We start from the raw sequence: 922,746 nt of genomic DNA, 5'->3' as shown, positions 1-922,746 counted from the left end.
CCGATCACCTGCACTCGACTGTGGCGGTGGCGCTGATGGTCGTCGCGTCGGTGATCACCGTGCTCGACAACGGCTTGGCGTTCACCGCGATCCCCGAAGTGGCCGGGCGCTTCTGGAGCGGGCGCGCGATGGGCGCGCAGAACACCACCCAGCGGCTCACCGCGGCAGTTGGGCCGCCGGTATTCGGCCAGGTGATCGAGGCGTCGGGTTATCCCCTGGCCTTCGCGGTGTGCGGATTGTTTCCGCTGCTGGCGTGGCCGATAGTGCCGCAGCACACTCGCGCGCGGGTCCGGACCTGTTAGAGCGCAGCAACAATCCGGTCGCCGATGACGGTGGTGGTCAGCCGTTGGTTGCCCCGAGTCGCCAGGAACTTCTCGACCGCCCGGTCCACTCGGCCGGCGGCGTCGTCCTCGCCGACGTGGGCAAGCAGCAGCGCCACCGACATGATCGCCGCGGTCGGATCGGCGATGCCCTGACCGGCGATATCGGGCGCGCTGCCATGCACCGGCTCGAACATCGACGGGTTGGTCCGGGTCGCGTCGATATTTCCACTGGCCGCCAAGCCGATTCCGCCGCACACCGCCGCTGCCAGGTCGGTGATGATGTCGCCGAACAGGTTGTCGGTGACGATGACGTCGAAGCGGCCGGGGTCGGTGATCATGTGGATGGTGGCGGCGTCGACGTGCTGATACGCCACCTCGACGTCGGGATACTTCTTGGCGATCTCCTGCACTGTCCGCCACCACAGGCTTCCGGCGAATGTCAGGACGTTGGTCTTGTGCACCAGGGTCAGGTGCTTACGACGCCGCCGTGCCCGCTCGAACGCGTCGGCGACCACTCGTCGCGCGCCGAACGCGGTGTTCACGCTGACCTCGGTGGCCACCTCGTTGGGCGTGCCGACCCGAATCGCGCCGCCGTTACCGGTGTAGGGCCCCTCGGTTCCCTCGCGCACCACCAGGAAGTCGATGTCGGGATTTCCCGCCAGGGGGCTGTTCACTCCGGGGTAGAGCCGGGCCGGCCGCAGGTTTATGTGGTGGTCCAGCTCGAAACGCAGTCGCAGCAACAAGCCGCGCTCCAGGACACCGCTGGGCACCGACGGGTCGCCGATCGCCCCGAGCAGGATGGCGTCATGCTCGCGCAGTTCGGCGAGCACCGTGTCCGGCAATAGCTCGCCGGTGGCGTGGAACCGACTGGCGCCGAGGTCGTAGCCGGTCTTCTGCACGCCCGGCAGCACCGCGTCGAGGACTTTGACGGCTTCGGCCACCACCTCGGGACCGATACCGTCGCCTGCGATGATCGCGAGCTTCATCGGCGCCGCTCTCCCCCGCCGGCGGGTAGGGGTACCTCCCCCTTGTGGGGGCGCGTCCCCGCCTCATCGCTTCGTCGCCCGCAAGCGGGTGGGGGTACCTCCCACTTGTGGGGGCGTCCCCCCACTGCATCGTCGCCGGCGCGCTTCACGACAGGTCGACCACTTCGATTTTGTTGGCGCCGACTGCCGCCACCATCGCCGACCGGACATCGTCGGGCACAGCCTGATCCAGCCGCAGCAGGATCGTCGCGCGCGGGCCCTCGACGTCCTCGGACAATTGAGCGGCATGGATGTTCACCCCGGCCGCGCCCAGCAAGGTGCCGATCTTGCCCAGGGCTCCCGGCTGGTCGACGTAGTGGACGATCAAGTTGATCCCCTCGGCACGCATGTCGAAGTGGCGACCGTTGATCTGCACGACCTTCTGGGTCAGTTGCGGGCCATACAGCGTGCCTGAGACGTTCACGGCGGAGCCGTCCGCGCCGACTGCGCGAACGTCGACGACGCTGCGGTGGTTGGGGCTTTCGGAGGCCTTGGTGATCTCGGCGGATACCCCGCGCTCGGCGGCCAGCGCCGGGGCGTTGACAAAGGTCACCGGCTCGTCGATCACCGCCGAGAACAGCCCGCGCAGCGCCGAAAGCCGCAGCACCTCAACCTCTTCGGAGGCAAGCTCACCGCGAACCTGTACCGACAACGACACCGGCGCGCCGTCGGACAGCGCGGCGGCCAGCACTCCGAGCTTGCGCACCAGGTCCAGCCAGGGCGCCACCTCTTCGCTGACCACTCCGGCGCCGACGTTGACCGCGTCGGGAACGAACTCCCCCGCCAGCGCCAGTCGAACGCTCTCGGCGACGTCGGTCCCGGCCCGGTCCTGGGCCTCCACGGTGGACGCACCCAGGTGCGGTGTGACGACCACCTGCGGCAGGTCGAACAACGGGCTGTCGGTGCACGGTTCGCTGGCGAACACGTCAAGACCGGCAGCGCGCACGTGGCCCCCGCCGATAGCGTCGGCCAGCGCCGCCTCGTCCACCAGGCCGCCGCGGGCGGCGTTGACGATGATGACGCCGGGCTTGGTCTTGGCCAGTGCTTCTTTGTCGATCAGACCTGCGGTCTCGGGCGTCTTGGGCAGGTGCACCGAGATGAAGTCGGCGCGGGCCAGCAGGTCGTCCAAGGGCAGCAATTCGATGCCGAGCTGCGCAGCGCGGGCGGGTGAGACGTACGGGTCGTAGGCGACGACGTGGGCGTCGAACGCGGCGACCCGCTGCGCGACCAACTGCCCGATGCGGCCCAAACCGACGACGCCGACGGTCTTTCCGAAGATCTCGGTGCCGGAGAACGAGGACCGCTTCCAGGTGCGCACGCGCAGCGTGGCATCGGCGGCCGGGATCTGCCGGGCCGCGGCCAGCAGCAGCGCAATGGCATGCTCGGCGGCGCTGTGGATGTTCGACGTCGGGGCGTTGACCACCAGTACGCCGCGCGCGGTGGCGGCGTCTACGTCGACGTTGTCCAGCCCGACGCCGGCACGTGCCACGATTTTCAGCTTGGGAGCCGCGGCCAGCACTTCGGCGTCCACGGTGGTGGCCGACCGTACCAGCAGCGCGTCGGCCTCGGGCACTGCGGCCAGCAGCTTCGCGCGGTCCGGACCGTCTACCCAGCGCACCTCCACCTGGTCTCCCAGGGCAGCGACCGTCGATTGGGCAAGTTTGTCGGCGATTAATACAACAGGCAAGTTCACCCGGACAGCGTAGCGGCGATCGCGATCGCCAGCGCGGCGGAGCCGGGCGCAGCGGGGCCGAGCCGGGCGCCGCGGGTCGCAGCCATTGGCCCATCCGCTGTAATCAAGGGGTGGATGTGACCGTCGTCGGCAGCGGGCCCAACGGGTTGGCTGCAGCCGTCATCTGCGCCCGGGCCGGGCTGAAAGTAAACGTCATCGAGGCACAACCGACCTTTGGCGGCGGCGCGCGCAGCGCGGCCGACGTCGAATTTCCCGGCGTCTTACACGACGTGTGTTCAGCGGTGCATCCGCTGGCGCTGGCGTCGCCGTTTTTCGCCGAGTTCAACCTCCCGGCGCGCGGTGTGACACTGGCCGTACCGGAGATCGCGTATGCCAACCCGCTGCCGGGGCGGCCAGCGGCCATCGCCTACCATGACCTGGCCCGCACCAGCACCGAATTGGATGACGGTGCGTCCTGGCGACGGCTGCTCGGCCCGCTGGTGACGAATTTTGCTGCTGTCGTGGACTTTATGCTTGGCGACAAACGTTCGGTGCCCGCCGCGTTGCTGCCGGCCATGCATCTCGGGTTGCGAATGCTGGCCCAGGGTACGCCCGCGTGGCGATCGCTGGCGGGCGAAGATTCCCGGGCGCTGTTCACCGGCGTTGCGGCCCATGCCATTTCACGGTTGCCGTCACTGGTGTCGGCGGGTGCCGGGCTCATGCTGGCTACCCTCGCCCATTCGGTCGGCTGGCCCATCCCGGTGGGCGGCAGCCAGGTGATCGCCGACGCGTTGATCGACGATCTGCGGGCACACGGCGGTGAGCTGACGGCGGGCGTCGAGGTTACATCTCCGCCCGGCGGTGTCGTGGTGTTCGATACGGCGCCCACGACGCTGCTGCACGTCTACCGCGACGCCCTTCCAGATCGGTACGCTAAGGCATTGCGGCGCTATCGATTCGGTTCCGGCGCTGCCAAAGTCGACTTCGTGCTCAGCGACGAGATCCCGTGGCCGGATTCGCGGCTCAGCCAGGCCCCGACGCTTCACCTCGGCGGCACCCGCGAGCAGATGGCGCGCGCCGAGGCAGAGGTCGCGGCCGGGCGCCACGCCGACTGGCCGATGGTGCTGGCCGCAAGCCCGCACCTGGCCGATCCCGGCCGAGTGGATGGCGCCGGCCGGCGTCCCTTCTGGACGTACGCCCACGTCCCTTCGGGCTCGACGGTCGATGCGACCGAGACGGTGACCCGGGTCGTCGAGCGGCTGGCACCCGGCTTCCGCGACGTCGTCGTCGCAGCACGTTCCGTGCCCGCCGCACGAATGGTCGAGCACAACGCTAACTATGTCGGTGGCGATATCTCCGTGGGTGCCAACTCCGTGTGGCGTGCGATCGCCGGACCCACGCCACGCCTTAACCCTTGGCGCACACCGGTTCCCGGGGTGTACCTGTGTTCGGCGGCCACTCCACCCGGCCCCGGGGTGCACGGCATGTCCGGTTATTACGCCGCACGCACCCTGCTGCGGCACGAATTCGGCATCACCGACATGCCTAAGCTGAGTCCATGACGAAACTTGCGGTCATCTACTACTCAGCTACCGGCCATGGAACGACGATGGCGCAGCGCATCGCCGCGGCGGCCGAGGCCGCCGGCGCCGAAGTCCGGGTCCGGCCCGTCGCCGAGACCCGCGACCCCGCATCGTTTGCCCACAATCCCGCGTGGACGGCGAATTACGAAGCGACCAAGGACCTTCCAGCGGCCACCGGTGAGGACATCGTCTGGGCCGACGCGGTGATTTTCGGTTCACCCACCCGTTTCGGCTGCGTCGCAGCGCAATTGCGAAATTTCCTCGACTCGTTGGGCGGACTGTGGGCCGAGGGCAAACTCGCAGACAAATTGTATGCGGCGTTCACGTCGAGCAACACCCTGCACGGCGGTCAGGAGACCACCCTGCTCACCCTGTACGTCACGCTGATGCATTTCGGTGGCATCATCGTGCCGCCGGGATACACCGACCCGCTGAAATTCGTGGACGGCAACCCCTACGGCGCAAGCCTGGTATCCACTCACGACAACATCCACGAGTTCGACGAGCCCACGGTCAACGCCTTAGACCACCTGGCGCGCAGGGTGGTTGAGGTGGCGGGGCGCCTCACCTCTTAGCGCCAGCAGACGCAAAATCCCCCACTACTACGCCGACAAATTGGGGGCTTTTGCGTCTGCTCGGCGAAACAGCGACTACGCGGTTTCGGTGATGGGCCGGTCCACCCAGCTCATCAGGTCGCGCAGCTTCTTGCCGGTGACCTCGATGGGATGCTCGGCATTCTCCTTGCGCAGCTGCTCGAGTTCCTTGTTGCCGCCCTCAACGTTGGCGACCAGCTTCTTGACGAACGTGCCGTCCTGGATCTCGCGCAGGATCTCGCGCATCCGGTCCTTGGTGCTGGCGTCGATGACGCGCGGGCCCGACAGGTAGCCGCCGAATTCCGCGGTGTCGGACACCGAGTAGTTCATCCGCGCGATCCCGCCTTCATACATCAGGTCGACGATCAGCTTCAGTTCGTGCAGCACCTCGAAGTACGCCATTTCCGGCGGGTAGCCCGCCTCGACCATCACGTCGAACCCGGCCTTCACCAATTCCTCAGTGCCGCCGCACAATACGGCCTGTTCACCGAACAGGTCGGTCTCGGTCTCGTCTTTGAACGTCGTCTTGATGACGCCGGCACGGGTGCCGCCGATGGCCTTGGCGTAGGACAGCGCCAGCGCCTCACCGTTTCCGGTCGGGTCCTGGTCGACCGCGATCAGGCAGGGCACACCCTTGCCGTCCACGAATTGGCGGCGCACCAGATGGCCGGGTCCCTTCGGCGCGACCATCGCGACCGTAACGTCGGCGGGCGGCTTGATCAGGTTGAAGTGAATGTTGAGGCCGTGACCGAAGAACAACGCGTCGCCGGGCTTCAAGTTGGGCTCGATGTCGTTGGAGAAGATCTCCGCCTGGGCGGTGTCGGGAGCCAACAACATGATCACATCGGCCCACTTGGCAACCTCGGCCGGCGTGTCGACCTCCAGACCCTGCTCTTCGACCTTGGCCCGCGACTTGGAGCCCTCCTTCAGCCCGACGCGCACCTGCACGCCGGAGTCGCGCAGGCTCAGCGAGTGCGCATGGCCTTGGCTGCCGTAGCCGATGACGCCGACCTTGCGGCCCTGAATGATCGACAGGTCTGCGTCGTCGTCGTAGAACATCTCTAATGCCACTGTTGAGTCACTCCTTGTTAGTTATTTGACAGTGCCGATACACCGCGGGCCGCGGGACAACGACACCATTCCGGATTGGGCGATTTCGCGGATACCGAAGGGCTCCAATACTCGCAGCAACGCCTCGAGCTTGCCGCGGTTACCGGTGGCCTCTACGGTCAAGGATTCCGGAGATACGTCAATCACGTTGGCGCGGAAGAGGTTTACCGCTTCGATCACCTGACTGCGGGTACCGGCGTCGGCGCGGACCTTGATCAGCGCCAATTCCCGGGATACCGACTGCTCCTCGTCCTGTTCGATGATCTTGATGACGTTGATCAGCTTGTTCAGCTGCTTGGTGACCTGCTCGAGCGGGGTCTCCTCGCAGGCGACCACGATGGTCATCCGCGACATGTCCTTCTGCTCGGTTGCGCCCACCGCCAACGACTCGATGTTGAAGCCGCGCCGGGAGAACAGCGCCGCGACGCGCGCCAGCACGCCGGGCTTGTCTTCCACCAGCACCGAGAGCGTGTGTGTCTTGGGCGACGAACTGCTGCTCATCAGGCGTGCCCTTCACTTTCGTCGTCGAACAGGGGACGGATGCCGCGGGCGGCCTGGATCTCGTCGTTGCTGGTGCCGGCGGCCACCATCGGCCACACCTGTGCGTCGGCGCCGACGATGAAGTCGATCACCACCGGGCAGTCGTTGATCGCCCGGGCCTGGTTGATCACGTCGACGACGTCTTCGGCACGCTCGCAACGCAATCCGACACAGCCCAACGCCTCGGCCAGCTTGACGAAGTCGGGGATTCGGTGCGAGTGGGTGGCCAGGTCGGTCTGGGAGTAGCGCTCCTCGTAGAACAGGCTCTGCCACTGCCGCACCATGCCCAGATTCCCGTTGTTGATCAACGCCACCTTGATCGGTATGCCCTCGATGGCACAGGTGGCCAGCTCCTGGTTGGTCATCTGGAAACAGCCGTCACCGTCGATGGCCCATACCTCGGTGTCCGGCAACGCGATCTTGGCGCCCATGGCCGCCGGGATGGCGAACCCCATGGTGCCCAGCCCGCCGGAATTGAGCCAGGTGCGGGGCTTTTCGTACTTGATGAACTGCGCCGCCCACATTTGATGCTGGCCGACGCCGGCGACATACACGGCGTCCGGGCCGGCGATTTCGCCCAGCTTCTCGATCACGTATTCAGGACTGAGGCTGCCGTCGCTCTGCGGCCCGTAGCTCAGCGGATAGGTCTTTCGAACGCCTTCGAGATACGCCCACCACTCGCTGAGCTCGAGGGTGCCGGGAATGTCGTAGTGGCGCAGCATCGCAATGAGTTCGGCGATGACGGCCTTGACGTCGGCCACGATCGGGACATCGGCGTGCCGGTTCTTGCCGATCTCGGCCGGATCGATGTCGGCGTGAATGACCTTGGCTTCCGGAGCGAAGGAGTCGAGCTTTCCGGTGACCCGGTCGTCGAAACGGGTGCCCAGCGCGATCAGCAGGTCACTACGCTGCAGTGCCGCCACGGCAGCCACCGTGCCGTGCATGCCGGGCATGCCAAGGTTCTGCCCGTGGCTGTCGGGGAACGCCCCGCGAGCCATCAGCGTCGTGACCACCGGAATGCCCGTCAGTTCGGCCAGTTCCCGCAGCTGCTGCGTCGCCTCGCCCCGGATGACGCCGCCGCCGACGTACAGCACCGGCTTGCGCGCGGCGGCGATCAGCTTGGCGGCAGCACGGATCTGGCGGTTGTGCGGTTTGGTGTTGGGCTTGTAGCCGGGCAGATCCATCCGCGGCGGCCAGCTGAAGGTGCACTGGCCCTGCAGCACGTCCTTGGGGATATCGACGAGCACGGCTCCGGGACGACCAGATGCCGCGATGTGGAATGCCTCGGCGATCACCCGGGGAATTTCGTCGCCGCTGCGGACCAGGAAGTTGTGCTTGGTGATCGGCATCGTGATACCGGAGATGTCGGCCTCCTGGAAGGCGTCGGTGCCGATCAGCCCGCGGCCGACCTGACCGGTGATGGCGACCACCGGTATCGAGTCCATCTGCGCGTCCGCCAGCGGCGTCACCAGGTTGGTCGCACCCGGCCCCGACGTCGCCATGCACACCCCCACCCGGCCGGTGGCGTGCGCGTAGCCGCTGGCGGCGTGGCCGGCGCCCTGCTCGTGGCGGACCAGCACGTGGCGCAGCTTCTGGGAGTCGAACAGCGGGTCATATACCGGCAACACAGCGCCGCCCGGAATTCCGAAGATGACGTCGACGTCGAGCTCTTCCAGGGACCGGATGACCGCCTGCGCCCCGGTAAGTTGCTGCGGCGCAACATGTCTGGGTTGGGGCAGCGACGGTTTGGCGCCGTTTTCCCCGCCTTGCGATGTCGGTGAGTGTGGCTTCGTTGGTGCGCTCACTGTCCTGTTAATCCTTTATTGCGGTGGCGGTCTCGTTGGTGGGCAAGAAAAAACCCCCGCCAGCTCAGCTGCTGCACGAGGGTTGCGCGTTGGTGCTCGATCGACCTAGTCAGGCACCAACGCGCCGACCAAGTACTACAAGCATTGTGGGGAGCATTCCGGGCTCTCCGGCGGTATCCATAGCGTCTGACGGTAGCCTTCGTACAGCTCAGCCGTCAAATCCGGTGCCGTCACACCGCCGCGCGTGTGGGTGGGACCGCGCGGCCGCGGTATGGCGTGCGAACGATGGAATGATACGAGGGTGGTTACTGGCTCACCGGTGGTGATCAGGGTGTCACCGATCGCACACCTGGCCGTGGGATTTGCGACCCTGGGACTGCTCATACCCGTGCTGGCGTGGCCGCCGAGTGCGCCGCTGCTACTTATCCCAGTGCTTTTGTCGGCATTGATCGTCAGGCTGCGTACCGTCGCCGACGACGACGGGGTGACGGTGCGGACGCTGCTGGGTAGCAGGACGGTGCGCTGGGACGACATCGACGGCCTGCGGTTCCACCGGGGTTCGTGGGCGCGGGCCCGACTCAAGGACGGTACCGAGCTGCGATTGCCCGCGGTCACGTTCTCGACCCTGCCGCAATTGACCGAGGCCAGCTCGGGGCGGATTCCCAATCCCTACCGGTAAGGGCGTTCAGGCCAGCGGGTTGACGCCGTTGAGGAAAACCCACACGGCGATCCCGGCGGCGATGCCGGCCAGCAACGCCACAAATGACCCGATAAAGGGGCGTTGTGCCCAGCCGCGGCCCGCGTCGAGGCCGTAGCGGCCGGGGCCGCTCAAGATGACGGCAACAGCCATCACCACCAGGGAGATCTGGTATTCGTTCCCGTCCGGCAGGAAGTAGGTGAAGTGCGAATGCGGCCGGGCCGAGACCATTGCGAGCAAACCATTGATCAGGAAGGCCAGTGCTCCCGCCGCCGCCAGCGGGGTGAACAGGCCCAGTACCAACAGCACTCCGGCGACGATCTCGCCGCCGGCACCCACATAGGCGAGGATGTCGGCGTGCTGGTAGCCGACGTCGGACAGTGAGTTCTTGAATCCGGTGACCCCGGAGCCACCCCACCAGCCGAACAGCTTCTGCAATCCGTGGGCTATCAGGACCGCGCCCAGCCCGACGCGCAACACCAGCAGACCCAGATGCTGCGTGCCGCGCCGGCCCGCGGCGCGTACTCGCTCGTCGTCGGCGTCGATATCGATCGCGGGCGCTGACGGCACCGGCCGCCCGGCGGGCTGCGGCTGGGCGTACGGTAGCGGCTCCTGCGCGTCAAGCAGGTGATATCCCGAGCTGACCGCACCGGAATTGGCGGGGTCATAGGGCGGGATGACGGTGGTGGTGCCGGTATTTCCAAAGTCGCCGGAGTAGCCGCCGGGGCTCAGATCATCTTCGGGGTCGACCAGGCTTGCCGAGACGGGGCGTCCCGCGGTTGGCCCGGGGGAACCGTCCGGCCGCTGCCAATGTGAGTCATTCGAACTGGTCACTCGTGTCAGGGTAAGGGCATTTGGCCCTGAATTGGGGATTTGAGCGGCGCTTTCGCCGGTTAAGTCCGCACTTCGTGCGGTCAACGGTTCCGGCGGTGGCCCAAAACGGGCTCCGGCCCACCGACCATGACTTGATTGCGGCTGCCACGCCGCGGTCGGTAGGTGGCGGTGGCGCAGACAAAGTCCGTAGCCTGTCGGTCATGCGGATACGGCGGTCGGTTCGGCGCGCACTCACTGTGTTGTGCGCGGCGGCGCTGGTGTCGAGCGGTTGCGCACGGTTCAACGATGCCCAGTCGCAGCCTTTCACCACCAACCCGGAACTTCGGCCCCAGCCCAGCTCGACCCCGCCACCGCCGCCGCCGCTGCCGCCCACACCATTTCCCAAGGCCTGCCCGGCGCCGGGCGTCATGCAGGGCTGTCTGGAGAGCACCAGCGGCCTGATCATGGGCATCGACAGCAAGACCGCGCTGGTCGCCGAGCGCATCACCGGCGCCGTCAAGGAAATCTCGATCAGTGCCGAGCCCAAGGTGAAGATGGTCATCCCGGTCGACCCGGCGGGCGACGGCGGCTTGATGGATATCGTGTTGTCGCCCACGTATTCGCAGGACCGGCTGATGTATGCCTACATCAGCACGCCCACCGACAACCGGGTCATAAGGATCGCCGACGGTGACGTCCCGAAGGACATCCTGACCGGCATCCCCAAAGGTCCTGCCGGTAACACCGGTGCGCTGATCTTCACCAGCCCCACCACGCTGGTGGTCATGACCGGCGACGCCGGCAACCCGGCGATGGCCGCCGATCCCAATTCGTTGGCCGGCAAGGTACTGCGCATCGAGCAGCCCACGACCATCGGACAGGCGCCGCCGACGACGGCACTGACCGGGATCGGCTCGGGCGGCGGCATGTGCATCGACCCCGTCGACGGCTCGCTCTATGTCGCCGACCGCACCCCGGGCGCCGACCGGTTGCAGCGCATCACCAAGAAGTCGGAGGTCTCGACGGTATGGACGTGGCCGGACAAGCCCGGCGTGGCCGGGTGTGCGGCCATGGACGGCACCGTGCTGGTCAACCTGATCAATACCAAGCTCACGGTTGCGGTTCGGCTCGCACCGTCGACCGGCGCAGTGACCGGCGAACCCGACGTCGTACGCAAGGACACCCACGCACATGCCTGGGCCCTGCGGATGTCGCCCGACGGCAACGTCTGGGGTGCGACGGTCAACAAGACCGCAGGTGATGCCGAGAAGCTCGACGATGTGGTGTTCCCGTTGTTCCCGCAGGGCGGCGGGTTCCCGCGCAACAACGACGACAAGACCTAACCGTTGGGCGACGATGCGGCCCGCAACGTCCGTCATACCAACCACAGAAGCCTCAGCACGGCGCCCGTACTGCTCGTGCAACCTGTGAGCGACAAACTATGCAGCGGCTACCCGTCCGAGGTAGCGGCACAATCGGCTGGCACTCAGGGCACGTCGAGGGTGAACCTGACGCCGTATCGCCGGGTCACCTCGGTGGGTTCGTAGAACCGCCGCGTCGGTTCCTCGTGGCCGGGGTCGAGGTCGTCGATGTCGGAGAGGTAAAGCAGTTCCTCGGAGCATTCGGGAGCCCAGACGCTCACGGGCTCCAACAGGTAGCACACGTGGTCTCCGACATCGCTGCGACTCACTGTCCTGCCGACGAACCACGCCACCGCGTCGTCGAGAATCGGCATCCCAAACGGGCCGGCGCGCCATGGGCAGCGAGCGAATTTGTCGGTGTCGTCCGCCGTGTGGCCGGCGAACAGTTCGGCCAGGGCTCGATGGTGCTGCGCCAACAAATGCACCGCCACATGGTCAGATCGGCCGGCCACCTCGGCGGTGCGGTTACTCCTGGGCATGCCGATCATGAAACTCGGGGGCTGCACACTCGTTTGAGTGGCGAAGCCGACCAGACAACCCGAAGGGTGACCATCGGCCTGGGTTGTCACCACGAATGCCGGGGAATCCAGCATCGTCATCAGGTCATCGAACGATTCATCGATCACCTCAACATCATGAATCGCGACGACCGCTTTCGACACGTTTCGTAGCGAACTCGTAGAGACCAGTCGGCGAACCGGCAGCCTGGCTAACCCTGACCGCAGGCCGCCAACACCAACTCGCGCACCCGGGCCGCGTCGGCCTGCCCGCGGGTGGCCTTCATCACCGCGCCGACGATCGCACCCGCCGCAGCCACCTTGCCGCCCCGAATCTTCTCGGCCACATCGGGATTGGCGGCCAGTGCCTCGTCGACCGCGGCCTGGGTCAGCGAGTCGTCGCGGACCAGCTCCAAGCCGCGGGCGGTCATCACCTGCTCGGGTTCGCCTTCTCCGGCCAGCACACCTGCCACGACCTCGCGGGCGAGCTTGTTGGACAGCTTGCCGCCCTCGACCAACCGCACGACGGCCGCGACCTGGGCAGGCGTGATGGCCAGCTCGTCCAGCCCGATACCGGCCTCGTTGGCCTTCTGCACCAGGAAGTTCCCCCACCACGAGCGCGCCTCCTTGCTGGAGGCTCCGTGCTTGACCGTCTCGGCGACCAGTTCGACCGCGCCGGCGTTCACCAGGTCGCGCATCACCTCGTCGGAAACCCCCCATTCTTGCTGAATCCGCTTGCGGGTCAACCACGGTAACTCGGGAATGGTTTGGCGCAGTTCTTCGACCAGTTCCCGGCTGGGCGCGACGGGCTCCAGATCGGGCTCGGGGAAATACCGATAGTCCTGTGCGGTCTCCTTGGTGCGGCCCGGGCTGGTGTAGCCGGCCTCGTGGAAGTGCCTGGTTTCCTGGATGATCTGACCGCCGCCCACCAAGATGGCGGCCTGACGCTGCATCTCGTAGCGCACCGCGACCTCGACGCTTTTGAGCGAGTTGACGTTCTTTGTTTCGGTTCGGGTACCGAATTCGGTTGTACCCCTGGGCTTTAGCGACACATTGGCGTCGCAGCGCATCGACCCCTGGTCCATTCGCACGTCGGATACGTCCAACGCCCGCAACAGGTCTCGCAAAGCGGTCACATAGGCGCGGGCGACCTGCGGCGCACGTTCTCCGGCTCCCTCAATGGGTTTGGTCACGATCTCGATCAGCGGCACGCCGGCACGGTTGTAGTCGATGAGCGACGTCGTCGCTCCGTGGATGCGGCCCGTCTCGCTGCCGATGTGGGTCAGCTTGCCGGTGTCTTCCTCCATGTGAGCACGTTCGATCTCGACTCGCCAGGTGGTGCCGTCTTCCAGCGGCGCTTCGAGGTAGCCGTTGACGGCGATCGGCTCGTCATACTGCGAAATCTGGTAATTCTTCGGCATGTCCGGGTAGAAGTAGTTTTTCCGGGCGAAGCGGCACCAGGGAACGATCTCGCAGTTCAGCGCCAAGCCGATGCGGATCGCCGACTCGACCGCGGCCCGGTTGAGCACGGGCAGCGAACCGGGCAGCCCCAGACACACCGGGCATACCTGGGTATTCGGCTCGGCACCGAACGCCGTGGCGCAGCCGCAGAACATCTTGGTCGCGGTGGACAACTCGACGTGAACCTCCAGTCCGAGAACCGGATCGAAGCGGGCGACGACGTCGTCGAAGTCCAGCAGGTCAGCCCCTGAAGCCCGGGCGGCAGCAGTCATGGGCTCGATCCTAGTGCCGACCGGGAGACCCCCGGAGCCGGACATCTGCCACTACACCCGCTTTGGGAACATGTCCGCCAACGTGGCCGCCAGCTCCAGGTACGCGCGCCGGCTTTCCTTGCCCAACCGGTCCAGACCTATTTCTTTGCCCGCATGGATGTGCCGATCGAACGGCAGGACCACCGTGGCGGCCACGCCGGCCGACAACGGCTCGAGTTCCTTACCGGCCAAGATGCTCGGCCTGCCCGGTTCGGTGTGGTTGAGTGCTAACACCGCCGTCGCGAGCAGCTTGTGATACCCGTTGTTACGCAACCATTCCAGCGTGATCCTGGTTTTTCGTATCGCGTCGATCGAGGTGCTGGTAACGACCACCAGGGCCCGCGATTCCGGCAACACCGCTTCCATCGCGCTCGACTCGAGCGCCTTGACGCAGTCCACCAGTACCACCGAGTAATGCTTGCGCAGAATGGAAAACACTTTGACGACGTCGCTGCGCTCCACTCGCCAATTGCTCTTTGCATATTCGGGCAGGCCGAGCACTTCCAGCCCGCAGCTGTTCATATAGGTATGGGCCCGCACGTCCGGGTATCTTGTGACCGAATCGTCCATGAGCAGGTCCACCATATTCAGCCGGCTGCGGCGGCCATGCCGATCGGACAAATCGCCGCCGTCGATGTCGACGGCGACCACCCGGTCGTTGCGCACCTGCGCAAAAGTCGAGCCGAGCGCCTCGACCACCGCGGTCTTGCCGACCCCGCCTTTGAGGTTGAGCACGGCGATGGGAAACGCGCTGCCGAGCGGTGCGCGGACGCGCTCACGCAGCGCACGTTCGTAAGCCGGGCCTTTGCCGGGGCCGAAGTCTCTGCGGCTGATGCGCCAGATCAGATCTCGCCAGCTGAAACGGCCGGTATCGTCGGCGTGCTGCTGGTCAAGAACGTCAAGCGCCATCCCGCCGGGGCTCCGTTCACGAGGCGGAACAGGCGTCGCCGCGGGGGTCCGGGCGGTCGACCACGGCGCAGCGGGAGACGGGGGGTAGGCAGGGGCATTACGGCGGTAGACCCGCGGCACCGTGGTGGACGTCCACTCGACCGGCGGACGGTGACAGGGCGGGGAGGTGTGTCGCTCCTGCGCTGCCCGTGGAGCGGCCTGCGGCAGGTCTCCGCGACCAGGATCGCGGTTGCTCATACCCCACGGTATAGCCGGGCTGATTTGCCCGAAAACCGCAAATAGGACCGATTCCGAAGATGCAAGCAGCAGTCAAGCAAGAATTAGCCCGGCGTTCAGCCCGCGCTACCGGATGTTCGACGAATTTCGAGCGATCGGTGCGAAACGCCGACGTCAGCCGAAGAAAGCCGCGGCGTCGTCGTAGCGGCTTTGTGGTACCAACTTGAGCTGGCGAACGGCGTCAGCCAGGGCGACACGGCCGATGTCCTGCCCGCGCAGGGATACCATCTGGCCGTATTCGCCCGCGTGTGCGGCGTCGGCGGCGTTGACACCGAAGCGGGTGGCCAATACCCGGTCGTAGGCCGTCGGTGTCCCACCCCTCTGGACATGGCCGAGCACGGTCACCCGGACATCCTTGTTGATCCGCTTCTCCACCTCGGCGCCCAGCTGCGCGGCCACCCCGGTGAAACGCTCATGGCCGAACTCGTCAATCCCGCCTTCGCGTAACTGAATGGAGCCGGCGACGGGTTTGGCGCCCTCGGCGACCACACAGATGAAGTGCGAGTCGCCGCGCTGGAAGCGCTGTTTGACCAGCCGGCACACCTCCTCGACGTCGAAGGGCTGTTCGGGGATCAGCGTCATGTGAGCGCCGGAGGCCAGACCGGAGTTCAGCGCGATCCAGCCGGCATGACGGCCCATCACCTCCACCAGCATCACCCGCTGATGGGATTCGGCGGTGCTGTGCAGGCGGTCGATCGCCTCAGTCGCCACCGTCAACGCCGTGTCGTGCCCGAAAGTCACGTCGGTGCAGTCGATGTCGTTGTCGATGGTCTTCGGCACACCGACGACCGGAACGTTCTCCTCCGACAGCCAGTGCGCCGCGGTCAATGTGCCTTCCCCACCGATCGGGATCAGCACGTCGATACCGTTGTCGTCCAGGGTCTGCATGATCTGGTTCAGGCCGGCGCGCAGTTTGTCCGGGTGCACGCGCGCGGTGCCCAGCATCGTTCCGCCCTTGGCCAGCAGCCGGTCGTTCCGGTCGTCGTTGCGCAGCTGCATGCGCCGGTTTTCCAGCAGCCCGCGCCACCCGTCCTGGAATCCGACCACCGACGAGCCGTACCGGGCATCGCAGGTGCGCACCACGGCCCGGATGACGGCGTTGAGGCCGGGGCAGTCGCCGCCTCCGGTGAGAAGTCCAATCCGCATGCCATCATCTTGCACCGCAGCTGGCTCGGGCCGCGAGCAGACGCGGAATCGCACGCGCGGGGTCCGCGCAGTGCGATTCCGCGTCTGCTCGCGCAAGCGAGAGGTGCCCCAGGTCGCGCCTAGATGGCTCCTAAATCGGCGAGGGCAGCGGGCCGCGGGCTGCCTCGTAGGCGGCTCCTACCCGGTAAAGCCGGTCGTCGGCCAAGGCGGGCGCCATGATCTGCAGCCCGACCGGCAGCCCGTCGTCGGGGGACAGCCCCGAGGGCACCGACATGCCGCAGTGGCCCGCCAAATTCAGCGGCAATGTGCACAGGTCGAACAGGTACATCGCCAGCGGGTCGTCGACCTTCTCCCCCAGCGGGAACGCGGTGGTGGGAGTCGCAGGCGAGACCAGCACGTCGACCGATCGATAGGCCTCGTCGAGATCGCGGGCGATCAGCGTGCGCACCTTCTGGGCCTGGTTGTAGTAGGCGTCGTAGTAGCCCGCCGACAGGGCGTAGGTGCCAATCATGATGCGGCGCTTGACCTCCGGGCCGAACCCGGCCGCGCGGGTCATGGCCATCACCTCTTCGGCGCTGTGGCTGCCGTCGTCGCCGACCCGCAGCCCGTAGCGCATCGCGTCGAAGCGGGCCAGGTTGCTCGACACCTCCGACGGCAGGATGAGGTAGTAGGCGGCCAGCGCGTGGTCGAAGTGCGGGCAGTCGACCTCGCTGACCTCGGCGCCCAGCGCGGTCAACTGCTCGACCGCCGCCTGAAACGACGCCAGCACACCAGGCTGATAGCCCTCACCGCGTAACTGCTTGACCACCCCGATGCGCACCCCGCGCAGGTCACCGGACGCGCCGGCCCTGGCGGCGGCCACGACGTCGGGTACCTCGGCGTCGACGGAGGTGGAGTCGCGGGGGTCGTGCCCGGCGATCACCTGGTGCAGCAGCGCGGTATCCAGCACCGTGCGCGCACAGGGGCCGCCCTGATCCAGCGACGACGCGCAGGCCACCAGCCCGTAGCGCGACACCGTCCCGTAGGTCGGTTTGACGCCGACGGTCGCCGTGAGCGCGGCCGGCTGCCGGATCGAACCCCCGGTGTCGGACCCGATGGCCAGCGGCGCCTGGAATGCGGCCAGCGCCGCCGCGCTGCCCCCGCCGGAGCCCCCGGGTACCCGGTCGACGTTCCACGGGTTGCGGGTCGGGCCGTAGGCGGAGTTCTCGGTCGAGGAGCCCATCGCGAACTCGTCCATGTTGGTCTTGCCGAGGATCGGGATGCCGGCCGCACGCAACCGCGCGGTCACCGTGGCGTCGTAGGGGGATCGCCAGTCCTGCAGAATCTTCGAGCCGCAGGTGGTGGGCATGTCAATCGTGGTGAAGACGTCCTTGAGCGCCAGCGGCACGCCGGCCAACGGCGACGGCAACGTCTCGCCGGCGGCCAACGCCTGGTCAACGGCGCCCGCGGCGCTCAAAGCCTGGTCGGCGCCGACATGCAGGAAGGCGTGGTAGCGGTCGTCGGTTGCTGCGATCTGGTCCAGGCAGGCCTGGGTGAGCTCGGTGGACGACAGCTCCTTGGCGGCGACTCGGGCGGCCAGCGTGGCGGCGTCGGAGCGGATGAGTTCGCTCACTCGGCGTCCCCCAGGATCTGCGGGACGGCGAAGCGGCCGTCGACGGCCTCCGGCGCCGCGGCCAGCGCCTGCTCCTGGGTCAGGCACGGCGCGATCTCGTCGGGGCGCGTGACGTTGACGTCCTTGAGCGGGTTGTCGGTGGCTTGCACGCCGGTGACGTCGACCGCCTGGATCTGGCTGACGTGCGCCAAGATGGCGTCGAGTTGACCGGCGAAGTGGTCGAGTTCCGACTCGGTCAGCGCCAGACGGGCCAGCCGGGCCAGATGGGCCACCTCGTCGCGGGAGATCTGAGACACGAGCGAAAAGCCTAACGGGGAGCGTGCGGCTGGTTCACCGGAGTCGCTCTGCTCTTGCCGAAATGCCACGGATACATCCTTGTGTAACAGTGTTGGCCGTGCCGTCGTATCTGTTGCGCATCGAGCTGGAGGACCGTCCGGGCAGCCTGGGGTCGCTGGCTGTTGCGCTCGGGTCGGTGGGCGCCGACATCCTGTCGCTGGACGTCGTCGAGCGCAGCGCCGGGTACGCGATCGACGACCTGGTGGTCGAGATGCCGCCGGGCGCGATGCCGGATCGGCTGATAACCGCCGCCGAGTCGTTGAACGGCGTCCGGGTGGACAGCCTGCGCCCCCACACCGGGTTGCTGGAAGCGCACCGCGAGCTGGAGCTTCTCGACCACGTCGCCGCGGCCCGCGACAATTCGTCCAGACTGCAGGTGCTCGTCAACGAGGCGCCCAGGGTGCTGCGAGTGAGCTGGTGCACCGTGTTGCACAGCTCGGAGGGCGCCTTACACCGGCTCGCGGGCAGCCCGGGCGCCCCGGAAACCCGCGCCGATTCGGCCCCCTGGCTGCCGATCGAACGCGCCGCGCCGCTCGACGGCGGCGCCGACTGGGTGCCCCGGGCCTGGCGTGACATGGACACCACGATGGTGGCGGCACCATTGGGCGATCCGCATATGGCGGTGGTGCTGGGGCGGCCCGGCCCGGAATTCCGGCCCTCTGAGGTGGCCCGCCTGGGCTATCTCGCCGGAATCGTGGCCACCATGCTGCGCTGACCACGCCGCTGTCGACGCGAGCACCAACCAGGCGGCGCGAGGTTGCTTCCCCGTCGACAGCTGGTCACCGGGGAGGCTCCGGGCGGCCTCGCCGACCGTTAAGCAGCCGGGCGATCCGCAGGGTGGCCCACAACCCGTAGCGGGCCGCACGCTGGGACACCAGACCGGACACGGGTGCGAGGACCACGTGGCGCATCCCCGCGTCGCCGAAGGCCCGCAGCTTGGCCGCCACCTGCCGCGGAGATCCCCACAGCAATGGCCCCTCGGTCATCACGGCATCCGGCACGGCGGCAATGGCGGCCTCGATCGCCCGGCGATTGTGGCGGTCGGGCACGAAGTTGACGAACGCGTCGAAGTGCGCCCCGAGAGGGTGCACGGCACCGGCTTGCCGCCACACTTCGGCGGGCGCAACGAGCCCAAGCAACCGGATGGCTTTGGTGTCGAGCATGGCCCGCGCCTCCCGCTCGGTCGCGCCGATCACCGCGAAGCGATGCAGCGCCGGGGTGATCGAGCCGGCGTCTCGCCCGGCCTCGGCGGCCGCCGCCTGCACCACCGCCAGCTTGGCCGCATACTCCTGCGGCGAGACCACCGTGACGGGATACCACCCGTCGCCGTAGCGTCCCGTGAGCCGCAGCATCCGCGGACCGTGCCCGCCGACCCAGATCTGCGGTACCCGGCCGCGCGGGGCATCGAGGTCCATTGTCGCCCGGTCAAGCTGAAAATGCTTGCCGGAGAACGTGATTGGCCCCCGCGTCGATAGGCACAGGCGGATCACCTGCAGCGCCTCCTCCAGCCGGGTGACCGGCTCGGAGAAGTCGAGTCCGTACGGGTCGATATTCATGCGCTCGCCCGCGCCGATGCCCAGGATGGGCGCGCGCCGGGTGAGATGAGACAGCGTCAGCATGGCCTGGGCGATGAGGACGGGGTGACGCCGAATCGCCTCGGTCACGCCGACGCCCAAGCGCAGTCGCCCGGCCCGCGACGCGAGATAGCCCAGCAGAACCTGGTAGTCGAAAAACTCGTGTGGGCTTTGATCTTGCGCCGCAAGCCAGCTGAGGTCTTTGTTCCAGATGGCGCGCGGCACAGCGCTCTGGAAGTGGTCGATGAGCATCACCGACTCCAGCCGCGCCGCCCGGGCCGCAAGTAACAACGCCCGAGCGCTGCTCAACGGCGGCTGCGTCCCGATCTGCAGGCCTACCGAGATCGCCGAGCTGTTCATGAGTGTTCTCGCCGCGGTGATCCCGGGGCGCTGGTCAGGGGACAACGGCGCGCCCCGGTAGAAACGCTTGCGACGATGACCGCCGGCACGGCGTGTCACTCCCGTACAGCTTCGGGGTCGGCGGGGCCCTGCGCTAACAGTTCGCGAAAGCCGTCCTCGTCGAGGATCGGCACCCCGAGCTCCACCGCCTTGTCGTATTTCGATCCGGGGGAATCTCCGGCGACGACATACGACGTTTTTTTCGACACCGAGCCGGCGGCCTTGCCGCCGCGGGCAACGATCGCCTCCTTGGCCTCGTCCCGGGAAAAGCCGGCCAGCGAACCGGTGACCACGACTGTCAAGCCGGCCAGCGTGCGCGGCACGCTTTCGTCGCGTTCGTCGGCCATCCGCACCCCGGCAGCCCGCCACTTGTCGACGATCTCGCGATGCCAGTCGACGGTGAACCATTCCGAAACCGCGGCGGCGATGGTCGGGCCGACCCCCTCGACGGCGGCCAGCTGCTCGGTGGACGCGTTGGCGATGGCTTCCAGAGTGCCGAATTCGGTGGCCAGCGCACGGGCAGCCGTCGGCCCGACATGGCGGATGGACAGCGCCACCAGCACCCGCCACAGCGGTGCCGCCTTGGCCTTGTCGAGATTGGCCAGTAGCCGTTTGCCGTTGGCCGAGAGCCCACCGGCCTTGGTGCGGAACAGCTCGGTGCGCAGCAGGTCGTCTTCGGTGAGGGCGAACAGGTCGCCCTCGCTGGCAATCACTCCGGCTTGCAACAGCGCCACGGCCGCCTCGTAGCCCAGCACCTCGATATCCAGGGCACTGCGGCTGGCTACATGGAACACCCGCTCCCGCAGTTGCGCAGGGCAGCGCTGGGAGTTGGGGCAGCGGATGTCGGCGTCGCCTTCCTTCTCCGGCGCCAGCACGGTACCGCACTCGGGACATGTTGTGGGCATGACGAATTCGCGTTCGGACCCGTCGCGCAGGTCGACCACGGGTCCCAGCACCTCGGGGATCACGTCGCCGGCTTTGCGGATCACCACCGTGTCGCCGATGAGCACACCTTTGCGTTTGACCTCCGAGGCGTTGTGCAACGTGGCCTGCGCGACCGTCGACCCGGCGACCTTCACCGGCGTCATGAACGCGAACGGCGTGACCCGCCCGGTGCGCCCGACGTTGACCCGGATGTCGAGCAGCTTGGTCTGCGCCTCCTCCGGCGGATACTTGTAGGCGATCGCCCAGCGCGGCGCCCGCGACGTGGAGCCCAGCCTGCGCTGCAGTGCCACCTCGTCGACTTTGATTACCACGCCGTCGATTTCGTGGTCCACCTCGTGGCGATGCTCGCCCCAGTAGTCGATGCGCTCCTGCACGCCGGCCATGTCGTTGACCAGGGTGGTGTGCTCGGAGACCGGCAACCCCCAGGCGCGCAGCGCCAGGTATGCCTGGTGCAGGCTGGCCGGGCGAAAACCCTGGGTATGGCCCAGCCCATGACAGATCATCCGCAGCCGCCGCCGCGCCGTGACCGCCGGGTCCTTCTGGCGCAGCGAACCCGCCGCACTGTTGCGGGGATTGGCGAACGGCGCTTTGCCCTCCTCGACGAGGCTGGCGTTGAGCGCCTGGAAATCAGCGACCCGGAAGAACACCTCGCCGCGGACTTCGAGCACCTCGGGGACCGGGTAGTCGTCGCTGGGGCTGAGCCGTTCGGGGACGTCGTCGATGGTGCGGGCGTTGAGCGTGACGTCCTCTCCGGTGCGCCCGTCACCTCGAGTGGACGCACGGGTCAACCGGCCCTGCTGGTAGACCAGCGACAGTGCCACGCCGTCGATCTTGAGCTCGGTGAGGTAGCTGGCAGCATCGCCGACCTCGGCATGAACCCGCGCTGCCCACGCGGCGAGTTCCGCTGCGCTGAAGGCATTGTCGAGGCTGAGCATCCGCTCCAGGTGCTCGACCGGCTCGAACTCCGTGGCAAAACCCGCACCCCCGACCAGCTGAGTGGGCGAATCGGGCGTACGCAGCTCGGGATACTGTTCCTCGAGCACTTCCAGCCGGCGCAGCAGCTCGTCGAATTCGGCGTCGGTGATGATCGGCGCGTCGCGCACGTAGTAGCGGAACTGGTGTTCGCGCACCTGCTCCGCCAGGTCCTGCCACTGATGCAACACTGGGGGCGGTGTGGTGTCGGCTTCGGGCGAACTCACCCTGGCAGGCTAACTGAGGCGGCTGACACGAGAAGGGTGCGCATTGTCGCAGCACGCAGCGAAAGAGAGTGTGTCGATGCAAGGCGATTGGCGCCGACTGGCGTGGGCATCCCCGCCGCCCTCGGTCAAATCGCTCTCCGTACGGCGGCAGTCGCTGACGGCCTGGACGCTGCCGGCAAACGCCTGGATTGACGCGTGAAGACCAATCCTCTGTACGGCCCAGCGTTCTACCTAGTGATGTCGGCGCTGTCCTAGCACAGTCCGAGCCCTGTTCGTACTGAATGTGTGCACCCACGGCACGACGCTGGGCCTCATCAGTACCGGAGGCCTTGCCGTATTGATGGGCTACACCGCCTACCGAGTCCGGTCGGGCAAGCGGCGATGAGCCGGCAATAGCGATGGCCGGCGGGTTCGCAGTGTTCGTCGGCAAGAAGGCCCCAGACTCCCACGGCTGACCACAGCGATGGTGGATTGCGGTCTTGGAACGGCAGTCTTCGTTTCCAAGGAAGCGATAGCCATCAGTGCCGACATACCAGATTTTGTCAACGAGACCTCCGGTTCTGGTCCAGTACAGGACGCGTACGCCCGCTGCGCCGCGGCATTGTGTCCATCCACAAAACCAACAAACCGCTAGCTGGTCAGCAACCGCGGCAGGTGCGGGTCCACACAATCCGCTAGATCAGCTCGTCGCGGCCAGCGCCCCGTTCAAATGGCGTCCGGGTCCTCAGCGAACGCCTCGGCGGCCTTACGGGCCAGCCCGATGGCGGTGCGAGCCCATTGCGGCGTCGCCCCCGCCAGACCGCATGCCGGAGAAACCCCGACGCGATCCCGCAGCGCCGAGCGAGAAAAGCCGAGCCGATCGGTCACCGCGACCACCTGCCCCGCCACCTCCTCGGCAGCCGGCCGCCTCAAGGGCGCGACGGCGGGGACCACGCCCAGCACCACGGTGCGCCCCGTCTCGACGAAGGCCGCGACACCGTCCAGGTCCGCCGCGCACAAGGTGCCCGCATCCACCGACACCGCACCAATAGCGCTGCGCCGCAACAGTTCCCACGGTAGCTCCGGCGCGCAGCTGTGCACCATGACGTCCGCGCCGGCCGCCTCGGCGCAGGTGTCCAGCAGTGCGCCGGCCACCGCCTCGTCCAGCGGGGCCACCGGGGTCAGCGCGGTCACACCGGTCAGCCGTCCGCCCAGGGCCGCCGGCAACGACGGCTCGTCGAACTGAACCACCACCGGCGTGTCCAGCCGGCGGGCCAGCGTCGCCCGGTGCGCGGCGACGCCCTCGGCCAGCGAGGCCGCCAGGTCACGCACCGCGCCCGGGTCGGTGATCGCCCGGTGGCCGTTGGCCAGCTCCAGTCCCGCGCTCAGCGTGATCGGTCCCGGGGCCTGAACCTTGACCACCTGCCCGCTCCCCCGCAACCCGGCGGTCTCCCACGCTTCTTCCAGGGCGTCCATGTCCTCGTTGAGCAGGCTGACGGCGCGGCGGGTCACCGTGCCGGGCCGGGCGACAATGCGGTAGCCGCGCGGCACGGTGTCGACGGCCAGATCGAGCAGCAGGGCGCCGGCCCGGCCGAGCATGTCGGCGCCCACTCCCCGGGCGGGCAACTCGACGAGATGCGCCAACGCATCGGCCAGCTCACCGACGACCACCTCGGCGGCGGGCCGCGCCGCGGTGCCGGGCCAGGATCCGATGCCGGTGGCCCGTGCGAACGGCGGCGCGAAATCACTCACTTGTCAACCGTATTCGAGGGCTGTTTAACGGCGGGGCGCGCGGGTAGGTTGCAACCACAGAAGGGTGGCTGATGGTGGGATCAATCCGGCTGCTGCTGTGGTGCTGTGCGGTGGCGCTGACGGTGGCGTGCACACGCGTGGTCGACGGTGAAGCACTGCCGCCCTTCGGTCTCTACCCGCTCGATGTGCTCAACGTCGACACCCTGATGCTGGACCAAGCACGGATGCGCGCGATCACCGGCGCCGGTGACGACCTGACGATCGTGCCGTCGATGGACGGCAAGCATCCGGTCGACATCGACGCCCTCGCAGAGGCCCTGCCCCGGGAATGCCGGTTCATCTATGCCGAAACGGCGACCTTCGGGCCCGACATCGCAGGGTTTCACAAGATCACCTTCCAGGACCCGCCCGAAGGCGCCCTGATCTCCGAGGGCGCCGCGGTGTATCGGGATCCCGGCATCGCCCGGCATGCCTTCGAGTCGCTGGTGGGCGCGGTGAGCAACTGCGCAACCAGTTCCAGTGGCCCCCTGCTGGTCAGTGTGTGGCATGTCGACGGTGACTCGCTGCACATCCGGCCCGGCGACTGCGGCCGCGACTACCGAGTCCTATCGGTGGCCCTGCTGGAAGTCACCTTCTGCGGGTTTCCGGAATCGGTGCCCGGCATCGTCATGACGAACATGGCCGCCAACGTGCCGGGTTAGACACCCGTGGTCTTGGTCTGTACGACGCGGGCGTCGGTGGATCGCCCCGGCCGCGTCCTCGAAACCTGCGAACCCCCAAGAGCCCGAACAGGTTACGACTGGGACGCACCAAGCTCGACTGGCCCAGGCGAGCCGTCGGCACGGCCGGCACGCCGCCAAGCCGACCCGAGTCGACCGAGACGCCCGCAGGCAGCGCACGGAGTCCGCCGCAACCCGCGACGCTCACAATGGACGAAATCCAGGTAGCCGATGACTCTTTCGGGGTGCGGCTTCGGAGCGATAGGCTCGTCGGCACAGCGCCAGATTGGAGGGTTGCACATCGGTCACAGCCGCTGATCGCGCGTCATGGGAAACGGGTCGGGTCCTTGTCAGCAGCATGCGCGCCTTCGCTGACCACCGTGACTGAGCGATACGTGGTCACCTGGGGTGACCGGCGGGCCGAGGATTTTCTGCTCTGATTCGGTAAGGGGCGGGCAACGATGGTGACGGTCGGGCACGACTTTTCCAACACCGACTTGGTGGATGAAGTGGCGGATGCGGGGTCGACGCAACGGGCGCAAGCAGTTTCGGTTCGGGCGGTGGTGAAGTGACATTGGCTGCCTACGACCCGGCGGGCGACGTGCCTGGTGCCGCATCGGAAGCACCGTGGCCCAGCCACTGACCGAGCAGAGCAATGCCGCGGCGGCGCCACTGGCGCTGCCCAAGGGGGGCGGGGCGATCCGCGGCATCGGTGAGAAGTTCGGGGCCAATCCCGTCACCGGAACCGGCAGCCTGTCCATTCCGATTCCGGCCAGCCCCGGACGCGACGGCTTCGGCCCCAGCCTGACCCTGACCTACGACAGCGGTTCGGGCAACGGACCGTTCGGCTTCGGCTGGACGCTGCGCCTCGCGTCGATCACCCGGCGCACCGATCGCGGGCTGCCGCGATACCGGGACGCCGCGGAGTCCGACGTGTTCATCCTGGCCGACACCGAAGACCTGGTTCCGGTGCTCACCGACGCCGGTACGCGTTTCGAGGACCGGGCCAGCGCCCCCGGCTACGTCATCCATCGTTACCGGCCCCGGCTGGAGGGCCTGTTCGCGCGGATCGAACGGTGGACTCGGCGCAGCGACGGCGATGTGCATTGGCGCTCGTTTTCCCGAGACAACGTGCTGACGATCTACGGCCGCGACGACCGCTCACGCATCCGCGACCCGGCCGACAGGCGCCGCATCTTCTCCTGGTTGGTGAGCGAGACCCGCGACGACAGGGGCAACGGAATCCTGTTCGACTACGTCGCCGAGAACGGCGCCGGGGTCCCGCTCGAACAGGTGCACGAACGCAACCGCGGCGACCGCGATGACGCGGCACGCAGCGCCAACCGCTACCTCAAGCGGGTACGGTACGCCAACCGCACGACGCTGCTCGACGAAAACGGCGACCGCCCAACCGATCTCACCCAGGCGAACATCGACTCGACGGTGTGGATGATGGAGGTGGTCTTCGACTACGACGAGGGCCACTTCGAAACGCTGCCGCCCGCCCCCGGCGTGCCGGCACGCGAGCAGCACACCCTGGTTCGCGCCAGCCCGCAGCCGGCTCACGCGTGGGCGCCGCGGCCGGACCCGTTCTCGACGTTTCGGCCCGGATTCGAAGTCCGCACCGTCCGGCGCTGCCGGCGGGCACTGGTGTTCCACCACATTCCCGACGTGGCCGGCATGGCCGAACCCGTGCGGCCCGGTTACGACGGCCTCGTCGCCGCCACCCACTTCGACTACAACGACCTGGACCTGCCCGCCTCCGTCGCCGTGGAACACGCACACGACGGAAGCACCCGGTACGGCTCCTTCCTGTGCGCGGTCACCCAGTCGGGATATCGCCACGCCGACGCGCCCGGCACCGAACTCGAGCAGTCGCTGCCACCGGTGGAGCTGCGCTACAGCCGTCCGGCGATCCAGGAGGCCGTCCGCCAGCTCGACGCCGAGGACATCGCCGACCTCCCCGCCGGCCTGGACGCGCGGCGCCGACTCGTCGATCTCGACGGGGAAGGACTGCCCGGCATCCTCGCCGACGAGGCAGGCTGGTGGTACTACAAAGCCAACCTCGGCGAAGGCCAATTTGGTTCCGCCGCAGTGGTTTCCAGCCAGCCGCGGTCGGGGCGCGACCGGTTGATCGACCTCGACGGGGACGGGCGCCCCGCCCTGGTCTGCCTCGACGGCCCGGTGCCCGGCTACTACGAACGGGCACCGGGCGCCGGCTGGGAAAACCTGCGTGCCTTCGAGCGGCTTCCCGCGCTGGTGTGGGACGACCCGGCGCTGCGCTTCGTCGACGTCGACGGCGACGGCCGACCCGACGTCCTGGTCACCGAAGACGAAGCGCTGGCCTGGTATCCGTTCCTGGGCGACGAAGGATTCGGCGACCGGGCGCGGGTGCCCGCAGCGCTAAACGAGGAGCTGGGCCCACGCGTCGTCCTCGCCGATGCGCTGGAATCCATCCAGCTGGCCGACATGAGCGGCGACGGGCTGGCCGACATCGTCCGGATCCGCAACGGCGACGTCTGCTACTGGCCGAACCTGGGTTACGGCCAATTCGGCGCCAAGATCACCCTCGACGACGTCGCCCCCTTCGACGACGCCGAGGCGTTCGATCAGCGTCGTATCCGGCTGGCCGACATCGACGGATCCGGCACCACCGACCTCATCTACCTCGCCGACGACGGTATTCGCCTGTACTTCAACCGGTCCGGCAACAGCCTCAGCGAAGCGCGCCCGCTCCCCCCGCTGCCGCACCTCGACGACGTGGTCAACGTCATGGCCGCCGACCTGCTCGGCAACGGAACCGCCTGCCTGGTGTGGTCGTCGTCGCTGCCCGGCGACGCGGGCGCACCGATTCGCTACCTCGACCTGATGGGGGGCGCCAAACCGCATCTACTGGTCGCAACGACCAACAACATGGGCGCCGAAACCCGCGTCGAATACGCGCCGTCGACCCGGTTCTACCTCGCCGACAAGCGGGCCGGCGCCCCGTGGCCGCTCCCGCTGCCGTTTCCGGTGCACGTCGTGGAGCGAATCGTCGTCGTCGACCACATCAGCGGCAACCGATACGGCACCCGATTCGCCTACCACTACGGGTATTTCGACGTCGTCGAGCGCGAATTTCGCGGCTTCGCCAAGGTCGACCAATGGGACAGCGAGGCATTCGCCGCGCTCGATCCCGCCGGCGCGGCCCCGGTCGCCGCCAACCTAGAGGCGTCCGCGCAGGTGCCGCCGGCACACACCGTGACCTGGTTTCACACCGGCCAGTGGGAGCGCCGCGCGGAGTTCGACGCCGCACTCGCCCGCGACTACTACGGGCAACCGCAGTTGGGTGAGCCGGTAGTGCCGGCCGGGCTCACCGTCGACGAGGAGCGCGAGGCCCGCCGCGCGCTCAAGGGCTCGCTGCTGCGCCGCGAGGTCTACGGACTGGACGGCACCCGCCGCCAGCCGCACCCCTACTCGGTGACCGAAAGCGTCAGCACCGTGCGCTGCCTGCAACGCCGGGCCGGCAACCGGCGCGCCGTCTTCCACACCGCGCCTCGGGAGACGATCACGCTGCACTACGAACGCGAGCCGGACGACCCTCGGGTCCAACACGACCTGACCCTCGAGGTCGACGACCACGGCAATGTCGTGCGTGCGGCGCAGGTGGTGTACGCGCGGGCCACGCCGGACGCAGAGTTGCCGCCCGAGGAGCGGGCCGCGCAGGCCGCCGTGCGTGTGCTGCTCGCCGAGAACCGGATGACCGAACCTCTCAGTGAGCCGGGCACGTATCGCGAGCCGGTGCCCTGCGAGCAACGCCGATACGAGCTGACCGGGATCCCGCCCCCGGCCCCCGCGACCCGATACGGGTTCGACGACCTTGCCCGCCGGACCGTGCAGGCCACCGAAATCCCTTTCGAGGCAACGCCAACCGGAGCCACACCGCAGAAGCGGCTGGTCGACCACCGCCGCGCCTATTTCCGCCGCGACGACCTCAGCGGCCCCGCGCCGTTGGGCAGCACCGGGCGCCGCGCGCTGCTGCACCAGCGCTACGCCCTCGCCTTGACGCCCGGTCTGGTCGACCAGGTGTACGGGACCAAGGTGAGCGCCGCGCTGCTCGACGGCCCCGGCGGCTATGCGCACCCCGACGGCCATCCAGGCTATTGGACCTCGTCGACCCGTGAGCTGCTGTCACCCGGCGCAACCGACAACCCGGCCCAGGAATTCGCTTACGCCCGTGCACATTTCTTCCGCCCGCTGCGCCTTCGGGACCCGTTTCACACCGCCGCCACCAGCACCGAGTCGTTCACCGTGCTCGACGCGCACGACCTGCTGGTCGCCGAGACCCGCGACGCGCTGGGCAACACCACCCGCGCTGTCGGTCTGGACTACCGGGTGCTCCGCCCGTCGCGCCTGGCCGACCCGAACGGCAACATCAGTGCCGTGGCCTACGACCCGTTCGGCGTGGTCGCCGGCAGCGCCGTCATGGGCAAACCCGCGCCCGCCCCCGTCGAGGGTGACACGCTGGACGGCTTCGTCGCCGACCCGACACCGGCGCAGCTGCAGGACTTGCTGGCCGACCCGCGCGGGCCGCTGGCGGCCACCCTGCTGGCGGGCGCGACGACACGAACAATCGTGGACCGCAACGCCTTTCGCCGGACGCCGGCGGGTCCGCCGGTGACCGTGACCATCGTCAGGGAAATCCACGTGTCCGATCTGCCCGCCGGGGCGGCCAGTCCGCTGCAGGTCCGCCTGGCCTACTCCGACGGCCTGGGCCGGCAGGTGCAAACCAAGGTGCAGGCACGCGCCGGGCCGGTTGCGCAGCGTGACGCCGCGGGCGCGGTGATCGTCGGCGCCGACGGGCAGCCGGTGCTCACCGCGACCGACGCGGACCCGAGGTGGATCGCCAGCGGCTGGACGGTGTACAACAACAAGGGTTTTGCCGTCCGCCAGTACCAACCCTTCTACACCGACCGCCATCAGTTCGAATTCGATGTCCGGGTGGGGGTCAGCCCCATCACGTTCTACGACCCGCTGGGCCGCACGGTCGGGGTGCTGCATCCCGACCACACCTGGCAGAAGACCGTCGTCGGCGCGTGGCGCTCGGAATCCTGGGACGCCAACGACACGGTGGCGCTGGTGGGCGCCGCCGACGACGACGTCGGTGGTTTCTTCGAACGCCTGCCCGCGGCGGCGCACGTCCCGACCTGGGCCGCGCTGCGCACCGATCCCGCGTTGGCGGCCGGGCGCTGGCCGGACGCCGACGAACGGGCTGCGCAGCGTCGCGCCGCCGAGCAGGCGATGGTGCACGCTGCGACACCGACGGTGGCGCATAGTGATTCGCTCGGGCGCGCGGTCCTGACGGTGGTGACCAACCGCTACAAATACTCCGACGCCGCACCGGCCGACCCGCCGACCGAACGCAGCTACCGCAACCGGGACGTGCTCGACGTCCTCGGCCGGCGCCGCGCGGTGATCGACGCACGCGGGCGGACCGTGCTGCGCGCCGCATTCGACCTGCAGGGCAACCGGATCCACGAAGCCAGCATGGAGGCCGGGGCCCGCTGGAGCCTGACCGACGCCATCGGCGGCGCGCTGGTCTCCTGGGACGACAAGGGCCGGCGGTTCACCACACGCTACGACGTGCTGCGCCGGCCCACCGGCACCGTGCTGAACGACGGCGGCGCCGACGTTCTGGTCGCCGACACCGTCTACGGCGAATCGCGGCCCGACCCGCAGGCGGCCAACCTGCGTGGGCGTGCCGTCGAACTGCGGGACCAGTCCGGGTCGGTGACCACCGACCGCTTCGACTTCGCCGGCAATCCGCTGCGGGTGGAACGGGCATTGGTGACGGACTACCGCAGCGTCATCGACTGGTCCGGGGCGGTCGGCCTGGAAAACGAGCGCTACCTCAGCGCCACCCGGTTCGACGCGCTGAACCGGCCGATTCAGGTCATCGCGCCGCACAGCAACCAGCCCGGCGCGGCGGTCAAAGTGTTGCAGCAGCAGTACGACCAGGGCTCGCTGCTGCGCCGTCTCGACGTGTGGATCGACGAATCCGATGATCCCCCAGCACTTCTCGACCCGGCCAGCGCCGACGTATCCGCACTGGCCGACGTGCGCTACGACGCGCAAGGGCGCCGCATCCAGGTCGACCGCGGCAACGGTGTGCGCACCACCGCCCGCTACGACCCGCTGACCCAGCGGCTCGCCGAGCTCCAGAGCCGCCGTAACCCAGCAGCTTTCGCCGACTGCCCGGACCCGCCGCCGGCGGGATGGCCCGGATGCCAGCTGCAGAATCAGCGGTTCGTGCATGATCCGAGCGGCAACGTCGCCGCGGTGCGCGACCTCGCCCAGCAGGCCATCTTCTTCCGCAACAGGCGCGTCACCGCCGACAGCGACTACACCTACGACGCCTTTTACCGGCTGATCGAGGCCACCGGCCGCGAACACATCGGTCAGGCGGCACCATCCCCGACCACGTACAACGACGTTGCGCGCCTTCGTATCCCGCACCCGGCCGACGGCAACGCGATGGCACGCTACCTCGAGCGCTACACCTACGACGACGTCGGCAACCTGCAAGCGGTAGCACACGTCGGCACCGATCCCGCCAATCCGGGATGGACCCGAACCTATGCCTACGCCGAGACCAGCCTGCTGGAGCCGGCACAGCACAACAACCGGCTCACCAGCACGACGGTGGACGGCGTGACCGACGTCTACGAGTACGACGAGCACGGCGACACGCTGAAAATGCCGCAGCTGCAAGCGATGCAGTGGGACTTTGGCGACCGGCTGCGGATGACGCGGCGACAGGCGGTGAACGCCGGCGACGCCGACGGCACCGCCCACGCCGGCGAGCGGACCTACTACGTCTACGGCGCCGGCGGCGAACGTCTACGCAAAATCACCGAAACCGCCGCGGGTGCCGTCGTCCAGGACCGCATCCAGCTGGGCGGCGTGGAGATCCTGCGCCGCGCCGGCCCGTCACCGCTGACCCAGGAGATCCTGCACATCCCCGATGGTTCGGCCACCCTGGCCATCGTGGAGACGACGCTGTCCGGCGGGCCGCCGGGGGCGCCGAAACACCTTGTGCGACATCAGGTCCGCGATCAACTCGGTTCAGCGGCCGTCGAGCTCGACGACCAGGCGCGGATCATCAGCTTCGAGGAATACACCCCCTACGGCGCCACCACCTACCAGGCGGTACGCAGGCAGACCGAGACGCCCAAGCGATTCCGCTTCCTGGGCGCCGAGCGCGACGAGGAGTCGGGACTGCAACACCTGGGCGCCCGCTACTACGCGCCCTGGCTGGGCCGGTTCGTCTCCTGCGATCCGATGGGCATCGAGGGCGGCACCTGCCTGTACGCATACAGCCGCGGCAACCCGGTCAGCCGCAAAGACCCGGGCGGCATGGGCGACGAGCCGACGGCCGCCGGCGGCATCACGATCACCAGCGGCGGCGGCGTCAGCGCGGGACCCTTTGTGGTCAACCGGGATCCGTCGAAATACGTCGTCGCATTCGGACCGGGAATGGGCTACATGGACCGCGCCGAGCACAACACCGGGCTCATCCCGCTCAACATTCAGGACAAGTACAACTGGGGACGGCCCGGCACGGGACCGCCGGCGTTCTTCCCGTCCGGCCCGGAGCTGGAAAAGCAATTCCAGATACCCAATTCCGAGGGCCAGCGGCGCGACCTCTACCCCATGTTCTCGGCGCTGATGACCGAGGAGGCGCTCGAAGGCAAGGTCGCCAGCACGGTCCACTTCGACATGCGCAAGGTCAACCCGACACCCAAGATGCCGCCGCTGGTGCCCGGTGACCCGGAGGCCGCCACGCCCGGATACTCGTGGGCCGACTTCCACTCCTCCGCCGAAGCGCGCCGGGTGCTGGCGCACCTGGCCGACACCGCCCCCGGCGACCGCAAGGTCGACATCTTCATCGAACACGAAGACGGAATCTCGATCATTCGCAAGGGCTCCGGCGCCGTCGAAGGCGCGCCGCTGCCGCAGCGGCTGGCCAAATTCGTGCCCAACCTCAACAACAGCGGCACCCGCGGCAGCGGCGGCGGAACGGGGACCGCCCCCACCGGCGGCGGTGCGCCGGGCGGGGGCTCCAAGGGCGGCGGTTCGCGCGGCGGACCCAGCCTCGGCCAGCGAGTCGGCGGCGCGGTCGCCGGCGCCGCCCGGGTCGCGATCCCCGGCGTCGTCGAAACCGAAGCCGTCGTGGGTAGCAGCGCCCTGCTCGCCTACGGCCTCGGCTACCACACCGCAGCCGCGACACTGCTGACCGTGGCCGAGGCGGTTCCCGTCGTGGCGGCCGCCGGCGCGGGCGGCGCACTCGCCGGACTGGCGGCCCGCAACGCCGCCAAGGAATACCTGGGCGCCACCCAACAAGAGGCAGACACCATCGGCCTGCTGGCCGCCGTCGGGGTCGGCGCCGCCATCGGATCCGTCATTCCCGGCGTCGGCACCGCCGTCGGCGCCGCAATCGGGGCCGCGGTGGCCGGCATCGCCTACCTGTTCAGCATCTGGTGACCGAAGGGACCCGGACATGCCGCTCGACAGCAAACTCAAGCTCGACGACATCGCGCGCCTGCAGAGCCCGGGCGCCACGCCGACCAAGCACCGCGTCGAACTGTTGCACCAGGCGCTCGGCACGCTGGGCCTGCCAGTCGACGCCGGCGAGGTGGACGAGGCCAAGCTGGGTAAGACCACCTCCGCCGCGGTCAAAGTGCTGCAGGAGCGGGCGGGACTGGACCAGACCGGCAAGTTCAACAAATCCACCGTCGACGCGCTCAAGGTCCACGTCGAAGACCAGCTGCTGACCGCAAGCAGCTACCGCGCCGGCCGCATCCAGCAGCTACTGACCGACGCCGGGGTGGCCGTCGACCCGGGCGAGCGCAAGACGCGTACCTTCGGCCCCTCGACCCGCGACCAGCTGAAGGAGTTCGCCGCCCAGGCGGGGCTGCGCGATGACGGCCTGGTGACCCAGGACGTCATCACCGCGCTGCGCGCGCACGCGTTGACCCGCAAACTGGGCACCAAGACGCAAACCAGCAAGCTGCAGAAGACGATGCTGCGCGCCGCGCGCGCCCGCAACATCGACCTGCACATCGACGGCACCGAGATGCGAACCAAGGAACTGGGGCCGTCGACACAGGCCGCCATCCGCACCCTGCAAGCGCGCTTCGGCCTACCGGCGACCGGCACCATGGATCCGGAAACCTTCGACCGGGTGCACGCCGCCGCCGCCAGCAAACCGCGCAAGCCGGTGCTGGTGTCCGCGCCGGATCCGACGGCACTGAAGCCGATCCCGCGGGCACTGCGCCTCAACGCAACCAACAAGGACGTGCCGGTCCTGCAGCGTACGCTGGCGTTCCTCGGCCACGCGGTCAACGAGACGGAGTTCAAAGACACCCGGTTCGGGGCGTCCACCCGCGCCGCGGTGCTCGCCTTCCAGAAGTCGGCGGGGCTGCCGGAGACCGGTCACGTCGACAGGGGCACGCTCGCCGCGCTCAACCAGGCCGTCATCCGCGCCAATCCCGCCGCCGCAGCCACCACGGCCCGCATCCGCGGAACCGTCCGCGACACCGCGTGGGCCGGCATCAAAGGCGCGAGCGTCGAGCTGCGCACCCGCGCCATCGGTGGCGCCGGCGTCGTGCTGGGGCAGCGCGCCACCCTGGCCAACGGTTTCTTCGATCTGCCGTACACCGCGCCCGTCGACGCCGCCACCGGCAAGCCGGTATCCCCGCTGCTGCTGACGGTCACCTATCGCGACCCCGCCGGCGCCGAGATCGGGCGCAAGAACCTGACGAACCCGCCGCCCATGGCGTGGGCCAACTTCACTCAGGGCGACCGGCCGTACGCCGGGCCGTCCGATTACGAGGTGCGGCTCGCGGCCATCAGCGCCGCCGCCAAGGGCGCCCCGCTGATCCTGCTCACCGAAACCGCCGAACGTCCCGATATCAGCCACGTCGCGCTGGCGTGCGGCCTGGCACAGGACGACGTGATGCGCATGGTGCTGGCGGCCCGGGTGTCGTCCAAGCTCGCCGGCGGCGCACTGGACATCGCGGTGGTGTACGCCTTTCTCCAGCAGAGCCTGCCGCCGACCCTGCCCGACGAGCTGCTGGCCAGCACCCACGAATGGGAGCTCATCGACCAACTCGTGGAGAACACCGCCAACGGCATCGCGTTCATGGAGAGCCCGCTGCAGGAGGCGGCACTGGATAGCGCGCTGGCCGAAAACCTGATTCCCGTCACCGTCGGCGCCCGCCGCGCCGACATCACCGCGGCGCTGGCCGCCAACCGCACCGCCTTCGCACTGCACAAGCCGTTGCTCGTGGGCAACGGCAGCCTGGCGTCGGTGCTGGGCACCAGCACCATCCCGGCCGGCGAATTCGACAGGGTCGCCGAGGTTTTCGTGAGCACACGCGGTTTCGGCAACGAGTTCTGGACCGGCGTGAACGCCGCCTTGCCGGGCCTGGAAACCCAGGTCCAGGACTTCAAGCAGTCCGTGGAAGTCGGGCTCGTCGTCAAGAACCATCTGCCGACGATGACCTTCATGAAAGACAAGATCGCCGATCCGGCCGACGGGCGGGTCAGCTCGGCACGTGACCTGGCCAAGCTCACCCCTCAGGAATGGAGCGACTACATCTCGGCCAACGGGAACGCGATCCCGGACGGGACCGACGGTGCCACGCTGCCGGCGCGGCGCGAGACGTTCGCCCGCACGCTGGCCGCCCAGAGCGAGCGCATCTTCCCCACGGTCGCTTTCGTCGCCGAGGTCGGCCGCAGCACTCAGACCGCGCTGACCAAGGTCGACGAGGTCGCGGCATTGGTGGACGCCCACGAGGACCTGGACCTGCGGACCGCCAACGTGGACGGGTTCGTGGCCAGCAACGCCATCGCGGTCGACGACGACGTACGCGCCGATCTGCGCGTCCTGCAGCGCGCCCACCGGCTGGCCCCCACCGCATCGACCGGCCGGGCGCTGCTGGACAACCACCTGCACAGCTCGATGCAGATCCTGTCGATGGGCAAAGCCGAACTGGTGCAGAAGCTCGGCGCCAGCGGCGTCGACCAGCCGACGGCCCTGTCGATCCACGGCTACGCCCTGTTCCAGTACGCCAACGTCTTGGCGCGCCTGGGCGACTTCCGCGCCGAGATCCACCAAAGCGATCCGGCCGCCGTGGTCCCGCAAGGAGTCAGCGTCGCCGAGCGTGCCGATCTGCTTGGCCAGATCCCGGACCTTGAGCTGCTTTTCGGCCCGCTCGACGTGTGCGATTGTGCGCACTGCGCCTCGGTGTACGGCCCGGCCGCCTACCTCGCCGACCTGTTGCGCTTCCTCGACGCGCATCCCTCGCAGGTCGCGGGGCGCACCGTGCGCGAAATCCTCACCGATCGCCGTCCGGACCTGGTGACGACAAAGCTCAACTGCCCCAACACCGAGACCGCGGTGCCCTACATCGACCTGGTCTGCGAAATCCTGGAAGCCGCCGTGACCGGAGCGGACCCGGACGGCCAGACCACCCGCCCGGCCGAGGAGCTGCGCGCGGTCCCCGAGCATCAACGTGACGGCGCCTACGACACGCTGCGCAGCGCCGACTTCCCGATGACGGGTGTGTTCGACCTGTGGCAAGAAGACGCCCGCGTGCTGCTCGAGCACCTGGGTGTCCCGCGCTGGCGGTTGATGGGGGTGTTCGGCGACCCCGACGCCGACGCCGTGTCGATCGCGGCCGAGCAGCTCGGCATCTCCTCCCACGAGACGTCGATCATCACCACCGCCGCGGCCACTCCGGCCGCCCAGCAGAAGTTCTGGGGCCTGGACCCCGACCAGGCCGAGATCCCGGTGCTGGACGTGATGGGCCACGCCCACCTGACCTACGAGCAGATCCTGGAATTGCGGACGCTGACCTGGATCAACCCGCCGGGGGCGCCGGCGCCCGTGCAACTGGCGCGGCCGGTCAGCAGCGCGTCGCTCGGCGACCAGCGGATGACCGGGATCACCGTCGACGTGCTGGACCGCATCCACCGGCTGCTGCGGCTGTCGCGTCACGTGCCGTGGGATCTGTGGGAGCTGGACCTGCTGGTGCGGACCACCCACCTCGGCGGCGGCGCCGTCAACGGACCGGCACTGGTCGCCCTGCGCGACGCCGCCCAACTGCAGGGCCGCCTCAACGTGCCCGCCGAGACGCTGGCCACCTGGTTCGGTGATCTGCCCCGGCAGGGCCGTCCCGACCCCGCCGACCCCGCCCGGGCGGCGATGTCGGCCTACGCCGCGCTGTTCGCCAACCCCGCCGTGCTCAACCCGCCCGACCCCGCCTTCGCGACGCCGGGCGGCGGCGCCATCACCGCCGATCACCACCCGGCCCTGTTGGCGGCGCTGTCGGTGACCGAAAGCGAGCTCACCGCACTGCTCGCCAAGGTGGGCGCGACCTTCGACATCGCGCACCTGAGCGGCCTGGTGCGCTGGGCTACGCTGGCCCGCGGCCTGGGCATGCGTGCCGGCGAGCTGCTGGCGCTGGCCACGCTCGTCGAGTCCGTGGTCGAGGACCCGTTCGCTTCCCCCGCGGCGCTGCTGGAATTCCTCGACGTCCGCGACGTCGTCCACACCGCCGGAGTCGCGCCCGCCGAACTCGACGCGCTGCTGCACGCCCGGCCGGACTCGCCGTATCTGCCCGGCGACGACGCCACCACCGACGCCGCGCGCACCCTGCGGGAAAGCCTGCGCACCGCCACCGCGGATACCCGCGCCGGGGCGGCCATCAGCCACGTCGCCACCACCTTCGGGGTGCCAGCCGAGCACGCCGCGCTGCTGTTGGCCCGAATTGCGGTGAACGGCCAGCCGCTGGCCACCCGGTTCACCGATGCGGCGATCGACGCGAACGACGCTGCCGGAAACTACGTCACCGAGCTGAGCGCCGCGGCACAGCCCAGCCTCTACGCCTCATATGCGTTGCTGCACAAGGTCGTTCGTCTGATGCGTGTGCACGGCGTCACCGCACTCGACGACCTGCGATGGCTGCTCGACAACGCCGCCGACGTGGGTGTGCTGGCATTCGGCGATCTGCCGGTGTCCGCCGAGCCGCCGACCGATCTCTTCGGCGACTGGCTTGCCCTGGCCCGGCTGCGGCTGCTGCGCGCGACGGTGCCGTCGGCGCCCGAGCTGCTGCGCCTGGGCAGCAAGCCCGCGTCGACGCTGGCGCAGTTGCGCACGGCCGCCGCCGACTTCGGCCTCAGCGCCGACGACCTCGCCAAGCTCGATGCCGGCCGGCGAGCGCCCTACCGCGACCTGCGCTTCCTGGCCCGGCTGTGCGCGGCCGCCGCCCAGATCAAACGCCTCGGTGTTTCTGCCGCAACATGTTTCGCCTGGGCGGACCGCGACACCGACGCCGCCCAGGCCGACATCGCCCGCCAGATACGACAGACGGCGAAGTCGAAATACGAAGCTGCCGCGTGGCTTTCGACCGTGACGCCGATGCAGGACAATATGCGCGAGCACAAACGCGACGGTCTGCTCGCCCATCTGATCGAGAAGTCGCTGCGCATTGAATCCCCGTCGGTCACCGTCGACGGCACGGTGTACGCCAACCGCAAGTACTGGCGCAACTCCGAGGATGTCTTCAACTACTTCCTGATCGACGTCGACATGTCGGCCTGCCAGCTGACGTCACGCATCCAGGAGGCCATCAGCGCGGTGCAGACCTTCGTGCAGCGCTGCTTCCTCAACGTGGAAAAGCCCGAGGTGCTGATTTCCGGCGCCGAGCGGGCCGATCAGGTCTCGCTGGACGCCTGGAGCCAGTGGAAGTGGATGAAGAACTATCGGATCTGGGAAGCCAACCGCAAGATCTTTTTGTATCCGGAGAACTGGATCGAACCCGCCCTGCGCGACGACAAGTCGCCATTCTTCGTCGAGCTGGAAAACGAACTGCTGCAAGGGGAAATTACCGACGCGCGGGCCGAGACCGCGCTGCGCCACTACCTGGAGAAGGTGCACGAGGTGCACGACCTCGAGGTGGTCGGGATGTATCACGACGTCGACGACGACTCGCCCTTCGACAACCTGCCGCCGTCGATCAACCGGGTGCATGTCATCGGGCGCACCAAGACCGATACCCCGTCCTACTTCTACCGCGGCTTCGACCTCAACACCGGGGTGTGGTCGGCCTGGGAGCGTATCGACCTCGATATCACCGGTGAGCACGTCGTGCCGGTGGTGTATAACCGTGCGCTGCACCTGTTTTGGCTGGTAATCACCGACAAGCCGCAGAAGGTGCGGCGCCAGCCCGCGGCTCAGCAGACCGCATCCACCAGCGATGCCCCCGAGCCGCCCAAGCAGCTCGAGATCAAACTCGCCTGGGCGGTGCGCCGCGAGGACGGGTGGAGCCCGCGCCGGGTCACGCCGAACCCGCTCGTGCATCCATGGCAGCGGCCCGCCGGCAGCTACACGCTCAAACCGCGCTACAAGACCCGGGAAAACCAGCTGTGGCTGGACCTCTACGTGTCCACCAGCCTGGAATTCAACAACACCAAGTTCTACGACCCCTACACCGGTCAGTTCGCCTACCTGACCGGAACACGTTTCGACGAGACCGCGCGCCCGTGGCACTCGTCGTCATTCGTGTTCGACGGCAACGTGATTGCGACCAAGCTGAAACCGCTGCGCGGCCAATACCACGTGCTCGACGCCGCCGGGCTGGCCTCCCCGGCCCTCACCCAGACGACGTCGTATCAGTACGTCCACGACGCCGCCGACGATCGCGGCCGCATGGTGCTGCCGCTCACCGGCGGTTATGAGATCGCGCCGCGAATGGCCCTGCCCGAGGGCATGCATTTCCAGACCAACCGCCTGGTCAACAACACCTACAAGATGAACAGCGGCCGGCTGTCGGTGCTCGAGTCCGGAGCTTCGGTCGCGCTGCTCAACGCGGCACGGGCTCCGTTCTCGCTGTCGTTCTCGACGCATCACGTGCAGCTGGACACCGCCGCCTACGAACGCAGCCCGTTCTTCTACTCCGACACCGGCCGAACATATTTCGTGGAGTCTGAGTGGGTGACCATCCAGCACGGGTCCAGCCAGACGCTGCAGCTGCGGTACCGGTTCGCGCCGTTCTCGCACCAGTACACCGCGCTGTTTCTGCGTGAGTTGAACCGCGGCGGCATCCCCGGTCTGCTGAGGCGCGCCATCCAGCGCTTCCCGCAGACGTTCTACCCGACCAATTCCTTCAACTTCGCGAGCTATCAGCCCACCGGCGTGGCCATCGCCGAACCGACCGCCCAGACCGACGTCGTGGACTTCAGCCCGCGCGGGGCGACGTCAATCTACAACTGGGAGTTGTTCTTTCACGCACCATTCCTGATCGCCTGCAAGCTCACGGCCAACCAGCGCTTCGACGAGGCCATGAAGTGGTTCCACTACATCTTCGACCCGACCGACACCGAGCAGCTGGCCGCGCCGCAGCGTTTCTGGGTGACCAAACCGTTCTTCGACATGGGCGACGTCGAGATACGCAAGCAACGCATCCAAAGCATCTTGGACAACGTCGAAAGCCATGCACCGGAGGTCCGGGCCTGGAAGAACGACCCGTTCAAGCCGTTCCTGGTGGCGCGGACCCGGCCCGTGGCCTTCCAGAAGGCGGTTGTCATGAAGTACATCGACAACCTGATCGCCTGGGGTGACCAGCTCTACCGGATGGACACGCTGGAGTCTATCAACGAGGCACGGATGCTCTACGTGCTGGCCCACGAGCTGCTCGGCCGCCGCCCCGAGCACGTCCCGGCGGCGCCGCGCGCCGACCAGTCCTATGCCGAGCTGACGGCGGCCTCCCCGTTGGATCCGTTCGGCAACAAGCGGGTTGACGTGCTGCTTGAGAACTTCGTGGCCCGCCCGGCCACCGTGGTCGATGCCCCGCCCGGAACACCGCCGCTCCCCGAGCTGCCGTTGCTGTATTTCGGCATCCCGGCCAACGATCAGCTCGAGCAGTACTGGACGACGGTCGAGGGCCGGCTGTTCCAGATCCGCCATTGCATGAATCTGGCCGGCCAGGTGCGTCAGCTGCCACCGTTTGCCCCACCGATCGACCCGGCGGTACTGGTGCGCGCGATCGCGGCCGGCGTCGACCTGGACAGCGTCCTGGCCCCCTCCGCGGCCGCCGCCAGCCCGTACCGCTTCCGCACGCTGGTGGGTAAGGCGCTCGAAGTGTGCGCCGAGGTGCGGTCGCTGGGCCAGCAGATGATCGGCGCGCTGGAGAAACGCGACGCCGAAGCGCTGGCGTTGCTGACCGCCGGAAACGACGTTGCCTTGCAGGACGCGATCACCCTGATCCGCAAACAGCAGATCACCGAGGCCAACCTGGCGGCCGCCGCGATGGAGAAGGGTTTTGACGCGATCGACGAACGCATCGCCTACTTCGGCGGCATTCCGCGGATGAACGACTGGGAGACGGCCGGCGTGGTCGTGCACGGCCTGGGCCTCATCTCGGAGATCCTGGCCACCGTGCTCAGCGCGGTCGCCGGGCCGTCCCACCTGATTCCGCAGATCGAAGCCGGCGCAGCGGGTTTCGGCGGCTCCCCCACGCTGACGGTGAAGTTCGGCGGCACCAACGTCGGCAGCGCGGCCGGCAGCTTCGCCGCATTGTTCAACGGTCTGGCCGGCATCCTGCACCAAGGCGGCCACATGCTGGAAACGCAAGGCATGTACACCCGTCAATACGACCGCAACCAGCACGAGTTCACCGTCGCGCAGAAGGATCGGGCGCATCTGAGCGCGCAGCTGGAGGCGTCGAAGGTGCGCATCACCATCGCCGAGAAGGAGCTGGAAGCTCACGAGCTGCACATCGACCATGTCGGGGCCACCGCCGAATACCTCAAGTCGAAATACACCAATCAGCAGCTCTACGACTGGATGGTCGGGCAACTGGCCACCGTCTACTTCCGCGCCTACCAACTCGCCTATGACATGGGCAAGCAGGCCGAGCGGGCCTTTGAGTACGAGTTGGGCGCCGACTCGTCCCGTCCCACATTCGTCCAGTTCGGGTACTGGGACAGCCTCAAGAAAGGTCTGCTGGCCGGTGAGCGCCTGACCGCCGACCTGCGCCGCATGGAGGCCGCCTACTTGGACACCAACCGGCGCCGGTTGGAGCTGACCCGGTCCTTCTCCCTGGCGGCGATCAACCCGATGGCCCTGGTTCAGCTGCGCACCACCGGCAGCTGCGACCTGACCCTCGACGAGTGGCTTTACGACCTCGACCATCCGGGCCACTATCAGCGCCGGCTGCGCTCGGTCGCGATGTCGGTGCCGTGTGTGACCGGTCCGTACACCAATGTCAACGCGACGCTGACGCTGACCGGCAACGGTGTGCGGCTGATCGATGATCCCGGCGGCGACTACGGCGATCCGTTGGTGACCGACGACGCCCGCCGGTTCGCCGCGGAGAACGTACCGGTGACGATGATCGCCACCAGCCATGGGCGCGCCGACAGCGGCGTGTTCGACAGCCGCGGCGACGACGACCGCTACCTGCCCTTCGAGGGCGCCGGCGCGGTGAGCAAATGGACCATCGCGTTGAAGAAGGCACACAACCACTTCGACCTCGCGACGGTCACCGACGTCATCGTGCATGTCGAGTACACGGCGCTGCCCGGCAGCCCCGCGCTGGCGACCGCGGCCACCACCGCGTTGAATACCAAATTGCCCAAGAATGGCGCCCGCCTACTTGCGCTCGACGCTGAATTCGCCGGCGAGTGGTACCGATTCGAACGCCCCGACGCCGATGCGGAGCAAATCTTCGCCATTGACGTCGGCATGCAGCAGGTTCCATTTGCCATTCGGCGCGCGGCGGGATCAACCGGCCTGGTCGTCACGCGGGCCGACCTGGTGGTGGAAAGCGCTGCAACCCAGCCGTTCGACGTCCGCGCCGCGGGGCCGGGACACAACCTTGGCGCCAGCGTGCCGCTGACCGTCGACGGCACCTTCGGTGACCTGTTCCATGCTGTCATCACGCCCGGCCCCGGCACCCCGCTGCTGGGCAGCTGGCAACTGTCGATCAAGCGCCAGGCGGACAATAACTTCAAGACGCTTCCCGCCGGCCTGATCAGTCACGCCTACCTCGTGCTGCAGTTCGGCACGCCATGATCCGCGCGGCGGCTGCGATGGCCGAACTTGTTGTCCGAGCGTGTGATCCGGAGGAAGTCCTGCTCTTCGGATCGTTCGCGAAAGGCCGGCAGCGCGAGCACAGCGACGTCGATCTGCTCGTCATCACCGGCAAGCGCGCCTCCGATGCGCTGCGCCACGAATTGCGGGACCTCCTGTTGCGATTCCCGGTGTCTGTGGACGTGCACCTGCTGACGCCTGACGAGGCCCGGGCCGCGTGGGCCGATCCCGGTTGCTTTGCCCAATCGATCCTGTCCACCGCGGTGCCGCTGTATGTGCGCGGTGACCGTTCGATTGTTCGCGAATTAGCCGGGAATCCTTGACCGGATGACTTTCCGCGTTGTATTTTGAAGGTCCGGAGGAACTTAAAGTCATTGTATTGGGGTGTTGAATTAGTCGCAGGACGAATTGCACTGTCATAAAAAGCCTTCGTTACTAGATTGAGACCTCGCTCGCCGGGGCTCTTTCGCTTTTTAGGGCTCGTTTTTTGGGAGCGAATCGAATGCTTTCCGCCGGCTCCTTCGACATCCGAAACGACGCTCGGTGCCTCGTTCAGCTTGCGGTTTGCCGCCGGTGGCTGCCGGCTATGGTGGCGCTGCCGAGCACCTCGTCACCGCCGGGATCCGGCCGGTAGAGCACCGCCGTCTGGCCGCGCGCCACGCCGCGCAGCGGTGCGTGCAATCGCACCAGCAGTTCGTCACCCACCAATTCGGCTGTGGCGGCGACTGTTTCACCGTGGGCACGCACCTGCACCGCGCAGTCGACCGGACCCGACGGTGCGGCGCCGGCGGTGAAGACCGGCGCTCGTCCGGTCAGCGCGTGCACGTCGAGATCGGACACGTCACCCACGCGAACGGTCGCGGTTTCGGCGTCGATGGCGGTGACGTAGCGCGGGCGGCCATCGGGGCCCGGGCCGGGAATGCCGAGGCCCTTGCGCTGGCCGATGGTGAACTCGTGCACGCCGTCATGGGTGGCCAGCACGGCGCCGTCGGCATCGACGACGAGGCCGCGGCGAACACCGATGCGCGCACCGAGAAACGCCCGGGTGTCGCCGGACGGAATGAAGCAGATGTCGTGGCTGTCGGGCTTGTCGGCAACCGCCAGGCCGCGGCGGGCCGCCTCGGCCCGTATCTGCGGCTTGGGCGTGTCCCCGATCGGGAACAGCGCGTGGCGCAGCTGCCGGGCGGTCAGCACGGCCAGCACATAGGACTGGTCCTTGTCGCGGTCGACGGCGCGGCGCAGCCGCCCATCCGACAGCCGGGCATAGTGCCCGGTGGCCACCGCGTCGAAGCCCAGCGCCAGCGCCCGTGCGGACAGCGCCGAGAACTTGATCCGCTGATTGCACCGGACGCACGGGTTGGGTGTTTCGCCGCGAGCGTAGGACGAGACGAAGTCGTCGATCACGTCTTCGTTGAACTTCTCGGCGAAATCCCAGACATAGAACGGGATTCCGAGTACATCGGCGACCCGTCGGGCATCGGAGGCGTCCTCTTTGGAGCAACAACCCCGCGATCCGGTGCGCAGTGTCGAGGGCGCCGTCGACAGTGCCAGGTGCACGCCGACCACCTCGTGGCCGGCGTCGACCATGCGGGCGGCAGCGACCGAAGAGTCGACCCCGCCGCTCATCGCGGCAAGGACCTTCACCGGGAGGCTCCCGCGGCGGCCAGGGCGGCTCCGCGGGCGCGGGCCACCGCTGCGGGCAGCACCCGCAATGCCGCATCGACATCCGCATCAACACTGGTGTGCCCCAAGGAAAGCCGCAGCGATCCGCGGGCGCTGGCAGGGTCGGCGCCCATCGCGATCAGCACGTGCGACGGCTGGGCAACACCGGCGGTGCAGGCCGACCCGGTCGAGCACTCGATCCCGTTGGCGTCCAACAACATCAGCAGCGCATCGCCCTCACAGCCGCCAAAGGTGAAGTGCGCGTTGCCCGGAAGGCGCAACGGGTCACGAGCACCGTTGAGACGCACACCGTCGATTTCGGCGAGCACACCTTCGACCAGGCGGTTGCGCAGCAACCGCAGCCGCGCGCTGTTGGCTTCCAATCCGTCCACGGCGATCCGCGCCGCGGCTGCCATGCCTACCGCCCCGGCGACGTCGGGAGTGCCCGAACGGACATCGCGCTCCTGGCCACCGCCGTGCAGCAACGGCACACAGGCGACGTCGCGGCGCAGCAGCAACGCGCCAATGCCCGGCGGACCGCCGAACTTGTGCGCTGTCACACTCATCGCCGACAACCTGCTCGCGCCGAAGTCGACCGGCAACTGCCCCACCGCCTGGATGGCGTCGCTGTGCATGGGCACGCCGAACTCGGCAGCGACGGCGGCCAGTTCGGCGGTCGGCATGATGGTGCCGACCTCGTTGTTGGCCCACATCACCGACACCAGCGCGACGTCGTCATGGCTGTGCAGCACCTCACGCAGCGCGGCGGGCGACACCGAGCCGTCGGCGGCAGTGGGCAGCCAGCTCACCTGCGCGCCCTCGTGCTCGACCAGCCAGTCCACCGCGTCGAGCACCGCGTGATGCTCCACCCGCGAGGTCACGATGCGCCGACGGCCGGGCTGCGCGTCACGGCGCGCCCAGTAGATGCCCTTGACGGCCAGGTTGTCGCTCTCGGTACCGCCCGCGGTGAAGATCACCTCCGACGGGCGCGCGCCGAGCCTGCCGGCGATCAGCTCCCGGGATTCCTCGATTCGGCGGCGCGCCGCACGCCCCGTGGTGTGCAGCGAGGATGCGTTGCCGGCGGAGCCGAGCGCGGCCGTCATCGCCTCGATGGCGGCGGGGTGCATCGGGGTGGTCGCGGCGTGATCCAGGTAGACCATGACTCGCCCCACGATACCGGCCGGGTCCGGAGACCCAGAATCTTCCGGCGGTCGACAATGCAGGCCGCAATGCAGGCGGGCCGACGAGACGAGCCGCGCGGCGACCGGGGGCGCAGCCCACCCTCAGTCGGCGCCGGATAATCCGAGTAACCGGGCGGCGTTGCGCCAGAGCCACTGTTCGAGGGTGGTCGGGTCCACGGGAAGTGCCCGCATTTCATCGCAGAGTAGCTGGTAAGGACGGTTGATCAGGAATGCGCCGGAGCCGTAAACAACTTTGTCGCGAATCGTGCTCTGGCCGAATCGCATGAGAGCATCCCACCCGGCTCCGGGGGCCGCGAAGTACCTGGGGCGGTGCGCGCCGAGTTCGAGATAGACGTTGGGGTGTTTCCAGGCGATCAGGCAGGCGTCGAGCACCCACGGGTAGCCGGCGTGGCTCATCAGGATGGTCAGCTCCGGGAAGCGGCACGCGACGTCGTCGATGTGACGGGGATGGCCGAGTTCGCTGGGCCGGGTTCGGGTCCAGTTGGCCGACGTGTGGATACTCAGCGGAATTCCGAGTTCGACGCACTTGGCGTAGTACGGGAAGTATGCGGGGTCAGACGCCGGACGGCCGATCATGAAGGGTCGCAGGCTGAGTCCGCGGAACCCGCGATCGGTGATCCAATGCTCGAGTTGGTCGAGGCCCGAAGTGCCGCTCATGACGTCGGCCCCGGCGAATGGGATGAACCGATCCGGATGCCGGGCGGCGAGCGCGGCCACCGATTCGTTGTGCACGAACGTCACGCCGCAGGTGGAGTGCTCGTCGAAGCCGGTGATGAGACTCAGGCGGATACCGGCGGCGTCGAGTTCGGCGAGGATGGCATCGTCGCTTCGGCGCAGCGATTCGGCGTAGGCCGCGAATTGCTCGGTGGTCAGCCGCGTCTTGGTGAACACTTCGAGATATCGAAGCTGTTCGGCAGGAAATCCGGCCCGCAGGTCGTCGACGATCTCGGTAGCCGGCACGATCGGCGCCCACATGTCGATGACCGGCGTCGGGGTACTGTCCTCAGGTGCGCCAGCAGCGTCATCCGGCAACGTCTTCACCTTGAACAGACTATTGCGCGACATGTCCGGTGTAGTGGTTGCCCTGCCGGACAACGTGATTCCTGGTTTGGGACAACTATTTCGCTGGTCCGACACGGGAGACAAAACGGCGTGCCGTCAAGCCGCCAGCGCCTGCCGAGGAGCCGGGTGCTGCGACCGCTGCGACCGCTGGTGTACCGCGAGCTGGCACCGTCTGGCCAATGCCCGGCGATCGGTGCCCGGCAACTGCAGGGAACCGACATGCACCCGGGTGACCGTGCGGCGCACGGCGAGCACCCGGCACACCGACCGTGCCAACGTGTCCTGGCCGACGTAGGCCGGCGTGGTCGATACCGTGCCGTCGACGTGGTGATAGGTCAGCCGCAGTGGTTGTACCGGGCGGCCGGCGTCGATGGCGGCCTGAAACATCGCCGGGTAGAAGCTGCCGGAGGCGAGCCCACACCAGGTGGTGCCCTCCGGGAAGGCCACCACGGTCTGGCCGGCACGCAGCCGGCCGCCGACGGTGCCCACCACTGCCGGCAGCCGGCGCAGGCTGGCCCGCTCGATCGGGATGATCTTCAGCAGGCGGGCCACCATGGCGATCGCGCGGCCGCTGAACATGTCGGCACGGGCGACGAACGATCCGGGCAGCACCGCGCCGATGGCGAAGACGTCCAGCCAAGACATGTGGTTGCTGACCACCAGAACGCCGGATAGGTTTCGAATCGGGTTGCCCGACACCATGATTCGGACGCCAAAACAGCGCAGCACCGCCCGGCAGTAGGCACGTTGCAGGCGGGGGCGACCAAGGACGAACAGCAGCGGCACCCCGGGTGCCAGCAGCAGCGCCAGGCCAAGGCGTACCGCCACCCGCAGCGCCAGCAGCACGGGCGGCGAATCGGCCGGGTGGCCCACACAGCTGACATCGCATGACGCGCGTGGCAGCCACGCATGCCCTCCCGAAGGGCTCATCAGGCCACCCCGCCCACCAATGCCGAGGCCGCCGACACCGACCGCAGTCGACTCAGGTAGCGGGCATCGGCCTGACGCTTGCTCAGCAGCACGCAGAAATCACCGACACCGAAGGCGGGGTCGTGGGCGGGTTCGCCGCAGACCTGTGCACCCAGCCGTAGGTAACCACGCATCAGCGGCGGGAGCGTCGCACGCCGCGGCGGCGCAATGTCATCGAGGGCCTTACCGCCGATGCGGACCGCCCGGTAGGGGTGCACCCGGTACGGCGCAGCGTGACGCGCCAACACGAAGTCACGCACGCCGCGCAGCTGGCATCCTGGGACGTCGTCGCCTGAATCGACCGGGACCGACACACAGCCGGTCACATAGTCGTAGTCACATCGGTCCAGGTAGGCGAGAATGCCCGCCCACATCAGCAGGACCACCGCGCCGTTGCGATGACCGTCGCGCACCGCCGCGCGGCCCATCTCGACCAACGACGGCCGCAGCGGGTCGAACGCGCGGACGTCGAATTCGGTGGCGGTATACAGACCTCCCGCGGCGATGGCACCCGCCGGCGGCAGCATCCGGTAGCACCCCACCAGCTCAGCGGTGTCGTCGTCGCGGACCAGCAGGTGGTCGCAGTACTCGTCGAATCGGTCGACATCGCGACCATCACTGGCCGCGGGCAACGTGAAGCCGGGCGTACGGCTGAAGACGTCGTAGCGGAGTCGCTGCGCGGCCTCGATCAAAGCGTCGTCGGTGGTCAGCAACAGGGAATAGCGTGGTCCCGAGGATGATCCGGCCGCCGGATCGTTCGACTTGTCGCTGGGTATGAGGACAGAAGCGATGCTCATGCCACCAACGTGGCGCAGCCGGTCAGCTAATCGGCATCGGCGCTGTGACGGGCTGGTGCACGTCAGGTGACAACATGTCGCAGCACCGGGTCCTTGCCGAATTTTGAAAATTGATCCAGTATTTTGTGCCATGGCACACGTCCCGGGATACGCGAAGCGCCACCGGACGCGTGCGGTGATTCTGGATGCCGCACTGGCCGAGGCCAGCGAGCGCGGACTGCATCGGGCATCGGTGACCGGGATCGCCGCACGAGCCAACACCGCAGTGGGAAACCTCCACTATCACTTCGGCTCTCGCGCGGAATTGTTACGCGCGACCATGCGCAAGCTGATGATGGATTTCTTTGCGCGGCTGGCTGCCTCCGAAGAGCAACGCGCGCCGCACAGCGGCGATTTCTTCGAGCGTCACCGCGCCGGGTTGCTGGCCTATGTCGAGTACGTGCGCAGCAACCCCGGCCACATCCGGTTGGTCGACGAGATCAGATTTCTCGAGCCCGAGCTGTATCGCCAGGGCATCAATGCCTGGGTGGACCTGGTTTCGGCGCGGTTGCGCGACGGCATCGCGGCCGGCTCGGTACGGGCGATGACCGACGTCGAGATCGCCGCGCAAGCACACTTCCTGGTCGGCGCCCATCGGTTCCTCGAGGACCTCGTCGGCGACCCGGCTCACGAGGAAGAAATCGTCGACGCCTACCTGCGATTGGTACGGCGCGGGCTGGCAGCAGAACCGGAAGGCGGTCATGACTGAATTCACTGGGCTCACTGGATCACCATTCGATCCGGACGCGCTGCGTGCCAAGTATCAACAGGAACGCGACAAGCGCCTGCGCCCGGACGGCATCCGTCAATATGTGCAAATCGCAGGCGCATTCGCCCGCTTCGGGGACGACCCGTGGGCTGATCCCGACTTCTCCCGCGATCCGGTCACCGAAACAACCGACGTGGCGATCATCGGTGCGGGTTTCGGCGGACTGCTCATCGGTGCGCGGTGCCGGCAACTCGGCGTGGACGACATCCGGCTCATCGACAAGGCGGCCGATGTCGGCGGCACCTGGTATTGGAATCGCTACCCCGGCATCGCCTGTGACGTCGAGTCCTACATCTACCTGCCCCTGCTCGAAGAGCTCGGCTACGTCCCGACCGAGAAGTACGCCAAGGGGGCCGAAATCTTCGCCCACTGCCGGCGCATCGCCGAGCACTACGACCTGTACCGCAACGCGCGGCTGAACACCGAGGTCACCGAGATCCGTTGGGACCCAAGCGACTCCCGTTGGGTAATCGCCACCAACCGCAACGACACGATCCGCGCCCGCTTCGTCGCGATGGCCAATGGTTATCTGCAGAAACCGAAGCTACCGGGCATCGACGGGATAACCTCGTTCGGCGGACACGCTTTTCATACCAGCCGCTGGGATTACGGCTACACCGGCAAGAACCTCGAGCGGCTGTCCGACAAGCGGATAGGCATCATCGGCACCGGCGCGACGGCGATCCAGTGCGTGCCCCGCCTGGCGGAGGCGGTGCGGCAGCTGTTCGTCTTCCAGCGCACCCCGTCAACGGTGGATGTGCGGGCCAATAGGCCAACCGATCCGGACTGGGCGGCGTCGCTACAGCCGGGCTGGCAGCGACGGCGTATCGAGAACTTCCAGATCCTCACCGCGGGAGGCGAATCCGACGAGGATTTGGTTGACGACGCGTGGACCAGCCTAACCAAGAACCTGCCCATCGTGCGGCACAACGCCAACGCGGTACCCGGGCAGGCGTCCCCGTTGGAGCTGGCGGACTTCGCGAAAATGGAAGAGATCCGGGCACGTATCGACTCGATCGTCACCGATCCCGCCACCGCCGAGGCGCTCAAACCGTGGTACGGCTACTTCTGCAAACGGCCTTGCTTCCACGACGAATACCTGCAAGCCTTCAACCGCGACAATGTCACCCTCGTCGACACCCACGGGCATGGCGTCGAGCAGATCACCGAAAAGGGTGTCGTTGTCGACGGCGTCGAATACCCGCTTGACTGTTTGATTTTCGCAACCGGGTTCGAGGTCGGCACCGACTATTCCCAGCGGACCGGCTTCGAGATAATCGGCCGCGACGGCCTGACGCTCACCGACAAGTGGTCCAGCGGCATCCGCACCTTCCATGGCCTGCACGTGCACGGCTTTCCGAACTGCTTCATCGAAAGCATCGCCCAGTCGGGCTTCACCGTGAACTTCCCGTACTTGATCGACACCCAATCCCGGCACGTGGCCTGGGTGATCGCCTGGGCGCTGCGGCACGGTGTCACCGAGGTGGAGGCCACTGCCGAGGCCGAAGCGGCCTGGGTCGACACCGTCGTGCAGCGCTCGGCCGTGATAGCCGGACGGCGTGAGGCGTGCACTCCCGGCTACTACAACCGCGAGGGCCAGGTGAGCGCCCGGCTGCAGCAGGACAGCTTTTTCTTCGGCAACCCAACCGAATACGCCGACATCCTGACGGCGTGGCGGGAGGCAGGCGAGGTCGCCGGCCTGGCCGTGCGGACTTCGGCACCCGCCGATCAGGAGGTCGCGTCTTGATCGACGGCACCTTCGACGCCTCGCGGTACCGGTGGAAGGAGGTGACCGGACGCCCGGGGTCGAAATACAAAATCCAGCACGACTACACCATCCTGGGCTACGACCGTGACGTGGCCACCCTCGACATGGTGGTGCGCTGGCAAGGTGACGGCGGGCACTGCCCGATCCACCGCCACGCGGCCACCACCAGCATCATCGTGCTGGCCGGCGAGCAGCATCTGTGGGACGTCGAATCAGACGGTGCGATCGGCAATCATCGTTGCCGGCGTGCGGGTGACTATGCGCTGACCGGCAACGACAAAAAGCCGCATCTGGAGCGCGGCGGCGACGACGGCGGTCTGGTCTACTTCGGGGCTCGCCCCAACTCTCCCGACGCGCTGCTCTACGAGATCTACGATGCCGACATGAACGTCGTCGCCCGGATCACCATCGACTCCCTGGTCGCCGATTTCAACGCCGACCCGGTTACGGCCTGACCGCCGTGGGCCTGCAGATCGACCAGGAGGTGGTCGCCGAGCTGGCGTTGCTGAGTACCGGCGGGACCGCTTCCGAGCCGCCCCCGGTGGGCGATGTGGCGACCCGGCGGGTCAACAGCAAACGCACCGTCGACCAGCTGATGGCTGCCCGCCCTCCGATAGCCGGCGTGCAGGTGCAGCACCACGCGGTAGCCACCGACGACGGTGCGACGCTGACGTTGGCCTGGTACCACGCGACGACGGAGCAGCCACCCGGTAGCGCGGTGCTCTATTTGCACGGCGGCGGAATGATTTTCGGCATGCGCGAACTTGGCGGCCTCTACGACTGGCTCGCACGACGCTACGTCGCCGACTCCGGTGTGCCCATGTTGCTCGTCGACTATCGCACCGCACCGGAGGCTGCGCACCCGGTCCCGCTGCACGACTGTTTTGCCGCCCTGGAATGGCTGCACGGCCACGCCGGCGAACTGGGCGTCGATCCGGCCCGGGTGGCCGTGATGGGCGACAGCGCCGGCGGCGCCCTTGCCGCCGCGGTGTGCCTGATGGCCCGCGATCGCGGTGGCCCCGCGATCGCCCAGCAACTGTTGGTCTATCCGATGCTCGACGATCGGACCTGCCTGCCCGACCCGGAACTGGTGCCATTCGTGACCTGGACCTACGACGACAACACGACCGGCTGGCAGGCCCTGCTGGGTGAGAGCGCCGGCACCGACGGCGTCAGTTCTTATGCCGCTCCGGCGCGGGTGAGCGATGTGAGGAAGCTGCCGCCCACCTACATCGACGTGGGTGACCTCGACATCTTCCGCGACGAGGACATCGTCTATGCGCGCCGCCTGGCGGTGGCCGGCGTACCAACCGAATTGCATGTGCATCCGGGTTGTCCGCACGCATTCGAAAGCATGGCGCCCAATGCCGCCGTTTCCCGCCGAGCGATCGCCGACCGCGTGCGGCGGCTGCGGACCATCTGAGAGGCTCTGATCCGGATTCCCGAAACCCGTTGAACGGCCCGGCAATTGGGAGCGGGGCGGTGACCACTGACGAGCGGTTGACGTCAGCACAGGGCGGGCTCCGTGACCCTCAGTGACCGATCGGGCAACCGGGCGCGCCGCCGTAGTCGACCTGCCAGTGCTTGATGCCGTTCAGCCATCCGGATCGCAGTCGCTCCGGCGGCGAAATCGGCTTCAGGTCAGGCATATGGTCGGCGATCGCGTTGAAGATCAAGCTGATTGTCATCCGGGCCAGGTTGGCTCCGATGCAATAATGTGCGCCGGTGCCACCGAATCCGACGTGCGGGTTGGGATCACGCAAGATGTCGAAGGTGTAAGGGTCGTCGAAGACTTCCTCGTCGAAGTTGGCCGACCGGTAGAACATCACCACCCGTTGGCCCTTGCGGATCGGCACACCGGAAACTTCGGTGTCTGTTAGTGCCGTTCGCTGAAACGCCGTCACCGGGGTGGCCCAACGCACGATCTCGTCGGCCGTGCTGTGCGGACGCTCACGCCGGAAAAGCTCCCACTGGTCCGGGTATTCGGTAAACGCCATCATGCCCTGGGTGATGGAGTTGCGGGTGGTCTCGTTGCCCGCCACCGCCAGCATGAGGACGAAGAACCCAAACTCGTCGTCGGACAGTTTCTCGCCGTCGATGTCGGCCCGGATCAGCGTGGTGACAATGTCGTCACCGGGGTTCCTCGACTTCACGTCGGCCATCTGCATCGCATAGGCGAGCACCTGCATCGACGACGCCTCGGCGTCGATGTCTGCGTATTCGGGGTCCTCGCTGCCCGTCATTTCGTTGGACCAGCGAAACAATTTGGCTCGATCTTCTTGCGCCACCCCCAGCAGGCCGGCGATGGCCTGCAGCGGCAACTCGCAGGACACCTGTTCGACGAAGTCACCGGACCCTTGTGCGGCAGCATTTTTGACGATGTTGTGTGCACGCTGGTCGAGTTCGCTGCGCAGCCGCCCGACGGCCCGCGGGGTGAATCCCCGCGAGATGATCTTGCGCAGCCGGGTGTGGTGCGGGGCATCGATGTTGAGCAGCACCGAGCGCTGCATGTCGATGTTCTCCCGCTTCATGTCGTCGGGGAACCTTGGGATCGCGGTGTTGACGTAGGTGGAGAAGACGTCGCTTCTCAGCGAAATGTCTTTGACGTCTTTGTGTTTGGTGACGACCCAGAAGCCGCCGTCATTGAAGCCGCCCTTGCCAATCGGTTGGTCGTTCCACCAGATCGGGGCGACTCGGCGCAGCTCGGCAAGCTCGTCGACGGGCAACCGCCGGGCGTAGATGTCGGGGTCGGTGAAATCGAAGCCGGCAGGAAGGCTCGGGCAAGTCATCGGCCGGACTCCGGCGGCCGGTGCGCGCGCCCGCATGAGGGCCCGCTGGCCGCCCGATCGTCATGACCACTACTCCAAGCGGTATCCCACCACCGGGCAAGCCCCGCCGAGCCGCACATTCGGTTCCTCCCCAATTCAGCCGGCTACAACACGTCCGGCCTCATCAACTAATCGATCAGTTGATTGAATCCACTATGGGGACCGCGGGCCGCCACAGTCAAGAGCTGGGGCCCCGCGCAGGAGATTGCGCTACCGGACACACGCCGTGCGCGCCGATCCCGCCGCCGGGGAGCAGCGGGATCGGCACGACGCGAAACCCATTGGCAGCAAAGCGATCCCGCCGGGATCGCGACGACCCGGCGGGCGGCTAGCCCTTACGGGCCTTGATCGCCTCGGTCAGCTGCGGAGCAACCTTGAACAAGTCGCCCACCACGCCGTAGTCGGCGATCTCGAAGATCGGCGCCTCCTCGTCCTTGTTGACCGCGACGATGGTCTTGGACGTCTGCATGCCGGCACGGTGCTGGATGGCGCCGGAGATGCCCAGCGCGATGTAGAGCTGCGGCGACACCGTCTTGCCGGTTTGACCGACCTGGAACTGGCCCGGGTAGTAACCGGAGTCCACGGCGGCACGGGATGCGCCGACGGCACCACCCAGCGAGTCGGCCAGCGCCTCGACGACGCTGAAGTTCTCCGCACTGCCGACACCGCGGCCACCCGAGACCACGACGGTGGCCTCGGTCAGCTCCGGCCGGTCCCCGGCCACCGCAGGCTGGCGGGAAGTGATCTTGGTGGCGTTCTCGGCCGGAGCCGGCACTTCCACGCTGACCTGCTCACCGGCGCCCTCGGTGGGCTCCGCCTCGATGGCCCCGGCGCGCACCGAGATCACCGGGGTGTCGCCGGTGGCCTGGGCCTCGACGGTGAACGCGCCACCGAAGATGCTATGGACGCCCACCGCACCCTCTCGGACCTCCACCACGTCGACCAGCAGCCCCGATCCGATCCGCGCGGCGAGCCGGCCGGCGATCTCCTTGCCGTCGGCGGTGGCGGCCACCAGCACGGCGGCCGGGGCCGAGGACTCGGCCAGCGCCGCCAGCACGTCGACATACGGGGTGATCAGGTACTGGTCAACGACATCCGACTCGGCGACGTAGATCTTGGCGGCACCGGCCGCCTTCAGACCGTCGACCAGCGGCGCGGCGGTGCCCGGAGCACCGACCACGACGGCCGCCGGCTCGCCCAGCGCCCGGGCGGCGGTGATCAATTCGGAGGTGACTTTCTTCAGCGCACCTTCAGCGTGCTCAACGAGCACCAGTACTTCAGCCATGGGTTATATCGCTCTCGTCTCGGAATAGCGCTGATTCAGATGATTTTCTGGCCGACCAGGTACTGCAGGATCTGGTTGCCGCCCTCGCCCTCGTCGGCGACCTTCTCACCGGCCGTTTTCGGCGGCTTGGGTGTCGAGGACAACACCGCGGTCCCCGCATTGGCCAACCCCACCTCGTCGGCCTCGACGCCGATCTCGGCCAGGGTCAGCACGGTGACCTCTTTCTTCTTGGCGGCCATGATGCCTTTGAAGGACGGGAAGCGGGGCTCGTTGATCTTCTCGTTGACGCTGACCACCGCGGGCAGGGAGGCCTCGAGGGTGAACACACCGTCGTCGGTTTCGCGCTCACCGGTGACTTTGCCGCCCTCGACCGATAGTTTGCGCAGGTGGGTGAGCTGCGGTAGGCCCAGATACTCGGCGATGATGGCCGGCACCGCGCCGCCCACGCCGTCGGTGGACTCGTTACCGGCAATCACCAGCTCGGTGCCTTCGATGGTGCCCAGGGCTCGCGCCAGCGCCCATCCGGTCTGGATGACATCGGAGCCGTGCATGCCGTCGTCCTTGAGGTGGACGGCCTTGTCGGCGCCCATGGACAACGCCTTGCGAATCGCCTCGGTGGCACGCTCGGGGCCCGCGGTCAGCACGGTCACCGACCCTTCCCCGCCTTCTCGCTCCCGGATCTGCAGCGCTTCTTCCACAGCGCGCTCGTTGATCTCGTCCAGGACCGCGTCGGCGGCCTCCCGGTCGAGCGTCCAGTCACCCTCGGTCAGCTTGCGCTCCGACCAGGTATCCGGGACCTGCTTGATCAGGACCACGATGTTTGTCATGAGTGTGGCTCGTCCTCCTCGAAGGCGTCCGGCAGCGCTCGTCAGCCGGACTCGGTCACGCGGTTCGCAACCGCACAGGCATGTTACTAGGCGGTAACTTTTTGCGGTCTGCCCTCACACCATAGCGGGTCGTACTTGCCGGATTGCCCGGTCACCCCGGCAAACGGGGGGCCCTCGGCTCGCTGGTCGGCACCTGCCGCATCCTTGCCGGGCCGCCGGTAGCCGGTGCGCGGTTCGCGAATCGGGCGCTACGGGTTAGCCTGCCTTAACAATGAGCGCATTCGTCCCCGGCCATCCCCGAAACACCCCGACCGGCCCGCCGCCGGCGGTGCTGACCCTCACGGGTGAACGCACCATCCCCGACCTGGACGTCGAGAATTACTGGTTCCGCCGCCACGAGGTCGTCTATCAGCGGCTGGCGCCGCGCTGCGCGGGCCGTGACGTGCTGGAAGCCGGATGCGGCGAGGGCTACGGCGCCGACCTGATCGCCGAGGTGGCCCGCCGGGTGGTCGCAATCGATTACGACGAGGCCGCCGTGGCACACGTCCGCAGCCGTTACCCCCGGGTCGACGTGATGCAAGCGAACCTGGCCGCGCTGCCGCTGCCCGACGCCTCGGTGGACGTTGTGGTCAACTTCCAGGTCATCGAGCACCTCTGGGACCAGGGGCAGTTCGTTCGCGAATGCGCCCGGGTGCTGCGGCCGTCGGGCCTGCTGCTGGTGTCCACCCCGAACCGGATCACCTTCTCCCCCGGCCGCGACACCCCGATCAACCCCTTCCACACCCGCGAGCTCAACGCCGACGAACTCACCGAGCTGCTGGTCGACGCTGGCTTCGCCGAGGTCGTCATGTACGGGCTGTTTCACGGGCCGCGGTTGCGCGAGATGGACGCCCGCCACGGCGGCTCGATCATCGACGCCCAGATCGCGCGGGCGGTTGCCGACGCGCCGTGGCCCGCCGAGCTGGCCGCCGATGTCGCCGCGGTCACCACGGCCGACTTCGATGTGGTGAGCCGCGACGAGCGCGACATCAACCACGACATTCAAGACAGCCTGGATCTGATCGCGATCGCGGTGCGGCCGTGAACGCAACCGTAAGCCGGGTGCCCGGAATGTTCACCCTGGTCTTGCACACCCACCTGCCCTGGCTGGCCCATCACGGCCGCTGGCCGGTCGGCGAGGAGTGGCTGTACCAGTCTTGGTCGGCTGCCTACCTGCCGCTGTTTCGGGTGCTGCGCGCACTGGCCGGCGAAGACCGCCGCGGGTTGGTCACGCTGGGCATGACGCCGGTGGTCAACGCCCAGCTGGACGACCCGTATTGCCTCGACGGCATGCACCACTGGCTGGCCAACTGGCGACTGCGCGCCACCGAAGCCGCCAGCGTGCGGTGCCTGCCACGCTCGAAATCGGCGAGCTACCAGTCGTGCACGCCGGAAGCGTTGCGGGCGTTCGGGACTCGTGAGTGCGTTGAGGCCGACCAAGCGCTGCAGGACTTCGCGACACTGTGGCGTCACGGCGGCAGCCCGCTGCTGCGCGGCTTGATCGACGCCGGCGCGGTGGAGCTGCTCGGCGGCCCGTTGGCGCACCCTTTCCAGCCGTTGCTCAATCCCCGGCTGCGTGAGTTCGCGCTGCGCGAAGGCCTGGCCGACGCGTGGTTGCGGATGGCGGCCCGCCCGACCGGCATCTGGGCGCCCGAATGCGCCTACGCCCCCGGCCTCGAGCACGACTATGCCGCCGCGGGAGTCAGCCACTTCATGGTGGACGGCCCGTCACTGCACGGTGACACGGCGCTGGGCCGGCCGGTCGGCGACACCGACGTGGTCGCGTTCGGGCGTGACCTGCAGGTCAGCTATCGGGTGTGGTCGCCGAAATCCGGCTATCCCGGACATGCCGCCTACCGCGACTTCCACACCTACGACCATCTGACCGGTCTCAAGCCGGCCCGGGTCACCGGCCGCAATGTGTCCTCGGAGGCCAAGGCGCCCTACGACCCCGAACGGGCCGACCGCGCGGTGGACATCCACGTCGCCGACTTCGTCGACCTGGTGCGCGGCCGGCTGATCGCCGAGTCGGAGCGCATCGGGCGCCCCGCCCACGTGGTCGCCGCCTTCGACACCGAGTTGTTCGGTCACTGGTGGTATGAGGGGCCGACCTGGCTGGCGCGGGTGCTGCGGGCATTGCCGGCCGCCGGGGTGCGAGTCGGCACCCTGCGGGACGCACTGACCGACGGGTTCGTCGGCGAGGCCGTCGAATTGCCGCCCAGCTCTTGGGGTTCCGGCAAGGACTGGCAGGTGTGGAACGGCGAGAAGGTGGCCGACCTGGTCCAGCTCAACTCCGAAGTCGTCGACACCGCGTTGACCACCGTCGACAAGGCTCTGGCGCAGACGGCGTCGCTGGATGGGCCGATCCCCCGCGATCACGTCGCCGACCAGATCCTGCGCGAAACGCTGCTGACCGTCTCCAGCGACTGGCCCTTCATGGTGAGCAAGGACTCGGCCGCCGACTATGCCCGCTATCGGGCGCATCTGCACGCCCATGCGACCCGCGAGATCGCCGGGGCGCTGGCGTCGGGCCGGCGTGACAACGCGCAGCGGCTGGCCGATGGATGGAACCGCGCCGACGGTCTCTTCGGCGCTCTGGATGCCCGAAGGCTGCCCCGATGACCGCCTCGCCGGGGCCGCCGGGCCGCCGAGACTGCGCTGGCCGCATCCATCCTGCGCTCAGCGTCTATTCGGCGGTCGAATCCGCACTGTGGTTGCAGTTTCGGCGACGGAACGGGGGGCCGCTTCGGTGAAAATCCTGATGGTGTCGTGGGAGTACCCGCCGGTGGTGATCGGCGGGCTCGGCCGCCACGTGCACCACCTGTCGACCGCATTGGCGGCGGCCGGTCACGACGTCGTCGTGCTGTCGCGGCGGCCCGCCGGCACCGATCCCAGCACCCACCCGTCGTCCGACGTGGTCAGCGAAGGGGTGCGGGTGATCGCGGCCGCACAGGATCCGCACGAATTCAGCTTCGGCACCGACATGATGGCCTGGACCCTGGCGATGGGTCATGCGATGATCCGGGCCGGCCTGTCGCTCAAGAGGCACGGCACCGACCGGCCGTGGCGTCCCGACGTCGTGCACGCCCACGACTGGCTGGTGGCGCATCCGGCCATCGCGCTCGCCCAGTTCTACGATGTGCCAATGGTTTCCACGATTCACGCGACCGAAGCCGGACGGCATTCCGGCTGGGTCGCCGGAACAATCAGTCGTCAGGTACACGCGGTCGAGTCGTGGCTGGTCCGCGAATCCGATTCGCTCATCACGTGTTCCGCGTCGATGAGCGACGAGATCACCGAGCTGTTCGGTCCGGGCCTGGCCGAAACCACGGTGATCCGCAACGGTATTGACGCGGCGCGCTGGCCATTTGCGGCGCGGCGCGAGCACACCGGACCACCCGAGCTGCTGTATGTCGGCCGGCTGGAATATGAGAAGGGCGTGCACGACGCCATCGCCGCACTGCCGCGGATCAGGCGCGCCCACCCGGGTACCACACTGACCATCGCCGGCGAAGGCACCCAACGGGATTGGCTGGTCGAGCAAGCCCGTAAACACCGGGTACTCAAGGCAACCAAGTTCGTGGGGCACCTCGGCCACACCGAACTACTGGCGGTGCTACATCGAGCCGACGCGGCGGTATTCCCCAGTCACTACGAGCCGTTCGGGCTGGTCGCGCTGGAGGCCGCCGCCGCCGGCACCCCGCTGGTGACGTCGAACATCGGCGGCCTGGGCGAAGCGGTGATCAACGGCGTGACCGGCATATCGTGCCCGCCCCGTGATGTGACCGCGCTCGCCGCCGCGGTGTGCGCGGTGCTCGCCGACCCGGCCGCCGCGCAGCACCGGGCCCGCGCCGCCCGTGACCGGCTGACGTCCGACTTCGATTGGCGGACAGTCGCCGACGAGACCGCTCAGGTGTATCTGGCGGCCAAACGCCGCGAACGGCAGCCACTGCCCCGGCTGCCCATCGTCGAGCACGCCCTGCCAGACCGCTAAGAGGCCGCCAAGCCGATCGCGGTGGCGCAATACCGCCACAGCAAGTCGCGATCGTGGTCATTGGACCGGGTCCACGGCAGGTAGTGCTCTGGTCGGGGTCGACGATCGTGCCAAAAGGTGCCGGTCGGTGGTGCGGGACTGGTCGCGGCGAGCCATACGGCGGTGTCGGCGCCCTCTTGCAGGGTGCGCAGCAGCGGCCCGGTGACGGCGCGAAAACCCGGAAGTGACGCCGCTACGCCGGGGGTATCGGCCCAACCCGGATGCATGGAATACACGCGGATGCGGCGGTCGGCCCAGCGGCGGGCCAGGATCGGGGTGAATGCCACCTGCATCCGTTTGGTGCGGGCATACGCCACGGCACCGCGGTAGCGACCGGTGCGGTATTCGGGGTCCTCGACGGGCAGCGACTGAGTGTACATACCGCCGGAGGACATCAGGATCACCCGCGGGTCGTCGGATTCGGCCAGTATCGGAGTCAGTAGCTCGGTCAGCAGAATCGGCCCCAAAACATGTGTGGCCAGGGTGATTTCGTGACCATCGTCGGTCTCGTCACGGGTGGCGGGCAGCAATCCGGCATTGTGGATCAGCACGTCCAGCCGCGGCACCCGGGTGCGCAGGTCGGCGGCGAAGGTGCGAACGGCGCCCAGGCTGGACACATCGCACACCTCCACCCGCACGTCGGCGCCCGATTCGGCGACGATCTCGTCACGAGCTTGTTCGCCACTGTTGCGGTCGCGAACGGTCAGCAGGACGGTCGCGCCCAGCCCGGCCAGCCCCGCGGCGATGGCCTTGCCCAGGCCCCGGTTGGCGCCGGTGACCAGCGCCGTGCGGCCCCGCAAGGCGCCCGGCGGCGGGTCGCCTGCCCAGCTCGATCGGCGAAGCTGATAACCGATGCGGGTGTAACCGGGCACGACCGCCCGGTCGAGGGCCGTGTCGAGCAGCGGGCGCAGCCGGCCGAAAACGCTCATACCGCCCCATACTTCCCTATCCGGGGGCGCCAGCGGCACCCCCGCCGGCGGCTCAGCCGGCATCTCGGCCGCCACGGCTGCGCGCGTAGGCACGACCCCGCAGATCCGCCAGCCATCCCGGAAAAGCCGCAACCCGCGCGCGGTGTTGGTCACCGGATCGAACGACACGTCGTTACCCGTCCCCGGACTGACGACGCGGGTCAGCCTCAGGTGAGCCACCTTTCTCGAAATTTGCTCTGCCGCAAAACCTGGTCGAGGGCCACTTCGACGCCACCGTCGTTGACTCGTTCCCGAAGCTTGCCGAGAGACAGGCCGAATCCACCAGCACTTTGCCCGGTAGCGCAACGGCCTGGGGTGGTCATGGGTTGGCCCGTCCACGATGTGACCGGCCGGCCGCAGCGCCAGCGCCAGCGTCCGGCTCAGGACACCAGATCCCGCGGTGACCAACAGGATGCCCCACGGCGTCGCATCCACCTGCGGGGGCGCGACCCGCGGGTTCCCCTTCTCGGCAGCGCGACCAGCATCGGGTAGCACCGGTTATCGACGCTGCCGCGCAGCTGCTTTCGGGTCTGTCCCCGTTCGAATTCCGTCGTTCACCGGCCGATCGTGTGTCCCAAGGGCGGCTGTATTGGGCCAGCCGACCGTGCGTCGATGTAGAGCTGCCGCATGACCGCCTGCCACGACTGGGCCCATAGCGTTGAGCCGCGCGCCTCGTCGAGCAGTCCGACGATGACGGCGCGGTTGTCGTCGGTCAGCGTATATACCGGCCCGCCCAGGTCGCGTTGGTCTGCAGTCATGCCGGCAATGGCAAACCCGTCGTTGTCGACCGAGCTGACCCGGCCGCAGACTTGCCCGGAGGATATTCCGGCATGGCACACCGGCAGCGCCGGTTGCACGCCGAATCCCGGGATGGACTGCAATTGACGCCCGCTGGGCAATAGCTCGATGGCGATCACCTCGGGGGCCAGTGTGATGACTTCGTATTCGACGCCCGCTGCGGAGTCGGCTGCCGCGGGTTCGTTGGCGGTGCCGCGCCGGGCGAGCATCACGGTACCGACCACGTTCTCCTTGCTGTCGGTCACGGTGGACCCCTCGTCACAGCGGCCGGCGCTCACCGCGATCCGCAGCCGCGTTTCGACGAACCCCACGGTGCACACCATGGCGCCCTGATGAATTTCCATGCCCGGAAATACCGTGACACCGGGTTTGGCCGCAGCCGGCGCCGGTGCAGTGAGCACCACCAACGCGATCGCTATAGCTACCGCGGAATGGCGAAATCCGTACAACACGGTTTCCATTCAGCCGCTACCATTCCTCGCCTCCAAAGGGCAACTTCCACAGCCGTCAATTACCACGCTGTACAAGCCGCCCAGCGGGCTCAGATTACCCCTTTTCCGGCGCGGTGAAACCCAAATTGCGCAGAAGCACGCAGGCAGTGCTGAGCACATTTTCGGCGGCGATCTGGTCGCAGAGCGGTCGGCCACGGGCCTGCGATCGAAGGTCGGCAAGCGAAGTGGGATTGGGTGCGTGGTAGCCGAAAAGCGAAGACTCGCCGTCGTTCCCCCGCATCGGTTGCCGGGCCGAAATCTGTTGTGCCGCTGGCATTAAGTGCCGCTCCGGGCTCCGCGGCGGGGCCACGTGCGGCCACCGCCCCGCGGCTGCCGGCGTTAGGCTCTTCGACGAGGTTGAGTTCACAGCTGACCACCGCGGGGGCGGTGTCCCAAAGGCTGTAGCTCCCGCGCCCACCACCACACTCGATGGGCTCCAAGAATATGACTGCTTTAGGGGCTATCAGCCCACCAGAACAACCCCGCTGCCGCTATGTGGTCGACTGCGCCGGGGCCCGACTGTGCGTTTACGCGCGCAGCCTGGCCACCATTGTGCGTATCGACGGAGAGATCGACGCTTCGAACGCCGAGCGCATTGCCCACGAAATTCGGCGCTTCGCGCGGGTGAAGGCGCCGTTGATACTCGACTTGAGCCATCTCGATTTCCTCAGCGTTGACGGTTTTCGGGCTCTTCTGGTGCTCAACCACGAACACCACAAAGCCGGCCTGCACTGCAGCGTGATCGCGGGTCCTGCGATTCGACCGCTATTGCGCATTGTCATCAATCACGGTCTGCCTGTCGCCGATTCGATTGCCGAGGCTCTGCAGTTGGTCGAGGACGTCATCAGCTCGCGCCGTCAGTTCCTTGCCGGACTGGTCAAACAACGCGAACCGCAGCGCCGGACCCCACTCGCGCAAGTTTCCGGAGATCGTCGCTAAGCCCGTAGCGGGTCACCGCCTCGTCACCGGAACGGCAACTTCGTTGCGGCGCAAGCATGGCACAGTCCATGGTGGGTCATAAAACCACGCCACCGGAGCACCGGCCGGCGCGTACTCGGTGCCGTCGAGCAGCCGGAGCAATTCGTCGGTGTGTGAAGCGACGGCGCCGGGTCCGCGGTCACCGCTGAAACGCAGCACGGCGTACTCCTGCGCCGGTAGCGAGACGAGTTCGACGGATTCGTCGTCTGGCGTGGGTAGGGTATCCAGCGTCCACTTGGCCGGCATGAAAAACCGGATCACCCAGGTGCCGTCGCCGCCCGCTTGCTGTGCTACCGGGGCCGTCATGGCGATGCGCTTTCCTGCGCCGGCTGCTCCGAGGGCCCGTTGCTGACTGACCGGAGCCGTCATCGCGATTTTCGAATTCGCGTGATTCGCACCAAAAATGTAGCCCGCCAGTGCACGGAATCCGCGATTGCGGGCGCCTTCCTCGGTATCGCCTACGACGACTTCGGCCGCGATTCGGGAGCCGTAACGGCGGATCTGTAGTCCGCCGTGGAGCTGCTCTACGGTATGGGGCGGTTTCTCGGTCCCCGCCCGTACCCCGACGACCGAGCCGGCCGCCTCGACGAGCTGGGTCAGCAGTGGCGCGACACATCCCAGCATCTGCGGACCTACCTTTCGTGTGCTTCGTGGCCTGCGGCGCGGACCAGCCCGACGTGTCGGCTCTGAAAATATCGAATAGCCGTCTCTTTTTGCAGCAATCTCATTTTCCGGCGAAAACGCCGCGCACCGCGCCGTACCACGCTGCAGCCGGTGCCGACCGCGATCCCACGGCCAGTAGCCTCGATACGAACAGCTGTGGCGCGAAGGCGCAAGACGGGAGAACGTGCAATGAAACCGCAGAACCGGGGTCGGCACTTTCCCTATCGCTACGATCCTCGACTGGCTGCGATGTGGCTACCGTTTCGGTGGCCGGGAGGCCAGGGCGTGACGCTGACGGACGACGGCCGGTTTGTGGCTCGCTACGGGCCGTTTCGTGTCGAAGCGCCGTTGTCGAGCGTCCGCGACGCGCATGTCACCGGCCCGTATCGATGGTGGACCGCGGTCGGCCCCCGACTGTCGATGGTCGATGACGGACTCACCTTCGGCACGAACGCGCACGCCGGGGTGTGCGTCCACTTCGAACCGCCTGTTCACCGGGTGCTGGGACTCCGGGACCACTCGGCCTTGACGGTGACCGTCGCAGACCCTGAAGCGCTGGTGGCCGCGCTCAAGGGCGTTCAGTAGCCGCAGCGGCGACCGGGGCGGGCCGGACCGCGGCGGAAGGGCTTTCAGACCGACGCTGACGAGACGCCCGTTGCCACATCGTCCATGCCGCAACGGATACCACGATTGCCGTCGTGATCGCAGCCGCCGGCAGAACCAGCTGCGCCAACCACAGTCGCCGTTGCGCCCGCAGCACCATACGCTCTGCGCGCCGGGCTGGTCCTCTCGCGTTCACCCCACCCACATACCCGATGGCAGGTCCGCGAAACTCCGGCCGGAGCACCGCGTTCACCGGCGGGCGGCCAGTCGCGGTCTTTCAGGTCGCGCCGGAGACGACGGTCACTCTGCCGTACCCGGCTGCGGAGCTCAGCCGGCATTTCGATGGCCTCGGCGCGCGGCCTTGGGATCTGCGGAGGTTTCCTTTCGAGGCTTAACGGGAAATTCAGGTCGAGGGCGGGGTAATGCCGCCGAATCGAGAAATCAGCGGGAGGCAGATATGGCAAGCAGAAGTGGACCCCTGGAAGCCGTCAGCGGCATAGTGGAGGGCTTCAAGGGCGCGATCAAGCAAGTCATCGGTTTGGTGACCGGCAATGATCGGCTCGCGCAGGAAGCAAAGGCCCAGCAGGACAAGGCCGACGCCCAACGCCAGGCCGCCAAAAAAGAGGCCGCCGCCGAATCGGCCCGTGCCGGCGCGAAAGCCGCAAGAGAACGTCAGCAGGCCAACCAATAGTTCGTCGACGCGGTGGGCCTGGCCGGAATTCCGGCCGGGCCCACCGTCGGTTATCACCTACTCGTATTGGCGTACAAGGTATTCGAACGTCATTCTGCGGTCGCCGCCGCGCGGCCGGACGCAGACCGCCCCGGTGGTTGGGTTTGCTTAATACTTAAATAACTGAAATGCTTGCGGCGTGGTGTGGGACGGGCTCGCGGCTGCGGTGACCGGCAGGCGGTCGTGGCTGATCACGTTGGGCGTTGTCCTGTTCGGCGTCGGCTTCATGGTGTTGATCGGCCCCAATGCCGCGGCGGGTCAGGCACCGCAATCGGTGCCGAGCAACTCCGCGTCGGCCGAAGTCGAGGCGTTGTCGGCACAGTTCCCCGGCGGCGAACGCGCTCCGTTGCTGGTGGTCCTCACCCGCGCCGACGGCGCCGTCCTGGACGGAGCCGATCTCAAAGCCGCCGAACAAGTTCGAGATCGGATGGCGGCGGCTGCCCAGCCGGGCGCGCCGCCGGCACCGCTACCCGTGCAGGTGTCGGACGACGGCAAAGCGGCCATCGGGGTGGTGCCGATCAGCACCGGTCTTTCCGGGTTGGAACTCACCGACGCGGTCACGTCGCTGCGTGCCGCCGCGCACCGCGGGCTGCCGGCGGATCTGGATGCCCACGTCACCGGAGGCCCGGCGTTCGGCGCCGACATCGCCAACGCGTTCTCCGGCGCCAACGTCACCCTGCTGGCTGTCACGGGAACCGTGGTCGCGCTGCTGTTGATCGCGACCTACCGATCACCGGTGTTGTGGCTGCTGCCGCTGCTGGTGATCGGGTTCGCCGACCGACTTGCCGCGGCGGCCGGAACCGCGGTCGCCTCGGTGACCGGCCTCAGCTTCGACGGGGCTACCTCGGGGATCACCAGCGTGCTGGTCTTCGGCGCCGGCACCAACTATGCGCTGTTGTTGATTTCGCGTTACCGCCAGGAACTTCGGCGACACGCGGAACACCGCGGCGCCCTGCGCCGCGCGGTGCGAATGGCCGCGCCGGCGATCGTCGCCAGCAACGCCACCGTGGTGCTGGCGCTGCTCACGCTACTTTTTGCCGCTACTCCCAGCACCCGCAGCCTGGGTGCGCTGGCGGCATGCGGACTGCTCGTCGCGGCGGTGTCGGTGCTGGTGGTGCTGCCGCCGCTGCTGGCGTTGAGCGGCCGGCGACTGTTTTGGCCCTTCATCCCGGAGCCGGATGCCGGCGCGACCCTCGAATCGGGACTGTGGCACAGCGTCGCCGAACGGGTTGCCCGCCGTCCCGCCCTGGTCGCCGCGGCCACGATCGCAATACTGGCCCTGCTGGCCACCGGGTTACTCGGCACCCGCACCGGTTTGTCGCAGACCGAGCAGTTCCGGGTCAAGGCCGATTCGGTGACCGGGTTCGACATCGTGGACCGGCATTTTCCGGCCGGACTGGCCAGCCCGACGATCGTCGTGGCCCCTGCCGCACGGGTGCGGCAGGTGCAGCAGGCGATCAGCGCTACACCCGGAGTGGTATCGGCGACCGAGTCGGGTAGGTCGACGACCGGTCTGGCGAAATGGTCGGTGGTGATCGATGCGCCGCCGGCATCCAAGAAGGCGTTCGGTATCGTTGCAGCACTGCGCAATTCGACCGTTGCAGCATCCCCCGGCGCGTTGGTGGGCGGCGCCGATGCCCAAGCCCTCGACGTCGGCAACGCGGCGGCACACGACCGGAGGGTGCTGATTCCGGCGATCCTCATGGTCATCCTGCTCGTTCTGTACGCGCTCCTGCGAGCCGCGTTGGCGCCGCCTACCTTGCTGGCCGCGACCATTCTCGGCGCGCTGGCAGCACTGGGACTGGGTGGCTGGGCCAGCATCCACGTCTTCGGATTCCCGGCGCTGGACAACAGCACGCCGTTGTTCGCTTTCCTGTTCCTGGCCGCGCTCGGGGTCGACTACACCATCTTCTTGGTCGCCCGCGCCCGAGAGGAAGCCGCACACCACGGCGCCCGCAACGGCATGATCCGCGCGGTGTCGGCCACCGGCGGCGTCATCACCAGCGCGGGAATCGTTTTGGCCGCTGTTTTCTGTGTCTTGGGCGTGCTGCCGCTGATTGCGCTGACCCAGATAGGGATCATCGTGGGCCTGGGGATTCTGTTGGACACCTTTGTCGTGCGCACGCTGGTGATCCCGGCTTTGTTCACCCTGATCGGTGACCGTATCTGGTGGCCCACTTTCCCGAATATCGCTAGATATCAACCTGATCCGGCCTATGCACCGGCGAACGGAGGATTGGATGAATAAGTCGACACTGGCCGCTACCGGGCTGGCCGTCACTGTGGCGGCGGGTGCCGGAAGCATCGCCAGCCCGGGATCCACCGCCGGGTGGTACGCGCGGCTTCGCAAGCCCGCGTACCAGCCGCCAAGCATCGCCTTCCCGATGGTCTGGACCACCCTCTATGGCGACATCGCCACCAGCTCCGCGGTGGCGCTCGACCGGTTGCGCGCAGCCGGACACCACGACAAGGCACGCCGCTACGCGGCCGCGCTGGGCGTCAACCTGGTGCTCAACGGCGCATGGAGTTGGCTGTTCTTCCGGTTCCACAAACTCGGCGCGTCCGCGCTGGGCGCCGCGGTCTTGGCAACCAGCAGCGCCGACCTGGTGCGCCGGACCGCCCAAGCCGATCGGCGCGCCGGACTGGCGATGCTTCCCTACGCGGTGTGGACCGCGTTCGCCACCGCACTGGCCACCCACATCTGGCGGCTCAACCGCTGACCGCCCGATGGCGCGGGCGCTCTTGTGGTTTCGTCGCGACCTGCGGTTGCGCGACCATCCGGCGCTGGCCGCTGCCGCCGCCGACGATGAGGTGCTCGCCTGCTTTGTTCTCGATCCGCGGCTGGAGGCTTCGTCCGGCCGGCGCCGCCTCCAGTATTTGGGCGATTCGCTGCGGCAACTGCGCTCCGATCTGGGCGGCCGGCTGCTGGTGACCCGCGGGCGGCCCGAAGAACGAATTGCCAGAATTGCCAAGGAAATCGAGGCCTCGACGGTACATATCTCCGAGGATTTCGCACCATTCGGCCGGCGCCGCGACGAGCGGGTCCGCGCGGCGCTGGGCTCGGTTCCGTTGGTGGCGACCGGATCGTCGTATCTGCTGTCACCCGGACGCGTCGCCAAAGACGACGGGACCCCATATCGGGTATTCACCCCGTTCTTCCGCCGGTGGAGCGAGCTGGGTTGGCCGTCGCCGGCGCGTACCGGCCGCGACTGCGCGCGCTGGCTGGATCCGGCCCAGGTGCCCGTCGAACACTGCGAAATCCCCGACCCCGGTGTGCCGCTTGATTTGGCTGCGGGCGAGGCCGCGGCTCTTCGGGAATGGGGAGCCTTCGTCGACGACGGACTGGAACGCTACGCCCAGGATCGCGACCGGCCTGACCTCGACGGCACCAGCCGGATGTCGGCGCACCTGAGGTTCGGCACCATTCACCCCCGGACCATGGTCGCCGCCCTGGACTTCAGCGGTGCCGGTGCCCGGAGTTACCTGCGCGAGCTGGCTTTTCGCGACTTTTATGCCGCGGTTCTGTACGACCACCCGGCCAGCGCCTGGCGCAACTGGAACAGCGACTACGACCGCATCCGGACCGATACGGGAAGCCGGGCGGAACACCTCTTCGAGGCCTGGAAGGCCGGCGAAACCGGGTTTCCACTGATCGACGCGGGGATGCGCCAACTTCGCCAGACCGGGTTCATGCACAACCGGGTTCGGATGATAGCGGCATCGTTCTTGGTCAAGGACCTGCATCTGCCCTGGCAGTGGGGGGCGGCCTGGTTCCTGGATCAGCTCACCGACGGCGACGTGGCCAGCAACCAGCACGGGTGGCAGTGGTGCGCGGGATGCGGAACTGACGCCGCGCCGTATTTCCGGGTGTTCAACCCGACCACGCAGGGCCAGAAGTTCGATCCCTCAGGCGATTACATTCGCCGCTGGGTGCCTGAGCTGAGCGCCGCCACCGACGCCCACCTCCGGACAGGCAAACGCCCGTCCGGGTATCCGCCGCCGATCGTGGACCACGGCACCGAGCGCGCCGAGGCGCTGCGCCGCTACCGTGGCATGCGCTGACCGGCGCGCGGTAATTCCCGGATTCACTTTCGGAGAAGCTGTTTGGCATGTAATCATCAGCCGATTCACAGTTGTCCCAGTGTTCCCAAGCAGGGAGGCGATATGGCTTACTCGATCGTTCGCGCGTTGCTGATCTCAGGCGCTGCCTTGGGGCTGATGGCCAGCGCCGGAGCCTGCTCATGTTCGATCGGATCGTCGTCGCATTCGGTGAGCAAGAGCGAGGTCGCCAACCAGATCAGAGCCAAGATGACCGACGCCGCCGGCAACAAGCCCGAATCCGTGACCTGCCCGGCCGACCTGCCGGCAAAGGTAGGCGCGCAGCTCAACTGCGAGATGAAAGTCAAAGACTCGACCTACAACGTCAACGTCACCGTGACCAGTGTCGAAGGCAAGGACGTCAAGTTCGACATGGTGGAGACAGTCGACAAGAACCAGGTCGCCTCCATCATCAGCAACAAGCTGACCCAGCAGGTGGGCCGACGGCCTGATTCGGTGACCTGCCCCGACAACCTGAAGGGGGTAGAGGGCGCCACACTTCGTTGCCAACTCACCGACGGCAGCGACAAGTACGGCGTCAACGTGACCGTCACCAGCGTCGACGCCGGCGATGTCAACTTCGACTTCAAGGTCGACGACCACCCCGAATAGGTCGGCTTGGTCACGGCACAGTCAGGGTTTCCGGAGCGCTGAATCACCCGGGCTCCGCGACCCGCGACCACCCGCCGGCGGAAGCTAATCACACTGCCAGCAGACCTAGGAGTATCGATGGGTGGTTCCACATGGCGCACCACAGCACCTTGAGGTCTGAACATCTCCGGGGGCGGCGGGTGCTGGGGATCTTCACTCGCCCCGATGACGAAACACTGTGTGCCGGAGGGACCCTCGCCAAGTACGCGAGCGCTGGTGCCGATGTCAGGGTGGTCTCGATGACCAGGGGTGGCGCGGGCCAGATCAGGGATGCGAGCGTCGCGACGAGGACAAACCTCATGGCCGTTCGGAAGAGCGAATTGCGAGCCGCCGGCCAGGAGTTGGGGCTGCACGAGACAAGGTGCTTCGACTACCCCGATGGCGGGCTCCACGCACTCGACGCCGACGTCCTTGCGGGGCTCGCTATCGACCTGATCAACGAGATCGAGCCCGACGTCGTCGTGACCTTTGGTCCCGACGGCTTCAGCGGCCATCCCGACCACATCGCCGTGGGAGCCGTCGTCACCAGGGCCTGCCATGCGCGGCGATCCGATGCATCGATTCGTCTGTTTCACTGTCACATGCCCCAGAACCGGATGCTGTTGCGCGACCGTCTCGCTGCGTGGGTGGTCGAACTGAATTCCCGCTTCAAGGGGACCGCCGAATTCGTCAGGGCGCTTTCGGTGTTCTCCCGTGGCCCACGTCGTCGCCCTCGACGACGTCACGTGCCTGTCGTTCTCCGCAGCCGAGCCGACTGGCTTCGAGGGCCGCGGCGAGCAGACGCAACCCCTCCGGACACGGTCGCTGTCCTCGGGCGATCAGATCGACCCCAGAGTCACCACCTGTATCGACATCAGCGACTTCGTTGGCCACAAGATAAGGGCGACGGCCGCGCACCGCTCGCAATACCCGATCGACCCGACGATGTTCCCCGACCGCATCCTGCGAGAGATGTTCGGCGTCGAATACTTCATCCAGGTCCTGCCCGAGCCAGAACTCGCGACGTCGCTATTCGACGTGTAACGCGGGCGAGACTTGGCACACGTCGCATCCGACGATCATGTCGACCGAAGCCACCAGCCGAGCATGACCACCAGGTACTTACCGCACGGCAGGCGCCCATCGGACGGCTCGGCGGGGTCCAGCAGCCTCGGGCCGGTCAGCGTCCGACGCGCCGTCAAGCGGCTCACCCGGTGGTGGCCCCGACCCGATCCGGGATCGTGCTCTTGTCCGCCTGAGATGCTCTGCGGTAGGGGCCCGCCGCTGGTTGGCTAGCCTTGCGGACGGGTTCTCAGCGGGCCGCCTTCTTCCGCTCGATGTCGGCCAGGGCAGCGGCCAGTTCTGCCCGCTGAGCGGCCGACGCATCCCAGGCCACCTGCCGATTCTTGACCACCTTGGCCGGAGCGCCGACGGCGATCGAATAGTCGGGGACGACGCCGCGAACCACGGCGTGCGATCCCAGCACACAGCCGCGCCCGATCGAAGTGCCCCGCAACACCGTCACCTTCACACCGACCCAGGTGTCGGGCCCGATGCGGACCGGCGACTTCACGATGCCCTGGTCCTTGATCGGGACCGTGATGTCGTCCATGCGGTGGTCGAAATCACAGATGTAGCACCAGTCCGCCATCAGCACCGACGCCCCGATCTCGATGTCGAGATAGCAGTTGATGACGTTGTCCCGGCCGAGAACCACCTTGTCGCCGAAACGCAGGGAGCCCTCGTGGGCGCGGATGGTGTTCTTGTCCCCGATGTGCACCCAGCGGCCGATCTCCAGTTGGGCCAGCTCCGGCGTCGCATGAATCTCCACACCCTTACCGAGGAACACCATGCCCCGGGTGATGATGTGCGGGTTGGCCAGCTTGAACTTCAGCAGCCGCCAGTAGCGCACCAGGTACCACGGGGTATAGGCACGGTTGGCTATTACCCATTTCAGCGATGCCAGCGTGAGGAACCTGGCCTGGCGCGGGTCTCGCAGTTGCGCACCACGCCAGCGGCGATGCAGCGGCGCACCCCACATGGTCGTCATGGCGGGAAGCCTAGCCTGATTCCTTCTCGGGACGCACAGCGTCCCGTGGGGGTCAGGCACCCGCGTGCCGCCACGCGTTACCCTCACCTGTACCCGATGGCTGCTGTGCCGAAGGGCCCGACTCGCTTGCCGGCGACCGACGTTGCGGAAGGATTGGGGAACCCTGCGAAAGGACTGCGAAAGGTCGAGGTGCTTGCGCGACGTCTGCTGACCGCCATGTGCGCTGCCGTACTCACGATCACACTCGACGGTTGCGGCAACACGGATTCCTGGGTCGACGCCGCGCCGGCACTGGGCTGGCCCGCGCAATACGGCGATGCCGCCAACAGCAGCTACACCGCCACGAGCGGCGCCAGCCAGCTCAAGCTGGCGTGGACGCGTTCGGTCAAGGGCAGCCTGGCGGCCGGGCCGGCGCTGAGTGCCCGCGGCTACCTGGCGATCAACGCGCAGACCCCGGCCGGTTGTTCGCTGATGGAGTGGGAGAACAACAACAACGGCCGCCAGCGCTGGTGTGTCCGGCTGGTGCAGGGTGGCGGCTTCGCCGGCCCCTTACTGGACGGCTTCGACAACCTCTACGTCGGACAGCCCGGAGCGATGGTGGCCTTTCCCGTCACCCAGTGGACACGCTGGCGCCAACCCGTGATCGGGATGCCGACCACTCCGCGATTCGTCGGGCACGGCCACCTGCTCGTCGCAACCCACCTCGGGCAGGTGTTGGTTTTCGATACGCACCGCGGCAGGGTGGTCGGCAGCCCGGTGGATCTGGTCGACGGCGTCGATCCGGCCGATCCGATGCGCGGATTGGCCGACTGCGCGCCGGCACGGATGGGTTGTCCGGTGGCAGACGCCCCGGCTTTCTCAGCGGTCAACGGGACGGTAGTGCTTGGTGTCTGGCAGCCGGGGGCGCCGGGGGCGGGGCTGGTGGGCCTGAAATTGCGAGACCAACAGTTGGTCCGTGAATGGGCCAGTGACGCCGTCAAAGACGGGGTGCTCGCCAGTCCGGTGCTGTCCGCCGACGGAACGACGGTCTACGTCAACGGCCGCGACCAACAACTGTGGGCCCTGCACGCCGCCGATGGCAAGGTCAAATGGTCGGTGCCGCTGGGATTTCTGGCGCAAACTCCGCCCACGGTCACCCCGGATGGCCTGATCGTGTCCGGCGGTGGTCCCGACGCCCAGCTGGTGGCCTTCCACGACGCCGGCGACCATGCCGACCAGGCCTGGCGACGCGACGACGTCATGCCGTTGTCGACGTCCAGCCTGGGCGGGGGCGAGGTCGGCTACACGGTGGTTGCGGGTCCGCCGCACGACGGCGGGCCGGGTTTGTCGTTGCTGGTTTTCAATCCGGCCAACGGTCATACGATCAACAGCTATCCACTGCCGGCGGCCACCGGATATCCGGTCGGGGTGTCGATCGGGTATGACCGCCGGGTGGTAACCGCCACCAGCGACGGCCAGGTCTACAGCTTCGCGCCGGCTTAGCGGCCATACTTAGTCGATGTCTACCGATGATGCGGCCACGGCGACCGCGGCTGTGTCCAGCCGCCGCAGCCCCGCCCACCGAGCGCTGGATGTCACCGTCGCGATCCTGCTGCTGGGGGTGCACGCGCTGCTGTTCGTGGCGACGATGCTGGTGCTGGGCATACTCGTGATGGGCACCGACCCGTGCGGTGGGCAGCCGTGTGGTGATCCGGCCTGGGTCGACCGCGCCATCAGGTTGGGCTTGTGGGCCGGCATCGCGATCTTCGTCGCCGACCTCGTGGTCACCGTGTCACGTCTCGCGCGGCGCACAGTGGCCTTCTTCGTACCGATCATCGGGTGCGTGGCGCAGCTGGCGTTAGGCGGTGCCGCGGCAGCCATGGAATCGCTGGCCGGCCCGGTGTAAGGCTTAGATGGCCAACGGCGGGATAGCGTTGCGCGGCACCTGGACTTGAGTTGCTCCGGCATACGACGGCAGCAGCTCGCCCTGGGCGAAGTAGAAAATCAAGTCGTCGTCGGTGATGGCGAAGTTCTGGTAGTGGCTCGGATCGAGCCCGTTGGAGGGCAGTATCACCACTCCGAGGCCGGTCTGGTGTTCCAGGTCTCGTTGCACGATCGGAAAGATCGCGTCCAGCGGCGTGGTGCCGGGCGCAAACAGCGCGTCGAAGGTGATGGGTTGTTTGGTCCCGAGGTTGTAGTTGAAGGCCTTGTACCAGGTGAACGGATGTGCGCCACCGAGATCCTGGAAGAACTTGAGCACTACGCTGCGGGTGTTGTGTGGTGGCTGGCCGGCGCTGTGTTGTTCGGCGGTGGCGTCCATCTGGTACGGCCGGTCGCGTCGTGGCGACCCTTGCGCCACGTTGACGAATCCGTCGCGGTTCTGCGTGATGTAGTCGGTCAGTGCCTGCTGGTCGGGGTAGTCGACGGGGTAGGTCATGTCCAGTGTGTAGCTGGAGCCGGTCGCATGGATGTGGCACATCTGCGCTGCCTCGACCGAACCGCCGAGGCTGGCACAGGACGGCGGCGCGGCGCCCGCCGGGCAAGCCAACAGGACCGCAGCAGCCAGCACTGCGGCCGCTATCAGATGACGCATTGTCGAATATTCCTCGCAGACCTTCGGGCAGTGGCGCCGCCAAGGGTGATCGCCGCCAGCGTACCCGGCCACTACCGGGACGGGCAGCATACGAAGGCGGTCCCGCGGCCGGCAGCCGCCGAACCGATCCGGGCGATGACCACCGACAGTGGTCGGCTGCCACGCAACCGCAGCCGTCGCCGCAGCGCGTCGGGATCCACCTGCACGCCGCGGACCAGGATCTCCAGCGCCCCGCAATCCAGCGCAGTCAGTGCCTGGCGCAACCGGCGCTCGTCGAACGCCAGCTGCTCAAGCACCTCGAAACCGCGCACCCCCGCGGGCAGCCGGTCACCGGACAGGTAGGCAATTTCGGGATCGAGCTGCCACAGCCCGTGCCGGGCGCCGTAGTGGCGGACCAGGCCGGCCCGGACGACGGCCCCGTCGGGATCGATGATCCACCGCCCGGCGCGCCGCACCCCGCAGTCGTCGGGCCCGGTATCGGTGATCTGTTCGCCGCTGTCGAGGATGCTGGCCCGCCGGCGCACCCCCGGTTCGGCCAATCCGGCCGACCACAGGCACGCCTCCCGAACCGAGCCACGGTATGCCGTCACTTCGACTTCGCCCTCGAAGCCGAGCCGGCTTACCTGCTCGAAATCGATTCCGGGAGCGCACTTTACGACGAGCTCACGGCCACGGTAGGTCGTCAGCAACGGGCCCAGCGGCGGTTGATAGTCGGCTGGGCGCAGGCGCCGCCGCCCACCCCGGCGACGCGCCGGGTCGACGACGACGACGGCATCCCGGGTCACGGGGTGCAGGGCGTCGGCGCGACACAGGTCGGCATCGGGTCCCAGGTTGTGGCGCGCCATCGCCAACCGGACGGAGTCGATGTCGCTGCCCACCGCCCGTGCCGACGTTCGGCGCAGCGCGGCCAGCTCGGTGCCGACGGAACACGTCGCGTCGTGCACCACCCGACCGGCCAGCCGCCGGGCTCGATGCAGCGCCACCGCCGCGACCGTGGCCTGCTGCAGCGCCTCATCCGTGAACAGCCAATTCGAGACGTCGCCCAGATCGGCCAGTTTGTCCGTAGCGCGCCGCCGTAACAGCGTGGTCTCGACCAGGATGGGCGCCTGGCTGCCGAACCGCGCGCGCACCGCGGCAATGTCGGCGACCCGCGTCGCGTCGCTCAACTCGAAGTCGGTGACCGCGGCCAACGCAGCAGCACCCGCGTCCGAGCGGAGGTATTCGACGTCGTCCGCGCTGAACGCGAGGCCGCTCAGGACGGCTTGACCCCGGTGACCATCACGTTGTAGAACCAGCCCTTCGGCGCCAGGTGCCGCCACACGTTGGCGTCCACCCAGCTCAGCGTCTTCCAACCGGTGAATGCGAACTTCGCCCAGCCCCAGCCCAGTCGGCCGGGCGGCAGCGAGGCCTCGAACGTCCGGACCGGCCAGCCGAACATGGCGGCGGTGAACTCCTCGCTAACGGTCTGGACCTCTACCGCGCCGGCGCCGCTGGCCATCCGCTCGAGGTCGGCCGGGGTGAACGTGTGCAGGTCGACGATGGCCTCCAGCGCCGCGGCGCGTGAGGATTCGTCGAGCTCGGCCTGTGGACGTCGCCAGCTGCCCAGCCCGGGCAACCTGGTGACGTTGGTCGCGACGCGCCAGGTCAGAGTGGACAGGGCACGGGCGTATCCGTTGCCGACGGTGGTCGGCTCGCCCGCGAACACGAAGCGGCCGCCCGGCTTCAATACTCGGATCACTTCGCGCAGCGACAGCTCCACATCGGGGATGTGGTGCAGCACGGCATGCCCGACCACCAGGTCGAAGGTGTTGTCGTCGTACGGGATGCCCTCGGCGTCTGCCACCCGGCCGTCGATCTCCAGCCCCAGGGACTGCCCGTTACGGACGGCGACCTTGACCATGCCCGGTGAGAGGTCGGTGACCGACCCGCGCCGGGCGACCCCCGCCTGGATCAGGTTGAGCAGAAAGAACCCGGTGCCGCAGCCCAGTTCCAGCGCTCGGTCGTACGGCAGCTCGCTCAGGACCTCGTCGGGCACGATGGCGTCGAACCGTCCCCGGGCGTACTCGACGCAGCGCTGGTCGTAGGAAATCGACCATTTCTCGTCGTAGTTCTCGGCTTCCCAGTCGTGGTAGAGGACCTGGGCGAGCTTGCTGTCATGCCGGGCGGCTTCCACCTGTTCGGCGGTGGCGTGCGGGTTGGGCACGACGTCGGTCGAACTGCTCGTCATACCGGGAAGCCTAACGGCCGGCGTCGTCGCCCTTGCCGCCGCCGCCTTGACATTCGGCGAACACCTCGACGTAACGACGCCGTTCTGCGGCGGGTCGCAGCGCCGGTTCCAGTTCGAGGACGTCGTTGATGACGGCCTTGGCGGCGGCGAGCGCGCGGGGCGGGCCGTCGACGAAGCGGCGCGCCCACCCGACCGCGGAGTCGTAGACGTCGTCGGGCGCCACCATGTCGTCGATCAGCCCGAGCTCCAACGCCTCCTCGGCGTCGAAGAAGCGCCCGCTGAACACCAGCTCCTTGGCCCTGCTGGGACCGGTGACCTGGGTCAGGCGCGCCATGCCACCTCCGCCGGGTATCAGCCCGGCCAAGATCTCCGTCGCGCCGAACTTCACGTTGTCGCCGCTGACCCGCCAGTCGGCGGCCAGCGCCAGGGTGAAGCCGGCGCCCAACGCGTATCCGGTGATCGCGGCCACGGTCGGCTTGGGGATCGCCGCCACGGCGTCGATGGCATCGCGCCGCACCCGTGCGGCGGTATCGGCCTCGGTCGCGGTCAGCGTGCGCAACTCGGGCATATCGTCGCCGGCGGAAAAGATCTCGTGGCCGCCGAACAGGATGACCGCTGCGACGTCCTCGCGGCGGCCCAAATCGTCTGCCGCGGAAACGATTTCCCGGTAGACCTGGCGAGTCATCGCGTTGGTCGGCGGTCGCGACACCACCAGCGTGGCCAGGCCCTCGTTGGCGACGACGCCGACGAACTCCCTCATAGCGGCCACGCGGTGAATCCGCCGGAGCGGCGCGCCTGGTTGTAGCGGTCGGAGTCGAAGAATTCGATCTCCCAGTTGTCCCCCTGCAGCGCGAGGTTGGGTTGCACCGGCACAATCGTGCGCTCCACGGCCAGCACGTCGGCCACCGTCCGGCCCGCCAGCGCATCGAGTTGGGTCCAGGTGGGCGGCAGCAAGATGTTTCGCCCGGCAGCGAAGTCGTCGATGGCGTCCTGGGGCAGCGTCCAGTCGGCCCGGTCGGACTCGGTGTTCTCACCGTCGGCACGCTGACCTTCCGGCAGGGCTCCGACGAAGAAATAGGTGTCGTAACGACGGGTGAGCTCAGCCTCCGGGGTGACCCAATTGGCCCAGGGGCGCAGCAGGTCGGAGCGCAGCACCAGATCTTCGCGGCCCAGGAAGTCCGCGAAGGACAGCGTGCGGTCGGCCAGGGCCGCGCGGTACTCGCGGTACACGGAGGCGTCACGCACGATGCTGTTCGGGTCGTGCGCCGGTCCGGCGAACAGCACCCCCGATTCCTCGAACGTCTCGCGAGCAGCGGCGCACACCAACGCCTCGGCGAGGTCGGGTTCGGTGCCGAAGCGCTGTGCCCACCACAGCGGCGGCGGGCCCGCCCACGCGATATCGGCATTGCGGTCCCGGTCGTCGACGCCGCCGCCGGGAAACACCATCACCCCGGCTGCGAAATCCATGGCGGAGTGGCGCCGCATCAGGAAAACGGACAAGCCGGCCCCGGAATCGGGCTCCGCGTCCCGGACCAGCATCACGGTCGCTGCGGGCCGTGGCACCAGGGGCACCTGCTCCGGCGGTGAGTTCATGGCTGCCTCCGATGAGCTGCGCGGGTGCGGACCCGCCTGGCGAAGTATCGCCCGTCGACGACGTCCACGGCGATCTGCTGGCCGAACGCGGTGGACAGGTTTTCCGCGGTCAGCACGTCTGGCAGCAGGCCGGCCGCGACGACCTGGCCTTCGGCCAGCAGCAGGCAGTGGCTGAACCCGGGCGGCACTTCCTCCACATGGTGGGTGACCAGCACCAGCGCGGGCGCATCCGGGTCGGCGGCGAGGTCGGCCAGCCGCGCCACCAGCTCCTCGCGGCCGCCGAGGTCCAGGCCCGCGGCGGGTTCGTCGAGCAGCAGCAGTTCCGGGTCTGTCATCAGGGCCCGGGCGATCAGCACCCGCTTGCGCTCGCCTTCGGACAGCGTTCCGTAGGTGCGGTCGGCCAGGTGTTCGGCCCCCAGGCTTTCGAGCATGTCGACGGCACGCCGGTAGTCGACGTCGTCATACTGCTCCCGCCACCGGCCGAACACGGCATATCCGGCTGAGACGACAAGGTCGCGCACCACTTCGTCGATGGGCACCCGCTGCGCCAGGGCCGACGAGCTCAGTCCGATCCGGGCACGCAACTCCGACACATCGACTCGGCCGAGCCGTTCACCGAGCACGAATGCGACTCCGGTCGACGGGTGCTCGGCTGCCGCGGCGATGCGCAGCAGCGACGTCTTGCCGGCCCCGTTGGGACCGATGATCACCCAGCGTTCGTCGAGTTCGACAGCCCAATCCAGCGGCCCCACCAAGCTGCGCCCGTTGCGGCGCAGCGAGACATTCCTGAAGTCGATCAGCAGGTCTGGATCGGCTGTCTCCTGGTCAGCTGGTGAGCCGGATTCGGGCACCCGCCAATCGTGCCGCACCGCCCTCGTGCGGTAGCTGTCGGGTCGACCCCGTCCGCTCAGCAGACGCGGAATCGCATCGAAATCGCTGATTTCGTGCGATTCTGCGTCTGCTCGGCCAGTCTGCTCGGCAGCTAGAGGTCATTGCCCGCATAGGACAGGTTGAAGCTCTTGTTGGCAAGCGGAAAGTCCGGGACGATCGTGTCGGCCATGGCGACCGGCAACGCGGGCCAGTTGAACCAGGAAGGGTCGACGATCTTGCATCGGGTGATGCGCCCCGACTCGTCGACTTCCACCCGGTGTACGACCGTGCCGCGCCAGCCTTCGACGATGCCCACCCCGGAGTTGCCGGGTGTCGCCGTCAGTGACGCGTTGGATCGCAACGAGCCGCGGTGATCCTCGATCAGGGTGCACGCCAGCGCGACCGATGCGGCGAATTCGTCACGCCGAATTGTGTAGCGGGCCAGTACGTCACCGCCGCTGCCGGGTACCGCGGTGACCGGCAGTGTGGTGGTCGGGTGATCGAGGCGCGAATCGGTGGCGATGCCGCTGGCCCGAGCGACATACCCGAGACAACCGACGGTATGCGCGTCGTCACGCGTCAGCACAGCGGTATCGGCAAACCGGTCATAGACCACCGTGTTGCGCAGTGTCAGGTCGCTGATTTCGGCGACCTCGTGTGCCAGCGCACGCAATTCGTCAGGTTCGGGAAGCTCTTGCAGCACCACGCCGCCGGGGCGGATCGCGCCACGCAGCAGGCGATGTCCGGTCACCCGCCGGTTGATCCGCAGCAGCCGTTCGCGAACGCGCTGGGCATGGGCGTTGGCCAGCGCAAAGCCGACGTCGTTGGCCAGCGCACCCAGATCGGTGGCGTGGTTGTAGAGCCGTTCCAGTTCAACAAGCAGGGCCCGCAGCCGGTGCACATGTTCGGGCGCGGTCAATCCCAAGGCCTCCTCGACGGCCAGGCTGTACGCCAGGGAATGGGCAGCCGCGCTGTCACCGCTGATCCGCTCGGCAAGTTCGACCGACCCCATGGCGCCGAGCGCGTTTCGTCCCTCGAAGAGTTTCTCGATACCGCGGTGGACGAACCACAATCGAGCCTTGAGCCGCAACACCGATTCGCCGATGACGGAGAACCGGAAATGCCCGGGCTCGATCAGGCCGGCGTGCACCGGCCCGACCGGTATTTCGTAAACGCCCGGCCCGTCGACGGTCAGGAACGGGAACCGGCCGGCATTCGGAAACGGTGGCGGCTGACCGGCGTTACGGCGCATCGGATACCACTCCTGGGGCCAATGCCCATGCCGCACCAGCCGCCGCGGTTGCGGATGCCCTTGTGGCACAACCCCGTACAAGTCCATCATCTCCCGCTCGAAACGACCCGCGGGAATCGACAGATGCCCCAGGGACGGAACCGACGGAGTCGCCGCGTCGGTGGTCAAGGTTAGCTCCACGCGGCGGTCCGGCTGTCCCGCCAGCAGCAGGTAGACGATCCTCAGGGTCTCGCCGTCGTCATGCGCGGCAACCAGGGCCAGACGATAGCCGGCCGCCAGCAACTCGCTCACCGACCTGGCGAGTTCATCACCGGATACCTTTCGCCGCACCATGTTTCGCTCCATCAACCCGCCCCGAACTGGCCGGCGGCCGCATTGAACAACCCGGCGAGCGGGCCCGCCGTAGCACCCAGCGCGACCGACGCGATGACGCCGGTCGTCACTGCGGCCGCCACCGTGGCGGGCACGGCGATCCGCGGAGCTCCGGCGCTCGGCACCCCGAGCAGGATCCGCTGCGCGTTGCCCGCCACAGCGGCGAAAGCCACCACCATCAACACCAGCGCGACGCCGAGTACCCAGGAAAGCCCGGCACTGGCGAGCGATCGAGCGATCGCCACCTCGCTGGCGAACATGGCGAAAGGCGGCAACCCGAGCAAGGCAATGACGCCGACGGCGAACGACCACCCGACCAACCGGGACCGCGACAGCACCGCGGTGATCTCGCCGATCGCCGTAGAGTCGTGCGCGGCCTGCAACTGTCCCCCGGCCAGGAACAGCACCGTCTTGCCGATGCCGTGCGCAAGCACATGCAGCAGCAAAGCCGCGATCGCCAGCTTGGTGCCCGCGGCCGCCGCGATCGCGATCAACCCCATGTTCTCCATCGACGAGTATGCCAGCATACGCTTGAGATCCGTTGTGACAGTGAGCAATAACGCTGCGATAAGGACCGTCGCGAGGCCGGCCGTCAGGAGTCCGGAGCGCAGGAAGCCCGGCCCCACCGCCGCGTCGATGATCGGCCGCAGCCGGATCAGCACCGAAAAAGCCACCGAGAGCAACACCCCACTCATCAGCGCCGACACCGGTGCCGGCGCCTGGCTGTGCGCGTCGGCCAGCCATCCGTGAAACGGAACCAGCCCGACTTTGGCGCCATATCCGATCAGCAGCAGCCCGCCGGCCAGCCGGGTAACGGCCGGGTCGAGGTGGGCGGCGTGCGCAGTCAAGACATCGAGATCCAGCGCCGTCGCGCCGACGGCGCCGGCGTGCCGGGCCGCGAAATACAACATGGCGGTACCGAGAAACGCCACGGCGATACCGACCGAGCAGATCACCACGTACTTCCAGGTGGCCTCCAAGGCGGTGCGGGTACGACGGTGTCCGACCAGAAAGGCCGTGATCACGGTGGTGGCTTCCACCGCGACCCAGATCACGCCAATATTGTTGGCGCACACGGCGACCGCCATCGCCGACAGGAACGCCGGCGTCAGCGCACCGTACCGCCGCGCGTCACGGAGGTCGGTGTGATCGTCCTCGAGTTCTGAGTCGAGGTATCCGATGCTTGCCCAGGTGGCCAAGCTGCCGACCACGCCGATGACGATGAGCATGGTCACCGACAGCGCATCGACGCGCAGCATCCCCGCCAGCAGGACACGCGGTCGGGCTGCGGTCTGGACACCAAGCGCCACGCCCGAGGCGAGCACGGCCACCGCGGACAACACGGTCAGTGTCGCCGTCCACCGGCGCCAGCCGCCGGCCATCGCGACGACGGCCGCGATCAGCGGCGCGAGTATCGGCACCAGCATCAGAACGGTCATCAGTCTCGCAATCTCTGCAGCCGGTCCAGATCGGTGCCGCCGAACATCCGGCGCAGTCGTCCGGTCAACACGCCGAGCACGATCAACGCGAACAGCACATCCAGTGAGGCGCCCAATTCGACGATCAGCGGCACCCCGGCGGTCAGCAAAAATGTGGTAGCCGCAATCCCGTTGTCCAGCATGAGAAATCCGGCGGCCTGCGAGATGGCGTGCCGTCGGGTCACCATCACGAACAAGGCGATCAACACCACCGCCAGGCCTGCCGGGGCGGCGCTGACCGCCGCATCGGGGTCCAGTGCCACCAACGGTCGAGTGACTGCCAGCGCGACCACCGTCAGGCCCGCCGCAATCAGTAGCGACGCAGTGGTGTTGATCAGCGGAGTCGCCTCGCGCGGCGCATCTTCGGCGCCCAGCGCGTGGGCAAGTAGCGCCGGCAGCACCGCCCCGCGCAGCACGAGCAGCGCGACCCCGACCCCGACCGGCTCCCAGTCATGGGAGTGGCCGCCGACGATGATCGGAATCGCTGCCAGTGCGACGCCCTGGGCCGCCAGCAGCCGCACGATGGAGCGCAGGTCACGCCGCCATACGAGCAGCACCGCGGTCAGTATCAGCCCACCCGGCGCGAGTTCCAGCACGCCCGCATAGTTGAGCTCCGTCATGCCGTCACGCCTGGGCCGTAAAGAAGTTGGCCGATGTCACGGCCAACAGGGCCAACAGGAACGAGCCGGCGAGCAGCTCGGGCACCCGGAATAGTCGTAGCTTGGCGATGAAGACCTCCGCGCCGGCCAGGACGACCGCGGCCACGGCGACCTTGATGGCGACCGCCGCGACGCCTATCCCCACACCGACCAAGCTCGGCCTGTCACCCGCGATTCCCCACGGGAAAAAAAGGTTGGCCAGCAGGGCCAGCAGCACGGTGAGGCGCATGCCGCTGGCCCACTCGACCAGCGCAAGCTTGGGTCCCGCGTATTCGAGCACCATCGCCTCGTGCACCATGGTCAGTTCCAGGTGGGTGGCGGGATTGTCCACCGGGAGGCGTCCGGTTTCGGCGATGACGACGATCACCAGGGCCACGAACGCCAGAATTCCGGCCAGCGACACCATTTCCGCGGGATTCTCGAGGCTGAACGCGACGACCGCGCCGAGGTTGGCCGACCCGGCGGGGATGGACAGCGCGAAGACGGCAAGCAGAATGGTCGGTTCCACCAGGGCCGCGATCGTGATCTCCCGGCTGGCGCCCATACCGCCGAACGAGGTACCGGTGTCGATTCCCGCCAACGTCAATGCGACGGTGCCGAGGAACAACAGGCCCACGACCACGAACAGATCAGCGACCGAGTCCAGCGGTGAACCGGTCGCGGCCAGCGGCGCAATCGCAGCTATCAGCAATGTGGTGGCCGCGACCACCACCGGTGCCGCCGCGAACACCAGTGTGGTGCCGTCCGGGGTGACCTGCTGCTTGCGCAACTGCTTACGCAGATCCCGCCAGGGCTGCAAAACACCTGCACCGCAACGCCCCTCGGATCGGGCCCGGACTTGCCGCATCAATCCCACGACCAGTGGTGCGCCGGTCATGACCGCACCGATCTGCGCTGCGCCGGCAACCGCGGAAAGAACATTCATCGCGCAACCACCAAGATGATCAGGACTCCCAGCGCTCCGTAGCCGAGGTAGAGGTGCACGCTTCCGTTGTGCGCGCACCGAATGGCTTGTGCGCTCCAGGCGACGGCCCGCAGGACCGGCATGTAGACGTGATCCTCGATGGCGTCGGCCAACTCGGCACGGTAGGCGATCTTTTCCACGTGATAGCGGGTGTGCTCCAGATGAGTCACCTCGATGCCGGTGTCGGGCCGCAACACGTCGTCGAAGACCCGCTGCAGTGGCTGGGCGAACGACGTCGCCGTGTATTCCATGCGGGAACTGAGTTCGTCGGCGCCGCAGGCCCACAACGGCGACCTCACGGAGTCCGGGCGGTGACGCGACCCCCAGCGGGCCAGGGCCAGCACAACCAAGACGGCGAGGACCAGGGCCACGGCCAGCGGGCCGGGCGCGATCGAGGCGTCAATACCCGGCAGCCGCAGCATCGGACCCAGGCCGGTGAGATCGGCGTGCCGGGATGAAGGCAGGGTGTCGAGCACCGACTGCAGGGTCTCGGCGATGATGAACGGCAGCACCCCAACCACCACACAGCCGACCGCGGCGACTGCCATGCCGGCGAGCATGCTGGCCGGCGCCTCGCGCGCGTGAGCCGCGGCCTCCGAACGCGGTCGCGCCAAAAATCCGGTGCCGAACGCCTTCACCATCGCGGCCACACCCAAACCGGTGGTCAGGGCCACCGCGCCGACGCCCAGCGGAGTCACCAGCCCCACGACGGTGTTGTGCTCGGGACGTGCGTGGATCAACGACTGCACCAGCAGCCATTCACTGACGAACCCGGCGCCCAACGGCAGCCCCGAGGCACCCAATGCGGCGATGCCGAAAAATACTGCGGTGTAAGGCATTTTCCGGGCCAGACCGCCCAGCTTGTCGAGGTCACGCAGTCCTGTTGTCAGCAGCACCGACCCGGCCGCCAAGAACCCGAGACTTTTGAATGCGGCGTGGGCGACCAGGTGCAACAGCGCCGCTGTCATCGCGATCATGGCCGCCGCAGCGGCCCCGGCCGCCGACAGCAGCATGGCCGCCCCGAGCGCAAGGGTGACCAGTCCCATGTTTTCGATCGTCGAAAACCCAAGCAGGCGTTTGAGATCTGCGGCTACCGAGGCCTGCAGCACCCCGTACAACGCGGTGACAGCGCCGACCGCCAGCAGGGCCACGCCCCACCACCTGGGGCCGGGCCCCAACACCTGCACATCGACGCGGATCAGACCGTAGATGCCGAGGTTGACCATGGCGGCGCTCATCAATGCCGATGCGGGGCTGGGCGCTTCCGGGTGCGCTCTCGGCAGCCAGGCATGCAGCGGCAGCAGGCCGGCTTTGGAACCGAAGCCCACCAGCGTCAGCAAGAATACGGTAGTGCGTACTCCGTCCGGGATCTCGGCCATGTCGGCGAACCGATCCGTTCCGGCCGCCGCCGTCAGCACCATCAAAGCCAGCAGGATCGCGGCGAAGCCCAACTGGGTCATCACCGCGTAGTACATTGCGGCGCAGCGAACTTCGCTACGGCGATGATTCGTAAGCAGCAGGACGAGCGAACTGAGCGCCATCAATTCCCACGCCAGGAGGAAGGTGGTCACCGAGCCGGCGGCCGGAACGAGCAGCATCGCACCGACGAAAACGGGAAGCGTCGTGAGCGCGACGGCGCCGGCCCGTTCCAGGCGTGCGTATCCGATGCTGTAAACGCCGACGACGACGGCTACCGCACCGGTCAGCGCCATAAAGAACGCGCCCAACCGGCTCAGATCCAGGTCGACGCCGATCATCGGCACCAGCCACTCGACCCGCGCTCGTGGCAGCGCACCGAACACGCCGTTGAGCCCCAACGCAATTCCCAATATACCGAGACCCGTCGTTACGGCGCCCGCGGCTAAGGCACCTATTGTGTTGCGGCGCAACGTAACCGAGTGTTCGGGCGGCGCGTCCGCGAAAGTCGCGGTCACCTGCGCGTCACCGACCGCAGGGCCATGACCACCTGGTCGGGCGAGGGTGGACATCCCGGGATCTCGACGTCGACCGGGATGACCTCACCGACGGAACCGACCACGCCGTACGCGTCGCCGAACACACCGCGGTTGAGTGCGCAGTCACCGCAGGCGATGACCAGGCGCGGCGCGGGCGTCGCCGCGAGGGTGTTCCGCAGCGGCTGGGCCATATTCCGCGTCACCACCCCGGTGACGAGCAGCGCATCGGCATGCCGCGGCGAAGCCACCAACCGGGCGCCGAACCGCTCGGCGTCATAGACCGGTCCGAATGCCCCCGAGATTTCCACCTCGCAGCCGTTGCACGAGCCCGCGTCGACATGGCGCACCTGAAGGGAGCCGCGCACCCCGGCTGGCGGGCCGACGGTCGGCTCAGGCGCCGGTCCCGTGTTTTCGGCCACGCGGCCGAGTCGCATGATTCTGCCGATCCAACCCATGCCCGGACCTACTTCCGGTCCGCCGCCGGGCCGCCCGCTCGCAGGTCTTCGAGCATTGCCACTTGGCCGCTGAGCATCCCGGTCAACACCCGGCGGGCCACGGCCATCAGTTCAGCGATCAGCGGTGAGGTGATCGAGTAGATGACCGTGTTGCCGTCCTTGCGTGCCGTCACCACCCCCGTCCGGCGCAGCACGCCCAGCTGCTGAGAAAGGTTGGACGACTCCAGACCCACTTCGAGCAACAGCTCCGCCACGGTGTGGTCTCGTTCGGAAAGCAGTTCCAAAATCCTGACCCGAGCCGGATGTCCCAGCGTCTTGAAGAACTCGGCTTTCAACTTGTAGAGCGGCTCCGACACCTGACCTCACATCGATAGTTCTGCAATTCATATATGCGTCAATTTAACAATTGAAAACTTTATCAACTATTGGGCAGCACCGCAGTGTTGCCTCGGCCTCGCCCGCCGAGCAGACGCAGAATCGCATCGAAATCACTGATTTCGTGCGATTCCGCGTCTGCTCGCCAGCACCTAGTCCGGCGGAATCTCGACGCGGCGCAGCACGCCGTCGAGCGCGTCGGCGGCTTCGATCTCACCGCGGGTCACACCCAGCAGAAACAGCACCGTGTCCAGGTAGGGGTGGCTCAACGAGGCGTCGGCCACCTCCCGCAGCGCCGGCTTGGCGTTGAACGCAATGCCCAGCCCGGCGGCGGCCAGCATGTCGATGTCGTTGGCGCCGTCGCCGACGGCGACGGTCTGCTCCATCGGCACCCCAAACTGCTCGGCGAAGTCGCGAAGTGCCGTGGCCTTGCCCGGACGATCGACGATGGGGCCGACCACCCGCCCGGTGAGTATCCCGTCGACGATCTCCAGCTCGTTGGCCGCCATGAAGTCCAGGTTCAGCTCCCTGGCCAGTGGCTCGATGATCCGCCGGAAACCGCCGGAGACCACGCCACAGCGAAAACCCAACCGCTGCAACGTGCGCAACGTGGTCCGCGCACCGGGCATCAGCTGCAGCTGCGCGCCGACGTCGTCGATCACCGACGCCGGCAATCCTGCCAACGTGGCCACCCGCTGGTGCAGCGACTGTGCGAAATCCAACTCGCCGCGCATGGCGGCCTCGGTGATAGCCGCCACCGCTCCCTCGGCACCGGCGCGGGCCGCCAGCATCTCGATGACCTCGCCTTGGACCAGCGTGGAATCGACGTCGAAAACGATGAGCCGCTTGGTGCGCCAGGCCAGCCCGTAGTCCTCGACCGCCACGTCGACGCCCTCTTCGGCGGCCACCCTCGTCAGGGCACTCTGCAGCGGACCATAGGCTCCGGGCGGCACCGAGACCCGCAACTCCAGCCCGGTGACCGGATAGTCGGAGATGCCGCGGATGAAGTCGATGTTGACGCCCAGTGCGGCCACTTCCCGGGCCACCGCGCCGAACGCCCCGGCGGTAACCGGGCGGCCCAGCACGAAGATCACGTGGGTTGACGGTTCCCGGATGATCGGCACGTCATCGCTGCGCTCGACCGTCACGTCCAGGCCTACCCGGTGAATGGCGGCTTCGACGTCACCGCGCAACGCCGCATTGTCGGCGACTTCCGGTGCGCAGGAAACCAGGACGCCCAGGGTGAGCCGGCCGCGGATCACCACCTGTTCGACGTTGAGCAGCTCAACACCGTGCTTGGCCAACACCTCGAAGAGCGCAGATGTCACACCGGGCTGATCGTGGCCGGTGACCGTGATCAGCACCGACACTTTGGGCGACGTGATCACCCGTCGCGGCCGCCGGTGCCGCGCATCAGGACCGGACGCTGACGTCGTCTGTTCTGGTGACGTCGCCGTCCGCCGGGCCGTGGGCGCGTCCGACATGCGCTTCGGCCCGAAGCCGTTCCACCATGTGCGGGTAGTGCAACTCGAACGCCGGACGCTCGGAGCGGATACGGGGCAGTTCGGTGAAGTTGTGCCGCGGTGGCGGGCAGCTGGTCGCCCACTCCAACGAGTTGCCGTATCCCCATGGGTCGTCGACGGTGACTACCTCGCCGTATCGCCAGCTCCTGAAGACGTTCCAGACGAACGGGAACATCGACGCGCCCAGGATGAAAGCCCCGATCGTCGAAACGATGTTCAGGCTGGTAAACCCGTCGGTGGACAGGTAGTCGGCGTAACGGCGGGGCATGCCCATGTCACCGAGCCAGTGCTGCACCAGAAATGTGGTGTGGAACCCGATGAACGTCAACCAGAAGTGCAACTTGCCCAGCCGCTCGTCGAGTAGCCGGCCCGTCATCTTCGGGAACCAGAAGTAGATACCGGCGAAGGTGGAGAACACGATGGTGCCGAACAGCACGTAGTGGAAGTGCGCGACTACAAAATAGGTGTCGCTGACGTGGAAGTCCAGCGGCGGGCTGGCCAGCAGCACTCCCGTCAGACCGCCGGCCAGGAAGGTGACCGCGAAGCCCACGGAGAACAGCATCGGCGTCTCGAAGGTCAGCTGCCCCTTCCACATGGTGCCGATCCAGTTGAAGAACTTGATCCCGGTCGGCACCGCGATCAGGTACGTCATGAAGGAGAAGAACGGCAGCAGCACGGCCCCGGTGACGAACATGTGATGCGCCCACACGGCCACCGACAATCCCGCGATCGACAGCGTCGCGTAGATCAGCGTGGTGTAGCCGAAGATCGGTTTGCGGGAAAACACCGGGAAGATTTCGCTCACGATCCCGAAGAACGGCAGCGCGATGATGTACACCTCGGGGTGGCCGAAGAACCAGAACAGATGCTGCCACAACATGACTCCGCCGTTAGCCGCGTCGTAGACATGCGCCCCCAGGTGACGGTCGGCGGCCAGCCCGAACAGCGCCGCGGTGAGCAGCGGGAACACGATCAGCACCAAGATGGACGTCACCAGGATGTTCCAGGTGAAGATCGGCATCCGGAACATCGTCATCCCCGGTGCACGCATGCAGACCACCGTGGTGATCATGTTGACCGCACCCAGGATGGTGCCCAGACCGGCTACCCCCAAGCCCAGGATCCACAGGTCGCCGCCGGCGCCGGGTGAGTGGACGGCGTCACTCAACGGGGTGTAGGCGGTCCAGCCGAAGTCGGCCGCCCCGCCGGGTGTGATGAATCCGGCCATCGCGATCGTGGCGCCGAACACGAACAACCAGAACGAAAGGGCGTTCAGCCGCGGGAATGCCACGTCGGGCGCGCCGATCTGCAGCGGCAGCACCAGGTTGGCGAAGCCGAACACGATCGGCGTGGCATAGAACAGCAACATGATCGTGCCGTGCATGGTGAACAGCTGGTTGAATTGCTCGTTGGACAGGAACTGCAGACCGGGCACCGCCAACTCGGTACGCATCAGCAGCGCCAGCAGACCGCCGATGAAGAAGAAGACGAAGCACGCGACGCAGTACATGATGCCGATCAACTTATGATCGGTGGTGGTTACCAGCTTGTAGACCAGGTTCCCTTTGGGGCCGGTCCGAGCCGGATATGGACGGATGGCCTCGAGTTGTCCCAAGGGCGGCGCTTCGGCAGTCAACTGCTCCTCCAAGAATCCCGGCGCGGATAGGGTCTCAATACCTCACTTTGACAGGAATCTTAGCCCGCCACCGCGCCGTCGGCAGGCCTGGTCCTACAAACTGTCGTAATCGGTGTCCGGGTGCATCGGAGGCGCTTGGACAGACCCCTCCCGACTGGCCGGGTGTTAACGTCGGACGCGTGCAATTCGGCGGGGTGCGAGGGGGTCTGGCCGCTGCATCATTGGCGGCGCTGGTTGCGACGTGCACCGGTTGCGGCGCCGATCAGGCCCCCACCGCAGCGTCGCGATCGATGGTCACACCCACGACCCAGATCGCGGGCGCCGGGGTGCTGGGAAACGCTCGAAAACCCGACGAATCGTGTGCACGGGAAGCGGCCGCAACCGATCCCGGGCCGCCGACCCGGCAGGCCCACAACGCTGCCGGCGTGAACCCGGACGTGGCCCAGGTTCCCGCCGAGCCGCAGCGCATCGTGGTGCTCTCCGGCGACCAGCTCGACGCGCTGTGTGCGCTGGGACTGCAATCCCGGGTGGTGGGTGCCGCGTTGCCGGACGGCTCCTCGAGCCAGCCGTCCTATTTGGGCAAGACGGTGCACGACCTGCCCGGCGTGGGCACCCGCAATTCCCCGGATCTGCGAGCTGTCGCCGCGGCCCGGCCGGACCTGATTTTGGGCTCGGTGGCGGTGACGCCGAACTTGTACCCGCAGCTGGCAGCCATCGCCCCGACCGTGTTCACGGCAGCGCCGGGCGCCGCCTGGGAGGACAACCTGCGCGGCGTCGGGGCTGCCACGGCCCGCAGCGCGGCGGTGGAGGCGCTGCTCAGTGCATTCACCCAGCGGGCCCGGGAGGTCGGGGCCAAGCATGATGCGACTCACTTCCAGGCGTCGATTGTCCAGCTAACCGCCAGCACGATGCGGGTATACGGCGCCCGCAACTTTCCGGCCAGCGTGCTGAGCGCGGTCGGCGTGGACCGGCCGGCGGCGCAACGGTTCACCGACAAGGCTTACCTCGAGATCGGCACCACCGATGCCGACCTGGCCAGGGGGACGGACTTCTCCGCTGCCGACGCCGACATCGTCTACGTCTCGTGTGCGTCGCCGAAGGCCACCGAACGCGCGTGGACCATCCTCGACAGTGACTCCTGGCGCAAGCTGTCCGCCAATCGCGACAACCGGGTCTTCGTCGTCGACGACGAGATATGGCAGACGGGCGAGGGCCTGGTGGCAGCCCGTGGCATCGTCGACGACCTGCGCTGGATCAACGCCCCGATCAACTGAAGCTTCTCACCCGCTGGACGTGATCGCCGTCACCTGGCCCGAAAACCTTAACTTAGCTAAGCTTTTTACGGCCCCAGCTAGACCCTTAAAGGATGTCGTATGAGCACTGTCTCCGCATATGCCGCCTTCTCGGCGACCGAACCGCTGACCAAGACCACGATCGACCGTCGGAAGCCAGGCCCGCACGACGTGGTGATCGACATCAAGTTCGCCGGTATCTGCCACTCCGACATCCACACCGTCAAGGCCGAGTGGGGCCAGCCGAATTACCCGGTGGTTCCCGGGCATGAGATCGCCGGCGTGGTGACCGAGGTGGGGTCCGAGGTGTCCAAATACCAGGTGGGCGACCGCGTCGGCGTCGGCTGCATGGTCGACTCCTGCGGCCAGTGCAGCAGCTGCCTGGCCGGCCTCGAGCAGTACTGCAAACCCGGAGCGACCTTCACCTACAACTCGATCGGCAAAGACGGCCAGTCCACACAGGGCGGCTACAGCGAGGCGATCGTCGTCGACGAAAACTTCGTGGTCCGCATCCCTGATGCGCTGCCGCTGGACGCAGCGGCGCCGCTGCTGTGCGCGGGTATCACGCTGTATTCGCCGCTACGGCACTGGAACGCGGGGCGCAACACCCGGCTGGCCATTATCGGATTGGGCGGACTCGGCCATATGGGCGTCAAGCTGGGCGCGGCCATGGGCGCCGAGGTGACGGTGCTGTCGCAATCCCTGAAGAAGATGGAAGACGGGTTGCGGCTGGGCGCGGGACACTACTACGCCACTTCCGACCCCGACACCTTCCGCGGGTTGCGCGGCAGCTTCGATCTGATCCTGAACACCGTCTCGGCGAACCTGAACCTCGGCGACTACCTGAACCTCCTCGACGTCGACGGAACCATGGTCGAGCTGGGCATCCCCGAACACCCCATGCCGGTGCCGGCATTTGCGCTGGCGCTGATGCGGCGCAGCCTGTCCGGGTCGAACATCGGCGGGATCGCCGAGACCCAGGAGATGCTGAATTTCTGCGCCGAACACGGCGTCACGCCCGAGATCGAACTCATCGAGCCCAGTTACGTCAACGAAGCCTACGGGCGCGTGCTGGCCAGCGACGTCCGCTACCGCTTCGTCATCGACATCTCACGCCTGTGACGCAACCTCTTCGGCCGCGCGAGCATCCTCATCCTCCGGAATAACCTGGCTTACCTCGATGCCGGCCAGCGGCCAGCCCGCAGCGGCGAGCCGTCCGGCGACCCGTTGAATGTTCTCCGGCCCCGCGTCATGGTGCGTCACGCCGGAGATGAATTCGGCGATCTCGTCGCGGTTGATCACGCCGTCGGCGGTGGCCGGTGATCCCTCGGCGGTGATGTCGCGCACCACTTCCTTGACCTGCTCCTCGGTTAGCGGCGTACCGCGCAGCAGCGCCAGCAGCGCCACCCGATCAGGCCCAGGTACACCATTGGGGTAACCGACCTGCAGCCACCGAATGACCGACCGGAGGAAATGGGGATGGGCACGCGAGGTTTTCGTCACCCAAACAGTGTCACGGCAGGTGCATCACCGCGCCACCGTCAGGTGGTGCCGTGCCGACAATTCATCCGCCGTTCACGGCCGGCACATGTGCGGCTAGAAGTTCCAGTCCTCGTCCTCGGTGACGACGGCCTTGCCGATGACGTAGCTGGAACCCGAGCCGGAGAAGAAGTCGTGGTTCTCGTCGGCGTTGGGTGACAGCGCCGACAGGATCGCCGGATTCACGTCGGTCTCGTCACGCGGGAACAACGCCTCGTAACCCAGATTCATCAGCGCCTTATTGGCGTTGTAGCGCAAGAACTTCTTGACGTCTTCGGTCAGCCCGACCTCGTCGTAGAGATCCTGGGTGTATTCGACCTCGTTGTCGTAGAGCTCAAACAGCAGCTCATAGGTGTAGTCCTTGAGCTCTGCGCGCTTGACCTCGTCGACCAACGCCAGACCGCGCTGGAACTTATAGCCGATGTAGTAGCCGTGGACCGCCTCGTCGCGGATGATCAGCCGGATCATGTCGGCGGTGTTGGTCAGCTTGGCCCGGCTCGACCAGTACATCGGCAAGTAGAAGCCCGAGTAGAACAGGAAGCTCTCCAACAGGGTGGAGGCCACCTTGCGCTTGAGCGGTTCGTCCCCGCGGTAGTACTGCAGCACGATCTCCGCTTTGCGCTGCAGGTTGGGGTTTTCCTCCGACCAGCGGAAGGCGTCGTCGATCTCTGCCGTCGAGCACAAGGTGGAGAAGATCTGGCTGTAGCTCTTGGCGTGCACCGATTCCATGAACGCGATGTTGGTAAGCACCGCCTCCTCGTGGGGGGTCAGCGCGTCCGGGATCAGGCTGACCGCACCCACGGTGCCCTGGATGGTGTCCAGCATGGTCAGACCGGTAAAGACCCGCATGGTGAGCTGCTTCTCATTGGCGGTCAGCGTGCCCCAAGAAGGGATGTCATTGGACACCGGCACCTTCTCGGGCAACCAGAAGTTTCCGGTCAGCCGGTCCCAGACCTCGGCGTCCTTTTCGTCTTGCAGCCGGTTCCAGTTGATCGCTGAGACCCGGTCGATAACCTTCATTTTCGCCTCCCAGAACGGCTGCCGGCCTTAGGCCTCAAACACTACCCCTGGGGTCCGACAAGCCGGCGCAACACAAGAGGTTGTGTTTGCGTGTCGCACGGCGTGCCGGCGCGATGGCCAGGCCGCGCCCATCCGAGTAGCTATTTCGCCGGCGCCGCGACAGTCTGCCGGTTCTCCGACGATCCGTTACCGACCCCCAAAAATTGGTATTCGTCGGTCTTGACCGAGCGGGTGGCCCGCCAATACTGCCAGGTGTAGCCACCCCAGAGCACGGTGTTCTTGCCATGCTCGTCGAGATACCAGCTGCTGCAGCCGCCGCTGTTCCACACCGAGCTGGCCAACTTGCGTTGCAACTCGTCGTTGAAACGGTCCTGGGCGGCGCGGGTGGGCGCCAGCGCCTGCGCGCCCCGTTTGTCACACTTGGCGATCGCGTCGGCCACGTAGTGGATCTGGGACTCGATCATGAATACCACCGAGTTGTGCCCCAGCCCCGTATTCGGGCCCAGCAGGAAAAACAGATTGGGCATCTCAGCCACGGTGATGCCGCGGTGGGCCGCGATCCCCTCACGGTTCCACCGATCGACCAGATCCTCACCGTGCCGCCCTTTGATCTGCACGTAGGTGTAGGAGTCGGTCACGTGGAAGCCGGTGGCGTACACGATCACGTCGACGGGGCGCTCAGTGCCGTCGGCGGTGACGATCCCGTTTCGCGTGATCCGGGTGATGCCGTCGGTGATCAGATTCGTCTTCGGGTTCGCGACAGCGCGGTAATAGGTGGTGGAGTTCAGAATCCGCTTGCACCCGATGCGATAGTGCGGGGTCAGCTTGCGGCGTAGCTCGCGGTCTTTCACCGAGCGGCGAATGTTGTATTTGGCGTAGGCCTCGATGAACCTCAGCGCGTTCGGCCGCTTAGTCATGCCGAAGGCCAGCGCCTCCTGCGCCCAGTACAAACCCAGGCGTGCCAGCGCACGCAGCCCGGGAATGTTCTCCATAGCCTGGCGTAGCGCCGGCGGGATCTCCGGGTTGGAACGCGGCACCACCCACGGCGGAGTGCGTTGGTAGAGCTGAAGCTCGGCGACCTGGTCGACGATCTCCGGCACGATCTGGATCGCGCTGGCGCCGGTCCCGATGATGGCCACCCGCTTGCCGGTGAGGTCGACGCTGTGGTCCCACTCCGCGGAATGGAAAGCGGGGCCGGTGAATTCATGACGCCCGTCGATGTCGGGGAAGGACGGGATGTGCAGCGCTCCGGCTCCCGAGATCAAGAACTGGGCAACATACTCGCGGCCGTCGGTGGTGAAGACGTGCCAGCGGTATTCCTCGTCGTCCCAGTAACCGCGGTCGACCAGAGAATTGAACTGGATGTAGCGGCGCAGCCCGTACTTCTCGGTGACGCCCTTGAGGTAGTCCCAGATCTCGGGCTGATAGGAGAACGGGTTCCTCCAGTCTGGCTTGGGCTCGAACGAAAACGAGTACAGGTGTGACGGGATGTCGCAGGCGCAGCCGGGATAGCTGTTGTCGCGCCAGGTGCCCCCGACGTCGTCGGCCTTCTCCAAGATGATGAAGTCCTGTGGGGAGAAGCCCTGCTTCTGCAGCGCGATGGCCATGCCCAGACCGGAGAATCCGGTCCCGATGATGACCGCGCGGGTGTGCACCGGCGGCTGGTCGGACTGCGGCGCCGGGCCGGCTTCTGTGACGGCATTGGTCATGGTGGATCGGTCTTTCCTAGTGAGGCGAGCTTTGGGCCGCGCGGCCCAAATACCCAGTACCCAGGGTATCGGTTAGAACGAGTGTTGACGATCCTCGCGGCGATGTCAACGCGGCCGGCACTCAGCTGACAGCGCGATTGCTGGGTACCGCGTCGTGGATCGGCTTGTCGGGGTCCATGGTGATACCCAGCGCCTCGGCGGTGCCGACGATGACGCCCATCATGATCGTGGTCAGATGCGCGACGAACTGCTCGCGTGGCATCCGTCGCGGGCTGTCGGGCTCGGGACCCAGCCACCATTCGGTGGCCGAGGCGGCTGCTCCGAACGCGCTGTGCGCGGCAAGTTCGAGCGCCGCACGATTCAGATCTATCTCACGCAGTTCGTTGTTGAACAGCTCGGCGAAGGTCAAAGTGATCTCCCGGCCTTCATTGAGCGTGCGCACCGTCGCCTCGGACTGCTTTGCAGAACGGCCCTGAATGAAGACCCGCAGCACGTTGGGGTGCTTGTCGACGAGGATGACGTACTCCTCGACACTGCGCCGGATGACCTCGCGGGCCGAGTCGGTGGCGAGGTTGATCGACGGGAAGATCGCCGCCCACAACATGTCGCGCAGCCGCTCCCCGATCGCGACGAACAGGTCGGACTTATCGGCGAAATGCCGGTAAATCTTGGGTTTGGCGGTGCCGGCTTCCTCGGCGATTTCCCGCACACTCAGCTCGGGCCCCAAGCGGTCGATCGCACGGAATGCCGCTTCGACGATTTCGCTGCGCACCTTCTTGCGGTGTTCGCGCCAACGTTCACTGCGCGCGTCGACTTTGACCCCGGGCTTCACGCTGGAGTGGGGCCGGCTGATTCTCACCACGTCAAGCACCTTACCCCGTTGCGGCCGCTGACCTGGGCAGACTCCTCGCCGAGTGGGAATCTGGCGACGCTCTTACTACGCTGCGAAGCCGTCGCCAAGATACACACTCGGCTTGCGCGCCTACAGCATGCAGGACACGCAACCCTCCACTTCGGTTCCTTCCAGGGCCATCTGCCGCAGCCGGATGTAGTAGAGCGTCTTGATCCCCTTGCGCCAGGCGTAGATCTGCGCCTTGTTCACCTCACGGGTGGTGGCGGTGTCCATGAAGAACAACGTCAGCGAAAGCCCTTGATCCACATGCTGAGTGGCCGCGGCATAGGTGTCGATGATCTTCTCGTAGCCGATCTCGTAGGCGTCCTGGTAATACTCCAGGTTGTCATTGGTCATATACGGCGCCGGGTAGTAAACCCGGCCGATCTTGCCTTCCTTGCGGATCTCGACCTTGGACACAATCGGGTGGATCGACGACGTCGAGTGGTTGATGTAGGAAATCGACCCGGTGGGTGGCACTGCCTGCAGGTTCTGGTTGTAGATGCCGTGCGCCTGCACCGATTCCTTGAGCCGCCGCCAATCGTCCTGAGTCGGGATGTGAATGTCGGCGGCGGCGAACAGCCGGCGAACCTTCTCGGTTTTCGGCTCCCAAATCTGTTCGGTGTACTTGTCGAAGAACTCCCCCGACGCGTACTTGGACCGCTCGAAACCCTTGAAGTGCGTACCTCTTTCTATCGAGATCCGATTCGACGCGCGCAGCGCGTGGTAGAGCACCGTGTAGAAGTAGATATTGGTGAAGTCGATGCCCTCCTCGGACCCGTAGAAGATGCGCTCACGCGCCAGGTAGCCGTGCAGGTTCATCTGACCCAACCCGATTGCGTGGGATTCGTTGTTGCCCTGCTCAATTGAGGGAACCGACGTGATGTGTGTCTGGTCGCTCACCGCGGTCAGCGCGCGGATGGCCACCTCGATCGTCTGGGCGAAGTTCGGCGAATCCATCGTCTTGGCGATGTTCAGCGACCCCAGGTTGCACGAAATGTCTTTGCCCACTTTGGCATACGACAAGTCTTCGTTGAAGTATGACGGCGTGGACACCTGCAGGATCTCCGAGCACAGGTTCGAGTGGGTGATCTTGCCGTCAATAGGATTAGCGCGATTGACGGTGTCCTCGAACATGATGTAGGGGTAGCCGGACTCGAACTGCAGCTCGGCCAGCGTCTGGAAGAACTCCCGGGCCTTGATCTTGGTCTTGCGGATCCGCGGGTTGTCAACCATCTCGTAGTACTTCTCGGTGACCGAGATGTCGGCGAACGGCACCCCGTAGACCCGCTCGACGTCGTAGGGCGAGAACAGGTACATGTCGTCGTTGCGCTTGGCCAACTCGAAGGTGATGTCGGGGATCACCACGCCCAGGCTCAGCGTCTTGATGCGGATCTTCTCGTCGGCGTTTTCCCGTTTGGTGTCCAGGAATCGGTAGATATCGGGGTGATGCGCATGCAGGTACACCGCGCCGGCGCCCTGCCGAGCGCCCAGCTGGTTGGCATAAGAGAACGAATCCTCGAGTAGCTTCATGATCGGGATGACGCCCGAGCTTTGGTTCTCGATGTTCTTGATCGGCGCGCCGTGCTCGCGAATGTTGGTCAGCAGCAACGCAACTCCGCCGCCACGCTTGGACAGCTGCAGTGCGGAGTTGATCGATCGCCCGATCGACTCCATGTTGTCCTCAATGCGCAACAGAAAGCAACTCACCGGCTCACCGCGCTGTTTCTTGCCTGAGTTCAAAAACGTCGGGGTGGCCGGCTGGAAGCGGCCTTCGATGATCTCGTCGACCAGCTGCTCGGCCAGCGTGGTGTCGCCGCCCGCCAACGTGAGCGAAACCATGACCACCCGGTCCTCGAAGCGCTCCAGATACCGCTTCCCGTCGAAAGTCTTCAGAGTGTAGGACGTGTAGTACTTGAAGGCGCCCAAAAACGTCGGGAACCGGAACTTTTTGGCGTAGGCACGGTCCAGCAGCGACTTGACGAAGTTACGCGAGTACTGGTCGAGAACCTCACGCTCGTAATAGTTCTCGCGGATCAGGTAATCGAGCTTCTCATCCTGGTTGTGGAAGAAGACGGTGTTCTGGTTGACGTGCTGCAGGAAGTACTGGCGCGCCGCGAGTACGTCCTTGTCGAACTGGATCTTGCCGTCAGCGTCGTACAGGTTCAGCATCGCGTTCAGCGCGTGATAATCCAGCTCCGCCTGGCCCCCCGAAAGGTGCGAGTGCGCACCGGAGGTTACAGGCTCTGCAGTGACGGTTGGTGACACGTCTGCTCCTTCCAAAATTCAGCCAGGCCCGCACGGACGGCGGCCACGTCGTCCTCGGTGCCCATCAATTCGAAGCGGTAAAGGTAGGGAACGTCGCATTTGCGCGCGACGACGTCACCGGCGTAACCGAACTCCGGACCAAAGTTGGTGTTGCCGGCCGCAATGACCCCGCGCAGCAGCGCTCGATTGCGCTCGTTGTTCAAAAAGGCGATGACCTGTTTGGGGACATAGCCGCCGGCATTCAGTTTGGGTGTGACCCGGCCGCCGCCGTAGGTGGGCAGTATCAATACGTAGGGCTCGTCGACCTCGATGCTGCCGTGCAAGGGTATCCGCGTGGCGGGCAAACCCAGCTTCTGCACGAAGCGGTGGGTGTTCTCCGACACGCTGGAGAAATAGACCAGGTTGCACGGCCTGATGTCCATGGCACCGCTGCCTCCTTACCTACCGCCTGCCCGTGCTATGCGCTCAGCGCAGCCAGGGCGAGCGCCTTGATGCGGTCGGGCCGGAAGCCGGACCAGTGGTCGTCCCCGGCCACCACGACCGGTGCCTGCAGATAGCCCAACGCCATCACGTAGTCCCGCGCCTCGGAATCCAGACTGATGTCGACCTTCTCGTAGGCGATGCCGTTCTTGTCCAGCGCCTTGTAGGTGGCGCTGCACTGCACACATGCGGGCTTGGTGTAGACGGTGATGGTCATGGGCGTACCGCTCCTTTGCGGGAATCGGGGAACAGGAACTGGCAACGACTCAGGTGGTGCATCTTCGCTATGTTCAGCGGCCCGGCACGCTCTCAGATTCCCGTCGTGGGCCACCATGCTGATCGGACATGGCGATGCCGATTCCGGGAAGTTCAGCGGGCCCCGTGAACCTGGTGGGACCCGGTGAACCTGGGATCTGCCGGTGCCCGAAACACTACACCTAGGGGGTCGGGACGAGAAGAGATACAAGATGTTCTGAATGACATTCTTGAAATTCGCAGGTCGTGGGCGTGCGTCCGAGCCGGCGTCGGCGTGTCGCAGATCACACAACCCGGCCGTGGTATCCATGTCGCCCGGTATATCAGCGACCACCGACATCGCCCGCGTTGGATCTTGCCGGGCAGGCTGATAGCAAAGCCTCCAACAAGCAGCTCGGCCGGTTCGCCCACTGTCGAGGAGCCGTGAGCCAAGAGCGACGGCAGGGCTATGCCGCTATGCCACGTCACCACGTGTCATAGAAAAGAGCGCCTACCCACCACCCCGACGCGACTCCGGTCGGCCCTATATCGAGTACTGCCGGAGTGTCGGCGTCAACCGCAAAACGATGAGCCGTGTCGGGGACCGCGCCGAAGCCGGCTTTTCCCAGCAGCGTGTGCGTTTGCCTCCATGTCAGGCCGCCAAAGCACCGACGCACCGTGAGAGCGCCGCGCAAACCCAACTGATACTTCCGTCGGCCGCCACGACGTGATCAGTTATGGCCTGGTCCCCGTGAAGAACAAACCCGAAAGTTTGCCACCGACGTTTGCGACGCCGGAGATGAAGGCCGGCGTCACCACACCCGTGTTACCCGAGCCCGAGATCGTGCTGCCCAAGTTCCGGATCCCGGACTGCAGTGCGCCGAAGTTCAGCAGGCCAGAGTTGCCGGAGATCGCAGAAGAGTAGTTCAGGAGGCCCGAGTTGCCGGTACCGCGGTTTCCGACTCCGGAATCACTGCCACTACCAGCGTTGAGAAGGCCTGAAGATGGATTTGTGGTGGAGTTGAACAAGCCTGGGGACCCATCGATCAGGCCTTGGTAGTCGTCCTGCCAGAAGAGACCATTGCTGTAGCTGCCGGAGATGAACGCACCCGTGTCGACGTCGCCGGTGTTTGCGGCGCCGGTGTTGTAGTTGCCCGGGTTGAGGTAGCCGGTGTTGTGGCTGCCCGCATTGAAACCGCCGGTGTTGGTGCTGCCCGCATTGAAGCTGCCCGAGTTGTAATTGCCCGTATTGCCGATGCCGGTGTTGACGATGCCGGCGTTGAACCAGCCGGTGTTGGTGCCGCCGGCGTTCGCGATACCGGTGTTGTAATTGCCCGAGTTCCCGATACCGAAGTTGCCAGTGCCTGAGTTGAAGAACCCGATATTGCCCGTACCCGAGTTGAACAACCCGATATTGCCGCTGCCCGAGTTCAGCGCCCCGAACCCGACCTGGCCGTCGCCCGTTAGCCCGATCCCGATATTGTTGCTACCGGTATTGGCAAACCCGAAGTTGTTACTGCCGGTATTGGCAAAACCGACGTTGTGACTGCCCGCGTTCCCGAAGCCCACGCTGTCGTGACCCAGGTTACCGAAGCCCAGGTTGTAGTCGCCCAGGTTCCCGAGCCCGATGTTGTAGTTGCCCAAGTTCCCGAAACCAAAGTTGAAGCTGCCGGAATTGCCGCTGCCGAAGTTTCCGAACCCGATATTTCCGCTGCCAACGTTTCCGCTACCGATGTTTCCACTGCCCACGTTTTGGTCACCGATGTTTGCGTTACCCACATCTGATACGCCAACGTTCGCGAAACCCAGGTTGACCATGCCGCCCCCGTGGAAAAAGCCCGAGAGATCGACGCCCTCATTTCCGATTCCCGAGAGATTGGCTGCCACCATCTGGTCGAGCGTGCTGGTGTTGAACAATCCCGAGATGGTGTTACCCACATTCACTACGCCCGACTGCAGCGCGCCGTCGTTGAGGAAGCCCGAGCTCCCAAGGTTCTCAATGCCGGTGTTAAAGAAGCCAGAATTGTTGGCGCCGACGTTGATAATGCCCGATAGGCTGCCGGCACCGGAGTTGAAGAAGCCCGATGTGCTGCCTTCGCCGGAGTTGAAGAAGCCAGACGAGGGGCTGGTGGTCGAGTTTCCGAAGCCCGTGCCCGAGAAATTGACGATTGGGATTTCGTAAGGGCCGAAAATCCGAGGCCCGATATCGTAATGATAAGTGTTCTCCCACAAGAAGTCCAAAATAATCGGGTCATAAGTGGTCGCGTCAACCGTGACGGGGCCGAAATCATAAAGGATATAGAAAGGCGCAAACGGGAGGAATACCTCCAATGGGAGGCTGTCAATAGTGAATTCATTGAGGGTAATCGGGCCGATCTCCCCGGTGAACGGTATGTGTACAGGAATGTCGACCACGGCATGTGCAGGGAAAGGGGACACTTTGATCGAGTAGGACAAGTTGGTCACACCCTGATGCTCGCCTCTGGCGAACAATCCGTTGCTGTAGTTGCCGGAGATGAATGCGCCGGTGTTGACGTTGCCGGTATTTGCCACGCCGGTGTTGTAGTTGCCCGGGTTGAGGTAGCCGGTGTTGTAGTTGCCCAGGTTCAAGCCGCCAGTGTTGTAGTCGCCCGGGTTGAAGCTGCCCGTGTTGGTGCTGCCTGCGTTGAATCCGCCCGAGTTGTAGTTGCCGGTGTTGCCGATACCGGTATTGACCAGTCCGGCGTTGAACAACCCGGTATTGGTCCCACCAGCGTTACCGATGCCGGTGTTGTAGCTGCCCGCATTCCCGATACCAAAGTTTGCGGTGCCGGAGTTGAACAACCCGATGTTGCCGCTGCCCGAGTTGAACAACCCGATATTGCCGCTACCCGAGTTCAGTCCGCCGAACCCGACCTGACCATCACCGGTCAACCCGATACCGAAATTATTGCTGCCGGTATTGGCCAACCCGAAGTTATTATTTCCGGCGTTGGCAAACCCAACATTGAAATCGCCGGCATTCCCGAAGCCGATGCTGTAGTGGCCCAGGTTCGCCAGACCGATGTTGTAGTTACCTAAGTTCCCGGGCCCGACGTTGTAGTTACCGATATTCCCCGAGCCGACATTGAAATTGCCGACGTTGCCGCTGCCGATGTTACCCAAGCCGACATTGCCAAAGCCGACATTGCCGAAGCCATCGTTGGCCAAGCCCACGTTGAAGCTAACCGGACCTGTGGCGCCGCGGAACAGACCCGCAAGATCGCTGCCTACGTTCCCGATTCCCGAGACATGAGCCGGTATCGCCAGGCCGGTGTTATACACACCCGACAGGCTGTTGCCCAGGTTCAGCAGACCCGATTGCAGCGCACCGACATTCTGCACACCCGAGCTACCCGAAGCGAGATTTAACCAGCCCGAATTGTTGGTACCAACATTTCCAAAACCCGAAACACTACCCGAACCGGAGTTGAAGAAACCCGAAGACGGGCTGGTGGTCGAATTCCCGAAACCCGGAGCCGCCGGGAAATCGATAAAAGTGAATGTGACCGGGCCCGCGGTGCCCGCGGCTTTAATGCCCACCACAGTCCCGGGCCCACCCATCAGCAACGTCATCGTTGGAACGGTAAGCGTGATATCCGGGATAACGACAGGCCCAAAGCCACCATTTGCCGGCGGTGCGATAGTAAAGAAACCGAATGCAGGAAAAGTCGTCTGATGGATGACTACTTCGCCGAAGGTCGCGGTAAATGGTATGTCGACGGGTATGGTCGCCTCGAGGTGGGCAGGGACTTCGGGGATGGTGATCCCGTAGGAGAAACCGGCCAGGCCTTGGTGGTCGCCGCGCCAGAACAGGCCGTTGCTGTAGCTGCCGGAAATGAACGCTCCGGTGTTGACATCGCCGCTGTTTGCCACACCGGTGTTGTAGTCGCCAGCGTTGACATAACCGGTGTTGTAGTCACCCGTGTTAAAGCCGCCGGTGTTGGTGCTGCCGGCATTGAATCCGCCCGAGCTGTAGCTGCCGGTGTTGCCGATACCCGTATTGATCAACCCGGCGTTGAACAACCCCGTATTGGTCCCACCAGCGTTACCGATGCCGGTGTTGTAACTGCCCGAATTCCCGACACCGAAGTTGCCGGTACCGGAGTTGAACAACCCGATATTGCCGCTACCCGAGTTGAACAACCCGATATTGCCGCTACCCGAATTCAGTCCGCCGAACCCGACCTGACCATCACCGGTCAACCCGATACCGAAATTATTGCTGCCGGTATTGGCCAACCCGAAGTTGTTACTGCCGGTGTTGGCAAACCCAACATTGAAATCGCCGGCATTCCCGAAGCCCACGCTATAGTGGCCCAGGTTCGCCAGACCGATGTTGTAGTTACCTAAATTCCCGGGCCCGACGTTGTAGTTACCGATATTCCCCGAGCCGACATTGAAGCTACCAACATTGCCGCTACCCACATTTCCGCCACCGACGTTGCCCAGACCGATATTGAACCTCAGGGCGCCCGTGTCGTCCCGGAACAACCCCGCCAGATCACTGCCCACGTTGCCGATACCGGAGACATGAGCCGGGACGGTCAGACCCGTGTTGAACGCACCCGAGACGGTGTCGCCGAGGTTCGCCAGGCCCGACTGCAGCGCACCGACATTCTGCACACCCGAACTTCCGGAGCCGAAATTCACCCAACCCGAACTGTTAACGCCAAAGTTTCCGAACCCCGAAACACTACCTGTACCGGAATTGAAAAAACCCGACGACGGACTCGAAGTCGAATTACCAAAACCCGGAGCCGCCGGAATATCGATCAGCGAAAAATAAACGGGGCCAACGCCGGCATCGATATTGATGTCTATCGAGGTCATCGGACCACCGAGGACGCCCGCGACCTCAGGACCGGAAATCCTGACAGGGGGGGTCGTTATCGGCCCGACGCCGCCGAACAGTATGTCGAGAAAGTATGTCCTCAACTGAATTTGGGGGATGGTAACACTTGGTATATTAATATCGCCGACGTCACCGCCGAACGGTATGTTTACTGGGATACTTATTCCGGCGTGAATTGGGATTTCGGGGACTACGAGCGCGTACGAGATGCCGATCAGGCCTTGGTGGTCGCCGCGCCAGAACAGGCCGTTGCTGTAGCTGCCGGAAATGAACGCTCCGGTGTTGACATCGCCGCTGTTTGCCACACCGGTGTTGTAGTCGCCAGCGTTGACATAACCGGTGTTGTAGTCACCCGTGTTAAAGCCGCCGGTGTTGGTGCTGCCGGCATTGAATCCGCCCGAGCTGTAGCTGCCGGTGTTGCCGATACCCGTATTGATCAACCCGGCGTTGAACAACCCCGTATTGGACCCGCCAGCGTTACCGATGCCGGTGTTGTAACTGCCCGAATTCCCGACACCGAAGTTGCCGGTACCGGAGTTGAACAACCCGATATTGCCGCTACCCGAGTTGAACAACCCGATATTGCCGCTACCCGAATTCAGTCCGCCGAACCCGACCTGACCATCACCGGTCAACCCGATACCGAAATTATTGCTGCCGGTATTGGCCAACCCGAAGTTGTTACTGCCGGTGTTGGCAAACCCAACATTGAAATCGCCGGCATTCCCGAAGCCCACGCTATAGTGGCCCAGGTTCGCCAGACCGATGTTGTAGTTACCTAAATTCCCGGGCCCGACGTTGTAGTTACCGATATTCCCCGAGCCGACATTGAAGCTACCAACATTGCCGCTACCCACATTTCCGCCACCGACGTTGCCCAGACCGACATTGAACCTCAGGGCGCCCGTGTCGTCCCGGAACAACCCCGCCAGATCACTGCCCACGTTGCCGATACCGGAGACATGAGCCGGGACGGTCAGACCCGTGTTGAACGCACCCGAGACGGTGTCGCCGAGGTTCGCCAGGCCCGACTGCAGCGCACCGACATTCTGCACACCCGAACTTCCGGAGCCGAAATTCACCCAACCCGAACTGTTAACGCCAAAGTTTCCGAACCCCGAAACACTACCCATACCGGAATTGAAAAAACCCGACGACGGACTCGAAGTCGAATTACCAAAACCCGGAGCCGCCGGAATATCGATAAACGATAACCTCGCGGGACCGATCCCACCGGCAGTATGGATCACCAATGCGTCGATTGGCCCGCCCAGAATGGCCGTCGCCGCAGGTCCAGTGATCGTGAAAGCCGGGATTGTGACTGGCTGCGAATGGAGGGCGACTCCGAGGAAGCTTGCGGGGAATTGGGGAATAGTTACAGCGTGAAAGATTGTGTCGCTGGAACTCATGGTCATTGGTATTGCTACGGGTATGCGACCGTCGATATGCGCTGGGACTGCGGGGATGGTGATGCCGTACGAGATGCCGATCAGGCCTTGGTGGTCGCCGCGCCAGAACAGGCCGTTGCTGTAGCTGCCGGAAATGAACGCTCCGGTGTTGACATCGCCGCTGTTTGCCACACCGGTGTTGTAGTCGCCAGCGTTGGCATAACCGGTGTTGTAGTCACCCGTGTTAAAGCCGCCGGTGTTGGTGCTGCCGGCGTTGAATCCGCCCGAGCTGTAGCTGCCGGTGTTGCCGATACCCGTATTGATCAACCCGGCGTTGAACAACCCCGTATTGGTCCCACCAGCGTTACCGATGCCGGTGTTGTAACTGCCCGAATTCCCGACACCGAAGTTGCCGGTACCGGAGTTGAACAACCCGATATTGCCGCTACCCGAGTTGAACAACCCGATATTGCCGCTACCCGAATTCAGTCCGCCGAACCCGACCTGACCATCACCGGTCAACCCGATACCGAAATTATTGCTGCCGGTATTGGCCAACCCAAAGTTGTTACTGCCGGCATTAGCAATACCAACGTTATAATCACCGGCGTTGCCGATGCCGACGCTGGAATTACCGAGGTTCCCCAGACCCACGTTGTAGTTGCCCAGGTTGCCGGGGCCGATATTGTAGTCGCCAATGTTCCCAGAGCCCGCATTGAAGCTCCCGACATTGCCGCTGCCGATATTCGCGTAACCGAGGTTTCCGAAACCTAGGTTGAAGCTGGCCGCACTCCCGAAGCCACGCAACAGGCCGGCTAGATCACTACCCACATTTCCGATACCCGAGACCCGAGCCGGTATCGCCAGGCCGGTGTTGAACGCACCCGAGACGGTGTCGCCGAGGTTCGCCAGGCCCGACTGCAGCGCACCGACATTCTGCACACCCGAACTTCCGGAGCCGAGATTCACCCAGCCCGAACTGTTAACGCCAAAGTTTCCGAACCCCGAAACACTACCTGTACCGGAATTGAAGAAGCCCGACGACGGACTCGAGGTAGAATTACCAAAACCCGGAGTCGCGGGGATATCGATGATCGGGATTTTAATGGGACCGATTGCGCCGGTCGCATTGAGGCGTAGCGTGGTCGGGCCAATTTCGAAAGAGAGAACAGGGCCGGTGATGTGGATGTCCGGGAAAGTGATCGGGCCCACCGACAATAGGTTAAGCCCCAGCACCGTAACGGCTTGCTCAGGAATAACAAAACTCGGGATGGTCTGCGGACCAATGTCGACTTCAAATGGAACGTCTAGGGTGTAACTTTCTTGAATGTTGACGGGTATTGCCGGAATAGTGATGGAGTAAGACAGGCCCGTGCCCTGATAATCACCGCGCCAGAACAGGCCGTTGCTGTAGTTACCGGAGATGAATGCACCGGTGTTGACGTCGCCGGTGTTTCCCGCACCGGTGTTGTAGTCGCCAACGTTGACATAACCGGTGTTGTAGTCGCCGGTGTTAAAACCGCCGGTGTTGGTGCTGCCTGCATTGAATCCGCCCGAGTTGTAGTTTCCTGCGTTGCCGAAACCGGTATTGACCAGGCCGGTGTTGAATAAGCCGGTGTTGGTGCCGCCCGCGTTACCGATGCCGGTGCTGTAGCTGCCCGAATTCCCGACGCCAAAGTTGCCGGTACCGGAGTTGAAGAACCCAATATTTCCGGTGCCGGAGTTGAACAGGCCGATATTGTCGCTACCCGAATTCAGTCCGCCGAAACCGACCCGGCCGTCACCCGTCAACCCGATCCCAATATTGTTGTTGCCGGTATTAGCAAAGCCGATGTTGTTACTGCCGGCATTGGCAAAACCGACATTGAAGCTGCCCGCGTTGCCCACCCCTAGGCTGGAATTACCGAGGTTTCCCAGGCCTACGTTGTAGTTGCCCAGGTTGCCGGGCCCGATATTGTAACTGCCGACGTTCCCCGAGCCCGCATTGAAGCTCCCAATATTGCCGCTACCCACATTGCCGCTACCAATATTCCCGAAGCCTAAGTTGAAATTGCCCTCATTTGCAGCCCCGACATTTCCGCGGCCAATATTTGCAAAGCCCAGGTTGAAGTTAATCGTGCTGTTGGCGGAACCTATGACCGCGGCTGTAGCGGCGTTTACGTTGGCCGCGTCGAGACCGGCCAACCGGCCAGACAAGCCTGCCAGGTCAGGGATGTGCCGGCTGAACGGCGTCAGCGCGGAGGCAACCGCCGACGCCCCGGCATGGTAATCCAACATCGCAGCCACATCCCGAGCCCACATCTGCTCGTACTCAGCTTCAGCAGCCGCGACGGCCGGCGTGTTCTGCCCGAACAGGTTCGACCTCACTAGCGACACCAGGCGGTCGCGATTGGCAGCGACCAGCCCTGGATGTACCGTCACCGACCGCGCCACCTCGAACGCCTGCGCGGCTGCTTCACCCAGCTCAGCCGCCTGCTCGGCATGCACCCCTGCCGCACTCAACCAACCGACATAGGATGCGGCCGCGGCCGTCATCGCCGTCGCCGCCGGTCCCTGCCAGAACTTGCCCGCCAGTCCGGAAGTCGCCGATAAGAATGCGGCCGCCGCCGAGCGCAACTCGGCGGCCAATCCTGCCCAGGCGGTGGACGCGGCCAGTGCCGGTGCGGAGCCCGCACCAGTGAACAATCTCGCCGAGTTGATCTCCGGCGGTAGCACTGCAAAATTCATTGACCACCCGGACTATGGCCGACCGACACCGTCCTACTAGCCAGACTAGTGAGGCGGTACCTTCTTGTGGCGCGATTACGGTTGACAAGACAGGCCAGCGCAGCCACCAGACGATAACGCGGCAAGATCCGCGAACCTTCGCGCTCGGCTCTGCTGGCCGCACACGTCAAGGCCACGTCTCCTAACCACTCCTATCCACCGCGTCCCCTACAACTCGGCGATTACCGAGCCGCGGTTTGTGTGCACAAGACCCTACGACAGGCCTTTGTGCAGATGGTGAGATTCCGCGACACGGCGGTCACCCAAGACCCCACAGTAGCAAACTGCGAGCAAGATCAACACGCCCGACGCTTGTGGTCTTGCACAGCCGACGGTATGCGAAGCTGCAGTCAAAAAACCTGGTACAAACTAGTATTCGATTTCAGAACCAGACCCGAGCCACGGGTCTCACGCCGTTGTCTCGCGTGACCAGCTAAGGTCGACGCTAGCAGGTCAGGGCACTTCGGCGGCCAGCTTTCCGACGATGTCGCGCAGATTCGCCGATATCGCGGAACTGTCCGCGGGCGCGTTGCCATCCAGAGATCGGAACGGCACCGACAGTTTGATCGTGTCGATCACGCGCGTACCGGCGATTGCGAACGACTTGCGGGTCTCGTCGTGGGCCCACACCCCACCGTATCGGCCCATCGACCCGCCGATGACCGCCAGGGGCTTGCCTTTCAATGCGCCGTTGCCGAACGGGCGAGATAGCCAGTCAATCGCGTTCTTGATGACAGCAGGCATGCTGCCGTTGTATTCGGGCGTGACCACCAGCGCCGCATCCGCGTCAGCCGCGGCCTCCCGCAACGCGACCACGGGTCCGGGAAGGTCGCCGGGCGTATCAAGGTCCTCGTTGTAGAACGGCAACTCCCCCAGCCCTTCGAACACGGTGACGTTGACGCCGCCGGGTGCAACGACAACCGCAAGTTCGGCGATCTGGCGATTGATGGACGCCGCCCGCAGGCTTCCCACCAACGCCAGGACCTTGACGTCGGACTTGATCTCTGGCACTGCCCGTTCCTTTCGTTGGGACGATTTTCGTTGCACGGCAGAACCGGACTATGGTCCGATTTATTTCCGTCCGCGTTACTGTGCAGGAATGAGCGATGTCGAGCGGCCCGGTGACCTACGTGCGCCGCCTCGGCAAGAGCCGCCAAACGAACGAGGTGACGCGGCGCGCAATCGCGCGCTGCTGCTGGACGCGGCGCGCCGACTGGTCGCCCAGCGCGGCGCCGACGCGATCACGATGGACGACGTTGCCGCCGCGGCCGGCGTCGGTAAGGGCACGCTATTCCGCCGGTTCGGCAGTCGCGCCGGCCTGATGATGGTGCTACTCGATGAAGACGAGCGAACCAGCCAGCAGGCATTTCTGTTCGGCCCGCCGCCGCTGGGCCCCGACGCCCCGCCTTTGGATCGCCTGATCGCGTTCGGCCGGGAGCGAATCTGCTTCGTCCATGCCCACCGTGAGCTGCTGTCGGAGGCTGGTCGAACTCGCCACACCCGCTACGGCGCCGCGGCGTTGGTACACCGCACACATGTGCGGGTGCTCTTGCAGTCGGCCCACACTACCGGCGATCTGGATGTCCAGGCCGATGCCCTGCTGGCCCTGCTCGACGTCGACTATGTCGAGCACGGCCTCAACGATGGCGGTCACACCCTGCAGACGTTGGGCGATGCGTGGGAAAGCCTGGCCCGCAAGCTCTGCGGGCGATAACGCCGATGACGCCAAGGACGCCTGCAGGGCTGACGCAGGCGTGCTCGACGGCTAGGGTTCGGCAGCCAGCACTTCCGCGTTGAGTGACGGTCTTTGCGGCCCCGCGGGTCACTCACCGGCCGGCAATACCGCAACACGGCTGCTCCGATCTGCGAATTTCATGATCGGTGAAGCCTTACCGAAGCGTCACCCAGCACAGTGAACGCGTCAACAACTTTCTCGCCGGCACAGCCCCGGTGGTCATCAGGGAGCGGGGCGTGCCGTGCCGACTGACAGCAGAACCAAGGCACCACTGCCCGTCTGGCACGGCCCGCGTCCCCGCTGCGCGCGCGCAGCACGCGTCTGGGCTGCGGACGGGATTGGCGCGGCGGTGCAATGCCGAGTTTGTGAGTGGTCGGCAGGTGCCTTTCGCCGTGGCCTAAGTGCCGCCCGCACCAAGGCGGCCACGGAGGCCCAACCCAGACAAACGGGCAGGCGCAGCGGCTGAGAAAGCGCCGCCAGAGGAAAGGACGAGAGCGATGGACTTTTCGGTGTCGCCACCGGAGATCAATTCCGCTCGCATGTTCGCTGGAGCCGGTTCGGGCCCCATGCTTCAGGCGGCGACGGCCTGGGACGCACTGGCCAACGAGCTACGCACGGCGGCCGCCTCAGTCGGGTCCGTGACGACCGGGATAGCGCTCGGATCGTGGCAGGGGCCGGCGGCAGCGGCCATGGCTGCGGCGGCGGCGCCCTACCTGGGGTGGTTACAGACCGCTGCTGCGCAAGCCGAGCAGGCCGCCGCCCAGGCCAGCACGGCAGTCTCCGCCTTCGAGGCGGCGCTGGCCGCGATAGTGCATCCCGGTTGTATCGCAGCCAACCGCTCCCGGCTGCTGTCGCTGGTCGTGTCGAACCTCTTGGGTCAAAACGCCCCGGCGATCGCCTCCGCCGAAGCCAACTACGAGCAGATGTGGGCGCAGGACGTGGCGGCGATGTTCGGTTACCATTCCGGGGCTTCTGGCGTTGCCGCGGCGCTCACCCCCTTTACGCGTCCGTTGCAGAGTCTGGCAGGCCAGGTGAGCCGGCTAGGTGGTGCCGTGGCCGGCGTTGCCAGTCCCGCTAGCGCCGGCGTCGCGGCCGCCGCAGCTACCGAGCCCTCCGGACTTCTTCCATCTGGCGTGTCGAGCATCTTCAATATCGGCTTCGCCAACCTTGGCGGCCTGAGTTTCGGCAACGCCAACCTCGGTGATCTCAACCAGGGCAACGGCAACGTCGGCAACCTCAACTTCGGCTCGGGCAACCTGGGCAGCTTCAACCTGGGCTCGGGCAATCTCGGCAGCTTCAACGTCGGCCTCGGCAATCTCGGCAGCAACAATTTCGGCTTCGGCAACACCGGCAGCTTCAACATCGGCTTCGGCAACACCGGCAGCGGCAACATCGGAATCGGCAACACCGGCAACGGGAACGTCGGCTTCGGAAACGGCGGCCTCGGGGGGGACAACAACATCGGGATCGGGCTGGGCGGCAGCAACCAGCTGGGCTTTGGCGGGCTCAACTCCGGCACCGGGAACACCGGGCTGTTCAACTCGGGTAGCGACAACACCGGTTTCGGAAACTCCGGGACCGGAAACTTCGGCCTGGGTAATTCGGGTTCGTTCAATACGGGCTTCGGTAATTCCGGTAGGGCTAACACTGGTTTCTACAATGCCGGCATCGTCAACACCGGCATCGGCAACGTCGGTAACTACAACACCGGGAACTACAACGTGGGAAATTTCAACACGGGCGACTTCAACCCGGGCGACACCAACACGGGGTCCTACAACACCGGCAACATCAACACCGGCTGGGCCAACACCGGCGATCTCAACACCGGCGCCTTCAACATCGGCGACATGAACAACGGCTTTTTCGGCCGGGGCGACGGCGCAGGGAATGCCGGGTTCTCCTACACCATGACGATTCCAGAAATTCCGATAAATCTACCGTTGAGTGTTCCACTGCATATTCCTGTCGAGGGTCGCACCACCGAAATCGTGCTGGCACCGTTCAAGATTCCCGCAATCCCGTTAGACTTCCCCGCTCTGAGCGGCACTGTCGGGCCAATACAAATGCCGCCCATCAGAGTAACGGGTCCGTTCATCTCGATTACTGTAGGAAGCCCGGAAACGAGGCTAGGCGTTTCTGTTGCCGGGGGTGTCGGCCCCATCAACATACCGATCATCAATATTCCGGCGACGCCGGGTTTCGGAAACTCGACCGACGCTCCCTCGTCAGGCTTTTTCAATAGTGGCCGAGGGGGCACTTCGGGCTTCGGCAACTTCGGACCCGACACCTCGGGCTTCTTCAACTTCACCCGCAACCTAGGCAGTTCAGGCCTGCTGAACGCCGGCCTGCTGCAATCCGGTATCCACAACTTCGGCAACTCCATCTCGGGTTTCGAGAACACCAGCAATCTCGACCTCGAATTCCGGGCGTTGAATTCGGGATTGGGCAATGTCGGCAGCCGCCTTTCGGGCATTTTCCACAACAGCAGTGGCGCATCGACGTTCAACTTGGGCTCCGCCAACGGAGGAGGCCTTAACTTCGGCAGCGCGAACCTTGGTAGCTTCAACCTGGGCAACGGAAACATCGGTGGCTTCAACATCGGCGATGCAAATCATGGCAGCGCAAACTTTGGTTTCGCCAACTTCGGAGACAACAACTTTGGTTTCGGCAACCTGGGCGATTTCAATCTGGGTTTCGGCAATACCGGCGTCGGTAACATCGGCTTCGGCAACACCGGGGACTACAATATCGGCTTTGGCAACACCGGCAGCGGAAACATCGGCTTGGCCAATACCGGAAACGGAAACTCGGGTGTCGGGTTCACCGGCAGCAACCTGTTCGGCTTTGGTGGACTGAATTCGGGGACAAACAATACCGGGCTGTTCAACTCCGGCGACGGCAACACCGGCTTCTTCAACTCCGGCGAGGGCAACTTCGGCATCGGCAACACGGGCAGCTACAACACCGGCATCGGTAATACCAGCACCGCCAACACCGGCATCGGCAACACCGGCTCGTTCAACACCGGCCTGTTCAACTCCGGCAGTTTGAACACCGGCCTGTCCAACGCGGGCAGCACCAATACGGGTAATCTCAACACCGGCGGGCTTAACACTGGTGATTTCAACACCGGAAGTGGCAATACTGGCTACTACAATAATGGCAATCTGAACACCGGCGCGTTCAACTCTGGAAACCGCAACAACGGCTATTTCTGGCGCGCCGACGACCGGGGACAATTCGGCTTCGACTTTGGCATCACCATGCCTGGAATCCCGTTGAACATAGGCGTTAATGTCGATCTGGCAATACCCGTCACCGGCTTTATAGACGGCATCGCAGTCCAGCCGTTCAGCATGGATGTCCCGATCGACCTCAATCTATTCATCGATTTACCGAGCCCTATTCCGAATGTGACCATTCCGCTGGGCGACGGCGAGTCAATCACCGTCGAAATACCCAAAATTGTTATTAACCGTTTCGACTTGACGGGGTTCAACGTAGGAAACGTAGGCGGCATACCATTCAGCAGGATGCACATTGAAATCATCAACAACGTGGGCCCCATCTCAGTCCCCATCCTCCACATTCCCGCAGCGCCAGGCGTCGGCAACTCCACCATTAATCCAACGTCGGGCTTCTTCAACAGCGGCCCGGGCGCCGGTTCGGGATTCTTCAACGCGGGTCAATTCATTTCCGGGTTCTCCAACGAGGGCGGGCGCTTCCTCTCCGGATTCGAAAACATCGGCCAACTAACGTCGGGCATGGGCAACATCGGCAATATCGTCACCGGCTGGTACAACACCAGTACCGCAGGATTGACCGGCGCGCTGCTCTCCGGCATCGGAAACGTCGGCAGCAGACTCGCCGGCTTCTTGCTCAGCGGCACCGGCCAGTAACCAGGTCAGCGCTGCGATGGACCGGGCCGCATCGCGCGGGTAAAGATGGCGTTGACCTGGCGCATCGCCACGCTGTAGGGCCACCACGCCAGCCGCTTGAATGCGTACAGCGCGCGGATGTCCGGCGACGTGTAGATCAGGTACCGGTTCTTCGCCACCCCGGCCAGGATCTTTTCGGCAGCCCTTTCGGGCGAGATGGCGTGGCCGGTGAAGCGGTCGACCCAACGCTTGACCTGTGGATCGTCGCGATCGACGCCGACGATCTCGACCGTGTTGACCAGCGGTGTCCGCACCGCGCCCGGCACCACGACCGACACCCCGATGCGATGCCGTGCGAGATCGAAGCGCAGCACCTCCGAAAGCCCGCGTAGGCCGTACTTGCTCGCGCTGTAAGCCGCATGCCAGGGCAGCGCGACCAGCCCGGCGGCCGAGGACACGTTGACCAGATGTCCGCCCCGGCCGGCTGCGACCATCGCCGGAACGAATGTCTCGATCACGTGGATGGGACCCATCAGGTTTATCGCGACCATCCTGCTCCACTGGTCGTGGGTCAGCCGGTCGACAGTCCCCCACGCGGAGACGCCGGCGATGTTGAGCACGACGTCCATACTGCGGTGGCTGGCATGGACGTCCGCCGCGAACGCGGCCACCTGGGCATAGTCGGAGATGTCGAGCACCCGATGCTCGGGCACTTGCGCGCCGAGCGCACACGCATCGGACACGGTCCGCCCCAAGCCGTCCGCGTCGCGGTCGGTCAGATAGAGTTCGGCACCCTGCGCCGCGAGCCGCAATGCGGTTGCACGGCCGATGCCGCTAGCCGCACCGGTGACCAGGCACCGTTTCCCTGCGTAATACCGCGGTTGCGCCATGGCGGTGACGATACCGGCGGCTCAGGCCTCGGGGGCACCGCCCCAAAGCGCGTTGAGCCACATCTGTTCGAGCACCCGCACCCGGCGGTCGGGGTCGCTGTCGCGGCCGACCAGCAGCGGGTCGCCGGTCAGCACGAGCGCGGTGGTGCCCGCCAGGGTACGAATCAATGTCGGCAGGTCGTCGCTGATCGGGTTGGCGGTGCCGGCTCTCATTTCAGCCTCGACGACGCCGACGATCTCGCGCAGCACCACGTCGAACTGTTGCTCGAGGATCTCGCGGATCTCAATGTCGGTGTGGCGCGCCGCATTACAGGCCACGATCACCGGATCGTTGTGCGCGTAGACAACGGCGGCGCTGCCGACCATCCGCTTGGCGAACTGCTGCGGCGACTCACCCGGCTGGCGTGGGGCGAAGTAATGGGTGAGTTCTTCGAGTTCCTCGGCTGCCTCCGCCAATATCTGGGCCAGCACGGCGTACTTGGAGTCGAAGTAGAAGTAGAACCCGGAGCGCGCTACCCCGGCCCGGTTGCTGATGGTGCTCACCGAAAGCTCCGCGAACGGCCGCTCCTGCAGCAGTTCCCGCACCGCCTGCAGGATTGCCTGCCGATGCTTGTCGCCACGGCGCCGCAATGCCGGGACAGCCTGCTGGTCGGGGGCGTGCTCACTCACATGCTGACCATGCACCAAGCCGCGCGAAAAGAAAACTTGACAGCCGTCAAGTTCGTTCCAAGGATGGATCTAGGTAGTGATGGCCGCCACAACCGGTAAGGAGCGTCATGGCCACGAGCAGGGCGACGATCAGCACCCCGGCATATCTCCTTGACCAAGCCCAGCGCCGGCTGACCCCGTCGTTCAACAACTTTCCCGGCATGGGCCTGGTGGAGCGTTGGCTGCTGAACACGCAATTTCCGGAGAAGAGGCTGGCCGACCCGCCGCCGGGCAGCGGGCTCAAGCCGGTCGTGGGTGACGCGGGGCTGCCGATCATCGGGCACATGATCGAAATGCTGCGCGGCGGACCCGACTATCTGATGTTCCTGTACAACACCAAGGGGCCCGTCATCTACGGGGACTCACCGGTCTTGCCGTTCGTCGCGGCGCTGGGCCCGGACGCCGCTCAAGTCATCTATTCCAACCGCAACAAAGACTACTCGCAGCAGGGCTGGGTCCCGGTGATCGGCCCGTTCTTCCGGCGCGGGCTGATGCTGCTCGATTTCGAGGAGCACATGTTTCACCGGCGGATCATGCAGGAGGCGTTCGTCCGGTCCCGGCTGGTCGGTTACGTCGAGCACATGGACCACGTGGTGTCGAAGGTGATCGCTGAGGATTGGGTGATCAACGATGCGCGCTTCCTTCTCTATCCGGCGATGAAGGAACTCACCCTCAACATCGCCTCGATGGTGTTCATGGGCCACGAGCCGGGCACCGACCGGGAACTGGTGACCCAGGTGAACAAGGCGTTCACCACCACCACCCGCGCCGGCAACGCCATCATCCGCACCAGCGTGCCACCATTTACCTGGTGGCGGGGGCTCAAGGCTCGCCAACTGCTCGAGCACTATTTCGCGGAGCGGGTCCAGGAACGCCGTGGCAAAGAAGGCAACGACCTGTTGACGGTGTTGTGCCAGACCGAGGACGAGGACGGCAACCGGTTCTCCGACCAGGACATCGTCAACCACATGATCTTCTTGATGATGGCCGCCCACGACACGTCGACGTCGACGGCCACGACGATGGCCTATCACCTGGCCGCCCACCCGGAGTGGCAGCAGCGCTGCCGCGACGAATCCGACCGTCTCGGCGACGGGCCGCTGGACATCGAATCGCTGGAGAAGTTGGAATCGCTCGACCTGGTGATGAACGAGTCGATCCGGTTGGTGACGCCGGTCCAGTGGGCGATGCGGCAGACCGTTCGCGATGCCGAATTGCTGGGCTACTACCTGCCCAAGGGCACCAACGTCATCGCGTTTCCCGGCTTGAATCACCGCTTGCCTGAATTCTGGACCGAGCCAATGACATTCGACCCGGAGCGATTCACCGAGCCACGCAACGAGCACAAACGACACCGCTACGCGTTCACACCCTTCGGCGGCGGCGCACACAAGTGTCTTGGGATGGTGTTCGGCCAATTGGAGATCAAGACGATCCTGCACCGGTTGCTGCGCCGCTACCGGCTGGAACTGCCGCGGCCGGATTACCACGCGAGCTGGGACTACGGCGGTATGCCGGTCCCCAAGGACGGCATGCCCATAGTCCTGCGCCCGCTGTGATCGCCTGAGGCTGGCGAGCAGACACACAATCGCACGCAGCGAGCCGGCGGTGTGCGATTGTGTGTCTGCTCGCGGTCATGGGGTGAGCAGCCGGTTGGCGCACGTGATCAGCGCACGCAGCGCGGATTGAGTCGGATCGCGCGACCAGCCCATTGCCCACTCGCTGGCGATCCCATCGCTGCCGCAGACGAAGGTGGCGGTGCCTCCATCGGAGTGCATCTGGTGGAACTTCAATGTCTCCACGGTGATCCCGCGGTCGTGCAACATCGCTGTGAGAGCCGCGATCGGGCCGCCGGCGGCCGCGGTCGACGTGCTGATACGACCCGCGACCGCGATCATGGCCCGGAAATTCCGGGCCTGCGGGCCGAGTCGCCCGGCAGGCCGATCCGGATCCGTACACTCCCAGTGCCCCAACCGAACTGGGCCGGCGGTATGACCGTAGGTCGCGACGAAGCGTTGCCAAGACATGACTGCGGCCTGTTCCCGCAGACCTCGCGGCACGTCCGCGCCGAAGCGCTCGGCAAACCAGGCGCCGGCGGTCGGCTGCGCCGGACCACTGGCCGGGTCGCCGTCGAGGGCTGGGAAAGTCATGGTGCCGGTCTTCTCCGATCAGTAGGAGCGACCGACGGTAGTAGCTTGCGACCCACAGCGGGGGGTCGGTCCGGATCAGACCCCGCTGCGGGTGCTGGCTACTACGGCACGCTCGAGAAGACGCACGAAGGGTGACACTAGACGTCCTGCGGCGACGCGCGCAAGGGGATTCTCAGCGTCGACGCGGCCACGGCGACCTGCGCCCGGCCTCGGTCACTCCGCCGTGTCAACCGTTGGCCGCGTCGCGGCCTTGCCGGCGCTCTGCACGCCAGGGCGCACCCGTCGGGTTCCGCTACGGCCAAGTTGGTCGACCGCGTAGCGGCGTGGCCAGGGGCGCACCTCCGCGACCGGATTCCACTGCTCAACGTCCCAAAACACCACGCCGTCCAGTGCTTTGGCGATAGTATCTGACGCGGCGGAATCGCCAACTACGGGTGCGGCCCAGCAAACGAAAGGCACGGTCGATGAGCGCAAAAGAGACCAGCAGGACGGTGCAGGCGGTCAAGACGGTGGTCGTAGTACTGGCCGCGGCATTCGCGGTGCTAGCGGCCGGGTGCGCCGCTGAACACGAGCCTGCCACCCCAATTACGAGCGTGGTGCCAGAGTAGGGGTTGGCCCGCGCCGGGGTTTCGATCACGCCGTCACGTGCACCGGCAATTACAGATTTTCGACCAGCCGGGAATGAGGACCTGGGCGACAGATTGCGACATACGCCCGTAGGGCACTTCACGTTCGATAACTGGCGAGCGGCTATCGCGCGGCGAAAATGCGCCCGGACCAGCCACGTCCTCGGCTCGGCGCGGGTGGTCGCAGGTAAGTTGGGCGGACGTTTTTCCCGGCCCATATCCCGCAGGATCGCTCCGGACGAGTTTGATATTGCGCAGGCCAGAACCATTAAAAACGGCCCGCCGCGGGAAGCGACGGCATAACATCTGCAGACAGTCATCGTCGGAATCCGCATATCTGCACAGCAGCAATTGAAAGGCATGGCCGATGAATGCAATAAGCAAACGGTCCCGGGCGGTTCGGATAGTCGTCGCGGCGCTGATCGCCACGTTCGCGGCCATCGCGGCGGTGAGCTGCGACAGCACCGACAGCTGCAAGACCACCACATGTACGATTCCGGCGGTGCCGGCACCGAGCGGGTCGCTGGGATAGGTTCGACGCCCGTCCGCTGTGGACCTACCCCCGCGGCCGGATTCGATTCGCTAGCCCAGGGAAGCCGCCGACGGCTTGAGCCGAAGGTATGCCTGAATGGTGGTGCCGTTTACCGTGGTATGGGTACGCACCAAATCCGCCATGGCGTTGACCAAAAACAGCCCGCGGCTTGCGGTTGCGCCGGCGCCCGGGAGCTGACGTCCGACGAGGGGCCGATCGAACCGTCCGCTGTCGCGCGCCTCGCAGACCAGATGCTCATCATGACGCCAGAAGGCAAGCTGGCATGCTCCGTCGGCGTATTGCAGGCTGTTGGTGGCCAACTCGGTGGTGATCAATCGCAAATCCTCCAGGCCGTCTTGCGACAGTCCGACCCATCCGGCGTAGTCCACGGCAAACGAACGCGCACGCCGCAGGTCTGTGCTTTCGCGCACCAGATAGGTCACGGCGCCCGGGTTACGCGGTAACGGCTGATTGCAGCGCGCCAACGTCTCGTCCGGGGCGTAATCGGCGCTGTGATAAGCCGATCCGCATTTCCACAACAACGGATGGGTGGCACGGGCATCCGCCAGCAATTCGTCGTCGAGCCGCTCGGCGTCGAAGAGGCACAGCGCCATCACGCTGCGATGTGCCAATGCCCGGTTGACCAACGCCTCATGCTGCACGCAGGCCAGACACTCGTCCGCGCTGCGGCCGGGCCAGACGAGTTGACTGACGATCCGGACCCGCCGATCGGGGTATTTCGCCGCGAAGGAACTCGCCGTGGCCAGGAATCGGCTCGGATTGCGTGCGGCACGCGAGATGTCGATCATGCGCAGCTCCGTCGTAGCTCGACCGCAAGCACCCAGTTCGCTGCGCAGTAATGCCAGCCGGTCCGCTGGTAACGCGACCAGAACCGGCTCCCCCAGCGCCATCCCGTCGGCCACGAAGCGCCCGACGAAATCCAGATACTCCCGCTGGGAGTGGTATAGCAGCGCGGAATGGACGAAGCCTCGTCGCTCGGTTTCCGTGCCAGTCGTCATGTCAGCGCTCCCGCCCCTGCGCCGGCACCCGTGCTGGACCGGCTTTTCGTTTCAGGTAAGTCAGGTACCCGCCAGGGGCGTTGATTATGCGCGAATTCGGCTCGACCGAGTTCTAGAGCCACCACGTCGTCGCCGCGTCCAGATGGCGACGGATGCGGTAGCGGGCCAGGCTGTCGTCGCCGGCGCGGATTGCCTGCAGAATCCGCAGGTGTGCATGTTCGACGGCGACAACGTCGGCTGCGGCCGGTGGCTGCCCTCCGGTGCTGGACCAGTGCCGGCGAACGAGTTCGCCGATTATCCGCAGAAACAGGTCCAGCAGCGCGTTGCCGGCCAGCTGAGCCAGGCCGATATGGAACCGGAATTCCTCGGCCGCGGCCTTACGCATTTCACCTGCTGCCTCACCGGCGGCGAAATCCATGGACGGGTTCAGCGTGTCGAGCATGGCCGCCACCTCGGGCTCGTTACGAAGCTGCACGACTTTCGCCACGTTGGCGATCTCGATCGCATCCCCCACGCGGCCTAGGTCTTCGCGGCTCGGCTTGCGGTACTGCAGGTACAGCGCGATGGTGTCGATGCTGGCCTGCGCCTGGGGCCGGGTGACGACCAGCCCGCCGCCGGGCCCCCGGCGCATGTGGGCGATCGTGTGGTATTCCAGCAGCCGTACCGCTTCCCGCAGCACCGCACGGCTCACGCGATAACGTTCCAGCAGCGCAGCCTCGGTTCCGAAAACCGCGTCGACCTGCCAACCGCTGGCGGCGATATCGTCGGCGATCGCGGCGGCCAGCACTTCGGCCAGCTTGCCGCGGGGCGCCTCGGGGTCCAGCCGCCGTACCTGTCGGGGCCTTGCCCGCCCGGACCGATCGCCGCGCCGATGCTGCTGCAGCCAGGCGGTCACCGCTTGCACGTGCCGCTCACTGAGCGCTTTGGCGCGCGCGGAATCACCGGCGGTGACGGCCGCGGCGATACCCGAATGGTCGTCGTGCAGCCGGTCCAGCGCCTCCAGCGCCTCGGTCGCCGAGTCCGTCCGCGAGGACAGCGCGAAGCGCCTAGTCAGTCGCATCGAGACTTCGATAAACAGCTGTAGCACAGGGTTTTTCGATTGCTGTGCGAGCGCCACATGGAACTCGTCGCGCGCGGCGGGCAACCCCGGCCGCTGCTGCTCCGCACTCAACACCGCCCGCAGCCGCTCGATTCCGGCTTCGTCGATCTGTTCGGCGGCGAGAGCGGCGGCCAGCGGCTCGAGCACCAGACGTGCGTCGAGCAGGTCGTCCAGGGTGGTGCCCCGGTATTCGAGATAGATGACGACGGCGCGGGTCGCCGGTCCGGCATCGGGTGCGCAGACGATCAGGCCGCCGTTGGGTCCGCGACGCATCCGGGCCACCTGATGGTGCTCGACGAGCCGGACGGCTTCGCGCAGCACCGACCGGCTGGCCCCGTATCGCTGTTGCAGAGCCGCTTCCGAACCCAGCGACGCCCCGATGGGCCAGCCGCGGCGCACGATCTCGGCCTCGATGCAGCGGGCGATCTGCGCCGCTCGCTTGCCGGTGCGCGCCGCCTCTGGATCTACACTCAATGCAGTTGCTCCGCAACCAGATTCAGCATGTCAGCAGCATGCATCCCGCCACCGGCCCCCCGCCCACGGACACCACGCCGACCTCCGGGCGCTGGGCCACCTGACGCTCCCCCGCCTCGCCGCGCAGCTGCAAACACCCCTCGTGCAACGCCCAGTAGCCGTGCATGCGCCCGGCCGAAAGTTGGCCTCCGTAGGTGTTCAACGGCAGCTCCCCGTCACGGGCGATCCGCGCCCCGCCCTCGACGAACGGGCCGGCGCCGCCATCGGCGCAGATACCCAACGCCTCCAGCCAGGCGATGGTCAGGAACGTAAAGCCGTCGTACAGCTGGGCGACCTCCAGGTCGGCCGGTGTCAGTTCGGTCCGCGACCACATCTGCGCCGCCGCGTCCGACATCGCCATCTTGGGATAGTCGTCGCGATGAAACCATCCGCCGGCGCCGTCGGATCCACCGATCGCCTCGACCGCCACGGCCCGGTGCGGGCAATCGCGGGCATACCCGGCGCTCGAGACCACCACGGCGATGGAACCGTCAATGGGCACATCGCAATCCAGCAGGCCGAATGGCGTCGACACCGGCCGCGCACCCAGATAGTCGGCCATCGTCATCGGTTCGCGGTAGACCGCCAGCGGATTCGACGCCGCGTTGCGCCGGCCGTTGAGGGCGATCCAGCCCAGCTGCTCCTTGGTGGTTCCGTAGAGCTCCATGTGCCGGCGGCAATTCAGCGCCAGCCAGTTTGCCGCCGAATAGGCATGTGCGGCAATGAGATCGGTGATGTCGTCCATCGGCCCGACGACGGGGCGCGGGGCGCCTTCGGGGACGTCCAGCATCCGCGCCAGCGGCGGGGCCGGCGCATCGTCCTGCGGCTTCACCGGGACCGTACCGCCCAGCATCTGGATGGTCCGATAGACCACCACGTGGCGGGCGCGCCGCTCGGCCACCGCCCGGCACGCCGACATCACCGGACTCAGCAGCCCGCCCGTGCCGAAACCGGATCCGCAATCCCCGGCATCGATCCGCAACTCGGCGTTGACGTCGGCAGCAGGAGTGTCGCCCAGGGTCGCGATTCCGTCGATGTCGGCCGTGACCAGGCCGGCGTCGTTGATGGCGGCCCGCACCGCTTCCATGGTCAACTCGAGCCCCGGAATGCCGGTGCGCCGGCCGATGCGCGAGATGCCCAGGCCGGACAGGATCGCGTTCTTCTCGAAATAGTTCACGTGCACCGTCCGCAAGGCCATCCGTCCACGAATCAATAGAGTGTACTGTATTGAGCGTGTCCGCCCAGGCTCTGCGCATCGAGCATTGTGACAGTTGTGGACGCTGGGTGCATCCGGCGACCGGTGAATGCCGCGGCTGCGGAGGGCCGCTGGTGGCACGGCCGGTGTCCGGGCGCGGCACCGTGTTCACCTACACGGTCAACTACCACCCGTACAACCCGGACATCCCGACCCCCTATGTGATTGCCCTGGTGGAACTCAGCGAACAGAGCGGGCTACGCGTTGCCGCCAATATCGTTGGGTGTGAACCGGATTCGGTGACATGCGGAATGCCCGTCGAACTCCGGCCGGAGCAGGGTTCCGGCGGGGCCCCGCAGTTCGCGCCCCGCACCTAGGGCACCGGGAGCCCCGCGAGCCCCGCGAGCCCCGCGAGCAGACGCAAAATCGCCCAAAATCCGCGATTTTGGGACGATTTTGCGTCTGCTCGCGATCGCAGGCCCAGCCCCGCCGAACCCTAGTTGATCAACGGGTCGCGCGGCATGCCGAGAATCCGCTCGGCGATCTGATTGCGGGTCACCTCGGAGGTGCCCCCCGCGATCGCCATGCCGCGCGCGCCCATGACCATCCGGCCGACCACCGAACCGGGACCGTCGAGCAGCGCAATCTCGGGCCCCAGCAATGCCGCCGAGAGGGCCGCGCCTTCGATCATGTGCTCTGCCAGCTTCAGTTTGGTGACATTGCCCTCCGGTCCCGGGCCCGCACCTTCGACGCTGCGCGCCGCGCGACGCAGATTCAGCAGCCGTAGCGCGTGATCTTCGGCCAGGAAGTATCCGACCCGAACCTCGGCTCCCGCCAACCGATCTGCTCTCCGTTGGGCCAGCTGCACCAGTTTGGCTGCCAGCCCTTCGTAGAACGACCCACTGCCGCCGATACTGACTCGCTCGTTGCCCAGGGTCGCCCGCGCGACCGTCCACCCGGAGTTGGGCGCTCCGACGACGTCCTCGTCGGGGACGAACACGTCGTTGAAGAACACCTCGTTGAATTCCGAGCCGCCGGTGATCTGTCGCAGCGGGCGCACCTCGACGCCGGGCGATTTCATGTCGATGATCACCGTGGTGATGCCGGCGTGCTTGGGGACGTCCGGGTCGGTGCGCACGGTGGCCAGGCCGCGGGCGCAATACTGTGCCCCGCTGGTCCACACCTTCTGCCCGTTGATCTTCCAGCCGCCGTCCACCCGGATGGCGCGGGTCTTGACCGATGCCGCGTCCGAGCCGGCGTCGGGCTCGGAGAACAACTGGCACCAGATTTCTTCCTGGCGCAGCGCCTTCTCCACGAATCTTTCGATTTGCCAAGCTGTTCCATGCTGTATCAGGGTCAGGATCACCCAGCCGGTGATCGAGTAGTCCGGGCGTTTGATGCCGGCCTTGGCGAACTCCTCCTCGATTACCAACTGCTCTACCGCATCCGCAGCGCGGCCCCACGGTTTGGGCCAGTGCGGCATCACGTACCCGGTCTCGATCAGCTTGTCCAGTTGCGCCTTTTTGTCCAGTGCCGCGATCTCGGCGGCGTCGGCGCGGATCCGGGTGCGCAACTCTTCGGCCTCGGGCGGCAGGTCCAGGCTGTTGGCTCGGGTGGCCCCGGCCGCGGTGCGATCGAAAACATTGCGGGCCGGCGCGTCTCCGCCCAGAACTCCAGCGGTCACCAGCGCCCGGCGCAGGTGCAGATGGGCATCGTGCTCCCAGGTGAAGCCGATGCCGCCGTGCACCTGGATGTTGAGCTCGGCGTTGCGCGCATAGGCCGGAAACGCCAGCGCCGCGGCCACCGCCGCGATCAGACGGAACTGTTCTTCATCTTCGGATGCCGCTCGGGCGGCATCCCACACCGCGGCAATGCCGGACTCCACCGCCACCAGCATGTTGGCGCAATGATGTTTGACCGCTTGGAAAGTCGCGATGGTGCGGCCGAATTGCTGCCGCACCTTGGCGTAGGCGACGGCGGCGTCGACGCAGTCGGCCGCGCCGCCGACCGCCTCGGCGGCAAGCAGCGTCCGTGCCCGCGCCAGCGCCGATTCGCGTGCCCCCGCCAGGATGTCGTCGGCGCTGACGCTCACCTTGGTCAGGCGAACGCGCCCGGAACGCCGGGTGGGATCGAGGTTTTCCGGCACGTCTATCGACACACCCTCCCGGCCGCGGTCGAGCACCAGCACGTCGTCCCCGGCCGCGACCAGCAGCAGATCGGCCAGCCCGGCGCCCAGGACCACCCCGGCCTCGCCGTCGGCGACGCCGTCGGTGACCTGTACCCGGCCGTCGAGACCCACGCCCGCGGTGACGCTTCCGTCGATCAGGCCCGGCAGCAGCCGGGCCTTCTGCTCGGCGGAGCCCTCGTTGGCGAGCACTGCCGAAGCGATGACGGTGGGCACGAACGGTCCCGGCGCCACCGCGCGGCCGAGTTCTTCGATCACCACCACGAGTTCGGGCAGCCCGTAGCCGGAACCGCCATGCTCTTCGCCGATGTGCAGGCCGAGCCAGCCGAGTTCGACCAGCTGCTGCCAGAACGGCGGTCGCTGTTCCTCGGCCGCATCGAGCAGTGACCGTCCCGCCCAACGCGCCTTCTGGGCCGTCAGAAACCCGCGCGCTACCTCGGCGAGTTCACGATGGTCGTCGGTGAGTGCGATACCCATCAGGGTCCTCCTCGCGCGCTGCGCAGCCCGCGCCCTCGCGGGACCTGCTGAATTTCTAAAGAGTGTACTCAATGCCCGCCGAGGACCCGGCCCGGTGGCTTACTTGGGCGCGAACCGCTGGCCGGCGTCCAGGCGGATGCACTGGCCGTTGAGCATCGGGTTGTCCACGATGGCCGCCGCCAGCTTTGCGTACTCGATGGGCCGGCCCATCCGCTTCGGGAAGGCCGCGTCCTTGGTCAGCTGGGCCGCCATCTCGTCGGGAACCATGGCGGTCAGACCGGTCAGGAACAGGCTCGGCGCGATGGCCAGCACCCGGATTCCCATCGAACCCAGATCACGGGCCATGGTCAGGCACATGCCGGCGATCGCGGCCTTGGCGGCGGTGTAGGCGACCTGCCCGATCTGGCCCTCGAACGCCGCGATGGATGCGGTGTTGATGATGACGCCGCGCTCACCCGTTTCGGGATCTTCCGGCTCGTTCTTGGCCATGTGCGCGGCGGCCAAGCGGCTGATGTTGAAGGTGGCGATGAGGTTGAGATCGATGACCGACTGGAAGGATTCGAGGTCGTGGGGGCCGGATTTGGTCAGGGTCCGCTTGGCGATGCCGCCGCCCGCCGTCGTCACCGCGACATGCAGGCCGCCGAGGTTGTCGACCGCCGTTTGCAGGGTCTCCTCAGTTCCGGTGAAATCGGTGACGTCGACCGGGTAGAACCCGCCGCCGAGCCCTTCGGCAACGGCCTTGCCGTCGGAGTTCTCGCGGTCGAGCACCGCGACGTGCGCGCCACGTTCGGCCAGCAACTCGGCGGTGGCACGACCCATCCCCGACGCACCGCCGATGACCACGACCTTCTTGCCGCTGATCTCCATCCGGACCTCCCTGTATTGGCTTGTCAGAATTCTGGCAATCTGTAACGTTATCTAGGCACGCTAGCGTGTCGGGCCGCAACGGTTGTCGGCGTGTCATGCCAAGCTGAAACGTGCTCCTTCTCGACGTGGCCACTACCTCACTTGACGTGGGCGCCACCTCGTCGCGGCTGAGCAAGGTCGAACGCATCGCCGACCTGCTTCGCCGCGCCGCACCCGACCCCGAGCTGGTGGCGATCCTCGTGGCGTGGCTTTCCGGGGAACTGCCACAGCGACACATCGGCGTCGGCTGGGCGTCGTTGCGGTCGCTACCGCCGCCAGCGGGGCATGCGACGCTGACCGTCACGGGTGTCGACGCCGCTTTCTCCGAGATCGGCGCCACCTCGGGCAGCGGCTCGCAGGCACGCCGCGCACAGCTGGTCTCCGAGTTGTTCTCGGCGGCAACCGAATCCGAGCAGACCTTCCTTTTCAGGCTGCTCAGCGGTGAGCTGCGCCAGGGTGCGCTGACCGGGATCATGACCGACGCCGTCGCCAAAGCGGCCGCAATCCGCGCCAGCGCAGTGCAGCGCGCCGCCATGCTGGGCGGTGATCTGCCGGCGGTCGCCGCAGCGGGCCTGACCGGCGGGGCGGCGGCGCTGGACGCCTTCACGCTACGGGTGGGCCGGCCGGTGGGCCCGATGCTGGCGCAGACCGCGACCGGTGTGACCGACGCACTCGAACGTCACTACGGCACAACGATATTCGAGGCAAAGCTGGACGGCGCCCGAGTACAGATTCACCGTGCCGGCGACCACGTCACCGTCTACACCCGAAGCCTCGACGACGTCACCGCCCGGCTGCCGGAGGTCGTGGAGGCAACCCTCGCGCTGCCGGTGCACGAGCTGATCGCCGACGGTGAGGCGATCGCGTGGCGACCCGACCACCGTCCGCATCGCTTCCAGGTCACCGCGTCCCGGTTCGGCCGGTCGGTCGATGTAGCGGCCGCCCGTGCAACGCAGCCGCTTTCGGTATTTTTCTTCGACATCTTGCATCGTGACGGCGACGACCTGCTCGACGCGCCGACCACCGAGCGGCTGGCCGTCCTGGACGCCGTCGTACCCGTCAGACACCGGGTGGACCGGCTGATCACGTCCGACGCGGCGGCCGCGGCTGCCTTTCTGGACGCGACATTGGCAGCCGGTCATGAAGGCGTGATGGCCAAGGCGCCAGGAGCGCCGTACCAGGCCGGGCGTCGCGGCGCGGGATGGCTCAAGGTCAAGCCGGTGCACACGCTGGATCTGGTGGTGCTCGGCGTGGAGTGGGGTTCGGGCCGCCGTCGCGGGAAGCTGTCCAACATTCACCTGGGCGCTCGGGACCCGGCCAGCGGTAAGTACGTCATGGTGGGCAAGACCTTCAAGGGGATGACCGACGCCATGCTGGACTGGCAGACCGCCCGGTTCACCGGGCTAGCCATCGGAGGCACGGACGGATATGTCGTCCAGCTGCGCCCCGAGCAAGTGGTCGAGGTGGCGGTGGACGGGGTGCAGGGGTCGTCGCGTTATCCAGGCGGAGTCGCGTTGCGGTTTGCCCGCGTGCTGCGTTATCGAGACGACAAGAGCCCGGACGAAGCCGACACCATCGACACCGTGCGCGCACTGTATTGAGCTAGCCGCGATTGTGAATCATGCGACGAGACACGCCCGCAATGCCCAGAATGGTCGTTGGTCAGATTCACACTCGGCGGCATGCGGCGCCAACAGCCGCCTGATGTTAGGTCCACGAGTCGGTGCCCACCGCTGACGAAGCAGTACCAGTCATCCACTGCCGGGGATAACGGTTAGCAACGAGATCCGCTTCGGCCGCGGCGGCCTCTTCCGGCGTCGGCAGATTCAGGGACGTCTTCAATCTGTGCAGCATGTCGTCATAGTCCTTGTCCCCGCGGCCCATTTCGCCCACGCTGTGGAGTATGCGTAGGTATAGGGCGGAGCGGGCTTTTTGCATGGCCACCTGAGCTAAGGTCATAATCTCGTCGCTCAGTCCTGACTCGGTCATCCGTGCCGCTCGTCGGGACACCGTAACCCGATCGATTCTGCCGTCCAAGAGCGCCGACACCGACACGGACTTGTCAGGATTGGTAACCGTAAACCGTTGGAGCTCGACTCCTTCCGTCGGAGATGATGCGGTGTTGCGGTTGAGGATACCGGCATTCGGCGCTACCGGCACATTTCCACCAGTGCCGAGAGGCCCTGTGCGCCTGGGCCGTCCGAACAGATCCAGCGTGGATGATTCGTCATCGAAGTCGTTCCCGGGCTGGTTGACCATAGTGTTCCTTTCCGCACGTAGGTAGGTAAACAAGCCACGTTCAGCTGCCGGGACGCCCCCGTTCCAACCTCAGGCAATTAAGCTGCGAGCGCGCCGGAAGAACCAATATTCGCGAAATTGGTTGAACGGTCATGGGTCTTCGAGTTTCTGTCCTTCGCATGTTGGTCAGGAACGAAACCTGAACTTCTCGATAAGATCCGCCCAATCGCTGTCAGTGTCACGGTAAGCGTGGGCGGCAATCCGCAAGTTCGTCGCCACGTCCGTGGTGAGTTTCTCCAGGCCCATGCCCGTAAAGCTGCGGATCGTCACAAGCTTTGCCAACGTGATGTTGAACGTGGAGGTAAGCGAGCCATGGGTAGTGGAGACAGCTTCGCTGATCCCATCGACCGATTGGGTCGCGGCCTTGATATCTATCGCCAGATTGTCTTGACTGCCCGCTAGCAGCTGCAAATAGTCTGGACTGACGCCAAGGGAGTGCAACATCGCCGGCTAACCCTCCACGTTGAACATCGCCGCGGCGACTAGTTCTGTCTCACTACGCATTTCGCCATCGTCAACCAGCAGCCCGGGCCGATTCTGCTCATCGTCGCCACCCTCATTGACGGGTGCCCGCCCGACAGCGCCGGTGCCGCCGGCCGCGCCCTTGTCGCTGCCGGCGTTCTTGGCGGATTGGCCCAGCGGACCAGCGGGCATGTCGCCTTGGCGCGCCGCCGAGCTTTCCTCGGCACTGAATTGTTCCCGCGGTGCCTCGTTGCCGGACCGGCCGAGATCGTTGGCGGGGCTCGCGGCGTCCAATCGCGACATTTTGCCAATGCTCGAAGCCATCGGCGTCATTGTGGGAGAGCCAGCCGCGCCGACGGAATGCGTTACATCGGATACGGCTGTCGAGCCGATCCCGGTGACCGAATTGGATAAACTGGCCCCGTCCGATATGGGTGCCGTGCCTGCGATATGCGCGATTCTGGCAAGGCTGCCCAAACCCGATATTCCGGTCATGGTCGCCATTTCTGTCAAGCTGGGCAGGACAGGAATACGAGACAATTCGTCCGCCAACACATCGACAACACATTTCAGGCCATGTATCGCATCGGCGATCGCGTGCTTTAACTCGTCTACCACAGCCAAGGTAACGCGCTGCAAAACTTGCTCGACAGCGAAGATGATGCGATTCAACTCCGACAAGATCGCGGCCACCAAGTACTCCAGGTCGGCCAGCCAGTCCTTCACTATGTCGATGGGCAACTCCGACAACAACACGGCGATCTTCGCAAGCTCATCTACCAGCGCAATCGTATTTTCCATCGTGGTAAGTGTTAATTGGGCGAGTGCGGTCTCAACACTCGTCATCGCACTGTCGCAAACCGAAATTTGGAAAGTTCTCGAGATGATGGGGCCGATAAGAGGTATATCCCAAAGGTCCCTGGCAGTAGGTTTTTGCTTGTCGAGGTGATGTATCTGGTGCTCCAGTGAATCACGCGCCTTGATGACTGCCTGGGCCTCATCGGTAATGAGGGTTCCAGTGATATAGTCCACGTCCGCCATGATTTGTTCGCACGCTTGCAGGAACAGGTTTTTCTGGATGTATTTATCAGCAGCGGTGCCGGTCCAATTATCGCCGGGCTCGGAGTTCGATTGCTGATGCGCAATGCTGCGAAATCGAGACGAACTACTGTCAAATATCGCGCCAGATATTGGAATGCCCTCCCCTAAGAGGAGATCCATTGCCTCGATGACGTCTATGGTGTTATCGATAATTGCGGTTTTCGACATTCTTACCCTCTCAACAGTGCTGCATCATTACGATGCAAATGCCCTCTTCCTCGGAAAACCGCCGGACGGCGACGTCCGGCGCCGATTCAATTTCACGCCTGCATGACTTCGAGGTGGCATACGAGTGAATTTCTGATTCGCCGCTGCGGGCGCGGCGGTACCGGCGCAGCACCCTCCAGTCGGGACATGTCCGTTCTGAAGATGCGTCCGCGCCGCTGCAGGCACCGACAGCTGCCAAGCAATTTCGGCAGGTCATCGCTACAACACCCAGTGGCGTCGGGTCTGCCGCCACGCGATTGCATAAAGTCAATCCTAGTTGACAATATGGCGGTCCGCGAGTTGTGTGTAGCGGCGAAAGTCCAGTTTTCCCTATCTGCCCTATGCGCTTTGAACAAAAGCGAGCGCACAGGTTAACGGAAAGCGTGCGGATGGGTCTTGGTCGTGGCGCTACTTGCTGAGTTTCTCAAGGCCTGGCTGCCGGCCAGCGGAGCGGCCATACAGCTGACCGCTCGACTTGTGGCCGAGCATGCGGAGGCTGCGCCGCTCATTAGCCTAGAGCGGTGGCCGCCCGGGCGGCTGACCCGGTGTCAGTGGTGACCGCGGCCGGGTTCCGCGTTCAGCGACCGATTCGGCAGGCGCCCAATCTATTTCGTCGGCGCCGCGACGCCCAGCACCGGGTTGTCCAACGAAATCTCGTCAACCCCACGAACATCGTGAGGGAGCTGCGCCCGTCGCCTTCGTCGCCGACACCGAATGACGCTCAGATAGCGCACCTCCGTATTCTTCCGGGATGGATCTCGGCCAAACGGGGTTCAGCGAGCACCCGACGAAGTACCGTCACCCACCGGTCTGGTAGTCGCCCATGCGGGCAGCAGCGCGCTGCCGATGCCTCGCTGCCACCAGCGTGACGCCAGCGCGATCAGCAGAATCCAGGCCCGCTCACCGTCGGTCCGGGCGACGGCCGTACCGACCACCTCGTCACCAACCTCGGCGACGACCGCGGGCTGGCCCGCCCGAGCGGCCGCCATCACCTCGGCGACAGTGAAAACCGGTTCCGGCGATCCCGGAGTGCGACTTTGGTCCCACACCTGGATTGCCTGGTCCAGGTCGTCGTCGTCATAGTCACGCAATCGCCATAACGGCATCACCCACCGGTATGCCTATTGCCGGGCTGCGCACAGCACCGTGGTAATGCAAGGATCACCGGGAACACCCGAGCATGCACCATTGAGGGAGGGCCGGTGGCCGGCGACGTCAGCTACATCCACACCGACGCCGACCTGCCGCCCGTCGCCGTCGTCGACCGCTCCCCGATCACCCTGAAGCACAAGGTCTTCCTCGCCGTCGTCGCCGTGATCGGTGCGGTCGCCTGGGCGATCCTCGCGTTGGTCCGCGGTGAAACGGTCAACGCCGTATGGCTGGTGGTTGCCGCGGGCTGCACCTACGTCATCGCGTTCCGGTTCTATGCCCGGTTGATCGAGGCCAGGATCGTCGCGCCGCGAGATGATCACGCCACCCCCGCCGAGCTCCTGCACGACGGTATGGATTACGTGCCGACCGATCGGCGGGTACTGTTCGGCCACCATTTCGCCGCCATCGCCGGGGCCGGGCCGCTGGTCGGTCCCGTGCTGGCCGCCCAGATGGGCTATCTGCCCGGCACGCTGTGGATTGTGCTGGGCGCGGTGTTCGGCGGCTGCGTGCACGACTATCTGGTGTTGTGGATCTCCACTCGGCGCCGAGGCCGTTCCCTCGGGCAGATGGTTCGCGACGAGCTCGGCCCTACCGCCGGTGCAGCCGCCCTGATCGGGGTTCCGGCCATCATCGTCATGGTCATCGCGGTGCTGGCGCTGGTGGTGGTGCGTGCTCTCGCGCAAAGCCCGTGGGGGGTGTTCTCGATTGCCATGACCATCCCCATCGCCCTGTTCATGGGCTGCTACCTACGGTTCCTGCGGCCGGGGCGGGTGATGGAAGTGTCGGTGATCGGGGTGGTGTTATTGCTGCTCGCCGTGGTCTGCGGCAATTGGGTAGCCGAAACATCCTGGGGTGCAAAGTGGTTCAGCCTATCGCCGGTCACGCTGTCGTGGCTGCTGATCGGCTACGGCTTCGCGGCGTCGGTGTTGCCGGTGTGGTTGCTGCTCGCGCCGCGCGATTACCTGTCGACGTTCATGAAGGTGGGCACCATCGCACTGCTCGCCATCGGGGTGTTGGTGGTGCGGCCGGTCATGATGGCTCCGGCCGTGTCGCGGTTCGCCGGCGCCGGCGACGGGCCGGTGTTCGCGGGTTCGGTGTTCCCCTTCTTGTTCGTCACCATCGCTTGCGGCGCACTGTCCGGATTCCACGCGCTGATCTCGTCGGGAACGACGCCGAAAATGCTGGAGAAGGAAGGTCAGATGCGACTGATCGGCTACGGCGGCATGATCACCGAGTCGTTCGTGGCGGTCATCGCGCTGCTGACGGCGTCGATCCTGGACCAGCATCTGTACTTCGCGCTCAACGCCCCGGCGGCGCAAACCGGCGGCACCGCGGCTAGCGCCGCCCAGTACGTCAACGGGCTCGGCTTGCGCGGGAACCCGGCTACCGCGGAACAGATCAGTCAGGCCGCCGCCAGCGTGGGCGAGCGCTCGATCGTCTCACGCACCGGCGGGGCGCCGACGCTGGCCTTCGGCATGTCCGAGATGTTGCACCGGGTGTTCGGCGGCATGGACCTCAAGGCCTTCTGGTACCACTTCGCGATCATGTTCGAGGCGCTGTTCATCCTGACCACCCTCGATGCCGGCACCCGCGCCGCGCGTTTCCTGGTCTCCGACGCGCTGAGCAACCTCGGCGGGCCGCTGCGCAAACTGCAGAATCCCGGCTGGCGCCCGGGCGTCTGGGCGTGCAGCCTGGCAATGGTCGCCGCCTGGGGCAGCATCCTGCTGCTCGGCGTCACCGATCCGCTCGGTGGCATCAACACACTGTTCCCGCTCTACGGCATCGCCAACCAGCTGCTGGCGGCGATCTCGCTGACCGTGATCACGGTCGTGGTCATCAAGAAGGGCCACCTGAAGTGGGCCTGGATACCCGGGGTGCCGTTGCTGTGGGATCTGGCCGTCACGCTGACGGCGTCGTGGCAGAAGGTGTTTTCCGCCGACCCGGCGGTCGGCTACTGGACTCAGCACTACCAGTATCTGGCGGCCCGAAACGCCGGCAAGACGGCGTTCGGTTCGGCGGCCAATGCCGACCAGCTCGACGACGTGATCAGAAACACCTTCATCCAAGGCACCCTGTCGATCGTCTTCGCGACGGTCGTCATGGTGGTGTTTGTCACCGGGGTTGTCGTGGCGTTCAAGACAATTCGTGGATCTGGCCGGCCGTTGGCCGAAGATGAGCCGGTGCCCTCGAAGCTGTTCGCGCCCGCCGGCCTCATTCCGACGGCCGCGGAACGCGAGCTACAACGAAGATGGAACGAGCTGCCCGGGTCTGCCACGAAACCCCTTGGCGCTCGGAAGCATTGACCTCAGACCGGATCGAACCCGGAGATCAGCCAGCGTCCGTCGACCTTGTCCAACGTCACCCGGACGCTGGATGCGGTGTAGGTGGGCGCTTCGGTGCCCACAATCGTCGTCTGGTTGACGAACAGCAGCACCACCCCGTGGTTCGGCTGGGCCGACACCGCCGCCGCGGCCGGTACGGTGGCAACCGCCGAAATCTGTTTCCGCTTGGCGCCGGGGATGACCACGTCGCGGGTCAGCGACGTGTATTCGTCTTTGAAGCGGCCGGTCAGCCGGTCACGTGCGGCACCGAGGTCGCGCTCGGCCGTGTCGGGCCGGTAGGACAGCAACTCGACCGTCGCTGCCCGCGCCGCCTGGATCACCTCGATGCGGCCGGTGCTGTCCGGCGCGGACGAGCATTGCCACTTCAGGAAACCGGCCAGCAGCGCGAGCGCCAACGCCAGGCCCGGCAGCACACCGTAGGCCAGCAGCCGCGGCCACCCCATTCGGCGGTGCGCATCGGCGGCGTCGGTGGTGGTCGCGGTGCCGGATTCGGCGGTTGCCGGCGGTGGCGTACTCACGGCACGAATTCCACGTTGGAGACCTTGGCCTGCGCGCCCACCCGCCGCACCCACAGCCGCATCCGCCATGCTCGCGATTCCTCTTGGGCCGCATAGATGTTCGACGTTTTCACGGTCACGGCAACCAGCACCTGCGCCTGGTCGCCGGACTGCGATTCCAGCGCCGCTTCCGTCACCGTGCCGACCGATTTCGACTGGGTCCGCACCACGACGTCGATGTACGGCTGCGATCGCTTGGCGAAGTTGTCGTAGAGCTGGCCCATTGCCCCATCCAGGATGCGTTGCACGTCGGCGTTGGCCTGGCGGAAGTCAATGGTGGTGAGGTTCAGCGCCCCCTGGCGACCGGCCTGCAGAAAGAGCCTGCTCTGCTGCTCGGTCTGCTGCTCGGTCTGCTGCGACTGATGGACGCGGTATCCCAGGAAGGCGACCAGCCCGGCCAACCCAAGCACCACCACCAGCATGGCCAGCACCGCCGGCCGAGCGGTGCCCAGACCGCTGGGCGGCGCCTCGGCCGACTCGCTCAATTCGGGGGCAGCAACATCGACTGCCATGTGCGCTCCTTCCCGCCGGCCGCAGCCAGATCGGATCGGGTGTAGACCTGCCCGTCCGGGCCGACGTAGGTACCGGTAGCCGGGTCGTATTCTGCGGCAGCTATCGGAAACGGTGGTGGGGCCGGTGCCGGGGCGCTCGGCGCGGGCGGTGCGCCGGGTGGTGGGGCCGGTGCCGGGGCGCCCGGCGCGGGCGGTGCGGCGGGGGGCAGTTGCGGAACGGGCTGGCCCGACAGTGTGGCGTTCGGGTCGCCCTTCCAGTTGTAGCCGTCGTTGAGCGGAACATAGCTCTCATCGCTCTCACACATCGCGACCGTCGGGGCGCGTTTGCCGGGGTGGCCGACGCACGGCGTATTGCGAACGCCGCGGACGTTGTTCGGCGAGTCCTGCGGCACCCGGCAGTACAGGTCGCCGGCGGGGCGGTCGGGGTAGTCCTCCCAAGACGGCACTCGGCGCTGCTGGGCCGGCAGGTAGCCGGTGGTGCACGGCGGCGGCAGGTTGAGTCGCATGTTGAAGCTGAGGAAGACGCCCTTGTAGCCCTGCTTGGTGTTGCGGTTGGGCACGCCGATCGCCTGAATGGTGGCCACCGCCTGGGGCAGCAGCACCAGCAACTGCTCGATGGCGGGGTGATAGCTGACCGCAACCTGACCGACGCCGATCAGATTGGACAGCAGCACCGGCAGTGTCGGATTGACCCGGTCGAACAATTGCCGGACTTCCGCGGCGGCCGGGCCCGCTTGTTGCAGCACGGTCCGGACGGCGGTGTCGTTGCGCTGCAGCCCCCGGCTGAGGTCGGCCAGACGCGCGGCCCACTGTTGTACCGCATCCGGCGAGTCGGCCTGCGCATCCAGCACCGGCTTGGACTGGTCGATCAGGGTGAGTAACGGACCCAGGTTCCTACGCGCTTCGATGGACAGCGAACCGGCTCCGGTGACCAGCCGGGCAATATCCGGCCCGAGGCCCCCCACCGCGGTATAGGCCTCGTCGACCGTCGTCTTCAGGCTGTCGCGCGGGATCGACTCCATGCCCCGGTTCACCGTATCCAGCAACGTGTCCAGATCCGGCGGCACCGAAACGCGTTCGGCCGGAATGACATCCCCGTCCTTGAGCGGTGGGGACTCCCGGCGCGGCAGCAACGTGACATACTGCTCACCCACCGCCGACTGGCTGTGCACCTGGGCGTCGACATCGGAGGGGATGTCGACACCCGAGTTGAGCGAGAGCACCGCCGCGACGCCGGTATCGGTGAGCCGCACGCTTTCGACCCTGCCGACTTCGGTTCCGCGGTAGGTGACGTTGCCGCTGGGGTACAGGCCGGCCGCTTGCGGCAACTGCACGGTGACCCGGTAGCGCCCGATACCGAACATCGCCGGCAGCTGGATGTAGTTGAAGATCATCACCGCTCCACCGACTAGCGCGACAATCACGAAGATAGCCAGTTGGACCAGGATTCGTCTCGACAACGGCGGCATGTCAACGCCCCTGATCCCAATGGTACGGAGCGACAAGCGGATTGCCGGCGGTGTAGGGACTCGGCATCTGGCCGATGGTGCGGCCCCACTGCAGCTCCAGCTCGGTCAGGTTGCCCTCCCACCGGGTGCCGGTGAGGAACGAGGCGTCGAGCCGGCTCAGCGTCAAGTCGATGATGGCCGTCAGGTTGGCGTAGTCCCCGCGGGCCCAGTTGCTGATGGTGTCCTTGGGAAACGGGTAGGTGGTGAGCAAGCTCAGCGAACGGGTCAGGGCCGGACCCGCATTGGCCAGCGATTCCACCACCGGCCCAAGGTCTTTCAGCTGCCTGACCAAGGCGTCCTTGGTCTGGTTGGCGGAGTCGGCGGCCAGCGCACTGAACTTGGCGAATTGATCGAGCGCATCAACCAGCTGCTGCCGTTCGTCCGCGAGCGTCCGAAGCGCGTCCGGGATGGTCCGCAGCGCGCGGTCCACCACCGGCTTCTCGTTCGCCAACTGTCCGACCACGTTGTTCAGGCTTTCGGCCGCGGCGATGATGTCGCCGGTCTGGTCACCGACGAGGCCGACATACCGGTCCACCTGTTCGATCAGGCTGCGCAGGTCGGCGGCCCGTCCGGCGAGCGCGACGCTCAATGCTTCGGTGATGTCCTGAATCTGGCCGATACCACCACCATTGAGCAGCAGCGAGACTGCGGCCAGGGTCTGCTCGGTCGAAGGGTAGCTGCCGGCCGACGACAGCGGGATCAGTGATCCCTGCGTCAACTTGCCCCGCGGCGCGACGTCGGTGGGCGGGGCCAGTTCGATGTGCAGCGAACCGAGCAGGCTGGTTTGGCCGAGGGTGGCGGTCGCGTTGGCCGGCAGCTCGACGTCGCCGTCGAGCCGGATGGTCAGCAGCGCATGCCAGCCCTGTCGCTCGATCTTGGTGACGTTGCCCACCGTGACGTCGCCGACCTGTACGCGGGAGTTCTGCTCTAGGGTGCCCACGTCCGGCAATTGCGCCTGAATGGTGAACGCGCCCGGGCCGCGGCCCGCTGTCCCCGGCAACGGGATCGAGTTGAGGCCTCGCCAACCGCAGCCGGCCAGGCCGATCACCGCCAGCACCGTCAGCAGCCACACCCTGCTGTGACGCCACACCGCACCCATCAGGAGCCTCCTTCGAAGGGCAGCAACAAGCCGCGCAGCCCGGCGGCGGGATCGGCCGGATGCACCTCGGCCGGCAACGATGGAATATCGACGGCCGCAGTGGAATTGGAAGGCGGGGGAACGTAGTCCGGCCGCATCCAGTCCTCGCTGTAGGTGACCTCGTTGGGCCGCGCCACCGCACCGACGATCAAGTTCTCCCCCAACGGAGGGAAGTTGTATTGCCGATTCTTGATGATCGGCGCCAGATATTGGACGCACAGCTTCGCCGACTGTTCGTAACCCAGCCGCGACGCCGCTTGGATCGCCCCGCACAAGAAGGCAATCGGGTTCGCGAAGTTGTTGAGCGCCGGCGCTCCGCTGAGCGTGCCCTGCGCCGGCTGGTAGATGTTCATGAAGTTCTGCAACTCGGTCGGGGCGATGTGCAGTGCCTGCTTGATGTCGTCGAGGCTGTCGTTCAGCGCCGTGGACACCGACGCCAGCTTGTCCGACGTTTCGCCCAGCGTCTCCCGGTTTTCGGCCACGAAGCCGCGGACGTCGCCGACGATGTCGGCCAGCCCCGCGACCGCGCTGGCAACCTCATCGGGGTCGTTGGTCAGCAGCCCGGTCACTGTGGCCAGATTCTGGTTCAGCTGACGCATCAGGTCGGTGCTGCTTTGCAGCGCCGACACGAGAATCGACAGGTTCTTCACGGTGCTGAAGATATCGTTGCTGTGGTCGCCGAGCGCCGAAACCGCCTGGGACAGTTTGACGATCGTGTCCCTGATGGTCGGTCCCTGGCCCCGCAGGTTGTCGGCGGCGGTGTTCAGCAACGCTCCCATCGCGCTCACCCCGCCGGGCTGGCTCGGTTGCAGCATCTGGGTGAGCTTTGCCAGGTCCTGACGGAGGTCGTCCCACTCCACCGGGACGGCGGTGCGCTCCGGCGGGATCACCGCGTGGTCGGGCAGTTGCGGCCCGCCGGTGTAGGCCGGTGTCAGCTGAATAACGCGCGCCGTGACCAGCGATGGGGACAGGATCACCGCCTTGGCATCGGCGGGCACTTGGTATTTGGCGTCGTAGGAGAAAGTGATCTTGACCCGCTCGGGTTGCGGCTCGATCTTGTCGATCTTGCCGACAGGCACCCCGAGGATGCGCACTTCGTCGCCGACGAAAATGCCGTTGCTGTTCTTGAAGTAGGCGACCACCGTTGTTTTGCGGGTCGCGGCGGCGCCCTGCCATACCACCACCACCCCGGCGATGAAGGTGAGCACAAGCATGGCGGCCACACCGATGCGGGCATTGCGGCGGTTCACAGCGCGGTTCATCATTGGCCCGCTTGCTGACCGGGTTTCGCCGGCCGGGACGGTTCGCCGGGCGCGGGAACGTACACCGGCGGCCGTGTCGGCGGCGGCGGCGGGGTCGTCTCTCCGGGGCCAGCGCCGGCGGTCCCGGCGGCGGCCCGCCCGGCGGCGGCCCCGGCGGCGGCTCGCGGTACGGATAGCGGGGATCGCCGGGATTGCCGGTGATCGCGTCCGGAAGGTTCAGCCGCGGCTCGCCGCCCTGACCGGTGCGCGGGAACGGCACCGGCAGCGCGGGTGTGCCCGGCTGACCGAGCTGCGGATCGCTGAGCTGCGACGGCAGCAGCACATTGGGATCCAGACCGAGATCGGAGAAAGCGGCGTCGACGAACGGCTGGATGAACTGACCGGGAATCAGGTTGGTGATGTAGAAGTTGAACCACGGGCCGGTGGACATCGACTCACCCAGTGACAGCGCGTAGTCGTTGAACTTCTTGATTGCCAGCTGGATTCGTTGTTTGCGGTTGTCGACGATCGTCAGGACCCGGTCGAGCTTGTCCAGGATCGGGTTGAGGGTCTGCCGGTGATCGGCGATAAAGCCCTTGATTTGCCGGCTTATCGCCGAGATGTTGCCGGAGATCGCATCCAGCGCGCGGCTTTGGCTTTCCAGCTGCGCAAGCAGGGCGTTGCTGTCAGCGACCAGCCGGGCGATCTGCTCGCTGCGCTCCGACAACACGGTCGTGGCTTTGTTGGCGTTGGACAACAGATTTCGTAGTTGAGCGTCACGCTCGTTGAGCGTCTGGGAGAACCGCGCCACACCGGCCAGCGCGATTCTCAGATCGGGCGCGGTACCGGAGAAGGTGTCCGCCAGCACGGCCAATGATTCCGACAGCTTGTCGGTGTCCAGCCCGCTGATGGTGGCGCCGAGATCGCCGAGCGCGTCGGGCAGCTGGTAAGGCGACGTCGTGCGTTCGAGGGGAATCGGCCCGGTCAGCCTGCCCTCGCCGCGGGGTGTGATTTCCAGGATCCTGGCGCCCAGCACGCTTTTCGTCTTGATTGCGGCCTCGGTGCGGTCGCCGAGCCGGATATGTTTGTCGACCTCGAAGCGGACCAGCACTTTAGGTCCGTCCAGCGCGATGCTGTTGACCTTGCCCGCCTTGAGGCCCGAAACCTGCACCGTGGTGCCGGTCTGCAGGCCGCCCGCCTCGGCGAAGTAGGCCGAATAGTCCCTGCCGGCCTTGACGAACGGCAGCCTGCTGTAGGTCAGTGCGGCCAGCACCGCCGCAGCCACCACCACCAGGCCGACCACGCCGACGACGAGGGGATTGCGTTCCGAGAACGATTTCATCGCGGCGTGCACCTTCCCGAGGGCTGGCCGATCATCTTGACGTAAATCGGTTGGCCGCCTTTGCCGTTCAGCTTCAAGAGCAGGTCGCACATGTAGAAGCTGAAGAAGTCGCCGTAGAGGCCTTGCCGATTCAGCATCTGGTAGGCGTCCGGCAGCGTGTTGAGCAGATCGTCGAAATAGTCGCGGTCGGCAAGTATGACGTCCGCTATCCGCTCCGACTGGTGGATGATGTCGGCCAGCGGCGCGCGGCCCTGCGCGAGCAGGTCGGCGATCGATCCGGCGGCCGCGTTGGCGTAGGCGATGCCGGTGCTGATCTCCTGCTTGTTGTCGGCCAGGGTGGACAGCAATTGGGACATTGAATCGACCGCCTTGGCGAATTGCGAACTTTGGTCACCCAGTGAGCCCAGCACGGTGTTCAGGTTGACGATGACCTGCCCGATCAGCTGACCGCGGTCCGCCAGCGTGTTGGTCAGCGCCGCCGTTCGCGCCAGGAACGAACTGATCGTCGCGCCCTCACCCTGGAATGCCTTGATCAGTTCGGTCGACAAGGCGTTGATCTGATCGGGATCCAGCGCGTGGAACAACGGCCGGAAGCCGCCGATCAGCGCGTCCAAGTCCAGCGCCGGCGATGTCTGCGCCAGCGGAATCGTGTCACCGGGCCGCAGTTGTCTGCTGCCGCCGCTCCCTTCCTCGAGCGCCAGATAGCGGCCGCCGATCAGGTTCTGGTAGCGGATGACCGCTTTGGTGCCCTCGGTCAGGACCACGGAGTTGTCTGTGCCGAACTCGACCATCGCGGTTCCGTCGTCCCGGATCGAGATGCGTTTGACCTGGCCGACTTCCACGCCGGCGATGCGGACGAAGTTGCCGCTCTCCAGTCCCGACACGTTGCTGAAGTGTGCCCGGTACGGCTTTTCGTCCCCGAAGCGCAGGTCGGCGAAGATCGCCAACATCGCGATCAGCCCCAGCGTGCACACGACCATGAAGATCGCCAGCCGCCAGATGGCACCGCCCAGGTTGTCTCTCATCGCGTTGGCTTCTCCTTCGGCGTCACGGCGACGGTGTCGCTTCTCGAGGGAGCGGCGGGGCCGGTGTCGGCTGCAGCTGTGCCGGCGCCGGGACGACGAACGGCTCGGATCCCGGTGGCGGGGGCCCTGGTTCGCGTGGGGCGCCGGGCGGCGGCGCCGGCGGCAGGCCCGGGTACAGCGGGGCGCCGTCCGGTGCGTACTGCGGAGCGCCGTAGGGCGGCGCACCCGGGTACGGGATGGGGCCGGGGGCCGGCCCGCCCGGATAGCGGACGCTGGGCGGTTCGGGCTGTCCCCGGGTGACCGGGAGGTAGTCGGCGTATCCCGGGAAAGCGATTCCGGGGTTGGGCCGGATATCGAGCCCCGTTCCCCAGCCGGTGTTGGTAATCAGTTGGCGCAGCGGCCAGTTGGCGGCGACGTCGGGTAGCGATCCGCAGCCCGGCTTACCGCCCGGCCCGCCTTTGGCGCCGACGATCGGAAGGTTCTGCGGAAAGCGGTATTGGTCGGCGCCGAACAACGGAGTGCTGTCGATGATCAGTGAATAGCCATTGGCGCCGCCGGTGGCATCCAGATAGCCGGTGTCGAGGGCGATCTTGGCGCCGACCAACATGCACGTCAGTGCCCCGTGGTATTTCGTCAGCAGGCTGGTGGTCGGGTCGAGCAGGTTCACGGCGGTGACCAGTCTGTCCTTGTTCGCGCCCAGCAGCGCAATACCGCTGCGCGACAGGCCGATCATCTCCGCGAGCAGCGCGTCCAGCGCCGGTGCTTCGCCGGCAATGGTGGCGCTGGTGACGCTGGCCGCGTCGAGTACCTTCAGGATGTCTTGCGCCGCAGCACCATAGGTGTCGCTGAGACGCGTGACCGCCTGCATGTCCGTCCGGACCGTTTCGGCGCGCGGATTGATCGCGAGCAGCACCTGGTTGGCGTCGGTGATGCTCTGGCCGACCGTCGCACCGTGCCCGCGCAGACCTTCGGCCAGCGCGGACAGCACCCCCTGCAGCTTCGCCGGGTCGATCTGGTTGAGCACCTTGACCAGGTTGGCGAACATCGTGTTGACCTCGGTGCCTACATTCTCGGCCCGAAGCACCGTCCCGGCGGCCAGACGCTGCGGGCTGGGATGGCGCGGGTAAACCAGGTCGACGTATTTCGCGCTGAACAAGGTGGTGGCCCGGATCCGGGCCCCCACGTTGGCCGGGATGTATCTGATCTGCTCCGGCTGGATGGCCAACTTCAAGGTCACGTGGTCCTTCCCGGCGGTGATCTCGCTGACCCGGCCCACCTGCACTCCGCGCAGCTTGACCTTGCCGCCGCGATCCATCACCAAGCCGGCCCGGTCGGACAGCACCGTTACCGCGATCGATGACTTGAACGACCCGGAGAACAGCGTTGCGGTCAGCACGATGGTGCCGATGACGGCGATCACCAGCACGAACGTCCACCGCCCGGGATGCGTTCGCTGCGAACGTGATTCCGACATGGTCGCGGCTCCTCTGGCTAACCGGCTAGCCCGACAGGTTGAAATGGCCGGACTGGCCGTGCACGGATAGCGAGATCGCCAGCACGATCAGCGTCAACACGATGAGCGAGGTGCGCACCGAGTGGCCGACCGCCGCGCCCACTCCGGCGGGCCCGCCCTTGGCGGTGTACCCGTAATGGGTGTGCACCAGCATGATGGCGATGGCCGCGGCGATCACCGTGAGGAACGACCAGAGCAGGTCCGTCGAATTGAGAAAGGTACGGAAGTAATGGTCGTAGACGCCGGTGGACTGACCGTAGACCCCGGTCGTGCCGAACCGGGCGGCCTGGAAAGCGCATACCACCGCTATGCAGTACAGCGGGATGACCACGACGACACCGGCCACCACCCTGGTGGAGACCAGGTAGGCCACCGACCGGACGGCCATCACCTCGAGCGCGTCGATCTCTTCGGCGATGCGCATTGCGCCCAGCTGCGCGGTGGCACCGGCGCCGATGGTGGCCGCTAAACCGACACCGGCGACCGCCGGTGAGATGATGCGCACGTTGACATAGGCGGAGATAAAGCCGGTCATGGCCTCCACTCCGATGCCGGACAGCTGGTTGTAGCCCTGCACGGCGATGACGGCGCCGGTGGACAAGGTCAGGAAGCCGACGATCACCACCGTGCCGCCGATCACCGCCAGCGCGCCGGTGCCCAGGCTCATCTGGGCGATCAGTCGCAGGATTTCCTTGCCGTAACGACCGAACGCCGTTCGCATTTCGGCGATCGTCCTGGCGTAGAAAGCCACCTGGATGCCGACGCGATTCCAGCCGGCCACCAAGCCGCTCGCCCGGCCGCCGATCCAGGCGAGCCGCTCGGCCGGCGGGTTGGCGCTCATTGCGGGCCTACGTAGAAGACGGCCGTCGCGACGATGTTGATCACGAACAACGCGATGAAGGAGTAGACCACCGTCTCGTTGACGGCATTGCCGACACCCTGCGGGCCGCCGCCCACGGAAATGCCTTTGTAGCAGGCGATCAGGGCGGCGGCCATGCCGAACAGCGCGCCCTTGACCAGACCCAGGATCAGCTCGGGAAGGTGGGTGATCAGGGTCAGACCCGCCGCGAAAGCACCCGGTGTGACGTGCTGGACGAACACCGAGAACGCGAACGAGCCGGCGAGGCCGACCAGGGTCACCAGCGACACCAACGACACCGCGACGACGGTGGCGGCCAGCACGCGGGGCGCCGCCAGCCGGCGAATCGGGTCGACGCCCATCACCCGCAATGCGTCCAGTTCGTCGTGAATGGTCCGGGCGCCCAAGTCGGCGCACATCGCGGTGGCTCCGGTGCCGGCGACGACGAGCACCGTCACGATCGGCCCGATCTGGGTGACCGAGGCGGTGGCTGCGCCGGTGCCGGAGAAGTCGGCGGCGCCGAACTCCACCAACAGGATGTTGAGGGTGAACACCACCAGCACGGTGAACGGAATTGCCAGCAACAGCGTCGGAATGATGGAAACCCGTGCCACGAACCAGCTTTGCAGCAGAAACTCCCGCCACGGGAAAGGCCATTTGAACATCGCCACCAAGGTGTCCAGCGACATGGCGAAGAATTCCCCGACGGAACGCAGCGGCTTGATGACGGTGTCGGATGAAACCATCAGCGCGGCTTCCCTTTCCTGTTGCACGCTAGTGCGCTCGAGTGTGTTGCCGAGTTCTTGCAGGGACTATTGTCGCAACCTCGTACTTCGAGGAAGAGCCGTTTGTCAGAAGTGTCTAGACGAAGGTCCTCTGCAGCTTGAGTACCGGACATCCTCACGAACCTGCCGGTGGAACGTATCCGCCGGCCGATTGCCGCAATTGCCAGATCTGGGCCGGGCACAGTTCGCCGACCGCCTGGCTGATCAGATAGGACGCCTGGTACTCGTCGGAGGTGTCGAAGTCGCTTTTGACCTCGGTGATGATCTGTGGGTAGCGCTCGCCGGCCCGCACCTTCTCACAGATGCCATTCCCATATGCGAGCGCGGTCGCGGCGTCGGGAAAGTTGTAGCCCGGCCGCACCGTCACATTGACCAGGTAGGCCACCGCGTCGGCGTGTGCAGCGGGTGCGCCGGTGCACATCACCCCGGACAGTGTCAGGCTGAGCCCCGTGGCGAGGAATGCTCGGCCGGCGCGCCGTATACGGCGACCACCACGCTGCGGTCCAGGCTGTTCTCCGACCACACGCCCATCTGCGTATAGGCGCAGTTCTGCATGATCGCCAGGTAGGCGGGGTTGTAATACCACTGGTTGATCACCTCGATGCCGCTGATCGCCAGGGCCGGGTTGATAGCCACCGTCTCGGCGACGCTGCCGCGATAGCCCGCGGCGATCGCGCGGTCCTGCACGGTCGAGCCGTCGGAGCCGAGGTCACCGTCGAGGGCGCGGTTGTTGAGCACGTCGACGGTGTGCCATTGCGCCGCGAGTTGCAGCTGCAGGTTGATCCGCACATCGTTGGTGCAGCCGGCGTTGTGCTGCACGGTGTAGACATTCGCGACGACACCGTCGTTGAGCCGCTTGTTGTCCGCGTTCGCGGGCGGCGTTGCGGCAAGCACTGCGGCCGCGGGCAGAGCCGCCAGGACGCAAGCCCGCGACCGGATGCGTTGTCGGCCGCGCGCACTATCGCAGTCACTCGTGCGGTTCGGCGATCCACTTGCGCGCTTCGTCGACACCGGCGTTCGAGAATGCGCGGTACTCGCCGGGCCACAGAAAGCCGAAGAACTGGCTGAATTTCGCCACATGCGCCATCCATTCCACGTCGGTGACCAAGGCGGCGCGTTCCCAGTCGAAGAAGTGGCCGAAACCGAACTTCGAATCCTCCCAGACCGCACCGGGATCGAATTTCTGGAAATCAGGCGGTATTTCACAATAGATCCGCACCTTCTTGTGGCGGGCGAGTCTGTCTTCGAAATCGGGTATGAGTATGGCGTCGTAATCGGACTTCGTAACGTGCCCGTGGAACGCGAACGCGGCAACGTTGTCGGGGAAGCCCTCCAGGCGCTCGATCACCATGCCTCCTCGCGTTTGTCCACCCGATGCAATTGCGCTGCGGCCATCGTCTCCTCGCCGGGCGCGCTTGGCGTAGAGGCCAAAGTCACCGAATCACCCGACCCGACGGCACGCCGGACAACGCGGGTAGTGCCGGACTGCCTGGTATCAGGCCTAAAATTGGGTGCGATGAGAGTCGGTATCGACTTCGGCACCACCCACACCGTCGCCGCGGTCGTCGACAGAGGCAACTATCCCGTCGTTTCGTTCGACGGGGTAGAGGCTTGGCCATCACTCATCGCGGCGAACGCGGCCGGAGAGATCCGGTTCGGGCTGGACGCCGCCGCCGTGCGCCGCGAGCCGGGATGGTCGGTACTGCGCTCGTTCAAACGTCTGCTCAACGACGCCGGACCGCACACCGAGGTGAACCTGGCCGGCCGCGATTACCCGCTGGCCGAGTTGCTCACCGGCTATCTGGCGCGGTTCAAAGACGATCTTCGGCATCGCTCCAATGCCGGCCTCGGGCCGGGCGAGCCGATTGAGGCCGCGATCAGTGTGCCGGCCAATGCGTCCAGCGCCCAACGCTTTATGACGCTGGACGCCTTTCTCGCGGCGGGCTTTCACGTCGTCGCAATGCTGAACGAACCGTCTGCGGCCAGTCTCGAGTATGCCCACCGGTACCGCTCCACCATCACCGCCAAACGCGAATACGTCCTGATCTACGACCTCGGCGGCGGCACCTTCGACGCCTCGCTGCTGAAAATGACGGGCCAGGTCAACGAGGTCGTCGTCAGCGAGGGCATCCAGCGTCTGGGTGGCGACGATTTCGACGAGGCGATAGTGAAGCTCGTCGTGTCCGGGGCCAAGCTGCCGCCGGTCGCCGCGGCATCCGACCCGCTGCGGGAGGAATGCGCCGCCCGCAAGGAGGCCATCGGGGCGCAGACCCGCCGCTTCCTGGTGGACCTGACGGTGGTCGACGGGACCGACCGGCCACCGTTCGCTTGCGGCATCGACGATGTGTACTCGGCCTGCGCGCCGCTCGTGGACAAGACCATCGACGTGCTCTCGCGGGTGCTGCGCGACCCGGCGGCAGCCGGAAGCGGCGTCGCCTGGTCCGAGGTAGCAGGCATCTACCTGGTGGGCGGGGCCGGCGGCTTTCCGCTCATCGTGCGGATGCTGCGCACCGCCTTCGGGGAGAAACGCGTCAAACGCTCGCCGCACCCGTTTGCCGCAACCGCTATCGGGCTGGCGGTATTTCTCGACACGAAAGCGAATTTCCAGTTGTCCGAACACTTTTCGCGGCATTTCGGAGTTTTCCGCGAGGCGCAGGCCGGCGCCGGCGTGGTATTCGACCCGATCGTGCTCAAGGACGCCGCGCTTCCCGCCGACGGGCATTCGCCGCTGATCATCAGGCGAACCTATCGGGCGGCCCACAACATCGGACATTTCCGGTTCGTGGAGTGCAGCCGCCTGGTCGACGGCCGTCCCGACGGGGACGTGACCCCCTACGATCCCGTCTACTTCCCCTTCGACCCTGCCCTGCATGACCGCCACGACCTTGGGCGGCAGCCCGTCGGCCGGTGCAACGACGGTCCCGATGTCGAGGAGCGCTACGTCGTCGCCCCCGGCGGCGCGGTGGAAGTGACCCTGACGACGCAGCCCACCGGCTTCAAGCGCACCTTCCGGCTGGAACGACGCGCACCCGCTGCGAGCTGAGCACGGCCATGGAGCTGTACGACGTCATGCGCACGACGTTCGCGGCGCGCCAGTTCACCGACGACCCGCTGCCCGACGAGGTGTTGTCGCGCATCTTCGACAACGCCCGGTTCGCCCCCAGCGGCGGCAACCGGCAAGGCGCCCACATCACCGTGGTGCGCGACGCCGACGTCCGTCGTCGCCTGGCCGAGCTGGGCATCCCGGCCGCCCGCCGCTACCTCGCGCAGTTGACGGCCGGTGAAAATCCTTGGAATTCAATTCATCCCAGCAGTGTGCCGCAGGAGGTTGTCGACAGCACCGAAGTTCCGGACGCATTCGTTGCTTCGGTTACGAAAGCGCCTGTGGTACTGGTGGTTTCCGTTGACCTGGAGGTGGTCGCGGCGCTGGATCGGGACCTGGACCGGGTCGGCATCGCCGCCGGCGCGTCGGTGTATCCGTTGGTGTGGAACATCCTGCTGGCCGCTCGAAACGAGGGCTACGGCGGCACCATCACCACCATGGCGATCGCCGGGGAGGAGCAGGTTCGTGCATTGCTGGACATTCCGGGCAATCACGCGGTCGCCGCGATCGTGCCGCTCGGCAGGCCCACCCGCCAGCTGACGAAGCTGCGCCGCCGGCCGGTTGCGGAGTTCGTCACCCGGGAGCGCTTCGGCGGCCCGGCATTCCACGGCTAAGCCGCGACTTGGTGAGGGCGTCGCGCTGACCGCGACACTGCGGACACGTTCACGACTCGCCGAGCGCGGTCGCGGTGGCTGCAGTCTCGATGAACCACTGTGGTCCCAGCGCTGAGCTGTGCGGATGCCAAGCTCCGCTGCGAGTTCTGGCGAGCCTTCGGCGTCGTCGCAATGGCCTCATTCGATGGCGTCGCGATAGATGTCCAAGAGCCGGAACCTGGTCGCGTCGAGATACTGTCCGAGCACGGCAATGACACGCTTTTGCAGCTCGTACCCGAGTTCGTGATCCTCTTCGCATTTCTGGCGCAGGCACTTGCCGTCGAAACCGATCGCCCGCGTCATTTCGGCCGCGCGCGCATCGAAGCGCCAGTGGTAGGGCGGCACCAACCACGACCATCCGAGGATGTCGCCGTCGCCGAGCGTCTGCACGACCAGGCTGCCGTGGCCGGGAGAAGAGGTTTCGAGCGCGATCTTTCCGGCCCGAATGAGATAGAACTGATCAGCCTGCTCACCTTCACGGCAGATCAACTCGCCGGCATTGAAGCGCACATTCGCCGCGCACCCGACAGCCAACTGCAGGTGGCGAGGATCCATCCCGCTGAAGAACCGGTGCCCGGCCAGCACGCGTTCGAGCGTCTGCACTGTAAATTCCTTTCGTAGTTGCCGATTCAGGCCACGAGGCCGGCGGCTTCCTCCAGTTGCGTCAGCGCGGGCTCGATGGCGTCGGCGAGTTCGTCGATATCGTCGGCGACCTCCGGGGTGGTGACGAAACCGAAATCGATGGACCCGCGGTAGCTGAAGCAGGTGACGTTCAGGCCCACCTCCATGGTCAGGGGGCCGATCGGTATCAGGCTTTCCACCACCGCACCGGCCAGGTAGATCGGGAAGTCGGGCCCGGGGACGTTGGAGACGACGAGGTTTATCGGGGCGACGCGGCCGCCGAGATGGCTGGCGGTGTAGGCCCGGACGGCCAGGGCCAGCAGGCCCGGCGGCGTCGTATCGGTCAGGCCCATGATCTGGTGGGCCGTAAGCGCCTTAGCCATCTCCTTGGCGCCCCGGGAATTTCGGTAGATGGTGTTCAGCCGCTCCGCGACATCGGCGACGTTGGTGGCCAGACTCATCGTCATCGACGCGATCTGGTTGGCGGACTGCGAGTCATCGCGGTGGGTCGAGACCGGGATCTGGGCGATCAACGGCCGCTCCGGCAGCTCCCCACGATCCTCGAGATAGCCGCGCAGGGCACCCGAAACCATCGCCATCACAACATCGTTCAGCTTCACACCGCAGGCCTGCTTGACGGCCCTGACCCGCTGCAGCGGCACCCGGGTGAATGCGACCCGCCGCTCGGGCGTGAGGTCGGCGTTGAACCGGGTGGTCGGCGCCTGGAAGAAATGCGGCGGCTTGTTGGCCAGTCGCCGCACGGCCAGTTGCTGAACCAGCGTCTGCTGCAGGATCCGCGCCAACCGGTAGGGGGTCGCGACGGTGACGTTGAACATGGCGCCCAGTGCGCGCCGCTCGAAACGCGGCATGCCGGCCGCCGGCGACTCCTGGACCCCGACGGCCGGTGGCCGCGGTTCCGGCGTGACGTCCAGCATGATCTCACTCAGGCCGGCGCCCGACACCCCGTCGATGAGGGCGTGATGGATTTTGGTAAGGGTCGCGGCACGACCGCCCTCGAGACCCTCGATGAACCACATTTCCCACAGGGGTCTGCTGCGCTCCAGCGGATAGGACATCAGGCGGCCGACAAGCTCCTCCAGCTCGCGGCGTCCGCCCGGCGAGGGCACCGCAACGCGCCGGATGTGGTAGTCGATGTCGAGCTTGGTGTCCTCGACCCACCATGGACGGTCCAAGCCAAGGGGCGCGCCGGCGACCCGGCACCGCAGCAACGGCAGCTCCGGAAGACGGGCAGCCATGAGGTCTTTGACCACATCGAAACTGAAGCTGGGCGCCTCGGCGGGATCACAGATCGCCAGACCGCCGATGTGCATTGGGCAGGTATGGGTCTCGGCGAACCAGAACGCCGCGTCCAGAGCGGACAACCGCCTCACGACGACAGCGTAGAGCGTCGCGGGCCAGGCAACCTCGAAAACACCCCTATCCGCCGAGATTGGTCCGACCGCGGTCGGGCTCGGGTTTCTCGCGGCCCAAGAGTTCGAGCGCCAGCGACTTCAGCGCGCGGTAGTCAACCTTGCCGAGCACGGTGCGCGGCACCTGGTCGACCATGAGCAGCACCTTGGGCGCCTTGAACCCGGCGATGAGCTTGCGGCTGTGGTCTTGCAGCTGCTCCAGGCTCAATGTCGCACCGGCGCGCAACTGCACCAGCGCGGTGACCTGTTCGCCCCACCGTTCGTGCGGGGTGCCGACCACACCGGCGTCGAACACGTCGGGGTGTTGCAGCAGCACGCCCTCGACCTCCTCGGGGTGGATCTTCTCGCCGCCGGAGTTGATGGTGACCGCGCCGCGGCCCAGCAGCGAGATGGTGCCGTCCGGCTCGCGGCGGGCGAGATCGCCGGGCAGGACCCAGCGTTTGCCGTCTATGTGTTTGAAGGCGGCCGCCGTCTTGTCCGGGTCGTTGAAGTAGCCCAGCGGAATGGCGCCGCCGCGCGCCAGCATGCCGACCTGGCCGACCGGGCAGGGCCGCAGCTGCTCGTCGACCACCATGACGTCGGCGTCCGCGTCGAATATCGGCGTGGTCCTGGGCTTTCCGTCGTCGAAGCGGTTCAGCGTGACGCCGGACTCCGAAGCGCCCAGGGTATCCCTGATGATGCGGTTGGGCAGCGCCTCGCGCAGCTGCGCGCGCACGCCCGCCGACAACGGCGCCGCCCCGTTGGCCACCGCCAGCACGCTGCCCAGATCCCACCGGTCCGGTTCGGCCAGCAGCGCTTCGGCAAGCGGGCGGGCGGTGGCGTCCCCGAGGACGGCGATCGCGGTGACCTTGGCCCTGGATGCCAGGTCGAGCGTCTTGGCCGGGTCGAAGCTGCGCTGGGTGGTCACGACGAAAGTGCCGCCGGCGACGTGGCAGTTGCCCAGGATCCACTGGGTGCCGCCATGCATCAGGGGTCCGACGGTGAGCACCCGCACCGGGAACTCGTTGGCTGCCGCCTCCGCGCCGAGCTGCTCGACGCTGTCCAGCGGGGCATTCCAGCGCTGGGCGTTCAGCGCGCCGCGGATCAGGTCTTCCTGGCGCCACACCACGCCCTTGGGCAGACCGGTGGTGCCGCCGGTGTACAGGATGTAGAGGTCGTCGCCGCCGCGGCCGGTGATGCGGCGCTGCGGTGACGCGCTGTCCAACGCCGCGTCGTAGTCCTCGCCCAGCACCAGCAACTGGCCCATGTGCGGCAGTGCGGGCCGGATCTCGTTGACCAGATCGACGTAGTCGGGCGCGACGATCGCCAGCACGGATCCGGAGTTTCCGTAGATGTGCATCAGCTCGTTCTGCCGGTAGCGGTAATTGACGTTGATCGGGACCGCGCGCGCCTTGAACGCCCCGTAGAACGCGTCCACCCACTCGATGCAGTTCATCGCGTGCACCGCGACACGGTCACCGGGTCGGATGCCCACGGACACCAGGTGGTTGGCCAACCGCGTTGCGCGCTCGTCGATTTCGCCGTAGGAGTACTCGCGGTCCTCGGTGACGACGGCGGGCCGGTCGGCGACCGAGTCGGCCATCTGCTCGATGATGTCGGCCAGGTTCCAGGGCCGTGAACTCATGGCACCAAGCTAACGCCGGGCCGGGCGCGACCGGGCCGGATTTCCCTGGAAAGCTCGGTATGCATGCCGCGCTCCGTGGTGCCAACGGGACTCGAAGGAGAAGACATGCCCACCAACAGGATTGTCGTGATCGGGGCCGGCTGTGCCGGTCTTTCCGCCACGTACACGCTGCGTAAACACGGTGTCGAGGTCATCACCTTCGAGGCGAGCGATGTGGTGGGCGGGCGTTGCCGGACCGTCGCCGAAGACGGGTACGAATTTGTGGCCGGCGCGGGCAGCACCGAACCGCAATGGGCCACCACTTTCGAATACCTGGCGGAACTCGGTCTGTTGGACCGGATATATTCCATCCAAAAGCAGCGTTACGGGTTTGTCCGTAATGGCAAAGTGCGCACGTTGTTCGTCGGAGGCAATTTCCGGGAAACCATCAAGACGCTGCCCGAGAACGTGAAATTTTTCTTTACCGGGATTCCCTGGAAAACGTATCCCCAGACCCTGAAGGCGTTCGTCGCGCTGCGCCGGTACATGAACTTGGTGGACACCGAGAATCAAGAGTTCGGCGCCTTGGCCGAGATCTCCAATACCAGCGCCGAAGATTTCGTGCTGGCACACGGCGGGCGAGAGGCCCTGGAATGGGTGTTTCACCCGTTCTTGTCGACCATGATCCTGGCGCGCCCGAAGGATATTTCGGTCGTCCATCCGATTCTGCTCTTCTCCTTGATGAAGGGGATGCGATCGATGGAGGGCGGCCTGGGAAGCATCACCGCCGGGTTGTACGAGCGGGTGCGCGATTGCGTCCGTCTCAATACCCCGGTGACCAAGGTGGTCATCGAGGACAGCAGGGTGCTGGGCGTGGAAACGCAGGACGGCTTTGTCGAGTCGCAGCGGGTGGTCTGCGCCGTCGACGCCGTGGTCGCACGGCAGTTGATCCCCGATCTTCCCGAGGCGATGCACAACGCCCTTGCCACGTGCAAATACAGCTCCACCTACTACTATCAGTTCGGTCTGGACAAACCGCTCGTCGAGCAGCAAGACACGCCTTTCTACGTCGTCATGATCCCTGCCGGCGAGCAGACGGTCCTCGATTTTGCCTCTCTGGGCAGCAACTCGAGGGATAAGCCGGTGGTCATTGTCCCCACTCGTGGCTGGGAGGATGAAAAGCTCGCCGAATTGAGCGAGGAGGAACGCCGCCGGCTGGTGATCTCCGAGGTGCAGAAGATATGCCCCGCCTTCCCCGACGAGCCGAAAATCACCAAGGTTTTCCGCTGGGATCGCGCCATCAACCTGCAATCCCCCGGGCAGTTCGTGGCAATTCAGGACCTGCTCGACAATCACCTGCACGATGTCAGCGGTTTGTACCTGGCGGGCGAGTACCTGTTTCCGATCGCGTGCACCGAGGGCGCGCTGGCAACCGGTAAGAAGGCGGCCGAGACGGTCATTGACGATCTTGCGGGAGCCCGCTAGCGCAGGCTGCGCCGGCGGCGCAGCGTCGAACGTGTAACCGCTGCGAGATTTCGCACGAAAATTCGCAACAGCCTCACGCTCGGCGGAATACCTGCCGAGGCCGCCGACGGCCTGCCGCGTTGTGCCAAGGTTGTCTCGACCGAAAGGAGACATTCTCCATGTCCACATGGCTCATCACCGGCTGCTCGAGCGGGCTCGGGCGTGCGCTCGCCGAAGCCGCTATCGACACCGGCCACAACGTCGTCGTCACCGCACGTGACGTCACCACGGTCGCCGAGCTGGCCGACGCAACGCCCGACCGCGTGCTGGCCGCGGACCTCGACGTCACCAAACCCGACCAGGTCACCTCCGCGGTGCGCGTGGCCGAAAAGCGGTTCGGCGGTGTCGACGTGCTGGTCAACAACGCCGGCTACGGATACCGCTCCGCGGTCGAAGAGGGCGACGACGCCGACATCCGCGCCCTGTTCGAGACGCATTTCTTCGGCAGTGTCGCGATGATCAAGGCCGTACTACCTGGCATGCGGGCTCGCCGCTCCGGCTCGATCGTGAACATCTCCTCGATCACCGTTCAGCTGACCCCGGTGGCCTCCGGCTACTACTCCGCGGCGAAGGCCGCCCTCGAGGGCATGAGTGGGGCGCTGCGCGGTGAGGTTGCGCCCCTTGGTATTTCGGTCATCGTCGTCGAACCCGGGGCATTTCGCACCGACTTCGCCGGCCGATCGCTGACCCAGTCGACCACAGTTATCGACGACTACGCCGCCACCGCCGGGCAGCGCCGCATCGAAAACGACACCATGCACGGCAACCAACAGGGCGACCCCGCCAAGGCCGCGGCGGCAATCATCACGGCCGTCGAATCACCGGAACCGCCGGGGTTTTTGCTTTTGGGACCCGACGCCTTGGCCCTGTACCGCTACATCGCCGAGCAGCGGGCCAACGAGATCGCCACCTGGGAACAGCTCAGCGCCGGAACCGATCTCGACTCCTGACACCGGTGGTGAAAGCGGATCACCCCGTCGCGGCCCGCCGGACGGCGTACAGCCGAACCTCGCCGTGAATCCCGCGGAGATGGCGTGCGCCGACGAACGACCACTCGAGGCCCGGCGCGTCGCCGATCGCCTCGCGTGCGGCCTCGGTCAGCCACACCGCGCCCGAAGGCGCCGCGTGGGTGATCCGGCTGGCCATGTTGACCGGGCTGCCGTACCAGTCTCCGGAACGGCTGATGGCGCGTCCGAACGCGAATCCCACCCGCAGCCGCAGGATTTTCTCGGCGGCCGCCGCCTCGACCAGGTCCAGGACCGTGGTCAGCAGTTGCGGCGGTTCGGCGCAGACCAGCATCACCGCGTCGCCGATCGTCTTGACGAACTGCACCGGACTCGTCGTGACATCGTGAGCCAGATCGCTGAGCCGAAAGGCGATCAGTCCCAGGTCGTCCGGCGGCAGCTGCTCCCCCAGCCGCGTGAACCCGACGAGATCGGCGAAGGCAACGGCCACGTCCCGCGCACCCGGCAAGGTGCCGGCGGCGCGCTCGGCCACGTTGATCGCCTCGGTCTCGAACGAATGTCGAAGCACCAGCCGCAACAAGTCGTCGACCATCGGGCCAAGCAGCGGCTCGGCCTGTCGCGCCAGGTGTTCGAAGGCCTTCGCCAGCTCGAGTTCGGTGGCGCCCGGGCTCAGCGATGCCTGCAGGGCCGCGCGGCGCAGCGCCACCGCCGGGCCGGTGAGGCCCTCGACCAGAAGTCGCACGACCAATCCGACCCGTGCCGGATCCAAGCCCAGGTCGACCAGCCGCGCGGCATTGAGCACCGCCTCAGCGTCGGCGCGGGACCGCAGCGGTGAATCGGGGTCGTAGACCCGAACCAGCCCGGCCGCGCGGTGCAGGCGTTGCAGCAGCTCGAGGCTGACGCCACTGGACTCCGAAATCTCGCGGGCCGACACCGTGGTTCCGTCGTCGCCGATCGCGCGATTGGCGGGCAATAGCATCGGAATGAACGCGTCGCGGATCTGGTCGACGTCGAACCCACGATCCAACAGCCAGTTAATGAGCTCGGCACGCTCCTGACGCGCCCGGCCGTCGAGGTGATCGAGCAACCCCAACGACTCGACGTCGTTGTTGTCCGGCTCTACTGACACCGCGTCAACGTACAACAACCTGGGGCCTTCCGACCCTCGTTGCGCCCCACCGCAGACCCCTAGCATCGGGTCATTGGGGAGACCCGCGGTCCCCTTCACCGAATCAAGGATCCGACCATGACCACTACGCACACCGAAAAAGCCGCCCCCGTTGACGCACCCGCGGTCGACGAGCACCGCAGACGCGAGGTCGACGCCATCGTCGCCACGGCAGCGCAGGCGGCCCGAGCATTCCGCACGCTCGACCAGCAGCAGGTCGATGCGATCGTCGAGGCGATGGTGCGCGCCGGAGTTCGGGCGGCGGGGGAACTGGCCGGCGTGGCGATCGAGGAGACCGGGTTCGGCGTCTTCGAGGACAAGGTGGTCAAGAACTACGTGGCGACCGAGTTCCTGCACGACTACCTGCGTGACAAGAAATCGGTGGGGGTCATCGACGAGGACGTCGAGCACAACATCGCCTACGTGGCCGAGCCCATCGGGGTGGTGCTGGCCATCACGCCGGTGACCAACCCGACCTCGACGGTGCTGTTCAAGGCGATCGTGGCCGCCAAAACCCGCAACGCCATCCTGTTCCGGCCGTCGCCGTATGCGGTGCGTTCGTGTGAACGCAGCCTGGCAGTCCTTCGCACGGCGGCCGAGGCGGCGGGGATGCCGCCGGGGGCGCTGCAGGTCATTCCCGACGCCGCCCACGAAGTGACGCACTACCTGTTCAAACACCCGCAGGTCGATTTCATCTGGGTGACCGGTGGCCCGAAGATCGTCGCTCTGGCGAATGCGGCCGGAAAGCCGGGCCTGTCGGTCGGGCCCGGCAACGCGCCCATCTACATCCACAAGACGGCGGACCTCAAGGGCGCCGTCGTCGACATCCTGATCTCGAAAACCTTTGACTCCTCGGTCATCTGCCCGGCCGAGCAGACCTGCGTCATCGACGACGAGATCTACGACGAGGTGATCGCCGAGTTCGAGCGGATGGGCGCCCAGCTGCTCACCCCCGAGCAGGCCAAGGCGGTGGCCGAGTTCGCGTTCGGCTGCGGCGACAAGATCTCGCTGGCGGCGGTCGGACAGAAGGCGTCGGAATTGGCCGCACGGGCCGGGTTCAGCGTGTCACCGACGGTGAAGGTGCTGCTGGCGGCGCTGCCGGCCGATCTCGACGAACTCGCCGGGCATCCGTTGGTGCAGGAAAAGCTGATGCCCGTGCTCGGAGTGGTGCGCGCGCGCAGCGTGCAGCACGCCATCGACATCGCCGTCCTGGTCACCGAGCACGGCGGTCTGGGCCACACGTCGGCGGTTTACGCCAATGACGAAAAGGTGATCCAGGCATACGGTTTGGCGGTTCGCACCGGCCGCATCCTGGTCAACGCACCCACCTCGGTCGGGGCGCTCGGCGGCGTCTACAACAACCTGACGCCCACGTTCTCGTTGGGATGCGGTACCTGGGGCGGGTCGAGCACCACCGAGAACGTCAACTACCGACAACTGCTCAACATCAAGACCGTCTCGCGCCGCCGCACCCCGCCGCAGTGGTTCCGCGTCCCGTCCAACACCTACTTCAACGAAGGCGCGTTGGACAATCTGCGCGAGCTGGACAGCGAAACCGTCGTCTTGGTGACCGATGCCCTGACCGAGGAGCGCGGCGTGATCGACACGCTGCGCTCCAAGTTGCGCACCAACCACGTGCAGGTGTTCGCCGAGGTCACCCCGGAGCCCGACGAGTCGACCATCCGCCGCGGTGTCGCGCTGCTGCAGCGGGTGCAACCTGATCTTTTAATCGCCGTCGGCGGCGGCTCGGTGCTCGACGCCGGCAAGGCGATCCGGCTGTTCTACGAACACCCGGAGAAGAGCCTCGACGAGCTGACGATGCCGTTCCTCGACCCCCGCAAGCGGGTAGCCGACTACCCGGTCGACCGTCATCGCATCCAATTGGTCGCTGTCCCAACGACATCGGGCACCGGTTCGGAAGTGTCGCCGGCGGCAGTGTTGACGGTGCGCGGCAAGAAGGAAACGCTGGTCGACTACAGCCTGGTGCCCGATCTGGCGATCGTCGACCCGGTTTTGACCTCGTCGATGCCGCAGCAACTGACCGCCGACACCGGCATCGACGCGCTGACCCACGCGCTGGAGGCGGGTGTTTCGATTTTCGCCTCGCCTTATACCGATGCGTTGTGCGCCCAGGCGGCGCGGCTGATCTTCGACGCGTTGCCGCGAGCCTATGAGCATCCCGACGACCTGTCCGCGCGCACCGCCATGTCCAATGCGGCAACCCTTGCCGGACTTGCGTTTTCGAACGCATTCGTCGGCACGAACCACGCGCTCGCCCATGCCGTCGGCGCGAAATTCGGGATCTCGCACGGCCGCGCGAACGGAATTTTCCTGCCCCATGTGTTGCGCTACAACGCAAGTCTGCCGACCAAATTCATGCCGGCACCCGGATATTCGGCCTATATCGCCCCGGACAAGTACGCGCAGCTGGGCCAGCTGATCTTCGGCGGCCACGAGCCCGACGAGTGCCGCCGCCGGTTGTTCCAAGGGGTCGACGACCTGCTGGACCGGCTGAAGATGCCGCGGTCGCTGCGGGAGTTCGGCGTCGACGAAGAGGCGTTTCTCGCGGCGCTGCCGGCGTTGGCGATGACGGCCTTCGAGGATCTGAGCAACCGCACCAACCCGCGGATGCCATTGGTCAGCGAGATCACCGCATTGCTTCGGCTGGGCTACTACGGTGCCGGCGGCCTGGGGCAGTCACCCGGAAACTAACCGAATGCCGCGATTCCCCGGACGTCTCGACCGGCGTCGAGCATGATGATGCTGGCCAGCAGTCCTTTCCCGCGGGAGGAGCACCATGAACGCCGCGGCGTTGGCGGGGACAATCGTCGGTTCGCTCTTGTTGCCGGTCACGGGCCTGATCCTGCTGATCGTCGGAATACGGAAGCGTTCGGCGGCACGTAAACAAGCGTCGATCGGGTACTCACCGGGCTACCCGCCGCCGCCGGGCTATCTGCCGGGATATCCGGCAGCCGGTCAGCCGGGCTACGGCGGATACCCACCCGGTTATCCGATGCCGCCGCGGCCGACACCGCCGAAGTCGGCCGGCACCGGCTTCGTCGTCGCCGGCATGGTGCTGCTTGTCGTGGGCGCGCTGGCACTGGTCGGGACCCTCGCCCATGCCGTACGACACTCCAGCCGCCTGGCGATCGGCGACTGCCTGACCAACGCGATCCTGACCGACAAACCCGATTGGCGCCCGAGCAGTTGCTCGAATCCGGACGCGGTGCTCCAATACGCCGCCAACACCGACTCGAAAGGAGATTGTCCCGACGGCAAGCGGAACGACAGCAGCTACCTGTCGGCGGAGCACAACGGCGTACGGATGTGCTTTGCAGCCAACCTACTTCAGGGCCAGTGCTACGCCTCCGAGCACGACGACAAGACGGTCCGCCAAACAAGCTGCACCAGCGGCACCGTCAGGGTCGTCAAACGAATCGACGGCAGCACGGACGCGTCCGCTTGTCCCAAACGCACACGCGCCCTGACGTATACACAACCGAAAAGGACCTACTGCACCGAACGCATCGGCAGCGTTTGAATTCCCGCGCTTCGCGATCGGTTTCGGTCGCAAACGGCCATCGACGGCGGCGTTAGCCCGACGCCACTGTCTCGGTGCTGCCGGCCACAATATCGTGTTCCGCAATTCGCTTGAGTAGACGCACTTTACGGCGCGTGACCACGATACCGACGATGCCCAGCGCCCAGACGGGATATTGCACCGTCCAGGCCAGCCGGAACCAGTCGAATGAGTAGTCGTCGGTGATCTCGAGGATCATTCCCATCGCCTGCATGACCAGCAGGGCAGCAAAGAATCCGGCCATGTTGACGATGCCCTTTGCGGTGCCCAGCGTCGCACTGGTGTTGAACGTCCGCGCGAAGTCCAGTCCGATCATCGATGCCGGTCCTCCGACGGAGACGACGACGATCAACGTGACCAGCAACCACAGCGGAGTGCGCCCCGGCAACGCCAGCACGACGGTCCAGGCCACGACGTTGGCGACAATGATGCTCAGCGCCATGGTGGACCGCCGGTGCGGGTGGCGACCGGTCAGGATGCCCAGGACAAGCCCTGAGGTGATCGCCGCGACCACCGATACGGTCAGCAACGCACCCGCGAGGTGAGGCGAAAGCCCCTGGGCCTTGGTCAGATACGGCACACCCCACATCAACGTGAACACCGTGAGCGGGAACTGGGTGGTCATGTGGGTGAAAAAACCCAGCCGGGTGCCCGGGCGCGACCATACCGTCTTGATGCCGGCCACCGTGTCGCGCAGTGTAGCGCTTTGGGACGCCACCGGATGGCCCTTCGGGGCGTTGCGCACCAGCGCCAGGCTAAGTGCTGCCGACATCACGCCCAGCGCGGCAGCCGACGTGTATGCGGTGGCCCAGCCGTCGCCGAGCAGTATCGCCAAGAACGGCACGGCCGACAGCACCTGCCCGAGCTGACCGCAGATGTAGGTCAGCTGGGTGACGAGCGGGACACGCCTGGGCTCGAACCAGTATGAGACCAGGCGCAGCACGGAGATGAAGATCACCGCGTCGCCCAGGCCGACAACCGCACGCGCGGCGATGGCCGTCGGCAACGACCCCGTGAACGCCAGAACGAACTGGCCGGCGGCCATCAGGGTGGCGCCGCTGACGATCAGCGCCCGTGAGCCGAAGCGGTCGAGCAGTACTCCGGCGGGAATCTGGGTGCCCGAATAGACGACGACCTGCAGCACGACGAAGGTCGACAGCACCCCGGGACTGGCGGAAAAGCGCTGTGCCGCTTCCATACCGGAGACGCCCAGCGTGGTGCGGTCCAAGACGGCGACAATGTATGCCACCAGCCCGACACCCCAGACGATCCAGGAACGCATCGCCCCAGTGTCGCGCATTCGGAGCGATACACCAAAATCGGAACTGTAATGTACATTTGTACATGTACGTTCGTACACGAGGAGGGGCCTTGGCTTATCTGTTTCTGTTCTGCGCGATCTTCGCCGAGGTGGTGGCGACCAGTCTGCTCAAGAGCACCGAAGGGTTCACCCGGCTGTGGCCGACCGTGGTCTGCCTGACCGGTTACGCCGTCGCGTTCGCTCTGCTGGCGTTGTCGATCGCGCGCGGCATGCAGACCGACGTCGCCTATGCGTTGTGGTCGGCGATCGGCACGGCCGCAATCGTGCTGATCGCCGTGCTGTTCCTCGGCTCGCCGGTGTCGCTGGCAAAGGTTCTGGGCGTCGGGCTGATCATCGGCGGGGTGCTCACGTTGAACCTTGCCGGTGCGCATTGACCGCGGAACCGCACCGCCGCCCCCGCGACCCGGTCGGGCGCCGGCAGGCGATCATCGAGGCGGCGGGGCGGGTGATCGCCCGCCACGGCCTCGGGGAACTGACGCACCGCCGGGTCGCCGCGGAGGCCGATGTTCCGGTCGGGTCGACGACCTACTACTTCAGCGACCTCGGGACCCTGCGCGAAGCCGCACTCGCCCACGCCGCGACGAGCGCCGCCGATTGGCTGGAGCAGTGGCGGCGAGATCTCGACCGGGCCGCCGATCTTCCCGTCACCCTGGCGCGGCTCACGGCCGAATACCTGACCGACCCGGACCGGCACCGCACGCTGAGCGAGTTGTACGTCGCGGCAAGTCACCGGCCGGAGTTACAGTCCCTGGCCCGGCTGTGGCCGGAGGGTCTGGTCGCGCTGCTCGAACCGCGCATCGGCCGACGGGCCGCCGAAGCAGTCACGGTGTTTCTCGACGGCGCCACCGTGCATTCGCTGATCACCGGCACGCCGCTCAGCGTCGAGGCCCTCACGGATGCGGTCGCCAGGCTGGCTGCCGACCCGTGAGCGCGATGCGTCGTCGAACGTGACGCCACAGTCACCCTCGGGGCCGAGCGTGACACTGGCGTCACGTAGAGCGCTGCCCGAACTCCGCCGTTGAGATCATGCGCCACAGCCCAACGTTACGGGTGAGCGGTCCGGCGACGCGCGCGAGCGCATCGAACCGTAGAAGTTCAGCGTCGCAGTTTTTCGCTCATGCCTAATTGGGAACTCACCATCCATGAGCACCCCACCGGAAGTAAGGAGACTCATCGACGCACTCGCCGAGGATGTCTACGACGCCTATTACGGCATCGAATATTCCGGACCTCAGTACAGCAGGGGGCAGGGAATGCAGGCCGCACGGTATCTGGCGAGAAAGCTGATTCGCCAGGGCTGGCGAAAAACCGCTGACCACAGCCTCCCCTATTGCCCGCATGGGACGCCGACGTGTTACGACCCTGCGCCGCACGAGCGCTGCGAGCTGTAATCGACAACTGACCCTCGCCGGTCGCACGTGCCCCGGCATCGCGGTCACCTGGACCCGTTGCGACCATTGGGTACAAAGAGTCGGGCGGTTGCTCGCCGCTGGCCGGCGCTGCGCCGCCACTTCAACGGTAATGGGACAGGGCATGAACACTGACAAGATCGGCGACGGGAATATCGGCGCGGCGACCACGCAGCCGGCGTCCTACGCGATTCCCGCCGACATCGAACAGCGTCCCGTTCTGGTCCTCGGGGCGGGTACGCTCGGCGCTCGTATCGCGCTGATGTTCGCCCTCGGGGGCAGCCGGGTACGCATCTACAACCGCACCCCGGATCGTGCCGAATCAGCCAAGCGCTTCGTGGCCGACCAACTACCGCACGTTCGTGACATGCTCGCTGTTTCCGACCCACCGCCGGGAACCGTCGAGGTCGTCACACCGCTCGAGGATGCCGTTCGCGGAGCCTGGCTCATCATCGAGTCGGTGGCAGAAGATCTCGCGATCAAGCGGCCGCTGCTGGCCGCCGTCGACGACCTCGCCGACCAGGACGCGATCGTGGCGACCAACTCGTCGTCGTATCCGAGCAGCCAGATGGCCGGCGCCGTCAAGCACCCCGAGCGGCTGTTGAACATGCATTTCCTGATGCCCCCGCTGGCCAACAGTGTCGAATTGATGTCCTGCGGCACGACCGACAGCGCCGTCATCGATGCGCTGAAAAAACTTCTGCCCCGCTACCGGCTCGTGCCGTTCGAGGTTCGGCGGGAAAGCGTCGGCTTCATCTTCAACCGCATCTGGGCCGCCATCAAACGCGAGGCGCTGATGGTCGTACAGGAGGGCGTGGCGACGCCCGAGGATGTCGACCGCATCTTTCAGGACGTCTTCCGCTCACCCGCCGGGCCGTTCCGCATGATGGATCAGGTCGGTCTCGACGTGGTGCTCGACGTCGAGGAGCACTACGCGCAAGTCCGCGACGGCATACCCGAAGGCCCGCGCATGCTGCTGCGCGAATATCTCGCTCGCGGGGACTTCGGAGTCAAAAGTGGCCGCGGGTTCTACGCCGACTATGATGGCGTGCCGTAATCTGCTGTGCCCAAACGGCTTTCACACTACTCTGGTGCGCGGCGCCGCGATCTCGAACATCGGCATCGAGTGCGGATGCGCCTGCACCCGGTTCTGTCGACGCCGGGGATCGCGCGCCTGGCGACGCACCTGAAACGTACCGCGCCGCTCATCGGGATGTCGAAAACCACTGTCCGCCAACCTCACCAGCCCGAAGCCTTCGACGATGGCAGCGCATAACCATCGAATGGGGTTGCCGCACGGCGGGATACACCGACGAAGTGCTCGCCCGGCCCGATGAGGTCTGACGGCCCCAGAGGCATTGGCGCCTACGGGATATCGGCGCGGCCGCGGCGCGGTTTCGGCCTGACGGAGCACGAGGCGTGCGGTTAGGATTTCGCGGCCCAGCCGGCGGCCAGGGTGGCGACGAGCTTGCCGAACGGTTCGATGTCGCGGCGGGTGAATCGGGTCGTGGGACCGCACAACACCAACGCCCCCACCGGCTTGCCCTCCGCACCCAGCAGCGCCGCACCGACAGCGCGGGTGTCGTCGCTGAGCTCGGCGTCGTTGACCGCCCACCCCCGCTCGCGAGCGGCCCCGAGTGCGTTCTCCGTCAGCTCCGGATCGACCTGCCTGTACACCGCCAAATCCGCCGGTGAAGCATGAGCCGCCAGGATCCGCAGCGCCGAACTGCTGCGGGCCGGCATTTCTACTCCCGCTCGGACGGACACCCGGAGCGTGTGGTGGCTCTCCGCGATCGCCGCGATGAGCAGGCGCTCCCCGTCGGGGATGACGAGCATCGCCGTCTCTCCGGTCTGGTCGCGCGCATGTTCCAGCAACGGCCGCGCGGCTTCGGTCAGCGAGTGTGTCGCCGACTTCGAAAACGTGCCGGACAGCATCGGCGAGATGGTCCAGCGAGCCTCGGCGGTGCGGTCCAGCCAGCCGGCCCCGTTCAGGGTGACCGCGAGGCGATGCACCGCGCTCTTGTCGATGCCGGTCGCGCGAGCGATGTCGCTGACGCCGACGGGCTGCCGGCTCGCAATGAATTCCAGAACCCGGCACGCATTGCGTACCGATTGGATTTCCTTGACCGAAGACGCCATGCTCCGTAGTGTAAAGAGAAACATCTGTGTTGCCTAGTAACACGGAGGGACGGATGGGAACGGACCGGACCGGCACCGGGCTGCCGTGGGTCGACGCAATCGCGGACTCGTTTGCTCCCTACTCGTTCACCGACTTCCACCTCACGAAGCTGCCCACTCTCAACGGCCGGCATGGGTTCATGGTGGTCGACGACCTCGTGGGCGCACCTCCCCTGGCCTTCCGCATTCCCGACGGCACCACCTTCACCTGGCGAGCAACATCGCAGGGAATCGAAGCCGTCGCCGGTGACGCCGAGGCCGCGACTCTGGTCCAGTTGGACGAGGCGACCTTCTCCGAGTTCCTACATGCCCTGCTGACCGCCAGCGGATCGGTGCGCACCGACCGGGCGCGGGTCATCCGCGGCTCGGTGGACGGCTGGCGGCGCTGGGAGCCGGCCGTCCGAACGCTGTTGAGCGCCATGCCGATCTACAGCGATGCGGTGTGGGACTCTCTCGTCGACGCCGACGGCCGACCGCTGGACCTGCACCGGTCGTTCGCCCCCGACGACGACCAGGACGAGATGCGCCACTTCTTTGAGGTTGCCGGTTACCTGCATATTCGCGGCGTCTACCCGGCCTCCGAAGCCGAAACTCTGGGTGTGGAAGTGGAGAAGGCGCGGGCCCGCGCCGAACCCGGCGATCCTTTCTCGTGGTGGTCGGTCAACGCCGACGGAGAGGAGGTGGTGACCCGGATCAACTACCTCGGCCGGTATTCGGATGCGCTGCAGCAACTCTGCTTCGACGAGCGCCTGACCCACTTCGCCCGCTTGGCCAACCCGAACCTGAGAGTGTGCGACGACCGCCTCGACGGCCCGATGGTCTTCATCAAGAATTCCAACGTGGTCCAGGGCGACGGTGATCTCGGCTGGCACGTCGACGACGGCATCGGCGGCCACCCGGTGATGTGCCCCCTGGTTCAGGCCGGCATACAACTCGACGTCGCCGACGCCGTCAACGGTCAACTCATGGTGCTGGCCGGCTCACATCGCTACACCAAACACTGGATGCAGTGGGGCCAGGAGGGCACACTTCCCGTGGTCCGGCTGGAGACGCAGCCGGGCGACCTGACATTGCACTACGGCGACACCATGCACAGCACACCGCCGCCCACCGGCGCCAACGCCGGCCGGCGGGTGCTGTATTACAAGTTCGCCGAGGAGAAGACTTTTCACTTCGTGCCGTCGGGATGCCATTACAACGACGCCCTCTTCCGGACGGACTCCAGTGGCAAGGTGCCCACCCGTGCCGCCACCTACTGAGATGCAGGACGTCCTCAGACGGGAAGTCCGCAACGGCGTGGCACTGCTTACCCTGAACCGACCCGACGCGCTCAACGCTTACACCCCTGAGATCGGCCGCCGGCTCGGCGAAGCCTACCGCCGCTGCGACAGCGACGACTCCGTGCGCGTCATCGTGGTGACCGGATCGGGATCGGCGTTCTGCGCAGGTGCCGACATGAGCGACGCCGATCCGTTCGACTCACCCACGCACAGCGACTTCTCCGCATCCCCGGTCCAGCCGGCGGCGTTCGAGCTTCGCAAGCCCGTGATCGCGGCCATGAACGGCCATGCCATCGGTATCGGGTTCACCCTCGCGCTTCAGGCCGACATCCGTGTCGCCGCCGAGGAAGCCAAGTACGGAGTCGTCCAATCGCGGCGTGGCGTGATCGGTGACTGCATGTCGCATTGGACGCTGCTGCGTCTCGTCGGGCTGGCCACCGCGGCCGACCTGTTGCTGACCGGCCGCACAGTCCGTGGTACCGAAGTCGCCAGAATGGGCATCGCCAATGCCGCCGTGCCGGGTACCGAAGTCCTGAAGCATGCCATGACGATCGCAACGGACATCGTCGAGAACGTGGCGCCAATGTCCGCCGCGCTGTCCAAGCGGCTGCTGTGGGACACCGCGATCAATGGCTATGCACCACAGCAGGTGGGCGAGTTGGAGATCCAACTTCATCGACGACTGATGGGACGTGATGACAGCAGAGAGGCGGTTGCGGCCTACCGGGCAAAGCGCGCACCGATGTGGACGGCGTCGGTTCCGGCTGACTGGCAGGATCTTCCCGACCGGAGGGTTGACGCGGCGATGAAGCACCACTTCGCCGAACTCCTCGGCTTCCGGTATGGGCGATCCGACCAGCAGCAGGCCGTCGTGGAGGCCATGCCGACGGCAGAACACTGCAATGAACGCGGAACGGTCCATGGCGGATTCCTCGCGGCCCTCCTGGACGCCGCCACCGGACTGGCGGTCCATTCCGCACTCGACGAGCAGCTGACGGCTCCGCATTTCGACTTGACGATTCAGTACCTGCGGCCCGCGGTTCCCGGGACACTACTGACCTGCGTTGCGCGCACCACGAAGGCCGGTCGCCGCGTCGTCGCTTCGGAGGCGGAGGTTTTCCAGGACGGCAAAATGGTCGCCCGAGCGATCGGCAGTCACGCCGTCGTGTAGCGGGCGGCACGCGAATAGCTCAGTCCGCTTGGTAGCTGCAGGTTCGTCACAACCCGACGGCTTGCTCCAGGTCTTTGAGTGACGTCTCCAGATGGGCCAGCATCCGCTGCAGATGCGGCATGGCACTGCGGCATCCCACCAGTCCGAAGTCTAGGCTGTCGCCGCTGCTGACCAGTGTGATGTTGAGCGCTTGTCCGTTGGCCGCGATCGACATCGGATAGTTGCCCTGCAGCCGAGCGCCATTTGCATACAGCGGGTTTCGGGAACCCGGCACGTTCGAGATGCACACGTTGAATGGCGGTCGCGTCGCCGACATTCCCGTCACTCCGCCAAACACCACCGGCGAGAGCAACATCATTCCCAACGCCATCGCCTGCGGCCTGGGCATCTCGGCGAGGACCGCCTTGTTCTGCTGCATGGACGAGTTGATCGCGGCCAGACGCTGAGCGGGGTCATCGACGTGCGTGGCCAGATTGGCCAGCACCGCCCCGACCGCGTTGCCGCCTGCAGCATCGTCGGCAGTGCGCAGACTGACTGGAACCATTGCCACCAAAGGCTTTTCGGGCAACGCGTGCTGATCGGTCAGGTATGCGCGCAGAGCGCCGGCACACATCGCAAGCACGACGTCGTTGACGGACACACCGGCGGCGTTCTTGACGTCTTTGATGCGCTGCAGCGACCACGACTGGGCAGCGCAGCGTCGGGCACCGCCGATCGGGACGTTGAGCATGGTTCGCGGCGCCTGGAACGGCAAGGTCATCTGCTGTTCGAGCAGGGCGGAACGCGCCAAACGGAGGGTCGAGGAGCCAAGGCGCGGGACCGATTTGATTGTGCTGGCCAGGGTTTGCAGCCTCGACGAGGCTCCAGTGTGCTCGTCGGTTCGAATGGGCGACGCCCACGGCGCACGGATCTCCCGGTCGAGTGGATCCGCACTGAGCGAATTCTGCAGAAAGTTGATGGTCGATATCCCATCGACGAGGCCGTGATGGATCTTGGTGTACACGGCGAAGCGTCCGTCGGCGAGCCCCTCGATGACATGGGTTTCCCACAACGGACGGTGCCGGTCGAGCATGCCGGACTGCAGACGCGATACCAGTTCGAGCAGTTCCCTCACCCGCCCGGGCCCGGGCAGTGCCGAGTGCCGCACGTGGTAGTCGAGGTCGATGTCGGTCGCCGAGGACCATGCGGCACTCAGCCCTCCTGGCAGGGTCGCTGGACGCTTGCGAAAAAGCGGCTGCACATCGTCACATGCCCGCAGCCCTTCGTAGTACTCGCGGACGAATTCCCGCCCGCTGTCCTGCGGTGGATCGAACAGCTGCAACCCGGCGACGTGCATAGGGTGACCGGGTGACTCGGCGAGAAACATCATCGACTCGACCGGTGACATCAGGTTCATGGCTTGTCCTTGTGTGGGTAGTTGTCCGAAGGCCTAGACCGCCGACGCGGCGGCGTCACGCTTGATCATGCTGAAAAAGTTAGCCGCGCAACGGCTATGGAAGCTCGTGCCAGCGCGCCAACAGCGATCCCGGAGATTGTGAGCGGATAACAAACGCGGGCCGCGCGGTCCCGCTTTTACCCCCGGACACCGAGGATGTCGCGAAACAGCCCCTGGCGCGGGACAGGTTCCCCCGGATCACTCCAGCTGTGCAGACCCAACCTGTGCATCGCATCCGCGTAGCCGGTCCCAATGTCACGACTAGCTGTCCTCAATCGCGTCGCCCGGGCTTGACCACGGGGTCTACCCGGCCGAACCGGGCGATGGTGGCGCCGGCGAACCGTGCCATCGCCTCGGCGTCGGATACATCGACACGCCACTGCGGGCGCCGGCTCGTTTTCTCGCACCAACATTGCCGATGTCCGTTGTGACGAAGTCACATCGGAGTATGTTAAGCCGCCATGGAACCGGCGTGGGAACCATTGCGTGAGCCAGACGCCGAGCAGGTCTGGAATGAGCTGCTGCGCCCGATAGCCGCCGAACTGCGTTCTGCCGCAGCGGAACTGGCGCAGCGGTGCGTTACCCAGATGCAGACAGAGATGCCAGTCCTATTTCCCGACCCGCAGTCGGTCAGGGAGAACCTGGTCAGCACCGAGGCGGGCATCCGACAACTGGCCGACATCATCGACGTGGCCGGTGACCCTCGCGACGTCGAATTGCCCGCACCGACCCTGGCCATTGCCCGAGCGGGCGTGGTGCGACAGATTCCGCTGGCCAATTTGATGCGGTTTTACCGGCTGGCCCAAACGTTGCTGTGGCAGTGGATGTGGGACCGGATCACTGCGGCCGCCACTGACCGGGCGCAGCAGGCATTGGCGTTTCGGCTCGCCACCAGCTGGATGTTCGGCTACGTGGACGCGGCGTTGAACCGCGCGGAGCAGGCCTATGAGGCCGAACGTGAGATCTGGCTGCGGAACACCGCCGCCGCCCGCACGGACGCGATCGACGACATCTTGACCCAACGCGAGCGTGACCCGCAGCGGGCGTCCAAGCGGTTGCGCTACGACGTCAATCGCCACCACGTCGGGGTGATCGCCTGGGTAGATTCGGCGCCGGAACACCGCGACGCTCAGTCATCGCTGAACGAGGCGCTCACCACGCTTGCGCGCGAGATGCGCGCCGACACAACCCTCATCCACCCGGGCGGCTCTCTCGTGGCGTTCGGCTGGTTTAGCTGGCGAAGCGCTATTGGCACAGCCGGTTTCGACACCACAGGCGTTTCGACGCGTCGGCCGACACTTCCGGATGGCGTTCGGGTCGGTATCGGCGAGCCCGGGCACGGACTGAAAGGCTTCCGCTGCAGTCATATCGAAGCATCCAATGCCCGTCGGGTCGCGTCGCTGGCCGGCGCCCGCGCCGGCACGCTGACGCATTACCGGGATGTTGCGGTCGCCGCGCTGGCCAGTTGCGACGCCGAACACGCGGCGTCGTTCGTCCATCGGGTGCTTGGTCCGCTGGCCGCTGACGACGAGGCGACCTACCGGGTGGCCACGACGTTGTCGGTATACCTGCAGGAGAACCGCAGTCGCCTCCGAACTGCGCAGCGACTCACCGTGCATCCCAACACGGTCAGCTACCGCGTTGACCAAGCCGAGAAGATCCTCGGTCGCAGCATCGACACCGACAGCCTCGACCTCGCGGTGGCCCTGGTGTTACTGCCCACGCTGCCGGGGCTCATCCGCGAGCGCCGCGCCGCCGAACCGTGACCTGGCTCCGAACCGCTCATCACGCCAATTATCCTCGGGTGTAACAGCTTCCACGACATGCGGAGCCTCCCATGCCGCTCGGACATCGGTTGACCAGCCGCTCGGGCAAGGGCCCTGAGTCTCGGCAACGGGTGAGCAGACCCGCGACACTCCGTCCCCTCGCACTGTGACGTGAACACAAGCGGGCGCACCAACCTTGGCGTCGCGCGCCAAGGAATTCGCTGCAGCCGCCCTTACCGTTTCAGTCAGTTGGCCGACCGGCCACCAACGATCAAGAAGCAAGGAGCACCCCGATGCAAACGCTGCAAGAGCTCGACGTCAACTACATGAGCGGCGCCGACAATCCCTGGATCCCCTTCACCCCGCTCACCGACAAGGTGTTCCTGAAGTACTGGAAGGTCGACCCGGTCCGCGGCGAGATCATCGTCTCGATGAAGTTTCCCGGCGGGCTCGAGCTGCCCCCGCACTACCACACCGGCATCGTGATCGGGCACACCGTATCCGGGGCGTGGCGCTACCAGGAAAACAACTGGGTCTCCCGCGCCGGCGACACCGTCTACGAGGTGGCCGGCTCCAGGCACACCCCGGAGAGCGTGGAGGACACCGAGGTGTTCTTCGTCATCGTCGGCGAGCTGCTGTTCATCGACGAGAACAACACCATCCTGTGGCAGGAGAACCACAAGACCTCCATCGAGCGCTACACCACCTACTGCGCCGACCACGGCATCCCAGCCCGCGACCTGACGAGCTGGGACGCGTAATACACCGTTTGCGGGTCGGCCGAGCCCTGCTGCAACACCGCCAGTAGGCGGCGCAGGGCGGCCGGCCGCATCCGTGCTGCCGAGGTCAGGCCGCCGCGAAGGTAGCAAAGTCGTCAAACCGCTCAAACTAGCCCGCTGATCCGCGTTTTCCCTGGTGCAGCTAAGGGGACTCCGCTGACCACGAACTGAGCGTCGGTGCTAGCCATCCTGCCTACCAAGCCGACCTCGTCGGCGGCGGAACTTTCCGCCCAAAACTGAGATAATCGCCTCGTGCCCACCGAGCCCCCCAGCCCACGACCGACCGCGCCGAAACCGCGGCAGCACGTCACGGCCGAGGATCTGGAGAGGTTCGGCGACGAGGAGCAGGTGCGCTCGGCGTGGGACGAGACCCGGCTCCGCGACGAGCAACCGCCGCATCACCGCTAGCGTGCCGCGCTTACCCCACCCCAACCGCCGGGGCTGCGCGTACGCGGCCGTGCGCGGCGTTCGATTCGGCCACTATCCCGCGTTCTAGACGGTTGAGACCTTAAGTGAAGCCGCCATATTCGATGCCGCCGTACTTGACACGAAATCCTGGACGCATTTTGCCGTCGGGTCGGATGAACTGAATTCCTCTGTTGCCGCGGTGTCCTGCGCGAGGTGGAGCAGCTGCGGTCCCTCGTCGATGAGCAATCGGCTAAATCCAAGCGCGGCACAGGTTCTCAGCGCTGGCGCTAGGACACGCTGCGCCTCGTCGGTCTCGCCAGCTATCGAGAGGCAGAGCGCCAATTGGAGCGTGGCGCCAAGGTGTGCACGCGGGCGCTTGCCCTGGTCGACATGACCAAGTTGGGCACGGGCCCGCTCGCAAGCTGCACTGAGCGCTGAGTGGCTGCCGTCGCGCAGGAGCAGTCGGATTTGTGAGTCTTCCCTGAGTTCGGCTGTTTCGCAGCCGATTCCGTCGAGTGCTTGTGCACTTTGACCCATGACTCGCGCAGCGAGCCCCTCGTCGATCTCTTCGGTCGACATCGCGGCTAATCGGACCCGTTCATAAATGAGGCGAGCTTCGAGTCGTGGTAGTCGCGCTGCTGTCGCGATTTCCAGGCCTTCGGCAATACGGCGGTCTGCGGCGGTCTTGTCGCCGCGCGCCATTTTCCGCCGTGCCCCCGTCCCGAATGTCGCGAACATGATGTCGACGATTCCGCCCTCGGCGCCGAGTTCGTAGGCGTCGTCGAGCAATGCCTCGGCTTCGTCGAGTTGACCGCGTTCGTAGAGAAGCTGCCCCAGCAGCGAGCCAGCGAGCTTGGCGATATAGGTGGGGCGACCGGACGGCAGCAGCGCGATTCGGATGCCTTGTCGCAGGTGCGCTTCGGCGCCGGCGACGTCGAGCTGCTCGTTCGCGGCGATCGCGGCAAGACAGTGTCCGTAGGTAACGCTGAGTGCCCCGGAGGTCTTCTGATGGAATGGTCCTGCCCACTTCTGCCAGCGAAGCGCGTCATCGAAGTCCCATACCCGAAGCGCACAAAATGAGGCGAGATCGGCTGCACGGCAAAGAATCCAGGGGCGAAGCGTATCGGCCCGGTCCTACGCCGGACCGCCTTAATCAGGTGGGTGAGAAACCAGACCGCGTTGTTGTCGTCGCTATTAATAGCTAACCATGCGGTCTTCACTTTCTGCTTGGTGAGTTTTGACCCACTGCTTGGCGACGGTGCTCTTGCCGTAACCGCGGGGCGCGTGGATCAGGACCAGCTTTGGTCTTGGCCCCGAGCCGAGCCGGTCCAGGATTCCTTGCCTCGGCAGGTCTGCGCGTCTCCAGTCGGGGTAAGCGTGGAACCCGCTGATGAGTGCCGCGATGAGCACCGGACTCAGAATCGCCATGCAAAACCCGATGATGGTGAGGTAGGAGCCGATAACCGCGGCCGTGGTTGGAATCTCTTTCTCCGCACGGCGGATCGGGTGAGCCTTGTGTCTGCTAGGAAGTCGTCGACTAGCTCGTCGCAAAAGGCGGCATGGCCGAAAGATATCGCGGTCATCACTTCGATCGCTGCTCCCCGAAGGGGGTGCTTTTGTCTCCTTTACGGATCATTGCCCGGACCGACACAGCGGGACGCAAGCTTGTTTCCGGCAGGTGAGTTACCCGAACCCTCCGTTCGGGCGATGGTGCTTCGCGGTGCCGCCCCTGTTGACTTGATCCCGACTTGAAATCGGAGGCGTCAACGTGGCAACGGACATCAAGCACTATCAAATGTTCATCAACGGAAAGCATGTCGACTCGGACGAGATGGACCAGATCCGCGACCCGGCGACCGAGGAAGTGTATGCCACGATAGCCCGGGGCACGGCCGCGCACGCCGACGCCGCCGTGGCTGCGGCGCGCGCGGCATTCGAGTCAGGCTCATGGTCGCGATTGGCTCCAGCCGAGCGATCGCGGGTGCTGACCCAGATCGCCGAGCGCCTAGGCAGTGAGATCGAGGACCTCGTCGAGCTGGAGATCCACGCCAACGGCGCCACGGTGCGGCAGGCGATGGGTTTCCATGTCGGCTACGCGCCGCCGCACTTCTCGTACTTCGCCGAGCTTGCTGCCTCTTACCAGTGGGAGCGGCAGGTATCGACGCCCGCCTTTCCGACGCTGTCGACGAACGTGATCCGCCATGAGCCGCTCGGCGTGTGCGTCGCGATCGTGCCCTGGAATTTCCCTCTGTTGCTCGGCATTTGGAAGATCGGCCCAGCGCTAGCGGCCGGCAACTCGGTGGTCATCAAACCCGATGAAAAGACTCCGTTGACTCTGCTGCGTCTGTGCGAGATCGCCCACGAATGCGGGGTGCCCGACGGTGTCATCAATCTTGTCACCGGTCCCGGCGCAGAAGTTGGGGCCAGGTTGGCCGAACATCCTGATGTCGACAAGGTGGCGTTCACCGGGTCGACCGCAGTCGGCCGCGAGATCATGCGCCTGGCGTCGGGAACCGTGAAAAAGGTCTCCCTCGAGCTTGGCGGCAAGGGCGCGCAGCTGCTCGACGACGCCGACCTCGACGTCGCCATCGACGGGGCATTGTTCGGCTGCATGCTGTACTCCGGCCAGATCTGCGAATCGGGCACCCGCTTGCTGGTGTCCGACACAATGTATGACCTCGTCGTGGACCGCCTCGTCGACCGCGCATCGGCGCTCAAACTCGGGGACACGACCGACTTCAATACCGATGTAGGACCAGTCATTTCGGCCAGACAGCGAGACCGGGTGCTGGCATTCCTGGACAGCGCAAGGCAAAGCGGCGCCAAGGTCGTCCTCGGTGGTGGCGCGCCGCTGGGAGAGCGGGTCACGAAGGGCTACTGGATCGAGCCGACAATCGTCGCCGAAGTCAGCAATGACATGGAGGTCGCGCGGGAGGAGATCTTCGGGCCGGTCCTGTGCGTCCTGCGCTACACCGATGACGCCGACGCGATCCGGCAGGCCAACGATTCTCAGTACGGCTTGAGCGCCGGGGTGTGGAGTACCGACCATGAACGAGCGCTCGAAGTCGCATCGCAGCTACGCGCCGGCACAGTGTGGATCAACAACTGGCACCAGATCGATCCCGCGCTGCCGTTTGGCGGTTATAAGCAAAGCGGTTTGGGCCGCGAACTCGGGCCGCACGCGCTCGACGACTACACCGAGACCAAGCATGTGCACATCGATCTCACGCAGAAAGTCGAGCGCCACATCTTCGGCGCACTGCTGTCAGAATCACCCGCATAGCGGACGCTGCCGGTTCTCGTCGTAATTCGGCGCGGCAGGCTTAGTTGTCGCGCAACCATTTCGTGGTTGGGCTGGCATGTTTAGAGGCATGTCGCGGTTGCAGGTGTTGTCTGATGAGATGTGGTCCCAGATCGAGCCTTCGATGCCGGTGGCTTCGGCCAAGGGCGGCAGGCCGTTTCGTGATCATCGCACGGTAGTCGAAGCGATCATCTGGCGTTATCGCACGGGTTGTCCGTGGCGGGATTTGCCGGCCGAGTTCGGGGCGTGGAAGACCGCGTGGCGCCGTCATGACCAATACGGCAAGGACGGTACCTGGGATGCGATCTTGGCGGTGGTGCTCACCGCGGCCGCCGATGCCGATCGCATCGATTGGGCGGTCAGTGTCGATTCGACGGTCAACCGGGCGCATCAGCACGCCACGAACCTCCCGCGCCACACAGGGGGCACCCTCGAATTACAAGAATTGGGCTGCCGAGCCCGCTGACCACGGCATTGGCCGCTCACGCGGCGGACTCAGCACGAAGATCCACCACCTTGTCGACGGAGCCGGAATGCCGCTGGTGGTGCTGAGCGCACCGGGTCAGGCTGGTGATGCACCCATGTTCCCGATCCTGATGGGCCATCCAAAGGTCAACACCAGCGGTCCGGGACGCCCCCGTACGCGCCCGACCAAGGTTCGCGGCGACAAGGCGTATTCGTCGCGGGCCATCCGCGCACTGCTGCGCAGCAGGGGCGTCACCGCGGCGATCCCCCAGCCTGACGATCAGATCGCTCACCGTCGGCGCCGCGGCAGCGCAGGAGGCCGACCGCCGGCGTTCGACGCTCATGATTACAAGGGCCGCAACGTCGTTGAGCGCAGCTTCCAACGAACCAAACAATGGCGAGGCATCGCCACCCGCTACGACAAACACAACCTGAACTACCGAGGCGGCGCAGTCCTCAACGCCATCGTGCTCTGGCTCAAACGGTTATGGGACACGCCTTAGTTGTCGCGCCCGTATGTTCGTCGCGGCTGGCGTGCCAGCTTATCGCTGGCGTGGCTGAGCCCCGTCCAACGCTTACTCATGGCGGTCTTTGGGCCGCGGACTATACGGTCAGTGCGTTGGCCACGCTGGTGCGTTATCGCCGCCGATATCAACAGATTTGGGCCTCCGCGCCGATCAGAACGTGTCGGTGCCCCTCCGTAGAATTCGGGGTATGTCAGCGAGCACGCGTGAGGAGATCGTGGCGGTCCTCGACGCGTCTGACGACGCCCAGGACCAGTTGTGCGAGTTGACGTTTGATGCGCTGACGACCCCGGAGCTGCTGCGGGTGGTGGAGCGCCTGGAACGCCGGGAACGCCGCTCCCGATCAGTGCGTCACGCGCTGATCAACCAACTGCGCGCCCAGGCCAGCGAGGACGACCTTGGCGGCAAACTCCCCGCGGCGTTGGCCGAGCGGCTGCGCATCACCAAAACCGAAGCCCACCGCTGGATCGCCGAGGCCGAGGACCTCGGAGACCGCCGCGCGCTAACCGGGGAACCACTGCCGCCCAAGCTCACCGCGACCGCCGCCGCCCAACGCGACGGCCTGATCGGCGACGCGCACATCCGGGTGATCCGTGACTTTGTTGCCCATCTGCCCGCCGCGGTGGACCCCGGCACCCGCGTGGCCGCCGAGAAAGATCTGGCCGGCAAAGCCGGCGACTTCCGCCCCGACCAGGTGGCCAAGTACGCCCATGAGTTGATGGCGTTGCTGCACCCCGATGGCGACTACTCCGATGAGGAATGCGCCCGCAAACGCGGCCTCATCCTCGGTCGACAGGAATACGACGGTATGTCGCGCCTCAGCGGCCTGATCACCCCCGAACTGCGGGCGTTGATCGAAGCGGCCTGGGCCAAACTCGCCGCCCCCGGGGCATGCCATCCCGACGACGACAACCCAGTCTTGGAGCCCGATCCCGAGCGCCGCGATACCCGCAGCCAATGCCAACGCCAGCATGACGCGCTGGTCGCCGGCCTCCGCGCGCTGTTGGCCTCCGGGGACCTGGGCAGCCACAACGGGCTGCCGGTGTCCATCGTGGTCACCACCACGCTGAAGGATCTGGAAGCCGCCGCCGGGCGGGCCCGCACCGGCGGGGGCACCCGAGTACCCATGTCGCAGCTGATCCGCTGGGCCGCCACGTCGCATCACTATCTCGCGGTGTTCGACCAGGCCAAGCCCTTGGCGCTGTTTCACACCAAACGGTTCGCCTCGCTGGCGCAGCGACTGATGTTGCTGGCTAAGAACGGTGGCTGCACGAAGCCGGGTTGCGACGCCCCGGCCTATCACAGCCAGGCGCATCACGTTTCGGGCTGGAGGAACACCCACTGCACCGACATCCACGATCTGACCCTGGCCTGCGGCGTCGATAACCGTCTCGCCGAAGAAGGCTGGACGACCCGCAAGAACGCAAAAGGCGACACCGAATGGATCCCGCCGGCCCACCTCGATCACGGCCAACCGCGGGTCAACACCTTTCATCATCCCGAGAAACTCTTCGCACCCGACGACGACGAACCCGATTGACGGGGTCGGACAGCCTTCGGGCACCTCCCGCGGCGAATCCGCCCGCGCGCACACCAACTTCGAGCCAACCCGGCGGGCATTGGTGCGATCCCCGCACGCGTCCACCCCATGCTCTGCTCGACCGGCGGTAGCGCGCCGTACTCGTCGGGATCAGCCTGACCCCCGACGAACTTACGGGCGCGACCACTTAACGACGCGCGACGGCAAGCCATCAGCGGCGTGGGTCGTGCGCAATCACGTTGCGCCGCATGGCTTTCCGATCAAGTCTTGTCGGAGCCCTTGGCGGCCGCCCGCTCGCGCTCGGATCGTACCGGCTGCCGACCGGGTAGCTGCCCGTCGGACAGCAGTTTGCGCAGCTCCTTCTTGTCGAACTTGCCGACGCTGGTTTTGGGAACCTCGACGATATAGGCGTATTCGTCGGGGAGCTGCCACTTGGCGAACTGAGCCTTGAGGTGTTCGTTGAGCGCTTCAGGCGTTGCCCGTTCGGCTACTCGTTGTGTTCGAGCCCGCTCGACCGGCAGCGATGGAAGGTGGGCGTCCTGCTCGATCCGAACGGCCGCGGCGGATCCAAGCACGTTCATCACGAACTGCACAAGGGCGCCAGGATCCAAGTCCGCGGTCCCCGCAACCATTTCCCTTTCCAGAGGGCGAATCGATACCAGTTCATCGCCGGAGGCACCGGCATCACACCGATGCTGCCGATGATCGAGGCGGCTGAAGCGGACGGCGCCGACTGGCACCTGATGTATGGCGGGCGACAGCGATCATCGATGGCCTTCGTGGACGAACTCTCGAAATACGGTGAGCGGGTGACGATCTGGCCCCTGAACGAGCAGGGTATGCCCGACCTTGCCAGCGTCCTCGGCAGCCCGCGTGACGACACCCTGGTGTACTGCTGCGGGCCCGAAGGCTTGCTCAGCGCCGTCGAACAGTTCTGCCAGTCCTGGCCGAAAGACGCGCTGCACATCGAACGATTCGCGGCCAAGCCAGATGCGCACACGCCGTCCGAAGCAGCCCTCGACAACTTCCAGGTCCTATGCCAGCGCTCCGGCATCACCATCGACGTCGGGCCAGGCGAATCAATCCTCGAGTCGATCAAGGCGAAGGGGGTCAGCATGCTGGCGTCGTGTATGGAAGGCATCTGCGGTACGTGCGAGGTGGCGGTGCTGGAAGGCAGCCCCGATCACCGCGATTCGGTGCTCGACGATGACGATCTTGATGCCCTTGGAGTAGGTGCGGGTGTCCAGCTGGGCGTTCACGGTCAACCCGGACCGGATAGTGGTCACCGCAATGGTGTTGACGATGACCTCGTGGCTTTGAAGCGGCCGCCCACGCCGGTTCATCGAGATGTGCGAGAACAGCCGATGCTCGATCTTGTTCCAGTTTGAGGCTCCGGGCGGCAGGTGGCAGGTCATCAGCTGGGGCCTCGGCGACTCCCGGGCACCGATGTGTCCGCGAGGCACGGCCATGCCGACAGTGATGCATCATGATGCGATTGCCGCTATTATCGGATTCGTGCGGACAACAGTGGTGATTGACAGCGATGTCGCCGGCGAGATCGAGCGCCTTCGCCGCGAGGGGATGGGCCTGAGCGAGGCCCTGAATCTGCTGGCGCGCAGAGGGATGACCCGGGGGGCCCCACCCAAGTCGGTTGTGTACAAGCATCGGACCTCGCGTATCGGCCTGAAAGTAGACGTCACGAACGTCGCCGACGTGCTCGATCTGCTCGACGATGATCGTTGACGCGAATTTGCTGCTGTATGCCGTCGACGAGAGCAGCGCCCATAACGTCGCCGCCGCGTCCTGGCTAGAAGAAGTGCTTGCCGGCGATAGCCGAGTCGGCTTGCCCTGGCAGACAATCGGTGCGTTCTTGCGAATCGCTACCCATCCAAGAGTCGCTGAGAATCCGTTGTCCGGCCCCGCCGCTTGGAGATACGTAGCGGAGTGGCTCGCCGTCCCAGTGGTGTGGATCCCACCCGCGACCGAGACCACAGCGCGGGTCTACGCGAGACTGTCCGAACAAGTCGAGATCACGGGTAATCTCGTGCCAGATGCCCAACTAGCCGCGCTCGCGGTCGAACACGGGGTCGAATTAGCTTCTGCCGACACAGATTTCATGCGGTTTCCCGGACTTCGCTGGATGAACCCGCTGAGTGCATAGCTGCCCGCCAGATAAGCGGGTTTGCGCGTCGATGGTCGCGGTCGGGTCCTCGCCGTGTTCTGGCACCGGCCCGCCCAGCGCCTCGCGCACGTCGGCCGCGTCAACCCGGGCGCTCACCGGCCGCCCGTCGAGGGTTTCGAGGAATGCTTTTGCGTGCTGCGCGGCGGCGTCCAGGGCGGCAGTGCGATTGGGCATGGACTGCAACACTAGCTACTTCGACCTGAAAGGCCCGAAGCTGGGCTGAGTGATCGAATCCGAGACCTCCCGACACAGCGACTCATAACCCAGCCGGTAGCGAAACTTCAAGAACATCAACCGCAGGTAGATCTCCATCGGCGTGGACGGCCGCCCTATCCGTGGATCGAAGAACGCCACGAACGGCGCGAAAAACGCCGGATCGTCCAACAGCGCATCCACCCGAGCCAGCTCTCGGGCAGCCGCTGCAACTCTTCAGGCAGGATCGACTCCCACAACGAGCATGATCGCCTACAGTACGAAACACGATGGCCTCAATCCCTTCCGCAACAAGGACATTGAGGCCACCTTCCCAGCTAAACCCAATCCGCCCCGGATCAACGCGCCGACTTTTCAGGTCAAAGTAGCTCGCGCTAGCGGACCTCGATGATGGCGTTCGACAACACCGGCGTGCCGCGGTCCTTGCAGAGCGCTTCGACGAACACCGCCTCGGGCTCCTGCCACATCCGGACGGTGATCGTTTCGCCGGGGAATACCACTCCGGCGAATCGGGCGGTAGCGTCCGACACGGCCGACATCTCCGTCTAGTGCCGAGTCGACCACCGCCTTCAAGACCATCCCGTAGCTGCACAGGCCGTGCAGGATGGGCTGATCGAAACCGCCTTTGCGGGCAAACTCGGGGTCGGCATGGATCGGGTTCATGTCACCGGAGAGGCGATACAGCAGCGCCTGTTGGGGCAGGGTGCGGCAGTCGATCTCCAAGTCCGGCTGCCGTGCCGGTGGAGCCGGAAGCGGTGATGCGGAACGGGCGCCGTCGCCGTCGCCGTCGCAGTCGCCGAACCCGCCCTCGCCTCGAATGAACGCGCTGAACTGGTTGACCACCAGAGGCAGGTCGCTGCGGGCGTCGCGGGTGACCGTCTCGAGCACCACCAGCGCCGCCTTGCCCTTGTCCACGATGTTGCGGATCCTTGCCGACGTTCCAACGACGCCGTTGACGGGCAGAGGTCCGTACAGTTCCATCTCCTGCTCGCCGTGCAGGAGCTTGCTCAGGTCGACGTCCATGCCAGGCAGCTTCAGCATGTCGAACAACATCGGGGAGGCCGGAATCACCCCGAATGACGGCAGAACTTTGAGTTGGCCTTCAAATGTATAGGCAAGCTCCGCCGGATCGGTGTGCGGAACGCCGGCGCCCAGGCCCAGGTGGTAGAGGATGACATCGGTCGCGCTCCACGAGCCCTGCCGCTCCGCGAGTTCTGCGCCGAGGACCGAATCGACATCGATAGGCATGGCATCAACCGCGGGATTGCTTGAAGACGAACGTGCCGGGGGCAGGGTCAAGCGGCGTGTACCGACTGTTGCCGAGTCGGACTGGCGCTTTTGCCTTCTCCCCAGCCCGCTCAGCGAGCCACGGCGCCCAGTCCTGCCACCAGGTGCCCTTGTGTCGCTGCGCGGACCGCAGCCATTCCTCCGGTGTCGGGCACGACTCGTCGCCGATGCGGTAAGTCGATTTCGGGTTCCCCGGAGGGTGGATGACGGCCGCGATGTGGCCACTCGTCGACAGAACGAAACGTGTTTTGCCAGACAACATTTCGACGCTGCGGTAGCAACTCGGCCAAGGCGTGAGGTGATCGGTTTCACCCGCGGCGATATAGGCGTCGCAGGCGATGCGGGGCTGCCCTACTACCTGGCGAGCATGGCCATCCGCGTTGTCACCATTGCACCCGGCCTGTTCAAGACGCCCATGCTGGCGTCGTTGCCCGAACAGGCGCAACAGTCGCTGGGCGCTGCAGTGCCGCATCCGAGCCGACTTGGCAACCCCGGCGAGTACGCCGCACTGGCCGTCCACATCGTCGAGAACCCCATGCTCAACGGCGAAGTCATTCGCCTCGACGGCGCGATCCGGATGGCGCCGCGATGAACGTCGCCGAGAAGAGCCAAGGAGAACCGATGACTGCGCCCGCCATCGCCCAATGGCTCGAGTTCATGGAGCACGGAAAGATGGACGTCCTCGACAATTTGCTCGCCGCAGATGCTGTCTTCTACTCCCCAGCTGTATTCGCCCCGCAAGAGGGTCGGGCGAAGGTAGCCGGGTACTTGCGCGCCGCAGAACTCATGTTCTGCGACGCCGACTTCCGCTATGTCGCACAGCGGTTCGACGATCGCTGCGCAGTTCTGGAATTCACCGCGAATCTCGAAGGCGTGCATATCGAAGGCGTCGACATCATCCACTGGAACGACGAGGACAAGATCACCTCTTTCAAGGTGCTGGTGCGCCCGCTAAAGGCGATCCAAGTTGTCGTCCCCAAGATGGGCGAGCTGTTAGCGCGGGACGAACGGCAATGAAGGTCGTTTCGCTGCTCGACAGGCCATCCGGGACAGCTAGTCCAACTGTGGAGCATCGAACGCCGCAGATTAGTAAGGAGGCAACGAATGCAAATCTCAGCCGCGGTGGTGCCAGAAGTGGGCGCGCCGTTCACTCTCACCGAGGTCGAACTTCAAGACCCAGCGCCTGATGAGGTGCTAATCGAGATCGCCGGAGCCGGCATCTGTCACACCGACATCGCTGTGCAGCACGGGCAATTGCCGTTCCCGCTGCCCGGCATCCTGGGCCATGAGGGCAGTGGAACCGTGGTGCAGGTCGGCGCCGACGTGAAGTCGCTCGCCGTCGGTGATCAGGTCGCAGTCAGCTTTAACAGCTGCGGCGCATGCCCCACTTGCGCGACAGGTGAACCCGCCTATTGTCACGACTTTCTCGCATACAACTTCGGCGGAGTGCGCCCCGACGGATCCTCAGGGTTAGCCTCTGCCGGAACAACATTGGGGGCCAACTTCTTCGGCCAGTCATCGTTGGCGACGCACGCGCTGGCTCACGAACGAAACGTGGTGAAGCTACCATCGGGTACCCCGGTCGAACTCGTGGGACCGCTCGGATGCGGCATCCAGACCGGGGCCGGCGCAGTGATGAATTCGCTTGACGTCCAACCCGGATCGACGGTGGTAGTGGCCGGCGCGGGGGCGGTCGGCCTGTCCGCGGTGCTGGCGGCCGTGGTGCGCGAGGCCACGTCCATCATCGCAATCGATCTGCACGAGAGCAGGCGGAAGCTGGCCATCGATCTCGGCGCCACCCATGCTATCGACCCGAACGCTGGCCCTCTGGCCGACCAGATTAGAGAGATCTCACCGGCGGGCGCCGGTTACGCGATTGACACTACGGCGGTGCCGCCCGTCACCGAGCAGCTGCTTGCCTGCCTTGGCGTGCGGGGCAAGCTGGGGTTGCTGGGCGTGCCCGCCAGTCCGGAGGCCGTCTTTTCGGTTGGGCTATTTGAGCCACCCCTGCTCGGCCTCACTATCCGAGGCATCATCGAAGGCGACGCCGACCCGCAGACATTCATCCCCTACCTGCTCGATCTGCATCGTCAGGGCAAGTTCCCGTTCGACAAGCTGATCACCACGATGCCGCTGGCCCAGATCAACGAGGCGGTGCAGGCACAGCACCGCGGCGAGATCCTCAAAGCCGTGCTGACTCCGTGATTAGAGTTGCGCAATGACCGAATACGAGGCCATCGTCCTTGAGTCATCCGGGCCGATTGCCCGCATCACCTTGAATCGCCCCGATGCCGCCAACGCGATGAATGACACACTGCTCCGCGAGCTTGCTGATGCGGCCAAGCGCTGCGATCGCGGTGCCACCAGGGTTGTCGTCCTCACCGGTGCTGGACGATTCTTCAGCGCCGGCGGAGACCTCAGGGCGATGGCATCGTCATCGAGCACGCCCGGCGACTACGTCAAGGCGATCGCCGACGATCTGCACCGCGCCATCTCCACGTTCGCCCGGATGGACGCGGTACTGATCACCGCCGTCAACGGGGTTGCGGCTGGAGCCGGTTTCAGTCTGGCGGTGACGGGCGACCTGGTGCTTGCGGCAGAGTCGGCGTCGTTCACGATGGCTTACACCACAGCCGGTTTGAGCCCCGACGGCAGCTCGTCGTTCTATCTGCCCCGGCTCATCGGCGTCCGCAGGACGCAGGAGCTGATGTTGACCAATCGAGCACTGTCCGCCACTGAGGCGTTGGCTTGGGGCTTGGTGACAGAAGTCGCCGAGAGTACGGAGCTGGCTGCCCGCACGGATGCGCTCGCGGAGAAGGTCGCCTCTGGCGCGAGGCAATCCGCGTCAGCGGTGAAGAAGCTGGTGTTGACGTCGTTCAAAACCGGCCTCGAGGAACAGATGGAGTTGGAGGGTCGACTCATCGCCGAATGCGCCGATTCCCCCGACGGAAACGAGGGCATCAACGCGTTTCTCGAAAAGCGCCGACCGCAGTTCGCGCACTAAGCGCAGAGCGACTGGACCAAATCTCCACGCAAGGAAACCGGCTGCAGCTGCTGTCGAGTCGGGACCGAAGATCTGGCCAACACAGCGGCACCGACTGGTTCAGCGCTACTCCGACGCCGGCGCCGCCGAACTGCTCGTGCCCACCGTGCCCGCGTTCGCCGCGTCAAAGACCGCGACACGGGCGGACCGGCTCGCACCACGCGACCTCTGGGATCCCTGAACAGCACCGACGTGTGGGCGCTGCCGTCTTTGCGGCTGCGCACTCGAAGCGTCGCCATGCAGGCAAAATACGTCTGATGTTGACCGCAATTGACGGGAAAATCGCCAAAACGCCGTGACCTGCGGTTTCTCTGTGGAGCTAAGGGGACTCGAACCCCTGACCCCCACACTGCCAGTGTGGTGCGCTACCAGCTGCGCCATAGCCCCGAGATGTCGTGCCCATCGAAGCTACACCACCGCCGGGAACCGTTCAAAGTCCCAGGCCACGACACCTACCCGATGACCTGATTGACGACCTCCCGCGCGGTCTTCTGCACCTCGGCCAGATGCTCGGGTCCGCGGAAGGACTCCGCGTAGATCTTGTAGACGTCTTCGGTGCCGGACGGCCGGGCGGCAAACCATGCGTTGGCCGTCGTCACCTTGAGTCCACCCAGCGGCGCACCGTTGCCCGGGGCGTCAGTCAGCTTGGCGGTGATCGGCTCGCCCGCCAACTCGGTGGCGCTCACCTGGTCGGCCGACAACTTGGCCAGGCGCGCTTTCTGCTCCCGATCGGCGGGCGCGTCGACCCGCGCGTACGTCGGCGCACCGTATTCGGCAGCCAGCGCCTGGTACCGCTGCGACGGCGTGGCACCGGTGACGGCCAGGATCTCGGCGGCCAGCAAAGCCATGATGATGCCGTCCTTGTCGGTGGTCCACACCGAGCCGTCGCGGCGCAGAAACGACGCCCCCGCGGATTCCTCGCCACCGAACCCGATGGTGCCGTTGATCAGGCCGTCGACGAACCACTTGAACCCGACCGGCACCTCGACGAGCCGACGGCCCAGCCCGGCGACCACCCGGTCGATGATCGACGAGCTGACCGCCGTCTTGCCGACGGCGATGCCCGCCGGCCAGGACGGCCGGTGGGTGTAGAGGTACTCGATCGCCACGGCCAGGAAGTGGTTGGGATTGAGCAGGCCCTCGTCGGGGGTGACGATGCCGTGCCGGTCGGCGTCGGCGTCGTTGCCGGTAGCGATCTGGTAGCGGTCCGGGGTGCCGATCATCGTTGCGATGAGCCCAGCCATCGCATCCGGTGAGCTGCAGTCCATCCGGATCTTGCCGTCGTGGTCGAGCGTCATGAACCGCCAGGTCGCATCGACCAGCGGATTGACCACGGTCAGCTCCAGCCGGTGGCGCTCGGCGATCTCGGCCCAATAATCCACACTGGCCCCACCCAGCGGGTCGGCGCCGATCCGGACTCCGGCCTCGCGGATCGCGGCGATATCGACCACGTTGGGCAGATCGTCCACATAGGCGCCCAGATAGTCGTGGCGCTGGGCTGCGCGCAGCGCCCGCGCGAACGGCACCCGCTGCACCGCGGAGCCGCCGTCACGCAGAATCTCGTTGGCGCGCTTGGCTATTGCGTTGGTGACTGCGGTGTCGGCCGGGCCGCCGTGGGGCGGGTTGTACTTGAAGCCGCCATCGGGCGGCGGGTTGTGCGACGGTGTCACGACAATGCCGTCAGCCAGTGCCTCGGTGCGGCCCCGGTTGTAGGTCACGATCGCATGGCTGATCGCCGGCGTCGGCGTGTAGCGGTCGCGGCTGTCGACGACGGCCACAACGTCATTGCCGGCCAGCACTTCCAGCGCCGACACCCAGGCCGGCTCCGAAAGTCCATGGGTGTCGCGGCCGATGAACAACGGTCCGGTGGTGCCCTGCTGCGCGCGGTATTCCACGATGGCCTGGCTGATCGCCAGAATGTGGTTCTGGTTGAAGGCACCGTCCAGCGCCGAGCCGCGGTGCCCGGAGGTGCCGAAGACCACCTGCTGCGCGACGTCGTCGGGATCGGGTTCGAGTGTGTAATACGCCGTCACCAGGTGCGGCAGATCGACGAGGTCTTCAGGCTGGGCCGGCTGTCCGGCTCGCGGGTGGGCCACCATGGCACCAATTCTGCCCATAGCGCCATTGCTCGCGGACCGCCAGGCTTTACGCTGCGAAGCGCACCATCGGCACACCGGAAGGACTCGACCAGTGGCACGCCACGACTACCGGGAGTTGGCCGCGATCTTCGCCGGCGGAGCGCTGGGCGCGCTGGCCCGTGCGGCACTGGCCACCCTCGCGGTCCCGGACCCGGCCCGGTGGCCATGGCCGACGTTTACCGTCAACATCGTCGGCGCTTTCCTGGTGGGCTACTTCACCACCCGGCTGCTGGAACGGCTGCCGTTGTCCAGCTACCGGCGTCCGCTACTGGGCACCGGTTTGTGCGGTGGCCTGACCACGTTCTCGACGATGCAGGTCGAGACGGTCAGGATGCTCGAACACGGCCATTGGGTCCTGGCCGTCGCCTACACCGTCGTCAGCATCGTGCTCGGATTGCTGGCGGTCCAGCTGGCCACGGTCGTGGTGCGCCGGGTGCGGGTGCGCGGATGATCTCGGTCGCCGTCTGGCTTGGCGTGATGGTCATCGGGGGCATCGGGTCGGTATCGCGTTTCCTGGTGGACCGTGCCGTCGCCCGCCGGACGGCGCGGGCATTTCCCTACGGCACGCTGGTGGTGAACATCAGCGGTGCCGCGTTGCTGGGGTTCCTCGGCGGCCTGACGTTACCCAAAGATGTTGCGCTGCTGGCTGGCACGGCGTTCGTCGGCGCGTACACCACCTTCTCCACCTGGATGCTGGAAACCCAGCGGCTCAGTGAGGACCGCCAGCTGCGGGTGGCATTGGCCAATATCGCCGTCAGCGTCATACTCGGCTTGGCGGCGGCGCTGCTGGGCCAATGGATTGCGGAGCAGATATGAGCGAACAAAGCCTGAAGTTGACCGCTTACTTCGGCGAGCGGCAACGCGCGGTCGGCACCAAGCGGTTTCTGGCCGACGCGATGCTGGATCTGTTCGGCGAGCACGGCGTCGCAACGAGCGTGATGATGCGCGGTACCACGGGCTTTGGACCCAAGCACGAGCTGCGCTGCGACCGAACGCTGAGCCTGTCCGAGGATCCTCCGGTCACCATTGTCGCCGTCGACGTCGCGTCGAAGATCCGGGGTCTGGTCGACCATGTGACAGCGATAACCGACCGCGGCTTGGTGACGCTGGAACGCGCCCGGCTGGTCACCCGGCACAGCGGCGCCGACGCGCTGGGCGAGCTGGAAAACCACAACGGCGATGCCGCCAAGCTCACCGTCTACGTCGGCCGTCAGGTGCGGGTCGACGGAACCGCTGCCGGCTATGCCGTTTGCGAACTGCTGTATCGGCACGGATTCGCCGGAGCCACAGTGCTTCTCGGTGTCGACGGCACGGCATACGGCGAACGTTTCCGGGCGCGCTTCTTCGGCCGCAACGTCAATGTTCCATTGATGATCATTGCCATCGGTTCGGTTCCGCAGGTGTCGGCCGCCGCTGTCGACCTCGCCGGCCTCGTGCCCAACCCGCTGCTGACCATCGAACGGGTGAGGCTGTGCAAACGCGACGGCGAGCTGTTGGGCCGCCCACAACAGCTGCCGCCGACCGATGACCAGGGACGCAACCTGTGGCAGAAGCTGATGGTGCACACCGCCGAGGCGACCCACCATGAGGGCCTGCCGATCCACCGCGCGCTGGTTTACCGATTGATGCAGTCGCAGACGGCGCGGGGCGCGACTGCCCTGCGTGGTGTCTGGGGTTTCCACGGCGACCATAAACCGCACGGGGACAAGCTTTTCCAGCTCGCTCGGAAGGTGCCGGTGACCACCATCATCGTCGATACGCCGGAGGCTATCGCGCGCAGCTTCGATATCGTGGACGAGCTGACTGCCCGCCACGGGCTGGTCACCAGCGAGATGGTCCCGGCGGCGGTGTCCTTGACGGGGTCTTCGGGACCGCCGGGATCGCCCCGAGCGGCCGAAACGCCGCTGGCGCAGTACAACTACTGACCGTCGACCGTCACTGCTTTCGAAGGGCCGGCACGTCGTCAAGGGTCCGCGGCAGCACGTAGAGCGCTACCCGCCGATTTGCCAGTTCGTGTTCGCCGAGGAAGACGCAACCGCCGTTCTGACAGAAATGGCGTATCCCTTTGCTTCGATAGTCCGGGTCGAAAATTATTCGGCGACATTGTGGTTCGGCATTGAGCACGCTGGCCACGAAGTGCGGAAGCAGGAGCTGGGCGACGCCCAGGGTGATGATATTCGGATCTGCGGTGGCGGCGTGGATCCCCAGATCGTAGGGATCGGCCTCGTACAGAGTCGAGATCAAATCTTTTGCAGCCCAGTACAATTCAAGGTAGCCGTGATATTGGCCGTCCAGGCTACCGACGAACGGCCGCGAGTAGTTGCCGTCGAGCTGTGCCCGCAGATACCGCTGCCATCGCGACGCCGGCCACACGCGTTCCCACGCTCTGGCCAAGTGCGGCCTGCTCATCCACTCGGCGATCATCTCCGCATCGGTATCCGGATCCGCCAGCCGGAACGCGTACGGCGAGGGCACCGCCGGCGTGGGCGGCGGCGGGACGTTACGGACCTCGTCGGTGAGATCGGTCAGTTGGCGCGGGAAAAGCGCGTCGGCTTCGCTCATGTCAACCCGGAAGCCTACCTACTGCGCCGGTTGCGGACAGCCATTTGTCGGCCAGCGCCGAAACCCAGCCCGCTACCGCGCCGGCAGCCGCCGGCGGCGCCTGGACCAGCACCAGCTCATCGACGCCCAGTTCGGCCAGGGCCTCGACGTCGCCGACCCGGGGGTTGCGCAGAGCCACGGCCAGTGACAGCTCGCCACGGTCGCGACCCGACTCGGCGCACAGCTGCTCGAGCGTGACAACCCGTTCGCGCACCGCGTCAATACCATCAAGGTTGAACCCGTACCAGCCGTCGGCCCAGGCCGCGACCCGCCGCATCGCGGCGTCGCTGTTGCCCCCGACCACGATCGGGATGCGGCGATCACGGACCGGCTTGGGATTGACCCGGACGCGGTCGAATGTGACGAAGTCTCCGCTGAACGACGCCACATCGTCGCGCCACAACGTGCGCATCGCGGCGACGTATTCGGCGGTGCGCGCCGCGCGACGCTCGAAGGGCACTCCGAGCGCTTCGAACTCCTCCCTGAACCATCCGACGCCGACGCCGAGTACCAGTCGTCCGCCGCTCAGCCGATCCAGGCTCGCCGCCTGCTTGGCCACCACCACCGGATTGTGCTCGGGCAGCAGCAACACCCCGGTAGCGACCGCTATCCGCGACGAGGCGGCGGCGGCGAACGCAAGCGCGATCATCGGGTCCAGCCAATCCGCCTGGGCCGGAACCGCAATGACGCCGTCGTCGGAATAGGGATACCGGGACGCGGGCCGGTCCACCATCACGACATGTTCGCCGGCCCACAGGGTGGCGAAACCGGCGTTGTCCGCCGCGGATGCGACGGCGTCAATCACCGTCCGGTCGGCGCCGGAACCGATCCCCAACGCGTGCAATCCCAGCCGCATCCGACGATCGTCTCATGCCGGTCAGCCACTCTTGAGCAGCTTCGCCAGGACCGCCGCATGACTGCCGTCGATTTCGCGCGTGGCGGTGACCAGGGTGATGGGCCCACTCGCGGCGAGCTTCCGCAGTTCGGCCAGTGCTGGGCTGCCGGACAGTTCCGCTTCGTAGCGCGCCTCGAATTCGTCGAACCGCTCCCGCCGGTGGTGGTACCACTCACGCAGTTCCTTCGACGGGGCGACATCCTTGCGCCAGATACCCACTCGCGGATCGTCTTTGCGGATTCCCCGCGGCCAGATGCCGTCGACCAGGATGCGTTGGCCGTCGTCGGGACCGGGCTCCTCATAGATCCGCGTCACTCGAATCCGGCGCTTGGTGACCATGGCGTCAGTGATACAGCAGATTGGTGTGCTGGCTGCAGTAGCTGTTGACGGCAGCGAGCACGGTCGACCTCGCCTCCTGCTGAGTGAAGTTGCCAGGACCGCCGACGAGTCTGTTGACCGTCGCCTGGTACGTCTGCGGGTTGGGGCTCTGGTCGAGCATCGCGCAGGTGGTGTGGGCCTCGGCGATCATCGTCTGCGGCGAGACCCGGCCCTGGTAGTTCACTCCGTTCTCCGAAAGCAACTTCGTGTAATAGGAATCCTCGGTACTGAGCGGATCGGCTTGGGCCACCGGGAAGGCCACCGGGAAGGCCACCGGCAAGGTCACCGGACAGGTCAGAGCCAGGCCCACCAACGGTACCGCAAACGTTTGTGCAGGCCTCATGATCAGCCTCCCGATGAGTGTCATCAGCACCGATGTCAGCAGGACCAACGCTACGCCGGAACTTCACAGTCATGACGGCCGCACGTCGACGTCGATCATCTCCGGCCGAACGTCATCTGCAGTCGGTCGGGGAGCCCTGTTATGATCGAACGTATGTTCGATTCGATGATCGACCCCAGCGCCGACCAAGCGACCTTGATCGAGCGCATCGCCGAGCTGGAGAGGGTCAAATCGGCGGCTGCAGCGGGCCAGGCCCGAGCGGCGGCCGCCCTGGACAGGGCACGCCGGGCCGCCGAAGCTGCCGCCGGCATGCCCGCCGAGCGGCGCGGACGTGGCGTGGCCAACGAGGTCGCGCTGGCGCGACGAGACTCACCGGCCCGCGGCGCCCGGCATCTCGACTTTGCGAAGGCTCTGGTGGACGAGATGCCGCACACTCTCGCCGCGCTGGAGCGCGGGGCCCTGTCGGAATGGCGGGCCACCCTGATCGTGCGGGAGAGCGCCTGTCTGGACGTGGCAGATCGGCGCACGCTGGACGCCGAGTTGTGTGGTGACCCGGCGAACCTCGATGGGCTGGGCGATGCGCGGGTGGCCGCGGCCGCCAAGGCGATCGCCTGCCGGCTGGACCCGCATGCCGTCGCCGACCGGGCGGCCACGGCCGCCGAGGAACGCAGGGTCACCATCCGACCCGCACCCGACACCATGTCGTATGTGACCGCGCTGCTCCCGGTAGCCCAGGGCGTGTCGGTGTATGCGGCGCTGTGCCGTGAAGCTGACGCGTGCCGCGACGGGCGCCCACGCGGACAGGTCATGGCAGACACCCTGGTAGAGCGGGTCACCGGCCGGGCCGCGACGGTTCCGGCGCCGATCGCGGTCAACCTGGTCCTGTCCGACGAGACGCTGCTCGGCGCTGACAGCGCCCCGGCGGATGTCTGCGGCTATGGCCCCATCCCCGCGGCTGTGGCCCGCGCGATGGTCGCGGACACCGTCGCTGATCCACGCTCGAGGGCAACGCTGCGCAGGCTCTACGCCCATCCGCGGAGCGGAGCGCTGGTCGCTATGGAGTCACGTTCGCGGCTGTTTCCTCGCGGGCTGGCCGCCTTCATCGAGTTGCGGGATCAGCGGTGCCGAACGCCCTACTGCGACGCGCCGATCCGACACCGCGACCATGCCCGGCCGTGGGCCGAAGGCGGTGCGACCACCGCGAATAACGGGCTCGGCTCCTGCGAGCGCTGCAACTACGCCAAGCAAGCCCCTGGCTGGCAGGTGACAACGAACGACGAAAACCACACGCACACAGCGGAATTCACCACCCCAACGGGTAAGCGATACCGGTCCGGGGCGCCACCGCGGATACCGCCGATCACGGTCAGCGACGTCGAGGTCCGCATCGGCATCGCGCTCGCTCGGCACGCCGCCTAATAGTGGCCCAATAGTGGCCTAATAGTGATAGGTGTCCGTCGGGGCGGGCATGTGAACCCGTTCGTCCTCGAACTCCGAGACCTCGATGCCGTAGGCGCGGGCCAGGTCGAGGATCTTGGTGGCCCGAGCAATGCGCGGCAGATCGGAGCCGTTGCGGATCTCTCCGCCGTCGCGCTGAAACTCGGCGAAAAATTCTTTGGCCCAGCCGATTTCGTCTTGCGACGGGGACAATCCCTCGTTCACCACGGCGCATTGTTCGGGCGACAGGCAGATCTTGCCGGTCATGCCGAATTCGACGGAGACGGCCGTGGCCTCGATGAGCTTGAGCGGGTTGGTGCCGATGGTCGGCCCGTCGATGGCACTGGGCAGGTTGGCGGCCTTGGCGGCGATGGTGAACCGTGATCGGGCGTAGGCCAGAGTGGTCGGATCTTCGCCGAAACCGGTGTCGCGGCGGAAATCGCCGATGCCGAAGGCCAGCCGGAAGGTGCCTTTTGCCGAGGCGATCTCGGTGATGCGCTCCAGGCCGCGGGCCGTTTCGACCAGCGCCACGATCGGCACGTTCGGCAGTCGCAGCGTGGTCTCGGTGACATGGTCCACCGATTCCACCATCGCCAGCATCACGCCGCCGATCGACGTGCCGGCCAGCGCGGCTATGTCGTCCGCCCACCACGGGGTGCCGAAGCCGTTGATACGAACCCAGTCGCCGTTTCCGGCGCCCAGCCAGCGCACCACGTTGTCGCGGGCGGTCGGCTTGTCTTTGGGCGCCACGGCATCCTCGATGTCGAGGACGACGATGTCGGCGCGAGAATGCGCCGCGGACTGGAATCGCTCGCCGTGCGCGCCGTTGACCAACAGCCAGCTTCGGGCGAGAACGGGATCGATGCGTGAACCGATGTCATCGGGATCCGTAGCGGCGCCGTCGACCTGGTCGTACATTGCGTGTTCAGTGGTCATCATCATTTCCGTGGGTGTAGCGCGGTTACCTAAACCTCCCTAAACCGTAGCCTCATCGCGAACCGCGACGTTCGTGGCCCGCGGTCAGCCGGAACAGGGCGCGGTCCAGGGTCGGCAAGATCTCGGTGATGGCGATTTCGCCGGCCGTGAATCGCGCCACCAGGCCGTAGGCCAGGTTGGACACGATCGGGGGCAGATCTGCGACGAGGTCGGGGTCGGCCTCGTCGAGCACGGCCATCGCGGCGGGCACAACGGCGTCGAGACCCCGGCTCACCAGTCGCTGACCACCGGGGGCGGACCGCGCACGGTAATAGGCCCGCAGCATGTCCGGGTGACGCTCCCAGGGTTCGAAAATCGTCCGGAACACGCGCATCAGTCCGTCGTAGATGGATTCGTCCGGGCCGGGTTGCTGCGTGGCCAGACCGGCGTAGCGGTTCTCGTCCATCCAGCGCTCGAGCGCCGCCAGGATCAGCGCGTCTCGGGTTGGATAACGCTTGTAGATGGTGGCCAGTGAGGTCCGCGCGCGCCGGGCCACCTCCCGCAGCTGGACGGCGTCGTAGCCACCGGTCTCCAGGATGTCGACGACCACTTCCAGGATGGGATCGAGGCTGCGGTCGTGCGGGCGCTCCGGGTCGCCGGTCACCACCACCACCCTTGCCCTCGCTCGGTAACATCGTTACCGTACCGGGTGTAACAACGTTACTCAACGAGGAGGCACGATGGCCGGCCGAGTCGACGACAAGGTCGCGTTTGTCACCGGCGCGGCCCGCGGCCAGGGCCGCAGTCACGCCGTGCGACTCGCGCAGGAAGGCGCCGACATCATCGCGGTCGACATCTGCCAACCGATCGAGAACTCGGCGGCACCACCTGCGACACCCGAAGACCTCGCGGAGACGGCCGACCTCGTCAAGGCCCAGGACCGGCGGATCGTCACCGCCGAAGTCGACGTCCGCGATTACGACTCGCTCAAGGCCGCCGTCGACGGCGGGGTCGAGCAACTCGGCCGGCTGGACATCGTCGTCGCCAACGCCGGCATCGGCACCGTGGGCGTCCGGCTGGACCGCATGGACGAAGGCCTGTGGCAGCAAATGATCGACGTCAACCTCAGCGGCGTCTGGAAGTCGGTGAAAGCCGCGGTGCCCCATCTTGATTCGGGCGCATCAATTGTCTTGACCAGCTCGGTCGCCGGACTCAAGGCATATCCACACACCGGGCACTACGTCGCGGCCAAACACGGGGTCGTCGGGCTGATGCGGTCCTTCGCTGTCGAGCTGGGTCCGCGAAACATCCGCGTCAACTCGGTACACCCGACACACGTGAACACGCCATTGTTGATCAACGACAACACTTTTCGCCTGTTCCGGCCCGACTTGGAAAATCCGGGCCTCGACGACTTTGCCCCGATCTGCCGGACCTTCCACATCCTGCCAATCCCCTGGGTCACCGCCGCGGACATCACCAACGCGGTCCTGTTCCTGGCGTCTGCCGAATCGCGCTACATCACCGGCGTCGCGCTGCCCGTCGACGCGGGCAGCTGCCTGAAGTAGGACCAGCACATGAAAACCGGGCTCTACTACGACCCTTACGACGTCAACATCGCCGCCGACCCCTACCCCACCTACGCCCGCCTGCGCGACGAGGCGCCGATCTATTACAACGAGCGCTACAACTTCTGGGCGCTGTCACGCCACGCCGACGTCGAGAAGGCGCTGTCGGATTGGGAGACGTTCTCCAACAGCCGAAGCGACATTCTCGAACTGATCCAGTCCAAGTTCGACATGCCTCCCGGCGTGATGATGTTCCAGGACCCGCCCGCACACACGAGGCTGCGCGGCGTCATGTCGCGGGTCTTCACCCCGCGCCGGATGGCCGAACTCGAAGACCAGATCCGGGCCTACTGCGTGCGTTGCCTGGATCCGCTGGTCGGCTCGGACGGCTTTGACATCATCGCCAACCTCGCGTCGATGATGCCGATGCGCGTCATCGGCATGCTGCTGGGCATCCCCGAAGGCGACCAGATCAGTGTCCGGGACGCCAACGACGCCAACCTGCGCACCAAACCCGGTACGCCGATGAAGGTGGCCGATCCGGACGCGATCGCCGACGGCCGCATCTACGCCGACTACGTCGACTGGCGCGCCAAGAACCCCTCCGACGACCTGATGACCGCGCTGCTCAACGTCGAGTTCGAAGACGAAAACGGCGTCACCAGAAAGCTCACCCGCAACGAGGTGCTGCATTACACCCAGGTCGTCGCCGGCGCCGGCAACGAAACCACCGGACGACTGATCGGCTGGCTGGCCAAGGTGCTCGCCGAGCATCCCAACCAACGCCGCGAAGTCGCGCAGGACCGTTCGCTGTTGACCCGCACGGTCGACGAGACGTTGCGCTACGAGCCGACCGGACCCCATGTCGCGCGCTATACCCTTCGCGAGTTCGAGTGCTACGACACCACGGTGCCCGCCCACAGCGCTGTCCTGCTGCTCTTCGGCGCCGCCAACCGAGACCCGTTGCGCTACCGGGATCCCGACACGTTCGACATCCACCGCGACAACATCTCCCACCTCACGTTCGGCAAAGGCGTGCACTACTGCCTCGGCGCGAACCTGGCACGGCTGGAAGGCAGGGTCGCCCTCGACGAATTGCTCAACCGGTGGCCCGAATGGGACGTCGACTACGACAGCCTCAAGCTCGCGCCGACCTCCACCGTTCGCGGCTGGGAGCGGCTGCGCATCCTGCTACCCTGAGCCCGCGCGAACCGGGTCTGCGTCAACCGCATGAAACCCCGGCCCGCGATGGTGTTGGATGGCGGAGTGGCAGGCATCAGTCGCAGCCGGACCATAACGGCCGAGCGCAGGCGATTTGGGACATCCTGGCCGACTTCGGCGCCCTGAGTTCGTGGGCCGGCGGGGTCGACCATTCGTGTGTGTTGAACCACGGCCCGGGCGGCGGACCGGTGGGTACCACCCGCCGGGTGCAGGTGGGCAGCAACGCGCTGGTGGAACGCATCACCGAGTTCGAGCCACCCACCAGGCTGACCTACGACATCGAGGGCCTGCCGCCGCGGTTACGCAAGGTCGCCAACTGCTGGACGCTGCGGCCCAGCGGCCCGGCGGGCGCCGCCACAGTGGTGAGCCTGACCAGCACGGTCGAGGTCGGCGACGGCAAGCCGGCGCGGATGGCGGAGTGGGTCGCGCTCCGCGTCCTGGCCAAGCAGTCCGAGGCGATGCTGGCCGGGCTGGCACACCGATTGGAGAATATGCATGGCTGATCGCCCCGACATCGTCATCGTGATGACCGACGAGGAGCGCGCGGTTCCGCCCTACGAGTCGGCCGACATCCTGGCCTGGCGACAGCGCACCCTGACCGGGCGCCGGTGGTTCGACGAGCACGGGGTGAATTTCACCCGGCACTACACCGGCTCGCTGGCCTGCGTGCCCAGCCGCCCCACGATATTCACCGGTCACTACCCCGACCTGCACGGGGTCACCCAGACCGACGGCATCGGCAAACGATTCGACGACTCGCGGCTGCGCTGGCTGCGCGCCGGCGAGGTGCCGACCCTGGGCAACTGGTTCCGCGCGGCCGGCTATGACACCCACTACGACGGCAAGTGGCACATCTCGCACGCCGACCTGCACGACCCCGAGACCGGCGGATCGCTGGCCACCAACGACGACGACGGCGTCGTCGACCCGGCCGCGGTGCAGCGCTACCTCGACGCCGACCCGCTGGGTCCCTACGGTTTCTCCGGTTGGGTAGGTCCCGAACCGCACGGGGCCGCCATGTCCGACTGCGGCCTGCGCCGCGATCCGCTGATCGCCGATCGGGTGGTCGCCTGGCTCAACGACCGCTACGCACGGCGACGCGCCGGTGACGCCGCGGCGCTGCGCCCGTTCCTGCTGGTGGCCAGCTTCGTCAACCCGCACGACATCGTGCTGTTCCCGGCGTGGGTGCGACGCAATCCGCTCAAGCCGTCCCTGCTGGACCCGCCGCCGGTGCACCCCGCGCCCACCGCCGACGAAGATCTGCAGGCAAAACCGGCTGCCCAGATCGCGTTTCGGGAGGCCTACTACTCCGGCTACGGTCCGGCACGGGTGGTCAAACGCAACTATGGACGCAACGCGCAGCGCTACCGCGACCTCTACTACCGCCTGCACGCCGAGGTCGACGGACCGATCGACCGGGTGCGCCGAGCGGTCACCGAGGGCGGCTCGGACAATGCAGTTCTGGTGCGCACCGCCGATCACGGCGACCTGCTGGGAGCTCACGGCGGCCTGCACCAGAAGTGGTTCAACCTCTACGACGAGGCCACCCGGGTGCCGTTCGTCATCGCCCGCATCGGCGCCGACGCGACCACGGCGCGCACCGTTTCGGCGCCGACATCGCACGTCGACCTGGTGCCAACGCTGCTCGGCGCGGCGGGGGTCGACGCCGACGTCGCGGCCGCACAACTCGCCGAGTCGTTCACCGAAGTGCACCCCCTTCCCGGCCGCAACCTGATGCCGGTGGTCGACGGCGGACCCGCCGATCGGTCCCGGGCTGTGTACGTGATGACGCGTGACAACGTGCTCGAAGGCGACACCGGCGCGTCGGCGTTTGCCCGGCAGCTGGGCCGAACCGTGAATCCGCCCGCGCCGCTGCGGATCAAGGTGCCCGCGCACGTGGCCTCCAACTTCGAGGGGCTCGTCGTACGCGTCGACGACTCCGACGCCGTCGGCGGCGCCGGGCACCTGTGGAAGCTGGTACGCACCTTCGACGACCCGGCCACCTGGACCGAACCGGGCGTGCGTCACCTGGCCGGCAACGGCATCGGCGGCGAGGCGTACCGCACCGATCCCGTCGACGACCAGTGGGAGCTCTACGACCTGACCACCGACCCCATCGAGGCAGACAACCGATGGACTGACCCCGCCCTACACGAGCTGCGCCAACATCTGCGGATGCAGCTCAAGCAGCAACGGGCGGTGTCGGTGCCGGAGCGCAATCAGCCGTGGCCGTATGCCAAGCGTCAGCCCCCGGCCGACCCGTCCGGCGGCGTGCTGCGTAGAGCGCTCGGGCGATTCAGGTAGCCCCCGCGGTGAGATTGCCGTGATGGCCGTGGTCAGGCCGTCGACCACAGCCAGAGCGGCAACCTCGGCGGACGTCGACGCGCTTATGGCTCCCCGAGCAGGGCTCGGGCCATCTCGATCGGCTCGATCTCCAGACCGGCGAGATCGGCGTTGAAATCGGGTCCCAACAAGTCACCGCCCTCATGCATGCCCCTCAACGGTCCGTCGATGAACTCGTCGAGGGTCAACGAAGCCGGTTCCATACCCGCCCACTCCCCCGTTGCGTGCCGGCGCGCATAGGCCGGTGTGGAGTAGACCAGATGTACGCAGACCGGCTCGTCGTCTTCGGTCACGTAGTCATTCGAGTGCACCCACGCTCCCCGCAGATCGGGGCCGAGCAGCACCCAGATTTCTCGGGTCGCGCGCACCCGGTCGATGAAGCGCTGATAGTTGGCCCGAAGGTCGGCCGTCAGGTGGAGAGCCACGCCCGACTCTAACCGCCGCACCACGATCGCGCCGGTTTCCGCCAACCTGTTACGAACAGCCGCACGTCGATATGGTTTTGCTATGCAGACGCTGCTATTCACTTTCGGGCTGGTGCTGTTCTTGATTGGTCTGCTCACCGGATTCGCCGGGCCGGCGCTGACGAATCCCCGGATGGCGCTGTCCAGCCATCTCGAAGGCGTCCTCAACGGCATGTTCCTGGTGCTGGTCGGCCTGCTGTGGCCGCACCTCAACCTGCCCCACGCATGGCAGGTCGTCACGGTCGTGCTTCTCGTCTACGCCGGCTACGCGAACTGGTTGGCGACGCTGCTGGCGGCCGCATGGGGGGCGGGCCGCAAACTGGCACCGATCGCGGCGGGCACCCACCAGGCCTCGGCGGCAAAGGAGGGCGTCGTCACCTTCCTGTTCTTGTCGCTGGCGGTGGCCATCGTGGCCGGCGTCGTCATCATCATCGTCGGGCTCTGACAGCGGTCTGCACCGCCGATCACGCCAGCTGCCCGAGTTCACTCGCGAGCTTGTCCAGGTATCGAAGCGTCTGGTCGTACGGCTCGGTGGGCAGGTCCAGCAAGACGCGCTCGACCCCCAGCGGCCGATATCCTTCGAGATCCGTTGCCGTCGCGTCGCCCCAGTGACAGACGGTAACCGGTACGTCGCTGCCGGCCGCGGCGCGCAGTCGCTCCAGCGGACGGGACAGTTGCTCCGGTGACGGGCTGATCGCGATCCAGCCGGCGTTCAGGTCGGCGATGCGGGTGAAATTCGCCGGCCCACCGCCGATATAGAGCGGCGGGTAGGGCTTCGTCACCGGCTTCGGCCAGCAGTAGATCGGATCGAAATCGACGTATTTCCCGTGGAATTCGGCTTTCTCCTGGGTCCAGATCTCGATCATCGCGCGCAGCCGCTCGTCGGTCACGCGTCCGCGAACCGCGGGATCGACACGGTGGTTGGCCACTTCTTCGCGCAGCCAACCCACGCCGACGCCGAATCGAAACCGCCCCTGCGACAGCATGTCCAGCGAGGCAACCTCTTTGGCCGTCAGAATCGGATCGCGCTCCGGGACCAACGCGATGCCGGTACCCAAAACCAGCGTCTCGGTGCTAACCGCCGCCGCCGTCAACGCCACGAACGGATCCAATGTCCGGTAGTACTTGTGCGGAATGGGCCCACCGGCCGGGTAGGGGCTGCGCGTGTCGACCGGGATATGGGTGTGTTCGGCGAGAAACAGCGACTCGAATCCGCGCTGTTCCAGGGCCGCACCCAGCTGTGCCGGGCCGATGCCCTCGTCGGTGACAAACGTCAACACACCGAACCGCATGGTTGCTCCTATCGTCATGTGCGCGATGACCGTCGGCCGGTGGGCGAAGCGATGCGGCTGACGCCGCGCCGGATCCACGGCGCCCGCCTGGCAACTACCGCCAGGAGTTGCCGGGTGCCCGGTGCACCATGGAAGTCGACATACCGCGTATCCGGCACCGGCTGAGCGTAGTACCGATGTCCGGGCACGACCAGCGACGGCCTCGCACGCCGCTCCTGCGGGCGGTCGGCGCAGATGAGGTACTTACCTACCCCACTGCGCTGGGCAACCGGTTGGCGACCGGTTTCGGTGTCGACGTCACCTTGTTCGCTTTGCGAATTCCCTTGTCCATCAGCGCTTCGGGGGCGAACTTGCGCAGCAGCGACAGTCCGCGCGCCAGGGCGCCGGCCGGATAGCGCACTTTCGGCCTTCGGCTGGTCGCCGCCTTGAGGACGGCCCGAGCCACCACCGCGGGATCATCCCCGTGGTGCACTCCCTCGGTGATGACGAGTCGGGCGTTCTCGCGAGCGGTCACGTAACTGTCGATCAGTGAATCGGCATCGACGGCATTGGCGCCGAACGAGGTCTTGGTGAAACCGGGTTCGACGACTGACACCCGCACGCCGAATTCCCGGGTTTCATGGTCCAGAGACCCCGAGTACCCCTCGACGGCATGCTTCGAAGCCGAATAGAGCGCGGCGTAGGGCGCGGGCAGTAAACCCAACACCGAGCCGATGTTGATGATGCGTCCGCCGCCCTGCGCGCGCAGATGCGGCAGCACCTCACGAGTCAGCCGCACCAGGCCGAAGAAGTTGGTGTCGAAGAGCTGCTGCGCCTGGGCGACCGAGCTCTCCTCCGCGGCGCCGATGATCCCTACGCCGGCATTGTTGACCAGGATGTCGATGCGACCGGCCCGCCGGATGACCGAGGCGACGGCCGTGCTGACCGACGTGGCGTCGGTGACATCCAACTGCACCAATTCCACCCCGGGTATCGGTTGCGTTCTACTCGGGTTGCGACTGGTGCCGAAGACCTCAAAACCCTTCGCCGCGAAAGCGTTCGCCACGGCGAGGCCGATTCCCGAGGAAACGCCGGTAACCAATACCACTGGCGATCGTCCGTTCATCTCCACTCCTAGTAAACCGACTGGTGTACTTTTGCATGCGCAACGCTACGCCGCTTGATGCGAGTTGTAAACCGTTCGGTATACTTACGCTTATGGCTAAGCAACAGGCGGCGCGCAGGGGCGGCCGTGGCGCACGTCAGCGCATCCTGGACGCGGCTGCCGAGTTGTTCTACCGGGAGGGCATCAACGCCACCGGCGTCGAACGACTGGCTACCGAATCGTCGGTGTCCAAACGGACTCTGTACCAACACTTTCCAAGCAAGACAGCGGTAGTCGAAGAGTACCTGCGCAGCATTGGCGACGTTGCCGCCAATCCGCTGCACGTCAGCGGCGAAGCCGCAGAGCAGACGCCGCGAAGCCGACTACTGGCGTTGTTCAAGAGTCCTCGCCCCGGGACAGCACCGCTGCGGGGCTGTCCTTTTCACAATGCCGCCGTAGAGGCGGCGGGAGCGATGCCAGGAGTTCAGACAATAGTCCGGGCAACCAAGCAGAAGTTCATCGATGGGCTCATCGAGCTGGCCCGGGCGGCGGGCGCCAGCAACCCGCGCTCACTGGGCAATCAACTCGCCGTTCTCTACGAAGGTGCGGCCGCGCTGGCTACCTCGCTCAACGATGCATCGACGTGGGCGCAGGCCCGTGCGGCAGCCGAGACGCTGATCGACCAAGCGCTCGCCTCATGACCCGCGGGCCGAAGCCACAGCTCCGTAGTCTGGTCAGGTGAGCGTTGCACCGGATAGGACAGTCGCGCTGCAGGACCGCTTCTTTCGCGCGTTGCCGGAGATGGCGGTCCGCTGGCAAGCCGATACGCCGCCGGACGCGCGGCTGCTGGTGCTCAACGAGCCGCTGAGCACGCAGCTTGACCTCGACGCGACCTGGCTGCGCAGCCCCGACGGGGTGCGGTTTCTGGTCGGCACCCTGCTGCCCGACGGCGCCGCGCCGGTAGCCCAGGCCTACGCCGGTCATCAGTTCGGCGGCTACGTCCCGCGGTTGGGCGACGGGCGGGCGCTGTTGCTGGGCGAGCTCAGCAGCGCCGACGGTCGTCTTCGCGACATCCACCTGAAGGGCTCCGGGCCCACGCCGTTCGCACGCGGCGGCGACGGCTGGGCGGTCGTGGGCCCGATGCTGCGCGAATACGTCGTCAGCGAGTCGATGCACGCCCTGAGTATCCCGACGACGCGCTCCCTGGCCGTCGTGGGTACCGGTCGCCCGGTGCAGCGCGAGACCCTGCTACCCGGTGCCCTGCTGGTACGTGTCGCAAGCAGCCACCTGCGCGTCGGCAGCTTCCAGTACGCGGCATTCACCGGCGACCTCGGCCTACTACGGCGGCTGGCCGACCACGCGATCGTGCGCCATCACCCCGGCGCCGCCGACGCCGAGCATCCCTATCTGGCGCTGTTCGAAGCGGTGGTCGCCGCGCAGGCGTCGCTGATTGCACATTGGATGCTCGTCGGCTTCGTCCACGGGGTGATGAACACCGACAACATGACCATCTCCGGCGAGACCATCGACTACGGGCCGTGCGCGTTCATGGAGGCCTACGACCCCGAGACGGTGTTCAGCTCGATCGACCACTGGGGCCGCTACGCCTACGGCAACCAGCCGGTGGTCGCGGGCTGGAACCTCGCCCGCTTCGCCGAGGCGCTGCTTCCGCTGCTCGCCGACGACACCCAGGAGGCCATCGCGCGCGCCGAGCAGGCCTTCGGGGTGTTCCGCGCCCGTTACGACGGCGTGTGGTCGTCGGGCATGCGCGCCAAGCTGGGTTTGCGCACACCCACCACGCTGGTCGACGAGTTACTGCCGATGCTGCAGGAAAGCCGCGTCGACTACACGTCGTTCTTCCGCCACCTCGCCAAGGCGGCCCGCGGCGACGCCGAACCCGCGCGCGAACGGTTCGTCGACGGTGCCAGGTTCGATGGCTGGCTGTCGCGGTGGCAGGCCCTGGGACCGGACGCCGAGCTGATGGACCGGGTCAATCCGGTCTACATCCCCCGCAATCACCTGGTCGAGGAGGCGCTGACGGCGGCCACGGAGGGAGATCTCGGTCCCGTCGAACGGCTCCTCGACGCCGTCACCCACCCCTATGCCGAACGGCCGGGCCTGGAGCGCTACGCCAGTCCCGCGCCCGGGGATTTCGGCGCCTACCGCACCTTCTGCGGCACCTGAGCCCGCGCCATCGCTACCCTGCTGAACACACCACCAGCAGAAGGAGCTAAGGGATGACGTGGCAGATCGTGCTGTTCACCATGGGTTTGATCGTGGCCGGAGTCGCGGCATTGCTGTGGGTGTTCGCCGGCGCTGACAAAGCCCGCGCCCGCGCCAAGTCGGTGACCATCGGCGCCCTGGCAGCGTCGGTGCTGTTCTTCCTGTTGGGCTGCTTCACCATCGTCGGGACCCGCCAAATCGCCATCGTCACCGCCTTCGGGCGCCCCAACGGCGTCAGCCTCAACAACGGCTTCCACGGCAAGTGGCCGTGGCAGATGACCCACCAGATGGACGGTGCGGTGCAGATCGACAAATACGTCAAGGAGGGCAACAACGATCAGCGGATCATGGTGCGCCTGGGCAACCAATCCACTGCCCTGGCCGACGTCAGCATCCGCTGGCAGCTCAAGCAGCCCGCCGCCCCCGAACTGTTCCAGCAGTACAAGACCTTCGACAACGTGCGCGTCAACCTGATCGAGCGGAATCTGTCGGTGGCGCTCAACGAGGTGTTCGCCGCGTTCAACCCGCTGGACCCGCAGAACCTCGACGTCTCCCCGCTGCCGAAGCTCGCCAAGCGCGCCGCCGACATCATGCGCCAGGATGTCAGTGGCCAGGTCGACATTTTCGACGTCAACGTGCCCACCATCCAGTACGACCAGGGCACCGAGGACAAGATCAACCAGCTCAACCAGCAACGCGCCCAGACCTCGATCGCGGTGGAGGCGCAACGGACCGCCGAAGCCCAGGCCAAGGCCAACGAGATCCTGTCCCGCTCGATCAGCAACGACCCGAATGTCGTGGTGCAGAACTGCATTACCGCCGCCATCAACAAGGGAATCAGCCCGCTGGGTTGCTGGCCGGGCAGCTCGGCCCTGCCCACGGTTTCCGTGCCCGGACACTAGCCGACAAGATTGGTGCTCATGGAGATTCCGTTCGCCGACGCCGTGCGCGGCCGCTTCGGCCGCCGCGACGCCGAGTTCGACTTCATCGAGGAGTTCGAGCACGAGGCCTTCGACGGTGAGGTGGCCGAGGCGGCAGCCGACACCGTCGACCTGCCCTCGGCCGAGCCGGCCCTGCTGCTGCAGAAGATGGAGAACCGGCTGATCCGCCAGCACCTCGCCAACCCCGACGTGCTGAGCGACGAAGAACTGCGCAAGTTGCGCTACCTCCTCAATTTCGCCAGGCTCGCCGACTTCGAGCCGGGCGCGGCCGGCCCGGGCGGCAGCCGCGGCCGCGGCGACGTGTCGGTCGGCGCCGAAATCGCACCGTGGCGCTCCAGGGTCACCGACGCGCTGTACGGACCGCTGCGCGAAGAGGCCGATCCGGTCACTGCCCTGAAGGCGGCGCGCGATGCGCTACAGAGTCTGGCCCCCGACCAGGACGACCAGCGGCGAGTGCTGATCGAACGCCACGGCAACGACTTCTCGGCCGCAGAGCTGGATTCCGAGGTCGGCTACAAGAAGCTCGTCACGATCCTCGGCGGCGGCGGCGGGGCGGGCTTCGTCTATATCGGAGGCCTGCAGCGGCTCCTGGAGGCCGGCCAACTGCCCGACTACATGATCGGCTCGTCGTTCGGCTCGATCATCGGCAGCCTCGTGGCCCGGGCCCTACCGGTGCCCATCGAGGAGTACATGGAATGGGCCAAGACGGTGTCCTACCGGGCCATCCTCGGACCAGAGCGGCTGCGCCGCCGTCACGGCCTGGCCGGCGTCTTCGCGCTGCGCTTCGACCAGTTCGCGCTGGCCCTGCTCAGCCGGGCAGACGGCGTGCGAATGCGCATGTCGGACTTGGCCATTCCGTTCGACATCGTGGTCGCGGGGGTGCGCCGGCAGCCCTATGCGGCGCTGCCGTCAAGGTTTCGCCGTCCGGAACTGGCGGCGCTGCAGTTGCGGTCGTTGCCGTTTCGCCCGATCGGCATCGGACCACTTGTCGCGGCCCGCATGTGGCAGGTGTCGGCCTTCATCGACTTGCGGGTGGTCAAGCCCATCGTGATCAGCGGCGACGACCCGGACCGTGACTTCGACGTCGTCGACGCCGCATCGTTCTCGTCGGCCATCCCCGGTGTGCTGCACCACGAAACGCGCGACCATCGCATGGTCGGCATCCTCGACGAGCTGTGCGCCGAGAAGGACATCGCGGCGATCGTCGACGGCGGCGCGGCCAGCAACGTGCCCGTGGAGCTGGCCTGGAAGCGGGTGCGCGACGGCAAGCTCGGCACCCGCAACGCGTGCTATCTGGCCTTCGATTGCTTTCATCCGCAATGGGATTCGCGGCACATGTGGCTGGCCCCGATCACCCAGGCCGTCCAGTTGCAGATGGTGCGCAATCTGCCGTATGTCGATCACCTGGTCAAATTCCAGCCGACGCTGTCACCGATCAACCTGGCGCCCTCTGTCGCCGCCATCGACCGCGCCTGCGAGTGGGGACGCGACAGCGTCGAGCAGGCCATCCCGGTGACCACCGCGCTGTTACAGCCGACGTGGTGGGAAGGCGACGGCCCGCCGGTCGCCGAGCCTGCGGCGCGCGCGAAGTCGGTGGCGTCGTCGATGAGCTCGGTGCTGGCCGCGATTCAGTTGCCGACCGGACGCTGGGCACGGTGGCGAAACCGCCACCTGACGTAAGGCAACCGTGAATCGCCCGGGTGGCTACCATGGCCCTCATGCCCGAGCCGGTCCCGGCTTCCGAGGAAACCGCCGCACTCGGCGGCGAGACTGCCGCCCTGCCGGATTCGGCACCCACCAACGCAGTCCACACGGCATGGTCGCACAGCGACCAACCCGACCAACCCGACGAATCCGACCAACCCGACGCTAGCCAGGACGTCCGCGACGACGACAGGACTTCCGCAATCGAAGCGGCCGTCCAGACCTGGGGCACCACCTGGGGCCGCGCCGCGGCGCTGCTACTGCTCGGTATCGGCATCGCGGTGCTCATCGTGGTCGGCGGTTGGGCGCTGACCACGGAGAAGTCCCCCCGCCAGGGTGCGCAGCCACCCGCGGCTCCGCCGGCGACGACGGCCGCCCCCACGGCGACCACCGCGCCGGCTCCCACGACCATCGCCTCGACCCCGGAGCAGGACAGCGGATACATTCAGTCACTCAACGACCGCGGCATCACCTTCGCCAATCCCGACGCCGCCGTCTACAACGGCAAGTTGGTCTGCCTGAACTTTCGCCGGGGCATGACGGTGGACCAGATAGTCGCGGCATTTCGGGCCAGCAATCCGGCGCTGAGCAGCAACGCCGAGGATTACGTGGCGATCTCGATGCGCACCTATTGTCCGTAACGTTTCCCGGAACGACTCTCGTCGGGGTGTTCGCGGACCGCGCGATGGGTACCTACGCATCTATGACGGATCCGAGTAGCCGGAATTCCCGCCAACTCACCAACCTCAGCGGCCGGCTTACCCGGCGCCGACACAAACTCGCTCCGGACCCCGGCATTCGGCGCGCCATCCTGGTCGCCGCCTCGATGTCGGTGCGCGAACACGGGGTGCGAGGGCTCAACGTCGCCACCGTCTTGGACCGGGCGCAGCTGAGCACCCGCGCCTTCTACCGGCATTTCGAATCGAAAGACCAACTGGTTGCGGCGGTTTTCCTCGAAGTGGCGCGTGTTGAAGCAACGCGGCTGCGAACCCATATGGCCAAGGCCGCCAACCCGGTCGAGGCGGTGGCCGCCTGGATCGACGCCCGACTCGACCTGGCCTTCGACGAGAACGTGAAGGCCGACCTGCGCCACCTGTCGGTGGAGGCCCAATCACACATGCTCAACACCCCCGAGCTCGTTGCGCCGGCCTACGTCGAGACTCTCAAGCCGCTGATCGAACAGCTTCATCTGGGCCTGCAGCAGAACCTGTTTCACGACATCCATCCGGTGGACGAGGCGCAATCCATCCAGGGCGTGGTCTGGGCCAGCACCGAACAGCAGTGGGCATCGGGCAATTGTGAGCGCGACGGCGTTCGGGAACGCACCGTCCGGTTCTGTCTGCGCGGGTTGGGCGTGGCGTCGAACACCATCGCCGAAGTGGCAGGCACCGGCTGCTAAGCCGCCTGCTAAGAAAGTGCAATGGACCTCGGCTTCACCGGATCGAAGGCTGTCGTCACCGGGGGCAGCAAGGGTATGGGGCTGGCCATCGCGGAAACCCTTGCCGCCGAAGGAGCCAGTGTGGCCGTCATGGCCAGGGGCCGGGCGGCGCTCGACGCGGCCGTCGACAGGCTCCGCACGGCCGGCGCCCCGGATGCCGTCGGGATCAGTGCGGACATGGCCGACGCCACCGCCATCACCGATGCCTTCGCCGAAGTCTCCGAGCGCTGGGGACAGCTGAATTGCTTGGTCCACACGATCGGACCGGGCGCCGGGTATTTCGAAGAGCTGGACGATGCGGCCTGGGATGCCGCGTTCACGCTGGGCACCATGTCGGGTGTCCGTTCGATTCGCGCGGCCTTGCCCTTGCTGCGGGCTGCGGACTGGGCTCGCGTCGTCACGCTGTCCGCGCACTCTATTCAGCGCCAAAGTCCGCGCCTGGTCGCCTACACCGCATCGAAGGCGGCGCTGTCCAGTGTCACCAAGAACTTGTCGAAAAGCCTTGCCAAGGACGGCATTCTGGTCAACTGCGTGTGCCCGGGGACCATCGTCACGGCCAGCTTCACCGAACAGCTCAACGATGTCCTGGCCGCCGACGGCCTGGATGCCACCGATCCGCACGACGTTATGACCTGGATCGACAAGCATTTTCACCACCCATGCGATCTGGGCCGCGCCGGTCTTCCCGAGGAGGTCGCCTCGATCACCGCTTACCTGGTGTCGCGGCGCAACGGCTATGTCACCGGCGCAACGGTGAACGTCGACGGCGGTTCGGACTTCATCTAACCGGCGGCACGACCGTCCCGCCGAAACGGCAGCACATGCACCAATGGCACGACCATGGCTCCGACGGCCAATCCGATGACTGCCGACGCCCCCGTGTCGACCAGCCAGGCCAGCACCGCGCCCGCGGATCCCGTAGCGTGGCGCACCTGCTCCTCGACGTGGTGAATCAATGCGTACGGCAGGTGCCAGCCGACGCGGTCGCTGCCGACCAACAGGATGTGACCGCCCACCCACAGCATGGCCACCGTCCCGACCGTCGCGAGCGCTGAGAGCAGTCTCGGCATCGCGGCGACCAGGCCCCGGCCGACCTGCCGGCCCAACCGGGATCCGGTTTCGGCGAGCCGCAGGCCCACGTCGTCCATCTTGACGATGGCGCCGACGGCCCCATACACCACTGCGGTGATGATCAGGGCAACAACGACGAGGATGACGAGCCGCGGCAAGAACCTCTGGCTGGCCACCTCGTTGAGGGCGATCACCATGATCTCGGCCGACAGGATCAGGTCGGTCCGGACTGCGCCGCTCACCACCTCCTGCTCGCTGGCCGCGCCGGCCTCGGAATCATGACCGCGGATGCTGCCCCAGGCTTTTTCGGCACCCTCATAGCAGAGGTAGGTGGCGCCCAGCATCAGGATCGGGGTCAGCAGCCATGGAACGAACTGACTCAGCAGCATCGCGGCCGGCAGGATGATCAGCAGCTTGTTGCGCAGCGATCCGATCGCAATGCGCTTGATGATCGGCAGTTCGCGCTCGGCGGCGATCCCGTGCACGTATTGCGGGGTGACCGCGGTGTCGTCGACGACCACCCCGGCGGCCTTGACGCTTGCGTGGCCGGCGGCGCTGCCGATGTCGTCGACCGAGGCCGCGGCCAGCCGCGCCAGGGCCGCGACGTCGTCCAGGAGGCCGAACAGCCCCGCGCTCATCGGGTCTCCCCCATGGCGATCGAGGTTACCGTTTGCCGTTGCACTTGACCGTCGGCTAAGCCGGCTAAGCCCGCGAAGCCGGCGCCGTTCGCCACGATCGCCTCGGCGCCGCGGTCTGCGCACGTTCGAGTGATTGCGCTGCCGCCGAGGTGAGCCACCATCAGTTCGGTCGTCTCGGGCATGCCTGAGACTTCGCCCGAAGTCGCAGCGGCTAAACCCGCGCTTACTGCCAACATGCGCGACTTCGGCCCCGCGCGGGCACCACATCGGTCCGCGATGCCGTCGCCGAACCACGAAACCAGCCCATGGCCGTCGACGCCCCTGCGAGCGTCAAGGCGACCTCCGCAGCGGGTCTAACGATGGGGGCCGACACTCAGCAGGGACGCCGACCGCCCGATCCGGGGATCGGGCTACTCGGCAGGACTGTCGACCAGGGGCACGATCTCCCGGACAGTGCGCAGCGTCATCCGGCCACCGGGGTCTTCGGCTGTCGAGGGCACGACGGCGACGCAGTCGGCACCGGCGTCGTGATAGGCCCGCAGCCGAGCTGCGACCTCGTCGGCACCGCCCAGCGCACCCACCTGATCGAGCAGTTCGACGGGGACGGCCGCCGCCAGTTCGCGTCGGGTTGCGCCGGTGCGCGCGCTGCGGACGAGGTCGCCGAAGCCCAGCGCGGCGAACATTTCGCCGTAGCCGGGCGGCGCGAGATACACGGCCAGCTGAGCCGCCACCTGCGCGTGCGCGGCAGCACCCGGGTTGACCGCGACCGGCACCCAGGCCGTCAGGCGCGGCGCGGGACGGCGGACCGCGGCGGCTTCTGTGTCGAGGACCTCCCGAACCTGCGCGACGCGCGCCGGCGACGCGAGGTTGAGCACCACTTCGTCGGCGTGCCGGGCCGCCAGCCGGATCATGCCGGGACCGAACGCCCCCAACGCAATTCGGGTATCGGGCGGTGCGTCGCGGAGCCGGAAACCGTGGCTGCTGACGTGCCGGCCGGCGTAGTCGACGCGCTCGCCGGCCAATATCGGCCGCAGGCATTCGATGGTTTCGCGCATGACCGGCACATGGTGTGCCCACTGGCGGTTGTGCCAGCCACTCACGATCGCCGGACTGGACGCCCCCAGGGCAAGGTCGACCCGATTGCCGGTGAGGGCGGCAACCGAGGCGACGCCCAGCGCCAGTGTCACCGGGCCGCGGACACCGACGGCCAGCGGGCCGATTTTCAGGGTCAGGTGGGGCGCCCGCATTCCGACCGCGGTGGCCAGCGCGAACGCGTCATAGGTGGCCATCTCGCCGATCCAGAGGCCGTCGAAGCCCGCGTCGGAGGCCGCCAGCGCGACTTCGATTGCTTCGTGGTCGGGCCGGTCCAGCCAAAACGGCAGGACGACCTCGACGTCGATGCCGCTCACAGCATCGACACGTCGGCGGGCTGGTCGAGCAGCAGCCGGCCGGGCAGCTCGCGGGAGGCCTCGTTGACCTGGAAGTGGGCGGTGGCGGTGAAGGCGTCCCGGAACCGGCGCTGCAGTGGTGAACTGTCGTAGATGGCGGTTCCGCCCGCCAGGTCGTACATGGTGCGCACCACGTCGGCCGAGGTCCGCGCCGCATGCGTGGCCGCCAGCCGCAGCCGGTTGCGCAACGCCACCGGCACCGGCTCGGTGTCGTGGCTGGCCTGCCAGGCCGCGTCGATTGCCTGGTAATACAGCGCGCGAGCGGCTCCCAGCGCCGCTTCGGCGGTCGCCACCGCCGCCTGGGTCGACGGGCGCTCGGCCAGGGTGCGCGCGGAGCCCAGCCCCTTTTTTCCACCGGCCAGTTCGACCAGGTCGTCGATCGCGGCCCGGGCATTGCCCAGCGCGGCGGCGCCGATCGACAACGCGAAGAAGCCGAACACCGGAAAGCGATACAGCGGCCGGTCGAGGACGGGCCCGTCGAACACCGAGAGCACCCGGTCGGCGGGCACGAAAACGTCGTCGGCGACGCTGTCGTGGCTGCCCGTGCCCCGCAGGCCCAGGGTGTGCCAGGTGTCGAGGACCTTCAGGTCCGCTTTGGGCAACGCGACGACGGAGGGCACCCGCTGATCGTCGATGAAGCAACCGGCGAACATCATGTCCGCGTGGCTGATCCCGCTGCAGAACGGCCAGCGCCCGGACACCACGACGCCGCCGTCAACGGAGCGCGCCGTGCCCCGCGGGGCCCATACCCCGGCCGCGACACCGTGCCCGTTTCGCGGCCCGCCGCCGAACATCTCCTCGCGGCTGGACGCCGGCAGGTAGGCGACCAGCAGTGCGCTGGTGATAGCGATCGACACGCACCATCCCGCGGAGGCGTCACCGCGCGCGATCGCTTCGGCGCACCGCAGCGCCACTCCCGGTGCCAACTCCAACGCGTCGACCTCGCGGGGCATAGTGGCGCGCAGCAGGCCGGCCCCATTCAGGCTGGCCACGAGTTCGTCGGGAAGTCGGCGATCGTGGTCGATCTGCCCGGAAAGTTCGCGAGCCGAGAGTGCGATCTTCTCGGCAAGGTTCTCGATCTCGGCGTCGCGGTGATTCATCGACGGCTCCTGGTGACGGTGACGGCGGCGGTTCAATCAACTTACTCCTGTCGGTTCAGTAATTGAACCGGTAAAGTCATTGAACTATGCACCCCGCCGAGTTGTCCCATCGCTTCGACGGCGAGTCGGTCGGACGGGCCCTCGAGTTGGTCGGTGAGCGCTGGACGCTGCTCATCCTGCGTGAGGCGTTCTTCGGGGTGCAGCGCTTCGGCCAGCTCGCCCGCAACCTCAACATCCCGCGCCCCACCCTGTCGTCGCGGCTGCGGATGCTCGTCGACGTCGGCCTTCTCGACCGCGTCCCCTACTCCCGCGATCCCGAACGGCACGAGTACCGGCTCACCGAGGCCGGCCGCGAGCTCTTCGCAGCGATCGTCGTGCTCATGCGGTGGGGCGACGAGCATTTGCCCCACCCTGACGGCCCGCCGATCATGCTGCGACACCACACCTGCGGCGAATTGGTCGACCCCCGCCTGGTCTGCATGCACTGCGGTGAAGAGATCACCGCACGCAACGTGACCCCCGAGGCCGGCCCGGGATTTCGCGACAGGCTGTCGGCATCGCGGTAAGCGCCGCCGCACAACGCAAGTAACGATTCCCAACCTCAAACGTTTCGAATCGATAAGCAACTCCAAACACGTTGCTGACCAACGCCATACGGATCAACTGGCGAAATTATGGTTTTTCCGTGGACCGTCGGACCGCGCTGAAGCTACCGCTGCTGCTGGCAGCGGGCACGGCGGTGGCCACAGCCGGGCGCGCCGGTGCCGAACCGGGCCGGTGGCCGGCCGAGCGTGCCAACAGCTGGTATCAAGCGCAGGGCTGGCTCGTCGGCGCCAACTACATCACGTCCAACGCCGTCAACCAGCTGGAGATGTTCCAGCCGGGCACCTATGACTCACGGCGCATCGACGGCGAGCTCGCCGCGGCGCGGTCACTCGGGTTCAACACGATGCGGGTCTTTCTCCACGACCAACTGTGGGCCCAGGACCGCCAAGGCTTCCAAGGGCGTCTCGCGCAGTTCGTCGCGATCGCCGCGCGTCACGGCATCAAGCCGCTTTTCGTATTGTTCGACTCGTGCTGGGACCCGTTCCCCAGGCCGGGCCGTCAGCGCCCGCCGAGGCCCGGGGTGCACAACTCCGGGTGGGTGCAAAGCCCGGGTGCCGAACACCTCGGTGATCGCCGCTACGTCAGCGTGCTTCACGACTATGTCACCGGAGTCGTGGGCCAGTTCCGCAGTGACGACCGGGTTTTGGGTTGGGACCTGTGGAACGAACCCGACAATCCCGCACGCGTGTATCGCAAGGTGGAGCGCAGTGACAAACTGGCGCTGGTCGCCGACTTGCTGCCCCAGGTGTTCCGGTGGGCGCGGGCAGTCGATCCTGCTCAGCCGTTGACCAGTGGGGTCTGGCAAGGAAACTGGGCTGACCCCGGACAACGCAGCACGATCAGCGGCATCCAACTGGACAACTCGGACGTGATCACCTTCCACAGCTATGCCGCGCCGGCCGACTTCGAAGCCCGGATCGCCGAACTTTCGCCACTGGGGCGCCCGGTCGTCTGCACCGAATACCTGGCCCGCACCCGGGGCAGCACGGTCGAGGGAATTCTGCCAATTGCCAAGCGGCACAACGTTGGAGCGTTCAACTGGGGTATGGTCGCCGGAAAGACCCAGACGTACCTGCCGTGGGACTCGTGGGATCACCCGTACCGTACGCCACCGAAGGTGTGGTTCAGCGACCTGCTGCGGCCGAACGGGCGGGCCTATCAGGACGGCGAACTCCAAACGATTCGCAAGCTGACCGGCGTCCAGCAGGAATAACGCTGGGCGACATCGCTGCAGGGGTGAGAAAGCAAATTGTTCCGCGACGCGCCTCCGACCGCTATGATTCCGGTGAGTCGCGCACAACCACGAGGTGGTGGACATGTTTCGGGAACTCGCCGTAGGCGCAATAGGAATGGGTGTTCTCGGAGCGGGGCTGCTGGTCGCTCCGCCGGTGCAGGCCGACGACCCCCCGTACCACATCCTCAGCGCCCAGGATCTGTGCAACCTCGTCTACCCGAGCTCGGAGGCGATGCCGGACCCGTCCAAAGAGCCGCCGGCCGTTGGACTTATCTGCGTCCGGCAGGGCGGGGTGCTGCTCCGGTTGGCCCGGGATCAGCCGGCCATCTTCTCCAATACCTTCACTCTCGAGCCGGGCAAAGCTCCTGAGCTGCCGAAAGGTTCGGTGCGTGTCAATCCCAAGGATCCGCTCAGCGACTGGATCATTCCGGATTGCTACATCCCCGATCGCATCGACTGCAACCCCAACGCGCCCGGCCACCGCTGACCCGCTTCGCATTGATCAGGGCTTGGCCCCAACGGTCTTGACCGGCAGTCGCGCCCAGCCCCGCACACTGGACGTCCGTGCCCTGCTGGCGTTGTCGTAGTCGACCTCCCAGTCGGTCCATCGCTTGAGGACCTCTTCGAATGCGACCCGCGCCTCCAGGCGCGCCAGCGCCGAGCCGAGGCAGAAATGCAGTCCCAGCCCGAAGCTCAAATGGCCACCTTTGCGGTGGATGTCGTAGCGATCCGGCTCGCTGAATCTCGTCTCGTCCCGATTCGCCGAACCATTGAGCAGCAGCATGTAGGAGCCCTCGGTCACGGTGTGCCCGTACAGCTCGACGTTGCGAGCGACGTAGCGCGCCTGCACCGGCGACGGCGGCTCGTAGCGCAGGGTCTCCTCGACCGCTGAGGCGATCAGGTGCGGATCCGCGACGAGCTGTCGTCGTCGGCCGGGGTGCTCGCCGAGCAGTTGGCCCATGAAACCGATCAGCGGCGCGGTGGTTTCGTTGCCGGCACCCGCGATCATCGCGGTGTAGGCCAAAACTTCGTTGCGTTCGAGGCGCCGCCGGGATCCGTCTGGTTCGTCGACTTCCGCGTTGAGCAGATCTGTCATCAGATCGTCGGAGGGATGCGTCGCCCGCCACTCGATGTACTCGGCGAACATCGCCATCGAATCCTCGAAGATCGTCGGGCTGATCCCCTCTCGTCGCGGTCCGACCGCGAGGTTCTTGTCGTTGCGGTCACGGATCAGCTGTCGCGCCTCCTCGGGGATGCCCAGCAGATAGCCGATGGTGCGCATCGGCTTGATCGCCCCCAGATCGGCGACGAAGTCGAACCCGTCCGAATCGCGAAGCGGATCCAATGCGCGACAACAGAATTCACGCACCAGTCCGTCGACGGCCAGCATCCGCCGGAGGGTGAAAACCCGCGACAACAAGCGCCGGTGCAGATCGTGCAGCGGCGGATCCTCGAACAGCGGGATTCCCGGCGGAACTTCGATGGCGCTGAACAAGATGTCGGCCGTGGTGCCCCGTCCCGACCGATACGTCTGCCAATCATGCAGTGCGGCTGCCACGTCGTCGTGCCGACTCAACGCATAGAAGTTGTACTTGTCGTTGAAATACAGTGGGGCTTAGGCCGCCTAGGCCCGCATCCGTTTCCACACCGGATACGGATCGTCGTCGATGTCGAAGTCGAACGGATCGTAGTAAAGTTCCGCAGTCGGTTGGGTGGCCACTCATCCGCCCTGCCGGGGTTGGTTCGATACGCCGGGGAATAGCTGCTCCGTCGGCCCAGCGGTCACCCACCCGCCCAGCTTGGTGACGAGGTGGGGCGCAAAGACCGCCCCGTAGAGCAGGTTTCCGATGACGACGACGGCGACGACGGACAGCACTGCCGACTGCAGCCGGCTCGTCGACCGCTTGTCGGCCCACAACTCGATGACGTTTCGTCCCTGGGAATCCGTGCGGCCCAGCAGGTAGGTGAAGACCATCATCTGCACGCCCAATGCCAGGGAGTCGTAGACCGGGTACTGATGCTTGGTGCCCTCGAAGATTGCCAGGCCGGGGATCACGTAGCCGTAATGGAAGACGCCGAGCCGGGCTCCGACGAACGCGTTGAAGACGAAGGCCCAGCAGAAGCCGACGACGAGCCCGACAATCAGCAGCGTGATCGGCCTCTTATTCCCGGCGAGCCAGCCGAACCGCGCGCTCAACCGTCGCCCGAGCGTCGCGCCGATCACGGCGGGCAGCACGAAGTAGCCGATATAGCCGACCGGCACCGACGAGGGCAGCCCACCCCACGTCATGTTCAGCGGCCACCACGACGGCGCCCTTGGTAGGGCGGGCGGGAACTGTGCGTACATCGCCCAGTCGTAGGGCGCCTCGATCCACGAAAACGAGATCGCCGAGATGCACAGCAGGAGCAATGGGTGCAGGCGACGGCGGCGAACGCTCAGATACCCACCCGTCGCGGTGAACACGATGCCGCTACCCCAGCCGAAGATGACGGCCGCTGTCAGCAACGGCGTCAACTGGGTACTCATCGTGAGCGCCCGTCACGCGGGCCACGACGCGCTTCCGGGTCGAAGTGGATGACCAGACCGAAGATCACGGCGATCAGCCCGAACAGGGTTCCGAGCATGATGACCGCGCCCACGACACGCCCTTCCGGCAGGCCTACCCAGCTTTAGGATAGTGGATACTATTCTAGTCGGAGGTCAAGGCCGGCCATCGTGAAATGCCGTCAACCGCTCAGCTCGGTTCCGGAGTGCCCAGGAGCAAAGACCGTGTCCCAGCGACTTTCGCCCAGAAAGGGGCCGGCGGCCCAAGCAGCGGTCCAGCCATTCCGCCGGCCTCGCGGTGAGCCGCGCAGGCTCCTGCTCGATGCCGCGCGCGAGCTGTTCGCCCGCCAGGACTACCGCAGCACCACGACACGTGAAATCGCACAGGCGGCCGGAGTGAGCGAATACCTGCTTTTTCGTCACTTCGGCTCGAAGGCCGGGCTGTTCCGGGAAGCGCTGGTCCTTCCTTTCACCAGTTTCGTCGACGAGTTCAGCCGGACCTGGCAGTCGGTCGTCCCGGAGGAGACCGACGAAGAGGAATTGGCCCGCCATTTCGTCGAGCAGCTCTACGACGTGCTCGTGGACCATCGGGGTCTGCTGCTGACGCTCGCGGCGTCGGAGGCTTTCGGCGAGGAGGAAACCGAGGACACCGGCATCGCCGACATGCGGCGGGCTATTGCGGTGCTCGGTCAGATCAGCGCCGAGGGCATGCGCTTGCGCGGCATCCGGTCGAGTCAGCCGGACCTGCCGGCACACTCGACGGTGGCGATGATCGTCGGCATGGTCGCACTACGGTCGACCTTCTTCGGGTCCGTGCCGCCCCCGCGGGAGGCGATCGTCGACGAACTCGTCCAGGCGATTCTGCACGGCTTCCTGCATCGTCGAGACTGAGCACCAACCGTGCCCGGCCCGGCCCGGGCCGTCGCAGCCCCGCGGGTCAAGCGCGGCCCGGGATGACCATGCCGTGGCCGGATTGGCCGGTGGTTGAGGTCTGATAAGTACTCGTCTGCGATCTCGCGGATCGGGTGCCGGCTCACAGAAAAATTAGGCGGCGTCCCGTGTTCGCGCCTCCACGTCCTTGATCCCCTGGCGTAGGTGCTCAGCCAGATACCACTCTGCGCCGCTGCGGGAATCGTGTAACGCCTTCTCGATTGCGCGCTTGGCATGCTCAAGATGCTCGCGGCGGTCGTCCCCAGCGGTGACGATTGCATCGAGAACCGCAACGACGGCCTCATGAACAGCGCCGGCGAAGCCGGTGAGACTCTTGACCGCCACCGTGGCTCCTTCCGTCAATCGTCGCGGACAACCGAAGCAGCTGACTGAGTTCCCCGCCTGAACGGTCGTAAACAACGTCACGACGCCTATCCGGCTGGCTACCCGTCGGTGGTCAGGCCGCGATACCGAGTTCCCGGTTGATCTGCGGCCAGTATTGGAAACCGTCCGGAGTAAGCAGAATCCAGTCGTGAATCTGGCCGTTGGCCAGGACGAAGCTGATCGGGGCGCCCTGAGTCGCCGCCGCCTGCTGCAGGACTAACACGTCGGCCGCCAGGATGTCCAGGTTGCCCGAGTAGACATACGTCGGCGGCAGACCGCTCAGCGAGCCGTTCAGCGGACTCACCAGCGGGTCGTTCACGTCGAGATTGCCTGCCCATACCTTGCCGATCTGCTGCGCAGGCCCGACAGGAAGCAACGGATCCTGGATCAGCGCAATATTCGGATTGGTCATTCCTACGTCTAGCCATGGCGACACCAGAACCATCGACGACGGCACGGGACCCCCGTGGTCCACCAGGTACTGGGTAGCCGCCAGGGCGAGGTTGCCGCCCGCCGAGTCGCCGATCACGCTGACGTTGGACGCCTGGTGCTGAGCGATTTGCGTGGAGATGAAACCGGCCATCGTGGGTACCACCGTGCCGGCGGTACCACCTTGCTGCAGCAACGGATAAATCGGGACTTGCACGGTGGCGCCGGTTTGCTGGGCCATCACCGAGTAATTGATCCAGTGCAAAAACGAGGGCGGGAAGATAAATGCGCCCCCATGAATGGCGACCACGTATTCGCCGGTGGGATGCGCCGGTGTGATCTGTACGACGCTCATGCCGTTGTACGTGGTGTACTGGACCGTCTGCCCCAGCAGCAAATTCAAGAACGGTGGCGGCGAGTTCCCGAGAAACCATGATAGCGGCGGGATGTCGCTGGCAAACAATGCCAGAAGCGGGCTTCCGGGCGCCGAAATCTGAGTTTCCAGGCCGGATAAATTCAGCAGGGGCTTTACCGGCCACAGCGCGGCTTCTTCGATTCTCGTCGCCAGCGATGGTGTGCCGGTGAAAGTTCCCGCCTCCGTTGCCGGGAAGGGGGGATTAGCCGGTGACCCGAAGATGCCGGTGATGACGGTGTCAGATACCCGGGTGAATGCGGCGGCCAGTGCCGTGGGGGTCTGCTGAATTTCCTGCTCTGCCAAGGCGAAACCGTTCCCGATCGCTTTGGCGAGTTCGCCCGGTAGCCCAGGCAGATTCTGCAGCGCTTGTTCCCACGGGGCCAGCAGCGCGACCGTCGCCGAGGCGCTGCTGTGATATCCGCCCATCGCGACGACGTCCTGAGCCCACATCTGCTCGTATGCAGCCTCGGCGGCCGCGATCGCCGGTGCGTTCTGGCCGAAAAGGTTGGCGACCACCAGCGACACCAGCTGGCCCCGGTTGGCAGTTATCAGTTCGGGATGCACGATGCCGGCCAGCGCGGCTTCATAGGCGATGGCCGCCGCCCTGGCTTGAGCGGCCGACTGTTCGGCTTGAGCGGCTGTCCGTCCCAGCCAGTCCACATACCGGGAGGCTGCGGTCGTCATCGATGCCGACGCCGCGCCCTGCCAGGCCTGGCCGCCCAGGTCGGAGGTGATCGAGCCAAATGCGTTCGCCGCTGAGCTCAATTCAGTGCCGATCCCATCCCAGGCCGCCGCCGCCTCGAGCATCGGCCCCGATCCCGGTCCCTCCAGCAGCAGCACCGAATTGACTTCAGGCGGCCACATCCAAAAGCTCATGACCTGTCCCCCTCTACTCCCCTCGGTTACCACGCGATCAGCCCTAATCCAGGAACGTACCTCGTCGACGTCTTAGCCGAAGAGTTTCTGTCGCAGTCGCTTTGTCAGTCCCCACATTTCGGCAAACGGCCGGGAGCGCCGCGCGCCAAAAATCGCAAGGCGTCCCGCGAGGACCCGGGGCATCGAAGAAGTTCGCGCCCCGCGACTCATTCCTGCAGGGGCGGAACCGGAATCGGCTTCGCCCCCAGGGTCAAACGGCCTTGGTGGAGCCGACGTAGGACAGCACTACGTCGGATTCATCGGTAATGCGGGTCAGGGTCGCGTACGAGCGAATGAACGACTGGCCGACGCACCCGTCGATCTTGATATGGAAGTCACTGATCATAATCCAGGGACTTGGCCCCTTGAAGTCCTTCCTGACCACCGGCACGATGACGACGAATCCCGGCTTGAGGCCCACGCTGACCACGTTGTTGTACTGCCCACTGGCCAGTGGTATGACGATCGGCGGCTGGCCGGGCCCCAGTGGCAGCTCGGCGGCGATCGAGGGAGAAATTCCGCTGCCATTTGCCATCACGTAGCCGTTGGAGGTGCTCTGGTCGATCCCGCAACCGATCTCGTAGCCGACCTCGAAGACGCCTCGAGGGGGTTCCGGCCCGGTCAGCGAAGCCCCAAATATTCCGCTGGAGAGGTATTCACGAGATGACAGCGCGGTGGTCAGCGGCGCCACTGGGACGTGTTTCTCGTCCTTGCCGCCGAGAGCCAGCACCCAGCCGTCAGGGGTGTTCACCCTTACCGGCGTGCCGGGGGGTACCGACCCATCGGACGGCGGGGCTGCACCGGGAGGAGGTTCGGCGTCGGGTTGGGCACCCGCCGAAGGCGCGGTCACTGATACGACGAGGCACAAAGCCAGAACCGCAGCACGGCGAACTACCGCGGAAATCGGCATCACAGCCGATACGCTAGGCATCGCACGGTTATTCTACGGCTTTGCTGATTGACGAAAGTCAGAGTCGTTGCGCCTTTGTAGCCGGTTTGCGATACAAACAGGACAGTCTGGAAAGACCGTTGCCGCTCAACGTTCATCGCTGAGCATGTCCGGTATTGCGTCGTCGTCGAACGCTCATTATGTGCGCTCGGCGAGTAAGCTTGACACATAGCCAGGAATTCGTGGCGGATGGCAGAAGGAGCGATCAATGCCCCTGCAAAGGTTCGCTCGCGCAGCATTGGCCATCCTTATGGCCAGCGGCGGGATAGGGCTGGCGGCCCTGGTAGGTAGCAGCGGCGTCGCTCGCGCAGACCCGGACGACGATGTGACGCCTCAGATAATCGACGATTTGTTATTCACCCCGATATTCGCGCAGGATCCGCGCCTGCTACATCCGAGCAGCACTGCACCCACACAAGACTGGGGCCGTATCGGAATGGTCTGCCAGAATCGAAATGTCAAGTGCCAGAAGAACGGCTTTTAGCCTGGATCTTTCGCGCGCCGGACGCGCCCTCCCCCGATGAGGCTGCGCTGCGTCCGTGAACCTGAACAATTTGCGGCGCCTCATTTTCCAGGCCGTGCAAGTCCACTTGGTCACCTCCGCCAGCAGACCGCCATGGCGGGGTCGGTCATCGACGGCGCGGTCGAGGCGGTCGAACTCGACCGCCTAGGCTTCGAAAATGCTTGCGGCGCTGTCGGTATGACGAAGGAGCACCCATTGCAGCAGCTGATCCGTCGACTCTGGGCCTGCCGAGATCAGAAGCACTGGTCCGAGGTGGTGCCGTGAACCGACTGCAGCGCGACGGGGTCACGCTGGCTGTCCGGGTGCACAATCCGCTCGCGCGGGGTGTGCCGGTATTGCTCACGCACGGTTTCGGCGCCACCGCGGGCATGTGGGAACCCAATGTCGACGCCTTGAGCGTCGACCGGCCGGTGATCGTCTGGGACCAGCGGGGCCACGGCAGCAGCGACGCACCCGACGACATAGATGCCTACAGCGAGCAGCTCAGCGTCGCCGACATGGCGGCCATCCTCGACGCGGCCGGGACTGATCGGGCCGTGCTCGGCGGGATGTCGTTGGGCGGCTACCTGTCCCTGGCCTTCCACCTCGTCCATCCGCAGCGGGTGGCCGCGCTGGTGCTGGTCGATACCGGGCCGGGCTACCGCAACGACGAGGCCCGAGCCAAATGGAACGCGTGGGTGGAACGACGCGCCCGGCAACTCGAGCGGGGCGGCGCGCCCGCCGACGTCTCGCCGGAACTCACGCAGGCGGTACATGAGCATCCCGAGGGGCTGCCGCGCGCCGCCCGCGGCGTCATGGCGCAAAAGGACGCCCGCGTGATCACGTCGCTCGACAGCATCACGGTGCCCACCCTGGTGATCGTCGGCGCCCAGGACACCGATTACCTGGCCGCGGCCGACTATATGGCGCGCAAGATCCCCACGGCCCGCAAAGTAGTCATCGAGAACGCGCGGCACGCGGCGAACATGGACCAGCCCGAAGCGTTCAACATCGCGGTGCGCGAATTTCTGGATCACTTGTGACAACTCCGGAGGTCACCGTCGATGCGGCGGCCACGTGGCCCGACCCTGCACCTCAACGGTGGGATTCGCTACCCGGCCGTGCCGGTTTGTAGGCTTTCGGGCATGCCGTTCGACAACGGCGAGGTATTCGCTGGCTATGTGATTCAGCGCCTCCTCGGCACCGGTGGGATGGGTGAGGTTTACCTCGCCCAGCATCCCCGTCTGCCGCGTCACGACGCGCTGAAGGTCTTGTCCTTGGCCGCCACAGCCGACCAGGAATTTCAGGCGCGATTCAAGCGCGAAGCCGAATTGGCAGCGACGCTGTGGCACCCCCACATCGTCGGCGTTCTCGATCGTGGCGAGTTCAACGGCCGGCTGTGGATCTCGATGGAGTACGTGGACGGCACCGACGCGGGCCGGTTGGTCCGGGAGCGCTACCCGCACGGCATGCCAGAGCAAGACGTCGCCGAAATCGTGACGGCGGTGGCCGATGCGCTGGACTTCGGTCATGATCGACGTCTGCTCCATCGTGACGTCAAGCCCGAGAACATCCTGGTGACCGCGCCCGATGGCCACCGGCGCAGGGTCCTGCTGACCGATTTCGGCATCGCTCGCAGAATCGACGACGTCAGCAACCTCACCGACGTCAACGTCGCCATCGGAACCATCAGTTACGTGGCCCCCGAGCAGCTGCTGGGCAAGCCACTTGACGGCCGAGCGGATCAATATGCGCTGGCCGCGACGACGTTCTACCTGTTAACCGGTGCCCCGCCTTTTCAGGACTCGAATCGCGCCGTCGTCGTCAGCAACCACCTGAATACGCCGCCACCGCGGATCTCGGAGCGCCGACCCGAGCTCGCGCACCTCGACGCCGTCCTGGCAAGGGCGCTGGCCAAAGACCCTAACCAGCGATACCCGACGTGCACCGCGTTCGCCCTGGCCCTCACGCAGCACGGTCCCCACCGCGATGCCGCCTTAGCGGCAGGCCCCGCCGAGGACCTCCGTTCGGGCGGACGTCCGGCCACGCAGCGTCTCGAGCGTCTGGTTGTTCAGGGGATTGCACGCGCCGTAGCGCAAAGCGCGGTCGGAGCCCAATCTCAGGTCGGGATCTTGTCGTTCCAAGTAGTCCCGTATGAGCCGCTCGGCAACCGGCGCGCTCCACTTCCCGTCGAGATCCAAACCGACCTCGTCGCCGGTCAGCTCGCGGACGGGGATGAGGTCGAGATCACCGGCCTGTGGGACGGCGAGACCCTCGACGCCGACAAAATCGTCAACTTGTCAGCCGGAGCTCGTCCGAAACGACCCCGGCCGGAGGCCTCCGCCACATCGCCGCGAGACAAGTCGCCGAAAGGCAGAAAACTGTGGATCGCTGCGCTCGTCGCCATCGTCGGTGTCATCGTATTGACCGCGGCGGCGGTTGTGTACTTCACGGACAGTTTCGGCACCCGGACCCGCCCCGGACCAATCGTCAAGCCGGTGAGTGCAACGGTTTTTTCACCCGACGGCGCCCCCGACAATCCGCAGCAGGCCAGCTTGGCGATCGACGGCAACCCGAACACGGCGTGGTCCACCGTTACCTATCGGGACGCGGTCCCATTCCCGAAATTCATCGAGGGAATGGGGCTGCTGCTGCACCTGGCCCAGCCGACCGCGCTGAGTGAGGTGACGATCGACGTGTCCAGCACGGGAACCCAGGTCCAGATCCGCTCGGCACCCAGCCAGTCGCCGACCAAATTGGCCGACACCACCGCGCTGACACCGAACACGCCGCTGCAACCTGGGCACAACGTTATCCCCGTGCATGACCGGGCCAAGACATCCAATGTGCTGGTGTGGATCTCCACCTTGGGCACCACCAATGGCGAGAGCCGGACGTCAATCTCCGAGATCACCCTGCGGGCGGCCGGGTAGCTTTCTCCCCCGTAAGACGTGAGCGGGTACAACTGGGGTTATGACGTACCCTCACCAGTTCGGCGTACTGCAAATCGTGCTGGCAGGCGTGGCCGTTGCCGCCGTGGTGATGTTGCTGTCGGCGGTGGTCGGGCGACGCCGGACTGTGCATTCGAGTTCGGCGGAGTCGGCGCCGCGGGGACGCCGACTGCGATTCCGGCCCGGACGAGCCGCCGGCGGCGTTGTGCTACTGGTTGTTTCGATTCTGCTGCTCTGGTTCGCCACACTGGTCCAGACGTATGTGGGTCTGACCGGCGAAATCAAAGCGGCTCACGTGGTGGCGACGCCGGTCAGCAACGAGGCGCACCGCCTCAACGTCGATCTCACGCTCTACGATGACGCCGGCAAGGCATATGCCCATCAGACTTACGAAGTCGAGGGTGACATGTGGGTGCTACAGGCCGACATTGTCGAGCTCCAGCACTGGGTGAATATCCTGGGCATGCATTCCGGTTACAAGGTGACCCGCCTGTTCGGCCAACGCCTCGACGGGGTGTCGCCGACACAGCACCAGATCATGCTCAACGGCGGTGACGGGGACTTTTTCGACGACATGCGCGGCGGCAAGTGGTGGACCAAGCCGTTCGTACGTGCCGCGTACGGCAACGCTGTCATCGCCGCGCCCGGTGCATTCGACGTCTACATCTCTCAGGACGCGATCAAAGCCCGGGCAAGCGATGGCTAGCGCACCAGCGCACCGACCGGCCGCAGCGCACAATTCGTCGCTCAATTCGTATGGGGCGAACCGTTATCGGCCTCTCCCCGCGATCGTGGCGCGTCAATACTGACGGCGGGCCGTTCAGCACCCTGCGATCAGGCCACGATACCGAGTTGCTGGTTGATCTGCGGCCAGTACAGCAACCCGCCCGGAGTCAGCAGAACCCAGTCGTGAATTCCGCCGGGTTCCAAAGCAAAGCTCATCGGGGCACCTTGGGCTAACGCTGCATGCTGCAGGACGGCCGCTTGTTGTGCAAGTGGATCCAGCGAGCCGGAGTAGACATACGTCGGCGGAAGGCCGTCAAGTGACCCGTACAGCGGGCTCACCAGATAGTTGTTCGCGGGAAGATTGCCCGCCCACGCCGCGCCGAGCCCGCCAGTCCCCACGTCCAGCCACGGAGACAGCAACACCATCGACGAAGGTACCGGTTCGGATTGGCTGACCAAGTATTGGACGGCCCCCAGTGCGAGGTTGCCGCCCGCGGAGTCGCCGACCACGCTGACATTCTGCGCTCCGTGTTGCGCGATCAGCGACGAGATGAACCCGGCCGTTTGGGGTACGACCGTGGCGGCGGTACCACCTTGCTGGAGCAACGGGTAAATCGGCACTTCGAAGGTCGCGCCGGTCTGGTAGGCCGTCACCGAGTAATTGATCCAGTGGAACAACGAGGCCGGGAGAATGTACGCGCCACCGTGCAGGGCAACCACGTATTCGCCGGTTGGGGCGGCCGGCGTGATCTGCACGACGCTCATTCCCTGATACGTGGTGTACTGCACCGTTTGCCCCAGCAGCAAATTCAACAGTGGCGGCGGGGAGTTGCCCAACACCCACGACAGCGGCGGGATGTCGCTGGCAAGCAGCATCAGGAGTGGATTACCTGGGATTGAAGTCAAAGATGCGAGCCCGGAGCTGAATCCGGCGGCGATCGTCGTGGGGATCTGCTGGATTTCCACCTGGACGCCGAGCACCGCCTGCTCAAAGGTCGCAAGGGGCGCAGCGCCGGCCGCTTCGGCGGTGGCATACGCCCCGGCAGCGCCGGCCAATGCCTGCACGAACCGCTCATGGAAGGCCGCCGCCTGTGCGCTGAGAGCTAGATAGCCCTCGCCGTGGGCGGAGAAGATGGCCGCGATCGCCTCTGACACCTCATCCTCGGCCGCGGCCACTACCGCAGTGGTGGCAGCGGCCATGCCCTGGTTTGCGGTCGCGACCAACGAACCAATCGAAGCCACGTCTGTGGCCGCGCCGGACATCAGCTCGGGAAACGCAAAAACATACGACACCGTGCCGCTCCACCCTTCGAGCAACCCGTCGAGTTGCCCAGCCGATACCGATCACCGAGTAGCCGGAGCTTATGACGAGGCCGGGTCATCACGTAGCGGTTTGCCGGAAACCGGCTTCCCGGTGACGTCACCTAAGGAAGAGCCCGGAGGGGCGGGATGTCTGGTAGCGATGGCCAGGCTGTTCGCTTCAGGCGGTCACTGCTCACATAAGGAAGAACCTCCGGAGCGGTGGGATGTCTGGTAGCGATGGCCAGGCTGTTTGCTCGTCATCCGGCGGGCACTGCAGCGGCTCGAACGGGAAGTGTGGATCAAGCAGGCTCGCACCGACGCCGAACGGCTTCGAGACGAGGACGTCTCCACCGAACCGGACGCGTGGTGATTCGGGGAGCGATCTACCGGGTCGACTTCGGTCATGCGAAGCGAGGCCACGAGCAACGCGGGCGGCGCTACGCCGTGGTCATCAGTCCCGGCTCGATGCCGTGGAGTGTCATAACTGCGGTACCGACGTCGACAAAGGCCCAACCTGCGGTCTTCCGCCCAGAGCTGGAAATCATGGGAACAAAGACACGGTTCCTGGTCGACCAGATCCGGACGATCAACATCGTCTCTGTGCATGGTCTACGTGCTCGGCGATCCGGTCGACTATCTGGACCGTGACGAAATAGCCGACGAAATGGCCGAGTGGAACACGCCGTGGCGCGATACCTCGGTCTGTGATGGCTGTCTCTGTGATGGCTGTAGCCCGCAAATGGGCCGCCGACCCGGCCCATCAAGTGGTGGAGCTGCCGGGAATCGAACCCGGGTCCTACGGCATTCCCTCAAGGCTTCTCCGTGCGCAGTTCGCTATGCCTCTGCTCGGATCTCCTGGTCACGCGAACTAGCCAGGATGACGATCCCAGTCGCTGTTGGTGTCCCGACGAGTCCCGCGACCGAACTCATCGGTTGATCCCTCTAGCTGATGCCAGAGTCCGGGTCGAGGGCGGTCCCGGTCTGACAGACTAGCCGTCGCTTAGGCAGCGAGAGCGTAGTCGCGCTGATGTGAATCGGCGCTTATTTGGTTGCAACGACGCTTACGGTGGTCTCTTGCCTGCACCGGCACGCTTCCCTTGATTCGATGCGCGAAGTCGAAACCGTTCAGCCCCATGTCTTCGAGCACCCTTGCCGGCTTTCGGCAAGACAATCAATGGTACGCGTCTACCAACAACCGGCAACGGAATTATCTTCCCGATCAGATCACGAAGTTCAGACGCTTCACGATCTGCCCGGCGAGATCCTCGTCGCCGCCGAGTTCCACGTCCTGGCTCCGGGCCGGGCTCATCGGGCGACCGCCGGCGAGCCTGGTGAACTGCAACCCGTCCATGCGGATCGTCGCGGTCGGTTCCTGCCCGCCGAAGTCGTCGACGACCTGCGCCCGGCCGTCGACGCTGACGCGCATGGTGCGGGCCAGCGGGCCGGTCAGCTCGAACAGCACCCGGGAGCCGTCGGGCGCTTTGGCCAGCTTGCCCACGACGAAACCCATGCTGGACGACATTTCGTCGAGGGACAGCTCGCCAGCCCGACCGCCCAACTCGTCGTCGGACGACGGCCGCTGTACCGCCTGACGGATGTCCTGCTCATGCATCCAGCAGTCGAAGGTGCGGATCCGCATGAACCGTCCGTAGGTGTCGGGGCCCGCCGGCGTCGTGGTCGCGGCGTTCCAGTCGTCGTCGGACATGCTCTCCAGAGCCTTGCGGCGTTTGTTGGTCACCTCGCGGAACCGCTTCAGCAGGCTGGCGCCCGATTCTGCGCTGAGATGAATTACCCAGCTCTCGTTCATCACTCCGATGGGATTGCGCACATGCTCCAGGGTGGACAGGTCGACGTCGGCTTCCGGTGCGCCGATGCCGAGCAGGAAGGATTCGGTGCCGATGATGTGCGACACCACCGCCTTGACATTCCAGCCGGGCAGTGGACTCGCCGACTGCCAATCCGCCTCGGGCAGTCCGTCCAACAGCGCATCGAGGGAGTCCCACACGGCGAACAGTCCCGCCAGGACGTCGGACTTGTCGAGTTGGGTGAGCGGACGATCGGCCATGGACGGATCGTAGGCCGGTCAGCTGTACAAGCGGAGGCCGGCCCGGAACAAGATGAGACCGCTTAACACCAGCAAGCCGCAAACCGGGATGATCCCCACGGGCGCCGTCAGCCCATGCCCTTGGCGCGGCGACCCAGCTCCCGGATGACCTCACGTTGGGCATCGCGGCGAGCCAGGTCCTGGCGTTTGTCGTGGGCATGCTTACCGCGGGCCAGCGCGATCTCGACCTTGACCTTGCCCTCGGTGAAATACAGCGACAACGGCACCAGTGCGAAGTTGCCTTCGCGGAGCTTCCCGATCAGAGTGTCGATCTGACGCCGGTGCAACAGCAACTTGCGGTTGCGTCGCGGTTCGTGGTTGGTCCAGCTGCCGTGCTGGTACTCCGGAATGTGCAAGTTGCGCAGCCATATTTCGCCGTCGTCGATGGTGGCGAACGCGTCGACCAACGACGCGTGCCCCTCGCGCAGGCTCTTCACCTCGGTCCCCTGCAGTGCCATGCCGGCCTCAAAGACCTCGATGATCGAATAGTTGTGCCGGGCTTTGCGATTGGTGGCAATGATCTTTCGGCCGATCTTCTTGCCTGCCGCCTTGGCCTGCTTGGACTGCCCCGCCATCGCTATCGCCGCACGTAGATTCGCAACGTCGCGTAAGCCGTCAGCCCGGCCATCGCCACACCCAACAGCAGCAGCCACGGCGCGATGTAGAGGATGTCGGCGTAGTCGACGCGGGCGATCAAATTGGCTTGGTAGAACTGGTTCAGCGCATTCTCCAAAAACATCGCCCGCACCACGATCAGGCCGCCGATCGCGATGAGGACACCGACGGTCGCCGCCAACATCGCCTCCACCAGGAACGGCAGCTGGGTGTACCAGCGGCTGGCCCCGACCAATCGCATGATGCCGATCTCGGTGCGCCGCGTATAGGCGGCGACTTGGACCATGTTGGCGATCAACAAGACCGCGCCGATGGCCTGGACAAGTGCGACCGCAAAAGCGGCATTGCTCAGCCCGTCGAGCACGGCGAACAGCCGGTCGATCAGATCCTTCTGGTTGAGTACCGACAGCACCCCGGGTTGGCCCTGCATCGCGGTGTCGAAGTCCTTGTGCTGCTCGGGATTTTCCAGTTTGACGATGAATGACGCTGGGAAGGAATCTTTTCCGGCCACGTCCTTGTACTGCGGAAATTTCCGGATGGCGTCGTCATAGGCCTGCTGACGGTTGAGGAAGCGTACCGCTTTGACGTCGGATCGCTTTTCGATCTTCTCGCGCAGCGCTTTACACGGGTCGCTGTCGCAGGCGGGATCGTTGGCGGAGACGTCGTCGGTCAGGAAGACCTGGGTTTCGACCCGGTCGAGGTAGATTGCTCGGGAGTTGTCGGCCAGCCGGACCACCAGCAGTCCGCCGCCGAACAGACCGATCGAGATCGCGGTCGTCAGGATCATCGCGATCGTCATCGTGACATTGCGACGAAGGCCGGTCAGAACCTCGTTGAGCAGGAAGCCGAAGCGCACTTAGCGATCCATCCCATAGACGCCGCGCTGTTCGTCACGAACCAGCCGGCCCAGCGACAACTCGACGACCCGCTGCCGCATCGAGTCGACGATGTGGTGGTCGTGGGTGGCCATCACCACCGTCGTCCCGGTTCGGTTGATCCGCTCCAACAAATCCATGATGTCCTTACTGGTGTCTGGGTCGAGGTTGCCGGTGGGCTCGTCGGCCAGCAGTACCAGCGGCCGGTTCACAAAGGCGCGGGCGATCGCGACCCGCTGTTGTTCGCCGCCCGACAACTCGTCCGGCAGCCGGTTGGCTTTGCCCGACAACCCCACCGTCTCGAGCACCTCGGGCACCACCCGGTTGATCGCGTCGGTGCGTTTGCCGATCACCTCCAGCGCAAAGGCGACGTTTTCGTACACGGTCTTTTGCTGCAACAGCCGAAAATCCTGGAAGACACAGCCGATCACCTGACGCAGCTTCGGGACGTTTCGACCCCGCAGCTTGTTGACATGAAACTTCGACACCCGCACATCGCCGGATGTCGGCGTCTCGGCCGCCAGCAACAACCGCATGAAGGTCGACTTGCCCGAACCCGACGGGCCGATCAGGAAGACGAACTCACCCTTGTCGATCTTGACGTTGACGTCGTCCAGCGCCGGACGCGCCGACGATTTGTACTGCTTGGTGACATGGTCCAGGGTGATCATCACGGCACGCCAGTGTAGCGGTGAGTTTCGCTGGGAAGCGAAATTCAACTGGCCGGGGGCGTCGAACTGGGCGACGGGCCGGGCCCGGGTTGGGGTGACGGCTCCGGTGTGCTCGGAGTCGTGCTCGCGGGGCAGAAGGGCGGCGGCAGCAGGCAGGGGGGCGACCCGGGCGGCGGTGTCGGGGTCGTTGTGGTCGTCGTCGGTTCGGTCGTCGGGACCGTGGTGGGTGTCGGGCGCAGCGAGGTCGTGCCAGGTGGTTGGACTCTTTCGCGCGGCACCCAGGTGTAGTCGGGATCGGGCACGAAGCCCGGCGGCACGACCTGCGCAGGCCTTGCAGGGGCAGGTTCCGGACGGTAGGTGTCATAGGTCCACCACACGGCCAGGAACACGACGATCAACACCACCGTCGACGTCCGCACCCGGCCGCCGAACAGGTGGCTCGGGGTGCGCCGTGCGCCATTCCCGTCGCGCTTACCCAGCACGTTGGGCCAGAAGTTCATCACTACCGCACCGCACCCTTGACTTCACTGGGCTCGGCGGCTTCAGCGGCTTCGGCGGCAGGAACCGCCGGGTCTTCGACCAGGCCGACCGTCGCGTCGGCGGCGGTCACGATGCCGGCGCGAGCAAGGGCCCGGATGACCAGCACCCGCAATTGCCGACCGGCCTCGAACTGCTTTCCGGGCAGCGTGCGGGCCACCAGGCGCAGCGTGACCGTATCCAGCTCGATGCTTTCCACCCCCATCACGGTGGGTGAATCCAGCAGCAACTCCCCCAGCACCGCGTCGTCGCGTGCGTGCTCACATTCCTGGTGCAAGACCTCGTTGACCCGGTTCAGGTCGGCGTTGGTCGAGACCGGGATATCCACCACCGCGCGGGCCCAGTCCTTGGAGAGGTTGACCGATTTGACGATCTGACCATTGGGGACGGTGAACACTTCGCCGTCCGCGGAGCGCAGCCTGGTCACCCGCAACGTCACGTTCTCGACGGTGCCGGTCGCATCGGTCGCCGACCCCATGATGGTGAGCTTGACCAGGTCTCCGAAGCCGTATTGCCTCTCGACAATGATGAAGAAACCGGCGAGCAGGTCCCTGACCAGCTGCTGGGCGCCGAAGCCCAGCGCCGCCCCCACCACCGTTGCCGGCGCAACCAAGCCGCCCACCGAAAACTGCAGAACGTCGGCGATCTGCATGACCACGACGATGCCGATGAGCACGATCGAGACCCACGAGATCACCGACGCGACGGCCTGACGGTGCTTGGTGGCCTCGGAGCGCACCAACGCGTCGCTTTCGGCGAAGCCGAGGTCGAGCCGCCGGGTCACCCGTTGGGCCACCCAGCTGACGAACCGGGCCGCCAGCACCGCCGCGATCAGCAGCATGACGACGCGCAGGCCCCGGGTAATGATCCATTCGCCGATGTGACCGCGCCAAAAGTCGTGCCAGCGCTGCGCCACCGAGAGCGCACGAATTGTGGTGTTAGTTGCTGTCATCTTTTCGGTTACGCCACCGGATTCCTGCTTCCAGGAACCCGTCGATGTCTCCGTCCAGGACGGCCGCCGGATTGCCTACCTCGTATTCGGTCCGTAGATCCTTGACCATCTGGTAGGGATGCAGGACATAGGACCGCATCTGGTTACCCCAGGAACTGCCGCCCTCACCCTTCAACGCATCCAGCTCAGCGCGCTCTTCTAAACGCTTGCGCTCCAACAACTTTGCTTGAAGAACTCGCATCGCCGCCACTTTGTTCTGCAGTTGCGACTTCTCGTTCTGACAAGTCACCACAATACCCGTCGGGATGTGGGTTAAACGCACGGCGGAGTCTGTGGTGTTCACCGACTGGCCGCCGGGGCCGCTGGACCGGTAGACGTCGACCCGTACATCGCCCTCCGGGATGTCGATGTGGTCGGTGGTCTCTACCACCGGTAATACCTCGACTTCGGCGAACGACGTCTGGCGCCGGCTCTGGTTGTCGAATGGGCTGATCCGCACCAGCCGATGGGTGCCCTGTTCGACCGACAAGGTGCCATAGGCGAACGGCGCATGCACGGCGAAGGTGGCGCTTTTGATGCCGGCTTCTTCGGCGTAGGAGGTGTCGAAGACCTCGACCGGATATTTGTGCTGCTCGGCCCAGCGGATGTACATCCGCATCAGCATTTCGGCCCAGTCGGCCGCGTCCACTCCCCCGGCACCCGATCGGATTGTGACCAGCGCCTCACGCTCGTCGTACTCGCCCGACAGCAGGGTGCGCACCTCGGTGGCCTCGATCTCGGCGTGCAGCGCCTTGAGCTCGGCGTCGGCCTCGGCCAAGGCTTCGGCGGCGGCTTCCCCCTCTTCCTCGGCTGCGAGCTCGTAGAGCACCGGCAGGTCGTCAAGGCGGCTACGCAGCTGCTCGACCCGGCGCAGTTCCCCCTGGGCGTGCGACAACTCGCTGGTCACGCGCTGCGCGCGAGCCTGGTCGTCCCACAACTTGGGGTCGGACGCCTCGTGCTCGAGCTTGTCGATCTTGGCCCGCAAAGCGTCGACGTCGAGCACCCGCTCCACCGTGGTCAGGGTGGAGTCAAGGGCGGCTATCTCAGCTCGTCGGTCGGCTTGACGGTCGGGTTCCACAGCCGACCACGTTACCGGGAGTTACCGTGGTCAGCGTCTAGCATCATGGGACCAGTGCATCGCGCGACTGCGGCACATCCGTTTCCGGGCCATTCCGGGCACGAACAGAAAGCTCGAGCATGCGGCCACACCACCGTCCCTACCACGTCGCCATCGTCGGCTCCGGGCCGTCGGGGTTCTTCGCCGCGGCATCGCTGCTGAAAGCCGCCGACGGCTCCGACCACATCGATGTGGCCGTCGACATGCTGGAGATGTTGCCGACGCCCTGGGGACTTGTTCGCTCCGGCGTCGCCCCTGACCACCCGAAGATCAAGTCGATCAGCAAAACCTTCGAGAAGACGGCCGAAGATCCCCGCTTCCGCTTCTTCGGCAACATACTGGTGGGCGAACACGTCTCCCCCGTCGAACTCGCCGAGCGCTACGACGCGGTGGTCTATGCCGTCGGGGCGCAGTCCGACAAGCCGCTGAACATTCCCGGGGAGGATTTGCCGGGCAGCATCGCCGCCGTCGATTTCGTGGGCTGGTACAACGCACATCCCAACTTCGAACATGCCGCACCGGATCTGTCGGGTGCCCGGGCTGTGGTGGTCGGCAACGGCAACGTCGCGATCGATGTCGCGCGCATCCTGGTCACCGACCCCGAGGTGCTGGCGTGCACCGATATCGCCGATCACGCGCTGGAGTCGCTGCGCCCCTGCGGCGTCCGGGAAGTGGTGCTGGTCGGTCGGCGCGGTCCGCTGCAGGCGGCGTTCACCACGCTGGAATTGCGGGAACTGGGTGAGCTGGAGGGGGTCGACGTGGTGGTCGACCCGGCCCAGCTGGCGGGCATCAGCGACGAGGACGCGGCGGCGGCCGGCAAGACCGCCAAGCAGAACATCAAGGTGCTGCGCGATTATGCCCAGCGCGCGCCCCGCGAAGGCCACCGTCGGATTGTGTTCCGGTTCATGACTTCCCCGATCGAGATCAGAGGCGACGGCAGGGTGGAGCAGATCGTGCTCGGACGCAACGAACTGGTCGCCGACGAGAGCGGGTGGGTTTCGGCCAGGGACACCGGCGAGCGCGAGGAGTTGCCGGCGCAGTTGGTGGTGCGTTCCGTCGGCTACCGCGGGGTGCCGACGCCCGGATTGCCGTTCGACGAGAAACGCGGGACCATTCCCAACACCGCGGGCCGGGTGGAAGGCAGCCGCAACGAATATGTGGTGGGGTGGATCAAACGCGGGCCGACCGGCGTGATCGGCACCAACAAGAAGGACTCCCAGGACACCGTCGACACCTTGATCGCCGACTTGGCGGCTACCGAAGCGCTCACGGAATTCCCACCCGACCATGGCGAGCAGCTGGCCGCCTGGCTGGCATCCCGACAACCTCAGCTGGTCACGACGGCGCAGTGGAAAATCATCGACCGCTTCGAACGGGCGGCGGGTGAGCCGCACGGGCGTCCCCGCGTCAAGCTGCCGAACCTGGCCGAGTTGCTGCGGGTGGGGCACGGCTGATCAGAAGTCGACAAGCACGCCTGGGTTGAGGATGCCGGCCGGGTCGAGCGCGGACTTCGCCGCGCGCAGGGCTGCCGCGAACGGGTCGGGGCGCTGCCGGTCGTACCAGGGGCGGTGGTCGCGGCCCACGGCGTGGTGATGGGTGATGGTGCCGCCGGCTGTGCTGATCGCCTCGGACACGGCGGCTTTGATGTCGTCCCACTGGGCGTCGAGCGAGCCCCAGCGTCCGGCCGCGTAGATGCCGTAGTACGGGGCCGGGCCGTCGGGATAGACGTGGGTGAAGCGGCAGGTCACCAGGCCGGCGCCGCAGACGCTTTCGATCGCGCTCCGGGCCGCGTCGGTCACCGCGGCGTGCAGCGTGTCGAATCCGGCCCAGGTGCACGCGGTTTCGAATGTTTCGGCGATGACGCCGCGGCGGGCCAGGGCGTCTCGCTGGTAGGGCATCCGCAGGAACGCCGAGCGCCAGTTCGTCGAGGCATCGTTTTGCGTTGGGTCACTGATGTTTTCGCGGCCTCGCCGGGCGGTGACGGTACCGCCGTGGTCAGCGGCGATATCGAGGGCCCGTTGCAGCCACGCGTCGACGGGGTGGTCTGCCGATTCGAAAGCCAGCACCAGCAGCCCGCCGCCGACCGTGGTACCGGCGTTCAGGAACGCCTCGGCGGGATCCAGTAGCCGGCAGTTCGCCGGGTAGAGGCCGGCCTGGGCGATCGTCCGGGTTGCCGTCACCGCGGCGGCCCACTCGTCGAAAGCGACCGAGGCGGTGAGCTGCCAGCGCGGCCGGTCCTGCAACCGCATCCACGCCTCGGTGATGATGCCGAGCGTGCCCTCCGAACCGAGGAACAGCCGGTCCGGGGACGGCCCGGCGCCCGATCCCGGCAGCCGCCGCGATTCGCTGATGCCGGCGGCGGTGACGACGCGCATCGACGCGGTCAAGTCGTCGATGTGGGTGTACAGCGTGGCGAAGTGTCCACCGGAGCGGGTGGCCAGCCAGCCGCCGAGGGTCGAGTAGCCGAAGGACTGCGGGAAATGGCGCAGCGTCAGATCGTATGGGCGCAGCTGGTTTTCGATCGACGGCCCCAGCGCACCGGCCTGGATGCGCGCGGCGCGGCTGACCCGATCGATGTCGAGCACGGCGTCGAGCGCGCCGAGATCCAGCGTGACCGCCGGCTCGTCGAAACGCGGCTCCACTCCCCCGACCACCGAACTGCCGCCGCCGTACGGGATGACGGAGATGCGCTCACGCGTACACCAATCCAGCACATCGACCACGTCCCGCTCGGTGCGCGGCCGCACGATCAGATCGGGGACATGGTCGAGGCGGCCCTGCAGGTTGCGTGCGACGTCGCGAAATGCCTTGCCGCGCGCATGCCCGGCGCGATCGAGGAAGTCGGCCGAGCACAGCCCGGCCAACGACGTCGGCGCGGTGATCCGCGGGGGCGCCAACCCGAGCGCGCCCGGGTCGGGTGGTTGGTGGTCGGTCAGGTCATGGCCGGGCAGCAGCGTGGCGACGCGTGCCGCCAGTGCCTGCGTTTCGCCGTCTGACAGCGCCTCCTCGACGTCACCCCAGCCCCACCAGGAACGCATGCGGGGTGGTCAGCGTTTGACGACGACGAGAGCTCCGCCGACGACCAGCAACACCAGCGCCGTCACGATCGCCCAGCCGGTGCCCGCCAGCCACCAGATGACGGCCAGCAATGCCAGCACCGGTGACAACGCGAACAGCACCATCCCGGGGTGCTGTTTGATCACGGCGAGCGCGCTTGTCGCCCGGACCCGATCGATTTCCTTGCCTGCCATGCGTTCAGCATGCCATGACACCGGCCCGGTCAACCCCCTTCTTCGCCTTTCCCGTCTGCCTCGCGTAGGAGTTTTTCCGCGTGGTGGAACGTGTGGGTGGGGGGGTTGGCCCGTTGGTCCAGACGAGTCTAGGTGCGGTCGGGTGGCCCTGAGGGATCCAATCGGTGTCTCCCCTGGCGTTTTTGCGGGTGGTCCAGCCGGTATCGCCACAGCCGGACGGAGGAATTGGAAACACGAAACGCTTGGCAGTTCCGTCATCTGCGTCTGGTCTGCGCGTCCTACCGGCTGTCACCGCTCCGCGCGCATCGCCGTCACGGCGTGAGCAAAACCTTTACCTGCTCACCGGACCGGACCCCGGCAATCGCGTAGCCCGTGACCGCTTCGGCCAACGGCATTCTGGTGGTGAAGATGCCGTCGACGTCGAGCCGACCGGATGCCAGCAACGGAATCAATTCCGGCCAGGTGCGCTGCACCGGAGCGGTGGTCATCCGCAGGGTGATGCTGCGTAACAGGCAAGGCAGGGCGGGCAGCGGAAACGGCTGCAGATCATGTAATCCAACTACGGAAACAGTACCGGCGGGCCGCACCGCGTTGATCGCGTCGGTCAGCGATGCGTCCGTGCCGACGGCGTCGATCACCGAATCCGCGCCGCGACCGCCCGTCGCGGCGATGATGGCCTCGGCCGCCGGCGCCATGATCGGCGTCGCACCCCACGCGGCAGCACGCTCCAACCGCCCCCTCACCCGGTCGACAGCGAAAACCGTTGCCGCACCTTGGGCCAACGCGCTGCGCAGCGCGCACAGTCCGACGGCTCCCAGGCCTATCACCACGACCGTGCCGCCGAATGGAATGTCGGCTCGCCGAGCCGCAGCCCACCCCGTAGCGAGGTTGTCGGTGAGGAGCAGGGCCTGCTCGGTGGATATTTCGTCGGGAATCTTGAGCATTTGGAAGTCGGCGGCGGGCACGGCGAGCAGATCGGCTTGCGCGCCGCCGAGCACGCCGGAGCCGAAGATCTGCAGTCCGGCCGAGCAGGTGACCGGGTCACGGGTGGCACAGCCCGGGCAGGCACCGCAGCCGGCCACCGAAGACACCATGACCCGGTCGCCAACCTGGACGGTGCGTACCTGCGGTCCGGCGTCGACGACGGTGCCGACCGCTTCATGGCCGAGGGCCACCGACCCGGGTATCGGGATTTCGCCTTCGTAGAAGTGCAGATCGGATCCGCAGATACCCGCAGCGGTCACCGCGACGATCGCTCCGTCGGGTCCGGGCAGGGCCGGATCGGGACGGGCCTCGAGCCGAATGCTGCGTGGCCCGTCGATGACTACCGTACGCACACTCGTGTGCTCACTTTCCTTGTCCCATAACGCATTAATTGAGCGGGGCGTCGCTATCGCGGTTCAGACCGGGATGGTGGGGTCGAGCTTGCTGGCGATCTCGACCACCTCGGCCACCAGCTCGGCTGCGGCTGTCAACTGGTCTTCGGTGTGTTCGCTGGTGACGAAGAACCGCAGTCGTTCCTGCCCCGGCGCAACCGCCGGAGCGGTCACCGGTCCGACGTAGACGCCGCGCTGCAGAAGCAGCGAAGAGGCGAATACGACTCTGGCCACACTGGGAATCAACACCGGGCAGATCGGCGTGTTCTGGGACATTCCGAGGTCAAGATCGCGGTCCCGCAGTGCCGAGGTGAACAGCTCGGTGTTATGCCACAGCCGCCGAACCCGCTCGGGCTCGCTCTCCAGCACTTCCAGAGCGGTCAGCGCAGCGGCTGCGGCGGTCGGTGGAAACCCGACGGTGAGAAGCATTGCGGGAGCGGTGTTGAGTGCTTCGATCAAATTCGCGTTACCCGCTATGAACCCGCCGCAGCTGCCGAGCGCCTTCGACAGGCTGCCCATCCAGATATCCACGGCATCGCCCGGCAACCCGAAGTGCTCGCGCACGCCGTGCCCGCTTGCGCCGAGCACACCGATCGAGTGCGCCTCGTCGACCATCACACCGCAGTCGAATTCCCGGGCCACTGCGGCTATTTCGGGCAGCAGGCCGATGTCTCCGTCCATGCTGTAGAGGCCTTCGATGACAACGAGTACCCGGTTGAAGCGGTCCCGGGATGCCCGCAGGATGCCGCGTAGGGACTCCGGGTCGTTGTGGCGAAAGGTCATGACACGCGCGCCGGCCCAGCGGGCACCGGCAACGACGCTGGCATGAATAAGCGAGTCGCAGATGGCTGCATCACCCTCACCCAACAGGTATCCGAGAACTCCGGCATTGGTGAGGAATCCGCTGGTTGCGATGATGGCCGCCTCGACGTCATAGATTTGGGCCAGCCGCTGTTCGAGGCGCGGATACAGCTCGATCTCGCCTGAGGTGATGCGGCTGTTCGACGCCGAGGCACCGAATTGGGCCACCGCATCCTGAACGGCGCGAACCACTTTCGGGTGATGCGCCAGGCCAAGATAGTTGTAGCCGGCGAAGTTGGTCAGCTCCTGGTCCTGCACTTGCAGGACGGCGCTGTTATAGCCCTTGCGCTCGAGAAACAGCGGACTCGGCATTCCGGTCAGCTCCCAGATTGCGCGCCTGCGCGCGTTCAGTTCGCAGGCCGCGGCCACCAGGGGGTGGTCGGCGAACTTTTGGCGTTGACCCCGCTGCGGGAGGGGCGGTGCAACCGCCCTTCCCACGGCCGGCCGCACGTCACCGGAATCGCGCTGGGCGAGCAAGCGGCTGGCCATGTCGCGTATCGCGGCTTCGTCATGCTTGGCTTCAATCATTTCGTGGCTCCTGCGACGATCGTCTCGGCGAGCGCGGCGCCGGCCTTCCGCAGGTTGTAGCTGGGTCCCAGCATCAGCGTGTTCAGCGACACGCCGATCGCCTCGCCGGTGCGGGCGCTGAATTCGACAGCCATCAGGGAGTTCAGCCCGAGTTCCATGACGGGTACGTCGATGTCGATGGACTCGGTCGACACACCCATGACGGTGGCGAGTTGCTCTGCGAGCATGTACCCGACCACCGCGCCGCGCTCGGCTTCGTCGAGGGCAACCAGGTTGGCGCGCAACCGGTCTTGGGCGGAATTCGACTCGGCGGCCGTGGAGATCACCGCCGCGGTGCGCAGCAGATGACGGAAGTGGCCGAAAACCGTGTCCAGCTGAGCCCAATTGATGGAGATGATCGACGCCTGCCGGACACCCAACCGGAGCGCTTCTTCCAGATATAGTGGGCCGTCGTCCATTTCGATGGGGTCCACGCCGCAGGCAATCATGTGCCGGGCCAGGATTTCGTCGGTGGCCATGCCGCCACCCGTTCCGGACATGTGGCCCCAGCCGATGCAGATTGCCGGCTGGCCCTGGTGCGCAATCGAATCGGTGAGAGCCTGTACGGCGAAGTTGGCTGCGGCGTAACTGTATTGCCCAAGCAAACCTAGCATCGTGCCGGCTGACGAATAGAACACGAACTGGTCGAGGCTGATTCCCGCGGAGCTGACAGCCGAGCACAGCGCGCGCCCGCCGTGGACCTTGACTTCATATACCCGCTTGAGGTCGGTGAGGTCCATGTCGGCGATGCGTTGATCGGCGATGGCTCCGGCGGCATGGAAGATTCCGCGCAGCGGGCGGTCGCCGCCATTGCAGCGACTGACCAGGGCCGTCACCGCGGCGGCGTCCGTCATGTCGACCGACTCCTCGGTCACTTCGACTCCGGCGGTGCGCCACTGCGCAATCTGCTTTCGAGCCAATTCCGTTGTCGCACCGCTCCTGCTGGCCAGCACCAGATGCCGGGCGCCGCGTCTGACCAGCCACCGTCCGGTCGCCAGGCCGAAGCCTCCGTGGCCGCCGGTGATCAGATAGGTGGCTTCGGGATCGGTGATGACGTCGTGCCAACCGGGCTTCACCGGTGGCGTGTGGTCGACGAAACGAAGCGCGATGCGACTGGTCCGGCTGGAGCGGAACACTTCTTCGAGGGCCCGGCCGATGTCGGCTGCATCGAAAACCTCGACGGGCAACGGCTGGTAGATGCCGCTGGCGAATTTGTGGTAGATCTCGGCTTCCAACTTCAGGCAGGCGTCCGGGTCCCAGGCCATGAATCGATCCATGTCGATCTGGAAGTAGCTGAGGTTCTTGTCCAGCACCGCCATATCCAGGCTGCTATTTCCGTAGATGTCGGCTTTGCCGACTTCGACAATGCGGCCGAACTCGACAACGGCCTCGAAGTTGTGCCGCAAGATCTCCCCCGGCGCGCTGCTGATGATCACGTCGACACCACGGCCGTGGGTCAGTTCCCGAACGTCGTCGACGAAGTTCAGGGAGCGTGAGTCGATCATGTAGTCAGCGCCGGAGGCCAGCGCGAACGAACGCCGCTCGTTCGTGCTGGCCGTGCCGATCACCTCTGCCCCGCACAGCTTTGCGATCTGGATGGCAGCCTGGCCGACACCGCCGGCCGCGCCGTGAATCAGCACTGTCTCACCCGGCTTCACCCGGGCCAACTCCAGCAGGGCGTATTCGGCAGTGATGAAAGCGGTCATGCTGGTACAGAATTCGGGGCGGAAGCGGCTGTCAGAGGACGAAGGCACTTTGATGCACAACGCCGCATCGGCGATCTGGTAGCGGACGAGCATGCCCTGGGCCGCGGTGGTGACCACGTCGCCGATGTGGAAACCGTCCACCCCCGGGCCGATGCGGGTAACTATTCCGACGCCCTCCATACCCAGCTCGGTGCCGAAATGGGTTCCTTCGAGCTCCTTTTTGCCGAGCAGCCCGACTACCTTGATGGCGTCCTTGTAGTTCAGGCCGACGACCTGCATGCGCAGCTCGACTTCGCCGGCTCCCGGCTTCCTCCGGGGGCAACGGCGCCAGCCAAGATCCGACAGGATTCGCGACTTGGGAATATCGATGGTGAAGTTGGCTTCCGGGTCGGTGAGCTGGTGTGCCTGGGCCATCGTTTCCAGCCGCTGCGGCAGCGTCCTCCCGACGACAAGGGCCCACCGGGAACCGTTGCGCAGGATGACTTCGTCGGTGTGGTCCGGGGAGAAGGCACCTGGAACCGCCAGCTCCGAGATGAGCTGGGAGAGTTCGGTATCGGGCCCCACGTCGATCAACCGCCACCGCAACCGCGGCTGCTCGGCGACCAGGGAACGCCGGGCCCCGGCCAGCCCGGCGTGGCTCACGTCGGGCGCGCCAACGTCGCTGGGGTGGGCAAAGGCCTGTTCGGTAATGATGCTGGCGCAAAACGAATCATCGCCGAGCGCCTCGAGTTCTTCGGGCTGGTCGCCCCTCGTCTCCCGGACGAACCGTTCGATGGTGACAGCGATCTGCTTCAACAGCCACAGTGCAGCGATGTCGTCGGCGCAACGTCCGGCAACGGTACAGACATGCAGCCGCGGGAACTTCTCCGACGCCTCCCGAAGCATGCGCGTGAGCTCGGCGTCGAGCTCGGCCGCATCGCTGCAGTGGTACAGGGTGGCGTGTGGCAGAGCGTCGGAAAGTTGTTGGGCGCGTGGCTCGAGACGGTCACCCAACGCCAACACCAAGGTCGCCGTCTGCTCGGCCGATGGCAGCGCCGTGACGTCCAGATCGTCGCACAGCTCCCATACCTCTTCATAGAACAGCGGATCGAGACGGTCGATCGGCTCCTGCCCGGGCGTGATGGAACCGAATCGCACGCCCGAAAGCTGCACGCAGGCCAGGTGTCGCGGGTCGAGTATCACGATGTCGGCGCGCAGCGGATCCGTGGGGTGCACGGTGGTGAGCACCTCGACCCGTTCGGGCAGGGGTGTGAACACGCGCACCGCGTCGACCCCGATGGGGACGATAGTTCCCAGCGCGCGGCCAACGGACTGTTCGATCAGCGGCGAGATCGTATGCAGCGCGGCGTCGATGACGCCGGGATGCACGAAATGCCTTGTGTCATCGAGTGATCGTGCGTCCACGGTGGCCACTGCCTGCTTGGCGTTCGCCCGCAGCGATGTGACCCGCCGGAAGCCGGGACCGTAGGTCATGCCGTTGCTGGCCAGGGCTGCATACAAGTCGGCGGGGTCTATCTCGGCCATGTCGCTGGCGTCGGGGACGTGATGTTTGGTGGGTAGACACTTTGCGTCAACCAGCCGGCCGGTGGCGTGGGTTGTCCATGTCCTGCCGGTGGCACTGCGCGATCGGATGGTGAAGCGGCGACTTGCCGCATCGAGCTCGGTGCGCACTATGGCGCCGTCGGCGGGATTGAAAAACAGCGGCGCGGCAAAGCGGATGTCTTCGGCTATGGCCGAAGTGAGCCCGCTGCGTTCGGCTGCCACGCTCAACGCGGCATCCACGTACGCCATACCAGGGAGCAGACACGCGTCGTCGACCACATGATCGGCGAGCCAAGGGAGCGCCTGCCCACTGACGTGGAGTTCCCACGCGGACGGGTGGTCAAGGTCGGGGTCACCCAGCATCGAGTAGCTGTCGTGGGTCCCGTACTTCATCTGCACGAATTCGGGTAGTTCGTCGCGCAGCCGCTGGCGCTGCCAGGGATACCGGGGAAGCTCGAAATACGGAGTGACCCTGGTGCACAGATCGCTGGCGTCAAGCGCACCGGCGGTGTACAACTCGGCGATCGTCTTGCGGACACTCTCGGCATCGGGTTGGCTGCGGTGCAGGGTGGGAATTGCCGCTCCCGGTTCATGGCTTTTCAGCAACAGCTCGCGGATGTTGGCCGAGAGTGCCGGGTGCGGGCCTATTTCCAAGAAGGCGCGGTGACCCGCGCTCAGGAGCGTCTTGATGGCGTCGGCGAACCGCACCGGCTGCCGCACGTTGGCGCACCAGTAGTCGGCGTCCAGGGCACCCGTCACCGCGTCGGCGGTAACCGTGGAATAGAGCGGGACCTTAGGCTGTTGAGGCGCGAGAACGGCTAGCTCGGAGCGCAATTCGCCGAGTATCGGATCCATCCGGTGACTGTGGTAGGGCACTTCCACGCGCAGCAGGCGATTGAAAACGCCTCGGTCGGTGAGGGTTTGAGCCAAAGCTTCCAATTCGCTCACGACGCCGGCTACCGTCACCGCCGACGGACCGTTGATGGCCGCGACATCGATGCGCGTGTCGTCGCCGAGCAGCGGTTCCAGCTCGCTGAAGGGCAACCCGACGGCGAGCATGCCGCCGGTTCCGGCCGTAGTCGCCTGCAGTCGCGCCCGATGGTAGGTGACCAGCAGCGCGTCGTGCAGTGACAGCGCCCCTGCCAGGTAGGCGGCCGGCACTTCGCCCATGCTATGCCCGACCAGGGCACTGGGTGCGATTCCGAACTGGGCCAGTTCGCGGGTAAGTGCCACTTGCAGAAGGAAAGTGGCCGGCTGCGCGACAGCCGTCGACGTAACTCGGGAATCCTCCTCCGGGCGCAACAGCTCGGCCACGATGGACCAGTCGGCAATTTCCTGGAAGGCGGCGTCGATCCGAGCGGCTTCGGCGGCGAATATGCCTCCGGCATTGAGCAGGTCGCGGCCCATCGCCCACCATTGCGTGCCCATCCCGGAGAACACGAAGACCAAGCCCGCGGAATTGTCCACCACCGAACCGACCGGGGCGGCGCCAGATGAGATCTGCCGCAGGCGCTCGGTGAGCTCTGTCGAATCAGTAAACGCCACCCCGGCTCGATGGCGGTGGTGCGCACGGCGGCTCCAGGCCGCCTCGATCAGCTCGCCGGGGTCGGTACCGGCTTCCACCAGATCGGCGTATGTGCCCGCCAGTTTCCGCGTCGCGGCCTCGCTGCGGGCCGACAGCGGGAATACCCCGGCATCGCGGCGAGTCGAGGGCACAGCGGGCGTGTTCGGCGCCACGGGTGCGTCCAGTTCGGCGAGGATCGCGTGCGCGTTGGTGCCGCCGTAACCGAAACCGTTGATGGCCACGGACATCCGATCGACGGCGGCATCGACCGCCTCCGGTTCCACCTGGACCGACAACCGCAACTCGTCGAACGCAATGTCGGGATTGGGATCGTCAAACCAGCCTTGCGGCGGCAGGATCCGGTGGTAGATCGCCAAAGCTCCCTTGATCACGCTCGCGATGCCCGAAGCCGCTTCGGTGTGTCCCAGCGTCGCTTTCAATGAGCCAACCGAAAGCGGCTTGGTGCGGCCCTCAACACATCCATACACGCGACCGAGCGCACCCAGCTCGATCGGATCACCGACCGGCGTTCCGGTGCCGTGCGCCTCGACATAGGTCACCTGGTGCGCGGCGATGCCGGAACGTGCGCACACCGAACGCGCCAGCGCCTCCTGCGCCTTGCCATTTGGGACGGTGATGGCGCTGGTGCGGCCATCCTGGTTGGTCCCGGTTGCCTCCACGACCGCGTAGATGCGATCTCCGTCGCGCAGGGCGTCCTCGAGCCTGCGCAGCACCACCATCCCGGCCCCCTCCCCGCGGCCATAGCCGTCGGCGCGGGCGGAAAACGGCTTGCTGCGCCCGTCTACCGCCAGGAAGCCGCCCTTGCACATCGACACGAATGTCTCCGGCTGCAACATGAGGTTGACACCGCCCGCCAGAGCCATATCGCAGTCACCGTTGGCAATACCTTGGCAGGCCAGATGGAAGGCGACCAGCGACGAAGAACATGCCGTATCGACAGTCAGGGCGGGCCCCATCAGGTTCAGCGCATAGGCCAGCCGGTTGGACAGCATCGTGAACGAGGCCGCCGTCGACGTGTTCATGTCGATGTGGGCCACCGCCGATGCAGCCATGGTGGTGACCGAGAAGTCGACATTGAAGGCGCCGACATAGACGCCTACCCCGCTGCCCGAGAGCCGACCGGCCACACCGGCATCGTCGGCCGCCTCCCAGGCGACCTCCATGATCAGGCGCTGCTGGGGATCCATGCTCGTGGCCTCGCGCGGCGATATACCGAAAAACTCCGGGTCGAACTGCCACGGATCGCAGTCCAGAAAAGCACCCCGCTTGGTATACATCTTTCCGGCAGCGCCCTTGTCCGAGTCGTAGAAGCGCCGGTAGTCCCAGCGATCGGCCGGTATATCACCAATGGCGCCGTCGTTCTTGTTGACCACAAAGTCCCAGAAAGACTGCGGAGAGTCGATACCACCGGCATACCGGCATCCGATTCCGACGATCGCAATTCGGCTCACTGCGTAACTCCTATGCTGAAGAAGGCGACGAAATTCCGACAAAGCGATACGTCTTCGCCAGGTAGCGCATCGCCGGTAAAAATGGTTCCGTAAACCGTCTGGTTACCCCATTACGGCATGGGACAATAACGGCTCGCTTACGCCATATATGGCGGTCCAGCAATCAGCGCGAACCGATCTGGGCAACCTGAGGATGCAACCGGGAATCCCGGAGAGGGATTACCCGATAGGGAGGCTGGGCGCGGCCGCAGGGCTATGATGGTGCGTCTCCTCCTCCATACGGATCTTCCTTTGCAGATATGTCATAAACATGGGAATAACGAGCTGTGCGTACCGCAGCACCCCATACCGGCGCGCCCGGGCCACCGGCGCCGATCTCAGCTAGTGATGAGCCTCGCGCACGTGTCGTGACCAGGACCAAGCCTTGCCATTTGCAACTGTCCTCGATGTCAAGTTAGCTCAGCGTCGGCTCGCTGTCAACCCTGATTGACAGTATCGAGTTGAACGGGTCCGCGGCAGCGTGCCGGCCGGCTCGTCCATGCCGACGAGCGCGCGGCCACGATCGGTCGCGCTGCTGGGGATCTGCCGCAACTGCCGGCAGCCGGCCGTGGCGCCAACGAAAGCCGTTGTCGCCAAATCCCCTTGACTCAGATCCCAAGGTTGGACGCGCCGGTACCGAAAGAACGAGTTAGTTCGTCGCGAACCGTAGACCCTCGTCGGTGATCTTGCGATGCCGGATCAGCCAGAGGTCGTTCAGGTAGTTGTGGTTGACCCGCCACGGATTACGCGAACCTTGCCTGGGCATCCACTCCAGCACGCGCAGCACATAGCCTGGCGTGAAGTCCTCGACGAACGGTCGCTCCTCGACCCCTGAGCCCGGGCGCTCGGCCACCACCATTCCAAAGCCGTTGGCGTCCATGTATTTCAGTAGTCGGCAGGCGAACTCCGAAACCAGGTCGGCCTTCAGTGTCCACGATGCGTTGGTGTAGCCGAACGTGAAGGCCATATTGGGCACACCGGAGAGCATCATCCCCTTGTAGGTCATGGTTCGGGCGAGGTCCACGGGTCGGCCGTCGATGCTCACCGTAGCACCGCCGAAGAGCTGCAGGTTCAATCCCGTTGCGGTCACAATGATGTCTGCGGGCAGCTCACGACCCGAGTCGAGCAAGACGCCGGTTGCGGTCAACCGTTTGATGGTGTCGGTGACCACCTCGGTCCGCCCCTGACGGATGGTGCGGAACAGATCGCCGTTCGGTGCTATGCACAACCGCTGGTCCCATGGATTGTATTGCGGACCAAAGTGTTTGTTCACGTCGTAACCCTCGGGAAGCTGGCGCCGGGCCAGCTCGATCAGCCGGGCTCGCATGCGCTGCGGCCACCTCCGGCAAGCCCAGTAGAAGGCCGCCTTCTGCAGGATGTTCTTCCAGCGCACCGCGGCATAGGCCCTATCTTCGGGCAGCCAGCGATTCAGCCTGTCGGCCACGGCGTCGCGGTCCGGTTCGGCCATGACGTAGGTCGGTGAGCGTTGCAGCATGGTGACGTGCTTTGCGCCCGAATCAGCCAGGGCCGGAACCAATGTGACAGCGGTGGAGCCACTGCCGATCACGACCACCTGCTTGCCGGAGTAGTCGAGTTCCTCGGGCCAGTACTGCGGGTGGATGATCGGCCCGGCAAAGGTCTCCGAGCCCGCGAAGTACGGCGAGTAGCCCTGCTCATAGTAGTAATAGCCGCTGCATAGCAGCAGGAACGAGCAGGAGATCGTGACCGAGGACGCGATGCGGCTGCCCGCGTTGACCTGCTCGACGCGCACGATCCAGCGGTTCTCCGCACTTTTCCAGTCCGCCTTGATGACCTTGTGGTTGTAGCGGATGTGCTCGTCGATGCCGCACATCGCCGCCGTGCTCTCGAGATAGTCGAGGATGGGCTTGCCGTTGGCAATGGCCTGTCCGGTCCATGGCCGGAAGCGAAAGCCCAGCGTGTACATATCGGTGTCGGCGCGAATGCCCGGATATCGAAAAAGATCCCAGGTGCCGCCCATCCGGTCGCGCTTTTCCAGGATGGCGTAGCTCTTGCCGGGACAACTGTTTTGTAAGTGCCACGCCGCGCTGACACCCGAAATGCCGGCACCCACCACTATTACGTCGAGGTGCTCCGTCATGGCCGCATGCTATCAATCATGACAGTCACTGACAGCTTCCAAAGAGCTGAATAATTCCTGTGCAAATCCCCAGACCGGGGGCAACGTTTGTGGTGTGGCGTAATTTGGTGTCAAACTGACCGGCAAAATCCTTAAATCCTCTATGTTCACCATTGACCGTCGCAATTGCCCGGCGAAGCATTTGTGGCGTAGTTCGTCCGCCGAACCTGACGGGAAGACCTTTGATGCTGCACCGACTCGCGATGCTGGCCACCGCCGCGCCGCGGCGCATTCTCGCGGCCGTCACCCTGGTGATGATCGGCGCGGCCGTGTTCGGCCTCCCGGTTATCGACCATTTGTCCGCCGGCGGATTCGAAGACCCGAATTCGGAGTCGGCGCGAGCCAGTGAACTGCTTGCCGACACATTCCACCAAAGCGACCAGCAGCTGGTAATCACGGTGACGACGCCGCAGGGGGCCACCAGCTCTTCGGCCCGCGCGGCAGCATTGGGCATCGTCGAAAAGCTGCGCGCGTCACCGCATGTCCTCAGCGTCACCTCGCTGTGGACCGAGCCGGCAACCGCCTCATCGGGACTGCTGAGCAAGGACGGCAAGACCGGTCTGATCGTCGCCAACCTCGCGGGCGGGGAGGACACCGCCCAGAAATATGCCCAGAAATATGCCGATGAACTGGCAGATGAGGTGGCCGTCGGCCACAGCGGGGTGGTGGTTCGCGCCGGCGGTGGGGCCATGATTTACGCACAAGTCAACGACCAGACGGTACGTGATCTGTTGCGGATGGAGCTGATCGCGATACCGCTCAGCTTTGTCGTACTGGTCTGGGCCTTCGGCGGGTTGCTGGCGGCGCTGCTTCCGGTCACCGTCGGTGTGCTGGCGATCCTGGGCTCACTTTCGGTGCTGCGGTTGATCACCTACGCCGCCGACGTGTCCATCTACGCGCTCAACCTCACCATGGCCATGGGCTTGGCGTTGGCCATCGACTACACGCTGCTGATCATCAGCCGCTACCGCGAGGAAGTCGCCGCTGGCACCACCAGGGACGAGGCGATTGTGCGCACCGTCTCGACAGCGGGCCGCACGGTGCTGTACTCGTCGATGACGGTTGCCCTGTCGATGGCGGCGCTGGCGCTTTTTCCCATGTACTACCTGAGGTCGTTTGCCTACGCCGGGATCGCCACGGTGGCGTTCGCGGCGGCAAGCGCGATCATCGTTGCACCGGCGGCGATTGCCCTGCTCGGCGACCGCTTGGATGCTCTGGATTTTCGCCGCTTCCTGCGCCGAGTGTTGCGGCGGCCCAAGCCCGGACAGCGTCCGCTCGAGCAGTTCTTCTGGTACCGGTCGAGCAAGATCGTCTTGCGTTACCGCATACCCATCGGACTGGCCGCCGTGGCGCTGCTGCTACTCCTCGGCGCGCCCTTCCTGCACGCCCGCTGGGGTTACCCGGACGACCGCGTGCTACCGGCGTCGGCGTCCTCGCGCCAGGTCGGCGACATGTTGCGCAGCGACTTCACCGACGACAACGCGAAATCCATTCAGGTCGTCATCCCCGAGGCCGCCGGCCTGACGCCCGACCAACTCGGCCAATACGCCGCCGCGCTGTCGAAAGTCGATGGTGTCCTGGACGTCTCGGCGCCGCAGGGCACCTATACCGACGGCAGAGCCGTCGGGCCCCCTGACGCGCCCACGGGCGTTGCCGGTGGCAGCGCCTTTCTCACCGTGAACAGTAAGGCTCCCTTGTACTCTCACATTTCAGATGCCCAGCTCGACGCGTTGCACGCGGTCCCGCCACCCGAGGCGCGCGCGGTCGAATTCGGCGGTTTGGCCCAGACCAACCGCGACAGTGTGGATGCCATCCGGGCCCGAATACCGTGGGTGCTGGGTTTCATCGCCGCGGTGACGTTCACCCTGTTGTTCTTGCTGACCGGCAGCGTCGTGTTACCGGTCAAGGCGGTGATTCTCAACTTCATGTCGCTGACGGCCGTTTTCGGCGCGCTGGTCTGGGTCTTCCAGGACGGACACCTCGCTGGCCTGGGTACCACCTCCACCGGAACCTTGGTCGCCAACCTGGCCGTGTTGCTGTTCTGCATCGCGTTCGGTTTGTCGATGGACTACGAGGTCTTCCTGATCGCCAGAATCCGCGAGTATTGGAGCCAGCTGATGCGGGATGCGTCCGCCATGACCCCGGCCGCACGGCGGGCCGCCAATGACGACAGTGTCACCCGCGGCCTGGCCCACACCGGCCGGGTGATCACCGCCGCGGCGTTGATCATGGCGATCAGCTTCGCAGCGCTGACTTCTGCCGACGTCTCGTTCATGCGGATGTTCGGTCTGGGGCTCACGATAGCGGTGCTGGTCGACGCGACCGTGGTGCGGATGATCCTGGTTCCGGCGTTCATGTACCTCATGGGCCAGTGGAATTGGTGGGCGCCGGCGCCGTTGGCGCGCCTGCACCAGCGCGTCGGCATCGACGAATCCGCAAGCCTGCCTTGATCTTCGGTCGGTGACGGAACTTGCGCGCCCTCGAGCCACCAATCTCGCGGACACCCGCGAAGCGCCCGATACCAGCGTCAGCAAACTGCCCACCAACTACCGTGAAACCACGATGACACTCGGCATTTGCCGAAATGACGAATGACCCTAGCAAGCCACAGCCAATGGCCCGTAGCGTCGACGTCGTGGACATCGAGGTGCTCGCGAACGCAGTCCTGCTGGCCTGCCGAGCACCGTCGGTGCACAACAGTCAACCGTGGCGGTGGGTCGTAGAGCGCAATGCCAACGTCTACGCCGTCCACCTGTTCGTCGATCGCCACCGAATCGTACGGGCCACAGACCATTCCGGCCGTGAAGCACTCATCAGCTGCGGCGCGGCACTCGATCACCTGCGCGTCGCGATGGCGGCCGCGCAGTGGCAGCCGAGCATCAGTCGCTTCCCCACCCCGAGTCACCCCGACCACCTGGCCACAATCGAATTTCGCCCCACCGATCACGTCACCGCGGCCCAGCAACAGCGGGCCGAGGCGATCCTGCAGCGCCGAACCGATCGGCTTCCATTCGACCGCCCCAGTTACTGGGACCTTTTCGAGCCAGCTCTGCGCGCCGCCGTCGACGACGACGACGCGACCCTGGATGTCCTCGCCGACGAGCAACGACCACTACTGGTGCAGGCGTCACAGTACAGTGAAGCCCTGCGTCGTGACGATCCGTCTTATCATGCCGAACTCGACTGGTGGACTTCGCCGTTCGCATTGGCAGAGGGTGTGCCCCCGAGCGCGCTGGCATCCGACACCGAACGCCTCCGGGTCGACGTCGGCAGGGATTTCCCGGTGCGAAGCCACCACCAGCGCCGCCCGCAGATCACGGCCGACTGGTCGAAAATCCTGGTGCTGTCCACACCTGAAGACACTCGGCTGGACGTATTGCGGTGCGGCGAAGCGCTGTCGACTGTCCTACTCGAATGCACCATGGCCGGCATGGCGACCTGCACGCTGTCCCATCTCATCGAATCGAGCGAAAGCCGCGACCTCGTCCGTGGCCTGATCGGCCACCGCGGCGAGCCGCAAGTCCTGGTACGCGTGGGGATCACGCCACCAATCGACGACGCTCCCCCGCCCACGCCGCGGCGGCCGCTGAACACCGTCCTTGAAATTCGCGAAAAGCCCGAGAAAGGTTGAGCCGATGCCCGACGAGCCAGTTACCTTCCTGTCAGACGACGAGAGTTGGAAACTCCTGAGCAGCGCCGCGCTCGGCCGACTAGTGACAAGCATCGCCGGCGAGCCCGAGATCTTCCCGGTCAACTATGTCGTGCAGGATCGCACCGTGCTGTTCCGGACGGCCGAGGGCACGAAACTGTTTCTCGCCGTGACGAACAGCCCGGTCGCATTCGAGGCCGACGACCACGACGCCGCGGAAGGCTGGAGTGTGATCGTCAAAGGCCGCGCCCAGGTCCTGCGAACCGACGCAGAAGTTCAGAAGGCCGAACAGGCCGGCCTACGACCCTGGATCGCGACGTTGAAGCTGCACTACGTGCGGATCATCCCGACCGAGATCACCGGCCGCCACTTCATGTTCGGACCGGAGCCGGACCGCTCCGACACGTTCGCGTGACGGTCATTCACACGACCAGAGATAACGGCCCCTTGGTGCGGCGGGCCTTGCGCCGCTTGCTGATTGCCACCAGCCGTGCTACCGCGGCTTCGATTCCCCGCGCCAGTTGGTCGACATCGCCCACCGCGTCGTAGTCGGTGAGAATGCCGAAGCACAGGTCGTCGGCGTAGCTGAGCATCGCGACACCGGTTCGCAGGTGCATCGCCAGCGGCGGAACCGGGAATATCGCGACCACCCTTTTGCCCAAGACTTTCAGCGGGTGACGCGGCCCGGGCACATTCGTCGCCACCGTCACGATCCCACGCTGGGGCAACCGCATCAGCAGGCCGACCGCCCGGGCTGTCATCGCGAATGGAATGCGATTCGCAACCGACATGAACAGGTTTCCGGCTTGCGGCTGACCGCTGGTCTTGGCCTGGCTCAATCGTTCATGCACGCTTCGCAGCCGCTGCACCGGATCCTCTTCCTCCACGGGAAGATTCGGAAGCATCGCCGATACGCGATTGTCGATCTCGCCGAATGCGTCCGTAGAACGGACCGAAACCGGTACCAAGGTGCGCAACGAACCCGGCCGGGGCCGCTGCCCACGCGCCACCAGGATGTTGCGGTAGCTCTCGGTAATCGCCGCCAGGGCAACGTCGTTGATGGTGACACCGAACGTCTGACACACCAAATCGAGATCGGCCAGCGAGACCCGCGCCCCGCCGAACCGACGCAGGTCGCTCAGCGGCCCGTTCAGCGTCGACTCGGCGGGGGTCAACAAACCGGCGAGCAGTTCGCCGGCGCCCCGGACCACGCGGACGATGCCTGAGGTGATCGCGCCTGGCGCAGTCCACAGGCCGCTCAGCAGGCTCAGTGGATTCGAGGCGCCCAGCTCTGGTTTCAGCGCGGCGTGGGTCTGGTCCGCGAAACTGTCCCGAGCGACATGACCGCTGGGGTCGCACAATCCGGCCAGGATGTGAGAAGCCGCGATTCCGTCGGCCATGCAGTGGTGGACCTTGGTCAGCATCGCCCACCTGTCGTCGGTGAGACCTTCGATGACCCAGAGTTCCCACATGGGGCGGTCGCGGTCCAAACGCCGGGCCATCACGTCGGCGACCAGCCGGTACAGCTCGCGGTCGTCGCCCGGATGCGGCACCGCAACCCGCCGCACGTGCCGGTTGATGTCGAAGTCCGGGTCGTCCACCCATTCGGGAGCACCCAGGTCCAAAGGGTGTAGCCGCAACCGTTGCCCGAACCGCGGACAGGCGCGAATGCGCTCGGCAAACAGCGACACCAGCACATCCTGATCGGGCGCGGGGCCTTCGATGACCGCGAGGCCACCGATAGCCAGACTGACTCGCGGATCAACATCTTCGGCCTTGAGAAACCCGGCATCCAGCGTCGTCAGGTGAGTCATCATCAGCGTCTTTTCCCAGTTATCTGCAACTCTCGGTACCACTATGCCTCGCGACTCGGCATCGCGGCAGGGCCAAAGGTCCCTGCTTGCCGAGGGCTTCGTCCTCTGCCACGATCAATTGCCCCGCCCCGATCCTTGATGCATGACAGCGATGGGACGGCTGGTCTGAATCGGAAAGGCAGCCATGAATGCCCAATTCCCCGACGCGGGCGCCCTTCGAGCGGTCCTCACGCTGGCCACCCGTGCGCCTTCGGTCCACAACACCCAACCGTGGCGGTGGCGGGTGGGCGCGCCAAGCCTGGACCTGTTTTCCGAGCCCGACATGCAACTGCACAGCACCGACCCGGACGGGCGCGATCTGATCATCAGCTGCGGTGTCGCCCTGCATCACTGTGTCGTTGCGTTGGCGTCGATGGGCTGGCGCGCCAAGGTAAACCGACTGCCCGATCCGGACAACCCCCGCCACCTCGCGGCCATCGAGGTCCGGGCCCAGGATGCCGATCACGCCGACATCGCACTCGCCGCGGCCATCCCGCGCCGCCGGACCGACCGTCGGGTCTACAGCAGCTGGCCGGTGGCCGGAGGTGACGTCGCCCAGATGGCTGCGCGGGCGGCTCGCTGTGGGGTCATGCTCCGCCAGGTCGACGCGCTGGACAAGATGAGATCAATTGTGGCCCAAGCTGTGTGGCGCCATGCGGGCGACGAGGGCTACATCCGGGAGCTCACGACCTGGAGTGGCCGGTACGGCGGCGTGGCCGGGGTTCCGGCCCGGAACACTCCACCGTCGGATCGCAGCGCCCCGATCCCTGGCCGGCTATTTGCGGCCCCGGCGCTGGCCCAACCCTCCGGTGTCTCGCCCGCCGACGACGGCGGCGTCATCCTGGCACTGGGCACCGACCAAGACGACCGGGTGTCTCGGCTGCGGGCAGGGGAGGCAACCAGCGCCGTCCTGTTGACCGCGACCGCCATGGGATTGGCGTCCTGTCCGATCACCGAACCTTTGGAGATCCAGAGCACGCGCGACGCCGTTCGCGCGGACGTGTTCGGCGACAGCGGCTACCCGCAGATGCTGCTCCGAGTCGGTTGGGCGCCGATCAATGCCGACCCGTTACCCGCCACACCGCGGCGTAGTCTGTCGCAGGTCGTCGACGGACCCCGAGAGCTACTGGAGGAGCGGCGCTGACCAGCGCAGCAATGTGCCGCCACTGGCAGTGGCTTCGATGGCGAATTCGCCACCGGCCTCCTCAGCGCGCCGGCGCAGATTGGTCAGGCCGCTGGCGGTGAACTGGTCGGGCATTCCGCATCCGTTATCGCTCACCTCGATGCACAGGTCGTCGGCGACTTTGACCCGGACCATCAATGTCGTGGCCCGCGCGTGGCGGACGGCGTTGCTGACCGCTTCCCTGACCATCGCCTCGGCGTGATCGGCCAGCAGGTTGTCGACAACCGACAGCGGGCCGACGAATTGCACGGAGGTCCGCAATCCCGATCCGGCGAATTGGGCGACGGCGGCATCGATTCGCTGCCGGAGCCGGGTGATGCCCTGTGAGCCTCCGTGCAGGTCGAAAATCGTGGTGCGGATCTCCTGGATGACCCCCTGCAGATCGTCGATCGCTTCCGAAAGTCGTTGCTGCACTTCCGGAACCCGCGCCCGGGGGACGGCAGCCTGCAACGCCAGACCGACGGCGAAGAGGCGCTGGATCACGTGGTCGTGCAGGTCGCGTGCAATCCGGTCGCGCTCGGTCACGACGTCGAGCTCACGCATCCGGCGCTGGGAGCCGGCCAGCTGCAGCGCCAGCGCGGCCTGGTCGGAGAAGGCCGCCATCATCTCGAGTTGGTCCTCGGTGGCCGGTCCGGAACTGTCGTGACGCAACAGCACGACGACGCCGGCGCACGTATCGGTGGCCCGCAGCGGCAACAGCAGCGCCGGACCCGCGACGTCGACACCGTCCAGCTCAAACTTCTCGACCTGTTTCGGGCTGCTGTCGGCGCAGACATCCGCGAGCACAGTGTCCGTCAACGAAATGACCTGCCCCATAACGGGAGCCACGGCGCTGCCGACCGTCTCGATCACCAGCACCTCGGTCACCTCGGCGGCCGGCACGTTCTCGTCGAGCGGTATCGCCACCAAGGCCGCATCGGCGGCGGTCAGCTTCAGCGCTTCCTCGGCGACAAGCCGAAACACCGTCGCAGGCTCGGCGCCGGAGAGCAGCTCGGTCGCAATGTCGCGGGTGGCCTCTATCCACGACTGTCGCGTCGTGGCCTGCTGGTAAAGCCGGGCGTTCGCAATGGCGATGCCCGCGGCCGCGGCCAGCGCCTGGACCAGCAATTCGTCGTCGTCGCTGAACGGCTGACCGTTGGTCTTGTCGGTCAGGTACAACGTGCCCAGCGACATGTCGTGCACCCGAACCGGCACCCCGAGGAAGGTGCGCATGGGGGGATGGTTGGCTGGAAAGCCCACCGACGCCGGATGCAGTGAAAGGTCGTCCAGCCGTAGCGGTTTGGGCTCATCGATGAGGAGACCGATGATGCCGAGGCCCTGCGGCAAGTGACCGATCGCCTGGACGGTCTCTTCGTCGAAGCCCTCATAGACGAACTGCAGCACCCGCTTGTCCCGATCGTGCACCTCCAGGGCACCGTAGCGGGCATCGACGAGATTGGTCGCCGAGTGCACGATCGTGCGCAGGGTGACGTCCAAGTCCAGACCCGACGTGACGACGAGCATGGCTTCCACCAGGCCGTCGAGGCGGTCGCGGCCGTCCACGATCTGCTCGACCCGCTCCTGCACCTCCACCAGCAACTCACGCAGCCGCAGCTGAGAAAGCGTTTGGCGCAGTGGACGCAGACCGGAGTCCAGGGTTGTGCCCTTGTTGACGGGAAGTCCGTTGTCAGCCATGGGTGTGCGTCACCCGGCGCCCGGCCGCGAGCGCTGCAACTGCGTTGCGAATACCGCGGCCTGCGTCCGGCGCTCCATTCCCAGCTTGGCCAACAGCCGGGATACGTAGTTCTTCACCGTCTTTTCGGCCAAGAACATCCGGTCGGCGATCTGCTTGTTGGTAAGACCCTCGCTCAACAGTCCCAGCAACGTCCGCTCCTGGTCGGTCAGGCCGGACAACGGGTCCGGCTTCTCGACACCGCCCCGCAGTTTGGACATCAACGCGGCCGCTGCCCGATTGTCGAGCAGCGACCGTCCCGCGCCCACTTCTTTGACCGCACGGGCCAATTCCATTCCCTTGATGTCCTTGACGACATATCCACTGGCACCGGCCAGGATCGCATCCAGCATCGCCTCATCGGAGGTGTACGACGTCAGGATCAGACAGCGCAGTTCCGGCATGCGCGACAACAGATCTCGGCACAGCTCGATGCCATTGCCGTCGGGCAACCTGACGTCGAGCACCGCCACGTCGGGGTTAGCCGCCGGAATTCTGGCCATCGCTTCGCCAACCGAACCCGCCTCACCGACGACCTCGAGTTGGGGGTCCGCGTCGAGCAGGTCGATCAGACCGCGACGTACCACCTCGTGGTCGTCGACCAAGAAGACTGTTACCAAGACTTCACTCCTGAGATAGTCCCGAACATTGGTTGTTCCTACAAGTTGCCACTGCGCACGGTCAGCACCGAGCATCCTGCGCTGTAGACGTTGCACGCCTGTGCGGCATGGGAGTCGGTGACATACAGCTGGTCCGGTTTGGCGTTGGCGGCGATGTAACGGCAGGCATGTCCGCGGATGATGGTCGACTCGACCTTGACGTCGGGGTACAGCCGCGTCCACCGGGCCAGCCGGCGGCTCAGTTGCGCTTGTGCCAACCGGTTCCCGTCGCCGGTGTCGCCCGCTGTGTCGGGCATGCGTGCCGAAAGAGCCCGCAGCGCAACTCCCCTCAGCCTTGCCTCCTCGAACGCATGTCGCAGCACCGAACCATTGTTCACCTCCGCGACCACTGTGCTGACTTTCGGCACCGGCACTCCGCCGGGGGGCACCTGGATGACCGCCACAGGGCATAGCGCCGACCCGGCCAGGGTCGCCGCGACCGAGCCCTCGCCGCGGCGCGCGTGGTTGAGCCCGATGGACCCGACACAGACCATCACCGCCGACCTGGACTCCTCCATCAGCTTGGTGAGCGGCCTGCCCCGTAGGACTTCGGTTTCCACCTTGACCGGGTGCCCGGTGGCTTCCACGGCACGGCATACGTCGAACAGCGCCGCGTGCGCCATGCCTTGCCGACCATCACGACCGCCACCGCCCGACGGTTCCAGCGGATCGATGACGTACACCAGGCGCAGCGGAATGTCGCGGCTCACCGCCTCGTCGATCGCCCACAGCGCTGCCTGGGTTGCTGCCTTCGATCCGTCGATACCGACGACCACCGCCGGAGCTGACGGGTTGCTCATCGCGCTCTCCTCTGCTGAGCCGTTGGCTACTCGCACGTTATCGATGAGGCACCCGCCTTACCCAGGGGCGTTGGTCCCGATATCAGTGCCATTGGTCCCTATAGAACAGCGGCCGGTCAAACACACTATTGCCACCGCGGCGATAGACGAATTGGATGTTTACGAGCCGTCGTTGCATGTGAACAAGGAGTTGAACCCGCGGCGATACAGCCCATCATCCAGACAGGAGATCTCGGAATGGCTGATCAACAGACGTCGTCATCGCCAATTCCCAGCCGGCAATCGTCGCGCCCCCTGATCGGGAAGGGCTGGATTCAGGGTGTGGCCCTGGTGATGATCTTCGGCTTCCTGGTGATGGGAATCCTGGTCTACCGCACGTATACCGCGGCGATGCCGATGCCGGACAAGGTCGTCACCGAATCGGGCCAGGTCCTGTTCACCGGCGACGACATCACCCGCGGCCAAGAGCTCTACCAGGCGCGTGGCCTCATGCAATACGGTTCGGTGCTTGGCCACGGCGCCTATCTGGGGCCCGACTACACCGCCGACTACCTGCGCATGGCCACCGACGACGTCGCCGATCAGCTACGGGCCCAAGGTGTGGCCGACCCCCGCGATCGGGTGGTCACCGAATTCCGGACCAACCGCTACAACCCCGATACCAAGACGCTGGTGTTCACCGACCGCCAGGCCGCGGCGTTCGGGCGGATCCAAAACCACTACGCGGCCTACTTCGGGGAGAACTCGACCAAGTACGGGCTGCTGCCGCAGCTGATCACCGATAAGGCACAAATCCGGGACCTGACCGCGTTCTTCGCCTGGACGGCATGGGCGGCCGCCGCCGAGCGGCCCGGCCACAAGTACAGCTACACCAACAACTGGCCGGCCGAGCAGCGCGTCGACAACGGTCCGACCGCAGCGGTGATCCTGTGGTCGGCGCTGTCGCTGATCGCGTTGCTGGGCGGCATCGGGATCATGTTCGCTATCTACGGACGCTGGAGCCAAAAGGTCGGCTGGCACAGCGCCGAGGTGTCCAACCTCTCCTTCCGCCAACCCGGCGAGGTGAGCCTGACGCCGGCCCAGCGGGCGACCATCTGGTTCTTCGCGATCGTGTCGGTGCTCTTCCTGGCCCAAACACTGCTGGGCGCCGCCGCCGAGCACTATCGGGCCGACTTGTCGAACTTCTTCGGCCTGGACCTGGCTCGGCTGTTGCCGTACAACCTGGCCCGAACCTGGCATCTGCAGCTGGCGCTGTTCTGGACCGCGGCGGCGTTTCTGGCGGGCGGCATCTTCCTGGTGCCGTTCATCAGCCGTCGGGAGCCCAAACGCCAGGGCCTGTTGGCTTACGTATTGCTGGGCGCGGTTGCGGTCGTGGTGTTCGGCTCGCTGATCTGCGAGGCGCTCTCCATCTACGGGGTGATTCCCCAGGGCGGGCTGCTCTCCCAGCAGTGGGAGTACCTCGACCTGCCGCGGCTGTGGCAGATCCTGCTGATCGTCGGCATGTTCGTCTGGATCGCCATCATCTTCCGCGGCATGCGCGCCCGGCTCAAAGGCGAGTCGAAGATGAACATGCCGTGGTTGTTCTTCTTCTCCGGCCTGGCCATCCCCACCTTCTACGCCGTCGGGTTGTTGGCCAGCAGCGGCACCCACTACACCGTCGCCGACTTCTGGCGGTTCTGGGTGGTGCACCTGTGGGTCGAGGACTTCCTCGAACTCTTCACCACCGTGATGGTCGCCTACATGTTCGTCCTGCTGGGTGTGGTGCGTGAACGAATTGCCCTGGGTGTGATCTTCCTCGATGTCATCCTGTACTCCGCCGGCGGCGTCATCGGCACCATGCACCACCTGTACTTCTCGGGCACACCGGTCGAGCACATGGCGCTGGGCGCCTTCTTCTCGGCTGCCGAGGTCATTCCGTTGACCTTCCTGACGGTCGAGGCGTGGGCGTTCCTGCAGCTGGGTGCGCGCCAGCAGTCCGGCGACGGCAACCCGTTCCCGCATCGCTGGGCGGTCATGTTCCTGGTCGCGGTCGGGTTCTGGAACTTCGTGGGAGCAGGCATCTTCGGATTCCTGATCAACCTGCCGGTCGTGTCCTACTACGAGATCGGCACCGCGCTGACGGCAAACCACGGACACGCGGCCATGATGGGGGTATACGGCATGCTGGCGGTCGGCCTGGCGATGTTCGCCTTCCGATATGTGATCCCGGCCGACAAGTGGCCGGAGAAGCTGGCGCGAATCTCGTTCTGGGGCATGAACATCGGCCTGGCCTGGATGGTGTTCGCCACCCTGCTGCCGTTGGGCATCCTGCAGCTCTACCACTCGGTCAACGACGGCTATTTCGAGGCGCGGTCGCTGGGCTACATCACCAAGCCCGGCAACGCGGTGATCGAATGGCTGCGGATGCCCGGTGATCTGATCCTCATCGTCGGCGGCGTGCTGCCGTTCGTCTGGATCGCCTGGATCGCGTTGCGCAACTTCCGCTCCGGTTCGACGGTCGAGGAATTGCCGGAACATCCGCTGTACACCGAGGTTCGGGCGGAGCCGACATCCGGTGTTAAGTCGCCGGCGAGGGACTGAGCGGTGGCGCCGCCGGCTGCCTCGGTCTGGCTGTTCGCCGGGTACTCGCTGGCGTTGCTGGCCATCGGGTGGAGCTTCGACTCGATGGCGCGGCGGGCATCGGCGCGTGCCGCACGCTGGCGCACCGGCCAATTCACGTATCACCCCGACCACGACGCCTGGGTGTGTCCACAGGACCAATGGCTGTGGCCGAGTTCGTTTGATCCCAAGCACCGGGTCATGCGTTATCGGGCGTTGCCGGTGGTGTGCAACAGCTGTCCGGTCAAAGACAGCTGCACGACGTCGGACCACGGCCGGGAGATCAGTCGCGAGGTGGACCCGTGGCCGCACTCGGACGCCGGCCGATTCCACCGCGGGATCGCTTGCTGCGTAGCAGCCTTGGGAATCGTGCTGCCGCTGGCGACGTTGATCGCCAACCACTCGCCGGCTGAGGTGTTGGTGTTGACGGGCACCATGCTGGTCGTCGTGCTGCTGGGGCTGCCGCTCGCCCGCCACCTGTGGAACACCCCGTCCAACGCGCCCGACCATCTGCCGCATCGCACCGCGATCGAGGACCAGGTGGCTGCCGCGGTCGACCGGTATTCGACTCGCTGGGGCGGCTGGGAAGGCAAGGAGGACAAGACATCGTGACCGGTGTGGTGATCGGCTTCATCGTTGTCGGCGTGGTGGTTCTGGTAGTGCTTGCCGTGCTGTCGCCGGCCGTGCTGCGGGAGTACGAGCGCGGGGTGGTCTTCCGGATGGGGCATGTGCGCCCGCTCTACCAACCTGGACTTCGGTTTCTTATTCCGTTGGCGGACAAAATGATCCGGGTCGACCAGCGGCTGGTCACGCTGACCATCCCGCCGCAGGAGGTAATCACCCGTGACAACGTGCCGGCCCGGGTCAATGCGGTCGTCATGTTCCAGGTGACCGACCCGATGAAAGCGATTCTTGCGGTGGAGAACTACGCGGTGGCCACCTCGCAGATCGCGCAGACGACACTGCGTTCCCTGCTGGGCCGTGCGGACCTGGATACCCTGCTGGCACATCGCGAGGACCTCAACAGCGATCTACGCACCATCATCGAAAAGATGACCGAGCCGTGGGGTGTGCAGGTTCGTGTAGTGGAGATCAAGGACGTCGAAATTCCCGAGTCGATGCAACGGGCCATGGCCCGAGAAGCCGAAGCCGAGCGGGAACGCCGCGCCAAGGTCATCAATGCCCGAGGTGAGCTGCAGGCGTCAGAGGAACTGCGGGAAGCCGCCGAGACTTTGTCGAAGAGCCCCGCCTCACTGCAATTGCGCTATCTGCAAACTCTTTTGGAGCTGGGCGCCGACCAGAACTCGACGGTCGTCTTCCCACTGCCGGTCGACATCATCACCCCGTTTCTGCGGCAACCTGAACTGTTGCAGAGCGTTGTCGACAACTTCAACCACCGCGGCTAACCGGGCACCGCACCGTCTGAGGAACTCACAGGAAAGTCCCAGAGACGATTTGGCTTCGCCGTGACTTAAAGTCGCGGCTCCGGGCTGGTCTGCAAAGCTACTGCACCACAGCCCTGTTCACACCAGCTACCAGTTGCTACACACCGCGGCTCACCGCACCCGCAAGCCCGCCTGCGGGATAGTCGCCGCCCTGCGGCCACCGTCGACTGGCTATACGCTGACCGCGGCCCGCGGCCTGCCACACATGTCGTGATGCAAGTCGACGGTCTGTGCCGCCCTATTCCCGCACCCACGCCGAAGCCGAAGCCGCGCCGAAGCCGCTAAGAAGGCCACAACAGTCAAGGGGCTGTGACGCAATGGATTACGCATTCTTGCCGCCGGAGATCAACTCTGCGCGAATCTACAGCGGCCCGGGACCGGGCTCGTTACTGGCTGCTGCAAGAGGCTGGGATGCGGTAGCCACCGAATTGACGTCCGCGGCCGTGGGCTACCGCTCGGTGATCTCATCCCTGACCGCCATGTACTGGTGGGGTCCGGCGTCGGTGTCCATGCTGGCGACTGCCGGTCCTTTTGTGGAGTGGCTGGAAACCACTGCTGCGCAAGCGAAGGAGTCCGCCGATCAGAGCAGAGCGGCAGCGGCCGCGTTCGAGCAGGCCCATGCGATGACGGTTCCTCCCGCGGTGGTCGCGGCCAACCGCACCCAGCTGAAAGCGCTGATCGCATCGAACTTCTTCGGGCAGAACACTGCGGCGATCGCGGCTACCGAGGCGCAATACGCGGAAATGTGGGCCCAGGACGCCGCCGCCATGTACGGCTACGCGAGCAACTCGGCCGCCGCCACGGCGCTGACGCCGTTTTCCTCCCCTGAGCTGAGCGTGGACCCGGACGGGGTGGTCGCCCAGAGCGCCGCAGTCAGCCAAGCCGCCGGCGGCGGCTCCGCCGGAAACACCGCGACCGTGTTGTCGTGGTTGGCTTCCCTGGCGCCCGAGGCCCTGCAGGCGGTCCAGGATTGGCCGAATATTCTGCCCGACGACTTCACCATTCTTGACGCCATATTCGCGGTCTATGCAACCGTGGGCGTGTCACAGGATGTCGAGTCGTTCGCCGCCGGAATCATCGGGGCCGAGGACAACCTGGGCCTGTTCGGCACCACCGAAAATCCAGCCGAGTTGCTGCCGGCCGGCCTCTCCCCGGTCTTCTCAGCGGCCGAAAGCAGTACTGGCGCAGGGCTGTCCAGTGTGGTAACCGCGAGCATGAGCCGGGCGGGCTCGATCGGCCCGTTGTCCGTGCCAGCGTCCTGGACCGCGCCGTCGACCGGTCCCGTAACGGCGTTGTCCGGCAGCGGCTTGACCACCATCCCCGGGACCGAGGTACCCGATCACGGCCTGCCGGGGGTACCCGGCATGCCGGCCGGCACCCTGAAGCGAGCCTCGAGCGTCGTGCCCCGCTACGGGGTCCGGCTCACCGTGATGTCGCGCCCACCGGCAGCCGGCTGATCACCGGCCGCACCCTTCGTCGACTCCGGTAACGGGCCGCGGTGTCGCTACCGGCATACCTGCGCCCGACCATTCCTGCGATCGGGCAAATCGGGAACGCCGAGCAGCCCCGGCAAACTTTCGTTTCTCTCGTCCATCTGGCAAATTCACTGCGAACTCATGTAGCCGTCGCCTAACATTCACTCCAACCGGCGTACGCGGTCGGCTGTGGCTTGCCAGTTTTAGGGCATTCCGGAATCGAAGGTCACCCAACATGCCCTGTGCGAATGGCCCACCAGCGACCCAACTCCCCCGACGCCACCTGAAAAGAGCCCGAAAGGTCCTGGGCCGCAATCTCACTGACCCGGTGCGCTGTTAGTCCCGGATTCCGGACCGACGGGGACAACCTGTCTTCCACGACATTGCCAACGCGGCACCTACCGACGCCGCCACCGAACCGATCGCGGGCACTCCCCACCGTAACTACTATCTAAGGAGCTGTGACACAATGGATTTCGCCTTATTGCCGCCGGAAGTCAACTCCGGCCGGATATACACCGGTCCCGGCCCGGGCTCGCTGCTCGCGGCGGCGGGCAGCTGGGACGCGCTGGCCACCGAGCTGGATACCACCGCGCAGACCTACGAATCGGTGGTTTCGGGCCTGACCACGTTGGATTGGTATGGCCCCGCATCGGAGTCGATGGCCGCAAAGGTCGCCCCCTATGTGAGTTGGCTCTACACGACGGCGACCCAGACAAAGCAGACGGCCATGCAGGCCAGGGCCGCGGCGGCGGCCTTCGACCAAGCGTTTGCGATGACTGTGCCACCGCCGGCGATCGCGGCCAACCGCATCCAGCTGATGGCGTTGATCGCCACCAACTTCTTCGGTCAGAACACCGCAGCGATCGCGGCCACCGAGGCGCAGTACGCCGAGATGTGGGCCCAGGACGCGGCGGCGATGTACGGCTACGCCACCAGCTCGACGGCGGCGGCGCAACTGATGCCGTTCCCCTCGCCGTCGCAGACCACCGACCCGGCCGGGCTCAGCGCCCAAAGCGCCGCCGTCGCCCAAGCCAACGCCAGCGCGGCCGCCACGGACCCGATTTCGCAGCTGGTTGCCGCGGTGTCCCAATCCCTGGGGGCGCTGTCCGGACTACAAATTCCCAATTTTCTTCCTGCCGACTACGCCGTCCTCGACGGGATATTCGCCATATACGCGACGTTCAGCGCGATTGACAGCGTCGAGTCGATCGCCGACGGCATCATCGGCGACGAAGCCGCATTGGTGCCGGCGTTGACCAGCGCCACGGAGGCCATGCCCGCCGAGGCTTCGACGCTGGTGGCGGCGCAACAGCCGGTCGGTGCCGGATCGGGGCTGGGGCCCAACGCGGTGCTTGCGAGCGCCGGCCGCGCGGGTTCGATCGGGCAACTGTCCGTTCCGGCAAGCTGGGCCGCCCCGGCCACCCGGACGGTCTCGGCATTGTCGCCCGCGGGCCTGACGACGATTCCGGGCACCGAGGAGGCGGGCGCAGGTGCGCCGGGCGTCCCGGGCATGGCGGTGCCGGCGCAGTCGCGAGCCTCCGGGGTGCTGCCCCGCTACGGGGTGCGGCTCACGGTCATGGCGCACCCACCGGCGGCCGGGTGACTCGGTTAGTCGGGCGGCTCGGGTGGCGGCTCGGCCGGTGCGAAGTTCCAATTGTCCGGGTTCTTCGGCGAATACACGACTGGAAGTACCTGCCCGATGGCCGGCCACTGGCTGACTTCGACGACCATTCGCCGATACACGCTGTGCTCGTTGATGGTTGGGCCGTTGAGGACGCCGGAGATGGTGACAAACTGCTCGCCCGTCTCGTCAGGCCGGGGACTGACGCCGGTCACCAGCAGTGTGCCGCTCGCCAGGGCACCGCGCGGGCCGGGCGGAAAGAACCGCGGCGCAAGGAACACCACCAGTACCGCGACCAAAATGAGCAACACGCCCAATTCCCATCCCATGCCGCCATGGTAGGACTGCTGGCGTGAGTCAGCAGGATCTACTCCTTGCGCTAGCGCTCGCCGACCGTGCCGATGCGGTGACGCGCGCCCGGTTCGGCGCGCTCGACCTGCACGTCGACACCAAGCCCGACCTGACCCCGGTAACCGACGCCGATCGCGCGGTCGAAACCGAGATCCGGGCCGCGCTTGGCCGGGAACGTCCCGACGACAGCATCCTGGGCGAAGAATTCGGGGGAACCACCATCTTCAGCGGGCGGCAGTGGATAGTCGACCCGATTGACGGAACCAAGAACTTCGTGCGCGGGGTGCCGGTGTGGGCCAGTTTGATCGCCTTGCTCGAGGACGGCGTTCCCTCGGTGGGCGTGGTGAGCGCACCCGCGTTGCAGCGGCGGTGGTGGGCCGCACACGGCCAGGGTGCGTTTGCCTCAGTTGACGGCGCGCGGCCCCGCCGGCTGTCGGTTTCCTCAGTGGCAGAACTGGATTCGGCGAGCTTGTCGTTCTCGAGTCTGTCGGGCTGGGCACAGCTCGGCTTGCGAAACCGGTTCATCGAGCTGACCGACGCGGTGTGGCGGGCGCGCGCCTACGGGGATTTCCTGTCGTACTGTCTGGTGGCCGAGGGAGCCGTCGACATCGCCGCCGAACCGGAGGTGTCGGTGTGGGATCTGGCCGCACTGGACATCCTGGTACGCGAGGCGGGCGGGCGGCTCACCAGCTTGGACGGCGCGCCCGGGCCGCACGGCGGCAGCGCCGTGGCGACCAACGCCCTGCTGCACAACGAGGTTCTGGCCAGGCTCGGCGGGGAGTAGCCTGGCGTCCGAGAATGAGCTCTTCAGCCGACGACCCGTTCACCGTCCCGACCACACACTGGCACCGCCTCGACGACGGCCGGCTCCAGTGCGACGTCTGTCCGCGTGCCTGCAAACTCCACGAGGATCAGCGCGGGCTGTGCTTCGTTCGCGGCCGGCGCGCCGACCAGATCGTGCTGACCAGCTACGGACGCTCCAGCGGGTTCTGCGTCGACCCGATCGAGAAGAAGCCGCTCAACCATTTCTTGCCCGGGTCGGCCGTGCTGTCGTTCGGCACCGCGGGATGCAACCTGGCGTGCAAGTTCTGCCAAAACTGGGACATCTCCAAGTCGCGGGAAACCGACACCCTCGCCAGCCGCGCCGGTCCCGGCGACATCGCTCGTGCTGCCGACGAATTGGGTTGTCGCAGTGTGGCATTCACTTACAACGATCCGACGATATTCTGGGAATACGCCGCCGATGTCGCCGACGCCTGCCACCGGCGGGGCGTCAAAGCGATCGCAGTGACGGCCGGGTACATGTGCCCGGCCCCGCGCGCGGAGTTCTACCGGCATATCGACGCCGCCAACGTCGACTTGAAGGCGTTCACCGAGGACTTCTACCGCAAGGTCTGCGTCGGGCACCTGCACGACGTGCTCGACACCCTCGTGTATCTACGGCATGAGGCCAACGTCTGGCTGGAGATCACCACCCTGCTGATCCCGGGCCGCAACGACAGCGACGCAGAGCTCGCCGCCGAATGCGCATGGATCCGCGAAAACCTGGGCGTCGACGTGCCGTTGCATTTCACCGCCTTCCATCCCGACTACAAGATGACCGACACGCCGCCGACACCGCCGGCCACGCTGCGGCGGGCCCGGCGGATCGGCATCGACGAAGGCTTGCGGTTCGTCTACACCGGAAACGTCCACGACACCGAGGGCGGCACCACATGCTGCCCGGGATGCGGGACCGCGGTGGTGGTTCGCGACTGGTATGCGATGCGGCATTACGCCCTGACCGATGACGGATGCTGCCGAGGGTGCGGCTGTCAGTTGGCCGGTGTGTACGACGGCCCCGAGGGAGGTTGGGGCCGGCGCAGGCTTCCGCTGCCCGCCAGCCTGTCAACGGTGTGAATTAGCTAACGCCCCTAATTATCTTACTCGGGAGTAAGATAAGGTCATCGCACCGCCCCAACGACAGAGGCAAGCTGACATGACCAACACACTTCCCGCTGCTAAAGCTGCTTCCAGCCCGCCGGCTCAGCGCAGCCGCAACCGCCTGTCCCGACGCGGCCACCAAACCGCAATCGGGACGCAGCCGCACAAACGAAGCGGAATCGACGTCGCACTGGCCCTCCTGACACCCCTCGTCGGCCAGGAATTCCTGGACAAATACCACCTGCGCGACCCGCTGAACAGAACGTTGCGCTACGGAACCAAGACCATCTTCTCCACCTCCGGCGCCGCGACCCGGCAGTTCCGGCGGGTGCAGAGCCTCCGTGGCGGCCCGACCCGGCTCAAGGCCAGCGGCAAAGACTACTTCGACCTCACCCCCGACGACGACCAGAAGATGATCGTCGAGACCGTGGACGAATTCGCCGCAGAAATCCTGCGACCCGCCGCGCACGACGCCGACGACGCTGCGACCTACCCGCCCGACCTCATCGCCAAAGCCGCCGAGCTGGGCATCACCGCGATCAACATCCCCGAGGACTTCGACGGCATCGCCGAACACCGCTCCAGCGTGACCAACGTGCTGGTGGCCGAGGCACTGGCGTACGGCGACATGGGGCTGTCGTTGCCGATCCTGGCCCCCGGTGGAGTGGCGGCCGCGCTGACCCACTGGGGCAGCGCGGACCAGCAGGCCACCTACCTCACGGAATTCGCCGGCGAGAACGTTCCGCAGGCGTGTGTGGCCATCGCCGAACCACAGCCGCTGTTCGACCCCACCCGGCTCAAGACCACCGCCACCCGCACCCCGTCCGGGTACCGGCTCGACGGCGTCAAGTCGTTGGTCCCGGCCGCTACCGCCGCCGAACTGTTCATCGTCGGCGCCCAGTTGGGCGGCAAACCGGCCTTGTTCATCGTCGAGTCGTCGGCCAAGGGTCTGAGCGTCAAGCCGGACCCGAGTATGGGCGTCCGCGCCGCGGCCCTGGGTCAGGTCGAGCTGAGCGGAGTCACCGTCCCGCTGAGCGCGCGCCTGGGTGAGGACGAGGCGACCGACGGCGACTACTCCGAAGCGATCGCGCTGGCCCGGCTCGGCTGGGCTGCGCTGGCGGTCGGCACCTCACATGCGGTTCTCGACTACGTCGTCCCCTACGTCAAAGAACGCCAGGCCTTCGGCGAGCCGATCGCCCACCGGCAGGCCGTAGCGTTCATGTGCGCCAACATCGCCATCGAGCTGGACGGACTGCGGCTGATCACCTGGCGCGGGGCGTCGCGAGCCGAGCAGGGCCTGCCCTTCGCCCGCGAGGCCGCGCTGGCCAAGCGGCTCGGCGCCGACAAGGGGATGCAAATCGGCCTGGACGGCGTCCAGCTGTTGGGCGGCCACGGTTTCACCAAGGAGCACCCGGTCGAACGCTGGTACCGCGACCTGCGGGCCATCGGCGTCGCCGAGGGTGTCGTCATTATCTGAGTCGTTATCTGATCCGAGCCGAAAGTCTAGTGATGGCAATCAATCTGGAACTACCACGCAAACTGCAAGCCGTGATGACCATGACGCATCAGGGCGCCGCCGAAATCATGCGGCCGGTCTCGCGCAAATACGATCTGAAAGAGCACACCTACCCGGTCGAACTCGACACCATGATGAGTCTGTTCGAGGGTGTCGCGGACGCCAAATCGGTCGCCTTCGCCGGGGCCGACGCTCTCGGCGACACCGAATCCACCACCGACAACCACAACGGCGCCAACATGGCCGCGCTGCTGCAGACGCTGGAGGCCTGCTGGGGTGACGTCGCGCTGATGTTGACCGTCCCATACCAGGGGCTGGGCAACGCGGCCATCTCCGCGGTCGCCACCAACGAGCAACTCGAGCGGCTGGGCAAGGTGTGGGCGGCGATGGCCATCACCGAGCCGGGATTCGGATCGGACTCGGCAGCGGTGTCGACGACGGCCACCCTCGACGGCGACGAGTATGTGATCAACGGCGAAAAGATCTTTGTCACCGCCGGATCGCGTGCCACCCACATCGTGGTGTGGGCCACCCTGGACAAGTCCAAGGGCCGCGCGGCAATCAAGTCGTTCATCGTGCCGCGCGAGCACCCCGGTGTCACCGTCGAACGGCTCGAGCACAAGCTTGGCATCAAGGCGTCCGACACCGCCGTGATCCGCTTTGACAACGCGCGCATTCCCAAGGATAACCTGCTGGGCAACCCCGAAATCCAAGAGGGCAAAGGCTTTTCGGGGGTGATGGAGACCTTCGACAACACCCGCCCGATCGTTGCCGCCATGGCCATCGGGGTCGGCCGCGCAGCGCTGGAGGAGATCCGCAAGATCCTCACCAACGCCGGAGTCGAGATCGACTACGACCGACCCGCGTATGTGCAGAGCGCCGCCGCGGCCGAGTTCCTGCGGATGGAGGCCGAGTGGGAGGCCAGCTATCTGTTGGCGCTGCGGGCGGCCTGGCAGGCCGACAACAACATTCCCAACTCCAAAGAAGCGTCGATGAGCAAGGCCAAGGCCGGCCGGATGGCCAGCGACGTGACGCTGAAGAGTGTCGAATTAGCCGGCACCACCGGCTATTCCGAACAGACGCTGCTGGAGAAGTGGGCTCGCGACTCCAAGATCCTGGACATTTTCGAGGGCACCCAGCAGATCCAGCAGCTGGTGGTCGCCCGTCGGCTGTTGGGCCTGTCGTCGGCCGAGCTCAAGTAGGAGTGCCGAGCACCACTCACCGCACCACCCGCACACCGGTCAGGTCCAGCGCAATGTCGACCAGCATGTCCTCCTGCCCACCTACCATGCCGCGCCGCCCGGCCTCTTCGAGCAGCGTGCGGGCGTCGACGTCGTAGCGGGCGGCGGCGGCCTCGGCATGCCGCAAAAAGCTGGAGTACACCCCGGCGTAGCCGAGCGTCAGGGTTTCCCGGTCGACACGCACCGGCCGGTCCTGCAGCGGACGGACCAGGTCGTCGGCGGCATCTTCGAGCAGGTGCAGGTCACACCCGTGGTCCCAACCGAGCCGGCTGGCCGCGGCGATGAACACTTCGAGCGGGGCATTGCCTGCACCGGCACCCATACCCGCCAGTGACGCGTCGACCCGGTTGGCCCCGTGCTCCACCGCGACGATCGAATTCGCCACGCCCAGCGACAGGTTGTGGTGGGCGTGCACGCCGATTTCGGTTGTGGCATCCAACTTTTGACGTAGCGCATCGATACGATCGGCGACGTCGCGCATCAGCATCGCTCCTCCAGAATCAACGACGTAGACACAGCCGGCGCCATAGCTCTCCAGGCATGCGGCTTGCCCGGCCAGCGCGTCGGGCGTGGTCAGGTGACTCATCATCAGGAAGCCGACCGCATCCATGCCGAGTTCTCTTGCCGCAGCGAGGTGTTCGGCGGCGATGTCGGCTTCGGTGCTGTGGGTGCCCACCCGCACCACGCTCGCCCCGGCCCGGCGGGCGTCTTTGAGGTGGCGTACGGTGCCGACTCCCGGCAGCAGCAGCGTTGCGACCTTGGCGCGCTTGACGGTACCGGCGACGGCTTCGATCCATTCGAGGTCGGTGTGCGCCCCGAATCCGTAGTTGCATGTCGACCCGGCCAGCCCGTCGCCGTGGGCCACTTCGATCGAGTCCACTCCGGCCGCGTCGAGCGCGCCGGCGATGGCTATCGCCTGTTCAATGGTGTACTGGTGGCGCACGGCGTGCATCCCGTCGCGCAAGGTGACGTCGCTGATGTAGAGGTCGTGGATCATGTACGGGCTCCGGCGGTTTGGCTGGCGCGGTCGGCGATGCGTTCAGCGGTGGCCTTGGCTGCCGACGTCATGATGTCGAGGTTGCCGGCGTAGGCGGGCAGATAGTGCCCTGCACCGGCGACCTCGACCAGGACGGTGACCCGAGTGCCGGTGAATTTGCCGGTCTCCGGAATGAACAGCGGATTCGCGGCGGTGCAGGCATCGAACTGGACACGCTGCTTGAGCCGGTAGCCGGGCACATAGTTTCTGACCTGCTCGACCATCGCCTCGACCGACCGCTCGATGGCGAAGTGGTCGACCTCGCCGTCGACGAGGCAGTACACCGTGTTACGCATGACCACCGGCGGATTCGCGGGGTTGAGGACGACCAGCGCCCGGCCGCGTTGGGCTCCCCCGACGACTTCCAATGCCGCAGAGGTGGTTTCGATGAATTCGTCGATGTTTGCCCGGGCACCACGCCCGACGGATTTCGACGAGATGGACGAGACGGTCTCGGCGTAGGACACCACGCCGACCTGACCGACCGCGGCGACGATGGGGACCGTGGCTTGTCCGCCATAGGTCACCATGTTGAGGTTGCGGGCCTCGAGGTGGTCGTCGAGGTTGACCACCGGCACGCAATAAGGTCCAAGGGCCGCCGGCGTCAGGTCGATGACCCGCACGCCGGTGCCCTCGAGCTTGGCCCAGTTCGCCCGGTGCACGCCCGCCGACGTGGCGTCGAATACGACCTTGATGTCGGCGAAATTCGGCATGGCCAAGAGGCCGTCAATTCCCCCGGCGGTGCACGCGACCCCGAGCCGTTCGGCATGCGACAGCCCGTCGGACTCCGGATCGGTGCCGGCCATCGCCGCCATGGCGAGTGGACCGTCGCCGCACAGGATCTTGATCATCAGGTCGGTGCCGAAGTTGCCCGAGCCGATGATGGCCACCGGCCACTTCGCTGGTGTGGTCACGCTTTTCCTCAGGTGAAGGTCAGCGACACGGTGCCCAGACCGCCGATGGTGGCGCAGGCGTGATCGCCGGGTTGGACAGATGCCGCGGTGGTATATGACCCGGATATGACGAACTCTCCGGGCCGGATCTCGGTGCCAAAGGGGCTCAGCGCATTGGCCAGCCAGGCGACCGCCTCCGCCGGGTCGCCCATCACCGCCGAGCCGGTGCCCGTGTCGATCTCAGTTCCGTTGAGTGACAGCGACGCCTGCACGTCAGCCAAGACGGGGCCGTCGGCGAACGTCACCCAGTCACCGAGCACGACGGCCCCGGAGCTGGCGTTGTCGGCGACCGTGTCGGGCAGGGTCAGCGCCCAATTGGCGATCCGGCTGTCCACGATCTCCAGAGCGGCGGCCACCGCCTCGGTCGCGGCGCGGACGTCGGCGGCGGTAACCCCGGGTCCGCGTAACGGCTCCCGCAACAGGAAAGCGACCTCGGGTTCGACCCGCGGCGCGCAGAACCTTGCGGCCGGGACGGATGTGCCGGCCACAACCATGTCGTCGAGTAGGTAACCGAAGTCGGGCTCGTCGACGCCGAGCAGGATCTGCATCGGTTCGGACGTCAGGCCGATCTTGTGGCCAACCACCCTGCGTCCATCACGCAGCCGGCGAAATAGGTTGACCTGCTGGATGGCGTACGCCTCGACAACGCCGAGGCCGGGGTAGCGCGCGCTGAGGGGACCGATCGGTGCCCGGCCCTGCTGCGCGGCGTGCAGCAGCTCGGCGGCCTCGTCAACTTGAATCATGCTCAGTTTCATCGCTTCTTCCGTTCTTCGACGAACCGACGGGCCATGTCGTAGATCGCGCGCGCGTGCAACTCGAACAGCGCTACGAGATCGACCGCGTCGCCGCCGACCTCTTTCGCGATGAACAGTCCGTCCGCGCCGGCCATCGCGTACGTCGCCACCTGATGGGCGTGCGCGTCAGTCAACCCGGGTGTGAATTCCCGGAAGTTCTCCACCAATTGCCCGAATGCCTGGGCACGGACCTGCAGGAACATTGTGCGGGCGCGCGGTTCGGTGGGCCGGCGTTCCAGCGCGAGCATGAGACCGAGCCGAATGAAGTCCGGCGCATCCAGCAACGCCTTGGCTATCTGAGTGGCCAATCCCTGGAACCGCTCTTCCGCGGTGCCGCTCTCCGGTGCGCCCCATGCCGATTCCCAGGCGCCGAAACTGCGCTCGATGACGGCGGCAATCAGGTCGTCCTTGTCCTTGAAGTGCCAGTAGATGGAGCTGGCGGGCAGCCCGCACTTGGCGCTCACCAGCGCGATGCTGGTGCCCTCGTAGCCGCGTTCGGCCGCAATCTCGGTGGCCGCGTCAAGGATTCGTGCGCGTGATAGCTCGCCGTCGGCGCGGCCGCGGCGGGGCTTCGCGGCCTTGGGCTCCTTGCTCTTGGCCATCGAGCCTCCTTGATATCGGATCTTGACTATGTAGTGATCACTACACTACCGTAGTGATCACTACAGTACAAGCCCGGCGGCCGGGCAGGAGAGGTGAGAGCCATGATGGAGCCTTCGATCTACGACGTGGCAGTGATCGGCTACGGCCCGACCGGGGCTACCGCAGCCAACCTGCTGGGTCAGCTGGGATTGAAAGTGGTTGTTATTGAACGTGATCCGGATATCTACGGTCGGGCCCGCGCCATTTCCACCGATGAAGAGGTCATGCGGATCTGGCAGTCGGTCGGCTTGGCCGAGCGCCTGCAGCAGGACATGCTGCCGGACCGGCCGATTTCGTTTGTCGACGCCGACGGCCGGTCCTTCATCAACCTCACGATCGAGTCTCACGGCACCGGGCATCCGCCGCAGCAGTTCCTGTATCAGCCCGCGGTGGACAAGGTGCTGCGCGAAGGGGTGGACCGCTTCCCGAACGTCGAGGTGCTGCTGCAACACGAATGTCTGCGCGTGGCCCCCAAGGGCGACGCGGTCGAGCTGATGCTGGCCGACCTGCGCGCCGACACATTTAAACGTATCCAGGCGTCGTATGTCATTGCCGCCGAAGGAGGCTCGTCACCGACCCGCGGACAGCTGGGTGTCGGCTACTCGGGACGTACCTACGCCGAACGCTGGATCGTCATCGATACCAAGGTGAAACGTCAATGGAACGGCCACGACCGTCTGCGGTTCCACTGCAATCCGGCGCGTCCCACCGTCGATTGCCCGACCCCGCTTGGCCATCACCGCTGGGAGTTTCCGGCCCGTGCCGGCGAGGACGATCAGAAATTGGTTCAGCACGAAGAGATTTGGAAAGTCCTCAACGCCCAGGGCATCACCGGGGATAACGTCGAGATCCTGCGCGCCGTGGTCTACTGCCACCACGTCCGGGTCGCCGACCGCTGGCGCGTCGGGCGCGTCTTCCTGGCCGGCGATGCGGCGCATGCCATGCCGCCGTGGATCGGTCAGGGCATGTCGGCGGGTGTGCGCGACGCGGCCAACCTGTGCTGGAAGCTTGCCGCCGTCCTCCGCGGGCGGGCGCCGGACTCGCTGCTGGACTCCTACCAGGACGAACGCAAGCCGCATGTCACCGAGGTGACCCGGCGCGCGGTCTTCGTCGGCCGAATCATCACCGAACACCACAAAATCATTGCGGCGCTGCGCAATGGGGCCGGACGTGCGCTGACCCGGCTACCCGCGGTGATGACGCAACTGCAGAAATTCATGTGGGTTCCCCAAGCGCGCTACGAAGACGGCTTCTTGGCGACCGGCCATCGGGCGGCCGGCTGGCAGATCCCACAACCGTGGGTCGTCGACACCAAGGACGCCACCGTGCGTCTCGACGACGCGCTCGGTGACGGATGGGCACTGCTCTACATCGGGCATGCGCCTTCGGGTTCTCGTGCCTGGACCGAGCTCGGCGTACCGGCGATCCGGGTGATCGGTCCGCAGGATGGTGCGGACCCGGCAGCGATCCGCGACCGCGACGGCACTTTGCTGCGCTGGCTGCGACGCAAGAATGCGCCGGCGGTGGTGCTGCGCCCGGACGGATTCATCTACGCCGCAGCCCAATCCGGACAACCGCTGCCACCCCCGCCGGCCGGGTTCTCCGGCAACACCGTGACCGCGTCCAGCAAGGTCGGAGCCGGCGCATGACCGCAAGCACGCTTGCCGAGCGCACCGTCATGGTCGCGGGCAAACCAATCTCCGTCGCCGAGAAGGGCAGCGGGCCGGCCGTGTTGATGCTGCACGGCGGCGGGCCCGGCGCCGCCGGGGTATCCAATTACTCCCGGAACATCGATGCGCTCGGCCGCAATTTCCGTGTGATCGTTCCCGACATGCCCGGTTACGGCCGCTCGGCCAAGAGCGTCGACCATACCGACCCATTCGGCTACCTGGCAAACATGATTCGCGGACTCCTCGACCAACTCGGCATCGACTCCGCACACCTGGTCGGCAATTCCTATGGCGGCTCGTGCGCGTTGCGGCTTGCCCTCGACACGCCGCACCGGGTCGGCAAGCTGGTGCTGATGGGACCCGGTGGGATCGGGACCACCCGCGGTATCCCGAGCGCCGGGCTGAAGAGCCTGCTCACCTACTACACCGGCGAGGGACCTACCCGCGACAAGCTGGAGACCTTCATCCGCAACTATCTGGTCTACGACGGCGCCTCGGTCCCCGATGAGCTGATCGACCTGAGGTACGCCGCCTCCATCGACCCCGAGGTCGTGGCGAATCCGCCGCTGCGGCGCCCGTCCGGGCCGAAGGCTTTGCACACCCTGTGGCGCATGGACCTCACCCGCGACGAGCGGCTCAAACATCTGACGACCCCGACCCTGGTGCTGTGGGGCCGAGACGACAAGGTCAACCGGCCGACCGGCGGCCCAATGCTGCTGAACCTGCTGCCCAATGCGCATTTGATCATGACCCCGCGCACCGGCCACTGGATGCAGTGGGAACGCGCCGAGTTCTTCAACCACGTCGTGCGTGAATTTCTTTCGGACGGATCGGGGTACGCATCATGACCACACCACCCGTGTCGGTGTTCGGCAATGTGCATCTGGGCTACGTCGTCATCGAGACGAACAGGTTTGACGATTGGCGCCGCTTCGGACGCGACGCCATCGGCATGCATCTTGACGACGCGTTGGCCGACGTGATCCGGTTTCGCCTGGACGACAACGAATGCCGGTTCCTGCTGCAGCGCGGCCCGGCCGAAGACGTCACGGCGCTGGGATGGCAACTCGATGACCACCACACCTTCGACGAGATCGTCGGTCGAGTACGGCGACACGGTGTTCCGATCGCCGAAGGCACCGGCGAACAAGCCCTGCTGCGCGGCGTGGAAAGACTGGCGCGGTTCCCCGGGCCCAACGGGCTAGCACAGGAGATCTTCACCCGGGCGCGACGCGGCACCACGCCGCTGCGGATGGCGGTGCGCGGCGGCTTCGTCACCGGTGACGGCGGCATCGGCCATGTTGCCGTCACATCGAAGAAACCGCATCAGGTTCGCGGTTACTTCAACACCGTCTTCGATGCCCGGCTCAGCGACTACATCGACGAGACGATCAGCGGCCTGAAGTTCAAGATCCGCTTTCTGCGGGTCAACCGGCGTCACCACTCCGTGGCGATCGCCGCGACGAACCTGTTGCCGCTCAACCCGATTCGAACCCGAGTACAGCATGTCAACGTCCAGGTCGCCGAACTTGACGACATGACCGCGTCCTATCAGCGGGTCAAGGAACTCGGGTTCCACATGGCGCTGGGTGTCGGTCAGCACACCAATGACCGCGAGCTGTCCTATTACGCGATGACGCCCTCGGGTTTTGAATGGGAGCTCGGCTGGAACCCCATTGTGGTAGACGAAAACACCTGGGAGCCAACGACACATCAGGGGATCAGCATCTGGGGCCACACCCCGGAAGGCGAGCACATCATCGGCAAGCTGGCGCAGTTCAAGACCGCGGGACGGTCATTGCTGCGCCGCGAAGACACCGTGCCCGCGCTGGCCGGGGCCGGCATCCCCGACGACTACTAAGAGGCGATCACGCCGCGTGTCATAGCGGCCCCTACGGCGCCGGATCTCAGGGCGCGATTTCGCGCGGTGGGTCCACCTCGTCCTCGCAGGCGACCAAGTCCAGCTGCCACCACTGGACGTCGTGCCAGGCCCCGTGCTTCCACCCGACCCGCCGTAATCGGCCCGCCGGCTGGAACCCGAAAGCCTCGTGCAGGGCATTGCTCGCGTCGTTGGGTTGGGCAATGGCGGCGAATGCTCGCCGGAAACCACGTGCCGCGAGCCTACTGAGCAATTCGGCGTAGAGCTTTCGCCCACCCCCCGTGCGCACCCGGTCGCGCGCCATATATACGCTCGTCTCGACGGACCACCGGTAGGCGGCGCGCGGATTGAATTGCTGCGCATAGGCATAACCGGCGACGTCTCCCGCAACCTCGAGCACCAGCCATTCGTGCATTACGCGCGCGGCGACGATACGGGCGGCCATCTCCTCGACCGTCGGCACTTCCGTCTCGAAGGTAATCACGGTATCCAGCACATACGGCCGGTACACGGCGAGGCAGGCCGCAGCGTCGGCGGCGATGGCAGAACGGACATGTTCGGGCATCAGCCGACAACTTCGTTCAATTGCTCACGGGTCCCGTCGAGCTCGAGATCGACCAAGGCCACGGCGTGCGCCGGCCGCGGCCCAACTGCGCGGCGGCACATTTGGTCACTCGTGAGCCTCAACGTCGCGGTCAGAGTCTTGCGTCGACGGCGTCGGGCTGTGCCGTCAACAGCTTCGTGTCGGCCGTGACGAGCGTGAGCCGCTCCACCCTCGCCTGGGCCGCCAGGACCGCGTCGAGTGGGTCCTTGTGGGCCAGCGCGGTGAGGTCGGACGCCAGGATGTGGCGACGTGTTTCGGGCAGATCCCGCAGACCGGACCGGTCGATCGCGTCGTCCAAATCGTCCGGCAGCGCAACCTTGCCGACAGCCGCCTTGATGGCGCGTTCCCAGGTGCTCACCGCGGAGACGTAGACCGCTGCGCTTCCCGCGATCCGGTCGCCTAATCGCGGATTGTCGTCGAGCAGCCAGAGTAGGACATGGGTGTCGAGCAACAGGCCGCTCATTCGATGCCAAACAACGCATTGAGATCGCTATCGGTGTCGTCGAAGTGGTCCGCGTCGTAATGCAGCCGTCCGGCCAGGCCGCCGAAGGCGATGTCGGTGCGTGGGTGCGGGACCAGGTCGGCGACCGGCTTGCCGGCGCGGGCGATCGTGATCGTCTCCCCGTTCTCGACGCGAGCCAGCAGTTGCGGCAGATGGGTTTTCGCATCGTGGATGTTGACGGTTGACACAAGATACCAGTCCACTGGACTTAGTCTAGTTGGGCTAGCAACCGACAATCCGGGCCTCGGGCGCCTGGCGGTTGGCGGGCGAGCAACGAAGGCACGCGGCGCCGCGACTAGCGTCGAACCTCATGGACACGTTTCAAGCGCTGGTGGCACGCCAGGATGCAGACCGGATCAGCACGGCGGTGGAGACGTTGACCACGGCCGACCTACCGCCCGGTGAGGTGACCATCCGGGTGTTGTATTCGAGCGTCAACTTCAAAGATGCGCTCGCCTTGACGCCGCGCGGCGGTGTGGTGCGCACCTATCCCATCGTTCCGGGCATCGACCTGACCGGCCAGGTCGTCGACTCGCAGTCGCCCGACTTCGCCGTCGGCGACATGGTGTTGGCCCACGGCTATCAGATCGGTACCGGCCACCACGGCGGCTATGCCGAATATGCGCGGCTGCCCGCAGATCAGGTGATGGCGCTCGGCGCGCTGAGTCCGCACGACGGCGCGGCGATTGGTACCGCCGGATTCACCGCCGCGATGAGTGTGCAGGCGCTGATCGACTGGGGCATCGCACCTGAGGCCGGTGCCGTCGTCGTCACCGGCGCATCCGGTGGCGTCGGCTCGGTCAGCGTCGACCTGCTGGCGGCGGCGGGCTACCGGGTGGTGGCCTCGACCGGCAAGCCCCAGGCCGCCGAACTGCTGAAAACACTTGGTGCCATTGAGGTTATCGGCAGGCTGCCCGCCGACCCGGACGCGAAACCGCGGCCATTGGCCACCGCACGCTGGGCAGCCGCGGTGGACTGCGTGGGCGGCGCGACGCTGGCCGATGTGCTCAGCGCCGTCGACTACGGCGGGGCGGTGGCCGCCAGCGGCCTCACCGGCGGCGCGGCCCTGCACACCACGGTGATGCCGTTCATCCTGCGCGGTGTCGCGCTACTGGGCATGGAGTCGGTGCTGATGGCGATCGGTCCGCGCCGTCAGCTGTGGGCACGCCTCGGCGATTCGCTTCGGCCGCGTCACCTGGCCGACATCACCACCGAGGTCGACATCAAAGACGTGGTCGACGTGGTCGACCAGGTGCGGGCCGGCGCATTCACCGGACGGGCCGTGGTACGGGTAGCGGGCGGGTTCTAGATTGGGTCCGGGAATTGATAACGGAGGTGGTATGCGCGCAATACGGGTGACTCGGCTCGAAGGGCCGGGTGCGGTGGAAATATCAGAGATCGACGAACCCGCCGGCGAGGGTGTCGTGGTCGACGTGTACGCCGCCGGCGCAGCGTTTCCGGACGCCTTGCTCACCCGTGGCCTCTACCAGTACCGGCCAGAGCCGCCGTTTGTGCTCGGAGCCGAGATCGCCGGCGTGGTCCGCTCGGCGCCCCAGGATGCGCACGTGTGTGCCGGCGACCGGGTTGTCGGGTTGACGATGCTCACCGGCGGCATGGCCGAGGTCGCAGTGCTCTCCCCCGACCGGGTGTTCAAGCTGCCCGACAACGTGAGCTTCGAGGCGGGAGCGGGCTTGCTGTTCAACGACCTTACGGTGTACTTCGCCCTGCGTGTCCGCGGCCGGTTGCAGCGCGGCGAAACGGTACTGGTGCACGGCGCGGCGGGCGGCATCGGCACGTCGGCGCTGCGGCTGGCACCGGTACTCGGGGCGTCGCGCACCATCGCGGTGGTCAGCACCGAGGAGAAGGCCGCGATTGCGACGGCGGCGGGTGCCACCGATGTGGTGCTGGCCGAGGGATTCAAGGATGCGGTCAAGGCCCTGACCGACGGTCGCGGCGTCGACGTCGTGGTCGACCCGGTCGGTGGCGACCGGTTCACCGATTCGCTACGCTCACTTGCCCCCGCGGGACGGCTACTGGTCATCGGCTTCACCGGCGGCGAAATTCCCACGGTGAAGGTCAACCGGTTGCTACTCAACAACATTGACGTAGTCGGTGTAGGGTGGGGCGCCTGGGCCGGAAAGCATCCCGGCGCGCTGTCGGAGCAGTGGGCCGCGCTCGAGCAGCTGCTCAGCTCGGGCGAGCTGCCTCCCCCCGAGCCGGTCGTCTACCCGCTGGAGCAGGCCGCCGCCGCGGTGGCATCGCTGGAGAATCGCACCGCCAAAGGCAAAGTCGTGTTGCGTGTCCGCGATTAGCGAGCACGGTCAGATCAGCGACGCGAAATCGCCGGCAATCGATTTGGCCGCGCCATAGTAGGCGTACGCAAGGAAGAAGCTCAGGAATGTGAGCAGTCCCGTGTCGGCGGCAATCGGATAGCCGATCGCATTGATGATGCCCGCGGGATCGCCGTCGAGTGCTTGCCTGACGCCGTCGAGGAAGAGGTTGACGTCATAGGACGGCAGGGAAACGAGGATGGCGCTCAACATATCTGCGGTCGGAAGCAGGGTCGCATAAGCCGACGACGTCGCGCTGGTGACGGCGTTGGTGAGGTTGGTGTTCCCGGTCTGCAGACCCTGGATGATGCCGTCGATCGTGGTTGCCGCGACGGTGGGCGGGGTCAAGTCGCTGAGCGCGAAGGGATTTGGCGCTGGGTTTCCTGCCGGGGCATGCCATGTGCCGAGATCTGCTGCGGCAGCACCGATCCCCTGCCTCGTCCCATCGATCAAATCGGCGACGACAACCCCCGGGCTGGCGTCGGGGAACAGCCCGAACGGGGTTGGCACATTGGCCGGCCCGGTCGAATAGCCGTAGTCGGGGTTGCCGTAACCCAGGTTCACGATCACCTTCAGGTCCGGTTGAATCAGATCGGCGACCGTATTTCCCAGGGGTAGTGCACGCAACGGTTCGAGCAGCGGCAGATTCTGGGTGGGAATCATGTAGTAGGTGGTCGTGGTCGGCCCCTGCGTCGGCAGTTGCACAGCCGTAACGACCTGCGCCGGGGTCAGCACCGGATACTGCGGGTGCACATACAGTGCGCCGAGCATGGCGTTGGCGTCGGCCACCAAATTGAGCGGGTACTGCGGAAAATCGGCGAACCCGTCGTACTCGATCGTGTAGATGACCGTCGGGTAGTCATTGGCCGGTGTCGAGCCCGGGAAGGATTTGCCCATGCTCGCCAACGTCAGCCCGTCGAAGCGCGAATACAGGCCGCCGTTGGGGTTCATCGGATCACCAATCAGCGAGAAACTCACCGAACTCGTCGGTACTCCTTCGGCTTTCAGGTTCGCCATTTCCAGCGACGCAATGCCGGCGCCTTGCGAGAAGCCCTGAACGGCAACGTTGTTCCCGGTGGCCAGCTGTGCGTGTATGGCGTTGTCCAGGATGGTAAGGCCTTGAGCCCACGACGCGTCTTCGGTCAGCGTCTTCACGCCGGTGATCCAATACGACTGCGCAGGCGTGTATAAGGATTGCGCGTTAGCCGTGGTAAAACCCGGGAAGGTGGGGGTGACGTAGTCGGCAACCACGGTGTTCACATAGCTTTGCGACGGAATGGGATAGCCGCTGCCGCCGATCACCAAAGTGACACCGGTTGCCGCTGTCGATGCGCTGGGGCTGCTCGCCGAGACAGCGGCTTCGGCCGCCTTCATGCCGCCCACCGGGCTCTCCAGGGTCGATAGCAACGTCTGCCACGGTGTCAGCTGCGCGACGGCCGCCGACGCACCGGCGTAGTAGCCCGCCATCGCGCCCACATCCTGTGCCCACAACTGCTCGTAGTGGGCCTCGGTGGCCGCGATCGCCGGCGCGTTGAGCCCCAGGACATCGGCTGCGACCAGCGACACCAGGCGGGACCGGTTCTGTGCCAGCATCTCCAGCGGCACCGTGGCCGTCCGCGCCGTCTCGTAGGCGGCAGCCGCCGTTGCGGCGTGACGACCGGCCGCTGCCGCCCTCGTCGCCGCGGCCCCCAGCCAGCCCGGGTACGGGGCCACCGCCGCGGCCATCGCCGCCGCCGCCGGACCCTGCCACGCGGAGCCGCTAATCTCCGACATCACCGACGACACCGCAGTCGCGCTCGAGGCCAGATCTTCGCTCAGCGTCGCCCACGCCGTCGCCGCGGCCCGCAGCGGCGCCGGTCCGGGGCCGCGCAAAATCCGCGCGGAGTTCACCTCCGGCGGCAACGTCAAGAACTCCATCACACCCCACCTCCCCCTCAGAACGTCAACACGCGTAGACAACTGCGGGGTACCGTAACCGCTTTTGTCACCGGCCGTTGCGGTTTTAGAAAACTTTGGTTGACATTGTGCACAGTCGAAGTCGCTTCGTGTCAACCGCATTGGATACCGGAGGCCTGTGCATCACGGCGCGGTTCGGCGATTCGGCTGGTCGAGCCGATGCCGCGTGCGCCGCCGTCGCTGAGTCGCCGGCCGTGCCGGCGCCTACCGCACGGAGCGGGGCCCTTGCATCCAGCGTAAAGAAAAGTAATATCACTTTCAGTTTTGTGTCGCCGAATTCCCCCGTAGCTGCCCGACCCCCTGGAGCCACCGTATGGAATCCTTTGTCCACCTGCGTAAGGGCCGGACACCGCGGCGCCTGCATGCCGATCTCGACGGGCTCAAGGACGACGAACTGGGCCGCGGCGGATTCACCGGACGGACCGCCAACATCTACCGCCGCCACGACCCCACCGCGTATCGGGCGGTCGGCCCGCTGCGACCCCTCGACGTCCTATCCGATGACCTCAAACCCAGCGACGCCACCGATGCCAACGGCGGTCCGCTGCTGATGTTCCACAACATCGACTGCCGGATTCTGCTGAGCCGCCGCCACCAGGCCATGCCGTTCTACACCCGCCACGTCGACGGCGACTTGCTGTGCTTCGTCCACCGGGGCAGCGGCATGGCCGAAACCGAGTTCGGCCCGTTGCGTTACCGGGAGGGTGACTGGGTCTATATCCCCAAGGCCTGCACCTGGCGCCAGATACCGGACAGCGAAACGACCCTGCTGATGGTCGAGGCCGCCGACGAATTTCGGGTGCCGGCGCCGGGCGCGCTGGGCCGGCACTTCCCGTTCGACCCGTCGCAGATCACCATCCCGGAGCCGGCACCGATCGACGACGATGACCGTGACCAATACGAGGTGCGGCTGATCCACCGGCCTCTTGCCGAGGGCGTCCCGACAAGCCTTTACTACCAACACAATCCGATCGACGTCGAAGGCTGGCGCGGCGACAACTTCCCGTTCACCTTCAACATCGGCGACTACAACGTCGTCACCTCCAACAGCGTCCACCTGCCCCCGACAGTGCATCTGTTCATGCAGGCCACCGGGGTCTATGTCATGAACTTCCTGCCCAAACCCGCCGAGGGCATCCCCGGCACGGAACGCACACCCTGGTATCACCGCAACGTCGACTATGACGAGATCGCCTTCTTCCACGGCGGTTCGCTGTACGGCATTCCGATGCCGCCGGGGCTGATATCCCATGCCCCCCAAGGCGTTCACCATGGGGCACCGGAAAAGGCACGGCAACGCGCCCGTCGCAAGTTCGACGAATATTCGACCGTCGACTGGCAGGTGATCGCCATCGATACCCGCCGGCGACTCACCCCGTGCGCCGAGATGCTGGCCCACGACCTAGGGCAGCACTGACATGACGACCCGTCACGACTATCAGCGAATTCCTTACCTCGTTGCCTTCCAGAACAATTCCGGCGTCCGCGATGTCTATGGCGGGCTGGCCGAGATCACCGTGCTGGAAAGCTATCTGCTGCGGCCCTCGGATAAGCCGTCGGACACCGCACTGGTGTTCATGCACCCGATCGGCGGCGGCGCATATCTGCCGATGATCAACGCGCTCGCCCGGGCCGGCCACCACGTCATCTACTGCAACAGCCGGTTTCGCGGCACCGACTCGGGGCTGCTGATGGAGAAGGTGGTCGAGGACCTCGGCGAGTGCATCAAGGACGCGAAAGCCAGGCTGGGATACCAGAAAGTGGTGCTGGCCGGGTGGAGCGGCGGCGGTTCGCTATCGATGTTCTACCAACAACAGGCGCAGCACGCGACCGTCACCTCCAGCCCCTCCGGCGACGGTCCCGACCTGACCCGGCTCGACCTTCCCGCCGCGGACGGAATCATGTTGCTGGCCGCGCACATCAGCCGGCACGGCACGCTCACTGAATGGCTCGACGCGTCGATCCTCGACGAAACCGACCCGACCAAGCGCGATCCCGAATTGGATCTGTACCACCCGGATAATCCCAACCAGCCGCCCTACAGCCAGGAATTCCTGGCGCGGTACCGGCAGGCTCAGATCGACCGAAATCGCCGAATCACCGCCTGGGTCAAGGACAAGCTCGCCGAACTCGCCGCCCGGGGCCGCCCCGATGACGAGTTCTGCTTCGTCGTGCACGGCACCATGGCCGACCCGAGGTGGCTCGACCCGACCGTCGATCCCAACGAACGCACCCCGGGCACCTGCTATCTGGGTGATCCGCGAGTGGTGAACATGAGCCCGGTCGGGTTGGCCCGGTTCTGCTCGTTACGGAGTTGGTTGTCCCAGTGGAGTTATGACGATGCCCGCGGCGACGGCGTAGCATGTGCGCGTGATCTCGCCGTCCCGGCACTGGTGATCGGTAACCTGGCAGACGACGCCTGTACGCCCAGCCATACCCGGCGGCTCTTCGACGCGATCGGGAATTCCGACAAGGAGATGTACGAAATACCGGGCGCCACACACTATTACGCGGGGCCCAACCAGCGCGACAAGCTGGCACATGCCGTCGACGTCGTGACCGACTGGCTCATCCGACACGACTTCGCGAGCACGCGGTGACGGCGCCAACCGGACCGCTGGACGGCATCCGGGTGCTCGAACTCGGCACCTTGATCGCCGGTCCGTTCGCCGGGCGGCTGCTCGGCGACATGGGCGCCGACGTCATCAAGGTGGAGCCGCCGGGTGCCCCGGATCCGTTACGCACCTGGGGTCAAGCCGAACTCAACGGGCACCACGTGTTCTGGACCGTGCATGCCCGCAACAAGCGGGCCGTCACCCTTGACCTGCGCCGTCCGCGCGGCCGGGAGCTCTTTCTCGAACTGGTCGAGAAATCCGACATTGCCGTGGAGAACTTCCGCCCGGGCACGCTGGAAAAGTGGAACCTGGGTTACGACGTGCTCAGCGAACGCAACCCGGGCATCATTCTGGTTCGGGTGTCGGGCTACGGACAAACCGGTCCCGACGCACACAAGGCCGGATACGCCTCGGTGGCCGAGGCGGCCAGCGGACTGCGTCATCTCAACGGGTTCCCCGGCGGTCCGCCGCCGCGGCTGGCACTGTCGCTGGGTGACACCCTGGCCGGCATGTTCGGCGCCCAGGGGGCGCTGGCCGCGCTGTATCGCCGCGGCGTCACCGGCAGGGGCCAGGTGGTCGACGTCGCCCTGACCGAATCCTGTTTGGCGGTACAGGAATCCACGATTCCGGACTATGACGTCGGCGGGGTGGTACGCGGACCGTCCGGCACCCGTCTGGAAGGCATTGCGCCGTCCAACATCTACCGCAGTGCCGACGGCTCCTGGGTGGTGATCGCCGCGAATCAGGACACCGTATTCGCCCGGCTGTGCAAGGCAATGGGGCGTCCGGAACTGGTCACCGACGAGCGGTTCGCCACCCACGGGGCGCGCGGCCGCAACCAGGACGAACTCGACGCAATCATCGGCGCCTGGGCCGCGGAGCGCCGGCCCGGCGAAATCATCGAAACTCTCTCCGCCGCAGGCGTGATCGCCGGGCCGATCAATACCGTCGCGGAAGTGGTCGACGATCCACAGCTACGGGCGCGCGGCATGCTGGTCGAACATTACGATGAGAGGGTCGAACGATCCGTATTGGGTCCAGGGATCGTACCGGTACTCTCCGAATCACCGGGCAGGGTGCGCTCCGCCGGTCCCCCCCACCCTGGCCGGCATAACGACGACGTCTATATCGGGCTGCTGGGCAAAACCGTCGAGGAGCTCACCGATTTGCGCGCCGAGGGGGTGCTATGAACCAGCATGTGACCATTCGCGAGGTCTCGCTGCGCGACGGACTGCAGATCGAAAAGCCGATCCCGTTGGCGGCCAAGCTGGAGTTGCTGGCCGCGATCGCCGCCACGGGAGTGCGTGAGGTGGAAGCAACGGCGTTCGTGTCGCCGTCCAAAGTTCCGGCGATGGCCGATGCCGCCGAACTCGCGGCCGAGTTGCACCGGTATCCCGACATCGAGTTCTCCGCGCTGGTAGCCAGCCCCAACGGCGCCAAGCGGGCGATCGCGGCGGGCCTGCGCGCCATCGAATATGTGGTGGCAGCCAGCGACTCGTTCAGCGCGGCCAACGTCGGTCGCAGCAGCGCCGAGGCAACCAGTCAGATCGGCGAGATCCTCGCCATCGCCCGCGGCAGCGGGGTGATCGTCGAGGTGATCGTGGCCACCGCATGGGATTGTCCGTTCGACGGTCCCACCCCGTCGCAGCGGGTGCTCGACATCGCCGCCGTCGCCCGCGGCCTGGGCGTGGACCGGTTCTCGATCGCCGACACCATCGGCACCGCGACGCCGGGTCGAGTGAGTTCGCTGATCGCACAGCTACATCCGGTGATTGGCGACATTGCGCTGGGCGGACACTTCCACAACACCCGGGGTGCGGGCCTGGCCAGCGCCTACGCGGCGGTCTGTTCCGGTGTCACCCGGCTGGATGCCTCGGTCGGCGGCCTCGGCGGCTGCCCGTTCGCCCCCGGAGCCACCGGCAACATCGCCACCGAGGATCTGGTGTATCTGCTGGCCGACAGCGGTTTCGAGGTCCACATCGACCTGCCGGCCGCCATTGCCGCGGCCGAGGTTGCGAAATCGGTGGTCGGCCATGACTTGCCGGGTGCGTTGTTACGAGCCGGCGACCGGATCCGGAACTGATGGCCGCCGGCGTACTCACCGCCAAGGGCCGCCAGACCCGGCAGGCCATCGAACAGGCTGCGCGAAAGCTCTTTGCCGAACGCGGCTTTCACGGAACCACTCTGGCCGACATCACCTCGGCCGCCGGTAAGTCGCCCGCGGTGTTCTACCGGTACTTCTCCGACAAAGAAGACCTACTGGCCGCGCTCGCCGAATCATTTCTGCACGACGTTGTCGCTCCCTCCGGGCTGAGTGTGCATCTGCCGGATACCCCCGACGACGACACGTTCTTCACCTCGGTGGTCACCGGATACTGGAACATCTTCAAACAGAACATCGGCATCATGATCGCCGTTGCCCAACTGGCCGCCACCCAACGGCGTTTCGCGGCCGTGCAGAACGAATTCCGGCGTTTCGGAATGGACATCGTGGCCGCATCGGTCCGCCGCGCTCAGGAGCAGGGTTACGGTGCTGAGCTGCATCCGCAGCACACGGCCGCCGCGATCGCGCTGCTTTTCGAAAACTTCACCACCGTGTTCGTGGGGCGCTCGGGCCCTGAAAATTTGCGTCTGGACATCAGCGACGAGGATGCGATCAAGACGTTGTCAATGATCTGGAAGAAAACTCTGTACGGCACCTAAGGAGCTCAATCGTGGATTTCAGTCTGCCAGAACATCTTCCCGGTCTGCTTGCCGAGATGGACGAATTCATCGAGTCCGATATCAAACCGCTGGAACGCCAGCACATCCAGTATTTCGACCACCGCCGCGAGCATGCCCGCACCGACTGGGACAACGGTGGCGTCCCCCGGCGCGAGTGGGAGGACCTGCTGGCCGAGATGCGCAGGCGCGCCGACCAGGCGGGCTGGCTGCGTTACGGCCTGCCGTCGCGGTTCGGAGGCCGCGACGGAACCAACGTCGATATGGCCGTCATCCGGGAACATCTGGCGCACAAGGGGCTCGGGCTGCACAACGACTTGCAGAACGAGTCCTCCATCGTCGGCAACTTCCCCCAGGTCATCATGATGGACCGATTCGGCACCGAGGCGCAGAAGAAGGAGTGGACCGAGGCGCTCATCACCGGCGAGCGGTCTATGGCATTCGGTTTGACCGAGCCCAGTCACGGCTCGGATGCCACCTGGCTCGAGACCCGTGCCGAGCGCGACGGCAACAGCTGGGTGATCAACGGCGCCAAGCGGTTCAACACCGGCGTGCACCGCGCCACCCATGATCTGGTGTTCGCCCGAACCTCGGGCGAACCCGGTCAGGCCCGTGGCATCACCGCGTTTCTCGTCCCCACCGATACTCCCGGCTTCACCGTGCCGTACTACTGGTGGACGCTCAACATGCCGACCGACCACGGCGAGGTGGCACTTGAGGACGTCCGAGTATCCGGTGACGCCGTCCTCGGCGAGGTCGATCGTGGTCTGGAGGTGGGCCAGACTTTCTTGCACGAGAACAGGATTCGCCAGGCGGCCAGCAGCCTGGGCGCCGCCCAGTACTGCATCGACCGGGCCGTCGACTACGCCAACGAACGTAGGGTATTCGGTAAGCCATTGTCGGTGAACCAGGCTGTCCAGTGGCCGCTGGTCGAGTTGCAGACCGAGGCGCAGATGGTGCGGCTGCTGGTGTACTACGCGGCCGACCAATTGGATCGCAATCACCACATGGAAGTGTCGGACAAGGTGGCAATGGCCAATTACCGCGCCAACCGGCTGGTGTGTGAGGCCGCCGACCGGGCCATGCAAGTCTTCGGCGGAATGGGATATAGCCGTCACGAACCGTTCGAGCACATCTACCGCCATCACCGCCGCTATCGGATCACCGAGGGCGCGGAGGAGATTCAGATCCGCCGGGTTGCGCAGCGGCTGTTCAAGTTCGGCAAGAAGTGACTCTGTTGGAGGACTTGGCCGCGCTGCTGGACCCGTTGCTGGGCGCCGAGGTGGCGATCGAAAACCTGCGGGTGCTCACCGGCGGCGCCAGCAGGACCACGTGGGCGTTCGACGCCGTCGTGGGCGCCGAGCGTCGACCGCTGATTCTGCGCATCGGCCCGCCCGACGACGTGCACGCCGGTATGGAACTCGAAGCCCGCGTCCAGGCCGCCGCGGCAGCCGCGGGCGCGCCGGTGCCGCACATTCTGCTGGCCGACGATTCGCCTGCGGCACTGGGCAATCCGTTCCTGATCTGCGAAGAGGTCAAAGGCGAAACCATTGTCCGGCGCATCCAGCGGCAACTCGATGATCCCGGCCGGACACGGCTGTTGCGCCAATGCGCGCGAGCACTGGCCGCGATTCACCGCGCCGAGTGGAATGGCCTGGGCCTCGTCCGAGAGGACCCGCTCGGGCAGTGGCGTGACCGGCTCGATTCCATGGGCGACACCACCGCCACCTTCGAATGGGCCTTCCGCTGGCTTAGGGCGCGTCGACCACCGCCTTCGACAGCAGTTCTGGTGCATGGCGACTTCCGGATGGGAAATCTCATCGTCGACGGCTCCGACCTTGCGGCCGTTCTGGATTGGGAGCTGGTGCATGTCGGGGAGGCATATGAGGACCTGGCCTGGTTTTGTGTGCGGGCCTGGCGGTTCGGGGCTCCGGCGAGCCTTGGCGCCGGCGGGCTGGGCAGCATCGAGAGCCTGTTGCAGGCGTATGAGGAAGCCGGCGGGGCCACCGTCGATCGGGCGGCGTTTCGCTGGTGGTTGGTACTGGCCACCCTGCGTTGGGGTGTCATCTGTCGGTACCAGGCGGAGCGCCACTTGAGTGGTCGGACCCGATCGGTCGAGTTGGCGGCGATAGGGCGCCGGGTCTGTGAGAACGAGTGGGATCTGCTCGAGCTGCTCGAGGCGGTCGGACGATGACCGGGCTTCACGGCCGGCCCACCGCTGCCGAGCTCGTGGCCGCCGTCGCCGACTTCCTGGAAGGGGACGTGCGGGCGGCGACCAGCGGGCAGGTCAACTTCCATGCCCGCGTTGCCGCCAACGCCCTGCGCATGGTCGAGCGTGAATTGCTGAGTTCCGGTGATGCCGAAGTCCGGACCGCGCTGGCCGACCTTGGTTTCGCCGACGAGGCCGCCCTTGCCGCTGCGATCCGGGCCGGTGAACTGGACGGCCGCGACGAGGAAGTCATGGCCTGCCTGCGCGCACTGGTACGTCATCGTCTGGCGGTCGCTCATCCCGGATACGACAGCGAATAGGCGGCGTCGGCGGTGCCGATTGCGTTGTCGCCGCCCGGTGGACTGGATGACTGCCCGGGTGGGCGCTCGATGCTCACCTGCGTGCGTTTCGGCCGCTTCGCTGCACCGCCGGGGGTGCGACCGGCGTCCACCGGTCGAGATGGCTTAGGAGAATAATCCGCGCAAGGCCGCCACTAGTAATGAGAACAACGGCGGCTGGATGTCCACGATGTTGTCGCCGGGACCTGCGATCGCCGATGCGCCGTCTGCCCTGGCGATTGCGATGTCGTTGTTGCCATTGAATGCTCGAGCCTGGGCGTTGTTGGCGACGACGATCGCCAGGTCGCGATTGCCTTCGTCGCCTGTTTCACCCCCCGCGAAGGCGGTGCTGTCGTTTCCGACGACGACCGCGGCGTTGAAGTGGCCTCTTTGCGCATGGACGTCGGTGTTGTCGCCGCCGACGACCACGGCGGCGTTGGCGAAGTTGCCGCCTACGGCGTCGGCTGCGACCCCGTTGTTGCCGCGGCCCACGACGGTAGCAGCGGTGACGAAGTCGTTGTCGCCGACGGCGCTAGCAGTAACGGCACCATTGTCGGCACCCACCACCGTGGCCGCCGTCGCGATGTTGAGGCTGCCATCCGCACCGGCCGCCACCCCATTGTTGGCGTTGCCCACCACCGTGGCCGCCGTCGCAATGTTGGTGTCCCCGACAGCAGTCGACGAAATCGCCTGATTCCCATCAAAAACCGCGGTCGCCGCCGTCACCACATTGACACTGCCATCCGCATCCGCCGTAACTCCACTATTGCCATCACCGACCGCCGTGGCCGCCGTGGCCACATTGATACGACCATCCGCACTAGCCGCCACCCCACTATTGGCATCACCAACCACCGTCGCCGCCGTACCAACATTGGTCTCCCCCACCGCGATCGCACTCGCCGCATCAATCACATTGTCATTACCCACCACCGTCGCGGCCGTCGCAATATTGCGCACCCCCTGCGAACTGGCCAACACCCCAGCATTACGATCCCCCACCACCGTCGCCGCCGTCGCAATGTTCGTGTCACCGCTCGACCCCGCCACAACCCCACCATTGTCGGCACCCACCACCGTGGCCGCCGTCGCGATGTTGAGGCTGCCATCCGCACCGGCCGCCACCCCATTGTTGGCGTTGCCCACCACCGTGGCCGCCGTTGCAATGTTCGTGTCACCGACAGCAGTTGCCGAAATCGCCTGATTCCCATCAAAAACCGCGGTCGCCGCCGTCACCACATTGACACTGCCATCCGCATCCGCCGTAACTCCACTATTGCCATCACCGACCACCGTGGCCGCCGTGGCCACATTGATACGACCATCCGCACTAGCCGCCACCCCACTATTGGCATCACCAACCACCGTCGCCGCCGTGGCCACATTGATACGACCATCCGCACTAGCCGCCACCCCACTATTGGCATCACCAACCACCGTCGCCGCCGTACCAACATTGGTCTCCCCCACCGCGATCGCACTCGCCGCATCAATCACATTGTCATTACCCACCACCGTCGCCGCCGTCGCAATATTGCGCACCCCCTGCGCACTGGCCAACACCCCAGCATTACGATCCCCCACCACCGTCGCCGCCGTCGCAATGTTCGTGTCACCGCTCGACCCCGCCACAACCCCACCATTGTCGGCACCCACCACCGTGGCCGCCGTGGCCACATTGATACGACCATCCGCACTAGCCGCCACCCCACTATTGGCATCACCAACCACCGTCGCCGCCGTACCAACATTGGTCTCCCCCACCGCGATCGCACTCGCCGCATCAATCACATTGTCATTACCCACCACCGTCGCGGCCGTCGCAATATTGCGCACCCCCTGCGCACTGGCCAACACCCCAGCATTACGATCCCCCACCACCGTGGCCGCCGTCGCGATATTGGTATCACCGCTCGCCGTGGCCAGGATCGCCGCACTATTGCCATCACCCACCACCGTGGCCGCCGACGCGATGTTGAGGCTGCCATCCGCACCGGCCGCCACCCCATTGTTGGCGTTGCCCACCACCGTGGCCGCCGTCGCAATGTTCGTGTCCCCGACAGCAGTCGACGAAATCGCCTGATTCCCATCAAAAACCGCGGTCGCCGCCGTCACCACATTGACACTGCCATCCGCATCCGCCGTAACTCCACTATTGCCATCACCGACCGCCGTGGCCGCCGTGGCCACATTGATACGACCATCCGCACTAGCCGCCACCCCACTATTGGCATCACCAACCACCGTCGCCGCCGTACCAACATTGGTCTCCCCCACCGCGATCGCACTGGCCACATCAATCACATTGTCATTACCCACCACCGTCGCCGCCGTCGCAATATTGCGCACCCCCTGCGCACTGGCCAACACCCCAGCATTACGATCCCCCACCACCGTCGCCGCCGTCGCAATGTTCGTGTCACCGCTCGACCCCGCCACAACCCCACCATTGTCGGCACCCACCACCGTCGCCGCCGACGCGATGTTGAGGCTGCCATCCGCACCGGCCGCCACCCCATTGTTGGCGTTGCCCACCACCGTCGCCGCCGTCGCAATGTTCGTGTCCCCGACAGCAGTCGACGAAATCGCCTGATTCCCATCAAAAACCGCGGTCGCCGCCGTCACCACATTGACACTGCCATCCGCATCCGCCGTAACTCCACTATTGCCATCACCGACCGCCGTGGCCGCCGTGGCCACATTGATACGACCATCCGCACTAGCCGCCACCCCACTATTGGCATCACCAACCACCGTCGCCGCCGTACCAACATTGGTCTCCCCCACCGCGATCGCACTCGCCGCATCAATCACATTGTCATTACCCACCACCGTCGCGGCCGTCGCAATATTGCGCACCCCCTGCGCACTGGCCAACACCCCAGCATTACGATCCCCCACCACCGTGGCCGCCGTCGCGATATTGGTATCACCGCTCGCCGTGGCCAGGATCGCCGCACTATTGCCATCACCCACCACCGTGGCCGCCGTGGCCACATTGATACGACCATCCGCACTAGCCGCCACCCCACTATTGGCATCACCGACCACCGTCGCCGCCGTCGCGATATTGGTCTCCCCCACCGCGATAGCGCTCGCGGCATCGGTCACATTGTCATTACCCACCACCGTCGCGGCTGTCGCAATATTGCGCACCCCCTGCGCACTGGCCAACACCCCAGCATTACGATCCCCCACCACCGTGGCCGCCGTGGCGATGTTGGTGTCACCGACAGCAGTTGCCGTAATCGCCTGATTCCCATCAAAAACCGCGGTCGCCGCCGTCACCACATTGACACTGCCATCCGCATCCGCCGTAACTCCACTATTGCCATCACCGACCACCGTGGCCGCCGTGGCCACATTGATACGACCATCCGCACTAGCCGCCACCCCACTATTGGCATCACCGACCACCGTCGCCGCCGTACCAACATTGGTCTCCCCCACCGCGATCGCACTCGCCGCATCAATCACATTGTCATTACCCACCACCGTGGCCGCCGTCGCAATATTGCGCACCCCCTGCGAACTGGCCAACACCCCAGCATTACGATCCCCCACCACCGTCGCCGCCGTCGCGATATTGGTATCACCACTTGCCATGGCCCGGATCGCCGCACTATTGCCATCACCCACCACCGTGGCCGCCGTCGCGATGTTGACGCTGCCATCCGCACTAGCCGCCACCCCACTATTGCCATCACCGACCACCGTGGCCGCCGTGGCAACATTGGTGCCACCGGTGGCGGCGGCCGTAATCGCATGGTTGTCACCGAAAACGGCGGTGGCAGCGGTTGCAATATTGAGTCTGCCGTCGGAAGTCGCTGCGATTCCGTTGTTTCCGTTACCCACTGCGGTGCCCAGGGTGGCGATGTTTGTGTGGCCGGCCGCGTCCGCCGCCACCGCGTTGCTGTCGCCGACAACCGTTGCAAGGGTGGCAATATTGGTGTCGCCATTGGAGGTTGCGGCGGCGCCGGTATTGCCGTTTCCGACGACGGTGGCGAGGGTGGCGTAATTGGCAACGTCGTTGGAACTGGCCAGCACCCCGCTGTTGTGGTCACCGACCACGGTCGCAAGGGTGCCGATATTGGCGGTGCCGTTGGCCTCGGCCGTAAGCGCATTGGCATCGCCAACCGCAGTGCCGAAGGTGACGATATTGCCCGCCCCGTCAGTCGTGGCCTCGACCGCGGTGTTGGCATTGCCGACCGCGGTGGCCGCCGTGGCGTAATTGCCGGTGCCGTTAGCACTGGCCAGAACCCCGCCGTTGTGGTCGCCGACGACGGTCGCAAGAGTCGCGATGTTACCGTCGCCTACGACCTGGGCGGTGGGTGCATTGTTATCGCCGACCGCGGTGGCGAACGTGGCGATATTGCCCCGATTGGTGGCGCTGGCCAGGACGGCACCGTTGTCGTTACCCACCGCAGTAGCAAAGGTGACGATGTTGTTGTCCCCCATGGCGCTTGCGGTGACACCATTGCTGTCGCCGAAAGCACTGGCAAAGGTGGCGATGTTGCCCCCACCATTGGCACCGGCTTCGACCACGTTGCTGGCAGTGCCGAAGATGGTAGCGGCGGTGCCGACCGTCGCGATATTGCCTTGGCCGTTGGCGTTGGCCGCGACCGAATTGTCGCCCTCGCCAAAGAGAGTGAGGGAGGTGGCCATCGTAGCGATATTGGCGTTGCCGCTCGCGGTGGCTCGGACCCCATCGTTGCCGTTGCCGAAAACCCCGGCCAAAGTGGCAATGTTGTTGTTCCCGTTCGCGCTGGCTTCCACCTGCTGGTTGCCGCTGCCAACGACGCTGGCGAAGGTGGCGATGTTACCGCCTCCGGTGGCATTGGCTTTGACAGCGTCGTTCGCGTTGCCCACGAATCCGATGTTGGTGGCAAACGTGGCGATATTGCCGGTGCCGTTAGCGCTGGCTTCGATCCCGTTGTTGGCGTTGCCGATTAAACCGGCATTGGTGGCAAAAGTGGCGATATTTCCGGTGCCCGCAGCGCTGGACGCCACGCCCGTGTTGGCGTTTCCAAAGACGGTGGCAAATGTCGCGATGTTGCCCTGTCCGTCAGTGCCGGCGGTAACGCCGTCGTTCGCATTGCCGAATGCCGTTGCAAAAGTGGCGATATTGCCGGTGCCGCTGGCGCCGGCTTCGATGTTCTGGTTGCCATTGCCGATGATGTTGATGTTGTTGGCAAAGGTGGCGATGTTGAAGTCACCGTCAGCCGTGGCCTTGACGCCGTCGTTCCCGACACTTATCAGGCCGCTGCTGGTGGCGAAGGTAGCGATATTTGTGCGGCCGACGGCCGCGGCGGTGATATCACCGTTGGCGTTGCCTGCCACGGTGGCAAAGGTGGCGATATTGGTGTCACCGCTAGCGCTGGCACCGATCTCATGATTGCCGTTGAACACGGCAGTGCCGAAGGTGGCGATATTGAGATGGCCTGCGGTGGCAGCGGTTACGTCATGGTTGCCGTTGCCGACGGCGCTGGCGAAGGTAGCGATGTTGGTGTCGCCGTTGGCGCTCGCGCCGACCTCGTTCCCGCCGCCGACTGCAGTGCCGAAGGTGGCGATGTTGAGGCGGCCGACGGCATCGGCGCCAGCCCCATGGTTGCCGTTGCCGACCACGGTCGCGAAGGTGGCGATGTTGGTATCGCCATCGGTGCTGGTTGCGATGCCGCTGTTGGCGTTGCCGATTACGTTGCTGAACGTGGCGATGTTGGTGTTGCCGACGGCGTCGGCCGCGACCCCGTTGTTGTTGTTGCCGATGGCGTTGGTCATCGTGGCGATATTGAGGTTGCCATCAGCACCGGCCAACACCCCGCCGTTGTTGTCGCCGAGCACGGTAGCGACGGTGGCGATATTGGTCTGGCCGGCGACACTGGCTTGAACACCGCTGTTGTTATTTCCCAACACGGTAGCAATGGTTCCGACGTTGGCGTTCGCGACCGCACCACTTCCGTCGGCACCGGCGGTAACCATGCCGTTGTTGCTACCGAGCACAGTGGCGAAGGTGCCGATGTTGGTGTTCGCGACTGCGTCATTTCCATTGGCACCCACGGTAACTGTGCTGTTGTGGTTCCCGACGACGGTAGCAAAGTTGGCGATGTTCGTTCGGGCTACGGAGCCCGTGCCGTTCGCGCCGACTCCGACCGGGCTGTTGTAGTTGCCGAGCACTGTTGCAGCGTTGAAGTACCCGCCGCCGGCGTGGGCTGCGTTGTTGTCCCCGAAAACCCAGGCGCCGTTGCCTATACCGTCAATCGCACCGGCCTGGTTGTTGTTACCCAGAATTCCGGTGAAGTTCACAGTGCCACCGGCGCCGGTGCTATTGCCGCTACCGAGCGTAAGAGCCCTTGTGACCACGCCGACGACATCGGCTACATTGTCGTCACCGAAAACCCAAGCGCGGTTACCAAAGCCGTCAACCACACCGACCTGATTGCCATTACCGACCAGCCCGGCGAAATTCACGTAACCACCGGTGCTCACACTGTTGCCACTGCCGAAAGTCGATGCCGCAGTAAGCAAACCACCCACCTGCGCTACATTGTCGTCACCGAAAGCCCAAGCGCGGTTACCAAAGCCGTCAACCACACCGACCTGATTGCCATTACCGACCAGCCCGGCGAAGTTCACATAACCACCGGTGCTCACACTGCTGCCACTGCCGAAAGTCGATGCCGCAGTAAACAAACCACTCACCTGCGCTACATTGCCGTCACCGAAAACCCAAGCGCGGTTGCCAAAGCCGTCAACCACACCGACCTGATTGCCATTACCGACCAGCCCGGCGAAATTCACATAACCACCGGTGCTGACAGTGTTGCCGCTACCGAAGGCCGAGGCCAGGGTAAACAAGCCGCCGGCCTGTGCGGTGCTGGTGTCGCCCACGGCCAACGCCGTGTTGAGAATGCCACTACTGCTGGCGCCGGTGGCGCTGCCCAGGGCCCAGGCCCCGTCGAGCAACCCGGCAGCACTGGCAGAACTGTTCTGGCCGAGGGCCACCGCCAGCCCACCGAAAGTCGAGTTCGCCTGCGCGGTGCCCAACTGCACAAGTTGCAGCCCGCTGAACGACACACTGACATCCAAAGCATTGAGGGATTCAGCCTGGGCGGCCAGGTTGACGGCCGCAATCGAACTGCTTGCATTGCCCTGAAGCGTTTGCAGCACTCCTTGCCACGGCGCCAGCTGAGCGGCCACCGTCGAAACCCCGGCGTGGTAGCCCGACAGGGCTGCCACATCCTGGGCCCACATCTGCTCGTAGTGCGCTTCGGTGGCTGCGATCGCCGGAGCATTCAGACCGAACAAATTCGACATCGCGAGCATGACGAGCTGATTCCGATTCGTCGCCACCACCGCCGGATGCACGATCGCCGCTAGCGCGTCCTCAAACACCGTCGCCGCTGTACCGGCCTGGACGGACGCACTCTGGGCCCCGGCGGCGGCGGCGTTCAGCCAGCTCGCGTATGGAGCGGCGGCACTCGCCATCGCCGCCGCCGCCCAGCCCTGCCAGGAGTCGCCGACCAACGCCTCGGTCACCGACTCGAATGACGCTGCGGCCGAGGTTAATTCGTCGGCCAGCCGCTGCCACGACGCCGCCGCCTGCAGCATCGGGGCTGACCCGGGACCGGCATAAATCTGCGCCGAGTTGATCTCCGGGGGCAAAACCGAAAAGTTCATCGCATTCTTTCCTCTCCGAGCTGGCCCGGTCGACTTCAGAAGTTGCTACCAAAGAAGCCGGCCCAACCGGTACCGATATTGAAGCCCCCGGAGTTGCTGTTGCCGAAATTACCAATACCCGAATTGAATCCGCTGGCAACGTCGTTGATGTTTCCAAAGCCGGAATTATTGTCTCCGGTGTTGAAGAACCCGACATTATAAAAGCCCGTGTTCCCGAAGCCCGAGTCGTTGTTGGAACCCGTGTTTCCAATTCCGGAGTGCAGGGTCCCTTGATTCCCGATACCCGCATTGTTCTGGCCGGGGCCGCCAGCGACACCCGCGTTGCCGTAGCCCGAGTTGTTATCACCGAAGTTGTTGAAACCAGAGTTGCCGGTACCGGTATTGCCAAACCCCGAGTTGGCAACCGTCTGTATGATCGAACTGCCGAAACCGGTGTTCAGCGTTCCGGAGTTCAAGGCGCCGGTATTGGTATGGCCCGAATTCCACAATCCGGTATTGACGGAGCCCGCGTTGAAGCTCCCGGTATTCACGTCGCCTGCGTTGAAGCTCCCGAAGTTACCGTCGCCCGAGTTGTAGTCGCCCGTGCTGCCGGAGCCCGAGTTGAACCAGCCGGTGTTGTGGCTGCCCGCGTTGAAAGCGCCGGCATTGCCCGAGCCGGCGTTACCAAAGCCGGTGTCGTAGGACCCGGAATTCCAGAAGCCGGTGCTGGTCACGCCCGAGTTTCCGAAGCCGGTGCTGCCCATCCCGGAGTTCCAGCCACCCCAGTTGCCCACCCCCGAGTTCAACCACCCCAGGTTGTTGCTTCCAGAGTTGAAAATACCGGTGTTACCGCTACCAGAATTGAACAAGCCGACGTTTCCGGTGCCGGAGTTCAGGCCGCCGAATCCAATTTGATTGTCGCCGGTGAGGCCGATACCGATATTATTGTTTCCGGTATTCGCAAAGCCGATATTGTTGTTACCGGTGTTGGCAAAGCCGACATTGAGATTGCCACCGTTCCCGCTGCCGAGGTTGCCGCTGCCATTGTTTCCGCTGCCGAAGTTATTGCTGCCGGCGTTGCCGAAGCCAAGGTTGCCGCCGCCAATATTTCCGCTGCCGAAGTTATTGCTGCCGACGTTCCCGTGGCCGAGGTTCGCATCCCCGTTGTTACCGCTGCCCAGGTTGTTGTTGCCGGCGTTGCCGCTGCCGGCGTTGAGGCTGCCGGCATTGCCGCTGCCAAGGTTGACGTTACCGGTGTTGCCGCTGCCGAAATTGACGTTGCCGTTGTTGCCGCTACCCAGGTTGACGTTGCCGTTGTTGCCGCTGCCCAGATTCAAATCGCCGGCATTGCCGGAGCCGAAGTTTCCATTGCCGGTATTGCCGAAACCCAGGTTGGACAGCGAGATGTTGGTGCCGGCGGCCGCACTCGACCCGGCCGAGATGGCGGACGCCACCGGTCCTCTCCCGGAAGCCGGCATCTCTGACGTGCCCGACTGGCCCGATCCGGCGGAATTGCCTTGCGGCCCAGCACCCCACGGCGACAATGCGGCCGCCGCGGCAGACGTGTCAGCGTGATAACCGAGCATCGCGACCACGTCCTGCGCCCACATCTGCTCGTATTGGGCCTCGGCTGAGGCAATCGCCGGCGCGTTCAAGCCAAGCACGTTCGACGCCACCAGCTGCACGAACCGATTACGGTTGATCGCCACCATCAATGGATGCACTGTGGCCGCGCGCGCCGCGTCAAACGCTCTGGCCACCGCACGAGCCTGGGCTGCCGCCCCTGAAGCGTGGCCCGCCGCGGCACTCAACCATCGGGCGTATGGCGCCGCTGCAGCCGCCATCGCCGCTGACGCCGGCCCCCGCCACGAGCCGTCGACCAACCCCGATGCCACCGAGGAAAACGACGACGCCGCACCGGCGAGCTCGCCGGCCAGTCCGTCCCAGGCCGTAGCCGCGGCCAGCATCGGTTGCGGACCGGCGCCGGCGAAAATCCGCACCGAATTGATCTCCGGCGGCAACACCGAAAAATTCATCACCCTAGCCCTTCCGCAGCCGACCTGCCCCGACCGACGGGCCCGCGATTACGGGCCAGAGCAACCGTTACACCGGCGCGCCCAGGCTGTCAGCGGTTCGGGCGAATTGCTCTAGGGGGTCCTGGCCGCATCCCGGTTACCACTGCCACGCAGCGGGTTCCGCGGTCGCGGCAGCGCCCTCGTTGCCGACGGGTTAGCGGCGCGACTCGGCGAATCAGACGGTCCCGACGAGCCCTCCTTCAAACCGGGCCACCCACCGAGCCCGTGCGTATCGTCGAACCCGACCATGACGAACAACGGGCACGTGGCAGCCGCAGCGATGCCTGGGTCCGGGCGCGCGCACCGGCCAGCGCTGACATGCCGATCGCCGCCCGATTAACACTGGTACGACGCCGATTGGCCGACGCACACGCGGATACGACGACGAATAGGAATCATGCTCATGCCCTCTTCCACCACCGAGGCCATTGCCGAAGTGGCCGACCGGTTGTTCACGGCCATCGAAAACAGCGACCGGGCGGCGGTTGCCCGCATGTGGAGCGACGACATCGCAGTGTGGCGCGCGGGTGCCCATCGCGATGACGACAAGGCCCGCGCATTGCGGGTGATCGATTGGTTTGTCTCGGCGACCGCGGAGCGTCGCTATGAGGTTCTGGACCGCCAGATTTTCGAGGACGGGTCAGGTAGGGGCTTCGTCCAACAGCACGTGCTACATGCCGCGGGCCAGACCGGGCAGTCGATCGAGCTGCGGGTTTGCATCGTGATCAAGCTGGACACCGAAGGTTTGATAAACCGGATCGACGAGTACTTCGACCCGGCCGAGCTTGCGCCCTTGCTCGGCTGAGGCCCGTCAGTGCATCGCCGCCGGCGACAGGCTTTGCGACCGGTCCCTCCGCTTGCGGGTACACCACAAAGGATCCGACAACCACCGGGTGGGCTCCACGCCCGATAGACAGTGAGGCAGCACGATGACGACGCTCGAAACGCTACTCAGCGATCCCGATGCCGCCGGGGCATGGAATCTTGTTCCGGATCGCTCGGCGGTCACCTTCAAAGTCAAGAACATGTGGGGCCTGCTCGCGGTCAAGGGCGAATTCACCAAGTTCGTCGGCCGCGGCAACCTGACTGACCAGGGCACGGTCTCCGGCTATCTCGAGGTCGACGTCGCCTCGCTGCGCACCGGTATCCGCCTGCGCGACAAGCACTTACTCTCGGCCGACTTCTTCGAGGTCGAACGCTTCCCGGAAATCCGGGTTGTGGTGACCGCCCTGCACCCGACCAAGGGCAAACACGCCGAACTGCAGGCCAGCTTCACCATCAAAGGCATCACAGACCCGGTAACCCTGCCGGTCACGGTCACCGAGTTCAGCGACGGCTCGGTGCGCATAGCCGGCGAAACCGAGATCGACCGAGTCCAGTTCGGCCTGCGGTGGAACAAGTTCGGCATTCTGGCCGTAACAGCGACCGCATCGGGCGAGGTCTGTTTCGTGAAGGCGCCATAGCAGAACGAAGTCCGTTCAGCCACCGCGCATTTGAATTCCCGGCTCTTGCTTTGCCCGAGGTCGCAGCTTCCCCTTTTCGGCTTCCGGCCGTAGCGAAACCACCTTCTCCTCCGCTTCCGAAGCCTGGTCCTGCGTGTTGGCCGACCGGTGCGACACATCGGCGGTCCGCGACGGCCGTAGCGCCGACTCCGGAATTCCCGAACCCGTCGATTGCGTCACCCGCGCTACCGGTACCGGGGCCGCTTTCGCGGCAATCTCCGGATCCGCGTTCGGCAATACTCGCAGCTGGGGAGCCGCAGCTTCGACTTCGGCCGCCGGAGGGGCCGCTGCTTCCGGTACCCGAGTTGGTGCGGCATTTCCAGCGCTTCCCGCACCAACGCCAATGCCGGCAGACCCGGTCTGATTGCCGCCCGTGGCCGGGATCGGGATCGGAACGCCCATCATTCCGGGGGTCGCGACGCCGCCGCTTGCGCTGGTAGTGCCGCCACTCAAGAGACTCGCACTGCCGACATTGCCACTGCCTGCAGTCCCCTGACCTACGTTGCTGTACATCGGGTCGGCCTGCGCCAGCCCGGCGCTGGTGCTGCTGTTGACGACGTTGGTCGTCTCCCCACCGACCGGGCCGCCGCTCGCGCCGCCGGCGTTATCGCCGCCGGCTACGTTTGCACCCTCCCCGTTGCCGCCGACATTGGTAGTACCCGCAGCTCCACTGCCTGCGCTCGTGCCCGCGGCGCCGGCGCTGCCCATACCCGGGAGGCCCTTCAGGATGCTCTGCCACGGCACCAACTGCGAGGCGAGCGCCGCGGCACCGGAGTAGTAGCCCGACATCGCAGAAACGTCCGCAGCCCACATCTCCTCGTAAATGCTCTCCGCGAACGCTATCGCCGGCGCGTTCTGGCCGAACAAATTCGACATCACCAACTGCACGAACGCGTCGCGATTGGCAGCCACGGCCGCCGGAAGCACCGTCGCTGCCTGGGCTGCCTCGAACATGCTGACCATGGCACGGGCTTGCCCGGCGGCCCCGGCGGACTGCGCCGCGGCCGCACTCAGCCACGCCGCGTACGGAGCTGCCGCAGCCGCCATCGCCGCCGCTGCCGGACCCTGCCAAGCCTGGCCCGCCAAGCCCGAGGTCACCGAGGCAAAGGATTGGGCCGCGGCCCCCAACTCGTCGGCAAGTCCCGCCCACGCGGTCGCTGCCTGCAACATGGGCGCTGAACCCGCGCCAATGAACATTCGTAAAGAGTTGATCTCCGGCGGCAGCACCCAAAAACTCACTGCACCAGTCCTCCAGAATCGCTTGCCGGGTTCCGACCCGATCTGCACACAGCGTAACGACAAATAGCCGCCGATTCGCCGCTTAGCCCTGCATTCATCATTTTCGCTCCCGCGCCCGACTTCAAGGGCGCTCCCCCACTGCGCCAGACGCCACCCCGAACCGGGCCCTGTTGGTCTCAACCAGCGCGCACCGGGCCGACGGCCACTCGTCAGGGGCCGAGGCCGGCGAGTTCACCGCAGCGGACCGGACGGTGAATCCGCCGTCTCGCGGCGCCGTGTCAACCAGTATTGACAACTACGGTTGACAGAAGCTCTAATTTATGTGCGATACGGCATTTGTTTCCATAGACGATGGTCCGCCTGCGTCTCTTGATCACGTCCGTTAGCCGCCCGGACGGTCCGCAACCGGCCCCAGGCGAAGGTTGTCGATGCGTATAACGGAGGCAGGTTTGCGGCCATGGCCAACAATTTTGGATGCCCAATTCACGAGAGCTGGTGGGCCGCAGCCAATCGCCGAGCTAAGCGACCCGGCGCAACCGGCGGTCCGCAAGGTGCGTCGTTCGTTGGCCCGACCCGGGATTGACGTATGGAAACGTTCATCCTGTCGCACCATTCGTATTTGCTGTTGCCGCTGCTTACGGCCACCGGCATTCCCGTCCCGGAAGAAGTGGTCACCGTCGCGGCGGGCGCGTTGAGCTCACCTTCAGTCGGCCGGCTCGAACCCGGGTTGGCGATCTTGGCGTGCCTGGCCGGAGTACTGGTCGGCGATTGCGCGCTGTATTGGATCGGCAGGGGTCTCGGTCAGACACACCTGGGGCGATATCACTGGTTTGCGCGGTTGGTCGACAGCGATCGAACAGGGCACGTCGAGCGCATCCTGCAGCAACATGGCGTGAAGGTGTTCCTCCTGGTGCGTTTCCTGCTGGGGATGCGTACTCCGCTGTATCTGGCAATCGGTGCCCTAAAGATGGACTTCCGCCGGTTCCTGGTGTGCGACGTGGTATGCGCGACATTGGCCGTCGGCATTTTCTTCTTACTCAGCTATCTCGGCGCTGGATGGATCAGCGGACTGATTCACCGGTCGGAATGGGCGGCGACTGCGATCTTGCTGGTGACGGCTGTGACCGGCGGATTGTATTACGGCGTCTGGAAGCGTTGGCGCGTGCAATTGAGCGCGCACGGGCCCCGATTACAAGGAAAAGCACAATGACTCAACAGTCGCCTGACACCACCCTGTTTTTTCGCGAGTTCTGCGGGAAATTCGAGACAACCGGATCGGTGATGCCGAGCACCCGCTACCTGGCCCGGGCCATGACCCGCCACCTTCGGCGCCGTGGGCCAGCGCCTATTCGCGTTCTGGACTGCGGGCCAGGCACCGGCGCGTTCACTGACCGAATTGTCGACCACCTGCGCCCGGGTGACAGATTGGACGTGGTGGAAATCAATGATTCCTTTGTCCGCGTGTTGCAGAGACGTTTTGCCACTGAACCACGCTGGCAGGCGGCCAGCAATTTCACCAATATCCACGAGGTACCGTTCCAGTATTTCGATGCCGCGGAGCCATACGATTTCATTATTTCGAGCCTGCCGCACAGCAACTTCCCCGCGATCACGGTGGCGGAGATCCTCCACTCCTACACCCGGTTGCTCAAGCCTGGAGGGGTACTCACCTACGTCGAATACCTGTACCTCCGGCAAATCCGCAGAACCCTGTCACGCGGGACCCAGCGCGCTCGCATCCGCAGTGTCGAGCAACTCATGCTGTCGCACATGAGCGAGCACGAGGTCGCCCACGAGAATGTTCTCCGGAACGTTCCGCCCGCCCGGGTACACCATTTGATCGCGCCGGCCGACGGCACCGGGGGAAACACGGGTCGTGACTGGAACACGCTCAGTGCGTAGGACCTCGCTGTCCGAGCCCCGCCTCACCGCTAGGCACGCAGTGCGCCCATCACCGAGGAGGTCACAGCACGATAGCCTCGATGCCCGCCGTGCCAAAGAAGGCTGACGAGCACAAGTAGCATCTTCACCGTGCCCGACTCCAGCGACGCTCTGCGGATCCTCGTTTACAGCAACAATGTCCAAACCCGCCAACAGGTGATGCGTGCACTGGGCAAACGGCTGCACCCTGATCTGCCGGAATTGACCTATGTCGAAATTGCGACAGCTCCGATGGTGATACAGCGGATGGACGAAGGCGGCATCGACTTGGCCATCCTCGACGGCGAGGCGACACCAGCCGGGGGCATGGGAATCGCCAAACAGCTCAAGGACGAACTCTCGACGTGCCCACCGATTCTGGTGCTCACCGGGCGGCCGGATGACTCCTGGCTGGCCAGCTGGTCGCGGGCCGAGGCCGCGGTATCGCATCCGATCGACCCGATCGTGCTCGGCCGCACGGCGCTCGGCCTGTTGCGTGCCCCCGCGCTCTGACCGCCGCGTACCGCAACCCAATGGCCCACCGGGCTACCGGGCCAACCCCAACTCCGATCAACCCCGGGGGACCCCAACGCCTCCGCGGCCACGGATCTGCAGGTGCCCGCGAGGGTTGACCCCGGGCATGGGCCCTTGCCGTAGCGCGACTATGTTGAAGGTCACTGCGGCGGTCCACAAGCCCGGCCCGTCACAGCAGCCCGGTCACCGCCCGGCCGCCGTGTCGGCGGCCAATACGACGGATCATGGAGCGACGTGAACGTCTACATACCCATCCTGGTGCTGGCGGCGCTCGCCGCCGCCTTTGCTGTGTTCTCGGTTGTGATCGCAAGCCTGGCCGGCCCGTCGCGCTTCAACCGTTCGAAGCTCGCGGCCTACGAATGCGGGATTGAACCGACAGACAGCTCGGTGAGCAGCCCGCACGCGACGGCCGGGCAGCGGTTCCCGATCAAGTACTACCTGACAGCAATGTTGTTCATCGTCTTCGACATCGAGATCGTGTTCCTGTATCCGTGGGCGGTCAGTTTCGACGCGCTGGGCACCTTCGCGCTGGTCGAGATGCTGATATTCATGCTCACGGTGTTCGTTGCCTACGCGTACGTGTGGCGGCGCGGGGGCCTGACGTGGGATTGAGGGCTGAGATGGGTTTGAGATGGGTTTGAGATGGGATTGAGGTAGGGCGTGGGACTGGAAGAACAGCTACCCGGCGGGATCCTGCTGTCGACAGTCGAGAAGGTCGCGGGCTACGTCCGCAAGAACTCGCTGTGGCCGGCGACGTTCGGCTTGGCGTGCTGCGCGATCGAAATGATGGCAACCGCCGGACCGAGGTTCGATCTGGCCCGCTTCGGGATGGAGCGATTCTCCGCGACGCCGCGGCAAGCGGATCTGATGATAGTGGCGGGACGGGTCAGCCAGAAGATGGCGCCGGTGCTGCGCCAGATCTACGACCAGATGGCCGAACCGAAATGGGTTCTCGCCATGGGGGTCTGCGCGTCTTCCGGCGGGATGTTCAACAACTACGCGATCGTCCAGGGTGTGGACCACGTTGTTCCGGTCGACATCTACCTGCCGGGTTGTCCGCCGCGTCCGGAGATGCTCCTGCACGCAATCCTCAAGCTGCACGAGAAGATTCAGGAAATGCCGTTGGGCGTCAACCGGGAACGTGCCATCGCCGAGGCCGAGGAGGCGGCGCTGCTGGCCAGGCCCACCATCGAGATGCGCGGACTGCTGCGATGAGCTCCCCAGACCAAGACCCGCGGGAGGCGATCGCCCGCGCCGACGAAGAAGTGATCGACGTTCGCCGCGGGATGTTCGGCGTCAGCGGCACCGGTGACACGTCCGGATACGGGAGGCTGGTGCGTCAGGTCACGTTGCCGGGCAGCAGCCCTCGGCCGTATGGCGGCTATTTCGACGACATTGCCGACCGCCTGGCCGAAGCGCTGCACGGCGAGGGTGTCGAATTCGACGACGCCATAGAGAAAGTCGTGGTGTACCCGCAGGGCGAGGGGGCCGAACTGACCCTGCACGTCCGCCGCGAACGACTGCCACAAGTCGCCCAACGCCTGCGCGACGAACCGGAATTGCGGTTCGAAATGTGCCTGGGCGTCAATGGAGTGCACTATCCGCACGAGACCGGCCGGGAGCTGCACGCCGTCTACCCCCTGCAGTCGATCACCCACAACCGTCGCCTCCGGCTGGAAGTGTCTGTGCCCGACAGTGATCCGCATATCCCGTCGCTGTATTCGGTCTACCCGACCAACGACTGGCATGAGCGCGAGACATATGACTTCTTCGGGATCGTCTTCGACGGGCATCCGTCACTGACCCGCATCGAGATGCCCGACGACTGGCACGGTCATCCGCAGCGCAAAGACTACCCACTCGGTGGCATCCCAGTCGAATACAAGGGCGCGCAGATACCCCCGCCCGACGAACGTAGGGGCTACAACTGATGAGCGAAACCGACACCATCCTGGTCGCCGGCGGCCAGGACTGGGAGGACATCGTCGACGCCGCCCGCAAGGCGGACCCCGGTGAACGCATCGTGGTCAACATGGGGCCGCAGCACCCGTCCACGCACGGGGTGTTGCGGCTGATCCTGGAGATCGAAGGCGAGACGATCATCGAGGCCCGCTGCGGAATCGGCTACCTGCACACCGGAATCGAGAAGAACCTCGAATACCGGTACTGGACCCAGGGCGTCACCTTCGTGACCCGGATGGATTACCTGTCACCATTTTTCAACGAAACCGCGTACTGCCTGGGTGTGGAGAAGCTGCTCGGCATCACCGACCAGATACCGGAGCGGGTCAACGTCATCCGGGTGCTGCTGATGGAGCTCAACCGCATCTCCTCGCACCTGGTCGCGTTGGCCACCGGCGGTATGGAGCTGGGCGCGATGACGGCGATGTTCATCGGTTTCCGGGCCCGCGAAATCATCCTCAACGTATTCGAGTCGATTACCGGACTGCGGATGAACCATGCCTATATCCGGCCCGGCGGCGTGGCACAGGATTTACCGCCCAACGCGGTGACCGATATCGCCGAAGCCCTCAACCAGTTGCGGCAACCGCTGCGCGAACTCGGTGATCTGCTCAACGAAAACGCCATCTGGAAAGCCCGCACCCAGGGCATCGGCTATCTCGACCTGACCGGCTGCATGGCGCTGGGTATCACCGGCCCGATTCTGCGTTCCACCGGACTACCGCACGACCTGCGCAAGAGTGAACCCTACTGTGGTTACGAAAACTACGAATTCGACGTGATCACCGATGACGCCTGTGATGCCTACGGGCGCTACATGATTCGGGTCAAAGAGATGTGGGAGTCGGTGAAGATCGTCGAGCAGTGCCTGGACAAGCTCAAGCCGGGCCCCACCATGATCGAGGACCGCAAGATCGCCTGGCCCGCCGACCTGAAGGTGGGTCCCGATGGCATGGGCAACTCGCCAGAACACATCGCCAAGATCATGGGCAGCTCGATGGAGGCACTGATCCACCACTTCAAGTTGGTGACCGAGGGCATCCGGGTACCGCCGGGCCAGGTCTACGTGGCGGTGGAATCACCGCGCGGAGAGCTCGGCGTGCACATGGTCAGCGACGGCGGCACCCGCCCCTACCGGGTGCACTACCGGGATCCGTCGTTCACCAACCTGCAGGCGGTCGCCGCGATGTGCGAGGGCGGCATGGTCGCCGACCTGATCACCGCCGTGGCCAGCATCGACCCGGTCATGGGCGGGGTGGACCGATGACCCAATCGCCCGACCCCACCTCGGCCGCTACGCGACCACATGGTCGTCAGGCTGAGACCGGACCACAGGGACAATCGGTGTTCATCCGCCTGGGGCCGCCGCCCGAAGAACCCAACCAGTTCGTCGTCGAGGGTGCGCCTCAGACGTATCCGCCGGAGGTCCAGGCGCGCCTGGAGGTCGACGCCAAGGAGATCATCGGCCGCTACCCCGACAAGCGTTCCGCACTGCTGCCGCTGCTGCACCTGGTGCAAGGCGAAGACTCCTACCTGACGCCCGCGGGCCTGGAATTCTGCGCCACTCAGCTGGGGCTGACCGGCGCCGAGGTTTCGGCGGTCGCGAGCTTCTACACCATGTACCGGCGCGGCCCCACCGGCGATTACCTGGTCGGGGTGTGCACCAACACACTGTGCGCCATCATGGGCGGCGACGCCATCTTCGAGGAACTCAAAGAGCATCTCGGCATCGGCAACGACGAAACCACCGCCGACGGCACCGTCACCCTGCAACACATCGAATGCAACGCGGCCTGCGACTACGCGCCGGTGGTGATGGTGAACTGGGAATTCTTCGACAACCAGACGCCGGAATCGGCGTGCGAACTCGTCGACTCGCTGCGTACCGGCAACCCGAAGGAGCCCACCCGCGGGGCTCCGCTGTGCGCCTTCCGGGAGACATCCCGCATCCTGGCGGGGCTGCCGGATCAGCGGCCCGATCAGGGCCAGGGCGGGGCCGGTGCGGCCACCTTGGCCGGGCTACGGGTGGCGAAGGAAAACGGCATGCAAGCCCCAGAACCCCCGGAATCGGCACCGGAAGGCAACTCATGACGGCTTCGTCGGCAACCCCGTTGACGCCGGTGATCAGCCGGTTCTGGGACGACCCCAAGTCGTGGACCCTGGAAACCTATCGGCGTCACGACGGCTACCGGGCAATGCACAAGGCCCTGTCCATGGACCCGGACGCGGTGATCGGCACCGTCAAGGATTCGGGGCTGCGCGGGCGCGGCGGCGCGGGTTTTGCCACCGGCACCAAATGGTCATTTATCCCGCAAGGCGACAAGGGTGCCGCGGCCAAGCCGCACTACCTGGTAGTCAACGCCGACGAGTCCGAACCCGGCACCTGCAAAGACATTCCGCTGATGCTGGCGACACCGCACGTGCTCGTCGAGGGAATCATCATCGCCGCGTACGCGATCCGGGCCCACCACGCCTTCATCTACGTGCGCGGCGAGGTGCTGCCGGTACTGCGCCGGCTGCAGAACGCGGTGGCCGAGGCGTACGCCGCCGGCTACCTGGGCCGCAATATCGCCGGCTCCGGCTTCGACCTCGAGCTGGTGGTGCACGCCGGCGCGGGCGCCTACATCTGCGGCGAAGAGACCGCGCTGCTGGATTCGCTGGAAGGCCGCCGCGGCCAGCCGCGGCTGCGTCCGCCCTTCCCCGCCGTGGCCGGGCTCTACGGCTGCCCGACGGTGATCAACAACGTCGAGACCATCGCCAGCGTCCCTGCGATCATCCTGCATGGCGTCGACTGGTTCCGGTCGATGGGCACCGAGAAATCGCCTGGCTTCACGCTGTATTCGTTGTCCGGTCACGTCACCCGCCCGGGCCAGTACGAGGCCCCGCTGGGCATCACGTTGCGCGAACTGCTCGACTACGCCGGCGGAGTCCGCGCCGGACACCGGCTGAAGTTCTGGACGCCGGGCGGATCCTCCACACCATTGCTTACCGACGAACACCTCGACGTGCCATTGGATTACGAAGGCGTCGGCGCGGTGGGCTCCATGCTGGGCACCAAAGCACTGGAGATCTTCGACGAGACCACCTGCGTGGTGCGTGCGGTGCGGCGCTGGACCGAGTTCTACAAGCACGAGTCATGCGGGAAATGCACACCGTGCCGGGAGGGCACATTCTGGCTGGACAAGATCTACGAGCGGCTGGAAACCGGCCGGGGCACCCATGAGGACATCGACAAACTGCTCGACATCTCGGACTCAATTTTGGGAAAAGCGTTCTGCGCGTTGGGAGATGGCGCCGCGAGCCCGGTGATGTCGTCCATCAATTACTTCCGCGACGAATACGTCGCGCATGTCGAAGGCGGCGGATGCCCGTTCGACCCCCGGGAATCCATGCTCATGGCGAACGGAGACAAGGCGTGACCCAAACGGCCGACACCGAAAACCGGGTGGCCCAGCCGGAGATGGTGACGCTGACCATCGACGGAAACGAAATAAGCGTCCCCAAAGGCACTTTGGTGATCCGCGCGGCCGAGCTGATGGGCATCCAGATCCCGCGGTTCTGCGACCACCCGCTGCTCGACCCGGTCGGCGCGTGCCGCCAATGTCTGGTCGAGGTCGAGGGACAACGAAAACCGCTGGCCTCGTGCACCACGGTCTGCACCGACGACATGGTGGTACGCACCCAGCTCACCTCGGAAGCCGCCGACAAGGCCCAGCACGGCGTCATGGAGCTGCTGCTGATCAACCATCCGCTGGACTGCCCGATGTGCGACAAGGGCGGCGAATGCCCGCTGCAGAACCAGGCCATGTCCAACGGCCGTCCCGAATCCCGCTTCACCGACGTCAAACGCACGTTCGCCAAGCCCATCAACATCTCCGCACAGGTATTGCTGGACCGGGAACGCTGCATCTTGTGCGCGCGCTGCACCCGGTTCTCCGAACAGATCGCCGGTGATCCGTTCATCGACATGCAGGAGCGCGGCGCCCTGCAGCAGGTCGGCATCTACGCCAACGAACCGTTCGACTCCTACTTCTCGGGCAACACGGTGCAGATCTGCCCTGTCGGCGCGCTGACCGGGACCGCCTACCGATTCCGGGCGCGCCCGTTCGACTTGGTCTCCAGCCCCAGCGTCTGTGAGCACTGCGCGTCGGGCTGTGCGCAACGTACCGACCACCGCCGGGGCAAGGTGCTGCGCCGGCTGGCCGGTGACGACCCGGAAGTCAACGAGGAGTGGAACTGCGACAAGGGCCGGTGGGCCTTCAGCTACGCGACCCAGCCGGACCTGCTCACCACTCCCCTGATCCGCAACACCGAGGGTGAGCTGGTGCCCGCCTCGTGGTCACACGCCATGGTGGCCGCGGCCCAGGGACTCGAGGCGGCCCGCGGACGCACCGGCGTGCTGGTCGGTGGCCGGGCCACCTGGGAAGACGCCTATGCGTACGCCAAGTTCGCGCGAATCGTGTTGGACACCAACGATGTCGACTTCAGGGCCCGGCCGCACTCAGCCGAGGAGGCCGATTTCCTGGCGGCCCGCGTCGCGGGCCGGGCACGCACCGTCAGCTACTCCGACCTGGAATCGGCTCCCGCGGTGGTGCTGGTCGGGTTCGAGCCCGAAGACGAGTCACCAATAGTCTTCCTGCGGCTGCGCAAGGCGGCCCGCAAACACAAGGTTCCGGTGTATGCGATCGCGCCATTTGCCACCCGCGGCCTGCAGAAGATGTCCGGCACGCTGATCACCACCGTTCCCGGCGCGGAGCCCGCGGCCCTGGATGGGCTGGCCACCGGTGAAGTAGGCGATCTGCTGGCCACGCCCGGCGCAGTCATCATGGTCGGCGAACGCCTGGCCACAGTGCCCGGCGGATTGTCCGCTGCGGCGCGGCTGGCCGACTCGACGGGAGCGCAGCTGGCGTGGATCCCGCGCCGCGCCGGCGAACGCGGTGCGCTGGAGGCCGGCGCGTTGCCCGGACTGCTGCCCGGTGGCCGCCCGCTGGCCGACGAGACCGCACGATCGCAGGTCCGAGAGGCCTGGCATGTGGCCGAATTGCCCACTGCGCCAGGGCATGACGCCGACGGCATGCTGGCCGCCGCCGCCGACGGCACACTGGGCGCGCTGCTGGTGGGCGGTGTCGAGCCGGGCGACTTCGCCGATCCGGACGCGGTGCTGGCCGCCCTGGACGCCGCCGGGTTCGTGGTCAGCCTGGAACTGCGGCACAGTGCCGTCACCGAACGCGCCGACGTGGTGTTCCCGGTCGCACCGACGGCGCAGAAGGCCGGTGCCTTCGTCAACTGGGAGGGTCGCTACCGCGGGTTCAAACCCGCGCTGCACGGCACCACCGCGCAGGCCGGCCAGTCGGATCACCGCGTTCTCGACGCGTTGGCCGACGAGATGGGGGTCTACTTGGGAGTGTCGACCGTGGAGGCGGCCCGCGCCGAGCTTGCCGCACTGGGCACCTGGGACGGCAAACGCGCTGCCGGCCCGCATAATTCGGCCGCGTCGTCCGCGCCCGGGCCCGCCGAACCCGGTGCGGGTGAGGCCATCCTGACCGGTTGGCGGATGCTGCTCGACGCGGGCCGGCTACAGGACGGCGAACCGCACCTCGCCGGCACCGCGCGCCCGCCTCTGGTGCGGCTGTCGGCCGGCACCGCAGCCGAGATCGGCGCTGACGACGGCGACGAGGTCACCGTCAGCACCGCCCGCGGCTCAATCACCTTGCCGCTCAAAGTCACCGACATGCCCGATCGGGTGGTGTGGCTTCCGCTGAACTCCCCGGGCTCGGCAGTGCATCGGCAGCTGGGCGCGACTCAGGGCAGCGTCGTGCGAATTGGAGTGAGCGAATGACCCGCGCCGGCGACGACGCAGAACGAACTGATGTGGAGGAGCGGTGCCGATGACCCCGTTCGGGCACGACACGTGGTGGCTGGTAGCGGCCAAGGCGATAGCCATCTTCGCCTTCCTCATGCTGACCGTCCTGGTGGCGATCCTGGCCGAACGAAAACTCCTCGGCCGGATGCAACTACGACCCGGCCCCAACCGGGTGGGGCCGCACGGCGCGTTGCAGAGTCTCGCCGACGGAATCAAGCTGGCGCTCAAGGAAAGCATCACTCCCGGCGGCATCGACAAGTTCGTGTATTTCCTGGCGCCGATCATCTCGGTGATTCCTGCGTTCACGGCATTCGCGTTCGTTCCGTTCGGCCCCGAGGTGTCGGTGTTCGGCCACCGGACGCCGCTGCAACTGACCGATCTGCCGGTCGCGGTGCTGTTCATCCTGGCCATGTCGGCCGTCGGGGTATACGGCATCGTGCTCGGCGGTTGGGCGTCCGGCTCCACCTATCCGCTACTCGGCGGTGTGCGCTCGACCGCTCAGGTGATCTCCTACGAAGTCGCGATGGGGTTGTCGTTCGCCACCGTGTTCCTCTACGCCGGCACCATGTCGACGTCACAGATCATCGCCGCACAAGACCGGGTCTGGTACGTCTTCTTGTTGCTGCCGTCGTTCGTGATCTACCTCATCTCCATGGTGGGCGAGACCAACCGGGCGCCGTTCGACCTGCCCGAAGCAGAGGGTGAGCTGGTCGCGGGTTTCCACACGGAGTACTCGTCGCTGAAGTTCGCGATGTTCATGCTCGCCGAATACGTCAACATGACAACCGTTTCGGCGCTGGCCGCGACGATGTTCCTGGGCGGCTGGCATGCTCCCTGGCCGTTGAACATGTGGGCCGGAGCCAACACCGGCTGGTGGCCGCTGCTCTGGTTCACCGCCAAGGTGTGGGGCTTTTTGTTCATCTACTTCTGGCTGCGGGCCACATTGCCGCGGCTTCGCTACGACCAATTCATGGCGCTGGGCTGGAAATTGCTGATTCCCGTCTCACTGCTGTGGATCATGATCGCCGCCGTGATCCGCGCGCTGCGCAACCAGGGATATCAGTATTGGACGGCGACATTGGTGGTCAGCAGCCTCGTCGTGACCACGGGCCTGGTGATGTCGCTGCGGAGCCCGGGCTCCCGGGTGAAGCGCCGCCAACAGCGCGCTGAGCGCACGGCCGAGCGCGGCGCCGCCGAACCGGTATTTCCGACCCCGCCGCTGCCCATGAAGCCACTGGCCCAGCCAGTTGGTGCGAGTAAGGAGAACGCACGTGGCTAGACTCCTGGACGCCGTAGCCGGATTCGGCGTGACCCTCGGGTCGATGTTCAAGAAAACCGTCACCGAGGAGTATCCGGAAAAGCCGGGTCCGGTAGCACCGCGTTACCACGGCCGTCATCAGCTCAACCGGTACCCCGACGGTTTGGAGAAATGTATCGGTTGCGAGTTGTGCGCCTGGGCGTGCCCGGCCGACGCGATCTACGTGGAGGGCGCCGACAACACCGAAGAGGCACGGTATTCCCCCGGCGAGCGTTACGGCCGGGTGTACCAGATCAACTACCTGCGGTGCATCGGTTGCGGTCTGTGCATCGAGGCGTGCCCCACCCGGGCGCTGACGATGACCAACGACTACGAGATGGCCGACGACAACCGCGCCGACCTGATCTATGAGAAGGACCGGCTGCTGGCCCCGCTGCTGCCCGAAATGACCGCGCCCCCGCACCCCAGGGCTCCCGGCGCCACCGACAAGGACTACTACCTCGGCAACGTGACTCCGAACGGCGTGCGCGAGCCGCAGCAAGCCGGAGACTTGCGGTGACCGCACTCCTGGCTTCTGATCTGGCGTCTAATTTGGCGCAAGACACCATCGTTCGGACGTCCACCGGTGAAGCGGTGACGTTCTGGATTCTCGGGGCGCTGGCGCTGATCGGCGCGCTCGCGGTGGTGCTGGCCGTCAACGCGGTGTACTCGGCGATGTTCTTGGCGATGACGATGATCATCCTGGCGGTGTTCTACATGGTCCAGGACGCGCTGTTTCTGGGCGTCGTCCAGGTCGTGGTCTATACCGGGGCGGTGATGATGCTGTTCTTGTTCGTGCTGATGCTGATCGGCGTGGACTCCGCGGAGTCACTGAAGGAGACCTTGCGCGGCCAGCGGGTCGCCGCGGTGGGCACCGGGATCGGGTTCGGCATCCTGCTGGTCGGCGGCATCGGCAACGTGGCGACTGGCGGTTTCGCCGGGCTGACCGCGGCCAACGCCAACGGCAACGTCGAGGGCCTGGCGGCGCTGATCTTCTTTCGCTATCTGTGGGCTTTCGAGTTGACCAGCGCGCTGTTGATCACCGCGGCCATCGGGGCGATGGTGCTGGCTCACCGAGAACGCTTCGAGCGCCGCAAGACCCAGCGGGAGCTCTCCGAGGAGCGCTTCCGTCCCGGCGGGCACCCCACCCCGATGCCCAACCCGGGTGTCTACGCGCGCCGCAACGCGGTCGATGTGGCGGCGCGGCTGCCCGACGGCACGTATTCGGAGTTGTCGGTCTCGTCGATCCTGCGCAGCCGCGGCGCGGACGGCACGGCGACCGCCGACACGGTCAAAGGTGGTACGTCGTGAACCCGGCCAATTACCTCTACCTTTCGGCGCTGCTGTTCACCATCGGCGCCTCCGGCGTGCTGTTGCGACGCAACGCGATCGTCATGTTCATGTGCGTGGAGCTGATGCTCAACGCCGTCAACCTGGCTTTCGTCACGTTCGCGCGGATGCACGGCCATCTCGACGGACAGATGATTGCCTTCTTCACCATGGTGGTGGCCGCCTGCGAAGTCGTCGTCGGTCTGGCCATCATCATGACGATTTTCCGTGCCCGCAAATCGGCGTCGGTCGACGACGCGAACCTACTCAAAGGCTAAGAACGCCAAGATGACTGACTACACCTGGCTGCTGGTGGCGCTGCCGCTGGTGGGTGCCGCGATCTTGCTGTTCGGCGGCAGACGAACCGACGCGTGGGGTCATTGGCTGGGTTGCGCCGCGGCCGTCGCGGCGTTCGGCGTGGGTGCGGCGTTGCTTGCCGAGATGCTCGGCCGGGCCGAGGGTGACCGCGTCATCCGCCAGACGGTGTTCACCTGGATTCCGGTGGGCGGGCTCCAGGTCGACTTCGGACTGCAGCTCGACCAGTTGTCGATGTGCTTCGTGCTGCTGATCACCGGCGTCGGATCGCTCATCCACATCTATTCGGTCGCCTACATGAAAGATGACCCGGACCGCCGCCGGTTTTTCGGCTACCTGAACCTGTTTTTGGCCTCGATGCTGCTGCTGGTGGTTGCCGACAACTATGCGTTGCTCTATGTCGGCTGGGAAGGCGTGGGCCTGGCGTCGTACCTGCTGATCGGTTTCTGGTATCACAAGCCGTCGGCGGCCACGGCCGCCAAGAAGGCGTTCGTGATGAACCGGGTCGGCGACGCCGGTCTGGCGTTGGGCATGTTCGTCATGTTCGCCACGTTCGGGACGCTGTCCTACGCCGGAGTGTTCGCCGGTGCGCCGGCGGCCAGTCGCGGTGCGCTGACCGCGATGGGGTTGCTGCTGCTGTTGGGCGCGTGCGCCAAATCCGCCCAGGTTCCGCTGCAGGCCTGGCTGGGCGACGCGATGGAGGGCCCCACCCCGGTGTCCGCGCTGATCCACGCCGCCACCATGGTGACCGCCGGCGTGTATCTGATCGTGCGGTCCAACCCGCTGTACAACCTGTCGCCGGAGGCGCAGCTGGCCGTGGTCGTCGTCGGTGCGGTCACCTTGCTGTTCGGGGCTTTCATCGGCTGCGCCAAGGACGACATCAAACGCGCGCTGGCCGCTTCGACGATGAGCCAGATCGGCTACATGGTGTTGGCCGCCGGTCTGGGCCCGGCCGGTTATGCCTTTGCGATCATGCATCTGCTCACCCACGGTTTCTTCAAGGCCGGCCTGTTCCTCGGATCCGGCGCGGTGATCCACGCGATGGACGAAGAACAGGACATGCGCCGCTACGGCGGGTTGCGGGCCGCCCTGCCGGTCACGTTCGTCACCTTCGGGCTGGCCTATCTGGCGATCATCGGGGTGCCGCCGTTCGCGGGCTTTTTCTCCAAGGACGCGATCATCGAAGCGGCCCTGGGTGTCGGCGGAGCCCGCGGATACGTCCTGGGCGGAGCCGCGCTGCTGGGTGCCGGCGTCACCGCGTTCTACATGACGCGGGTGATGCTGATGACCTTCTTCGGCAAAAAGCGTTGGGCGCCTGGGTCGCATCCGCACGAAGCGCCGGGGCTGATGACATGGCCGATGATCCTGCTGGCCGTCGGCTCGGTGTTTTCCGGGGGCTTGTTCGCGGTCGGCGGAACGCTTCGGCACTGGCTCGAGCCCGTCGTCGGCGTACCGGAAGAAGCCACCCACGCCATCCCGGCCTGGGTCAGCACCACGGTGGCGCTCGCCGTCGTCGCCGCCGGAATCGCGGTGGCCTACCGGATGTATGCCACCGCACCGGTCCCGCGGGTGGCCCCCACCCAGGTGTCGGTGCTGACGACGGCCGCGCGCGCCGACCTCTACGGCGACGCCTTCAACGAGGAGGTGTTCATGCGTCCCAGCGCCCGGCTGACGGACACGCTGGTCGAAGTCGACAACGCGGGGGTGGACGGCTCGGTCAACGCGTTGGCCGCGCTGGTGAGCCGGACGTCGAACCGACTGCGACGCATGCAAACCGGCTTCGCCCGTAACTACGCGCTGTCGATGTTGGCCGGCGCGGTCCTGGTGGCCGCGGTGCTGTTGGCGGTGAACCTGTGGTGAGCAACTTTGCCTGGCTGAGCACGCTGTGGTTGGTGCCGCTGGCCGGTTCGGTGTTGATCATCCTGCTGCCCCCCGGACTGCGCCGACTGGCCAAGTGGACGGGGGTGATCGTCAGCGTCGCGACGCTGGCCGTCTCGGTCGTGGTCGCCACCGGGTTCAAGCCCGGTGGCGAGCCGTTCCAGTTCGTCGAAAAGCATTCCTGGATACCGGCTTTCGGTGCCGGCTATACCCTCGGGGTGGACGGCATCGCGGTGGTGCTGGTGCTGCTGACCACGGTGCTGATTCCGCTGCTGCTCGTAGCCGGCTGGAACGACGGAGATGGTGGCGACCCCCAGCGCCCGGCTTCGCCGAGCTTGCGATCGTCACGAAGTGGCGAGCGAACTCGCGGGGTGCACGCGTATGTCGCCTTGACCCTGGCCATCGAGTCGATGGTGCTGATCTCGCTTGTCGCGCTGGACGTGCTGCTGTTCTACGTGTTCTTCGAAGCCATGCTGATCCCGATGTACTTCCTCATCGGCGGCTTCGGCCAGGGTCCGGGGCGCTCGCGCGCCGCGGTGAAGTTCTTGCTGTACAACCTGTTCGGCGGGCTGATCATGCTGGCCGCGGTGATCGGGCTATACGTGGTGACCGCGCAGCATGGTCCGGGAACCTTCGACTTCCGCGAGATCGTGGCCGGTGTTGCCTCGGGCCGCTACGGCATCGACCCGGCGGTGTTCAAGGCGCTGTTCCTGGGGTTCATGTTCGCGTTCGCCGTCAAGGCGCCGCTGTGGCCCTTCCACCGCTGGCTGCCCGACGCCGCGGTCGAGTCCACACCCGCGACCGCGGTGCTGATGATGGCGGTGATGGACAAGGTCGGCACCTTCGGTATGCTGCGTTACTGCCTGCAGTTATTCCCTGACGCGTCAACGTATTTCCGTCCGCTGATCGTGACGCTGGCCATCATCGGCGTGATCTACGGTGCGGTGGTGGCCATCGGCCAGACCGACATCATGCGGCTGATCGCCTACACCTCGATCTCGCACTTCGGGTTCATCATCGCGGGCATCTTCGTGATGACCACCCAGGGCCAGAGCGGGTCGACGCTCTACATGCTCAACCACGGCCTGTCCACGGCGGCGGTGTTCCTGATCGCCGGCTTCCTGATTTCCCGCCACGGCAGCCGGTCGATCGCCGACTACGGCGGTGTGCAGAAGGTGGCGCCGATTCTGGCCGGCACGTTCCTGGTTTCGGCCATGGCAACCCTGTCGCTGCCTGGCCTGGCCCCGTTCGTCAGCGAATTCCTGGTGCTGCTGGGCACTTACAACCGCTACTGGCTGGCCGCGGCGTTCGGCGTCACCGCGCTGGTTCTGTCTGCCATCTACATGCTGTGGCTCTACCAGCGGGTGATGACCGGGCCGGTGGCCAAGGGCAACGAACGAATCGGTGATCTGGTGCCCCGCGAGATGATTGTGGTGGCACCGCTGATCGCGTTACTGCTCGTGCTGGGGGTCTACCCCAAACCGATGCTCGACCTCATCAACCCCGCGGTCGAGAACACCATGACCACCATCGGCCAGCATGATCCCGCGCCTCACGTACCCGTGAGCACCGGAGTTCCCCGGACAGCCGAAGGACCGCACCAATGACCTTGCCCAGCCCCAGCATTGAGTACTTCCTGCTCTGCCCGATGCTGATCGTCTTCGGCGTCGCTGTCGTGGGGGTGCTGGTCGAAGCGTTCCTACCTCGCCGCATGCGATACGGCGCCCAGGTGACGCTCACCGTCGGCGGATTGATCGCCGCATTCATCACGGTCATCATGGTGGCCAGGTCGGTTCCGGCGTCCGGCCGCCGCGCAGTGCTCGGGTCGGTAGCGGTGGATCGACCGGCGCTGTTCCTACAAGGCACCGTGCTGCTCGTCGCCGTGCTGGCGGTCATCTTCATCGCCGAACGCAGCGCGCACCGGGCTGCCGCACCGAACAGGGTGACGGTCGCCGCGGGCAGCGGCGGGCTGGATTCCTTTACGCCGCAGGCTTCCGCGGTGCCAGGCAGCGCGGCCGAGCACGAGGCCGAACGGGCCGGCGCCGCGCAAACCGAGATCTTCCCGCTGCTGACGCTGTCGGTCGGCGGCATGATGGTCTTCTCCGCGTCCAACGACCTACTAACGATGTTCGTGGCGCTCGAAGTCTTGTCCCTGCCGCTGTACTTGATGTGCGGGCTCGCTCGTCACCGCCGGCTACTGTCGCAGGAAGCGGCGTTGAAGTACTTTTTGCTGGGCGCCTTCTCGTCGGCGTTCTTCCTCTACGGCGTCGCATTGCTCTACGGTGCGACCGGCACGCTGACCCTGTCCGGTATCCGCGATTCGCTTACGGCACAAAGTGATACCTCAATGGCATTGGTAGGCGTCGGGCTGCTGTCGGTCGGCCTGCTGTTCAAAGTCGGCGCGGTCCCCTTCCATTCCTGGATTCCCGACGTATATCAGGGAGCGCCCACCCCGATCACGGGATTCATGGCGGCCGCCACCAAGGTCGCGGCGTTCGGCGCACTGCTACGCGTCGTCTATGTCGCGCTGCCGCCGCTCCACGACCAGTGGCGCCCGGTGCTGTGGGCAATTTCGATCCTGACCATGGCGGTGGCCACCATCACCGCGGTGAACCAGACCGACGTCAAACGGATGCTCGCCTATTCGTCGGTCGCACACGTCGGCTTCATCCTCACCGGCGTCATCGCCGACAACCAAGCCGGCCTGTCGGCAACGTTGTTCTATCTGGTCGCCTACAGCTTCTCCACGGTGGGCGCATTCGCCATCGTGGGCCTGATCCGCAACACCGAAGGCGTCGAGGACGCCAACCTGTCGCACTGGGCGGGGCTGGGTCAGCGTTCACCCATTGTGGGCGTAATGCTTTCGATGTTTCTGCTGGCGTTCGCCGGCATCCCACTGACCAGTGGCTTTATCAGCAAGTTCGCGGTGTTCAGGGCCGCGGCCCAGGGCGGCGCGGTGCCGCTGGTGATCATCGGTGTGATCGCCAGCGGGGTCGCCGCCTACTTCTACGTGCGCGTGATCGTGCTGATGTTCTTCACCGAAGGCACCCACGACACACCGCAAGTGGTGGCACCGGGCGTGCTGAGCAAGGCCGCCATCGCCATATGCGCCCTCGTCACAGTGGTTTTGGGGATCTTCCCGCAGCCGGTGCTCGATCTGGCCGAGCAAGCCGCGCAGCTGCTGCACTAGCGCCCGGACGGTGCTGTCCAGGCACCGCGCTCAGCGGTGTCCGGGACCGCCGCGACCACCCTCGTTCCGGCTGCTGCCCGATTTCCTAATTGGCACACCAGGGTCGCCGGCTGCTGATAGATTCAACGACCACATATCCACGCGGCGAAGTCGGGCTATTCGCGAGGAGCGCTTCGTGGACATGAAACCGCAGAAATGGTGTCTGGCTCCGCCGACAGATATTGAATATCGGGCGATCGCTGTTCGGCAGCAGTCGTGAAAATTGGAGTGAAATGACGGTCGCACAGGTTTCACATCAGGCGATGACACCGCGCCAGCGGATGACCGTTGTCGCGACCGGTCTCGGAATCTTCATGGTGTTTGTGGACATCAACATCGTGAACGTTGCGTTGCCCAGCATCCAAGCCGTTTACAAGACGGGTGAGCAAGGTCTTCAGTGGGCGGTCGCCGGCTACAGCCTCGGTATGGCTGCCGTGCTGATGAGTTGCGCCTTGCTGGGCGATCGGTATGGGCGCCGGCGCGGATTTTTCATCGGGCTGGGGGTATTCGCCGCCGCGTCCATGATCTGTGCCGTACCGGTGAGCCTGGGAATACTCACGGTGGCGCGAGTCGTCCAGGGCGTGGGCGCGGCCTTCATTTCGGTGCTCTCGCTTGCATTGCTGAGTCACGCTTTCCCCGATCCGGGGATGAAAGCGCGGGCCATAGCCGGCTGGATGGCCATTGGCTGCATCGGCGCGGGTTCAGCCCCGGCATTGGGCGGAATTCTGGTAGAGGAGATGGGCTGGCGTAGCGTCTTCGCGGTGAACGTGCCGCTGGGAGCGGCCGTCTGGTTGCTGACCCGTCTGAGCGTGACCGAATCCAAGGATCCCGATCCCACCCAGCTGGACTGGCCGGGACAACTGATGTTTGCTCCCGCGGTCGCCCTGCTCGCGTACGCGATCATCGAGGCGCCGAGGGCGGACCGACAGCCCGGACTAATGGTCATATTGCTGTCGGTCGCGTTCGTGCTACTGTGGTTTTTCGTCCAGCACGAGCGTCGCGCCGTGTTTCCGCTGATTGATCTTCAGTTGTTTACCCACCCGGTCTACCGGTCGGCGCTGGTGGTCTACTTCGTGGTGATGTCCTGTTATTTCGGGACGTTGATGGTTATCACCCAGCATTTCCAGAACGTGCGTGGCTTCACTCCGCTGCAGGCGGGTCTGTTGATGTTGCCGGTTCCAGTGGGATTTGGAATTGCGAGCCTACTGGCGGGGCGGGCGGTGGAAAGCTGGGGCCCCAGGCTGCCGGTGCTGATTTGTCTGGCGGCAATGATTGTCGGGCTGGCGCTCTTCGGGATCGCCATTGGTCGCGTGATGCCAGTAGTGGTTGCCGGCCTGGCGTTGTTCGGAGCGGGGGCGGGCGGGTGCGCCACCCCGCTATTGCATATCGCAATGACCGAGGTCGACGATCATCGAGCCGGTATGGCTGCCGGACTGATCAATCTGCAGCGGTCACTGGGCAGCATTTTCGGTGTCGCCTTGCTTGGTTCGATCCTCGCGGGTTGGCTGAGCGTCGCTCTGCCGGAGCGTTTGGATGACGTGATCAGTGATCCCGCTGAGCGCGCGTCGGTTCTTTCTTCGGTGGTCGACGGCGCGAATCCGCGTGCTCACGCTGCTGAAATCGGGCCCGGACACCCGACGACGTCACAGCAGGAGCAGACGATCGTGCGCGTCGCGGACAAAGAGTTCATTCGCGGCGTCCAACTCGCAGTTGCCGGCGCTGCGGTGTTGCTCTCGGCTGCGCTCGTCCTTGGTGTGCGACGCTTCCCGAGTGGCCACCGCACCGTAAAGCGCTGAAAGCCACTCTCTGCCAATACTTTTGACTGGGGCACCGATCTCCCACGCCGAACCGGCCAGCTGACATAGTCGATGTGCCGCTCCCCCATGCCCCTGGCGTCGCGTCGCAGCGGGCTTCTCAACCGGTCCGAAAGAAACGGGGCACCGAACCGGCCGAGTGCAGGACAGGCGTCGCCGCCGGCACAGACGGAAACCGGTGCAGCCGATTCGTCGGGGCTGGTGCAGGATGCCCCCTGGTTGTCAGCCCGTGATCGAAATGCGCCGCCCTGGCGTTGCCTGAGTTGCCAGCGTTGTTGGCGTACGCCGCAGCCGGTTGTCGACCTGGCTGAGCATGCCGCACAGTCGTCGCACTGAGCCAGACCGCCGGATCTCACCGTGCTTAGTGGAAGAACCCGGACTGGCTGTCCCCGGTGTTGAAGCCACCCGAGCTGAACGTGCCCGAATTCTGGACGCCCGAATTGTCGCTACCCGAGTTGCCGACGCCGGCGTTGTCACTGCCGGAGTTGGCGATGCCCGTATTGGCAATGCCGGTGTTGAAGAAGCCCGCCAGCGCGCCATTACCCGTATTTTGGACACCGGACACATAGGCGCCGCCGGTCGAGTTCTGGAAGCCAGAGGTATCGGTGCCCGAGTTGTAGAAGCCCGACATGTTGGTGCCCGTGTTGCCGAAGCCCGACACCGTACCGGGTTGGTCGATCGAGCTGCCGAAGCCCGTGTTCACGCTGCCCGCATTGAAAAGCCCGGTGTTGAGGTCTCCCGAGTTGAACCAGCCCGTGTTCTCGTTGCCCGAGTTGAACCAGCCCGTATTGACCCCGTCCCCGGCGAAGCTGTTGAAGCTGCCGGTGTTTCGCGTACCCGAGTTTCCGAAGCCCATGTTGTCAAGGCCCGAGTTGCCGGCCCCCACGTTGAAACGTCCGGCATTCCCGAATCCGAAGTTGCTGTCGCTGCCGTTTCCGAAGCCCGTGTTATGGCTGCCCGTGTTCCAGAAACCGGTGTCGACGCTGCCGGAGTTCGCGAAACCGTAGTTAGCGTTGCCCGAATTGAAGAAGCCGACGTTGTTGTCGCCGGAGTTGAAGAACCCGATGTTGTTGTTGCCCGAGTTCCCGAAGCCGATGTTGTTGGCGCCGGCGTTCAATCCGCCGATGCCGATCATGTTGTCGCCGGTGAGCCCGAAGCCGATGTTGTTGTTTCCGTGGTTGCCGAAACCGAAATTGTTGTTGCCCAGGTTGCCGAAGCCCAGGTTGTGGGAGCCGTGGTTTCCACTGCCCACGTTGGAGCTACCGAAGTTCCCCCCGCCGAAGTTGAAGCTGCCCCGGTTTGCGCTGCCCACATTTCCGGCGCCGAAATTACCGAAGCCGACGTTACCGTTGTTGAGGTTTCCGAAGCCCAGGTTGAGATCGCCGAAGTTGCCGATGCCGAAGTTGGCGGTGCCCAGGTTGCCGCTACCCAGGTTGAAGAACCCGCGGTTTCCGCTGCCCAGGTTGGCGTTGCCGAAGTTTCCGCTACCGACGTTGAAGCCACCGGTGTTTCCGCTACCGAAGTTGAAGTCACCGGTGTTTCCGCTACCGGGGTTGAAATCACCGATGTTGCCCATGCCCAAGTTCCAGCTGCCGGTGTTCCCAAAGCCGGTGTTGATCCCCGGAATGCTGATCGCCGGCACGGACAGATGGGGCAAGGCCGGAAGGGCTACCGTCGGCAAGATCGCATGTAAGAAGCCCGACTGGTTGTCACCGGTGTTGAAGAACCCCGAGCTGAACATACCCGCGTTGGCGATGCCCGAGACCAGCTCACCGGAGTGGGCCAGGCCAAAGTCGTTGGTGCCCTTGTTGAACCAGCCCGAGTTGATGGTGCCGGAGTTGAACCAGCCCGCGTCGCCGTCGCCCGAGTTGCCGATGCCCGAATTCAAGCCGAGGCCCGTGTTCGTGTTCTGGAAGCCCGAGGTGGCGGGACCGGTGTTGTTGAAGCCCGATACGTCGGTGCCGGTGTTGTTGAAGCCCGAGACCGAACCGGGTTGATCGATCGAGCTGCCGAAGCCCGTGTTCACGCTGCCGGCATTGAACAGGCCCGTGTTGGTGGCACCCGAGTTGAAGAAGCCCGTGTTGTTCGGGCTCGAGTTGAAGGAGCCGCTGTTTCCAGCCGATGTGCCGAATGTGCCGCCGCCCGAGTTGAAGTCGCCGGTGTTGAAATCGCCCGAGTTGAAGAAGCCCATGTTGTCGGACCCGCCGTTGCCGAAGCCCACGTCCTTGATGCCCCCGTTGCCGAAGCCGAAATCGAGGTTGCCCCCGTTGCCGGCGCCGGTGTTCCAATTGCCCGCGTTCCAGAAACCCGTGTTGATATTGCCGGAGTTCGCAAATCCGAAATTACCGCTGCCCGAGTTGAAGAAGCCGAAATTGTTGTCGCCCGAGTTGAACAGCCCGATGTTGTTGTTGCCCGAGTTCCCGAAGCCGATGTTGCCGATGCCCGAGTTCAGCCCGCCGATGCCGACCTGGTTGTCGCCGGTGAGCCCGAAGCCGATGTTGTTGTTGCCATGGTTCCCGAAGCCGAGGTTCTTGCTACCGAAGTTGCCGAAGCCGATGTTGTAGGAGCCGTGGTTGCCGGATCCCATGTTCATGGGTCCCCAGTTTCCGAAGCCGAAGTTGTTGCTGGAATGGTTTCCGCTGCCCAGGTTTGCGTTGCCCCAGTTTCCGAACCCGAAGTTTCTGTTGCCGTCGACGGGTCCGGTGTTGCCGCTACCGAAGTTGAGATCGCCGCGATTTCCGTTACCGAGGTTGAGGCTGCCGAAATTTCCGTTGCCCAGGTTGAAGAAGCCTCTGTTTCCGCTGCCCAGGTTTCCGTTGGCGACGTTTCCGCTGCCCAGGTTGGCGTTGCCGTAGTTTCCGCTGCCGAAGTTGAGATCGCCGTGGTTTCCGCTGCCCAGGTTGTAGTTGCCGATGTTTCCGATGCCCACATTCCAGGCGCCGGTGTTGCCGAAGCCGGTGTTGATCGCCGGCAAGATCGACGCCGCGGCAGCCGCCACCGGACTGGCCGCCACCGTCGAGCCGACCGCCGCCGCGGCGGCCCCGATCGGGCTGGCCGACACCGCGCCGCCCACTTGACCCGCCACACCTTGCAGCGCACCCCGCCACGACGCCAACTGCCCGGCGATCACCGACACCCCACTGTGGTACCCGGCCATCGTGGCCACCGCCGACGCCCACATCCCCTCATACTCGGCCTCGGCCGCCGCAATGGCCGGCGCGTTCTGCCCGAACAGATTCGACATCACCAACTGCACGAACTCATTGCGATTCGCCGCCACCACCACCGGCCGCACCATCGCCGTCCGCGCGGCATCAAACACACTGGCAACCGCGTTAGCCTGGTCAGCAGCCCCCGCAGCCCGCGCCGCAGCGACATTGAGCCAACCCGCATAGGGAGCCGCGGCCGCCGCCATCGCCTGCGCCGCCGGACCCTGCCACGCCTGACCCGCCAACCCGAACGTCACCGACGAAAACGACGACGCGGCAGACCCCAACTCCGCAGACAACCCATCCCAAGCCGTCGCGGCCTGCAACATCGGGGCCGAACCGGCACCAGAAAACATTCGCAACGAATTGATCTCCGGAGGCAAGACTGAAAAATTCATCGCGGTTATCCCTTCACAAGCCCAGCCACCATCGGCCGACCGGCGAAACCGAGCATCGCGCCGACCCATCCCGCCCAGTAGGGCCTTCAGACCCTACTGAGCGGGACGAAAGTTCAGAAATCCATGTCGGTATGGGCCGCGGGCAGGGTGCGGCGCGATGCCGCCGCCTTGGACACTGTGGCTACGGCGCGGTCGGGTCGCGGACGGTTGATCTCCAAGCGTCCCGAACGATCCAGAACAGGTGACGAAAGGCCCTTCTGGCTGAACGGGCGAACTTGGAATCGTGAGCCTATAAGTGCGTAACCGTTCCGCCGAGGACAGTGGATGAGCGTACGGACTTTTGGAGCCGACACGACCACATGGTCGCCGGAAGGGCCGTACGCAGTTGACTGGTACAACAGCAATAATTGGTCGAACGGTGTCCCAGACGCCGACAAGATTGCGATCGTCAACATTCTGGGAACTGAAGCCAAGGAAGTCACCGTCAAGGGGCTGCACGTCGGGGGTACAGGGGTAGCTTCGCTCGATGGCGTCAACGCTGAGGAGATCATTGTCGCCGACCAGGGCTGTCTGGCAACCCCTAAGCTTGCAGTCAGCGGGGAGCTCACACTAGCGGGCGGTACTTTGGCGGGAGGACTTACTGTTCCCCAGCCCACCGAATTCTGGATCCCGCCTGGAGCGACATTGCGGATCATTGGTCCGGGCGACAAAGAGGTCAATGGCCATCTCCATTTGAGCGGTATTGGGATATGGACGTCCGATGGTGGTCGTCTATTGTTGAGCGACCGTCTCGAAATCGATGGCGGCACTTTGGAAATTCGTTCCGATGCGACCATCTATCACCCGGCCACGGTGAACTTGCGGCCATCCGGGCGCATCAAGATCAGCCACGGTCGACGACTAGTGATTGATGGACCCGACTTCAAATGCGATGGACCGATCGAACTGTCTGACTCAACGCTGGATCTGCGGGACGGAACGCACGTGTTCATGCCGAGCGCCCGGGTTATCGGCAAGGGCCGCGTCCACCTCGCCTCAGGGCGATGTCATAGCGACGGATACAACACAATGGCGAACGCCAACGGAACGGGCCGATTAGCGCTTGACCCTGGTATCGCCATTGCTCTAGTGCCAGGCGATGACCCCGCAAGTGAGGCAATATTGAGGGGCCCCTTGGAAGTAACCTCTGGGTTTCTCGAGCTGTGGACCTCAAACATGTTCGGCGAGTTTGATATCGGCCCTCAAGCACACCTACTCATCACCGGACCCGATCCCAAAGAAATTAACGGGCGGATGCGACTGTCGGGCCGTGGGGTCCTGAGCTCCGCAGGCAGGCTCAATTTGGGCAACGAGGGCCTCGAAGTTGCCGGCATACTGGAGGTTCAAGAAGACGCCACCCTCTACTATCCCAGCGGCCTGCGCGTCGAAAAGCTGGGCTTTGTGAAGGTTGCCGCTGGCCGAAGCCTTGTCCTTGACGGTCCGTCGCTATCTCAGGCCGGCACCGTCGAGCTACAGAACGACTCCTGTCTGGTTCTGCGCGACGGCGAGCACGTGCTGCTGCCCAACTCCTCGATAATCGGCTGTGGCACTGTGCAACTCACTCCCGGCGATTGCCACAAGGAGGGTTATAACGTCGGTTGTCAACTCAGCGGTCCTGGGCCTGTCAGTTTGGAGCCAGGCATCTCGTTCATCATCCGACCGAGTGAACCGACCCAGGCTGTCGCCGTGTTTGGCCCCCTCACGATTGATGGCGGCCACATCGAATGGACAGGCGGAACCCTTTACAACGACATCGATCTCGGCGAATTGACCTCGTTGACAGTCTCGGGCGATACACCGCGGGAACTCAACGGATTGCTGCGCTTGCGTGGGGAAGGCCGAATCGACTGTCGCGCTCCTATAGCGATGTACAACATCGGCATCCGAACCAGCGGTCGTCTCGTGATCGCTTCTCCGGCGACCCTTTCAGGGACGTCAGCCGTGCGGAACTCGGGACACCTGCAGGTTAGGGCCGCGCTCCAGTTGGATGGTGTCGACCTCGTGAACGCAGGAACCGTCGAGATCATCGCTAACGGACTAGTTCTGACAACTGCACAGTTACTGATGGAAGAGATTGGCACCCTGTCGATTTCGATCGCCGACCAGAGCGAGGGTGCATCGCCCAAGGTGCGCTCCGAGAGCTGCGACCTTGACGGCACGCTCACACTGGAGTTGGGCTATGGCCCTCGAGAGGGTGAGTCGATACACGTGCTCGGCTACACGCGTCGGCAAGGCGAGTTCGCCGCGACACAGGGCTGCCCATGGTACTGGGACGCCGAGTACGGTGCGACTGAACTCATCGAACGGCCGGCCCGACCGCCGGTCCCATACGTGCTCGGCAATCCGTCCGCGGCCGCACGGCGTGCCTGCCAGCGCATGAACGATAGCAGCCAGGCTGAACAACTCCGGCGGATCGACACCTACGTGAAGGCGTATGGATTCGATCAATCGCCGAACTACAACCCCAAGCTTCCCTTGCGGGGTGAGGCAATTCGCGATCCCCGACTTGGCATGAACCAGGACGATCTCAATGCCGCATACCAGGCCGCGGGCGCACTCGGCATCGACGCCGCCACGTTGCTCGCCGTTTGGACCGCAGAGGGTCGGTACGACTACCGAAACCTTATGCACTGCTCCTGGATCTCATTCACCGAACAAGGTAAATTCCCGGCGCCGCTGACTACTGAGCAATGGCGCACCTACGGCCGCAGCCGTGCACTCTACGAAGCATTCGGATGCGACCTGATGATCTCCTTCACCCCTACACCGAACGGCGAGAACCAGCCCGGTGGGCCCACCGCCGACCACGAGAATCCTTTCTTGAAATGCGTTACGGACATGCGGGACGCCGGAGTGGCGCTTGCCCTTGTCTCGAATCCTCGGGGCTTAAGCCGTTACTTCCGGGACTACGCATTGCGCATGCGCGCATACCAAATCGACTCCCAGTCCTGGCAGATCGATCTCGCGCTGGCACGTTGCTCGCTCGCCTCGTGGCTCGCACTCCAAGGCGCGCTCTTCGAGCTTCAACGCCACGTCACGGAATCCCGGTTCCAGCGCCACTACGGAGTCGCAGTCGATCTACGCAGCCGACCTTGGGTGACCTACGTGGTGTGGAACGCCGGCCTCAGGGGCTTCGATAACCACCTCACCAAGGATGGCCACGGGCAGCCATATACGAATCCCGAGGCCGCCATCACGGGGCGCTTCGGATCTGCGGATCAGCCACCGGAGCACCTGAGTGCGGAGCAGCTGAACCTCTACTACCGCAAGGATGGATCGAGTGGCGCGCTAGCCAACGCCGTGGTCCTTAAGTACCTAGTCGACACCTACGGGCCTTGGTGGGAACCGTAAACAGACCCATACCAGGTCGAGCGCTGAATCGCGCTGGCCAATGTGGAGGCTCTGACCTTGGAAACACGGATGGAGTCATGCCGCAGAACCATGTACAGGCGACCCGCTTGGTGGTCCATTTGATCTGTCCCCGCCATTTCGAGCCACGATCGTCAGCAAGATCGCAGCCGCCGTCAACGCGTGTTGGGTTGCGCCACAAAAGGCTTTCATGTTTCGGTCCGTACTCGACCGATCGGCGCACGGCAGGCCGCTGACGCGGGCCGCGGCGGCGCCAGCGGGTGAACGAAAACCGGATACCGGTTCCGTTAGGGCTGACCGAGGATACCCGCCTGGTTGTCGCCCTGGTTGAACAAGCCCGCGCTGCCGTCACCGGAGTTGCCGACACCGGAGCTGCCAACGCCCGAATGGAAGAGGCCCGAGCTGAAGCCGGTCATCGCCGTGTTTCCGATGCCGTAAACGAAGCTGCCTGAGTTACCGATTCCGGTGTTGTCATTGCCCGAGTTGAACAATCCGGTCTGGCCGTCACCCATGTTCTGGAAGCCAGAGCTAAAGTCGCCGTGGTTCTGGAAGCCGGAGGTGTCGTTGCCGTTGTTGAAGAAGCCTGACACGTTGGTACCGGTGTTACCGAAGCCCGACGAGGTCGCACCCGCCGGGGTGGCCGCGCTGCCAATCGCCGTGTTGAAGTCGCCGGAGTTGAACAGGCCCGTATTGACATCACCGAAGTTGCCGAAGCCCGTGTTCGAGTCGCCCGCGTTGTAGAAGCCGGTATTCAGGTTGCCCGAACTGAATCCGCCGGCATTGTCGATGCCCGCGTTCCCCAGGCCCAGGTTGGCATCGCCCGAATTTCCGAAGCCCATGTTGGTGAAGCCTCCGTTGCCGACACCAAAGTTGACGGAGCCACCATTGCCGAAGCCGGTGTTGGTGTTGCCGGAGTTCCAGAAGCCCGAGTTGGTGTCGCCCGAGTTGGCGAAGCCGAAGTTGCCGGTCCCCGAGTTGAAGAAGCCGAAATTCCCCTCACCGGAGTTGAAGAAACCGATGTTGTTGTTGCCCGAGTTCCCGAAGCCCATGTTGTTGGTACCGGTGTTGAACGCGCCGAAGCCGACCTGGTTGTCACCAGTGAGCCCGAAACCGATGTTGTTGTTGCCGTTATTACCGAAACCGAAGTTGTTGTCGCCGATGTTCGCGAAGCCGATGTTGGAGGAGCCGATGTTGGCGCTACCTATGTTGAATGCGCCCTGGTTCGCATCCCCGAAGTTGTTGCCGCTACTGAAATCGAACGGGTTAAAGGTGTTGCCACTGCCCAGGTTTCCGCTGCTGAAGGAATTCCCGAAGCCGAAGTTCCCGTTACCGAAGAAGTTTCCGCTGCCGAAGTTGAGATTGCCCGCCCGGTTGCCCCAGCCGAAGTTGGTGTTGCCGGTGTTTCCGCTGCCGAAGTTGGCAAAACCGAAGTTGCCACTGCCCGAGTTGAGGTTGCCGATGTTTCCGCCACCCAGGTTGAGGCTGCCGAAGTTCCCGTTGCCCAGGTTGAACGAGCCCATATTGCCGCCACCGACGTTCCAGTCGCCGGTGTTGCCAAGACCCGTGTTGGACAACACAATCCCGAAAGGTGCCGCGGCCGGTGACGCGGCCGCCGCACCGACGGCCGAAGCCGCCGCCTGACCCAGGCCGGGCAACCCTGACAACGCCTGTTGCCACGACTGCAACGCCGATGCTGCCGTCGCCGCCCCACCGTGATACCCGACCATCGCGGACACATCCGCGGCCCACATCTCCTCGTAAATGCCCTCAGCGGCCGCGATCAACGGTGCATTCTGACCAAACACATTGGAAAGAACCAGCTTCACGAAGGCATTCCGGTTCGCGGCCACCTCGAGCGGATGAACCATGGCCGAGCGCGCTGCCTCGAACGCACTCGCCACCGCCTTTGCAGACGCCGACGCTCCCACCGCCCGTGCCGACGCCGCCTCCAAGAATCCCGCGTATGGTGCCGCTGCGGCGGACATGGCCGCTGCGGCGGCGCCCTGCCACGCCTGGCCGGTCAGCCCCGAGGTCACCGACGTGAACGACTGCGCCGCCGTGCCCAACTCCTCAGCCAACCCATCCCAGGCTGCCGCCGCCTGCAGCATCGGCGCCGACCCCGCACCGGTAAACATGCGCAGCGAATTGATCTCTGGGGGCAAGACAAAGAAGTTCATCAGCTAGTCCTTTCGTCCGGTCGCCACACCGCATTCCTCCCCGGGCTGCGCAACGGCACGCCCGAGCTTCGGGCGACCGTGCACAGCACTACACCGGTTATCGCAGACTTTAGGAAAATCGCCGCATGAATGTGGGAGTTCCGTCAAACTCGTTGAACATTATTGCTAACAGCAACATCGACCGGGTTCCCACTCAGCCGATGAACGGGCGGGCGGCCAGCACGTAGATCGCCACTACCGCCACCGGTGCCACCAACGGCAACCACGGCACCTGCAACGGGAATGACGTCGCGACCAATCCGGCAACGGCGAATCCCGCGGCGGAGACGATCGTCGGCAAACTTCCCGCCACGAGGCCGATGGCTGTGCCGACGGCGTGCCGGCACACCAGGTAGGCGGCTGCGCACAACCCCGACAGTGCGGCAAGCCCCTGCGACGGGTCCGACATCAGCAGCACCGACACCGACAGCAGCACAGCAATCGTTGCCGCCGGCCGAAACGCGATCCCCGCCGCCACGGCAACAGCGGCCGCAATCCCGGCGGCGACGGCCGGCCCGTGCGACCCGGCGACGGCGGAGGCCACCATCAGCAGGCCGAACAACGAGGACCCGACCCGACTGATCTGCCCGACCCGACCGGCAGAAACGCCCATGTCAGTGCCTCCCCGCCAGCTGTCCGCGCCCCCGACGACGGCGATCCGGCAAGGTGCTCATCGACTGCTCCAACGGACGATCCCCTTGCCACGACAGCACGTCGACACCGACGGTGGCCATGTCTCGATACATCGCGGAGCGCTGCAGCGCCCACAGCCGAACCACCAGCGGATCCTGCTCGCCCTCGAACGGAGACCCGTCGAGAACGTCGACGGCAACCACCACGTGGCCGCGTTTACGCAAGTCGATGAGTGCCAGCGCGAATTCGGTGTCGAGCAAGGTGGAGAACGCGATGACAATCGCCCCGGCCGGAACGGCAGCACGCGGCGCCAATGTCCCGGTAGTCCTTTCGAAGCCGTCGCCGGTGCCCAGCACGGTATCGAGCACTCGGTAGAACTGGCGCTGGCCGATGTCGGCGCCCAGCCACCGGGGGCGGTTGCCTCCCAGCGCGACGATCCCGGCGCGGTCACCGTTGCGCAGGGCGGTCTGTACCACCTGAGCAGCGCCCCGCGCGATTCGCTCGGTGGCCTCGGTCGCCGGGCCCGGCGGCTGCCGATACGTGTCGATGAGCACGACCACGTCGGCGGCGCGGTCGGTCAACCGCTGCGTCACGTGCAATCGGCCACGCCGCGCGCTTACCGCCCAATTGACGGCGCGCAGCTGGTCGCCCGGCACGTAGGGGCGAATGTCTGCGTATTCCACGCCCGGGCCGATGTGCCGGGTGAGGTGGGCACCCAGACGGTCAAGCAATTCGGTCTGCGGGATCGCCGTGGGCTGCGGCGGTGTCAGCGGAAAGACCACGACTTCGGCTGCGTCGACGGTTCCCGTCCCGGTCAGTAAACCGCCGCGCGCGACCACGTCGACCCGGGCCCGGATGGGATAGCGCCCCCATCGCGGAGCCGACGCGGCAACCGTTGTGGCTGGGCGGCAATCCGATTCGACAACATCGAGCTGCATGCCGGTAGGCGCCGAGACCGTCACCTCGATCCGCTCCGACCCGGATTGAGCGGTGGAATCCGTTGTGGCCCAAACCTTGACGTGTGCCTGCTCATTCTCGAAGCAGCGCTGCGAATCCGGCTCGCCGTGCACCTGGACCGCCGGGACCGGTCGCTGCCAGTAGATAGAGCACAGCACGCCGAGCAGCGGCGCCGCGAACGCGATCAGCTGCCAGCGACCGCCGATGACGGCAGCCGCCAGCGCCGCTGCCGCACCGGTAGCGATCGCCAGCGTCAACGGTGAGGCGCGCCAGCGCAACTCGACTTCACGCGGCTGGATCATTCGTCCCATTGGTTCGCGGAACAGGCAAGCGCCGCAACAGTTCTCCGACGACGTCGGCGCCCTGTACCTTTCGCACCCACATCTCTGGACGCAACGTGATCCGGTGCGCGATCGACGCGGTGGCCAGCGCCTTGACGTCTTCGGGGATCACATAGTCGCGGCCGAGCAGCAGGGCACGGGCACGCGCGAGCTGGACCAGGTCGAGTTCGGCTCGCGGGCTGGCGCCGACGGCGACCTGTGGATGATGCCGGGTCGCGGTGGCCAGCGACACCACGTAGTGCAGGACGTCCTCGTGGACGGTCACCTGCTCGACCGATTCCCGCATCGCCAGCAGGTCGTGCAGGTCGACGACCTGGTTCACCGTCGGTTCGGCCGACCCGCGGTCGAGACGACGGCGTAGCATCGCGGTCTCGTCCCGCTCGGAGAGGTAGCGCAGCTCCAGCCGAATCGCGAACCGATCCAGCTGTGCCTCGGGCAGCGGGTAGGTGCCCTCGTACTCGATCGGGTTGTCGGTGGCCAGCACGATGAACGGCGTAGGCAGCTTGTGTGTCTTGCCGTCGATGCTGACCTGGCCCTCGGCCATCGCCTCGAGCAACGCCGCCTGGGTTTTCGGCGGCGTGCGGTTGATCTCGTCGGCCATCAGCAGGTTGGTGAAAATCGGACCGGGGCGAAACTCGAAGCGGCCCGACTGCATGTCGTAGATCGTCGAGCCGAGCAGGTCGGCCGGCAGCAAGTCGGGCGTGAACTGCACCCGCTTGAATTCCAGCCCCAACGCGGCGGCGAAGGACCGTGCGATCAGCGTCTTGCCCAGACCGGGCAGATCCTCGATGAGCACGTGGCCGCGCGCAAGGACGGCGGTGAGGATCAGCGTGAGCGCGGCGCGTTTACCCACCACGATGCGTTCGATTTCGTCGAGCACCGCCTCGCAGCGGGCCGTCGTCGTCGCGACCGGCATATTCATGATCGGGTCATGATCGAGTCACATCCGTCCACCAGCGTCATACGAGCTCGAATTTTTCCAGTATCGCCTCGAGCGCCTCGCGACCGGGACCGGGCTGATGCGCACCGGAGCGCACGACGTTGTTGGGGTTGACCCATTCCCACAACTCGGCGCCGAACAGCATCTGGCCGGTGGCATGAAACGCGGCCGGGTCTTTGGCCAGCCGTTGACCCGTCGCGATTTCATATCGGCGCGCAAGCATCGGACGCAAGTGCCGGTCCCAGTCCGCCCGGGTGGATTCCGACCACCGGATCGTGGTCTCGGTGTTCGACAGCCAGCGGCGCAATCCGTCGCCGAGATCGTCGTGGTCCGGCTCGGCGGCCGGCGATGATCCGCGGCCGAGGACACGGCGGACATTGAGCAGCACCAGGCCCACCGCCACACCGGAAGCCGCGAGCACGAACCGGCGATCCTGCACGACCAACCCCAGCAGCTCGACTCCGACGACGAGGCAAACACCCAGGACGACAAGCTTTTTCACAAGCCAGCTCGCTGGATGCGGGGTGCCAGTTCGTCGAGCACCAGCCGAAGGACCCGGACCGCGAGTTCCCGGTGCCCCTCGTTCATCACGTGCGGACTGAACCGAGCCTCGGCGAACAGGTTGACCAGCTGTCCGGCGTTGTCAGGACGCAGGACACCGTGCGCAACGGCGCGGGCCAGCACCTCGGTGGGGGTGTCGAAGTCCTGGGGAACGGCACCGGGGACGTTGGCGAGTTCCCGCTCCATGGCCGCGTAGCAGGCGATGATCGCCTCCCGCGGCTCGCGATCGAGATCGGTCATCTCGGCCAATCCCACTTCAGCCGCCCGAGCCAGCAATTCCGCCCCCTCGGCCGGCCCCGGGAACTCGACGTCGTCGGCGGCAACGCGCGCCGGGGGTGCGGCGCGCCAACGCCGCCGAGCCATGACGGCTGCCGCCACGACGATCATGATCAACAGCGGAACCGTGTACGCGAGCAGGATCTCCAGGGTGTGTCCGGGATTGTCCGGCGGGTGCTGCCTCGGCGGCGCCGCGGGGCGGGGCGCCGGCGGTGGCGCGCTCTGATCCGCCGAGGGCAGCGAGGAAGCCACTTCCTGCGGCACGACCAGGCGAGCGAGCAGCGTCGCGACCAGCAGCCAGGCCACGATCACGCCCAGCCCGATGAGCAGCACCCGCCAACTCGGCCGTCCCTTGCCGCCGCCGAGCATCTCGGACAGGTTCCCCGCACTGGGCGCCTCCACGCGTGGATCACGCAATCGCGCGATCATCGCGAACGCCATCAGCGCGACACTCGCGCTCAGGGCGACGATCACGAACGTCAGCGCCGCCCGGCCGCTACCCGGCTCCGAGTGGGAGCCGCCGTCGGCAACCGGCAGATAGCCACGCAGGGCAGCAGCGACCAGGATCAACAGCAGGATCAGGCCGACAACGCGTCCTGTCGGCTTGTCGACACCGGGCATCTGGCACACCTGCCTGCCGCCGCTGCGGCCTGGGATTTCTTCATACTGGCACGTCAAAGACCCGTGTCGCCACAAGCGGCCGAAGTTACTGCTCCCGGCTATTCTCGCCGGATTCCCGCCGGAACGCCCGGAAGCTGCCGTCGAGAACCTCGCGGTGGCCGATCGTGCGACCGGTTACCACCGCCGCATCGACGAGTGCCAATTCCACTGCTGCCCTGGCAAATTCATCGGACGGGGCGGTGTCGGCGAATTCCCGGGCATAGTAGGCCAGCCCCGGAGTGAGGATGGGTTTCGACGGCGCCAGCGCGTTGACCGCGATGTTATGGCCGGCGAGATCGAAGGCTGCGCATTGGGTGAGATGCTCGAGCGCCGCCTTGGCTCCGCCGTATCCGGGCAGGACCCCGCCACTGCGATCCGGATAGGGCCCGTCGCCAGGTAACCGGGAGGCCACCGAGGTTATGTTGACGACCCAGCCGCGGCCCGCCGCGATCATGTCGGGACAGGCGAGTTGCATCAACTCGTAGGCAGCGAACACCGAAATCTCGAAGTGGCGGCGATAGGCCGCCAACGGGATACTGAGGAAACCGGGCCAGCCGGGTTTGCCGTCGGTCGGCCTGGGCGGCTTGGCGTGGGGCTGCGCGCCCGGTACCGGCGGGCGGCCGGGCGCGGTGAACGCCGCATTGTTGACCAGGATCGTGATCGGCCCCAACGCATCTCGCGCTTGGGTCACCAGCCGGGCGACGTCGTCGTGCTCGGTCAGGTCGGCCCGCACCGCGATCGCACGCCCGCCGGCCGCCTCGATATCGGCCACGGTTTCACCGATGGTCCCCGGCAGCCGGTCGTCCCACACCTGCTCGGTGCGCCCGGCGACGGCCACCGCCGCGCCCTCGGCCGCCAACGCCAACGCGATGGCACGGCCCAATCCGCGGCTGGCGCCGGTGACGAGCGCGCTGCGGCCGGCCAGCCGCCGCGTCACCGGGTCACCCCGTGCACCAGGATCGCGGCGGTCTGATCCACCCAGGTGTCGTCGAGCTTTTCGTCCGGGCGCAGCAGCATCCGCAGCATGGTGGCTCCCCCGATCAGTTCGATCAACCGGTCCGGGTCGACGTCGGGATGCGCCTCACCGCGATCGACAGCCTCCCGCAACCGCGCCCGCACGGCGACGAACAGGTCGGTGAAGCGTGACATCACCCGGGCGTTGAGCTCTGCATCGGCGGTCATATCGGCCACCAGGCCGGGCAACGCGGCCCGTACCACCGGGGTGGTGAACACGTCGCGGGTGGCGGCGAGCATCATCGCGACGTCGGCGGCGATATCGCCGGCCGGAGCCTCCAATGCCGTGGGGGCCGCCGGGAATGCTGCCTCGTGGACCAGTTCGGCCTTACTCGACCAGCGCCGGTACAACGCTGATTTCGTGGTCCCGGCCCGTTCGGCGACCGCAGCCAGGCTCAGGTTCGAATAGCCGATCTGCACAAGCAATTCCGCTGTCGCCGCCAAGATCGCCGAATCGATGCGCGGGTCGCGGGGCCGGCCGGCGCCCGGAGCCTTGTCAAGGGAGGACGGGTCTGCTTTCATAACGCTACCTACCGTATCGTAATTATCGCGGGAAGGAAGAGCTGTGGCCAACGAACCGGCGATCGGGGACATCGACCGCCTGCAGCGATCGAGTCGTGACGTCACCACCCTGCCGGAGGTGATGTCGCGATGGCTGGCGACCGTGTTGCCCGGTGGCGCCGCACCCGAGGTGAGCGTGGAAAGCGGCGTCGACTCCACCGGCATGTCGTCGGAAACCATCATTCTGACCGCGTGCTGGCAGCAGGACGGCCAGCCCATCGAGCAGAAACTGGTGGTCCGGGTGGCGCCCGCCGCCACCGATGTGCCGGTGTTCCCCACCTATCGACTCGACCACCAATTCGAGGTGATACGGCGAGTTGGCGAACTGACCGATGTCCCGGTGCCCAAAGTGCGCTGGATCGAGCCCACCGGGAACGTGCTCGGAACTCCGTTCTTCCTCATGGATTACGTCGACGGCGTGGTGCCGCCCGACGTGATGCCCTACACCTTCGGCAACAACTGGTTCGCCGACGCTGCGGCCGAGCGTCAGCGCGAACTACAGGACGCCACGGTGGCGGTGCTGGCCACACTGCATTCGATCCCCGACGCCGAGAACATATTCGGATTTCTGGCCAAGGAGGATTTCCCCGGTGATACCGCGCTGCGCCGGCATTTCAACTGGGTTCGCGCCTGGTACGACTTCGCGGTACCCGACATCGGCCGATCTCCGTTGCTGGAGCGGACGTTCGATTGGCTCGACGCCAACTGGCCGCACGAAGCGGCTGCGCGCCAACCGGTGCTGCTGTGGGGGGACGCCCGGGTGGGCAACGTCATGTACCGCGACTTCCGGCCGGTGGCGGTGCTGGACTGGGAAATGGTCACGCTGGGTCCTCGCGAACTCGATGTCGCGTGGATGATCTACGCGCACCTGGTCTTTCAAGAGCTGGCCGCGCTGGCGACGCTGCCGGGGCTGCCCGAAGTGATGCGCGAAGGTGACGTCCGGGCCACCTATGAGGGCCTTACCGGCGCCGAACTTGGCGACCTGCATTGGTTTTACGTGTATTCGGGTGTGATGTGGGCATGCGTGTTCCTGCGTACCGGCGCGCGCCGCATTCACTTCGGGGAGATCGACAGACCTGACAACGTCGAATCGTTGTTCTACCACGCCGTTTTGATGAGGCGCCTTATCGGAGAGGACGACTGATGATCGGGCCACTCGACGAGTTTCCGGTGCACCAACTTCCCCAGCCGATCGCCTGGCCGGGTTCCTCCGACCGCAACTTCTATGACCGGTCCTACTTCAACGCCCACGACCGCACCGGAAACATCTTTGTGATCAGCGGTATCGGCTACTACCCCAACCTGGGAGTGAAGGACGCATTCCTGCTGATCAGGCGCGGGGATACCCAGACGGCGGTACATCTTTCCGACGCTATCGACCAGAACCGGCTGCGCCAGCACGTCAACGGCTATCGCATCGAGGTCATCGAGCCGCTGCGCAAGCTGCGTCTGGTTCTCGACGAAACCGAAGGCATCGCAGCCGATCTCACCTGGGAGGGGTTGTTCGACATCGTCCGGGAACAGCCGCACATACTGCGATCCGGCAACCGGGTGACGCTGAATGCACAACGATTCGCCCAGCTGGGCAGCTGGAGCGGCCGGATGGCAATCGACGGCGAAGAGGTCGCGGTGGACCCCGCCGGCTGGATCGGCAGCCGCGACCGGTCCTGGGGCATCCGGCCGATCGGTGAGCCCGAGCCGGCCGGCCGGCCCGCCGATCCGCCGTTCGAGGGGATGTGGTGGCTATATCTGCCGATAGCGTTCGACGATTTCGCGGTCGTGCTGATCATTCAGGAGGAGCCGAACGGATTCCGCTCGCTCAACGACTGCACCCGGGTGTGGCGTGACGGCCGCGTCGAGCAGCTGGGCTGGCCGCGGGTGAAAATCCACTACCGCTCCGGCACGCGGATCCCCACCGGGGCGACCATCGACGCGACGGCACCCGACGGCACCCCGGTGCATTTCGAGGTGGAGTCCAAGCTGCCCGTGCCCATCCACGTCGGCGGCGGCTACGGCGGTGATTCCGACTGGCTGCACGGCATGTGGAAGGGCGAGAAATTCGTCGAACGGCTGACCTACGACATGACCGATCCGGCGATCATCGCGCGGTCCGGCTTCGGCGTCATCGACCACGTCGGCCGTGCGATGTGCCGTGACGGCGACGCCGAACCGGTGGAGGGCTGGGGTTTGTACGAGCACGGCGCGTTAGGACGCCACGACCCGTCGGGGTTCGCGGACTGGCTGACGGTTGCGCGCTGAGCCGCGACAACGAGACCTGAGTGGAAAGCCGTCGTCCCGCAGAAATCCGCCAAGACCCATGAGGTGATTGACGACGGGTGTGAGGTGCCCGGCCGTAGCTCACCAAAGTTCAACCCCGTTGCCGGATTCCGGCTTCGATCATCGCGGGCAGGTTGGCGATAACAATTATTCCGACGGATCCCCCGAAATGCGGTTGACTGGAGGACGTGACAAACCCACGCTGGATTGCCGACGTGGTCATAGTGGGTGCCGGCTTCGCTGGACTGGCGGCAGCCCGCGACCTGGCCGGTCAGGGTCATGACGTGCTGGTCTTCGAAGGCCGCGACCGCGTCGGCGGCCGCTCCCTCACCGGCAACGTCGCGGGATTACCGGCGGATATGGGCGGCACGTTCGTCGGACCCACTCAAAACCAGGTCCTGGCCCTGGCGGACGAGCTGCGAGTTCCGACCATCCCGACCTACCACGACGGCAGGAACGTGATCCACTGGCGGGGCGCGGTGCGCCCGTACCGCGGCACGATCCCCAGGCTTTCGCTGGCCGGACTGCTCGACATCGCGCGGTTGCGCTGGCAATTCGAGCGACTGGCCCGCGGCGTGCCGATATCCGCGCCCTGGGATGCGCCACGAGCGCACGAACTCGACGGCGTGTCACTGGGTCAGTGGTTGCGCGCGGTGCGCGCCACCGCGTCGTCACACGACCTGATGGCCATCATGGCCCGGGTGACCTGGGGTTGCGAACCCGAAGACGTGTCCATGCTGCACGCCACCCGTTATGTACGCGCGGCGGGCGGCCTGGACCGGCTCCTGGATGTCGAAAACGGCGCCCAGCAGGATCGGTTCGCGGGCGGCACGCAGCAGATCGCCGACCTGGCGGCGGCTGGGCTGGGAAACCGGGTGGTGCTGGATGCCCGGGTGCGTCGGATCGACCGCCACGGCGCGGGTGTGACCGTCACGTCGGATCAGGGACAGGCCGAAGCCGGGTTCGTCATCGTGGCGATCCCGCCCGCACACCGTGCGGCCATCGAGTTCGATCCCCCGCTGCCGCCGCAATACCTGGAACTCACCCGGCATTGGCCGCAGGGCCGGTTGAGCAAGGCCTATGCCGCGTATTCCACACCGTTCTGGCGAGCCAACGGATTCTCCGGCCAGGCCTTGTCCGACAACGGCCCGGTGTTCATCACCTTCGATGTCAGCCCACATGACGACGGGCCGGGCATCCTCATGGGTTTCGTCGATGCCCGCGCATTCGACTCCCTGCCCACCGAGCAGCGCCGCCGCGACACGCTGCGGTGTTTCGCCTCGCTGTTCGGCGACCAAGCGCTCAAGCCGCTCGACTACGCCGATTACCGTTGGGGCAGCGAGCAATTCGCGCCGGGCGGTCCCACCGCCGCGGTGCCGCCCGGTTCCTGGACCAAATACGGACGGTTGCTGCGCGAACCGGTCGGGCCGATTCACTGGGCCGGCACGGAAACCGCGGATGAATGGACCGGTTATTTGGAGGGCGCCGTCAGGTCCGGTCGGCGTGCGGCTACCGAAGTCTCCGCACTGCTATGAGCTGATCCGCCGGACAGCGGAATTCCGTGTGACCGATTCGGCCAGAGTGCGCAAATGGCGGTTCACCTCGTGATGCTGTTCCAGCATCGAGCAGTGGCCGCCCGGCAACTCGACGAGATCGAAGACATTGGGTGCGGCACTGGCGATTTTGCGGGACTGACTGATCGGCGTCAGCCGGTCGCGCTTGCTGCCGATCACCAGGGTGGGCACCGTCAAACCGTCGAGGTTGATATGTCGAGGCCCCAGTTCCTGCACCAGCATCCGCGCACAGCCGCCGCGCCCTGCCGGTGAGGTCTGCGCGAAAAGCTCATAGACCAGCCGCGCAGTGCTCGGGTGGGCATCTGCCCCGACGGCCATCAATGCAACCATGAACTGGGTCGGTATCCGGACCGCGCCAGGTATCCGAAATCCCCCGAACGCGTTGATCAAGCCGCGGCCGGCCAGCACTCGTGCCGCCGACAATTCCCGTGGCACCGACAGTAACTTCACCTTGCTGAGCAGATCGCCGGTGGTCGTGTTGATCAAGGCGACCGCGTCGGCGCGTCGGAGTACCTTGTGGCGATAGCGTTCCGACCAGGCCGAGATGGTGATCCCGCCCATCGAATGCCCGGCGATCAATGCCCGCTCGTGCGGGGCCAGCGTCGCGTCCAACACCGAATCCAGGTCGGAGGCAAGGTGTTTGAGGGTGTAGCTGCTGCGCCGCGGGATGCCGCTGCGCCCGTGTCCGCGGTGGTCGAAAGCGATCACCCGATAGTCGGTGGCCAGGTCGGCGATCTGATATGCCCACACCCGGATGGAGCAGACGAAGCCATGCGTCAAGACAATCGGGTAGCCGTCCGGCGGCCCGAACACCTGGGTGTGCAACGGAGTCCCGTCGGCCGCGCGAACGGTCAAGCTGCGACTGGGCGGCAACGCATCGGGCAACTGGTTCGGCACACTGCCGCGGGTGGACTTCATCGCCGCTCCCCCTTCGAACGCGGCTTCGTCGCCGCCCTCCGGATGGAGCCGAGTTTACCTGACGGTAATGTGGGGCCGGTCACATTTCCGCGAACACGATATGGTAACGACGCTGAACAGCCGACATTTCGGGATCGTGCGGGTGTGAGACGCTGACGTCGTGTCCCAGATGTCCCGGCGGGGGTTCTTGGCGGCAACCGCGGGTGTGACCTGCGCCGTCGGGGCTGGCGGGGTCGCCGGGTGTGCCAAAACAGCGCCTCCGGACAACAAGGCGGTCCTAGTTATCGGGGCCGGAATGGCGGGGTTGGCCGCGGCGCGCAGTCTTGCCGGCGCGGGTTGGCCGGTGCGGGTGATCGAAGCCCGCAATCGGATCGGCGGCCGGGTGAACACCACCCGCGACTGGGGTCCGCCACTGGAAATGGGCGCCTCGTGGATTCACGGCACGACGAACAACCCGCTGGTTGAGTTGGCGCGCAAAGTACAGGCGCAACTCGCACCGACCGATTACAACCAGGCGGCCGAGCTGGTGATCGATCCTCGCCTAGGGCCGGTCGAGTACCGCCAGGCAACCTGGCGGGCGCTGGTGGGGCAGGCTCGCGACGAGGTCGACGGCGGCAGTCTGGGCGCCGCCCTCAACGCTCAGGCGGAGCGCGACGAGTTGTCCGATAGCGAACGCGCCCAATTGGCCTACTACGTCAGCACCGAAATCGAAGACGAGTACGCAGCGGATGCGGACCAGCTCTCCGCCACGACGTTCGACAAAGGCACGTACACCGGCGGACCGCAGGTGGTCATCACCAGCGGATACGATGCCGTGCCACGCTCACTTGCCGACGGACTTCCCGTCATCCTCAACACTGTGGTCACAGCAGTTGTGCGACAAGGCAATTCGGTGATCGTGCGCGCCGGTGACCGGTCCTTCGAAGGACCCGCCGCGATCCTCACCGTTCCGCTCGGCGTGCTGCAAGCCGGGGCGATAACCTTCGATCCGCCGCTTCCGGACGGACACGCACACTCCTTGCGAGCGTTGGGTTTTGGCGTGCTGTCCAAGAGCTACTTCCGCTTCGCGCAACGGACCTGGGACCTGGAAAACGCGTTCTACCAATTCCTGGGCGCAGACACCGGGATGTGGGCGCAATGGTTGACGTTGCCGGCCGCCGCCGGGCCGATCGTGTTGGCGTTCAACGCAGGTCACCGCGGCCGGTACGTAGAGTCCTCGGCGCCCGGTGAGTTGATGGCCTCCGCGCTGCCCATCGCCCGGCAGTTGTTCGGCAACGACGTCGCGCTCGTCGACGTCAAATCGTCGAGCTGGACCCTCGATCCCTATGCCCTTGGCTCGTACTCGTTCCACGCGCCGGGTTCCGGTCTTGACGATCGCCGTCGGCTGCAGGAACCGATCGGTGACCGGCTTTACCTCGCCGGCGAGGCCGTCGGCGAGGACAATCCGGCCACCGTGCACGGCGCCCTGCTCAGCGGTCGACACGCTGCGGCCGAATTGATGCACCGGCTGGGCTGATGTTGTCGGTGCGGCCGATCAATAGTCTTCCAGCGCCGCCACGTTACGCCAACTCGGCCAGGTCGTCTCCCAGATTCGATGGATTCGACCGTCGCGGTACGCCGCGATGAGCACAACTTCGATGCGGGTCGGCCGCTCACCGGGGCGAGACGTGGTAATCCACAACCGTCCGGCGACCTTGTCGGCGGCCGCCACCCACGCCTGCTCGTCGTACTCGACCGCGTAGCTGATGTCGGTGGCATAGACATTGCGGTGGCTGTCGCGGAATTCGGCAAAACTCTGACTCAGCCCGTCGGAGTACATCACAAAGTCGGGGTCGTAGTAGTGCTCGAAGAGATCAGCGTCCTTGGCCACGACCACACGGTCGAACATCTCGCGAAGCAACGCCACCGACACCGGCCGATCGTAGCCGAGTTCGGAAGTGCGACGACTACCGGCCGCCCGGCTCAGGCGGGCAGCTCTTGCGCGCCGCGATCAATGTTGTGGAACTGCGCGCAGGGCTCTTTTGCCCCCAGCATGAAGGGCAACGCCTTCGCCCCGAATCCCAGCTTGGCCGAAAGCCGGCCGAAGAAGCCGCGTTCCAGCACCACGGGCCGCACCTCGGACGTGGCGAGATCGATATAGTAAGTCGCCGTTTGGCCGATGCCCTCGAAATCGTGGGTCAACGCAATCGAGAGCTTCCGCATCGACTCATCGAGGCAAGCGGCCACCACGTCGGTCATCAGCACGTACTCCGGCACCGGCACCAGGTTCTTCAGCATCCGGTGCACGAGAATGACGTCGAAGCCGGCGAGTTCGACCCGCCGCTTAACCTTCTGCTCGGCGACGTCGCCTTCGTGAGTGACGAACTTGAGCGATAGATTGCCCAGTTGCGAGCAGCTCTTGCAGTCGCAGGCAATGTCTTTCTTCAACCTTTCCCGCCGCGCCAGGAAGGCTTGTCGCATGGTCGTTATCCGCTCGCACACAACGACTTTGGGGTTGCCACCGGGAGCCCAGAAAAACGCGGCATCGCCCTCCAGCTTGGCCAGCTTGAGACCTTTGCCGGCGTCGATCACCGCTTCGAGCAACTCTGCCACCGTCTGCTGCGCGTGGACCAGGTGCATGCGGTTCCACGTCATGTAGTGCGTGTATCCGCCGATATCGGCAATAAGCAACACGGCGCGCCTAACGGCCATGAAATCAGGATTTTAGCGCTCTGACCCGGCCCAGTCGATGCAGGCCCGCGCGAAGATCGGCGTCGGCGCAATCGTTTCGGTGGCGCTCTGCTGGACCGTCGCCGCGGCCGCGGTCAGGAGGCCTTGGTGTACCTGCGGACCAATTCACCGTCGCCGAAGGTGCTCACGTAGTCCAAGCCGGCGTCGTCGCGGCCGAAAAACGTCCATTGCTTCGGGCTTCTGTTCGGCTCACTGATCAGCTTGACCTTGAAGGGAACATGGGTCGGGCGCACGGTGCCGATGACGTCACCGACCCGGATCTCCGACGGATGAATTTCCGGTGCGTCCCACCAGTTCTGTATGGCCATGTCGTACATCCTTTCTTACGAGCGTCGGCGCGACGCATCTAAAGCGCAGTCCCGCACCGAGCATGATGTGGGGCGAGGTGGTGGGTTGCTCAAGCGTCCGGGGGTCAACGAAGTCGCCGGCTGGTCACGGTCGGACCGCACGTCGAAAACTGTTGCCGCTGCGCGGCGTTGCGCGGTTGGCGAAGTACCCATCAAGCCGTCATGACTGCATATCGGCCGGGGCGGTGTGCGCGGCCGCATCGTCCCCGACAGGTCGACCGCATTGTGCGCTTTCGGCCCGAGCGGCACGCAGGATGTCGCCGCAGGTCTGGAATTCCTGGGTGTCCCGCTCCTCACCCATGGCGGGAAGCCCCGCACATCTGCGCAACACCATCTTGGCCAGAGCCGCCGACGTGCGGCACGGTATCACCAACAGATTCGCCGAGGCCAGGCTGCCGGTGATCGTCATCAGTCGCTGGCGTGCGACAACCCGGGCGCGCTCACCCCTGTCACCTACCCCGGGGCGGTTCAGCGCATCGAGATCTGGCGAACTTTCCAGCGAGGACCAGTTGACGGTGATGGCGGTGATCTTGCCCAACCGCGTGCGTAGGGCATCAACCAGCTCGGGAAGCTCGCGCGCAATCGAGGCCGTATGCGGCCACCACGCCCCGTCAAGCGGCGCACCCAGCTCCACCGCCAAGGCGACCCGCACCGGGCTGGCCAGGCGCCGCCCGCCCACTGCTCCGTTCATGGCGTTGACAGTGCCCCGACGGAAACCACCCGCGTTGTGCGGCCGTGGCCCAGCGACATCGAAACCGCCACCAGTCGACCCGCACGCAACTCGCGATGATCCATCGACGACCCCTTCACTTCGGCCTGACCCGGCACACACGTGTGGGGATCGACAAACGAAACCAGTCACAGACTCTTGGTTGCGATGCGGTGGCGAACCCCGAGATCAGAGCTGGCTACGAAAGAAAACCTCACCATGGACACTACACCCACGGCGGCGGTAACCGCACCGAGTTGAGTGATCAGGTGAGGACCCGGTCGGTGTGGCTTCCGGGCCCGCCGCATGCGCCTGCTACCCGACCGTCGTCGTGAGCGGGCGTTGCGGCGGCCCGACGTATGCGCTCAGCGGCCGGATCAACGCGTTGGAGGTGGTCTGCTCCATGACGTGGGCGGTCCATCCGGTGATCCGGCTCATCACGAAAATCGGGGTGAAGCAACCGATATCGAAGCCCATCAGGTGATATGCGGGACCGGTGGGAAAGTCCAGATTCGGCTTGATCCCAGTCGCGGCCAACATGTCCCGCTCCAGGACGTGGTAGATGTCGAGCCATCGCTGACCATCTCGGGCCGCGGCCACCCGCATCAGGGCCTGCTTCATGGCCGGCACCCGTGAGTCACCGTTCTTGTACACCCGGTGACCGAATCCCATGACCTTCTGGTTGCGGGCCAGTTTGTCGGTCAACCATCTGGATGCCCTTGTGACAGAGCCTATTTCAAGCATGTCACGCATCACCGCCTCGTTGGCGCCACCGTGCAGCGGACCCTTGAGCGCACCGGCGGCCGCCGTGACCGCACTGTAGATGTCGGAGCCAGTGGAGGTGACCACCCGCGCTGCGAAGGTGGAGGCGTTGAAGCCGTGTTCGGCGTAGAGGACCATCGACCGCTCGAAGGCGTCCACGACCACTTGCTCGGGTACGTCGCCGAAGCACATGTGCAGGAAGTTCTGCACGTAGTTCGCCTTGCTGTCCGGGGCGATGGGCGGCAAACCACGCCGGCGGCGCATGTCGGCGGCGACGATCGTGGGCAGAACCGCGAACATGCGCAGTGCCTTGGCGTAGTTCGCCCGCCCGCTGCTGTCGTCCTCCTCGATGTCGTCGGCTCCCAGGCAGCTGATCGAGGTGCGTACCACGTCCATCGGGTGGCAGGTACCGGGCAGTTTCGCCAACTGCGACAGCATGGATCGGTCGAGCCCGCGGGCAGCGCGTTCCTGTTGGGTGAATTCCGTCAGCTGCCGACCGGTGGGCAATTCACCGTGCCACAGCAGGTAAGCGACCTGCTCAAAGCTGCAGTGCGCGGCGAGGTCCTGAACCGGGTAACCGCGGTAGGTCAGCGAATTGGTCTCCGGCACCACCTCGGAGATCGACGTGGTGTCGACGACCACCCCGGCCAGACCCTTGAAGATGCGGGGCTTGTCTTCGATGGCGCTCATCGGGTGACTCCTTTCCGGTCGTCCGTTGTGGTAGTGGCGGGATGGCTGCGGCGCGAAGCACTAATGCAGGCAACGGCACTCGGCGGGCCGCGTAGCGGCCACGGACACGTTGCCCGAGCTACCGGTTGGTCAGAAAATCCCGGGCGGGATCGCCGGTGCCTGGTCCAGATTCGCTGTCGGGTTGAGCACGCCGAGACGGCCCGGCTGTAGCTCCGGTAGGCCGTGCACCGCCGACAGGAACCGCCGCTGCTCGGCGTCGTCGATCACGCCGCCGGCCAGCCCGGTGAACTTGGCCACGTACTGCGGGCGTGCAAACGGCTTGGCGCCCAACGGGTGAGCATCGGCAACGGCCAGCTCGTCGACGATCACCTCACCGCTGTTGAGGGTGACCTCCGCGCGGGCGCCGAACGCTTGGTCCGGCGGATCGGCCGCGTGGTAGCGCCGGGTCCAACCGGGGTCTTCGACCGTGCGGATCTTGTGCCAGAGCGCGACGGTGTCGGGCCGGTGCGACCGTTCTGGGGCGTAGGACCGCTCGTGATGCCAGCTGCCGTCCTGCAAGGCGACCGCGAAGACATACATTGCGGAGTGGTCCAATGTTTCGCGCGAGGCGTCCGGGTCGAACTTCTGCGGGTCGTTGGAACCGGTGCCGATCACGACGTGCGTGTGGTGACTCGTGTGCAGCACGATCGCGGCGACCTGGTCCAGATCTGCGATGCGCTGGCGCAACCGGAGGGCGAGGTCGATCAGGGCCTGGCTCTGGTATTCCGCCGAATGCTCCTTGGTGTAGCTGTCCAGGATGGCGCGCTTGGGCTCGCCGGGCTCGGGTAGCGGCACGCGATAGGTGTGTTCGGGTCCGGAAAGCAGCCGCGCGATCACCCCGTCCTCGCCTTCCCAGATCGGTGCCGGTGAGCCTTCCCCGCGCATGGCCCGGTCGACGGCCTCGATGGCGGCCTTACCGGCCCACGCCGGAGCGAACGCCTTCCAGCTCGAGATCGCGCCCTTTCGCGACTGGCGGGTGGAGGTGGTCACATGCAACGCCTGACCGATGGCGGCGTAGCTGATCTCGGTGTCGAGACGAAGCATGGTACCCAGGCCCGCGGCTACCGCGGGCCCCAGGTGCGCGACGTGGTCAATCTTGTGCTCGTGCAGGCAGATTCCGCGTACCAGATTCATCTGGATCTCGTAGCCGGTCGCGATGCCGCGGATCAGGTCCGCGCCGCCGAGGCCCAGGTGCTGTGCCACGGCGACCAACGGCGGAATGTTGTCACCGGGGTGGGAGTAGTCGGCGGCCAGAAACGTGTCGTGGAAATCCAATTCGCGCACCGCGACCCCGTTGGCCCAGGCCGCCCATTCCGGCGAATAGTCGCCCTCGACACCGAAGACCTTGCCACCTCGGGCGGAGCGCGGATGGGCGAGCGCCTGCGCGCGTGCGACGGCGACGGGACGACGAAGCACCGCGGCCGCAGCCACGGCAGCGTTGTCGATGATGCGGTTGATCACCATGGCCTCGGTTTCGGCGGGCACGGCCACCGGGTCGGCTGCAACCTCGGCGATCTTCCACGCCAGGTGTTCGGTGCGCGGAAAGTCGTCGGCGCTACGCCGGGTCCGAACATCGTGGATACGCATAAGCCGCACAGTACGCAACGATTGAAGTGGAGTAAATGCCCTGTAAGAGCGTAATTATGTATCCTCATTCATCGAATTTTGCGAACCTTGCGAAAGTCGAGGCGGGTACGATCTCACCCGTGGCGAAGACGTTCGCCGGTGCGCGGCTACGCCGGTTACGCGAGGAGCAGGGGCTGACCCAAATGGCGCTGGCGCGCGCATTGGACTTGTCGACCAGTTACGTCAACCAGCTCGAAAACGACCAGCGGCCGATCACGGTACCGGTGTTGCTCGCGCTCACCGAACGTTTCGGCTTGCCGACGCGCTATTTCGCTCCGGACACCGATGCGCGCCTGGTCTCGGACCTACGAGAGGTCCTTGCCGAGGGGCCCGCCACGGCGGCGCAAATCGAGGAGCTGGTGGCACGCATGCCGGCGGTGGGCCAGACGCTGGTCAACCTGCATCGGCGGCTCCACGACGCCACCGCCGAACTCGAAGCACTGCACAGTCGCGCCACTGCCGACGTACCGGCGGTGCCCGCCCAGCCGATGCCGTTCGAAGAGGTTCGGGATTTCTTCTACGACCGCAAGAACTACATCGGGGAACTCGACACCGCGGCCGAGGACCTGTTCACCCGCAACCGGCTGCGGATCGGCGGACTCGACGTGCAGCTGGCACAGCTGCTTACCGACAAACTCGGCGTCAGGGTCGTCATCGACGACGGCGAGGCGTTACCTCGCAACGGCAAGCGGGTGTTTCACGCCGAGTCGAAGACGTTGTACCTGGCCCGGTGGCTGCATCCAGGCCAGCGAGCTTTTCAGCTGGCTACTCAGGTCGCACTACTCACCCAGGCCGACGAGATCGCCGGCATCATCGCCGGCGACGACCAGCTCAGCGACGACGCGCGCGGGGTGGCCCGCATCGGGCTGGCCAACTACTTCGCCGGCGCATTGCTGTTGCCCTACGTACTTTTCCTGGACGCCGCCCAGAGCGTGCGCTACGACATCGACCAGCTGGCGCGGCGGTTCGAGGTGGGATTCGAAACCATCTGTCACCGGCTGTCCACCCTGCAACGCCCGGGTGTGCGCGGAATCCCGTTCATCTTCGTCCGCACCGACAGCGCAGGAAACATCTCAAAACGCCAGTCCGCCACGGCATTTCACTTCTCTCGCGTCGGCGGCAACTGCCCGCTGTGGGTGGTGCACCATGCCTTTGCCCGGCCAGGCCAGTTTCTGACCCAGGTAGCCCAGATGCCCGACCGGCGCAGCTACTTCTGGATCGCCAGGACCACGACCGCAGAGCCCAGCCGCTACCTCGGTCCGGCAAAGAGCTTCGCGATAGGGCTCGGCTGCGACGTGAGCCACGCCGAAAAGCTGGTCTACTCCGTCGGAATCGACCTCGCCGACCCGGAGGCGACCGTGCCGATCGGTGCCGGATGCAAGATCTGCGATCGACCCGCCTGCTCGCAACGGGCCTTCCCCTACCTTGGCAGACCGGTACACATCGACCCGGATTCCAGCACCGACCTGCCTTACCCGCCGGCGGCCATTCCCTGAGGTCGTGCCGGTTGGGGCGCGGATGTCCCGATGCCGTGCCAGGTGCCCGGCTGGCACCGCTGGTGTAGTCCCGTCCCGCCAGGCCAGGCTAATGCACTGTGCCGGTGGGTTTTTCGGCGCCAGGCTGGTGGCCGGCGCGCTCGCTGAGCCCGAACCGGGCATGCACGCGGGCCAACGGTTCGGGCGCCCACCAATTGAGCCGGCCGAGCACCTGCATGAATGCCGGTACCAACAGCATCCGCACCAGCGTGGCGTCGACGAGCACCGCCGCGGTCAGTCCGAACCCGAACAACCGCATGAAGGACACCTGCGCCGCCATCAATGCCGCGAAGGCGATCACCATGATCAGCGCCGCAGCCGTGATCACCCGCCCGGTGTGAGCCACGCCGAGCGCGACGCTCTCATCGTTAGCGCCGGGGCCGTGGTCCGACGCCAGCCAATACTCCCGGATCCGCGAGATCAGGAACACCTCGTAATCCATCGAAAGGCCAAAAGCGATGCAGAACAACAGCACCGGAAGCTGCACCCCGATCGTGCCGGTCGCCGTCGTACCCAGTCCGCCAAGGTGCCCCTCCTGAAACACCCACACCAGCGCCCCGAACGCCGCGGTCAACGACAGCATGTTCATCAGCACCGCCTTGACGGGCAACACCGCGCTACCGGTCAGCAGGAACACCAGTACCACGGTGATCAACACGATGAACGTGAGAACCATCGGCAGCCGGGTCGCTATGGCGTGCACGCTGTCGCGATTGCTTTGTGCCACACCGCCCAGCTGCACCAGCCTGCCCGCCGGCGTCGGAACCGCGTGCAGCCGGTCAAGCTGAACCGCCGAGGCGGCCGAGTACAGCGGCGCGGTACTGCCGACCGTCACGAAGGCACTGCGGTCCTTGATTCCGCTGGGCGCTGCGGGCGACCCGGCCAGTATGCCATGGACGAACGTGCCGCCCGGCGATGTCACCGAGGACACGTCTGGCACCCGCGACAGCGCGGCGGCGTAAGCATCCAGGTCGGCCGGACTCACACCAGTCGCCTCCGGAAGCACGACGCTGATATCGGGAATCCCGCTGCCCGCAAAGTCGTTGCGTAGCTGGTCGCCGACCTGGCGGGCCGAAGCCGAGGCGGGCAGGATCCTGTCGTCGGCAAAGCCCCACCGCGCCCGGTGAAATGGTGAGCCGAGTAGCAGCAGCAGTGCGGTGATGGCGATACCGATCGGCACCGCGTGCCGCATCACGGATTTCGTCCATCGGTACCACGACCATTGCTGAAACGATGCCGGTTGCCGCGGCACCCCCCAGAGGATCCGGCGCAGCAACGGGCGCACGTCCAACGAATCGAGGCGGCCATCCAGCAGCACGATCGCTGCCGGCGTCACGACGATCGCCGCCGCCGCCGCAAACGCGACCACGGCAACCCCCGCGTAGCCGAACGATTTCAGGAAGTACTGGGGGAACAGCACCAGGGTCGCCATCGACAGCGCGACCGTCATCGCCGAGAACACCACCGTTCGGCCCGCCGTGGTCATCGCGCGAATCAGCGCCGCGTCACGAGTCTGTCGCTCCGCCAATTCGTCCCGGAACCTGCTGAGGATCAGCAACGTGTAGTCGATGGCCAGTGCCATGCCCATCGCGACGGTCAGGTTCAGCGCGAAGATCGACACGTTGGTGAACAGCGAGATCGCGCGCAGCGACGCCAGGGAACCGAGGATCGCAAATCCGCCGACGGCCACCGGCAGCGCGGCCGCGAACACACCGCCGAACACCCAGACGAGCACCAGAAAACTCAGCGGCAGCGCCACCGACTCCATGAGCAACAGGTCGTTCTGGGTCTGGGTATTCACCTGCCAGTAGACGGTGGCTTCGCCACCGGCCCGCACCCGGACGCCGTCGCGGTCGTGCACGAGTTCTTCGGAGAGCTGCTTGGCGGTTTTCTGGGCATTGGTCTCACCACCGGAGATGGCGACGACGATCAGTCCGGTTTTGCCGTCCTTGCTGATCAGCGAGCGCGCCGCGGCGGGCGATTCGGTCCATGCCGATCGCACCCCCCGGACATCCGACGAATTCTTCAGCCGCTCAACGAGATCGGTACCGACCGCGCTGGCTTGCGGTCCTTGCGCCCCGCCGTCGGCGGTCACCGTGATCAGCATGCCCATATCGCCTTGACCGAACTTCTGCGCGAGTAGCGCGGCGACATGCGACGATTCGGCGCCCGGATCGAGTCCGCCGCCGGCCGACAGCTTCTTGATCGCCGGGACGCCGAAGATCGCGGTAGCGATCATGACCAACACCGCCACGGCAACGACCCGGCCCGGGGCGGCGATGGCAAGTCGAGCTATTCGGTGCAGCACGCTAGCGGGAGACCAGTTCGTGCTCGATGAGGTCGCGGTAAACCGGCATGCGTAACAGTTCGCTGTGGGTACCGGTGGCTTGAATCCGACCGTTCTGAAGAACCAGGATTTGGTCGGCGTTGGTGACGGTGGAGAGCCTGTGGGCAACTACGAGGACGCTGCGCTGGTCGCGCGCTCGCAGCAGGTTGGTCATGACGTCGTACTCGTTGGCGCGGTCGAGGTGGGCAGTTGGTTCGTCCATGAGGATGAGCTGTGATCGCGACAGCAATGCCCGAGCCAGAGCCAGCCGCTGGCGTTGCCCGCCGGACAGGCCGCGGCCGCGTTCGAGTACGGGAGCATCGAGTTGGCCAGGGAGACAGGAGATTTCGCCGGCAATGTTGGCTTGCTCGAGGACGCGCCACAAGTCGGCGTCACCGGCATCGGGATCGGCGATGAGCAGGTTGTCGCGGACGGTGCCGTGCAGGACTGGTGCGTCTTGTTCCAGAAGTCCGAGTCGGCTGCGAAGATCCGTGAGCGGAACGCTGCGGACGTCGTGGCCTTGCCACCGCACCGTCCCGGTGCTCGGGTCGTGGAAGCGGCACAACAGAGCCAGAATGGTCGACTTTCCGGCGCCCGACGGACCGATCAGCGCGCTGATCTGATCTCGGTCGAGTGTGAAGGAGACGTCGTCGAGCACGAGATGCGGGCCGTAGGAGAACGACACGTGATCGAATTCGACCAGCGGCGGGGCGCTCTGCGCAGTGCCGGCAACGAAGGGTGTCTCCACACGGTCCGAAACGCCGATCGGTGACGGGCCACCTTCGGGTATGTCCCGCAGGATCTCCATCAGGTGTTGATAGGCGCCTGCCGCGGTACGCAGATTAGCGAGCGCGGTAAAGCCGGCGGTGATCGGGAAAACGGCGTACATGGCGAAGGCGAACATGCTGACGAATTGGCCGACAGATAAGCCGCCGTCGGCGACACGGCGCCCGTCAATGATCATGATCGCCAGAAATGCGCCGGTGACGCCCAACCGGATAAGCAGAACGTTGATGGCGGTGGATGACGCGATGCGGACGCCAGACCCATAGGCGGCGCGTGCGCCGCCGTTGATGGAGTCGGCTTCGCGATCTTCGGCCCCGAACAGCTTTACGGTCCGCGCGGCGGTCAGGGTCCGGTCCAATCCGGCAGTGTAATCACCCAGCGCGACTTGACGATTCAATGAGGCGCGTTGGATCCGGGACAGGAAGGGGTTGCCGGCGGTGAATGCCACCGCCATCACAGCTGTCACGACACCGACGGTGACCGCATCAATGGAGAGCATGAAGATACTCGCGCCGAGCAAGGTCAGCGTCCCGAATACGATGTCGCCGATGGCTCGTGGCATGTCACGCAACAGACCCGCGTCACTTGTTCCGCGGGCCAGCAGGTCTCCGCTACGACCCCGGTCCAGTAGTCCGATGGGCAGGCGCACAACATGATTGGTGAACACGGCACGCAACCCCAACACGATCTTCTCGCCGGTCCGGTCCAGCTGAAAATGCGCCAACGCCTCGAGCAGCAGCTGTCCGGCAAGCATGATCACCAGCGCGCCGGCCAAGCCGAGGACCGGTGAGCCGGCCGCTGCGCGGTCGACGAGCCGGCCGGCCAGCAGCGGCTGCAGAAAGATGAGCGCGGTGGAGACTACCAGGACGAGCACGCTGGCCGCCATCGAAAGCCAATGGGCGCGAAGCAGGCTGAGCATACTGCGGTTGTCGGCCACGGGGCGGTTGGCTGTAGGCATCAAAGTAGTCCGAGCAGTTGCAGGTCGGTGACGTATTTGAGGATGACCGGCGCCGAGACGTGTGGGATATCGGGATTGTCTTTGTCCGGGCCGAGTTTCGCTTCCTGCACCGCTGCCCGGAATCGGGCGGTTTGCACGCTGGAGCCGCGGGTCGGTTCCAGTGGCCGTAACCGCTCGGAGTCACGCAACGGCAGCATCTGGAGCACCGAGTGCCGGCGCTGCCGATCCGGCAAGGCACGCAGGGCGGTCTCGAACCGCCGCAACCACTCCGCGAAGTCGTCGATGCGCTCGATCGGGTAACCGGCTTCAATCACCCAGTCCACATACTCATCAAGCCCGATGCCGTCGTCGTGGGAGTTCATCACGTGGTAGGTCGCAAAGCCATCGACCACCTGGGCACCCAGCGCGGTGATGGCCTCGGCGACGAATTCGACCGGCAGACCGTCGAAGTGCGCCCGTTGCCGGTTGCCCTTGGCGTCGCGCTGATAAAACGACGCGGGTGCGACGCCGGCGGCCACTACGCTTAGCACCATCCGGGTGACGGTGTCGGACATGTTGAGCTGGCCCGCGTAGCTGGTGTCGGCCAGGATCATCCCGCAGCGAAACACCGCGACCGGCAGCCCATACAGGTCGTTGGCCGCACGCAGCAACACCTCGCCGGCCCACTTGCTGTTGCCGTAACCGTTGGCCACGCTGCCGTCGAGGGTACGGGTGGGGCTGATGACCCGGATGTCGGCGTCCTCGGTGAATGCCGACGGCTGGATCTGGTCACCGACATTGGCGGTCGACACGTAGCTGTAGGGCTTGAGTCTCGTGGTGAGCGCCAACCGGATCAGCTCGACCGTGCCCACCACGTTCGGCGTGAACAGGTCGCGGTAGGGCAACACGCCATTGACCACCGCTGCGGAGTCGACGATCAGATCGACGGCCTGGGCCAGCCGCTGCCAGGTCCGGCGGTCCAGGCCCAGGTCGATTTCGCCCTTGTCGCCGGCGATGACCTGCAGATGATCAGCGGCCAGTTCCCGGTAGTGGGCCAGTAGTTTCGGGTCTCCGCCGAAGGTCTTGTCGAGACGACGCCGCGCTTCCTCGTCGGAATCGGCCCGCACCAAGCAGATCAGCGTGCCGCCGACCAGCTCCATCTGCTCCAGCCATTGCAGGGCCAGGTATCGCCCGAGGAAGCCCGTCGCTCCGGTCAACAGCACGGTGCGCACCTCGGCACTGGGGCCTGGCAGCGTCGGGGCAGCGGCCAGGGTCGCGGGCTCGATGAACTTGTCCAGCATCAGGTCACCGGCGTGCAGCTCGGTGGCGTCGCGTCCGTGCACGGACTTAAACGTCTCCGAAGTCGCGTGCCCGCCCAGGTGCCTTGCCAAGCCTCTGACCGTCGGCGCGTCAAACAATATGGGCACGGTCAGGTGCGCGTCGAGGGCGCTGTTTACAGCGGCGATCAGCCGCATCGCCGACAGCGAGTTCCCGCCCAGATCGAAGAACGACTGCTCGACTCCCACCCGCTCGAGCCCCAATACCCGGGCGTAGGTGTCGGCCAGGATTTCCTCGACCGGTGTGGCCGGGGCGAGGTCTCGGTCGGCGCTGCGGTATTCCGGCGCCGGAAGCGCGCGCGTGTCGAGTTTGCCGTTGACGGTCAGCGGCAGCGCGTCGACCACCAGTACCGCGGCCGGCACCATGTACGACGGCAGCCGCTCGGCCAGCGCGGCCCGCAGCCCTGCCGGATCTGCCGTCCCGGTGACATAACCGACCAAACACCGGTCGCCGGGCTGATCTTCGCGGGCGATCACCACGGACTGGTACACCCCGTCCAGTGCGGCCAGCGCGGCCCGGACCTCTCCCAGTTCGATGCGATACCCGCGGATCTTGACCTGCTCATCTACCCGTCCGAGGTACTCCAGTTGCCCATCAGGAAGCCACCGCACCAGATCGCCGCTGCGATACATCCGCCGTGCCGGTGCCCCCGCGCCGGCGAACGGACACGCCACAAACCGCGACGCCGTCAACCCCGACCGACGCCAATACCCAAGCCCGACACCGGCACCGGCCACATACAGCTCACCCACCACCCCCGTCGGAACCGGGCGCAACCACTTGTCGAGCACGAACAACGCAAGGTGTGCCAACGGCACTCCGATGGGACTGGCGCTGCTGTCCGCGTCGCCGCTGACGATCTCCCGGAACGACGCATGCACCGTCGTCTCGGTGGCGCCGTACATGTTGATCAGGCGTGGCAATCCCGGGTGGTTGTGCAGCCAGTCCCGAAGACGCTGCGGTTCAAGCGCTTCGCCGCCGAACACCACGGTTTGAAGCGCCAGTTGATGTCTCAGTTCGGGCTGTAGCGTGTCGGCGGTTTGCAGCGCATCGAACGCCGACGGGGTTTGACTCAACACCCCGACGTGCTCGGTCGCCAAGAGGGCATGGAGGTCGGTGGGCGAAGCGGTCAGCGCTTCGGGTACGACCACTAGCCGCCCGCCGCCCGACAACGCACCCCAGATCTCCCACACCGAGAAATCGAAGGCATAGGAATGACATTGGGTCCACACCTGCCCCGGCGGCAAGCCGGCACTCAGCGACTCCAACAGCTGGGTGACGTTGTGGTGGGTGATGGCCACCGCCTTGGGCACGCCGGTGGTGCCCGAGGTGTACGTCAGGTAAGCGATGTCGTCGCTGGCCGGTTCCGGTAAGCCGGTGCTCGGATAGCCGGCGATGCGGGGATCCTCGACCTCGATGATCGGCAATCCTCGCCCGGTGAGCCGGCCGGCCAGCCCGACGGTGGTGATCGCGGCCACCGGGGCGGCGTCGGCGAGCATGAACTCGATCCGCGCGGCCGGCAGCGCTGGGTCCACCGGCAGATAGGCCGCCCCGGTCTTCAGCACCGCGGTCATCGCCACAATCGCGGGTATACATCGCGAAAACAGCAGGGCCACACAGCTTCCCGAGACGACACCATGATCGGTCAGCACGTGCGCCAACCGGTTCGACGCCTCATCGAACTCCCGATACGTCATCGACGAGGACCCGCAGCTCACTGCCACCGCCGCCGGGGTGCGCGCGGCCTGCGCTGCCAACAACGCCGGAAGTGACCTCCGGGGCAGTGCCGGCTGAGTCAACACCGCCCGGTTGGCGCGCTCGTCCAGCTGGGCGTACTCGGCGTCATCAAGCATGTCGATCGATGACAACCGCGCCGCGGGGTCGGCGGACATGACGTTCAGCAGCTTCTGCAACCGCCGGATCAGCGTCCTGATACTGGCCGCATCGAACACGTCGGTGCGGAACTCGACCGTCCCGCCGATTCCGGCCGGCTCACCGGCATCCGAAAAACGTTCGGCCAGTGAGATTGTCAGGTCCATACGGGCGGTGTGGGCGTCGATCGGCATCGAGGTGACCCGCAGGTCGCCCAGGGCCAATCCGGTGGCTGGCTCGTTGACGTGTCCCGGGAAGTTCTGCCAGGCCGCCAAGACCTGGATCAGGGGGTGATGGGTTCGCGATCGGGTGGGGTTGAGCCGCTCGACAAGTACTTCGAAGGGCACGTCTTGGTGCTCGTAGGCGGCCAGGCTGCGCTCTCGCACCTGGGCGAGCACCTCGGCGACAGTCGGATCGCCGGCCAGTTCGACCCGCAGGACCAAGGTGTTGACGAAAAAACCCACCAACTCATCGAGCGCGGGGTCTGCGCGCCCGGCGACCGGAACCCCCACCGGCACATCGGCGCTGCCGGTGAGCTTTGACAGCAGCACCGCCAGCGCCGCCTGAACCACCATGAAGCTGGTCGCGTTGTGCTCGCGGGCCACCCTCCGAACCCGCTGCTGCAGCCGCGCCGGCCAGTCAACTGTCACGCTGGCGCCGCGGTGATCGGCCACCGGCGGATAGGGTCGATCGGTGGGCAGCTGCAAACGTTCCGGCATGCCGGCCAGGGTGTCCTCCCAGAACCGCAGCTGCTCGGCGAGCGGACTGTCACGGTCGCCGACATCACCGAGGTTGCCCCGTTGCCACAGCGTGTAATCCGCGTATTGCACGGGCAACGGCGCCCAGCCGGGGGTCTGTCCCGCACACCGGCTGGCGTAGGCCTCACCCAGATCACGCGCCAACGGGGCCACCGACCAGCCGTCGGCTGCGATGTGGTGCACGACGATCACCAGCACGTGCTCGTCTTTGGCGATCCGGAAAAGCTTTGCCCACAATGGGATTTCGGAAGCCAGGTCAAAACTGTGGCGTGCCGCATCCTCGATTGCGTAACCTAGCCGGGCATGCGGCCATCCGGTGGTGTCGATGACTTCCCAACCGAATTCGGCCCGCTCGGCCGGCAGCACCAGCTGCCGGGGTGTGCCCTGCACCGACAGAATGACGGTGCGCAGGCTTTCGTGGCGGCCCGCCACATCCGCCAAGGCCACACCCAAGGCCGCGGCGTCGACCTTGCCGCGCAGCCGTAACGCGACCGCCATGTTGTAAACCGGTGAGGGGCCGGACAGTTGGTGAAGGAACCACAGTCGGCTCTGCGCAAACGACAACGGCACCACCGCAGGCCGTTCGCCGGCCGTCAACGGTTCAAGCCGCCGCCGATCCCGGCCAATACACGATGCCAACTGTGCGGCCGTCGGCGCCTCGAAAAGGGTGCGTACCGTGAGGTTCGCGTCGAGAGCCGTGTTGATCGCGGCGATCACCCGCATCGCCGCCAACGAATCGCCGCCCAGGTCGAAGAACGACTCGTCGACCCCGACGCGTTCCAGTCCCAGGACCCGGGCGTAGCTGTCGGCCAGGATCTGCTCGACCGGGGTGCCCGGCGCGCGGTAGCGATCGGTGTCCCGGTACTCCGGTGCCGGCAGGGCGCGAATGTCGAGCTTGCCGTTGACCGTCAACGGCAGCCCCGGCAACGCCACCACCGCGGCCGGCACCAGATAAGACGGCAACCGCTCGGCCAACGCCGCCCGCGCGGTGGCGGGATCGGCGGCCCCGACGACATACCCCACCAAACGCTTATCACCCGGGCGGTCCTCACGAGCGATCACCACCGCCTGATCCACACCGGAAACGGCCGCCAAAGCCGCCCGCACCTCACCGAGCTCGATGCGATACCCGCGGATCTTGACCTGCTCATCGGCGCGCCCCAGATACTCCAGCTGCCCATCGGCACCCCAGCGCACCAGATCCCCGGTGCGATACATCCGCAAACCGGCCCGACCAAACGGGCACGCCACAAACCGCGACGCACTCAACCCGCCGCGACGCCAATACCCAACGCCGACACCGTGACCCGCCACATACAACTCCCCCACCACCCCCGGCGGCACCGCCCGCAACCAGCCGTCCAGCACGAACAACGCCGCCCCCGCCACCGGCGAACCGATCGGCGGCACCCCCGAACCCGCCTTCAACGGCGCGCTCATCGAGGCATAGATCGTGGTCTCGGTCGGACCGTAGGCGTTGATCATCACCCGCCCCCCGGCCCACCGATCCACCACCGCAGCCGGACAAGCCTCACCGGCCACCACCAATGCCGCCGACTCCAACCCACGAGGCGGCAAAACACCTACCGCTGACGGGGTCTGACTGAGAACACCGACCCGCTCGGCAACCAACAGGTCGTGAAAATCGGCCGGCGAGGCGGTCACCGACTCGGGCACCACCACCAGCCGTCCCCCGCTCAACAAGGCACCCCAGATCTCCCACACCGAGAAATCGAAGGCATACGAATGGGATTGCGACCACACCTGTCCGGGTGCCGCAGCGGTGCCCAGGGACTCCAACAGCTGGACGACGTTGTGGTGGGTGGCGGCTACGGCCTTGGGCACCCCCGTGGTGCCCGAGGTGTAGATGAGGTAGGCGATGTCATCGGCCGCGGGCGTCGGCAGGGCGGTGCGCGGGCACTCGCGGATGCGGGGGTCGTCGATATCGATGATCAGCAGGTCGCATCCGTCCAGCAGTGACCGCAGGCCCGCCGCGGTGACGACGGCGGTCGCCGCGGCATCGGCAACCATGAACGCGATCCGTGCCCTTGGCAACGCCGGGTCGATCGGCAGATAGGCCGCCCCGGTTTTCAGCACCGCGGCCATCGCCACGATCGCCGCGGCGCAGCGGGAGAACAGCAGGGCCACAACCGAACCCGGACCCGCACCATGATCAGACAGCAAGTGCGCCAACCGGTTCGACGCCTCGTCGAATTCCCGATAGGTCATCGACCGGCCCTCGAAGCTCAGCGCCACCGCGTCGGGAATGCGCGCCGCTTGGGTCGCGAAGGCCGCCGGGATGGAGCTGCCGGAGGGCGCCGGTCTGGTCAACGCCGCGCCGTTACCCCAGCTGTCCAGGCGAGCGCGCTCGGCGTCGTCCAGCACATCGATCGACGACAACCGCGCAACGGGATCGGCGGTCATCGCCGCGATCGTCTTCGCCAGCCGCTCGAGTAGCGCCTCGATACTGGCCGCATCGAACACATCGGTGCGGAATTCCACTGCGCCGCCGATCCCGGCCGGCGCACCGGCGTCGGTGAATTGTTCGGCTAACGAGAACGCCAAATCCATACGGGCGGTGTGGGTGTCGACGGGAATCGGGGTGACCTGCAGATCACCCAAGACCAAGCCGGAAGCGGGATTATCGCCTTGTCCGGCGAAGTTTTGCCAGGCCACCATCACCTGGACCAGGGGGTGATGGGTGCGCGACCGAACAGGTTTGAGCCGCTCGACGACGACTTGGAACGGCATGTCTTGGTGCTCGTAGGCGGCCAGGCTGCGCTCTCGCACCTGGGCGAGCACCTCGGCGGCGGTCGGGTCCCCGCCGAGGTCGACCCGCAGGACCAGGGTGTTGACGAAGCACCCCACCAGGTCGTTCAGCGCGGGATCGCGGCGGCCGGCGATCGGAAATCCTACCGCGACATCGGAACTCGCGCTGAGCTTGGACAGCAGCACCACCAGGGCGGCCTGGACCACCATGAAGCTGGTGACGTTGTGCTCGCGGGCCGCGGCGCGCACCCGCTGGTGCAGCTCGGCCGACCATCCCACCGTCGCCGTCGCGCCGCGGTGGTCCGCCACCGGCGGATAGGGCCGGTCGGTGGGCAGCTGCAGGCGCTCGGGCATGCCGGCCAGGGCGTCCTCCCAGAACCGCAGCTGGGCGGCGAGCGGGCTGTCGCTGTCGTCGAGGCCACCGAACTGGGCGCGCTGCCACAGCGTGTAATCGGCGTATTGCACCGGTAATTCGGTCCAGCCCGGGGCTTGGCCCGCGCACCGGCTGGCATAGGCCACGCCCAGATCACGCACCAGCGGGGTCACCGACCAGCCGTCGGCGGCGATATGGTGCACCGCGGCCACCAGCACGTGTTCGTCGTGGGTAATGCGGAAAAGCCTTGCCCGCAACGGGATATCGGCCGTCAGGTTGAACGTGCGGCGGGCTGTCTCCGCGATCGCCGCAGCCAGCCGGGCCTTCGGCCACCCGCGGGCATCCATGATCTCCCAGCCGAATTCGGCCTGCTCGGGTGGCAGCACCAGCTGCCGGGGCATCCCCTGCAGCGTCGAAATCACGGTGCGCAGGATCTCGTGCCGGCCCACCACATCGGCCAGCGCCACACCCAACGCGTCGGCTTCGAGTTCGCCGCGCAGCCGCAAGCCCACCGCCATGTTGTAAACCGGTGCGGGCCCGTGTAACTGGTCGAGGAACCACAATCGGCTCTGCGCAAACGACAACGGAACTACACTCGGACGCTCGCCGGCCACCAGCGGCTCGACGCCACCTCCCTCCGCATCGATACGGGACGCCAGTTCGGCGATCGTCGGCGCGTCGAACAACGTTCGCACCCGGAGATCGCAGTCCAGGGCCGTGTTGATCACGGCGATCACCCGCATCGCCAATATGCTGTCGCCGCCCAGGTCGAAGAACGAGTCGTCGACCCCGACGCGTTCCAGCCCGAGGACCCGGGCGTAGCTGCCCGCCAGGATCTCCTCGACCGGGCCGGTCGGGGCGCGGTAGCGGCTGCTGTCGAGGTACTCCGGTGCCGGCAGGGCGCGAATGTCGAGCTTGCCGTTGACCGTCAACGGCAGCCCCGGCAACGCCACCACCGCGGCCGGCACCAGATAAGACGGCAACCGCTCGACCAACGCCGCCCGCGCGGTGGCGGGATCGGCGGCCCCGACGACATACCCCACCAGACGCTTATCACCCGGGCGGTCCTCGCGAGCGATCACCACCGCCTGATCCACACCGGAAACGGCCGCCAAAGCCGCCCGCACCTCACCGAGCTCGATGCGATACCCGCGGATCTTGACCTGCTCATCGGCGCGCCCCAGATACTCCAGCTGCCCATCGGCACCCCAGCGCACCAGATCCCCGGTGCGATACATCCGCAAACCGGCCCGACCAAACGGGCACGCCACAAACCGCGACGCACTCAACCCGCCGCGACGCCAATACCCAACGCCGACACCGTGACCCGCCACATACAACTCCCCCACCACCCCCGGCGGCACCGCCCGCAACCAGCCGTCCAGCACGAACAACGCCGCCCCCGCCACCGGCGAACCGATCGGCGGCACCCCCGAACCCGCCTTCAACGGCGCACTTCTGACGGCATCCACCGTGGTCTCGGTCGGACCGTAGGCGTTGATCATCACCCGCCCCCCGGCCCACCGATCCACCACCGCAGCCGGACAAGCCTCGCCACCTACGACCAGCGCCATCGATTCCAGCCCATGAGGCGACAACATGCCCACCGCAGAAGGACTTTGGTCGAGCACACTGACCTGTTCGGCGACCAGCAGGTCGTGAAAGGCGGTTGGTGAGGCCGCTACCCACTCGGGCACCACCACCAGCCGGCCGCCGCGCAGCAGTGCACCCCAGATCTCCCACACCGAGACGTCGAAGGCATAGGAATGACATTGCGCCCACACCCCGCCGCCAGGCAGGGTTGCGCCCAGCGAGTCCACCATCTGCATGACGTTGTGGTGGGTGATGGCCACACCCTTGGGCACGCCGGTGGTGCCGGAGGTGTAAATGAGGTAGGCGATGCCGTCGGCGGCCGGCGCGGGCAGCGCCGTGCCCGGACACGCCTGGATCCGTGGGTCTTCGGTATCGATCACCGGCACGTCCAGCCCGGCGAGCCGATGAGCCAGCCCGGCGGTGGTGATCGCGACCACCGGCGCGGCGTCGGCGAGCATGAAACCGATCCGCGCGGTCGGCAACGCCGGGTCTATCGGCAGATAGGCCGCCCCGGTTTTGAGCACCGCCGTCATCGCCACGATCGCCTCGGCGCAGCGGGAGAACAGCAGCGCCACAACCGAACCCGGACCCGCACCATGACCAGACAGCAAGTGCGCCAACCGATTCGACGCCTCATCGAGCTCGTGATAGGTCAGGGACAGACTGCCGCAGCTCAGCGCCACCGCCCGGGGAGTACGAGCGACCTGTGCGGTGAACGCCGCCGGAATCGACATCGGCGCGGGCGCGGGCCGGGTCAACACCGCGCGGTTGCCCCACCCGTCGAGTTTGGCGTGCTCACCGGCGTCGAGCAGATCCACCGACGACAACGCCCGCCCCGGGTCGGCGGTCATCAGCGCCAACAGCGTCTGCAATCGCCCAATCAGCGCCTCGATACAAGCCGCATCGAACAGGTCGGAGCGAAAGTCGACACGAATACCCAGTTCGCTTCCCGGCGATGCTTGCACGACGAGTGGGTAGTGGGTGCATTCGCGGCTGGCGATGCCGGTGACGACGAGCTCGTCGTCGCCCAAGAGCGCGGCGATGTCGATCGGGTAGTTCTCGTACACGAAAAGGGTGTCGAACAGCCGCTCCTGACCGGTGATGCGGTGGATGTCACCCAGCGCCAGCTGCTGGTGCTCGAGCGTGTGGTTGTGGGCATGCTGCAGCCGGCCCAGCAGTTCTGCGGTGGTAGTTGCCGGCGTCATGTTCGCCCGCACCGGCACCGTGTTGATGAACAGTCCGACCATCGATTCGGACCCGGCCAGCTCGGCCGGCCGGCCCGAGACCGTGGTACCGAAGGCGACGTCGTGGTGGCCGGTCAGCCACATCAGCAGCTGCGCCCACACACCCTGCAGCACGATGTTGACGGTGGTGTGGCACAAGCGCGCCAGCTCGTTGAGAGCGCGCGTGGTGGCGACGGGAACCCGGCACGAAATCGCGCCGCGCGGGCCCAGCCCCAACCGATCCGGCGGACCGACCAGTGTCGCGGAGTCAAAGCCGGCGAATACCTCCCGCCACGCTGCCCCGGCGGCTCGGTGGCCCCGGCGGTCCCGATCGGCCAGCCAGCTGAGAAACCTGCGATATGGCGTGGCCGCGGGCAACCGCCGCCCGTGATAACCGGCGAATATTTCCCGCAGCAGGATCGGCATCGACCAGCCGTCAACCACGATGTGGTGATAGGTGAAGACCAGCCGGTGCCGGTCTGCTGCGGTGCGGATGACAGCGGCTCGAAACGGCAGCTGGTGAGCGATATCGCAGACGGCGGCGCGTTCAGCCGCGCACACCTGCCGGATCTGCTGCTCGGCGTCCAGCTCGACATACCGCCAGGGCACCGCTGGGTCCTGCGTGATGATCTGCACCGGTTGGTCGAAGCGTGTGCAGAAGCGGGCCATCAGGTTGGGATGGCGGGTGATCACTGCCTGCACCGCATCGCGCAAGCGGTGGACGTCTAGCGGACCGCTCACACTGATATCCAGTTGCACCGCATACAGATCACTCGGCCGGTGAGGATCCTGCGCGGTGCCGGCGTGGAACAGCAGTCCCTGCTGCAACGGGGTCAACGGCAGGATGTCGGCGATCCGGTACTGCTGGTGCAGCTCGTCGATCTGGCGTTGGCTGAGCCGAGCGGGTGCGATGTCAGACGGGGTCAGCCCGCCCCCGCCGTGTTCGACATGCGCGCAGATGCCGCGCAGAGCGTCGAACCATAGCCGGGCAAGCCGGGTGATGGACGGGCGATCAACGGTCGACGGTGCCCACATCCAGTCGGCATGCAGCTGCGGGCCGGCGTCGGTGTCGACGGTGGCGGAGTTGACCTCGACGGTGTGCATCAGCGGCATCGGCAATCCCGCGCTGCTGTTGCCGGTGGATCCGGGGCAGATCCGCCAGCCGTCATCAGCCTGCGCGGCAACGCCCAAGCGTCCCAGGTAGTTGAAGCCGATCGGGGGTTCCGGCTCCGGCAGCGCGACATCTGCGTTGAGGTAGCGCAGCATGCCGTAGGTCAGCCCGTCCGGCAGCGCTCGAAGCTGCTCTTTGACGTCCTTGACCACCGCGCCCAGCGCCGTGTCGCCGGCGACCACGCGTGCCCAGGCCACCTCGCCCACCGCCAGCGCTACCGGGTATTTGGCCGTGAACCACCCGACCGTGCGTGACAGGTCGACCCCGGGCGCCAGGTCCTCGTGGCGCCCGTGCCCCTCAAGGTCGATGCCGATCGGCGCGCCGCCGTTGCCCAAGAACCGCGCCCACGCCAACCCGAACGCGATCAACAGGATGTCCTGCACGCCGGCATGAAATGCCGCCGGCACTTCCGCGAGCAGCAGGCGGGTGGTCTCGACATCCAATGACACCGACAGCCGTCCCGCGGTGGCCAGCGTGTCCACCGCGGAGCGTACGGCGGGCAGCGCGGCTGGGACCGCCAGCACCTGCCGCCACGCGTCCGCCTGGTCGACCACTGCCGGGGAGCATGCGTGCTCGCTGAGCAGCGACGCCCACCGCCGAAATGACGTGCCTCCCGCCGGCAACGCCACCTGGTGCCTAATGCGACGCTGAGCCCAGGCAATATTCAAATCCCCCAGCAGAATTCGCCATGACACCCCGTCGACGGCCAGATGGTGAACGATCAGCGCCAGCCGGCCGGTGTCGACGACCCACAGCGCGCTCAGCATCACTCCGGCGGCCGGGCTCAACCGGGACCGGGCCCGTATCAGGGCCTCATCGGACCACACGTCCACCGATTGCAGGCAACTACGCGCATCCACCGCCCCGGGCTCGGGCACCGACAACGACCAACCCCCGGTGCCGTCGTCGTCGACCCGTAGCCGCAGCATGGGGTGCCGATCCAGCAAGGCCTGAAGCACCACCGCCACGTCGGTCTCGTCGACGCCCGCCGGCGCCTGCAAGACCACCGTTTGGTTGAACTGCTCAACTCCGGCACTGCTTTTCAGGCTGCGTAGCCACGACATGATCGGTGTGGGTGACACGTCGCCGACACCCTCGTCATTCAGAGCGGCCGCATCATCGGCGACACCGGCGACCCGGGCCACACCGGCAACGGTCTGCTCGATGAAGATGTCGCGCGGCCGGCAGGTTACGCCGGCGGTCCTGGCCTGCGCCACCACCTGCATCGCCAGAATGCTGTCGCCGCCCAGGTCGAAGAACGAGTCGTCGACCCCGACGCGTACCAGTCCCAGGACCCGGGCGTAGCTGTCGGCCAGGATCTGCTCGACCGGGGTGCCCGGCGCGCGGTAGCGATCGGTGTCCCGATACTCCGGTGCCGGCAGGGCGCGAATGTCGAGCTTGCCGTTGACCGTCAACGGCAGCCCCGGCAACGCCACCACCGCGGCCGGCACCAGATAAGACGGCAACCGCTCGACCAACGCCGCCCGCGCGGTGGCGGGATCGGCGGCCCCGACGACATACCCCACCAAACGCTTATCACCCGGGCGGTCCTCGCGAGCGATCACCACCGCCTGATCCACACCGGAAACGGCCGCCAAAGCCGCCCGCACCTCACCGAGCTCGATGCGATACCCGCGGATCTTGACCTGCTCATCGGCGCGCCCCAGATACTCCAGCTGCCCATCGGCACCCCAGCGCACCAGATCCCCGGTGCGATACATCCGCAAACCGGCCCGACCAAACGGGCACGCCACAAACCGCGACGCACTCAACCCGCCGCGACACCAATACCCAACGCCGACACCGTGACCCGCCACATACAACTCCCCCACCACCCCCGGCGGCACCGCCCGCAACCAGCCGTCCAGCACGAACAACGCCGCCCCCGCCACCGGCGAACCGATCGGCGGCACCCCCGAACCCGCCTTCAACGGCGCGCTCATCGAGGCATAGATCGTGGTCTCGGTCGGACCGTAGGCGTTGATCATCACCCGCCCCCCGGCCCACCGATCCACCACCGCAGCCGGACAAGCCTCACCGGCCACCACCAATGCCGCCGACTCCAACCCACGAGGCGGCAAAACACCTACCGCTGACGGGGTCTGACTGAGAACACCGACCCGCTCGGCAACCAACAGGTCGTGAAAATCGGCCGGCGAGGCCGCGACGTCTTCGGGTATGACGACCAACCGGCCGCCATCCAGCAGCGCGCCCCAGATCTCCCACACCGAGACGTCGAAAGCGTATGAATGCCACTGGGTTACCGCGAACGGCGCCGTGTTCTCGGGTTTGTCGAAAAAGTTGGCGATCCGGAAGAGTTGGGTGACGTTGTGGTGGGTGACGGCCACACCCTTGGGCACCCCCGTGGTGCCCGAGGTGTAGATGAGGTAGGCGATGTCATCGGCCGCGGGCGCCGGTAGAGCCGTGCCGGGGCAGCCGGGGATGCGAGGGTCTGCGGCATCGATGACCGCCAGGTCGCATCCGTCCAGCAGTGACCGCAGGTCCGCCGCGGTGACGACGGCGGTCGCCGCGGCATCGGCAACCATGAACGCGATCCGTGCCCTTGGCAACGCCGGGTCGATCGGCAGATAGGCCGCCCCGGTTTTCAGCACCGCGGCCATCGCCACGATCGCCGCGGCGCAGCGGGAGAACAGCAGGGCCACAACCGAACCCGGACCCACACCATGATCAGACAGCAAGTGCGCCAACCGGTTCGACGCCTCGTCGAGCTCCCGATAGCTCAGGGACTCACCACCACAGGTCAGCGCCACCGCATCGGGGCTGTGCGCGACCCGAGCGGCGAAGGCCGCCGGGATCGACACCGACGTGGGCGCGGGCCGGGTCAACACCGCGCGGTTACCCCACCGGTCAAGCCGGGCGTGCTCGGCGGCATCAAGCACGTTCACCGACGAAATCCGCTGTGTGGCATCGGCCGTCATCGCGACCAACACCCGCTCTAACCGGTCGATCAGCGCCTCGATGCTCGCCCCATCGAACACATCGGTGCGAAACTCCGCCGTCCCACAGATGCCGGCGGGCTCGCCGGTGTCGGTGAAACGTTCACCCAGGGAAAGCGTCAGATCCATGCGGGCGCTGTGCGTGTCGATCGGCATCGGGGTGGCGTGAACGTCGGCCAACGCCAGTTGGACGGGGCCGGTGTGCTGCCAGGCCAACATCACCTGGATCAGCGGGTGATGCGTCAGGGACCGGGTGGGTTTCAGCCGTTCAACAAGCACCTCAAAGGGGACATCTTGGTGTTCATAGGCGGCCAGGCTGCGCCGTCGCACCTGGACCAGCAGCTCGGCGACGGTGGGATCGCCGGTCAGGTCGACCCGCAGCACCAAGGTGTTGACGAAAAAGCCCACCAGCTCGTCGAGCGCCGGGTCGCGGCGTCCGGCGATCGGGAATCCCACCGCCACATCGGGTCCGGCGCCAAGCCGGGACAGCAGCGCCGCCAACGCCGCCTGGACCACCATGAAACCGGTCACGTTGTGTTCGCGGGCCAGATCACGTACCCGCTCCTGCAACGCCGCCGGCCATTTCACCTCTACCTTTTCGCCGCGGTAATCGGCGATCAGCGGATAGGGCCGGTCGGTGGGCAGCTGCAGGCGCTCGGGCAGCCCGGCCAGGGAATCCTCCCAGAAGCACAGCTGCGCGGCGATCGGGCTGTGGCGGTCGTCAGGGTCCCCCAACTGCTCACGCTGCCACAGCGTGTAATCGACGTACTGTAAGGGCAATTCAGCCCAGCCCGGGGCGCGGCCCGCACACCTGCCCGCATAGGCCAGCCCCAGATCACGCGCCAGCGGAGTCACCGACCAGCCGTCGGCGGCGATATGGTGCATCACGACCACCAGCACGTGCACGTCGTCGGTGACGCGGAAAAGCCTTGCCCGCAACGGGATCTCGGTTGTCAGGTCAAACGGGTGACAGGCCGTGGCGCCGATCGCCTCTTCCAGCCGGCCGGCCGGCCACCCGGCGGCATCAACGATCTGCCAGCCGAAGTCGGCTCGCTCAGGGTCCACCACCAGCTGCTGAGGCAGCCCCTCGGGTGCGACGAACAGCGTCCGCAGGCTCTCGTGGCGTGCCACCACGTCGCCCAGCGCCGCACCCAGCGCGTCGGCATCAAGCCGCCCGCGCAGCCGCAGCGCCACCGCCATGTGGTAAACCGGTGCGGGCCCGTGTAACTGGTCGAGGAACCACAGCCGGCTCTGCGCAAACGACAACGGAACGACATCGGGGCGCGCACCCGCCGCCAACGGCCCACGGCCACCGCCGTCCCCACCGACGCGGAGCGCCAGCTGCGCGATCGCCGGCGCCTCGAACAAGGAGCCCACCTTGAGACCGCTATCCAGGGTTGCGTTGACCGCCGCAACCACCCGCATCGCGGTCAGCGAATCCCCGCCCAGGTCGAAAAACGACTCGTCGACCCCGACACGCTCCCGCCCGAGCACCCGGGCGTAGATGCCCGCCAGGATCTCCTCGACCAGGGTGGCCGGCGGGCGGTAGCGGCCGCCGTCGAGGTACTCCGGTGCCGGCAGGGCGCGAATGTCGAGCTTGCCGTTGACCGTCAACGGCAAGGCATCGACGACCACCACCGCGGCCGGCACCAGATAAGACGGCAGCCGCTCGACCAACGCCGCCCGCGCGGTGGCGGGATCGGCGGCCCCGACGACATACCCCACCAAACGCTTATCACCCGGGCGGTCCTCGCGAGCGATCACCACCGCCTGATCCACACCGGAAACGGCCGCCAAAGCCGCCCGCACCTCACCGAGCTCGATGCGATACCCGCGGATCTTGACCTGCTCATCGGCGCGCCCCAGATACTCCAGCTGCCCATCGGCACCCCAGCGCACCAGATCCCCGGTGCGATACATCCGCAAACCGGCCCGACCGAACGGGCACGCCACAAACCGCGACGCGGTTAACCCGCCGCGACGCCAATACCCAACGCCGACACCGTGACCCGCCACATACAACTCCCCCACCACCCCCGGCGGCACCGCCCGCAACCAGCCGTCCAGCACGAACAACGCCGCCCCCGCCACCGGCGAACCGATCGGCGGCATCCCCGAACCCGCCTTCAACGGGGCACTCAGCGACGTGTAAATCGCGGTCTCGGTCGGACCGTAGGCGTTGATCATCACCCGCCCCCCGGCCCACCGATCCACCACCTCGGCCGGGCACGGCTCGCCGCCCATCAGCAGTGCCGTCGACTCCAACCCATGCGGAGTCAAAACTCCTATTGCCGAAGGGGTTTGGGTGAGCACGTTGACGCGCTGGGAGACCAGCAGGTCGTGAAAGTCGGTTGGTGAGGCCGCTACCCACTCGGGCACCACCACCAGCCGGCCGCCGCGCAGCAGTGCGCCCCAGATCTCCCACACCGAGAAGTCGAAGGCGTAGGAATGCCACTGCGACCACACCTGTTCCGGTGCTCCGGGCAGGCCTGGGTCGAACGACATGATCAGCTGGGTCAGGTTGTGGTGAGTGATGGCAACGCCTTTGGGCACCCCCGTGGTGCCCGAGGTGTAGATGAGGTAGGCGATGTCATCGGCGGCCGGCGTCGGCAAGGCTGTGCCCGGACAAGCCCGGACCCGGGGATCGGCGACGTCGATCACCGGCAGCCGGTTGCCGTCGAGCCGGCCACGCAGACCGGCGGTGGCGATCGCGGCCACCGGCGCGGCGTCGTCAACCATGAATTCCACCCTGGGCCCCGGCAGGGCCGGGTCCAGGGGCAGGTAGGCCGCGCCGGTCTTGAGCACAGCCAGTATCGCGACGACGGCCTGCGCCGACCGCTCCAACAGCAGGGCCACAGACGTGCCGCGGCCGACGCCGTAGCCGGATAGCAAGTGCGCCAACCGGTTCGCGGCCTCGTCGAGTTCGCGGTAGGTCCACGAGCGCTCCGCGGAACTGACCGCTACCGCATCGGGGGCGCGCGCCACTTGCGCGGCCCACGCCGCGGGAATCGACATCGCCGCCGGTGCGGGCCGGGCCAACACCGCGCGGTTACCCCATTCATCCAGCCGGGCACGCTCAACGGCGTCAAGCAGAGCTATCGATGACACCCGCCGCCCCGGTCGATCGGTGACCGCCACCAGCACCCGCTGCAGCCTCTCGACCAATGCCTCGATACTGGCCGCGTCGAACACGTCGGTGCGGAATTCCACCGTGCCGCCGATCCCGGCAGGTGCACCCGCGTCGGTGGAACGTTCGGCCAGAAAAAACGCCAGATCCATGCGGGCGGTGCGGGTCTCGATGGGTACGGGCGAGGCCTGCAAGTCACCCAAGGCCAATCCCGCGGCGGGGTCGTCGTAGTGCCAGGTGAAGTTCTGCCAGGCCAGCATCACCTGGACCAGGGGATGATGAGTCCACGACCGCGGCGGGTTGAGCCGTTCGACCAGTGCCTCGAAGGGCACGTCTTGATGCCCGTAGGCGGCCAGACAGCGCTGGCGCACCCGGTCCAGCAATTGGCTGAAGGTGGGATCCCCGGAGAGGTCGACCCGTAGCACCAGGGTGTTGACGAAGCAACCCACCAGTCCGTCCAGCGCGGGATCACCGCGACCGGCGATCGGGAATCCCACCGCCACGTCACTGCTGCCGCTCAGCCGAGACAGCAGCGCAGCAAGCGCTGCCTGGACCACCATGAAACTGGTCGCATTGTGCCGGCGGGCAACGTCTCCTACCCGCTGCTGCAGTTCCGCGGTCCAGTCCACGACGACGCTGCCGCCCCGGTGGTCGGCAACCGGCGGATACGGCCGATCGGTGGGTAGCTCAAGCCGGTGGGGCATCCCGGCCAACGCTTCTTCCCAGAACCGCAACTGGGCGGCCAGCGGACTGCCACTATCGGCCGGATCGCCGAGGTTTTCCCGCTGCCACAGCGTGTAGTCCACATACTGCACGGGCAACGGGACCCAGCTCGGAGCGCGTCCCGAACACCGGCTGACATAGGCGCCGCCCACATCGCTGGCCAACACGCTGATCGACCAGCCATCCCCGGCGATGTGGTGCAGCACGATCACCAACACGTGTTCCTGGTCATGAATGCGGAACAGTCTTGCGCGCAAAGGGATTTCGCTTGCCAGATCGAAGCCGAGGCGCGCCGTCTCTTCGATGGCCTCAATGACCCGGTCCGCCGGCCATCCGGTCGCATCGAGGACCTGCCAACCGAAATCGGCTTGCTCGGCGGAAAGCACCACCTGCTGCGGTATCCCCTCGACCGCTGAAAACACCGTGCGCAAGATTTCATGACGGCCCACCACATCGGCCAACGCCGTACGCAACGCGCGGATATCGAGCTGCCCGCTTAACCGCAACGCCACCGCCCGGTTGTAGACCGGCGATGATCCATCCAATTGGTGGATGAACCACAGCCGGCTTTGCGCAGACGACAACGGAATCACGGCGGGCCGCTCCGCAGCCACCAACCGCTTGAGCCGGCCCGAGTGCCGCCCGATGCACGATGCCAGCTGCGCAATAGTCGGCCAGTTGAACAGGGTGCCCACCTTGAGGTCGACATTCAGTTCAGTGTTGACCGCGGCGATCGCCCGCATCGCCAAGAGCGAATCCCCGCCCAGGTCGAAAAATGACTCATCGACCCCTACGTTCTCGACACCGAGCAGGCGAACATAGATGTCGCGCAGGGCCTGCTCGATCCGGGAGTCGACGCGGTGTGCCGGTGCCGGTGCCGGCAAAGAAGCAGTGTCGAGCTCACCGTCAACTGTCACCGGCATGGCCTCAAGGACCACCACCACGGCCGGCACCAGGTAGGGCGGCAGCCGCTCGGCCAATGCCGCGCGCGCGGCGGCGGGGTCGACCGCGCCGGTGACCGACTCGGTGACATAACCCACCAGCCGCTTGTCGCCGGTGCGGTCCTCGTGGGTGATCACCACCGCCTGATCGACCCCCGCCAGCCCGGCTAGCGCCGCCTGGGTCTCACCACGCTCGATGCCATACGCACGGATTTTGGCGTGCTCATCCATCCAGACGCCACCCGGACAGCTTACGAATCGGAAGCCTGCCTCTGCCGCAAACTTTCGCGAAGACTCTTCGGCCTGATATCGGTCCAGTTCTGGTCGACATAGTCCAGACATTCGGCCCGGGTGGCCTCGCCGTAAACGACCCGCCAACCGGCCGGAATATCGGCGAACACCGGCCACAGGCTGTGCTGCTCCTCGTCGTTGACCAGGACGAAGAAGCTACCGTTGTCGTCGTCGAACGGATTGACACTCACTCGTTCTCCTCACGGCCCAGTGGATACGGGTCAAAGCCAAACCAGCGCGGAACCATCCTTGTGGTGGAGCGTTATGTCCAAATCACCGATCGGCGACGTCAACTTAGCACCAATACCGTTCAATTCGGCGGTTAATTGACTGTCCCGTTACCGCCCTGCGTGGGAGTCGACGGTCGCGGGCGGGATGCCGCCGCGAGTAACACGTCAACCGGTCAAGGGTTGCCACGGTGCCGGTGGCCGGTCGGCGATCGTCACGTCGCGTCCAGCGCCGGCCGCCATGGTGGCGGCCTCACCGCGCGCCAAGGCGACCGTCGCGATGATCACCACCACCGCCGAGGCCACCAGCAACAGCCACTCCGGGCCGTCGGCCTCCAACGTTTCGCCGAGCACGGTGACCCCGAGCACCGAGGCCACCACCGGTTTGGCCACCGTCAGCGTCGGCAGTGAGGCGGTCAGGGCGCCGGCGCGAAACGCCGACTGCTGGAAGATCATCCCGCCCAGCGCGGCCAGCACCCAGCCATATAGCTCGGGTGTGCGCAACAGGTTGTCCGTACCGTGTTCGAGCACGTCAACGATGCCCTTGGTGAGCACCGCGAACAGCGCCAACGACGAACCCGACACCACCGCCAGCAGCACCGCCGCAGCGGGACGATCCGCCAGGATCCGGGCGCCCAGCACACACAATCCCAAGGCCGGGCCCAGCACCGCGGCCACCGCGATCCAGCCTTGCGGCGAGCCTCGGGAGTGGCCGGCGGTGGGATCCCCAGCCGTGATGAGTGTCGCCAACGCCGCAGCCAGCAACACCGCCGACAGCCACTCCCGCCGGGTTATCCGATGATGGGCCAACCGTGCATAGAGGGGCAGCGCGAACAGCAGCACCGTCACCTGCAGTGCCGTCACCAACATCACCGAGCCCTTGTCGAGGGCCGCGGCGAGCAGACAGTAACTGGCGATGTCGCCCAGACCGCCCAGCCACCAGCGGGTGTCGCGCAACAACATTCCGAACAGCGCCAGGTAGCCGACGGGTTGGTCGGTGATCTCCTGGGCGGACCGCTGGCGGATCACACTGCCGACCGCGGCTGCCAGCGCGGCGCACAACGCGAGAAACCCGGCGATATCGGTATTCGACATGGGGCGACCTCCTCGCCGACATCCGGCCCGCGGCCGCACGTATACCCACTATTCACGTTTCGTCTGCATCGAGTCGACCGTGCGCCGAGTTCTCAGCGGTCCCGGCGCCGAAACCGCCTCGCCGACTTAGACACTCGCGCACCGTTGCCTCAAAGGGGGAACTTGGCACCGGTCAGCTGTTCGGACAGCTCCCAGAGTGCGACGGCGGTGGCGGCGCGCCTGGCCGACCAGTTGCGCCAGGTCGGCTGGGTGCGGCCATACAGGCCGAATCGCGGGCCGACGAACGTGTTGCCGGCGAGGTCCTGCGACACCGCATACAACGTCTGGCGGGCGCCGAAGTCGGCATCGGTAGACACCATCCGGTCTACGGCCAAGACCGCCGCGTCCACCACTTTGCGGCCGGAGTTGCCCTGCAGGTTCGTGTGTGACCAGCCCGGATGAGCGGCCAGTGCGCGCAGCGAGGAGCCGACGGCATCCAGACGCCGCTGCAGCTCGCTGGTGAAGAGCAGGTTGGCCAGCTTCGACTGGCCGTAAGCCAGCCATGCCGAATACGGTCGCGACTGCCAGTTCAGGTCACTGAGGCTCAGGTAGCCGATGTTGTGCAGCAGCGAGGACACCGTCACCACCCGGTCGGTGAGCTTGGGCAGCAGCAGGTTGGTCAGCGCGAAATGACCGAGGTGATTGGTGGCCATATGGCCCTCGAATCCGTCGGCCGTCAGCGTGTATTGGGCGGCCATGATGCCGGCGTTGTTGACCAGGACATCGACTTTGTCGATGCCGTCGGCGAAGTCCCGCACCGAGGACAGGTCCTGCAGGTCGAGCCGACGCACCTCGAGGCGACACGCCCCGGGGTCGGCCATTTGCCGGGCGACGGCCTCGCCTTTCTCGGTGTTGCGTACCGCCAGGATGACGTGGGCACCGACCCGGGCCAGCTCGCGGGCGGTCACCTCACCCAGCCCGCTGTTGGCGCCGGTGACAATGACGACACGTCCGGCGAACGACGGCAGCTTTGCGGCGGTCCACCCAGGCACGGCAGACGCTGGAATGCGGAGCCTCATCAGCCGGCCCCCGGTGAGCTTTTCGCGGCGTTCCCCATGACCACTGTGGCGCGCGGCGGCACCCCGCCGCACCGATCAGGCATCCTTGTCCCACCCCGTCAGTGCCTAGTTCTTCGCGTTGGAAAACTCGACGCGTTCGACCCCGATGACATGGTAAAGCGACCCGTTGACGAAGTCCCCGACGGTGCGTCGCCACGATCCGATATCCGACCCCGAAGCCCAGCGTTTGGCCGGCGTCTACCGGCGGCGACGACTGCAGGATTCAAAACCCGTGAAGCTGGGTATCGTCCCGAATGGTCCGCGTAATCGCACGTGCGGGCCCTTCGCCGAGGAGTATCCATTTGGGATGCGATGTATCCGCCTGGCCGGACCTGCCCCGCCACGGCCGCGGGTCGGCCAGACGTGCGCCGGGCGGGTGACCCGCAGATGTACCTGGGCGTCATCGTCAACCCGAAGGCACGCAAGAACCTCGCTGCGCCGGGTGATCGCGCCGCCGAGCTGCGCGACATCGTCGGCCGGTGGGGCGAGGTGCACGAAACCGCGTCCGTCGACGAACTCCGCACGACCGTGCAACAGCTTTATCCCCGGGTTACCCACCTCGTGGGCGACGGCGGCGACGGCGCCCTGCACTGGTTGGTCAACGAAACCCAACAGTGCGTGGCCGACCCGGAACGCTGGCCGGCATTTGTGCCCACCAACGGCGGCAGTGTCAACGCCGTCGCGCGCAAGGCGGGGGTACGCGGGCGGGCCGATGCGATCGTCGGTGCTCTGGCGGCAGCCGCCGAGTCGAATCACCCGCCGCCCGAGGTGTGCCTCGACACCTTGCAACTCAACGGCGAGACCGCCGACGGCGCGCCATTCCATCGCCTTTGCTTCGGGCTGGCCGCCGGAGGTGTCGGCAACCGGTTCTACGACAAGTACTACGCCAACCCCGATCATGGCCGCGCGGCCGTCGCCTGGGTGATCGCCCGCACGTTCGGCGACTACGTGACCTCCAAGGTTGCCCCGGGCCGCATGAACAGACCCAACTGGGCGGCCCACCTGTTCGCTCCGACCCACGCCCGCGTGGTCATCGACGGCGAGGAGGTCCCGACGCGAACCCACCGGCTGCTGCACGCCGGTGCGATCGACCTGCGTATCGGCGGTCCGTTCCGGCTCTTCCCGAAGGCCGCCGCACCTGGTGCGCTGCATTTCCAAGCCGGGGACACCAGGCCCTCCAGGATTGTTGCGCAACTTCCCGCAGGGCTTACCCACGGCAGCATCCGCGGTCATCTTGTACGCGATGTCAACGGCGAAGAAATGGTCATCGAGGCCGAGGACGAGCCGTTGTCGCCGATCATCGACGGCGAGCGTTTCGTCGGCGTCGTCAGGATTGTGGCCAGCGCCGGGCCACGTTTCCGGGTGGCGCAAGTAGGGCCTGCGCGTCACCTGCCTCGGTGGTGACGTCAGCGCCGGGAGCGGATGGTGCGGGTGATCTGGGCGGACAGTTTGGGGTCGCTCAGTAGTTGGTCGACGAGGGCGACCAGGACCTCTTGTCCGGTGACGCGCGCGAGACCAAGGCGGTCGGCGGCTTCTCGCTGCCAGATGTCGAGGGCTCGGTGCTGGGCCGGGGAGAGGTCGACCGTTCGCCGGGTGCGCGCGGCGCGTGTCCGGCCGATGGTGACGGGTTCGGTCGGCGCCGCCGCGACCGACGAAGCGAATGGTGCGTCTGCGGTGTACGCCCGGAAACGTTCGGCGTCGGCGTTGATGCGATCGGCGCTGCTCATCGTGGTGCCCCCCTCGGCAAGCCATATCAGTATGTCAGTACTTCCGTTGCAGTATATCCGTAGATGAGGAGTTGCTGCACTATCACGGCGGATGCGGGTTGCGGCCGGGTCGCGACAGACATCCGCAGGCCAGCGGGGTACCGCATCTGGTCGCACCCGGCGGACGGGGAGGGTTCCGGCCGGTCGTCGGTGACGACGTTGCTGCAGATGCCTGTCATGAGGCGGCGTGCATAGGGGTTCCGGCGGCGGTCCGGGAGCAGCGGTGGCCGCGGCCCGGCGGCAGGCACGGGTGTCGTCGACTCGGGTCTAGCGCCGTCCGCACACGGCTGGCCCGCTACCGCCGGCGCGCCCGCCGGCAGCGGCCGACGACGGGATTGCCCGACAACGAGACGCCCGTCCACCACCGAGTGACTCATTTTCGCAGATGGCATGGATAGTCGTTGCTGTAATGACCGATAACAACAGAATACCGAGCACTTACGGGGCCGCATTCCGTTTATGAATTAACCTTGGATGACGGCGGTAACGCCGGTTGAGGGCGGTTGCGAACGACAAACTCTACGACCGCGTTCATGAAATACGCTAATACGCATTTCCGTATGTCAGTATCTTCGGACTTTGGCTGATTTACCTGCTTAAATGCCGCCACTTGTCGTACTGAGATACTGAGAGGCGTAGGTACGGAAATCGCTGATGATTCCCTGTTACATGCCTCGTCAGCCGGACGTTCAGTCTCATCGCAGCATCCGGTATTTGTACTATGACTCGTTAACCGAAACGCGCCTGTGAGGTTAGTACAAACCCGCATAAAAGGTACTGAAATCCTTTGCTTGTTATCGGTCCGCTGCGTTACGCTTGGCATTACCGATTAGTGAATGACGTGGTTCCGTCGATCCGGTCGAAGACCGGCTCGGAAAGGGGGAATGGCTCCTACCATGGAGACGCTTATCGATTACCTGCGGATGTGGGAAGCACGCAGGCCAGACCAGACCCTCTACCGGTTCGTGGATGCCGAAGGCCGCGAGCTCGAGCATTACACCTATCAAAGCTTCGCCGAACGGACCCGCGAGCTGGCCGCCTATTTGTTTGCAGAGGCCGGGCTGCGGCCGGGAGACCGGGCGCTGCTGGTCTACCCGCCGGGACTGGAGATGGTGGCCGCATTCTTCGCCTGCGCTCGTATCGGGGTGATCGCTGTACCGGTCAGCCCGCCTTTGCCCATGGCGTTCGAAGCGGGCCTGGCCAAGCTCAGCTTCATCGCACGGGACTGCCAGGCCAAGGCGGTGCTGTCGACCAAACAGCTCGAGTACGACTACCGCCTGCTGCTCGGGCACCGACCAGGCGGGCTGCCGTGGCCCGACGCAGCGCGGCCTCCGGAGCTGCCGTGGTTTGCAACGGACGGCACCTGGGAGTTCGGCGGCGCCCCCGTGGCGGACACGCCCGGTCCGGTGCTCTTCCTGCAGTACACCTCCGGCTCCACCAGCGATCCCAAGGGCGTGATCGTCAGCCACGCCAACGTCATCGCCAACGGCTCGGCGTTCGCCGGCGGCGAAGTGGCCGTCAGTTGGCTCCCGCAGCACCACGACATGGGCCTGATCTCCGCTTACCTGTTCATAATGCTGCTCGGTGGGACCACCCATGCGATGTCGCCGGCCGATTTCCTACAAAGGCCGTCGGCCTGGCTCCGGCTGATCAGTCAGGTGCGCGCCACCCACAGCCCGGCACCGAACTTCGCGCTGGAGTACTGCCTGCGTACGGACAAGCTGCCCACCGACGAGCTGACCGGGATCGATCTGGGCAGCCTGGACAGCCTGGTCGTCGGTGCAGAGCCGTTGCGCGCCAACACGTTTGCGCGGTTCCGGCAGCGCTTCGCCGGCTACGGTCTGCGGCCCGACGCGCTGGCCGGCGCTTACGGCTTGGCCGAAAACACCCTGATCGTGTCCATCCGGGGGCGCCAGACGCTGGCTTTGAACAAGCGGGCGCTGGGGCAGAACCTTGCCCGGGTCGAAAAGGCGCTGCCGGAGAACAACAACCAGGCCCGGGTGGTGAGCTGCGGCAAGCCCGTTGCCGGAAACGTGGTCCGCATCGTCGATCCCCAGTCGAGGCAGGCGTTGGGCGAGGGCCGAATCGGCGAGGTGTGGCTGGACGGACCCTCCAAGGGCGGCGGCTACTGGCACCGCCCGGAGCTCACCGCGGAGACCTTCGCGGCCCGTGTCACCGACGATGCGGAGCGCACCTATCTCCGGACCGGCGATCTCGGTTTCCTCTACGAGGGCGAGCTGTTCGTCTGCGGCCGTAGCAAGGACCTGATCATCGTCCGCGGCGTCAACTGCTACCCCTCCGACATCGAGGCCGTGGTGGAGCGGTCGGCCGCACAGGTTCGCAACGGCTGCGTCGCGGCCTTCTCGGTCGAGCACGACGAGCAGGAGGCGCTGGTCGTGGTCGCCGAGGTGCGCGACGAGCAGTCACCGCCCGACCCGAAGGCACTGGCGCGGTCGATCCGCCGCCACTGCCACGTCGATCCGCACACCATCGTGTGCGCGCCGCCGCGCAGTATTCCCAAGACCACCTCGGGCAAGATCAGGCGCGCTCAGACCCGACAGATGTGGCTGGACGGTCAGCTGCCCGTGCTGGCGAGCCACACCCGCCCGACCCAGGAAGTATCGGGCGCCACCGCGGGTCCGCTGGAACGCTTCCGTCATCTGATGGAGAGCTACGACCTCACCGGCAACGAGGATTGCTCCTTCGCCGATCTCGGCATCGACTCACTGGCGCTGGCCGAACTGCGCGCCGACCTGCAGGCGCTGCTGGACGAGCACGGCGCGGCGGAGCTGACCGAGGAGGTCAACACTCGATTGCTGCAGCGCCTGACCGTCGCCGAGTTCTTCCGGCTCGTATGGCAATTCGGCGATGGGTCCGGGCAGCCGATCCACGCCCTGCGCCACGCGCTCGACCGGATTGCCGCCGAGTACGAGGCATACGAGGCCATGCAGATGCGCGTCGACGCGCGGCTGCCGCTGCCGGCTCTCCCGCCGGCGCGATCGGGCGCACCCAGCGATATCCTGTTGACCGGCGCGACCGGGTTCCTGGGACCGTTCCTGCTCGCCAGCCTGCTGAGGCGGACGTCTCACACCATCCACGCGCTGGTCCGCGCCACCGATACGGCACACGGTCACGATCGGATCATCGCCTCGCTACGCCGGGCCCAGCTATGGTCCCCGGCGCTGGAGGCCGAAGTTCTGGCGCGGGTTCGGGTGGTCTGCGGCGACCTGGCCGAACCTCACCTGGGAATCGGTGAGGCCGGGTTCCGGCGACTGGCCGACACCGTGGACGGCATCGTCCACAACGGTGCCCTGGTCAACTATGTCCGAACCTACGACGCACTGCGTCCGGCCAACGTGATCGGCACCTGGGAGCTGCTGCGGCTGGCGCTGACCACCCACCGCAAGAGCTTCCATTTGGTCTCCAGCACCTTCATCTACGGCTGGAGCACTATGCCGGTGGTCGGCGAGTCGTATGGGAACGCGGAGATGGCCGGGCTGGATTTCGGCTACTCGCAGACCAAGTGGGTCGCCGAGCAGCTGACGCTGGCCGCGCAGCGGCAAGGACTCGACGTGCGGATCTACCGGCCGTCGCTCATTTCGCCCACCAGCGCGGGTTTCGGCAGCCGGGACGACATCTTGGTGCGCCTCACCGCGTTCATGATCGAGCACGGCCTGGCCGTCAACGCGCACAACCAGATCAGCTTGCTGCCGGCCGACCTGGTCGCCGACCACATCGTCGGACTGATGGGCCTGCCGGCCGACGCGGGCCATGTCTTCAACCTGACGGCGGATGATTACTACAACCTGACCGACATCACCCGGCTGTTGTCGGAACGCTACGGTTACGGCTTTGCCTACCATGACATCCCGTCATTCACCGAGCAGCTGAACCGCCGGTGCACGCCGCGCGACGCGCTGTACCCGCTGGTCGATTTCCTGACCCGCTCGGCCGGCAAAATCGAGGCGATGCGCGACAAGCGTTACGACAACACGCAGTACCGGCATGCCCGCGCGCTGGCCAAGGTCGGGTTGCGCGAACCGGCCCTGGCCGACACGGTGGATGCGCTGGTCGAGTTCCTGCGGCGCGAGCAGCTGATCACCGAGGCTGAGACCGAGGCGCAATGCAGTGCGTAGCCACGACGTGGAGGACTCGTGGTAAGGGCGCATCCGTCCAGGGGGATCACCATGTTCACTGTCGATGACCAGGCGGCGGGCCCGCATGACGCGTCGCTGGACCACGAGCGAATCGTCCTTCAGGCGCGCGACGTCGAGTTCGACTGGGCGAAGCTGCCGTTCTACTACGTGCCCAACGAGCCCTTCACCACCCACTTCTGCAACGTCCTGCATCTGCTGCTGCCGGCGGGCGAAGAGTTCATTGTCGAGGTGTTCAAGAAGGCACTGCCACTGATCAAGGACGACCAGCTGCGGCTGGACGTGCAGGGATTCATCAGCCAGGAGGCCATGCATGCCCAGGCACATTCCGGGGTGCTCGAGCGCTTCGCCGCCAGAGGCATTGACGCGAAACCGTTTACCGATCAGCTCCGCTGGCTGTTCGGCAAGCTGATCGGTGACCGGCCCCGGTGGAGCCTGCGACGACGGCAGAGCTGGTTGCTGGAGCAGGTTTCGATCGTGGCGGCCATCGAGCACTACACCGCCATCCTGGGTGAATGGATTCTCGACACCCCGCAGCACGACGCCCTCGGCACCGACCCGGTGATGCTGGATCTGCTGCGCTGGCACGGTGCGGAAGAAGTCGAGCACAAGGCGGTCGCCTTCGACACCATGAAGCACCTGCGGGCCGGGTACTGGCGGCAAGTGCGCACCCAGCTGCTGGTCACGCCGGCGATGCTGTGGTTGTTCATCCGCGGCGTGCGGTTCATGTACTCCGTCGACCCGCACTTGCCGCCGGGCACCCAACCACGCTGGCGCGACTACTTCGACGCGGCGCGACGGGGCTTGGTGCCGGGGCCTTTCCAGTTCCTGCGGGTCATCGGCGCCTACTACACGCCGCGCTTCCACCCGTCCCAGCTCGGCGGGGTCGGACGTGCCGTCGAGTATCTGGCCCGATCCCCTGCGGCCCGAGCGTCGCACTGAGCATCGAGGAGCCATGGCCCGTACTGTCACCGCATCGGATGGCGTGACCCTAGCGGTGCACGCCTACACCGAGATCGACCCGCGGCGCCCGACCCTTCTGGCCGTCCACGGCTACCCGGACAACCACCACGTGTGGGACGGCGTCGCGACGGAACTCGGTCAGCGCTACCCCGCCAAATACAACGTCGTGGCCTACGACGTGCGCGGTGCCGGCGAATCGAGCCGACCGGCCGACCAGTCGGGATACCGGCTCCCCCAATTGGTTTCCGACGTCGGCGCGGTGATCGACGGCCTCGGCGTTGACCGGGTCCACCTGCTGGGGCACGACTGGGGCGCGATCCAAGGCTGGACGGCGGTCACCGACGACTCCGTGCTGGCCAGGATCGCCTCGCTCACCTCGATCTCCGGGGCGCACCTGGACTATGCCGGCCGGTTTCTGCGGTCACCGCGCACGCCGCGCGCCCTGGTCGACGTCGCCCGACAGATCCTGGCTTCCTCCTACATCTGGTTCTTCCTGTGTCCGGTTGCGCCGGAGATAGCGATCCGGTCCCGGGCGCAGGTGAAAGTGTTTGAGGCCGTTGAACGTATCGGCCGATCAAGCACCCGCAGCCGGCGTGACGCGTCGCCCCGGTCGCTCGACGACTACCTCAACGGGCTCAACCTGTACCGCGCCAACATGCCCGCACCGCTTATGGCACCGCCGGCGCAACTGCCGCAGGCCCGCGTCCCGGTGCAGGTGCTGGTAGCCCGTCAGGACTATTTCGTGACACCGGCCCTGCAGCGTTTCACCGGTTCTATTCCGGCCGAGGGCAGGGTCGTACCGATCGAGGGCAGCCACTGGGTGGTGACCTCGCGTCCCGACGTCATCGCGCGGCTCACCGGCGAGTGGGTCGACATGATCACCGAAGGCGTGGCCCCGGCGGGTGAGTCCACCCAACCGCGCTCTGTGCCAGGCACACTCGCGTTGGTCACCGGGGCGGGTGCCGGGATCGGCCGGGCCACCGCAGTGGAGTTGGCCCGTCAGGGTGCGCATGCCGTGGTGATCGTCGACCGAGATCTGGCCGGTGCCAACGACACCGCGGAGGCCGTGCGGGCCGCCGGCGCCGAGGCCGCGGTCTACCAGGCCGACGTCAGCGACGAAGTCGCGATGAACGACCTTGCCGCACAAGTGCGTAACAAGCACGGTGTGGTCGACATCCTGATCAACAACGCAGGCATCGGAATGGCCGGCCGGTTTCTGGAGACCACGCCGGAGCACTGGGACACCATCATCGGGGTCAATGTTCGCGGCGTCATCAACGGCAGCCGAGCATTCGGAGCGCAGATGGTCGAGCGCGGTCAGGGGGGCACGATCATCAATGTGGCCTCGGCGGCGGCGTATGTGCCGTCAAAATCGATGGTCGCCTACGGCACCACGAAGGCGGCGGTGCTCGCGCTGAGCGAATCGATGCGCGCCGACTTCGCCGATGAGGGCATCACGGTCACGGCGGTGTGCCCGGGTTTCGTCAACACCAACATCGCCAAGAGCACGGTCTATGCGGGGCTGACCGCCAAGCAGCAGAAGCGCGCCCGCGCCAGGGCCGACGCCGCGTACCGGCGGCGCAACTACACTCCGGAGGCCACCGCCAAAGCCATTGTCAGGGCGGTGCGAACCGGCCCGGCGGTGTTACCCGTCGCGGCCGAGTCTCGGCTCGGGTATGCGCTGCGCCGCATCAGTCCGTCGCTGGTTCGGCTGTTCGCGCGCTTCGACATTCGGCAGACATAGGGAGTTTGTTGTGGCGCAGACTATTTGGAGCAGCAGGCCCGCCGACCTGTATGGTCGCCGCCGGCGCGATCGCATGCTGACCGCATTATGCGGCGTGGGTGCCCTTTTCGGCGGCTTTGCCTCGGCGTCGCGGTGGTCGCCATCGCAGATAGTGCCGGTACGGCGGACCACTGCCGCCGTGGTGGCCAAATGTGAATTGATTGCCCCCGACGTGGTTGCGTTGACGTTGGCCGACCGTGACGGCGGGCTGTTGCCATCCTGGACCCCCGGAGCGCACATCGACGTCCGGCTGCCGTCGGGGCGCCGCCGGCAGTATTCACTGTGCGGTCCGCCAGGGCGGCGTACCGACTACCGCATCGCCGTGCGCCGGATCGCCGACGGCGGAGGCGGTTCGATAGAGATGCATGAGGCGTTCGCCGAGGGCGACACGCTGATGTTCGACGGCCCACGCAACGCGTTCTACCTCGTCACCGACGAACGGGACGTGTTGTTCGTCATCGGCGGCATCGGGGTGACCCCGATCCTGCCGATGATCCGGCTGGCCCATCAGCATGGAATCGACTGGCGCGCAGTATATGCCGGCCGGAGCCGGGGCTACATGCCGTTGCTGGACGAAGTGGTGGCGGTGGCGCCGGATCGGGTGACCGTGTGGGCCGACGACGAGCGCGGCTGCTTCCCCACCGCCGAGGACCTGCTGGCTGAAGCCGGGCCGACGACGGCGGTGTATGTGTGCGGGCCGAGCGGGATGCTGGAGTCCGTGCGGGTAGCGCGGGGCCGATACGCTAACGCGCCCTTGCACTATGAGCGGTTCGGTCCCCCGCCCGTGGTCGACGGTGTTCCGTTTCAGCTGGAACTGGCACGCTCACGGCGGGTGCTGGACGTGCCCGCCAACCGGTCGGCGCTGGGCGTCATGCTCGATCGCGATCCGGCGACGGCATATTCGTGCCAGCAAGGGTTCTGCGGGACCTGCAAAGTCAAGGTGCTGGCCGGCGAGGTTGATCGTCGGGGGCGCGCCGCGGAGGGCCAGAACGAAATGCTGGTCTGCGTTTCGCGAGCGAAAAGCGATCGGGTGGTCATCGACGCCTGAGTGGGTAGCGGGAGTTACGGATTGAGCGCCGGCTCATGCCAGCCCCATACGATCTGGATGCCCATGTCCCACGGGAAGTCCTCGAGACTTCGACTGATGCCCAAAGTGAAAGGTTGTCAATCTGCCCGACGACCGCTGACAGGTTGCCCGACAGCGCGATTCAGCCTGCGCCAGTGACACTTTCGCCGACACGAGTCGACGGACTTTCGGCGGTAGGTCGTCAACTTCAGTGGATAGTGTTCTATCGGTTGTCCATTACGGTTGCCCAGCGTCATCACGCAGTGAGAATCATAGGAAAGGGGCTGCGATCATTCGGAACATCGGGGGGAAAGCAAGGTGATACTCCCCCGAGAGTGGGCGGGTAGCCCGGTCGGGATGTCGCTTCGATGCTCAAGCTGTAGCCGTCAGGGGAATATCCAAACCGGTTGGGCTTGTAGAAGCCGTCTCGTTCGAAGACGTACCAGCCCCAGCTTTTCCAGATGTCGCCGGTCTTCGCAATTATGGCATCCACGTCGGCGCCGGGAGGAGGCTTGAGGTCGCCGACCGTGGATAGCTCTAAGGGCGGCGTACCGCTGATGACATCTTTGCACGGGACGGTGTTGGCTCCACCGCTATAGCGGGTGGCGTCAATAGTTGTTCCCGGGGGAAGGTTCTGTAGGGTCTTCGTGAGGTATCCAATCAGCGCGTCTTGGGCTTGCTGCTGGGTTTCGGGCACTACGGGTTGCAACTTCCATCCCGGTGGCGGTGCCGGTGCTGACTCCATGGGTGTGCCTCCAAGGACGGTGGCGCCTGTAGGTGTGGGCGGCCCGAGCGGGCTGCCGTGACTGCAAGCACCGACCAACATCGCGATCAACAGAGCAGTGAGGATGCGCAGTCTAGATGGCCGGTGCAGATGGTTCATTGCGCCTAACGTCCCCCCTCGTTTGGAATGACTTGGGGAGCCGGAACGCCAGCGATAACGGCGCCCATGTTACGCAGCGCCGGGTTGTCGTAATCCCAGTAGCTGCTATGGGCCGCGACGCTAGGCGTCAATCCAACCGGATCGCTGCTGGGGCCCGGCGCCGCCACCAACCGTGTCCCGCCAAACTCCGACGCCGCAGGGTCATGACCGAGGGTCAGGTCGGTGACCATTTCGATGATGTCGTTACGCGCCCTCATGCCGTAAACGGTGGCACCGGCATCAAGATTCAAGTCGCCGGCATGGTGCGAGAGCATCCCGGGACTGCCGACCGCGATGACGTTATTGACGTCGAGATGGTGCCCGCCTGTCGCGGCTGCGCCGACCTCCGTTGAGCCGTAGCTGTGCCCGATCACAGTGTCGATCGACGGCCCACCGACATGGGAGGCCCGCATTCCGCTTTCGAACGAATCGAGCGCCTCTGCACCGGCGCGGGCCCGATCGGGGGATGCGGCCTCGAAAAGATTCATCGGCCGGTCGTAGCCCATCCACGTCGTGACCGCGACATCGCTCGGGTTGAGGCTGGGGTCGGCGCGCAGCGCGGCGCGGAACATGGCCAGAGATTTGGAATCGCTGCCTTCAAAGGCTGAGAGGTCTTGGCCGGTGCCGGGCACCAAGATGGCATTGCGCGTGGCATAGTCGGGGTTCCCGATGGCTACTGCCGCGTGACCTTTGTCATCGATGAGGCCGAGGTAGCGCTTTACACCGTCGTTGCGGTTCAGGGTGGCCTGCACAGTCTTGTAGCCCTCCGGGGTGTGTCGGGCCGCGAGCAATTGAGGCCTTAGGGCGTTGAGTTCGTCGGTGGTCGACTGGCTGTGGTCACCCATGTATAGCCCATTGAGGAGTTGGTTGACGCGCTGCTGCATTCGGTCGACATCGGCCTGGGTGTGCTGTTGCAAGTCTGACAGGTGCAGCCGATTGTAGTGGTCTTTGCCGAGATGATCTGGCGGGTCCCACGGCATTCCAGGATGGCTGCCAATAAACGGATTCTGGTGGTACTCGGCGTCCTTTTGCTCTGGGGTGAGAGCGTTCCATGCTTGCGCAAACTGTTGAGGGTCATCCGGCAGTACCGGCACCGGCGACTGCGGACCCTCGACCGCCTGGATACTTGCGGGGTCGTAGCCGTCGGCGCGCAAACTGGACAATGAGTTCTGCAATGTGGCCGAGTAGCCATTGCGAGTCGCCTCTAGCTGGCCCACAGCGGCCTTAGTGTCGCGGATCGCGTCGTCTTCACAAGCGTTGACAAACGTATCGAGGGCGTCCCTGTCCGCAGCGCTGAGGTGGATGTCTTTTTCCATCTCGACGGCCTGACCAATCAATTCATCGAGCCGCCCCAATTGGGCCTCCAGCGCGGCGATCTGGCCAGCAGCGCTTTTCTGCGCCTCGGCCAACGCGGCGGCAATGTTTTCGAGGTCGGCTCCGATCTTCGGCAACTGCAGCGACTGCGCACCGAGCGACTGGACGGTCCGCTGAACTTCTGCAGAATCATTGATCGGGTGGTCACCGTTCTGATGATTCCAGGCCCCATCGAACCGGCGCCGGGCTTGCTCGAACGCGGCGTCGGCCTCGGCGGTGCATCTGCCCGCAGCGTGAAAGGCTTCGGCTAGATGGGAAATCTGCAACGGCTGACCAGCTTGCAGGCTCTGGTTGATCGCCCACGGATCCCCACCGGCCTCAGCGATCAACGCCGGGACACTTATGTAGCGCAGCTGCATTGCGCCGCCGGTTGTTCTCGCGATAGTCGATCGGCCCGATCCTGGGCGTGTTTAGGCGGGCGGTAGGGCTTCCCCTGGTGTGAACCAGTGTCGCCGAACATCATCACCCCTTCTAAGCTTGCGTAACGCTCCCGCACCCATAACGCCATCTCAATGGCAGGTCGGCATCCCGGCGACGGATGGGTTCGACGGCGCGTTTGTACCATGTTGTCGCGAGTTCATCTCGTCCAGCGTTTCGACCGCGCGGCGGCGGTGGGCCTGTCCCACATCACATTCCACCATCTGGGCCACTCTTAGGTCATACACCGAACTTGGGACGCGGCTACAGGCACATCACGTGCAACGACAATTCGACGACCGTTCATCAAATCCCCGCGCTGATAACACCTGATAGCCGATGTATAGTCCACTGCCAGTCGATTCGCTCCTGTTCGAGACGCACGCGTTCACCCAACGCGTCCTCGACCAGTTCCGAGTAGAGGTCCTGCTCGTCGGGCGTCAGGCGGGTGAGAACGGACGTGGCCGGACGGTCTTCGGTCACCCAACGGTCGCGGTGCGCGAGCAGCGTTTCACGGTCCATGAGCACTGAGCGCGCTTGCGGGAGCCACGCCCGTAGCCGGTCGAGTATGGCGAATCCGTGGGTGTCGATGTCTCCCCAGTACAGCACCTCGGCTTCCGCCAGCCATGGCAGTCGACCAACGCTGTCGACCTCGAAACCCTTCCCCCAGACCACGACACCGTGTTCCGGGACGTCGACGGACAGATAGCTGATCTCGTTTTCGATGATTACCGCTGCGCGTGGTTGCACCGCGAGTTGCGCCAACTCCTCGGAACGCACCGCCAGCTCGGTGAGCGGGGGCGGCAGGCCCAACGAAGGCGCGGGCCGCAACCGAACCAATCCCGGCTTGCATCTCAGGCCAATGCCGGCCAGGAATCCCGTGGCTGTCGAGGAAACGGCAAGCATCGCTGCCAGGACCGGTCGGTGCCTTTCAGCGAATTTGGTATCGACGCCGGGTGCACTGATCTCACGGAGATACCGGTTCGAATTGCGGTGAGTGTCCAGCCAAGTGTAGGCAGCGATCAGCTGTGGCATTTCGTGCGCCAGCGCCAGCGCACGATGCGGATTGTCAACTATCCACTTCCGAACTTGCGGATGTTGTTGTGCGAGAACCAAAAGCTCGTCGAAACAGCGAACCAACGTCGTCACGCCCAACAGCGCCCAGGCCTGGTCCATCGACACCACCGCGCGGACGGGCAGCCGGTTACGGCCAATCTGTCGGCCTCCGATCGATTGCCACTGCAAGGTGTATCGGCTGTCGTCGCGACGGCCGGCATCCAGAGCGCCCACCCACTCGCGGGCGGCGGCAAGATCGTCGCCGACTTGCGACGGTTTGGGGCCGCGAAGCGCGACTTCGATCGGATCAAACCGATCACCGTTGGCGTAGGCACGTAACAGCGATCCGTCGTCCCACCGGCGTCTGACCCTGGCGGCAATGTCGTTTGGCGTGGTCCACCCGGCGCTCATGGCCGTCGTCCGTCCCGTCGTGTCCGGTACTCCTCGATCGTCATCGTCTGGAGGCGAGAGAATGTTCCAGTCGGATTGTCGACGAATCCGATCGCCTTCACGTACGGCTCGATGACGTGAACCTTCTGCAGCGGCGTGACGATGAGAAGTTGCAGCCCAAGCGTCGCAAAAAGATCCAGTGCGTAACGTGTCGAGACGTCCGAGCCGCGCCCGAATGCCTCGTCGATGACCGCGAACCGGAAGTCTCGTGACCGCTGCGCACCCCACTCCAGCCCGAATTGATAGGCGAGCGACGCCGCCAGGATCGTGTAGGCGAGCTTTTCCTTCTGGCCGCCGGACTTGCCGTCAGAGTCGCTGTAATGCTCCCATTCGGCGCCGGTTTCCACGTCGCGCTCGGAGGCGGAGAATACGAACCAGTTACGCACGTCGGTAACCCGTCGGGTCCAGTTCTTGTCCGATTCGGCGTAGCCATCGCGACCGCGGAAGCGCTCGATGATCCGCTTGACGTCGAGGAAGCGCTGCTCGGAGTACTGGTCGCCGTCGAGCGCGAGACTGTCGTTGGTCAGGTTGCGCAAGTCCGAACGGAACTGCGCCACGTCCTGGTTGTTGGTGGGCTCCTTTTCCAACCGGATGAAGCGGCCCGGGTTGTAGGGCACCGCCCCGAGCGCCTCGTTGATCCGCTCGACGCGCTCGTCGATCACCGAGGCTTGCCGGTGTAGCCAGTTGTTGAACCCGGCCAGCTCCTGGATGGCGTTCTTGTTGAGCTGTTCCTTGAACTCGCTCTCGAACCGCGGGAGATCGTCGGTCGCGATGCGGTCGCGGTAGGCCAGAAACTCTTGGCGCGCATCGACGTTGGCGTCCATGTCGCCGCGAAGCTCCGGCCACCGGGTCAAGACCTTGAGCATGGACTGGATCAGGCTCTGGGCATAGCCGCCAAGTTCTTTGTTAAGCCGGTCGATACGTTGATGCAGATCCGCGGCCAGTGCGTTCTCGGTCTCGGCACACTCCGCTGCCCGCTTCGGACGGTTCTTTCCCAGGCGCTCGTCGAGGGCTGGGTACGATTCGCGGGCGGCTGCCAGCGCTCCGTGCGGCTGGTTCGCGACGAGTTCGTCGTCGCGATTCTTGTCCAGTTCTGCTTGCTTGGCCCTCGCGGCGGTGGTGGCCAGCCTGCCCGTTAGTTGCTCAATCGAATTCGCTACCGCCTCAGCTTGTTTGGCGTTGTCCTCGAGCGCTCGGGCGATCTCCTCCAAACGCGACGATCCGGCCTGCAGCCGAACCCGTTCGGCTTCGAGGTCGCTGGCGCGCGACTGCGCCTCGTCAACGTCGATGTCGGCCCAGTCGCGGAATCCCTCAAGCCGGAGAAGCGCATCCAGCCGTTCTTGCAGCGCTTCCCGCAATCCGCTGAGCCTGGCCTGCTCGCATGCGGTCGCATCGCGCTCGGCTTCCAGCTCGGCGAGCTCAGCGCGCAGCGCGGCGATCTTTCGTTCGTTGGCCCAGCCGAGAACCCAACGACGCGGGTCGTCGATGCGATAGCGATCGTCCTTCTCGTGGCGCTCACCGGAGCGCACCTGGCCCTCGCGGGTAACGGCGCGCCGCTGGCTGCCGAACTCCTCAAGGCTCGCCGCGCAACGGAAGTCGGCTCGTTTCGTGAGTTCGTTGATGAGGTACTCGCGGAACTGCCCGTCCTTGACGTCGATACAGTCCGCGAGCAGCAGCCCGTCATGCTCCGAGCGCTGTAGGCGAACACGTTGCCGCGCAACTCTTTCGTAGACCAGCTTGGCTCCGGTCACCTTTCCGCCGCTGCCGTGAAACGTCAGCCGTCGACCGTTAACCCATCCGGCGACGGCGTCGTAGTGCTGCGGTGGCACCAGCAGTGAGAGGGCAAACCCGCGCAACACGCGTTCGGCGGCTCCCCGCCACTGGGCGTGCTCGTCGAAAACATCGAGAAGCTCACCCGCGTAAGGAAGATCGTCCGGTGTCAGCCCGAGGGCCGCGCACAGCTCGGCGCGCACCTCAACCTGCTCGACGGGCAGGTTGCTGGTGCGCTGCTGCAGGCTCGTGAGCTCCTGCGCGATGTGATCGCACTTGCGTTGCAGCTCCTTCTCTCTCCCGATCGCGTCGGCGCAGGCCGTATCGAGGTCTCGTTTTTCGGCTGCCAGCCGGGGACGCTCGGTGGAAACCAGAGCGGATAGGGCTGCGAACTCCGCGCTGCCGGCGATCTCTCCCAGTCCCGCGGTGGCGACGGCGACGTCGAACAAAGTCCTTGCGCGACGCCGTGTTTCGGCCTGATCCCGCGCCTCGCGCGCCAGTCGTTCCAGCTCGCCGATGCGATCGCCGCCCGCTTTTGCACGCTCCTCGATGAGGGATTCGCGTTCGCGCGTGAGCATCTGCTGCCGGGCTTTGGCGCTGTCCTGCTCGCGCCATAGGGCCGCGCCCTCGGTTTCCAACTGCGAAATTTCGCCGGCCAGCAGATTTGACCGAAGCTCTGCGATGAAAAGCCGGACGGCGGATCGCTCGCGCTCCCGGGCGTCGCGCTGCGTCTGGGCATCGTCGTACTTCGCCGTTGTCGCTACGACGGGCTCGAGTGCCTCGAGTTGCTCGCGCGCCCGCTTGACGGCGTCGTGAGCCTTGGTCAGATCGTCGAAATGGGCGATGATGTCGCGTACGCGCTCGGTCGAATCGCTCGGTTCGAGCATGTGGTCGCGCACGAAATCGTTGAGGTTGCCGACGGACTTCAGCGAGACCGTCTGGTGGAACAGCTCGAGGGCCTGCTCCGATCGAATTCCAAGCAGGCGACGCAACGAGGTTGCGTACTTGGGGAATTCGTCGAAGATGTCTGCTCCGGCGGCCCGCAGCCGCTTGCGAAGATCACGCAGGTCGGAACCGAAGTCGGCGAAGTCCGTCGCGATAGACAGTTGCTTTGTCGCGACGACGAAGAAGCGGTGGGGCTGGCCGGTGCTCTCGCGCTGCTGGAAGACCTGGGCCAGGGTGACCGTCTCGTCATAGCCATGGTTGGTGAAAACTCCGAGGATCACCGAGTACGTGCCCCGGTTCTCGCGCAGTCCCTTGGCGCGGGATTTTCCGGTGGCCTCGTTCCGCTCCGACTTGTAGTGGCCTTCAACGTAGGAGCGCAGGGTGCGTTCCCTGGCCTCGGCGCCGGCGGCCTTGTTGTAGGCGGCCTTGTGGGACGGCACCAACAGTGTGGTGAGTGCGTCGACGATCGTCGACTTGCCCGAGCCGATATCACCGGTGAGCAGCGCGGTATCGGTGGCAGGGCTGAACCGCCACACCTGGGTGTCGAACGTACCCCAATTCAACACCTCCGCGTGCTGCAGACGGTAACCGACCCGTCGGGTGTCCCCGAGCGCGGCTGTGGCAGAAGGTGTTTCACTCATCACTGGTCACCGCTCCGGCATACTCACGCAGCTTGGTCGCAAAGTCCGACAGGGTCTGGGCGTCGACGTAGGCCTTGAGGATTCGCCGAACTTCCCAATGGTCGCGTTGACCGCGCAATGGGCGTAGGAAGCCGAGTTCGGCGGCCTTCTTGATCGTCGTCTCCGCCTGGTCCACGACTCGTGCGTCGTTGCTGGACTCGGCCTGGAACAGTCGCAGCATCTCGACGATCTGGTCGGTGGTCAGAACCAGTCGGCCCTCACTGCCGGTCGTCTCGAACTCGACGAGCCGCTTGCGTAGCAGCACCAGTAGCAGGCTGACGTTGTACGTCAGTGCTCGCCTGCGCACCAGCCGCGGGAGCGCATCGTCGCCATCTTCGGATGGCCGGGACCGAAGGAAGGCATAGCCTTCGGCGTCATCGACTACCACGTCGACACCTATGGTGGCGAAATGGTCTCGCACGCCGGCACCCAAGCGTTCCAGTGTCAGCCAGGTGTCCTCGTCCGACTCGCGGTAGACGACTCCTTGCATCAGCCGGATGATGGCGCTGGCGGTGGCATGCTCGTTGCTCATCGTCGTCGCACCGTCACTTTCGGCAGTCTCGCTCGCTTGGCGATTTCCGGGTCGGCGGGGTCGCAGTATTCCAGGAGAGTCTCATCGGTGTCGTCCATCTCGACGCTCACCTCCTCGTCGTTGAGTGCCAGGTAGCCGACGATCTCTGCCGCACCCTGCTCGATGGGGTGTGCCGCGATGATGTCGGATAGCAGCGCCGAAGAATTCTCCGGCAGAACATCGCGGATGGTCTCCATCAGGCGTGCTTGGTCGATGAAGGTCTGCGCGAAGAGCAGGTCGGTGTCGATCTCCTCGCTCGCCGGTGGGATGGTGCTCTCGACCGCGACCGCTGCGGGCACCTGGTAGAGCGGGCGCTCGAAGGGAAGGGCAATCTCGATGCCCGGCTGATCCAGCTCGAGCCCGAAGGGCGGCGGGTTGTCGCGCAGTTCCAGCGCTGAACTTTCCACTGCCCGAACCAAATTGAGGACACGCCGGTTCTCCAGCCAAATCTGGTCGTCGAGGAAGCGGCGCAGTTGTTCGGATATCTGCCGGACGGTGCGCTGCGCCCGGTCGGCGGCTTCGGACCAGTCGTGGTGAATACCGCGAATCCGATGGTCGGCTTCGATGGTCTCGAGGGTGCAAACCTTGGCCAGAAGTTCGGCCAGCTCGGCTTGGCGCGTCTCGGAGAGAAGGAAGTCGTAGAACGCCTGGAAGCTGCGGCCTTGGTCGGATCCAGCGATCTGGGAGCGGCTTCCGACCAGCTCGGCGAGCAGTTCACCCTTGGACCCATCCCAGGCCGCGATCTTTTCTCGCGCGGCCCGGTCGAGGAGCCGGAAGTTTTCTTCGACCTCGCGAAAGTCCGAGAGCAGTTCCCGCGCGGTTGTGGCCAGCTGTTGGTAGCGGTCACGGACTCCGGTCGCGTCCAGCACCTGAACAACCCCGGCCTCGACGGCGGCGATCTCGGCGTCGAGTTCGTTTCGGCGGCGCCGTAATTCGGCCAGCCGGACATCGGGTTCGACTTCGGTTCCGTGCACGATCTGGCGCAGCAGCTCGACCACCGTGTGCAGCCTGGACTCGGTTCCGACAAAGGACCTGCCTTTAAGGCCCATGACCCACGCGTAGGCCTTCTCGAACGCCGGAGTCACCTCGTAATGGACTTCGTCGTCGCCCGCCGGGTAAAACCGTCGCAAATACGCCGCGTCAGTGGCCGCCCAGTCCTCCAGATAGGACCGAGCGTCCCTCGGAAAGCGTTGCTGACCGTTCTCGGTGGGAATCTCCGTGTTCAGGGCGTACACGTAGTCGTCCAGGGCGGTCGCGACCTGACTCGCTGGGCAGGCGCCTCGGTTGTCCTCGACGAAAAACCCCCCGAGGAAGGACAGGATCAGCGTGGCATTGCCGGCACGAAGCAGCCGCCAAGCCGGGTGGCGCTCCCGCAACGAATTGATCGCCTCGTACTCCACGGTCAGAGCCTAAGCAAGCCCACCGACACTTCATCCAAGACTTGCGGGAATGCACGGTCGCAGACTCGCTGTTATGGCCCACGCGAGGCTGCGCGTTTCGCGCTGGCTATCGGCGTCCCCCGCAAGAGCGCCGTAGCACCTGGTGCTCGGCTTGGTATTACTTAGCGGTATTACCGGCTGATAGGCTGACTGGTATGCGGGTGACGAGCAAAGGCCAGGTGACTATTCCGCTCGCGGTGCGGCGCAAGCTCGGCATTGAGCCGGGTTCTGAGGTCGAGTTCGAACTTGACCAACACGGTGCCCGGCTGGTGCGCAAGAAGACCACCCGGGGCAAGGCGATCGCACGTCGGATGCGCGGCCGTGCCACAGTTGCGATGAGCACCGACGAGATCATGGCACTGACGCGCGGCAATGCATAGTTCGCTGGTGGCCGGAACGCTTGTCGACTCCAACGTGCTGCTCGACCTGTTCACCGAGGACCCCCGCTGGTGCGACTGGTCTGAGACGCAGCTTGCCGATGCCCTCGACCGTGGGCCAACGCTGATCAATCCGATCATCTACAGCGAGATCTCGATCGGCTTTGAGCGGATCGAGGAACTCCAGCGGGCATTGCCAACAGAGCTGGAGCGCGAGGACCTGCCCTGGGAAGCGGCGTTTCTGGCCGGCAAATGCTTCCTCGAATATCGGCGGCGGCAAGGCCAAAAGCGTTCGCCGCTACCGGATTTCTACATTGGTGCCCACGCCGCCGTGACCGGCCGTGCGCTCTTGACGCGCGATCCCCGGCGCTATCGGTCGTTCTTCCCGCGCCTCGAGCTGATCTCGCCATGAACCTCGCGAACTTTGACGCCTAGTTGTTGCTACGGACCCTGACAACTGCTCAAGTGCCGTCGGGGCGTGGGGTGGCCCCTGATGGACAGCTAACTGGTGGGACTGCTGATCCCACGGGAAGGATGTCCGTAGGTCGCGCACGCGTCCTGCCTGCGTTGCACGGCCGAGGCCAAACTGACTGCCACGACGAGTGCCACTTCATCGGGGCGGTCCACCAACTTGCCTAGCGTGTCGGCGAGTTCCTCGAACCCTCGCTGCATCGCTTCCGTCGAGGGGTCGCGTCGCAACCCTTCCGCAAAATCAGAGCGAAACTCGTCGTCGTAGACGATGCGGCACCGCGGCGTACTAGAGCTCACCCAGGAAATTCTGCCAATCGCCACCGACAACCGCGGGATCGGCTGCGGTTGCCGCCATAGATGCTGGCGCGCTGAGCGCGGCTCAACCTACCCGCCTTGGGTGGCCGACTCAGGCATATCAGTCGCGGGATCAGCGGCCTCGGCTGGGATCTGGATTCCAAGTGTGTCGAGGGTGCCGTCGAGGCGGCCGATTACGTCGAATTCGCCTTCGGGAGTTTCTGTGTAGACCAACTGCACTGTGTTGTGGTCACCTAAGGGCGCTGTGCCCGTGGAGAAGTACGTTCCGTCGTATTCACCGTGGGATAGAGGCACGTCCGCCACGGCCCATTTAGCCTCGAAAGTGACTATGACATTGGCGATCTCGAACAGTTCTTCCTGGCCCGTCACGTGCGAGATCCCTTTGACATACACCATCTGGCCGTTGGATCTCGGCTCCGGGCCATCGGCTGTTGCGACGTACTTCAGTTTGCCTTTGCCGTATAGCCCCTCCCCTTTGCGCGCAACCTCCTCCCACTGGTCGTGAGCCCATGTGTGCTGTCGCATGACATGGTTTACGAGGTCTTCGAACATCGAAGCTTCTGATCCATCGGGATACAAAACCGGAACGTTTCCGGGAAGCTCTTGCTGCTGGGTTAAACCGTCGCGAGTGATGACGACGATTGCCTGCTGCACGAGGGTGACCCAATGCCAATATTCGGCGCTATCAGCACTGTTGACAACTTTTCCAACGAACTCGGGCGTGACTTCACCGGTCGTGATCGTCTTGATTCCTAAGCGAGCAGCTTTCGCCAGCGCCGTCTTCGTAAATCCGCTCGACGACACGAGAATCTTCACGTTCGCGCCTAAATCATCGAACTTCGTACGAGCTTGCTCTACCCACTGGACGTTCTGCGGGCGCTTCCAGTCGCGGCATTCAATGAAACGGCGCTCTGATGGCCAGCGACCTTCCCGAAGGCTATGACGTCGACCTCGCGGCGTTCTTGCGAGGCAATCTCCATCACTTCGACTGATTCGTGCACGGTCGCGCCGCCACTCTTGAGCATGGTCAGCATCGCCACTAGACGCTGAAACTCGTTGGATCGTTTCGGCATGTCGAGAGCAAACGTTGACCCAGGGTACGGCGAAGGTCCGACGTCGCCGTGGACACAGCGCCCTAGTCAACGCAATCAGGTCAGGTCAGCGGATCCGTTCGCTGCGGCTTCCAGGGCTGCCGCGACCGCCTCGAACTCCGCAAGTGCGGCAGTGAGGTCTTCGACGATCTCTCTGGCGATGACCTCGGGCGCTGGGAGGTGATCGGCGTCGTCGAGCGACTCGTCACGTAGCCAGGTGATGTCGAGGTTGACCTTGTCGCGCGCGATCAGTTCCTTGTAGGTGAACGATTTCCATCTCTCCGACTCGACACGCTCGTCGCGAGGCTTTCCGCTGAGGTAGAAGTCGACGAACTCGTCGAGGTGATGGCGGCGCAAAGGGTTCTGCTTGAGGGTGAAGTGCTGGTTGGTGCGTAGGTCGTAGACCCAGAGCTTCGTAGTCCACGGCTGCTCGGAGGCCGGCTTCCTGTCGAAAAAGAGGACGTTGGCCTTCACACCTTGGGCGTAGAAGATGCCAGTGGGCAAGCGAAGGATCGTATGTAGGTCGAAGTCGGCCAGCAGCTTTCGTCGCAACGTCTCGCCCGCGCCGCCCTCGAAGAGGACGTTGTCTGGAAGGACGACGGCAGCGCGACCGTTGATGTCGAGAATGGTCATGATGTGCTGCAGGAAATTGAGCTGCTTGTTGCTGGTCGTGACGACGAAGTCCTGCCGTTCGATCTCGACGTCCTCGCGCACCTCCCGACCATCGGCACCGACCATCGTCAACGACGACTTGCGGCCGAACGGCGGGTTGGTCAGCACTACCGACCAGCGCCGGCCCGGGTCAGAGATGAGTGCGTCACGAACCTCGATCAGTGAGTCGCCGTCGGCGGTTCCGATGCCATGGAGCAGCAGGTTCATCGCCGCCAGTCGCGCTGTTGCGTCGACGAGTTCGTATCCGGTGACGAAATCATCGCGCAGGTGTTTGCGCTTCGTCGGGGTGAGGTTCTCGGCCCCTTGCACGGCGTGTTCATGGGCGACGAGGAGGAAGCCACCAGTACCACAGGCCGGATCGACGACCTCGTCGGCAGGTGTGGGATCGATGACGTCGACGATCGCCCGGATGAGGTCACGGGGGGTGAAGTACTGGCCGGCGCCCGACCCCTTGTCGGAGGCGCCCTTAGAGAGCAGCGCCTCGTACGCGTCGCCTTTGAGATCTGTGCCCGAAGCGGACCAGTTCTCTTTGTCGATCAAATCCACGATGAGGCGTTTGAGCTTCGCCGGGTCCTGAATTCTGTTCTGCGCCTTGCGGAAAATCGTGCCAAGGGTGCCCGGCTGTTGTGCCAATCCGACGAGGATCTTCGTGTATTGGACTTCGAGGTCGGTTCCTTCGGCGTCAAGCAGCTTCTGCCAGGAGTATTCGTCGGGAACGATCTGCTGCGGGTTGAGCTTTCTGGTCGCCCGCTCGTGTGCCATCTTCAGGAACAACAGGTAGGTGAGTTGTTCGGTGTACTCGATGACACCAACACCGTCGTCGCGCAGCACATTGCAGTACGCCCAGAGTTTGTCGACCAGGCGCCGGGAATCAGACACAGTGGTTTGCCCTTCTGGTCAGCTATGCACGACGAGGTTTGGCGCGCCCTGGTAGATCGCGTCTCCGGCCAATAGATCAAGCCGCTTGGCGATGGCGCAGGCAGCTACCCACCGATCGCCGGTGTGCTCTCTGGCCTGTAGGCCATGTCCGATCCTGCGGCACTCGGCAGCTAGCTCTGCATACGCGTCCACCACTTCGTTATCAGGACGGATCGTGGGCGTACGGTCAAGGATCTCGATCGTTTCGGCCATCCGTCGACCACCCCACTGGGCGCTTCGCGCGCCCACAAGCACCTCAGCTCTGGTCTGAAATGAAATGAGCACACGCCGACCGGTCAGGTATTCGCGCCAACCAGCGACACGCGAATCATTGTTAGCCCGGCGTAGGTACATCAGGCTGAAGACGTCGGTATCGACCACCGTCGCCGCTACCTGATTCACGAACGCGCCGCCTCAAGAAATGCCTGAAATTCGTCATCAGTAAGGTCGATCCCGCCGTCGATGTCTGGTCCGGGGGCGCTGGCCAGGATCTCGTCGAGGGTCGTAACGCTGCGGTCCATGTGCTCGGCCGCCGGATCGTCAACACGCGAGATGCTGGCATTGTCCAGCACGACGAGCCGACCCGATTCATGCAGCACGGCCTCACCCCGAGCAACGACCCACTGGCCAACCAGTTGTGCTGCGGTGGTATCGCTTTGGACATGCTTGAGGTCCACGGTTTGATCGACGTCGTCGCGGACACGAAACTCGTGTGATCGTAGATCAACTTTCTCCAGTCGGCCGGTGGCAGTCATGATGCCTCCCCGGTGAACGCGTGTGGATGTCCACGTTTCGACGTGCACCGCCGACGAGACAATCCGTACGTCGGGCCCCGAAGGGGCACCGAGAATTACCGTCGGCGCCGCGGCTTGAATGGCGTTGACCAGCTTGCCGACACTTTCCGCGATGAGATCCGTCGCCCAATCGGGGCGACGATCCTCGCCCATGGCCCGCACAATTTCCCAAAAGCGGTCATCGGCTACGGCTTGTTCGGGCAGGTCGACGTCGAGTTTGTCGGTCGGGCCCTTGCTGAATCGGAGCACGGTGCTGCCACGCTCAACCGCATGAAGCCGCAGTTGCGAGAGCTCCTCCATGAACTGCTTTGTGCGCCCGGGCCCGGGCATATTGATGACGTCGCGGCTGATTCGAGTCGTCAGTTCCTGGAGGGCAGTCGCAATGGCAGCGAGGTCCTTCACCGTAACCTCGCCACTAGGGGCTGGCGCGTCAACGAGACGGAGTTCGATCTCCCTGATCATCGGAAGTACCTCCTTAGGTCCATGTTCTGGTAAGTCGTCGCCACGATTGAGAGCACGACGTTTTGAACAATTCTGCCCTCACCAGCGATAACGCTTCACTGATAATCGCAGTGCCCTCCGACACATCGCTGCACTTGCCTTGCGGTGCACTGGGCCTCGTCGTGGTTAACGAGTTTTGCCAGGTCGTAGCGACTCGCCGACAGAACATCGCCCGTCCAGTTTGTGATCTCAGCCGTCGTCAATCCGCTCGGTGTGTCGTGGACGAGAAACAGCTTGATTTGCTTACGGCTCATGCGTGGAGCTCCTCGGCTGACGGCAAGCTGGACTTGGCTGCGATCAAACGTCCGGAGAAGGCTGCGGTCAGGAGAGAGCTACGCATCGCAGCTATGCGCGCCGCGGCATTCGCAAGCGCGGCGCGAAGCCGCTCTTGTGCTCCAACGAGTTCGGCAAGACAGTCCACAGCTTGCCGCTGGGTGTGCAGCGCCGGGACCGGTATCTCGATCACCCGAAGCTTCTCTTGTGGCAGGTGCTTTATGGTCGTCCCTGTGAACATGCGGTTGCAGCGGCCTGATCGAATGGCTTCTTCCAGCATGAGCGCCAGGAAACTTGTGAGCACTTCGCCAGGGTTCCGCACCCTGATGCGATGAAGCGCTTTCTGGAACGCGACCTCACCCACTGGGCGGCACCACACAGCGCATCGACCTGGCTCCCCGCCCTCGCAAGCCATCACGTCGCCTGGTCGCACGTCGAACCGCTGCACTTCGCTGTCAGTGAGCGGCGTGAGCTGGACATCGGACAGGTCAAACTCGCCCCACCGCACATTGATGTTTCGGAGGTACGGAGTGGGGCTGCCGACCTGCCTCTTCGCGTCGAGCATCTTGCCGAGCGTCGTCTCAGCAACGTCTCCAATCGTCCTAAACTGTGCACCGACAAGAGCCCGCCTAGAGGCTGACAGCGCAGCTAGCCAAAACGCTTCAAGCTTGCGCTCTCCAACCGAAAGCCACCTCTGGCCTGCTTCGAGACGAGAGAGGTGGTCTTCGATGAGATCGACGATGCGACACTGTTCATTAAGTGGCGGTACAGGCACCGGGACCCGCCTAAGCTGCTGCTGGGGCAGGTGGGCGATGGTGGATCCGGTGGCGAGCCCGGCGAGCGTGCCGTTGAGGGAATAGTGTTCCAGCAGGTAACGGAGAAACCGGACGTCAAGTGACTTACCGGGTCGGATCCGATGCAACGCCTTCTGGTATGCAATGTAATCGGCCTGACCGTGCCAAATGGCGCTGCGCCCAATCTCGCCGCCCTCGCAGACAAGCAGGTCACCTGCGCTGACACCGAAACGCTCTCGTTCGTCGTCGGCAAGTTCCATCGTCAACAAATCGTCAGTGTCCACACGCCCCCACTGAACATTGACGTTGCGGAGATAAGGGACCTGCGGCAGGCCCTTCTGTTTCCCCTTGTCGAGCATCTTGCCCAAGGCTGTCTCCGCAATCTCACCGAGCTGCCGGACCTGCCAGTTCATGCGGTCAGCTCCGCATTCAACTCTTCAACAAGATCGCCGGCCCTATCCCCCAAATCCCGCAGCGCCCCATCGGTTCCCCCACGCTCGATGAACGGCGCGTCGTCCAGGTCTTCCGCGCGGATCCCGGCGGAGTTGGCGATCACCGACACCATGCGGTCCAGCCACCAGCGCTCGGTGTCGTTGAACACCACACCAGCCTGTTCCTGCTGCGTCAACCAAGCCGCGTACTTCTCGTTCACCCGCTCGGCGTAGGGAACGAGTTCGTCGTCGGCGCCGATGGTGTACCGGATCAGTGGCACGAGATCAGTGAGGGTGTGCGTGGCACAGTTCCGCACCTTGGGCGCGTCGATCGCGGCGTAGGCGTTCCAGATGATGTCGGGCGTCCAGTTGTGCGGCGGCCGAGCGATGCGGGCAGCGAGCCCCTGGATATAGGCAAAGTCGATTCGATGCTCCCCGGCCTCATAAGCAACCTGAATCGCGGTGATTTCGTCGCGATGCTCATCAAGATAGGCCCGCCACGACTCCACGATCGACCGGGCGCGATCCGTATCGACCACTCCCCCGGCTTCGACGAGTTCGTCGCTGCTGACCTCGTCGATAACCCGATCATGGGCGGCGCGGAGTTCGAGTATGCGGTTGCGCAGCTCAGGGTTGGCCGCGATCGGCTCGATGGCCCGCTCGATCGCGTCGGCCGATCCAGTAGCCGGATCAACAGCGTCCACGAGCGCCCTGACGATGTCGCGGACAGGTTGGCCGGCGACCTCGTCGAGTTCCTGCCGTTCCTCATCGGTAAGCGCAAGTTCGAGTTTCGCCAGCCGTGACGCCAGAGTTGCCGCTTCGTCCTCGGTAAGCGTGAGGGCGGCAGCCTTGTCCAGGAGCTTCTTGAGGCTGACCGACTTCTGCCGATTCAGCGGTGGCTCTACGAAGGGGTGCTCGGTCACGCCGATCGCATCGACAATGACGAACCGAGTCTTGTTTTCCGCGTCTGGCGTCACCGCCTGGAAGTCGGCCGAAGTGATCGTGCGCGCGCCACGGCCCTTCATCTGCTCGAAGTACTGGGCGGAGCGCACATCACGCATAAAGAACACGCACTCCAGCGGTTTGACGTCGGTTCCGGTGGCGATCATGTCGACGGTCACCGCGATACGCAGCGACGGGCTCGTCCGCAAAGCCTGGAGCTGTTCTTTGGCGTTGCGGACGTTGTAGGTGATCTTTGCGGCGAAGTCGTTGCCCTTGCCGAACACCTTGCGGACCTGCGTGACGATCTCCTCTGCATGGTTATCGTCTTTGGCGAAGATCAAGGTCTTCGGCACGGTGGAGCGTCCCGGGAAGATCTCGGTGAACAGCCGGTCGCGGAAAGTTTCCAGAACGGTACGGATCTGATCAGTTGCGGTCACAGCGCGGTCAAGGAGCGCGGCACTGTAATCCAGATCCTCATCGAGGATTTCGAGTCTCTGCTGCCGCGTACGGCGATCGACTTTCGGCACGATCGTCCCGGCTTCGATCCGAGAACCCTCTTCGCTGATCTGGGTGCGGATGCGGTAGATGTCGAAGTCCACGTTGACGCCGTCAGCGACGGACTCGGGATAGGTGTATTCGGAGACGAGATTCTGGCGGAAGAACCCGAAGGTCTGCTTGCCCGGCGTGGCGGTCAATCCGATGACGTGGGCGTCGAAATACTCAAGGACGCCGCGCCAGACCCCGTAGATACTTCGGTGGGCCTCGTCGACGATGACCAGATCAAAGGTTTCCGGGGGAAGTGCCTCGCAGTACGACACGGTGACCGGGGCATCGGGGGTGAAGTCATCGAGGTTGGGGTCGTCGGCGTCGCTGACTTCACCGTCGTTGAGGAACTTGTAGACCCTCTGGATCGTCGAGATCGCGATCTTGCTCGACCCGAGTAGCCCAGCGCTAGACAGCTTGGTCACGTTGTACAGCTCGGTGAAGCGACGACCGTCGTCTGGCGTGCGGTAATTCTGGAGCTCCGCCAGCGTCTGATCGGCCAGGTTGTTGCGGTCGACCAGGAAAAGAATCCTGTTGAAGCCACCGTGTTTGAGCAGCCGGTACGACTCGGTGACCGCGGTGTACGTCTTGCCGGCCCCGGTCGCCATCTGCACCAATGATCGGTCGAAGTGCTGCGCGGCAAGGCTCTTCTCGACTCCATTGATTGCTTCGACCTGCGCTGGGCGCAGCGGGTCTGCATCCAGGGACGGGAGATTTCGGACCTTGGCACGCCACGTCGGGCGCTCCGGCGCGGCATCGGCATCACGCAGAATGCGAGCCAACGTTGCCGGCTTGGGAAAGTTGAAGATGAGACGCGCCCGCGGCTCGGGATCGAAGCCGTTGGTGAAGTGCGTCTCCACCCCCGATGCCTCGAACACGAACGGCAGCCGGCCGTCCCGGGCCTTGGCGGCGAGGCGCACATCGGCCGGAAGCCCGTCGGCATACATGGCCGACTGCCACTCAACGCCTGACAGGGGCGTACCCACTGGTTTGGCCTCGATGACGCCGACCACGGCCTTCTCCACGTACAGCAGGTAGTCGACCCGGCCGTGCCCGGGCTTCATCACGACCTCCCGCACAGCGATGCCCTGTCCCGCGAACAGATTGAGATCCTTTTTGTCCTGGACCTTCCAGCCCGCTTGGGTCAGTTGCTGGTCGATACGCACGCGGGCACGCGTCTCCGCGGGGAGAACGCTGGCACCGTCCTCATTACTCATGGCGTGACAAACGTTACCGACACCGCCCCAATTCTTGCCGATCATTCATCGGCTGTATGTTCTCCCTCGATCACGGCAACCTGCCAGCGGCAAGCACAGTCGCCCGTCGACACTTAGGTCACCCTAACTCCACCACTTCCCCGGACATCACACCTCTTGCACTCAGGTCACGAAACGATAACGTAATTTCGTCCGTATCTAACTAATGAGGTATCCCTTAGCATCAACTTCATGCCAGCGAAACGATGCCCGCGATGTAGCGCGGAGATGCCTAGTAGCACCTGGCCACCCAAGCCCGGACGTCCCTCGATCTGGTGCTCCCAACAATGCCGGCGAGCGGCCTACGAGGAGCGCCGTGCCGCCAAGAACGGCGCGGTTTCGGTGCGGGTTGAGGTGGTCGAGAAACCCATCGAGCGGATCGTGGAACGCGTCCGGATCGAGACACAGGAGGTCCATTCCAGTCCAGCCGAGGCCGCTCAGATCGTGCTGAAGTCACCCCGCGCGTGCCGCACTGTTTTGGAGTCGTTGGCCGCTGAAGCGGACTCAGGACGGTTGAACGCCGCCGCGCATGCCCCGACGCTGCGCGCCGCTCAGCGCTTGCTCGACTCGCTCAGGCGGGCACGACTCATCGATGGCTAAGGCGGAGCCATCCAACCCATTCCGAGCCTTTGCGGCCGATGCGAAATTCGCAGAGTCAAGCAGAGGAAGGAAGTCATCCACGATGACCCCCGGGCTCAGCCGCCGCCCCGCCCGAGTGATGCCGTTGTGAAGCAGCCGATTTCACGTTGTTTCACTGTGTTCCGGTACTTAGCGGTAATCGGGTGTGTCGCAGCGACATTCGACAAAATTTATTCACCTGACCGTCGTATAGCGCCATTAAGCGGCTTACCGTTCTAGACATGAAACGACGCGAGACGGATCGCCGTGAGGCGCGGCTTGCCGAGACGGCTGCCGGCGGGCAGTCCGCGATCAGCGCTTCAGAATGAGCTGGGAAGCGCTCGCTTGGGCGAAAGACTTGGACATCGCGCATCCGGTCGCGAAGTTCATTCTCGTCCTGCTGGCAAACAAGGCGGACGAAAACTTCTCGTGCTACCCCTCCATTCGCACACTCATGGCCGAATCCGGTGCCGGCAGAAGCACGATCTTGCGTGCGCTGAGCCATCTGGAGACGCGCGGGTTCATGAGCCGGCGTCCGCAATTTCACGACTCCGGGGCCCGCCGTTCAACCCGTTACTACCTGAATCATCCTCGCGCGCCGCACCTTTTAACTGGTCCCGATCCGGGACCTCCCCGTCCCGCAGCGGGACGGGGGCCGTCTCGCACTGAGACGGGGACGGTGTCAAAGCGGCACCCCCCGAGGGTCCCACAGCGGGACCCCTTGAACCCATCAACCGAATCACCATCCGAACCGGGCGACGCCGCGATAACGGTCCTGGAGTCCGTGACCAGAGCGTGGAAACTCGGGACCCACGACGCGCGCAGTCTTCGACCGGCCATCGAGTCTGCCCTGGAGCGCGGCTGGCTGGCCGCTGATCTCACCGACCTTCTGATCCGGAACCTGAACGGGGCGCGTGATCCAGTTCGGGTGCTGGCCCGACGTCTCGCTGATCTCCGACAGCCACCTGACCCGCCCATTACCAATGTGCCGTGGTGTGGTGAGTGCGAGGACGCGCATTCTCGCACCATCACGGTCACCGAGCCCGACGGAGCAGAAGCAGCGCGGTTTTGTCCACAGTGCAGCCCGCAAGTCCACAGGGGCCGGTCATCCGAAGAACAATCCGTCCAACATTGTGGAAAGGTGGTGAATTATCTTGGAGAGCAACGTGTTCAGTGATCTTCCCCTACTGCTCGCGGTACCCCGCGCAGCGCAGCTACTGGGAATAAGTCGGGCCGCAGCCTATCGGTTAGTGGCCTCCGGCGAGCTGCCCGTCCGTCGGCTCGGCGGCCGCATCTACGTTGTAACCGACGGCCTACGCGAATTGGTCGCATCGTGAAAGGCACGGTGCTTCAGCGCGGTTCGGTGTGGTATTACAAGTTTCGACTCCCCGAGCGTGACCCGTCGACCGGGCGGTATCCCTGGATCACCAAAGGAGGGTTCGACACCGAGCGCGAGGCCTGGAAAGCCTGCCGAGACGCCATGCGCGACGCCGACCGCGGCCGAGTCGTCAAGCCGTCGACCCGCACCGTTGCGCAGTTCCTCACCGAGTGGCTCGCCGCGGTAGAACCCGCACTCGATGCCACGACATGGCGCAGCTGGAGCGACTACGCACGCACTTACGTCATCCCTCACATCGGCGCCGAGCGTCTGCAACGACTCGACGAACCCCAACTGCTCAGGCTCTACGCCAAACTGCTCACAGAGGGCCGCGTTAAGCGCGACAACGACTCCGTGATGCACGCCTACTGGTCAGAGCACACCACCGCCGGTAACCCGCCCACACCACGGCAGCTGTCAGAAGCGTGCAATACCACGATCCACGCGGCCCGCACCGCGGTGCGGCGTTACCGGGTAGGCATTGTGCCTAGACCGGTTTCGCCGGGTCTGGCGCCGAAGACCGTCCGCAACGTCCATGCCTTCCTGCACCGAGCACTCGTCGACGCCGTGGCGTGGAAATACATCACCGACAACCCGGCCAGCAACGTCAAGCCACCGCGCCGGCCGCGAACCCGCCGCGCGGTGTGGAAGCCCGAGGAGATCCGGACCTTTCTCACCTCAATCCGCGACGACCGGTTCGCGGCGCTGTTCTTGCTGGAACTCACCACCGGCATTCGACGCGGCCAGGTGTGCGGTCTGAAATGGTCCGACGTCGACCTGGACGCTGGCCAGATCACCGTGCACGACAATCGCGTGGTGGTCGGTGGCCGGGCGCTCGACAAAGCCGGTGGCAAGACCCGTAACGCCGACCAGACAATTTCCATCGACCGCGCCACCGTGGCGGCGCTACGCCATTGGCGCCAGCTCCAAGACAGCGAACGCGAATTCTTCGGCGACGCCTACCACCCCGGCGACTACCTGTTCACCTACCAGGACGGCCGGCCGCCACATCCCGACACGATCCGCCAGCGCTTCGACAGACTGGCGGCCGCGGCGGGTATATCGCGCATCACCTTCCACGACCTGCGCCACTCCTACGCCACCGGCGCGCAAGTGCGCGAAATTGCATCTAATGCATCATTCGGGGTGGTTGGTGATTGGGATCCGTTAAGGGATTTCAGTTTTGGAGCGTTCCGCAGCGCTGTCTGACCGTGTGGGCGACACGCCATCTGAACTGGGATGTGATCGTCGGGTGGCATCTAATGCCACGATGAGGCATCTGATTTGGTTGCGTTTGATGCCTGATTGTGGTGTCTGATGCCATATATGGCCGGAGGGTTTGGTGGCGGGTGCTGGGGTGGCCGGTTCGGCTGCGTTGACGCTGGTAACCGGTTGCACCCCAGTGCGTCCGGAGCCGGCGTTGTTCGAGGCGATGCTGGACGGGTGGCGGTCACAGCAGCGGGCCCGGCGGTTGGGCGAGTCGATCATCGGTTCGCGCGAACGCACGGTGCGCCGGTTCGTCGAGTTCACCGGCGGCTGGCCGTGGTCCTGGACGGCGGGGCAGTTGGAGTCCTGGATCGCCACCGGCGGGTGGGCGCATTCCACGGTACGCAGCTATCAAGGCGCGGTCGCGGTGTTCCTGGAGTATGTGTGCGACAACAGGTATGGCTGGGTCGTCGAGTGCGAGCAGCGGGTGGGTGCCCGGCCGGCGCAGATCTGTCATGAGTGGAACACCGCCCGGCACGTGTGCGAGTACGAGGGGCGTCCGGCCCGGCGGCCGTTGACCCGGGCGGAGCTGCAGGCGTTCTTCGACGCTGCCGACGACTGGGCCGAACAGGCCGTCACGTCGGGTCGCAAGGGATGGTTGGCCGCGTTCCGCGACGCCGCGCTGTTCAAGGTCTGCTATGGGTTCGGATTGCGGCGCCGCGAGGTCGCGATGCTGGACGTGGCCGACTTTACGGCGAACCCGGCTGCTCCGCAGTTAGGCGGGTTGGGAGTGTGCCAGGTGCGGTTCGGCAAGGCGATGCGCGGTTCCCCGCCGCGACGTCGGTCGGTGGCCGCGGTAATGCCGTGGGCACTCGAGGCGTTGGAGCAGTACCTGACGCTGGTGCGGCCGCGGTACGCCGCGGCGGCGCATCCGGCGCTGTGGTTGACCGAACGGGGCGGGCGGATTTCGCCGCGGCAGGTCGATGACCGGTTCGCCCGATGGCGGGCGGCGGCTGGTCTGCCCACCGAGTTGTCGGTCCACTGCCTGCGTCATTCCTATGTCTCCCACCTGATCGAGGACGGGGTCGACCCGTTGTTCGTCCAGCAGCAGGTCGGGCATTCTTGGGCGTCTACGACGGCGGTGTACACCCAGGTCGGCGCCGACGCCAAGAACCGGATGTTGCGTGCGGCGTTGGATGCCGCGTTCGGTGCGGAATTATCACCAGGGTGAGGATTGCGGTGGGGTATCACTGGCATCTGCGGACCAAGATGGCCGCGGCCGGGATGTTTGCGACCACGGATCTGGTGCCGCTGCTCGCGGAACGGGGGGTGGTGCTGTCCAGGGAGCAGGTCTACCGGCTGGTGGCCGGGGTCCCCGAACGGTTGTCGTTGACCACGTTGGCGGCGTTGTGCGACATCTTGTCGTGCACCCCGGCCGATCTCATCGAGCCCTATCGGGTCGCCCGTTCCCGGCCGACCCGAGGGGACTCGGCCGGGCCCGCCGCGCCGAAGCGCCCGACCCGGGCCCGGGTGCTGCCCGACACCGGAGGCTGAAAGCCTATGCCGGCCAACCAGACCCGATGCCCGGACTGTGCCAGGGGGCGGTTGTGCAGCGGTTGTGGGCGCGGGCGGATCAGCACCGCCGTCGCGGCGGCGGTACCGGGTATCCCGATTGGTGTGCTCAGCGCTGCGCTGGAGGCGGTGGCCGGCCATCCGGCGGTCATCCGCTCCTTGGCCGCCGCCCTGGCCGCCGATGCCGATGCGCTCACCGTCGGCGCACCGCCGGTGGTGAGCCGCCTGGTCGCCGAACTGCGGGCACGCGGGGTGGACCTGCCCGATCCGGTCTGCGCCCGTTGCGCTCGCACCGGCAAGCCATTGACCCGTTCGTCGGCCGGGGGCGTGTGCGCTCGCTGCCGACGCCGCCAATTGGCGACCGCGTGCGTGCGCTGTGGTGTAGTCAAACCCGTCGCCAGCCGCGACGGGCAGGGCCAGCCGGTCTGCGCGCGGTGCGCTGATCGGCCGCAACGAGTCTGCGGCAAATGCGGACGGACCCGACGCATCGCCCGCCGCGCCCGCGACGGCCAACCTGATATCTGCGATTCCTGCTTCCGAGGCCATGAGGCCCTCTGCAGCCGCTGCGGGCGGCGGCGACCCTGCGCGTTCGCCTCGGGCCCGAACCCGATCTGCGCCGGGTGCGCGCCTCGGGCGACCGCGACGTGCGCGCACTGCGGCGCCCAGCGTCCACCGACGGCCCGCTGGCCCGAGGGACCGGTCTGCGACCCCTGCTACACCGCCGCACTGCGCCGCCGCGGCACCTGCGCCACCTGCCATACCCGACGGCGCCTTGTCCACCCGCCCGGCCCGAACGCCACCATCTGCGCCGACTGCGCCGGCGTCCCGGTCAGCCACACCTGCACCGACTGCGGGATCGAGGACAAAGCCTACGAACGCCGCAGGTGCGCACCGTGCGCACTCAAGCGCAGAACCGCAGCCGCATTGTCGGGCCCCGACGGCCACATCCGGCCCGACCTGCAACCGATCTACCAGGCGATCACCGCCACCGGCGCTCCACGCACCGCGCTGAACTGGCTACGCAACAGCGCCGGCGCGGCCCTGCTGATCCAAATGGCCTCCGGCGCTGTGGAAACGACCCACCAGGCACTCGACGCCCACCCACGCCCGGCTGTCGCCGGATACCTGCGAGCCGTCCTGGTCGCCAACAACGTCCTGCCGCAACGCGACGAACAACTCAGCGCCACCGAACAACTCCTCACCCGCACCCTGACCAGCATCACCCGCGACAGCGACCGCCGCCTCATCCACTCCTACGCCACCTGGCAGGTCCTGCGCCGCCTGCGCGTGACCGCGACACGAGGGGACCGGCCACGCACCTACACCCATCACGCCCGCACCAACATCAACCCCGCAGTCGATCTGCTGAACTGGCTCGCCGACCACCAAACCACCCTGGCCCACACCGGCCAAGCCGACATCGACAACTACCTGGCCGGACAACCGCCGTCGCGATACCGCGTCCGCGATTTCCTCCAATGGGCCGCCGCTGGCGGTCACACCGGGCCGATCACCATCGCCACCCCCGGACGCAACCCGGGCCCGGCCACCGACCACGACCAACGATGGGCCCAGATCGCCCGGCTCCTGCACGACGACACCATCGAACTCACCGACCGGGTCGCCGGATCACTACTGCTGCTCTATGGCCAGCAGCTGGCCCGGATCGTGGCGATCACCCACGACCAGATCAAAACTCAAGGCCAGCAAGTCTTTCTGCGACTCGGCACCGACGACCTGCACATCCCCGAACCGCTTGCCGCGCTCATCACAGCCCTCGTCCGCGATGGCCGCCCCTACACAGGAGTCGGCACCCCACCCACCACCAACTGGCAGTTCCCCGGACTGCAACCCGGCAGACCCCTCACCGCCGCCCGACTCGGCGAGCGCCTGCGCAAACTTGGGATCCGAGCTCAACCCGGCCGCCGCGCCGCACTCACCCACCTCGCCGCCCAACTACCCGCCGCCGTCATCGCCGACCTACTCGGCATCCACCCCAACACCGCAGTCCACTGGGTCCACGACGCCGGCGGCGACTGGAACCGCTACGCCGCCCAACCCACCCAGGACGTCAATCACCAACCATGACGAATGCCTCAACAGGGCACTGCCAGCGGCGGGGCATTCGCACGGTTCGAAGATTGCTGGTTACCAGTTTGCGGGCTGGCATCAGCCCGAAAGTGATCAGTGAGCGCATCGGCCACGCCAACGTCGGATTCTTCCTGGAGACTTACGCCCATGTGCTGAGCAACGACGATCGCGAGGCGGCGGAACTGGCCGCCGAATTCCTGCTCGGCGACGCGTGGCAGGACGGCGAGGGCTCGACGTGACTCTCCTTCGCCTTAGAAAGTTGTACATAACTCTGAAGTTATATTAATGTCGATGTCCTGGGATGTGATCCTGCTCGAGGAGGTCGAAGCCTGGTACTTCTCGCTCGACGACGAAGCGATGGCAGCAGTCACCGGGGCCATCGACCTGCTCGAGCTGGAAGGACCAACGCTAGGCCGGCCGACGGTGGACAAGGTAAAGGGATCGAAGTTCCACAGCTTGAAGGAGCTGCGGCCGGCGGGTACCAGCATTCGGATCCTGTTCATCTTCGATCCACGACGGCAGGCGATCCTGCTGCTTGGCGGGGACAAGGCAGGCAACTGGAAGCGCTGGTACGAGGAGAACATTCCGGTGGCCGATCAGCGATATGAGAACTGGCTGGCGAACGAGGGAGGTGAATGATCGTGGCACGCAACTGGCGTGAGATTCGTGCGGAGGCGGTTGCGCAGGGGCGGCTGGACCCGGCGCGCGCCGACGCAGCACGCAAAGAAATGCACGACGCCGTCCAGGCCCAGCGCCTTGCTGACATTCGCAAGGCGCATGGACATGCCCGGCAGGCCGACGTCGCCGCTTTGATGGGGGTGTCGCAGGCACGCGTGTCAAAGCTCGAAAGCGGCGACCTGTCGCACACGGAGCTGGGCACGCTGCAGTCGTACGTCGCCGCCCTCGGCGGGAATCTTCGAATCGTTGCCGACTTCGGCGAGAGCAGCGTGGAACTGACAGCATGACCCGCTCACGCTATGTTTGGTAAATGCGGAGCACGCGGCGTCACATCGTAGGGCCCCAGGTCCGCCCCGGAAGGTAGTTCCCACCGCTCAGCTCGATTCCTAGCTTGCCGAGGCCATAAGCCTTTCCTCGATCGCGTCGAAGACCACTCGCCACCCTGCTACATCTGACTGCTTCGCGTTTTCCGCAACCACTCAGGAAAAGCCTCTTTGCCCTCAGGAGTAAAATCATATCGAAAGTCTCCAAACTTTTTTGCCTTAGACTTCAAGACCAGGTCCTCTCCAAACTTCTTGACAAAGGCTTCCATCGTCTTTGGAGGAAACAACCATTCGGCCTCTGCGCCTTCGCGGTATTGGCTTCCCAAAAATCGACCATATTCGAGCACATCCTTTTGATTCATCTTGAAGCGTTTAATCAATAGATCGCGTGCGTGTCTCCCGTTCTCATCAGAGTCGAGTAAAATCCAAATTGGTCGATCTGTCTCAGCACGCAATATAACTGCCTGGAGCACTAGCGAGTCGGTTCCAGTGTTGGGCAATATATGGACGCCATCGATTGTAGCTCTACAATTTAGCTTGTCGGCCGCTATCTTGATAAATGCTTCATCGGAGGCCCCCTCCACTAGGAGAATGCCTCGGCTAGTCGCGGGGATGGTGTTGTAGCGGTCAAGCAGCCGAGGCACTGCCAGGTCGCGGAAGAGTCCACTCAATGCTGGCGAGTGTGGTTCGCTCCCCCGAGCCGTACCGCAGACTGCTGAGATTCCATCTGACGATTTCTCAATCGCTACCACTTGCGCCTTCGGATGCCTAGATAGAATGTAGGGGGAATGCGTCGTTATCAATAGTGATACGTTATCCTTTTCTGCTAACGCTTCGAGGTCCTCCCGCAGCCTTTCCTGTGCAGCCGGATGAAGGAAGGCCTCGGGTTCTTCAACGGCTAGAACCATCGACTGCTTGCTCGCTTCTGTCAGGTATCGAAGCAGGGCAACCAGTATCGCTCCCGCGACGCCTGTGCCTTTGTTTCGTAGCTCGGTCTCCACCGAATCAGCGAGCCTGATCTCTACGTTAGACAGCGTTTCTTCCAGACCTGACACGGTTGGCGTCAAGAACATATCTTTAACTTCAGGGAACAAACGCTTGCTTATAGTAAGGGTTCGATCACGCATCGGAGATAGCAACTGCGATTCAAGTTTTCCGACGTAATCTTTTCGGGCTAGTTCCGCATCGTGAAGATGCTGTTTTAATTCTTCTTTGAGCACGGTATGCAGAATTTCTCGAAATCTTCCAGCGAGGAGTTCTTCGATACTTTGACCGCTATCGACAGCAATAAACCTCATGACTTTGCGGAATTGACGCAATGCCTTCTCATTCAACTCAGGGTTGCCGCGGCGGTCACCTCCGCCACGTGCGGAAAAGTACTCCTGGCGGGTTACATTCTCTCGGCCCCCACGATACGTAACGACGAATCGCACGGTGCTGTCTTCTGCATAGGTCGAGCTTGAAGACCTTGAAACGGTCTTCTCATAGTCGCGAAGGTATCGCAGCAGAGTCGACTCACTGGACGTCGCTCCCCGACAGTCGAAAGTCAAAGTCGTCCTAGGAAAGGCAAACTTTCTCTGTCCCGGAACATCGACGGCCGGATCGAAAGGGTACTTTGGGTCGAAAGCCATCCGGATGGCTCGCACCAGATTCGACTTTCCGCAGTTATTAGGTCCGACGAGTGCGTTCATCCCATCGGTCAGTCGAATATCCGACTCCCCGAACGACCTGAAATTCTTTACCTCGATGCGGGTGAGTTTCATGTATTTGCTTTCGCCCCAGAGCGCAATGTCAAACGTGTCGATGGCCGGTTACATTGAGTAAACCAGCGACTAGCTGCCACTTTGAACGGACACGCCTAAGCGGTGGCGACGATGCCTGTCTGTGAGCTGGGCAAGGCTCCCTTGAACCGGCCAACAGCCTCCGGGAGCAGCACTCTAGGGACACCCGACATAGGTTCCCTCGGTCCGCGATATCCAGTTCTGCCGCCGCTTCACAGGTGCCGGGCCGTCGAGCAACCGGTTACCGTTAGCCTTGCGAAAGTTCCCAAAAGTGTTCCCATCGGGCATGAAAACGGCCCCCGGAGAAGTCTCCGGGGGCCATTTCCGCTGGTAGCGGGGACAGGATTCGAACCTGCGACCTCTGGGTTATGAGCCCAGCGAGCTACCGAGCTGCTCCACCCCGCGTCGGTAAATGCCAGGTTACCGAACACTTCGACTCTGGACCAAATCGCAGGGTCAGCAGCGCCGGCGCACATCAAACCAGACGAGCCCGCCTATGCGGTCCCGGCTGGCCGACACAAGCCGACGCCGATCCGAAGCAACCAAGATTCCCTCCTGGTCCTGGTGCCGCCGTCCGCCACAGCGCTTCGGCTCCCGCACCGGATAAGCATCAATGTCACCATGAAAGGCGCCCATGGCGACCGCATCGACCAGATCGGCCCGCGACGCGGCCGGCCCGACACCGGCACTGCCCGGTCACTTCGCCTTCGCCGCCAACCGCGCCCAGTCGTTGCAGGCGCCAAGCGCCTCCACCAAGCCGTGGCCACCCATACCGGTCTCCAACCAGCCACCCGAAAATACTTTGCGCCCGGCCATTTCGGGCAGATAGCATCCCAGGCCGTGGCTGGTGCAAGCTAAGTCACCACGGTCGGCGACCGCACTGCAACTCAGCGCGCTTGCGGCGAACACCCAACAGCTGCAACATGATCCACGCCCAACGTTGCCACACCCGCACTCACGACAGCCGACTATAATCGCGTCCGAAGGAGTTACCATGCCCCAACGCCTCGGGCCGAAGCTACTCAACTTTGCCAGCGAAATCGACGACAACACCCTCGAGCAGGCGAAACTCACCGCATCCATGCCCTTCGTCCACCCGCACGTCTCCCTTATGCCCGACGCGCACCTTGGTAAGGGCTCGGCCGTCGGCACCGTCATACCCACCAAGGGCGCCGTGATCCCCGCGGCCGTCGGAGTGGACATCGGCTGCGGCATGGTCGCGGCCAAGACGCGGTTCACCGAGGCCGACCTGGCAGCCCGATTCGACGGCGAGTACGCCCAAGAGTTGCCTACGCTGCGGCGCCTGGTCGAGGACGCGATACCGCTGTCACCGGGGAACTACAACAAGAGCTTGCAACGGTTCCCGTTCACCGCCAAGAAGCACAACGAGCTCCTCGAACTGCAGGCAGAACTCGATGTGGACCTCTCCCACAGCCCGAAATGGATGCAGCAGTTGGGATCTCTCGGCGGCGGAAACCATTTCATCGAACTCTGCGTCGACCTCGCGAACACCGTCTGGCTGTTCCTGCACAGCGGCTCCCGCGGCGTGGGCAACAAGATCGCCCAACGGCACATCAACATCGCCCTGCAGCAGTGCTCGGGCGATCCGTTGACCAAGCTGCCAAACCGCGACCTGGCGTTCCTCAACGAGGGAACACCCGAGTTCGACTGCTACATCAGGGATTTGAAGTGGGCGCAGCGCTTTGCCTATCTCAACCGCGCAGAGATGATGGATCGCTTCATCCACGTCTTCGCGTCGTGGCTGGGTGTGCAACCGCAACGCGTGGAGACCGAACGCATTAACTGTCACCACAACTACACGGCCCCCACCCGGATCGATGGAGAAACCGTGTGGCTGACTCGCAAGGGTGCGATCGACGCCACCGAGGGCAAGCTGGGAGTCATCCCGGGATCCATGGGTACCCGCTCGTATGTCGTGCGCGGCAAGGGAAACCACGACAGCCTATGGTCGGCCCCGCACGGGGCCGGTCGCCGGTTCAGCAGGACCAAGGCGAAGCAACTGTTCACCGAGCGGGATCTGGCAGTGGCGATGGTGGGCATCGAATACCGCCATGGTAAAGAGTGGATCGACGAGATCCCACAGGCCTACAAGGACATCGACCGCGTCATGGCCGATGCCGAACCGCTCGTCGACATCGTGACCTCGCTGCGGCAGATCATGAACGTCAAGGGACAGTGATCACTGGGATCCCAGTGATCCCAGTGATCCCAGTGATCCCAGTGATCCCTGTGATCGCTAGAGCCCTACTTGGCGTTGTTGAACTTGGTGATGGCCTCGTCCAGCCGCTGCAGCGCTGACCCGTAGGCGGCGAAATCACCTTTCTTCTGCGCGTCCCGGGCGGCACCGATCGCGGCCTGAATCTCCTGCAGCGCAGCGGCTTTGGCCGGCGACAAGGTCGCAGCTCCATCCGGGGGCGGCGGTACCACCGCGGTTGGCGGCGGGGTTCCGCCCGGGCCAGTGGCCGGCGGCGGGTTGGCGGGCGGATTCGCCGGCACACCGGCCTCGGTCGGCTGTATTCCGGTGGCGGCATCACCGGCACCGGGCCCGAACAGCCCGTTGAGCGCATCACGCACGGTGGGGCCGTATCCGACCTTGTCGTTGTACATCATCGCCACCCGGATCAGCCGCGGGTACGACGAGGCGGCGTCGCTGGCACCGGGCGAGGCATAGACGGGTTCGACGTACAGCAGCCCACCCTGGGCCACCGGCAAGGTGAGCAGGTTGCCCCACCGGATCCGGTTCTGGTTGTCGCGTCCGATCACGCCGAGATCCTGCGACACCGCGGGGTCGGTGGTGATCGCGTTGTTGGCCAGCTTGGGACCGTTGACCTGTCCGGGGATGGTCAGCACGGTGATCTTGCCGTACGTCGCGGGATCTGAGCTGGCGCTGATGTACGCGGCCAGATAGTCGCGTTTGAACCGGTTCATCGCGCTGATCAGCTGGTAGGCAGCCGAATTGTCGTCTTTGGCAATGTTTTTCGCGACGATGTAATACGGCGGCTGGTAGCTGCTGGCGGTCGGGTTCGGGTCCAGCGGCACGTCCCAGAAGTCGGAGGTGGAAAAGAATGTCACCGGGTCGTTGACGTGGTACTTGGCCAGTAGCATCCGCTGCACCTTGAACAGGTCTTCGGGATAGCGCAGATGCTCGGCAAGCTCGGGAGTGATGTCGCTCTTGGGCTTGACGGTCCCTGGGAACACCTGCATCCAGGCCCGCAGCACCGGGTCCTGTTCGTCCTGCTGGTACAGTGTGACCGTGCCGTCGTAGGCGTCGACGGTGGCCTTCACCGAATTGCGGATGTAGGAGACCTTCTTGTCGGGCGCCAACCGGTTGAAGGCCACCTCGGTGGAATCGGCCGTCGCCGACGACAGCGAGGTGAGCTCGGAGTACGGGTAGTTGTCCAAGGTCGTGTAGCCGTCGATGATCCACACCAGTCGCTTGTTGACTATCGCCGGGTACACCGCGCTGTCCGTGGTCAGCCACGGCGCCACCGCCTCCACCCGATGCGCCGGATCCCGGTTGAACAAGATTTTGCTGTTGGAGCCAATCACGTTGGAGAACAAGAAGTTTCGCTCGGCGAACTTCGCGGCGAACACGGTGCGGGAAATCCAGCCGCCGATCGGGACACCGCCGCTGCCGGTGTAGGTGTAGTTCTTGGTCTCCGTGCTGGTTTCGTAGTCGTATTCCCGGTCTGCGCCGGTCTTTCCGACAATCGCGTAGTCCGCGGACGTGTTGGCGATGACCGGTCCGAAGTAGACCCGCGGCTGGTCCAGCTGCGCCGGCCCGTCGGACACCACGGTGCCGTTGGCGCCGACGACGTTGACCAGGAATTCGGGGTAACCGCCGTTCTGGTTCGGGTCGTTGGCGATCCCGCGCACGGTGTTGGCTGGCGAGGCGATGAATCCGTTGCCGTGGGTGTACACGGTGTGCCGGTTGATCCAGTCGCGCTGGTTGTCGATCAGCCGGTCGGGGTTGAGTTCACGCGCCGCGACGACGTAGTCACGCAGATTGCCGTTACGGTCGACGTAGCGGTCGATCGATAACTGGTCGGGGAAGTAGTAGAAGTTCTTACCCTGCTGGAACTGGGTGAACGCCGGGCTGACGATCGTGGGGTCGAGCAACCTGATGTTGGAGGTCGTGGCGCGGTCGGCGGCGACCTGCTGCGCGGTCGCCTGCCCCTCGCCGGTGTAGTTGCGATACGTCACCACGTCCGACGTCAGGCCGTAGGCTTGCCGAGTTGCGGTGATACTGCGGCTGATGTATTCGCTCTCCTTCTGCGCGGCATTGGGTTTGACACTGATCTGCTCGACGATCATCGGCCAGGCGGCACCTACGATCACTGACGACAGCAGCAACAGGGCCAGACCGATAGCCGGAATCCGCAAGTCCCGCAGGGTGATTGCGGAGAACACTGCGGCCGCGCAGATCAATGCGATCGCCATCAGGATCAGCTTGGCCGGCAGGACCGCGTTGATATCGGTGTACCCGGCACCGGTGAACGGCTTACCGCCACGGCTGTGCGACAGCAGCTCATAGCGGTCGAACCAGTAGGCGACGGCTTTGAGCAGCACCAGCATCCCGACCAGGCTGACCAATTGGACACGCGCCGAGCGGCTCAGCGCGCCTGTGCGACCCGAAAGCCGGATACCACCAAAGATGTAGTGGGCCAACAGGTTTGCCACGAACGCCAGGAACACGGCTACGAACAGGTAGCTGAGCACCAGCCGGTAGAACGGCAACTCGAAAGCGTAGAAGCCGAGGTCCTTCCCGAACTGCGGGTCCCTGACTCCGAAGTCGCCGCCGTGCAAGAACAGCTGGATCCGAACCCAGTATCCCTGCGCCACGATGCCGGCCAGCAGTCCGATGGCCGCGGGTACCCCGATGCCCACCAGCCGTAGGCGGGCCAGCACGACGGCGCGATAACGCGCCACCGGGTCGTTGTCGTTGCTCGGCACGAAGACCGGCCGGGTCCGGTAGGCCAACGCCAGCCCGGCAAAGACGATGCCGCCGACCAGCAGGCCCCCCGCCAGAAACACCACGATCCGGGTGACCAGCACCGTGGTGAACACCGACCGGTAACCCAGCTCGCCGAACCACAGCCAATCGACGTACGCGTCGATCAGGCGTGGACCGGCGAGCAGCACCGCGATGACACCCAGCGCGATCAAGATCAGAATCCGGCTACGCCGAGTCAGCTTCGGCATCCGTGCGGACGGCCGCATCGCCACTAGCTACGCTCCCTGCTCGGTTTTGGCTGCTGCCAGAGATTTGTCTAGTCGGTCACAACTGTACGCATCCCCCGGCGTTAGCAACTTGGCGTCGGCGCCCCGGCAGTCATCGCATGCAACGCGTCCACCGCCTGGCCGAGTGTCTCCACCTTCACCAGCCGCAGGCCTTGCGGGGTGTCGGAGGCCGCCTCGTAGCAGTTTTTCGCCGGCACCAGAAACACCGTGGCGCCCGCGGCACGGGCAGCGGCCATCTTGTGCGTGATCCCCCCGATGGCGCCAACCTTGCCGTCAACGGAAATGGTGCCGGTGCCCGCGACGAAGGTCGACCCCACCAGGTCACCCGTGGTGAGCTTGTCGATCACCGCAAGACTGAACATCAACCCGGCCGAGGGGCCGCCCACATTGGCGAGGTTGAAATCCACCACGAACGGCGCCCACGGCGCGTCCAGCACCGCCACCCCCATGAATCCGTAGTCGCGGTCCTTGTTGGTGCCGAGCGTGATCTGCGCGACACCGGCCGGCTCATTCTTGCGACGGAAGTCGATGGTCACGGACTGGCCCGGCTTGGTGTTCTTGAGCAATCCGGTGAACTGCTCGATATTGGCCACCGGCGTGCCGTTGACCGCGTCGATCGCATCACCGGCTTTCAGCTTGCCCGCCGACGGTCCGGGATCGTTGACCGAGGCGACGGTTACCGCCTCCGGATACTTCAGATAACCCAGGGCCGCGTACTCGGCGCTGTCTTCGGAGTTCTTGAAATCGGCGTTGTTGGCCTTGTCGACCTCCTCGCGCGACTTGCCCGGCGGGTAGACAAGATCGCGGGGTACCAGCTGTTCTTGCCCGGAGAGCCACAGTGTTATGGCCTCACCCAGACTCAGACCGTCGCGCTGGGACACCGTCGTCATGTTGAGATGACCTGACGTCGGATGCGTTTGGGTGCCTTCGATGTCGACTACCTGTTTGCCGTCGACTTCGCCGAGGGTGTCGAACGTGGGGCCGGGTCCCAGCGACACGAATGGCACCGTCACGACCGCGAGCAATACTCCGAACACCACGATCGGCACCAGCGCGACCATCAACGTCAAAATCCGCCTGTTCACGCCGCATAGACTAGACGGGCCCCGCCGAAGCCGGTTCAGCTGCGAGCGTGACGCCGGATGCCGCTTTCTTCTGCCCTGATGGGTACCGTTGACCGTATGGCTGACCTGCCTTTCGGTTTCTCCTCCGGAGACGACCCCGACCGCGACAAGCGCGGGAAGAACGAACCCGACCCCAGCTCGGGCGCTAACCCACTGGGCCCGTTCGGTTTCAGCGGGGATTTCGCCATGGCCGACCTGGGTCAGATCTTCACCCGCCTGGGCGAGATGTTCGGCGGTGTCGGCAGCGCGATGACCGCGGGTCAGAGTTCCGGACCGGTCAACTACGCCCTGGCCCGCCAAGTGGCCGCCAGCTCGGTCGGTTTCACGGCGCCCATCCCGGAGGCGACCAACTCCGCGATCGCCGACGCGGTGCACCTGGCGGAGACCTGGCTGGACGGCGCCACCTCACTGCCCGCCGGCACCACCAGGGCGGTGGGCTGGAGCCCGACCGACTGGGTCGACAACACCTTGGACGTCTGGAAGCGACTGTGCGATCCGATGGCTGAGCAGATCTCGACGGTCTGGGCGTCGTCGCTGCCGGAGGAGGCCAAGAGCATGGCCGGCCCGCTGCTCACGGTGATGTCGCAGATGGGCGGCATAGCGTTCGGTTCGCAGCTGGGTCAGGCACTCGGCCGGTTGTCGCAGGAGGTGCTGACATCGACCGACATCGGCCTGCCACTAGGACCTAAGGGAGTGGCCGCAATCCTGCCCGCTGCCGTCGAGGACTTTTCGTCCGGCCTGGAGCAGCCGCGCAGCGCGATCCTGACCTTCCTGGCCGCCCGTGAGGCCGCCCATCATCGCCTGTTCGGCCACGTTCCCTGGCTCGCCGGGCAACTGCTGGGCGCTGTCGAGGCCTACGCCAAGGGCATGAAGATCGACATGACCGGAATCGAGGAGCTGGCCCGCGACTTCAATCCGGCCACCTTGACCGATCCCGCCGCCATGGAGCGGTTGCTGAGCGAGGGAGTATTCGAGCCCAAAGCGACACCGACCCAGATCCAGGCGCTCGAGCGTCTCGAGACGCTGCTCGCCCTGATCGAGGGCTGGGTCCAGACCGTGGTGACCGATGCACTCGGTGAGCGCATTCCGGGCACCGCCGCACTCAGCGAGACCCTGCGCCGGCGCCGGGCCAGCGGCGGTCCCGCCGAACAGACGTTCGCGACCCTGGTCGGGCTGGAGCTGCGGCCACGCAAACTGCGGGAGGCCGGCGCGCTGTGGGAGCGCCTGACCCAGGCCGCCGGTGTGGACGCCCGGGACGCGGTGTGGCAACACCCCGACCTGCTGCCCGCGGTCGACGATCTGGACGACCCGGCCGCTTTCATCGACCAGGTCATCGGCGGTGACACCAGCGGCATCGACGAGGCCATCGCCGAACTCGACCGCGAGACCGGCGGCCCGGAAGACTCCAGCCCCGGCCCTGTGGATAACTGAGCCGCTAGCCGAGCCCGGCGTGGCACAGTTTCTGGTCATGCCGCGGGCCATTCCCCCCTTGTATTCGCTTGATCCGGCGATGCCGGTGCTCCTGCGGCCCGACGGTGCAGTGCAAGTGGGCTGGGATCCGCGTCGGGCCGTGCTGGTGCATCCACCCGGCGGCCTGAGCGCTTCGTCGGTGGCCGCGCTGTTGCGGTCCATGCGCTCGCCGACACCGATCACCGAGCTGCAGCGCCAAGCCGTCAGCCAGGGATTGGTGGACGGCGAGGAGGTGGTGAACCTCGTCAGGCAATTGGTCGGCGCCGGTGTCGCGATCCGCGGGCATCGAGGTTGCCCGGGCCGCACGGCGTCGATCCGGATCCACGGTCGCGGACCGTTGTCGGACCTGCTGATGCAGGCCTTGCGCTGCTCGGGGGCGCGGGTCGGGCAGAGCAGCCAACCGCATGCCGCGGTCAGCAGCGGCACGGTGGATTTGGTGGTGTTGTCCGACTATCTGGTAGCCGATCCACGTTTGGTGCGCGATATGCACAACGAGGGCATTGCGCACCTGCTCGTTCGGGTTCGTGATGGCACCGGCCTGGTGGGACCGCTGGTTATCCCGGGCGTGACGAGCTGCCTACGCTGCGCCGATCTGCACCGCAGCGACGTGGACCGCGCGTGGCCGGCAATCGCTGCCCAGCTGCGCGGCACCGTCGGAGTGGCCGACCGAGCGACGTTGCTGGCGACGGCCGCACTGGCCCTCAACCAGGTCAATCGGGTGATCACCGCGGTGCGCGGTGAACAAGCCGACCACGATCCGCCGTCGGCTCTGAACGCCACGCTGGAGTTCGACCTCAACGCCGGCTCCATCGTGGCGCGCCAATGGACCCGGCATCCGTTGTGCTCGTGCTGACGGTGGCCGTGACGGCATCTAGCCGAGGCGGCCCTGCTCCGGGACGTTCGTGGAGACCGCGGCATAGGCTCTGGCCAAGTCGTCCAGCACGCCTTCGGTCAAGGTGCCGTCTTTGCGGTGCTTGTCCAGCGTTTCGATGATCGCCCTGAATAAGGCGTCGGCGGTGTCGTGCTGCGTTTGTTTTGCTGACATGGCTTTGGCGGTCCACCCTCCGGATGTGGGGATCGATGCGTCACACCGTTGCGACCTGCAAGAGACTACATAGCGGCTGTGCCCGCGGCGATCCGAAAATCCGCCCCGTTATCCGGCGAGCCCAAGGCGGGGGGGCCGTCGGTGCGGTGCTGAGCCGCCCAGGCCCGCCGTACACGCGCGGCCGGTTGATGCCGGATCAATACCCCGTTGGCGCAACCGTCATGGATGATGGGTATGTGTCAGACATCAAACGCGGCCGCGCTGCGCGAAACGCCAAGCTGGCCAGCATTCCGGTCGGCATGGCCGGCCGGGCGGCTCTTGGCTTCGGCAAACGGCTGACCGGCAAGTCGAAGGACGAGGTCACCGCCGAGCTGATGGAGAAGGCCGCCAACCAGTTGTTCACCGTCCTCGGCGAGCTCAAAGGCGGGGCGATGAAAGTCGGCCAGGCGTTGTCGGTGATGGAAGCAGCCATTCCCGAGCAGTTCGGTGAGCCCTATCGCGATGCGCTGACCAAGCTGCAGAAGGATGCCCCGCCGCTGCCCGCGGCCAAGGTCCACCGGGTGCTCGATGCACAGCTGGGCACGAAGTGGCGTGAACGGTTCAGTTCATTCGACGACACCCCGGTTGCCTCGGCCAGCATCGGCCAGGTGCACAAGGCGGTGTGGTCCGACGGCCGCGAAGTGGCCGTCAAGATTCAGTACCCAGGTGCCGACGAGGCCCTCCGAGCCGATCTGAAGACCATGCAGCGCATGGTCGGCGTGCTCAAGCAGCTCTCGCCGGGCGCCGATGTTCAAGGTGTGGTCGACGAACTGATCGAACGCACCGAGATGGAGCTCGACTACCGGTTGGAGGCCGACAACCAGCGGGCTTTTGCCAAGGCGTACCACGACCACCCACACTTCGCGGTGCCGCGGGTGGTGGCCAGCGCACCCAAGGTGGTGATCCAGGAGTGGATCGACGGGGTGCCCATGTCGGCGATCATCCGCAACGGCAACCAAGAACAGCGCGACCTGATCGGGACCCGCCTGATAGAGCTCACCTTCGACGCGCCACGCCGGCTAGGGATGCTGCACGGTGACGCCCACCCCGGCAACTTCATGTTGCTGCCGGACGGTCGAATGGGGGTCCTCGACTTCGGCGCCGTGGCACCACTGCCCGGCGGCTACCCCATCGAGCTGGGAATGACGATCCGGCTGGCCCGCGACAAGAATTACGACCTGCTGTTGCCGACCATGGAGAAGGCCGGTTTCATCCAGCAGGGACAGCAGGTCTCGGTCCGGGAGATCGATGAGATGCTGCGCCAGTACGTCGAACCCATCGAAGTCGACGTCTTCCACTACACCCGCAAGTGGCTGCAGCGGATGACCGTGAGTCAGTTCGACCGGTCGGTGGCGCAGATCAAGGTGGCGCGGCAAATGGACCTGCCGGCCAAGCTGGCGATTCCAATGCGGGTCATCGCATCGGTGGCCGCAATCCTCTGCCAGCTCGATGCCCACGTGCCGATCAAGTCACTGACCGAGGAGCTGATTCCTGGCTTCGCCGAACCGGATACGGCTGTGGTCTGATACGCGGTCGAGCCGGGCACGCGGCGCAGAACTTGCCGTCCGCGGCCCGTGCGCTTTCGCCGAGTGACGGCGCCGAATGTCTCCACAAGGCCGGGCCCGGCTCTTGGCGAGCCGGGTCCGGACCACCTAAGCGGCGACCTTGCGGGGACGCCCCCGCGGACGCTTGCGACTGACGATCGCGCCTCGCTCGAATATCTCGCCGCCCCAGACGCCCCATGGCTCGGCACGTTCCAGCGCGGCCGCCAGGCATTGACGCCGAACCGGGCACCCTGTGCACAGTGCTTTGGCGCGCTCGAGATCAGCTGGGGTGTCGGCGAACCATAGGTCGGGATTACCCACATGGCATGGCAACGCCGGCAGCCGATTTTTGGGGACTGTCAGTGCTGACATGTTCTGGCTCACCTGCTTCCTGGTCTTGGGGCCGTGTTTCGAAGGTGATCCGGACCAGGTGGGAGGTTGGCCCCCAACAAATTTGGCCACGGATCCTGGTGACTTCGGTCCGTGGCCATTAGGCGAATCTGGGCTGTTACGCAGTGTCTAGGTGTCTACGTTGGGCTCCGATCCACGGACGCGTCAGTCGCGGCGGCGACGCGGTGCTTAGCCGCTGCCGCCGGTGCGGCTGCGGCATGAGGGGTTCCCGCGGTTGACGCCGCGGCAGCCACGCTCGCACCGAACACGCTGATGTCGAGCATCGTGGCTACCCTCCTCTCGTACCGCTTGCGAATCTGCCAGCCCTCAACGCCGGCAGCAAAGTGCGTTTCGAGGGTAGTCGGTTACGGCTGCCGATGACAACCGATTTTCTGACCTGCGGTTTCGTTGCTCAGCGAGCCCGCCTGACCATGTCGAGCACGTCGGCTCCGTACTGTTCCAGCTTTCGGGCACCGATACCCGGAATGGCGATGAGCGCCTCGTCGTCGTCGGGGCGCATCTCGGCGATCGCGATGAGTGTGTTGTCGGTGAAGACGACGTAGGCCGGCACGTTCTGTTCCTTGGCGATGTTCAGCCGCCACGACTTCAGCTGCAGCAGCAACTCTTCGTCGACGTCGCCGGCACACGTTTCACATCGCCGCAGCATGACGGCTGCCGGGGTGATCAGCTCCTTGTTGCAGACCCGGCAGCGGGCAGTGGTCCGGTTGCGACGGGCTTTGCCCGCACCCGGTTCGGCACGCGTCTGCGGCGCAATGCCGTTGAGGAACCGTGACGGCTTACGGCTCTGGCGACCGCCCGGCGCCCGAGCCAGCGCCCAGCTGAGGGCCAAATGCACTCGGGCCCTGGTGATTCCGACATAAAGCAGGCGACGCTCTTCCTCGACCGGCTCACTGTCGGGGCCGTGCGCCAGCGCATGCGAGATGGGTAACGTGCCGTCGGCCAATCCGACCAGAAACACCGCATCCCACTCCAGGCCCTTGGCCGCATGCAGTGAGGCAAGCGTGACGCCCTGCACCACCGGCGGATGCCGCGCGTCGGCTCGGGCCCGAAGCTCCGCAAGCAGTCCCGGAAGCTGCAAATGCGGACGCTGCGCCACCTCGTCGTCGACCAGTTGCGCCAAAGCGGTGAGTCCCTCCCAGCGTTCCCGGGCGCGAGCACCTGCCGGCTCGTGTGCCGTCAACCCCAGCGGTTCCAGAACACCGCGGACCACGTCGGGCAATGCAGCATCGGTACCCCGGTCAGCGGCACGCTGTAACGCCACCAGCGCCTGCTTGATCTCCTGGCGGTCGAAGAATCCCTCGCCGCCGCGTACCTGATAGGCGATGCCCGCTTCGGTCAGCGCTTCCTCGTAGACCTCGGACTGTGCGTTGACGCGGTACAGAATCGCGATTTCGGAAGGCGCAGTACCGGATTCGATCAGCCGGCCGATCGACGCCGTCACGGCGGCAGCCTCGGCGGGTTCGTCGGGATACTCCTGGAACGACGGGGCAGGACCCGGCTCACGTTGGCCGGATAACCGCAACTTGCTCCCCGCGACTCGTCCCCGAGCGACTTCGATCACCCGATTGGCCAACGACACCACCTGCGGAGTGGACCGGTAGTCGCGCTCCAGGCGCACCACAGTCGCGTCGGGAAAGCTACGGGAGAACTCGAGCAGGAACCGTGGGGAGGCTCCGGTGAATGAGTAGATGGTCTGATTGGCGTCGCCGACGACCGTCAGATCGTCGCGATCCCCCAACCATGCCGACAGCACCCGCTGCTGCAGCGGTGTGACGTCCTGGTATTCGTCGACGACGAAGCAGCGGTAGCGATCCCGGAACTCCTCGGCCACCGCGGCGTCATTTTCGATAGCGGCCGCGGTATGCAGCAGCAGGTCGTCGAAATCGAGCAGGGTGACGCTGTCGTCGCGGACTTTGAGGGATTCGTATTCGGAGTAGACCGCCGCGATGCGTGCCGCGTCCAGCGGGGTGTCCCGACGCGCGGCCGCCACCTCGCTCGGGTAATCCTCGGGACCGATCAGCGAGGCTTTGGCCCACTCGATCTCGCCGGCGAGATCCCGGACATCATCGGTGCTGGCCTGGAGCCTGGTGCGGCTGGCCGCGCGGGCCACGACGGCGAACTTGGTGTCCAGCAACTGCCAGCCGATGTCACCAACCACGCGTGGCCAGAAATATCGCAGCTGGCGATGCGCCGCCGCATGAAAGGTCAGGGCCTGCACCGCGCCGACGCCCGAACCGACCTGCGCCGCGGCGCCCAGTGCCCGCAGCCGCGCGCGCATCTCCCCCGCCGCGCGCTGGGTGAACGTCACCGCCAGTACTTGGCCGGCAGCCACATGACCACTGCTGACCAGGTGGGCGATCCGGTGCGTGATGGTGCGCGTCTTCCCGGTTCCGGCTCCGGCGAGCACACAGAGAGGTCCGCGAGGAGCCAATACGGCTTGGCGCTGCTCGTCGTCCAGTGCGGCGGTCAGTGCGTCTGCGACCATCGGCATAGCGTCCATCTTGGCAGTGGCGGCCGACAAGCCGGGCGTTTCGACGCGCCGCCGGGCGCGGCCTGCGTCGCCGCCGGTGCCGCCGGCTCGCCAGGGCTGCCCAGTAAGCGGGTGATGCCCTCGCTCCGGCCCACTCGGTGGCCCGCATGGCCGCCGGGCTACGTTTACCAGCTATGACCAACGCTGCGCTCACCATCTACACGACGTCATGGTGTGGCTACTGTTTCCGGCTCAAGACGGCGCTCAAGACAGAGGGGATCACGTACACCGAGGTCGACATCGAACACGACAGCGCGGCCGCGGAGTTTGTCGCCGCGGTCAACGGCGGCAACAGGACGGTCCCGACGGTCAGGTTTGCCGACGGCTCAACGCTGACCAACCCGAGCGCAAACGTGGTCAAAGCCAAACTGGCAGACGTCGGCGGCTGAGGCGGCCCGGTGTCGGCCATTCACCCGGCGCGCCAGACACGGGCCGTCGCCTGGGCAAAGGTGCCCAACAAGAGGTCCGGTCGCCCGTACGATAAGAATTACGGCGTCGACCTCCGGGCATAACTCGCCGGTACCATAAGCGCCACCCAACCGCGGACGGCGGTCCGCAGAAAATGGCTATCAACGATGAGGCCAACCGGCTCAACCCGCTCGGGCGTGACATATCTGGCGCTCCGGCTGAAGTGGCAAGCGGCAGATATTCGCGTCGCCCTTGCCGGCACGGGCAAGTCGCTGTTCATCATCTGCACTGCGCTACTCGTGATCACCGCGTGCTCGCACAAAGGGACTTCAGCGAAGCCGAGCACCACCACCACGCCGCTGTCGGGTGCCGATGCGTTGATCATCGGCGTCGAAGAGGTACGGCGTATCGCCAATTACGAGGAACTGACCGCACATTCACACGCGGACTTGCGTCATCCGCCACCAGGCGACCTGAACGCGCCGGGCCCCTGCCGGGCGGCCGGGACCAGCGATCTCACATTCGCCAGCGGCTGGATAGAGTTCCGGAGTGCCGGCTACAGCGGCGTCACCGACGAAATACGCCCCGGCGGCATGGCTCTGGTGGATTCGGTCAGTCAAGCCGTTGCCATCTACCCGGACGCGAATGCAGCGCGCGCAGCACTCGAGCAGCTGGAAGCGTCGCTGAACGCGTGCATGGCATTACATGACCCCAAGTACACGTTCAACGTGGACAAGCCGGACCCCGCCACGCTGCGGATCACCGACCAAGGATGGAGCCACCTGTACCGCGTCAAGAACGCGGTGTTGATGTCTGTCGGCGTATTGGGCATCGAACCAGCTGAACGGATCGCCAATACCGTGCTTGACGCGATCTGCGATCGCGTCAAGTAGTCGATCGCGGCAGTTCAGTCGCGCGCCGCCGCCCAGGATTCGATGATGATGCGGGCAATCGAGACGGACCCCGGTAGTCGCAACTTCGACTCTGATGAGGTGGTTGTCCAGTCGCCCGCGTCCAGCGCCGCACGCACTTCGTCGCGGGTGAACCAGCCGGCCTCGGCGATCTCGCCGTCGTGGAATGAAAAATCTTGATCCGGGTCGGCTACGGCATGGAAGCCCACCATCAGCGAGCGCGGGAACGGCCAGGGTTGGCTGCCCAGGTAGCGCACATCACGGACGGTCAGACCGATTTCCTCACGGATCTCGCGGGCCACGCATACCTCGAACGATTCACCCGCCTCGACGAAGCCTGCCAGCAGGGAGAACATCCGCGGCGGCCATGCCGCTTGGCGGGCCAATACCGCGCGATCACCGCCGTCGTGAATCAGGCAGATCACCGCCGCGTCGATACGGGGAAACTCCTCGTGACCGGTGATCTGGCTGACGCGTGACCATCCGGCCCTGGCGGGTTTGGTCGGGCTGCCATCGACCGGGCTGAATCGCGCGGTGTCATGCCAGTTCAATAAAGCCAATGCCGACGACACCAATTGGCTGCTGGTGTCATCGATGATCTTCCCCAGCCTGCGAAGGTCCACTACTTCGGCCTCTACATCCGGATCCTCGGGGGGCTCCAGTGCGCCCCTGATCGCCCAAACGTGACGATCGCCCGCGATGCGACCCAGGAACACCGCCTCCGGCGGTGGCTTGTCGCCCAGAGTGGCCGCCGGACCCAGCACCGCTCGGCCTTCGGCAACCAGGACCTGGTTGCGCGAATCCACCCGCAGTAGCGCCGCATCGGCCCAGCCGGCAGCCGCCGCGTCGACATCGGTACGCAAGTGGTCGGCTCGGTCGGCGCCGATCCGCGACAGGAATGGAACGTCCCGCAGCCGGAAGTCCACGCTATGCCCTGATGCCCACGCGGCGACCCGCCACGCCCGGCTCCGCCGAGCTTGCGATCGCCACGGAACCCACCACGCGGCGACCCGCCACGCCCGGCTCCGCCGAGCTTGCGATCGCCACGGAACCCACCACGCGGCGACCCGCCACGCCCGGCTCCGCCGAGCTTGCGATCGCCACGGAACCCACCACGCGGCGACCCGCCACGCCCGGCTCCGCCGAGCTTGCGATCGCCACGGAACCCACCACGCGGCGACCCGCCACGCCCGGCTCCGCCGAGCTTGCGATCGCCACGGAACCCACCACGCGGCGACCCGCCACGCCCGGCTCCGCCGAGCTTGCGATCGCCACTAGTGCCCCGTGTTGCGGACGTAGAGGAGACGGTCGTCGGCCTCGATGGCGTCCACCTCAGGTGCTCCGATACGCAATAGTTGTCCGTTGCGGACGACGCCGAGCACGATGTCCCCCAGATGCCGCGGCGAACCGCCGACTTCGTTCGGCTCCACCTCGCGTTCGGCAATCGCCAGCCCGGTATCCGGCGTCAACAGATCCTCGATCATCTGCACAACGCTGGGTGTGGTGGTGGCAAGGCCAAGCAATCGGCCGGCCGTCTCGGAGGAAACCACCACCGAGTCCGCCCCCGATTGCTCGAGCAGATGCTGGTTTTCGGCCTCCCGGATAGAAGCCACGATCTTGGCCTTGGGCGAGATCTCGCGGGCGGTCAAAGTCACCAACGCCGCCGTGTCGTCACGGCTCGCGGCAACGATGATCGAGGCCGCATGCTGAGCACCGGCCAACCGCAGCACGTCGGATTTGGTGGCGTCGCCATGTACGGTGACCAACCCCGCCGCCGCCGCACGGTCGAGGGCCGTCCGGTCGGTGTCGACGACGACAATCTCACCGGGGACCACCTCGTCGCCGAGCATCGCGGTAATCGCCGTTTTGCCTTTGGTCCCATAGCCGATGACGACGGTATGGTTGCGCACTCTGTTCCTCCAACGCTGGATCTTCAGTGCTTGCCGGGACGTCTCCGTGACCACCTCGAGCGTCGTCCCGACCAACAGGATCAGGAACGCGATGCGCAGCGGTGTGATGATCAAGACGTTGGTCGCGCGCGCGAATTCGGAAATGGGTGTGATGTCGCCATAACCGGTCGTCGACAACGTCACCGCCGAGTAATAGAGGCAATCCAAAAACGTCAGTTCGTCGCCCTGTGAGTCGTGGTATCCGTCCCGATCGACGTAGACGGTAATGGCGCCGACCAACAACGCCGTCAAGGCAATGGCCACTCGGCGGGTGATGATGCGCGCGGGACTGGCCCGACCCGAAGGAATGCGCAACACGCCGACGAGTGCGTAACTCGGCTGGACCGTCAACCTCTCGTCGAGACGCCTCAGCCGCCGCCAACTACCTTTCGCCACGGGAATCCGTCATCGGCTGATCCCAAAGCACGACACAGGCACGAGAAACATGTAACCACGATCAGGTGTCGCAACGGCGAGCGGAGTCAGCCAGCAGCGCGGCCAACGCCGCACCGTCGGGCAACTCATCGGGAACAACGGTGATGCCACTGCGGACGTAGTAGAACGCGGTGCGTACCGATGACTCCGAGCAGCCGAGCAGCGCAGCCCACGCCAGCCGGTAGACGGCCAACTGGACGGCGGCCTGCCGCCTGCCTTCCGGCCCGCGTGGCGGCTCACCGGTTTTCCAGTCGACCACGGTGACGCCGCCGTCGGGGTCGGCGAACACCGCATCGATGCGGCCGCGAACCACGGTGTCGCCAACCGGCATCTCGAACGGCACTTCTACCGCGATGGGGGTGCGAGCAGCCCAGGGCGATGCGGTGAAGGCCGCCCGCAGTTTGGCCAACTCTTCGGCGTTGCTTACTTCAGGGTCGGCGGCACCCGGAAGGTCTCCGAGATCGAACAGCAATTCGGCTCCGTAGAACCGCTGGACCCACGAGTGAAAAGCGTTGCCCAGCAAAGCCTGCGGATCCGGACGCGACGGCAGACGATGGGCTAGCCGCTGCCGCGCCTTCGCTGGATCGCGGCCCAGCTCCACCAGACCGCTGACCGACAACTGGCCCGGCAGCTCGCGGGCCGGCGGTTGCACCGCCCGCGCACGTTCGGCCAGTAACGCATCGACGTCCTGGACCCACCCCTCGGTGTCAGCGACCCCGGCGTCGATCACTTCGGCCGCTGTTGCCTCAGCCACCAGCCGGGCCCCGCGTTCCACGTCAGCGCGCCGCGCGCCCAGCGGTTCAGCTGGCCAGACCGCTTGGATAGCGTTGTCCCGCAATGGGTTACGCTCACCTTCAGCCGGTGCGGGAGCCCATTGGTCCACAATCCCGCACGGATCGCCGGCCGCAACCGAGTGATCGATGATGTCTTTGACTTCGCAGAGAAATTCCGACGGCCCGCAAGGCTTGACCCCGGTAGCGCCCCACTGGTGACCCGATACCAACAGGGTGTCCTCGGCACGAGTGACGCCGACATACAGCAGCCGGCGCTCCTCATCGACACGTCGCTGATCGAGCTGACGACGGTGCTCAGAGATCTTGTCCGACAGCTGTTTTCGATTGGTCACCGCCGAGGTGTCCAGGACCGGGATACCGAGCACCCCGGTCGAGACGCGGTCGCCGCGCAGCAGTGGTGGTAGCTCACCGGGGTCGGTTAACCAAGTGCTCCGCGACGCGGTCGACGGGAAAACTCCACCCGACAGGTGCGCGACCGCCACGACCTGCCACTCCAAGCCCTTGGCGGCATGCACGGTGAGCACCTGCACCCTGTCGCGTGCAACCGCCGGCTGCGCGGGGGGCAGGCCGTTTTCCACTTCTGCGGCCACGTCCAAGTAGGCCAGCAGACCAGCCACCGACGCCTTTGCCGGCACTTCCGTGCACGACGAGGTAGCCCGCTCGGCGTATTTCGCTACCACGTCCGAGAAAGCGTCGAGATGCTCGGTGCCGGACCACTCTGCGGTAGCGGCCGATTTGGCGCGGGCTTCGCAGTCGACACCCAGCACGCGGCGCACCTCGGCAACCAGATCCGGCAGGCAATGGCCGAGTTGTGCACGTAGCAGTTTCAGTTCGCCGGCCAGGGCCACGATGCGCCGGTACCCTGCCGCCGAGTAGCAGTCGGCCGGACCCGGGTCGCTGAGCGCGTCGGCCAGACATGGGGTGTCGCTATCCGGGCCGGCTGCCGCCGCAATCGACTCGGGCGACGATTCGTTCGGGCCGCCCGCCAGGCCCAGCGCGCGCCGCCATAGCGCTGCCAGGTCCCGGCCACCTAGCCGCCAGCGGGGACCGGTCAGCACCTGCATCGCCGCGGTTCCGGCCGTCGGCTCGGCCACCAGACGCAGCATGGCCACCACGTCGGCGACCTCTGGAATGGACAACAGGCCGGCCAGCCCAACCACTTCGACCGGGATCCCGCGAGCACGCAGTGCATCGGCGATGGGTGCCGCGTCAGCGTTGCGGCGCACCAGCACGGCTGCGGTAGGGGGGCCGACCCCGTCGGCCCGAGCCCGCAAATAGCGCCGCTGAAGATGGTCGGCGATCCAGTCACGTTCGGCCTGCACATCGGGGAGCAGTGCGCAGCGAACGGTCCCGGGCGGGGCGTCCGGGCGTGCCCGCAATGCACGCACCGCGACCGATCGCCGGCGCGCCTCCGCGGAAATGGCGTTTGCCAGGTGCAGCGCTCGCGGCGGGTTACGCCAACTGGTCCGTAGCTCCAAGATCGGCGCTGGTGTGCCGTCGGAGAGAGGGAAGTCGGTGGTGAAGCGCGGCAGGTTCGTCGCCGAGGCACCGCGCCAGCCGTAGATCGACTGAATCGGGTCCCCGACCGCCGTGAGCGCCAGCCCGTCATCGACTCCGCCGCCGAACAACGACGACAAGGCGACCCGCTGGGAATGGCCGGTGTCCTGGTACTCGTCGAGCAACACCACCCGGAATTGGTTCCGCAGTTCGCGGCCGACCTGCGGGAACGACGCCGCCAGCCGTGCGGCAGACGCCATCTGCAACCCGAAGTCCATCACCTTCTCGGCCCGCATGCGTTCTAGCAACGCATCCAGCAACGGCACCAACTCGGCGCGCTCATTCTGGGTGGCCAGCATCCGCAGCAACCACTGGCTGGGGGCGCGGTCGCGCTGATAGGGGCCCGGCGGCAGGGTGTGCACCAGTCGTTCCAGCTCAACGTGGGTGTCGCGGAGTTGCCCGGTGTCCACCAGGTGCTCAGCGAGCTGGCCCCATAACCGCAGCACCATCGCGGTGACCGCCGCCGGGGTCTTCTGAGTACGCAACTCACCGCGATATCCGTTGACCACCTCGAACGCCAGCTGCCACAGCTCTGTCTCGGTGAGCAGGCTGGTGTCGGGCTCGACGGGCAGCAGCAATCCGTAGTCACGCAGCAACGACCCGGCGAATGCGTGGTATGTGCTGACCACCGGAGTGCCCGCGGACTCGCACGCCGCCGCGCCGGGTTCCAGCCCGGCCAACCGCGCCAGTCGAGACCGGACGCGGCGCAGCAGTTGGCCGGCGGCCTTTCGAGTGAACGTCAGGCCCAGCACCTGGCCGGGTTCGGCGTAGCCGTTGGCGATCAACCACACCACCCGCGCTGCCATCGTCTCGGTCTTGCCGGCTCCGGCCCCGGCGATGACCACCAGTGGGCCCGGCGGCGCGGCGATCACGGCCGCCTGCTCCTCCGTGGGCGGGAAAAGCCCCAGTGCACAAGCTAATTCGGCGGGGCTGTAGCGGGCATGATTCACAGCGATGACCTGTCGGTGTGTGCCGGACAAAACGGACGGATCGGGCAGTTCGAGCAACTGTCGTTGCGTCGGGCGATGAACTGCGGCCCGGCCATCGCCTCGGCAGCCTGCCGCACCAGACCGCGCCATTGATCACGGGTGGCCGGCGTCAACGGATCCTGCTGGCGTTCAGTGGCGCCGGTCGTCGCGCACTTCCCGGGATAGACCAGACGCGCACCACCGGGCTCGTCCCCTGCGGGCACCATCCCTTCGGCGACCGCCAGCTGATACATCGCCAGTTGCGCATGCTGTTGGGCATCGTCCTTGCTCACCGGCGTCTTGCCGGTTTTGACGTCGACGATCACCAACCGCCCCGCGCCGTCGCGTTCGAGCCGATCGACGCGGCCGCGCAGCCGGATCTTTCCGCCGTCGTCGCGGCGGGTCTGCAGGACGCCGTCCACCTCGATCTCGACGCCGACCTCGGTCAACTCACCACGGGTCCGCGCTCGCCACTCGACAAACGACTGGATCATCGCGCGGTGTCGGGCAAGCTCATTGGACGAATACCAGCTCGCGTCGAAGGGCAACCGCCGCCACACCCGGTCCAATTCGGCCAGCAGATGAGCTTCACTCCGGCCCGGGCCGGCGATCAGCGCGTGCAGCACCGAACCGACGGCGGAGCGCAGCTCACGCGGCTTGGCTCCGCCGTGGCGTTCGGTCAGCCACCGTAACGGGCACTCGCTGAGCGTCTGGAGGCTCGACGGCGTCAACGTGACCACATCCCCACTGCCGTACAGCGGTTCACTGGTGCTGACCGGGATCAGCCCGTGCCACCCGTCCGGGTCGGCCCCTGCCACACCGGCCATGGCCAACCGCGCCAATTGCGTTGCCGCACACGCACGAGCCGCGTCATCGACCGTGCCGTCAGGTGCACACACGACAGCCCGTAACCGACCCACCACCGCCGCGGCCGACAGGACACGCGGTGCCGACTCCGCCTGCGCCGCCGCGGGTTCGCCGCCACCATCAGCCAAACGGGCGATCTCGAAAAAGAATGCCGACGGTAATGCCGGTTCCTGGCCGCCTCCGCCGGCGTCATTGTCGACGGCTGTCACCAGCAACCGGCGCCGGGCCCGACCCATGGCGGCCACCAAGAGCCGGCGTTCCTCGGCCAGCAGCGGCGCCCGGGCAGAGGCGCTTTGGGTGACGCCGTCGAGTTCATCGAGCAGCCGCTGGGTAGCCAACACACCACCACGCGGAATTGTGTTGGGCCACAGCCCTTCCTGTAATCCAGCTATGACAACAAGATCCCATTCGTGTCCCAGGGCGGCGTGTGCGCTGAGCACCGTCACCTGTTGTGTCTGCGATACCGGCTCGGCGCTGACGGGTGGCAGCTGCAGAGCGGTGACATACTCGATGAGTCCGCGCAGGGACGCACCCGAAGTTCGGGAGACGTACTGGTCGGTGATGTCGAATAAGGTGGTCACCAATTCCAGATCCCGCGCGGCCTGGACACCCGCCGGGCCGCCGCGCTCGCTGGCCGTCAGCCAGCGACTTTGCAGACCTGAGCGGTGCCACGCCGCCCACAGCGTGTACCGCGGATCTTGACCCTGACGGTGACACCGTGCGGCCGCGGCGAGCACGGCACGCACTCGCCGCAGCGGGCCGGCCTGCGGCCCTGAGAACTGCGGGTGCGATTCAGCTTCGGGGGAAAGCGTCTGTGCCAGTACGTCACCGAAATCACCCGGTGAATCGCCGGACCGGCCCCGCTGCAGCGTCCGCCGCAGCTGGCGGAGCGTAACCGGGTCGACGCGGCCGATGGGCCCGGTGAGCAGGGCCAATGCCCGCTCACCGGTGAGCCCGTCAGCGGTCGCAGCCAAGACCGTGAGCAGCGCAGCCGGGGCGGGTTCCTGCGACAACGACCCGCCCATCGTCGGCATGGCCACCGGGACTCCGGCCGCAGCCAGTGCCCGGGGCAGCCGCGCGGCGGCGCGCGGCACCGACCTGACGATCACCGCCATCTGCGACCACGGCACCCCGTCGATCACATGGGCTCGTCGCAGAGTATCGGCAATCATCGCCGCTTCGGCATGCGCCGAAGTGGCCAGCCGCACTGCAACCGAACCGTCCTGTTCCCCGGTGCCCTCGATCTGTTTTCCGGCGCTGCCACCGGGCAACCGCCGGGTGATGCCACTGACGGCACGCGCCACCGCGGGCGCGCAGCGATGCGACACCGTCAAGGTCACTAAGCGTCCGCCATCGACAGCGCCGCCCAGTAACCCGGCGGGCTCGCCGCCGCGGAAACCGAATACGGCCTGGTTGGGGTCACCCGCCACCACGGCACGTTCGGTACCCGCAACCAGCGCGCGGACCAGCCGGGCTGCCTGCGGATCGAGTTGCTGAGCATCGTCGACCAGCAGCAGCCGGACACGGGCGCGCTCGGCTGCCAATAGTCCCGGATCGACCGCAAAGGCGTCCAACGCCGCCCCGACGAGTTCAGCGGCGCCCAATGCCCGTGCCGTCGCCTGTGGCGCCGCCATCCCGGCCGCCGAACGCAGCAACATCACCTGCTCGTATTGGCGGGCGAAGCGGCCGGCGGCAATCCATTCTGGGTGCCCGCAGCGACGGCCCAGCCGTTCCAGATCCCACGGATCTACGCCACGCTCAAAACAGCGTGCCAACAGATTTCGCAATTCGTTGGCGAATCCGGCGGTGCTCAGCGCCGGCCACAGATGCTGCGGCCAGGCGGATTGTGAGGCCGCTGCGTCCTCGAGGTCGCCGGCTAGCAGCTCGCGGATGATCGCATCCTGCTCGGCACTGGTGAGCAGCCGCGGCGGCCCCTCACCGGTACGCTCCGCGTTCCGTCGCAATAGTGCATAGGCGTAGCCGTGCACGGTACGCACCAGCGGCTCGCGGACCGCCGACCGGCCGGATCCAATCCTGCTCGACCGCAGCAACGCCGACGTCAACGCGCTGCGTGCACGTATCCCCAGCCGGCCCGAACCGGTAAGTAGCAGAACCGATTCCGGATCGGCACCCGCGGCGATATGCGCAACCGCGGCCTCGGCCAGCAGGCTGCTCTTACCGGTCCCGGGGCCGCCCAACACGCGCACCAACCCGCGCATTCCCGGCACGAGCAGCTCGCGCGCCTCGGCATCCCAGCTCAATGACATAGCCGCATGCAACCACGAGGGTCTGACAAGCTCTGGCGGCCAGGGCCGGTGAAGCCCCCCGGGGGCGGGGTCGGTCTCAACTGATCGAGCGGCCTCAACGGCGATCGAACGCGGTCTGCAGCAGCCGGCCGTCACCGATGCCAGCGCACAGGCCCCGCCCACAGGGTCGCACCGACGTGGACAGAGTCATTGCGTCTGACCGCGATTCGAGCCGAGGGCCGGTGTTTCCGAACGCGAGCAACCGCGCGGTCGTAGTCGTCGCGCAGCTGCGGATCGCGCAACACGCGGTAGGCCGCCAGAACTTGCCGCAGCCGTTCGTCGGCGCCCGAGTCCGGTTCGCCGGACCGCAAGTCCGGGTGGCACCTGCGCAATTGGCGCCGGTAGGCATGGGTTATTTCGGTCTGCGTTGCCGTGGGCGGAACGCCAAGGATTGCGTAGAGGTCAATCATGGAGTAGCACCGCGCCTTTCGTGAGTGATGGCGGGTTGCTGCTGGAAGTGGGCGCGCCGTCCCGGGCGCGCCCACTTCTACCGGCACCCTCCGCGCAGCCTCACCTCAACCACGTTGGGTGGCAATGCGCTGCGGTTACGGACTCCGTCGCGCGTCGATTGTGGCGACAGACGGCACGGAGGGCCGCAAGCGTCAAGCAGATGTCAATCCGGCGTCATCACCTCCTTGTCGAGATCCGTTGCAACCAATAGTCGGAGCGGCTGGAAACCAATGCCGTCAGGCATTGATCGGCGTGCGCTCCCCGTTGTGGCTGATCTCGATACGGCGCGGTTTGGCCTTCTCCGCGATCGGAATGGTCAGGCGCAACACGCCGTCGTGGTAGCTGGCCTCGATTCTGTCGCTTTCAAGGGTGTCGCCCAGGAACAGCTGCCGGCTGAAGACGCCGCGCGGCCGCTCGGCCGCGACCACCTCGCGCTCGCGATCGAGATCGGGGCGCTCTGCGCGCACCGTGAGCACATTGCGTTCGACGTCGAGGTCGAGCGAGTCAGGGTCCACGCCCGGTAGGTCGAATTCGACGATGAACTGGCCTTCTTCCCGCCAGGCATCCATCGGCATAACGGCCGGGCGCGCCGGAGTGCCCAGCACTTGCTCGGTCCAACGGTCGAATGCACGGAGTGGATCTGAACGCACCAACATCATATTTCGCCTCCTAGCCGCAACGATTATCTATGTTGATGGTCATAGGTTCTATCTACCACCTCGACTGGCCGTGCGCAAGCATGACAACCGAAATTTTTTCCGATTCGGTGGCCGCGGCTGTTCTCGATCCTTCTGGCGTACACCGCATTTCATCGCCGGCGAACCCAACGCAGCCAGCCGCCACCGAGTGGCGCGGGACCGCGACGGGCCCGAAGCGATAGGGCATCGCAGCGTCCCGGCGAGCAGGTGGCACAATGCAGGTAACTGGTCGCCACTGGTCCTAATGGTTGATCGGGAAGTTCTGGAAGACCCAGCGAGAAGCTGCCAATACGCAGTGGCCGTGACCCGAGACTGCGGGCCGGACTGCAGGGGCAACGTGGCCGGCCAGCAGCCGGGGAGCTACAGCAGGAGTATCGATTATGGGCAATGCCGACGGACTAGGTCCGCAGGATCAGGTTCCCGAAGCGGATGCGGCGGAGCAGCACCGCACCGTCGATTTCGACGACGAAGCGGGGTTGGACACCACCTACCTGAGCGATGCCGCGGATCGCGAAGCCAACGAAGCCGACGTGATCGATCAGGCCTATATCGTTCCGGTATCGGACGACGACGCGGACCTCGACCGCTAGCACCGTCGCCCCGGGCCCCATCGACGGCACGCAGTGATCTGGCCTGGCACCATCGACCTGTGACTGTCGACCTCCACGTCCACCGTTACGGTCCGTCCGGCCCTGTCCAGGTGCTGACCATTCACGGAGTCACCGAGCATGGGCAGTGCTGGGAACTCTTGGCCGACCGCTTGCCCGAGGCCACCATCGCCGCGCCTGATCTGCTGGGTCATGGCAGGTCATCGTGGGCGGCCCCGTGGACCATCGATGCCAATGTGTCGGCGCTGGCCGCACTGGTCGATGAACAGGCCGACGGACCGGTTGTGGTGGTCGGACACTCGTTCGGCGGTGCTGTCGCCTTGCGGCTGTCGGTGGTCCGTCCGGATCTGATAGCAGCGCTGGTGTTGCTCGATCCGGCGGTCGGTCTGGATGGATCGCGGGTACGCGAGGTGGTCGATGGGATGGTGGCATTCCCCGATTACGCCCATCCGGCCGCGGCGCGCGCGGAGAAGGCGACGGGAGCCTGGGCCGATGTGGATCCCGCCGTGCTCGACGCCGAACTCGCGGAGCATCTCATCGCGTTGCCGAGCGGACGGTATAGCTGGCGAATGAGTCTGCCGGCAATGGTGTGTTATTGGAGCGAGCTCGCTCGGGAGATCGTGCTGCCTCCGGCCGGAACCCCGACAACACTGGTGCGGGCGGGGCGGGCGGATCCGCGGTATGTCAGCGACGAACTGGTCGCCGCCCTCCGTCAACGGCTGGGAGTCGATCTTGTGCTGCACGAATTCGACTGTGGACACATGGTGCCTCAAGCCAAGCCCGCCGAGGTTGCCGCGCTGATCCGCCAACACCTGGCAACGCCCTCGCCATGGCACCGGTGACCGACGAGCAGATCGAGCGGGTGCGCGCGCTGGTTGCCGCCATACCGCCCGGCAGGGTCGCGACCTACGGTGACATCGCTTCGGTGGCTGGACTTTCCAGTCCGCGCATCGTCGGCTGGATCATGCGGACCGACTCCGCGGATTTGCCCTGGCACCGGGTGATCACCGCCTCCGGACGCCCGGCGCGGCACTTGACCAGGCGGCAATTGGAGCTGTTGCGGGCCGAAGGTGTGCTCAGCACCGACGGCAGGGTCACGCTGGGTCAGGTGCGTTACGCGTTCCCGCCCGGGCTGTCAGAGCATTAGCCGGACCAGCGCCGCGGTGCGGGCCAGACCGGGAAACGCCTCGGCCGTGGAACGCGGGTGCAGCGCATGCACCGCCAGCCGAAACATCAACGCGCGCAATAACATCTGTGGCCATTCCGGCAGCGCGCTCCACCGCTCGATGAGTCCGTCGTCGGCCTCTCCCCACGACAGCGCATCGACGACGACCACCCCGGCAGCCCAGGACGCGGGCCGCCAGTAGGGCGTGATATCGGTGATCCCGGGTGCCGCCGCTCCCACGAAAAGCACTGTGCCGTATAGATCCCCGTGCACCACCTGGTTGGGGCTCCGGGTCGGCTTGCGCAGCGTGGCAAGCTGATTGATCAGATCGATCGATCGCTCGGCATCCGCCGTCGGCGAGGACGACCGGGCACCGGGCGGAATGGACTGCAGCGGCCGCTCCTCCCATGCCGCACGGTCGGCGGCGATGAAGACGTCTACTTCCGCCCACGGCGTCGTTGGCCCCTGGGTCAGGAAGCGTGGCCGTTCTAGCTTGCTGGTGGCCTCGTGCAGGCGCACCGCCGCCGAGACGACCTCGTCGTGCCGAGCCTCCGGAGTGCCGGCGACGAAAGTGTCTGCCCGCCAGCCGGAAACCACGTACCGGCCGTCGGTCGAGCGAACCGGGCGGGCCAACCGGACCCCGTCGACAAACAACGTTTCGCGCACTCGCGCCGACCAAGCCGCGCGGGCGTGGTCGGCCACCATGGACAACACCACTTCGCCGCACCTCCAGCCACCTTCCCAGCTGGAACCCAACGAGGCGGGCTGCACACCGGTCAAACCAAATGCCGCCAGTACGTGCTCGGGCGGTGGCTCGACACTCACACGGGTCAGCCTAGTCGGGCTCCTCAGCGGGTCGACACGACCCGCTGAGGAGCCCGACAAATGGGGCACCGTCGGGCGACCATATCCGAGCGGGTCGACACGACCCGCTGAGGAGCCCGACTAATGGGGCTCACCACCGGCCGTCAGGACCGGCGCTCGGATCCGGCTCAGTACATCACCATGTCGGGCTGCATTTGCCGGGCCCACGCGACGATTCCGCCCTGCAGGTGGACCGCATCGGAGAAACCCGCCTTCTTCAGCGCGGCCAACGCCTCGGCCGAACGCACACCCGTTTTGCAGTAGAGCACCGGCATCCGGTCCTGGGGCAGCTTGGCCAGGCCCTCACCCGACTTGATGGATGACTGCGGAATCAGTGTCGCTCCGTCGATGTGCACGATGTCCCACTCCACGCGCTCGCGGACATCGATCAGCGCCAGTTTCTTGCCGGAATCCATCAGCGCGCGCAATTCCCGCGGGGTGATCGTGGATCCGCTGGCCGCGTGCGCGGCATCGTCGGACACCACGCCGCAGAACTGTTCGTAATCGACCAGCTCGGTGATCTTGGGCGTCGACGGATCCTTGCGGATCCTGATCGTCCGGTAGGTCATCTCCAGCGCGTCGTAGATCATCAACCGGCCCAACAGCGTCTCACCGAGCCCGGTGATCAGCTTGATCGCTTCCGTCCCCATCACCGACGCGATCGACGCGCAGATGATGCCCAACACGCCGCCCTCTGCACAGGAGGGCACCATGCCGGGCGGTGGCGGCTCCGGGTACAGGTCACGGTAGTTGAGTCCCCGCCCGTTGGGCGCATCCTCCCAGAACACCGAAACCTGGCCCTCAAAACGGTAAATGGAACCCCACACGTACGGTTTGCCGGCCAGTATCGCGGCATCGTTGACCAGATACCGGGTGGCAAAGTTGTCAGTGCCGTCCAGGATCAGGTCGTACTGCCTGAACAGCTCGACGGCGTTACCCGGCTCGAGCCGGTACTCGTGCAATTGCACGTCGACCAACGGATTGATCGCGACGATCGAGTCACGCGCCGACTGGGCCTTGGACCGTCCGATGTCGGCGACGCCATGGATGATCTGGCGCTGCAGGTTGGACTCGTCGACCACGTCGAAGTCGATGATGCCGATGGTGCCGACACCGGCGGCAGCCAGATAAAGCAGCGTCGGTGATCCGAGCCCGCCGGCCCCGATTACCAGCACCCGTGCGTTCTTGAGTCTCTTCTGCCCGTCGACACCCAGGTCGGGAATGATGAGATGGCGACTGTAACGGGCCACCTCTTCACGGCTCAGCGACGGTGCGGGCTCAACTAGGGGCGGTAGCGATGTCGACACCGAACATCTCCTCGGTCATCTTGCGATTCAGCTTGTGCAGGCGTTTGTCAGGGCACAGTCAGGGCATCATCTAGGACCCATCACAGCAGCTGTCCGGATCGACGGCAATGAGATCAACACCCACACCGGCGGTGTTGCTTCCCGGGGTCGGCGTCATCGGTCCACTGCACCGGCTTTTCGAGCGTCGAGCGTGCGGCGGCGGCGAGCCCGTGGTCAGGCGATTGGGTATGGCCACGGATTGAATCGGCAAGTCTTGCCGTCCGCCTTCACCCATTCGGGATCGAACTTGGCTGCATCGTCGTCGGATGTGGAGAACGTCTGCTGCATCATCACCGGCGCCAATCCACCCTGCTTGTCACACGGCTCGTGACGCAGGTACCCGATGGCGTGCCCGACCTCGTGGTTGATCACGTACTGCCGGTAGGACCCGATATCGCCTTCGAACGGGACGGCTCCGCGCACCCAGCGAGCCTCGTTGATGAAGACGCGTGCCTGCCGGTCCGCTCCGAAAGACGGGTTGTAACAGGAGGTCTCGAGCCGGAACTCGTAACCGCACCCTCCGCGCACCGTCAGCGGTGACACCAGGGAAATGCGGAAGTCGGGCTTTGCCTCGTCGGTTCCGTCGATCCGGACGAACGCGAATCGCGGATCGTGGGTCCAGCCTTTGGGATTGGCCAGCGTCTGGTCAATCATCTGGGCGAACGCGTTGTCGCCGCCGTACATCGTCGGGTCCAGCCCGTTCTCGATCTCGACGGTGTATTTGAAGACCTTTGCCGTACCCTGCCCAACCTGCGGTGTGGTACCCGGAACCACGCGCCATGACTTTTCGCCTCCTTCGGTGAAGGGGCCACCATCGGGCAGTGTTCCGGCCGGCAGGTTGGCATCGAATGCGGCCAGACCGCGAGGCGGCGTATCGATGATCGCCGTCCCCACCGAACCGATGGAGGGCGGGTCATGAATGGTGGCGGCGGCCACCGCCGACCTGGGTGACGTCGTCCCCGTCACCGTCTGATACACCACCACCGCGGTAAGCACCATCAGGATCGGCAGCGCATACGCGCGCCAGCCGTAGGTCGATACGAACCGCCCCAGCCAGGTTTGTTTGCGCCATTGGCGCGGCCTGTCGCGGTCAACGCGCGGCCGTCCGGCGGCCTGCCCCAGCGGGTCACGCTGGGCCCGCAGCGGTTCACGCCACGGCTCGCGCAGCACCGGCACCCGAGCGGTGCTGCCCGGCGGGCGGGTGGACGTCATTTCCCCAGGATGGCACAGTCGGCCGTGACTGCCACCCCTGGCGCGCCCGAATACGCCGGCCGAAGCCCTTCATCCAGCGTCGACAATGTCTGTTCGGATCGGCGGGCGCCTCGGGTAGTAATGTCTTGCGATAAACCGTGCGGGCGCGGGGATGGCAAGTTGCCCGCGAATCAGCGCGACCAGATTGAGGACCGATGAGCGATCTCGCCAAAGCCGCGCAACGGCGTGCCGTCAGATCGGCCGACCGCATGCGGCCAGTGGAGGTTCCGGCCCCGAACCGCAAAGGCAATCGGCTGCCCCGCGATGAGCGCCGTGGCCAGTTGCTTGTCGTAGCCAGCGACGTCTTTGTCGACCGCGGCTACCACGCCGCCGGCATGGACGAGATCGCCGACCGCGCTGGTGTCAGCAAACCTGTTCTGTATCAGCACTTTTCGAGCAAGCTGGAACTGTATCTGGCGGTACTCAAGCGGCATGTGGACAACCTGGTGTGCGGCGTCCAGCAGGCGCTGCGTACCACCACCGACAACCGCGGGCGGCTACACGCGGCGGTGCAGGCATTCTTCGACTTCATCGATCACGACGGCCAGGGGTACCGGCTGATCTTCGAGAACGACTACGTCACCGAGCCCGAGGTCGCCGCTCAGGTGCGCGTTGCCACCGAATCATGCATCGACGCGGTGTTCGCCCTGATCAGTGAGGACTCGGGGCTGGACCCGCACCGCGCCCGGATGATCGCGGTGGGCTTGGTCGGGATGAGCGTCGACTGCGCCCGGTACTGGCTGGATTCCGACCGCCCCATTTCCAAGTCGGACGCCGTCGAGGGCACCGTGCAGTTCGCCTGGGGTGGTCTGTCGCACGTGCCCCTTGCCCGCTCCTAGCTCCGCGCTGCGTCTGCGCCGATTCCGAACCCGACCCGGCGGGCGTCGGCGACGCCGATTTCGACATAGGCGATCTTGGCGGCATCAATCAGGAACCGACGGCCCCGGTCGTCGCTGAGGCTCAACAGACCCGAATCCTCACGCAGCGCTGCGGCAACGAGTTCTTCGACCTCATCGGGGGTCTGTGCACTGGCAAAGACCAGCTCGCGCGGACTGTCCGTGATACCGATCTTGACCTCCACGGGGGCCCCTTCCTTTGGTACTGACGTCGCAGGCGTTTGAGCAGCAGGCTAGTAGACGCTCACGGCGTCGACCGCACCCCCGGCCCCTAGCGCCATCATCACGATTGGGTCTAACTCGGCCGGACACGCCAACGAGCACCGGACCGTTACCGCGGGCGTCGATAACATCAGCCTCATCAGCAACATGTATCACACCCTGTACCAGGATTCTCGAGGCTCTCGAGACTCCCGCGACGTCCGGGACCACCCGGACGAGTTGAGCCATGCCGCCGAAGCCGACGACGACTACGGCTACGGCTACGGCTACGGCTACGGCTACAACTACGACCACGACCACGACCACGACCACGACAGCTACGGCAGCTACGACGACGGCTACGAGGACGAGGGCTACGGCGAGCTGGTCTGGTCGACCGAGAGTCGGTGGCGCCCCGTCGCCGCAATCCTCGGCGTGGTGGTGGCGCTCGGCGCCGTCGCGACCGCGGTCATCATCAACAGCGGCGACAGCGCCACGACAAAAGCGACGGTGGGAGCGCCAGTGGGAGCGCCGATGCCCCGGACGGTGGTCTCCACCACGCCGCGGACGACGGCCCCACCCAGCACGTCACCGAGTCCCCCGCCGAGTACAAGCGCACGGCCCAGCACGTCGGCGCCGCAGCTGGCCCCCGAAACCGTCACCACGGTGACGATTCCCAGCGCTGCGCCGACGCGAATCCCGACGGCCGTGCCGCCGCAGCCGGGCACACCGCCGTCGGCGGCGCTGAGTCCCCGCGCCGTCGTCTACAGCGTGACCGGGACCAAGCAACTCCTCGACATCGTCAACGTCGTCTACACCGACGAGCGGGGCTTTCCCGTCACCGAGTTCAATGTGGCGCTGCCGTGGACCAAGATGGTGGTGTTGAACCCCGGCGTGCAGACCGAGTCGGTGGTCGCGACCAGCATCTATAGCCGCCTCAACTGTGCGATCGTCAACGCCCAGGGTCAGCCGGTCGTGGCGTCGACCACCAACTCGATCCTGGCGACGTGCACTCGCTGACAGCGGTCAGGCCAGACCGAGTTCGCGCATACGTTGGTCGTGAGTCTGCTGCAGACGCTCGAAGAAGGCGCTGAGCTGGCCCAGGCCACCGGAGCCCGCTACCACCAAGTCGACCAGTTCGTCGTGATCGGCCAGCAGCAATTGAGCTTGCGTGATTGCCTCGCCCAGGAGTCGGCGTGACCACAGCGCAAGACGGCTGCGCTGTTTGCCGCTGGCGGTGACTGCCGCACGTACCTCGGCGACCACGAATTGGGAGTGCCCGGTCTCGGCCAACGCCGCCCGAACCACGTCGGCAACCTCGTCGGGTAACCCGTCGGCGATCTGCAGGTACAGATCCGCGGCCAGCGCGTCGGCGACATACGTCTTTACCAGAGCTTCCAGCCAGGTACTCGGCATCGTCAGCCGGTGGTAGTTCTCCAATGCCGACACATACTTCGACATCGCCGGCACCACGTCGACACCGCGGCGCTCCAGCGCGTCGCGCAATAGCTCGTAGTGAGCCATTTCGGCGGCCGCGATGCTGGCCATCGAGATCCGCCCCTGCAGATTCGGCGCCATCCGCGCCTCGTCGGTCAGCCGATAAAAGGCCGCCACTTCGCCATAGGCCAGCAGCGCGAACAACTCGTTGACGCCGGGATGGTCCGCCGGTAACCGTGGCCTGGTCGAATCGGCCACCTGATCGGCGGATGTGGGCGAAGTCATGGCAACACTCTAGTCGCCGGAACCACTTGCACACCGGTGGCAGTTGGCCGACCAGCTATCATGGGATTTGGTAGTGGCTGGATCTGTGCTGTTACTACCGGGAAATGTGCGTGCACGTTGCTTCGCCCGCCCAGATCGAACAGCGGGCCGGCCTCTCGGCGACATATCGGAGTCGGAACTCGTGCGCGCGACGAACCGCGACAAAGAAGTACCGACATCAGACCGATACTCGTCACCGAAAGGCTCTTCACCCCCCTAATGACTGCACTTAAAGGCACAACCGAACTCAGCTTTGCCCAACTCGGAGTCCGCGACGAAATTGTGCGCGCGCTGCGGGAAAAGGGCATTGAGCATCCCTTTGCTATCCAAGAACTCACCCTGCCCTTGGCGCTGGCCGGCGAAGACGTGATCGGCCAAGCCCGAACGGGCATGGGCAAGACTTTCGCGTTCGGCGTGCCGCTGTTGCAGCGCATAACCTCCGACACCGCCGCGCGCCCGCTCACCGGTACCCCCCGGGCCTTGGTGGTGGTGCCCACCCGCGAGTTGTGCCTGCAGGTCACCGATGACCTGGCCACCGCGGCCAAGTACCTCACCGCCGAGGAAACGCGTCGCTTGTCGGTGGTCTCCATTTACGGAGGGCGGGCCTACGAGCCCCAGGTCGAGGCGCTGCGCGCCGGCGCCGACGTCGTCGTGGGCACCCCGGGCCGGCTGCTGGACCTGTCCCAGCAGGGCCATCTGCAGCTGGGCGGCCTGTCGGTGCTGGTGCTCGACGAGGCCGACGAGATGTTGGATCTGGGCTTTCTACCCGACATCGAGCGCATTCTGCGACAAATCCCCGCCGAGCGGCAATCGATGCTGTTTTCCGCCACCATGCCGGACCCGATCATCACCCTGGCCCGCACTTTCATGGTGCAGCCGACCCATATCCGGGCCGAGGCACCGCACTCCCTGGCCGTGCACGACACCACCGAGCAGTTCGTCTACCGCGCCCACGCCCTGGACAAGGTGGAGCTGGTCAGCCGGATCCTGCAGGCCCGCGACCGGGGCGCGACGATGATCTTCACCCGCACCAAGCGCACCGCGCAGAAGGTTGCCGACGAGCTGAAGGAGCGCGGCTTCGCGGTCGGCGCCGTGCACGGCGATCTTGGGCAGATAGCGCGTGAAAAGGCGCTCAAGGCCTTCCGCGGCGGCGACGTCAACGTGCTTGTCGCCACCGACGTGGCCGCGCGCGGCATCGACATCGACGACGTCACCCATGTCATCAACTACCAGTGCCCCGAGGACGAAAAGATGTACGTCCACCGCATCGGGCGCACCGGCCGGGCCGGACGCACCGGCGTCGCGGTCACCCTGGTGGACTGGGACGAGCTGGACCGCTGGACGACGATCGACACGGCACTGGGCCTGGGCTCCCCCGACCCCGCCGAAACCTACTCCAACTCACCGCACCTGTACGCCGAGCTGTCCATCCCGGCCGAGGCCGCCGCGGCCGTCGGTCCCCCACGCGCGTCGCAGCCCAAGCGCCGTGCCACGGATCAGGAGGGCCAGCAATCGGTAACCGCTCGCTCCGGCGCGAGGCGTCGACAGCGCACCCGCGGCGGCAAACCGGTCACCGGGCATCCCGCCCCCGGCCCCGCGAATGAGGCCGCTGCAGAGCCCGGGTCCGCTTCCGGGTCGAGCTCCCCTTCGTCGAACGCCGGGAACACCCGGCGCCGGCGTCGACGCCGCAAGCCCGCCTGCGTCCCGGACAGCGCCACCGCCTCGGCCAACTGAGGCCGACGCTCGAGCATGGTCAAACCGGAGCGGCGTACCCGGGGCGATATCCTGGCCGCCGCGGCCATCGTCGTGGTCGTCGCCGTGGTTGCGGCACTGATCTGGTGGACCAGCGACGCCCGGGCCACTATCAGCCGGCCGGCCGCGACTCCGGCGCCCAACCCCACGCCGGCCCGGGAAGTTCCGAGCACACTGAAGCAGCTCTGGAGCGCGCCCAGCCCCGCCAGCCGCGTACCCGTCGCGGTCGGCGGGACCGTCGTCACCGGCGACGGACGCCACGTGGACGGGCGAGATCCGGCCACCGGTGAGACGCTCTGGAGCTACGCCCGCGACACCGACCTGTGTGGGGTGACCTGGGTCTACCGCTATGCCGTCGCCGTCTATCGCGATGACCGCGGTTGCGGTCAGGTCAGCACTATCGACGGGTCGACCGGACGCCGCGGACCCGCCCGCAGCAGCTACGCCGACCCGCGGGTACGCCTATCCTCCGACGGCACGACGGTGTTGTCGGCCGGCAGAACCCGCCTCGAGCTGTGGCGATCCGACATGGTCCGGATGCTGTCGTATGGGGAGACCGATGCCCGGGTGAAACCGTCAAATCGGGGTCTGCACTCGGGGTGCACGCTGGAATCGGCCGCGGCCAGTTCGTCATCGGTGGCAGTTCTCGAGGCTTGCGCCAACCAGGCCGATGTGCGGCTGGTCCTGCTACGCCCGGGCAAGGAGGAGGACGAGCCGGAACAGCGGATCGTGCCGGAACCCGGGATTCGGCCGGGATCGGGCGCTCGGGTACTGACCGTCTCGCAGAACAACACCGCGGTGTACTTGCCCGGTGAATCCGGCGCGCAGCCACGAGTCGACGTGATCGACGAGACGGGGACTACCGTGGCGAGCACACTGCTGCCCAAACCGCCATCACCTGAGGCCACGGTATCGCAGAGCGGCAGCCTGGTGACTTGGTGGACCGGCGATGCACTGCTGGTTTTCGACAGTGGCAAACTGACCCAGCGCTACACCATCGCCGCCGGCGAGACGGCGGCGCCGGTAGGACCCGGGGTGATGATGGCCGGTCAGCTGATCGTGCCGGTCACCGGCGCGATCGGTGTCTACGATCCGGTCAGCGGCGCCAACAACCGTTACATCCCGGTGGACCGTCCGCCGAGCGGCTCAGCCGTGATCCCCGTCGTGGTGGGATCCAGGGTGATCGAGCAGCGTGGCGACTCCGTGGTGGCATTGGGCTGAACCCGGCGCCCGCGGCCATCGGCGAGCAGACGAACAATCGCACAGTGCCGGCTGTTTGGATGCGATTCGGTGTCTGGTCGCGCGGCTAAATCTAAAGCTCCACGGCGAATGTGGGCAGCGGCTTGCCCGACTTCCAGTGCTTCAGTAGCGCCTGGGCCAGGTCGCGATAGGCCACCGCCCCCTTGTTCTTGCGCCCGGCCATGACCGACGAGCCCGATGCGCTGGCCTCTGCGAAACGCACCGTTCGCGGAATCGGCGGGGCCAGCACCGGCAGGCCGTAGCGATCGGCGACATCGAGCAGTACGTCGCGGGTATGGGTGGTTCGGGAGTCATAGAGGGTAGGTAGGGCCCCCAGCAACCGCAGATTCGGGTTGGTGATCTGCTGAACGTCAGCGACGGTGCGCAGGAGCTGTCCAACACCGCGGTGGGCCAGCGTCTCGCACTGCAACGGAACAATGACTTCGTCGGCGGCCGTGAGTCCGTTGAGCGTGAGCACCCCCAATGACGGCGGACAGTCGACGATGACCACGTCGAACTGGTCGGAGAGTTTGGCCAGCGCCCGCTTGAGCGCATACTCCCGGCCGGCACGCATCAACAACATCGCTTCGGCGCCGGCCAAGTCGATGTTGGCCGGCAGCAGCGCCATTCCCTCCATGGTGGTCACCAGCGCGGTGTTCGGCTCCACTTCCCCGAGCAGCACCTCGTGCACGGACACGGGTAGCTTGTCGGGGTCCTGGCCAAGCGAGAACGTCAAGCAACCCTGCGGATCCAGGTCGACGAGTAGCACCCGCCGTCCCTTGTCCACCATCGCCGCGCCGAGCGAGGCGACCGTCGTCGTCTTGGCCACCCCGCCCTTCTGGTTGGCCACCGCCAGTACCCGGGTCTCTGTCACAGTGCCATCCTGGCACGTGCCCGGCAGTCTGGTAGGGGCGACGGGTCCGGCATGTCGTCCGGCACAATCGGTCGGCATGGGCATACACGAACACCGGCTGCTGCTGGTCCGCCACGGCGACACGGAGTGGTCGAATTCGGGCCAGCACACCGGCCGAACCGATATCGAGCTGACCGAAGCCGGCCGGATGCAGGCCGAGCTGGCCGGAAAGGCTCTGGGCGAACTCGATCTCGACAACCCACTGGTGATCAGTAGCCCACGTAAACGGGCCCTGACCACCGCCGAGTTGGCCGGGCTGACGGTCGACGAGATATCTCCACTGATCGCCGAATGGGACTATGGCGCCTACGAGGGGCTGACGACCGCCCAGATCCGCGAGGTCGAACCAGACTGGCTGGTGTGGACGCACGGATGCCCCGACGGTGAAAGCGTCGCGCAGGTCAGCGAGCGCGCTGACCGTGCCGTCGCGCTGGCACTGGAACACCTGGCGTCACGCGACGTCGTGTTCGTCGGCCACAGCCACTTTTCGCGGGCGGTGATCACCCGCTGGGTCGAGCTACCGCTCGTCGAGGGCACCCGCTTCTACATGCACACCGCCTCGGTCAGCATCTGCGGGTTCGAACACGGGATACGCCAGCTCTGCGCGCTCGGAGTGAAGGGGTATCCCGGCAATTGAGCCCCATCGAGCCGCCCTTCGCGCTGTGCGGGCCCGGACGAACTCTGGTCGCCCACGGGGTGCGGGCACGCTACCGCGACATCCGGGCGGCGCAAGCGGCGCTGCGCTCCGGTTCTGTGCCGATGATCGTGGGCGCGTTGCCTTTCGACGTCAGCGAACCGGCCGCGTTGATGGTGCCGACGAGCGTTCAGCGCCTTGAAGCGCTGCCCGGCTGGCCAACCGGCCCGCTGTCGCCGGTTCACATCAGCGCCGCAATTCCGCCGCTCGCCGAGCATCGCGCCCGAATCAGCTATGCGCGGGATCAGCTTGCCGTACTTGATAATCCGCTGCGCAAGGTGGTCCTGGCCCGGGCACTGCGGCTTACCGCCGACGCTCCGCTGGACGCCCGCGTCATCCTGCGCAGGTTGGTCGCGGCCGACCCGGCGTCCTACGGCTATCTCGTCGACCTGAGCGCTGCCGGCGACGATTATCTGGGAGCGGCCCTGGTCGGTGCCAGCCCGGAACTGCTGGTCGCGCGATCCGGTGACCGGGTCACCTGCCAGCCGTTCGCCGGGTCAGCCCCCCGTGCTGCCGACCCCGAAATCGACGCCGCCAATGCAGCTGCGCTGGCCGGCTCGGCCAAGAACCGGTACGAGCATCAGTTGGTTATCGACACGATGTACGCGGCCCTGGAACCCCTCTGCGACCACCTGGAAATCGCATCCGAGCCTCAACTGACCCGCACCGCAGCGGTCTGGCACCTGTGCACGCCAATCACCGGTCACCTGCGCGACACCGCCACTACCGCAATCGATTTAGCGCTGGCGCTACATCCCACGCCCGCTGTCGGCGGAGTGCCGACAAGCGCCGCCGGCGAGCTCATCGCTGCGCTGGAAGGCGACCGCGGCTTCTACGCGGGCACCGTAGGTTGGTGCGATGCGCGCGGTGACGGCCGTTGGGTGGTGTCCATCCGCTGCGCTCAGCTGTCAGCCGACCGTCGTAGCGCGATCGCCCACGCCGGCGGTGGAATCGTCGCCGAGTCCGATCCTGATGACGAAGTTGCAGAAACCACAACTAAATTCACGACGATGCTGACCGCATTGGGAGTGCAGCAGTGACCGAGAACATCCGCCGCGCCATACCGGGCGACATCGCCGATATCGTGGCCATGGTTCACGATCTCGCGGAATTCGAGCGCGCCGCCGATCAATGCACCGTCACCGCAAAGCAAATGTACACAGCGCTTTTCGGCCCGTACCCGACGGTTCGAGGACACGTCGTCGACAGCGACGGTCAGATCGCCGCGATGGCGTTGTGGTTTCTGAACTTCTCCACCTGGGACGGTGTCGCCGGCATCTTTTTGGAAGATCTCTATGTGCGGCCGAGCTTTCGCCGCCGTGGCCTGGCCAGCAGGCTGCTGGCCACATTGGCCGGTGAGTGCCTCGACAACGGCTACACGCGGTTGTCCTGGGCCGTGCTGAACTGGAATTCCGATGCCCTAGCCCTCTACGACGGGATCGGTGGACAGCCGCAGCGCGAGTGGACCACCTATCGGCTGTCCGGGCCGGGCTTGGTTGCGTTGGCCGGACCGCGGTGATCGCTGCCGGCCACCCAGCGCAGCGTCGGAGGGCTGAAGAGCAGTACCAGAATGGTCAGCGCCACGATCGCTAGCGGGATCCCGAACGCCGGTTGCCGCGAGCCGACGCTCAGATACCACGCCACCGGCAGCAGCAATAGCTGGGTGAACACGGCCACGCCGCGGCCCCAGCGTTTGCCGAGCACCAGAGCGCTGCCGCCGGCCAGCACCCCGCCACCAATCAGCACGAACCAGACCGCGGTTCCGAGCCCGTTGACCACGTGTTGATCGGCCCCGGCAAGGCCGCGCACCACCAACACTGCGGCCGTCACCAAGGCCGCTGTGCCCTGTACCACGACGATCAGTCCGGCGCCGCGCACGGTAGTCGGGGCACGAAAAGTCACCGCACCAGCGTAGTCACAGGAATGTTGGCGGGCGGTGTGCCGGCCCTACAGAGCCGGACCGCGACCTGCCAATCACGTCACACTGGTCGCAGTTGTCACGCGAGTAACTTGGCCGGCACGCACACAATTTGCCCACCTTTCAGCGACAACCGCGCAAATGCTGCTGGTCAATGATGTTCTCGAGCACAGCCCGTGGACGCCCGCTAAAGAACCATGTCGCCGTATCGAGTGTGTGCTGACGGTTTCGAGTGTGGATGTAGGGCGAGACTCCCGCGATCAGCCCCGCCCTGACAGCACAGTCGACGCCCTCAGCGCACAGTCGACGCCCCCGGCGCCGCGCTCCTCAACGGGCCCCACCGTCCCGCATCGTCGCACGGCGCAGCCCAATTGCCGCGCTCCTCAACGGGCCCCACCGTCCCGGATCGTCGCACGGCGCAGCCCAATTGCCGCGCTCCTCAACGGGCCCCACCGTCCCGGATCGTCGCACGGCACAGCCCAATTGCCGCGCTCCTCAACGGGCCCCACCGTCCCGGATCGTCGCACGGCACAGCCCAATTGCCGCGCTCCTCAACGGGCCCCACCGTCCCGGATCGTCGCACGGCGCAGCCCAATTGCCGCGCTCCTCAACGGGCCCCACCGTCCCGGATCGTCGCACGGCCTAGGCTCATGCCTCATGCGCGCCGTGCTGATCGTCAACCCCACCGCCACTTCCATCACACCGGCCGCCCGCGACCTGGTCGCCCACGCGCTCAAGAGCCGGCTACAACTCACCGTCGAGCACACCAACCACCCCGGTCACGGGGCCGAACTCGGTCAAGCGGCGGTTGCCGCCGGGGTGGACGTGGTTGTCGTGCACGGCGGCGACGGCACGGCAAGCGCAGTGGTCAACGGCATGCTCGGCCGCCCGGGATCGACCCCGTCGGGCCCCATACCGGCGGTCGCAGTGGTACCTGGTGGCTCGGCGAACGTCCTGGCCAGAGCGCTGGGGATGTCGCGTGACCCGATTGCTGCCACCAACCAGCTCATCCAGCTGTTCGACGACTACGGCCGGCGTCCACAGTGGCGCCGCATCGGGCTGATCGATTGCGGTGAGCGGTGGGCCGTGTTCAACACCGGAATGGGCGTTGACGCCGAGGTTGTAGCGGCCGTCGAGGCCGAACGCAGCAAGGGTGGCAAAGTCACGGCCTGGCGCTACATCCGTGCCGCGGTTCCCGCCGTGCTGCGCTACCGGAATCGCGAACCCGTTCTAACGCTGGAACTTCCAGGCGGTGAGCCGATTCCCGGGGTGAGCTTCGTCTTCGTGTCCAACTCGAGTCCGTGGACCTACGCAAACAACCGGCCGGTGTGGACCAACCCCGGCTGCACCTTCGAGTCTGGCCTGGGCGTGTTCGCCCTCACGACCGTGAAGACGATCCCGACGCTGCGCATCGTCCGGCAGATGTTCGCCAAGAGGCCGAAGTTCGAGTTCAAACACCTCATCACCGACGATGACGTCGCTTGCGTACGGGTCACCAGCACCGCGGCTCCAGTTGCCTGTCAGTTCGACGGAGATTACCTCGGCGAGCGCCAAACCATGACCTTCCGGGCGGTTCCCGACGCGTTGGCGGTGGTAGCCCCGCCCCCCAAAAAATGGCTCTGACCTGCGGTGATCCAAGCTGTGACAGCCTTGGGACGCAAATGTGGGGCGCAATTGGGAGGCAGTGTAGTACAAATGAGTAAGGGCTTTGGTAAGAGAACGTCAAAGTGAGATAGCCCACGCGCTTAGGTAACACTATTGACATCTGTTGAGCCTGTGAAACGATCAAAAGGTTGCATGCAGAGACATGTAGGGGTACGGATACCTTTCTTGTGCACGCGTTAAGCCAGGAAATACGCCCGTGCGCCTTGCTGCGCATTTAGTGAGGAGTAGTGACTAATGGATTGGCGCCACAAGGCGGTCTGTCGTGACGAAGATCCGGAGCTGTTCTTCCCGGTAGGGAACAGCGGCCCGGCGCTCGCGCAGATCGCTGACGCGAAACTGGTCTGTAATCGGTGCCCGGTAACCACGGAATGCCTCAGCTGGGCCCTGAACACCGGCCAGGACTCGGGCGTCTGGGGCGGCATGAGCGAAGACGAGCGGCGCGCGCTGAAGCGCCGCAACGCCCGGACCAAGGCCCGTAGCGGAGTCTGACGACTCGGTAGCACAGCTGTGCGGCCCCGGCAAATGTCGGGGCCGTATTGTTGTGCGCTCACTGCACCATCAACCGGCCACGCCGCCCGATCGGCACCCGCAACACCACGTCGGTTCCGCGCTCAGGAGCCTCACGCATACCCAAGGAACCGTCCAATTCCGCTGAGACCAGCGTCCGCACAATCTGTAAACCGAGGCTGTCGGACTTCTCCAGGTTGAACCCTTCGGGCAAACCCCGTCCATCGTCGTGAACCACGACATCGAGCCAACGCGCCGATCGCTCGGCACGAATCGTCACAGACCCACCTTGAGCAGCAGGGTCGAACGCGTGCTCGATCGCATTCTGCACTAACTCGGTGATCACCATGATCAGGGCAGTCGCGCGGTCGGAGTCCAGCACACCGAGGTCACCTACCCGGTTGATGCGGATCGGCCGGTCCACCGACGCCACGTCGTTCATGATCGGCAGAATCCGGTCGATGACCTCATCGAGATTCACCTGCTCGTCCACCGACATCGACAGCGCGTCGTGGACCAAAGCGATCGACGACACCCGACGCACCGATTCGATGAGGGCTTCCCGACCTTCGGCATTGGCGGTCCGACGGGCCTGCAGCCGCAGCAGCGCCGCTACCGTCTGCAGATTGTTCTTCACCCGGTGGTGGATTTCCCGGATCGTCGCGTCCTTGGATATCAGGGCCCGGTCGCGCCGTTTCACCTCGGTGACGTCGCGGATCAGGATGGCGGCACCGGCGCTGGCGCCGTGGACCATCAGCGGCAACGTCCGCAGCAGCACCGTGGCTCCGCCGGCGTCGACCTCCATCCGCATACTGGGCCCGCCGGTCAGCAGGTCGCGCACATGCTCGGCCACCTCTTCGGCCTCGAACGGATCCGATATCAGCGGCCTGGTGACCTCGACGAGGTGGTGCCCCTCCAATTCCGTGGTCAGGCCCATCCGATGGTAGGCCGACAGCGCATTGGGGCTGGCGTACGCGACGACACCGTCGACGTTCAACCGAATGAAGCCGTCGCCTGCCCGCGGGGTCGAACGCGACATAGCCACGTCCCCGACGTCAGGAAATGTGCCTTCGGACAGCATGTGCAGTAGGTCGATAGCGCACTCCCGGTAGGCCGTCTCGAGGTGACCGGACGCTCGTTGTGCCGCGACCGCCGTTTGATGCTGCGTCAGCACCGCCACCACCTGGCCGCCATACCGCACCGGGGAGGCCGCAACGTTGGGGCCTGGCAGTTCGCCCGAATGGCATTCGGCATCGCCTTGCCATTTGGCGGCGCCTGACGTGAACGTCTCGGCAACCAGCGGCAGCTTGTCGCCGGCGACGGCGGTGCCCACCGCGTCGGTCTGCAACACCGTCGGCGCGGTGTTCGGCCGGCATTGGGCCACGCAGACCAGCACGCCGTCGTCGCGGCGCACCCACATCAGGTAGTCGGCAAACGACAAGTCGGCCAGCAGCTGCCACTCCCCCACCACCGCATGCAGGTGGTCGACGGCGTTGCCGGGCAGGACCGTGTGTTCGGCCAGTAGATCACCGAGAGTGGACATCAAGAACCCCCGAGTCGCTCCCGGTTCGCGGATATGGGTCCAACGGCTAACTGATCACCGCGATGAGATCGCCGGCCTGGATGACGTCGCCCACGGCCACACTCACCTTGCTGACGGTGCCGTCGACCTCGGCCAGAACGGGGATCTCCATCTTCATCGACTCCAGCAGCACCACGACGTCACCCTTGCCGACTTGGTCACCTTCGCTGACTACCACTTCGAGCACGCTGGCCACGATCTCGGCGCGAACATCCTCGGACATCTTCACCCCACTCGTTCCGGCCATTTCCCATGCTGACTGCTGGATCTATCGGGCTGCGATCAGCTCATGTATATCGAACCATAAGGCCTGCGAGGGTTGCGGCGCGCGGGCTATCGCGGCCGCGTCGGTGACCGCGTGAGACACTGGACCCCAACCGCGGGCCCGAGTTGCCCGCTTCTGACTCGATACGGAGGTTCGATGATGGCCAAGCGGGGCCGAAAGAAGCGCGACCGCAAGCACAGCAAAGCCAACCACGGCAAGCGCCCGAACTCCTAGCCGGGCAATCCCTTACTCGCTACGACGGATTATGGTGGTCCGGCGTATCTCCAGCCGTACCCGCTCATGCAGGCTCTCAGGTGCCTTCTCACCTTTGCACTTGGTTGCTATCAGGAGCTTGATCCGCTCCTCCAGCCCGTAGTGCTTTAAGCAACCGGGGCAGGCCTCGAGGTGCTCACGTAGCTTTTGGCGAGTCTCTGCGGTGCACTCACCATCAAGCAGGGTCCATACCTCGGCGATCACCTCGGCACAGCCAACATAACCATGGGAGTCCTCGCGGTCCGGGCACGAGTCGCTTGAGCTGAGCACATCGCTCATGACGACACCTCCTCGTGGGGTTGGTCACCGCGGACAAAGCCCCGCTCTTTGGCGACATCAGCCAACAGAGCCCGCAGCTGACGTCGACCACGGTGCAGTCGCGACATCACCGTCCCGATCGGGGTATCCATGATCTCGGCGATCTCCTTGTAGGGAAAACCCTCGACGTCGGCGTAGTAGACCGCCATCCGGAATTCCTCCGGCAATGCCTGCAGCGCCTCTTTGATTTCGGAGTCCGGCAACGCCTCGAGCGCCTCGACCTCGGCCGAACGCAGCCCGCTCGAGGAATGCTCGGCGTTGGCGGCCAGTTGCCAGTCGGTGATCGCCTCGGTCGGATACTCCGCCGGTTGACGCTGTTTCTTGCGGTAGCTGTTGATGTAGGTGTTGGTCAGGATCCGGTACAGCCACGCCTTGAGGTTGGTGCCTTCCCGGAAAGAGCGGAACCCCGCGTAGGCCTTCACCATGGTCTCTTGCAGCAAGTCTTCGGCGTCGGCCGGATTACGCGTCATGCGCAGCGCGCCACCATAAAGCTGGTCGAGCAGAGGAATCGCGTCGCGCTCGAAGCGCGCGGTCAATTGCTCGTCCGTCTCGGCATGCGGCTGGGGACCGGGAACCTCCGACCAGGTCTCGCCATCGATGTCGGCCATCTTGATTAATACGGTCCCTTCGGTTGCGGTGTCACCGGACAGCGTCAAGGGCGATGCCGGACTCGCAAGGAAGCGATCCAACCGCTCCTCACACAGCAGGCTCGTCGCAGTTGACACCTGGCTCCCCTCCCCCAATCTAGAGGTCGCAACCGACAGCATGGGCTTCGGTCCATTGATTTCTTCTTATCGCCGGGACGTCCGCAAGGACCGCATCAAACAACGGCTTCAGCAGGCGCACTATTTCCGAGCCGCGCCCGAGCACACCCTGTGGCGGGACCGCGGCCGCTCATCGACCTGTGCTGGCCGCACCGGGATGTCCCGCAATTCGGATTGGCCGGTCACGTTAGTGTGACGCCATGTCCCTTAACGGCAAGACCATGTTCATCTCTGGCGCCAGTCGTGGCATCGGCCTGGCGATCGCCAAACGCGCCGCTCAAGACGGTGCCAACATCGCCCTGATCGCCAAGACCGCCGAGCCCCACCCGAAGCTGCCGGGCACGGTGTATACCGCCGCCAAGGAGCTCGAGGAAGCGGGCGGACAGGCCCTGCCGATCGTCGGCGACGTCCGCGACCCGGACTCGGTCGAGTCCGCGGTCGCCAAGACGGTCGAGCAATTCGGCGGCATCGACATCTGCGTCAACAACGCTTCGGCCATCAATCTCGGGTCCATCACCGAGGTCCCGATGAAGCGCTTCGACCTGATGAACGGTATCCAGGTGCGCGGTACGTATGCCGTGTCGCAAGCGTGCATCCCGCACATGAAGGGCCGGGAGAACCCGCACATTCTGACGCTGTCGCCACCGGTGTTGCTGGACAAGAAGTGGCTGAAGCCGACGGCCTACATGATGGCCAAGTTCGGCATGACCTTGTGCGCGCTGGGAATCGCCGAGGAGATGCGTGACGAGGGTATCGCCTCGAACACCTTGTGGCCGCGCACCCTGGTGGCCACGGCCGCGGTGCAGAATCTGCTCGGCGGCGACGAGGCAATGGCGAGGGCCCGTAAGCCCGACGTGTACGCCGACGCGGCCTACGTCATCCTCAACAAGCCGTCCCGTGAATACACCGGCAACTCGGTGCTGTGCGAGGACGTGCTCGTGGAATCGGGCGTCACCGACTTGTCGGTATACAACTGCGTGCCGGGGGCCAATCTCGGCGTCGATCTGTGGGTGGAAGAAGTCAACCCGCCGGGGTACGTCCAGCCGTGAGCCGGAGCGGCCGCGCCGGGCATCGCCGCGGGTGCGCCCGGATTTGACCGCGCGACCGGCTCAGCGCAGGAACTGCTCGATTACCGGCGCCAGTTCGGTCGCGTTGTGCACGATGTCGATATGACCGCCGGAATGCAGGTGCAGCCGCGAATGCGGCAGCAACGTGTTCATGATGTGGGCGTTGGCAACCGGAATGATCGGATCGTCGGTGCCCGCCACGATCAGCGTCTCCTGACGCACCGCCGGTAGCGCGAACAGGCTGGTCCAGACCGAGCCAGCCAGCAGCTGGTGCAGGTAGCCGACCCTCGATCCGGCCCGCAATTGCCGCACGAACAGTGCCGCCACGTCGTCACCGTGGGCGCGGACGGTACCGCCGTAGAGTTCGGCGGCGATGGACGCGGCGTAGTTGGGGTCCGAAAACCGGCGCGGTGTGAGCATTTTCGCCAGAATCCGGGGGTGGCCGGGAACCATGACCACCCCCGTGCCCGTCGCGACCAGCACCAGCCGACGGCATCGGCGAGGATTCTGGAAGGCGAATTGCTGCGCCAAGGCGCCTCCCCAGGACAGTCCGAGTACATCCACCACACCCAGGTCGAGCTTGCGCAGGAGCCTCCCTAGCACCCAGGCGAGGTAGGGAAACCCGTAGGGCAGAACGGATGTGGGTGATCCGCCGGTCCCGGGAACGTCGAATCTGACGACGGTGGAGTCGAGCACCTCCACCAGCGGATCGAGCACTTCCAGGCTCGCCCCGATTCCGTTGCACAACACCAGCGGCACACCGGTTCCCTGGCGTAGGTTGACTCGGATCCGCTGTCCGCCTATGTAGAAATAGCGCTCTTCGCCATGCGCGCTCGCGACGTGGCTGCCGGGCATGGCTCACTGCTCCTTCACATAGGTGCCCGGCGCCGGCCCGAGCGGTGGCAGGCCTTGCCCGCCAAGCGCTTTGGGGGCGTCGACCTCCGGGCCGCTGCGCTCGGCGAGCCAGCTCACGTAGTCGGGCCACCAGGAGCCAGCCGACTGCTGCGCAGACTCGAGCCACTCTTCGGGCTTCTCCGCACCGACCAGACCCGTTCGGAACGACGCCTTGGGATTTCCCGGCGGGTTGACCAGAGCCGCGATGTGGCCGCTGGTGGACAGGACGTAACGATTGTCCTTACTGCCCAGCAGCCGCGCGCTGCGATAGGTGGCCTGCCACGGCGAGATGTGGTCTGCAACGCCGCCGATCACATACGCGTCGGAGGTGATGTCGGCCAAATCTACGGGGCTGCCCAGCATGGTGACCGCGCCAGGCGTCACCAGCGCATTGCGCAGCCCCATGAGCACCATGTCGCGATGCAGTGCCGCAGCCATCCGGGTGGTGTCGGCGTTCCAGAACAGCACGTCGAAGGCCGCCGGCTTGCGGCCCTGCACATAGTTGTTCACCCAGTACCGCCACACCAGGTCGGTCGGTCGCAGCCAGGCAAACATCTCGGCCATGTCACGCCCGTCCAGGTAGCCCTTCCTGGCCGAAACTCGAATAGCCGTCTGCGCTGCGCGATCGCTCATGGCCGCGGCGGCGAAGCCGGCGCGAGTCTCGTCCAGCACGGTGACGGCCAGAGTAAGACCGGCCACCCGATCGGCCTCGCCGATATGGGCGAGGTGGGCCGCCGTCATCGCCGCGATGATGCCGCCCGAACAACTGGCCATCAGGTGCACGCTGTCGGTGCCGGCGATGTTCTGAACCGCGTCCATTGCCTCCACGATCGCCCCGCCGTAGGCGTCGAAACCCCAATCCCGGTGGCGTGCCTGAGGATTACGCCATGAAATGGCAAACACCTGTTGGCCCTGCTGCAGGAAGTACTCGATCATGCTGCGTCCCGGTGCGATGTCCATGATGTAGAACTTGTTGATCACCGGCGGCACCATGAGCAACGGAATGCTCCGCACCTTGGCTGTCTGCGGGGTGTACTGGATCAATTCGAACATCGAGGTTTGCAGGACCACCGCTCCCTTGGTGATGGCGACGGTCTCGCCCACCACGAAGGCATCGGGCTCGACCATCGACGGCACCCGCGGCTTGGACAGCATGTCTCGCACAAAGGCCCGCAAGCCCCGCACCGCGCTCAGGCCCCCCGTGTCGATGAGGGCCTTCCAGCCCAGCGGACTGATCAGCGGGTTGTTGCTGGGTGCCAGGCCCTCTACCAGGTTGTCGACGACGAACTGCATCTTCTCTTGGTCGCGCCAATCCAGCTCAGCGTCGGCAAGCAACCCTTCGGCCGTCTCGGCACCGGCAAGATAGGCCTGCATCACCCGGTGCAGCAGCGGATTCTGTTGCCAGGCAACGTCACCGAAGCGCTTGTCGGCCCGCCCCGGGGCCCGGTGGGACTTTCCGGCCGCGATGCTGCCAAGCTCACGGGCAAGCGTGGCGGTGCGACCGGCGACGGCGCCGGGACGTTGGGCAAGGTTGGCGCCGAGGCGGGCCCAGGTGGCATCGGGCATCATCCGGCTGGCAAACGGCCGGGTGGCGCTGGTGAGCAACAGGTCCAGCGGTGCCGCCAACTCGTCGGGCGCGGCAGCTGGCTTCGGAGATTCGGCCATGGTTATCGTGTGCTTTCAGTTGCGGGAACGGAGATTTCGCGTTTAAGGACCTTGCCGGTGGGGCCCTTGGGCAGCGCGTCGACGAGCCAGACCAGGCGCGGATATTTGTAAGCGGCGACTCGGCTCTTGACGTACTCGCGCAATTCGTCGGGATCCGCCGCGGCAGCTTGTTTGAGCGCGACCGCGGCGCCGATCTCCTCACCGAGGGAGTCGTGCGGGAAGCCGATGACCGCAGCCTCGGCCACCGCCGGATGCTCGTAGAGCACTTCCTCGATCTCGCGGGGATACACGTTGTAACCGCCGCGGATGATCAGGTCTTTGGTCCGGTCGACGATGTAGAAATAGCCGTCCTCGTCGACGCGGCCGACGTCCCCGGTGGCCAGCCAACCATCGGGTGTGATGGTGGCCCTGGTCGCCTCCGGGAGGTTCCAGTAGCCCTTCATCACGTTGTGGCCCTTGATCTGGATCTCGCCGGCCTCCCCCGGCGCAACCTCGGCCCCGCTCGGGTCAACGACCCGCAGCTGTACGCCTTCGATCGGTGTGCCGATCGAACCCACCTTGCGCGGTCGCTGCGGATGATTGAAGGCCGCCACCGGGGAGCTCTCGGACAGTCCGTAACCCTCGAGAACGGGGCAGCCGAAGGCTGTTTCGAATTCGGTGAGAACCTGGACCGGCAGCGCCGCGCCACCGGAGACGCAGACCCGCAGGCTGCGCGTCGCCTCGGGTTTGGCCGTCGCGGCCAGGCGCAGCAGCGCGGAGTACATCGTCGGCACCCCCTGGAAGACGGTGACGGCGTCGCGCTCGATCACCTCGAGCGCCTTGCGTGGGTCGAACCGCGGAATCAGGGTCAACGTCGCGCCGGCGATGACAGACGCGTTGAGCCCGCAGGTGAGACCGAAGACGTGGAACAGCGGCAGGCATCCCATCACCACATCGTCTGGCCCCGTCTGGATCAGGGTGCGAACGCTGACCTCGGCGTTGCGACCCAGGCTTGCGTGAGTGAGCATGGCGCCCTTGGGTTTTCCGGTTGTGCCGGACGTATGCAGGATGATCGCGACGTCGTCGTCGCCGCGACTTACCGGGCGCTCCTGGGCGGGCAGGTCCTCGATCAGCATGGCCAGCCTTGCGTCGTCGACGAGCCAGCACTGTGCGCCCAGCTCGGCGGCGCCGGCGATGGCCTCGTCGGCGAAGGCGGGTGCCGCGAAGAGCGCTTTGGCGCCGCTGTTGGACAGGTAGTAGGACACCTCCCGGGCCTTCAGCAGCGGGTTCATCGGAACCGCCACCGCGCCGCGATACATGATCCCGTAGAACGCGATGGCGAATGCCGGGGTATTGGGCAACATCACGCCCACCCGATCGCCCGGCTCGACCCCGGCCCGCTCCAGCAGTGTCGCCACCCGGGCCGCGGCGGCGTCGAACTCACCGAAGGTGAACTGCAGATCATCGAAACGCAGCGCAATGCGTTGGGGGTGACGGTTTTTCGATGCAACGAGATTGTCGCTGAGAGTGCCCATCAGGTGCCTCCGGAGTGCTCGTGGGTGTTGTTCTTATGGTCACTCGGCAGGCTGTGGGTCACAATGTTGAGCAAAACAATCTGACGGTCAGTTCGGTGTGACCGCGCACATCCCCATCCGCGGGTCCACGACATAAGGTTTCGACATATGAGCGCGTCAAGACATCCGGTTCGAGCCCGGGACGACACCACTCCCGACTCGAACGTCGTCCAACTTGGCAAGCTGATGCTTTCTCGCGCCGCCGAATTAGGTAACGCGATGGCCGATCTGCTGTGCCGGGAGATCGACGCCTACCGCGACGGCACCGTGGTCACCAAGGATGAGGTACGCCAAAGCTGTGTGGCGAACCTCACGTTCGTCTTCGACGCACTCGCCGGGGATGCCGACGTGGACGTCTCGCCCGCGGAGCGCACCGGCACCATCCGCGCGCTGGCCGGTGTGCCGCTGCCGGCGGTGATGACCGCTTACCGCATCGGTTTCCGATTCATCTGGGAACAGACCCTCGCCGCCGCGCGCGCCTCAGGCATGCCTACGGAATCGATCCTTGATGCCACCGCCCGGGTATTCCTTGCGCAGGACACCTTTACCCAGGCGATGGCCAGCGCTTACCGCCACCAGCTGACCACCCAGATTCTGGAGTTGGAGGAAGAGCGCTCGGCGCTGGTCGAAGCGCTGCTGTCACGGCGGATCACCGACAAGCACAGCCTCTGGGAGGCGGCCGACCTGCTGCGGCTACCCACTTCGGGGCCGTATGTTGTCGTGGCAGCAGAGCTGCCGGCGATCGGAAAGTTGGGATTGCCCACCATCGAAAGCAAGCTCTCGGCGCGCGACGTCCGCTCGGCATGGCGGCTGTTGCCGGAGTTGCAGGTCGGCATTGTCCACCTGCGGGGCCGGGATTCAGCCGAGACACTCGGCGTACTTGTCGAGGTGCTGCGGCAATCCGCCACCGCGCGCGTGGGAATCAGCCAGCCGTATCACGAACTGGCCGAAACCAGCGACGCGTTGCGCTGTGCCCGGCTGGCGGTCACCGGAAAATCGGCGGGCGATTCGCTCGTTGCCGTCTTTGACGACGCCCCGCTGGCGGTCGCGGCGGTCAGCGCCCCGGAAGTCATGGCGAAGATCAGGTCTTCGGTGCTGGGTCGGCTGGATGGGCTGCCGAACGAGGAGCGCGCCACCCTGCTCGACACTTTCCAGGCTTGGCTGCGCGCCGGCGGATCTGCCAACCAGGCCGCCGCGACGATATTTTGCCATCCCAACACCGTGCGACACCGGTTGCGCCGCATCGAGGAACTTACCGGCCGGTTACTCTCGCGCCCAACGGATCTCGCCGAGTTGTGTTTGGCCCTCGAGGTTCAGCGGCGACTGCCCTGAACGCCTACCGGCCGCGACCGCTTTGTCGCCGGAAGACAAAGCCGTGACGCAACTTCGTTGGCTGACGACATTCCCGCGGTGCGGCGCAGTCACTACGTTTGTCAGCGGCGCAGCGTCGCGCTTGACCGGACACTGATCTCGAATTCGGTCGCTCAATACCGAATCACGCAGTGAAATAACCTTTTTCACCTCCGCGCTACGGCGGAAGAAATGTGAGCCACTTATGTCGTACTTGACCATTGCCGGAATGCTCGCTCTGACCCTGTTCCCGGCGCTCGTCCCGGCGATCATCACCTTGGTGCACGCCCTCACCGCCCCGGCCTCCGACCGGGCCGCTGGCTGAGGCGGCCGGCCCGGCTATTTCGGCTGCAGCACCGCGGCGCCGTACCAGTGACAGGCAAGCAATGCCAGTTCCACGTCGAGCCGATCGCCGCCGATGTCGCGGCCCCGCCGGGCGACCGCGCGGCCAACTCGATACTTCACCGTGTTGAAGTGCATGTTGAGCTCCGCGGCGGCCATCTTGTAGCTGGCGCCGCAACCCAGGAACACGCGCAGCGTCTCGCGCAGGCGCTCGTCGTTGTCGTTGTCCCGCGCCAGGTTTCCGAGCACCCGGGCTACCCAGTCGCGCGTACCGGCCAAGTCGCCACCCAGACGCGCCACGACGGACAGCCCCGGGTCGCCGGCCGCCACCACCGTCGCTGCGCGGCGATCACCGGCGATCGCGACGCCGTGGGCCTCGCTCGCCTCCCGGTGGGTGCGGCGAAAGCCCTCGACGCCGCCGGCCATGTTTCCTATTGCGACATTCGGTGAATCCGGCCGGGACAGCGCGAACTGGCGGACTTTCGAAACAGCATCGGCGACGGCGGCCCGAAAAGGCAGCCAGGCCCATCCGCTACTGCGGTCGGCGGCCACGAACAAGGGGCTGGCGTCCGCGCCGACGGATTCACCCAGCCCGCGAAGAAACCGTTGCAGCCGCGGAAGTTCGTCGACATCGAAACCTTGGTCCCCGGACCACATGATCAGCCCGACATGGTGCCAGCGCAACGGATAGCGAATCGCCGTGGTTGCCGCGTCGACATCGATGCTCTTGGTTGCGGCCAGGAGTTCGCGCACCCGCACCCCCCGCAGGGCGTTCTGGTTTTCCAGCCATCGTTCGCGCTCGTCTTCGTAGACGGCGACGACTTGCTGCGACATCCAGTCGATGTATTCGAAGATCGCGGCGTTCATCGCCTCGATCACCGCAACCCGCATCGAATCCGGGATTTCGGTGGCGCGCAGTTCGGCGAAGATCAGCTCGTTCATCCTGCGCTGACCCAGCCGATACGCGCGCACCAACGCGTTGACGGGCACCCCGTGCTGCGCCAGTCGGCGCGCGTACTCCAGCGCCGCAGTAGGCGCCTCGACGTGCTCGACCGCGATGTCGTACTGCAACGCGTGCAGCATCGTGTCGACGTTGCCTTCGATGCTGGCCCCGAGCAGGTCCATGATCCGCGCCTCGCGGCGCAAATCGGGGATCTGCCGTTCGAGGGCACGATGGATCTGCGACGTCACGTCGGCCAGCCGACGCTGCAGTCGCCCGGCGACCTCGGCAACGTAGTGGCTCACCTCGACATCGCTGTCGGGGCCCATCTCCTCCACCTGGTTGACGTTAGCCGCCACGGTTGTTTCCCGGCGATAAGGCCGGCATCCGGTTTTGTCGATTCGCGACGGTGTCAGGTCTCGCGAGCCGCTTCGACCTGCAGCGGTACGGCCTGTCGTGGCGCCGGCCGGAGCTCGATTGTGTGCACCCGCTCGACGACGGCAGCGCCGGCGTGCTGTACCGCTCGGTGGAGCAGACCGCGGCGGGGCTGGGTTACTACGGATCACGGTGGCGGCTCGCCTTCGGCTACCCGGCCGCCCGGTTCGACGCGCTGAGCGAGGACATCATGCGGCCATTGCTGCGGTTCCCGCACCATCCGCTGATGCTGGCCCGGTTTGGCACACCCACCGTGCTCCCCGCGTCGGCGTTGGCCCGCCTGTTTCGCACCCTACAGGGGCGGGCGTTGTTCGGAGGCGTTGCGGCTCATGCGTTCCGGCCGCTGCATTACCCATTGACCTCCGCTGTCGGGATGGGCATCATCGCGGCCGGCCACCGCCACGGCTGGGCAGTGGGCGAAGGCGGATCGCAGTCGATCACCAACGCTATGGTGGCGCTGCTGGGTGAGTTGGGCGCCAAGATCGAGACCGGGGTCCGGGTCGCGACGGCGTCGCAGCTGCCACCGGCGGACGTCACCATGTTCGACCTGGCGCCGAGCGCGGTCGCCGGGATCCTGGGGGACCGTCTTCCGCGCCGAATTTCGGCTGCCTTCACCAGGTTTCGATGTGGTCCGGGTGCATTCAAAGTCGACTTCGCCGTCGAGGGCGGGGTGCCGTGGACGAACCCGGCTGCCCGTCGGGCCGGCACGGTGCGCCTGGCCGGCACCTACTCCGAACTCGCCGCGACCGAGCGGGAGATCCATGCCGGACGCATGCCGGAGCGGCCGTTCGTACTGGTTGGCCAGCAGTATCTGGCCGATCCGCAGCGCTCGGTCGGCAACGTCCACCCGGTGTGGAGCTACGCGCGCGTGCCCAACGGCTACACCGGCGATGCGACAGCGGCGATCATCGCCCAGATCGAACGGTTCGCCCCTGGTTCCGGGAACGCATCGTGGGACAGGCCGTCCGTACCACATTGCAGATGTCTTCCTGCAACGCCAACTATGTCGGCGGTGACATCATGACCGGCGCCAAGGACATTCGCCAGCTGGTATTCGGGCCGCGAACCACGCTGTCGCCGTAAACCATTGGTGTGCCCGGCATGTACATCTGCTCGGCGGCCACCCCACCGGATTCCGGTGCGCACGGCATGTGCGGCGCCAACGCCGCCAAGCTCGCGCTCGCCCACCTGGCTCGCCGAGCGTAACGCCACTGCCGGCGAGCACAGCTGTCCCGCGAACGGGCTAGGGGTACTTGTAGAAGCCCTCGCCCGATTTGACGCCGAACTTTCCGGCATCGACGTATTGCTGTAGCACGTCCCGGGCGTGCCTGGGCAAGCACGGGAACTCTTCGACGTAGTGGTTCTCGATGTCGAGGACCACGTCGAGGCCAACCAGATCCATCATCTGGAACGGCCCGGCCGACAGCCCCCAGTTGGCCTTGAACATCCCGTCGACATCCTCCGGGAGCGCCGCGCCTTCGGCGACGACGGCCAGTGACTCGCGTTTGATCGCGGCCCAGACGCGATTGAAGATGAAGCCGGTGCATTCGCGGCGCGCCTCGAAGGGATGGACACCGAACTCGGGCAGTACGGACAGCAGGGTGTCGAGCAGGCCGCGGTCGGTCTCGCCGTCCGACATCAGGTCGAGTGCGTTGAACTGTGGCGGCATGTAGAAGTGCGTGTTGCACAAACGCGTTTTGTCTCTGACGTTTTCGGCCATCAGCCGTGACGGGAACGACGAAGAGTTGGTCGCGAAGATGTGTCCGGCGGTGCCGCTTGGTCGATCTGACCCCACAGCGGAACCTTGATCTCGAGCCTTTCGGGAACCGACTCGACCGCGAGCCAGGCGCCGTCCAGCGCCTCTTCGAGCGAACTCGTGCCCACGGCGACGCCGATTTCACCAAAGCCTCTGTCCTGCACAAGCTTCGGCAGGGCCTTCGTTACGTACTGCGTTGCTTCGGCGTGCTGTTCGGCAAGCCTGGCATACATTCGCACGGTTCCGCCGCGGCTGGCGAACATCAACGCGATGCGCCGACCCAGCGTTCCCGCTCCGATCACCGCGACTGGGCGGTATCGGATGTCGTCGAATGTGTATGTGTACGAACCAGTCACACATGCATGCTAGGCGCGCGGTTGCGCACGCCGTTCCGTCGTGATCCGACAAAAATGATCCGAACGTTGTCTTCGGCAGACAACCTGACCTGAGGTCGAGCCGCGCCAGATTCCGCTCCAACATGCCGCGAAACTGCGCCATGCGGAGTTTCATAACCGGCACTACAGCAGCTTCATCTGCTCCGATTGCCGCTCGGCAGCCTCGATCAGCTCCGGCCCGTTATTGCGCACGCTGTTGACCAATGTCGACACCCGACGCAGCTCGATGTCGTGCACGTCCGGCGGACGGGCCACCAACTCCGGATCCAGCGGCGCATCCGGATTCAGCCAGGCGTCCCAGTCGGATTCGGCCAGCATCAGCGGCATCCGGTCGTGGATCTCGGCCGTTGGCCCTACGGCGTCCGTGGTGATGATCGTGCAGCTCAGTAGCGGCGCGGCACTCTTGTCCGGCTTCCACACCGACCACAATCCGGCCATGAACACCGGTTCGCCGTCGCGGCGGTGCAGAAAGAACGGTGTCTTGGCGGCCTTCTGCCCAGGCACGGCATCGGGATTGGCCTGCCATTCGTACCAGCCGTCCATCGGCACCAGGCAGCGCTTGCGCTGCGCCGAATCGCGGAACGCGGGCGACGTGGCAACCTTGTCTGCCCGGGCGTTGATCAGCAACGGGCCCTTGGTGTCGGGCAGGCCGCCGTCCGGCCCGGCCTTGGCCCACGGCGGAACAAGACCCCAGCGCATCAGCCGCACCCGGCGCGAAGGCTGGTCGTCCGGCTCGCTGTGGCGCGCCACGACCGTCATGATCGTGTTGGTTGGCGCCACGTTGTAGTTGGGCGCCTCGGCTGTGGACCCGGCCCCGGTGGCTTCGTCGATCGCCTTGATTTTCTCGGCCAGCCGGGCCGGATCGGTGGTGACCGCAAATCGTCCGCACATGAGTCCCATGGTGCCTGGTACCCACGACACCCGCCGACACGGCAGGATGTAGCCGTGAGCAGCACCGACCCCCTGCAGGCCTGGCCGGCCCCGTCCACGCCGGCGCCGGTGCGCGCGACGGTGACCGTTCCGGGCTCGAAATCGCAGACCAACCGCACACTGGTGCTGGCCGCGCTGGCGGCCGCGCAACAGCAAGGCGCCTCGACGATCAGCGGCGCGCTGCGCAGCCGCGACACCGATCTGATGATCGCAGCGCTGCAAACTCTGGGCCTGCGCGTCGACGGGACGGGCTCGGAACTGACGGTCAGCGGCCGCCTCGAACCCGGTCCCGGCGCCCGAGTGGACTGCGGCCTGGCCGGCACGGTCTTGCGTTTCGTCCCGCCGCTGGCGGCACTGAGCGCCGCCGTGGTCACGTTCGACGGCGACGAGCAGGCCCGGGCCCGGCCCATCGCGCCGCTGCTGGATGCCCTGCGCGGTCTGGGCGTCCAGATCGACGGTGCGGGGCTGCCTTTCCGCGTCCACGGCACCGGATCGGTCGCCGGTGGCACGGTGGCCATCGACGCGTCGGCGTCGTCGCAGTTCGTGTCGGGCCTGCTGCTGTCCGCGGCATCGTTTGCCGAGGGACTGACCGTGCAACACAGCGGTGCGGCGCTGCCTTCGGCACCGCACATCGCGATGACGGTGGCGATGCTGCGCCAGGCCGGCGTCGACGTCGACGATTCGGTTCCGTATCGCTGGCGGGTAGCACCCGGCGCGGTCAAGGCACGCCGTTGGGACGTCGAACCGGATCTCACCAATGCGGTCGCGTTCCTGGCAGCGGCGGTGGTCAGCGGGGGCACGGTGCGTATCACCGGTTGGCCGGCCGACAGCGTCCAGCCCGCCGCCGACATCCTGCGCATCCTGCGTCAGCTCAGTGCCGTTGTCTCACATAATGATTCAATGCTGGAGGTGCGGGGCCCCGCAGCGTATCGTGGGTTCGACGTCGACCTGCGTGATGTCGGCGAGCTCACGCCCTCGGTGGCCGCACTCGCGGCGCTTGCCACCCCGGGATCGGTGTCGCGGCTGACCGGCATCGCCCACCTGCGCGGCCACGAGACCGACCGGCTGGCCGCGTTGAGCGCCGAGATCAACCGCCTGGGCGGTGACTGCCGGGAAACGTCGGACGGCCTGGTGATCACCGCGACACCGTTGCGGCCCGGCCGCTGGCGTGCCTATGCGGATCATCGGATGGCGATGGCCGGCGCGATCGTCGGCCTGCGGGTCGCCGGAGTCGAGGTGGACGACATCGGTGCCACCACCAAGACGCTGCCGGAATTTCCGCGGCTGTGGGCCGAGATGGTCGCGGAGTCCGGCGTTTGAGGCCCGGCGACTACGACGAATCCCACGTCAAGGTTCGCTCCGGCCGCGGTTCGCGGCCCCGGACGAAAACCCGTCCCGAGCACGCCGACGCCGAGGCCGCCATGGTGGTCAGCGTCGACCGCGGCCGGTGGGGTTGCGTGCTAGGCGGTGACCCGGATCGTCGCATCACCGCCATGCGGGCACGCGAGCTGGGCCGCACGCCCATTGTTGTCGGAGACGACGTCGACGTGGTGGGCGACCTGTCCGGGCGGCCGGACACGCTGGCCCGCATCGTCCGGCGAGGCCCGCGACGAACGGTGTTGCGCCGCACCGCCGATGACACCGACCCCACCGAACGAGTGGTGGTCGCCAACGCCGACCAACTGCTGATCGTGGTCGCGCTGGCCGATCCGCCGCCGCGCACCGGACTGGTCGACCGGGCGCTGATCGCCGCATACGCGGGCGGGCTGACACCCATACTGACCCTGACCAAGACCGACCTGGCCCCACCCGAACCGTTCGCCGAACAGTTCGTCGACCTGGATCTGCAGGTGGTTGCCGCTGGCCGTGACGACCCGCTGCTCGCGGTGGCCGACTTGCTCGACGGCAAAATAACCGTGCTGCTCGGGCATTCCGGAGTGGGCAAGTCGACGCTGGTGAATCGTCTTGTGCCCGAAGCAGATCGGGCGGTCGGAGAGGTCACCGATATTGGCAGGGGGCGACACACCTCGACACAGTCGGTGGCTTTACCGCTGCAAACCGGCAGCGAGGGTTCCGGCTGGGTGATCGACACCCCGGGGATCCGCTCGTTCGGTTTGGCCCACATCCAGCCCGACGACGTGCTGTTGGCGTTTGCCGATCTGGCCGCGGCGATCCATGATTGCCCCCGCGGCTGCGGACACATGGGGCCGCCGGCCGATCCCGAATGCGCGCTGGACAGCTTGTCCGGCGCCGCCGCGCGACGGACCGCCGCCGCACGCCGACTGCTCGGCGTACTCAGGGAGACTTGACGAGCCGCATGCCAAGCTCGTCGGGCAATACCAAATGCCCTTGGGTGCAACGGATCTCGATCTGCACAGCGGCGTCGCAGCCCAGATGCGTCAGTTCCAGCCGATCGCCGCCCGGGAGATGCCGTTTCCCCCACTGGAACATCGCAAAAACCACCGGCATGAAATCGAACCCGGCGTCGGTAAGCACATACTCGTCGCGGCTGCGCTGTCCGGGCTCGCGATAGGGTCGCCGGGCTAGGAGTCCGAGGGCCACCAGTTCGGCCAGCCGCGCCGACGTCGCGGCCTTGGTGATGCCGACGCGACGGACGAAGTCGTCAAAGCGCGTGGTGCCGTAGTAGGCCTCGCGCATGATCAGCATCGCGGACTTGGTGCCGACGACGGCCATCGTCTTCTCTATCGGGCATTCCCCGACCGCCGACCAACCATCGCGGTCGGCCAGCGGGCCTTCCAGCATTGTCACGAAGCTCACCCTCCGGTCCAGGTTGCGTTGAGTATACCCAGCCTGCTATAGCTGGGTATAGTCGTTGATACTCAGCTAGCCGCGAGGAGGAGCCATGAGCCAGGGCCGCGACGCCGTCATCGTCGGAGCCGTCCGCACCCCGATCGGCAAGGGCAAGGGCAACGGCGCGCTGCATGGCGTGGCCCCCGCCGATCTGCTGGCCCACTGCCTGCGTCAACTCGTGGCTCGTAGCGGAGTCGATCCGGTCCAGATCGACGACGTGATCGCCGGTGCCGTCACCCAGGTCGGCGACCAGGCCGCCAACATCGCCCGCAACGCGTTGTTGGGCGCCGGCTTTCCGGAGTCGGTTCCCGGCGTCACGATCGACCGCCAGTGCGGCAGCAGCCAGCAGGCCATCAGCTTCGCCGCTCAGGGCGTCTTGTCCGGCGCTTACGACCTCGTCATCGCCGGTGGTGTGGAGTCGATGGGCCGGGTTCCGATGGGCACCTCGGTGCTGCCGGGGAGCAACCCGATGGGCGACGACATGACCCGGCGTTACCCGGAAGGCCTGGTGCCACAAGGCATCAGCGCCGAGCTGATCGCGGCACGGTGGGGCTTCTCGCGCGCTCAACTCGACGAGTTCGCAGCGACCAGTCACGAGAAGGCAGCTCAAGCCACCAAGCAAGGGCTCTTCGACGACGAGCTGATCCCGGTCGCCGGGCTTGCGTCCGACGAAAGCATCCGACCCGGCACGACCGTCGAGACCCTGGCCGGGCTGCAGCCGGCGTTCTACAGCGAGGCGATGAAAGCCCTGTTCCCGCAGATTAATTGGTCAATCACGCCGGGTAACTCGTCGCCGCTGTCCGACGGCAGTGCCGCCGTATTGGTCACCACCAGCGACGTCGCCGCCAAGCTCGGTCTGCGCCCGCTGGCGCGCATCCACACCGCGACGGTGGTGGGCTCCGACCCGCTCTACATGCTGACCGGGGTCATTCCGGCCACCGAAAAGGTGTTGCGCCGAGCCGGTTTGACACTGTCCGACGTCGACCTGTTCGAGGTGAACGAGGCGTTCGCGCCGGTCGTGCTGGCCTGGGCGCAGGACACCGGCGCAGACTTGGCCAAGACGAACGTCAACGGCGGCGCCATCGCGATCGGCCACCCGCTGGGGGCCAGCGGCGCCCGCATCATGACAACGCTGGTCAACGCGCTGCACCAGCGGGGCGGGCGCTACGGGCTGCAGACGATGTGCGAAGGCGGCGGCATGGCCAACGCCACCATCATCGAGCGGCTCGACTAGGGTATGCGCACGCCGCAGCGCGCCGAACGTGTAATGGCTGCGAGAAATTCGGCGAATTCTCGCAGCCATTGCACGCTGGGCGACGGCCCCTAGGCCGCCAGATCATCTGTGGCACTTGACGATGCCGCCGGCAGATGCCGAGCGCGCCGCCAGCTGCGCACCGCGGCAATCGCGGACTTGAGGCCACGGCGGCGACCGGTCACCGGATCAATGCCGGCGAAACCCGGTTCCAGCTCGGCGAACATCTGCTCGCTGCGCGTCTCCGGCGCGTCGTCGGCATTGTCGCGCAGATACTTGTCGGGCAGCGACAGCTTGGCCAGGGTGCGCCACGTCTTGGCGTATTGCACCAGGAATGGGCCCGTGGTGTAGGGCAAGTCGTACTTGTCGCACACCTCGCGCACCCGCACCGAGATCTCGGCAAGCCGGTTACTGGGCAGGTCCGGATACAAGTGATGCTCGATCTGGTGGGACAGGGTGCCGCTCATGAACCGCAGCGCGGGACCGGCGTCGAAGTTGGCGCTGCCCAGCATCTGCCGCAGATACCACTGCCCCTTCGTCTCGCCGATCATGTCCGTCTTGGTGAACTTCTCAGCGCCGTCGGGAAAATGCCCGCAGAAGATGACCGCGTTGGACCAGACGTTGCGGATCACGTTGGCCATCGCGTTGGCTTTGAGCGTCGAGCGGTATGTTGCGCCGGGCGACAACGAGGTCAGCGCGGGGAATGCCACGTAGTCCTTGGCCAGCTGGCGGCCGGCCTTGCCGGAGAACTCCCGAAGTCGCGCCCGAGCCGCATCGCGCTCGGCGCGGTCCTTTCGGAATACCTCGTGAATCTCCAAGTGCCGCAAGGCGATTCCCAATTCGAAGCCGAGCGCGAGCACGGTGTTGATCACCAGGTTGAAACCATTGCGCCGCTTCCAGGGCTGGTCCCGGGTCACCCGGACCATGTCGTAGCCAACGTCGTGGTCCATGTCGAGGATGTTGGTGTACTTGTGGTGCACGAAGTTGTGCGTGTAGCGCCAGTGCCTCGATGTGGACAGCATGTCCCACTCCCAGGTCGAGGAGTGGATCTCGGGATCGTTCATCCAGTCCCACTGGCCGTGCATCACGTTGTGGCCGATCTCCATGTTCTCGATGATCTTGGCCGCCGCGAGGGCCACCGAGCCGGTCCACCACGCCCACCGCCGTGAGCTGGCACCCAGCAGCACCCGGGCCGCCACCTCCAGCCCCCGCTGCGCGGCGATGGTACGGCGGATGTAGCGGGCGTCCCGTTCGCCGCGGGACTCTTCGACGTCGCGGCGGATGGCATTTAGCTCGCCGGCCAGTGCATCGATGTCGGCGGTCGTCAAGTGTGCGAACACGTCCACATCGGTGATCGCCATCGTCTTACCTTTCTGCACTACAGCCATTGACCGCAACGAACGGTAACGACGATGCCATGAATTATTGTTGGGCGTTTATGAAATGGCGGCCGGGTCAGGCCGCCAGGTCCGCTGGACGGCTTGCCGTCCGGCCGCGCCGCCAACCGCGCACGGTCGCGATCGCGGTCTTCAACCCGCGCCGGCGCCCGGTCTGCGGGTCGGTACCGGCAAAACCCGGCTCCAGGTCGGCGAACATCCGCTCGCTGCGGGTCTCGGGCGCGTTGTCGGTGTCGTAGCGCAGGTACTTGTTCGGCAGCGACAGCTTGGCCAGGGTGCGCCACGTCTTGGCGTATTGCACCAGGAATGGGCCGGTGGTGTAGGGCAAGTCGTACTTGTCACACACCTCGCGCACCCGCACCGAGATCTCGGCGAGGCGGTTACTCGGCAGGTCGGGATACAGGTGGTGCTCGATCTGGTGGCACAGGTTGCCGCTCATGAACCGCAGCGCGGGACCGGCGTCGAAGTTGGCGCTGCCCAGCATCTGTCGCAGGTACCACTGTCCCTTCGTCTCGCCGATCATGTCCGTCTTGGTGAACTTCTCAGCGCCGTCGGGAAAATGCCCGCAGAAGATGACCGCGTTGGACCACACGTTGCGGATCACGTTGGCCACCGCATTGGCGGTCACGGTCGACCGGTAGGTGGCACCAGGGGACAACGAGGTCAGTGCGGGGTAGGCGACGTAGTCCTTGACCACCTGGCGACCGGCCTTGCTGGAGAACTCCAGCAGCCGGGTCCGCGCCTCGTCGCGATCCGCCCGGCCCTTGAAGATCTTGCCAATCTCCAAGTGTTGCAACGCAACTCCCCACTCGAAAAGCAGAGCGAGCAGCGTGTTCCAGACCAGGTTGAAGATGTTGTACTTCTTCCACCGCTGGTCCCGGGTGACGCGCAGCATGCCGTAGCCCACGTCGTCATCCATGCCCAGGATGTTGGTGTATTTGTGGTGCACGAAATTGTGGGTGTAGCGCCAGTGCTTGGATGCGCCGCTCATGTCCCACTCCCAGGTCGAGGAGTGGATCTCGGGATCGTTCATCCAGTCCCACTGGCCGTGCATCACGTTGTGGCCGATCTCCATGTTCTCGATGATCTTGGCCACGCCCAGGGTCACCGCGCCCGCCCACCATGCGCTGCGCCGCGAGCCGGCAGCCAGCATCAGGCGGCCACTCACCTCCAGCGCACGCTGGGCGGCAATGGTGCGGCGGATGTAGCGGGCATCGCGCTCGCCACGAGAATCTTCGATGTCCTGGCGGATGGCATCGAGCTCAACTGCCAGGTTTTCGATGTCGGCGTCCGTCAGATGCGCGAATACGTCGACGTCGGTTATCGCCATTGTGTTCTCCCTACGTCGTACGATTCCGTACCTACGCCATCGTAGGCTACGTTTCCGTAAGTTACCAATGGGTAGCTTTAGATGTCGACCACACAATCGCCCGAGGCAGCCGACACGCAGGTCTGGATCCGGGTGCCGGGATCATGCTCCTGACCGGTCCGCAGGTCACGGACGTGGCCCGCTACCAGGTCGACCACACACGATTGACAGATCCCCATCCGGCAGCCGAAAGGCATCTGCACCCCGGCGCCCTCACCCGCATCCATCACCGATGTCGCCGCATCGGCAGCCACCGACCGGCCGCTGCGGGCGAACGTGACCGTGCCGCCGGCGCCGGCGGGTGCCGCCTTGGACACCGCGAAGCGCTCGAGGTGCAGCCGGTCGCTGACGCCGGCAGCGGCCCAGACCTTTTCGGCCTGGTTGAGCATGGCGGCGGGCCCGCACGCCCAGGTTTGCCGGTCGCGCCAATCGGGCACCTCCTCGCCGAGCCGGGCGAGGTCCAGACGGCCCTCGGTGCGGGTCGTGCGCACCTTCAGCCGATACCCGGGATGGTCGTCGGTCAGGGCGGCCAGCTCGGCGCCGAACATCACGTCAGCTTCGGTGGGCGCCGAATGCAGATGCGCGATATCGGTAATCTGGTTGCGGCGCACCAATGTTCGCAGCATCGACATCACCGGCGTGATCCCGGATCCAGCGGTCACAAACAGCATCGAGCGCGGCGCGGGATCGGGCAGCACGAAGTTGCCCTGAGGGGCGGCCAGACGCACCACGGTCCCCGGCTCCACGCCGGCCACCAGGTGGGTGGACAGGAAACCTTCGGGCATCGCCTTCACGGTGATGGTGACGGTGCGCGCGGAGCCGGTGGTCCCGACGGGGCTCGACGTCAGCGAATACGAGCGCCAGCGCCAGCGTCCGTCGACCAACAACCCGATCCCGATGTACTGGCCCGGTTGATAGTCGAAGCTAAAACCCCACCCCGGCTTGATGACCAAGGTGGCCGAGTCTTCGGTCTCGCGGCGGACCTCGAGGATACGGCCCCGCAATTCCCGCGCCGACCACAGCGGATTGGCCAGTTGCAAGTAGTCATCGGGTAACAGTGGCGTCGTGATTCGCTCCGCGATCTTGCGCAGTGCATGCCAGCCGGGATGCCGGTCAGCGCCGGCAACGGCCGGCCGCCTGGTGTCGGCGACTTTGGCGTTGACCACCGCATTTTTCTTACTCATCCGAAGCTCCTGATTGCGGCGCGGCCATCGGCTTCCGCCTGGGCAGCGGGGCAAGCTCACGCCCACGTCATAAAGCTACGGTACCGTAACTTACGGTTCCGTAGCCAGACCGGAATGTGCAAGCTGCATCACAGGACACTCGAGCGGGATTGCAGACCCGATAACCGGCTGTGGCCGGTGTTTCCCGGCAGCCGGGGTCCGGTCAGGCTTCGAGGCGTCTGCGGATGCTGGCGAGTCGTTGTGCCAGCTCCGCTTCACCGATGACGCCGCGAGCGACCAGCGAGTGGGCCAGTGCCACCAACTGGTTCTCGGGGTAGGGCAAGCTGGCATAGCGGCTGGCCGAGAGGGCGTCTTCCTCATCTCGTCGCTGCTTGAAATCAGGAATGTCCGCGCGGCAGGTGGCGCGGTCGAGCGCGTCGCACAGGCCGTCCAAGCTGGTCTTCCACGGGGGCACCGGGTTGGTCACGCCATACTTTGCGGCCATTCGCGACCAGACCTGATTGCGTTCCACGATCTTCTGCAGCGGCGCGACGGTCGTCAGCTCGATCGGCTCCGGATCCCTCATGGGCTGCCCGTCACTCACCGGCAGGATGGATGGCCGCTCGGGTGGCGGTGATGACGTTGGTCGTGACACCCGGTTTGGGCAGGGCCACGCCGATCAAGCAGTCCCGTGTGACGATCTCGGCCAGCCGGTCTTCGTCCCAGCCGTCGGTACCCTCCGGGCGCATGGGTAGCACCATGAACCGGTGCTTCTGGTTGGAGTCCTCCACCCGGATCGCGACGTCGTCGGGTAGATAAAGCCCGAATTCCGCGAGCACCTGTCGCGGCCAGCGGACCATCCGCCGGCGATAGTTGGGCGTGCGGTACCACTCCGGAGAGTTGCCGAGAATCGGTCGCGGATAACAAGAACACAACGCGCAGACGATCACGTGGTGCAACGTCGGTGTGTCCTCGAGGATCTGGAAGGCGGTGAAGTCACTGGGCGTGCCGAAGCCGGTCGGCTCCAGCCAGTCGACACCCACCTCTTTGCTGGCCGCCAGCGCATCGGTGAGCGCCAATTGCCTGAACTCGGGATCCAGCCACGCGCGCGCCACCAGGTGCGAGGCCGGCGTCGGGTTGATCTGCTCGGCGAACTCGGTGAAGTGCCGGTGCTCTTCGGCGGTGAAAATCCCCTTCTCGATGCACAATTCACGCAGCGCGATCTCGAGTACCTCGAAGTCGGTGATCTCATCCACCGTGGGGGCAAGCGTCCGCTCGTGGTCGTGCTCCTGATGGTGATCCCGGTCAGTCATGTCGAAACTCCTACCCTCCGGCCGCCGCCAGCCACCGCTCGGGAAGCTCCGTCTGCAAGCTGTCGGTGGTGGTCCCGGTGTATCCGTGCCATAGCTCGGCCAGGTTGAACCGGACGATGTAGAACCACTCCGGCTGCGCATCGGGCCGGTCCCACGTCTCGTCCTCGGGGGCCGGGCTTTCGTATGCGACCGATGCGATTTCGCCAGTGGCGCCCCGTATGTATTCCGGGGTGCGGGTATACAGCAACGCGGGCAGTTCGCGCACCACCACCGGGTCGCCGACGCGGAACCTGGGCCGCCCGGCCCGACCGGCATACACCTGCGGATCGCCCTTGCCGACCGCGTGGGTGTGGTGCGCATTGCGGATCACGCCGGTGCCGTCACCTTCTGATTTCGGTTGTGCCTCAAGCTTTTTCCCGTTGAGGCCACCGGCATAGCGGGCCTTGACCGTTGCCATTCGTTCGCTGAGTTCGCCCAGGCTGATGTGATGCTTTTCCACCAGCACCCGCGCGACCGCCCAGAGCCAGCGACCGTAGTAGGGGAAGCCGAGATAGACCGCTCGTCCCACGTCGACGTTGCCTATCCGCCGGCGCTCCTCCGACAGCCAAATGCCGCGCCACGCAAGCACTTCGCAGAGCACATACGTCATGTGCTCCCAGTACTCGTACTGCTTGTTCTCGTACTTCATGGGCGCGTCCGGCTCACCGCCGACGTCATGGTTGGTCTTCATGTACGCCCAGAAGCGATCGTGGTCGAGCAGGTCGGGAGTGGGGGCGTCCGGAAGCTCGGGATAGGCCGACTTCAGCCGGGCAACCAGGTCGAGTTGACGGGCACGGTCAGCGGCGGTACTCATGACCACTCCTCTGCCATCGGGAGCGTTGGGGACGGTGCAGTGATGCTACTACCCGACAGCGCAGCCGGTCTCGGACCGACGTCGCAGGACGCCTGGCAATACGCTGTCAAAGCAAGTCGAGCAGGAACGGCAACTCCTGGTTGGCATACCACGCCAGATCGTGGTCCTGGGCGTCACCGACAACCAGGTCGGCGTCCTCGTCGCCGAGATCGGCGGCGTCGATCACGGCTATCGCCGCAGTGACGGCCGGTTCGGCGGCGGCATTGTCCACATAGGCGGCAACCACCCGATCCATCGCAACCGGCGCCGTCAGTCTGACGACGGCGTCGTCGAGATCGGGGCGCAACGTGACTTCGTCCGCTTCGGCGTCCACTTCGGCGGCAATCACCACGCGTCGCGGCGGCAAACCCTCGCCACCGTCGTCGGCCAGTAGACGCAGGGACGCCAGCGCGGCCTCCTGCAGAGCCACTTCCGCAAGTTCGTCATCGTCGCCCTCGGCATATGACTCCCGCAATTTCGGCGTCACCGCGAAGGCCGTGCCGCTGACCGGCCACAGCGAACCGTCCGCGACAAGTTGCCGCAGCATGGCCAGGGTGGCCGGGACGTAGACCTGCATCATGGGCCGAGTCGCCGATCTCGCGTGATTGCGGTGCTAACCATCGATCAACGTCGCCGCATAGTCTTCGACGTAGTTGGACAATTCCCGCGGCGGGCGCTGGTAGTTGCCGCTCACCAGCGGATGTCTGGGCAACTTGACCTTCGGCTTCTCCACGTCGCGGTAGTCGATGGTGGACAACAGGTGGGCCATCATGTTCAGCCGCGCATGCTTTTTGATATCGGATTCCACCACGTACCACGGGCTGGTCGGGATGTCGGTGTGCACCATCATCTGGTCCTTGGCACGGGAGTAATCCTCCCACCGGTACAGCGATTCCAGGTCCATCGGGCTGAGCTTCCATTGCCGGACGGGGTCGCTGCGCCGGGCCTTGAAGCGCCGCAACTGCTCCTCGTCGGACACCGAAAACCAATACTTGCGCAGCAAGATCCCGTCGTCGATCAACATGTGCTCGAAGATCGGCGTCTGCCGCAAGAACAGCGCATGCTCTTGCGGCGTACAGAATCCCATGACTTTTTCGACGCCGGCGCGGTTGTACCACGACCGGTCGAAGAGCACGATTTCGCCTTTGGCGGGCAAGTGTGCGATATAGCGCTGGTAATACCACTGCCCGCGTTCCCTGTCGGTCGGGGAGGGCAACGCCGCGATGCGGGCCACACGCGGGTTGAGGTATTCGGTGATCCTCTTGATGGTCCCACCTTTGCCGGCTCCGTCGCGGCCCTCGAAGACGACCACCAGGCGCGCCCCCGAATGCCGCACCCACTCCTGTAGCTTCACGAATTCTGTTTGCAGCCGGAACAATTCGGCATGGTAGACGTTGGCCGGGATCTTGCGCTTGGCCGGCGGCTTTGACTTCTTCTTCGGCTTCGCCGTCTTGGCCGGTGCGCCGTTGGTTATCGCAGTGCTCACAACATCGGATGGTATCCCCACAAGCCATTTCCACTGAGACAATTACCGGGACAATTAGCGAGACGCTTCCAGCAACTCCTCGAGCGACTGGCCGAGCAGGCCGGGCAACAGGTCGACATCGCTCATCGCGTCGCGGTCGGCATTGATCCCGAAATACAGCATGCCGTTGTAGGACGTCACGCTGATGGCCAGCGCCTGGTTGTGCAACAGCGGCGGCACCGCGTAAGCCTCCAGTAACTTGGTGCCCGCGACGTACATCTGCGATTGCGCCCCAGGGGCATTGGTGATCAGCAGGTTGAACAACCTCGCCGAATAACTGGTCGCGACCCGGACACCCATCGCGTGCAGGGTGGGCGGCGCAAAGCCGGACAGCGTGACTATGGTCCGGGCGTCCACCAGGCTGGCGGCCGTCGGGTTCGATTCGGTGGCGTGTGCGACCTGGGACAGCCGCACCACGGGGTTGCCCTCCCCCACCGGCAGATCTATCAAGAAGGGCGTCACCTGGCTCATGGCCTGGCCGGGACCCGTCGAATCGAATTGGTCATCGACGTACGCCGCCAGCGGAGCCATCGCGCGCACCGTCGCCGTCGGTGCCACCGTCTCGCCGCGCGACATCAGCCAATTGCCCAGCGCGCCGGCGATCACGGCCAGCACCACATCGTGGATGTCGCAGTCATAACGGGCGCGTACCGCCCGATAGTCCTCGAGCCGTCCGCGCGCCACCGTGAATCGTCGATTGCGCGAAACGGTGGCATTGAGCGGACTATTGGGTGCGGTGCCGCGCGCCACGGTGCGCGCGACATCGAGAACCCGGCGACCCGCATCGACGAGTTGGCCGTAGTTGGTGACCGCGCCGGCGACCGCGGATCCGACGGCCTGCAGCTGCGCTCCGGGCCCGATAAGCCAGTCACCGATGGCGCCCAGCACCAAACGGGTGTGTCCTGGGTCGCGTTCCGGTATCCAGATGTCTTCGGGGAACGGCGGTGGACGCCGCGTCCGATCGGCGATGACATGGCCGATGGCCAGTGACGTCACCCCGTTGATCAGGGCCTGGTGCGATTTGGTGTAGAGGGCAATGCGATTCTTTTCCAGCCCCTCGACGACATACATCTCCCACAGCGGCCGCGACTTGTCCAGCGGCCGGGCAGCCAGCCGCGCGATGAGTTCGTGCAGTTGCTCGTCGCTGCCCGGCGACGGCAACGCCGAGCGCCTGACGTGATAGGTGATATCGAACTCGGGATCGTCCATCCACACGGGCCGGGCCATGCCGATCTTCACCTCGCGCACCTTCTGCCGGTAACGCGGTATCTGCGGCAGCCGCTGCTCGACGGTGGCCAACAGCGTCTCGTAGCTCAGTCCGGCCCGCGGCCGGCCCAGGATCATCAGCGACCCGACGTACATGGGGGTGGCGGTGTTCTCCAGCCGATAGAACGACGCGTCCGTCGTGGACAACCGGGTCACCATTTACGGCCCTGTCCTCCTTGTCAATTCGTCCCCAATCTGGCGGTTGGACCGATGTGGCTCACGGTAACCACTCGACGGGGCCACATTACGGGGCGGGTACACGCCGGCGTGGTGTGTGCAATGATGACCGGCAGTTTGTCTGCCACTCTCCAGCAGGCGCGCGGTCCACATCCTCTCGTTGCCGTCGTTTGACCTGTTTTGATCTGGAGAGTGCCCGTTGAGCATCAGTCCTATTGTCGAGCCGCCTCATCGTCCGACTTTCGCCGTTGTCCCGGTTGTAGAGTACGAACCGCCAACGGGAACCATCCCCCGGTGCCGACAATCAACGCACCCACCCTTACGCCCGCGCAGTCTACGGGCGCCTCGCCGAGCCCGCGGCGAGCATCCGACGAACGAGGGCATGTCGGCGCCCATGCGCCAGGCGGCCGTGTTCACCGACGCGGCACTGCGCCGGGTGCTCGAAGTCATCGACCGCCGCCGGCCCGCCACACAGCTGCGTTCGCTGCTGGCGCCCAACCTGGTCGGCGCGGTGCTGTCGGTCAGCGAAGCGGTGGCCGGTCAGCACGGGACCGCGGTGTTGCGCCGGGTTCGACTGCAACCGGTCGGGTCCTCGGACTCCGCCGCGGAGGTGTTCGGCAGCTACAGCCGCGGAGACCGGATCCACGCGATCGCCGGTCGCGTGGAACGGGTGACCGCCGCCGGCGGCGCCCGCTGGCTGGTCGTCGCCTTGCACATCGGCTGACCGACTTCGTCTCAGGCGGCGGCCCGCAGCGGCCCACCGGTGTAACGCGCCACGACCGGGCCCACGATCGCCATGATGAAGACGTACGAGGTTGCCAACGCCGCCACCGTGGGGATCGATACGCCGACCAATCCGATGATGATCAGCGAGAACTCGCCTCGAGCGATCAGCGCGGTGCCCGCGCGCAACTGGCCGCGCCGTGCCACCCCGTCACGGCGGGCGGCGTACATACCGGTCAGCACCTTGGTCGCGGCAGTCACCGCGGCCAGGACGACGGCCACCGGAAGCATCGGAAGCAGCTCCTTGGGGCTCACCGATAATCCGATCGCAAGGAAGAAGATCGCGGCGAACAAATCGCGCAGCGGACCCAGGACCTTGCGCGCCCGGTCGGCCGTTTCCCCGGTCAGGGTCAGGCCCACCAGAAACGCGCCGACCGCAGCGGATGCGTGCAACGACTCCGCCAGCGCCGCGACCAGCAAGGTGATGCCCAAGACCCGCAGCAGCAGTTGCTCGGAGTCGGGGTGCGCCACCAGGCGGCCGACGTGATGGCCCCAGTAGTAGGACGCGGCGAACGCCGCGAGAAGGGCGCCGATCGCGGCCAGCGTCCCACCTAGCGCGTCCAGCCAGCTGCCGCGCAATGCCAGCACTGTGAACATCGGCAGGTAGGCGGCCATCGCGAAGTCTTCGAGCACCAGCACCGACAGCACCGCCGGGGTTTCGCGGTTGCCCAGGCGGCGCAGGTCCTCGAGCAGTCGCGCGATGACACCCGACGACGAGATGTATGTGACGCCGGCCAGCGCCACGATGGCAACGCCGTCCAGCCCGAGCAGCCAGCCGGTCACCGCGCCGGGCGTGGCGTTGAGGACGATGTCGACGCCGGCCGACGGCAGATGATGACGCAGGCTGCTGGCGAATTCGGTCGCGGAGAACTCCAGGCCCAAGGTCAGCAACAGCAACACGATGCCGATGGGTGCCCCGGTGCTGACGAAGTCAGCGGCGGCGGCCACCGGCAGGATGCCGCCCTTCCCCAGCGCTAGCCCCGCCAACAGATAAACCGGGATCGGTGACAATGCGAACCTACGGGCAAGGGCGCCGAGCAGGGCAAGCATGACCAAGAGGGCGCCGAGCTCGAATAGCAGCGCCTCCGAAACACCCACCGGCTCAGCCTTGGTTGACGATCTGCCGGACTCCGACAATGCCCTCTTCGGTGCCGATCACAATCAGGACGTCGCGCGCCCGCAGCGTTTCCGCGGGGCCGGGCGAAGCGACCACGTCGTCGCCGCGGACGATCGCGACGATCGAGGCGCCGGTGCGGGTGCGGGCGCGGGTGTTGCCCAGCGGCCGGCCGACGAACGGACTCTCGGGCTCGATCGAGATCTGACCCGCCTCGAGCCCGGGCACCTCGCGGGTCAGCTCGGTGAACCGCTCGGCGATTCTCGGTGCACCGAGAATCGCGGCCACGGTGTCGGCCTCTTCGCCGTTGAGGCGGAAGACCGGCCGGCATTCGTCAGGGTCCTCGGCGGTGTACAGGACGATGTCGAATTCGCCGGTGCGCCGGGCAATGATGCCGATCCGCTCACCCTTGTGGCTGATGAACTCGTACCGCAGACCGACGCCCGGCAGCAGCACTTCCTTGACATCCATGCCGCCAATACTCGACGAAATGGCATCGAGAGAGAAGTGCCACCGGCCAATTCATAGCCGATGGCGTCCTTGAGTCTCGGCCTTCGAGGTAGTCCCGCGTCAGAACGGTGGGGGTTCGTCGTCGGGTGGGGTCCGGGATTTCCGGCGGACTCGGCGCGCTGGCTTAGGCGGGCGGTGCGGTTGTGGCGGCGTTGGGTGGTGATGCGTTGGGCGCGGGTGCGTATGAGTTTGATGGAGTACGAGGGTGGTGGGACCGGATTAGGGTGGGTCGGTGATTGTCTGCGGGGTGTGAGTCGGAGGTCCTGGGTGATGGTGTTTGCGGTGGAGCCGGCGGTGGTGTGGGCTTCGGATGACGCAGGCGGGGTTGGCTGCGAGGCTGGGTGCTGGGGTGGCCGCGGCTGCACCGACGTTATCGGCGGTGGCGCCGATGGGCGAGGATGCTGATTCGGCGGCGTTCACGGCGGCGCTGGCCGCGGTGGGCGCAGCGTATGTGAGCACCGCTGGTGAGCATGCCGCGGCGCGCGGGGTGTTTTCTGATGCCCAGTCGGTGGCCGTCGCGACGACGGTGTCTAGTGAGGCGATGCGCGCCGCGGCCCTGACCCGGTAGCTGTTAGCAGGTTGTGGTGGTGCATCCCTGGCCGGCGTTTTCCCCATGAGCGAACCATGGCCGGCCTCGCTGCAGCCCGGAACCGCGGCCGGGTCGGGGGTCGCCCGCAAGCGCTGTCGGGATCCCGGTTGACGCATGCCCGGGAGCTACAAGCACAAGGCATGCCGGTGTGGGAAATCGCGCAGCTGCTCGGCGTCGGACGCTCGACGGCCTACCGGCAACTCAAGGCTGCCGAATCTGTCGCTGTTCAGCGGTAAGGTATCCAAAACGGTTGCGCCACCGGAGAACTGAACAAAAAGAGCAACACAACGCAACTAGTGAACATTCGATAAAGCAGGGAGGGCAGCGATGACGGACGCGATCCACGAGGAGGCCGACGACGTGGCGGCGACTATGAACGCGTGGCGGGCATCTGTCCCGTCCGCAGTGGCGTTCGCGCCGCCGCTGGCGGCCGACGACGCGGCGACTGCGGCCGTCCTCGCGGGCATGGCCGACTGGCCCGTCGAGCACCATGCGATGGGGGAGCACCGGAGTCCATGGCTACGGCATTACACGCGGCGACAACCGCAACCTCGGTCATCTTGACCAACGCCGACGATGCCGGTGCCGCCGGGATCGCCGCGAGTCAGGCGACGTGATATGTCCACACCGTGGCAGCCGCCGACGTATCCCCCCGGCCCGCCGGCGTACGCACAGGCCGGCGTACCCCCGAATGTTCGCCGACCGTCTGGTGTGCGACGCGCTGGGTTGATTGCGGCAGTCGTGGTCAGCGTCTTCGGTGCCGGCATCGCTGGCGTGATCGTCGGAGCACACATCAGTTCTGCGCCCGGTGGTCGCGCTGCTGAATCGAGCACTGCCGCGCCTCCGTCACCCTCGCCCGAGCAGATCCGCACCCAAACGATCGACTTGTGTACGCGGTTTGCAGCGGGCTATGCGATGCTGCCGTCGCCGCCCAAAACCGCCGCCGACATTGGTCCGGCAGCAAACTATATAGCTGATGCTTTGCGCGACAACGGATTTGCAGACCATGCTATACGGACGGCAATAGGTGACTCATTGCGGTTGTATCGCGACCGTGCGGCCATGGTTAGCCGTGAGTCAGCACAGGGTGCGATACAGCTCCCGAACAGTTGGACGCCTGACGCGGCGAACGCGGCGGACGACCGCGTGTGGTCGTTATGCCATCAGTACCAGGGGTGATCGATGGATGCGAATGGGATCGGATCTGAGAGCGTGCTGGCCGTGACAATCAAAGCCGGCCGATTCCCGAGTTCCTCGACGCTCACCGCACTGGAGTCGTCCGGTGGAGCGCTAGCGGAGCAGCGCCGACTCCTGGGTGCGGCATTAGATCGACACTCCCACTTTCGTCAGCGGCTGCAATCGGCGCTGCAGGGCCAGGCCGGCGATGCGGCCCTGGCGGCGCACGACGGCAACCGAAAGTTGTGGGAAGCACACGAGGACCTGTACGGGCCCGCCGCCGACGCGGTGACGAACGCGGTCGGAGAGCTGCGGCGCCTGCAGACGATGCTGCAGGACCTAATCGACGACAAGGAACCGGCGTTCCAGGCGGCACTCGACCGCGGCGATCATGTTGCGGCGCAATCAATTTTGGCGGCCGCTGCAGGCGAGGCGGACACCATCGTCGACGAGCACGCGGCCAACGCCGAGGGCCATATTAAGGCAGTGAACTTTGAAGCACCGCTACCTCTTGGCCCCGCGCCATCCGAAGGCCCAAAACCCAAGCCGCCAGGCGGAAAACAGAAGCACGACAAATGGTCCGGGTCATCCCAGCCGGCCGAGGGAAGTTCGGCTAAGTGGTCCGAGGACGGCGATGCTGGTTTGGATGGCGCCGCAGCGGAAGGCAACGGCGGTGACCAACACGATAAATGGGCCTTGACGGGGCCTGATCCCAGTCCGCTGACGCAAGGCGGTAAGTGGGGTCCGAGTCCGAATGGCCCCGGCATGACCCCGCCTTTACCTGCATCACCGCTTGGTTCCGGTGGTGGCTCAGGCGGTGGTGGGGGTCGTATGCCGAGCTTGGGATCCGGTTCTCCATCGTTGGCATCTGGTTTTCCGTCGCAGCTGGGTTCGGGGACCGTGCCGGCCTCGGCGGCTCCCTCTGCAGGAGCTGTCTCGCCGGCGTCGGCGGCACCCCTCGCCAACTCTGGATCGAGTTTCCAATCGGGTCTGGCATCGGGTATGGGCGCTACGAGTGGAATGACAGCCTCGGCGACCCCTCCGGCGCAACCGCAACAGCCCATGGCATCAACCCAGCCGCCGGTGGCCGCGCCGAGTGCGGCAGGTCCGGGGATGGGTCCGGCGGGCGTCGGACCAGGATCGGGTTGGACCGCCCAACCCGTGGATTCAGCCGGTGTATCAGGCGGCCACGGCGCGGGCAGCGCACCGATCGCCGGTGGTGGAGGGATGATGCCCCCGCCTGGGATGACCGCATCGCCGTTGGCGCCCTACAGCCCGCCGGGTGCGGGAGCCGCTGGTGCCGGCAGCGGTGTACCGAGCTCGCCGACGTCGCCGGCGGGTGGCAGTAGCACGGCCGGGGCAGGCGCCGGCGGCGGTTCCGGCCCCACCGGTGGTGGCCCCGGTGCGCCGCCCATGCTGACAGGTAATCCGGGTTCGTCGGGCCCGATGTCAGCACTTGCCGGTTCGTCGAGTGATGTCAATCCGGATTTGGTGACCGCACAACGGATTTTGGGTGAGCTGGCGCATGGTAGCGAGGCATCGAAGATGCTGGTGTTGTGGGCGGTGGTGGTGCTCAGATCCCCGGTCGGTACGCACATTGCGGTGGCCAACAACGTTGGCGGCGGCGCCTATCTGCCCACGACGGTGTATTTGCCGAGCACGGTGCGCCTGGCGGTTAGTGACCCCGCGCTGCCGCTCGGCTGGGCTGATGTGTGGATGGGCTGTCAGTTCCCGTCGAAAATAGTCGCCGACTACGCCGACCGCTTGACTAAAGTCGTTGCAGACGCATCCGTTTCAGCTCTGGCTACCACGGAGATGTGGACCGACCCGCCACATGACTTTGCCGGTGATTTCGCCGCGATAGATCACCGTGATGCGCTGCGGCTCGTAAATGTGGCGCCGAAATTGGATGCGGCCCAACAGCATCGGCTCGCCGTGATCGACCCGGGGCTATACCAGCGGGTCAACGGTCTGGATCGCGGGGGCAACATATCGGCGTGGGCGGCGGCGACCTTGACGCGCATCGTGTTTGAGGAGGCGATGAAGCCTGATGATACTGGTGCGCTGCTGGTGGAACAGGCTGACGGGCAGATGCTGGAGGCGGTCAGCGGCGGGGCCGCCACGGCGACGATGTGGGGCGCCTACGATCGGGCGGCCGCCCAGCGCCACGGGGGCGCCGCGATGTGGCCCGACCAGCACGCCCCCCGCGACAACGACGATTCGGACGTGACCCGGGCCATCACCCTTTGGTACACCCATTATTACCGGATGGGGCGGATGATCGAGCTGATCCAATGTTGGAAAGCCGAACCGCCGCGGTTGGCTGAAATCGCCTATTGCGGGATCAGAGCCGGCTTCGGAGCCACGGTCGTGACGACGATCGCCGCCATGGAGCAGCACCTCGCCCAAGAGCGACGACGGCCGTGAGTGATGCGGGATTCGTCGCTCCCGGTGGCGATCCGTTGGCGCCGTTATCGCGGTTGTCGGAGCTGCCGCCGTTGGGACCTCGCGAGTCTCGGCCGCAGTTGCCGGATCTGCCGGCCGAGCCCGTGGGCTGGAACCGGCGGGCGTGCAGGGAGCGGGCGGCCGCGCGCGACGCGACGGCTGACCGGCTGCTCGTAGCCACAACATTACGTCTGGTGTTGGGCCAGGCCCGGCTTGGCTCGCTGCCCGCGAATTGGCGGGAGCGCGGCCTGCGCGACGCGCTGACATCGGGCCGTGACCGCCGAATCTGGGTGTGGTGGAAGGTACTTGCGGGCGGTCCTCGGGTGTGGGAGCCGGGCGCCGCCGAGGCGCTGGGTCTGCCGTGGGGTGCCGTGCTGGGTGCCTGGCGGGCGGACACGCTGATGTGGCTGCGCGAAACCCAAGTAGCTGATCGGTCGTCGGTGTCGCGGTGGGCCGGATTTCAGGTGGTCGATGCAACCGACGACGAGTGGGAATCGTTGCTGGACAGAGCACACTCGGGGCGCTGGCCAGAGCGCGGTACCGACGTTAAAGGGCCCTGGAATGTGGGCTTTTCCGCGCATATGCTGCGGCAGGAGCTCGACGACTGCGCGTTGCGTTATGACGCGGGGTGTGCGGCGGGTGGCGATGACGTGGATTGGGTGGGGCGGCATCGGGATCGGGTGCGGCGGTGGCGGTTCGCGGGTGACCGGGCCGATGAACTGGCCCGTATCGAGCGCCTGGCTCGCGAGGCCGACGCCGGCCGGCCACCTTATCCCTTGCCGTCCTACTGGCTGCTCTCCCGATGAGGGAGGACGGAAACCATCTGGTGTGCAATAGGATTCGCAATGACGTCGTAGATAGCATCGAGGTCTGCTCATATGAAGACGCGGCCTCTTTAGCGAGCCGCATGCGCAATGCACGGCCTGCAGGTAGCGATGAACTGTGGCTGGCGGGCCTGCTGGCGGTCGACGGGCTCGCGGCATTGCTGTTCGCGGGGTCGCCCCGCGGCAATGGTGCGGGGATGAGATGGGTGCGGTCAGTGGCCGCACTACTGTGCGACCCGCAATACGATGTGAGCCAGGCGATTCGGCAGGCCGTGGATGGTGGTTAGGTTAGGGTTAGGGGCCTGCCCCCGCGCATCGACGTTAATCGGCTTGGAGCGACTGGATGTAGGCTGGCCAGCCTTCGGTGATGGTCTGAGTTAGCGCGAGCCGGGTGGTGTTGCGGTCGGCTTCTGTGAGCTGTTCTCGGCCGTCGGGGTAATGGATGACCATGCCTTCACGGGAGGCGTCGCAGACAATGCAGTACGAGCGACGGTCAAGTGCCAGATAGATCCCGGGTAAGACTTCGGTGATGTCGTAAAGGGCCTGATCAAAGTCGATTCCGTGCGATGCCCACGTGTGTCCGAAGTGGTCGAGCCAGCGAGTCAGCTCAGCGAGGAATACAACACGGTGTTGGCCGTGGCTCGCGAAGTAGCGTGCGACGTCAAATACCTGGCGCGTCGGCGTACTGAGCAGCTGAACTTGGAAGGCGTCCGGGGCAACGGCGACAGCGGATTCGGCCACGCTCGGCTGATCGTCTGGCCAGGCTAAGCCGGCGACCAGCCAGAAGGAGGGTTGCAGCACTGACGGAGCCAGAGTCGTCATGCATGTGAGCATGACAGCGCCCACCGACATTGATGGTGTTCAAGCGGATGGGTTGATGATGAGCTGGCCCGTCCGCTGTCGGTGTGACTCTCCCACTGACCTACATGCCCTTCTTCGTTCGCCCACTTCGCCCGCGTTCAGCTCTGCGGTGGTTGAAGACCGTCATCGGAACGAACATTGCTACCAGCAAGAACGCCGAGACGATAGTCATGTTGGTCTGGCCGGTGACCACCAGACCCGCGATCAGCACTAACGTGACAGCACCGGCCACGAGGTACGACGCCACGCGGTAGTGCGGGCGCCAGGCGCCCCACAGCGCCAGCACAAACGCGCCAGACAGAATCGCGGCCTCCAGTACGTCCGTCACTTGCTCCCCGTTAGGCATCGCAGCAGATTCGTGCCCGCTATGATCGTGCCGACACCACCGGCGCCAGCGACAGCGAGCCCGACCCCGGTCTCTGCGGCCAGCAGGCCGTAGCCGGTAACGATCACACCGCTGGCGAACTGGCTGGTGCGTTCGATCCAATCTCTTGTGGTGCAATGGGTGCGGGCGTACTCGATGTCCGTCACATGCGCCTGCAGATCCGCAACCTGACCGCGTAACCACGCGGTCCTGGGATCGTTTTCGGGAAGTGACTGCACGAACCGCTGCATATTCTCTACAAGACCCTGGCCGGTCAAACTAGCTGGATTACTGCCGAGCAGCATCTGCTGCAGCTTCGGACTCAGGCCAGTGCCCGGCGGCGGTGTTCCATCGGGAGTGTCCCACGGTGCAAATGGTGGTGGGTTGGTGCCAGCGGCGTTGTCTTGTGTGAAGTCGACGAGTTGGACCCCGTTGTGCTTGTTGTCTCCGATGATCGTGTCGTCGGCGTTGATCGGTTCCCCGAACGCCTGGGGTCCGATCCCGGCCATCGTGGCGGTCACCTTCTGGGCAACGTCGGTGTCCGCAGTGACCAGTTTCGCCGCCCGCAACCTGATGTCTTCGGCGAACGCCTGTGCCTGCGCCTGGCGGTCGGCCAGCTCGACTGGGTTGGCGGTGGTGTGGGTGTCGTAGACGGACATGTCCTCACTCACGCTGAACCCGGCTTCTTCGGCGTCTTGCACCTTGTATTTCAGCCGGTTGCGGGCATCGAGGATTTGCGATGCCCCGCTGCGGGCTTCCTTGCACGCCTGTTGCGTCACCTGGTCGTATACGTTTGCGGCTATGGTTTTGTCGGCGCCGGTTGCGGCGCGCAGCGCGGTAATGGCTTCGCCTTCCCAGTCCATGTTCAGCGTGTCGCGCCACACCTGACCAACCGCGTCGTAGCACTTCGAGGCCAGGGCTTGCCAATATGCCGGTGCTTCGTTGAGGTGCTCGTAGGGCCAGTTCAACAGCTGCGAGAGGGTAGGCAGCGGTGCGGTCATGGGTTAGACCATCACCACAGGGGCTACGGCGGTCATTTCGGCTGCTGAGTTGGCTTCGTTCGCCGTGTAACCGTCAACGGCCGCAGTGACTTTGCCCGTGTAGGAGGTGATCCGGGCGCTCAACGCGGCGGCGAATCCCGACATCATGGCATCGGCGGCGCTCACGGCGGCGGCGCTGGGTTGGCACGACAGACCGGTTATCGCCGGGGGCATAACGGCGGTCGTCCCGGCCGCCAGGACGCTCCGCCCGTCGTGGTCTCCTGCACGCTGGCAGTGTTGATGCGCACGGTGTTTGGCATAAGGGGCAAGGGTAGCCCAACCAGGCGGCAAGCACCCCTCAGGTTTTGTCGGATAAGACTCCGCACGGCTTGCCCTCCCGGCAACCCGCTCGCCGAGGCTACACGTAGGTCGTGCATGACGTTCGGGGTGTCGTCGAGACAGATGACATCGGTTATGCCGATCAGGGCTTCCTGCGGATGGCCGGCATCACTGGTGGAGAGGTCATCGAGCAGTCGCATGCGTTTGCCTCGTAGGCCGGTGGCGTCATAGCGGAAACGATGAACGCCCGAGCTGGTCTGGCATCGTCATCGCCGTCCATTGCGTCGAATAGCCGCCCGGCACCCGTTCTACAGTCCGAGGTCGTAGCCGGTGTCGCTGCTCCGTTGGCGGGTGCGGGCCTTGTGTGTCTGGTCGGTGCTGCGGTCACGGTATTCGCGCATCCAGCGGTTCCGCTCGGCGTGCTCGCTGGCTTGGTGGTCGGACCAGGCCCGGTGGGCGCCGCGGCGGCGCGCGAGGTCGTGGTCGCGTTTGGCGGTGAACCGGGCTACCCGGTCGGGAAGCCGGCCGCGGTCGGTTGCCGCGGCGACTTGGTGGACGGTTTGGGGCCGGTTGTCGCGGCCGGTGATGGCGCGCACGAGTTCGGCAGCCTGGTGGCTGTCACCGCGGCGGGCCTGGTGTACACCGGGGGCCGGTTCGGCGTGTTCGTGGTCGCCTTCCCCGGCGATCTTGTCGTAGATGAATACGCGGTTCATTTCGCGGCCGCGGGTCAGGCCCGTGTACAGCGATTTGCGGTCGGTGCGCGCGCTGACGATGGGGTATGCGGTTTGCCCGGTGTCACCCTGTTCGGATTGCAGCGTGACGGCATACCCATGGTGGACGTGTTCACGTAGGTAGTCGCCGCCGAGGATGGCCACGGCGTCATCACCGATGCGGCGGGCGAGGATTGTCTGACGGGCGGTGTCGACTGCTTCGACGATCCAGCGCTGACCGTTGCGCACCTGCGATGCGGTCTTGCTCACCGCGGGCTGGCCGTGTTCGTCCCGGATACCGACCGTGATCGTGGCGTCGTTGTGGCGGGTGACGATGGTGTCCCCGGCGCCGATGTGGTGATCGCGGGCGGCGGTGACGGTAGGGGCGTCCGCAGCAACGTTGTCGTTGTGAATCTGCTTGTTCAGTGCGTCGCACAGTTCCCACTTGTCGGGCATGAGCAGCGGGTCTTTGCCGGCGGCCACATCGGCGCGGTAGGCCTCCAGCGCGTCGTGGGCCATGGTGACTTCATCGCCGCAGCGCAGCCGGTCGTGATCGCGATACCACGCGATGGCGCGCCGCAATGGTTTGGGGCCGCCGTTGCGTAACGCGAGCGATGCGGTGCGTTCTTCGGGGTCGAGCATCCGCCAGACTTCCGAAAGGCGTTGGGACCAAGGCAGATCGGCGCACAGTTGCTCGAACATACCGCCGCGTTTACGCACCGGCGCCAGCTGGTGAGCGTCTCCAACGAGCAGGGTCTTCGTCCCGGAGCCGGTGGTGTACTCCAGCAGGTCACGCAGCTGGTTGTTGCCGATGAGGCCGGCTTCGTCGACGACCACGATGTTGCGGTGATCGAGTCTTAACCGCCCGTTGCGTAGCTCGAGGAGGGCCTTGTCCACGGTGTAGCCCTCGTCGCCGGCGCACTCGTTGATCGCCACGTCGACAGCGCGGCCTTGGGGCGCGAGCACGACCACGGTGCGGCCGCCGCGGTGGGCGGCGGTGCGTAACGCTTTGAGGGAATGGGTCTTGCCGGCGCCGGCGGGCGCGGCCAAAGGCTGTACCAGCCACGGGGATTCGGCCAGGGCGGTGACCGCTTGTTGTTGATCGGCTGATAGCCCGTCCGTGTCCGCCTCGGTAACCCGCACAACGGCGCGGTCATCGCGAATATCGACCATGTTGAGGAGCTGGCGCTCCTCGGCGAGCACCAGGTCGATGGTGTAGCGCTCGTGGCCTTCGCGGTGATGGGCGGCGCGCGGTTCGCTGACTCGGATCGCGATCTCGTCGACCGCTGCTTCGATCTGTTCGCGAGGGGAGCGCTCATCTCCGTCGACCTCGATCGGTAGTTGCGCGCCGATGATTTCCACCAGGTCGGCGCGGGTGAACGCGGGCTTGTCGATGCCGGCGGCGATCTCGGCGATACGGCGCCGAAGGTGGTCGGCGCTGCGCGGCGCTTACTGCGGGCTTGTCGTTGGGCCTCGGTATCGACGCGAAAACCGCGCGGATCACCGTGCCATTGGCGTCGTAATTCACCCCAGGACAAGCCTTCCGGCTTGCGCGGCCGGGTGGCTTTTTGCGCGGCCGCCAGCTGCGCCGGGGTGGGTTGGCCGTCGATGAGTTCGAGGTTGCAGTCGGCCCATTCCCGCAGCTGCGTGCTGCGCTGGGAGTGAGCTTTGATCACCGCCGGGTCGACGCCGACCAGTTCGGCCATCCCCGTGTGCGGGTCGACTGGACCCCATTCCGCGCCAACTGATTGCGCCATCTCGCGGCGCATCGTGGCTTGATAGATCACCCCACCCGCTTTGGATTCGTGCCACAACGAGTCGGTGTCCACCGCGGCCAGCGTGCCGTCCACCCGCGCCTGTTTGTTGGGCAAGATGACGTGGGTGTGCAGGTGCGGATCACCTGCGCGGCTGGTCTCGTGGTGGGAGGCGACGGCCACCAAACCCGGCAGCCGTTGCAGATCCTTTTTGCCGCTGGTGGTGTTGTGCACACGGGTGTAGCCGGCGTGTTGATGGACGTATTCCAGGGCCTCGCGCACCCCCGTGTTGTGCGCGTCGAGGACGGCCTTTTGCATGACGTCGGCGCCGTAGGCGCGCACCAGACTGAGGCTTTTCGGCGCGCAAAACGTCAGATCCACGCCGTGGTTGTCGCCGGCGGCGAAGCGCCGGCCGCGGGCGCCGTTGGGAGCGATTCCGTCGTCGAGCCAGCGCTGCACAACGTCTAAATCGGCCAGCCCACCCGCGCGCTGTTCATCGGTCAAACCCACAAGTTCGGCCACCTTATGGGCCCCGCAACGCGGCTGCGGGCGCGGCCTACGGGGCGGCGTTGCGCGCGGCCGCGGAGGCGATCATGGTGCCGTTTCCCCCGGCGGTGTCCGGAGGGTCGCCGGCTGCCGTAGCGGCGGGGCTGACCGAAACCGCGGCCCTCAGCGCGGCCGGGGCAACCATGCAGGCCAGCGAGCAAGCCGCCCACGCAGTCATCCCCCCAGCGATGGCCGCCCCACAGGCCGCTGCCGCGGCGCTACAACGTGCAGCCCCATCAGCCAGCGCACCGGATTCACCGCCAACACCACCGAATACCGCCGCGTTGGCGGGCACCCAACCACCTGGCCACACAACTGGGGTGCCGCGCGCCCCGGTGGGGATGTTCGCGCCGCACTCGCCGGCCGGGCCACTTGCCGCGCCGACAGCGACCACCCCCGGCGGCGATGGGCTGGCCTCGTCGCAACTGGCGGAGGCGCTGCAGACCCGCGCGGGCACCCTGACCCCGACTGCGGGATCACACCCGAGATCAGCCGGTGTGGTCAGCGGCTATCCCGGTGCGGGTTTAACCAGCTACATCCGGCCCTCCGGTAACGGTTTCAGCCCGCCAGCGGTGAAGCGACCCGGTATCGGCGCACCCGCCGGCATGCTCACCACCGCTACGCTGCACAGTCCGGTCACCGCCGCGCCGAACTCGACGGTGCAGCCGTTCGCCTACGTCCACCCACAACCACCACGACCCGGCGGCGCGTCGTCACCATCGCCCCCCCTCGACCTCAGCGACACTGCCCACACCCTCAACTCCCCACCCCAACCTGCGGCGCCCCCGCCACCGACCCCCTACCCGGCTACACCACCTGGCGACGCACCCGGTCCCCCCACCGGTAGCGACGGTCCTAACGGCTCCGGGAGCCCCGGCGCCCAGATGCTGGACCAAGCAGCGGGCCCGGCACCCCAAGCGCCACCAATGCTGCCACCGCTTGCACCGCACCCACCGATTCCGCCGCCACCGTCTCCGCCGCCAGGCAAACCGCCGCTGGGGCAGCCCCCCATTCCGCCCTGGGCCAGCCCACCGCCCCCGCCATCGCTGCAAGCGACACGAGACGCCTACAACAAGTTGACAAACGACATCGACCACCACAATCTGAACCCGCCCAACCCTTCCGATTGGAACGCGGTTCAGGCTTATAACCAAGAAGCCTGGTATAACAACACCTTAAAGACCCAACTCGAGCGCCAATTAAATGCGGCCAACGCACAATACACACCCGCCAACGACGCCAAACGCGCCGACATCCCATACTGGACACAACCCGCACCACAACAACCGAGGCAAACAACTGCCGCAGGGAGCGAACCGCAAGTACCGCAGAATGTACAAAGCACGCTGAACCAAATAGATTCGGGCAGATGGCCTCAGGCGGCGAATGCCCCGGGCACTAAGGGCGGCAGCGTGTTTCGAAACGTTACACCTGACGGACAGCATCCCTTGCCCACGACGGACGCTTCTGGCGAGCCAATTACCTATCAGGCGTGGGACGTCAACCCTAGGGTGCCCGACCAGGACCGCGACGATGAGCGAATAGTCACCGGAAGTGACGGATCCGCGTGGTACACCACTGACCATTACGGCACATTTCATCGGATTCGTTAGCGAGGAACACGAACTGTGAATTTAGACGAATTCGTCTTAGGGGCCGCCGGCCACGGGGCATGCGTCGGTGTGCACACCGCGACTGCATCGGCTTTGGCACCTCCGGACGGTGTCGAGCTCCGAACAGTCGACGGATCGCACGTCAAAACGCTCGATGCGCTCTTCAACACCTTCGCCGAAGTGTGGCACTTCCCGCCGTGGTTCGGGCGCAACGCGGCTGCATTCGATGACTTTATGCGCGACTTGGACAACATGATTAATACAGCTGAGGGTAAGCCACCGGCTCCCGGGTACCTTACTGATATCACCGATGCGCACTTGCTGCTGGTTGAACAACCCGACGTTTTTCCTTGGTTCGCCAAGTCAATACCGTTCTATCGGGATTACTACCGTGACGAAGCTGATCCGCCAGCGGCATTCGGCCTATTGCTTTCCGCTCCCACCGATCACCTCAATGAAGTTCGCCAACGCTGGCTAACCGCCGGCATCCAGGTCGTGACAGTTTCGGTTTGAACTCGACACGCCGAGCTTCTCCAGCTCGATACCAGCGAAGAAAGTTCTTGGGAAGCACTAACGGTACATCCTGACGGTTCGGTTGCTGTGTTCAAGGGCGACCTTACCCAATTCTTGCCTTACCTCGGCAAATGAAGGAATAAGCGATGAATACATCTTCGGTTTCTGAGATACTCGACTTCGAGGTCCACCTACTCATGACAATGAAGATACGAATGGTCAACAAGAATGCGAAGCTGCTAGAAAACAAGCTAGCCGAACACGGGTTTTCCGTCGCGGACGCACAACGCATACATGAGCGGGTATCCGAAGCTCTTGGCGACGAAGCCTCTCGTTTCGAAAACATGAAGAAGCTGCTGGGCCTGGGAGGCCAGTCCTCGAAATCACTGGAATACAGCAGCGTACTGTGGCCTGGATTTGAATTCACCGCGACCGCCAGTGAAGAAGGAGTGCTTGAGTCGGCGCGGTACTGGCACACGAGGAGCGATTTATCCCGGGTCGATTCGCCAACCGAGTTGCCCCCCTGGAGCATGGACATCGATGAGTTCACGAAACAGTTTGGCCCCTTGACGGGTGGCCTCAAGTGGACCCTGTTCGACAAACTTCTCCCCTCCCACGAAGAGTACGAATTTCCCTGGAATGGAGAGCGCCACGGTGCGGCATTCAGCTGGGGGCTGTTTATGTTTGCGTCGAAGTACTGGCCCGAAGATTGACAAAGAAAATCGTTGAATTTCAGGGTTGCCCTAAACTTCGGCATCGCCTCACGGGCCAAATAAAAGTATTCGTCCCGCCATCCGGTAGATTACCAGTATCTAATTCTCAATGCGTGGACGAAATGCTTCGACGTGGGGAGTCGAAATGAGAAAAGCCCCTTTCGAACTGGGATGATTAATGTTGTTCAGGCGTCAACCAACCGTCTTCTGAAAGACACTTCCGGCGCGAGCGTCTCACAGGTTCAGTGGCTCCTCACCGGTCTTCGACATGGAAATCTCGTGTTGTGCGCTCGGTTGGTGCCCATCATGCAGTGAGCATCAGGTCTCCCCGAATCAAATCGGGAGCGACGAACCCGGCTCCGAAGCGGGTTGGCGTGATGCGGTCGCAACCCGACTGCGGATAGCCGGCCGGCACCAATCGCGACTATTCAGCGATCATACAGGCCAAAGCTACTGCTGGGCAGCCGTTTTGGTCGACAACCGACGAGGCCTGGGAAACAACATGGGCACAGTGCGTCGGTAATTCCGGTACCGGTCACCCAGCGCCGCCGTCAGGTCGCTCTCTTCCAACTGCAACGCGATCAGGATGTAGCCCGTCGTAGCGATCGAGAAGAGCAGGTGCCCCGCTGTCATGGTGGGCGCCGCCCAGAAGGCGATGATGAAACCGAGCATGAGTGGGTGACGCACCACCCGGTAGAGCAGCCGGGCGCGGAAGCCGACCTCCGTGTACGGCTTTGCGCGCCAAGCCAGATACACCTGCCGAAGGCCAACCAGGTCGAAGTGGTTGATCATGAACGTCGACGCGAAAACGATCGCCCACCCGAACCAGAACACGACCCACAACACCACACGGGCGGCCGGCTGCCGCACGTCCCAGATGACCGCGGGCATCGTTCGCCACTGCCAGTACAGCAACAGCAGCACCGCACTCGACAGCAACACGTAGGTGCTGCGCTCAATCGGCTGCGGCACGAATCGTGTCCACCACCGCTTGAACGCCGGCCGCGCCATCACGCTGTGCTGGACCGCGAAGGCGCCCAGTAGCACCACGTTGACCGCGACCGCCTGGCCGGTCGATGCGGTGACCGCGTGGTCGACGGTCCGTGGCACCACGATGTTGCCGACGAAACCGATCGCATACAAGAAGGCCACCACAAATATCAGGTAGCTCATGGCGCCGTAGCCGATGATCAGGAATCGCTTCATGGGTTAAGTGTCCGCGGCGCAGGCGGTTTCGCCTATAGGTCAATTGCCTCAAGTTCGCCGAGTGGGGCCTAGTCATTATTGACTAGGCCATTCCGGAGCGCGTACATGCTGGCGCCGATGCGGTTGGTCACCCCGATCTTGGCGTAGGTCCGCTCCACGTGGTTGCGGGCGGTTTTTTCGCTGATCACCAGGGCCGCGGCGATCTCTTTGTTGGACGCGCCACGGGCGACCAGGCAGAGCACTTCGACCTCCCGGGGCGTGAGCCCGTGCGGGCGCAGACTCGACCGGTCGGCACGGTGTCCCGCGGCGTGCAGCACTGCCTCGGCGGCGACGGCGTCGAGTTCACCGGCTTGCACCTGGCGCCGCAGCCGCCGGGTTGCCGACTCCGGCGTCAGCTGTTCACGATATGGCCTTGGCTCACAAGCGCATTGGTAGCTGACCGCGGCTGCCAGAACGCGGTCCGGCAAGCTCAGCGCGGATTCGGCCAGCCCACGGGGGTATCCCGAGCCGTCGAGGCGTTCGTGGTGATTGCCGGCAACCTCGGCCAACTTCCGGAGCCCGGGAACCTGGTTGAGGATCCGCACCGTGAAGTACGGATGCAACCGGACTCGCTCGAACTCCGCCGCGCTCAGCGGACCCTGTTTGGACCAGATCTGATTGGAAACTCCGATGCGGCCCAGATCGTGAACGTGGCCCGCACGCCGGGTCAGCACCGCCGCGTCCGCATCGAGCCCGGCGGCGACTGCGGCGTCACCCGCCAGCCGGGCCACTGTTCGCGAATGTCCCAGCGTGAATGGGCATTTCAAGTCGACGAAGTCGCCCAGTGCGACGAGCAGCGCGTCCAGGGACTGGTCGTCCAGCGGCCGCTGGTGATCTGGCGAGGCTCGCAGGGCCGCCGCCCATGCATCACCGGTGGGCGGGCCGGCCAGGATCGCGTCTGCATGGTTGACAAACGTGTCGACCACCTCGGGATCGAATTGCCCGCCCCGCCTGCTGCGAGCCATGGCGACGGCACCCTCGACACCGTAGGCGCGGTGGTGAACCTCCACCATGTCGGCGAGCTGCGCGACGCGCATCTGGATCGGGATGGCGTCACCGCAGACGCCCGTGGGCAACCCTCCCCCGTCGTAGCGTTCGAACGTGAACGCCACCGCGGCTTGCACGGTGGGGTCCAGGCCGATTCGATCCGCCAGCAGGGCCGCAGATGTGCAGTGCGAGTGGATCAATTGGGATATGTGGCCGCGCGCGTTGATGAAGAGCGTCGCCATCGTGCTGAGCCGGTGCACCAGCGGCTGACCGCGACCCACGTTGGCCGCAAGGAAACGCAGATACGGCAACCCCGACCAGTCGACCAGATAGGAGTCGTGGCGGACGGCAATGTCGTCGCCGAACCACCGCGCGTACTCATGCGAGTCGGCGTGGCACCCGATCCACATGATCAGGGTCGCGTAGTAGGTGGAATCCCGCTGCTGCCTGCTGAGCCCGAGTCGATCGGCCAGTCTGGTCGCAATCAGCGCGGACCGCAGCATGTGTTCGGCCGGCTGGCCCAAGCCGAGATCGATCGCGACGGACAGCGCCGCCAGCAGCTCCGCACGGGTCGGCAGTTCCGCATCCGACTGTCTCGGACGTTCTGGTTGGGACGCCCGAGATGTCATGGACTCATTGTGCACTGGTCACCGGATCGAGACGGTGCCGTTGACGGCATCATGGCGTCCCGGGTCGAACGTTTCGAAATGCCCTGAGCCCACGACGAACAGACCCCGCTGCGGGGGCCGGAAACCGGCGAGCCGCAGCTGCCGCTGCAGCGGTCCCACCGGTCCGAGGTCCACGCCGCGCAAAACGGCGCGCGACTGTGCCACCGCCCAAACCCGCGCGGGGGCGATCATGAACTGCTGGCCGTTCGGCGCGGTCCCGGAGAGCCGGACCTGCCCGGCCCGCAGCAGCGCCCCCGCAGCCCGGCCCAGCACGCTCAGAGCCGCACTGTTGGTCCACGCTCCGGCCGGCAGCCGCTCCCCGACGGTGCTCATCAGCCGCGTCGCAAAGGTGGTGCCGATGTCGATATGCCACTCGAGCAGTCCCGGAATCACGACGACCAACGACCATGGGGTGACCCACGCGACGTCGATCTCGCACTGGACTGCGTCATTGCGGGTCACCGAGCTGAAGTAGCGGGCGCAGCTCTGCGGACCCGGCGTCGTCGCGTAAAACGTCCACCTGCCTTGCGGATCGCGGTGCCACACCGACCGGTAGCCGGGTGAAAACGACGTCATCGGAAAGTGCCGCAAGGCAAGGTAGTGCCCGCTGGTGAACGGGAGGCCCATCACACCGAACCCGACGAATCGTTCGTCGTCGCCGGCAGGCAGGACCGGGTCGTGCAGGACGGCCGCGGCGGCATCCAAGGGGGTGAGCGATGTGTTCATACCTGGATCGTCCGCGCCGCGGCCGCGCCCGCGCATGAGGCGGCTGCCTCAATTCGGCCAGGGTCGCAGGCAGCCGCGGTTCCGCCGCATCGGATACCGATCACCCCGGGTTCGGTGAGGGCGAACGCCCCAGCTGCCGGTCGAGAGCACGCATCACGGCGGGCCGGATCCACCCGATGAACGGGCCGGTTGCCCTCCAGTAACGCTGGAACCGACGCCGGCTGGCCTCGTCGGTCGACACCACCCTGGTCTCGAGGGTGAGGATGCACGCGTGGGCGCCAAAGGGAGTCACCCGGGTGGTCTCGGCAAGTTTGGCGAAGCCGGGCTCGGCGAAACCGGCGAAGCTGTCTGCGGTCACCGGCCGTTCCGGCTCACCGCCGAGCGGCTGCCACGGCTTGGTGACGGTTCCGAGAACCAGCTCGGTGCCGGGCCACTCGCCCAGCAGGATCCATCCGCGCGCCGGAAGGTCCCGCACCCGAAATGTCGGCGGCTCCGCCGCCACGGACTCGCCGCGGCGCCGGGCACGGGCATCGGCGAGCCGCGCGGGCAGGCCGCGGGCCGCGATCAGCAGATGCACCAGCGGAAGCCGGTACAAGTCCAGGTTCGTGGCAGCCTCGAACACCTTCTCGGGAGGGGCTCGGAGCACCTGGGAGACGGAGACGACGTGGTCGTACGTGGGCAGAAATTCGTCCAGAAGTAGGGGCTCCGCCATGTCGTCCTCCTCGGTGAGCGGTCGGGTCACGCGACGGCCCAGCCGCGCGGCGTCGAGTCCACATCTCTGCCGAGTCCGGATCGGTCTCCGGCGCCTCCTGAGTCCGCGGTCTCGCTTGCGGATGCCGCCAGCCACTGGCCGATCGCTGACCTCCGGATTCTCAGATGACTGGTCCGAATCATTTGTCAGTAAACCCCACCGCCGTTCGGACGCGACCCATTACCCGGGAGCGGGTTTTCACCGCTGCGGACTAACGATTCAACAGTGCCATGATCTGCGGCAGTGCTTCGCGAGCAGCATCGCGCCCGGCCTCACAATACGGACGCGATGGTGAACAGCGCCACGCCGAACTCGAACGTCCGCTTGCGGCCGAGCAAGTCCGCCAGCCTCCCTGCCGCCACCAGGAACGCCGCAAAGACGATGTTGTAACCGTTGAGGATCCAGGACAAGCCGCCGAGGTCGTAGGTCGGGAAAGACCTCTGGATGTCCGGGAACGCGATGTTGACGATGGTCGAGTCGAGGAAAGAGTCGAGGAAAGCAAGGAAGGCGCCGAATGACGCCACCAGCAGTACCGCGGCCGATGAGGGCTGGCGGCGGCTGGTCAGCGGCGCAAAACCCTGGCGTTCTTTGGCCAGAAAGTATGTTCGCACCTGCTTGTCGCCGGGCGCAGTGCGGTGGCGGGCACGAACCTTGTCGACCGGCGAACTCGATGTGGCGCTCATCGTCTGACCTCTCGCCAGCCGCGCGGCCCAGGACCCACTGCATCGTAATCAGGAGCGCGACGATCTAACCCGGTTTTGTCGACTCGCTACATCAGTCGACAGCTCTGCGGACGGATCAGGGCCTGGCCAGTACCCGCGGGCCGATGTGGTGGGTGAGTTCGAGAGCCAGTTCGACGGCGAGCCGGCGCTCGCCGGGATGGTGGCCGAGCAGTTCGGTCGCGCGCGCGACCCGCTGCAGGACCGTATTGCGGTGAGTATGCAGACGAATTCCGGCGCGCGGCGCGTTCTCGGCTTCGTCGAGGAACACCCGCAAGGTCTCACGCAGCCGAGCCGCACCGGGGGTGTCCGCCGCGAGCGGGCCCAGTGTAGTGGCCACGAATTCGGCTGCCTGGTCCTGGTTTTGGGCAGCCAACGCGGTGACTTCGAGGTCCCGGTGGAACGCGATGCGCTCACCTCCGGGGTGGCCGCCGAGCAGCCGCTGGATGACCAGCGCCGCGGCGTGTGACCGGCGAAATCCGGTGATTCCGGGTTGCGTGGGGCCCACCGCGACCCGGACAGTGGGATCCGCCGAGCGAATCGCGTCGCGTAACGCGTCCATGGCAGGGGTTGCGTTGGTGCCCAGCCACGCCCACAAGGTCGCGGTTCCCGACGGCAGCGTCAGCGGCGGCCGCGCCCGGGCGGCCCGCGCCAGCAGGGTTGCGGCGGACTCCAATACGCCCTGGATTTCGCCGCGGGGTTCTGCCCACAGCACCAGCGCCGTGTGTCGACGGTCGAGTTCGTACCCCAGGCGCTCACTGGCGCGGCGGCGATCGATCGGCGCACCGTCGAGGATCAAGCGGACCGTCTCGGTACGCCGTGCCATCGCGCCCCCGAGGAGTTCCTCACGCTCGTGTTGTGCGTCGGCGATGACGCGGCCTATCACCTGGTCGACGTAGGAGAACATCAGCTGTGAGGTCACCTCCAGCAGCGCCACGAGTTCCGGGCCGGGCGCGACGACCTGAGCGGCGTAGACCATGAAGCGCTGCCAAGCGACATTCTGTCCGCGCCGATACGCCTGGAAGATGACATCCAGGTCGATGCCGCGACGCACCACGGTGCGCACCACGTCCAGCGCCTCGGGCGGCACGTCGGCCGGTGCGCCCCTGCCGTCGCGTCGGGCAAGTGCGGTGAGCAGGCGCACGGCGTTGGCGCGGTTGCTTGCCGACATCTCCGCGGCTATCGCGGCATCGGCCCCCATCACGGGTGCGATCTCGACCACGGCGGCATCCATCTCGGCGACGAGGTGATCGATGTCGTTCAGCATCAGATCGGCGACCTCACCGACGAGCTCGACCACCGCCGGTGGCACCGAAATCCCAGCCATTTTGTAAGTGTGCCATCGCACATATGCACACCAAAAGTAGCGACGAACGCACATGGTGACTGCCGGGTCGCGGCCCTACCGTGAATCGCGTCGTCAACTGCGATAGGAGCCCCCCGATGACCACCACCACCACACACTTCGACGTCCTGATCGTGGGTGCCGGTATCTCCGGTATCGGCGCCGCATACCACCTCAAGACCTACCGGCCCGGCACCACGTTCGCGGTCCTGGAAGGTCGCGAGTCGATCGGCGGCACGTGGAGCCTGTTCCGGTACCCGGGCATCCGGTCCGACTCCGACATGCCCAGCTTCGGCTACGGATTCAAGCCGTGGATACACCGCAAGGCGATCGCCGACGGGCACATCATCATGGACTACCTGCGCCAGACCGTCACCGAGAACCGGCTCGAGGAGCACATCCGTTTCGGCTACCGGGTGCTCGGTGCGCAGTTCTCCTCGCCGGAGGGGCTGTGGACGGTCACCGCCCGCCATTCGGGCAGCGACGAGACGGTGCAATTCAGCGCGCGATTCCTGTTTCTGGGCACCGGTTACTACGACTACGACGCCGGCTTCACTCCCGAATTCCAGGGCGTCGAGGATTTCGGCGGCCAGCTCATCCACCCTCAGCACTGGCCGGAGGATCTCGACTACACGGGCAAGCGCGTCGTCGTCATCGGCAGCGGCGCCACCGCCGTCACCCTGATCCCCTCGATGGCCGGCAAGGCCGCGCATATCACCATGCTGCAACGCTCGCCCAGCTACGTGTTCTCGATACCCGCGGAGGACGCGATCGCCAACGTGCTGAACAAGGTGGTCGGCCCCCGGCGCGCCCACCGGATCACCCGGCGCAAGAACGTCATGCTCAACCGCGGCATCTACCAGGCCTGCCAGCGCGCCCCCAAGTTGATGCGCAGGCTGCTGATCGCCAACGTGCGCCGGCAACTGCCCAAGGACTTCGACGTCGACACCCACTTCACACCGCATTACAACCCGTGGGATCAGCGGCTGTGCATGGTGCCCGACGGCGACCTGTTCAAGGCGATCTCGGCCGGGCAGGCTTCGGTGGTCACCGACCGGATCGAGCGGTTCACCGAGACCGGCATCCTGCTGGAATCGGGTCAGGAGTTGGCCGCCGACATCATCGTCACCGCGACCGGCCTCAACATGCTGCCGTTCGGAAAGATCCAGCTCGACGTCGACGGTCAGCCCGTGAACCTGCCCGACACCACGGTGTACAAGTCGATGATGCTCAGCGGGGTGCCCAACCTCGTGTTCGCACTCGGCTACACCAATATCTCCTGGACGCTGAAGGTGGACCTGGTCTGCGAGCACTTCTGCCGACTGCTCGACCACATGGACGCACACGGCTACCACACCGTCGAACCGGTGCTGCGTGATCCGCACATGCAGCGGGTGCCGCTGCTGGACATGAGTTCGGGTTACGTCCAACGCGCGATCGCGAAGTTCCCGCGCGGCGGCACCAGCGGTCCCTGGACGGTCCAGATGGCCTACGAGAAGGATGTCGAGCGGCTGCGCCGGGGTCCGGTGACGGATCCGGCCCTCGAGTTCTCCGTCCACCAGGCCGCCCGGCTTGCTTCGTGATCGAGCCGCACGACATGAAGAACCTCACCTTCCCCAGCCACGGCGTCAGCTGCGCCGCCTGGCATATTCCGGCCCGCTCGGAGGGGATGACGGGTCCGTCCGGCCGGCCCGCCATCGTCATGGCGCACGGTTTCGCCGGCACCCGCGACACCGGCCTGCTCGACTACGCCGAGGCATTCGCCGATGCCGGCATCGACGCGGTGGTGTTCGACTATCGCGGCTTCGGCGACTCGGAAGGCAGTCCCCGCCAACATGTTTCGTTTCGGCGGCAACGCCAGGACTACCACGCGGCGATCGCGGCCGCCCGGCAGCTGCCCGGCGTGGACCCGGCCAGGATCGCGGTGTGGGGCACGTCCTATTCCGGGGGCCACGTCGTCGCGGTCGCCGCGCAGGACCCCCGCATCGCCGCAGCGGTGTCGATGACCCCGGCCACCGACGGACTGGCCGCCCTGGTGCAGCTGGTCCGTTACGCCGGCCCGGGTCAACTGATGCGCACCGCCGCGCACGGCTTGCGGGACAGCACCCGTGCCCTCACCAACCGTGCGCCGCACCGGATTCCGGTGGTGGCCCGACCCGGATCGGTCGCGATCATCAGCACCCCCGGCGCCGCGGAGGCATATACCTCGATGGCCGGCCCGACCTGGCGAAACGAGGTGTGCGCGCGTACGGCGCTGGAGATCGGATTCAACCGGGCCACCGGTTTCGCGCGGCGGCTGCGATCACCGATCCTGGTGCAGCTGGGCACCAATGACCGGGTCGCACCCGCGGCCGCGGCCCGGCGGACCGCCAGGAAAGCGGGACCGCTGGGGCAACTGCGCGAGTACCCGGTCGATCACTTCGACGTCTATGAAGGTCATTGGCAGCGGCAGGCGCTGGCCGACCAGCTGGGCTTCCTGAAAAGCGCGCTGGCCAGCTAGCGCTTCTTCACCGATTTCGGCGGCTTCGGGCCGCGGCCTTGCCGGCGCGCGGCCTCGCGCCGCTCCCGCCGGCTGGCGCCGGCCGGCACCCCGGCCGGCGTCTTCTGCGCGCCGCCCCCGTTGCGCTGCACCTGCGCCGAGCCGTCCTCGGACGGGCCGGAATACGTCAGCGCGGGCGATTCGTCCTCAATACCCTTGGCGCGCAACTTACTTGGAGCCTCCTCGGGCACCGCTGCGCCACTGCCACGCTGCTGGGCGGCGGCCGCCGCCGCGGTGGCGAACTCCGCCAGGTCTTCTGGTTCTTCGACCGGTGCGACCTCGACCTGCGGCGCCGGGACCGCCTCCACCGTGACATTGAACAGGAACCCGACCGATTCCTCTTTCATGCCTTCGAGCATGGCCATGAACATGTCGTAGCCCTCACGCTGGTACTCCACCAACGGGTCGCGCTGGGCCATCGCCCGCAGCCCGATGCCCTCCTTGAGGTAGTCCATCTCGTAGAGGTGCTCGCGCCACTTGCGGTCGATCACGTTGAGCAGCACGTTCCGCTCCAGCTGGCGCATCGCGCCCTCACCGGCGAGTTCCTCCAGCTCGGCTTCCCTTGCGGCGTAGGCACGTTCGGCATCGGCCAGCAGCGCTTCGAGCAACTCCTCGCGGGTTAGGTCGTCACGCTCGGAGTCGGTGTCATGACGGGTCAGCGACTCATGGTCGATCCCGACCGGGTACAGCGTCTTGAGCGCCGTCCACAGCGCATCCAGGTCCCAATCCTCGGCGTAGCCTTCGGCGGTGGCGCCGTTGACGTAGGCGGTGATCACGTCGCGGACCATGTCCAACGCCTGCTCTTTGAGGTTCTCGCCCTCGAGGATCCGGCGCCGCTCGGCGTAGACCACCTTGCGCTGCTGGTTCATCACCTCGTCGTACTTGAGGACGTTCTTTCTGATTTCGAAGTTCTGCTGCTCGACCTGGGTCTGGGCGCTCTTGATCGCCCGGGTGACCATCTTGGCCTCGATCGGCACGTCGTCGGGCAGGTTGAGCCTCGTCAACAAGGCTTCCAGGGCCGCGCCGTTGAACCGGCGCATCAGCTCGTCACCCAGCGACAGGTAGAAGCGTGACTCGCCCGGGTCGCCCTGCCGGCCGGAACGACCACGCAACTGGTTGTCGATGCGGCGCGACTCGTGGCGTTCGGTACCCAGCACATAGAGACCGCCGGCCTCGATCACTTCGGCGGCCTCCTTGCCGGCCTCCTCCTTGACCCTGGGCAATTCCTGGTGCCAGGCGGCCTCGTACTCGTCGGGCGTCTCCACCGGATCCAGGCCGCGCTCGCGCAGCCGCTGGTCGGTGAGAAAGTCGACGTTGCCGCCCAGCACGATGTCGGTGCCGCGGCCGGCCATGTTGGTGGCGACGGTGATGCCGCCGCGGCGGCCCGCGACGGCGACGATGCCCGCCTCCTGTTCGTGGTATTTGGCGTTGAGGACGTTGTGTGGAAGGCGTCGCTTGGTGAATTGCCGCGACAGGTACTCGGAACGCTCCACGCTGGTGGTGCCGATCAGCACCGGTTGGCCTTTCTCGTAGCGCTCGGCGACGTCGTCGACCACCGCGACGTATTTGGCCTCCTCGGTCTTGTAGATGAGGTCGGACTGGTCGGTGCGGATCATCGGCTTGTTGGTCGGGATGCTGACCACGCCGAGCTTGTAGATCTCGTGCAGCTCGGCCGCCTCGGTCTGGGCGGTGCCGGTCATGCCGGCGAGCTTGTCGTAGAGCCGGAAGTAGTTCTGCAGCGTGATGGTGGCCAGCGTCTGGTTCTCGGCCTTGATCTCGACGTGCTCCTTGGCCTCGATGGCCTGGTGCATGCCCTCGTTGTAGCGGCGCCCGTAGAGCACCCGACCGGTGAACTCGTCGACGATGAGCACCTCGCCGTCGCGGACGATGTAGTCCTTGTCGCGGTTGAACAGCTCCTTGGCCTTCAGCGCATTGTTGAGGTAGCTGACCAGCGGCGAGTTGGCGGCCTCGTAGAGGTTGTCGATACCGAGCTGGTCTTCGACGAACTCCACGCCCTTCTCGTGCACGCCGACGGTGCGTTTACGCAGGTCTACCTCGTAGTGGGTGTCCTTTTCCATCAGCGGCGCCAGCCGGGCGAACTCGACGTACCAGTTGGAGGCGCCGTCGGCGGGGCCGGAGATGATCAGCGGGGTGCGGGCCTCGTCGATCAGGATGGAGTCGACCTCGTCGACGATGGCGAAGTCGTGCCCGCGCTGCACCAGGTCGTCGAGCGAGTGCGCCATGTTGTCGCGCAGGTAGTCGAAGCCGAACTCGTTGTTGGTGCCGTAGGTGATGTCGGCGTTGTAGGCCACCCGGCGCTGGTCGGGGGTCATCTGGGCGAGGATGACGCCGACGTCGAGGCCCAGGAAACGGTGCACGCGACCCATCCACTCGCTGTCGCGTTTGGCCAGGTAGTCGTTGACGGTCACGATGTGCACACCCTTGCCGGCCAGCGCGTTGAGGTAGGCGGGCAGCACACAGGTCAGGGTCTTGCCTTCACCGGTCTTCATCTCGGCGACGTTGCCCAGGTGCAGGGCGGCCGCACCCATCACCTGGACGTCGAAGGGTCGCTGGTCGAGCACCCGCCAGGCGGCCTCGCGGGCGACGGCGAACGCTTCGGGTAGCAGGTCGTCGAGTGTTTCCGGGTTTTTCTCGTCGGCCAGGCGCCGCTTGAACTCGTCGGTCTTGGCTCTCAGCTCGGCGTCGGTGAGCTTTTCGACGTCGTCCGACAACGTGTTGACGTAGTCGGCCACCTTCCTGAGGCGCTTGACCATGCGACCTTCACCAAGGCGCAACAACTTCGACAGCACGGTGTTGTCCCCTTTTTGGGATGTTCCCCTGTGGGTAGGAGTCTTCTTCGATTAGGCGACTCCCATCGTAGGTGACGCCGTGGTATTGGCCGCCGATCCTCGTGCCAGCCGGATCAAGCCAGCCGGATCAAGCCAGCCGGATCAAGCCAGCCGGATCAAGCCAGCCGGATCAAGCCATAGTCGTAGGCGTGCCGGCGGTAGACGACGGTGGGCCGCTCGGTCTCCTTGTCGAAGAACAAGAAGAAGTCGTGTCCGACGAGCTCCATCTCGTAGAGCGCGTCGTCTACCGACATCGGCTTGGCCGGGTGTTCCTTGACGCGGACGATACGTCCCGGTTCGTGGTCCAGTTCGGCGCCGTCATGCTCGTGCGGCTCGGCCGGCTCCGCGTCGAAGGCCCTTTCCGGTGGCGGGGCCGCCGCGGTGGCCTCGGCCAGTGACACGGGCGTCTTGTCGCCGTAGTGAACTTTGCGGCGGTCTTTGCTGCGGCGCAGCCGGTTCTCCAGTTTGCCAACGGCGGACTCGAGGGCCGCGTAGAAGCTGTCGGCGCAGGCCTCGCCGCGGACAACGGGTCCCCGGCCGCGAGCGGTGACCTCCACTCGCTGACAGGATTTGCGTTGGCGACGGTTGCGTTCATGGTCGAGTTCGACGTCGAACAGGTAGATGGTCCGGTCGAAACGTTCCAAGCGAGCGAGCTTCTGCGAAACGTAGATGCGGAAGTGGTCGGGAATCTCGACATTGCGGCCTTTGAACACAATCTCGGCGGTCGCTTGCGGTTCCGCCTGTTCATCGGTTTCGGCCGGCGCCTGATCCACAATCTGGTCGGAATCCACGGTGAGCCTTGACATTCGTGACAACTCGTTTCTCTTTTCACGTCGCACGCGCCCTGCGTGCCGGGCCTTCGATTACGCGCCGACGGGGGTTGGAGCGGATTTCGTGAAGTCACCGCCGCAGGCTGCCCGCCGGAGCAAGGTGCCGATTACTCACCTCCTACCGCAGTTAGTGCTTGGACCTGTCTTGGACCTGTCTTGGACCTGGAAAACCTTGGAAACCTGGGTATCGCGACCGTGAGCCTTGCCGGTAAGCCTGAATCTGATCTCGACGTTAGCCTGTGTTCACCCCACGGTGCCAGCGAATCGGCCAGCCTTTTGCCGAGTTCTTATGCCGGACGTTTCGCGGGGGCAGGAGACCGGCGAAAGCTTGTCATGCCGCCGCGATCGCCAACACAGCGGCCACCCGTACTCCGGCGGCCCGCAGGGCCCGGACCGACTCCCGCGCAGTCGCCCCGGTGGTGACGACATCGTCGACGATCACGACTTCGGCGCACAGGCGCCGGCCTCGCAGCAGCACTCGGCCGGCGAGGTTGCGCTCGCGCGCCGACGTGCCCAGACCGACCGAGTCGCGGACCAGCCCCTTCAGTCGTAACGCCTCGACGACCGTGATCCCGGGATGGGCGGCCACCGCCGCAGTGGCAATGCGGGTCACCGGGTCGCCCCCGCGCCGACGCGCCGCCGAACGCCGAGTGGGCGCGGGCACCAGGGTCAGTGGGGCATCGACGACCCCCCAGGACAGCAGGCGGTGGATACCGACGGCCAGTGCCCGCGCCAGCGGTACGACAAGGTCGCGGCGACCGTGCTCCTTCATGGCCAGGATCGCCTGACGACGGGCGCCGGCGTAGCGCCCGAGCGCGAACACCGGGACCCGGGGGTCCACCCGCGGGTTCACGACGTGGGGTTGATCGGCCGCCACCAAGAGCTCCGCGGAGCAGCCGGTGCACCACCGGGTCGCCGGCGCACCGCAGCCGCCGCATTGCAGCGGCAGGACTAGGTCGAGCACGGTGTCAGTGTGGCGGTGAGGACCGACAAACCGTGCCGAGTGGAGACCTACCTGTAACCAAAACCTGACCGACATGCGAAGGCGCGCTGTCACATTCACCCGCCGACGCGGCCATACCATCGACCAGCGACAACAACTGATTACCGATCCGAAAGGTGTCCGGCGAGAGCGATGCGGGCGGCAATACGGTCTCTTCTGGTGGTAATCAGCATCACCGTGACAGTGTTCGCCGGGCGAACCGGCGTAACGCTGATGGCGGTGAACAGCGCGGGCGACAGCGTCGGCATCGCCGCCGTCTTGCCGATGCGCGGCGCGGTGGTGGGGGTGGCGCATCCGGTGGTGATCACGTTCGGCCACCCCGTCGCCGATCGGCAGGCGGTGGAGCGCGCGATCGACGTGAGATCGGCGCCCGCCCGTACCGGCAAGTTCGAGTGGCTGGATGACAACGTTGTGCAATGGGTTCCCGACCGGTTCTGGCCAGCGCACAGCACCGTGGCGCTCTCCGTGGGCGGGCTGCGCACGAACTTCGAAACGGGTCCGGCCGTCGTGGGCGTTGCCGACATCGCGAAGCACACCTTCACCGTGAGCATCGATGGAGTCCCGGCCGGAACGGGGGCGCCGCCGCTACCAACGCCGCACCACCGGCCACATTGGGGAGAAGAAGGAGTCCTGCCGGCCTCGATGGGCAGGCCCGAGTTCGAGACGCCCGTCGGCACCTACCACGTGATCTCCAAAGATCGCACGGTGATTATGGATTCGAGCTCGGTCGGCATCCCCGTCGACGACCCCGACGGTTACCGGCTCCCGGTGGACTACGCCGTCCGGATCACCAGCCGCGGCCTCTATGTGCATTCGGCCCCGTGGGCGATCCGGTCAATGGGGGTTGAGAATGTGAGTCATGGCTGCATCAGCCTGAGTCCCACCGACGCCGAGTGGTACTTCAATACGGTCAACGTCGGCGACCCCGTCATCGTCCAGGAAGGGGTTCCGGCAGACGAAAAGGAAGTGGACCCGGTGATCCCCTGATACGGGCCCGGTGCCGGCAGCTGCCGAAGTTACTGCGCAGCGGGCCCTGGTGCGGCACCGGCCGCGCAAGCCGGAAGCGGTGTCGACGACCCCGCCAGAACAGCCGTGATGGGCGCCTGGGGTAGCGCTGCTGCCACCGGCGCCGGCGGGCCGGGCAGTACCACCGGTTCGGGTGCCGGCGCGGCCGGATCTGTCGGCGCGCCCTTACCCGAGCCGGCCGCCATCACGATCGGAGCGGCACCCGGGGCAGCGTCGGCTGGTGCAGCGGCCCCGCCGGCCGGCACCACCGGCGCAGCCGGCACCACCGGCACCACGGGCGCGGCCGGCACCACCGGCACCACGGGCGCGGCCGGCACCACCGGCACCACGGGCGCGGCCGGCACCACCGGCACGACGGGCGCGAGAGGCACAGCTCCTGCTACCGGCGGACCGGGCAGCACCACCGGCGCTGCGGCCATCGGCGGTGCGGAACCGAGCGCGGCAAGCTGCTCCAGGCACGTCGGACCGCCGGTCGGCAACGGAGCGGCCGGCGCACCAGCACTGAACACAAGCGCGGCGCCGAATAACCCCGCGCCGGCAGCTACTGCAACGCAGCATCGATCAACAAGCCGCAACGCCAACTCCGTTCATATCTACCCAAGCCGCCCGCGAATACCGCGGCAATGGGGAACCGTATCGGTGCGCCGAATCCCTGCCTAGATCAAGACGTATTGGTTGCCGAACCGATACGGCGCACCAGCCCTGTCGTGATCCAGAATTTCCCAAATAGTGACTTAGGGAAGGTTTTTCACGTTCGCCGCCGCGCCGAGCACACGCAAGCTCGGCCACCCCGGATTTCGCGGTGAGTCGTCGGTGCGCGGTATCGGGATGCCGTTTCGGCAAATTCGGCAGATTTGGAACGACCTGGAACGACAGAGTCACCCCGCCGCCGGTCAGTCCGAGCCGCGCAGCAACGAAGGCCAGGTGAAGCTGAGCGCCCCCTGGCTCAATCGGGTGATCAGGTCCTCGAGATGTCGCAGCGGCAACTCCATTCGCCACTCCGGCAGCAGAGCGGACAGGTGCAGCGAATCCGGGCCAAGGTCGACGTCGGTCAGCAGCAGTCCATGCGGCAGCTTGGGCAACGGCACCTGGTACGCGGGGACCCGGATCGGCAGGGGCCAGCGCCGGTGCCCGGTGATCACGGCGCGCGGGCGCAGCCACAGCGTCGTGCCCACCACGGCGGCGTCCACTTCCACCCCGCCCCAACCGGGCCGACGTGCCCAGCGCAGCCGGGCGGTCCCGTCCCCGCGTAGCTCACTGCGCAGCTGCGGGGCCACCTGTTGCAGAACATCATCGAAGATGTCCGCCGACAGCACCGACGACAATCGGGCCGGAGCCGCTACCACCAGCGGGGGCACGCCCGGACGGATGTGCACGTTGCGCAGGACGGCGACCGCGGTTTGGAGGTGGTGCTGATCCCACCTGACGTCGCGGGCGGCGACGCGGACCTCGCCGAGCTGACCGACGGGCAACCCCTGCGGGTCGAGTTCGGCGTCCAGCTCGGTCACGGTCAGCACCACGTCGTCGCCGCCGATGCGCACCGTGATTTCCTTGTTGACGAGCAACTGCTGCAGCGTCATGAACAAGGTGCGGTATGGCATGGCAACCGCTTGGGCGGCTCCCGCGCTCACCGACGGCAACCCGGTCGACGACCACAACGAGGCCAGCATGTCGAGGGCGCGGAACGGATCGTCCCAACGCAGGAAAGGAACTCTGGGCGACATCGACAAGCGCCTCCTCACTGCGAGGGTAGCCGGTGAAATCAGCCCAGCCCAGCACTCATCCCGGCAACACCGGCGCCGCCCCCGCCACCATCAGGCCCGGAACCTCCGCCCAGCCCTGTTGACCGTCGGCGGCCGACGCCGAATACATCAGCACCCCTTGCGGGGCGGCAACGTACACCGTCGAGGGATTGGCGGCGATCGCGAACAGCGGTATCTGCAAACCCCTGGCCGGGGCGTCGGAGTTGACCCCGTCGAGGTTGACATACGACACCGGATGCGTCGCATCGTTGCGGGTCACCACGATGTCGTCGCCGGTTCGCCAGGACAGCGACACCACCGAGGTGCCCAGCCCGAAACCCAGCCGCCGCGGATAGGTCAGGGCGAACTGACCGGCCTGGGTCTGCTCGACACCGGCGAGGATCACCTGCCCGTCGATCACCATCGCGGCCCGCGTCCCGTCGCGAGACAGCTGCAGGTCGGTGATCGCGCCCGGAAAGCGACTGGACACCGCGGCGGAATCCACGGGGATCCGCGCCGGTTGTCCCGACGCGGTTTCCTGGATCGCCCGCAGCACGATGTTGGTGTCGACGACCACCCACACCGCGTCGTCCAGTGACCAGCTGGGCCGCGAAAGGTTATGGCCGTCGGCCGACTGGACCGCCTCGCCGCCGAGGTCGCCGATCCACAAGGAGGCCGCCACATCGGGGGCACCACGCCGCAGCGTCACCACCGAGGCCACCTGCCGGCCACTGCGGGACAGCGCTGCCCCGGTCTGGTCGCCCATCCGCCCGAAGGCGCCGGTCACGGTGGTGATCCGCTGCCCGTCCAGCGCCACCAGTGAACCGCCCACCAGGGCGTGCAAGCCGGCGCCCGCACCGTCGGCCACGCCCGGGTCGGTGGCGGCGACGTCGGAGGTATTCCATCCTTCGGCAAACCTGTCGTCCAGCGGGGCGCCGTCGGCGTTGATCACATACGGCCCTCTGATGTCGGCCCGGGCTAATGTCCAAATGATCTGGGCGGCAAGCAATTGCCTGCTGTGCGGATCGGTGGTCGACAGCTTCTCCAGGTCGATGCGTGCCCCGCCGTAGCCCTTGCCGATGCCGCTCTTGCCGCCGTCGGCACGGGTTACCGGGCCACGTAGCCGCAGCGGCGGAGCCAGCAGGTTACGCACCGTGTGCGTCATCTCCGGACGTGGACCCGATAGCAGCTTGGACACCAGCTCGGTGGCCAGCTGGTCGTGATCGGACACCGCGACATAGCGCGGATCCGGAACCACGGTCTTGCCGGTCGGGTCGGCGAAGTACAAGGTGTTGCGCTTGTAGGTCGCCTGGAACTGCTGCCAGTCCAGGAAAACCCCGTTGGGCAGCCGGTCGATGCGCCAGCCACCGGGGGTCTTGACCAATTCGATCGGGCCCGGATCGGGCAGCTGGCCCTCGGCGGTCTCGAAGACCCCGATATCGGACAGCGAGCCCAGGATATCTGCCCGCATAGTCGCCGAAACTCGTTCTGCGCCACGGGTTTCGACGAAAACCACATGGTCGATCAGCAGGGCGCTGCCGGCGTCGTCCCATGCGTTGGATGCCGACTGGGTGAGGAACTGACGTGCTGCCAGATGCCGGTTCGCGGGGTCGGCGGTGGCCTTGAGGAATTCCCGCAGCAGCACGTCGGGATCCATGCCCGGGGTCGGCTTGGGCAGGTTCGACGGCGCCGGACGCTCGACGGTGCCGATGGCTTGCGGCGCCGACGAACTGGGCACGCTCGCGCAGCCGCCCAGCAGCGCGGCCACGAACCACAGGGCCGTACTCGCCCGGATCGCCCGGATCCGTCGCATCAGCCGCTCCACTCCGCGGGTTCACGCTGGTGCTGCCGATCCTTCTGTTCCGGCGCATTCGGCTGTGGGACGGGTTGCGGGATCGGTTTCATGGGCAACGGGCTGGTGGTCACCTTGTGGCCGCGCACCAGCGGCAGCGTCAGCCGGAAGCAGGAGCCCTGGCCCGGTTCCCCCCAGGCTTCCAGCCGGCCCTGGTGTAGCCGCGCGTCCTCGATGCTGATCGCCAGACCCAGCCCGGTGCCCCCGGAGCGCCGCACCCGCGAGGGATCGGCGCGCCAGAATCGGCTGAACACCAGTTTCTCCTCACCGGGCCGCAGCCCCACCCCGTAGTCACGCACCGTGACCGCCACCGTGTCCTCGTCGGCGCCCATCCGAATCCGCACCGGTTTGTGCTCGGCGTGGTCGATGGCGTTGGCAATCAGATTGCGCAGTATCCGTTCTACCCGGCGGGCGTCGACCTCGGCGATCACTTCGTGGGCCGGCAACTCCACGAGCAATTCGATACCGGCCTCCTCGGCCAGGTGCCCCACGTTGCCCAGGGCGTTCTTGACGGTCGTGCGCAGGTCGACCGCCTCCACCGACAGCTCCGCCACCCCGGCGTCGTGCCGGGAGATCTCCAGCAGGTCGTTGAGCAGCGACTCGAACCGGTCCAGTTCGCTGACCATCAGCTCGGTGGAACGGCGCAGCGTCGGGTCCAGATCGGCGCTGTGGTCGTAGATCAAGTCGGCGGCCATCCGCACCGTGGTCAGTGGCGTGCGCAGTTCGTGGCTGACGTCGGAGGTGAAGCGGCGCTGCAGGTTGCCGAACTCCTCAAGTTGGGTGATCTGGCGGGACAGGCTCTCGGCCATGTCGTTGAACGACACGGCCAATCGGGCCATGTCGTCTTCACCGCGCACCGGCATTCGCTCGGACAGATGCCCCTCGGCGAACCGTTCGGCAATTCGCGACGCCGACCGGACCGGCACCACGACTTGGCGCGATACCAGCAGCGCGATGCCGGACAGTAGGACCAGCAGCACCAGGCTGCCCGTTGCCATGGTGCCGCGCACCAGCGCGATGGTGGCCTGCTCGTTAGCCAGCGGAAAGATCAGGTACAGCTCCAGGTTGGTCACCCGCGACGACGTCGGCGTGCCGACAATGAGGGCCGGGCCGGCGAAGCCGTCGGTGTGCACGGTGGCGTACTGATACGCGGCCTGGCCCGCCTTGACGAAGCCCCGCAACGCAGCCGGGACCTGGTCGACGGGTCCGGCGGTGGAGGCGGCGCGCGGCCCGTCGCCCGGCACCATCAGCACCGCGTCGAATGCGCCGGCCTGGCCGGTGCCGGAGGCTGGATCGGCTTTCGAGGTCAGGGTGTTGCGCGCGAGCTGGAGGCTGCTGTCCAGCGAGCGGGTCTCTTCGCCGTTGACGATGCCGCTGACGGTGTTCCGGGCCCGCTCGGTCTGGTCGATGGCGGCCTTGAGTTTGACGTCGAGCACCCGGTTGGTGACCTGGCTGGTCAGCACGAACCCGAGCGCCAGGATCACTGCCAGCGAAAGTCCCAGCGTCAGCGCCACGACCCGCAGTTGCAACGATCGGCGCCACGCCACGGCGACGGCCCGGCTCAGCGCACTCAAACCACGGGTCATCGGGCCGGAGCGCCCCCAACGACCACGAGTACGTCGCCGAGAGCCCCAAATCACAGGCGCCGCTCCTCAGCATCGCTACGCTCTGCATCGTCGCAGGCGCGGTTCACTGGCGCCGCACTCCCCTGCCGGCGGACGGCAGTACCCTCAGGGCGTCGCGGTCGTCCCCGCGGATCACGGAGGTCCGGCCTTGTATCCCACTCCTCGAACGGTCAACACCACTGTCGGGTTCTCCGGGTCTTTCTCGACCTTGGCCCGCAGACGCTGGACATGCACGTTCACCAGCCGGGTGTCGGCCGGGTGACGATATCCCCACACCTGTTCGAGCAGCACATCACGAGTAAACACCTGGCGGGGTTTACGTGCCAGTGCGACCAGCAGGTCGAATTCCAGCGGCGTCAGCGAGATCTGCTCACCGTTGCGGGTGACCTTGTGCGCCGGGACGTCTATGTCGACATCGGCGATCGACAGCATTTCGGCGGGCTCGTCGTCATTGCGGCGTAGCCGCGCCCGTACCCGCGCGACCAGCTCCTTGGGCTTGAAGGGCTTCATGATGTAGTCGTCGGCACCCGACTCCAGACCGAGCACCACGTCGACGGTGTCGGTCTTGGCGGTCAGCATCACGATCGGAACACCGGAATCGGCGCGCAAGACCCGGCACACGTCAATGCCGTTCATGCCGGGCAGCATCAAGTCCAGCAGCACCAGATCGGGCCGCAGCTCGCGCACCGCGGTCAGGGCCTGAGTACCGTCACCGATGACCGCGGTGTCGAAGCCCTCCCCACGCAGCACGATGGTCAGCATCTCTGCCAGCGAAGCGTCATCATCGACGACGAGAATCCTTTGCCTCATGGTGTCCATGGTGGCACTAGAACGGGACAAAACTGCGATTCCACCCGGGCGTTTCGTCTTTGATATGCGCAAATAGCCTCAAAATCGTTCATTTGAGGCCGTCAGAGTCGCCGCCAACCGGTCCGGATCGACGTCGGAGTCGACCACCAACCATCGCCCGTTCCAGTCTGCGGCGGCCAGTTGTGCGTACACCACGCCGGTGCGCCGCTGCAGTTCGTCGTCACGTTCGTAGCTGTCCCGCGCGCGCCCCGGATCGGCTTCGGCACGGCTACGGGCGCGCTGCGCGGCGAGGTCGGCCGGGACCGCGAGCAGCACCTGCCAGTCGGGAACGGGCAACCCCATCCGCTGGTATTCGATCTGCTGGACCCAGGCCACCGCCGGCCCGCCGGCATCCTCGCGCAACCGCGCCGCGCTGTAGGCGGCGTTGGAGGCGACATAGCGATCCAGGATCACCACGTCGTAGTTGCGCCGCAGCTCCGCGATTTCCGCCGCCGCGCCGGCGCGGTCGAGCGCGAACAGCGTCGCCATCGCATATGCCGACGACGCGAGGTCACCGTGCTGGCCGTGCAGCGCCTCGGCCGCGATATCGGCGGTGACCGAGCGCCCGTAGCGCGGGAACGCCAGCGTGACCACCGACTTCCCGACCGCCTGGAACGCCGCGCGCAGACGCACGGTCAGCGTCCGCTTGCCGGCGCCGTCGACGCCTTCGACCGCGATGAGCACGGCGTGAGCTTAGTCGCTGCCTCGAGCGTGACGCTGCAGTCGCATTCGGGGCCGAATGTGACTGTGGCGTCACGCTCGGCCGGCGATAGCAGCCTCAGTAGCGGTAGTGATCCGGCTTGTAGGGGCCCTCGACGTCGACGCCGAGGTATTCGGCCTGGTCCTTGGTGAGCTTGGTCAGGTGACCACCAAGCGCCTCGACGTGGATGCGGGCCACCTTTTCGTCGAGGTGCTTGGGCAGCCGGTACACCTCGTTGTCGTATTCGTCGTTCTTGGTCCACAGCTCGATCTGGGCGATCACCTGGTTGGCGAAGCTGTTGCTCATCACGAACGACGGATGCCCGGTGGCGTTGCCCAGGTTCAGCAGCCGGCCCTCGGACAGCACGATGATCGAGCGGCCGGTGTCGGGGAAGGTCCACAGGTCGACCTGCGGCTTGACGTTGACCCGGCTCGCCCCGGAGCGCTCCAGGCCGGCCATGTCGATCTCGTTGTCGAAGTGGCCGATGTTGCCCAGGATCGAGTGGTCTTTCATCTGCCTGATGTGCTCGAGCATGATGATGTCTTTGTTGCCGGTGGCGGTGACGACGATGTCGGCGTCGGCGATGGCGTCCTCGACGGTGACGACGTCGAAGCCCTCCATCATCGCCTGCAGCGCATTGATGGGGTCGATCTCGGTGACCTGGACCCGCGCGCCCTGACCCTTCATCGCCTCCGCACAGCCCTTGCCGACGTCGCCGTAGCCGCAGATGAGGACCTTCTTGCCGCCGATCAGCGCGTCGGTGCCGCGGTTGATGCCGTCAATGAGCGAGTGCCGGGTGCCGTACTTGTTGTCGAACTTGGACTTGGTCACCGAGTCGTTGACGTTGATCGCCGGGAAGGCCAGGTCGCCGGCCGCGGCGAACTGGTAGAGCCGCAGCACACCGGTGGTGGTCTCCTCGGTGACACCCTGGACCGACTCGGCGATCTTGGTCCACTTGCCCTTGTCGCTCTCGAACCGGTTCCGCAGCAGGTTCAGGAAAACCTTCCACTCCGCCGAATCGTCTTCCTCGGCGGGCGGCACCACGCCGGCCTTCTCGTACTGCATGCCGCGCAGCACCAGCATGGTGGCGTCGCCGCCGTCGTCGAGGATCATGTTGGCCGGCTTGTCCGGGTCCGGCCAGGTCAGCATCTGCTCGGCGGCCCACCAGTACTCCTCGAGTGTCTCGCCCTTCCACGCGAACACCGGGACACCCTTGGGCTCCTCGGGCGTGCCATGCGGGCCGACGACGACGGCGGCCGCCGCATGGTCCTGGGTCGAGAAGATGTTGCAGGACGCCCATCTGACTTCAGCACCGAGGCTCGTCAACGTCTCGATCAGCACCGCGGTCTGCACGGTCATGTGCAGCGAACCGGAGATGCGGGCGCCTTTGAGGGGCTGCACCTCGGCGTATTCGCGACGCAGAGACATCAGGCCGGGCATCTCGTGCTCGGCGATGCGCAGTTCCTTACGACCGAAATCCGCCAGCGACAGATCGGCAATCTTGAAGTCGATGCCGTTACGAACGTCGGGGGTTAACGAAGTTTCGGTCGTGGTCATGGCGTGTTTGATCCTTACTGTGGGCCTGCGGGAAGCTGAGCGAGGCGACATAGCCTAGGTATGCTCTTCAGCCACTGTAGTCGCCGGCCCGCAGCCTCGCAGGTCAGGGGATGTTGATCACCCCGTGGCGTTCCGCGAACGGCGTCATCAACCGCGCCAGGTCCGCGGCGACGTCGTGATCGGCCTCCGGCGGCATCGGCACATAGCTCAAGCACAGCCGCACGATCGCCCGCGAGAGCACACCGGCGTCGTCGTCGCTGGTGGCCACCCAGGTCTGGGTGAAGGCCTTCGCCAGCCGGGCCGACGCACGGTTGATGATGGGCGCGCTATCGGTGGTGATCAGCTGCAGCAAATCGGGCTTGGCGGCGCCGGTCAGCAACGAGATCACCAGTGGATCGGCCGCGGACTCGGCGAAGAAAGCGCGAAAACCCTGCAAGAACGACTCAAAGATGTTGCCCACGTTGGCATCCAGCGAGGCATGCACCCGGTCGACCAGGCGGTCGGTGAGGCGCAGCGCATAGCCCTGCGCCAGGCCCTGCCGCGAGCCGAACTCGTTGTAGATGGTCTGCCGGCTGACGCCTGCGGCGCGAGCCACGTCGGACAGGGTGATCGCCGACCAGTCGCGGGTCAGCAACAGATCCCGCATCGCATCCAGCACCGAATCGCGCAACAGGGCCCGAGATGCCTCGGCGTAAGGAATCCGCTTCACAGGCGCGACAATATCTGTTTCCGCCAGCACGTTGGTCTCCATCACGACCGGGCCACCTCCACCATCACGAAGTCGGACTTCGCCGCCCCGCAGTCCGGGCAGCTCCAGTCCTCCGGGATGTCCTCCCACCTGGTGCCGGGTGCGATGCCCTCGTCCGGCCAGCCGAGTGCCTCGTCGTATTCGAAGCCGCACTGGACGCACTGAAACAGTTTGTAGTCGCTCATTTGGTTCCTCCTCGTGTTACTTGATTTCGGCTCCTCGGCACGCCGCGCCGACGCGGCGCGCCCCGGAGTGGGACTAGACCTTTTCGAAATCGGGCTTCTCCCGGACGGCGCAGTCCGGACAGCACCACTCGTCGGGGATCTGGTCCCACCGGGTGCCGGCTGGAAAGCCTTCCCTGGCTTCACCTTTGGCCTCGTCGTAGACGTAGTCGCAGACCGGGCACCGATAGGCCGCCATCATGCTGCGTCTCCTTGCCGGGCTCCTTGCACGGCTCCGTACCGGGCCAGGAGCTTGGCGCGCACCCGGGGGTGCAGGTTGACCCTGGTGATGTCGCCGTCGTAGTGCTCGAGTACCCGGTGGTCCATCACCTTGCGCCACAGCGGCGGGAAGTAGGTCAGCGAGATCATCGACGCGTACCCGCTGGGCAGGTTCGGCGCCCCGTCCATGCTGCGCAGCGTCTGGTAACGACGCGTGGGGTTGGCGTGGTGGTCGCTGTGCCGCTGCAGGTGGTACAGGAACAGGTTGGTGACGATGTGGTCGGAGTTCCAGCTGTGCACCGGAGCGCAGCGCTCGTAGCGGGCCTTCCCGGAAGCGGTGCCGATCTTCTGCCGCAGCAGTCCGTAGTGCTCGAGGTAGTTGACCGCTTCCAGCAGGCTGAAGCCGAACACCGCCTGGATGATCACGAACGGGATCAGGCCCACGCCGAAGACCGCGATCAACACTCCCCACAACACCACCGACATCGCCCAGGCGTTGAGCACGTCGTTGGACAGGTAGGTCCGGGGGTCCCAGGGGCTCTTACCGAGCCGGCGAATCCGCTGGGCCTCCAGCCCGATCGCGGAGCGAAGGCTGCCGATGACGCTGCGCGGCAGGAATTCCCAGAAGGTCTCCCCGAAGCGCGCCGACGCCGGGTCCTCCGGGGTGGACACCCGTACGTGGTGCCCGCGGTTGTGCTCGATGTAGAAGTGGCCGTAGCAGGTCTGGGCCAGGGTGATCTTGGACAGCCAGCGCTCCAGCGACTCCTTCTTGTGACCCATCTCGTGGGCGGTGTTGATGCCGACGCCGCCGAGCACACCGACCGACAGGGCAACCCCGATCTTGCCCGCCCAGCTCAAACCGCCCTCGAAGCCGAGCCAACCGAGGTTGGACGCGGTGAACAGGTAGGCGCCCAGCACCACGCTGAGGTATTGGAACGGGACGTAGATGTAGGTGCAGTAGCGGTAGTACTTGTCGTTTTCCAGCCGCTCCATCACCTCGTCGGGCGGGTTCTGGCCGTCGGGCCCGAAGCGCAGGTCCAGCAGCGGCAACAGGATATAGACCAGGAACGGTCCGATCCAAAGTGGTGCCTGGGCCGCGGCGTGCCAGCCGAGCTGGTTCAGCCCCCACACGATCGGCAACATCACGAACAACGCCGTCGGGGCGATCAATCCCATCAGCCACAGGTGGCGCTTCTTATCGCGCCACTCCGCTTCGGGAGCTTTCCGCAACTCGGAACTGAACTGTGTGGTCATATGCCAAACCTCCTCGTGAGTCACACCACGCTTCAGTTTGGACATTACTGCCTTGTGCGTCTGCTGTCTAGACAGCAGGGATAGATTTGTACACTAAGTTTCCAAAGCTGCCTTACGTGTCAGGCACCGCGTTGGCCGCCTCCCGGTTTCCGTGCACCGAATGCCGGTGCCCGTAGCCCACGTAGATCGCGGTGCCCAACACCAACCAGACACCGAACCGAATCCAGGTCAGCGCGGTCAGGTTCACCATCAACCACAGACACGCACACAGCGAGGCGATCGGAAGCCACGGCACCCACGGCGCCCGGAAGCCGCGCTCCAGGTCGGGCCGCTTCCTGCGCAGGATGATGACACCGCCGGACACCAGGACGAAGGCGAACAAGGTGCCGACGTTGACCATCTCTTCCAGCTTGGTGATGGGAAAGACCGACGCCGTCGCGGCCACCACCACCGCGACCAGCACGGTGATCCGCACCGGCGTGCCGCGCGACCCGGTCTTGGCCAGCTGCCGTGGCAACAGCCCGTCGCGCGCCATCGCGAACAGGACCCGGCACTGCCCGAGCATCAGCACCATCACCACGGTGGTCAGCCCGGCGAGCGCCCCGACGGAGATGATGCCGCTGGCCCAGTACACGCTGTTGGCCTGGAACGCGGTGGCCAGGTTCGCCTGGCCGCTGCCCGGGACGGTACGCAGCTGTCGGTAGGAAACCATGCCGGACAGCACCACCGACACCGCAACGTAGAGCAGCGTGACAATGCCCAGCGACGCCAGGATGCCCCGCGGGACGTCGCGTTGCGGATGCTTGGTCTCCTCGGCCATCGTGGCCACGATGTCGAAGCCGATGAACGCAAAGAACACGATCGACGCCCCGGCCAGGACGCCGTACCAGCCGTAGTGGCTGCCGTGGGCTCCGGTCAGCAGCGACAGCACCGACTGGTCGGCACCCTTGCCCTGATGTTCAGGTTCGGGTTCGGGAATGAAGGGCGAGTAATTGGCGGCCTTGATGTAGAACGCGCCGACTATCACGACGAAAACGACCACCGACACCTTGATGGTGGTGACCACGGCAGAAAACCTCGACGACAACTTGGTGCCCAGCGCGAGCAGGGTCGCCACCACAGCGACGATCAGCAACGCACCCCAGTCGAAGTTGATCGATCCGAGATGGATTGTGCCACCGGCGAATCCGAACACCGTGCCCAGATAGCTGGACCAGCCCTTGGCGACGACGGCCGCGCCGACCGCCAATTCCAGAACCAGGTTCCAGCCGATCACCCACGCCAGGAACTCGCCGAAAGTCGCATAGGAGAAGGTGTATGCGCTGCCGGCCACCGGCAGCGTCGAGGCGAATTCCGCATAGCACAGGGCCGCCAGCGCACAGGTGCCCGCCGCGATGAGAAACGACACCCAGATGGCCGGGCCGGTGATGTCGCCGGCAGTCGAGGCGGTGACCGTGAAGATACCGGCCCCGATCACCACCGAAACACCGAAGACCACCAGGTCTTTCCAGGTGAGGTCCTTACGCAGCCGAGTGTCCGGCTCGTCGGTGTCAGCGATCGACTGCTCTACCGACTTCGTGCGCCATCGACCGGCCATGCGTGTCCTCTCGTCTCCAGCTGTGACCGCACAGTACTGGGTACGCTGCCGGGGATGAGCGCGAGCTTGCGAAACAGCGCCGCAAACCCCAGGGACCACGCGGTCGTCATCGGCGCCAGCGTCGCCGGGTTGTGCGCAGCGCGGTCGCTCTCCGACTTCTATGCCACGGTGACCGTCTTCGAGCGCGACGAACTGCCGGACACGCCCTCGTATCGCAGCGCGGTCCCCCAAGACCGTCATCTGCACCTGCTGATGGCCCGCGGCGCGGTGGAGTTCGAGGCGCTTTTCCCCGGTCTATTGGCGGAGCTGGTGGCAGCCGGCGTGCCGATGCTGGACAACCGCCCGGACTGCATCTACCTCGGTGCGGTGGGCCACGTCCTGGGCATCGGCGCACAACTGCGTCACCCATTCACCGCCTACCTGCCCAGCCGTCCTCATCTGGAATGGCAGCTGCGGTCACGGGTGCGTGCCCTGCCCAACGTCGAGATCCGGCACTGCAACGTCAGCCAGCCGCGGTTCGATCGCGCACGCGACCGGGTAACCGGTGTGCTGCTGGAGACCGGCGCCGATGATCCGGAGTTCGTCGCGGCCGATCTCGTCGTCGATGCGGCCGGACGCGGCAGTCGACTGCCGGTGTGGTTGGCGCAGTGGGGATATCAGCGCCCGGCCGAGGACACCGTCGACGTCGGCATCGGCTATGCCAGCCACCGGCTCACCATCCCGGACGGGCTTATCCGGGAGAAGATCGTGGTCACCGGTGTCGGCCCGGGGCAATCGCTGGGCCTGGGCATGTTGTGCTACGAGGACGGCAGCTGGATCTTGACGACTTTCGGGGTCGACAAAGCCACCCCGCCTGCGACGTTCGACGAGATGCGTGAGCTCGGCTACCGGCTGCTGCCGGCCCGTTTCGCCGATGCGCTGGCCCGGGCCGAACCCGTCGGCGCCCCGGCATTCCACGCTTTTCCGGTCAGCAGATGGCGCCGCTACGACAAGCTGAGTCGCTTCCCGTGCGGGATCATCCCGTTCGGGGACGCCATCGCCAGCTTCAATCCCACCTTCGGGCAAGGCATGACGATGGCGTGTCTGCAGGCCGGCCGGCTGCGCCAGGCACTGCAATCCCCGCCAGAATCCCCAAAGGGAGAGCCGGCCGTCGAATTCAACCGGGCCGCCGCCAAGATCACCCGACCGGTGTGGACGATGAACGCGATCGCCGACCGCTGCTTCCAACACGCCCGCGGGCCGATGCCGCGCTGGTATCGGCCGGTCGGCGCGCTCTACGACCAGTTCCTCGGCGCCGCTGAAACCAATCCTGTTCTGGCCGAATGGTTTTTGCGCCGGATCTCGCTGCTCGACAGCCTGTATACGGTGCCGTCGGCGCCGATCATCGGCCGGGCCGTGGCGCACAACATGCGGCTGTGGCTGCGCGAGCGGCGGCGTGGCCGGCGCTAGCCGGTACGCTGCGGGAATGCGGGGGAGCATAGCCAGAACGGTCAACACCAGAGACCACGCCGTCGTCATCGGGGCCAGCATCGCTGGCTTGTGCGCGGCGCGCGTGCTGTCCGATTTTTTCGGCCGGGTGACGGTTTTCGAGCGCGACGAGCTGCCGAGCGCACCGGCCAACCGCGCCACGGTTCCCCAGGACCGCCACCTGCACATGCTGATGGCCCGCGGCGCAGACGAATTCGAGAGCCTCTTCCCGGGCCTACTGGCCGACATGGTCGCCGCCGGGGTGCCCATGCTGGAGAATCGGCCGGACTGCATCTACTTCGGCGCCGCGGGCCATGTCCTGGGGACCGGGCACACCTTGCGCAGAGAGTTCACCGCCTATGTGCCCAGCCGGCCGCATCTGGAATGGCAGCTGCGACGGCGGGTGCTCGGCATCGACAACGTCGAGATCGTACGGCGACTGGTCACCGAGCCACGCTTCGAGCCCGCCCGGCAGCGGGTGACCGGGGTGCTGCTGGCTCCCCGTGAAGACGGTGCCGGCGGCGATCCCGAGTTCCGGGCCGCCGACCTTGTCGTCGACGCGGAGGGGCGGGGTACCCGGCTACCGGTGTGGTTGGCGCAGTGGGGGTTTCAGCGCCCGGCCGAGGAAACCGTGGACATCGGCATCAACTACGCCAGCCACCAGTTCCGCATCCCCGACGGGCTGCTGCGGGAGAAGGTCGTGGTCGCCGGTGCCTCACATGACCAGTCGCTGGGGCTGGGCATGCTCTGTTACGAGGACGGCACCTGGGTGCTCACCACCTTCGGGGTGGCCCACGCCAAGCCGCCGTCGACCTTCGCCGACATGCGTGCGCTTGCCGACCGGCTGCTGCCGGCCCGATTCACGGACGCGCTGGCGCAGGCCGAACCCCTCGGCGGCCCGGTGTTCCACGCATTCCCGGCCAGCAGGTGGCGCCGCTACGACAAGCTGGAGCAGTTCCCGGCGGGCATCATCCCGTTCGGTGACGCCGTGGCCAGCTTCAACCCCACCTTCGGGCAGGGCATGACGATGACGTCGCTGCAGGCCGGCAATCTGCGCCGGGCGCTGCAATCTCCCACGAAAAGCCTCGTCGCCGAATTCACCCGGCTCACCCGCAAGACGACGTATCCGGTGTGGATGATGAACGCCATCGGCGACATCACCTTCCACCACGGCGTCACCGGCCCGGTCCCGTGGTGGTGGCGGCCATCTGGTGCGTTGTTCGACCAATTCCTCGGCGCTGCCGAAACGAATCCCGTTCTCGCCGAATGGTTTTTACGCCGGTTCTCGCTGCTTGACAGCCTGTACATGATTCCGCCGCCGCGGATCGTCGGCCGGACCATCGCCCACAACCTGCGGCTATGGCTCGACGAGCGCCGGCAAGCCGTCGCTAATCGCCGGCAAGCCGTCACAGCCCTACGGTAGCCCGGAACAGTTTCGTGGGCTCGTGCGCGAGAAGCCGAATCGGGCCGTCTTCAGCGGCCACCCAGGCAGCCATCCCCTGCTTGAGCGTCAACGACTTCGACTTGCCGTGGACCATGGTCGAACCCTCGGTGCACAACAAGATCTGCGGGCCCTCATGACTCGAGGGTGCATCGATCTCGTGGCCCAGCTGATCTGCGCCGAGCGCCAGCAACGCGACCGCGAACTCCTCGGCCGGCGTGTCGTAAACCAGCTCCAGCCCGTCGCGCCGGATCGGCGGCCGCAGTGCCGACTCCGCGGTCGGGGCGAAGTCCAGAACCCGCAGCAGTTCCGGCACATCGACGTGCTTGGGAGTGAGACCCCCTCGTAATACGTTGTCGGAGTTGGCCATTACCTCGAGCGCGAAACCACGCAGATAGGTGTGCAAGTTGCCGGCCGGCAGGAATATCGCCTCACCCGGCGACAAGCTGATCCGGTTGAGCAACAACGCCGCGAGCACCCCGGCGTCGCCGGGATAACGCTCGCCCAGCTCCAACACCGTCTTGACTTCCGCGGCGAATTCCGTCGCGCCGGAGCTGACGTAGTGAATAGCGCCCTCCAGCACGGCGGGCACCAGCACGTCGATGTCGGGCTGCGGCGCGGTGATCCAGGTGGTGAACAGCGCACGCAGGCCGTCGGCGTCGGACTGGTCGCTGAGCAAGTCGATGAACGGGTCGAGGTCGGACACCGCCAGCGCCTGCAGGAGCTCGCGGGTGCGGGCGGCCTGACGGAAGCCGGCCAGCGCCTCGAACGGCTGCAACGCCACCAGCAACTCGGGCTTGTGACTGGTGTCGCGGTAGTTGCGCACCGGCGAAGCCACCGGAATGCCCAGCCGTTCTTCCCGTAGATAACCCTCGATAGCCTGCTCGGCGCTGGGGTGGGCCTGCAGGGACAACGGCTCGTCGGCGGCCAGGACCTTCACCAGGAACGGCAGCACATCGCCGAATCGGGTGCGTGACCCGTGACCGAGCTGTCCCTCCGGATCGGCGCTCAGTGCTTCCAGCAACGAGGTCTCGCCGTTGTCGGTTTCCAGCCAGGCGGGGTCACCCGGGTGCGCACCAAACCAGAGTTCGGCTTCCGGGTGGGCGGCCGGCACCGGCCGCCCGGTGAACTCGGCGATAGCGGTACGCGATCCCCAGGCGTATGTCCGTAACGCTCCGCGTAGCAATTCCACCGTGTATCTATCCCCGCGCCAGTCGCAAATACACCGCGGCCATCTCCAGCCGAACGGCCAATATTGCCAGTTGCTGTTCGGGACGTTGCGCGTCGGCCGGTATGAGCAGGCCATCCGATCCGGCCACACCGGGGTCCTGCGTCGCGTCCTCCGCGGTGACCAGGTAGATGTCGTCGAGCCCGGCGATCCGGGCTCCGACCACCGTTCGCTCCCCGGCCAGCGTCAGCGCCAGCACCCGCATCCGCTCAGGCAGCGGGCCGTCGATCTGCTCGTCGTGAAACAAGGTATCCCCCGAATAACCGGCAGCACCGGCGGCAACGCCGGCCCGCAGCGCCACCACCGCGTCGGCCAGCCAGGCGGCCGCGGCTACCTGCTGCGCGATCCGCAGCAGCACCGAGCTGCCGTGGCGGGCCAGGGCCAGGGTGGCGGAGTTGTCACCGGTCAGCGCAACCCGGCGTCCCGATACTCGCGCGGCAAGCGTCTTGGCCGGGTTGGTGAACACCTCGCGGCCGGCACTGTTGTGCAGCGCCTCGGCATCGAGCTCGTCGGCCAACGACGCCAGGTCGACCTGCAGCCTGGGGTCCACGGTGCTCAGCGCGGCCAGGCCCGCGGCCAGGTAGCGGCACAACCCGAATTCGTCGGGAACCCGTAGTCGTGGTTCCAGCACCGCGACCCGACCGGCCGTGGAGTCGCGCAAGGCACCCGCATAGGGGGCCACGACGACCACCCGCGCGCCTCGGCGCACCCCGGTCGCGGCCGCTGCGACCAGTGCGGGATCACCGGGGTCGTCGCCGGCGACAATGAGCACGTCAAGCGGACCCACCCAGGGCGGTGCCTCCCTGGCGAGTGCGATCGGTTCGGCGGCCGCAGCCGCCAGCGTCGAGACCAGCATCGCCCCGGCCGTCTCGGCGGGACCCCGCCCGCCCACCCAGATCACCGTTCGGGGCCGGTCGCCGCCGCGCAGTAAGTCCAGTTCACCTTCGTCGTGTGCGGCGGCAATGGCCCGCACCTGCGCGCCGGCGGTCGACGCGGCCCGCAACAGGCCGTCGCGGTCGGCGGCGATCAGGCCGTCGGCGTCTTCGAGATCGACCGACTGGACGGCGCTCACGGTCCCGCCTCTGCCGGCAGCTGGGCCACGATTTCGCCGCTGACCTGCTGCACCACCGCATCGACATCCTCGGTGGTGCGGGCCTCCACGTTGAGCCGCAGCAGCGGCTCGGTGTTGGAGCTGCGCAGGTTGAACCAGCTGCCGTCGCCCAGGTCCACCGTGACCCCGTCGAGGTGGTCGATGGACTGGACCCGGTTGCCGAACGACTTCAGTACCGCCTCCACGCATGCCTCGGCGTCGGCCACCCTGAAGTTGATCTCACCGGACGATTCGTAGCGCTGGTAGTCCGCGGTCAGCTCGGACAACGGCCGGTCCTGCTCGCCGAGGGCAGCCAGCACGTACAGTGCGGCCAGCATCCCCGAATCGGCGCCCCAGAAGTCGCGGAAGTAGTAGTGGGCCGAGTGTTCGCCGCCGAAGATCGCGCCGGTGTCGGCCATCAGCGCCTTGATATAGGAGTGTCCGACTCGCGAGCGCAGCGGCGTGCCGCCGCGCTCGACGACCAGCTCGGGCACCGCGCGCGAGGTGATCACGTTGTGGATCACGGTGGCGCCGATCTCCCGGCCGAGCTCGCGCGCTGCCACCAGGCTGGTCACCGTTGACGGCGACACGGGGTGGCCGGTCTCGTCGACCACGAAGCAGCGGTCGGCGTCTCCGTCGAAGGCCAGGCCGAGATCGGCGCCGGTGTCGCGCACATACGTCTGCAGATCCACCAGGTTGGCCGGGTCGAGCGGGTTGGCCTCGTGATTGGGAAACGAGCCGTCGAGCTCGAAGTACAAGGGCAGCAAGGTAATCGAGCCGATCGGGCCGAGCACGGCCGGCGCGGTGTGGCCGGCCATCCCGTTGCCGGCGTCCACGGCCACCCGCAGCGGCCGCAGGTCGGTGGTATTGACCAGCGATCGCAGGAATTTCCCGTAGTCGTCCAGCACATCCTGGTCGGTGCGCGTTCCGGCCGGCCCGTCGTAGGCGGGCACGCCATCGATGAGATCGTCCCGGATGGCGATGAGTCCGGTGTCCGCGCCCACCGGTTTGGCACCGGCCCGGCACAGCTTGATGCCGTTGTATGCGGCGGGGTTGTGGCTGGCGGTGAACATCGCGCCGGGGCAGTCCAGCAGTCCCGAAGCGAAATAGAGCTGATCGGTCGACGCCAAACCGATACGCACCACGTCGAGGCCCTGTCCGGTCACCCCGTCGGCAAACGCGGCGGCCAGCGACGGCGAACTGTCGCGCATGTCGTGGCCGATCACCACCTGCCGCGCGCCCTCGGCGTGCATCAACCGGGCGAAGGCCGCGCCGATATCGGCGGTCAGCGACTCATCGATCTCTTCCCCTACCAACCCGCGCACGTCATAAGCCTTGATAACACGATTGATAACCGCGGCGGGCCAAGACATGGCGGGGCTCCTGACGACTTGGTTTTCTTCGTCCCTTGGCCGCCAGCCTATCGGCCCGACGAAGTCGCCGACGGCATCGGTCCGGACCGGAGCCGAACCGGCTACGGGAAGCGGCCGGGCCAGTCGGGACTAGTCGGGGGGATCGGGCAACACGCGCAGGTGTCCACGGCGACGTCCATTGCGATGTTCGGGCGGCGCCAACACGCCACCACTGGGGGCCTTGGCATGAACACCGGCATGAACACCGGCGTGGTGGACCACGGGATCGGGGAAGCCATCGTGCGACGAGCCGTTTCTGCCGGGGTGGGCCACCGAATAGGCGCCGGCAGCGACGGGGCCGCCCTCGCGCACCGCGTCGGCCAGCGCAACCAGATCGTCCTCATCGGGATTGGTAGGTAGCGGCCCGGCGTGGCGCACGAGTTCCCACCCGCGCGGCGCGGTGATGCGGCCGGCGTGGCTGACGCACAGATCCCAGGAGTGCGGTTCACGTGCGGTGGCGAGCGGACCCACGACCGCCGTCGAGTCCGAGTAGACGAACGTCAACGTTGCCACTGCATAATGCGGACACCCGGGCCGGCAGCAGCGACGGGGTACGTTCACGACCGAAAGGCTATCGTGCGGAAACGCCGCCGAAGCGGCGGACACGCGCATCCGTTCCGGGCGCGATGTGCAACCGTTACCATCGGCGCGTGACCGATTCCCGCGGCTACCCCCGCAGCGGCCGGCCGGGTGGCAGATCCGCGGCGGCGCGCCGGGTGCGGCGCCGGGGCCACGAGTGGCGTGGCCCGCTGCTGCCGCCGACGGTGCCGGGGTGGCGCAGCCGGTCCGAGCGGTTCGACATGGCGGTGCTGGAAGCCTACGAACCCATCGAGCGCCGCTGGCAGGACCGGGTGTCCGAATTGGACGTCGCGGTGGACGAGATCCCGCGCATATCGGCCAAGGATCCCGAGAGCGTGCAGTGGCCGCCCGAAGTCATCGCCGACGGGCCGATCCCGCTTGCCCGGCTGATACCGGCAGGAGTCGACGTCCGCGGCAATGCCACGCGAGCACGAATTGTTTTGTTCCGCAAGCCAATTGAGCGACGGGCGAAGGACACTCTGGAGCTTGGCGAGTTGTTGCACGAAATCTTGGTGGCCCAGGTGGCCAGCTATCTGGATGTCGAGCCCTCGGTCGTCGACCCGACGATCGACGACGAGTGAGCGGCGGGCCGCCCCCAGATCCCGATCAGATCTCGATCAGATGATGCCGCGCTTGAGGCGACGACGCTCGCGCTCGGACAGGCCACCCCAGATGCCGAAACGCTCGTCGTGAGCCAGCGCGTATTCCAGGCACTCGTGGCGCACCTCGCAGCCGAGGCAGATCTTCTTTGCCTCGCGGGTCGAGCCGCCCTTCTCCGGAAAGAACGCCTCGGGATCCGTTTGGGCACAAAGGGCGCGGTCCTGCCACTGGTCGGCGGGCGGCTCGACGGGAGCCGGCGCCGGCTGGGGCTCGAACGCGTCGGGAACCAAACTCAAGTGCGGTCGGGCAATCTCCATCGATGGCACTGTCGCCGAGCCGGCAGCGGTGTGCGGTGCGCCTGCCATCACACCCCTAAGGTGCTCATAGGACATGCCGCCGCCTCCTCACCTGATAGATCGTGAAATGGTTTGCCACTGTTTTGATGTGCAGTTAACCCAATTCGAACTAGTGATCGAATCTCGGTCTGCGACACCGAAACCGGCCGGCCAACCGGGAAATGACACTGATGTGATTAGACACGCATTGGGCAGCCGGGTCAAGCATTCCGGCGCATTTCCATACCATCTCGTGATCAAATTTCCGCGATTCTGTTTCGGTTCGATGTACGGCGTGTCTAGTGCACTTTGTCACAATCCCGTCAGGGGCCCGTCACAATCCCGTCAGGGGCCGGCGTGAAAGCGCGGTAACCCCGCCCTGATCCCCCGTCCCCGGCGGGTACTGTCCTGCGGTGTGAAGGTCACCGTTCTCGTGGGGGGAGTCGGCGGCGCCCGCTTTCTGTTGGGGGTCCAGCAGTTGCTCGGCCTGGGACAGTTTGCCATACCGGGACACGACCCATGTCACGAATTGACCGCGGTGGTCAACATCGGTGACGATGCCTGGATTCACGGGCTGCGGGTCTGCCCGGACCTGGACACCTGCATGTACACCCTGGGCGGCGGTGTCGATCCGCAGCGGGGCTGGGGTCATCGCGACGAAACCTGGCACGCCAAAGAGGAACTCGCGCACTACGGCGTGCAGCCGGACTGGTTCCAGCTCGGCGACCGGGATCTGGCCACGCACCTGGTGCGCACTCAGATGCTGCGGGCCGGCTACCCACTGTCGCAGATCACCGCGGCGCTGTGTGACCGCTGGCAACCGGGGGCGAGGTTGCTCCCGGTCAGCGATGACCGTTGCGAGACCCACGTGGTGATCACCGACCCGGAAACCCGATCCCAGCGTGCCATCCACTTCCAGGAGTGGTGGGTGCGTTACCGCGCCCAGGTGCCGACCCACAGCTTCGCCTTCATCGGCTCTGAAACAGCTAGTGCCACAACAGAAGTGGTGAACGCCATCGCGGAGGCTGACGTCGTCATGCTGGCTCCGTCCAACCCGGTGGTCAGCATCGGCGCTATCCTGGCGGTCCCCGGCATCCGTGCCGCGCTGCGGGCCACCCCCGCGCCGATCGTCGGCTACTCGCCGATCATCGGAGGAAAACCGTTGCGCGGCATGGCCGATGCGTGTCTCTCGGTAATCGGGGTGGATTCCACCGCGGCGGCGGTGGGCCGGCACTACGGCTCGCGCACCACCACCGGCATACTCGACTGCTGGCTGATCGCCGAGGGCGATCAGGCCGATATCGACGGCGTGCTGGTGCGATCGATACCGCTGTTGATGAGCGACCCGAACGCAACCGCGGAGATGGTGAGCGCCGGGCTGGAGCTTGCGGGCGTGGCGGCGTGAGCGAGCACGGCACCGGATCGCCCATCGAAATCCTGCCTGTCACCGGGCTTCCCGAATTCCGCCCCGGCGATGACCTGGGCGCGGCGATCGCGGCCGCCGCGCCGTGGCTGTGCGACGACGACGTCGTTGTGGTCACCAGCAAGGTGGTGTCCAAGTGCGAGGGCCGGCTGGTGCCGGCGCCGGAGTCCGAGGAGGCGCGAGATCGGCTGCGTCGCAAGCTGATCGACGACGAAGCGGTACGAGTACTGGCCCGCAAGGGCAAGACCTTGATCACCGAGAACCGGCTCGGGCTGGTGCAGGCCGCCGCCGGGGTGGACGGATCCAACGTCAACCGGAATGAATTGGCGCTGCTGCCCGTCGATCCCGACGCCAGTGCCGCGGCCCTGCGCGCCGGGCTGCGCGAACGCCTCGGTGTCACCGTGGCGGTGGTGGTCACCGACACCATGGGCCGCGCCTGGCGCTGCGGCCAGATCGACGCCGCGGTCGGCGCCGCCGGTCTGGCGGTGTTGCATAACTATGCGGGCGCGCTGGACCGGCACGGCAACGAATTGGTTGTCACCGAGATCGCGGTCGCCGACGAGATCGCCGCCGCCGCCGACCTGGTCAAGGGCAAGTTGACGGCGCTGCCGGTGGCCGTGGTCCGCGGGCTGCCGGTGCGTGACGACGGTTCCACGGCGCGGCGGTTGGTGCGGCCGGGCGCCGAGGACCTGTTCTGGCTCGGCACCGCCGAAGCCATCGAGCTGGGGCGCCGACAGGCCCAGCTGTTGCGCAGGTCGGTTCGCCGCTTCAACGCCGAGCCGGTGCCGCCGGAGCTCGTCGAGTCCGCGGTCGCCGAGGCGCTCACCGCGCCGGCCCCGCACCACACCCGGCCGGTGCGCTTCGTATGGTTGCAGACGCCGGCGGTGCGCGCCCGGCTGCTCGACCGGATGAAAGACAAGTGGCGCTCCGATCTGGCCGGCGACGGCAAGCCGGCCGATGCCGTCGAACGCCGCGTGGCGCGCGGCCAAATACTTTACGACGCACCCGAAGTCGTCATCCCGATGCTGGTGCCGGAGGGTGCCCACGCCTACCCCGACGCGGCGCGCGGCCACGCCGAGCACACCATGTTCACCGTCGCGGTGGGAGCCGCGGTGCAAGCCCTACTGGTTGCCCTGGCGGTGCGTGGGCTGGGCAGTTGCTGGATCGGCTCGACGATCTTCGCCGCCGATCTGGTGCGGGCGGAGTTGCAACTGCCCGCCGACTGGGAGCCGTTGGGCGCCATCGCGATTGGCTACCCGTCGGAGCCGCCAGGGCCGCGTGAGCCGGTGCCGGCCGGGGATCTGCTGGTCCGCAGATGACGACGTTCGCGGGCAAGGCCGCGGCGTCGGCTGAGAAGGTTCGCGGCGGCTACTACACGCCGCCGGCGGTGGCCCGGTTCCTGGCCCGCTGGGTCTGCGAGGCCGGCCCGCGAATCTTGGAGCCCTCCTGCGGCGACGGCCGGATTCTGCGCGAACTCGCCGCCCTGACCTCCCAGGCGCACGGTGTGGAACTCGTCGCGGCCGAGGCCGGCAAGTCGCGGGAATTCGCGTGCGTCGACGTCGACAACTTTTTCACCTGGCTGCACACGGCGCGGCCCGGCAGCTGGGATGGCATCGCCGGCAACCCGCCCTACATCCGCTTCGGCAACTGGGCATCCGATCAACGAGAACCCGCCCTGGAACTGATGCGAAGCGCGGGCCTGCGCCCGACGAAGTTGACCAATGCCTGGGTCCCTTTTGTCGTCGCGAGCACCACCCTGGTGCGCGAGGGCGGACGGGTGGGCCTGGTGGTTCCGGCGGAATTGCTCCAAGTCGGCTACGCGGCACAGCTACGGGACTTCCTGGTGAGCCACTACCGCGAGATCACCGTGGTGACCTTCGAGCGTTTGGTGTTCGACGGCGTCCTGCAGGAAGTCGTGCTGTTCTGCGGTGTCGTCGGCGCCGGCCCGGCGCGGGTACGCACGGTCAACCTCGCCGATGCCGGCGGGCTCGGGGCCGCGAGCCTCACCGGCGAGACCGCTCCAGCGCTGCTTCACGAAAAAGAGAAGTGGACCACCTATTTCCTCGATCCACCTCAGATCGAGCTGTTACGGGCACTGCGCCGGTCCGGGACCATGGTCAGGCTCCGCGACCTGGCGCAGGTGGACGTGGGCATCGTGACCGGACGCAACAGCTTCTTCACCTTCACCGACGCCGAGGCGGGTGCCCTGGGGCTGCGGCAGCACTGCGTTGCGCTGGTCTCCCGCAGTGCCCAGCTCAGCGGACTGGTCTACGACGAAGACTGCCGGGCAAGCGACGTCGCCGCCGGGCACCGAACCTGGCTGCTAAACGCTCCCACTACCCCGGCCGATGCCGCTGTTGCCGCCCACATTGCCGCCGGCGAGGCCGCCGGAGTTCAGCTGGGCTACAAGTGCTCCATCCGCACGCCGTGGTGGCGCACGCCGTCGCTGTGGATTCCGGACCTGTTCATGCTGCGCCAGATCCACCACGCGCCGCGCCTGACCGTCAATGCGGCCGCGGCGACGAGCACCGATACCGTGCATCGGGTGCGGGTCGACCCCACCGTCGATCCGGCAAGGCTTGCCGCCGCCTTCCACAACAGCGTGACGTTCGCGTTCGCCGAGATCATGGGCCGCAGTTACGGCGGTGGCGTGTTGGAACTCGAGCCGGGTGAGGCCGAGCTGTTGCCGGTCCCGCCGCCGGCGTACACGAGCACCGAACTTGCCCGAGACGTCGATCTGCTCCTGAAAGCGAACGAGATGGAGAAGGCCCTCGACATCGTGGATCGTCATGTCCTGATCGAGCGGCTCGGTCTGTCGGCCGACCTGGTCGCGAGCTGCCGGGCGGCCTGGTCCACCCTTAGCGGTCGCCGACGCAACCGGGGGTCGCGTTGACCATCCGGGATTCGGTGATCGCCACCCTCACCGACTGGCAGGCTCCCGATCCGGGCCAGGACTCGCTGCGGCATGCCGTCCTGGCGTTCGTGCATGCCCGGGCCGACGCGTGCCGGCGCGAGTGCGAAGCCGGCCACATCACCGCCTCGACACTGGTGCTGGATGCCAGCGGCACTCAGGTGCTGCTGTGCCTGCACCGCCGGTTCGGTCGTTGGGTGCAGCTGGGCGGCCACTGCGAGGAAGCCGACCGCGACGTCGTCGCCGCGGCGCTGCGCGAGGCGACCGAGGAATCCGGCATCTCCGGTTTGCGGCTGGCACCCGAACTCGTCGCGGTGCACGTGCATCCGGTCACCTGCTCGTTGGGAGTGCCGACGCGTCACCTGGATCTGCAGTTCGTCGCGCATGCGCCGGCCGGGGCGCAGATCGCGATCAGCGAGGAGTCCGCGGACCTGCGGTGGTGGCCGGCCGAGGAGTTACCGCCCGGAGCCGACCACGCGCTGGCGTACCTGGTGACTCAAGCAACCCAAGCGACCCGCCGAGCGTGACGCCAGCGTCACGTTCGGCGTCGAGCGTGGCAACAGCGTCACGTTGGAGGTGAAAGGGACTCAGACGTCGGACGAGTAGCGGATGCCGCCGTCGGGAATGGAGACCCCGGGCCACACCCGGGCGCCACGCAGCAGTTCGCAGCGCGCGCCGATGTCGGCGCCGTCGCCGATCACGCCGTCGCGGATCAGCGCCCGCGGTCCGATGCGGGCGCCGAAGCCGATGATCGATCGCTCGATCACACTGCCGGCCTCGACCTTGACGCCGTCGAAGATGACCGCGCCGTCCAGCCGGGCGCCGGGGCCGATCTCGGCGCCGCGCCCGACGACCGTGCCGCCGATCAGCAGCGCCCCGGGCGAGATCGCCGCGCCGTCGTGCACCAGCTGCTCACCGCGATGGCCGTGCAGGGCCGGTGAGGGAGCGATACCGCGAACCAAGTCAGCGGACCCGCGCACGAAATCTTCCGGTGTCCCCATGTCGCGCCAGTATGTGGCGTCGACATAGCCGCAAATCCTGACGTCGGAGTCGGCGAGCAACGCCGGAAAGACCTCGCGTTCCACCGAGACCTCGCGGCCCCGGGGAATCCGGTCGATGATCTCGCGCTTGAACACATAGCAGCCGGCATTGATCTGGTCGGTGGGCGGATCCTCGGTCTTCTCGAGAAAGGCGGTGACCCGGCCGTCGGCGTCGGTGGGTACACAGCCGAAGGCCCTCGGGTCACCCACCCGAACCAGGTGCAGGGTGACGTCGGCCTGGTTGGTGTCGTGGAATTCCAGCAGTTGGTTCAGGTCGGCCCCGGAGAGGACGTCGCCGTTGAACACCATCACGGTGTCGTAACGCAGCTTGTCAGCCACATTGGCGATGCCGCCGCCGGTGCCCAACGGGTTCTCTTCGGTCACATAGTCGATCTGCAGGCCCAGCTTGGACCCGTCGCCGAATTCGGCTTCGAACACCTCCGCCCGGTACGACGTGCTCAGGATGACGTGTTCGATTCCCGCCGCGGCGATGCGCGACAGCAGATGAGTGAGAAACGGCAGCCCGGCGGTCGGGAGCATGGGTTTTGGGGCGGACAACGTCAGCGGCCGCAGCCTGGTGCCCTTGCCGCCGACCAGGATCACCGCATCGACTTGCCGAACTGCCAACTCAGTGCCGCCCTTCTACTAGTTTCCGGCGCGAACTGCGCACCATCAGACGAGAACGCACCGCCAGTGATCCCCGCAGCGTCCAGCGCAGCGGCGCACGCCACCAGCCGCCATGCCGATCCGCCAGGAATATGTATGTGCTTTGGTGATGCGCCGCCAGATGCGTCGCCGGGTCGCGCCCGGTCGAGTGGCCCTTGTGATGCAGGACCTCGGCGGAGGGCACATAGACGCTGAGCCAGCCGGCCTTGCCGAGCCGGTCGCCGAGATCGACGTCCTCCATGTACATGAAGTAGCGCTCGTCGAACCCGCCCACCTGGGCGAAGGCCGAGCGTCGCAGCAACAAACACGACCCCGACAGCCAACCGACCGCCCGTTCACTGGGCTCCAGGTGCTCCTGGCGGTAGGCCTTCGTCCACCTGTTACCCGGCCATACCGGTCCGAGCACCGCGTGCATGCCGCCGCGGATCAGGCTGGGCAGGTGGCGTGCCGACGGGTACACCGACCCGTCGGGATCGCGGATCAGCGGACCCAGAGCGCCGGCGCGGGGCCAGCGCTCGGCGGCCCCCAGCAGGGCGTCGATGCTGCCCGGCCCCCATTGCACATCCGGGTTGGCCACGATCACCCAGTCGTCCAGCCAGTCCTCACCAAGCCGGTCGAGCTGGGAAACGGTGAAGTTCACCGCGGTTCCGTAGCCGAGATTGCCTCCCGTCGGCAGCAGCCGCACGTTGGGGTAGCGCTCGACGGCGGCCTGGGGTGTTCCGTCGGTGGAGCCGTTGTCGGCCAGCAACACCCTGACCGGACGCTCGGTGGCCAGCGACAACGACGCCAGGAACCGCTCCAGGTGAGGGCCCGGCGAATAGGTCACCGCGACGACCGGCAAGACGTCAGTCACGCGTAGAGGGTAACGGTCGCTGCGCGGGATGTCCCGGGGCTGCGCCGCAAGCTGCCGCCAGCGCCGCGGCCAGCGCGCTGCGCCAGGGCCGCAGCGGGGTCAAGCCGGCCGCGGCCCAGGCCCGGCCACCTAACGCCGAGTAGCTCGGCCGCGGCGCGGGCCGCGGGAACTGGGCACTGCTGACCGGGCGCACCCGCCGGGGGTCGGCGCCGCATTCTTCGAACACCGCGCAAGCTTGGGCGAACCGGGAGACCGCACCTTCGTTGGCGGCGTGTAACACACCTCCGGGTACGCCGGCGCCGGCCACTTCCAGCAACGCGGCGGCCAGGTCGGCCACATAGGTCGGTGATCCGGTCTGGTCGCTGACCACGTCGATCGGGCCGTCACCGGCGGCCAGCCGGCGCATGACGGCCACGAAGTCCGTGCCGTCCCCGCCGGTGTATACCCACGCGGTGCGCACCACGACGGCCTGCGGCAACGCCGCCAGCACCGCTTGTTCACCGGCGAGCTTGCTGCGGGCATACACACTCTGGGGCGCGGTTGCGTCGCCGGGCTCGTAGGGATGCGGCTGCGCGCCGTTGAAGTCACCGTTGAACACGTAGTCGGTCGAGACGTGGATCAGCCGGGCACCGACACGCGCGCAGGCCCGCGCCAGGTGTTCCGGGCCGCTGGCGTTGACGGCGTAGGCGCGGGCCTCGTCGCTTTCGGCGGCGTCGACGTCGGTGTAGGCGGCGCAATTGAGCACGACATCGCCGGTTTGGATGATCGCGCCCGCGGCGCCCGGGTCGGTGATGTCCCACTGCGACGACGTCTGGGCCAGCACCTCACGGCCCGCGCGAGCCGCCTGCGCAGCCGCAACGCGGCCCAGCTGCCCGCCCGCACCGGTGATCACGATCCTGCCCGACATGCGTTCGAGTCTGGCACGCCGACCCGGGCTACCCAGAAAGTAGCTGTGACACAAGTAACCTACAGTGATGCCTGTGCAACGTGTGGTTCGTGCGGTGTGCACCGCATTGGCCGTCGCGGTCGTCCTCGGCACCGGATTGGCCTGGACCAACGTCCGGTCGTTCGAAGACGGCATCTTCCATATGTCCGCGCCCTCGCTGGGCCATGGCGGCGACGACGGGGCGATCGACATTCTGCTGGTCGGCCTGGACAGCCGCACCGACGCCCATGGCAACCCGCTGTCCGCCGAGGAACTGGCGACGTTGCGGGCCGGCGACGAGGAAGCCACCAACACCGACACGATCATCCTGATCCGCATCCCCAACAACGGGAAGTCGGCTACCGCGATATCCATCCCCCGCGACTCCTACGTCCAGGCCCCCGGCCTGGGCAAGACCAAGATCAACGGCGTCTACGGCCAGACCCGGGAGACCAAGCGGGCCGGACTGGTCCAAGCGGGCGCTTCTGCGGCCGAGGCGGCGGCGGCGGGCACCGAAGCCGGTCGCGAGGCCCTGATCAAGACGGTGGCCGAACTCACCGGCGTCACCGTCGACCACTACGCCGAGATCGGCCTGCTCGGTTTCGCGTTGATCGCCGACGCGCTCGGCGGCGTCGATGTCTGCCTCAAAGAGCCTGTCTACGAACCACTTTCGGGTGCCGACTTCCCCGCCGGACGGCAGAAGCTCAACGGGCCGCAAGCGCTCAGCTTCGTCCGCCAGCGCCACGAGCTGCCCCGCGGCGACCTGGACCGGGTGGTGCGCCAGCAGGCGGTGATGGCCTCGCTGGCCCACCGGGTCATCTCCGGCAAGACATTGTCCAGCCCCGCCACGCTCAAGCGACTGGAGCAGGCCGTGCAGCGCTCGGTGGTGCTGTCCTCAGGCTGGGACATCATGGATTTCGTCAAACAGATGCAAAGCCTGTCCGGTGGCAACGTCGCCTTCGCCACCATCCCGGTGCTCGACGGCGCCGGCTGGAGCGACGACGGGATGCAGAGCGTGGTGCGGGTGGACCCGCACCAGGTGGCCGACTGGGTCGGCGGACTGCTGCACGAGCAGGACGAGGGCAAGACCGAGCAGCTGGCCTACACACCGGCCAAGACCACCGCGGACGTGGCCAACGACACCGACATCAACGGACTGGCCGCGGCTGTTTCGGAAGTCTTGAGCGCCAAGGGATTCGGCACCGGTTCGGTGGGCAACAACGACGGCGGCCACGTGAAGAGCAGCCAGGTGCGGGCCGCCAAGACCGACGACCTGGGCGCGCAGCAGGTGGCCAAGGAGCTGGGCGGGCTACCCGTCGTCGCCGACTCGTCCGTACCGCCGGGAACGGTCCGGGTGGTACTGGCCAACGACTACACCGGACCCGGTTCGGGTCTCGGCGGCAACGTGGGCGGTAACGCCGTGGCGCCCGCCCGCGCCTCGAATGCCGGCAATGCCGGCAACTCGGACACCGCTCCCCCGCCCTCGCCGATCCTGACTGCCGGCTCAGATAATCCGGAGTGCATCAACTGACCACGCTGTCGGCAGCGATCCTCGACCCGATGCTGCGGGCCGACCCGGTCGGCCCCCGCATCACCTACTACGACGACATGACCGGCGAGCGCATCGAGCTGTCGGCGGCGACCCTGGCGAATTGGGCCGCCAAGACCGGGAACCTGCTGCGTGACGAGCTGGGCGCCGGACCGTCCACCCGGGTCGCGGTATTGCTGCCGGCCCACTGGCAGACGGCGGCCGTGCTGTTGGGGGTGTGGTGGATAGGCGCCGAGGTGGTTCTCGACGGCCCGGCCGACCTGGCTCTGTGCACCGCGCAGCGGCTCGACGAGGCCGACGCCGCGGTTTCCGGCGGCGAGGTGGCGGTGCTGTCGCTGGATGCCTTCGGCCGGCCGGCGCCCGACCTGCCGATCGGGGTCACCGACTACGCCACCGCGGTGCGGGTGCACGGCGACCAGATCATTGCCGAGCGCCACCCCGGGCCGGCGCTGGCGGGCCGATCGGTGACCCAGGTCCTGGCCGACTGCCGGGACTCAGCAGCGGCGAGACGTTTGACGGCAGCCGATCGGGTGCTTTCCAGCGCGTCCTGGGCCACACCCGATGAGCTGGTGGACGGCCTGCTCGCGGTTTTCGTCGTCGGCGCCTCGTTGGTGCAGGTGACCAATCCCGATGCCGGGGTGCTGCAACGCCGGCTCGAGACGGAAAAGGTCACCCGCGTCCTGTAACCACCCACCAACCGGTGGCATGGCGGGCTGAAGCAGACAAGATCTGCCTCAACCAACCGGGCGGACCGCAGGACGATGCATCCGGCGAAAGCAGGGCTAAGGCGTCGGGTGCGGGCTGCCGCTCCACGGGTACATCGTCTTGGTCGTCACGTCGACGATGCCTTCGGAGTTCCAGTACCAGTCGTGGGGAACATTCCAGTCCCAGCTGAGCACCTGACTTCCCGGGGGAGCGGGGTCACCGGGGAACCAGTGCGTGCAGGTCATTCCCGGCGGGCAGTTCCCACCCTGGTAGCTGGGCCCGTCCGCCTGGGCAGTGCCCGATGCGAATATCGCCACGGCAAAACTGGCGGCCACCGTGGCCGCAACTGCCCGCAGTCCATTCATGATGTCTCCTTAGCGCCCGGCGCGACCCGATGACGCGCCTGCCGGAAGCCATTCCAGTGCATCGTGGTTGCTACCGATCCCAACTATGCCGCAGGGAACGCGGACTCGTGCCGGTTACCGACAGATGCCGATTTTGCTGCGCCGCGAGCGAAGGTCTCGGCGGGCGACACCGGCGATCGCCGGTTCGACGTCCCGAGCGGCAATACATATTGATATCGCCATATTTCTATGTTAATTTCGGCACCGCAATCTAGCCCACAGGGTGACGACAAGACCAAAAGAGTGACGACAAGACCAAAAGAGAGGTTCAAGCAATGGCAGTGCAGGCGATCTTCGCGAAGGCAGCAACTACGGTGATCACTGGTCTGGCCGGGGTCACCGCCTACGAGGTGTTGAAGAAAGTGGCGGCCAAGGCCCCGTTGCACCAGACCGCTGTGTCGGCCGCGGAGCTGGGCCTGCGTGGCACTCGTAAGGCCGAGGAGGCCGCGGAATCGGCCAGGCTCAAGATTTCTGACGTGATGGCCGAGGCTCGCGAGCGTGTCGGCGAGGAGGCGCCCACCCCCGCCGTCGGTCACGCCCACGACCACGACCACTGAGCTACTCGAGATGACGCTGGCAACTCCTCAAGCAGTTCCTCACGACGTGGTTTCCGATGCGGCCGGGCGCATGCGGGTCCACGTCGGCTGGGTCCGCGGTGATTCCCGCCGGGCGGTAGCGGTCGAAGAGGCCGTCGCCAAGCAGAACGGGGTGCGGGTCGTGCACGCCTACCCGCGCACCGGGTCGGTCGTGGTGTGGTACTCGCCGCGGCGCTGCAACCGCTCGGCGGTATTGCAGGCGATCAGCGACGCTCAGCACGTAGCCGCCGAGTTCATTCCGGCGCGGGCGCCGCATTCCTCGGAGATCCGCAACGCCGACGTGCTGCGCATGGTGATCGGCGGCGCGGCGCTGGCCCTGCTCGGGGTGCGCCGCTACGTGTTCAAGAGGCCACCGCTGCTGGGCCCCAGCGGCCGGATGGTCGCCACCGGCGTCACCATCTTCACCGGCTACCCGTTCCTGCGCGGTGCGCTGCGGTCGCTGCGCTCCGGCAAGGCGGGCACCGACGCACTGGTCTCGGCGGCCACCGTCGCCAGCTTGATCCTGCGGGAGAACGTCGTCGCCCTGACCGTGCTATGGCTGCTCAACATCGGCGAGTACCTGCAGGATCTGACGCTGCGACGGACCCGGCGGGCGATTTCCGAGCTGCTGCGCGGCAACCAGGACACCGCCTGGATTCGGCTGACCGACGGCGCCGAAGTCCAGGTGCCCATCGACACCGTGCAGATCGGCGACGAGGTCGTCGTGCACGACCATGTCGCCATCCCCGTCGACGGCGAGGTGGTCGACGGTGAGGCCATCGTCAACCAGTCGGCGATCACCGGGGAGAACCTGCCGGTCAGCGTCGTCGTCGGGACACACGTGCACGCGGGTTCGGTGGTGGTGCGCGGCCGCCTGGTGGTGCGCGCCCAGGCGGTGGGCAACCAAACCACGATCGGCCGCATCATCAGCAGAGTCGAAGAGGCACAGCAGGATCGGGCACCGATCCAGACGGTCGGCGAGAACTTCTCCCGCCGGTTCGTGCCCACCTCGTTCATCGTCTCGGCGATCACCTTGTTGATCACCGGGGATGTCCGGCGGGCCATGACCATGCTGTTGATCGCCTGCCCCTGCGCGGTGGGCCTGTCCACCCCGACGGCGATCAGCGCGGCGATCGGCAACGGGGCGCGCCGCGGCATCCTGATCAAGGGCGGCTCGCACCTCGAGCAGGCCGGCCGGGTCGACGCGATCGTGTTCGACAAGACCGGAACGCTCACCGTGGGACGGCCGGTGGTCACCAACATTATTGCGATGCACAAGGATTGGGAGCCCGAGCAGGTTCTGGCCTACGCCGCCAGCTCGGAGATCCACTCCCGGCACCCACTGGCCGAGGCGGTGATCCGTTCGACCGAGGAACGCCGCATCAGCATCCCGCCGCACGAGGAGTGCGAGGTCCTGGTGGGTCTGGGCATGCGAACCTGGGCCGACGGGCGGACCTTGTTGCTGGGCAGCCCGTCGCTGTTGCAATCGGAGAACGTCAAGGTCTCCAAGAAGGCGTCGGAATGGGTCGACAGGCTGCGTCGCCAGGCGGAGACCCCGCTGCTGCTGGCCGTGGACGGCACGCTGGTGGGGCTGGTAAGCCTGCGCGACGAGGTGCGACCCGAGGCGGCCGAAGTGCTGAAGCAGCTGCGGGACAACGGCGTTCGCCGCATCGTCATGCTCACCGGGGACCATCCCGACATCGCCAAGGTGGTCGCCGAGGAGTTGGGCATCGACGAGTGGCGCGCCGAGGTGATGCCGGAGGACAAGCTCGAGGTGGTGCGGGAGCTGCAGGACGACGGTTACATCGTCGGGATGGTCGGCGACGGCGTCAACGACGCCCCGGCGCTGGCCGCCGCCGACATCGGGATTGCCATGGGCCTGGCCGGAACCGACGTCGCCGTCGAGACCGCCGATGTGGCGCTGGCCAACGACGATCTGCACCGGCTGCTCGACGTGCGCGACCTGGGTGGGCGGGCAGTGGAAGTGATCCGGCAGAACTACGGCATGTCCATCGCCGTCAACGCCGCCGGACTGCTGATCGGGGCCGGCGGCGCGCTGTCCCCGGTGCTGGCCGCCATCCTGCACAACGCGTCCTCGGTGGCGGTGGTGGCCAACAGCTCTCGGTTGATCCGCTACCGCCTGGATTGAGACCGGTTACGCCGAGATTGCCGTCCAAGCTGTGGATGAGCCGTCTACCACAACCCTGGCGGCGATCTCGGCGACCCGGCCGACGGTCAGCAGCCGCAGTCGTGACCCTGCCAGGACCGGACACCCTGCCACACGGCGACACCGGAGATGGCGAGCCCGATGACCGGGTCGACCCACCAGCCGCCGGACCAGCCGGCCGTGATCGCCAGGCCCAGCAGCACCCCGGCGGCCTGGGCGGCGCACAGGTAGTTCTGGGTGCCTTCGCCTTCGGTGGCCCCCGATTTCAGGCGGGCGCCCAGTTTGTGGTTGGCCCGGCCGAGAATCGGCATCAGCACCAGCGCGATGGCCGTCAACGCGATGCCCAGCACCGAGGTTTCGGCGTGCTGGCGGCCGGCCAGGTGGTGCAGGGACTCCGCGGCGATGTAGGGGGCGGTCAGCCAGAACGACACCGCGACTCCGCGTTGCGCGCGCCGCTCGGCGGTCTGGGACAGGGTGCGGTTACCGGTGAAGCGCCACAGCACCATGGCACTGGCCAGGCCCTCGGAGCCGCCGGCGAGAGCCCACCCGGTCAAGGCCACGGATCGCACCGCCAGGCCCTGCCACAACCCGATACCGCCCTCGATGAGCAGCACGGCCAGGCTGACCCAGGCCAGCCGGCGCGCCCACAACGCATTGTGCTGCCATTCGGAGTCGCGCTCGACCACCGGCGTCGCGGGCGTAACCCCGTGGCAGTGGTCGGTCTGCGAGATCCCGGCGTCCATCCCGACGATGTTAAAGGTACGGCCGGCCCGGCGCCGGTTCGACCGGCCGACTGTGACCGAAGCGATGGTGATTACGCTGACTGACCAATAGCCTGCGGCCGTCGAGGAGATCGCAGATGGGGCGCACCGAGAACGACACCTGGGACCTGACTTCCAGCGTGGGTGCCACGGCGACCATGGTGGCGGCCGGACGCGCCCGCGCCACCCGGGCCGCCCTGATCGACGACCCGCTCGCCGAACCGCTGGTGCGCGCGGTCGGCATCGACTTCTTCGTACGGTGGGCCAGCGGCGAACTTCGGTCTGAGGATGTCGACCTGCCCGATGCCCCGTGGGGCATGCAGCGAATGACCGACCAGCAAGCGGCGCGCACCCGCTACATCGACGCGTTTTTCGCCGCGGCCCAACACGACGGGACGCCCGCGAGCATCCGCCAGGTCGTCATCCTGGCCTCCGGGCTGGACACCCGCGGCTACCGGCTGTCCTGGGCGGACGGAACGACGGTCTTCGAGATCGACGTGCCGCAAGTCGTCGAATTCAAGACCACCGCACTGGCCACCCTCGGTGCCGTTCCGCGCGCCGACGTGCGCGGCGTCGCCGTCGATCTGCGTGATGACTGGCCGTCGGCGCTGCGACAGGCCGGGTTCCGGGCCGACCGGCCCACCGCATGGGCCGCCGAGGGACTTTTCGGTTACCTGCCGCCCGATGCCCAGGACCGGTTGCTCGACCACATCACCGCGCTCAGCGCCGACGGCAGCCGGCTGATCGCCGAGGTCTTTTTCAGCGCTGCAGCCAGCCGAGAGCTTTTCAGCGCCATCTACCAGCGCTGGTACCAGCACGGTCTGGACGTCGCGCTTGAGGCTCTGGGCTTCCCCGGCGAGCGCAACGACGTGGCGGCGCACCTGGAAGAGGCCGGTTGGCAAGTGGTTCGCACACCGCTGGACCGGCTGCTGGTCGACAACGGGTTCGCGCCGGCATCCGACGGTGCCCCAGCCGGCCCCGCCGGCCCTGCCGGCCCTGCCGGCCCTGCCGGCCCTGCCGTTGAAGGCATTCCCTTCGCCGAGAACTACTACTGCACGGCGGTGCTGCGCCGGCAGGCGGCCACACGTTAGGGAAACAGGGAAGGGTTCGCCGATGCAGAACGACAGACCTGCCAAGCCACTCGACGGGTTTCGGGTACTCGATTTCACCCAGAATGTCGCCGGTCCGCTGGCCGGACAGGTGCTGGCCGATCTGGGCGCCGAAGTGATCAAGATCGAGGCGCCCGGCGGTGAGGCGGCTCGCCACATCACCGCGGTCCTTCCCGGACGTCCGCCGCTGCCCACGTATTTTCTGCCCAACAACCGGGGCAAGAAGTCGGTGACAGTGGACCTGACCACCGGCGCGGCCAGACAGCAGATACTGCGACTCGCCGACACCGCCGACGTGCTGCTGGAAGGCTTTCGCCCGGGAGTCATGGAACGCATGGGCTTGGGGCCCGAGGACTTGCGGGCCCGTAATCCGAAACTGATCTATGCGCGCCTGTCGGCGTTCGGCGGCAACGGCCCGCACGGCAACCGGCCCGGTGTCGACCTGATGGTCGCCGCCGAGGCCGGCATGACCACCGGGATGCCCACACCGGACGGCAAACCGCAGATCATCCCGTTCCAACTGGTCGACAACGCCAGCGGCCACGTGCTGGCCCAGGCGGTGTTGGCCGCGCTGCTCAACCGCGAGCGCCACGGGGTGGCCGACACCGTCCGGGTGGCCATGTACGACGTCGCGGTGGGTTTGCAGGCCAACCAGCTGACCATGCACCTGAACAAGACCAGCAATGACCGGCCGAAACCCGAGCAGCCACCACAACCCAAGCGGCGCAAGGGAGTTGGCTTTGCCACCCAGCCGTCGGACGCCTTCCGTGCCGCCGACGGATACCTGCTGATCAGCGCATATGTTCCCAAGCATTGGCAGCAGCTGTGCCACCTGATCGGCAGGCCCGATCTCCTGGACGACGAGCGGTTCGTCGACCAGCGCGCGCGGGCGATCCACTATCACGAACTGACCGACGAGTTGCAGTCGGCACTGGCCGCCAAGACCGCCGCTGAATGGGTCGAACTGCTGCAAGAAGCCGGCCTGATGGCGTGCCTTCCCTACACCTGGAAGCAGGTCGTCGACACCCCGCTGTTCGCCGAGAACGAGCTGGCCGTCGAAGTCGGCCGCGGGGACGACGCCGTCACCGTGATCCGGACGCCGGCGCGCTACTCGAGCTTCAGCGCGGTGGTCGCCGACCCCCCGCCGACCGCCGGCGAGCACAACGACATCTTTCTGACCGAACCCTAAAGTCCGGCGTCACGGTCCACAGCTTTCTTTGAGTTACCGATGAGTCGACCTACCCGCGGTGACCACGTCGAGACCCGCATAGAGGATTAAATGGTCGTATTCCATAACCTCACATATTCGCTATCGACTCACTATGAACTTTCGCTTTCCAAGCCGTGGACCGCAGGGCGTCGGGACAGGGAAGTGGCCCTGCCGCCAATGACCTGTTGACCGGTTCGAGGAGCCACGATATGAGTGCCGCTATCAAGGACTCCGCCTTGCGTACCGAAACTCGGTCACGGTGGATCTTGGTTAACCTGCGGCACGACGTTCCGGCGTCGCTCGTCGTCTTTCTGGTCGCGCTGCCGCTGTCGCTGGGGATCGCGATCGCCTCGGGCGCCCCGCTGGCCGCCGGTCTGATCGCCGCGGTGGTAGGTGGCATTGTCGCCGGGGCCATCGGCGGGTCGTCGGTTCAGGTGAGCGGACCAGCCGCGGGTCTGACCGTGGTGGTCGCCGGGCTGATCGACGAGGTCGGCTGGCCGATGTTGTGCGTGATGACCATCGCTGCAGGTGCGCTGCAGATCGCGTTCGGCGTGAGCCGGATGGCCCGCGCGGCCCTTGCCATTGCTCCGGTGGTGGTGCACGCCATGCTGGCGGGCATCGGCATCACCATCGCGTTGCAACAGATTCACGTGCTGGTGGGTGGGACGTCCCGGAGTTCGGCGTGGCAGAACATCGTGGCACTGCCCGACGGCATCCTGCATCACGAACTGCACGAGGTGATCGTCGGAGGCACCGTCATCGCCATCCTGCTGTTGTGGTCGAAGCTTCCGGCCAAGGCGCGGATAGTTCCGGGCGCTCTGGTGGCCATCGTGGCGGCGACCGCGCTCGCACAGGTCACCGGACTGGACGTCGAGCGAGTTACCTTGTCCGGCAACTTTTTCGAGGCGATTAGCCTGCCGAATATCCCCGACATGTCCCCCGGCGGCCGACCGTGGACTCAGGAGATCAGCGTGATCGCCGTCGGCATCCTCACCATCGCCCTGATCGCCAGCGTCGAATCGCTGCTGTGCGCGGTCGGTGTCGACAAGCTGCACAAGGGGCCGCGCACCAACTTCAATCGGGAAATGATCGGGCAGGGCAGCGCGAATATGCTGTCCGGGCTCCTCGGTGGCCTGCCCGTCACCGGGGTTATCGTCCGCAGTTCGGCCAATGTGGCCGCCGGCGCCCGGACCCGGATGTCGGCGATATTGCACGGGGTATGGATCCTCCTGTTCGCGTCGCTGTTCACCAACCTGGTGGAACTCATCCCCAAGGCGGCGCTGGCCGGTTTGCTGATCGTGATCGGCGCCCAGCTAGTCAGGTTGGCTCACATCCGAATGGCCTTGCGCACCGGCAATTTCGTCATCTACGCGATCACCATCGTGTGTGTGGTATTCCTCAACCTGCTCGAGGGTGTGGCTATCGGGCTTGCGGTCGCGATCCTGTTCCTGCTGGTCCGAGTGGTGCGGGCGCCCATCGAGGCCCAGCCGGTGGGGGAAGAGGCCAAGCACTGGCGGGTCGATATGGACGGCACGCTGAGCTTCTTGCTCCTGCCGCGGCTGACCCACGTGCTCTCGACGCTCCCGCGGGGCACCGACGTGACGCTGCACCTGAACGCGGACTACATCGATCACGCGGTGTCCGAGGCGATTTCGGATTGGAAAGTCGCGCACGAGGCGACCGGCGGATCGGTCGCCATCATCGAGACGTCGCCGGCGAACATGATCAGCGCGCACAGTAGCCCGCCGAAACGTCACTTCGCGCCCAGTTCACTGCGGGATGTGGCGTGGCCGTCGCGGCGCGACAAGCATCCGGAGCGCGCCTCCATCCTGCACGGCGTCGAGGAATATCACCGCAACGGCACCAGAGCACTGCACCACCAGGTGCGCGCGCTGACGGATTCGCCGAACCCGGACACGTTGTTTCTCACCTGCGCCGACTCCCGGATCCTGCCGGACGTCATCACCGCCAGCCGCCCCGGTGACCTCTACATCATCCGCAACGTCGGCAACCTGGTGCCGACCGATCCCGCCGAGCGCTCGGTGGACGCCGCCCTCGACTTCGCGATCAACGAACTCGACGTGAGTTCGGTTGCGGTGTGCGGACATTCGTCATGCCACGCGTTGAAGGTATTACTGGAGCCGACCAGTCCCCGGGGTCCCATGGGTCACTGGCTGCAACACGCACACGAGAGCCTGGCCGCATTCCGCGTCAACCATCCCGCGCGGCTGAGCGCGGTGTCCAACGGCTTCACCGAAGCTGACCAACTCGCCATCGTCAACGTGGCCGTGCAGGTGGAAAGACTTGCGCGAAACCCGATCCTGGCCCCGGCATTGGCGTCCGGCGCGGTACGAATCGTCGGGATGTTCTTCGACCTCTCGACGGGCCGGGTGCACGAGGTGGACCGCAGCGGCATCGTGTGCCTGGAAGAGCCGGCCGGCGCGCAGTAGGCACTCAGCGCGTCAGTTTGACCGCCCGGTCGTTGCCGCGGTCAGCGACATACACATTCCCCGCGCTGTCGACCGCCACCGCCAACGGGGTGTTGAGCCCGGTGAACGGCAGCACCGTCTGGGTGTTCGACCCGGCGTCCAGCTTCACCACGTCGTTCTTGTTGTGCTCGGTGACGTAGACGTTGCCCACCGTGTCCACCGCGATACCCCACGGCACGGAGAGTTCGCGGAACGCCAGCACGGTCTGGTTGTCGGACCCGGCGGCCAGCTTGACCACCCGGTTGTTGTCGGTGTCGGCGACGTAGACCGCGCCGGCGCCGTCCACCGCCACACCGTCGGGGTTCTTCAGGCCGTCGAAGGGCAGCACGGTCTGGGTCTTGGCGCCCGCCGCCAGCTTGACCACCCTGCTGTTGCCGCGGTCGGCGACATACACACTGCCCTGTGCATCCACCGCCACTCCTTCGGGGTAGTCGAGGCCGTCGAACGGCAGCACCGTCTGGCTGTTGGAGCCGGCGGGCAGCATCACCACCCGGTTGTTGAAATCGGTGACGTACACCGCGCCGGCGCCGTCAACCGCCAGCCCCTGAGGCTGGTAGAGCCCGTTGAACGGCAGCACCGTTGCGGTGCTCGACCCGTTGGCCAACTTCACCACCCGGCCGTACATGCCCTCGCTGGTGACGTAGACGTTGCCGGCGGTGTCCACCGCCACCCCGCCCGGCGAGAGCCGGAAGTCGATGCCCTTGAACGGCAGTACCGTCTGTCCGGACGCCGGCGTCGAGGGGTGCGACGGCCGGGCCACCACATACCCGACGGCGGCGATGACGAGCAGTGCTGCAGCGCCCACCAGGATCCACAGCTTGCGCTTGGAACGGGGTCGCGGCGCGCCCGCTGCGAAGTCGGGCGCCGACGCGCGGGGTGGCTGGCCGAACCCGGGCGGCCCGGCCGGACCCACGTGCGGTGCGGGTCTGGGCCGGTCCCGCCAGCTGCCGGCGGAGCCGGGCGCAGGGTACCCCGGTGCGCCGCCCGGTCCGACCGCCGCGGGCGCGGCCTCGTCCAGCCGCCGCAGAATCGTGGTGGCCTGATCCTGCTCGGGTGCGCTCAGCGCTTGGTGGGCTGCGGCGGCCAGTTCGCCGGCGCTGCGGTAGCGCTCCCCGGGATCCTTGGCCATGCCTTTGGCGATCACCTCGTCGAATGCCTGCGGGACCTTTCCGGGTCGCAACCGGCTGGGCTGCGGGGCGGGCTGGGTCAGATGCGCGCCGACGGCCCGTTCGATGCTGTCGGTCGGATACGGAGGTGACCCGGTCAAGCATTCGTTGAGCACACAGGCCAGCGAATAGATGTCGGCGCGGTAGGTGACCTCGTCGCCGGTGAATCGCTCCGGAGCCATGTAGCTGTAAGTGCCCATCGCGGTCCCGGCCCGGGTCAGTCCCGGATCGGTGGCCGCGCGCGCGATACCGAAGTCGACGAGATAGGCGAAGTCGTCGTCGGTGATCAGGATGTTCTCCGGTTTGACGTCGCGGTGCGTCACGCCGGTGGTGTGGGCGGCGTCCAGCGCGCTGGCGATCTGGCGCACGATCGCCACCGCGCGTGCCGGACTCAACGGCCCGGACCGCTTCAGCAGCGTGGCCAAGTCGGTGCCGTCGACCAGTCGCATCTCCAGGAACAGTTTGCCGTCGATCTCGCCGTAGTCGTGGATGGGCACCACGTGTGGCTCGGTCAGCCGTCCCGCGGCGTCGGCCTCACGTTGCATCCGGGCACGAAACACCGGGTCACCGGAGAACTCCGGCGAGATCAACTTCAGCGCCACCACCCGGCGCTTACGGGTGTCCTCGGCCTCGTAGACCTCGCCCATGCCGCCGCGGCCCAGCAATCGCCTCAACTCATAGGGCCCGAACCGGGCCCCCGCCCGCGCATCGGTCACGGCCGAGCTCCCTTCACCGCATCACGAGATAGCATTGACCGCTTTCGCCAGCTTGGCCTGAAACGAGCTCGGCAACGGGATGGATCCGTACTGCTCCAGACCGTCCTGGCCGGGGCCGATCGCGGCCTGCATAAACGCCTTTACCGCCTTACCCGTCGCCGCGTCCGGGTACTTGGAGCACACGATCTCATAGGTCGCCAGCACGATCGGGTAAGCGCCGGACTGTGTCGGCTTGTAGAACGACGACGTATCCAGCACCAGGTCGTTGCCTTGCCCCTGGAAGCGTGCCCCGGCGATCGTCTTGCCAACGGAATCGGTGGTGATCAGCACCGGGTCCGGGCCTGCCGAGGTGATGATGCCGGCCATGTGCAGCTGCTTGCCCACGGCGAATGACCACTCGTTGTAGGTGATCGACCCGTCGGTCGTCTCCAGCAGCGCCGACGTGCCGTTGTTGCCCGCGGCGCCGTCACCGACACCTCCGTGGAACGTCTCCCCGACGCCTTTGCCCCAGGCGCCGTCGGACGCGCCGTCGAGGTACTTCTGGAAGTTGGCCGTGGTCCCCGATTTGTCGCTGCGGAAGATCACGTGGATGGGCGTCGGGGGCAGGTTGGTGTCGGAGTTGAGGGCCTTGATCGCGGGGTCGTCCCATCGGGTGATGGTGCCGTTGAAGATCTTTGCGGTCGTGGGCCCGTCGAGATTCAGCTTGCTTACTCCGTTGACGTTGTAAGTCACCGCGATCGGGCCGAACACCGTCGGCAGATCCCACGCCGGCGAACCGCAGCGGGCTGCGGCCCGGTCGGGCTGACCGGTCGACGGGTCCAACGGCACGTCGGAGCCGGCGAGATCGGTCCGGTTGTTGACGAACTCCTCCACCCCGGCCCCCGAGCCGTTTGCGTTGTAGTCCAACGTATAACCGGGGCAGGCCCGAATGTAGGCGTAGACGAATTGTTCGATCGCATTCTGTTGCGCGGTGGAACCGGCGTCCTGGAGTTCCTTCTTTCCGCCGCACTCGATCTTCGTGGCGGCGTTGTCGGTGTGACCACCGCATGCCGAGAAGACCAGTGCGGCCGCGGTTAGCACGCTCACCAGGCCGCCAGGGCCACCAGGTCGGTTGGACGTCACGGAACTCCTCTACACCACCGTCGCCACAGGTCGCGAGCCGAGCCGGAACCGCTCCTGCGAGACTTATGAACGAAAAAGGTGAACATAGTAAACCTTCGCGGGTAAACGGAACGGTGACAAGGGGCATCCCCCGGATCGCCCGTAGGTTACCTGACCTATCCGATTTGGACGTCTTACACCGTGCCGTCGAAATTGGCAGGACCTGTCCTATGACGCGGCGTTGTTGCTGATCGTGTTCGTGGGGCTGCCGAGCGCCGCCGGACAGCTGATCAGCTGGTTTGCCGGCGGCACTCCGAATCTCTTTGAGCGGCAATCACTCAGCTCGACGGCAGCCGCACCACCTGTAGGAAGAACTCGTCGATCTGCCGTACCGCGGTCATGAACTGGTCGAGGTCGACCGGCTTGGTGACATAGGCGTTGGCGTGCAACTTGTAGCTGCGCAAGATGTCTTCCTCCGCCGCGGAGGTGGTGAGCACCACGACCGGGATACGCGACAGGTCGGGGTCCGACTTGATCTTCTCGAGCAGCTGCCGACCGTCGTACTTCGGCAGGTTCAGGTCGAGCAGGATCAGATCGGGTCGGGGCGCATCGTGGAACTCGCCGCGCCGGTAGAGGTAGTTAAGCCCCTCTTCCCCGTCGTGCGCGACGTGGATCCTGTTCTTGACCTTGTTGTGCTCGAACGCTTCTCGAGTGATGAGCTCGTCACCCGGGTCGTCTTCGACGAGCAGGATGTCGATGGGGCGGCCTGCCGATGTCATGTGGCTGTTCCTTTCGGGGAGGGCACGTATTTTCCGTCGGCATCCGCGGAACCGGCGCCCGCGGAGCCGGCGTCGGCAGCTGGGGCGTCGGCACCCGTGGCGATGGGCAGCGTGAACTCGAAGCGGGTTCCGTCGGTGTGGGAGGTGTCGATCCACACGGCGCCGCCATGGTGCTCGACGATTTTGCGGCACAAGGCAAGACCCAAACCCGTTCCGCCGTACGTGTCGCGGCCGTGCAGCCGTTGAAAGATGATGAAGACCTTGCCGGTGAATTCCTCCGGGATGCCGATGCCGTTGTCGGTCACGCTGAACAGCCACTGACCGTCGCGCTCGCCGCTGCCCCGCCCGCAGTCGATGACGACCCGCGGCGCGCGGTCCTGGCGCCGGAACTTGATCGCATTGCCAATCAGGTTCTGCCACAACATCGTCAGCAACGTCGGGTCCCCCACCACCCGCGGCAGCGGCTCGGCGGGACGCACGATGTGGGCGTTGGATTCCTCGATGGCGGTGGCGAGGTTGGCCAGGGCGGCGTCCAGCGTCGCGTCGAGGTCGACGTCGGTGCTCGTGGTGCCCAACCGGCCGACCCGGGAGAACCTGAGCAGGTCGTTGATGAGCACCTGCATGCGTTTGGCTCCGTCGACCGCGAAGCCGATGTATTCTAGGCCGCGCTCGTCGAGCTGATCGGCGTAACGCTTTTCGAGCAACTGACAGAAGGCAGCCACCTTGCGCAGCGGTTCCTGCAGATCGTGGGAAGCAACGTAGGCGAACTGCTCCAGTTCGGCATTCGAGCGCCGCAATTCCAGAGCCTGCTCATCCAATTGCGCCCGGGCCGAATGCGATGCCTCAAGCTCTTCCACTATCCGCTGCCGCATGTTCTCGACGTCGATGGCGATGCCCCGGATGTCTTTGGGTCTGCTGGGCGGCGTGATGGCTTCGCCGAAGTTGCCTTCGGTGACCCGCCGGCATGCCCGCGCCAGCGCAGCCAGCGGACGGGTGACCGCACGTCTGGTCAACAGCCCCAGCAGTGCCGCCGTGGCGAAGAACACCAGGACCATCGCGGCCAGCACCCGGTCACGCCAGTCGTCCATGTGCTGCAGCCGGTCGGCCGCCTGCGCCCGGGCCTCGGCCAGATGCTGGTTCTGCACGCCGAAAAGCTCACGCAGCCGGTCGAATTGGGCCTTGCCTATGGCCACGATGGCGCCGTTGACGACGATGGGAGTGTCCGGGGTCACCTGCGCTATCAGGGGCTGGGCATAGCTGGTCCGCCAGGCGGTGGCGGCGTTTTCGACCGCGTCCAGATCAGCCAGTAGTTCAGGGTGGCGAGCCAGTCGCCGACGGATGTCGTCGGCTGCGGCCTGTTCGGCACGCTGCCCCTCGTAGTAGGGGCCGAGGAACTGCGTGTCGGCCGATATCAGGTAGCCGCGGATGCCGGTTTCCTGGTCGCGTAATGCCGACTGCAATTGGCAGGCCGCTACCCGCGACGGCGCGATGTCGTCGCGGAGTTGGCGCGACAACTCGTCGGTGCGATTCAGCAAGATCGCACCCGCCACCGCGCCGGCGAGCACCATCACGCCCATGACCGTCAGCACCAGCGCTTGCCATCCCCGCACGGTGAGTTCTGTTCGGCGCCATGCCATCCCGCCGGCAGTCATCGGGGTGTGCGCTCCACGCGTAGCACGGCGATGTCGTCGGTGAGTCCGCCGAGTGACTGGGCGCGCTGCTGCGCCCCGTCGATGAGCGCGTCGACGAATGCGGGACCGGGCAGCGCCGCGTGCGAGCGGGCCAGCGCCAGCAGGCCGTCCTCACCGAGGCGTTCCCGGCCGGATCCCGAATACCCCTCGAACAGTCCGTCGGTGATCAGCAGCAGCCCGTGGCCGGCCGGCAATGCCAGCTCATGCTGCGGCCAGTTGTCGAGGTGCAGGCCCAGCGCCGGGCCGGCCGGTGGCTCGAGCCATTCCACGGTGCCGCCGCCGTGCACCAACATCCCTGGATGACCGGCCCGGATCACCTTGATGCGGCTCCCGTCGGGGGAGCCCGCGGGACCGGCGGGAATGGTCAAGCTCAGCACCGTCGCGAACACTCCTTCGCCGGTGCGCTCGGCGCGCAACACCTGCTCCAGGCGCCGCATCAGGTCGACGCCGTCGACGCCGGCCAACGTCAGCGCACGCCAGGCGATCCGCAGTGCCGCGCCCAGAGCGGCCTCGTTGGGGCCGTGCCCGGCGACGTCACCGATCAGGACATGGACAACCCGGTCCGGGGTTTGGACGACGTCGTAGAAGTCCCCGCACAGCAAGGCGTCTTCACGGCTCGGCCGGTACCGGGCGACGATGTCGACGCCCGGACGGTCCAGCAGCAGCGGGGAGGGCAGCAGGCCGCGTTCGAGCAGCGCGTTCTCCCGCGCGCGAAGCCGGCTTGCGTGCAGGTCGGCGGCAATCAGCTCGGCGCGTTTGCGCTCGATGGCGTAAAGCAGTGCGCGCCGCAGCATTTCGGGTTCGACTCGTCCCTTGACCAAGTAGTCCTGCGCTCCCGCCGCCACCGCGGTGGCGCCGAAGTACTCGTCGTTCAGCCCGGTCAGCACGACGATCGGCACGGTGGGATCGCGTTCGGCGATGCGAGCTAGCGCGTCCATCCCGTTGGCGTCGGGAAGGTTCAGGTCCAGCAGCACGCAGTCGGGCCGGGCGAAGTCCAGCTCGCGCTCGGCGTGTGCCATCGAGGGCGCCCATCTCACCTCGATATCGCTGGCCGCGTCGGCGATCAGGTTTTCGACGAGGACGGCGTCGGCCCGATCGTCTTCGATCAGCAGCAAGGACAACGACTGCCGTTGCGCTGTGGGGGCGATGCCGGGACCCGGCCCAGGCGTCAGGTCGCGCTTACCTGGCGCGCGCACAGATAACCACGCCTTCTACCTCACTCCCCCTGGCCGCGGTGTACCCGTTTGCTCGAGTCCGACGATGACCGACGATAGCCGGTGTCCGGTTGTGCCCGCACCTGCCTCCCGCCCCGACGGTCGGCAATGCTGCGAGCTCGACTTTACTGGCGGATCCCGAGCGTGGGCCCGGTTGTTTGGGGTTGTCCCGAAGATGTCAGCGCAGCAACGCCCGTGACATCACCACGCGCTGGATCTGGTTGGTGCCCTCGTAGATCTGAGTGATCTTGGCGTCGCGCATCATTCGCTCGACCGGGAAGTCGACGGTGTAGCCGGCGCCGCCGAACAGCTGGACCGCGTCGGTGGTGACCTCCATCGCGACGTCGGAGGCAAAGCATTTCGATGCCGCGGAGATGAAGCCCAGGTTCTGCTCACCGCGCTCGGCGCGTGCGGCGGCGGTGTAGACCATCAACCGGGCCGCCTCCACCTTCATCGCCATGTCGGCGAGCATGAATTGCACGGCCTGGAAGGTGCTGATCGACTCGCCGAACTGCTTGCGGTCCTTGGTGTAGGCGATGGCGGCGTCCAGGGCGCCCTGGGCGATCCCCACGGCCTGGGCGCCGATGGTGGGACGGGTGTGGTCCAGCGTGGCCAGTGCCGTCTTGAAACCGCTGCCCGGCTCGCCGATGATCCGGTCGCCCGGGATGCGGCAGTTCTCGAAGTACAGCTCCGTGGTGGGCGAACCCTTGATTCCGAGCTTGCGTTCCTTGGGACCGACGGTGAAGCCCTCGTCGTCCTTGTGCACCATGAACGCCGAGATGCCGTTGGCGCCCTTGTCCGGGTCGGTCACCGCCATCACCGTGTACCACGACGATTTGCCGCCGTTGGTGATCCAGCACTTGGCGCCGTTGAGAATCCAGTCGTCGCCGTCGGCCTTGGCGCGGGTGCGCATCGATGCCGCATCGCTGCCGGCCTCGCGCTCACTCAAGGCGTAGGAGGCCATCGCGGTGCCGTCGGCGAGCGACGGCAATACCTGCTTCTTCAGGTCTTCCGAGCCGCGCAGGATAAGCCCCATGGTGCCCAGCTTGTTGACCGCGGGAATCAACGAGGCGGACGCGTCGACGCGGGCGACCTCCTCGATGACGATGCAGGCCGCCACCGAGTCGGCACCCTGGCCGCCGTACTCCTCAGGCACGTGCACGGCGTTGAAGCCCGATGCGTTGAGCGCATCCAGCGCCTCCTGCGGGAACCGGGAATTCTCGTCCACGTCCGCGGCATACGGAGCGATTTCCTTTTCCGACAGCGCACGAATCGCCGCCCGCAATTCCTGGTGCTCTTCGGGTAGCTGGAACACATCGAACGACGGGTTTCCGGCCCAACCAGCCATTGTGCGAGACCTCCTAGTCTCCTTCAGTCGCGGGTTAACTTACCCGCACGCTTCTGCAGTTCCGCATCCTTGGCCCGGACGGTCTCGGCCAGCCGGTCCTGGAATGCCATGACGCGCGCCCGCAATTGTGGATCAGACGACCCCAGCATCCGCACCGCCAGCAGGCCGGCGTTGCGAGCCCCGCCGATGGACACCGTAGCCACCGGCACCCCGGCCGGCATCTGCACGATCGACAGTAGCGAGTCCAGGCCGTCGAGCCGGGCCAGCGGCACCGGCACCCCGATCACCGGTAGCGGCGTGGCGGAGGCGACCATACCGGGAAGGTGGGCGGCGCCGCCGGCGCCGGCGATGATGATCTCGATGCCGCGGTCGGCGGCGCCGCGTGCGTAGTCGAACATCAGCACCGGGGTGCGATGCGCCGACACCACCCGCACCTCGGTCGGGACGTCGAATTCGGCCAGCGCCGCGGCGGCGTCGGCCATCACCGACCAGTCGCTGTCGCTGCCCATGATCACCGCGACCCGGGGCTGTTCGGTCATGCGGATCCCATCCGTCGCTCCTCCACATCGCTTTCTCCCCCCCACACGGGAGGGGGTACCTCCCGCTTGGGTGGGCGTGCGCCCGGTGCATCGTCGCCGGCGGCATGGGGATCCCATCCGTCGGTCCACTGTGCATGTGACAACCAATGCGCGGCAAGCTCGGCGCGGTCCCGCAGCTGTTGCAGGTCAGTACCTTCGGTGCCGAGGAGGTTGAGGTGTCCCACCTTGCGGCCGGGCCGCTCCGCCTTGCCGTACAGATGAACCTTGGCTTCGGGCATCCGCGCGAACAGGTGGTGCAGTCGCTCGTCGAGCGACATTGCCGGCGGCGCGGCGGCGCCGAGCACGTTGGCCATCACCGTCACCGGGACGATCGCGTCGGTGTCGCCGAGCGGATAGTCGAGCACCGCGCGCAGATGCTGCTCGAACTGACTGGTCCGAGACCCGTCCATGGTCCAGTGCCCGGAGTTGTGCGGCCGCATCGCAAGTTCGTTGACCAGCAGCGTGCCGTCGGTCGTCTCGAAGAGCTCGACGGCGAGCACCCCCACCGCACCCAGTTCGGCGGCCAGCCGCAACGCCAGCTGCTGCGCGGCCGCGGCCGAGTCGCCGGTCAGCTCTGGCGCGGGCGCGATCACCTGGACGCAGATGCCGTCGCGTTGCACCGTCTGGACCACCGGCCAGGCCGCGCCCTGGCCGAACGGCGACCGCGCCACCAGCGCCGAGAGTTCCCGGCGCAGCGCCACCCGCTCCTCGACCAGCACCGCCACACCATTGGTCAGATAGTCGCGCGCGATGTCGCGGGCATCGGCGAGGTCGCGCGCCATGCGCACGCCCCGGCCGTCGTAACCGCCGCGAACCGCCTTGACCACCAGCGGTGCGTCTACCTGCCCGGCGAACGCGTCCAGGCAGTGCAGGTCGTCGAGCCTCTCGATGCCGGTGTAGCGCGGCACCGGGGCGCCCAGGGCCGCCAACTTCTGCCGCATCACGAGCTTGTCCTGGGCGTGCACCAGGGCCTGCGGCGGCGGCGCCACGTTGACGCCTTCGGCGACAAGCTTTTCCAGCAACTCGGTCGGGACATGCTCGTGGTCGAAAGTGAGCACGTGAGCCCCGGCCGCGACACGGCGCAGGTCGTCGATGTCGGTGTGCGACCCGATCACCACATTGGGCGTCACCTGCGCGGCCGACTCGTCAGCGGAGGTGGCCAAGACGCGCAGGTTCTGACCCAGCGCGATGGCGGCCTGGTGGGTCATCCGGGCCAGCTGACCACCGCCGACCATGGCGACCAGCGGGACCACTATCGGGGTGCGGGAACTCGGCACGGCCATCATGGTGTCATGGCCCGCCACCGGCGTGTTTGACGGCTGCAGTACCAGATCGTTATGTAGCATTTTGCGTCGATTTCGCGTCGATCCGTACACTGACGTGTTGTGTCCTTTGCCGATGCCACGATTGCGCGCCTTCCCGGGGTGGTTCAGCCCTATGCGCAGCGCCACCATGAGCTGATCAAATTCGCCATCGTCGGCGGCACCACGTTCATCATCGACTCGGCAATTTTCTACACGCTGAAGCTGACGATTCTCGAGCCCAAGCCGGTAACGGCCAAGGTGATCGCCGGGATCGTCGCGGTCATCGCGTCCTACGTGCTGAACCGGGAATGGAGCTTCCGCGACCGCGGCGGCCGCGAGCGCCACCATGAAGCCCTGCTGTTCTTCGCGTTCAGCGGCGTCGGGGTGCTGCTGAGCATGGCTCCGCTGTGGGTCTCCAGCTACGTCCTGCAGCTGCGGGTGCCAACGGTCTCGTTGACGGTGGAGAACATCGCCGACTTCGTCTCGGCCTACATCATCGGCAATCTGCTGCAGATGGCGTTTCGGTTCTGGGCGTTCCGGCGCTGGGTATTCCCCGACGAGTTCGCCCGCAACCCGGACAAGGCGCTGGAATCGGCCCTGACCGCCGGTGGTATCGCCGAGGTCTTGGAGGACACCCTCGAGGGCGGCAACGTCACCCTGCTGCGCGCCTGGCGCAGTAAGAGGAGCCGGACCGGCCGGTTGGCTCAGCTGGGCGCTTCCTCCGAGCCCAGGGTGTCGAAAACTTCGTGATACAGCAGCGCGTGCACTTCGCGCAGGCGCGGAATGTCGGGGAATTCCAGCGGATCGTGTGACGCCGACTCGATGATCAGCGTCCCGGTGCGAAACATCCGTTCGGTGATCCGGTCACGAAACTCCACGCTGTTGATCCGTGCCAACGGGATGTCGATGCCGGTTCGGGTCAGCACGCCATGCCGAAACATCACTCGTCTGTTGGTGACGACGAAATGCGTGGTCAGCCAGCTCAGGAACGGCCACAGCGTGCCCCACCCGACGATCACCAGCCAGATGCCCCAGATGACGCCGTGAAGGATGTTCTTCGTCAGCTGCGGCCACTGTGTCGAGTTGACGAACCCGGAACCCAGTGCGGCCAGGCCGGTGACCAGGATCAGCACCACGACCGGCCAGATCAGCCGTTTCCAGTGCGGGTGGCGATGCAGGACCACCTGCTCGCCGGCGGCCATGGCGTTGTCCGGATACCTCATGGTGGCGACCTTAACTAACGCAGATGCACCACGTCACCGGCTGACACCAGCACCGGCTCACCCTCGGTTTCGACACAGAGCCGGCCCCGGTCGTCAATGTCGCGCGCGACCCCGACGACGTCGTTCCCCCCCGGCAGCTGCACCCGCACGCGCGAACCGATGGTCAGGCTGCGGGCCCGGTAGTCGGACGCCAGTAGCGCGTCTGCGTCGTGCCACTGGGCGATCCGTGCCGCGAGGCCTCGTAACAGCCCGGGGATCAGCTGGTTCCGGTCCGGAGCCGCCACGCCGAGGTCGAACAACGACGTCGCCCCGGGACCGTCGACCTCCTCGGGGTCCTGCGTGACGTTGAGTCCGACACCGATCACTGCGAACGGTTGAGCGACCTCGGCCAGGATGCCCGCCAGCTTGCCCATGGCTGCGGCGGACCCGGCCAGCACGTCGTTGGGCCACTTCAGGCGTGCTTCAATCCCGCCGGCAGCGATCAGTGGGGTGACCGCGTCGATCACTGCCAGCCCGGTGGCCAGCGACAGCCAGCCCCACGCGGCGGTGGCGACGACGTCGATACGCACGCCGACCGACATGGTGATCTGCGCGCGGGGCGCGGCCGTCCAGCCCCGGCCATGGCGTCCGCGTCCGGCGGTTTGGTGCTCGGCGATCAAGACCGCCCTGTCGATATCGGCTCCGCAGGCCGCGCGCTGAAGTAGATCGGCGTTGGTGGAGCCGGTCTGCTCCACGACGTCGAGTTGGCGCCATCCCGAGCCGATCGCCTCGGCACGCAGGGCCGCGGAATCGAGTGGCAGCCTGAGCTGATCCCGGTTCATCACGGCTCAGCCTAGGCACTCCCGGGAAGACCTCAACCACGCCGGTCCGGGCCGTTCCCGCCACGGCTCTACGACTGGGGGCGCCAGCTGAACCGCTGGGACGATCTGCCGGGCCGGGCTCTAGACGTTGATCGCCGGCTGGTCCGTTCCAGACCAGCCGGGAAGCTGTCAAAACGCCGAACGCCGGGCAGGCATCCCGATGTTCTCCCCGGCGGTACGGGCGGCACCACCAGCATCGGCGGCACCGCCGGCACTGATGGCGACGGCGGCACCGGCGGCGGCGGCAACGCTCAATTGATCGGCGACGGCGGCAACGGCGGCAACGGCGGCAGCGGCGGCGCGGGCGCCCTGATCGGCGCCGGTGGCGACGGCGGCAACGGCGGCAAGGGCGGCAAGGGCGGGCTCCTGTTCGGCAGCCGCGGGACTACTGGAACCTAGGCAGGTAGGCCCAGCCGGCCGCCCGAAGGCACGCGCTGCCGATGCGCACTGCGCGACGGCGAGAACGCTGGATGTGCGACAAGCGATGGCTTCCTGACGGCGGAGGCGGTGGCTGCCGATACCATCGACTCCCATGACGAGCGTTACCGACCATACTGCCGAGCCCGCCGCCGAGCACACGATCGACATCCACACCACCGCGGGCAAGCTCGCGGAGCTGCACAAGCGTCGGGCCGAGTCCCTGCATCCGGTGGGCGAGACCGCCATCGAGAAGGTGCACGCCAAGGGCAAGCTGACGGCCCGGGAGCGCATCTACGCCCTGCTGGACGAGGACTCGTTCGTCGAGCTGGACGCGCTGGCACGGCACCGCAGCACCAATTTCGGATTGGAGAACAACCGTCCGCTGGGCGACGGGGTGGTCACCGGCTACGGCACCATCGACGGCCGCGACGTGTGCATCTTCAGCCAGGACGCCACCGTGTTCGGCGGCAGCCTGGGTGAGGTGTACGGCGAGAAGATCGTCAAAGTGCAGGAGCTGGCGGTCAAGACCGGCCGTCCGCTGATCGGCATCAACGACGGGGCGGGTGCGCGCATTCAGGAAGGCGTCGTCTCGCTGGGCCTGTACAGCCGGATTTTCCGCAACAACATCCTGGCCTCCGGCGTCATCCCGCAGATCTCGCTGATCATGGGCGCCGCGGCCGGTGGGCACGTCTACTCCCCCGCGCTGACCGACTTCGTCGTCATGGTCGACCAGACCAGCCAGATGTTCATCACCGGCCCGGACGTCATCAAGACGGTCACCGGCGAGGACGTCACCATGGAGGAACTCGGCGGTGGCCACACCCATATGGCGAAATCCGGAACCGCGCACTATGTCGCGTCCGGCGAGCAGGACGCGTTCGACTACGTGCGCGAGCTGCTGAGCTACCTGCCGCCCAACAACTTCACCGACCCGCCGCGCTACCCCGCGGCCGTCCCCGAAGGGCCGGTCGAGGAGAACCTGACCGACGAGGACCTCGAGCTGGACACGCTGATCCCCGACTCCCCGAACCAGCCCTACGACATGCACGAAGTGGTCACCCGCATCCTCGACGAGGACGAGTTCCTCGAGATCCAGGCCGGCTACGCGCAGAACATCATCGTCGGGTTCGGGCGCATCGAGGGCCGGCCGGTGGGGATCGTCGCCAACCAGCCCACCCAGTTCGCCGGCTGCCTGGACATCAACGCCTCGGAGAAAGCCGCGCGATTCGTGCGGACCTGCGACTGCTTCAACATTCCCATCGTGATGTTCGTCGATGTCCCGGGCTTCTTGCCCGGCACCGACCAGGAATACAACGGCATCATCCGCCGCGGCGCCAAGCTGCTCTACGCCTACGGCGAGGCCACCGTCCCGAAGATCACCGTCATCACCCGCAAGGCCTACGGCGGCGCGTACTGCGTGATGGGCTCCAAGGACATGGGCTGCGACGTCAACCTGGCCTGGCCGACCGCGCAGATCGCGGTGATGGGCGCTTCCGGGGCCGTGGGCTTCGTGTACCGCCAGCAGCTCGCGCAGGCGGCCAAAGACGGCGAGGACGTCGACGCGTTGCGGCTTCAGCTGCAGCAGGAATACGAGGACACGCTGGTCAACCCGTATATCGCCGCTGAGCGCGGGTACGTCGACGCGGTGATCCCGCCGTCGTACACCCGCGGCTACGTCGGTACGGCGCTGCGGCTGCTGGAACGCAAGATCGCGCAGCAGCCGCCGAAGAAGCACGGGAACATTCCCCTGTGAACGGAGCGAACGCAATGAATGAGCGCAACGAGACGAACGAAACCAATACCACCGACCCCGCACCTCACCAGCACGAACCGCACATCGAGATCGTCAAGGGCCACCCCACCGATCAGGAGTTGGCGGCACTGGTGGCGGTGCTGGGCAGCGTCGGCGGTGCGCCGCCGGCGCCGGAAACCGAGCCCACTCGATGGGGCTTGCCGGTCGACAAACTGCGGTTCCCCGTGTTCAGCTGGCAACGCATCACGCTGCAGGAAATGCTGCACATGCGCCGATGACCCGGTTGGTGCTCGGGTCCGCATCCCCCGGCCGGCTCAAGGTGCTTCGCCAAGCCGGCGTGGACCCGCTAGTCGTAGCCTCCGGTGTCGACGAGGACGCGCTCATCTGCGGTTTGCGGCCCGAAGCTTCACCCGACGAGGTGGTGGGCGCGCTCGCCCGAGCCAAAGCCGAGCATGTCGCAGCGGCGGTGCACCCCTCGCTCGCAAGCGATTGCGTTGTCGTGGGCTGTGATTCGATGTTGCAGCTGGATGGCAGGTTATGTGGCAAGCCCCAATCTATCGCCAGCGCGCGGCAACAATGGCAGTCAATGGCGGGACGCGCCGGACAACTTTATACCGGCCATTGCGTTATCCGCCTGCAGGACAACAGGATTATTCATAATGTCGGCGAAACCGCAATAACCACAGTGTATTTCGGGAGTCCATCACCGGGCGATCTCGAATCGTATTTGGCCAGCGGTGAATCGTTGCGGGTCGCAGGCGGGTTCACCCTCGACGGCTTAGGCGGCTGGTTTGTCGACAGAATCGACGGCGATCCGTCCAACGTGATCGGACTGAGCCTGCCACTCCTGCGATCACTATTGCCGCGGGTTGGGCTGTCGGTCGCCACATTATGGGCGCGCGACGCCGGCGATTGACCTGCATGGCGAGTCAAGTCTGCGAAACCTCATCGGCTGCGTCCGACGTCCGCGTGTGTTTTGCCGACGTTCACGTGTCGCGCTAGCCACCTGAGGGCGCCCATAGTGTTGTGGCATGACCACGTGGGCCGAATTCAGCGCCGACGCCCCGCACATCGCCGCCATTTTCAGGCGACGTCATCGCGCCGCCGGCAACCTTTGTCTACTGGCCACCCTTCGCTCGGACGGCTTCCCGCGGATCAGCCCTATGGAGCCGCACATTTTCGAGAACCGGTTGCTGTTGCCCGGGATGCCCGGCACCACCAAGTTCCGCGATCTTGCGCGCGACCCGCGGTTCTGCCTGCACACCGCGACCGTCGACACCCAGGTGACCGATGGCGACGCGAAGCTGTGGGGTCTGGCCCACGTCGCCACCGACACCGCGCTGCTTCGCCGTTTCGCCGAAACCCTGTTCGACCAGACCGGATTGGATGTGCGTGGGCAGCAATTCGAGCTCTTCGCAGCCGACATCACCGGAGCATCGGCGGTAGAGGTCCGCGACGGGCGTCTGGATATCACCGTCTGGAATCCGGGCCTGGCCGAACGAGTGGTTCACAAGCACTGAGCTACGGGCGCTTGCTGGGCCAGCGGTAGGCTCGATAACGTGCCCCTGCCCACAGATCCGAGTCCTACCTTGTCGGCCTACGCCCACCCCGAACGGCTCGTGACCGCCGATTGGCTGTCCGCCCACCTGGGCGCGCCCGGCCTGGCGATCGTCGAATCCGACGAGGATGTCCTGCTTTACGACGTCGGCCATATTCCGGGTGCGGTCAAGGTCGACTGGCACACCGACCTCAACGACCCAACGGTGCGCGACTACATCGACGGCCAGCAGTTCGCCGCCTTGATGGACCGCAAGGGCATTGCCCGCGACGACACCGTGGTGATCTACGGCGACAAGAGCAATTGGTGGGCGGCCTACGCGCTCTGGGTTTTCACCCTGTTCGGCCACCCCGATGTGCGCCTGCTCAACGGCGGACGTGACCTCTGGCTCGCCGAGCGCCGCGACACCACCCTGGAGGTGCCCGACAAGACGTCGACCGGCTACCCCGTGGTGCAGCGCAACGACGGCCCCATCCGCGCGTACAAGGACGACGTGCTGGACATCCTGGGCAATCAACCGCTGATCGACGTGCGTTCGCCCGACGAGTACACCGGCAAACGCACCCACATGCCCGAGTACCCCGAGGAAGGCGTACTGCGCGGCGGCCACATTCCCACCGCCCGGTCGATTCCGTGGAGTAAGGCCGTCGACGAGAGCGGGCGGTTCCGCAGCCGCGAGGAACTGGAAGAGCTCTACGGCTTCTTGAACCCCGACGACAAGACCGTCGTCTACTGCCGCATCGGCGAGCGGTCCAGTCATACCTGGTTCGTGCTCACGCATTTGCTCGGCAAGCCCGGCGTCCGCAACTACGACGGGTCGTGGACCGAGTGGGGCAACACCGTGCGCGTGCCGATCGTCGCGGGAGAAGATCCGGGAGCCGTGCCCGAGCGATGAGTCTGCCCGCGCCGTTGGCCGAGGTGGTGTCCGACTTCGCCGAAGTCCAGGGCCAGGACAAGCTGAAGCTGCTGTTGGAATTCGCCGACGAACTCCCAGCACTGCCCGCCGAGCTCGAGGAACAGGCCATGGAGCCAGTGCCCGAATGCCAGTCCCCGCTGTTCTTGCACGTTGACGCCAGCAATCCGCAGCGCGTGCGCCTGCACTTCAGCGCGCCGGCCGAAGCGCCGACCACCCGCGGCTTCGCCTCGATACTGGCCGCGGGCCTCGACGGCCAGCCGGCAGCCGACATTTTGGCGGTGCCCGAGGATTTCTACGCCGAACTGGGTTTGGCCGCTCTGATCAGCCCGCTTCGGCTGCGTGGCATGTCAGCGATGCTGGCCAGGATCAAGCGCCGACTGCGCGAGACGGCCTGAACCGGGAACCGCGTGCCCGGCCCCACGGCGCGGCGCATAAACTTCCCGGAACAAGACTTGTAAGAAATTCTCTTAAGGACGTTCAGCCCTACAGGAGGCGCAGTGGCCAGTCACGCCAGCTCCAGGATCACCAAGGTTCTCGTCGCCAACCGCGGTGAGATCGCAGTCCGGGTGATCCGGGCGGCCCGGGATGCCGGTCTGGCCAGCGTGGCCGTCTACGCCGAACCCGACGCCGAGGCTCCGCACGTACGGCTGGCCGACGAGGCGTTCGCCCTCGGTGGTCAAACCTCGGCCGAGTCCTACCTGGACTTCGAAAAGCTGCTCGACGCGGCGGCCAAGTCCGGTGCCAACGCCATCCACCCCGGCTACGGCTTCCTGTCGGAAAACGCCAACTTCGCCCAGGCGGTGATTGACGCCGGGCTGATCTGGATCGGGCCCAGCCCCCAGTCGATCCGCGACCTCGGCGACAAGGTCACCGCTCGTCACATCGCCGCCCGCGCGCAGGCTCCGCTGGTGCCCGGCACCCCCGACCCGGTCAAAGACGCCGACGAGGTGATCGCCTTCGCCAACGAATACGGCTTGCCGATCGCGATCAAGGCCGCCCACGGCGGCGGCGGCAAGGGCATGAAGGTGGCCCGCACCATCGACGAAATCCCCGAACTCTACGAGTCGGCGGTGCGGGAAGCCACCGCCGCGTTCGGCCGCGGCGAGTGCTTCGTCGAGCGTTACCTGGACAAGCCGCGCCACGTCGAGGCGCAGGTAATCGCCGACCAGCACGGCAACGTCGTGGTCGCCGGGACCCGCGACTGCTCACTGCAGCGCCGCTACCAGAAGCTGGTCGAGGAGGCCCCGGCACCATTCCTGACGGACGCGCAGCGCAAGGAAATCCACGAATCGGCCAAGCGGATCTGCAAAGAGGCCCACTACTACGGCGCCGGGACCGTCGAATACCTGGTCGGACAGGACGGCCTCATCTCCTTCCTCGAGGTCAACACCCGCCTGCAGGTCGAGCACCCGGTCACCGAGGAAACCGCCGGTATCGACTTGGTGCTGCAGCAGTTCAAGATCGCCAACGGCGAAAAGCTGGACATCACCGAGGACCCCACCCCCCGCGGGCACGCCATCGAGTTCCGGATCAACGGCGAGGACGCCGGGCGCGGATTCTTGCCCGCGCCCGGACCGGTGACCAAATTCCACCCGCCCAGCGGCCCGGGCGTCCGGCTGGATTCCGGCGTGGAGACCGGCTCGGTGATCGGCGGCCAGTTCGACTCGATGCTGGCCAAGCTGATCGTCCACGGCGCCGACCGCGCCGAGGCGCTGGCCCGCGCGCGTCGCGCGCTGGACGAATTCGAGGTGGAGGGTCTGGCCACCGTCATCCCCTTCCACCGGGCGGTGGTGGCCGACCCGGCGTTCATCGGCGACCAGGACGGCTTCTCGGTGCACACCCGTTGGATCGAGACCGAGTGGAACAACACCGTCGAACCCTTCACCGCCGGCGAGCCCAGCGACGAGGAAGACGCCCGGCCGCGGCAGAAGGTGGTCGTCGAGGTCGACGGTCGACGGGTCGAGGTGTCACTGCCCGCCGACCTGGCGCTGTCCGGCGGCGGCGGCTGCGACCCGGTCGGCGTCATCCGGCGCAAGCCCAAGCCGCGCAAGCGCGGCGCCCACAGCGGCGCGGCAGCCTCCGGCGACGCGGTGACCGCACCCATGCAGGGCACCGTGGTGAAGGTCGCTGTCGAAGAAGGACAAGAAGTCGTCACCGGCGATCTTGTGGTGGTCCTTGAGGCGATGAAGATGGAAAACCCGGTCACCGCCCACAAGGACGGCGTCATCACCGGCCTGGCGGTCGAGGCCGGGGCAGCCATCACGCAGGGCACGGTGCTCGCCGAGATCAAGTAGCCGATCACCGAGCCAAACCCCGTCTGACCAGCGATTCTCTGAGTCAGATCGGAGAACGTTGTCGCCCCGGCACCCGCCGGGTAGCCTCGAAACAGGTTGAGTTCACAGCCGCCCGGAGCTACGTCCTGTCAGTGCGTCAGGGTCGCCAGGAAGGCAAACTCCCTGTATAGCGGTCCCGCGCAGACGCGGCGTGGTCGACAGCAACAAACGCTCGATGGATGGAGTCCACGATTGTCTGTGATCCAATCCTGGCAGAAATGCGGAACCGCTGACTTCACTGCCAGCTATGGGCCGTCGGCCGGCGTGATCACCGTGGAAGGTGAGCTCGACGCCGCCAATGCCGATCAGCTCACCGGATACGTGCAGCAGTGCGTGCGGTCTTGCCGGTGGCTGACCCTGGACCTACGCCACCTGGAATTCATTGGTACTGCCGGGTTTTCCGCTCTTCACCGAATCAACGTGGTCTGCTCGGCGGCAGACATCCGGTGGGCGCTGGTGCCGAGCCGGGCTGTGTCGCGGTTACTCGAGATTTGCGATCCCGACGGCGCGCTGCCGGTCATGGAGCCGGTGAACCCGGTGAACGGCGCCCCCGACGGCGACCTGCGCCTACTCGAGCTGGTCGCGGAGCCGCGCTAGCGACTTGGCCAGCAGCCGGGACACGTGCATCTGGGAGATGCCGACCCGCTCGGCGATCTGGGTCTGCGTCATCGACTCGAAAAACCTCAGGATCAACACCGTTCGCTCGCGCTCGGGCAGCGCCTCGAGCAGCGGGCGAAGCGACTCGCGATCTTCTATCCGGTCCAGGCCGGCATCCATGTCGCCGAGGGTGTCCGCGATGGCACGCGCGTCGTCGTCTTCGTTACCACCACCGCTGTCGATCGACAGCGTGTTGTAAGAGCTGCCCGCCACCAGCCCTTCGACGACCTCGCCGCGGTCCATACCGAGTTCGGCGGCGAGTTCGGTAGCGGTGGGCGCCCTGCCGAGCCGCTGCGACAACTCGGCGGTGGCGGTGCCCAACCGCAGGTGCAGTTCCTTCAGCCGGCGAGGAACCTTGACTGACCAACTGTTGTCCCGGAAGTGCCGCCGGACTTCCCCCATGATGGTGGGCACGGCGAACGAGACGAAATCCGACCCGGTCTCGACGTCGAAGCGGACTACCGCGTTGACCAATCCGACCCGGGCGACCTGAATCAGGTCGTCGCGGGGTTCGCCGCGTCCCTCGAACCGCCGGGCGATGTGATCGGCCAGCGGTAGGCAGCGCTCCACGATCTTGTCGCGGTGGCGCTGGAAATCCGGTGAGTCGGGGTCAAAACCGGCCAACTCACGAAACATCTCCGGGACATCGGCGTATTCGTTCGGCCGTGAAGCAGAACCGCCGGCAGCACGCGGCGTCACCTGCCAGAGGCCGCCCGTCGGGCCGTCAACACAATGCCGAACACACTGCCGGCGGCGTCGGGCATGCGACCGTCGTGGAAAGTCTGGACGTCGTCGGCCAGCGACGTCAGGACATGCCAGCTGAAGCTGCCCGGTGCCACGACGTCGTGGGTGTCGCACATCGCGGACGCCTCCACCACGAGTTCGTCGTCGTGCGGGTCGACCACCAGCGTCAAGGTCGCGTTCGGTGTGGCGGAACGGATCAGCCGGGTACACACTTCGTCGACCGCCAGTCTCAGGTCGGCGACCGCGTCGAAATCCAAGTCCTCGAAGGTGCCGATGGCGCCGACCAGGGTGCGCAGGATCGCCAGATTCTCCAAGCGCGCAGCAACTTTCAGCTCGACGGCGCGCTCGCCGCGTTGGTGCCTGTTGGGACGCGCGTCGGCATCGCTCATGTGGCCTCCCGGCAATTTTTGACCGACACTACTACTACTGATTTGGGTCCCGATTTGGCTGTCGATTTCGGTCCCTTTCCGATCGCCTTCCGGAGGCCCGTTTTGGGCCGCGCGTTCTAACCGGTTGGTCATGGTCGCCACCGGGTATTCAACCAGCCATGGACGAGGCGGACGCGACCGACACAATCCGGACGCGCCGGCTCCGGCGCATCGCGGTGATTGCCGGGATCACCTTGGTGGTTTTGATCGCGGTCGCTGCAGCAATCTATGTCGGTGCCTTCGTGATCCTGTCCCCGATGATGGGGTGACAGTGCCGACGCGGCAAAGCCAGTACTCGTCATGGTTCACACCTGATACCCCGTCGGCGCCACCGGTAAAACAAAACCGCCGCCGGGTTTTGCGGTGAGGCGCCAGCCGGAGCTGCTAGCTGGCCAGCCGTTGGCGCGGTACCTCGGGATGTTCGGCATACCACCGTTCGGCGATTCGGCGCACCCGCCGGTGCTCGACGGCCAGCCACACCAGCCCGGCCACCGTGACCACGAGCGCTGCGACACCGGCGACCATGCCCTGGGAGTCATGCCCGGTACCGAAGGCGGCAAGAGATCCGACACCGCCGATAACCCCGGCCACCACCAGCAGATACCCGGGCCAGTGCAGCACGTCGATCAGTGACTCACCGGCCAGCGGACGCGTCGTATGCAGGTGGTCGACGGGGTCGCGGTAGGTATCCCCCATGGCTCCTCCTCGTTCTCACTCGTCAGCGACCGGACTTGCGGGATGGCGGGATCAGAGCCAACTAACCGCCAGTGCCGGGCCGGCGATGGGAGGCACGCCCATGGACACGGCCACCACCATCAGCGTCAACAAGAACCATCCGGCACCGTGCCATCCCCACCAGGTACCGCGTGCTCGCCACACCTGATAGGTGCGGATGAAGGCCCAGATCCCACCGGCCAACAGAATCAGCGGGCCGCCGAAGGCCAGCAGGGTCCGCTCCGGCGGGCCACAGGCCACCGTGTCCAATCCCGCGCCACCGCACGTGCTGACCCACAAGGCCGCCATGATGACAAAACCCACACCGGCGGCCGCGGCCAGGACTGCGAACCGGATGGCGGCGCGAACCTCGGCGTCGTCCTGTCCTAATCGGTCACCGGGTGACCGCTCGCGTGTCTTCTGCATTCCTGAACCCCAATCCCGCGTTCGCGGAGTACAACGTTTCCATACCCCGCGGTCAGCCCAGGTAAACGGTGCACCCGGTCCGACTAGGTCACAGCCGTCAATGCGGCACGTACACCGGCGATCGCGGCGTCGATCTCGGCGCGCGTGACGGTCAACGCCGGACGGAAGCGCACCCCGTCGTCACCCGCCGGCAGCACGATCACCCCGCGTTGCCACAACCGGCGGATCACGTCGTCACGGTCCGCGGTGGTCGGCAGGCTGAAGGCACACATCAGCCCCCGGCCGCGCGGATGCAGAACCAGGCCCGGGAACTCCTGGGCAAGCTCGTCGAGCCGGGCGCGCAGGTGGCGGCCCTGGCGGGCCGCATGTTCGAATAGCCCTTCGCCTTCGATCACCTCCAGGATGCGGCGGGCCCGCACCATGTCGACCAGGTTTCCGCCCCACGTCGAGTTGAGCCGCGACTTGACCGCGAACACGTTGTCGGTGATCTCGTCGACTCGGCGGCCCGCCATCATCCCGCACACCTGCGTCTTCTTGCCGAAGGCGACGACATCGGGCGCCACACCCAATTGCTGGTAGGCCCAAGGGGTTCCCGTGAGCCCACAGCCGGTCTGCACCTCGTCGAAAATCAGCAGCGCATCGTGTTCGTCACACAACTGGCGCATCGCCACGAAGAACTCGGGCCGGAAGTGACGGTCGCCGCCTTCTCCCTGGATCGGCTCGGCGATGAAACAGGCGATGTCATGGGGGTGCGCCTCGAATGCCGCGCGGGCCTGCCGCAGCGCCTCGGTTTCCAGCGCATCCATGTCGGCTCGGGGTCGGATATAGGGTGCCTCGATGCGCGGCCAGTCGAATTTCGGAAAGCGGGCCACCGTAACGGGTTTGGTGTTGGTCAGCGACAGGGTATAGCCGCTGCGGCCGTGAAATGCCCCGCTCAAGTGCAGCACCCGGGTGCCGAGCGCCGGATCGATGCCGCGCGCCTGGTTGTGGCGGCTCTTCCAGTCGAATGCGACCTTGAGGGCGTTCTCCACCGCCAAAGCGCCGCCCTCGACGAAGAACAGATGCGGCAGCTCCGGGTCGCCCAACACCCTGACGAAGGTCTCGACGAAGCGAGCCATCGCCACCGAATACACATCGGAGTTGCTGGGTTTGTTCAGCGCGGCCTCGGTGAGCTCGGCACGAAATTCCTCGTCGCCGGCCAGCGCCGGATGGTTCATGCCCAGTGCCGAGGAGGCGACGAAGGTGAACATGTCCAGGTAACGCCGGCCGGTTCGGGCGTCGACCAGATAGCAGCCGGCCGACCGGGACAGATCGAGCACCAGATCGAGGCCGTCGACCAGAATGCTGCGGCCCAGCACGTCGTGGACCTGGTCTGGCGTGATGGGCCGTCGGGTGTGCGCAGACGATCTCACGGCGGCAGTCATATCACCATGCTAGCCGTGATTTTACGGAGTCAGATGATATCTATCGGAATGATTATGGTATGAACTGCCGATCGCTGTAAAAAGTATTCAGGATGATGGTGCTTCGAGTGCGCACGTTGGCGGCTGTCCGGATTCGCTGCAGCAGGTCCTCCAGGGCCCGGGCGGACTCGACGCGCACCAGCAGGACGTAACTCTCCTCGCCGGCCACGGAGTGACACGCTTCGATTTCGTCGATGTGTTCCAGCCGGGCGGGCGCATCATCGGGTTGGGAAGGGTCCAGAGGAGTGATGGCCACGAACGCTGACAGCAGGTGCCCTACGGCCTCCGGGTTGACCTTCGCCGAATACCCGGTCACCACGCCGCGCGACTCCAGCCGGCGTACCCGCGACTGGACCGCGGAGACCGAGAGGCCCGCGCTGGCGGCCAGCTCCGCGAGGGTGGCACGCCCGTCTGCGACCAGCTCGCGCACCAGGATCCGGTCGATGTCGTCGAGCTTGTCAGCCATGGCCGGAGACTATCGCAGCGGCGGCACCCGATGAGTCCGGTCAAGAGGCTGGCCACCTGGCAACTGCGGGCCCGCTTCGCCGCCGGGCTGTCGGCCAGGTATGCCGCCGAAGTGCCCGCCTACACCACGCTGGTGAAGGTGAGCACGCAGGTCAACGCCGACTACGCGGCGCGCCATGGCGACGCCGAACGGTTGGGCTCACTGGGGCGGGTTACCGCCGAACGGCATGGCGCCATCCGGGTGGGCACCCCTGCCGAGCTCGCCGCCGTCGCCGACCTGTTCGCCGCGTTCGGCATGGAACCGGTCGGCTGCTACGACCTGCGCTCGGCGCGGTCGCCGATTCCCGTGGTGTCCACCGCGTTTCGCCCGATTCAAGCAAATGAACTGGCGCGCAACCCGTTTCGGGTGTTCACGTCGATGCTGGCCACCGGCGACAGCCGGTTCTTCGATGCCGGGCTGCGCAACCGCGTGCAGAACTTCCTGGCGCAGCGGCAGTTGTTCGATCCCGCGCTGCTGGCCCGGGCGCGGGTGATCGCGGCCGACGGCGGCTGCGACGCCGCAGAAGCGCAGGTTTTCGTCGCGGGCGCGGTGGCCGCATTCGCGCTGTCGCGAGAACCGATCGACAAGTCCTGGTACGACGAGCTGTCCCGGGTGTCGGCGGTGGCCGCCGACATCGCCGGGATCGGCAGCACCCACATCAATCACCTGACGCCGCGGGTGCTGGACATCGACGAGCTGTACCGCCGGATGAGCGGGCGCGGGATCGCCATGATCGACACCATTCAGGGCCCGCCGCGCACCGCGGGACCCGCCGTGTTGTTGCGGCAGACCTCTTTTCGCGCGCTGGCCGAACCGCGGCTGTTTCGCTGTGCCGACGGCCGTATCACCGAGGGCAGCCTGCGGGTGCGCTTCGGTGAAGTCGAGGCGCGCGGTGTCGCCCTCACCCCACGCGGGCGCGAACGCTACGACACCGCGATGGCACATGCCGACCCGGCCGCCGTGTGGGGGGACCACTTCCCGGCCACGGATGCGGAGCTGGCCGCGCAGGGTCTGGCCTACTACCGTGGCGGCGACCCGTCGGCACCCATCGTCTACGAGGACTTCCTGCCCGCCTCGGCGGCCGGAATCTTCCGCTCCAATCTGGACAGCGACGGCAGCGATACCTGTGCCGCCGACGCGGTCGACAATTGCAGCTACGACGTGGAGTGGATGGCCGGGGCAATCGGACGCGATATCCACGACCCCTACGCACTCTATGAAGCACAGGCCAAGGAGGCTGCCGCATGACCAGCACCAGCGAGCTACGCGACCGGGTCCTGGGGGCTTTCGACGCGATCGGGGTAACCGCCGGCCTGGGCGAGCCGGGTAGGCACGGGATGCCGGTCAGCACCCCGATCACCGGCGAGTCGTTGTTCACCCTCGCCTACACCACGCCCGAGCAAGCCGATCGCACGATCGCCGAAGCGGCACAAGCGTTTTCGACATGGCGCGACACACCCGCACCGGTGCGTGGCGCGCTGGTGTCCCGGCTCGGCGAGCTGCTCGCCACACACCAGGACGACCTCGCCACGCTGGTGACCGTAGAAGTCGGCAAGATCACCGCCGAAGCGCTGGGCGAGGTCCAGGAAATGATCGACATCTGCCAGTTCGCGGTTGGCCTGTCGCGCCAGCTCTACGGGCGCACCATCGCCTCGGAGCGCCCGGGACACCGGCTGATGGAGACCTGGCATCCGCTGGGCGTGGTCGGGGTGATCACCGCGTTCAACTTCCCGGTCGCGGTGTGGGCGTGGAACATCGCGGTGGCGCTGGTGTGCGGGGACACCGTGGTGTGGAAGCCCTCGGAGCTGACACCGCTGACGGCGCTGGCCTGTCAGGCATTGCTGACCCGCGCCGCCGCCGACGTCGGTGCCCCACCCTCGGTGAGCGGCCTGCTGCTGGGCGAGGCGGATCTGGGAGAGCTGCTCGTCGACGACCCTAGGGTGGCGCTGGTGTCGGCGACCGGTTCGGTGCGGATGGGCCGTCAGGTCGGTCCGCGCGTCGCTGCCCGCTTCGGCCGGGCGCTGCTGGAGCTGGGCGGCAACAATGCGGCCGTCGTGACCCCGTCGGCCGATCTGGAACTAGCGGTGCGCGGCATCGTGTTCGCCGCCGCCGGCACCGCCGGCCAGCGCTGCACCAGCCTGCGCCGGCTGATCGTGCACCGCTCGATAGCCGACGACGTGGTGACCCGGGTCGCCAAGGCCTTCCGCAACCTGCCCGTGGGCGACCCGTCGGTGCCGGCCACGCTGATCGGCCCGCTCATCCACGAGACCGCCTACCGCGACATGGTGGGCGCGCTGGAGCAGGCGCGCGCCGATGGCGGTGAGGTCATGGGCGGGGAACGGCACCAGGCCGAGCACCCGAGCGCCTACTACGTTGCGCCCGCCGTGGTCCGGATGCCGTCGCAGACGGCCATCGTGGCGACCGAGACGTTCGCGCCGGTTCTCTACGTGCTGGCCTACGACGAGCTCGACGACGCTATCGCGCTCAATAATGCGGTGCCGCAAGGGCTTTCGTCGGCAATCTTCACCAATGACCTGCGCGAGGCGCAGCGCTTCCTCGACGAATCCGACTGTGGAATCGCCAACGTGAACATCGGTACCTCGGGGGCGGAGATCGGCGGCGCATTCGGCGGCGAGAAGCAAACCGGCGGCGGGCGCGAGTCCGGTTCGGACGCCTGGAAGGCCTATATGCGCCGCGCCACCAACACGATCAACTACTCCCGCGAGCTCCCGCTGGCCCAGGGCGTGCAGTTCGGCTGAGAATCAGGTCTAGCGGAGCTGGTGGTCGACATGAGTAATATCGTCCCCATGGCGACAGCCAGGAGGCGGTTATCCCCTGAGGACCGACGCGCCGAACTGCTGGCCCTGGGGGCGGAAGTTTTCGGAAAGCGACCTTACGACGAGGTCCGCATCGACGAGATCGCGGAGCGCGCCGGGGTATCGCGCGCCCTGATGTATCACTACTTCCCCGACAAGCGGGCGTTCTTCGCCGCCGTCGTCAAGGACGAGGCGGACCGGCTGTATGCGGCCACCAACAAGCCGCCCGCCCCTGGCCTGACGATGTTCGAAGAGATCCGCACCGGCGTGCTGGCCTATATGGCCTATCACCAGCAGAACCCGGAAGCAGCCTGGGCCGCCTATGTCGGCCTGGGCCGGTCGGACCCGGTTCTGCTGGGCATCGACGACGAAGCCAAGAACCGCCAGATGGAACACGTCATGACCCGCATCGGCGAGGTCGTCAGCGGCATCCCGGGCAGCAGCGCGCTGGAGCCGGAGGTCGAGCGAGACCTGCGGGTGATCATCTTCGGCTGGATCGCGTTCACCTTCGAAATCTGCCGGCAGCGGATCATGGACCCCACCACCGACGCCGACCGCCTTGCCGACGCCTGTGCGCACAACCTGCTGGACGCGATAGCCCGGGTGCCACAGATTCCCGAGCAACTGGCCCATGCGATGGCGACCGCACGCGACTTGCCGCAACGGTGAGTTGTCGGTACCCATTGGCACGATGGTCAGGTGAGCTTTGACCCGCTAGGGCGATTCAGCGCGATCACCCGCGACTGGTTCGCCAGCACTTTCGCCGCGCCCACCGCCGCGCAGGCCAGTGCCTGGGCCGCCATCGCCGCCGGCGACAACACCTTGGTCATTGCTCCGACGGGCTCCGGCAAGACATTGGCCGCCTTCCTGTGGGCGCTCGACAGCCTGGCCGCCGCGCCGGATCGGCAGGCCGGAACCCGCGTCCTCTACGTCTCGCCGCTCAAGGCGCTCGGGGTCGACGTCGAGCGCAACCTGCGCACCCCACTGGCGGGGCTGACCCGGCTGGCGGAGCGCCGGGGTCTACCCGCGCCCGACATCAGCGTCGGAGTCCGCTCCGGCGACACCCCGCCCGCGGCACGACGGCAGCTCATCGCGCGGCCGCCCGACGTGCTGATCACCACGCCGGAGTCGCTGTTCTTGATGTTGACCTCGGCCGCCCGCGAGACGCTGGCCAACGTCGAGACCGTGATCGTCGACGAGATCCACGCCATCGCGGCCACCAAGAGGGGCGCTCATCTGGCGCTGTCGCTGGAGCGCCTCGACGACTTGGCGCCGGGGCCGGCTGGAAGGCGCCGAGCACAGCGCATCGGCCTGTCGGCGACGGTGCGTCCGCCCGAGGAACTCGCCCGGTTCTTATCCGGACGGTCGCCGACCACCATCGTCGCTCCCCCCGCGGCCAAGACACTGGAGCTGTCCGTGCAGGTGCCGGTGCCCGACATGGCCAACCTGGCGAACAACTCGATCTGGCCCGATGTCGAGGCCCGGCTGGTCGACCTGATCGAAGCGCACAACTCGACCATCGTGTTCGCCAACTCGCGGCGGCTGGCCGAACGACTCACCGCGCGGCTCAACGAAATTCACGCCGAACGCTGCGGCGAGGAGCTTCCCGCCGCGCCTGATCAGAAGACCAACCCGAAGGTGGCCGGCGGCGCGCCGGCCCACATCATGGCAAGCGGCCAGAGCTTCGGCGCCCCGCTGCTGTTGGCGCGCGCCCATCACGGATCGGTCAGCAAGGAGCAGCGCGCCCTGGTCGAGGAAGACCTGAAACGCGGGCTACTCAGGGCGGTGGTGGCGACGTCGAGCCTGGAGCTGGGCATCGACATGGGTGCGGTGGATCTGGTGATCCAGGTTGAGGCGCCGCCGTCGGTGGCCAACGGCCTGCAACGCATCGGGCGGGCCGGCCATCAGGTCGGCGAGATCTCGCGGGGCGTGCTGTTTCCCAAGCACCGCACCGACCTGCTCGGCTGTGCGGTGAGCGTCCAGCGCATGCTGGCCGGCCAGATCGAGACCATGCGGGTGCCGGCCAATCCGCTGGACATCCTGGCCCAGCACACCGTGGCGGCGGCCGCGCTGGAGCCGCTGAACGCCGACCGCTGGTTCGACACCGTGCGCCGCAGTGCCCCGTTCGCGACCCTGCCGCGCGGCGCGTTCGAGGCCACCCTGGATCTGCTGTCCGGTAAGTACCCGTCCACCGAGTTCGCCGAGCTGCGGCCGCGGTTGGTCTACGACCGCGATACCGGCACGCTGACCGCGCGTCCGGGCGCGCAGCGGCTCGCCGTCACCTCCGGCGGCGCCATCCCCGACCGCGGGCTGTTCACCGTGTGGCTGGCCACCGAAAAGCCCTCGCGGGTAGGCGAACTCGACGAAGAGATGGTGTACGAGTCGCGCCCCGGCGACGTGATCTCGCTGGGGGCCACCAGCTGGCGGATCACCGAGATCACCCACGATCGGGTGCTGGTGATTCCCGCGCCGGGCCAGCCGGCCCGGCTGCCGTTCTGGCGTGGCGACGACGTCGGCCGCTCGGCCGAGCTCGGCGCCGCGCTGGGCGCGCTGACCGGCGAGCTGGCCCGCCTGAATCGCGACGAATTCGGCAAGCGTTGTGCCGCTTTGAGTTTCGACGACTACGCGACCGACAACCTGTGGGGCCTGCTGGACGACCAGCGGGCCGCCACCCGGGTGGTGCCCACCGACACCACCCTGCTGGTCGAGCGGTTCCGCGACGAGCTGGGCGATTGGCGGGTGATCCTGCACTCCCCGTACGGGCTGCGGGTGCACGGACCGCTGGCGCTGGCGGTGGGCCGGCGGCTGCGGGAGCGCTACGACATCGACGAGAAGCCCACCGCCTCCGACGACGGCATCGTGGTTCGGCTGCCCGACACCGGGGACACACCACCCGGCGCGGAACTTTTCGTTTTCGACGCCGAGGAGATCGACGACGTCATCACCGCCGAGGTGGGCGAGTCGGCACTGTTCGCCTCCCGGTTCCGGGAGTCGGCGGCGCGGGCTTTGCTGCTGCCCCGTCGCCACCCCGGCCGCCGCTCGCCGTTGTGGCACCAGCGCCAGCGCGCCGCCCAGTTGCTCGAGGTGGCCCGCAAATATCCCGACTTCCCGATCGTGCTGGAAACCGTCCGCGAGTGCCTGCAAGACGTCTACGACGGCCCGACCTTGACCCGCTTGATGGCCGATATCGCCCAGCGCCGGGTGCGGATAGCCGAGGCCGACACGGCCACACCCTCCCCGTTCGCCGCCTCACTGTTGTTCGGCTACGTCGGTGCGTTCATCTACGAGGGCGATGTCCCGCTGGCCGAGCGCCGCGCGGCGGCGCTGTCGCTGGACAGCACGCTGCTGGCCGAGCTGCTGGGCCGCGTCGAGTTGCGTGAGCTGCTGGACCCGGAGGTCATCGTCGCGACCGGTCGCCAGTTGCAGCACCTGACGGCCGACCGGGCGGCCCGCGACGCCGAAGGCGTAGCGGACCTGCTGCGGTTGCTGGGTCCGCTCACCGAGGACGAGGTCGCCGCACGCGCGGGCGCGCCCGACGTCGGGGGGTGGCTGGAGGGGTTGCGCGCGGCCCGGCGCGCACTGACGGTGTCCTTCGCCGGCCGCAACTGGTGGGTGGCCGTCGAAGACATCGGCCGGCTGCGCGACGGCGTCGGCGCGGCGGTTCCGGTGGGGCTGCCGGCGACGTTCACCGAGGAAGTGGCTGATCCACTGGGCGAGCTGCTGGGCCGCTACGCGCGCACCCACACGCCGTTCACCACCGCCGAGGCCGCGGCCCGGTTCGGCCTGGGTCTGCGGGTGACTACCGACGTGCTGGGCCGGCTGGCCGGTGACGGGCGGCTGGTACGCGGCGACTTCGTCGTCGCCGCGGCGCCGGGCGGCGTCGGATCGCAGCAATGGTGCGACGCCGAGGTGCTGCGGATTCTGCGGCGCCGGTCGCTGGCCGCGCTGCGGGCCCAGGTCGAGCCGGTCAGCACCACGGCCTACGGGCGCTTCCTACCGGAATGGCACCACGTGGGCGCCACCGACACAGGCGGCGTCGACCGGCTCGCGGCGGTGATCGATCAGCTTGCCGGCGCGCGGATTCCGGCTTCGGCGCTGGAGCCACTGGTGCTGGCCCCGCGAGTCCGCGACTATTCACCGGCGATGCTCGACGAGCTGCTCGCCAGCGGCGAGGTCATCTGGTCGGGCGCCGGGTTGATCTCGGGCAGTGACGGCTGGGTCAGCCTGCACCTCGCCGATTCCGCGCCCTTGACGCTGGCATTGCCAGCCAACCAGCCAGCCGAGATCGAGCTGACCGACGCCCATCGGGTAATCCTGGACATGCTGACCGGCGGTGGCGCGTACTTCTTCCGCCAGCTCACCGGAAACGGACATACCGAGACGGACCTCAAAACCGCTCTCTGGGAACTGATCTGGGCCGGCTGGGTCACCGGCGACACCTTCGCGCCGGTGCGCGCGATCCTCGGCGGCGGCCCGGGTGCCCGCAAGCGGTCCGCCCCCGCACACCGCGGACACCGCCCGCCGCGGCTGAGCCGATACAGCGTCGCGCATGCCCAGGCCCGTGCCCCGGACCCCACCGTGGCGGGGCGATGGTCGGCGCTGCCGACTGCCGAACCGGACTCCACGCTGCAGGCCCACTATCACGCCGAGCTGCTGTTGAACCGCCACGGCGTGTTGACCAAGGGCGCGGCGGCCGCCGAAGGTGTGCCCGGCGGGTTCGCGACCCTGTACAAGGTGCTGAGCGCGTTCGAGGAGGCCGGCCGCTGCCAACGCGGCTACTTCGTCGAGTCGCTGGGCGGCGCTCAGTTCGCCGTCGCGTCCACCGTGGACCGGCTGCGCAGCTACCTCGACGGGATCGACCCGCAGCGGCCGGAGTACCGGGCCGTCGTACTGGCCGCCGCCGACCCGGCCAACCCCTACGGCGCGGCACTGCCCTGGCCGGGCGCCGACCGTGAGGGCGCGGCCCGGCCGGGCCGCAAGGCCGGGGCGCTGGTCGTGCTGGTGGACGGCGAATTGGCGTGGTTCCTCGAGCGTGGCGGCCGAACGCTGCTGACCTTCACCGCCGACCCGGGCGCCAGCCACGCGGCGGCCATCGCGGTGGCCGATCTGGTGGCGGCCCGCCGGGTCGCCTCGATCCTGGTCGAGCGGGTCGACGGGATACCGGTGCTGCAACCCGGCGGGCCGGGCTCGGTGACCGACGCTCTGGCCGAGGCCGGGTTCGTCCGCACCCCGCGCGGTTTGCGATTGCGATGAGCCATGCCCGAGGGTGACACCGTCTGGCATACGGCAGTCGTATTGCGGCAACAGCTGGCCGGCCGGACGCTGACCCGCTGCGATATCCGGGTGCCGCGGTTTGCCGCAGTCGACCTCAGCGGGCACATGGTCGACGAGGTGCTCAGTCGGGGTAAGCATCTGTTCATCAGAGTCGGCGGAGTCAGCATTCACTCCCATTTGAAGATGGACGGCAGCTGGCGAGTTGCCGAGCACTCGGTGCGGGTGGATCATCGGGCGCGAATCGTCTTGGAGGCAGACAACATTCGGGCGGTCGGTGTCGACCTGGGCGTGCTGGAGCTGCTGGACCATGACAACGACGGCGCCGTCGTCGCGCATCTGGGACCCGACCTTTTGGGCGAGGATTGGGATGCTGCGGTTGCGGCCGCCAATCTGGCCGCCGATCCGGACCGGCCCATCGCCGAGGCGCTGCTCGATCAGCGTGTACTGGCCGGGATCGGCAATGTCTACTGCAACGAGCTGTGTTTCGTCAGTGGACATCTGCCGACGGCGCCGGTCAGCGCCATCGCCGATCCACAGCGCCTAGCCACTCGTGCGCGAACGATGCTGTGGGCCAACCGTTTTCGCTGGAGTCGCTGCACCACCGGCGACACCCGGGCCGGTCGGCGGCTGTGGGTCTACGGACGCGCCGGGGAGCCTTGCCGGCGCTGTGGAACCTGCATCGAGTGCCTCCACGCCGGTGCCGGCGCCGGGCGAGTCCAGTTTTGGTGCCCTACCTGCCAGCACTGACCTAATCCAGGCCGTGCCAAGAGAACTGCACAATGGCCTGCGACCCGTCGGAAGCGCGCGGTAGCCCCGACGGTCGCCTGTGTAGATGGTGCGTGCCGCCCGGCCAGGCAGCTCATCGCGACCAACACCCACCGCGGGCCGGCCCAGCGGCGCCTGCCCGCAGCCTAGGTGAGGAAGGGGTTGAGAACCGGCGGGATGATCTGGTTGCCGGTCACGCCGGTGAGCCGGACCCAGATCTGTGCGGGGATGTTAAGCGACTGGTAGACGCCGGCGCCGAGCCATGAGACGGGTAGCTGTAACAAACTGGGCACCGCATCGACGATGTTTTGTATCGGGGAGTACACCAGGTAGGGAATCGTGGCCGCCACCGTGCGCGACCCCAGGCTCAGGGTGGTCGCGATATCGGGATACCCCTGTCCGGCGAAATCGGCGCTGAGCACACTGAACAAGTTGGGGCCGGGATCAACGTAAGTGCCGTCGAAGTTGGCGGATGTCAGCGGCGCACCCTGCATATACGGCAGCGGCGGAATGCCGAATTGATCCATGATCGTCGGCGTCGTGCTGACGATTTGCCACGAGTTATTGATATAGCCGTCTCTCACATCATTGAAGGCCTGATCGAAGATGAGGAATGTCGCTGTCTCACGGGGTGATTGGAAGCCATGCGTGATGCTGAAATTTTGAGGCCCGATTTCACCATGATCGGTAACGACGAGCGTGGAGAACTGCTCGGTGGGGTTTGCGACCTCCCAGTCGGCTACCGCCCCCAACAGGCCTGAACCGCCCATACTTGTAGGAAGTTGCCGACCGAGGTTGTAGTCCATGTTTCGAATGGCCTCTTGGTACTGCGGCGAATCACCGCCGTACATGTGCGCGTTTTCATCGACACCTATGAAGTAGGAGAAGATGAGATTGCCCTTGTTTGGATCGGCGGCCAGAATCGCGGCCTGCGATTTCTGGCCGACCAGGTTCTGCGTCGCTATCCAGTTCGTGTCTCCCGGGATCTGCGGGACGAATTCGATATGGTCGGCGGGGTGCGAGCCGGCGCCGGCGATGTCGGTGATGACGGGCCAGTTCGCGATGACCGTGGTGTTGACCTGATCGCCCCAAGTGCCCTCGAGCTGGTTGTACACCGTCGACCAGGTGTCGTAAGTCCACGGGGTGAAGACATTGTTGGTCACGCCGGCCGTCTCGCTCCAGACACCGGTCTGGATGGTCGTCCACGAGGGGTTGGAGACGCTGGTGTGCCCGACGATCGTCGAAGCGGAGGTGACGCTTTGCGCCATCAACGTGTGGAAGTTCGGGGTGCCGGCGGGGTCGGCCAGGATCGCGGCCAGATTCGTGCCGTCCGTCCCGATCAACAGGAAATTCGCGTCTGGTGCCATCGAAAGCAGAGCAAGGGCCTGTGCTTGAGACACCGACAGGACTGCTGGATGCTCCCCGACGCTGCCGGTGGCTCCCGGGGCGCCGAACAAGGACAACGCGCTCCCGCCCAACCCACCGGTCCCGGCGGGGATAGGTCCAAGTCCGACCCCGCCGGTGCCGCCGGCCCCGCCGTTGCCCAGCAGCCAGCCGCCCATGCCGCCGGTTCCGCCTCCGATACCGCCGGTGCCGCCGACTCCACCGTTACCGATCAACCCGGCACTGCCGCCGGTCCCTCCCCGCTGACCCACCGGACCCGACCCGCCCGCACCGCCGTTGCCCCACAGAATCCCGCCGGCCCCACCGGGTTGCCCGGTGCCGGGCATTGCGTCAACCCCGTCGCCGATCAATGGACGCCCCAACAGGAAGTTCGTGGGCGCATTGATCGCACCGAAGATGTCTTTAGCGAGGGTCTGCAGCGGGTTGACATTGGCCGCCTCCGCGGCCGCATATGCCCCGCTGGCGGCACTCAAAGCCTGCACAAATTGCTCATGAAACGCCGCCGCCTGCGCGCCGAGCGCCTGGTATTCCTTGGCGTGGCCGGAAAACAGCGAGGAAATCGCCGCCGATACTTCGTCAGCAGCAGCAGCCATCAGCGCGCTGGTCGGCGCCAGTGCGGCCAGGTTCGCGGCCCGCACCGAGGAGGCGATACCCGCCACATCTACGGCTGCTGTCGTCAACACGTCCGGTGCGGCGATGAGATACGACATTGTGGCCTCCAACCCGGAAACGTGTTGACCATCGGAAGATGTGGTGCTGCTCATAATTGCACGATTCCGGCACTTTTCCGAGTACTATTCCGCGGCGGCTGGCGTGGCACTGTTGCTGAAGTCCTTGCAGGCCTTGCTCCTGCAGTTCCCGATCGTGTTGGGTTGTGCCGCAGGAACATCCAATGATGGCGTGGCCACCGAGGTGGGCGTCTGGCGGCCGAGAGCAGGTGGGTGGCGGCAACCGTACGCCGCAGTTCATCGGCGACGTGCGCGAACGCCTCACCTCATATCGTCAACGAATTCCTGACACAGGACACTCAGCAACCCTTAGGCCCGGCCGTGCGACACAAAGAACTGCACGATGGCTGGTGACCCATCGAAGGCGCGCGTGGTGGGGCCGACGATCGTCTTGGGCAGATATTGCTTGCCGCCGGGCCAGGTGTGCCCGCCGTTGTCGATTCGATAGAAGACCACTTCGGTCCCGGCCACACATGACCGCGAGTCATAACGGCGTACCACCGTTCCATCGCCGACGTTGGGCAGTTCGTCCATCGTGGGATCGCCCTGACATCCGTCCACCGCGCGCCACCGGTCGACCATGCTGGCAGCCGAGATGGCTTGGCTGGTACCGCCGCGGCCGCGCACTTTCCCGCCGTTGAACGGCACCACCGGATCGGCGGTGCCGTGCGCTTCCATCACCGAGACCGGCCGCGACGGATTGCAGGCCACACCCACGCCCAGCGTGCCGGCGATCGGCGCGATCGCGGCGAACACATCGGCGCGGTCGCAGGCCAACCGGTTGGACATGAATCCTCCGTTGGACATTCCGGTGGCAAAGACGTGGCCGGCGGGAACCGAAAACTCGCTTTGCAGCTTGCCCACCAGCGCGACCAGAAAGCCGACGTCGTCGAGATGGCGGCGGTCCGCCGGCGAGGCTCCCCGTCCGTCGGCCCAGCTCTTGTCGTAGCCGTCGGGATAGACCACCAGCAGGTTGTTGGCGTCGGCAACGGAGTCGAAGGCTGAAAGACTCTGCTGTCCGGCGCCGGTGCCACCACCGCCGTGCAGGTTGAGCACCAACCCCACCGGCGCGCCCGGCGGCGTATGCACGATATAGGTTCGCTTCAGGCCGCCGAACTGTAGTGTTCCGGCCTGATCTCGAGAACGTGCCGCCGACACGCGCTGTTCTCCGCAGCCGGCCAGGCATGCCACGAGAACGAACGACAAGAACCATCGCGCCCACGGCATGACGGCCAAGTTACCGACCGCCGCCGCGTTACGGTCGGCGACCTCGGGAATTCACACGGTCACCGAGGCGCCGCGCTCCAACTCGATGATTCGGTCGGCCAGACCCCGGTGTGTCATCTCGCGGACGAAGTCGGCCCGCGGCGACGCGAAGACACCGTAGTCGTCGATGTGGATGGGGATCGCCTTCGGCAACTCGAGCAACTGCACCAATCCCGTGCCCTGGCGTCCGTCCATCGTCACGGTCAGGCCGAAGGGCAGCCGGAAGTTCGGATCGGTCAGCACCGTCAAGCCACCCGCGGCGATCAAAGTGGTGGCGTTGCCGACGAATGTGACAGTGATTGCCGCGACTTCCAATGCCTTCCCGAATTCCATGACCTGCAGCCCACGCGCGTGCATTGCGGCTCGACTGGGGCCTCGGTGCGCTTCGACATCGCCCAGTGTGCCGGGTTTTGCGACGCGGCCGATGCCAACCGTTTCGAAGTATTGCCGGTGATACGGTCCGATCAGCCCGCCGACGGCGGTCGCGGCACCACGGTGCCCTTGAGCTCCAAACCGTATTCGAGGTCCTCGTACTTCGGTTGCTTCCTCTTCCGCCACCCACTGCCCGCCGAAATCGGGGGCGGCATCAGCGGCGGGAGCATCGGGAATCCGGAATCCCCGGCGGGCAGTGGCGACACCGCCGAGGCCAGCTGCACAGGCGTGTGAGAAGCGGTCAACAGCCCGACTACCGCGGGCGGCGCGGTCAAGTTGCCCATCGACACCCCGACGCCCAACGCTGCCGCGGGTGCTTCCGCTGCCCCCAGTGCTCCGGCCGCGCTGGAAAAATTAGCCGCCGACATTCCCAGCGCCGATTCGCCCTCCGATAGGCCCTCGGCGATGTCAGGTGCCACCGACTGCAGTGCCTGGGCTGACGTGTTTTGCGCCAGGTAGCTGAGCAGGTTGATGGGAAACCCGGACGAAATGAACTGGTTGGCATACGTATTCGCCAACCCGAACCAGCCGCTGTTGGGGTCGAAGCTGACACCAAACGCCCGCAAAACCGCATCTACCGGAGAGGCGGCGGCTGGCGCCGCAGCGGCGGGCGCAGCGCCTGCTGGTGCCGCAGCGGCGGCTGTCGCCAGCTTGGCTTGAGCAGCCACTCCCCCGGGAGCCGCGATGGCTGGCGGCGAAACGAACTGGGGTAGCACCAGAGCTTGCGCCGTGGCCGCATACCGGTACATGGCCGCGGCATTACTGACCCACATGGTGTGGTACTGGGTCTCGGTATCGGCGATTGCCGCGAGGTTTCTACCGAATCCGTTGGTGACCAACAGTTTTGCCAACTGGGTCCGGTTGGCGCTGACCTCGGAGGGATGAACGATCGCCGATAGCGCGGAGTCGAATGCTGCCGCTGCAACCTGGGCCGAGGAGCCCAGCTGCCGGCACTGCTGTGCGGTGACACGCAGCCAGGCGAGGTATGGGCCGATGGCCTCGATCATTGCCCGCGAGGATGGGCCCTGCCAGGAGCCGGTCAACGTAGACAGCACCGGGGCATACGCGCCGGCAGACTCTTCCACATCGGCGCCGAGCCGCTGCCACGCGTCGGAGGCCTCGAGCAGTGACTGCGGGCCAGGTCCCGAATGGATTAGCGCCGAGGTGATCTCGGGCGGCAGGTCTATGAAATACATGACATCTCACATTGACTAAGCGGGGTGATTGGATGCGACGTCGCCCTGGTCAAGGCAGGAAATCGCTGGTCGGTTGGGGGTCGCCGTTCTGGGTGCGGGCCCTGTTCCCCCCGCCGGTAGGAAGGACCACCGATCACGAGACGGCCCTGACCGCCGTCGACAGTCGAGTCTTGAGCTCGTCGGGAACGGGGACATATCCGCTGTCCTGCAGACCACGCTGGCCGGCATCGATAACACTTTGCAAAAACGCCCTTACGGCGATACCGACCTGGGCATCGGGATACTTCGAGCACACGATCTCGTATGTCGCCAATACGATCGGGTAGGAGCCGGGCAAGTTCGGCCGGTAGAACGAGATGGTGTCGAATGCGAGGTCGTTGCCTTCCCCGATGAACCAGGCAGCCGAAATCGTTTTGCCCACCGAGGTTGCGCTGATCGCCACCGGATCCGGACCGGCCGACGTGATGATCTCGGCCATGTCCAGGTGTTGTGCTTGCGCGAACGACCATTCGACGTAGGTGATAGATCCTTCGGTGCGACCGACCGCCGCAGCAGCGCCGTCATTGCCTTTGACGCCCTCGCCGACGCCGCCGTAGAACTGCCTCCCCGCACCCCGGCCCCATGCGCCATGTGAAGCGGTATCGAGGTACCTCTGGAAGTTGTCGGTGGTGCCGGACTCGTCGCTGCGGAACACGACACGAATTGGTTCATCCGGCAGGGTGACGCCAGGGTTCAGCGCCTGGATCGCAGGATCGTTCCAGGCCACGATGCCGCCATTGAAGATCCTGGCCGCGGTCGAACCGTCGAGGGCCAACGACGGCCGGCCGTTGACGCGGTAGGCGATCGCGATGGGCCCGAACACGACCGGCAAGTTCCACGCGGGCGAGCCACACCGCCGCTCAGCGCTGGCATACTCGTCCTTGTTCAGTGGTGAATCGGAGCTGCCGAAATCGGTTTGATTGCCCGTGAACTCGCTAATGCCGGCACCGGAACCGTTGGGCGTGTACGTCACGGACTGCCCTGGGCAGGCGCGTTCGAAATCCTTGGCAAATCGCGCCATCGCGTATTCCTGAGCGGTAGAGCCACTTGCCTTCAGCGTTGGCCTACCGCCGCAATCGACATTCCCCGACGGCGTTACTGTTACTGCGCCCGTTCCGAAGGCACTGCCGTGGCCGTCACATGCCGTCAACATCACGGCAAAGACGAGGCTGCTCAGCGTGATCCAGAATCGGTTGCCCCGCAGCGAAACTGATTCGGATGACACAAAAGAGACATACGTGGCCGACCAAACTGCGGTCCGCCAAACTGCCGTCTTCCCCGCAGCCATGAGGCATGGTAACCATATCGGTCAAGATTTTTCGTGCCCAAACATACCAGGGCACAGTTTGATTCACGATTTCACCGACAGTTTCCACCCGATATACGGTTGCGTCATGCCAGCGCCATCACCGATGGTGAGGCTTTGCTCAGGCTTTACCGACAATTGAACAACAATGGCTGCGGCTGTTGGACCGACGAGGGCCGGGTCAGACCATCGCAAACCCGGCTAAGGGGCCGGCCGCCGCGAGGCGTTCGCAGGTCCGATCACGGGGTGAAATGATCACAACGCGCGGGCGTGGCATGCGCCAGATTTGTCAGCGGGGAGGTTTCCAGCGATGGCGACCAGCCTGTTGCGCTCGCGCAGAACCGCCCGAAGATCACGATCGGTAGGCCTTGTCGTGATCACCGGACTGCTTGGTCTGGCGGTCGTGGCGATCCCGACGGCCAAAGCCGACGGGATCGATGACGCATTCCTCAATGCAGTGAAGGCCAAAGGCATCAACTTCGCGTCACCGCAGGCCGCTATCTTGGTCGGCCATCAGGTTTGCGACGAACTCGATCTCGGACGGCATAAGGCCGACATCGCCAATGACCTGGCCAAAGGCGGCAATCTGGACGGCTATCGCGCGGGGTATTTCGTGGGCCTGAGCGTCGCCGCGTATTGCCCCAGACATCACCACTCGTCGACCTGACTCGGTCGTTTCTCCGAGTCCTGCCCGGGTCAGCCCGCCGCACCCTGTCCGACGGCCTGCACCGAGGCGTGCTCGTGCAACGCCTTCTCCGCATCGGGATGAACGGGCTTGAGGTCGAAGATCACCTCTTTGACGGTTCCGGTGAACGTGTACGGCGCCTTGTCTTCGTAGTCGCGGTCGACCACCAGCCCGTTGTCGCGGCCGATGTCCATCCCGGCGTAGGACGTAAATGACAGACTCACCGTTTGGGGCAGCCGACCCTCGCCGATCAAACGGTCGTCGGCCCACAGCGTCACCTTGCCGCCGGAGCCCACCACGGGCTGCTCGGTTTCGAAGAGCATCCGCGCCGTGACGTCGCCGGTGGGCAGCGGCTCCGTCGATACCTGTCGATACGTCTCGACGCCGAGGAAGGAGTAGGTGTGATGCAGCCGCTGGTGCTCGTCGACCCAGAGCGCGAACCCGCCCATGAAGTCGGCATTGGCGACGATCACGCCCTGCGCGCCGTGGTCCGGGATGTGCAGCCGTCCCTCGATCGCGTAGGAGCGGCCGAAGATGCGCGGGACCATGCCGCGCTGGATGTTCTGCACGTCTCCCTGGAAGGCGAAGCGGGTGGTGGTGGGCAGTGGCGGCAAGACACCGAACATCACGGCCAGCCCGCCCAGCAACGGCAGCACCCGGTTGCGTTCGGCTTCCTGCCACCACAGCTGCTGTAGTTCGGCCAGCTTGTCCGGATGCTCGGCCGCCAGGTTGTTGGCTTGGGAGAAGTCGTCGGGCAGGTAATACAGCTCCCAGGTGTCCAGGTCCGGGTCGTAATTCCCGGGCGCGAAGCGCTGCATCGTCTGCGGTGACAGGTCCCACGGCGCCCGGTCTAGCCGGGCACACGCCCACCAGCCGTCCCGGTAAATGGCGCGGCTGCCGAAGTTTTCGAAGTACTGCACGGTGTGGCGCTCTTCGGCGGCCGGGGCGTCGAAGGTGTGCAGGAAACTCGTTCCGTCCATCGGCTCCTGCTCGACACCGTCGACACTGGTCGGCTCCGGTAAACCGATGGCCGCCAACACCGTTGGTGCGATGTCAATACAGTGGGTGAACTGGCCGCGAACCTGGCCGTCGGGCCGGATCCGGGCCGGCCAGGCCACCACCATCGGGTCGCGGGTACCACCGAGGTGGCTGGCCATCTGCTTACCCCATTGGAACGGCGTGTTGTTGGCGTGCGCCCAGCCACTCGCGAAATGCGGTGCGGTGAACTCGTCGCCGAGAGCTTCGATGCCGCCGTATTGCTCGATGAGCGCCAGCTGCTGATCGGCGTCGAGATCCAGGCCGTTGAGGAACGTCATCTCGTTGAACGAGCCGGTGTTGGTGCCCTCCATGCTGGCACCGTTGTCGCCCCAGATGTAGAAGACCAGCGTGTTGTCGGCCTCGCCGAGATCCTCGATGGCATCCAGCAGCCGCCCGACGTTCCAGTCCGCGTTTTCGGAGAACCCGGCGAACACCTCCATCTGCCGGGCGTAGAGCTTCTTCTGGGTGTCCGACAGGCTGTCCCACGCCGGGAACAGGTCGGGCCGCTCGGTCAGTTCGGTGTCCGCAGGAATGATCCCCAGCTGTTTCTGTCGTTCAAAAGTCTTCTGCCGGTAAACATCCCAGCCCTCGTCGAACTGCCCGCGGTATTTGTCGGCCCACTCCTTGAATACGTGATGCGGTGCGTGCGTGGCGCCGGTCGAGTAGTACAGCAGCCACGGCTTGGTGGCGTTCTGGGCCCGTACCGTGTGCAGCCATTCGACGGCCTTGTCGGTGAGATCGTCGGGGAAGAAGTAGGGGCGGCCGTCTTCTTCGGCTGGACCCTTGGGAATACCGAGGACCGAATTGTCCTGCGTGATGATCGGGTCGTACTGGCCCGCGGCGCCGCTGGGGAAACCCCAGAAATGGTCGAATCCCCAACCCAGCGGCCAGTTGTCGAACGGCCCGGATGCTCCCTGAACGTTGTCCGGAGTCAGATGCCACTTGCCGAATGCCGCGGTCACATAGCCGTTGTCACGCAGGATCCGGGGCAGCGCGGCACAACTCTGCGGCTTGACCGTCGAATAACCGGGAAACGGACCTGGGAATTCACACACCGATCCAAATCCCACCCGGTGATGGTTGCGCCCGGTCAGCAGCGCCGAGCGGGTCGGCGAGCACACCGCGGTGACATGGAAACGGTTGTAGGCCAACCCGTTCTGCGCCACCCGCGACAGTGTCGGCGTTCGGATGCCGCCGCCGAAGGTGTCCGGTCCGCCGAACCCGGCGTCGTCGATCAGCACGATCAAGACATTGGGCGCATTGTCCGGCGCGCTCGGGCCGGGGACTATCGTCCAGTCGCCGACGGACTCTGCCATGGTGCGACCGATCGTGCCGCCGAAGCTGCGCTGCGGTATCGGCAGCTTCGTACGGTCGGGATTGAACTTGCCCATCGCTTCTTGCAGTGCTGCGCCCAGGCTTCGTAATGTCGAATGACTGAGTTCTGCAACCGATTTCATCGGCGAACCGGCCAGGGTCTGCTCCACCGGCAGCCGGCCCGGCGCCGGTGTCACGACGATGATGACGGCACTTCCCGCCGACAGCGCCTGCCCGATCTTGTCGGCCAACCCGCTCTTGATCCGATGGTGGGCGAAGGTGCCGGCCACTGCTCCGGTCGCGGCGCCCACCAACCCAGCGGCCAGCAGCGCCGGCGAGAACAGCCCGACCGCCAAGCCGACACCCGCGCCCCATTTGGCGCCGCGGCGACCGAGACGATTCCCGGTGTCGAGCAGCACCGGATTGCCCTCGTCGTCCTTGCCGATCAGTACCGCGCCCTGCAGCGGGACCGTCTTGGCGTTGGCCCGGCCGGTGAGGTTCTCGAAATCGCTCCGGGCCGAATCAATGTCCTGATACCCGGCGACGATGACCAGTGCGTTGTCTTCACTCATGACCAGATTCCCTCTCGGCGGCTGATGAACTCACGGCGCGAGCCGGTGAGCGGATCGTCGAACTCGATGCGCTTCGCCAGCAGCTGCAGCGGCGAGCTGAAGTCACCATCAACTTCCTGGAGCACCTTGGGGTACAGGGGATCTCCCGTGATCGGCAGTCCCAGTGACGCCATATGCACCCGCAGCTGGTGGGTGCGTCCGGTACGCGGCGTCAGCCGGTACAGGCCCTGCGGTGAGATCAGCTCGACCAACGTCTCCGCGTTCGGCTCGCCGGGTTCGCACACCGCCTGCAGCTGACCGCGACGCTTGACGATGCGGCTGCGGACCACTCGCGGCAGCACCACCGCGGGGTTGACCGCCGCCCGGGCCAGGTAGGTCTTGTGCACCGCACCGCATGCGAACAGCGTCTGATAGCGGCCACGCAACTCGCGGCGGGTGGTGAACAGCAGCACCCCGGCGGTGAGCCGGTCCAGTCGATGCGCGGGGCTCAACTCGGGTAACCCGAGTTCACAGCGCAGCCGCACCAGCGCCGTCTGGGCGACGTGGCGCCCGCGCGGCATGGTCGCCAAGAAGTGCGGTTTGTCCGCGACGACGATGTCGTCGTCCTGATACAACACCGGCATCTCAAAGGGCACGGGAACTTCGTCAGGCAGATCCCGGTACAGGTGGACGAACGACCCCGGCGGCAGCACCGTATCGCGATCGATCACCGCGCCGCGGCTGTCGACCACTTCGCCGGCAAGCACCTTCCGGCCAGCCGCTGTGCCGAACCGTGCGTCAAGTTCGGCCAGCACCGGCCCGCCGTTCAGCCGCACCCGCGCGGGCCCGAGCGCGTCACGAACGCCAAGCACGCTCGCAGACTATAGACTCCGAAGCGCTCCAGTAGCGCTAACCAGCCCGATCGACTGAGACCGCTTGGTCATCCTTGCTATACGCCGATATTGCTGACGCCGACTTAGGCACTCCTTCTTCACCCGCGACGGCTCTGAAGTCGAATCCCGGCCACAACCCTCCATAGAAGCTCAGTCCCAGTAGATTGAAGCAGACAAGAATAGGCCCCAGGTAAATCGTGCACCGTAATGTTCTCCATTCCAATAAAAGTCGAACTCCTCGTATGCGGGCAAGAACTCACCGAACAGGGGCCTGAGCGGCGATGTCTGTTGCTTCGGCAGCCTCTTCCTGATTAACGTGAAGTCTGGTATGCCCGCTCGCCGAAAGCTCGAAGAGGGTTCAGAACGGCGCGGGACTCTAGCTGAACCCTCTCAATCTTCAGGCCACGACTTCGCCGAAAACATGAAGAGCCCCCAACTGAATCCTGCACCATAACTCTCCCCCGCCCATGGGAATTCGTACTCCTCGTATGCGGGGAGAAACTTGTCAAGCAAGGGCCACTGACGGCCACCCCGCATGGGGCCAAAATGCTCTGTGAACTCGGTAACGTCCATGCCCTAAATGGGTACTTCGGTCGGAGAATTGAATCTGTGCGAATTGCGCTTTACGTGCCAATACCGTGCCGACTCAATTAACCCGTCTTCATCGATAACGGCATTGAAGTCAAATCCGGGCCACAATACGCTGCTAAATTTCAAAGATGGGTCATCCTTATTCACACCCCGTAGCAAATTCTGCATATTTCCGAGGTAAGAGGCTTCATCGCCAAGAGCCTCGGCTACCCGCTTATGTATACATTCCGCATCGTCTATGGAGAGCCTGTGTTCAGCCAGTTTGGCTTGTAGCTGAGCTTGTTTGCGCGACATTGAGATCCTTAGCTTCATCGTCATAAGCAGGTAGATCTCGAAGTCAATAATCGCAGGTGTGCAGGCTGTATTCACAGCACGCATCCCCTCAGTTACCAAGGTAGGGCAGGAATTGGGCAAGGTCGCCCTTGAACACAGTAACCGATCCGTCAGGATGGACGATCATTGCTACCCCCTGGTCTAATCTCGCGGGTAAAACTGCCGTTGTTCCATCAGGGAGGTTGGCAATTCCTCCAGTTTCACCGAATGCTGGCTGAGCGGCAATCTCGGTCGCTTCGGCTGCCTGTTCCTGGTCAAGGTGCAGGAAAGTTACCTTGTCCGCCAAGGCCTGGAGCTGCCCGGAACCCTTCGGAACCGTCTTTACTTCCTCACCAATTTTCTTGGCCTGGTCGGCAATACTTGGGCTTGGGGGCGTGCCCGGTTGAGGTTGAGCGCCGGGTGTAGGTGGTTGTTGTGGTGCGGGTTGTGTCCAGTATGGATGTCGGCGCGTTTGGCGTCGTTGGCGGGCGTGTATTGTGCGTTGGCCGCATCTAATTGGCGCTCCAACTCGGCGACCACATCGAGCACGAAGAACGCCAGATGATCCTCACGAAGCCATTCCCGAACCGACGGCGGCAGCATCATCAACTGATCGACATCACCGGTACGCACATTGACAGACACCTCGAATCATCGCACTCAACACCATCTTTCACGCGAAACGCCACGCAAACAGACGTTTCGCACCAGCGATTCATGCGACACCCTCTGCTATGGCGGCACCATCAATAGCGCAGGGTACGCCGTGAGGCGCGTGATTTCCGAATGGAGGTGAGGGGTCCCCTATCTCGGCCATCGTTGTGACTAAGTGAAGCTGAGGGAAGCTGAATCTGTTGGAAATGCCCGGGTTTGGCGGCAAGCAGCCTGCCAAGGCCACGGCGATCCAGCACTGCCAGACTTACCGGGCGTCGGTCTGCGGTGAGAGGACACCGCAGGTGTTGAAGGCAATCAAGGCTCTCCGACGTCGCGCGAATTCGAGGCGCGGCGCGCGCGGTCAGAGCCAGTCGCGCCGCCGGAACGTCACATAGAGCACCACCATCAGGACGACGATCACGCTGGTGCTGACAATGAAACCCGAGACGTGGCCGAAACCGGGGTAGGGAATGTTCTGGCCGTAATAGCCCGTGATCGCGGTCGGTACGGCAATGATGGCGGCCCACCCGGTCAGCTTCTTCATGACGGTGTTCAGCCGCGCGTCCTGCAGCGACAGATTGGTTTCGAAAATGGTTGTGATCATGTCACGTAACGACTCGGTCCATTCCGATACCCGAAGCACGTGGTCATACAGGTCGGCGTAGAGCGGGTCGAGTTCTCGGGCCGCCTCGGCCTGCAAGGCGTGCAGGCGATGGTGCTGGATGGAGTTGACGACTTCGCGCATCGGCAACGCAACCCGCCGCAGGTTCACCAGGTCCCTGCGCAACTGGAAGGTCCGGCGCTGAAAGCTCGCCTGCCGCGAGTTGCCGTCGAACAACTCGTCCTCGATGTCTTCGACGCAGTCGTCGAGCGCCTCCACCGCCGCGAAATGACTGTCGACCACGACATCAAGCAACCCGTGCACCAATGCGCCGACACCGTGGCGCTGACCGCCGATTTCCCGCCATTGTCGCGTGACCTGCGCCATGTCGAAGTCCGGCGTCAGGCGCACCGTAATCAAACCCCGGGCAAGCACGAACGCCGAAATCCGGTGCATCGCCAGCATCGGCCGGGGATCGGCGCCGGCTTTGGCAACGGGGCAGACGTCGACGGCATAGACGGTGAAGAAGGTGTGGGTTTCGTACGCGGTGGCTTTGACACGTTCGGCTGCTGCCACGGCGTCTTCGACGGCCCAGGGGTTCAGGCCGAGTTCGGCCGCCAGCTCGCGCAGTGTTTCGTGGTCCGGACCGCACAAGTCGACCCACACCAAGGTGTCGTCCTCGCTGAGGTAATCGGAGATGCGGTCGAATTCGAAGTCGTCCTGTGGCTCACCGCAACGCCATACGCAACCCTGGTAACTCGGCGCGACATGCACGACGGCCATCTTGTCAGGCCACCGCCAATACCACGTGAACCCGGTACGTGAATGTCTCGTCGCGCCGGGTCATGCCGACCATTACCCACGTCTAGCCACATCGGGGCGTCAATGCCCGCTACTGCGCCGCCAAGGCGTACCTTGATTCGACATGACGCGCGCGCCGATGTGGTGAGCCAGCCGTTCACCCGAACCGGCCTTTCGTTTCTGGCCGGCTTATTCGAGAATCGGTGCGAGGTGGGTGTGAACAGACTGATCGGACCCGGTCGTCTGCCCGGTTTCGGCCTGGTGGCAGCGCCGCTGCGGGCTGCCTTGGCGGGCACCCGCAGGACCGTTGCCGCCGGCACCGCGGTCGCCGGTGCCGCCGTCGGCACCGTCCTGCTGGGTGGCGACGTGGCAGCGAGCATGGGCAGATCGTTATCCCGTGCAGCGCCGGATATTCCGGCGTTGACCCGCGCGGCGGCGGGGGTTGCGGTCGAGGCGATGGGTGGCCCGCCGGCGCGGCGCATCAGCACCAACGGTCCCCGCCACTGGATCGAGGTGCGGGGCCTCGGCTGTAAGCACAGTGCAGCGATCGCCACCGACATACTCGCGGCCGTCCGCGCAACGCCCGGTGTGCTCGAGGCCTTCCTGAACCCCACCATTGCGCGGCTGGTCGTCACCGTCGACGCCGACGGACCCTCGGTGGCGCAGCTCTGCCGGATCGTCGCCGGCGCCGAGCGCCGCCACGGGACCAGCGACACGTACCCGGCCAGTCTGCCCGGCGATGACACGCTGCTGATGGGACGGATGATCGCGGCCGCGGCCGCCACCACCGGCTTCGCCCTGTCGCTGACCGGCAGCCTGCTGCGGCTGCCCAGGTTGCCCGACCTGGTGGCCGTGCCGCCAACCCTGGCCGACCACCTGCCGCGACTGCGCCGCGAGCTGGAACGACGCCTCGGACCCGAGGGCACCGACATGTTCTTCGGCGTCGTCAACGCCACGGCGGCCGCGCTGACGCTGTCGCCGACGGCGGCGGCCGCCGAGGCCGCGACCCGCGCGATGCTGGCGGCCGAGGCCTGGACCGGCCGGCTCACCTGGCGTCGCCATGAACCTGGGCTGGGCAGCCGGCCGGTGCCTGACGACGCCGCGTCGGCACCCAGAAGCGTGCCGACTCCCGCCGACGGTCCGGCGGAACGCTACGCCAACCGCATCGGTGCGATCGGCCTCGGCGCCGCCGCCGTGGCCGGCGTGCTCTCCCGCAACCCCGACACGGCCGGCGCCGCCGCGCTGGCCGCCGTTCCGAAGCCGTTGCGCACGGTGCGGGAGGCATTCGGCTGCGCGATGAGCCGCGGCCTGGCCGCCCGCCACGACGCGCTGGTGCTGCGCCCTGGTGCCTTGCGCACACTCGACCGGGTCGACGCGATCATGATCGACCCGCGGGCGTTCTACGTTGACGAGTTGATGGTCAGTCGCATTCTGGGAGTTCAGGATTCGCAACGTACCCGAGCCTGGGAAGCGGTGCGCGCCGCACTGGACAATGGTGAGCTGAGCCCCGGATGGCACGACCTGGCCGATATCCCCGGAGCCGGCGGGGGCACCGGCCAGGCGCTGATCAGCCCGGTGCGCGATCCGTTCGCCGCGGCGGTGCTCACCGAGGCACGCCGCTCGCACCCCCGCGTCTCCTCCCTCGATGACGATGGATTGCGTTCTCTAGCACAAGGATTCGACCAGCTGTATCCGGTGGACGGGTCGGTCGACGACGCGGTGGCAGCGGCTGTCGCCGAGCTGAAGGCGGGTGGCGCCACCGTGGCGTTGCTGACCACCTCGCAGCTGAAGGCCGCGCAGCGGGCCGATGTCACGATCGGCGTGCAGCGGCAGCGGCATCCTGCGCCCTGGGGTTCCGACGTTGTCGTTACGGATCTGGCCGGCGCATGGCGGGTGCTGCATGCGCTGCCGGCCGCGCGCGCGGCTACCGACAACGCGGTTCGGCTGTCGGCCTCGGCCTCGGCGATCGGCGCCCTGATGTTGATTCCCGGCGTACCGGGCCGCAGTTCCGTCTCGGTCAACATCGGTATGGCCGCCAGCCTGTGGTTCGGATTCCGTTCGGCTGCAAAGGTTTTCCGCGATCCACTGCCCGAACCCGAAACCGTCCACGACTGGCACAGCCTGCCCGTCACCGAAGTGCGGCGGCTGCTGCCTCGCCCCGCCGACGAACACCGGGCCGAAGCAGCGTCCACCTGGTGGCAAAGCCTGCCGCCGATTCGTCTGGCACACAAGGCGAGTGTGGGATCGTGGCGACTCGTCCGCGACTTCGCGGACGAGATGCGCTCCGACCTGTCCGACCCGATCACGCCGCTGCTGGCCACGGGCGCGCTGGCCAGCGCGCTGCTCGGCTCGCCGCTGGATGCGGTTCTGGTGGCTGGCGTGCTTCTGGTCAACGCCGGGTTGTCGGCCGAACAGCAGTTGCACGCCGAACGCATCCTCAATCGGCTGCTGGCCGTACAGGATCCGTCCGCGCGCCGTCGGGTCGGCCCTCTCGACGAGCAGCGCGACGAGAAGGTGGCCGCCAAGCGGCTGCGACCGGGCGACATCATCGAAATCCATGCCGACGAGGTGGTCCCGGCCGACGCCCGGCTGCTGCAAGCATCGGACGTCGAGGTCGACGAATCCATGCTGACCGGCGAATCGCTGCCGGTGGCCAAGCAAACCGAGCCGACGCCCGGCGCCCCGCTGGCCGAACGGGACTGCATGCTGTATGCCGGCACCACGGTGGTTGCCGGCACGGCCGTGGCCGTGGTGACCGCGGTCGGTTCGCGTTCGGAGGTCCGCCGGGCACTGGCGATGGCGCCCAGGAAGTCGGCGGAGATCGGTCTGCAACGACAGTTGCGGCGCATCACCCGGCGGGCGTTGCCGTTCAGTGTCGCCGGCGGGGCGCTGGTCGGGCTGCTCAGTGTGGCGCGGGGCACGCCGTTGCGCGCGGCGGTGGGAAGCGCGGTCACGCTGATCGTCGCCGCCATTCCCGAGGGACTGACACTCGTGGTGACGCTGGCTCAGCTGGCCGCCGCGCGCCGGCTCACCGGAGAGTCGGTGCTGATCCGTAATGCCCACTGCATCGAGGCGCTGGCCCGGCTGAACGTGGTGTGCTTCGACAAGACCGGCACGCTGAGTGAGAACCGGCTCAAGGTCAAGGTCGTGCGCCCGATGACGGGTTTCACCCCCGCGCAGGTGCTGGACGCGGCGCTGAGCACCACCTATTCGAGGCACGCCCACCGCGTTGAGCATGCCACCGACGATGCGATAAACCAGGCCGCCGCCGACCCCGCGCTTCGGGGTTCGCGGCCACAACCGCGGCCGAACCGGGACGCCTTCTTGCCCTTCCAATCGGGTCGCCCGTTCGCGGCCGCTCTGGTCGGTACGCGGCTGACCCTCAAAGGCTCACCCGAGGTGCTCTCGTCGGCGCTCGCCGGGCCCAGAACCCGGATTGGCCCGTTGCGCAAGCAGATCGACGAGTTGGCGGCCAAGGGGTTGCGCGTGCTGGCGGTGGCCGAACGCCGCCTCAGCCGCGAGCAGGCCGCGGCCGCGGCGGCCGATCCCGATCTGCTGGAAAGCCTGTGCACCTCCGATCTCACCCCGATCGGTCTGCTCGGGATGGCCGACACCCCGCGGCCCACCGCCCAGGCCGTGCTGGCGGCACTTGCCGACCGCGAGATCGGTGTGCGGCTGATCACCGGCGACCACCCCACGACCGCGGCCGTGATCGCCCAGGAACTGGGCATCGACGTGACCGTCGAGCAGGTGGTCACCGGCTCCGACTGGGAAGCGATGTCCGCCGACCAGCGCGCCGAGGCGGTCGTGTCGCGGCTGGTCTTCGCGCGGATGACCCCGGAGCACAAGATCGAGGTGGTCCAGACTCTGGAACGGGCCGGGCTGGTCACGGCGATGGTCGGCGACGGCGTCAACGATGCGGCGGCGATCCGGGCGGCCAGCGTCGGCATCGGTGTGGGCGCGCGCGGCAGCGACGCAGCCCGCACGGCCGCCGATGTGGTGCTGCTCGACGGGAAGATCGAGGCACTGCTGGACGCCCTCGACGAAGGCGAGCAGCTGTGGCGCCGCGTGCATTCGGCGGTGTCGGTGCTGCTGGGCGGCAACCTCGGCGAGGTGTCCTTTGCATTGATCACCACGATCCTGACCGGGCGTTCGGTGCTCAACGCCCGCCAGATGCTGTTGGTCAACATGCTGACCGACGCGCTGCCGGCCGCCGCCCTGGCCGTGAGCCCCCAGGCGGGAACCGCCGAGGTCGACCGCGGCGAGGCGGGGATGTGGCGCGCGATCGGGATTCGTGGCGCGTCCACCACGATCGGCGCCATGCTGGCGTGGCTGCTGGCCAGCACGACCGGCACCCAGCGCCGCGCGGCGACGGTGGCGTTGATCGGGTTGGTCGGCACACAACTGGCCCAGACGCTCGCCGACTCGCACAGCGCGCTGGTGGTGCTGACCACCGTCGGGTCCTTGGGCGCGCTGGCGTTGGTGGTGACCACCCCCGGTCTCAGCCAGGTGTTCGGCTGCACCCCCGTGGGCCCGCTGGGCTGGGGTCAGGCGCTGCTGGCGGCCGCGGTGGCCGGCGGGATCTCGGCGCTGGCTCCCGACCTGCTGGTTCGCGCCTCGGAGAACGCCCGGCGGCTCATCGCCGCCACCGCAGACGGTGCGGCATCGGTCGACGCCGTTGATTCGCTCGCACGCAGGTAACCAAATGTTCGTTCAGTGGCCACCTGAAGGTGGGGTTTAACAGTCGCGAGCGGCCCGCGACCCCCCTTACCGTAGTCGCGTGGAGCGCGAAACCCGGTTACAGCTCAAGACATTTCGTCCGGTCTCGGAGCACATCGACGGCGCGTGGTGGCCGCGGTCCAGGAGCCTGGCCGACGAGCTGCCGGGCTTGGTGGCAGCGGTATCCGAACGGCTGGGACCGATCGCGATAGTGGGCTACCGCCACAACGGCTGGGACGAAACACCGTCTTCGGTTGAGATCGACGGCCACTCCGTCGAATTGCTGGGCTTCACCAGTGACGAGCCGACCAGTGTGATCCTGATCGGAGAGGACGGGCATCATGTGACGCTGCGCGTCATTTCGCCCGACGTCGGCGAGCAGAGCGGCCGACAGGCCCTCGACGACGCGCGATCATGCACCGACGGCGACGTCGCCTCCGCCAGTCGTTCCCTGGTGGCCCGATCTGTGGCCGACGTGGCAGACAAGTTGGCCCGGCACGAGGGCCGCGCCGACGAGCAGCGAACCGCACAGATCAGGCGCTGGTCTGAGGAGGCCGCTGAACAGTTCGTCGATGCACCGGTGCAGACCTTCGTCCCCATCCTGGTCGAACACATCGTCCGTAACCGGATGCTGGAATCCCGCGCGGCAACCGCGTCGCCGCTGCGCTGAATCTGACCCACAGACGCGCCCGCCGGGCGCCGAGATCGACGCCAGCGCACGAACAGATCAGCCGGTCATGAGCTGCGTGATCGCTTCGACGTCGGCCGGCCCGGGCAGGCCCCAGTCGGGCTTGTAGCCGAACAACTCGTCGACCTGCACGGTCTGCAGGTCGACGTCGAGCAGCTCGATGGTGTCCAGGGGTACCAGCGCCGGGTGGACATAGCCGCAGGCACGCGCCAGACAGAGCAGTTCGAAGCGCAGCGTGGCCAGGTAGTTGGCACAGCGCACCGACTTCAACGCCGGGTCGAGGCCGTGCTGCAGCCATGCCGATTGGGTGGCCACGCCCGACGGGCAGCGGCCGGTGTGGCAGCGCTGGGCCTGGATGCAGCCAATGGCGAACATGGCCGTGCGGCCGACGTTGACCATGTCGCAGCCCATGGCCAGGGCCAACAGCGCATTCTCCGGGATGCCGAGCTTGCCCGAGCCGATGAACACCACGTCGTGGTGCAGGCCTTCTTCGGCAAAGGCGCGGTAGACCCTGGGAAATGCCCACTTGAAGGGCAGCGCCACGTGGTCGCTGAACACCAGCGGCGCCGCGCCGGTGCCGCCCTCCCCGCCGTCGACGGTCACGAAGTCCACACCGCGTCCGGTGCGGGCCATGCGCGCGGCCAGTTGCGGCCAGAACGCCCCGTCGCCGACCGCCGACTTGATGCCCACCGGAAGACCGGTCTGCGCGGCGATGGCCTCGACGAGCTCGAGCAGCCCGTCGACGTCGTGGAATGCGGAATGCCCTGCAGGACTGCGGCAGTCCACGCCGGCCGGAACGCCGCGGATGGCCGCGATTTCCGGAGTCACCTTGCCGCCGGGGAGCATGCCGCCCAGACCCGGCTTGGCGCCCTGGCTGAGCTTGATTTCGATGGCCCTGATCGACGGGGTCGCGGCCACCCGGTCGACCAGCCGGGGCAGGCTGAATGTTCCGTCCTCGTTGCGACAGCCGAAGTACCCGGTGCCGACCTGCCAGACGAGGTCACCGCCGTTGAGGTGGTACGGCGATATCCCGCCCTCCCCCGTGGTCTGCAGCGCTCCGGCCAGGGCCACGCCCTTGTTCAGCGCGGTGACGGCCGCGCCGCTCAGGGACCCGAAGCTCATTCCGGAGACGTTGACCAACGACGACGGCCGGAAGGCCTTGGCCCGGCCCCGCGCGCCGCCGAGCACCTTGGCCGCCGGCAGCGGCACCGCCGGATCGGGGTGACCCGGGTCGCCGTCCGGGGCCGACACCGGGAACGCCGCGTGCTTGATGATCGGGTAGTTGTAGGAACGTTCGAGATCGTTGTCGCTGCCGAACCCGAAGTACCGGTTGGTCAATTTCGACGAGGTGTAGACCCAGCGCCGCTGGTCGCGGCTGAAGGGCCGCTCGGCGTTGTTGTCGGTGACGATGTACTGGCGCAGCTCCGGCCCCACCGCTTCCAGCAGGTAACGCAGGTGCCCGATGATCGGGTAGTTGCGCAAGATGGTGTGGCGGCGCTGCACCAGGTCCCAGCCGACCACCCCGGCCAGGCCCCCGCCGACGACGGCGGCCAGGGGTTTTCTCCGCGCTCTCAATTGAGTGGCACCGGTTCGAGGATCTCGGCCCGGGCTTCGGGTGCGCTGGCTCGCAACATGTCCGCCGATACGTCGTCCGGCTGGGCCTGTGACAGCACCTCGGCTTCAACGCGCGCCTTGTAGTTGGCGACCTCGCGCCCGATATCCTCGGCGGTCCAGCCCAGCACCGGTGCGATGATGTCGGCCACTTCCCGGGCGCAGTCCACGCCGCGGTGCGGATATTCGATGGAGATCCGCATGCGCCGGGCCAGGATGTCCTCCAGATGCAGGGCCGCCTCGGCGGTGACGGCATAGAGGGCTTCGACCCGCAGATAGCCGGGCGCCTCCCTGATCGGGCTGAGCAGACCGGGATCGTCGGCCGCCAACGCCAGCACCTCGTCGATCAGCGACCCGTAGCGGTCCAGCAGATGCCGCACCCGGTAGGGGTGCAGGCCGTACATCGCGCCGACGTGCTCGACCTGGTTGACCAGAGCGAAGTAGCCGTCGGCCCCCAGCAGGCTCACCTTCTGGGTGATCGACGGCGCGACCCGGGCCGGAATGAACTGCACGGCGGTGTCGATCGCGTCGGCGGCCATCACCCGGTAGGTGGTGTACTTGCCGCCGGCGATGGCCACCAGCCCCGCCGCCGGCACTGCGACGGCGTGCTCGCGCGACAGCTTGGAGGTTTCCTCGCTTTCCCCGGCCAGCAGCGGCCGCAGCCCGGCGTACACGCCGTCGATGTCGGCGTGCGTCAACGGGGTAGCCAGCACCCCGTTGACGGTGCCCAGAATGTAGTCGATGTCGACCTTGGTGGCCGCGGGATGGGCCAGGTCGAGGTTCCAGTCGGTGTCGGTGGTCCCGATGATCCAGTGGCTGCCCCACGGAATGATGAACATGACCGACTTCTCGGTGCGCAGGATCATCGCGACGTCGCTGACAATCCGGTCCCGGGGCACCACCACGTGTACCCCCTTGGACGCGCGCACCTGGAACCGTCCGCGCTGTTTGGACAACGCCTGGATCTCGTCGGTCCAGACCCCGGTCGCGTTGACCACGACGTGGCCGCGCACCTCGGTGATCGAGCCGTCCTCGGAGTCGCGCACCCGCACGCCGATCACCCGGTCGCCCTCGCGCAGCAGCGCCACCACCTGGGTGGAGCACCGCACGACGGCTCCGTAATGGGCCGCGGTGCGCGCGACCGTCATGGTATGGCGGGCATCGTCGACGACGGTGTCGTAGTAGCGGATACCGCCGATCAGCGAACTGCGCTTCAACCCCGGGCTCAATCGCAGCGCCCCGGCACGGGTCAGATGCTTTTGCGCCGGAACCGATTTGGCGCCGCCCAGCCGGTCGTAGAGGAAGATGCCCGCGGCGATGTAGGGGCGTTCCCACCAGCGCTTGGTCAGCGGGAACAAGAACGGCAACGGCTTGACCAGGTGTGGCGCCAGCCGCGTCAGCGACAGCTCCCGCTCGTAGAGGGCCTCACGCACCAGGCCGAATTCCAGTTGCTCGAGGTAACGCAACCCGCCGTGGAACATCTTCGACGAGCGGCTCGACGTGCCGGAGGCCAGGTCGCGGGCCTCGACCAGGGCCACCTTGAGACCGCGGGTGGCAGCATCCAGCGCGCACCCGGAGCCCACCACGCCGCCGCCGATGACGACCACGTCGAATTGCTCGGCACCGAGCCGCTCCCAGGCCAACGCGCGCTGCTGCGGTCCCAGCGTCCCAGCGGGCTGCTCGCCTTGCGGTGCGCTGATTGGGTTGCTCACGGAAACGGACTCCTGTCGATTACTGGTCGGTAGCGTTGCTCCACAAGGCTAGTTCGTGCGGCGTCGCAGGGCTGGTCTTCAGTCGAGATCGTCGTGGGCCATCAGGCGGCGGGCGGCCTCGGTGATCGAGCCCGACAACGACGGGTAGACGGCCAGTGTCTGCGCCAGCTCGTTGACCGTGATGCGGTTCTGCACGGCCACCGCGATGGGGAGGATCAGCTCCGAGGCGATCGGCGCCACCACCACGCCGCCGATCACCACGCCGGTGGAGCGCCGGCAGAAGACCTTCACGAAGCCTTGGCGCAAACCCGACATCTTCGCCCGGGCATTGGTTCGCAGCGGCAGCATGATGGTCCGCGCGGTCACCGACCCGTCGTCGATCGCCGACTGCGGCACCCCGACGGCGGCGATCTCGGGCCTGGTGAACACCGTCGCCGCGACCGTGCGCAACCGGATCGGGCTGACACCCTCGCCCAGCGCGTGATACATCGCGATCCGGCCCTGCATCGCGGCGACCGACGCCAGCGGCAGCAGCCCGGTGCAGTCGCCGGCGGCGTAGATGCCGGGAACCGACGTCCGCGACACCCGGTCCACAGTGAGGTAGTTGCCGGGCCCGAGCTCGATGCCGACCCGTTCCAGGCCCAGGCCCCCGGTGTTGGGCACCGACCCGATGGTCATCAGGGCGTGGCTGCCCTCGACGGTGCGGCCGTCGGTCATGGTGACCAACACGCCGGTGTCGGTACGGGTCACCGATTCGGCCCGGGCGTTCTTGACCAGCCGGACACCGCGTTCGGCGAACGACTCCTCCAGGACCAGCGCGGCGTCGGCGTCCTCGTACGGCAACACCCGGTCCCGGCTGGCCACCACGGTGACCTGCACGCCGAACTCGGTGTAGGCGTGGACGAACTCCGCGCCGGTGACTCCCGAGCCCACCACGATCAGATGCTGCGGCAGCGCCTCCAAGTCGTAGAGCTGACGCCAGGTCAGGATGCGTTCACCGTCCGGCCGGGCCGACGGCAGTTCCCGCGGGCTGGCCCCGGTGGCGATCAGCACCACGTCGGCGTCGTGCTCGCTGCTGACGGGGCCGTCCGGCCCCGAATCGGAATGGGTCGCCTTGACCCGGTGGCGGGCCAGGCCCGGGGTGGGGTCGATCAGCTCGGCCCGGCCGGCGATCACGTGGACTCCCATGCCGAGCAGCTGGGCGGTGATGTCGGCCGACTGCTCGGCGGCCAGTGCCTTGACCCGGGCATGGATCTGCGGCAACGAGATCTTCGCGTCGTCGATGTCGATGTCGAAGCCCAGGCGCTGCGCCCGGCGCAGTTCGGTGCGCAGGCCGGTGGAGGCGATGAATGTCTTGGACGGCACACAGTCGTCCAGCACGGCGGCCCCGCCGATGCCGTCCGAGTCGATGACGGTGACTTGGACTGATTCGGGGTGTGCGGTGGCTGCGACGATAGCGGCCTCGTAGCCGGCCGGGCCGCCGCCGATGATCACGATGCGGGTCACCACAGGCCTAACCTAGCCCGCTCACCCGGTACTTCACGAGCAGGCCGCAGCGCGGCGCAAGGGCGACCGCGGCGCGGCGCGCCGCAGCACCGGGTGAGGGCTGCATCACATCCGCCTCGGACCCTCGGGTAGCCGCCATCCATACAGCCGACGTTTAAGCTTTCTCCCGTGCCGCTCTACGCCGCCTACGGGTCGAACATGGATCCCGAGCAGATGCTCCAGCGAGCACCCCACTCACCGATGGCCGGAACCGGCTGGCTGAACGGCTGGCGGCTGACCTTCGGCGGTGAGGACCTCGGCTGGGACGGGGCATTGGCCACCGTCGTCGAGGACCCGGATTCCAGGGTGTTCGTCGTGCTCTACGACATGACGCCGGCGGACGAGAAGAACCTGGACCGCTGGGAGGGCTCCGAGTTCGGCGTCCACAAGAAGATCCGGTGCCGCGTGGAGCGGTTGTCGTCGGACACCACCACCGACCCGGTCCTGGCGTGGCTGTATGTGCTGGACGCCTGGGAGGGTGGGCTGCCGTCGGCACGGTATCTGGGGGTGATGGCCGACGCCGCCGAAATCGCCGGCGCTCCGGTTGATTATGTGCACGACCTGCGCACCCGTCCGGCCCGCAACATCGGTCCGGGGACGACGACCTGACCCGCGCCGGGGTGGACTGGCCCCGCCGCGATCGGCATCGCGACAGCCTCTGGCGACCGTTCGCTGGTATCGGTTACCGCATGACGCCGAACATCAGGGCGGTGCCAGCGGCGGCGAAGGCCTGGGACAGCAGCCCCAGCTCGGTAAGGGGGCCGGCACCAGCGGACCGGCCGGCGCGCCGCGCGCCGGCGTAACGCCATAGCCAGAGCATGGCCGCGATCGCGAACCCCAGGGTCACGATCCAGTTCGCCGTGGCGATCCACGCTCCGGTCTGCGGCGTCTGGGCTGCGGGCATCGACCCTCCGGCGATATGCGTCGGCGCCGAACCCGCCATCATGTGGTCCGGTGAATGATCGCTGTGGCCCGCCAGGCTGCCGTTCATCAGCGTGTACATCCATGCCATGGCGATCATCATTGTGGCGTTGTAGCAGTTGGCTATTCGGTCGCCGAGGGTGCAGCGTCGCCCGCCCGCCACGAGTACGAACCAGCCGGCGGCCAGAAGAAAGAAGACAATCGGCATCAGGCCGTGGGAGGCTGGTCCGATCCGCCAGGCCATGGCGATCATGGCCGCCGACATCGACAGGTGCAGCAGGTGGTCGACTGCGCGGGTCCAGCGAAGATCCCGGGTGCCGAAGAGGTAGAGGTCCCCTGCGATGCTGAGGCCGAAGATCGTCGCGACCGCCCAGCGCAGTGCCGAGTCGTTCAGCACGGCGGCAGACATCGTGGCGCCGGGAACTCCGGGTGCGGCGTGGCCGGCGGCAGCTGAGTCGCGTGACCGGATTCGCCAGGACCACAAGTGAAATCGCCGCGGTTGCATTCTGTGGACTTGCCGTGAAAGAAGCCGACTTCGACCATGCGAGTACCCTACCGGGGTATTGTAGTTTTGCAAGCTGGCACGCACGATAGGACACGATAGGAAAGGTTCGTTCAAAATGGTTTCATGGCATGGGCTCTTGGCGAAATCGGTACCCACATTGGTGACCGGCGTGGTGGGAGCGGCGGCCTATGAGGCGCTTCGTAAGACGGCGGTGAAGGTGCCGCTGCGGGAGGCGACGGTCGCCACCACGGCGTGGGGACTGCGTGGTCTGCGCACCGCAGAACGCAAAGCCCAGCAGAGCTCCGAGCAGGCTCGGCTGACGCTGGCCGATGTGATCGCCGAGGCGAAAGAGCGCATCGGAGAAGACGTTTCACTGTCGCAGGTAGCGGGCGGGTGCCATGACCACGATCGCTGATCTGCACCCCGACACCGATGTCGACCTGACCGTCGTATCCCATGCGGCGGGGCGGATGCGGGTTCACGTGGGCGGCTCCGGTTTCGACGAGATTCGTGCCGTCGCGACCGAAGAGACCGTCGCCACGGTGGCCGGTGTCCGGGCCGTCCAGGCATATCCGCGAACCGCGTCGGTGGTGATCTGGTATGGAGCCGAAGGCTGCGATACCGCGGCGGTGCTGTCGGCAATCGTTGATGCCCAACAGATCCCAGCAGAGTTGGTGCCCGCACGGGCCCCGCATTCAGCCGCCGCGCACAGCGGTGGCGTGATACGCACGATCATCGGCCGGCTGCTGGGCCGTCCGCGCGACGTTCCCCCGGATCAGGGCGGATGCGGCGAGGTTCAGGCTTCCTCGTGCCACGCCTCGCCCGGCGCGGATCCCGCGGCCGAGCGACGGACCTGGTTGCGCCGGGTCTGGCTGGCCTGGCCGTTCGGGTTGCTGTCGGCCGGGTTGACGATGATGGCCGCCCCATGGGCGGGGTGGTTGGCGTTGGCCGTCACGGTGCCGGTGCAATTCGTGGCCGGCTGGTCCATTCTCAAGGAGGCCGTTGCGCAGGCCCGGGCGTTGAGCGCCAACATGGACACGCTGATCGCGCTGGGCACACTGACTGCGTTCGGCTACTCCACCTATGAGCTGTTCGCAGGTGGCCCACTGTTTTTCGACACCTCGGCGTTGATCATCGCGTTCGTGGTGCTGGGCCGCTACCTCGAGGCCAGGGCCCGGGGCAAGGCGTCGGAGGCGATCAGCAAGCTACTTGCCATGGGCGCCAAGGAGGCCCGGCTGCTCATCGACGGCGAGGAGCAACTGGTCCCGGTCGACCGGGTGCAGGTCGGCGACCTGGTGCGGGTACGGCCCGGGGAGAAGGTCCCGGTCGACGGCGAAATCGTCGACGGACGCGCCGCCGTCGACGAGTCGATGCTCACCGGGGAATCGGTCCCGGTGGAGAAAACCGTGGGTGACCGTGTTGCCGGGGCGACGGTAAACGTCGACGGATTGCTGACCGTGCGCGCCGTCGCCGTCGGGGCAGACACCGCGCTGGCGCAGATTGTGCGTCTGGTCGAGCAGGCGCAGGGCGGCAAGGCCCCGGTGCAACGGCTGGCCGACCGCGTCTCGGGAATGTTCGTGCCGGCCGTGGTGGGTATCGCCGCCGCGACCTTTGCCGGTTGGACGCTGCTGGCCGCCAACCCCGTCGCCGGCATGACCGCCGCGATCGCGGTGCTGATCATCGCCTGCCCATGCGCGCTGGGCCTGGCCACCCCGACGGCCATCATGGTCGGCACCGGCCGCGGCGCGGACCTGGGGATTCTGGTCAAGGGCGGCGAGGTGCTGGAAGCCTCGCAAAAGATCGACACCGTCGTCTTCGACAAGACCGGCACCCTCACTCGCGCCCAGATGCGGCTCACCGATGTTGTCGCCGACGAGGCACACCGGCAAGACCTGGTGCTGCAGCTGGCCGCAGCGGTCGAGTCCGGTTCCGAACACCCCATCGGCGCGGCGATCGTCGCGGGTGCGCGTGAGCAGGCGCTGCCGATTCCGGCCGCGACGGAGTTCACAAACCTGGCCGGACACGGCGTACGGGCCGAGATCGACGGCCGGCCCGTGCTGGTCGGTCGGCGCAAGCTGATCGTCGAGCACGATTTGCTGCTTCCCGACCGCCTCGCCGACGCCGCCGCCGAACTCGAAGAGCAGGGCCGCACCGCGGTGTTCGTCGGGCAGGGGGACCGGGTCGTCGGGGTGGTGGCGGTGGCCGACACGGTCAAGGACGACGCCGCCGAGGTGGTCCGCCAGCTGCACGCAATGGGCCTGCAGGTTGCGATGATCACCGGCGACAACGCGCGCACCGCGGCGGCGATCGCCAACCAGGTCGGCATCGACCGGGTCCTGGCCGAGGTGTTGCCGCAGGACAAGGTCACCGAGGTGCGCCGGCTCCAAGACGAGGGCCGGGTGGTCGCCATGGTCGGCGACGGCGTCAACGACGCCCCCGCGCTGGCGCAGGCCGATCTGGGCATCGCGATCGGCACCGGCACCGACGTGGCCATCGAGGCCTCCGACATCACCTTGATGTCCGGCCGGCTCGACGGCGTCGTGCTGGCGATCCAGCTCTCCCGCCGCACCCTGCGCACGATCTACCAGAACCTCGGTTTCGCGTTCGGCTACAACACCGCCGCGATACCGCTTGCCGCACTGGGCATGCTCAACCCCGTCGTGGCGGGCGCGGCGATGGGGCTCTCCTCGGTCAGCGTGGTGACTAACTCCCTGCGGCTGCGCCGCTTCGACCGGCTGCCCACAGCCCCGAAGGAAATCCCGGCGATTGAACCCACCCGATGACACGCTGCCGGGATAGGACGGCGCTGATCTGGTGGCCCGAGTTGCAGACGCAACCGCGACTTTCCCATCGGCCACATCAGTCTCCAGGGGTTGGGGTGCGCGCTGCGCCTGGCCGTGTCGGAAATTCATGGTGATCGTGAATGCTGCGGTCAACGATGTCCTCGTGTGCAGCCTTGGATGCCTGGCTCTGTTTCGGCACACCGATACCGCACTTTCGCTCAAACCTCTTGTGGTGGCAGGCGTTCGGGGGATGTCACACGTGCTCACCGGATCGGCTTTGATGCCGCCGTATCGAGTGCGCAGTGACGGCTTTGACTGTGCATGTAGGGCGGGAAAGGCGCCCGATCGGCCACCCTGACGGCACAGTCGACGCCCCCAGCGCACACTCGGCGCCACCAGCGCACACTCGGCGCCACCAACGCACACTCGGCGCCACCAGCCACCAGCCGCCAGCCGCCAACGCCGACCCAACCGCGCCTGCACGCGATTTCATCTCCCCACACCGGGATACGGCGCCACAACCACCGTCAGCGTTAACTCCGTTGCGCACCTTGGCTTGTCGCTGAAACGCGGACTCATTGTGCACCCGCGACTCCGCTGAGCGTGGCGACTGGGATCAGCACCGCCCGGGGCGGCGCTCAGCGAGGTCCCGCCGACCCGGCAAACCACCGCTGGCCCAGGGGCCGCAGGCCGAAGCACAATGTGCCCGGCCATACGGTGAAAAGTCCACTGCGCCAGGCGGTCTGGCAAAACCGGATCAGAAGGCCGCCGCCTGCTCGATGATGTTGACCAGCACCCGCAGCCCGATGGCCAGGGCTCGCTCGTCGAGGTCGAACGTCGGCTGATGCAGGTCCAATTGCGGCCCGTCGCCCGACCACACGCCCAGCCGCGCCATGGCCCCGGGAACCTCCTCGAGATACCAGGAGAAGTCCTCGCCGCCACCGGACTGCCGGGTATCGGCCAGGACGTCGGGGCCGACGGCTTCGATGGCGTGAGTCAGGATGCGCGTCGAGACGTCCTCGTTGACCACCGGCGGCACCCCGCGGTGGTACTGCAGGGTGTGCTCGATCGCCAGCGGCGCCAGCAGCGCGTCGACGGCGTCGCGGATGATGTCCTCCAGGTCCACCCAGGTCTGCCGGCTTGCGGTGCGCACCGTCCCGGACAGGATGCCCGTTTGCGGAATGGCGTTGGCGGCCACGCCCGCGTTGACCGCGCCCCAGACCAGCACGGTGCAGTTACGCGGGTCGATACGGCGCGACAGCACTCCGGGCAGGCCGGTGATCAGCGTGCCCAGGCCGTAGACCAGATCGGCGGTCAAGTGTGGCCGCGACGTGTGCCCGCCCGGCGAATACAGCGTGATCTCTATCGAATCGGCTGCCGAGGTGATGGGGCCGTGCCGGACGGCGACCTTGCCCACCTCGAGGCGGGGATCGCAGTGCAAGGCGAAGATGCGCGACACCCCCGTGAGCGCCCCGGCCGCGATCGCGTCGATGGCGCCACCGGGCATCAGTTCTTCGGCGGCCTGGAAGATCAGCCGCACCCCGACCGGCAACTCGGGCACCGACGCCAACGCCAGCGCGGTACCCAGCAGGATCGCGGTGTGCGCGTCATGCCCGCAGGCGTGCGCGACATTGGGCATGGTCGAGGCGTACGGCGCGCCGGTGCGCTCGGCCATCGGCAACGCATCCATGTCGGCGCGCAGCGCGATCCGCGGCTGATGCTCGGGGCCGAAGTCGCACGTCAGTCCCGTGCCGCCAGGCAGCACTTTGGGGTTCAGGCCCGCGTCGGCCAACCGCTCGGCGACGAACTGGGTGGTGGCATACTCCTGGCGGCCCAACTCCGGGTAGCGGTGGATGTGGCGGCGCCAGGCCACCAGGTCGTCGTAGTGGGCGGCCAGCCACGACTCGGCGCTGTCGACGAGGCTCATCGGGCTGCCGCCCGGTGCTGCCGCGCAGCCAGCATCCGGTCCCGCTCGTCGGGATTCTCGGCGAGGCGAACAACGGTGCGCGCCAACATGATTGCGCCGTCAACGACCGCACGGTCGGCGCTGGGGCCGGCCGCGGCCGCCGCGAAGGCACGCTGGTGAACCGTGGCCCCGCCCGCTTCGACACCGATCACCGGATGGATCCCCGGTAGCACCTGCGTCACATTGCCCATATCGGTGCTGCCCATGGGCAGTGCTGCCTCGACGGCGGCGGGCACCGGGTCGCGCCCGAGCCGGCGCATTTCCTCCCGGCACGTGTCGACCAGCCAGGGGTCGGGCTTCAACTCCGCGTATGCGGGTGCGGCGGTGTCGATGTCGTATTCACATCCGGCGGCCAGCGCCCCCGCGGCAAAGCAACCATACACCCTGCCCTCCAGGTCACGCAGCGACTCGGACTCGAGCGCACGCATCGCGTAGCGCAGGGTGGTGTGCCCGGGAATCACGTTGACCGCCTGCCCGCCCTCGGTGACGATGCCGTGCATCATCTGCCCGGGCGCCAGTTGCTGGCGCAGCAGGCCGATGGCCACCTGCGCGACGGTCGCGGCGTCGGCGGCGTTGACTCCCAAATGCGGGGCGACCGCGGCGTGCGATTCCTTGCCGCGGTACTGCACGCTGACTTCCGACAGCGCCAGCGACCGGGCCCCGGCGATATCCGTGGGCCCCGGGTGCACCATCACCGCCAGCGACACGTCGTCGAACGTCCCGGCCTGCAGCATCAGCGCCTTACCGCCCCCGGACTCTTCGGCCGGAGTGCCCAGCAGCGCAACCGTCAGACCGAGGTCGTCGGCCACCTCCGCCAGCGCCAGCGCGGCGCCCACCGCCGAAGCCGCGATGATGTTGTGGCCGCAGGCATGCCCGATCTCGGGAAGCGCATCGTATTCGGCGCAGATCCCCGCCACCAGCGGGCCGTGGCCGAAGTCCGCCCGGAATGCCGTGTCCAATCCGCCGGCGGCCGGAGTGATCGCGAAACCGCGCTCGGCGACCAGCGTCTGCGCCTTGGCGCAGCTGCGATGTTCGGCGAACGCCAACTCCGGCTCTGCGTGGATGGCGTGGGAGAGTTCGACCAAGTCGCTGCCGCGGCGTCGCACCAGCGCCTCCACGCGGTCGGCGGCGGTGAGTGCGGGCATCTTGGCAGTATCTCATCGACGGGGTCAGGTTCACTGGCGAGCAGACACAGAGTCGCATGGCGCCGCCGAGCGGCGTGCGACTCTGTGTCTGCTCGCGATGGGTAGGCTCGCGCAGTGTGACTGTCGCGCAGCCCGATCCGCCCGAACTCGCTCGGCACGCGGCGCACGTCATCGCCGAGCGCACCGGGATCGGTCAGCATGACGTCGCGGTGGTTCTCGGGTCGGGATGGGCTGCGGCCATCGGTGCGCTGGGCCGGCCGACGGCCGTACTGCCCCAGGCCGACGTGCCCGGGTTCGCGCCGCCACGGGCCGCCGGACATGCCGGCGAGCTGTTGTCCGTGCCGATCGGTGATCACCGGGTACTGGTGCTGGCCGGCCGCATCCACGCCTACGAGGGACACGACCTGCGCCACGTCGTCCACCCGGTGCGCACGGCGTGCGCGGCAGGGGCACACACCATCGTGCTGACCAATGCCGCCGGCGGGCTGCGGCCGGATATGCAGGTCGGTCAGCCGGTGCTGATCAGCGACCACCTGAACCTGACGGCGCGGTCCCCGCTGGTGGGGGCGCAGTTCGTCGACCTGACCGACGCGTATTCGCCGCGGCTGCGTCAGCTTGCCCGTCAGTGCGATCCGGGACTGGCCGAAGGCGTGTACGCCGGCCTGCCCGGGCCGCACTACGAGACGCCCGCCGAGATCCGGATGCTGCAAACGCTGGGCGCCGATCTGGTGGGCATGTCGACGGTCCACGAGACGATTGCCGCCCGTGCCGCAGGCGCCGAGGTGCTGGGCGTCTCACTGGTCACCAACCTGGCTGCCGGCATCACCGGTGAGCCGTTGAGCCACGCCGAGGTGCTGGCCGCCGGCGCGGCGTCGGCGGCCCGGATGGGCGCGCTGCTGGCCTCAACGATCGAGCGCATAGCGCGCGTCTGACGCCCATGACGCCCGAAGAATGGATCGCCCACGATCCCGACCCGGTGACCGCCGCCGAGCTCGCCGCCAGCAGCGCCGACGAACTCGCCGCGCGGTTTGCCCGTCCGCTGACGTTCGGCACCGCCGGGCTGCGCGGGCCGGTACGCGGCGGGCCGGACGCCATGAACCTGGCGGTGGTGCTGCGCGCCACCTGGGCGCTGGCCCGCGTGCTCGCCGAGCAACCCGGCCCGCGTTCCCCGACCGCCATCGTCGGGCGAGACGCCCGGCACGGCTCGGCGGCCTTCGCCACTGCCGCAGCGGAAGTGCTTGCCGCTGAAGGGTTCTCGGTGGTGCTGCTGCCGGATCCGGTGCCCACACCGGTCGTGGCTTTCGCGGTTCGCCGCACCGGAGCCGCAGTCGGCATACAAATCACGGCGTCGCACAACCCGGCGACCGACAACGGCTACAAGGTCTACCTCGACGGCGGCATCCAGATCGTCTCGCCCACCGACCGCCACATCGAAGCGGCCATGGCCGCCGCTCCCCCGGCCGATCAGATCGCCAGAAAACCCGTCGAACCCGCTCACACCGATCTGCTCGACCACTACATCGAGCGGGCGGCCGGCGTTCGCCGCTCGACAGGCTCGGTCCGGGTCGCCCTGACTGCCATGCACGGTGTCGGCGGCGCGGTGGCCGTCGAGACGCTTCGCCGGGCCGGCTTCGCCGACGTGCACACCGTCGCGTCGCAGTTCGCACCCGACCCCGACTTCCCCACCGTCGCGTTCCCCAACCCCGAGGAGCCGGGTGCCACCGATGCGCTGCTGGCGCTGGCCGCGAGCGTCGGCGCCGACGTCGCGATAGCACTGGATCCCGACGCCGACCGTTGCGCGGTCGGCATTCCCGCCGCGACCGGTTGGCGGATGCTCTCCGGAGACGAAACAGGTTGGCTACTGGGCGATTACATCCTGTCGCAACCGCAAGACGGCACCAGGATAGTCGCCAGCACGGTGGTGTCGTCGCGGATGCTGGCGGCGATCGCCGCAGACTACGGCGCGGTCCACGTGGAGACCCTCACCGGGTTCAAGTGGCTGGCCCGCGCCGATGCGGAGCGTCCCGGAACCCTGGTGTACGCGTACGAGGAAGCGATCGGGCATTGCGTCGACCCGGCCGCGGTGCGGGACAAGGACGGCATCAGCGCCACCGTGTTGGTGTGCGACCTGGTGACTGTGCTGAAACGGCAGGACCGTTCGGTGCCTGACAAGCTCGACGAACTCGCCCGGCGCTATGGCGTCCACGAGGTTGCGGCGGTGCCGCGTCGGGTCGCCGATGCCGGCGAGGCCCAGGCATTGATGACGCGGCTTCGTGACACCCCACCCGATCGGCTGGCCGGTTTTCCCGCGACCGTCACCGACATCACCGACGCGCTGATCTGCACCGGCGGCGACGGCGACACCTCGGTCCGGGTGGTGGTGCGACCCTCGGGTACCGAGCCAAAGCTGAAGTGCTACTTGGAGGTTCGCTGCGCGGTGGCCGTTGACTTGGCTGCCGCGAGGCAGCGGGCCGGGCAGTTGCGCGCCGTGCTGGTCGCCGCGGTGGGCAGCTGGTGATCAGCGGGGGCCGAATTGGCGGTCGCCCGCGTCGCCGAGACCCGGCACGATAAAGGCCGCTTCGTTCAGCCCCTCGTCGATGACGGCGGTGAACAACCGCGCGTTAGGCGCCACTTTTTCCAGTGCCGCAATGCCTTCCGGCGCCGCGCATACGCACAGCACGGTGATGTCGCTCGCCCCGCGGGACAACAGCAGACCAATCGTGTACATCATCGACCCGCCCGTGGCCAGCATGGGATCCAGGATCATCACCGGCAGACCACTGAGGTCGTCGGGCAGCAACTCCAGATATGACACCGGCTGATGTGTTTTCTCGTCCCGACCGACGCAGACAAAGGCGACGTCCGCGTCCGGTAGCGCGGCATGCGCCTCGCTGACCATGCCCAATCCGGCGCGTAGCACCGGTACCAGCAACGGTGGTTTGGCCAGCCGCACTCCAGTCATCTCGGCGAGCGGCGTGCGGATAGGGACCGGCTCGGTGGGCGCGTCGCGGGTCGCCTCGTACACCAATGCCAGCGTCAGCTCATGCAACGCGGCCCGGAAGGCGGCGTTGCGGGTGCGTTCGTCGCGCAGCACGGTCAGCCGGGCCGCCACCAGCGGGTGGTCGATGACGTGGACATCCACGGGGTGTGACCCTATAACGATCGGGCTCACGCCGGCTGACACGCTGGCTTTGGCGCTGCGGCGGGTCTAGGCCGCCCATATACTCCGGGCGTGCGCGGGCTTCGGGGGTTTGTGGCGGGGGCGGGTCGAGTCCTGGCGGTGTTCGGCGCGGTCGCGGTGGCGATGTCGGGCCAGGTCAGAGTTTATGACGGGGTGCGGCCGACGGCGGCGGCGCTGCCGACGTTCTCGCACGTGGTGGTTGTGGTGGAGGAGAACCGCTCGCAGGCCAACATCATCGGCAACCCGGCCGCGCCTTTCATCAATGCGCTTGCCGCCAACGGCGCGATGATGGCGCAATCGTTCGCCGAAACGCATCCCAGCGAACCCAACTACCTGGCGATGTTCGCCGGCAGCACGTTCGGCCTGACCAAGAACACCTGCCCGGTCGACGCCGGCTCGACACCCAACCTGGCCTCCGAACTGCTAGCCGCCGGGCACACTTTCGTCGGTTTCGCCGAGGACCTGCCCCAGGTCGGCTCGACCGTCTGCAGTGCCGGCAAGTATGCGCGCAAGCACGTGCCGTGGGTCAACTTCAGCAACGTTCCCCCGGCGCTGTCGGTGCCGTTCAGCGCGTTTCCACGGCCGGAGAACTACCCGAGTCTGCCCACGGTGTCGTTCGTCATACCCAACGCCGACAACGACATGCACGACGGCAGCGTCGCCGCCGGCGATGCGTGGCTCAGCCGGGAACTGTCGTCATACGCCAACTGGGCCAAGGCCAACAACAGCCTGCTCGTCGTCACGTGGGACGAGGACGACGGCGGCAGCCGCAACCAGATTCCGACGGTGTTCTACGGCGCGCACGTGCAGCCGGGCACTTACAACGAGCAGATCAGCCACTACAACCTGCTTTCCACGCTGGAGCAGATGTACGGCCTACCCAAAACGGGCAATGCGATGAACGCTCCCCCGATCACCGATATTTGGAGCGGTTGAGCACTACCGGGCCGGGCCCGTCGCCCGGCCGTCGCTATTCTGTGCCGCATGGCTGCTGACCTCGTGCCCATCCGCCTGGGCCTGTCCGACGGTGACCGCTACACGCTGTGGGCACCGCGCTGGCGTGACTCCGGCGACGAATGGGAGGCGTTTCTGGGTAAGGACGAGGACCTGTATGCCTTCGAGAACGTGGCAGACCTGGTCGCATTCGTCCGGGGCAACACCGACAACGACCTGGCGGACCACCCCGCGTGGCAGGAGCTGACCGAGGCGCACGCACACGCCTTCGATCCGGCGGCCGACAAGACGTTCGATCTGGTGGTCGTCGAGGAGCTGGTGGCCGAAAAGCCGACCGAGGAGTCGGTGACCGCATTGGCCGCCACGCTGGCGATCGTGTCGTCCATCGGATCGGTGTGCGAACTGCCGGCGGTGTCAAAGTTTTTCAACGGCAATCCCACGCTGGGCACCGTCTCCGGGGGGATCGAATACTTCACCGGTAAGGCCGGCCAGAAACGGTGGAATGCGATCGCTGAGATCATCGCGCGCGGCTGGGACGACGTGCTCAAGGCAATCGACGACATCGTCAGCGTTCCCGAGGTCGATGCCGACCTGGCGGCCCAGGCCGCCGACGAATTGGCCGAAGAGCCCGAGGAACCGGCCGAGGAGGAAGCCGAGGAGGCCGAGGAAGCCGTCGACGAGTCGGCGGCGGAGTCGGCCGACGAAGAAGATACCGAAGCCGCCGAGCTGGAATCCGATGACGCCGACGAAGACGCCGAAGAAGAGGAAGCCGCGGCGGCCGTCGTGCTGGGTAGCGACGAGGACTTCTGGTCGAAGGTCGGCATCGACCCGGTCCAGATCATGACCGGTGCCGGCACCTTCTACACCCTGCGGTGTTACCTCGACGATCGTCCGATTTTCTTGGGCCGCAACGGCCGGATCAGCGTCTTCAACTCCGAGCGGGCGCTGGCGCGTTACCTTGCCGACGAGCACGACCACGACTTGGCTGACCTGAGCACCTACGACGACATCCGGACCGCGGCCACCGACGGCTCACTGGCGGTGGCCGTTACCGACGACAATGTCTACGTGCTCACCGGACTGGCCGACGATTTCGCCGACGGACCTGATGCCGTGGATCGTGACCAGCTGGATCTGGCGGTCGAGTTGCTGCGCGACATCGGCGACTACTCGGAGGAAAGCACGGTCGACAAGGCGCTCGACCCGGGCAAACCACTGGGCAAGCTGGTCGCCTATGTGCTCGATCCTGACTCGGTCAGCAAGCCCGTGGGCCCCTATGCCAAGGCGGTACGCGAATGGGAGCGAGTGGAACGGTTCGTGGAGTCGCGGCTCAGGCGCGAATAGCGGCGCCAGCCGGCGACGGCGGGCGCACATAGGGCCGCCAAGTTTAGGATCATGGCAAGGCGTTTGTTCTGCGCGCAGGGAGTGAAGTCCCAGCTGATGGTGTTTGCGGTGGTGCCGGCTGTGGCGGGGCTTCGGCGATGACGCAGGCGGTTTTGGCGGCAAGGCTGGGTGCCGGGGTGGCCGGCTGCGCCGACGGTATCGGCGGTGGTGCTGATGGGCGCGGATGCTGATTCGGCGGCGTTCGCTGGGGTGCTGGCTGGGGTGGGGGCGGCGTATGTGAGCGCCGCTGGTGAACATGCGGCGGCGCGGGGCGCCACCAATGCTGCCACCGCTGGCGTCGCAACCACCGATTCCGCCGCCACCGTCTCCGCCGCCGGGCAAACCGCCGCTGGGGCAGCCCCCCATTCCGCCCTGGGCCAGCCCACCGCCACCGCCATCGCTGCAAGCGACACGGGAGGCCTACAACCAGTTGATCAACGACATCGACCACCACATGGAAATCCGCCCAACCCTTCCGATTGGAACGCGGTTCAGGCTTATAACCAAGAAGCCTGGTATTACAACTCCTTGAAGGCCCAGCTCGAGCGCCAATTAGATGCGGCCAACGCACAATACACGCCCCCCAACGACGCCAAACGCGCCGACATCCCATACTGGACACAACCCGCACCACAACAACCACGTACACCCGGCGCCCGACCACAACCGGGCACGCCCCCAAGCCCAAGTATTGCCGACCAGGCCACAGAAAATTGGTGAGGAAGTCTCGACCCTTCCCAAAGGGACCAGGTCAGATGGAATTGCTCAGAGGGTGACCAGCCTGCACCTTAACCAGGACCAGGCTGCAGTGGCAGCAGACATTGCCGCAAAGACCGCGTTCGGTGAAACAGCGGGAATTGCCAACCTGCCAAACGGAACAAAGGTAGTGCTGCCGGTTAGGATAGATCAAGGGATAGCGCTGATAGTCCAGCCCGACGGTTCGGTCGCAGTGTTTCGAGGCGATCTTCATCAGTTCCTACCCTACCTCGGTAAATGAATGGATAAGCGATGAATAGACTCCTGCTTTCCCCCCTTATCGACTTCGAGGTGTACTTGCTCATGACGATGAAGCTGAGAATAAAGATGTCGCATAAGGAAGACCAACTAGCGGCCAAAGTGGCTGACCGCGGTCTGTCGGTCGACGATGCGGAACGTATACATGAACGAGTAGCCGAAGCTCTCGGCGACGAAGCCTCTTATTTTGGAAATATGAAGAAGCTGCTGGGTATTGCCGACCAGGACGCTACATCAGTGGAGTACAGCAGCATACTGTGGCCGGGATTTGACTTCACTGCGATCGCTAGCGAAGACGGCCTCCTCGAGTCTGCGCGGTACCGGCATAAAAAGCGCAATTCACTTACCGTAGGTTCTCCGATCGGACTGCCTATCTGGAGTATGGACGTCGCCGAGTTCACGGAGCGATTTGGCCCTATGAACAGTGGTCGCCAGTGGTCCCTATTCGACAAGCTGCTCCCCGCATATGAAGAGTACGAATTCTCATGGGAAGGGGAGAGTTACGGTGCGGGATTCAGTTGGGGATTGTTCATGTTTTCTGCGATGTCGTGGGATTAACATCAAAAGAGAGTCACATGATCGAAAGTGCCGTAAGAATTGAGAATCCTCGTTGGCCCTATCTCATGGATCATCGCTAGCACTTCAACCTTAAGCGAGCAACGCACTGCCTACACCTCAAACAGCAAGAAACTCATGAAGCAACCGACAGCGCAACGGCGGCCGCGTTGAGTGATACCGCGAATTGTTGACGCGCCCGCCAAAGTGAAGGCGGCTGGGAGCCGAGGACGAAGCAGCACCGAAACACGACAGGTTGCAGCCGTATCTGTCGCCGCTGCGTTCGTCGTCAAGCAGCTTCCAGGCAAACGGTGATGGCTATGAGCCGGAAGAGAATCACCGGCTGGAGACCGCCGGAAAGGTGCTGAGCCCCACACGGTGTGGTGCCGGTGGCGTAAGAAAGTACGTGTCCACTTGAACGTCGGTTGACATGGCTTACCCGGATCTGGTGGGGCTCGCAGTTTACGAGAGCAACGCTGTCGCTCCGCAAAACTGGAGCGCGAATAGCGGCGCCAGGGTGCGGCACTGATCAGAGCCGATACATCGCGCGCGCCATGCAGGCGTCCTCGAGGAACGAATAACGCTTGGGGGCGTACCGACGCGATTGCGGCCGATTCCGTTGATCGGGCGAGAGGGCGCCAGCCTCGTCACTGGGGCCACGATTCGACCAAGTGTGGTGCTTCATCGTCGGGATTCCTTTCGACTTCTTTCTTGAAATCTGGACAATTCGACTGTCCTCGGTGGCGCGGCCGCGGCCATCAGCCGGAATGCGCAAATTTGCCCCGCGGGGGGTCGTACGCTGGCGATCCGTACCCACGCCACGTACGCCTTTTCGCTGAGATTTGCGGCTAGCTGCTGGTCGCGCTGGTTAGCATGAGCGAGATCGACCCAATGTGCGGACGTGCGTGGCATGGGACTGGAGCGTGGGCGAGTTGCTGCTTACCGGGACCGTGACGTTGCTGTTGGCTGACATCGAGGGATCGACCCGGCTGTGGCACACGCAGCCCGCACAGATGGCCGACGCGATCAAGCACCTGGATCAAGCCGTTGCCGAGGCCGTCTCCGCCCACGGCGGAGTACGGCCGGTCGAGCAGGGCGAAGGCGACAGCTTCGTGGCAGCGTTCGGGCGGGCGGCCGACGCGGTCGCATGCGCGCTGCAGCTGCAGCGTGCGCAACTGCCGCCGATCCGGCTGCGCGTCGGCATCCACACGGGCGACGTCCAGCTGCGCGACGACAGTAACTATGTCGGCCCGACGATCAACCGCGCGGCGCGGCTGCGTGACCTGGCCCATGGCGGTCAGACACTGCTGTCCGCCACCACCAGCGACATCGTCATCGACGAGCTCCCTGCGGATGCCTGGTTGATCGACTTGGGAATTCAACCGCTGCGCGACCTGCCGCGCCCGGAACGGGTGGCGCAGTTGTGTCACCCGCAGTTACGCAACGAGTTCCCCGGGCTACGCGCTCCGAAAAACATTGTGAACCAACGGCTTCCAGTGCAGCTCACCAGTTTTGTGGGCCGCGAGCGGGAAATGGCCGAGGTGGCCCGGCTGGTGACGGAAAACCGGCTGGTGACGCTGATCGGTGCCGGCGGCTTCGGCAAGAGCCGCCTGGCCATCCAAGTGGCGTCACAACTGACGTCTGAGTTTCCCGACGGTGTGTGCTACGTCGATCTCGAGCCGATAACCGATCCGGATATGACGCCGATCTTGCTCGCTCGCGCGTTGGGCCTGTTCGACCAGTTGGGCCGCTCAACGGCCGATGCGGTGCTGCGCTACCTCGCCGAGCGGGAGATGCTCATTGTCCTGGACAATTGCGAGCACCTGCTCGACGTGGGCGCCGGCCAGGTCAATGCCTTGCTGCAGACCTGCCCCCGGGTAACGACATTGGCGACCAGCCGCGAACCGATCAAGGTGGCGGGCGAGCTGACCTGGCGGGTTCCGTCGCTGTCAGTGGCCGACGCGACCGCATTCTTCACCGACCGTGCTCTGCTGGCCCGGCCCGACTTCGTCATCGACGACGACAGCGCCGCGATGGTGCGGCAAATCTGCCGGAGGCTGGACGGCATGCCGCTGGCGCTCGAACTCGCCGCCGCGCGGGTGCGGTCGCTGTCGCTGTCCGACATCCTCGCCGGTCTGGACGACAGCATCCGGCTGCTGACCGGCGGGGCGCGCACCGCACTGCGCCGCCACCAGACCCTGCGCGCGTCGTTGGACTGGTCCTATGGGTTACTCAGCGAGCCGGAGCGGATCCTGCTGCGACGCCTCGGGGTGTTCGTCGGCGGATTCGACCTCGACGCGGCGCTGGCGGTGGCCGGCTTCGGTGAGCTGCCGCGTCACCAGGTGCTCGATGAGCTGGCGCTGCTGGTTGACAAGTCGCTGATTTGGGCAGATAGCTCGCGGGGTCGCACCCGGTACCGGCGGCTCGAGGGAGTGGGCCAGTACGCGATGGAAAAGCTCGCCGAGGCCGGCGAAACCGACGTCACCCGCAAGCGATACTGCGACCACTACATGGCGCTGGCGGCCCTGCTCGACAGCCCCGGGCGCACGGACTATCAGCAGCTTCTCGACCAGGCCGAAATCGAGCTGGACAACCTGCGGGTCGCGTTCCTGTGCTGCCGCGAATACTGCGACTTGGAGTCCGCGCTGGCGTTGACGTCGTGGCTGCAGCCGCTGTGGCTCAGCCGGGGCCGTATCCGGGAGGGGCGAACCTGGTTCGAAACCATCCTCGTCGAGCCAGACGCGCACCATGGGGAGGTGAGCGCCGCGGTGCGGGCGCGCGCGCTGGCGGACAAGGCTGTCCTCGATATGTTCATCGACACGAGCGGCGGCAGCGTGGACGAGGCTCAACAAGCGTTGGCCATCGCTCGTGAAGTCGACGACCCGGCCCTGTTAGCACGCGCACTCACCGCCTGCGGTTCGACAGCCGGATTCAGCTACCGATCCGATGCGGCCCGAGAGTACTTCGCGGAGGCGACCGACATTGTCCGGACCTTGGACGATCGGTGGACACTCAGCCAGATCCTGAGTTGGCAGAGTAATGCCGCCGTGGTATCCGGCGACACGACGACCGCGCGCGCTGCGGGCAGCGCCGGACGCGATGTGGCCGACGAGATCGGCGACCGGTTCGGCGCGCTACGGTGCCGGTTGAGCCTGGCGTTCGCTCAGCTGTGGCAGGGAGAAGTGGCCGAAGCCGTCGCGCAGTTCAGCGAGCTGGTGGAACAGTCGTTGGAGGCCGATGCTGGCGTCCTCACACCGCTCATCCTGAAGGGGTTGGGTGATGCGCACGCGTACCGGGGTGACGTGAGCGCCGCGTGGGCAGCGGGCGAAGCGGCGGTCGAAGGTGCCGGAGACGGCAGCGAGTACTTCCTCGGACTCGGCTATGCGACGTTGGCGATCGCGGCTTTCGCCGGCGGCGACATCGACTCCGCGCGCGATGCGAGCACAAAGGCGTGGCAGAACCTGAAACTGCAACCCCATGTGGCGAATTATCTGCGTCCCACCAAAGCCCGGATCTCGTTGGCGAGCGGGGATGTCGCCGCAGCCCGACACTTTGCCGACGCGGCCGCCTCAGTGCTGTCGGGCTGGCATCTGGCGCTGGCGTTGACCAGCCGTGCCCGGGTGGCGATGGCACAAGGTGAGCCGGAACAAGCCGAGCGTGATGCCCACGACGCGCTGACGGCTGCGGTTGAAGCCTGCGCACACAATTGCGTTCCCGACATCCTCGACTGCCTGGCCGCTCTGGCGGTCGGGCACGACAGCCACCGTGAGGCCGCTCGTCTGTACGGCGCGGCCGAGTCGATGCGGCAACGCCTGGGCACCAAACGGTTCAAGAGCTACGACCCACGCCATGCGGACTCGGTGGCATTGCTGCGTACTGCATTGGGCAGCAAGGAGTTCGACAGCGCATGGGCAGAAGGCGCTGCACTGTCCAGCGACGAGGCGATTGCCTACGCGCAGCGCGGACGCGGCGAACGCAGGCGGGCAGCGACCGGTTGGGAATCGCTGACGCCGGCTGAACGTGAGGTGGTCAGCCTGGTGGGCGAGGGCCTTTCCAACAAGGACATCGCCGCACGGCTGTTCGTTTCGCCGCGCACCGTGCAAACCCACCTCACGCACGTGTACACCAAGCTCGACCTGAACTCCCGGGTGCAACTCGCCCAAGAGGCGGTGCGGCATTCCTAGCGCCACGGCAAGCGCAACACGATGGCGATGGCGTCCCGCATCCGGCGGTGACATCTTCCACATGAGTCATCGGCCCGATCGGCACACGTTGACTCACTAAAGTGCCCGGCTGACTCGAAGGTCAAAGTTGAGCAGGGCTGGCGAGTGCGCTGCCTGCCGGCGCTGGGGCTAGGCGATGCCGACCGGTAGGCGCTTCGCGGGTAGTTGTGCGGCGGCGGTTGCCGGGCCGATGTGATTCGGCCGGCGGACAACGGCTTCCAGGACGCTCATGCCTTCCCGCCGGTCATCGATGGCTGCGGGCGCAGTTTGGCTGCGCCTGCCGGCCTTGGCGTCTTTTGGGCTTCGATATCCGCAGCTTCGCCGAAACATCTTGTTAGGTCAGGTGTTCGGGGAGGGCGGAAAGGCTCACGGGCTCACCGGGTCGACTGTCATGCCGCGGTATCGAGTGTGCAACGCTGACGGCCTCGAGTGTGCATTGACGGCTTCGAATGTGCGCCTGTGGCGGCTCCCACGGCCCGTCGGCCGCCATGGCTCCACAGTCGACGCCCTGGACGCACACTCGGCGCCGCCAGCGCACAGTCGGCGCCGTCAGCGCCAACGCAAACGGACACGCTGAGCGACGTGACCGTCTCCGGTGCGCCTGCGCGCCCCCTACGACAGGTAGCGAACGCGACAGGATCACCGAACACCCGTTAGGGGTCAACCCCAACCGCACCAGCACGGGATTTCCACCTCCCCGCACCGGAGCGCAGGCCCACGACCGCTCCGGGCGACAAGGGACAAACACGGGCTTCCAGACCCGCACCGACCTACCCGATCAGCACCGCGAACCGTGGCTTGATCACCTCGTCGATGATCTCCAGCCGCTCGTCGAACGGGATGAACGCCGACTTCATCGCATTGATGGTGAACCGTTCCAGGTCACTCCAGCCGTAGCCGAACGCCTCCACGAGCCGGTGCATCTCCAGGCTCATCGACGTGTCGCTCATCAGCCGGTTGTCGGTATTGACGGTCACCCGAAAACGTGCGCGCGCCAACAGATCGAACGGGTGCTCGGCGATGCTGGCCACCGCGCCGGTCTGTACGTTGGAACTGGGGCACAGCTCCAGCGGAATTCGCTTGTCCCGCAATATCGATGCCAACCTGCCCAGCCTGACACCGCCGTCGGCGCCGACGTCGATATCGTCGACGATCCGCACCCCGTGGCCCAGCCGGTCAGCGCCGCAGAACGCGATCGCCTCATGGATGGACGGCAACCCGAAGGCCTCACCGGCATGAATGGTGAAGCGCGCGTTGTTGTCTCGCATGTACTCGAAAGCGTCCAGGTGCCGCGTCGGCGGGTGCCCGGCCTCGGCGCCGGCGATGTCGAAACCCACAACTCCCTTGTCCCGGAACCGGATCGCCAGCTCGGCGATCTCCCGGGACACTGCGGCGTGCCGCATCGCGGTGACCAGACAGCGCACCTTGATGGACCGGCCCGCGCCGGCGCACGCCTTCTCACCTTCGGCGAACCCGGCCAGCACCGCGTCGACAACCTCGTCGAACGACAACCCGCGATCGATGTGCAGTTCGGGAGCAAAGCGCACCTCGGCGTAGACCACCGAATCGGCGGCCAGGTCTTCCACACATTCGAAGGCGACCCGATACAACGCCTCGGAAGTCTGCATCACGGCCACGGTGTGCGAGAACGGCTCCAGGTAGCGCTCCAGCGAGCCGCTGTGCGACCGGGTGCGAAACCACGTTGCCAGCGTGGCGACATCGGCGGCGGGCAGGTCGTCGTAGCCGATCTGGCCGGCGATGTCCAGCACGGTTGCCGGGCGCAGCCCGCCGTCGAGGTGGTCGTGCAGCAGTGCCTTGGGTGCCTGCCGAATCATCTCCAACGTCAGCGCAGTGGTCATCGGGTGATCCGATCGATAATCAGGGGCCGCGGAGCCGGCCCGGCCTCCCCGACGCTCCAGCCACCGTCCAGCATGGCCAGCGCCGGGCCGAAGCGTTCGGGAGTCTCGGTGTAAAGCGTGAACAGCGGCTCACCGGCCACCACCGGCTCCCCGGGACGACGATGAATCCGCACCCCCGCCCCGTGCTGCACCCTTGCCCCCGGACGGGATCTGCCCGCGCCGAGCCGCCAGGCCGCCAAACCCACTGCCATCGCGTCAATGTCGCCCATTGTGCCGCTCCGGTCGGCCGTGACGGTTTCCGAACACCGACCAATCGGCAACGGTTTCGACAAATCGCCGCCCTGAGCGTCGACCAGCCGGCGAAACCTGTCCATCGCGCTGCCGTCACGCAGGGTCTGCGCCGGGTCGCGGCGGTCGATCCCGGCGAGCTGCAGCATCTCGCCGGCCAGCCGCACGGTCAGCTCCACGACGTCGAGCGGTCCGCCGCCGGCCAGCACTTCCAGGGCCTCGGCCACCTCGAGCGAGTTGCCCACGGTGCGACCCAGCGGCGAGTTCATGTCCGTCAGCAGGGCGCGCGTCGGCACGCCATGCGCGGCGCCAAGATCAACCATGGTGCGCGCCAGTTCGCGGGACTGCGCCTCGGATTTCAGGAAGGCCCCGGCACCGACCTTCACGTCGAGTACCAACGCGCCGGCTCCCTCGGCCAGCTTCTTGCTCATGATCGAACTGGCGATCAGCGGCAGGGATTCGACGGTGCCGGTGATGTCGCGCAACGCATAGAGCTTGGCATCGGCGGGGGCCAACTCGCCGGCCGCGAAGATGGCCGCACCGACGTCGCAAAGTTGTTGGCGCACCCGTTGATTGGAAAGCGTCGCGGTGAACCCGGAGATGGATTCCAGCTTGTCCAGCGTGCCGCCGGTATGGCCGAGCCCCCGGCCCGCGGCCTGCGGCACCGCCGCACCGCAGGCGACGACGACGGGCACCAACGGCAGGGTGATCTTGTCGCCTACCCCGCCGGTGGAGTGCTTGTCCACGGTCGGCAGCCGCAGATCGGCGAAATCCATCCGAGTCCCCGAAGCCAGCATCGCCGACGTCCATCTGGCGGTCTCGCCGGAGTCCATGCCGCGCCAGAAAATCGCCATCAGCAAGGCCGACATCTGTTCCGGAGCGACCCGGCCGTCGGTGAAGGCCTGGATCACCCAGTCGATGGCGGCGTCGGATAACCGACCACCGTCGCGCTTGGTCCGGATTACCGTCGGCGCATCGAATTCGAAGTCCGTCAAGAGGATTCCTCGGGCAGATCGGGTCGACGGAGGCGCGGCGCGCCCAACCGGACGGCAGATACGCTTCGGTTGCTTCGTCGTTTGTCTTGTCCCGCAGCAGCTTCCAACAGCTCATCGTCGAGCACGCGATAGAGGGTACCTCGCCCGACGTACCCCACGTGCAGCCGTTCTCGTCGAATACCCCCGGCTTCGCAGATCGGCACGGCGGGTGACGACCTTCGCGGCGGGCAGCCGCGATGGCCCGGTCGGGGTATGCCGTTGGGCACCGTCGTAGAACGCCGTTGACGAGGACGGAGAAGGAATCGAACCCGCGGCGACGCTGCCACTCCAGGGCTCCAAGCCGGCTTGAATGCACGAGTAGGTGACCGCCTCCGGGGGTTCTTGTCTTGCTCGCGAATCGGGATTGGCAGTGGTCGCGGCGGGTTGAGCTGTTGCGTTGCGTGCGGAGATCGGGCGGGCCGGTGTTGTCGGTGGTGGCTGCGATGATGAGGTCATGTCGTCGAGTGCAGCCGCTGGTGCTGTGGTGGCCGGTCCCGGCGAGCGTCTTGAGGAGCTGTTCGAGGAGTTGGCGGAGTTGGCCGGTCAGCGCAATGCGATTGATGGGCGCATTGTGGAGATCGCCGCCGAAATGGATCGCGACGAGCTGTGTGGTGCTACGGGTGCGCGGTCGGTGGCGGCGTTGCTGGCCTGGAAGCTCGGCTCGTCTTCGACAAACGCCCACACTTTCACCACTGTGGCGCGCCGGTTCGAGGAGTTTCCACGGTGTGTCCAGGGCATGCGGGAGGGCTGGCTGTCGCTGGATCAGGTCGGGGTCATCGCCGCGCGGGCTGGTGCGGGATCTGATGAGCATTACGTGCAGCTGGCGCGGGTCGCCACGGTCAACCAGCTGCGCACCGCGGTCAAGCTCGAACCACGACCCGAACCCGATCCTCGGCCGCACGCGCAGCCCTCGATCACCAAGACCACCAACGAGCAGGGCAGCTGTTGGCGCATCAGACTTGCCCATGACGATGCAGCGAAATTCGACGCCGCGCTGGCGTCTTATCGTGATGCCCTGATTGCCGAGTGGAAACACGATCACGACAACGTCGCATCGGAGAGCACGCCGCCGTTGCCGACCACCGTCGAGGCGTTCATACGGCTGGTCGAGACCGGCTGGGACGCCGAGGTGGCCCGCCGCCCCCACGGGCAACACACCACGGTGGTGGTGCACGTCGATGTCAAGGACCGCATCGCGGCGCTGCATCTGGGTCCGCTGCTATCCGACGCCGAGCGCCGCTACCTCAGCTGTGATGCCACCGCCGAAGTCTGGTTCGAACGCGACGGCCAGCTCATCGGCGCCGGGCGGGCGACCCGCGTGATCAACCGCCGGCTGCGCCGCGCTCTCGAGCACCGCGACCAAACCTGCGCAGTACCCGGTTGCGGCGCCACCCGTGGCCTGCACGCACACCACCTTCGCCATTGGGAAGACGGTGGCGCCACCGAGCTGGACAACCTGGTACTGCTCTGCCCCTATCACCACCGCAGCCACCACCGCGGCATCATCACCATCACCGCACCCGCAGCCAATCCCACCATCACCGACACCTGCGGCCGGCAACTCAGCGCAGGGTCGCTGGCACGCCCACCAACCCAACCCCCGCCCACCGTCCCGCCGTACCCCGGGCCCATCGGCGAACGCGCCGATTGGTGGTGGTACGACCCCTTCCAACCCCAACCACCACCAAACAACTGAGTCGGTTGCCGGCCCGGTCATTGCAAGCACCGGATCGAACCCAAACACCTTGGGGTACAAAGAAGCTCGTTCACACCACCCCGGCCATCAACACCCGCGGTCACAGCGCGTGCTAATTCGAGTCAAGTCTGCCGAAACGCTGGCCGGCTGGCCTGGCACTTCCCATTAGTCGGGGCTAAACGCCGTTGACGAGGGCGGAGAACGAATCGACCCCCGCGCCGACGCTGCCGCTCCAGGGCTCGAAGCCGGCTTGGATGCTGGTCAGGTACCACGAGTCGGTGACCGGCTCCAGGGTTTGGGTGTTGTCGATGAACTCCATCACATCGAAGTTGTTCCAGGAGGTGATCGGTGTGGTCGCGACGTAGGACACCACATTGTTCTGGCCGTTACTGCCCTTCCACACCTGGAAGTTCTGCCCGTCAATGGTGGCGTTGCCCACCACGGAGCCGACCGGCTGGATGGGGCCCTGGTGGTTGAACCAGATCATCACTTCCTGCTGGTTGACGCCGGTCGTGATGGGCGTGGGATTCAGCCAGATGTCATAGGAAGCGTTATAGACACCGGTGCTGGGATAGGTGTAGTTGATGCTGCTGGTGGCAGTCTGGATCTGGCCCAACTGAATCGGCAGGTTGGTGCCCGGCGAACCGGTGCCGTAGTGCCAGCCGTCGTATATCGACGGGTATCCCAGCGGTGCGCCGTTGGTGGGAGCGGAGCCGTTTTCGGTGGCGATGGAAAACCCGGTGGGGGTGACGTTGATCGACTGTCCACCCGGGTTGTTCCATGCATTGTTTTGAACCACATAGGCGTTCTGGATCGTCGTCGTTCCGTACTGGGACGTGATCAGCGTGCCGCCGGTACCGGTGCCCGTGCCACCGGTCCCCGTGCCGCCGGTCCCCGTGCCGCCGGTGCCGGTGCCACCGGTCCCCGTGCCACCGGTCCCCGTGCCGCCGGTGCCGGTGCCACCGGTGCCGGTACCGCCGGTCCCCGTACCGGTGACTGGTTGTCCGTTCACCAGCAAATTCGTGGGCGGCGCGTATGAGCCGGTCTGCGCTGCCTGGAAACCAACAGTGACCGAGCTGCCGGGCGCGATCGTGGCGTCATAGCTCTGCGGGGTCACGGTGTAATGGGTGCCTGATTGGGCGACCTGTCCGTTCCACAGATTCGTGATGGATTCGTTTGAAGGCAAGTCGAATTGGAGTTGCCAGTCGGTCACCGGGGCGGTGCCCGTATTGGTGATCGTGTAGTTGGCGACGAAGCCGTTGTTCCACTGCGACGTCGGCGCGTATGTCGCCGTGATCCCGCTGCCGCCGGTGCCCGTGCCGCCGGTGCCCGTTCCGGTCCCGGTGCCGCCGGTACCGGTCCCCGTACCACCGGTGCCGGTGCCGCCGGTACCGGTCCCCGTACCACCGGTGCCGGTGCCGCCGGTGCTGCTACCCGTGCCGCCCGTGCTTCCGGTGCCGCTGCCCCCGGTCGTCGTACCACCGGTACCCGTGCCGCCCGTGCTTCCGGTGCCGCTGCCCCCGGTCGTCGTACCACCGGTACCCGTGCCGCCCGTGCTTCCGGTGCCGGTACCACCGGTGTCACCGCCGACGGGTTGTCCGTTCACCAGCAAATGCGTCGGTGGCGAATAGGCGCCGTCCTGCGCGGCTTGGAATCCGACGGTGACCGAATTGCCGGGTTCGATCGTCCCGTTGTAGCTGGCGGGGGTGACGGTGTAGTGCGTACCGGACTGGGACACCTGCCCATTCCACAGGTTGGTGACGGATTCGTTTGTCGGCAAGTCGAATTGAAGCTGCCAGTTGGTCAGCGGCGTCGTACCCGTATTGGTGATCGTGTAATTCGCGGTGAAGCCGCTATTCCACTGCGCCGTCGGAGTGTACGTCGCCGTCACCCCGGTGCCTCCGGTGCTGGCGGCGGTCGTCGCGGTGGACGTCGTCGTCGCGGCCGCAGTAGCCAGGGCAGTGGTGCCACTAGCCGTGGTCGTCGGGGCGACGGTAGTCGGGGTGACCGCCGCGGTGCCGCTGCTACCGGTGTCGGCCGGGGCGGGGGCCGCGGCCGCAGCCGTCGTGGTGGCGGTGCCACTACCCGAGGTCGTCGTGTTGGCGGAACTCGGGCCGATCGCCGCGGAGCCGGTGCCACCGGTGCCGATCGGTGCGGCGCCCCCGTCGCGACCATAGACGGCGGCCGTCCCGCCACCGGTCCCCGCAGCGGGACCGCCGCTGTTGCTTGTCACGGCCGACCCGCCGTGCCCGCCGGCGCCGGTCGCCACCGACCGACCACCGTTGCCGGCAGTGGGTGCGCCCAGCATTCCGAGCAGCCCTTGCACGACATTGCGTAGCGGCGCGGTGTTGGCTGCCTCGGTGCTCAGATACGACCTCGCACTTGCGGTCAAGGCATTAACGAACTGGTCATGAAATGCCGCCGCCTGGGCGCTCAGTGTTTGGTATTCCCGGGCATGCGAGCTGAACAGCCCCGCGATGGCCGCCGACACTTCGTCGGCACCCGCCGCCAGCAGCCCTGTTGTCGGCGCCGCTGCCGCAGCATTCGCGGCGCTCAGGGTCGAGCCAATGCCGGTGATATCCCTCGCCGCCGCCGCCAGCGCCTCAGGTACGGCAGTCACATATGACATATTCATTGGATCACAACCTTATTACGAACCAATCACTGCCCTATCACGGGCGACCCTAATAAGGTTGATCACAGTTTGATCACGGTCTTATCACTACTTCATTAATTTGCCATCAGATCTTTAAACTACCAGCCCGTCAAATTCGGGCGGGATTCACGACAATTCGCGACCGGGCTCATCCGCCGGACCAGCCGCAAGATCTGCACGGAAAGGTTCCGGCAGTAGTTCGCCGAGCCGACGCGGCCCAGCCGGATGGTCGATCAATAGCTCCGGGCCGCCGTGTTCGAGCAACAACTGGCGACACCGTCCGCACGGCATCAATGCCGACCCGGCGCCGTCCACACATGCCAATGCGACCAGCCGGCCGCCTCCGGTCGCATGCAAGGCGCACACCACTCCGCATTCGGCGCACAGGCCCAGGCCGTAGGAGACATTCTCGACATTGCAGCCGGTGACGACACGGCCGTCGTCAACCAGCGCGGCAGCACCGACCGGGAACCGTGAATACGGTGCATACGCACCGGCTGACACCTGAATTGCCTTGTCGCGCAGCATATCCCAATCGACATCAGGCATTCGCAACCCCGCTCGACGATGGGCCGACCTCGGTAAGCAACCTTAACCCCGACGAGACGAGCCGCGGCGACGACGAATGGCCACGCGACACATGATTGCGATCGGGCTGTCGGTACCGCCCGCGGACCTGGTCAAGTTAAGCTCGATTGCCCGGCTAGAGCTGTTTGATGCCGTTTCTTACGGGGTTTGGAAGGCGGTGAGGACGGTCTGAACACCAAGGCGACGACCGCGAATCCGGCAGCGCCCACCAAGGGGCCTGAACCTGCCCCTGGATCGTCACGCAAACGGCGGCCACCACGGACGCTGTATCGCGGTGATCCCGGCATGTGGTCGTGGGTGTTGCATCGCATCACCGGCGCGACGATCTTCTTCTTCCTGTTCGTCCACGTCCTGGACACCGCGCTGGTGCGGGTCAGCCCCCAGGCGTACAACTCGGTGATCGGCACCTACAAGACGCCGGTCGTCGGCCTGATGGAATTCGGGTTGGTGGTTGCGGTCTCCTACCACGCCCTCAACGGAATCCGGATCATCTTGATCGACTTCTGGTCGCAAGGACCGCGCTATCAGCGGCTGATGTTGGGTGTCGTCGGCATCGTGTGGCTGCTGATCCTGGTGCCCGCGGCGGTGGTGCTGGGCATCCACATGTGGGAGCACTTCCGATGAGCACCCCCGGCGTGCAGCTCAACCCGCAAACCGGCAACAGCCGCCGCGCACCGGTGCTGCAACGCACCCACGACCGGCCAGCCAGCCTGGACAATCCGCGGTCGCCGCGGCGCCGCGCCGGCATGCCCAACTTCGAGAAATTCGCCTGGCTGTTCATGCGGTTCTCCGGGGTGGTGCTGGTGTTCTTGGCCCTGGGTCACCTGTTCATCGGTCTGATGTGGGACAACGGGGTCTATCGCATCGACTTCAACTATGTGGCGCAGCGCTGGAATTCGCCGTTCTGGCAGACCTGGGACCTGCTGCTGTTGTGGCTGGCGCAGTTGCACGGCGGCAACGGCCTGCGCGTCATCATCGACGACTACAGCCGCAAGGAATCCACCCGGTTCTGGCTCAATTCGCTGCTGGCGGTGTCGATGACATTCACGCTGGTGCTGGGCAGCTACGTGTTGCTGACCTTCGACGCGAACATCTCCTGAAAGGCGAGCGGTGATTCACCAACACCGATACGACGTGGTGATCGTCGGCGCGGGCGGTGCCGGCATGCGGGCCGCGGTCGAGGCGGGCCCGCGCGTCCGCACCGCCGTGTTGACCAAGCTCTACCCCACTCGCAGCCACACCGGCGCCGCCCAGGGCGGCATGTGCGCCGCCCTGGCCAACGTCGAAGACGACAACTGGGAGTGGCACACCTTCGACACGGTCAAGGGCGGCGACTACCTGGCCGACCAGGACGCCGTCGAGATCATGTGCAAGGAAGCCATCGACGCGGTGCTCGACCTGGAGAAAATGGGGATGCCGTTCAACCGCACCCCCGAGGGCCGCATCGACCAGCGCCGCTTCGGCGGACATACCCGCGACCACGGCAAGGCTCCGGTGCGCCGGGCGTGCTACGCCGCCGACCGCACCGGCCACATGATCCTGCAAACCCTCTACCAAAACTGTGTCAAGCACGACGTGGAGTTCTTCAACGAGTTCTACGTACTCGATCTGGCGCTGACCCACACTCCCAGCGGCCCGGTGGCCACCGGGGTGGTGGCCTACGAGCTGGCGACGGGCGACATCCACGTCTTCCACGCCAAGGCCGTCGTGATCGCGACCGGCGGCTCCGGCCGGATGTACAAGACCACATCCAACGCGCTCACCCTCACCGGCGACGGCATGGGCATCGTCTTCCGTAGGGGACTTCCGTTGGAGGACATGGAGTTTCACCAGTTCCACCCGACCGGACTGGCCGGCCTGGGCATCCTGATCTCCGAGGCGGTGCGTGGCGAGGGCGGCCGGCTGCTCAACGGCGAAGGCGAGCGGTTCATGGAGCGCTACGCCCCGACGATCGTCGACCTGGCTCCCCGCGACATCGTCGCCCGCTCGATGGTGCTGGAGGTGCTGGAGGGCCGCGGCGCCGGCCCGCACAAGGACTACGTCTACATCGACGTGCGCCACCTGGGTGCGGACGTGCTGGAGGCCAAGCTGCCTGACATCACCGAGTTCGCGCGCACCTACCTGGGCGTGGACCCGGTGCACGAGCTGGTCCCGGTCTACCCGACCTGCCACTACGTGATGGGCGGCATCCCCACCACGGTCACCGGGCAGGTGCTGCGGGACAACACCCACACCGTCCCGGGCCTGTACGCGGCCGGCGAGTGCGCGTGCGTGTCGGTGCACGGCGCCAACCGGCTGGGCACCAACTCACTGCTGGACATCAACGTGTTCGGTCGCCGGGCCGGCATCGCCGCGGCCAACTACGCGCGCGGTCACGACTTCGTCGAGATGCCACCGAACCCGGCGGCGATGGTCGTCGGATGGGTCAACGACATCTTGTCCGAACACGGCAACGAACGAGTCGCCGACATCCGCGGTGCGCTGCAGCGCACGATGGACAACAACGCCGCAGTGTTCCGCACCGAGGAAACCCTGAAGCAGGCGCTCACCGACATCCACGCACTCAAGGAGCGGTACTCCCGAATCAGCGTGCACGACAAGGGAAAACGCTTCAACAGCGACCTGTTGGAAGCCATCGAGCTGGGCTTCTTGCTGGAACTGGCCGAAGTCACCGTGGTCGGTGCGCTCAACCGCAAGGAATCCCGCGGCGGGCATGCCCGCGAGGACTACCCCAACCGCGACGACGTCAACTTCATGCGCCACACCATGGCCTACAAGGAAATTGGGGCCGACAAGGAAATTGGGGCCGACAAGCAGGGCACCGAACTGCTCAGCGACATCGCGCTGGACTTCAAACCCGTCGTGCAGACCCGCTACGAACCCAAGGAACGGAAGTACTGATGGCCGAAGGCGACACTGTGGGATCAGCAGAGCTAGCTGAGACCGAACCGGTGCCGGCCCTGCCGGAGAGACCGCTGCCGCCCGTTCCCGAGGGCGCGGTGATGGTGACCGTCAAGATCGCCCGGTTCAACCCGGATGACCCGGAACGGTACACCGAAACCGGTGGCTGGCAAAGCTTCCGGGTTCCCTGCCTGCCCAGCGACCGGCTGATCAATCTGCTCATCTACATCAAGGGTTACCTCGACGGCACGCTGACCTTCCGGCGATCGTGCGGGCACGGGGTCTGCGGCTCGGACGCCATGCGGATCAATGGCGTCAACCGGCTGGCCTGCAAGGTGCTGATGCGTGACCTGCTGCCTAAAAAGCCGGGCAAGCAACTGACCATCACTGTCGAACCGATTCGCGGGCTGCCGGTGGAAAAGGACCTGGTGGTCGACATGGAGCCGTTCTTCGAAGCCTACCGCGCGGTCAAGCCGTATCTGATCACCAGCGGCAATCCGCCCACCCGCGAACGGATTCAGAGCCAGACCGACCGTGCCCGCTACGACGACACCACCAAATGCATCCTGTGCGCGGCCTGCACCACCAGCTGCCCGGTGTTCTGGAACGAAGGCAGCTACTTCGGCCCGGCGGCGATCGTCAACGCCCACCGCTTCATCTTCGACAGCCGCGACGAAGCCGCCGCCGAACGCCTCGATATCCTCAACGAGGTCGACGGGGTGTGGCGCTGCCGGACCACGTTCAACTGCACCGACGCCTGCCCGCGCGGTATCGCGGTGACCAAGGCGATCCAGGAGGTCAAGCGCGCGCTCATGTTCTCGCGGTGAGCAACACGAGAAGACAACCAACGTGGCCCTGATCGATCGGCGAAAGCTTCGCCATGTACCCGAGGCACCCACCAACCCCACGGCCGACCATCGCGGTGCTCCCGTCTTCGATGTCGCCGACCTCTACCGGGGTCCCATCAGTACGGGTGAGGAGCATGCCGGCGAGGTCGCGCTCGATGAAAAGCTGCGTCAGGCCTACTTCTGGATCGTCAACCAGGCGATCATCAGCCCGCATTACGACATCGACTACTTCCACGGCGCTCACCAAAGTTTCCGATTCGGCGACTCCCAAACCCAGGTCGATCTTCCCAGCGGCCAGTCCTACAGCAGCTTCGTCCTGATCCCCCTGCTCAACTTCGCGGTCCGGCGACGGTGCCTGCTCGTCGGCGGACCGGGCCGGGGCAAGACGGCCAGTGCGGTATTGATGGGCGTCTTGGCCGGCTACTCGGTTACCGAAATCCGCCGCGGGATGCAGCATGGTCATCCGGAGATGACGGTGGCAGACCTGCTGGGCAGCCCGCTGCCCGCCGACCTGATCAAAGCCGCCAGCCCGCAGGACATACGGATCGCCTGGCGGGCTTGGCTGCAGATGCGCGTCCGAATTGTCGACGAGTACAACCGGATTCCCACTCGCACCCAGTCGGCACTGCTGACGCTGATGGGCGACAACTACGCCGAGATGTTCGATCAGGTGCTGGAGTGTCCCGAGGCCGCCTGGTATCTGACCGCCAATGACGACGCCGGCGGCGGCACCTATCACGTGATCGAAGCGCTGCGCGATCGCATCGACGTGGTGGTGGCGGCGCTGAACTTCAACCCGCGCTTCCTCACCCATCTGCTCGACCGGATCGAGGCCGGCTTTCGTCCGGACGAAGTCGTACCCGAACAGCTGGTGTTCAGCGCCGCGGAGCTGGATCGGCTCTATGCGGAGGTCCTCGCCGTCGAGATTCCCTTCGAAGTGCGACGGCGGATCGAGTTCTTCGTCAGCCAATTCGAGTTCCTCGACGCCGCGGCCTGCACCCTGGAGTACAAGACAAAGGACACCGCACGGCTGGCCGGGCTCGATCCGCACCTGCTGGCCCTCGACGACACCGGCCGCGATCGCCTCGCCGACCTGGGCGCGCAAACCCATAACGGGCTGTCGGTGAGGTCGCTGCAGACCATTTTGGTATTTGCAAAAGCGTTGGCGTACTTCCGCGGAACTCGCATCGTCGCGATCGAGGACGTTCGGCACATACTGCCGTTCGTCCTGGTGAATCGGCTGGCCCAGGATCGCGACGCGCCGTTTTTCGAGGTGGCGGGCAACGCCGCCTACCGAGCCGACCGAGTCGGCTGGATCCGTCGGCTGTTCGAGCTGTCCTGCGCCCAATACGACCAGCAGGGACTCGACGCCGACGATCCGGTGGTCGATCTGTTCGCCGAGTTCGAGCTGGGCCTCGACGGCATCACCGAGCGCCAGGTGCGCGATCGACTGGTCCGCATCGAGCGCACATTGAGCGGCTGGTCGACCGGACGAAAGCTGTACGGCACCGTCTACGACGACATCATCGCGCTGAAGTACCTGCACCAGCGCTACACCAACTATCTCGCATGGCTGACCCATGACCCTGGTTGACGGTCCGATGGCCGCCGCGCTCGCCCAGCATCGGGACCGCTGCAACGCGATCGTCGCCAACGCGCGCCGAACCTACGTCGACTTCGACACCACCATCCTGGAGAACCACATTAGGGGCCCGCTGCGCGACGTCGTCGACTCCTGCGACCGGATCTCGCCCGGCTCCGGGGCGCGCGTGTTGGCCGCGGTATTCGACTCCGTTGTCGAACTCGTCGGCCAGCACCGCCTTGGCGGCGGCTCCCACGACCCGCTGCTGGCCGCGCTGCCGGGGTTGGCGCGGATCCTGCTCGACGAACCACGCAAGGTCTTCGGTTCACTCGCCAATGCCGTTGTCCACCTGCACCACTGCGGGCTATCCGTCGGCGAGTGGCTCACCCGCGTGACCACCGCGGCAGCCGACGGTAACCCGACGATGACGATGCGTGCCGGACAGGTCGCGGCCTGGCTGCTTGGCCTCAGCCAGTATCGCGACAGCGCCCTGAGCGTCGCGGCGACGCTCAGTGATGCCGCATTCAGCGCGGCAGTCGGCGTCGACGGAGTGACGGCAACCGACACCCTGCGACGGTTGCGGGACAACCGGTGGTGGCGACCCGGCCGAACCCCCACCGGCGCTCCGTCCGTCGCCCACCGGGTGGGGGCTTTCCGCGGGTTCGGAGGTCAGTTCTTGAGTCCGCCGCGGGTCGGGGTCCGGGCCGGGCACATCGTGGTCTGTTCCGGACCAGACGCCTGGTTGCTGCACGCCGATGCCTGGGGTGCCACGTTGACCCGCACCGAACCGCAGAGCATCGATTTTTCCTCGGCCACAAAGGCTTTCGTTCCCTCGGGGGTTCGCCCGGTCAGTGTCGCCGCTACCGCGGACATCACGGCGCTCACGGTGCCCACCAGCTATCAGGTGCTGGTCGTGGAGCCCGGCCGATGACGACCGTCACCACCGCGGCCGACGCCCGCCTCGAATGGCAGCGACGCTGGTCGGACGCCCTGGCGTTGTGGAGCCGGTTCACCCGGCTGCGTGAGCCGCAGTTGTGCACGACGACCGAGCAGGCCAACCGGTCGGGCCTGGACGGCAGCTTCGCCATGATCCGGCTGACCGACCAGCTGGTGGTGATCGACCTACAACAGGTGATCATGCGGAACCTGGTTGACCTGCCGTTGGAGATCATGGGTCACGAGATCGGCCACCACATCCTGTGTCCGGCCAACCTCACCGACCAAGCGCGGATGCTGGCCCGGATGCGCTGGGCGCTGCCGGGGGTGGAAGGCGCCGCACCGGCCGTGGCCAACCTCTACGCCGACCTGCACATCAACGACCGGCTGCAACGCGGCTCCGGCCTGCGCATGGACGAGGTGTATCGCCGGCTGAAAGCGCATGCCCCCGACGGACCGATCAGCGACTTGTGGCGCCTCTACCAGCGCATCTACGAGATCCTGTGGGCATTGCGCCGCGGCGACCTGGCCCCCGGTCCGCTGCCCGACCGGATCGAAGGCGACGCCCAGCTGGGAAGTCGGCTGGTGCGTGCCTACCGTTCGGACTGGCTCGACGGGGCCGCCGGGTTCGCCGCTCTATGCCTGCCGTATCTGGCCCAAGACCCTGACGCCCGCCGCGTTCTGGCCGGCTGGGACGACTCGCTGAACACGGCCGGGGGTGTGGTACCGCCCGGGCTCACCGACATCGACGCCGGCGAACGGACCGAGCCACTGCATCCCGCCAACGACCCGCGGGTCACCGAGGGCGCCGAACCCGTTGCAGCACAGCCGCTCTCAGAGGTCCCGTCGGCCTCGCCGCGGGGCCAGGCTCGCGAGCCCTTCCAGTACGGCGAACTGCTGCGCGCGCTGGGTCTGAAGCTGAGCGACCATGACGTCGCGGTCCGCTACTACCGGGAGGCGGCCCAGCGCCACCTCATCCCGTTCCCGTCGAGGCCGGCTCCTAGTACCGGAGACCTTGTTCCGGAAGGCCTTTCGCCGTGGACGGTGGGGGAGCCGATGGCCGACATCGACTGGCTGCACTCGGTCATTCGCAGCCCGCTCGTCATACCCGGAGTCACCACCGTCAAGCGAGTAATGGCCCCCGAGGAAGACCTGCCGCCGCGCCCGCAACCATTGGACCTCGACCTCTACATCGACTCGTCGGGCTCCATCGTCAACCCGCAACGACAGCTGTCTTTCCTGGCGCTGGCCGCAGCGATCATTGCGCTGTCCTGCCTGCGCTGCGGCGGCCGTGTCCAGGCCACCCTGTGGAGCGGGGCGCGGCGGTTCGAAACCACAGCCGGTTTCATCACCGACACCGAACGCGTCCTGCGGATCGTCACCGGCTACCTCGGCGGCGGCACCGCCTTTCCGATCCACGTGCTGCGCGACACCTACGCTGCTCGCACCGAACGGGACCGGCCCGTGCATGTGCTGGTGATCTCCGATGACGGCGTGACGACGATGTTCAACCGGGACGAACACGGCAACGACGGCGCAGTGATCGCCCGGGAATCGTTGGCTCGGGCGCGCGGCGGCGGCACCATGGTGCTCAACCTGTACCGGTGGCCCGACGACTTGAGCCCGGCCGTCGACATGGGCTGGGACGTGGTTTCGATCCGGGGCTGGGCAGAGTTGCTGGGTTTCGCCCGCCGTTTCGCGCGCCAGGCGTACCCGGCCGGGTGAGCGACATGTCCACGCCTTCAGTTGCCACGCTGGTTCATCGGCTGGCCGGCTGTCCGGACGACTTCTTGGCGCCGCCATTGATCGGTGACCGCGGAGTAGTCGCAGTCGCCGCGGTGCTCGGCGACACCCTGGCCTCATTGGGCGCCGCCTTACCCGATGACTGGCTGGCCGTCCTGACCCCCGGCCAAACGGACGCGGCGACGGAAAACTGGCTGCGAGCCTGTCTGGTGTCCTGCTGGCTGGCCAGCGACGAATCGGCACGATCTCTGTTGTCCGGGGCCGCTTTTCTGGGGTTGTTGGGTGAGGAGCTGTGGGCAATGGCCGCCTTGGTGCGCGCCGAACTGCTGGTGCGCGATCCCGACCGGCGTGAGGAACTCGCCCGTCTGGTGTTCCGCCGCGCGGGGGTGGTGCCCGCCGGCGAAACCGTTGAACAAGCGGCTGACCGGCTGTCCACCCTGGACTCGGCGACGCGGGCGCGCGTGGAGGCCGAGGCCCGAGCCGCCGAAGCGCGGGCCAAGGAAGTGCGCGCCGCCTTGGCCCGCAAGCGTGCCGAGGAAGCCGCGGCCCGAGCATCGAGGGAATAGCCCATGCCACGATTCACGCCCATGGGATCCGGCGTCGTTCCCTTCGAGGAACGCCATCCGCTCATTTCTGCCACCGGGCGGCAAACCCTTGATGCGCTGCTCGAAGCGCCCGACGCACCGTTGTGGAACCATCACTGCGGCGACCGCTTGAACCGCGAGGCGCTCGACCGAGTCAACGCCTACGCGACGTCCGTGGTCCTCGATCCCCCGCGCTGGCGTCCCGATCACCGACCGCCGTGGCTGGCCGGCTACCTTGCCCGCGCCCGGCAGGTCGTGCCGCGCTACCGCCAAACCGACGCCGCGTCACCGGCTTTCACCACCGAACGGGCGAACCTGGCCCGCGGCTGGTGGGAACTGGTTCCCGACGACGCCGACCTCGACGACCTCATCTGGTTCCCGACGTCGGGATCGGGACATCCGGCGGTCGTGGTGCCCACGCACCCGGTCTCGGTTTCCTGCTACTACCCCTTGCTGCTGGCGGCCGCCCGCTGGCATGGCGTCACCGTGCAGTTCCGGGCCGACCGCGCCGACTGGATGACCGTGGTGAGCCAGCGGCACGGCGGCTTCATCGTGCCGTCCTGGTCGTCATTTCTCGGCTGTGCGACCGCCAAGGTGAACCTCGAGGATGCGGGCTGGCCGGAGCCCCTGGCCCGACGGCGTTTCTTGGAGCACCACGATCCCCAGGTGATCACCGGCGACCCGGTCTCACTGAGTCAGCTCGCCGGGCTGGACGTGGACCTGCATCCCAAGGTGCTGATCTCCACCGCGTTACACCTCAGCGCCGCGACCAGGCAACGAGTTGCCCAGCGCTTCGGATGCCCGGTCGTCGACCTGTACTCCACCACCGAATCGGGCCCGGTCGCCGCCAGCCGTCCCGGACGCGGCATGGCCTTGCTGCAACCTCGGCTGTTCGTGGAGGTGCTCGACGATGCCGGCATGCCGTGTGCGCCAGGCGCTTTGGGGCAACTCGCCCTCACCGGCGGGATGAATCCGTACCTGCCGCTGCTGCGCTACCGCACCGGGGACAGCGCTCGGCTGGTGTGGTCGGGCGACCAGCCGGTCATCGAAGACTTGGTAGGCCGCACCCCGGTGATGTTGAGACGTGCGGACGGCACTCAAGCGAACTCGTTCGACGTCACCCAGCTATTCCAAGAGCTACCGCTGCGTCGCTGGGCGGTCCGTCAACACGCCGACACGTCGATCACCGTGCAACGGGAGCTGGAGGTCGGCGCTGCGGACAACGCCGACGACCGCATCGTTGCTGCCCTTCGGCGCGCGCTCGGCCCTGTCCCGGTAGCCGTCGAGCCGCTGACCGCACCCGACAAGGTCACTGCGTTCACCACCGCGAGGCCACGATGAGCTGGGCCGACTGTTCCTTCCTGACCTGCTCTGTGCTGCCGGTACGGATGGCCTGCCAGTGCAGCTGCCCGTTCTGCTTTTCGCGCTCGTCGATTTCCGCGCTGGAATCCGCGCCGGCCCGCTGGTCGGATGAGGAGCTGCGGACCCACTTCAACTGGTCGGCGAGCAGGGGTGCCAGCCGGATGGTGGTCACGGGAGGCGGCGAGCCGCTGCTGCGCCCTGACGAATGCGGGCGAGCCATTCGGTTGGCCGCCGACGTTTTCGACGAGATCGCGCTGTTCACCAACGGGGCCCGACTGAGTTCCCCCGTCGCCGCCGAGTTGCGGGCCGCGGGCCTTTCGTACCTGTGTTGGTCTCGCCACGCCGTGGATGACGCCGAGAACCGGGCGATCATGGGCGATGCCGCGCCCACGGCCGAGGCGGTGTTGGCGGCCGCGCACGGCGCGGGACTGCCGGTTCGAGCAACCTGCGTGATGAGTACCGCCGGTGTCGTCGACCCCGGCCAGGTCTGGGCGTACATCGGGGCGTTCACGGCACTGGGCATAACCGAATTCACGTTCAAGCACACATATGTGGCGTCGGCACGGTCGCTGTTTTCCTCGTCTGACGCCAACCTGTGGTGCCGGGAGCATCAGATTCACGCTGATCCGTTCGCCGGTCGTGGCCACGTCGTCGGGAAACTGCCATGGGGCCCCGAAATCCGTCGCATTGGGAAGGTGCAGGTATGCCATTACTACGAACCGACACCGGAGTGGGAGCTGCGGCATCGGCTGGCCCGCTCGTCCAACCTGCTGGCGGACGGCCGGGTGTACGCGTCGCTGGAAGACCGGGCCAGCCTGCTGTACCGGCTGGACTGCTCACCGATGCGGGCTGCGAACCGTTAGTCGACGCAGACCTGCTCGCGGGTGCTATCCCGCCGGATCAGGTCGAGTCGCTGCGCCCGCTACTACCCGTCGGTTCTCGCATCGCGGCCGAGGCATACCGGAGCGCCGTTGCGCAGCTGAGCGCCGACGACCTGTCCAACCATTACCGCGACGGCCAAGGCTGGCTGCGCCATGTCTTCGGACCCGCCCTGATTGACCGGGTGCAACGACTCAGCGAAGGCGAATGGGATTTAACCGGCTGGCAGCTTTTTTCGGCCGGCAGCGACGTCGACCTCATCACCCACATCACCGAGGCGGTGGCGGCCGCGGGCCAGGTGGTGATTTACCCGGGCGACTGGTACGGCTTCATGGTCGGCGCTACCCATGACCACGCCGTCCGGTTCGACGCCGCGCGATCAGCAGACCTGGCCTGCTTGTGCGTGCCGTCGGTGCGCAACGGTCACCTGACCAACGAGATGGTGGCCTTCCTGGCCCGCTCGCCGGCGCGACTACTCAACATCAACCTCTTTCCGACACTGGCCGCCGAAGACCGCGCGGAGATCGCCCGGGCGCTGCGGCCGCTGCTTCCCGGCGCGCTGTTGTCGATCAGTTTCAGCCGCGGGTTCGGCCTGACCGCGTCGCAGCTCGGCGTCCTGCTCGTCCCGCCCGGTCACCCGTTCGCAACCAGATACCGGCGGCAGTGGGACTGGTTCTCGTACTTCTACAACGCCCTGGCCGCTCGAGCCTTCATGGCCGTCGACATGGCAGCGCTGGCCGAGGTCGACGCCGCGCGGCGGGACTGGGTGGCCGATTGGCTTTCGGAGCGTCAGTTACCCGCCGTGGCATCGGGCAGCTACTACGTACGCAGCTTCCGTCCAGACGGACCCGTCGCAGATCACCTTCGACCGTTGTTCCGGCACGGGGTGTTGCGCTGTTGCCTCAAGCCGACGGTCACTGGGTAACAGCATCTTCGGGCGCCAACTCCCCTGATTACCGGTGACCGTCCTGCACGGGGTCGACGGAACACGGCGCCGCAGGACTATGTCCAACTGCACCGAAGCCTCACCTCGTCGACCACGCTCTGCCAGGACGCACCGTCCATGCACAGGTGGCTGGCGCTGAGCACCACCCGTTCCGGAGTCCCGGGCAGCAGCGACACCGCGAACAACCGGCCGGTGCGCATGTCGAAGGAAGCGCGTTGCCTGGCGACGACGTCGGCGACGGTAACCCCCGGGGGTTCCACTGCCCAGCCCCAACCACCGCCCGGACGAACCGCCCAGCAGTCGAAGAACGGCTCGAACACGGTACCCAGAGCGGGGTAGGCGGCGAAGATCTCCTCCACCACAGCGCGCGCCCGCCCCTGGTCCACGCGCGACTCGGCAACCAGCACAGCGGTGTGCATCAGCGGCTCGATGTCCTCGAGCCCGGGCAGCTCAGCGATATACGAGTAGGACGACACGTCCACAGACTCGGACGCCGTTCTCGGCGAATCCTTGGCGGATCCTTGAAGCTGTCACACTTTGGCGAGCCGTCTCGTCTGATGGGTATGACACAGAAAACCCGCATCGAGCCCCTGCCTCCACAGCGCGCCGGCCTGCTGGTGCGCGCCATGTACCGGGTCGCCAAGCGGCGCTTCGGTGAGGTTCCCGAGCCGTTCACCGTCGCCGCGCATCACCCGCGGCTGCTGGTCGCCAACGCCGTACACGAGACCATGCTGCAACGCGCCTCACGAACGCTGCCCGCCAGCGCACGCGAGCTCGCGGTGTTCTGGACCGCCCGCACCATCGGCTGCTCATGGTGTGTCGATTTCGGCGCCATGCTGCAGCGCCTCGACGGTCTCGACGTCGAAAGGCTCAAGGACATCGACAACTACGCGACCTCGCCCCGCTTCAGCGACGACGAGCGCGCCGCCATCGCCTACGCCGACGCGATGACCACCGATCCTCATTCGGTTACCGACGAGCAGGTCGAGGATCTGCGTGCCCGCTTCGGCGAAGCGGGCGTGATCGAGCTGACCTATCAAATTGGTGTGGAAAACATGCGGGCCAGGATGTACTCCGCGCTCGGCATCACCGAGCAGGGGTTCAATTCCGGCGATACGTGCCGCGTCCCCTGGGCTACGGCCTAACCCGCCACCGTCGGCCATATCGAGGACCGGACGGCTGAAAATCGTGTGTTAGCACATCCGGCCTGCCACCGACGGAGCCCCGATTCGTTCAAATTCTGAACTAAATCGTGCCTGATCCCGTACCATGTGACAGCAGTCCGAAGGTTGTCGGCCAACCTGAAAGGGGGCCGCCGATGTCGTCGTATGTGATCGCAGCACCCGACGCTATTGCCACAGCTTCCGGGAACTTGACCGGGATCGAGGAGGCGATCAGAAAGGCCGCGGCTGCAGCGTCGTCTTCGACGACGAGGATCGCCGTGGCTGCGGCCGACGAGGTGTCGACAGCGATCGCGACGCTTTTCGGCGGCTACGCCCAAGAGTTTCAAACACTGGTCGCCCGGACAACGCTGTTTCACAACGAGTTCTCGCGCGCGTTGAGCGCGGCCGGGGCCGCGTACGCGGCCGCCGAGGCCGCGAATGCGGCACCGCTGGGGTCGCTGTTGGCGCAAGTCGGAAGTCTATTTTCACCCCTTGAACGGCTGCTGGGGCCTCCGCTCATCGGTGGCCCCGGTAGCGCAACGCTGGGAGCGCTGCTCAACTCGGCCACCAATGCGGTGGGTTTGGGCGCAGTGCTGAACTTCCCCTCCACCGTCCTCACCGCCCCGGGCACCAACGGAGTGACCGGGGTCAGGATCGGGTTCTCGTTCCTGCAAATCCCCGTCGGCCCAAGTTCCTTCCTCGGCTTTACGATTCCCCAGTTCAACTACCCGGCCCCCGCGCTGTGGTACTTCCCGACGCAGGCGAACGGGTCGGTGAACGCCACCGGCACCGTCTATCTGCAGCACGGCTTCGGCGCTTTCGGTTTGTTGTACCAGCCGTTGGCCATCGAGCTGGCGCAACAGACCAACAGCGTCGTGGTCACTCCGACCATCCCGTCGATTCCGTTGCCGTTCGGCCTGTTTCTGAGCAGCCCGGAGATGCAGCAGGGCGTGGCGTCGTTGTTCCTGGGTCCCCAGACGAATCTGAACATCAGCGCGCAACGGGCCGGTTATTTCGGCACGCTGCCGCAGGATTTCATGCTGTCCGGACACTCCGCCGGCGGCGGCCTGGCCACGATCGCCGGCGGGAATTACCTCGCCGCCCTCGGGGGCGGCACCAACCACCTCAAGGGTGTGGTGATGTTCGACGGCGTCGCCAACAACGCCACGGCCTTCGGGAACGCGATCGCCAACCTGCAGGCGGCCAATGTCCCCGTCTATACGGTCGCCGCGCCACCGCAGCCGTGGAACGCCTTCGGCAACACCACGAATCAACTGGTCAGTCTGTACCCGAGCCAGTTCGTCGGGGCCGAGATCGTGGGCGGCTCGCACGTCGACTCGATGCTGGGCCTGAACCCCCTCACCGACCTCGTCCTGCAGTTGGTGACCGGGTTCTCCCCGCCCGGCGCCACCGCGGCGGTGTACACGCTGTCCACCGGCTGGATCAACGACATCTGGGCCGGAGCGAGCCCGCCCGCACCGATATACGGGATCTACGGGCCCACCGGCAACTACGTGCCGCCCGGCGGTCAGGCGATCTTCCTCGGCCCGACCGCGGCGATCATCCTGCCGGTGTAGCCCGCAACGGAGAGCCGGTGAACTTGTCGGGGTTGGCGATATCCCATATCGCACAGACCTTTCCGTCGCGCACCGTCATCGCGGTGATCCGCGGCGCCATGTCCCGATGCCCGTCGGCACCGGCGAAACCCGTTGTGTAGGCGCCCAGTTCGCCGTTGACCAGTGCCAGCTGATTCGCGGTGAAGAACGCCGGGCCGTAGCGACGGGCCAGACCGAACATGAACCGAACCACCTTGTCCGCGCCGTGAATGACCTGAACGGCGGTGGGGGCCTTGCCATTCGAGTCGCCGGTAAAGGTCACATCGGGATGCAGCAGCGACACCACGGTGTCCAGGTCGCCGGCGGCCATGGCGGCCATCAGCTTGCCGACCACCTCGTTGTGGGCGGGGTCCGGCCTCTGCGGCGCATCGGCCGCCTCCGACGCCAGGGCCTTGCGCGCCCGCGACGCCAGCTGCCGGGCGGCGGCTTCGTTGGTGCCCAGCACGTCGGCGATGTCGGCGAAGGGCACCGAAAACCCGTCGTGCAGCACGAACGCGACCCGCTGATCCGGCGACAGCCGTTCCAGTACCACCATCGCCGCGAACCGGGCATCTTCGGCGGCCACCACGGCGGCCAGCGGGTCGGCACCGTCCAACCCGGTGACTATAGGTTCGGGCAGCCAGTTGCCCGTGTAGGTCTCCCTGCGGTGTGCCGCCGACCTCAGCTTGTCCAGACCGAGCCGGCTCACCACCGTCGTCAGCCACGCCCGCAGGTCGTCGATCTCGCGGTCGTAGGTGTCCCAGCGCAGCCAGGCTTCCTGGACGATGTCCTCGGCGTCGGCCACGGTTCCGGTGAGCCGGTAGGCGACCGACATCAGATGCGGTCGCAGCGCCTCGAATTCGGTGATCTGCGTGGTCGCGACCATAGCCCGAGGGTAGCGCTACGCTCGCCAACAAATGACGAGCAACCTCTGGCTACATTTCGCCCGCCACGGCGCGGGAATCACACCGCCGGTCATCGCCCGCGGCGACGGCGTCACCATCTACGACGACCGCGGCAAAAGCTACCTCGACGCGCTGTCCGGGCTGTTCGTGGTGCAGGTCGGTCACGGCCGTGGCGAACTCGCCGAGGCCGCCGCGCGCCAGGCGGGCACCCTGTCGTACTTCCCGCTGTGGGGATATGCCACCCAGCCGGCGATCGAGCTTGCCGAGCGGCTCGCCCGCTACGCGCCCGGGGACCTGAACCGGGTGTTCTTCACCAGCGGCGGCACCGAGGCCGTCGAAACGGCCTGGAAAGTCGCCAAGCAGTACTTCAAGCTCACCGGCAAACCCGGTAAACACAAGGTCATTTCGCGCTCGGTCGCCTACCACGGCACCACCCAGGGCGCGCTGGCGATCACCGGCCTGCCGGCGTATAAGGCACCGTTCGAGCCGGTGACCCCGGGTGGGTTCCGGGTGCCCAACACCAACTTCTACCGCGCGCCGGTCACCGACGTCACGGTGTTCGGGCAGTGGGCCGCCGACCGGATCGCCGAGGCCATCGAGTTCGAAGGGCCCGACACCGTGGCCGCGGTGTTCCTGGAACCGGTGCAGAATGCCGGCGGTTCCATCCCGCCGCCGCCGGGCTATTTCCAGCGCGTCCGCGAGATCTGCGACTCCTACGACGTGCTGCTGGTCTCCGACGAGGTGATCTGCGCGTTCGGGCGGATCGGGTCGATGTTCGCCTGTGACGACTTCGGCTACGTGCCCGACATGATCACCTGCGCCAAGGGCCTGACCTCCGGCTACTCGCCGCTGGGCGCCATGATCGCCAGCGACCGGGTCTTCGAGCCGTTCAACGACGGCACGACGATGTTCGCGCACGGCTACACCTTCGGCGGTCATCCGGTGTCGACGGCCGTCGCGCTGGCCAACCTCGACATCTTCGAACGCGAGGGGCTCAACGACCGCGTCAAGCAGCACTCCCCCTTGCTGCGAGCCACCCTGGAAAGGCTCTACGACCTGCCGATCGTCGGCGATGTGCGCGGCGAGGGATTCTTCTTCAGCATCGAACTGGTCAAAGACCAGGCGACCAAGCAGACCTTCACCGGCGAGGAACGCCGATCGCTGCTGAGCCGGGTGTCCGCGGCGCTGTGGGAGGCCGGGCTGTATTGCCGCACCGACGACCGCGGCGATCCGGTGATCCAGCTGGCGCCACCGCTGATCAGCGGTCAGGCCGAATTCGACACCATCGAAGCCATCCTGCGCGCCGTACTCAGTGAAGTACGCCATTAAACCCAGAAGCGCCGCTTGGGCAGCACCTTCCTGACCGCCCCGACCGCCTCGCGCACCTGCAGCGCCCCCTCCTCGGTCGGGCTGCACAGGTACCTGGTCAGCGTGTCGCACAGCACCGTGAGCGCCGCCGTCAGCGCGGGATCCGTCGCCGCGTCGCGATGCGCGATCAGTTCCGCGCAGACCTCGTCGAGTCCGGAGTCGTCACCGCCAGCCAGTCCCTTCTCCACCAGCTTGAGCAGTTCCTTGAGGGCGCGTTTACGGGCGGCCGGTGCACCGGCAAGCGGTACAGCCTCCTTCATCGCGGTGACACCGCGCGCCGCAGCCGCTGCCGGGGCCGGCAGGAAGCCCACGGCCGATGCCACCCATCCCGACGGCAGCTCGACGGGCTGCACGACCTCCGTGAGCGGGCCGGCCTCGGTGTGTTCGGGATCGATGGCCACGAATGCGGTGAACCTCGACAACACCCCGAACCGGATCGAATGCGCCACCAGACGCTCGGCCAGCCCCTCGGAGTCGCGACCCGACGCGTAGTCGTCCTCCAGGTCACGCACTACCGAGCGGGCCCAAATCGTCTGCACCGCAACAGCTTCCGATGCAACCCGGGCGGGTAGAGCCGCCCGGAGCGGGCCGTCGGCGGCGTCGGCCTCGACGCGCAGCGTCACCTCGGTAACCGGGCCACGATAGCGCCCGGAGACCACGCAGGGCACGCCGGCGAAGGCGTCGGGTACCCGGCTGGGCGTGGTGCTGCCCTCGACGATCTCGAGACCCTCGGCGCGCACCCGCACCGCGGTCAGCGCCGGGCGTCCGATGGTCCGGGCCAGCCTGGACATCGCCTCGTCCAGGCGCGCCTCGGACTCCACCAGCTCGGCGCGCCCGCGACCCAGCCGGGCCAGCCGGTCCAGGAAGCCGGCGTTGACGGCACGGTCGATGCCCACGCAGTAGATCCGGATCCGCCCCAGCGACTGGGCCAGGGACCGCAACAAGTGGTCCTCGCCGGTGATCTGGCCGTCGGTCACCAGGACCACGCTGGCCTGCCGGCCTTCGTCCGAGCCGGCTAGCAGCTCCACGGCCCTGCGCAACGGCTCGGCCATCTCCGTCCCGCCCCGGCTGCGCAACGAGCCCAGCCACGACGCCGCCGCGAACCGGTTCTGGTCGGAGCCCTCGACCAGCCCCGGCGCCATATCTGTGGGCGTGTCGATGCGGTCGTCGAAAGCCAGTACGCAGAACCGGTCGACGGTGTCGAGCATGTCCACGATGCGCCCTGCCGCTCGGCGCGCGGCGACCATCTTCCAGCCGCCCATCGACCCCGAACGATCCAGCACCACAACCACATCGCGTGGCGCGCTGGACGGCTCGGCCGGCGGCACCAGGGTGACCGACCAGGTGCCTTCATCACCGTCGGCATCCGGAACCAGCAGCGCCGACGACGACAGCGCGCCGCGGTCGAGGCGGAAGCGCAGCACGAAATCACGGTCGGCCCGAGCGCCCGGCTCCACCCGCAGCCGGGTCGGCCCGTCGGCCGAATCTTCCAGGACGGCGGTGGGAAGTGAGGTCCGCAGGTCCGAGACCGGCAGGCCGGCGCTCTCGACGGTGAGCGAGATCTGCAGCTCCGGGCGCTCGTCGTCGTCGGCCAGCCGCGGTGGCGTGACCCGTGACGCGTCGGGCACCGCATCGGTGTCGCGCGCCACTCCCGGACCCGTCTGGTCGCCGGGCACCGGGGTTCCGGTGGTGTAGCGATGGGCCACCACGAGCGGGAAGCGGAAGGTGGCCTCGCCGTCCTCGAATGCCAGCGGGCCGGTCAGCCGCAGTTCGATGGTGGCTTCCTCACCCGGCCCGAGATTGCCCACCCGCACCGAGAACACATCGGAGCGGTCCTCCTCGACGATCGCGGCCCGCTGGCCCGCGGCCAGGGCCTGCTCGTAGTCCGTGCGGGCCTGGGCGCGCTCTTTGAGGACTCCGATCACCCGCCGCCCGGCCAGCGATGCCGCGAAATCGGTGACACCAGCGCGAGCCGGCAACGGAAACACGTAGGTCGCTTCGACGCTGGTTTCGCCGGAGTTGACGAAACGCTGGCGCACGGTCGAGGTCGCGGTCATCCCGACGACGACGGTGTCCACGCTGATCGCCTTCAGCGGCAGCCGCCGCCCATCCGCGGAGGTCAGCTCGCCGCGTCCGGTGGGTGCGGCAGCGACGGGGATCAGGGGCAGCAAGGTGGTGCTCATCGAGAGTCCTTTCGGGTAGCGGCCTGGGTAGCGGCGAGCAGCTCCAGCAACGGCGTGGCGGCCTGCCGCAAGGTGTCGAGGGCGGGCAGTGGGCCATCGACGAGCACCGTGACGGTGTCGGAGAGCCGGACGGCCTGAAGGCGGGCGGCCGGCGCCGGGGCCGTGTTCGGCGCCGGGGCCGGGTCGGCGGCGGGCGCCGGGGCAGCCTCCGGCACGGCACACCAGAAGCGGCCGGCGGCCCGCGACATTTCCGGGGCGGGCTCGAGATCTCCGAGGTCGGCCGGTATGACGCCGGGCGGGATCGCGGCCAGCGACGTCAGCTCCGCCGCCGACATCGAGGTCAAGCGCGCACCGATCTCCTCGAGCGACAAACCCTTGCCCTGCAGCCGCTTGATGGCGACCAGGCGCAGCAGGTGGGTTCGTCCGTAGGTCAGCGCACGTCCGCGGGTTCCGGGGCGCGGCAGCAAACCGCGCGCGGTGTAGTAGCGAATCATCCGCTCCGCCGGCATGGCCTTGGCCTGGCGGTTTTCCGGCGCCGCGCCCGACGCCCGCACGGCCGTGGCGGCCAGCGCGGCGAATTCGGGCAACGTGAGCAGTGACGGCATGATTATTTGACAGTGTTATCCATATAAATGACACTGTCAAATAGTATTTTTAACTTCCGCCTCATTAGTCACAGCGCGGCGTCCGGCGATCCGCCGGACCATCGCCTAATCTGCACAGCGATGTACTTCTTACGCGCCGCATCGTGCCTGGTCGCAGCCGTATTCCTGGCAGTCGGACCGGCCGCCGTACCGACCGCGCAAGCCGAACCCAACGCCGAGGCAAACAGCGCCGGAAATTGCCCGTACAAGGTGTCCACCCCGCCCGCGGTGGATTCCTCGGAAGTCCCCACCGCCGGTGATCCGCCGCTGCCGCTGGCGGTGCCCCCGACGCCGGTGGGCGGCAACGCGCTGGCCGGCTGCGGCATCATCACCGCACCGGACACCCCGCCAGTGCCCGGCGACGTGTCCGCCGAGGCGTGGCTGGTGGCCGACCTGGACAGCGGTGCGGTCATCGCCGCCCGCGATCCCCACGGCCGGCACCGCCCGGCCAGCATCATCAAGGTGCTGGTCGCCATGGCGGCGATCAACGAGCTGAACCTCAACAAGTCGGTCGCCGGAACCGACGATGACGCGGCCGCCGAGGGCACCAAGGTCGGCGTCGACGCCGGCGGCACCTACACCGTCAACCAGCTGCTGCACGGCCTGCTGATGCATTCGGGAAACGACGCCGCGCACGCGCTGGCCAGGCAACTCGGCGGCATGCAGATGGCCCTGGAAAAGATCAACGTGCTGGCCGCCAAGCTGGGCGGGCGCGACACCCGGGTGGCGACGCCGTCCGGGCTGGACGGGCCCGGGATGAGCACCTCGGCCTACGACATCGGCCTGTTCTACCGGTACGCCTGGCGCAACCCTACTTTCGCCGACATCGTCGCCACCCGCAGCTACGACTTCCCCGGCCACGGCGACCATCCCGGCTACGAACTGGAAAACGACAACCAGCTGCTCTACCACTACCCGGGTGCCCTGGGCGGCAAGACCGGTTACACCGACGACGCCGGGCAGACCTTCGTCGGCGCCGCCAACCGCAACGGCCGCCGGCTGATGGCGGTGCTGCTGCACGGCACCCGGCAGCCGATCGCGCCGTGGGAACAAGCCGCCCACCTGCTGGACTACGGCTTCAGCACGCCTGCGGGCACCCAGGTCGGCTCGCTGATCGAACCCGACCCCGCGCTGGCGTCGGGCAAGGACAAACCGGCCAATCGCCAGCCGGATGCCTCCCAAGCGGCCGGCCTCATGTCGGATGCCGAGGCTTTGCCGGTGCGGGTGGGGGTGGCGGTGCTCGGCGCCGTCGTCGTGTTCGGGTTGATCCTGGTCGCAAGGTCGATGAACAGCCGCGCTCAGCACTAGACTCTGCGGGATGACTGCCCTGTACGAGGACGCCGGCCTGCTGCTGGACGACGACGGAATCACCATCCGTCGCTACTACTTCCCCTTTGCTGGGTCGAAGCGAATCCCCTACCGCGACGTCAAGGACGTCACGACCGAACAGATGGGCTGGGCGTCCGGCAAGGGCCGATTGTGGGGCGCGACGGACCCGCGCTACTGGTTCCCGCTGGACCTGAAGCGGGGCAGCAAGAACACGCTGCTGGTCCTCGATGTGGGCAGTCGGGTCAAACCCTGTATCACCCCCGAGGATCCCGACCGCGTCATCGGTCTGCTCAAGTCCCGGATACCGGCCAGCTGAGCTGTCCGTGCAGCGGGGAATACTGGTCGGGCTCACCGCGGCCAGCGTCGGCCTCATCTACGGCTACGACCTGTCCAGCATCGCCGGAGCGCTGCTGTTCGTCACCGAGGAGTTCGGTCTCACCACACGCCAGCAGGAGCTGCTGACCACGACCGTGGTGATCGGCCAGATCATCGGGGCGCTGGGGGCCGGCGTGCTGGCCAATGCGATCGGGCGCAAGAAGTCGACGGTGCTGCTCACCGCCGGCTTCGCGGTGTTCGCGCTGCTCGGCGCGTCGGCCGTCTCCTTGCCCATGCTGCTGGTCGCGCGCCTGTTGTTGGGGGTGGCCATCGGTGTGGCGGTGGTAGTGGTTCCGGTGTACGTGGCCGAATCCGCACCCACGGCGGTGCGCGGTTCGTTGCTGACCGCGTATCAGGTGGCCATTCTCAGCGGCATCATTCTGGGCTACCTGGTGGGTTATCTGCTGGCCGGCTCGCACAGCTGGCGGTGGATCCTGGGGCTCGCCGCGGTGCCCGCGACACTGCTGCTGCCATTGCTGATGCGCCTGCCCGACACCGCTCGCTGGTACCTGCTCAAGGGCCGCGCCGACGACGCGCGACGAGCGCTGCTGCGCGTTGAACCCGAGGCCGACGTCGATACCCAGCTGGCCGACATGGCCGGCGCCCTCGGCGAAGGCCGCGGCCGGGTGTCCGAGATGCTGCGCCAACCCTATCGGCGCGCCACCGTGTTCGTCGTCACCCTCGGCTTTCTGGTCCAGATCACCGGGATCAACGCGATCATCTACTACAGCCCGCGGATCTTTGCCGCCATGGGTTTCACGGGTGATTTCGCGTTGTTGGGGCTGCCCGCGCTGGTGCAGCTGGCCGGATTGTCGGCGGTGTTCGTTTCGCTGTTTTCGGTCGACCGGTGGGGCCGGCGCCCAATCCTACTGTCGGGCATCGCGATGATGATCGCCGCCGACGGCCTGCTGGTCGTGACATTCAGCCATAGTGCCGGCAGCGGATTGATCGGCGGATTCGGCGGCGTGCTGCTGTTCATCGTCGGTTTCAACTTCGGGTTCGGCTCGCTGGTGTGGGTGTATGCCGGCGAAAGCTTTCCCTCCCGGCTGCGGTCAATGGGGTCGAGCGTGATGCTCACCTCGACCCTGACGGGCAACGCGATCGTCGCCGCGTTCTTTCTCACCATGCTGCATTGGCTCGGCGGCGCAGCCGTTTTCGCGCTCTTCGGGGCGCTGGCTGTGATCTCCTTCGTGGTGGTCCTCGGGTATGCGCCGGAGACCAAGGGCCGCGAGCTCGAGGAGATCCAGCGGTACTGGGAGAACGGCGGTCACTGGCCTACCGAACCGTCCCCAGCCCCGGAAACTCGGTGAGCCTGATCCACGCCGGCGCCGCCGTCATCGACGGGCAGGTGTGCCGGCCGGGCTGGGTGCAGACAGCCGGCCCAACGATTTCGGCCTGCGGCGCCGGCCGGCCGGCGCAGCCGCCCGACGTCGATTTCCCCGACGCCCTGCTGGTGCCCGGCTTTGTCGACATGCACGTGCACGGCGGCGGCGGCGCATCGGTCACCGACGGCGACATCGGCCGGGCGGCGAGGTTTCACGCGCGCCACGGCACCACGACCATGCTGGCAAGCCTGGTCACCGCGGCGCCGGCAGCCTTGCTCGATGCCGTGACTCGTGCCGCCCAAGCGACCCGGTTGGGCGCCGTCGCCGGCATCCATCTGGAAGGACCGTGGCTGAGTCGAGCGCGCTGCGGCGCACATGATCCCACGCAGCTGCGCGCCCCGGACCCCGCCGAGATCGAGGCGGTGCTGGCCGCCGCCGACGGCACCATCCGAATGGTGACACTGGCTCCCGAGCTGCCCGGCGCCGACCGGGCGATCCGTCGCCTCCTGGATGCGAACGTTGTTGTGGCTGTGGGCCATTCGGATGCCACGTACGAGCAGACCCGCCATGCCGTCGAACTCGGCGCCACGGTGGGCACCCACCTGTTCAACGCGATGCCGCCGCTGGACCATCGCGCACCCGGGCCCGCGCTGGCCTTGCTGGCGGATCCCCGGGTGACGGTCGAACTGATCGCCGACGGCGTCCACGTTCACCCGGCCGTGGTACGGGCGGTGATCGCGGCCGCCGGCCCTGACCGGGTTGCCCTGATCACCGACGCGATGGCCGCCGCCGGATACGGCGACGGAGCATACTGGCTGGGCTCGGTGCCGATCGATGTCGAGTCCGGGGTGGCGCGGGTGCGCGGGACGTCGACCATCGCCGGCAGCACGGCCACCATGGATGAGTTGTTTCGCGGCGTGGCCGGACCCGATCCGGACGACGACGCGCTGGCCGCCGCGGTGCAGATGACCTCGACGACCCCGGTCGGCGCTCTCGGGCTGGCGGGCATCGGCAGTCTGCGGGCCGGCCTGGACGCCGATCTCGTTGTGCTGGACCGAGATCTGCGGGTTGCCGCGGTGATGGCCCACGGCGAGTGGATCGACTTCTGACGATCGGCTGCACCGCAAACCCATGGCACGCGGCGCTTAGCCTGGCACGTCTTCATCCTGTTCATCCCGCACCGCAGCGGTCGAGAAGCTGCGAAGCGGTTGTGTACACCCAACGTCGGCTGATCATTGCGTTATGCAACTGTTTCCCTACGGTATATCTCGCATGGCGCGGCCCTTGCGAAGCATGCACAATAGGCGCCGGTGTTGCTCGACCAGACCGGGACCGAGCAAGGAGGCAAGACGCGATCAGAAGGAGTGCGAGGGTAATGCTGCGAGTCGTTCCCGAAGGTCTGGCAGCCGCCAGCGCCGCGGTCGAGGCGCTCACCGCGCGGCTCACGGCCGCGCACGCCGGCGCCGCACCGCTGATCACGGCGGTGGTGCCCCCGGCAGCCGACCCGGTCTCGGTGGCGACGGCGGCCGGGTTCAGCGTCCAGGGCGACATTCATGCCACGGTTGCGGCCGGCGGCGTCGAAGAGCTCGGGCGCTCCGGTGCCGCTCTCGGCGAGTCCGGTATCGGCTATGCCGCCGGTGATGCCGTGGCTGCGTGCGCGTACGGGATTTCGGGCGGCCTGGCATGACGGCACCCATCTGGTTTGCCTCGCCACCAGAGGTCCATTCAGCGTTGCTCAGTTCCGGTCCCGGTCCCGCTTCCCTGTTGACGGCCGCCGCGTCGTGGACGTCGCTGAGTTCCGAATATGCTGCTGCCGCAGAAGAACTCGCTGCCGCGCTAACGGTGGTGCACACCGCAGCGTGGCAAGGGCCGAGTGCGGAGAGCTACGCGGCCGCCCACGCGCCGTACCTGGCCTGGCTGACCCAGATCAGTGCCGACAGCGCGGTGATGGCAGCCCAGCACGAGGCCGCGGCCGGAGCCTATGCCAGCGCGCTGGCGGCCATGCCGACGCTGGCCGAACTGGCCGCCAACCACACCACGCACGCGGTGTTGGTGGGGACGAACTTCTTTGGCATCAACACGATTCCGATTGCCCTCAACGAGGCCGACTACATGCGGATGTGGGTCCAGGCGGCCACGACGATGAGCGGCTACCAGGCCGTTGCGGGCACGGCGCTGGCGTCGGCACCTCAGACCACACCGGCGCCGGTACTGCTCAATGCCGGCCTGGGTGCAGCCGCTGCCATCCCGGGCATTGCCGCCACAGTGGGCGAACTGCCGATCATCATTGTGATATTGATCCAGATCATCCTGATATCACTGGAGATCCTGTTCGCCATCGTGGCATATGCCATCGTCATCGCGCTCATCACGCCGCTGCTGATATTCACCTACGCGATAGTCTTCGCGATCCTGGCGCTCATCCTGGGACCGCCGTTGCTGCTGATCGCATCGCCATTCCTGCTGGGCGGGTCACTGCTTGCGCTGCCGGCTGCGGCGGCGATTCCGTTGTCGACGGCGTTGCCGATCGGGATTACTCAGTACCTCGCGGCTGACGCCGAACTCAAGACGGCCGACGCCGTGCCCGTTGCCGCGCCCGCGGTGATGGCATCGGCGGTAAGCGAGTCTTCTCCCGTGCGGTCCGCGGCGAGCCGGGCTCCGGAAGCAAGACTGGTGTCGGCTGTGGAACCAGGTTCGGTGGTGGCTTCTGACCAGGGCGCGGGCCTGTCCGGATTTGCCGGCACCGCCATCAAGGAGACCGTCACGCAGCCGTCGGGGTTGGCGGATGTGCCGGCCGGCGAGCTTGCCAGTGGTGCACGGATGCCGATGCTGCCGGCGACCTGGGAGTCGAAACAGCTTGCAGCATCCGGTCATTGAGACGACGACGAGCAGCCCGAAACCACTCGGAGAACAACCGTTATGAGTATGTTGGAGCCATATTCCACAGCTGGTCGCGCCCCAGTCGGTATTTGCCGCCACTGCAGGGTTGATGCGGCACAGGATCGATCAGGCCGAGCAATCAGCGACGGCGGCCCAGGCGTTTCACGTCGGGCAGTCCGCGGCGGCTTTCCAGAGTGCCCACGCCCGTTTCGTGGCGGCCGTTGCGCAGGTCAACGCCTTGCTGGACATTGCGCAAGCCAACCTGGGCGACGCCGCGGGCACCTGTGTGGCCGCTGACGGCGCCGCCGCGTCCACCTACACCGGGTTCTGAGTGGCCCTAGAACCGCGAAAGGCTTTGTGATGTCACAGATCATGTACAACTACCCGGCGATGATGGCGCACGCCGGCGACATGTCCGGCTATGCCGGCACGCTGCACAGCCTGGGCGCGGATATCGCCAGTGAGCAAGCCGCGCTGGCGAATGCCTGGCAAGGCGATACCGGCATGACCTATCAATCCTGGCAGGCGCAATGGAGCCAGGCCCTGCAAGACCTGGTGGGGGCGTATCAGTCGATGGCCGGCACGCACCAATCCAACACCACCGCCATGATGGCCCGCGACCAGGCCGAAGCCGCCAAGTGGGGCGGCTAGCTCAGCTGGGGCCGGAATGGGCACTGGCCCAGGTGCTTTCAGGCTCAGAAACCACTGGCGGCAGCCGCCGGCGTCAATCCGGTCCGCGGGTTCGCCGCCGCAGTAATCGTGAAAACGTCAGAGCCCCAAAGGCTCCGGTAGCCACCGCGACCAGCGCCTGACGCGCAGCCAGGCCCTCGTTGACCTGTATGCGCGGCCGGATGATCGCGGGGCCGGGCGGATCGACATGCTTGGCACGCGGGTCCTCTTCGGAGTCGGTGGCCGCCCACGCGGTGGAAAACAGCACCAGGTACGCGGTGACGTAGGCGAACACCATCAAACCCAGCACCGGCCCGAACGTCGCGCCCGCCGGGCTGCGCAGGACCGTCCGCAGGTAGATCGACCCCACCTGCTTGAACAGCTCGAACCCGACGGCGGCGATCAAACCGGCCCGCATCGAGGTGACGAAGCGCCCCGACTGCCGCGGCAGCCGTGCGATCATCCAGGTGAACAGCAGCCACGACACCACCACCGACAGCACCACCGAGATCGCCCTGAAGATCCAGTCCAGCAGCGAAAACTCCGGGATGCCAAGCCATTTCAAAGCCGTCGCCATCGGCCGCAGGTAGCCCAGCGCGGTCAGCGCAATGGTAGCCATGGTCACCACGAACGTCCCGACCATCGCCGCCAGGTCAGAGAGCTTGTTACGCACGTAGTTCCCCAACTCGACGGGATGTGCCCACATCTCGCTCAACGCCACCCGCAGATGCGACATCCAGCCCAGCCCGGCCCACGCCGCGGTGGCCAGGCCGATGACGCCGACGGACGCCCGCGCATCGATGGCCGAGTTCACCAAGTCGATCAGCTGCTGACCGAAGGCGCCCGGAACCAGTGCCCGGATCCGGTCATAGGTCATGTTCAGCAGCCTGTCGTTGCGCGACAGCGTGAACCCGACGACGGCAAAGCCGACCATCAGCAGCGGGAACAACGCGAAGATCGTGTAGTACGTCAGGCCTGCGGCAAAAAAGCCGCCCCGGCGCTCGCTGAACCGTTTGTAGGCGCGCACCGCATGGTCGAACCACCCGTGCCGGGCCCGCAGCCTATCGAGGATTCCAGGCTCGGCCGGCTCGCTCATGGCAGGTGATTACCCCTTTGCGGTAGGAAACCAAGCCTTTCATAGACCCGCTGGACGGTTTTGCTGGCGACATCGTGGGCGCGCTCGGCCCCGGCCTGCAGCACGGACTCGAGTTCGGCCACGTCGGCGGTCAGCTCGTCGACCCGGGCTTTGATGGGGCTGACGTAGGCGACGACGGCCTCGGCGGTGTCTTTCTTCAGGTCGCCGTAGCCGCGTCCGGCATAGGCGTCGACCAGGGCTTCGATGCCGACCCCGGTCACCGCCGACTGGATGCTGAGCAGATTCGACACACCCGGTTTGGCGTCCGGGTCGTACCGAATCTCCCGCTCGCTGTCGGTCACCGCCGAGCGAATCTTCTTGGCAGACAATGCCGGGTCATCGAGCAGGCTGATCAGCCCGGCGTCGGTGCTGGCCGACTTGCTCATCTTCGACGTCGGGTCCTGCAGGTCGTAGATCTTGGCGGTGATCTTGGGAATGAGCACGTCGGGAACCACGAAGGTGTCCGGGAAGCGGCTGTTGAACCGCTGCGCGACGTCGCGTGCCAGCTCCAGGTGCTGGCGCTGGTCCTCCCCCACCGGCACCAGGTCGCTGTCGTAGGCCAGCACGTCGGCGGCCTGCAACACCGGGTAGGTGAACAGGCCGACGGTGGTGGACTCGGCGCCCTGGCGACTCGACTTGTCCTTGAACTGGGTCATCCGCGAGGCCTGACCGAAACCGGTGAAACAACCCAGCACCCAGGCCAACTGGCTGTGAGCGGGGACGTGACTCTGCACGAAGATGGTGGCGCGCGCCGGGTCGATGCCCAGCGCCAGGTATTGCGCGGCCGTGATCAGGGTCCGGCGGCGCAGCGCCTCCGGATCCTGCGGCAGGGTGATCGCGTGCAGGTCGACCACGCAGAAGAACGCGTCGTGGTCGTCTTGCAGCGCGACCCACTGGGTGACGGCGCCCAGGGCGTTGCCCAGGTGAAGCGAATCGGACGTTGGCTGCACGCCGGAGAAAATTCGGCGGGATCCGGTGGGGGTGCTCATGATGCCCCTGATCTTGTCACGCGGCCGGCAGAGCGATTTGCGGACGCTTGCGATACCGGCGGTACCACCTTGTAATGTCGGAAATATGCCTACCCGCGCTCCGATCCACCTGGGCTCCGGCGAGCCGGTCCTGCTGCTGCACCCGTTCCTGCTGTCCCAGGCGGTATGGGAGAAAGTGGCCCGCCAACTGGCCGACACCGGCCGCTACGAGGTGTTCGCCCCCACCATGGCCAGCCACAACGGCGGGCCCCGTGCCGGTACCTGGTTCCTGTCCTCGGCGGTGCTGGCCGATCACGTCGAGCGCCAGATGGACGAACTGGGCTGGGACACCGCCCACATCGTCGGAAACTCGCTGGGCGGCTGGGTCGCCTTCGAGCTGGAGCGGCGCGGACGGGCGCGCAGCGTCACCGGCATCGCCCCCGCCGGCGGCTGGCACCGCTGGAGCCCGGCCAAGTTCGAGGTGATCGCCAAGTTCATCCTGGGTATCCCGTTGCTGGTGCTGGCCTGGATGTTCCGGCAACGGGTGCTGCGGCTGCCGTTCAGCCGCCCGCTGGCCACCTACGCGATCAGCGCCTCACCGGATGGGGTCGACGACGCGGAACTGCACGGCATCATCGACGACGTGGCACACTGCCCGGCCTACTTCCAGCTGCTGGTCAAGGCGCTGCTCATGCACGGCTTGCGGGAATTGGCCGAGAACGCCGTCCCGGCGCATCTGGTGATCTGCGGTAAGGACCGGATCATCCCCTCACCCCGCTACACCCGGCACTTCACCACCCACCTGCCCGACGACCACCGTGTCACCGTGATCAAGAACGTGGGCCACGTTCCGATGTACGAGGCGCCGGAACGCATCACCGAGGTGATCAGCAGCTTCATCGAGGAATGCTGCCCGCACATCCGGGCCGTCGACCCGCCGGCTAGCTGACCAGCGGGTCCCCGCCGAGTGTGCGGCTACGGCCTCGACAGTGCACTCGTGGCGGAGTTCTCGGCCGATCGCCCACCCTGGACACACTCTGAAAGCCGTAGCCGCACACTCGTGTGGGCCGGGACCTTTCGGGCCTAACCAACCAGCCTTTTCTCCAGGTTCTCGGCGATCGCGTCGAGAAACTCCTCGCTGTTGAGCCAGCCCTGCTGCGGGCCGATCAGGATGGCCAGATCCTTGGTCATCTTGCCGCTTTCCACCGTCTTGATGACCACGTCTTCCAGCGTCTGCGCGAATTCGACGACCGCGGGGGTGTTGTCCAGCTTGCCGCGATGCGCCAGCCCGCGGGTCCAGGCGAAGATCGAGGCGATCGGGTTGGTCGAGGTGGGTTGTCCGGCCTGGTAATGGCGGTAATGGCGGGTGACGGTGCCGTGGGCGGCTTCGGCCTCGACCGTCTTGCCGTCGGCCGTCATCAGCACCGATGTCATCAGGCCCAGCGAACCGTAGCCCTGCGCGACGGTGTCGGACTGGACGTCGCCGTCGTAGTTCTTGCACGCCCAGACGTAGCCGCCCTCCCACTTCAGGCACGCGGCAACCATGTCGTCGATCAGCCGGTGCTCGTAGGTCAGGCCCTCGGCTTCGAACTCGTCCTTGAATTCGGTTTCGTAGATTCGCTGGAACTCGTCTTTGAACATGCCGTCGTAGGCCTTGAGGATGGTGTTCTTGGTCGACAGATAGACCGGCCATTTGGCGTTGAGGCCATAGGAGAACGACGCGCGCGCGAAATCCTGGATGGATTTGCGGAAGTTGTACATTCCCATCACCACACCGCCGTCCTCGGGAATAGACACGAGTTCATGGACGATCGGCTGACTGCCGTCGGCGGGAGTGAATGTCAGGGTGACGGTGCCGGGTTTTTCCACCTTGAAATTCGTTGCGCGGTATTGGTCACCAAAAGCGTGGCGGCCGATGACGATTGGCTTGGTCCAGCCCGGAACCAGCCGAGGCACGTTCGAGATCACGATCGGCTCGCGGAAGATGGTGCCGCCCAAGATGTTTCGTATGGTCCCGTTGGGTGACAGCCACATCTTCTTCAGGTTGAATTCCTGGACGCGCGCCTCGTCGGGGGTGATGGTTGCGCATTTGACGCCCACACCGTGTCGCTTGATGGCATAGGCCGCGTCGATCGTCACCTGGTCATTGGTTTGGTCACGGTGCTCGATGCCCAGGTCGTAGTACTCCAGATTGATGTCCAGATGCGGCAGTATCAGCTTGTCCTTGATGAGCTTCCAAATGACGCGGGTCATCTCGTCGCCGTCGAGCTCGACCAACGGGCCTTTGACCTTGATCTTGGCTTCACTGGACATGTGGGCCCGAATCCTCCAGCCTGGTGAGCTTTGGGGCGAGCGGTTGCTCTGCTGGTCAGGTTACTAGGAGCGGTCACCCGCCCGGCCGGGCCGGAGTTCGAGTCGCAGTTGGCATGAAGCAGTCGCCGTACGGTAGGCTTCGAAGCGGTCATGAGCGCCAGCGTCAAGCCCCGGCTTGCTGGCCGGCAACCCTCCAACCGCGGTGGGGTGCCCCGGGTGATGACCCGGTTGAGTAGCCACAATCGGCTACACGGCAAGCGCGGGTCCGCCGTGACGGGCCCCTGAGCTGACAGGGAGTGACGTCTATGAGCGCCGAAAACAGCAGCACCGAGGCCGATCCGGCCGCGCACTGGTCATTCGAGACCAAGCAGATCCACGCCGGCCAGCAGCCCGACTCCGCCACCAATGCGCGGGCCCTGCCGATCTACCAGACCACGTCGTACACCTTCGACAACACCGCGCATGCCGCCGCCCTGTTCGGGCTCGAGGTGCCCGGCAACATCTACACGCGGATCGGCAACCCCACCACCGATGTGGTCGAGCAGCGCATCGCGGCCCTCGAAGGCGGGGTGGCCGCACTGTTCCTGTCCTCGGGTCAGGCCGCGGAGACCTTCGCGATCCTGAACCTGGCCGGGGCCGGCGATCACATCGTGTCCAGCCCGCGCCTGTACGGCGGCACCTATAACCTGTTCCACTATTCGCTGGCCAAGCTCGGCATCGACGTCAGCTTCGTCGAGGATCCCGACGATCTGGACACCTGGCAGGCCGCCGTCCGGCCCAACACCAAGGCGTTTTTCGCCGAGACCATCTCCAACCCGCAGATCGACATCCTGGACACCCCCGGGGTGGCCGAGGTGGCTCACCGCAACGGTTTGCCGCTGATCGTCGACAACACCATCGCCACGCCCTACCTGATCCAGCCGTTCACCCAGGGCGCCGACATCGTGGTGCACTCGGCCACCAAATACCTGGGCGGACACGGGGCCGCGATCGCCGGTGTGATCGTCGACGGCGGCACTTTCGACTGGACGCAGGGCCGCTTCCCCGGATTCACCACCCCCGATCCCAGTTACCACGGCGTGGTGTTCGCCGAACTGGGACCGCCGGCGTTCGCGCTCAAGGCTCGCGTGCAGCTGCTTCGCGATCTGGGTTCGGCGGCCTCGCCGTTCAACGCCTTCCTGGTGGCCCAGGGTCTGGAGACGTTGAGCCTGCGGATCGAGCGGCACGTCGCCAACGCTCAACGCGTAGCCCAGTTCTTAGAAGCCCGCGACGAAGTGCTGTCGGTCAACTACGCGGGGCTGCCCAGTTCGCCGTGGTATGAGCGGGCAAAGAAGCTGGCGCCCAAGGGGACCGGCGCTGTCCTGTCCTTCGAGCTGGCCGGTGGTATCGAGGCCGGCAAGGCCTTCGTCAACGCGCTGAAACTGCACAGCCACGTCGCCAACATCGGTGACGTGCGTTCGCTGGTGATCCACCCGGCATCCACCACCCACGCCCAGCTGAGCCCCGCCGAGCAGCTGTCCACCGGCGTCAGCCCGGGATTGGTGCGGTTGGCCGTCGGGATCGAGGGTATCGACGACATCCTGGCCGACCTCGAGCTGGGCTTTGCCGCGGCACGAAGATTCAGCGAATTCAGCGGCGAGTCGCAGGCCGTGGCCGCCTTCTGAGGAGCTCTGACGTGACGATCTCCGACGTGCCCACCCAGACGCTGCCCGCCGAAGGTGAGATCGGTCTGGTCGACATCGGCTCGCTGCGCCTGGAAAGCGGTGCGGTGATCGACGACGTCTGCATCGCCGTACAGCGTTGGGGCAAGTTGTCGCCCAACCGCGACAACGTCGTGGTGGTGCTGCACGCCCTCACCGGCGATTCGCACATCACCGGACCCGCCGGGCCGGGGCACCCCACCCCCGGCTGGTGGGACGGGGTGGCCGGGCCGGGCGCTCCGATCGACACCGACCGCTGGTGCGCGGTGGCCACCAATGTGCTGGGCGGTTGCCGCGGCTCCACCGGGCCAAGCTCGCTTGCGCGCGACGGAAAACCGTGGGGCTCAAGGTTTCCGACGATCACGGTACGCGACCAGGTGGAGGCCGACATGGCGGCACTGGCCGCGTTGGGCATCACCCAGGTGGCCGCCGTGGTCGGCGGATCGATGGGCGGGGCCCGTGCGCTGGAATGGATTGTCGGCCACCCCGACCGGGTGCGCTCGGCACTGCTGCTGGCCGTCGGCGCGCGTGCCACCGCGGACCAGATCGGCACGCAGACAACCCAGATCGAGGCCATCAAGGCCGACCCGAATTGGCAGGGCGGCGACTACCACGACACGGGCCGCAAGCCCGAGGCGGGACTGAAGATCGCCCGGCGCTTTGCCCACCTGACCTACCGCGGCGAGACCGAGCTCGACAACCGGTTCGCCAACCGCGGTCAAGACGGCGAAGACCCCGCCGACGGCGGACGCTACGCGGTCCAGAGCTACCTGGAACACCAGGGGGACAAGCTGTTGTCCCGATTCGACGCCGGTAGCTATGTGGCGTTGACCGAGACCCTCAACAGCCACGACGTCGGTCGTGGGCGCGGCGGGGTCGCTGCGGCACTGCGCGGATGTCCGGTGCCCGTCGTGGTCGGTGGTATCACCTCCGACCGCCTCTATCCACTGCGCTTGCAACAAGAACTGGCCGAGTTGCTGCCCGGCTGCGCCGGGTTGCGCGTTGTCGACTCGGCCTGCGGGCACGACGGCTTCCTCATCGAGATTGAGGCCGTCGGCGAATTGATCCGCCAGACACTGCAATTGGCCGATCATCAAGCCGACTATCGGGGTGTGCGTTCATGGTGACCCGGTCCAGCCAGGACCCATCGCTGTCATTCGGCTCGGCAGCAGCCGCCTACGAGCGGGGCCGCCCCTCCTATCCGCCGGAGGCCATCGACTGGCTGCTGCCGACCGGTGCCCGCAACGTCCTTGATCTGGGCGCCGGTACCGGCAAGCTGACCACCCGGCTGGTCGAGCGCGGTCTGGACGTGGTGGCCGTCGACCCGATTCCCGAGATGCTCGAGGTGCTGCGTGCCTCACTACCGAAAACGCTGGCGTTGCTGGGCACGGCGGAAGAGATTCCGTTGGAAGACAACAGCGTCGACGCCGTGCTGGTGGCCCAGGCCTGGCATTGGGTGGATCCCACGCGGGCCATCCCCGAGGTCGCGCGGGTGCTACGGCCGGGTGGGCGGCTGGGTTTGGTGTGGAACACCCGCGACGAGCGGCTCGGCTGGGTCCGCGAGCTGGGCGACATCATCGGACGGGACGGCGACCCCGCGCGCGACAAAGCGACGTTGCCCGAACCGTTCACCGACGTGGAACGTTGTCAGGTCGAGTGGACCAATTACCTTACGCCGCAAGCATTGATCGATTTGGTGGCGTCTCGCACCTACTGCATCACCTCACCGGCGAAAGTGCGCACTAAGACACTCGGCCAGGTGCGTCAGTTGCTCGCCACCCACCCGGCGCTGGCGAACGCGAACGGCCTTGCGTTGCCCTACGTTACGGTGTGTGTGCGAGCAACGCTGTCCTGACGTCCGGGTGGTGTTGCGTCACTTGGGATTAGCAGGCCCGGAGAGCGACGACGGGTTTGGGCGGATTGAGTGAACTGGTTTATTAGGAGTTCGACTCGAGCGGCGTGGTGTCCCGGTCGTAACCGGCCGCCGCGGTTGAGCGTGACTAGTCCGTGCAGCGCGGCCCACAGCACCTCCGCGAGGGTGTCGACGTCCTGCCGATCTGCAAATTCTGCGACTGCTTGGCGTAGCTCGCGGAACGCGTTCGACAATTCTGGTGGGGTGTCTGCGTCGGCGAATCGCAATGTCGTTGCGCGGATGAACATTGCGTCGTAGAGCGCGGGATTACTGTCGGCGAAGTCGATGTAGGCATTCGCGATTCGTTTCAGCGCCGCTTTGGGTGCGCGTCTCCCGCGACGGGCAGCCGAGAGCACCTCGGCCAGTTCGCCGAACCCGTCGATCGCCACGGCCTCAGCGAGGTGATCCATGCCCGAGAAGTGCTTATACAACACCGGCTGGCTGTATTCGATCGCGTCGGAAAGCCGGCGCGTGGTAACAGCGTCCCAGCCTTCGGCTTCCGCCAGTTGACGCGCGGTACTGATGATCAGTCGACGACGTGCGGCTTGCTCGCGAACTCGGCGTTCATTGACGGCCATGGGCGATACTAGCACGGCTAGATTAGCTAGCGATGCTATTGACATTACTCCGCGGAATCGCTAGCATTGCTAGCACTACGGCTGGAGAGGGGGCGCTGCCGTGATCGAGCTCGCCACAATGCTGGCATTGACATCAGTACTGGCTACCGCGGTTGTTTTTGGCACCGACGTGTTCTGCGCACTCGTCCAGCGACCAGCATTGGCCGCTGTTGACGATCGCGCTCTGGTGGCGGTGATGGGCAACGTGCATCGCTACGGCGACCGGCGCATGCCCGTACCCGGTGTTCTCGGCGGCGGGGCCGCCGTCGCCAGTGCGACATTGTTCGCAGTGGCCGGCCAATGGACCCAAGCCATTTTGGCGGTGTCCGCCGTGGCGGTGCTGCTGGCCTGGATTGCGCTCTATGTGCGGGTCAGCGCGCCGATCAACCGCCAGCTCACCGCCGCCGCAGCCAGCGGCCGGGTCCCAGCGAATGCCCGCGCGCTGCAGTCCACTTGGGATCGCATCATTGATGCTCGCGCCGTCCTGCAGGGTCTCGCACTGGCAGCGTTGTGCCTCACGCTGGTTGTCTGAGCCAAGATGTGCCCCAAAGATCCATACCCGCACCGTCCGGCACTGAAGGGATAGTGATCGTGATCGTACGACCGGAAACGCTTGGGCGGCTCCTCATGCGCGCCGCGCCGCTATTCAACGTACCGGTGGCCGCGGTGGCCACCTCGCCACGCTTCGGCGGGCTGCTGAACCGCAACATCGCCATGCTCAGCTATACCGGACGGCGTTCCGGGCGCCCGTTCACCATCCCGGTGGCATACCGCCGCACCGGCGACGAGATCGTCATCAGCGTGAACATGCCCGAGGCCAAGACATGGTGGCGAAACTTTCTAGGCAACGGCGGGCCACTGACGTTGCGGCTCGACGGAACCGAACGCGCCGGGCATGCGATCGCTCGGCGGGACGCGAAGGGAGGGGTCACCATCACCGTACGGCTGACCAACTGACCACGGGCCGGCGGTGCGACGTCCGCAGTGGCGAAGCCGCGATAAGCCGCCGGGTAAGCGCGTTGTCGTCGAATTCCTTTGCGGCAACCGCGTTCCCGGCCTTATGCACGTGTGTCCACTCTCATCTCGTGACCGTGGACCGGCCCGAAATGATCATGCCGGCGAGCCGGTTGCTCATCAATTCTGCGGCCTCCTCGACAATGCGGGCAACCAAGTCACCGACGGTCGGGATGTCGTTGATCAGTCCCATCGCAGTTCCCACAGTCCATATGCCAGCGTCGATATCACCGTTTTCAAACACTTTTCGCGCCAGGACTAGCAATCGATCTCGGCGTTCAGATCGAATTCCGCCAACGTACGCGACACCAGCTCCCGCAGCTCATCTTTGGTATTCGAGCGCCCGACAAGATAAGCAGAGACTCCGATGCGCATCTTCCCGCGGCTGCGCCCCGAACTCAGCAGCATTCGTCCGCCCGTGCCCTCGAGTTCGTTCCTGGTGATATTGGGCTCGATCTGTCGCATGTACGCCGAGTCGGCATCGGTGCCGTCGGGCCGGTTGGCGGCCGGGGGCAGATCACCGACATTGGAGCACGTGACGGGAAGGCCGGGACCACCCGCCGCCATCCCGAGGAGCCTCCTGGCCACCCACGTCGGCGTCACCGCGGCCAGCGGCAGCGGTGCCAGCAACTCGTTGTCGGAATCCTCCATCGCTTCGAGGACCGCTCGAGTGATCTTGGCGTGCATCTCCCCGAGGTTCCTCGCCGCGTGCTCGGGGTCGACGGCGACGTCGACAGCGGTCAGCGCATTGCCGCGGGTGTCGCCTTCGGTCCGAAGCGACACCACGAATCGTAGGGTGACCGTTCCGTCGCCCTGAACCCGTCCGGCCCGCACCGCGAGCCTGCAGGCCACCCCGCCCACAAGTGAGTTGCTGTTCGCGCCAAGTCTTTTCGCACAAGCATCCCACTCCGCCAGGTCGATACATGCGGTCACGGCGGGAACCGCCACGGTCTGGTCGCCGCCGGCCGTCCTCGGGGACGGCGGCGCCGCTTTGATCGATGACCGGAACTCCTCGCGATCACGCCGAAGCCTTCGAACCACGCCACCCACAGCGTGCAATACGTCGGGCAGTTCCTCGACGGTTTGCCGGAGATCCGCTCGCAGCGCCCGCCTGAGGGTGCGCGATCCCGCGGGCAGATAACCCAGATCTCGCGTCCTGCCCTCGGCCGCGTCGACTATCGCCTGGCCGAAAGCGATCGCGTCGACCACCGCATGCGAGGCCACCAGACTTATCGCCGTCCCGCCGTCCTCGAGCGGCAACACCCCGAGATGCCAGGCCGGCCCCCACTCCGGATCGACGGGTCGGCGCGCCCGCTCGTCGACCCACGCGCCCACATCGCTGCGCCGCCGCGGCGTCGCGACGAAGTCAATCTCCGCCGGCGCCGGCGCCAACACCCAGTGATCACGCGCGAACGGTACCGGCGATCTTTCGATTCTGCGCCCCAACAACCCGCGTCCGAGATTGCGGTGAAAACGCCGCAACCCGTCAAGGTCGACGGCACGGTCGTAGATCCATGTCACCTGCAGCAGCGACACGTGTCCTGCCCGCAGCCCCAGGAACGCGGCTTGATCCAGGTACGCGAGCCGATTGTCCACCGGCTCGGCGTCACCCGTGGCGACCTCGGCCGCCGGACCCGCGGGCACAGCGGTGACGCGCAGCAGGTCGGCGAGGTGGGCGGCGAGCATCGCGGGGCTGGGGTGGTCGAAGGTGACGGTGGCCGGCAAGGCCACCCCGGTTTGGGCCGACAGGGTGTTGCGCAGCTCCAGCGCACTGAGCGAGTCGATGCCGAGATCTTTGAACGGCTGCTCGGGATCCATCGCCGCCGGGTCCGGATGTGCCAGCACCGCCGCGGTGGCGGTGATGACCAGGTTGGCCAGCATGTCGTGTTGTCGCTCGGGGGCCAGCCCGGCCAGCCGGGCCGCCAGCGCGCGGGAGTCGGCCGCGGCGGCCTGAGGCCGGGCGGTGACCAGCGCGGACAGGATCGGAGGCAGGCTGTTTTCCCGGGCCAACGCCGACAACGCCCGGGTGCCGAGCGGGGCGGGGATCAGATTGGGGTGCTGCTGGGAAAGGGCGGCATCGAACAGGGCCAAACCCTGGCCGGCGGTGATCGGGACCATCCCGCTGCGGGTCAGACGGGTGCGATCACGCGTGTCCAGGTCCCCGGTCATCCCGGAGGACGGCTGCCAATACCCCCAGGCCAGACTGATGGCCGCCGGCCGTTCACGGGCCAGTGCGTCGAGGACGGCGTTGGCGGCCGCGTAGTTGGCCTGTCCCGGGGCGCCCAGGACACCCGCGGCCGAGGAGAACAACACGAACGCGGCCAGCTCGGTGTTGGCGGTGAGTTGGTGCAGATACCAGGCACTGTCGGCTTTGGCGGCCAGCACGTTGTCGAGCTGTTGCGCGGTGAGCTGGCTGGTCACCGCGTCATCGAGCACTCCGGCGGCGTGGATGACCGCGGTCAACGGGTGTTCGGCGGGAATCGAGCCGATCAGGGCGGCCAGCTCGCTCGGGTTGGCACAGTCGCAGGCGCTGATCGTGACATCGGCACCCAGACCCTGCAGGCGCTGGGCGAGCTCGACCGCTTCGGGCGTGCTGGCGCCGCGCCGCGAGGTCAACAACAGCCGGCGCGCACCGTAACCGGTGATCAGGTGTTCGGCGAACAGCCCGCCGAGCATGCCGGTGCCCCCGGTGATCAACACCGTGCCCTGCGGGTCGAGCACCGCGGGCGGGGTGAGCACGATTTTGCCGGTGTGGCGGGCCTGGCTCATGTCGCGGAACGCCTGGGGGGCGCGCAGCAGCCCGTAGCGCGTCACCGGCAGGGGCGCGATCACCCCGCCGCTGATCAACTCGCGCACCCCGGCCCAGGCGTGTTGCACCTGTTCGGGGGTGGCCGCGCTCAGGTCGTAGGCGTGATAGCTCAGGCCGGGATGAGTCTGTGCGACGTCGGCGGCTGACCGGATGTCGGTCTTACCGATCTCGACAAAGCGCCCGCCCGGGGCCACCAGGTGCAGCGACGCGTCCACGAATTCGCCGCGGAGACTGTTCAACACCACGTCCATGCCGCGCCCGCCGCCGGCTGCGGCGAAGGTGTCACCGAAGTCCAGGGTGCGCGAAGAGGCGATGTGATCCTCGGGTATGCCCAGCCCGCGCAGGATGTGGTGCTTGGCGGGATGAGCGGTGGCGAACACCTCGGCACCCAGGTGCGCTGCGATGCGGATAGCGGCCTGGCCGACCCCGCCGGCGGCGGAGTGGATGAGCACCCGCTGTCCCGCTGACACCTGCGCGATATCGATCAGAACGCTGTACGCGGTGATATACGCGGCCGGGACCGAAGCCGCTTGCGGGTAGGACCATCCCGGCGGGACGGCCACGACGCTGCGGTGATCGGTGGTGGCGGTGGGGGCGAACGCGTTGTTGGGGAACAGCCCCATCACCGCATCCCCCGGCGCGAAATCCGTGACGTCGTCTGCCGTGTCGACGACCACCCCGGCCGCTTCCGCGCCAAGGCCTTCATCGCTGATCGCCGCCAGGGCGACCACCACGTCATGGAAATTCAGGCCGGCGGCGCGGATCTGCACCCGAATCTGACCCGGGCCCAACGTCGTTGGCGCCGGGGTGGGAACCAGGGTCAGGTTCGCCAAATCCCCGCGACCGGTGGTGATCAGCTGCCAGTGGGGCGTCGGGGGCGGGGTCAACGCCCGCGCCGGGGTCAGCCGGGGAATGTGAGCGACACCGTCACGCAACGCCAGTTGCGGCTCACCGCCGGTGCCGGCGAAGGTGGCCAGCAGATGCAGCAGGGTGTCGGCACTGGCGCCGGCGAGGTCGGTATCGACCAGCCGGATCCGGCCCGGATACTCGTTGTGGGCGCTGTGCAGCAGCGCCCACACCGCGGCCTGCGCCAGATCCGGCGCCCGGTCATAGGGGCTGATCGCCACCGCGCGACACGTCAGAACCACCAACGCCGTGCCGGATGTGTCGGGGCGGGCCAACCAGGCCTGCAGCCCGGCCAGCGCCCGTCGGGTCAGCCCATGAATGCTCGATACGGCATCGGCGTCATCGCCGGGACGTTGCCGGGCCGCCAACGACCACAACACCACCGGCGGGCATGGCCGCACCGCGTCCAAATCGGGGCGTACCGGGCCGTTGCGCAGGCTGGTCGACAGCGCATCGAGATCTTCGGCAACGACCTCCCAGTGCGGCCGATCGGCCGCTGCGGCAGCAGCGGTGGACAGGGGCGGCCAGGCCAGCTCCCACAAACCAGGGACCGACGGCGCCGCTGTCGTGGGGGCGCTCAGAGTCGCCATGTCGGGCAGGACCCGAACGACGACCGTGTCGATGCGGATTACCGGCGCGCCGGCAGGATCGCTGGCGTACAGGGTGAAGGTGTCGTCGCCGGTGCGGGTCAGCCACACCTGAAGCCGGGTGGCCGCGGTTGCATACAGCGTGACCCCGCTGAACACGAACGGAAGGCGCAGCACCGCCGGCTCGGCGTCCGCCCCGGCTCCCAGGGCGGCGGCGATCGGGTGCAGCGCGGCATCGAGCAACGCCGGGTGCATCCCGTAACCGGTGATATCGGTCCCGGCAGGCAGGGCCACTTCCGCGTAGATGTGGTCGGGGTCGCCCGGCTGGAGGCCGATCCCGCGTACCGAGCAGAACGGCGGATCGTAGTGCAGGCCGCAGTCGGCCAGCTGCTGATAGAAACGCTGCACATCGACAGCCGTCGCCGGCAACGCCGGGACGGGCGGTTCACCGGCAGCGGTTTGCCCGGGACGCAGCGTTCCGCTGGCGTGCAACACCCAACCGGCCTCGGCCCGATGGTCGGTGCCGGTGCGGGCATGGACGTTGACCGAGCGTCGCCCGGCCCCATCGGCGTCGGCCACACTGATCTGGATGTCGGTCGGGGTGTGTTCGGCCAGCACCAGCGGGGTGTGCAACACCAACTCGTCAATGACCGGGCATCCCACGTAATCCCCGACCCCCAGGACCAGATCGACAAACCCCGTCGCGGGCAACACCACCACGTCACCCACCCGATGGGCAGCAAGCCAGGCCTGTGAACCGAGAACCACCCGACCGGTGGCTATCACCTCGTCTCGATCGGCCAATGTGGTGATCGCCCCGAGTAACGGATGCTGCGGTTGATCCAGCCCCAGGCCGGCGGCATCGGTGCCGGATCGCGGGGTCAGCCAATACCGGTGATGCTGGAACGGGTACGTCGGTAGCTCGACCTGTCGGGCGTGGGGATAGAGCGCCGGCCACGCCGGGCTTTGGCCATGAACATGCAGCCGGGCCAGCGTGGCAGTCAAGGTGTCCAGGTCGGGGCGCTCGCGGTGCAGGGTGGGAATGACCGCCGAGCCCGGACGCCCCGCGGTGCCGGCCAGAATGTCGGCGAGCGCCGGGGCCAGCACCGGATGCGGTGATACTTCCACAAACACCTGCTCAGCAGCGGCCAGCAGATGTTTGATGCTGTCGTAAAACCGGACCGGTTGACGCACATTGGCATACCAGTAGTCGGCGGTCATGGTGGTGGTGTCCAGCGGCTGGTCCGACATGACGCCGTGCACGGTGGAATGCAGCGCGATCCGTCCCGGTTTCGGGGTCAGCCCGGCCAACTCGTCAAGCAGGCGCTCGCGCAACGGTTCGACCTGAGCGCAGTGTGAGGCGTAATCGACTGTGATGGAACGGATCTGGACATTGTCGGCTTCGCAATCTGCGATGAACCGCGCCATCGCTTCGGGACCGCCGCTGATGATGGTGTGGGTGGGGCCGTTGACCGCGGCAACCGCCAGCGCGTCACCGTAGGACTGCAGTCGCGCGTCCACGTCGTCAGCGGCCAGCAACACCGATGCCATGGCGCCGGCCCCGGATAGCTCCGCGAGGGCTGCGCTGCGCAGTGCCACGATTTTGGCGGCCTGCTCAAGGGTGAACACCCCGGCGACGTAGGCGGCGGCAATCTCGCCTTGGGAGTGCCCGATCACCGCGTCCGGTTCGATCCCGTAACTGATCAGGGTGCGGGCCAACGACACCATGACGGCGAACAACATCGGCTGGACCACATCGACGCGATCCAGGGAGGGGGCGCCTGGCTCACCACGAAGGACCGCACGCACCGACCAGCCTGTGCAGGCACCCAGGGCCTGATCACACTCGTCGATCGCGGCGGAGAAAGTGGGGTGCCGGCCGTAGAGCTGGGCGGCCATACCGGGGTACTGGCCGCCCTGGCCGGGGAACACGAACACGGTTTTGGCCGCCGATGTCGCGCGTTGGTGGTTGTGGACGAGTTGCGGGTGCGGTTGATCGGCGGATAACGCTTCGAGTGCCGCCACCAGCTCAGCCCGGGGATCGGTGCTGTCGGCCGGTACCGTCACGACGGCCCGGTACGGGTGGTGGGTTCGGGTGCTGGCCAGGCTGTAGGCCACATCGGTGAGGTCCAGGTCGGGATGGCAGACCAGTAACTGGTGCAGCCGGTCTGCCTGCGCGCACAACGCCGCGCGGGTGCGCGCCGACACCGGCCACAGCGGCAGTCGGGGCGGCCCGACCTCAGCACCGTCCTCGGTGCGCGCGGCCGCGGGCCGGGGCTGCGCCGGCTCGGCCACCGGGGTGGGGGCTTGTCGCAGGATGAGATGGGCGTTGGTGCCGCTGATCCCGAACGAGGACACCGCCGCGGTGCGGGGATGATCGGCGAGCGGCCAGGGCACCGCTTCGGTGAGTAGCCGAACAGTGCCGGCCGACCAGTCGATGTGCGGGCTGGGGCGATCGACGTTGCGGGTCACCGGCAGCGTGTCATGGTTGAGGGCGGCGATCATTTTGATCATTCCGGCGACACCGGCGGCGGCCTGGGTGTGACCGATGTTGGATTTGATCGATCCCAACCACAGTGGGTGCTCCGGCCCCCGCGCGGCACCGTAGGTGGCAATCAGGGCGCCGGCCTCGATCGGGTCGCCCAGCGTGGTGCCGGTGCCGTGAGCCTCGACGACGTCGACCTCGTCGAGCCCGATGCCGGCGTTGGCCACGGCCTGGGTGATGACGCGCTGCTGAGCGGGCCCGTTGGGCGCGGTCAACCCGTTGGAGGCACCGTCTTGGTTGATCGCCGATCCCGCGATGACCGCCAGCACCGGATGGTTGTTGCGGTGTGCGTCGCCGAGCCGTTCCAGCACCAGGACCGCGGCCCCTTCGCCCCAGCCGGTGCCGTCGGCAGCGGCCGCAAACGCTTTACAACGCCCGTCGGCAGCTAGCCCGCGCTGCCGGGAGAACTCGGTGAACACTGCCGGCGTAGTCATCACCGTGACACCACCGGCCAGGGCCAGACCGCACTCCCCGTTGCGCAGCGACTGGCACGCCAGATGCGCGGCCACCAACGACGACGAACATGCCGTGTCCACGGTGATAGCCGGGCCCTGCAAACCCAGCGCGTAAGCCACCCGTCCGGAAGCCACACTGGTGGACGTCCCGGTCATGGCGTATCCCTCCGCGCCATCGGAACCGTCCCCGCCGTACTGCTGCGACCAGGCTCCGACGAACACCCCGGTCTCCGAACCGACCAACGCGGCCGGGTCAATTCGGCTGGTTTCCAACGCTTCCCAGCACACCTCCAGCAGCAGCCGCTGCTGCGGATCCATGGTTTGCGCCTCCCGCGCCGAGATCCCGAAAAACTCGGCGTCAAACCCGCTCGCGTCGGCCAGAAACGCCCCGGCACGCGTGTAGGTCTTGCCCACCGCATCGGGATCAGGATCGAACAAATTCGCCAGATCCCAGCCACGATCGGTGGGAAACTCCCCCACCGCCTCGGCGCCGCCGGCCACCAGATCCCACAGCGCCGCCGCCGAATCCGCGCCCCCGGGGAACCGGCAGGCCATCCCCACCACTGCTACCGGCTCGTTCGTCGCCACCTGCGGCTGGACCGGCGCAGCCGCCGCAACCGACCCGCTCAGCAGCTGGCCCAGGTGGGCAGCCAACGCGGCCGGGGTGGGGTAGTCGAAAGCCAGGGTGGGTGGCAATGCCAGCCCGGTGACGGTATTGAGGCGGTCGAGCAATTCAGTGGCTTTCACCGAGTCGAACCCCAGGTCCTGAAACGCGCACTCGGGGTCGATGTCCTCTGGGCTGGGATAGCCCAGGACGGTTGCCGACTGCGAGCACACCATCCCGAGCAGGAGTTCGTCTTGCTGGCGGCGCAGCGTGCGCAGGCGTTGTGCCAACGTCATGTCGGCCGCGGCGCTCGTGGCGCTGTCCTGGGCCACGCGCTTTTCCGGCCGGCGGGTCTGCCCGTCCAGCCGGGTGAACTCATCGCGCAGGTAGAGGTGTAGACAATCCCGTCGCCGGACCTTGCCGCTTGTGGTCAGCGGAATCGAATGAGGCGGAACCAGAACGAGATCCGCCACACTCAGACCCTGCGACTTCGAAATCCTGGAGGTGATTTCCCGCCTGACGACACTCATCAGGTGCATCGCCTCGTCGGAGTCGCCGCGCGACTTGAATTCGACTATGGTGACCAGCTTTTCGACGCCGTCGTCGTCGGGAACGGCGATCGCCACACAACGGCCTCCGGTGATCTCCTGGATCGTCGCCTCGATGTCGTCGGGAGAGTGGTTGCGGCCGTACACGATCAGCAGATCCTTGATGCGGCCGATGATGAACAGCTCACCTTCGGAGACGACGCCCAGATCTCCGGTTCTCAGCCAAGGCCCCTCCGGCGTGCCGGCCGACGGTGTGACCAGGGTTGCACCGAAGGTCCGTTCCGTCTCTTGCGGTTTCTGCCAATAGCCCGTCGAGACGTTGTCACCATGTGCCCAGATCTCACCGACCGTTCCCTCCGGACACTCGATACGGGTGTCCGGGTCGACGATGCGCACCATCGGCGAGCGCGGCATGCCGTAGCTGACCAGCGGTGTGCCGTCTCCGCTGGCGCACCGCTTCGCGCGGCCGGCGGTCAGTTCCTCGGATTCGAAATTGACCGCTAGCGGTGGTTGGTCGCTTTCGCGGCTCGCCACGTACACCGTGGCTTCCGCAAGCCCATACGAGGGCCGCAACACCCTGGGGTCGAGATTGAACGCGGCGAATCGCTTGGCGAAGCGCCGCAGCGTCGCGGGTTGCACGCGCTCGGCACCACTGACAATGTTGCGCACGTCCCCGAGGTCAAGCCCGGCCATGTCGTCATCTGACGTTTTTGCTGCCGCCAATTCGAAAGCAATGTTGGGTCCGCCGGTGAATACGGAGCTGTTGCTTGCCGTCAATTGCATCCACCGCGCCGGTCGTTGCAGGAACGCTGCCGGGCTGGTCAGCACGCCCGCAAATCCGCCCAGAATCGGGATCGCAATTCCCAGGACCAAACCCATGTCGTGGAAGAACGGCAGCCACGACACGACTGTGGTGTCCGGCGGAGCAACCTCGCCGCGCTCCCGATACAAGCTGGATAGAATTTGCTCGACGTTGACGTGAATGTTCTTGTGCGAGATCTCAACTCCCGCCGGCGTGCGGGTGGACCCCGAGGTGTACTGCAAATAGGCGATGTCTGGCAGGTTCGGGGCTTCGGCACCGAGCGCGTTCTGGGAGTCCAGGTCCAGCAGGTCAACCTCGATCAGCGACGGCGCGCCGCGGTCGCCGGCTTCGGACCTGACGCACTCGGCGATGGTGCCGGCGACGGCTGATGTCGTCAGAATCGTCGACGGGTACGCGTCGCGCAGCACCGCGCTGACCCGCTCATCGCTGGCGCCACCCAGCGGCATCGACAGCGGAACCGCGATCTGACCGGCCTGCAATGCGCCCAGAAACGCCAGGACGTATTCCAGTCCTTGCGGCGCCAGTATCACGGCCCGGTCGCCGGTCGACCCGCGGGCGTTGAGCTCTTGTGCGACGTTGCGCGTCCGCCGGTACAGCTGCGACCATGTCAGACTTTCGGCAACGCCCGCCCGGTCCTGCTCGTAGTCGACAAACGTGAAAGCTGTCTCGTTAGGCCGCGAACTGGCACGTTCCTGCAGCACTGCGGGAATTGAGTTCTCACGCACAGCTAAACGATAGGGGACGAGTAGACAGGCCGTCCGGAGAACGGACGCAGCCCAGAACAACCCACTCAACCGGGTACCGTGTGGAGCTTGCGCCGCGGACCAGCCTGAAAACGGGTCGTCGACTCCCCGCTCGGCGTGAGCACCGGATTCGAGCCGAGCCGGCCCGCCCCACTCGGGCGCGAGTTTGGGCCGAAGCATCGCGCCCGCGCGGTGTTCCGCGGGCGGCGGCGTGACCGAACCCAGACCACGGGTGTCACAGTGGCCACACCAGCATCATCGAGGTGTCCTGCATATCAGCCGCAAGTGCGCTATCGCCAGTGATGGCGCTTCAAGGATCGCCTCATGGTCAGCCCGTCCCCGGTTGGTCACGATGCTTCGGCACCCCAAAGATGCCGAGGCAGAACAAAACTCGCGTCGCACAGCTACGTGGCGGCATTACCGAATCCAGCGAACCAAGCGCACCGTGGGCGTCGGCGATGCCGCGCCCGCCGCGACCACTTACGTGGGCTGAAACTGCAGTGGCACAACTTGTTTGGCGAATGCCTAGAAGACGATCCCCGAATACATCAACTGGCCCGGGTCGTATCGCTGCCGGATCGCGGTCAGCCGCGCGAGGTTCGGGCCGAAGTATCGCGCCGGTGCGGTGTTGGGTTCCAGATAGTTGACGTACGCACCGACCGAAAACTGTTGCACCGCTTGATGTGCGGCGCCGATCCACTTGTTGGCAGCGGCAACCTGCCCGCTGCCGGGTGTCTCGACGTACCACTGTGCGACAGCGGACTGCCGTCGCCACGGAAAGGCCGAGCCGCTCGGATCGACGTCGCCCACCGCGCCGCTGAGCGTGTCCACGATCACCGACGCGCGTCCGGAGGCCGGCGGCCACTTTCCCAGCGCTGCGACAATCGACTGTGCCGCAGCAGAATTCATTGTGCCGATGACGTCGGACCCGGCCACGAAGCTCCGTGGTGAACTCGTCGCGCTGCCGCCGGCCAGATACATCACCAGATCCATATGGCTCAGCGTCTTGTGCTCGACGCCGGTGGGTTGAACGCCGACTGCGGATTTGATCGCGTTGGCCACCGCGGGCCCGGATCCCGCCGGGCAGGTAGCCAGCACATGGCAATTGGCCTGCGACGCGCTGACCGACATGTCGACCAGGCCCCAGGTGTTGCGGTCGGCTGCCGCCAGCCAGGTCTGCCAGCCGGTCAGCACCTGGGCCGCCGACGAGGGGGCGAAGTCGACGCGCACCACGTCGGAGTCGGCGGTCGGGAAGGTCGCAAACGTCATCGACGTCGTCACCCCGAAGTTGCCGCCCCCGCCGCCCCGCAACGCCCAGAACAGGTCGGGATGATCGTCGGCGGATGCGGTGACCGTTTCCCCGCCGGGCAACACCACCGTCGCCGATCGCAGCGCGTCGCAGGTCAGGCCGGCGTGGCGGGAATCGGCACCCATTCCACCGCCGAGGGTCAGGCCGCCCACGCCGACGGTCGGGCAGCTGCCGGTGGGAATCGCGCGGCCGGCGCCGGCCAGCGCCTGCTGCACCGCATACAGATCGGTCGCGGCCGGCATCGTGACGTTTCCGGTGGCGCTGTCGAAATTCACGCCGCCGGTCAGGCCGCGCAGATCGATCACCATGGCGCCGGCCGCGGCCGAAGCGCCGATGTAGGAATGCCCGCCGCCGCGCGGGGCGATCTTGAGCTTATTGGCGGCCGCGAACGCGACGGCCTTCTCGACGTCGGCCTGCGAGGTGACCGTGACCACCGCCGCCGGGTTCGAGCCGTTGTAGAGCGAGTTGAAAATCTGCTTGCCCGAGGTGAACGAGCCCCCGCTGTCCGGCAGCAGCACCCGGCCACCGATCGAGGAAGCCAGACCGGTCCAACCGCTGGACGGATCAGCGGCCGCCCGCACGTGCCCGAATACCGCCGATGTCGCCAGCGCTCCCACCGCGCCGCGAAGGAACGCTTGCCGAGAAATCATGGGCCGCATTGTCGATCAGCGCCGCGGTGAAACCGGTTGAGGTGCGACGTGTCGTGGCACAGTGTGACGCGATCGTGTCGTTGAGCCCGTGCTGACAGTCGACGGCAAACCTTTACGCGGTCGTGTTCGAAACGTGACGGCCGTGCACCAAGGTTCCTAGGGAAGCCTGAGTGTGCCCGAACGGCCTGGTGCGCTCCGATACGAATGGGAGCTGACATGAGAACATGGCGCCATCAGCCACTCACGATTCGTTTGCTGGCGGGATCGGCAGTCCTGCTCACCGCGGCCGCCGCACTGGCGGCACCGGCCGAGGCCGGCACGATCGACGACGCTTTTATCGGCGCGCTCAACGACGCCGGCGTGAACTACGGCGACCCGGCAAGTGCCGTGGATTTGGGCCACTCCGTGTGCTCGACGCTGGCGCGGCCGGGTGGTTCGTTCAACTCTGCGGCAGCGACCGTCGTCGCCGCGGGCACCGGCATGCCCCAGCCGATGGCGCAAATTTTCACCAGCATCGCCATTTCGACGTATTGCCCGCAGGCGATGACGGACGTGGCAACCGGCAACCTGCCGGGTTTGCCGCAGATACCGGGGATTCCCGGGTTTTAGGCCGTTTTAGGCCAGTTTTAAGCCCTAGCCCGTGCCCAGCGGGTCGATCGTCGACGCGATATAGACCATCGCGGCCCCCACCACGGCCATGGTCGTGAAGTCCGTGCCCTTGCTGCGCACCACCAGCAGGCCGGCCAGTTCATCGGACAACGCCAGCCGCAGCGCGGCCGCCACACCCACACCGATCCCTATCAGCAGCGCACCTCGGCGCCAGAAGTTCGCCCCCACCAGCACGAACGCCACCGTGAAGATCAGCCCCACGAGCAGGATCGGCCACTGTGCGCGAAACGTGTGCGCAAGGATGGCCCGCGCCGTCATCGTTGCTCGGCCAGCTCGACGACGTTGGTCAACAGGAACGCCCGGGTCAGCGGCCCTACGCCACCCGGGTTGGGCGACACGTGACCGGCGACCTCCCAGACGTCGGGGTGTACATCGCCGACCAGTCCGTCGTCGGTGCGGCTGACTCCGACGTCGACGACCGCGGCGCCGGGGCGCACCATGTCCGCGGTTAGCATGTGCGGAACCCCGACGGCCGCGACGATGATGTCGGCTTGCCTGGTCAGGGCTGCAAGGTCGCGAGTTCCGGTGTGGCACAACGTCACCGTGGCGTTCTCGGAGCGGCGGGTGAGCAACAGGCCGAGCGGGCGGCCGACCGTGACGCCGCGGCCGATGACCACCACGTGCGCCCCGGCCAGCTCGACGTCATAGCGCCGCAGCAGGTGCACGATGCCACGCGGGGTGCAGGGCAGCGGCGCCGGGGTGTTGAGGACCAGCCGGCCCAGGTTGGTGGGATGCAGCCCGTCGGCGTCCTTGCCCGGGTCGACGCGCTCCAGCGCCGCGTTCTCGTCCAGATGCTTCGGCAGCGGCAGCTGCACGATGTAGCCGGTGCAGTCGGAGTTGGCGTTCAGTTCGTCGATGGTCTCGTTGAGCGTGGCGGTGCTGATGTCGGCGGGTAGGTCGCGGCGAATCGAGGTGATGCCGACCTTGGCGCAGTCGGCGTGCTTACCCCGCACGTAGGCGTGCGAGCCGGGGTCGTCACCGACCAGGATGGTGCCCAAACCGGGGGGGCGGCCCGACGCGGACCCGGAAGAAGTCAGAGCCGCCACCCGCCGCTTCAAGTCCACAAAGATCTCGTCTCGGGTGGCTTTGCCGTCCAGCATGATTGCGCCCACGGCAGACAGTCTGGCACGTCCGCCGCGTAGGCTCCTGACATGCCCGATGCCCCCGACGTGCTCGGCCCGGCCAAGCTGGGTCCGCTGACGCTGCGTAACCGCGTCATCAAGGCCGCAACCTTCGAGGCACGCACGCCCGACGCGCTGGTGACCGACGACCTGATCGAATACCACCGGCTGCCGGCCGCGGGCGGGGTCGGCATGACGACGGTCGCCTATTGCGCGGTCTCCCCCGGCGGCCGCACCAGCGGCGACGGGATGTGGATGCGCCCGGAGGCGGTGCCGGGGCTGCGCCGGCTCACCGATGCGGTGCACGCCGAGGGCGCGGCGGTCAGCGCCCAGATCGGTCACGCGGGACCGGTGGCCGACGCCCGGTCCAACAAGGCGACCGCCCTGGCGCCCGTGCGGTTCTTCAACCCGATCGCCATGCGGTTCGCCAAGAAGGCGACCCGCGACGACATCGCCGATGTGACCGCCGCGCACGCCAATGCTGCGCGCCTGGCCGTCGACGCCGGCTTCGACGCCGTCGAAATCCATCTGGGCCACAACTATCTGGCGAGCTCGTTTCTGTCCCCGCTGATCAACCGGCGCGACGACGAGTTCGGCGGGTCGCTGGAGAACCGGGCCAAGGTCGCCCGCGGATTGGTGCTGGCCGTTCGCCACGCCGTGCAGCAGCAGATCGCGGTGACCGCCAAGCTCAACATGGCCGACGGCATCCGCGGCGGCATCACGACCGAGGAAGCGCTGACCACGGCGAAGTGGCTGCAGGACGACGGCGGGCTGGACGCGCTGGAACTCACCGCCGGCAGTTCGCTGGTCAACCCCATGTACTTGTTCCGCGGCGACGCGCCGGTCAAGGAATTCGCCGGCGCCTTCAAGCCGCCGCTGCGCTGGGGGATCAGGATGACCGGCCACAAGTTTCTTCGCGAGTACCCCTACCGCGATGCCTATCTGTTGCGCGATGCCCGGCTGTTTCGCGCCGAGTTGTCGATGCCACTGATCTTGCTGGGCGGCATCACCAACCGGGAGACCATGGACCTGGCGATGGCCGAGGGATTCGACTTCGTTGCCATGGCCCGCGCGCTGCTGGCCGAGCCCGACCTGGTCAATCGGATCGCCGCCGAAGGGCAGCGGGCGCGTTCGGCGTGCACACATTGCAACCTGTGCATGCCCACCATCTACAGCCGCACCCGCTGCGTCGTGACCGGCGCGCCCGACCGCTGACGATGCACGCCGCGAAAGCGGCGTGACCACGCACGAGGTTTCCTCGGCTTAGGCCGGACCCAAGGCGCCGACTTCGATGGACGGCAACCGGTCATCGGCGGCCGCGACCGCGAACAGGGTGGCGGCGGTGTAGAAGGCTTCTTCACTCATCAGGCCGCGCCGGGCCAGTTCGATGCGGTCCACTTCGGCGCCCCATCGCTTGGCAAAGAGGTTTTTGAGTTGTCTTGGGTCGGGTCGGTGCAGGTTCAAATGCGGCTTGCGACGGGCAAGTTCATCGCGCCGGGCCAACGCTTGTGCCGTGACACTGCGCCAGTGCGGCAGGCGCGGGTCCGCGCGTAACAGGTCGAGAAAGTGCTCGATGGCAGGAAGCGACCGGGTGACAAACAGGGTGCGGGTAACGAGCAACGCTGAGACGGCGATCGGGTCGGTACCGAGCGTGGCGTTTTCTTCGTCGGTCAGCCACTGCGATCGAACCGACGCCGGAAAGCCGGACTCGTCGGCAAGTCCGATGGCTACGGCGTACCGGTGGGCGACGGTCTCCAACGCGCGTCGGCGGGTGCCGGCAGCCACCTGCGCGACGGCGCGGGATGCGTGCTGGCGAACGTCGCCGTGATCACCGGGGTGGGTGACGATCCAGTACCAGGAGGCGACCTGCTCGAGAGCGGGAAGGTAGGCCCAGCGGTCGGCGGCGCAGATGCTCAGCAGGGATAGGACGTCGGTGTCGCGGACGCCGAGGGTGGTGCCCGTGTCGGTGTCGGTGCCGGAGGTGATGGCGACCGGCACCGGGGGCTCCCAACGTTGTTTCCAGCGAACCGACCACACCGTCGGCGGTGGGCCCGGGCGGGTGGCGACGCCGTCCTGCCCGTCGACGATGTTGCGGAGCGCCACCACCGCGTCGGCGTGTTTGATATCGACCCGCGATGCCGTCAATTGCTTTGCCAAGCAACTTCTTTCGGGCACCTCGAGCGCGGCCAGCAGCCGATCCCAGGTGCGCATGGTGAACGGCGTGCGGCCCGCCGTTTCGACCAGATCAGCCGCCAATTGTGCTGACAGCAAACCGGTCTCGACAGCGCGTGCCAGCGTTTGGCGGATGTTGACCAACGCGTCGACGAAGACGGGATAGCCGTCTTCGGGCTCGCCGTGGACCATGGCGACCTCGTCGTCGGCTTCCAAATATCCGTTGCGGTAGTTGTCGAATACCCAACCGTAGCCTTCCATTCCGAAGGGATGCAGTTCGGCGGCGCGCAGCGCACCCATGCTGGACGAGCCGACGACGCGGACTCCGTCCTGGATCAAGGTCAACAGTTCTTTGTGCCGCACCGGGGGGTGCTGGAAGAACAACCCGTCGACAATCAGCAGCGTGTCGCCGGGCTTCAGCCCGTACCGCAGGGCGTCGCCGAACGAAATCGGAGGCACCACCTCGGCATTGGGCACCACCGTGTGGACATCGGCGACGCCGATGGTGGGCCCCGCGGTCACCACGATCCGGCGGGCGGCCCTCATGCCGACTCCTGCAAGGGGGTGCGCATCGGAGAACCGTGCGAGGCCGTCAGACCGGGCGCGATCACCTTCACCACCGGAACACAGCTGCCGGCGAGATCGCACACGACCGCCAGCGGCTCGGTGCCCGACCGGTCCGCCACCGCCGTTGCGGCCGAAGCCAACAGGTCACTCAACGAATCGGTGCCGGGAACGTGCCACGGTGTGGGTTCGGCGGTAGGCAAGTGCCGCATGGTTGGCCGCAACGGGCCGTAGGCGTGCACCCGGGCGAAGCGGTGGTACAACGCCGGCGACAGGTCTTCGCGTGCTCCGCTGATAGCCGTCAGCCGCGATTGCGCGGCTTCGGTGATCGCCCGGGACAACGCCACGTTGGGATCGTGGTGTAACCCGAAGCCGCTGAACGGAACCCCCAGCATGGGCGAACAGATCTCGGCGGTAAAGCACGGGAAACCGTCCCACGTGTCGGTCCGCGCTATCTTCAGTTCGCTCCCGGCCCGGTAGATCATGTCGACCAATTCGGCGCAGCCGGAGTCGGCGACATCGTCGACAGGCACCTCGAACAGGGTGCTTCCGGGTTCGCCGGCGGCCATGGCGTGGCGTTCCATGACCTCGTAGAGGCCATGGAGGCTGGCCTCCCAGTAGCTGTTGCCCGAGGCCAACCCCGTGGTGTCCATCGAGAACATCGGCGGGTCCCAGCGGTTGTCGACCGCCGCGTTCACCAGAACCGCCTCCCACGGCACCCAGGTTTGGCGGCCGGTCAACAGCGTCGTCGCGGTCATCCAGTCGAGCTTGGCGCCAGGGTGGTAGATGCTTCGGGCCGACAGGAGCAGGTGGGCCGGATCGTAGGTCAGAGCTGCCGCGAGGTCCGTTGTCCTCATGGAAAACAGGTCGGGCGTGACGTTTTCAGCGTGCCAGGTTTCCAGCGATTCCATGACCGCGGAAACTTGGGCGGCGCGGTAGGTCGCGGCCTTGCCCTGACTGACCGAAAGTGTCACAGAGGCGGGACGCACTGCCTGAACGGTGGGAATGCCGAGATCGTCGAGCCAGGTGAGGTCGGCGACGCGGGTGATGCCCGCCAATTCCAGCATCGGTTGCACGGCCCGCCAGGTCTGTTCGGGAGACATGATTCGGTAGGTCCCCGCCCGATGGGCGATCGAGGTGGGATTGGCATGGCCCAGCACCCGGGTCGGCCACTGCGACCAATCCGGGCCCACGGACGCGGCGGTGGCCGCAGCGCATGATTCAGACATGGACTCACGTCCTCTAGTTGCGGGGATCGCACAGGAGTGCGGTTGCTGTCGGCGGCTGGTGCAGCTCTACCTGACGCGGGAAAACATTGGAGACCGCTGGTGGGGGTTCATTGCCTGACAAACCCCCACCAGCGTCGCCTCCACGGACGACATCTCCTCTTCAGTCGATGCTCTCCGCGTTGAACCAGTAGCAAACGTAGTGGAGCCGATACGTTGCTTCGTCTTCGACAAACAGAAGTTCATGGGCCATGTGATCACCTCCTTTCGTGCGGGACGAACGGTCGCCAGCCGCGCTTTGTGTCAGAACTTCACTCGGCCGGGTCGTTACTTAACATGCGGAATTGTAACGGTAGGCAATAGTAGCTGATAGCTATCGAATGCTCGCCGCTTGCGGTGCGGTGGCTCGCACAAGTACGCAGGCAGCCGGGCTGCATGCGCGCGTGCGCCGCGCCACGCGAGTGTTGCGCCGCCGAGAAGTATTAACCCCGGCCTTAGATACAGTTGGAATAATGCCTCAATCTGCCCCGCCCGCGCTGACTGTTCGCTACGACGGGTCTGCACGTACTTTCGCGCCCGGCCATGACGTGGTAGTCGGCCGCGACTTGCGCGCCGACATGCGCATCACGCATCCGCTGATCTCCCGGGCACACCTGCTGTTGCGGTTCGATCAGGGCCGGTGGCTGGCGATCGACAACAATTCGCTGAACGGGACCTTCTGCAACGGCCGGCGGGTGCCGATGGTCGACATCCAGGACGGCCAGAGCGTCAACATCGGCAACCCCGACGGGCCGTTGCTGACCTTTGAGGTCGGCCGGCACGTGGGGATGGCCGGGCGGCCACCGCAAACCGAGTCGATGCGGGTGGGCACCCAGTCGTCGCCGTGGCCGCCGGCGGCGACGCAGGTTGCTGGTCACCCGGGACCGCCGCCGCCGGCACGCCAGTCGAACTGGACCGCGCCGCCGTCGGCGCGACCGCATCCCGGCCCGCCCCCGAAATCGGGGCAACCGATGTACCCCAGCTCGGCGTCCCGGCAGCCCGGGTTTGCACCGGGGCCGCCGCGCCAGCCATCGAACCAGCCGCCGAACCAGCCGCCGAATTATGCACCGGCCGGGCCGCGCCCGTCGCCGCCCACGCAGATGCAGCCCAGCGCCGCCAAGCCGCCCGAGGTGGCCAATCTGGCGACCAAGATGATCCATGCGCTGTTGCCGCGGACCGGGTCCAATGAAATGCCGGCGGGATCGGTCACGATCGGCCGCGCCACCGATAACGACGTCGTGATCCAGGACGTCCTGGCGTCGCGTCACCACGCTTTCCTGACCATGACACCCCTGGGCACCGAAATCCGCGACGCCCACAGCGTCAACGGGACGTTCGTCAACGGGGTCCGGGTCGGCTCGGCGATCTTGAGCGACGGCGACGTCGTCACCATCGGCAACGTGGACCTGGTGTTCACCGGCGGCACGCTGATTCGCCGCACGGAGGCGGCCACCCGCACCGGCGGCCTGGAAGTGAAATCGGTCTGCTTCAAAGCCGATGGCAAGCAACTGCTCGACCACATCTCGCTGACCGCCCGCCCCGGCACATTGACGGCCATCATCGGCGGCTCCGGCGCCGGCAAGACCACCCTGTCGCGACTGATCGCGGGTTACACCAGCCCCAGCTCGGGAACCGTGACCTTCGAGGGCCACAACATCCACACCGAGTACGCGTCCATGCGCAGCAGAATCGGGATGGTCCCCCAAGACGACGTCGTGCATCGCCAGCTCACCGTCAACCAGGCCCTCGGGTACGCCGCCGAACTGCGGCTGCCGCCCGACACCAGCAAGGCCGACCGCGACCAGGTGGTCGCCCAGGTCCTCGAGGAACTCGAGCTGACCAAACACGCCGACACACGAGTGGACAAGTTGTCCGGCGGGCAGCGCAAGCGCGCGTCGGTGGCGCTCGAACTGCTCACCGGTCCGTCGCTGCTGATTCTCGACGAGCCGACGACGGGTCTGGATCCGGCGCTGGACCGGCAGGTGATGATGATGCTGCGGCAACTCGCCGACGCCGGCCGTGTGGTGCTGGTGGTCACCCACTCCGTGTCCTACCTGGACGTCTGCGATCAGCTGCTGCTGGTCGCTCCGGGCGGCAAGACGGCATTCCTGGGCCCGCCCGACCAGATCGGTCAGGCCATGGGAACCACCAACTGGGCCGACATTTTCGCCAAGGTGGGCGCCGACCCCGACGAGGCCAACCGCCGCTTCCTGGCCGACAAGCAGGCCCAGCCGGCGTTTCCGTCCCAGGCCAGCCCCGCCGCCGACCTGGGCGAACCGGTGCACACCGACGTGTTTCGGCAGTTCTCCACCATCGCCCGCCGCCAGGTTCGCCTGGTCGTTTCCGACCGTGGCTACACGGTGTTCCTGGCGTTGCTGCCGTTCCTCATCGGCGTGCTGAGCCTCACCGTTCGCGGCAAGACCGGATTCGGGATGTCGGATCCGCTGGGCAACAATCCCGCCCAGCCCGACCAGATTCTGGTCATGCTCAATGTCGGGGCGGTATTCATGGGGACGGCGCTGACGATCCGTGACCTCATCGGTGAGCGTCCCATCTTCCGGCGCGAGCAGGCGGTCGGCTTGTCCACCGCGGCCTATATGGCCGCCAAGATCGTGGTGTTCTCCGCGTTCGCGATCGCGCAGGCGGCGATCGCCACCACCATCTGTGTGATCGGCTGGGGCAAGCCGCTTTCCGACGCGGTGCTGCTGGGAGACGTCCGGTTCGAACTGTTCGTCACCGTGGCCGCGACCTGTGTGGCCTCGGCGATGCTGGGCATGGCACTGTCGGCGCTGGCGCAGTCGCAGGACCAGATCATGCCGATGCTGGTGTTCTCGATCATGTCTCAGCTGGTGTTCTCCGGGGGCATGATCTGGGTGACCGACCGGATCCTGCTCGACCAGTTGTCCTGGGCCACACCCGCCCGCTGGGGCTACGCGGCGTCGGCGTCGACGATCGACACCCACCGGCTGGTACCCGGCCCAACCGACCCGAAAGACCAGCACTGGGACCACAAGGCGAGCGCGTGGCTATTCGACATGGCCATGCTCGGGGTGGTGTCGATCGCCTATACCGCCATCGTGTGGTGGAGGATCCGGCTCCGACGGCGCTGACGCGGGCGCAACTCTTAGGGTGAAGCAATGACCCGAGCTCAGCGGCCAGTGCTGACGGTTCGGTCGGACCGCTCTCAACGCAGCTTCGCTCCGGGCGCCGACGCGATCGTGGGCAGTGATCTGCGGGCCGACCTGCGCGTCGCACACCCGCTGGTGGCCCAGGCGCACGTGGTGGTGCGCTTCGAGCAGGGCAACTGGATCGCCATCGACAATTCACGGACCGGGATGTTCGTCGACGGCCGCCGGGTGCCGCTGGTGGACATCCGTGACGGCCTGGTGGTCAACCTCGGCAGGCCCGACGGGCCGCGCATCAGCTTCGAAGTGGGGCATCACCGCGGCATCATCGGCCTGCTGCCGCAGACCGGCTTTCCGCCGCCCGGGGGTCCAGCCGCCGGTACCGAGCAGCAGCAGCACCGGCCACCCGCGCAGCCGCCCGGCCCCGCGCCGCCGGCACCGGGCGCACCCGGCTACCCCGGGGCACAGCGCACCACCGTCATACCGGTTTCTCCACCGCCCCCGCAGGCGGAACGCACCACGACGCTCAACGTCGCGGGCGCCGCCTCCGGCCACGCGCCGACCGGCGCGGGCATTTCCTGGATCGGCCGGGCGCTCGACAACGACATCGTCGTCGCCGACGTGCTGGCGTCGCGCCACCACGCGTTCCTGACCCCCACACCGGTGGGCACCGAGATCAACGACGCGCACAGCATCAACGGGACGTTCGTCAACGGGATCCGGGTCGGCTCGGCGATCCTTCGCGAGGGTGACGTGGTCACCATCGGCAACGTCGACCTGGCGTTCACCGGGACCACCCTGGTTCGCCGTGCCGAAGCGGCCACCCGCACCGGCGGCCTGGAGGTCACTGGGATCAGTTACACCGTCAACGGCGCCGCGCTGCTCGACAACGTGTCGCTGACCGCGCGGCCGGGCACGCTGACCGCCGTCATCGGCGGCTCCGGCGCCGGCAAGACCACGCTGTCGCGGCTGATTGCCGGCTATCTCAGCCCCACCTCGGGCACGGTGACCTTCGAGGGCCACAACATCCACACCGAATACGCATCGTTGCGCAGCCGGATCGGGATGGTCCCCCAAGACGACGTCGTGCACCGGCAACTGACCATCAACCAGGCGCTCGGCTATGCCGCCGAACTGCGGCTGCCGCCGGATACCAGCAAGCAGGATCGCGCCCAGGTGGTCGCCGGGGTGCTCGAAGAACTGCGGCTCACCGAACACGCCGACACCCGCGTCGACAAGCTGTCCGGCGGCCAGCGCAAACGGGCCTCGGTGGCCCTGGAACTGCTCACCGGCCCGTCGCTGCTGATTCTCGACGAGCCGACGTCGGGCCTGGACCCGGCGCTGGACCTGCAGGTCATGACGATGCTGCGGCAACTCGCCGACGCCGGCCGGGTGGTGTTGGTGGTCACCCACTCGCTGACCTACCTCGACGTCTGTGATCAGGTGCTGCTCATGGCGCCCGGGGGCAAGACCGCGTTCCTGGGGCCGCCCGACCAGATCGGGCAGGCGATGGGCACCACAAACTGGGCCCAGATTTTCGCGAAGGTCGGTGCCGATCCCGACGAGGCCAACCGCCGCTTTCTGGCCCGCAACCAGCCCCCCGCACCGGCGCCGATCGAGACGCCCACCGACCTGGGCGAACCGGCACACACCAGCGTGCGCCGCCAGTTCTCCACCATCGCGCGCCGACAGGTTCGGCTGGTCGTTGCCGACCGGGCCTACTTCACATTCCTGGCTGCCTTGCCGTTCGTCCTGGGTGCGCTGTCCCTGACGGTTCCGGGTGACACCGGGTTCGGCATGGCCCAACCGACCAGCCAGACACCCGACGAGGCCGCACAGATTTTGACGCTGCTGTCCATCGCCGCCGTCTTCATGGGTACCGCACTGACCATCCGCGATCTCATCGGCGAGCGCGCCATCTTCCGTCGCGAGCAGGCCGTGGGGTTGTCGACGAGGGCCTACCTGGGCGCCAAGATCACGGTGTTCTGCATGTTCGCCATCACCCAAGCGGCGATCACGACCGGGGTCGTGCTCCTGGGCAAGGGCGTACCGACCCAGCAGGCGGTGCTGCTCGGCAACCCCAGCTTCGAGCTGTTCACCACGGTCGCCGCCACCTGTGTGGCCTCGGCGATTCTGGGCTTGCTGCTGTCGTCGGTCGCCCGGTCCAGTGAGCAGATCATGCCGTTGCTGGTGGTGTCGCTGATGCTGCAGCTGGTGCTCGCCGGTGGCCTGGTCCCGGTGACCAACCGGCTCTTCCTGGACCAGTTGTCGTGGGCGGTGCCCGCGCGGTGGGGGTACGCGGCATCGGCGGCGACGGTCAACCTGCGCGAGCTGGTCCCCGGCTCATACAGTCCCGAGGACAGCCACTGGACGCACTCGCGCCCGGCGTGGCTGTTCGACATGGCGATGCTCGCGACGCTGTCGGTGGCCTATGCCTGCCTGGTCTGGTGGCGCATCCGGCTCAGACGCCACTGACGCGGCCCGAAGCCCGCCCAGGTTTTGGAGCGGGTGTCAGCGGCTACAGCTAGTTTCGATGAACACGGTGGCGCCGCCCGTGCTGACAGTGTTGGGGCTCGGGCCGCAACGCACTTTCGCCGCAGGTCACGACATCATCGTCGGCAGCGACCTGCGTGCCGACATGCACGTCAGCCACCCGTCGGTCTCCCGGGCCCACCTGCTACTGCGCTTCGATCATGGCAGGTGGATGGCAATCGACAACGGATCGCACGAGGGCACGTTCGTGGACCACCGGCGGGTGCACGCCGTGGAAATCCACCCCGGCCAGCGGATCAACATCGGCAGTCCCGACGGACCCTGCCTGACCTTCGAGGTGGGACAACCCGAGGTGCCCGCCGGACGGCCGCCGCGAACGGCGCCGATACCGGCCGCGCAGCTCCGCCCGCATCCGGCTGCGCGACCGGTTCCACCACCGGCGCCGGGCCCGATACCGGCGATGGAGCCCGCCCACCCCGCACCGCCGACCCGGCTGGGCAGGGTCCATCCCGGGCCCCAGCCGCCACCCACCCGGATGGGGCCGTACCTAGCGCCGGACCCGGCTCCCCCGCGCCCGCCGAGTCACCCGCCCGTTCCTCCGCGCGACCCGTCGAACCTGGCGACGAAGGTGATCCGTTCCCTGTGGCCCGAGTCCGGCCGAAACCGCCGGCTGGCGGGTGCAGTGACAGTTGGCCGAGCGCAGGACAACGACATCGTCGTCCCCGACGTCTTGGCGTCGCGACGGCACGCCTTCCTGGTCCAGACGGCGCTCGGCACCGAAATCCGCGACGCCCGCAGCGTCAACGGAACCTACGTCAACGGGGTGCGGATCGGGTCGGCGGTGCTCAGCGAGGGCGACGTGGTCACGATCGGCAACGTCGACATGGTGTTCTCCGCCGGCACGCTGACCCGCCAGGCCGATGCCGGGACGCCAGCCGGCGGCCTGGAGGTCAACCGGGTGCAGTTCGAGATCGACGGCAAGCAGCTGCTCGACAACATCTCGCTGACCGCCCGCCCCGGCACCCTGACCGCCATCATCGGCGGATCGGGAGCGGGCAAGACCACACTGGCCCGGCTCATCGCCGGCTACACCCGCCCCAGCGCCGGCTCGATCACCTTCGAGGGACACGACATCCACGCCGAATACGCGACCCTGCGCAGCAGGATCGGGATGGTTCCGCAAGACGACGTGGTGCACCGGCAGCTGACGGTGAACCAGGCGCTGGGGTATGCCGCCGAGCTGCGCCTGCCGCCGGACACCAGCAGCGCCGACCGGGCCAAGGTCGTCGCCCGGGTGCTCGAGGAGCTCGAGCTGACCGAGCACGGCGATACCCGGGTGGACAAGTTGTCCGGTGGGCAACGAAAACGCGCGTCGGTCGCGCTGGAGCTGCTCACCGGTCCGTCGCTGCTGATTCTCGACGAGCCGACCACCGGCCTGGACCCGGCGCTGGATTCCCAGGTGATGATGATGCTGCGCAAGCTCGCCGACGCCGGCCGGACGGTGGTGGTGGTCACCCACTCGGTGTCCTACCTCGACCTGTGCGACCAGCTGCTGTTGCTGGCGCCCGGCGGCAAGACGGCCTACTTCGGCCCGCCCGACCAGGTGGGCTCGGTGATGGGGACCAGCAACTGGGCCCACATCTTCATCAAGGTGGGCGCCGATCCCGACGAGGCCAAGCGCCGGTTCCTGGCGCAGCGCGGGTCGGAGCCGAAGCTCTCGGCCCGGGCCGAGCCGGGGGATCTGGGTGAGCCGGTACACGTCGACGTGTGGCGCCAGTTCTCGACGGTCGCGCGCCGGCAGGTCCGGCTGGTTGTCTCCGATCGCTGGTACACGGTGTTTCTGGCCGCACTGCCGTTCATGCTGGGGCTGCTGACCTTGACCGTGCCGGGCCACAGCGGCTTCGGCGTGGCCGACCCGAACGGCAAGACACCGGCCGAGCCGGCGCAGATACTGGTCCTGCTGTGCGTCGGGGCCGTGTTCATGGGCACCGCGCTGACCATCCGCGACTTGGTCGGCGAGCGGCCCATCTTCCACCGCGAGCAAGCCTTCGGCTTGTCCACGCAGGCATACCTGCTGGCCAAGATCGCGGTGTTCTCGATGTTCGCCACCGCGCAGGCGGCGATCGTGACCACCATCGCGGTGATCGGCAAGGGCGCACCGACCCGGGGAGCCGTGCTGCTGGGCAATCCGACGCTCGAGCTGTTTGTCGCCGTCGCCGCCACCTGCTTCGCCTCGGCGATCGTCGGCATGGGCATGTCCGCGCTGGCCCGCTCCAGCGACCAGATCCTGCCGCTGCTGGTGGTCGCAATCATGGCGCAGCTGGTGTTCTCCAGCGGCATCATTCCGGTCACCAACCGCGTGGTGCTCGACCAGCTGTCCTGGCTGACCCCGGCCCGGTGGGGCTTCGCGGCGTCGGCCTCGACGATCGACCTCAACACCGTGCAACCAAGCCCGTTCAGCCCGAAGGACAGCCACTGGCATCACACGACCGGAGCCTGGCTGCTCGACATGGCGATGCTGGGGCTGTTGTCGACGGTCTACGCCGGCTTCGTGCTGTGGCGGATCAGGCTCAAACGCTGAGACTTCAAGCGTCCAGCCGCAACCCGTGTGCCAGCGCAAACGCCAGAGCTTGCGGAACGTCGATGCGCGCTCCCGTCAGCGACGCCGTTGTCCACAGCGACGGGTCCACGGTGGCCCCACGCAGATCGGCCCCGTCCAACCGGGCGCCGGTGGTGCGCGCGCCGCTCAGGTCGGCCCCGCGCAGCACGGCCTTGCGCAGGTCGGCCTCCACCAGGCTGGTCTCGCGCAGCCGGCAGCCGCTCAGGTCGGCGCCGCGCAGGTCGTTACCCGCCAGCACCGCGAGGGTGAAGTCGACGTCGTCGAACGTCAGCGGCCGCAGCCGGCAACCCACGAATACCGAGCCGAGCAGGCTGCATTGCTGGAAAGTGCTGTGCCACAGCGCTGTTCGCTCAAAAGTGCAGTTGCGAAACGCCGATCCGCGGTGCTGCGACTCGGCCAGGTTGACGCCGCTGAAGTCGCATCCGCTGAACACGACGCGTTCGGTGCACAATCGGCTGAGGTCTTCGTCCCGGAAATCCCGGCAGTCGAATTCGCAGTCCACCCACTGCAACGCGGTCAGCTGCCCGTCAGGCTGGCCAGCGCGTACTCGCTGACCGCGATCAGCGCGTCGGTGGCAGACCTGCGGCTGCGGGCGTCGATGTTGATCACCGGGATGTGCGCGGGCAGCGTCAGCGCCTGGCGCACCTCGGCGGCCGGATACCGTGGCGCGCCGTCGAATTCGTTGACGGCGACCAGGAACGGCAGGTTGCGGTGCTCGAAGAAGTCGACCGCGGCGAAGCTGTCCTCCAGGCGGCGACAGTCGACGAGGACGATCGCGCCGATGGCGCCGCGCACCAAGTCGTCCCACATGAACCAGAACCGGCGCTGGCCCGGGGTGCCGAACAGGTAGAGCACCAGGTCCTCGCCCAAGGTGATGCGGCCGAAGTCCATCGCCACCGTGGTGGTCTGCTTCTGCGGGGTGACTTCGAGCATGTCGACGCCCACCGAGGCATCGGTGACCATCGCTTCGGTGCGCAACGGCATGATCTCCGACACCGCGCCGACGAACGTGGTCTTGCCGGCCCCGAATCCGCCCGCGATGACGATCTTCGTGGAGGCATGGGCCGCGGTATCCCGGAGGTGCGCCTCAGAGTGCTTGGAGGCCACGCAGCGTCCTTCCTATGAGTTCGCGGCGCTCATCGCTGGTCGAGCGGTCGGTCAAGGTCGCCTGCACCCGAAGGTAATCGGAGCTGACCAGATCACCCACCAGGACGCGCGCGACACCGACCGGCAAATCCAGCCGGGCAGCGATTTCGGCCACCGACGGGCTCGACGGGCTGTCGGCGCATAACCGGATGATTCTGCCTCGCATATCGTGCGGCGGCCACCGGTGAGCCGAACCCGCCGGCAGCGCCTGCACCGCAGCTTCCAGCGGCAGGTCGATGTCGGTGCCGGTGCGTCCGGCCGTCAGGGTGTACGGGCGGACCAGGTTCGCCCCCGGCCGGGCTAGCGGCGGCTCGCGTCTGTCCACTGCGGCTCAGGTTGGGCCCGGCGGGAGGACTGCACGACGCTGCCGACTCGCTCGACCAGGATGGCCATCTCGTAGCCGATCTGCCCGATGTCGCATCCGGTCACCGCCAGCGTCGCCAGATGCGAGCCGTCGCCGACCCGCATCAGCAGCAGAAACCCGTTCTGCATCTCGACCACCGACTGCAACACCTGACCACCCTCGAACAGCTGGGCGGCCCCGGTGGCCAGGCTGGCCAGGCCGGAAGCGACGGCCGCCAGCTGGTCGGCGCGTTCCCGGGGTAGATACTCGCTGGCGGCCAGCGGTAGACCGTCGACGGACACCAGTAGGGCATGCGCGACGCCGGGCACCTCGCGGGCGAACTTCGACACCAGCCAGTCCAGCGGGCTGTCCAACGAACGGGTGTTCATTGCTGATCGGCTTCCTGACTGGTCGTGCGGGCGTGCGCCCGGCCGGTGTGCACGCCACCGAAGTGGCTGCCGATGGAGGCTCGAACCGCATCGGGGTCACGCACCGCGGCCGCAGCCGGCGGTTGCCGGTCGGGATGCGGTCCGACGCCGGGCTCGGGTTCGGCGGCGCCGGGGACCAGCCGGGCGCCGGGGGTGCGCACCGGCAGGCCGTGGTCGGTGCGCGATTCCACCGGCTTGTCCTGGGCCTGGGCGGCGGCCGACCAGCCGCGGTCCCACACCGACCGCCAATCCAGATCGGGGCTTGCGGCCAGCTCGCGCGGGTCACCCATCATTTCCGACAGCATCCGCTGGTAGATCACGTCGTCGTCAACGGGACCGGCCGGAACCGACGGTTTGGGCGGCGGATCGGCGGGCCGCGCAGCGGCGGCAGTCGAGCGCTGTGCGAAAAATGCGGAGGTATCCGACGCGGTGGCCTGTTTCGTTGGCGGTGTCTGGGCCGGGGTCTGCTGGGCGTCGCGTTGAGCGTCGTGCCGGGCGTCGTGCCGGGTCTCCCACCACGGCGTTTTCAGCTCGCGCCGGGCCCGTGGCTGCTGCCCGGCGGGCGGGGCGGGAATGTCGGTGATGCCGCTGGAGCCCGGCTTGCGACGCGGCAGCAAGGTCACCGGCGGCACCGGCTTGTCGGCACCGTTCTGGTACGACGACGTCGCGGCCGGGTCCGCCGCCGGTTCGGGGGTGGGCGGCTTGATGATGAAGGGCCGCGGCGTGGGCGCGGGCGCACCGGCCTGGCTCGCCGGCGACTCGCCGCCGGCCAGCACGGCCACGGGCAGGTAGACCTCGGCGGTGGTGCCATTACCGGCTTCACCGGTCGACGGGCCGCGCAACCCCACCCGGATGCCATGGCGGGCCGCCAGCCGGCCGACCACGAAAAGACCCATGTGGCGCGCATTGTCAGGGGTCACCTCGCCGCCGGACTGCAGCCGCATGTTGGCGATGCGCCGATCGGAGTCGGTCATGCCCAAGCCGCAGTCGGCGACGCGCAGCAGCACCCCACCCGCGCTGCCGCGAACCGCCGACACCCGAACGGTCGTGGTGGGCGGCGAATAGCTCAGCGCGTTGTCGATCAGCTCGGCGAGCAGGTGGATCACACTGCCGGCGGCCCCGCCGATCACCTTGCAGTCGGCCACGCCGCCGACGGCGACACGGCGATAATCCTCGACTTCCGAGACGGCGGCGCTGACCACCGTCGGCAACGGAACCGGTTCGCGCCGCTCCCGGGAAATCTCCGCACCCGCCAGAACCAGCAGGTTAGCGCTGTTGCGGCGCAGCCGCGCGGCAAGGTGATCCAGCCGGAACAGGCTGTCGAGCCGGTCGGGGTCCTGCTCGTTGCGCTCGAGCCGGTCGATCAGCGACAGCTGCTGGTCGACCAGGGAACGGCTACGCCGCGACATGGTTTCGAACATGTCGTTGACCAGCAGCCGCAGCCGCGCCTCGTCGCCGGCCAGCAGCAGGGCCTGGGTGTGCAGTTCGTCGACCGCATGGGCGACCTGGCCGATTTCCTCGGTGGTGTAGACGGCCAGCGGCTGCGGCTGCGGCTCGGCGCCGGCTCGCACCCGGGCGATTTCGCCCTCGAGGTCGGTGTGGGCGACTTTCAGCGCGCCGTCGCGCAGTACTCGCAGCGGCCGGACCAGCGCTCGCGCCACGAGCAACACGACGACCAGTGCGATCGCGATGGCGGCCAGCACAAGCACGGCGTCGCGGACGGCGGCGTCGCGCCGCGCGGTGGCCTGCGCCTGGACCGAATTCGTCACCGACGCGGTGGCGCCCTTGATGACCTGCTCGGCGATCCCGTCGGTGACCTTGATCGAACGCAGCAGTTCGGGGTTGTCGACGAGCTCGCTGGCCGGATCGGACATGATCGCCATCCGGGTCAGCAGCTGCTGCTGCAGGTTCTTGGCGTCCGGCGAGCCGACCCCGAGCACTTCGCTCATCCCGAACAGCGTCGACGGTTCGGTGCCGGCCAGGGTGATCATCGAGGTGCGCAGTTGCGGCTCGGGAAGATCGGCGCCGCGGGTCACCAGGATCTCCTGCATCGTCATCTGCCCGCGGGCTCCGACGGCGCGGCTCAGGCCCTGAACCTGGGCCCGTATCTGCTCACTGTCGACCCGCACGGACGCGTTGATCGCATCCTCGGCCGTCAACAGCAGCGGCGCATAGGTGGTGATCCGGTCCCGCAGACCGATGCTGTTCTCCAGCACCTTGTCCAGCAATGCCTGGCCGCCGTTCAGCAGCGTGTTAACCCCGGACCGGACGTCGGGGATCACGTCGGTGTCGGCCAGGCGGGTCTGCAACTCGTACTTGCGGGCCGTGAAGTTCTTCTTGGCTCCCTCGACGTCGCGTCCGGTCGAACTCGCCAGCAATGCCACGTCTAGTGCCGACATGTACTTGGTGATCGCCGGTATCACGTTGGCGCGGGCAGCAACCAGCCGCAGATTTCCGGAATTGGCCATCGCGGCGTCGATTCGCAACACTCCGAATACCGTCGCCAGCAGCAGCGGTACCACGGCGATCGCGACGACTTTCCATCCAACCGGCCAGTTGCTCAGCGACCAGGCCGCGGGGCGGTGCCTCGCGGGTCGCCGTTGGGCGCCGCGCACCTCGGGTGGAACCGCCGCGACCGGAGTGGTCGGGCGGGCGAACATGGTCACGTTATTGCGGCCGGGCAACCGGCCGCACCCCTGATTCGTCGCGTTTGCAGAGACCAGAGACTCATCAAAACTTCCTGCCTTGTTCCGCCCGCCCCGGCAGCTGAGAGCCAACGCAAACGCCTGGCAATCCGACGAGTATGACAGGCTCCCCTGTGAACAAAGCCGAGGCCTCCACAATTGTTACTGAGCAGATAACGTCGGCCGCAACACACCGGGCGCCGGCAGTAGTCCGAAATGCGAAGACTGCGTGGTCACCGGCGATCCGGCATGCGAAGCAGTTTTCCGCCTCGCTCCCGAATTATGTTGTGTTGCACCGGATTAACGCGCACCCCGGGTGCCTTTGCAGCGTTGAGCAAGCCGGCGGCGGCGTTTGTCGGCCTGGTCGGCCGATGGGATAGTCCTGCATGGGGGGCTACCCGGGTGCCGGTGGGGAGGGGGTGAGGATTCATGCGCTGCGGCGAGGGTGCCGACTCGCGGCCCGGCGACGACTCGAGACGGCCCGAGACGGGGTTGTCGCCTGAGCGACAACACATGTACACGGTGCTCAGCGAGGTCGACGAGTTGCAACGCCGCGGCGAAACGGATTTCGAATCGGCGCTGCGCGACATCAACGCGATCACGGTGGCTTCGGTCCCCGGCGCTCAGTATCTCGGCGTCACCGTCGTCGACACCTCCGGGACCATCGAGACGTTGGCCGCCACGCACCGCTACCCGGCCTTGCTCGACGACGTACAGCGCGATGTGCGCGAGGGTCCGTGTCTGTCGGCGGCCTGGGAGCAGCACACCATCCGCATCGACGACCTGACGACCGATGGGCGCTGGCCGCGCTATCGCACCGCGGCGCTGGACCGCACCCCGGTGCGCTCGATCATGTCGTTCCGGCTCTTCGGCAGCGACAAGGCACTGGCCGCCCTGAACTTCTACGCGGACTCCACCCGGGCCTTCGACGACGAATCCGTCGAGCTGGGACTGGTCTTTGCCGCACACACCACCGTGGTCTGGAACCTGATCCGCCGCCAACAGCAATTCCGCAGCGCGTTGGCCAGCCGCGACCTGATCGGCCAGGCCAAGGGGATCCTCATGGAACGGTTCGACATCAACGCAGTCGCCGCCTTCGAATTGCTGCGCCGACTGTCGCAGGAATCCAATACCAAGATCGTCGAGATCGCCGAGAAGCTGATCGAGCTCAAGCGCCGCTAGCGCGGCGGGCCGGCCCAGGGCTCGGTGTCAACCCCGCAAGGTCGCATGGGGCGAGCGGCCGTAGGTCTCTCGGTAGTAAATGGCGAACCTGCCGATGTGGATAAAGCCCCATCGATTGGCGATCTGCTTGACCGTGGCGCTCGCCCGGGAGGAATCCAGCAGCTCGCGGTGCGCCCGGTCCAGCCGGACTCGGCGAAGATACTGCATCGGCGTGCAGTCCAGGCGCTGGCGGAACATGTACTGCAGCGCACGCGGGGTCACGTAGACGTGGGCGGCGATGTCCGCCAACGCGATGTCTTGGTGAGCGTTTTCCTCGATGAACGCCATGGCCCGGCGCAGCAGCACCGGCTGGGCCGAATCACGCCGGTCGGTCGGGGTGGGATCGAGCAACGCGCTGTGGGGGAAGGCGTTGAGGGTGGCGACGGCCAAGTGCGCCGCCGCGGTGTCGATCACCAGCGGCGCCGAGGCGGCGCTCGGATCAGCCAGAATGTGGTCCCGCAGATAGTCGATCAAGGCGGTGAGCCTGTTGCCGGCCGCAACCGATACGGGTCGATGGCCGGTCAAGCGAACCGGCTCGTGGGCCCGGTCCGGGGCGTTGGGTGCCACGCGATCCAGCAACGCGGGGTCAAACCCGATCAGCTGGTAGCCGGCGTGGCGGACCCGCCCGGAATGGGGCAGCTCCGGCGGGCCGATCATGGCGAGCTCACCGGCGGCCAACACGTGCTGCGGTTCGCCGATGAAGTTCTCCTCGATCCGGCCCCTGCGGACCCGGCAGAGCAGGATCTTCCCCAGCGGGTTTGCGTCGTAGCCCATGTCGTAACTGAACGACAGTTCATCGATGCTGAGCGAGCCCAGACAACGGCGTTGGATACGCGCGCGGCACATGCGGCCCTCGCCGCTGATACGCATCTTGGTGTAGGTCCGGACGAGGAAATCTTCGGTCTCAGCGAGATCGCTGCTGTCGAAATCGAGTTCGCGCGGCGCCGATTCGCGGGCCGGTTCGCGTGGCCGTGGCCTGGACCGGGCGGCCGGCCCCGTCGACATCGAGATCTCGCACCGCACTCTTCGCCCTTTCACCGCAACGGTCCGGTCGCCGTTACGGCGGCACCGCCGCCCGCGCGGTCCGGGCCCCCGGATTCCCGATGTGGCGCGGGCCGCTGATCCGGTCCACGCAGCGCCTTACTCAACCGTACCGGCGTTGGTCACCTGGGTGCGCTTCGTCGCCATGTGGCGCGACGCCTGCGCTGAGAGGATGGCCTGGTGTTCAAGCTGATGTTTGTTTCCCCATGTATTGCGCCCAATACCGGAAACGCCATCCGCACCGCCGCCGCCACCGGTTGCGAACTGCATCTGGTGGAACCGCTGGGTTTCGACCTGTCCGAGCCCAAGCTGCGGCGGGCCGGTCTGGACTACCACGACCTGGCGTCGGTCACGGTCCATGCATCGCTGACGGCAGCGTGGGACGCGCTGTTGCCGGCGCGGGTGTTCGCGTTCACCGCCCAGGCCACGACACCGTTTTCCGACGTCAGCTACCGCGCGGGGGACGTGCTGATGTTCGGACCGGAACCCACCGGGCTGGACGCGGCGACCCTGGCCGACGCGCACATCACCGAACAGGTGCGCATTCCCATGCTGGCGGGCCGGCGTTCGCTGAACCTGTCCAACGCCGCGGCGGTGGCCGTGTATGAGGCGTGGCGGCAGCACGACTATTCCGGAGCACTCTAGAGGGCTCGGTTTCCTGGGAATCGGATGACCGTCGGCTGTGAATCTGCTGTGGTTCGGATCCGAACGCCGGCTCACCCGGATTTGGCCGCCATACGTTACGGGGGAATCGCGGATTTCGCGGTGATGGCCCGAAAGGACAGCGATGTCTTACCTGGTGGCGGTCCCCGAAGCGGTCAGCGCGGCAGCGACGAAAGTTGCCGAGTTCGGCGCGGCCCTCAGGAGCGCCAATTCCTCCGCGGCGGGTGCCACCACCGGGTTGCTGGCCGCCGGTGGCGACGAGGTCTCGGCGGCCATCGCGTCGCTGTTTTCCACGCACGGCCAGGCCTACCAAGAGGTGGCCGCGCAGATGACGGCCTTTCACGACCGCTTCGTGCAGGCATTGACCGCCGGTGCCGGCGCTTATGCCCACGCCGAGGCGGCCAACGCCTCCCCGCTGCAGACCCTGGAGCAAGACGTGTTCGGCGCGATCAACGCCCCGACCCAGGCCTTGTTGGGGCGTCCGTTGATCGGCGACGGCGCGGCCGGTACCGCGACCAACCCCAACGGACAAGACGGCGGACTGCTGTTCGGCAACGGCGGCGCCGGCTACTCCCAACCGGCCGGGTCCGGCCTGGCCGGCGGCAACGGCGGCAGCGCCGGACTGATCGGCAATGGCGGCATCGGCGGGGCCGGCGGCGCCGGTGCGGCCGGCGGCGCCGGCGGTCACGGCGGCTGGCTGACCGGCAACGGCGGCAACGGCGGCGTCGGCGGCAATGCGGTGCTCGCCGGCGGCAGCGGCGGCAACGGGGGGGCCGGCGGCGCCGCCGGGCTGTGGGGCGACGGAGGCACCGGCGGTCACGGCGGCGCCGGCCTGGCCGGCAACAACGGTGTCAACCCGACACCGGTCACCGACCCGGGCCTCAACGGCAAGCCCGGTGACAGCAACGTGCCCGGCCCGAACGGCTTTGAGACGGGTACCAAAGGCGGTGACGGCACGACCGGCGGTGCCGGCATCAACGGCGGCAACGGCGGCGACGGCGGCGCTGCCAATGCCAACTTCACGACCAGCTTCGGCGCCGTCGGAGGTGCCGGCGGCAACGGCGCCACGGGCGGTTACGGCGGCGCCACCGGCGGCGCCGGTGGCTCCGGAGGTCCCGCCGCATCCGAATTCGGTCCCGCGTTGGGCGGTAACGGCGGTAACGGCGGCGACGGCGGCGCCGGCACCAACGGCCAGGCCGGCGGCGCCGGCGGTGTCGGGGGCGCCGGCGGCAACGGCGGGTGGCTGGTCGGCAACGGCGGCGCCGGCGGCGCCGGCGGCAACGGCGCAATCGGCGGTAACGGCGATATCGGCGGCACCGGCGGTGCCGGCGGCTTCAACGGTGTTCCCGGCGGTAACGGTGCCGCCTCTACATTTGCCGTCGCCAGCGGGGGTGCCGGCGGCAATGGCGGCAGCGGCGGCACCGGCGGGCACGGAGGGCACGGCGGCAGCGGCGGCACCGGCGGCGCCGGTGGCGCCGCCGGCTGGCTGGCCGGCAACGGCGGCAGCGGCGGGCAAGGCGGTAGCGGCGGCGCCGGCGGGGTCGGGGGTGCCGGTGGCACCGGCATCGACGGGGCCCCCGGAGCCACCGCATTCAGCGAACACTATGTGACCGACGGCGGTGACGGTGGCGCTGGCGGTAATGCCGGTCACGGTGGAACGGGCGGCGACGGGGGTGACGGCGGTCACGGCGGCGCCGGCGGGCGCAGCGGATTGCTCAGCGGCCAGCTGGGCGCCGCCGGGATTGGCGGTGGCGGGGGCATCGGTGGTGGCGGCGGCACCCACGGCACCCCCGGCAACGGCGGCGCAGGCGCACTCGGTACCGATGTCTCCGGATTCGACGGCAAAGCCGGCCTCGGCGGCGACGCCTTCAACGGCGTCAACGGCAGCAACGGCAAGCCGGGCTAGTTACCAGCTGTTCCAGTGCGTCAGGCTTTCGGTGGGCAGCCGCTTGGCCGGCCGGAAGTCGGTGCCTTTGGTGTAGGCGATCGGGAACAGCCCGCCCTGGCTGTACTGGTCGTAGGGAATACCGAGCAGGTCGGCCACCTGCCGCTCACCGTCGCCCAGCAGGTGCAACGTCGTCCAGCAGGAACCGAGCCCGCGGGACCGCAGCGCCAGGCAGAAGCTCCACACAGCCGGGAACAGCGAGGCCCAGAACGACACACCGCCGAGCGGTGTCTGGTCCTCCCGGCCCTGGATGCACGGGATCATCAGCACCGGCGCTTCGTGCATGTGCTCGGCGAGATAGGTCGCGGAATTTCTGACCTTGCCCATCCGCTCACCGCGGGTGTCGCCCTCGGGGTACTCGGGTGCAGGTGCGCTGAGGTATGCCCGGGCATTGGTCAGGTAGACGTCGGCGATTGCTTTCTTGGTGGCGGCGTCCTCGACGAACACCCACTGCCAGCCCTGGGAATTGGAACCGGTGGGCGCCTGCAGCGCCAGTTCGAGGCATTCCATCAGCACGTCGCGGGGTACCGGCTGGTCGAAGTCGAGGCGTTTGCGGACCGAGCGGGTGGTGGTCAGGACTTCGTCGACGGTCAGATTCAGGGCCATATGGGGAGGCTACCGGTGTCCCCATATAGGACTCCCCCCGTGCGGCCCGAAAGTGAACTGCCCGACGCAATCTCGGCGCGAGGGATCAGCGGAAGTCGCGGGACCTCGAGCCCACCGCCAGGCTGATGCGGCCCAGCCGCTCGGCTACGACGGTGATTGCGCCGCTGGCGTTTTGGACCTGGCCGCGGATCAGCAGCGCCGGCGCCGTGTTCGCCAGCTTGCGGTGCCGTGCCCACACCCCCGGTGTGCAGAGCACGTTGACCATTCCGGTCTCGTCTTCGAGGTTGATGAAGGTCACCCCTTGGGCCGTCCCGGGCCGCTGCCGATGGGTCACCGCACCGGCGATCAGCACCCGGTCGCCGTCGGGTACCGATCCCAGTGCGTCGGCGGGGAGCACCCCCATCGCGTCCAGGTCGGCACGCAGGAACTGCGTGGGATAGCTGTCCGGGGAGATGCCGGTGGCCCACACGTCGGCGGCGGCCAGCTCCAGCTCGCTCATTCCCGGCAGCACCGGGATGTGCGACCCATCAGCACCCTGGGCACCCACTCCGGGCAGCCGGTCCGGCCGCTGAGTGGCGGCGGCGCCGGCCGCCCACAGCGCCTCCCGTCGCGACATCCCGAAGCAGCCCAGCGCCCCGGCCGTCGCCAGCGCTTCGGTCTGCGGCACGGAAAGTTGCACCCGGGATGCCAGGTCCAGCAGCGAGGCGAAGGGGCCGTTGGCATTTCGCTCGCCGACCAGCTTCTCGGCGAGGTCGTCACCGATATGGCGGACGGCGCCCAGCCCAAGGCGGACCTCCATACCCGCGTTCTCCAGAGTCGCGTGCGCCAGGCTGGCGTTGACGTCGGGACCGTGTACCACCACACCGTGCCGGCGCGCGTCGGCCACCAGCGACTGGGGTGAATAGAAACCCATCGGCTGGGCGCGTAGCAGCGCCGCGCAGAATGCCGCCGGGTGGTGCAGCTTGAACCATGCCGAGTAGAACACCAGCGACGCGAAGCTCAGCGCGTGGCTTTCCGGGAAGCCGAAATTGGCGAACGCCTCCAGCTTTTCGTAGATCCGGTCGATCACCTCGTCGCGGGTGCCGTGCAGCGCACGCATGCCGTCGTAGAACCGCCCGCGCAGCCGCTGCATGCGTTCGGTGGAGCGCTTGGACCCCATGGCACGACGCAGCTGGTCGGCCTCGGCGGCGGTGAAGCCGGCGCAGTCGACCGCCAGCTGCATCAACTGCTCTTGAAAAAGCGGCACCCCCAATGTCTTCCGCAATGCCGGCGCCATCGACGGATGTTCGTAGACGACCGGGTCAATGCCGTTGCGCCGCCGGATGTAGGGGTGCACCGACCCGCCCTGGATGGGTCCGGGACGGATCAGCGCGACCTCGACCACCAGGTCGTAGAACACTCTCGGCCGCAGCCTGGGCAAAGTGGCCATCTGCGCACGCGACTCCACCTGGAACACGCCGACGGAATCAGCGCGGGCCAGCATTTCGTACACCGCCGGTTCGGAGAGGTCGAGCTTGGCCAGGTCCACCTCGAGGCCCTTGTGTTCGGCCACCAGGTCCATGGCGTAGTGCAGTGCCGAGAGCATGCCCAGCCCGAGCAGGTCGAACTTCACCAAACCGATTGCCGCACAGTCGTCTTTGTCCCATTGCAGGACGCTGCGGTTTTCCATGCGCGCCCACTCCACCGGGCACACGTCGGCGATCGGACGATCGCAGATCACCATGCCGCCGGAGTGAATGCCCATATGCCGCGGCAGATTCCGGATCTGGGTGGCCAGGTCGACCACCTGCTCGGGGATGCCGTCCACCTCGGCGGCCTGCCCGTTCCAGTGGCTGATCTGCTTGCTCCACGCATCCTGCTGGCCCTGCGAAAAGCCCAGCGCGCGGGCCATGTCGCGCACCGCACTGCGCCCCCGGTAGGTGATGACATTGGCGACCTGGGCGGCGTAGTCGCGGCCGTATTTGTCGTAGACGTACTGGATGACCTTCTCCCGCCGATCCGACTCGATGTCGATGTCGATGTCGGGCGGGCCGTCGCGGGCCGGCGACAAGAAGCGCTCGAACAACAACTCGTTGGCCACCGGGTCGACGGCCGTGATGCCGAGGGCATAACAGACCGCGGAGTTGGCCGCCGACCCCCTGCCCTGGCACAGGATGTTGTTTCTTCGGCAAAACTGGGTGATGTCGTGCACCACCAGGAAGTAGCCCGGAAACTTCAGCTGGGCAATGACTTTCAGCTCATGTCCGATTTGGGCGTAAGCCCGTGGCGCACCGTCGGGCGGTCCGTAGCGGTGGCGGGCGCCCGCCATGACCAGCTGCCGCAGCCAGCTGTCCTCGGTGTGCCCGCCGGGTACGTCGAACGGCGGCAGCTGCGGTGCGATGAGCGCCAACTCGAACGCGCACTGCCCGCCCAGCTCGGCGGCGGCGGTCACCGCCTCGGGGCGCCAAGCGAACATCCGGGCCATCTCGTCGCCGGACCGCAGATGCGAGCCACCCAGCGGTGCCAGCCACCCGGCGGCGGAATCCAGAGACTGCCGGGCGCGGATCGCACCCATCGCCATGGCCAGCCGGCTGCGTGACGGGTGGGCGAAATGCGCTCCAGTCGTGGCGACGACGCCGACGCCGAAGCGTGGCGCCAGGCCGGCCAGCGTCGCGTTGCGTTCGTCGTCGAGCGGGTGACCATGGTGGGTCAACTCGATGCTGACTCGGTACGCACCGAACCGATCCACCAAATCGGCCAGCGCCCGCTGCGCCGCGTCCGGGCCGCCTTCGGAGAGCGCCTGGCGCACATGGCCTTTCCGGCATCCCGTCAGGATGTGCCAGTGCCCGCCGGCGGCCTCGGTCAATGCGTCGAAGTCGTACCGCGGCTTGCCTTTCTCACCGCCGGCCAGATGGGCTGCCGCCAGTTGCCGGGACAGCCGCCGGTAACCCTCGGGGCCGCGGGCCAGGACCAGCAGGTGCGGGCCGGGCGGGTCCGGCTGCTCGGTGCGGGCCTCCGATCCCAGCGACAGCTCGGCGCCGAACACGGTACGCATATCGAGTTCGGCGGCCGCTTCGGCGAAGCGAACCGCCCCGTACAGGCCGTTGTGGTCGGTGAGCGCCAGTGCGCACAGATCCAGCCGGGCGGCTTCTTCGACCAGTTCCTCCGGCGTACTGGCCCCGTCGAGGAAGCTGTACGCCGTATGCGCATGCAGCTCGGCATACGCGGCCGACGAACGGACCCGAGCATTCTCTGGCGGCTGGTACGTCCCGCGCTGACGCGACCAGGGGCCCTCCAAGCCGGCATCGTCGGCCGGCTCCGCCGCAACCGGCGCACCGGCATGGCGCGGCTTGCCGTCCAGCACCCGCTCCATTTCCGCCCAGCTCGGCGGCCCGTTGCCCCAGCCCATGCCCTGCAGCCTATCGAACATCTGTTCGATTGTCGAGTCCATCCTGCCGCCGCGCGTTCACGCTGTAAACCCTTCGTTAACTCGAAAAACGCGTTCTTAACCTGGCAGGCCTATCGCACCCGGGTGTCCACGACGGATACTGGACGGATTCACAAAAGGCGGTGGGGAACCCGGCATGGCACAACTGACCACATTGGACACCGGCTTGCTCAAGGCCGGGGATTCGCAGTGGCACACGAGCCTGGCCACCGGTGCGGTGGCGGTCGTCAACGGCGTCGTGCCTGACTTCGATGTGCTCAAAGACGTTCTGGCCCAGCGGCTTCGATCAATGCCACGATACGCGCAGGTGCTCCGGGCCGAGTGGGTCGAACATCCGCAATTCGATCCGGCCCAGCACATGCAACGGATGGCGCTCCCCAGCCCGGGCGACGACACTGAATTGTTCCGGGCGATCGCCCACGCCTTGACCCGTCCCCTCGACGTGGACCGCCCGCTGTGGGAATGCTGGATCATCGAAGGCCTCAACGACAATCGCTGGGCGATCCTGCTCAAAATCCATCCGTGCATGGCGGACGGTATCTCGGCCGCGCAGCTCCTCACCGGACTCTGCGACGATGCCGACAGCGACACCTTCGCCAATCGCGTTGCCGTGACACCGCTTCCGGCACCGGAAACCGGCGCCCGCAGCCGGGCCGATGCGCTGCGGCGAACTGCCGCCGCCGTCACCACAACCCTGTTCCAGGCGGCCGCCCGCGCTGTGACCTGGCCGGTGGCGCGCACGTCGTTGACCGGACCGCTGATCACCATGCGGCGTTATCACACAGTGCGCGTTCCGCTCGCCGACGTCGACAGGGTGTGCCGCAAGTTCGGGGTCACCGCCGACGACGTCGCGCTCACGGCCATCAGTGAGGGCGTTCGGACGCTGCTACTGAACCGCGGCAATCAACCGCGTCCGGCCTTATTGCGGGTTCTCGACAAGACCGACCCGCAGATCGCAACCCGACTGCCGTATCTGCCCGTCGAGCAGGAAGACCTGATCAAGCGACTGCGCACCGTACACGCCCAAATGCACCTGGGCCGCCAGAACGGCCCCGACAACCCCGCAAGGCTTTCGCAATACGCGCCGTTTTCACTGTGCGCCAAGGCGATTCAAGCGTTGACCCGGATCTCGCCGCGCAGCGTGGTGACCCTGGCAACCGACATGACCGGGCCGCGCCACCGGCTACGGCTGATGAGCCAAACGTTGGAGCGGCTGCTGCCGATCCCACCGACCGCCCAGAAGTTGAGCACCGGGGTCGCGGTGCTGAGCTACGGCGACGAGCTGGTATTCGGCATCACCGCCGACTACGACGCCGAGCCCGACATCGCGCAACTTGCCGCCGGTATCGAGCTCGGGATGGCGCGTCTGGTGGCACTCAGCCAAGACTCCGTTCTGCTGTTCTCCAGGGACCGCCGCAGGCGTGCCGCCGGTACCCGGGCCGGCGGTGCGCGCGGCCGCACGTCCGCGTCCCCGGTGCGCCGCTGAGCCCGATCCGGAGGCATTGACCACCGTGAGAAGGTGGGATGATGTCGGTCACCATCGACCCGCGCCGCCATGATGCGGTCCTGTTCGACTCTTCTTTCGACTCGTCAGCTGACTCCGCCGAGCCGCTGATCGAGCAGCTACGCGAAGCCCGGCTCGGTACGGGGGTGTTTTCGTCCAGCGGTGATTGCCGAGATGTCCTCGACGACGCGGCCAATCGGCTGGCGGTGCGGCCGGGCAGGTGCGTCGTCGTCGCCGTCGACCCTGCCGGCGCCACGGCGGCGCGCGAGAGCGGGTTCGCGCTGGTGATCGCGGTCGACCGGAACGGACACGGCGGTGCGCTGCGTTACTGCGGCGCCGACGCCGTCGTCACCGATCTGAGGGATGTAAGGGTACGCACCGGCGACCGCCGCATGTCCGAACTTCCGGACGCACTGCAGGCACCTGGCCTCACCGCCCACCGGCCCGCGGTGTTCTTCGACTTCGACGGCACCCTGTCCGACATCGTCAACGATCCCGACGCGGCCCGGCCCGTCGCCGGTGCGGCCGAGGCGCTCATCCAGCTGGCCGCGCAGTGCCCCGTCGCGGTGCTCAGCGGCCGCGACCTCGCCGACGTGACAACGCGGCTGGGCGTCCCCGGGATCTGGTATGCCGGCAGCCATGGTTTCGAGCTGACCGCACCCGACGGAACACATCACCAGAACGAGGCAGCCGCGGTGGCCATACCGGTGCTCGAGCAGGCGGCCGCTCAGCTGCGTGAGCGACTCGGGTCCATTCCCGGTGTTGTGGTGGAGCACAAGAGGTTTGGCGTAGCCGTGCATTACCGCAACGCGGCACGAGACCGCGTCGGCGACGTCGCCGCGGCGGTACGCACCGCCGGCCAACGCGATGCGCTTCGGGTGACGACCGGCCGCGAAGTGATCGAGTTGCGCCCGGATATCGACTGGGACAAGGGAAAAACGCTGCGCTGGGTGATCGAGCACCTGCGTTCACGCACTGCCCCCCCGGCAACTTCCCTGGTGCCGATCTACCTGGGTGATGACATCACCGACGAAGACGCGTTCGACGCCGTCCGGCCCGACGGGGTGCCGATCGTGGTGCGGCACAACGAAGATGGTGACCGGGCCACGGCGGCGCTGTTCGCACTCGACAGTCCGGCGCGGGTCGCCGAGTTCACCGCGTGGTTGGCCCGTCAGCTAACTGACGCTCACGTGAATTAGCTGGCAGCACTTGATATCCGGCAATTCCGGCCGAGCCGCAGAAACCAGCACGTGCCAGGGGCATCGGCGTTAGGCTCACACAGTCGAGCGGAGGACGCCATGTCGTATGTGTTCGCAACGCCGGAGATCATCGCCACAGCTGCAACAGACTTGGCCGGAATCAGGTCGTCGATCGAAGCCGCGACGGTCGCGGCATCGGCCCCGACGGTGCCGGTGCAAGCGGCCGCCGCCGACGAGATATCGACGGCGATCGCGGCGCTTTTCGAGCGGCACGCCCTCGCCTACCGGGAGGCCTACGCGCAGGCGAGAGCGTTTCACGAGCGCTTTGTGCAGGCACTGGCCTTTGGTGGCAGCCAGTACGCCAGCGCCGAGGCCGCCAATGTTGAGCAGACCCTGCTGGACGCCGTCAATGGACCCACTCAGTTCCTGCTGGGGCGCCCGCTGATCGGAAACGGCGCCGATGGCACAGCGACCAGCCCCAACGGCGGGGCCGGTGGGCTGTTGTACGGCAACGGCGGCAACGGCTTTTCCCCCACCACCGCCGGCGCACCCGGTGGTAACGGTGGGTCTGCCGGGTTGATCGGCAACGGCGGGGCCGGCGGCAGCGGTGGGGCGGGCGCCGCCGGCGGGGTCGGCGGGAACGGGGGGTGGCTGTGTGGCAGCGGCGGGGCCGGCGGCAACGGCGGTGCGGCCACCGTCCTGGGCGGTAGCGGTGGGGCCGGCGGAGCGGGCGGCAGCGCCGGGTTGTGGGGCTCAGGGGGCGACGGCGGAATGGGCGCTGCCGGTTCGAAGGGTAACGCCGTCACGCCCGGCGGCAGCGGCGGAGCCGGTGGCGGCGGCGGGAATGCCGGGTGGCTGGCCGGTACTGCCGGGGCAGGCGGCGACGGCGGCAACGCCGCCAGCGGCCTTAACAACTTGACCGCGTCGGCCGGCGGCGCCGGTGGGGCCGGCGGCCACGCCGGGCTGTTTGGCACCGGCGGGATGGGTGGAACCGGCGGTATCGGCGGGACCAACAGCAACAGCGGCCCGTCCGCCGGTGCCGGCGGCGCTGGCGGCGCCGGTGGCGGCGGTGGGTATCTGAGCGGCGATGGCGGTGCCGGTGGGGCCGGCGGCGCCGGCGGGCAAAACTTGAGTGGCGGCCCCGGCATCACCGGAGGCACCGGCGGAGCCGGCGGCGCCGGCGGCGCGGCCGGCTGGCTCTTCGGCAGCGGCGGGACGGGCGGCGGCGGGGGGGTTGGCGGCACAACCGCTGCGTCGGAGACCGGTGGCGCCGGAGGTGCCGGCGGCAATGGCGGGGCCGGCGCATGGCTGTCGGGGAATGGCGGCGTTGCCGGGTCCGGGGGTGCGGGCGGTCAAAATGCCGGCACCGGGCCCGGTGGCGCGGGCGGCACCGGCGGGACGGGCGGCAGCGCTGGCCTGATTGGCAACGGCGGGCCCGGCGGGGCAGGCGGGGCCGGTGGGAACCAACTGGGTGGCACCGGTAACGGCGGCGCCGCCGGTAACGGCGGATCCGGCGGAACCGGAGGATGGCTGTACGGCAACGGCGGAGACGGCGGAGACGGTGGCGCCGGCGGGAAGAATAGCGCTGGCGGCAGTAACTCCGCCGGTGGCGCCGCTGGTGACGGGGGTGCCGGCGGGAGTGCCAGGCTGATTGGGGCCGGCGGACACGGTGGCCAGGGTGGTATCGGTGGAAGCACCGCCGGCAGGCAGTCCGGTGCGTTCGGTGGTGCCGGCGGCGACGGCGGGTCCGGCGGGAACGGCGGGTGGCTGGCTGGCGACGCCGGCGCGGGCGGCAACGGTGGAATGGGCGGTAGCAACACCGCGGCTCCCGGCGGCGCCCACAACGGCAATAACGGCGGGTCCGGAGGCGACGGCGGGAACGGCGGCAGCGGCGGCAACGCCGGTCTCTTCGGCAACGGCGGCAACGCGGGCGGCGGCGGCAGCGGTGGTAGCGGCGGCGGCGCCAACACCGGTATCAACGGCATCGCTCTGGCGCCCGCCGGTCCGGGCGGCACCGGCGGTGGTGGCGGTTCCGGCGGCACCGGCGGTTCCGGTGGGCACAGCGGTCTATTGATCGGCGACGGCGGCAGCGGTGGTAGCGGCGGCAACGGTGGGAACGGCGGCACCGGGGGGAACGGCGGCACCGCCGGTAGCAGCGGCAAAGGCGGGAACGGCGGTAACGGCGGTAACGGCGGTAACGCCGGTGACGGTGGTTCCGGCGCCAACGGCGGACTGTTGTATGGCAACGGCGGTGCAGGTGGTGTCGGGGGGACCGGCGGCACAGGCGGTGGCGGCGGCACTGGCACGGTGGCCGGTGGCATTAACGGCATCAGTGGCGACGGCGGTTCCGGCGGGGCAGGTGGGCCGGGCGGAAACGCTCAGACGATTGGCAACGGCGGCGACGGCGGCAATGGCGGCGACGGCGGGGTCGGCGCCAACCCAGGAACCGGCGGGATTGGCGCCGCCGGCGGCACCGGCGGGACGTTGTTCGGTGTACCCGGAACCCATGGCGCCGACGGAACCGCTACGTAACCCCGCAATCGCGGGCGGCAATCCGGCGCCGGTGGCGTCGTAGCGACGTCGCCGCTCGTCGGCTCGGCCGCCCCAACAAGCAAATAAGTGCGCCCCGCGTCAATCTATGGCACCGTCGCACGTCCAGTGCTAACAACTGAGTGCTAACACTGCGTGCAACGGATGTCATGAGGAGGACCCGCGATCGGCAAACTTGGCTTCCGGAGCGTTGTGATGCTCGGGATCAACTCGATAATCGGAGCCGGCATCTTTCTTACCCCCGGTACGGTGATCAAGCTCGCGGGACCGTGGGCGCCCGTCGCCTACATCCTGGCGGGTGTTTTCGCGGGCATCATGGCACTGGTCTTTGCCAGTGCTGCCAGATACGTCAAAACCAATGGCGCATCATATGCCTATACGACAGCCGCTTTCGGGCAGAAAATCGGCATCTATGTCGGTGTGACCCATGCGATCGTCGCATCCATCGCCTGGGGCGTGCTGGCGTCGCTGTTCGTCTCGACATTGTTGAAAGTGGCTTTCCCAGAGAAGAATTGGGCCGACGACAGCGGGCTGCTGAGCGTGAAGACGTTGACGTTCCTCGGGTTCATCGTCGTGCTGTTGGTCATCAATATTTTCGGTAACCGGGCAATCAAATGGGCAAACGGGACCTCGACGATAGGCAAGGTTTCGGCGCTGTCCGTCTTCATCGTCGGCGGCCTGTGGCTCCTCGTCACACATCACCCGAGCCATTACGGAACGGCAAGTGCGTCAGGCGTTTACCAACCGGCCCCCTATGCGCTGTTCGGTGGGATTCAGCTCGCGCACGGTGCCGTCTCGGGATTGATCCTTGCCACCATCGCGGCGTTATACGCATTTACCGGTTTCGAATCGATCGCCAACGCCGCCGAAGAGATGTACGAGCCGGAGCGGACGCTGCCGAAGGCCATACCGGTCGCGATCCTCGGTGTCGGCGCCGTCTACGTGCTTGCTGTCGCGGTGGCGATGCTGCTGGGATCGGACAAGGTTTTCGAATCCGACGCCACGGTGCGGTTGGCGGCGGCCATCGACGACGGTCCGTTGCGCACGACCGTCGTTCTCGGCGCCCTAATCTCGATGTTCGGCATCAACGTAGCCGCCTCGTTCGGTGCGCCGCGGGTGTGGACAGCGCTGTCGGACACCCGGATCCTGCCGGCACGATTATCGACACAGAACCGATTCGGCGTCCCGATGATCGCGTTCGCGATCACTGCATCGTTGGCCTTGGCTTTCCCACTGGCACTTCGGTTTGACAGCGTGAACCTGATCGGGCTTGCGGTGATCGCACGGTTCATCCAGTTCATCATCGTCCCGGTCGCTCTGGTCGCCCTGGCTCGGGACACCGCCGGCAGCCACGCGACGGCGAAGCGAAACCCGTTGACCGACAAGGTGTTACCGATAGCTGCCGTTACCGTCTCGGTGGCGTTGGCGGTGTCCTTCGACTACCGGACCATCTTCGCCACACCGCAGGGTGGCGCCAACTATTTCTCGATCGCGTTGATGGTGATCACGTTCTTGGTAGTGCCGGCGATCGCCTATCTGCACTACTACCGAACCTGCGATCGCTAGGTACCGGGACGGCGCTGATCCAGCGCCCCAAGGCGCAGGACGCGACTGCGACTTTCCCATCAGCCACATCAGCCGCCACGCGGGCGGGGTGTTCGCTATTGCCGCCCGTCAGCAGTAGAGTAGTTGCGCACCTTGGTTTCTCGTTGAGAGCGGGGCAAATAGCATACCCGCCAAGGCACTCGACGCCCGCATCGAGTTCTAGCGGCTCGGGTAGATCGACGAAATCGAGCGTCGCGGGCTCGACGTCACCGCTCGCCGGCAGCTGCTGGTAGTGATTCACAGCTTGAGAACGCGACCCGCGATGAGCAGGTGCACCTCGTCGCAAACGTTTGCCACCCGTTGGTTGATCGTGCCCAGCAGATCGCGGAACATCATCCCCGAACGATGGGCGGGTACCACACCTAAGCCGACCTCATTCGTCACCACGACCGCATCGGCCAGCTCGGCCAGTGCCGCGCACAACTCGTCCAGTCGTTCCTCGACCGCAGCGTAGGCCTCGGCGGTCGTAGTATTCCACAACGCCTCCCGATCCATGAGAGCCGTTAGCCAAGTGCCCAGGCAGTCCACCAGGACGGGACACCGGATGTTGGACAAAGCCGTTGCGACGTCCGCGGTTTCGATCGTCAGCCAGGTCGGCGGGCGACGAGCGCGGTGTAGTGCGACCCGGGAATCCCAATCCGGGTCGCGGCCATCGGCGCGGCGGCCCGGAGCGACGTAGACAGCCTCTATGGCATTGGCCAACAACGCCTCGGCATGCATGGACTTTCCCGAGCGGACGCCGCCAGTGACCAGTATCCGCATCGCGTCATCGTAAGCACCTCGTTCGCGCGCAACCGATGATGACCGCCGGGGCAGCCGGTGTGCTGGTGGACTCGCGTGCTCTGTGACCGTCGATGGCTGCACCTTTTCGCGGTGTTCGGAAGCCTCGCAATGACGGCGGTCACGCTGCCCCGTCGAGACATCAGATCATCGTTCCCTACGACGGTGAGTCGTGGGGCAGCGCCGAGTCGACGCCCCACGTGTCTGGCAACATCGGCACGCGTGGGCTGCCGGGCGACATATCGTCGGGGAGCGTGGTCAAACCTGCGACTGGTCTGGGACGGGCTCGGTGCGTGGTTCCGGCGAACCCCAGAGGCGCTGCTCCCTGCTCCGGTGCCGCCGAGGTCGTCAGCTCGCTCGGATCGTCGGCGTCCGGGCCCAAATCCAGGTATTCATAACCGCGGCCGAGCCGTTTGGCTTTCACCCGGCTACGCCACTGCGGTCGAGGTTTTTCCTGAGGTGTGGCCGTTACCGCCGGGGCCTCGGCGGTGTCGGGTTCTGGTGCCTTCTTTCGGGAACTGGCGCTTGTGGGCCTTCTGGCATCCGCGCTCAGGCCACCCATCAGGTACCCGAAGTTGTCCATCCCCCCACCCAGCGCCGCATCGCTCACCGGTGGGGCCGTGGGAGCCGGCGGCGGTGGTCCGGGGGTGGGCGCCTGAGCGGTCACCTCCACGGGCGCCTGAATCGGGGTTGTGGCCGAGGTCGGGGCGCTCGTGCTGAGGGCCGCAAGGGGCGGCGTGGTGGGTGTGACGGGCGGGGGCGGTGGCGGCACCGCAGCCACTGCCGCCAGCCCTTTGACACCGATCGGTGCCAGCACAGCGCCGGCCGCAATCGGTAACAATGGGGCAGTCAGCAGCGGCACCACAGCCGTGAGCAGCACCGCAGTCTGCTCCAACAGCGTCTTGAGCAGCGCAATCGTGTCGGTGATGACCGTGCCGATGGCTTCGACAGCGGTGAATAAAATGGTGAAACCGATCGTCACCGGGTTACCCGTAGCGAAGGCCGCGGCGAGATCTGCCCCGATGAACGTGAAGGTTTGTGACAACAGTGCCACATATGTGCCGATATCCATCGGGTAGCCAAGCGCGAACGCGATGTTCAACGGGCTCAGATAGGTAAGCGGGTTGCCGAGGATGACCAGGTAAGGGTCGATCCCCGCAAACATCGTTTGGAAGAACGGCAGATTCGCCAGCCAATCGACGAACGGCTGAATGACATTGTTGTAGAAGGTGGTATACATCTGCCACAGCCATTGCTCGAACTGGTGCAGCGGGTCCGAACTCGACAGTCCCGCCGCAGCGGCCCTGGCCAGCTCCGCGTCGGCTTTCATGATCGGCGGCGCCGGCGCGGCCTGCGGTGCGGCGACAACAGCCGCGGTTGAGACCGCGTGATAGGTGCCCATTACGGCGGCGGCCTGTACCCACATCCGTACATAGTCGGCCTCGTTGAGCGCGATCGAGATTGTGTTGATGCCAAAGAAATTTGTCGCCGTCAATACTGCGTGCGCGGCATGGTTGGCAGCCAACTCAGCCAACGTTGGCATCGCAGCCACTGCGGCGGCGTATGCGGTAGCCGCGGTTTGCTGGTGAGCGGCCATCGCCGCGCTGTCGGTGCTGGCCTGCGTCAGCCAAGCAAGGTAAGGGACATGGGCGGCCACATATTCTTCGGCGCTCAGGCCTCCCCAGCTGTCCGCCTGCGCCCCGGCCACTACCGCGGCCAGCTCGTCTGCCGTCTCGGCGTAGGCAACGCTCAACGAATCCCACGCTGCCGCCGACTCCAGCAACGGACCCGGGCCGGGGCCGCTGCTGAGCAGCGCCGAATGCACTTCCGGGGGTGCAGCCAACCAGATGGCGCTCATCACCGGCCGCCCGCGAGTGCATGCACCGACCGGCTGATCAGCGGGCGCACAGCAGCAGCGCGGCTGTCCGCCTCACCGACGGTGGGGACGCCGTGCTGCCGGCACTTCGACGCCCCTACCTGCCGCGACGTCATGCTTGCAAGCGCGAGACGCCGGCGGCGGCGGCGACCGACACTGTGATCGGCGGTGCCAAACCGGCGTGCGCAGTGCACCACCGGCACCCGATCAGCGTTTGGACGAGGATGGCGGAAGCCAGGCGGCCGGAAATTCGGATGCGTCATGACGGTTCGCTCTCTCCGGGGTACACCGCCCCAGGTTCGCCGGGCACGATGACGCGAGTCTCCTGGCTCTCGGATCGCCGCTCGCCTCGCCTTCCAGCCTTTGGCCGTGGCCGATGAGGTTCGCTCCCCGATTACAGTGGCGGGACCGCGCCGGTTTCGCACCGGCTTCCTGCATTCGTCATCGCCTTACGCGCAACATCATCGCACCCCGGCGGCACCGTCGCCACCGGTAACCGGTCTGTCACTACCCCACAAGTCCAATCCAGTGACATTCACCGGCTGCGCCTTTACCTATCCACCAAACTGGGTCCAGCCCAAGGCGTTTCCCCGCCTGATGGCACGGCACCAGTGGACGCCGCCTCGATGTACCACCCACCGATGCTCGAACGCGAGTACTTCGGCAGCGATCTCAACGGCGGCGTCGTAGCAGATGAGTGCGAGCGGATGGCCAGCGGCAACTACGGCGCTCAAGAGCTGCGGGACAGGCACTTTCGCCTATCAACACCCGCGCCGGCTAAACCACGTACTCCACCGCGCCGTCGTCGAGCACCACTCGCGCCTCGGAGCCGTCGGAGCCGGCCAGCCCGGACGCCTCCGTTCGATACACCGCCTTGCCCGGCTCGGTGCGCCAGATCAGCGTGGTCAGCGTCTCGCCGGGGAACACCGGCGAGGTGAACCGCGCCGCGATCGACGTGATGTTGGCGGCCACGCCGCCGCCGAGTTCGGCGACCAGCGCGCGTCCGGACACGCCGTAGGTGCACAGCCCGTGCAGGATTGGTTTGGGAAAGCCGGCCATCTCCCGGGCAAACCACGGGTCGCTGTGCAACGGGTTGCGGTCGCCGGAGAGCCGGTAGATCAGCGCTTGATCCTCACGCGTGGGCAGGGCGACCCGGGCGTCGGGCTCACGGTCGGGGAATTCCGGGGCGACCGGCCGCTGACCCGGCTCTCCCCCGAAGCCGCCCTCGCCGCGGATCACCAGGGTGGTCAGTGTTTCGGCGACCAGCGCGCCGCTGTCCGGGTCGCTACCACGGCCGCGCAACATGATGATGGCGTTCTTGCCTTCACCCTTGTCCTGGATGTCGGCGACTTCGGAGACCACCGACAACTTTCCGGCTGGCGGCAGCGGCGCATGCAGCCGCACGGTCTGCGAGCCGTGTAACAGCCTGGCCCAGTTGAACTTTCCCACCTTGCCCGCCGCCCCAAAGGCCGGGCAGCAGATCACCGCGTAGGTCGGCAGCACCTGCTGGGCAATACCGTGGCTGTTCTCCGTCGTGAACGACAGGTCCTCGGTCCCGGCACCCACTCCCAGCGCGTAGAGCAGCGTTTCGCGGTCGGTCCATTCGAACAACATCGGCTCGGTCACCGCACCGACGGCACCGGGATCAATGGCCATGCGAGTCTCCTCTCGATTCCAAATCGAAGCTTTTTCTGCAGTCAACCATCGCAAACCCTTCCCAGCGACGGCATCCGCAGGGCAGGCTATCGCCATGGCCAAGCGCACCATGATCTGGAAGATGACCTGGAAAACCTCCAACGTCCTAGCTGTGCTCGCCTCGGTCATGATCGTCGGCGCCTGCGGCGGCGGAGGCACGCAGGCCCGCAACATCACCGTGACCTTCATCCGCAACGCCCAATCGCAGGCCAACGCCGACGGAGTGATCAACACCGAGGTGCCCGGCACCGGGCTCACCGCCGACGGCAAGGGACAAGCCCAGCAGCTCGCCCATCAAGTTGCGCACAACGAATTCGACAGCATCTACTCCTCGCCGATGGCCGAAGCCCAGCAGACCGCCGCACCGTTGGCAGGCGAACTGGGCAAGCAGGTCGAGATCATTACCGATCTGCAGTCCATCAATGCCGGCTGGTACAACGGCGAACCCGAATCAAGGGCCAACTCGACGTATCTGCTGGCGCCTATGGGTTGGATCAACGGCGATGCCACGCACAGCATCCCGGGGTCGATCACCGGCGACCAATTCAACAGCCAGTTCAGCAGTGCCGTCCGCAAGATCTACGACAGCGGCCACAACAAGCCGGTGGTGTTCTCCCAGGGCACGGCGATCATGGTGTGGACGCTGATGAACGTGAAGAACCCCAAGCTCAACCTGTTGAACAACCATCCGCTGCCCAATATCGGTCGGGTCGTGGTCACCGGCAACCCGATCGACGGGTGGAAGCTGGTGGACTGGGACGGCATCCGCAACTTCACCTGACTGGTTGACGGGTGCGGCCGCCAGCCACCACGATGGGCTGCATGCGATATGTCGTTACCGGCGGTACCGGGTTTATTGGTCGCCGTGTCGTCTCTCGGCTGCTCGATACCCGGTCCGACGCCCAGGTGTGGGTGCTGGTCCGCCGTCAGTCGCTGGGGCGTTTCGAACGCCTGGCGGCCGAGTGGGGTGAGCGCGCCAAGCCGCTGGTCGGCGAACTTCCGGAGCTAGCGCTGAGCGATGAGACGCTCGACGAACTGGGCCGGGTGGACCATGTCGTGCACTGCGCGGCGATCAGCCACAGCACCGCCATCACCGCCGGCGAGGCCGAGCAGCGCGCCGTCAACGTGGCGGGCACCCGGGCCGTCGTCGAATTGGCGCGGCGGCTGGACGCGACCTTGCATCACATGTCGTCGATCGCGGTGGCCGGCGACTTCGCCGGCGAGTACACCGAGGACGACTTCGACGTCGGCCAGCAGCTGCCGACGCCGTATCACCGAACGAAATTCGAAGCCGAGCGGCTGGTGCGCGCGGCGCCCGGACTGCGTTACCGCATCTACCGTCCGGCCGTGGTGATGGGCGATTCGCGCACCGGCGAAATGGACAAGGCTGACGGGGTGTACCACTTGTTCGGGCTGCTGGCCAAGTTGGCGGTGCTGCCCAAGCTGACGCCGATCCTGTTACCAGATACCGCGCGCACCAACATCGTCCCCGTCGACTACGTTGCCGGCGCGTTCGTGGCGCTCATGCATGCCGAGGGTCGCGACGGGCGGACGTTCCACCTGACCGCCTCGAAAACCATTGGCCTGCGCGGCATTTACCGCGGCGTTGCCCCGGCCGCCGGGCTGCCGCCGCTGCGCGGGTCGCTGCCGCGTTCGGTGGCCGCCCCGGTGCTCAACGCAAGCGGGCGGGCCAAGGTGCTGCGCAACATGGCCGCCGCCCAGCTCGGCATCCCCGCCGAAATCTTCGACGCCGTCGACCTCAAGCCCACCTTCGCCTCCGACGAAACCCGGAAGGCGTTGCACGGCACCGGGATCGAAGTTCCCGAGTTCGGGGCGTATGCACCCCGGCTGTGGCGGTACTGGGCGCAGCACCTCGATCCCGATCGCGCCCGTCGCGACGATCCACGAGGACCGCTGCGCGGCCGGCACGTCATCGTCACCGGCGCCTCCAGCGGCATCGGGCGGGCGTCGGCCATCGCCGTCGCCCAGCGCGGCGCAACGGTCTTCGCGCTGGCCCGCAACGCCGACGCGCTCGACCGGCTGGTCGCCGAGATCCGGGCGAGCGGCGGGCAGGCGCACGCCTTCACCTGCGATGTCACCGACTCGACATCGGTGGAGCACACCGTCAAAGACATCCTGGGCCGCTTCGGCCATGTCGACTACCTGGTGAACAACGCCGGCCGGTCGATTCGCCGCTCGGTGGTCCACTCCACCGACCGCCTCCACGACTACGAACGGGTCATGGCGGTCAACTACTTCGGCGCGGTGCGGATGGTGCTGGCGCTGCTGCCCCACTGGCGCGAGCGCCGGTTCGGTCACGTGGTCAACGTCTCCAGCGCCGGCGTTCAGGCCCGCAACCCGAAGTACAGCTCGTATCTACCGACCAAGGCGGCGCTGGACGCGTTCGCCGACGTCGTCGCCTCCGAGACGCTCTCCGACCACATCACCTTCACCAACATCCACATGCCGCTGGTGGCCACACCCATGATCACCCCGTCGCAGCGGCTCAACCCGGTGCGGGCGATCAGCGCCGAGCATGCGGCGGCCATGGTGGTGCGCGCGCTGGTCGAGAAGCCGGCGCGGATCGACACCCCGCTGGGCACGCTGGCCGAGGCCGGCAACTATTTCGCGCCCAAGGTTTCGCGGCGCATTCTGCACCAGCTGTACCTGGGCTACCCCGATTCGGCTGCGGCGCGCGGGCTGCCGTCCGCCCCGGCTGCGCCCCCGAGACGTAAGCCGAAGCGTCCGTTGCGAGCCGTCACCGGCGGCATCCGGACGCCCCGGCCGGTCCGGAGGCTGGCGCGGTTGGTGCCCGGCCTGCACTGGTGAACCCACGGTTTCAGGCGCGCCGAAGCGGCCCGACGACGCGTTCGCACAGCCGGAAACTCCAATCCGCTCTACATCGGTAAGAACCGCGACTTCGAGCCGCTGACGGACGCATTCGCCGAAGATCCGCTGTTGCAGTCCTTGATGGGCGTGCTTGCCCGGGTGGCTGCGGCCCTGGACGACGTGGCCGAATGGGATGTCAAGGTGCATCCCTTCCGCGTCCAGTCGGTGGCCGGCAGCGACGGGCGGCCGGCGCCGGAGGGCTGGCACCGCGACGGCGTCACCCTGGTCAGTTCGCTGCTGATCGGTCGGCGCAATGCCCTCGGCGGCCAGAGTTCGGTGTGCGACGTGGACGGCCGCCCGTTGCTGACCGCGACGTTGGACGAGCCGGGTACATTGCTGCTCGGCGACGACCGTCGTAGCCTGCACGACGTGTCGCCGATCCGGCCGATCGACAACTCCGAGCCGGCGCAACGTGACGTCCTGGTGATCACCTTCGCATCGCGCTGACACGCCGGGGCGGCTGCCTTAATGTCGGGACGGTGAAGCCCGTTTTCGTCGACGTCGACACCGGCGTCGACGACGCATTGGCGTTGCTGTACCTGCTGGCCAGCCCCGAGGCGGAGCTGGTGGGCATCGCCTCGACGGGCGGAAACGTTGCGGTACAACAGGTTTGCGAAAACAACCTGGGCCTGCTCGAGTTGTGCCGAGTTACCGGCATACCGGTGTCCAAGGGTGCCGGCGCAACCCTGACCGGCCCGATGGGTGACCCCTCGAGATCCCACGGACCGAGGGGTCTGGGGTATGCCGAGCTGCCGCCCGCGGACGCCCGGGTCACCGGCTACGATTCCGCGACGGCCTGGGTGCGCGCGGCCCACGCCTTTCCGGGTGAACTGATCGGCGTGGCGACCGGCCCGTTGACCAATCTGGCGACGGCGTTGCGCGCCGAGCCCGCGCTGCCGGCGTTGCTGCGCCGACTGGTGATCATGGGCGGCTGCTACGACGGAACTGCGGCGGCGGAATGGAATATCAGCGTTGACCCCGAGGCGGCGGCCGAGGTGCTCGCCGCCTGCTCCGAAAGCACTGAGCCGCAACGCCTTCCGATTCTGTGCGGCCTGGACCTGACCCGCAAGGTCGCGATGACACCGCAGCACCTCGCCCGACTGGCCGAAGCCGCGGGCGCGTCGACCACGACGATGAGCGCCCACGACCCACGCGGGACCAGGTCGGCGGCATCCAATCCGCTGATCCGGCTGGTCGAAGATGCGATGCGCTTCTACATGGAGGCCCATTACGACAATGGGCAGGAATATCTGGCGCATCTGCATGATCCACTGGCCGCGGCGGCCGCCCTGGATCCGGCGCTCGTCGCGACCCGCCCTGCCACCGTCGACGTCGAGCTGACCGGAACCCGCGGCATGACGGCGACCGACTGGACGGGACGCCGAAAACCCAATGCGCTGATCGGCGTCGGCGTCGACGCGGCGGTGTTCTTCGACCGGTTCATCGCTCGGGTTGGAACGTTCGCGCGCCGGGTAGCCGAAGGCGTATGAAACTTCGCCGCATCGAACTGCTGCGCGGGGGCTGGGGCGCCGTGCTGCTCACCGCTCCCACCATGGTGCTGAACCGGATCCACGGGGTGCACGTCGACCGCAAAGCGGTGGTCATCACTCGGGTACTCGGAGCGCGTCATCTGGTCCAGGCGCTGCTGTCCGGCCTGAAGCCGGGTCCGGCGGCGCTGGCGGCCGGCGTCTTGGTGGATACCGTGCACTCGATGACCGCATTCGGTCTGGCCGCGGTGGACCGGCGCCGAGCCCGCGGCGGCGTCGCCGACGGGCTGGTCGCGGCAGTATGGGCGTGGCTGGGCTGGCATCACCTGCACAGCGCGCGAGCCGCGCGCCCAGCGTGACGTCAGTGCGAGTTTCGGGCCAAATTTTCGCGTTGACGTCACGCTGGGCGACAACTGCTCCTCAGGCGACCCGGTATTGCTCGAGGTCGGCGTGTTTGACGGTGAGCCCGTGCCCGGGCGCGGTCCGGTCCGGACGCAGCAGGCCGTCGGGTTCGGGGTCGATGGTGCCGTCGAACGCCAGCCCCTCGATGCGCACATGGTCGTGGAAGTACTCCAAATGGCGCAGGTGCCAGACGGCGGTGCCGACGTGGGCGCTGATCTGGGGCGCGCAGTGCAGCGAAAGGTCGATGCCACGCGCGTCGCACAGTGCGGCGACTTTGAGCACGCCGGTGATCCCCACCGCGCGGGTGACGTCGGCCTGCAGGCAGTCGACCGCGCCCGCGGCCAGCATCTGATGGAAATACGGCAGGTGATAGCCGTATTCACCGGCGGCGATGTCCATGCCGGCCGGGCCGTGCTCGCACAGCCGGTGCAGCCCATCGAGGTCGTCGGAGCTGACCGGTTCTTCGAACCACCGCACGTCGTATTCGGCGAAGCGCCGCGCCCACAGCAGCGCCTGTTTGCGCTGGTAGGCTCCGTTGGCGTCGACGAACAGCTCGACGTCGTCGCCGATGGCCGACCGGGCCGCCGCCACCCGGCCCAGGTCGGCATCCGGGTCGCTACCCACCTTCATCTTGACCCGCGGAATGCCGGCCTCGACCCAGCCGCACAGCTGCTCGCGCAGCGTGCCGTTGTCGTAAGAAGTGAACCCGCCGCTGCCGTAAACCGGGGTTGCATCGTGGACCGCGCCGAGCGCGACGACCAGTGGTTCGTCGAGCAGCCGCGCCCGTAAGTCCCACAGGGCGATGTCGACCGCCGAGATCGCGCAGGCCACCACGCCCGGCTTGCCCAGGTTGCGGACGGCGTGCTGCATCTGCGCCCACCTGGCCGGCGGCTGCAGGGCGTCGGCACCGGTCAGGACGTCGGCGAGCTTGGCGCCCACCACCGTCGCCACCGCGGTGCCACCGTAGGTGTAACCGGTGCCCACCTGGCCCCCGGCCCGCACACTCACCAGGACGAAAGTGGTCGAGTCCCAGGCCAGGGTGCCGTCGGACTCCGGGGCGTCGGTGGGAATCGTGTAGGCCGAGGCTTCGACGGATTCGACTGGGATCGGTTCACCCGCGCGCAATGTCATGCCCGGGTGACTACCCGCAACCCGAACGGGGTATTCCGCTTCGCGTGGACGACAGACCACCGGTGGCCGAGCTGCTGTCACCGCATGTGTTGCGCGAATACGCGTTGCTCGCCGACGGGGAACGCGGAATCGTCATCGGTCCGCGTGGGGACTGCTGCTGGATGTGCCTGCCGCGGTGGGACAGCCCGGCGGTGTTCGGCTCGTTGCTGGGCGGCAACGGTGTGTATGCCGTCTCCCCGGATCATCCGCGGTTCGTGTGGGGCGGACGATACGAGCTGGGGTCGCTGATCTGGCGGTCGCGGTGGGTGACCACCGACGGGATCGTCGAGTGCCGGGAGGCGCTGGCGTTCCCCGGGGACCCGCACACGGCGGTGGTGTTGCGCCGCATCCGCGCCCTCGACGGGCCGGCACGGATGCGAGTCGCGCTCGACGTGCGCGCCGGCTTCGGCACCGCGCCGATGTCGGGGTTGCGCTGCCGCGACGGGGTGTGGACCGGACGGTCGGGGCCGCACCGGTTCCGGTGGACCGGCGCCGGGGATGCCAACCGCACCGGTGACGGCCCGCTGCAGGCGGTGGTGGAGGTGATTCCGGGAAGCGACCACGACCTGGTCCTGGAACTGTCCGACCAGGAATTGCCCACCGCCGTCGCACGACCCAACGACGCCTGGCATGCCACCGAAAGCGCTTGGGCGGCAGCGGTTCCCACCATATCGGGGTCGCTGGCCGACGCCGACGCGCAGACCGCATACGCGGTCTTGCGCGGGCTGACCAGCAGCGGCGGGGGCATGGTGGCCGCGGCCACCATGTCGCTGCCGGAACGGGCCGAGCAGGGCCGTAACTACGACTACCGCTATTGCTGGATCCGTGACCAGTGCTATGCCGGACAGGCTGTCGCCGCCGCCGGAGCGGACCCCCTGGTCGACGACGCCGTCCGTTTCGTCAGCGAGCGTGTGCTGGCCGACGGTCCCGGCCTCAAGCCGGCCTACTGCATCACCGGCGACCTGGTGCCCGAAGAACAGGGCTTGGATCTGCCGGGCTATCCCGGGGGCACCGTCAAGACCGGCAATTGGGTGACCGACCAATTCCAGCTGGACGCATTCGGTGAGGCGCTGCTGTTGCTGGCCGCCGCCGGGCGCCTGGATCGGCTGGACACCGGGCATTGGCGCGCCGTGGAGACCCTGGTGGAGTCGATCGAAAAGCGCTGGCGTGAGCCCGACGCCGGAATCTGGGAGATCGACGACCGGCGCTGGGCGCATTCCCGGCTGACGTGCGCGGCGGGCCTGCGGCGCATCAGCGAGGTCGCGCCGGCGCGGCAGGGCTCGCAGTGGCAGCGTCTGGCCGATCAGCTTGTCGCCGATACCAATTCGGACTGCCTGCATCCCGACGGACGGTGGCAACGCGCGCCGGATGATCCGCGAATCGACGCGGCGCTGCTGATACCGTCGATCCGCGGCGCAATCCCGGCGACCGATCCGCGCAGCGTCGCCACCGTGGCCGCGGTGCGCACCGACCTCGGCCGGCACGGGTTCGTGTATCGGTTCCAACCGGGTGAGCAACCACTCGGCGAAGCCGAGGGCGCCTTTCTGCTCTGCGGATTCCTGATGGCGCTCGCCGATCACCAGCAGGGCAACAACCTGGCGGCCGTGCGCTGGTTCGAACGAAACCGCACCGCCTGCGGTCCGCCCGGTTTGTTCACCGAGGAATTCGACATCGGTCAGCGTCAGCTGCGCGGCAACCTTCCCCAAGCCTTCGTCCATGCGCTGTTGTTCGAAGCGGCGCATGGGCTGACGGACGGGTACGGCCCGTGCGTCGGCAGCGGAACCGGGTGACTCGGCCATCTGGGCCGTTTGACTCGCGTAGCGACGGGTAGACCCACATTGTGACCATCGGCAATCGTCACCGCCGCAAGTTCCCCGACCGGTCGGCGGTGGCGATCCGATGGTCCACCCGCGTAGTTGCCGTACCGAAGGAGCACCATGCCCAAGACCGCCGACTTCATCGTTGATCGCCTGCGACAGTGGGGAATTCACCGAATCTTCGGATACCCCGGCGACGGGATCTTATCGATGCTCGGCGCTTTGGACCGGGCCGGCGGGGACCCCGAACTGATCCAGCCGCGCCACGAGGAGATGGCCGCCTTCATGGCCACCGCGCACGCCAAGTTCACCGGCGAGATCGGCTGCTGCCTGGCCACCTCCGGCGGCGGGGCCATCCATCTGCTCAACGGCCTCTACGACGCCAAGCTCGACCACTATCCGGTGGTCGCCATCGTCGGTCAGCAGAAGCGGATGTCGCTCGGCGCGGCGTTCCAGCAGGAGATCGACCCGAACACGCTGTACAAGGACGTCTCCTCGGACTTCGTCCAGACCTGCATGACACCCGAACAGGCGCGGCATCTGGTGGATCGGGCGTGCAAGGTGGCGCTGAACAACCGGACGGTGGCGACCATCATCCTGCCCGAGGACGTGGGTGAATCCGACGCGGTGCCCTCGCCGCCGCGGATGCACGGCGCGGTGTTCAGCAGTATCGGCTGGACCAAGCCCCGGGTGATTCCGCCGAAGACCGAACTCGAGAAGGCGGCGCAGATCCTCAACTCCGGGGACAAGGTGGCGATCGTCGTCGGGCAGGGTGCGGCCGAGGCCGCCGACGAGGTCGTGCAGGCGGCGGAATTGCTGGGCGCCGGGGTGGCCAAGAGTTCACTGGGCCGTGCCGTGCTCCCCGATGACCTGCCCTATGTCACCGGCCCGATCGGGCTGTTGGGTTCCACCGCCAGCCAGGCGATGATGTCGGACGCCGACACCCTGTTCTTCATCGGCACCAGCTTCCCCTACGCGGAATGGTTACCGAAGGAGGGGCAATGCCGCGGCGTCGAGATCAATATCGACGGCCGGATGATCGGCACCCGTTATCCGATGGAGGCCAACCTGGTCGGGGACTCCAAAAACACGCTGCGCGAGCTGATTCCGCTGCTGCAACGCAAGGACGACAGGTCGTGGCAAGACAAGATCGAAAAAGAAGTCAAGGAGTGGTGGGCGGTTCTCGACAAGCGGGCCCACGACAAGGCCGATCCACTGAACCCGGAGCTGGTGGTGCATGAGCTGTCGAAGCGGCTGCCCGACAACGCGATCCTGACCACCGACGCGGGTTCGGTCGCCAACTGGTGGGCCCGCCACCTGCGGCTGCGCCCGGGTATGGCCGCTTCGCTGGCCGGAAACCTGGCCACCATGGGGCCGGGCACACCGTATGCGATCAGCGCCAAACTGGCCCATCCCGGACGTCCGGTGATCGCGCTGGTCGGTGACGGTGTGTTCCAGATGAACGGGCTGGCCGAGATGATCACCGTCAAGCGCTACAAGGACCGGCTTTCCGACGGCCCGCTGATCTTCTGCGTCTTCAACAACGAAGACCTCAACCAGGTGACCTGGGAGCAGCGGGCGATGGGTGGAGAGCCGAAATTCGAAGGTTCCCAATATATTCCAGATGTACCCTATGCGGAGTTTGCGAACCTGCTGGGTCTGACCGGGATTCGCTGCGACGATCCGGCCAAGATCGGCCAGGCCTGGGACCGGGCGCTGGCGGCCAGCACTCCGGTGGTACTGGAGGTGGTCGTCGACAAGGACATTCCGCCGGTCCCGCCGCACATCAAGACGATGATGGCGAAAAAGACCGCCAAGGCCGTGCTCAAAGATCCCGACCGGGTCAGCATCGCCAAAAAGGGCGCCAAGCAGAAGATGCACGAGTTCACCGAGTCGATCAAGAGTGTTGGCGGACGGAGCTCTGAGGACGGGGAGGAATGAGCCTGCTTCGCACCGACCAGGAGCGGACGATCCCGGCCCGGCCGGACACCCGCTTCGTGGCCGGAATGGCCACCGCCGACAAGGTCAACGTCACCGGGCTGGAAAACCAGCTGCGCCGCCATGTCAGCGGCGAAGTGCGCTTCGACACCGCCACGTTGGCGATGTACGCCAACGACGCGTCGAACTTCCGTCAGGTCCCGATCGGTGTGGTGATCCCCAAGACGCTCGACGACGTCGTGCAGACGATCCGGGCCTGTCACGCCTACCGCGCCCCGGTGCTGTGCCGCGGCGGCGGGACGAGCCTGTCCGGTGAGACGGTCAATGTCACTGTGGTGATCGATTTTTCGAAATACCTCACCGACATCGTCGACATCAACCCGCAGCGCCGGCTGGCCACCGCGCAGACCGGAGTGATCAACGAGCAGCTCAACAAGGCCACCGGCGAATACGGATTGGTGTTCGGCCCCGACCCGTCGTCGCATTCGCGGTGCACGCTGGGCGGCAACCTCGGCAACAACTCGTGCGGCGTGCACTCGATCCAATCGCAGTTCTACGGGCCGGGACCGCGAACGTCGGACAACACCTATGCGCTCGACATCGTCACCTACGACGGCGCGCGGTTCACCGTCGGCGTCGACGAGGAAAAGGATCTGGACGCGATCATCGCCGCGGGCGGCCGCAAGGGCGAAATCTATGCGGCACTACGGGATTTGCGCGACGAGTACGCCGACGACATCCGCAAGGGCTTCCCCTCGGTGGACGAGCTGCCGCGGCGGGTTTCCGGCTACAACCTCGACGAGTTGCTGCCCGAGAAGGGATTCAATGTTGCCCGCGCCCTGGTCGGTACCGAAAGTACCTGCGCGGTGGCACTTACCGCCACCGTGATGCTCACCCCGGCGATGACGCACCGCACGGTTGTCGTGGTCCACTTCGATTCCCTCGGCGAGGCCGGCGACATGGCGCCGGAGATGATGGAGTGGAAACCGATCGGGCTCGAGGCCGTCGACCACCTGCTGGTGCATGACCAGGAGCTGACCGGCACGAACCCGGCCGGCCGTGCGGCCTTACCGCGTCCGAACTCCACCGGCGCCTGGCTGATGGTGCAGTTCGGCTCCGACGATCCCGACGAATCACTGGACCGCGCCGAAGAATTCGTGCGGTGGCTGAAGAAGAAAAAGCGGATCGACGACGACCGCATCGTGCTGGCCCGCAGCAAGCAGGACGGCGGCAACAGCGCCGAGCTCTGGGCAATCCGCGAGGCCGGCCTGGGGTCCACCGCTTTTCCCATCGACAGTGGCAACCACTGGCCGGGCTGGGAGGACTCCGCGGTGCCCTGGCGCCGGGTCGGCGACTACGTGCGCGACCTCCAACAGCTGTACGCCGAGTACCACCTGCGCGGCGCCATGTATGGACATCTCGGTCAGGGATGCATCCACTCCCGGGTGAAGTTCGACCTACGCCACCGGGACGGACTGCGTACCTACCGCAATTTCCTGGAAGCCGCCGGCGATCTGGTGGCCTCCTACGGCGGCTCGATGTCCGGCGAGCACGGTGACGGGCAACAACGCGCCGAACTGCTCGGCAAGCAGTACGGTCCGCGGCTGCTCGAAGCGATGCGAAAATTCAAACTGATCTGGGATCCCGAGTGGAAAATGAACCCGGGCAAGGTGATCGATCCCTATCGGTTCGACGAGAACCTCAAGCTGGGCACCGACTACAACCCGTGGCGGCCCGCGGTGAAATTCGCCTACCCCGAGGACCATGGCGATTTCTCGCATGCGGCACTGCGCTGCGTTGGGGTCGGCAAGTGCCGGGTTCCCGAGGCGCAGACCACCATGTGCCCCAGCTATCAGGTGACCAGGGAAGAGAAGCACTCCACCCGCGGACGCGCCCGGTTGCTGTTCGAAATGCTGCGCGGCGAGGTGATCACCGACGGCTGGCAATCAGCCGAGGTGGCCGACGCGCTGGATCTGTGCCTGGCGTGTAAGGGCTGCACCAGCGACTGTCCGGTCGACGTGGACATTCCGACCTACAAGGCCGAATTCCTCTACCATCATTTCCGGTCGCTGCGACGCTGGCGCCCACGGTATGCCTACGCGTTCGGGTTTATCGATCAGGCCGCCAGGTTGGCCAGCGCCATGCCGGAGTTGGCGAACTTCGCCACCCAAACCCCCGTCCTATCCCGAATTGCCAAGGCGATAGCTGGAATCGACCGGCGTCGGCCGCTGCCCACCTTCGCGCCGATGACGCTGCAACAGTGGTTCGCCCGGCGTCCGGTCGTCAATGCCGGCGGGCGGCGGGTCATCCTGTTTCCCGACACCTTCAACAACCGGCTGCACACCGATGTCGGGGTGGCCTGCGTGCAAGCCATCGAGGCGGCCGGTTGGCAGGTCGTCATGCCGATGGGGCACATCTGTTGCGGACGCCCACTGTATGACTACGGCTTTCTCGACATCGCCGAGCGTTACCTGCAGCGTGTCATCGGGCGGCTGCGCAGCGAAATCCGCGCTGGCACACCGATCGTCGGGATGGAGCCGAGCTGCCTGGCCGTCTTCAAAGACGAACTTCCCAAACTGCTGCCCAACGACGACGACGCGGACCGGTTGGTGCGCAACAGTTATCACTTCGCGCAGTTCTTCACGCAATTCGACGTCGAAGCGCCCAAAGTCGCTGGCGCGCGGGCGCTGCTGTGGGGTCACTGCCACCAGCGGGCCACCGGCGGGGTCGACGCCGATCAGCAGGTGCTTCAGCAGATGGGCATCGGCGTCCAACCGGTCTCCGGCGGGTGCTGCGGGCTGGCCGGGTCCTGGGGATTCGAGCAAGGTAAGTACCAACTCTCGCTCGAGTGTGGCGAACAGGCGTTGCTACCGGCCATCCGGAAGAATCGCGATGCGCTGGTGGTGGCCAACGGGTTCTCCTGCCAGACCCAGATCAGCGATTCCGGATCGGCGAACGCGCTGCACCTGGGGCAAGTGATGGCCATGGCCAACGCATCGGCTGACATCGGCTCGGCGGTTCCCCCGGGTCGGCCCGCGCCGGACTCGCGCACCCGCGCCACCCGGGTGGCGGTTCCGACGGCGGCACTGGGCGCCGCCGCGGTAGGCGGTGCCGCCCTGGCGCGGAAATTCGGGACCGCCCGGCGAGCCTCCTAGGAAGGCTGCGACAAACGGCGCCGGCAATCGCCGACGTCGCATGCGCGTCTTGTTACCTTCCGCTACTGTCACATCGATCCCCGAGGCTGCCGGGCCGGGATACTCGTTCTGCCCGGCTCACAGCGACAAGCTCAGGCGCCCAACGGCTTTGCCGCTAGCAGGTGGGCAAGCTGCACACCCGCCCCGGTGCCGGTATCGGTGCGGCAGGTGTGGTTCAGACGACTCCGGAGCGGCGCCGAGCGAATCCGCTGGTTTCGCGTTTCCTGCCCGTCGAGTCCCGCCGAGGACTATGGCGAGCGCCGTCGCCAAGGCCCCGACGCCCGGCAGCGAGCCACGGTGTCGGCCGGCCCGCCGCTGCGTTGCATGCCGCATGGCGGCGTCGTTTGGCCAGCAATTCGCGGGGTATCCGAAACCCATGGCGTTCGCCGAATATCAGAACGAGCTGTATCAACAGGGACAGGCCGGCCGCCAGCCGCCGTATCCGATCCACTTCGCCGAGCTGGAGGCCAAGGCAGCGGCGGCCATGCCGGCGAAAGTGCTGGGATACGTCGCCGGTGGCGCCGGAGACGAGCACACCCAGCGCGCCAACGTCGAAGCCTTCAAGCGTTGGGGGGTATTCCCCCGCATGGGGATTGCTCCCACCGAACGCGATTTGTCCATCGAGTTGTTCGGCATCAGGTTGCCGTCCCCGGTCTTCATGGCGCCCATCGGTGTCATCGGTGTGTGCGCCCAGGACGGCCACGGCGACCTGGCAGCGGCCCGGGCGTCGGCCCGCACCGGGGTGCCGTTCTTCGTGGGGACACTGACGGCCGACCCGATGGAAGACGTCGCCGCCGAACTCGGCGACACACCCGGATTTTTCCAGCTGTATACGCCGCCGGACCGCGAGATGGCCACCAGCCTGGTGCGCCGGGCCGAAGCGTGCGGCTTCAAGGCCATCGCGGTCACCCTCGACACCTGGGTCACCGGTTGGCGGCCGCGCGACCTGAGCGCCGGCAACTACCCACAGGTGCCCAGCGGTTGCCTGAGCAACTACACCTCCGATCCGGTTTTTCGCGCCAGCCTGCAGCCGGGCGAGGACGCGACGGAGGCGGCGGTGCGCAAATTGCCGATCTTCGGAGGCCCGTTCCGGTGGGACGACCTGGAGTGGCTGCGGTCGCAGACCGACTTGCCGCTGATGGTCAAGGGCATCTGTCACCCCGACGATGTGCGCCGCGCCAAAGACCTTGGAGTCGACGGCATTTACTGTTCCAATCACGGCGGCCGGCAAGCCAACGGCGGACTGCCCGCACTGGATTGCCTACCTGGAGTGCTCGCAGCCGCCGACGGGCTGCCGGTGCTATTCGACTCGGGCATCCGCGGCGGCGCCGACATCATCAAGGCCCTGGCGATGGGAGCAACCGCCGTGGGGATCGGCCGGCCCTATGCCTACGGACTGGCGCTTGGCGGTGTCGACGGCATCGTGCACGTATTGCGCTCGCTGCTGGCCGAGACGGACCTGATCATGGCGGTCGACGGCTATCCCTCCCGAAAGGACCTGACGCCCGAGGCATTACAACGCGTCGAGGCTTACTCATAGCTTCCCTCGAGATACCAGCGCCGCTGGCGGTAGCACAGCAGCAACGCGCGCTCATCCTCCAGCAATACCTGGGCCCGGGCGGTGCGGCTTCCTCCTTGGCCGGCTTCGGGCCGGTCATCCCACCACCGCTCGTCGACCGGCCATGGTCCAGCCCACCAGCGCAGCCGATCGTCTCGACCACGGGACGTCAATCGCGCCGGGTCGGCGGAGAACATCCCCCGGCCGGTTACCCGTACCTGATTACCCTGGGCGTCAAGCAATTCCACCGGATCGTCGAGCAGCACCGCCGGCGACGGCTCAGGCAGCTGGCCCGGCCACGGCTGATTCGGGTCGGCTTGCGGCACCGGCTCGTCGCCGAGCGGGGTCAACGTGATGCGCTCGGCCGGCCCTCGACCGCCGGACAGCACCGGCACCTGCACCGCCTCCGGGCCCAGCAGACCTTGCACCCGCACCAGCGCCCGACGTGCCCGCAGCCTGTCTTCTTCACCCAGTCCGCCCCATAGCGGCAACTGCAGCGCCTCGGCGGACACCACCTCGATCGCCTGTAACCGCAGCCGCGTCACCGGCGCGGTGGGCCGGTCGCGGGCGGTCCGGTTGGTCAACCATCCGTCCAGTTGCCAGCGCACCCGGTCGGCGGTGCCATCTTCGGTCAGCGGTTCGGCGCAGCGCCACACCCGGCTGCGCTCTTCGCCGTTGGCGGTGACCGCGTGGATGGCCAGCCGGGTACATCCCACACCGGCGGCCATCAGCGCCTGATGCAACGTTCCGGCCAGCGACCGCCCGGCAAATGCCGCGGCATCGATCCGGTCGATCGGTGGCTCGCAGTGCAGTACGGCGTCGAGTTCCGGTGGCGGTTCGCGTCCGGAGGGCAGGCGTTCGGGTTCACCGCGGGCGAACCGGTGCGCGACCACCGCGTCGGCGCCGAACCGGGATGCGATGTCGGTGCGGGACAATGCGGCGAACTGACCGATGGTGCGAATCCCCATCCGCCACAACAGATCCGTCAACTCCTCTCGCCCCGGCCCGGACAGGCTCGGCTCGGTGGCAAGCTGGCGGATCGACAACGCCGACAAGAATTGCGCGTCCTGCCCGGGATCCACGACGCGACCGGCACGCGCTGCGTAAACCGCGGTGGACAATTCGTCGGCGATCCCGACCTGACACTCGGCGCCCGCTACAGCCACCGCGTCGATCAGCCGCTCGGCCGCCTGCTGCTCGGACCCGAAAAACCGCGCCGCGCCGCGCACCGGCAACACCAAGAGCCCGGGCCGCAACACCTCGGCGCGGGGCACCAGATCATCTACCGCCGCGATCACCCCTTCGAAAAAACGGGCGTCGCGGTCGGCGTCGGCGGTCGCGATGTGCAATTGCGGACAACGGGCCGCCGCCTCCCGGCGCCGTAGCCCACGGCGTACTCCGGCCGCACGCCCCGTCGCCGAACAGGCAATCACCCGGTTGGCCAAAGTGACCGCGACCGGAGCCGTCGCCGGCAGGCCCGCGGCCGCGGCAGCCGCGACCGCGGGCCAGTCCATGCACCAAATCGCCAGCACTCGGGACGAGGCCACCAGGTTCACCCCGTTAGCACTCGGCCGACCGGCTGCCCCCGCGCGCATCCGCTGACCTGTAGCCGCACCCGGCTGACCCGGCCGAATCCGGGTGTGGGTGTGCCCCGGCTGCCCGCCGTGATCTCATAGCCACAAACCCTGGCTTCCAACCGCGTCGACGCCCCTTCCCAGTCGCCGTCGGTGACCAGCAGCGTGCACCCCTTATGCCGGGCGCGGGCCACCACGGCCCGCGCCCGGGTCCGTGTCACCCGGTGTCCGCCCAGGCCGAGGACCACCAGATCCATGCCGTCGAGGAGCACCGCGGCCACTTCCACCGGATCGGCCCCGGGATCCGGTATCACCGCGAGCCGGCTCAGGTCGGCTCCCATCTCCACGGCGGCCAGCAGCCCGATATCCGGTTGACCGACGATGGCGGCGTTGCCCCCGGCCGCCGTCACCGCGGCCACCATGCTCAGCAGCAGCGAGCGGGCTCCGGACAGCATCGCCACCGTTCCCCGGGGCAGCAGTGCCGGCAACTCCGGGACCGCCAGCGTGGATTCCGATTCCGGCAGCAGGTCATCGGAACGAACAAGGTCTTTTCCGGACAGCACAGCGATCTGCCGGCGCAACGATTCCAGCTGCTCAGCACGGCTTCCATGCGGTGGGCGGGAGGCGAAAGCCGCAGTCATGACTCGCCCTCCTACCAGCTCCTGGACTCGATATTTTCGAATATATGTTCGATACAGTCGAGTAAACACCCACTCCGCGACAGCCGTCAAGAAACGTGAGAAGCTGCTGTGTGCGCTCGATGCTGGTGTGGCTGATGGTGTGTTTCGGCAGCGTTTTCGCACCGGCCAGCAGCGCTGCCGGATCCTGTCAACCGGCGGAGCTGTTCGCCACCGACAACACCTGGGTCATCACCGGCTCCGATGCGAAGGCAACCGGCCAATTGCACGGCGACTTGGAGCCCTTCGAGCGGCAAGCCGTGGTGACCATCGCCCAGACCGGCGCCGAGGTGCGGGGATCGACCTTGGTCGACGGGGTGTTCTGGTCCGCTACGCTGCAGCAGATCGCCTACGAGCGCGCCCGCCAGTTCCATCTCTGCGTTGTCGACGAACCCACACTGCACACCGCCGCCGAGGCGATGAATCGCCAGTTCCACCAGGAAACGGCGCTGACGTTCGAATATCTCCCGCAAGGCGCGCCCCGAGCCGACGCGATGCTCATTGCGGTGCCCGGCATCGACCTCGCGCGTTTCGGCGATGCGCTGACGGCAGATTCAGCCGCACGTCAGCGACTGCTGGGCGGATCCATCACCACGGCCGACCGCACCTTGCTCCTGGTCGCCGCCAACCGCGATCTCGATATTGCCCGCCACCTCGTCGAGCAGGCCGGCGGGTCCTGGACCGCGGCCACCATCAACTACGGCAGGCGCGAACTCGTCCAGACGTAACCGCCATGGCTGCGGTCGATGTCCGAGCCACGACCGTGGCGGCATTTCGGTGCCCGGCCCTGAGGTGAAGTGACTCCCGGCTACTCCCACTCGATGGTGCCCGGCGGCTTGCTGGTGATGTCCAGCACCACGCGGTTGACCTCGGGCACCTCGTTGGTGATGCGGGTCGAGATGCGCTCGAGCACCTCGTAGGGCACCCGGGTCCAGTCGGCGGTCATGGCGTCCTCACTGGATACCGGGCGCAGCACGATCGGATGCCCGTAGGTGCGGTTGTCGCCTTGCACCCCGACCGAACGGATGTCGGCCAGCAGCACCACCGGGCACTGCCAGATCCGGTTGTCCAAACCTGCGGCCGTGAGTTCCTCGCGCGCGATCGTGTCGGCGCGCCGCAGCGTGTCCAGCCGCGCAGCAGTGACCTCACCGACGATCCGGATACCCAGGCCTGGCCCCGGAAATGGTTGGCGCGCAACGATTTCCTCCGGCAGACCCAACTCCCGCCCCACCGCGCGCACCTCGTCTTTGAACAACAGCCGCAGCGGCTCAACGAGTTTGAACTTCAGGTCCCCGGGCAGCCCGCCGACATTGTGGTGGCTCTTGATGTTCGCGGTGCCACTGCCGCCGCCGGATTCCACCACGTCGGGATACAACGTGCCCTGCACCAGGAACTCAACCTCGCGTCCGTCCAACACATCTCGCACCGCGCTCTCGAAGGCCCGGATGAACTGCCGGCCGATGATCTTGCGCTTGCCCTCGGGATTGCTCACCCCCGACAGCGCCGCCAGGAAGGTGTCGGCCGCGTCGACGGTCACCAGGTTGGCCCCGGTGGCCGCCACGAAGTCACGCTCCACCTGCGCACGCTCACCGGCGCGCAACAATCCGTGGTCCACGAAGACGCAGGTCAACCGGTCCCCGATGGCGCGCTGCACCAGCGCCGCGGCCACCGCGGAATCCACCCCGCCGGAAAGTCCGCAGATCGCATGACCGTCGTCGCCGATCTGCGCACGCACCTGCTCGATCAGCGCGCTGGCGATGTTGGCCGGCGTCCACTCCGCGCCGATCCCGGCGAACTCGTGCAGAAACCGGCCCAGCACCTGCTGCCCGTGCGGAGTGTGCAGCACCTCCGGGTGGTACTGCACCCCGGCCAGGCGGCGCTCCCGGTTCTCGAAGGCGGCAACCGCCGCGCCCGCGCTGCTGGCCACCACCTCGAATCCATCGGGAGCGGCCGTCACGGCGTCACCGTGGCTCATCCACACCGGCTGAACCGCGGGTAGATCCGAATGCAGCGTGCCGCCAAGGACTTTCAGCTGGGTACGGCCATACTCGCTGGTGCCGGTATGGGCGACGGTCCCGCCGAGTGCCTGTGCCATCGCCTGAAACCCATAGCAGATACCGAAAACCGGTACATCCAAGTCGAAAAGCGCCGGGTCAAGTTGCGGAGCGCGCTCGGCGTAGACGCTGGCCGGCCCGCCGGACAGCACCAGCGCCAGCGGATCACGGGCTTTGATCTCCTCGATGGCGGTGGTATGCGGGATCACTTCGGAATACACCCGGGATTCTCGGATGCGCCGGGCGATCAATTGGGCGTATTGGGCACCGAAATCGACGACGAGCACCGGCCGCGGCGAGGCTGATTTCACGGGCACTGAGTCTAACGGCTACCGAAACTCAACTGTTCCGCCCGCTCCCGACGAGACGGCCTCGGGCAGCGAAAACGCGCTGCGCAGCGCGTCAATGGCGTGCTGGTCACCGGCAAACCTGATCCGGCGCAGCGCTGCCGCACGCTCGGCGTCGCCCGCCCCGAGGCGGGCGGTGACCAGATCCGCCGCGCTGGCGGTGATGGTGACCGACGGTTGGCCGACAGCGCCGGCCAGACGTCCTTGTGTGACGGCGAACTCGAAACGGCGCCCGTCGATCTCGGCACGGCAGGTCGCCTCCACGCCGGCGGCGCCGGCCGAGTTGAAGCCCAGCAGGATTCCGGCAAGAAACCCGTTCAACGGTGACACCGGACCGCTGTCGATCGGATCAACCCGGTCCAGGCCGAACCAGGCGAGGCTCTGCAAGACGGGCAGCACCCGCCGCCAGCCGAGGTCGCTGAGGGTGTAGACGGTGCGCCCGACCGGGGCCGGCAGGTCGGTCCGGTCGATGAGTCCGGCGTCGTGGAGTTCTTTGAGCCGCTCGGCAAGCAGGTTGGTCGCGATGCCGGGCAGCTCGGCGCGCAGGTCACCGTAGCGACGGGCTCCCCCGACCAGCTCGCGCAGGATCAGCAAGGTCCATCGCTCACCCAGCACGTCGAGCCCGCGCGCAATGGGGCAGTTCTGGTTGTAGTTGCGGGCGGCCACGCCGTCAGCCTAACCGGGTCAGACAATTTTCTCAACTTATTACTTGATTTATTAGTCTAGTAACTTTAGCGTCTTGTCCATGAACACTCGACCAGTCATCCGCCCGCACCCCATTCCTGCGCTCGCCGTCATCTGCCTGTCCGTCTTCGTCATCAGCGTCGACGCCACCATCGTCAACGTCGCGCTGCCCACGCTGTCGCGCGAACTCGGCGCCGACACCGCGGCGCTGCAATGGATCGTCGACGCCTACACCCTGGTCATGTCCGGCCTGTTGCTGTCGGCCGGCAGCCTGTCCGACCGCTACGGCCGGCGCGGCTGGCTCATTGCCGGCCTCGCGCTGTTCGCGATGACCTCAGGCGTTGCCGCACAGGTGAATTCGGCGGATGCGCTGATCGCGGCCCGAGCCGCCATGGGTGTCGGCGCGGCGGTGATCTTCCCGACCACTCTGGGCCTGATCACCAACATCTTCACCGACCCCGCGACCCGGGCCAAGGCGATCGGAGTGTGGGCGGCCATGGTGGGCGTCGGGGTGGCCGTCGGGCCGATCAGTGGCGGCTGGCTGCTCGAACACTTCTGGTGGGGCTCGATCTTCATGGTCAACATCCCAATCGCGGTCATCACCATCGCCGGCGGAATGCTCTTCGTCCCGACCTCGCACGACCCGGCGGCAGCCCGGGTCGACGTCCCCGGCCTGCTGCTGTCGGCGGCCGGGATCACCGCCCTGGTCTACACCGTCATCGAGGCCCCCGCCCGGGGCTGGACCAGCGACCGAACCGCCATCGGATTCGGCTTGGCCACAATGGTTCTCGTTGCCTTTGCGCTGTGGGAACGGCGCAGCAGCCACCCGATGGTGGACGTGTCGGTATTCGCCGACCGTCGATTCTCCGGCGGCAGCCTGGCGGTGACCGCCGGCTTCCTGACGCTGTTCGGCTTCATCTTCGTCATCACCCAGTACTTCCAATTCATCAAGGAATACCGGGCATTCGAGACCGGGGTGCGGCTGCTGCCGGTGGCCCTCTCGATCGCGCTGGCCAGCATCCTGGGGCCGCGGCTGGTCGAGCGGATCGGCACCACCGCCGTCGTCGCCGCCGGTCTGGGCGTGTTCGCCGCGGGCCTGGCCTGGGCGTCGACGGCCGATGCCGCCACGCCCTATCGCGAGATCGCGATGCAGATGCTCCTGCTCGGCGGCGGGCTCGGCCTCACGACCGCACCGGCCACCGAGGCGATCATGGGCTCCCTTTCGGCCGACAAGGCCGGGGTCGGCTCGGCCGTCAACGACACCACCCGCGAACTCGGCGGTACCCTCGGCGTGGCCATCGTGGGCAGTGTCTTCGCGTCCGTGTACTCGGGCCAGCTCGGCGCCAGCACGGCGCTGACGACACTGCCCGCCGACGTCCGCGCAGCCATGCAGCACTCAATCGCGGCCGCCTACAACGTGATCGGGCGGCTGCCGGGAGACCAAGCCGCCGCCGTCCGCGGCATGGTCGACCGCGCCTTCCTCGACGGCCTGCAGGCCGGATCCCTGGTCTGCGCCGGCATCGCGCTCGCCGCCGCCGTCGTCGTCGCCGCGTTCTTGCCGGCCCGCGCGCCGCACACAACCGCGCCCACCCCGGCAGTCGCACTGACGCAGGCGTAACAGGCTGCGGCTCAACACACCACAACCCCGTAAGACAGGAGACCAATGCGATGAGTAGCACCTATGCCTTGGGCCACAACGATATTGAGGTACAGCGGTTGCTGCTGCAGGGACGGCTGTACAACGACTACACCGAGCATGCGCTCCGGCTCGCCGGGCTGCGGCCGGGCATGCGGGTACTCGATGTCGGCTGCGGGCCCGGTGATGTGTCGTTCATCGCGGCCCGGCTGGTCGGCCCCACCGGAACCGTTCTCGGTGTGGACGCCGCCCCCGAGATGATCGGGCTCGCCCGCGCCCGCGCCGCCGAACAAGGTTTGCCTGCAGTGCGATTCAAGCAGGTCGCCATCGACGCGGTCAGCGAGGACGGACCCGTCGACGCGGTTGTCGGCCGGTTGATCCTGATGCACCTGCCCGACCCGCCCGCCACGCTGCGACACCTCAGCTCGTTGGTGCGCCCCGGCGGCATAATCGCTTTTTCCGAGAACGACATCACCGGGCCCCGCAGCGTCCCGGAGCTACCGCTCTTTCGGCGCGTGACGACGCGGATCGCCCGCGCCTTCGAGGCCATGGGGCTACCGCCGAGCTTCGGCACCAGCCTGCACACGGTGTTTCAAGACGCCGGTCTGGGCGCACCGCGCCTTACCCTCGGCACCCCCATCGGTACCGCCGCCGACACCGAGATCCTGGCCTACGCCGCCGAAGTATGGCGCTTGGTGTCCCCGATAGCACAACGGCTGGGCTTCGCCATCGACGAGCTCGCCGACATCGACGAATTCGTGCCGCGATTCCGCCGGGAGATGCTGGCGGTCAACGCCGTCGTCACCATGCCTCCGCTGATCACCGCGTGGGCCCGGGTACAGAAATGACCGGCAACCAGATCCATACCCAGTACTCGACTGGCCTGACTCAGGCCGATATCCGGCAGGCTCTGCTGTCCGCCGAAAAGGATCTCGAGCACCTGCGGCCCTCGGACCTGACGCTGCTGGAGGACTTCCACACGATGGGCCGCGTTGCCACAACGGAATTGGTCGGCCTGATCGAAATTACCGCCGGCATGCGGGTTCTCGACGCCGGCAGCGGGATCGGTGGTACCGCCCGGTTCGTCGCCGATCGGTGTCGGTGCCGGGTGACCGCGGTCGACCTGACCGATGAGTACTGCCAAACCAATCGTTGGCTCAATCGACTTGTCGGGCTCGACGAGCGCATTAGCGTCCGGCAGGCAGACGTCACCGAACTACCCTTTGCCGACGCCACTTTCGACGTTGTTTTCAGCCAGCATGTCCAGATGAACGTGGCCGACAAGACCCGCCTCTACCGGGAAGCGCGCCGGGTAACCGTCGCCGGTGGCGGACTCGCCATGTGGGACATCACCATTGGCGAGCCCGGCGAACTCGATTATCCGCTGCCCTGGGCCGACCAACCCGGACGTAGCCACCTGGTCACCGCCGGCGAGTTGCGCGCCGTCGTCGAGTCGGCCGGGTTCGCGGTCGAGCACTGGAGGGATCTCACCGAGCAGGCGGCCACGACGATGCGGCTGATGCTGTCACTGCCCGCCAACCCGCTCGGGCTGCACGCCTTCGTCGCCGACTTCGCACGGAAGGCCGAGAATCTCACCCGTGCGCTCGCCGACGGACGGCTGCGAGTGATCCGGGGTATCGCCAGAGCCGGGGCCAGGCCAATCGGTTAACTCGTTGCCGGCAATGGATTTCCATCGCGAAGCGCACCCATCGGCAGGAACTCTGGCGGGTCGTTACAGGGCGACGATGCGCGGGATCATTGCGGGATCATTGCGGGATCTTCGAGGGAGCTTTGCGGGATGATTGCACCCGCGCGTTCGTCGCTCACCGGGTCGTCCGGGGCCGCGGCGTAACCGCCCTGCCGCCGTGTTCGCCACCTCCGCCGGCTGCGTCGGCGCCGTCCCGCCTCACCTCGGATCCGCGGCTCCGGGATGCCCGATCCACATGAACGTGTCAGAGTCAGGCGCTAAGGTGCCGTCATCGCCAGGGTGACATGGTGAACTGGTGTCACCCGAAATAACTGTGAGCGGGAGCGAGGTTGCCTGTGCTGGGTCTGCCGGAGAAGGTGCGTGCCTGTTTGTTCGACCTCGACGGTGTCCTCACCGATACCGCCAGCGTGCATACCAAGGCCTGGAAGGCCATGTTCGACGCATACCTGTCCGAGCGGGCCGAGCACACCGGAGAACCCTTCGTCCCCTTCGATCCGGCCACCGACTACCGCCGGTACGTGGACGGCAAGAAGCGTGAGGACGGGGTGCGGTCCTTCCTGGACAGCCGGGGAATCCAGCTGCCCGACGGACATCCCGACGACCCCGGCGAGGCCGAAACGGTTTACGGGCTGGGCAACCGCAAGAACGACATGTTCCAGCAGGTCCTGCGCGACGAGGGGGTCGAGGTGTTCGAAGGATCGCGGCGCTACCTGGAAGCGGCCGCGGCGGCCGGGCTCGGCATCGCCGTGGTGTCGTCGAGCGCCAACACCCGCGACGTGCTCGAGATCACCGGCCTCGACCGGTTCGTCCAGCAGCGCGTGGACGGCATCCGGCTGCGCGAAGAGCACATCGCCGGCAAGCCGGCCCCCGACTCCTTCCTGCGCGGGGCCCAGCTGCTCGACGCCGATCCGGACGCGGCCGCCGTGTTCGAGGACGCGTTATCCGGCGTACAGGCCGGCCGGGCCGGTAATTTCGGCTTCGTGGTAGGAGTCGACCGAGTGGGCCAGGCCGAGGATCTGCGGCGCAACGGCGCCGACGTGGTGGTCAACGATCTCGCCGAACTGCTGTGAGGCATGATCCCCGATGATTACCGAAGAAGCCTTCCCTGTTGAACCGTGGCGGGTTCGCGAGACCAAGCTCGACCTGAACCTGCTGGCCCAGTCGGAATCGCTGTTCGCGTTGTCCAACGGACACATCGGCTTGCGCGGCAACCTCGACGAGGGCGAGCCGTACGGCCTGCCCGGCACCTACCTGAACTCCTTCTTCGAGATCCGGCCGCTGCCCTACGCCGAGGCGGGATACGGGTATCCCGAGGCCGGCCAGACCGTCGTCGACGTCACCAACGGCAAGATCCTGCGCTTGTTGGTCGACGATGAGCCGTTCGACGTCCGCTACGGCACGCTGATCTCACACGAGCGGGTTCTCGACCTGCGCGCCGGGACGCTGACCCGCCGGGCCCACTGGCAGTCGCCGGCGGGCAAGCAGGTCAAGGTGGTATCCACCCGACTGGTGTCCCTGGCCCACCGGGCCGCCGCGGCCATCGAGTACGTGGTGGAGGCCGTGGGCGAATTCTCGCTTGTCACAGTGCAATCCGAACTCGTCACCAACGAGGACCAACCGGAGACCTCCGCCGACCCGCGGGTGTCGGCGATCCTGGAGAAGCCGCTGGAGGCCGTCGACCACGAATGCACCGAGTGCGGCGCGCTTCTCATGCACCGCACCCGCAGCAGCGCCCTGATGATGGCCGCCGCGATGGACCATGAGGTCGAGGTCCCCGGGCGGGTCGAGATCACCACCGACGCACGCGCCGACTTGGCCAGGACCACCGTGATCTGCGGGCTGCGCCCGGGTCAGAAGCTGCGCATCGTCAAATACCTGGCGTACGGCTGGTCCAGCCTGCGCTCCCGCCCGGCGCTGCGCGACCAGGCCGCCGGGGCGCTGCACGGCGCGCGCTACAGCGGATGGCAGGGGCTGCTGGATGCGCAACGCGCCTACCTCAACGACTTCTGGGAGAACGCGGACGTCGAGGTGGAGGGCGACCCGGAGTCCCAGCAGGCGGTCCGGTTCGGGCTCTTCCACCTGTTGCAGGCCAGCGCGCGCGCCGAGCGCCGCGCCATCCCGAGCAAAGGCCTCACCGGTACCGGCTACGACGGACACGCCTTCTGGGACACCGAGGGTTTCGTGCTGCCGGTGCTCACCTACACCGCGCCGCACGCGGTCGCCGACGCGCTGCGGTGGCGGGCGTCGACGCTGAACCTCGCCAAGGAGCGCGCCGCCGAGCTCGGCCTCGACGGCGCCGCGTTCCCCTGGCGAACCATCCGCGGGGAGGAGTGCTCGGCCTACTGGCCGGCCGGCACGGCCGCCTGGCATATCAACGCCGACATCGCGATGGCGTTCGAGCGGTACCGGACCGTCACCGGCGACCACTCGCTCGAAAAGGACTGCGGCCTGGCCGTGCTGGTCGAAACCGCCCGGCTGTGGCTCTCGCTCGGCCATCACGACCGCCACGGCGTGTGGCATCTCGACGGGGTCACCGGCCCCGACGAGTACACCGCGGTGGTTCGCGACAACGTCTTCACCAATCTGATGGCCGCCCACAACCTGGTTACCGCCGCCGACGCCTGCCTGCGCCACCCGGAGACGGCCGAAACCATGGGCGTCACGACCGAAGAGATGGCCGCCTGGCGCGACGCCGCGGACGCCGTGAACATCCCCTACGACCAAGAGCTGGGGGTGCACCAGCAATGCGAGGGGTTCACCACGTTCGCCGAGTGGGACTTCGAAGCCAACACCACCTACCCGTTGCTGCTGCACGAGGCCTACGTGCGGCTCTACCCCGCGCAGGTGATCAAGCAGGCCGACCTGGTGCTGGCCATGCAGTTCCAGAGCCATGCCTTCACGGCGGAACAGAAGGCGCGCAACGTCGACTACTACGAGCGGCGGATGGTGCGTGACTCGTCGCTGTCGGCCTGTACCCAGGCGGTGATGTGCGCCGAGGTCGGGCATTTGGAGCTGGCCCATGACTATGCCTATGAAGCGGGCCTGATCGACCTTCGCGACCTGCACCGCAACACCCGCGACGGCTTACACATGGCCTCGCTGGCCGGCGCCTGGACGGCACTGGTCGGGGGCTTCGGCGGGCTGCGTGACGACGAGGGCGTGCTGTCCATCGATCCCCAACTGCCCGACGGCATTTCGCGGCTGCGCTTCCGGCTGCGGTGGCGGGATTTCGGGGTGACCGTCGACGCCAATCACTCCGACGTCACCTACACCCTGCGCGACGGTCCCGGCGGCGAACTGACGATCCGCCACGCCGGCGAGGACATCAAACTGGACACGTCGTCGCCGTCGACCATTGCCGTGCGCCCGCGCAAGCCGCTGCTGCCGCCACCGCCGCAGCCGCCCGGCCGCGAGCCGATCCACCGTCGGCGCATCGGCGGCCACTGACGCAGCCGCGGCGCCGCCGCGCGCGGGGACGCGCCGCGTCAGTGCGGTTCGAGTATCCGGGCGGCCTCAGCGATCACCGCCTGCCGCAGTTCGGCCTGCGGCAACTCGTCGAGTCCGGTCGCCGAGCGCAGCATGGGTTCGAACAGCCGCCAACCCAGTTGCAGCGCCATGTAATTGGCGACCGCCAGCCGCGCCCTGGAGTCGTCGCCGTGGCGGGTCCGCACGTAGTCCAGCAGTTCGGCGACGTTGGGGAAGCGGGTCCGTAGCTGCTCGGCCGAATACCCGTCGAGCAGCGTACGGGCCCACACCCGCATCTGCCGGTCGAGGGCGCGGTCGACAACCTCGGTGGACGCCCCGGAGTGCAGCAGCCCGGTGAGCTTGGCGCCCAGGTGGTTCAGCACGGCACCGACGAGTTGGTCCTTGGTCCCGAAATGCCGAAACACCAGCCCGTGGTTGACCTGCGATCGGGCGGCGATGTCGCGGATCGAGGTGGCGGCCGGGCCGCGCTCGGCGAACAGGTCGGCAGCGGCCTCCAGGACTGCGGCGGCCACCTCGTCTCGCCCGGTGGGCGTGGCACGGCGACCGCTTGCCGGTTGTGTAGTCACTCGACTACGCTACCCCATGTAGTCAACCGACTACACCCGTCTCCGAAGGACCATGCAATGACAGACCTGATAGCCGTGCAGAAGCTGGGCAGCCGTATCGGCGCCCAAATGGACGGTGTACGCCTTGGCGGTGACCTCGATCCCGCCGAGGTCGACCAGATCCGTAAGGCACTGCTGACCCATAAAGTGATCTTCTTCCGCAGCCAGCACCACCTCGACGACCAGCAGCAGCTGGCGTTTGCCGGCCTGCTGGGCGCGCCGATCGGGCACCCGGCCGCGGCCATGCTGGCCGCCGAGAACGCGCCGATCATCACCCCGATCAACTCCGAATACGGCAAGGCCAACCGCTGGCACACCGACGTCACCTTCGCCGCCAACTACCCTTCGGCCTCGGTGCTGCGCGCGGTCACGCTGCCCGGCTACGGTGGGTCGACGCTGTGGGCCAACACCGCGGCGGCCTACGAAGGGCTGCCCGAACCGCTCAAGTGCCTGACTGAAAACCTGTGGGCGCTGCACACCAACCGCCACGACTACCTGCATGCCGAACCATTGACCGAGGCCCAGCGGGCGCACCGGCAGGCGTTTCAGAAACCCGATTTCCAGACCGAGCATCCGGTGGTGCGGGTGCACCCGGAAACCGGTGAGCGCACCCTGCTGGCCGGCAGCTTCGTGCGCAATTTCGTCGGCTTGGACAGCCACGAGTCAAGCGTGCTCTTCGAATTACTGCAACGGCGAATCACCGCGCCGGAGAACACGATTCGCTGGAACTGGGAACGGGGCGATGTGGCCATTTGGGACAACCGGGCGACCCAGCACCGGGCCATCGACGACTACGACGACCAGCACCGGCTGATGCACCGAGTCACCCTGATGGGCGACGTGCCCGTCGACGTGCACGGCCGGCGCAGCCGCGTGGTCAGCGGCGCGCCACTGGCTTTGGCCGGCTGAGGAGCCGGCGGATCTAGCCTGTCTTGCTGACCGGATCGACCGGCAGCCACCGCAGCGCCCCGGGCGCGCCGGCGGGCACCACCGGGTGCTCGGGCTCGATGGGCTCCAGCCGGCGGTAGGCATCCCCCTGCAGCGGCCGCTGGTCGTTTTGGCCCTTGTTCGGCCAGAGCGACGCGGCGCGCTCGGCCTGGGCGGCGATGGACAGCGACGGGTTGACACCGAGGTTCGCCGAGATCGCGGCACCGTCGACGACGAACAGTGTCGGGTAGCCGTAGACCCGGTGGTAGGGGTCGATGACGCCGCTTTGGGGGCTGTCCCCAATCACGGCGCCACCGAGGAAGTGCGCGGTGAGCGGGATGTTGAACAGTTCGCCCCAGGTGCCGCCGGCCACGCCGTCGATCTTGGCGGCGATGCGTCGGGTGACCTCATTGCCGATCGGGATCCAGGTGGGGTTCGGCTGGCCGTGTCCCTGCTTGCTGGAGTACCAACGGATGCCGAGCTTCCCGCGCTTGGTGAACGTGGTGATCGAGTTGTCCAGGTGCTGCATCACCAGCGCGATCACGGTCCGCTCGCTCCACTGCCGGGGATTGAGCAGCCGGATCATCTTGCGCGGATTCTCGCCGGCCTGCTGCAGTAGCTGCCGCCAGCGCGGCGTGTCGGTGCCCTCGGGACCCGTCCCGTCGGTCATCAACGTCTGCAGCAGCCCCATCGCGTTGGACCCCTTGCCGTAGCGGACGGGCTCGATGTGGGTGTCCGGCGTCGGATGGATCGACGACGTGATGGCCACCCCGTGCGTCAGGTCCAGCTCCGGTGAGACCTTCAGCCGCGCGGCGCCGACAATCGACTCGGAGTTGGTGCGGGTCAATACGCCGAGCTTTTCGGACAGCTTGGCCAGCTTGCCGGCGTCGCGCATCTTGAACAGCAGATGCTGGGTGCCCCAGGTGCCCGCGGCCAAGATCAGGTACGTGGCGGTGAAGGTGCGCCGGTCGCGGCGCGCCCAACTGCCGGTGCGGACGGTGCGAACCTCCCACAGCCCGTCGGCCCGCTGTTCGAAGCCCTTCACCGTCGTCATCGGAATCACTCGTGCCCCAGCTGATTCCGCCAGCCCAAGGTAGTTCTTCAGCAACGTGTTCTTGGCGCCGTGGCGGCAGCCGGTCATGCACTCACCGCATTCGATGCAGCCGGTACGGGCCGGCCCGGCGCCGCCGAAATAAGGGTCGGGCACGGTTTTGCCCGGCGCCTTGGTGCCGTCGGGGCCGAAGAACACTCCGACCGGCGTCGGCACCCAGGTGTCACCGAATCCCATCTCGTCGGCGACTTCCTTGACGATACGGTCGGCGTCGGTGAAGGTCGGATTCTTCACCACGCCCAGCATCCGCTGCGCCTGCTCGTAATGCGGCATCAGCTCGTCGCGCCAATCACTGATGTGCTGCCACTGCTGGTCCTTGAAGAACGGCTCCGGCGGTACGTACAAGGTGTTGGCGTAGTTCAGTGACCCGCCGCCCACCCCGGCGCCCGCCAGGATCATCACGTTGCGCAGCGGGTGGATGCGCTGGATTCCATAGCAACCCAATCGGGGTGCCCACAAGAACTTACGCAGATCCCAGGACGTCTTGGCGAACTCCTCGTCGGAAAACCGGCGGCCCGCCTCCAGCACACCGACCCGGTAGCCCTTCTCTGTCAGCCTCAGCGCGCTGACACTGCCGCCAAAACCCGAACCGATAATCAGGACGTCGTAATCCGGCTTCATCGCGCCAGTATGACCTTCTTTACATTCGGGCCGTCAATCGGCCACCCTTACTAGTTGAAGAAGCCCGACTGGTCATCGCCGGTGTTGAAACCGCCCGAGCTGTTGGTGCCCGAGTTCGCGATGCCTGAGCTGAAGGTGCCCGAGTTCGCGATGCCGTTCGTGCCGGTGCCCGAGTTGCCGAAGCCGTCGTTGCCCGAGCCCGTGTTGAAGAAGCCCACGTGGAAGTCGCCCACGTTGTTGAAGCCCGAGGTAAAGCCCGCACCCGTGTTCGTGTTCATGAAGCCGGAGGTGAAGCTGCCCGAGTTGTTGAAGCCCGACAGAGCGGTGCCCGTATTGCCGAAGCCCGAGACCGAACCCGGCTGAGTGTCCGGGCTGCCAATGCCCGTGTTGACGCTGCCCGCATTGAACAGACCGGTATTGGTGGCACCCGAATTAAAGAACCCGGTGTTGAGGTCGCCCGAGTTGAAGCTGCCCGTGTTTCCGCCGTTCGCGAAGTTGTCGCCACCCGAGTTGAAACTGCCGGTGTTTTCGCCGCCCGAGTTAGCGAAGCCCACATTCCCATTGCCGCCGTTGCCGACGCCTACGTTGCCCAAGCCCGCGTTGCCGAAACCGAAGTTTAGGCTGCCACCGTTCCCGAAGCCGGTGTCGAAGGAACCCGCATTCCAGAAGCCCGTGTCGGTGTTACCCGCGTTCGCGAAACCGAAGTTTCCGTTCCCCGAGTTGAAGAACCCCACGTTGTTGCTGCCGGAGTTGAAGAACCCAATGTTGTTGTCGCCGGCGTTCCCGATGCCAAGGTTTCCGATACCCGCGTTCAGCGCACCGATGCCCACCATGTTGTCGCCAGTGAGCCCGAAACCGATGTTGTTGTTGCCGTTGTTGCCAAAGCCTAGGTTGTTGTTGCCGAGGTTCCCGAAGCCCACGTTAGAGGTGCCGCGGTTACCGCTGCCAAAGTTGAAGTCGCCGATATTGGCCGTGCCGAAGTTGGTGTTCCCGATGTTGGCGCTGCCTAGGTTACCGTTGCCGAGGCGGTTGCCGAAGCCGAAATTGTTATCGCCGACAACGTTTCCGAAGCCGAAGTTCCCGTTACCGCGGTTTCCGCTGCCGAAGTTGAGATTGCCGCGGTTTCCGTAGCCGAAGTTGGTGTTGCCGGTGTTGCCGCTGCCCAGGTTGAACAGGCCGGTGTTACCGCCACCGAAGTTCGCATTGCCGGTGTTCCCGCTGCCCAGGTTCGCATTGCCGGTGTTCCCGCTGCCCAGGTTGTAGTCGCCGATATTGCCGATGCCCAGGTTGCCCACCCCGATGTTGCCGATAGTCAACCCGGGTATGACGGAGGCGGCCGCACCGGGCGCGGCTCCCAGCGCTTGTTGCCACGGCGCTAGCCGGGCAGCCAGCGCTGATGCCCCACCGTGATAGCCCACCATCGCCGCCACATCCTGGGCCCATAACTGTTCGTACGCGGCCTCCGTCGCCGCGATCGCGGGCGCATTCTGCCCAAACAGGTTGGACAGCACCAGTGACACCAGCTGATTGCGGTTAGCCGCTACCAATCCCGGGTGCACCATGGCGCCCAAGGCCGCCTCGAACACCGCCGCGGCCGCCCTCGCCTGAGCGGCCGCACCCGCAGCTCGGGCCGCTGCCGCGCTCAGCCAGTTCGCGTACGGGGCAACAGCGGCGGCCATCGCCATCGCCGCCGGACCCTGCCAGGACCCGGCAGTCAGCCCCGAGGTCACCGCCGAGAACGAACTCGCCGCGTCGCCCAACTCGGCGGCCAGTCCATCCCAGGCCGCCGCGGCCGCCAGCGTCGGGCCGGACCCCGCGCCGGCCAACATCAGCGCCGAGTTGATCTCCGGAGGCAATACCACAAAATTCACGACAGCAACCCCTCCTCAGAAGCTGCCGGGCAGCGGAGCTGGATCACCACCGAAGCGACTACCACGCGTCGCTACGCGCTCCGCAACGACTCACCCATGCTCATCGCAACGACTTTGTTGCCAGCAGCAACCATTTCCGTGCAGCAGACACTACTCCGGTTCCGCAGCAAATATCTCCAATTCGCAGTGGCAACCATGATGTTCGCGGCTGGATCAACGCAGACCCGCACCGCCATTGAGCGCGGCCGCGACCGCTGTTAACGGCGCTGCTGTCGGCGTTCGCGATCAAGTCGCGACCGTCAGCCCGACTTTCTGGAATTCCTTGAGGTCGCAATAACCGGCTTTGGCCATTGATCGACGCAGCCCGCCGACCAGATTGAGGGTGCCGAACGGGTCGTCGGACGGCCCGTTGAGCAGCCGTTCCAGCGGCGGCCGCTCACCCACCGCGATCTGCAGCAACGCTCCGCGCGGCAACGACGGGTGCGCCGCAGCGGCCGGCCAGAACCAGCCCTGCCCCAGCGCCTCGGCGGCCTCGGCCAACGGTGTGCCGAGCACCACCGCGTCGGCCCCGCAGGCGATGGCCTTGGCCAGCTCACCGGAGGTGTGGATATCGCCGTCGGCCAGCACGTGCACGTAGCGGCCGCCGGTCTCGTCGAGGTATTCGCGCCGTGCGGCCGCGGCGTCGGCGATCGCGGTGGCCATCGGCACGCTGATGCCCAGCACCTCGTCGGTGGTGGTCACCCCTTGCGTGGAGCCGTAGCCCACGATGACGCCGGCGGCGCCGGTGCGCATCAGGTGCAGGGCTGTGCGGTGATCCTGCACGCCGCCGGCGACCACCGGAATGTCGAGCTCGGCGATGAAGGTCTTCAGGTTCAGCGGCTCCCCATCGCTGGCTACCCGCTCGGCCGAGACGATCGTGCCCTGGATGACCAGCAGGTCGATCCCGGCCTGCAGCAGCACCGGGGTCAGTGACTGGGCGTTTTGCGGACTGACCCGCACCGCGGTGATCACCCCGGCTTCCCGGATACGGGCGACGGCGGCGCCGAGCAGCTCGGGGTTCAACGGCGCCGCATGCAGCTCCTGCAGCAGCCGGATCGCCGCCGACGGTTCGGGGGCGGCCGCTGCAGCTTCTAGCAGCTGGGCGATCTTGGCCTCGACGTCGGCGTGCCGGCCGATCAGTCCCTCGCCGTTGAGCACGGCCAGGCCGCCCAGGCGGCCCAGCTCGATCGCGAACTCCGGCGACACCAGGGCGTCCGTAGGGTGTGCCAGCAACGGGATTTCGAACCGGTAGGCGTCAAGCTGCCAGGCCGTGGACACGTCTTTCGACGAACGGGTCCGCCGCGACGGCACGATGCTGATGTCGCTGAGTTCGTAGGTGCGCCGTGCCGTGCGGCCCATGCCGATCTCGACCATGATGCGCCGTCAGCGAGCGTAGTAGTTGGGCGCTTCGACGGTCATGGCGACGTCGTGCGGGTGGCTCTCTTTGAGACCGGCCGCCGTGATCCGGACGAACTGCGCCTGCTGCAGCACTTCGATGGTGGGCGAGCCGGTGTAGCCCATCGCCGCGCGCAGGCCGCCGGTCAGCTGGTGGATCACCGAATTCAGCGGGCCGCGGAACGGCACCCGGCCCTCGATCCCCTCGGGCACCAACTTGTCCTCGGAGAGCGCGTCGTCGGCGAAGTAGCGGTCCTTGGAGTACGACTTGCCCCCGCCCCGGCCTTGCATGGCTCCCAGCGATCCCATGCCGCGGTAGCTCTTGTACTGCTTGCCGTTGACGAAGATCAGCTCGCCGGGCGCCTCGGCGGTGCCGGCCAGCAGCGAACCGAGCATGGTCGTCGACGCGCCCGCGGCCAGCGCCTTGGCGATATCGCCGGAATACTGCAGTCCCCCGTCGGCGATCACCGGCACACCCGCCGGCCGGCACACCGCGACGGCTTCCAGGATCGCGGTGATCTGGGGTGCGCCGACACCGGCCACCACCCGGGTCGTGCAGATCGAGCCCGGGCCCACGCCCACCTTCACCGCGTCGGCGCCGGCGTCGACCAGGGCTGCGGCCGCCGACCTGGTGGCGACGTTGCCGCCGACCACATCGACCCGGTCGCCCACTTCGGCCTTGAGCTTGCGGACCATATCGAGCACCAGCCGGTTGTGGGCGTGCGCAGTGTCGACGACCAGCACGTCGACCCCGGCGTCCACCAGCATCATGGCGCGCACCCACGCATCGCCGCCGACCCCGACGGCGGCACCGACCAGCAGCCGGCCGTCGCTGTCCTTGGTGGCCAGCGGATGCTGCTCGGTCTTGACGAAATCCTTCACGGTGATCAGGCCGGTCAGCCGGCCCCGCCCGTCCACGACGGGCAGCTTCTCTATCTTGTGCCGGCGCAACAGGCCCAGCGCAGCCGACGCACTGACCCCCTCCTGGGCGGTGATCAGCGGGGCTTTGGTCATCACCTCGGCGACCTGCTTGCCCTGATCGACCTCAAAGCGCATGTCCCGATTGGTGATGATGCCGACCAGCGCACCGTCGTCGTCGACCACCGGCAACCCGGAGATCCGGAACCGGGCGCACAGCGCATCGACCTGGGCCAAGGTGTTGTCCGGTCGGCAGGTGACGGGATCGGTGACCATGCCGGCCTCGGAGCGCTTGACCATTTCGACTTGGCCGGCCTGTTCGGCGACCGGAAGATTGCGGTGCAGCACGCCCATACCGCCGGCCCGGGCCATCGCGATCGCCATGCGAGATTCGGTGACGGTGTCCATCGCCGAGCTGACCAGCGGTACCTTGAGCCTGATCTTCGTGGTGAGCTGGCTGGAAGTGTCGGCCGTCGCGGGCACCACATCCGAGGCCGCGGGCAGCAACAGCACGTCGTCGAACGTCAGCCCCAGCATGGCCACCTTGTGCGGGTCGTCGCCGCCGGTGGGCACCGAGTCACCGGTCAGGCCCCCGACGTGCGCATCGCGCACATACGGGCTGCCGACCAGGTCGGAGCTTTCTTCCAGGCGAGACATGCCACGGGACATCGGGGGGCCCTCCATACGCATGCGGAGTGAGAAACCCATCCTATCGGCTCCCGCCCCGGCGACGACGCAGGCCGCGAAGCGGCGTGAGATCGCGGTCACCCCAACCATGGAGCGGCACGGGGCGAACCGGGCAATAGCCCGTACCCGGCCCGCAGCTTGCGGCGCGGGTGGGTCCGACCCGTACGGCGCGCCCGCTGAATTTCTGGCGCGATGGCTGCCTGGCTGCGTAGTGTAGAGGCGTGCGCGACCACCTGCCGCCGGGTTTGCCGCCCGATCCGTTTGCCGACGACCCCTGTGACCCGTCGGCGGCGCTGGAGGCCGTCGAGCCCGGTCAGCCCCTCGATCAGCAGGAGCGGCTGGCGGTAGAGGCTGACCTGGCCGACCTCGCCGTCTACGAAGCTCTATTAGCGCACAAGGGGATTCGCGGCCTGGTGGTCTGCTGCGACGAGTGCCAGCAGGACCACTACCACGACTGGGACATGCTGCGGGCCAACCTGCTGCAGCTGCTGATCGACGGCACCGTCCGCCCGCACGAGCCGGCCTACGATCCCGAGCCGGACGCCTACGTCACGTGGGATTACTGCCGCGGATACGCCGATGCCTCGCTCAACGAAGCGACGTCAGACGCGGACGGGTTCCACCGCCGTCACTAGGCGGTCCGCCCGGTAGCTCCTTCTAGCCTGGTTCCCCGGCCGGTGCCGGCGATGAGCCAGGCTCCGATGCGCCCGCAGCCGGAGACACCGGCGTGCTGGTGGGCGGCGGCGACGACGGACTGGCCGTCGGCTTCGACGTTGGTGCCGGGCTACCGGTCGACATCTCGGACGTGACCGGACTGGTCGGCGCCGTCGATTCCGGTGCCCCTGATGTCGCTGCCGGCTCGGCGTCGGGAGCCGGCGGGGCCGACGAGGTCACCGGCGAGTCACTCGGGGCAAGGACCCTGGAAAGCACGGACCGGGGCGACGGGCTCGGTGGCAGAGTCGCGTTGGGATCGCGCTTTTCGACCTTGGTGTTCAGCTGGTTCAACTCGTTCAGCAGGTTCTGCCGTCGGCTGCCGTCATTGACGGCCTGCAGGGTGCTGCTGACTTCGGCCAGCTGGGTTTCGGCCTGGTCCCACTGGCCCTGGGCGATCAATTGCTCAACCTTGGCCAGGTCGGCCTTGGCGGACAACACAATCGGGTCGTCGCTGACGCGCGGCTCGTTGAACATCATCGCGTGCAGTCCGTAGAGGGTATCGCCGGGGCGGGCATCGGCCACCAGCGCACCGAACCCACTGAGTGCGAGCAGCGTCGCAGCCACCGACCCGACCGCGGCCAGCGCGCGGCGAGAGCGCCGGCGCTCGGCGATTCCTTCGATCAGCGCCTCGACGGCCTCATCGGGTGAGACCAGAGCGCTGGCCGGTGGCCACCGCAAATCGTCGCGCCACTGCCCCAGCAGGGCGGCCAGCGCATCTTCGTGTGGATCGTCGAGGGTGACGTCGGCGCGGCCGGCGAGAGCGTCGAGGAGTAGCTCGGTGCCGGCCAGTTCGTCCAGGCCGGGTCGATCGAAACCGGAATCACGCATAGTCACCTGCCGCGACAATTTCGTCTTTGAGCCGCTGAAGTGCGCGATGCTGGGCTACCCGGACCGCTCCCGTCGTACTGCCGACGGCGGCCGCGGTCTCCTCGGCGGACAGGCCGACGACAACGCGCAGGATGAGGATCTCCCGTTGCTTGGCCGGCAAGATCTCAAGCAGTTCGTTCATTCGGGTCACCGAATCGGCCTCGATGACAAGCTGTTCGGGGCCGGCGTCGGCCGATCGGCGGTCCGGAACCGACTCGGCGGGGTACGCAAGGTCACGGCCGGCCGCGCGATGAGCGTCCGCGACCTTGTGCGCCGCGATGCCGTAGAGGAAGGCCAGGAACGGGCGTCCTCGGTCCCGATAGCGCGGAAGCGCCGTTATGGTGGCCAAGCACACCTCCTGTGCCACATCGTCTGCTGTGAGGCCACTGCGCTCGATGGTGCCGACTCGCGCCCGGCAATATCGCACCACGATCGGACGGATGGTCTCCAGCACCTCCCGAAGTGCGTTCCGGTCTCCTGCCACGGCCTCCGCAACCACCGCGTCGAGACGTTCCCCTTCAATTGTCATTGACGGCGATATCTCCAACGTTACGAACCGGACACATCCCGGGCTAACTCACGGATTGACAATAACGGTCGAGCGGCGAATCAAGCGGGACGCCAGGTCCCACCGGCGCGCCGTACTTGATCTGCGCAGATATCACGAATTTCGCGCAACTGACGCGTCGAAAACGTGACACTCCCGATATCGATCAGCAAGCAAGCCAACGCCCAGCGCAGCGGAATCAGACCCAGGCGCCCGGTAGTTACCAGCGCCTCTGCACCGACGTCGCGAGCCCGCTCGGCCGCGCCGGCACTGCACAGCGCCGCAGCCAGCACCACCTCACTTTTAACCTGGTGCCTGGCCGACCCGCCGGCCCGCGCCGACTCGACCGCTTGCTGCGCGCAGTCGACGGCGGTCGCCGCCTCACCCGAGAACATCGCCAACTCCGCGGCCACCCAGCCGCGGCGCACCGCCAGCCGGTTCGCCACGTCGGCCGGCAACCCGGCCGCATCGAGCACCGTATCGGCACGCGTCAGCAACGTCGCCGAGACGGCAAAGCGGCCGACGCCCAGAGCGTCGGCCGCCAGCCCGATCAGCGCATCGGCGCAAGCCTCCGGATCCGCCCCGGCCAGTGCCATGGCGCGGCCGTCCCAGCCCCGCGCCAGGGTGTGCCAGCCGAGCTGGCGCAGGAAGGCCCCCTGGGTGCTGTGCGCCAGCGACGCCAAGCGGCCCGCCGGGACGCGTCGGCGCAGCGACTCCAGGTCGGTGTACGCCGAGCCGTAGCGACCTTGTCCCCCGGCGGCCACGGCGCGCAGCCACAGCTGTCGTGGTGTCGTCGCCGTGGGTAGCGGCCAGCTGCCCGGGCTACTCCCGAAGGCTGCATCGGCTAACCGCGACTCAATGGATTCAATCGCCATAGCGGTCGACGAAGTGTGTCGAGATTCCTGCACGGTGATAGCTGCACCCTAGCCTGGATCCACCGCCGCAATTGCCACCCCGTTGTGGCATAGGCGCAGCCCACGCCGGCGCAATCCGCGCGGCCCGCCCGACGCCACCTGCGGGGCCGCGGCGCCGAGGCCGGCAAATCCCGCGGTGGGTGAATCCGGTGGCGGGCGAATCCCGTGGTAGATGAATAGGGAAAAGGCGTGCCGCGACGCGCCGAGTGCCGATCGAGGTTCGAACATTAGGGTTTCACACACCTTGAGCGGTAAAAAGTTTGTGGTTTCTGTGTTACGTGCACATTACTCACAGCCATCTGTCGGCAAATTACAGCAGGCTCACAGCAGCACGCTGAACTGCGAAGATGAGATTTCGAACCGGTCTCGATGGCACGCTTGGCCGTTGCCAAATGCGTGACAGATGAACAGCGAGTTAATTCTCGCCCAACGCGCAGGTATTTGGCCGCTCCGGCGGGCTATTGACGGAAATTTGGCAGTCCCCCTAGCGTTTAGCGTTGTCTGGTAGTCATCGGTGACTCCTCTGAAGTATCAGTTGCACACCTTGCGCGTTCGCGAACGTAACCTCCACTTGGATGTGCCGTGCAGAGAGGAAATGAGCAATGCCACAGCCGGAGCAGCTACCTGGGCCCAACGCCGACATCTGGAACTGGCAGTTGCAGGGTTTGTGCCGCGGAGTCGACTCATCGATGTTCTTCCATCCCGACGGCGAGCGCGGCCGCGCCCGCATGCTACGCGAGCAGCGCGCCAAGGAAATGTGCCGCCGCTGCCCGGTGATCGAGCAGTGCCGCTCCCACGCGCTGGACGTGGGCGAGCCCTACGGCGTATGGGGCGGCTTGTCCGAATCGGAGCGCGACCTGCTGCTCAAGGGCGGTATCGGGCGCAGCCGGGGTATCCGCCGCTCGGCATGACGGGTCCGGCTCTTAGAGCTCGACCGGTGGTCACGCGGCGGCGACCGGTCTGCGATAGATCGTGCGCCCCTCTTTGATCGTCTCGACGACCTTGATGTCTTTGATGTCCATCGGGTCGACGCTGAGTGGGTTGTTGTCCAGGATCACCAGATCGGCGAGTTTGCCAACCGTGATCGAGCCCTTGGACTGCTCCTCGCGGTACTGATACGCGGCGTTGATGGTGATCGCTTCGAGCGCCTCGAGCGCCGTGACACGCTGATCGGCACCGATGACCTCGCCGCTGCGGGAGACGCGATTGACCGCCGTCCACACCACGAACAGTTGGTCGAGGGGCGAGACGTTGAAGTCGGTGTGATTGGTCGGGCGCAGGCCCATGTCGATCGCTGTCCGAATCGGGCTGAGGAAATGCGCCTGTTCCCTACCGCGCAGCCGGACATGGGTGTCGCCGAAGTAGAACGCGTGCTCGGTGAACAGCGACGGGATCAGGTTGTATTCGACGTACTTGTCGAGCTGGTCGCGCCGCACGAACTGGGAGTGGATGACCGTGGTGTGGCGGTCTTTGGAAAGGTCGTCGGCAGCGGCGTATTCGTGTGCCTTGAGCAGGACGTCGATGGCGGCGTCACCGTTAGCGTGGATGTTCAGCGGCACACCGAGGTCGTAGACCTTTTTGAACCAGGAGTCGACGGTTTCCTGCGGGAACGGGAGCTCGCCGGTCCAGTTCTGCTGTCCGTCGGGTCCGTCGACCAGGTAGGGGGTGGTGAAGAACGCGGTCCGGCCCTGCGGCGAGCCGTCGAGAGTGACTTTGACGCCACCGAGTTTGACACGGTTGTGGTAGGTCCCGAATGTGTCGGGCGGGTTGTCCTCGAGAACCGCGTCGAGATCGAGAATGAACGGATAGGCGACGATGTCGATGAGGGTGGCACCACCGGCGGCTGCCCGCTGCATCACAGCGATGTCCGCCGCGTGCGTCGCCCCCTCGTGGGCCGTCGTGATACCGGCTGCGGCGTAAAGCATTTGGCCGGCGATGCTCCACTCGACCTCTTGCTCGCGGGTGGGCTTGGGCAGCGACGCGAAGATCGGCAGAAATGCGGTTTCCATGACGAGGCCGTCGGGTTCGTCCGAGCCGTCCTTACGCACGATCACCCCGCCCGGTGGCGTGACGGTGCTCGCTGAAATGCCGTACTTTTCCATGGCCGCGGAATTGAGCACGGCGCCGTGCAACGACACGTGCCCGACCATCACCGGGTTGTTCGGGAAGTCCTTGTCGAGGTCTTCTCGATGCAGGGTGCGGCCCCCGGGCATGACCGTCTCGTCGTAGCCGTAGCCCATGATGACCTCGCCCTCGGGGATGTTGCGCGCGTCGCGGAAGCTCTTCAGCTCCGCGACGATGGCGTCGACGTCGGCACCCGGACCCGCCGGTGGCGCGAACACATTGACCTGGTTGGCCACCGTGAGCGCATTGATGTAGTGGCTGTGCGGGTCGATGAAGCCAGGCAGCAGGGTTTTGCCGGCGAGATCGACGGTGCGCGTTCGCGGGCCTTGGTGTTGTTGTACAACGTCGTCGCAAGCCCCGACGGCGACGATGCGACCGTCCTTGATGGCGACTGCTTCGGCCGTTGGGTTCTCATCGTCAATCGTGACGATGTCACCGTTCAGATAGATGGCGTCAGCTTCGCCAATCATGTTGACCTCCTTACGATCGCCAGCCATCTTAGTGCGGCATTCACCAATCCGCGCAACTGCGGTTGTCGATACTGACTGCGTTTGGTCATGAATCATACTGGCGCACAACGTGTTAACTAAGCGTTGGTGCACCAATTCCTGCAGAACCTGCCCAGCCTGGGCGTCGGCCACAAGGGCAACGCCAACATCGATGGTCATGGCATTTCGGGCTTCTTCAATTCGGCCTCCGGCGGGCCGCTTGTCACCGGCGTCACCTCAGGCTTTTTCAACACCGGTGTCACCGACGTCATGGGCCCGTTCCCTAGCGGTATGCTCAGCGGTTTCAACTCGGGCTTCTTCAACACCGGGATCGCCAATTCAGGCTTGCTGAGCCTCGGCCGGCTGATCATGTTGGCTACCTGATCCGGTTGGCCCCAATCGCGAGGTAGGCCATAGCGCGGCGTCGCCGCCGCAGTCGCGAAAGCGTCGCGGTTGCGGGTCGTTCGGCGTTGGTTGCCGGGAACTGGTAAGCCGGCCATGCACACTTTTGCACCATGCCTTCCGGCGAGTTGGGACATTGTGCCCTTTAGCCGGCGTTGCTGCGACGTCGATCATGAAGAGCACTTCGCTTACCTCACTCATGCGGCCAGACGGCAGGACGGTGATAGGTCAGCTCAGTGCGCCCGGCGCTAGCGCCGGATCCAGCCGAAGGGAGCCAGCCCATGAACGCCACGGACAGCACCGGCACGCCCAGCCCCCGAGTATTGATTTCGCGCGGGCTGGTTTTCGACGGCGGCGGCGCGGCAGGGGTTGTCCGCGACATCGCGATCGCCGACGGGGTGGTGATCAACGTGTCCGCGCAACAGCTGAATCCGGGCAGCTTCGATGAGGTGATCGACGCCGCCGGAAAATGGGTAATGCCAGGCTTTTTAGAGACTCACTCGCACTACGACGCCGAAATAGTCACCGCCCCTGGGCTTCCCGAGTCGGTGCGGCACGGGGTGACAACGGTGGTCACCGGCAACTGCTCGCTGAGCATGGTGACCGTGGATGCCGATGATTCGGCGGACCTGTTCGCTCGAGTGGAGGCCATCCCGCATTCGGGCATCAAGGCGATCCTGCAGGAGAGCAAGACCTGGACCACACCCCGCGAATACCGCCGGTGGCTACAGCAGCAGCCGCTGGGCCCCAATGTCGCGGCCATGTTGGGTCACAGCGACCTGCGGGTCGGCGTGCTGGGCTTAGAAGCCGCCACTAACAAGCACTTTCAGCCCAGCGACAGTCAGATCGCGGCAATGGAGCGCATCCTCGACGACGCCCTGGACGAGGGCTTCCTGGGATTGTCGACGATGACCACCCGCCGCGACAAGCTGGCCGGCGACCGCGCCTGGGCACAACCCTTGCCGTCGACATTCGCCCGGTGGCGCGAGTACCGGCGGCTGCACAAGCGGCTACGTCGTAGGGGCCGCATCCTGCAGAGCGCTCCAGACGCCGAGACACAGGTAAACGTCTTCGCGTTCGCGTTGACTGCCGCGGGCATCGGCCGACGTCCGCTGCGCACCAGCCTGCTCACCGCAATGGACTTCAAGTCCAACCCGATGCTGCACCGGGTATCGCGCCTACTCGCCTTGGTGACCAACCGAGTCCTCAACGGCGACATGCGTTTTCAGGCGCTGCCGGGCCCGATGACGATTTTCGCCGACGGAGTGGATTTCGCCGCCTTCGAGGAGTTCAGCAGCGGCGTCACCCTGCGCAACCTGCGCACCGCCGACGACCAGTACGCGCTGCTGAGCGACCCGGCCTTCCGCGCCCAATTCATCAAGGACATGGGCGGATTCATGATGAACGGGCTATGGAACCGGCGATTCGACGAAGCGGTGATCATTGATTGCCCGGATTCATCGGTGGTGGGCCGCACTTTCGAAGACCTCAGCCGGGAGCGCGGACAGCACCCCGCCGAGGTGTTCCTCGATCTGGCCGCAACCTGGCGCGACAAATTGCGTTGGTACACCGTGGTGGGCAATCACCGCCCCGACATCGTCGTCGACCTGCTGGCCAGCCCCGGCACCCACGTCGGCTTCGCCGACTCCGGAGCCCACCTGCGCAGTCTGGCCAACTACAACTTCGGGCTGCGCGCGCTGACGATAGCCAAACGGGCAGAACAACAGCCGCAACCGAAGCTCACCGTCGGCGAGATGGTGCGCAAGCTCACCTCGGATCTGGCTGACTGGTGGGGCGTGGAGGCGGGACGGCTGCGCATCGGGGCCCGCGCCGACGTCGTGGTGGTCAACCCCGACGGACTCACCGACCAGGTCTTCGAGATCAGCGAGGCACCCGCGCCCGACGCCTTCGGGGTCGACCGCGTGGTCAACCGCAACGACGACGCGGTCGAAGCCGTGCTCATCAACGGCCGCACCGCCTACACGCGTGCGTTCGGTTATGCAGCCGATCTCGGGCAGTGTGCGGCCTACGGAAGTTTTCTGCCGTCGACCCACACGGCAACCAAGTAGCAATGACCAGGTGACGAAAGAGGTTCTGCGATGCGGCATTTGTTACCACGGTGCGGCGCCATTGCCGCGCTTACTCTGCTGCTGGCGTTCTTGCCGGTGCTCGGCGTCGGCTCACCGGCGATCAGCCGGGCCGACGGCAATTGCCCCATTGGCTGGGTCTGGAACAACGTTTCGCAACAATGTGAGCTGGCCGCGACGCCGGGCCCCGCAGCGGCGCCCACGCATATCGGGCCACCGCCGCCCGGCACCCCCGGAGGCGTGTATGGGCCCGGCGGCTGGGGCGGACCGGGTGGACCGGAAGGGCCGCCGGCACCCGGTGAGCCGTACGGACCCTATGGACCCCAATGGGGCGTTCCGGGAACCCCCGGTGGCATCGGAAGCCCGGGTCAAATCGGCGGGATCGGCGGACCAGGCGGATTCGGCGGACCCGGTGGATTCGGTGGACCAGACGGGCATCGATGAAATCGGTGGACATACCGGTATGGCCGGCATGGGAGGACGCTGAACCTCGTTAGTTGGCCGGTTTGCCGCGCCACTGCAAGGCCTCGAGCGCGACGGCGACGTGAACGCTACTGTGCTCCAAGGGCCGAGGCAGGAGTTGCTCGGCGCGCTCGAGTCGGCGCAGCAACGTATTGCGGTGGGTGTACAGGAGTTTGGTGGTGCGCCCGACGCTGCACTGCTCGTTGATGTACGTCAGCACCGTCTTGTGCAGCTCGGGCCCGGCCGACTCGAAGTCCCCCAGCGTGTTCTTGATGAATTCCTCTGCGGCTTCCCGATTTTGAGTGATCAATGCGATTAACTGGACATCGGCGAAAAACGCTACCCGCTGCCGGGATTGCAGCCCGGCCACCATGCGCTGGGTGGTGAGCGCCTCGAGGTGGCTGCGCCGGAAGCCCTCGATTCCCTTCGCGATTGTGCCGATGGCGATTCGCGCGCCGGGAGTGCCCTCGACCGCCCGACGAACCAGCTCGACATCGAGGGCGGACTCGGGCACCCAGACCCAACGGGTGGCCGCACTCGCGATCACAGTCAGTGGCCGCGCGAAACCGGCGGCGTCGCCGAAGGCGTCAGCGACGCGGTCGAGCTGGCTGAGGTCGCCGTCGGGTTCGTCGCTCCAGATGACCGCGCCGATGTGGGCGCGGTTGAGGGCGTAGCCCAATCGCGCTTCGGCACGCTGGCGGCTGATCGGGGCGCCGTCGAGAATCAGGGCGGTCACTTCGCGGCGCTCGGCATGAGTGCCGCGGGCCAATTCGTCGCGTTCCTGTTGCACCTGGGCGGCGATGCCGGCAGCCGTGGCGTCGATGAAATTGCTGATGGACCGAAAGGACACATCGAGCAGCTCGCGCAGCTCGTCGGGGTCGGAGGCGAGCTTGAAGCCGATATCCATCCAGAGCCGCCAGCCCACGGTCAGTGCCGGACGGAAAGTGAACGGCTCCAGGCCGCGGCGCGCCATGTCCCGGGCGATACTCAGCGGCTCGGGGCCCACATTCGGCGGCACTGGAGCGCCCGGGTTGCTGACATTCGCTGCGGCCCAATGCATCAGGCTTGATCGAATGCTTCGCCGGGCGGCCGCTGCCAGAACGGGATCGTCGGCTACCGACGGGTTGGCCGCCATGGTTTGCCGGTCGTATTCGTCAAACCACTCCGGGGGAGCGTTGAGGACAATCCGCGCTCCCTGCCGAATCAACTCGCACACCTGCGGCGACGGACTTTGCCATACCACCCAATCACCCTAAACCCGTGTGCACACTTTTGCACCATTTGCCGGGCGGATTGGGAAGTTTAGCCCTTGGACGGCAACGGCCCGATAACGATGATGGATCACAGATCGTCGGCAGCCATAGCCGTCTGCGGCGGTGGTGACCAACTTGCCGAGCATGGGCACGGTCAACGAGCGCGCATTGTGTGATGGCCGCCGCTCCACCACCGAAGTCTTACCGACCGCCGCCGAGTAATCCATTGGGGAAATATGAAAACCACATCACTTCCGCTGCACATTCCCGGCGGTTCGACGACACCACCGGACCGGGATCACATACTCAGACGTCGCGTTCCCGCCTTACTCGGATATGGCGGGATCGGCTTGCATTGTCCGGTCAACCCGTACCCGTTGGCGCCACACATCCAGAACGCCGTCATCGAAGCGGTCCGAGGCCAAATCGCAGCCATCAACACCTATCCCGACAGTAACGCGACCGTGTTACGAACAAAATTGGCCGAATACGTCTCCAATCACGTGCGTAGCGCAGTGTCGTCCGAAAACATCTGGGTTGCCAATGGTTGCAACGAAATATTGCAGCAGATCTTTCGCGCGTTCGCCGGGCCGGGCGGAACCGTACTGGGTCTGGAACCGTCGTACAGATATTTCCCGGTGATCGCGGAAAGCGTCGGCACCCAATGGAGGAGCGTGCCGTCCCGGGCCTTTCCGCAGCGCGACATGGACGCGGCCCTGACCACGATAGAAAGATGCCAGCCCGATGTCGTCGTGATCGCGAATCCGAACAATCCCACGGGCGACAGTTTCAGCATGGGCGTATTCGAGGAAGTGCTGTCCCGGTTACGGTCCGGAATACTTGTTGTCGACGAGGCATTCATCGAAATGTCAACCAAAGACAGTGCGGTCCAGCTCATACACCGCTATCCGGACAAGATCGCGATCTGCCGGACCCTGAGCCAGGCCTTCACGTTCGCCGGCGGCAAATTAGGCTACATGATAGCTGCCCCGAACATCATCAATACGCTGCTCACAACGCGACTTCCGTACCACGTGTCATCGATGACACAAGCTGCGGCATCGGTGATCATTGATCGCGCCGACGAGATCCTGGCTAAAGTTCCCGAACTGCTGCTGGAACGTGATCGGATGGTCACCGCCCTTCAGCTGGCCGGATTCGACATTCCCCACAGCGACACCAGCTTCTTTCTCCTGGGGAAACTGGATGATGCGCATGCGGTCTGGGAAGCCTATGTAAACGCGGGCATCTTTCTCGGCGACGTGGGTTTATCGCACTATCTACGCGTTTCCGCTGGACTGCCGCACGAAAACGACCAGTTCCTGGAGGCGACCAACAATTTGCTTGATCTCGGCAAGATCGCAATTGGTTAGGAAAATGTCGTGAACGCTGCACAGTTGGTATTGACGCGCGGGGATGCCTGTCGCGGCGGACAGCTGTCCGCCTTCCGACCTCCGAATGTCGCGGAAATCCGGCCCGCCGTCGTGTCGCCGCGGCCGTCCGTGGCAATAGTTATCCCTGCCTATAATGAGGGCCGTATTATCGGTCGATGCCTGGAATCATGCATCGCCCAGACATCCGCGCCCGACGAGATAATCGTGGTCAACAACAAATCGACCGACGATACCCTGGCGGTGGTGCGCCGATATCAAAGACGCCACCGACAACTCAACATCCGCCTGCTCGAACAGAATGACCATCAAGGGCTCATCCCGACGCGCAACCATGGGTTCGACCATGCGCGCAGCGATGTCATCGGCCGCATCGATGCCGACACCGTCATCGCCGACGACTGGGTAGCGACAATTCGCCGCCGATTCGCCAACCCGGCTGTGGCCGCGGCGACCGGTCCGGTTTTCTACCATGACATGCCTTTGCAAAGACTCGGTTTCTGGGGAGACCACCGGATTCGCAGCTATCTGGAGCGGCACTCAACAGACCAGCGGTTTCTCCTGGGCGCCAATATGGCAATCCGGAACTCGGCGTGGCGGGCGGTCCGTCAGCTGGCCCATCGGGATCCCGAAGATCTACTGCACGAAGATATCGACCTTGCCCTGACCTTGTTCAAGAACGATTTGAAGATTGCGTACGAGCCGACAATGGTCGCAGGCATATCGGGCCGGCGGCTGGAAGCCCCGGTGCTTGACTTTTACCGGTACATCACGCGGTATACCAGGACGACAAAGGCCCATGGCGTCAAGAGCTGGACGGCGCTGCTGACGATGGCCATTCTGCTGCTGGTGTATTTGCTATTCCGGCCGGTGCGATTCTATTACGACGGCGAGAACCATCGATTCACATTGTCGAAGCTGCGCGCCAAGCTTCGCCGGACAGCCACGACGCCGCCGTTCGGGCGCAGGGACACAACGACGGCAGGGGACGCTGTGGAACAACGCGTGGCCGACAGTGTCGGGACCGGCACTCGGGCGGGGCCGATAGTGCTCAGCAAGCCAACATGTTTGGGGTCTTTGCCATGAGACCTGGGTAGCGGCACGGATTCCGGTGTGAACCGGAAATCACCCTGGCGCCGCGCGGTAGGCGCTGTAGCGGTAATGAATCGCCTTGGGGTGCAAGGGGATTGGTAGCCGCGGCCGGATAGGCCGCGTCGAGCGTGACAACGAAGTCCGAGGATTCCTGCAACCGGACCAGACACCGCCGGGGCATGGGCACAGGCCTGCGGCATTCGCGGGCGGCGACCACGCCGGCGCCGATCGCGCGGTGTGCGCACACTTTTGCACCATCCATCGAGGTGGGTTGGGTCATTTCGCCCTTGGGCGGCGGTGCTGTGGTCTCGATCATAGAGAGCACTTGGCCAGTACCCGGCCAGTTCAGGGACCAGCTCACAGGTCAACTCAGAGGGAGGTAAGCGCATGTCTTTCGTGACCACTCAGCCACCGGCGCTGGTGGCTGCAGCAGCCGATTTGCTGGGTATCGGCTCGGCGATGAACGCGCACAACGCGGCCGCGACAGCCACGACCACCGCGGTCGTGCCACCCGCTGCCGACGAGGTTTCCGCGCTGATCGCCGCTCAGTTCGCCGCACACGCTGTCCTGTACCGGGAGATCAGCGCCCATGCCGCGGCCATTCACGACCAGTTGGTAACCACGTTGGGCACCAGCGCCGCCTCGTACGGCGCCGCCGAAGCCGTCAACACCGCTGCGGTCGGCTGAGCGAGGGGGCAGCGATGGACTACGCAGCTTTGCCGCCGGAGATCAACTCCGCGCGCATGTATGCCGGGGTCGGTTCCGGGCCGCTGCTGGCTGCGGCGGCGGCCTGGGACGGGCTGTCCGCCGAGTTGTACTCCACCGCCGCCCGGTGCTGGTCGGTGATCTCGGGGCTGGTCGGCGGGCCCTGGCAGGGTGCGGCATCGGTGGCGATGGCGACCGCGACCGCCCCCTACCTAGCGTGGCTGAACGTCACAGCAGGGCAGGCCGAGTCGACCGCCGGGCAGGCCACCGCAGCCGCGGCCGCCTACCATGCGGCGTTCGCGATGACGGTGCCGCCGGCGGAGATCGCGGCCAACCGTACGCTGCTGATGGCGCTGGTAGCGACCAACATCCTGGGCCAGAACACTCCGGCGATCGCGGCCACCGAGGCCCACTACGCCACGATGTGGGCCCAGGACGCCGCCGCGATGTACGGCTACGCCGCCGCCGCGGCGGCTGCAACCCGATTGACCCCGTTCGCCGTAGCGCCGGAGGTCGTCCACGCGGTCGGCCGGACGGCCGGTCAAGCGGCCGCCAGCAACGCGGTGAAGTTGTCACAGTTGATCAGCACCGTGCCGCCGTTGCTGAAGTGGTTCGCCACCCGTCCGTTAATCGCCGGGGTGGTCACGGTGGAAGAAGGGATGCTGACCCCGGTCGAGGTCGTCATGGGCAGCACGTCGGCGACCATGTCCATCACGTCGGTCCTCAGGTCTTTCATGTCGATGGGCCAGGTCGCCGCACAGGCCGCGGCGCCGCTGGCGCAGGCGGTCACCAGCTTTCCGATCAAGATGCCGGGTCTGGGCCGCGTCGGGATGGTGTCGGCGGGTATGGGCCGGGCCGGTTCGATCGGGGCGTTGTCGGTACCACACAGTTGGGGTGCCGCGGCCCCGAACATCAGCCACGCGGCCACGGCATTGTCGAACACCGGGCTAGCGTCCACTTCCCGGATTGCACCGGATGCGGCAGCGCCCATGCTGGGCGGTCTGCCAGCGGCTGGCAGAGGCGCCAATTCGAGCGGCGCCGCCGCAGCCCGATATGGCCTTGCGCAGCGCTTCGTGATCGTCGGCTCGCCCGCCGCCGGTTAACCCGATCCACCCACACGTCAAAACGGAGGAACCCGTGACCGCGCTCGACACGCAAACCCGGTCGGCCCAGGACAAGCTGACGTTCGCCCAATGGATGACCGTGCTGGCCATGGGTCTGGGCTTCGCCATCACCGGTGCCGACCCGGCCATCTTCTCCAGCAGCCTGGTACCGGTGCGCGAGGGCCTGCATATGAGTACCGCCGCCGCTGGGTTCACCGCGAGTCTGGCCACGCTGACTCTGGCCGCGACCATCCTCGGCGCCGGCACGCTGGGCGACATCTACGGCAAACGCCGGATGTATCTGGTGGGCCTGGCCGGCGTGATCGTCAGCGGTCTGCTCGCTGCGCTCTCGCCCAACGCAGTGATCCTGATGATCACCCGTGCGCTGACCGGTGTGGGTTTCGCCTTTCTGCTGGGGCTCTCCCTGGCAATCATCAACGCCACCTTCCCGCCCGCACAGCGAGGCAAGGCCATCAGCTTTTTCCTGGGAACGGCATTCCTGGTAGGGGCGCCGCTACCGCTGGTCGGCGACATCCTGGTCGAGTCGCTGGGGTGGCGCTGGGCGTTGGTCGTCGCCCCGGCCGCGGCGCTGATCACCATTCCGATCACGCTGCGGTTCGTCCCCGAAACGTTCCGCATCCAGGGCCGCCGGATCGACTACCGCGGTATTGGCGCGGCCGGCCTCATGATGGTCAGCCTCGTCTACGGCCTGTCGCGCCTGGCTCATGGTCCCGGCGCGGCCGTGCCGCCGCTGCTGCTCGGGCTGGCCGCCGGAGTCTTCTTCGTCTGGTGGGAGCAGCACACCGACCAGCCGGCGTTGGACCTGCGGATCTTCCGGGCCGGCCCCTTCAACGCCGCGGTCATCACCGGATTGGCCTTCAACTTCCTGCTGGCCGGCCGAGTGCTCCTGCTGGGCTACTACACCACCGTGGTCCGCGGGTATGCGCCGACGGTGCTGGGCCTGCTGCTGGTGCTGGCCGCCGTGGTGCAAGCTCCAGCGGCCGTCCTGGGCGGTCGCATGATGATGCGGACTTCGGCGCGTACCACCATGCTGTGGGGTCTGGGACTGCTCACCCTGGCCAGCTGCATGTTCGCCACCTTCGGGGTGAGCACCTCCCTCCCGGTGATCGCCTTGGGAGTCGTGATGCTGAGCGTCGGCGTCGCCATGGTCGAGCCGCCGCAGGCCAGCATCATGATGAGCTATGCCCCGCCGGGACTGGAGGGCTCGGTGTCGGCGGTCAAGCCCGGGGCCGGCCAATCCTTCTACTCCCTGGGCCCCACCGTTGTCACCCTGCTGACCACGACCTTCTACACCGCACGGGCCCGGCAGCGGCTCGCCGGCTTGGGTATCTCTCCCGCGCAGGCCGCCAACGCCTTGGAGGCATCGCGCTCAAGCGGCGGCGGTCACGTCGGAGGCCTCGGCAGCCTCAACCCCGAGCTGGCGCATCGTGTTCTGGCAGATACCCAGGAGCTCATTGCCTCGGCGCTGCGCACCACCAGCCTTGCCATGGCATTGGTGCCGCTGGCCGCGGCGATCGCCGTCTGGTTGCTCCTACCCCGCAATCGAGCAGATCAGAACTCATGACGGGTGGTACCGGCCGTACCCCGCTGGGATTGACCGGCGGGGTACGGCTGGCTCGTCCGCATGGCGGTAGCGTGCCGAGGATGAGTATCGGCGACCGGGAACGGTTCCGCGGCTGCCTGCTCGGTGGCGCGGTGGGCGACGCGTTGGGCGCACCGGTGGAGTTTCACACCCGTGAGCAGATCCTGGCGCGGTTCGGCCCGGGGGGCATCACGGCGTATGCGCCCGCTTATGGCGGTGTCGGCATGGTTACCGACGACACTCAAATGACCCTGTTCACCGCCGAAGGGCTGCTGCGGTACTTGGTCCGCGGACGCATAAAGGGCTTGTCGACCTATACCGGGGTAACCGCAAACGCGTATCTGCGATGGCTGCGCACCCAAGGCGAAGCACCCGTGCACCCCGTCGGCGTCGGTGAGCCTTTCGGTGACGGCCAGTCGGGCTGGCTCTACCAGCAGCGCCAGTTGCACAGCCAGCGCGCGCCGGGCAACACCTGCATTTCGGCGCTTCGCGGGATACGTAATCTGGGCGAGCCCGCGGAAAACCACAGCAAGGGCTGCGGCGGGGTGATGCGGGTGGCACCCGTGGGGCTGTTTGTGTCGCGCCAGCCCGATGGGACGCTGCGCCGCGCGTTCCGGATCGGTACCGAACTTGCGGCCCTCACACACGGTCACCCCACGGGTTCGTTGTCGGCCGGAGTGTTCGCGGCGCTCATCTACCAGCTGGTGCTGGGGATACCGCTGGCGGAGGCGCTGGCGGAGGCCAAGCGCGTCCTGGTCGAGTTCCGTGATCACGACGAAACCCTCAACGCCGTCGAGGCCGCCGAGGCCGCGGCACGTCGCGGCGGGCGCCGCCATGACGCCCATGAGGCCCACGAGGCTGTAGCCGGGTTGGGGCAGGGCTGGTTGGCCGACGAGGCCCTGGCCATCGGCCTGTACTGCGCGCTGACAGCAGAGTCGTTCGAAGACGGCATCGTGGCGGCGGTCAATCACGACGGCGACTCCGATTCGACGGGTTCGATCGCCGGTAACCTCCTGGGCGCGGGGATCGGCGTGGGCGCCATTTCCAGCGAATGGCTGGAACCGCTGGAACTTCGCGACGTCATCTGCGAGATCGCCGATGACCTCTACGACTATCCGGACTGGCATCTCTCCGAGCACAGCTCTCACGACGACGCCGAGCGCATCTGGCACAAGTACCCGGGGTACTGACCGGTTACAGCCCGAGGCGCTCGTTTGGCGTTGGCTAATCCGGGTAAGCGCAGGCCATGAACGTGTTGAAAAGACCTGCGGCCTGTGCGGCCGCGGTGCTTTCCGCGGCCATCGCGCCGGTAGGAGCGTGCACCAACCAGAACACCGCCCAGCCCAATACGTCGCCGCTGACCGCCCCGCCGCCCGGCACCGAGCGGATGACCACACAGTTGAAGAGCGCCGACGGAACTCTGGTGGCCAACGCCACCTTCGATTTCGCCAACGGCTTCGCGACGCTGACCTTAGAAACGGTCCCCAACCCGATCCTGACCCCTGGTTTCCACGGGCTCCACATCCACTCGGTGGGCAAATGCGAGGCCAATTCGGTGGCACCGACGGGAGGCGCGTCCGGCGACTTCAACTCCGCCGGGGGCCATTACCAGGCGCCGGGTCACACCGGTTATCCCGCCAGCGGCGACCTGACTTCCTTGGAGGTGCGCTCCGACGGCGCGGCGAAACTCGTCACCACCTCGAACTCGTTCACCGCGGCGGACCTGCGAAATAGCTCGGGCACCGCGCTGATCATTCACCAGGACCCGGATAACTTCGGCAATATTCCTCCCGCACGCTATACCCAGAAGAACGGCACACCGGGCCCGGACGAAGAGACGCTGGCCACCGGTGATTCGGGTAAGCGAGTGGCTTGCGGTGTGATCGCCCCGGCAACCAGCTCGTCCACCGCTTCGTCCAGCACGACGGTCGAGCCACCGCCGTCGACGAGCACGAGCTCCGTCACGGTCACCACCACGACCGTCGTGCAAACGCCGTCCACAAGCACGAGCACCGTCACGGTCACCGGCGTTCCAACCGTCACGTCGACGCCGAGCAGCACCGTAACGACGCCCAGCCTTCCGCCCAACGGCTGACGCGCCGACGGTTTTTTAGATCCGAAGTACGGGCGTGCCGGCGGCAGCGGGTCAGGCCAATCTCGTGGTCAGAGTAGGCACACCCGGTTCGCCGTCGAGATGGTTGCGGTATATGCGGCCGAGCAACCCGAAGCCGATGGTCCAAATAAGCGAAACACCCCCGGCGGCCCAGCCAGGGGTGTTTCGTACCGCTTGACCTAGTGGTGGTGATGGTGACCGTGGCCGTGACCGTGGTCGTGCTCGTCCGCATTGGCGGGCTTGTCGACCACCGCCGTCTCGGTGGTGAGCACCATCCGGGCCACCGATGCGGCGTTGAGCACCGCGGACCTGGTCACCTTGACCGGGTCGACGACACCGTCGGCGGCCAGGTCGCCATAGGTCAACGTGCTGGCGTTGAGCCCGTGTCCGGCGGGCAGCTCGCTAACCTTGCTGACCGCGACCGCGCCGTCCAGCCCGGCATTAGTGGCGATCCAGTACAGCGGTGCGGCGAGGGCCTCGGAGAACACGTCGACGCCGAGCGCCTCGTCACCCGACAGCGACGCGCGCAGATCCTTCAGCGCCTGGCGGGCTTGGATCAGCGCGGAGCCGCCCCCGGCGACGATGCCCTCCTCGACCGCAGCCTTGGCGGCAGCGACCGCGTCCTCGACGCTTTCCTTGCGTTCTTTGAGCTCGGTCTCGGTGGCGGCACCCACCTTGATGACGGCCACCCCGCCGGCCAACTTGGCCAGCCGCTCGCCCAACTTCTCACGATCCCAGTCGGAGTCGCTTCGCTCGATCTCGCCGCGCAGCAGATTGACCCGGGCCGCGACCGCTTCCGGAGCACCGCCGCCGTCAACGATGATGGTCTCGTCCTTGCTGACCACAACCCGACGGGCCGAGCCCAACACCTCCAGGCCCACTTCCCGCAGCACCAGGCCGGCGTCGGGATTGACCACCTCGGCGCCCGTCACCGCCGCCAGGTCCTGCAGGAACGCCTTACGCCGGTCGCCGAAGTACGGCGACTTCACCGCGACCGCTCGCAGCGTCTTGCGGATGGAGTTGACGACCAGCGTCGCCAGCGCCTCGCCCTCGACGTCCTCGGCGATGATCACCAGCGGCTTGCCCGATTCGGCGACCTTCTCCAACAGCGGCAGCAGGTCCGGCAGCGAGCTGATCTTCTCCTGGTGCAACAGGATCACCGCGTCTTCGAGCACGGCCTCCTGCGAGTCGAAGTCGGTGACGAAGTACGCCGACAAAAAGCCCTTGTCAAAGCCGACACCCTCGGTGAATTCCAGCTCGGTGTTCAGCGTCGAGGATTCCTCGACACTGACCACCCCGTCGGCGCCGACCTTGGTCATCGCCTCGCCCACCAGCTCGCCGATCTGCTCATCGCGCGAGGACACCGTGGCCACCTGCGCGATGGCGTCCTTGCCCGATACGGGTGTGGCCGACGCGAGCAGCGCTTCGGACACCGCGTCGGCAGCCTTGCCGATGCCGGCGCCGAGTGCGATCGGGTTGACACCCGCAGCGACCAGCCGCAAGCCGGCCTTGAGCAGAGCCTGGGCCAGCACGGTGGCAGTGGTGGTGCCGTCACCGGCCACGTCGTTGGTCTTGGTGGCCACCGACTTCACCAGCTGGGCGCCCAGGTTCTCGAAGGGATCTTCCAGGTCGATCTCACGCGCGACGGTGACGCCGTCGTTGGTGATAGTGGGTCCGCCGAAGGACTTGGCCAACACCACGTGCCGACCACGCGGGCCCAACGTCACCCTTACCGTGTCGGCGAGCTTGTCCGCGCCAGCCTCCATGGCGCGGCGCGCGATTTCGTCGTACTCAATAAGCTTGCTCATCAGGTTCCTTCCGCCGGGCAATGTCCACTACGGCCTCGGCTGCTAACGCATGCCGCCCCGGAAATCACCCGTGGCCGAGCACGGGGATCGCCGGGGCGGAACACGGTTCTGTTACTTGGAAACGACAGCCAGCACGTCGCGTGCCGACAGGATCAGGTATTCCTCGCCGTTGTACTTGATCTCGGTGCCGCCGTACTTGCTGTAGATGACGGTGTCGCCCTCGGCGACGTCCAGCGGGATGCGCTTCTCGCCATCCTCGTCCCACCGGCCGGGGCCGACAGCGACGACGGTGCCCTCCTGGGGCTTCTCCTTGGCGGTGTCGGGAATGACCAGACCGGACGCGGTCGTGGTCTCGGCCTCGTTGGCCTGCACGAGAATCTTGTCCTCGAGTGGCTTGATGTTCACCTTCGCCACGATTGGAGCCCTCCACTATTGGGTCGGGTCCGGGTTCAGGCCCGGACCGGATTTGGCGGTCGGTCCGGGGCTTGCCCCGGAACCGTCCGAATTACCAGGTGATTCGGCATTCTTCCGTGCCCTCGCGCCGTCGTCGCGGGTGCCGGCAACAGGGGTCGTCCGACTGCCACCTAGCACTCTATACATGAGAGTGCTAGCACTCAAGGGCACCCCGGTGCTTCTGCGTGTTGGCGTTGCGGAGGCCGCCGACACCGAGATTGCCGCGATGGTTGCGATCCGCTCACGAACCACAGCCATCACGGCAATTTCGGGCAAGAGGCTAGCTCAGCTGCCCAACTACCACGGGCAGTCCGGGGTCGCTGGGTACGTCCAGCGGCGACGGCGGCGCTGCCGCGGCCACCAGGTGTGCCGCGAAAGCGGCGATCATGGCGCCGTTGTCGGTGCACAGCCGGGGTCTGGGGATACGCAGACTCAGGCCCGCCGCGGCGCAGCGCTGGGTGGCCAGCTCGCGCAACCGGGAGTTGGCGGCCACGCCGCCCGCGATCAGCAAGGTCGACACCCCCAGGTCGGTGGCCGCGCGCACCGCCTTCCTGGTCAGCACGTCGGCGACGGACTCCTGGAACCCGGCCGCGACGTCGGCGGGCCGGAAGTCTGGATTGCTCTCGACATAGCGGGCCACCGCGGTCTTGAGCCCGGAGAAGCTGAACGCGTAGGGATCATCGCGCGGACCGGTCATGCCGCGCGGGAACACGGGGATCTCCGCGGCCTCCCGGCCGCAGGTGCGGGCCAGGTCGTCGAGCACCCTGCCGCCCGGATAACCCAGCCCCAGCAGCCGTGCCACCTTGTCGTAGGCCTCACCGGCGGCGTCGTCGACGGTGCTGCCCAGCTCGACGATCGGCTCGGCAAGCGAGCGCACGTGCAGCAGGTGGGTGTGTCCGCCGGACACCAGCAGCGCCACGCACTCGGGCAGGGGGCCGTGTTCGTAGACGTCGGCCGCCAGGTGCCCGCCGAGGTGGTTGACGCCGTAGAACGGCACCCCCCAGGCCGCCGCGTAGGCCTTGGCCGCCGCCACTCCCACCAGCAGCGCACCGGCCAGGCCCGGGCCGATGGTGGCCGCAACGACGTCCGGTCGCTGCACACCCGCCGCCGCCAGCGCCCGGCGCATGAGCGGACCAAGCGCTTCCAGGTGAGCCCGGGAGGCGATCTCGGGAACCACCCCGCCGAAACGCACGTGCTCGTCGACGCTAGAGGCCACTTCGTCGGCCAGCAATGTCACCGTGGCCCCGACACCCGTGCCGCCCAGCCGCGCGATGCCCACTCCCGTTTCGTCGCACGAGGTTTCGATGGCCAGCACGATAGTCATTGGCGCGCCTCCCGTCGCATCGTGTAGGCGTCGGCGCCGCTGACCCGGTAGTAGCGCCGGCGCAGGCCGATCTGCTCGAATCCCACGCTGCGATACAGCGCCAGGGCGGCCTCGTTGTCGGTGCGGACCTCCAGGTAGACGACGCCGCGATCGGCGAAATCGAGCAGGTCGTTGAGCAGCCGGCGGCCGATGCCCTGTCCTTGGTAGGCCGGATCCACCCCGATGGTGTGCACCTCGTACTCGTAGGGCGGGGTGCGGCCCAACCGGGAAATGCCGGCATAGCCGACCAGGACGTCGCCGCTGCGAGCGCCCACATAGTGGTTGCGCGCGCTGGCCAGTTCCCGCTCGAAGGCCACCGCCGGCCACGGGTCATCGCCGTCGAACAACCGGGCTTCCAGCTCGGCGCACCGGCGGGCGTCCGCGGGGGTCAGCGCACCGAGGGTGACGGGCTGGATGTGGGCGGTCATGTGCGAGCCGCCAACGGCTTGGCATCCGGGCGTCGCAGATACAGCGGCATCAGCGGCGGCGGGTTGTCGGACCATTCGCGCACCGCCCCGACCAGCCCGGCCGGCGTCGGGTACACCGGCTCACACCGTGGCAGGCCGAACAACGCCGCGTGCTCGGGCGAGCCGGCGACGGCGCGGGCCGGCCCGGGATCGACGTCTGCCGGGGCATTGACGGCCGGCCCGGCGGTGCGGACCCCATCGCGGTACCGAGCCCAGTAAACCTCGCGCCGGCGTGCGTCGGTGACGACCAGCGTGTCACCGCTGGTTTGGCCGCCGATCGCGTCCAGGCTGCACACGCCGTACACCGGGATCTGCAGCGCATGCCCGTAGGCCGCGGCCGTCGCCATCCCGACCCGCAGCCCGGTAAACGGGCCGGGGCCGCAGCCGACCACCACGGCGTCCAGCTCGCTCATGCTCAGCGCCGTGTCGGCGAGTGCGGCCAGCACGTTAGGTGTCAGCCGTTCGGCGTGCGCCCGCGCGTCGACGGTGACCCGCTGAGCCATGGTGACAAAGCCATCGAGGCGCACCACGCCCGCGGTCACGGCCGGGGTCGCGGTGTCGATGGCAAGGACGAGGCTCATGAACACACCCACTGCCAGGTCGCGATCCGCACGTCGGAATGGCTGACTCGCTCCAACCGGACGTCGAGGTGTCGCTGCGAAAGACGTTCGGCCAGGCCCTCACCCCACTCGACCACCACCACCGCGTCGTCGAGTTCGGCGTCAAGGTCCAGTGAGTCGAGCTCGCCGAGCAGCGCGGTCCCGGGCCGGTCCAGCAAGCGATACAGGTCGACATGGATCATCGCCGGACGGCCGGGGCGGCGCGCCGGGTGTACGCGCGCCAACACGTAGGTCGGCGAGGTGACCGGACCTTCGACATCCATGGTTGCCGCAATTCCCTTGGCCAGCACGGTCTTTCCAGCGCCCAATGGACCGGAGAGCACCACCACGTCGCCGGCCCGCAGCTGCTGACCCAACCTGGCTCCCAGGGCGACGGTGTCCTCGACGCGCTCCAGTTTTTGCTGCTCAGCCACGGCGTCGCAACCGTTCTCGCAGTTGCCGGTACCGCAACGTCAATACGCCCGGAATAGCCCGATCGACCAGCCGAACCAATCCCTCGTTGATGGCGTCGGGCTTCTCCAGCAGCGCCAGATGACTTGCCCCGCTGACGATGACCAATTCCGACTGCGGCAGCGACGCCGCCATCTTCTTCGAGTATTCGTCCGGGGTCAGCAGGTCGTGGTCGCCGCAGGCGATCAGGGTCGGGACCTTCAGCAACGTCCACAACCCGGCGGTTTCGTCGTGGACTTCCAGGGCCTGCAGGAACTCCACCAGGGTGGCGATCGGGGTGTCGTTCATCATCCGCTGCGAGAACGCGTCCAGGCTCCGGCTGACCTGCAGATCGCTGAAGGACGCAGCGCGCAGGATCGGGGCGATCAGCGACCGGGACACGGTGCGGCCCCGGTGTACCAGCTTCGGCGCGGAGCGGGCGGTGAACCGCACGGCTTCCAACGCCGGGTTCTTCAGGAACTCGCCGAGCGGTGAGCGTGTCACCCCTTCGGCGGCCGAGGAGATGATCGCGGCCCCCACGATCCGCTGGCCGTAGTGCTCGGGGAACTGGCGGGCATGCGACAGCACCGTCATTCCGCCCATCGAATGTCCCACCAGCACAATCGGTCCGCGCGGCGCGGTCGCCCGCAGGACCGTTTCCAGGTCCTGGCCGAGTTGGGTCAGCGTGTAGGTCTGCGGCGCGGCTTCACCGGACTGGCCATGCCCACGCTGGTCGTAGAAGACCATCCGCACCTTCGAGCCCCAGTGTTCGCCAAGTCGCATCCGCTGAAAATGGAAGGCGCCCATGCGAAGACAAAAACCGTGGGCGAACACCACGGTCACGGGCGCACCAACCGGCCCGGCCTCGCGCACCGTCAGCGGTACCCCGTCGGGTGTGGTCACCACGTGGCCGCGGTCGCTGTCCAGCCGTTCGAAATCCTCGTCGGCGTACGGGTCTTCGACCACACTGCTGCGTTCGGCCAACGACCGGCGGGCAGAGGCTCCGACAATTGTGGCGACCGCGGTCAGCCCGGCACCTCCCGCAAGCCAGGCCCTACCCTGGTGGCTCCTATGGGATTCGTTGGGATTCAACGGTTTCAGCCTCGAGATAGGTCCTGCTGATCCGTCCCCGCGGACTGGTTACCACTTCGTAGTGGATGGTGCCCACCAGATCGGCCCAGTCCTGCGCGGTGGGCTCGCCCCGGGCGCCGGGCCCGAACAGAATGGCCTCGTCACCTTCGGCCACGTCGACCGGGCCGGGGCCGAGGTCGACGACGAACTGGTCCATGCAGATCCTGCCGACGCCCGGTCGTCGCCGGCCGTTGATCAGCACCTCGAGACGCCCGCCCAGCGACCGGAACACGCCATCGGCGTAACCGATCGGCAGCAGCGCCACCGTGGTGTCGTGCGGCGCGATCCAGGTGTGCCCGTACGACACGCCCTCTCCTGCGGGAACCGACTTGATCAGCGCCACAGCGCATTTCACGGTCATGGCCGGCACCAGGCCCATCTCCCCCCGCTCAGGTACCGGGCTCAACCCGTACACCGCGATGCCCGGACGCACCAGATCGAGGGTCAGATCCGGACGGGCCATGGTCGCCGACGAATTGGACAGGTGCGCCACCTCGAAGGTGACGCCCTCTTCACGGGCGTACGACAGCATGTCCCGGAACCGTTGGGCCTGAATGTCATTGATGGGCTGTTGCGGTGCGTCCGCGTACACCAGGTGCGACATCAGCCCCCGCAGCCGGATCGCATGCTCGGCAGCGGCCTGACGCAACCTGGCCAGCATCTCCGGGTACAGCGCCGGCGGCACGCCGTTGCGGTTGAGGCCCGTGTCGACCTTGACGCTCACCGTTGCCGTCCGGCCGGTACGGGCCACCGCATCCAGCAGCTCGTCGAGCTGACGCGTCGACGAGACCGCGATTTCGACGTCGGCAACCAGCGCCGGACCGAAATCAATACCGGGCGGATGGAGCCAGGCCAGCACCGGCGCGGTGATGCCGTCGGCGCGCAACGCCAGCGCCTCGTCGACGGTGGCGACGCCGAGTTCGGCTGCCCCCGCAGCCAACGCAGCTTGAGCGACCCTGGTCGCGCCGTGGCCGTAGCCGTCGGCCTTGACGACGGCCATGACCTGCGCGCTTCCGGCGTGCTCGCGTAACACCCGCACGTTGTGCTCGACGGCGCCCAGGTCGACCACGGCCTCGGCCAGGACGCCCGGTGTCCGGGATATCGGCGTAACGGCCAACGAAGTCGTGCTCCCACTCGTCTGTGTATCGGTTCGCAGCCATTCTCCCAGAACGGTTCCGATCACTGCGGAAAGCTACGCGGCGTTGGTCACATGCGTCACACCCGTTCCCGGGTTGGCAGGCACGAGATCTGCCCGCCTTGCAGCGACAACCTCACCTGTCGCTGCAAGGTGGGCACAACGCGCACCGTCCCCGGCGGAGCCAATGTGACGGATGCGACATGACGCCGCCGCGGCGCGCCCGCCTCCCGGCGGGTCGGCGCTAATGCGCGAAGTGCTGGGCGTCGTAATGCCCGCCGGGCTTGACCTTGTCCAGGGTTCGCACCGCGGTAGAGATGTCGTCATGCAATGCCCGGGCCAGGTCGGCGGACAGTCCTTCCCGCACCACAATGCGCAGTACGGAGATGTCGGTGGCGTTGTCCGGCATGGTGTATGCCGGCACCTGCCATCCGCACGTCCGCAACTCGTGCGAGAGGTCGAACTCGGTGTAACCGCGGTCCCCGGCGAGCCGGAAGGCGACCACCGGAATCGCCGAACCGTCCGAGATCAACTCGCAATGCTCGGCGCCCTCCAGCTGCTCGCCGAGCCACCGCGCCGTCTGCGACAGCGCCTGCATGACCTTGGTGTAACCCTCGCGGCCCAGCCGCAGGAAGTTGTAATACTGGCCGACAACCTGGTTGCCCGGACGAGAGAAGTTCAGCGTGAACGTCGGCATGTCCCCGCCCAGGTAATTGACCCGGAACACCAGTTCCTCGGGCAGATATTCGGGGCCGCGCCACACCACGAACCCGACGCCGGGATAGGTCAGCCCGTACTTGTGGCCGCTGACGTTGATGGACACCACCCGGGGCAGCCGGAAGTCCCACTGCAGGTCCGGATGCAGGAACGGCACCACGAAGCCGCCGCTGGCGGCGTCGACGTGCACGGGGACGTCCACCCCGCCGCGGGCTGCCAGCCCGTCCAGCGCCGCGCAGATCTCGGCGACCGGCTCCAGCTCACCGGTGTAGGTGGTGCCCAGAATCGCCACCACACCGATGGTGTCCTCGTCGACGGCATCGATGACCTGTTCGGGAGTAATGACGTAGCGCCCTTTCTCCATCGGCAGATAACGGGGTTCGACGTCGAAGTACCGGCAGAACTTCTCCCACACCACCTGCACGTTGGAGCCCATCACCAGGTTGGGTGTGCGACCCTTCCAGTCCTTGGTCCTTGCCCGCCAACGCCACTTCATGGCCAGCCCACCCAGCATTACCGCCTCACTGGAGCCGATCGTCGACACCCCGGTGGCGCTGCCCGGGTCGTCGTCGCGCAGCCCCTCGGCATGGAAAAGGTCGGCCACCATGGATACACAGCGGGACTCGATGGCCGCGGTCGCCGGGTATTCGTCTTTGTCGATCATGTTCTTGTCGAACGTCTCGGCCATCAGCTGCCCAGCCTCAGGGTCCATCCAGGTGGTGACAAAGGTGGCCAGGTTCAGCCGCGAACTGCCGTCGAGCATGAGCTCGTCGTGGATGAACTGGTAGGCGGCTTCCGGATCCATCGATTCCTCGGGCAACCGGAGCGCCGGGATAGGGGCGGTGAACATCCGCCCGGTGTAGGCCGGAGCAATCGAGTGCGCGGGCACGGACGGGTGGCTGCGGGACACGGCGGATCCTTTCGTTGTGGATATCTACAGAGCAGCCAGGGCGGCCCTGATGTGGTGCAGGATTCGTGATGCGGATGTCGGCGCACCGCCGGGCCCGGGATCGACGGCCGAAAGCCGGGCCGCTCGGGCATGCACGAAGGCCGCGGCCGCGGCCGCCTCGGCCGGCGCAAGCCCCGATGCCAGCAGCGCACCGATCATCCCGGACAGCACGTCACCGGAACCGGCGGTGGCCGCCCAGGATTGCCCGGCCGGACTCAGGTACACCGGGCCGCCGGGGTCGGCGATGACGGTGACGTTCCCCTTGAGCAGCACGGTGGCGCCGAAGGTGTCGGCGAGCTTACGACACGCGCTGACCCGATCGGGGCCGGGAGGTGCGCCGGCCAGCCTGGCGAATTCACCGGCATGCGGCGTGAGGACCGTCGGTGCCCGGCGATTGACCACCAATTCCGGGTGGGCCGCCAGCATGGTCAGCCCGTCGGCGTCGACCAGGACGGGCAGGTCGGTTTCCAGCGCGAACCACAATGCCCCGGCGGCCTCCTCGTCTGAGGTACCCAGTCCCGGCCCGACAACCCAGGCCTGCACTCGTCCGGCCGCCGCCGGGGTGGGTGACGCGATCACTTCGGGCCAGTGCGCGAGCACCTCGGCATGGGCGCTGCCGGCGTAGCGGACCATCCCCGAGGTGGCCGCAACAGCTGCACCGGTGCACAGCACCGCCGCACCCGGATACGTCGAGGACCCGGCCAGGACACCGGTGACGCCCTGGGTGTACTTGTCGTCGTCGGGGCCGGGTACCGGCCAGCGCGCGAGTACGTCGGCGGCTTGAAACCCCCGCAGATCGGTGTCGGGCAGGTCGAGACCGATATCGACGAGCACGACGTGACCGCAATCGGCCAGCGCGTGGACCGGTTTGAGGCCACCGAAGGTGACGGTCAGCGCGGCACGCACCGCGGGACCGGTGATCGCCCCGGTCGCCACGTCGACACCGCTGGGGATGTCGACGGCGACCACCGGGATCCCGGCGTCGTGCACGGCGGCGAACACCTCGGCCGCCGCGGGCCGCAGCGGCCCGGAACCGGAGATGCCCACCACCCCGTCGACAACGAGATCGGTTGCGGCAGAAACCTTTTCGACGACGCGGCCGCCGGCTTTGGTGAACGCCGCCAACGCCTTACGGTGGGTACGTTCCGGGTTGAGCAGCACCGCGCAGGCCGACGCCCCGCGACGGCGCAGGAAGGTGGCTGCCCACAGCGCGTCACCGCCGTTGTCACCGGATCCGACGACCGCACACACCCGGCGGCCGGCAACCCCGCCGGTGCGGTGGGTCAGCTCCCGAATGATCTCGGTGGCCAATCCGTAGGCCGCCCGCCGCATCAGTGCGCCGTCGGGCAGGCTGGCCAATAGCGGTGCTTCGGCGTCGCGGATCTCGTCTGCAGAGTAGTAATGCCGCATCGGTGTCAGCATTCCATGCGTGCAAGTGGCTTAGACGGTATGGGGGGCCGGCGCCTCCTGCGAGCCTCGCTTGCGGAAAATCTCCTTGAGCCTCGCCGGATTCCACGCCGGCCGTTGGCGTTCTCGAGCCATCGGATAGAAGGCCAGGCCGATGAGGATGGCCGTGAAGTGTCCGATCGCGGTGAAGTCCAGCTCGGTCTTGTCCATGGTGATCAGCGGGAAGCCGAAGATGACGAACAGCACGCCCAGGTAGCCCCACCGCCACGGCTTGGCGATGTGATAGGTCAGTACGGCCATCACCCCCACCAGGAAGTAGCTGACCCCGATGTCGCGCGACTGCACCAGACGTTCGGACGCGTCACGCATTTGGATCGCGAAGTAGAGCAAACCCTCGCTGAAGTAGGTAGCGCCGATGTGAGCGGTCAGTCCTACTGTGAGCCAACGCAACTGGCCAAGCCAATGCTCGGCGGGAGCGAGAAACAGCGTGAACAGTAAAAGGTAGGGCTCCAGGTTCCGGCCGTCGATCCACAACAGGCTGGAGAACAGCACCTCCAGCGGATCTCGCCCCAGGTGCCTGATGTTGGTCGACCGGTGCAGCAGGACGCTGTGCAACTGCCGCCCGGTGAGCTGGTTCTGGATGATCGTCGTGATCGCCAGTACCAACAGCCAGGTGTACGTCAGTGGCGCGTTGCTGACGAAATGCCACACCACGAGCGCCCAGCTGCGCACTCGCGCCGACACCGATGCATTCGTCACGCGTCAACTTTTGCATGCCTGGCGTTGCCGCGTGAAGGGTCGGGCCGTGCGTCCGCTACTCCACGGTGACGGACTTGGCCAGGTTGCGCGGCTTGTCCACGTCGTAACCCCGGGCCTGGGCGACCGCAGCGGCGAACACCTGAAGCGGGATGGTCGACAGCAGCGGTTGCAAAAGTGTTGACACGGCGGGGATTTCGATCAGGTGATCGGCGTAGGGACGCACCGTGTCGTCGCCCTCCTCGGCGATCACGATGGTCACCGCGCCCCGGGTCTGGATCTCGCGGATATTGGACAGCAGCTTCGCGTGCAGCGTGGCCGAGCCCTTGGGCGAGGGCATGATGACGATCACCGGCAGGTCGTCTTCGATCAGGGCGATCGGGCCGTGTTTGAGCTCACCGGCCGCGAAACCCTCGGCGTGCATGTAGGCCAGTTCCTTGAGTTTGAGCGCACCTTCCAGCGCCACCGGGTAGCCGACATGGCGACCCAGGAACAGTACCGTCGATGACTGCGCGAACCGGTAGGCCAGGTCGGCCACCGGCTTGACGCCGGAGATGACCCGGGCCACCAGATCGGGCATCCCCTCCAGCTCGCGGTACTCGCGTTCCACCTCGTCGGGGTATTTGGTGCCACGGGCCTGCGCCAAGGCCAGACCGAGCAGGTAGTTGGCGGTGACCTGGGCCAGGAACGTCTTGGTGGAGGCGACGCCGATCTCCGGGCCCGCGCGGGTGTAAAGGACCGCGTCGCACTCCCGTGGGATCTGGGAGCCGTTGGTGTTGCAGATGGCCAGCACCTTGGCCTTCTGCTCCTTGGCGTGGCGGACCGCCTCCAGCGTGTCGGCGGTTTCCCCGGACTGCGAGACCGCCACGACCAGGGTACTGCGGTCCAAAACCGGGTCGCGGTAGCGGAATTCGCTGGCCAACTCCACTTCCACCGGCAGTCGCGTCCAGTGCTCGATCGCGTATTTGGCGAGTAGCCCGGAGTGGTACGCCGTGCCGCAGGCCACCACGAACACCTTGTCGATGTCGCGCAGTTCCTGATCGCTCAGGCGTTGTTCGTCGAGCACGATCCGGTTGCCCACGAAATGCCCCAGCAATGTGTCGGCCACCGCGGTGGGCTGTTCGGCGATCTCTTTGAGCATGAAGTACTCGTAGCCACCCTTTTCCGCGGCGGCCAGGTCCCAGTCGATATGAAACTCACGCGCACTCGCGTCATCGGGGTTGCCGTCGAAGTCGATAATCCGGTAGCCGTCCGCGGTGATCACCACCGCCTGGTCCTGGCCTAGTTCGACCGCGTGGCGGGTGTGTTCGATGAACGCGGCCACGTCGGAGCCGACGAACATCTCGCCGTCGCCGATACCGAGCACCAGCGGAGTCGAGCGGCGGGCCGCGACGATGGTGCCGGGATCGTCGGCGTTGGCGAACACCAGGGTGAAGTGGCCCTCCAGCCGGCGCAGCACGGACAGTACGGAGGCAACGAAATCGCCGGCCGTGTCGCCCTGGTGATACGCCTGCGACACCAGGTGCACCGCGACCTCGGTGTCGGTGTCGCTGGCAAACTCCACACCGCCCGTCTCCAGCTCCTGGCGCAACATGGCGAAGTTCTCGATGATGCCGTTGTGGACGACCGCGATCTTGCCGGCGGCGTCGCGGTGCGGGTGCGCGTTGCGATCGGTGGGACGACCGTGGGTGGCCCAGCGGGTGTGACCCAAGCCGGTGGTGCCGGTCAACTCGGACGGCGCCATGTCGGCCACCGCCGCCTCCAGGTTGGCCAGCCGGCCGGCACGACGGCGCACCGTGAGCTTGCCCTCACCGTCGACCACCGCCATGCCCGAGGAGTCGTAGCCGCGGTACTCCATCCGACGCAGCGCGTCCAGGACGACCTCGCAGGCAGGACGCTGCCCCACGTAGCCGACAATTCCGCACATAGCAGACCAGGGTAGTGCAGGCGCCCCCGAAGGCGCCTGCACGAGGCAGACCAGGGTAGTGCAGGCGCCCCCCAAGGCGCCTGCACGAGGCAGACCGAGGTAGTGCAGGCGCCCCCCAAGGCGCCTGCACGAGGCAGACCGAGGTAGTGCAGCCGGAGCGCGTCAGCGCTATCGTGACGACGCCGTGGGACCACTGGACCCATCCTCGGAGTCACCGCTAACGTCGACGGGTGGCCCGCACCCGCAAGCTCTTCGCCGCCCTCAGCCGCCGTGGTCCCCACCGCGTCCTGCGCGGTGACCTCGCCTATGCCGGCCTACCGGGCGTGGTGTACACCCCGGAAGCCGGGCTCAACCTACCCGGTATCGCCTTCGGCCACGACTGGCTGACCTCCGCCACCCGCTATTCGGGCCTGCTGGAACACCTCGCGTCATGGGGCATCGTGACCGGAGCTCCCGATACCCAACGGGGCCTCGCGCCGTCGGTGCTGAACCTGGCCTTCGACCTGGGCGTTGCGCTCGACATCGTGGCGGGGGTGCGGCTGGGACCCGGCAAGATCAGCGTGCACCCCGCCAAGCTGGGGCTGGTGGGACACGGCTTCGGCGGCTCGGCCGCGGTGTTCGCGGCGGCCGGCATGCCCGCCAAGTCGGCAGCCGTGGCGGCGATCTTTCCGACAGTGACCGCTCCCCCGCCGGAGCAACCCGCAGCGACACTCAAAGTCCCGGGCCTGATCATGAGCGCACCAGGAGATCCCAAGACGTTGACGTCCAACGCCCTCGAGCTGTCGCAGGTCTGGGACGCGGCCACGCTGCGCATCGTCAGCAAAGCCAAGGCCGGTGGCCTGGTCGAGGGCAGGCGGCTGACGAAGGTGGTCGGCCTGGCCGGCGCGGACCGCAGGACGCAGCGTTTCGTTCGGGCGCTGCTCACCGGATATCTGCTGTACACCCTCGGCGGCGACAAGGCATATCGCGAGTTCGCCGATCCCGATGCGCAACTGCCCAAGACGGACGCGCTGGACCCGGAAGCTCCTCCAGTGACTCCCGAAGAGAAGATCGTCACGCTGCTGAAGTAAGGCGTGTCGCGGGCAACACCGACCCGAACACGACAAACCGGGATGTCAGCCGCACGAAAACATCGGAGCTGGGAATCTGTAGGAAAAGCTGGGCAATGCGGCCCGACTCCAATCAACATCAAAAATTCGACCTGTGCAAACAGACGGGTCGGTCGTCGGATTGACGTTTCGGTGATGAGCGCACGAATCTTCTCCCGTAGGACCTGGTCTTCCGTAACAGCTTGGCCGTGGGCCGCCAACCGATCGAGGAGGGGCTGGAGATAGACCCGGAGCGGTTGGGAATCTGCCGGTAAAGTAATCCGCGAATCGATATCGAGGACGCCCTGGGCCAGGAACCACCTTTGTTTGATGTCAGAATCGGGAATTTCCATACTCGCGGCTTGGATGATCGCGTCATTGAACAGTAAAATATCGAGATCCAGGGTACGGGAGGCGTATTTGTCGACGGTCCGCACACGACCAAGGTGGGCTTCGATGGATCGCAAAACCCCGAACTTAAGAGCCAGGGCGTCGCAGTCCGTTTGCACCAGGGCAACGGAGTTGATGTAATAATGCAAATCTTCGGCAGGAGCTTGGTCTGGAGCGGGAATCGCGTCCGTTCTGAAACAGCGCGACAAAGCTCTGATGGAGCAGAACCTTTCCAATTCCGTCATCGCCCGAAAAAGGTTGGCCTCCGGCTGGATGCTAAGGCAACGCTGAGAAAACGCGATTGCGGGCCATGCTTCTAACGCTCTCGATAAATTGATACCGCCGGAGACCTGGCAAAGCGCAGGGCGCCAGGCTTATCGACGGTTACCTTCACTTTCTCCACGAACGGATCGGCGAGACAAATATCCGCCACCGCCTGCGCCATCTTTTCGATCAGGCGGTAGCTAGAAGGCTCAATGGCGGTCAAGATGGCTTTGGTGATCCGCTTGTAATAGACGGTATCGTGGATATCATCCGTTTGGCCCGCCACGGCGATCGGCCCACATCACGACCCGATGATGCACCGCAACGCTAGATCGCGGATATAGATTTTGTCGAGCCTATCGGACATAGGAATTTTCTCCTAGCCTAAATCCACCATCGACACAACCGACCTGGCCGGCAACAAAACGTTTTTGAGATGGAACAGCACCGGGATGTTACTTGGTCGACCAGGCAGCTCGAGGAGATTTCCTGCAATGACGGCCCGGATCCGCTCATGTCCCTCGGAATCGACCGGCGAAACGAAATCGGGTGTGGAGCGATCCCGTTAACGCGCACATCGCGGGCAGGCTCGGGTGCCAACGTCTTCGGTTCTGGACTCAGGTCGAAAACGGCTACCAACAGGCAGGCGGTAACCGCCACGCTAAGTCCCTTCGATGCGAGGTCACGCAGACGTTGCCTGGTGGGAACCGTATCGCGGAGGACGCCGGTCCGTGACTTAACCGGATTGCCGACGGCGGCTGAATTCAGTCCAACCCCCGAGCGGTGCGGCCGGTCCTCGAACACTGCGAAGATAACGACTCGGAGTGGGCGGCGACGACTCCACCGTCAAAATAGTCAAAGCCACAGCTTCCCGAGAGAATTCGACCCGCACCGCTGATGTACGGATTCATCAACCGCGACGGCACCGGGCGGGGGTACCGCAGCGCGTGTTCCCGTGTCGCCGTGGTAAGTGTCGTTGATGCGAATCGGCATCGCCCTGGACTACTCGGGCGGCTTTCACGAAGCCGTCGACCGCGTCGTCGAACTGGAGAAGTCCGGCATCGACATCGCAGTGGTGGCTGAGGCGTATTCCTTTGACGCCATCAGCCACCTGGGGTATCTGGCGGCCAGGACAACCCGCGTGGAATTGGCCTCCGGGATACTCCCGATCTATATCCGCACGCCGTCGCTGCTGGCGATGACCGCCGCCGGCCTGGACTTCGTGTCCGACGGCCGCTTCCACCTCGGAATCGGCACGTCCGGACCGCAAGTGATCGAGGGCTTCCATGGCGTCGAATTCGACGCCCCGATTGGCCGTACCCGCGAGGTGGTGGAAATCTGCCGGCGGATCTGGCGCCGGGAACGGCTGCACTACGCGGGCAAGCATTACCAGATCCCGCTACCCTCCGATCGCGGAACAGGTTTGGGTAAAGCGCTGCAGCTCATCAACCATCCTGTGCGGGAACGCATTCCGATATCGATCGCCGCGCTGGGACCGAAGAACGTCGAGCTGACGGCGGAGATCGCGGAGGGCTGGCAGCCGGTCTTCTTCTACCCGGCGAAGGCTCACGGGGTCTGGGGAGCAGCGCTGGCTGCCGGCGCCGCCAACCGAGATCCTGCGCTGGGACCGCTGGACGTGATGGTCGGTACCTCGCTGGCGATCGGGGAGGATGTCGATGAACGGCTGGGGTGGACCAAACCGCAACTGGCCCTCTACATCGGCGGCATGGGCGCCAAAGGCCGCAACTTTTATCACAGCCTGGCCACCCGCTACGGCTTCGGGGCGGCCGCAGACCGGATCCAGGACCTGTATCTGGCCGGCCGCAAACGAGAGGCGATAGACGCGGTTCCTGACGAGCTGGTGCGCGGGATCTCGCTGATCGGGCCGCGGGGCCACGTCGCCGAACGACTGGCTGCCTTCGCCGACGCCGGCGTCACCACGCTGTTGGTCAGACCGGTGACCGGCGATTCCGGTGAAGCGGTGCGCTATGTCGAGGAACTGCTAAGCCTGCGTCCCTCCTGACCCGGTCACTGTCCGGCCTTCGGAAGCTCGTCCGCGGCGATCTCGCAGGGCGTCGACCCATTCGTGGCCGGCTGCGGTGGCGACCCGTTGACCGGAGCTGACGCTGGCGATGGTCCGCCGGCCGGCGGTTCAGTCACCAGCGGCCCGGCGGCCGGCGGTTCAGCGTCCGGCGCTGTACCGACAGCCGGCGGTTCGGCGCCGGACGGTAGTCGCGCGACCGGTGGCATTGCAGCCGCGGTGCCGTCGGTCCCCGTGCCAGACCCCGGCTCGCCCGCTTCGCCGGCCTCTTTGGCGTCGGCTATCTTTCCCGCCTCGTCGGGTCCGGCATCGTCGGCGTCGTCGTCACCCATGGGATCGTCGGGCACGGCCGGACTCTCCGAACCCAAGGGGTCGGCAAGCGGTCCGGTCGCCGTCGCCAGCAGGTCCACCATCGCGTCGACAATTCGGCCGGCAAGTTCACCCAGCCCGCCGGCTCCCCCGAGTCCGCCCGAGCCGTCGAGCGGAGCCGCCGCACCATCGCCCATCGCGGCTCCCAGTCCCGACGGCGTCGGCGCGGTGGTCGGGGCTGCGGAGGTCGCCGGCGCAACCGCATTCTGAGCCGGCGCCGGATCCGACGGCAGGGTGTCCAGCATGCCCCCGGCGGGTATAGCTGCCGCTTTCGGCGCGATCGGCCATGCGGACCAGCCGGGGCCGAGGTCTCCGGCAGTCTCGAAACACACCCGCGGTGCGGCTGCCAACCGGTCGGTGACCATGTCGTAGGACGCTGTCATCCCGGCCAGAGTTGAACGCATCGCAGTCAGCCAGTCGCCGCGAATATCGTTGTCTACGTAGGGAATTACCTGGCCGCGAAGCACCTCCTCGGCCATGTGACGCTCTCCCGCTCCGGCCAGCACCGTACCGGCCGCGGCCGACCACACCGGCCGCTCTACGAGCGTGCGATCGTCGATGGCGATGGCCGTCGCCACCTTGGAGTCGATCAGCTGCCACAGGTTGTCGCGCAATGACTCGCAACGCTGTGCCGCCGCGCGCACCTCGGTGGCCAGGGTGGTTGCGTCATCGCAATGCCCCTGTAGAAAACGAACCGCGGCGTCGGCTCCGGGTCCCGCCCATGCGGCCGCCAGCTCGAGCACCTGCGCACGCTGTATCCGCAGCGCCTCGGTGATCGCGGTACCCACTGCCCGCAGCTGTGCGCAGTCCGCGTCGAGCGCATACAGGTCCAGCCCCTCCTCGCTGTCGTACCAGTCGCTGATCTGGCCGGGCCGCGACGTCAGGTCCGGGTGGTGGTAGCCAAGCTGCTGGCAGGCCCGCACGTAGGTCTCGGTTCGTTCGAGCGCCGGCCGGCCCTCCGCGAGGCGTTCGGCGACGTCTAGCCGGTTGGCCACAATCAGGCGATCCGGGCCGCGGCGGACACATCGGCATCGGCATAGCGCACGGCGCCGGCACGCAGTGCGACGGCGATCTCCGCGGCCGCCCGTGACCACTGCGACAATTCGGCGCCCAGCCGGTCCATGGCGGTGCGCAACGCCTCGCCCTGCTGCAAATGCGCCCGGCCGGCCCGGGCACCGCAAAACGTCAACCGGGACAGAAGGTTTACGGCAGCCTCGTCGACAAGCTCGGCCGCAGTGCTGATCCTGTCGGCGACCGCGAACACCGCCGCCACGTCAATAGCGCTGCCGGCGTAGCTACTTCCATGATCGAGTCTCATACTTGGTTCGACGCCGGATACGGCGCCCGGGTTCCGCCGAAATTCAGCGCGCGGCGCTGACCGCATCGGCGACGCCGGCCGCCAGCCGCCGTGCGACGTCCTCGTCGGCCGCCTCCACCATGACGCGAATCATCGGCTCAGTTCCAGAGGGACGCAACAGGATTCGGCCAGTGTCGCCCAGCTCTGCGGCAGCCCGGTCGACGGCCGTCTGGACCGACGGCGCGGCGGCGGCAGTGACCTTGTCGGCAACCTCGACGTTGATCAGCACCTGGGGCAACGTCTGCATTGCCGATGCCAGGGAGGCGAGCGACGAGCCGGTCTGCACCATACGGGTCATCAGCCGCAGCCCGGTGACGATACCGTCTCCGGTCGATCCCAGCGCCGGCATCACGATATGGCCGGATTGCTCACCGCCCAGGCTGTAGTCGCCGGCGCGCAATTCCTCCAGGACGTAACGGTCACCGACGGCGGTGGTGCGCACGGTGACGCCGGCGGCGCGCATGGCCAGATGCAGGCCGAGGTTGCTCATCACGGTGGTCACCAGCGTGTCGGCGGTCAATTCGCCGGCTTCCTGCATGGCCAGCGCCAGCACCACCATGATGGCGTCGCCGTCGACGAGCTCACCGTTGGCGTCGACCGCCAGGCAGCGGTCGGCATCTCCGTCGTGTGCCAGACCCAGGTCGGCACGATGCGCGATGACCGCCGCCCGCAGGCTATCCAGGTCTGTCGATCCGCAGGCGTCGTTGATGTTGACTCCGTTGGGCTCGGCGTTGATCGCGATGACTGTGGCCCCGGCGGCGCGATACGCGCGCGGCGCCACCGCCGACGCGGCGCCGTGGGCACAATCGACGACCACGGTGAGACCGTCGAGCGGGGTGGTGCTGGCCTTGCTCACCTGACGCAGGTAACGTTCCGCCGCATCCTCGGCGTCGACGACACGGCCGATCCCCGCGCCGACCGGACGCAACCCGGGACCGGATGCCACCAGGTTCTCGATCTGATCCTCGGTGTCGTCGTCGAGTTTCTGGCCGCCGGCGCCGAAGATCTTGATGCCGTTGTCGGGCATCGGGTTGTGCGACGCCGAGATCATCACCCCGAAGTCGGCGTCGTAGGCGCCGGTCAGGTAGGCCACCGCCGGCGTCGGAAGCACCCCGACCCGCAGCGCGTCCACACCCTGGCTGGTCAGCCCGGCGATCACGGCAGCCTCCAGCATTTCGCCGCTGGCCCGTGGATCGCGGCCGACCACGGCAACCCGCCGGCCCGGTCTACCCGGGCTCGCTAGGTGCCGCGCGGCGGCGGCGCCCAGCGCCAGGGCCAACTCCGCGGTCAGCTCGCGGTTGGCGACCCCGCGCACACCGTCGGTGCCAAATAGTCGACCCATGCGGACAAACCTCTCACAGTTGACGTCTTGCACCCAAAGGTGCCCATTTCTTTCTCGCCGAAACCGTGCCCGCAGGTACGCCGACACGCCGCACACAATGCATAAAAGGCACGTTTGCGGCCAGAAAGTGATGTTCGATCAGCGCTTGCTGTACTGAGGCGCCTTGCGGGCCTTCTTCAGCCCGTACTTCTTGCGCTCGGTGGCACGCGGGTCGCGGGTGAGGAACCCGGCCTTCTTCAGCGGGGGCCGGTCCTCCGGGTTGGCCAGGATCAGCGCGCGGGCTATGCCCAGGCGCAACGCCCCAGCTTGGCCCGACGGGCCGCCGCCGTTGAGGTGGGCGAAGATGTCGTAGCTTTCCACCCGGTCGACCGTGACCAGCGGAGCCTTGATGAGCTGCTGGTGCACCTTGTTGGGGAAGTAGTCCTCCAGGGTGCGGCCGTTGAGGTCGAACTTGCCGGTGCCGGGCACCAGACGCACCCGTACCACGGCTTCCTTACGGCGCCCTACTGTCTGGATGGGGCGTTCGAACACGAACGATTCGTGATGGACTGGCTGGCTCTCGACGGCGGGAGCCTCGCTGATTTCGGTCACTGCGCCACCTGCTTGATCTCGAACGGAACCGGCTGCTGCGCGGTGTGGGGATGCTCCGGCCCGGCGTAGACGCGGAGCTTGCGCTGGATCTCACGGCTCAGCTTGTTCTTGGGCAGCATCCCGACGATCGCCTTTTCCACCACTCGATCCGGATGCTTTTGCATCAGCTCGCCGATGGTGCGCTTGCGCAGGCCACCGGGATATCCCGAGTGGCGGTAAGCCATTTTGTGGCGCAGTTTGTCGCCGCTGATGGCGACCTTGTCGGCGTTGACGATGATGACGAAGTCGCCACCGTCGACATTGGGCGCGAACGTCGGCTTGTGCTTGCCGCGCAGCAGGTTGGCCGCTGCGACGGCAAGGCGGCCAAGCACCACGTCCGTGGCGTCGATGACGTACCACGACCTCGTGGTGTCACCCGCCTTGGGCGCGTATGTAGGCACAGCGCTTACCACACTTTCTCTCGGGCGGATCCCGGTGCGACCCGGGTGCCGGTCAGGTGGACCTGGTGGGTCCACGGGGGCAAGTTCTCGGCGACCGACATTGACCCGAGGCCCCGGCGTACCGCACGCCAACCGAGCAGCTTACCGACGGCCATCCCCGCAGGTCAAAATCGCCGCAGGTCATGACCGTCGCAGTTCAACATCACTGTGCGGTCCCGACGGCTCTCCTCCGCCGGGACCGCACAGAGCTTCAGGCGTCGCCTAGCGTGCCCACATGCCGGCTGCCCGGCGGTCGGCGTGCGCCACCTCCGCGACGCCGTCGCGGACGGCATTTCCCAAGTCGACCAGGATCTCGTTGAGGGCGCTGGCAGCCTGATGCCACCTGAGCTGCTCGAGTTGGTATGCGGCCGCCGCTTCCCGAGTCCAAAGTTGCTGCAACGGCGCGATGTGGGATCTCAGCTCCTCGAGCGCGGCGTTGAAACGCGCCGAGGTGGCGTGGATCTCCTGACGAACGCTGTATTCGATGGCGTCGAAGTTGTACGACAAGGCCGGTTCTGTGGTCATATCGGATGCTGGGTCCTCTCCGTCACAGCTCCCCGCCGGCTGCGGCGATGTGGAGGGCATGGCTTTGACCGGCATCACGCAGCACGGCCTCGTTGTGCCGAATCGTTTCGGCGATCGCATGCAGCACGTGGTACAGCCTCGTCGACTCGGCGTGCCAGCGATCCACCACGCCTTTGAATCGCGCTGCCGCCATCCCGCCCCAGATCGACGGCGGCACGCTGCTCATCCGGCCGATGAATGCCTGCAGCATTGCCCGGATTTCCTCGTTGCGCGCGTCCGTCGTGGCCGCGACCGACCGCATCAGGTCGAAATCGGCATTCAGTGCGTTCGGGCTCACCATATTTCCCTTCCAGTTGCTGACACCATGTACGACTACGGGCGACGCGATTCGGTTCCGTCCAAATTTCCCCGGCTCAGCCGACCGCATGCGCCGACCGCACGGCACGTTCACAGACGTCGCGGACGGCGTCCTGGGCACCGGGTCTGCTCTGGCATCCGATGCTGATCCGGACGCCGCCGTCGAGCAACACCGTCCACCACACGTCATGTCCGGCGCGCAGCTCGCGGTAGGTCACCGAGGGCCGGCCGGCGCTGACGCCGGACGGGTTGAAGTCGACGAACACACCGGCTGGTTCGGCGTCGACGGCCCGTCGCAACCGTTCGACGGTCTGCGTCAGCGTTTCCCCGGGCACCTGCGATTGGGTGATGTGCAACGCCACCTCGGGATCTGTCGGCGACGTGAGCTGTACTCGAGCCGAACCCGGCCCGCCGATCACCCGCTGCGTTGGCCAGCCGGCGGGAGCAATGAGCGCGACGCGGCCCTCCACCAGAAACGTCGTCGGCGCCACCGGCACCGCCGTGGCACCGTGATGCGCCGTTGCAGCTACCACCAGCACCGTCAGGGCGACGCCAGCAGCCGCTAGCCCCGCGAACCTGCCGGCGCGGGCTCCACGCTCCACACGCGGGGACCCATCCGAGGGCCCCGTCGGCTTCTCCGGCACCTCCTTCGCCAGCCGCGACAGTCGAGCATCATCGACCTCGGCGACGGCTTGGCGACCGCGCAGCGCACCAGCGATCGCCGTCGCGAGCGCAGCCGCTCCCGCTATAGTGCCGGGCACGTCGATGACCACCGCGGCCCCGGTGCCCCGGGTCATGCCGGCGACAACCCCGGCGACCTCGTCGGCCACCACCCGATCCTTCGCCAAGCGCGGCACGGCGGTCATCACGTCGGAGTCGACGACAGCCACCAACCCGTCCGCGATCTCCACCACGACGGCTTCCGCGGCGACCTCAGCGGCGACCTCAGCGGCGGCTCGGGTGAGCAGCCACGACCGCGGCCGCACCACGAGGTCACCCGCAGCCACCGCCCGGGCCGCCCTGGTGACCACACCCACCCGCGCCACCGGCCACCATGACGGATGCACGACGACCATGCCGTGGCCGTGGTCGCACGCCAGTCTGCGCAACGTGGCCGACCACAGCGCCGCGACGGCGACCGGCCGCTCGGCGACCAGCGCCACCGGGTCGTCGATCGCATCCAGGGCAGCCGCGCGTACCTCCGTGTCGGTGAGAACGCCTGCGTCACAACACAGTCGGCGGATGGCGCCGGGGCCGGCCTCGATCACCACAGGATGCGTGCTCATGGCGCCGGACTCCACGCCACCTGGACCCGTCGCTCGTCACCGGTTCGGCCTATCAGGACACCGCGGCCCGCGGGCAACGGGCCCGGGCGGCTCGTGCCGAACAACGCGCCTTCCTCCGGACGTCCGCTCATCATCAGCGCCATGCAGCCGAAGTCACGCAGACCCGCCAGCAGTGGCTCGAACATGGCTCGTGCGGCTCCGCCGCTGCGCCGCGCAATCACCAGGTGCAGTCCGAGATCCGTTGCATACGGCAGGTATTCGACCACAGCCAGCAGTGGGTTACCCGCGGTTGTGGTGACCAGGTCGTAGTCGTCGACCACCAGATAGATGTCGGGTCCGGCCCACCAGGACCTGTTACGCAACTGCGTCTGGCTCACCTCGGCGGGCGGCATTCGTTGCTGTAGCAGCGATACCACGCCCGGCAGCATTGCATCCAATGCCCGCACCGACATGGCATACCCCCCGAGGTGTTGTGACTCGACAACACCGAGCAGGGCGCGCCGGTAGTCGACGATGAAAAGTCGGGCCTGAGCAGGCGTTCTGGCCCGGACGATCTCCCGGCACAGCAGGCGGAGCGTGGCCGACTTCCCGCACTCGTTGTCGCCGAAAATCACCAGATGGGATTGATGTTCGAAATCGATTGCGGCGGGCTGCAGTTCGCGCTCCTCGAGACCGAGCAGGATGCGCTGGCCGGCCGCGAGGCACTGGCCGGTGTCGTAGTCCACCCGCGCGGGCAACAACGGTATCGGCGGCGCTACCGCGTCGCCGCGGTGGCGACACATATCGACTCCGTTCCGCCCCGGCGGGGCTACCAACATGTGCGAACCGTCGGGCGCAAGGCCGCGTCCCGGCCGGTCGCGGGGCACCTGCTGCGCCTGCCTGCGGTCCACTTCGGAATCGGCGGGGTCGCCGAGACGCAGCTCGACCCGGGTGCCGATTTGATCCTTCAGCGACGGCCGGATCTCCGCCCATCGCGACGCCGACACCATCACGTGAATCCCGAATGAAAGGCCGTGCGCCGCCAGCGCGGTGATCGGCTCCTCCAGTTCGCCGAATTCATGGCGCACCGTTGCCCAGCCGTCGACCACCAGGAACACGTCGGCGGGCCGGTCGCAGCTCCCGTCTTGCTCGCATGCCGATGACTCGCGCGACCGCAGCACCGACTCCAGCTCGGCGACCATGCGCCGGACCAACTCCGGCTCCGACCGTCCGGCAACCGCCCCCACATGCGGTAGGTCGCGGATCGTGGCCAGGACCCCGCCGCCGAAGTCCAGGCAATAGAACTGGACGCGGCCCGCATCGTGGGTGGCCGCCAATGCGGTGATCAGTGTGCACAAGGCGGTCGACTTGCCCGATCGGGTCGCGCCCACGACCGCGACATGCCCTGCGGCCGCGGACAAGTCGACAGTCAGCGGCGCGCGGGACTGGTGAAACGGCCGGTCCACGACCCCGATCGGCACCATCAGCTCGCGCCGCGCATCGTCGGCCAACAGGGCACCCAGCGGCGGCGCCTCCCGCAGCGGCGGCAACCAGACTTGGTGTGCGGGTGGACCGTGACCGGCCAATCGGTCCAACACGGCATGAAACACGCTGCGCGCGGGCTCGGCACTCGCCTCGGTGGCGCCCGTGACCGCCCCGGCATGCTGCGACGTGAACAGCCGCACCTCCTGCGGCGGGGCCGATCGAGCCGCAGCCCCGGGCGGCGGCAGCGGTGCCGAAACGAACGCGGTCTGGAAGTGGGTCAGCTCCCCGGTGGCCGTGCGCAGCCAGCCGGCGCCCGGCGTGTTGGGCAACTCGTAGGCGTCGAGAGTTCCCAACACGGCCCGTGAGTCGCTGGGGGACAACGTCTTCAGGCATACCCGGTAGGACAGGTGGGCTTCCAGCCCACGCAACCTGCTCTCGTCGAGCCGCTGACTGGCGAGCAGCAGATGCATCCCCAGCGAGCGTCCGAGCCGGCCGATCGCGACGAATACCTCGGCGAAATCGGGGTGCTGGCTCAGCAGCTCGGAGAACTCGTCGACGATGATGAACAGCGTCGGCAGGGCGGACAGTCGAGCGCCACCGTGGCGCGCGTTCTCGTAGGCGGCCACGCTGACAAAGTTGCCGGCCGTCCGCAGCAACTGTTGCCGACGGTTCATCTCGCCGGCCAGGGCCTCTTGCATCCGGGCGACCAGCGGCGCCTCGTCGGCCAGATTGGTAATGACCGCGGCCACATGCGGTGCCTGGGCCAGGTCGAGAAACGTTGCGCCACCTTTGAAATCGATCAGCAGCAGGTTGAGCACCTCGGGACCATTGCGTGCCATCATGCCCAGTGCGACGGTGCGCAACAGTTCCGACTTTCCCGACCCGGTGGCGCCGACACACAGGCCGTGCGGTCCCATACCTCTTTCGGCGGGTTCCTTGATGTCCAGTTCGACCGGGGTACCGTCGACCGCGATACCGATCGGAGCACGGAGCCGGTCTCGGGCGTTCTGGTTGCGCCACCGGGCGGCCGGGTCAAAGGCATCGACCTCACCGATGCCGAGCAGGTTGGCCCATTCTGAGCCGACGGTACTGCGGTCAGTTCCGTCGCCGGCCCCGTACGCCGCCAGCAGGCGCGCGCATACCAGCGCGTCGACGGGTTCCAGCCGGTCCGCGCGTGCCGGTGTCTCGGCCTCGCCGCCATGCCGGATCACCATGGCCGAACCGTTACCGCAGCGGCCGACCGCGAGGATCATCGAGCCGGGGGGGAAGGCGCCGGCGGGTTCGTCGGTGTCGACGATCACCACGGTCGGCAGCGCTGCACCGCCGAGCGAGGCGTGTGCAGCCGCCCAAGTGGCATACACCATCCGAGCCGAGCCCAGCGCGTCGACACAACGTTGGTGTTGGTTGTGCGGCAACCACTTCAGCCAGTCCCAGTGTCCCCGATTCAGGTCGCTGGCCACCGCTGCTATCAGCAGCTGATCCGGCGGGTGCAGCACCGCGAGTTGACAGACCATCGCGCGGATCAGCCCGCGTACCAGGACCGCGTCGCCCTCGATGGTGACGGCATCGCGTAACGAGATCGCCAGGGGTGCCTCGGTAATCGCCGAATGCGCGCGTAGGAAACGGCGCAGCGCGGTCACGGTGACCATGTCGGCTCGCTGCCCGGCCGGCAGCTGCGAAGCCACCAAACGGGTTGCCAGCGGCCGGGTTCCACGGCCGATACGTACGCGGCAGAAGTCGGGATCGGCCTGGCGGCGCTCCCACATCCGCGGTCCACCGACCAGGGTGAACAGCCACTCGGGCTCGGGATGCTGCCAGTTCAGTGAGTAATGCTGTGCCACAGCGATTTCGGTGACCGTTGCGCGCAGGCCGGTTAGGTATCGGAGGTAGTCCAGGCGCTCGCCGTCCAGGCTGCCATCGCGGCCGCGACCGAGGCCGGTTACCGCGGTGACGACCAGCGACGCCACCGTCATCGCCGGGAACGCCAGAAACACCGGGCTGCGGGTTGCCGGCGATCCCGAAAGGAAGGCTGCTGCCGTAATGCCGAGCATCACCACCGATATCGCAAGCGGCGCAACGCGTACCAGCAGACCCGGTGATGCGGATGGCGGCACCTCCGGTGGCGCGGCGACCACCACTTCGGTTGACACAGTGCGACGACGCTAGGCAGCACCGCGACCGGCCGCAAGTCACCTGTGCACAGCCGGAAACGACTCCGGCGGAATCCGGTTAAAGTCCGCTGGACCGAATCTGAGGGGAGCTCCGTTGTCTGCAGCCGATCCGGGACTGCGCCGCGTCGCGGTTCATGCCGGCACCACGGTCGTCGACCTGTCACTGCCCGCAGCGCTTCCGGTCGCGGCGTTGATTCCGCCGATCATCGACATCCTGGGCGATCGCATCCCGCGGGACACCGCGACGGGCTACCACCTGTGCACGCCGGGCGGGGACAGACTCGCATCGGCGACGACACTGGCGGAAAGCGATATCCGCGACGGTGCCGTGCTGGTGCTCAGCCGGTCCGTTCCCGAGCCGCCCGTCCAACGCCACGACGACCTGGCCGAGGCGGTGTCGGCCGTGCTGGGCTCCGCGGCCCACCGTCCTTGTCGCCGCGCAGCTCGGCTCACCGGTTCGATGGCCGCCGGCGTGGTGACCGGTGCCGGGTCCGGGGTGCTAATTCTGGATGCGTTGCGCGCCGGCGTTCAACACGGCGCGACGGCGGGTGTCGCGGCGGCAGCCGGCGTGATCGCTCTGCTGCTTGCGGGCATTGCACACCGGATCCACCGCGACCCGATCGCCGCACTCACGTTGAGCGTGATCGCCACGGTCTTCGTCGCGGTTGCCGGTCTGCTGGCGGTGCCCGGTGCCCCGGGTATGCCGCACGCCATGCTCGCCGCCACGGGGGCAGCCGTCGCAGCGACGCTGGCCATCCGCGTAACCGGCTGTGGTGTGGTCACTTTGACCGCTGTAGCCGGATGCGCGACCGTCATCGCGGTCGCCGCGCTGGCCGGGGTGTTGAGCGCGGCACCGCGGTACGTCATCGCTTCGTCGACCGCGCTGGCATCGTTGGGTCTGCTGGAAGTGTGCGGGCGGATGTCCATTGCGTTGGCGGGCTTGTCGCCGCGGCTGCCACCGGCGCCTGACCACGATGACGGCGACGAACTGCCGCCGGCCGAGGTATTGGCCACCAAGTCGATGCGCGCCGACAACTGGCTGACCAGCCTGCTGGCCACCTTCTCCGGCTGTGCCGCCATCGGGGTACTCGTCGCCGCGCTGACCACGCAGCGCGCCGTCCCCCTGGCCGCGACCACCGCCGCGCTGTTGCTGCTGCGGGCCCGCGCACACCGCCACCGGACACGGTGGCTGCTGCTCGTCATCAGCGGAATCGTCACTGGCACAACAGCGTTTCTCATCGCAGCGGCGAACTGGATGCAGCACGGGGTCTGGGTCGCCGCGCTGACGGCGATACTGGCTGCGGCGGCGATGTTTCCGGGCTTCGTTGCTCCCGCGATCTCGCTCTCGCCCGTCGCCCGGCGAGGCGTCGAGGCGCTGGAGTTGGCGGCATGGGTCGCCGTGGCGCCGCTGGTCTGCTGGACGTGTGGGGTCTTCGGCGCCGTTCGGGGCCTCGAGCTGATATGAACACCGCGACGGTGCGCCTCGCCCATCTGCTGGTGGCAGCGCTGACCATGGCGCCGCTGTGGATGACGCCGCCGGCGCACGCGGTGTCGCCACCGCGAGTGGACGAAAAATGGCTGCCCGCAGCCACATCACCGGCCCCGCCACGACCCACGGTGCAACGTGAGGTCTGCACCGGGGCCACAGCGGTACCCGGCCGCGACGGCGCCGCCGCACAACTCGCGGATCTCGAGTTGCCTCAGCTCTGGCAGCTCACCCGGGGGGCCGGCCAGCGGGTCGCCGTCATCGACACCGGCGTGGCCCGGCACCGACGACTGCCGCACCTCGTCGGCGGCGGCGACTACGTCTCCACCGGCGACGGCACCCGGGATTGTGACGCACACGGCACCCTCGTCGCCGGGATCATCGCCGGCGCAGCAGATTCCAGCGCGGAGGGGTTCAGCGGGGTAGCACCCGAGGCCACCGTGATCAGCATCCGGCAGTCCAGCGCCAAGTTCGCTCCCGTCGCCGACCGCTCCGGCACCGGGGTCGGTGACGTCGGCACGATGGCGCAAGCCGTCCGTACCGCAGCCGATCTCGGCGCGTCGGTGATCAACATCTCGTCGGTGGCGTGTGTCCCGGCCGCACCATTGCTCGACGACCGCGCTCTGGGCGCCGCACTGGCGTATGCGGTCGATGTCAAGAATGCCGTCGTCGTGGCCCCGGCCGGCAACACCGACAGCGGCGCACAATGTCCGGGCCAGCGGCCCGACGTCTCCCGGGACACCGTTACGGTCGTGGTCAGTCCGGCCTGGTATGACGACTACGTACTGACCGTCGGGTCGGTGAACCCGGCCGGCGCACCGTCGTCGTTCACTCTTGCCGGGCCATGGGTCGACGTCGCCGCCACCGGCGAGGAAGTGACCTCGCTGAGCCCCGTTGGTGACGGGGTGGTGAATGCCCTTGACGGACAACATGGCTCGGTGCCGCTGTCCGGCACCGGTTTTGCCGCGCCCGTCGTCAGCGGGCTGGCCGCCTTGATTCGCGCCCGATTTCCGGCATTGACCGCCCGCCAGGTGATGCAGCGGATCACCTCGACCGCCCATCACCCCCCGGCCGGATGGAATCCCCTGGTCGGCAACGGCACCATCGACGCGCTGGCCGCGCTGAGCACGGATTCCCCGCCGCCGGCGCCCGCGGCCAAGCCCGACGCCGCAGCCGCGCCGATCACCGCCCCGACGATGCCGGTGCCTGCCGATCACCACAGCCGTGACGCGGCTCTGGGCGGGACGGCCATCGGCCTGGTGGTGCTCGTGGCGGTTCTGGCCTCGTTCGGAGCCACCAAACCCCGGCTAGGACCGTCCGGCCGCGACAGTGTCGTGGGGGATTGACGCCTGCTGCCTGCCGAGTTCGGGCCCCTGCGGCAGGGCCGCCAATATCGGCCACGGCGCCGGGACCGGCGCCGGCAGCCCGAGGTGACGTGCAGCCTCGTCGTCGCGGATCGCGAACCGCACACCCGTGTCGGTGACGAGGTAGCGCCAAACCGTCCGGGCGTCCGCGCCGGACAAGCTGCGCGCAGCCGCGTAGGCGCTGCGACCCGCCGGCAGGTACACCGCGTCCAGTGCGGGCCCGCGACCATCGGCCTGCGCCAGCGTTACCGGGGCCGCCGCGGCGGGCAACGGTAGGCCGCTGCCGGTCAGGAACGCGAGGTCGGGTCGACCCGACTGCGCGGGCAGCCACGTCACGCACAACGTGGTGTCGCGGTCGTCACGAGGCGTTCCCACCTCATCGGGAAACGTGGACAGGGGCAGGATGTCTGCGACCTTGGCAGAGCGGATTACATCGGGTGCCACGGCGACGACGTGGACGTTGCCGTGCGAGTCGCTGAACCGCAGCAGGTCCGCGGCGACCCGGCCGACCCGTTGGACACCCGTTTTCAGCACCACGTAGAACTCTTCGCCGCCATCGCGTGTGATGCTCAGCACAGTGCCGACGGAGAATCCGGCAATGCCCCGCTCACCCGCGTGGCTGATCGGCGGAGCGGTGATCGACGGGACCTCCGGCACGGCGCTGAGCAAAGACTGCGAGACGACGCGCGGAGTCCGGCCCTCCAGCCGCAGCGCCCGCAGCACCGCGGAATCGGCAAGATCCACCACGGCCCGCCGTCCGTCAAAAAGCAGAAATGCCGGCGTGCCGGACCCGACGGTGACCAGGAGCGTCTGCTCAGCGGCCAGCCGGCGAACCGACGACTCGGCAACAGGACCGACCAGCACCGTGGTTGCCTCTCCCCGATCGGTGTCGCAGACGGTCCACCTCGACTCGGCGGCGGTCAGCGACGGTCCGATCAGCTGTGGTGCGCCCGGAATTCCCAGCAGCGGACCGCGTTTGGTGTGACGTAATTCGGTCTCGCGGACCCGCCGGGGATTGGCGTCCGACGCCGCGATCAACCGCGCCGAGGCCAAGTTCAGCACCGGATGCCAGGTATCGCCCACTCGCACGTACAGCGCCCCGGTGTCGCGGCCCATCACGATGTGCGCGTCACCGAGGCCCGGCTGAGGCTGCATCACAGCGCCCATCGCGCAGGCCGCCGCCGCGACGGTCGCCAGCACGCAGCCAACCGCCAACGCCAGCGTGGGGGCGCGCAGTGCCCGATCACCATCCCGATGCAGCAACACACACTCCAGGCGTCGGAGCAGAAAACGGTAGGCATTGACATGCCGCCCCGCGCTCGATTGGCCGGGCATTTACTTCCCACCGTCCATGCCCCAGACAGTAGGCCTTGAGCAGGAGCTTCTTCAGTCACTCATCCACAGCCCAGAGTTTGTCGCAGGTTTTGTAGCGGTCGGTAGCGGGTAAAATCTCGGCGTGAACACGCACCCCATGGGCCTGCTGGCCGGCGCTTTGGCGGCCGTCGGCATGGTCCTCGCCCCGTCCGCCGTTCCGACCGCGATCCCGTCGGCCGCCGCCACCGACTGCCCGGACGCGGAGGTCATCTTCGCCCGCGGTACCAGCGAACCGCCCGGCATCGGCCGGGTCGGCGAAGCGTTCGTCGACTCGCTGCGCCAGCAAACCGGCAAGAACATCGGCGTGTACGCGGTGAACTACGCCGCGAGCCGCCTTCAACTGCATACCGGTGACGGCGCCAACGACGCCATCGCACACATCAAATCCATGGCCACGTCATGCCCGAGCACCAAGCTGGTCCTTGGCGGTTACTCCCAGGGCGCCGACGTGATCGACATCGTGGCGGGAGTTCCACTGGCGGGCATCAGTTTCGGCAGTCCGCTGCCCGCCGAATACGCCGATAACATCGCGGCTGTCGCCGTCTTCGGCAACGTGGCCGACCGATCCGGCGGGTCGTTGACGACCCAGAGTGCGTTGTTGGGTTCCAAGGCGATCGACCTGTGCAATCCCGGCGACCCGATCTGTCATGCGGGCCCGGGCAACGAGTGGAGCGACCACACCGACGGCTACGTCCCCACCTACACCACCCAGGCGGCGAGCTTTGTGGCGGCCAAGCTCGCGGCCGCCTCCACGCCACCGGTACTGCAGTTGCCCGGCCCGGTCCCGCAGGCGCCCGGACCGGCTCCACAGGCGCCCGGACCGGCGGACGGGGTACCCGGATCGGTGGTGGGAGCGCCCGGGTCGATGGTGCAGGTTCACTGACGCCAGCAACGCATGTGTAATAAGCCCGTAAGATCGCGTCATGCGGCTTATCCCCACGGGCAGAGCAAGACTCATCACCCGCCTGGCGGCCGCCGCACTCACGGCGGCCGCGTTGTCACTTGCCTGGCCACTGCCACCCAGGGCTTCCGCGTCCTGCCCGGACGTCGAGGTGGTGTTCGCCCGGGGAACCGGCGAGCCGCCCGGGCTGGGCCGGGTGGGCAACGCCATGCTCGCCTCACTGCGCCAGCAGACCGGCAGGAACATCGGGGCATACGCGGTGAATTACCCCGCCAATAAGGACTTCCTGGCGGCCGCGGACGGTGCCAACGACGCCAGCGACCACGTGCAGCAGATGGCGAACGCGTGCCCGAACACCAAACTGGTGCTCGGCGGCTACTCCCAAGGCGCGGCGGTCATCGACATCGTCACCGCCGCTCCGCTGGCCGCCTTGGGCTTCACTCAGCCACTACCGGCCGAAGCGGCAGATCACGTCGCCGCGGTCACCCTCTTCGGTAACCCGTCCGGCCGCGCGGGCGGGCTCATGAACGCCCTGAGCCCGCATTTCGAGGGCAAAATCCTCAACCTGTGCAACGAGGGCGACCCCATCTGCTCCGATGGCAACCAGTGGAAGGCCCACACCGGCTACGTGCCGGGACTGACCAACCAAGCAGCCAATTTCGTCGTAGGCAAGATCTGACTCGGCGGTCGGGTCACCGACCGCAACCGCCAGGCCGGTCGACCTTGTGAGGCAACTGAGCAACCGCTTGGGCATCGCTGTGCCGGAGCGCTTTCAGCTGGCACGCAGTCGAAAGCCGGGGTTAGGATCACGCCGGACCGCAACGACGTTCGACGAACGCGTAGACGCACGAGTTCACTTGCACACTTTCCGCGAAGGCAAGTGCGTGGGCACACCATGGAATCTGATTGCCATTGACCGGCGAATGCGCTGAGGAGATTTGATGTCGGGCACCGATATAGACGTCAAACCCACGGCGCCAAGCGACTTCGATCACATCACGGCCACCGGGGAGACGCTCGAAGATTACACGCTGCGCTTCGCCCCGCGCGGCTACCGACGGTGGTCCCCAGCGGTGGTGGGAATCTCGGCCCTCGGCGGAATCGCCTACCTGGCCGACTTCGCGATCGGCGCGAATGTGGGCATCACCTGGGGTACCGTGAACGCCCTCTGTGGAATAGGGATTTTCGCCGTCGTGGTGTTCACCACCGGGCTGCCACTGGCCTACTACGCGGCGCGCTACAACATCGACTTGGATCTGATCACCCGCGGTAGCGGTTTCGGCTACTACGGTTCGGTGGTCACCAACGTGATCTTTGCCACCTTCACATTCATCTTCTTTGCGCTCGAGGGCTCGATCATGGCGCAGGGTCTCAATCTGGGACTGCATGTCCCGCTGTGGCTGGGATACGCGATCTCGACGCTGATGATCTTCCCGCTGGTGATGTACGGCATGAAAGTCCTGTCGCAGCTACAACTTTGGACCACCCCGCTGTGGCTGCTGCTGATGGTCGCCCCGTTCGGCTACCTGGTCGTCAGCCACCCGGAATCCATCGGCGAGTTCTTCTCCTACGCCGGCAAGGACGGTGGCGGCGGCCTCACCGTCGGCTCGGCCCTGTTGGCGGCCGGTGTATGCCTGTCGCTGATCGCCCAGATCGCCGAGCAGATCGACTATTTGCGCTTCATGCCGCCACGAACGCCGGAGAACTCCCGCCGGTGGTGGACGTGGACTCTGCTGGCCGGGCCCGGCTGGGTTGTCTTCGGTGCGCTCAAGCAAATCATCGGGTTGTTCCTGGCGGTGTATCTGATCTCCCACATCGCCGGCGCCACGGCGATCGCCAATCTTCCTGTGCACCAATTCATGCAGATCTACCGCAATGTCATGCCGGGCTGGCTGGCGCTGGCGCTCGCCGTGATCTTGGTGGTCCTCAGTCAGGTCAAGATCAATGTGACCAACGCCTATTCGGGCTCGCTGGCATGGACCAATTCGTTTACTCGCGTCACCAAGCATTACCCCGGCCGCATCGTGTTCCTCGCCGTCAATCTCGCAATCGCGTTAATCCTGATGGAAGCCAACATGTTCGACTTCCTCAACACGATCCTCGGGTTCTACGCCAACTGCGGCATGGCATGGGTGGTGACCGTGGCGTCCGACATCGTCGTCAACAAGTACCTGCTGCGGCTGTCGCCGAAGACCCCGGAATTCCGCCGCGGCATGTTGTATGCCATCAACCCAGTCGGCTTCGGCTCACTGCTGTTGGCTGCCGGGCTCTCGATCGTCGCGTTCTTCGGCGGCCTCGGCGAGACCCTGCGGCCCTATTCACCGCTGGTCGCAATCGTTATCGCGGTGGTCATGCCACCGGTCCTGGCGATCGCCACTCGCGGCAGGTACTACCTTCGGCGCGGGCACGACGGCATCGACCTGCCGATGTACGACGAACACGGCAACCCATCAGCCGAGCAACTGAACTGTCATGTCTGCCGTCATGATTTCGAGCGGCCCGACATGCTGGCCTGTCATACACACACCGCCCACGTCTGCTCGCTGTGCGTCTCCACCGACAAGCGAGCCGAGCATGTGCTGGGAGCGTCGGTGCAGTAGTTAACCGTTACACTTATTTCTATAGTGTATAGTTGCAGCAGGATATGTTTGCTATTGCGTGGTGACCGGGTATCCCCGCGGATCCTGACGACGGCGATGTCGCAGCAAGCTGACTTTACCGCTGTCCAGGAGGGTCGATGGGCCTTGAGATCCACCCGTCAGGGGGCGATGCCAACGGCGTTGCGCCCGTCCCACCGGTGCCAATGCTCATCGACTTCGGCGCGTTGCCGCCGGAGATCAACTCCGGCCGCATGTATACCGGTCCGGGCTCCGGCCCGCTGATCGCCGCTGCGGGAGCCTGGGACGCGTTGGCAGCAGACATCGGCGCGGCGGCCAGTGGCTACCGCACCGTCATCGCGGAATTGACGAGCTTGCAGTGGTCGGGTCCGGCATCGGCCGCCATGCTGGCCGCGGTCACCCCGTACGTGACGTGGTTATGCGCAACGGCGGCACGTGCCGAGCAGGCGGGCATGCAAGCCCGGGCGGCCGCCGCCGCCTACGAAACCGCTTTCGCCATGACGGTGCCCCCACCGTTGATCGCCGCCAACCGAGTTCGGTTGATGGTGCTGGTCGCCACCAACTTCTTCGGCCAGAACACCCCCTTGATCGCGTCCACCGAGGCGGAATACGCCGAGTTCTGGGCCCAAGACGCCACCGCGATGTACGCCTACGCTAGCTCCTCGGCAACCGCATCGGTGTTAACGCCCTTTACTGCCCCGCCAAACACCACCAGCCCGGGCGGGCTGGCCGAGCAGGGCCTGTCGGTCGGCAAAGCCGCAGCCCAGCAAGGCCTTTCAGCGCTGAAACGGCCCTGGTTCCCCATCATCCCGACCCAGGACTGGAACGCGTTGATTAACACCTGGGGGTTGACCTATTTCGGGGCCGGGATCGTTCAGCTGGTCACTTTGTTCGCCCAGCAGCTCATTCCCGAATCCGCCTCCGCCACAATGCCGATCGCCGGCGGAGCCGCGCCGGCGTCGGCTTTGACGCCCTCGCAGCTGGCCGTCGCCCGACCGGCCTCAGCCGTGTTCGGCCAGGCGGACAGGTTGGGCTCGCTGTCGGTGCCGCCGAGTTGGGCAACGTCGCTGAACCCGGCAAAGGCCGGGGCCGCCGAGATTTCGCACACTGTCAGCACCGTCGGCCGTACGAATGCGCCTCGGGGCCTATTCCCGAACACGCCGACGGGGAACGACCGCCGGGGCGCAACCTTCGCCCGGCGCCGATACGGGATACGCCTGACGGTGATGTCCCGCCCGCCGGCCGCTGGATAGCGGAAATCACTGAGCCACTGCCCTATTGAGGAGGAACAGAGATGTCAATTGCAGCTACCCAGGTAAGGTGTTGATAACGATGGATTTCGGAGCGTTACCACCGGAGATCAACTCCATTCGTCTGTATTCCGGGCCCGGGTCGGCACCAATGGTGGCCGCCGCATCGGCGTGGAGCGGATTGGCCGCCGAGCTGACCTCGGCCGCTAATGAATACCAGACGGTGATCACCGCACTGCACAGCGAAGGATGGGTGGGCCCTTCGGCTGTGACGATGGCCGCTGCGGTCGCGCCATACGTGGCATGGATGCGTGCCACCGCCGCGGCGGCTGAACAAGCCGCCGGCAAAGCACGATTGGCGGCCGCAGCCTATGAGACCGCGTTCGCCGCCGTCGTGCCACCGCCGCAGATCGCGGCCAACCGCGCTCAATTGTCGACGCTGATCTCGGCCAACGTCGTCGGCCAGAACACCGCAGCGATCGCTGCCACCGAGACTCAATACGGCCAGATGTGGGCACAAGACGCCGCCGCCATGTACGCCTACGCAGCTGCCTCGGCCACCGCGTCGGCGGTAACGCCGTTCATTTCGCCGCCGCAGACCACCAGTCCCGCCGCGTCGGCCACTCAGGCCGCAGCGGTCACCAGTGCCGCCGCCACGGCGGCCGGTGCCACGCAGAGCACCCTGTCGAGCTTGCTTTCGGAGCTGCCCGGCGTGCTGGAAGGCCTCGCGTCACCCTTGGCCTCTGCCGTCTCAGCGACAGCGGGTCCGATCGAGCGGTTCCTGGAGTGGTGGGCGCCGTTTGCGAACTTCCTCTATGACACCGCCGGGTTGCCGTTCTTCGGCGCCGGGATCGCCAGCTTCTTTGCGTCGACGGCGAAGACGATGGGTCTGATCGGCCCGGCGGCCGCCGCGCCGGAGGCTGCCGCGGCCGCGGCCGGTGCGGCGGGACTGGTGGGAGGGGGGCCGGTGTCGGCGAGTCTGGCCCAGGCCAGCACCATCGGCAAACTGTCGGTACCACCCACCTGGGCCGGAGCGAGCCCGGTGGCGACCCCGACCAGCACGTCGATGTTCGTCAGCGATGTGATCGAACCGGCGGACCTCGGGTCATCCGGAAACGTGGTCGGTGGCATGCCCATGGCCGGTTCGAGCCGGGGGTCGGCGGGTGCCGGTCCCCGATACGGATTCCGCCCCACCGTGGTGACCCGCCCGCCGTCGGCGGGCTAGCGCGAACGCAGGTCTCGGGTGGTCAAGGCCCGCGCCGCCAGCTGGTCGTCGGGAGGATAGTCCACCTGGACCAGCGTCAAACCGTGCGCCGGCGCGGCCGCAAAGTCGCTGGAACGGCCAGTCGCAGTGAGCAATTCGCGACACCAGGCGGTGCTGCGCCGATGCTCGCCGACGGCCAGCACGGCTCCGACGAGGGACCGGACCATGGACCAGCAGAATGCGTCGGCGGTGACATGCGCGGTGACCAGGTCGCCGTCACGCGCCCAGTCCAGGCGCTGCAAGTCGCGGATGGTGGTGGCACCGTCGCGATGACGGCAGAATGCGGCGAAATCGTGTAACCCCAATAGCTCTCGCGACGCGATTGTCATCGCCTCAACATCCAGATCCCGCGGCCAGGCGGTGACATAGCGCGCCAGCTGCGGCACCACTCCGTAGGGCGCCGTCGACAGCCGGTAGACATAGTGCCGACACAGCGCGGAAAACCTGGCATCGAAATCCCTTGGGGCGCGGACGATATCGATCACCCGGACGTCTGAGGGCAGGAAGCGGCTCAGTCGCCGCACCAGGGGCCGGAATTCCGGATGCCCGGCGCGGACCGAATGCGAATAGGCGTTCGGCAATGCGTCAACCGGCACATCGGCATGGGCCACTTGTCCGCTGGCATGGACCCCCGCATCCGTCCGTCCGGCCGCCCGCAGCCGTATCGGGGTGCGAAATATCGTCGTCAGTGCCGCATCGAGCACGCCGGCGACCGTACGCAGCCCCGGCTGCGTCGCCCAGCCCGCGAAGTCGGTTCCGTCGTAAGCGATGTCGAGCCGCAGCCGGACGTCCGCACTAATCCTCGGTGGCCCCTTCGGCGTCCTCGGTGTCCTCGGTGGCTTCGCCCGCCTCGTCGGCCTCGCCCGCCTCGTCGGCAGGCGCGGCCCCTCCGGCCTCGTCACCAGCGGCCTCACCGGCAGCCTCGTCGGCGGTCGTACCGACCGCGGCCTCAGGCTCGACCGCCGCCTGCGGTGCCGCCGCCGCTGCCACTGGTGCTGCTACATCCTGAGAAGCCTGCTTCGACGCCTTCACCCGCCGTGCCCGATCCGCCTCGGACGTCACCGTCTTTTCCCGCACCAGCTCGATCACGGCCATCGGAGCGTTGTCGCCCTTACGCGGCTCGACCTTGATGATGCGGGTGTAGCCGCCGTCGCGGTCGGAGAAGAACGGCCCGATCTCGGCGAACAAGGCGTGCACCACATCCTTGTCGCGGATCTTCTTGAGCACCTCGCGCCGATTGTGCAGCGTGCCCTTCTTCGCGTGGGTGATCAGCTTCTCCGCGTACGGGCGCAACGCCCGAGCCTTGGGCTCGGTGGTCTTGATCCGGCCGTGCTCGAACAGGGACGTGGCCAGGTTGGCCAGGATCGCCTTCTGGTGTGAAGACGACCCGCCGAGGCGCGGGCCCTTGGTGGGCTTGGGCATTGCTGACGCTCCTGTCTAGATCGCGCTGAGTCCAATTGTCCGGCTCCTCAGCGGGCCGCTAGCGGCCCGCATCGTCACCGGGGCCATTCAGAGCTGTTCGGTTTCTGCGTAGTCCTGGTCGTCGTAGGAACCCTCCGTGGACCAGGTGCCGGTGGCCACGTCGTAGCCCGCGACCTCCGACGGGTCGAAGGTGGGCGGACTGTCCTTGAGCGACAGACCCAGCTGATGCAGCTTGACCTTCACTTCGTCGATGGACTTCTGACCGAAGTTTCGGATGTCGAGTAGGTCGGACTCGGTACGCGAGACCAATTCACCGACGGTGTGCACGCCCTCGCGCTTGAGGCAGTTGTAGGAACGGACAGTCAGGTCGAGGTCATCTATCGGCAGCGCGAACGACGCGATGTGGTCGGCCTCGGCCGGCGACGGCCCGATCTCGATGCCTTCGGCCTCGACATTGAGCTCGCGTGCCAGACCGAACAACTCGACCAGCGTCTTGCCCGCCGACGCCAACGCGTCGCGGGGAGTGATCGAACTCTTGGTCTCCACGTCGAGAATCAGCTTGTCGAAGTCGGTACGCTGCTCGACCCGGGTGGCTTCCACCTTGTAGGTGACCTTGAGCACCGGCGAGTAGATGGAATCGACTGGGATACGGCCGATTTCGGCACCAGAAGCCCGGTTTTGGACGGCCGGGACGTAGCCGCGGCCACGTTCGACGACGAGTTCCACTTCGAGCTTGCCCTTGTCGTTCAAGGTGGCGATGTGCATGCCGGGGTTGTGCACCGTGACACCGGCCGGGGGCACGATGTCGCCGGCGGTGACCTCACCGGGACCCTGTTTGCGCAGGTACATGGTGACCGGCTCGTCCTCCTCGGAGGACACGACCAGACTCTTGAGGTTCAGGATGATGTCGGTGACGTCCTCCTTGACCCCGGGCACCGTGGTGAACTCGTGCAGCACGCCGTCGATGCGAATGCTGGTGACGGCCGCACCCGGGATCGATGACAACAGGGTGCGTCGCAGCGAATTACCAAGGGTATAGCCGAATCCGGGCTCCAGCGGTTCGATGGTGAACTGGGACCGGTTGTCGGTGAGGACTTCCTCCGACAAGGTGGGACGCTGAGAGATCAGCATGGTGTTTCTTCTTCTTCCTTTCGACGTCCGCCATATGACGTCTTTGGGGGTGCTCCGTTGCGGCGGCTGCCGCAGCAGACGACTTGCGGTTACTTCGAGTAGAACTCGACAATCAGCTGCTCGGTGAGGGGGACGTCGATCTGGGCGCGTTCGGGCAGTTGGTGGATCAGGATGCGTTGCCGCTCCCCCACCACCTGCAGCCAGCTCGGGATCGGCCGGTCACCCGCGGTCTCCCGGGCGATCTGGAACGGCACGGTGTTCAGAGAGGTGTCCCGCACGTCGATGATGTCGTACTGCGACACCCGGTAGCTGGGGACGTTGACGTGCACGCCGTTGACGCTGAAGTGCCCATGGCTGACCAGCTGGCGGGCCATCCGGCGGGTGCGCGCCAGGCCGGCGCGGTAGACCACGTTGTCCAGCCGGCTCTCCAGGATTCGCAGCAGTTCCTCACCGGTCTTGCCGGGCTGCCGCACCGCCTCTTCGTAGTAGCGGCGGAACTGCTTTTCCATTACGCCGTAGGTGAAGCGGGCTTTCTGCTTCTCCTGCAGCTGCAGCAGATATTCGCTTTCCTTGATCCGGGCGCGGCCGTGCTGGCCGGGCGGATAGGGACGCTTTTCGAAGGCCTGGTCGCCGCCGACGAGGTCGGTGCGCAGCCGGCGCGATTTACGAGTGACGGGTCCGGTGTAACGAGCCATGGTTGTCTGCTAGACCCTTCTGCGCTTGGGTGGGCGGACGCCGTTGTGCGGCTGGGGGGTGACATCGGAAATCGCGCCGACCTCCAGGCCGGCGGCCTGCAGCGAGCGGATCGCGGTCTCACGACCCGAGCCCGGCCCCTTGACGAACACGTCTACCTTGCGGACGCCGTGCTCCTGCGCCTTGCGTGCGGCGTTCTCCGCGGCCAGCTGCGCGGCGAACGGCGTCGACTTCCGAGAACCCTTGAACCCGACATGACCCGACGACGCCCAGGCGATGACATTGCCCTGGGGATCGGTGATCGTCACGATCGTGTTGTTGAAGGTGCTCTTGATGTGGGCGGCGCCGTGCGGGACGTTCTTCTTTTCCCGCCTCCGGGTCTTCTGTCCCTTTTGACCCTTTTTGGCGGCGCCGCTAGCTGTTTTCTTGGCGGGTGGCATCGGTTACCTGGCCTTCTTCTTGCCTGCGATGGTGCGCTTGGGACCTTTACGGGTCCGCGCGTTCGTCTTGGTCCGCTGGCCACGCACCGGCAGCCCACGGCGGTGCCGCAGACCCTGGTAGCAGCCGATTTCGATCTTGCGGCGAATGTCGGCCTGCACCTCGCGGCGCAGGTCACCCTCGATCTTCAGGTTCGCTTCGATGTAGTCACGCAGATGGGTGAGCTGGTCGTCGGTGAGATCCCTGGTACGCAGGTCCCGGTCGATGCCGGTGGCGGCCAGAATTTCGTTGGATCGGGTGCGGCCGATGCCGTAGATGTAGGTCAGGGCGACCTCCATCCGCTTGTCGCGCGGCAGGTCGACGCCGACTAATCGAGCCATAGGTGGCGTTTCCTCTTTCTCGGCGGAGGTGTGGTCCCAGTCCGTTCCCGCCAAATTTGCGGGGCCCGGCCTCCGTCCGGGCGTGGATGAGCTGGCCCATCTCTATAGATGCCAGCCGCTCATTGGTGCTGGGAGGTCTGCATTCAGTTGTCTGGTGCGCTCGGCCGGGCCGGCGGAAGCCTTGACTAACCCTGCCGCTGCTTGTGGCGCGGATCGGAGCAGATCACCATGACCCGCCCGTGTCGACGGATCACCCTGCACTTGTCACAGATCGGCTTGACGCTCGGGTTCACCTTCACGGCAGTCTCGGTCCTGTTCTCTGGGGCTTTGTTCTCAATGCCGGGGTCTCAATGCCGGGGTCTCAATGCCGGCGCAGGCTACTTGTACCGGTACACGATGCGGCCCCGGGACAGGTCGTAGGGAGACAACTCCACCACCACGCGGTCCTCGGGCAGGATGCGGATGTAGTGCTGCCGCATCTTGCCGCTGATGTGGGCGAGCACCTTGTGGCCGTTTTCCAGCTCAATGCGAAACATGGCATTGGGCAAGGGCTCGACCACGCGACCCTCGACCTCGATGGCGCCGTCCTTCTTGGCCATTGCGTTCTGGCGATCCTCACTTCTTGTCAGTGCACCGGGTTCGGCGCAGCACCCGCCCGGACTACAAACGTGAGCCGGTGGTGGAAATTCCGCGAAGCACTCCGAGAAATTTCGGGACTGGGCACACCAGAAGCCGGCACGGACGCCGCACCGTTGGTCCACAATACCCGCATCGCCGCGTCCGACGCAAAACCCGACCGGAACCAACCGGAACCAACAGGAACCAACCGGAACCAACCGGAACCAACCGGAACCAACCGGAATAGCGTGCCCGGACCGGCGGGTTGGACCAACCGTGACCAATTCTGATTCCAGTTCTGCCGCCGGCAAGCCGGACCTCGGCCGGTTCGGATCCTTCGGTTGGGGCGTAACCCCCCAGCAAGCCAAAGAAATCGAAGCCCTGGGCTACGGGGCCGTCTGGGTGGGCGGCTCGCCGCCCGCAGAGCTGGTTTGGGTGGAACCGATTCTCGAGGCGACGACCACCCTGCAGGTGGCCACCGGCATCGTCAACATCTGGTCAGCGCCCGCCAAGCCGGTCGCCGAGTCGTTCCACCGGATCGAACGGGCCTACCCGGGCCGTTTCCTGCTCGGTATCGGTGTCGGCCACTCCGAGGCGACGGCCGAGTACCGCAACCCCCAGAACGCGCTGGCCGCCCTGGTGCAGTACCTGGACCAGCTGGACGAGTACGGCGTGCCGGCCGACCGACGCGTGGTGGCGGCCCTGGGTCCCCGGGTGCTCAAGCTGTCGGCCGAACGCAGCGCCGGGGCCCACCCCTACCTGACCACCCCCGAGCACACCGCGCAGGCCCGCGAACTGATCGGCCCCTCGGCGTTCCTGGCGCCCGAACACAAGGTGGTGCTGACCACAGACCCCGAACAGGCCCGCTCGGTGGGCCGCAAGGCCCTGGGCGTCTATTTCAACCTCGCCAATTACCGCAACAACTGGAAGCGGCTGGGCTTCAGCGACGACGACGTCACCCGGCCCGGCAGCGACCGCCTGGTCGACGCCGTGGTCGCCTACGGCACCCCCGAGGCCATCGCGGCACGGCTAAAGCAGCACCTCGATGCCGGCGCCGACCATGTCCCCGTGCAGGTCCTGACACAGGCGGAGAACCTGGTCCCGGCGCTCGCCGAATTGGCCGGTCCACTCGGGCTCACCCGGTCCTGAAACGGGGTCGAGGCAGTTTCCGTCAGGCCCGGCCCGGGCCGGTTCGGTGTCCGGCCATGCCACGGGCCGACGCCACCACCAACACTGCGGCCGGCAGACCGACGAGACGTTGACGAGACGTTATCGCCGGCACCGACCGAACTGGCCGGGCCGCCGGGACCCGTTAGGGTTTGGCCATGCGGCTGCTAGTTACCGGTGGAGCGGGCTTCATCGGCGCCAACTTCGTGCACAGCACCGTGCGCGAACGTCACGAGGTTCAGGTCACGGTCCTCGATGCGTTTACTTACGCGGGCCGGCGTGATTCGCTGGCCGACGTCGCGGATGCGATCACACTGGTCGAAGGCGATATCACCGACACCGGCCTGGTTTCCCGGCTGGTGGACCAGTCGGATGCGGTCGTGCATTTTGCCGCCGAAACCCACGTCGACAACGCGCTGGATGACCCCGAACCGTTCCTGCACACCAACGTGATCGGGACGTACACGATCTTGGAGGCGGTCCGGCGCTACGGCGTGCGGCTGCACCACATTTCCACCGACGAGGTCTACGGTGACTTGCCGCTCGATGACCCGCAGCGGTTCACCGAGTCGACACCGTACAACCCGTCGAGTCCGTACTCGGCGTCCAAGGCGGCCGGTGACATGCTGGTGCGGGCCTGGGTGCGGTCCTACGGCGTCCGCGCCACCATCTCCAATTGCTCCAACAACTACGGGCCGTATCAGCACGTCGAGAAGTTCATTCCGCGCCAGATCACCAATGTGCTCACCGGGCGGCGGCCCAAGCTCTACGGCAGCGGCGCCAACGTCCGCGACTGGATCCACGTCGACGACCACAACAGTGCGGTATGGCGGATCCTGGAAAAGGGCCAGATCGGGCGGACCTACCTCATCAGCGCCGAAGGCGAGCGCGACAATCTGACCGTGTTGCGCACCCTGCTGCGGATGATGGGCCGCGACCCCGACGATTTCGACCATGTCACCGACCGAGTCGGTCATGACCTGCGTTACGCCATCGACCCATCCCCGCTCTACGACGAATTGGCCTGGGCGCCAAAGCACACCGATTTGGAAGAGGGGTTGCGCGCCACCATCGACTGGTATCGCGACAACGAAGCGTGGTGGCGACCGCTGAAAGACGCCGCGGAGGCACGCTACGAGCAGCGCGGTCAGTGACATGAAGGTACGCGAACTCGACATCCCCGGCGCCTGGGAGATCACTCCTACCATCCACGGCGATTCGCGCGGACTGTTCTTCGAATGGCTTACCGAGCGCGGCTTCAGCGCCTTCGCCGGCCATCGTCTGGACGTCCGGCAAGCCAATTGCTCGGTATCGGCAGCGGGCGTCCTGCGCGGCCTGCATTTCGCCGAGCTGCCGCCGAGCCAGGCCAAGTATGTGACCTGCGTGTCCGGCTCGGTGTTCGATGTGGTCGTCGATATCCGTTTGGGTTCACCGACATTCGGGCGGTGGGACGCGGTGGTGCTCGATGACGTGGACCGCCGGTCGGTTTACATCTCCGAAGGATTGGCGCACGGTTTCCTTGCGCTGCAAGATAATTCGACCGTGATGTATCTGTGTTCGGCCGAGTACAACCCGCAGCGCGAGCACACGATCTGCGCAACAGATCCAACGCTGGCCATCGACTGGCCGTTGGTCGACGGTGTGGCGGCGAGCCTGTCGGACCGCGACGCCGCCGCTCCCAGTCTGCAGGAGGTGCGCGCTTCGGGTGTCCTGCCGACCTGGGCAGCGACCCGGAAATTTGTGGACGCCCTGCGCGGCGAGTAATTCGCATCTGTACGCCGGCTGCGCCGCCATACATACTGCTTCAGAAGATCTGCCGGTATCGCGGGTGCAGACCTATCCGAAGGAGAACTTTGGTGAAGCGTGAATTGTGGATCGCCGTCGGGGCGGCGACCATCGTCGCGGGCGTGGCGGGGTGCTCCAACGACAACAAGTCCGGACCGTCATCCAGCTCGGCCACGTCGTCCAGCGCAGCCCCGAGTTCGACATCGGCGCCCGCGTCGAGCACTACCCCGGCAGCAGCCGGACAGACCCGGGTGATCATCGGCGGCCAGCCGCAGAACGTCAGTGGCCCGGTGGTGTGCTCGACGAATGCCGGAAGGTTTTCCATCGCCGTCGGCGACATGGCAACGGGAATCATCGTCGGCCTGGAGCCGGACGGGTCGGTGGTTCACAGCGCCGGCCTGGGCACCGTCGACGGCGTGGTCATGAGCTTCACCGAGGGGGTACCCGACGAGAACGCCAGCGCCACCAAGACCGACAACAGCTACCACATCACCGGTGTGGCCAGCGGTGTCGACAATGCCGGTCAGCAGGTGCACAAGCCGTTCGAGGTCGACGTCACCTGCCCCTAACAGGCGCATCGGCTACCTCGATGCCGTCACCGGTCCGAAGCCGGGTGAAGGATGGCGAATAACAGCACATCCGGCTGGCCCGCGACGTAAATTTACCCGAAGCGCAACCTCCAGATAGCAGCGCTATCCGCCAGTTGTCGTTGTCTGGAGCTGCCGCGCCGAGCCCGAAGCGCGACGACAGGCTGGAACGGATGACACTCGGGGAACAATTCGACCCGCGAAAAAACGCGCTGAATGCATTTCGGCTCGCCCTGGCGATCGCGGTGATCCTGTGGCACTCCTTTCCGCTCACCGGCCGCGACGTGGATGTCCCGGCGGTCCGTCAACTTCTCAGCTCGGTGCATGTCGACGGATTCTTCGCGATATCCGGATTCCTGATCACGTCGAGTTGGCTACGCAACCCCAAGGTCCGCGACTACCTGGTCGCGCGCGGTCTTCGGATCCTGCCCGCCTTCTACATCTGTTTGATCATCACCGCCGTTGTCATTGCACCCCTCGGGGTGGCGATTCAGGGTGGCCCGGCCGCGAGACTGCTTTTTTCGGCCGCGCCGATCGAGTACATCGTCAAGAACGGTGCGGTATGGGTATTCAAGGCCGACATCGGGGGAACACCGAGCGGGATCCCATTCCCCGGTTCGTGGAACGGCTCGTTGTGGACGCTCGGATGGGAACTGCTGTGCTACTTGGCCGTGGTGGTCCTCGGCGTCACCGGCCTCCTCGGTCGGGTGTGGCTGCTGCCCGCGGCGACGGCACTGGCAGTGCTGTGGTCGGCGGTGGTGCCGCCGACGACCTGGGAAGCCCCGACGCCCGAACAGAATGCCGCACGCTTTGCCGTCATGTTTTTCGCCGGCGCGCTGATCTACCAATGCCGAAACGTGCTACCCGCACGGTGGTCGCTGGTCGCGGTGAGTGTGGTCGTCGTCCTCGCCTGCGGGCTGCTGCCCAACTATCGGGTGATCGCCGCGGTTCCGCTTGCCTACGCCATCATCGTTTCGGGTGCGCTGATCAGCAACAGACGCTTTTCCTTGCGTACGGATCTGTCATATGGCGTGTACATTTTCGCGTTCCCGATTCAGCGGTTGCTGGTCATCGGCGGGCTGGACAGCACGAACCCATTTGCGCTGTGGGGCATTGCGACGCTGGCCACGCTCCCGATCGCCGCGCTGAGCTGGTTCCTGGTGGAAAAGCCCGCGCTGGGCTGCAAGACCCGCTTCCTGAAGGGGAAGTCCGCTGATCGCAGCCGGCTGCAGTATCGCGCTGATGCCCAGGCCGCGCTGCCGTAACGCTGATGTCGGCGCGTGTGCCGGATGTGAATTAACCGCAAGCCGTTAGCTTCCGGGCGGCTCACAGGCGAAAGCCGACCTTCGGCCGGCGGCGACGACGGCAACCCACAGCGCCACCGTCACCAGTTCGGCACCGGCACTGAACCCCGCGTGCGGTGCGGGATCCCAGCCACGTTCCGAAAAGCCGAAAATCCCGACGGTGCGCGACAGGGCGAAAGCGGTCAACGAGCCGCCCGCCACCGCGGCCGCTACCCAGCACAACCACCCCGGACCGCCTAACAGAATCAACGCCGCCACCGCGAACGCGACACTGGCCCCGACGAGAAAGGCGGCGCCGATCACCGGGATGTGTTGGTATCCATGGACACCGACTGCTTGATCGAATTACCTTGCAGAAAACGCAATTCCAGGATTCGGCGATAGCGGTCCGGCAAGCTCTCGAGCACCCGGGCGACACGTTGCGGCGCGGCGCTGATCGCTTCCTCGCTATCGGGTGGTTGCTCGATGTCCTCGATCGACGTTATCTCTCGACCCAACGTCTCACGCCAGTGCGCGGCCAGAACCGTGCGGGCGGTAACACGCAGGTACGCGCGCACCTCCGCCACGCTCGCGGTGAGACGCAGCGGTCGCAGCGCGGCGAGGAAGACCTCGGCGGTGAGGTCCTCGGCGTCGGCCCGGTTGCCGACCCGGCCGAACAGCGTCCGATACACCCAGCCCACGTTGTCCTGGCACACGGCTTCCCAGTGGGGGTAGCCGTCGTCGGGCACCGCGCGCAGCGGCCGCGGCTTGACGGGCTCATACTGTGCCGTCACGTCCCTCCTTCACCGACCAATATCAGCCCGGGTTACACCCGCCGACAAGGGGACGACCAAACGCGACATTCGAGGCCGCCAGGATCGAACCGATTCGCGGCCGGCCTCGTGGTAACGCATATGGATAGCGGCCGTCGCGCGCAGCGTGGTTCGGTCCCGCCGCGGACCGGAGCGGCAGCACTCGGTGCCGCCGAACCGCCCGCCCGGGAGCTGACCATCGAACTTCGTGATGTGTCCCGCCAGTACCGGGTCGGGGGCCAAACCGTGCGCGCACTCGACCACATCAGCCTGGCCTTGGCAGGCGGGCGGTTCGTGTCGGTCGTCGGGCCGTCGGGCGCGGGCAAGAGCACGTTGCTGCATCTGCTGGGAGCGTTGGACTGCCCCGACTCCGGATCGATCATCTTCGACGAGGAGGAGATCGGCCGCCTTCGCGATGAGCAGCAGTCGCAATTCCGGCATCGTTGTGTGGGGTTTGTGTTTCAGTTCTTCAACCTGTTGCCGACGTTGTCGGCGTGGGAGAACGTGGCGGTGCCCAAGCTGCTCGACGGTGTCCGACTGGGTAGGGCCAAAGCCGAAGCGGTTTGCCTGTTGGACCGGGTGGGGCTGGGTAACCGCGCCGAGCACCGGCCGTCGGAACTGTCCGGGGGCCAGATGCAGCGGGTTGCGGTGGCGCGGGCATTGATGATGGACCCGCCCCTGATTCTTGCCGACGAGCCGACCGGGAACCTCGACTCCACTACGGGCGCTTCGATTTTGACGCTGCTGGCCGAGGTGGCGCACGAACCGGGCCGGGGTCGCCTGGTGGTGATGGTGACCCACAATTCGGATGCCGCGGCGATCACCGATCGGGTGATCACCCTGCACGACGGCCGGGTCTGCCGCGACGCAGCGGTCGCGCCATGGTGAAACCGGGCTCGACATTGCCGGCTGCGGCGAGCCGGCTTCGACTGTTCAACCTGCGCGAGCTTGCCGTGCATCGCCGTCGCACCAGCGCCTCGATCGCCGTCATGGCGGTGGCGGCGATGTATCTGGTCGCGGTATTCGGCATCTTCGGATCGATCACCGGCTCGGTCAACCGATTGGCCGACGGGGTCGCCGGCCTCGCCGCGCTGGAGGTCTCGGGCGTTACCGACGCCGGTTTTCCCGACACGATCGCGGCCGACGTCGCGGCGGTCCCCGGTGTCGGCACTGCGGCGCCGATGATCCGGATGTCGGCGTCCACTCCTTCGGGGCCGGTACTGCTCTTCGGCGCCGACGGACGCAGCGCCGAGCTGAGCGGCGCCCTGAAAGACGCGCTCAAAAATATTGGGGCACAACCCTTGAACGCGCCGTCGACGACTCCTGCCGGAGTTCAGGTCGGGCCCGGTACCGGCTACCCGAAAGGCGACACGTTCCGGCTGGGCTCGGCCTCGGTCACCGTCGTCGAGGTGCTCGGAGGCCGGCGACTCGCCGAGCTCAACGGCGGCCGTTATGTCCTGGCGCCACTTGCCTTGGCGCAGCGCGTTACCGGGCGTCAAGGCCGGCTGGACTCGATACTGATCACGACCCAACCGGGTGCCGATCTGGCCGCGGTGCGCGCCGGCGTGATCGCCGCGGTGAACGGCCGCGCCATTGTGGCGTACCCGAACATGCGGGCGACTCGGGCCGGCGACGGTGTGAAGCTGATGAACTACATGGCCCTGATGGGCGCGGGAGTTGCCTTGCTGGTCGGCGCATTCCTGATCTACACCACGATGACCATGACGATTGCCCAGCGGCGGCCGGTCATCTCGCTGCTGCGTGCGATCGGCGGCCGGCGCGTCACCATAGTCGGCGACCTACTCGCCGAGGCCGCGCTTCTCGGGCTGATCGGCGGAGCTATCGGGTCGTGCAGCGGAATAATCCTGGGCCGCATGGCGATTGGCCGGCTTCCGCCGGCAATGACCCAGGGGCTGGAGGCTCGCGTCGAGTACTTGCTGCCCGGCTATGCGCTACCGGTCGCCCTGGCGACGACGATGCTCACCAGCGTGGCCGCGTCCGCGATGGCCGCCCGGCAGGTGTACCGGGTCTCGCCGATCGAGGCTTTGGCGCCGGTCGGGGGCTCGTCGGCAGATGTCGTGCCGCGCTGGCTGCGAGTCACGACCGGGGCCGCAGCCGTGACGATATTCGCGGCGTCCACCCTGGTCGTGGTCGACCACCGAGTCAGGTACGCCTTGGCCGCGATGCTTGCCTTGTTCGGCGCCGAGATCGCGCTGGGGTTTGCGCTCACGGCGCCCGTCGTCGGCGCCGTCGCCGCGACAGCGCGAAGGTTCGGACCGGTGGGCGCACTCGCGGCAGCGACCATCCAACGAGCGCCGCGGCGCGTCTGGGCAACCGTCATGACCGTGTTGATCGCGGTCGTCACCACGGTGGTGATCAGCGGCACCAACTCCGACATGATCTCCTCCGCGCGGGAAATCTTCGCTCCGGTGGCCGGGGTCGACGTGTGGGTGAGCGCAGACCCACCGGGCAGATACCCCACCGGCCCACTGCCGCAAGGCCTTTCCGAACAGCTGGCCGCAGTGCCCGGTGTCGCCCGTGTTATCGAGGGAGCGGCGGCGTTTGCCGTGGTGGGCGGTACCCGGGTGCTGCTCGACGGGTTCTCCCCCGGAACCGCCGATTCGCTCTACCGCGCGCTGGATGATCGGGTGCGCGAGGAGGTGCTGGCCGGGCGGGGCGTGGTGCTTACCCGGGATCTGGGTGCGGCGCTGCGGGTGCGGGTCGGAGACCAGCTGCCGTTGGACACCCCGCACGGACGGCAACGGCCAACCGTGTTGGCGCTGGTGCCGTATTTCTCCACCGTCATCGGCACGGTGGGGATGAGCCTCGATCAGATGCGGTCCTGGTTCGACCGCCCGGCGGCGACCACACTGCAGATCACCGCGGCTCCGGGCGTTGATCGACATCGCTTGTCCGACAACGTGCGACGCGCGGTGCCGCCACCCGACTACGTGTACGACGGTCGCGCGGCATTAACGGGCGCCGAAGCCCCGCTGCATCAGAGTATGTTCATAGCCGACGCCGTCTGGATCATTGTGGTCTTCGTGGCCACGGTGGCGCTGCTCAACACGTTGACACTGTCGGTGTTGGAACGGCGCCGGGAGATCGGGGTGCTGCGGGCAACGGGCTGCAGTCGGCGGTTCACGGTGCAGATGGTGTTGGCCGAGGCGGCGGGCATCGGTGTTGTCGGTGGAGCGGCGGGACTTGCGCTGGGCCTGACCGACCAGTGGCTGTATAGCCTCGTCAGCGCGGACGCCATGAATTTCGCGGTCGGTTTCCGGCCCGGACCCACGGCGCTGGTGTTGACCGTCGGCGCCGTGGCGGTCAGCCTGCTCGGTTCGGCACCACCCGCAGTGCGCGCTGCGCGACTGAACATCATCGAAGCCCTCGGGCTCGAATAGTCTCGAATGGTCAGAAACCAAGGGGAAGAAGCGCGGTAAACAAAGGCGCCAAGGGATCCGTGACAGGAAGGGCTAGCGAGCTGTTCAAGAACGGCAATACCGGGCTTTGGAAGGTGTTTATCGTCTGCCCGGGCGCCCCCAAGCCTAATGTGGACTCAAACCCGGAAGTCAATGTATTAGTGAAGAGCGGACTCGAAATAACAAGTCCGACGAAATTATTGTCGTCAGGGTCAGCAAGAGCCGTGCTGGTGAACAAGCCGAAATTGGTGGTTTGACTCATGAAATCGGGGTCGCCGGCCACGGGATTGGTGACCGGGCTGAGACCCAGCGCCGCGGCGAGCCGGCTTGCCAGGTCGTGCAGCGATTGCAGCCACGGGTCCAGCTGCGCTGCCGCCGCCGATGCACCGGCATGATAGCCCGCCATCGCCGCCACATCCTGAGCCCACATCTCCTCGTACTCGGACTCGACGGCTGCGATCGACGGAGCGTTCTGCCCGAAGAAATTCGACAAAATCAACTGCACCAACCCGTTCCGGTTGGCCGCGACGGCCAGCGGATGGATCGTCGCCGCCCGCGCACCCTCGAACGCGTCGGCCACCGCCTGCGCCTGCACGGCCGCTCCCGTCGCCCGGCCCGCCGCTGCGCTCAGCATCTCCGTATAGGGCGCCGCCGCTGACGCCATCGCCGCGGACGCCGGACCCTGCCACGCCTGGCAAAGCAGCTCCGACGTCACCGAGGAAAACGACGCCGCCGCACCGGCCAATTCGTCTGCCAATCCATTCCAGGCCGCGGCGGCTGCCACCATTGGGGCCGAACCGGCACCCGAAAAGAGCCGCGCCGAATTGACCTCCGGCGGTAACACGGAGAAATTCATGATCACCAACCCCTTTTTTGTCGCTGGGTATTCCGGCGACTACCCCCGCGCCGAGAAATTAGGACTTGATTTTATACCCTGTCAAGCGAAATGCTCAAGATGCGACAATAAATTTGCGGCATTATTCGTCGACCAGGGTGGCAAATCCTTGCAGATGAGGTGTGCAGGGCGGCGGCACCAGGGTCCGCGGAATGCTGCGCAGTCCGCTGGTGTCGAATCCGGCCGCGGCAATGGCGTCGATCGTTCGGCGGTTCGGTTCGCAGCCGGACGCCAGCCGCGACCAGGGCCGGGCGATCAGGTCCTGAAACCGGCCCATCGTGCCTGCACCGCGGACGTGCTCGAGCACCACCAACTTGCCCGCCGGTACCAGCACCCGCCGGATCTCGGCGAGGGTGGCGGCCACGTCGTCGACCGAGCACAGCACCAAGCCGATGTGTACCGAGTCGAAACTGTCGTCCGGGAAGGGAATTGACTCACCGGCCCCGTCGACGATATCGACGGCGATGCCGTGGCGGCGCGCCAGCGCGGATGCCATCCGCCTGAAGGTCGCCACCGGCTCGACGGCGGCGACCGATGTCACCGCGGGCGGAATGAACTTCAAATCGGTTCCGGGACCGACACCGACCATCAGCAATCGCCCGGCCGCGTGACTCATCGCCGCTCGCCGATACCGGTTGTAGAACGTCCGGTCGAAGAGCGGCATACCGAATCGATACACGTACGGAAACAACGAATTACCGCGCGTCAGCTACCACCTTGGTCGAGTCGGAACGGCGGATACTCGTCTCGCATCAACGAAACGTACACCGCCACTCGGTATCGCCACCGGACGATGCCCATCAGCAGGTCGAACATGCCCCGATGGGTTACCCCGGTGCACAACAACCACACCGCCGAAACCACGCACAGCGCCTGCAGCAGCGGCTCCATCGCCCAGCACAGCAGTATCTGCGGGAGTCCCAACAGCCACCACTTGACCAGCACCCGCGTTTTCCCCAGCCGCTGCGGATAACTCACCTCGAGATCACCCGGGTACCCGGGCCGAGGCGCGAGCGTGAAGGGCGGGTACCTGTCGGTGCTGTTCATCGGAAAGCGGTAATTCATGACCCGCCAGGACCAGCGCAGCACCCCGACGTTGAAGTCGAAGATGGGGCGCGGATACCGTCCGGTGAAGAGGATCGCGACGCCGGCCACGACGGTCAGCACCGGATACACCACGTACAGCAATATCAAGACCGGGTAGTGCGGGACGGCCAGTACGCACCATTTGAACAGCCACAGCCAGCGCGAGGGCGCATCGATCGCGCCTCGTACCAGTACCGGGTCGTCGGCGTTCATCGCGCTTCACACGACGCGGCGGCCGGCGCGGTGTCGAGGTCCTTGGTGATCTGCGTGGACATCCGGCGATGACTTGTCCTACTCAAAAACGTTGTCAGTAACCAGGTATGGAGCCGGTCGGAGAGCATCGCCGCCGGCCTGAGCACCGATTCACGATGCGACACCGGTAGCGACGCCACCCTCGACACCGCCATGACCTTGCGGCGCCTGGTCTTCTCGTACCAGCGCAGCGCTCCCGCCACATCGCCGCGGTCGAGGTCCCACAGCGCTTTGCGCAACACCATCGTGTCGAGCAGCGCCTGATTGGCACCCTGTGCGAGGGTGGGCGGCATCGCGTGTGCGGCGTCGCCGAGCAATGTCACCGCGCCACGGCCCGGAGGCGGAATGGGATGGCGGAAGTGCGGGTACGGCGAATGGAGCAGATCGTCATCGGTCAACGTCGCCAGTACTCGATCGACCGAACCGGACCATCCGGCGAACGTGGCGCGGATCAGGTCGATCGGACGTTGCGGCCTGACGAAGTCGTACGACCACGGCAGGTCGAACCACCACTGCACATCGCAGCCGCCGGCGGGCCACAGGCCGGTGTTTCCGCGGTCGCCGATGACGACCTGCGCGACCTGCGTGTCGGCGAGGTCCGGCAGTGCGACCAGACCCTGCCAGCTACACCAACCGGTCGGCGTCGCGTGCCGGGCGCCGACGACGATGTCTCTCACCGTCGAGTGCAGGCCGTCAGCGCCGATCAGCAGATCCGCTTCGACCGAGCTGCCGTCGTGGAATTCGACCCGCGCGCCATCGTCGCCAGTGCCGCCACCGACCACTTCGACCACGCAGGCGTTATAGCAGATGCGTTCGGCCGGAAAGCCTTTCAGTAGCCGCTCAACCAGGGTACGGCGTGGGACCATCCGCACCGGGGCGCCCAGCCGCCGCGCCATCGCGGCCACGTCCAGCGTCGCGAGCCGGTGACCCGTGGACGTGAGCACCCGTACGGCGGAAAGCAATTGGCCGGCGCCGTCCATGTCGATGCCCAGCTGCCGCAGCACCGTAGCGCCGTTGGACCAGATGGTGACGGCACCGCCACCCGGCTGCGCGTCGGGCCGCCGTTCGAACACGGTTACGTCATGCCCGTCGCGCAGGAGCCCCCGCGCAATGGACAGTCCGCCGACACCGGCGCCGACGACGACAATGCGAAGCGTCACCGATCCGCCTTCGCCCCGGTGTGTCGTCGGTGCCCAAGAGTCATCAGCATGCGTCCGTTCAACCGGTGGAATGCCCTCATCCCGAATGACGAAGCCGCGTCCAGTTCGGTTCACCGAGGTGCCGGCCGGTGGGGGTCCGCAATGGCTCCGGCGGACGCTCGACTACCCCGCTTGTCGTGCGCGCTGGAACGCCTCCCGATCCACGGCCAACAGCGTGGTATCGCCGACTGCTCGCACCGTGGCGGTGCGCGGAACGTCGCGCAGGATCGCCAGCGAGGTCTTCGCGCGCCGTCACGGTGGCCGACCGCGGTACGTCGTGCAGCAGGGCGATCTCGCCGAAACTTCCGCCGGGTCCCAGCGTCGCCACCCGGCGGCCGTCCACGGTGACGTCGGCCAGGCCCGCTGCGATCATGTAGAACCGGTCGCCGGGATCTCCCTGTCGAACGACCTCACAACCCCGCAGCACCTTCAGGTGCGACGCCGCCCGGGCGACCTGTTCGAGGGCCAGCGCGGGTAGTACGGCCAGGGTCGGCGTGGCCCGGATGATGGCCAGTTTGGCGGCGTCCTCGGCGCTCAGCTCGTCGGCGCCGCGTAGCCCCGGCGCGGCCAGCAGCATGATCATTGCCGCCGAGCCCGCGAAGATGCCCAGTGCGCCCGGTAACCCGATCGGGTTGATGAGCACTGGCGCGATCATGGCGCCAACGGCCATCCCCACCACATACATGCTCTGCAGGCTTGCCGTCGCGGGCACCATCGTTGTGCGAGTGACGCTGCGCTGCACCAGCGTTGGCGCGATGGCGCAGCACACGGCGGCGGCCCCGCCCAAGCCGCCGGCCAGGACCAGACCAAGCGCGGGCAGGCGGACGGCCCCAAGGCCGGCGACCGTCACCGCGCCGGCCAGCATCGCTCCCGCAAGCACGCGGGCCAGCCCCCGCCGCCCGACGATCGACATCGTCGCCAGGCCGCCGAGCAGGCCACCGGTGCCGTAGAGCGTCATCAGCGTGGTGACGCCGGCCCTGCCCAACCCCAAGCGTTCCTTGGCCACCGAGGCGCTGCGACCAGCCATACGCCGAGCACCGTCACGTTCACGACGAACAGGATGGTGGCCGCGCTGGCCGGCCGGCTTGCGGCGATCGCGCGGAATCCGGCGCCCAGCGCACGCAGCTGCGATTGCGCGGACCCCCGGGAAGGCCGCGACCCGCCGCCCTGGGCATTGTCGGCGTGCGGCACCCGGATCAGCAGCGCCGTGACGGCCCCGACAGCGAAGGTGGCCGCCGGGAAGCCGAAAGCCCAGCCGATGCCCATCTGTCTGAGCGCAAGCCCAGCCAGCGCCGGCCCTGCCAGCGCACTGCCGCTAATGATCAAGCCGGTCACGGCATTGGCGGCGGCCGCCTCGGCGGCGGTGTCGGCGAGCCGCACGGCCAGCGCGCCGTGCAGCGGCCGCACGGCAGCTGACATCGCCGAGTCGACGGCCGCCAGGGCCAGGACCCATCCCACTGGCGCCCCGCTGAACGCCGCGATCATGGTCGCGGCCATCGTCAGGGCGCGCACGCCGATCCCGATCGCCAGGTGCAGCTGGGGCCGTGGACTAGTGGACAGCGACGAGGTCAGCGGGCCGAGAAGCCCGGCCGGCAGCAGGGACAGCACAACGGCCGGAGTGGCGTCCCGCACCCAGCCTCGCAGTTCTCGCATCACGGCCGGCGCCGACTTGCCAACGCTGAACACTATTTACTAGGATATCCAAGTATCTGGATCCCCTTTGCCGACCTCTACGGGACAAGCCATGACCACACACATTCCGCATTTCATCGACGGCCAGCGCACCACCGGCCAGTCCACCCGCACTGCCGACGTCTTCGACCCAAACACCGGCCAGGTCCAGGCGAAAGTGCCGATGGCCGGCCAAGCCGACGTCGACGCCGCGGTGGCATCGGCGGTCGAGGCCCAAAAAGGCTGGGCCGCATGGAATCCGCAACGCCGCGCGCGGGTGCTGATGCGGTTCATCGAGCTGGTCAACGACCACAACGACGAACTGGCCGAACTACTCTCACTCGAACACGGCAAGACGCTGGCCGACGCCGCGGGCGACATTCAGCGCGGCATCGAGGTGATCGAGTTCTGCCTCGGGATCCCCCATCTGCTCAAGGGCGAGTACACCGAGGGCGCCGGTCCGGGCATCGACGTCTACTCGCTGCGCCAGCCCCTCGGCGTGGTCGCCGGCATCACCCCGTTCAACTTCCCGGCAATGATCCCGCTGTGGAAGGCCGGTCCGGCCCTCGCCTGCGGAAATGCCTTCCTGCTCAAGCCAAGTGAGCGTGACCCGTCAGTACCGGTACGGCTGGCCGAACTGTTCGCCGAAGCCGGCCTGCCTCCCGGCGTGTTCCAGGTCGTGCACGGCGACAAGGAAGCCGTCGACGCCATCCTGAATCACCCCGACATCAAGGCGGTCGGCTTCGTCGGCAGCTCCGACATCGCCCAGTACATCTACGCCGGCGCCGCCGCGACCGGCAAGCGCTCGCAATGCTTCGGCGGCGCCAAGAACCACATGATCGTGATGCCCGACGCGGACCTCGACCAGGCGGTCGACGCGCTGATCGGCGCCGGCTACGGCAGCGCCGGCGAACGCTGCATGGCGATCAGCGTCGCGGTCCCGGTCGGCGAGCAGACCGCGGAACGGTTGCGCGCCAGGCTGATCGAGCGGATCAACAACCTGCGGGTCGGTCACAGCCTGGACCCCAAGGCCGACTATGGCCCGCTGGTCACCGAGGCCGCACTGACCCGGGTGCGCGACTACATCAACCAAGGCGTCCAGGCCGGCGCCGAGATCGTCATCGACGGCCGCGAACGGGCCAGCGACGACCTGACTTTCGGTGATGCCAACTTGGAAGGCGGCTTCTTCATCGGACCGACGCTCTTCGACCACGTCACCCCGGAGATGTCGATCTACACCGATGAGATCTTCGGGCCGGTGCTGTGCATGGTGCGCGCCCACAACTACGAGGAAGCCCTGCGTCTGCCGTCGGAGCACGAATACGGCAATGGGGTGGCAATCTTCACCCGCGACGGTGACACCGCTCGCGACTTCGTCTCGCGGGTTCAGGTGGGCATGGTCGGTATCAATGTTCCGATCCCGGTCCCGGTGGCCTATCACACCTTCGGCGGCTGGAAACGCTCCGGGTTCGGCGATCTCAACCAGCACGGCCCGACGTCGATCCAGTTCTATACCAAGGTCAAGACCGTCACCTCGCGCTGGCCGTCGGGCATCAAGGACGGTGCCGAGTTCGTCATCCCGACGATGCAGTAGGCAGTAGGCGCCATGTTTAACCTCAACGACGACGAGCGGGTGATCACCGAGACGGCGGCCGCCTTCGCCGAAAAGCGCCTTGCCCCATACGCTCTGGAATGGGACGCCAGCAACCACTTCCCGGTGGACGTGCTGCGTGAGGCCGCCGAACTCGGGATGGCCGCCATCTACTGCCGCGACGACGTGGGCGGCAGCGGGCTGCGCCGGCTCGACGGGGTGCGCATCTTCGAGCAGTTGGCGATCGCCGACCCGGTCACCGCCGCGTTCCTGTCCATCCACAACATGTGCGCGTGGATGATCGACAGCTTCGGTACCGACGAACAACGCAAGGATTGGATACCGCGGCTGGCCACCATGGACGTCATCGCCAGCTATTGCCTGACCGAGCCCGACGCCGGGTCGGACGCCAGTGCGCTGGGCACCCGCGCTGTCCAGCACGGTTCAGACTATGTGCTCGATGGCGTCAAGCAGTTCATTTCCGGCGCGGGAGCCTCGGACGTGTACGTGGTGATGGCCCGCACCGGTGCGGACGGCCCGCGCGGCATATCGGCCTTCGTGATCGAAAAGGGAACTGCTGGGCTGAGTTTCGGTGCCCTGGAAGAGAAGATGGGCTGGCACGCGCAACCGACCGCCCAGGTGATCCTGGACGGCGTCCGGGTGCCCGCCGACGCCATGCTGGGTGGCGCCGACGGGGAGGGCGCCGGCTTCGGCATCGCGATGAACGGTCTCAACGGCGGCCGGCTCAACATCGCGGCGTGTTCGCTGGGCGGCGCGCAGGCCGCTTTCGACAAGGCCGGCGTATATGTTCGCGAGCGACACGCGTTCGGCGCCAGCCTCCTGGACGAGCCCACCGTCCGGTTCACCCTGGCCGACATGGCCACCGGGCTGGAAACGTCGCGAATGTTGTTGTGGCGGGCCGCGAGTGCGCTCGACTGCGACGCCGCCGACAAGGTCGAGCTGTGCGCGATGGCCAAGCGCTATGTCACCGACACCTGCTTCGAGGTGGCCGACAAGGCGCTGCAACTCCACGGCGGGTACGGCTACCTGCGCGAGTATGGTCTGGAGAAGATCGTCCGCGACCTGCGGGTGCATCGAATTCTGGAAGGAACCAACGAAATCATGCGGGTGGTTATCGGCCGGGCCGAGGCCGCGCGGTTTCGCGCCACCGTTTAGGAGGGCTGCACCACGTGACAGAGACGATCGCGTTCCTCGGACTGGGCAACATGGGCGCACCCATGTCGGCGAATCTGGTTGCCGCCGGCCACATGGTGCGCGCCTACGACCCGGCACCCGCAGCGGCGACGGCGGCGGCATCAAGCGGCTGCGCGGTGGTCGACAGCGCAGCCGGCGCGGTTTCCGAGGCCGACGTGGTGATCACCATGCTGCCCACCGGTGAGGTGGTCAAGCGCTGCTACGCCGAGGTGCTGCCCGCCGCGCGACCGGGTGCGCTGTTCATCGACAGCTCGACGATCTCGGTCAGCGATGCCCGCGAGGTGCATGCGCTGGCCGCATCGCACGGTCTGACCCAGCTCGACGCGCCGGTGTCCGGCGGTGTCAAGGGTGCCGCGGCCGGGACGCTGGCGTTCATGGTCGGCGGCGACGCGGACGTCTTGGAGCGGGCCCGCCCGGTGCTGGAACCCATGGCGGGCAAGATCATTCACTGCGGTGCGGCCGGCGCGGGCCAGGCCGCCAAGCTGTGCAACAACATGGTCCTGGCCGTGCAGCAGATCGCGATCGGCGAGGCGTTCCTGCTTGCCGAGAAGCTCGGGCTGTCGGCCCAGTCGCTGTTCGACGTCATCACCGGAGCGACCGGCAACTGCTGGGCGGTGCACACCAATTGCCCGGTGCCGGGCCCGGTGCCCACCTCGCCGGCCAACAACGACTTCAAGCCGGGCTTCGCGACGGCATTGATGAACAAGGACCTGGGCCTGGCGATGGACGCGGTGCGGGCTACCGGGTCCGCGGCACCGCTGGGCCGGCACGCCGCCGAGATCTATGCCGAGTTCATCGCGTCCGACGTCTCCCACAACGCCCTGGACTTCAGCGCGGTGATCGAGATGCTGCGGACCGGCTAGCTCACTGGACCTCTCGGCCCAGGAATGCGGCAAGTTGGTCGGCGGGCGCACGCTCCGGTGAGCACGGCTGCTCCTCGGCGAAGGGCTTGCCCGGCCCACGGAACTGCGGCCCCATGAATGCGCGCACGGCGGCGAGCTGTTCGGTCGCCAATTCGGGGTCGAGATCGGTGGGTTGGCCGGTGGCGGCGGCCAGGTCCCATGCGTGGGTCAGCACATCGCTGGTGCGGATCCCGACGAACACCTGGCCGGGCAGCTCCCCGAACGGCAGCTTGAAGGTGGTGGACATCCCGTCGGGCGCGGCGAAGACCTCGTGGGCGGCGGCGGCCGCGGTCCGGTGGGCCGCCAGCATGTCGTCGGGCCGTGCGGGAGGCTCAACCGGGTGTTGCGCCCATTGCCCGACGTGTTCGTTGCCGCTGATGACATGCTCGATCAGATCCCGCACCGTCCACTCCGAGCAGGGTGTCGCAGCGCCGTGCTGTTCGGGGCTGACGTTGGCGAGGACGCCGGCGAACGCATCCTGCGCTCGCCGGTGAGCAACTAGTGGGTCCACTGACGTGCCTTTCTCTCGAGTGCCAATCGGTTCAATCGGTGAAATCTCCGGCCTTGCGCCGCAACGTTTCGATGGCGGACACCAGCGCCGCCGATTCGTAGGCGTCCATTCCGATGTCGGCGAACACCTGCTCGTTGAGGGTCAGGGTGGCGCCCTCGACGGTGGCGCGCCCCAACTCGGTGATCTGCACCAGCGTGGTCCGCCCGTCGGTGGGGTGCGGCACCCGTTGTACCAGCCCGTCGGCTTCCAGCCGGCGGATCGCGTGCGTGACGCTGGTGACATGAACCTGCAGGCGGTCGGAGGCTTTGGTGATCGGCAATGCTCCGGTGCGGCTGAACGCCAAGAGCCGCAGCAGCTCGAAACGCGAGAAACTGAGATCGTAGGGGCGCAGCGCCGTCTCGACGCGGGCCAGCAGGATCTGGTGTGCACGCATCACCGACGTCACCGCGACCATGCCCGGCGCCACGTCACCCCACCCGGCCTTCTCCCAGTTGGCCCGGGCGACGGCGATCGGGTCGGGTTTCTCCGGTCGTGATGCAGCCACGCCCTTTCTTACCGCACTGGCGGGGCCATCGGGTCAACACACGAGGTTCACGCCGCAGATTTTCCGACCGCGCGCAACACCGCCAGAGTTGACGCGCGGCTGCCCACGGTTATCCGCGCACCGCCGTCCGGGTACAGCCGGACCTGCAGGCCGGCCCGGGTGAAAACTTCATCCCATCGCCGACCCCTCGACGGCAGGTACATGAAGTTGGCGTGCGCGTCGGTGGTGAATATACCCATCGCGCTCAATTGCTGCTGAAGATAGCGCCGTTCGGCCGTGATCAGCCGAACCCGGTGCGCCAGCTGGTCTTCGGCCTCATAGGAAGCGGCGACCGCCAGCAAGCCGGTGCCGGCCATGCCGAACGGAAGCTGCTGAGCCCACATCGCTGCGGCCAGCTCCGCCGCGGCCAGGCCGTAACCGATCCGCAGCCCGGCCAGCCCGTAGGCCTTGGAAAAGGTCCGCACCACCAGCACATTGGGGAACCGAGCAAGCAACGCCGAAGCGTCGGTTCGATGCTTCGGCGCGGCGAATTCTACGTACGCCTCGTCGAGCAGCACCACGGTGTCAGGGGGCACCCGGCTCAGGAACCGCAGCACCGCCGGCACCGGCTCCAGCGTGCCGGTCGGATTGTGCGGCCGGCAAAGCACCACCACTCGGGCGTCGTCGGCGGCGTCGGCCAGCGCGCCCAGATCGTGATGGCCGTAGTCGTCGAGGGGGACGGTCACCACGGTCAGTCCCGCCAGTTGCGCGACGATCGGATATCCGTCGAAGGTCGGCGCGGCCATCGCGATTGCATCGCCGGGCACGGTCACCGCGCGGAGGGCCTGCATCACCACGCCGGTCGCACCGGCACCGAGCACCACCTGGTCGACGGGCATGCCGATGTGGGCGGCAATCAATTCGCGCAGGCGCTGCGGCAGAAACTCCGGATACCGGTTCACCGCGTCTATCGAGCGAATCAGCGCCGCGCGCACCGCCGGCAGCGGTGGGAACGGATTCTCGTTGAGCGACAACGCACACGGGTCGATCGCATTCGGGCTCGCGACGGTGAGCATCAGGGCCGCCCGCCCCAGCGCATCGCCGCCGCCCCGGCGAAATCGCCGGCGTGGGCGAACCCGGCCATCATAACCATCGCGCCGGCGGTCACCCGCCCGGTCGTGATCGCCCGATCCAGGTTGACCGGAATCCCGGCGCCGAACAGGTTTCCGCACGCGTCGAAGGTGTCGAAGTGCCGTTCGGCAGCAAGTTCGAGTGCTTCGCGCCAGTTGCGCAGGAACACCCGGTTGGGCTGATTGGTGACCAGTAGATCGATGTCCTTGGCGGGCAGGTTGATTCGATCGCACACGGCCAGCGCCACCTCCGGAACCTGCCGGTTGCCGCGGGCCAGCACCTTGGTGATCTTGCTCTCGGTGAACCCGATACAGAGCTCGCCGGTTCCGGGCTGCCACCACTTGCGCGGCGGATCGGGGGCAAGCGTCATCTCGCCGGCGTACTCGCCGTAGGTGCGGCATTCGACCCCCAGAATGGGGGAGCGGTCCGACAGCGCGACCAAGCCCACCGCAGCCCCGTCGCCGGGCACCGCCGCCTGTGACTTGCGGCGGACTCCGGGTTGATCGAATACCTGGCCGGCGGCATTCTGCGCAATCGCGATCAGCGCCGTGCGCCCCGCACCGGAAGTCAACAGTTGGCGAGCCACGTTGAGCGCCAACACAAATGCTGCGCACCCACCGTTGTGCAAGTCCAGCACCCACGACGGTCGCATGCCCAGGCGGTGCGCAATGCCGCCGCCGGCACCGTAGAACGGCACATCCGGCGCCTGAGTATGGGTGATCAGTATGTCGACGGTCTCGATCACGTCCTCGCCGTGGCGTTCGATCAACCCCTGCGCCGCACGCTCCACCATGTCGACCGCGGTCTCGTCCGGGGCGACATGATGGCGAAACGCCGGCGCACGAAACATCACGCTGTCGCGCAGGTCGTCGGATTCGGCGAACTGCGCGTAGTAGTCCGCGCCGATCGGCTCGCCGGGCAGATAGCTGGAAACGTCGATGAGACTGACGGGTTGGCCCACCATGTATTTCACCTCATCCAGACGGGCACGACGGGTAAGCCGTTGCGGTGCCGGTATTCCGCGATGGCCTTGAGGTTCTTCAGTTCCAGCAGGTGGCCTGCGGCGAACATATCCCAGAAATCCCCCACCCAAACCGGGCGGTCGGCCGGCGCGGTCTCCGGGTAGGGGTTGTGGTCGTAGAATGGGTGGTGGCAATTCGTCCACAGCACAACAGAACCCGGGCGGTCCAGCACCACCTGCGCGTCGACGACGCGCATCAGGTAGACCATCCACAGGTGCTTGCCCTGATCCCAGGCGCAGTGGTAGTCCACCGTCCGGGCCTGCTCGTTGGCTATAGTGCGGGTGTAGATCTTGGTCTGCGAACCGAGCCGATCGTAGGCCAGCCACAGGCCCGGCTCGTCGGTCGGTGTGAAGCCACGCAGGCTGTACGTCCACTCCTCGAGGCTGCGGGTGTCGGCCATATAGGCGAACAGCTCGTCGGGGGGACAATCGATGAAATCGTTGACGGTACAGTACTGCCCGAAAACCTGATCATGCGGATACACCGATCGCATCATCTCCATGATGATCGGGGTGGCCTTCTCTCGCGGGCTGGTTTCGATACGGATCAGCCCGTCGATGGGTGCCACTGTGCCGGTATGAGTGAAGACATCGTCAAGCGCTGGCAGCGACATCGGTTCGGTACTCCTCTGCGATAGGTGTAACGAGAAACGGTGCGAACGGCGGAATTTCGCCGGCAGCGCATTCGACGCTGACCACCGCCGGCCCGTCGAGGCCGACGGCGGCGCGCATCGCCGTCGCGAAGTGCTCGACGTCGGCGACGTCGACGGACGTCAGGCCCGGAAACATCTCCGCCAGGCCAGATCCCAGCCGGCTGCAGCGAAATCTGTTGTAGCTATATAGATCTCCATAAAATAGCTGCTCGCGGGTCACACACATGGCATGGGCGTTGTTGTTGAACAGCACGAACGTCACCGGAAGCCGGTACTGAACGGCGGTGTGCACCTCCATGCCGTGCATGAAAAACGCTCCGTCCCCGGCGATCACCACGGTGCGCCCCGCAGGCCGTCCACTGTTGGCGCGGCCCAAGGCCATTCCGATGCCGGCCCCGAAGCTGTAGCCCATGCCGCCCATGCCGAGCGCGACAGCGAACCTGCCGCCCCGGCGGGCACCCAGGTAGTGGATCGCGGCCGCCCCGGTGTTGCCGGCGTCGACCACGATGTCGGTGCCGTCGGGCAGCGCATCGTTGAGCACGGCCATGGCATCGCGGTACCGCACGCCCGGACCCGTCCAGGGCGGGGGCCGCAGCTCGGTGCGCTGCACCATGTCGGGCACCCGCAGGCCGGTAGGCCGCCCGGATCCCGAGAGCGCCTGGGTGAGGATGCGCAGCGAGCCGCGCAGGTCGTCGGTGTGCACGTGGGTGCACGGAAGGTACGGCGGCGCTGAGCCGATCGACACCGTTCGCACCGCGGCCAGCGCTTCTTCCAGGCCGGCGCGGGCGGTGACGGGCAAGCGGGTGCCGACGACGAGGCACACCGCGCTGCCGGCCACCGCGTCGGCCACGTTCGGGTGGCCCATGACTCCCGTCACCCCCAGCGCCGACGAGGATCCGAGCCCCGGTATCCCCGTGACATCCTTGGCCTCCGGCACGGTCGCCACGCGCGCCCGCAACACCGCTCGCAGCTGTTCGAGCTCCGGGCGGCAGTCGTCGCGCGCGACCTGCTCGCCGACGATCATCGTGACCGGGCCGTTCGCCCGGCGCAGAATCCGCGTTATGGGATGCGGGTTACCGATGGGCCGAACCTCCCCCGGCGACCCCTTGCGCTCCTCGATCTCCACGCATCCCTGCTGAATGTCCTTGGGCAGCAACAACACAGCCGGACCGCCGGTGCGCGCCGCGGCAATAGCACGCGGCAGGGCCGAGGCAATCTCGGCCGGCGCCAGCACCCGCTGACACGATAGCGACACCGCGGAGAACACCGCTTCGGCATCCAGCGATCCGTTGCGCCCGCTGGTGTCCTGAAAGGCGCCCCGGCCGTCCAGGGCCGTGGCGGATTGACCGACCAGGGCAAGCACCGGTACCCGGCTTGCCAGCGCCTCCCCCAATCCCGCGACGAGATTGAGGGCGCCGCCGCCGGAAGTCGCCGCCACCACACCTAATCCGCATCCACTGCGGCTGTACCCGTCAGCCATTGCGGCGGCGGAGAATTCGTGCTTGGCCAGGATGGCGCACAGCGACGGGTGGAAATGCGCGGCGTCGTAGAGATCTTCGATGTTGGCTCCGTCCACACCGAAGACGTGGTCGACTCCGATTGCCGCGAGGTGGTTCACGATGTGGTCGACCACCCGGTGCTTCCTGGGCATGTCGGTAACACGACCCGCGGCGAACTTCAGTTCACCGCGGGCCGGGCGAATTCAGAGCGAACGCTGCAGCAGCACTTGGCCGGTATCGGCGGAAACCACTTGCACGGCGGCGATCCGATCAACCGGCGTCGAGATGCTGCCGGCCGGTGTCGCGGTGTGGCCGGGTTCGGCCACCCACGTCGCCAGGCGGGTTTGGCTGCCGTCACGACCCACCACCACCATCGCCAGCGTGTCGTGGTGCGCATCCGGCGGAGCCAGGCAAACACACCGCAGGTTGATGAACGTCCCCCAGTGCTCGGGGTGCAGCGACACCGTCGAAGCCAGCAGGGTGGTCCCGACCTGTGCCATCGGCTGCGCCGACACGGCCGGCGGCTCCGGTGATCCAGAATAGCCCTGGACACCAACCAGTACAGCAATTCCCAACACCACGGCTGCGGCGGCCGATGCTACCCACGTCGTCAGCCGGGCGCGGCGACGGCGCCAGCGCACCGTTGCCAGCAACGACGGCAACAACTGCGGCGAGAGCTGCGGCGCAGCCGGCGGACCACCCGCGGCGGGGCCGGACTCGTTCATCGCCGCCACCTCGTCGCGGGCCAGCTGCGAAAGCAATGCGGGCACACCGGAGAGTTCGGCGACGGCCTGGCGGCAGGCGGGACACCCGCTCATGTGCTCTTCGTATTCGCGGCGATCGGTCGCCGACAGCGACCCCAATACGTAAGCGGCGTCCCACATTCCATAGGGGTGGTTGTGACCGGTCGTCAGGTCATAGCCCTCGTTGTCACCGGGCGGGCCAAGCCCCCTAAGCGACGTGACCATGTCATCCATCTCCTGTCACCCCCAAGTATTCGGAACGGACGGCCGCCCGGATGGGTCCGTGAACAGTCCCTCGATTCAGTCCTGCCGTCATCGCGTCACCCCAAGTTCCTGCAGGCCGAGCCGCAGCGCCCGCACCGCGTAGTGCAGTCGCGACTTGACGGTGCCTTCGGCGATTCCGAGGTCGCCGGCAATCTGCGCGGTGGTCCATCCACGATAGTAGGACCGCTCGATCACGGCCCGGTGCTCGTCGGAGAGGTGAGCCATGGCCTCGGCGATCAGCAACCGGTCCAGCGCCGCGTTCACCTCGTCGGGCACGGACTGCTCGGGCGCGCCCGATTCGTCGGTGGAGCCGACGACATTGCGTGACCGTGCGCTGCGCCGATCGTCGATGATCATGTTGCGCGCGACGGTGAACAACCACGCGCGCGCCGACCGCTCGGTATCACCTATCACTTCCGGATGCTGCCATGCCCGCAGCAAGGTCTCCTGAACGACGTCCTCGGCCTGGCTCGCGTCGCCGGTCAACCGCAGCGCATAACGCCACAAGACAGCGGCATGCTCGTCGTAGAGCGCCTTCATCAGCGCGGCCTCAGTCGCCCCGGACGCCGCCCGAGTGCCGGCCACCCGACCCACTCGATCACCTCCCGCTTCTGACACGAGTCGAGTAGGTGTTTGGTTCAGCCGCTTAACCAAAGGTCAGGATTCGGGGCCCGTCCTCGGTTACCGCAACTGTGTGCTCCCAGTGTGCCGCACGCGATCCGTCGGCAGTAGTGACTGTCCAGTTGTCGTCGAGCACCACGGTTCTGCCGGTGCCAAGGGTCAACATTGGTTCGATGGCCAGCACCGAGCCCGCGACCAGCACCGGTCCGCGCCCGGGAGCGCCCTCGTTGGGCAAGAACGGATCCAGGTGCATCTGCCGGCCGATCCCGTGGCCGCCGTACCCGTCGACGATTCCGAACGAACGGCCGTAGCGGGTTTCGGCGGTGCGGGTGCCCCGCTCGATGGCATGCGAGACGTCGGTCAGCCGATTACCGACCATCATCGCCTTGATTCCGGCTTCCAGTGATTCCCGGGTCGCTTCCGACAGGGCTTCGTCGGCCGGACTGAGCGGTCCGACCCCGAAGGTTATTGCCGCGTCGCCGTGCCAGCCGTCCAGGACCGCGCCGCAGTCGACCGAAACCAGGTCGCCGGCGGCCAGGATTTCGGCGCCGGAGGGAATGCCGTGGACCACCCGGTCATTGACCGAAACGCAGATCGACGCCGGATAGCCGTGATAGCCCAGGAACGACGGGGTAGCGCCGGCTTCGCGGATCACCGTCTCGGCGATGTCGTCGAGGGTCCGGCTGGACACCCCGGCGTCCGCCGCGGCGCGGACGGCCCGCAGGGCCGCAGCCACCACAGCGCCCGCCGCGGCCATCGCGTCAAGCTCGCCGGCAGTGCGTTGTGGCACGACTTTGCGGCCCCGCAACCGTGCCAGGGCACGCATGACTACTTCCCCAAAGCCTGCAACGCGCGAGCGAACACTTCGTCCATGGTGCCAACCGCGTCGACGGTCTTCAGTTGGCTGCTGTAGTACTCCAGCAGCGGCGCGGTCTCGTCGCGGTAAACCTTCATCCGGTTGAGGATCACGTCGTCGGTGTCGTCGGCGCGGCCACGGCCTTTGAGCCGCTCCAGCAACACCCCCTCCGACACCCGGAACTCCAGCACGGCATCGATGTCGGTGCCCCGGCGTTCGAGCATCTCGTGCAGGGCCTTGGCCTGTTCCACCGACCGTGGATATCCGTCCAGAATGAATCCGTTGGCCGCGTCGGGGTTGTTCAATCGATCGTCGACGAGTTCGTTGGTCAGATCGGACGGCACCAGGTCACCGGCGCTCAGGTACCGCTTGGCCTCGATGCCCAGCTTGGTGCCGTCTTCGATGTTTCGCCGGAACAGCTCGCCGGTGGAGATCTGCGGGATCCCCAGCTTCTCGGCCAGCTTTTGGGCTTGCGTCCCCTTGCCCGCCCCGGGCGGTCCCAGCAAAACGACTCTCACTTGAGGAACCCTTCGTAGTTGCGCTGCATGAGCTGACTCTCGATCTGTTTGACGGTATCCAAACCGACACCGATCATGATCAGGACCGCGGTACCCCCGAAGGGTAGGTTCTGAACTCCGCCACTGGCGCCGATCTGGAGGAACAGATTGGGCAACACCGCGATCACGCCGAGGTAGATCGAACCCGGCAGGGTAATCCGGCTCAGCACATAACGCAGGTAATCAGCGGTCGGGCGGCCCGGACGAATGCCTGGAATGAAGCCGCCGAACTTTTTCATCTCATCGGCACGCTCGTCGGGATTGAACGTGATCGAAACATAGAAATAGGTGAAGAAGATGATCAGGCCGAAGTAGATGGCGATATAGCCCAGGTTGCTGGGGTCGGACAGGTAGGTGGCGACAAACTTGTCCCACCAGCCGCGGCCGAGACCTCCGGTGCCACTCCGGACCAGCTGGGTGATCAAGTGCGGAATGTAGATCAGTGACGAAGCGAAGATCACCGGGATGACGCCGGCCTGGTTCACCTTGAGCGGGAGATACGTCGACGTTCCTCCGTACATCCGCCGGCCCACCATCCGTTTGGCGTATTGCACCGGGATGCGGCGCTGGCCCTGCTCGACGAAAACCACGCCGACGATGATGATCAGCGTGGCCACGCAGACCGCGGCGAAGACCGCGCCGCCGCGGCTTTCCAGGATGTCATGTCCTTCGGGATAAATGCGGGCGGCAATGCCGACGAAGATCAGCAGCGACATGCCGTTGCCGATGCCGCGTTCGGTGACCAACTCGCCCATCCACATCACCAGCGCAGCGCCACTAGTCATCACCAGCACGATGACGACCAGAGTGAAAATGCTGTCGTCGGCGATGATTTTCTCGCGGCAGCCTTGCAGCAGCTGGTCGTTGGCAGCCAGCGCCACGATGCTGGTGGCCTGCAGAATCGCCAGCGCGATCGCCAGATAACGGGTGTACTGCGTCATCTTGGCCTGACCGGACTGGCCTTCCTTACGCAGTTCCTCAAATCTGGGAATGACGACGGTCAGCAGCTGCACGATGATGCTGGCCGTGATGTACGGCATCACCCCGACTGCGAACACCGTGAGCTTGAGCAGCGCACCGCCGGAGAACAGGTTGATCAGCGAGTAGATCTGGCCGGCTTCGCCGCTGCTGGCCTGTTTGATGCACTGCTGCACGTGCGGGAAGTCGACGCCCGGAGACGGCAGCGAGGCGCCGACCCGATACAGCACCACAATGCCCAGCGTGAAGAGGATCTTCCGTCTCAGGTCGACTGTTCGCAGCGATGAGATGAAAGCCGAAAGCACTCTTCCTCCTGCGCAGCGGGGGTCATCCTGCATTACGCGCCCAACACTCGCATGCCAGGACGTACGGCCGCATTATCTACAGCGCGTCAAACCGTTACGAGATTAACAGCTGATGTGGGCGGGACTTGCCAGGGTGGCCGTGGCAGCGGCGGGTGGGGCGTACAGTCTTGATAGTTCGTTACATTAGCTAAATATCAAGGCTCGGGCGGCGGAGGGCAGAACTGATGACGCAAGTGGGTAGCGCGCGCTTCGAAGGGGACACCTGGGATCTGGCTTCCAGCGTGGGTTTGACGGCCACCATGGTGGCGGCCGCACGCGCAGTCGCCTGCCGGGACGTCGACGGCGCCGGGGTCATTGCCTGCGACCACTTCGCCGAGCCGCTGGTCAAGGCGGTGGGCGTGGACTTCTTCAGTCGCGTCGCCAGAGGCGAACTGAGTACCGCCGGCCCCGATGACGACACGGCCGACGGCATCCGGCACTTCGCCAACGCTATGGCCGTGCGCACCAGGTTCTTCGACGACTACTTCACCGACGCAACCCGGGCCGGTATCCGCCAGGCCGTCATCCTGGCATCCGGTCTGGATTCCCGCGCCTACCGGCTGCCCTGGCCGGCCGGTACCACCGTGTTCGAAGTCGACCAGCCGCGGGTGATCGAGTTCAAGACCGCGACCCTGGCCGGCCTGGGTGCGCAGCCGACGGCCGATCGGCGCCCGGTAGCGGTCGACTTGCGTGACGACTGGCCGGCGGCATTGCGCGAAGCCGGCTTCGATCCGGCGCAGCCAACCGCCTGGTCCGCAGAAGGGCTGCTGGGTTACCTGCCGGCGCAGGCCCAGGACCGGCTGCTGGACCAGGTGACCGCCCACAGCGCACCGGGCAGCCGGTTCGCCACCGAGGGTCTGCTCGATGTCAACGATCTCAACCGAGAAGAGCTGCGACGGCGCATGCAACGGCAGAACGAGCGGTGGAATCGCCACGGCTTCGATCTCGACATGGCGGCTTTGATGTATTTCGACGGCCGCACCGACGCGGGCACGTATCTGGGTGCCCTTGGTTGGCGGATCGCCGGGGTGAGCAACACCGACCTGTTCGCCCGACACGGACTGCCGCCCGTCGACGGCGACGACGCACCCTTCGGCGAGGTGGTCTACATCTCGGCCGAATTCGGGGGCTGAGGCAAAGCCGGCGCGAACTCGAGGTGCAAGCCGGTCAACGCGCGCAGGGTGTACGCCGCCTCATAGCTGAAACGCCGGTCATCAGCCGCACCATGCTCGGCGGAGCTGAGCCGGATTTCGGTTAACCGGTCCAGGATGCATTCGATCGAAACGCGGGCCTCGGCCCGGGCCAGCGACGCGCCAGGACACGAATGTGCACCGCGACCGAACGCCATATGGTCGCGGGCGTTGCTTCGGTCCATGCGAAACTCGTTGGGCGCAACGAATTTTCGGGGATCACGGTTGATTGCGCCGGGACAGAGCATCACGATGGCGCCGGCCGGGATCACGACATCACCCACCCGGGTGGTCTTGCGGGCCAGCCGGAAGTCGCTTTTTACCGGGCTTTCCATGCGCAGGACCTCCTCGATGAACCGCGGGATCGCGCTGCGGTCGGCTCGCAGTTGCTTCGCCAGGCCGGGACGCTCGGCCAGCAGCCGAACCGACCAGCTCAGCATGAACGCGGTAGCTCCCCGTCCGGCGGTGAAGAGCAGGGTGGCGCTCCTGGCGATGTCGGCGACCTCGGGCGTCGTCCCGTCGGGATAGCGCGCGGTGGCCAGTTGCGTCAGCACATCCGCGCGGGGTTCGCGTCGCCGCTCCACCAGATAGCCGATGAATATGTCGTCCAGCCAGCGCAGCGGTTCCTCCGGTAGCGGCGCATGGTCCAGCGCACCGACGGGTACCGGCGGCCGCGGCACATCGAATAGCCGGCGGTCCTGGCCGGGCACACCGAGCAGGTCCGCAATCACCCCGAACGAGAAGGGCTTTGCATATTCGGACACGAACTCGCAGCGGCCGGCGGCGACGAATTGGTCGATGAGCTCACCGGCGAGGCGCCGCATCGACTCCGCTGCACAGGCGAGACGCTCGGCGGTGAGCAGCCGACCGAGCAGCGCCCGCGCCCGGGGGTGTCGGGGCGGGTCCATCGTGGTCAGGTAGTTGCTCATCGGCATCCGATGGCGGTGCCGTTCGATCTGCTCACCGATGTCGTCGCCTCGCGGTTCGAACGGCAGCGGCGGAAACGGTCCGCCAACGGCGACGAGCGAAGAGAAATTGCCGGAGTCCCGGTAGACGGCAGCGCCCTCCGGATAGCCGGTAATCGCCATCACCTGGTGGGGCGGCAGGCGCAAAACGGGGCTTTTCGACCTGAGGTGGTCGAAGTAGGGATAAGGGTTCGGCAGCAGCGACTCGTCGCTGAAAAAGTCGACCGAGTCGTAAGCATCGGCGTGAATGCGCACCATCGCCTCGTACCGTAAATGCTCAATGGCTTCCAGCCTAGAGACGCGGGCTGCAGCGGTCGCACATGGCCGTCACGAGTGCTAACGTCAAGCACGCGCCGGTCACAAGAAAAGGGGTTTCGTCAATGTCCAACGTCGTTATCGCCACCAGTGCAGAACTGACCTCGACCGAATTATCTCCCGCTGACTTGAAGGCCCTGCGCGACGTCAACGAGAAAATTGCCATCGCCCGCACCGACCCGACACGGATCGCCGACGACGCCTGGCTCTGCCCCAACGCCGTCGTCTGAGTCCCGAATTTCGCGCTCCCCGCGCCCGCTCGGGATAGGGGCGCGGGGAGATCTGTGTTCGCACACGTCCGACCGATGGGGAGTCATTGATGGGTGCTGGAACTCGGTCCACCGATTCGTCCGTAATCGACGGCATGGACACGCTCTGCGCCAGCTATCTCGAGTTGCAACCCGATGATCGGGTGCTCGTACTCTACTCCGACGAATTGCACGGCGACGATGACCAGCGCTTGCTCGAAACGCTGCGCCAACGCATCCGGGAGGGTTCGGCCGATGTCCGGGTTGAGCCCGCTGACCGCTTCGACGGACACCGGGTCGGCGCCTTCGAGGTGCTGCTGCTGGTCAGCATGGTGTCCAGCATCCATCGCGCCGCCGTACTCCAGTACCTGCAAGCGACCGAAAAACCGAAACATACCCGCATCTTTCGGCTATTCAACTTCTCCCCCGCGTTGTTCTCCTTGCCGCTGGCCGTCGACCGCGCATCCCTTGACTCCTTGAACAATTCGGTGATCGCGGCCGCCAAGCGGACGCACGACATTCGCGTCACCAATCCGGCCGGGACAGACGTCTATATCCGGCCATTGCCGGATGGCGGCTGGACAAATAGCTGCGGCTATTTCAACGGCCGGTTCCCGGCCATCCTGCCGCCCGGCGAGGTCAATACGTATACACCCCATGTGACCGGAATCGTGGTGGTCGACGGAGCGATAAACTCGAGCTTCGGTTTTCCCGGCGATCCCAGACTCGCCCGCAACCCCGTCACGCTGGAGATTACGGACTCGGTCGTGCAAAAAGCCGGATGTTCGGATCCGGTGGTATCGGGCGTTCTGAGCAATTTCTTCGAAGTCGAAAACGCCGACAGGGTAGGCGAAGTCGGCTTCGGCACAAACGAAGGCATTACCGACTGGGTCGGTTTTCTGTCGCACATCAATGAGCGACACCCGGGTTTGCACCTCGGGCTGGGTACTCCGACCCAGCCGAGAACAAAGGTCGGCTGGACCGCGCCGCTACACCTCGACATGATCCTCGACGGATGCAGCATCTGGTTCGACGAGGTGCTCGTCTTCTCCGACGGCCGGTGGGACCGCGTCGCACTGGACTCTCAGAGCCAGGGGCACACTGTAGGGGAAGTCCTTCACATCGACGCGGTCTGAAACTGAAACACATGGCAATCGACTCATCCCGATCCCCCGGCGACAGCTGGGATTTGGCATCCAGCGTCGGCGCCACGGCGACGATGGTCGCCGCCGCCCGCGCGTTGGCGTCCACGGCGGCCGACCCGATCGTCGACGACCCGTTCGCCGCACCGCTGGTGCGCGCGGTCGGCCTCGACTTCTTCGCTCGCCTGGTCGACGGCGACATACCCCGTGACGAGGAAGCCGACCGCGAATTGCAGGTCATCACGGAGTCGATCGCGGTGCGCACCCGGTTCTTCGACGAATACTTCGGCGATGCCGCCCGCGACGGGCTTCGCCAATACGTCATTTTGGCCGCCGGCCTTGACGCCCGGGCCTATCGGTTGTCCTGGCCGGGTGACAGCGTGGTCTACGAAGTCGATCAGCCTGCGGTTGTCGAGTTCAAGAGCAGCACCATGTCTGAGCTGGGCGCCGTCCCCGCGGCGCGGCGCCGAACGGTCAGCATCGACCTACGCGACGACTGGCCGAATGCGTTGCGCCACAGTGGTTTTGACACCGCGCAACCGACCGCCTGGAGCGCGGAGGGCTTGCTGATGTACCTGCCGCCCGACGCCCAGGACCGCCTGTTCGACAACATCACCGAGCTGAGCGCGCCCGGAAGCAGGCTGGCCACCGAGTACCATCCCGATACCGGATCGACGATGGCCCAGCGTGCCCAGGAGTTCAACCAGCGGTGGGCCACATTGGGTTGCGATATCGACCTGTCGGGACTGTTCTACGACGGCGAGCGCAGCAACGTCGTGGAGTACCTGACCGGCCGGGGCTGGCAGGTGGGCACCCGGCCACGCCGGGAGTTGTTCACCGATTACGGGCGCGTGCTACCCGATGACGACATGTCGCAGCTCGGCAACATCGTTGCCGTCACCGCAACGCTCTAACCACTAGGCCGGATGGGCCGCAGGCGCGCGGACGACCATGGGAACGGCCGGGAACGCCCATGCCATCTCCGAGCGCGACTTGCGCAGTGCCGCCGTGCCGTAACCCTTCTTACGGTGCTCGGGCCGTATCCAGATCCGGACGTTCACCTCGCCGTGCAGAAGCTCGCCGAACACCATGCCGACCTTCTCTCCGGAATCGACGGCGACAAACCAGGCCGCCTCCTCGTCGTCGACTCGGCAGATCGCGGCCTTGATCTCGTCATCGAGGTTGCCGGCCGGCCCGCCGGACCCGTCGCCGGCCGCACCCATTTCCTCAGTGCGTGCGGCAAAGATGTCACGGTCTTCGTCGGCGGAAAAGGGCCGCAGCTCCAGGCTCTCGCCGAAGCTGGCAGGACGGTCTTTGGCGGCGAAAGTCAGCTGTTTGTTCAGGTCGTCGAGTTCATCCAGGATCTTCTTGCGCGCATCCTGGGTGAGCTGGTCGAAGGACATGCTCATCACTGCTTCGGCGGCCACATGCGAGGTGCCCAGCAGCGTCACGATCGCCTCGACGGCGGCCGCCTTGTTCTGGGCATCGACGATGGCGTCGGCGACCTCGTGCCGACGTTCAAGTGCGGCGAGCAAGGCATCTGCGATCTCGCGGCGGACGGCAGTCTGGTCGTGGTCTGTCATTGCATTAGCGTAGAACGACATACCCGGTGTTGCGCCACCCGTTAGGCCAACTTTGATCCACTGAGCTCCAGGAACCGCCGATAGCGCTCCTTGGTCGGACCGATCCACTCCGGACGGGGTTCCACGACCCGCTCGATCGAGGCCCAGCGGGCGGCGTCGGTGATCGACGACTCCAGACCGGCCGCCATGCGCCCGAGGAACGCCGCGCCCTGGGCAGCTCCCTCGGCCACGCGGGACACCTGCACCGGCCGGCCGGTCGCCTCGGCGATGGCCTGCAGCCAGGGCTGGACGCGGGTGCCGCCACCGGATGCGACGAGCCGCAAGGCCGGCGCCCCGCTCAACTCGATCAGCTGGCGAACGACGAAGCCAGATGCTTCGAAGGCCGCCCGCCGAACCGACGCGGGGTCCTGGGTGAGGTCCAGGCCGTCGAGCAGCGCCCGGCGGTCGGGATCATGGAACGGCGTGCGTTCGCCACGAATGTAAGGCAGCCAGACCGGTACCCGGCGTGGATCGGCCGCAGCCGGATTGCCCGGTGCCACAACGCGATCCACCCAGGCGAGGAACAAGCCCCCGGCATTGCTGGCCCCGCCGATCTGGCTTTTGCCGGCGGCCGTGTGCGGAATGGTCCACAAGCCCGGCACCTGCCGCGGCTCGGCGATGGTCGTCCACACGATCAGCGTGGTGCCACACAGCACCAGCACATCGCCGTCGTGGTCGGCGCCCGCCACGATCTGCTCACACAGGGCGTCGATGGCGCCGGTCCCCAGCACCGCGTCGGTACCGTGCACCTGACCGATCGCCGAGCCGAACGTTTCGACCCGAGGCATCTGCGCGACGCTGGCCCCGCAGTCGGCGCACGCCGCCGGGTTCCAGCCGGACCCGTCGAACAACGGCAAACCCGTGACGGCCGTGGCGAAGTCGATCACCGGCGCACCCGCCAACGCGTAGTTGGCCACCGCCGGCGCCGGCCAGTAGCCGGTCGCGCCGGGTGCTTCGGCGGCCGTCCAGCGCAGGAATTCCGCGGCTTCACCCACCGACGGCAGCGGCTGTTGGGCGGCCCCCGGTACGCGGCCCCTGCTGTCGCCATACAGCAGTCCAGGGGTGACGGGCCGCCCGTCGGAATCGACCGCGGTCAGCGAGGGCACCATCGCCGAAACGGCCACCGCTTTCGCAGCGGCAGGGGCCAGCCGGTCCAGGGCCGCCAACGGCCCCCGCCGCCATGCCTCGTCGGCATCGTGCTCGAGCCGGTCGGGGGCCGGCACCCGCAATTGATGCGGGATCCGCACCCGCGCTTTGACGTTGCCGTTCTCGTCGGCGACCACCGCTTTGACCGCCGTGCTGCCGATGTCGATGCCCATTGTGACGGCTTCACGTGACACGGGCGCCACGGTACGCCAGCATTGGCATACGTGACGTCGCGACCGCGCGCCCTGGTGACGGCCCCGCTGCGAGGACCGGGGCTGGCCAAACTGCAGCACCTGGCCGATGTCGTATACGACCCCTGGATAGACCAGAACCCACTGCGCATCTACAACGCCGAGCAGCTGGCCGAACGGATCACCGTCGAGGCCGCCGATATCGTTGTGGTGGAATCGGATTCGATCAGCGGGCCGGTGTTCGAGCAGAGGTCGCGGCCCCTGATCGCCGTAGCGGCCACCCGCGGGGATCCCAACAACGTCGACATCGCCGGCGCCACCGCGGCCGGCATCCCGGTGCTGAACACCCCGGCCCGCAACGCCGACGCGGTTGCCGAGATGACGGTGGCGCTGCTGCTGACGGTCACCCGCCACGTCCTGACCGCGGATGCAGAGGTGCGTTCCGGCAACGTGTTTCGCGACGGCACGATTCCCTATCAACGATTCCGCGGCTGGGAGATCGCCGGGCTCACCGCGGGACTGGTGGGTCTGGGCGCGGTGGGCCGCGCGCTGCGATGGCGACTCACCGGGCTGGGTTTGCGGGTCATCGCCCACGACCCGTACAGCGACGAAGCCCGCCACGGCCTAGACGAGCTGCTCGCCGAATCCGACGTCGTCTCCCTGCACGCGCCGGTCACCGACGAGACTGCGGGCATGATCGGCGCCGAGCAGTTCGCGGCCATGCGCGACGGCGTCGTCTTCCTCAACACCGCCCGGGCGCAGCTGCACGACATCGTTGCGCTGGTGGATGCCCTGCGCAGCGGCAAGGTGGCCGCCGCCGGGCTCGACCACTTCGCCGGCGAATGGCTGCCGGCCGATCATCCGCTGACGGGCATGCCCAACGTGGTGCTGACGCCGCACATCGGCGGGGCAACGTGGAACACTGAGGCCCGGCAGGCGCAGCTGGTGGCCGACGACCTGGAGGCGCTGCTGTCCGGCAACCGGCCCACCCATATCGTCAACCCGGAGGTGCTCGGCTCATGACATCGGTGACATCCGCGAAGTACGTGGACGATCCGGAGGGCGCGGTGCTGGCGGCGGCCAAGGACATGCTGCGCCGCGGCCTGGTCGAAGGAACGGCGGGCAATATCTCGGCCCGGCGCAGCGACGGCAACATCGTCATCACGCCGTCGTCGGTCGACTACAGCGCGATGGTCCTCGACGACCTGGTCCTCGTCGACCCGGAAGGGGTTGTGCTGCACGCTAAGCCGGGGCGCTCGCCGTCGACGGAGATGAAGCTGCATCTGGCGTGTTACCAGGCGTTCGACGACATCGGCAGCGTCATCCACAGCCATCCGGTGTGGGCGACCATGTTCGCCATCGCCCATCAGCCGATTCCGGCCTGCATCGACGAGTTCGCCGTCTACTGCGGCGGGGACGTTCGCTGCACCGAGTACGCCGCGTCCGGCACCGCCGAGGTCGGGCGCAACGCGGTCCAAGCTTTGCAGGACCGCGCCGCGGCCCTGATCGCCAACCACGGCCTGGTGGCCGTCGGTCCCCGGCCGGACAAGGTCTTGCACGTCACCGCCCTGGTCGAGCGGTCCGCCCAAATCGTCTGGGGCGCACGCGCTCTCGGTGGACCGGTAGCTATCCCCGAGGACGTGAACCGCAACTTCGCCGGTGTCTACGGCTACCTGCGCGCCAATACGTAGCTGCGCGCCGACTGTGAACCGTGCGACGCGACACGCCGCGAAGGCTCCGGGAGATTCACAATCGGCTCAGCTCGCGCCACTGCCGCGGCGAGGCGCCATGGATGCGGCCGAACAGTCTGCTGAAGTAGCCGGGGTCACCCACCCCCACCCGCCGGGCAACCTCGCTGACCGGAAGATCGGTGTCGGCCAGCAAGCCGCGAGCCTCGGCCATGCGGCGCTCCATGATCCACTCGCCGACGGTACGTCCGGTGCGGCGGCGCACGACGGTGGTCAGGTGTCCCGGGGTCATGCCGAGCTCGCGCGCCACGTCGCGTAGCGACAACGGCTCGGCGTGCCGGCGGTCGATCACCGCGAACACCTCGGCCAGCAACGGTTCACCGCTGCGGCGTAGGTCTGCGACCACATCGTCGGCCAGGCGGGCGAGATCGATCAGCAGCAGCGTGAGATGGGCCAGGGCAGCCTGCCGGTAGCCAGCCAGCCGCCCGGTCAGTTCGGTTTCGATCGACCGGATCGCGTCGTCCCACAACGTCCGTCGGGCCACCGGTACCTGCAGCCGCAGCAGCCCGCCCGGCCGACCATGCAGGAACGGGAACAGCAACGGGTGCGCCCGCCACGCCGGCCACGGCGATCGGCCGTCCTCACCGAGCGCAGCGGGATCGAAGAACACCCCGGCCCCGTCGTCGGCATCGCCTACCTGAGCGGGGTCGATCACCTCACCGGCGGCCGCCACGTACACCGCGCCCGCCGCGGGCACGTACCACAGTGCGGGGAAATCGTGGATGTGACGGCCCGGTTCGCCGAGGTCGCCGCGGTCGCCGCCTCGGAACACCGATACCGGCGGGGCACCCGGATCCGCCCGATATTGGTAGACGGGCACGCCGCCGCGTTGCCGGACCACCCGGGTTGGCACGGTCATGAACCGAAGATAGTCCTACTTTTACCGATGATCGACCGATACTTCATTGCACCAACAGTTCAGTATAGACACCATGGTCAAACATTATCCACATGACTACCTGCCGGCCGCCGGGCACGACGCGCTGCTGCCCGGCTACGATGTGCTCACCCGGCTATTGGGCATGCGACGCGTCTACGACACTCTCCTCGGGCAGGCCGAACTCGCCGACGGCCAGCGCGTCCTGGAAATCGGCTGCGGTACCGGCAATCTCAGTATTCGGATCAAACGATCCCACCCCCGCGTGGCGGTGACCGGGTCCGATCCCGATCTCCTGGCCCTCGCCCGTGCGCGCCGAAAGGCGCTGGGCCTCAACGACATCAGCTTCGAACGCGGCTACGCCCAGCAACTGCCCTACCCAGATGGCGAATTCGACCGGGTGCTGTCGTCGATGATGCTGCACCACCTGGACGAGGCAGCGAAAAGAACTGCGGCGAAAGATGTTTTCCGTGTTCTGCGACCCGGAGGCCGGCTGCATCTGGTCGACGTCGGCGGCGACATGTCCGCCCGCGACGGCCTGGCCGCCCGGCTCGTCATGCGCAGCCGCCACGCGGCCGCCAACCTCGGCGACGCAATTCCGCGACTGCTGGGTGCGGCCGGATTCGACTGCTCCGAGGTCGCCATGCAGCGCCATCGCATCATGGGACGTCTCACCTACTACCGCGCCACCCGACCCGACGGCCCGGCGCGCGCAACAATGGCGGAATGACTGAATACAACGGCGCCGGCACGACAAGCTCCCCGGTGGTTCTCACTCCGGAGGTTCAGCAGGCGGTGTGGTCTTGGGGTGTTGGTCCGGCTGCCCTTGCCGAACTGGCCCGTTCGTGCGACATCGAGATCCTGGGTCCGCCCCCGCTGCCGTGACCCGGTGCCCTACCGCTGATCGATGGCCACCTTGACGGCCCCGCTCGCACCCTGATCGGCGATCGCGAGGAAGGCCTCCCGCCACCGCTCCAGCCCAAAGGTGTGGGTCAGCATGGGCCGCAGGTCCACCCGGCCGGCTACCACCAACTCGAGGTAGTGGGCAATGGCGTGCCGGCGGACACCGTCGACCTCCTCGACACCGAAGGCGTTGGATCCGACCCAGCTGATCTCTTTGAAGTACAACGGGCTCCACTCCCACCGGCCGGGGGTGTGGACACCGGCCTTGACCAGCGTGCCGCGCGAGGTCAGCACCCGCACCCCCACCTCGAACGTCTCCGGCTTGCCGACGGTGTCGTAGACCACGTCGACGGCGCCGGGATGGGCCATCGGCAGGCCCAGCAACGGCTGGCGCAGCCGCCCGCCGCCCCAGGCCACCAGTTCCTCGATGAGGGCCAGACGTGGTTCGTGGGCAAGGACTTTGGCGGCCCCGAACCGTCGGGCGAGTTCGGCCTGTGCCGGGAACCGGGCGACGACGGCCACCGCCACGTCCGGATACAGCGCCCGCAGGATCGCCAGCGCGCACAACCCGAGCGAGCCGGCCCCGTACACCAGCACCCGGCCCGAGCGCGGCGGCGGGCGGCGGGTGATCGCGTGCAGCGACACCGAGAAGGGGTCGGCGAACACGGCCGCCTCGTCGGGAACCGCGTCGGGAACCGCGAACAGCATGCTGTCGTGGGCCGGCATCAACTCGGCGTAGCCGCCGGTCACGTCGGCCGACACCCCGGTGTGGATTCCGGGTTTGATGTCACCGTCGGCGAAGCTCCAGCACAGGCTGTAGTCGCCGCCGGCACAGGCCGGGCACGGCGGCTCGATGCCACGTGGCCCGCAGGAGAGCCACGGGTTGAGCACCACCCGCTGACCCACGGCCAGTCCGCGGGCCTGCGGCCCCAGCTCGACCACGTCGGCGACCACCTCGTGGCCCATGACTTGCGGGAAGGAGCAGAACGCGGCCATCGCGTTGTCGGCGTCATGCTCGCCGAAGTCCATCAGGATCTGCTTGGAATCGGACCCGCAGATGCCGGTCAGCCGCGGTCGGGTGATCACCCAGTCCGGTCGCAGCAACCGCGGCTCGGGTAGTTGCCGCAGCCCCGTCGGGCTCTGGGACAGGTTCCGCGTGAGCGCGTTGGCGTCGCCGGGGACCTCGAACGGCTCCGGCGGCACGCCGTAAACCAATGCCTTCATTGCCAGGTCATGGCCGCCGCGCCGGCGATGAACGCGTCGAGGTCGGCGTTCTTGGCGTCGACGACGTCTTTGAGCGCCATCACCTCGGGCAGATAGTGCTCGAAGCGGTCGCTGCCGATGGCGGCGACGATGCCCTCGGCCACCAGGTCGGCACCCACCTTGGGCCCCCGATAGAGCGGCTCGTCGTTGTCCGGCCGGTCCCAGATCTCGGTGTCCACCGGGCCGGGCTGGACCAGCTTCACCGACACCCCGGTGCCCGCCAGGTCGACGGCCATCGCCTCGCTCCAGCCGCAGAGCGCGAATTTGCTTGCGCAATAGGCTGCTTCGTGGGTGATGCCGAGCCGTCCGCCGACACTCGACACGTTGACGACGATGCCGGACCGACGGGCCAGCATCCGTGGCAGCAGCGCCAGCGTCATCCGCATCGGCGCGAAGAAGTTGACCCGCATCACCTCCTCGACGTCGTCTGGCTTCAACGCGGTCACGGCCCGGCGCTTGGGGATGGCGGCGTTGTTCACCAGTACGTCGATGCCCCCCAGGGTGTGCCAGGCCTGCAAGGCGAGCCGTCCGGCCGCGGAGGTGTCGCCCAGGTCGGCGGCCCACATCGCGGACTGCGGCGAGGTCCGGCGGCAGTCGGCCAGCACCTCGTCCAGCCGGTCGCGCCGCCGGGCAATCAGCCCGACCACCGCCTCCTGGGCCGCCAGCCGCCTGGCCAGGGCCGCTCCTACTCCCGATGATGCACCCGTGATCAACACCCGCCTGCCGGCCATCGTGTAGGACATAGTTCAAGGTTGCCGCGCGGGGTCGCCCAAAGCCAGCGCCTTATCCTGGCTTTTGTGGCCCACCATCATCTGCATCGCGTCGTCACGACCCTCGGAAAACGGCATGACTACTTCCCGGCTGCGGGCCATGATGCGCTGCTGCCGCTCTACGATCTGTTGACACGGCTCTTTGGGTTCACCCGGGTCTACGAGAAGCTCATCGCGCAGGCCGATATCGGCGACAACCAGCGTGTCCTGGAAATCGGTTGTGGCACTGGGAATCTGGCAATCCGGGTCAAACATGCCCACCCAGCGGCGCAGCTGGTCGGGTGTGATCCCGACCCGCTGGCATTACGCCGGGCGCAGCGAAAGTCATCGCAGCTGACCGGGATTCGTTTCGAACGTTGTTATGCCCAGCAGCTGCCCTATGCGGACGGCGAGTTCGACCGGGTGCTGTCGTCGATGATGCTGCACCACCTGGACGATGCGGCGAAAACCGCTGCCGCGGCAGAGGCATTCCGGGTCTTGCGGCCCGGCGGCCGGCTGCACCTGGTCGACATGGGGGGTGACCTGACCGATCGCGACGGCCTGGCCGCGCGACTGATCGTGCGCGGCCACCACGGCGCCGGCAACCTCGGCGATGCGATTCCGCGGCTGCTGACGACGGCCGGGTTCGACTGCGCCGAGGTCGACACACAGCGGCATCGTGTCTTCGGGCGGCTCACCTACTATCGCGCCACCCGCACCCCGACCACCGGGCAGCAAACCGAATGATATGAATCGAGTCACGACTTACCCGACCGACGGTGGCAGCCGGCGCGCATCGGCGACATAAGCTACGTCACCGGAACCCGACTAGACCCCGATAGGACGGACATGGCACGCACGCACGACGACAGCTGGGACCTGGCCTCCAGCGTCGGTGTCACCGCGACCATGGTCGCCGCGGGGCGCGCGATGGCGACCAAGGATCCCCGCGGGTTGATCAACGATCCCTTCGCTGAACCGCTGGTGCGGGCCGTCGGCGTCGACTTCTTCATCAAAATGATCGACGGCGACCTCGATATGACGGCCTTCCAAGATGTGTCGCCGGCCCGGGCGCAGGCAATGGTCGACGGAATGGCGGTGCGAACCAAGTACTTCGACGACTATTTCATCGACGCCACCGGAGGCGGAATCCGGCAGGCGGTGATCCTGGCGTCCGGCCTGGACGCGCGCGCCTACCGGCTGCCATGGCCGGCCGGAACCGTGGTCTATGAGTTGGACCAGCCCCGGGTGGCCGAGTTCAAGACAGCCACGCTGGCTCGGCTGGGTGCCGAGCCGACCGCTTCTCGGCGGGTGATCCCGATCGATCTGCGCGGTGATTGGCCGACGGCACTGCGGGCGGCAGGCCTGGATGCGGCCGCACCGACGGCGTGGCTGGCCGAAGGCCTGCTGATCTATTTACCACCGGACGCCCAGGACCGGCTGTTCGACAACATCGCCGCCCTCAGCGTCCCGGGTAGCACCATCGCCACCGAATTCGTGCCGGGCATAGTGGATTTCGATGCCGACCGGATCCGGGAGCGGTCGGCGGCCTTCCGGGAACACGGCATCGACATCGACATGGCGTCGCTGGTGTACCCCGGCGAACGCAACCACGTCGTCGACTACCTGAGTGCCAAGGGCTGGGACGTCGAGGGCGTGACCCGAGCCGAACTGTTCCGGCGCGCCGGCATTCCGGTGCCCGATCCCGACGACGACGACCCACTCGGCGAGATCATCTTCATCAGCGCCGTCTTGTCCGCCTAGAGGCGCGACTGCCCCAGCCATAACGCGCTGGCACCGCTGAGTGTCTGTTCGATACCCTCGACGACACCGGCGATCGAGCGAATCAGCAGCGTCCCGACGGCATCGGGTACCGAGGCCGCCGCCGGTCGCGACGACATGCGCGGCAGTAGCAGGTCCAACAGCGACGAGCCGGGGTAGCTGACCAGGCGAACGTCGGTGTCTTCGTCCAGGCCGGCCAGGATTTTCGCGCGGCGCACCGCCGTGCGGAAGCCGCCGAGTTCGTCGACAAGGCCGCGCTCGAGGGCGTCGGCACCGGTCCAGACCCGGCCCCGGGCCACCACATCGACGGCTTCGGTGCTGAGGTTGCGGCCTTCGGCGACGCGCGCCACGAAGTCGCCGTAGAACAGATCGGCCTCCGCCTCCCGGCGGGCCCGCTGTTCCGGGGTGAACGGCTCGTCTATCGACCAGGCATCGGCGTTGGCGTTGGTGCGCAACGTTTCCGACCCGACTCCCAGCCGCTCCTTCAGATCGCGAACCACCAGCTTACCGGTGATCACCCCGATGGAACCGGTGATGGTGCCGGGATTGGCGACGATCGCATCGGCCGCCATCGAAACGTAGTAGCCGCCGGAGGCGGCGACCGCACCCATCGATGCGACGACGTGCTTGCCGCGGCGACGGGCCCGCTTCACCTCACGCCAGATGGTCTCCGACGCGGTGACCGATCCCCCGGGGCTGTCCACCCGCAGCACGATCGCCGAAATCGAGTCGTCGGCGGCCACCTCCCGTAGTGCCGCGGCGATGGTGTCACCACCGGCGCTGGACGGGCCGAACGGAAGACCCTGCGGCCCACCGCGGCCGTTGACGATCGGTCCTTCCACGGTGACCACCGCTATCGTCGGCTTGGACCGGCGGCCGGGTATCGACGGTACCGGTGGCGCCAGTCGCGACCGCGCGGTGCCCGCGTAGCGCGCCAGGTACATTCGCGGCGGCTTCTCATCGGTGTCGACAGATTCCAGCGAAACACCTTCTATACCAACCAGTTCCGCTATTCGAGCGTAGACCTCGTCGCGGAATCCGATCCGGTCGATCAGACCGGAGGCCACCGCCTCGTCGCGCAGCAGCGGAGCCCGGTCGGCCAGCTCGTTGAGCACGTCGACGTCGATGCGCCGAGATTCGGCGACCGCGTGCCACACCTGGCTCTGCAGGCTTTCCAACATCCGGGTGACAGCCTCGCGATGGGCGTCGGTGTAACCGTCTTCGGTGAAAAGGTTTGCCGCCGACTTATATTCGCCTCGCGTGACGACCTCGGCTTCGATGCCGGCCTTGTCCAGCGCGTCGCGCAAGAACATCGCGTTGCTAGCAAAGCCGATCAGCCCGACACTTCCCGAGGGCTGCAGCCAGATCTCGCGGAATGCCGAAGCCAGGTAGTAGGACAGCGTGCCCGGATAGGTTTCCGCCCAGGCCACCGACGGCTTGACGGCACTGAAGGCCGCGATGGCCTCCCGAAGTTCCTGAACAGCGCCGGCGGGCGACGGCGGAAGCTGGACACGCGCAATCATTCCGGCGACCCGTGGATCCTCGGCGGCCCGATGGATCGCGGCGACGGCGTCGCGCAGAGCCATCGGCCGGCCGCCTCCGGACAGGATTGTCAGCGGGTCGAAACCTGTCGTCTCCACCGGCATGTTGCGCAGATTGAATTCGAGCACGCAGCCGTTGGGCACGCCGTGGTGGCGCGCGGTGTCGACCCGGTCAGCCAGGGCGCGCACGTCGTCGACGCCAGGCAGAAAAGACAGTAAGGCGAACATGTTTATCCAGCCTACCGATAGCCGGCGGGCAGCGACCGTACGGTGAACGTGTGCGGTTTTGCATCGCGATCCCCCAGCTGGACTACGACGACTTCGACACCGCGGGGCTGCGCTCGTATCTGGGTCGCGCCGAGGAGTTGGGGTTCGAAGGCGGATGGGTGCTCGAGCAGATCGTCGGCGAGTCACCGCTGCTGGCGCCGTTGGAGCTGCTGGCATATTCGGCTGCCTGTACCGCGCGGCTACGGCTGGGGGTCGGTGTTCTGGTGACCTCGCTGCATGATCCGTTGCAGCTGGCCTCGGCGGTGACCGCCGTCGACCGGCTCAGCCACGGCCGCCTCGATCTCGGTATTGCGGCCGGTGGCGGTTCCCGCAGATTCGCGGCTTTCGGCGTCGACGTGGCCACCCATGTCCGATATTTCACCGAGGGCCTGGCCCTGATGAAAGCGGCGTGGTCCGACAGGCCGCGGGTGAAATTCCACGGCCGGTTCCGCGACGTCGACGACCTGCCCATCGCGCCCAAACCGGTGCAGCGACCGCACCCGCCGATCTGGTTCGGTGGCCGTGCGCCCACGGCGCTGGCCAGAGCGGTGCGCCACGGTGACGCGTTCCTGGGGGCGGGGTCGTCGACCACGGCCGACTTTGCCCAAGCCGTCACCGTCGTGCGCCGTGAGCTCGCCGAACAACACAAGGATCCGGCAACCTTCACCATCGGCAAACGGGTTTATCTGATGGTGGACGACGACGGCGACCGGGCCCGCGAGGGGGTGCTCGACGGGTTACGCGCCATCTACGGCGGTGGGATGTCCGGCATCGATTCGGTGGCAGTGGCGGGCACGCCCGATGACGTCGTCCGGGGGCTGAGCGAAGTGATCGACGCCGGAGCCGAGATGCTGCTGCTCAATCCGGTGGGCACCGACGTCGCGCAGAACCGCGACCAGATGGAACGCCTTGCCGCCGAGGTGGTTCCGCGCCTGGACTAGCCGCGCCGGCAGACACAGAATCGCATTCCGGAATGCGGATCGGTGCGATTGTGTGTCTGCTCGCGGGACTATGAGAGCTCGGTGGCTGAGCCGCCCGCAGCGGTGATCTTATCGCGTGCGCTACCGCTGAACTTGTGCGCGGTGAGGTCGACCTTGACGGTCAGCTTGCCGTCACCGAGCACCTTGACCAGAGCGTTCTTGCGAACGGCTCCCTTGGCCACCAGATCCTCGACGCCGACGGTGCCGCCCTGCGGGAACAGCCGGTTGATGTCGCCGACGTTGACGATCTCGTACTCGGTGCGGAACCGGTTGCGGAATCCTTTGAGCTTGGGCAACCGCATGTGGATGGGCATCTGCCCGCCCTCGAAGGTCACCGGCACCTGCTTGCGCGCCTTGGTGCCCTTGGTACCGCGGCCGGCCGACTTGCCCTTGGACCCCTCACCGCGGCCGACACGGGTGCGTGCGGTCTTCGATCCGCGCGCCGGCCGCAGGTCGTGCAGCTTGATGGTCACTTGGTCTTACCTCCGGTCGCCGCTACGCTTGTGGACTCCACCTCGACGAGGTGCCGCACCACCGCGATCAGCCCGCGGGTCTGGGGGTTGTCCTCACGAACCACCGAGTGGCGAATCCGCCGCAAGCCCAGAGTGCGCAGGCTCTCGCGCTGCTTCCAGCGGGCCCCGATGGTGCTACGCACCTGGGTGATCCTAAGTTGGCTCATGGCTGTGCCGCCTCCCGCACCGCGGCGGCGGCCAGCGCGTCACTTTCCCGCCGCGCCTTCAGCATGCCGGCCGGGGCGACGTCCTCGATCGGCAGACCGCGCCGGGCGGCCACTTCCTCGGGACGCTGCAGCATCTTCAGCGCAGCCACGGTGGCGTGCACCACGTTGATCGCGTTGTCGCTGCCCAGCGATTTGGCCAGAATGTCGTGCACGCCAGCGCATTCCAGCACCGCGCGCGCCGCACCACCGGCGATCACGCCGGTACCGGGGCTGGCCGGGCGCAACAGCACCACGCCGGCGGCCGCCTCACCCTGCACCGGGTGCGTGATGGTGCCGCGGATCAACGGGACCCGGAAAAAGCCTTTGCGAGCCTCCTCGACACCCTTGGCGATCGCGGCCGGAACCTCCTTGGCCTTGCCGTAGCCGACACCGACCATCCCGTTGCCGTCGCCCACGATGACCAGCGCGGTGAAGCTGAATCGCCGACCACCCTTGACCACTTTGGAAACCCGGTTGATGGCCACGACGCGCTCCAAGTAGTTGCTCTTGTCGCCGTCGCGGCCGCCGCCGCGGCCGCTGTCGCGACGGCCCCGGCCGTCACGCGAGTCGCGGCTGTCTGGGGCGCCTTGCCCACCAGCCGACTGTTCCGCCATTATGCGGTCCTCCCGTTCATCAGAAGTTCAATCCGTTCTCGCGTGCGGCATCGGCCAGCGCCGCGATCCGCCCGCCGTAGCTGTAGCCGCCGCGGTCGAATACCACGGTGTCAATGCCGGCCGCCTTGGCACGTTCGGCGATCAACTGGCCGACCCGCACGCTACGGGCTTTCTTGTCCCCGTCCAGACCACGCACATCGGCTTCGATCGAGGACGCGGCGGCCAGGGTGGTGCCGTTGAGATCGTTCACCAGTTGTACATGAATGTGCCGCGCGGACCGGTGTACCACCAGCCGGGGACGCTGCGGGGTGCCGGCGATCTTCTTGCGCAGCCGTGCGTGCCTGCGCAGCCGGGAGACGCGCCGGGTTGCGGATACGCTCTGCCCCACCGGCTTTCGCGCAGCGGTTTCAGCTTGTGATTGCGCCATGACTACTTACCTGTCTTCCCGACCTTGCGGCGGATCTGCTCGCCTTCGTACCGCACGCCCTTGCCCTTGTACGGGTCGGGACGACGCAGCCGGCGGATATTCGCCGAAATCTGGCCGACCTTCTGCTTGTCGATCCCGGACACCGTGAACTTCGTCGGCGCCTGGACCGCGAACGTGATGCCTTCGGGCGCTTCGATCACCACCGGGTGGCTGTATCCGAGCGCGAACTCGAGATTGGCGCCCTTCAGCTGGACGCGGTAACCGACACCGTAGATCTCCATTTTGGTGGTGTATCCCTGAGTCACGCCGGTGACCAGGTTGGACACCAGAGTGCGCGACAGCCCGTGCAGGGAGCGGTTGCGCCGCTCATCGTTGGGCCGCGTGACGACGATGGCGCCATCATCGTTGCGGGACACCGTGATTGGCTCGGCGACCGTCATGTCCAGGGCACCCTTCGGCCCCTTGACGGAGATGTTCTGGCCGTCGATCGTGACGTCGACTCCGGGGGGTACCGGAATGGGTTGCTTACCAATGCGCGACATGGTTGCTTCCTCTCACCACACTCTCACCAGACATATGCGAGGACTTCGCCGCCCACGCCCTGTCTGGCTGCCTGACGGTCGGTGAGCAGGCCCGAGGATGTCGAAATGATCGCCACACCCAGGCCGCCGAGTACCCGCGGCAGATTGGTGGATTTCGCGTATACCCGTAACCCCGGCTTGGACACCCGGCGCAAACCGGCGATGCTGCGCTCCCGGCTGGGCCCGTACTTGAGCTGCACGATCAGCGATTTGCCGACCCGAGCATCCTCGGTGCGGAAGTCGCTGATGTAGCCCTCGTTCTTGAGGATTTGGGCGATGTTGGCCTTGATCTTGGAATGCGGCAACCGCACCTCGTCGTGGTACGCCGAATTGGCATTGCGCAGACGGGTCAAGAAGTCTGCGATCGGGTCAGTCATGGTCATGACAGCGTCTGTACCCTTCCTCGCGGTTACCAGCTGCTCTTTTGCACACCGGGTAACTCACCCGCATGCGCCATCTCGCGCAGGCAAATCCTGCATAACCCGAACTTGCGGAACACCGCGCGCGGGCGGCCACACTTGCTGCATCGGGTGTAGCCGCGCACCGCGAACTTGGGCTTGCGCGCGGCCTTGTTGACCAGTGCCTTCTTCGCCATCTGCTCAGTTCTCCTTGAAGGGGAAGCCGAGGGCCCGCAACAGCACTCGTCCTTCCTCGTCGGTTGTCGCCGAGGTGACGACGTTGATGTCCATGCCGCGGACCCGGTCGATCTTGTCCACGTCGATCTCGTGGAACACCGACTGCTCGGCCAGTCCGAAGGTGTAGTTGCCCACTCCGTCGAATTGTTTGGGCGACAACCCGCGGAAGTCGCGGATACGCGGCAATGCGATCGAGGTGAGCCGGTCGAGGAACTCCCACATCCGGTCGCCGCGCAGCGTGACGCGCACGCCGACCGGCATGCCCTCACGCAATTTGAACTGCGCGATGGACTTACGTGCCCGGCGAATTTCCGGCCGCTGCCCCGTGATCAGTGCCAGGTCGTTGACCGCGCCGTTGATCAGCTTGGCGTCCCGAGCGGCCTCACCGACCCCCATGTTGACCACGACCTTGGTCACGGTCGGGATCTGCATGACGTTGCGGTAGCCGAACTCCTTTTGCAGCGTGCCGCGGATCTCGTTGCGGTAGCGCTCTTTTAGGCGCGGCAAGGTCTTCTCCGCAGTGGTCATCAGATGTCCTTGCCGTTGCGCTTCGAGATACGGACCCGTTTGCCGGTTTCCTCGTCGACCCGGTAGCCGATTCGGGTGGGATTGCCGTCGGAGTCGACGACCATCACGTTGGAGACGTGGATCGGGGCCTCCTGGGTGACGATACCGCCCGACCTGGCACCACGTTGGTTGGTGGAAACCGCGGTGTGCTTCTTGATCCGGTTGACGCCCTCGACCAGGATCCGGTTACGGTCCGGGTAAGCCTGCAAGACCTTGCCCTTGGCCCCTTTGTCTTTACCGGCAATCACCAGCACGGTGTCGCCCTTATGGACCTTCATCTACAACACCTCCGGGGCCAGCGAGATGATCTTCATGAATCGCTTCTCCCGCAGTTCGCGCCCGACCGGCCCGAAGATGCGGGTTCCGCGCGGGTCGTTGTCGGGCTTGATGATCACTGCGGCGTTCTCGTCGAACTTGATGTAGCTGCCGTCGGGACGCCGGCGTTCCTTGGCGGTGCGCACCACGACGGCCTTGACGACGTCTCCGCGCTTGACGTTGCCGCCGGGAATCGCGTCCTTGACCGTGGCGACGATGACGTCACCGATGCCGGCATAGCGTCGCGACGATCCGCCGAGCACGCGGATGCACAAGATCTCCTTGGCGCCGGTGTTGTCGGCGACCTTGAGCCGCGATTCCTGCTGAATCACTAGATCTCCTGACCTGGTTGACGTGTGCACGGCAGGGTTCACCAAACACCAGACGTGCGCGGTCTTTGCTGCCCACGGGCACGCGGGGCCGATAACGCTTACACGCACCAGCCGAGGTCTGCCCAAGGCAACCCCTAGAGTCTAGGGGACGGCCAGCTCAGAGCCAAATTCGAGGGCCACCCAGACGGGTGGGGGCAGCTCGGCGCCGGGTGCGCTCAGGCTGGGAAACAGCAGGGCGCTGCCGGGGGTGGCGACATGGGTTGTCCGCATCCGGCTCTCCACTCTGCCCATCCCCGGATCATCCTGTTGAACCGGTGAAACAGGACGGTCGCGCCCCGGCCGCGGCCGTTTCCACGGCGGTCGAGACGGGCCGGAACCCGACGCGCGCTAGTCCGATTCCCGATACCACGCGATGACGTACACCACCATGGCCGTGGCGAGCGCTATCAGCACCCAGATCACCACGGCTTGGTCGATCCACGACCCCGCCGGCGGCGAGCCGGGAAGGATATTGCGCAGCGGCACCACGGCGAACAGCATCGCCGCATACCACGTGGAGAACGGTGGCAGGAATTTTCGCCGGCCGGTGACCATCTGGATGGCCACGAACAGGGCCAGCGTCGGCAGCGTGACGAGGACGAGGCAGATTCCCAGGTCGAAGACCAGCGGCCCCTTGGCTCGCTTCAACGTGATGATCACGTTGTCCGGCCGATCCGAGGTCTGACTCGCGTCCCCGACGCGCTGGGCGCTGATGTCCCAGCCCTCCAGCGATCCGGTCACTTCGACGCGGGCGGGCTTGTACTGGCGAGTGTCGCCGGCCCCGACCAGTACATCGGCCTGGATGGTGTCGGTGGTGTAGGTGTCGAATGGCCAGTTACCGGGATCGCCGTGCGCCTCGATGGTGGTGGCGACCTGCGCCGGCGATTTCCCCACCGGATACTGCAGGTCACCCAGGTCGTTGGTCGGATAAAGGCGCACCGAAGTGTCGGTGGTCAGCACGTCGAGACGCTTGTCGATCATCGAATCGTCAGGCATCACAAGAACTTTCACATCGAGGCGATTCGCCACGGTGTGCAGTTGCTCGAATCGCACCAAAACCACCGTGTCCTCGGTGGTGCCCACATCCGGCTTGGGCAATGGCCCCGGCGTGCTGGCCAGCCAGTGATAGCCGACTAGCGATAGGACGTAGACAACAGCGACACCGACGATGATCGACACGTCGAGCACCAGATGTTTCCGCCGCGACATGTGCGGGCGGGCCGACGGAGACGCCGCTGATCCGCCCGGCGGAGACGCCGTTGTACCGGCCGGTGCACCCGGCTCCGGAACCGCCGGCGCGTGGTTATCGGTCATCTGCGGTCACCACCGGAGAGACCGCCGACACATACCTGCCCCCGAACACGGAGTCAGATGGTAGCAACCGGCGTTCCCGCCGGTGACGTTTCTAGATCAGTCCGATTGCCGGCGGTAGGCGAAGATGAACAGGCTCATCGCCACGATCAATGCGATCAGCACCCATAGCGTGACGGCCTGATCGATCCAGGAGCCGGGCGGCGGGTTGCCGGGCAGGATATTGCGCAACGGGACCACGGCGAACAGCATGGCGGCAAACCAGGACACGAAGGGCGGCAAGAACTTCTTCCGGCCCAACGCCATCGGGATGGACACCCACAGTCCCAACGTCGGCAGGCTGATGAGGACCAGAATGATGCCCAGGTCGAAGATCAGCGAGCCTTTCGCCCGATGCAAGGTGATGATGACGTTGTCGGGGCGACTGGTGGTCTGGCTGGATTCCCCGACGCGCTGCACGCTGACGTCCCAGCCGTCCAACGACCCGATCACCTCGACCCGGGCGGGTTCCTTCACCCGGCTCTCGCCGGTCCCGACGATGACGTCGGCAGAGATGATTCCCGTGGTGTAGGAGTCGAACGGCCAGTTGGCGGGATCGCCTTCGGCCTCGATCGCGGTGCTGACCTGCGCCGGTGTTTTACCCACGGGGTACTGCAAGTCGCCGAGATCGTTCTCTGGATACAACCGCACGGCCAGGTCTTGGGTCAACACGTCGAGGTGTTTGTCGAACTTCGAATCTTCCGGAATGACAAGCACATTCACCGTGAGACGGTTGGCCACCGTCTCCAGCTTCTCGAGCCGGACCTGTACGACGGTGTCTTCGGTGGTGCCCAGATCCGGTTCCGGCAGCGGGGGCGCCGACGTGGCCAGCAAATGCACACCGAATAGCGACAAGGCGTAAACGACGATGATGCCGAGAACAACGGCCAAGCCGATCGCGAGGCGCGTGCCGCGCGACTTGCCCGCGGCTGGAGCCGCCGGCGGCGGCGCCTGATGGGTCATCGCGAGCGGCTCTCCGTGGTGAACACGGGGCAGATGCTAGTGAGCCGCACCGGCGATCAGGCGGCAACGCGCCGCGCCACAGACCCGCTAAATTTCCTTAGCCTGATCCGCGTTCGGCCACACAACGGAATCCGATGTGGGTGGTCGCCGTGTCTTGCGATTGTGGCGAGCGGGCCGCCGGCCGGTACCGGTGGCAATACTCCGGTGCACACAGATGGGAGCCGCCCTTGAGCGTCTGGCTGATGGTGGGGTCGGCGGGCCCGGCAGGCGCGCAGCACGCCTTCGGAGGCTGATCGGTGCGGTGGTGTGCGGAGAACTCGGTTGCGGTCCATTCCCAGACGTTGCCGATCATGTCGACCAGACCGAAGCCGTTGGGCGGGAAGGTGCCCACCGGCGAGGTCCCAACCCAGCCCAGTGCGCCGTCGTTGCGGTAGGGGAACTTGCCCTGCCAGGTATTGGCCATCAGCTGCCCGCCGGGCGTGGCCTCGTCGCCCCAGGCATAGGTGGTCGTGGTTCCCCCGTGCGCCGCGTACTCCCACTCGGCCTCGCTCGGCAGCCGCCGTCCCGCCCAGCGGGCGTAGGCGGCCGCGTCGGGATAGGCCACCTGCACGACGGGGTGGTCGGGTTTGTCGGCGATATCGCTGTCCGGGCCGAATGGATGGCGCCAGCTCGCGCCCGGCGCCCAATCCCACCACTGCCGCCAGTCGCGCAGGTCGACCGGACCTGCGGTCGGACGGAACACCATCGCACCGGGAACAAGGTCGTCGGGGTTAGCCCCCGGATAGAGCGTGGGGTCCATGGGTTGTTCCGCCACAGTCACATACCCAGTGGCAGCTATGAATTCGGCAAACTGTGCGTTGGTGACCGGGTGGCGCTCGATGGCGAACGCGGGCACGGTGACGGTATGGATCGGCGCTTCTTCGGGGTAAAAGCTCGTCGACCCCATGCGGAACGATCCGCCCGGCAGCTCAACCAGTTCGGTTAACACGGCTTCAGGGTATGACTCAGGGTATGAGGACGGCGAAGTTCTGCATCAAGGCGGATTTTGCCGAACGGAACCCGGGCACCGCCGCCGGACCCTCCAGGTGGATGGCCACCAGGTAGTTCTTGGTGTTCGTCCAGATGTGAGCGATGCGGTCGGCGAATTCGATCGGGCCGGACGATCCCTGCAGGGCGCCGGTCAACAGCTCGCTGCTGAAGCCGCAGAACGGTACCCCGGTGACCAGGAAGTTCAGCCGCCGCATCGACCCGCCCAGGCTGGCGGTGTAGGCGAGGAAAGCGCTGTCCGGCTGCCGGTCGGTGGGGGCGATGGTCACCGTCGCCGACATGCCGTTGGGGCCGGTCAAAGTCAGCGCCGTGGCCCCGCTGCCGGGGGTCGACGTCCAACCGTCGGGCACGCTGATCGTGATCCTGGGTGCGGCCGGGTCCGAGACACTGGCGAGCGTCGCTCGGCCCTCGCCGGTCAGCGACGGCGAACAGGCGACCGTGTCGGGCGGGATGTGCTCGGGGTGCGTCGTCACGATGCCGGGCACCGGCTCCGCAGGGTCAGGATGCGCGGGCGCGCCCGGCCCACCACCGCGCTCACCGCAGCCGGCTACGATGCCCGACAGGCAAAGCAGCGCCACTGCGCACAGCAGTCGCGCCGAACGCCTAATCGCGCGAAAAGGCAAGGGCGAGTTCTTTTTCCACGTCTTCATACGGTCGTCCGGATAGGTCGATCGTCACTTGGGCAATGGTTCCGCCGGTGAAGGCGAACGGCGCCTTGTAGCGGCTGGACACCGGCGAACCGCCGTTGTGTCCGACGGTGATGCCGGCACCTGCCAACCCGAATGTTCCCGGGTGGGTGGTCACATCGGCGAGCGCACCGACCTCGTGGTGGTCGAAGTACATCATCAGGTCCCCCAGCGGGGTGTGGCTGTTGGGCACGGTTCCCGTCCGCGCGTAGCGCACGCCGAGCAGGTGTCGGCCGAGCGGGATCGGGCCGACCGACGAGAGCAGCTGCTGGCGCTCACCAAGGAAGTTGTAGACGTAGTGCAGGCGTCCGTCCTGGATGAACAGCACGTGTCCGCCGTGCGCGCCGCCCTGCTTGAACAACACGCCTTCGGCACCGGTGGTGTCGACCGTCACGTCGGCCACGACGGCGAACGAACGGCCGCGAATTTCGGCGGCTGCCCCGATACCGACGTCAGCGCAGTCGGGATAGTAAATGTAGGTGGATCGTTCGGTGACCAGGTAGGGCCGCGACCGCATCATGGTTTCCACGATGTTGAGGTCCGACAGCGGCAGGCCGTTGTACTTGGCCGCCTCGGAATACCACAGCGCCTTGAGTTCTTCGAGCTTGTCTGGATACTCGGCGGCCAGATCATGGCATTGGCTGCGGTCTTTTTCGATGTGGAACAGCTCCCAGCGGTCGGCGTCGAAATGTGACCAGCCTGCCGGTGTGGCCGCGTGGATGGTGTTGGCGAACCAGCCCTCGTGCCAGATTCCGCGGGTGCCCAGCATGGCGTAGAACTGGGTTTGCTTGCCGGTGTCGGCAGCCGGATCGTCAAGGGCGGCTTTGAAACTCACCCCATCCAGCGGCTTCTGGGTGATGCCCTTGACGGTGTCCGGCGGGGTCATACCCAGCAGCTCGTAAACGGTCGGGGTGATATCGGCGACGTTGACGTAGTTGTCCCGGACTTCGCCGTGGGCCGTGATCCCGGCCGGCCAGGAGATGATGGCCGTATCGGCGATCCCGCCCTCGTGCGAGGCGTAGCGCTTGAACAGCTTGTAGGGCGTGTTGAAGGCCATCGCCCACCCGATCGGGTAGTGGTTGTAGGTTTGTGGGCCACCCAGGTGGTCGAAGAGCTTCATGCTCTCTTCGACGGTGTCGATATAGCCGTTGAAGAATTTTCCTTCGTTGACCGACCCGTTGGGCCCGCCCTCACCGCTGGCACCGTTGTCGGAGATCACCACGATGATGGTGTTGTCCAGCTGTCCCGATTCCTCGAGGTAGTCCAGGATCCGGCCGATCTGCGCATCGGTGTAGCTCAGAAAACCGGCGAACACCTCGGCCATCCGGCAAAACAGCTTCTTTTCTTCATCGTTGAGTGAGTCCCACGGCCGCACGGTGTCCTGCAGCGGCCATGGCTCGCCTTGCGGTCCCTTCACGTCGAGATATGGATTGATGGGCGACAATTCGGTGTCCGGCGGCACGATCCCCATTGACTTCTGCCGCTCCAGCACGACCTCGCGATACTTCTCATAGCCCATGTCGAACTTGCCGGCATATTTGTCCGCCCACTCCTTGAAGACGTGGTGCGGTGCATGCCCGGCGCCCGGGCACAGGTAGGTGAACCAAGGCTTGTCCGGCGCGATCACCTTGGCATCGCGGATGAATTGGATCGCCTTGTCCGCCAGGTCCTTCGACAGGTGATAGCCGTCCTCGGGGGCGCCGGGCGGGCTGACCGGATGGTTGTCGTACACCAGGTCGGGATACCACTGGTCGGTCTCGCCACCCATGAATCCGTAGAAGCGTTCAAATCCCCGAGACGTGGGCCAATGCCGCTTGGTCGACGCCATGTTGGCCTCTTCGAGAGGTGTCAGGTGCCACTTGCCCACGCAATAGGTGTTGTAGCCGCGTTCGGCAAGCACCTCTGAAAGTAGGGCGGTATCGGCCGGTATCCGTCCGTTGCAGTTGGGGAAACCGTCGGTGAATTCTTCGATGGTCGCCATGCCGACGGTGGTCGCGTTGCGGCCGGTCAGCAGCGAGGCCCTCGTCGGCGAACACAACGCGGTGGTGTGGAATTGCGTCAGGCGCACGCCCCGCTCGGCGATGCGCGTCATGGCGGGCATCTCCACCACGCCACCGAAGCAGTCCCAGGTCGCGATGCCGGTGTCGTCCCAGACCAGATACAAGATGTTGGGCGCGTTCTCGGGCGCGGTCGGCGCCGCGTAGGGACCCCAATCCGGTTCCGAGTCACGGATGTCCAGCTCGATTTTGCCTTGAAACCCGGTTGACCCCGTCGTCACTGCAACACACCCACTTTCTGTACGCACATTTATCGGCGTCGCGTGGAGATTACCCCGAACAGAGGTGACCCGACCGCACAACGACGCGGCAGTGCACAATTTGGGCGCTTGCCAGATTTTGCGGCCTGCCGCTACCTTACATTGTCAACATAGTATGACAAATTTTCGCGGGCCGGCTTCGGGGTCTGTCCGCGCTCCCTGGCCGCAATCCGTTGCGGCGGTTGCTACCGGTCCACTCCAGGGGCGCCGGCGGCTCGATTTCGCGAGAGGCGGCGGCAGTGGCTGTCGCGCCGTGATCGGGCCGCCGCACCGAACGCCCGTTCGACGTAGCCCGCTTCGGATCCGCCTCGAATTCACCCGGCAATCAGTGCCGGTCCACTCCGGGACGTCGCACCCGATGCAGTCGACCAGTTGGCAAGTCGGCCGCGGTGTCGGGCGATTCGCCTCACCACGCGCAACTGTGATGTCCACGAAAAAGCGCCGGGTCAGGCGATGAAGATCGTCTGACCCGGCGCTCAGCAAATCACTTTCGGTCGTTACTTGGCCTTCTCGAGAATCTCGACGAGCCGCCAGCGTTTGGTCGCCGACAACGGACGCGTCTCCATCAGCGAAACTCGGTCGCCGATACCGGCGATGCTGTTCTCGTCGTGCGCCTTGACCTTCTTCGTGGTGCGAATGATCTTGCCGTACAACGGGTGCCGCACGCGGTCTTCCAGCTCGACCACGATGGTCTTCTGCATCTTGTCGCTCACCACGTAGCCGATGCGTGTCTTGCGACGGCCACGCGGCTTGGGAACGCTCGGAGTGTTCTTGGGGCCCTTCGCTTTCGAGGGGACATCCTTGGGTGCGGCCTCTTTGGACGCTGCCTTGCGTGGGGCTTTGGCCGCCGCGGGTGCCGCCTTTGCGCCAGTCTTAGCCTCTGCCATCACGATTCCTTACCTTCGGGACCTTCGGGACCATCGGGACCGGAAGCCAGACCCAGTTCTCGTTCGCGCAGCACTGTATAGACGCGTGCGATTTCCCGCCGCACCGTGCGGAGCCGGCGGATGTTGTTGAGCTGGCCGGTCGCCATCTGGAAGCGCAGGTTGAACAACTCTCCCTTGGCCTCGCGCAGCCGCTCCGTCAGTTCCTCGTCGGTGAGCTCACGCAGTTCGCCAGGGGAAATTCCCACTGCCATCAGAACTGTTCCTCTCGCGTGATGATGCGTGCCTTGATCGGCAACTTGTGGATCGCACGGGTCAGCGCGGCCCGAGCGATCGCTTCATTGGGGTAGCTGAGCTCGAACAGCACCCGGCCCGGCTTGACGTTGGCCACCCACCACTCGGGGGAGCCCTTGCCCGAACCCATGCGGGTCTCGGCGGGCTTCTTGGTCAACGGGCGGTCCGGAAAGATGTTGATCCAGACCTTGCCGCCACGCTTGATGTGCCTGTTGATGGCGATACGGGCCGACTCGATCTGCCGGTTGGTGACATAGGCGTGCTCGAGGGCCTGGATCCCGTAGTCGCCGAAATTCACTGTCGTTCCACCGCTGGCGATGCCGCGCTGGCGGGGATGATGCTGCTTGCGGTGCTTGACCTTGCGGGGAATCAGCATGATTCATTCACTCCGTACTCTGCGCTTCAACGGCCGGCGCGGCCTCGTTGCCGACCGCTGCGGTGCCCTCTTCGCCGCCCGCGGCGCGGCCCGCGTCGGTGCCCGTAGCCGTCGTGCCTGATGCACCGCTGCGGCGCGGACGGGTGCCCGCCGGCCGTTCGCGGCGCGGCCGTTCGGGGCCCGCGGGGACCGCGGCGGCCAATTCGCGCTTGCCGCCGACGATGTCGCCCTTGTAAATCCACACCTTCACGCCGATCCGGCCGAAGGTGGTCTTGGCCTCGTACAGGCCGTAGTCGATGTCCGCGCGCAAGGTGTGCAGGGGAACCCGGCCTTCGCGGTAGAACTCCGAGCGGCTCATCTCGGCCCCGCCAAGACGGCCCGAGCACTGAACCCTGATCCCCTTGACGTTGGGCTGACGCATCGCCGACTGGATGGCCTTGCGCATCGCGCGGCGGAACGCCACCCGGTTGCTCAACTGTTCGGCAACGCCCTGGGCCACCAATTGAGCTTGCGACTCGGGGTTTTTCACTTCGAGGATGTTGAGCTGAACCTGCTTGCCGGTCAGCTTTTCCAGGTCCGCACGGATGCGGTCCGCCTCGGTGCCCCGGCGGCCGATGACGATCCCCGGGCGCGCGGTGTGAATATCCACCCGCACCCGATCGCGGGTCCGCTCGATCTCCACGTCGGCGATACCCGCGCGCTCCAGGCCGCTCGACAGCAACCGGCGGATCGCGACGTCCTCCTTGACGTACTCGGCGTACTGCTTGTCGGCGTACCAGCGCGACTTCCAGTCGGTGGTGATGCCCAGCCGGAAGCCGTGCGGATTGATCTTCTGGCCCACTAGTCTGAGCCTCCCTTCGCTTCAGAAGTCTCAGATGTCTTTGCGGGTGACTTCTTGGCGGGCGCCTTGGTCGCCGCCTTCTTGGCAGGCGCCTTGCTCGCCGCCTTCTTAGCCCCCGAACCGGGACCCGCCTTTGCGGCGGCCTTGCTGCCCTCGGCCCGGCGCGCCCTCGACGACTTCGAAGACCGCTCGTCCTTGGCCGGCCGACTCTCCACCACCACGGTGATGTGGCTGGTGCGCCGGCGAATTCGGAACGCACGACCCTGGGCACGCGGACGGATGCGTTTGGCGGTCGGACCCTCGTCGGCGTAGACCGTGGCGACCACCAACGTCGTCGGGTCCAGGCCGTTGTTGTTCTGCGCGTTGGCGGCGGCACTGGCGATCACCTTGGCCACCGGCTCACTGGCGGCCTGCGGCGCCCAGCGCAGGATGTCGAGTGCATCCGATACCGAGCGGCCCCGCACCAGGTCGATGACCCGGCGCGCCTTTCTCGGCGATACCCGCACAAACCGTGCCTTGGCGACGGCCGACGGATATTCGGTAGTGGTAGTCATCGCCGCTTACTCTTCCGGTCGTCCTTGATGTGCCCCTTGAAGGTGCGCGTCGGTGCGAATTCACCGAGCTTGTGACCCACCATCGCCTCGGTGACGAACACCGGGACATGCTTGCGCCCGTCGTGCACCGCGAAGGTGTGGCCGATGAAGTCGGGGATGATGGTCGAACGCCGTGACCAGGTCTTGATGACCTGCTTGGTGTTCTTCTCGTTCTGTACGTCGACCTTCTTGAGCAGATGGTCGTCGACGAACGGGCCCTTCTTCAGGCTGCGTGGCATAGTTGGCTACTCCTGAAACTTCCTGGGTCTAATTTGCCCGCGCGCATCGTCGCCAGGCTAGCGGCCATGCTTCTTGCCGGTGCGCCGGCGGCGGACGATGAGTTTGTTACTTTGCTTGTTCGGATGGCGGGTGCGCCCTTCCTTCTTGCCCCAGGGGCTGACCGGGTGACGGCCACCGGAGGTCTTACCCTCGCCACCACCGTGCGGGTGGTCGACGGGGTTCATCACCACGCCACGGACCGACGGGCGCTTGCCCTTCCATCGCATCCGGCCGGCCTTGCCCCAGTTGATGTTCGCTTGTTCGGCGTTGCCCACCTCGCCTACCGTTGCGCGGCAGCGGACGTCGACCCGGCGGATCTCGCCGCTGGGCATGCGCAGCGACGCGTAACTGGCTTCCTTGCCGAGCAACTGGATGCTGGACCCGGCCGAGCGCGCGAGCTTGGCCCCGCCGCCGGGCCGCAACTCCACGGCGTGGACCAAGGTGCCGGCCGGGATGTTGCGCAGCGGCAGGTTGTTACCGGGCTTGATGTCGGCGTTGGGACCCGATTCCACCACGTCGCCCTGCGAAAGCCCGTTGGGCGCAATGATGTAGCGCTTTTCGCCGTCGAGATAGTGCAGCAGTGCGATCCTTGCGGTGCGGTTCGGGTCGTACTCGATGTGCGCGACCTTGGCGTTGACCCCGTCCTTGTCGTTACGACGGAAGTCGATGAGCCGGTAGGCGCGCTTGTGACCGCCGCCCTTGTGGCGCGTGGTGATCCGGCCGTGCGCGTTGCGGCCGCCGTGGCCGTGCAACGGACGCACCAACGACTTCTCCGGCGTGGACCGGGTGATCTCGGCGAAATCCGACACACTGGCGCCGCGGCGGCCCGGCGTCGTCGGCTTGTACTTACGAATTGCCATGTCTAATCAGGTCTTTCTCTCACGCGCGGCTGGCAGTATTGCCCAGCTCCTCCTCATCGCTTCGCTCTGCATGGTCGCCGGGCTACGCCGGTGCTCCGAACAGGTCAATCGGCTTGCTGCCCGGCGCCAAGGTCACGATGGCGCGCTTGGTGTTCTTGCGCCTGCCGTATCCGGTCCGGGTGCGCTTGCGCTTGCCCGGCCGGTTCGCGGTGTTCACCGATGCGACCTTGACCGCAAAGATTTTCTCGATAGCGATCTTGATCTGCGTCTTGTTGGAATCGGGGTGCACCACAAACGTGTAGACGTTGTCGTCGAGCAACCCGTAGGACTTCTCCGAGATCACCGGGGCCAGGATGATGTCGCGGGGGTCGGCGATGGTCGCCATCAGGCCGAAACCTCCTCGGGAGTGTTGGCTCCGGTATTAGCGGTGCTAGCGGATATGTAAGCGTTGAGCGCCGCCACGCTGAAAACCACGTCGTCGGCGCGCAGCACGTCGTAGGTGTTGAGCTGGTCGGGCGACAGGACGTGCACACCGGGCAGATTGCGGACGCTCTTGGCCGCCGTCTCATCGTCGCGCCCGATGACCACCAGCAGCTGCTTGCGGTCGGTCAGCGTGGCCAGAAATGTCTTGGCGCTCTTGGTGGATGGGGTTTGGCCGGCGACCAACTCGGTGACGGCGTGGATGCGCCCGTTGCGCGCCCGGTCCGACAACGCGCCCCGCAACGCGGCGGCGATCATCTTCTTGGGGGTGCGCTGGCTGTAGTCACGGGGCTTGGGACCGTGCACCACGCCGCCGCCGGTGAACTGAGGGGCCCGTGTCGATCCCTGCCGGGCGCGACCGGTGCCCTTCTGCCGGTACGGCTTACGACCACCGCCGCTGACATCGCCGCGCGTCTTCGTCGAGTGCGTGCCCTGGCGGGCCGCCGCACGCTGCGCGGTGACCACCTGATGCATCAGCGCGATATTGGCCGGTACGTCGAACAACTCGGCCGGCAGCTCGATGGAGCCCTCGACCTTGCCGGCCGGCGTCTTGACGTCAATCTTGAGGGTGGTGGCAGCCATTACTTTTCACCTCGCTTGATCGCGCTGCGGACCATCACGAGTCCGCCGGTGCGGCCGGGAACCGCGCCCTTGATCAACAGCACGCCGTTTTCGGCATCGACCTTGTGCACCAACAGGTTCTGCACGGTCACCCGGTCATTGCCCATCCGGCCGGCCATCCGGGTACCCTTGAACACCCGCGCCGGGGTGGCACAACCGCCGATGGAGCCGGGACGCCGGTGCACCGCCTGGGCACCGTGGGCAGCTCCCTGGCCGCGGAAACCGTGCCGCTTCATGGTGCCGGCGAAGCCTTTGCCCTTGGAGGTACCGGTCACGTCCACGTAGCTGCCGTCGGCGAAGATCTCGGCCGTCAGCTCCTGGCCGACCTCGTATTCGGCCACCGCGTCCGGGTCGTCCAGGCGCAGCTCGGCCAGGTGCCTCCGCGGATTGACGCCCGCGGCGGTGTACTGACCGGTCAGCGGCTTGGTGACCTTGCGTGGACTGATTTCGCCGTAGGCCAGCTGTACCGCGCTGTACCCGTCGCGCTCCGGCGTGCGGATCCGGGTAACGACGTTCGGCCCGGCCTTGACCACGGTCACCGGTACGACTCTGTTGTTCTCGTCGAATACCTGCGTCATGCCCAGCTTGGTACCGAGAATGCCCTTGCGTGCCATTGCTCTGCAGACTCTCCTACTGGATATTGACGTCGACACTGGCCGGAAGATCGATGCGCATGAGGGCGTCGACCGTCTTCGGCGTCGGGTCGAGAATGTCGATCAACCGCTTGTGGGTGCGCATCTCGAAGTGCTCCCGCGAGTCCTTGTACTTATGCGGGGAGCGGATGACGCAATACACGTTCTTCTCGGTCGGCAGTGGCACCGGACCCACGACGCTGGCACCCGTACGGACGACGGTCTCGACGATCTTGCGCGCCGAAGCGTCGATAGCCTCATGGTCGTAGGCCTTCAGCCTGATGCGGATCTTCTGTCCCGCCACGCTTCTCCTACCTCACTCCAATACTTCAGGCCCGGGTCCGGACCTGGTGCCACCAGCCCGCCGATCGACCCGGCCGATCCCGGGTCGAACTAGCGTGCGCCGGATACTGCGCCGCTGTTTACCTGTCGTGGTCCACCGACCCCCGCGGTCGGGCGTGTCGCCCGCACGCAGCCTTGTAGGCGGCCGAAATCGGTCGCGCTCCAAGGATGGGGCCGGACGCGCCCGTGTGGGCGCCGGTCGTGTGCCCGGCCAGGGGCAAACCTGGCGCAAGGCAACCTGAACAGTATGCCCCAGATCACCGCTTCGGCCAAATCCCGGGTCGTCGACATCGGTAGGCCGACCCCGGTGTGCGCCGGGTAGTCAAGCGTCATCGCTTGCAGCGACCCTACCAGGGCTTTTGGCTAGATCCGCCCGGACGCTGGCGGCTACGCGTAGGCTCCCATCCCGTGATCGGGCCTGATTCGGGGGAACCTGACGCCGCGCAACCCATGGTCGACTGGATCAACGGTGCCCCGCCGGCCGAGCTGGCCGCCGAATTGATGGCGGCCTTCGACCCGAAAATGTCCGGGAGTACTCCGGCCCTGGCGTTGTCGGAGTTCAGCGACTGGATGTTCCGGGGCTTCCCACGGCGCAGCGGCCTCATTGTGCCGGCAAGACCGGTGCTCGAGCCGATGCTGGAAGCCGTTCAGCTGTTGGAGCATTCCGAACTGATATGCGTGCGCTGGATCATCAACAACGAGTTCCGGTGGAGCGCTACCCGCCTGGGCTTGGCCACACTGGCCGAAGGCAAGGCCGCGGTCAGGCAGCGGATCAAGGATCGGACCTGCCGGTAGCACAGCTCAAATCCGTTGAGCGGGATGCAGATTCGTCAATTGACTCATGCCGATTCAATGTTGGTGGCAGCCACCGCTCCATCCCGCCGGCGCTGGACGTACAGAAAGCCGTCGACTGCTGCCCGCGCGCATTCCCGATAGTCGAAATCCGGCAGGGTGCTCAACCGCCCCAGCACCAGTGGACCGATCAGCAGGGCGATCGCGCGGGACCGGTCGATCTCGCCCAATTCGGCCGCCTCCGGGCTGTCGAAAATCGCGTCGAATGGCGCCGCATACTGCTGAGCGATGCGTTCGCGCAAGGTGGCAAGCGCAGCGCTGTCACCGCTATGGGCGTGCCGCGCTTCCGGCAATTGTTCAAGATCACCGCCCAGCGCGACCCAGGCCATCGCGGTCAGCATGCCCGGTGCTTCGGCAATCAGCTCGGCCTGGGCCTGTAACAACGCGATGAGCCGGTCCCGCAGCGAACCTTCCGAAGGCGGCATGGGCGCCGGCGGTATCAGGCTGTTGAACGTCGCGGCCAGCAGGTCATTACCACTGGAGAAGTGGCGGTACAACGTGGCTCTGGCAACGTTGGCGCCACGAGTGACCGCCTCCACCGTCACCGCCTTCGGCCCGCCGGAACGCAGCAGCGCAGCCGCGGCTTCCAGTAACCGAGCCCGAGACCGCTCCGGGCGGGGATCAACGCTACTGCCGGCGATCTGCACTACCTCCGTTTAAGAACGAGACTATCCGTCTATATGCAAGACCGTTAGTCTCGGCAATTACTCGCCGCCGGAAGGAGGCGTGCAGCATGGTGAACACCCTCATCCGGCCTCATCAGCGTACCGACGGGATGCCGTCGGGTACCTCTCATCGCGCTCGAATCTGGACTCTGGCGGTGGCCTGCACGGGCGTGTCGCTCGTCGTAGCGTCGATGGTCGCGTTGAACACGGCACTGGGCGACCTTGCGGTGGCGACCTCGGCGACGCAGTCCCAGCTGACCTGGGTGGTCGACGGTTACACCGTGGCGCTGGCCTGCCTGCTGCTACCGGCCGGGGCCATCGGCGACCGTTACGGCCGGCGTGGCGCGCTGCTGTTCGGTCTGACCGTCTTCTCGGTGGCCTCGGTGGCGCCGGCGATCTTCGACACCCCGCTGCAGATCATCGCGGCCCGAGCGGTGGCCGGCGCCGGAGCGGCGTTCGTGATGCCCGCGACGCTCTCCCTGCTGACCGTTGCCTATCCGAAAGAAGAGCGGATGAAGGCCGTCGGGATCTGGGCCGGGGTGGCCGGCTCGGGAGGGGTGCTGGGCATGTTCGGTTCCGGCATCCTGCTCAGCTTCTGGGATTGGAAGTCGATCTTCTGGGCGCTCGGCGCCGCGGGCGCGTTGGTCTTTGTGCTGACGTGCACGGTCGGGTCGTCACGCGAACCCGATGCGCCGCGAGTCGACTGGCTGGGTGCGGTACTGATCGGCGCCGCCGTCGCGGTGTCGGTATTCGGCATCTTGCAAGCACCCCAGCGTGGGTGGAGCGACGCCGTCGTCGTCGGCGGCCTGGTCGCCGGAGCGGTCCTTGCCGGGGCGTTCGGTGTCGTCGAATTCCGGCGGCGGCAACCGCTTCTCGACGTGCGACTGTTCGCCGATCCCGGGTTTGCCACCGGGGTGGGAGCGATCGTCATGCTGTTCGGGGCGACCTTCGGCTTCTTCTACCTCGGCATGCAATACGTCCAGCAGATCATGGGCTACTCCGCACTTATGACGGCGGTCGCCTTCGGCCCGTTCATGGTGCCCCTGGGCATCTTGTCGGCACTGTCGTTCTGGTACGTCCCGAAACTCGGTCTGCGGCTGGTGCTGCTGGTGGGCATGCTGGTGATGTCGGTCGGCTTCCTGTGCATGCGCGGGCTGTCGGTGGACTCGTCGTATTTCGACCTGGCCTGGCCTGCGTTGATACTCAGCGCTGGCATCGGATTATGCACGGCACCAACGACTTCGGCGATCATGGCGGCGGTTCCCGACGAAAAGCAAGGCGTGGCATCGGCGGTCAACGACACCACCCGGGAAGTGGGCGGAGCGTTGGGAATCGCGGTGGCCGGCTCGATACTGGCCGGACGCTACGCGCAAGAGCTCGCGGCGAGTTTGTCGTCCTTCCCGCCGGCCGTCCGCGACCCGGCGACCGATTCGCTGGCCAAGGCCGTGGAGGTAGCGAACAGGCTTGGGCCCCAGGGAAAGCAGCTTGCCGACGTCAGCAAGGCGGCGTTCCTGACCGCCATGCACGCCTCGACGCTGGTGATGGCCGTGATCGTGGCCGTCGCAGCGGTGCTGATCGGACTGTGGGCGCCCGGCCGGGATGGCCGGCAACTGGGTCCGATCCGCCGGGTCGTCACACCGGCGCCGGCAACGGCGGGACGGCACCGCGCCTGACGCTCAGGCGACGAATTCGGCCGCCCGATGCCCCAGCATCACGATGGTGGCGTGCGGGCCGCGGCTGGTGATCTCCGGCAGGATGGATCCGTCGATCACCCACAGGTTTTGGATGCCGCGCACCCGGCACCGGACGTCGACGACGCCCCGCGGGTCACCGTCGGCCCCCATGGCGGCACTGCCACACAGGTGTTGTGACGTCGACCAGGCCGGCTGACCGACAGCTGTTGTGCCACCTGCTATTTCGTGGGCAAGCTCGGCACCCTGCTGCAGGTCCGCGACGTCGGCCGGCTCGCTGTCGTAGCGATGCTCGATCCGCGGCGGCACGTCGGGATCCGCCGAGATCAGCGTGATCCGACCACGCGCCCGGGGCCGCATAAGTGCCACCCCGATATGCGGCCAATCAGGCTGTCCCGCAGTGTCATTCCCGGTCATCGCAACGAAACCACCGGTATAGGGCCTGATCTCGAGGTCGTCTGCGGTGTGGAGCACCACCTCCAGCACCGGCCGTTCGGGAGCCACGCCCCATGTCGTGGGAAGGACCCATTCCGGGTGGTCGGTGCAACTCATTCCGACCGGCAGCGGCGCCACCACCGGCACGCCGACAGCACGAAGCATCGCCTCGTCACCGACGCCGGACAGCATGAGCAGATGCGCCGACTCAATCGCACCGGCGCACAGAACAATTCGGTCGGCCGTCAGGGTCGTCGGCCCGCATGGGCCGACCGCGTCGACACCGACGGCTCTGGTGCCCGCGAAGCGCAGTCGCAATACCCGGGTTTGCTCCAGCAGTGTCAGGTTTGGCCGCCGCAGCGCGGGCAGCAGATACCCGGCCCCGGCCCCGGTCCGGACACCGTCCACGATGTTCAACGGGACCGCGCCCACCCCCGGGACAGTCGACGGCCCGACGTCGTTGAGGTCATCGATCCAGGGGAACCCGGCGCGCTCCGCGGCGGTGATGAAGCGTTGGGTGATGCCGGTCATTTCACGCGTGCGCCGAATCAGGATGGGACCGGTGCTACCGTGCGCAGGCGTGCTGAAGTCTAGATCTGTCTCGATGGCCCGGAAATGTTCGAGGACGTCCGACCATGCCCAGCCGGGTAGCGCGGCGCGATCGAAATCCTGTGGTAAACCACGGCAGAAATAGCCGCCGTTGATGGCACCGCAACCACCCAGCGTTGCTCCGCGCACGATCGCCAGCCGGCGAATCGGCCGATCGGTGAGCTGGGTCTGGTAACGCCGGACCAGCGGGCTGCCGATACCGATCGGTAGGCGCAATCCATCGGAGGTTTGTGCCAGCAACTCGGGATCGGCCAGTCCGGGCCCCGCCTCGAGGACGGTCACGACACAGCGGGGGTCGCTGGAAAGACGCGCTGCGACAACCGATCCGGCGCTTCCCGCACCGACGATCAACACATCGCTGTGCCCGGTGGCAGCAGTCAAGGCGGCCGTTATGCCCGAATTTGCGGTTTGAGCGCGCCGATATTGCGTTCGCGTACCACGCCGTACCACAGGCCCAGGCCGTAGGCGAGGTCGTCGACGCGCTTGAGTATCACGTAGGTCAGCACGCCGATGGGTTCGCTATCGCCGTCATCGCCATCCCTGGCCTCTTTGCGACGCAGCCAGTCGACCACGCCGTCGACGATCGCCGCGACCAGCACCACCCGCCTGCAGCGCCGAAACAGCAGGGCCGCAATCAAAGTCACCGGCCAGTAATGCCGGCACATAGCCGACGCCAACTGCAGAGCCGCCGACCACAGCCCGCGCGTGGCGACCACCAGCACGTCCCACAGCGTCGTGTCGGCACTGCGCATGGTCCTGGCGATGCGGCGGCCCGTTGCCACCGCGATGACCAGCGATGCCAGCCGGCAGAGGCCGGTGCCCAGGGACATGAGGATCCAGGCCGTCAGTGCCCAGCCGGAGATCACCAGAGGCGCGGTCTTGTCGGGGTGGCGCACAGACAGCGGCGCGGCCGAACCGCCGTAGAAGGCCTTGCGCGCGATCCAGTCGCGTAGCTGTGTGCGATGGTCGTGCGCGACCAGTGCGATCGGCTCGTAACGCAGCCGCGCGCCGCCTTCGATCAGCCGCCAGCACAGGTCGACGTCCTCGCCCGAGTGCAGGGTCTCGTCGAAACCACCCACGTCGCGCAGGGTTGCGGCGCGGCAGATGATCGCGGCGCTCGGTACGTAGGACACGGGGCTGTGCGGTAGCACCGGCGCTTCCCGCAGACCCAGATCCAGCGACGAGCGCACCGCCTCGTAGCGGGCCACCAGGTTTTCGCTTTGCGCCATACCGACGATGCGGGGTGCGACCAGGGCGACGGTGGGATCGCAGAAGTGGCCGAGCAGCGCTTCGAGCCATCCCCGGCGGGGCGCCACGTCGGAATCCAGGAATGCGACGAAGTCGGTGGTGCAGGCGGCCAGACCGGTGTTACGTGCCGCGGCAGGACCCTTGCTTCGCGGGTGATGCAACACCTCGATGTCGCAGTGCGCCCCGGGAAAGTCCTCCAATTCAACCGGGCACGCCGACCCGTCGTCGACCACGATGACGCGCAATCCGCGTAGTGAGGCGACCAGCCGGCGCACACCGGATGTGTTGTCGCGCACCGGTATCACCACGGTGACGTCACGATATGAGGGGCCACTGGCGGGGCGCGGATGTGCCACCGTGGCATCCAGCAGGGTGCGGGCCAGTTGCGCGGTGAGCTCGTCGCGCACCTTGAGCCGGCCGTCGGAAAGCATGTCCTGAGCGGCGGGAGCCAGCCGGAGCAGCCGGGTCGGTGAACCACCGAGCAGGGCCGAGCCGTCGCCGAGCACCCGCACGCGGCGGTCGACCTGCACCGCGAACCCATCCGGCAGTCGGGTCTGGGTCATGCCAGCATCCCGTCGCGTCCGGGCAACCACCGGTCGATGCGCTGCCGGCATTCGTCGACCATCTCCGCGAAGATGCGTCTGCCCGCTGCCGCGGTCGCCGTGGTGGGATCACCCAGCACCCCGGTCGGGCTGACGGCCGCGATTCCGCCGCGGCGCATCGACGGCAGCAGTTCCGGCAGGGGCGCGCCGTTGCCGGCGAGCCACCGGTCGGTCAGCACATCGTCCGGCGAAATATGCAGCAACACCGATGTTTCGGTGTGCCCGGCATGGGCGTCGCCGCCCACAGCGCTGCACGGACACCATGCGGCGTCACGACCCTCGAAGCGCAGCTGGCCGACCGCGCGGCGCAACGCCGCGATATTGCCGCCGTGACCGTTGACGAACACCAGCCGGCCGGCCCAGCAGGTGGCCGACCTGCCGTACTCCACCAGCAGCATGGCCAGGGCGTCGATCCCGATGGAGATGGTCCCGGCAAAGCTCTGATGCTCACCGCTGGCGCCGTAGGCGATCGCGGGAGCCACCAGCCAGTCCGGCCGGGGCATGCCCGCGGCCACCGCCCGGGCGACGGCGGTCGCGATCCGGGTGTCGGTATCCAGCGGCAGGTGCGGTCCGTGTTGTTCGGTGGACCCCAGTGGGACCACGATCGACGGCGAGATGCTTGGTAGCTGGCTCGACGTCGAGTTCCCCAGTTCGCCGCGTACGGGCACTCGCCGATGGTAGGCCGAATTTACCTGCCGTGCACCGATTGTTACCTCTTCTACCGAATTTTTTTCTGCGCCACCAATATTGACGCAACGGGAAGTTACTTGGACGTTACACGCCCAATTCCCGAGCGAAACCGGCGGGCACGATGATGTCGTCCGGCCGGAGGTCCTGCACGGAGCTGTGCCCCAGGCCCATCAGTGCCGAGTCGATACCGCCGCGCAGGATGTCGAGGACGTTTTCGACGCCGGCCTGGCCGTTGGCGGCCAGCCCCCAAAGGTACGCGCGGCCGATCATCACTGCTCGCGCGCCCAGCGCCACCGCTTTGACGACGTCGCTGCCCCGCCGGATACCGCCGTCCAGCAACACCTCGGTCTGGTCTCCGACCGCTGCCGCCACCGCGGGAAGGGCACGAATCGAGGCGGGCGTGCCGTCGAGGTTGTTGCCGCCATGGTTGGACACCGATATTGCCGAAACCCCGGCATCGACCGCTCTTTTGGCGTCGTCGACCCGCATCACGCCCTTGAGCATGAAGGGACCGCCCCACAACTGCCGCAGCCAGGCGATGTCCTCCCAGGTCGGCGGCGGGGTGCCCATCCATTCGCCGTAGGCGGCGAAGAATGTCGGGCCGGGTTCACCGCGGCGGCCCTGATTGGGCACCCGCAAATCCGGTGGGCGCAGCGTCTTGCCGAACTTCCACAACCAGCGCGGCCGCACCATGGCCTCGGGGAACCGCTGCACAACCGACCACAGGCTCATCTCTTCGGGAATCTTGGGGCTACCCCAGTCGCGCCCGTGCGAGAACGACCAGTCGGTGGTGACGATCAGCCCGACCGCTCCGGCTTGCCGCGCGCGTTCGACCCGCTCGGCGATGGCGTCGCGGCCGCCGAGCCAATAGACCTGGAAGAAGATCTTGGGATTGGCGGCGATGACCTCCTCGATCGGCTTGCTGGCGAACGAGGACAAGCCCATCGCGGTGCCGCGGGCCGCCGCGGCCCGGGCGACGGCCACCTCGCCGTCGGGATCGACCGCCTGGACACCGGTTGGCGAAATCAGCACCGGCAGCGAAATGTCCTGGCCCATCACGGTCGTGGCCAGGTCGCGCTTTTCCGTCGCGCCGATGACGTGCGGCGCCAGACCGAGTTCGCTGAATGCCGCGACATTGTCGGCGACCGTGACGCCCTGTTCGCTTGCCGCAATCAGCGACGAATACACCGACTTGGGCAATCGCCGCTTTGCGCGTTGCTGAGCGATCGCCACCGTTTCGAACCAGGCGTCCGACATGACTACAGCGGGCTTTCGTTGCAGAGCCGGGCTGGCGGTCTGACGTTCAGTGTCAGGGGCACGGGTCGACTCGTCTTTCGCGAATGGTCGACGCGCGGGCGCGGTGCCTCGCGCTGGCGGGCCAGGGCCGGCGCACCGTGGCCTTGCACGCATTCGGGATCCGGGCCGTCCAGTGGCAGGCCGGTGAAAAACTTGGCCGCCATGCAGCCACCCCGGCAGCTGTCGTAGTGCCCGCAGCTGCCGCAAGCACCCGCGGATTGCGGCTCCCGCAATTCACGGAATAACGGAGCGTTCTTCCAAACGTTCTCGAAGCCGGTGCCAAAGCCGGAGTCGCACAACACGTTTCCGGCCAGAAAGCGATCATGGATGGCGAACGGGCAGGCATACACGTCGCCCACCGGATCGATCAGGCAGACCACCCGACCGGCGCCGCACATGTTGAGACCGGCCAGCGCACCGGATTCGCCCAGCGGGGAAAGGTGGAAGAAGGAATCGCCGGTGAGCACCCGTTCGCCGTTGAGCACCAGCCAGTCGTAGAGCTGAACCTGCTGAGCCGCCGTGGGGTGCAGGTCGTCCCAGACATCGGCGCCCCGCCCCGACGGGCGCAGCCGGGTGATCCGCAGGGTGGCGCCGTAACGGCTTGCCAGCGCGGCGAATTCGTCGAGCTGGCCGACATTGTGCCGGGTGACCACCACCGAGATCTTGGCGGCTCCGGTCTCGCCGAAGCCCGCCTCGGCCAGGTTCTGCAGAGCACGCACCGCCATCGCGTACGACCCCGCGCCGCGGACCGCGTCGTTGACCTCGGCGGTCGCGCCATCGAGCGAGATCTGGACGTCCACGTAGTCGCTGGCCGCCAACCGCACCGCCACCTCGGGTGTGATGCGAACCCCGTTGGTGGAGAACTTCACGCCGACGTGGTGGGCGGTGGCGTAATCCACCAACTCCCAGAAGTCGGGACGCACCGTGGGTTCACCACCACCGATGTTCACGTAGAACACCTGCATGCGTTCGAGCTCGTCGATGATGTCCTTGCACTGACGAGTGGACAACTCGCGCGGATCGCGCCTGCCCGACGACGAAAGACAGTGCACACACGCCAGGTTGCAGGCGTAGGTCAACTCCCAGGTCAGACAGATCGGCGCGTCCAGCCCGTGTTCGAACTGCTCGATGAGCCGGGGCACCGTCACCGGTCCTCCCGGGGAATCAGCATCGTCGAAGCTGCCAGCACACCCAGGGCATGCAAATAGGGAGCCTGTCCGGAATCCGCCACGCCCGCGCCGCGGCACGCGGAGCGCACGTCGGGATAGTCGGCCAGTGACTGCACCACCGTCACGATGGTGCGATTCTTCAGAAACGACAGCTTGCGGGTGCCGAAGTGGTACAACAGCGCCCCGAAGGGCTCGGGCCGAACCGCCACCTGCGGGTGCAGCCGCCAGCCGCGGTCGGGGTCGAACTCGCTCGCCGACGATTCGGGCCGTGCCGGAGAAACCACCCGCTGGCGGGGGACGGCCGGGCAATCGGGCACGGGTCAGTAGACCCCGCACATGCCGTCGATGGAAACCTCTTCAACCAGGGTCTCGGTGACGAGCTCGACGTCGGTGTCAGTCTCGTGGTCCACGTGGATGCCTTTCGTCCTGGGCCTCGACAATGTGAGGTGGTACTGGTCACACTGATCGCCAGAATATGGCATCGAGTGCCGAAATGGAAGGGCGGGTCTGATGCTGCACGAGTCGCGGGTTGGCCGGCGCCGCTCGACGACCAAGCACCACATCACCGACGTCGCCATGGACTTGTTCACCGCCCGCGGGTTCGCCGAGGTCAGCGTCGACGACGTCGCACGGGCGGCCGGCATCGCCCGGCGCAGCCTCTTTCGCTACTACGCCTCCAAGAACGCCATTCCGTGGGGGGACTTCGATGCCCACCTCGCCGAGTTGCAGCACCTGCTCGACAACATCGAGCCACAGGTCCGGCTGGGCACGGCCTTGCGCGCGGCGCTGCTGGCGTTCAACACCTTCGACGAGTCCGAGACCGTCCGACACCGTCAGCGCATGCGTATCATTCTGGAAACCGCTGAGCTGCAGGCGTATTCGATGACCATGTATGCCGGATGGCGGGCGGTGATCGCGGGGTTCGTGGCCCGCCGGCTCGGCGGCGAGTCCACCGACCTGGTGCCTCAGACCATTGCCTGGACCATGCTGGGGGTCGCGTTGAGCGCTTACGAACATTGGCTGGGTGACGAATCCGTCTCGCTACCCGAGGCACTCGGCGATGCCTTCGACGTCGTCGGCGCCGGGTTGGACCGGCTCGGATGAGCGGCCCGGTCGATAGCGGGCATCTGCTGCACACCCTGCGATCGCAGGGGCGGTTCTGCGCCAGGTCCGGGTCGCCGATGTACGGCGAGCTGCTCGATCTGGTAGCCGCCGACGTCGAGGCGGGCGGGCTCTTCGGGTCCATCCTGTCCGGCCACGAGGACGATCCATCACGCCATGCGGTACCCCTGCGGCTGCTGGGCGGCCTGCACCGGTTGGTGCTCGACGGTCGGGCGCCGACGTTGCGCCGCTGGTATCCGAGCACCGGCGGCAGCTGGGATGCCGCGGCCGCCTGGCCCGATATCATCCGCGTGGCGGCCGATCACGCCGATGCGTTGCGAGCGGCCCTGGACCAACCACCACAGACCAACGAGGTCGGCCGATCCGCCGCGCTGATCGGCGGCTTGCTACAGGTCAACCACGAATTCGGTTTGCCGATAAGGCTTTTCGAGATCGGCGCGAGCGCCGGACTGAACCTGCGGGCCGACCGCTACCGCTACCGCTACGACGGCGGCCACTGGGGACCGGCCGAGGCACCGGTGACTATCGACGATGCGTGGCACGGTCGATTGCCGCCCGCGGGCGGGGTGCGCATCGTCGAGCGCCACGGGTACGACATCGCGCCCATCGATGTGACCGGCGCCGACGGGGAATTGACCGTGCTGAGCTACGTCTGGCCCGACCAGCATGCCCGGATGAAGCGGCTGCGCGGCGCCATCGCGGTGGCCCGAACAGTCCCGGCGCAACTGCACCGCCAGACCGCAGCCGAGGCGGTGGCCGGTCTGACCCTGGCCGACGGGACGTTGACCGTGCTGTGGCATTCGATCACCTGGCAGTATCTGTCGGCCGACGAACGCGCCGCAATCCGCGCCGCGGTCGAGCACCTGGGTGCGCAGGCCGGCCCGCGCGCCCCGTTCGCACATCTGACGCTCGAACCGGCCCGCGACGGGCCCGGTAGTCCGCTCAAGTTCTTGGTGCGTGCTGCCGGTTGGCCGGGCGGGCGGACACGGGTCCTGGGCGAATGTCATCCGCACGGGCCACCGGTGACCTGGCGGTAGTTATTGTCGTGCCTACATCGCGGGCCCGTCCGCCCATCGGAGGACATCACCCGCACCATTCGGCGGATTCAGCCTTCATCCCGATAAATGGCTATTCGGCCGATCCAAACAGGCCGGCGGTCACGCAGGATGAGATCTCGGTGAGCACCGACAAACGGGGCTGCCGATACCGATAGGAGGGGCCGATGGCCTACGACCAGCTATTCAGCAGCACGACCGAAGGCGAGACCTCGGGCGAAATCGAAGTCGTCTCATTCGTTTGCTTCGCCATCGACTGACAACCCGGATGCAGCCGGCCGGACTGCGGCCTTAATTCCGTAGGCCCAGCCAATCTCAGATAGCGTGACGACGCCCTGGTGTTGCGCAGATCGGACGACATCACCCCATTCGGGTATCGCGCGCAACCTGGCTATTCGGCCGACGCCACACGGACGGCTATGTAGGATGAGGCCTTCGGCAGCAAACAACAACGTAGCTGCCAATGCCGATAGGAGAGGCCGATGGCCCACGACCAGCTATTCAGTAGCACAACTGAAGGCGAGGCCTCGGGCGAAACCGAAATCTTCTCAGCCACCTGCTTCGCCCTCGACTAATATCCCCGGTTTACCTCAGAGGCGATGACTCGCGTTTCATTCGGCGAGTCATCGCCTCTGGGCGTCTCACCAATTCTCCGTAAGATGCTGCCATGCCGAATTCATGCTCACCGGACACCGCGGTGAATTTCGGCCCGGATTGGTCCTTTTGGCCCAATCGGTTCCTCGGCTCGGCTGACCCTGCGGTTATCGGCCACCGCATGGGCACGCACCGGACCATCAGCCCCGAGGAGACATGGCAGGCCGTACAGCCACTGCTTTCCGCCGCCGGTATCACTCGCGTCGCCGATATCACCTGGCTGGACAGTCTCGGTATTCCCACAGTGCAGGCGGTGCGCCCGGCGTCGCTGACGGTGTCGGTGAGCCAGGGAAAAGCGACCAGCTACCGCGCGGCCCAAGTTTCGGCCGTGATGGAATCGCTGGAGTATTGGCATGCCGAGAACGCCACCGCCGACTTGAGGTTTGCCTCCACCAAGGATCTCGACTCGGAGCTGACCTACGATCCCGGTTCACTGTCGCGTCCGCCCGGAAGCTTTTATCACCGCGGCGCCAGGCTCGACTGGATGGCTGCGACTACCCTGCTGACGGGCCGGCGCACGTGGGTGCCGTGGTCCGTGGTGGCGGTGGATATTTCGGTCAACGATCGGTGGGGACCGCCGATGTTCACCATGCACACCCAAGGCTTGGCGTCCGGCAACAGCTATTACGAGGCCGCCTTGCACGGGCTGTACGAAATCATGGAACGACATGCGGTGGGTACGGCGGTGGCCGGATCGACGATGTGGGCTGTGCGGCCACCGGATCTCGATGGCGCTGACTGCGCCGGCCTGGTCGACCAGGTTCATCGAGCCGGCAGTCAACTGCGCATTGCCCGCCTGGACGTATGGCAGGGCTATTACTGTTTTGCAGCCGAACTGATTTCACCGACATCGAGCGTGCAGTTCGCCGGCAGCGGTTTGCATCATGACCCCAATGTGGCCTTGTCTCGGGCGATCACCGAGGCCGCTCAGTCCCGGCTCACCGCAATCAGCGGCACTCGTGAGGACATCCCCGCAACGATCTATGAGCGGCTCGCCGAAGCGCCGGCCAGCGCTGCCCGACCACCGGCCCGTATGCCGGTGGCGAGGCCGACGTCGTGGCGGGTACCGGACACCGATTCGTTGCCAGCACTGGTGGCTGCAGCCGCGACGGCGGTTGCGCGGCGAACCGGGATAGAACCGGCAGCGGTGGTGTGCGATTCCCCCGGCGCCTGCGTGCCCGTCGTGAAAGTCGTCGCGCCCGGCCTGTCGTTGTCCTCGGTCGCGTCACCGATGAGAACCCCGTTGCAAGAGGTCGGCTGAACGTGCCCGAGCGCGAACTCGCCGCCGGCCCGACCGAGCGTCCCCCCACGCTGTTGTGAACGCGACACCGGTAGTTCTGTGCGGGAGCAACTACGGCGCCTGCTACGTCCCGTCGCTGCAGGAACTGACCGACTCGTTCGAGTTGGTCGGCATACTGGCCGCCGGCAGCGAGCGTTCCGCACGGCTTGCCGCGCGGCGACATGTTCCACTGTTGACAAGTGCCGCTGAAGTTCCCGAAGGGGCGCGGGCAGCCATCGTCGCGCTTCCGCCGCCAACCGCGGGAATGGTGACCGCACAGCTGCTTCGCCGCGGTGTCCACGTCCTGATGGAGCACCCGGTGCGCGCCGACCTACTCCGGGAACTGCGTCAAGAAGCCTTGTCGGCGAAGGTAATTCATGCCGTCAACTGCCATTTCGGAGAATTGGGCCCAGCGCGCGCGTTCGTCGGCGAATGCCGTAGGCGCTGTGCGTCGAGCCCGCCGACGTACGCCTCCGTCGTTACCGCGCCCCGATCGGCATATGCCACGTTCGATCTGCTGGGTCGGGCGTTGGGCTCACTGGCCGGGTCGGCGCTGGAGCGCGAAGTGGCGCCAAGCGCTACACCGGAACACCCGTTCACGAGCTTCCGCGGGGTGATCGCCGACGTGCCGGTACGCGTGCAATGCAGCCATGACGTCGGCGCCGTCGACGACGGGAGCGACAGCCCCGTACCGCAGCGCATCGAAATCGGATTCCCAGACGGCAGTCTGCTACTGCACTCATACGCCGGCCCGGTCATCTGGCTGGAGAAGTTCCGAATGCAGTTGCGTAACACCACGATTCCGCTATGGCAGCCGCACGCACCGGAGATTACGACATTCTCGGGATTGATGGACGAGCGTGTGCAGGCGAACAATCGAGCGCTACGGGAATTCCGTGAGCAAATCGACACCGGAAACCAGCCGGACCACCAGACGACCGAATGGCTGACCGCCGTGGCAGAGCTCGCAACGGCCACGCGGACCCGTCAGACCCTCGCTGAATGACGCTCAACCGGCATCCGGTGCTTCCAGCACTTCGGAGATCGGCGCGCCGGCGGCGATCTTGGAACGCACCTTCATGACCTTGCCCGGCATCGCGCCACCCACGACACCGACCAGCACACCATCGCGCTCGTAGTACGCCAGGAACCTACGGCCGTCGTCCTCGACGAGGTGGACGATATCGGTGGCGTGCGGCTCACCCAGGCACTGGATCTTGACGTCGTACTGGTCGCTCCAGAAATAAGGAACGACCACATTGGACGGTACGTCACGGCCCAGCATCGCCGGCACCACCACCCGGGCCTGGTCGGCAACATTGCTCCAATGTTCCACGCGCACTTGGTGTCCCATCGGATCGCGCCAGGAGGCGACGTCACCTAGCGCCCATACGTTGGGCGCACTGGTGCGTCCGGCTTCGTCACAGATCACGCCGTTGTCGACTTTGACGCCGCTACCGTCGAGCCAGCCGGTCGCCGGATGCGACCCGATGCCGACAACCACCAGGTCGGCCGGTAGTTCCGTGCCGTCGGTCAGGACCACCGTGTCGACATGGCCAGCACCGCGGACCTCGGCCACGCCGATACCGGTGCGCACGTCGACCCCCTCGTCCCGATGCAGGCGGGCCACCAGCTGACCGATCTGCTCGCCGAGCACCGATGCCAGCGGCGTTGGCTGCGGTTCGACCAGCACCACGGCCACACCCAGACCGCGCAGGCTGGCCGCCACCTCGCAGCCGATAAAACCGGCCCCGACGACGACGGCGCGGGTGGCGGCCGACGCGTGGCTGCGCAACGCCATGCACTCGTCGTACGACCGCAGCACCCGAATGCCCTCGATGTCCGGGAACGTCGGAATACGCCGCGGCACCAGGCCGGTCGCGATGACCAGCTCGTCGTAGCCCAGCACGGTTCCGTCGGCCAGGGTCAGTGTCTGGGCGACGGTGTCGAGGCCGGTGGCCGCCGAACCCAGCCGAAGGGTGATGTCCTTCTCGTCATACCACTCACGGGGTTTGAGGGCGACGTCGTCGACCTCGTTGCGCAGCACTTCCTTGGACAACGGCGGCCGGTCGTAGGGCAGATGGACCTCGGCGCTGACGATCGTGAGGCGACCGGCGTAGCCGGCCCGTCGCAGTTGCTCGGCGGTACGGGCTGCGGCCAGTCCCCCACCGACGACCACGATCCCGTTATCGGAACCGGAGTCAGGGCCCGTCTCCGGGCCCGTGTCAACCTCGTTTACGCCTTCGCTACTGGTCACCTGCAGTTCATACACGATCGCGCGTCAATACTTCAAGGCGCCCTTGTCGACGGGTATCTGCGTTCCGGTCAGCGTGCCCGAGCCGTCGCCGGCCAACCACACAACCACGTCGGAGACCTCATCGGGTGTCATGAACCCCTTGGGCTGCAACGGCATTGGTGGGAAGCTGTGCACATAGCCGGCATGGTTGGCAAATATCTGCATCATCACTTTGGGCTCGATCATCGGACTGTCTACCGAATACGGGTGGATAGAGTTGACCCGGATACCGAATTCGGCGAGCTCGAGCGCCAACGTGTTGGTCAACGCAACCAATCCGTGCTTGCTCGCCGCGTAGTGTCCATTACCCGGCGTGGCCTTCAGCCCCGCCGCAGAGCTGACCACCACGATCGACCCGCCGTTGCCCGCCTCGATCATGGCGGGCACCGCGGCGCGCAGCGTCTGCCAGGTGCCGGTGAGGTTGACCCCGACGACCGTGTCCCACTGCTCATCGGTGAGTTCCCAGAGCCGCCCCCAGCCCAGCACCCCGGCATTGGCCACCAAAATGTCCAGCCGGCCGAAAGCCTCGATGCCATCGGCCACCAGCTGCTGCAACGCCGGGCCGTCGCGAACATCGGCCTCGCGCGCCAGCACCTTGCGGCCCTCGGCCTCCACCGCGCGGACGGTCTCGTTGAGGTCCTCCGGCGTGGCCGCGGGGTAGGTGAGACAGTCCGACGCCGGCGCACAGATGTCCAGAGCGATGATGTCCGCGCCCTCCCGGGCCAGCCGCACCGCGTGCGAGCGTCCCTGAGCGCGGGCAGCCCCGGTGACGAATGCGACCCGTCCTTGTAGTGATCCAGCCACGTGCACCCCTTCCGCCGCCTGTCAGGCTAGCAGCGGAATTGGAACGTGTTCTAACACCCGGCGTCGAGGTGACGGCGGGGCGCCGTAGACGAGTCGGCCGGGCCCCTTGCCCGGCCGAGTGTGCAGTGGCGGCTTTGACTGTGCGGCCACGGCGAGTCCAAGGCCGGTATGCCGCCGTGTGTTCACGCCGGAATCCGTAGGCGCACGCTCGAACCGTAGGCGGAGTTGGCGGGCCGCCGCGATCCAACCGCGCGGCGACGACCCGTCCCGCTCAGATTTCGGCGATGATCTGCGCCCGCCGGCTGGCGTACTCCTGATCGTTCACCACGCCACTGGCCCGCAGCGACTCCAGCTCCTGCAGCCGCTCGGCGATCGACGCCTGCGAACCGGCCGGCTGGGACCCCGGTGCCTGCTGCTCGGCCGCCCGTCGCACCACCGCTTGGATCTGCTGACGCAACGCCGGATTCGACCGGATGTCGACCATCCGGTTGAGTGGAATGCCATTGGCCTTGAGGATCTGCAGGATCTCCATCAACGGGCCGGCCTGCCCGCTCAAGTCGTAAGTCTTGTTGTCCTCGGCCAGGGTGAACTGCGCCGGGAGCAGGCCGTTGACCAGAGCGCTGCGCTCCCAGTCGATCAGGTATTGCTGGGTGGTCGGATCGACCAGGACGACAAGCTTTCGTGCGGTCAGGTTGCCGAGGCGGGTCACGCTGGCGATGACCCGGTCTTCGCTGTCGAACGGCACGATGCCGGGTCCGGCGATGTGCAGGTGCACCTTGACCACCGGTTGGTCGTTGATCCGGGTCCCGGTTTCGGTGAGACCGGTGATTTGCGCGAGCGCCAACACGCCGCGCTGCTCGAGTTCGGCCGTCTTGGCCGCCGTCTTGACGCCCCAGTTCGTCAATGCCAGCGCGATCAGCACATCCGCCACGGTGATCAGGAGACCGACATAGAACATCCACGACAGCAGGCTGCCCAGGCCCAGCGTGAAGTAGACGATCAAGAAGATCGGCCCCACCAGACCGCCGCACAACAGCACCAACAACTGCATCTTGATATAGCGCGCCAGCATGTGCCTGCTCCTCGCTTCACGGTTAGGTCGTGTCAGATTAGCGCGCATGCTCGGCTACCGATCACATACAGCGCCGGACCCGGTCGAATGCCGAGGGCACCAAGCACCAGGCCCGGATCGCCGTGATCGGCAATCCGGGCCTGGTAATAAACCGGTTAGCGCTACTTGATGATCTTGGTGACTCGGCCGGCGCCGACGGTACGGCCGCCTTCACGGATCGCGAACCGAAGACCTTCGTCCATGGCGACGGGCTGGATCAGCTTCACCGCGATGTTGGTGTTGTCACCGGGCATCACCATCTCGGTGCCCTCCGGCAGCGTCACCACACCGGTCACGTCGGTGGTGCGGAAGTAGAACTGCGGACGGTAGTTGTTGAAGAACGGCGTGTGCCGGCCACCCTCGTCCTTGGACAGGATGTAAACCTGGCCCTCGAACTCGGTGTGCGGGGTTGTGGTGCCGGGCTTGATGACGACCTGGCCGCGCTCGACGTCCTCACGCTTGACACCACGCAGCAACAGCCCGACGTTGTCACCGGCCTGACCCTGGTCGAGCAGCTTGCGGAACATCTCCACACCGGTGACCGTGGTCTTGGTGGTGGTCGGACGGATGCCGACGATCTCGACTTCCTCGTTGACGTTGACCACGCCGCGCTCCACACGACCGGTGACCACGGTGCCGCGGCCGGTGATCGTGAAGACGTCCTCGACGGGCATCAGGAACGGCTTGTCGGTCTCACGGACCGGGTCGGGGATCGACTCGTCGACCGCATCCATCAGCTGCTCCACCGACTCCACCCACTTGGGGTCGCCCTCGAGGGCCTTCAGTGCCGAGACCCGCACCACCGGGGCGTCCTCGTCGAACTCCTGGGCGGCCAGCAGCTCGCGGACCTCCATCTCGACGAGTTCGAGCAACTCCTCGTCGTCGACGGCGTCGGCCTTGTTCAGCGCGACCAGGATGTAGGGCACACCCACCTGACGTGCGAGCAGCACGTGCTCACGGGTCTGCGGCATCGGGCCGTCCGTGGCGGCGACCACCAGGATCGCGCCGTCCATCTGGGCGGCGCCGGTGATCATGTTCTTGATGTAGTCGGCGTGGCCCGGCGCGTCGACGTGTGCATAGTGCCGCTTCTCGGTCTGGTACTCCACGTGCGCGATGTTGATCGTGATACCGCGCTGGCGCTCCTCAGGAGCGTTGTCGATCTGGTCGAACGCCTTCGACTCGTTCAGGTCCGGGAACTTGTCATGCAGGACCTTGGTGATAGCCGCGGTCAGGGTGGTCTTGCCGTGGTCAACGTGACCGATGGTCCCGATGTTGACGTGGGGCTTGGTCCGCTGGAACTTCGCCTTCGCCACTTCTGTGTCCTCCTGGACTGTTGGTGCTTATAAAAGCAGTGTTGATGTTTTTCTAGTTTTGCCGCCGTGGTAACCGAGCTAGCTTACGCGCAACGCTCGGCTCACTCGCCAGTCGCCTTCGCGATGATCTCCTTCGACACCTGAGCCGGCACTTCGGCGTAGGAATCGAACACCATCGAGTAGTTCGCCCGGCCTTGAGTCTTGGACCGCAGGTCGCCGACGTAGCCGAACATCTCCGACAGCGGCACGTGCGCCTTGACGACGCGCGAACCGCCCCGCTCCTCCATGGCCTGAATCTGACCACGGCGCGAGTTCAAGTCGCCGATCACATCGCCCATATACGTTTCGGGCGTGGTGACCTCGACGGCCATGATCGGCTCCAGGATGACCGGCTGCGCCTGCGCCGCCGCCTTCTTCAGCGCCTGGGAACCGGCGATCTTGAATGCCATTTCCGAGGAGTCGACCTCGTGGAAGGCACCGTCGAGCAGGGTGACCTTCAGATTCACCAGCGGGTAGCCGGCCAGGACGCCGTATTGCATGGCGTCTTGGGCGCCGGCGTCGACCGACGGGATGTACTCGCGCGGGATGCGGCCACCGGTGACCTTGTTCTCGAACTCGTAGGTCGCACCGTCTTCGCCGGTGAACGGCTCCAGTTTGATGATCACCTTGGCGAACTGGCCGGAGCCGCCCGTCTGCTTCTTGTGGGTGTACTCGACGGTGTCCACCACGCGGCGAATGGTCTCCTTGTAGGCCACCTGCGGCTTGCCGACGTTGGCCTCGACCTTGAATTCCCGGCGCATCCGGTCCACCAAGATGTCCAGGTGCAGCTCGCCCATACCACCGATCACGGTCTGGCCGGTTTCTTGATCCAGATGCACCTTGAAGGTGGGGTCCTCCTCGGCGAGCTTCTGGATTGACAGGCTCAGCTTCTCCTGGTCGCTCTTGGTCTTGGGCTCGATGGCCACCTCGATCACCGGGTCGGGGAAAGTCATCGACTCGAGCACGATCTGGTTGTTCGGGTCCGCCAGCGTGTCACCGGTCGTGGTGTCCTTCAGGCCGATCACCGCGTAGATGTGGCCGGCGCTGGCCCGCTCGACAGGGTTCTCCTTGTTGGAATGCATCTGGAACAGCTTGCCCAGCCGCTCCTTTTTGCCCTTGGTGGCGTTGATGACCTGGCTGCCGGACTCGACGGTGCCCGAGTACACCCGGATGTAGGTCAACTTGCCGAAGAACGGGTGGGTGGCGATCTTGAACGCCAGCGCTGCGAACGGCTCGTCGGTGGTCGCGTTGCGGACGACCTCTTCGTCCTCCTTGCCGGGCGGGTGACCGATTGCCGGCGGCACGTCCAGCGGCGACGGCAGGTAATCCACGACGGCGTCGAGCATCGGCTGCACGCCCTTGTTCTTGAAGGCGCTGCCGCACAGCACCGGGTAGATCTGACTGGCGATCGTCAGCTTGCGGATCCCGGCCTTGATCTCCGCGACCGTGAGTTCCTCGCCGCCGAGGTACTTCTCCAGCAACTCCTCGTCCGTCTCGGCGACCGTCTCGATCAGCTTGGTGCGGTATTCCTCGGCCTTTTCCTGCAGTTCAGCGGGGATTTCGATGGTGTCGTAGGTCTCGCCCAGCTTGGTCTCGCCGCGCCACACCTTGGCGTTCATCTCGACCAGGTCGACGACGCCCTCGAAGTCGGCCTCGGAGCCGATGGGTAGCTGGATCGGCACGGCATTGGCCCCCAGCCGCTCCTCCATGGTGCGCACCGAGAAGTAGAAGTCGGCGCCGATCTTGTCCATCTTGTTGACGAAGCAAATGCGCGGGACGTCGTATTTGTCGGCTTGGCGCCAGACCTGCTCGGACTGCGGCTCGACGCCCTCTTTCCCGTCGAAAACGGCGACGGCCCCGTCGAGCACCCGAAGGTTGCGCTCCACCTCGACGGTGAAGTCGACGTGTCCCGGCGTGTCAATGATGTTGAGCTGGTTGTCTTTCCAGAATGTCGTCGTCGCAGCAGAGGTGATGGTGATGCCGCGCTCCTGCTCCTGCTCCATCCAGTCCATCGTCGCGGCGCCGTCATGCACCTCACCGATCTTGTAGTTGATGCCGGTGTAGTACAGGATTCGCTCGGTCGTCGTGGTCTTGCCGGCATCGATGTGTGCCATGATGCCGAAGTTGCGGACCCTGCTCAGGTCAGTTAGCACGTCCTTCTGTGCCACAGAAGTCTTCCCACTCTTTCGGTTGCGTAGTTAGTTCGCTGTCGGTTGCGCCCGGCCGCTTTTCGCCGGCGGCTCTCACCAGCGATAATGCGCAAAGGCGCGGTTCGCCTCGGCCATCTTGTGGGTGTCCTCACGCCGCTTGACAGAGGCCCCTAGGCCGTTGCTGGCATCCAGAATCTCGTTTGCCAACCGTTCGATCATCGTCTTCTCCCGGCGTTGCCGCGAGTAGCCGACGAGCCAGCGCAGCGCGAGCGTGGTCGACCGGTCCGGGCGCACCTCGACCGGCACTTGGTAGGTCGCACCACCCACGCGGCGGCTGCGGACCTCCAAGGCCGGTTTGACGTTGTCGAGAGCGCGCTTGAGGGTGATGACGGGATCGGTGCCGGTCTTGTCGCGGGCATGTTCGAGCGCTCCATAAACAATGCGCTCGGCCAGGGATTTCTTCCCCTTCAGCAGAACCTTGTTCACCAGTTGGGTGACCAGCTGCGACCCGTACACCGGGTCGTTGACCAACGGACGCTTGGGCGCCGGCCCCTTGCGCGGCATCAGCTCTTCTCCTTCTTGGCGCCGTAACGGCTGCGAGCCTGCTTGCGGTTCTTCACTCCCTGGGTGTCGAGCGAACCGCGGATGATTTTGTACCGCACACCGGGCAGGTCCTTCACCCGGCCGCCACGCACCAGCACCATCGAGTGCTCCTGCAGGTTGTGGCCCTCGCCGGGGATGTACGCCGTGACCTCAACCTGACTCGTCAGCTTCACCCGCGCGACCTTGCGAAGCGCCGAGTTCGGCTTCCTCGGAGTGGTGGTGTACACCCGAGTGCACACGCCACGGCGCTGCGGGCTGCCCTTGAGGGCCGCGGTCTTGACCTTGGCGATCTTGTCCCGACGACCCTTTCGGACCAGCTGCTGAATGGTTGGCATCTACCGGCTTTCTTTGTCGCTGTCTGAGGGTCCGGCTCCGGTCCCCGTATTCCTATCAAGTCCTTGTACTGCAGTTATGCCCTGCCTCGGAATCAACGCCGTGTCAACGCCGTACCCCGCTGCCGGGTGTGTCGCATGCGGTTGGCCTCCGAACTCAACCCGCCTCGTCCATCACATCTCGGTGACATCATGGACATGCGAATTGGCCCGGCATCCACGCCCTCAAGTCGGGCGCTGTAGGCCGCCAGGCACGAGCAACCACAATACCGCTCGCCGGTCGGGCAGGTCAAAGTGGTGCCCGAACCAAGCGGAGATCCGTTATCCGGGCGTCCCGAATCAGCGTTAGGCCTGCTTGGCACCGTGCTCCGCGGTGCGCTTTTCCATCCCCGCTGCCAGGCGCAACACCATGTCGGAGAACACCGCGTCGGTATCGATCTCATCCATCACGCCGGTCATTTCCAACAGCACGAACCCGTGTAGTGCCGACCAGAACTCCAGCGCCGCGTAAAAGGCCTCTTCGCCTTCCAGGCCGTAGGAGGACAGCACCGCGATCACCGGCGCGGCGGCACTTCTGGTCGCCGCGGCGTAGTCGGGATCGTCCCCGCCCAACGGCATCCGGGTGAATGCCGAGTACCGACCCGGATGGTGGTGGGCATAGCTGCGGTACGCACCGGCCATCACCAGTACCGCGTCATCACGGGCACGCCCCTCGCCGACCCGGTTCAGCATCGTGATGATGTCGTCGATCACCCGAACCCGCACCGCGCGGCGCAGGTCCTCGAGACTGTCCACGTGGTTGTACAGCGACGGCCCCTTGGTCCCCAGTTGGGTCGCCAACGCGTTGATGGTCAGCGAATCCCAGCCCTCCCGGTCCAGGAAAGTCAGGGCACCCTCGACGATGGAATCTCGGCTCAACTTGGCCGGCCGCGCCGCGGCTTTCACAGCGCGCTGGCGACCAGCCGTTGACGGCGGTTCCGGCGAAGCTGCCATGACGATCGTCCTTCAATTGCTCAATGTGCTCAATGTGCTCAATGTGCGATGACGGTGGGTCATCGCCGCTGCGGTTGTGGGAGGTCAACGGTGGGTCAACTAATGACTCTAGTTGACTCGACCGTGGATCGACCGCGCCAGATGCGGGCGCGGCGGGGTGTCGACCAAATGCGCTCAACGCTGTCGTCGGGCAGGGCACTGCACCTAGGCTAGGTGCACACCTCGATCGAGCACCGATCACGCGTCCAACGGAGGGGGCCCGCAGTGAAATGGACGACCGCCGCCGTGTCACTGGCCAGCTGCGTCGTCACCGTCGTCACCACCGCCGTCACGTCAATCGCGCAAGCGCCGGCCGCGCACGCGAAAAACGGCGACACCCATATCACCGGTGAGGGCCTCGAGCAGGTCTTGGACTGCAACGATTCGACCCTGTTGGTCAACGGCACCGCCAATATCATCACGGCGAAGGGAACGTGCTGGGCCGTGACGGTGATGGGCTCGTCCAACACGGTCGTCGCCGACACGGTGATCAACGACATCACCGTCTACGGTTGGGATCAGACGGTGTTCTTCAAGAACGGCGATCCGTTCATCTGGGATCGCGGCCGCGAACTGGGTATGGTCAACCGGCTCCAGCGAGTGGGCCCCTAAGGAATCGAGGAGCCGATGCGCACTCATGTCTCCACGCCGCGGCTGTCCGCGATCGCTCTGACACTGGCACTCGGTGCAACGGCCGTCGGGCTGGTCGGCTGCAGTTCGACGGCCAATCCCCCGCCGGCCACCAGCAGCTCCGGAAAGCCCACAACCGCGACGAGCAGCGGAACGGCGGCGCCGTCGACGTCCAACGGGCCCCCGACGACCGCGTCGATCGAGATCGGCAACATGCTGAACTACGGATCGATCGGGACGACCGCCACCCTGGACTGTGCCGACGGCAAGTCGCTGAATGTCGCCGGCTCGGAGAACACCCTCACCGTCAACGGCACCTGCTCGACGGTGACCATCGGCGGCACCAACAACAAGATCACCTTCGACAAGATCGACCAGCACCTGAGCGTGCTGGGACTCAACAACACCATCACCTATAAGGACGGTGACCCGAAAGTCGACAACATCGGATCGGGCAACACCATCAACAAGGGCGGCTGACCGGCCGACCGCCGTTCAGCTCACGCCGGCGCACCGTGGCGGCCGGCACCTCCCGCGAAGCGTGCGGCCCCCGTCGAGGCCTCTGCCGCCACCCGGGAGATGCTGGCGAATTCCAGATCGAGCGCCGCCGACTCCGGCAATCCCCATTGGTGCAGTGCCGACAGCCGATCCGACCGCAGACACTGCTGAGGCAGGGCAGCCAACTCGGCCGCCAACACCTCGGCTGCCTGCCTCGCCTGCCCCTTGGGCACCACCCGATTGGCCAGTCCCATCGCCAGCGCCTCATCGGCCGCCACCGCCCGGCCGGTAAGGATCATGTCCATCGCCCGGCTGTGGCCGATCAACCGCGGCAACCGCACCGTGCCGCCGTCGATCAGCGGTACTCCCCAGCGGCGGCAGAAAACCCCGAACACAGCGTCCTCCTCGGCCACGCGCAGGTCACACCACAACGCCAATTCCAGACCACCGGCTACGGCGTAGCCGCTGACAGCGGCGATCACCGGTTTGGACAGCACCATCCGCGACGGGCCCATCGGACCCGGGCCCGTGCGGTGTACGGCATTGGCCTCCGCGGTGCCGAAAGCCTTCAAATCGGCCCCGGCGCAAAAGGTTCCGCCGTTGCCGCACAACACCGCCACCGCAGCCGCGTCGTCACGGTCGAACTGCTCGAACGCCGAGTAGAGTGCGGCGGCCGTCGGGCCGTTGACCGCGTTACGTGCCTCCGGCCGGTTGATGACCACCGTGGTCACCGGACCGTTGCGGTCCACCAGCACCAGATCGCTCATGTCGCCTCCAGGAGTTGGGATGTGTCAAGGTGTTTCGCCAGCTCGGTGGCGAAGTCGTGGTATGCCTCGCGCAGCCGGGTCCCCGGCCACTGCGCGGGCAGCAGTTCGGCGGGCAGCATCGGGTCGGTCAGCAAATGACGGACCATCGCGGCAGCCACCACGAAACGACCGGGAATGTCTGCGGCCTGGGCGATCTCGCCCAGCAACTGCTCGCCGGCGTCGGCCCAGTCGGCTAGGTCCCATAGCCGCGCCGCCAGCTCGGCGGGTGCGTCATCGTGGGCGCTGAGCACCCGGACCTGGGTGGTGATACCAGGGGGAAGTTCGAGGTCGAGGTTGTCAGGCCGCAGCCACACCCCTTCGCGTAGTTCACCGAACCGCTTGTCCTGCAGGGTGGTTCGCAACGCGGCGCGGGTGCGAGCGTCATTGCCGACGCTGGTGATCACTACCAGACGCCAGGAGCCGTTCCAGTCGCGGACCCGCGGGCGCATAGCCTCGTCCTGGCGCCGCTGGCGCGCCAGCAACCGATCCGAAAGCCGATAGCCGTCGGCGGACCGGACCAGATCGCCGGCGCTCACCATGCGGGTCAGCGCCACCCGCAACGCCGTTTCCTTGATACCGAAATCGGCTGTAAGCCTGACCAATTCGCTGGCGCTGGCCCACGCGGGATGCGCGCCGAGCAGCACGCTGAGCACCACTGACCGGGCGGTCATGCGCGCCAGCGATTTCGGCATGAAGCTACACTCCGGACGCTTTCCGGCCGTAGTCGCCGAACGGCCCGTCGCGGTGCTTGACGGCATCGCGGAAGCCGTGCTCGACCGCGTCGGCGACGAAGGCGTGTCCCTCGGGCGTGTGCCGGGCAATGCCGTCGAACACCGTGCTGACCATCCTGCTGGTGGCCACACCCTGTTGCAGCAGAGCCGAATTGAGCGCCAGCTTGATCATGACCAGCTGATTGACCGGCAACGCAGCAATCCGCTGCACCAGCCGCTCGGTGCGTTCGTCGAGGTCCTTCGGATCCGGCGCCTCGACGGCGAGGCCCCATTCGGCCGCCTGGGCGCCGGTGATGCAATCGCCGGTGAACAGCAGGCGTTTGGCGCGCTGGTCGCCGAGCCGGTGCGCCCACAAGCCAGCCGCGGGTACACCCCAGACGCGGGTCGGCGGGTAGCCGATCTTGGCGTCGGCGGCGGCAATCACCTGATCGGCGTGCAGCGCGATGTCGGTGCCGCCGGCCACGCAGTAGCCATGGATCTTGACCACCGTCGGCTTGTCGGCATGCATCAGGCTGGAGAACCCGCGCACGAACCGGCTCATCATCTGGTAGTCGATCATCGGGTCCCAGGGCTGGTTGGGCAAGTGGTTGACGGCCTGGGTTTTACCGTCCAGCACCGTGCCCTGGTATGCGCCCGTGCCGCCCGCCGAGCCGGTGCCGTCCGCGTAAGCGGATAGGTCGAAGCCGGCGCAGAAACCGTCGCCGCGTCCCGAGACCAGAATGACGTGCACGTTGGGATCGAGGTCGGCCCGCTCCACCAGAGCCGACAACTCCAGCGGGGTATCCGCGACGATCGCGTTGCCCTTCTCGGGCCGGTTGAACGTGATCCGCGCTACCCGATCGGTGACCTGGTAGGTCATCGTTTTCAGATTGTCGAAATCGACCGGTCGGATCGCGTGTGTCATCCCTTGACTAAAGCACGCTCGAGGATGGGCGCCAGATCCAGTCCGGTCGGCAGGGTGCCGAAGGCCCCGCCCCACTGGCCGCCGAGCCGGGTGGCCAGGAAAGCCTCGGCGACGGCCGGATGCCCGTGGCGCACCAGCAGCGAGCCTTGCAGCGCCAGGCAGATGTCCTCGGCTATCTTGCGGGCCCGGTATTGGATGGTGTCCAGATCGCCCAGCTGTTCCCGCAGCCGCTCGACATGGCCGTCCAGCCGGGCATCCTGGCCCGCGCTCTGCGCAAGGTCGTCGAACAGCACCTCGACGCATTCGGGCCGAGTGGCCATGGCGCGCAACGTGTCCAGGGCGCTGACATTGCCCGAGCCCTCCCAGATGCCCATCAGGGGCGCCTCCCGGTACAGCCGCGGCATGCCGGAATCCTCGACATAGCCGTTGCCGCCGAGGCATTCCAGCGCTTCGGCGGCGTGTGGGGTGGAGCGCTTGCATACCCAGTACTTGCTGGCGGCCAGGCCGATGCGGCGCAGCAGCGCTTCTTTCAGGTCGCCGCGTGCCGCATTGTCGGTCGCGCCGGCCATCCGCATCGCGACGATGGTGGCAGCCTCGGCTTCGACCGCCAGGTCGGCCAGTACGTTACGCATCAGCGGCTGGTCGATCAGGTAGGCGCCGAACGCCTTTCGGTGCTGGGCGTGGTGGATTGCCCGGGTCAGACCGGTGCGCATGCTGGTGGCGCTGCCCAGAGTGCAGTCCAGCCGGGTGAGGTTGACCATTTCGATGATGGTGGGGACGCCGCGGCCCTCCTCGCCGACCAGCCACGCGATGGCGCCGTCATATTCGACCTCGCTGGAGGCGTTGGCGTGGTTGCCGAGCTTGTCCTTGAGGCGCTGCAGCAGCATCCGATTTCGGGTGCCGTCGGGCAGGATCCGCGGCAGCATGAAGCAGGACAATCCCTTTGGGGCCTGCGCGAGCACCAGGAAGATGTCGCACATCGGCGCGGAGGTGAACCACTTGTGGCCGGTCAGGCTGTAGGTGCCGTCGCCGTTCGGGGTCGCCTCGGTGGTGCCGGCGCGCACGTCGGAGCCGCCCTGCTTCTCGGTCATCGACATCCCGGCGGTGATACCGCGTTTCGTGGTGGCGAGCTTGAACTCCGGATCGTACTCGCGGCTGGTAAGCAGCGGCTCGTAAACGCTGGCCAGCTCGGGGTTGTGGCGCAGCGCGGGCACGACGGCGTAGGTCATCGAGATCGGACAGACGTGGCCGGGCTCGGGGGTCCATACAGATGCCTTGGCGGCACGCACCACGTGGGCCCCCGGTCGGTCGTCGGCCCAGGGCGCGGCGTGCAACCCGTGCGCGATCGCGGTGCGCATCAGCTCGTGGTAAGCCGGATCGTATTCGACCTCGTCGATGCGGTGTCCCACCCGGTCATGGGTGTGCAGGACGGGCCGGTTGCGATCGGCCAACTCGCCCCAGCGCTGGGCTTCGTGGCCGCCGGAGATCGCCCCGAGCTCGTTCACCTCGTCCAGTCCCCACTGTCCACCCTCGCGGATCAGCGCTTCGACAAGCATCGGCGAAGTAGCGGAATTGTGGTTCTCCAGCGGCGGGACCTGATTGGTAACGACATGGGTATCTGGCATGCCACCAATATTACATTTTACCGACAACTGTACAAGACGTGTAATCGTCTTGCTCAGCGGGGATGAGCGGCGAAGAACTCCCACAGCAACTCGGTGGCCACCGATGGCCACTCGTGGCCGCCGTCGTCGACGGTGACCAGCACAACGCTGCGGTTGTTCACACACCCGGCGTTGGACGTGGTAATCCGGCCACTGGTCGTCGTGGCGGGGGGCGCACATTGATCAACATTGCGCCAGAACGCATTCAGCTCCTCGACCGGCGGCCCGTCGATCCTGGCGAAGCCGGCCCCCGGCCCGCCGAAGTAGCGGACAAGCGGATCCCCGGTGCCGTGAATATGCATGATCGACACCGGATGCGGGGACGGGCACGGGTCCAGTTGCGTTCCCGAAACCGGGCCGATCGCGGCGAAGATCCCGGTATTGCAGGCCAGGGTATAGGCCATGATGGCACCGTTGCTCATCCCGGTGGCGTAGATCCTGGCCGGATCGACGGGCACGTTCGCCTCGACGTCGGCAACCGCCGCGTTGACAAAGGCGACGTCGTCGACGCCTTCGCGTGCGGACCGGCCGCAGCAGCCGCCGCCGTTGGCGTTCCACGCTCTGTTCAAACCGTCGGGGTAGGCGACGACGAACTTCTCTGAATCGGCCAATTCGTCCCAGTCGTACGATCTTTCAGCCTGTCGGGCGCTGCCGAAACCACCGTGCAGCATGACGACCAGCGGGGCTGCTCGCGGCAGGCCTGCGGGCTTATAGAGCCGGTAGGAACGCTGGACTCCGCCGACGTCGATGGTGTGAAAGCTGGTGCCGTTTCCGAAGCCGACGGGCGGCGGCGCCGGAGCGTGCGCGCAGCCAACAAGCATCCCCACGACGCCCAGCAGCATGACCAACCGGCGAACCATAGGTTAACGGTAGGCCCGCGAGGCGGCGTTAACGAGCTTTAATTGAGCCGTGAAATCAGCCGTTGACTTTTTCCCTCAGGAACGCGATGTCGTCCTTGCGGCCCTCGTCGGCGGTTTCGCAGATCACCGGGGCATCGGCGGCCTTGACCACCGCGACGAGGTGGTCGGGATCGATCCGACCGTTGCCGATATTGGCGTGCCGGTCGGCACCTGACCCCGCGGCGTCCCGCGAGTCGTTGCAGTGCACCAGGTCGATGCGGCCGGTCAGGGCCTTGATCCGGTCGACCGCGTCGATCAGCTGCTCACCCGCGGCCCACGCGTGGCAGGTGTCCAGGCAGAAGCCGATTCCCTTGTCGCCGATACGATCCCACAGTCTGCCGATGGTGTCGAAATAACGGGCCATCGCGTGGTCGCCGCCCGCAGTGTTTTCCAGGTACACCTGCACGTCCGTTTGGAGGTAATCCAGCGCTTTGAGCCACCGCTCGAAGCCGGCCTCCATGTCGTTGTCGTCGGCGTGGCCGCCATGCACGATCACCGCCGTCGCGTTGATTGCCGCGGCCGCGTCACAGGTGTCCTGCAGGATCTTGCGCGACGGGATGCGGATGCGGTTGTTGGCCGAGGCGACGTTGATCAGATACGGCGCATGGACATACAGCGGAATGGTCGACGCCTTCAGCGTCTCGGCGTCGTCCCGCGGCTTGGGCTTCTTCCAGCTCTGCGGGTTGCCGAGAAAGAATTGCACCACGTCGGCGCCGTCGGCCTGGGCGGCGGCCAGGGGATCGTCCGAGTGGACGTGGGAACCTATCAGCACCCGGCCCAGTGTAATGCGGCGAGCAGACGCAGAATCGCACTGCGCGAGCCCACAGCGTGCGATTCTGCGACTGCTCGCCATAGAAACTCGACACAGAGAAAAGCCCCGGGCAAGGCCCGGGGCTTTTCTCTATGCGGACTACCGGTAGTCGCTGTAGCCGTAGTCGTCCAGTGGAACCGCGGCTCCGGTGGCCTGGCCGAAGTCCGGGCTGTAGTACTGATCCTCGTACGACGGGATCGTGTACGCGGCCGCTCGGGCTTCCTCGGTCGGCTGAACCTGGATGTTGCGGTAACGGTTGATACCGGTACCGGCCGGGATCAGCTTGCCGATGATCACGTTCTCCTTCAGACCGTTGAGCTTGTCGCTGCGGCAGTTGATCGCCGCATCGGTCAGCACTCGCGTGGTCTCCTGGAACGACGCCGCACTCAGCCACGAGTCGGTGGCCAGCGACGCCTTGGTGATACCCATCAGCACCGGACGGCCAGCGGCGGGCTCGCCGCCCTCGGCCACCACCCGGCGGTTCTCCGCCTCGAACTCGGCACGGTCGATCAACGAACCGGGCAGGAACTCCGTCGAGCCCGAGTCGATGATGGTGACCCGGCGCAGCATCTGGCGCACGATCACCTCGATGTGCTTGTCGTGGATCGACACACCCTGAGCGCGATACACCTCCTGGACCTCGCGGACCAGGTGGATCTGCACCTCGCGGGGACCCTGCACCCGCAGCACCTCGTGCGGGTCGGCGGAGCCTTCCATCAACTGCTGGCCCACCTCCACATGGTCGCCGTCGGAGAGCACCCGCTCCGAGCCGTCCTCGTGCTTGAACACCCGCAGCCGTTGCCGCTTGGAGAGCTTGTCGTACACGACCTCCTCGCTGCCGTCGTCGGGCACGATGGTGATCTTGTAGAAACGCTCACCGTCTTCCAGCCGGACCCGGCCTGTGACGTCGGCGATCGGCGCCTTACCGCGCGGCACGCGGGCCTCGAACAGCTCCTGCACCCGGGGCAGACCACCGGTGATGTCCTCACCGACACCACCCTGATGGAAGGTACGCATGGTCAACTGCGTGCCCGGCTCACCGATGGACTGGGCGGCCACAATGCCGACCGCTTCACCGATGTCGACCAGCTTGCCAGTGGCCATCGAGCGCCCATAACACGTCGCGCACACGCCGGTGCCGGTGGTACAGGTCAGCACCGAACGAACCTTTACCTGCGTGATCCCCGCGGCCAGCAACGCATCGATCTCCGGGTCACCCAGGTCCTCGCCGCGCGCCACGACCACGTTGCCCGCCTCGTCGACCGCGTCGATACCCAAAGTCCTTGCGTACGCCGAGGTTTCGATGTACGGGTCACGGATCAGCGTGACTTGCCCATCAACCCCGGGTTGACGCTCGGCCAACTCGACGACGATGCCGCGCTCGGTGCCGCAGTCGTGCTCGCGCACGATGACGTCCTGGGACACGTCCACCAGGCGACGGGTCAGGTAGCCCGAGTCGGCGGTACGCAACGCGGTGTCGGCCAAGCCCTTTCGAGCACCGTGGGTGTTGATGAAGTACTCGAGCACGGTCAGGCCCTCGCGGAACGACGACTTGACCGGACGCGGGATGAACTCACCCTTGGGGTTGGTCACCAGACCCTTCATTCCGGCCAGCGTCCGGGTCTGGGTGAAGTTACCCGTAGCACCCGAGTCGACGATGGTGATGATCGGGTTATCGCTGGGATAGTGCTCCCGCAGCGCCTGGCCCACCTCGTCGGTGGCTTCCTTCCAGATCTCGACCAAGGCCTCGTTGCGTTCGTCGTGGTTCAAAGCGCCACGCTGGAACTGCTTTTCGACCTTGTCGGCGCGATCCTCGTAGCGATCGAGGATCTCCTTCTTGCGGGGTGGAACCAGCACGTCGGCCATCGAGACCGTGACACCGCTTCGGGTTGCCCAGTAGAAGCCCGCGTCCTTGAGCTTGTCGACGGTCTGCGCCACCACGATCATCGGGTAGCGCTCGGCCAGGTCGTTGATGATCGACGCCTGAACCTTCTTGTGCATTTGCTTGTTGACGAACGGATAGCCCGGCGGCAGCAACTCGTTGAACAGCACCCGCCCCAGCGTCGTGTCGGCAATCCAGGGCTCGCCCGGATGCCAGCCGTTGGTCCCGAACAGCTCGGCCTCGATCTCGGCAGACGGACGCAACTGGGTCAGCCGCACCTTGATCTTGGCCCGCACCGAGAGCACACCGCGGTCGGCGGCCATGATGGCTTCCGCCGGCGAGGAGTACACCCCCGTCTCGGGACGGTCCGCTGCGGCCGGCTGGTATTCGCCGGTGTCGCCGTCGACCTCGGTGGTCAGGTAGTACAACCCGGTTACCATGTCCAGTCGGGGCATGGCCAGGGGGCGCCCGGACGCGGGCGAGAGGATGTTGTTGGACGACAGCATCAGGACGCGGGCCTCTGCCTGTGCCTCGGCGGACAGCGGCAGGTGCACGGCCATCTGGTCACCGTCGAAGTCGGCGTTGAACGCCTCACACACCAGCGGGTGCAGCTGAATCGCCTTGCCCTCGATCAGCATCGGCTCGAACGCCTGGATACCGAGCCGGTGCAGGGTTGGCGCGCGGTTCAGCAACACCGGGTGCTCGGCGATGACCTCCTCCAGCACATCCCACACCTGGGGACGCTGACGTTCCACCATCCGCTTGGCGCTCTTGATGTTCTGGGCGTGGTTGAGATCGACCAGACGCTTCATCACGAACGGCTTGAACAGCTCCAGCGCCATCAGCTTGGGCAGACCGCACTGGTGCAACTTGAGTTGCGGACCGACCACGATAACGGACCTGCCCGAGTAGTCGACACGCTTGCCGAGCAGGTTCTGCCGGAACCGGCCCTGCTTGCCCTTCAGCAGATCGCTCAGCGACTTGAGCGGACGGTTGCCCGGCCCGGTGACCGGTCGACCGCGACGTCCGTTGTCGAACAGCGCGTCGACCGACTCCTGCAGCATCCGCTTCTCGTTGTTGACGATGATCTCGGGCGCGCCGAGGTCGATCAGTCGCTTGAGCCGGTTGTTCCGGTTGATCACCCGTCGGTACAGGTCGTTCAGGTCGCTGGTGGCGAACCGGCCACCGTCGAGCTGCACCATGGGACGCAGCTCCGGCGGGATCACCGGGACAGCGTCGAGCACCATGCCCATCGGCGAGTTGCCGGACTGCTGGAAAGCGGCGACCACCTTCAGGCGCTTGAGGGCGCGAAGCTTCTTCTGCCCCTTGCCGCTTCGGATGACCTCGCGCAGCGACTCGGCTTCGGCGTCGATGTCGAAGTTCTCGATGAGCTTCTGGATCGACTCCGCACCCATGGCGCCGGTGAAGTATTCGCCGTAGCGGTCCTGCAGTTCGCGGTAGAGGTTCTCGTCGACGATCAGCTGCTTGGGGGCCAGCTTGGTGAAGGTGTTCCAGATGTCCTCCAGCCGGTCCAGCTCGCGCTGGGCGCGGTCGCGCAGCTGACGCATCTCGCGCTCGCCGCCGTCGCGAACCTTGCGTCGGGCGTCGGCCTTGGCGCCCTCGGCCTCCAGCTGGGCCAGGTCGGCCTCCAGCTTTTGGGCGCGCGCTTCCAAGTCCGCGTCCCGCTGGTCCTCAACGGCCTTGCGCTCCACCATCATTTCGGCCTCGAGGGTGGACAGCTCGTTGTGCCGCATCTCCTCGTCGACCGCGGTGATCACATAGGCGGCGAAGTAGATGATCTTCTCGAGGTCCTTGGGCGCCAGGTCCAGCAGGTAGCCCAGGCGCGACGGGACGCCCTTGAAGTACCAGATGTGGGTGACGGGTGCGGCCAACTCGATGTGGCCCATCCGTTCCCGGCGCACCTTGGCGCGTGTCACCTCGACACCGCAACGCTCGCAGATGATGCCCTTGAAGCGCACCCGCTTGTATTTGCCGCAGTAGCATTCCCAGTCGCGAGTCGGCCCGAAGATCTTCTCGCAGAACAAGCCGTCCTTCTCCGGCTTGAGCGTGCGGTAGTTGATGGTCTCCGGCTTCTTGACCTCGCCGTAGGACCACTGCCGGATGTCCTCCGCGGTGGCCAGGCCGATGCGGAGTTCATCGAAGAAGTTGACGTCTAGCACGTAACTCCCTTTCCCCTTGCGGGTTTAGTTACTTCCAAGAAGGTTCAGGCCAAGTCCTCGACAGAGGCGGATTCGTTGCGGGACAAGTTGATTCCGAGATTCGCTGCCGCGCGCTCCAGGTCCTCGTCCTCGCCTTCGCGCAGCTCGATCGCCGCGCCGTCGGACGACAGCACCTCCACGTTGAGGCACAGCGACTGCAGCTCTTTGAGCAGCACCTTGAACGACTCGGGGATGCCCGGCTCGGGAATGTTCTCGCCCTTGACGATCGCCTCGTAGACCTTGACCCGGCCGACAGTGTCGTCGGACTTGATGGTCAACAACTCCTGCAGCGTGTACGCCGCGCCGTAGGCCTGCATGGCCCAGCACTCCATCTCGCCGAACCGCTGGCCACCGAACTGCGCCTTACCGCCCAGCGGCTGCTGGGTGATCATCGAGTACGGGCCGGTGGAGCGGGCGTGGATCTTGTCGTCGACCAGGTGGTGCAGCTTCATGATGTACATGTAGCCAACAGTCACCGGGTACGGGAACGGCTCGCCGCTACGGCCGTCGAAGAGGACCGCCTTGCCGTCGCCGTCGACCAGCACGTCGCCGTCACGGTTGGGCAATGTCGATGACAACAGCCCCTGCAGTTCGGCCTCCTGGGCGCCGTCGAACACCGGAGTCGACACGATCTGGTTCGGCTCGGCGCTGCGCAACGCCTCGGGAAGGTTGGCCGCCCAGTCGGGTGAACCCGCGATCTGCCACCCGCTGTGCGCGCACCATCCCAGGTGGGTTTCCAGGATCTGGCCGATGTTCATCCGTCGGGGCACACCGTGGGTGTTCAGGATGATGTCCACCGGGGTCCCGTCCGGAAGGAACGGCATGTCCTCTTGCGCCAGGATCTTGCCGATGACGCCCTTGTTGCCGTGCCGGCCGGCCAGCTTGTCGCCGTCGGAGATCTTGCGCTTCTGGGCCACGTAGACGCGGACCAGCTCGTTGACGCCGGCGGGAAGCTCGTCGTCGTCCTCGCGGGAGAACACCCGGATGCCGATCACCTTGCCGGACTCGCCGTGCGGCACCTTCAGCGAGGTGTCGCGGACCTCCCGGGCCTTTTCGCCGAAGATCGCCCGCAGCAGCCGCTCCTCTGGCGTCAGCTCCGTCTCCCCCTTCGGGGTGACCTTGCCGACCAGGATGTCGCCGTCGCGAACCTCGGCGCCGATGCGCACGATGCCCCGCTCATCCAGGTCCGCCAGCACCTCGTCAGAGACGTTCGGGATGTCGCGGGTGATCTCCTCGGCGCCCAGCTTGGTATCGCGGGCGTCGATCTCGTGCTCCTCGATGTGGATCGAGGTGAGGATGTCTTCCTCGACGAGCCGGTTGGACAGGATGATGGCGTCCTCGTAGTTGTGGCCCTCCCACGGCATGATCGCCACCAGCAGGTTCTTGCCCAGCGCCATCTCGCCGTTCTGGGTACACGGACCGTCGGCGATGACCTGGCCGGCCTCTACCCGCTCTCCGGCGTCCACGATCGGAGACTGGTTGGCGCAGGTGCCGTGGTTCGAGCGGGCGAACTTGCGCATCCGGTAGGTGTGCCGGGTGCCGTCGTCGGCCATCACGGTGATGTAGTCGGCGGACACCTCCTCGATCACTCCCGACTTCTCGGCGACGACGACATCGCCGGCGTCGATGGCCGCACGCAACTCCATGCCGGTGCCCACCAGCGGCGCCTCGCTGCGCACCAGCGGAACCGCCTGGCGCTGCATGTTGGCACCCATCAGAGCCCGGTTGGCGTCGTCGTGCTCGAGGAACGGAATCATGGCCGTGGCCACCGACACCATCTGGCGCGGCGAGACGTCCATGTAGTCCACCTCCGACGAGGCCACGTACTCGACCTCGCCGGCCTTGCGGCGCACCAGCACGCGCGGCTCGACGAACCGGCCCTCAGCGTCGATCGGCGAGTTGGCCTGTGCCACGACGTGGCGGTCCTCCTCGTCGGCCGTCAAGTAGTGGATCTCATCAGTAACGAGACCGTCGATCACCTTGCGGTACGGCGTCTCGATGAAGCCGAACGGGTTGACCCGTGCGTACACCGACAGCGAGCCGATCAGGCCGATGTTGGGACCCTCCGGGGTCTCGATCGGGCACATGCGGCCGTAGTGCGACGGGTGCACGTCACGCACTTCCAGCCCGGCACGCTCCCGGGACAGACCGCCCGGCCCCAGCGCCGAAAGCCGGCGCTTGTGGGTGAGGCCCGACAGCGGGTTGTTCTGGTCCATGAACTGGGAGAGCTGGCTGGTGCCGAAGAACTCCTTGATGGCGGCGACCACCGGGCGGATGTTGATCAGTGTCTGCGGCGTGATCGCCTCGACGTCCTGAGTGGTCATCCGTTCCCGGACCACCCGCTCCATCCTCGACATGCCGACCCGGATCTGGTTCTGGATCAGCTCGCCGACGGTACGCAACCGGCGGTTGCCGAAGTGGTCGATGTCGTCGGTTTCCACCGGCACCTCGACCCCGCCCGGCACGGTCATCGTGGCCTGGCCCTCGTGCAGGCGGACCAGATACTCGATGGTGGCGACGACGTCTTCTTCGGTCAGCGTCGTCGTGGTGATCGGATGATTGGTGTTCAGGCCCAGCTTCTTGTTGACCTTGTATCGGCCGACACGGGCCAGGTCGTAGCGCTTCTCCTTGAAGAACAGGTTCTCCAGTAGGGTCTGGGCGGACTCCTTGGTCGGCGGCTCGCCCGGACGCAGCTTTCGGTAGATGTCCAGCAGGGCTTCGTCGGTGCCGGCGGTGTTGTCCTTTTCCAGCGTCGACATCATGATCTCGGAGAACCCGAACCGCTCGGTGATCCGCTCGCTGGTCCAGCCGAGGGCCTTGAGCAGCACGGTGACCGGCTGCCGGCGCTTGCGGTCGATGCGCACGCCGACGGTGTCACGCTTGTCGACGTCGAACTCCAGCCAGGCCCCCCGACTGGGGATCACCTTGACGCTGTGCAGCGTCTTGTCGGTGGACTTGTCGATGGTCTCGTCGAAGTAGACACCGGGCGACCGGACCAGCTGGCTGACCACCACGCGCTCGGTGCCGTTGATGATGAACGTGCCCTTCTCGGTCATCATCGGGAAATCACCCATGAACACCGTCTGGCTCTTGATCTCGCCGGTGTTGTTGTTGATGAATTCGGCCGTCACGAACAGCGGGGCCGCGTAGGTCATGTCCTTGTCTTTGCACTCGTCGACCGGTGCCTTGACCTCGTCGAAGCGGGGGTCGGAGAAGGACAGCGACATCGACCCGGAGAAGTCCTCGATCGGTGAGAGCTCGTCGAGCACCTCTTCCAGGCCACCGATCGGGTTAATCCCCCCTGCGGCCTCGCCCCGGGCGATAGCGGAGTCCCGCCAGCGCTGGGAACCGATCAGCCACTCGAACGAGTCGGTCTGCACGTCAAGCAACCCCGGAACCTCCAGCGGTTCGCGGAGCTTGGCGAAGGAAACCCGATTAGGCGCTCCGGGCACGGAGCTGTTTGAAGAACTTTGCGGGCGACTCTGAGCGGGACTAGCGTCTGTTTTGCTTTGGCGGAAATCAGCCAAGATGCGTCCTTCCAGCACCTCGTGCGACTACCTGGAGCCGGCGGTCACCGGACCTGTTCGCCGCAGATAATTGTGTCGGTTAGGCCGGCGAACGAACTGTCCGGATCTCACGCACGCAACCGAACAACTGAGCCGGAAACTGGGCTCAGGCTTAGACCACGATGTCAAGTGGCGGGTGAGGTGGGCAGGAGGTAGCCAGCGCAACGTCCTACACTAGCGCAGGACGGCGCATTCCTCAAATAGCTACCGATATGTGTCCCCGGGAAGCGGCGCTGGCTGGCATTTCGACTTGCCCTGGTACAGGTACAACACATGCTGCCCAACAGATTGACCCGTTTACGCCCCGTCGTCAAGGGGACGGGCGACAAGTTACCGCAAGTTAGGGTGAATTCTTGCTCACCGGCCGCCCTGGGACGCGGCCACTGTTAGTTGCGTCACCGCCGATGAGATTGACTGAACAGCCACCGTCACCGCTGCAGGGTGCGGCGCCTTGGCGTCGGCGCCACGGGGCTAGCCGGGGCTAGCCGGGGCTAGCCGCCGAACTCGCTCGCGTGATACTTGTGCGTGCCCTCGAGATCGTCGAGGATCGCCTCCTGGGCCTTCTTCGGCAAGGTGTGCAGCATCGCGCGCACCCGGGCCTGGCGCCGCGCCACCGCTTTGCGCTCTGGCATACCCGGCGTCGCGGTGATCTGCGGCGGCACGCCCTCGATCTCCTCGACGCCGCCCGCCTGGTGACCGGCGTCGAGCAGCGCCTGCTCTTCGGCCATGGTGGCCTCGTCCTTCTCCTCGGACATGCCGATCGGCCCGATGCGCCGGCCGTTGAGGAACTGTCGCACCACCGGCTCGTCGCTGGTCAGCAGCACTTCGCGGGGTCCGAACATGACCAGATGCTTGCGGAACAACATGCCCATGTTGTCGGGCACCGTACGGGCGATGTTGATGTTGTGGGTCACGATGAGGATGGTCGCGTCGATCTGGGCATTGATGTCCATGATCAGCTGGCTCAGGTAGGCGGTACGGACGGGGTCCAGACCAGAGTCGGGCTCGTCGCAGAGAATGATCTGCGGATCGAGAACCAGCGCCCGGGCCAGCCCGGCACGCTTGCGCATACCGCCGGAGATCTCGCCGGGGAACTTCTTCTCGTCACCGCCCAAGCCGACCAGTGCGAGCTTCTCCATGACGATGTCGCGGATCTCTTTTTCTTTTTTCTTGGTGTGCTCGCGCAGCGGGAAAGCGGTGTTGTCAAACAGGTTCATCGACCCGAACAGCGCACCGTCCTGGAAAAGCACACCGAACAACGTCCGGATCTCGTAGAGCTCCTTGGCCGAGCATTCGATGATGTCGGTGCCGTCGATGACGATCGAGCCGCGTTCAGGCCGAAGCAGGCCGATGAGGGATTTCAGGAACACCGACTTGCCGGTACCCGACGGTCCCAGCAACACGCTGACCTCGCCGGCGGGGATCGTGAGCGTGACGTCCTCCCAGATCCTCGAGGAACCGAAGGACTTCGTGAGTCCGTTGACCTCGATAGCGACGCCCATGGGAAATCCTTCCGACGCTCAACATTGCAAGATGCCCGCCACCTGCCACTTTATGTGGCTTGAGTCACTGTAGCGCACCGCTGGGGCGCGACATCAGGGTTGGATACATAACAATCCTCGCCGAGGCCGGCGCGCGGTGCCGGGGGGCCTCAAGGAGTCGCCGGTGCCCAGTTGCCGTGGAAACCCATCGGGACCCGCTGCGGCAGGTGCACGGTGGCCATCAATTCGCACGTCTGGGCGTCCAGCAACAACAGCTGGCCCTCGTCGCGGTCGCGGTGGTAGCCGTACCCCATGAGGATGCCGTCGTCTTCCGCCCTTTCCCCGGAAGTACCCGGTGGGTTCGGGACGAAGCACATCTCGCCGATCAGCAGGGCAGCATCCAGCGGGGCCACCTGGCAGGATCCGGTCTGGTAGTCGTGCTTGTACAGCGAGGTGGACATTTCCGTCGTTCCGCCGGTCAGGTAGCCGCCGTCCACGCCGAGCGTGTAGCCGAACCGATGCCGACCGCCCAGCAAGCTCTCGTTGATCCGGGGAAACTCCTGCGGCCGGTCGTCGCGGCATTCGGTGGTGACGGCACCGGTGGCCAGGTTGATGGTCCAGCGATCCAGTGACGGACGGGTGTCGCCGGGGCCGTGCCGGTCATGGTCGAACATTCGCGCATACCGCACCACGTCGAGTATCAGCAGCTCGGACCCGTCGTCTCGGGTTTCGGTGTAGGCGTTGAGCGGGTGATAGACGTAGCAGGGTTCGATGTCGAACCACCGGACGTCCTCATTGCCGCCGTCTCGGGGCATGACTCCGATGCGGGCCGGATAGTCGGCGTTCCAGGCGTAGGGCATGCGATCAGACGGCTTGGGGTTGCGGTTCATCATCGCGGCGATCGGGCCGGGGACCCGGACGTGACCGATCAGCGCCTGCATCACCAGTTGCGCGGGCAAACTCAGCCAGCGCGGCAGCTTCGCGGGTAGCACCTGCGACACGTCGAAGGTGACCGGCAGGTCGTAGATCACCACGTACTTGTCGGTCAAGGAGAAGTCGTGCATCATCGGCGACCCGGTCACCTCGATATCTACGGTGCGCCGGGCCCGCCCTTGGGTGTCGATCACCGAATACTGCACGGTCCGTCCGCGAGCAAACGAGTACGACACCGCATGCAGTTCGCCGGTCCCCGGGTCGCGGTGCGGGTGGGCGGTGTACCCGCCGGTCAGGGTGCCGTCGAAGTCGCATGTCCCGACGGTGTCGAGGTCCTCGGTGAGCTCGTAATTGGCGACGCCGCCCTCGACGAGCGCCAGGGTGCGTCCGGCGTGGCTCAGCACGCTGGTGTTGGCGCCCAGGGACAGCATGCCCGCCCGGGGATCGAGCCTGTTCGGAGCCGGCTCTCCGAGGGCCGCGCATACCGGCAGGCTGCGCACCCAGCGGTTGCGATACCAGCTGGCTCGCCCTTGACGAAGGGCTACCCCATGGACCATCCCGTCACCGCTGAACCAGTGATAGACAGCGGGATCGACCTCGGCGACGGGGTTGGGTCCATTGCGCAGATACCGTCCATCGAGATGCTCCGGGATCTGGCCGGTGACCTTTAGGTCGGTCGCGGTCACCTCGTTGCGCACCGGTGCCAGCAGACCCTCGAGATACGGGTTCCCGGATTGGGCAGTTCGCATTGTCGTCACGGCCGAACTCCTATAACGTCGTTATTTCAGCGTTATTCGGACCGTACGCCTGCGATCAGACGATGGCAAGGGATGACGAGGAATGACTGAGCAAGCCCAACACGGCATTCGCGGTGTTCGCGAGGAGATGGTGCATGCCGCCGTCGCCCTGCTCGACGAGCACGGACCCGATGCCCTGCAAACCCGCAAGGTGTCCGGAGCCGCCGGGACCTCGACGATGTCGGTCTACACACATTTCGGCGGCATGCGGGAACTGATTGCCGCAGTGGCCGAGGAGGGATTGCGGCAGTTCGACGCCGCGCTGGCGGTGGCACCGACGACTGACCCCGTTGCCGATCTATTGGTTGTCGGAGCGGCGTATCGACGCTATGCCATCGAGCGGCCGCATATGTATCGGCTGATGTTCGGCAGTACCAGCGCGCACGGCATCAAGGCGCCGGCTCTCGACGTCCTGACGCTGACGGTCGTCGAGATCGAGCAGCACCATCCCAGCTTCGCGCATGTCGTGCGCGCGGTGCACCGCTCGATGCTGGCGGGACGAATCACTGTGGGTTCGACGGGCGACGGCGACGCCCCGGACCAGGTGGTCATTTCCGTCGCCGCCCAGTTCTGGGCGTTGATCCACGGCTTCGTGATGCTCGAACTGGCCGGCTTCTTCGGCGGGGAGAGCGCGACGGTCCCACCGGTGCTGGCCGCGATGACCACGAACCTGCTTGTGGCGCTGGGCGATTCACCCGAGCGGGTGCGCCAGTCGCAGCGCTCCGCTTTCGGTTGAGCGCACCAAGCCCCCGGTTCCGGTACCGGGGGCTTGAGCGTGCGGATTTACTTGACGGTGACGGTGGCGCCGGCAGCCTCGAGCTTGGCCTTGGCGTCGTCGGCGGCTTCCTTGGCAACCTTTTCGAGCAGCGGCTTGGGTGCGCTGTCGACCAGGTCCTTGGCCTCCTTGAGGCCCAGGCCGGACACGATCTCGCGGACAACCTTGATGACGCCGATCTTCTTCTCGCCGGCGGCCTCGAGGATCACGTCGAACTCGGACTGCTCTTCGGCGGCCTCGGCCGGCGCGCCACCGGCAGCAGGACCGGCCGCGGCGACGGCGACCGGTGCGGCCGCGGTGACCTCGAAGGTCTCCTCGAACTTCTTGACGAAGTCGGAGAGCTCCAACAGGGTCATTTCCTTGAACGCGTCAAGCAGTTCGTCCGTCGAGAGCTTGGCCATGGTGTGGGTCCTTCCTGGTTTCGGGTAGTGGGGTTATTCGGCTGATGCTGGTTCTGGAGCCGGTGTGTCAGGGGTGGTAGCCGGCACGTCGGCGGCGGGTTCTGCCGCGGCCCGCTTCTCCTGCAGCGCCGCAGCCAACCGGGCAACCTGCGAGGCGGGCGCGTTGAACAACCCGGCGGCCTTGGCGAGGTTGCCCTTCATCGCGCCGGCCAGCTTGGCCAGCAGCACCTCGCGCGACTCCAGGTCGGCGATCCGCTCCACCTCGGCGACGGTCAACGGATGGCCGTCCATGTAGCCGCCCTTGATGACCAGCGCCTTGTGTTCCCTGGCGAAGGTCTTGAGGGCCTTGGCCGCGTCGACCGGTTCACCGGTGACGAACGCGATCGCCGTGGGGCCCGCGAACAGCTCATCGAGGCCGTCGATACCGGCCTCGGAGGCCGCTCGCTTGATGAGGGTGTTCTTGGCCACGGCGTAGGTGGCCGACTCGCCCAGCGATCGGCGCAGCTGGGCCAGGTTGGCCACCGTCAAGCCGCGGTATTCGGTGATGACGGTCGCGGTCGAGGCCTTGAAGCGCTCTGCGATGTCTGCAACGGCGGTGGCCTTGTCAGCCCTGGCCATGCATACCTCCTGAAGTGTGCGACTGCGGCCACCTCGGAACGCGGACACTCTCCAGGAACGACGAACGCCCCGGCGCAGGAAGCGGCACGGGGCGTAACGATGCACCGACACTGGCGCCGGTGCTGATGCCTCGTCCTCCTGCGTGGGCCGCCGGGATATTCCCGGACCTTCAACCGATTGCTCGGTGGCCGACGGTCTTCGGTGGATCGGCAACAACAATAGCGTCACCTGCTAGATCGGCCAAAACCGCGTACGCCGCGGGCCCCGACGACGTCGAGTGTGCTCCCACGGCTTCGAATGTGCACGCAGGGCGACGACACGCCGACGTCTCCGCCCAGGTTGCACAGTCGAGGCCAACAACTCACGCTCGATGGATCAAGCGGGGCGATATAGCCGGACCGTCGCGGCCCCCGGCTAGCCGGGCCCCACCAGCCGGGCCGCGCCGACCAGCCCGGCCGCACCGCCGAGCTGGGCCGGCACCACCCGCAGCCCGGCCAGGAAATCCAGCCGCGCATAGTCGGCCAGTGCCGCGCGCAGCGGGTCGAACAGCAGGCGCCCCGATTTGGCCACTCCCCCGCCGACGACCACGAGGTCCAGATCGCACACCGCACCGACGGACGCGATCATCGCCGCCAGAGCGGTGGCGCCTCGGCGGAAAGCGGCCAGCGCCAACGCATTCCCGGCGACCGCTGCCTCGGCAAGCTCCTTGGCGCCGGCGCCGCGCGGCGCGGACCAGCCGTTGTCGCGGGCCCACCGCACCATCGACGGGCCGGACGCGACGGTCTCCACGCAACCGCGGCCACCGCACGCACACCGTGCACCAGCCTGGTCGACCACGACGTGACCGACGTGACCGGCGTTTCCGGTGCGGCCGGGATAGGGAGCGCCATTGAGCACCAATCCGCCGCCGACACCGGTGGACACCACCATCCCCAGCAGGAATCGAGCGCCCCGCCCCGCGCCGAGCCAGTGCTCGCCCAACGCCATACACACGCCGTCGCCGCCCAGCTCCACCGGCGCGCCGGGCACCACCGCCGAAACCCGGTCGCGCACCGGAAACCCCCGCCACGACGGGATGTTGATCGGGCTGACGGTTCCGCCGAGCCGGTCGATCGGACCGGCTGACGCGATGCCCACACCACGAACGGCGCCACCGGCGACGAGCAACGCATCGGCGATCATCGCGGCGACCACGTCCCAAATCCGTTCGGCTCCTTCGGCAGCCGGGGTCGGACGCTCGGCGGTGTGCACCAGAGAGCCGCCTGGATCGGCAAGGCCTACGGCGATTTTGGTGCCGCCGATGTCAAGGCAGAGGGTATGCATCAGTGACGGTGGGTGTTGTCGGGCTGTCGCGGGTCGGCGGGATGCTCATACCCCGGGGCCAACCGCACCGATACGGCCCGGCGGCCATCCAGCCAGATTCGAAAGGCGCGCCGCCGGGCGGCGCCCAGCAGATGCCCGGTTATCGCCTGCCGCACCTGCTCCAGCGGCGGACCGGCAACCGCGGGAACGCGCCAGCCGTGACCACCGGGACGCAGCGGGGCGAACCGTAGCGGGTTGCGCAGATGGTAGTCGGCCACCTGGTCGTCGGTGACCACGACCGCGGCGGTGACGTCGGCGAACAGCGCCCGCGCGTACGGATCGGCCAGCACCGCCGCGGCGACACTGCCGATCTCCAATCGCGCTGCCACGTCGGGCAGCAACTCGACCTCGGTCGGAGCGGCTGCCGCGGTGAGGTTTCGCGCGGCCGCCTCGGCGGCGATCACGCGCTCGGTGACGATCAGTTGAGTCAGCCAGCGCCGC

The 922,746-nt window shown here is 66.4% G+C and carries 772 protein-coding genes, 2 tRNA genes, 1 other RNA gene, 30 pseudogenes and 2 riboswitches (2 of these 807 running past the window's edge); of the genes and pseudogenes, 348 read left to right on the top strand and 457 right to left on the bottom strand.

The genetic code is table 11. The annotated features are described in order from the left end of the window. A protein-coding gene (locus tag MKAN_RS22490) for an MFS transporter (protein ID WP_023372181.1) crosses the window boundary here: on the top strand, positions 1–302 show its end. 886 nt of this gene lie to the left of the window's left edge; 302 of the gene's 1,188 nt are visible here — the last part of the coding sequence; its start codon lies off the left edge, out of view; its stop codon occupies positions 300–302. Here the strand turns inward: MKAN_RS22490 and MKAN_RS22485 are convergent. Both MKAN_RS22485 and serA read right to left on the bottom strand, forming a co-directional pair. Beyond that, a complete protein-coding gene (locus MKAN_RS22485) occupies positions 299–1,309 on the bottom strand; it encodes a 3-isopropylmalate dehydrogenase (protein WP_023372180.1) in 1,011 nt (336 codons plus the stop codon). The genes MKAN_RS22490 and MKAN_RS22485 overlap by 4 nt on opposite strands. A 145-nt stretch (positions 1,310–1,454) precedes the next feature. Then, a complete protein-coding gene (serA, locus tag MKAN_RS22480; protein WP_023372179.1) occupies positions 1,455–3,041 on the bottom strand; it encodes a phosphoglycerate dehydrogenase in 1,587 nt (528 codons plus the stop codon). 110 nt (positions 3,042–3,151) lie between these two features. Between serA and MKAN_RS22475 the strand changes: the two genes are divergently transcribed. Together MKAN_RS22475 and wrbA are read left to right on the top strand one after the other, a co-directional pair. Further along, the gene (locus MKAN_RS22475; RefSeq protein ID WP_023372177.1) at positions 3,152–4,582 is read left to right on the top strand and encodes a phytoene desaturase family protein; all 1,431 of its coding nucleotides are present in this window, start codon (positions 3,152–3,154) and stop codon (positions 4,580–4,582) included. Continuing rightward, positions 4,579–5,178: an NAD(P)H:quinone oxidoreductase gene (gene wrbA / locus MKAN_RS22470; RefSeq protein WP_023372176.1), complete on the top strand. Its 600-nt coding sequence runs from the start codon at positions 4,579–4,581 to the stop codon at positions 5,176–5,178. Before MKAN_RS22475 ends, wrbA begins: the two co-directional genes overlap by 4 nt. A 75-nt stretch (positions 5,179–5,253) precedes the next feature. Here wrbA and ilvC read toward each other — a convergent pair whose 3' ends face one another. The 3 genes from ilvC to MKAN_RS22455 are packed head-to-tail and all read right to left on the bottom strand — an operon-like array spanning position 5,254 to position 8,651. Continuing rightward, complete coding sequence (gene ilvC, locus MKAN_RS22465) at positions 5,254–6,255, bottom strand: ketol-acid reductoisomerase (RefSeq protein ID WP_099185093.1); 1,002 nt, start codon at positions 6,253–6,255, stop codon at positions 5,254–5,256. Positions 6,256–6,288: 33 nt separating this feature from the next. Next, positions 6,289–6,807, bottom strand: coding sequence for an acetolactate synthase small subunit (gene ilvN / locus MKAN_RS22460; protein WP_023372174.1), 519 nt, complete (start codon positions 6,805–6,807; stop codon positions 6,289–6,291). Next, a complete protein-coding gene (locus MKAN_RS22455; protein WP_023372173.1) occupies positions 6,807–8,651 on the bottom strand; it encodes an acetolactate synthase large subunit in 1,845 nt (614 codons plus the stop codon). The genes ilvN and MKAN_RS22455 overlap by 1 nt, the downstream gene beginning before the upstream one ends. A 301-nt stretch (positions 8,652–8,952) precedes the next feature. Between MKAN_RS22455 and MKAN_RS22450 the strand changes: the two genes are divergently transcribed. Next, positions 8,953–9,330 (top strand): PH domain-containing protein, encoded by a 378-nt coding sequence (locus MKAN_RS22450; protein WP_023372172.1) that lies wholly within the window; start codon positions 8,953–8,955, stop codon positions 9,328–9,330. A 6-nt stretch (positions 9,331–9,336) separates the two neighbouring features. Here MKAN_RS22450 and MKAN_RS22445 read toward each other — a convergent pair whose 3' ends face one another. Beyond that, complete coding sequence (locus tag MKAN_RS22445) at positions 9,337–10,182, bottom strand: DoxX family protein (RefSeq protein ID WP_023372171.1); 846 nt, start codon at positions 10,180–10,182, stop codon at positions 9,337–9,339. Between the two features lie 200 nt (positions 10,183–10,382). Between MKAN_RS22445 and MKAN_RS22440 the strand changes: the two genes are divergently transcribed. Further along, a complete protein-coding gene (locus tag MKAN_RS22440) occupies positions 10,383–11,504 on the top strand; it encodes a PQQ-dependent sugar dehydrogenase (RefSeq protein WP_042313921.1) in 1,122 nt (373 codons plus the stop codon). Positions 11,505–11,647: 143 nt separating this feature from the next. On the opposite strand, the gene MKAN_RS22435 is transcribed toward MKAN_RS22440, so the two are convergent. From MKAN_RS22435 to gatC, 6 genes are all read right to left on the bottom strand, one after another. Continuing rightward, on the bottom strand, positions 11,648–12,244 hold the full coding sequence (locus tag MKAN_RS22435) for a flavin reductase family protein (protein WP_023372169.1): 597 nt from the start codon (positions 12,242–12,244) through the stop codon (positions 11,648–11,650). Between the two features lie 47 nt (positions 12,245–12,291). Continuing rightward, positions 12,292–13,812, bottom strand: coding sequence for an Asp-tRNA(Asn)/Glu-tRNA(Gln) amidotransferase subunit GatB (gatB, locus tag MKAN_RS22430; RefSeq protein ID WP_023372168.1), 1,521 nt, complete (start codon positions 13,810–13,812; stop codon positions 12,292–12,294). A gap of 51 nt (positions 13,813–13,863) precedes the next feature. Continuing rightward, entirely contained in the window at positions 13,864–14,760 is an 897-nt protein-coding gene (locus MKAN_RS22425) for a MinD/ParA family ATP-binding protein (RefSeq protein WP_023372167.1), read from the bottom strand. A 390-nt stretch (positions 14,761–15,150) separates the two neighbouring features. Beyond that, complete coding sequence (locus MKAN_RS22420) at positions 15,151–16,182, bottom strand: ATP-dependent 6-phosphofructokinase (protein WP_036391910.1); 1,032 nt, start codon at positions 16,180–16,182, stop codon at positions 15,151–15,153. A gap of 130 nt (positions 16,183–16,312) precedes the next feature. Then, a complete protein-coding gene (gene gatA, locus MKAN_RS22415; protein ID WP_023372165.1) occupies positions 16,313–17,794 on the bottom strand; it encodes an Asp-tRNA(Asn)/Glu-tRNA(Gln) amidotransferase subunit GatA in 1,482 nt (493 codons plus the stop codon). Further along, positions 17,791–18,090: an Asp-tRNA(Asn)/Glu-tRNA(Gln) amidotransferase subunit GatC gene (gene gatC, locus MKAN_RS22410; RefSeq protein ID WP_023372164.1), complete on the bottom strand. Its 300-nt coding sequence runs from the start codon at positions 18,088–18,090 to the stop codon at positions 17,791–17,793. Before gatC ends, gatA begins: the two co-directional genes overlap by 4 nt. Before the next feature lie 98 nt (positions 18,091–18,188). Here gatC and MKAN_RS22405 point away from each other — a divergent pair, with 98 nt between their 5' ends. Beyond that, positions 18,189–18,845: an ACT domain-containing protein gene (locus MKAN_RS22405; RefSeq protein ID WP_103797955.1), complete on the top strand. Its 657-nt coding sequence runs from the start codon at positions 18,189–18,191 to the stop codon at positions 18,843–18,845. A gap of 64 nt (positions 18,846–18,909) precedes the next feature. On the opposite strand, the gene MKAN_RS22400 is transcribed toward MKAN_RS22405, so the two are convergent. Then, a complete protein-coding gene (locus MKAN_RS22400) occupies positions 18,910–20,163 on the bottom strand; it encodes an LLM class flavin-dependent oxidoreductase (RefSeq protein WP_225722801.1) in 1,254 nt (417 codons plus the stop codon). Then, entirely contained in the window at positions 20,160–22,247 is a 2,088-nt protein-coding gene (gene ligA, locus MKAN_RS22395; protein WP_036444331.1) for an NAD-dependent DNA ligase LigA, read from the bottom strand. The genes MKAN_RS22400 and ligA overlap by 4 nt, the downstream gene beginning before the upstream one ends. Positions 22,248–22,442: 195 nt before the next feature. On the opposite strand from ligA, the pseudogene MKAN_RS29970 reads away from it, so the two are divergent. Then, positions 22,443–22,632: pseudogene (locus MKAN_RS29970) on the top strand (hypothetical protein). A gap of 320 nt (positions 22,633–22,952) precedes the next feature. Here MKAN_RS29970 and MKAN_RS22390 read toward each other — a convergent pair. Next, positions 22,953–23,978 (bottom strand): uroporphyrinogen decarboxylase/cobalamine-independent methonine synthase family protein, encoded by a 1,026-nt coding sequence (locus MKAN_RS22390; protein WP_023372160.1) that lies wholly within the window; start codon positions 23,976–23,978, stop codon positions 22,953–22,955. A gap of 71 nt (positions 23,979–24,049) precedes the next feature. Here MKAN_RS22390 and MKAN_RS22385 point away from each other — a divergent pair, with 71 nt between their 5' ends. The 4 genes from MKAN_RS22385 (at position 24,050) to MKAN_RS22370 (ending at position 43,159) form a co-directional block, all read left to right on the top strand. Next, entirely contained in the window at positions 24,050–24,679 is a 630-nt protein-coding gene (locus MKAN_RS22385; RefSeq protein WP_023372159.1) for a sensor domain-containing protein, read from the top strand. Between the two features lie 645 nt (positions 24,680–25,324). Further along, the gene (locus MKAN_RS22380) at positions 25,325–33,220 is read left to right on the top strand and encodes a SpvB/TcaC N-terminal domain-containing protein (RefSeq protein WP_023372157.1); all 7,896 of its coding nucleotides are present in this window, start codon (positions 25,325–25,327) and stop codon (positions 33,218–33,220) included. A 16-nt stretch (positions 33,221–33,236) separates the two neighbouring features. After that, positions 33,237–42,818, top strand: coding sequence for a Tc toxin subunit A-related protein (locus MKAN_RS22375; protein ID WP_023372156.1), 9,582 nt, complete (start codon positions 33,237–33,239; stop codon positions 42,816–42,818). A gap of 17 nt (positions 42,819–42,835) precedes the next feature. Next, positions 42,836–43,159, top strand: coding sequence for a nucleotidyltransferase domain-containing protein (locus tag MKAN_RS22370; RefSeq protein ID WP_160937467.1), 324 nt, complete (start codon positions 42,836–42,838; stop codon positions 43,157–43,159). 229 nt (positions 43,160–43,388) lie between these two features. On the opposite strand, the gene mnmA is transcribed toward MKAN_RS22370, so the two are convergent. The 5 genes from mnmA to MKAN_RS22345 all read right to left on the bottom strand — a co-directional run bounded on the left by mnmA (position 43,389) and on the right by MKAN_RS22345 (position 48,528). Beyond that, on the bottom strand, positions 43,389–44,480 hold the full coding sequence (mnmA, locus tag MKAN_RS22365) for a tRNA 2-thiouridine(34) synthase MnmA (protein WP_023372154.1): 1,092 nt from the start codon (positions 44,478–44,480) through the stop codon (positions 43,389–43,391). Beyond that, entirely contained in the window at positions 44,477–45,658 is a 1,182-nt protein-coding gene (locus MKAN_RS22360; protein WP_023372153.1) for a cysteine desulfurase family protein, read from the bottom strand. Before MKAN_RS22360 ends, mnmA begins: the two co-directional genes overlap by 4 nt. Positions 45,659–45,781: 123 nt before the next feature. Then, complete coding sequence (locus MKAN_RS22355) at positions 45,782–46,675, bottom strand: amidohydrolase family protein (RefSeq protein WP_042313906.1); 894 nt, start codon at positions 46,673–46,675, stop codon at positions 45,782–45,784. A 183-nt stretch (positions 46,676–46,858) separates the two neighbouring features. After that, entirely contained in the window at positions 46,859–47,692 is an 834-nt protein-coding gene (locus MKAN_RS22350) for a lysophospholipid acyltransferase family protein (RefSeq protein WP_036391269.1), read from the bottom strand. Further along, positions 47,692–48,528 carry a GNAT family N-acetyltransferase gene (locus MKAN_RS22345; protein WP_023372150.1) on the bottom strand — a complete coding sequence of 279 codons (837 nt, stop codon included), beginning with the start codon at positions 48,526–48,528 and terminating at the stop codon, positions 47,692–47,694. The genes MKAN_RS22350 and MKAN_RS22345 overlap by 1 nt, the downstream gene beginning before the upstream one ends. Before the next feature lie 130 nt (positions 48,529–48,658). Between MKAN_RS22345 and MKAN_RS22340 the strand changes: the two genes are divergently transcribed. Genes MKAN_RS22340 through MKAN_RS22325 form a run of 4 tightly spaced genes read left to right on the top strand, consistent with a single transcriptional unit; the run spans position 48,659 to position 52,527 of the window. Then, positions 48,659–49,276 (top strand): TetR/AcrR family transcriptional regulator, encoded by a 618-nt coding sequence (locus tag MKAN_RS22340; protein ID WP_023372149.1) that lies wholly within the window; start codon positions 48,659–48,661, stop codon positions 49,274–49,276. After that, a complete protein-coding gene (locus MKAN_RS22335; protein ID WP_023372148.1) occupies positions 49,269–51,083 on the top strand; it encodes a flavin-containing monooxygenase in 1,815 nt (604 codons plus the stop codon). The genes MKAN_RS22340 and MKAN_RS22335 overlap by 8 nt, the downstream gene beginning before the upstream one ends. Further along, complete coding sequence (locus MKAN_RS22330; protein WP_023372147.1) at positions 51,080–51,559, top strand: hypothetical protein; 480 nt, start codon at positions 51,080–51,082, stop codon at positions 51,557–51,559. The genes MKAN_RS22335 and MKAN_RS22330 overlap by 4 nt, the downstream gene beginning before the upstream one ends. Before the next feature lie 5 nt (positions 51,560–51,564). Beyond that, entirely contained in the window at positions 51,565–52,527 is a 963-nt protein-coding gene (locus tag MKAN_RS22325) for an alpha/beta hydrolase (RefSeq protein WP_023372146.1), read from the top strand. Between the two features lie 109 nt (positions 52,528–52,636). Here MKAN_RS22325 and MKAN_RS22320 read toward each other — a convergent pair whose 3' ends face one another. From MKAN_RS22320 to MKAN_RS22310, 3 genes are all read right to left on the bottom strand, one after another. Then, positions 52,637–53,893, bottom strand: coding sequence for a cytochrome P450 (locus MKAN_RS22320; RefSeq protein WP_036391897.1), 1,257 nt, complete (start codon positions 53,891–53,893; stop codon positions 52,637–52,639). Positions 53,894–54,260: 367 nt separating this feature from the next. Further along, positions 54,261–55,217 (bottom strand): electron transfer flavoprotein subunit alpha/FixB family protein, encoded by a 957-nt coding sequence (locus MKAN_RS22315; protein ID WP_023372144.1) that lies wholly within the window; start codon positions 55,215–55,217, stop codon positions 54,261–54,263. A gap of 35 nt (positions 55,218–55,252) precedes the next feature. Beyond that, positions 55,253–56,044 carry an electron transfer flavoprotein subunit beta/FixA family protein gene (locus MKAN_RS22310; protein ID WP_023372143.1) on the bottom strand — a complete coding sequence of 264 codons (792 nt, stop codon included), beginning with the start codon at positions 56,042–56,044 and terminating at the stop codon, positions 55,253–55,255. 271 nt (positions 56,045–56,315) lie between these two features. On the opposite strand from MKAN_RS22310, the gene MKAN_RS22305 reads away from it, so the two are divergent. From MKAN_RS22305 to MKAN_RS22295, 3 genes are all read left to right on the top strand, one after another. Beyond that, positions 56,316–57,128 (top strand): class I SAM-dependent methyltransferase, encoded by an 813-nt coding sequence (locus tag MKAN_RS22305; RefSeq protein WP_023372142.1) that lies wholly within the window; start codon positions 56,316–56,318, stop codon positions 57,126–57,128. Between the two features lie 26 nt (positions 57,129–57,154). Next, the gene (locus MKAN_RS22300; RefSeq protein ID WP_371686036.1) at positions 57,155–58,705 is read left to right on the top strand and encodes a 1,4-alpha-glucan branching protein domain-containing protein; all 1,551 of its coding nucleotides are present in this window, start codon (positions 57,155–57,157) and stop codon (positions 58,703–58,705) included. A 127-nt stretch (positions 58,706–58,832) separates the two neighbouring features. Beyond that, positions 58,833–60,077, top strand: coding sequence for a glycosyltransferase family 4 protein (locus MKAN_RS22295; protein ID WP_023372140.1), 1,245 nt, complete (start codon positions 58,833–58,835; stop codon positions 60,075–60,077). Here MKAN_RS22295 and MKAN_RS22290 read toward each other — a convergent pair. Together MKAN_RS22290 and MKAN_RS22285 are read right to left on the bottom strand one after the other, a co-directional pair. Then, positions 60,074–61,045, bottom strand: coding sequence for an SDR family NAD(P)-dependent oxidoreductase (locus tag MKAN_RS22290; protein ID WP_036391894.1), 972 nt, complete (start codon positions 61,043–61,045; stop codon positions 60,074–60,076). The genes MKAN_RS22295 and MKAN_RS22290 overlap by 4 nt on opposite strands. 593 nt (positions 61,046–61,638) lie before the next feature. Then, complete coding sequence (locus MKAN_RS22285; RefSeq protein WP_023372138.1) at positions 61,639–62,343, bottom strand: Rv1815 family serine proteinase; 705 nt, start codon at positions 62,341–62,343, stop codon at positions 61,639–61,641. Positions 62,344–62,817: 474 nt separating this feature from the next. On the opposite strand from MKAN_RS22285, the gene MKAN_RS22275 reads away from it, so the two are divergent. Next, entirely contained in the window at positions 62,818–63,312 is a 495-nt protein-coding gene (locus MKAN_RS22275) for an STAS domain-containing protein (protein ID WP_080674130.1), read from the top strand. Positions 63,313–63,324: 12 nt separating this feature from the next. On the opposite strand, the gene MKAN_RS22270 is transcribed toward MKAN_RS22275, so the two are convergent. Beyond that, entirely contained in the window at positions 63,325–63,975 is a 651-nt protein-coding gene (locus MKAN_RS22270) for an SOUL family heme-binding protein (RefSeq protein WP_023372135.1), read from the bottom strand. Between the two features lie 228 nt (positions 63,976–64,203). On the opposite strand from MKAN_RS22270, the gene MKAN_RS22265 reads away from it, so the two are divergent. The 8 genes and pseudogenes from MKAN_RS22265 to MKAN_RS32210 all read left to right on the top strand — a co-directional run bounded on the left by MKAN_RS22265 (position 64,204) and on the right by MKAN_RS32210 (position 71,119). Continuing rightward, positions 64,204–64,599: a hypothetical protein gene (locus tag MKAN_RS22265; protein WP_023372134.1), complete on the top strand. Its 396-nt coding sequence runs from the start codon at positions 64,204–64,206 to the stop codon at positions 64,597–64,599. A 475-nt stretch (positions 64,600–65,074) separates the two neighbouring features. Continuing rightward, entirely contained in the window at positions 65,075–65,308 is a 234-nt protein-coding gene (mbp1, locus tag MKAN_RS22260; protein ID WP_023372133.1) for a microaggregate-binding protein 1, read from the top strand. A gap of 178 nt (positions 65,309–65,486) precedes the next feature. Further along, positions 65,487–67,595: an MMPL family transporter gene (locus MKAN_RS22255; RefSeq protein WP_023372132.1), complete on the top strand. Its 2,109-nt coding sequence runs from the start codon at positions 65,487–65,489 to the stop codon at positions 67,593–67,595. Continuing rightward, positions 67,588–68,067 carry a TspO/MBR family protein gene (locus MKAN_RS22250; protein ID WP_023372131.1) on the top strand — a complete coding sequence of 160 codons (480 nt, stop codon included), beginning with the start codon at positions 67,588–67,590 and terminating at the stop codon, positions 68,065–68,067. Before MKAN_RS22255 ends, MKAN_RS22250 begins: the two co-directional genes overlap by 8 nt. Before the next feature lie 7 nt (positions 68,068–68,074). Then, positions 68,075–69,409 (top strand): cryptochrome/photolyase family protein, encoded by a 1,335-nt coding sequence (locus tag MKAN_RS22245; protein WP_023372130.1) that lies wholly within the window; start codon positions 68,075–68,077, stop codon positions 69,407–69,409. 102 nt (positions 69,410–69,511) lie between these two features. Continuing rightward, positions 69,512–70,057: an anti-apoptotic protein gene (locus MKAN_RS22240; RefSeq protein ID WP_023372129.1), complete on the top strand. Its 546-nt coding sequence runs from the start codon at positions 69,512–69,514 to the stop codon at positions 70,055–70,057. A 131-nt stretch (positions 70,058–70,188) separates the two neighbouring features. Further along, positions 70,189–70,572: pseudogene (locus MKAN_RS33105) on the top strand (PIG-L deacetylase family protein); the annotation flags it as partial. Positions 70,573–70,789: 217 nt separating this feature from the next. Further along, the gene (locus tag MKAN_RS32210; RefSeq protein WP_023372128.1) at positions 70,790–71,119 is read left to right on the top strand and encodes a PIG-L deacetylase family protein; all 330 of its coding nucleotides are present in this window, start codon (positions 70,790–70,792) and stop codon (positions 71,117–71,119) included. A gap of 268 nt (positions 71,120–71,387) precedes the next feature. On the opposite strand, the gene MKAN_RS22230 is transcribed toward MKAN_RS32210, so the two are convergent. Beyond that, on the bottom strand, positions 71,388–72,125 hold the full coding sequence (locus MKAN_RS22230; RefSeq protein ID WP_023372127.1) for an acyltransferase: 738 nt from the start codon (positions 72,123–72,125) through the stop codon (positions 71,388–71,390). Between the two features lie 216 nt (positions 72,126–72,341). Between MKAN_RS22230 and MKAN_RS22225 the strand changes: the two genes are divergently transcribed. Next, a complete protein-coding gene (locus MKAN_RS22225; protein ID WP_051404586.1) occupies positions 72,342–73,607 on the top strand; it encodes an outer membrane protein assembly factor BamB family protein in 1,266 nt (421 codons plus the stop codon). 16 nt (positions 73,608–73,623) lie between these two features. Next, positions 73,624–74,010 (top strand): hypothetical protein, encoded by a 387-nt coding sequence (locus MKAN_RS22220; protein ID WP_023372125.1) that lies wholly within the window; start codon positions 73,624–73,626, stop codon positions 74,008–74,010. A 3-nt stretch (positions 74,011–74,013) separates the two neighbouring features. Here the strand turns inward: MKAN_RS22220 and MKAN_RS22215 are convergent, their stop codons facing one another. The 15 genes from MKAN_RS22215 to ctaD form a co-directional block, all read right to left on the bottom strand. Next, the gene (locus MKAN_RS22215) at positions 74,014–74,697 is read right to left on the bottom strand and encodes an esterase (protein ID WP_023372124.1); all 684 of its coding nucleotides are present in this window, start codon (positions 74,695–74,697) and stop codon (positions 74,014–74,016) included. Positions 74,698–74,768: 71 nt separating this feature from the next. Beyond that, positions 74,769–75,992 carry a THUMP-like domain-containing protein gene (locus tag MKAN_RS22210; protein ID WP_225722957.1) on the bottom strand — a complete coding sequence of 408 codons (1,224 nt, stop codon included), beginning with the start codon at positions 75,990–75,992 and terminating at the stop codon, positions 74,769–74,771. Beyond that, positions 75,950–76,924: a class I SAM-dependent methyltransferase gene (locus MKAN_RS22205; protein ID WP_023372122.1), complete on the bottom strand. Its 975-nt coding sequence runs from the start codon at positions 76,922–76,924 to the stop codon at positions 75,950–75,952. The genes MKAN_RS22210 and MKAN_RS22205 overlap by 43 nt, the downstream gene beginning before the upstream one ends. A 10-nt stretch (positions 76,925–76,934) precedes the next feature. Continuing rightward, a complete protein-coding gene (locus MKAN_RS22200; protein ID WP_023372121.1) occupies positions 76,935–77,684 on the bottom strand; it encodes an enoyl-CoA hydratase in 750 nt (249 codons plus the stop codon). After that, positions 77,681–78,517 (bottom strand): NUDIX hydrolase, encoded by an 837-nt coding sequence (locus tag MKAN_RS22195; RefSeq protein WP_023372120.1) that lies wholly within the window; start codon positions 78,515–78,517, stop codon positions 77,681–77,683. The genes MKAN_RS22200 and MKAN_RS22195 overlap by 4 nt, the downstream gene beginning before the upstream one ends. Further along, complete coding sequence (locus tag MKAN_RS22190) at positions 78,514–79,386, bottom strand: ABC transporter ATP-binding protein (protein ID WP_023372119.1); 873 nt, start codon at positions 79,384–79,386, stop codon at positions 78,514–78,516. The genes MKAN_RS22195 and MKAN_RS22190 overlap by 4 nt, the downstream gene beginning before the upstream one ends. Positions 79,387–79,499: 113 nt before the next feature. Further along, on the bottom strand, positions 79,500–80,972 hold the full coding sequence (locus MKAN_RS22185; RefSeq protein WP_371877785.1) for a hydrogenase large subunit: 1,473 nt from the start codon (positions 80,970–80,972) through the stop codon (positions 79,500–79,502). An 11-nt stretch (positions 80,973–80,983) separates the two neighbouring features. Next, positions 80,984–82,450, bottom strand: coding sequence for a proton-conducting transporter transmembrane domain-containing protein (locus MKAN_RS22180; RefSeq protein ID WP_023372117.1), 1,467 nt, complete (start codon positions 82,448–82,450; stop codon positions 80,984–80,986). After that, complete coding sequence (locus MKAN_RS22175; protein WP_023372116.1) at positions 82,450–83,109, bottom strand: hypothetical protein; 660 nt, start codon at positions 83,107–83,109, stop codon at positions 82,450–82,452. The genes MKAN_RS22180 and MKAN_RS22175 overlap by 1 nt, the downstream gene beginning before the upstream one ends. A gap of 4 nt (positions 83,110–83,113) precedes the next feature. Then, complete coding sequence (locus MKAN_RS22170) at positions 83,114–84,073, bottom strand: respiratory chain complex I subunit 1 family protein (protein WP_023372115.1); 960 nt, start codon at positions 84,071–84,073, stop codon at positions 83,114–83,116. Beyond that, positions 84,070–86,046 carry a proton-conducting transporter transmembrane domain-containing protein gene (locus MKAN_RS22165; RefSeq protein ID WP_023372114.1) on the bottom strand — a complete coding sequence of 659 codons (1,977 nt, stop codon included), beginning with the start codon at positions 86,044–86,046 and terminating at the stop codon, positions 84,070–84,072. The genes MKAN_RS22170 and MKAN_RS22165 overlap by 4 nt, the downstream gene beginning before the upstream one ends. Next, positions 86,043–86,522, bottom strand: a complete 480-nt coding sequence (locus MKAN_RS22160) for an NADH-quinone oxidoreductase subunit B family protein (RefSeq protein ID WP_023372113.1) — start codon at positions 86,520–86,522, stop codon at positions 86,043–86,045. Before MKAN_RS22160 ends, MKAN_RS22165 begins: the two co-directional genes overlap by 4 nt. An 8-nt stretch (positions 86,523–86,530) precedes the next feature. Further along, the gene (locus MKAN_RS22155; RefSeq protein ID WP_023372112.1) at positions 86,531–86,878 is read right to left on the bottom strand and encodes an ArsR/SmtB family transcription factor; all 348 of its coding nucleotides are present in this window, start codon (positions 86,876–86,878) and stop codon (positions 86,531–86,533) included. 171 nt (positions 86,879–87,049) lie between these two features. Next, a complete protein-coding gene (gene serB, locus MKAN_RS22150) occupies positions 87,050–88,285 on the bottom strand; it encodes a phosphoserine phosphatase SerB (protein ID WP_023372111.1) in 1,236 nt (411 codons plus the stop codon). 25 nt (positions 88,286–88,310) lie between these two features. Then, positions 88,311–90,056 (bottom strand): aa3-type cytochrome oxidase subunit I, encoded by a 1,746-nt coding sequence (ctaD, locus tag MKAN_RS22145; RefSeq protein ID WP_036391883.1) that lies wholly within the window; start codon positions 90,054–90,056, stop codon positions 88,311–88,313. A gap of 179 nt (positions 90,057–90,235) precedes the next feature. Between ctaD and MKAN_RS22140 the strand changes: the two genes are divergently transcribed. Continuing rightward, complete coding sequence (locus MKAN_RS22140) at positions 90,236–91,330, top strand: iron-siderophore ABC transporter substrate-binding protein (protein ID WP_023372109.1); 1,095 nt, start codon at positions 90,236–90,238, stop codon at positions 91,328–91,330. Between the two features lie 99 nt (positions 91,331–91,429). Further along, positions 91,430–92,470 (top strand): NAD(P)-dependent alcohol dehydrogenase, encoded by a 1,041-nt coding sequence (locus tag MKAN_RS22135; RefSeq protein ID WP_023372108.1) that lies wholly within the window; start codon positions 91,430–91,432, stop codon positions 92,468–92,470. Here the strand turns inward: MKAN_RS22135 and MKAN_RS22130 are convergent. The 9 genes from MKAN_RS22130 to MKAN_RS22090 form a co-directional block, all read right to left on the bottom strand. Beyond that, positions 92,459–92,851: a DUF3349 domain-containing protein gene (locus MKAN_RS22130; RefSeq protein ID WP_036391260.1), complete on the bottom strand. Its 393-nt coding sequence runs from the start codon at positions 92,849–92,851 to the stop codon at positions 92,459–92,461. The genes MKAN_RS22135 and MKAN_RS22130 overlap by 12 nt on opposite strands. A 93-nt stretch (positions 92,852–92,944) precedes the next feature. Beyond that, the gene (nrdF, locus tag MKAN_RS22125) at positions 92,945–93,907 is read right to left on the bottom strand and encodes a class 1b ribonucleoside-diphosphate reductase subunit beta (protein ID WP_023372106.1); all 963 of its coding nucleotides are present in this window, start codon (positions 93,905–93,907) and stop codon (positions 92,945–92,947) included. A 140-nt stretch (positions 93,908–94,047) separates the two neighbouring features. Next, positions 94,048–95,616: a flavin-containing monooxygenase gene (locus MKAN_RS22120; RefSeq protein WP_023372105.1), complete on the bottom strand. Its 1,569-nt coding sequence runs from the start codon at positions 95,614–95,616 to the stop codon at positions 94,048–94,050. 121 nt (positions 95,617–95,737) lie between these two features. Then, positions 95,738–96,478 carry a TetR/AcrR family transcriptional regulator gene (locus MKAN_RS22115; RefSeq protein WP_036391880.1) on the bottom strand — a complete coding sequence of 247 codons (741 nt, stop codon included), beginning with the start codon at positions 96,476–96,478 and terminating at the stop codon, positions 95,738–95,740. A 120-nt stretch (positions 96,479–96,598) separates the two neighbouring features. Beyond that, positions 96,599–98,776, bottom strand: coding sequence for a class 1b ribonucleoside-diphosphate reductase subunit alpha (gene nrdE, locus MKAN_RS22110; RefSeq protein WP_080674128.1), 2,178 nt, complete (start codon positions 98,774–98,776; stop codon positions 96,599–96,601). Further along, positions 98,746–99,198, bottom strand: a complete 453-nt coding sequence (gene nrdI / locus MKAN_RS22105; protein WP_023372102.1) for a class Ib ribonucleoside-diphosphate reductase assembly flavoprotein NrdI — start codon at positions 99,196–99,198, stop codon at positions 98,746–98,748. Before nrdI ends, nrdE begins: the two co-directional genes overlap by 31 nt. A 35-nt stretch (positions 99,199–99,233) precedes the next feature. Continuing rightward, complete coding sequence (locus tag MKAN_RS22100) at positions 99,234–99,473, bottom strand: redoxin NrdH (protein ID WP_036391258.1); 240 nt, start codon at positions 99,471–99,473, stop codon at positions 99,234–99,236. Between the two features lie 752 nt (positions 99,474–100,225). Next, positions 100,226–108,478, bottom strand: a complete 8,253-nt coding sequence (locus MKAN_RS22095; RefSeq protein ID WP_023372100.1) for a PPE family protein — start codon at positions 108,476–108,478, stop codon at positions 100,226–100,228. Positions 108,479–108,970: 492 nt separating this feature from the next. Next, positions 108,971–109,528 (bottom strand): NAD(P)H-dependent oxidoreductase, encoded by a 558-nt coding sequence (locus MKAN_RS22090; RefSeq protein ID WP_023372099.1) that lies wholly within the window; start codon positions 109,526–109,528, stop codon positions 108,971–108,973. An 88-nt stretch (positions 109,529–109,616) separates the two neighbouring features. Between MKAN_RS22090 and MKAN_RS22085 the strand changes: the two genes are divergently transcribed. Further along, on the top strand, positions 109,617–110,231 hold the full coding sequence (locus tag MKAN_RS22085) for a TetR/AcrR family transcriptional regulator (protein ID WP_023372098.1): 615 nt from the start codon (positions 109,617–109,619) through the stop codon (positions 110,229–110,231). A 518-nt stretch (positions 110,232–110,749) separates the two neighbouring features. After that, positions 110,750–114,154 carry a PPE family protein gene (locus tag MKAN_RS22080; protein WP_023372097.1) on the top strand — a complete coding sequence of 1,135 codons (3,405 nt, stop codon included), beginning with the start codon at positions 110,750–110,752 and terminating at the stop codon, positions 114,152–114,154. Between the two features lie 5 nt (positions 114,155–114,159). Here the strand turns inward: MKAN_RS22080 and MKAN_RS22075 are convergent, their stop codons facing one another. Beyond that, positions 114,160–115,023, bottom strand: a complete 864-nt coding sequence (locus MKAN_RS22075; protein ID WP_023372096.1) for an SDR family oxidoreductase — start codon at positions 115,021–115,023, stop codon at positions 114,160–114,162. A gap of 21 nt (positions 115,024–115,044) precedes the next feature. Continuing rightward, positions 115,045–115,692 carry a TetR/AcrR family transcriptional regulator gene (locus MKAN_RS22070; RefSeq protein WP_023372095.1) on the bottom strand — a complete coding sequence of 216 codons (648 nt, stop codon included), beginning with the start codon at positions 115,690–115,692 and terminating at the stop codon, positions 115,045–115,047. 107 nt (positions 115,693–115,799) lie between these two features. On the opposite strand from MKAN_RS22070, the gene MKAN_RS22065 reads away from it, so the two are divergent. Further along, positions 115,800–117,290, top strand: coding sequence for a cytochrome P450 (locus MKAN_RS22065; protein ID WP_023372094.1), 1,491 nt, complete (start codon positions 115,800–115,802; stop codon positions 117,288–117,290). A 75-nt stretch (positions 117,291–117,365) separates the two neighbouring features. Here the strand turns inward: MKAN_RS22065 and MKAN_RS22060 are convergent, their stop codons facing one another. Then, entirely contained in the window at positions 117,366–117,881 is a 516-nt protein-coding gene (locus MKAN_RS22060; RefSeq protein WP_023372093.1) for a 2-isopropylmalate synthase, read from the bottom strand. Between the two features lie 464 nt (positions 117,882–118,345). Between MKAN_RS22060 and MKAN_RS31240 the strand changes: the two genes are divergently transcribed. Next, entirely contained in the window at positions 118,346–118,489 is a 144-nt protein-coding gene (locus tag MKAN_RS31240; protein WP_165800736.1) for a hypothetical protein, read from the top strand. 33 nt (positions 118,490–118,522) lie between these two features. On the opposite strand, the gene MKAN_RS30760 is transcribed toward MKAN_RS31240, so the two are convergent. The 4 genes from MKAN_RS30760 to MKAN_RS22045 all read right to left on the bottom strand — a co-directional run bounded on the left by MKAN_RS30760 (position 118,523) and on the right by MKAN_RS22045 (position 122,847). Next, the gene (locus tag MKAN_RS30760; RefSeq protein ID WP_133163496.1) at positions 118,523–118,990 is read right to left on the bottom strand and encodes a hypothetical protein; all 468 of its coding nucleotides are present in this window, start codon (positions 118,988–118,990) and stop codon (positions 118,523–118,525) included. Positions 118,991–119,089: 99 nt separating this feature from the next. Then, complete coding sequence (locus tag MKAN_RS22055) at positions 119,090–120,058, bottom strand: sensor histidine kinase (protein WP_023372091.1); 969 nt, start codon at positions 120,056–120,058, stop codon at positions 119,090–119,092. Between the two features lie 112 nt (positions 120,059–120,170). Continuing rightward, positions 120,171–121,631, bottom strand: coding sequence for a FadR/GntR family transcriptional regulator (locus MKAN_RS22050; RefSeq protein WP_023372090.1), 1,461 nt, complete (start codon positions 121,629–121,631; stop codon positions 120,171–120,173). Between the two features lie 22 nt (positions 121,632–121,653). Then, the gene (locus MKAN_RS22045) at positions 121,654–122,847 is read right to left on the bottom strand and encodes a thiolase family protein (protein ID WP_036391875.1); all 1,194 of its coding nucleotides are present in this window, start codon (positions 122,845–122,847) and stop codon (positions 121,654–121,656) included. 56 nt (positions 122,848–122,903) lie between these two features. Here MKAN_RS22045 and MKAN_RS22040 point away from each other — a divergent pair, with 56 nt between their 5' ends. Then, complete coding sequence (locus MKAN_RS22040) at positions 122,904–123,242, top strand: Zn-ribbon domain-containing OB-fold protein (protein WP_036391252.1); 339 nt, start codon at positions 122,904–122,906, stop codon at positions 123,240–123,242. 119 nt (positions 123,243–123,361) lie between these two features. Here MKAN_RS22040 and MKAN_RS22035 read toward each other — a convergent pair whose 3' ends face one another. Together MKAN_RS22035 and MKAN_RS22030 are read right to left on the bottom strand one after the other, a co-directional pair. Further along, on the bottom strand, positions 123,362–125,527 hold the full coding sequence (locus tag MKAN_RS22035) for an acyl-CoA dehydrogenase family protein (RefSeq protein ID WP_023372087.1): 2,166 nt from the start codon (positions 125,525–125,527) through the stop codon (positions 123,362–123,364). A 99-nt stretch (positions 125,528–125,626) separates the two neighbouring features. Further along, entirely contained in the window at positions 125,627–126,394 is a 768-nt protein-coding gene (locus MKAN_RS22030) for an SDR family NAD(P)-dependent oxidoreductase (RefSeq protein WP_023372086.1), read from the bottom strand. A 110-nt stretch (positions 126,395–126,504) separates the two neighbouring features. On the opposite strand from MKAN_RS22030, the gene MKAN_RS22025 reads away from it, so the two are divergent. Beyond that, positions 126,505–128,034 (top strand): ATP-dependent DNA ligase, encoded by a 1,530-nt coding sequence (locus MKAN_RS22025; protein ID WP_023372085.1) that lies wholly within the window; start codon positions 126,505–126,507, stop codon positions 128,032–128,034. A 106-nt stretch (positions 128,035–128,140) separates the two neighbouring features. Here the strand turns inward: MKAN_RS22025 and MKAN_RS30755 are convergent, their stop codons facing one another. The 4 genes and pseudogenes from MKAN_RS30755 to MKAN_RS22005 form a co-directional block, all read right to left on the bottom strand. Then, positions 128,141–128,692: a hypothetical protein gene (locus MKAN_RS30755; protein WP_023372084.1), complete on the bottom strand. Its 552-nt coding sequence runs from the start codon at positions 128,690–128,692 to the stop codon at positions 128,141–128,143. 165 nt (positions 128,693–128,857) lie between these two features. Further along, on the bottom strand, positions 128,858–129,175 hold the full coding sequence (locus MKAN_RS22015) for an ESX-1 secretion-associated protein (RefSeq protein WP_023372083.1): 318 nt from the start codon (positions 129,173–129,175) through the stop codon (positions 128,858–128,860). A gap of 6 nt (positions 129,176–129,181) precedes the next feature. After that, positions 129,182–130,462, bottom strand: coding sequence for an EspA/EspE family type VII secretion system effector (locus tag MKAN_RS22010; protein WP_023372082.1), 1,281 nt, complete (start codon positions 130,460–130,462; stop codon positions 129,182–129,184). Between the two features lie 869 nt (positions 130,463–131,331). Continuing rightward, a pseudogene (locus MKAN_RS22005) lies at positions 131,332–131,607 on the bottom strand (GNAT family N-acetyltransferase); the annotation flags it as partial. Between the two features lie 81 nt (positions 131,608–131,688). Here MKAN_RS22005 and MKAN_RS22000 point away from each other — a divergent pair. Further along, the gene (locus MKAN_RS22000; RefSeq protein WP_036391870.1) at positions 131,689–133,956 is read left to right on the top strand and encodes a carbon starvation CstA family protein; all 2,268 of its coding nucleotides are present in this window, start codon (positions 131,689–131,691) and stop codon (positions 133,954–133,956) included. 2 nt (positions 133,957–133,958) lie between these two features. Here the strand turns inward: MKAN_RS22000 and MKAN_RS21995 are convergent, their stop codons facing one another. From MKAN_RS21995 to MKAN_RS21925, 13 genes and pseudogenes are all read right to left on the bottom strand, one after another. Further along, the gene (locus MKAN_RS21995; RefSeq protein WP_023372079.1) at positions 133,959–134,513 is read right to left on the bottom strand and encodes a hypothetical protein; all 555 of its coding nucleotides are present in this window, start codon (positions 134,511–134,513) and stop codon (positions 133,959–133,961) included. Then, positions 134,510–135,064, bottom strand: a complete 555-nt coding sequence (locus tag MKAN_RS21990) for a hypothetical protein (protein ID WP_036391249.1) — start codon at positions 135,062–135,064, stop codon at positions 134,510–134,512. Before MKAN_RS21990 ends, MKAN_RS21995 begins: the two co-directional genes overlap by 4 nt. After that, positions 135,034–136,533, bottom strand: a complete 1,500-nt coding sequence (locus tag MKAN_RS21985; protein ID WP_023372077.1) for an MCE family protein — start codon at positions 136,531–136,533, stop codon at positions 135,034–135,036. Before MKAN_RS21985 ends, MKAN_RS21990 begins: the two co-directional genes overlap by 31 nt. A 1-nt stretch (position 136,534) precedes the next feature. Beyond that, entirely contained in the window at positions 136,535–137,671 is a 1,137-nt protein-coding gene (locus tag MKAN_RS21980; RefSeq protein ID WP_023372076.1) for a virulence factor Mce family protein, read from the bottom strand. After that, the gene (locus MKAN_RS21975; RefSeq protein ID WP_080674127.1) at positions 137,671–138,972 is read right to left on the bottom strand and encodes a virulence factor Mce family protein; all 1,302 of its coding nucleotides are present in this window, start codon (positions 138,970–138,972) and stop codon (positions 137,671–137,673) included. The genes MKAN_RS21980 and MKAN_RS21975 overlap by 1 nt, the downstream gene beginning before the upstream one ends. Further along, a pseudogene (locus MKAN_RS29960) lies at positions 138,972–140,293 on the bottom strand (MCE family protein). The gene MKAN_RS21975 and the pseudogene MKAN_RS29960 overlap by 1 nt, the downstream one beginning before the upstream one ends. Continuing rightward, a complete protein-coding gene (locus MKAN_RS21955; RefSeq protein ID WP_023372070.1) occupies positions 140,290–141,318 on the bottom strand; it encodes a virulence factor Mce family protein in 1,029 nt (342 codons plus the stop codon). The pseudogene MKAN_RS29960 and the gene MKAN_RS21955 overlap by 4 nt, the downstream one beginning before the upstream one ends. A gap of 22 nt (positions 141,319–141,340) precedes the next feature. Further along, positions 141,341–142,792, bottom strand: coding sequence for an MCE family protein (locus tag MKAN_RS21950; protein ID WP_023372069.1), 1,452 nt, complete (start codon positions 142,790–142,792; stop codon positions 141,341–141,343). Between the two features lie 25 nt (positions 142,793–142,817). Next, complete coding sequence (locus MKAN_RS21945) at positions 142,818–143,672, bottom strand: ABC transporter permease (protein WP_023372068.1); 855 nt, start codon at positions 143,670–143,672, stop codon at positions 142,818–142,820. Next, complete coding sequence (locus tag MKAN_RS21940) at positions 143,669–144,436, bottom strand: MlaE family ABC transporter permease (protein ID WP_023372067.1); 768 nt, start codon at positions 144,434–144,436, stop codon at positions 143,669–143,671. The genes MKAN_RS21945 and MKAN_RS21940 overlap by 4 nt, the downstream gene beginning before the upstream one ends. 154 nt (positions 144,437–144,590) lie before the next feature. Then, a complete protein-coding gene (locus MKAN_RS21935) occupies positions 144,591–144,896 on the bottom strand; it encodes a DUF732 domain-containing protein (RefSeq protein WP_023372066.1) in 306 nt (101 codons plus the stop codon). A gap of 17 nt (positions 144,897–144,913) precedes the next feature. Further along, a pseudogene (locus tag MKAN_RS21930) lies at positions 144,914–145,414 on the bottom strand (CAP domain-containing protein); the annotation flags it as partial. 28 nt (positions 145,415–145,442) lie between these two features. After that, complete coding sequence (locus MKAN_RS21925; protein WP_036391859.1) at positions 145,443–145,823, bottom strand: SpoIIAA family protein; 381 nt, start codon at positions 145,821–145,823, stop codon at positions 145,443–145,445. Between the two features lie 168 nt (positions 145,824–145,991). Between MKAN_RS21925 and MKAN_RS21920 the strand changes: the two genes are divergently transcribed. Next, complete coding sequence (locus MKAN_RS21920; RefSeq protein WP_023372063.1) at positions 145,992–147,518, top strand: Hsp70 family protein; 1,527 nt, start codon at positions 145,992–145,994, stop codon at positions 147,516–147,518. Positions 147,519–147,526: 8 nt separating this feature from the next. Continuing rightward, positions 147,527–148,192, top strand: coding sequence for a nitroreductase family protein (locus MKAN_RS21915; RefSeq protein ID WP_023372062.1), 666 nt, complete (start codon positions 147,527–147,529; stop codon positions 148,190–148,192). Positions 148,193–148,369: 177 nt separating this feature from the next. On the opposite strand, the gene MKAN_RS21910 is transcribed toward MKAN_RS21915, so the two are convergent. From MKAN_RS21910 to MKAN_RS21900, 3 genes are read right to left on the bottom strand one after another with little or no spacing between them, the layout of a single operon-like run. After that, positions 148,370–148,834 (bottom strand): cyclic nucleotide-binding domain-containing protein, encoded by a 465-nt coding sequence (locus tag MKAN_RS21910; RefSeq protein ID WP_023372061.1) that lies wholly within the window; start codon positions 148,832–148,834, stop codon positions 148,370–148,372. 26 nt (positions 148,835–148,860) lie between these two features. Continuing rightward, complete coding sequence (locus MKAN_RS21905; protein WP_023372060.1) at positions 148,861–150,243, bottom strand: WS/DGAT/MGAT family O-acyltransferase; 1,383 nt, start codon at positions 150,241–150,243, stop codon at positions 148,861–148,863. 46 nt (positions 150,244–150,289) lie between these two features. Continuing rightward, the gene (locus tag MKAN_RS21900) at positions 150,290–151,906 is read right to left on the bottom strand and encodes an AMP-binding protein (protein ID WP_023372059.1); all 1,617 of its coding nucleotides are present in this window, start codon (positions 151,904–151,906) and stop codon (positions 150,290–150,292) included. 105 nt (positions 151,907–152,011) lie between these two features. On the opposite strand from MKAN_RS21900, the gene MKAN_RS21895 reads away from it, so the two are divergent. Next, the gene (locus MKAN_RS21895; RefSeq protein WP_023372058.1) at positions 152,012–153,370 is read left to right on the top strand and encodes a protoporphyrinogen/coproporphyrinogen oxidase; all 1,359 of its coding nucleotides are present in this window, start codon (positions 152,012–152,014) and stop codon (positions 153,368–153,370) included. A gap of 158 nt (positions 153,371–153,528) precedes the next feature. Then, the gene (locus MKAN_RS21890; protein WP_023372057.1) at positions 153,529–154,359 is read left to right on the top strand and encodes an oxidoreductase; all 831 of its coding nucleotides are present in this window, start codon (positions 153,529–153,531) and stop codon (positions 154,357–154,359) included. Positions 154,360–154,378: 19 nt separating this feature from the next. Here MKAN_RS21890 and MKAN_RS21885 read toward each other — a convergent pair whose 3' ends face one another. Then, a complete protein-coding gene (locus tag MKAN_RS21885) occupies positions 154,379–155,503 on the bottom strand; it encodes an adenylate/guanylate cyclase domain-containing protein (protein ID WP_036391238.1) in 1,125 nt (374 codons plus the stop codon). A gap of 117 nt (positions 155,504–155,620) precedes the next feature. Here MKAN_RS21885 and adhE point away from each other — a divergent pair, with 117 nt between their 5' ends. Then, the gene (gene adhE, locus MKAN_RS21880) at positions 155,621–158,254 is read left to right on the top strand and encodes a bifunctional acetaldehyde-CoA/alcohol dehydrogenase (protein WP_023372055.1); all 2,634 of its coding nucleotides are present in this window, start codon (positions 155,621–155,623) and stop codon (positions 158,252–158,254) included. 85 nt (positions 158,255–158,339) lie between these two features. Further along, positions 158,340–159,083 (top strand): LppU/SCO3897 family protein, encoded by a 744-nt coding sequence (locus MKAN_RS21875; RefSeq protein WP_023372054.1) that lies wholly within the window; start codon positions 158,340–158,342, stop codon positions 159,081–159,083. A gap of 52 nt (positions 159,084–159,135) precedes the next feature. Here MKAN_RS21875 and MKAN_RS21870 read toward each other — a convergent pair whose 3' ends face one another. Then, the gene (locus MKAN_RS21870; protein ID WP_036391855.1) at positions 159,136–160,404 is read right to left on the bottom strand and encodes an MFS transporter; all 1,269 of its coding nucleotides are present in this window, start codon (positions 160,402–160,404) and stop codon (positions 159,136–159,138) included. Between the two features lie 89 nt (positions 160,405–160,493). On the opposite strand from MKAN_RS21870, the gene MKAN_RS21865 reads away from it, so the two are divergent. From MKAN_RS21865 to MKAN_RS21850, 4 genes are all read left to right on the top strand, one after another. Next, positions 160,494–160,817 (top strand): DMT family transporter, encoded by a 324-nt coding sequence (locus MKAN_RS21865; protein WP_023372052.1) that lies wholly within the window; start codon positions 160,494–160,496, stop codon positions 160,815–160,817. Further along, the gene (locus MKAN_RS21860) at positions 160,814–161,371 is read left to right on the top strand and encodes a TetR/AcrR family transcriptional regulator (protein ID WP_023372051.1); all 558 of its coding nucleotides are present in this window, start codon (positions 160,814–160,816) and stop codon (positions 161,369–161,371) included. Before MKAN_RS21865 ends, MKAN_RS21860 begins: the two co-directional genes overlap by 4 nt. Positions 161,372–161,585: 214 nt before the next feature. Beyond that, a complete protein-coding gene (locus tag MKAN_RS21855) occupies positions 161,586–161,834 on the top strand; it encodes a hypothetical protein (RefSeq protein WP_023372050.1) in 249 nt (82 codons plus the stop codon). A 142-nt stretch (positions 161,835–161,976) separates the two neighbouring features. Beyond that, complete coding sequence (locus tag MKAN_RS21850) at positions 161,977–162,909, top strand: 3-hydroxyacyl-CoA dehydrogenase family protein (RefSeq protein ID WP_023372049.1); 933 nt, start codon at positions 161,977–161,979, stop codon at positions 162,907–162,909. Positions 162,910–163,277: 368 nt separating this feature from the next. Here MKAN_RS21850 and MKAN_RS21845 read toward each other — a convergent pair whose 3' ends face one another. Further along, a complete protein-coding gene (locus tag MKAN_RS21845; RefSeq protein WP_023372047.1) occupies positions 163,278–163,991 on the bottom strand; it encodes an IclR family transcriptional regulator in 714 nt (237 codons plus the stop codon). 53 nt (positions 163,992–164,044) lie between these two features. Between MKAN_RS21845 and MKAN_RS21840 the strand changes: the two genes are divergently transcribed. From MKAN_RS21840 to MKAN_RS32205, 3 genes and pseudogenes are all read left to right on the top strand, one after another. Beyond that, positions 164,045–165,289, top strand: coding sequence for a phytanoyl-CoA dioxygenase family protein (locus tag MKAN_RS21840; protein ID WP_023372046.1), 1,245 nt, complete (start codon positions 164,045–164,047; stop codon positions 165,287–165,289). Position 165,290: 1 nt separating this feature from the next. Then, positions 165,291–166,097, top strand: a pseudogene (locus tag MKAN_RS21835) (enoyl-CoA hydratase/isomerase family protein); the annotation flags it as partial. An 18-nt stretch (positions 166,098–166,115) separates the two neighbouring features. Continuing rightward, on the top strand, positions 166,116–166,481 hold the full coding sequence (locus tag MKAN_RS32205; protein WP_225722956.1) for a PaaI family thioesterase: 366 nt from the start codon (positions 166,116–166,118) through the stop codon (positions 166,479–166,481). A gap of 46 nt (positions 166,482–166,527) precedes the next feature. Here the strand turns inward: MKAN_RS32205 and MKAN_RS21830 are convergent, their stop codons facing one another. Next, positions 166,528–167,877: a WS/DGAT/MGAT family O-acyltransferase gene (locus MKAN_RS21830; RefSeq protein WP_023372044.1), complete on the bottom strand. Its 1,350-nt coding sequence runs from the start codon at positions 167,875–167,877 to the stop codon at positions 166,528–166,530. 500 nt (positions 167,878–168,377) lie between these two features. On the opposite strand from MKAN_RS21830, the gene MKAN_RS21825 reads away from it, so the two are divergent. The 3 genes from MKAN_RS21825 to MKAN_RS31235 all read left to right on the top strand — a co-directional run bounded on the left by MKAN_RS21825 (position 168,378) and on the right by MKAN_RS31235 (position 170,869). Then, complete coding sequence (locus tag MKAN_RS21825) at positions 168,378–169,682, top strand: PucR family transcriptional regulator (RefSeq protein ID WP_023372043.1); 1,305 nt, start codon at positions 168,378–168,380, stop codon at positions 169,680–169,682. A 293-nt stretch (positions 169,683–169,975) separates the two neighbouring features. Next, positions 169,976–170,443: a 2,4'-dihydroxyacetophenone dioxygenase family protein gene (locus MKAN_RS21820; protein ID WP_023372042.1), complete on the top strand. Its 468-nt coding sequence runs from the start codon at positions 169,976–169,978 to the stop codon at positions 170,441–170,443. Positions 170,444–170,713: 270 nt separating this feature from the next. Beyond that, positions 170,714–170,869 carry a hypothetical protein gene (locus tag MKAN_RS31235; protein ID WP_023372041.1) on the top strand — a complete coding sequence of 52 codons (156 nt, stop codon included), beginning with the start codon at positions 170,714–170,716 and terminating at the stop codon, positions 170,867–170,869. Positions 170,870–170,953: 84 nt separating this feature from the next. Here MKAN_RS31235 and MKAN_RS21815 read toward each other — a convergent pair whose 3' ends face one another. Both MKAN_RS21815 and MKAN_RS21805 read right to left on the bottom strand, forming a co-directional pair. Continuing rightward, positions 170,954–171,826: a tetratricopeptide repeat protein gene (locus tag MKAN_RS21815; RefSeq protein WP_225722955.1), complete on the bottom strand. Its 873-nt coding sequence runs from the start codon at positions 171,824–171,826 to the stop codon at positions 170,954–170,956. Positions 171,827–172,063: 237 nt separating this feature from the next. After that, positions 172,064–172,297 (bottom strand): hypothetical protein, encoded by a 234-nt coding sequence (locus MKAN_RS21805; RefSeq protein WP_023372038.1) that lies wholly within the window; start codon positions 172,295–172,297, stop codon positions 172,064–172,066. A 367-nt stretch (positions 172,298–172,664) separates the two neighbouring features. Between MKAN_RS21805 and MKAN_RS21800 the strand changes: the two genes are divergently transcribed. The 3 genes and pseudogenes from MKAN_RS21800 to MKAN_RS21785 all read left to right on the top strand — a co-directional run bounded on the left by MKAN_RS21800 (position 172,665) and on the right by MKAN_RS21785 (position 176,699). Then, entirely contained in the window at positions 172,665–174,152 is a 1,488-nt protein-coding gene (locus MKAN_RS21800) for an aldehyde dehydrogenase family protein (protein ID WP_036391844.1), read from the top strand. Positions 174,153–174,240: 88 nt separating this feature from the next. After that, positions 174,241–175,138: pseudogene (locus tag MKAN_RS21790) on the top strand (IS5 family transposase). Between the two features lie 211 nt (positions 175,139–175,349). Beyond that, a complete protein-coding gene (locus tag MKAN_RS21785; protein WP_023372034.1) occupies positions 175,350–176,699 on the top strand; it encodes an HNH endonuclease signature motif containing protein in 1,350 nt (449 codons plus the stop codon). A gap of 260 nt (positions 176,700–176,959) precedes the next feature. On the opposite strand, the gene MKAN_RS33100 is transcribed toward MKAN_RS21785, so the two are convergent. Next, entirely contained in the window at positions 176,960–177,331 is a 372-nt protein-coding gene (locus MKAN_RS33100; protein ID WP_023372033.1) for an O-succinylbenzoic acid-CoA ligase family protein, read from the bottom strand. Between the two features lie 60 nt (positions 177,332–177,391). Between MKAN_RS33100 and MKAN_RS32200 the strand changes: the two are divergent. Continuing rightward, positions 177,392–177,862 (top strand): annotated as a pseudogene (locus MKAN_RS32200) (flavin reductase family protein); the annotation flags it as partial. Here MKAN_RS32200 and MKAN_RS32195 read toward each other — a convergent pair. Then, a pseudogene (locus MKAN_RS32195) lies at positions 177,779–178,108 on the bottom strand (ISAzo13-like element transposase-related protein); the annotation flags it as partial. The pseudogenes MKAN_RS32200 and MKAN_RS32195 overlap by 84 nt on opposite strands. Positions 178,109–178,166: 58 nt before the next feature. On the opposite strand from MKAN_RS32195, the gene MKAN_RS21775 reads away from it, so the two are divergent. Together MKAN_RS21775 and MKAN_RS21770 are read left to right on the top strand one after the other, a co-directional pair. Further along, complete coding sequence (locus MKAN_RS21775; protein WP_023372031.1) at positions 178,167–178,442, top strand: hypothetical protein; 276 nt, start codon at positions 178,167–178,169, stop codon at positions 178,440–178,442. Continuing rightward, entirely contained in the window at positions 178,432–178,860 is a 429-nt protein-coding gene (locus MKAN_RS21770) for a TA system VapC family ribonuclease toxin (RefSeq protein WP_023372030.1), read from the top strand. The genes MKAN_RS21775 and MKAN_RS21770 overlap by 11 nt, the downstream gene beginning before the upstream one ends. On the opposite strand, the gene MKAN_RS31335 is transcribed toward MKAN_RS21770, so the two are convergent. The 3 genes and pseudogenes from MKAN_RS31335 to MKAN_RS21760 all read right to left on the bottom strand — a co-directional run bounded on the left by MKAN_RS31335 (position 178,792) and on the right by MKAN_RS21760 (position 180,342). Continuing rightward, complete coding sequence (locus tag MKAN_RS31335) at positions 178,792–179,055, bottom strand: hypothetical protein (RefSeq protein WP_080674121.1); 264 nt, start codon at positions 179,053–179,055, stop codon at positions 178,792–178,794. The two genes, MKAN_RS21770 and MKAN_RS31335, sit on opposite strands and share 69 nt — an antisense overlap. Before the next feature lie 36 nt (positions 179,056–179,091). Further along, a pseudogene (locus MKAN_RS21765) lies at positions 179,092–179,362 on the bottom strand (transposase); the annotation flags it as partial. A gap of 86 nt (positions 179,363–179,448) precedes the next feature. Next, positions 179,449–180,342 (bottom strand): MaoC/PaaZ C-terminal domain-containing protein, encoded by an 894-nt coding sequence (locus tag MKAN_RS21760; RefSeq protein WP_023372027.1) that lies wholly within the window; start codon positions 180,340–180,342, stop codon positions 179,449–179,451. A 397-nt stretch (positions 180,343–180,739) separates the two neighbouring features. Between MKAN_RS21760 and MKAN_RS21755 the strand changes: the two are divergent. The 4 genes and pseudogenes from MKAN_RS21755 to MKAN_RS21740 all read left to right on the top strand — a co-directional run. Beyond that, positions 180,740–180,973 (top strand): annotated as a pseudogene (locus MKAN_RS21755) (3-hydroxyacyl-CoA dehydrogenase); the annotation flags it as partial. A 29-nt stretch (positions 180,974–181,002) separates the two neighbouring features. Then, the gene (locus MKAN_RS21750) at positions 181,003–181,398 is read left to right on the top strand and encodes a nuclear transport factor 2 family protein (protein ID WP_036391834.1); all 396 of its coding nucleotides are present in this window, start codon (positions 181,003–181,005) and stop codon (positions 181,396–181,398) included. Positions 181,399–181,485: 87 nt separating this feature from the next. Further along, positions 181,486–182,586, top strand: a complete 1,101-nt coding sequence (locus MKAN_RS21745) for an NAD(P)-dependent alcohol dehydrogenase (protein ID WP_023372024.1) — start codon at positions 181,486–181,488, stop codon at positions 182,584–182,586. Between the two features lie 13 nt (positions 182,587–182,599). Then, positions 182,600–183,385 (top strand): enoyl-CoA hydratase/isomerase family protein, encoded by a 786-nt coding sequence (locus tag MKAN_RS21740; RefSeq protein WP_023372023.1) that lies wholly within the window; start codon positions 182,600–182,602, stop codon positions 183,383–183,385. Positions 183,386–183,738: 353 nt separating this feature from the next. Here the strand turns inward: MKAN_RS21740 and MKAN_RS21735 are convergent. Both MKAN_RS21735 and pgm read right to left on the bottom strand, forming a co-directional pair. After that, a tRNA-Ala gene (locus MKAN_RS21735) sits at positions 183,739–183,811 on the bottom strand. A gap of 65 nt (positions 183,812–183,876) precedes the next feature. After that, positions 183,877–185,523: a phosphoglucomutase (alpha-D-glucose-1,6-bisphosphate-dependent) gene (gene pgm, locus MKAN_RS21730; RefSeq protein WP_023372022.1), complete on the bottom strand. Its 1,647-nt coding sequence runs from the start codon at positions 185,521–185,523 to the stop codon at positions 183,877–183,879. Positions 185,524–185,614: 91 nt separating this feature from the next. On the opposite strand from pgm, the gene crcB (MKAN_RS21725) reads away from it, so the two are divergent. Genes crcB (MKAN_RS21725) through MKAN_RS21715 form a run of 3 tightly spaced genes read left to right on the top strand, consistent with a single transcriptional unit; the run spans position 185,615 to position 187,487 of the window. Beyond that, positions 185,615–186,013: a fluoride efflux transporter CrcB gene (crcB, locus tag MKAN_RS21725; RefSeq protein ID WP_023372021.1), complete on the top strand. Its 399-nt coding sequence runs from the start codon at positions 185,615–185,617 to the stop codon at positions 186,011–186,013. Next, positions 186,010–186,378: a fluoride efflux transporter CrcB gene (crcB, locus tag MKAN_RS21720; protein ID WP_023372020.1), complete on the top strand. Its 369-nt coding sequence runs from the start codon at positions 186,010–186,012 to the stop codon at positions 186,376–186,378. The genes crcB (MKAN_RS21725) and crcB (MKAN_RS21720) overlap by 4 nt, the downstream gene beginning before the upstream one ends. Then, the gene (locus MKAN_RS21715) at positions 186,375–187,487 is read left to right on the top strand and encodes a DUF190 domain-containing protein (RefSeq protein ID WP_023372019.1); all 1,113 of its coding nucleotides are present in this window, start codon (positions 186,375–186,377) and stop codon (positions 187,485–187,487) included. Before crcB (MKAN_RS21720) ends, MKAN_RS21715 begins: the two co-directional genes overlap by 4 nt. A 10-nt stretch (positions 187,488–187,497) precedes the next feature. On the opposite strand, the gene MKAN_RS21710 is transcribed toward MKAN_RS21715, so the two are convergent. Genes MKAN_RS21710 through MKAN_RS21695 form a run of 4 tightly spaced genes read right to left on the bottom strand, consistent with a single transcriptional unit; the run spans position 187,498 to position 189,779 of the window. Next, positions 187,498–188,124, bottom strand: a complete 627-nt coding sequence (locus tag MKAN_RS21710; protein WP_023372018.1) for a GNAT family N-acetyltransferase — start codon at positions 188,122–188,124, stop codon at positions 187,498–187,500. A gap of 1 nt (position 188,125) precedes the next feature. Then, complete coding sequence (locus MKAN_RS21705; protein ID WP_023372017.1) at positions 188,126–189,019, bottom strand: LLM class F420-dependent oxidoreductase; 894 nt, start codon at positions 189,017–189,019, stop codon at positions 188,126–188,128. A 21-nt stretch (positions 189,020–189,040) separates the two neighbouring features. Next, entirely contained in the window at positions 189,041–189,397 is a 357-nt protein-coding gene (locus tag MKAN_RS21700; protein WP_023372016.1) for a DUF488 domain-containing protein, read from the bottom strand. Between the two features lie 4 nt (positions 189,398–189,401). Then, positions 189,402–189,779, bottom strand: coding sequence for a DUF732 domain-containing protein (locus MKAN_RS21695; RefSeq protein WP_160937453.1), 378 nt, complete (start codon positions 189,777–189,779; stop codon positions 189,402–189,404). Positions 189,780–189,932: 153 nt separating this feature from the next. On the opposite strand from MKAN_RS21695, the gene MKAN_RS21690 reads away from it, so the two are divergent. Beyond that, on the top strand, positions 189,933–191,198 hold the full coding sequence (locus MKAN_RS21690; RefSeq protein ID WP_036391831.1) for an HNH endonuclease: 1,266 nt from the start codon (positions 189,933–189,935) through the stop codon (positions 191,196–191,198). A gap of 18 nt (positions 191,199–191,216) precedes the next feature. Here MKAN_RS21690 and MKAN_RS21685 read toward each other — a convergent pair whose 3' ends face one another. Beyond that, entirely contained in the window at positions 191,217–192,134 is a 918-nt protein-coding gene (locus MKAN_RS21685; protein ID WP_036391233.1) for an HpcH/HpaI aldolase/citrate lyase family protein, read from the bottom strand. Between the two features lie 70 nt (positions 192,135–192,204). After that, a complete protein-coding gene (locus tag MKAN_RS21680) occupies positions 192,205–192,795 on the bottom strand; it encodes a TetR/AcrR family transcriptional regulator (RefSeq protein WP_165800731.1) in 591 nt (196 codons plus the stop codon). 76 nt (positions 192,796–192,871) lie between these two features. Here MKAN_RS21680 and MKAN_RS21675 point away from each other — a divergent pair, with 76 nt between their 5' ends. From MKAN_RS21675 to MKAN_RS21660, 4 genes and pseudogenes are all read left to right on the top strand, one after another. After that, entirely contained in the window at positions 192,872–193,699 is an 828-nt protein-coding gene (locus MKAN_RS21675; protein WP_023372011.1) for a mycofactocin-coupled SDR family oxidoreductase, read from the top strand. 9 nt (positions 193,700–193,708) lie between these two features. Further along, the gene (locus MKAN_RS21670) at positions 193,709–194,899 is read left to right on the top strand and encodes a cytochrome P450 (RefSeq protein WP_023372010.1); all 1,191 of its coding nucleotides are present in this window, start codon (positions 193,709–193,711) and stop codon (positions 194,897–194,899) included. Positions 194,900–194,947: 48 nt separating this feature from the next. Beyond that, positions 194,948–195,423 (top strand): annotated as a pseudogene (locus tag MKAN_RS21665) (SRPBCC family protein). Continuing rightward, entirely contained in the window at positions 195,416–197,224 is a 1,809-nt protein-coding gene (locus tag MKAN_RS21660) for a sulfatase-like hydrolase/transferase (protein WP_023372008.1), read from the top strand. Before MKAN_RS21665 ends, MKAN_RS21660 begins: the two are co-directional and overlap by 8 nt. An 83-nt stretch (positions 197,225–197,307) precedes the next feature. Here MKAN_RS21660 and MKAN_RS21655 read toward each other — a convergent pair whose 3' ends face one another. Next, a complete protein-coding gene (locus MKAN_RS21655) occupies positions 197,308–197,688 on the bottom strand; it encodes a DUF2750 domain-containing protein (protein WP_036391826.1) in 381 nt (126 codons plus the stop codon). Between the two features lie 82 nt (positions 197,689–197,770). On the opposite strand from MKAN_RS21655, the gene MKAN_RS21650 reads away from it, so the two are divergent. Further along, complete coding sequence (locus MKAN_RS21650) at positions 197,771–198,172, top strand: styrene oxide isomerase (RefSeq protein WP_023372006.1); 402 nt, start codon at positions 197,771–197,773, stop codon at positions 198,170–198,172. 19 nt (positions 198,173–198,191) lie between these two features. On the opposite strand, the gene MKAN_RS21645 is transcribed toward MKAN_RS21650, so the two are convergent. Together MKAN_RS21645 and MKAN_RS21640 are read right to left on the bottom strand one after the other, a co-directional pair. Beyond that, positions 198,192–199,019 (bottom strand): LLM class F420-dependent oxidoreductase, encoded by an 828-nt coding sequence (locus MKAN_RS21645; RefSeq protein WP_036391823.1) that lies wholly within the window; start codon positions 199,017–199,019, stop codon positions 198,192–198,194. Between the two features lie 247 nt (positions 199,020–199,266). Next, on the bottom strand, positions 199,267–200,124 hold the full coding sequence (locus MKAN_RS21640) for an oxidoreductase (RefSeq protein WP_036391230.1): 858 nt from the start codon (positions 200,122–200,124) through the stop codon (positions 199,267–199,269). A gap of 92 nt (positions 200,125–200,216) precedes the next feature. Between MKAN_RS21640 and MKAN_RS21635 the strand changes: the two genes are divergently transcribed. From MKAN_RS21635 to MKAN_RS21605, 7 genes are all read left to right on the top strand, one after another. Then, positions 200,217–200,804: a TetR/AcrR family transcriptional regulator gene (locus MKAN_RS21635; protein ID WP_023372003.1), complete on the top strand. Its 588-nt coding sequence runs from the start codon at positions 200,217–200,219 to the stop codon at positions 200,802–200,804. 37 nt (positions 200,805–200,841) lie between these two features. After that, positions 200,842–202,287 (top strand): protein adenylyltransferase SelO, encoded by a 1,446-nt coding sequence (locus MKAN_RS21630; protein ID WP_023372002.1) that lies wholly within the window; start codon positions 200,842–200,844, stop codon positions 202,285–202,287. Between the two features lie 53 nt (positions 202,288–202,340). After that, positions 202,341–203,228 (top strand): Rv3090 family protease, encoded by an 888-nt coding sequence (locus tag MKAN_RS21625; protein ID WP_036391227.1) that lies wholly within the window; start codon positions 202,341–202,343, stop codon positions 203,226–203,228. An 18-nt stretch (positions 203,229–203,246) separates the two neighbouring features. Further along, positions 203,247–204,947 (top strand): patatin-like phospholipase family protein, encoded by a 1,701-nt coding sequence (locus tag MKAN_RS21620; RefSeq protein ID WP_023372001.1) that lies wholly within the window; start codon positions 203,247–203,249, stop codon positions 204,945–204,947. A 38-nt stretch (positions 204,948–204,985) separates the two neighbouring features. Beyond that, positions 204,986–205,612, top strand: a complete 627-nt coding sequence (locus MKAN_RS21615) for a DUF732 domain-containing protein (RefSeq protein WP_225722799.1) — start codon at positions 204,986–204,988, stop codon at positions 205,610–205,612. Positions 205,613–205,674: 62 nt separating this feature from the next. Continuing rightward, on the top strand, positions 205,675–206,370 hold the full coding sequence (locus tag MKAN_RS21610; protein WP_225722798.1) for a TetR/AcrR family transcriptional regulator: 696 nt from the start codon (positions 205,675–205,677) through the stop codon (positions 206,368–206,370). Positions 206,371–206,391: 21 nt separating this feature from the next. Continuing rightward, a complete protein-coding gene (locus MKAN_RS21605) occupies positions 206,392–207,195 on the top strand; it encodes an SDR family NAD(P)-dependent oxidoreductase (RefSeq protein ID WP_023371998.1) in 804 nt (267 codons plus the stop codon). Here the strand turns inward: MKAN_RS21605 and MKAN_RS21600 are convergent. The 4 genes from MKAN_RS21600 to MKAN_RS21585 all read right to left on the bottom strand — a co-directional run bounded on the left by MKAN_RS21600 (position 207,192) and on the right by MKAN_RS21585 (position 210,666). After that, complete coding sequence (locus MKAN_RS21600) at positions 207,192–208,118, bottom strand: DUF808 domain-containing protein (RefSeq protein WP_023371997.1); 927 nt, start codon at positions 208,116–208,118, stop codon at positions 207,192–207,194. The genes MKAN_RS21605 and MKAN_RS21600 overlap by 4 nt on opposite strands. Beyond that, on the bottom strand, positions 208,115–208,300 hold the full coding sequence (locus MKAN_RS31500; RefSeq protein ID WP_023371996.1) for a hypothetical protein: 186 nt from the start codon (positions 208,298–208,300) through the stop codon (positions 208,115–208,117). Before MKAN_RS31500 ends, MKAN_RS21600 begins: the two co-directional genes overlap by 4 nt. A 228-nt stretch (positions 208,301–208,528) precedes the next feature. Next, positions 208,529–209,518 carry an LLM class F420-dependent oxidoreductase gene (locus tag MKAN_RS21590; protein ID WP_036391820.1) on the bottom strand — a complete coding sequence of 330 codons (990 nt, stop codon included), beginning with the start codon at positions 209,516–209,518 and terminating at the stop codon, positions 208,529–208,531. 5 nt (positions 209,519–209,523) lie between these two features. After that, positions 209,524–210,666, bottom strand: a complete 1,143-nt coding sequence (locus MKAN_RS21585; protein WP_023371994.1) for an acyl-CoA dehydrogenase family protein — start codon at positions 210,664–210,666, stop codon at positions 209,524–209,526. Between the two features lie 86 nt (positions 210,667–210,752). On the opposite strand from MKAN_RS21585, the gene MKAN_RS21580 reads away from it, so the two are divergent. The 3 genes from MKAN_RS21580 to MKAN_RS21570 all read left to right on the top strand — a co-directional run bounded on the left by MKAN_RS21580 (position 210,753) and on the right by MKAN_RS21570 (position 212,993). Next, positions 210,753–211,232, top strand: coding sequence for a winged helix-turn-helix transcriptional regulator (locus MKAN_RS21580; RefSeq protein ID WP_023371993.1), 480 nt, complete (start codon positions 210,753–210,755; stop codon positions 211,230–211,232). Positions 211,233–211,351: 119 nt separating this feature from the next. Then, on the top strand, positions 211,352–212,485 hold the full coding sequence (locus MKAN_RS21575) for a glycoside hydrolase 5 family protein (RefSeq protein WP_036391818.1): 1,134 nt from the start codon (positions 211,352–211,354) through the stop codon (positions 212,483–212,485). Positions 212,486–212,588: 103 nt separating this feature from the next. Then, positions 212,589–212,993: a hypothetical protein gene (locus MKAN_RS21570; protein ID WP_133163486.1), complete on the top strand. Its 405-nt coding sequence runs from the start codon at positions 212,589–212,591 to the stop codon at positions 212,991–212,993. A 15-nt stretch (positions 212,994–213,008) separates the two neighbouring features. Here MKAN_RS21570 and MKAN_RS21565 read toward each other — a convergent pair. Both MKAN_RS21565 and MKAN_RS21560 read right to left on the bottom strand, forming a co-directional pair. Next, positions 213,009–214,226 (bottom strand): annotated as a pseudogene (locus MKAN_RS21565) (cytochrome P450). Next, complete coding sequence (locus MKAN_RS21560; RefSeq protein ID WP_023371988.1) at positions 214,227–215,033, bottom strand: spirocyclase AveC family protein; 807 nt, start codon at positions 215,031–215,033, stop codon at positions 214,227–214,229. Between the two features lie 243 nt (positions 215,034–215,276). On the opposite strand from MKAN_RS21560, the gene MKAN_RS21555 reads away from it, so the two are divergent. Further along, positions 215,277–215,942 carry a TetR/AcrR family transcriptional regulator gene (locus MKAN_RS21555; protein WP_023371986.1) on the top strand — a complete coding sequence of 222 codons (666 nt, stop codon included), beginning with the start codon at positions 215,277–215,279 and terminating at the stop codon, positions 215,940–215,942. Positions 215,943–216,095: 153 nt separating this feature from the next. Here the strand turns inward: MKAN_RS21555 and MKAN_RS21550 are convergent, their stop codons facing one another. The 3 genes from MKAN_RS21550 to MKAN_RS21540 form a co-directional block, all read right to left on the bottom strand. Further along, positions 216,096–216,326 (bottom strand): hypothetical protein, encoded by a 231-nt coding sequence (locus MKAN_RS21550; protein ID WP_023371985.1) that lies wholly within the window; start codon positions 216,324–216,326, stop codon positions 216,096–216,098. Positions 216,327–216,438: 112 nt separating this feature from the next. After that, on the bottom strand, positions 216,439–218,073 hold the full coding sequence (gene lipY, locus MKAN_RS21545; protein ID WP_036391816.1) for a triacylglycerol lipase LipY: 1,635 nt from the start codon (positions 218,071–218,073) through the stop codon (positions 216,439–216,441). A 262-nt stretch (positions 218,074–218,335) separates the two neighbouring features. Continuing rightward, the gene (locus MKAN_RS21540; RefSeq protein WP_023371983.1) at positions 218,336–219,034 is read right to left on the bottom strand and encodes an MspA family porin; all 699 of its coding nucleotides are present in this window, start codon (positions 219,032–219,034) and stop codon (positions 218,336–218,338) included. A 655-nt stretch (positions 219,035–219,689) separates the two neighbouring features. Here MKAN_RS21540 and MKAN_RS30735 point away from each other — a divergent pair. The 4 genes from MKAN_RS30735 to MKAN_RS21520 all read left to right on the top strand — a co-directional run bounded on the left by MKAN_RS30735 (position 219,690) and on the right by MKAN_RS21520 (position 223,232). After that, entirely contained in the window at positions 219,690–219,860 is a 171-nt protein-coding gene (locus MKAN_RS30735) for a hypothetical protein (protein WP_023371981.1), read from the top strand. Continuing rightward, positions 219,857–220,618 carry an alpha/beta fold hydrolase gene (locus MKAN_RS21530; protein WP_023371980.1) on the top strand — a complete coding sequence of 254 codons (762 nt, stop codon included), beginning with the start codon at positions 219,857–219,859 and terminating at the stop codon, positions 220,616–220,618. The genes MKAN_RS30735 and MKAN_RS21530 overlap by 4 nt, the downstream gene beginning before the upstream one ends. Positions 220,619–220,720: 102 nt before the next feature. After that, positions 220,721–222,508 carry a serine/threonine-protein kinase gene (locus MKAN_RS21525; protein ID WP_023371979.1) on the top strand — a complete coding sequence of 596 codons (1,788 nt, stop codon included), beginning with the start codon at positions 220,721–220,723 and terminating at the stop codon, positions 222,506–222,508. A gap of 40 nt (positions 222,509–222,548) precedes the next feature. Beyond that, positions 222,549–223,232, top strand: a complete 684-nt coding sequence (locus MKAN_RS21520) for a hypothetical protein (RefSeq protein ID WP_023371978.1) — start codon at positions 222,549–222,551, stop codon at positions 223,230–223,232. 128 nt (positions 223,233–223,360) lie between these two features. Here the strand turns inward: MKAN_RS21520 and lipY (MKAN_RS21515) are convergent, their stop codons facing one another. Continuing rightward, entirely contained in the window at positions 223,361–224,515 is a 1,155-nt protein-coding gene (gene lipY / locus MKAN_RS21515) for a triacylglycerol lipase LipY (RefSeq protein ID WP_036391811.1), read from the bottom strand. Between the two features lie 291 nt (positions 224,516–224,806). Then, a pseudogene (locus tag MKAN_RS32185) lies at positions 224,807–224,974 on the bottom strand (hypothetical protein); the annotation flags it as partial. Here MKAN_RS32185 and MKAN_RS29945 point away from each other — a divergent pair. Next, positions 224,918–225,262, top strand: a pseudogene (locus MKAN_RS29945) (type II toxin-antitoxin system PemK/MazF family toxin). The pseudogenes MKAN_RS32185 and MKAN_RS29945 sit on opposite strands and share 57 nt — an antisense overlap. A gap of 57 nt (positions 225,263–225,319) precedes the next feature. Here the strand turns inward: MKAN_RS29945 and ssrA are convergent. The 8 genes from ssrA to prfB all read right to left on the bottom strand — a co-directional run bounded on the left by ssrA (position 225,320) and on the right by prfB (position 231,425). After that, positions 225,320–225,687, bottom strand: a transfer-messenger RNA (tmRNA) gene (gene ssrA / locus MKAN_RS29940). A gap of 86 nt (positions 225,688–225,773) precedes the next feature. Beyond that, positions 225,774–226,619, bottom strand: coding sequence for a maleylpyruvate isomerase family mycothiol-dependent enzyme (locus MKAN_RS21510; protein WP_023371974.1), 846 nt, complete (start codon positions 226,617–226,619; stop codon positions 225,774–225,776). Between the two features lie 107 nt (positions 226,620–226,726). Next, positions 226,727–227,233 carry an SsrA-binding protein SmpB gene (gene smpB / locus MKAN_RS21505; protein ID WP_023371973.1) on the bottom strand — a complete coding sequence of 169 codons (507 nt, stop codon included), beginning with the start codon at positions 227,231–227,233 and terminating at the stop codon, positions 226,727–226,729. Positions 227,234–227,235: 2 nt separating this feature from the next. After that, positions 227,236–228,129: a permease-like cell division protein FtsX gene (gene ftsX / locus MKAN_RS21500; RefSeq protein ID WP_023371972.1), complete on the bottom strand. Its 894-nt coding sequence runs from the start codon at positions 228,127–228,129 to the stop codon at positions 227,236–227,238. Beyond that, positions 228,130–228,819, bottom strand: a complete 690-nt coding sequence (gene ftsE / locus MKAN_RS21495) for a cell division ATP-binding protein FtsE (protein WP_036391809.1) — start codon at positions 228,817–228,819, stop codon at positions 228,130–228,132. It abuts the gene before it with no gap. 44 nt (positions 228,820–228,863) lie between these two features. Then, entirely contained in the window at positions 228,864–229,319 is a 456-nt protein-coding gene (locus tag MKAN_RS29935) for an Rv3103c family proline-rich protein (protein ID WP_080674119.1), read from the bottom strand. 2 nt (positions 229,320–229,321) lie between these two features. After that, a complete protein-coding gene (locus MKAN_RS21485; RefSeq protein WP_036391220.1) occupies positions 229,322–230,308 on the bottom strand; it encodes a mechanosensitive ion channel family protein in 987 nt (328 codons plus the stop codon). After that, positions 230,295–231,425: a peptide chain release factor 2 gene (gene prfB, locus MKAN_RS21480; protein ID WP_023371968.1), complete on the bottom strand. Its 1,131-nt coding sequence runs from the start codon at positions 231,423–231,425 to the stop codon at positions 230,295–230,297. The genes MKAN_RS21485 and prfB overlap by 14 nt, the downstream gene beginning before the upstream one ends. 119 nt (positions 231,426–231,544) lie before the next feature. On the opposite strand from prfB, the gene MKAN_RS21475 reads away from it, so the two are divergent. After that, positions 231,545–232,918, top strand: coding sequence for an FAD-dependent oxidoreductase (locus tag MKAN_RS21475; protein WP_023371967.1), 1,374 nt, complete (start codon positions 231,545–231,547; stop codon positions 232,916–232,918). On the opposite strand, the gene MKAN_RS21470 is transcribed toward MKAN_RS21475, so the two are convergent. The 6 genes from MKAN_RS21470 to MKAN_RS21445 form a co-directional block, all read right to left on the bottom strand. After that, the gene (locus MKAN_RS21470) at positions 232,919–234,502 is read right to left on the bottom strand and encodes an FAD-binding oxidoreductase (RefSeq protein WP_023371966.1); all 1,584 of its coding nucleotides are present in this window, start codon (positions 234,500–234,502) and stop codon (positions 232,919–232,921) included. Positions 234,503–234,511: 9 nt separating this feature from the next. Further along, entirely contained in the window at positions 234,512–234,715 is a 204-nt protein-coding gene (locus MKAN_RS31230; RefSeq protein ID WP_023371965.1) for a hypothetical protein, read from the bottom strand. Between the two features lie 311 nt (positions 234,716–235,026). After that, complete coding sequence (locus MKAN_RS21460) at positions 235,027–236,052, bottom strand: zinc-binding dehydrogenase (RefSeq protein WP_023371964.1); 1,026 nt, start codon at positions 236,050–236,052, stop codon at positions 235,027–235,029. A 63-nt stretch (positions 236,053–236,115) separates the two neighbouring features. Continuing rightward, the gene (locus MKAN_RS21455) at positions 236,116–237,480 is read right to left on the bottom strand and encodes an aminotransferase class I/II-fold pyridoxal phosphate-dependent enzyme (RefSeq protein ID WP_023371963.1); all 1,365 of its coding nucleotides are present in this window, start codon (positions 237,478–237,480) and stop codon (positions 236,116–236,118) included. After that, positions 237,477–243,803 carry a type I polyketide synthase gene (locus MKAN_RS21450; RefSeq protein ID WP_023371962.1) on the bottom strand — a complete coding sequence of 2,109 codons (6,327 nt, stop codon included), beginning with the start codon at positions 243,801–243,803 and terminating at the stop codon, positions 237,477–237,479. Before MKAN_RS21450 ends, MKAN_RS21455 begins: the two co-directional genes overlap by 4 nt. A gap of 688 nt (positions 243,804–244,491) precedes the next feature. Then, positions 244,492–245,961 carry a flavin-containing monooxygenase gene (locus MKAN_RS21445; RefSeq protein WP_023371960.1) on the bottom strand — a complete coding sequence of 490 codons (1,470 nt, stop codon included), beginning with the start codon at positions 245,959–245,961 and terminating at the stop codon, positions 244,492–244,494. A 224-nt stretch (positions 245,962–246,185) separates the two neighbouring features. On the opposite strand from MKAN_RS21445, the gene MKAN_RS21440 reads away from it, so the two are divergent. From MKAN_RS21440 to MKAN_RS21430, 3 genes are all read left to right on the top strand, one after another. Beyond that, on the top strand, positions 246,186–248,450 hold the full coding sequence (locus tag MKAN_RS21440; RefSeq protein ID WP_023371959.1) for an MMPL family transporter: 2,265 nt from the start codon (positions 246,186–246,188) through the stop codon (positions 248,448–248,450). 164 nt (positions 248,451–248,614) lie between these two features. Then, positions 248,615–249,631, top strand: a complete 1,017-nt coding sequence (locus MKAN_RS21435) for an Acg family FMN-binding oxidoreductase (RefSeq protein WP_023371957.1) — start codon at positions 248,615–248,617, stop codon at positions 249,629–249,631. Positions 249,632–249,635: 4 nt separating this feature from the next. Next, positions 249,636–250,064: a pyridoxamine 5'-phosphate oxidase family protein gene (locus tag MKAN_RS21430; RefSeq protein ID WP_023371956.1), complete on the top strand. Its 429-nt coding sequence runs from the start codon at positions 249,636–249,638 to the stop codon at positions 250,062–250,064. A gap of 7 nt (positions 250,065–250,071) precedes the next feature. On the opposite strand, the gene MKAN_RS21425 is transcribed toward MKAN_RS21430, so the two are convergent. Further along, complete coding sequence (locus tag MKAN_RS21425) at positions 250,072–251,463, bottom strand: WS/DGAT/MGAT family O-acyltransferase (protein WP_036391803.1); 1,392 nt, start codon at positions 251,461–251,463, stop codon at positions 250,072–250,074. 184 nt (positions 251,464–251,647) lie between these two features. Between MKAN_RS21425 and MKAN_RS21420 the strand changes: the two genes are divergently transcribed. Further along, positions 251,648–252,646 carry an Acg family FMN-binding oxidoreductase gene (locus tag MKAN_RS21420; protein WP_023371954.1) on the top strand — a complete coding sequence of 333 codons (999 nt, stop codon included), beginning with the start codon at positions 251,648–251,650 and terminating at the stop codon, positions 252,644–252,646. Here the strand turns inward: MKAN_RS21420 and MKAN_RS21415 are convergent. From MKAN_RS21415 to MKAN_RS21405, 3 genes are read right to left on the bottom strand one after another with little or no spacing between them, the layout of a single operon-like run. Further along, a complete protein-coding gene (locus MKAN_RS21415) occupies positions 252,626–254,359 on the bottom strand; it encodes a sensor histidine kinase (RefSeq protein WP_023371953.1) in 1,734 nt (577 codons plus the stop codon). The two genes, MKAN_RS21420 and MKAN_RS21415, sit on opposite strands and share 21 nt — an antisense overlap. A gap of 9 nt (positions 254,360–254,368) precedes the next feature. Beyond that, a complete protein-coding gene (gene dosR / locus MKAN_RS21410) occupies positions 254,369–255,016 on the bottom strand; it encodes a hypoxia response regulator transcription factor DosR/DevR (RefSeq protein WP_023371952.1) in 648 nt (215 codons plus the stop codon). A 38-nt stretch (positions 255,017–255,054) separates the two neighbouring features. Then, positions 255,055–255,855 carry a universal stress protein gene (locus MKAN_RS21405; protein WP_023371951.1) on the bottom strand — a complete coding sequence of 267 codons (801 nt, stop codon included), beginning with the start codon at positions 255,853–255,855 and terminating at the stop codon, positions 255,055–255,057. Between the two features lie 237 nt (positions 255,856–256,092). On the opposite strand from MKAN_RS21405, the gene MKAN_RS21400 reads away from it, so the two are divergent. The 5 genes from MKAN_RS21400 (at position 256,093) to MKAN_RS21380 (ending at position 262,979) form a co-directional block, all read left to right on the top strand. Next, positions 256,093–258,435, top strand: coding sequence for a nitric-oxide reductase large subunit (locus MKAN_RS21400; RefSeq protein WP_023371950.1), 2,343 nt, complete (start codon positions 256,093–256,095; stop codon positions 258,433–258,435). Between the two features lie 3 nt (positions 258,436–258,438). Next, positions 258,439–259,065 carry a hypothetical protein gene (locus MKAN_RS21395; protein WP_023371949.1) on the top strand — a complete coding sequence of 209 codons (627 nt, stop codon included), beginning with the start codon at positions 258,439–258,441 and terminating at the stop codon, positions 259,063–259,065. Next, positions 259,062–259,859, top strand: coding sequence for a slipin family protein (locus MKAN_RS21390; protein WP_023371948.1), 798 nt, complete (start codon positions 259,062–259,064; stop codon positions 259,857–259,859). Before MKAN_RS21395 ends, MKAN_RS21390 begins: the two co-directional genes overlap by 4 nt. A 356-nt stretch (positions 259,860–260,215) precedes the next feature. After that, complete coding sequence (locus MKAN_RS21385; RefSeq protein WP_023371947.1) at positions 260,216–261,355, top strand: PPE family protein; 1,140 nt, start codon at positions 260,216–260,218, stop codon at positions 261,353–261,355. 487 nt (positions 261,356–261,842) lie between these two features. Continuing rightward, a complete protein-coding gene (locus tag MKAN_RS21380; protein ID WP_023371946.1) occupies positions 261,843–262,979 on the top strand; it encodes a PPE family protein in 1,137 nt (378 codons plus the stop codon). 5 nt (positions 262,980–262,984) lie between these two features. Here MKAN_RS21380 and MKAN_RS21375 read toward each other — a convergent pair whose 3' ends face one another. After that, the gene (locus MKAN_RS21375; RefSeq protein ID WP_023371945.1) at positions 262,985–263,326 is read right to left on the bottom strand and encodes a hypothetical protein; all 342 of its coding nucleotides are present in this window, start codon (positions 263,324–263,326) and stop codon (positions 262,985–262,987) included. 23 nt (positions 263,327–263,349) lie between these two features. Between MKAN_RS21375 and hisN the strand changes: the two genes are divergently transcribed. The 4 genes from hisN (at position 263,350) to MKAN_RS21355 (ending at position 267,989) form a co-directional block, all read left to right on the top strand. Then, positions 263,350–264,132, top strand: a complete 783-nt coding sequence (gene hisN, locus MKAN_RS21370; protein ID WP_023371944.1) for a histidinol-phosphatase — start codon at positions 263,350–263,352, stop codon at positions 264,130–264,132. A gap of 14 nt (positions 264,133–264,146) precedes the next feature. Beyond that, a complete protein-coding gene (gene amrS / locus MKAN_RS21365; protein WP_023371943.1) occupies positions 264,147–265,247 on the top strand; it encodes an AmmeMemoRadiSam system radical SAM enzyme in 1,101 nt (366 codons plus the stop codon). Positions 265,248–265,326: 79 nt separating this feature from the next. After that, positions 265,327–266,748 (top strand): acyl-CoA dehydrogenase family protein, encoded by a 1,422-nt coding sequence (locus MKAN_RS21360; RefSeq protein WP_023371942.1) that lies wholly within the window; start codon positions 265,327–265,329, stop codon positions 266,746–266,748. Between the two features lie 32 nt (positions 266,749–266,780). Continuing rightward, a complete protein-coding gene (locus tag MKAN_RS21355; RefSeq protein WP_023371941.1) occupies positions 266,781–267,989 on the top strand; it encodes an acyl-CoA dehydrogenase family protein in 1,209 nt (402 codons plus the stop codon). Between the two features lie 16 nt (positions 267,990–268,005). Here the strand turns inward: MKAN_RS21355 and dmpG are convergent, their stop codons facing one another. The 4 genes from dmpG to MKAN_RS21335 are packed head-to-tail and all read right to left on the bottom strand — an operon-like array spanning position 268,006 to position 271,413. Beyond that, entirely contained in the window at positions 268,006–269,025 is a 1,020-nt protein-coding gene (dmpG, locus tag MKAN_RS21350) for a 4-hydroxy-2-oxovalerate aldolase (RefSeq protein ID WP_023371940.1), read from the bottom strand. Continuing rightward, on the bottom strand, positions 269,022–269,954 hold the full coding sequence (locus MKAN_RS21345) for an acetaldehyde dehydrogenase (acetylating) (protein ID WP_036391801.1): 933 nt from the start codon (positions 269,952–269,954) through the stop codon (positions 269,022–269,024). Before MKAN_RS21345 ends, dmpG begins: the two co-directional genes overlap by 4 nt. Positions 269,955–269,986: 32 nt before the next feature. Continuing rightward, positions 269,987–270,772: a 2-keto-4-pentenoate hydratase gene (locus MKAN_RS21340; RefSeq protein WP_023371938.1), complete on the bottom strand. Its 786-nt coding sequence runs from the start codon at positions 270,770–270,772 to the stop codon at positions 269,987–269,989. Continuing rightward, entirely contained in the window at positions 270,769–271,413 is a 645-nt protein-coding gene (locus MKAN_RS21335) for a TetR/AcrR family transcriptional regulator (protein WP_023371937.1), read from the bottom strand. The genes MKAN_RS21340 and MKAN_RS21335 overlap by 4 nt, the downstream gene beginning before the upstream one ends. A 105-nt stretch (positions 271,414–271,518) precedes the next feature. On the opposite strand from MKAN_RS21335, the gene MKAN_RS21330 reads away from it, so the two are divergent. Genes MKAN_RS21330 through MKAN_RS21320 form a run of 3 tightly spaced genes read left to right on the top strand, consistent with a single transcriptional unit; the run spans position 271,519 to position 274,984 of the window. Further along, the gene (locus MKAN_RS21330; RefSeq protein ID WP_036391799.1) at positions 271,519–273,102 is read left to right on the top strand and encodes a bifunctional 3-(3-hydroxy-phenyl)propionate/3-hydroxycinnamic acid hydroxylase; all 1,584 of its coding nucleotides are present in this window, start codon (positions 271,519–271,521) and stop codon (positions 273,100–273,102) included. Continuing rightward, positions 273,099–273,971, top strand: coding sequence for an alpha/beta fold hydrolase (locus tag MKAN_RS21325; protein ID WP_023371935.1), 873 nt, complete (start codon positions 273,099–273,101; stop codon positions 273,969–273,971). The genes MKAN_RS21330 and MKAN_RS21325 overlap by 4 nt, the downstream gene beginning before the upstream one ends. After that, positions 273,968–274,984: a VOC family protein gene (locus MKAN_RS21320; RefSeq protein WP_023371934.1), complete on the top strand. Its 1,017-nt coding sequence runs from the start codon at positions 273,968–273,970 to the stop codon at positions 274,982–274,984. Before MKAN_RS21325 ends, MKAN_RS21320 begins: the two co-directional genes overlap by 4 nt. Before the next feature lie 46 nt (positions 274,985–275,030). On the opposite strand, the gene MKAN_RS21315 is transcribed toward MKAN_RS21320, so the two are convergent. The 3 genes from MKAN_RS21315 to MKAN_RS21305 form a co-directional block, all read right to left on the bottom strand. After that, positions 275,031–275,567: a GNAT family N-acetyltransferase gene (locus tag MKAN_RS21315; RefSeq protein ID WP_023371933.1), complete on the bottom strand. Its 537-nt coding sequence runs from the start codon at positions 275,565–275,567 to the stop codon at positions 275,031–275,033. A 130-nt stretch (positions 275,568–275,697) separates the two neighbouring features. Further along, positions 275,698–276,069, bottom strand: coding sequence for a type II toxin-antitoxin system VapC family toxin (locus MKAN_RS21310; protein WP_023371931.1), 372 nt, complete (start codon positions 276,067–276,069; stop codon positions 275,698–275,700). Continuing rightward, positions 276,066–276,311, bottom strand: a complete 246-nt coding sequence (locus tag MKAN_RS21305; protein WP_023371930.1) for a type II toxin-antitoxin system Phd/YefM family antitoxin — start codon at positions 276,309–276,311, stop codon at positions 276,066–276,068. The genes MKAN_RS21310 and MKAN_RS21305 overlap by 4 nt, the downstream gene beginning before the upstream one ends. A 107-nt stretch (positions 276,312–276,418) precedes the next feature. On the opposite strand from MKAN_RS21305, the gene MKAN_RS21300 reads away from it, so the two are divergent. Further along, complete coding sequence (locus MKAN_RS21300) at positions 276,419–277,417, top strand: acrylyl-CoA reductase family protein (protein WP_023371929.1); 999 nt, start codon at positions 276,419–276,421, stop codon at positions 277,415–277,417. Between the two features lie 31 nt (positions 277,418–277,448). Further along, on the top strand, positions 277,449–278,420 hold the full coding sequence (locus MKAN_RS21295; RefSeq protein ID WP_023371928.1) for an NADPH:quinone oxidoreductase family protein: 972 nt from the start codon (positions 277,449–277,451) through the stop codon (positions 278,418–278,420). A 9-nt stretch (positions 278,421–278,429) separates the two neighbouring features. Here MKAN_RS21295 and MKAN_RS21290 read toward each other — a convergent pair whose 3' ends face one another. Then, a complete protein-coding gene (locus MKAN_RS21290; protein ID WP_023371927.1) occupies positions 278,430–280,355 on the bottom strand; it encodes a PPE family protein in 1,926 nt (641 codons plus the stop codon). 352 nt (positions 280,356–280,707) lie between these two features. Between MKAN_RS21290 and MKAN_RS21285 the strand changes: the two genes are divergently transcribed. The 8 genes from MKAN_RS21285 to MKAN_RS21250 are packed head-to-tail and all read left to right on the top strand — an operon-like array spanning position 280,708 to position 288,259. Next, on the top strand, positions 280,708–281,811 hold the full coding sequence (locus MKAN_RS21285) for a homogentisate 1,2-dioxygenase (RefSeq protein WP_023371926.1): 1,104 nt from the start codon (positions 280,708–280,710) through the stop codon (positions 281,809–281,811). 1 nt (position 281,812) lies between these two features. Then, positions 281,813–282,994, top strand: a complete 1,182-nt coding sequence (locus MKAN_RS21280; protein ID WP_023371925.1) for an alpha/beta hydrolase — start codon at positions 281,813–281,815, stop codon at positions 282,992–282,994. Then, a complete protein-coding gene (locus tag MKAN_RS21275) occupies positions 282,991–284,199 on the top strand; it encodes a CaiB/BaiF CoA transferase family protein (RefSeq protein WP_023371924.1) in 1,209 nt (402 codons plus the stop codon). Before MKAN_RS21280 ends, MKAN_RS21275 begins: the two co-directional genes overlap by 4 nt. Beyond that, positions 284,196–285,092, top strand: a complete 897-nt coding sequence (locus MKAN_RS21270; protein WP_023371923.1) for a hydroxymethylglutaryl-CoA lyase — start codon at positions 284,196–284,198, stop codon at positions 285,090–285,092. The genes MKAN_RS21275 and MKAN_RS21270 overlap by 4 nt, the downstream gene beginning before the upstream one ends. Then, positions 285,092–285,712: a TetR/AcrR family transcriptional regulator gene (locus MKAN_RS21265; RefSeq protein ID WP_023371922.1), complete on the top strand. Its 621-nt coding sequence runs from the start codon at positions 285,092–285,094 to the stop codon at positions 285,710–285,712. Before MKAN_RS21270 ends, MKAN_RS21265 begins: the two co-directional genes overlap by 1 nt. A gap of 11 nt (positions 285,713–285,723) precedes the next feature. Further along, positions 285,724–286,962, top strand: coding sequence for an acyl-CoA dehydrogenase family protein (locus MKAN_RS21260; protein ID WP_023371921.1), 1,239 nt, complete (start codon positions 285,724–285,726; stop codon positions 286,960–286,962). Further along, complete coding sequence (locus tag MKAN_RS21255) at positions 286,959–287,924, top strand: phosphotransferase family protein (protein WP_023371920.1); 966 nt, start codon at positions 286,959–286,961, stop codon at positions 287,922–287,924. The genes MKAN_RS21260 and MKAN_RS21255 overlap by 4 nt, the downstream gene beginning before the upstream one ends. Beyond that, positions 287,921–288,259: a DUF6285 domain-containing protein gene (locus MKAN_RS21250; protein ID WP_023371919.1), complete on the top strand. Its 339-nt coding sequence runs from the start codon at positions 287,921–287,923 to the stop codon at positions 288,257–288,259. Before MKAN_RS21255 ends, MKAN_RS21250 begins: the two co-directional genes overlap by 4 nt. A gap of 144 nt (positions 288,260–288,403) precedes the next feature. Here MKAN_RS21250 and MKAN_RS28915 read toward each other — a convergent pair whose 3' ends face one another. After that, positions 288,404–295,954 carry a PPE domain-containing protein gene (locus MKAN_RS28915; RefSeq protein ID WP_023371918.1) on the bottom strand — a complete coding sequence of 2,517 codons (7,551 nt, stop codon included), beginning with the start codon at positions 295,952–295,954 and terminating at the stop codon, positions 288,404–288,406. A 35-nt stretch (positions 295,955–295,989) separates the two neighbouring features. Beyond that, on the bottom strand, positions 295,990–297,969 hold the full coding sequence (locus tag MKAN_RS21240) for a PPE family protein (RefSeq protein ID WP_036444274.1): 1,980 nt from the start codon (positions 297,967–297,969) through the stop codon (positions 295,990–295,992). 442 nt (positions 297,970–298,411) lie between these two features. Between MKAN_RS21240 and MKAN_RS21235 the strand changes: the two genes are divergently transcribed. After that, positions 298,412–298,813 (top strand): nuclear transport factor 2 family protein, encoded by a 402-nt coding sequence (locus MKAN_RS21235; protein ID WP_036391794.1) that lies wholly within the window; start codon positions 298,412–298,414, stop codon positions 298,811–298,813. A gap of 124 nt (positions 298,814–298,937) precedes the next feature. Beyond that, a complete protein-coding gene (locus MKAN_RS21230) occupies positions 298,938–299,471 on the top strand; it encodes a YceI family protein (protein ID WP_023371914.1) in 534 nt (177 codons plus the stop codon). A gap of 15 nt (positions 299,472–299,486) precedes the next feature. On the opposite strand, the gene MKAN_RS21225 is transcribed toward MKAN_RS21230, so the two are convergent. After that, a complete protein-coding gene (locus MKAN_RS21225) occupies positions 299,487–300,749 on the bottom strand; it encodes a PPE family protein (protein WP_023371913.1) in 1,263 nt (420 codons plus the stop codon). A gap of 586 nt (positions 300,750–301,335) precedes the next feature. Here MKAN_RS21225 and MKAN_RS21220 point away from each other — a divergent pair. The 18 genes from MKAN_RS21220 (at position 301,336) to MKAN_RS21135 (ending at position 320,872) form a co-directional block, all read left to right on the top strand. After that, positions 301,336–301,959, top strand: coding sequence for a DedA family protein (locus tag MKAN_RS21220; protein WP_023371912.1), 624 nt, complete (start codon positions 301,336–301,338; stop codon positions 301,957–301,959). Continuing rightward, positions 301,956–302,651 carry a class I SAM-dependent methyltransferase gene (locus tag MKAN_RS21215; protein WP_023371911.1) on the top strand — a complete coding sequence of 232 codons (696 nt, stop codon included), beginning with the start codon at positions 301,956–301,958 and terminating at the stop codon, positions 302,649–302,651. Before MKAN_RS21220 ends, MKAN_RS21215 begins: the two co-directional genes overlap by 4 nt. Positions 302,652–302,780: 129 nt before the next feature. Then, positions 302,781–303,182, top strand: a complete 402-nt coding sequence (locus tag MKAN_RS21210; protein ID WP_023371910.1) for an Rv3143 family two-component system response regulator — start codon at positions 302,781–302,783, stop codon at positions 303,180–303,182. A 255-nt stretch (positions 303,183–303,437) separates the two neighbouring features. Then, on the top strand, positions 303,438–303,815 hold the full coding sequence (locus tag MKAN_RS21205; protein ID WP_023371909.1) for an NADH-quinone oxidoreductase subunit A: 378 nt from the start codon (positions 303,438–303,440) through the stop codon (positions 303,813–303,815). A 48-nt stretch (positions 303,816–303,863) separates the two neighbouring features. Further along, positions 303,864–304,418, top strand: coding sequence for a NuoB/complex I 20 kDa subunit family protein (locus MKAN_RS21200; RefSeq protein WP_023371908.1), 555 nt, complete (start codon positions 303,864–303,866; stop codon positions 304,416–304,418). Continuing rightward, the gene (locus tag MKAN_RS21195; protein WP_023371907.1) at positions 304,415–305,134 is read left to right on the top strand and encodes an NADH-quinone oxidoreductase subunit C; all 720 of its coding nucleotides are present in this window, start codon (positions 304,415–304,417) and stop codon (positions 305,132–305,134) included. The genes MKAN_RS21200 and MKAN_RS21195 overlap by 4 nt, the downstream gene beginning before the upstream one ends. After that, positions 305,134–306,432: an NADH dehydrogenase (quinone) subunit D gene (gene nuoD / locus MKAN_RS21190; protein ID WP_023371906.1), complete on the top strand. Its 1,299-nt coding sequence runs from the start codon at positions 305,134–305,136 to the stop codon at positions 306,430–306,432. Before MKAN_RS21195 ends, nuoD begins: the two co-directional genes overlap by 1 nt. After that, positions 306,429–307,256, top strand: coding sequence for an NADH-quinone oxidoreductase subunit NuoE (gene nuoE, locus MKAN_RS21185; protein ID WP_023371905.1), 828 nt, complete (start codon positions 306,429–306,431; stop codon positions 307,254–307,256). Before nuoD ends, nuoE begins: the two co-directional genes overlap by 4 nt. After that, positions 307,253–308,584: an NADH-quinone oxidoreductase subunit NuoF gene (gene nuoF, locus MKAN_RS21180; protein WP_023371904.1), complete on the top strand. Its 1,332-nt coding sequence runs from the start codon at positions 307,253–307,255 to the stop codon at positions 308,582–308,584. Before nuoE ends, nuoF begins: the two co-directional genes overlap by 4 nt. After that, on the top strand, positions 308,581–311,004 hold the full coding sequence (locus MKAN_RS21175; protein ID WP_023371903.1) for an NADH-quinone oxidoreductase subunit G: 2,424 nt from the start codon (positions 308,581–308,583) through the stop codon (positions 311,002–311,004). Before nuoF ends, MKAN_RS21175 begins: the two co-directional genes overlap by 4 nt. 49 nt (positions 311,005–311,053) lie before the next feature. After that, positions 311,054–312,307, top strand: a complete 1,254-nt coding sequence (gene nuoH, locus MKAN_RS21170; RefSeq protein ID WP_023371902.1) for an NADH-quinone oxidoreductase subunit NuoH — start codon at positions 311,054–311,056, stop codon at positions 312,305–312,307. A gap of 43 nt (positions 312,308–312,350) precedes the next feature. After that, entirely contained in the window at positions 312,351–312,845 is a 495-nt protein-coding gene (gene nuoI, locus MKAN_RS21165) for an NADH-quinone oxidoreductase subunit NuoI (protein WP_404824098.1), read from the top strand. 20 nt (positions 312,846–312,865) lie between these two features. Then, the gene (locus MKAN_RS21160; RefSeq protein ID WP_099185084.1) at positions 312,866–313,636 is read left to right on the top strand and encodes an NADH-quinone oxidoreductase subunit J; all 771 of its coding nucleotides are present in this window, start codon (positions 312,866–312,868) and stop codon (positions 313,634–313,636) included. Then, positions 313,633–313,932 carry an NADH-quinone oxidoreductase subunit NuoK gene (gene nuoK / locus MKAN_RS21155; protein WP_007168303.1) on the top strand — a complete coding sequence of 100 codons (300 nt, stop codon included), beginning with the start codon at positions 313,633–313,635 and terminating at the stop codon, positions 313,930–313,932. The genes MKAN_RS21160 and nuoK overlap by 4 nt, the downstream gene beginning before the upstream one ends. A 10-nt stretch (positions 313,933–313,942) precedes the next feature. After that, positions 313,943–315,829 carry an NADH-quinone oxidoreductase subunit L gene (gene nuoL / locus MKAN_RS21150; RefSeq protein WP_023371899.1) on the top strand — a complete coding sequence of 629 codons (1,887 nt, stop codon included), beginning with the start codon at positions 313,943–313,945 and terminating at the stop codon, positions 315,827–315,829. Next, positions 315,826–317,454, top strand: a complete 1,629-nt coding sequence (locus MKAN_RS21145) for an NADH-quinone oxidoreductase subunit M (RefSeq protein ID WP_099184670.1) — start codon at positions 315,826–315,828, stop codon at positions 317,452–317,454. The genes nuoL and MKAN_RS21145 overlap by 4 nt, the downstream gene beginning before the upstream one ends. Then, on the top strand, positions 317,451–319,037 hold the full coding sequence (gene nuoN / locus MKAN_RS21140) for an NADH-quinone oxidoreductase subunit NuoN (protein WP_023371897.1): 1,587 nt from the start codon (positions 317,451–317,453) through the stop codon (positions 319,035–319,037). The genes MKAN_RS21145 and nuoN overlap by 4 nt, the downstream gene beginning before the upstream one ends. Positions 319,038–319,339: 302 nt before the next feature. Further along, positions 319,340–320,872 carry an MFS transporter gene (locus MKAN_RS21135; protein WP_036391789.1) on the top strand — a complete coding sequence of 511 codons (1,533 nt, stop codon included), beginning with the start codon at positions 319,340–319,342 and terminating at the stop codon, positions 320,870–320,872. 379 nt (positions 320,873–321,251) lie between these two features. Here MKAN_RS21135 and MKAN_RS21130 read toward each other — a convergent pair whose 3' ends face one another. Further along, positions 321,252–324,497, bottom strand: coding sequence for a PPE family protein (locus MKAN_RS21130; RefSeq protein ID WP_023371895.1), 3,246 nt, complete (start codon positions 324,495–324,497; stop codon positions 321,252–321,254). A 324-nt stretch (positions 324,498–324,821) separates the two neighbouring features. Here MKAN_RS21130 and MKAN_RS21125 point away from each other — a divergent pair, with 324 nt between their 5' ends. Beyond that, positions 324,822–327,887: a hypothetical protein gene (locus MKAN_RS21125; protein ID WP_023371893.1), complete on the top strand. Its 3,066-nt coding sequence runs from the start codon at positions 324,822–324,824 to the stop codon at positions 327,885–327,887. Between the two features lie 305 nt (positions 327,888–328,192). Here the strand turns inward: MKAN_RS21125 and MKAN_RS21120 are convergent, their stop codons facing one another. From MKAN_RS21120 to MKAN_RS21085, 8 genes are all read right to left on the bottom strand, one after another. After that, entirely contained in the window at positions 328,193–330,082 is a 1,890-nt protein-coding gene (locus tag MKAN_RS21120) for a PPE family protein (protein ID WP_023371891.1), read from the bottom strand. A gap of 193 nt (positions 330,083–330,275) precedes the next feature. After that, positions 330,276–330,734 carry a hypothetical protein gene (locus MKAN_RS21115; RefSeq protein ID WP_023371889.1) on the bottom strand — a complete coding sequence of 153 codons (459 nt, stop codon included), beginning with the start codon at positions 330,732–330,734 and terminating at the stop codon, positions 330,276–330,278. Position 330,735: 1 nt separating this feature from the next. Next, positions 330,736–332,013 (bottom strand): DUF58 domain-containing protein, encoded by a 1,278-nt coding sequence (locus tag MKAN_RS21110; RefSeq protein WP_023371887.1) that lies wholly within the window; start codon positions 332,011–332,013, stop codon positions 330,736–330,738. Then, positions 331,997–332,974, bottom strand: a complete 978-nt coding sequence (locus tag MKAN_RS21105; RefSeq protein ID WP_023371885.1) for an AAA family ATPase — start codon at positions 332,972–332,974, stop codon at positions 331,997–331,999. The genes MKAN_RS21110 and MKAN_RS21105 overlap by 17 nt, the downstream gene beginning before the upstream one ends. A gap of 37 nt (positions 332,975–333,011) precedes the next feature. After that, positions 333,012–333,494 (bottom strand): hypothetical protein, encoded by a 483-nt coding sequence (locus MKAN_RS21100; protein ID WP_023371883.1) that lies wholly within the window; start codon positions 333,492–333,494, stop codon positions 333,012–333,014. After that, positions 333,491–334,450 carry a DUF4129 domain-containing protein gene (locus MKAN_RS21095; RefSeq protein WP_023371881.1) on the bottom strand — a complete coding sequence of 320 codons (960 nt, stop codon included), beginning with the start codon at positions 334,448–334,450 and terminating at the stop codon, positions 333,491–333,493. The genes MKAN_RS21100 and MKAN_RS21095 overlap by 4 nt, the downstream gene beginning before the upstream one ends. Before the next feature lie 85 nt (positions 334,451–334,535). Continuing rightward, positions 334,536–335,426, bottom strand: a complete 891-nt coding sequence (locus tag MKAN_RS21090) for an SDR family NAD(P)-dependent oxidoreductase (protein ID WP_023371879.1) — start codon at positions 335,424–335,426, stop codon at positions 334,536–334,538. Beyond that, positions 335,423–336,025, bottom strand: a complete 603-nt coding sequence (locus tag MKAN_RS21085) for a TetR/AcrR family transcriptional regulator (protein ID WP_023371877.1) — start codon at positions 336,023–336,025, stop codon at positions 335,423–335,425. Before MKAN_RS21085 ends, MKAN_RS21090 begins: the two co-directional genes overlap by 4 nt. A gap of 43 nt (positions 336,026–336,068) precedes the next feature. Here MKAN_RS21085 and MKAN_RS21080 point away from each other — a divergent pair, with 43 nt between their 5' ends. The 3 genes from MKAN_RS21080 to MKAN_RS21070 all read left to right on the top strand — a co-directional run bounded on the left by MKAN_RS21080 (position 336,069) and on the right by MKAN_RS21070 (position 339,876). After that, positions 336,069–337,208 carry a phosphotransferase family protein gene (locus MKAN_RS21080; protein WP_023371875.1) on the top strand — a complete coding sequence of 380 codons (1,140 nt, stop codon included), beginning with the start codon at positions 336,069–336,071 and terminating at the stop codon, positions 337,206–337,208. After that, the gene (locus MKAN_RS21075) at positions 337,208–338,323 is read left to right on the top strand and encodes an Rv3169 family protein (protein WP_023371873.1); all 1,116 of its coding nucleotides are present in this window, start codon (positions 337,208–337,210) and stop codon (positions 338,321–338,323) included. The genes MKAN_RS21080 and MKAN_RS21075 overlap by 1 nt, the downstream gene beginning before the upstream one ends. A gap of 206 nt (positions 338,324–338,529) precedes the next feature. Next, positions 338,530–339,876 carry a flavin monoamine oxidase family protein gene (locus MKAN_RS21070; protein WP_023371871.1) on the top strand — a complete coding sequence of 449 codons (1,347 nt, stop codon included), beginning with the start codon at positions 338,530–338,532 and terminating at the stop codon, positions 339,874–339,876. On the opposite strand, the gene MKAN_RS21065 is transcribed toward MKAN_RS21070, so the two are convergent. Then, positions 339,871–340,833, bottom strand: coding sequence for an alpha/beta fold hydrolase (locus MKAN_RS21065; RefSeq protein ID WP_023371869.1), 963 nt, complete (start codon positions 340,831–340,833; stop codon positions 339,871–339,873). The genes MKAN_RS21070 and MKAN_RS21065 overlap by 6 nt on opposite strands. 160 nt (positions 340,834–340,993) lie before the next feature. Here MKAN_RS21065 and MKAN_RS21060 point away from each other — a divergent pair, with 160 nt between their 5' ends. Continuing rightward, positions 340,994–342,349: a flavin monoamine oxidase family protein gene (locus tag MKAN_RS21060; protein ID WP_036391200.1), complete on the top strand. Its 1,356-nt coding sequence runs from the start codon at positions 340,994–340,996 to the stop codon at positions 342,347–342,349. Positions 342,350–342,367: 18 nt separating this feature from the next. Here the strand turns inward: MKAN_RS21060 and MKAN_RS21055 are convergent, their stop codons facing one another. From MKAN_RS21055 to prpD, 6 genes are all read right to left on the bottom strand, one after another. Next, on the bottom strand, positions 342,368–342,745 hold the full coding sequence (locus MKAN_RS21055; RefSeq protein WP_023371865.1) for a nuclear transport factor 2 family protein: 378 nt from the start codon (positions 342,743–342,745) through the stop codon (positions 342,368–342,370). Between the two features lie 50 nt (positions 342,746–342,795). Next, entirely contained in the window at positions 342,796–343,524 is a 729-nt protein-coding gene (locus MKAN_RS21050; RefSeq protein ID WP_023371863.1) for a DUF2652 domain-containing protein, read from the bottom strand. A gap of 113 nt (positions 343,525–343,637) precedes the next feature. Continuing rightward, positions 343,638–343,871 carry a hypothetical protein gene (locus MKAN_RS21045; protein ID WP_036391787.1) on the bottom strand — a complete coding sequence of 78 codons (234 nt, stop codon included), beginning with the start codon at positions 343,869–343,871 and terminating at the stop codon, positions 343,638–343,640. Positions 343,872–344,070: 199 nt separating this feature from the next. Next, positions 344,071–344,601 carry a DUF5994 family protein gene (locus MKAN_RS21040; protein WP_023371859.1) on the bottom strand — a complete coding sequence of 177 codons (531 nt, stop codon included), beginning with the start codon at positions 344,599–344,601 and terminating at the stop codon, positions 344,071–344,073. A 333-nt stretch (positions 344,602–344,934) separates the two neighbouring features. Then, positions 344,935–346,071: a bifunctional 2-methylcitrate synthase/citrate synthase gene (locus MKAN_RS21035; protein ID WP_023371857.1), complete on the bottom strand. Its 1,137-nt coding sequence runs from the start codon at positions 346,069–346,071 to the stop codon at positions 344,935–344,937. Between the two features lie 129 nt (positions 346,072–346,200). After that, the gene (gene prpD / locus MKAN_RS21030) at positions 346,201–347,697 is read right to left on the bottom strand and encodes a 2-methylcitrate dehydratase PrpD (RefSeq protein WP_023371855.1); all 1,497 of its coding nucleotides are present in this window, start codon (positions 347,695–347,697) and stop codon (positions 346,201–346,203) included. A gap of 110 nt (positions 347,698–347,807) precedes the next feature. On the opposite strand from prpD, the gene MKAN_RS21025 reads away from it, so the two are divergent. After that, positions 347,808–349,232 carry a short-chain fatty acyl-CoA regulator family protein gene (locus MKAN_RS21025; RefSeq protein ID WP_099185082.1) on the top strand — a complete coding sequence of 475 codons (1,425 nt, stop codon included), beginning with the start codon at positions 347,808–347,810 and terminating at the stop codon, positions 349,230–349,232. An 88-nt stretch (positions 349,233–349,320) separates the two neighbouring features. Here the strand turns inward: MKAN_RS21025 and MKAN_RS21020 are convergent, their stop codons facing one another. From MKAN_RS21020 to MKAN_RS20995, 6 genes are all read right to left on the bottom strand, one after another. Beyond that, the gene (locus MKAN_RS21020; protein ID WP_023371851.1) at positions 349,321–351,579 is read right to left on the bottom strand and encodes an MMPL family transporter; all 2,259 of its coding nucleotides are present in this window, start codon (positions 351,577–351,579) and stop codon (positions 349,321–349,323) included. Position 351,580: 1 nt separating this feature from the next. Next, positions 351,581–353,341, bottom strand: coding sequence for an ABC transporter ATP-binding protein (locus MKAN_RS21015; protein ID WP_036391198.1), 1,761 nt, complete (start codon positions 353,339–353,341; stop codon positions 351,581–351,583). Next, a complete protein-coding gene (locus tag MKAN_RS21010; RefSeq protein WP_233032176.1) occupies positions 353,341–372,147 on the bottom strand; it encodes an amino acid adenylation domain-containing protein in 18,807 nt (6,268 codons plus the stop codon). The genes MKAN_RS21015 and MKAN_RS21010 overlap by 1 nt, the downstream gene beginning before the upstream one ends. A 269-nt stretch (positions 372,148–372,416) precedes the next feature. After that, complete coding sequence (locus MKAN_RS21005) at positions 372,417–372,647, bottom strand: MbtH family protein (RefSeq protein ID WP_023371845.1); 231 nt, start codon at positions 372,645–372,647, stop codon at positions 372,417–372,419. Positions 372,648–372,851: 204 nt separating this feature from the next. Then, on the bottom strand, positions 372,852–373,778 hold the full coding sequence (locus tag MKAN_RS21000; RefSeq protein ID WP_023371843.1) for a DMT family transporter: 927 nt from the start codon (positions 373,776–373,778) through the stop codon (positions 372,852–372,854). 149 nt (positions 373,779–373,927) lie between these two features. Further along, positions 373,928–374,809, bottom strand: a complete 882-nt coding sequence (locus tag MKAN_RS20995; RefSeq protein ID WP_036391196.1) for an oxidoreductase — start codon at positions 374,807–374,809, stop codon at positions 373,928–373,930. A gap of 453 nt (positions 374,810–375,262) precedes the next feature. Between MKAN_RS20995 and MKAN_RS20990 the strand changes: the two genes are divergently transcribed. Beyond that, complete coding sequence (locus MKAN_RS20990; RefSeq protein WP_036391194.1) at positions 375,263–376,279, top strand: diacylglycerol kinase family protein; 1,017 nt, start codon at positions 375,263–375,265, stop codon at positions 376,277–376,279. Between the two features lie 2 nt (positions 376,280–376,281). On the opposite strand, the gene MKAN_RS20985 is transcribed toward MKAN_RS20990, so the two are convergent. Beyond that, positions 376,282–376,602 (bottom strand): hypothetical protein, encoded by a 321-nt coding sequence (locus MKAN_RS20985; protein WP_023371837.1) that lies wholly within the window; start codon positions 376,600–376,602, stop codon positions 376,282–376,284. A gap of 935 nt (positions 376,603–377,537) precedes the next feature. Between MKAN_RS20985 and MKAN_RS20980 the strand changes: the two genes are divergently transcribed. The 4 genes from MKAN_RS20980 to MKAN_RS20965 are packed head-to-tail and all read left to right on the top strand — an operon-like array spanning position 377,538 to position 384,589. Further along, entirely contained in the window at positions 377,538–380,777 is a 3,240-nt protein-coding gene (locus MKAN_RS20980) for a thioester reductase domain-containing protein (protein ID WP_023371835.1), read from the top strand. Between the two features lie 51 nt (positions 380,778–380,828). After that, entirely contained in the window at positions 380,829–381,737 is a 909-nt protein-coding gene (locus tag MKAN_RS20975; RefSeq protein WP_023371833.1) for a metal-dependent hydrolase, read from the top strand. 13 nt (positions 381,738–381,750) lie between these two features. Then, positions 381,751–383,502: an SDR family oxidoreductase gene (locus MKAN_RS20970; protein ID WP_023371831.1), complete on the top strand. Its 1,752-nt coding sequence runs from the start codon at positions 381,751–381,753 to the stop codon at positions 383,500–383,502. A gap of 10 nt (positions 383,503–383,512) precedes the next feature. Beyond that, entirely contained in the window at positions 383,513–384,589 is a 1,077-nt protein-coding gene (locus MKAN_RS20965) for a PDR/VanB family oxidoreductase (protein WP_036391187.1), read from the top strand. Between the two features lie 274 nt (positions 384,590–384,863). Here the strand turns inward: MKAN_RS20965 and MKAN_RS29930 are convergent, their stop codons facing one another. From MKAN_RS29930 to MKAN_RS20940, 6 genes are all read right to left on the bottom strand, one after another. Beyond that, positions 384,864–385,304, bottom strand: coding sequence for a hypothetical protein (locus MKAN_RS29930; RefSeq protein WP_232336957.1), 441 nt, complete (start codon positions 385,302–385,304; stop codon positions 384,864–384,866). A gap of 191 nt (positions 385,305–385,495) precedes the next feature. Next, a complete protein-coding gene (locus MKAN_RS20960; protein ID WP_023371827.1) occupies positions 385,496–387,262 on the bottom strand; it encodes a putative alpha/beta hydrolase in 1,767 nt (588 codons plus the stop codon). Between the two features lie 364 nt (positions 387,263–387,626). After that, entirely contained in the window at positions 387,627–388,787 is a 1,161-nt protein-coding gene (locus MKAN_RS20955; RefSeq protein WP_023371825.1) for a Wadjet anti-phage system protein JetD domain-containing protein, read from the bottom strand. Next, positions 388,784–392,182: an ATP-binding protein gene (locus tag MKAN_RS20950; RefSeq protein WP_023371823.1), complete on the bottom strand. Its 3,399-nt coding sequence runs from the start codon at positions 392,180–392,182 to the stop codon at positions 388,784–388,786. Before MKAN_RS20950 ends, MKAN_RS20955 begins: the two co-directional genes overlap by 4 nt. After that, a complete protein-coding gene (locus MKAN_RS20945) occupies positions 392,175–392,753 on the bottom strand; it encodes a DUF4194 domain-containing protein (RefSeq protein ID WP_023371821.1) in 579 nt (192 codons plus the stop codon). Before MKAN_RS20945 ends, MKAN_RS20950 begins: the two co-directional genes overlap by 8 nt. Next, entirely contained in the window at positions 392,750–394,192 is a 1,443-nt protein-coding gene (locus tag MKAN_RS20940; RefSeq protein WP_023371819.1) for a DUF3375 domain-containing protein, read from the bottom strand. Before MKAN_RS20940 ends, MKAN_RS20945 begins: the two co-directional genes overlap by 4 nt. A gap of 194 nt (positions 394,193–394,386) precedes the next feature. Between MKAN_RS20940 and MKAN_RS20935 the strand changes: the two genes are divergently transcribed. Together MKAN_RS20935 and MKAN_RS20930 are read left to right on the top strand one after the other, a co-directional pair. Next, positions 394,387–394,611 carry an AbrB/MazE/SpoVT family DNA-binding domain-containing protein gene (locus MKAN_RS20935; RefSeq protein ID WP_023371817.1) on the top strand — a complete coding sequence of 75 codons (225 nt, stop codon included), beginning with the start codon at positions 394,387–394,389 and terminating at the stop codon, positions 394,609–394,611. A 7-nt stretch (positions 394,612–394,618) separates the two neighbouring features. Further along, positions 394,619–395,020, top strand: coding sequence for a type II toxin-antitoxin system VapC family toxin (locus tag MKAN_RS20930; protein ID WP_099185081.1), 402 nt, complete (start codon positions 394,619–394,621; stop codon positions 395,018–395,020). Between the two features lie 89 nt (positions 395,021–395,109). Here the strand turns inward: MKAN_RS20930 and MKAN_RS20925 are convergent, their stop codons facing one another. From MKAN_RS20925 to MKAN_RS20880, 9 genes and pseudogenes are all read right to left on the bottom strand, one after another. Beyond that, the gene (locus tag MKAN_RS20925) at positions 395,110–395,376 is read right to left on the bottom strand and encodes a hypothetical protein (RefSeq protein WP_023371813.1); all 267 of its coding nucleotides are present in this window, start codon (positions 395,374–395,376) and stop codon (positions 395,110–395,112) included. 87 nt (positions 395,377–395,463) lie between these two features. Further along, positions 395,464–396,210 carry a hypothetical protein gene (locus MKAN_RS20920; protein WP_023371811.1) on the bottom strand — a complete coding sequence of 249 codons (747 nt, stop codon included), beginning with the start codon at positions 396,208–396,210 and terminating at the stop codon, positions 395,464–395,466. Positions 396,211–396,542: 332 nt separating this feature from the next. After that, positions 396,543–398,036: a type I restriction-modification system subunit M gene (locus MKAN_RS20910; protein WP_023371807.1), complete on the bottom strand. Its 1,494-nt coding sequence runs from the start codon at positions 398,034–398,036 to the stop codon at positions 396,543–396,545. An 18-nt stretch (positions 398,037–398,054) separates the two neighbouring features. Continuing rightward, positions 398,055–398,477, bottom strand: a complete 423-nt coding sequence (locus MKAN_RS20905; RefSeq protein ID WP_023371805.1) for a PIN domain-containing protein — start codon at positions 398,475–398,477, stop codon at positions 398,055–398,057. After that, a pseudogene (locus tag MKAN_RS32180) lies at positions 398,474–398,563 on the bottom strand (hypothetical protein); the annotation flags it as partial. The gene MKAN_RS20905 and the pseudogene MKAN_RS32180, both read right to left, overlap by 4 nt. A gap of 585 nt (positions 398,564–399,148) precedes the next feature. Beyond that, positions 399,149–399,331, bottom strand: a pseudogene (locus MKAN_RS32175) (hypothetical protein); the annotation flags it as partial. Positions 399,332–399,426: 95 nt separating this feature from the next. Next, positions 399,427–399,624, bottom strand: coding sequence for a hypothetical protein (locus MKAN_RS20895; RefSeq protein WP_036448075.1), 198 nt, complete (start codon positions 399,622–399,624; stop codon positions 399,427–399,429). Then, positions 399,621–400,850, bottom strand: coding sequence for a restriction endonuclease subunit S (locus MKAN_RS28910; protein ID WP_023371801.1), 1,230 nt, complete (start codon positions 400,848–400,850; stop codon positions 399,621–399,623). Before MKAN_RS28910 ends, MKAN_RS20895 begins: the two co-directional genes overlap by 4 nt. Next, positions 400,847–403,570 carry a type I restriction endonuclease subunit R gene (locus tag MKAN_RS20880; RefSeq protein WP_036391769.1) on the bottom strand — a complete coding sequence of 908 codons (2,724 nt, stop codon included), beginning with the start codon at positions 403,568–403,570 and terminating at the stop codon, positions 400,847–400,849. The genes MKAN_RS28910 and MKAN_RS20880 overlap by 4 nt, the downstream gene beginning before the upstream one ends. Before the next feature lie 267 nt (positions 403,571–403,837). Between MKAN_RS20880 and MKAN_RS20875 the strand changes: the two genes are divergently transcribed. The 10 genes from MKAN_RS20875 to MKAN_RS20830 all read left to right on the top strand — a co-directional run bounded on the left by MKAN_RS20875 (position 403,838) and on the right by MKAN_RS20830 (position 411,439). Next, entirely contained in the window at positions 403,838–404,209 is a 372-nt protein-coding gene (locus tag MKAN_RS20875) for a hypothetical protein (RefSeq protein WP_129111637.1), read from the top strand. Positions 404,210–404,552: 343 nt separating this feature from the next. Then, entirely contained in the window at positions 404,553–405,404 is an 852-nt protein-coding gene (locus tag MKAN_RS29920) for a helix-turn-helix domain-containing protein (protein ID WP_080674112.1), read from the top strand. Further along, entirely contained in the window at positions 405,394–405,564 is a 171-nt protein-coding gene (locus MKAN_RS32805) for a helix-turn-helix domain-containing protein (protein WP_225722796.1), read from the top strand. The genes MKAN_RS29920 and MKAN_RS32805 overlap by 11 nt, the downstream gene beginning before the upstream one ends. Further along, positions 405,561–406,814, top strand: coding sequence for a site-specific integrase (locus MKAN_RS20860; protein WP_023371795.1), 1,254 nt, complete (start codon positions 405,561–405,563; stop codon positions 406,812–406,814). Before MKAN_RS32805 ends, MKAN_RS20860 begins: the two co-directional genes overlap by 4 nt. A 148-nt stretch (positions 406,815–406,962) precedes the next feature. Next, on the top strand, positions 406,963–408,042 hold the full coding sequence (locus MKAN_RS20855) for a tyrosine-type recombinase/integrase (RefSeq protein ID WP_023371793.1): 1,080 nt from the start codon (positions 406,963–406,965) through the stop codon (positions 408,040–408,042). 38 nt (positions 408,043–408,080) lie between these two features. Further along, entirely contained in the window at positions 408,081–408,365 is a 285-nt protein-coding gene (locus MKAN_RS20850) for a helix-turn-helix domain-containing protein (protein WP_042313875.1), read from the top strand. A gap of 6 nt (positions 408,366–408,371) precedes the next feature. After that, a complete protein-coding gene (locus MKAN_RS28905) occupies positions 408,372–410,471 on the top strand; it encodes a site-specific integrase (RefSeq protein ID WP_023371789.1) in 2,100 nt (699 codons plus the stop codon). 53 nt (positions 410,472–410,524) lie between these two features. Next, positions 410,525–410,713: a hypothetical protein gene (locus tag MKAN_RS20840; protein ID WP_023371787.1), complete on the top strand. Its 189-nt coding sequence runs from the start codon at positions 410,525–410,527 to the stop codon at positions 410,711–410,713. Between the two features lie 52 nt (positions 410,714–410,765). Beyond that, positions 410,766–411,113: a type II toxin-antitoxin system RelE/ParE family toxin gene (locus tag MKAN_RS20835; protein WP_036391761.1), complete on the top strand. Its 348-nt coding sequence runs from the start codon at positions 410,766–410,768 to the stop codon at positions 411,111–411,113. After that, positions 411,110–411,439 (top strand): XRE family transcriptional regulator, encoded by a 330-nt coding sequence (locus MKAN_RS20830; protein ID WP_023371783.1) that lies wholly within the window; start codon positions 411,110–411,112, stop codon positions 411,437–411,439. Before MKAN_RS20835 ends, MKAN_RS20830 begins: the two co-directional genes overlap by 4 nt. 158 nt (positions 411,440–411,597) lie before the next feature. Here MKAN_RS20830 and MKAN_RS29915 read toward each other — a convergent pair whose 3' ends face one another. Together MKAN_RS29915 and MKAN_RS20815 are read right to left on the bottom strand one after the other, a co-directional pair. After that, a complete protein-coding gene (locus MKAN_RS29915) occupies positions 411,598–413,238 on the bottom strand; it encodes an ATP-dependent nuclease (RefSeq protein ID WP_080674111.1) in 1,641 nt (546 codons plus the stop codon). Between the two features lie 346 nt (positions 413,239–413,584). After that, positions 413,585–413,661 (bottom strand) — tRNA-Met (locus tag MKAN_RS20815). Between the two features lie 589 nt (positions 413,662–414,250). On the opposite strand from MKAN_RS20815, the gene MKAN_RS20805 reads away from it, so the two are divergent. Then, complete coding sequence (locus tag MKAN_RS20805) at positions 414,251–415,456, top strand: RtcB family protein (protein WP_023371775.1); 1,206 nt, start codon at positions 414,251–414,253, stop codon at positions 415,454–415,456. Between the two features lie 65 nt (positions 415,457–415,521). On the opposite strand, the gene MKAN_RS20800 is transcribed toward MKAN_RS20805, so the two are convergent. Together MKAN_RS20800 and MKAN_RS20795 are read right to left on the bottom strand one after the other, a co-directional pair. Next, positions 415,522–418,503 (bottom strand): UPF0182 family protein, encoded by a 2,982-nt coding sequence (locus MKAN_RS20800; protein WP_023371773.1) that lies wholly within the window; start codon positions 418,501–418,503, stop codon positions 415,522–415,524. A gap of 77 nt (positions 418,504–418,580) precedes the next feature. Beyond that, positions 418,581–419,603: a YlbL family protein gene (locus tag MKAN_RS20795; protein ID WP_023371770.1), complete on the bottom strand. Its 1,023-nt coding sequence runs from the start codon at positions 419,601–419,603 to the stop codon at positions 418,581–418,583. Between the two features lie 78 nt (positions 419,604–419,681). Between MKAN_RS20795 and MKAN_RS20790 the strand changes: the two genes are divergently transcribed. Then, the gene (locus MKAN_RS20790; RefSeq protein WP_023371768.1) at positions 419,682–421,073 is read left to right on the top strand and encodes a zinc-dependent metalloprotease; all 1,392 of its coding nucleotides are present in this window, start codon (positions 419,682–419,684) and stop codon (positions 421,071–421,073) included. 37 nt (positions 421,074–421,110) lie between these two features. Next, positions 421,111–421,965, top strand: a complete 855-nt coding sequence (locus tag MKAN_RS20785; RefSeq protein ID WP_036391755.1) for a TOMM precursor leader peptide-binding protein — start codon at positions 421,111–421,113, stop codon at positions 421,963–421,965. Positions 421,966–421,983: 18 nt separating this feature from the next. Here the strand turns inward: MKAN_RS20785 and MKAN_RS30715 are convergent, their stop codons facing one another. Further along, on the bottom strand, positions 421,984–422,157 hold the full coding sequence (locus MKAN_RS30715) for a hypothetical protein (RefSeq protein WP_023371764.1): 174 nt from the start codon (positions 422,155–422,157) through the stop codon (positions 421,984–421,986). 221 nt (positions 422,158–422,378) lie between these two features. On the opposite strand from MKAN_RS30715, the gene MKAN_RS20780 reads away from it, so the two are divergent. Further along, complete coding sequence (locus tag MKAN_RS20780) at positions 422,379–423,722, top strand: macrolide-binding ATPase MABP-1 (RefSeq protein WP_023371762.1); 1,344 nt, start codon at positions 422,379–422,381, stop codon at positions 423,720–423,722. A 126-nt stretch (positions 423,723–423,848) separates the two neighbouring features. On the opposite strand, the gene MKAN_RS29910 is transcribed toward MKAN_RS20780, so the two are convergent. Together MKAN_RS29910 and MKAN_RS20775 are read right to left on the bottom strand one after the other, a co-directional pair. Beyond that, a complete protein-coding gene (locus MKAN_RS29910; protein WP_080674262.1) occupies positions 423,849–424,112 on the bottom strand; it encodes a WhiB family transcriptional regulator in 264 nt (87 codons plus the stop codon). Positions 424,113–424,542: 430 nt separating this feature from the next. Beyond that, complete coding sequence (locus MKAN_RS20775; protein WP_099184662.1) at positions 424,543–426,642, bottom strand: ATP-dependent DNA helicase UvrD2; 2,100 nt, start codon at positions 426,640–426,642, stop codon at positions 424,543–424,545. Between the two features lie 173 nt (positions 426,643–426,815). Between MKAN_RS20775 and mrx1 the strand changes: the two genes are divergently transcribed. Further along, positions 426,816–427,070, top strand: a complete 255-nt coding sequence (gene mrx1, locus MKAN_RS20770; RefSeq protein WP_023371757.1) for a mycoredoxin Mrx1 — start codon at positions 426,816–426,818, stop codon at positions 427,068–427,070. 186 nt (positions 427,071–427,256) lie between these two features. Next, positions 427,257–427,982, top strand: a complete 726-nt coding sequence (locus MKAN_RS20765; RefSeq protein WP_023371755.1) for a sensor domain-containing protein — start codon at positions 427,257–427,259, stop codon at positions 427,980–427,982. A gap of 14 nt (positions 427,983–427,996) precedes the next feature. Here MKAN_RS20765 and nudC read toward each other — a convergent pair whose 3' ends face one another. The 6 genes from nudC to MKAN_RS20730 form a co-directional block, all read right to left on the bottom strand. Further along, positions 427,997–428,926 (bottom strand): NAD(+) diphosphatase, encoded by a 930-nt coding sequence (nudC, locus tag MKAN_RS20760; protein ID WP_023371753.1) that lies wholly within the window; start codon positions 428,924–428,926, stop codon positions 427,997–427,999. A 348-nt stretch (positions 428,927–429,274) separates the two neighbouring features. Continuing rightward, entirely contained in the window at positions 429,275–430,345 is a 1,071-nt protein-coding gene (locus MKAN_RS20750) for a potassium channel family protein (protein ID WP_023371750.1), read from the bottom strand. A gap of 61 nt (positions 430,346–430,406) precedes the next feature. Beyond that, positions 430,407–433,691, bottom strand: a complete 3,285-nt coding sequence (locus MKAN_RS20745) for an ATP-dependent helicase (RefSeq protein ID WP_225722953.1) — start codon at positions 433,689–433,691, stop codon at positions 430,407–430,409. Then, positions 433,682–436,837 carry an ATP-dependent helicase gene (locus MKAN_RS20740; RefSeq protein ID WP_023371746.1) on the bottom strand — a complete coding sequence of 1,052 codons (3,156 nt, stop codon included), beginning with the start codon at positions 436,835–436,837 and terminating at the stop codon, positions 433,682–433,684. The genes MKAN_RS20745 and MKAN_RS20740 overlap by 10 nt, the downstream gene beginning before the upstream one ends. Positions 436,838–436,968: 131 nt before the next feature. Continuing rightward, positions 436,969–437,286 carry a J domain-containing protein gene (locus MKAN_RS20735; RefSeq protein WP_023371744.1) on the bottom strand — a complete coding sequence of 106 codons (318 nt, stop codon included), beginning with the start codon at positions 437,284–437,286 and terminating at the stop codon, positions 436,969–436,971. Between the two features lie 276 nt (positions 437,287–437,562). Next, the gene (locus tag MKAN_RS20730; RefSeq protein ID WP_023371742.1) at positions 437,563–437,985 is read right to left on the bottom strand and encodes an Hsp20/alpha crystallin family protein; all 423 of its coding nucleotides are present in this window, start codon (positions 437,983–437,985) and stop codon (positions 437,563–437,565) included. 419 nt (positions 437,986–438,404) lie between these two features. On the opposite strand from MKAN_RS20730, the gene MKAN_RS20725 reads away from it, so the two are divergent. Genes MKAN_RS20725 through MKAN_RS20715 form a run of 3 tightly spaced genes read left to right on the top strand, consistent with a single transcriptional unit; the run spans position 438,405 to position 439,779 of the window. Continuing rightward, the gene (locus MKAN_RS20725) at positions 438,405–438,614 is read left to right on the top strand and encodes a hypothetical protein (protein ID WP_023371740.1); all 210 of its coding nucleotides are present in this window, start codon (positions 438,405–438,407) and stop codon (positions 438,612–438,614) included. A gap of 59 nt (positions 438,615–438,673) precedes the next feature. Further along, entirely contained in the window at positions 438,674–439,474 is an 801-nt protein-coding gene (locus tag MKAN_RS20720; protein WP_023371738.1) for an alpha/beta fold hydrolase, read from the top strand. Further along, positions 439,462–439,779 carry an MGMT family protein gene (locus MKAN_RS20715; RefSeq protein ID WP_023371736.1) on the top strand — a complete coding sequence of 106 codons (318 nt, stop codon included), beginning with the start codon at positions 439,462–439,464 and terminating at the stop codon, positions 439,777–439,779. The genes MKAN_RS20720 and MKAN_RS20715 overlap by 13 nt, the downstream gene beginning before the upstream one ends. Here MKAN_RS20715 and MKAN_RS20710 read toward each other — a convergent pair. The 3 genes from MKAN_RS20710 to MKAN_RS20700 all read right to left on the bottom strand — a co-directional run bounded on the left by MKAN_RS20710 (position 439,768) and on the right by MKAN_RS20700 (position 443,219). Then, positions 439,768–440,622 carry a TIGR02569 family protein gene (locus tag MKAN_RS20710; RefSeq protein ID WP_023371734.1) on the bottom strand — a complete coding sequence of 285 codons (855 nt, stop codon included), beginning with the start codon at positions 440,620–440,622 and terminating at the stop codon, positions 439,768–439,770. The two genes, MKAN_RS20715 and MKAN_RS20710, sit on opposite strands and share 12 nt — an antisense overlap. A gap of 167 nt (positions 440,623–440,789) precedes the next feature. Beyond that, a complete protein-coding gene (moeZ, locus tag MKAN_RS20705; protein WP_023371732.1) occupies positions 440,790–441,968 on the bottom strand; it encodes an adenylyltransferase/sulfurtransferase MoeZ in 1,179 nt (392 codons plus the stop codon). Between the two features lie 213 nt (positions 441,969–442,181). After that, the gene (locus MKAN_RS20700; RefSeq protein ID WP_023371730.1) at positions 442,182–443,219 is read right to left on the bottom strand and encodes a DUF3152 domain-containing protein; all 1,038 of its coding nucleotides are present in this window, start codon (positions 443,217–443,219) and stop codon (positions 442,182–442,184) included. A 194-nt stretch (positions 443,220–443,413) separates the two neighbouring features. Here MKAN_RS20700 and MKAN_RS20695 point away from each other — a divergent pair, with 194 nt between their 5' ends. Then, positions 443,414–444,097: an HTH-type transcriptional activator FasR gene (locus MKAN_RS20695; RefSeq protein ID WP_023371728.1), complete on the top strand. Its 684-nt coding sequence runs from the start codon at positions 443,414–443,416 to the stop codon at positions 444,095–444,097. On the opposite strand, the gene MKAN_RS20690 is transcribed toward MKAN_RS20695, so the two are convergent. Beyond that, positions 444,094–444,339 (bottom strand): DUF3107 domain-containing protein, encoded by a 246-nt coding sequence (locus MKAN_RS20690; protein ID WP_023371726.1) that lies wholly within the window; start codon positions 444,337–444,339, stop codon positions 444,094–444,096. The two genes, MKAN_RS20695 and MKAN_RS20690, sit on opposite strands and share 4 nt — an antisense overlap. 457 nt (positions 444,340–444,796) lie before the next feature. Between MKAN_RS20690 and MKAN_RS20685 the strand changes: the two genes are divergently transcribed. After that, complete coding sequence (locus MKAN_RS20685) at positions 444,797–445,375, top strand: hypothetical protein (protein WP_036391743.1); 579 nt, start codon at positions 444,797–444,799, stop codon at positions 445,373–445,375. A gap of 6 nt (positions 445,376–445,381) precedes the next feature. Here MKAN_RS20685 and MKAN_RS20680 read toward each other — a convergent pair whose 3' ends face one another. Then, the gene (locus MKAN_RS20680; protein ID WP_023371720.1) at positions 445,382–446,077 is read right to left on the bottom strand and encodes a ferritin-like fold-containing protein; all 696 of its coding nucleotides are present in this window, start codon (positions 446,075–446,077) and stop codon (positions 445,382–445,384) included. Between the two features lie 258 nt (positions 446,078–446,335). On the opposite strand from MKAN_RS20680, the gene MKAN_RS20675 reads away from it, so the two are divergent. Together MKAN_RS20675 and MKAN_RS20670 are read left to right on the top strand one after the other, a co-directional pair. Continuing rightward, the gene (locus MKAN_RS20675) at positions 446,336–447,850 is read left to right on the top strand and encodes a DEAD/DEAH box helicase (protein ID WP_023371718.1); all 1,515 of its coding nucleotides are present in this window, start codon (positions 446,336–446,338) and stop codon (positions 447,848–447,850) included. Positions 447,851–447,865: 15 nt separating this feature from the next. Continuing rightward, the gene (locus MKAN_RS20670) at positions 447,866–449,089 is read left to right on the top strand and encodes an Rv3212 family protein (RefSeq protein WP_023371715.1); all 1,224 of its coding nucleotides are present in this window, start codon (positions 447,866–447,868) and stop codon (positions 449,087–449,089) included. Positions 449,090–449,180: 91 nt separating this feature from the next. On the opposite strand, the gene MKAN_RS20665 is transcribed toward MKAN_RS20670, so the two are convergent. Next, positions 449,181–449,981: a ParA family protein gene (locus MKAN_RS20665; RefSeq protein ID WP_023371712.1), complete on the bottom strand. Its 801-nt coding sequence runs from the start codon at positions 449,979–449,981 to the stop codon at positions 449,181–449,183. A gap of 76 nt (positions 449,982–450,057) precedes the next feature. Here MKAN_RS20665 and MKAN_RS20660 point away from each other — a divergent pair, with 76 nt between their 5' ends. From MKAN_RS20660 to MKAN_RS20650, 3 genes are read left to right on the top strand one after another with little or no spacing between them, the layout of a single operon-like run. Next, positions 450,058–450,657, top strand: coding sequence for an acid phosphatase (locus MKAN_RS20660; RefSeq protein WP_023371710.1), 600 nt, complete (start codon positions 450,058–450,060; stop codon positions 450,655–450,657). Beyond that, the gene (locus tag MKAN_RS20655; protein ID WP_036391167.1) at positions 450,654–451,754 is read left to right on the top strand and encodes an isochorismate synthase; all 1,101 of its coding nucleotides are present in this window, start codon (positions 450,654–450,656) and stop codon (positions 451,752–451,754) included. The genes MKAN_RS20660 and MKAN_RS20655 overlap by 4 nt, the downstream gene beginning before the upstream one ends. Continuing rightward, positions 451,751–452,233, top strand: a complete 483-nt coding sequence (locus MKAN_RS20650) for a GNAT family N-acetyltransferase (RefSeq protein ID WP_023371706.1) — start codon at positions 451,751–451,753, stop codon at positions 452,231–452,233. Before MKAN_RS20655 ends, MKAN_RS20650 begins: the two co-directional genes overlap by 4 nt. On the opposite strand, the gene MKAN_RS20645 is transcribed toward MKAN_RS20650, so the two are convergent. Continuing rightward, on the bottom strand, positions 452,185–452,616 hold the full coding sequence (locus MKAN_RS20645) for a hypothetical protein (RefSeq protein ID WP_023371704.1): 432 nt from the start codon (positions 452,614–452,616) through the stop codon (positions 452,185–452,187). The genes MKAN_RS20650 and MKAN_RS20645 overlap by 49 nt on opposite strands. 673 nt (positions 452,617–453,289) lie before the next feature. Between MKAN_RS20645 and MKAN_RS20640 the strand changes: the two genes are divergently transcribed. Both MKAN_RS20640 and whiB1 read left to right on the top strand, forming a co-directional pair. After that, on the top strand, positions 453,290–454,255 hold the full coding sequence (locus MKAN_RS20640; RefSeq protein WP_023371702.1) for a diacylglycerol/lipid kinase family protein: 966 nt from the start codon (positions 453,290–453,292) through the stop codon (positions 454,253–454,255). A gap of 276 nt (positions 454,256–454,531) precedes the next feature. After that, entirely contained in the window at positions 454,532–454,786 is a 255-nt protein-coding gene (gene whiB1, locus MKAN_RS20635; protein WP_023371700.1) for a transcriptional regulator WhiB1, read from the top strand. 58 nt (positions 454,787–454,844) lie between these two features. On the opposite strand, the gene MKAN_RS20630 is transcribed toward whiB1, so the two are convergent. Both MKAN_RS20630 and MKAN_RS20625 read right to left on the bottom strand, forming a co-directional pair. Beyond that, positions 454,845–456,347: a sensor histidine kinase gene (locus MKAN_RS20630; RefSeq protein WP_023371698.1), complete on the bottom strand. Its 1,503-nt coding sequence runs from the start codon at positions 456,345–456,347 to the stop codon at positions 454,845–454,847. 46 nt (positions 456,348–456,393) lie between these two features. Continuing rightward, a complete protein-coding gene (locus MKAN_RS20625; protein WP_036391739.1) occupies positions 456,394–456,609 on the bottom strand; it encodes a biotin/lipoyl-binding carrier protein in 216 nt (71 codons plus the stop codon). Positions 456,610–456,810: 201 nt separating this feature from the next. Between MKAN_RS20625 and MKAN_RS33095 the strand changes: the two genes are divergently transcribed. Further along, a complete protein-coding gene (locus tag MKAN_RS33095; protein ID WP_085976515.1) occupies positions 456,811–456,885 on the top strand; it encodes a 50S ribosomal protein bL37 in 75 nt (24 codons plus the stop codon). A 12-nt stretch (positions 456,886–456,897) separates the two neighbouring features. Here the strand turns inward: MKAN_RS33095 and rsrA are convergent, their stop codons facing one another. Both rsrA and MKAN_RS20615 read right to left on the bottom strand, forming a co-directional pair. Beyond that, the gene (rsrA, locus tag MKAN_RS20620) at positions 456,898–457,203 is read right to left on the bottom strand and encodes a mycothiol system anti-sigma-R factor (RefSeq protein WP_023371694.1); all 306 of its coding nucleotides are present in this window, start codon (positions 457,201–457,203) and stop codon (positions 456,898–456,900) included. Next, positions 457,200–457,850: a sigma-70 family RNA polymerase sigma factor gene (locus MKAN_RS20615; protein ID WP_160937730.1), complete on the bottom strand. Its 651-nt coding sequence runs from the start codon at positions 457,848–457,850 to the stop codon at positions 457,200–457,202. The genes rsrA and MKAN_RS20615 overlap by 4 nt, the downstream gene beginning before the upstream one ends. A gap of 356 nt (positions 457,851–458,206) precedes the next feature. On the opposite strand from MKAN_RS20615, the gene MKAN_RS20605 reads away from it, so the two are divergent. Continuing rightward, a complete protein-coding gene (locus MKAN_RS20605) occupies positions 458,207–459,055 on the top strand; it encodes an SDR family oxidoreductase (protein ID WP_023371688.1) in 849 nt (282 codons plus the stop codon). A gap of 60 nt (positions 459,056–459,115) precedes the next feature. On the opposite strand, the gene MKAN_RS20600 is transcribed toward MKAN_RS20605, so the two are convergent. Genes MKAN_RS20600 through MKAN_RS20590 form a run of 3 tightly spaced genes read right to left on the bottom strand, consistent with a single transcriptional unit; the run spans position 459,116 to position 463,146 of the window. Then, positions 459,116–459,928: an alpha/beta fold hydrolase gene (locus tag MKAN_RS20600; RefSeq protein ID WP_023371686.1), complete on the bottom strand. Its 813-nt coding sequence runs from the start codon at positions 459,926–459,928 to the stop codon at positions 459,116–459,118. 3 nt (positions 459,929–459,931) lie between these two features. Continuing rightward, entirely contained in the window at positions 459,932–461,632 is a 1,701-nt protein-coding gene (locus MKAN_RS20595; protein ID WP_023371684.1) for a PHA/PHB synthase family protein, read from the bottom strand. A 2-nt stretch (positions 461,633–461,634) separates the two neighbouring features. After that, entirely contained in the window at positions 461,635–463,146 is a 1,512-nt protein-coding gene (locus MKAN_RS20590) for a long-chain-fatty-acid--CoA ligase (RefSeq protein ID WP_023371682.1), read from the bottom strand. Positions 463,147–463,293: 147 nt separating this feature from the next. Between MKAN_RS20590 and MKAN_RS20585 the strand changes: the two genes are divergently transcribed. Continuing rightward, on the top strand, positions 463,294–464,517 hold the full coding sequence (locus MKAN_RS20585; protein WP_023371680.1) for a PucR family transcriptional regulator: 1,224 nt from the start codon (positions 463,294–463,296) through the stop codon (positions 464,515–464,517). A 357-nt stretch (positions 464,518–464,874) separates the two neighbouring features. Here MKAN_RS20585 and MKAN_RS20580 read toward each other — a convergent pair whose 3' ends face one another. Further along, positions 464,875–466,146 carry a PucR family transcriptional regulator gene (locus MKAN_RS20580; protein WP_042313869.1) on the bottom strand — a complete coding sequence of 424 codons (1,272 nt, stop codon included), beginning with the start codon at positions 466,144–466,146 and terminating at the stop codon, positions 464,875–464,877. 104 nt (positions 466,147–466,250) lie between these two features. On the opposite strand from MKAN_RS20580, the pseudogene MKAN_RS20575 reads away from it, so the two are divergent. Next, positions 466,251–467,458: pseudogene (locus tag MKAN_RS20575) on the top strand (phytoene desaturase family protein); the annotation flags it as partial. A gap of 37 nt (positions 467,459–467,495) precedes the next feature. Here the strand turns inward: MKAN_RS20575 and MKAN_RS20570 are convergent. Together MKAN_RS20570 and MKAN_RS20565 are read right to left on the bottom strand one after the other, a co-directional pair. Next, positions 467,496–468,364, bottom strand: a pseudogene (locus tag MKAN_RS20570) (3-hydroxyacyl-CoA dehydrogenase family protein). Positions 468,365–468,526: 162 nt separating this feature from the next. Then, positions 468,527–469,294, bottom strand: a complete 768-nt coding sequence (locus MKAN_RS20565; protein WP_023371666.1) for an SOS response-associated peptidase — start codon at positions 469,292–469,294, stop codon at positions 468,527–468,529. Between the two features lie 72 nt (positions 469,295–469,366). Between MKAN_RS20565 and aroA the strand changes: the two genes are divergently transcribed. Together aroA and rsgA are read left to right on the top strand one after the other, a co-directional pair. Further along, a complete protein-coding gene (gene aroA / locus MKAN_RS20560) occupies positions 469,367–470,653 on the top strand; it encodes a 3-phosphoshikimate 1-carboxyvinyltransferase (RefSeq protein ID WP_103797896.1) in 1,287 nt (428 codons plus the stop codon). Next, on the top strand, positions 470,650–471,642 hold the full coding sequence (gene rsgA, locus MKAN_RS20555; RefSeq protein WP_023371662.1) for a ribosome small subunit-dependent GTPase A: 993 nt from the start codon (positions 470,650–470,652) through the stop codon (positions 471,640–471,642). The genes aroA and rsgA overlap by 4 nt, the downstream gene beginning before the upstream one ends. Here rsgA and MKAN_RS20550 read toward each other — a convergent pair. Then, on the bottom strand, positions 471,629–472,102 hold the full coding sequence (locus MKAN_RS20550; protein WP_036391730.1) for a winged helix-turn-helix transcriptional regulator: 474 nt from the start codon (positions 472,100–472,102) through the stop codon (positions 471,629–471,631). The genes rsgA and MKAN_RS20550 overlap by 14 nt on opposite strands. Before the next feature lie 94 nt (positions 472,103–472,196). Here MKAN_RS20550 and MKAN_RS20545 point away from each other — a divergent pair, with 94 nt between their 5' ends. Next, positions 472,197–473,378, top strand: coding sequence for a thiolase family protein (locus tag MKAN_RS20545; protein WP_023371658.1), 1,182 nt, complete (start codon positions 472,197–472,199; stop codon positions 473,376–473,378). A gap of 89 nt (positions 473,379–473,467) precedes the next feature. Here the strand turns inward: MKAN_RS20545 and MKAN_RS20540 are convergent, their stop codons facing one another. The 9 genes from MKAN_RS20540 to MKAN_RS31410 form a co-directional block, all read right to left on the bottom strand. Then, on the bottom strand, positions 473,468–474,757 hold the full coding sequence (locus MKAN_RS20540) for a fatty acid desaturase family protein (protein WP_023371656.1): 1,290 nt from the start codon (positions 474,755–474,757) through the stop codon (positions 473,468–473,470). Between the two features lie 94 nt (positions 474,758–474,851). After that, on the bottom strand, positions 474,852–476,123 hold the full coding sequence (locus MKAN_RS20535; RefSeq protein WP_023371654.1) for a fatty acid desaturase family protein: 1,272 nt from the start codon (positions 476,121–476,123) through the stop codon (positions 474,852–474,854). A gap of 77 nt (positions 476,124–476,200) precedes the next feature. Next, positions 476,201–477,346, bottom strand: a complete 1,146-nt coding sequence (locus tag MKAN_RS20530) for a ferredoxin reductase (protein ID WP_023371652.1) — start codon at positions 477,344–477,346, stop codon at positions 476,201–476,203. Positions 477,347–477,548: 202 nt separating this feature from the next. Next, the gene (locus MKAN_RS20525) at positions 477,549–477,911 is read right to left on the bottom strand and encodes a hypothetical protein (RefSeq protein ID WP_023371650.1); all 363 of its coding nucleotides are present in this window, start codon (positions 477,909–477,911) and stop codon (positions 477,549–477,551) included. 10 nt (positions 477,912–477,921) lie between these two features. Next, positions 477,922–478,638, bottom strand: a complete 717-nt coding sequence (gene scnC, locus MKAN_RS20520) for a thiocyanate hydrolase subunit gamma (RefSeq protein ID WP_023371648.1) — start codon at positions 478,636–478,638, stop codon at positions 477,922–477,924. Positions 478,639–478,648: 10 nt separating this feature from the next. Next, complete coding sequence (locus MKAN_RS20515) at positions 478,649–479,491, bottom strand: SH3-like domain-containing protein (protein WP_036391727.1); 843 nt, start codon at positions 479,489–479,491, stop codon at positions 478,649–478,651. A gap of 106 nt (positions 479,492–479,597) precedes the next feature. Next, on the bottom strand, positions 479,598–480,110 hold the full coding sequence (locus tag MKAN_RS20510; RefSeq protein WP_023371644.1) for a DUF6912 family protein: 513 nt from the start codon (positions 480,108–480,110) through the stop codon (positions 479,598–479,600). Positions 480,111–480,143: 33 nt separating this feature from the next. Then, the gene (ppk2, locus tag MKAN_RS20505; protein ID WP_036391157.1) at positions 480,144–481,016 is read right to left on the bottom strand and encodes a polyphosphate kinase 2; all 873 of its coding nucleotides are present in this window, start codon (positions 481,014–481,016) and stop codon (positions 480,144–480,146) included. A 54-nt stretch (positions 481,017–481,070) separates the two neighbouring features. Further along, positions 481,071–482,480: a WS/DGAT/MGAT family O-acyltransferase gene (locus tag MKAN_RS31410; RefSeq protein WP_023371640.1), complete on the bottom strand. Its 1,410-nt coding sequence runs from the start codon at positions 482,478–482,480 to the stop codon at positions 481,071–481,073. 400 nt (positions 482,481–482,880) lie between these two features. Here MKAN_RS31410 and MKAN_RS20495 point away from each other — a divergent pair, with 400 nt between their 5' ends. Beyond that, positions 482,881–483,222, top strand: coding sequence for an Rv3235 family protein (locus MKAN_RS20495; RefSeq protein ID WP_023371638.1), 342 nt, complete (start codon positions 482,881–482,883; stop codon positions 483,220–483,222). A gap of 11 nt (positions 483,223–483,233) precedes the next feature. On the opposite strand, the gene MKAN_RS20490 is transcribed toward MKAN_RS20495, so the two are convergent. Beyond that, positions 483,234–484,379: a cation:proton antiporter gene (locus tag MKAN_RS20490; RefSeq protein ID WP_023371636.1), complete on the bottom strand. Its 1,146-nt coding sequence runs from the start codon at positions 484,377–484,379 to the stop codon at positions 483,234–483,236. A gap of 4 nt (positions 484,380–484,383) precedes the next feature. Beyond that, the gene (locus MKAN_RS20485; protein WP_023371634.1) at positions 484,384–484,866 is read right to left on the bottom strand and encodes a cation:proton antiporter regulatory subunit; all 483 of its coding nucleotides are present in this window, start codon (positions 484,864–484,866) and stop codon (positions 484,384–484,386) included. Positions 484,867–485,215: 349 nt separating this feature from the next. Between MKAN_RS20485 and MKAN_RS20480 the strand changes: the two genes are divergently transcribed. The 5 genes from MKAN_RS20480 to MKAN_RS20460 all read left to right on the top strand — a co-directional run bounded on the left by MKAN_RS20480 (position 485,216) and on the right by MKAN_RS20460 (position 489,921). Continuing rightward, the gene (locus MKAN_RS20480) at positions 485,216–485,473 is read left to right on the top strand and encodes a hypothetical protein (protein ID WP_023371631.1); all 258 of its coding nucleotides are present in this window, start codon (positions 485,216–485,218) and stop codon (positions 485,471–485,473) included. Between the two features lie 56 nt (positions 485,474–485,529). Continuing rightward, positions 485,530–485,730 carry a helix-turn-helix domain-containing protein gene (locus tag MKAN_RS29895; RefSeq protein WP_080674108.1) on the top strand — a complete coding sequence of 67 codons (201 nt, stop codon included), beginning with the start codon at positions 485,530–485,532 and terminating at the stop codon, positions 485,728–485,730. Positions 485,731–485,821: 91 nt separating this feature from the next. After that, positions 485,822–486,058: a hypothetical protein gene (locus tag MKAN_RS20475; protein WP_023371628.1), complete on the top strand. Its 237-nt coding sequence runs from the start codon at positions 485,822–485,824 to the stop codon at positions 486,056–486,058. 1,839 nt (positions 486,059–487,897) lie between these two features. Then, a complete protein-coding gene (locus MKAN_RS30705) occupies positions 487,898–489,097 on the top strand; it encodes a hypothetical protein (RefSeq protein ID WP_133163547.1) in 1,200 nt (399 codons plus the stop codon). Continuing rightward, entirely contained in the window at positions 489,094–489,921 is an 828-nt protein-coding gene (locus tag MKAN_RS20460) for a hypothetical protein (protein ID WP_023371622.1), read from the top strand. The genes MKAN_RS30705 and MKAN_RS20460 overlap by 4 nt, the downstream gene beginning before the upstream one ends. Positions 489,922–490,260: 339 nt before the next feature. On the opposite strand, the gene MKAN_RS20450 is transcribed toward MKAN_RS20460, so the two are convergent. The 8 genes and pseudogenes from MKAN_RS20450 to MKAN_RS30700 form a co-directional block, all read right to left on the bottom strand. Then, entirely contained in the window at positions 490,261–490,761 is a 501-nt protein-coding gene (locus tag MKAN_RS20450; RefSeq protein WP_133163548.1) for a hypothetical protein, read from the bottom strand. A 100-nt stretch (positions 490,762–490,861) separates the two neighbouring features. Beyond that, positions 490,862–491,128, bottom strand: coding sequence for a hypothetical protein (locus tag MKAN_RS20445; RefSeq protein WP_023371616.1), 267 nt, complete (start codon positions 491,126–491,128; stop codon positions 490,862–490,864). After that, positions 491,125–492,165, bottom strand: coding sequence for a hypothetical protein (locus MKAN_RS20440; protein ID WP_023371614.1), 1,041 nt, complete (start codon positions 492,163–492,165; stop codon positions 491,125–491,127). Before MKAN_RS20440 ends, MKAN_RS20445 begins: the two co-directional genes overlap by 4 nt. A 3-nt stretch (positions 492,166–492,168) precedes the next feature. Further along, complete coding sequence (locus tag MKAN_RS20435; RefSeq protein WP_155254710.1) at positions 492,169–492,330, bottom strand: hypothetical protein; 162 nt, start codon at positions 492,328–492,330, stop codon at positions 492,169–492,171. A 32-nt stretch (positions 492,331–492,362) separates the two neighbouring features. Next, positions 492,363–492,683 (bottom strand): DUF7161 family protein, encoded by a 321-nt coding sequence (locus tag MKAN_RS33090; protein WP_418303078.1) that lies wholly within the window; start codon positions 492,681–492,683, stop codon positions 492,363–492,365. Positions 492,684–492,791: 108 nt separating this feature from the next. Further along, positions 492,792–494,555 (bottom strand): AAA family ATPase, encoded by a 1,764-nt coding sequence (locus MKAN_RS20430; protein ID WP_023371608.1) that lies wholly within the window; start codon positions 494,553–494,555, stop codon positions 492,792–492,794. A 200-nt stretch (positions 494,556–494,755) separates the two neighbouring features. Further along, positions 494,756–495,406 (bottom strand): annotated as a pseudogene (mobF, locus tag MKAN_RS33085) (MobF family relaxase); the annotation flags it as partial. Between the two features lie 97 nt (positions 495,407–495,503). Further along, positions 495,504–495,788, bottom strand: coding sequence for a hypothetical protein (locus MKAN_RS30700; protein WP_155254709.1), 285 nt, complete (start codon positions 495,786–495,788; stop codon positions 495,504–495,506). 781 nt (positions 495,789–496,569) lie between these two features. Between MKAN_RS30700 and MKAN_RS29885 the strand changes: the two genes are divergently transcribed. From MKAN_RS29885 to MKAN_RS20420, 3 genes are all read left to right on the top strand, one after another. Beyond that, positions 496,570–497,106, top strand: coding sequence for a ribonuclease domain-containing protein (locus MKAN_RS29885; RefSeq protein ID WP_232336058.1), 537 nt, complete (start codon positions 496,570–496,572; stop codon positions 497,104–497,106). A gap of 15 nt (positions 497,107–497,121) precedes the next feature. Next, positions 497,122–497,619 (top strand): barstar family protein, encoded by a 498-nt coding sequence (locus MKAN_RS20425; protein ID WP_023371600.1) that lies wholly within the window; start codon positions 497,122–497,124, stop codon positions 497,617–497,619. Positions 497,620–497,765: 146 nt separating this feature from the next. After that, positions 497,766–498,332, top strand: a complete 567-nt coding sequence (locus MKAN_RS20420; RefSeq protein ID WP_023371598.1) for a hypothetical protein — start codon at positions 497,766–497,768, stop codon at positions 498,330–498,332. A gap of 450 nt (positions 498,333–498,782) precedes the next feature. Here MKAN_RS20420 and mddA read toward each other — a convergent pair whose 3' ends face one another. From mddA to MKAN_RS20390, 6 genes and pseudogenes are all read right to left on the bottom strand, one after another. Continuing rightward, positions 498,783–499,538 (bottom strand): methanethiol S-methyltransferase, encoded by a 756-nt coding sequence (mddA, locus tag MKAN_RS20415; protein ID WP_023371594.1) that lies wholly within the window; start codon positions 499,536–499,538, stop codon positions 498,783–498,785. Positions 499,539–499,606: 68 nt separating this feature from the next. Further along, positions 499,607–501,193 (bottom strand): HD domain-containing phosphohydrolase, encoded by a 1,587-nt coding sequence (locus MKAN_RS20410; protein WP_042313857.1) that lies wholly within the window; start codon positions 501,191–501,193, stop codon positions 499,607–499,609. A gap of 18 nt (positions 501,194–501,211) precedes the next feature. Continuing rightward, positions 501,212–501,958, bottom strand: coding sequence for a hypothetical protein (locus MKAN_RS20405; RefSeq protein ID WP_036391721.1), 747 nt, complete (start codon positions 501,956–501,958; stop codon positions 501,212–501,214). Positions 501,959–502,058: 100 nt separating this feature from the next. After that, positions 502,059–502,670, bottom strand: coding sequence for a hypothetical protein (locus MKAN_RS28885; RefSeq protein ID WP_042313852.1), 612 nt, complete (start codon positions 502,668–502,670; stop codon positions 502,059–502,061). Positions 502,671–502,984: 314 nt separating this feature from the next. Further along, a pseudogene (locus MKAN_RS20395) lies at positions 502,985–503,392 on the bottom strand (MFS transporter); the annotation flags it as partial. A gap of 115 nt (positions 503,393–503,507) precedes the next feature. Continuing rightward, the gene (locus tag MKAN_RS20390; RefSeq protein WP_023371583.1) at positions 503,508–504,755 is read right to left on the bottom strand and encodes a PucR family transcriptional regulator; all 1,248 of its coding nucleotides are present in this window, start codon (positions 504,753–504,755) and stop codon (positions 503,508–503,510) included. A 116-nt stretch (positions 504,756–504,871) separates the two neighbouring features. On the opposite strand from MKAN_RS20390, the gene MKAN_RS20385 reads away from it, so the two are divergent. Together MKAN_RS20385 and MKAN_RS20380 are read left to right on the top strand one after the other, a co-directional pair. Continuing rightward, positions 504,872–506,356, top strand: a complete 1,485-nt coding sequence (locus MKAN_RS20385; protein WP_023371581.1) for a flavin-containing monooxygenase — start codon at positions 504,872–504,874, stop codon at positions 506,354–506,356. A gap of 14 nt (positions 506,357–506,370) precedes the next feature. After that, positions 506,371–507,273, top strand: a complete 903-nt coding sequence (locus MKAN_RS20380) for an alpha/beta hydrolase (RefSeq protein WP_036391716.1) — start codon at positions 506,371–506,373, stop codon at positions 507,271–507,273. Here MKAN_RS20380 and secA read toward each other — a convergent pair. The 3 genes from secA to MKAN_RS20365 form a co-directional block, all read right to left on the bottom strand. Next, a complete protein-coding gene (gene secA / locus MKAN_RS20375; protein WP_023371577.1) occupies positions 507,270–510,122 on the bottom strand; it encodes a preprotein translocase subunit SecA in 2,853 nt (950 codons plus the stop codon). The genes MKAN_RS20380 and secA overlap by 4 nt on opposite strands. Positions 510,123–510,277: 155 nt before the next feature. Next, on the bottom strand, positions 510,278–510,967 hold the full coding sequence (hpf, locus tag MKAN_RS20370; RefSeq protein WP_023371576.1) for a ribosome hibernation-promoting factor, HPF/YfiA family: 690 nt from the start codon (positions 510,965–510,967) through the stop codon (positions 510,278–510,280). Positions 510,968–511,322: 355 nt separating this feature from the next. After that, positions 511,323–511,955: a ComF family protein gene (locus tag MKAN_RS20365; RefSeq protein ID WP_023371574.1), complete on the bottom strand. Its 633-nt coding sequence runs from the start codon at positions 511,953–511,955 to the stop codon at positions 511,323–511,325. Between the two features lie 171 nt (positions 511,956–512,126). Between MKAN_RS20365 and MKAN_RS20360 the strand changes: the two genes are divergently transcribed. Next, positions 512,127–512,981, top strand: coding sequence for a L,D-transpeptidase (locus MKAN_RS20360; RefSeq protein ID WP_023371573.1), 855 nt, complete (start codon positions 512,127–512,129; stop codon positions 512,979–512,981). A gap of 29 nt (positions 512,982–513,010) precedes the next feature. On the opposite strand, the gene MKAN_RS31405 is transcribed toward MKAN_RS20360, so the two are convergent. The 12 genes from MKAN_RS31405 to MKAN_RS20300 form a co-directional block, all read right to left on the bottom strand. After that, on the bottom strand, positions 513,011–513,595 hold the full coding sequence (locus tag MKAN_RS31405) for a hypothetical protein (RefSeq protein WP_042313849.1): 585 nt from the start codon (positions 513,593–513,595) through the stop codon (positions 513,011–513,013). A 318-nt stretch (positions 513,596–513,913) separates the two neighbouring features. Continuing rightward, positions 513,914–514,744, bottom strand: a complete 831-nt coding sequence (locus MKAN_RS20350) for an LmeA family phospholipid-binding protein (protein ID WP_023371569.1) — start codon at positions 514,742–514,744, stop codon at positions 513,914–513,916. 55 nt (positions 514,745–514,799) lie between these two features. Then, entirely contained in the window at positions 514,800–516,575 is a 1,776-nt protein-coding gene (gene lpqB, locus MKAN_RS20345) for an MtrAB system accessory lipoprotein LpqB (protein ID WP_042313846.1), read from the bottom strand. Continuing rightward, complete coding sequence (gene mtrB, locus MKAN_RS20340) at positions 516,575–518,254, bottom strand: MtrAB system histidine kinase MtrB (RefSeq protein ID WP_023371565.1); 1,680 nt, start codon at positions 518,252–518,254, stop codon at positions 516,575–516,577. The genes lpqB and mtrB overlap by 1 nt, the downstream gene beginning before the upstream one ends. A 117-nt stretch (positions 518,255–518,371) precedes the next feature. Next, positions 518,372–519,058, bottom strand: coding sequence for a two-component system response regulator MtrA (gene mtrA, locus MKAN_RS20335; RefSeq protein WP_015354856.1), 687 nt, complete (start codon positions 519,056–519,058; stop codon positions 518,372–518,374). Between the two features lie 69 nt (positions 519,059–519,127). Then, the gene (locus MKAN_RS20330; protein WP_023371563.1) at positions 519,128–519,772 is read right to left on the bottom strand and encodes a dTMP kinase; all 645 of its coding nucleotides are present in this window, start codon (positions 519,770–519,772) and stop codon (positions 519,128–519,130) included. 94 nt (positions 519,773–519,866) lie between these two features. Next, on the bottom strand, positions 519,867–521,345 hold the full coding sequence (gene ahcY / locus MKAN_RS20325) for an adenosylhomocysteinase (RefSeq protein ID WP_023371561.1): 1,479 nt from the start codon (positions 521,343–521,345) through the stop codon (positions 519,867–519,869). A gap of 103 nt (positions 521,346–521,448) precedes the next feature. After that, a complete protein-coding gene (gene alkX, locus MKAN_RS20320; protein ID WP_023371559.1) occupies positions 521,449–522,096 on the bottom strand; it encodes a TetR family transcriptional regulator AlkX in 648 nt (215 codons plus the stop codon). Next, positions 522,096–522,278: a rubredoxin gene (locus MKAN_RS20315; RefSeq protein ID WP_023371557.1), complete on the bottom strand. Its 183-nt coding sequence runs from the start codon at positions 522,276–522,278 to the stop codon at positions 522,096–522,098. Before MKAN_RS20315 ends, alkX begins: the two co-directional genes overlap by 1 nt. Before the next feature lie 73 nt (positions 522,279–522,351). Then, on the bottom strand, positions 522,352–522,513 hold the full coding sequence (locus MKAN_RS20310) for a rubredoxin (protein ID WP_036391139.1): 162 nt from the start codon (positions 522,511–522,513) through the stop codon (positions 522,352–522,354). Continuing rightward, positions 522,513–523,787, bottom strand: coding sequence for an alkane 1-monooxygenase (locus MKAN_RS20305; RefSeq protein WP_023371553.1), 1,275 nt, complete (start codon positions 523,785–523,787; stop codon positions 522,513–522,515). Before MKAN_RS20305 ends, MKAN_RS20310 begins: the two co-directional genes overlap by 1 nt. Before the next feature lie 112 nt (positions 523,788–523,899). Continuing rightward, positions 523,900–525,384, bottom strand: coding sequence for an APC family permease (locus MKAN_RS20300; protein WP_023371551.1), 1,485 nt, complete (start codon positions 525,382–525,384; stop codon positions 523,900–523,902). A gap of 54 nt (positions 525,385–525,438) precedes the next feature. Between MKAN_RS20300 and MKAN_RS20295 the strand changes: the two genes are divergently transcribed. Both MKAN_RS20295 and MKAN_RS20290 read left to right on the top strand, forming a co-directional pair. Next, positions 525,439–526,833, top strand: a complete 1,395-nt coding sequence (locus tag MKAN_RS20295) for an FAD-dependent oxidoreductase (RefSeq protein WP_023371549.1) — start codon at positions 525,439–525,441, stop codon at positions 526,831–526,833. A 16-nt stretch (positions 526,834–526,849) separates the two neighbouring features. Beyond that, on the top strand, positions 526,850–528,274 hold the full coding sequence (locus MKAN_RS20290) for an FAD-dependent oxidoreductase (RefSeq protein WP_036391136.1): 1,425 nt from the start codon (positions 526,850–526,852) through the stop codon (positions 528,272–528,274). Here MKAN_RS20290 and manA read toward each other — a convergent pair. From manA to MKAN_RS20270, 4 genes are all read right to left on the bottom strand, one after another. Beyond that, complete coding sequence (manA, locus tag MKAN_RS20285) at positions 528,258–529,484, bottom strand: mannose-6-phosphate isomerase, class I (RefSeq protein ID WP_023371545.1); 1,227 nt, start codon at positions 529,482–529,484, stop codon at positions 528,258–528,260. The genes MKAN_RS20290 and manA overlap by 17 nt on opposite strands. Before the next feature lie 7 nt (positions 529,485–529,491). Then, positions 529,492–530,592 (bottom strand): hypothetical protein, encoded by a 1,101-nt coding sequence (locus MKAN_RS20280; RefSeq protein WP_023371543.1) that lies wholly within the window; start codon positions 530,590–530,592, stop codon positions 529,492–529,494. Then, entirely contained in the window at positions 530,589–531,983 is a 1,395-nt protein-coding gene (locus MKAN_RS20275; protein ID WP_023371540.1) for a phosphomannomutase/phosphoglucomutase, read from the bottom strand. Before MKAN_RS20275 ends, MKAN_RS20280 begins: the two co-directional genes overlap by 4 nt. 129 nt (positions 531,984–532,112) lie before the next feature. After that, entirely contained in the window at positions 532,113–532,583 is a 471-nt protein-coding gene (locus tag MKAN_RS20270) for a DUF3499 domain-containing protein (protein WP_181024844.1), read from the bottom strand. Positions 532,584–532,648: 65 nt separating this feature from the next. On the opposite strand from MKAN_RS20270, the gene MKAN_RS20265 reads away from it, so the two are divergent. Beyond that, the gene (locus tag MKAN_RS20265; protein ID WP_023371535.1) at positions 532,649–533,182 is read left to right on the top strand and encodes a metallopeptidase family protein; all 534 of its coding nucleotides are present in this window, start codon (positions 532,649–532,651) and stop codon (positions 533,180–533,182) included. 36 nt (positions 533,183–533,218) lie between these two features. Here MKAN_RS20265 and MKAN_RS20260 read toward each other — a convergent pair whose 3' ends face one another. Continuing rightward, positions 533,219–533,566 carry a WhiB family transcriptional regulator gene (locus MKAN_RS20260; protein WP_036391130.1) on the bottom strand — a complete coding sequence of 116 codons (348 nt, stop codon included), beginning with the start codon at positions 533,564–533,566 and terminating at the stop codon, positions 533,219–533,221. 385 nt (positions 533,567–533,951) lie between these two features. Between MKAN_RS20260 and cofD the strand changes: the two genes are divergently transcribed. From cofD to MKAN_RS20240, 4 genes are read left to right on the top strand one after another with little or no spacing between them, the layout of a single operon-like run. After that, positions 533,952–534,941, top strand: coding sequence for a 2-phospho-L-lactate transferase (cofD, locus tag MKAN_RS20255; protein ID WP_023371531.1), 990 nt, complete (start codon positions 533,952–533,954; stop codon positions 534,939–534,941). Further along, positions 534,938–536,278: a coenzyme F420-0:L-glutamate ligase gene (locus tag MKAN_RS20250; RefSeq protein ID WP_023371529.1), complete on the top strand. Its 1,341-nt coding sequence runs from the start codon at positions 534,938–534,940 to the stop codon at positions 536,276–536,278. The genes cofD and MKAN_RS20250 overlap by 4 nt, the downstream gene beginning before the upstream one ends. After that, on the top strand, positions 536,275–537,852 hold the full coding sequence (locus MKAN_RS20245) for an Eco57I restriction-modification methylase domain-containing protein (RefSeq protein ID WP_023371527.1): 1,578 nt from the start codon (positions 536,275–536,277) through the stop codon (positions 537,850–537,852). The genes MKAN_RS20250 and MKAN_RS20245 overlap by 4 nt, the downstream gene beginning before the upstream one ends. After that, complete coding sequence (locus MKAN_RS20240) at positions 537,849–538,397, top strand: NUDIX hydrolase (protein WP_023371525.1); 549 nt, start codon at positions 537,849–537,851, stop codon at positions 538,395–538,397. The genes MKAN_RS20245 and MKAN_RS20240 overlap by 4 nt, the downstream gene beginning before the upstream one ends. Positions 538,398–538,457: 60 nt before the next feature. Here MKAN_RS20240 and manB read toward each other — a convergent pair whose 3' ends face one another. From manB to rfbD, 3 genes are read right to left on the bottom strand one after another with little or no spacing between them, the layout of a single operon-like run. Further along, positions 538,458–539,537, bottom strand: coding sequence for a mannose-1-phosphate guanylyltransferase (gene manB, locus MKAN_RS20235; RefSeq protein WP_023371523.1), 1,080 nt, complete (start codon positions 539,535–539,537; stop codon positions 538,458–538,460). Position 539,538: 1 nt separating this feature from the next. After that, positions 539,539–540,429, bottom strand: a complete 891-nt coding sequence (locus MKAN_RS20230) for a glycosyltransferase family 2 protein (protein WP_023371521.1) — start codon at positions 540,427–540,429, stop codon at positions 539,539–539,541. Further along, positions 540,422–541,336, bottom strand: coding sequence for a dTDP-4-dehydrorhamnose reductase (gene rfbD, locus MKAN_RS20225; protein WP_023371519.1), 915 nt, complete (start codon positions 541,334–541,336; stop codon positions 540,422–540,424). Before rfbD ends, MKAN_RS20230 begins: the two co-directional genes overlap by 8 nt. 67 nt (positions 541,337–541,403) lie before the next feature. Between rfbD and MKAN_RS20220 the strand changes: the two genes are divergently transcribed. Both MKAN_RS20220 and MKAN_RS20215 read left to right on the top strand, forming a co-directional pair. After that, positions 541,404–542,885, top strand: a complete 1,482-nt coding sequence (locus MKAN_RS20220; RefSeq protein ID WP_023371517.1) for an LCP family protein — start codon at positions 541,404–541,406, stop codon at positions 542,883–542,885. Then, the gene (locus tag MKAN_RS20215; RefSeq protein ID WP_023371515.1) at positions 542,873–543,589 is read left to right on the top strand and encodes a TIGR03089 family protein; all 717 of its coding nucleotides are present in this window, start codon (positions 542,873–542,875) and stop codon (positions 543,587–543,589) included. The genes MKAN_RS20220 and MKAN_RS20215 overlap by 13 nt, the downstream gene beginning before the upstream one ends. 96 nt (positions 543,590–543,685) lie before the next feature. Here MKAN_RS20215 and MKAN_RS20210 read toward each other — a convergent pair whose 3' ends face one another. Continuing rightward, the gene (locus tag MKAN_RS20210; protein WP_023371513.1) at positions 543,686–543,973 is read right to left on the bottom strand and encodes a hypothetical protein; all 288 of its coding nucleotides are present in this window, start codon (positions 543,971–543,973) and stop codon (positions 543,686–543,688) included. 314 nt (positions 543,974–544,287) lie between these two features. Between MKAN_RS20210 and MKAN_RS20205 the strand changes: the two genes are divergently transcribed. Together MKAN_RS20205 and ctpC are read left to right on the top strand one after the other, a co-directional pair. Next, on the top strand, positions 544,288–544,569 hold the full coding sequence (locus MKAN_RS20205; protein ID WP_023371511.1) for a DUF1490 family protein: 282 nt from the start codon (positions 544,288–544,290) through the stop codon (positions 544,567–544,569). Positions 544,570–544,579: 10 nt separating this feature from the next. Further along, positions 544,580–546,736 (top strand): manganese-exporting P-type ATPase CtpC, encoded by a 2,157-nt coding sequence (gene ctpC, locus MKAN_RS20200; RefSeq protein WP_036444227.1) that lies wholly within the window; start codon positions 544,580–544,582, stop codon positions 546,734–546,736. Between the two features lie 86 nt (positions 546,737–546,822). Here the strand turns inward: ctpC and MKAN_RS20195 are convergent, their stop codons facing one another. Continuing rightward, complete coding sequence (locus tag MKAN_RS20195; protein WP_023371507.1) at positions 546,823–547,497, bottom strand: cation diffusion facilitator family transporter; 675 nt, start codon at positions 547,495–547,497, stop codon at positions 546,823–546,825. Positions 547,498–547,613: 116 nt separating this feature from the next. Between MKAN_RS20195 and MKAN_RS20190 the strand changes: the two genes are divergently transcribed. The 3 genes from MKAN_RS20190 to MKAN_RS20180 all read left to right on the top strand — a co-directional run bounded on the left by MKAN_RS20190 (position 547,614) and on the right by MKAN_RS20180 (position 552,284). Further along, positions 547,614–548,606 (top strand): class I SAM-dependent methyltransferase, encoded by a 993-nt coding sequence (locus MKAN_RS20190; protein WP_023371505.1) that lies wholly within the window; start codon positions 547,614–547,616, stop codon positions 548,604–548,606. A 22-nt stretch (positions 548,607–548,628) separates the two neighbouring features. Then, on the top strand, positions 548,629–549,813 hold the full coding sequence (locus MKAN_RS20185; protein ID WP_023371503.1) for a CoA transferase: 1,185 nt from the start codon (positions 548,629–548,631) through the stop codon (positions 549,811–549,813). A 230-nt stretch (positions 549,814–550,043) separates the two neighbouring features. Further along, positions 550,044–552,284 (top strand): SulP family inorganic anion transporter, encoded by a 2,241-nt coding sequence (locus tag MKAN_RS20180; protein WP_023371501.1) that lies wholly within the window; start codon positions 550,044–550,046, stop codon positions 552,282–552,284. A gap of 4 nt (positions 552,285–552,288) precedes the next feature. Here the strand turns inward: MKAN_RS20180 and MKAN_RS20175 are convergent, their stop codons facing one another. Both MKAN_RS20175 and pstS (MKAN_RS20170) read right to left on the bottom strand, forming a co-directional pair. Further along, positions 552,289–554,205 (bottom strand): serine/threonine-protein kinase PknD, encoded by a 1,917-nt coding sequence (locus MKAN_RS20175; RefSeq protein WP_023371499.1) that lies wholly within the window; start codon positions 554,203–554,205, stop codon positions 552,289–552,291. A gap of 21 nt (positions 554,206–554,226) precedes the next feature. Continuing rightward, a complete protein-coding gene (gene pstS / locus MKAN_RS20170; protein ID WP_371686022.1) occupies positions 554,227–555,327 on the bottom strand; it encodes a phosphate ABC transporter substrate-binding protein PstS in 1,101 nt (366 codons plus the stop codon). A gap of 120 nt (positions 555,328–555,447) precedes the next feature. Between pstS (MKAN_RS20170) and MKAN_RS32170 the strand changes: the two are divergent. Beyond that, positions 555,448–555,610, top strand: a pseudogene (locus tag MKAN_RS32170) (phosphate ABC transporter permease PstA); the annotation flags it as partial. A 34-nt stretch (positions 555,611–555,644) separates the two neighbouring features. Here the strand turns inward: MKAN_RS32170 and MKAN_RS20165 are convergent. The 6 genes from MKAN_RS20165 to MKAN_RS20140 all read right to left on the bottom strand — a co-directional run bounded on the left by MKAN_RS20165 (position 555,645) and on the right by MKAN_RS20140 (position 562,202). After that, positions 555,645–556,085 carry a response regulator gene (locus MKAN_RS20165; RefSeq protein WP_023371495.1) on the bottom strand — a complete coding sequence of 147 codons (441 nt, stop codon included), beginning with the start codon at positions 556,083–556,085 and terminating at the stop codon, positions 555,645–555,647. Next, positions 556,082–557,737 (bottom strand): sensor histidine kinase, encoded by a 1,656-nt coding sequence (locus tag MKAN_RS20160; RefSeq protein ID WP_023371493.1) that lies wholly within the window; start codon positions 557,735–557,737, stop codon positions 556,082–556,084. Before MKAN_RS20160 ends, MKAN_RS20165 begins: the two co-directional genes overlap by 4 nt. After that, complete coding sequence (locus MKAN_RS20155; protein WP_036448098.1) at positions 557,734–558,897, bottom strand: PP2C family protein-serine/threonine phosphatase; 1,164 nt, start codon at positions 558,895–558,897, stop codon at positions 557,734–557,736. The genes MKAN_RS20160 and MKAN_RS20155 overlap by 4 nt, the downstream gene beginning before the upstream one ends. Before the next feature lie 271 nt (positions 558,898–559,168). Next, the gene (locus MKAN_RS20150; RefSeq protein ID WP_023371489.1) at positions 559,169–560,338 is read right to left on the bottom strand and encodes an acyl-CoA dehydrogenase; all 1,170 of its coding nucleotides are present in this window, start codon (positions 560,336–560,338) and stop codon (positions 559,169–559,171) included. Between the two features lie 23 nt (positions 560,339–560,361). Beyond that, complete coding sequence (purE, locus tag MKAN_RS20145; RefSeq protein WP_023371487.1) at positions 560,362–560,877, bottom strand: 5-(carboxyamino)imidazole ribonucleotide mutase; 516 nt, start codon at positions 560,875–560,877, stop codon at positions 560,362–560,364. Continuing rightward, complete coding sequence (locus MKAN_RS20140) at positions 560,874–562,202, bottom strand: 5-(carboxyamino)imidazole ribonucleotide synthase (RefSeq protein ID WP_036391685.1); 1,329 nt, start codon at positions 562,200–562,202, stop codon at positions 560,874–560,876. The genes purE and MKAN_RS20140 overlap by 4 nt, the downstream gene beginning before the upstream one ends. Positions 562,203–562,301: 99 nt before the next feature. Here MKAN_RS20140 and MKAN_RS20135 point away from each other — a divergent pair, with 99 nt between their 5' ends. Beyond that, positions 562,302–562,970, top strand: a complete 669-nt coding sequence (locus tag MKAN_RS20135; RefSeq protein WP_023371483.1) for a GtrA family protein — start codon at positions 562,302–562,304, stop codon at positions 562,968–562,970. Here the strand turns inward: MKAN_RS20135 and MKAN_RS20130 are convergent. Both MKAN_RS20130 and MKAN_RS20125 read right to left on the bottom strand, forming a co-directional pair. Beyond that, the gene (locus MKAN_RS20130; RefSeq protein WP_023371481.1) at positions 562,925–563,443 is read right to left on the bottom strand and encodes a PH domain-containing protein; all 519 of its coding nucleotides are present in this window, start codon (positions 563,441–563,443) and stop codon (positions 562,925–562,927) included. The genes MKAN_RS20135 and MKAN_RS20130 overlap by 46 nt on opposite strands. 14 nt (positions 563,444–563,457) lie before the next feature. Further along, complete coding sequence (locus MKAN_RS20125; RefSeq protein ID WP_036444223.1) at positions 563,458–564,267, bottom strand: biotin--[acetyl-CoA-carboxylase] ligase; 810 nt, start codon at positions 564,265–564,267, stop codon at positions 563,458–563,460. A gap of 291 nt (positions 564,268–564,558) precedes the next feature. Between MKAN_RS20125 and MKAN_RS31400 the strand changes: the two genes are divergently transcribed. The 9 genes and pseudogenes from MKAN_RS31400 (at position 564,559) to MKAN_RS20080 (ending at position 571,880) form a co-directional block, all read left to right on the top strand. Continuing rightward, the gene (locus MKAN_RS31400; protein ID WP_023371475.1) at positions 564,559–564,702 is read left to right on the top strand and encodes a hypothetical protein; all 144 of its coding nucleotides are present in this window, start codon (positions 564,559–564,561) and stop codon (positions 564,700–564,702) included. 133 nt (positions 564,703–564,835) lie between these two features. Then, positions 564,836–566,476, top strand: a complete 1,641-nt coding sequence (locus MKAN_RS20115; protein WP_023371473.1) for an acyl-CoA carboxylase subunit beta — start codon at positions 564,836–564,838, stop codon at positions 566,474–566,476. After that, a pseudogene (locus tag MKAN_RS20110) lies at positions 566,452–566,754 on the top strand (acyl-CoA carboxylase subunit epsilon); the annotation flags it as partial. The gene MKAN_RS20115 and the pseudogene MKAN_RS20110, both read left to right, overlap by 25 nt. Next, positions 566,751–567,392 (top strand): Maf family protein, encoded by a 642-nt coding sequence (locus MKAN_RS20105; protein WP_023371469.1) that lies wholly within the window; start codon positions 566,751–566,753, stop codon positions 567,390–567,392. The pseudogene MKAN_RS20110 and the gene MKAN_RS20105, both read left to right, overlap by 4 nt. A 115-nt stretch (positions 567,393–567,507) precedes the next feature. After that, a complete protein-coding gene (locus MKAN_RS20100) occupies positions 567,508–567,996 on the top strand; it encodes a pyridoxamine 5'-phosphate oxidase family protein (protein ID WP_023371467.1) in 489 nt (162 codons plus the stop codon). Positions 567,997–568,035: 39 nt separating this feature from the next. Then, positions 568,036–568,929, top strand: coding sequence for a sulfurtransferase (locus tag MKAN_RS20095; RefSeq protein ID WP_023371465.1), 894 nt, complete (start codon positions 568,036–568,038; stop codon positions 568,927–568,929). Beyond that, positions 568,926–569,345, top strand: a complete 420-nt coding sequence (locus MKAN_RS20090) for a SufE family protein (RefSeq protein ID WP_023371463.1) — start codon at positions 568,926–568,928, stop codon at positions 569,343–569,345. The genes MKAN_RS20095 and MKAN_RS20090 overlap by 4 nt, the downstream gene beginning before the upstream one ends. 102 nt (positions 569,346–569,447) lie before the next feature. Continuing rightward, positions 569,448–571,244, top strand: a complete 1,797-nt coding sequence (locus MKAN_RS20085) for an acetyl/propionyl/methylcrotonyl-CoA carboxylase subunit alpha (protein ID WP_023371461.1) — start codon at positions 569,448–569,450, stop codon at positions 571,242–571,244. Between the two features lie 237 nt (positions 571,245–571,481). Beyond that, a complete protein-coding gene (locus MKAN_RS20080) occupies positions 571,482–571,880 on the top strand; it encodes an STAS domain-containing protein (RefSeq protein WP_023371459.1) in 399 nt (132 codons plus the stop codon). Here the strand turns inward: MKAN_RS20080 and MKAN_RS20075 are convergent. Both MKAN_RS20075 and MKAN_RS20070 read right to left on the bottom strand, forming a co-directional pair. Beyond that, positions 571,851–572,639, bottom strand: coding sequence for an RNA polymerase sigma factor SigF (locus tag MKAN_RS20075; protein WP_023371457.1), 789 nt, complete (start codon positions 572,637–572,639; stop codon positions 571,851–571,853). The two genes, MKAN_RS20080 and MKAN_RS20075, sit on opposite strands and share 30 nt — an antisense overlap. Beyond that, positions 572,636–573,073 carry an ATP-binding protein gene (locus tag MKAN_RS20070; RefSeq protein ID WP_023371455.1) on the bottom strand — a complete coding sequence of 146 codons (438 nt, stop codon included), beginning with the start codon at positions 573,071–573,073 and terminating at the stop codon, positions 572,636–572,638. The genes MKAN_RS20075 and MKAN_RS20070 overlap by 4 nt, the downstream gene beginning before the upstream one ends. 158 nt (positions 573,074–573,231) lie before the next feature. On the opposite strand from MKAN_RS20070, the gene MKAN_RS31210 reads away from it, so the two are divergent. After that, a complete protein-coding gene (locus MKAN_RS31210) occupies positions 573,232–573,381 on the top strand; it encodes a hypothetical protein (protein WP_023371453.1) in 150 nt (49 codons plus the stop codon). 115 nt (positions 573,382–573,496) lie between these two features. On the opposite strand, the gene usfY is transcribed toward MKAN_RS31210, so the two are convergent. From usfY to MKAN_RS20050, 4 genes are all read right to left on the bottom strand, one after another. Beyond that, complete coding sequence (gene usfY, locus MKAN_RS20065; RefSeq protein WP_023371451.1) at positions 573,497–573,808, bottom strand: protein UsfY; 312 nt, start codon at positions 573,806–573,808, stop codon at positions 573,497–573,499. Between the two features lie 51 nt (positions 573,809–573,859). Continuing rightward, a complete protein-coding gene (locus MKAN_RS20060; RefSeq protein ID WP_023371449.1) occupies positions 573,860–574,252 on the bottom strand; it encodes a hypothetical protein in 393 nt (130 codons plus the stop codon). An 83-nt stretch (positions 574,253–574,335) separates the two neighbouring features. Further along, the gene (gene lat, locus MKAN_RS20055; RefSeq protein ID WP_023371446.1) at positions 574,336–575,676 is read right to left on the bottom strand and encodes an L-lysine 6-transaminase; all 1,341 of its coding nucleotides are present in this window, start codon (positions 575,674–575,676) and stop codon (positions 574,336–574,338) included. A 52-nt stretch (positions 575,677–575,728) separates the two neighbouring features. Further along, complete coding sequence (locus MKAN_RS20050) at positions 575,729–576,181, bottom strand: Lrp/AsnC family transcriptional regulator (protein ID WP_023371444.1); 453 nt, start codon at positions 576,179–576,181, stop codon at positions 575,729–575,731. A gap of 30 nt (positions 576,182–576,211) precedes the next feature. On the opposite strand from MKAN_RS20050, the gene hglS reads away from it, so the two are divergent. From hglS to nei2, 5 genes are read left to right on the top strand one after another with little or no spacing between them, the layout of a single operon-like run. Next, positions 576,212–577,468 carry a 2-oxoadipate dioxygenase/decarboxylase gene (gene hglS, locus MKAN_RS20045; RefSeq protein ID WP_023371442.1) on the top strand — a complete coding sequence of 419 codons (1,257 nt, stop codon included), beginning with the start codon at positions 576,212–576,214 and terminating at the stop codon, positions 577,466–577,468. Beyond that, positions 577,465–578,979: an L-piperidine-6-carboxylate dehydrogenase gene (gene amaB, locus MKAN_RS20040; RefSeq protein WP_023371440.1), complete on the top strand. Its 1,515-nt coding sequence runs from the start codon at positions 577,465–577,467 to the stop codon at positions 578,977–578,979. The genes hglS and amaB overlap by 4 nt, the downstream gene beginning before the upstream one ends. Positions 578,980–579,027: 48 nt before the next feature. After that, a complete protein-coding gene (locus MKAN_RS20035) occupies positions 579,028–579,705 on the top strand; it encodes a TetR/AcrR family transcriptional regulator (RefSeq protein WP_023371438.1) in 678 nt (225 codons plus the stop codon). Between the two features lie 30 nt (positions 579,706–579,735). After that, complete coding sequence (locus MKAN_RS20030) at positions 579,736–584,289, top strand: ATP-dependent helicase (RefSeq protein WP_023371436.1); 4,554 nt, start codon at positions 579,736–579,738, stop codon at positions 584,287–584,289. A 3-nt stretch (positions 584,290–584,292) separates the two neighbouring features. Further along, positions 584,293–585,057 carry an endonuclease VIII Nei2 gene (gene nei2 / locus MKAN_RS20025; RefSeq protein WP_023371434.1) on the top strand — a complete coding sequence of 255 codons (765 nt, stop codon included), beginning with the start codon at positions 584,293–584,295 and terminating at the stop codon, positions 585,055–585,057. A gap of 164 nt (positions 585,058–585,221) precedes the next feature. Here nei2 and MKAN_RS28880 read toward each other — a convergent pair whose 3' ends face one another. The 5 genes and pseudogenes from MKAN_RS28880 to pstS (MKAN_RS19995) all read right to left on the bottom strand — a co-directional run bounded on the left by MKAN_RS28880 (position 585,222) and on the right by pstS (MKAN_RS19995) (position 591,344). Continuing rightward, on the bottom strand, positions 585,222–587,189 hold the full coding sequence (locus tag MKAN_RS28880) for a PE domain-containing protein (protein WP_051404543.1): 1,968 nt from the start codon (positions 587,187–587,189) through the stop codon (positions 585,222–585,224). 327 nt (positions 587,190–587,516) lie between these two features. Continuing rightward, on the bottom strand, positions 587,517–588,434 hold the full coding sequence (locus MKAN_RS20010) for an extracellular catalytic domain type 1 short-chain-length polyhydroxyalkanoate depolymerase (RefSeq protein ID WP_023371432.1): 918 nt from the start codon (positions 588,432–588,434) through the stop codon (positions 587,517–587,519). Between the two features lie 51 nt (positions 588,435–588,485). Further along, positions 588,486–588,695 (bottom strand): annotated as a pseudogene (locus MKAN_RS30690) (MBL fold metallo-hydrolase); the annotation flags it as partial. Positions 588,696–588,937: 242 nt separating this feature from the next. Further along, the gene (locus MKAN_RS20000; RefSeq protein ID WP_023371428.1) at positions 588,938–590,101 is read right to left on the bottom strand and encodes a PPE family protein; all 1,164 of its coding nucleotides are present in this window, start codon (positions 590,099–590,101) and stop codon (positions 588,938–588,940) included. Positions 590,102–590,234: 133 nt separating this feature from the next. Continuing rightward, positions 590,235–591,344 (bottom strand): phosphate ABC transporter substrate-binding protein PstS, encoded by a 1,110-nt coding sequence (gene pstS, locus MKAN_RS19995; protein ID WP_036391675.1) that lies wholly within the window; start codon positions 591,342–591,344, stop codon positions 590,235–590,237. A gap of 412 nt (positions 591,345–591,756) precedes the next feature. Between pstS (MKAN_RS19995) and MKAN_RS19990 the strand changes: the two genes are divergently transcribed. Next, a complete protein-coding gene (locus MKAN_RS19990) occupies positions 591,757–592,113 on the top strand; it encodes a DUF732 domain-containing protein (protein WP_023371424.1) in 357 nt (118 codons plus the stop codon). A gap of 29 nt (positions 592,114–592,142) precedes the next feature. Here the strand turns inward: MKAN_RS19990 and MKAN_RS19985 are convergent, their stop codons facing one another. The 5 genes from MKAN_RS19985 to MKAN_RS19965 form a co-directional block, all read right to left on the bottom strand. Then, the gene (locus tag MKAN_RS19985; RefSeq protein WP_023371422.1) at positions 592,143–595,055 is read right to left on the bottom strand and encodes a sulfatase-like hydrolase/transferase; all 2,913 of its coding nucleotides are present in this window, start codon (positions 595,053–595,055) and stop codon (positions 592,143–592,145) included. Next, positions 595,052–595,906 carry an RluA family pseudouridine synthase gene (locus tag MKAN_RS19980; RefSeq protein ID WP_023371420.1) on the bottom strand — a complete coding sequence of 285 codons (855 nt, stop codon included), beginning with the start codon at positions 595,904–595,906 and terminating at the stop codon, positions 595,052–595,054. Before MKAN_RS19980 ends, MKAN_RS19985 begins: the two co-directional genes overlap by 4 nt. A 994-nt stretch (positions 595,907–596,900) precedes the next feature. Next, entirely contained in the window at positions 596,901–597,137 is a 237-nt protein-coding gene (locus MKAN_RS30685) for a hypothetical protein (RefSeq protein WP_129111629.1), read from the bottom strand. A 35-nt stretch (positions 597,138–597,172) separates the two neighbouring features. Then, positions 597,173–597,475 carry a hypothetical protein gene (locus MKAN_RS19970; protein ID WP_023371416.1) on the bottom strand — a complete coding sequence of 101 codons (303 nt, stop codon included), beginning with the start codon at positions 597,473–597,475 and terminating at the stop codon, positions 597,173–597,175. Positions 597,476–597,845: 370 nt separating this feature from the next. After that, entirely contained in the window at positions 597,846–598,868 is a 1,023-nt protein-coding gene (locus MKAN_RS19965) for a magnesium transporter CorA family protein (protein WP_023371414.1), read from the bottom strand. Between the two features lie 396 nt (positions 598,869–599,264). On the opposite strand from MKAN_RS19965, the gene MKAN_RS19960 reads away from it, so the two are divergent. Then, positions 599,265–603,587 carry a cation-translocating P-type ATPase gene (locus tag MKAN_RS19960; RefSeq protein ID WP_103797894.1) on the top strand — a complete coding sequence of 1,441 codons (4,323 nt, stop codon included), beginning with the start codon at positions 599,265–599,267 and terminating at the stop codon, positions 603,585–603,587. A 79-nt stretch (positions 603,588–603,666) separates the two neighbouring features. Continuing rightward, positions 603,667–604,275, top strand: coding sequence for a DUF5994 family protein (locus MKAN_RS19955; protein ID WP_023371411.1), 609 nt, complete (start codon positions 603,667–603,669; stop codon positions 604,273–604,275). 57 nt (positions 604,276–604,332) lie between these two features. Here the strand turns inward: MKAN_RS19955 and MKAN_RS19950 are convergent, their stop codons facing one another. The 3 genes from MKAN_RS19950 to MKAN_RS19940 form a co-directional block, all read right to left on the bottom strand. Next, entirely contained in the window at positions 604,333–605,868 is a 1,536-nt protein-coding gene (locus MKAN_RS19950; RefSeq protein WP_036391117.1) for an FMN-binding glutamate synthase family protein, read from the bottom strand. After that, positions 605,865–607,616 carry a glycerol-3-phosphate dehydrogenase/oxidase gene (locus MKAN_RS19945; protein ID WP_023371407.1) on the bottom strand — a complete coding sequence of 584 codons (1,752 nt, stop codon included), beginning with the start codon at positions 607,614–607,616 and terminating at the stop codon, positions 605,865–605,867. Before MKAN_RS19945 ends, MKAN_RS19950 begins: the two co-directional genes overlap by 4 nt. 78 nt (positions 607,617–607,694) lie before the next feature. Beyond that, the gene (locus MKAN_RS19940) at positions 607,695–609,125 is read right to left on the bottom strand and encodes an NAD(P)H-quinone dehydrogenase (protein WP_023371405.1); all 1,431 of its coding nucleotides are present in this window, start codon (positions 609,123–609,125) and stop codon (positions 607,695–607,697) included. A 165-nt stretch (positions 609,126–609,290) separates the two neighbouring features. Here MKAN_RS19940 and MKAN_RS19935 point away from each other — a divergent pair, with 165 nt between their 5' ends. After that, complete coding sequence (locus MKAN_RS19935; protein ID WP_023371403.1) at positions 609,291–609,770, top strand: gamma-glutamylcyclotransferase family protein; 480 nt, start codon at positions 609,291–609,293, stop codon at positions 609,768–609,770. A gap of 73 nt (positions 609,771–609,843) precedes the next feature. On the opposite strand, the gene MKAN_RS19930 is transcribed toward MKAN_RS19935, so the two are convergent. Further along, positions 609,844–610,491, bottom strand: a complete 648-nt coding sequence (locus tag MKAN_RS19930; protein ID WP_160937816.1) for a DUF5134 domain-containing protein — start codon at positions 610,489–610,491, stop codon at positions 609,844–609,846. Positions 610,492–610,702: 211 nt separating this feature from the next. Here MKAN_RS19930 and MKAN_RS19925 point away from each other — a divergent pair, with 211 nt between their 5' ends. Beyond that, a complete protein-coding gene (locus MKAN_RS19925) occupies positions 610,703–611,002 on the top strand; it encodes a DUF1490 family protein (protein ID WP_023371399.1) in 300 nt (99 codons plus the stop codon). A 55-nt stretch (positions 611,003–611,057) separates the two neighbouring features. Beyond that, complete coding sequence (locus MKAN_RS19920; RefSeq protein WP_103797892.1) at positions 611,058–613,370, top strand: copper-translocating P-type ATPase; 2,313 nt, start codon at positions 611,058–611,060, stop codon at positions 613,368–613,370. Positions 613,371–614,127: 757 nt separating this feature from the next. On the opposite strand, the gene MKAN_RS19915 is transcribed toward MKAN_RS19920, so the two are convergent. Next, positions 614,128–615,297: a M20 family metallopeptidase gene (locus MKAN_RS19915; protein ID WP_023371395.1), complete on the bottom strand. Its 1,170-nt coding sequence runs from the start codon at positions 615,295–615,297 to the stop codon at positions 614,128–614,130. Then, a complete protein-coding gene (locus MKAN_RS19910) occupies positions 615,294–616,481 on the bottom strand; it encodes a M20 family metallopeptidase (protein WP_023371393.1) in 1,188 nt (395 codons plus the stop codon). The genes MKAN_RS19915 and MKAN_RS19910 overlap by 4 nt, the downstream gene beginning before the upstream one ends. A 116-nt stretch (positions 616,482–616,597) precedes the next feature. On the opposite strand from MKAN_RS19910, the gene MKAN_RS19905 reads away from it, so the two are divergent. Further along, positions 616,598–617,413 carry a purine-nucleoside phosphorylase gene (locus MKAN_RS19905; RefSeq protein WP_023371391.1) on the top strand — a complete coding sequence of 272 codons (816 nt, stop codon included), beginning with the start codon at positions 616,598–616,600 and terminating at the stop codon, positions 617,411–617,413. Between the two features lie 5 nt (positions 617,414–617,418). Then, entirely contained in the window at positions 617,419–618,999 is a 1,581-nt protein-coding gene (locus MKAN_RS19900) for a phospho-sugar mutase (protein WP_023371389.1), read from the top strand. Here MKAN_RS19900 and upp read toward each other — a convergent pair whose 3' ends face one another. Next, positions 619,000–619,623, bottom strand: a complete 624-nt coding sequence (upp, locus tag MKAN_RS19895) for a uracil phosphoribosyltransferase (protein WP_023371387.1) — start codon at positions 619,621–619,623, stop codon at positions 619,000–619,002. 162 nt (positions 619,624–619,785) lie between these two features. On the opposite strand from upp, the gene MKAN_RS19890 reads away from it, so the two are divergent. From MKAN_RS19890 to MKAN_RS19870, 5 genes are all read left to right on the top strand, one after another. After that, positions 619,786–620,598: an alkaline phosphatase family protein gene (locus tag MKAN_RS19890; protein WP_042313825.1), complete on the top strand. Its 813-nt coding sequence runs from the start codon at positions 619,786–619,788 to the stop codon at positions 620,596–620,598. 48 nt (positions 620,599–620,646) lie between these two features. Continuing rightward, a complete protein-coding gene (satS, locus tag MKAN_RS19885; RefSeq protein ID WP_023371383.1) occupies positions 620,647–621,960 on the top strand; it encodes a protein export chaperone SatS in 1,314 nt (437 codons plus the stop codon). A gap of 204 nt (positions 621,961–622,164) precedes the next feature. Continuing rightward, positions 622,165–622,719, top strand: a complete 555-nt coding sequence (locus tag MKAN_RS30680) for a hypothetical protein (RefSeq protein ID WP_155254708.1) — start codon at positions 622,165–622,167, stop codon at positions 622,717–622,719. 288 nt (positions 622,720–623,007) lie between these two features. Continuing rightward, positions 623,008–623,571 carry a hypothetical protein gene (locus MKAN_RS19875; protein ID WP_023371379.1) on the top strand — a complete coding sequence of 188 codons (564 nt, stop codon included), beginning with the start codon at positions 623,008–623,010 and terminating at the stop codon, positions 623,569–623,571. Positions 623,572–624,491: 920 nt separating this feature from the next. Next, positions 624,492–627,752, top strand: a complete 3,261-nt coding sequence (locus MKAN_RS19870) for a helix-turn-helix transcriptional regulator (protein WP_036391662.1) — start codon at positions 624,492–624,494, stop codon at positions 627,750–627,752. Positions 627,753–628,561: 809 nt separating this feature from the next. Here MKAN_RS19870 and MKAN_RS19865 read toward each other — a convergent pair. Beyond that, entirely contained in the window at positions 628,562–629,650 is a 1,089-nt protein-coding gene (locus MKAN_RS19865) for an adenosine deaminase (protein ID WP_023371373.1), read from the bottom strand. Continuing rightward, positions 629,647–630,933, bottom strand: a complete 1,287-nt coding sequence (locus MKAN_RS19860) for a thymidine phosphorylase (protein ID WP_023371371.1) — start codon at positions 630,931–630,933, stop codon at positions 629,647–629,649. The genes MKAN_RS19865 and MKAN_RS19860 overlap by 4 nt, the downstream gene beginning before the upstream one ends. 493 nt (positions 630,934–631,426) lie before the next feature. Here MKAN_RS19860 and MKAN_RS19855 point away from each other — a divergent pair, with 493 nt between their 5' ends. After that, a complete protein-coding gene (locus tag MKAN_RS19855; RefSeq protein WP_041803355.1) occupies positions 631,427–632,668 on the top strand; it encodes an HNH endonuclease signature motif containing protein in 1,242 nt (413 codons plus the stop codon). A 175-nt stretch (positions 632,669–632,843) separates the two neighbouring features. Here the strand turns inward: MKAN_RS19855 and MKAN_RS33080 are convergent, their stop codons facing one another. Further along, the gene (locus MKAN_RS33080) at positions 632,844–635,297 is read right to left on the bottom strand and encodes a cellulose binding domain-containing protein (RefSeq protein WP_063476906.1); all 2,454 of its coding nucleotides are present in this window, start codon (positions 635,295–635,297) and stop codon (positions 632,844–632,846) included. Positions 635,298–635,450: 153 nt separating this feature from the next. Further along, the gene (locus MKAN_RS19840; protein ID WP_036391069.1) at positions 635,451–635,873 is read right to left on the bottom strand and encodes a cytidine deaminase; all 423 of its coding nucleotides are present in this window, start codon (positions 635,871–635,873) and stop codon (positions 635,451–635,453) included. 324 nt (positions 635,874–636,197) lie between these two features. On the opposite strand from MKAN_RS19840, the gene sdhC reads away from it, so the two are divergent. The 9 genes from sdhC to MKAN_RS30675 are packed head-to-tail and all read left to right on the top strand — an operon-like array spanning position 636,198 to position 645,847. Further along, positions 636,198–636,536, top strand: a complete 339-nt coding sequence (gene sdhC, locus MKAN_RS19835; protein ID WP_023371364.1) for a succinate dehydrogenase, cytochrome b556 subunit — start codon at positions 636,198–636,200, stop codon at positions 636,534–636,536. Beyond that, positions 636,533–637,012, top strand: a complete 480-nt coding sequence (locus MKAN_RS19830; protein WP_023371362.1) for a succinate dehydrogenase hydrophobic membrane anchor subunit — start codon at positions 636,533–636,535, stop codon at positions 637,010–637,012. The genes sdhC and MKAN_RS19830 overlap by 4 nt, the downstream gene beginning before the upstream one ends. Before the next feature lie 10 nt (positions 637,013–637,022). Then, the gene (sdhA, locus tag MKAN_RS19825; protein ID WP_023371360.1) at positions 637,023–638,813 is read left to right on the top strand and encodes a succinate dehydrogenase flavoprotein subunit; all 1,791 of its coding nucleotides are present in this window, start codon (positions 637,023–637,025) and stop codon (positions 638,811–638,813) included. Next, complete coding sequence (locus MKAN_RS19820) at positions 638,813–639,640, top strand: succinate dehydrogenase iron-sulfur subunit (protein WP_023371358.1); 828 nt, start codon at positions 638,813–638,815, stop codon at positions 639,638–639,640. Before sdhA ends, MKAN_RS19820 begins: the two co-directional genes overlap by 1 nt. A gap of 22 nt (positions 639,641–639,662) precedes the next feature. Further along, on the top strand, positions 639,663–641,255 hold the full coding sequence (locus MKAN_RS19815) for an AAA family ATPase (RefSeq protein ID WP_023371356.1): 1,593 nt from the start codon (positions 639,663–639,665) through the stop codon (positions 641,253–641,255). After that, positions 641,242–642,174 carry a hypothetical protein gene (locus MKAN_RS19810; RefSeq protein ID WP_023371354.1) on the top strand — a complete coding sequence of 311 codons (933 nt, stop codon included), beginning with the start codon at positions 641,242–641,244 and terminating at the stop codon, positions 642,172–642,174. The genes MKAN_RS19815 and MKAN_RS19810 overlap by 14 nt, the downstream gene beginning before the upstream one ends. Continuing rightward, on the top strand, positions 642,171–643,904 hold the full coding sequence (locus MKAN_RS19805; RefSeq protein ID WP_023371352.1) for a hypothetical protein: 1,734 nt from the start codon (positions 642,171–642,173) through the stop codon (positions 643,902–643,904). Before MKAN_RS19810 ends, MKAN_RS19805 begins: the two co-directional genes overlap by 4 nt. A gap of 5 nt (positions 643,905–643,909) precedes the next feature. Then, a complete protein-coding gene (locus MKAN_RS19800; protein WP_036444188.1) occupies positions 643,910–644,488 on the top strand; it encodes a hypothetical protein in 579 nt (192 codons plus the stop codon). A gap of 3 nt (positions 644,489–644,491) precedes the next feature. Further along, entirely contained in the window at positions 644,492–645,847 is a 1,356-nt protein-coding gene (locus MKAN_RS30675; RefSeq protein ID WP_129111625.1) for a phenylacetate--CoA ligase family protein, read from the top strand. Here the strand turns inward: MKAN_RS30675 and MKAN_RS32150 are convergent. Then, a complete protein-coding gene (locus MKAN_RS32150; RefSeq protein WP_023371346.1) occupies positions 645,825–646,040 on the bottom strand; it encodes a hypothetical protein in 216 nt (71 codons plus the stop codon). The genes MKAN_RS30675 and MKAN_RS32150 overlap by 23 nt on opposite strands. Between MKAN_RS32150 and MKAN_RS32145 the strand changes: the two are divergent. Together MKAN_RS32145 and MKAN_RS32140 are read left to right on the top strand one after the other, a co-directional pair. After that, positions 645,940–646,263: pseudogene (locus tag MKAN_RS32145) on the top strand (hypothetical protein); the annotation flags it as partial. The gene MKAN_RS32150 and the pseudogene MKAN_RS32145 overlap by 101 nt on opposite strands. Before the next feature lie 308 nt (positions 646,264–646,571). Then, positions 646,572–647,672, top strand: a complete 1,101-nt coding sequence (locus tag MKAN_RS32140; RefSeq protein ID WP_225722795.1) for a hypothetical protein — start codon at positions 646,572–646,574, stop codon at positions 647,670–647,672. Between the two features lie 77 nt (positions 647,673–647,749). Here the strand turns inward: MKAN_RS32140 and MKAN_RS19780 are convergent, their stop codons facing one another. Next, the gene (locus MKAN_RS19780) at positions 647,750–648,112 is read right to left on the bottom strand and encodes a condensation domain-containing protein (RefSeq protein WP_042313817.1); all 363 of its coding nucleotides are present in this window, start codon (positions 648,110–648,112) and stop codon (positions 647,750–647,752) included. Positions 648,113–648,223: 111 nt separating this feature from the next. On the opposite strand from MKAN_RS19780, the pseudogene MKAN_RS19775 reads away from it, so the two are divergent. Next, a pseudogene (locus MKAN_RS19775) lies at positions 648,224–648,838 on the top strand (carboxymuconolactone decarboxylase family protein); the annotation flags it as partial. 173 nt (positions 648,839–649,011) lie between these two features. Beyond that, the gene (locus MKAN_RS19770; protein ID WP_023371336.1) at positions 649,012–650,433 is read left to right on the top strand and encodes a PE family protein; all 1,422 of its coding nucleotides are present in this window, start codon (positions 649,012–649,014) and stop codon (positions 650,431–650,433) included. On the opposite strand, the gene MKAN_RS19765 is transcribed toward MKAN_RS19770, so the two are convergent. Beyond that, positions 650,417–651,337 carry a sigma-70 family RNA polymerase sigma factor gene (locus MKAN_RS19765; RefSeq protein WP_023371334.1) on the bottom strand — a complete coding sequence of 307 codons (921 nt, stop codon included), beginning with the start codon at positions 651,335–651,337 and terminating at the stop codon, positions 650,417–650,419. The two genes, MKAN_RS19770 and MKAN_RS19765, sit on opposite strands and share 17 nt — an antisense overlap. Before the next feature lie 31 nt (positions 651,338–651,368). On the opposite strand from MKAN_RS19765, the gene MKAN_RS19760 reads away from it, so the two are divergent. Next, complete coding sequence (locus MKAN_RS19760) at positions 651,369–652,685, top strand: aspartate aminotransferase family protein (protein ID WP_023371332.1); 1,317 nt, start codon at positions 651,369–651,371, stop codon at positions 652,683–652,685. Here MKAN_RS19760 and MKAN_RS19755 read toward each other — a convergent pair. Together MKAN_RS19755 and MKAN_RS19750 are read right to left on the bottom strand one after the other, a co-directional pair. Further along, positions 652,682–654,907 (bottom strand): VIT domain-containing protein, encoded by a 2,226-nt coding sequence (locus MKAN_RS19755; protein WP_023371330.1) that lies wholly within the window; start codon positions 654,905–654,907, stop codon positions 652,682–652,684. The two genes, MKAN_RS19760 and MKAN_RS19755, sit on opposite strands and share 4 nt — an antisense overlap. Beyond that, positions 654,904–655,512, bottom strand: a complete 609-nt coding sequence (locus tag MKAN_RS19750; RefSeq protein ID WP_023371328.1) for a MerR family transcriptional regulator — start codon at positions 655,510–655,512, stop codon at positions 654,904–654,906. Before MKAN_RS19750 ends, MKAN_RS19755 begins: the two co-directional genes overlap by 4 nt. Positions 655,513–655,632: 120 nt before the next feature. Between MKAN_RS19750 and dacB1 the strand changes: the two genes are divergently transcribed. The 8 genes from dacB1 (at position 655,633) to MKAN_RS19710 (ending at position 662,111) form a co-directional block, all read left to right on the top strand. After that, positions 655,633–656,859 carry a D-alanyl-D-alanine carboxypeptidase DacB1 gene (gene dacB1, locus MKAN_RS19745; protein ID WP_023371326.1) on the top strand — a complete coding sequence of 409 codons (1,227 nt, stop codon included), beginning with the start codon at positions 655,633–655,635 and terminating at the stop codon, positions 656,857–656,859. Positions 656,860–656,869: 10 nt separating this feature from the next. After that, on the top strand, positions 656,870–657,196 hold the full coding sequence (locus tag MKAN_RS19740) for a PH domain-containing protein (protein WP_023371324.1): 327 nt from the start codon (positions 656,870–656,872) through the stop codon (positions 657,194–657,196). Positions 657,197–657,203: 7 nt separating this feature from the next. Beyond that, the gene (locus MKAN_RS19735) at positions 657,204–658,565 is read left to right on the top strand and encodes a sugar porter family MFS transporter (protein WP_023371322.1); all 1,362 of its coding nucleotides are present in this window, start codon (positions 657,204–657,206) and stop codon (positions 658,563–658,565) included. Next, complete coding sequence (gene nagA / locus MKAN_RS19730; protein ID WP_023371320.1) at positions 658,562–659,689, top strand: N-acetylglucosamine-6-phosphate deacetylase; 1,128 nt, start codon at positions 658,562–658,564, stop codon at positions 659,687–659,689. Before MKAN_RS19735 ends, nagA begins: the two co-directional genes overlap by 4 nt. Before the next feature lie 266 nt (positions 659,690–659,955). After that, on the top strand, positions 659,956–660,267 hold the full coding sequence (locus MKAN_RS19725; protein ID WP_023371318.1) for a PE family protein: 312 nt from the start codon (positions 659,956–659,958) through the stop codon (positions 660,265–660,267). Next, a complete protein-coding gene (locus MKAN_RS19720; protein WP_023371316.1) occupies positions 660,264–661,457 on the top strand; it encodes a PPE family protein in 1,194 nt (397 codons plus the stop codon). Before MKAN_RS19725 ends, MKAN_RS19720 begins: the two co-directional genes overlap by 4 nt. Positions 661,458–661,518: 61 nt before the next feature. Continuing rightward, a complete protein-coding gene (locus tag MKAN_RS19715) occupies positions 661,519–661,791 on the top strand; it encodes a hypothetical protein (protein ID WP_036391047.1) in 273 nt (90 codons plus the stop codon). A gap of 29 nt (positions 661,792–661,820) precedes the next feature. After that, positions 661,821–662,111, top strand: a complete 291-nt coding sequence (locus MKAN_RS19710) for a WXG100 family type VII secretion target (protein WP_023371312.1) — start codon at positions 661,821–661,823, stop codon at positions 662,109–662,111. Between the two features lie 73 nt (positions 662,112–662,184). Here MKAN_RS19710 and yhjD read toward each other — a convergent pair whose 3' ends face one another. After that, positions 662,185–663,225, bottom strand: coding sequence for an inner membrane protein YhjD (gene yhjD, locus MKAN_RS19705; RefSeq protein ID WP_023371310.1), 1,041 nt, complete (start codon positions 663,223–663,225; stop codon positions 662,185–662,187). Continuing rightward, positions 663,222–664,253, bottom strand: a complete 1,032-nt coding sequence (trpS, locus tag MKAN_RS19700) for a tryptophan--tRNA ligase (protein ID WP_023371308.1) — start codon at positions 664,251–664,253, stop codon at positions 663,222–663,224. Before trpS ends, yhjD begins: the two co-directional genes overlap by 4 nt. Positions 664,254–664,338: 85 nt before the next feature. On the opposite strand from trpS, the gene MKAN_RS19695 reads away from it, so the two are divergent. Further along, complete coding sequence (locus MKAN_RS19695) at positions 664,339–665,181, top strand: alpha/beta fold hydrolase (RefSeq protein WP_023371306.1); 843 nt, start codon at positions 664,339–664,341, stop codon at positions 665,179–665,181. A gap of 134 nt (positions 665,182–665,315) precedes the next feature. Here MKAN_RS19695 and MKAN_RS19690 read toward each other — a convergent pair whose 3' ends face one another. Beyond that, on the bottom strand, positions 665,316–666,545 hold the full coding sequence (locus tag MKAN_RS19690) for an NADP-dependent isocitrate dehydrogenase (RefSeq protein ID WP_023371304.1): 1,230 nt from the start codon (positions 666,543–666,545) through the stop codon (positions 665,316–665,318). A gap of 146 nt (positions 666,546–666,691) precedes the next feature. Continuing rightward, positions 666,692–666,811: riboswitch (SAM riboswitch) on the top strand. 39 nt (positions 666,812–666,850) lie between these two features. On the opposite strand from MKAN_RS19690, the gene MKAN_RS19685 reads away from it, so the two are divergent. From MKAN_RS19685 to MKAN_RS19675, 3 genes are read left to right on the top strand one after another with little or no spacing between them, the layout of a single operon-like run. Next, entirely contained in the window at positions 666,851–668,209 is a 1,359-nt protein-coding gene (locus MKAN_RS19685; protein WP_023371302.1) for a bifunctional o-acetylhomoserine/o-acetylserine sulfhydrylase, read from the top strand. A gap of 11 nt (positions 668,210–668,220) precedes the next feature. Continuing rightward, a complete protein-coding gene (gene metX / locus MKAN_RS19680) occupies positions 668,221–669,372 on the top strand; it encodes a homoserine O-acetyltransferase MetX (RefSeq protein WP_023371300.1) in 1,152 nt (383 codons plus the stop codon). Further along, the gene (locus MKAN_RS19675; RefSeq protein WP_099185070.1) at positions 669,369–670,100 is read left to right on the top strand and encodes a class I SAM-dependent methyltransferase; all 732 of its coding nucleotides are present in this window, start codon (positions 669,369–669,371) and stop codon (positions 670,098–670,100) included. Before metX ends, MKAN_RS19675 begins: the two co-directional genes overlap by 4 nt. Here MKAN_RS19675 and MKAN_RS19670 read toward each other — a convergent pair. Next, complete coding sequence (locus MKAN_RS19670; protein WP_023371296.1) at positions 670,064–670,735, bottom strand: TetR/AcrR family transcriptional regulator; 672 nt, start codon at positions 670,733–670,735, stop codon at positions 670,064–670,066. The two genes, MKAN_RS19675 and MKAN_RS19670, sit on opposite strands and share 37 nt — an antisense overlap. A gap of 118 nt (positions 670,736–670,853) precedes the next feature. Between MKAN_RS19670 and MKAN_RS19665 the strand changes: the two genes are divergently transcribed. Both MKAN_RS19665 and MKAN_RS19660 read left to right on the top strand, forming a co-directional pair. Further along, positions 670,854–671,306 carry a DUF1772 domain-containing protein gene (locus tag MKAN_RS19665; protein WP_036391625.1) on the top strand — a complete coding sequence of 151 codons (453 nt, stop codon included), beginning with the start codon at positions 670,854–670,856 and terminating at the stop codon, positions 671,304–671,306. Between the two features lie 95 nt (positions 671,307–671,401). Next, positions 671,402–671,731, top strand: coding sequence for a nitroreductase/quinone reductase family protein (locus MKAN_RS19660; protein ID WP_036391043.1), 330 nt, complete (start codon positions 671,402–671,404; stop codon positions 671,729–671,731). 121 nt (positions 671,732–671,852) lie between these two features. Here the strand turns inward: MKAN_RS19660 and MKAN_RS29865 are convergent. The 3 genes and pseudogenes from MKAN_RS29865 to MKAN_RS19645 all read right to left on the bottom strand — a co-directional run. Beyond that, positions 671,853–672,035 (bottom strand): annotated as a pseudogene (locus MKAN_RS29865) (nitronate monooxygenase); the annotation flags it as partial. 11 nt (positions 672,036–672,046) lie between these two features. Then, the gene (locus MKAN_RS19650) at positions 672,047–681,790 is read right to left on the bottom strand and encodes a type I polyketide synthase (protein WP_036391040.1); all 9,744 of its coding nucleotides are present in this window, start codon (positions 681,788–681,790) and stop codon (positions 672,047–672,049) included. A 543-nt stretch (positions 681,791–682,333) separates the two neighbouring features. After that, a complete protein-coding gene (locus MKAN_RS19645) occupies positions 682,334–683,776 on the bottom strand; it encodes an FAD-binding oxidoreductase (protein ID WP_036391037.1) in 1,443 nt (480 codons plus the stop codon). A gap of 207 nt (positions 683,777–683,983) precedes the next feature. Between MKAN_RS19645 and MKAN_RS19640 the strand changes: the two genes are divergently transcribed. Further along, complete coding sequence (locus MKAN_RS19640; protein WP_023371284.1) at positions 683,984–684,376, top strand: DUF732 domain-containing protein; 393 nt, start codon at positions 683,984–683,986, stop codon at positions 684,374–684,376. Between the two features lie 24 nt (positions 684,377–684,400). On the opposite strand, the gene MKAN_RS19635 is transcribed toward MKAN_RS19640, so the two are convergent. After that, the gene (locus MKAN_RS19635; protein WP_023371282.1) at positions 684,401–684,694 is read right to left on the bottom strand and encodes a DUF3017 domain-containing protein; all 294 of its coding nucleotides are present in this window, start codon (positions 684,692–684,694) and stop codon (positions 684,401–684,403) included. Continuing rightward, on the bottom strand, positions 684,691–685,548 hold the full coding sequence (locus tag MKAN_RS19630; protein ID WP_023371280.1) for a bifunctional methylenetetrahydrofolate dehydrogenase/methenyltetrahydrofolate cyclohydrolase: 858 nt from the start codon (positions 685,546–685,548) through the stop codon (positions 684,691–684,693). Before MKAN_RS19630 ends, MKAN_RS19635 begins: the two co-directional genes overlap by 4 nt. A 39-nt stretch (positions 685,549–685,587) precedes the next feature. Between MKAN_RS19630 and MKAN_RS19625 the strand changes: the two genes are divergently transcribed. Continuing rightward, positions 685,588–686,772: an NADH:flavin oxidoreductase gene (locus MKAN_RS19625; protein ID WP_023371278.1), complete on the top strand. Its 1,185-nt coding sequence runs from the start codon at positions 685,588–685,590 to the stop codon at positions 686,770–686,772. 48 nt (positions 686,773–686,820) lie between these two features. Here MKAN_RS19625 and MKAN_RS19620 read toward each other — a convergent pair whose 3' ends face one another. Both MKAN_RS19620 and MKAN_RS19615 read right to left on the bottom strand, forming a co-directional pair. Further along, complete coding sequence (locus tag MKAN_RS19620) at positions 686,821–688,275, bottom strand: TfuA-like protein (protein WP_023371276.1); 1,455 nt, start codon at positions 688,273–688,275, stop codon at positions 686,821–686,823. Beyond that, on the bottom strand, positions 688,272–689,522 hold the full coding sequence (locus MKAN_RS19615) for a YcaO-like family protein (protein WP_023371274.1): 1,251 nt from the start codon (positions 689,520–689,522) through the stop codon (positions 688,272–688,274). Before MKAN_RS19615 ends, MKAN_RS19620 begins: the two co-directional genes overlap by 4 nt. 509 nt (positions 689,523–690,031) lie before the next feature. On the opposite strand from MKAN_RS19615, the gene MKAN_RS19610 reads away from it, so the two are divergent. The 3 genes from MKAN_RS19610 to MKAN_RS19600 are packed head-to-tail and all read left to right on the top strand — an operon-like array spanning position 690,032 to position 697,757. Then, on the top strand, positions 690,032–692,668 hold the full coding sequence (locus tag MKAN_RS19610) for an ATP-binding cassette domain-containing protein (protein WP_023371270.1): 2,637 nt from the start codon (positions 690,032–690,034) through the stop codon (positions 692,666–692,668). A gap of 27 nt (positions 692,669–692,695) precedes the next feature. Then, positions 692,696–695,158 (top strand): ATP-binding cassette domain-containing protein, encoded by a 2,463-nt coding sequence (locus MKAN_RS19605; protein ID WP_036391034.1) that lies wholly within the window; start codon positions 692,696–692,698, stop codon positions 695,156–695,158. Between the two features lie 58 nt (positions 695,159–695,216). Next, positions 695,217–697,757, top strand: a complete 2,541-nt coding sequence (locus MKAN_RS19600) for an ATP-binding cassette domain-containing protein (protein WP_023371266.1) — start codon at positions 695,217–695,219, stop codon at positions 697,755–697,757. 4 nt (positions 697,758–697,761) lie between these two features. Here MKAN_RS19600 and MKAN_RS19595 read toward each other — a convergent pair whose 3' ends face one another. Genes MKAN_RS19595 through MKAN_RS19575 form a run of 5 tightly spaced genes read right to left on the bottom strand, consistent with a single transcriptional unit; the run spans position 697,762 to position 702,379 of the window. Continuing rightward, entirely contained in the window at positions 697,762–698,307 is a 546-nt protein-coding gene (locus MKAN_RS19595) for a pentapeptide repeat-containing protein (protein WP_099184622.1), read from the bottom strand. A 5-nt stretch (positions 698,308–698,312) separates the two neighbouring features. Further along, positions 698,313–698,903 carry a GTP-binding protein gene (locus tag MKAN_RS19590; RefSeq protein WP_023371262.1) on the bottom strand — a complete coding sequence of 197 codons (591 nt, stop codon included), beginning with the start codon at positions 698,901–698,903 and terminating at the stop codon, positions 698,313–698,315. After that, complete coding sequence (locus tag MKAN_RS19585; RefSeq protein ID WP_023371260.1) at positions 698,884–699,267, bottom strand: DUF742 domain-containing protein; 384 nt, start codon at positions 699,265–699,267, stop codon at positions 698,884–698,886. The genes MKAN_RS19590 and MKAN_RS19585 overlap by 20 nt, the downstream gene beginning before the upstream one ends. Continuing rightward, positions 699,243–699,674, bottom strand: coding sequence for a serine protease inhibitor (locus MKAN_RS19580; protein WP_023371258.1), 432 nt, complete (start codon positions 699,672–699,674; stop codon positions 699,243–699,245). Before MKAN_RS19580 ends, MKAN_RS19585 begins: the two co-directional genes overlap by 25 nt. After that, complete coding sequence (locus MKAN_RS19575; protein WP_023371256.1) at positions 699,671–702,379, bottom strand: sensor histidine kinase; 2,709 nt, start codon at positions 702,377–702,379, stop codon at positions 699,671–699,673. Before MKAN_RS19575 ends, MKAN_RS19580 begins: the two co-directional genes overlap by 4 nt. A 531-nt stretch (positions 702,380–702,910) precedes the next feature. Between MKAN_RS19575 and MKAN_RS19570 the strand changes: the two genes are divergently transcribed. Next, positions 702,911–703,579, top strand: a complete 669-nt coding sequence (locus tag MKAN_RS19570; RefSeq protein ID WP_036391031.1) for a GAF and ANTAR domain-containing protein — start codon at positions 702,911–702,913, stop codon at positions 703,577–703,579. 27 nt (positions 703,580–703,606) lie between these two features. On the opposite strand, the gene MKAN_RS19565 is transcribed toward MKAN_RS19570, so the two are convergent. Next, positions 703,607–704,623, bottom strand: a complete 1,017-nt coding sequence (locus MKAN_RS19565) for a helix-turn-helix transcriptional regulator (protein ID WP_036391606.1) — start codon at positions 704,621–704,623, stop codon at positions 703,607–703,609. Positions 704,624–704,839: 216 nt separating this feature from the next. Between MKAN_RS19565 and MKAN_RS19560 the strand changes: the two genes are divergently transcribed. Together MKAN_RS19560 and MKAN_RS19555 are read left to right on the top strand one after the other, a co-directional pair. Next, positions 704,840–705,304, top strand: coding sequence for a tRNA (cytidine(34)-2'-O)-methyltransferase (locus tag MKAN_RS19560; RefSeq protein ID WP_023371250.1), 465 nt, complete (start codon positions 704,840–704,842; stop codon positions 705,302–705,304). A 142-nt stretch (positions 705,305–705,446) separates the two neighbouring features. Next, complete coding sequence (locus tag MKAN_RS19555) at positions 705,447–707,228, top strand: PE family protein (RefSeq protein ID WP_023371248.1); 1,782 nt, start codon at positions 705,447–705,449, stop codon at positions 707,226–707,228. On the opposite strand, the gene MKAN_RS19550 is transcribed toward MKAN_RS19555, so the two are convergent. Then, entirely contained in the window at positions 707,229–707,873 is a 645-nt protein-coding gene (locus MKAN_RS19550) for a nitroreductase family protein (protein ID WP_023371246.1), read from the bottom strand. 85 nt (positions 707,874–707,958) lie between these two features. Beyond that, the gene (locus MKAN_RS19545) at positions 707,959–711,261 is read right to left on the bottom strand and encodes an error-prone DNA polymerase (RefSeq protein WP_036391603.1); all 3,303 of its coding nucleotides are present in this window, start codon (positions 711,259–711,261) and stop codon (positions 707,959–707,961) included. 175 nt (positions 711,262–711,436) lie between these two features. Between MKAN_RS19545 and MKAN_RS19540 the strand changes: the two genes are divergently transcribed. The 4 genes from MKAN_RS19540 (at position 711,437) to MKAN_RS19525 (ending at position 718,119) form a co-directional block, all read left to right on the top strand. Beyond that, on the top strand, positions 711,437–712,786 hold the full coding sequence (locus MKAN_RS19540; protein ID WP_023371242.1) for a wax ester/triacylglycerol synthase domain-containing protein: 1,350 nt from the start codon (positions 711,437–711,439) through the stop codon (positions 712,784–712,786). A 41-nt stretch (positions 712,787–712,827) separates the two neighbouring features. Further along, positions 712,828–714,003 (top strand): trehalose-phosphatase, encoded by a 1,176-nt coding sequence (gene otsB, locus MKAN_RS19535; RefSeq protein ID WP_036391600.1) that lies wholly within the window; start codon positions 712,828–712,830, stop codon positions 714,001–714,003. Positions 714,004–714,102: 99 nt separating this feature from the next. Beyond that, positions 714,103–716,535 carry a PE family protein gene (locus tag MKAN_RS19530; RefSeq protein WP_023371239.1) on the top strand — a complete coding sequence of 811 codons (2,433 nt, stop codon included), beginning with the start codon at positions 714,103–714,105 and terminating at the stop codon, positions 716,533–716,535. 213 nt (positions 716,536–716,748) lie between these two features. Next, complete coding sequence (locus MKAN_RS19525; RefSeq protein ID WP_023371237.1) at positions 716,749–718,119, top strand: APC family permease; 1,371 nt, start codon at positions 716,749–716,751, stop codon at positions 718,117–718,119. A gap of 276 nt (positions 718,120–718,395) precedes the next feature. On the opposite strand, the gene MKAN_RS19520 is transcribed toward MKAN_RS19525, so the two are convergent. From MKAN_RS19520 to MKAN_RS19510, 3 genes are all read right to left on the bottom strand, one after another. Further along, entirely contained in the window at positions 718,396–718,920 is a 525-nt protein-coding gene (locus MKAN_RS19520; RefSeq protein WP_023371235.1) for a bifunctional adenosylcobinamide kinase/adenosylcobinamide-phosphate guanylyltransferase, read from the bottom strand. A gap of 175 nt (positions 718,921–719,095) precedes the next feature. After that, positions 719,096–720,799: a PPE family protein gene (locus tag MKAN_RS19515; protein ID WP_036391024.1), complete on the bottom strand. Its 1,704-nt coding sequence runs from the start codon at positions 720,797–720,799 to the stop codon at positions 719,096–719,098. Positions 720,800–721,112: 313 nt separating this feature from the next. Beyond that, positions 721,113–721,293, bottom strand: a riboswitch (cobalamin riboswitch). A 298-nt stretch (positions 721,294–721,591) separates the two neighbouring features. Beyond that, positions 721,592–722,470: a MaoC family dehydratase gene (locus MKAN_RS19510; protein WP_023371231.1), complete on the bottom strand. Its 879-nt coding sequence runs from the start codon at positions 722,468–722,470 to the stop codon at positions 721,592–721,594. Between the two features lie 94 nt (positions 722,471–722,564). Between MKAN_RS19510 and MKAN_RS19505 the strand changes: the two genes are divergently transcribed. From MKAN_RS19505 to MKAN_RS19485, 5 genes are all read left to right on the top strand, one after another. Beyond that, complete coding sequence (locus MKAN_RS19505) at positions 722,565–723,290, top strand: histidine phosphatase family protein (protein WP_023371229.1); 726 nt, start codon at positions 722,565–722,567, stop codon at positions 723,288–723,290. 41 nt (positions 723,291–723,331) lie between these two features. After that, entirely contained in the window at positions 723,332–725,338 is a 2,007-nt protein-coding gene (locus tag MKAN_RS19500) for an SDR family oxidoreductase (RefSeq protein WP_036391598.1), read from the top strand. 72 nt (positions 725,339–725,410) lie between these two features. Continuing rightward, the gene (locus tag MKAN_RS19495; protein ID WP_099184614.1) at positions 725,411–725,845 is read left to right on the top strand and encodes a 2OG-Fe dioxygenase family protein; all 435 of its coding nucleotides are present in this window, start codon (positions 725,411–725,413) and stop codon (positions 725,843–725,845) included. Between the two features lie 32 nt (positions 725,846–725,877). Beyond that, entirely contained in the window at positions 725,878–726,888 is a 1,011-nt protein-coding gene (locus MKAN_RS19490; RefSeq protein WP_023371223.1) for a nucleoside hydrolase, read from the top strand. Next, positions 726,885–727,244, top strand: a complete 360-nt coding sequence (locus tag MKAN_RS19485) for a hypothetical protein (protein ID WP_023371221.1) — start codon at positions 726,885–726,887, stop codon at positions 727,242–727,244. Before MKAN_RS19490 ends, MKAN_RS19485 begins: the two co-directional genes overlap by 4 nt. Positions 727,245–727,305: 61 nt before the next feature. On the opposite strand, the gene MKAN_RS19480 is transcribed toward MKAN_RS19485, so the two are convergent. Next, positions 727,306–728,418: an enolase C-terminal domain-like protein gene (locus tag MKAN_RS19480; protein ID WP_023371219.1), complete on the bottom strand. Its 1,113-nt coding sequence runs from the start codon at positions 728,416–728,418 to the stop codon at positions 727,306–727,308. Here MKAN_RS19480 and MKAN_RS19475 point away from each other — a divergent pair. From MKAN_RS19475 to MKAN_RS19460, 4 genes are all read left to right on the top strand, one after another. After that, a complete protein-coding gene (locus MKAN_RS19475; RefSeq protein WP_023371217.1) occupies positions 728,412–730,247 on the top strand; it encodes a glycoside hydrolase family 15 protein in 1,836 nt (611 codons plus the stop codon). The genes MKAN_RS19480 and MKAN_RS19475 overlap by 7 nt on opposite strands. Positions 730,248–730,394: 147 nt before the next feature. Then, the gene (locus MKAN_RS19470) at positions 730,395–732,215 is read left to right on the top strand and encodes a thiamine pyrophosphate-requiring protein (RefSeq protein ID WP_023371215.1); all 1,821 of its coding nucleotides are present in this window, start codon (positions 730,395–730,397) and stop codon (positions 732,213–732,215) included. Further along, entirely contained in the window at positions 732,212–735,367 is a 3,156-nt protein-coding gene (locus tag MKAN_RS19465) for an FAD-binding and (Fe-S)-binding domain-containing protein (RefSeq protein ID WP_023371213.1), read from the top strand. The genes MKAN_RS19470 and MKAN_RS19465 overlap by 4 nt, the downstream gene beginning before the upstream one ends. A gap of 415 nt (positions 735,368–735,782) precedes the next feature. Further along, positions 735,783–736,946 carry an alpha-hydroxy-acid oxidizing protein gene (locus MKAN_RS19460; protein ID WP_036391586.1) on the top strand — a complete coding sequence of 388 codons (1,164 nt, stop codon included), beginning with the start codon at positions 735,783–735,785 and terminating at the stop codon, positions 736,944–736,946. Here the strand turns inward: MKAN_RS19460 and MKAN_RS19455 are convergent. Together MKAN_RS19455 and MKAN_RS19450 are read right to left on the bottom strand one after the other, a co-directional pair. Continuing rightward, on the bottom strand, positions 736,937–738,514 hold the full coding sequence (locus MKAN_RS19455) for a DNA polymerase Y family protein (RefSeq protein WP_160937523.1): 1,578 nt from the start codon (positions 738,512–738,514) through the stop codon (positions 736,937–736,939). The two genes, MKAN_RS19460 and MKAN_RS19455, sit on opposite strands and share 10 nt — an antisense overlap. Before the next feature lie 2 nt (positions 738,515–738,516). Continuing rightward, complete coding sequence (locus MKAN_RS19450; RefSeq protein WP_023371207.1) at positions 738,517–739,179, bottom strand: hypothetical protein; 663 nt, start codon at positions 739,177–739,179, stop codon at positions 738,517–738,519. Positions 739,180–739,298: 119 nt separating this feature from the next. On the opposite strand from MKAN_RS19450, the gene MKAN_RS19445 reads away from it, so the two are divergent. Then, positions 739,299–739,943: a hypothetical protein gene (locus MKAN_RS19445; RefSeq protein WP_230589196.1), complete on the top strand. Its 645-nt coding sequence runs from the start codon at positions 739,299–739,301 to the stop codon at positions 739,941–739,943. 80 nt (positions 739,944–740,023) lie between these two features. Here MKAN_RS19445 and guaA read toward each other — a convergent pair whose 3' ends face one another. Further along, entirely contained in the window at positions 740,024–741,586 is a 1,563-nt protein-coding gene (guaA, locus tag MKAN_RS19440) for a glutamine-hydrolyzing GMP synthase (protein WP_172836664.1), read from the bottom strand. Positions 741,587–741,598: 12 nt separating this feature from the next. After that, positions 741,599–742,282 (bottom strand): winged helix-turn-helix transcriptional regulator, encoded by a 684-nt coding sequence (locus tag MKAN_RS19435; protein WP_023371201.1) that lies wholly within the window; start codon positions 742,280–742,282, stop codon positions 741,599–741,601. A 79-nt stretch (positions 742,283–742,361) separates the two neighbouring features. On the opposite strand from MKAN_RS19435, the gene MKAN_RS19430 reads away from it, so the two are divergent. The 5 genes from MKAN_RS19430 (at position 742,362) to MKAN_RS19410 (ending at position 749,091) form a co-directional block, all read left to right on the top strand. Next, positions 742,362–743,918: an MFS transporter gene (locus tag MKAN_RS19430; protein ID WP_023371199.1), complete on the top strand. Its 1,557-nt coding sequence runs from the start codon at positions 742,362–742,364 to the stop codon at positions 743,916–743,918. 50 nt (positions 743,919–743,968) lie between these two features. Next, positions 743,969–744,784 carry a class I SAM-dependent methyltransferase gene (locus MKAN_RS19425; RefSeq protein ID WP_023371197.1) on the top strand — a complete coding sequence of 272 codons (816 nt, stop codon included), beginning with the start codon at positions 743,969–743,971 and terminating at the stop codon, positions 744,782–744,784. Continuing rightward, positions 744,781–745,605: a class I SAM-dependent methyltransferase gene (locus MKAN_RS19420; RefSeq protein ID WP_023371195.1), complete on the top strand. Its 825-nt coding sequence runs from the start codon at positions 744,781–744,783 to the stop codon at positions 745,603–745,605. Before MKAN_RS19425 ends, MKAN_RS19420 begins: the two co-directional genes overlap by 4 nt. Positions 745,606–745,979: 374 nt before the next feature. After that, entirely contained in the window at positions 745,980–746,714 is a 735-nt protein-coding gene (locus MKAN_RS19415; RefSeq protein ID WP_023371193.1) for a beta-phosphoglucomutase family hydrolase, read from the top strand. Positions 746,715–746,727: 13 nt separating this feature from the next. Then, complete coding sequence (locus MKAN_RS19410; protein WP_023371191.1) at positions 746,728–749,091, top strand: glycoside hydrolase family 65 protein; 2,364 nt, start codon at positions 746,728–746,730, stop codon at positions 749,089–749,091. A gap of 38 nt (positions 749,092–749,129) precedes the next feature. Here the strand turns inward: MKAN_RS19410 and MKAN_RS19405 are convergent, their stop codons facing one another. Next, entirely contained in the window at positions 749,130–749,696 is a 567-nt protein-coding gene (locus tag MKAN_RS19405; protein ID WP_023371189.1) for a TetR/AcrR family transcriptional regulator, read from the bottom strand. 57 nt (positions 749,697–749,753) lie between these two features. Between MKAN_RS19405 and MKAN_RS19400 the strand changes: the two genes are divergently transcribed. After that, entirely contained in the window at positions 749,754–750,644 is an 891-nt protein-coding gene (locus MKAN_RS19400) for a TauD/TfdA dioxygenase family protein (RefSeq protein WP_023371186.1), read from the top strand. 13 nt (positions 750,645–750,657) lie between these two features. On the opposite strand, the gene MKAN_RS19395 is transcribed toward MKAN_RS19400, so the two are convergent. The 4 genes from MKAN_RS19395 to guaB all read right to left on the bottom strand — a co-directional run bounded on the left by MKAN_RS19395 (position 750,658) and on the right by guaB (position 757,286). Beyond that, a complete protein-coding gene (locus MKAN_RS19395) occupies positions 750,658–752,394 on the bottom strand; it encodes a GMC oxidoreductase (protein ID WP_023371184.1) in 1,737 nt (578 codons plus the stop codon). 50 nt (positions 752,395–752,444) lie between these two features. Beyond that, complete coding sequence (locus MKAN_RS19390) at positions 752,445–754,265, bottom strand: PPE family protein (RefSeq protein ID WP_023371182.1); 1,821 nt, start codon at positions 754,263–754,265, stop codon at positions 752,445–752,447. A 285-nt stretch (positions 754,266–754,550) separates the two neighbouring features. After that, positions 754,551–755,678: a GuaB3 family IMP dehydrogenase-related protein gene (locus tag MKAN_RS19385; RefSeq protein ID WP_023371178.1), complete on the bottom strand. Its 1,128-nt coding sequence runs from the start codon at positions 755,676–755,678 to the stop codon at positions 754,551–754,553. A 9-nt stretch (positions 755,679–755,687) separates the two neighbouring features. Continuing rightward, the gene (gene guaB / locus MKAN_RS19380; protein WP_036391574.1) at positions 755,688–757,286 is read right to left on the bottom strand and encodes an IMP dehydrogenase; all 1,599 of its coding nucleotides are present in this window, start codon (positions 757,284–757,286) and stop codon (positions 755,688–755,690) included. Positions 757,287–757,525: 239 nt separating this feature from the next. On the opposite strand from guaB, the gene MKAN_RS19375 reads away from it, so the two are divergent. Further along, the gene (locus MKAN_RS19375) at positions 757,526–757,939 is read left to right on the top strand and encodes a DUF5319 domain-containing protein (RefSeq protein ID WP_023371174.1); all 414 of its coding nucleotides are present in this window, start codon (positions 757,526–757,528) and stop codon (positions 757,937–757,939) included. Positions 757,940–757,961: 22 nt separating this feature from the next. Here the strand turns inward: MKAN_RS19375 and MKAN_RS19370 are convergent, their stop codons facing one another. From MKAN_RS19370 to MKAN_RS19360, 3 genes are all read right to left on the bottom strand, one after another. Further along, the gene (locus tag MKAN_RS19370; protein ID WP_023371172.1) at positions 757,962–758,846 is read right to left on the bottom strand and encodes an anti-sigma-D factor RsdA; all 885 of its coding nucleotides are present in this window, start codon (positions 758,844–758,846) and stop codon (positions 757,962–757,964) included. Further along, complete coding sequence (gene sigD, locus MKAN_RS19365; RefSeq protein ID WP_023371170.1) at positions 758,839–759,414, bottom strand: ECF RNA polymerase sigma factor SigD; 576 nt, start codon at positions 759,412–759,414, stop codon at positions 758,839–758,841. Before sigD ends, MKAN_RS19370 begins: the two co-directional genes overlap by 8 nt. An 80-nt stretch (positions 759,415–759,494) precedes the next feature. Further along, positions 759,495–760,307 (bottom strand): hypothetical protein, encoded by an 813-nt coding sequence (locus tag MKAN_RS19360; protein WP_023371168.1) that lies wholly within the window; start codon positions 760,305–760,307, stop codon positions 759,495–759,497. A gap of 641 nt (positions 760,308–760,948) precedes the next feature. Here MKAN_RS19360 and MKAN_RS19355 point away from each other — a divergent pair. Continuing rightward, positions 760,949–761,257, top strand: a complete 309-nt coding sequence (locus tag MKAN_RS19355; protein ID WP_023371166.1) for a WhiB family transcriptional regulator — start codon at positions 760,949–760,951, stop codon at positions 761,255–761,257. Positions 761,258–761,287: 30 nt separating this feature from the next. Here MKAN_RS19355 and MKAN_RS19350 read toward each other — a convergent pair whose 3' ends face one another. Next, positions 761,288–762,940, bottom strand: coding sequence for an amidohydrolase (locus MKAN_RS19350; protein ID WP_036391571.1), 1,653 nt, complete (start codon positions 762,938–762,940; stop codon positions 761,288–761,290). A gap of 126 nt (positions 762,941–763,066) precedes the next feature. On the opposite strand from MKAN_RS19350, the gene MKAN_RS19345 reads away from it, so the two are divergent. From MKAN_RS19345 to MKAN_RS30665, 3 genes are all read left to right on the top strand, one after another. Continuing rightward, the gene (locus tag MKAN_RS19345; RefSeq protein ID WP_023371162.1) at positions 763,067–763,342 is read left to right on the top strand and encodes a hypothetical protein; all 276 of its coding nucleotides are present in this window, start codon (positions 763,067–763,069) and stop codon (positions 763,340–763,342) included. A 299-nt stretch (positions 763,343–763,641) separates the two neighbouring features. Next, entirely contained in the window at positions 763,642–765,429 is a 1,788-nt protein-coding gene (locus tag MKAN_RS19340) for an N-acyl-D-amino-acid deacylase family protein (protein ID WP_023371160.1), read from the top strand. A gap of 30 nt (positions 765,430–765,459) precedes the next feature. Beyond that, a complete protein-coding gene (locus MKAN_RS30665; RefSeq protein ID WP_099184610.1) occupies positions 765,460–765,891 on the top strand; it encodes a hypothetical protein in 432 nt (143 codons plus the stop codon). A gap of 49 nt (positions 765,892–765,940) precedes the next feature. Here the strand turns inward: MKAN_RS30665 and MKAN_RS19335 are convergent, their stop codons facing one another. Next, a complete protein-coding gene (locus tag MKAN_RS19335) occupies positions 765,941–767,152 on the bottom strand; it encodes an Rv1453 family transcriptional regulator (protein WP_023371156.1) in 1,212 nt (403 codons plus the stop codon). Positions 767,153–767,398: 246 nt separating this feature from the next. On the opposite strand from MKAN_RS19335, the gene MKAN_RS19330 reads away from it, so the two are divergent. From MKAN_RS19330 to sodC, 7 genes are all read left to right on the top strand, one after another. Beyond that, complete coding sequence (locus MKAN_RS19330) at positions 767,399–768,535, top strand: aminotransferase class I/II-fold pyridoxal phosphate-dependent enzyme (RefSeq protein ID WP_023371152.1); 1,137 nt, start codon at positions 767,399–767,401, stop codon at positions 768,533–768,535. A 9-nt stretch (positions 768,536–768,544) separates the two neighbouring features. Continuing rightward, on the top strand, positions 768,545–769,639 hold the full coding sequence (locus tag MKAN_RS19325) for a glycosyltransferase family 2 protein (RefSeq protein WP_023371150.1): 1,095 nt from the start codon (positions 768,545–768,547) through the stop codon (positions 769,637–769,639). 393 nt (positions 769,640–770,032) lie between these two features. After that, positions 770,033–770,332 carry a PE family protein gene (locus MKAN_RS19320; RefSeq protein WP_023371148.1) on the top strand — a complete coding sequence of 100 codons (300 nt, stop codon included), beginning with the start codon at positions 770,033–770,035 and terminating at the stop codon, positions 770,330–770,332. Between the two features lie 14 nt (positions 770,333–770,346). Further along, a complete protein-coding gene (locus MKAN_RS19315; protein ID WP_023371146.1) occupies positions 770,347–771,453 on the top strand; it encodes a PPE family protein in 1,107 nt (368 codons plus the stop codon). A 34-nt stretch (positions 771,454–771,487) separates the two neighbouring features. After that, entirely contained in the window at positions 771,488–773,038 is a 1,551-nt protein-coding gene (locus MKAN_RS19310; RefSeq protein WP_023371144.1) for an MFS transporter, read from the top strand. 80 nt (positions 773,039–773,118) lie between these two features. Beyond that, positions 773,119–774,246 carry an ADP-ribosylglycohydrolase family protein gene (locus MKAN_RS19305; RefSeq protein ID WP_036391554.1) on the top strand — a complete coding sequence of 376 codons (1,128 nt, stop codon included), beginning with the start codon at positions 773,119–773,121 and terminating at the stop codon, positions 774,244–774,246. A gap of 65 nt (positions 774,247–774,311) precedes the next feature. Next, positions 774,312–775,151, top strand: a complete 840-nt coding sequence (sodC, locus tag MKAN_RS19300; RefSeq protein ID WP_036391551.1) for a superoxide dismutase[Cu-Zn] — start codon at positions 774,312–774,314, stop codon at positions 775,149–775,151. 197 nt (positions 775,152–775,348) lie between these two features. On the opposite strand, the gene groL is transcribed toward sodC, so the two are convergent. The 12 genes from groL to glmS form a co-directional block, all read right to left on the bottom strand. Then, a complete protein-coding gene (groL, locus tag MKAN_RS19295; protein WP_023371136.1) occupies positions 775,349–776,977 on the bottom strand; it encodes a chaperonin GroEL in 1,629 nt (542 codons plus the stop codon). Between the two features lie 111 nt (positions 776,978–777,088). Continuing rightward, positions 777,089–777,391, bottom strand: a complete 303-nt coding sequence (gene groES / locus MKAN_RS19290) for a co-chaperone GroES (protein ID WP_003418028.1) — start codon at positions 777,389–777,391, stop codon at positions 777,089–777,091. Between the two features lie 319 nt (positions 777,392–777,710). Beyond that, positions 777,711–778,754 (bottom strand): tRNA (adenosine(37)-N6)-threonylcarbamoyltransferase complex transferase subunit TsaD, encoded by a 1,044-nt coding sequence (gene tsaD / locus MKAN_RS19285; protein ID WP_023371135.1) that lies wholly within the window; start codon positions 778,752–778,754, stop codon positions 777,711–777,713. Continuing rightward, entirely contained in the window at positions 778,751–779,221 is a 471-nt protein-coding gene (gene rimI / locus MKAN_RS19280; RefSeq protein ID WP_023371133.1) for a ribosomal protein S18-alanine N-acetyltransferase, read from the bottom strand. The genes tsaD and rimI overlap by 4 nt, the downstream gene beginning before the upstream one ends. Further along, positions 779,218–779,841 (bottom strand): tRNA (adenosine(37)-N6)-threonylcarbamoyltransferase complex dimerization subunit type 1 TsaB, encoded by a 624-nt coding sequence (tsaB, locus tag MKAN_RS19275; protein WP_036390990.1) that lies wholly within the window; start codon positions 779,839–779,841, stop codon positions 779,218–779,220. Before tsaB ends, rimI begins: the two co-directional genes overlap by 4 nt. Further along, the gene (tsaE, locus tag MKAN_RS19270) at positions 779,838–780,293 is read right to left on the bottom strand and encodes a tRNA (adenosine(37)-N6)-threonylcarbamoyltransferase complex ATPase subunit type 1 TsaE (protein WP_023371129.1); all 456 of its coding nucleotides are present in this window, start codon (positions 780,291–780,293) and stop codon (positions 779,838–779,840) included. Before tsaE ends, tsaB begins: the two co-directional genes overlap by 4 nt. Further along, positions 780,286–781,338, bottom strand: coding sequence for an alpha/beta fold hydrolase (locus tag MKAN_RS19265; RefSeq protein ID WP_371686018.1), 1,053 nt, complete (start codon positions 781,336–781,338; stop codon positions 780,286–780,288). Before MKAN_RS19265 ends, tsaE begins: the two co-directional genes overlap by 8 nt. Positions 781,339–781,378: 40 nt before the next feature. Then, the gene (alr, locus tag MKAN_RS19260) at positions 781,379–782,557 is read right to left on the bottom strand and encodes an alanine racemase (RefSeq protein WP_036444176.1); all 1,179 of its coding nucleotides are present in this window, start codon (positions 782,555–782,557) and stop codon (positions 781,379–781,381) included. Between the two features lie 262 nt (positions 782,558–782,819). Beyond that, positions 782,820–784,202, bottom strand: coding sequence for a glutamate decarboxylase (gad, locus tag MKAN_RS19255; RefSeq protein ID WP_023371123.1), 1,383 nt, complete (start codon positions 784,200–784,202; stop codon positions 782,820–782,822). Positions 784,203–784,226: 24 nt separating this feature from the next. Further along, entirely contained in the window at positions 784,227–785,651 is a 1,425-nt protein-coding gene (locus MKAN_RS19250; protein WP_036391548.1) for a bifunctional ADP-dependent NAD(P)H-hydrate dehydratase/NAD(P)H-hydrate epimerase, read from the bottom strand. Positions 785,652–785,681: 30 nt separating this feature from the next. Next, positions 785,682–786,407, bottom strand: a complete 726-nt coding sequence (locus MKAN_RS19245; RefSeq protein WP_023371119.1) for a rhomboid-like protein — start codon at positions 786,405–786,407, stop codon at positions 785,682–785,684. Positions 786,408–786,462: 55 nt separating this feature from the next. After that, positions 786,463–788,331 (bottom strand): glutamine--fructose-6-phosphate transaminase (isomerizing), encoded by a 1,869-nt coding sequence (gene glmS, locus MKAN_RS19240; protein WP_023371117.1) that lies wholly within the window; start codon positions 788,329–788,331, stop codon positions 786,463–786,465. Positions 788,332–788,561: 230 nt separating this feature from the next. Between glmS and MKAN_RS19235 the strand changes: the two genes are divergently transcribed. Then, complete coding sequence (locus MKAN_RS19235) at positions 788,562–789,401, top strand: dienelactone hydrolase family protein (protein ID WP_023371115.1); 840 nt, start codon at positions 788,562–788,564, stop codon at positions 789,399–789,401. Positions 789,402–789,766: 365 nt separating this feature from the next. Here the strand turns inward: MKAN_RS19235 and MKAN_RS33075 are convergent. Both MKAN_RS33075 and MKAN_RS19230 read right to left on the bottom strand, forming a co-directional pair. Continuing rightward, positions 789,767–790,054 (bottom strand): annotated as a pseudogene (locus MKAN_RS33075) (2-amino-4-hydroxy-6-hydroxymethyldihydropteridine diphosphokinase); the annotation flags it as partial. 71 nt (positions 790,055–790,125) lie between these two features. Next, positions 790,126–790,359 carry a dihydroneopterin aldolase gene (locus tag MKAN_RS19230; protein WP_023371113.1) on the bottom strand — a complete coding sequence of 78 codons (234 nt, stop codon included), beginning with the start codon at positions 790,357–790,359 and terminating at the stop codon, positions 790,126–790,128. A 693-nt stretch (positions 790,360–791,052) separates the two neighbouring features. Here MKAN_RS19230 and MKAN_RS19225 point away from each other — a divergent pair. Next, the gene (locus MKAN_RS19225; protein WP_023371111.1) at positions 791,053–792,096 is read left to right on the top strand and encodes an LLM class F420-dependent oxidoreductase; all 1,044 of its coding nucleotides are present in this window, start codon (positions 791,053–791,055) and stop codon (positions 792,094–792,096) included. 5 nt (positions 792,097–792,101) lie between these two features. Here MKAN_RS19225 and MKAN_RS19220 read toward each other — a convergent pair whose 3' ends face one another. From MKAN_RS19220 to eccCb, 9 genes are all read right to left on the bottom strand, one after another. Beyond that, a complete protein-coding gene (locus MKAN_RS19220; protein ID WP_023371109.1) occupies positions 792,102–793,478 on the bottom strand; it encodes a hypothetical protein in 1,377 nt (458 codons plus the stop codon). A 2-nt stretch (positions 793,479–793,480) separates the two neighbouring features. Beyond that, on the bottom strand, positions 793,481–793,801 hold the full coding sequence (locus MKAN_RS19215) for a hypothetical protein (protein ID WP_023371107.1): 321 nt from the start codon (positions 793,799–793,801) through the stop codon (positions 793,481–793,483). Between the two features lie 43 nt (positions 793,802–793,844). Continuing rightward, positions 793,845–795,182, bottom strand: a complete 1,338-nt coding sequence (glmM, locus tag MKAN_RS19210) for a phosphoglucosamine mutase (RefSeq protein WP_023371105.1) — start codon at positions 795,180–795,182, stop codon at positions 793,845–793,847. Between the two features lie 138 nt (positions 795,183–795,320). Next, positions 795,321–795,773 (bottom strand): 30S ribosomal protein S9, encoded by a 453-nt coding sequence (gene rpsI, locus MKAN_RS19205; protein ID WP_023371103.1) that lies wholly within the window; start codon positions 795,771–795,773, stop codon positions 795,321–795,323. Beyond that, a complete protein-coding gene (gene rplM, locus MKAN_RS19200) occupies positions 795,770–796,213 on the bottom strand; it encodes a 50S ribosomal protein L13 (protein ID WP_023371098.1) in 444 nt (147 codons plus the stop codon). Before rplM ends, rpsI begins: the two co-directional genes overlap by 4 nt. Before the next feature lie 261 nt (positions 796,214–796,474). Then, positions 796,475–796,777: a WXG100 family type VII secretion target gene (locus MKAN_RS19195; protein WP_023371095.1), complete on the bottom strand. Its 303-nt coding sequence runs from the start codon at positions 796,775–796,777 to the stop codon at positions 796,475–796,477. Positions 796,778–796,799: 22 nt separating this feature from the next. Beyond that, entirely contained in the window at positions 796,800–797,117 is a 318-nt protein-coding gene (locus tag MKAN_RS19190) for a WXG100 family type VII secretion target (RefSeq protein WP_023371094.1), read from the bottom strand. Positions 797,118–797,190: 73 nt separating this feature from the next. Then, positions 797,191–798,420, bottom strand: a complete 1,230-nt coding sequence (locus MKAN_RS19185) for a type VII secretion-associated protein (protein WP_036391542.1) — start codon at positions 798,418–798,420, stop codon at positions 797,191–797,193. Next, a complete protein-coding gene (gene eccCb / locus MKAN_RS19180) occupies positions 798,417–802,034 on the bottom strand; it encodes a type VII secretion protein EccCb (protein ID WP_023371092.1) in 3,618 nt (1,205 codons plus the stop codon). Before eccCb ends, MKAN_RS19185 begins: the two co-directional genes overlap by 4 nt. 115 nt (positions 802,035–802,149) lie before the next feature. Between eccCb and eccD the strand changes: the two genes are divergently transcribed. Further along, positions 802,150–803,520: a type VII secretion integral membrane protein EccD gene (gene eccD / locus MKAN_RS19175; protein ID WP_023371090.1), complete on the top strand. Its 1,371-nt coding sequence runs from the start codon at positions 802,150–802,152 to the stop codon at positions 803,518–803,520. Continuing rightward, the gene (mycP, locus tag MKAN_RS19170) at positions 803,517–804,887 is read left to right on the top strand and encodes a type VII secretion-associated serine protease mycosin (RefSeq protein WP_023371088.1); all 1,371 of its coding nucleotides are present in this window, start codon (positions 803,517–803,519) and stop codon (positions 804,885–804,887) included. The genes eccD and mycP overlap by 4 nt, the downstream gene beginning before the upstream one ends. Here mycP and eccB read toward each other — a convergent pair. After that, complete coding sequence (gene eccB / locus MKAN_RS19165) at positions 804,849–806,240, bottom strand: type VII secretion protein EccB (protein ID WP_023371086.1); 1,392 nt, start codon at positions 806,238–806,240, stop codon at positions 804,849–804,851. The genes mycP and eccB overlap by 39 nt on opposite strands. A gap of 136 nt (positions 806,241–806,376) precedes the next feature. Here eccB and MKAN_RS19160 point away from each other — a divergent pair, with 136 nt between their 5' ends. The 5 genes from MKAN_RS19160 to MKAN_RS19140 all read left to right on the top strand — a co-directional run bounded on the left by MKAN_RS19160 (position 806,377) and on the right by MKAN_RS19140 (position 812,273). Further along, entirely contained in the window at positions 806,377–807,162 is a 786-nt protein-coding gene (locus MKAN_RS19160) for a cutinase family protein (RefSeq protein WP_023371084.1), read from the top strand. 40 nt (positions 807,163–807,202) lie between these two features. After that, positions 807,203–807,859: a cutinase family protein gene (locus MKAN_RS19155; RefSeq protein WP_023371082.1), complete on the top strand. Its 657-nt coding sequence runs from the start codon at positions 807,203–807,205 to the stop codon at positions 807,857–807,859. A gap of 262 nt (positions 807,860–808,121) precedes the next feature. Next, positions 808,122–809,780, top strand: coding sequence for a purine-cytosine permease family protein (locus MKAN_RS19150; protein WP_023371080.1), 1,659 nt, complete (start codon positions 808,122–808,124; stop codon positions 809,778–809,780). 209 nt (positions 809,781–809,989) lie between these two features. Beyond that, positions 809,990–811,051, top strand: a complete 1,062-nt coding sequence (locus tag MKAN_RS19145; RefSeq protein WP_036391539.1) for a PPE family protein — start codon at positions 809,990–809,992, stop codon at positions 811,049–811,051. Positions 811,052–811,130: 79 nt separating this feature from the next. Continuing rightward, entirely contained in the window at positions 811,131–812,273 is a 1,143-nt protein-coding gene (locus tag MKAN_RS19140) for a PPE family protein (RefSeq protein ID WP_023371076.1), read from the top strand. Here the strand turns inward: MKAN_RS19140 and truA are convergent. The 8 genes from truA to infA all read right to left on the bottom strand — a co-directional run bounded on the left by truA (position 812,270) and on the right by infA (position 816,975). Further along, positions 812,270–813,112 (bottom strand): tRNA pseudouridine(38-40) synthase TruA, encoded by an 843-nt coding sequence (gene truA, locus MKAN_RS19135; RefSeq protein WP_080674257.1) that lies wholly within the window; start codon positions 813,110–813,112, stop codon positions 812,270–812,272. The genes MKAN_RS19140 and truA overlap by 4 nt on opposite strands. Further along, a complete protein-coding gene (gene rplQ / locus MKAN_RS19130; protein WP_023371072.1) occupies positions 813,108–813,734 on the bottom strand; it encodes a 50S ribosomal protein L17 in 627 nt (208 codons plus the stop codon). Before rplQ ends, truA begins: the two co-directional genes overlap by 5 nt. A gap of 87 nt (positions 813,735–813,821) precedes the next feature. Continuing rightward, the gene (locus MKAN_RS19125; protein WP_023371070.1) at positions 813,822–814,865 is read right to left on the bottom strand and encodes a DNA-directed RNA polymerase subunit alpha; all 1,044 of its coding nucleotides are present in this window, start codon (positions 814,863–814,865) and stop codon (positions 813,822–813,824) included. Positions 814,866–814,954: 89 nt separating this feature from the next. Then, complete coding sequence (rpsD, locus tag MKAN_RS19120) at positions 814,955–815,560, bottom strand: 30S ribosomal protein S4 (protein WP_023371068.1); 606 nt, start codon at positions 815,558–815,560, stop codon at positions 814,955–814,957. Positions 815,561–815,569: 9 nt separating this feature from the next. Further along, the gene (gene rpsK / locus MKAN_RS19115) at positions 815,570–815,998 is read right to left on the bottom strand and encodes a 30S ribosomal protein S11 (protein WP_023371066.1); all 429 of its coding nucleotides are present in this window, start codon (positions 815,996–815,998) and stop codon (positions 815,570–815,572) included. 3 nt (positions 815,999–816,001) lie between these two features. Further along, complete coding sequence (gene rpsM / locus MKAN_RS19110) at positions 816,002–816,376, bottom strand: 30S ribosomal protein S13 (RefSeq protein WP_023371064.1); 375 nt, start codon at positions 816,374–816,376, stop codon at positions 816,002–816,004. A 185-nt stretch (positions 816,377–816,561) separates the two neighbouring features. Further along, positions 816,562–816,675: a 50S ribosomal protein L36 gene (rpmJ, locus tag MKAN_RS29845; RefSeq protein WP_003879483.1), complete on the bottom strand. Its 114-nt coding sequence runs from the start codon at positions 816,673–816,675 to the stop codon at positions 816,562–816,564. A gap of 78 nt (positions 816,676–816,753) precedes the next feature. Beyond that, positions 816,754–816,975: a translation initiation factor IF-1 gene (infA, locus tag MKAN_RS19105; protein WP_003418601.1), complete on the bottom strand. Its 222-nt coding sequence runs from the start codon at positions 816,973–816,975 to the stop codon at positions 816,754–816,756. A gap of 295 nt (positions 816,976–817,270) precedes the next feature. On the opposite strand from infA, the gene MKAN_RS19095 reads away from it, so the two are divergent. From MKAN_RS19095 to MKAN_RS19075, 5 genes are all read left to right on the top strand, one after another. Then, complete coding sequence (locus MKAN_RS19095) at positions 817,271–818,143, top strand: LLM class F420-dependent oxidoreductase (RefSeq protein WP_023371060.1); 873 nt, start codon at positions 817,271–817,273, stop codon at positions 818,141–818,143. A 176-nt stretch (positions 818,144–818,319) separates the two neighbouring features. Beyond that, positions 818,320–819,315: a dTDP-glucose 4,6-dehydratase gene (gene rfbB / locus MKAN_RS19090; protein WP_023371058.1), complete on the top strand. Its 996-nt coding sequence runs from the start codon at positions 818,320–818,322 to the stop codon at positions 819,313–819,315. 1 nt (position 819,316) lies between these two features. Continuing rightward, a complete protein-coding gene (rfbC, locus tag MKAN_RS19085; RefSeq protein ID WP_023371056.1) occupies positions 819,317–819,925 on the top strand; it encodes a dTDP-4-dehydrorhamnose 3,5-epimerase in 609 nt (202 codons plus the stop codon). Positions 819,926–820,017: 92 nt separating this feature from the next. Next, the gene (locus tag MKAN_RS19080; protein ID WP_023371054.1) at positions 820,018–820,515 is read left to right on the top strand and encodes a lipoprotein LpqH; all 498 of its coding nucleotides are present in this window, start codon (positions 820,018–820,020) and stop codon (positions 820,513–820,515) included. A gap of 191 nt (positions 820,516–820,706) precedes the next feature. Then, positions 820,707–821,798, top strand: coding sequence for an acyltransferase family protein (locus tag MKAN_RS19075; protein ID WP_023371052.1), 1,092 nt, complete (start codon positions 820,707–820,709; stop codon positions 821,796–821,798). 45 nt (positions 821,799–821,843) lie between these two features. On the opposite strand, the gene MKAN_RS19070 is transcribed toward MKAN_RS19075, so the two are convergent. Together MKAN_RS19070 and MKAN_RS19065 are read right to left on the bottom strand one after the other, a co-directional pair. Beyond that, the gene (locus MKAN_RS19070) at positions 821,844–822,140 is read right to left on the bottom strand and encodes a hypothetical protein (protein ID WP_023371050.1); all 297 of its coding nucleotides are present in this window, start codon (positions 822,138–822,140) and stop codon (positions 821,844–821,846) included. 20 nt (positions 822,141–822,160) lie between these two features. Continuing rightward, positions 822,161–822,610 (bottom strand): annotated as a pseudogene (locus MKAN_RS19065) (RNA polymerase sigma factor); the annotation flags it as partial. 210 nt (positions 822,611–822,820) lie between these two features. On the opposite strand from MKAN_RS19065, the gene MKAN_RS19060 reads away from it, so the two are divergent. Next, positions 822,821–823,516 carry an ABC transporter ATP-binding protein gene (locus MKAN_RS19060; RefSeq protein ID WP_036444154.1) on the top strand — a complete coding sequence of 232 codons (696 nt, stop codon included), beginning with the start codon at positions 822,821–822,823 and terminating at the stop codon, positions 823,514–823,516. After that, the gene (locus MKAN_RS19055) at positions 823,510–826,029 is read left to right on the top strand and encodes an ABC transporter permease (RefSeq protein ID WP_023371044.1); all 2,520 of its coding nucleotides are present in this window, start codon (positions 823,510–823,512) and stop codon (positions 826,027–826,029) included. Before MKAN_RS19060 ends, MKAN_RS19055 begins: the two co-directional genes overlap by 7 nt. A gap of 363 nt (positions 826,030–826,392) precedes the next feature. Here the strand turns inward: MKAN_RS19055 and MKAN_RS32130 are convergent. The 6 genes and pseudogenes from MKAN_RS32130 to MKAN_RS32120 all read right to left on the bottom strand — a co-directional run. Then, positions 826,393–826,903, bottom strand: a pseudogene (locus MKAN_RS32130) (PPE family protein); the annotation flags it as partial. A 121-nt stretch (positions 826,904–827,024) separates the two neighbouring features. Further along, positions 827,025–827,606: a class I SAM-dependent methyltransferase gene (locus MKAN_RS19045; RefSeq protein ID WP_023371040.1), complete on the bottom strand. Its 582-nt coding sequence runs from the start codon at positions 827,604–827,606 to the stop codon at positions 827,025–827,027. 41 nt (positions 827,607–827,647) lie between these two features. Then, complete coding sequence (locus MKAN_RS19040; protein ID WP_023371038.1) at positions 827,648–828,241, bottom strand: DUF4389 domain-containing protein; 594 nt, start codon at positions 828,239–828,241, stop codon at positions 827,648–827,650. Beyond that, the gene (locus tag MKAN_RS19035) at positions 828,238–829,440 is read right to left on the bottom strand and encodes an FAD-dependent oxidoreductase (protein WP_023371036.1); all 1,203 of its coding nucleotides are present in this window, start codon (positions 829,438–829,440) and stop codon (positions 828,238–828,240) included. Before MKAN_RS19035 ends, MKAN_RS19040 begins: the two co-directional genes overlap by 4 nt. A gap of 76 nt (positions 829,441–829,516) precedes the next feature. After that, the gene (locus MKAN_RS32620; protein WP_051404540.1) at positions 829,517–830,506 is read right to left on the bottom strand and encodes a cyclic nucleotide-binding domain-containing protein; all 990 of its coding nucleotides are present in this window, start codon (positions 830,504–830,506) and stop codon (positions 829,517–829,519) included. Beyond that, the gene (locus MKAN_RS32120) at positions 830,437–831,165 is read right to left on the bottom strand and encodes an MFS transporter (RefSeq protein WP_051480499.1); all 729 of its coding nucleotides are present in this window, start codon (positions 831,163–831,165) and stop codon (positions 830,437–830,439) included. Before MKAN_RS32120 ends, MKAN_RS32620 begins: the two co-directional genes overlap by 70 nt. Before the next feature lie 58 nt (positions 831,166–831,223). On the opposite strand from MKAN_RS32120, the gene MKAN_RS19025 reads away from it, so the two are divergent. Genes MKAN_RS19025 through mmsB form a run of 3 tightly spaced genes read left to right on the top strand, consistent with a single transcriptional unit; the run spans position 831,224 to position 834,819 of the window. Then, complete coding sequence (locus MKAN_RS19025) at positions 831,224–832,744, top strand: CoA-acylating methylmalonate-semialdehyde dehydrogenase (protein WP_023371030.1); 1,521 nt, start codon at positions 831,224–831,226, stop codon at positions 832,742–832,744. A 12-nt stretch (positions 832,745–832,756) separates the two neighbouring features. After that, a complete protein-coding gene (locus MKAN_RS19020; protein WP_023371028.1) occupies positions 832,757–833,917 on the top strand; it encodes an isobutyryl-CoA dehydrogenase in 1,161 nt (386 codons plus the stop codon). Positions 833,918–833,931: 14 nt separating this feature from the next. Next, positions 833,932–834,819 (top strand): 3-hydroxyisobutyrate dehydrogenase, encoded by an 888-nt coding sequence (gene mmsB / locus MKAN_RS19015; RefSeq protein WP_023371026.1) that lies wholly within the window; start codon positions 833,932–833,934, stop codon positions 834,817–834,819. Position 834,820: 1 nt separating this feature from the next. On the opposite strand, the gene MKAN_RS19010 is transcribed toward mmsB, so the two are convergent. The 11 genes from MKAN_RS19010 to secY form a co-directional block, all read right to left on the bottom strand. After that, positions 834,821–835,369: a TIGR03086 family metal-binding protein gene (locus tag MKAN_RS19010; protein WP_023371024.1), complete on the bottom strand. Its 549-nt coding sequence runs from the start codon at positions 835,367–835,369 to the stop codon at positions 834,821–834,823. Positions 835,370–835,400: 31 nt separating this feature from the next. Further along, positions 835,401–835,913: a MarR family transcriptional regulator gene (locus MKAN_RS19005; RefSeq protein WP_023371022.1), complete on the bottom strand. Its 513-nt coding sequence runs from the start codon at positions 835,911–835,913 to the stop codon at positions 835,401–835,403. Positions 835,914–835,960: 47 nt separating this feature from the next. Then, positions 835,961–836,968 (bottom strand): pyridoxal phosphate-dependent aminotransferase, encoded by a 1,008-nt coding sequence (locus MKAN_RS19000; protein ID WP_023371020.1) that lies wholly within the window; start codon positions 836,966–836,968, stop codon positions 835,961–835,963. Further along, positions 836,968–837,987, bottom strand: coding sequence for a 3-oxoacyl-ACP synthase III family protein (locus MKAN_RS18995; RefSeq protein ID WP_036444145.1), 1,020 nt, complete (start codon positions 837,985–837,987; stop codon positions 836,968–836,970). Before MKAN_RS18995 ends, MKAN_RS19000 begins: the two co-directional genes overlap by 1 nt. Positions 837,988–837,992: 5 nt before the next feature. Beyond that, entirely contained in the window at positions 837,993–838,658 is a 666-nt protein-coding gene (locus tag MKAN_RS18990; protein ID WP_023371016.1) for a hypothetical protein, read from the bottom strand. Beyond that, positions 838,639–840,348, bottom strand: coding sequence for a thiamine pyrophosphate-binding protein (locus MKAN_RS18985; RefSeq protein WP_036444132.1), 1,710 nt, complete (start codon positions 840,346–840,348; stop codon positions 838,639–838,641). The genes MKAN_RS18990 and MKAN_RS18985 overlap by 20 nt, the downstream gene beginning before the upstream one ends. Before the next feature lie 51 nt (positions 840,349–840,399). Further along, positions 840,400–841,164 (bottom strand): anti-sigma factor family protein, encoded by a 765-nt coding sequence (locus MKAN_RS18980; RefSeq protein WP_103797758.1) that lies wholly within the window; start codon positions 841,162–841,164, stop codon positions 840,400–840,402. Positions 841,165–841,251: 87 nt separating this feature from the next. Then, complete coding sequence (locus MKAN_RS18975; RefSeq protein ID WP_023371010.1) at positions 841,252–841,797, bottom strand: sigma-70 family RNA polymerase sigma factor; 546 nt, start codon at positions 841,795–841,797, stop codon at positions 841,252–841,254. Between the two features lie 52 nt (positions 841,798–841,849). Next, complete coding sequence (map, locus tag MKAN_RS18970; RefSeq protein ID WP_023371008.1) at positions 841,850–842,650, bottom strand: type I methionyl aminopeptidase; 801 nt, start codon at positions 842,648–842,650, stop codon at positions 841,850–841,852. Between the two features lie 2 nt (positions 842,651–842,652). Next, positions 842,653–843,198 (bottom strand): adenylate kinase, encoded by a 546-nt coding sequence (locus MKAN_RS18965; protein ID WP_023371006.1) that lies wholly within the window; start codon positions 843,196–843,198, stop codon positions 842,653–842,655. Next, a complete protein-coding gene (gene secY, locus MKAN_RS18960) occupies positions 843,195–844,520 on the bottom strand; it encodes a preprotein translocase subunit SecY (RefSeq protein ID WP_023371004.1) in 1,326 nt (441 codons plus the stop codon). Before secY ends, MKAN_RS18965 begins: the two co-directional genes overlap by 4 nt. A gap of 233 nt (positions 844,521–844,753) precedes the next feature. On the opposite strand from secY, the gene MKAN_RS18955 reads away from it, so the two are divergent. Continuing rightward, positions 844,754–845,692 carry an SAM-dependent methyltransferase gene (locus MKAN_RS18955; protein WP_036391509.1) on the top strand — a complete coding sequence of 313 codons (939 nt, stop codon included), beginning with the start codon at positions 844,754–844,756 and terminating at the stop codon, positions 845,690–845,692. Here the strand turns inward: MKAN_RS18955 and MKAN_RS18950 are convergent. Next, positions 845,665–846,972 (bottom strand): cytochrome P450, encoded by a 1,308-nt coding sequence (locus tag MKAN_RS18950; RefSeq protein ID WP_023371000.1) that lies wholly within the window; start codon positions 846,970–846,972, stop codon positions 845,665–845,667. The genes MKAN_RS18955 and MKAN_RS18950 overlap by 28 nt on opposite strands. A 122-nt stretch (positions 846,973–847,094) precedes the next feature. Between MKAN_RS18950 and MKAN_RS30645 the strand changes: the two genes are divergently transcribed. Next, entirely contained in the window at positions 847,095–847,259 is a 165-nt protein-coding gene (locus MKAN_RS30645; RefSeq protein ID WP_023370998.1) for a hypothetical protein, read from the top strand. Between the two features lie 83 nt (positions 847,260–847,342). On the opposite strand, the gene MKAN_RS30640 is transcribed toward MKAN_RS30645, so the two are convergent. After that, on the bottom strand, positions 847,343–847,570 hold the full coding sequence (locus tag MKAN_RS30640; RefSeq protein WP_139800335.1) for a hypothetical protein: 228 nt from the start codon (positions 847,568–847,570) through the stop codon (positions 847,343–847,345). A gap of 18 nt (positions 847,571–847,588) precedes the next feature. Here MKAN_RS30640 and MKAN_RS18945 point away from each other — a divergent pair, with 18 nt between their 5' ends. Together MKAN_RS18945 and MKAN_RS18940 are read left to right on the top strand one after the other, a co-directional pair. Further along, positions 847,589–848,413, top strand: coding sequence for a 2,5-dihydroxypyridine 5,6-dioxygenase NicX family protein (locus MKAN_RS18945; protein ID WP_139800334.1), 825 nt, complete (start codon positions 847,589–847,591; stop codon positions 848,411–848,413). 11 nt (positions 848,414–848,424) lie between these two features. After that, positions 848,425–849,333 (top strand): SAM-dependent methyltransferase, encoded by a 909-nt coding sequence (locus MKAN_RS18940; protein WP_023370994.1) that lies wholly within the window; start codon positions 848,425–848,427, stop codon positions 849,331–849,333. A gap of 3 nt (positions 849,334–849,336) precedes the next feature. On the opposite strand, the gene MKAN_RS18935 is transcribed toward MKAN_RS18940, so the two are convergent. Next, a complete protein-coding gene (locus MKAN_RS18935) occupies positions 849,337–850,002 on the bottom strand; it encodes a GNAT family N-acetyltransferase (protein WP_036391505.1) in 666 nt (221 codons plus the stop codon). 41 nt (positions 850,003–850,043) lie between these two features. Then, positions 850,044–851,381 (bottom strand): xylulokinase, encoded by a 1,338-nt coding sequence (locus MKAN_RS18930; protein WP_036390929.1) that lies wholly within the window; start codon positions 851,379–851,381, stop codon positions 850,044–850,046. 30 nt (positions 851,382–851,411) lie between these two features. Here MKAN_RS18930 and MKAN_RS18925 point away from each other — a divergent pair, with 30 nt between their 5' ends. Both MKAN_RS18925 and MKAN_RS18920 read left to right on the top strand, forming a co-directional pair. Then, positions 851,412–852,401, top strand: a complete 990-nt coding sequence (locus MKAN_RS18925; protein WP_023370988.1) for an NAD(P)-dependent oxidoreductase — start codon at positions 851,412–851,414, stop codon at positions 852,399–852,401. Further along, a complete protein-coding gene (locus MKAN_RS18920) occupies positions 852,398–853,069 on the top strand; it encodes an L-fuculose-phosphate aldolase (RefSeq protein ID WP_023370986.1) in 672 nt (223 codons plus the stop codon). Before MKAN_RS18925 ends, MKAN_RS18920 begins: the two co-directional genes overlap by 4 nt. A 55-nt stretch (positions 853,070–853,124) precedes the next feature. Here the strand turns inward: MKAN_RS18920 and MKAN_RS18915 are convergent, their stop codons facing one another. Continuing rightward, entirely contained in the window at positions 853,125–853,985 is an 861-nt protein-coding gene (locus MKAN_RS18915; protein WP_023370984.1) for a helix-turn-helix transcriptional regulator, read from the bottom strand. Between the two features lie 73 nt (positions 853,986–854,058). On the opposite strand from MKAN_RS18915, the gene MKAN_RS18910 reads away from it, so the two are divergent. Both MKAN_RS18910 and MKAN_RS30635 read left to right on the top strand, forming a co-directional pair. Continuing rightward, positions 854,059–854,733: a class I SAM-dependent methyltransferase gene (locus MKAN_RS18910; RefSeq protein ID WP_036390925.1), complete on the top strand. Its 675-nt coding sequence runs from the start codon at positions 854,059–854,061 to the stop codon at positions 854,731–854,733. Beyond that, the gene (locus MKAN_RS30635; RefSeq protein ID WP_155254707.1) at positions 854,730–854,888 is read left to right on the top strand and encodes a hypothetical protein; all 159 of its coding nucleotides are present in this window, start codon (positions 854,730–854,732) and stop codon (positions 854,886–854,888) included. Before MKAN_RS18910 ends, MKAN_RS30635 begins: the two co-directional genes overlap by 4 nt. A gap of 9 nt (positions 854,889–854,897) precedes the next feature. Here MKAN_RS30635 and MKAN_RS18905 read toward each other — a convergent pair whose 3' ends face one another. After that, entirely contained in the window at positions 854,898–856,130 is a 1,233-nt protein-coding gene (locus MKAN_RS18905; protein ID WP_023370980.1) for a zinc-dependent alcohol dehydrogenase, read from the bottom strand. Further along, positions 856,127–856,900, bottom strand: coding sequence for an SDR family NAD(P)-dependent oxidoreductase (locus MKAN_RS18900; protein WP_036391503.1), 774 nt, complete (start codon positions 856,898–856,900; stop codon positions 856,127–856,129). Before MKAN_RS18900 ends, MKAN_RS18905 begins: the two co-directional genes overlap by 4 nt. A gap of 66 nt (positions 856,901–856,966) precedes the next feature. Between MKAN_RS18900 and MKAN_RS18895 the strand changes: the two genes are divergently transcribed. Beyond that, entirely contained in the window at positions 856,967–857,665 is a 699-nt protein-coding gene (locus tag MKAN_RS18895; protein ID WP_042312660.1) for a class I SAM-dependent methyltransferase, read from the top strand. A 102-nt stretch (positions 857,666–857,767) separates the two neighbouring features. Further along, positions 857,768–858,682 (top strand): class I SAM-dependent methyltransferase, encoded by a 915-nt coding sequence (locus MKAN_RS18890; protein WP_023370974.1) that lies wholly within the window; start codon positions 857,768–857,770, stop codon positions 858,680–858,682. Here MKAN_RS18890 and sppA read toward each other — a convergent pair. Beyond that, on the bottom strand, positions 858,679–860,469 hold the full coding sequence (gene sppA, locus MKAN_RS18885) for a signal peptide peptidase SppA (protein WP_023370972.1): 1,791 nt from the start codon (positions 860,467–860,469) through the stop codon (positions 858,679–858,681). The two genes, MKAN_RS18890 and sppA, sit on opposite strands and share 4 nt — an antisense overlap. 50 nt (positions 860,470–860,519) lie before the next feature. On the opposite strand from sppA, the gene MKAN_RS18880 reads away from it, so the two are divergent. Next, entirely contained in the window at positions 860,520–861,449 is a 930-nt protein-coding gene (locus tag MKAN_RS18880; protein WP_023370970.1) for an LLM class flavin-dependent oxidoreductase, read from the top strand. 68 nt (positions 861,450–861,517) lie between these two features. On the opposite strand, the gene rplO is transcribed toward MKAN_RS18880, so the two are convergent. The 27 genes from rplO to rpsJ form a co-directional block, all read right to left on the bottom strand. Continuing rightward, complete coding sequence (gene rplO, locus MKAN_RS18875) at positions 861,518–861,961, bottom strand: 50S ribosomal protein L15 (protein ID WP_023370968.1); 444 nt, start codon at positions 861,959–861,961, stop codon at positions 861,518–861,520. Next, the gene (rpmD, locus tag MKAN_RS18870) at positions 861,958–862,167 is read right to left on the bottom strand and encodes a 50S ribosomal protein L30 (protein ID WP_023370966.1); all 210 of its coding nucleotides are present in this window, start codon (positions 862,165–862,167) and stop codon (positions 861,958–861,960) included. Before rpmD ends, rplO begins: the two co-directional genes overlap by 4 nt. Then, complete coding sequence (gene rpsE, locus MKAN_RS18865) at positions 862,164–862,820, bottom strand: 30S ribosomal protein S5 (RefSeq protein WP_023370964.1); 657 nt, start codon at positions 862,818–862,820, stop codon at positions 862,164–862,166. The genes rpmD and rpsE overlap by 4 nt, the downstream gene beginning before the upstream one ends. A 19-nt stretch (positions 862,821–862,839) precedes the next feature. Then, on the bottom strand, positions 862,840–863,208 hold the full coding sequence (rplR, locus tag MKAN_RS18860) for a 50S ribosomal protein L18 (protein ID WP_036391499.1): 369 nt from the start codon (positions 863,206–863,208) through the stop codon (positions 862,840–862,842). A 41-nt stretch (positions 863,209–863,249) separates the two neighbouring features. Beyond that, complete coding sequence (gene rplF, locus MKAN_RS18855; RefSeq protein ID WP_023370960.1) at positions 863,250–863,789, bottom strand: 50S ribosomal protein L6; 540 nt, start codon at positions 863,787–863,789, stop codon at positions 863,250–863,252. Positions 863,790–863,812: 23 nt separating this feature from the next. Beyond that, positions 863,813–864,211, bottom strand: coding sequence for a 30S ribosomal protein S8 (gene rpsH, locus MKAN_RS18850; RefSeq protein WP_023370958.1), 399 nt, complete (start codon positions 864,209–864,211; stop codon positions 863,813–863,815). 26 nt (positions 864,212–864,237) lie between these two features. After that, positions 864,238–864,423, bottom strand: coding sequence for a type Z 30S ribosomal protein S14 (locus MKAN_RS18845; protein ID WP_011739072.1), 186 nt, complete (start codon positions 864,421–864,423; stop codon positions 864,238–864,240). A 4-nt stretch (positions 864,424–864,427) separates the two neighbouring features. Then, positions 864,428–864,991, bottom strand: coding sequence for a 50S ribosomal protein L5 (gene rplE, locus MKAN_RS18840; RefSeq protein WP_023370955.1), 564 nt, complete (start codon positions 864,989–864,991; stop codon positions 864,428–864,430). Beyond that, entirely contained in the window at positions 864,991–865,308 is a 318-nt protein-coding gene (gene rplX / locus MKAN_RS18835; RefSeq protein ID WP_023370953.1) for a 50S ribosomal protein L24, read from the bottom strand. The genes rplE and rplX overlap by 1 nt, the downstream gene beginning before the upstream one ends. Next, entirely contained in the window at positions 865,309–865,677 is a 369-nt protein-coding gene (rplN, locus tag MKAN_RS18830) for a 50S ribosomal protein L14 (RefSeq protein ID WP_023370951.1), read from the bottom strand. 141 nt (positions 865,678–865,818) lie between these two features. Beyond that, positions 865,819–865,968, bottom strand: a complete 150-nt coding sequence (locus MKAN_RS30630; protein ID WP_023370949.1) for a hypothetical protein — start codon at positions 865,966–865,968, stop codon at positions 865,819–865,821. 96 nt (positions 865,969–866,064) lie between these two features. After that, positions 866,065–867,030 carry a DUF4436 domain-containing protein gene (locus tag MKAN_RS18825; protein ID WP_023370947.1) on the bottom strand — a complete coding sequence of 322 codons (966 nt, stop codon included), beginning with the start codon at positions 867,028–867,030 and terminating at the stop codon, positions 866,065–866,067. A gap of 96 nt (positions 867,031–867,126) precedes the next feature. Continuing rightward, on the bottom strand, positions 867,127–868,029 hold the full coding sequence (locus MKAN_RS18820) for a DUF4436 domain-containing protein (RefSeq protein WP_023370945.1): 903 nt from the start codon (positions 868,027–868,029) through the stop codon (positions 867,127–867,129). Positions 868,030–868,126: 97 nt separating this feature from the next. Further along, the gene (locus MKAN_RS18815; protein WP_023370943.1) at positions 868,127–869,017 is read right to left on the bottom strand and encodes a formylglycine-generating enzyme family protein; all 891 of its coding nucleotides are present in this window, start codon (positions 869,015–869,017) and stop codon (positions 868,127–868,129) included. 16 nt (positions 869,018–869,033) lie between these two features. Next, positions 869,034–869,561, bottom strand: coding sequence for a hypothetical protein (locus MKAN_RS18810; protein ID WP_230589194.1), 528 nt, complete (start codon positions 869,559–869,561; stop codon positions 869,034–869,036). Positions 869,562–869,679: 118 nt separating this feature from the next. Continuing rightward, the gene (locus MKAN_RS18805) at positions 869,680–872,040 is read right to left on the bottom strand and encodes an arylsulfatase (RefSeq protein ID WP_023370938.1); all 2,361 of its coding nucleotides are present in this window, start codon (positions 872,038–872,040) and stop codon (positions 869,680–869,682) included. Between the two features lie 536 nt (positions 872,041–872,576). Continuing rightward, on the bottom strand, positions 872,577–872,969 hold the full coding sequence (gene rpsQ / locus MKAN_RS18800; RefSeq protein WP_103797738.1) for a 30S ribosomal protein S17: 393 nt from the start codon (positions 872,967–872,969) through the stop codon (positions 872,577–872,579). Further along, entirely contained in the window at positions 872,966–873,217 is a 252-nt protein-coding gene (gene rpmC, locus MKAN_RS18795; RefSeq protein WP_023370934.1) for a 50S ribosomal protein L29, read from the bottom strand. Before rpmC ends, rpsQ begins: the two co-directional genes overlap by 4 nt. Beyond that, complete coding sequence (gene rplP, locus MKAN_RS18790) at positions 873,217–873,633, bottom strand: 50S ribosomal protein L16 (RefSeq protein ID WP_023370932.1); 417 nt, start codon at positions 873,631–873,633, stop codon at positions 873,217–873,219. Before rplP ends, rpmC begins: the two co-directional genes overlap by 1 nt. 7 nt (positions 873,634–873,640) lie before the next feature. Next, on the bottom strand, positions 873,641–874,474 hold the full coding sequence (rpsC, locus tag MKAN_RS18785) for a 30S ribosomal protein S3 (protein WP_023370930.1): 834 nt from the start codon (positions 874,472–874,474) through the stop codon (positions 873,641–873,643). Beyond that, a complete protein-coding gene (gene rplV, locus MKAN_RS18780; RefSeq protein WP_023370928.1) occupies positions 874,474–875,028 on the bottom strand; it encodes a 50S ribosomal protein L22 in 555 nt (184 codons plus the stop codon). Before rplV ends, rpsC begins: the two co-directional genes overlap by 1 nt. After that, positions 875,025–875,306 carry a 30S ribosomal protein S19 gene (rpsS, locus tag MKAN_RS18775; RefSeq protein ID WP_003892827.1) on the bottom strand — a complete coding sequence of 94 codons (282 nt, stop codon included), beginning with the start codon at positions 875,304–875,306 and terminating at the stop codon, positions 875,025–875,027. Before rpsS ends, rplV begins: the two co-directional genes overlap by 4 nt. A 57-nt stretch (positions 875,307–875,363) precedes the next feature. Further along, entirely contained in the window at positions 875,364–876,206 is an 843-nt protein-coding gene (rplB, locus tag MKAN_RS18770; RefSeq protein WP_023370926.1) for a 50S ribosomal protein L2, read from the bottom strand. Between the two features lie 82 nt (positions 876,207–876,288). Then, positions 876,289–876,591, bottom strand: a complete 303-nt coding sequence (gene rplW / locus MKAN_RS18765) for a 50S ribosomal protein L23 (protein ID WP_023370924.1) — start codon at positions 876,589–876,591, stop codon at positions 876,289–876,291. Further along, positions 876,591–877,268, bottom strand: a complete 678-nt coding sequence (rplD, locus tag MKAN_RS18760) for a 50S ribosomal protein L4 (protein ID WP_023370922.1) — start codon at positions 877,266–877,268, stop codon at positions 876,591–876,593. Before rplD ends, rplW begins: the two co-directional genes overlap by 1 nt. Continuing rightward, positions 877,268–877,921, bottom strand: coding sequence for a 50S ribosomal protein L3 (rplC, locus tag MKAN_RS18755; RefSeq protein WP_023370920.1), 654 nt, complete (start codon positions 877,919–877,921; stop codon positions 877,268–877,270). Before rplC ends, rplD begins: the two co-directional genes overlap by 1 nt. Positions 877,922–877,937: 16 nt before the next feature. Then, the gene (rpsJ, locus tag MKAN_RS18750) at positions 877,938–878,243 is read right to left on the bottom strand and encodes a 30S ribosomal protein S10 (RefSeq protein WP_003873519.1); all 306 of its coding nucleotides are present in this window, start codon (positions 878,241–878,243) and stop codon (positions 877,938–877,940) included. 446 nt (positions 878,244–878,689) lie between these two features. Here rpsJ and MKAN_RS18745 point away from each other — a divergent pair, with 446 nt between their 5' ends. After that, complete coding sequence (locus tag MKAN_RS18745; RefSeq protein WP_133163482.1) at positions 878,690–879,076, top strand: hypothetical protein; 387 nt, start codon at positions 878,690–878,692, stop codon at positions 879,074–879,076. A 44-nt stretch (positions 879,077–879,120) separates the two neighbouring features. Here MKAN_RS18745 and MKAN_RS18740 read toward each other — a convergent pair whose 3' ends face one another. Continuing rightward, positions 879,121–879,678 (bottom strand): TetR/AcrR family transcriptional regulator, encoded by a 558-nt coding sequence (locus MKAN_RS18740; protein ID WP_230589195.1) that lies wholly within the window; start codon positions 879,676–879,678, stop codon positions 879,121–879,123. Positions 879,679–879,866: 188 nt separating this feature from the next. Between MKAN_RS18740 and MKAN_RS18735 the strand changes: the two genes are divergently transcribed. Continuing rightward, positions 879,867–881,471, top strand: a complete 1,605-nt coding sequence (locus tag MKAN_RS18735; RefSeq protein WP_023370914.1) for an MFS transporter — start codon at positions 879,867–879,869, stop codon at positions 881,469–881,471. A gap of 3 nt (positions 881,472–881,474) precedes the next feature. On the opposite strand, the gene mftG is transcribed toward MKAN_RS18735, so the two are convergent. From mftG to mftA, 7 genes are all read right to left on the bottom strand, one after another. Then, a complete protein-coding gene (mftG, locus tag MKAN_RS18730) occupies positions 881,475–882,914 on the bottom strand; it encodes a mycofactocin dehydrogenase MftG (RefSeq protein ID WP_023370912.1) in 1,440 nt (479 codons plus the stop codon). Between the two features lie 8 nt (positions 882,915–882,922). Further along, a complete protein-coding gene (gene mftF / locus MKAN_RS18725) occupies positions 882,923–884,344 on the bottom strand; it encodes a mycofactocin biosynthesis glycosyltransferase MftF (protein WP_023370910.1) in 1,422 nt (473 codons plus the stop codon). Next, on the bottom strand, positions 884,341–885,090 hold the full coding sequence (gene mftE, locus MKAN_RS18720) for a mycofactocin biosynthesis peptidyl-dipeptidase MftE (protein WP_036395289.1): 750 nt from the start codon (positions 885,088–885,090) through the stop codon (positions 884,341–884,343). The genes mftF and mftE overlap by 4 nt, the downstream gene beginning before the upstream one ends. Before the next feature lie 67 nt (positions 885,091–885,157). After that, entirely contained in the window at positions 885,158–886,330 is a 1,173-nt protein-coding gene (gene mftD, locus MKAN_RS18715; RefSeq protein WP_023370906.1) for a pre-mycofactocin synthase MftD, read from the bottom strand. A gap of 2 nt (positions 886,331–886,332) precedes the next feature. Beyond that, complete coding sequence (mftC, locus tag MKAN_RS18710) at positions 886,333–887,517, bottom strand: mycofactocin radical SAM maturase (RefSeq protein ID WP_023370904.1); 1,185 nt, start codon at positions 887,515–887,517, stop codon at positions 886,333–886,335. Continuing rightward, complete coding sequence (gene mftB / locus MKAN_RS18705; RefSeq protein WP_036395330.1) at positions 887,514–887,822, bottom strand: mycofactocin biosynthesis chaperone MftB; 309 nt, start codon at positions 887,820–887,822, stop codon at positions 887,514–887,516. The genes mftC and mftB overlap by 4 nt, the downstream gene beginning before the upstream one ends. Positions 887,823–887,858: 36 nt before the next feature. Then, a complete protein-coding gene (mftA, locus tag MKAN_RS18700) occupies positions 887,859–887,948 on the bottom strand; it encodes a mycofactocin precursor MftA (RefSeq protein ID WP_036395329.1) in 90 nt (29 codons plus the stop codon). A gap of 100 nt (positions 887,949–888,048) precedes the next feature. Here mftA and mftR point away from each other — a divergent pair, with 100 nt between their 5' ends. From mftR to MKAN_RS18680, 4 genes are all read left to right on the top strand, one after another. After that, a complete protein-coding gene (gene mftR / locus MKAN_RS18695) occupies positions 888,049–888,642 on the top strand; it encodes a mycofactocin system transcriptional regulator (RefSeq protein WP_023370898.1) in 594 nt (197 codons plus the stop codon). Further along, a complete protein-coding gene (locus tag MKAN_RS18690; RefSeq protein WP_023370896.1) occupies positions 888,639–889,697 on the top strand; it encodes a DUF2332 domain-containing protein in 1,059 nt (352 codons plus the stop codon). Before mftR ends, MKAN_RS18690 begins: the two co-directional genes overlap by 4 nt. 685 nt (positions 889,698–890,382) lie before the next feature. Then, entirely contained in the window at positions 890,383–891,630 is a 1,248-nt protein-coding gene (locus tag MKAN_RS18685; protein ID WP_023370892.1) for a YcaO-like family protein, read from the top strand. Between the two features lie 55 nt (positions 891,631–891,685). Then, a complete protein-coding gene (locus MKAN_RS18680; RefSeq protein ID WP_023370890.1) occupies positions 891,686–892,654 on the top strand; it encodes a Gfo/Idh/MocA family oxidoreductase in 969 nt (322 codons plus the stop codon). A 3-nt stretch (positions 892,655–892,657) separates the two neighbouring features. Here the strand turns inward: MKAN_RS18680 and MKAN_RS18675 are convergent, their stop codons facing one another. The 8 genes from MKAN_RS18675 to MKAN_RS18640 form a co-directional block, all read right to left on the bottom strand. After that, complete coding sequence (locus tag MKAN_RS18675) at positions 892,658–893,911, bottom strand: NAD(P)/FAD-dependent oxidoreductase (RefSeq protein WP_371686017.1); 1,254 nt, start codon at positions 893,909–893,911, stop codon at positions 892,658–892,660. Between the two features lie 18 nt (positions 893,912–893,929). Next, positions 893,930–894,754 (bottom strand): mycofactocin-coupled SDR family oxidoreductase, encoded by an 825-nt coding sequence (locus tag MKAN_RS18670; protein ID WP_174893697.1) that lies wholly within the window; start codon positions 894,752–894,754, stop codon positions 893,930–893,932. Positions 894,755–895,019: 265 nt separating this feature from the next. After that, positions 895,020–895,820 carry an SHOCT domain-containing protein gene (locus MKAN_RS18665; RefSeq protein ID WP_023370884.1) on the bottom strand — a complete coding sequence of 267 codons (801 nt, stop codon included), beginning with the start codon at positions 895,818–895,820 and terminating at the stop codon, positions 895,020–895,022. Positions 895,821–895,981: 161 nt separating this feature from the next. After that, complete coding sequence (gene tuf / locus MKAN_RS18660; RefSeq protein WP_023370882.1) at positions 895,982–897,172, bottom strand: elongation factor Tu; 1,191 nt, start codon at positions 897,170–897,172, stop codon at positions 895,982–895,984. Positions 897,173–897,273: 101 nt separating this feature from the next. After that, positions 897,274–899,379 carry an elongation factor G gene (fusA, locus tag MKAN_RS18655; protein WP_023370880.1) on the bottom strand — a complete coding sequence of 702 codons (2,106 nt, stop codon included), beginning with the start codon at positions 899,377–899,379 and terminating at the stop codon, positions 897,274–897,276. A gap of 75 nt (positions 899,380–899,454) precedes the next feature. Further along, positions 899,455–899,925: a 30S ribosomal protein S7 gene (gene rpsG / locus MKAN_RS18650; protein ID WP_023370878.1), complete on the bottom strand. Its 471-nt coding sequence runs from the start codon at positions 899,923–899,925 to the stop codon at positions 899,455–899,457. Then, positions 899,925–900,299 (bottom strand): 30S ribosomal protein S12, encoded by a 375-nt coding sequence (rpsL, locus tag MKAN_RS18645; protein ID WP_023370876.1) that lies wholly within the window; start codon positions 900,297–900,299, stop codon positions 899,925–899,927. The genes rpsG and rpsL overlap by 1 nt, the downstream gene beginning before the upstream one ends. A 342-nt stretch (positions 900,300–900,641) precedes the next feature. Then, positions 900,642–901,289, bottom strand: a complete 648-nt coding sequence (locus MKAN_RS18640) for a TetR/AcrR family transcriptional regulator (RefSeq protein ID WP_023370874.1) — start codon at positions 901,287–901,289, stop codon at positions 900,642–900,644. A 264-nt stretch (positions 901,290–901,553) separates the two neighbouring features. Between MKAN_RS18640 and MKAN_RS18635 the strand changes: the two genes are divergently transcribed. Both MKAN_RS18635 and MKAN_RS18630 read left to right on the top strand, forming a co-directional pair. After that, on the top strand, positions 901,554–901,940 hold the full coding sequence (locus tag MKAN_RS18635) for a DUF3060 domain-containing protein (RefSeq protein ID WP_023370872.1): 387 nt from the start codon (positions 901,554–901,556) through the stop codon (positions 901,938–901,940). Between the two features lie 15 nt (positions 901,941–901,955). Next, positions 901,956–902,438, top strand: a complete 483-nt coding sequence (locus MKAN_RS18630) for a DUF3060 domain-containing protein (protein WP_023370870.1) — start codon at positions 901,956–901,958, stop codon at positions 902,436–902,438. 20 nt (positions 902,439–902,458) lie between these two features. On the opposite strand, the gene MKAN_RS18625 is transcribed toward MKAN_RS18630, so the two are convergent. The 10 genes from MKAN_RS18625 to MKAN_RS18580 all read right to left on the bottom strand — a co-directional run bounded on the left by MKAN_RS18625 (position 902,459) and on the right by MKAN_RS18580 (position 919,110). Continuing rightward, positions 902,459–903,223: a crotonase/enoyl-CoA hydratase family protein gene (locus MKAN_RS18625; protein ID WP_023370868.1), complete on the bottom strand. Its 765-nt coding sequence runs from the start codon at positions 903,221–903,223 to the stop codon at positions 902,459–902,461. Beyond that, positions 903,220–903,942: a PaaX family transcriptional regulator C-terminal domain-containing protein gene (locus tag MKAN_RS18620; RefSeq protein WP_080674254.1), complete on the bottom strand. Its 723-nt coding sequence runs from the start codon at positions 903,940–903,942 to the stop codon at positions 903,220–903,222. The genes MKAN_RS18625 and MKAN_RS18620 overlap by 4 nt, the downstream gene beginning before the upstream one ends. Before the next feature lie 16 nt (positions 903,943–903,958). Next, a complete protein-coding gene (locus tag MKAN_RS18615) occupies positions 903,959–904,897 on the bottom strand; it encodes a crotonase/enoyl-CoA hydratase family protein (protein WP_023370864.1) in 939 nt (312 codons plus the stop codon). Next, positions 904,894–906,522, bottom strand: coding sequence for an acyl-CoA dehydrogenase family protein (locus MKAN_RS18610; RefSeq protein ID WP_023370862.1), 1,629 nt, complete (start codon positions 906,520–906,522; stop codon positions 904,894–904,896). Before MKAN_RS18610 ends, MKAN_RS18615 begins: the two co-directional genes overlap by 4 nt. A gap of 53 nt (positions 906,523–906,575) precedes the next feature. After that, positions 906,576–907,421, bottom strand: a complete 846-nt coding sequence (locus MKAN_RS18605; protein WP_023370860.1) for an extracellular catalytic domain type 1 short-chain-length polyhydroxyalkanoate depolymerase — start codon at positions 907,419–907,421, stop codon at positions 906,576–906,578. 55 nt (positions 907,422–907,476) lie between these two features. Then, a complete protein-coding gene (locus MKAN_RS18600; protein WP_023370858.1) occupies positions 907,477–908,232 on the bottom strand; it encodes a deoxyribonuclease IV in 756 nt (251 codons plus the stop codon). A gap of 138 nt (positions 908,233–908,370) precedes the next feature. Further along, the gene (locus MKAN_RS18595; RefSeq protein WP_023370856.1) at positions 908,371–912,333 is read right to left on the bottom strand and encodes a DNA-directed RNA polymerase subunit beta'; all 3,963 of its coding nucleotides are present in this window, start codon (positions 912,331–912,333) and stop codon (positions 908,371–908,373) included. Positions 912,334–912,377: 44 nt separating this feature from the next. Beyond that, a complete protein-coding gene (gene rpoB / locus MKAN_RS18590) occupies positions 912,378–915,899 on the bottom strand; it encodes a DNA-directed RNA polymerase subunit beta (protein WP_103799442.1) in 3,522 nt (1,173 codons plus the stop codon). Between the two features lie 530 nt (positions 915,900–916,429). Beyond that, positions 916,430–917,440 (bottom strand): ABC transporter ATP-binding protein, encoded by a 1,011-nt coding sequence (locus MKAN_RS18585; protein WP_023370852.1) that lies wholly within the window; start codon positions 917,438–917,440, stop codon positions 916,430–916,432. A gap of 149 nt (positions 917,441–917,589) precedes the next feature. Continuing rightward, the gene (locus MKAN_RS18580; RefSeq protein WP_036395286.1) at positions 917,590–919,110 is read right to left on the bottom strand and encodes a carotenoid oxygenase family protein; all 1,521 of its coding nucleotides are present in this window, start codon (positions 919,108–919,110) and stop codon (positions 917,590–917,592) included. 82 nt (positions 919,111–919,192) lie between these two features. On the opposite strand from MKAN_RS18580, the gene MKAN_RS18575 reads away from it, so the two are divergent. Then, positions 919,193–919,885 carry a TetR/AcrR family transcriptional regulator gene (locus MKAN_RS18575; protein ID WP_023370848.1) on the top strand — a complete coding sequence of 231 codons (693 nt, stop codon included), beginning with the start codon at positions 919,193–919,195 and terminating at the stop codon, positions 919,883–919,885. Between the two features lie 47 nt (positions 919,886–919,932). On the opposite strand, the gene rplL is transcribed toward MKAN_RS18575, so the two are convergent. From rplL to MKAN_RS18555, 4 genes are all read right to left on the bottom strand, one after another. Continuing rightward, positions 919,933–920,325 carry a 50S ribosomal protein L7/L12 gene (gene rplL / locus MKAN_RS18570; RefSeq protein ID WP_023370846.1) on the bottom strand — a complete coding sequence of 131 codons (393 nt, stop codon included), beginning with the start codon at positions 920,323–920,325 and terminating at the stop codon, positions 919,933–919,935. Between the two features lie 33 nt (positions 920,326–920,358). After that, on the bottom strand, positions 920,359–920,943 hold the full coding sequence (gene rplJ, locus MKAN_RS18565) for a 50S ribosomal protein L10 (RefSeq protein ID WP_023370844.1): 585 nt from the start codon (positions 920,941–920,943) through the stop codon (positions 920,359–920,361). Between the two features lie 414 nt (positions 920,944–921,357). After that, positions 921,358–922,266: an ROK family protein gene (locus tag MKAN_RS18560; RefSeq protein ID WP_023370840.1), complete on the bottom strand. Its 909-nt coding sequence runs from the start codon at positions 922,264–922,266 to the stop codon at positions 921,358–921,360. Then, a protein-coding gene (locus tag MKAN_RS18555) for a DUF7158 domain-containing protein (protein ID WP_023370838.1) crosses the window boundary here: on the bottom strand, positions 922,266–922,746 show its 3' portion. The gene runs 137 nt beyond the window's last position; only the last 481 of its 618 coding nucleotides appear in the window; its start codon lies off the right edge, out of view; its stop codon occupies positions 922,266–922,268. Before MKAN_RS18555 ends, MKAN_RS18560 begins: the two co-directional genes overlap by 1 nt.

The sequence above is a fragment of the Mycobacterium kansasii ATCC 12478 genome, assembly GCF_000157895.3.
GTDB lineage: Bacteria > Actinomycetota > Actinomycetes > Mycobacteriales > Mycobacteriaceae > Mycobacterium > Mycobacterium kansasii.
Note: the sequence above shows the minus strand (reverse complement) of the source record. Positions and strands in the feature narration are given on the sequence as shown.

Coding starts and splice junctions, on each gene's coding strand:
- MKAN_RS22485 (WP_023372180.1), bottom strand. CDS start 1,309: ATGAAGCTCGCGATCATCGCAGGCGACGGTATCGGTCCCGAGGTGGTG.
- wrbA (WP_023372176.1), top strand. CDS start 4,579: ATGACGAAACTTGCGGTCATCTACTACTCAGCTACCGGCCATGGAACG.
- ilvC (WP_099185093.1), bottom strand. CDS start 6,255: ATGTTCTACGACGACGACGCAGACCTGTCGATCATTCAGGGCCGCAAG.
- ilvN (WP_023372174.1), bottom strand. CDS start 6,807: ATGAGCAGCAGTTCGTCGCCCAAGACACACACGCTCTCGGTGCTGGTG.
- MKAN_RS22440 (WP_042313921.1), top strand. CDS start 10,383: ATGCGGATACGGCGGTCGGTTCGGCGCGCACTCACTGTGTTGTGCGCG.
- gatB (WP_023372168.1), bottom strand. CDS start 13,812: ATGACTGCTGCCGCCCGGGCTTCAGGGGCTGACCTGCTGGACTTCGAC.
- MKAN_RS22425 (WP_023372167.1), bottom strand. CDS start 14,760: ATGGCGCTTGACGTTCTTGACCAGCAGCACGCCGACGATACCGGCCGT.
- MKAN_RS22420 (WP_036391910.1), bottom strand. CDS start 16,182: ATGCGGATTGGACTTCTCACCGGAGGCGGCGACTGCCCCGGCCTCAAC.
- MKAN_RS22385 (WP_023372159.1), top strand. CDS start 24,050: ATGGTGGGATCAATCCGGCTGCTGCTGTGGTGCTGTGCGGTGGCGCTG.
- MKAN_RS22375 (WP_023372156.1), top strand. CDS start 33,237: ATGCCGCTCGACAGCAAACTCAAGCTCGACGACATCGCGCGCCTGCAG.
- MKAN_RS22370 (WP_160937467.1), top strand. CDS start 42,836: ATGGCCGAACTTGTTGTCCGAGCGTGTGATCCGGAGGAAGTCCTGCTC.
- MKAN_RS22360 (WP_023372153.1), bottom strand. CDS start 45,658: ATGGTCTACCTGGATCACGCCGCGACCACCCCGATGCACCCCGCCGCC.
- MKAN_RS22355 (WP_042313906.1), bottom strand. CDS start 46,675: ATGTGGGCGCCGATCGTGCCGGCTACCGAGATCGTCGACGACCTGCGG.
- MKAN_RS22350 (WP_036391269.1), bottom strand. CDS start 47,692: ATGAGCCCTTCGGGAGGGCATGCGTGGCTGCCACGCGCGTCATGCGAT.
- MKAN_RS22345 (WP_023372150.1), bottom strand. CDS start 48,528: ATGAGCATCGCTTCTGTCCTCATACCCAGCGACAAGTCGAACGATCCG.
- MKAN_RS22340 (WP_023372149.1), top strand. CDS start 48,659: ATGGCACACGTCCCGGGATACGCGAAGCGCCACCGGACGCGTGCGGTG.
- MKAN_RS22335 (WP_023372148.1), top strand. CDS start 49,269: ATGACTGAATTCACTGGGCTCACTGGATCACCATTCGATCCGGACGCG.
- MKAN_RS22320 (WP_036391897.1), bottom strand. CDS start 53,893: ATGACTTGCCCGAGCCTTCCTGCCGGCTTCGATTTCACCGACCCCGAC.
- MKAN_RS22315 (WP_023372144.1), bottom strand. CDS start 55,217: ATGGCTGAAGTACTGGTGCTCGTTGAGCACGCTGAAGGTGCGCTGAAG.
- MKAN_RS22310 (WP_023372143.1), bottom strand. CDS start 56,044: ATGACAAACATCGTGGTCCTGATCAAGCAGGTCCCGGATACCTGGTCG.
- MKAN_RS22305 (WP_023372142.1), top strand. CDS start 56,316: ATGAGCGCATTCGTCCCCGGCCATCCCCGAAACACCCCGACCGGCCCG.
- MKAN_RS22300 (WP_371686036.1), top strand. CDS start 57,155: ATGTTCACCCTGGTCTTGCACACCCACCTGCCCTGGCTGGCCCATCAC.
- MKAN_RS22290 (WP_036391894.1), bottom strand. CDS start 61,045: ATGAGCGTTTTCGGCCGGCTGCGCCCGCTGCTCGACACGGCCCTCGAC.
- MKAN_RS22285 (WP_023372138.1), bottom strand. CDS start 62,343: ATGGAAACCGTGTTGTACGGATTTCGCCATTCCGCGGTAGCTATAGCG.
- MKAN_RS22275 (WP_080674130.1), top strand. CDS start 62,818: ATGACTGCTTTAGGGGCTATCAGCCCACCAGAACAACCCCGCTGCCGC.
- MKAN_RS22270 (WP_023372135.1), bottom strand. CDS start 63,975: ATGCTGGGATGTGTCGCGCCACTGCTGACCCAGCTCGTCGAGGCGGCC.
- MKAN_RS22265 (WP_023372134.1), top strand. CDS start 64,204: ATGAAACCGCAGAACCGGGGTCGGCACTTTCCCTATCGCTACGATCCT.
- mbp1 (WP_023372133.1), top strand. CDS start 65,075: ATGGCAAGCAGAAGTGGACCCCTGGAAGCCGTCAGCGGCATAGTGGAG.
- MKAN_RS22250 (WP_023372131.1), top strand. CDS start 67,588: ATGAATAAGTCGACACTGGCCGCTACCGGGCTGGCCGTCACTGTGGCG.
- MKAN_RS22245 (WP_023372130.1), top strand. CDS start 68,075: ATGGCGCGGGCGCTCTTGTGGTTTCGTCGCGACCTGCGGTTGCGCGAC.
- MKAN_RS22240 (WP_023372129.1), top strand. CDS start 69,512: ATGGCTTACTCGATCGTTCGCGCGTTGCTGATCTCAGGCGCTGCCTTG.
- MKAN_RS22230 (WP_023372127.1), bottom strand. CDS start 72,125: ATGACGACCATGTGGGGTGCGCCGCTGCATCGCCGCTGGCGTGGTGCG.
- MKAN_RS22225 (WP_051404586.1), top strand. CDS start 72,342: ATGTGCGCTGCCGTACTCACGATCACACTCGACGGTTGCGGCAACACG.
- MKAN_RS22220 (WP_023372125.1), top strand. CDS start 73,624: ATGTCTACCGATGATGCGGCCACGGCGACCGCGGCTGTGTCCAGCCGC.
- MKAN_RS22215 (WP_023372124.1), bottom strand. CDS start 74,697: ATGCGTCATCTGATAGCGGCCGCAGTGCTGGCTGCTGCGGTCCTGTTG.
- MKAN_RS22205 (WP_023372122.1), bottom strand. CDS start 76,924: ATGACGAGCAGTTCGACCGACGTCGTGCCCAACCCGCACGCCACCGCC.
- MKAN_RS22200 (WP_023372121.1), bottom strand. CDS start 77,684: ATGAGGGAGTTCGTCGGCGTCGTCGCCAACGAGGGCCTGGCCACGCTG.
- MKAN_RS22195 (WP_023372120.1), bottom strand. CDS start 78,517: ATGAACTCACCGCCGGAGCAGGTGCCCCTGGTGCCACGGCCCGCAGCG.
- MKAN_RS22185 (WP_371877785.1), bottom strand. CDS start 80,972: ATGGTGCGGCGAAAGGTATCCGGTGATGAACTCGCCAGGTCGGTGAGC.
- MKAN_RS22180 (WP_023372117.1), bottom strand. CDS start 82,450: ATGACCGTTCTGATGCTGGTGCCGATACTCGCGCCGCTGATCGCGGCC.
- MKAN_RS22175 (WP_023372116.1), bottom strand. CDS start 83,109: ATGACGGAGCTCAACTATGCGGGCGTGCTGGAACTCGCGCCGGGTGGG.
- MKAN_RS22170 (WP_023372115.1), bottom strand. CDS start 84,073: ATGAATGTTCTTTCCGCGGTTGCCGGCGCAGCGCAGATCGGTGCGGTC.
- MKAN_RS22160 (WP_023372113.1), bottom strand. CDS start 86,522: ATGGGTTGGATCGGCAGAATCATGCGACTCGGCCGCGTGGCCGAAAAC.
- MKAN_RS22135 (WP_023372108.1), top strand. CDS start 91,430: ATGAGCACTGTCTCCGCATATGCCGCCTTCTCGGCGACCGAACCGCTG.
- nrdF (WP_023372106.1), bottom strand. CDS start 93,907: ATGAAGGTTATCGACCGGGTCTCAGCGATCAACTGGAACCGGCTGCAA.
- MKAN_RS22120 (WP_023372105.1), bottom strand. CDS start 95,616: ATGACCAATGCCGTCACAGAAGCCGGCCCGGCGCCGCAGTCCGACCAG.
- nrdI (WP_023372102.1), bottom strand. CDS start 99,198: ATGGACATCAGGCCGTGCAACCTGGTCTATTTCTCCAGCGTGTCGGAG.
- MKAN_RS22100 (WP_036391258.1), bottom strand. CDS start 99,473: ATGACCATCACCGTCTACACCAAGCCCGCATGTGTGCAGTGCAGCGCC.
- MKAN_RS22095 (WP_023372100.1), bottom strand. CDS start 108,478: ATGAATTTTGCAGTGCTACCGCCGGAGATCAACTCGGCGAGATTGTTC.
- MKAN_RS22085 (WP_023372098.1), top strand. CDS start 109,617: ATGAGCGATGTCGAGCGGCCCGGTGACCTACGTGCGCCGCCTCGGCAA.
- MKAN_RS22080 (WP_023372097.1), top strand. CDS start 110,750: ATGGACTTTTCGGTGTCGCCACCGGAGATCAATTCCGCTCGCATGTTC.
- MKAN_RS22075 (WP_023372096.1), bottom strand. CDS start 115,023: ATGGCGCAACCGCGGTATTACGCAGGGAAACGGTGCCTGGTCACCGGT.
- MKAN_RS22065 (WP_023372094.1), top strand. CDS start 115,800: ATGGCCACGAGCAGGGCGACGATCAGCACCCCGGCATATCTCCTTGAC.
- MKAN_RS22060 (WP_023372093.1), bottom strand. CDS start 117,881: ATGACTTTCCCAGCCCTCGACGGCGACCCGGCCAGTGGTCCGGCGCAG.
- MKAN_RS31240 (WP_165800736.1), top strand. CDS start 118,346: ATGAGCGCAAAAGAGACCAGCAGGACGGTGCAGGCGGTCAAGACGGTG.
- MKAN_RS22055 (WP_023372091.1), bottom strand. CDS start 120,058: ATGACGACTGGCACGGAAACCGAGCGACGAGGCTTCGTCCATTCCGCG.
- MKAN_RS22035 (WP_023372087.1), bottom strand. CDS start 125,527: ATGGGTATCGCACTCACCGACGACCATCGTGAACTCGCCGAGGTAGCG.
- MKAN_RS22030 (WP_023372086.1), bottom strand. CDS start 126,394: ATGGAGATCAGCGGCAAGAAGGTCGTGGTCATCGGCGGTGCGTCGGGG.
- MKAN_RS30755 (WP_023372084.1), bottom strand. CDS start 128,692: ATGGTCAACCAGCCCGGGAACGACTTCGATGACGAATCATCCACGCTG.
- MKAN_RS22015 (WP_023372083.1), bottom strand. CDS start 129,175: ATGTTGCACTCCCTTGGCGTCAGTCCAGACTATTTGCAGCTGCTAGCG.
- MKAN_RS22010 (WP_023372082.1), bottom strand. CDS start 130,462: ATGTCGAAAACCGCAATTATCGATAACACCATAGACGTCATCGAGGCA.
- MKAN_RS21990 (WP_036391249.1), bottom strand. CDS start 135,064: ATGGCAGTCGATGTTGCTGCCCCCGAATTGAGCGAGTCGGCCGAGGCG.
- MKAN_RS21985 (WP_023372077.1), bottom strand. CDS start 136,533: ATGCCGCCGTTGTCGAGACGAATCCTGGTCCAACTGGCTATCTTCGTG.
- MKAN_RS21980 (WP_023372076.1), bottom strand. CDS start 137,671: ATGGGTGCGGTGTGGCGTCACAGCAGGGTGTGGCTGCTGACGGTGCTG.
- MKAN_RS21975 (WP_080674127.1), bottom strand. CDS start 138,972: ATGAACCGCGCTGTGAACCGCCGCAATGCCCGCATCGGTGTGGCCGCC.
- MKAN_RS21955 (WP_023372070.1), bottom strand. CDS start 141,318: ATGAGAGACAACCTGGGCGGTGCCATCTGGCGGCTGGCGATCTTCATG.
- MKAN_RS21950 (WP_023372069.1), bottom strand. CDS start 142,792: ATGTCGGAATCACGTTCGCAGCGAACGCATCCCGGGCGGTGGACGTTC.
- MKAN_RS21945 (WP_023372068.1), bottom strand. CDS start 143,672: ATGAGCGCCAACCCGCCGGCCGAGCGGCTCGCCTGGATCGGCGGCCGG.
- MKAN_RS21940 (WP_023372067.1), bottom strand. CDS start 144,436: ATGGTTTCATCCGACACCGTCATCAAGCCGCTGCGTTCCGTCGGGGAA.
- MKAN_RS21935 (WP_023372066.1), bottom strand. CDS start 144,896: ATGTGCACCGGCGCACCCGCTGCACACGCCGACGCGGTGGCCTACCTG.
- MKAN_RS21920 (WP_023372063.1), top strand. CDS start 145,992: ATGAGAGTCGGTATCGACTTCGGCACCACCCACACCGTCGCCGCGGTC.
- MKAN_RS21915 (WP_023372062.1), top strand. CDS start 147,527: ATGGAGCTGTACGACGTCATGCGCACGACGTTCGCGGCGCGCCAGTTC.
- MKAN_RS21900 (WP_023372059.1), bottom strand. CDS start 151,906: ATGAGTTCACGGCCCTGGAACCTGGCCGACATCATCGAGCAGATGGCC.
- MKAN_RS21895 (WP_023372058.1), top strand. CDS start 152,012: ATGCCCACCAACAGGATTGTCGTGATCGGGGCCGGCTGTGCCGGTCTT.
- MKAN_RS21890 (WP_023372057.1), top strand. CDS start 153,529: ATGTCCACATGGCTCATCACCGGCTGCTCGAGCGGGCTCGGGCGTGCG.
- adhE (WP_023372055.1), top strand. CDS start 155,621: ATGACCACTACGCACACCGAAAAAGCCGCCCCCGTTGACGCACCCGCG.
- MKAN_RS21875 (WP_023372054.1), top strand. CDS start 158,340: ATGAACGCCGCGGCGTTGGCGGGGACAATCGTCGGTTCGCTCTTGTTG.
- MKAN_RS21870 (WP_036391855.1), bottom strand. CDS start 160,404: ATGCGTTCCTGGATCGTCTGGGGTGTCGGGCTGGTGGCATACATTGTC.
- MKAN_RS21855 (WP_023372050.1), top strand. CDS start 161,586: ATGAGCACCCCACCGGAAGTAAGGAGACTCATCGACGCACTCGCCGAG.
- MKAN_RS21850 (WP_023372049.1), top strand. CDS start 161,977: ATGAACACTGACAAGATCGGCGACGGGAATATCGGCGCGGCGACCACG.
- MKAN_RS21845 (WP_023372047.1), bottom strand. CDS start 163,991: ATGGCGTCTTCGGTCAAGGAAATCCAATCGGTACGCAATGCGTGCCGG.
- MKAN_RS21840 (WP_023372046.1), top strand. CDS start 164,045: ATGGGAACGGACCGGACCGGCACCGGGCTGCCGTGGGTCGACGCAATC.
- MKAN_RS32205 (WP_225722956.1), top strand. CDS start 166,116: ATGAAGCACCACTTCGCCGAACTCCTCGGCTTCCGGTATGGGCGATCC.
- MKAN_RS21830 (WP_023372044.1), bottom strand. CDS start 167,877: ATGAACCTGATGTCACCGGTCGAGTCGATGATGTTTCTCGCCGAGTCA.
- MKAN_RS21825 (WP_023372043.1), top strand. CDS start 168,378: ATGGAACCGGCGTGGGAACCATTGCGTGAGCCAGACGCCGAGCAGGTC.
- MKAN_RS21820 (WP_023372042.1), top strand. CDS start 169,976: ATGCAAACGCTGCAAGAGCTCGACGTCAACTACATGAGCGGCGCCGAC.
- MKAN_RS21805 (WP_023372038.1), bottom strand. CDS start 172,297: ATGGCGATTCTGAGTCCGGTGCTCATCGCGGCACTCATCAGCGGGTTC.
- MKAN_RS21800 (WP_036391844.1), top strand. CDS start 172,665: ATGTTCATCAACGGAAAGCATGTCGACTCGGACGAGATGGACCAGATC.
- MKAN_RS21785 (WP_023372034.1), top strand. CDS start 175,350: ATGTCAGCGAGCACGCGTGAGGAGATCGTGGCGGTCCTCGACGCGTCT.
- MKAN_RS33100 (WP_023372033.1), bottom strand. CDS start 177,331: ATGGTTGCGGGGACCGCGGACTTGGATCCTGGCGCCCTTGTGCAGTTC.
- MKAN_RS21775 (WP_023372031.1), top strand. CDS start 178,167: ATGCCGACAGTGATGCATCATGATGCGATTGCCGCTATTATCGGATTC.
- MKAN_RS21770 (WP_023372030.1), top strand. CDS start 178,432: ATGATCGTTGACGCGAATTTGCTGCTGTATGCCGTCGACGAGAGCAGC.
- MKAN_RS31335 (WP_080674121.1), bottom strand. CDS start 179,055: ATGCCCAATCGCACTGCCGCCCTGGACGCCGCCGCGCAGCACGCAAAA.
- MKAN_RS21760 (WP_023372027.1), bottom strand. CDS start 180,342: ATGCCTATCGATGTCGATTCGGTCCTCGGCGCAGAACTCGCGGAGCGG.
- MKAN_RS21750 (WP_036391834.1), top strand. CDS start 181,003: ATGACTGCGCCCGCCATCGCCCAATGGCTCGAGTTCATGGAGCACGGA.
- MKAN_RS21745 (WP_023372024.1), top strand. CDS start 181,486: ATGCAAATCTCAGCCGCGGTGGTGCCAGAAGTGGGCGCGCCGTTCACT.
- MKAN_RS21740 (WP_023372023.1), top strand. CDS start 182,600: ATGACCGAATACGAGGCCATCGTCCTTGAGTCATCCGGGCCGATTGCC.
- pgm (WP_023372022.1), bottom strand. CDS start 185,523: ATGGTGGCCCACCCGCGAGCCGGACAGCCGGCCCAGCCTGAAGACCTC.
- crcB (WP_023372020.1), top strand. CDS start 186,010: ATGATCTCGGTCGCCGTCTGGCTTGGCGTGATGGTCATCGGGGGCATC.
- MKAN_RS21715 (WP_023372019.1), top strand. CDS start 186,375: ATGAGCGAACAAAGCCTGAAGTTGACCGCTTACTTCGGCGAGCGGCAA.
- MKAN_RS21710 (WP_023372018.1), bottom strand. CDS start 188,124: ATGAGCGAAGCCGACGCGCTTTTCCCGCGCCAACTGACCGATCTCACC.
- MKAN_RS21705 (WP_023372017.1), bottom strand. CDS start 189,019: ATGCGGCTGGGATTGCACGCGTTGGGGATCGGTTCCGGCGCCGACCGG.
- MKAN_RS21700 (WP_023372016.1), bottom strand. CDS start 189,397: ATGGTCACCAAGCGCCGGATTCGAGTGACGCGGATCTATGAGGAGCCC.
- MKAN_RS21695 (WP_160937453.1), bottom strand. CDS start 189,779: ATGAGGCCTGCACAAACGTTTGCGGTACCGTTGGTGGGCCTGGCTCTG.
- MKAN_RS21690 (WP_036391831.1), top strand. CDS start 189,933: ATGTTCGATTCGATGATCGACCCCAGCGCCGACCAAGCGACCTTGATC.
- MKAN_RS21685 (WP_036391233.1), bottom strand. CDS start 192,134: ATGTACGACCAGGTCGACGGCGCCGCTACGGATCCCGATGACATCGGT.
- MKAN_RS21675 (WP_023372011.1), top strand. CDS start 192,872: ATGGCCGGCCGAGTCGACGACAAGGTCGCGTTTGTCACCGGCGCGGCC.
- MKAN_RS21670 (WP_023372010.1), top strand. CDS start 193,709: ATGAAAACCGGGCTCTACTACGACCCTTACGACGTCAACATCGCCGCC.
- MKAN_RS21660 (WP_023372008.1), top strand. CDS start 195,416: ATGGCTGATCGCCCCGACATCGTCATCGTGATGACCGACGAGGAGCGC.
- MKAN_RS21650 (WP_023372006.1), top strand. CDS start 197,771: ATGCAGACGCTGCTATTCACTTTCGGGCTGGTGCTGTTCTTGATTGGT.
- MKAN_RS21645 (WP_036391823.1), bottom strand. CDS start 199,019: ATGCGGTTCGGTGTGTTGACGTTTGTCACCGACGAGGGCATCGGCCCG.
- MKAN_RS21640 (WP_036391230.1), bottom strand. CDS start 200,124: ATGAACGGACGATCGCCAGTGGTATTGGTTACCGGCGTTTCCTCGGGA.
- MKAN_RS21635 (WP_023372003.1), top strand. CDS start 200,217: ATGGCTAAGCAACAGGCGGCGCGCAGGGGCGGCCGTGGCGCACGTCAG.
- MKAN_RS21625 (WP_036391227.1), top strand. CDS start 202,341: ATGACGTGGCAGATCGTGCTGTTCACCATGGGTTTGATCGTGGCCGGA.
- MKAN_RS21620 (WP_023372001.1), top strand. CDS start 203,247: ATGGAGATTCCGTTCGCCGACGCCGTGCGCGGCCGCTTCGGCCGCCGC.
- MKAN_RS21615 (WP_225722799.1), top strand. CDS start 204,986: ATGCCCGAGCCGGTCCCGGCTTCCGAGGAAACCGCCGCACTCGGCGGC.
- MKAN_RS21610 (WP_225722798.1), top strand. CDS start 205,675: ATGACGGATCCGAGTAGCCGGAATTCCCGCCAACTCACCAACCTCAGC.
- MKAN_RS21605 (WP_023371998.1), top strand. CDS start 206,392: ATGGACCTCGGCTTCACCGGATCGAAGGCTGTCGTCACCGGGGGCAGC.
- MKAN_RS21600 (WP_023371997.1), bottom strand. CDS start 208,118: ATGAGCGCGGGGCTGTTCGGCCTCCTGGACGACGTCGCGGCCCTGGCG.
- MKAN_RS31500 (WP_023371996.1), bottom strand. CDS start 208,300: ATGCCCGAGACGACCGAACTGATGGTGGCTCACCTCGGCGGCAGCGCA.
- MKAN_RS21585 (WP_023371994.1), bottom strand. CDS start 210,666: ATGAATCACCGCGACGCCGAGATCGAGAACCTTGCCGAGAAGATCGCA.
- MKAN_RS21580 (WP_023371993.1), top strand. CDS start 210,753: ATGCACCCCGCCGAGTTGTCCCATCGCTTCGACGGCGAGTCGGTCGGA.
- MKAN_RS21570 (WP_133163486.1), top strand. CDS start 212,589: ATGTTTCGGGAACTCGCCGTAGGCGCAATAGGAATGGGTGTTCTCGGA.
- MKAN_RS21560 (WP_023371988.1), bottom strand. CDS start 215,033: ATGAGTACCCAGTTGACGCCGTTGCTGACAGCGGCCGTCATCTTCGGC.
- lipY (WP_036391816.1), bottom strand. CDS start 218,073: ATGTGGCCGCCTGAAGTCAATTCGGTGCTGCTGCTGGAGGGACCGGGA.
- MKAN_RS21540 (WP_023371983.1), bottom strand. CDS start 219,034: ATGCCGATTTCCGCGGTAGTTCGCCGTGCTGCGGTTCTGGCTTTGTGC.
- MKAN_RS30735 (WP_023371981.1), top strand. CDS start 219,690: ATGGCGGGGTCGGTCATCGACGGCGCGGTCGAGGCGGTCGAACTCGAC.
- MKAN_RS21525 (WP_023371979.1), top strand. CDS start 220,721: ATGCCGTTCGACAACGGCGAGGTATTCGCTGGCTATGTGATTCAGCGC.
- MKAN_RS21520 (WP_023371978.1), top strand. CDS start 222,549: ATGACGTACCCTCACCAGTTCGGCGTACTGCAAATCGTGCTGGCAGGC.
- lipY (WP_036391811.1), bottom strand. CDS start 224,515: ATGTCCGGCGCGGCCACAGACGTGGCTTCGATTGGTTCGTTGGTCGCG.
- MKAN_RS21510 (WP_023371974.1), bottom strand. CDS start 226,619: ATGGCCGATCGTCCGCTCACCCAACTCGACAAGTCCGACGTCCTGGCG.
- smpB (WP_023371973.1), bottom strand. CDS start 227,233: ATGGCGGGGCAGTCCAAGCAGGCCAAGGCGGCAGGCAAGAAGATCGGC.
- ftsE (WP_036391809.1), bottom strand. CDS start 228,819: ATGATCACCCTGGACCATGTCACCAAGCAGTACAAATCGTCGGCGCGT.
- MKAN_RS29935 (WP_080674119.1), bottom strand. CDS start 229,319: ATGAACTTCTGGCCCAACGTGCTGGGTAAGCGCGACGGGAATGGCGCA.
- MKAN_RS21485 (WP_036391220.1), bottom strand. CDS start 230,308: ATGACAGCAACTAACACCACAATTCGTGCGCTCTCGGTGGCGCAGCGC.
- MKAN_RS21475 (WP_023371967.1), top strand. CDS start 231,545: ATGCGGCCACACCACCGTCCCTACCACGTCGCCATCGTCGGCTCCGGG.
- MKAN_RS21470 (WP_023371966.1), bottom strand. CDS start 234,502: ATGCGTTCCTGGTGGGGCTGGGGTGACGTCGAGGAGGCGCTGTCAGAC.
- MKAN_RS31230 (WP_023371965.1), bottom strand. CDS start 234,715: ATGGCAGGCAAGGAAATCGATCGGGTCCGGGCGACAAGCGCGCTCGCC.
- MKAN_RS21455 (WP_023371963.1), bottom strand. CDS start 237,480: ATGATTGAAGCCAAGCATGACGAAGCCGCGATACGCGACATGGCCAGC.
- MKAN_RS21445 (WP_023371960.1), bottom strand. CDS start 245,961: ATGACGGAGCACCTCGACGTAATAGTGGTGGGTGCCGGCATTTCGGGT.
- MKAN_RS21440 (WP_023371959.1), top strand. CDS start 246,186: ATGCTGCACCGACTCGCGATGCTGGCCACCGCCGCGCCGCGGCGCATT.
- MKAN_RS21435 (WP_023371957.1), top strand. CDS start 248,615: ATGGCCCGTAGCGTCGACGTCGTGGACATCGAGGTGCTCGCGAACGCA.
- MKAN_RS21430 (WP_023371956.1), top strand. CDS start 249,636: ATGCCCGACGAGCCAGTTACCTTCCTGTCAGACGACGAGAGTTGGAAA.
- MKAN_RS21425 (WP_036391803.1), bottom strand. CDS start 251,463: ATGACTCACCTGACGACGCTGGATGCCGGGTTTCTCAAGGCCGAAGAT.
- MKAN_RS21420 (WP_023371954.1), top strand. CDS start 251,648: ATGAATGCCCAATTCCCCGACGCGGGCGCCCTTCGAGCGGTCCTCACG.
- MKAN_RS21415 (WP_023371953.1), bottom strand. CDS start 254,359: ATGGCTGACAACGGACTTCCCGTCAACAAGGGCACAACCCTGGACTCC.
- MKAN_RS21405 (WP_023371951.1), bottom strand. CDS start 255,855: ATGAGCAACCCGTCAGCTCCGGCGGTGGTCGTCGGTATCGACGGATCG.
- MKAN_RS21400 (WP_023371950.1), top strand. CDS start 256,093: ATGGCTGATCAACAGACGTCGTCATCGCCAATTCCCAGCCGGCAATCG.
- MKAN_RS21385 (WP_023371947.1), top strand. CDS start 260,216: ATGGATTACGCATTCTTGCCGCCGGAGATCAACTCTGCGCGAATCTAC.
- MKAN_RS21380 (WP_023371946.1), top strand. CDS start 261,843: ATGGATTTCGCCTTATTGCCGCCGGAAGTCAACTCCGGCCGGATATAC.
- MKAN_RS21375 (WP_023371945.1), bottom strand. CDS start 263,326: ATGGGATGGGAATTGGGCGTGTTGCTCATTTTGGTCGCGGTACTGGTG.
- amrS (WP_023371943.1), top strand. CDS start 264,147: ATGAGCTCTTCAGCCGACGACCCGTTCACCGTCCCGACCACACACTGG.
- MKAN_RS21360 (WP_023371942.1), top strand. CDS start 265,327: ATGACCAACACACTTCCCGCTGCTAAAGCTGCTTCCAGCCCGCCGGCT.
- MKAN_RS21355 (WP_023371941.1), top strand. CDS start 266,781: ATGGCAATCAATCTGGAACTACCACGCAAACTGCAAGCCGTGATGACC.
- dmpG (WP_023371940.1), bottom strand. CDS start 269,025: ATGATCCACGACCTCTACATCAGCGACGTCACCTTGCGCGACGGGATG.
- MKAN_RS21340 (WP_023371938.1), bottom strand. CDS start 270,772: ATGAAACTGAGCATGATTCAAGTTGACGAGGCCGCCGAGCTGCTGCAC.
- MKAN_RS21335 (WP_023371937.1), bottom strand. CDS start 271,413: ATGGCCAAGAGCAAGGAGCCCAAGGCCGCGAAGCCCCGCCGCGGCCGC.
- MKAN_RS21330 (WP_036391799.1), top strand. CDS start 271,519: ATGGAGCCTTCGATCTACGACGTGGCAGTGATCGGCTACGGCCCGACC.
- MKAN_RS21325 (WP_023371935.1), top strand. CDS start 273,099: ATGACCGCAAGCACGCTTGCCGAGCGCACCGTCATGGTCGCGGGCAAA.
- MKAN_RS21320 (WP_023371934.1), top strand. CDS start 273,968: ATGACCACACCACCCGTGTCGGTGTTCGGCAATGTGCATCTGGGCTAC.
- MKAN_RS21315 (WP_023371933.1), bottom strand. CDS start 275,567: ATGCCCGAACATGTCCGTTCTGCCATCGCCGCCGACGCTGCGGCCTGC.
- MKAN_RS21310 (WP_023371931.1), bottom strand. CDS start 276,069: ATGAGCGGCCTGTTGCTCGACACCCATGTCCTACTCTGGCTGCTCGAC.
- MKAN_RS21300 (WP_023371929.1), top strand. CDS start 276,419: ATGGACACGTTTCAAGCGCTGGTGGCACGCCAGGATGCAGACCGGATC.
- MKAN_RS21295 (WP_023371928.1), top strand. CDS start 277,449: ATGCGCGCAATACGGGTGACTCGGCTCGAAGGGCCGGGTGCGGTGGAA.
- MKAN_RS21290 (WP_023371927.1), bottom strand. CDS start 280,355: ATGGAGTTCTTGACGTTGCCGCCGGAGGTGAACTCCGCGCGGATTTTG.
- MKAN_RS21285 (WP_023371926.1), top strand. CDS start 280,708: ATGGAATCCTTTGTCCACCTGCGTAAGGGCCGGACACCGCGGCGCCTG.
- MKAN_RS21280 (WP_023371925.1), top strand. CDS start 281,813: ATGACGACCCGTCACGACTATCAGCGAATTCCTTACCTCGTTGCCTTC.
- MKAN_RS21270 (WP_023371923.1), top strand. CDS start 284,196: ATGAACCAGCATGTGACCATTCGCGAGGTCTCGCTGCGCGACGGACTG.
- MKAN_RS21265 (WP_023371922.1), top strand. CDS start 285,092: ATGGCCGCCGGCGTACTCACCGCCAAGGGCCGCCAGACCCGGCAGGCC.
- MKAN_RS21250 (WP_023371919.1), top strand. CDS start 287,921: ATGACCGGGCTTCACGGCCGGCCCACCGCTGCCGAGCTCGTGGCCGCC.
- MKAN_RS28915 (WP_023371918.1), bottom strand. CDS start 295,954: ATGAACTTTTCGGTTTTGCCCCCGGAGATCAACTCGGCGCAGATTTAT.
- MKAN_RS21240 (WP_036444274.1), bottom strand. CDS start 297,969: ATGAATTTTTCGGTGTTGCCGCCGGAGATCAATTCGGTGCGGATTTTC.
- MKAN_RS21235 (WP_036391794.1), top strand. CDS start 298,412: ATGCCCTCTTCCACCACCGAGGCCATTGCCGAAGTGGCCGACCGGTTG.
- MKAN_RS21230 (WP_023371914.1), top strand. CDS start 298,938: ATGACGACGCTCGAAACGCTACTCAGCGATCCCGATGCCGCCGGGGCA.
- MKAN_RS21220 (WP_023371912.1), top strand. CDS start 301,336: ATGGAAACGTTCATCCTGTCGCACCATTCGTATTTGCTGTTGCCGCTG.
- MKAN_RS21215 (WP_023371911.1), top strand. CDS start 301,956: ATGACTCAACAGTCGCCTGACACCACCCTGTTTTTTCGCGAGTTCTGC.
- MKAN_RS21195 (WP_023371907.1), top strand. CDS start 304,415: ATGAGCTCCCCAGACCAAGACCCGCGGGAGGCGATCGCCCGCGCCGAC.
- nuoD (WP_023371906.1), top strand. CDS start 305,134: ATGAGCGAAACCGACACCATCCTGGTCGCCGGCGGCCAGGACTGGGAG.
- nuoE (WP_023371905.1), top strand. CDS start 306,429: ATGACCCAATCGCCCGACCCCACCTCGGCCGCTACGCGACCACATGGT.
- nuoF (WP_023371904.1), top strand. CDS start 307,253: ATGACGGCTTCGTCGGCAACCCCGTTGACGCCGGTGATCAGCCGGTTC.
- nuoH (WP_023371902.1), top strand. CDS start 311,054: ATGACCCCGTTCGGGCACGACACGTGGTGGCTGGTAGCGGCCAAGGCG.
- nuoI (WP_404824098.1), top strand. CDS start 312,351: ATGTTCAAGAAAACCGTCACCGAGGAGTATCCGGAAAAGCCGGGTCCG.
- nuoL (WP_023371899.1), top strand. CDS start 313,943: ATGACTGACTACACCTGGCTGCTGGTGGCGCTGCCGCTGGTGGGTGCC.
- nuoN (WP_023371897.1), top strand. CDS start 317,451: ATGACCTTGCCCAGCCCCAGCATTGAGTACTTCCTGCTCTGCCCGATG.
- MKAN_RS21135 (WP_036391789.1), top strand. CDS start 319,340: ATGACACCGCGCCAGCGGATGACCGTTGTCGCGACCGGTCTCGGAATC.
- MKAN_RS21130 (WP_023371895.1), bottom strand. CDS start 324,497: ATGAATTTTTCAGTCTTGCCTCCGGAGATCAATTCGTTGCGAATGTTT.
- MKAN_RS21125 (WP_023371893.1), top strand. CDS start 324,822: ATGAGCGTACGGACTTTTGGAGCCGACACGACCACATGGTCGCCGGAA.
- MKAN_RS21120 (WP_023371891.1), bottom strand. CDS start 330,082: ATGAACTTCTTTGTCTTGCCCCCAGAGATCAATTCGCTGCGCATGTTT.
- MKAN_RS21115 (WP_023371889.1), bottom strand. CDS start 330,734: ATGGGCGTTTCTGCCGGTCGGGTCGGGCAGATCAGTCGGGTCGGGTCC.
- MKAN_RS21110 (WP_023371887.1), bottom strand. CDS start 332,013: ATGATCCAGCCGCGTGAAGTCGAGTTGCGCTGGCGCGCCTCACCGTTG.
- MKAN_RS21105 (WP_023371885.1), bottom strand. CDS start 332,974: ATGAATATGCCGGTCGCGACGACGACGGCCCGCTGCGAGGCGGTGCTC.
- MKAN_RS21095 (WP_023371881.1), bottom strand. CDS start 334,450: ATGCCCGGTGTCGACAAGCCGACAGGACGCGTTGTCGGCCTGATCCTG.
- MKAN_RS21085 (WP_023371877.1), bottom strand. CDS start 336,025: ATGAAAGCAGACCCGTCCTCCCTTGACAAGGCTCCGGGCGCCGGCCGG.
- MKAN_RS21075 (WP_023371873.1), top strand. CDS start 337,208: ATGATCGGGCCACTCGACGAGTTTCCGGTGCACCAACTTCCCCAGCCG.
- MKAN_RS21065 (WP_023371869.1), bottom strand. CDS start 340,833: ATGAAGTCCACCCGCGGCAGTGTGCCGAACCAGTTGCCCGATGCGTTG.
- MKAN_RS21050 (WP_023371863.1), bottom strand. CDS start 343,524: ATGGCCGTTAGGCGCGCCGTGTTGCTTATTGCCGATATCGGCGGATAC.
- MKAN_RS21045 (WP_036391787.1), bottom strand. CDS start 343,871: ATGGCCATACAGAACTGGTGGGACGCACCGGAAATTCATCCGTCGGAG.
- MKAN_RS21040 (WP_023371859.1), bottom strand. CDS start 344,601: ATGAACGGAGCAGTGGGCGGGCGGCGCCTGGCCAGCCCGGTGCGGGTC.
- MKAN_RS21035 (WP_023371857.1), bottom strand. CDS start 346,071: ATGAGCGCCATCGAAGACAAGCCCCGCATCTTCAAGGGTCTGGCCGGG.
- prpD (WP_023371855.1), bottom strand. CDS start 347,697: ATGCGTATCCACGATGTTCGGACCCGGCGTAGCGCCGACGACTTTCCG.
- MKAN_RS21015 (WP_036391198.1), bottom strand. CDS start 353,341: ATGCCTACAGCCAACCGCCCCGTGGCCGACAACCGCAGTATGCTCAGC.
- MKAN_RS21010 (WP_233032176.1), bottom strand. CDS start 372,147: ATGCCGGTGACAGTTGACGGTGAGCTCGACACTGCTTCTTTGCCGGCA.
- MKAN_RS21000 (WP_023371843.1), bottom strand. CDS start 373,778: ATGTCGAATACCGATATCGCCGGGTTTCTCGCGTTGTGCGCCGCGCTG.
- MKAN_RS20990 (WP_036391194.1), top strand. CDS start 375,263: ATGTACCTGGGCGTCATCGTCAACCCGAAGGCACGCAAGAACCTCGCT.
- MKAN_RS20985 (WP_023371837.1), bottom strand. CDS start 376,602: ATGAGCAGCGCCGATCGCATCAACGCCGACGCCGAACGTTTCCGGGCG.
- MKAN_RS20980 (WP_023371835.1), top strand. CDS start 377,538: ATGGAGACGCTTATCGATTACCTGCGGATGTGGGAAGCACGCAGGCCA.
- MKAN_RS20975 (WP_023371833.1), top strand. CDS start 380,829: ATGTTCACTGTCGATGACCAGGCGGCGGGCCCGCATGACGCGTCGCTG.
- MKAN_RS20970 (WP_023371831.1), top strand. CDS start 381,751: ATGGCCCGTACTGTCACCGCATCGGATGGCGTGACCCTAGCGGTGCAC.
- MKAN_RS20960 (WP_023371827.1), bottom strand. CDS start 387,262: ATGCAGCTGCGCTACATAAGTGTCCCGGCGTTGATCGCTGAGGCCGGT.
- MKAN_RS20955 (WP_023371825.1), bottom strand. CDS start 388,787: ATGAGCGCCGGGTGGACCACGCCAAACGACATTGCCGCCAGGGTCAGA.
- MKAN_RS20950 (WP_023371823.1), bottom strand. CDS start 392,182: ATGAGTGAAACACCTTCTGCCACAGCCGCGCTCGGGGACACCCGACGG.
- MKAN_RS20945 (WP_023371821.1), bottom strand. CDS start 392,753: ATGAGCAACGAGCATGCCACCGCCAGCGCCATCATCCGGCTGATGCAA.
- MKAN_RS20935 (WP_023371817.1), top strand. CDS start 394,387: ATGCGGGTGACGAGCAAAGGCCAGGTGACTATTCCGCTCGCGGTGCGG.
- MKAN_RS20895 (WP_036448075.1), bottom strand. CDS start 399,624: ATGAGCCGTAAGCAAATCAAGCTGTTTCTCGTCCACGACACACCGAGC.
- MKAN_RS28910 (WP_023371801.1), bottom strand. CDS start 400,850: ATGAACTGGCAGGTCCGGCAGCTCGGTGAGATTGCGGAGACAGCCTTG.
- MKAN_RS20880 (WP_036391769.1), bottom strand. CDS start 403,570: ATGAGTAATGAGGACGGTGCCAGCGTTCTCCCCGCGGAGACGCGTGCC.
- MKAN_RS20875 (WP_129111637.1), top strand. CDS start 403,838: ATGCCTAGTAGCACCTGGCCACCCAAGCCCGGACGTCCCTCGATCTGG.
- MKAN_RS29920 (WP_080674112.1), top strand. CDS start 404,553: ATGAGCTGGGAAGCGCTCGCTTGGGCGAAAGACTTGGACATCGCGCAT.
- MKAN_RS20850 (WP_042313875.1), top strand. CDS start 408,081: ATGGCCGCGGCCGGGATGTTTGCGACCACGGATCTGGTGCCGCTGCTC.
- MKAN_RS28905 (WP_023371789.1), top strand. CDS start 408,372: ATGCCGGCCAACCAGACCCGATGCCCGGACTGTGCCAGGGGGCGGTTG.
- MKAN_RS20835 (WP_036391761.1), top strand. CDS start 410,766: ATGTCCTGGGATGTGATCCTGCTCGAGGAGGTCGAAGCCTGGTACTTC.
- MKAN_RS20830 (WP_023371783.1), top strand. CDS start 411,110: ATGATCGTGGCACGCAACTGGCGTGAGATTCGTGCGGAGGCGGTTGCG.
- MKAN_RS29915 (WP_080674111.1), bottom strand. CDS start 413,238: ATGAAACTCACCCGCATCGAGGTAAAGAATTTCAGGTCGTTCGGGGAG.
- MKAN_RS20805 (WP_023371775.1), top strand. CDS start 414,251: ATGCCCCAACGCCTCGGGCCGAAGCTACTCAACTTTGCCAGCGAAATC.
- MKAN_RS20790 (WP_023371768.1), top strand. CDS start 419,682: ATGGGTACCGTTGACCGTATGGCTGACCTGCCTTTCGGTTTCTCCTCC.
- MKAN_RS20785 (WP_036391755.1), top strand. CDS start 421,111: ATGCCGCGGGCCATTCCCCCCTTGTATTCGCTTGATCCGGCGATGCCG.
- MKAN_RS30715 (WP_023371764.1), bottom strand. CDS start 422,157: ATGTCAGCAAAACAAACGCAGCACGACACCGCCGACGCCTTATTCAGG.
- MKAN_RS20780 (WP_023371762.1), top strand. CDS start 422,379: ATGGATGATGGGTATGTGTCAGACATCAAACGCGGCCGCGCTGCGCGA.
- MKAN_RS29910 (WP_080674262.1), bottom strand. CDS start 424,112: ATGTCAGCACTGACAGTCCCCAAAAATCGGCTGCCGGCGTTGCCATGC.
- MKAN_RS20775 (WP_099184662.1), bottom strand. CDS start 426,642: ATGCCGATGGTCGCAGACGCACTGACCGCCGCACTGGACGACGAGCAG.
- mrx1 (WP_023371757.1), top strand. CDS start 426,816: ATGACCAACGCTGCGCTCACCATCTACACGACGTCATGGTGTGGCTAC.
- MKAN_RS20765 (WP_023371755.1), top strand. CDS start 427,257: ATGAGGCCAACCGGCTCAACCCGCTCGGGCGTGACATATCTGGCGCTC.
- MKAN_RS20740 (WP_023371746.1), bottom strand. CDS start 436,837: ATGTCATTGAGCTGGGATGCCGAGGCGCGCGAGCTGCTCGTGCCGGGA.
- MKAN_RS20735 (WP_023371744.1), bottom strand. CDS start 437,286: ATGATTGACCTCTACGCAATCCTTGGCGTTCCGCCCACGGCAACGCAG.
- MKAN_RS20730 (WP_023371742.1), bottom strand. CDS start 437,985: ATGATGTTGGTGCGTTCAGATCCACTCCGTGCATTCGACCGTTGGACC.
- MKAN_RS20725 (WP_023371740.1), top strand. CDS start 438,405: ATGGGCAATGCCGACGGACTAGGTCCGCAGGATCAGGTTCCCGAAGCG.
- MKAN_RS20715 (WP_023371736.1), top strand. CDS start 439,462: ATGGCACCGGTGACCGACGAGCAGATCGAGCGGGTGCGCGCGCTGGTT.
- MKAN_RS20700 (WP_023371730.1), bottom strand. CDS start 443,219: ATGACGTCCACCCGCCCGCCGGGCAGCACCGCTCGGGTGCCGGTGCTG.
- MKAN_RS20695 (WP_023371728.1), top strand. CDS start 443,414: ATGAGCGATCTCGCCAAAGCCGCGCAACGGCGTGCCGTCAGATCGGCC.
- MKAN_RS20680 (WP_023371720.1), bottom strand. CDS start 446,077: ATGACTTCGCCCACATCCGCCGATCAGGTGGCCGATTCGACCAGGCCA.
- MKAN_RS20675 (WP_023371718.1), top strand. CDS start 446,336: ATGACTGCACTTAAAGGCACAACCGAACTCAGCTTTGCCCAACTCGGA.
- MKAN_RS20670 (WP_023371715.1), top strand. CDS start 447,866: ATGGTCAAACCGGAGCGGCGTACCCGGGGCGATATCCTGGCCGCCGCG.
- MKAN_RS20660 (WP_023371710.1), top strand. CDS start 450,058: ATGGGCATACACGAACACCGGCTGCTGCTGGTCCGCCACGGCGACACG.
- MKAN_RS20640 (WP_023371702.1), top strand. CDS start 453,290: ATGCGCGCCGTGCTGATCGTCAACCCCACCGCCACTTCCATCACACCG.
- whiB1 (WP_023371700.1), top strand. CDS start 454,532: ATGGATTGGCGCCACAAGGCGGTCTGTCGTGACGAAGATCCGGAGCTG.
- MKAN_RS20630 (WP_023371698.1), bottom strand. CDS start 456,347: ATGTCCACTCTCGGTGATCTACTGGCCGAACACACGGTCCTGCCCGGC.
- MKAN_RS20625 (WP_036391739.1), bottom strand. CDS start 456,609: ATGTCCGAGGATGTTCGCGCCGAGATCGTGGCCAGCGTGCTCGAAGTG.
- rsrA (WP_023371694.1), bottom strand. CDS start 457,203: ATGAGCGATGTGCTCAGCTCAAGCGACTCGTGCCCGGACCGCGAGGAC.
- MKAN_RS20615 (WP_160937730.1), bottom strand. CDS start 457,850: ATGGCCGACATCGATGGCGAGACCTGGTCGGAGGTTCCCGGTCCCCAG.
- MKAN_RS20605 (WP_023371688.1), top strand. CDS start 458,207: ATGTCCCTTAACGGCAAGACCATGTTCATCTCTGGCGCCAGTCGTGGC.
- MKAN_RS20600 (WP_023371686.1), bottom strand. CDS start 459,928: ATGCCCGGCAGCCACGTCGCGAGCGCGCATGGCGAAGAGCGCTATTTC.
- MKAN_RS20595 (WP_023371684.1), bottom strand. CDS start 461,632: ATGGCCGAATCTCCGAAGCCAGCTGCCGCGCCCGACGAGTTGGCGGCA.
- MKAN_RS20590 (WP_023371682.1), bottom strand. CDS start 463,146: ATGGGCACTCTCAGCGACAATCTCGTTGCATCGAAAAACCGTCACCCC.
- MKAN_RS20585 (WP_023371680.1), top strand. CDS start 463,294: ATGAGCGCGTCAAGACATCCGGTTCGAGCCCGGGACGACACCACTCCC.
- MKAN_RS20580 (WP_042313869.1), bottom strand. CDS start 466,146: ATGGGCCCCGACAGCGATGTCGAGGTGAGCCACTACGTTGCCGAGGTC.
- MKAN_RS20565 (WP_023371666.1), bottom strand. CDS start 469,294: ATGTGCGGACGATTTGCGGTCACCACCGATCCGGCCCGGCTGGCCGAG.
- MKAN_RS20545 (WP_023371658.1), top strand. CDS start 472,197: ATGAGCCAGGGCCGCGACGCCGTCATCGTCGGAGCCGTCCGCACCCCG.
- MKAN_RS20540 (WP_023371656.1), bottom strand. CDS start 474,757: ATGGCGATCACCGATGTGGACGTGTTCGCACACTTGACGACCGCCGAC.
- MKAN_RS20535 (WP_023371654.1), bottom strand. CDS start 476,123: ATGGCGATAACCGACGTCGACGTATTCGCGCATCTGACGGACGCCGAC.
- MKAN_RS20530 (WP_023371652.1), bottom strand. CDS start 477,346: ATGAGTAAGAAAAATGCGGTGGTCAACGCCAAAGTCGCCGACACCAGG.
- MKAN_RS20525 (WP_023371650.1), bottom strand. CDS start 477,911: ATGAGGGATCCGGAGCCGATCGAGCTGACGACCGTCGCGCCGCTGCAG.
- scnC (WP_023371648.1), bottom strand. CDS start 478,638: ATGACTGACCGGGATCACCATCAGGAGCACGACCACGAGCGGACGCTT.
- MKAN_RS20515 (WP_036391727.1), bottom strand. CDS start 479,491: ATGAGTACCGCCGCTGACCGTGCCCGTCAACTCGACCTGGTTGCCCGG.
- MKAN_RS20510 (WP_023371644.1), bottom strand. CDS start 480,110: ATGATGCAGGTCTACGTCCCGGCCACCCTGGCCATGCTGCGGCAACTT.
- MKAN_RS31410 (WP_023371640.1), bottom strand. CDS start 482,480: ATGGTGACCCGGTTGTCCACGACGGACGCGTCGTTCTATCGGCTGGAG.
- MKAN_RS20495 (WP_023371638.1), top strand. CDS start 482,881: ATGTCGGCGCCCATGCGCCAGGCGGCCGTGTTCACCGACGCGGCACTG.
- MKAN_RS20485 (WP_023371634.1), bottom strand. CDS start 484,866: ATGGATGTCAAGGAAGTGCTGCTGCCGGGCGTCGGTCTGCGGTACGAG.
- MKAN_RS20480 (WP_023371631.1), top strand. CDS start 485,216: ATGACGCAGGCGGGGTTGGCTGCGAGGCTGGGTGCTGGGGTGGCCGCG.
- MKAN_RS29895 (WP_080674108.1), top strand. CDS start 485,530: ATGGCCGGCCTCGCTGCAGCCCGGAACCGCGGCCGGGTCGGGGGTCGC.
- MKAN_RS20475 (WP_023371628.1), top strand. CDS start 485,822: ATGACGGACGCGATCCACGAGGAGGCCGACGACGTGGCGGCGACTATG.
- MKAN_RS30705 (WP_133163547.1), top strand. CDS start 487,898: ATGATGCCCCCGCCTGGGATGACCGCATCGCCGTTGGCGCCCTACAGC.
- MKAN_RS20450 (WP_133163548.1), bottom strand. CDS start 490,761: ATGACGACTCTGGCTCCGTCAGTGCTGCAACCCTCCTTCTGGCTGGTC.
- MKAN_RS20440 (WP_023371614.1), bottom strand. CDS start 492,165: ATGACCGCACCGCTGCCTACCCTCTCGCAGCTGTTGAACTGGCCCTAC.
- MKAN_RS33090 (WP_418303078.1), bottom strand. CDS start 492,683: ATGCGACTGCTCGATGACCTCTCCACCAGTGATGCCGGCCATCCGCAG.
- MKAN_RS20420 (WP_023371598.1), top strand. CDS start 497,766: ATGAATACATCTTCGGTTTCTGAGATACTCGACTTCGAGGTCCACCTA.
- mddA (WP_023371594.1), bottom strand. CDS start 499,538: ATGAAGCGATTCCTGATCATCGGCTACGGCGCCATGAGCTACCTGATA.
- MKAN_RS20410 (WP_042313857.1), bottom strand. CDS start 501,193: ATGACATCTCGGGCGTCCCAACCAGAACGTCCGAGACAGTCGGATGCG.
- MKAN_RS20405 (WP_036391721.1), bottom strand. CDS start 501,958: ATGAACACATCGCTCACCCCCTTGGATGCCGCCGCGGCCGTCCTGCAC.
- MKAN_RS28885 (WP_042313852.1), bottom strand. CDS start 502,670: ATGGCGGAGCCCCTACTTCTGGACGAATTTCTGCCCACGTACGACCAC.
- MKAN_RS20390 (WP_023371583.1), bottom strand. CDS start 504,755: ATGGCTGGGATTTCGGTGCCACCGGCGGTGGTCGAGCTCGTCGGTGAG.
- MKAN_RS20385 (WP_023371581.1), top strand. CDS start 504,872: ATGACCACCACCACCACACACTTCGACGTCCTGATCGTGGGTGCCGGT.
- MKAN_RS20380 (WP_036391716.1), top strand. CDS start 506,371: ATGAAGAACCTCACCTTCCCCAGCCACGGCGTCAGCTGCGCCGCCTGG.
- hpf (WP_023371576.1), bottom strand. CDS start 510,967: ATGTCAAGGCTCACCGTGGATTCCGACCAGATTGTGGATCAGGCGCCG.
- MKAN_RS20360 (WP_023371573.1), top strand. CDS start 512,127: ATGCGGGCGGCAATACGGTCTCTTCTGGTGGTAATCAGCATCACCGTG.
- MKAN_RS20350 (WP_023371569.1), bottom strand. CDS start 514,744: ATGTCGCCCAGAGTTCCTTTCCTGCGTTGGGACGATCCGTTCCGCGCC.
- lpqB (WP_042313846.1), bottom strand. CDS start 516,575: ATGCGACGGATCCGGGCGATCCGGGCGAGTACGGCCCTGTGGTTCGTG.
- mtrA (WP_015354856.1), bottom strand. CDS start 519,058: ATGGACACCATGAGGCAAAGGATTCTCGTCGTCGATGATGACGCTTCG.
- ahcY (WP_023371561.1), bottom strand. CDS start 521,345: ATGACCACGACCGAAACTTCGTTAACCCCCGACGTTCGTAACGGCATC.
- alkX (WP_023371559.1), bottom strand. CDS start 522,096: ATGGAGACCAACGTGCTGGCGGAAACAGATATTGTCGCGCCTGTGAAG.
- MKAN_RS20315 (WP_023371557.1), bottom strand. CDS start 522,278: ATGAGCGACTACAAACTGTTTCAGTGCGTCCAGTGCGGCTTCGAATAC.
- MKAN_RS20310 (WP_036391139.1), bottom strand. CDS start 522,513: ATGGCGGCCTATCGGTGCCCGGTCTGCGACTACGTCTACGACGAGGCC.
- MKAN_RS20305 (WP_023371553.1), bottom strand. CDS start 523,787: ATGACCACACAGTTCAGTTCCGAGTTGCGGAAAGCTCCCGAAGCGGAG.
- MKAN_RS20300 (WP_023371551.1), bottom strand. CDS start 525,384: ATGGCCGGTCGATGGCGCACGAAGTCGGTAGAGCAGTCGATCGCTGAC.
- MKAN_RS20295 (WP_023371549.1), top strand. CDS start 525,439: ATGAGCGCGAGCTTGCGAAACAGCGCCGCAAACCCCAGGGACCACGCG.
- MKAN_RS20290 (WP_036391136.1), top strand. CDS start 526,850: ATGCGGGGGAGCATAGCCAGAACGGTCAACACCAGAGACCACGCCGTC.
- MKAN_RS20275 (WP_023371540.1), bottom strand. CDS start 531,983: ATGTCTTGGCCCGCCGCGGTTATCAATCGTGTTATCAAGGCTTATGAC.
- MKAN_RS20265 (WP_023371535.1), top strand. CDS start 532,649: ATGTGCAACCGTTACCATCGGCGCGTGACCGATTCCCGCGGCTACCCC.
- MKAN_RS20260 (WP_036391130.1), bottom strand. CDS start 533,566: ATGGCAGGCGCACCGCACACCGCTGCCGGCTCGGCGACAGTGCCATCG.
- MKAN_RS20245 (WP_023371527.1), top strand. CDS start 536,275: ATGACGACGTTCGCGGGCAAGGCCGCGGCGTCGGCTGAGAAGGTTCGC.
- rfbD (WP_023371519.1), bottom strand. CDS start 541,336: ATGTCGGGCAGGATCGTGATCACCGGTGCGGGCGGGCAGCTGGGCCGC.
- MKAN_RS20220 (WP_023371517.1), top strand. CDS start 541,404: ATGCCTGTGCAACGTGTGGTTCGTGCGGTGTGCACCGCATTGGCCGTC.
- MKAN_RS20210 (WP_023371513.1), bottom strand. CDS start 543,973: ATGAATGGACTGCGGGCAGTTGCGGCCACGGTGGCCGCCAGTTTTGCC.
- MKAN_RS20205 (WP_023371511.1), top strand. CDS start 544,288: ATGGCAGTGCAGGCGATCTTCGCGAAGGCAGCAACTACGGTGATCACT.
- ctpC (WP_036444227.1), top strand. CDS start 544,580: ATGACGCTGGCAACTCCTCAAGCAGTTCCTCACGACGTGGTTTCCGAT.
- MKAN_RS20195 (WP_023371507.1), bottom strand. CDS start 547,497: ATGGACGCCGGGATCTCGCAGACCGACCACTGCCACGGGGTTACGCCC.
- MKAN_RS20190 (WP_023371505.1), top strand. CDS start 547,614: ATGGGGCGCACCGAGAACGACACCTGGGACCTGACTTCCAGCGTGGGT.
- MKAN_RS20185 (WP_023371503.1), top strand. CDS start 548,629: ATGCAGAACGACAGACCTGCCAAGCCACTCGACGGGTTTCGGGTACTC.
- MKAN_RS20180 (WP_023371501.1), top strand. CDS start 550,044: ATGAGTGCCGCTATCAAGGACTCCGCCTTGCGTACCGAAACTCGGTCA.
- MKAN_RS20165 (WP_023371495.1), bottom strand. CDS start 556,085: ATGACATCGGCAGGCCGCCCCATCGACATCCTGCTCGTCGAAGACGAC.
- MKAN_RS20160 (WP_023371493.1), bottom strand. CDS start 557,737: ATGACTGCCGGCGGGATGGCATGGCGCCGAACAGAACTCACCGTGCGG.
- MKAN_RS20150 (WP_023371489.1), bottom strand. CDS start 560,338: ATGGCTGGTTGGGCCGGAAACCCGTCGTTCGATGTGTTCCAGCTACCC.
- purE (WP_023371487.1), bottom strand. CDS start 560,877: ATGACCGAACAGCCCCGGGTCGCGGTGATCATGGGCAGCGACAGCGAC.
- MKAN_RS20140 (WP_036391685.1), bottom strand. CDS start 562,202: ATGATGGCCGTGCCGAGTTCCCGCACCCCGATAGTGGTCCCGCTGGTC.
- MKAN_RS20130 (WP_023371481.1), bottom strand. CDS start 563,443: ATGAGGTATCCGGACAACGCCATGGCCGCCGGCGAGCAGGTGGTCCTG.
- MKAN_RS20115 (WP_023371473.1), top strand. CDS start 564,836: ATGACGAGCGTTACCGACCATACTGCCGAGCCCGCCGCCGAGCACACG.
- MKAN_RS20105 (WP_023371469.1), top strand. CDS start 566,751: ATGACCCGGTTGGTGCTCGGGTCCGCATCCCCCGGCCGGCTCAAGGTG.
- MKAN_RS20100 (WP_023371467.1), top strand. CDS start 567,508: ATGACCACGTGGGCCGAATTCAGCGCCGACGCCCCGCACATCGCCGCC.
- MKAN_RS20090 (WP_023371463.1), top strand. CDS start 568,926: ATGAGTCTGCCCGCGCCGTTGGCCGAGGTGGTGTCCGACTTCGCCGAA.
- MKAN_RS20070 (WP_023371455.1), bottom strand. CDS start 573,073: ATGAGCGATGCCGACGCGCGTCCCAACAGGCACCAACGCGGCGAGCGC.
- MKAN_RS31210 (WP_023371453.1), top strand. CDS start 573,232: ATGGACGAGGCGGACGCGACCGACACAATCCGGACGCGCCGGCTCCGG.
- usfY (WP_023371451.1), bottom strand. CDS start 573,808: ATGGGGGATACCTACCGCGACCCCGTCGACCACCTGCATACGACGCGT.
- MKAN_RS20060 (WP_023371449.1), bottom strand. CDS start 574,252: ATGCAGAAGACACGCGAGCGGTCACCCGGTGACCGATTAGGACAGGAC.
- lat (WP_023371446.1), bottom strand. CDS start 575,676: ATGACTGCCGCCGTGAGATCGTCTGCGCACACCCGACGGCCCATCACG.
- MKAN_RS20050 (WP_023371444.1), bottom strand. CDS start 576,181: ATGGCTGACAAGCTCGACGACATCGACCGGATCCTGGTGCGCGAGCTG.
- hglS (WP_023371442.1), top strand. CDS start 576,212: ATGAGTCCGGTCAAGAGGCTGGCCACCTGGCAACTGCGGGCCCGCTTC.
- amaB (WP_023371440.1), top strand. CDS start 577,465: ATGACCAGCACCAGCGAGCTACGCGACCGGGTCCTGGGGGCTTTCGAC.
- MKAN_RS20035 (WP_023371438.1), top strand. CDS start 579,028: ATGGCGACAGCCAGGAGGCGGTTATCCCCTGAGGACCGACGCGCCGAA.
- nei2 (WP_023371434.1), top strand. CDS start 584,293: ATGCCCGAGGGTGACACCGTCTGGCATACGGCAGTCGTATTGCGGCAA.
- MKAN_RS28880 (WP_051404543.1), bottom strand. CDS start 587,189: ATGTCGTATCTCATCGCCGCACCGGACGTGTTGACGACAGCAGCCGTA.
- MKAN_RS20010 (WP_023371432.1), bottom strand. CDS start 588,434: ATGCCGTGGGCGCGATGGTTCTTGTCGTTCGTTCTCGTGGCATGCCTG.
- MKAN_RS20000 (WP_023371428.1), bottom strand. CDS start 590,101: ATGTATTTCATAGACCTGCCGCCCGAGATCACCTCGGCGCTAATCCAT.
- MKAN_RS19990 (WP_023371424.1), top strand. CDS start 591,757: ATGGCGACCAGCCTGTTGCGCTCGCGCAGAACCGCCCGAAGATCACGA.
- MKAN_RS19985 (WP_023371422.1), bottom strand. CDS start 595,055: ATGAGTGAAGACAACGCACTGGTCATCGTCGCCGGGTATCAGGACATT.
- MKAN_RS19965 (WP_023371414.1), bottom strand. CDS start 598,868: ATGGCCGTCGTGCATGTCGCGCCGAGTTACCAGGGTTGCGTATGGCGT.
- MKAN_RS19960 (WP_103797894.1), top strand. CDS start 599,265: ATGGGCAGATCGTTATCCCGTGCAGCGCCGGATATTCCGGCGTTGACC.
- MKAN_RS19930 (WP_160937816.1), bottom strand. CDS start 610,491: ATGTCTGCCGCCGTGCTGAACGACTCGGCACTGCGCTGGGCGGTCGCG.
- MKAN_RS19925 (WP_023371399.1), top strand. CDS start 610,703: ATGGTTTCATGGCATGGGCTCTTGGCGAAATCGGTACCCACATTGGTG.
- MKAN_RS19920 (WP_103797892.1), top strand. CDS start 611,058: ATGCGGGTTCACGTGGGCGGCTCCGGTTTCGACGAGATTCGTGCCGTC.
- MKAN_RS19915 (WP_023371395.1), bottom strand. CDS start 615,297: ATGAGCCTCGTCGACAGCGCCGAGTCGTGGCTGGCCGCCCACTACGAC.
- MKAN_RS19910 (WP_023371393.1), bottom strand. CDS start 616,481: ATGCCCGCACTCACCGCCGCCGACCGCGTGGAGGCGCTGGTGCGACGC.
- MKAN_RS19900 (WP_023371389.1), top strand. CDS start 617,419: ATGACGCCCGAAGAATGGATCGCCCACGATCCCGACCCGGTGACCGCC.
- MKAN_RS19890 (WP_042313825.1), top strand. CDS start 619,786: ATGTCGGGCCAGGTCAGAGTTTATGACGGGGTGCGGCCGACGGCGGCG.
- satS (WP_023371383.1), top strand. CDS start 620,647: ATGGCTGCTGACCTCGTGCCCATCCGCCTGGGCCTGTCCGACGGTGAC.
- MKAN_RS19875 (WP_023371379.1), top strand. CDS start 623,008: ATGAATAGACTCCTGCTTTCCCCCCTTATCGACTTCGAGGTGTACTTG.
- MKAN_RS19865 (WP_023371373.1), bottom strand. CDS start 629,650: ATGACCACTGCGCTGACGTTGGAGATGATTCGGCAGGCACCCAAGGCA.
- MKAN_RS19855 (WP_041803355.1), top strand. CDS start 631,427: ATGTCGTCGAGTGCAGCCGCTGGTGCTGTGGTGGCCGGTCCCGGCGAG.
- MKAN_RS33080 (WP_063476906.1), bottom strand. CDS start 635,297: ATGTCATATGTGACTGCCGTACCTGAGGCGCTGGCGGCGGCGGCGAGG.
- MKAN_RS19840 (WP_036391069.1), bottom strand. CDS start 635,873: ATGCCTGATGTCGATTGGGATATGCTGCGCGACAAGGCAATTCAGGTG.
- sdhC (WP_023371364.1), top strand. CDS start 636,198: ATGTGGTCGTGGGTGTTGCATCGCATCACCGGCGCGACGATCTTCTTC.
- MKAN_RS19830 (WP_023371362.1), top strand. CDS start 636,533: ATGAGCACCCCCGGCGTGCAGCTCAACCCGCAAACCGGCAACAGCCGC.
- MKAN_RS19820 (WP_023371358.1), top strand. CDS start 638,813: ATGGCCGAAGGCGACACTGTGGGATCAGCAGAGCTAGCTGAGACCGAA.
- MKAN_RS19810 (WP_023371354.1), top strand. CDS start 641,242: ATGACCCTGGTTGACGGTCCGATGGCCGCCGCGCTCGCCCAGCATCGG.
- MKAN_RS19805 (WP_023371352.1), top strand. CDS start 642,171: ATGACGACCGTCACCACCGCGGCCGACGCCCGCCTCGAATGGCAGCGA.
- MKAN_RS19800 (WP_036444188.1), top strand. CDS start 643,910: ATGTCCACGCCTTCAGTTGCCACGCTGGTTCATCGGCTGGCCGGCTGT.
- MKAN_RS30675 (WP_129111625.1), top strand. CDS start 644,492: ATGCCACGATTCACGCCCATGGGATCCGGCGTCGTTCCCTTCGAGGAA.
- MKAN_RS32140 (WP_225722795.1), top strand. CDS start 646,572: ATGCCATTACTACGAACCGACACCGGAGTGGGAGCTGCGGCATCGGCT.
- MKAN_RS19780 (WP_042313817.1), bottom strand. CDS start 648,112: ATGCACACCGCTGTGCTGGTTGCCGAGTCGCGCGTGGACCAGGGGCGG.
- MKAN_RS19770 (WP_023371336.1), top strand. CDS start 649,012: ATGTCGTCGTATGTGATCGCAGCACCCGACGCTATTGCCACAGCTTCC.
- MKAN_RS19765 (WP_023371334.1), bottom strand. CDS start 651,337: ATGGTCGCGACCACGCAGATCACCGAATTCGAGGCGCTGCGACCGCAT.
- MKAN_RS19760 (WP_023371332.1), top strand. CDS start 651,369: ATGACGAGCAACCTCTGGCTACATTTCGCCCGCCACGGCGCGGGAATC.
- MKAN_RS19755 (WP_023371330.1), bottom strand. CDS start 654,907: ATGAGCACCACCTTGCTGCCCCTGATCCCCGTCGCTGCCGCACCCACC.
- MKAN_RS19750 (WP_023371328.1), bottom strand. CDS start 655,512: ATGCCGTCACTGCTCACGTTGCCCGAATTCGCCGCGCTGGCCGCCACG.
- dacB1 (WP_023371326.1), top strand. CDS start 655,633: ATGTACTTCTTACGCGCCGCATCGTGCCTGGTCGCAGCCGTATTCCTG.
- MKAN_RS19740 (WP_023371324.1), top strand. CDS start 656,870: ATGACTGCCCTGTACGAGGACGCCGGCCTGCTGCTGGACGACGACGGA.
- MKAN_RS19725 (WP_023371318.1), top strand. CDS start 659,956: ATGCTGCGAGTCGTTCCCGAAGGTCTGGCAGCCGCCAGCGCCGCGGTC.
- MKAN_RS19720 (WP_023371316.1), top strand. CDS start 660,264: ATGACGGCACCCATCTGGTTTGCCTCGCCACCAGAGGTCCATTCAGCG.
- MKAN_RS19710 (WP_023371312.1), top strand. CDS start 661,821: ATGTCACAGATCATGTACAACTACCCGGCGATGATGGCGCACGCCGGC.
- yhjD (WP_023371310.1), bottom strand. CDS start 663,225: ATGAGCGAGCCGGCCGAGCCTGGAATCCTCGATAGGCTGCGGGCCCGG.
- trpS (WP_023371308.1), bottom strand. CDS start 664,253: ATGAGCACCCCCACCGGATCCCGCCGAATTTTCTCCGGCGTGCAGCCA.
- MKAN_RS19695 (WP_023371306.1), top strand. CDS start 664,339: ATGCCTACCCGCGCTCCGATCCACCTGGGCTCCGGCGAGCCGGTCCTG.
- MKAN_RS19690 (WP_023371304.1), bottom strand. CDS start 666,545: ATGTCCAGTGAAGCCAAGATCAAGGTCAAAGGCCCGTTGGTCGAGCTC.
- MKAN_RS19685 (WP_023371302.1), top strand. CDS start 666,851: ATGAGCGCCGAAAACAGCAGCACCGAGGCCGATCCGGCCGCGCACTGG.
- MKAN_RS19670 (WP_023371296.1), bottom strand. CDS start 670,735: ATGGCCGTCAATGAACGCCGAGTTCGCGAGCAAGCCGCACGTCGTCGA.
- MKAN_RS19665 (WP_036391625.1), top strand. CDS start 670,854: ATGCTGGCATTGACATCAGTACTGGCTACCGCGGTTGTTTTTGGCACC.
- MKAN_RS19660 (WP_036391043.1), top strand. CDS start 671,402: ATGCGCGCCGCGCCGCTATTCAACGTACCGGTGGCCGCGGTGGCCACC.
- MKAN_RS19645 (WP_036391037.1), bottom strand. CDS start 683,776: ATGCGGCCCATGATTTCTCGGCAAGCGTTCCTTCGCGGCGCGGTGGGA.
- MKAN_RS19640 (WP_023371284.1), top strand. CDS start 683,984: ATGAGAACATGGCGCCATCAGCCACTCACGATTCGTTTGCTGGCGGGA.
- MKAN_RS19635 (WP_023371282.1), bottom strand. CDS start 684,694: ATGACGGCGCGGGCCATCCTTGCGCACACGTTTCGCGCACAGTGGCCG.
- MKAN_RS19625 (WP_023371278.1), top strand. CDS start 685,588: ATGCCCGATGCCCCCGACGTGCTCGGCCCGGCCAAGCTGGGTCCGCTG.
- MKAN_RS19620 (WP_023371276.1), bottom strand. CDS start 688,275: ATGAGGGCCGCCCGCCGGATCGTGGTGACCGCGGGGCCCACCATCGGC.
- MKAN_RS19615 (WP_023371274.1), bottom strand. CDS start 689,522: ATGTCTGAATCATGCGCTGCGGCCACCGCCGCGTCCGTGGGCCCGGAT.
- MKAN_RS19610 (WP_023371270.1), top strand. CDS start 690,032: ATGCCTCAATCTGCCCCGCCCGCGCTGACTGTTCGCTACGACGGGTCT.
- MKAN_RS19605 (WP_036391034.1), top strand. CDS start 692,696: ATGACCCGAGCTCAGCGGCCAGTGCTGACGGTTCGGTCGGACCGCTCT.
- MKAN_RS19600 (WP_023371266.1), top strand. CDS start 695,217: ATGAACACGGTGGCGCCGCCCGTGCTGACAGTGTTGGGGCTCGGGCCG.
- MKAN_RS19580 (WP_023371258.1), bottom strand. CDS start 699,674: ATGAACACCCGTTCGTTGGACAGCCCGCTGGACTGGCTGGTGTCGAAG.
- MKAN_RS19570 (WP_036391031.1), top strand. CDS start 702,911: ATGTACACGGTGCTCAGCGAGGTCGACGAGTTGCAACGCCGCGGCGAA.
- MKAN_RS19565 (WP_036391606.1), bottom strand. CDS start 704,623: ATGTCGACGGGGCCGGCCGCCCGGTCCAGGCCACGGCCACGCGAACCG.
- MKAN_RS19555 (WP_023371248.1), top strand. CDS start 705,447: ATGTCTTACCTGGTGGCGGTCCCCGAAGCGGTCAGCGCGGCAGCGACG.
- MKAN_RS19550 (WP_023371246.1), bottom strand. CDS start 707,873: ATGGCCCTGAATCTGACCGTCGACGAAGTCCTGACCACCACCCGCTCG.
- MKAN_RS19545 (WP_036391603.1), bottom strand. CDS start 711,261: ATGGGCTGGGGCAACGGGCCGCCGAGCTGGGCGGAAATGGAGCGGGTG.
- MKAN_RS19540 (WP_023371242.1), top strand. CDS start 711,437: ATGGCACAACTGACCACATTGGACACCGGCTTGCTCAAGGCCGGGGAT.
- otsB (WP_036391600.1), top strand. CDS start 712,828: ATGTCGGTCACCATCGACCCGCGCCGCCATGATGCGGTCCTGTTCGAC.
- MKAN_RS19530 (WP_023371239.1), top strand. CDS start 714,103: ATGTCGTATGTGTTCGCAACGCCGGAGATCATCGCCACAGCTGCAACA.
- MKAN_RS19525 (WP_023371237.1), top strand. CDS start 716,749: ATGCTCGGGATCAACTCGATAATCGGAGCCGGCATCTTTCTTACCCCC.
- MKAN_RS19520 (WP_023371235.1), bottom strand. CDS start 718,920: ATGCGGATACTGGTCACTGGCGGCGTCCGCTCGGGAAAGTCCATGCAT.
- MKAN_RS19510 (WP_023371231.1), bottom strand. CDS start 722,470: ATGGCCATTGATCCCGGTGCCGTCGGTGCGGTGACCGAGCCGATGTTG.
- MKAN_RS19505 (WP_023371229.1), top strand. CDS start 722,565: ATGGCCAAGCGCACCATGATCTGGAAGATGACCTGGAAAACCTCCAAC.
- MKAN_RS19500 (WP_036391598.1), top strand. CDS start 723,332: ATGCGATATGTCGTTACCGGCGGTACCGGGTTTATTGGTCGCCGTGTC.
- MKAN_RS19485 (WP_023371221.1), top strand. CDS start 726,885: ATGAAACTTCGCCGCATCGAACTGCTGCGCGGGGGCTGGGGCGCCGTG.
- MKAN_RS19475 (WP_023371217.1), top strand. CDS start 728,412: ATGTCATGCCCGGGTGACTACCCGCAACCCGAACGGGGTATTCCGCTT.
- MKAN_RS19480 (WP_023371219.1), bottom strand. CDS start 728,418: ATGACATTGCGCGCGGGTGAACCGATCCCAGTCGAATCCGTCGAAGCC.
- MKAN_RS19470 (WP_023371215.1), top strand. CDS start 730,395: ATGCCCAAGACCGCCGACTTCATCGTTGATCGCCTGCGACAGTGGGGA.
- MKAN_RS19465 (WP_023371213.1), top strand. CDS start 732,212: ATGAGCCTGCTTCGCACCGACCAGGAGCGGACGATCCCGGCCCGGCCG.
- MKAN_RS19460 (WP_036391586.1), top strand. CDS start 735,783: ATGGCGTTCGCCGAATATCAGAACGAGCTGTATCAACAGGGACAGGCC.
- MKAN_RS19450 (WP_023371207.1), bottom strand. CDS start 739,179: ATGACTGCGGCTTTCGCCTCCCGCCCACCGCATGGAAGCCGTGCTGAG.
- MKAN_RS19445 (WP_230589196.1), top strand. CDS start 739,299: ATGCTGGTGTGGCTGATGGTGTGTTTCGGCAGCGTTTTCGCACCGGCC.
- MKAN_RS19430 (WP_023371199.1), top strand. CDS start 742,362: ATGAACACTCGACCAGTCATCCGCCCGCACCCCATTCCTGCGCTCGCC.
- MKAN_RS19425 (WP_023371197.1), top strand. CDS start 743,969: ATGAGTAGCACCTATGCCTTGGGCCACAACGATATTGAGGTACAGCGG.
- MKAN_RS19420 (WP_023371195.1), top strand. CDS start 744,781: ATGACCGGCAACCAGATCCATACCCAGTACTCGACTGGCCTGACTCAG.
- MKAN_RS19410 (WP_023371191.1), top strand. CDS start 746,728: ATGATTACCGAAGAAGCCTTCCCTGTTGAACCGTGGCGGGTTCGCGAG.
- MKAN_RS19400 (WP_023371186.1), top strand. CDS start 749,754: ATGACAGACCTGATAGCCGTGCAGAAGCTGGGCAGCCGTATCGGCGCC.
- MKAN_RS19395 (WP_023371184.1), bottom strand. CDS start 752,394: ATGAAGCCGGATTACGACGTCCTGATTATCGGTTCGGGTTTTGGCGGC.
- MKAN_RS19385 (WP_023371178.1), bottom strand. CDS start 755,678: ATGGTCGAGATCGGCATGGGCCGCACGGCACGGCGCACCTACGAACTC.
- guaB (WP_036391574.1), bottom strand. CDS start 757,286: ATGTCCCGTGGCATGTCTCGCCTGGAAGAAAGCTCCGACCTGGTCGGC.
- MKAN_RS19370 (WP_023371172.1), bottom strand. CDS start 758,846: ATGCGTGATTCCGGTTTCGATCGACCCGGCCTGGACGAACTGGCCGGC.
- sigD (WP_023371170.1), bottom strand. CDS start 759,414: ATGACAATTGAAGGGGAACGTCTCGACGCGGTGGTTGCGGAGGCCGTG.
- MKAN_RS19360 (WP_023371168.1), bottom strand. CDS start 760,307: ATGGCGATTGAATCCATTGAGTCGCGGTTAGCCGATGCAGCCTTCGGG.
- MKAN_RS19355 (WP_023371166.1), top strand. CDS start 760,949: ATGCCACAGCCGGAGCAGCTACCTGGGCCCAACGCCGACATCTGGAAC.
- MKAN_RS19350 (WP_036391571.1), bottom strand. CDS start 762,940: ATGATTGGCGAAGCTGACGCCATCTATCTGAACGGTGACATCGTCACG.
- MKAN_RS19340 (WP_023371160.1), top strand. CDS start 763,642: ATGAACGCCACGGACAGCACCGGCACGCCCAGCCCCCGAGTATTGATT.
- MKAN_RS30665 (WP_099184610.1), top strand. CDS start 765,460: ATGCGGCATTTGTTACCACGGTGCGGCGCCATTGCCGCGCTTACTCTG.
- MKAN_RS19330 (WP_023371152.1), top strand. CDS start 767,399: ATGAAAACCACATCACTTCCGCTGCACATTCCCGGCGGTTCGACGACA.
- MKAN_RS19320 (WP_023371148.1), top strand. CDS start 770,033: ATGTCTTTCGTGACCACTCAGCCACCGGCGCTGGTGGCTGCAGCAGCC.
- MKAN_RS19315 (WP_023371146.1), top strand. CDS start 770,347: ATGGACTACGCAGCTTTGCCGCCGGAGATCAACTCCGCGCGCATGTAT.
- MKAN_RS19305 (WP_036391554.1), top strand. CDS start 773,119: ATGAGTATCGGCGACCGGGAACGGTTCCGCGGCTGCCTGCTCGGTGGC.
- groL (WP_023371136.1), bottom strand. CDS start 776,977: ATGAGCAAGCTTATTGAGTACGACGAAATCGCGCGCCGCGCCATGGAG.
- tsaD (WP_023371135.1), bottom strand. CDS start 778,754: ATGACTATCGTGCTGGCCATCGAAACCTCGTGCGACGAAACGGGAGTG.
- rimI (WP_023371133.1), bottom strand. CDS start 779,221: ATGACCGCCCACATCCAGCCCGTCACCCTCGGTGCGCTGACCCCCGCG.
- tsaB (WP_036390990.1), bottom strand. CDS start 779,841: ATGAGCCTCGTCCTTGCCATCGACACCGCGACCCCGGCCGTGACCGCG.
- MKAN_RS19250 (WP_036391548.1), bottom strand. CDS start 785,651: ATGCGGCATTACTACTCTGCAGACGAGATCCGCGACGCCGAAGCACCG.
- glmS (WP_023371117.1), bottom strand. CDS start 788,331: ATGTGCGGAATTGTCGGCTACGTGGGGCAGCGTCCTGCCTGCGAGGTC.
- MKAN_RS19225 (WP_023371111.1), top strand. CDS start 791,053: ATGCGAATCGGCATCGCCCTGGACTACTCGGGCGGCTTTCACGAAGCC.
- MKAN_RS19215 (WP_023371107.1), bottom strand. CDS start 793,801: ATGAGACTCGATCATGGAAGTAGCTACGCCGGCAGCGCTATTGACGTG.
- glmM (WP_023371105.1), bottom strand. CDS start 795,182: ATGGGTCGACTATTTGGCACCGACGGTGTGCGCGGGGTCGCCAACCGC.
- MKAN_RS19195 (WP_023371095.1), bottom strand. CDS start 796,777: ATGACCACAGAACCGGCCTTGTCGTACAACTTCGACGCCATCGAATAC.
- MKAN_RS19190 (WP_023371094.1), bottom strand. CDS start 797,117: ATGGTGAGCCCGAACGCACTGAATGCCGATTTCGACCTGATGCGGTCG.
- MKAN_RS19185 (WP_036391542.1), bottom strand. CDS start 798,420: ATGAGCACGCATCCTGTGGTGATCGAGGCCGGCCCCGGCGCCATCCGC.
- mycP (WP_023371088.1), top strand. CDS start 803,517: ATGAACACCGCGACGGTGCGCCTCGCCCATCTGCTGGTGGCAGCGCTG.
- eccB (WP_023371086.1), bottom strand. CDS start 806,240: ATGCCCGGCCAATCGAGCGCGGGGCGGCATGTCAATGCCTACCGTTTT.
- MKAN_RS19160 (WP_023371084.1), top strand. CDS start 806,377: ATGGGCCTGCTGGCCGGCGCTTTGGCGGCCGTCGGCATGGTCCTCGCC.
- MKAN_RS19155 (WP_023371082.1), top strand. CDS start 807,203: ATGCGGCTTATCCCCACGGGCAGAGCAAGACTCATCACCCGCCTGGCG.
- MKAN_RS19150 (WP_023371080.1), top strand. CDS start 808,122: ATGTCGGGCACCGATATAGACGTCAAACCCACGGCGCCAAGCGACTTC.
- MKAN_RS19140 (WP_023371076.1), top strand. CDS start 811,131: ATGGATTTCGGAGCGTTACCACCGGAGATCAACTCCATTCGTCTGTAT.
- rplQ (WP_023371072.1), bottom strand. CDS start 813,734: ATGCCCAAGCCCACCAAGGGCCCGCGCCTCGGCGGGTCGTCTTCACAC.
- MKAN_RS19125 (WP_023371070.1), bottom strand. CDS start 814,865: ATGCTGATCTCTCAGCGTCCCACCTTGTCGGAGGAAGTCCTCACCGAC.
- rpsD (WP_023371068.1), bottom strand. CDS start 815,560: ATGGCTCGTTACACCGGACCCGTCACTCGTAAATCGCGCCGGCTGCGC.
- rpsK (WP_023371066.1), bottom strand. CDS start 815,998: ATGCCACCCGCCAAGAAAACAGCTAGCGGCGCCGCCAAAAAGGGTCAA.
- rpsM (WP_023371064.1), bottom strand. CDS start 816,376: ATGGCTCGATTAGTCGGCGTCGACCTGCCGCGCGACAAGCGGATGGAG.
- infA (WP_003418601.1), bottom strand. CDS start 816,975: ATGGCCAAGAAGGACGGCGCCATCGAGGTCGAGGGTCGCGTGGTCGAG.
- rfbB (WP_023371058.1), top strand. CDS start 818,320: ATGCGGCTGCTAGTTACCGGTGGAGCGGGCTTCATCGGCGCCAACTTC.
- rfbC (WP_023371056.1), top strand. CDS start 819,317: ATGAAGGTACGCGAACTCGACATCCCCGGCGCCTGGGAGATCACTCCT.
- MKAN_RS19075 (WP_023371052.1), top strand. CDS start 820,707: ATGACACTCGGGGAACAATTCGACCCGCGAAAAAACGCGCTGAATGCA.
- MKAN_RS19055 (WP_023371044.1), top strand. CDS start 823,510: ATGGTGAAACCGGGCTCGACATTGCCGGCTGCGGCGAGCCGGCTTCGA.
- MKAN_RS19045 (WP_023371040.1), bottom strand. CDS start 827,606: ATGCCGCTCTTCGACCGGACGTTCTACAACCGGTATCGGCGAGCGGCG.
- MKAN_RS19040 (WP_023371038.1), bottom strand. CDS start 828,241: ATGAACGCCGACGACCCGGTACTGGTACGAGGCGCGATCGATGCGCCC.
- MKAN_RS32620 (WP_051404540.1), bottom strand. CDS start 830,506: ATGGCTGGTCGCAGCGCCTCGGTGGCCAAGGAACGCTTGGGGTTGGGC.
- MKAN_RS19025 (WP_023371030.1), top strand. CDS start 831,224: ATGACCACACACATTCCGCATTTCATCGACGGCCAGCGCACCACCGGC.
- MKAN_RS19020 (WP_023371028.1), top strand. CDS start 832,757: ATGTTTAACCTCAACGACGACGAGCGGGTGATCACCGAGACGGCGGCC.
- MKAN_RS19000 (WP_023371020.1), bottom strand. CDS start 836,968: ATGCTCACCGTCGCGAGCCCGAATGCGATCGACCCGTGTGCGTTGTCG.
- MKAN_RS18995 (WP_036444145.1), bottom strand. CDS start 837,987: ATGGTGGGCCAACCCGTCAGTCTCATCGACGTTTCCAGCTATCTGCCC.
- MKAN_RS18990 (WP_023371016.1), bottom strand. CDS start 838,658: ATGTCGCTGCCAGCGCTTGACGATGTCTTCACTCATACCGGCACAGTG.
- MKAN_RS18985 (WP_036444132.1), bottom strand. CDS start 840,348: ATGCCCAGGAAGCACCGGGTGGTCGACCACATCGTGAACCACCTCGCG.
- MKAN_RS18980 (WP_103797758.1), bottom strand. CDS start 841,164: ATGGTCACGTCGCTTAGGGGGCTTGGCCCGCCCGGTGACAACGAGGGC.
- map (WP_023371008.1), bottom strand. CDS start 842,650: ATGCGTGCCCTGGCACGGTTGCGGGGCCGCAAAGTCGTGCCACAACGC.
- MKAN_RS18950 (WP_023371000.1), bottom strand. CDS start 846,972: ATGGTGCGCATTCACGCCGATGCTTACGACTCGGTCGACTTTTTCAGC.
- MKAN_RS30645 (WP_023370998.1), top strand. CDS start 847,095: ATGTCCAACGTCGTTATCGCCACCAGTGCAGAACTGACCTCGACCGAA.
- MKAN_RS18940 (WP_023370994.1), top strand. CDS start 848,425: ATGGCAATCGACTCATCCCGATCCCCCGGCGACAGCTGGGATTTGGCA.
- MKAN_RS18935 (WP_036391505.1), bottom strand. CDS start 850,002: ATGACAGACCACGACCAGACTGCCGTCCGCCGCGAGATCGCAGATGCC.
- MKAN_RS18920 (WP_023370986.1), top strand. CDS start 852,398: ATGACATCGGTGACATCCGCGAAGTACGTGGACGATCCGGAGGGCGCG.
- MKAN_RS18915 (WP_023370984.1), bottom strand. CDS start 853,985: ATGACCGTGCCAACCCGGGTGGTCCGGCAACGCGGCGGCGTGCCCGTC.
- MKAN_RS18910 (WP_036390925.1), top strand. CDS start 854,059: ATGGTCAAACATTATCCACATGACTACCTGCCGGCCGCCGGGCACGAC.
- MKAN_RS30635 (WP_155254707.1), top strand. CDS start 854,730: ATGACTGAATACAACGGCGCCGGCACGACAAGCTCCCCGGTGGTTCTC.
- MKAN_RS18905 (WP_023370980.1), bottom strand. CDS start 856,130: ATGAAGGCATTGGTTTACGGCGTGCCGCCGGAGCCGTTCGAGGTCCCC.
- MKAN_RS18900 (WP_036391503.1), bottom strand. CDS start 856,900: ATGGCCGGCAGGCGGGTGTTGATCACGGGTGCATCATCGGGAGTAGGA.
- MKAN_RS18890 (WP_023370974.1), top strand. CDS start 857,768: ATGGCACGCACGCACGACGACAGCTGGGACCTGGCCTCCAGCGTCGGT.
- sppA (WP_023370972.1), bottom strand. CDS start 860,469: ATGTTCGCCTTACTGTCTTTTCTGCCTGGCGTCGACGACGTGCGCGCC.
- rpmD (WP_023370966.1), bottom strand. CDS start 862,167: ATGAGCCAACTTAGGATCACCCAGGTGCGTAGCACCATCGGGGCCCGC.
- rpsE (WP_023370964.1), bottom strand. CDS start 862,820: ATGGCGGAACAGTCGGCTGGTGGGCAAGGCGCCCCAGACAGCCGCGAC.
- rplF (WP_023370960.1), bottom strand. CDS start 863,789: ATGTCGCGCATTGGTAAGCAACCCATTCCGGTACCCCCCGGAGTCGAC.
- rpsH (WP_023370958.1), bottom strand. CDS start 864,211: ATGACCATGACTGACCCGATCGCAGACTTCTTGACCCGTCTGCGCAAT.
- MKAN_RS18845 (WP_011739072.1), bottom strand. CDS start 864,423: ATGGCGAAGAAGGCACTGGTCAACAAGGCCGCGCGCAAGCCCAAGTTC.
- rplE (WP_023370955.1), bottom strand. CDS start 864,991: ATGACCACTGCGGAGAAGACCTTGCCGCGCCTAAAAGAGCGCTACCGC.
- rplX (WP_023370953.1), bottom strand. CDS start 865,308: ATGAAGGTCCATAAGGGCGACACCGTGCTGGTGATTGCCGGTAAAGAC.
- MKAN_RS30630 (WP_023370949.1), bottom strand. CDS start 865,968: ATGGGCAGAGTGGAGAGCCGGATGCGGACAACCCATGTCGCCACCCCC.
- MKAN_RS18825 (WP_023370947.1), bottom strand. CDS start 867,030: ATGACCGATAACCACGCGCCGGCGGTTCCGGAGCCGGGTGCACCGGCC.
- MKAN_RS18820 (WP_023370945.1), bottom strand. CDS start 868,029: ATGACCCATCAGGCGCCGCCGCCGGCGGCTCCAGCCGCGGGCAAGTCG.
- rpmC (WP_023370934.1), bottom strand. CDS start 873,217: ATGGCAGTGGGAATTTCCCCTGGCGAACTGCGTGAGCTCACCGACGAG.
- rplP (WP_023370932.1), bottom strand. CDS start 873,633: ATGCTGATTCCCCGCAAGGTCAAGCACCGCAAGCAGCATCATCCCCGC.
- rplV (WP_023370928.1), bottom strand. CDS start 875,028: ATGACTACCACTACCGAATATCCGTCGGCCGTCGCCAAGGCACGGTTT.
- rpsS (WP_003892827.1), bottom strand. CDS start 875,306: ATGCCACGCAGCCTGAAGAAGGGCCCGTTCGTCGACGACCATCTGCTC.
- rplB (WP_023370926.1), bottom strand. CDS start 876,206: ATGGCAATTCGTAAGTACAAGCCGACGACGCCGGGCCGCCGCGGCGCC.
- rplW (WP_023370924.1), bottom strand. CDS start 876,591: ATGGCGACCATCGCCGACCCCCGCGACATCATCCTGGCCCCGGTGATC.
- rplD (WP_023370922.1), bottom strand. CDS start 877,268: ATGGCTGCCACCACCCTCAAGATTGACGTCAAGACGCCGGCCGGCAAG.
- rplC (WP_023370920.1), bottom strand. CDS start 877,921: ATGGCACGCAAGGGCATTCTCGGTACCAAGCTGGGCATGACGCAGGTA.
- MKAN_RS18735 (WP_023370914.1), top strand. CDS start 879,867: ATGGTGAACACCCTCATCCGGCCTCATCAGCGTACCGACGGGATGCCG.
- mftF (WP_023370910.1), bottom strand. CDS start 884,344: ATGACCCAGACCCGACTGCCGGATGGGTTCGCGGTGCAGGTCGACCGC.
- mftD (WP_023370906.1), bottom strand. CDS start 886,330: ATGTCGGACGCCTGGTTCGAAACGGTGGCGATCGCTCAGCAACGCGCA.
- mftR (WP_023370898.1), top strand. CDS start 888,049: ATGCTGCACGAGTCGCGGGTTGGCCGGCGCCGCTCGACGACCAAGCAC.
- MKAN_RS18690 (WP_023370896.1), top strand. CDS start 888,639: ATGAGCGGCCCGGTCGATAGCGGGCATCTGCTGCACACCCTGCGATCG.
- MKAN_RS18685 (WP_023370892.1), top strand. CDS start 890,383: ATGCCGAATTCATGCTCACCGGACACCGCGGTGAATTTCGGCCCGGAT.
- MKAN_RS18665 (WP_023370884.1), bottom strand. CDS start 895,820: ATGCTGGCGCGCTATATCAAGATGCAGTTGTTGGTGCTGTTGTGCGGC.
- rpsG (WP_023370878.1), bottom strand. CDS start 899,925: ATGCCGCGCAAGGGGCCGGCGCCCAAGCGTCCGTTGGTCAACGACCCG.
- rpsL (WP_023370876.1), bottom strand. CDS start 900,299: ATGCCAACCATTCAGCAGCTGGTCCGAAAGGGTCGTCGGGACAAGATC.
- MKAN_RS18640 (WP_023370874.1), bottom strand. CDS start 901,289: ATGGCAGCTTCGCCGGAACCGCCGTCAACGGCTGGTCGCCAGCGCGCT.
- MKAN_RS18630 (WP_023370870.1), top strand. CDS start 901,956: ATGCGCACTCATGTCTCCACGCCGCGGCTGTCCGCGATCGCTCTGACA.
- MKAN_RS18625 (WP_023370868.1), bottom strand. CDS start 903,223: ATGAGCGATCTGGTGCTGGTGGACCGCAACGGTCCGGTGACCACGGTG.
- MKAN_RS18615 (WP_023370864.1), bottom strand. CDS start 904,897: ATGACACACGCGATCCGACCGGTCGATTTCGACAATCTGAAAACGATG.
- MKAN_RS18610 (WP_023370862.1), bottom strand. CDS start 906,522: ATGCCAGATACCCATGTCGTTACCAATCAGGTCCCGCCGCTGGAGAAC.
- MKAN_RS18605 (WP_023370860.1), bottom strand. CDS start 907,421: ATGGTTCGCCGGTTGGTCATGCTGCTGGGCGTCGTGGGGATGCTTGTT.
- MKAN_RS18585 (WP_023370852.1), bottom strand. CDS start 917,440: ATGGGCGTCGCTATCGAGGTCAACGGACTCACGAAGTCCTTCGGTTCC.
- MKAN_RS18575 (WP_023370848.1), top strand. CDS start 919,193: ATGACTGAGCAAGCCCAACACGGCATTCGCGGTGTTCGCGAGGAGATG.
- rplL (WP_023370846.1), bottom strand. CDS start 920,325: ATGGCCAAGCTCTCGACGGACGAACTGCTTGACGCGTTCAAGGAAATG.
- rplJ (WP_023370844.1), bottom strand. CDS start 920,943: ATGGCCAGGGCTGACAAGGCCACCGCCGTTGCAGACATCGCAGAGCGC.
- MKAN_RS18560 (WP_023370840.1), bottom strand. CDS start 922,266: ATGCATACCCTCTGCCTTGACATCGGCGGCACCAAAATCGCCGTAGGC.